833 protein-coding genes, 3 tRNA genes, 9 pseudogenes and 2 riboswitches (2 of these 847 only partly in view) are annotated in these 905342 nt (G+C 68.6%); of the genes and pseudogenes, 464 read left to right on the forward strand and 381 right to left on the reverse strand.

The window, feature by feature from the left end; translation table 11 throughout:
• On the reverse strand, window positions 1-331 hold the 5' portion of the coding sequence (locus ACQP06_RS13880; RefSeq protein ID WP_433672588.1) for an RNA polymerase subunit sigma-70. It extends 626 nt beyond the left edge of the window; the window shows 331 of its 957 coding nt (coding positions 1-331); its start codon is at window positions 329-331; its stop codon lies beyond the left edge, outside the window.
• 463 nt (window positions 332-794) lie between these two features.
• Here ACQP06_RS13880 and ACQP06_RS13885 point away from each other — a divergent pair, with 463 nt between their 5' ends.
• Complete coding sequence (locus ACQP06_RS13885) at window positions 795-1082, forward strand: hypothetical protein (RefSeq protein WP_379097259.1); 288 nt, start codon at window positions 795-797, stop codon at window positions 1080-1082.
• Between the two features lie 94 nt (window positions 1083-1176).
• Window positions 1177-1683, forward strand: a complete 507-nt coding sequence (locus ACQP06_RS13890) for an STM3941 family protein (RefSeq protein ID WP_433672589.1) — start codon at window positions 1177-1179, stop codon at window positions 1681-1683.
• On the opposite strand, the gene ACQP06_RS13895 is transcribed toward ACQP06_RS13890, so the two are convergent.
• On the reverse strand, window positions 1671-2132 hold the full coding sequence (locus ACQP06_RS13895; RefSeq protein ID WP_357094050.1) for a MarR family winged helix-turn-helix transcriptional regulator: 462 nt from the start codon (window positions 2130-2132) through the stop codon (window positions 1671-1673). The genes ACQP06_RS13890 and ACQP06_RS13895 overlap by 13 nt on opposite strands.
• Before the next feature lie 96 nt (window positions 2133-2228).
• Window positions 2229-2801 carry a hypothetical protein gene (locus ACQP06_RS13900; protein WP_433672590.1) on the reverse strand — a complete coding sequence of 191 codons (573 nt, stop codon included), beginning with the start codon at window positions 2799-2801 and terminating at the stop codon, window positions 2229-2231.
• A 376-nt stretch (window positions 2802-3177) separates the two neighbouring features.
• Here ACQP06_RS13900 and ACQP06_RS13905 point away from each other — a divergent pair, with 376 nt between their 5' ends.
• Complete coding sequence (locus ACQP06_RS13905; protein ID WP_433672591.1) at window positions 3178-4170, forward strand: endonuclease/exonuclease/phosphatase family protein; 993 nt, start codon at window positions 3178-3180, stop codon at window positions 4168-4170.
• A 97-nt stretch (window positions 4171-4267) separates the two neighbouring features.
• Entirely contained in the window at window positions 4268-5650 is a 1383-nt protein-coding gene (locus ACQP06_RS13910) for a cytochrome P450 (RefSeq protein ID WP_433672592.1), read from the forward strand.
• Here the strand turns inward: ACQP06_RS13910 and ACQP06_RS13915 are convergent.
• Both ACQP06_RS13915 and ACQP06_RS13920 read right to left on the reverse strand, forming a co-directional pair.
• A complete protein-coding gene (locus ACQP06_RS13915; RefSeq protein WP_433672593.1) occupies window positions 5601-6557 on the reverse strand; it encodes a terpene synthase family protein in 957 nt (318 codons plus the stop codon). The genes ACQP06_RS13910 and ACQP06_RS13915 overlap by 50 nt on opposite strands.
• 125 nt (window positions 6558-6682) lie before the next feature.
• Window positions 6683-6907, reverse strand: a complete 225-nt coding sequence (locus ACQP06_RS13920) for a hypothetical protein (protein WP_357094063.1) — start codon at window positions 6905-6907, stop codon at window positions 6683-6685.
• Between the two features lie 339 nt (window positions 6908-7246).
• Between ACQP06_RS13920 and ACQP06_RS13925 the strand changes: the two genes are divergently transcribed.
• The 3 genes from ACQP06_RS13925 to ACQP06_RS13935 all read left to right on the forward strand — a co-directional run bounded on the left by ACQP06_RS13925 (window position 7247) and on the right by ACQP06_RS13935 (window position 9233).
• The gene (locus tag ACQP06_RS13925) at window positions 7247-8446 is read left to right on the forward strand and encodes a cytochrome P450 (RefSeq protein WP_433672594.1); all 1200 of its coding nucleotides are present in this window, start codon (window positions 7247-7249) and stop codon (window positions 8444-8446) included.
• A gap of 113 nt (window positions 8447-8559) precedes the next feature.
• A tRNA-Val gene (locus ACQP06_RS13930) sits at window positions 8560-8631 on the forward strand.
• An 86-nt stretch (window positions 8632-8717) separates the two neighbouring features.
• Window positions 8718-9233, forward strand: coding sequence for a hypothetical protein (locus ACQP06_RS13935; protein ID WP_433672595.1), 516 nt, complete (start codon window positions 8718-8720; stop codon window positions 9231-9233).
• 24 nt (window positions 9234-9257) lie between these two features.
• On the opposite strand, the pseudogene ACQP06_RS13940 reads toward ACQP06_RS13935, so the two are convergent.
• Window positions 9258-9470, reverse strand: a pseudogene (locus ACQP06_RS13940) (PrgI family protein); the annotation flags it as partial.
• Between the two features lie 155 nt (window positions 9471-9625).
• On the opposite strand from ACQP06_RS13940, the gene ACQP06_RS13945 reads away from it, so the two are divergent.
• Together ACQP06_RS13945 and ACQP06_RS13950 are read left to right on the forward strand one after the other, a co-directional pair.
• A complete protein-coding gene (locus tag ACQP06_RS13945) occupies window positions 9626-9799 on the forward strand; it encodes a hypothetical protein (protein ID WP_433672596.1) in 174 nt (57 codons plus the stop codon).
• A gap of 14 nt (window positions 9800-9813) precedes the next feature.
• A complete protein-coding gene (locus ACQP06_RS13950) occupies window positions 9814-10488 on the forward strand; it encodes a hypothetical protein (protein ID WP_433672597.1) in 675 nt (224 codons plus the stop codon).
• Between the two features lie 324 nt (window positions 10489-10812).
• Here the strand turns inward: ACQP06_RS13950 and ACQP06_RS13955 are convergent, their stop codons facing one another.
• Window positions 10813-11691: a hypothetical protein gene (locus tag ACQP06_RS13955; RefSeq protein WP_433672598.1), complete on the reverse strand. Its 879-nt coding sequence runs from the start codon at window positions 11689-11691 to the stop codon at window positions 10813-10815.
• A gap of 531 nt (window positions 11692-12222) precedes the next feature.
• Here ACQP06_RS13955 and ACQP06_RS13960 point away from each other — a divergent pair.
• The gene (locus ACQP06_RS13960; RefSeq protein WP_433672599.1) at window positions 12223-12672 is read left to right on the forward strand and encodes a DUF4822 domain-containing protein; all 450 of its coding nucleotides are present in this window, start codon (window positions 12223-12225) and stop codon (window positions 12670-12672) included.
• Window positions 12673-12908: 236 nt separating this feature from the next.
• On the opposite strand, the gene ACQP06_RS13965 is transcribed toward ACQP06_RS13960, so the two are convergent.
• Window positions 12909-13475: a hypothetical protein gene (locus tag ACQP06_RS13965; protein ID WP_433672600.1), complete on the reverse strand. Its 567-nt coding sequence runs from the start codon at window positions 13473-13475 to the stop codon at window positions 12909-12911.
• Here ACQP06_RS13965 and ACQP06_RS13970 point away from each other — a divergent pair.
• The gene (locus ACQP06_RS13970) at window positions 13465-13803 is read left to right on the forward strand and encodes a hypothetical protein (protein ID WP_433672601.1); all 339 of its coding nucleotides are present in this window, start codon (window positions 13465-13467) and stop codon (window positions 13801-13803) included. The two genes, ACQP06_RS13965 and ACQP06_RS13970, sit on opposite strands and share 11 nt — an antisense overlap.
• 209 nt (window positions 13804-14012) lie before the next feature.
• Complete coding sequence (locus ACQP06_RS13975) at window positions 14013-14765, forward strand: hypothetical protein (protein WP_433672602.1); 753 nt, start codon at window positions 14013-14015, stop codon at window positions 14763-14765.
• A 284-nt stretch (window positions 14766-15049) separates the two neighbouring features.
• Here the strand turns inward: ACQP06_RS13975 and ACQP06_RS13980 are convergent, their stop codons facing one another.
• Window positions 15050-17167, reverse strand: coding sequence for a restriction endonuclease (locus ACQP06_RS13980; RefSeq protein ID WP_433672603.1), 2118 nt, complete (start codon window positions 17165-17167; stop codon window positions 15050-15052).
• An 871-nt stretch (window positions 17168-18038) separates the two neighbouring features.
• On the opposite strand from ACQP06_RS13980, the gene ACQP06_RS13985 reads away from it, so the two are divergent.
• The gene (locus ACQP06_RS13985) at window positions 18039-18641 is read left to right on the forward strand and encodes a DUF4822 domain-containing protein (RefSeq protein ID WP_433672604.1); all 603 of its coding nucleotides are present in this window, start codon (window positions 18039-18041) and stop codon (window positions 18639-18641) included.
• Between the two features lie 69 nt (window positions 18642-18710).
• Here ACQP06_RS13985 and ACQP06_RS13990 read toward each other — a convergent pair whose 3' ends face one another.
• The gene (locus ACQP06_RS13990; protein ID WP_433672605.1) at window positions 18711-19331 is read right to left on the reverse strand and encodes a TetR/AcrR family transcriptional regulator; all 621 of its coding nucleotides are present in this window, start codon (window positions 19329-19331) and stop codon (window positions 18711-18713) included.
• A 98-nt stretch (window positions 19332-19429) separates the two neighbouring features.
• Between ACQP06_RS13990 and ACQP06_RS13995 the strand changes: the two genes are divergently transcribed.
• The 4 genes and pseudogenes from ACQP06_RS13995 to ACQP06_RS14010 all read left to right on the forward strand — a co-directional run.
• Complete coding sequence (locus tag ACQP06_RS13995) at window positions 19430-20794, forward strand: alpha/beta hydrolase family protein (RefSeq protein WP_433672606.1); 1365 nt, start codon at window positions 19430-19432, stop codon at window positions 20792-20794.
• Window positions 20791-21741: a fumarylacetoacetate hydrolase family protein gene (locus ACQP06_RS14000; protein ID WP_433672607.1), complete on the forward strand. Its 951-nt coding sequence runs from the start codon at window positions 20791-20793 to the stop codon at window positions 21739-21741. The genes ACQP06_RS13995 and ACQP06_RS14000 overlap by 4 nt, the downstream gene beginning before the upstream one ends.
• 11 nt (window positions 21742-21752) lie before the next feature.
• Window positions 21753-22469 carry an MBL fold metallo-hydrolase gene (locus ACQP06_RS14005; protein ID WP_433672608.1) on the forward strand — a complete coding sequence of 239 codons (717 nt, stop codon included), beginning with the start codon at window positions 21753-21755 and terminating at the stop codon, window positions 22467-22469.
• Window positions 22466-22693: pseudogene (locus ACQP06_RS14010) on the forward strand (CoA-transferase); the annotation flags it as partial. The gene ACQP06_RS14005 and the pseudogene ACQP06_RS14010, both read left to right, overlap by 4 nt.
• A 72-nt stretch (window positions 22694-22765) precedes the next feature.
• On the opposite strand, the gene ACQP06_RS14015 reads toward ACQP06_RS14010, so the two are convergent.
• Window positions 22766-23047 (reverse strand): hypothetical protein, encoded by a 282-nt coding sequence (locus ACQP06_RS14015; protein ID WP_433672609.1) that lies wholly within the window; start codon window positions 23045-23047, stop codon window positions 22766-22768.
• A gap of 152 nt (window positions 23048-23199) precedes the next feature.
• Here ACQP06_RS14015 and ACQP06_RS14020 point away from each other — a divergent pair, with 152 nt between their 5' ends.
• The gene (locus ACQP06_RS14020; RefSeq protein WP_357285488.1) at window positions 23200-23424 is read left to right on the forward strand and encodes a ribbon-helix-helix protein, CopG family; all 225 of its coding nucleotides are present in this window, start codon (window positions 23200-23202) and stop codon (window positions 23422-23424) included.
• The gene (locus ACQP06_RS14025; protein WP_433672610.1) at window positions 23421-23855 is read left to right on the forward strand and encodes a type II toxin-antitoxin system VapC family toxin; all 435 of its coding nucleotides are present in this window, start codon (window positions 23421-23423) and stop codon (window positions 23853-23855) included. Before ACQP06_RS14020 ends, ACQP06_RS14025 begins: the two co-directional genes overlap by 4 nt.
• Before the next feature lie 53 nt (window positions 23856-23908).
• Here ACQP06_RS14025 and ACQP06_RS14030 read toward each other — a convergent pair whose 3' ends face one another.
• From ACQP06_RS14030 to ACQP06_RS14045, 4 genes are all read right to left on the reverse strand, one after another.
• Window positions 23909-24568 (reverse strand): GAP family protein, encoded by a 660-nt coding sequence (locus tag ACQP06_RS14030; protein ID WP_433672611.1) that lies wholly within the window; start codon window positions 24566-24568, stop codon window positions 23909-23911.
• 178 nt (window positions 24569-24746) lie between these two features.
• A complete protein-coding gene (locus tag ACQP06_RS14035; protein ID WP_357083903.1) occupies window positions 24747-25055 on the reverse strand; it encodes a hypothetical protein in 309 nt (102 codons plus the stop codon).
• Window positions 25056-25178: 123 nt separating this feature from the next.
• Window positions 25179-25604 (reverse strand): AMP-binding protein, encoded by a 426-nt coding sequence (locus ACQP06_RS14040; protein ID WP_433672612.1) that lies wholly within the window; start codon window positions 25602-25604, stop codon window positions 25179-25181.
• Between the two features lie 229 nt (window positions 25605-25833).
• Window positions 25834-27213, reverse strand: coding sequence for an MFS transporter (locus ACQP06_RS14045; RefSeq protein ID WP_433673316.1), 1380 nt, complete (start codon window positions 27211-27213; stop codon window positions 25834-25836).
• 210 nt (window positions 27214-27423) lie between these two features.
• Here ACQP06_RS14045 and ACQP06_RS14050 point away from each other — a divergent pair, with 210 nt between their 5' ends.
• On the forward strand, window positions 27424-27630 hold the full coding sequence (locus ACQP06_RS14050) for a heavy-metal-associated domain-containing protein (RefSeq protein ID WP_433672613.1): 207 nt from the start codon (window positions 27424-27426) through the stop codon (window positions 27628-27630).
• Between the two features lie 208 nt (window positions 27631-27838).
• Entirely contained in the window at window positions 27839-28219 is a 381-nt protein-coding gene (locus ACQP06_RS14055; RefSeq protein ID WP_433672614.1) for a helix-turn-helix domain-containing protein, read from the forward strand.
• Window positions 28220-28309: 90 nt separating this feature from the next.
• On the opposite strand, the gene ACQP06_RS14060 is transcribed toward ACQP06_RS14055, so the two are convergent.
• On the reverse strand, window positions 28310-29092 hold the full coding sequence (locus ACQP06_RS14060) for an SDR family NAD(P)-dependent oxidoreductase (RefSeq protein ID WP_433672615.1): 783 nt from the start codon (window positions 29090-29092) through the stop codon (window positions 28310-28312).
• 115 nt (window positions 29093-29207) lie between these two features.
• On the opposite strand from ACQP06_RS14060, the gene ACQP06_RS14065 reads away from it, so the two are divergent.
• The 13 genes from ACQP06_RS14065 (at window position 29208) to ACQP06_RS14125 (ending at window position 41080) form a co-directional block, all read left to right on the forward strand.
• Window positions 29208-29831, forward strand: coding sequence for a TetR family transcriptional regulator (locus ACQP06_RS14065; protein ID WP_379274298.1), 624 nt, complete (start codon window positions 29208-29210; stop codon window positions 29829-29831).
• Window positions 29832-29903: 72 nt separating this feature from the next.
• A complete protein-coding gene (locus ACQP06_RS14070) occupies window positions 29904-30311 on the forward strand; it encodes a DUF6153 family protein (protein ID WP_433672616.1) in 408 nt (135 codons plus the stop codon).
• Between the two features lie 102 nt (window positions 30312-30413).
• Window positions 30414-31967 carry a multicopper oxidase family protein gene (locus ACQP06_RS14075; protein WP_433672617.1) on the forward strand — a complete coding sequence of 518 codons (1554 nt, stop codon included), beginning with the start codon at window positions 30414-30416 and terminating at the stop codon, window positions 31965-31967.
• 151 nt (window positions 31968-32118) lie between these two features.
• On the forward strand, window positions 32119-32694 hold the full coding sequence (locus tag ACQP06_RS14080; protein ID WP_433672618.1) for a TetR/AcrR family transcriptional regulator: 576 nt from the start codon (window positions 32119-32121) through the stop codon (window positions 32692-32694).
• Between the two features lie 45 nt (window positions 32695-32739).
• Window positions 32740-33132 (forward strand): DUF1707 SHOCT-like domain-containing protein, encoded by a 393-nt coding sequence (locus ACQP06_RS14085; RefSeq protein WP_433672619.1) that lies wholly within the window; start codon window positions 32740-32742, stop codon window positions 33130-33132.
• A gap of 438 nt (window positions 33133-33570) precedes the next feature.
• Window positions 33571-34536 (forward strand): AraC family transcriptional regulator, encoded by a 966-nt coding sequence (locus ACQP06_RS14090; RefSeq protein ID WP_433672620.1) that lies wholly within the window; start codon window positions 33571-33573, stop codon window positions 34534-34536.
• A gap of 227 nt (window positions 34537-34763) precedes the next feature.
• Window positions 34764-35516: an SDR family oxidoreductase gene (locus ACQP06_RS14095; RefSeq protein WP_433672621.1), complete on the forward strand. Its 753-nt coding sequence runs from the start codon at window positions 34764-34766 to the stop codon at window positions 35514-35516.
• Between the two features lie 8 nt (window positions 35517-35524).
• Window positions 35525-36508: an NADPH:quinone oxidoreductase family protein gene (locus ACQP06_RS14100; RefSeq protein ID WP_433672622.1), complete on the forward strand. Its 984-nt coding sequence runs from the start codon at window positions 35525-35527 to the stop codon at window positions 36506-36508.
• 17 nt (window positions 36509-36525) lie between these two features.
• Window positions 36526-37287 (forward strand): 3-oxoacyl-ACP reductase FabG, encoded by a 762-nt coding sequence (gene fabG / locus ACQP06_RS14105; RefSeq protein WP_379274312.1) that lies wholly within the window; start codon window positions 36526-36528, stop codon window positions 37285-37287.
• A 36-nt stretch (window positions 37288-37323) separates the two neighbouring features.
• Entirely contained in the window at window positions 37324-37776 is a 453-nt protein-coding gene (locus ACQP06_RS14110) for a MaoC family dehydratase (protein ID WP_433672623.1), read from the forward strand.
• Window positions 37776-38819 (forward strand): phosphotransferase family protein, encoded by a 1044-nt coding sequence (locus ACQP06_RS14115; RefSeq protein ID WP_433672624.1) that lies wholly within the window; start codon window positions 37776-37778, stop codon window positions 38817-38819. Before ACQP06_RS14110 ends, ACQP06_RS14115 begins: the two co-directional genes overlap by 1 nt.
• A 387-nt stretch (window positions 38820-39206) precedes the next feature.
• The gene (locus ACQP06_RS14120; RefSeq protein WP_433672625.1) at window positions 39207-40439 is read left to right on the forward strand and encodes an acyl-CoA dehydrogenase family protein; all 1233 of its coding nucleotides are present in this window, start codon (window positions 39207-39209) and stop codon (window positions 40437-40439) included.
• Window positions 40440-40480: 41 nt separating this feature from the next.
• Window positions 40481-41080 (forward strand): TetR family transcriptional regulator, encoded by a 600-nt coding sequence (locus ACQP06_RS14125; protein ID WP_433672626.1) that lies wholly within the window; start codon window positions 40481-40483, stop codon window positions 41078-41080.
• A 1-nt stretch (window position 41081) separates the two neighbouring features.
• Here the strand turns inward: ACQP06_RS14125 and ACQP06_RS14130 are convergent, their stop codons facing one another.
• Together ACQP06_RS14130 and ACQP06_RS14135 are read right to left on the reverse strand one after the other, a co-directional pair.
• Window positions 41082-42272 carry an Ig-like domain-containing protein gene (locus tag ACQP06_RS14130; RefSeq protein ID WP_433672627.1) on the reverse strand — a complete coding sequence of 397 codons (1191 nt, stop codon included), beginning with the start codon at window positions 42270-42272 and terminating at the stop codon, window positions 41082-41084.
• 150 nt (window positions 42273-42422) lie between these two features.
• The gene (locus tag ACQP06_RS14135) at window positions 42423-42908 is read right to left on the reverse strand and encodes a DUF4232 domain-containing protein (RefSeq protein ID WP_433672628.1); all 486 of its coding nucleotides are present in this window, start codon (window positions 42906-42908) and stop codon (window positions 42423-42425) included.
• A 417-nt stretch (window positions 42909-43325) separates the two neighbouring features.
• On the opposite strand from ACQP06_RS14135, the gene ACQP06_RS14140 reads away from it, so the two are divergent.
• From ACQP06_RS14140 to ACQP06_RS14150, 3 genes are all read left to right on the forward strand, one after another.
• On the forward strand, window positions 43326-44165 hold the full coding sequence (locus tag ACQP06_RS14140) for a helix-turn-helix transcriptional regulator (protein ID WP_433672629.1): 840 nt from the start codon (window positions 43326-43328) through the stop codon (window positions 44163-44165).
• Between the two features lie 39 nt (window positions 44166-44204).
• On the forward strand, window positions 44205-45065 hold the full coding sequence (locus tag ACQP06_RS14145; protein WP_433672630.1) for a universal stress protein: 861 nt from the start codon (window positions 44205-44207) through the stop codon (window positions 45063-45065).
• A gap of 161 nt (window positions 45066-45226) precedes the next feature.
• The gene (locus tag ACQP06_RS14150; RefSeq protein WP_357083833.1) at window positions 45227-45841 is read left to right on the forward strand and encodes a hypothetical protein; all 615 of its coding nucleotides are present in this window, start codon (window positions 45227-45229) and stop codon (window positions 45839-45841) included.
• Between the two features lie 29 nt (window positions 45842-45870).
• On the opposite strand, the gene ACQP06_RS14155 is transcribed toward ACQP06_RS14150, so the two are convergent.
• Complete coding sequence (locus ACQP06_RS14155) at window positions 45871-46305, reverse strand: hypothetical protein (RefSeq protein WP_433672631.1); 435 nt, start codon at window positions 46303-46305, stop codon at window positions 45871-45873.
• A gap of 341 nt (window positions 46306-46646) precedes the next feature.
• Here ACQP06_RS14155 and ACQP06_RS14160 point away from each other — a divergent pair, with 341 nt between their 5' ends.
• Genes ACQP06_RS14160 through ACQP06_RS14175 form a run of 4 tightly spaced genes read left to right on the forward strand, consistent with a single transcriptional unit; the run spans window position 46647 to window position 50129 of the window.
• Window positions 46647-47555 carry an ATP-binding cassette domain-containing protein gene (locus ACQP06_RS14160; protein WP_433672632.1) on the forward strand — a complete coding sequence of 303 codons (909 nt, stop codon included), beginning with the start codon at window positions 46647-46649 and terminating at the stop codon, window positions 47553-47555.
• A gap of 31 nt (window positions 47556-47586) precedes the next feature.
• The gene (locus tag ACQP06_RS14165; RefSeq protein ID WP_433672633.1) at window positions 47587-48288 is read left to right on the forward strand and encodes an ABC transporter permease; all 702 of its coding nucleotides are present in this window, start codon (window positions 47587-47589) and stop codon (window positions 48286-48288) included.
• A gap of 28 nt (window positions 48289-48316) precedes the next feature.
• On the forward strand, window positions 48317-49444 hold the full coding sequence (locus ACQP06_RS14170) for a sensor histidine kinase (RefSeq protein WP_433672634.1): 1128 nt from the start codon (window positions 48317-48319) through the stop codon (window positions 49442-49444).
• A gap of 37 nt (window positions 49445-49481) precedes the next feature.
• On the forward strand, window positions 49482-50129 hold the full coding sequence (locus ACQP06_RS14175) for a response regulator (protein ID WP_433672635.1): 648 nt from the start codon (window positions 49482-49484) through the stop codon (window positions 50127-50129).
• A gap of 12 nt (window positions 50130-50141) precedes the next feature.
• On the opposite strand, the gene ACQP06_RS14180 is transcribed toward ACQP06_RS14175, so the two are convergent.
• Entirely contained in the window at window positions 50142-50762 is a 621-nt protein-coding gene (locus ACQP06_RS14180; protein WP_433672636.1) for a class I SAM-dependent methyltransferase, read from the reverse strand.
• A 214-nt stretch (window positions 50763-50976) separates the two neighbouring features.
• On the opposite strand from ACQP06_RS14180, the gene ACQP06_RS14185 reads away from it, so the two are divergent.
• The gene (locus tag ACQP06_RS14185) at window positions 50977-52533 is read left to right on the forward strand and encodes an amino acid permease (protein WP_433672637.1); all 1557 of its coding nucleotides are present in this window, start codon (window positions 50977-50979) and stop codon (window positions 52531-52533) included.
• On the opposite strand, the gene ACQP06_RS14190 is transcribed toward ACQP06_RS14185, so the two are convergent.
• The 9 genes from ACQP06_RS14190 to ACQP06_RS14230 form a co-directional block, all read right to left on the reverse strand.
• On the reverse strand, window positions 52534-53313 hold the full coding sequence (locus ACQP06_RS14190) for a 3-oxoacyl-ACP reductase (protein ID WP_433673317.1): 780 nt from the start codon (window positions 53311-53313) through the stop codon (window positions 52534-52536).
• 22 nt (window positions 53314-53335) lie between these two features.
• Window positions 53336-54697, reverse strand: a complete 1362-nt coding sequence (locus tag ACQP06_RS14195; RefSeq protein ID WP_433672638.1) for an aldehyde dehydrogenase family protein — start codon at window positions 54695-54697, stop codon at window positions 53336-53338.
• Window positions 54694-55437, reverse strand: a complete 744-nt coding sequence (locus tag ACQP06_RS14200) for a gamma-glutamyl-gamma-aminobutyrate hydrolase family protein (protein WP_433672639.1) — start codon at window positions 55435-55437, stop codon at window positions 54694-54696. Before ACQP06_RS14200 ends, ACQP06_RS14195 begins: the two co-directional genes overlap by 4 nt.
• Window positions 55418-56773: a glutamine synthetase family protein gene (locus ACQP06_RS14205; protein ID WP_433672640.1), complete on the reverse strand. Its 1356-nt coding sequence runs from the start codon at window positions 56771-56773 to the stop codon at window positions 55418-55420. Before ACQP06_RS14205 ends, ACQP06_RS14200 begins: the two co-directional genes overlap by 20 nt.
• Before the next feature lie 178 nt (window positions 56774-56951).
• On the reverse strand, window positions 56952-57500 hold the full coding sequence (locus ACQP06_RS14210; protein ID WP_433672641.1) for a hypothetical protein: 549 nt from the start codon (window positions 57498-57500) through the stop codon (window positions 56952-56954).
• A complete protein-coding gene (locus tag ACQP06_RS14215) occupies window positions 57497-58618 on the reverse strand; it encodes a hypothetical protein (RefSeq protein WP_433672642.1) in 1122 nt (373 codons plus the stop codon). Before ACQP06_RS14215 ends, ACQP06_RS14210 begins: the two co-directional genes overlap by 4 nt.
• 29 nt (window positions 58619-58647) lie before the next feature.
• Window positions 58648-59055 carry a FixH family protein gene (locus ACQP06_RS14220; RefSeq protein ID WP_433672643.1) on the reverse strand — a complete coding sequence of 136 codons (408 nt, stop codon included), beginning with the start codon at window positions 59053-59055 and terminating at the stop codon, window positions 58648-58650.
• Window positions 59052-60491, reverse strand: coding sequence for a hypothetical protein (locus tag ACQP06_RS14225; RefSeq protein ID WP_433672644.1), 1440 nt, complete (start codon window positions 60489-60491; stop codon window positions 59052-59054). The genes ACQP06_RS14220 and ACQP06_RS14225 overlap by 4 nt, the downstream gene beginning before the upstream one ends.
• A gap of 105 nt (window positions 60492-60596) precedes the next feature.
• The gene (locus tag ACQP06_RS14230) at window positions 60597-61022 is read right to left on the reverse strand and encodes a hypothetical protein (protein ID WP_433672645.1); all 426 of its coding nucleotides are present in this window, start codon (window positions 61020-61022) and stop codon (window positions 60597-60599) included.
• Between the two features lie 150 nt (window positions 61023-61172).
• On the opposite strand from ACQP06_RS14230, the gene ACQP06_RS14235 reads away from it, so the two are divergent.
• A complete protein-coding gene (locus ACQP06_RS14235; protein ID WP_433672646.1) occupies window positions 61173-61799 on the forward strand; it encodes a TetR/AcrR family transcriptional regulator in 627 nt (208 codons plus the stop codon).
• A 4-nt stretch (window positions 61800-61803) separates the two neighbouring features.
• Here ACQP06_RS14235 and ACQP06_RS14240 read toward each other — a convergent pair whose 3' ends face one another.
• Window positions 61804-62736 (reverse strand): alpha/beta fold hydrolase, encoded by a 933-nt coding sequence (locus ACQP06_RS14240; RefSeq protein WP_433672647.1) that lies wholly within the window; start codon window positions 62734-62736, stop codon window positions 61804-61806.
• A 151-nt stretch (window positions 62737-62887) separates the two neighbouring features.
• On the opposite strand from ACQP06_RS14240, the gene ACQP06_RS14245 reads away from it, so the two are divergent.
• Window positions 62888-63712 (forward strand): SDR family oxidoreductase, encoded by an 825-nt coding sequence (locus ACQP06_RS14245; RefSeq protein WP_379274361.1) that lies wholly within the window; start codon window positions 62888-62890, stop codon window positions 63710-63712.
• Between the two features lie 4 nt (window positions 63713-63716).
• Here ACQP06_RS14245 and ACQP06_RS14250 read toward each other — a convergent pair whose 3' ends face one another.
• Window positions 63717-65408, reverse strand: a complete 1692-nt coding sequence (locus tag ACQP06_RS14250; RefSeq protein WP_433672648.1) for a bifunctional 3'-5' exonuclease/DNA polymerase — start codon at window positions 65406-65408, stop codon at window positions 63717-63719.
• 349 nt (window positions 65409-65757) lie between these two features.
• On the opposite strand from ACQP06_RS14250, the gene ACQP06_RS14255 reads away from it, so the two are divergent.
• A complete protein-coding gene (locus tag ACQP06_RS14255; RefSeq protein ID WP_433672649.1) occupies window positions 65758-67119 on the forward strand; it encodes a DoxX family protein in 1362 nt (453 codons plus the stop codon).
• A 350-nt stretch (window positions 67120-67469) separates the two neighbouring features.
• On the opposite strand, the gene ACQP06_RS14260 is transcribed toward ACQP06_RS14255, so the two are convergent.
• Window positions 67470-68693 carry an erythromycin esterase family protein gene (locus tag ACQP06_RS14260; protein WP_433672650.1) on the reverse strand — a complete coding sequence of 408 codons (1224 nt, stop codon included), beginning with the start codon at window positions 68691-68693 and terminating at the stop codon, window positions 67470-67472.
• Window positions 68694-68801: 108 nt separating this feature from the next.
• Between ACQP06_RS14260 and ACQP06_RS14265 the strand changes: the two genes are divergently transcribed.
• Both ACQP06_RS14265 and ACQP06_RS14270 read left to right on the forward strand, forming a co-directional pair.
• Window positions 68802-69497 (forward strand): TioE family transcriptional regulator, encoded by a 696-nt coding sequence (locus ACQP06_RS14265; protein ID WP_433672651.1) that lies wholly within the window; start codon window positions 68802-68804, stop codon window positions 69495-69497.
• A gap of 87 nt (window positions 69498-69584) precedes the next feature.
• Window positions 69585-69953 carry a hypothetical protein gene (locus ACQP06_RS14270; RefSeq protein ID WP_433672652.1) on the forward strand — a complete coding sequence of 123 codons (369 nt, stop codon included), beginning with the start codon at window positions 69585-69587 and terminating at the stop codon, window positions 69951-69953.
• Window positions 69954-69960: 7 nt separating this feature from the next.
• On the opposite strand, the gene ACQP06_RS14275 is transcribed toward ACQP06_RS14270, so the two are convergent.
• Window positions 69961-71286 carry an oxygenase MpaB family protein gene (locus ACQP06_RS14275; protein WP_433672653.1) on the reverse strand — a complete coding sequence of 442 codons (1326 nt, stop codon included), beginning with the start codon at window positions 71284-71286 and terminating at the stop codon, window positions 69961-69963.
• Between the two features lie 94 nt (window positions 71287-71380).
• Between ACQP06_RS14275 and ACQP06_RS14280 the strand changes: the two genes are divergently transcribed.
• Together ACQP06_RS14280 and ACQP06_RS14285 are read left to right on the forward strand one after the other, a co-directional pair.
• The gene (locus ACQP06_RS14280; RefSeq protein ID WP_433673318.1) at window positions 71381-71965 is read left to right on the forward strand and encodes a TetR/AcrR family transcriptional regulator; all 585 of its coding nucleotides are present in this window, start codon (window positions 71381-71383) and stop codon (window positions 71963-71965) included.
• Window positions 71934-72737 (forward strand): SDR family oxidoreductase, encoded by an 804-nt coding sequence (locus tag ACQP06_RS14285; protein WP_433672654.1) that lies wholly within the window; start codon window positions 71934-71936, stop codon window positions 72735-72737. Before ACQP06_RS14280 ends, ACQP06_RS14285 begins: the two co-directional genes overlap by 32 nt.
• 11 nt (window positions 72738-72748) lie before the next feature.
• Here ACQP06_RS14285 and ACQP06_RS14290 read toward each other — a convergent pair whose 3' ends face one another.
• Window positions 72749-73732: a TIGR03620 family F420-dependent LLM class oxidoreductase gene (locus ACQP06_RS14290; RefSeq protein ID WP_433673319.1), complete on the reverse strand. Its 984-nt coding sequence runs from the start codon at window positions 73730-73732 to the stop codon at window positions 72749-72751.
• Between ACQP06_RS14290 and ACQP06_RS14295 the strand changes: the two genes are divergently transcribed.
• Entirely contained in the window at window positions 73717-74322 is a 606-nt protein-coding gene (locus ACQP06_RS14295; RefSeq protein ID WP_433672655.1) for a TetR/AcrR family transcriptional regulator, read from the forward strand. The genes ACQP06_RS14290 and ACQP06_RS14295 overlap by 16 nt on opposite strands.
• A 21-nt stretch (window positions 74323-74343) precedes the next feature.
• On the opposite strand, the gene ACQP06_RS14300 is transcribed toward ACQP06_RS14295, so the two are convergent.
• Entirely contained in the window at window positions 74344-75231 is an 888-nt protein-coding gene (locus tag ACQP06_RS14300; protein ID WP_433672656.1) for an RNA polymerase sigma-70 factor, read from the reverse strand.
• A gap of 66 nt (window positions 75232-75297) precedes the next feature.
• Window positions 75298-75747: a GtrA family protein gene (locus ACQP06_RS14305; RefSeq protein ID WP_433673320.1), complete on the reverse strand. Its 450-nt coding sequence runs from the start codon at window positions 75745-75747 to the stop codon at window positions 75298-75300.
• 166 nt (window positions 75748-75913) lie between these two features.
• Between ACQP06_RS14305 and ACQP06_RS14310 the strand changes: the two genes are divergently transcribed.
• Window positions 75914-76120, forward strand: a complete 207-nt coding sequence (locus ACQP06_RS14310) for a DUF6374 family protein (RefSeq protein ID WP_433672657.1) — start codon at window positions 75914-75916, stop codon at window positions 76118-76120.
• 13 nt (window positions 76121-76133) lie between these two features.
• Here the strand turns inward: ACQP06_RS14310 and ACQP06_RS14315 are convergent, their stop codons facing one another.
• Genes ACQP06_RS14315 through ACQP06_RS14335 form a run of 5 tightly spaced genes read right to left on the reverse strand, consistent with a single transcriptional unit; the run spans window position 76134 to window position 81279 of the window.
• Complete coding sequence (locus tag ACQP06_RS14315) at window positions 76134-77708, reverse strand: regulator (protein ID WP_433672658.1); 1575 nt, start codon at window positions 77706-77708, stop codon at window positions 76134-76136.
• A 12-nt stretch (window positions 77709-77720) separates the two neighbouring features.
• On the reverse strand, window positions 77721-78419 hold the full coding sequence (locus ACQP06_RS14320) for a cysteine hydrolase family protein (RefSeq protein ID WP_433672659.1): 699 nt from the start codon (window positions 78417-78419) through the stop codon (window positions 77721-77723).
• Window positions 78416-79804 (reverse strand): allophanate hydrolase, encoded by a 1389-nt coding sequence (locus ACQP06_RS14325; RefSeq protein WP_433672660.1) that lies wholly within the window; start codon window positions 79802-79804, stop codon window positions 78416-78418. Before ACQP06_RS14325 ends, ACQP06_RS14320 begins: the two co-directional genes overlap by 4 nt.
• 56 nt (window positions 79805-79860) lie before the next feature.
• Complete coding sequence (locus tag ACQP06_RS14330; RefSeq protein ID WP_433672661.1) at window positions 79861-80529, reverse strand: GntR family transcriptional regulator; 669 nt, start codon at window positions 80527-80529, stop codon at window positions 79861-79863.
• Between the two features lie 27 nt (window positions 80530-80556).
• A complete protein-coding gene (locus tag ACQP06_RS14335; protein ID WP_433672662.1) occupies window positions 80557-81279 on the reverse strand; it encodes a hypothetical protein in 723 nt (240 codons plus the stop codon).
• Between the two features lie 206 nt (window positions 81280-81485).
• Between ACQP06_RS14335 and ACQP06_RS14340 the strand changes: the two genes are divergently transcribed.
• Window positions 81486-82613: an agmatine deiminase family protein gene (locus ACQP06_RS14340; RefSeq protein ID WP_433672663.1), complete on the forward strand. Its 1128-nt coding sequence runs from the start codon at window positions 81486-81488 to the stop codon at window positions 82611-82613.
• A 20-nt stretch (window positions 82614-82633) separates the two neighbouring features.
• Here ACQP06_RS14340 and ACQP06_RS14345 read toward each other — a convergent pair whose 3' ends face one another.
• Together ACQP06_RS14345 and ACQP06_RS14350 are read right to left on the reverse strand one after the other, a co-directional pair.
• The gene (locus ACQP06_RS14345) at window positions 82634-82978 is read right to left on the reverse strand and encodes a zinc ribbon domain-containing protein YjdM (protein WP_433672664.1); all 345 of its coding nucleotides are present in this window, start codon (window positions 82976-82978) and stop codon (window positions 82634-82636) included.
• A 43-nt stretch (window positions 82979-83021) separates the two neighbouring features.
• Window positions 83022-83834, reverse strand: a complete 813-nt coding sequence (locus tag ACQP06_RS14350) for an alpha/beta fold hydrolase (RefSeq protein WP_433672665.1) — start codon at window positions 83832-83834, stop codon at window positions 83022-83024.
• 133 nt (window positions 83835-83967) lie between these two features.
• On the opposite strand from ACQP06_RS14350, the gene ACQP06_RS14355 reads away from it, so the two are divergent.
• From ACQP06_RS14355 to ACQP06_RS14370, 4 genes are all read left to right on the forward strand, one after another.
• Complete coding sequence (locus tag ACQP06_RS14355; RefSeq protein WP_357285311.1) at window positions 83968-84297, forward strand: ArsR/SmtB family transcription factor; 330 nt, start codon at window positions 83968-83970, stop codon at window positions 84295-84297.
• A 157-nt stretch (window positions 84298-84454) separates the two neighbouring features.
• On the forward strand, window positions 84455-86227 hold the full coding sequence (locus tag ACQP06_RS14360; RefSeq protein ID WP_433673321.1) for a phosphoenolpyruvate carboxykinase (GTP): 1773 nt from the start codon (window positions 84455-84457) through the stop codon (window positions 86225-86227).
• Complete coding sequence (locus ACQP06_RS14365; RefSeq protein WP_433673322.1) at window positions 86224-87864, forward strand: SulP family inorganic anion transporter; 1641 nt, start codon at window positions 86224-86226, stop codon at window positions 87862-87864. The genes ACQP06_RS14360 and ACQP06_RS14365 overlap by 4 nt, the downstream gene beginning before the upstream one ends.
• Window positions 87864-88244 carry a DUF5313 family protein gene (locus ACQP06_RS14370; RefSeq protein WP_433672666.1) on the forward strand — a complete coding sequence of 127 codons (381 nt, stop codon included), beginning with the start codon at window positions 87864-87866 and terminating at the stop codon, window positions 88242-88244. Before ACQP06_RS14365 ends, ACQP06_RS14370 begins: the two co-directional genes overlap by 1 nt.
• A gap of 12 nt (window positions 88245-88256) precedes the next feature.
• Here the strand turns inward: ACQP06_RS14370 and ACQP06_RS14375 are convergent, their stop codons facing one another.
• On the reverse strand, window positions 88257-89306 hold the full coding sequence (locus ACQP06_RS14375; protein WP_433672667.1) for an extracellular solute-binding protein: 1050 nt from the start codon (window positions 89304-89306) through the stop codon (window positions 88257-88259).
• Window positions 89307-89635: 329 nt separating this feature from the next.
• Between ACQP06_RS14375 and ACQP06_RS14380 the strand changes: the two genes are divergently transcribed.
• From ACQP06_RS14380 to ACQP06_RS14425, 10 genes are all read left to right on the forward strand, one after another.
• On the forward strand, window positions 89636-91879 hold the full coding sequence (locus ACQP06_RS14380; RefSeq protein WP_433672668.1) for a SulP family inorganic anion transporter: 2244 nt from the start codon (window positions 89636-89638) through the stop codon (window positions 91877-91879).
• Window positions 91880-92092: 213 nt separating this feature from the next.
• Complete coding sequence (locus tag ACQP06_RS14385; RefSeq protein ID WP_433672669.1) at window positions 92093-94300, forward strand: SulP family inorganic anion transporter; 2208 nt, start codon at window positions 92093-92095, stop codon at window positions 94298-94300.
• A gap of 238 nt (window positions 94301-94538) precedes the next feature.
• Window positions 94539-95345, forward strand: a complete 807-nt coding sequence (locus ACQP06_RS14390) for a (2Fe-2S)-binding protein (protein ID WP_433672670.1) — start codon at window positions 94539-94541, stop codon at window positions 95343-95345.
• Between the two features lie 181 nt (window positions 95346-95526).
• On the forward strand, window positions 95527-97584 hold the full coding sequence (thrS, locus tag ACQP06_RS14395; protein WP_433672671.1) for a threonine--tRNA ligase: 2058 nt from the start codon (window positions 95527-95529) through the stop codon (window positions 97582-97584).
• Window positions 97581-98180, forward strand: a complete 600-nt coding sequence (locus ACQP06_RS14400; RefSeq protein WP_433672672.1) for an HIT family protein — start codon at window positions 97581-97583, stop codon at window positions 98178-98180. Before thrS ends, ACQP06_RS14400 begins: the two co-directional genes overlap by 4 nt.
• Before the next feature lie 100 nt (window positions 98181-98280).
• Window positions 98281-98952 carry a phosphatidylinositol phosphate synthase gene (pgsA, locus tag ACQP06_RS14405; RefSeq protein ID WP_357285293.1) on the forward strand — a complete coding sequence of 224 codons (672 nt, stop codon included), beginning with the start codon at window positions 98281-98283 and terminating at the stop codon, window positions 98950-98952.
• 20 nt (window positions 98953-98972) lie between these two features.
• Window positions 98973-99977 (forward strand): phosphatidylinositol mannoside acyltransferase, encoded by a 1005-nt coding sequence (locus ACQP06_RS14410; RefSeq protein WP_433673323.1) that lies wholly within the window; start codon window positions 98973-98975, stop codon window positions 99975-99977.
• Window positions 99974-101098, forward strand: a complete 1125-nt coding sequence (locus tag ACQP06_RS14415; protein ID WP_433672673.1) for a glycosyltransferase family 4 protein — start codon at window positions 99974-99976, stop codon at window positions 101096-101098. Before ACQP06_RS14410 ends, ACQP06_RS14415 begins: the two co-directional genes overlap by 4 nt.
• Complete coding sequence (locus ACQP06_RS14420; protein WP_433673324.1) at window positions 101098-102138, forward strand: NUDIX hydrolase; 1041 nt, start codon at window positions 101098-101100, stop codon at window positions 102136-102138. Before ACQP06_RS14415 ends, ACQP06_RS14420 begins: the two co-directional genes overlap by 1 nt.
• Before the next feature lie 109 nt (window positions 102139-102247).
• Window positions 102248-102916: a hypothetical protein gene (locus ACQP06_RS14425; RefSeq protein ID WP_433672674.1), complete on the forward strand. Its 669-nt coding sequence runs from the start codon at window positions 102248-102250 to the stop codon at window positions 102914-102916.
• Window positions 102917-102937: 21 nt separating this feature from the next.
• Here ACQP06_RS14425 and ACQP06_RS14430 read toward each other — a convergent pair whose 3' ends face one another.
• The gene (locus ACQP06_RS14430) at window positions 102938-104215 is read right to left on the reverse strand and encodes a hypothetical protein (RefSeq protein WP_433672675.1); all 1278 of its coding nucleotides are present in this window, start codon (window positions 104213-104215) and stop codon (window positions 102938-102940) included.
• 224 nt (window positions 104216-104439) lie between these two features.
• On the opposite strand from ACQP06_RS14430, the gene pdxS reads away from it, so the two are divergent.
• The 3 genes from pdxS (at window position 104440) to ACQP06_RS14445 (ending at window position 107054) form a co-directional block, all read left to right on the forward strand.
• Window positions 104440-105342, forward strand: a complete 903-nt coding sequence (pdxS, locus tag ACQP06_RS14435) for a pyridoxal 5'-phosphate synthase lyase subunit PdxS (protein WP_357083676.1) — start codon at window positions 104440-104442, stop codon at window positions 105340-105342.
• A gap of 339 nt (window positions 105343-105681) precedes the next feature.
• The gene (locus ACQP06_RS14440; RefSeq protein WP_433672676.1) at window positions 105682-106524 is read left to right on the forward strand and encodes an MHYT domain-containing protein; all 843 of its coding nucleotides are present in this window, start codon (window positions 105682-105684) and stop codon (window positions 106522-106524) included.
• 89 nt (window positions 106525-106613) lie between these two features.
• Entirely contained in the window at window positions 106614-107054 is a 441-nt protein-coding gene (locus ACQP06_RS14445; protein ID WP_404204632.1) for an SRPBCC family protein, read from the forward strand.
• 22 nt (window positions 107055-107076) lie between these two features.
• On the opposite strand, the gene ACQP06_RS14450 is transcribed toward ACQP06_RS14445, so the two are convergent.
• The 3 genes from ACQP06_RS14450 to ACQP06_RS14460 form a co-directional block, all read right to left on the reverse strand.
• Window positions 107077-107688 carry a hypothetical protein gene (locus ACQP06_RS14450; RefSeq protein ID WP_433672677.1) on the reverse strand — a complete coding sequence of 204 codons (612 nt, stop codon included), beginning with the start codon at window positions 107686-107688 and terminating at the stop codon, window positions 107077-107079.
• Between the two features lie 70 nt (window positions 107689-107758).
• The gene (locus ACQP06_RS14455; protein ID WP_433673325.1) at window positions 107759-108565 is read right to left on the reverse strand and encodes a PaaX family transcriptional regulator C-terminal domain-containing protein; all 807 of its coding nucleotides are present in this window, start codon (window positions 108563-108565) and stop codon (window positions 107759-107761) included.
• A 53-nt stretch (window positions 108566-108618) separates the two neighbouring features.
• Window positions 108619-109839, reverse strand: a complete 1221-nt coding sequence (locus tag ACQP06_RS14460) for a saccharopine dehydrogenase family protein (protein WP_433672678.1) — start codon at window positions 109837-109839, stop codon at window positions 108619-108621.
• Window positions 109840-110070: 231 nt separating this feature from the next.
• On the opposite strand from ACQP06_RS14460, the gene ACQP06_RS14465 reads away from it, so the two are divergent.
• On the forward strand, window positions 110071-110922 hold the full coding sequence (locus ACQP06_RS14465) for an acyl-CoA thioesterase (protein ID WP_433672679.1): 852 nt from the start codon (window positions 110071-110073) through the stop codon (window positions 110920-110922).
• Between the two features lie 60 nt (window positions 110923-110982).
• Here ACQP06_RS14465 and ACQP06_RS14470 read toward each other — a convergent pair whose 3' ends face one another.
• The gene (locus ACQP06_RS14470) at window positions 110983-112674 is read right to left on the reverse strand and encodes an APC family permease (RefSeq protein ID WP_433673326.1); all 1692 of its coding nucleotides are present in this window, start codon (window positions 112672-112674) and stop codon (window positions 110983-110985) included.
• Between the two features lie 222 nt (window positions 112675-112896).
• Here ACQP06_RS14470 and pdxT point away from each other — a divergent pair, with 222 nt between their 5' ends.
• The 5 genes from pdxT (at window position 112897) to ruvB (ending at window position 116827) form a co-directional block, all read left to right on the forward strand.
• Complete coding sequence (gene pdxT / locus ACQP06_RS14475) at window positions 112897-113520, forward strand: pyridoxal 5'-phosphate synthase glutaminase subunit PdxT (protein WP_357084054.1); 624 nt, start codon at window positions 112897-112899, stop codon at window positions 113518-113520.
• Between the two features lie 53 nt (window positions 113521-113573).
• Window positions 113574-114326 (forward strand): YebC/PmpR family DNA-binding transcriptional regulator, encoded by a 753-nt coding sequence (locus tag ACQP06_RS14480; RefSeq protein ID WP_357083651.1) that lies wholly within the window; start codon window positions 113574-113576, stop codon window positions 114324-114326.
• 171 nt (window positions 114327-114497) lie between these two features.
• On the forward strand, window positions 114498-115115 hold the full coding sequence (ruvC, locus tag ACQP06_RS14485) for a crossover junction endodeoxyribonuclease RuvC (RefSeq protein ID WP_433673327.1): 618 nt from the start codon (window positions 114498-114500) through the stop codon (window positions 115113-115115).
• The gene (gene ruvA, locus ACQP06_RS14490) at window positions 115112-115717 is read left to right on the forward strand and encodes a Holliday junction branch migration protein RuvA (RefSeq protein ID WP_433672680.1); all 606 of its coding nucleotides are present in this window, start codon (window positions 115112-115114) and stop codon (window positions 115715-115717) included. The genes ruvC and ruvA overlap by 4 nt, the downstream gene beginning before the upstream one ends.
• 6 nt (window positions 115718-115723) lie before the next feature.
• Window positions 115724-116827, forward strand: a complete 1104-nt coding sequence (gene ruvB, locus ACQP06_RS14495; RefSeq protein ID WP_433672681.1) for a Holliday junction branch migration DNA helicase RuvB — start codon at window positions 115724-115726, stop codon at window positions 116825-116827.
• Window positions 116828-116878: 51 nt separating this feature from the next.
• Here ruvB and ACQP06_RS14500 read toward each other — a convergent pair whose 3' ends face one another.
• On the reverse strand, window positions 116879-117847 hold the full coding sequence (locus ACQP06_RS14500) for an NADP-dependent oxidoreductase (RefSeq protein WP_433672682.1): 969 nt from the start codon (window positions 117845-117847) through the stop codon (window positions 116879-116881).
• A 69-nt stretch (window positions 117848-117916) separates the two neighbouring features.
• On the opposite strand from ACQP06_RS14500, the gene ACQP06_RS14505 reads away from it, so the two are divergent.
• Window positions 117917-118900: a GlxA family transcriptional regulator gene (locus ACQP06_RS14505; protein WP_433672683.1), complete on the forward strand. Its 984-nt coding sequence runs from the start codon at window positions 117917-117919 to the stop codon at window positions 118898-118900.
• Here the strand turns inward: ACQP06_RS14505 and ACQP06_RS14510 are convergent.
• Window positions 118881-119576, reverse strand: coding sequence for a FadR/GntR family transcriptional regulator (locus ACQP06_RS14510; RefSeq protein ID WP_433672684.1), 696 nt, complete (start codon window positions 119574-119576; stop codon window positions 118881-118883). The genes ACQP06_RS14505 and ACQP06_RS14510 overlap by 20 nt on opposite strands.
• Window positions 119577-119732: 156 nt before the next feature.
• Here ACQP06_RS14510 and ACQP06_RS14515 point away from each other — a divergent pair, with 156 nt between their 5' ends.
• The 3 genes from ACQP06_RS14515 to ACQP06_RS14525 are packed head-to-tail and all read left to right on the forward strand — an operon-like array spanning window position 119733 to window position 123543.
• Complete coding sequence (locus ACQP06_RS14515; protein WP_433672685.1) at window positions 119733-120872, forward strand: acetamidase/formamidase family protein; 1140 nt, start codon at window positions 119733-119735, stop codon at window positions 120870-120872.
• A 32-nt stretch (window positions 120873-120904) separates the two neighbouring features.
• Window positions 120905-122068: an amidase family protein gene (locus tag ACQP06_RS14520; protein ID WP_433672686.1), complete on the forward strand. Its 1164-nt coding sequence runs from the start codon at window positions 120905-120907 to the stop codon at window positions 122066-122068.
• A 23-nt stretch (window positions 122069-122091) separates the two neighbouring features.
• Window positions 122092-123543, forward strand: a complete 1452-nt coding sequence (locus tag ACQP06_RS14525) for a DUF222 domain-containing protein (protein WP_433672687.1) — start codon at window positions 122092-122094, stop codon at window positions 123541-123543.
• A gap of 404 nt (window positions 123544-123947) precedes the next feature.
• On the opposite strand, the gene ACQP06_RS14530 is transcribed toward ACQP06_RS14525, so the two are convergent.
• Window positions 123948-125231: an amidohydrolase family protein gene (locus ACQP06_RS14530; protein WP_433672688.1), complete on the reverse strand. Its 1284-nt coding sequence runs from the start codon at window positions 125229-125231 to the stop codon at window positions 123948-123950.
• A gap of 80 nt (window positions 125232-125311) precedes the next feature.
• Entirely contained in the window at window positions 125312-125995 is a 684-nt protein-coding gene (locus ACQP06_RS14535; RefSeq protein WP_433672689.1) for a GntR family transcriptional regulator, read from the reverse strand.
• Window positions 125996-126202: 207 nt separating this feature from the next.
• Between ACQP06_RS14535 and ACQP06_RS14540 the strand changes: the two genes are divergently transcribed.
• The 7 genes from ACQP06_RS14540 (at window position 126203) to ACQP06_RS14570 (ending at window position 134306) form a co-directional block, all read left to right on the forward strand.
• Complete coding sequence (locus ACQP06_RS14540) at window positions 126203-126946, forward strand: sulfite exporter TauE/SafE family protein (RefSeq protein WP_433672690.1); 744 nt, start codon at window positions 126203-126205, stop codon at window positions 126944-126946.
• A gap of 61 nt (window positions 126947-127007) precedes the next feature.
• Window positions 127008-128207 carry an amidohydrolase gene (locus ACQP06_RS14545; protein ID WP_433672691.1) on the forward strand — a complete coding sequence of 400 codons (1200 nt, stop codon included), beginning with the start codon at window positions 127008-127010 and terminating at the stop codon, window positions 128205-128207.
• A gap of 209 nt (window positions 128208-128416) precedes the next feature.
• A complete protein-coding gene (locus tag ACQP06_RS14550) occupies window positions 128417-129262 on the forward strand; it encodes an ABC transporter ATP-binding protein (protein WP_433672692.1) in 846 nt (281 codons plus the stop codon).
• On the forward strand, window positions 129259-130263 hold the full coding sequence (locus ACQP06_RS14555) for an ABC transporter permease (protein WP_433672693.1): 1005 nt from the start codon (window positions 129259-129261) through the stop codon (window positions 130261-130263). The genes ACQP06_RS14550 and ACQP06_RS14555 overlap by 4 nt, the downstream gene beginning before the upstream one ends.
• A 100-nt stretch (window positions 130264-130363) precedes the next feature.
• Window positions 130364-131497, forward strand: coding sequence for an ABC transporter substrate-binding protein (locus ACQP06_RS14560; RefSeq protein WP_433672694.1), 1134 nt, complete (start codon window positions 130364-130366; stop codon window positions 131495-131497).
• Between the two features lie 15 nt (window positions 131498-131512).
• Window positions 131513-132799 carry a purine-cytosine permease family protein gene (locus tag ACQP06_RS14565; protein WP_433672695.1) on the forward strand — a complete coding sequence of 429 codons (1287 nt, stop codon included), beginning with the start codon at window positions 131513-131515 and terminating at the stop codon, window positions 132797-132799.
• Between the two features lie 10 nt (window positions 132800-132809).
• Complete coding sequence (locus ACQP06_RS14570) at window positions 132810-134306, forward strand: amidase (protein ID WP_433672696.1); 1497 nt, start codon at window positions 132810-132812, stop codon at window positions 134304-134306.
• 74 nt (window positions 134307-134380) lie between these two features.
• Here the strand turns inward: ACQP06_RS14570 and ACQP06_RS14575 are convergent, their stop codons facing one another.
• Together ACQP06_RS14575 and ACQP06_RS14580 are read right to left on the reverse strand one after the other, a co-directional pair.
• The gene (locus ACQP06_RS14575; RefSeq protein WP_433672697.1) at window positions 134381-134959 is read right to left on the reverse strand and encodes a DivIVA domain-containing protein; all 579 of its coding nucleotides are present in this window, start codon (window positions 134957-134959) and stop codon (window positions 134381-134383) included.
• A gap of 117 nt (window positions 134960-135076) precedes the next feature.
• Complete coding sequence (locus ACQP06_RS14580; protein ID WP_379274750.1) at window positions 135077-135742, reverse strand: TetR/AcrR family transcriptional regulator; 666 nt, start codon at window positions 135740-135742, stop codon at window positions 135077-135079.
• Window positions 135743-135797: 55 nt separating this feature from the next.
• Between ACQP06_RS14580 and ACQP06_RS14585 the strand changes: the two genes are divergently transcribed.
• The 6 genes from ACQP06_RS14585 to ACQP06_RS14610 all read left to right on the forward strand — a co-directional run bounded on the left by ACQP06_RS14585 (window position 135798) and on the right by ACQP06_RS14610 (window position 143282).
• On the forward strand, window positions 135798-137291 hold the full coding sequence (locus ACQP06_RS14585; protein ID WP_433672698.1) for a flavin-containing monooxygenase: 1494 nt from the start codon (window positions 135798-135800) through the stop codon (window positions 137289-137291).
• Between the two features lie 169 nt (window positions 137292-137460).
• Window positions 137461-137859: a preprotein translocase subunit YajC gene (gene yajC, locus ACQP06_RS14590; RefSeq protein WP_433672699.1), complete on the forward strand. Its 399-nt coding sequence runs from the start codon at window positions 137461-137463 to the stop codon at window positions 137857-137859.
• Between the two features lie 115 nt (window positions 137860-137974).
• Window positions 137975-139675 carry a protein translocase subunit SecD gene (gene secD / locus ACQP06_RS14595; protein ID WP_433672700.1) on the forward strand — a complete coding sequence of 567 codons (1701 nt, stop codon included), beginning with the start codon at window positions 137975-137977 and terminating at the stop codon, window positions 139673-139675.
• A 2-nt stretch (window positions 139676-139677) separates the two neighbouring features.
• Window positions 139678-140907: a protein translocase subunit SecF gene (gene secF, locus ACQP06_RS14600; RefSeq protein ID WP_433672701.1), complete on the forward strand. Its 1230-nt coding sequence runs from the start codon at window positions 139678-139680 to the stop codon at window positions 140905-140907.
• A 92-nt stretch (window positions 140908-140999) separates the two neighbouring features.
• The gene (locus ACQP06_RS14605) at window positions 141000-142670 is read left to right on the forward strand and encodes an ABC transporter substrate-binding protein (RefSeq protein ID WP_433673328.1); all 1671 of its coding nucleotides are present in this window, start codon (window positions 141000-141002) and stop codon (window positions 142668-142670) included.
• Window positions 142671-142709: 39 nt separating this feature from the next.
• Complete coding sequence (locus tag ACQP06_RS14610) at window positions 142710-143282, forward strand: adenine phosphoribosyltransferase (RefSeq protein ID WP_433672702.1); 573 nt, start codon at window positions 142710-142712, stop codon at window positions 143280-143282.
• A gap of 36 nt (window positions 143283-143318) precedes the next feature.
• On the opposite strand, the gene ACQP06_RS14615 is transcribed toward ACQP06_RS14610, so the two are convergent.
• Window positions 143319-143606 (reverse strand): hypothetical protein, encoded by a 288-nt coding sequence (locus ACQP06_RS14615; RefSeq protein WP_379274760.1) that lies wholly within the window; start codon window positions 143604-143606, stop codon window positions 143319-143321.
• A gap of 210 nt (window positions 143607-143816) precedes the next feature.
• Between ACQP06_RS14615 and ACQP06_RS14620 the strand changes: the two genes are divergently transcribed.
• The 5 genes from ACQP06_RS14620 (at window position 143817) to ACQP06_RS14640 (ending at window position 151818) form a co-directional block, all read left to right on the forward strand.
• A complete protein-coding gene (locus ACQP06_RS14620) occupies window positions 143817-145745 on the forward strand; it encodes a peptidoglycan DD-metalloendopeptidase family protein (RefSeq protein ID WP_433672703.1) in 1929 nt (642 codons plus the stop codon).
• Between the two features lie 43 nt (window positions 145746-145788).
• Window positions 145789-146268, forward strand: a complete 480-nt coding sequence (locus ACQP06_RS14625; protein ID WP_433672704.1) for an RrF2 family transcriptional regulator — start codon at window positions 145789-145791, stop codon at window positions 146266-146268.
• Between the two features lie 64 nt (window positions 146269-146332).
• Complete coding sequence (locus ACQP06_RS14630; RefSeq protein WP_433672705.1) at window positions 146333-147529, forward strand: MFS transporter; 1197 nt, start codon at window positions 146333-146335, stop codon at window positions 147527-147529.
• A gap of 172 nt (window positions 147530-147701) precedes the next feature.
• A complete protein-coding gene (locus tag ACQP06_RS14635) occupies window positions 147702-149300 on the forward strand; it encodes an ABC-F family ATP-binding cassette domain-containing protein (RefSeq protein ID WP_433672706.1) in 1599 nt (532 codons plus the stop codon).
• Window positions 149301-149451: 151 nt separating this feature from the next.
• A complete protein-coding gene (locus ACQP06_RS14640) occupies window positions 149452-151818 on the forward strand; it encodes a RelA/SpoT family protein (RefSeq protein ID WP_357288192.1) in 2367 nt (788 codons plus the stop codon).
• Between the two features lie 34 nt (window positions 151819-151852).
• On the opposite strand, the gene ACQP06_RS14645 is transcribed toward ACQP06_RS14640, so the two are convergent.
• Window positions 151853-152827 carry a dimethylarginine dimethylaminohydrolase family protein gene (locus ACQP06_RS14645; protein WP_433672707.1) on the reverse strand — a complete coding sequence of 325 codons (975 nt, stop codon included), beginning with the start codon at window positions 152825-152827 and terminating at the stop codon, window positions 151853-151855.
• A gap of 87 nt (window positions 152828-152914) precedes the next feature.
• Between ACQP06_RS14645 and ACQP06_RS14650 the strand changes: the two genes are divergently transcribed.
• From ACQP06_RS14650 to ACQP06_RS14665, 4 genes are all read left to right on the forward strand, one after another.
• The gene (locus ACQP06_RS14650) at window positions 152915-154231 is read left to right on the forward strand and encodes a hypothetical protein (protein WP_433672708.1); all 1317 of its coding nucleotides are present in this window, start codon (window positions 152915-152917) and stop codon (window positions 154229-154231) included.
• Window positions 154218-155219 (forward strand): patatin-like phospholipase family protein, encoded by a 1002-nt coding sequence (locus ACQP06_RS14655; RefSeq protein WP_433672709.1) that lies wholly within the window; start codon window positions 154218-154220, stop codon window positions 155217-155219. The genes ACQP06_RS14650 and ACQP06_RS14655 overlap by 14 nt, the downstream gene beginning before the upstream one ends.
• 90 nt (window positions 155220-155309) lie before the next feature.
• Window positions 155310-155618, forward strand: a complete 309-nt coding sequence (locus ACQP06_RS14660; RefSeq protein ID WP_357288183.1) for a pyrimidine/purine nucleoside phosphorylase — start codon at window positions 155310-155312, stop codon at window positions 155616-155618.
• A gap of 80 nt (window positions 155619-155698) precedes the next feature.
• Window positions 155699-156571, forward strand: coding sequence for an LLM class flavin-dependent oxidoreductase (locus ACQP06_RS14665; protein ID WP_433672710.1), 873 nt, complete (start codon window positions 155699-155701; stop codon window positions 156569-156571).
• 37 nt (window positions 156572-156608) lie between these two features.
• On the opposite strand, the gene ACQP06_RS14670 is transcribed toward ACQP06_RS14665, so the two are convergent.
• Window positions 156609-157757 carry an epoxide hydrolase family protein gene (locus ACQP06_RS14670; protein ID WP_433672711.1) on the reverse strand — a complete coding sequence of 383 codons (1149 nt, stop codon included), beginning with the start codon at window positions 157755-157757 and terminating at the stop codon, window positions 156609-156611.
• Between the two features lie 63 nt (window positions 157758-157820).
• On the opposite strand from ACQP06_RS14670, the gene ACQP06_RS14675 reads away from it, so the two are divergent.
• A complete protein-coding gene (locus ACQP06_RS14675) occupies window positions 157821-158774 on the forward strand; it encodes a helix-turn-helix transcriptional regulator (protein ID WP_433672712.1) in 954 nt (317 codons plus the stop codon).
• A 23-nt stretch (window positions 158775-158797) separates the two neighbouring features.
• Here ACQP06_RS14675 and ACQP06_RS14680 read toward each other — a convergent pair whose 3' ends face one another.
• From ACQP06_RS14680 to ACQP06_RS14690, 3 genes are all read right to left on the reverse strand, one after another.
• The gene (locus ACQP06_RS14680; RefSeq protein WP_433672713.1) at window positions 158798-159628 is read right to left on the reverse strand and encodes an alpha/beta fold hydrolase; all 831 of its coding nucleotides are present in this window, start codon (window positions 159626-159628) and stop codon (window positions 158798-158800) included.
• A gap of 100 nt (window positions 159629-159728) precedes the next feature.
• Entirely contained in the window at window positions 159729-160763 is a 1035-nt protein-coding gene (locus tag ACQP06_RS14685; RefSeq protein ID WP_433672714.1) for an NAD-dependent epimerase/dehydratase family protein, read from the reverse strand.
• Window positions 160760-162427: a fatty acid CoA ligase family protein gene (locus ACQP06_RS14690; RefSeq protein ID WP_433672715.1), complete on the reverse strand. Its 1668-nt coding sequence runs from the start codon at window positions 162425-162427 to the stop codon at window positions 160760-160762. The genes ACQP06_RS14685 and ACQP06_RS14690 overlap by 4 nt, the downstream gene beginning before the upstream one ends.
• Before the next feature lie 311 nt (window positions 162428-162738).
• On the opposite strand from ACQP06_RS14690, the gene ACQP06_RS14695 reads away from it, so the two are divergent.
• The 4 genes from ACQP06_RS14695 (at window position 162739) to ACQP06_RS14710 (ending at window position 167409) form a co-directional block, all read left to right on the forward strand.
• A complete protein-coding gene (locus ACQP06_RS14695; protein WP_433672716.1) occupies window positions 162739-163785 on the forward strand; it encodes a 3-oxoacyl-ACP synthase III family protein in 1047 nt (348 codons plus the stop codon).
• Between the two features lie 4 nt (window positions 163786-163789).
• Entirely contained in the window at window positions 163790-164695 is a 906-nt protein-coding gene (locus ACQP06_RS14700; RefSeq protein WP_433672717.1) for a hypothetical protein, read from the forward strand.
• Between the two features lie 205 nt (window positions 164696-164900).
• The gene (locus ACQP06_RS14705; RefSeq protein ID WP_433672718.1) at window positions 164901-166913 is read left to right on the forward strand and encodes a LuxR C-terminal-related transcriptional regulator; all 2013 of its coding nucleotides are present in this window, start codon (window positions 164901-164903) and stop codon (window positions 166911-166913) included.
• Window positions 166914-167001: 88 nt separating this feature from the next.
• On the forward strand, window positions 167002-167409 hold the full coding sequence (locus ACQP06_RS14710; protein ID WP_433672719.1) for a hypothetical protein: 408 nt from the start codon (window positions 167002-167004) through the stop codon (window positions 167407-167409).
• A gap of 7 nt (window positions 167410-167416) precedes the next feature.
• Here the strand turns inward: ACQP06_RS14710 and ACQP06_RS14715 are convergent, their stop codons facing one another.
• Window positions 167417-168226, reverse strand: a complete 810-nt coding sequence (locus ACQP06_RS14715) for an SDR family oxidoreductase (protein ID WP_433672720.1) — start codon at window positions 168224-168226, stop codon at window positions 167417-167419.
• A 48-nt stretch (window positions 168227-168274) separates the two neighbouring features.
• A complete protein-coding gene (locus tag ACQP06_RS14720) occupies window positions 168275-169351 on the reverse strand; it encodes an alpha/beta hydrolase (RefSeq protein WP_433672721.1) in 1077 nt (358 codons plus the stop codon).
• Between the two features lie 218 nt (window positions 169352-169569).
• On the opposite strand from ACQP06_RS14720, the gene ACQP06_RS14725 reads away from it, so the two are divergent.
• Window positions 169570-170346, forward strand: a complete 777-nt coding sequence (locus ACQP06_RS14725; protein ID WP_433673329.1) for an ArsR/SmtB family transcription factor — start codon at window positions 169570-169572, stop codon at window positions 170344-170346.
• Between the two features lie 21 nt (window positions 170347-170367).
• Here the strand turns inward: ACQP06_RS14725 and ACQP06_RS14730 are convergent, their stop codons facing one another.
• Window positions 170368-171129 (reverse strand): 3-hydroxyacyl-CoA dehydrogenase, encoded by a 762-nt coding sequence (locus tag ACQP06_RS14730; protein ID WP_433672722.1) that lies wholly within the window; start codon window positions 171127-171129, stop codon window positions 170368-170370.
• Between the two features lie 303 nt (window positions 171130-171432).
• Between ACQP06_RS14730 and ACQP06_RS14735 the strand changes: the two genes are divergently transcribed.
• From ACQP06_RS14735 to ACQP06_RS14795, 13 genes are all read left to right on the forward strand, one after another.
• Window positions 171433-172095, forward strand: a complete 663-nt coding sequence (locus tag ACQP06_RS14735) for a hypothetical protein (RefSeq protein WP_433672723.1) — start codon at window positions 171433-171435, stop codon at window positions 172093-172095.
• Between the two features lie 16 nt (window positions 172096-172111).
• Window positions 172112-172987 carry a MinD/ParA family ATP-binding protein gene (locus tag ACQP06_RS14740; protein ID WP_433672724.1) on the forward strand — a complete coding sequence of 292 codons (876 nt, stop codon included), beginning with the start codon at window positions 172112-172114 and terminating at the stop codon, window positions 172985-172987.
• Window positions 172984-173652: a hypothetical protein gene (locus tag ACQP06_RS14745; protein WP_433672725.1), complete on the forward strand. Its 669-nt coding sequence runs from the start codon at window positions 172984-172986 to the stop codon at window positions 173650-173652. Before ACQP06_RS14740 ends, ACQP06_RS14745 begins: the two co-directional genes overlap by 4 nt.
• Window positions 173653-173779: 127 nt before the next feature.
• The gene (locus ACQP06_RS14750) at window positions 173780-174070 is read left to right on the forward strand and encodes a hypothetical protein (protein WP_213556317.1); all 291 of its coding nucleotides are present in this window, start codon (window positions 173780-173782) and stop codon (window positions 174068-174070) included.
• A complete protein-coding gene (locus ACQP06_RS14755) occupies window positions 174070-174381 on the forward strand; it encodes a hypothetical protein (RefSeq protein ID WP_357083512.1) in 312 nt (103 codons plus the stop codon). The genes ACQP06_RS14750 and ACQP06_RS14755 overlap by 1 nt, the downstream gene beginning before the upstream one ends.
• Window positions 174382-174448: 67 nt before the next feature.
• Entirely contained in the window at window positions 174449-175276 is an 828-nt protein-coding gene (locus tag ACQP06_RS14760; protein ID WP_379278698.1) for a hypothetical protein, read from the forward strand.
• A 64-nt stretch (window positions 175277-175340) separates the two neighbouring features.
• Window positions 175341-176813 carry a hypothetical protein gene (locus ACQP06_RS14765; RefSeq protein WP_433672726.1) on the forward strand — a complete coding sequence of 491 codons (1473 nt, stop codon included), beginning with the start codon at window positions 175341-175343 and terminating at the stop codon, window positions 176811-176813.
• Window positions 176810-178300, forward strand: coding sequence for an SCO6880 family protein (locus ACQP06_RS14770; RefSeq protein WP_357083503.1), 1491 nt, complete (start codon window positions 176810-176812; stop codon window positions 178298-178300). Before ACQP06_RS14765 ends, ACQP06_RS14770 begins: the two co-directional genes overlap by 4 nt.
• A 6-nt stretch (window positions 178301-178306) precedes the next feature.
• Window positions 178307-181660, forward strand: a complete 3354-nt coding sequence (locus ACQP06_RS14775; protein WP_433672727.1) for a hypothetical protein — start codon at window positions 178307-178309, stop codon at window positions 181658-181660.
• Window positions 181657-181965, forward strand: a complete 309-nt coding sequence (locus tag ACQP06_RS14780) for a transposase (RefSeq protein WP_357100470.1) — start codon at window positions 181657-181659, stop codon at window positions 181963-181965. Before ACQP06_RS14775 ends, ACQP06_RS14780 begins: the two co-directional genes overlap by 4 nt.
• A gap of 128 nt (window positions 181966-182093) precedes the next feature.
• A complete protein-coding gene (locus ACQP06_RS14785; RefSeq protein ID WP_379278708.1) occupies window positions 182094-182630 on the forward strand; it encodes a hypothetical protein in 537 nt (178 codons plus the stop codon).
• A 37-nt stretch (window positions 182631-182667) separates the two neighbouring features.
• On the forward strand, window positions 182668-184569 hold the full coding sequence (locus ACQP06_RS14790) for a type IV secretory system conjugative DNA transfer family protein (RefSeq protein WP_357083492.1): 1902 nt from the start codon (window positions 182668-182670) through the stop codon (window positions 184567-184569).
• Window positions 184566-185003 (forward strand): DUF4913 domain-containing protein, encoded by a 438-nt coding sequence (locus tag ACQP06_RS14795; RefSeq protein ID WP_357083489.1) that lies wholly within the window; start codon window positions 184566-184568, stop codon window positions 185001-185003. Before ACQP06_RS14790 ends, ACQP06_RS14795 begins: the two co-directional genes overlap by 4 nt.
• Before the next feature lie 76 nt (window positions 185004-185079).
• Here the strand turns inward: ACQP06_RS14795 and ACQP06_RS14800 are convergent, their stop codons facing one another.
• Window positions 185080-185643: a hypothetical protein gene (locus ACQP06_RS14800; RefSeq protein WP_433672728.1), complete on the reverse strand. Its 564-nt coding sequence runs from the start codon at window positions 185641-185643 to the stop codon at window positions 185080-185082.
• Between the two features lie 400 nt (window positions 185644-186043).
• Window positions 186044-186901: a peptidylprolyl isomerase gene (locus tag ACQP06_RS14805; protein WP_433672729.1), complete on the reverse strand. Its 858-nt coding sequence runs from the start codon at window positions 186899-186901 to the stop codon at window positions 186044-186046.
• 187 nt (window positions 186902-187088) lie between these two features.
• Between ACQP06_RS14805 and hisS the strand changes: the two genes are divergently transcribed.
• The 3 genes from hisS to ACQP06_RS14820 all read left to right on the forward strand — a co-directional run bounded on the left by hisS (window position 187089) and on the right by ACQP06_RS14820 (window position 190533).
• Window positions 187089-188369, forward strand: a complete 1281-nt coding sequence (hisS, locus tag ACQP06_RS14810) for a histidine--tRNA ligase (protein WP_433672730.1) — start codon at window positions 187089-187091, stop codon at window positions 188367-188369.
• Between the two features lie 356 nt (window positions 188370-188725).
• A complete protein-coding gene (locus ACQP06_RS14815; protein WP_433672731.1) occupies window positions 188726-189370 on the forward strand; it encodes a hypothetical protein in 645 nt (214 codons plus the stop codon).
• A 161-nt stretch (window positions 189371-189531) separates the two neighbouring features.
• Window positions 189532-190533, forward strand: a complete 1002-nt coding sequence (locus ACQP06_RS14820; RefSeq protein ID WP_433672732.1) for a malate dehydrogenase — start codon at window positions 189532-189534, stop codon at window positions 190531-190533.
• Between the two features lie 24 nt (window positions 190534-190557).
• On the opposite strand, the gene ACQP06_RS14825 is transcribed toward ACQP06_RS14820, so the two are convergent.
• Window positions 190558-191505, reverse strand: a complete 948-nt coding sequence (locus ACQP06_RS14825; protein ID WP_433672733.1) for a TIGR03619 family F420-dependent LLM class oxidoreductase — start codon at window positions 191503-191505, stop codon at window positions 190558-190560.
• Window positions 191506-191645: 140 nt separating this feature from the next.
• On the opposite strand from ACQP06_RS14825, the gene ACQP06_RS14830 reads away from it, so the two are divergent.
• Window positions 191646-192395: an SDR family oxidoreductase gene (locus ACQP06_RS14830; protein WP_433672734.1), complete on the forward strand. Its 750-nt coding sequence runs from the start codon at window positions 191646-191648 to the stop codon at window positions 192393-192395.
• 148 nt (window positions 192396-192543) lie between these two features.
• Here ACQP06_RS14830 and ACQP06_RS14835 read toward each other — a convergent pair whose 3' ends face one another.
• Window positions 192544-193782 carry a hypothetical protein gene (locus ACQP06_RS14835; RefSeq protein ID WP_433672735.1) on the reverse strand — a complete coding sequence of 413 codons (1239 nt, stop codon included), beginning with the start codon at window positions 193780-193782 and terminating at the stop codon, window positions 192544-192546.
• Window positions 193779-194108, reverse strand: a complete 330-nt coding sequence (locus tag ACQP06_RS14840) for a type VII secretion target (protein WP_433672736.1) — start codon at window positions 194106-194108, stop codon at window positions 193779-193781. The genes ACQP06_RS14835 and ACQP06_RS14840 overlap by 4 nt, the downstream gene beginning before the upstream one ends.
• Before the next feature lie 227 nt (window positions 194109-194335).
• Between ACQP06_RS14840 and ACQP06_RS14845 the strand changes: the two genes are divergently transcribed.
• From ACQP06_RS14845 to ACQP06_RS14860, 4 genes are all read left to right on the forward strand, one after another.
• Complete coding sequence (locus tag ACQP06_RS14845; RefSeq protein WP_433672737.1) at window positions 194336-195322, forward strand: NAD-dependent epimerase/dehydratase family protein; 987 nt, start codon at window positions 194336-194338, stop codon at window positions 195320-195322.
• A 31-nt stretch (window positions 195323-195353) separates the two neighbouring features.
• Window positions 195354-196370 (forward strand): Rv2578c family radical SAM protein, encoded by a 1017-nt coding sequence (locus ACQP06_RS14850; RefSeq protein ID WP_433672738.1) that lies wholly within the window; start codon window positions 195354-195356, stop codon window positions 196368-196370.
• Window positions 196371-196476: 106 nt separating this feature from the next.
• A complete protein-coding gene (locus ACQP06_RS14855) occupies window positions 196477-198456 on the forward strand; it encodes a 2-oxoacid:acceptor oxidoreductase subunit alpha (protein ID WP_433672739.1) in 1980 nt (659 codons plus the stop codon).
• Window positions 198456-199535, forward strand: a complete 1080-nt coding sequence (locus ACQP06_RS14860; RefSeq protein ID WP_433672740.1) for a 2-oxoacid:ferredoxin oxidoreductase subunit beta — start codon at window positions 198456-198458, stop codon at window positions 199533-199535. Before ACQP06_RS14855 ends, ACQP06_RS14860 begins: the two co-directional genes overlap by 1 nt.
• A gap of 4 nt (window positions 199536-199539) precedes the next feature.
• On the opposite strand, the gene ACQP06_RS14865 is transcribed toward ACQP06_RS14860, so the two are convergent.
• Together ACQP06_RS14865 and ypfJ are read right to left on the reverse strand one after the other, a co-directional pair.
• Window positions 199540-200079: a hypothetical protein gene (locus ACQP06_RS14865; protein WP_433672741.1), complete on the reverse strand. Its 540-nt coding sequence runs from the start codon at window positions 200077-200079 to the stop codon at window positions 199540-199542.
• A 261-nt stretch (window positions 200080-200340) separates the two neighbouring features.
• Complete coding sequence (ypfJ, locus tag ACQP06_RS14870) at window positions 200341-201261, reverse strand: KPN_02809 family neutral zinc metallopeptidase (protein WP_433672742.1); 921 nt, start codon at window positions 201259-201261, stop codon at window positions 200341-200343.
• Window positions 201262-201381: 120 nt separating this feature from the next.
• Here ypfJ and aspS point away from each other — a divergent pair, with 120 nt between their 5' ends.
• Complete coding sequence (gene aspS / locus ACQP06_RS14875; RefSeq protein ID WP_433673330.1) at window positions 201382-203175, forward strand: aspartate--tRNA ligase; 1794 nt, start codon at window positions 201382-201384, stop codon at window positions 203173-203175.
• 78 nt (window positions 203176-203253) lie between these two features.
• On the opposite strand, the gene ACQP06_RS14880 is transcribed toward aspS, so the two are convergent.
• The gene (locus ACQP06_RS14880) at window positions 203254-204309 is read right to left on the reverse strand and encodes a hypothetical protein (RefSeq protein WP_433672743.1); all 1056 of its coding nucleotides are present in this window, start codon (window positions 204307-204309) and stop codon (window positions 203254-203256) included.
• Between the two features lie 196 nt (window positions 204310-204505).
• Here ACQP06_RS14880 and ACQP06_RS14885 point away from each other — a divergent pair, with 196 nt between their 5' ends.
• Together ACQP06_RS14885 and ACQP06_RS14890 are read left to right on the forward strand one after the other, a co-directional pair.
• On the forward strand, window positions 204506-205675 hold the full coding sequence (locus tag ACQP06_RS14885; protein ID WP_433672744.1) for a phosphotransferase family protein: 1170 nt from the start codon (window positions 204506-204508) through the stop codon (window positions 205673-205675).
• 42 nt (window positions 205676-205717) lie between these two features.
• Complete coding sequence (locus tag ACQP06_RS14890) at window positions 205718-207109, forward strand: replication-associated recombination protein A (RefSeq protein WP_433673331.1); 1392 nt, start codon at window positions 205718-205720, stop codon at window positions 207107-207109.
• A 110-nt stretch (window positions 207110-207219) separates the two neighbouring features.
• Here ACQP06_RS14890 and ACQP06_RS14895 read toward each other — a convergent pair whose 3' ends face one another.
• Window positions 207220-207879 (reverse strand): CatB-related O-acetyltransferase, encoded by a 660-nt coding sequence (locus ACQP06_RS14895; protein ID WP_433672745.1) that lies wholly within the window; start codon window positions 207877-207879, stop codon window positions 207220-207222.
• A gap of 71 nt (window positions 207880-207950) precedes the next feature.
• Here ACQP06_RS14895 and alaS point away from each other — a divergent pair, with 71 nt between their 5' ends.
• From alaS to ACQP06_RS14925, 6 genes are all read left to right on the forward strand, one after another.
• Window positions 207951-210617: an alanine--tRNA ligase gene (alaS, locus tag ACQP06_RS14900; protein ID WP_433672746.1), complete on the forward strand. Its 2667-nt coding sequence runs from the start codon at window positions 207951-207953 to the stop codon at window positions 210615-210617.
• Window positions 210618-210737: 120 nt separating this feature from the next.
• Complete coding sequence (gene ruvX / locus ACQP06_RS14905) at window positions 210738-211262, forward strand: Holliday junction resolvase RuvX (protein WP_433672747.1); 525 nt, start codon at window positions 210738-210740, stop codon at window positions 211260-211262.
• The gene (locus ACQP06_RS14910; RefSeq protein ID WP_433672748.1) at window positions 211259-212758 is read left to right on the forward strand and encodes an endolytic transglycosylase MltG; all 1500 of its coding nucleotides are present in this window, start codon (window positions 211259-211261) and stop codon (window positions 212756-212758) included. Before ruvX ends, ACQP06_RS14910 begins: the two co-directional genes overlap by 4 nt.
• Window positions 212733-213557: a shikimate dehydrogenase gene (locus tag ACQP06_RS14915; protein WP_433672749.1), complete on the forward strand. Its 825-nt coding sequence runs from the start codon at window positions 212733-212735 to the stop codon at window positions 213555-213557. The genes ACQP06_RS14910 and ACQP06_RS14915 overlap by 26 nt, the downstream gene beginning before the upstream one ends.
• A gap of 222 nt (window positions 213558-213779) precedes the next feature.
• Complete coding sequence (locus tag ACQP06_RS14920; protein ID WP_433672750.1) at window positions 213780-214250, forward strand: B-4DMT family transporter; 471 nt, start codon at window positions 213780-213782, stop codon at window positions 214248-214250.
• Between the two features lie 142 nt (window positions 214251-214392).
• A complete protein-coding gene (locus ACQP06_RS14925) occupies window positions 214393-214626 on the forward strand; it encodes a hypothetical protein (protein ID WP_433672751.1) in 234 nt (77 codons plus the stop codon).
• 87 nt (window positions 214627-214713) lie between these two features.
• On the opposite strand, the gene aroB is transcribed toward ACQP06_RS14925, so the two are convergent.
• The 4 genes and pseudogenes from aroB to ACQP06_RS14945 all read right to left on the reverse strand — a co-directional run bounded on the left by aroB (window position 214714) and on the right by ACQP06_RS14945 (window position 218869).
• A complete protein-coding gene (gene aroB, locus ACQP06_RS14930) occupies window positions 214714-215832 on the reverse strand; it encodes a 3-dehydroquinate synthase (protein ID WP_379273510.1) in 1119 nt (372 codons plus the stop codon).
• A gap of 650 nt (window positions 215833-216482) precedes the next feature.
• A pseudogene (locus ACQP06_RS14935) lies at window positions 216483-217022 on the reverse strand (shikimate kinase); the annotation flags it as partial.
• Window positions 217019-218233 (reverse strand): chorismate synthase, encoded by a 1215-nt coding sequence (aroC, locus tag ACQP06_RS14940; RefSeq protein ID WP_433672752.1) that lies wholly within the window; start codon window positions 218231-218233, stop codon window positions 217019-217021. The pseudogene ACQP06_RS14935 and the gene aroC, both read right to left, overlap by 4 nt.
• Before the next feature lie 51 nt (window positions 218234-218284).
• Window positions 218285-218869, reverse strand: coding sequence for a prepilin peptidase (locus tag ACQP06_RS14945; protein ID WP_433672753.1), 585 nt, complete (start codon window positions 218867-218869; stop codon window positions 218285-218287).
• Window positions 218870-219019: 150 nt separating this feature from the next.
• On the opposite strand from ACQP06_RS14945, the gene ACQP06_RS14950 reads away from it, so the two are divergent.
• Genes ACQP06_RS14950 through ACQP06_RS14965 form a run of 4 tightly spaced genes read left to right on the forward strand, consistent with a single transcriptional unit; the run spans window position 219020 to window position 221549 of the window.
• The gene (locus ACQP06_RS14950) at window positions 219020-220144 is read left to right on the forward strand and encodes a M24 family metallopeptidase (protein WP_433672754.1); all 1125 of its coding nucleotides are present in this window, start codon (window positions 219020-219022) and stop codon (window positions 220142-220144) included.
• 37 nt (window positions 220145-220181) lie between these two features.
• Window positions 220182-220745: an elongation factor P gene (gene efp / locus ACQP06_RS14955; protein WP_357083405.1), complete on the forward strand. Its 564-nt coding sequence runs from the start codon at window positions 220182-220184 to the stop codon at window positions 220743-220745.
• Between the two features lie 20 nt (window positions 220746-220765).
• Window positions 220766-221272 (forward strand): transcription antitermination factor NusB, encoded by a 507-nt coding sequence (nusB, locus tag ACQP06_RS14960; RefSeq protein WP_357083402.1) that lies wholly within the window; start codon window positions 220766-220768, stop codon window positions 221270-221272.
• A 19-nt stretch (window positions 221273-221291) separates the two neighbouring features.
• A complete protein-coding gene (locus ACQP06_RS14965; protein WP_433672755.1) occupies window positions 221292-221549 on the forward strand; it encodes a YciI family protein in 258 nt (85 codons plus the stop codon).
• Here ACQP06_RS14965 and ACQP06_RS14970 read toward each other — a convergent pair.
• Complete coding sequence (locus ACQP06_RS14970) at window positions 221539-224586, reverse strand: helix-turn-helix transcriptional regulator (protein WP_433673332.1); 3048 nt, start codon at window positions 224584-224586, stop codon at window positions 221539-221541. The genes ACQP06_RS14965 and ACQP06_RS14970 overlap by 11 nt on opposite strands.
• A gap of 81 nt (window positions 224587-224667) precedes the next feature.
• Between ACQP06_RS14970 and ACQP06_RS14975 the strand changes: the two genes are divergently transcribed.
• Complete coding sequence (locus tag ACQP06_RS14975) at window positions 224668-225219, forward strand: LppU/SCO3897 family protein (RefSeq protein ID WP_433672756.1); 552 nt, start codon at window positions 224668-224670, stop codon at window positions 225217-225219.
• 7 nt (window positions 225220-225226) lie between these two features.
• Here ACQP06_RS14975 and ACQP06_RS14980 read toward each other — a convergent pair whose 3' ends face one another.
• Entirely contained in the window at window positions 225227-226198 is a 972-nt protein-coding gene (locus tag ACQP06_RS14980; RefSeq protein ID WP_433672757.1) for a quinone oxidoreductase family protein, read from the reverse strand.
• Between the two features lie 84 nt (window positions 226199-226282).
• On the opposite strand from ACQP06_RS14980, the gene ACQP06_RS14985 reads away from it, so the two are divergent.
• The gene (locus ACQP06_RS14985) at window positions 226283-226861 is read left to right on the forward strand and encodes a TetR/AcrR family transcriptional regulator (RefSeq protein WP_433672758.1); all 579 of its coding nucleotides are present in this window, start codon (window positions 226283-226285) and stop codon (window positions 226859-226861) included.
• On the opposite strand, the gene ACQP06_RS14990 is transcribed toward ACQP06_RS14985, so the two are convergent.
• Window positions 226843-227241 (reverse strand): winged helix-turn-helix transcriptional regulator, encoded by a 399-nt coding sequence (locus ACQP06_RS14990; RefSeq protein WP_379273523.1) that lies wholly within the window; start codon window positions 227239-227241, stop codon window positions 226843-226845. The genes ACQP06_RS14985 and ACQP06_RS14990 overlap by 19 nt on opposite strands.
• A 111-nt stretch (window positions 227242-227352) precedes the next feature.
• On the opposite strand from ACQP06_RS14990, the gene ACQP06_RS14995 reads away from it, so the two are divergent.
• Entirely contained in the window at window positions 227353-228288 is a 936-nt protein-coding gene (locus ACQP06_RS14995) for an NADP-dependent oxidoreductase (protein WP_433672759.1), read from the forward strand.
• A 21-nt stretch (window positions 228289-228309) separates the two neighbouring features.
• Here the strand turns inward: ACQP06_RS14995 and ACQP06_RS15000 are convergent, their stop codons facing one another.
• The 4 genes from ACQP06_RS15000 to ACQP06_RS15015 are packed head-to-tail and all read right to left on the reverse strand — an operon-like array spanning window position 228310 to window position 232227.
• Window positions 228310-228933 (reverse strand): NUDIX hydrolase, encoded by a 624-nt coding sequence (locus tag ACQP06_RS15000; RefSeq protein WP_433672760.1) that lies wholly within the window; start codon window positions 228931-228933, stop codon window positions 228310-228312.
• A 10-nt stretch (window positions 228934-228943) separates the two neighbouring features.
• A complete protein-coding gene (locus ACQP06_RS15005; RefSeq protein WP_433672761.1) occupies window positions 228944-230197 on the reverse strand; it encodes an adenylosuccinate synthetase in 1254 nt (417 codons plus the stop codon).
• Window positions 230198-230221: 24 nt separating this feature from the next.
• Window positions 230222-231202, reverse strand: a complete 981-nt coding sequence (locus tag ACQP06_RS15010; RefSeq protein WP_433672762.1) for a hypothetical protein — start codon at window positions 231200-231202, stop codon at window positions 230222-230224.
• Window positions 231203-231207: 5 nt separating this feature from the next.
• Window positions 231208-232227, reverse strand: coding sequence for a hypothetical protein (locus ACQP06_RS15015; protein ID WP_433672763.1), 1020 nt, complete (start codon window positions 232225-232227; stop codon window positions 231208-231210).
• A 277-nt stretch (window positions 232228-232504) separates the two neighbouring features.
• On the opposite strand from ACQP06_RS15015, the gene ACQP06_RS15020 reads away from it, so the two are divergent.
• The 5 genes from ACQP06_RS15020 to ACQP06_RS15040 all read left to right on the forward strand — a co-directional run bounded on the left by ACQP06_RS15020 (window position 232505) and on the right by ACQP06_RS15040 (window position 237769).
• Window positions 232505-233350 carry an alkaline phosphatase family protein gene (locus tag ACQP06_RS15020; protein ID WP_379273533.1) on the forward strand — a complete coding sequence of 282 codons (846 nt, stop codon included), beginning with the start codon at window positions 232505-232507 and terminating at the stop codon, window positions 233348-233350.
• 112 nt (window positions 233351-233462) lie between these two features.
• Entirely contained in the window at window positions 233463-234749 is a 1287-nt protein-coding gene (locus ACQP06_RS15025) for an MFS transporter (protein WP_433672764.1), read from the forward strand.
• Complete coding sequence (locus ACQP06_RS15030; RefSeq protein WP_433672765.1) at window positions 234746-235723, forward strand: TolB family protein; 978 nt, start codon at window positions 234746-234748, stop codon at window positions 235721-235723. Before ACQP06_RS15025 ends, ACQP06_RS15030 begins: the two co-directional genes overlap by 4 nt.
• Before the next feature lie 195 nt (window positions 235724-235918).
• A complete protein-coding gene (locus ACQP06_RS15035) occupies window positions 235919-236431 on the forward strand; it encodes a DUF4334 domain-containing protein (RefSeq protein ID WP_433673333.1) in 513 nt (170 codons plus the stop codon).
• A gap of 78 nt (window positions 236432-236509) precedes the next feature.
• A complete protein-coding gene (locus ACQP06_RS15040; protein WP_433594137.1) occupies window positions 236510-237769 on the forward strand; it encodes an FAD-dependent oxidoreductase in 1260 nt (419 codons plus the stop codon).
• Here ACQP06_RS15040 and ACQP06_RS15045 read toward each other — a convergent pair.
• The gene (locus ACQP06_RS15045) at window positions 237735-238361 is read right to left on the reverse strand and encodes an alpha-ketoglutarate-dependent dioxygenase AlkB (protein ID WP_433672766.1); all 627 of its coding nucleotides are present in this window, start codon (window positions 238359-238361) and stop codon (window positions 237735-237737) included. The two genes, ACQP06_RS15040 and ACQP06_RS15045, sit on opposite strands and share 35 nt — an antisense overlap.
• Window positions 238362-238483: 122 nt before the next feature.
• On the opposite strand from ACQP06_RS15045, the gene ACQP06_RS15050 reads away from it, so the two are divergent.
• The 3 genes from ACQP06_RS15050 to ACQP06_RS15060 are packed head-to-tail and all read left to right on the forward strand — an operon-like array spanning window position 238484 to window position 240627.
• The gene (locus ACQP06_RS15050) at window positions 238484-239257 is read left to right on the forward strand and encodes a hypothetical protein (RefSeq protein ID WP_433594139.1); all 774 of its coding nucleotides are present in this window, start codon (window positions 238484-238486) and stop codon (window positions 239255-239257) included.
• A 1-nt stretch (window position 239258) separates the two neighbouring features.
• Window positions 239259-239825, forward strand: a complete 567-nt coding sequence (locus ACQP06_RS15055; protein WP_433672767.1) for a hypothetical protein — start codon at window positions 239259-239261, stop codon at window positions 239823-239825.
• Window positions 239826-239832: 7 nt separating this feature from the next.
• A complete protein-coding gene (locus ACQP06_RS15060; protein ID WP_433672768.1) occupies window positions 239833-240627 on the forward strand; it encodes a hypothetical protein in 795 nt (264 codons plus the stop codon).
• On the opposite strand, the gene ACQP06_RS15065 is transcribed toward ACQP06_RS15060, so the two are convergent.
• Complete coding sequence (locus tag ACQP06_RS15065; RefSeq protein WP_433672769.1) at window positions 240628-241509, reverse strand: alpha/beta fold hydrolase; 882 nt, start codon at window positions 241507-241509, stop codon at window positions 240628-240630. It abuts the gene before it with no gap.
• 29 nt (window positions 241510-241538) lie between these two features.
• Entirely contained in the window at window positions 241539-242435 is an 897-nt protein-coding gene (locus ACQP06_RS15070) for an alpha/beta fold hydrolase (protein ID WP_433672770.1), read from the reverse strand.
• Window positions 242436-242543: 108 nt separating this feature from the next.
• On the opposite strand from ACQP06_RS15070, the gene ACQP06_RS15075 reads away from it, so the two are divergent.
• Window positions 242544-243137 carry a TetR/AcrR family transcriptional regulator gene (locus ACQP06_RS15075; RefSeq protein WP_433594143.1) on the forward strand — a complete coding sequence of 198 codons (594 nt, stop codon included), beginning with the start codon at window positions 242544-242546 and terminating at the stop codon, window positions 243135-243137.
• 6 nt (window positions 243138-243143) lie between these two features.
• On the opposite strand, the gene ACQP06_RS15080 is transcribed toward ACQP06_RS15075, so the two are convergent.
• Entirely contained in the window at window positions 243144-244034 is an 891-nt protein-coding gene (locus ACQP06_RS15080) for an alpha/beta fold hydrolase (protein WP_379097825.1), read from the reverse strand.
• A gap of 297 nt (window positions 244035-244331) precedes the next feature.
• Here ACQP06_RS15080 and pyrR point away from each other — a divergent pair, with 297 nt between their 5' ends.
• The 15 genes from pyrR to ACQP06_RS15155 all read left to right on the forward strand — a co-directional run bounded on the left by pyrR (window position 244332) and on the right by ACQP06_RS15155 (window position 261445).
• Window positions 244332-244970 carry a bifunctional pyr operon transcriptional regulator/uracil phosphoribosyltransferase PyrR gene (gene pyrR, locus ACQP06_RS15085; RefSeq protein WP_433672771.1) on the forward strand — a complete coding sequence of 213 codons (639 nt, stop codon included), beginning with the start codon at window positions 244332-244334 and terminating at the stop codon, window positions 244968-244970.
• On the forward strand, window positions 244967-245932 hold the full coding sequence (locus tag ACQP06_RS15090; protein ID WP_357083326.1) for an aspartate carbamoyltransferase catalytic subunit: 966 nt from the start codon (window positions 244967-244969) through the stop codon (window positions 245930-245932). The genes pyrR and ACQP06_RS15090 overlap by 4 nt, the downstream gene beginning before the upstream one ends.
• 70 nt (window positions 245933-246002) lie before the next feature.
• On the forward strand, window positions 246003-247295 hold the full coding sequence (locus ACQP06_RS15095) for a dihydroorotase (RefSeq protein ID WP_433672772.1): 1293 nt from the start codon (window positions 246003-246005) through the stop codon (window positions 247293-247295).
• A 29-nt stretch (window positions 247296-247324) separates the two neighbouring features.
• Window positions 247325-247822 carry a transporter gene (locus ACQP06_RS15100; protein ID WP_357286134.1) on the forward strand — a complete coding sequence of 166 codons (498 nt, stop codon included), beginning with the start codon at window positions 247325-247327 and terminating at the stop codon, window positions 247820-247822.
• The gene (gene carA / locus ACQP06_RS15105; protein ID WP_433672773.1) at window positions 247819-248937 is read left to right on the forward strand and encodes a glutamine-hydrolyzing carbamoyl-phosphate synthase small subunit; all 1119 of its coding nucleotides are present in this window, start codon (window positions 247819-247821) and stop codon (window positions 248935-248937) included. Before ACQP06_RS15100 ends, carA begins: the two co-directional genes overlap by 4 nt.
• On the forward strand, window positions 248937-252242 hold the full coding sequence (carB, locus tag ACQP06_RS15110; protein WP_433672774.1) for a carbamoyl-phosphate synthase large subunit: 3306 nt from the start codon (window positions 248937-248939) through the stop codon (window positions 252240-252242). Before carA ends, carB begins: the two co-directional genes overlap by 1 nt.
• A complete protein-coding gene (gene pyrF / locus ACQP06_RS15115) occupies window positions 252239-253087 on the forward strand; it encodes an orotidine-5'-phosphate decarboxylase (RefSeq protein WP_433672775.1) in 849 nt (282 codons plus the stop codon). The genes carB and pyrF overlap by 4 nt, the downstream gene beginning before the upstream one ends.
• 102 nt (window positions 253088-253189) lie before the next feature.
• Window positions 253190-254038, forward strand: a complete 849-nt coding sequence (locus tag ACQP06_RS15120) for a patatin-like phospholipase family protein (protein WP_433672776.1) — start codon at window positions 253190-253192, stop codon at window positions 254036-254038.
• A 33-nt stretch (window positions 254039-254071) separates the two neighbouring features.
• On the forward strand, window positions 254072-254500 hold the full coding sequence (locus ACQP06_RS15125) for a VOC family protein (protein WP_433672777.1): 429 nt from the start codon (window positions 254072-254074) through the stop codon (window positions 254498-254500).
• A gap of 601 nt (window positions 254501-255101) precedes the next feature.
• Entirely contained in the window at window positions 255102-255425 is a 324-nt protein-coding gene (mihF, locus tag ACQP06_RS15130; RefSeq protein WP_033086940.1) for an integration host factor, actinobacterial type, read from the forward strand.
• A gap of 7 nt (window positions 255426-255432) precedes the next feature.
• Window positions 255433-256017, forward strand: a complete 585-nt coding sequence (gene gmk, locus ACQP06_RS15135) for a guanylate kinase (protein ID WP_357083302.1) — start codon at window positions 255433-255435, stop codon at window positions 256015-256017.
• Window positions 256018-256062: 45 nt separating this feature from the next.
• Window positions 256063-256341, forward strand: coding sequence for a DNA-directed RNA polymerase subunit omega (gene rpoZ / locus ACQP06_RS15140; protein ID WP_213556271.1), 279 nt, complete (start codon window positions 256063-256065; stop codon window positions 256339-256341).
• A gap of 7 nt (window positions 256342-256348) precedes the next feature.
• Complete coding sequence (coaBC, locus tag ACQP06_RS15145; protein ID WP_433672778.1) at window positions 256349-257569, forward strand: bifunctional phosphopantothenoylcysteine decarboxylase/phosphopantothenate--cysteine ligase CoaBC; 1221 nt, start codon at window positions 256349-256351, stop codon at window positions 257567-257569.
• A gap of 198 nt (window positions 257570-257767) precedes the next feature.
• Window positions 257768-258982 (forward strand): methionine adenosyltransferase, encoded by a 1215-nt coding sequence (metK, locus tag ACQP06_RS15150; protein ID WP_433672779.1) that lies wholly within the window; start codon window positions 257768-257770, stop codon window positions 258980-258982.
• Window positions 258983-259063: 81 nt separating this feature from the next.
• A complete protein-coding gene (locus ACQP06_RS15155; RefSeq protein WP_433672780.1) occupies window positions 259064-261445 on the forward strand; it encodes a primosomal protein N' in 2382 nt (793 codons plus the stop codon).
• A 74-nt stretch (window positions 261446-261519) separates the two neighbouring features.
• On the opposite strand, the gene ACQP06_RS15160 is transcribed toward ACQP06_RS15155, so the two are convergent.
• The 3 genes from ACQP06_RS15160 to ACQP06_RS15170 are packed head-to-tail and all read right to left on the reverse strand — an operon-like array spanning window position 261520 to window position 263284.
• Entirely contained in the window at window positions 261520-261957 is a 438-nt protein-coding gene (locus ACQP06_RS15160) for a MarR family winged helix-turn-helix transcriptional regulator (protein WP_433672781.1), read from the reverse strand.
• Between the two features lie 10 nt (window positions 261958-261967).
• Window positions 261968-262393: a hypothetical protein gene (locus tag ACQP06_RS15165; RefSeq protein WP_433672782.1), complete on the reverse strand. Its 426-nt coding sequence runs from the start codon at window positions 262391-262393 to the stop codon at window positions 261968-261970.
• 45 nt (window positions 262394-262438) lie between these two features.
• Window positions 262439-263284, reverse strand: a complete 846-nt coding sequence (locus ACQP06_RS15170) for an SDR family oxidoreductase (protein WP_433672783.1) — start codon at window positions 263282-263284, stop codon at window positions 262439-262441.
• Between the two features lie 78 nt (window positions 263285-263362).
• On the opposite strand from ACQP06_RS15170, the gene ACQP06_RS15175 reads away from it, so the two are divergent.
• Entirely contained in the window at window positions 263363-263944 is a 582-nt protein-coding gene (locus tag ACQP06_RS15175; RefSeq protein WP_433672784.1) for a TetR/AcrR family transcriptional regulator, read from the forward strand.
• A gap of 15 nt (window positions 263945-263959) precedes the next feature.
• Here ACQP06_RS15175 and ACQP06_RS15180 read toward each other — a convergent pair whose 3' ends face one another.
• Window positions 263960-264757, reverse strand: a complete 798-nt coding sequence (locus ACQP06_RS15180; RefSeq protein WP_433672785.1) for an ABC transporter ATP-binding protein — start codon at window positions 264755-264757, stop codon at window positions 263960-263962.
• A gap of 87 nt (window positions 264758-264844) precedes the next feature.
• Between ACQP06_RS15180 and ACQP06_RS15185 the strand changes: the two genes are divergently transcribed.
• The 6 genes from ACQP06_RS15185 to ACQP06_RS15210 all read left to right on the forward strand — a co-directional run bounded on the left by ACQP06_RS15185 (window position 264845) and on the right by ACQP06_RS15210 (window position 271046).
• A complete protein-coding gene (locus tag ACQP06_RS15185) occupies window positions 264845-265555 on the forward strand; it encodes an HAD family hydrolase (RefSeq protein WP_433672786.1) in 711 nt (236 codons plus the stop codon).
• A gap of 192 nt (window positions 265556-265747) precedes the next feature.
• A complete protein-coding gene (locus ACQP06_RS15190) occupies window positions 265748-266344 on the forward strand; it encodes a PadR family transcriptional regulator (protein WP_433673334.1) in 597 nt (198 codons plus the stop codon).
• Between the two features lie 93 nt (window positions 266345-266437).
• Window positions 266438-267460, forward strand: coding sequence for an esterase/lipase family protein (locus ACQP06_RS15195; protein WP_433672787.1), 1023 nt, complete (start codon window positions 266438-266440; stop codon window positions 267458-267460).
• A gap of 64 nt (window positions 267461-267524) precedes the next feature.
• Window positions 267525-268097, forward strand: a complete 573-nt coding sequence (gene def / locus ACQP06_RS15200; protein ID WP_433672788.1) for a peptide deformylase — start codon at window positions 267525-267527, stop codon at window positions 268095-268097.
• Between the two features lies 1 nt (window position 268098).
• Window positions 268099-269022 carry a methionyl-tRNA formyltransferase gene (gene fmt, locus ACQP06_RS15205; protein WP_433672789.1) on the forward strand — a complete coding sequence of 308 codons (924 nt, stop codon included), beginning with the start codon at window positions 268099-268101 and terminating at the stop codon, window positions 269020-269022.
• A 698-nt stretch (window positions 269023-269720) separates the two neighbouring features.
• Window positions 269721-271046 (forward strand): RsmB/NOP family class I SAM-dependent RNA methyltransferase, encoded by a 1326-nt coding sequence (locus ACQP06_RS15210; RefSeq protein WP_433672790.1) that lies wholly within the window; start codon window positions 269721-269723, stop codon window positions 271044-271046.
• Window positions 271047-271156: 110 nt separating this feature from the next.
• Here ACQP06_RS15210 and ACQP06_RS15215 read toward each other — a convergent pair whose 3' ends face one another.
• On the reverse strand, window positions 271157-272062 hold the full coding sequence (locus tag ACQP06_RS15215) for an RNA polymerase sigma factor SigF (RefSeq protein ID WP_433672791.1): 906 nt from the start codon (window positions 272060-272062) through the stop codon (window positions 271157-271159).
• On the reverse strand, window positions 272062-272484 hold the full coding sequence (locus ACQP06_RS15220; protein WP_379279317.1) for an anti-sigma factor: 423 nt from the start codon (window positions 272482-272484) through the stop codon (window positions 272062-272064). The genes ACQP06_RS15215 and ACQP06_RS15220 overlap by 1 nt, the downstream gene beginning before the upstream one ends.
• 126 nt (window positions 272485-272610) lie before the next feature.
• Here ACQP06_RS15220 and rpe point away from each other — a divergent pair, with 126 nt between their 5' ends.
• Entirely contained in the window at window positions 272611-273276 is a 666-nt protein-coding gene (gene rpe / locus ACQP06_RS15225; RefSeq protein ID WP_433673335.1) for a ribulose-phosphate 3-epimerase, read from the forward strand.
• A gap of 26 nt (window positions 273277-273302) precedes the next feature.
• Here the strand turns inward: rpe and ACQP06_RS15230 are convergent, their stop codons facing one another.
• A complete protein-coding gene (locus ACQP06_RS15230) occupies window positions 273303-273749 on the reverse strand; it encodes a hypothetical protein (RefSeq protein WP_433672792.1) in 447 nt (148 codons plus the stop codon).
• A 526-nt stretch (window positions 273750-274275) separates the two neighbouring features.
• On the opposite strand from ACQP06_RS15230, the gene ACQP06_RS15235 reads away from it, so the two are divergent.
• From ACQP06_RS15235 to ACQP06_RS15250, 4 genes are all read left to right on the forward strand, one after another.
• Entirely contained in the window at window positions 274276-274902 is a 627-nt protein-coding gene (locus ACQP06_RS15235; RefSeq protein WP_357083253.1) for a riboflavin synthase, read from the forward strand.
• 85 nt (window positions 274903-274987) lie between these two features.
• Window positions 274988-276232 (forward strand): bifunctional 3,4-dihydroxy-2-butanone-4-phosphate synthase/GTP cyclohydrolase II, encoded by a 1245-nt coding sequence (locus ACQP06_RS15240; protein ID WP_433672793.1) that lies wholly within the window; start codon window positions 274988-274990, stop codon window positions 276230-276232.
• A gap of 22 nt (window positions 276233-276254) precedes the next feature.
• A complete protein-coding gene (gene ribH / locus ACQP06_RS15245; RefSeq protein WP_379460179.1) occupies window positions 276255-276728 on the forward strand; it encodes a 6,7-dimethyl-8-ribityllumazine synthase in 474 nt (157 codons plus the stop codon).
• 2 nt (window positions 276729-276730) lie between these two features.
• Window positions 276731-277348, forward strand: a complete 618-nt coding sequence (locus tag ACQP06_RS15250) for a PH domain-containing protein (protein WP_433672794.1) — start codon at window positions 276731-276733, stop codon at window positions 277346-277348.
• A 69-nt stretch (window positions 277349-277417) separates the two neighbouring features.
• Here ACQP06_RS15250 and ACQP06_RS15255 read toward each other — a convergent pair whose 3' ends face one another.
• Window positions 277418-278896: an MFS transporter gene (locus ACQP06_RS15255; protein WP_433672795.1), complete on the reverse strand. Its 1479-nt coding sequence runs from the start codon at window positions 278894-278896 to the stop codon at window positions 277418-277420.
• 107 nt (window positions 278897-279003) lie between these two features.
• Between ACQP06_RS15255 and ACQP06_RS15260 the strand changes: the two genes are divergently transcribed.
• On the forward strand, window positions 279004-279453 hold the full coding sequence (locus ACQP06_RS15260) for a MarR family winged helix-turn-helix transcriptional regulator (protein WP_379097910.1): 450 nt from the start codon (window positions 279004-279006) through the stop codon (window positions 279451-279453).
• Between the two features lie 43 nt (window positions 279454-279496).
• Here ACQP06_RS15260 and ACQP06_RS15265 read toward each other — a convergent pair whose 3' ends face one another.
• Window positions 279497-281452 (reverse strand): gamma-glutamyltransferase family protein, encoded by a 1956-nt coding sequence (locus ACQP06_RS15265; protein ID WP_433672796.1) that lies wholly within the window; start codon window positions 281450-281452, stop codon window positions 279497-279499.
• A gap of 229 nt (window positions 281453-281681) precedes the next feature.
• On the opposite strand from ACQP06_RS15265, the gene ACQP06_RS15270 reads away from it, so the two are divergent.
• Window positions 281682-283151, forward strand: coding sequence for an amino acid permease (locus tag ACQP06_RS15270; protein ID WP_433672797.1), 1470 nt, complete (start codon window positions 281682-281684; stop codon window positions 283149-283151).
• 296 nt (window positions 283152-283447) lie between these two features.
• Window positions 283448-283858, forward strand: a complete 411-nt coding sequence (locus ACQP06_RS15275; protein ID WP_433672798.1) for a hypothetical protein — start codon at window positions 283448-283450, stop codon at window positions 283856-283858.
• Window positions 283859-283904: 46 nt separating this feature from the next.
• Here ACQP06_RS15275 and ACQP06_RS15280 read toward each other — a convergent pair whose 3' ends face one another.
• Complete coding sequence (locus ACQP06_RS15280; RefSeq protein WP_433672799.1) at window positions 283905-285569, reverse strand: FAD-binding dehydrogenase; 1665 nt, start codon at window positions 285567-285569, stop codon at window positions 283905-283907.
• A 122-nt stretch (window positions 285570-285691) separates the two neighbouring features.
• Between ACQP06_RS15280 and ACQP06_RS15285 the strand changes: the two genes are divergently transcribed.
• Window positions 285692-286927 carry a winged helix-turn-helix domain-containing protein gene (locus ACQP06_RS15285; RefSeq protein WP_433672800.1) on the forward strand — a complete coding sequence of 412 codons (1236 nt, stop codon included), beginning with the start codon at window positions 285692-285694 and terminating at the stop codon, window positions 286925-286927.
• Window positions 286928-286957: 30 nt separating this feature from the next.
• Here ACQP06_RS15285 and ACQP06_RS15290 read toward each other — a convergent pair whose 3' ends face one another.
• A complete protein-coding gene (locus ACQP06_RS15290; protein ID WP_433672801.1) occupies window positions 286958-287305 on the reverse strand; it encodes a hypothetical protein in 348 nt (115 codons plus the stop codon).
• Window positions 287306-287423: 118 nt separating this feature from the next.
• Window positions 287424-287636, reverse strand: coding sequence for a hypothetical protein (locus ACQP06_RS15295; RefSeq protein WP_433672802.1), 213 nt, complete (start codon window positions 287634-287636; stop codon window positions 287424-287426).
• A gap of 94 nt (window positions 287637-287730) precedes the next feature.
• Here ACQP06_RS15295 and uvrC point away from each other — a divergent pair, with 94 nt between their 5' ends.
• The 8 genes from uvrC to ACQP06_RS15335 all read left to right on the forward strand — a co-directional run bounded on the left by uvrC (window position 287731) and on the right by ACQP06_RS15335 (window position 296688).
• Complete coding sequence (uvrC, locus tag ACQP06_RS15300) at window positions 287731-289728, forward strand: excinuclease ABC subunit UvrC (protein ID WP_433672803.1); 1998 nt, start codon at window positions 287731-287733, stop codon at window positions 289726-289728.
• A gap of 199 nt (window positions 289729-289927) precedes the next feature.
• Window positions 289928-290920, forward strand: coding sequence for an RNase adapter RapZ (gene rapZ, locus ACQP06_RS15305; RefSeq protein ID WP_433672804.1), 993 nt, complete (start codon window positions 289928-289930; stop codon window positions 290918-290920).
• Window positions 290917-291975 (forward strand): gluconeogenesis factor YvcK family protein, encoded by a 1059-nt coding sequence (locus ACQP06_RS15310; protein WP_357286234.1) that lies wholly within the window; start codon window positions 290917-290919, stop codon window positions 291973-291975. The genes rapZ and ACQP06_RS15310 overlap by 4 nt, the downstream gene beginning before the upstream one ends.
• Window positions 291966-292949, forward strand: a complete 984-nt coding sequence (gene whiA, locus ACQP06_RS15315) for a DNA-binding protein WhiA (protein WP_120736392.1) — start codon at window positions 291966-291968, stop codon at window positions 292947-292949. The genes ACQP06_RS15310 and whiA overlap by 10 nt, the downstream gene beginning before the upstream one ends.
• A 212-nt stretch (window positions 292950-293161) precedes the next feature.
• Window positions 293162-294181: a type I glyceraldehyde-3-phosphate dehydrogenase gene (gap, locus tag ACQP06_RS15320; RefSeq protein ID WP_357083207.1), complete on the forward strand. Its 1020-nt coding sequence runs from the start codon at window positions 293162-293164 to the stop codon at window positions 294179-294181.
• 6 nt (window positions 294182-294187) lie between these two features.
• Window positions 294188-295414, forward strand: coding sequence for a phosphoglycerate kinase (locus ACQP06_RS15325; protein WP_433672805.1), 1227 nt, complete (start codon window positions 294188-294190; stop codon window positions 295412-295414).
• 3 nt (window positions 295415-295417) lie between these two features.
• Complete coding sequence (tpiA, locus tag ACQP06_RS15330) at window positions 295418-296203, forward strand: triose-phosphate isomerase (RefSeq protein WP_433672806.1); 786 nt, start codon at window positions 295418-295420, stop codon at window positions 296201-296203.
• A gap of 56 nt (window positions 296204-296259) precedes the next feature.
• On the forward strand, window positions 296260-296688 hold the full coding sequence (locus ACQP06_RS15335; protein ID WP_433672807.1) for a nitroreductase/quinone reductase family protein: 429 nt from the start codon (window positions 296260-296262) through the stop codon (window positions 296686-296688).
• Window positions 296689-296734: 46 nt separating this feature from the next.
• Here the strand turns inward: ACQP06_RS15335 and ACQP06_RS15340 are convergent, their stop codons facing one another.
• A complete protein-coding gene (locus tag ACQP06_RS15340) occupies window positions 296735-297034 on the reverse strand; it encodes a hypothetical protein (RefSeq protein ID WP_433672808.1) in 300 nt (99 codons plus the stop codon).
• A 231-nt stretch (window positions 297035-297265) separates the two neighbouring features.
• Between ACQP06_RS15340 and ACQP06_RS15345 the strand changes: the two genes are divergently transcribed.
• Both ACQP06_RS15345 and kstD read left to right on the forward strand, forming a co-directional pair.
• Window positions 297266-297853: a TetR/AcrR family transcriptional regulator gene (locus ACQP06_RS15345; protein WP_433672809.1), complete on the forward strand. Its 588-nt coding sequence runs from the start codon at window positions 297266-297268 to the stop codon at window positions 297851-297853.
• Window positions 297854-297908: 55 nt separating this feature from the next.
• The gene (gene kstD / locus ACQP06_RS15350; protein ID WP_433672810.1) at window positions 297909-299588 is read left to right on the forward strand and encodes a 3-oxosteroid 1-dehydrogenase; all 1680 of its coding nucleotides are present in this window, start codon (window positions 297909-297911) and stop codon (window positions 299586-299588) included.
• Window positions 299589-299599: 11 nt separating this feature from the next.
• Here kstD and ACQP06_RS15355 read toward each other — a convergent pair whose 3' ends face one another.
• The gene (locus tag ACQP06_RS15355) at window positions 299600-300070 is read right to left on the reverse strand and encodes an SDR family oxidoreductase (protein ID WP_433672811.1); all 471 of its coding nucleotides are present in this window, start codon (window positions 300068-300070) and stop codon (window positions 299600-299602) included.
• On the opposite strand from ACQP06_RS15355, the gene ACQP06_RS15360 reads away from it, so the two are divergent.
• On the forward strand, window positions 300010-300330 hold the full coding sequence (locus ACQP06_RS15360; protein WP_433673547.1) for a hypothetical protein: 321 nt from the start codon (window positions 300010-300012) through the stop codon (window positions 300328-300330). The two genes, ACQP06_RS15355 and ACQP06_RS15360, sit on opposite strands and share 61 nt — an antisense overlap.
• A gap of 79 nt (window positions 300331-300409) precedes the next feature.
• Here the strand turns inward: ACQP06_RS15360 and ACQP06_RS15365 are convergent, their stop codons facing one another.
• Window positions 300410-300820 (reverse strand): hypothetical protein, encoded by a 411-nt coding sequence (locus ACQP06_RS15365; protein ID WP_433672812.1) that lies wholly within the window; start codon window positions 300818-300820, stop codon window positions 300410-300412.
• A gap of 153 nt (window positions 300821-300973) precedes the next feature.
• Here ACQP06_RS15365 and ACQP06_RS15370 point away from each other — a divergent pair, with 153 nt between their 5' ends.
• Together ACQP06_RS15370 and ACQP06_RS15375 are read left to right on the forward strand one after the other, a co-directional pair.
• On the forward strand, window positions 300974-303328 hold the full coding sequence (locus ACQP06_RS15370) for a galactose oxidase-like domain-containing protein (protein ID WP_433672813.1): 2355 nt from the start codon (window positions 300974-300976) through the stop codon (window positions 303326-303328).
• A 35-nt stretch (window positions 303329-303363) separates the two neighbouring features.
• Complete coding sequence (locus ACQP06_RS15375) at window positions 303364-304140, forward strand: enoyl-CoA hydratase-related protein (protein WP_433672814.1); 777 nt, start codon at window positions 303364-303366, stop codon at window positions 304138-304140.
• A 149-nt stretch (window positions 304141-304289) separates the two neighbouring features.
• On the opposite strand, the gene ACQP06_RS15380 is transcribed toward ACQP06_RS15375, so the two are convergent.
• Window positions 304290-305114 carry a TIGR02452 family protein gene (locus tag ACQP06_RS15380; protein ID WP_433672815.1) on the reverse strand — a complete coding sequence of 275 codons (825 nt, stop codon included), beginning with the start codon at window positions 305112-305114 and terminating at the stop codon, window positions 304290-304292.
• Between the two features lie 118 nt (window positions 305115-305232).
• On the opposite strand from ACQP06_RS15380, the gene ACQP06_RS15385 reads away from it, so the two are divergent.
• The 5 genes from ACQP06_RS15385 to ACQP06_RS15405 all read left to right on the forward strand — a co-directional run bounded on the left by ACQP06_RS15385 (window position 305233) and on the right by ACQP06_RS15405 (window position 309312).
• Entirely contained in the window at window positions 305233-305595 is a 363-nt protein-coding gene (locus tag ACQP06_RS15385) for an ACT domain-containing protein (RefSeq protein WP_357083168.1), read from the forward strand.
• Window positions 305596-305719: 124 nt separating this feature from the next.
• A complete protein-coding gene (locus ACQP06_RS15390) occupies window positions 305720-306091 on the forward strand; it encodes a BlaI/MecI/CopY family transcriptional regulator (RefSeq protein ID WP_357083165.1) in 372 nt (123 codons plus the stop codon).
• A 284-nt stretch (window positions 306092-306375) separates the two neighbouring features.
• Window positions 306376-306756: a hypothetical protein gene (locus tag ACQP06_RS15395; RefSeq protein ID WP_433672816.1), complete on the forward strand. Its 381-nt coding sequence runs from the start codon at window positions 306376-306378 to the stop codon at window positions 306754-306756.
• A 100-nt stretch (window positions 306757-306856) separates the two neighbouring features.
• Window positions 306857-307993: a PLP-dependent cysteine synthase family protein gene (locus ACQP06_RS15400; RefSeq protein WP_433672817.1), complete on the forward strand. Its 1137-nt coding sequence runs from the start codon at window positions 306857-306859 to the stop codon at window positions 307991-307993.
• A 47-nt stretch (window positions 307994-308040) separates the two neighbouring features.
• On the forward strand, window positions 308041-309312 hold the full coding sequence (locus ACQP06_RS15405) for an MFS transporter (RefSeq protein ID WP_433673336.1): 1272 nt from the start codon (window positions 308041-308043) through the stop codon (window positions 309310-309312).
• Window positions 309313-309324: 12 nt separating this feature from the next.
• Here the strand turns inward: ACQP06_RS15405 and ACQP06_RS15410 are convergent, their stop codons facing one another.
• From ACQP06_RS15410 to ACQP06_RS15435, 6 genes are all read right to left on the reverse strand, one after another.
• A complete protein-coding gene (locus ACQP06_RS15410) occupies window positions 309325-310257 on the reverse strand; it encodes a M56 family metallopeptidase (RefSeq protein ID WP_433672818.1) in 933 nt (310 codons plus the stop codon).
• Window positions 310258-310550: 293 nt separating this feature from the next.
• Window positions 310551-312731 (reverse strand): thiamine pyrophosphate-dependent enzyme, encoded by a 2181-nt coding sequence (locus ACQP06_RS15415; RefSeq protein ID WP_433673337.1) that lies wholly within the window; start codon window positions 312729-312731, stop codon window positions 310551-310553.
• A gap of 239 nt (window positions 312732-312970) precedes the next feature.
• Window positions 312971-314455, reverse strand: a complete 1485-nt coding sequence (locus ACQP06_RS15420) for an Ig-like domain-containing protein (protein ID WP_433672819.1) — start codon at window positions 314453-314455, stop codon at window positions 312971-312973.
• Between the two features lie 154 nt (window positions 314456-314609).
• Window positions 314610-315167: an exonuclease domain-containing protein gene (locus tag ACQP06_RS15425; RefSeq protein ID WP_433672820.1), complete on the reverse strand. Its 558-nt coding sequence runs from the start codon at window positions 315165-315167 to the stop codon at window positions 314610-314612.
• A 62-nt stretch (window positions 315168-315229) separates the two neighbouring features.
• Complete coding sequence (locus ACQP06_RS15430; protein WP_433672821.1) at window positions 315230-316009, reverse strand: META domain-containing protein; 780 nt, start codon at window positions 316007-316009, stop codon at window positions 315230-315232.
• Window positions 316010-316028: 19 nt separating this feature from the next.
• A complete protein-coding gene (locus ACQP06_RS15435) occupies window positions 316029-317414 on the reverse strand; it encodes a lipase family protein (RefSeq protein ID WP_433672822.1) in 1386 nt (461 codons plus the stop codon).
• A gap of 168 nt (window positions 317415-317582) precedes the next feature.
• On the opposite strand from ACQP06_RS15435, the gene ACQP06_RS15440 reads away from it, so the two are divergent.
• Genes ACQP06_RS15440 through ACQP06_RS15450 form a run of 3 tightly spaced genes read left to right on the forward strand, consistent with a single transcriptional unit; the run spans window position 317583 to window position 319494 of the window.
• Window positions 317583-318209: a TetR/AcrR family transcriptional regulator gene (locus tag ACQP06_RS15440; RefSeq protein ID WP_433672823.1), complete on the forward strand. Its 627-nt coding sequence runs from the start codon at window positions 317583-317585 to the stop codon at window positions 318207-318209.
• Window positions 318210-318243: 34 nt separating this feature from the next.
• Window positions 318244-318705, forward strand: coding sequence for a VOC family protein (locus ACQP06_RS15445; RefSeq protein WP_433672824.1), 462 nt, complete (start codon window positions 318244-318246; stop codon window positions 318703-318705).
• Between the two features lie 12 nt (window positions 318706-318717).
• Window positions 318718-319494 (forward strand): MerR family transcriptional regulator, encoded by a 777-nt coding sequence (locus ACQP06_RS15450; RefSeq protein WP_433672825.1) that lies wholly within the window; start codon window positions 318718-318720, stop codon window positions 319492-319494.
• A 46-nt stretch (window positions 319495-319540) separates the two neighbouring features.
• On the opposite strand, the gene ACQP06_RS15455 is transcribed toward ACQP06_RS15450, so the two are convergent.
• Complete coding sequence (locus ACQP06_RS15455; RefSeq protein WP_433673338.1) at window positions 319541-319924, reverse strand: excalibur calcium-binding domain-containing protein; 384 nt, start codon at window positions 319922-319924, stop codon at window positions 319541-319543.
• 555 nt (window positions 319925-320479) lie between these two features.
• Between ACQP06_RS15455 and ACQP06_RS15460 the strand changes: the two genes are divergently transcribed.
• Both ACQP06_RS15460 and ACQP06_RS15465 read left to right on the forward strand, forming a co-directional pair.
• Window positions 320480-320555, forward strand: a tRNA-Met gene (locus ACQP06_RS15460).
• 85 nt (window positions 320556-320640) lie between these two features.
• A tRNA-Glu gene (locus ACQP06_RS15465) sits at window positions 320641-320716 on the forward strand.
• Between the two features lie 17 nt (window positions 320717-320733).
• Here ACQP06_RS15465 and ACQP06_RS15470 read toward each other — a convergent pair.
• The gene (locus ACQP06_RS15470) at window positions 320734-321099 is read right to left on the reverse strand and encodes a PASTA domain-containing protein (protein WP_433672826.1); all 366 of its coding nucleotides are present in this window, start codon (window positions 321097-321099) and stop codon (window positions 320734-320736) included.
• 168 nt (window positions 321100-321267) lie between these two features.
• Here ACQP06_RS15470 and ACQP06_RS15475 point away from each other — a divergent pair, with 168 nt between their 5' ends.
• From ACQP06_RS15475 to secG, 4 genes are all read left to right on the forward strand, one after another.
• Window positions 321268-321771, forward strand: a complete 504-nt coding sequence (locus ACQP06_RS15475) for a hypothetical protein (protein WP_433672827.1) — start codon at window positions 321268-321270, stop codon at window positions 321769-321771.
• A 237-nt stretch (window positions 321772-322008) separates the two neighbouring features.
• Window positions 322009-322143, forward strand: coding sequence for an LPXTG cell wall anchor domain-containing protein (locus ACQP06_RS15480; protein ID WP_433672828.1), 135 nt, complete (start codon window positions 322009-322011; stop codon window positions 322141-322143).
• On the forward strand, window positions 322140-322538 hold the full coding sequence (locus ACQP06_RS15485; RefSeq protein WP_433672829.1) for a DUF6221 family protein: 399 nt from the start codon (window positions 322140-322142) through the stop codon (window positions 322536-322538). Before ACQP06_RS15480 ends, ACQP06_RS15485 begins: the two co-directional genes overlap by 4 nt.
• Before the next feature lie 66 nt (window positions 322539-322604).
• Window positions 322605-322838: a preprotein translocase subunit SecG gene (secG, locus tag ACQP06_RS15490; RefSeq protein WP_154789531.1), complete on the forward strand. Its 234-nt coding sequence runs from the start codon at window positions 322605-322607 to the stop codon at window positions 322836-322838.
• Between the two features lie 60 nt (window positions 322839-322898).
• Here the strand turns inward: secG and ACQP06_RS15495 are convergent, their stop codons facing one another.
• Together ACQP06_RS15495 and ACQP06_RS15500 are read right to left on the reverse strand one after the other, a co-directional pair.
• On the reverse strand, window positions 322899-323240 hold the full coding sequence (locus tag ACQP06_RS15495; protein ID WP_379280222.1) for a hypothetical protein: 342 nt from the start codon (window positions 323238-323240) through the stop codon (window positions 322899-322901).
• On the reverse strand, window positions 323233-323520 hold the full coding sequence (locus ACQP06_RS15500; RefSeq protein WP_379280221.1) for a hypothetical protein: 288 nt from the start codon (window positions 323518-323520) through the stop codon (window positions 323233-323235). Before ACQP06_RS15500 ends, ACQP06_RS15495 begins: the two co-directional genes overlap by 8 nt.
• Before the next feature lie 148 nt (window positions 323521-323668).
• Between ACQP06_RS15500 and ACQP06_RS15505 the strand changes: the two genes are divergently transcribed.
• A complete protein-coding gene (locus ACQP06_RS15505; RefSeq protein WP_433672830.1) occupies window positions 323669-324334 on the forward strand; it encodes a DUF1361 domain-containing protein in 666 nt (221 codons plus the stop codon).
• 19 nt (window positions 324335-324353) lie between these two features.
• Here the strand turns inward: ACQP06_RS15505 and fadD8 are convergent, their stop codons facing one another.
• Genes fadD8 through ACQP06_RS15520 form a run of 3 tightly spaced genes read right to left on the reverse strand, consistent with a single transcriptional unit; the run spans window position 324354 to window position 328070 of the window.
• Window positions 324354-325961, reverse strand: coding sequence for a fatty-acid--CoA ligase FadD8 (gene fadD8 / locus ACQP06_RS15510; RefSeq protein WP_433672831.1), 1608 nt, complete (start codon window positions 325959-325961; stop codon window positions 324354-324356).
• Window positions 325962-325984: 23 nt separating this feature from the next.
• Window positions 325985-327178, reverse strand: a complete 1194-nt coding sequence (locus tag ACQP06_RS15515; RefSeq protein WP_433672832.1) for a thiolase C-terminal domain-containing protein — start codon at window positions 327176-327178, stop codon at window positions 325985-325987.
• A 43-nt stretch (window positions 327179-327221) separates the two neighbouring features.
• Entirely contained in the window at window positions 327222-328070 is an 849-nt protein-coding gene (locus ACQP06_RS15520; RefSeq protein ID WP_433672833.1) for an SDR family NAD(P)-dependent oxidoreductase, read from the reverse strand.
• 53 nt (window positions 328071-328123) lie between these two features.
• Between ACQP06_RS15520 and ACQP06_RS15525 the strand changes: the two genes are divergently transcribed.
• Together ACQP06_RS15525 and ACQP06_RS15530 are read left to right on the forward strand one after the other, a co-directional pair.
• Complete coding sequence (locus ACQP06_RS15525) at window positions 328124-329095, forward strand: alpha/beta fold hydrolase (RefSeq protein WP_433672834.1); 972 nt, start codon at window positions 328124-328126, stop codon at window positions 329093-329095.
• Window positions 329096-329689: 594 nt separating this feature from the next.
• Window positions 329690-330610, forward strand: coding sequence for a TolB family protein (locus tag ACQP06_RS15530; RefSeq protein ID WP_433672835.1), 921 nt, complete (start codon window positions 329690-329692; stop codon window positions 330608-330610).
• A 13-nt stretch (window positions 330611-330623) separates the two neighbouring features.
• Here the strand turns inward: ACQP06_RS15530 and ACQP06_RS15535 are convergent, their stop codons facing one another.
• On the reverse strand, window positions 330624-330806 hold the full coding sequence (locus ACQP06_RS15535) for a hypothetical protein (protein ID WP_433672836.1): 183 nt from the start codon (window positions 330804-330806) through the stop codon (window positions 330624-330626).
• 531 nt (window positions 330807-331337) lie between these two features.
• On the opposite strand from ACQP06_RS15535, the gene ACQP06_RS15540 reads away from it, so the two are divergent.
• The gene (locus ACQP06_RS15540; RefSeq protein WP_433672837.1) at window positions 331338-332735 is read left to right on the forward strand and encodes an amidase; all 1398 of its coding nucleotides are present in this window, start codon (window positions 331338-331340) and stop codon (window positions 332733-332735) included.
• Window positions 332736-332763: 28 nt separating this feature from the next.
• Here ACQP06_RS15540 and ACQP06_RS15545 read toward each other — a convergent pair whose 3' ends face one another.
• The 11 genes from ACQP06_RS15545 to tkt all read right to left on the reverse strand — a co-directional run bounded on the left by ACQP06_RS15545 (window position 332764) and on the right by tkt (window position 349747).
• Complete coding sequence (locus ACQP06_RS15545) at window positions 332764-333927, reverse strand: lactate 2-monooxygenase (RefSeq protein ID WP_433672838.1); 1164 nt, start codon at window positions 333925-333927, stop codon at window positions 332764-332766.
• Window positions 333928-334088: 161 nt separating this feature from the next.
• A complete protein-coding gene (locus ACQP06_RS15550) occupies window positions 334089-335513 on the reverse strand; it encodes an FAD-binding oxidoreductase (RefSeq protein WP_433672839.1) in 1425 nt (474 codons plus the stop codon).
• A gap of 53 nt (window positions 335514-335566) precedes the next feature.
• Window positions 335567-338488, reverse strand: a complete 2922-nt coding sequence (locus tag ACQP06_RS15555) for a BTAD domain-containing putative transcriptional regulator (RefSeq protein WP_433672840.1) — start codon at window positions 338486-338488, stop codon at window positions 335567-335569.
• 71 nt (window positions 338489-338559) lie between these two features.
• On the reverse strand, window positions 338560-339216 hold the full coding sequence (locus tag ACQP06_RS15560) for a hypothetical protein (RefSeq protein ID WP_433672841.1): 657 nt from the start codon (window positions 339214-339216) through the stop codon (window positions 338560-338562).
• A 52-nt stretch (window positions 339217-339268) separates the two neighbouring features.
• Window positions 339269-342184 carry a BTAD domain-containing putative transcriptional regulator gene (locus tag ACQP06_RS15565; protein ID WP_433672842.1) on the reverse strand — a complete coding sequence of 972 codons (2916 nt, stop codon included), beginning with the start codon at window positions 342182-342184 and terminating at the stop codon, window positions 339269-339271.
• A gap of 65 nt (window positions 342185-342249) precedes the next feature.
• The gene (locus ACQP06_RS15570; RefSeq protein ID WP_433672843.1) at window positions 342250-343059 is read right to left on the reverse strand and encodes a hypothetical protein; all 810 of its coding nucleotides are present in this window, start codon (window positions 343057-343059) and stop codon (window positions 342250-342252) included.
• A 184-nt stretch (window positions 343060-343243) separates the two neighbouring features.
• On the reverse strand, window positions 343244-343978 hold the full coding sequence (gene pgl / locus ACQP06_RS15575) for a 6-phosphogluconolactonase (protein ID WP_433672844.1): 735 nt from the start codon (window positions 343976-343978) through the stop codon (window positions 343244-343246).
• Window positions 343971-344879, reverse strand: a complete 909-nt coding sequence (gene opcA, locus ACQP06_RS15580; RefSeq protein WP_433672845.1) for a glucose-6-phosphate dehydrogenase assembly protein OpcA — start codon at window positions 344877-344879, stop codon at window positions 343971-343973. The genes pgl and opcA overlap by 8 nt, the downstream gene beginning before the upstream one ends.
• A 25-nt stretch (window positions 344880-344904) precedes the next feature.
• Window positions 344905-346440 (reverse strand): glucose-6-phosphate dehydrogenase, encoded by a 1536-nt coding sequence (gene zwf / locus ACQP06_RS15585; RefSeq protein WP_433673339.1) that lies wholly within the window; start codon window positions 346438-346440, stop codon window positions 344905-344907.
• 29 nt (window positions 346441-346469) lie between these two features.
• Window positions 346470-347600: a transaldolase gene (gene tal, locus ACQP06_RS15590; protein WP_433672846.1), complete on the reverse strand. Its 1131-nt coding sequence runs from the start codon at window positions 347598-347600 to the stop codon at window positions 346470-346472.
• A 5-nt stretch (window positions 347601-347605) separates the two neighbouring features.
• On the reverse strand, window positions 347606-349747 hold the full coding sequence (gene tkt, locus ACQP06_RS15595) for a transketolase (RefSeq protein ID WP_433672847.1): 2142 nt from the start codon (window positions 349745-349747) through the stop codon (window positions 347606-347608).
• 278 nt (window positions 349748-350025) lie between these two features.
• Between tkt and ACQP06_RS15600 the strand changes: the two genes are divergently transcribed.
• The 3 genes from ACQP06_RS15600 to ACQP06_RS15610 all read left to right on the forward strand — a co-directional run bounded on the left by ACQP06_RS15600 (window position 350026) and on the right by ACQP06_RS15610 (window position 352773).
• Window positions 350026-351054, forward strand: a complete 1029-nt coding sequence (locus ACQP06_RS15600; RefSeq protein WP_433672848.1) for a heme o synthase — start codon at window positions 350026-350028, stop codon at window positions 351052-351054.
• Between the two features lie 104 nt (window positions 351055-351158).
• Window positions 351159-352031: an alpha/beta fold hydrolase gene (locus ACQP06_RS15605; RefSeq protein WP_433672849.1), complete on the forward strand. Its 873-nt coding sequence runs from the start codon at window positions 351159-351161 to the stop codon at window positions 352029-352031.
• 91 nt (window positions 352032-352122) lie between these two features.
• Complete coding sequence (locus ACQP06_RS15610) at window positions 352123-352773, forward strand: dihydrofolate reductase family protein (protein WP_433672850.1); 651 nt, start codon at window positions 352123-352125, stop codon at window positions 352771-352773.
• Window positions 352774-352844: 71 nt separating this feature from the next.
• On the opposite strand, the gene ACQP06_RS15615 is transcribed toward ACQP06_RS15610, so the two are convergent.
• From ACQP06_RS15615 to ACQP06_RS15660, 10 genes are all read right to left on the reverse strand, one after another.
• Window positions 352845-353303 (reverse strand): COG4315 family predicted lipoprotein, encoded by a 459-nt coding sequence (locus ACQP06_RS15615; RefSeq protein ID WP_433672851.1) that lies wholly within the window; start codon window positions 353301-353303, stop codon window positions 352845-352847.
• A gap of 27 nt (window positions 353304-353330) precedes the next feature.
• The gene (locus ACQP06_RS15620; RefSeq protein WP_379098105.1) at window positions 353331-354089 is read right to left on the reverse strand and encodes a hypothetical protein; all 759 of its coding nucleotides are present in this window, start codon (window positions 354087-354089) and stop codon (window positions 353331-353333) included.
• Between the two features lie 42 nt (window positions 354090-354131).
• Entirely contained in the window at window positions 354132-355712 is a 1581-nt protein-coding gene (locus ACQP06_RS15625) for a long-chain-fatty-acid--CoA ligase (RefSeq protein ID WP_433672852.1), read from the reverse strand.
• Window positions 355713-355730: 18 nt separating this feature from the next.
• Window positions 355731-356387 carry a 3-oxoacid CoA-transferase subunit B gene (locus tag ACQP06_RS15630; RefSeq protein WP_433672853.1) on the reverse strand — a complete coding sequence of 219 codons (657 nt, stop codon included), beginning with the start codon at window positions 356385-356387 and terminating at the stop codon, window positions 355731-355733.
• A 1-nt stretch (window position 356388) separates the two neighbouring features.
• Complete coding sequence (locus tag ACQP06_RS15635) at window positions 356389-357153, reverse strand: CoA transferase subunit A (RefSeq protein ID WP_433672854.1); 765 nt, start codon at window positions 357151-357153, stop codon at window positions 356389-356391.
• Window positions 357150-357752, reverse strand: a complete 603-nt coding sequence (locus tag ACQP06_RS15640) for an RBBP9/YdeN family alpha/beta hydrolase (RefSeq protein WP_433672855.1) — start codon at window positions 357750-357752, stop codon at window positions 357150-357152. The genes ACQP06_RS15635 and ACQP06_RS15640 overlap by 4 nt, the downstream gene beginning before the upstream one ends.
• 24 nt (window positions 357753-357776) lie before the next feature.
• Window positions 357777-359114, reverse strand: a complete 1338-nt coding sequence (locus ACQP06_RS15645; RefSeq protein WP_433672856.1) for an MFS transporter — start codon at window positions 359112-359114, stop codon at window positions 357777-357779.
• Window positions 359115-359253: 139 nt separating this feature from the next.
• The gene (locus ACQP06_RS15650) at window positions 359254-360306 is read right to left on the reverse strand and encodes a 3-keto-5-aminohexanoate cleavage protein (protein WP_379098123.1); all 1053 of its coding nucleotides are present in this window, start codon (window positions 360304-360306) and stop codon (window positions 359254-359256) included.
• A gap of 47 nt (window positions 360307-360353) precedes the next feature.
• Window positions 360354-361247, reverse strand: a complete 894-nt coding sequence (locus ACQP06_RS15655) for a TauD/TfdA dioxygenase family protein (protein WP_433672857.1) — start codon at window positions 361245-361247, stop codon at window positions 360354-360356.
• Between the two features lie 37 nt (window positions 361248-361284).
• Window positions 361285-362259, reverse strand: a complete 975-nt coding sequence (locus ACQP06_RS15660) for a quinone oxidoreductase family protein (protein ID WP_379098129.1) — start codon at window positions 362257-362259, stop codon at window positions 361285-361287.
• A gap of 297 nt (window positions 362260-362556) precedes the next feature.
• On the opposite strand from ACQP06_RS15660, the gene ACQP06_RS15665 reads away from it, so the two are divergent.
• Window positions 362557-363567 (forward strand): AraC family transcriptional regulator, encoded by a 1011-nt coding sequence (locus ACQP06_RS15665; protein WP_379098132.1) that lies wholly within the window; start codon window positions 362557-362559, stop codon window positions 363565-363567.
• 142 nt (window positions 363568-363709) lie between these two features.
• On the opposite strand, the gene ACQP06_RS15670 is transcribed toward ACQP06_RS15665, so the two are convergent.
• Window positions 363710-365101 carry a hypothetical protein gene (locus tag ACQP06_RS15670; protein WP_433672858.1) on the reverse strand — a complete coding sequence of 464 codons (1392 nt, stop codon included), beginning with the start codon at window positions 365099-365101 and terminating at the stop codon, window positions 363710-363712.
• Between the two features lie 212 nt (window positions 365102-365313).
• Window positions 365314-366780, reverse strand: a complete 1467-nt coding sequence (locus ACQP06_RS15675; protein WP_433672859.1) for an FAD-dependent monooxygenase — start codon at window positions 366778-366780, stop codon at window positions 365314-365316.
• Window positions 366781-366863: 83 nt separating this feature from the next.
• Here ACQP06_RS15675 and ACQP06_RS15680 point away from each other — a divergent pair, with 83 nt between their 5' ends.
• Window positions 366864-367469 (forward strand): TetR/AcrR family transcriptional regulator, encoded by a 606-nt coding sequence (locus tag ACQP06_RS15680; protein WP_433672860.1) that lies wholly within the window; start codon window positions 366864-366866, stop codon window positions 367467-367469.
• An 8-nt stretch (window positions 367470-367477) separates the two neighbouring features.
• Here ACQP06_RS15680 and ACQP06_RS15685 read toward each other — a convergent pair whose 3' ends face one another.
• Window positions 367478-368443: a quinone oxidoreductase family protein gene (locus tag ACQP06_RS15685; RefSeq protein WP_433672861.1), complete on the reverse strand. Its 966-nt coding sequence runs from the start codon at window positions 368441-368443 to the stop codon at window positions 367478-367480.
• A 108-nt stretch (window positions 368444-368551) separates the two neighbouring features.
• On the opposite strand from ACQP06_RS15685, the gene ACQP06_RS15690 reads away from it, so the two are divergent.
• Complete coding sequence (locus tag ACQP06_RS15690; RefSeq protein ID WP_433672862.1) at window positions 368552-368902, forward strand: hypothetical protein; 351 nt, start codon at window positions 368552-368554, stop codon at window positions 368900-368902.
• Window positions 368899-369654 (forward strand): GntR family transcriptional regulator, encoded by a 756-nt coding sequence (locus tag ACQP06_RS15695; RefSeq protein ID WP_433672863.1) that lies wholly within the window; start codon window positions 368899-368901, stop codon window positions 369652-369654. Before ACQP06_RS15690 ends, ACQP06_RS15695 begins: the two co-directional genes overlap by 4 nt.
• Before the next feature lie 67 nt (window positions 369655-369721).
• Here the strand turns inward: ACQP06_RS15695 and ACQP06_RS15700 are convergent, their stop codons facing one another.
• Both ACQP06_RS15700 and ACQP06_RS15705 read right to left on the reverse strand, forming a co-directional pair.
• Window positions 369722-370171, reverse strand: coding sequence for a PTS sugar transporter subunit IIA (locus ACQP06_RS15700; RefSeq protein WP_433672864.1), 450 nt, complete (start codon window positions 370169-370171; stop codon window positions 369722-369724).
• A 5-nt stretch (window positions 370172-370176) separates the two neighbouring features.
• Window positions 370177-370407: a PTS glucose/sucrose transporter subunit IIB gene (locus ACQP06_RS15705; protein WP_357083032.1), complete on the reverse strand. Its 231-nt coding sequence runs from the start codon at window positions 370405-370407 to the stop codon at window positions 370177-370179.
• Between the two features lie 92 nt (window positions 370408-370499).
• On the opposite strand from ACQP06_RS15705, the gene ACQP06_RS15710 reads away from it, so the two are divergent.
• Genes ACQP06_RS15710 through nagB form a run of 5 tightly spaced genes read left to right on the forward strand, consistent with a single transcriptional unit; the run spans window position 370500 to window position 375627 of the window.
• The gene (locus tag ACQP06_RS15710; RefSeq protein ID WP_433672865.1) at window positions 370500-371789 is read left to right on the forward strand and encodes a PTS transporter subunit EIIC; all 1290 of its coding nucleotides are present in this window, start codon (window positions 370500-370502) and stop codon (window positions 371787-371789) included.
• Window positions 371786-372049: an HPr family phosphocarrier protein gene (locus ACQP06_RS15715; RefSeq protein WP_357083026.1), complete on the forward strand. Its 264-nt coding sequence runs from the start codon at window positions 371786-371788 to the stop codon at window positions 372047-372049. Before ACQP06_RS15710 ends, ACQP06_RS15715 begins: the two co-directional genes overlap by 4 nt.
• The gene (ptsP, locus tag ACQP06_RS15720) at window positions 372039-373694 is read left to right on the forward strand and encodes a phosphoenolpyruvate--protein phosphotransferase (protein WP_433672866.1); all 1656 of its coding nucleotides are present in this window, start codon (window positions 372039-372041) and stop codon (window positions 373692-373694) included. The genes ACQP06_RS15715 and ptsP overlap by 11 nt, the downstream gene beginning before the upstream one ends.
• Window positions 373691-374857: an N-acetylglucosamine-6-phosphate deacetylase gene (locus tag ACQP06_RS15725; protein ID WP_433672867.1), complete on the forward strand. Its 1167-nt coding sequence runs from the start codon at window positions 373691-373693 to the stop codon at window positions 374855-374857. Before ptsP ends, ACQP06_RS15725 begins: the two co-directional genes overlap by 4 nt.
• Window positions 374845-375627 carry a glucosamine-6-phosphate deaminase gene (gene nagB / locus ACQP06_RS15730; protein ID WP_433672868.1) on the forward strand — a complete coding sequence of 261 codons (783 nt, stop codon included), beginning with the start codon at window positions 374845-374847 and terminating at the stop codon, window positions 375625-375627. The genes ACQP06_RS15725 and nagB overlap by 13 nt, the downstream gene beginning before the upstream one ends.
• A 3-nt stretch (window positions 375628-375630) precedes the next feature.
• Here nagB and ACQP06_RS15735 read toward each other — a convergent pair whose 3' ends face one another.
• Entirely contained in the window at window positions 375631-376023 is a 393-nt protein-coding gene (locus tag ACQP06_RS15735) for a limonene-1,2-epoxide hydrolase family protein (protein WP_433672869.1), read from the reverse strand.
• A 173-nt stretch (window positions 376024-376196) separates the two neighbouring features.
• On the opposite strand from ACQP06_RS15735, the gene ACQP06_RS15740 reads away from it, so the two are divergent.
• Entirely contained in the window at window positions 376197-377069 is an 873-nt protein-coding gene (locus ACQP06_RS15740; RefSeq protein WP_433672870.1) for a class I SAM-dependent methyltransferase, read from the forward strand.
• 11 nt (window positions 377070-377080) lie between these two features.
• Here the strand turns inward: ACQP06_RS15740 and ACQP06_RS15745 are convergent, their stop codons facing one another.
• Window positions 377081-377887 carry an alpha/beta fold hydrolase gene (locus tag ACQP06_RS15745; protein WP_433672871.1) on the reverse strand — a complete coding sequence of 269 codons (807 nt, stop codon included), beginning with the start codon at window positions 377885-377887 and terminating at the stop codon, window positions 377081-377083.
• Between the two features lie 171 nt (window positions 377888-378058).
• On the opposite strand from ACQP06_RS15745, the gene ACQP06_RS15750 reads away from it, so the two are divergent.
• A complete protein-coding gene (locus ACQP06_RS15750) occupies window positions 378059-378604 on the forward strand; it encodes a TetR/AcrR family transcriptional regulator (protein WP_433672872.1) in 546 nt (181 codons plus the stop codon).
• Between the two features lie 4 nt (window positions 378605-378608).
• Here ACQP06_RS15750 and ACQP06_RS15755 read toward each other — a convergent pair whose 3' ends face one another.
• The 5 genes from ACQP06_RS15755 to mptB form a co-directional block, all read right to left on the reverse strand.
• Window positions 378609-379238 (reverse strand): class I SAM-dependent methyltransferase, encoded by a 630-nt coding sequence (locus ACQP06_RS15755; protein ID WP_433672873.1) that lies wholly within the window; start codon window positions 379236-379238, stop codon window positions 378609-378611.
• Window positions 379239-379311: 73 nt separating this feature from the next.
• On the reverse strand, window positions 379312-380289 hold the full coding sequence (locus ACQP06_RS15760) for a COX15/CtaA family protein (protein ID WP_433672874.1): 978 nt from the start codon (window positions 380287-380289) through the stop codon (window positions 379312-379314).
• Window positions 380290-380362: 73 nt separating this feature from the next.
• The gene (locus tag ACQP06_RS15765; RefSeq protein ID WP_433672875.1) at window positions 380363-381145 is read right to left on the reverse strand and encodes an ABC transporter permease; all 783 of its coding nucleotides are present in this window, start codon (window positions 381143-381145) and stop codon (window positions 380363-380365) included.
• On the reverse strand, window positions 381142-382074 hold the full coding sequence (locus ACQP06_RS15770; RefSeq protein ID WP_433672876.1) for an ABC transporter ATP-binding protein: 933 nt from the start codon (window positions 382072-382074) through the stop codon (window positions 381142-381144). Before ACQP06_RS15770 ends, ACQP06_RS15765 begins: the two co-directional genes overlap by 4 nt.
• The gene (mptB, locus tag ACQP06_RS15775; protein ID WP_433672877.1) at window positions 382071-383753 is read right to left on the reverse strand and encodes a polyprenol phosphomannose-dependent alpha 1,6 mannosyltransferase MptB; all 1683 of its coding nucleotides are present in this window, start codon (window positions 383751-383753) and stop codon (window positions 382071-382073) included. The genes ACQP06_RS15770 and mptB overlap by 4 nt, the downstream gene beginning before the upstream one ends.
• A gap of 166 nt (window positions 383754-383919) precedes the next feature.
• On the opposite strand from mptB, the gene ACQP06_RS15780 reads away from it, so the two are divergent.
• The 5 genes from ACQP06_RS15780 (at window position 383920) to ACQP06_RS15800 (ending at window position 387782) form a co-directional block, all read left to right on the forward strand.
• Window positions 383920-386073, forward strand: coding sequence for an MMPL family transporter (locus ACQP06_RS15780; protein ID WP_433672878.1), 2154 nt, complete (start codon window positions 383920-383922; stop codon window positions 386071-386073).
• 96 nt (window positions 386074-386169) lie between these two features.
• Window positions 386170-386439 (forward strand): metal-sensitive transcriptional regulator, encoded by a 270-nt coding sequence (locus ACQP06_RS15785; protein ID WP_213556139.1) that lies wholly within the window; start codon window positions 386170-386172, stop codon window positions 386437-386439.
• Window positions 386440-386462: 23 nt separating this feature from the next.
• Entirely contained in the window at window positions 386463-386699 is a 237-nt protein-coding gene (locus tag ACQP06_RS15790) for a YgaP family membrane protein (RefSeq protein ID WP_433672879.1), read from the forward strand.
• The gene (locus ACQP06_RS15795) at window positions 386699-387094 is read left to right on the forward strand and encodes a DUF302 domain-containing protein (protein ID WP_433672880.1); all 396 of its coding nucleotides are present in this window, start codon (window positions 386699-386701) and stop codon (window positions 387092-387094) included. The genes ACQP06_RS15790 and ACQP06_RS15795 overlap by 1 nt, the downstream gene beginning before the upstream one ends.
• Window positions 387095-387188: 94 nt before the next feature.
• Window positions 387189-387782, forward strand: coding sequence for a TetR/AcrR family transcriptional regulator (locus tag ACQP06_RS15800; protein WP_379277389.1), 594 nt, complete (start codon window positions 387189-387191; stop codon window positions 387780-387782).
• Window positions 387783-387795: 13 nt separating this feature from the next.
• On the opposite strand, the gene ACQP06_RS15805 is transcribed toward ACQP06_RS15800, so the two are convergent.
• On the reverse strand, window positions 387796-388692 hold the full coding sequence (locus ACQP06_RS15805) for a sigma-70 family RNA polymerase sigma factor (RefSeq protein ID WP_433672881.1): 897 nt from the start codon (window positions 388690-388692) through the stop codon (window positions 387796-387798).
• A gap of 29 nt (window positions 388693-388721) precedes the next feature.
• On the opposite strand from ACQP06_RS15805, the gene ACQP06_RS15810 reads away from it, so the two are divergent.
• Together ACQP06_RS15810 and ACQP06_RS15815 are read left to right on the forward strand one after the other, a co-directional pair.
• Entirely contained in the window at window positions 388722-389159 is a 438-nt protein-coding gene (locus ACQP06_RS15810) for a DoxX family protein (RefSeq protein ID WP_433672882.1), read from the forward strand.
• A 73-nt stretch (window positions 389160-389232) separates the two neighbouring features.
• Window positions 389233-390975 carry a pyruvate dehydrogenase gene (locus ACQP06_RS15815; protein ID WP_433672883.1) on the forward strand — a complete coding sequence of 581 codons (1743 nt, stop codon included), beginning with the start codon at window positions 389233-389235 and terminating at the stop codon, window positions 390973-390975.
• Between the two features lie 13 nt (window positions 390976-390988).
• Here ACQP06_RS15815 and ACQP06_RS15820 read toward each other — a convergent pair whose 3' ends face one another.
• Both ACQP06_RS15820 and ACQP06_RS15825 read right to left on the reverse strand, forming a co-directional pair.
• Window positions 390989-392002 carry an LLM class flavin-dependent oxidoreductase gene (locus tag ACQP06_RS15820; RefSeq protein WP_433672884.1) on the reverse strand — a complete coding sequence of 338 codons (1014 nt, stop codon included), beginning with the start codon at window positions 392000-392002 and terminating at the stop codon, window positions 390989-390991.
• Window positions 392003-392155: 153 nt separating this feature from the next.
• Window positions 392156-392980, reverse strand: coding sequence for an NAD(P)H-binding protein (locus ACQP06_RS15825; RefSeq protein ID WP_433672885.1), 825 nt, complete (start codon window positions 392978-392980; stop codon window positions 392156-392158).
• A gap of 149 nt (window positions 392981-393129) precedes the next feature.
• Between ACQP06_RS15825 and ACQP06_RS15830 the strand changes: the two genes are divergently transcribed.
• From ACQP06_RS15830 to ACQP06_RS15860, 7 genes are read left to right on the forward strand one after another with little or no spacing between them, the layout of a single operon-like run.
• The gene (locus ACQP06_RS15830) at window positions 393130-393972 is read left to right on the forward strand and encodes a helix-turn-helix transcriptional regulator (RefSeq protein WP_433672886.1); all 843 of its coding nucleotides are present in this window, start codon (window positions 393130-393132) and stop codon (window positions 393970-393972) included.
• The gene (sufB, locus tag ACQP06_RS15835) at window positions 393969-395405 is read left to right on the forward strand and encodes a Fe-S cluster assembly protein SufB (protein ID WP_433672887.1); all 1437 of its coding nucleotides are present in this window, start codon (window positions 393969-393971) and stop codon (window positions 395403-395405) included. Before ACQP06_RS15830 ends, sufB begins: the two co-directional genes overlap by 4 nt.
• Complete coding sequence (sufD, locus tag ACQP06_RS15840) at window positions 395405-396583, forward strand: Fe-S cluster assembly protein SufD (RefSeq protein WP_433672888.1); 1179 nt, start codon at window positions 395405-395407, stop codon at window positions 396581-396583. Before sufB ends, sufD begins: the two co-directional genes overlap by 1 nt.
• A 37-nt stretch (window positions 396584-396620) precedes the next feature.
• Window positions 396621-397394 carry a Fe-S cluster assembly ATPase SufC gene (sufC, locus tag ACQP06_RS15845; protein ID WP_357082959.1) on the forward strand — a complete coding sequence of 258 codons (774 nt, stop codon included), beginning with the start codon at window positions 396621-396623 and terminating at the stop codon, window positions 397392-397394.
• A 2-nt stretch (window positions 397395-397396) separates the two neighbouring features.
• Window positions 397397-398650, forward strand: coding sequence for a cysteine desulfurase (locus tag ACQP06_RS15850; protein ID WP_433672889.1), 1254 nt, complete (start codon window positions 397397-397399; stop codon window positions 398648-398650).
• A 3-nt stretch (window positions 398651-398653) separates the two neighbouring features.
• Window positions 398654-399127 carry a Fe-S cluster assembly sulfur transfer protein SufU gene (gene sufU / locus ACQP06_RS15855; RefSeq protein ID WP_433672890.1) on the forward strand — a complete coding sequence of 158 codons (474 nt, stop codon included), beginning with the start codon at window positions 398654-398656 and terminating at the stop codon, window positions 399125-399127.
• Window positions 399128-399130: 3 nt separating this feature from the next.
• Window positions 399131-399487 (forward strand): metal-sulfur cluster assembly factor, encoded by a 357-nt coding sequence (locus ACQP06_RS15860; protein ID WP_357082950.1) that lies wholly within the window; start codon window positions 399131-399133, stop codon window positions 399485-399487.
• A 58-nt stretch (window positions 399488-399545) separates the two neighbouring features.
• Here ACQP06_RS15860 and ACQP06_RS15865 read toward each other — a convergent pair whose 3' ends face one another.
• Window positions 399546-400136: a TetR/AcrR family transcriptional regulator gene (locus ACQP06_RS15865; RefSeq protein WP_433672891.1), complete on the reverse strand. Its 591-nt coding sequence runs from the start codon at window positions 400134-400136 to the stop codon at window positions 399546-399548.
• A 46-nt stretch (window positions 400137-400182) separates the two neighbouring features.
• Between ACQP06_RS15865 and ACQP06_RS15870 the strand changes: the two genes are divergently transcribed.
• Entirely contained in the window at window positions 400183-400524 is a 342-nt protein-coding gene (locus tag ACQP06_RS15870; RefSeq protein WP_433672892.1) for a cytoplasmic protein, read from the forward strand.
• 129 nt (window positions 400525-400653) lie between these two features.
• Here the strand turns inward: ACQP06_RS15870 and ACQP06_RS15875 are convergent, their stop codons facing one another.
• The 3 genes from ACQP06_RS15875 to ACQP06_RS15885 form a co-directional block, all read right to left on the reverse strand.
• Window positions 400654-400872 (reverse strand): hypothetical protein, encoded by a 219-nt coding sequence (locus ACQP06_RS15875; protein ID WP_433672893.1) that lies wholly within the window; start codon window positions 400870-400872, stop codon window positions 400654-400656.
• Between the two features lie 268 nt (window positions 400873-401140).
• Window positions 401141-402265: a hypothetical protein gene (locus tag ACQP06_RS15880; RefSeq protein WP_433672894.1), complete on the reverse strand. Its 1125-nt coding sequence runs from the start codon at window positions 402263-402265 to the stop codon at window positions 401141-401143.
• Window positions 402262-406410: a DEAD/DEAH box helicase gene (locus ACQP06_RS15885; RefSeq protein WP_433672895.1), complete on the reverse strand. Its 4149-nt coding sequence runs from the start codon at window positions 406408-406410 to the stop codon at window positions 402262-402264. Before ACQP06_RS15885 ends, ACQP06_RS15880 begins: the two co-directional genes overlap by 4 nt.
• Window positions 406411-406683: 273 nt before the next feature.
• Between ACQP06_RS15885 and lexA the strand changes: the two genes are divergently transcribed.
• The 3 genes from lexA (at window position 406684) to ACQP06_RS15900 (ending at window position 408595) form a co-directional block, all read left to right on the forward strand.
• Window positions 406684-407346 (forward strand): transcriptional repressor LexA, encoded by a 663-nt coding sequence (gene lexA / locus ACQP06_RS15890; protein WP_433672896.1) that lies wholly within the window; start codon window positions 406684-406686, stop codon window positions 407344-407346.
• Window positions 407347-407398: 52 nt separating this feature from the next.
• The gene (locus ACQP06_RS15895) at window positions 407399-407857 is read left to right on the forward strand and encodes a DUF4189 domain-containing protein (protein WP_379272081.1); all 459 of its coding nucleotides are present in this window, start codon (window positions 407399-407401) and stop codon (window positions 407855-407857) included.
• Between the two features lie 111 nt (window positions 407858-407968).
• Complete coding sequence (locus tag ACQP06_RS15900; protein WP_433672897.1) at window positions 407969-408595, forward strand: hypothetical protein; 627 nt, start codon at window positions 407969-407971, stop codon at window positions 408593-408595.
• 2 nt (window positions 408596-408597) lie between these two features.
• On the opposite strand, the gene ACQP06_RS15905 is transcribed toward ACQP06_RS15900, so the two are convergent.
• The 7 genes from ACQP06_RS15905 to ACQP06_RS15935 form a co-directional block, all read right to left on the reverse strand.
• On the reverse strand, window positions 408598-409593 hold the full coding sequence (locus ACQP06_RS15905; protein WP_433672898.1) for an SMP-30/gluconolactonase/LRE family protein: 996 nt from the start codon (window positions 409591-409593) through the stop codon (window positions 408598-408600).
• Between the two features lie 94 nt (window positions 409594-409687).
• Window positions 409688-410179, reverse strand: a complete 492-nt coding sequence (locus ACQP06_RS15910) for a hypothetical protein (protein ID WP_433672899.1) — start codon at window positions 410177-410179, stop codon at window positions 409688-409690.
• Window positions 410180-410208: 29 nt separating this feature from the next.
• Complete coding sequence (locus ACQP06_RS15915) at window positions 410209-410787, reverse strand: GNAT family N-acetyltransferase (RefSeq protein ID WP_433672900.1); 579 nt, start codon at window positions 410785-410787, stop codon at window positions 410209-410211.
• 31 nt (window positions 410788-410818) lie between these two features.
• Window positions 410819-411718, reverse strand: a complete 900-nt coding sequence (locus ACQP06_RS15920; RefSeq protein WP_433672901.1) for a Ku protein — start codon at window positions 411716-411718, stop codon at window positions 410819-410821.
• A gap of 502 nt (window positions 411719-412220) precedes the next feature.
• On the reverse strand, window positions 412221-413165 hold the full coding sequence (locus ACQP06_RS15925) for an SAM-dependent methyltransferase (RefSeq protein WP_433672902.1): 945 nt from the start codon (window positions 413163-413165) through the stop codon (window positions 412221-412223).
• Window positions 413166-413189: 24 nt separating this feature from the next.
• Entirely contained in the window at window positions 413190-414710 is a 1521-nt protein-coding gene (locus ACQP06_RS15930) for a flavin-containing monooxygenase (protein ID WP_433672903.1), read from the reverse strand.
• 24 nt (window positions 414711-414734) lie between these two features.
• Complete coding sequence (locus tag ACQP06_RS15935; RefSeq protein ID WP_433672904.1) at window positions 414735-415841, reverse strand: FAD-dependent monooxygenase; 1107 nt, start codon at window positions 415839-415841, stop codon at window positions 414735-414737.
• Between the two features lie 650 nt (window positions 415842-416491).
• Here ACQP06_RS15935 and ACQP06_RS15940 point away from each other — a divergent pair.
• The 7 genes and pseudogenes from ACQP06_RS15940 to ACQP06_RS15970 all read left to right on the forward strand — a co-directional run bounded on the left by ACQP06_RS15940 (window position 416492) and on the right by ACQP06_RS15970 (window position 453140).
• A complete protein-coding gene (locus ACQP06_RS15940) occupies window positions 416492-429541 on the forward strand; it encodes an SDR family NAD(P)-dependent oxidoreductase (RefSeq protein WP_433672905.1) in 13050 nt (4349 codons plus the stop codon).
• A gap of 13 nt (window positions 429542-429554) precedes the next feature.
• A pseudogene (locus tag ACQP06_RS15945) lies at window positions 429555-439976 on the forward strand (SDR family NAD(P)-dependent oxidoreductase); the annotation flags it as partial.
• The gene (locus ACQP06_RS15950) at window positions 439973-441358 is read left to right on the forward strand and encodes a cytochrome P450 (RefSeq protein ID WP_433672906.1); all 1386 of its coding nucleotides are present in this window, start codon (window positions 439973-439975) and stop codon (window positions 441356-441358) included. The pseudogene ACQP06_RS15945 and the gene ACQP06_RS15950, both read left to right, overlap by 4 nt.
• Before the next feature lie 3 nt (window positions 441359-441361).
• Window positions 441362-442768, forward strand: coding sequence for a thioesterase domain-containing protein (locus tag ACQP06_RS15955; protein ID WP_433672907.1), 1407 nt, complete (start codon window positions 441362-441364; stop codon window positions 442766-442768).
• A 10-nt stretch (window positions 442769-442778) separates the two neighbouring features.
• A pseudogene (locus ACQP06_RS15960) lies at window positions 442779-448664 on the forward strand (SDR family NAD(P)-dependent oxidoreductase); the annotation flags it as partial.
• A 370-nt stretch (window positions 448665-449034) separates the two neighbouring features.
• Entirely contained in the window at window positions 449035-450573 is a 1539-nt protein-coding gene (locus ACQP06_RS15965) for a flavin-containing monooxygenase (protein WP_433672908.1), read from the forward strand.
• Between the two features lie 1442 nt (window positions 450574-452015).
• Window positions 452016-453140: a sulfite oxidase gene (locus ACQP06_RS15970; protein WP_433672909.1), complete on the forward strand. Its 1125-nt coding sequence runs from the start codon at window positions 452016-452018 to the stop codon at window positions 453138-453140.
• Window positions 453141-453155: 15 nt separating this feature from the next.
• Here ACQP06_RS15970 and ACQP06_RS15975 read toward each other — a convergent pair whose 3' ends face one another.
• Window positions 453156-454145, reverse strand: a complete 990-nt coding sequence (locus ACQP06_RS15975; RefSeq protein WP_433672910.1) for an AurF N-oxygenase family protein — start codon at window positions 454143-454145, stop codon at window positions 453156-453158.
• Between the two features lie 286 nt (window positions 454146-454431).
• Here ACQP06_RS15975 and ACQP06_RS15980 point away from each other — a divergent pair, with 286 nt between their 5' ends.
• Window positions 454432-456021: an FAD-dependent oxidoreductase gene (locus tag ACQP06_RS15980; RefSeq protein WP_433672911.1), complete on the forward strand. Its 1590-nt coding sequence runs from the start codon at window positions 454432-454434 to the stop codon at window positions 456019-456021.
• Entirely contained in the window at window positions 456018-456374 is a 357-nt protein-coding gene (locus ACQP06_RS15985; RefSeq protein ID WP_433673340.1) for a 4Fe-4S dicluster domain-containing protein, read from the forward strand. Before ACQP06_RS15980 ends, ACQP06_RS15985 begins: the two co-directional genes overlap by 4 nt.
• Before the next feature lie 12 nt (window positions 456375-456386).
• Here ACQP06_RS15985 and ACQP06_RS15990 read toward each other — a convergent pair whose 3' ends face one another.
• The gene (locus ACQP06_RS15990) at window positions 456387-457895 is read right to left on the reverse strand and encodes a PucR family transcriptional regulator (protein WP_433672912.1); all 1509 of its coding nucleotides are present in this window, start codon (window positions 457893-457895) and stop codon (window positions 456387-456389) included.
• Between the two features lie 164 nt (window positions 457896-458059).
• Here ACQP06_RS15990 and uraD point away from each other — a divergent pair, with 164 nt between their 5' ends.
• The 10 genes from uraD (at window position 458060) to ACQP06_RS16040 (ending at window position 467742) form a co-directional block, all read left to right on the forward strand.
• A complete protein-coding gene (gene uraD / locus ACQP06_RS15995) occupies window positions 458060-458575 on the forward strand; it encodes a 2-oxo-4-hydroxy-4-carboxy-5-ureidoimidazoline decarboxylase (protein ID WP_433672913.1) in 516 nt (171 codons plus the stop codon).
• Window positions 458576-458668: 93 nt separating this feature from the next.
• The gene (locus ACQP06_RS16000) at window positions 458669-459541 is read left to right on the forward strand and encodes an FAD binding domain-containing protein (RefSeq protein ID WP_433672914.1); all 873 of its coding nucleotides are present in this window, start codon (window positions 458669-458671) and stop codon (window positions 459539-459541) included.
• Entirely contained in the window at window positions 459541-460014 is a 474-nt protein-coding gene (locus tag ACQP06_RS16005; RefSeq protein ID WP_433672915.1) for a (2Fe-2S)-binding protein, read from the forward strand. Before ACQP06_RS16000 ends, ACQP06_RS16005 begins: the two co-directional genes overlap by 1 nt.
• Window positions 460011-461363 carry an 8-oxoguanine deaminase gene (locus tag ACQP06_RS16010; RefSeq protein ID WP_433672916.1) on the forward strand — a complete coding sequence of 451 codons (1353 nt, stop codon included), beginning with the start codon at window positions 460011-460013 and terminating at the stop codon, window positions 461361-461363. Before ACQP06_RS16005 ends, ACQP06_RS16010 begins: the two co-directional genes overlap by 4 nt.
• Window positions 461360-463693 carry a xanthine dehydrogenase family protein molybdopterin-binding subunit gene (locus tag ACQP06_RS16015; protein ID WP_433672917.1) on the forward strand — a complete coding sequence of 778 codons (2334 nt, stop codon included), beginning with the start codon at window positions 461360-461362 and terminating at the stop codon, window positions 463691-463693. The genes ACQP06_RS16010 and ACQP06_RS16015 overlap by 4 nt, the downstream gene beginning before the upstream one ends.
• 129 nt (window positions 463694-463822) lie before the next feature.
• Window positions 463823-465259: an NCS2 family permease gene (locus ACQP06_RS16020; protein ID WP_433672918.1), complete on the forward strand. Its 1437-nt coding sequence runs from the start codon at window positions 463823-463825 to the stop codon at window positions 465257-465259.
• A 2-nt stretch (window positions 465260-465261) separates the two neighbouring features.
• The gene (locus tag ACQP06_RS16025; RefSeq protein WP_433672919.1) at window positions 465262-466377 is read left to right on the forward strand and encodes an XdhC family protein; all 1116 of its coding nucleotides are present in this window, start codon (window positions 465262-465264) and stop codon (window positions 466375-466377) included.
• Between the two features lie 35 nt (window positions 466378-466412).
• Complete coding sequence (locus ACQP06_RS16030; protein WP_433672920.1) at window positions 466413-466796, forward strand: allophanate hydrolase-related protein; 384 nt, start codon at window positions 466413-466415, stop codon at window positions 466794-466796.
• Window positions 466793-467590 carry a hydroxypyruvate isomerase family protein gene (locus ACQP06_RS16035; protein ID WP_433672921.1) on the forward strand — a complete coding sequence of 266 codons (798 nt, stop codon included), beginning with the start codon at window positions 466793-466795 and terminating at the stop codon, window positions 467588-467590. The genes ACQP06_RS16030 and ACQP06_RS16035 overlap by 4 nt, the downstream gene beginning before the upstream one ends.
• Entirely contained in the window at window positions 467587-467742 is a 156-nt protein-coding gene (locus tag ACQP06_RS16040) for a hypothetical protein (protein ID WP_433672922.1), read from the forward strand. Before ACQP06_RS16035 ends, ACQP06_RS16040 begins: the two co-directional genes overlap by 4 nt.
• A gap of 287 nt (window positions 467743-468029) precedes the next feature.
• On the opposite strand, the gene ACQP06_RS16045 is transcribed toward ACQP06_RS16040, so the two are convergent.
• Both ACQP06_RS16045 and ACQP06_RS16050 read right to left on the reverse strand, forming a co-directional pair.
• Window positions 468030-468449, reverse strand: a complete 420-nt coding sequence (locus tag ACQP06_RS16045) for a nuclear transport factor 2 family protein (protein WP_433672923.1) — start codon at window positions 468447-468449, stop codon at window positions 468030-468032.
• Between the two features lie 23 nt (window positions 468450-468472).
• Window positions 468473-469243, reverse strand: coding sequence for an SDR family NAD(P)-dependent oxidoreductase (locus tag ACQP06_RS16050; RefSeq protein WP_433672924.1), 771 nt, complete (start codon window positions 469241-469243; stop codon window positions 468473-468475).
• Between the two features lie 99 nt (window positions 469244-469342).
• On the opposite strand from ACQP06_RS16050, the gene ACQP06_RS16055 reads away from it, so the two are divergent.
• Window positions 469343-470095 (forward strand): DUF1295 domain-containing protein, encoded by a 753-nt coding sequence (locus ACQP06_RS16055; RefSeq protein ID WP_433672925.1) that lies wholly within the window; start codon window positions 469343-469345, stop codon window positions 470093-470095.
• 1 nt (window position 470096) lies between these two features.
• On the opposite strand, the gene ACQP06_RS16060 is transcribed toward ACQP06_RS16055, so the two are convergent.
• Window positions 470097-471203, reverse strand: a complete 1107-nt coding sequence (locus tag ACQP06_RS16060; protein ID WP_433672926.1) for a lycopene cyclase family protein — start codon at window positions 471201-471203, stop codon at window positions 470097-470099.
• A 93-nt stretch (window positions 471204-471296) separates the two neighbouring features.
• Here ACQP06_RS16060 and ACQP06_RS16065 point away from each other — a divergent pair, with 93 nt between their 5' ends.
• The gene (locus ACQP06_RS16065; RefSeq protein WP_433672927.1) at window positions 471297-472307 is read left to right on the forward strand and encodes a hypothetical protein; all 1011 of its coding nucleotides are present in this window, start codon (window positions 471297-471299) and stop codon (window positions 472305-472307) included.
• 75 nt (window positions 472308-472382) lie between these two features.
• Here the strand turns inward: ACQP06_RS16065 and ACQP06_RS16070 are convergent, their stop codons facing one another.
• Window positions 472383-473147: an SDR family oxidoreductase gene (locus ACQP06_RS16070; protein ID WP_433672928.1), complete on the reverse strand. Its 765-nt coding sequence runs from the start codon at window positions 473145-473147 to the stop codon at window positions 472383-472385.
• A 161-nt stretch (window positions 473148-473308) separates the two neighbouring features.
• Between ACQP06_RS16070 and ACQP06_RS16075 the strand changes: the two genes are divergently transcribed.
• From ACQP06_RS16075 to ACQP06_RS16090, 4 genes are all read left to right on the forward strand, one after another.
• Entirely contained in the window at window positions 473309-474418 is a 1110-nt protein-coding gene (locus ACQP06_RS16075) for a hypothetical protein (RefSeq protein WP_433672929.1), read from the forward strand.
• Between the two features lie 48 nt (window positions 474419-474466).
• Window positions 474467-475717 carry a helix-turn-helix domain-containing protein gene (locus ACQP06_RS16080; RefSeq protein ID WP_433672930.1) on the forward strand — a complete coding sequence of 417 codons (1251 nt, stop codon included), beginning with the start codon at window positions 474467-474469 and terminating at the stop codon, window positions 475715-475717.
• A gap of 161 nt (window positions 475718-475878) precedes the next feature.
• Entirely contained in the window at window positions 475879-476739 is an 861-nt protein-coding gene (locus ACQP06_RS16085) for an alpha/beta hydrolase family protein (RefSeq protein WP_433672931.1), read from the forward strand.
• A gap of 211 nt (window positions 476740-476950) precedes the next feature.
• Window positions 476951-478156, forward strand: coding sequence for a cytochrome P450 (locus tag ACQP06_RS16090; protein WP_433672932.1), 1206 nt, complete (start codon window positions 476951-476953; stop codon window positions 478154-478156).
• Between the two features lie 66 nt (window positions 478157-478222).
• On the opposite strand, the gene ACQP06_RS16095 is transcribed toward ACQP06_RS16090, so the two are convergent.
• Window positions 478223-480037 (reverse strand): acyl-CoA dehydrogenase family protein, encoded by a 1815-nt coding sequence (locus ACQP06_RS16095; RefSeq protein WP_433672933.1) that lies wholly within the window; start codon window positions 480035-480037, stop codon window positions 478223-478225.
• Window positions 480038-480822: 785 nt separating this feature from the next.
• On the opposite strand from ACQP06_RS16095, the gene ACQP06_RS16100 reads away from it, so the two are divergent.
• Window positions 480823-482001: a cytochrome P450 gene (locus ACQP06_RS16100; RefSeq protein WP_433672934.1), complete on the forward strand. Its 1179-nt coding sequence runs from the start codon at window positions 480823-480825 to the stop codon at window positions 481999-482001.
• A 21-nt stretch (window positions 482002-482022) separates the two neighbouring features.
• Here ACQP06_RS16100 and ahpF read toward each other — a convergent pair whose 3' ends face one another.
• A complete protein-coding gene (gene ahpF / locus ACQP06_RS16105; protein WP_433672935.1) occupies window positions 482023-483603 on the reverse strand; it encodes an alkyl hydroperoxide reductase subunit F in 1581 nt (526 codons plus the stop codon).
• A gap of 50 nt (window positions 483604-483653) precedes the next feature.
• Window positions 483654-484217, reverse strand: a complete 564-nt coding sequence (gene ahpC, locus ACQP06_RS16110) for an alkyl hydroperoxide reductase subunit C (RefSeq protein WP_433672936.1) — start codon at window positions 484215-484217, stop codon at window positions 483654-483656.
• Window positions 484218-484717: 500 nt separating this feature from the next.
• Between ahpC and ACQP06_RS16115 the strand changes: the two genes are divergently transcribed.
• The 4 genes and pseudogenes from ACQP06_RS16115 to ACQP06_RS16130 all read left to right on the forward strand — a co-directional run bounded on the left by ACQP06_RS16115 (window position 484718) and on the right by ACQP06_RS16130 (window position 489394).
• Window positions 484718-486313 carry an amidohydrolase gene (locus ACQP06_RS16115; RefSeq protein ID WP_433673341.1) on the forward strand — a complete coding sequence of 532 codons (1596 nt, stop codon included), beginning with the start codon at window positions 484718-484720 and terminating at the stop codon, window positions 486311-486313.
• A gap of 150 nt (window positions 486314-486463) precedes the next feature.
• Entirely contained in the window at window positions 486464-487567 is a 1104-nt protein-coding gene (locus ACQP06_RS16120; protein WP_433672937.1) for an agmatine deiminase family protein, read from the forward strand.
• 72 nt (window positions 487568-487639) lie between these two features.
• Window positions 487640-488744: pseudogene (locus ACQP06_RS16125) on the forward strand (agmatine deiminase family protein); the annotation flags it as partial.
• Between the two features lie 77 nt (window positions 488745-488821).
• Window positions 488822-489394 (forward strand): TetR/AcrR family transcriptional regulator, encoded by a 573-nt coding sequence (locus tag ACQP06_RS16130; RefSeq protein ID WP_433672938.1) that lies wholly within the window; start codon window positions 488822-488824, stop codon window positions 489392-489394.
• A 6-nt stretch (window positions 489395-489400) separates the two neighbouring features.
• Here ACQP06_RS16130 and ACQP06_RS16135 read toward each other — a convergent pair whose 3' ends face one another.
• The gene (locus tag ACQP06_RS16135; RefSeq protein WP_433672939.1) at window positions 489401-489976 is read right to left on the reverse strand and encodes a TetR/AcrR family transcriptional regulator; all 576 of its coding nucleotides are present in this window, start codon (window positions 489974-489976) and stop codon (window positions 489401-489403) included.
• A 4-nt stretch (window positions 489977-489980) separates the two neighbouring features.
• Window positions 489981-491111 carry an agmatine deiminase family protein gene (locus ACQP06_RS16140; RefSeq protein WP_433672940.1) on the reverse strand — a complete coding sequence of 377 codons (1131 nt, stop codon included), beginning with the start codon at window positions 491109-491111 and terminating at the stop codon, window positions 489981-489983.
• Between the two features lie 264 nt (window positions 491112-491375).
• Between ACQP06_RS16140 and ACQP06_RS16145 the strand changes: the two genes are divergently transcribed.
• From ACQP06_RS16145 to ACQP06_RS16185, 9 genes and pseudogenes are all read left to right on the forward strand, one after another.
• Window positions 491376-492086: a hypothetical protein gene (locus ACQP06_RS16145; RefSeq protein WP_433672941.1), complete on the forward strand. Its 711-nt coding sequence runs from the start codon at window positions 491376-491378 to the stop codon at window positions 492084-492086.
• A gap of 122 nt (window positions 492087-492208) precedes the next feature.
• Window positions 492209-493249 (forward strand): agmatine deiminase family protein, encoded by a 1041-nt coding sequence (locus ACQP06_RS16150; protein ID WP_433672942.1) that lies wholly within the window; start codon window positions 492209-492211, stop codon window positions 493247-493249.
• Window positions 493246-494223 (forward strand): nitrilase-related carbon-nitrogen hydrolase, encoded by a 978-nt coding sequence (locus ACQP06_RS16155; protein ID WP_433672943.1) that lies wholly within the window; start codon window positions 493246-493248, stop codon window positions 494221-494223. The genes ACQP06_RS16150 and ACQP06_RS16155 overlap by 4 nt, the downstream gene beginning before the upstream one ends.
• A gap of 75 nt (window positions 494224-494298) precedes the next feature.
• Window positions 494299-495939, forward strand: coding sequence for an ABC transporter substrate-binding protein (locus ACQP06_RS16160; RefSeq protein WP_433672944.1), 1641 nt, complete (start codon window positions 494299-494301; stop codon window positions 495937-495939).
• 1 nt (window position 495940) lies between these two features.
• Entirely contained in the window at window positions 495941-496888 is a 948-nt protein-coding gene (locus tag ACQP06_RS16165) for an ABC transporter permease (RefSeq protein ID WP_433672945.1), read from the forward strand.
• Complete coding sequence (locus ACQP06_RS16170) at window positions 496885-497772, forward strand: ABC transporter permease (RefSeq protein WP_433672946.1); 888 nt, start codon at window positions 496885-496887, stop codon at window positions 497770-497772. Before ACQP06_RS16165 ends, ACQP06_RS16170 begins: the two co-directional genes overlap by 4 nt.
• Window positions 497769-498812 carry an ABC transporter ATP-binding protein gene (locus ACQP06_RS16175; RefSeq protein WP_433672947.1) on the forward strand — a complete coding sequence of 348 codons (1044 nt, stop codon included), beginning with the start codon at window positions 497769-497771 and terminating at the stop codon, window positions 498810-498812. Before ACQP06_RS16170 ends, ACQP06_RS16175 begins: the two co-directional genes overlap by 4 nt.
• Entirely contained in the window at window positions 498809-499609 is an 801-nt protein-coding gene (locus ACQP06_RS16180; protein WP_433672948.1) for an ABC transporter ATP-binding protein, read from the forward strand. Before ACQP06_RS16175 ends, ACQP06_RS16180 begins: the two co-directional genes overlap by 4 nt.
• 86 nt (window positions 499610-499695) lie before the next feature.
• Window positions 499696-499995: pseudogene (locus ACQP06_RS16185) on the forward strand (pyruvate kinase alpha/beta domain-containing protein); the annotation flags it as partial.
• A 4-nt stretch (window positions 499996-499999) separates the two neighbouring features.
• Here the strand turns inward: ACQP06_RS16185 and ACQP06_RS16190 are convergent.
• From ACQP06_RS16190 to ACQP06_RS16225, 8 genes are all read right to left on the reverse strand, one after another.
• Window positions 500000-501127 carry a serine/threonine-protein kinase gene (locus ACQP06_RS16190; RefSeq protein ID WP_433672949.1) on the reverse strand — a complete coding sequence of 376 codons (1128 nt, stop codon included), beginning with the start codon at window positions 501125-501127 and terminating at the stop codon, window positions 500000-500002.
• A 95-nt stretch (window positions 501128-501222) separates the two neighbouring features.
• A complete protein-coding gene (locus ACQP06_RS16195; RefSeq protein ID WP_433672950.1) occupies window positions 501223-502587 on the reverse strand; it encodes a flavin monoamine oxidase family protein in 1365 nt (454 codons plus the stop codon).
• Window positions 502588-502753: 166 nt separating this feature from the next.
• On the reverse strand, window positions 502754-503788 hold the full coding sequence (locus ACQP06_RS16200) for an agmatine deiminase family protein (RefSeq protein WP_433672951.1): 1035 nt from the start codon (window positions 503786-503788) through the stop codon (window positions 502754-502756).
• Complete coding sequence (locus tag ACQP06_RS16205; protein WP_433672952.1) at window positions 503788-504753, reverse strand: nitrilase-related carbon-nitrogen hydrolase; 966 nt, start codon at window positions 504751-504753, stop codon at window positions 503788-503790. Before ACQP06_RS16205 ends, ACQP06_RS16200 begins: the two co-directional genes overlap by 1 nt.
• Window positions 504754-504786: 33 nt before the next feature.
• On the reverse strand, window positions 504787-506364 hold the full coding sequence (locus ACQP06_RS16210; protein WP_433672953.1) for an APC family permease: 1578 nt from the start codon (window positions 506362-506364) through the stop codon (window positions 504787-504789).
• Between the two features lie 148 nt (window positions 506365-506512).
• Entirely contained in the window at window positions 506513-507970 is a 1458-nt protein-coding gene (locus ACQP06_RS16215; protein WP_433672954.1) for an NAD-dependent succinate-semialdehyde dehydrogenase, read from the reverse strand.
• Window positions 507971-507985: 15 nt separating this feature from the next.
• Window positions 507986-509329: a 4-aminobutyrate--2-oxoglutarate transaminase gene (gene gabT, locus ACQP06_RS16220; protein WP_433672955.1), complete on the reverse strand. Its 1344-nt coding sequence runs from the start codon at window positions 509327-509329 to the stop codon at window positions 507986-507988.
• Window positions 509330-509379: 50 nt separating this feature from the next.
• On the reverse strand, window positions 509380-510810 hold the full coding sequence (locus ACQP06_RS16225; RefSeq protein ID WP_433672956.1) for an aminobutyraldehyde dehydrogenase: 1431 nt from the start codon (window positions 510808-510810) through the stop codon (window positions 509380-509382).
• 143 nt (window positions 510811-510953) lie between these two features.
• Here ACQP06_RS16225 and ACQP06_RS16230 point away from each other — a divergent pair, with 143 nt between their 5' ends.
• The gene (locus ACQP06_RS16230; protein WP_433672957.1) at window positions 510954-512480 is read left to right on the forward strand and encodes a PucR family transcriptional regulator; all 1527 of its coding nucleotides are present in this window, start codon (window positions 510954-510956) and stop codon (window positions 512478-512480) included.
• A 95-nt stretch (window positions 512481-512575) separates the two neighbouring features.
• Here ACQP06_RS16230 and ACQP06_RS16235 read toward each other — a convergent pair whose 3' ends face one another.
• The 3 genes from ACQP06_RS16235 to ACQP06_RS16245 form a co-directional block, all read right to left on the reverse strand.
• Complete coding sequence (locus ACQP06_RS16235) at window positions 512576-515668, reverse strand: NAD-glutamate dehydrogenase domain-containing protein (protein WP_433672958.1); 3093 nt, start codon at window positions 515666-515668, stop codon at window positions 512576-512578.
• 175 nt (window positions 515669-515843) lie between these two features.
• Window positions 515844-516248, reverse strand: a complete 405-nt coding sequence (locus ACQP06_RS16240; protein ID WP_433672959.1) for a hypothetical protein — start codon at window positions 516246-516248, stop codon at window positions 515844-515846.
• 120 nt (window positions 516249-516368) lie between these two features.
• Window positions 516369-516761, reverse strand: a complete 393-nt coding sequence (locus tag ACQP06_RS16245; protein WP_433672960.1) for an SRPBCC family protein — start codon at window positions 516759-516761, stop codon at window positions 516369-516371.
• Window positions 516762-516943: 182 nt separating this feature from the next.
• Here ACQP06_RS16245 and ACQP06_RS16250 point away from each other — a divergent pair, with 182 nt between their 5' ends.
• Both ACQP06_RS16250 and ACQP06_RS16255 read left to right on the forward strand, forming a co-directional pair.
• Window positions 516944-517648, forward strand: coding sequence for a TetR/AcrR family transcriptional regulator (locus tag ACQP06_RS16250; protein WP_433672961.1), 705 nt, complete (start codon window positions 516944-516946; stop codon window positions 517646-517648).
• A 117-nt stretch (window positions 517649-517765) separates the two neighbouring features.
• Complete coding sequence (locus ACQP06_RS16255) at window positions 517766-518842, forward strand: oxygenase MpaB family protein (RefSeq protein WP_433672962.1); 1077 nt, start codon at window positions 517766-517768, stop codon at window positions 518840-518842.
• 206 nt (window positions 518843-519048) lie between these two features.
• Here ACQP06_RS16255 and ACQP06_RS16260 read toward each other — a convergent pair whose 3' ends face one another.
• A complete protein-coding gene (locus ACQP06_RS16260; protein ID WP_433672963.1) occupies window positions 519049-519552 on the reverse strand; it encodes a transglycosylase SLT domain-containing protein in 504 nt (167 codons plus the stop codon).
• A gap of 177 nt (window positions 519553-519729) precedes the next feature.
• On the opposite strand from ACQP06_RS16260, the gene ACQP06_RS16265 reads away from it, so the two are divergent.
• From ACQP06_RS16265 to ACQP06_RS16275, 3 genes are all read left to right on the forward strand, one after another.
• Complete coding sequence (locus tag ACQP06_RS16265) at window positions 519730-522945, forward strand: protein kinase domain-containing protein (protein WP_433672964.1); 3216 nt, start codon at window positions 519730-519732, stop codon at window positions 522943-522945.
• Window positions 522946-523020: 75 nt separating this feature from the next.
• Window positions 523021-525330, forward strand: a complete 2310-nt coding sequence (locus ACQP06_RS16270; RefSeq protein ID WP_433672965.1) for a serine/threonine-protein kinase — start codon at window positions 523021-523023, stop codon at window positions 525328-525330.
• A 73-nt stretch (window positions 525331-525403) separates the two neighbouring features.
• The gene (locus tag ACQP06_RS16275; protein ID WP_433672966.1) at window positions 525404-526411 is read left to right on the forward strand and encodes an AraC family transcriptional regulator; all 1008 of its coding nucleotides are present in this window, start codon (window positions 525404-525406) and stop codon (window positions 526409-526411) included.
• Here ACQP06_RS16275 and ACQP06_RS16280 read toward each other — a convergent pair.
• Window positions 526408-527403 (reverse strand): terpene synthase family protein, encoded by a 996-nt coding sequence (locus tag ACQP06_RS16280; RefSeq protein WP_433672967.1) that lies wholly within the window; start codon window positions 527401-527403, stop codon window positions 526408-526410. The genes ACQP06_RS16275 and ACQP06_RS16280 overlap by 4 nt on opposite strands.
• Before the next feature lie 175 nt (window positions 527404-527578).
• Between ACQP06_RS16280 and ACQP06_RS16285 the strand changes: the two genes are divergently transcribed.
• On the forward strand, window positions 527579-528391 hold the full coding sequence (locus ACQP06_RS16285; RefSeq protein ID WP_433672968.1) for a helix-turn-helix domain-containing protein: 813 nt from the start codon (window positions 527579-527581) through the stop codon (window positions 528389-528391).
• Here the strand turns inward: ACQP06_RS16285 and ACQP06_RS16290 are convergent.
• Window positions 528382-528819, reverse strand: a complete 438-nt coding sequence (locus ACQP06_RS16290; RefSeq protein ID WP_433672969.1) for a MarR family winged helix-turn-helix transcriptional regulator — start codon at window positions 528817-528819, stop codon at window positions 528382-528384. The two genes, ACQP06_RS16285 and ACQP06_RS16290, sit on opposite strands and share 10 nt — an antisense overlap.
• Before the next feature lie 65 nt (window positions 528820-528884).
• Between ACQP06_RS16290 and ACQP06_RS16295 the strand changes: the two genes are divergently transcribed.
• Window positions 528885-529532: a maleylpyruvate isomerase family mycothiol-dependent enzyme gene (locus ACQP06_RS16295; protein ID WP_433672970.1), complete on the forward strand. Its 648-nt coding sequence runs from the start codon at window positions 528885-528887 to the stop codon at window positions 529530-529532.
• Between the two features lie 281 nt (window positions 529533-529813).
• On the opposite strand, the gene ACQP06_RS16300 is transcribed toward ACQP06_RS16295, so the two are convergent.
• A complete protein-coding gene (locus tag ACQP06_RS16300; protein WP_433672971.1) occupies window positions 529814-530209 on the reverse strand; it encodes a carboxymuconolactone decarboxylase family protein in 396 nt (131 codons plus the stop codon).
• A gap of 170 nt (window positions 530210-530379) precedes the next feature.
• Between ACQP06_RS16300 and ACQP06_RS16305 the strand changes: the two genes are divergently transcribed.
• Window positions 530380-530508, forward strand: a complete 129-nt coding sequence (locus tag ACQP06_RS16305; protein WP_357287872.1) for a hypothetical protein — start codon at window positions 530380-530382, stop codon at window positions 530506-530508.
• Window positions 530509-530571: 63 nt separating this feature from the next.
• A complete protein-coding gene (locus ACQP06_RS16310) occupies window positions 530572-530958 on the forward strand; it encodes a VOC family protein (protein ID WP_433672972.1) in 387 nt (128 codons plus the stop codon).
• Here ACQP06_RS16310 and ACQP06_RS16315 read toward each other — a convergent pair.
• From ACQP06_RS16315 to ACQP06_RS16370, 12 genes are read right to left on the reverse strand one after another with little or no spacing between them, the layout of a single operon-like run.
• Window positions 530945-532189, reverse strand: coding sequence for a TetR/AcrR family transcriptional regulator (locus ACQP06_RS16315; protein WP_433672973.1), 1245 nt, complete (start codon window positions 532187-532189; stop codon window positions 530945-530947). The two genes, ACQP06_RS16310 and ACQP06_RS16315, sit on opposite strands and share 14 nt — an antisense overlap.
• Window positions 532186-532926, reverse strand: a complete 741-nt coding sequence (locus tag ACQP06_RS16320; protein WP_433672974.1) for a hypothetical protein — start codon at window positions 532924-532926, stop codon at window positions 532186-532188. The genes ACQP06_RS16315 and ACQP06_RS16320 overlap by 4 nt, the downstream gene beginning before the upstream one ends.
• Window positions 532927-532936: 10 nt before the next feature.
• Complete coding sequence (locus ACQP06_RS16325) at window positions 532937-534112, reverse strand: MCE family protein (protein WP_433672975.1); 1176 nt, start codon at window positions 534110-534112, stop codon at window positions 532937-532939.
• A complete protein-coding gene (locus ACQP06_RS16330) occupies window positions 534109-535260 on the reverse strand; it encodes an MCE family protein (protein WP_433672976.1) in 1152 nt (383 codons plus the stop codon). The genes ACQP06_RS16325 and ACQP06_RS16330 overlap by 4 nt, the downstream gene beginning before the upstream one ends.
• On the reverse strand, window positions 535257-536363 hold the full coding sequence (locus tag ACQP06_RS16335) for an MCE family protein (protein ID WP_433672977.1): 1107 nt from the start codon (window positions 536361-536363) through the stop codon (window positions 535257-535259). Before ACQP06_RS16335 ends, ACQP06_RS16330 begins: the two co-directional genes overlap by 4 nt.
• A complete protein-coding gene (locus ACQP06_RS16340) occupies window positions 536363-537373 on the reverse strand; it encodes an MlaD family protein (protein ID WP_433672978.1) in 1011 nt (336 codons plus the stop codon). The genes ACQP06_RS16335 and ACQP06_RS16340 overlap by 1 nt, the downstream gene beginning before the upstream one ends.
• A complete protein-coding gene (locus tag ACQP06_RS16345) occupies window positions 537370-538392 on the reverse strand; it encodes an MlaD family protein (RefSeq protein WP_433672979.1) in 1023 nt (340 codons plus the stop codon). The genes ACQP06_RS16340 and ACQP06_RS16345 overlap by 4 nt, the downstream gene beginning before the upstream one ends.
• Window positions 538389-539801 carry an MlaD family protein gene (locus ACQP06_RS16350; protein ID WP_433672980.1) on the reverse strand — a complete coding sequence of 471 codons (1413 nt, stop codon included), beginning with the start codon at window positions 539799-539801 and terminating at the stop codon, window positions 538389-538391. Before ACQP06_RS16350 ends, ACQP06_RS16345 begins: the two co-directional genes overlap by 4 nt.
• A gap of 8 nt (window positions 539802-539809) precedes the next feature.
• Window positions 539810-540673, reverse strand: coding sequence for an ABC transporter permease (locus tag ACQP06_RS16355; protein WP_433672981.1), 864 nt, complete (start codon window positions 540671-540673; stop codon window positions 539810-539812).
• Window position 540674: 1 nt separating this feature from the next.
• Entirely contained in the window at window positions 540675-541538 is an 864-nt protein-coding gene (locus tag ACQP06_RS16360) for an MlaE family ABC transporter permease (RefSeq protein WP_433672982.1), read from the reverse strand.
• Complete coding sequence (locus ACQP06_RS16365) at window positions 541538-541726, reverse strand: hypothetical protein (protein ID WP_433672983.1); 189 nt, start codon at window positions 541724-541726, stop codon at window positions 541538-541540. The genes ACQP06_RS16360 and ACQP06_RS16365 overlap by 1 nt, the downstream gene beginning before the upstream one ends.
• The gene (locus ACQP06_RS16370; RefSeq protein WP_357287836.1) at window positions 541727-541951 is read right to left on the reverse strand and encodes a hypothetical protein; all 225 of its coding nucleotides are present in this window, start codon (window positions 541949-541951) and stop codon (window positions 541727-541729) included.
• A 259-nt stretch (window positions 541952-542210) separates the two neighbouring features.
• Here ACQP06_RS16370 and ACQP06_RS16375 point away from each other — a divergent pair, with 259 nt between their 5' ends.
• Window positions 542211-543113 (forward strand): oxygenase MpaB family protein, encoded by a 903-nt coding sequence (locus ACQP06_RS16375; RefSeq protein ID WP_433672984.1) that lies wholly within the window; start codon window positions 542211-542213, stop codon window positions 543111-543113.
• A 9-nt stretch (window positions 543114-543122) separates the two neighbouring features.
• Here ACQP06_RS16375 and ACQP06_RS16380 read toward each other — a convergent pair whose 3' ends face one another.
• Together ACQP06_RS16380 and ACQP06_RS16385 are read right to left on the reverse strand one after the other, a co-directional pair.
• Window positions 543123-543755: a hypothetical protein gene (locus ACQP06_RS16380; protein ID WP_433672985.1), complete on the reverse strand. Its 633-nt coding sequence runs from the start codon at window positions 543753-543755 to the stop codon at window positions 543123-543125.
• Window positions 543752-545854, reverse strand: a complete 2103-nt coding sequence (locus ACQP06_RS16385; protein WP_433672986.1) for an ArnT family glycosyltransferase — start codon at window positions 545852-545854, stop codon at window positions 543752-543754. Before ACQP06_RS16385 ends, ACQP06_RS16380 begins: the two co-directional genes overlap by 4 nt.
• A gap of 269 nt (window positions 545855-546123) precedes the next feature.
• Between ACQP06_RS16385 and ACQP06_RS16390 the strand changes: the two genes are divergently transcribed.
• The 5 genes from ACQP06_RS16390 (at window position 546124) to ACQP06_RS16410 (ending at window position 551550) form a co-directional block, all read left to right on the forward strand.
• Complete coding sequence (locus tag ACQP06_RS16390; protein ID WP_433672987.1) at window positions 546124-547686, forward strand: sensor histidine kinase; 1563 nt, start codon at window positions 546124-546126, stop codon at window positions 547684-547686.
• Between the two features lie 104 nt (window positions 547687-547790).
• On the forward strand, window positions 547791-548498 hold the full coding sequence (locus ACQP06_RS16395; RefSeq protein WP_433672988.1) for a response regulator transcription factor: 708 nt from the start codon (window positions 547791-547793) through the stop codon (window positions 548496-548498).
• Between the two features lie 222 nt (window positions 548499-548720).
• Entirely contained in the window at window positions 548721-549692 is a 972-nt protein-coding gene (locus ACQP06_RS16400) for a helix-turn-helix domain-containing protein (RefSeq protein WP_433672989.1), read from the forward strand.
• Between the two features lie 162 nt (window positions 549693-549854).
• A complete protein-coding gene (locus tag ACQP06_RS16405) occupies window positions 549855-550634 on the forward strand; it encodes a hypothetical protein (protein WP_433672990.1) in 780 nt (259 codons plus the stop codon).
• A gap of 259 nt (window positions 550635-550893) precedes the next feature.
• Window positions 550894-551550 carry an arsenate reductase ArsC gene (locus tag ACQP06_RS16410; protein ID WP_433672991.1) on the forward strand — a complete coding sequence of 219 codons (657 nt, stop codon included), beginning with the start codon at window positions 550894-550896 and terminating at the stop codon, window positions 551548-551550.
• Window positions 551551-551578: 28 nt separating this feature from the next.
• Here ACQP06_RS16410 and ACQP06_RS16415 read toward each other — a convergent pair whose 3' ends face one another.
• Window positions 551579-552154: a TetR/AcrR family transcriptional regulator gene (locus tag ACQP06_RS16415; RefSeq protein WP_379275223.1), complete on the reverse strand. Its 576-nt coding sequence runs from the start codon at window positions 552152-552154 to the stop codon at window positions 551579-551581.
• 42 nt (window positions 552155-552196) lie between these two features.
• Here ACQP06_RS16415 and ACQP06_RS16420 point away from each other — a divergent pair, with 42 nt between their 5' ends.
• Window positions 552197-553054 carry a phytanoyl-CoA dioxygenase family protein gene (locus ACQP06_RS16420; protein WP_433672992.1) on the forward strand — a complete coding sequence of 286 codons (858 nt, stop codon included), beginning with the start codon at window positions 552197-552199 and terminating at the stop codon, window positions 553052-553054.
• A 3-nt stretch (window positions 553055-553057) separates the two neighbouring features.
• Here ACQP06_RS16420 and ACQP06_RS16425 read toward each other — a convergent pair whose 3' ends face one another.
• The 6 genes from ACQP06_RS16425 to ACQP06_RS16450 all read right to left on the reverse strand — a co-directional run bounded on the left by ACQP06_RS16425 (window position 553058) and on the right by ACQP06_RS16450 (window position 562150).
• Window positions 553058-553225, reverse strand: a complete 168-nt coding sequence (locus ACQP06_RS16425; protein WP_433672993.1) for a hypothetical protein — start codon at window positions 553223-553225, stop codon at window positions 553058-553060.
• Between the two features lie 186 nt (window positions 553226-553411).
• A complete protein-coding gene (locus ACQP06_RS16430; RefSeq protein ID WP_433672994.1) occupies window positions 553412-555043 on the reverse strand; it encodes a DEAD/DEAH box helicase in 1632 nt (543 codons plus the stop codon).
• A 227-nt stretch (window positions 555044-555270) separates the two neighbouring features.
• Window positions 555271-556626 (reverse strand): M1 family metallopeptidase, encoded by a 1356-nt coding sequence (locus tag ACQP06_RS16435; protein ID WP_433672995.1) that lies wholly within the window; start codon window positions 556624-556626, stop codon window positions 555271-555273.
• Window positions 556626-560525 carry a Pls/PosA family non-ribosomal peptide synthetase gene (locus tag ACQP06_RS16440; protein ID WP_433672996.1) on the reverse strand — a complete coding sequence of 1300 codons (3900 nt, stop codon included), beginning with the start codon at window positions 560523-560525 and terminating at the stop codon, window positions 556626-556628. Before ACQP06_RS16440 ends, ACQP06_RS16435 begins: the two co-directional genes overlap by 1 nt.
• Before the next feature lie 141 nt (window positions 560526-560666).
• Entirely contained in the window at window positions 560667-561611 is a 945-nt protein-coding gene (locus tag ACQP06_RS16445; protein ID WP_433672997.1) for an extracellular catalytic domain type 1 short-chain-length polyhydroxyalkanoate depolymerase, read from the reverse strand.
• A 47-nt stretch (window positions 561612-561658) separates the two neighbouring features.
• Window positions 561659-562150, reverse strand: coding sequence for a gluconokinase (locus ACQP06_RS16450; RefSeq protein WP_433673342.1), 492 nt, complete (start codon window positions 562148-562150; stop codon window positions 561659-561661).
• 190 nt (window positions 562151-562340) lie between these two features.
• Between ACQP06_RS16450 and ACQP06_RS16455 the strand changes: the two genes are divergently transcribed.
• From ACQP06_RS16455 to ACQP06_RS16475, 5 genes are all read left to right on the forward strand, one after another.
• Window positions 562341-563852 (forward strand): protein kinase domain-containing protein, encoded by a 1512-nt coding sequence (locus tag ACQP06_RS16455; RefSeq protein WP_433672998.1) that lies wholly within the window; start codon window positions 562341-562343, stop codon window positions 563850-563852.
• Window positions 563853-563999: 147 nt separating this feature from the next.
• Entirely contained in the window at window positions 564000-565265 is a 1266-nt protein-coding gene (locus ACQP06_RS16460; RefSeq protein ID WP_433672999.1) for a cytochrome P450, read from the forward strand.
• A gap of 12 nt (window positions 565266-565277) precedes the next feature.
• Window positions 565278-566507 (forward strand): cytochrome P450 family protein, encoded by a 1230-nt coding sequence (locus ACQP06_RS16465; RefSeq protein ID WP_433673000.1) that lies wholly within the window; start codon window positions 565278-565280, stop codon window positions 566505-566507.
• 172 nt (window positions 566508-566679) lie between these two features.
• Entirely contained in the window at window positions 566680-567087 is a 408-nt protein-coding gene (locus ACQP06_RS16470; protein WP_433673001.1) for a hypothetical protein, read from the forward strand.
• A 231-nt stretch (window positions 567088-567318) separates the two neighbouring features.
• The gene (locus ACQP06_RS16475; RefSeq protein WP_433673343.1) at window positions 567319-568353 is read left to right on the forward strand and encodes an alpha/beta hydrolase; all 1035 of its coding nucleotides are present in this window, start codon (window positions 567319-567321) and stop codon (window positions 568351-568353) included.
• A 4-nt stretch (window positions 568354-568357) separates the two neighbouring features.
• Here the strand turns inward: ACQP06_RS16475 and ACQP06_RS16480 are convergent, their stop codons facing one another.
• On the reverse strand, window positions 568358-568882 hold the full coding sequence (locus ACQP06_RS16480) for a PadR family transcriptional regulator (RefSeq protein WP_433673002.1): 525 nt from the start codon (window positions 568880-568882) through the stop codon (window positions 568358-568360).
• A gap of 117 nt (window positions 568883-568999) precedes the next feature.
• On the opposite strand from ACQP06_RS16480, the gene ACQP06_RS16485 reads away from it, so the two are divergent.
• A complete protein-coding gene (locus ACQP06_RS16485) occupies window positions 569000-570304 on the forward strand; it encodes a carotenoid oxygenase family protein (protein WP_433673003.1) in 1305 nt (434 codons plus the stop codon).
• A 29-nt stretch (window positions 570305-570333) separates the two neighbouring features.
• Here ACQP06_RS16485 and ACQP06_RS16490 read toward each other — a convergent pair whose 3' ends face one another.
• Together ACQP06_RS16490 and ACQP06_RS16495 are read right to left on the reverse strand one after the other, a co-directional pair.
• Complete coding sequence (locus ACQP06_RS16490) at window positions 570334-571869, reverse strand: hypothetical protein (RefSeq protein WP_433673004.1); 1536 nt, start codon at window positions 571867-571869, stop codon at window positions 570334-570336.
• Window positions 571869-572495 carry a hypothetical protein gene (locus ACQP06_RS16495; RefSeq protein ID WP_433673005.1) on the reverse strand — a complete coding sequence of 209 codons (627 nt, stop codon included), beginning with the start codon at window positions 572493-572495 and terminating at the stop codon, window positions 571869-571871. The genes ACQP06_RS16490 and ACQP06_RS16495 overlap by 1 nt, the downstream gene beginning before the upstream one ends.
• A gap of 124 nt (window positions 572496-572619) precedes the next feature.
• Between ACQP06_RS16495 and ACQP06_RS16500 the strand changes: the two genes are divergently transcribed.
• From ACQP06_RS16500 to ACQP06_RS16510, 3 genes are all read left to right on the forward strand, one after another.
• Window positions 572620-572952, forward strand: a complete 333-nt coding sequence (locus ACQP06_RS16500; RefSeq protein ID WP_433673006.1) for a hypothetical protein — start codon at window positions 572620-572622, stop codon at window positions 572950-572952.
• Window positions 572953-573046: 94 nt separating this feature from the next.
• Window positions 573047-574678, forward strand: coding sequence for an ABC-F family ATP-binding cassette domain-containing protein (locus tag ACQP06_RS16505; protein ID WP_433673007.1), 1632 nt, complete (start codon window positions 573047-573049; stop codon window positions 574676-574678).
• A gap of 173 nt (window positions 574679-574851) precedes the next feature.
• Window positions 574852-575100 (forward strand): helix-turn-helix domain-containing protein, encoded by a 249-nt coding sequence (locus ACQP06_RS16510; RefSeq protein WP_357082573.1) that lies wholly within the window; start codon window positions 574852-574854, stop codon window positions 575098-575100.
• A 93-nt stretch (window positions 575101-575193) separates the two neighbouring features.
• Here the strand turns inward: ACQP06_RS16510 and ACQP06_RS16515 are convergent, their stop codons facing one another.
• The 4 genes from ACQP06_RS16515 to ACQP06_RS16530 all read right to left on the reverse strand — a co-directional run bounded on the left by ACQP06_RS16515 (window position 575194) and on the right by ACQP06_RS16530 (window position 577916).
• Entirely contained in the window at window positions 575194-576153 is a 960-nt protein-coding gene (locus tag ACQP06_RS16515) for a hypothetical protein (RefSeq protein ID WP_379280116.1), read from the reverse strand.
• Between the two features lie 9 nt (window positions 576154-576162).
• On the reverse strand, window positions 576163-576624 hold the full coding sequence (locus tag ACQP06_RS16520) for a hypothetical protein (protein WP_433673008.1): 462 nt from the start codon (window positions 576622-576624) through the stop codon (window positions 576163-576165).
• A 192-nt stretch (window positions 576625-576816) separates the two neighbouring features.
• Window positions 576817-577233 carry an acyl-CoA thioesterase gene (locus ACQP06_RS16525; RefSeq protein WP_433673009.1) on the reverse strand — a complete coding sequence of 139 codons (417 nt, stop codon included), beginning with the start codon at window positions 577231-577233 and terminating at the stop codon, window positions 576817-576819.
• A gap of 182 nt (window positions 577234-577415) precedes the next feature.
• On the reverse strand, window positions 577416-577916 hold the full coding sequence (locus ACQP06_RS16530; protein ID WP_433673010.1) for a cupin domain-containing protein: 501 nt from the start codon (window positions 577914-577916) through the stop codon (window positions 577416-577418).
• Between the two features lie 71 nt (window positions 577917-577987).
• Here ACQP06_RS16530 and ACQP06_RS16535 point away from each other — a divergent pair, with 71 nt between their 5' ends.
• A complete protein-coding gene (locus tag ACQP06_RS16535) occupies window positions 577988-578494 on the forward strand; it encodes a MarR family winged helix-turn-helix transcriptional regulator (RefSeq protein WP_433673011.1) in 507 nt (168 codons plus the stop codon).
• Between the two features lie 29 nt (window positions 578495-578523).
• Here the strand turns inward: ACQP06_RS16535 and ACQP06_RS16540 are convergent, their stop codons facing one another.
• Both ACQP06_RS16540 and ACQP06_RS16545 read right to left on the reverse strand, forming a co-directional pair.
• Window positions 578524-579090: a TetR/AcrR family transcriptional regulator gene (locus tag ACQP06_RS16540; RefSeq protein ID WP_357082556.1), complete on the reverse strand. Its 567-nt coding sequence runs from the start codon at window positions 579088-579090 to the stop codon at window positions 578524-578526.
• Between the two features lie 202 nt (window positions 579091-579292).
• Window positions 579293-582085 carry an aconitate hydratase gene (locus ACQP06_RS16545; protein WP_433673012.1) on the reverse strand — a complete coding sequence of 931 codons (2793 nt, stop codon included), beginning with the start codon at window positions 582083-582085 and terminating at the stop codon, window positions 579293-579295.
• 182 nt (window positions 582086-582267) lie between these two features.
• On the opposite strand from ACQP06_RS16545, the gene ACQP06_RS16550 reads away from it, so the two are divergent.
• The 3 genes from ACQP06_RS16550 (at window position 582268) to ACQP06_RS16560 (ending at window position 585159) form a co-directional block, all read left to right on the forward strand.
• On the forward strand, window positions 582268-582810 hold the full coding sequence (locus tag ACQP06_RS16550) for an Rv1476 family membrane protein (protein WP_433673013.1): 543 nt from the start codon (window positions 582268-582270) through the stop codon (window positions 582808-582810).
• Between the two features lie 312 nt (window positions 582811-583122).
• Entirely contained in the window at window positions 583123-584571 is a 1449-nt protein-coding gene (locus tag ACQP06_RS16555; RefSeq protein WP_433673014.1) for an NlpC/P60 family protein, read from the forward strand.
• A 219-nt stretch (window positions 584572-584790) separates the two neighbouring features.
• On the forward strand, window positions 584791-585159 hold the full coding sequence (locus ACQP06_RS16560; protein ID WP_433673015.1) for a hypothetical protein: 369 nt from the start codon (window positions 584791-584793) through the stop codon (window positions 585157-585159).
• 10 nt (window positions 585160-585169) lie between these two features.
• Here the strand turns inward: ACQP06_RS16560 and ACQP06_RS16565 are convergent, their stop codons facing one another.
• A complete protein-coding gene (locus ACQP06_RS16565; RefSeq protein ID WP_433673016.1) occupies window positions 585170-588790 on the reverse strand; it encodes a tetratricopeptide repeat protein in 3621 nt (1206 codons plus the stop codon).
• Window positions 588790-590766, reverse strand: coding sequence for a hypothetical protein (locus ACQP06_RS16570; RefSeq protein ID WP_433673017.1), 1977 nt, complete (start codon window positions 590764-590766; stop codon window positions 588790-588792). Before ACQP06_RS16570 ends, ACQP06_RS16565 begins: the two co-directional genes overlap by 1 nt.
• Window positions 590767-591169: 403 nt before the next feature.
• Between ACQP06_RS16570 and ACQP06_RS16575 the strand changes: the two genes are divergently transcribed.
• A complete protein-coding gene (locus ACQP06_RS16575) occupies window positions 591170-591949 on the forward strand; it encodes a hypothetical protein (RefSeq protein ID WP_433673018.1) in 780 nt (259 codons plus the stop codon).
• A gap of 57 nt (window positions 591950-592006) precedes the next feature.
• Here ACQP06_RS16575 and ACQP06_RS16580 read toward each other — a convergent pair whose 3' ends face one another.
• From ACQP06_RS16580 to ACQP06_RS16590, 3 genes are all read right to left on the reverse strand, one after another.
• Window positions 592007-592810 (reverse strand): SDR family oxidoreductase, encoded by an 804-nt coding sequence (locus ACQP06_RS16580; RefSeq protein ID WP_433673019.1) that lies wholly within the window; start codon window positions 592808-592810, stop codon window positions 592007-592009.
• A 121-nt stretch (window positions 592811-592931) separates the two neighbouring features.
• Window positions 592932-593840, reverse strand: a complete 909-nt coding sequence (locus ACQP06_RS16585) for a cutinase family protein (RefSeq protein ID WP_433673020.1) — start codon at window positions 593838-593840, stop codon at window positions 592932-592934.
• Between the two features lie 267 nt (window positions 593841-594107).
• The gene (locus ACQP06_RS16590) at window positions 594108-594848 is read right to left on the reverse strand and encodes a hypothetical protein (protein WP_433673021.1); all 741 of its coding nucleotides are present in this window, start codon (window positions 594846-594848) and stop codon (window positions 594108-594110) included.
• A 436-nt stretch (window positions 594849-595284) separates the two neighbouring features.
• On the opposite strand from ACQP06_RS16590, the gene ACQP06_RS16595 reads away from it, so the two are divergent.
• Genes ACQP06_RS16595 through dmpG form a run of 6 tightly spaced genes read left to right on the forward strand, consistent with a single transcriptional unit; the run spans window position 595285 to window position 601699 of the window.
• Window positions 595285-596154: an alpha/beta fold hydrolase gene (locus ACQP06_RS16595; protein ID WP_433673022.1), complete on the forward strand. Its 870-nt coding sequence runs from the start codon at window positions 595285-595287 to the stop codon at window positions 596152-596154.
• Complete coding sequence (locus tag ACQP06_RS16600; RefSeq protein WP_433673023.1) at window positions 596151-597176, forward strand: VOC family protein; 1026 nt, start codon at window positions 596151-596153, stop codon at window positions 597174-597176. The genes ACQP06_RS16595 and ACQP06_RS16600 overlap by 4 nt, the downstream gene beginning before the upstream one ends.
• Entirely contained in the window at window positions 597173-598930 is a 1758-nt protein-coding gene (locus ACQP06_RS16605; RefSeq protein ID WP_433673024.1) for a bifunctional 3-(3-hydroxy-phenyl)propionate/3-hydroxycinnamic acid hydroxylase, read from the forward strand. Before ACQP06_RS16600 ends, ACQP06_RS16605 begins: the two co-directional genes overlap by 4 nt.
• On the forward strand, window positions 598927-599742 hold the full coding sequence (locus ACQP06_RS16610) for a 2-keto-4-pentenoate hydratase (RefSeq protein WP_433673025.1): 816 nt from the start codon (window positions 598927-598929) through the stop codon (window positions 599740-599742). The genes ACQP06_RS16605 and ACQP06_RS16610 overlap by 4 nt, the downstream gene beginning before the upstream one ends.
• Entirely contained in the window at window positions 599742-600686 is a 945-nt protein-coding gene (locus tag ACQP06_RS16615; RefSeq protein WP_433673026.1) for an acetaldehyde dehydrogenase (acetylating), read from the forward strand. The genes ACQP06_RS16610 and ACQP06_RS16615 overlap by 1 nt, the downstream gene beginning before the upstream one ends.
• The gene (dmpG, locus tag ACQP06_RS16620; protein WP_433673027.1) at window positions 600686-601699 is read left to right on the forward strand and encodes a 4-hydroxy-2-oxovalerate aldolase; all 1014 of its coding nucleotides are present in this window, start codon (window positions 600686-600688) and stop codon (window positions 601697-601699) included. Before ACQP06_RS16615 ends, dmpG begins: the two co-directional genes overlap by 1 nt.
• 53 nt (window positions 601700-601752) lie before the next feature.
• Here the strand turns inward: dmpG and ACQP06_RS16625 are convergent, their stop codons facing one another.
• Complete coding sequence (locus ACQP06_RS16625; RefSeq protein WP_433673028.1) at window positions 601753-602391, reverse strand: TetR/AcrR family transcriptional regulator; 639 nt, start codon at window positions 602389-602391, stop codon at window positions 601753-601755.
• 36 nt (window positions 602392-602427) lie between these two features.
• On the opposite strand from ACQP06_RS16625, the gene ACQP06_RS16630 reads away from it, so the two are divergent.
• Window positions 602428-603621 (forward strand): amidohydrolase family protein, encoded by a 1194-nt coding sequence (locus tag ACQP06_RS16630; protein ID WP_433673029.1) that lies wholly within the window; start codon window positions 602428-602430, stop codon window positions 603619-603621.
• A 107-nt stretch (window positions 603622-603728) separates the two neighbouring features.
• Here the strand turns inward: ACQP06_RS16630 and ACQP06_RS16635 are convergent, their stop codons facing one another.
• The gene (locus tag ACQP06_RS16635; RefSeq protein ID WP_433673030.1) at window positions 603729-604391 is read right to left on the reverse strand and encodes a TetR/AcrR family transcriptional regulator; all 663 of its coding nucleotides are present in this window, start codon (window positions 604389-604391) and stop codon (window positions 603729-603731) included.
• Window positions 604392-604526: 135 nt separating this feature from the next.
• Here ACQP06_RS16635 and ACQP06_RS16640 point away from each other — a divergent pair, with 135 nt between their 5' ends.
• The 3 genes from ACQP06_RS16640 to ACQP06_RS16650 all read left to right on the forward strand — a co-directional run bounded on the left by ACQP06_RS16640 (window position 604527) and on the right by ACQP06_RS16650 (window position 607822).
• Window positions 604527-605660 (forward strand): VOC family protein, encoded by a 1134-nt coding sequence (locus tag ACQP06_RS16640; RefSeq protein WP_433673031.1) that lies wholly within the window; start codon window positions 604527-604529, stop codon window positions 605658-605660.
• The gene (locus ACQP06_RS16645; RefSeq protein WP_433673032.1) at window positions 605657-606595 is read left to right on the forward strand and encodes a fumarylacetoacetate hydrolase family protein; all 939 of its coding nucleotides are present in this window, start codon (window positions 605657-605659) and stop codon (window positions 606593-606595) included. The genes ACQP06_RS16640 and ACQP06_RS16645 overlap by 4 nt, the downstream gene beginning before the upstream one ends.
• A gap of 186 nt (window positions 606596-606781) precedes the next feature.
• On the forward strand, window positions 606782-607822 hold the full coding sequence (locus ACQP06_RS16650; protein ID WP_433673344.1) for an amidohydrolase family protein: 1041 nt from the start codon (window positions 606782-606784) through the stop codon (window positions 607820-607822).
• Window positions 607823-607901: 79 nt separating this feature from the next.
• Here ACQP06_RS16650 and ACQP06_RS16655 read toward each other — a convergent pair whose 3' ends face one another.
• Window positions 607902-608543, reverse strand: a complete 642-nt coding sequence (locus tag ACQP06_RS16655) for a TetR/AcrR family transcriptional regulator (RefSeq protein ID WP_433673033.1) — start codon at window positions 608541-608543, stop codon at window positions 607902-607904.
• A gap of 51 nt (window positions 608544-608594) precedes the next feature.
• Window positions 608595-608789 (reverse strand): hypothetical protein, encoded by a 195-nt coding sequence (locus ACQP06_RS16660; protein WP_433673034.1) that lies wholly within the window; start codon window positions 608787-608789, stop codon window positions 608595-608597.
• A 286-nt stretch (window positions 608790-609075) separates the two neighbouring features.
• Between ACQP06_RS16660 and ACQP06_RS16665 the strand changes: the two genes are divergently transcribed.
• The 7 genes and pseudogenes from ACQP06_RS16665 (at window position 609076) to ACQP06_RS16695 (ending at window position 615101) form a co-directional block, all read left to right on the forward strand.
• Window positions 609076-610629, forward strand: coding sequence for an MFS transporter (locus ACQP06_RS16665; protein ID WP_433673345.1), 1554 nt, complete (start codon window positions 609076-609078; stop codon window positions 610627-610629).
• 116 nt (window positions 610630-610745) lie between these two features.
• Window positions 610746-611651, forward strand: coding sequence for a hypothetical protein (locus ACQP06_RS16670; protein WP_433673035.1), 906 nt, complete (start codon window positions 610746-610748; stop codon window positions 611649-611651).
• A gap of 91 nt (window positions 611652-611742) precedes the next feature.
• Window positions 611743-612705: an amidohydrolase family protein gene (locus ACQP06_RS16675; protein ID WP_433673036.1), complete on the forward strand. Its 963-nt coding sequence runs from the start codon at window positions 611743-611745 to the stop codon at window positions 612703-612705.
• 205 nt (window positions 612706-612910) lie between these two features.
• Window positions 612911-613729, forward strand: a complete 819-nt coding sequence (locus ACQP06_RS16680; RefSeq protein WP_433673037.1) for a hypothetical protein — start codon at window positions 612911-612913, stop codon at window positions 613727-613729.
• A 171-nt stretch (window positions 613730-613900) separates the two neighbouring features.
• Complete coding sequence (locus ACQP06_RS16685; RefSeq protein ID WP_433673038.1) at window positions 613901-614410, forward strand: hypothetical protein; 510 nt, start codon at window positions 613901-613903, stop codon at window positions 614408-614410.
• Window positions 614410-614547: pseudogene (locus tag ACQP06_RS16690) on the forward strand (VOC family protein); the annotation flags it as partial. The gene ACQP06_RS16685 and the pseudogene ACQP06_RS16690, both read left to right, overlap by 1 nt.
• 71 nt (window positions 614548-614618) lie before the next feature.
• Complete coding sequence (locus tag ACQP06_RS16695; RefSeq protein WP_433673039.1) at window positions 614619-615101, forward strand: adenosine-specific kinase; 483 nt, start codon at window positions 614619-614621, stop codon at window positions 615099-615101.
• 56 nt (window positions 615102-615157) lie between these two features.
• On the opposite strand, the gene ACQP06_RS16700 is transcribed toward ACQP06_RS16695, so the two are convergent.
• Window positions 615158-615820, reverse strand: a complete 663-nt coding sequence (locus ACQP06_RS16700; protein ID WP_433673040.1) for a TetR/AcrR family transcriptional regulator — start codon at window positions 615818-615820, stop codon at window positions 615158-615160.
• Window positions 615821-616199: 379 nt separating this feature from the next.
• Between ACQP06_RS16700 and ACQP06_RS16705 the strand changes: the two genes are divergently transcribed.
• A complete protein-coding gene (locus ACQP06_RS16705) occupies window positions 616200-616604 on the forward strand; it encodes a hypothetical protein (protein ID WP_433673041.1) in 405 nt (134 codons plus the stop codon).
• 60 nt (window positions 616605-616664) lie between these two features.
• On the opposite strand, the gene ACQP06_RS16710 is transcribed toward ACQP06_RS16705, so the two are convergent.
• Both ACQP06_RS16710 and ACQP06_RS16715 read right to left on the reverse strand, forming a co-directional pair.
• Complete coding sequence (locus ACQP06_RS16710) at window positions 616665-616862, reverse strand: three-helix bundle dimerization domain-containing protein (RefSeq protein ID WP_433673042.1); 198 nt, start codon at window positions 616860-616862, stop codon at window positions 616665-616667.
• Window positions 616863-617005: 143 nt separating this feature from the next.
• Window positions 617006-617458, reverse strand: a complete 453-nt coding sequence (locus tag ACQP06_RS16715; protein ID WP_433673043.1) for a hypothetical protein — start codon at window positions 617456-617458, stop codon at window positions 617006-617008.
• A 338-nt stretch (window positions 617459-617796) separates the two neighbouring features.
• Here ACQP06_RS16715 and ACQP06_RS16720 point away from each other — a divergent pair, with 338 nt between their 5' ends.
• The 3 genes from ACQP06_RS16720 to ACQP06_RS16730 all read left to right on the forward strand — a co-directional run bounded on the left by ACQP06_RS16720 (window position 617797) and on the right by ACQP06_RS16730 (window position 620193).
• Window positions 617797-618225: a response regulator transcription factor gene (locus tag ACQP06_RS16720; RefSeq protein WP_433673044.1), complete on the forward strand. Its 429-nt coding sequence runs from the start codon at window positions 617797-617799 to the stop codon at window positions 618223-618225.
• A 148-nt stretch (window positions 618226-618373) separates the two neighbouring features.
• Window positions 618374-619225, forward strand: coding sequence for a helix-turn-helix domain-containing protein (locus ACQP06_RS16725; protein WP_433673346.1), 852 nt, complete (start codon window positions 618374-618376; stop codon window positions 619223-619225).
• On the forward strand, window positions 619222-620193 hold the full coding sequence (locus ACQP06_RS16730) for a Gfo/Idh/MocA family protein (RefSeq protein ID WP_433673045.1): 972 nt from the start codon (window positions 619222-619224) through the stop codon (window positions 620191-620193). Before ACQP06_RS16725 ends, ACQP06_RS16730 begins: the two co-directional genes overlap by 4 nt.
• Window positions 620194-620303: 110 nt before the next feature.
• Here ACQP06_RS16730 and ACQP06_RS16735 read toward each other — a convergent pair whose 3' ends face one another.
• From ACQP06_RS16735 to ACQP06_RS16750, 4 genes are all read right to left on the reverse strand, one after another.
• On the reverse strand, window positions 620304-620615 hold the full coding sequence (locus ACQP06_RS16735) for a hypothetical protein (protein ID WP_433673046.1): 312 nt from the start codon (window positions 620613-620615) through the stop codon (window positions 620304-620306).
• On the reverse strand, window positions 620612-621007 hold the full coding sequence (locus ACQP06_RS16740; RefSeq protein WP_433673047.1) for a Zn-ribbon domain-containing OB-fold protein: 396 nt from the start codon (window positions 621005-621007) through the stop codon (window positions 620612-620614). The genes ACQP06_RS16735 and ACQP06_RS16740 overlap by 4 nt, the downstream gene beginning before the upstream one ends.
• A 97-nt stretch (window positions 621008-621104) precedes the next feature.
• Complete coding sequence (locus tag ACQP06_RS16745) at window positions 621105-624185, reverse strand: protein kinase domain-containing protein (protein WP_433673048.1); 3081 nt, start codon at window positions 624183-624185, stop codon at window positions 621105-621107.
• A 133-nt stretch (window positions 624186-624318) separates the two neighbouring features.
• A complete protein-coding gene (locus tag ACQP06_RS16750) occupies window positions 624319-625323 on the reverse strand; it encodes an AraC family transcriptional regulator ligand-binding domain-containing protein (RefSeq protein WP_433673049.1) in 1005 nt (334 codons plus the stop codon).
• A gap of 218 nt (window positions 625324-625541) precedes the next feature.
• Between ACQP06_RS16750 and ACQP06_RS16755 the strand changes: the two genes are divergently transcribed.
• Window positions 625542-626150, forward strand: a complete 609-nt coding sequence (locus tag ACQP06_RS16755) for a TetR/AcrR family transcriptional regulator (RefSeq protein WP_433673050.1) — start codon at window positions 625542-625544, stop codon at window positions 626148-626150.
• Between the two features lie 102 nt (window positions 626151-626252).
• Window positions 626253-626693: a nitroreductase family deazaflavin-dependent oxidoreductase gene (locus tag ACQP06_RS16760; protein WP_433673051.1), complete on the forward strand. Its 441-nt coding sequence runs from the start codon at window positions 626253-626255 to the stop codon at window positions 626691-626693.
• Between the two features lie 18 nt (window positions 626694-626711).
• Here the strand turns inward: ACQP06_RS16760 and ACQP06_RS16765 are convergent, their stop codons facing one another.
• The 4 genes from ACQP06_RS16765 to ACQP06_RS16780 all read right to left on the reverse strand — a co-directional run bounded on the left by ACQP06_RS16765 (window position 626712) and on the right by ACQP06_RS16780 (window position 630473).
• On the reverse strand, window positions 626712-628319 hold the full coding sequence (locus tag ACQP06_RS16765) for a succinic semialdehyde dehydrogenase (protein WP_433673052.1): 1608 nt from the start codon (window positions 628317-628319) through the stop codon (window positions 626712-626714).
• Window positions 628316-629242 carry an acetoacetate decarboxylase family protein gene (locus ACQP06_RS16770; protein WP_433673053.1) on the reverse strand — a complete coding sequence of 309 codons (927 nt, stop codon included), beginning with the start codon at window positions 629240-629242 and terminating at the stop codon, window positions 628316-628318. The genes ACQP06_RS16765 and ACQP06_RS16770 overlap by 4 nt, the downstream gene beginning before the upstream one ends.
• Window positions 629243-629321: 79 nt before the next feature.
• On the reverse strand, window positions 629322-630101 hold the full coding sequence (locus ACQP06_RS16775; protein WP_433673054.1) for an alpha/beta fold hydrolase: 780 nt from the start codon (window positions 630099-630101) through the stop codon (window positions 629322-629324).
• A gap of 84 nt (window positions 630102-630185) precedes the next feature.
• A complete protein-coding gene (locus ACQP06_RS16780; RefSeq protein ID WP_433673055.1) occupies window positions 630186-630473 on the reverse strand; it encodes a hypothetical protein in 288 nt (95 codons plus the stop codon).
• Between the two features lie 73 nt (window positions 630474-630546).
• Between ACQP06_RS16780 and ACQP06_RS16785 the strand changes: the two genes are divergently transcribed.
• Window positions 630547-630990, forward strand: coding sequence for a hypothetical protein (locus ACQP06_RS16785; protein ID WP_433673056.1), 444 nt, complete (start codon window positions 630547-630549; stop codon window positions 630988-630990).
• 9 nt (window positions 630991-630999) lie between these two features.
• On the opposite strand, the gene ACQP06_RS16790 is transcribed toward ACQP06_RS16785, so the two are convergent.
• Window positions 631000-649071 carry an amino acid adenylation domain-containing protein gene (locus tag ACQP06_RS16790; protein ID WP_433673057.1) on the reverse strand — a complete coding sequence of 6024 codons (18072 nt, stop codon included), beginning with the start codon at window positions 649069-649071 and terminating at the stop codon, window positions 631000-631002.
• 672 nt (window positions 649072-649743) lie between these two features.
• On the opposite strand from ACQP06_RS16790, the gene ACQP06_RS16795 reads away from it, so the two are divergent.
• The gene (locus ACQP06_RS16795) at window positions 649744-650232 is read left to right on the forward strand and encodes a hypothetical protein (protein ID WP_433673058.1); all 489 of its coding nucleotides are present in this window, start codon (window positions 649744-649746) and stop codon (window positions 650230-650232) included.
• On the opposite strand, the gene ACQP06_RS16800 is transcribed toward ACQP06_RS16795, so the two are convergent.
• Window positions 650162-650488, reverse strand: a complete 327-nt coding sequence (locus ACQP06_RS16800) for a winged helix-turn-helix transcriptional regulator (protein ID WP_357276973.1) — start codon at window positions 650486-650488, stop codon at window positions 650162-650164. The two genes, ACQP06_RS16795 and ACQP06_RS16800, sit on opposite strands and share 71 nt — an antisense overlap.
• A gap of 110 nt (window positions 650489-650598) precedes the next feature.
• On the opposite strand from ACQP06_RS16800, the gene ACQP06_RS16805 reads away from it, so the two are divergent.
• Both ACQP06_RS16805 and ACQP06_RS16810 read left to right on the forward strand, forming a co-directional pair.
• The gene (locus ACQP06_RS16805) at window positions 650599-651468 is read left to right on the forward strand and encodes an alpha/beta hydrolase (protein ID WP_433673059.1); all 870 of its coding nucleotides are present in this window, start codon (window positions 650599-650601) and stop codon (window positions 651466-651468) included.
• Window positions 651469-651487: 19 nt separating this feature from the next.
• Entirely contained in the window at window positions 651488-652492 is a 1005-nt protein-coding gene (locus ACQP06_RS16810) for a YncE family protein (protein ID WP_433673060.1), read from the forward strand.
• On the opposite strand, the gene mqo is transcribed toward ACQP06_RS16810, so the two are convergent.
• Complete coding sequence (mqo, locus tag ACQP06_RS16815) at window positions 652429-653901, reverse strand: malate dehydrogenase (quinone) (protein ID WP_433673061.1); 1473 nt, start codon at window positions 653899-653901, stop codon at window positions 652429-652431. The two genes, ACQP06_RS16810 and mqo, sit on opposite strands and share 64 nt — an antisense overlap.
• Window positions 653902-653994: 93 nt before the next feature.
• Here mqo and ACQP06_RS16820 point away from each other — a divergent pair, with 93 nt between their 5' ends.
• Window positions 653995-654930 carry a LysR family transcriptional regulator gene (locus ACQP06_RS16820; protein ID WP_433673062.1) on the forward strand — a complete coding sequence of 312 codons (936 nt, stop codon included), beginning with the start codon at window positions 653995-653997 and terminating at the stop codon, window positions 654928-654930.
• Here ACQP06_RS16820 and ACQP06_RS16825 read toward each other — a convergent pair.
• Window positions 654911-655375 (reverse strand): NUDIX hydrolase, encoded by a 465-nt coding sequence (locus tag ACQP06_RS16825; protein WP_357082401.1) that lies wholly within the window; start codon window positions 655373-655375, stop codon window positions 654911-654913. The two genes, ACQP06_RS16820 and ACQP06_RS16825, sit on opposite strands and share 20 nt — an antisense overlap.
• A 337-nt stretch (window positions 655376-655712) precedes the next feature.
• Here ACQP06_RS16825 and tnpB point away from each other — a divergent pair, with 337 nt between their 5' ends.
• From tnpB to ACQP06_RS16870, 9 genes are all read left to right on the forward strand, one after another.
• On the forward strand, window positions 655713-657017 hold the full coding sequence (gene tnpB, locus ACQP06_RS16830; RefSeq protein ID WP_433673063.1) for an IS607 family element RNA-guided endonuclease TnpB: 1305 nt from the start codon (window positions 655713-655715) through the stop codon (window positions 657015-657017).
• 145 nt (window positions 657018-657162) lie between these two features.
• A complete protein-coding gene (locus ACQP06_RS16835; protein ID WP_433673064.1) occupies window positions 657163-657834 on the forward strand; it encodes an NAD(P)H-binding protein in 672 nt (223 codons plus the stop codon).
• Window positions 657835-657950: 116 nt separating this feature from the next.
• Entirely contained in the window at window positions 657951-659174 is a 1224-nt protein-coding gene (locus ACQP06_RS16840; RefSeq protein WP_433673065.1) for an AAA family ATPase, read from the forward strand.
• Between the two features lie 24 nt (window positions 659175-659198).
• On the forward strand, window positions 659199-660173 hold the full coding sequence (locus ACQP06_RS16845) for a DUF58 domain-containing protein (RefSeq protein WP_433673066.1): 975 nt from the start codon (window positions 659199-659201) through the stop codon (window positions 660171-660173).
• Window positions 660170-661195, forward strand: coding sequence for a VWA domain-containing protein (locus ACQP06_RS16850; RefSeq protein WP_357082389.1), 1026 nt, complete (start codon window positions 660170-660172; stop codon window positions 661193-661195). The genes ACQP06_RS16845 and ACQP06_RS16850 overlap by 4 nt, the downstream gene beginning before the upstream one ends.
• Before the next feature lie 49 nt (window positions 661196-661244).
• Complete coding sequence (gene fabG1 / locus ACQP06_RS16855) at window positions 661245-661961, forward strand: 3-oxoacyl-ACP reductase FabG1 (protein ID WP_357082386.1); 717 nt, start codon at window positions 661245-661247, stop codon at window positions 661959-661961.
• A gap of 57 nt (window positions 661962-662018) precedes the next feature.
• Entirely contained in the window at window positions 662019-662858 is an 840-nt protein-coding gene (gene inhA, locus ACQP06_RS16860; RefSeq protein WP_357082382.1) for an NADH-dependent enoyl-ACP reductase InhA, read from the forward strand.
• A 36-nt stretch (window positions 662859-662894) separates the two neighbouring features.
• Complete coding sequence (locus tag ACQP06_RS16865; RefSeq protein ID WP_433673067.1) at window positions 662895-663980, forward strand: ferrochelatase; 1086 nt, start codon at window positions 662895-662897, stop codon at window positions 663978-663980.
• A gap of 10 nt (window positions 663981-663990) precedes the next feature.
• Complete coding sequence (locus tag ACQP06_RS16870; RefSeq protein WP_433673068.1) at window positions 663991-664227, forward strand: hypothetical protein; 237 nt, start codon at window positions 663991-663993, stop codon at window positions 664225-664227.
• A 12-nt stretch (window positions 664228-664239) separates the two neighbouring features.
• Here ACQP06_RS16870 and ACQP06_RS16875 read toward each other — a convergent pair whose 3' ends face one another.
• Window positions 664240-664932: a hypothetical protein gene (locus ACQP06_RS16875; protein WP_433673069.1), complete on the reverse strand. Its 693-nt coding sequence runs from the start codon at window positions 664930-664932 to the stop codon at window positions 664240-664242.
• Window positions 664933-665035: 103 nt separating this feature from the next.
• On the opposite strand from ACQP06_RS16875, the gene msrB reads away from it, so the two are divergent.
• The 3 genes from msrB to ACQP06_RS16890 all read left to right on the forward strand — a co-directional run bounded on the left by msrB (window position 665036) and on the right by ACQP06_RS16890 (window position 666612).
• Window positions 665036-665491: a peptide-methionine (R)-S-oxide reductase MsrB gene (gene msrB / locus ACQP06_RS16880; RefSeq protein ID WP_433673070.1), complete on the forward strand. Its 456-nt coding sequence runs from the start codon at window positions 665036-665038 to the stop codon at window positions 665489-665491.
• On the forward strand, window positions 665488-666000 hold the full coding sequence (gene msrA / locus ACQP06_RS16885) for a peptide-methionine (S)-S-oxide reductase MsrA (protein ID WP_433673071.1): 513 nt from the start codon (window positions 665488-665490) through the stop codon (window positions 665998-666000). The genes msrB and msrA overlap by 4 nt, the downstream gene beginning before the upstream one ends.
• 240 nt (window positions 666001-666240) lie before the next feature.
• The gene (locus ACQP06_RS16890; protein ID WP_433673072.1) at window positions 666241-666612 is read left to right on the forward strand and encodes a hypothetical protein; all 372 of its coding nucleotides are present in this window, start codon (window positions 666241-666243) and stop codon (window positions 666610-666612) included.
• Window positions 666613-666673: 61 nt separating this feature from the next.
• On the opposite strand, the gene ACQP06_RS16895 is transcribed toward ACQP06_RS16890, so the two are convergent.
• Window positions 666674-667816 (reverse strand): acyl-CoA dehydrogenase family protein, encoded by a 1143-nt coding sequence (locus tag ACQP06_RS16895; protein WP_433673073.1) that lies wholly within the window; start codon window positions 667814-667816, stop codon window positions 666674-666676.
• A gap of 74 nt (window positions 667817-667890) precedes the next feature.
• Between ACQP06_RS16895 and ACQP06_RS16900 the strand changes: the two genes are divergently transcribed.
• A complete protein-coding gene (locus tag ACQP06_RS16900; RefSeq protein WP_357082299.1) occupies window positions 667891-668487 on the forward strand; it encodes a TetR/AcrR family transcriptional regulator in 597 nt (198 codons plus the stop codon).
• 92 nt (window positions 668488-668579) lie between these two features.
• Entirely contained in the window at window positions 668580-670070 is a 1491-nt protein-coding gene (locus ACQP06_RS16905; RefSeq protein ID WP_433673074.1) for an FAD-binding oxidoreductase, read from the forward strand.
• 17 nt (window positions 670071-670087) lie between these two features.
• Here ACQP06_RS16905 and ACQP06_RS16910 read toward each other — a convergent pair whose 3' ends face one another.
• Together ACQP06_RS16910 and ACQP06_RS16915 are read right to left on the reverse strand one after the other, a co-directional pair.
• Window positions 670088-672259, reverse strand: coding sequence for a hypothetical protein (locus tag ACQP06_RS16910; protein WP_433673075.1), 2172 nt, complete (start codon window positions 672257-672259; stop codon window positions 670088-670090).
• An 81-nt stretch (window positions 672260-672340) separates the two neighbouring features.
• The gene (locus tag ACQP06_RS16915) at window positions 672341-673081 is read right to left on the reverse strand and encodes a S1 family peptidase (protein ID WP_433673076.1); all 741 of its coding nucleotides are present in this window, start codon (window positions 673079-673081) and stop codon (window positions 672341-672343) included.
• Window positions 673082-673153: 72 nt separating this feature from the next.
• Between ACQP06_RS16915 and ACQP06_RS16920 the strand changes: the two genes are divergently transcribed.
• The 3 genes from ACQP06_RS16920 (at window position 673154) to ACQP06_RS16930 (ending at window position 676029) form a co-directional block, all read left to right on the forward strand.
• Window positions 673154-673669 (forward strand): pyridoxamine 5'-phosphate oxidase family protein, encoded by a 516-nt coding sequence (locus ACQP06_RS16920; RefSeq protein WP_433673077.1) that lies wholly within the window; start codon window positions 673154-673156, stop codon window positions 673667-673669.
• 114 nt (window positions 673670-673783) lie between these two features.
• Window positions 673784-674515: a helix-turn-helix domain-containing protein gene (locus ACQP06_RS16925; protein ID WP_433673078.1), complete on the forward strand. Its 732-nt coding sequence runs from the start codon at window positions 673784-673786 to the stop codon at window positions 674513-674515.
• A gap of 62 nt (window positions 674516-674577) precedes the next feature.
• A complete protein-coding gene (locus ACQP06_RS16930) occupies window positions 674578-676029 on the forward strand; it encodes a DUF222 domain-containing protein (protein WP_433673079.1) in 1452 nt (483 codons plus the stop codon).
• Between the two features lie 266 nt (window positions 676030-676295).
• On the opposite strand, the gene ACQP06_RS16935 is transcribed toward ACQP06_RS16930, so the two are convergent.
• Genes ACQP06_RS16935 through ACQP06_RS16945 form a run of 3 tightly spaced genes read right to left on the reverse strand, consistent with a single transcriptional unit; the run spans window position 676296 to window position 678396 of the window.
• On the reverse strand, window positions 676296-676688 hold the full coding sequence (locus ACQP06_RS16935) for a VOC family protein (protein WP_433673080.1): 393 nt from the start codon (window positions 676686-676688) through the stop codon (window positions 676296-676298).
• 51 nt (window positions 676689-676739) lie between these two features.
• Window positions 676740-677549 carry a hypothetical protein gene (locus ACQP06_RS16940; protein ID WP_433673081.1) on the reverse strand — a complete coding sequence of 270 codons (810 nt, stop codon included), beginning with the start codon at window positions 677547-677549 and terminating at the stop codon, window positions 676740-676742.
• A gap of 22 nt (window positions 677550-677571) precedes the next feature.
• Complete coding sequence (locus tag ACQP06_RS16945) at window positions 677572-678396, reverse strand: DUF3097 domain-containing protein (protein ID WP_433673082.1); 825 nt, start codon at window positions 678394-678396, stop codon at window positions 677572-677574.
• Between the two features lie 183 nt (window positions 678397-678579).
• Between ACQP06_RS16945 and ACQP06_RS16950 the strand changes: the two genes are divergently transcribed.
• Both ACQP06_RS16950 and ACQP06_RS16955 read left to right on the forward strand, forming a co-directional pair.
• Window positions 678580-679011, forward strand: a complete 432-nt coding sequence (locus ACQP06_RS16950) for an NfeD family protein (RefSeq protein ID WP_357082268.1) — start codon at window positions 678580-678582, stop codon at window positions 679009-679011.
• Entirely contained in the window at window positions 679011-680249 is a 1239-nt protein-coding gene (locus tag ACQP06_RS16955) for an SPFH domain-containing protein (RefSeq protein ID WP_433673083.1), read from the forward strand. The genes ACQP06_RS16950 and ACQP06_RS16955 overlap by 1 nt, the downstream gene beginning before the upstream one ends.
• A gap of 71 nt (window positions 680250-680320) precedes the next feature.
• Here ACQP06_RS16955 and ACQP06_RS16960 read toward each other — a convergent pair whose 3' ends face one another.
• From ACQP06_RS16960 to ACQP06_RS16985, 6 genes are all read right to left on the reverse strand, one after another.
• Window positions 680321-681259, reverse strand: a complete 939-nt coding sequence (locus ACQP06_RS16960) for a TauD/TfdA dioxygenase family protein (RefSeq protein ID WP_433673084.1) — start codon at window positions 681257-681259, stop codon at window positions 680321-680323.
• Window positions 681260-681278: 19 nt separating this feature from the next.
• A complete protein-coding gene (locus tag ACQP06_RS16965) occupies window positions 681279-682625 on the reverse strand; it encodes an LLM class flavin-dependent oxidoreductase (RefSeq protein ID WP_433673085.1) in 1347 nt (448 codons plus the stop codon).
• A gap of 39 nt (window positions 682626-682664) precedes the next feature.
• Window positions 682665-683531 carry an ABC transporter permease gene (locus tag ACQP06_RS16970; RefSeq protein WP_433673086.1) on the reverse strand — a complete coding sequence of 289 codons (867 nt, stop codon included), beginning with the start codon at window positions 683529-683531 and terminating at the stop codon, window positions 682665-682667.
• On the reverse strand, window positions 683524-684360 hold the full coding sequence (locus tag ACQP06_RS16975; protein WP_433673087.1) for an ABC transporter ATP-binding protein: 837 nt from the start codon (window positions 684358-684360) through the stop codon (window positions 683524-683526). Before ACQP06_RS16975 ends, ACQP06_RS16970 begins: the two co-directional genes overlap by 8 nt.
• A complete protein-coding gene (locus ACQP06_RS16980) occupies window positions 684357-685436 on the reverse strand; it encodes an ABC transporter substrate-binding protein (protein WP_433673088.1) in 1080 nt (359 codons plus the stop codon). Before ACQP06_RS16980 ends, ACQP06_RS16975 begins: the two co-directional genes overlap by 4 nt.
• 167 nt (window positions 685437-685603) lie before the next feature.
• On the reverse strand, window positions 685604-686350 hold the full coding sequence (locus ACQP06_RS16985; RefSeq protein WP_433673089.1) for an IclR family transcriptional regulator: 747 nt from the start codon (window positions 686348-686350) through the stop codon (window positions 685604-685606).
• Window positions 686351-686818: 468 nt separating this feature from the next.
• Between ACQP06_RS16985 and ACQP06_RS16990 the strand changes: the two genes are divergently transcribed.
• Window positions 686819-687160 carry a transglycosylase family protein gene (locus ACQP06_RS16990; RefSeq protein ID WP_433673090.1) on the forward strand — a complete coding sequence of 114 codons (342 nt, stop codon included), beginning with the start codon at window positions 686819-686821 and terminating at the stop codon, window positions 687158-687160.
• 79 nt (window positions 687161-687239) lie between these two features.
• Here the strand turns inward: ACQP06_RS16990 and ACQP06_RS16995 are convergent, their stop codons facing one another.
• The 6 genes from ACQP06_RS16995 to ACQP06_RS17020 form a co-directional block, all read right to left on the reverse strand.
• Window positions 687240-688037 (reverse strand): ABC transporter ATP-binding protein, encoded by a 798-nt coding sequence (locus tag ACQP06_RS16995; RefSeq protein WP_433673091.1) that lies wholly within the window; start codon window positions 688035-688037, stop codon window positions 687240-687242.
• The gene (locus ACQP06_RS17000) at window positions 688034-689110 is read right to left on the reverse strand and encodes a taurine ABC transporter substrate-binding protein (protein WP_433673092.1); all 1077 of its coding nucleotides are present in this window, start codon (window positions 689108-689110) and stop codon (window positions 688034-688036) included. Before ACQP06_RS17000 ends, ACQP06_RS16995 begins: the two co-directional genes overlap by 4 nt.
• Entirely contained in the window at window positions 689107-689979 is an 873-nt protein-coding gene (locus tag ACQP06_RS17005; RefSeq protein WP_433673093.1) for an ABC transporter permease, read from the reverse strand. The genes ACQP06_RS17000 and ACQP06_RS17005 overlap by 4 nt, the downstream gene beginning before the upstream one ends.
• A 138-nt stretch (window positions 689980-690117) precedes the next feature.
• Window positions 690118-691380: a sensor histidine kinase gene (locus ACQP06_RS17010; RefSeq protein ID WP_433673094.1), complete on the reverse strand. Its 1263-nt coding sequence runs from the start codon at window positions 691378-691380 to the stop codon at window positions 690118-690120.
• Window positions 691381-691394: 14 nt separating this feature from the next.
• Window positions 691395-691787: a response regulator gene (locus ACQP06_RS17015; RefSeq protein WP_433673095.1), complete on the reverse strand. Its 393-nt coding sequence runs from the start codon at window positions 691785-691787 to the stop codon at window positions 691395-691397.
• Between the two features lie 62 nt (window positions 691788-691849).
• Window positions 691850-692521 (reverse strand): response regulator transcription factor, encoded by a 672-nt coding sequence (locus ACQP06_RS17020; RefSeq protein ID WP_433673096.1) that lies wholly within the window; start codon window positions 692519-692521, stop codon window positions 691850-691852.
• A gap of 335 nt (window positions 692522-692856) precedes the next feature.
• Here ACQP06_RS17020 and ACQP06_RS17025 point away from each other — a divergent pair, with 335 nt between their 5' ends.
• Window positions 692857-693486 carry a TetR/AcrR family transcriptional regulator gene (locus ACQP06_RS17025; protein ID WP_433673097.1) on the forward strand — a complete coding sequence of 210 codons (630 nt, stop codon included), beginning with the start codon at window positions 692857-692859 and terminating at the stop codon, window positions 693484-693486.
• Window positions 693487-693554: 68 nt separating this feature from the next.
• On the opposite strand, the gene ACQP06_RS17030 is transcribed toward ACQP06_RS17025, so the two are convergent.
• On the reverse strand, window positions 693555-694253 hold the full coding sequence (locus ACQP06_RS17030; RefSeq protein WP_433673098.1) for a TVP38/TMEM64 family protein: 699 nt from the start codon (window positions 694251-694253) through the stop codon (window positions 693555-693557).
• A 169-nt stretch (window positions 694254-694422) separates the two neighbouring features.
• Here ACQP06_RS17030 and ACQP06_RS17035 point away from each other — a divergent pair, with 169 nt between their 5' ends.
• The 4 genes from ACQP06_RS17035 to ACQP06_RS17050 all read left to right on the forward strand — a co-directional run bounded on the left by ACQP06_RS17035 (window position 694423) and on the right by ACQP06_RS17050 (window position 700143).
• On the forward strand, window positions 694423-696255 hold the full coding sequence (locus tag ACQP06_RS17035; protein WP_433673099.1) for a methylmalonyl-CoA mutase family protein: 1833 nt from the start codon (window positions 694423-694425) through the stop codon (window positions 696253-696255).
• Between the two features lie 2 nt (window positions 696256-696257).
• Window positions 696258-698516 (forward strand): methylmalonyl-CoA mutase, encoded by a 2259-nt coding sequence (gene scpA, locus ACQP06_RS17040; RefSeq protein WP_433673100.1) that lies wholly within the window; start codon window positions 696258-696260, stop codon window positions 698514-698516.
• Window positions 698517-698623: 107 nt separating this feature from the next.
• Window positions 698624-699622: a methylmalonyl Co-A mutase-associated GTPase MeaB gene (gene meaB, locus ACQP06_RS17045; protein WP_433673347.1), complete on the forward strand. Its 999-nt coding sequence runs from the start codon at window positions 698624-698626 to the stop codon at window positions 699620-699622.
• Between the two features lie 5 nt (window positions 699623-699627).
• Window positions 699628-700143, forward strand: coding sequence for an N-acetyltransferase family protein (locus tag ACQP06_RS17050; protein WP_433673101.1), 516 nt, complete (start codon window positions 699628-699630; stop codon window positions 700141-700143).
• Here ACQP06_RS17050 and ACQP06_RS17055 read toward each other — a convergent pair.
• The gene (locus tag ACQP06_RS17055) at window positions 700140-701117 is read right to left on the reverse strand and encodes an alpha/beta hydrolase (protein WP_433673102.1); all 978 of its coding nucleotides are present in this window, start codon (window positions 701115-701117) and stop codon (window positions 700140-700142) included. The two genes, ACQP06_RS17050 and ACQP06_RS17055, sit on opposite strands and share 4 nt — an antisense overlap.
• Window positions 701118-701262: 145 nt before the next feature.
• Window positions 701263-702447 carry an acyl-CoA dehydrogenase family protein gene (locus tag ACQP06_RS17060; RefSeq protein ID WP_433673103.1) on the reverse strand — a complete coding sequence of 395 codons (1185 nt, stop codon included), beginning with the start codon at window positions 702445-702447 and terminating at the stop codon, window positions 701263-701265.
• A 186-nt stretch (window positions 702448-702633) separates the two neighbouring features.
• On the opposite strand from ACQP06_RS17060, the gene ACQP06_RS17065 reads away from it, so the two are divergent.
• Both ACQP06_RS17065 and ACQP06_RS17070 read left to right on the forward strand, forming a co-directional pair.
• A complete protein-coding gene (locus ACQP06_RS17065) occupies window positions 702634-703086 on the forward strand; it encodes a MarR family winged helix-turn-helix transcriptional regulator (RefSeq protein ID WP_433673104.1) in 453 nt (150 codons plus the stop codon).
• On the forward strand, window positions 703086-704084 hold the full coding sequence (locus ACQP06_RS17070; RefSeq protein ID WP_433673105.1) for a zinc-binding dehydrogenase: 999 nt from the start codon (window positions 703086-703088) through the stop codon (window positions 704082-704084). Before ACQP06_RS17065 ends, ACQP06_RS17070 begins: the two co-directional genes overlap by 1 nt.
• 3 nt (window positions 704085-704087) lie before the next feature.
• Here ACQP06_RS17070 and ACQP06_RS17075 read toward each other — a convergent pair whose 3' ends face one another.
• Genes ACQP06_RS17075 through ACQP06_RS17085 form a run of 3 tightly spaced genes read right to left on the reverse strand, consistent with a single transcriptional unit; the run spans window position 704088 to window position 706406 of the window.
• On the reverse strand, window positions 704088-704450 hold the full coding sequence (locus ACQP06_RS17075; RefSeq protein WP_433673106.1) for a DUF1304 domain-containing protein: 363 nt from the start codon (window positions 704448-704450) through the stop codon (window positions 704088-704090).
• A 40-nt stretch (window positions 704451-704490) separates the two neighbouring features.
• Window positions 704491-705378 (reverse strand): amidohydrolase family protein, encoded by an 888-nt coding sequence (locus tag ACQP06_RS17080; protein WP_433673107.1) that lies wholly within the window; start codon window positions 705376-705378, stop codon window positions 704491-704493.
• On the reverse strand, window positions 705375-706406 hold the full coding sequence (locus tag ACQP06_RS17085) for a nucleoside hydrolase (protein ID WP_433673348.1): 1032 nt from the start codon (window positions 706404-706406) through the stop codon (window positions 705375-705377). The genes ACQP06_RS17080 and ACQP06_RS17085 overlap by 4 nt, the downstream gene beginning before the upstream one ends.
• Before the next feature lie 103 nt (window positions 706407-706509).
• Between ACQP06_RS17085 and ACQP06_RS17090 the strand changes: the two genes are divergently transcribed.
• Window positions 706510-707082 (forward strand): TetR/AcrR family transcriptional regulator, encoded by a 573-nt coding sequence (locus ACQP06_RS17090; RefSeq protein ID WP_433673108.1) that lies wholly within the window; start codon window positions 706510-706512, stop codon window positions 707080-707082.
• Between the two features lie 2 nt (window positions 707083-707084).
• On the opposite strand, the gene ACQP06_RS17095 is transcribed toward ACQP06_RS17090, so the two are convergent.
• Together ACQP06_RS17095 and ACQP06_RS17100 are read right to left on the reverse strand one after the other, a co-directional pair.
• Window positions 707085-708647: an MFS transporter gene (locus ACQP06_RS17095; protein ID WP_433673349.1), complete on the reverse strand. Its 1563-nt coding sequence runs from the start codon at window positions 708645-708647 to the stop codon at window positions 707085-707087.
• 174 nt (window positions 708648-708821) lie between these two features.
• The gene (locus ACQP06_RS17100; protein ID WP_433673109.1) at window positions 708822-710192 is read right to left on the reverse strand and encodes a CoA transferase; all 1371 of its coding nucleotides are present in this window, start codon (window positions 710190-710192) and stop codon (window positions 708822-708824) included.
• Between the two features lie 65 nt (window positions 710193-710257).
• Between ACQP06_RS17100 and ACQP06_RS17105 the strand changes: the two genes are divergently transcribed.
• Entirely contained in the window at window positions 710258-711046 is a 789-nt protein-coding gene (locus tag ACQP06_RS17105) for a thioesterase II family protein (RefSeq protein ID WP_433673110.1), read from the forward strand.
• 51 nt (window positions 711047-711097) lie between these two features.
• Here ACQP06_RS17105 and ACQP06_RS17110 read toward each other — a convergent pair whose 3' ends face one another.
• Window positions 711098-711874 carry an O-methyltransferase gene (locus tag ACQP06_RS17110; protein WP_433673111.1) on the reverse strand — a complete coding sequence of 259 codons (777 nt, stop codon included), beginning with the start codon at window positions 711872-711874 and terminating at the stop codon, window positions 711098-711100.
• Window positions 711875-711909: 35 nt separating this feature from the next.
• Window positions 711910-712470, reverse strand: a complete 561-nt coding sequence (locus ACQP06_RS17115; protein WP_433673112.1) for a CGNR zinc finger domain-containing protein — start codon at window positions 712468-712470, stop codon at window positions 711910-711912.
• 144 nt (window positions 712471-712614) lie between these two features.
• Here ACQP06_RS17115 and ACQP06_RS17120 point away from each other — a divergent pair, with 144 nt between their 5' ends.
• Window positions 712615-713460, forward strand: coding sequence for an SDR family NAD(P)-dependent oxidoreductase (locus ACQP06_RS17120; protein WP_433673113.1), 846 nt, complete (start codon window positions 712615-712617; stop codon window positions 713458-713460).
• Between the two features lie 51 nt (window positions 713461-713511).
• On the opposite strand, the gene ACQP06_RS17125 is transcribed toward ACQP06_RS17120, so the two are convergent.
• The 5 genes from ACQP06_RS17125 to ACQP06_RS17145 all read right to left on the reverse strand — a co-directional run bounded on the left by ACQP06_RS17125 (window position 713512) and on the right by ACQP06_RS17145 (window position 717834).
• On the reverse strand, window positions 713512-713886 hold the full coding sequence (locus ACQP06_RS17125) for a DUF2784 domain-containing protein (protein WP_433673114.1): 375 nt from the start codon (window positions 713884-713886) through the stop codon (window positions 713512-713514).
• Window positions 713887-713906: 20 nt separating this feature from the next.
• The gene (locus ACQP06_RS17130) at window positions 713907-714683 is read right to left on the reverse strand and encodes an O-methyltransferase (protein ID WP_433673115.1); all 777 of its coding nucleotides are present in this window, start codon (window positions 714681-714683) and stop codon (window positions 713907-713909) included.
• Window positions 714684-714979: 296 nt separating this feature from the next.
• Window positions 714980-716431 carry an SDR family NAD(P)-dependent oxidoreductase gene (locus tag ACQP06_RS17135; protein WP_433673116.1) on the reverse strand — a complete coding sequence of 484 codons (1452 nt, stop codon included), beginning with the start codon at window positions 716429-716431 and terminating at the stop codon, window positions 714980-714982.
• A 117-nt stretch (window positions 716432-716548) separates the two neighbouring features.
• On the reverse strand, window positions 716549-717622 hold the full coding sequence (locus tag ACQP06_RS17140) for a hypothetical protein (protein WP_433673117.1): 1074 nt from the start codon (window positions 717620-717622) through the stop codon (window positions 716549-716551).
• Window positions 717619-717834 (reverse strand): hypothetical protein, encoded by a 216-nt coding sequence (locus ACQP06_RS17145; RefSeq protein ID WP_379099041.1) that lies wholly within the window; start codon window positions 717832-717834, stop codon window positions 717619-717621. Before ACQP06_RS17145 ends, ACQP06_RS17140 begins: the two co-directional genes overlap by 4 nt.
• A gap of 123 nt (window positions 717835-717957) precedes the next feature.
• Between ACQP06_RS17145 and ACQP06_RS17150 the strand changes: the two genes are divergently transcribed.
• The 3 genes from ACQP06_RS17150 to ACQP06_RS17160 all read left to right on the forward strand — a co-directional run bounded on the left by ACQP06_RS17150 (window position 717958) and on the right by ACQP06_RS17160 (window position 720583).
• A complete protein-coding gene (locus ACQP06_RS17150) occupies window positions 717958-718653 on the forward strand; it encodes a TetR/AcrR family transcriptional regulator (RefSeq protein ID WP_433673118.1) in 696 nt (231 codons plus the stop codon).
• An 87-nt stretch (window positions 718654-718740) separates the two neighbouring features.
• The gene (locus ACQP06_RS17155; protein WP_433673119.1) at window positions 718741-719886 is read left to right on the forward strand and encodes an acyl-CoA dehydrogenase family protein; all 1146 of its coding nucleotides are present in this window, start codon (window positions 718741-718743) and stop codon (window positions 719884-719886) included.
• A gap of 136 nt (window positions 719887-720022) precedes the next feature.
• Window positions 720023-720583 (forward strand): TetR/AcrR family transcriptional regulator, encoded by a 561-nt coding sequence (locus ACQP06_RS17160; RefSeq protein WP_357083974.1) that lies wholly within the window; start codon window positions 720023-720025, stop codon window positions 720581-720583.
• Window positions 720584-720598: 15 nt separating this feature from the next.
• On the opposite strand, the gene ACQP06_RS17165 is transcribed toward ACQP06_RS17160, so the two are convergent.
• On the reverse strand, window positions 720599-721636 hold the full coding sequence (locus ACQP06_RS17165) for a saccharopine dehydrogenase family protein (RefSeq protein ID WP_433673120.1): 1038 nt from the start codon (window positions 721634-721636) through the stop codon (window positions 720599-720601).
• 149 nt (window positions 721637-721785) lie between these two features.
• Here ACQP06_RS17165 and ACQP06_RS17170 point away from each other — a divergent pair, with 149 nt between their 5' ends.
• Both ACQP06_RS17170 and ACQP06_RS17175 read left to right on the forward strand, forming a co-directional pair.
• The gene (locus ACQP06_RS17170; RefSeq protein ID WP_433673121.1) at window positions 721786-722661 is read left to right on the forward strand and encodes an AraC family transcriptional regulator; all 876 of its coding nucleotides are present in this window, start codon (window positions 721786-721788) and stop codon (window positions 722659-722661) included.
• An 8-nt stretch (window positions 722662-722669) separates the two neighbouring features.
• Window positions 722670-723506: an LLM class F420-dependent oxidoreductase gene (locus tag ACQP06_RS17175; RefSeq protein ID WP_433673122.1), complete on the forward strand. Its 837-nt coding sequence runs from the start codon at window positions 722670-722672 to the stop codon at window positions 723504-723506.
• A 51-nt stretch (window positions 723507-723557) separates the two neighbouring features.
• Here the strand turns inward: ACQP06_RS17175 and ACQP06_RS17180 are convergent, their stop codons facing one another.
• Both ACQP06_RS17180 and ACQP06_RS17185 read right to left on the reverse strand, forming a co-directional pair.
• Window positions 723558-724106, reverse strand: a complete 549-nt coding sequence (locus ACQP06_RS17180; RefSeq protein ID WP_433673123.1) for a YdeI/OmpD-associated family protein — start codon at window positions 724104-724106, stop codon at window positions 723558-723560.
• A gap of 45 nt (window positions 724107-724151) precedes the next feature.
• Window positions 724152-725642 (reverse strand): MFS transporter, encoded by a 1491-nt coding sequence (locus ACQP06_RS17185; protein WP_433673124.1) that lies wholly within the window; start codon window positions 725640-725642, stop codon window positions 724152-724154.
• 75 nt (window positions 725643-725717) lie between these two features.
• Here ACQP06_RS17185 and ACQP06_RS17190 point away from each other — a divergent pair, with 75 nt between their 5' ends.
• From ACQP06_RS17190 to ACQP06_RS17200, 3 genes are all read left to right on the forward strand, one after another.
• A complete protein-coding gene (locus tag ACQP06_RS17190; protein WP_433673125.1) occupies window positions 725718-726626 on the forward strand; it encodes a LysR family transcriptional regulator in 909 nt (302 codons plus the stop codon).
• Between the two features lie 98 nt (window positions 726627-726724).
• Entirely contained in the window at window positions 726725-727963 is a 1239-nt protein-coding gene (locus ACQP06_RS17195) for a serine hydrolase domain-containing protein (protein ID WP_433673126.1), read from the forward strand.
• A 49-nt stretch (window positions 727964-728012) separates the two neighbouring features.
• The gene (locus ACQP06_RS17200) at window positions 728013-729110 is read left to right on the forward strand and encodes an amidohydrolase family protein (protein ID WP_433673127.1); all 1098 of its coding nucleotides are present in this window, start codon (window positions 728013-728015) and stop codon (window positions 729108-729110) included.
• A 102-nt stretch (window positions 729111-729212) separates the two neighbouring features.
• Here the strand turns inward: ACQP06_RS17200 and ACQP06_RS17205 are convergent, their stop codons facing one another.
• Genes ACQP06_RS17205 through ACQP06_RS17225 form a run of 5 tightly spaced genes read right to left on the reverse strand, consistent with a single transcriptional unit; the run spans window position 729213 to window position 733232 of the window.
• Window positions 729213-730274 carry a DNA polymerase domain-containing protein gene (locus ACQP06_RS17205; protein ID WP_433673128.1) on the reverse strand — a complete coding sequence of 354 codons (1062 nt, stop codon included), beginning with the start codon at window positions 730272-730274 and terminating at the stop codon, window positions 729213-729215.
• Entirely contained in the window at window positions 730271-731371 is a 1101-nt protein-coding gene (locus tag ACQP06_RS17210) for an ATP-dependent DNA ligase (RefSeq protein ID WP_433673129.1), read from the reverse strand. Before ACQP06_RS17210 ends, ACQP06_RS17205 begins: the two co-directional genes overlap by 4 nt.
• Before the next feature lie 51 nt (window positions 731372-731422).
• Window positions 731423-731818 (reverse strand): cold-shock protein, encoded by a 396-nt coding sequence (locus tag ACQP06_RS17215; protein WP_357082156.1) that lies wholly within the window; start codon window positions 731816-731818, stop codon window positions 731423-731425.
• A 43-nt stretch (window positions 731819-731861) separates the two neighbouring features.
• Window positions 731862-732968 (reverse strand): SPFH domain-containing protein, encoded by a 1107-nt coding sequence (locus tag ACQP06_RS17220; RefSeq protein ID WP_433673130.1) that lies wholly within the window; start codon window positions 732966-732968, stop codon window positions 731862-731864.
• A 45-nt stretch (window positions 732969-733013) separates the two neighbouring features.
• Window positions 733014-733232: a hypothetical protein gene (locus ACQP06_RS17225; protein ID WP_357082152.1), complete on the reverse strand. Its 219-nt coding sequence runs from the start codon at window positions 733230-733232 to the stop codon at window positions 733014-733016.
• Between the two features lie 222 nt (window positions 733233-733454).
• Here ACQP06_RS17225 and ACQP06_RS17230 point away from each other — a divergent pair, with 222 nt between their 5' ends.
• Entirely contained in the window at window positions 733455-734984 is a 1530-nt protein-coding gene (locus ACQP06_RS17230) for a DHA2 family efflux MFS transporter permease subunit (protein ID WP_357082150.1), read from the forward strand.
• A 58-nt stretch (window positions 734985-735042) separates the two neighbouring features.
• Here the strand turns inward: ACQP06_RS17230 and mraY are convergent, their stop codons facing one another.
• The gene (gene mraY, locus ACQP06_RS17235) at window positions 735043-736128 is read right to left on the reverse strand and encodes a phospho-N-acetylmuramoyl-pentapeptide-transferase (protein WP_433673131.1); all 1086 of its coding nucleotides are present in this window, start codon (window positions 736126-736128) and stop codon (window positions 735043-735045) included.
• 82 nt (window positions 736129-736210) lie between these two features.
• On the opposite strand from mraY, the gene ACQP06_RS17240 reads away from it, so the two are divergent.
• Window positions 736211-737050 carry a helix-turn-helix transcriptional regulator gene (locus tag ACQP06_RS17240; RefSeq protein WP_433673132.1) on the forward strand — a complete coding sequence of 280 codons (840 nt, stop codon included), beginning with the start codon at window positions 736211-736213 and terminating at the stop codon, window positions 737048-737050.
• A 34-nt stretch (window positions 737051-737084) separates the two neighbouring features.
• On the opposite strand, the gene ACQP06_RS17245 is transcribed toward ACQP06_RS17240, so the two are convergent.
• The gene (locus ACQP06_RS17245; RefSeq protein WP_433673133.1) at window positions 737085-737696 is read right to left on the reverse strand and encodes a TetR family transcriptional regulator; all 612 of its coding nucleotides are present in this window, start codon (window positions 737694-737696) and stop codon (window positions 737085-737087) included.
• A 98-nt stretch (window positions 737697-737794) separates the two neighbouring features.
• Here ACQP06_RS17245 and ACQP06_RS17250 point away from each other — a divergent pair, with 98 nt between their 5' ends.
• Window positions 737795-738748, forward strand: coding sequence for an aldo/keto reductase (locus tag ACQP06_RS17250; RefSeq protein WP_433673134.1), 954 nt, complete (start codon window positions 737795-737797; stop codon window positions 738746-738748).
• Window positions 738749-738869: 121 nt separating this feature from the next.
• A complete protein-coding gene (locus ACQP06_RS17255; RefSeq protein WP_433673135.1) occupies window positions 738870-739634 on the forward strand; it encodes an SDR family NAD(P)-dependent oxidoreductase in 765 nt (254 codons plus the stop codon).
• 110 nt (window positions 739635-739744) lie between these two features.
• Here ACQP06_RS17255 and ACQP06_RS17260 read toward each other — a convergent pair whose 3' ends face one another.
• The 4 genes from ACQP06_RS17260 to ACQP06_RS17275 form a co-directional block, all read right to left on the reverse strand.
• Entirely contained in the window at window positions 739745-741286 is a 1542-nt protein-coding gene (locus ACQP06_RS17260) for an FAD-dependent monooxygenase (protein ID WP_433673136.1), read from the reverse strand.
• A 210-nt stretch (window positions 741287-741496) separates the two neighbouring features.
• Window positions 741497-742210, reverse strand: a complete 714-nt coding sequence (locus tag ACQP06_RS17265) for an MgtC/SapB family protein (RefSeq protein ID WP_433673137.1) — start codon at window positions 742208-742210, stop codon at window positions 741497-741499.
• Window positions 742211-742430: 220 nt separating this feature from the next.
• A riboswitch (M-box (ykoK) riboswitch) is annotated at window positions 742431-742604 on the reverse strand.
• A 93-nt stretch (window positions 742605-742697) separates the two neighbouring features.
• Window positions 742698-743318 carry a TetR/AcrR family transcriptional regulator gene (locus tag ACQP06_RS17270; protein ID WP_433673138.1) on the reverse strand — a complete coding sequence of 207 codons (621 nt, stop codon included), beginning with the start codon at window positions 743316-743318 and terminating at the stop codon, window positions 742698-742700.
• 57 nt (window positions 743319-743375) lie between these two features.
• On the reverse strand, window positions 743376-743774 hold the full coding sequence (locus ACQP06_RS17275) for a hypothetical protein (RefSeq protein ID WP_433673139.1): 399 nt from the start codon (window positions 743772-743774) through the stop codon (window positions 743376-743378).
• Between the two features lie 568 nt (window positions 743775-744342).
• Between ACQP06_RS17275 and ACQP06_RS17280 the strand changes: the two genes are divergently transcribed.
• A complete protein-coding gene (locus tag ACQP06_RS17280) occupies window positions 744343-744972 on the forward strand; it encodes a hypothetical protein (RefSeq protein WP_433673140.1) in 630 nt (209 codons plus the stop codon).
• A 14-nt stretch (window positions 744973-744986) separates the two neighbouring features.
• On the opposite strand, the gene ACQP06_RS17285 is transcribed toward ACQP06_RS17280, so the two are convergent.
• From ACQP06_RS17285 to ACQP06_RS17330, 10 genes are all read right to left on the reverse strand, one after another.
• The gene (locus ACQP06_RS17285; protein ID WP_433673141.1) at window positions 744987-745301 is read right to left on the reverse strand and encodes a transcriptional regulator; all 315 of its coding nucleotides are present in this window, start codon (window positions 745299-745301) and stop codon (window positions 744987-744989) included.
• Window positions 745298-745762 carry a hypothetical protein gene (locus ACQP06_RS17290; protein ID WP_433673142.1) on the reverse strand — a complete coding sequence of 155 codons (465 nt, stop codon included), beginning with the start codon at window positions 745760-745762 and terminating at the stop codon, window positions 745298-745300. The genes ACQP06_RS17285 and ACQP06_RS17290 overlap by 4 nt, the downstream gene beginning before the upstream one ends.
• 68 nt (window positions 745763-745830) lie before the next feature.
• Entirely contained in the window at window positions 745831-747699 is a 1869-nt protein-coding gene (locus ACQP06_RS17295) for a Na+/H+ antiporter (protein WP_433673143.1), read from the reverse strand.
• Between the two features lie 54 nt (window positions 747700-747753).
• Window positions 747754-748029: a hypothetical protein gene (locus tag ACQP06_RS17300; protein WP_433673144.1), complete on the reverse strand. Its 276-nt coding sequence runs from the start codon at window positions 748027-748029 to the stop codon at window positions 747754-747756.
• A gap of 107 nt (window positions 748030-748136) precedes the next feature.
• Entirely contained in the window at window positions 748137-748745 is a 609-nt protein-coding gene (locus ACQP06_RS17305; protein WP_433673145.1) for a hypothetical protein, read from the reverse strand.
• A 98-nt stretch (window positions 748746-748843) separates the two neighbouring features.
• Complete coding sequence (locus tag ACQP06_RS17310) at window positions 748844-750178, reverse strand: pyridoxal-phosphate dependent enzyme (RefSeq protein WP_433673146.1); 1335 nt, start codon at window positions 750176-750178, stop codon at window positions 748844-748846.
• Entirely contained in the window at window positions 750178-751587 is a 1410-nt protein-coding gene (locus ACQP06_RS17315) for a decarboxylase (RefSeq protein ID WP_433673147.1), read from the reverse strand. Before ACQP06_RS17315 ends, ACQP06_RS17310 begins: the two co-directional genes overlap by 1 nt.
• 32 nt (window positions 751588-751619) lie before the next feature.
• On the reverse strand, window positions 751620-752882 hold the full coding sequence (locus ACQP06_RS17320; protein WP_433673148.1) for a heavy-metal-associated domain-containing protein: 1263 nt from the start codon (window positions 752880-752882) through the stop codon (window positions 751620-751622).
• Window positions 752879-754159, reverse strand: coding sequence for an aminotransferase class V-fold PLP-dependent enzyme (locus tag ACQP06_RS17325; protein WP_433673149.1), 1281 nt, complete (start codon window positions 754157-754159; stop codon window positions 752879-752881). Before ACQP06_RS17325 ends, ACQP06_RS17320 begins: the two co-directional genes overlap by 4 nt.
• Window positions 754160-754273: 114 nt before the next feature.
• Window positions 754274-754807, reverse strand: a complete 534-nt coding sequence (locus ACQP06_RS17330; protein ID WP_433673150.1) for a DUF2599 domain-containing protein — start codon at window positions 754805-754807, stop codon at window positions 754274-754276.
• A gap of 238 nt (window positions 754808-755045) precedes the next feature.
• Between ACQP06_RS17330 and ACQP06_RS17335 the strand changes: the two genes are divergently transcribed.
• Together ACQP06_RS17335 and ACQP06_RS17340 are read left to right on the forward strand one after the other, a co-directional pair.
• A complete protein-coding gene (locus tag ACQP06_RS17335) occupies window positions 755046-755510 on the forward strand; it encodes a hypothetical protein (protein ID WP_357082114.1) in 465 nt (154 codons plus the stop codon).
• A 27-nt stretch (window positions 755511-755537) separates the two neighbouring features.
• The gene (locus ACQP06_RS17340) at window positions 755538-755849 is read left to right on the forward strand and encodes an EthD family reductase (protein ID WP_433673151.1); all 312 of its coding nucleotides are present in this window, start codon (window positions 755538-755540) and stop codon (window positions 755847-755849) included.
• A gap of 60 nt (window positions 755850-755909) precedes the next feature.
• Here the strand turns inward: ACQP06_RS17340 and ACQP06_RS17345 are convergent, their stop codons facing one another.
• On the reverse strand, window positions 755910-757640 hold the full coding sequence (locus tag ACQP06_RS17345; RefSeq protein ID WP_433673152.1) for a GMC family oxidoreductase N-terminal domain-containing protein: 1731 nt from the start codon (window positions 757638-757640) through the stop codon (window positions 755910-755912).
• 102 nt (window positions 757641-757742) lie between these two features.
• Between ACQP06_RS17345 and ACQP06_RS17350 the strand changes: the two genes are divergently transcribed.
• Window positions 757743-758414, forward strand: coding sequence for a MerR family transcriptional regulator (locus ACQP06_RS17350; RefSeq protein WP_433673153.1), 672 nt, complete (start codon window positions 757743-757745; stop codon window positions 758412-758414).
• Between the two features lie 17 nt (window positions 758415-758431).
• Here ACQP06_RS17350 and ACQP06_RS17355 read toward each other — a convergent pair whose 3' ends face one another.
• From ACQP06_RS17355 to ACQP06_RS17370, 4 genes are all read right to left on the reverse strand, one after another.
• Window positions 758432-759790: a family 1 glycosylhydrolase gene (locus ACQP06_RS17355; protein WP_433673154.1), complete on the reverse strand. Its 1359-nt coding sequence runs from the start codon at window positions 759788-759790 to the stop codon at window positions 758432-758434.
• A 306-nt stretch (window positions 759791-760096) separates the two neighbouring features.
• Window positions 760097-761419 carry a family 1 glycosylhydrolase gene (locus ACQP06_RS17360; RefSeq protein ID WP_433673155.1) on the reverse strand — a complete coding sequence of 441 codons (1323 nt, stop codon included), beginning with the start codon at window positions 761417-761419 and terminating at the stop codon, window positions 760097-760099.
• Between the two features lie 45 nt (window positions 761420-761464).
• Window positions 761465-762109: a class I SAM-dependent methyltransferase gene (locus ACQP06_RS17365; protein ID WP_433673156.1), complete on the reverse strand. Its 645-nt coding sequence runs from the start codon at window positions 762107-762109 to the stop codon at window positions 761465-761467.
• A complete protein-coding gene (locus ACQP06_RS17370; RefSeq protein WP_433673157.1) occupies window positions 762106-762672 on the reverse strand; it encodes a hypothetical protein in 567 nt (188 codons plus the stop codon). Before ACQP06_RS17370 ends, ACQP06_RS17365 begins: the two co-directional genes overlap by 4 nt.
• A 154-nt stretch (window positions 762673-762826) precedes the next feature.
• Between ACQP06_RS17370 and ACQP06_RS17375 the strand changes: the two genes are divergently transcribed.
• The 3 genes from ACQP06_RS17375 to ACQP06_RS17385 all read left to right on the forward strand — a co-directional run bounded on the left by ACQP06_RS17375 (window position 762827) and on the right by ACQP06_RS17385 (window position 764924).
• A complete protein-coding gene (locus ACQP06_RS17375; RefSeq protein WP_433673158.1) occupies window positions 762827-763540 on the forward strand; it encodes a hypothetical protein in 714 nt (237 codons plus the stop codon).
• 191 nt (window positions 763541-763731) lie between these two features.
• Window positions 763732-764106 (forward strand): helix-turn-helix domain-containing protein, encoded by a 375-nt coding sequence (locus tag ACQP06_RS17380; protein WP_379275555.1) that lies wholly within the window; start codon window positions 763732-763734, stop codon window positions 764104-764106.
• A gap of 74 nt (window positions 764107-764180) precedes the next feature.
• Window positions 764181-764924, forward strand: coding sequence for an aquaporin (locus tag ACQP06_RS17385; RefSeq protein WP_433673159.1), 744 nt, complete (start codon window positions 764181-764183; stop codon window positions 764922-764924).
• On the opposite strand, the gene ACQP06_RS17390 is transcribed toward ACQP06_RS17385, so the two are convergent.
• A complete protein-coding gene (locus ACQP06_RS17390; protein ID WP_433673160.1) occupies window positions 764921-765892 on the reverse strand; it encodes an aldo/keto reductase in 972 nt (323 codons plus the stop codon). The two genes, ACQP06_RS17385 and ACQP06_RS17390, sit on opposite strands and share 4 nt — an antisense overlap.
• Before the next feature lie 414 nt (window positions 765893-766306).
• On the opposite strand from ACQP06_RS17390, the gene ACQP06_RS17395 reads away from it, so the two are divergent.
• The 5 genes from ACQP06_RS17395 (at window position 766307) to ACQP06_RS17415 (ending at window position 770167) form a co-directional block, all read left to right on the forward strand.
• Entirely contained in the window at window positions 766307-767884 is a 1578-nt protein-coding gene (locus ACQP06_RS17395; protein ID WP_433673161.1) for a sensor histidine kinase, read from the forward strand.
• Window positions 767881-768315, forward strand: a complete 435-nt coding sequence (locus tag ACQP06_RS17400) for a roadblock/LC7 domain-containing protein (RefSeq protein ID WP_379275509.1) — start codon at window positions 767881-767883, stop codon at window positions 768313-768315. Before ACQP06_RS17395 ends, ACQP06_RS17400 begins: the two co-directional genes overlap by 4 nt.
• Window positions 768312-768659, forward strand: coding sequence for a DUF742 domain-containing protein (locus ACQP06_RS17405; RefSeq protein WP_379275510.1), 348 nt, complete (start codon window positions 768312-768314; stop codon window positions 768657-768659). The genes ACQP06_RS17400 and ACQP06_RS17405 overlap by 4 nt, the downstream gene beginning before the upstream one ends.
• A complete protein-coding gene (locus ACQP06_RS17410) occupies window positions 768634-769230 on the forward strand; it encodes a GTP-binding protein (RefSeq protein WP_433673162.1) in 597 nt (198 codons plus the stop codon). The genes ACQP06_RS17405 and ACQP06_RS17410 overlap by 26 nt, the downstream gene beginning before the upstream one ends.
• A gap of 145 nt (window positions 769231-769375) precedes the next feature.
• Entirely contained in the window at window positions 769376-770167 is a 792-nt protein-coding gene (locus tag ACQP06_RS17415) for an alpha/beta fold hydrolase (RefSeq protein ID WP_433673163.1), read from the forward strand.
• Here the strand turns inward: ACQP06_RS17415 and ACQP06_RS17420 are convergent, their stop codons facing one another.
• Window positions 770168-770980 carry a helix-turn-helix domain-containing protein gene (locus ACQP06_RS17420; protein ID WP_433673164.1) on the reverse strand — a complete coding sequence of 271 codons (813 nt, stop codon included), beginning with the start codon at window positions 770978-770980 and terminating at the stop codon, window positions 770168-770170.
• A 322-nt stretch (window positions 770981-771302) separates the two neighbouring features.
• Here ACQP06_RS17420 and ACQP06_RS17425 point away from each other — a divergent pair, with 322 nt between their 5' ends.
• From ACQP06_RS17425 to ACQP06_RS17440, 4 genes are read left to right on the forward strand one after another with little or no spacing between them, the layout of a single operon-like run.
• The gene (locus tag ACQP06_RS17425) at window positions 771303-772430 is read left to right on the forward strand and encodes a 2-deoxy-scyllo-inosose synthase (RefSeq protein WP_433673165.1); all 1128 of its coding nucleotides are present in this window, start codon (window positions 771303-771305) and stop codon (window positions 772428-772430) included.
• A gap of 7 nt (window positions 772431-772437) precedes the next feature.
• A complete protein-coding gene (locus tag ACQP06_RS17430) occupies window positions 772438-773721 on the forward strand; it encodes a DegT/DnrJ/EryC1/StrS family aminotransferase (protein ID WP_433673166.1) in 1284 nt (427 codons plus the stop codon).
• A complete protein-coding gene (locus ACQP06_RS17435; protein WP_433673167.1) occupies window positions 773718-774923 on the forward strand; it encodes a GNAT family N-acetyltransferase in 1206 nt (401 codons plus the stop codon). The genes ACQP06_RS17430 and ACQP06_RS17435 overlap by 4 nt, the downstream gene beginning before the upstream one ends.
• A 21-nt stretch (window positions 774924-774944) precedes the next feature.
• The gene (locus tag ACQP06_RS17440; RefSeq protein WP_433673168.1) at window positions 774945-776123 is read left to right on the forward strand and encodes a cytochrome P450; all 1179 of its coding nucleotides are present in this window, start codon (window positions 774945-774947) and stop codon (window positions 776121-776123) included.
• Here ACQP06_RS17440 and ACQP06_RS17445 read toward each other — a convergent pair.
• Window positions 776098-777090, reverse strand: a complete 993-nt coding sequence (locus ACQP06_RS17445) for a GlxA family transcriptional regulator (RefSeq protein ID WP_433673169.1) — start codon at window positions 777088-777090, stop codon at window positions 776098-776100. The genes ACQP06_RS17440 and ACQP06_RS17445 overlap by 26 nt on opposite strands.
• Window positions 777091-777181: 91 nt before the next feature.
• On the opposite strand from ACQP06_RS17445, the gene ACQP06_RS17450 reads away from it, so the two are divergent.
• Entirely contained in the window at window positions 777182-777991 is an 810-nt protein-coding gene (locus ACQP06_RS17450) for a dienelactone hydrolase family protein (RefSeq protein ID WP_433673170.1), read from the forward strand.
• 125 nt (window positions 777992-778116) lie between these two features.
• Here the strand turns inward: ACQP06_RS17450 and ACQP06_RS17455 are convergent, their stop codons facing one another.
• Window positions 778117-779124 carry an aldo/keto reductase gene (locus ACQP06_RS17455; RefSeq protein WP_433673171.1) on the reverse strand — a complete coding sequence of 336 codons (1008 nt, stop codon included), beginning with the start codon at window positions 779122-779124 and terminating at the stop codon, window positions 778117-778119.
• Between the two features lie 53 nt (window positions 779125-779177).
• On the opposite strand from ACQP06_RS17455, the gene ACQP06_RS17460 reads away from it, so the two are divergent.
• The 3 genes from ACQP06_RS17460 to ACQP06_RS17470 all read left to right on the forward strand — a co-directional run bounded on the left by ACQP06_RS17460 (window position 779178) and on the right by ACQP06_RS17470 (window position 780769).
• Window positions 779178-779825 carry a TetR/AcrR family transcriptional regulator gene (locus tag ACQP06_RS17460; RefSeq protein ID WP_433673172.1) on the forward strand — a complete coding sequence of 216 codons (648 nt, stop codon included), beginning with the start codon at window positions 779178-779180 and terminating at the stop codon, window positions 779823-779825.
• A 175-nt stretch (window positions 779826-780000) separates the two neighbouring features.
• Window positions 780001-780336, forward strand: a complete 336-nt coding sequence (locus tag ACQP06_RS17465) for a GNAT family N-acetyltransferase (RefSeq protein WP_433673173.1) — start codon at window positions 780001-780003, stop codon at window positions 780334-780336.
• Between the two features lie 130 nt (window positions 780337-780466).
• Entirely contained in the window at window positions 780467-780769 is a 303-nt protein-coding gene (locus ACQP06_RS17470) for a hypothetical protein (protein WP_433673174.1), read from the forward strand.
• Window positions 780770-780785: 16 nt separating this feature from the next.
• On the opposite strand, the gene ACQP06_RS17475 is transcribed toward ACQP06_RS17470, so the two are convergent.
• Window positions 780786-781385 carry a hypothetical protein gene (locus ACQP06_RS17475; RefSeq protein ID WP_433673175.1) on the reverse strand — a complete coding sequence of 200 codons (600 nt, stop codon included), beginning with the start codon at window positions 781383-781385 and terminating at the stop codon, window positions 780786-780788.
• Between the two features lie 385 nt (window positions 781386-781770).
• On the opposite strand from ACQP06_RS17475, the gene ACQP06_RS17480 reads away from it, so the two are divergent.
• On the forward strand, window positions 781771-782133 hold the full coding sequence (locus ACQP06_RS17480) for a GFA family protein (RefSeq protein ID WP_379275556.1): 363 nt from the start codon (window positions 781771-781773) through the stop codon (window positions 782131-782133).
• A 176-nt stretch (window positions 782134-782309) separates the two neighbouring features.
• Here ACQP06_RS17480 and ACQP06_RS17485 read toward each other — a convergent pair whose 3' ends face one another.
• Window positions 782310-782981 (reverse strand): class I SAM-dependent methyltransferase, encoded by a 672-nt coding sequence (locus tag ACQP06_RS17485; RefSeq protein WP_433673176.1) that lies wholly within the window; start codon window positions 782979-782981, stop codon window positions 782310-782312.
• Window positions 782982-783116: 135 nt separating this feature from the next.
• On the opposite strand from ACQP06_RS17485, the gene ACQP06_RS17490 reads away from it, so the two are divergent.
• The 6 genes from ACQP06_RS17490 (at window position 783117) to ACQP06_RS17515 (ending at window position 790372) form a co-directional block, all read left to right on the forward strand.
• Window positions 783117-783494: a VOC family protein gene (locus ACQP06_RS17490; protein ID WP_433673177.1), complete on the forward strand. Its 378-nt coding sequence runs from the start codon at window positions 783117-783119 to the stop codon at window positions 783492-783494.
• 127 nt (window positions 783495-783621) lie between these two features.
• Window positions 783622-786882 carry an AfsR/SARP family transcriptional regulator gene (locus tag ACQP06_RS17495; protein WP_433673178.1) on the forward strand — a complete coding sequence of 1087 codons (3261 nt, stop codon included), beginning with the start codon at window positions 783622-783624 and terminating at the stop codon, window positions 786880-786882.
• 73 nt (window positions 786883-786955) lie between these two features.
• Entirely contained in the window at window positions 786956-787123 is a 168-nt protein-coding gene (locus ACQP06_RS17500) for a hypothetical protein (RefSeq protein ID WP_433673179.1), read from the forward strand.
• A complete protein-coding gene (locus ACQP06_RS17505) occupies window positions 787110-787583 on the forward strand; it encodes a DUF2871 domain-containing protein (protein ID WP_379275541.1) in 474 nt (157 codons plus the stop codon). Before ACQP06_RS17500 ends, ACQP06_RS17505 begins: the two co-directional genes overlap by 14 nt.
• Window positions 787580-789040, forward strand: coding sequence for an amidase (locus ACQP06_RS17510; RefSeq protein ID WP_433673180.1), 1461 nt, complete (start codon window positions 787580-787582; stop codon window positions 789038-789040). The genes ACQP06_RS17505 and ACQP06_RS17510 overlap by 4 nt, the downstream gene beginning before the upstream one ends.
• A 24-nt stretch (window positions 789041-789064) precedes the next feature.
• On the forward strand, window positions 789065-790372 hold the full coding sequence (locus ACQP06_RS17515) for an FAD-binding oxidoreductase (RefSeq protein WP_433673181.1): 1308 nt from the start codon (window positions 789065-789067) through the stop codon (window positions 790370-790372).
• 77 nt (window positions 790373-790449) lie between these two features.
• Here the strand turns inward: ACQP06_RS17515 and ACQP06_RS17520 are convergent, their stop codons facing one another.
• Entirely contained in the window at window positions 790450-791175 is a 726-nt protein-coding gene (locus ACQP06_RS17520; RefSeq protein WP_433673182.1) for an SDR family oxidoreductase, read from the reverse strand.
• Between the two features lie 48 nt (window positions 791176-791223).
• Between ACQP06_RS17520 and ACQP06_RS17525 the strand changes: the two genes are divergently transcribed.
• Window positions 791224-792120: a LysR family transcriptional regulator gene (locus ACQP06_RS17525; RefSeq protein WP_433673183.1), complete on the forward strand. Its 897-nt coding sequence runs from the start codon at window positions 791224-791226 to the stop codon at window positions 792118-792120.
• 42 nt (window positions 792121-792162) lie between these two features.
• On the opposite strand, the gene ACQP06_RS17530 is transcribed toward ACQP06_RS17525, so the two are convergent.
• From ACQP06_RS17530 to ACQP06_RS17570, 9 genes are all read right to left on the reverse strand, one after another.
• Window positions 792163-792603 carry a nuclear transport factor 2 family protein gene (locus tag ACQP06_RS17530; RefSeq protein WP_433673184.1) on the reverse strand — a complete coding sequence of 147 codons (441 nt, stop codon included), beginning with the start codon at window positions 792601-792603 and terminating at the stop codon, window positions 792163-792165.
• Between the two features lie 18 nt (window positions 792604-792621).
• Window positions 792622-793491 carry a TIGR03619 family F420-dependent LLM class oxidoreductase gene (locus tag ACQP06_RS17535; protein ID WP_433673185.1) on the reverse strand — a complete coding sequence of 290 codons (870 nt, stop codon included), beginning with the start codon at window positions 793489-793491 and terminating at the stop codon, window positions 792622-792624.
• Between the two features lie 129 nt (window positions 793492-793620).
• A complete protein-coding gene (locus ACQP06_RS17540; protein ID WP_433673186.1) occupies window positions 793621-793998 on the reverse strand; it encodes a VOC family protein in 378 nt (125 codons plus the stop codon).
• Between the two features lie 24 nt (window positions 793999-794022).
• The gene (locus tag ACQP06_RS17545) at window positions 794023-794232 is read right to left on the reverse strand and encodes a hypothetical protein (protein WP_433673187.1); all 210 of its coding nucleotides are present in this window, start codon (window positions 794230-794232) and stop codon (window positions 794023-794025) included.
• A 100-nt stretch (window positions 794233-794332) separates the two neighbouring features.
• On the reverse strand, window positions 794333-794905 hold the full coding sequence (locus ACQP06_RS17550) for a dihydrofolate reductase family protein (RefSeq protein ID WP_433673188.1): 573 nt from the start codon (window positions 794903-794905) through the stop codon (window positions 794333-794335).
• Between the two features lie 47 nt (window positions 794906-794952).
• Entirely contained in the window at window positions 794953-795687 is a 735-nt protein-coding gene (locus ACQP06_RS17555) for an SRPBCC family protein (protein WP_433673189.1), read from the reverse strand.
• A gap of 2 nt (window positions 795688-795689) precedes the next feature.
• Complete coding sequence (locus ACQP06_RS17560) at window positions 795690-796301, reverse strand: ArsR/SmtB family transcription factor (RefSeq protein ID WP_433673190.1); 612 nt, start codon at window positions 796299-796301, stop codon at window positions 795690-795692.
• A 75-nt stretch (window positions 796302-796376) separates the two neighbouring features.
• Window positions 796377-797327, reverse strand: coding sequence for a hypothetical protein (locus tag ACQP06_RS17565; protein WP_433673191.1), 951 nt, complete (start codon window positions 797325-797327; stop codon window positions 796377-796379).
• 286 nt (window positions 797328-797613) lie between these two features.
• The gene (locus tag ACQP06_RS17570; RefSeq protein WP_433673192.1) at window positions 797614-798432 is read right to left on the reverse strand and encodes an NAD(P)H-binding protein; all 819 of its coding nucleotides are present in this window, start codon (window positions 798430-798432) and stop codon (window positions 797614-797616) included.
• Window positions 798433-798520: 88 nt separating this feature from the next.
• Between ACQP06_RS17570 and ACQP06_RS17575 the strand changes: the two genes are divergently transcribed.
• Complete coding sequence (locus tag ACQP06_RS17575) at window positions 798521-798925, forward strand: winged helix-turn-helix transcriptional regulator (protein WP_433673193.1); 405 nt, start codon at window positions 798521-798523, stop codon at window positions 798923-798925.
• On the opposite strand, the gene ACQP06_RS17580 is transcribed toward ACQP06_RS17575, so the two are convergent.
• From ACQP06_RS17580 to dinB, 4 genes are all read right to left on the reverse strand, one after another.
• Window positions 798922-800151 carry a site-specific integrase gene (locus ACQP06_RS17580; protein WP_433673194.1) on the reverse strand — a complete coding sequence of 410 codons (1230 nt, stop codon included), beginning with the start codon at window positions 800149-800151 and terminating at the stop codon, window positions 798922-798924. The two genes, ACQP06_RS17575 and ACQP06_RS17580, sit on opposite strands and share 4 nt — an antisense overlap.
• 68 nt (window positions 800152-800219) lie before the next feature.
• Window positions 800220-800450 carry a hypothetical protein gene (locus tag ACQP06_RS17585; protein WP_433673195.1) on the reverse strand — a complete coding sequence of 77 codons (231 nt, stop codon included), beginning with the start codon at window positions 800448-800450 and terminating at the stop codon, window positions 800220-800222.
• Between the two features lie 144 nt (window positions 800451-800594).
• Window positions 800595-801395 carry a HugZ family protein gene (locus tag ACQP06_RS17590; protein ID WP_433673196.1) on the reverse strand — a complete coding sequence of 267 codons (801 nt, stop codon included), beginning with the start codon at window positions 801393-801395 and terminating at the stop codon, window positions 800595-800597.
• A gap of 36 nt (window positions 801396-801431) precedes the next feature.
• The gene (gene dinB, locus ACQP06_RS17595; RefSeq protein WP_433673197.1) at window positions 801432-802661 is read right to left on the reverse strand and encodes a DNA polymerase IV; all 1230 of its coding nucleotides are present in this window, start codon (window positions 802659-802661) and stop codon (window positions 801432-801434) included.
• A gap of 139 nt (window positions 802662-802800) precedes the next feature.
• Between dinB and ACQP06_RS17600 the strand changes: the two genes are divergently transcribed.
• The 3 genes from ACQP06_RS17600 to ACQP06_RS17610 all read left to right on the forward strand — a co-directional run bounded on the left by ACQP06_RS17600 (window position 802801) and on the right by ACQP06_RS17610 (window position 805459).
• Window positions 802801-803268 (forward strand): MarR family winged helix-turn-helix transcriptional regulator, encoded by a 468-nt coding sequence (locus ACQP06_RS17600; RefSeq protein WP_433673198.1) that lies wholly within the window; start codon window positions 802801-802803, stop codon window positions 803266-803268.
• Window positions 803269-803391: 123 nt separating this feature from the next.
• Window positions 803392-804585 (forward strand): MFS transporter, encoded by a 1194-nt coding sequence (locus tag ACQP06_RS17605; protein ID WP_433673199.1) that lies wholly within the window; start codon window positions 803392-803394, stop codon window positions 804583-804585.
• A gap of 43 nt (window positions 804586-804628) precedes the next feature.
• Window positions 804629-805459 carry an aldo/keto reductase gene (locus ACQP06_RS17610; protein WP_433673200.1) on the forward strand — a complete coding sequence of 277 codons (831 nt, stop codon included), beginning with the start codon at window positions 804629-804631 and terminating at the stop codon, window positions 805457-805459.
• 11 nt (window positions 805460-805470) lie between these two features.
• Here ACQP06_RS17610 and ACQP06_RS17615 read toward each other — a convergent pair whose 3' ends face one another.
• Window positions 805471-807498, reverse strand: coding sequence for an ArnT family glycosyltransferase (locus ACQP06_RS17615; RefSeq protein ID WP_433673201.1), 2028 nt, complete (start codon window positions 807496-807498; stop codon window positions 805471-805473).
• A gap of 86 nt (window positions 807499-807584) precedes the next feature.
• On the opposite strand from ACQP06_RS17615, the gene ACQP06_RS17620 reads away from it, so the two are divergent.
• Complete coding sequence (locus ACQP06_RS17620; protein WP_433673202.1) at window positions 807585-808814, forward strand: serine hydrolase domain-containing protein; 1230 nt, start codon at window positions 807585-807587, stop codon at window positions 808812-808814.
• Window positions 808815-808877: 63 nt separating this feature from the next.
• The gene (trxA, locus tag ACQP06_RS17625) at window positions 808878-809615 is read left to right on the forward strand and encodes a thioredoxin (RefSeq protein WP_433673203.1); all 738 of its coding nucleotides are present in this window, start codon (window positions 808878-808880) and stop codon (window positions 809613-809615) included.
• A 16-nt stretch (window positions 809616-809631) separates the two neighbouring features.
• Here the strand turns inward: trxA and ACQP06_RS17630 are convergent, their stop codons facing one another.
• Genes ACQP06_RS17630 through ACQP06_RS17640 form a run of 3 tightly spaced genes read right to left on the reverse strand, consistent with a single transcriptional unit; the run spans window position 809632 to window position 811248 of the window.
• Window positions 809632-810141: an HAD domain-containing protein gene (locus ACQP06_RS17630; protein WP_433665645.1), complete on the reverse strand. Its 510-nt coding sequence runs from the start codon at window positions 810139-810141 to the stop codon at window positions 809632-809634.
• Window positions 810142-810158: 17 nt separating this feature from the next.
• Window positions 810159-810512, reverse strand: coding sequence for a hypothetical protein (locus tag ACQP06_RS17635; protein WP_379273820.1), 354 nt, complete (start codon window positions 810510-810512; stop codon window positions 810159-810161).
• Between the two features lie 22 nt (window positions 810513-810534).
• Window positions 810535-811248, reverse strand: a complete 714-nt coding sequence (locus tag ACQP06_RS17640) for a MerR family transcriptional regulator (protein WP_433665646.1) — start codon at window positions 811246-811248, stop codon at window positions 810535-810537.
• A gap of 62 nt (window positions 811249-811310) precedes the next feature.
• On the opposite strand from ACQP06_RS17640, the gene ACQP06_RS17645 reads away from it, so the two are divergent.
• Entirely contained in the window at window positions 811311-811787 is a 477-nt protein-coding gene (locus tag ACQP06_RS17645; protein WP_433665647.1) for a DUF6194 family protein, read from the forward strand.
• A 57-nt stretch (window positions 811788-811844) separates the two neighbouring features.
• Window positions 811845-812816: a DUF1353 domain-containing protein gene (locus ACQP06_RS17650; RefSeq protein ID WP_433665648.1), complete on the forward strand. Its 972-nt coding sequence runs from the start codon at window positions 811845-811847 to the stop codon at window positions 812814-812816.
• Here ACQP06_RS17650 and ACQP06_RS17655 read toward each other — a convergent pair.
• The 5 genes from ACQP06_RS17655 to ACQP06_RS17675 form a co-directional block, all read right to left on the reverse strand.
• Window positions 812794-815052 (reverse strand): MMPL family transporter, encoded by a 2259-nt coding sequence (locus tag ACQP06_RS17655; protein ID WP_433665649.1) that lies wholly within the window; start codon window positions 815050-815052, stop codon window positions 812794-812796. The genes ACQP06_RS17650 and ACQP06_RS17655 overlap by 23 nt on opposite strands.
• Window positions 815046-819308 carry a type I polyketide synthase gene (locus ACQP06_RS17660; RefSeq protein ID WP_433665650.1) on the reverse strand — a complete coding sequence of 1421 codons (4263 nt, stop codon included), beginning with the start codon at window positions 819306-819308 and terminating at the stop codon, window positions 815046-815048. Before ACQP06_RS17660 ends, ACQP06_RS17655 begins: the two co-directional genes overlap by 7 nt.
• Window positions 819305-819586: an acyl carrier protein gene (locus tag ACQP06_RS17665; RefSeq protein WP_433665651.1), complete on the reverse strand. Its 282-nt coding sequence runs from the start codon at window positions 819584-819586 to the stop codon at window positions 819305-819307. The genes ACQP06_RS17660 and ACQP06_RS17665 overlap by 4 nt, the downstream gene beginning before the upstream one ends.
• A gap of 34 nt (window positions 819587-819620) precedes the next feature.
• Entirely contained in the window at window positions 819621-821369 is a 1749-nt protein-coding gene (locus ACQP06_RS17670) for a fatty acyl-AMP ligase (protein ID WP_433665652.1), read from the reverse strand.
• A gap of 443 nt (window positions 821370-821812) precedes the next feature.
• Entirely contained in the window at window positions 821813-822256 is a 444-nt protein-coding gene (locus tag ACQP06_RS17675; RefSeq protein WP_433665653.1) for a TetR/AcrR family transcriptional regulator, read from the reverse strand.
• On the opposite strand from ACQP06_RS17675, the gene ACQP06_RS17680 reads away from it, so the two are divergent.
• The gene (locus ACQP06_RS17680) at window positions 822255-823055 is read left to right on the forward strand and encodes a hypothetical protein (protein WP_433665654.1); all 801 of its coding nucleotides are present in this window, start codon (window positions 822255-822257) and stop codon (window positions 823053-823055) included. The two genes, ACQP06_RS17675 and ACQP06_RS17680, sit on opposite strands and share 2 nt — an antisense overlap.
• Window positions 823056-823079: 24 nt before the next feature.
• On the opposite strand, the gene ACQP06_RS17685 is transcribed toward ACQP06_RS17680, so the two are convergent.
• Complete coding sequence (locus ACQP06_RS17685) at window positions 823080-823523, reverse strand: MarR family winged helix-turn-helix transcriptional regulator (RefSeq protein WP_433665655.1); 444 nt, start codon at window positions 823521-823523, stop codon at window positions 823080-823082.
• A gap of 111 nt (window positions 823524-823634) precedes the next feature.
• Between ACQP06_RS17685 and ACQP06_RS17690 the strand changes: the two genes are divergently transcribed.
• Window positions 823635-824762, forward strand: coding sequence for an NADH:flavin oxidoreductase (locus ACQP06_RS17690; protein WP_433665656.1), 1128 nt, complete (start codon window positions 823635-823637; stop codon window positions 824760-824762).
• Between the two features lie 84 nt (window positions 824763-824846).
• Here the strand turns inward: ACQP06_RS17690 and ACQP06_RS17695 are convergent, their stop codons facing one another.
• Window positions 824847-825014 (reverse strand): lipase family protein, encoded by a 168-nt coding sequence (locus ACQP06_RS17695; RefSeq protein ID WP_433665657.1) that lies wholly within the window; start codon window positions 825012-825014, stop codon window positions 824847-824849.
• Between the two features lie 758 nt (window positions 825015-825772).
• Here ACQP06_RS17695 and ACQP06_RS17700 point away from each other — a divergent pair.
• The 3 genes from ACQP06_RS17700 (at window position 825773) to ACQP06_RS17710 (ending at window position 828392) form a co-directional block, all read left to right on the forward strand.
• Window positions 825773-826687: a hypothetical protein gene (locus ACQP06_RS17700; protein WP_433665658.1), complete on the forward strand. Its 915-nt coding sequence runs from the start codon at window positions 825773-825775 to the stop codon at window positions 826685-826687.
• 507 nt (window positions 826688-827194) lie between these two features.
• Window positions 827195-827488: a hypothetical protein gene (locus tag ACQP06_RS17705; RefSeq protein WP_433665659.1), complete on the forward strand. Its 294-nt coding sequence runs from the start codon at window positions 827195-827197 to the stop codon at window positions 827486-827488.
• 118 nt (window positions 827489-827606) lie between these two features.
• Window positions 827607-828392, forward strand: a complete 786-nt coding sequence (locus ACQP06_RS17710) for an SAM-dependent methyltransferase (RefSeq protein WP_433665660.1) — start codon at window positions 827607-827609, stop codon at window positions 828390-828392.
• A 433-nt stretch (window positions 828393-828825) separates the two neighbouring features.
• Here ACQP06_RS17710 and ACQP06_RS17715 read toward each other — a convergent pair whose 3' ends face one another.
• Window positions 828826-829434 (reverse strand): GNAT family N-acetyltransferase, encoded by a 609-nt coding sequence (locus tag ACQP06_RS17715; protein WP_433665661.1) that lies wholly within the window; start codon window positions 829432-829434, stop codon window positions 828826-828828.
• A 4-nt stretch (window positions 829435-829438) separates the two neighbouring features.
• A complete protein-coding gene (locus ACQP06_RS17720) occupies window positions 829439-830395 on the reverse strand; it encodes an MBL fold metallo-hydrolase (protein ID WP_433665662.1) in 957 nt (318 codons plus the stop codon).
• Window positions 830396-830442: 47 nt separating this feature from the next.
• On the opposite strand from ACQP06_RS17720, the gene ACQP06_RS17725 reads away from it, so the two are divergent.
• The gene (locus ACQP06_RS17725; RefSeq protein ID WP_379099373.1) at window positions 830443-830865 is read left to right on the forward strand and encodes a MerR family transcriptional regulator; all 423 of its coding nucleotides are present in this window, start codon (window positions 830443-830445) and stop codon (window positions 830863-830865) included.
• Here ACQP06_RS17725 and ACQP06_RS17730 read toward each other — a convergent pair.
• Complete coding sequence (locus ACQP06_RS17730) at window positions 830862-832178, reverse strand: cytochrome P450 (protein WP_433665663.1); 1317 nt, start codon at window positions 832176-832178, stop codon at window positions 830862-830864. The two genes, ACQP06_RS17725 and ACQP06_RS17730, sit on opposite strands and share 4 nt — an antisense overlap.
• Window positions 832179-832315: 137 nt before the next feature.
• Between ACQP06_RS17730 and ACQP06_RS17735 the strand changes: the two genes are divergently transcribed.
• The 4 genes and pseudogenes from ACQP06_RS17735 to ACQP06_RS17750 all read left to right on the forward strand — a co-directional run.
• Window positions 832316-833452: an epoxide hydrolase family protein gene (locus ACQP06_RS17735; protein WP_433665664.1), complete on the forward strand. Its 1137-nt coding sequence runs from the start codon at window positions 832316-832318 to the stop codon at window positions 833450-833452.
• A 69-nt stretch (window positions 833453-833521) separates the two neighbouring features.
• Window positions 833522-834175, forward strand: coding sequence for a maltokinase N-terminal cap-like domain-containing protein (locus ACQP06_RS17740; protein ID WP_433665665.1), 654 nt, complete (start codon window positions 833522-833524; stop codon window positions 834173-834175).
• Between the two features lie 76 nt (window positions 834176-834251).
• Window positions 834252-834818, forward strand: coding sequence for a DUF308 domain-containing protein (locus ACQP06_RS17745; protein ID WP_357276595.1), 567 nt, complete (start codon window positions 834252-834254; stop codon window positions 834816-834818).
• A gap of 157 nt (window positions 834819-834975) precedes the next feature.
• Window positions 834976-836879, forward strand: a pseudogene (locus ACQP06_RS17750) (molybdopterin-dependent oxidoreductase); the annotation flags it as partial.
• Here ACQP06_RS17750 and ACQP06_RS17755 read toward each other — a convergent pair.
• The gene (locus ACQP06_RS17755) at window positions 836830-837492 is read right to left on the reverse strand and encodes a helix-turn-helix transcriptional regulator (protein ID WP_433665666.1); all 663 of its coding nucleotides are present in this window, start codon (window positions 837490-837492) and stop codon (window positions 836830-836832) included. The pseudogene ACQP06_RS17750 and the gene ACQP06_RS17755 overlap by 50 nt on opposite strands.
• Before the next feature lie 12 nt (window positions 837493-837504).
• A complete protein-coding gene (locus tag ACQP06_RS17760) occupies window positions 837505-838218 on the reverse strand; it encodes a TetR/AcrR family transcriptional regulator (RefSeq protein WP_433665667.1) in 714 nt (237 codons plus the stop codon).
• A gap of 108 nt (window positions 838219-838326) precedes the next feature.
• Here ACQP06_RS17760 and ACQP06_RS17765 point away from each other — a divergent pair, with 108 nt between their 5' ends.
• From ACQP06_RS17765 to ACQP06_RS17775, 3 genes are all read left to right on the forward strand, one after another.
• Window positions 838327-839946, forward strand: coding sequence for an FAD-dependent monooxygenase (locus tag ACQP06_RS17765; RefSeq protein ID WP_433665668.1), 1620 nt, complete (start codon window positions 838327-838329; stop codon window positions 839944-839946).
• Between the two features lie 10 nt (window positions 839947-839956).
• Window positions 839957-840841 carry an NAD(P)-dependent oxidoreductase gene (locus ACQP06_RS17770; protein WP_433665669.1) on the forward strand — a complete coding sequence of 295 codons (885 nt, stop codon included), beginning with the start codon at window positions 839957-839959 and terminating at the stop codon, window positions 840839-840841.
• 91 nt (window positions 840842-840932) lie between these two features.
• Complete coding sequence (locus tag ACQP06_RS17775) at window positions 840933-842129, forward strand: DUF418 domain-containing protein (protein WP_433665670.1); 1197 nt, start codon at window positions 840933-840935, stop codon at window positions 842127-842129.
• A 9-nt stretch (window positions 842130-842138) separates the two neighbouring features.
• On the opposite strand, the gene ACQP06_RS17780 is transcribed toward ACQP06_RS17775, so the two are convergent.
• The 7 genes from ACQP06_RS17780 to ACQP06_RS17810 all read right to left on the reverse strand — a co-directional run bounded on the left by ACQP06_RS17780 (window position 842139) and on the right by ACQP06_RS17810 (window position 848934).
• A complete protein-coding gene (locus ACQP06_RS17780; RefSeq protein ID WP_433665671.1) occupies window positions 842139-842498 on the reverse strand; it encodes a VOC family protein in 360 nt (119 codons plus the stop codon).
• A 9-nt stretch (window positions 842499-842507) separates the two neighbouring features.
• Window positions 842508-843356, reverse strand: a complete 849-nt coding sequence (locus ACQP06_RS17785; protein WP_433665672.1) for an alpha/beta fold hydrolase — start codon at window positions 843354-843356, stop codon at window positions 842508-842510.
• The gene (locus ACQP06_RS17790; RefSeq protein WP_433665673.1) at window positions 843353-843943 is read right to left on the reverse strand and encodes a TetR/AcrR family transcriptional regulator; all 591 of its coding nucleotides are present in this window, start codon (window positions 843941-843943) and stop codon (window positions 843353-843355) included. The genes ACQP06_RS17785 and ACQP06_RS17790 overlap by 4 nt, the downstream gene beginning before the upstream one ends.
• Before the next feature lie 303 nt (window positions 843944-844246).
• Window positions 844247-844735 (reverse strand): LysR substrate-binding domain-containing protein, encoded by a 489-nt coding sequence (locus ACQP06_RS17795; RefSeq protein ID WP_433665674.1) that lies wholly within the window; start codon window positions 844733-844735, stop codon window positions 844247-844249.
• Window positions 844705-845463, reverse strand: coding sequence for a class I SAM-dependent methyltransferase (locus tag ACQP06_RS17800; protein WP_357289534.1), 759 nt, complete (start codon window positions 845461-845463; stop codon window positions 844705-844707). Before ACQP06_RS17800 ends, ACQP06_RS17795 begins: the two co-directional genes overlap by 31 nt.
• A gap of 788 nt (window positions 845464-846251) precedes the next feature.
• On the reverse strand, window positions 846252-847394 hold the full coding sequence (locus ACQP06_RS17805; protein WP_433673350.1) for a lipase family protein: 1143 nt from the start codon (window positions 847392-847394) through the stop codon (window positions 846252-846254).
• A gap of 481 nt (window positions 847395-847875) precedes the next feature.
• Entirely contained in the window at window positions 847876-848934 is a 1059-nt protein-coding gene (locus tag ACQP06_RS17810; RefSeq protein ID WP_433665675.1) for a LacI family DNA-binding transcriptional regulator, read from the reverse strand.
• A 155-nt stretch (window positions 848935-849089) separates the two neighbouring features.
• Here ACQP06_RS17810 and ACQP06_RS17815 point away from each other — a divergent pair, with 155 nt between their 5' ends.
• From ACQP06_RS17815 to ACQP06_RS17830, 4 genes are read left to right on the forward strand one after another with little or no spacing between them, the layout of a single operon-like run.
• The gene (locus ACQP06_RS17815) at window positions 849090-850415 is read left to right on the forward strand and encodes an aryl-sulfate sulfotransferase (protein ID WP_433665676.1); all 1326 of its coding nucleotides are present in this window, start codon (window positions 849090-849092) and stop codon (window positions 850413-850415) included.
• Between the two features lie 24 nt (window positions 850416-850439).
• Window positions 850440-851303: an ABC transporter permease gene (locus ACQP06_RS17820; protein WP_433665677.1), complete on the forward strand. Its 864-nt coding sequence runs from the start codon at window positions 850440-850442 to the stop codon at window positions 851301-851303.
• 2 nt (window positions 851304-851305) lie between these two features.
• On the forward strand, window positions 851306-852061 hold the full coding sequence (locus tag ACQP06_RS17825) for an ABC transporter ATP-binding protein (RefSeq protein WP_433665678.1): 756 nt from the start codon (window positions 851306-851308) through the stop codon (window positions 852059-852061).
• Window positions 852062-852080: 19 nt separating this feature from the next.
• The gene (locus ACQP06_RS17830) at window positions 852081-853043 is read left to right on the forward strand and encodes an ABC transporter substrate-binding protein (RefSeq protein ID WP_433665679.1); all 963 of its coding nucleotides are present in this window, start codon (window positions 852081-852083) and stop codon (window positions 853041-853043) included.
• Between the two features lie 119 nt (window positions 853044-853162).
• On the opposite strand, the gene ACQP06_RS17835 is transcribed toward ACQP06_RS17830, so the two are convergent.
• A complete protein-coding gene (locus ACQP06_RS17835; RefSeq protein ID WP_433665680.1) occupies window positions 853163-854197 on the reverse strand; it encodes a fused (3R)-hydroxyacyl-ACP dehydratase subunits HadA/HadB in 1035 nt (344 codons plus the stop codon).
• Window positions 854198-854292: 95 nt separating this feature from the next.
• Complete coding sequence (locus ACQP06_RS17840) at window positions 854293-854937, reverse strand: hypothetical protein (protein WP_433665681.1); 645 nt, start codon at window positions 854935-854937, stop codon at window positions 854293-854295.
• 258 nt (window positions 854938-855195) lie between these two features.
• On the opposite strand from ACQP06_RS17840, the gene ACQP06_RS17845 reads away from it, so the two are divergent.
• The 3 genes from ACQP06_RS17845 to ACQP06_RS17855 all read left to right on the forward strand — a co-directional run bounded on the left by ACQP06_RS17845 (window position 855196) and on the right by ACQP06_RS17855 (window position 857666).
• On the forward strand, window positions 855196-855750 hold the full coding sequence (locus ACQP06_RS17845) for a carboxymuconolactone decarboxylase family protein (RefSeq protein WP_433665682.1): 555 nt from the start codon (window positions 855196-855198) through the stop codon (window positions 855748-855750).
• 83 nt (window positions 855751-855833) lie between these two features.
• The gene (locus tag ACQP06_RS17850) at window positions 855834-856661 is read left to right on the forward strand and encodes an alpha/beta fold hydrolase (RefSeq protein ID WP_433665683.1); all 828 of its coding nucleotides are present in this window, start codon (window positions 855834-855836) and stop codon (window positions 856659-856661) included.
• 162 nt (window positions 856662-856823) lie between these two features.
• Window positions 856824-857666: an SDR family NAD(P)-dependent oxidoreductase gene (locus tag ACQP06_RS17855; protein ID WP_433665684.1), complete on the forward strand. Its 843-nt coding sequence runs from the start codon at window positions 856824-856826 to the stop codon at window positions 857664-857666.
• Between the two features lie 11 nt (window positions 857667-857677).
• On the opposite strand, the gene ACQP06_RS17860 is transcribed toward ACQP06_RS17855, so the two are convergent.
• Window positions 857678-857959, reverse strand: coding sequence for a hypothetical protein (locus tag ACQP06_RS17860; protein ID WP_379279832.1), 282 nt, complete (start codon window positions 857957-857959; stop codon window positions 857678-857680).
• 291 nt (window positions 857960-858250) lie between these two features.
• Between ACQP06_RS17860 and ACQP06_RS17865 the strand changes: the two genes are divergently transcribed.
• Complete coding sequence (locus tag ACQP06_RS17865) at window positions 858251-858967, forward strand: VIT1/CCC1 transporter family protein (RefSeq protein WP_433673351.1); 717 nt, start codon at window positions 858251-858253, stop codon at window positions 858965-858967.
• Window positions 858968-858976: 9 nt separating this feature from the next.
• Here the strand turns inward: ACQP06_RS17865 and ACQP06_RS17870 are convergent, their stop codons facing one another.
• Window positions 858977-859687, reverse strand: coding sequence for an SDR family NAD(P)-dependent oxidoreductase (locus ACQP06_RS17870; protein ID WP_433665685.1), 711 nt, complete (start codon window positions 859685-859687; stop codon window positions 858977-858979).
• Window positions 859688-859846: 159 nt separating this feature from the next.
• On the opposite strand from ACQP06_RS17870, the gene ACQP06_RS17875 reads away from it, so the two are divergent.
• Complete coding sequence (locus tag ACQP06_RS17875) at window positions 859847-861313, forward strand: FAD-dependent oxidoreductase (protein WP_433665686.1); 1467 nt, start codon at window positions 859847-859849, stop codon at window positions 861311-861313.
• Between the two features lie 236 nt (window positions 861314-861549).
• Here the strand turns inward: ACQP06_RS17875 and nuoN are convergent, their stop codons facing one another.
• The 14 genes from nuoN to ACQP06_RS17945 form a co-directional block, all read right to left on the reverse strand.
• Window positions 861550-863163, reverse strand: coding sequence for an NADH-quinone oxidoreductase subunit NuoN (gene nuoN / locus ACQP06_RS17880; RefSeq protein WP_433665687.1), 1614 nt, complete (start codon window positions 863161-863163; stop codon window positions 861550-861552).
• Complete coding sequence (locus tag ACQP06_RS17885; protein WP_433665688.1) at window positions 863160-864785, reverse strand: NADH-quinone oxidoreductase subunit M; 1626 nt, start codon at window positions 864783-864785, stop codon at window positions 863160-863162. Before ACQP06_RS17885 ends, nuoN begins: the two co-directional genes overlap by 4 nt.
• A gap of 20 nt (window positions 864786-864805) precedes the next feature.
• Window positions 864806-866677: an NADH-quinone oxidoreductase subunit L gene (nuoL, locus tag ACQP06_RS17890; RefSeq protein WP_433673352.1), complete on the reverse strand. Its 1872-nt coding sequence runs from the start codon at window positions 866675-866677 to the stop codon at window positions 864806-864808.
• A 19-nt stretch (window positions 866678-866696) separates the two neighbouring features.
• Window positions 866697-866996: an NADH-quinone oxidoreductase subunit NuoK gene (gene nuoK, locus ACQP06_RS17895; protein ID WP_357010729.1), complete on the reverse strand. Its 300-nt coding sequence runs from the start codon at window positions 866994-866996 to the stop codon at window positions 866697-866699.
• Window positions 866993-867823, reverse strand: coding sequence for an NADH-quinone oxidoreductase subunit J (locus ACQP06_RS17900; RefSeq protein ID WP_433665689.1), 831 nt, complete (start codon window positions 867821-867823; stop codon window positions 866993-866995). Before ACQP06_RS17900 ends, nuoK begins: the two co-directional genes overlap by 4 nt.
• On the reverse strand, window positions 867820-869583 hold the full coding sequence (gene nuoH / locus ACQP06_RS17905; protein ID WP_433673353.1) for an NADH-quinone oxidoreductase subunit NuoH: 1764 nt from the start codon (window positions 869581-869583) through the stop codon (window positions 867820-867822). The genes ACQP06_RS17900 and nuoH overlap by 4 nt, the downstream gene beginning before the upstream one ends.
• 7 nt (window positions 869584-869590) lie before the next feature.
• A complete protein-coding gene (locus ACQP06_RS17910; RefSeq protein ID WP_433665690.1) occupies window positions 869591-872059 on the reverse strand; it encodes an NADH-quinone oxidoreductase subunit G in 2469 nt (822 codons plus the stop codon).
• Complete coding sequence (gene nuoF / locus ACQP06_RS17915) at window positions 872056-873378, reverse strand: NADH-quinone oxidoreductase subunit NuoF (RefSeq protein ID WP_433665691.1); 1323 nt, start codon at window positions 873376-873378, stop codon at window positions 872056-872058. Before nuoF ends, ACQP06_RS17910 begins: the two co-directional genes overlap by 4 nt.
• On the reverse strand, window positions 873375-874070 hold the full coding sequence (gene nuoE / locus ACQP06_RS17920; RefSeq protein WP_433665692.1) for an NADH-quinone oxidoreductase subunit NuoE: 696 nt from the start codon (window positions 874068-874070) through the stop codon (window positions 873375-873377). Before nuoE ends, nuoF begins: the two co-directional genes overlap by 4 nt.
• Window positions 874067-875398 carry an NADH dehydrogenase (quinone) subunit D gene (gene nuoD, locus ACQP06_RS17925; protein WP_433665693.1) on the reverse strand — a complete coding sequence of 444 codons (1332 nt, stop codon included), beginning with the start codon at window positions 875396-875398 and terminating at the stop codon, window positions 874067-874069. Before nuoD ends, nuoE begins: the two co-directional genes overlap by 4 nt.
• A complete protein-coding gene (locus ACQP06_RS17930) occupies window positions 875398-876177 on the reverse strand; it encodes an NADH-quinone oxidoreductase subunit C (RefSeq protein ID WP_433665694.1) in 780 nt (259 codons plus the stop codon). The genes nuoD and ACQP06_RS17930 overlap by 1 nt, the downstream gene beginning before the upstream one ends.
• On the reverse strand, window positions 876174-876728 hold the full coding sequence (locus ACQP06_RS17935) for a NuoB/complex I 20 kDa subunit family protein (protein ID WP_433665695.1): 555 nt from the start codon (window positions 876726-876728) through the stop codon (window positions 876174-876176). Before ACQP06_RS17935 ends, ACQP06_RS17930 begins: the two co-directional genes overlap by 4 nt.
• 74 nt (window positions 876729-876802) lie before the next feature.
• Window positions 876803-877183 carry an NADH-quinone oxidoreductase subunit A gene (locus tag ACQP06_RS17940; protein WP_433665697.1) on the reverse strand — a complete coding sequence of 127 codons (381 nt, stop codon included), beginning with the start codon at window positions 877181-877183 and terminating at the stop codon, window positions 876803-876805.
• Window positions 877184-877444: 261 nt separating this feature from the next.
• Window positions 877445-877864, reverse strand: a complete 420-nt coding sequence (locus ACQP06_RS17945; protein WP_433665698.1) for an Rv3143 family two-component system response regulator — start codon at window positions 877862-877864, stop codon at window positions 877445-877447.
• Between the two features lie 127 nt (window positions 877865-877991).
• On the opposite strand from ACQP06_RS17945, the gene ACQP06_RS17950 reads away from it, so the two are divergent.
• The 6 genes from ACQP06_RS17950 to ACQP06_RS17975 all read left to right on the forward strand — a co-directional run bounded on the left by ACQP06_RS17950 (window position 877992) and on the right by ACQP06_RS17975 (window position 884037).
• Window positions 877992-879539, forward strand: a complete 1548-nt coding sequence (locus ACQP06_RS17950) for a hypothetical protein (RefSeq protein WP_433665699.1) — start codon at window positions 877992-877994, stop codon at window positions 879537-879539.
• A complete protein-coding gene (locus ACQP06_RS17955; RefSeq protein WP_433665700.1) occupies window positions 879536-879979 on the forward strand; it encodes a hypothetical protein in 444 nt (147 codons plus the stop codon). Before ACQP06_RS17950 ends, ACQP06_RS17955 begins: the two co-directional genes overlap by 4 nt.
• Window positions 879976-881085, forward strand: a complete 1110-nt coding sequence (locus ACQP06_RS17960; protein WP_433665701.1) for an FHA domain-containing protein — start codon at window positions 879976-879978, stop codon at window positions 881083-881085. Before ACQP06_RS17955 ends, ACQP06_RS17960 begins: the two co-directional genes overlap by 4 nt.
• 72 nt (window positions 881086-881157) lie before the next feature.
• Window positions 881158-882534 carry a dihydrolipoyl dehydrogenase family protein gene (locus tag ACQP06_RS17965; RefSeq protein ID WP_433665702.1) on the forward strand — a complete coding sequence of 459 codons (1377 nt, stop codon included), beginning with the start codon at window positions 881158-881160 and terminating at the stop codon, window positions 882532-882534.
• Between the two features lie 90 nt (window positions 882535-882624).
• Window positions 882625-883053 carry a CBS domain-containing protein gene (locus tag ACQP06_RS17970; protein WP_433665703.1) on the forward strand — a complete coding sequence of 143 codons (429 nt, stop codon included), beginning with the start codon at window positions 882625-882627 and terminating at the stop codon, window positions 883051-883053.
• Window positions 883054-883167: 114 nt separating this feature from the next.
• Entirely contained in the window at window positions 883168-884037 is an 870-nt protein-coding gene (locus tag ACQP06_RS17975; RefSeq protein ID WP_433665704.1) for an LLM class flavin-dependent oxidoreductase, read from the forward strand.
• A gap of 48 nt (window positions 884038-884085) precedes the next feature.
• Here the strand turns inward: ACQP06_RS17975 and ACQP06_RS17980 are convergent, their stop codons facing one another.
• Window positions 884086-884487 (reverse strand): nuclear transport factor 2 family protein, encoded by a 402-nt coding sequence (locus ACQP06_RS17980; RefSeq protein ID WP_433665705.1) that lies wholly within the window; start codon window positions 884485-884487, stop codon window positions 884086-884088.
• A 102-nt stretch (window positions 884488-884589) separates the two neighbouring features.
• Window positions 884590-884838 carry a hypothetical protein gene (locus ACQP06_RS17985; protein ID WP_433665706.1) on the reverse strand — a complete coding sequence of 83 codons (249 nt, stop codon included), beginning with the start codon at window positions 884836-884838 and terminating at the stop codon, window positions 884590-884592.
• 180 nt (window positions 884839-885018) lie between these two features.
• Between ACQP06_RS17985 and ACQP06_RS17990 the strand changes: the two genes are divergently transcribed.
• The 3 genes from ACQP06_RS17990 to ACQP06_RS18000 all read left to right on the forward strand — a co-directional run bounded on the left by ACQP06_RS17990 (window position 885019) and on the right by ACQP06_RS18000 (window position 888313).
• Complete coding sequence (locus ACQP06_RS17990) at window positions 885019-886179, forward strand: helix-turn-helix domain-containing protein (protein ID WP_433665707.1); 1161 nt, start codon at window positions 885019-885021, stop codon at window positions 886177-886179.
• 199 nt (window positions 886180-886378) lie between these two features.
• The gene (locus ACQP06_RS17995; protein WP_433665708.1) at window positions 886379-886639 is read left to right on the forward strand and encodes a hypothetical protein; all 261 of its coding nucleotides are present in this window, start codon (window positions 886379-886381) and stop codon (window positions 886637-886639) included.
• A 168-nt stretch (window positions 886640-886807) separates the two neighbouring features.
• Window positions 886808-888313, forward strand: coding sequence for an FAD-binding oxidoreductase (locus ACQP06_RS18000; RefSeq protein ID WP_433665709.1), 1506 nt, complete (start codon window positions 886808-886810; stop codon window positions 888311-888313).
• A gap of 31 nt (window positions 888314-888344) precedes the next feature.
• Here the strand turns inward: ACQP06_RS18000 and ACQP06_RS18005 are convergent, their stop codons facing one another.
• Both ACQP06_RS18005 and ACQP06_RS18010 read right to left on the reverse strand, forming a co-directional pair.
• A complete protein-coding gene (locus ACQP06_RS18005) occupies window positions 888345-888707 on the reverse strand; it encodes a MarR family winged helix-turn-helix transcriptional regulator (protein WP_433665710.1) in 363 nt (120 codons plus the stop codon).
• Between the two features lie 98 nt (window positions 888708-888805).
• A complete protein-coding gene (locus ACQP06_RS18010) occupies window positions 888806-890572 on the reverse strand; it encodes an MFS transporter (protein ID WP_433665711.1) in 1767 nt (588 codons plus the stop codon).
• A gap of 196 nt (window positions 890573-890768) precedes the next feature.
• On the opposite strand from ACQP06_RS18010, the gene ACQP06_RS18015 reads away from it, so the two are divergent.
• Together ACQP06_RS18015 and ACQP06_RS18020 are read left to right on the forward strand one after the other, a co-directional pair.
• Entirely contained in the window at window positions 890769-891104 is a 336-nt protein-coding gene (locus ACQP06_RS18015; protein WP_433665712.1) for a hypothetical protein, read from the forward strand.
• Between the two features lie 212 nt (window positions 891105-891316).
• Window positions 891317-892042: an MspA family porin gene (locus ACQP06_RS18020; RefSeq protein ID WP_433665713.1), complete on the forward strand. Its 726-nt coding sequence runs from the start codon at window positions 891317-891319 to the stop codon at window positions 892040-892042.
• A gap of 20 nt (window positions 892043-892062) precedes the next feature.
• Here ACQP06_RS18020 and ACQP06_RS18025 read toward each other — a convergent pair whose 3' ends face one another.
• Window positions 892063-892548: a polyketide cyclase gene (locus tag ACQP06_RS18025; RefSeq protein WP_433665714.1), complete on the reverse strand. Its 486-nt coding sequence runs from the start codon at window positions 892546-892548 to the stop codon at window positions 892063-892065.
• Window positions 892549-892627: 79 nt separating this feature from the next.
• Window positions 892628-892708: riboswitch (ZMP/ZTP riboswitch) on the forward strand.
• Window positions 892709-892736: 28 nt separating this feature from the next.
• Between ACQP06_RS18025 and ACQP06_RS18030 the strand changes: the two genes are divergently transcribed.
• Window positions 892737-893876 (forward strand): hypothetical protein, encoded by a 1140-nt coding sequence (locus ACQP06_RS18030; protein ID WP_433673354.1) that lies wholly within the window; start codon window positions 892737-892739, stop codon window positions 893874-893876.
• 49 nt (window positions 893877-893925) lie between these two features.
• Here the strand turns inward: ACQP06_RS18030 and ACQP06_RS18035 are convergent, their stop codons facing one another.
• Window positions 893926-894741, reverse strand: a complete 816-nt coding sequence (locus ACQP06_RS18035; protein ID WP_433665715.1) for a hypothetical protein — start codon at window positions 894739-894741, stop codon at window positions 893926-893928.
• A gap of 102 nt (window positions 894742-894843) precedes the next feature.
• Window positions 894844-895719 carry a LysR family transcriptional regulator gene (locus tag ACQP06_RS18040; RefSeq protein WP_433665716.1) on the reverse strand — a complete coding sequence of 292 codons (876 nt, stop codon included), beginning with the start codon at window positions 895717-895719 and terminating at the stop codon, window positions 894844-894846.
• Window positions 895720-895842: 123 nt separating this feature from the next.
• On the opposite strand from ACQP06_RS18040, the gene ACQP06_RS18045 reads away from it, so the two are divergent.
• From ACQP06_RS18045 to ACQP06_RS18065, 5 genes are read left to right on the forward strand one after another with little or no spacing between them, the layout of a single operon-like run.
• Window positions 895843-897291 carry a form I ribulose bisphosphate carboxylase large subunit gene (locus ACQP06_RS18045; protein ID WP_379099534.1) on the forward strand — a complete coding sequence of 483 codons (1449 nt, stop codon included), beginning with the start codon at window positions 895843-895845 and terminating at the stop codon, window positions 897289-897291.
• Window positions 897292-897304: 13 nt separating this feature from the next.
• On the forward strand, window positions 897305-897727 hold the full coding sequence (locus ACQP06_RS18050) for a ribulose bisphosphate carboxylase small subunit (RefSeq protein WP_357081801.1): 423 nt from the start codon (window positions 897305-897307) through the stop codon (window positions 897725-897727).
• Between the two features lie 25 nt (window positions 897728-897752).
• Window positions 897753-898829, forward strand: coding sequence for an AAA family ATPase (locus ACQP06_RS18055; protein WP_433665717.1), 1077 nt, complete (start codon window positions 897753-897755; stop codon window positions 898827-898829).
• 16 nt (window positions 898830-898845) lie between these two features.
• On the forward strand, window positions 898846-899922 hold the full coding sequence (locus ACQP06_RS18060) for a class 1 fructose-bisphosphatase (RefSeq protein ID WP_433665718.1): 1077 nt from the start codon (window positions 898846-898848) through the stop codon (window positions 899920-899922).
• 46 nt (window positions 899923-899968) lie between these two features.
• A complete protein-coding gene (locus tag ACQP06_RS18065; protein WP_379279274.1) occupies window positions 899969-900850 on the forward strand; it encodes a phosphoribulokinase in 882 nt (293 codons plus the stop codon).
• Between the two features lie 72 nt (window positions 900851-900922).
• Here the strand turns inward: ACQP06_RS18065 and ACQP06_RS18070 are convergent, their stop codons facing one another.
• Both ACQP06_RS18070 and ACQP06_RS18075 read right to left on the reverse strand, forming a co-directional pair.
• Window positions 900923-901510 carry an HdeD family acid-resistance protein gene (locus tag ACQP06_RS18070; RefSeq protein WP_433665719.1) on the reverse strand — a complete coding sequence of 196 codons (588 nt, stop codon included), beginning with the start codon at window positions 901508-901510 and terminating at the stop codon, window positions 900923-900925.
• An 84-nt stretch (window positions 901511-901594) separates the two neighbouring features.
• Window positions 901595-902266 (reverse strand): YoaK family protein, encoded by a 672-nt coding sequence (locus ACQP06_RS18075; RefSeq protein WP_433673355.1) that lies wholly within the window; start codon window positions 902264-902266, stop codon window positions 901595-901597.
• Window positions 902267-902452: 186 nt separating this feature from the next.
• On the opposite strand from ACQP06_RS18075, the gene ACQP06_RS18080 reads away from it, so the two are divergent.
• Entirely contained in the window at window positions 902453-903619 is a 1167-nt protein-coding gene (locus tag ACQP06_RS18080; protein WP_433665720.1) for a thiolase family protein, read from the forward strand.
• 185 nt (window positions 903620-903804) lie between these two features.
• On the opposite strand, the gene ACQP06_RS18085 is transcribed toward ACQP06_RS18080, so the two are convergent.
• The 3 genes from ACQP06_RS18085 to ACQP06_RS18095 all read right to left on the reverse strand — a co-directional run bounded on the left by ACQP06_RS18085 (window position 903805) and on the right by ACQP06_RS18095 (window position 905032).
• Window positions 903805-904224 carry a hypothetical protein gene (locus tag ACQP06_RS18085; RefSeq protein ID WP_433665721.1) on the reverse strand — a complete coding sequence of 140 codons (420 nt, stop codon included), beginning with the start codon at window positions 904222-904224 and terminating at the stop codon, window positions 903805-903807.
• Window positions 904211-904438: a hypothetical protein gene (locus tag ACQP06_RS18090; protein WP_433665722.1), complete on the reverse strand. Its 228-nt coding sequence runs from the start codon at window positions 904436-904438 to the stop codon at window positions 904211-904213. Before ACQP06_RS18090 ends, ACQP06_RS18085 begins: the two co-directional genes overlap by 14 nt.
• A 120-nt stretch (window positions 904439-904558) precedes the next feature.
• Complete coding sequence (locus tag ACQP06_RS18095; protein WP_433665723.1) at window positions 904559-905032, reverse strand: winged helix-turn-helix transcriptional regulator; 474 nt, start codon at window positions 905030-905032, stop codon at window positions 904559-904561.
• Window positions 905033-905132: 100 nt separating this feature from the next.
• On the opposite strand from ACQP06_RS18095, the gene ACQP06_RS18100 reads away from it, so the two are divergent.
• Window positions 905133-905342: the 5' portion of an MFS transporter gene (locus ACQP06_RS18100; protein ID WP_433665724.1), read on the forward strand. Its footprint extends 1188 nt past the window's final position; only the first 210 of its 1398 coding nucleotides appear in the window; the start codon lies at window positions 905133-905135; its stop codon lies off the right edge, out of view.

Genomic DNA, 905342 nt, shown 5'->3' on the forward strand with positions numbered 1-905342 from the left:
GCTGCACCCAGGTCGACTCCGGCAGCGGGGCGCCCAGCTCGCCGCGCGGGTCGGCCGCGGCGACCAGATCCATCGGCAGCGCCCGCCGCCGCCGGTCGGCGCTCGCGTCGATGCAGACGTTGGTGGCGATGCGGTAGGTCCACGGCCGCAGGCCCGCCGGATCGTTGAGCCGGGCCGCGGACCGCCACGCTCGCATCATCGTCTCCTGCACCGCGTCCTCGGCCTCCAGCACCGAGCCGAGCATGCGATAGCAGTAGGCGAGCAGGGCCGGTCGCAGCTCGGCCAGCGCATGCTCGACCGCGGGCGCGGCGAGGTCAGACGTCTGGTTCATGCGATTCTCCTCGCGGTCCGGGTGCCCGCGTCCTCGCACGGAACACCTTCGACTGATATGACCGCGCCGACCGCCGAAATTCGTCGCGGTTCCGAGAATGCATCTGTGAGGGCGGACGGACGCGTCGGACGGATTGCTCAGCGCCGCGGGCGTCGGCCTGCTCGACGCGGTCCTCGTTGTCGGCGAGGTTCCGCAGGCGTCGCATCTCCTGGACGCCGGGCCATTCTGCGCTGCCCGTGGTGACGAACGTGGTGATGATCCGGTCCAGGAGACTCACAAGTCACCACCTGCGGCGAGCCGGTCGGATCGAATGGAAGCGTCGCGCGTCGGGACGACGTGACGGCAGGACGGTTCGAAGAGCGCATAGTCCAGCCTGTCGCCCTTAGAAATGTGGTCGTTTCACCCGTTGTCTCGGCGACTACTGTTGCGGCTCTCTGGTTTTCGCAACGAAAGATGGATCTGTATGACGCACGTTCTGGTGAAATCGGCCGTGGCGGTGGGCTTCTCCGGTGGTCTCCTGCTCTCGGGGCCGGGAGCGGCTGCCGCGGACGTGCCGACCGGCGCGCCCATCGCCGACGCGGGATCGGCCACGCTCGCGCAGACCGGGTTCGGCACCGGCTCGGCGGGACTGGATCTGGCGACGGCGATGCTGCTCTGCAAGCTGACCGGTGGTGACTACCGGCTCTCGATCGGCATGTTGACCGGGCCCAGCGGCTGCCTCGGCGGGCTGCTCGGGATTCCGAAGCTCTAGCCGCGACCCGGCGTGGGATGCGCTCGGTTTCTCCCGGCGGTGCGGGTGACGCATACTGACGCCGTAGCGGTGAGGGCTAGTCAGGTGGAGTGTGGTGACTGAATCCGACGGGCGGGGCGGAAAGCTGGAGACGACAACGGTTTACAAGTCGTCGATACTGCGCACGCTGCTGCTGGCGGCGGGGGCGGGATTCTTCGTCCTGGTGGGGTGCGTGCTCATGCTGACCACCGAGGCGAGCTCGATGGTCGTGGGCGCGATGGCGTTCGTGTTCTTCGGCTCGTGCTGGGTGCTGCTGGTGCTGCAACTGCCGCGGCGGAAGCCGGAGCTGGTCATCACCGATCGGGGCTTCACGCATCGCCGGCTGGGGTCGGTCGACTGGGCCGACGTCGACCGGGTGCAGGTGTCGAGCATCGGCGGGCAGGCGTTCGTCGATGTGGCGCTGCGGGATCCGGCGGCGTTCCTGGCCCGCTCCTCGCTGCTGATTCGCGTGCTCGGGCGGCTGAATCAGGGCTTCGGCTTCAGTCCGGCGGTGTTCTCCACGCAGACGATGCCGGCCTCACCGGACGAGGTCGTCGCGGCCATGCGGCATCACCGCGGGTAAGGATCCATATCGCGCAGCCGTTCCCGGTGCACGCGCTGCAGTTCGCCGACCCGGCCCAGGAATCCCGCGATCAGTTCGAGCTCGTCGAGGTCGTACCAGTTCAGCATCATCTTGAAGCTCTCCTCGGCGAGCGGGCGGATGAGCTCGCGCACGCGGCGCGCGGTCAGATCGGTGGCCACCACGATCACGCGGCGGCGATCGGTGGGGTGCAGTGAGCGCGTGACATAGCCCTGCTTCTCGAGCCGATTGAGCAGGACGGTGGCGCCCGCGGCGGTCAGGCCGAGCCGTTCGGCAAGCATGCCCGGTGTCGTCGACCGTCCGCCGACGAGGACGATTTCCAGTGCGCGCCGGTCGGTCTCGTTCACCCCCAGCAGGCGGAGCAGTTCACGCGCCAGATCCTCGACCGTTCCGTGGTAGAGCTCCAGGGCTTTTCGGAGCTCCACTGCCATCCGAGCGGGTTCGGTGGACAATACAGGGACCCCATCCGATGGGCGGAACCTGAACCGGGCTGGCGGAAACAGCCCGGTCCAGGCATTTTCACGAACTCAGCTGACGGTCGTGGTGGTCAGCGTGGGGGACGGGTTCGGGTAGCACGACGTCGCCACATTGCCGATGAACCCCACCTTGGTCGTCATGGTCATGCCCGGGTTGGCGAAACTGGTCCCCGCGTACTTGCTGGTGATCGGGGTGCCCGGGCTGCCGGCCGTGACATTGATGGTCACCGCCGGCGGGGTGAAGCTGGTGCCGCCCGCGATCGGACCCGGCACGGTCAGAACGACGTTCCCGCCCGAGGTGGACACGGTGCCGGCCACGGTGCCGCCGGAGGCGGTGGCCGAGACCAGCGTCGAGTTCGCCGGGGTCGGGAAGGTCATCTTCAGGTTGCTGATGTTCGTCACGGAGAAGCCCGAGGCCGAACTGGGGACCGTGGAGGAGCCCGGGGTGAGGGTGATGGCCACGGCCGATCCCGACGCCGCCGAGCCCGGCGCGGTGCCGGTGACCGTGGTGGTCATGCTCGAGGTCTGGCCGATGCCGAAGATCGTGCCCTGGCAACTCCAGTTCACGGTGACGGGCGCCGCATTCGCGGGCGCGGCCAAACAGAAAACAGTGGCCAGAGCCACCGGAGAAACAATACCGGCGCGAAGCAGTGTGGAGGCGGTCGTTCTCATAACTAACTCCCGAAATAGTGAAGCAACAGCGCGTTCCCGGTGGGGTGTGCCGCAACTTCAGGGGTTTGAAATGTAACCTGTTCGCATCATGCGGCGGCTGGTATTCGAAATAACGGTTTGGTATCGATGGCCGGTCAGGGGCCAGTTCTGGCAGATCGTTAACTGCAATTAGATATTTACGGTGGAAAGTTAATTTCATCAAGACTTCGACGCCATTCGATCGAACTCGGCGAGTATCCGGCAACAATCTTAATTGTCGGAAATAGGGGCGGTTTTCGTGGATCGGACCGGCATCGCGTAGCGTGATCGGCGAATAGGGGAGGACTGAATGGTCAACGCGTTGGGGCAGCAGCAGGCTGCCGTCGAGCCGATCGCACGCCGCCGCGGCCTGCTCCGGTGGGTGCTGCCGGTGCTCGGATGGCTGCTGCTCGCCGCGGGCGTGGCCGGAATCGGGCTGCACTACAACTCACGGGTATGGGAACCGGCCGTGCTGGCGGCATCGTTCGCGTCGTACCTGATGGTCTGCGCGCTGGTCGCGGTTCTGGTGCTCGGACTGGCCCGGCGGTGGGTGAGCGCCGCGCTGGCCGTCCTGGTCTCGGCCACGGCGCTGTGGTCACAGGCGCCGATGCTGTGGCCGGACGGGAGTGCCCCGCCCGGTACGGATCTGGTGATGATGCAGTCGAACCTGCTGTTCGGCCACGGCTCGGCCGCCGCGGTGGTGCGGGCGGTGCGCGAGCGCGAGGTCGAGGTACTGACCGTCGAAGAACTGACTCCGGAACTCCTGAGCAAGCTCGACGCCGCGGGACTGGCCGACCTGCTGCCGCACCGGTTCACCGCGCCCTCCTCCAGCGCTGGACAGGGCACCGGCATCTTCAGCCGCTACCCCTTGGAGGACGGCGTCAAGTTCGACGGCTTCTGGCTGAACAATCTGCGTGCCACCATGATTCACCCCGGCCGCGGCCCGGTGACGGTGTTCGCGCTGCACCCGATCCCGCCGACGTTGAACGCCGGGGTGTGGGCGCACGAACTCGGCCGCATCCGGGACATCCTCGACCAGGCGACGGGCCAGGTCGTGGCCGGCGGCGACTTCAACTCCACCTACGACCACGCCGCCTACCGAAACCTGGTCAGCGGCCGCTTCGCCGACTCCGCCGAACTCCTCGGCGTCGGCGCCCTCCCGACCTGGCCGACCGACCGCCGGTGGGGACCGGTGATCGGCATCGACCGCATCCTCATCGCGCAGGGACACGCGGTCGCCCTGTCCTCGTACACGATTCCGGACACCGATCATCGTGCGGTGATCGCGCGACTTCGCCTCTGACCCGAGCGGCCGGCGTTCGGCGGTTTCGCGGTCCGGGCGCAAATCCCCAGCGTAGAATCGCCTTTCGGGAGTGCCTCCGCCAATCCTGGGAGTCGCCATGACATTCCCGTCGGGGATCGCCGCCGTTCCGCATCGACTGCCATTGCTGGGCCATATGGTGACGTTGCTGCGCGACCCGCTCGGATTCCTGAGTTCGCTGCCCGCGCACGGGGATCTCGTGCGGATCGGCCTCGGCCCGGTCGACGCGGTGGCCGTCTGCGATCCGGGGCTGACCCAGGAGTTGTTGCGGCGGGACCGGGTCTTCGACAAGGGCGGGCCCCTGCTGGATCGGGTCCGTGAGGTCCTCGGCGACGGGTTGGTCACCTGCCCGTACGCCCTGCACCGCCGCCATCGGCGACTGGTGCAGCCGGCCTTCCATCCGAGCCGGACCGCCGAGTACGCGGCGGTGATGAGCCGGTGCATCGCAGAGATCGTCGAATCCTGGAACGACGGCCAGGAGCTCGATATGAAATCCGAACTCCACGCGATGACCTCGGCGGTGACGGCGGCGACGCTGTTCACCCATTCGGTCCCGCAACCGGTCCTGCGGCAGATGCTGCGGGACGTCGACTTCGTCGTGCGGATGCTGATGGCGCGCACGCTCTTACCGGCTCCGCTGCTGAAGGTTCCGACCCCGGGCAACCGGGCCTACGAACGTGCGATCACCGACCTGCGTGCGGCGCTGGCCGAGATCATCACCGCGCGTCGGCGGGCGGGGGCCGATCAGGGGGATCTGCTCTCGGCGTTGGTCGCCGCACAGGACGAGGATGGGGGCGGGCTCAGCGACCTCGAGATCAGCGATCAGGTCATCACCTTCTTCGTGGCGGGCACCGAAACCACGGCGACCGCGCTCGCGTGGGCGCTGAGTCTGCTCGACGCGCATCCTGCTGTCGCGGAACAGCAACGGGCGGAGGTTGATTCGGTGTTGGCCGGACGGACCGCGAGCTATGGCGACCTACCCCACCTGCCGGTGACCGGCCGGATCATCACCGAAACTCTGCGGTTGCGTCCGCCGGTCTGGTTCGTGACCCGCACGGTGGGGGAGGACACCGAACTCGGCGGCCACGCGCTGCCGGCGGGCACCACGGTGTTGTACAGCGCCTTCACCATTCAGCACCGGGCCGACCTGTACCCCGATCCCGAGCTGTTCGACCCGAATCGGTGGGCGACCACCGGAAGATCCACGGCCCGTGGCGGTTTCCTGGCCTTCGCGGGTGGTGCGCGCAAGTGCATCGGTGAGGACTTCGCCATCACCGAGATGACGCTTGCGCTGGCGACCATGACCGCCCGCTGGCGACTGCATGCCCTGCCCGGGACCGATGCTCGACCGGCACTGTCGGCGACCTTGCAGCCCCGAGGGCTGCGGATGCGCGTCAACTCCGCGGTCTCGGCTACTCCTGAGCGCCGAATGGAAGCCGGGAATACCGACCGGACTTCATGATCCAGGCGATGTGCCCGCTGACCCACTCGCAGACGCCACGACTGAAGTCGGCGGCCGGAGTATCCGGGAATTGCGCGAATCCTTCCGACTCCGCCACCAGAGTCCGCATCCGGGAATCCCGGAGCTCCAGCACCAGTGCGCTCGCGGCGGCGATGTCGGGCGTGCCGTGCAAGGCCGCCGCGGTGATCCCGTTGATCGGAAACTCCTCGCCGGGACCGCTTTCCCGGGCATACGACAGCAGATCGTTGTCGAGGTCGGCGAGATCGGCGGCCGCCTTCACCAGCCCGGTCATCCGGTCGCCGCACATGACCTCCGCGGGGACCTCGCGGCCCAGACTGATGTCGGTCAGCATGAGGCACGCGACATTCGCTCCGCCCAGCCTGCGCAGATGGACGTAGGAGTTCAGCGGCGGCAGGGATCCGGCCTGTCGCCGCCCCGCCTCCCAGAGTTTGGTGAGCAGGTACTTCTCGGTGTCGTCCGCCCAGCGGCGGCGCTGGACCGGGGAGCCCATCGCCGCGACCCGGCCGTTCAGGTCGCGCAGCGCTCGCGCGACCGGCACCACAGGGTTGTCCGCCGGGGATTCCAGCACGTGGACGAGGTCGCCGATGATCGAACTGAATTCGACCGGGTCGCTGCCGATTCGGTTCGCGTCGCAGTACAGATCGTCGAACGCGAACAGCCAGGTGATGAAGTCGGTCGCCAGCTGTGTGCCCTCGCGGGTTCCGCGGGGATAGGTGTAGGACCCCAGCGCGGCCGGTGCGCCCGAACGGAATTCGGCTCGCCGGTGCGGCGGCAGCACGTGGTGCGCGTCGAGCCAGGCCATGCTGTCGGCTTCGATCCGCGTCAGCATCGGATGCACCGAGCTTTCCAGTGGACACCACAATTCCCGATCGCCGACGGCCGTCATCGCGGACTCCCCACAGACTGGACGGGCAGTTCGAATGCCAGTCGCACTCATGATCCACGATCAGGGTTCCGTCGACAGGCGAAATGGCCGGTCCGCCAAGTGGACCGGCCATTCGCGTCACCGGGTCAGCGATGCTGGAGCTTGCGCTTCATCTCCTTGTCCAGGCCCTGTGCGTCCGACCGTGCCTGCTGGGCTTCCCGTTTGATGCCGGCGCCCAGGCGGTCCATGTCGCGCCGGGCGTCGTCGGCCATCTGGTCCATGTCGGATTCCATGCGCTGCGCCTGGCCCTTCATGCCCTTCTTGGCCTTGTCGGCGATCTGGCTGGGTTTTCGGCCGTGCTTGCTAGACATTCCAACCTCCGAATTGGTAGGTCTCGGGTCCGAACTGAAGGAAAAAGGGACGCGTCCGCGTCCGCCGAATCTCCGAGCGCTGTCGACCGGCGTTCACCAACCGGGCGGGAACGCCGACAGCCGGGATATCGCAGCAATTGTCGAGCAACAATTGTGCCTCGTAGAGCCTGCTCCTGCGGCTCGCCGCTGTCAATCACTTTCGCGAAATCGGTCTCTGAGCGCGGGGTCGTCGAAACGGTGCGCGCCGATGCGGCCGCGTCGGTAGTGTTGATCTTCCGCATCCGGGATGTGCGCTGTTCGGCGGCGGTGGAGTGTTGCGCACCGTGTGAAGTGGGTTCGATGTCAGAGCAAGTCGGTACGCGCGTACCGATGTACACCCCCGAGTTCGCCGCCGACCCGCATCGGGTCTATCGCGAGATGCGGGAGCAGTACGGGTCTTTGGTTCCGGTGGAGCTCGCGCCGGGGGTGCCGGCCACGCTGGTGGTCGGATATCGCACGGCGGTAAGGATTCTCAACGATCCCGAACGGTTCCCCGCCGATCCGCGGGCTTGGCAGGCGGGCGTGCCCGCGGACTGCCCGGTGCTGCCGATGATGCAGTGGCGGCCGAATGCGTTGCGCAACGCGGGATCCGAGCACGCGCGGTACCGGCAGGCCAATACCGCCGGGCTCGCCGGCATCGACCATTTCGGGTTGCAGGGCACCGTCGAGCGGGTCGCGGTGTCGCTGATCAACTCGTTCTGCGCGGCCGGATCGGCGGATCTGGTGCGCGACTACGCTTTTCCGCTGGCCTTCCAGGTGCTCAACACCCTGCTCGGATGCCCGGTCGAGATCGCGGCGCAGGCAGCAGAGGGGTTCCGCGCCATCTTCGAGGGCGTCGGCGCCGAACACGGCAACAAACTGCTCATCGACGCCCTGCTGCGGCTGACACACCACAAACGCGCCCACCCCGCCCAGGACGTCGCCACCCGCATTCTGCACCACCCCACCGGCCTCACCGACACCGAGATGGTGCACCAGCTGGCCACCCTCTACGGCGCGGGCATCGAGCCGCAACAGAACCTGATCGTCAACACCCTGGTCCTGCTGCTCCTCGACGACCGCTTCCGCGGCAGCGCCCTCGGCGGCAGCCTGTCCACCCGCGACGCCCTCGACGAAGTCCTCTTCAACGACCCGCCGATGGCCAACTTCTGCATCAGCTTCCCGCCCCAGCGGGTCCTCATCGACGACACCTGGCTCCCGCCGCACCAGCCGGTCGTCATCTCCATGGCCGCCTGCAACACCGACCCCACCATCCGCGGCGCCGGGTTCTCCGGCAACCGCTCCCACCTCGCATGGGGCGTCGGCCCCCACGCCTGCCCCGCCAGCTCCCTCGCCTACCTCATCGCCCAGGAAGCCGTCGACCAACTCCTCGACGCCCTCCCCGAACTCCACCTCGCCGTCCCCGCCCCCGAATTGTCCTGGCGCCCAGGCCCCTTCCACCGCGCCCTCCTCGCCCTCCCCGTCACCTTCACCCCCACCCCACCCCTCCCCGAACGCTGACCTCCCCGCCACCCGGGCGTCGATTTGGCAAACAGGCGGGGTAACGCGCTAGTGTTGTCTCACTCCGACACGGGAAACCCCGAGCTGGACAGCCGCTTCGGCGGCGAGACCCCGGTTCTATAGCTCAGCGGGAGAGCACTCGCTTCACACGCGAGGGGTCGCTGGTTCGATCCCAGCTAGAACCACCGAATTAGTATCAACCCGAACCGGGTTGATTGGGCCCCTGCCCGGCGATTTTTCGTCGGGCAGGGGCCCGTTCGCGTGTGTGGGGGTGTTGGCGACGTTCGTGTCGGCCGTGATGGGGTCGGTGGTGGGTTGGGGGATGCGGAATACCGGGACGACGGTGTCGGGGCCGGTGATCTTGATTTCGGCGATGAGTGTCTTGATCAGGGCCTTGCGGGTCTGGTCGGTGCCGGAACTGATGAGGTCGCTGATGTGGTCGGCGATTTCGGTCAGGGTCGCGGGTTCGGGAATTTCGGGGACGGCTGCGATGGTGGTGATGAGTTCGTCGCGGCGAGCGGTGAGCTGGTGGCAGGTGTCGCGCAGTTCGGTGAGTCGCGGCCCGACCATTATGGGGTCCATCGTCCCCGTTCTCGAACGCGGTGAGGTAGCGGTCGATTCTTGCGTTCGCATCGGTGATCTTGGCGCGCACCGCGGCCAGTTCGGCTTCGTGGGTGTCGTTTTCGGAGATGGTTGCTGCGCAGCCGATTGCGGCCCCTTGGTGGCGCGGGCGGTGAGCCAGCGTGGGGGCGAGGACAATCCGTGCGGGGCGGCGACGAGGCGGTGACGGATCGCGGGCGACCAGCAGCTGGTCACCGGACAGGCTTTCGCGGCTGGTGAGCACCAGACCGGTGACCAGCGCACCGATCGGCACCGCACCGGCGACGAAGACCGGCGGGGCAATGACGGTGCGGGTGAGCAGCCAGCCCGCATACAGCGCCAGGGCGGTGGCGGCGAGGATCACGAGCTGGCGGGCGGTGAATGGGCCGATGAGGCGGTCGCGGCGATCGACATCGGCGGGAATGCGTGCGGTGACTGCGCCCCGGCGGGCACATCGTCATCACCGCCCGCCCCTGGCGCGAACGCACCGAACTGGTCGACCTGCCTTCGCACCTACTCACCTGCGCGGCGCTAGCTGGACTCGAACCGGTCGAACGCTGCGTGGCCCTACTCGGGAGGGTGGGCGAGAGCGAGCTCATCGCCCACAGCAGCTTCTTCCAACGCGACCTGATCACCAAGAAGCGCGCCGCCGGCCTTCCCGTCCAGTTGATCGCCCACGAGGACGTACTCGTTCTGGAAAAAGTTGCCGGACAACGGAATACAGGAATCATTTCGCAAGATTGGGCAGCCTGAACACTACTCGCCCCGTGCCCGACCGCTGCCCGAACTGTGTCGTTTCGAGTCGGGCCGCGGTCGGTCATGATGATCTGTACGAGGCGGCGCTGTTCACGATCCTTTTGTCAGCGGCGGAAAAGGCCGGAGGCACTGTTCTGGTGACCAATGACGGCCGGACACCCGCTGTAGATGTCAGGTTTCGAACGAGGCCCGGAACTCTCACGTCACGCGAGGAGTACACCTTCGCTGTCGTGACCTTCCCTCCGACCTCCCAGCGGTGCGAGCAGAAGCTCGAAGTGCACCTCGGCGTTAAGTTCCCGGGTCGCTCTGGTGTTTGCCATGAGTGTGACATCGCGATCTTCACCCGCGCGGAAGCCAATCGGGTGCGTGCGGGGAAACGTCCATTCCCGTCGAGGCGAGCGCTGATCGCCGCGGTCGAGGCCAAACTCCTGGTTCGGGGCCCGGAACTGGGAGATGGCCGCAACCTGATTGGCCTCAGATCAGAATTGCATAGTGGCCGCTACTGTCTGGTCGCGCCGACCAACGGCTCAGCTACGTTGCGCACCCTTCTTTCACGCTGGGCGTGCGGGTTTTCGGAGAACCTGATCCCGGGTTCGCCAAATGCGCTCAAGCTCGAAGATGAAGTACGCGAGGTACTTCAGGAGTGGCTGAGGCGTAGGCGTACGCGCGTGACGGCGGCAGTATGACCACAACCTGGAATCTGCAGTGGCACTTGTGGCCGTTTCGAACTCCGCACTGTCCGGCGAGGAGACTGTGCACGGTTGACGCGCCCGCTGGATGTCTCGGATGAATCCGCAGTTCAAGCCCTCGATCGCGTGCTGCGTGTACCGACCGGCTTGATCCGCAATTGCGGCCCATGGGCCGTTGGGTGGTTCGGGTTGATCATGGTTAGGACCACAGAACAGTGAACCCGCAGGCTATCGACCTGCGGGTTCACTGCTTTCGTGTAGTTGTCCGTGCTGTTCCCGCGCGGAACAGCCCAGGGTTCAGCAGTTTCCGGCCCGGCCGTGTCAGCCGAAGAACACGCTGATGAGGGACACTTTTCCGATGATGTTTCCTTGGGCGTAAGAGTCTCCCGAGAGTACTCCGGCCCCGGGTCGAGCTTCGCAGAAGACCCACGCGCCGACGTTGATGTTGTAGGTGCGGCCCGCGACCATCTGCCAGGTGATCTCGATCGTTTCGCCGAGACCGCTGCCTCCGCTGTCCCCGCTCGCGGACTCGCCGCCGCTCTTGCGGCTGCGCCAGCGCTTGTCCTCGACGAGCTGGAGGAATCGGCCGTCCTCGAAGACGGCCATATCCATGCCGCCCTCCGAGGTCGCGCTCCCGCCGAACAGGGCGCCCGACACCAGATAGTCCCACGATGAACTCCGCAGCGATCTGGTAGTCGCCCTCGCCGTCCGATCCGCGACGAAGCTCACGCCGAAACCCGCGTGCCCGCCGCACCGGCCATTGGTTCCGACCCCGATGGAGACATCGCCGGTCTGGACGTCGGTGCTCGAGCGGGACGGTTCTTCGCCGTCATGCCACTTCCAATCGAACTGGAACGGAAGCACGAAGATCCGATCGCCGGATCGCAGCGTCGGGCCGTCGAAGTGGATGGGAAGGTCGCTGGGCCGGATCGGGTCCGTCAGCTTCGCGGCCCGGGCCTCGATGTGCATCTTCCGGCGCTCCGCGGCGACCTGGAGGGCCTTCGCCGCATCCGGGTCGGCCTCGGCAATTCTCGCTAGTGGCGCGTGCGCCGCGACGGTGAGTTCGACCTCCTCCGCTCTGTCGTGCAGTGTCGCCTTATCCGCGCCGATGCGGGCGATATGGGTCGCGACAGAGGATTTCGTGATTTCCCGTTGCGCCTCGGTCATGCCGTCCGGGAAGTTGATGTGTGGATTCGACATCGACGTGCCTCCTGAGGATCCCGTCGCGTGTCCGTTGCCGGGACCCTGAACCCCCGACAGCCCTCGCAATCAGCAAGTCACGCATTGCGAATGGGCGTCTTCGCCGGCCTATGACACACGTTTTCGAGCCGCCACGATCGTACATCTCCGCCGTATCGTGGAAGTTCGTTTTCTCGCCGCGCGACGTGCTCTGCCATTGGTCAGCGCTGTGGCCGTGGGGAATTCTGCACTGTGTCTGCGCGTGCCCGCTCGCGACGCCGCGGTTCCGCAGCAGTCTCCTTCTCCAGATCTTCACGGGTGGCGGTGATTCTCGACCTGAGTGACTCATCGAGATGTGGCGGGTCACGCGGGCGAGGTCAAACCATCAGCGTGTGCAGGTGTAGCCGATCGGTCGATGCGCGGGACCCGGGCCGATTCCTACCGTTGAAGACGTGAACATCACTTCGCTGATCTCCCGCCACCGCCGCCTTCGCCGCGCCGGAGGCCCCGGGTATCACCGCGGTCGCTCAGGACGAGGAGTCGCCGTCGGCCGTGCTGGCCTCCACCCCGTGGAAGACCACCGACGCCCTCGACCAGAACGGCAACCACGTCGCCCTCGACAACCCGGCCGTGTCGAACTTCGTGGGCTGGGCCTACTTCAAGGGCGACGGGACGTTCACCATGTTCAACCTGAACGACACTCCGAAGATGCACGGTGACTGGACTGTCGCCCCTGACGGCTCGTCGCGTTGGATCGCCGCCAAGAACGACGCCGGTGCCGTCCTGTTCACCCGCGTGGTCCCGATCGTTCAGCTCGACAAGCACGCCTTCACGTACCGCGTCACCCCGAACGCCGCCGACCCGGGCGTCTACTTCGACATCGTCCACACCCCGACCAACCACGCCGAGCCGGGCACCGATGACCGCGGCCCGGGCGCGCACGGCACGCAGGGCAACCAGGGCGAGGGCGGCTACCACCACAACAACGGCAACCAGCACTGACCTGCGGCCTCACACCACGAACCCGGTCCTTCCGAGAGGAGGGGCCGGGTTCGCTGTATGCCGAGCGGAGGCCGGTGGGTTCAGGGGCGGCGGATGCCATTTGCTCATTCCGCTGCTGACACAGGGGGATTCGGGGATCGGCCTGCTACGGTGGCGGCGGAAGTGCAATCCTCCGCCATCGCAGCTGCGGCAACACTTCACTCTCGAACTGTGGGCGGGTCTGCGCGCCCGGTCACTCAACAGCCGGTGAAGTATTTCTTCAACCGGTCCGGAACCCCGTCCTGTTCGGCCTTGGCCCAGCACACGTTATGCGGGAAGCCGACGTAGGTGGTCCACCCGGACGCCGTGTGCCGCACGACGCGCTGACTGTCGCCCTGCACGTCCCAGGCGATGACGGCCCAGTTGCCGTCGCATCCGGTGACCGTCGCGGCGGCGCCGCTGAGCCGGGATTCGACCTTCAGATCGTGGTTGATGGTCTGCTGCGCGCACACCGGATCGGGCGCCGGATCCTGGAATCGCAGCTTCCCGGTCACGGACTGACCGTCAGTCTCCACGAATACGGTGTGCATGCCCTCCGGCACCGGATTCGTGCCCGGCACCGTATCCATGTTCAACCCGTAGCACCCCACCGGAACCGTGAACACGGCCTGCCCGCTGAGGTCGGTGACGCCGTCGAACCGCCGCACCTCCGGCGTCCCCTCGGCTCGATCGTGCCCGGCCGGATCGCACGGCTGATACAGCCGGAGATGCACCGGCACATAGGGAACCGCCACGCCCTTCAGTGTCGCGGTCTTGACGGTCACCGTGCCGCTGCCCTGCACCGCCGCCGTGGTGGTCGCCGGCGGCTTGGTCGTGGCCGGTCCGTTCCCGGTGGCGGCGGGCGGCTGTGACGCCGTCGTCGTGGTCGCTGGCGGCTTGGTCGTGGCCGGTCCGCTCCCGGCGGTGGCGGGCGGCTGCGACGGCCCGGCCGGGCTCGTCACCGGCGTGGAACCGCTGCCCGCCGAACTCGATACGCCGCTCCCGGAGCTCTCCCTCGATGCCCCTGGATCACATGCGGCCACCAAAGCCAGCGCGCCGAGCATGATTCCGATTCGCCGCAATCCTCGCGTACGCATCACCGCTACCTCCTGACGAACTGTTCGATATCAACGTATCCCATTGCGGCAGAGCACCATTACACCCCCAAGCAGGTGTCAACTCAGGGTGGGGGTCCGAGTAGTCGGCGTGAAAGGTATTGAGCCGCATTTCGTTCCGTCCCGAACGGGCACGGCTACGTCGTACTCCGCTCGTACCTCCGGAGCACACTGTTCGCCGGATCTCCGCATGTCCTTGGGAACAAGTTGTGCATCTACCTCGACGGTGCTCGCGAATGGCATCCCGGACAAGGCATGTGGGGTCTTCTCAACCACTTGTGGGGCTGGTTGCGCGCCGCGGCGGCAGCCGAATTCGACGCTGCTGACGCGTTGTACCACCCTGTGGGCGGGATGATCCACTACACGCCGGGCGCACCGACGATCGTGCTGCGACAGCCGGTCGATGGTTCACGTGCGGTCAGGCGAATTTGGGTGACTCCTCGTTCCGGGACGCGTATCGACGTTTCCATCGGTGGGTCTCCCGGCGACCACGCTGCCGTACTCGTCAACCTGAGCACGGCACGGCCACTCGGCGCCGGGCAGACGTTGGGCGAACTCTACGGAACGATGGCCATCCACCCTGGTTCGGTCTGCGGACCATTCAGGGCGTTGCTCAACCACAGCTGGCCGAAGCTGGAGACGACGCTGGCCGCACTGGCCGTCGCCGCCGCCCGCAATCCGGTCGACGCCGACCTCTACCTGCTAATTTCGGTTCCTCACATCGCCGGCGGCGCGTCGACGATTCTCGCAGGCCGACTCGACGCTGCCTCCTCTGCACAGCTACGCGCACTTGCCATTGAACGCGGACCCGGAGCAAGCATCGGCCTGAGCGATCTCAGTGGCGACCCTAGCCCTCCTTCGTCCGCGGCCTGCGCCGCGATCAGGACGCCGTCAGCGCCGGTCTCACCCTGCCTTGGAGCAGCGGACCGGTTGAAGGCCACGTCAACCGGATCAAGATGATCAAGCGCTAGATGTTCGGCCGCGCCAAACCCGATCTTCTCCGGAAGCCGATTCTTTTGAGCGACTGAACAACCCGACCAGGCGGAATCACGGAATTCGTGCCAGATCCAAGGTTCGACCGGAGTTGACAGTGCCGCGCGGGTGTACTTGGCGGAGGTGCTGTTACCTCTGTGCAAACTCGCGCGAGTGCAATCTGTTTCGTCGATTGCATGCTTGGCTTCGGAGAAGAGGGCAACTCGATCTAGGCTGGCGGGCAGTACTCCGGTCTCACCATGTGGTGGATTTCATCCATCAACCGCAGCGCCCCTGTCGATCGCGTCCGCCAACGCTCGCAGTTTCATCGTTGCGGCCCGGACGTCGCCGAGCGTGTAGGTCGAGAACTTCGGGTCGTCTTGCTGCTGCGCCAAGCGAACTGCGCCGATCTCGACCTGTGATAGTGACGAGAATGCGGCGATTACCTCTTCCGCTGTTGGTGTGAGTTCTGTTCGCTTGCCGTCTCGGAAGATATCGCGGGCAGTGATGGCGTCGCCGCCGTCTGCGGCCTCTTGCGCCAGCTGACCGACGACGAACGAGAGTACCGACAACTCCCGGCGTCGTTGCTCGATGATCCGATCGAGTTCTGTCAGGCCATCCGGAACCTTGAACAGGAGTCCCGTCTCTGTCGGGCTGAGCCCCAACTCGGTCGCTGCTTCGACGACATTTCCAAGCCGATTCGCGTCGACCAACGCCCACTGGCGCCGAGCGGCCATGTTCTTGATGGTGTCCCCGTTGAACGCTGGGCCGACGATAGCGGCGAAGTCTGCCTTGTGCTGGTTCTTGTGGGTCTCCAAGGCAACATCGCTGATGTCTGTGTGCGTGACGTGCCCGTTCGAACGCGACTTCGCTTCGACGATCGCAACGACTTCGGCCTCGGTCTCGTCTCGCCACCGAACGACGATATCGGTATCGCCCGATCCGCTGACGGTTTCGGCACTGAACCCGAGCGCCCTGAATGCATCGCACACCGACTTCTCGAACGCTTTTCCTGAGCCTAGGTTCAGAGCCTGCGGTGATTGCGAGAGCCACATGAGTTCATCCGTGAGCGAAGGTTTCGGGACCTTGTCCGGCTGAACGTCTTCGCCGTCGTATGGTGCTGATTGCTCGACGGCGTCGGGCACCTCTGCGAGTGGCAACTCGGTGAGAAGGGCCAGGCCGGTTGCGGTAGCGCGGAGCTTCCCGTACTGCGGTTGCTCCACGAGAGCAGTGTCTGCGAGGAACGACGCGATCCACCGGCTCTTTTCTGTATTGAGCCCGTACTTTGCTGCCTGGTGGTACATCTCGGAACGAGTGACACTCGATTCAAGGGTCCGGAGCATCTCACCCACGTACCTCATGTTGGCATGCAGAATACGAACGAAGTTGATGTCATCGTCCGTCCTGACCCATGCACGCGCAGGATCGGTCGCCTGGTAGATGCCAAGTCCGACCTCATGGAGGAGACCGGATACCCGCAGGAACGGCATCATCGAATCGACGCTGCTACGGCGAAGCCCGAAGGTATCGGCGATAAAAGTCAGCAACTCTTCTCGCGCGATGGGATCTGTCGCCGCGTTGACAATGGTTTTGAGATTCTCCACCTTGTTCGGGCTCGACGCCGGACTCGGCACCCAGATGTTGTAGGTGCTGCGGGAGTCATGGGAGCGCTCGTGTGTGGACAGTCGACTAAGGAGACCCTTAATTTCTTCCGGCGCCTCGAGAACGGGATGAACGTGAGCGGGTCGAGTGGTGATCGCCCGCGGGCTGACAATGGTGCGTTGTGCGAGTAGCGCCTCGCCAGCTGCAGTGATCTTCCATCGTCTGCCACCTCGGCCTTCTATGAGGCAGAGAGCTTCGAGCCAGTCCATTCGGCTGCGGGTGCCTCCGAGGCTCTCCCAAGCAGTTTCATACTGCATTTGAAGGTGGTTGTGCACCTCTTCCACAGTGGGTGAGTTTGTAGCTACCAGCGACAAGGTTTCCGCGAAGAGACGGAAGCGATCTGCCATGACCGAGGCCAATTGTGCTGGTGTGGGATCGGATCGAACAGCCTGGCCGCGGGGCGTCAACCTCAGACCATCGTGCACGGTCTGAGCCAGGCGCGTGCCCTTGACGAATTTGCTGTATTCAAGCCAGGTCTGGGGCTGCGTGTGTGGAGCAGCGCCGCCCTTACGTTGTGCTGAGCCGAAGACGGCGGGAGGGAGCTCCGGACGGGCGGCCATGTCGATGGCCTTTCCCGCCCCAATCTGCTCCACAAGCTCAAGGACGAGAGGGACCCAAGTGCCTTTGCCTCCACGAAGCTTGGGCAAGGATGCAGCTTGCCCACGCCACAACGCTCGTTGCTCGGCCAGTGACTGTGGGGATTCGTTCGCATCGTCGGAAGTACTCATGCGTCGAGAGCATAGGGCGAAACTTCCCATGTCACAGGATGATTCAATGGATCCGATGGGTCAGTGCCAGATGGTTCCGATAGTCGTAATCGTGCCTGCCCGCATCCCTAGCAATCTCACCTGATTGGAGATTGCAGTGGCAAGGAGGATCATCTGACTTCATAGCCGCTTTCCGCCTCCCTCCTCTGCGATGCCATGCTCGCCGACAGAGAGGTGAGGCTTGACGACTGCTATGACACAGACCGGCTTTGGAAGGTGTCCGGAAGACCGCGGGGAACATCAGGCCAGCTGTACGGCTACTAGAGACTGGGCTGACAAGTGCACCACCAGCATTCGAAGGGAGACTGATCTCTACCTCTCCGGCATTTGGCGAGTTTCGAGATGGTCGCCTGCCAGGCTTCGGGTGCGGCCTCCTCCCTCGATCTACTGGTGGCGTATGGCGCCGTGGGCTCGTGCTGCGACGGTGCCGCCGGATGGCGACGACGGCGCGGGTGTCTTTGCCCGAGAACTCTCTTCCTTGCAGCGGGTCCCATGGAGAGCGGCGTACATGCTGCCCGGGCCGATCAGGTTCTCATCTTGCCTGCGGGCACTCGGGTTCTTCGCCCCCGATCCGGTCGCTCTTGGCCGTAAATCGCCGCGTGCTTACCGGTTTGACCCGGATTTTCGGGCCGTCTGCCGTCGGGCGGTTCGGGTTGATCATGGTTAGGACCACCGAATATCGAGCCCCGGATCACTGATCCGGGGCTCGATTTCTTTTGCGTCCCAGCGCCCGCGCTGTTGTCCAGGCGTTGGGGCGTCAACCCATCAGCGCGTCCAGGCGTAGCCGATCGGTTGATGCGGGATCCGCGGCCCGATTCGTAGCGTTGAACACGTGAACATCACCTCGCTGATCTCCCGCCGCACCGTCGTCGTCGCCTCCACCCTCGTGGCCGCCACGGTGGGTGTTCTCCCCGCCGCCGCCTTCGCCGCTCCCGAGGCCCCGGGCATCACCGCGGTCGCCCAGGACGAGGCCTCGCCGTCCGCCGTGCTGGCCTCCACCCCGTGGAAGACCACCGACGCCCTCGACCAGAACGGCAACCGCGTCCCGCTGGACAACCCGGCCGTCTCCAACTTCGTCGGCTGGGCCTACTTCAAGGCCGACGGCACGTTCACCATGTACAACCTGAACGACACCCCGAAGATGCACGGCGACTGGACCGTCGCCCCCGACGGCTCCTCCCGCTGGATCGCTGCCAAGAACGACGCCGGCGCCGTGCTCTTCACCCGCGTCGTCCCCATCATCCAGCTCGACAAGCACGCCTTCACCTACCGCGTCACCCCCAACGCCGCCGACCCGAGCGTCTACTACGACATCGTCCACACCCCCACCAACCACGCCGAGCCCGGCACCGACGACCGCGGCCCCGGCGCCAACGGCACCCAGGGCAACCAGGGCGAGGGCGGCTACCACCACAACAACGGCAACCAGCACTGATCTGCTGCCGCACGCCACGAACCCGGTCCCTCCGACAGGAGGGGCCGGGTTCGTCGTCTGTCGGTGCGTTCAGGTTCGGCGGGCGCGCTTCGCGGGCACGCTATGCATCGCGCCGATCACGTGAGTGACCAGGCGTTCGACGAAGGCGGCGTCGGCTGGTTGGCGGGTCAGCAGGTGGCGGAAGTGGATTGGGGCGATGAGTAGTTCGATGGCTTGGCGGGCGTCGGTGTCGGGTGGGAGTTCGCCGCGTTCCACTGCGCGTTCGACGATCTGTTGGTTTGCGCGATATCTGGTTTCCCAGAAGGTGTTTCGGGCCTCGGTGATTTCTTCGGAGTCGGTGACGTAGGCCAGGGCGCGGGCCAGGCTGTCGCCCAGGGGGGTTTCGAGGTAGCTGATGAGGGCGGTGGCGAAGGCGGTGAGGTCGCCGTGGGCGGTGCCGGTGTCGGGGAGGGGGAGCGTGCGTTCGCTGGCGGTGAGGAGGACGTCGAGGACGAGGTTCTCTCGGGTGCCCCAGCGGCGGTAGATGGAGCTGTCGCGGACTCCGGCGCGGCGGCTGATATCGGGGATGCCGACGTTCTCGACGCCCTGCTCGGTGACTGCCTCGAGAACGGCTCGGTGGACGGCCTCGGTGACCTTGGCTGCTCGGCCTCCGGGGCGGCGTTGCGGCGCGGCGTTCTCGGGTTCGGTCATAGGGATATTTAAAGCAGATTCTCTTGCTTTTAGCCAGTAGCCGTGCCTACGCTCACAAAAGCAGAAAGTTCTGCGAACTGCTGGAGTGGAGGCACGCAATGACGTCGTTGCTGGAACTGGGGAAGCGGGTGCTGGTCAGTGCGCGAGCGATCACCCACACCACCGAACGGGCAGCTCAGCGGGTGGGTGTGGCGCCATTTCTGCCTCGCCTGTTCGCCGACCGGTTCACCTTCCTGGGTGGGATCCCGCCGGAGGAGTTCCGCACCCAGCTGGCCGGATGCCGCTCCTTCGACGACGCCCGCTGGGCCGGATACTGGGAAGAAATCGCCGGCGTGCACTTGGCCCTGGCCGACGCGGCTCTCTTGCGGCTGGGTGGACCTCGGGCCGAGCAACTGGCCGATCCGAGTGCCACCGTCGACCTGCGCGAGCTCGGTGAACTGCTCGCGCCGGCGGTGACGATCCTCGCCGACCGGGGGACGGTCGCCGATCCCGCGGCGGTAGCGCGCTTCTGCGCCGAGCATCCCGAGGACGCCGACGCCGCGATCGCGCTGGGCGAGTTGATCACGGCGCTCGTGTACGAGTTCGTCGCCGCGTGGCCGGGGTGGACTCCGCGGCGGCTGCGCGCCTACGAGCGATCCCACCGGTTGTGCGAGGTCCTGGTTCTCGCCCTCGCGCCCGCGATGGGCGTGACCATCGAGGTGGTGCGCATCCCGGTCGGGGACGGCGAACAGGTGCGAGGTCTGCTGGTGTTTCCGGCCGGGTCGGCGACTCCCGTCCCCGCGGCACTGGTCACCAATGGGCTCGAAGGCACGATCGCGGAACTGCTCATTCCGATGCTGTCACAGCGGGATTCGGGTATCGCACTGTTCGTCATGGAGATGCCTGGCACCTACTCCTACCGCCGACCGCTCTCGACCGCCTCCGAGCACGTGTACTCGAAGGTCATCGACTACCTGGCCGCCGAACCGCGGATCGACGCGGACCGGATCGGCATGGTGGGCTTCAGCTTCGGCGCGTACTGGTCGACGCGCATGGCCGCGGTCGACGACCGGATCGAGGTCGCGGTGTCCAACGGTCCGCTCACCCACCACAGCTTCGGCGGGCGCAACTCGATCGGCATGTCGGAGATCATGATCTCGACCCTGGCCTCCACCACCGGCGCCCGAAATCCGCTGGAACTGTCCGGAGAACTCGCGAAACTCTCACTCGCACAGCACTATCAAGACATCGCGATACCGATTCTCGTCATCAACGGCACCCACGACACCCTGGCCGCCACCCAGGACTCGATCGATATCGCGGCCCACGCGCCACACGGAGTGCTGGCGCTGTACGCGGGAGACGATCACTGCGCCATGGGCCACGCCCCACTCTGGTCCGAGCTCACCACCCGGTTCCTCCGCGAGCACCTCCTGACCTCCAGCCCGACTGCCGAACCCGAAGCGAAGGCGACAAAACGATGACCCTCTCGACGACCCTGCCCCGCATCCGGCGGATCCTCGATCGCGGCGCACACCGCATCGACACCCAGATCGACTCCGGCGACGGCTGGCACCGCATCGACGAATCCGGCAGCGGCAGCGCGGTTCCCGTGATCCCGTCCGTGTTCTCCACCGACTTCGAGATCGCGCGCTACGACGCCCTCGGCCTGGCCGACGGCGCCACAGTCCTCCCGGTGTGCCCGCCCTCGTTCCGCGACTTCATGCTCTTCGAGCAACACGCCGTGGATGCCGCCCGCGGCCTGACCAAGCGTTTCATGCCGTCCGGCTACCGGATCGCGAAGCTCTACGAGGCGGTCAGTCGCCGCACCTTCCCGCCGTTCCGGCCCCACTCGCTGTGGTACTCCCAGCCGATCTACTACATGTCCAACGCCCTGACCATCGTCCCGTCCGGGGTTCCGGTCGCCGCGCCGCCGTACACCCGCGCACTGGATTTCGAGCTCGAACTCGGCGTCGTGCTGGGTGAACCACTGCGGGACGCCACCGTCGAGCAGGCCGCGGCCGCCATCGCCGCGGTCGTCGTGGTCAACGACTTCTCCGCCCGTGACGTGCAATTGCCGGAGATGCGTTCGGGTTTCGGGCCGCAGCGGTCCAAGCACTTCCTCACCTCGATGTCGGCGACCGCTGTCTCCGGACCCGCCGTCGCCGACCGGCTCGACCGTCTCACCGCGTCGGTCACCATCAACGGGAACACCGTGTCGCGCACCGGGACTCACGGCATGCGCTACTCGATGGCCGAGGCGGTCGCACACGTGTCGCGCGGCGAGCAGCTCTATCCGGGCGAACTCCTCTCCAGCGGCACCCTGCCCGGCGGCAGCGGCATGGAACTGGGCCGCTGGCTGGAACCCGGCGACGACCTGCGCCTGGAAATCGACGGCATCGGGGTCGTCGAACACCGCATCGAGAAGTAGGCGAGACGCCCATGCGGATCGATCAGGTTTCCGACTCCGTCTACGCGGTGGCCGGAACGAACGTCAACTGGGCGTTGATCAGTGATGGCTCCGCCGTCACGCTCATCGACGCCGGATACCCCTCCGACACCGACGACGTGCTCGCCTCGGTGACCCGGATCGGCCATCAGCTCACCGATATCGCCGCCGTCCTGATCACCCACGCGCACCTCGACCACATCGGCGCGATCCCCACACTGGTCGAACGAGTCGGCATGCCCGTCTACACCGGCCGCGAAGAGGTACGCCACGCCAAACGCGAGTATCTGCAACAGATCGGCGCGGCCGGGATGCTCCGCCAGCTCACCACCGGCCGCGGCCGCCGCTGGGTCGCCCACACCCTGCGAGCGATCAACGGGCACCTCGGCATGACGATCCCGACCGCCACCACCGCCGACGCCGAGACCCTGGCCGCCCTGCCCGGCGGCATCGTCGACGTGCCGACTCCGGGCCACACCAGCGGCCACACGAGTTATCTCCTTCCCTCCGAAGGAGTCCTGTTCTCCGGCGACGCCCTGGTGACCGGACATCCACTCCTCACCGACACCGGGCCGCAGCTGCTGCCGTCGGTCTTCAACCATGACGAAGCCTGTGCCCACGAGAGCGCTCGCCAACTCGCGGGCCGGCCCGCGGGCATCCTCGTCCCCGGCCACGGCGAGCCGATGGTGCTCGGAAAGGTGAACAAGTGAGCAAGGTCTGGGCATCGGCGGCCGATGCTGTCTCCTGCGTCCCCGACGGCGCGACGCTGGAGGTCGGCGGATTCGGGCTCTGCGGGATCCCGATGGAGCTGATCGAGGCCATCGCCGAGCGCGGCACCTCCGGTCTCGAGGTGTACTCCAACAACTGCGGCGTCGACGACTGGGGACTGGGAATTCTGCTGTGCGCCGGTCGGATCCGGCGCGTCACGGCGTCGGTGCGGGACAAGTGCAGTCCGCCACCGACGCCGACCTGACCTTCGAGCTCGAAACAGGCGTTCCCGCCTGATTCAGTTGGTCTTGCACAGCCATTCGGTGCCGTAGTGGGCGGCGTTGCCGCCGTCGAGGTGCACCCAGGTGCCGCGACCGTCGTCGCAGGGCTCGCCCTGGACGTGAGCCGGAGCCGGGGGTTGCGACGGCTTCACGCCCGCGCTGCCGGTGAAGAGGCCGTCGGGCAAGGGGATCGAGACTCCGGGGAGCGGCTGCCAGGTGTCCGCGCTCGCTGTGGCGGTGGCGAAGAACGGAACGGTGACCGCGGCCCCCACTGTCAGTACTGCTGCGAAACGCTTCACTGGCGACCTCCTGGCCGATGGATCATCAACACTTGGACACCTGATCTATATGTAGCCGATCGATAACCATTACAGGCTCGCCGGGCTGTGAATCGCAAGGTGATCGGATCCATGTTCCGTGCAGGTGGTATCACGGGTGGTATCGTGACCGTATGGCCTGGACGATGCGTTTTCCCAGCGATGAAGAGGCCGCGCTGGAAGCGCAGGCCGAGGCCGAGGGGCGGTCGAAGCACGAGATCACACGAGACGCTGTGCGGGAGTACCTGATGCGGCATCGGCAATGGGATGAACCATTGGTCGAGGATGAGGACACCTTCGATATGGGTGGTCCGATCGGTAAGGACGACATCCACGATGCGATGAACCGGCCCGCATGATCGTTGTCGCGGATACCTCGGGCCTGCTGGCGCTGTTCAATCGCACCGATCCGGAGCACTTCGCGGTGCGACGTGCGGCAGATGCCGCCAGTGCGCTGGTGGTGAGCCCCTTGGCATTGACCGAGGTTCATCATGTGGCGAGTGTTCGTGCCGGACGTAAGGTCGCCGACGCCGTGCTGGGCAAACTGGCCGATCGAATCGCCGCGACCCGAGTCGTTCTCGGGGAAATCGGAGCGGCACAGTTGCGTTCGGCCTTGGAAATCCGCTCCACGTACAGCGACCTCGATCTCGATATCGTCGATGCGACCTGCGTCGTGCTTGCCGACCATTTCGACACCGACCGCATCCTGACGTTGGACCGCAAGGACTTTCGTGTGCTCCGCCCCTTGGGTCGGTACCCGGCTTTCCGGATTCTGCCCGACGACATGTGAGCATGCACAGGCGCTCGGCGACTTCGTCGTCGATGCGCGCAAGGTGATCAGGCTTACAGGCCCGCGAGGCCCTTGCCGACGACGGTGGCGCCCATGATCAGGAGCACCACGGCCATGACCTGGGCGTTGTAGGTCTGTAGCCAGGATTTCGTTTGGTCGAGCAGGCCGCGCATGCGGTCACCGGCGATGGCGTAGGCCAGGACCGGGCCGAGGACCGTCGAGGCCGCCAGGATGGTGAAAGCGATGACTGTGATGGTGGATCCGGTGCCGCTGAGGCCGCCCGCGCCGATGGCCGCGCCGGCGGCCAGGCACAGCATGAGGTTCTTCGGGTTGACGGCGGCCAGGGCGGCGCCGAGGCCCGCGGCCTTGACGGTGGTGAGGCCGTCGATGGCGCGCATCCACGCCGGTTGCTCGGTGTCGGTGCGGTGCTGCCATTGGCGCAGGGCGAGCACGAGCAGGACGGCGCCGAGGCCGATCTTGATCCAGGAGACGGTGGCGGAGGGCTGGCCGTGGTGGCGGCCGCCGAGCGCGCCCGCCAGCAGGGAGGCTACGACGGTCACCGCGAGAATGCCGGTGACCCAACCGGTTCCGAAGCCGATGCTGGCTTTGCCCGCGTTCTTCGACAGCAACATGAGGATGCCCGCGATGATCGGGATGGGGGAGATCGCGACACCGACCGCCAGGGGCAGGAGTTCGCCGAGTACAGAGGTCATGGGGATCAGCTCGCCTTCCGGATCGACCGAAATTGCTGTCGCGTTGCTATGCCCTCTTCACGCTAAGTCGAGACGGCCGCAATATCGGACATTTCAGCCGTGCTCGGTCGCCTGCGAAACACTTCGGGCCGGGTCACCGTCGTGACCCGGCCCGAAGTGTGCTGCGGACAGCGGAGGACTAGCCCCGGCCGCAGATGCCGTTGAGCAGGACGCCCATGGAGCTGATCTGGGCGACGTCGCCGTTGGCGAGGGCGTTGGCGAAGTTGTCGATGGCGGTGCGCTCGTCGCCCGAGGCCTCGATGGCGCGCAGGCGGTCGGCGACCTCGCGACGCTGCTGGGGGCTCGGGCCCAGCGAGCCGTAGCTGTTGTAGATGTCGCCGGCGGTCTGGCAGGCGGGGGACAGCGCGCTGGCGGTGCCGGCGGGGAGGACGAGCATCGCGCCGATGGCGCTGGCGGCCAGGAGGGAAGCGGGCAGGATTTTGCGCATACGGTTACTCCTCGAAGCAAGGTTCGGTTTATCGGCTCCGAGTCTGCCTGATGGCCGGGCGAATACGATCATCCGCCGCCCGCTAGTCGGCGAGGTTGGCGGATTCTGGCCGTGGGGTCGGGTTCACCGGCGGCCCGCGGCATCCAGTTCGGCCGCTGTCAGGGGCGTGTCCGAGGTGCTGCGGTACTTCCGCAAGGTCGCCGGTTCGTCGAGAACGAGCCAGGTGACCGCGTCGCTGAGCCCGCCGCGCCGCGCCCACACGGTCACACCCACCGCCGGGGTGCGCGCGCCGGACGACACGCGGGCCCCGATCTTGTCGAGGGCGTGGCGGACCGCGGTCGATTCCAGCTCGGGCAGCCCGGCCAGGGCCACGAACCCGCCCGGCCGGGCACCCATCCGCAACAGCATGCGGGCGAGCCGGTTCGACCAGCGGTCGAGGTCCGCGGAAGTGAGCGAGACGCCGCCGACGGAGGCCACCACCCCGTTCGGAGGCGAGCGTCTCTCGGGCGGGTCGATGGCCGGGGTGCGCGGGGGCATCGTCGAACGCATCGGAAATCCTCTCGAGTCGTTGAATCCACCACTCGTACAGTTGATTTCATGCCGAAATGGCCGCCTACCGGTGCGACCCGCCGACCCACTCCACGCTAGGCAGGCGCGAACCGGGCGTAAACCCCGATCGGGCGACCCTATTCTGTGCCCGCACTCGCCGGTGTCGGTCCGGAGGGCAATACAAAACGGCAGGCACCCGGGTCGGGTGCCTGCCGTCGGTCGTCCGGCCTCAGGCCGCGGTCGGAACCTCCAGTCCGCGTCGCGTCCGGACCGGCCACTGCAGGTGATCGGCGTCGATCACGTACGGGTGGGTGTGGACGTAGAAGCCGTCGGCTCGCAGTTCCGCGTCGCCCAGCCGCTCCGGATCGATGCTGCCGACCGGGTGCAGGTGGGTGAGCACCTCCGGATCCTCGCGCGGCCACATCCGCGCCGCCACGATGATGCCCGCCGTCGCCAGCACCGCCAGGGTCACCCAGGTGACGGTGAATCCCGCTGTGGTGGTGAGCCATCCGGTGACCGGGTAGGTCAGCAGCCACGCCAGGTGCGAGAGCGAGAACTGGGCCGCGAACAGCGCGGGACGATCCGACGCCTGCGAGGAACGGCGCAGCACCTGACCGGTGGGGGTCAGGATGGCCGCGGTGCCCGCGCCCACGGTGGCCCACACCGCCAGGGCCGCAACCCATCGCCAGTCACCCGCGTCGGCCGCCGACAGCGCGATGGCGGCGGCCAGGCCGGCCAGCAGGGTGACCGCGCCGGTCAGCATGACCGGGCGCGCGCCGACCCGATCCAGCACGCGGGGGAGTGACAGCGCCACCAGCATGGTGCCGAAACCATTGGCCGCCAACAGCATCGCCACGCCCGACTGGGTGCCGCCGAGGGTGTCGCGGACGTAGTTGACCGTATTGACCATGATCACCGAACCGGCCGCCGCGACCACCAGGTTCAGCCCGAGCAGTCCGCGCAGCCGCGGGGTGGCGACGAAGATCCGGACCCCGGCCGTGATCCGCTCCCGGAACGAATCACCGCCGGTGGCAGTCGAGTTCGGGATCCGGCTGGCCAGCACCAGGACCGCCGACACCGCGAAGCCGATCGCGGTGCCCACGAACAGCCAGTGGAAGCTCATGACGGTCAGCGCGGCCGCGGCGAGCATGGGGCTCAGCAGCGTCTCCATGGTGGCGGCCAGCTGCGCCGCCGACAGCGCGCGGGTGTACTCGCGCTCGTCGGGCAGGATGTCGGGGATGACCGCCTGATAGGTGGGTGTGTATGCGGCCGAGGCGGTTTGCAGGATCGCGATCAGCACGTAGATCTGCCAGATCTGATCGATGAACGGCAGCGCCAGCACGACGGCGGCGCGCACCAGGTGCAGCCCGGTCAGAAAACCACGGCGGGGCAGGCGATGCGCGTACGCGGCCACCACCGGTGCGACGGTCACGTACATCAGCATCTTGATGGTGAGCGCGGTCCCCAGCACCGCCGCGGCCGCGCCGCCCGCCAGATCGTAGGCCAGCAAACCCAGTGCGACGGTGGTCAATCCGGTGCCGAACAGACCCGAGACCTGCGCGGTGAACAGTCGCAGATAGTCCCGATTGCGGAAGAGGGAGGTGAGCATGGGGGCGGATTGCATCGGAATTCTCCTCTTCGTGGTGTTCGACAGGAGGGACGTTAATACCCCCAGGGGGTATAAGCAACTCCGGTTCGTGTGATGCAGCCCACGGGCTTCGGGGCGGCTCCAGCCTGTTGACGAAATACCATAGGGGGGTATGGTAGCCATGAGAGAGCGGCCGGAACCGGCTGTCCCGAGCGAAGAGGAGCCCAAGTCATGAGCACCACCACCGTCACCGTCACCGGAATGACCTGCGGCTGCTGCGCGAACTCCGTCAGCAAGGAGGTCGGCAAGATCTCCGGCGTCACCGGCGTGAACGTGGATGTCGGCAGCGGCCGCGTCGTCGTCGACAGCGACGCCCCGATCGCGCCCGGCGCCCTCGCCACCGCGGTCGCCGACGCGGGCTACGCCCTCGCGGACTGATCCGGCATTCACCCCGAAACCGGCAGATACTCCTCGGTATCTGCCGGTTTCGCGTGTTGCCACGCCGACATTCGCCGATGACGAGGGATTCTCGCGAACTTATGGCAACCTATCCGGTGCTTCAGCGAAGGCTGGGATGCGGATCGAGGAGCGGTATATGGGGAAGATGGGTAGGCGGAAGCGGTCTCGGCTCATTACGCAGGGACTGATGACTTCCGGGAAGACGCGGCCGGAGGCCGCGCAGGTGAAGCGGGACGCGGCCGTCGCCGCCGAGCCGGTGGCCGTCGCGGAGCAGCCGGTCGTGGAGCAGGTTGCCGCGCCCGCGGCCGCGGTCTCGGAATCCGCTGCCGGGCAGCCGGACATCAAGGCGCTGGCCGAGCGGGTCAAGGCGCGTCGCAAGGAGAACGGCTGGACGCAGGCCGATGTGGCGAAGAAGGGCGGCCCGTCGGCGGGTTCGATCAGCCAGATCGAGCGGTGCCTGATCGAGGAGCCCGCCGAGGATCTGCTGGCCAAGCTCGACACGGCCTTGGAATGGCCGTCGGGCACCGCGGACGGCATCGTGCGCGGACTGGTCGGCGCGGCGAGTTGATCGTGCCGGCCGCCCGGCCGAGGTGACGAGGCCCCGATCGGATCACCGATCGGGGCCTAGCCGTATTCGAAGCGATTGCGCGCCGGGCGATTACGTGTGCGCCGCGCCGTCGATGCGGATCTCGGTGCCGCTGATGAAGCGGCCGTCGTCGGAGACCAGCATGGCGATGACGCCCGCCACGTTCTCCGGACCCGCCAGCTCCTCCGGATTGTCCTGCGGCAGTACGGCGATCAGGCGGCCGAACAGCGACCAATCGGAGTCCTGCGGCAGGTAGCCGGGGGTGGCGTCGGTGATGCCGGACTTGATGCCGCCGGGCGCCACGCTCACCGCGCGCAGACCCTGCTTGCCGTATTCCAGGGCCAGCACGTGGGTCAGCGTCTGGACGCCGCCCTTGCTCGCCGAGTACGCGGCCATGTACGGGTGCGCGAAGGTGGCCGAGGTGGAACTGAAGTTGACGACCGTGCTGCGCGGGTTCGCCAGCAGCGCGGGCAGGGCCTCCCGGGTCACCAGGAAGGTGCCGGTGAGGTTGACATTGATGATCTGGTTCCACAGGTCGAGGGACGTCTCGTGGGTGTGGGCCGCGCGCAGCATGCCCGCCGCGTTCACCAGCGCGTCCAGGCCGCCCAGCGCCTCGATGGCGGTGCGCACGCCGGCGATGACCTCGGCCTCCTGGCCGATGTTCATCTCGACCGTGGTGAGGCGGGAGTCGGTGCCGGCCTCGGCGGCCTGCTTGCGGGTCAGTTCCAGGCCCTCGACATTGACGTCGGCCCCGGCGACGACCGCGCCTTCGGACAGCAGGCGGAGGACGGTGGCCTGGCCGATGCCGGATCCGGCACCGGTAACCAGAATGCGGCGCTGCTCGAGACGGTTCATGGGTCACTTCCTGATCGGTTCAACCAGCTTCGTCGGTGAAGCTAGTTTCTGACACGATATGCCGAAAATGGCACGCAGCGCCAGGAAACGTTTTCGGTCTCGGTACAGTTCCCGGGTGAGCAGCGAGCGAAACCGTGCCGGGCGACCGGCCCTGAGCGAGACCCGCCGCGCGGCCACCCGCCGCGAAGTCGCGACGGTGGCGGCGCACCTGTTCATCGAAAACGGTTACGCCGCAACCACGGTCGAGGAGATCGCCGCGGCGGCCGGCATGGGCCTGCGCACCTTCTACCGCTATTTCGCGGGCAAGGAGGACGTGGTCGCGCCGCTGCTGGCCATCGGCACCCAGGCCTGGGCCGACGAACTGGCCGCATGCCCGCCGGAACTGCCGCTGCGTGAGGCGCTGAGCCGGTCCTATCGGATCGCGACCCTGGGCACGCTGGCCGCGGAGGGCATCGTCGAGAACCGGCTGCGGCCGCTGGTGCGGGCCGCCACCCAGCTCCCGGCGCTGCGCGCGACCTGGCTGCGGGTGCAGTACGACTGCGAGACCCAGCTCATCCCGATCATCGCCGCCCGCACCGGCCGCGCCGCCGACGACCTCGATGTGGCGCTGGCCGCGGCGATGGCCAATACCGCGGTGCGGCTGGCCACCGAACTGTGGGCCGCGGGCGAGGAATCCGGTTCCGCCGCCGATGTTCTCGACACCTGCCTGGCCCGGCTGGCCACCGACAGCCTGCTGTAGCCGCCCGATCGGGCAGTGTGGCGTTCGATACCCCTGGGGGGTGGCTGTCCGTCGGCGACTACCATGGGTGACGTGGCTGATCAGCGCGTTGCGCCGGGAGCGACCGGATACGTCCGGCTGCTCGGTGTGCTGGCGCTGCTGCTCGGGATCGCGGCCATGCACGCCGGTATTTTCTCGGCGGGCCACGATATGCCCGCGGTCTCCGGGTCGAGTGTGGTGATGGCCGAATCGATGACGGCCTCGGGTCACACGCCCGGTCCCCAGGGCGATCATTCCGGCGGGCACACGAGCTCGCACGGCTGTGACTACCTGATCCTGTCCGGGCTGATGCTCGGCATCGGCCTGGTTCTCCTGGGCTGGATCACCGACAGGTCCCGCGATATCCGTCCACCGGCGCTCGCGACGTGGCGGATTCACCGCGAACGTCCCCCGCCCTGGACCTCACTCTCCCTCTCCGAACTGTCGATTCTTCGGATCTGACAGGTCTTGCGCCGCACCCGGATCCGGGTCGCGGCCGACCTTCCGATCCCGGCCGACGCCCCCTGCGGGCGCGCCCAGAACCCGACAACTCAGGGAGAAATCATGTCCTCCAACCGTTCCCCGCTCGCGCGTCCACTGACCCGGCGCGGGCTGTTCGCCGTCGGCGCCGGTACCGCGGCCGCCGTCACGCTGGCCGCCTGCTCGAAGAATTCGGCCCCGCCGCGTGGTCTCGTGACGCCGGACTCCGAGGCTGTGCGCGCCGCCGAGGCCGCTCGCCGCGCGGCGGGCGCGGCCGTGCGCGAGGTGAGCCTGCGTGCCGAACCGACCGTGGCCGACCTGGGTGGCGTGCGGGTGCCGACTTGGGCCTTCGGCGGCCGGGTGCCCGGACCCGAGATCCGTGTCGCCAAGGGCGAAGTGGTGCGCGCCGACGTCACCAACGCGCTGCCCGCCCCGACCACCGTGCACTGGCACGGCATCGCCCTGCGCAATGACATGGACGGCGTCCCCGACGTCACGCAGCCGCCGATCGCGCCCGGCGGGACCTTCCGCTACGAGTTCACCGCGCCCGACCCCGGCACCTACTTCTTCCATCCGCACGTCGGCGTCCAGCTCGACCGCGGCCTGTACGCGCCGCTCATCGTGGAGGACCCGGCCGACGGCAAGGACTACGACGTGGAAGCCGTAGTGGTACTGGACGATTGGCTCGACGGCGTCGCCGGCCGCGACCCCGATCAGGAGTTGCGGCAGCTGCGGGACAAGGGCATGGCCGGGATGAACATGGGCGGGTCCGGCATGAACCACGGCGGTATGACCATGGGCGGCGGCATGTCCATGTCCGCCGACCCCAACGCGCCGCTCGGCTCCGACGCCGGGGACGTCACCTACCCGTACTTCCTGATCAACGGCAAACTCGGCACCGACCCAACGGTATTCACCGCCCGGCCCGGTCAGCGCATGCGGCTGCGGATCATCAATGCCGCCGCCGACACCGCGTTCCGGGTCGCGCTGGGCGGGCATCAACTCCGCGTCACCCACACCGACGGATTCCCGGTGCGGCCCGTCACCACCGCGAGCCTGCTCATCGGCATGGGCGAACGCTATGACGCCATCGTCGAACTGACCGACGGCGTCTTCCCGCTGGTCGCCGCCGCGGAGGGTAAGACCGGCCGCGCCTTCGCGCTGGTCCGCACCGGCGGCGGCACCCCGCCCCCGGCCGACGCGCAACCCGCCGAACTCGCCGTCGCCCCGCTCACCGCGGACCGCCTGACCTCCGCCGAACCCGTTCGGCTCCAGCCGAAACAGCCCGACCAGACCCTCGACGTCACCCTCGGCTCGGACATGAAGAACTACGTCTGGACCATCAATGGCAAGGCCTACCCCGACCACGCCATGCTGAACGTCTCCCAGGGCCAGCGCATCCGCCTGCGCTTCCGCAACCAGTCGATGATGTTCCACCCCATGCACCTGCACGGCCATACCTACCAGGTCGTCAACCGCGACGGCACGGGCCCGCGCAAGGACACCTCCATCGTCACGCCCATGCAGACCGTGGAAGTCGACTTCGACGCCGACAACCCCGGCCAGTGGATGCTGCACTGCCACAACGCGTATCACGGCGAAGCGGGCATGATGGGCATCCTGTCCTACCTGCGCTGAGGATCGATGACCGGCCGCCGGTCCACGACCAGGGACCGGCGGCCGCGCCGCTCGACCTCCAGGTCGGCGAGATGTTTTTCAATTTATAGAGACAGAGTGTCTAGGGTCAATGCTGACTGTTCAGGTGGGGGTCAGAACGTATAGTCGAGCTGTGCCGAAGCTGTGGAACGAGACGATCGAGGCGCATCGGGGTCAGGTGCGGGAGGCGATCCTGGACGCGGCGGGTGAGCTGGCCTCCGATCGTGGGCTGCGCGGGGTGACGATGTCGCAGATCGCGGAGCGGGCCGGGATCGGGCGGGCCACGCTGTACAAGTACTTCTCCGATGTCGAGGCCATCCTGCGGACCTGGCACGTGCGCCGGATCGACGGGCACCTGCGCGAACTCGCCGCGGTGCGCGACGGTGCGGGCATGCCGGGGGAGCGGCTGGCGGCGGTGCTCACCAGCTACGCGCACATCGCCCGGCAGAGCCGCGGCCACGACCGGGAATTGGTGACCTTCCTGCACCCCGACGAGCAGGTCGTCCACGCGCACAACCAGCTTCGCGAGTTGATCGGTCAATTGGTCGAGGAGGGAGTGCGTTCCGGCGACCTGCGCGACGACGTGCCCGCCGCCGAACTCGCCGCCTACAGCCTGCACGCCCTGGGCGCGGCCGCCGAGACGAGCGACGACGCGGGCATCGCCCGGCTGGTCGCGCTCACGATGGGCGCGCTGACGTCCAGCCCCTGACCGGGAACCGGGCGCGCCGGAGCCCGGAGTGGCAGGATCGATGCGGTGAACGAACCATTGCACCCCAACGACATTCGGATCTCCGATGTCGAGCGTCGCGCGGGTGAGGAACGGCTGCGCAAGGCCGTCGATGCCGGTCTGCTCGACCTCGGCGAGTACGACACCCGCGTGCAGGCGATCTGGCAGGCGCGCACCCGCGGCGAACTGGCCGTGGTGGAGGCGGATCTGCCGGAGCACAAGGAGCCCGGACCCTCGGGCGGGCGGATCGCCATGATGGTGCTGACCATCGTGTGGCTGTCGCTGAGCGGGCTGAGCCTGGTCGTGTGGCTGCTGCTCGGGGTCACCCTGGAGTGGCTCTACCCGTGGTGGGTGTGGGTGCTGGTGCCGCCGGGCGTGGTGCTGGGTACGTTGCGCGCGTTCGGAATCGGGCGCAAGTAGCGCGGCTCGGCCGGTGGCTACGGGGTCTCGGCGGGCGCGGCAGGATGTGCCTGGTTGGGTACCGCGCCCGCCGAGGGGAACTGCCGTGTGCAGCGTCCGGTCCCGTTGTGCGGGCGGGACCGCGGAGGCCGCCAAGGGCGAGCGGCCAACGTCGACAAGGCTAGGGCCGGGGTCGTCGCGTCCGGGGTGTGCCGCGGGGCCACGCCTCTGCGGATTTGGGCCACGCCATGGATGCGCGTGGCGTATGGCGCGCGAGGCCCGGACGAGGGGCGCGCGGGCGACACGCCCGAGGTCACGCGAAAGTAGCTGAAGAATTGCTCAATTGGGCCAGTCGCGGGGATCGGATGGGAGATCATCTGCGACATGCTCGACGACTCCTGGTGTGTCCGTTCGATACACAGCGCTGCCGTGCTGGTCGAGTTCGCCACTAGCCGCGCGATGACCAGAGCCGCCGTCCTGGCCGGGACGGGGCTCACCGAGGCAGATCTGGACGACCCGGACATCGAGATAGATATCGCCCAGGAGTTCCGGCTCATCGAGAATATCCTGGACGCCACCGGCGACGAGCCGGGTTTGGGCCTGCTGGCCGGGTTTTCGGTGCACTCGAGCATGCTCGGCAGCCTCGGCATCGCCATGAGCAGTTGCTCCACCGTTCGCGAGATGGCCGAGCTGTGGGCGCGGCACGCCGAATTGTCCTTCGCCTACTGCCGATTCGGCATCGCGGACGCGCAGGACCGGGTGCTGGTCACCCTCGACACCGAGCCGGTGCCGCCACGACTGCGCCGCTTCGCCATCGAACGCGACCTGGCGGCGCTGCGCATCATTCAGCGCGAGCTGCTGAACTGGGACATCCAGGTGCGCCGCCTGGAGCTGACCCTGCCCTACGCGCCGGTCTACGAGGCGGTCGGCATGCTGCTCGGGATCGGCGATATCGGCTACGGCCGGCCCGCCGATGTGCTGGTCCTCGACGCCGCCGACCTGCGACGCCCTATGCCGCAGGCGAATTCGATGCTGCGCCGCCAGCACGAGCAGCTGTGCGCCGAGATCGTGGAACGCCGCCGCGCCCGGGTCGGGCTGGCAGGCCAGGTGCGGGCTCTGCTCATGCGCCACGGCCGGGCCATCGACCAGGCCACCATCGCCGCCGATCTGCACATGAGCGTGCGCACCCTGCGCCGCCGCCTGGCCGACGAGGGCACGACCTTCCGGGAGCTGGCCTGCGAGACGACGGGCCTGCTCGCGGAGGAATTGCTGGCCACCGGATTCACCGTCGACACGGTGGCCACGCGCCTCGGCTACACCAGCGTGTCGGCGTTCGCGACGGCGTTCCGCGATTGGAAGGGGCAGACCCCCGGGCAGTTCGCGCGTTCGGAGCCCGCACCGCCGAACCGACGGCTGCGCCGCTAGCCGCGTGTAGCCGTGCAGAAGGCCACGAATCTGAATCAGGTTTCAACAGCGGTCCGATAACCGGTGTATGAACTGCACTTTCACCCCGCATGTGCGACAGATCACATGCGTGGTTCGATGCTGCCAGTATTGACCGGGATGGGCTTTTCGAGCATGGTGTCCGAAGAACTAAGCGCTTAGTAAGTTGCCTGCTCGCCGGACCGCACCGATCATCGGAGGACTTCCACATGACCAGATTCGAGGGCAAGACCGCCATCGTCACCGGCGCGAGCCGCGGGATCGGGCTCGGCATCGCGCAGCGCCTGGTGGACGAGGGCGCGCGGGTCGTCATCACCGCCCGCAAGCAGGAGGCCCTCGACGAGGCGGTGGCCGCGCTGGGCGGACCGGACAAGGCGCTGGCCGTGGCCGGTCGCGCCGACGATGTGGCCCATCAGGCCGAGACGGTGAAGCGGGCGGTCGACACCTTCGGCAGCGCCGACCTGCTGGTCAACAACACCGGCATCAACCCGGTCTACGGGACCATGATGCAGCTCGACCTCGAGGCCGCTCGCAAGATCGTCGAGGTCAACTGCCTGGCCGCGCTGTCGTGGGTGCAGCAGGCGTACGGCGCGTGGATGCGGGATCACGGCGGCGCGGTCGTGAACGTCTCCTCGGTGGCCGGGATCAAGCCCGCGCCCGGGATCGGTTTCTACGGCGCGAGCAAGGCCATGCTGACCCACATCACCCAGGAACTCGCGGTCGAGCTCGGCCCGGACATCCGGGTGAACGCGGTCGCCCCGGCGGTGGTGAAGACCAAGTTCGCGACCGCGCTCTACGAGGGCCGCGAGGAAGCCATCGCGGCCACCTACCCGCTCAAGCGCTTGGGCGTGCCCGAGGACATCGCCGGCGTGGTCGCGTTCCTGCTCTCGGCTGACTCCGCCTGGCTCACCGGACAATTGCTCGTCGTCGACGGCGGCATCACCCTCACCGGCGGCGTCTAGTGGCGGACATGCCGGCGTGGCGGGTCCACGAACTGGGTGAGCCCGCGACGGTCATGCGCCTGGACACGGTCGCCCGTCCCGAGGCCGGGCCGGGGCAACTGGTCGTGCGGGTGCTCGGTGCTGCGGCGAACTTCCCTGATGTCCTCATGTGCCGCGGTCAGTACCAGGTGCGGCCGGAGTTGCCGTTCACGCCGGGCATCGAGCTGTGCGGTGAGGTGGTGGCCCTCGGCGAGGACGTGACCGGGTTCGCCGCCGGCGAGCGCGTACTGGGTGGGACCGCCCTGCCGCACGGCGGGTTCGCCGAATACGCGGTGATGAACGCGAACCAGACCTTCTCCGCGCCACCGGATCTCGACGACGCCGAGGCGGCGGCCCTGTACATCGGTTACCAGACCGGCTGGTTCGGCCTGCATCGGCGCGCCGCCCTGCGCCCGGGGGAGACCCTCCTCGTGCACGCCGCCGCGGGCGGTGTCGGCAGCGCCGCCATCCAGCTCGGCAAGGCCGCCGGCGCCCGGGTCATCGGCGTGGTCGGCGGTCCGGAGAAGGCGGAGTACGCCCGCGAGCTCGGCGCGGACATCGTGATCGACCGCAGGACACAGGATTTCGTCGAGATCGTGAAGGCCGCCACCGACAATCGCGGCGCGGACGTCGTCTACGACCCGGTCGGCGGCGACACCTACGCGCGGTCGACCAAGTGCGTCGCGTTCGAGGGCCGCATCCTGGTGGTCGGTTTCGCGGGCGGTGAGATCCAAAGCGCCGCCCTGAACCACGCGCTGGTGAAGAATTATTCGATCGTCGGACTGCACTGGGGTCTCTACAACACCCACGACCGCGCGGCGGTCGCCCACTGCCACCGGGAACTGACCCGGCTGGCCGCTGACGGCGCGATCCGGCCCCTGGTCAGCGAGCGACTGTCCCTGGCGGACCTCGCCGACGGCGTTCAGCGCCTGGCCGACGGCAAGACCGTCGGCCGCGTCGTCTACACCCCCTAGTCCCCTCGGGAGAACCTATGAGCAACGAAACACAGCGGGTAGCGATCGTCACCGGGGCCGCGCGTGGCATCGGCGCGGGCGTGGCACGGCGGCTGGCGGCCGACGGGATGGCCGTCGCCGTGCTGGATCTCGACGAATCCGCCTGCAAGCCGGTGGTCGCCGAGATCGAGGCGGCCGGTGGCCGGGCCGTCGCCCTCGGCGCGGACGTGTCCGACGAGCAGTCGGTGACCGCTGCGGTGGAACGGGTGGCCGCCGAGCTCGGCGCGCCGACCGTGCTGATCAACAACGCGGGCATCATCCGCGACAACATGCTGTACAAGATGACCGTCGACGACTGGGACGCGGTCATGGGCGTGCATCTGCGCGGCGCGTTCCTGTGCACCAAGGCCGTGCAGAAGTACATGGTGGAGCAGAGCTTCGGCCGCATCGTGAACCTGTCGAGCACCTCGGCGCTGGGCAATCGCGGCCAGGCCAACTACTCCGCCGCCAAGGCCGGGATCCAGGGCTTCACCAAGACCCTCGCCTTCGAACTCGGCAAGTTCGGCGTCACCGCCAACGCGATCGCGCCCGGCTTCATCGAGACCGAGATGACCCACGCCACCGCCGAACGCCTCGGCATGTCCTTCGAGGACTTCCGCCAGGCCCTGATCGCGACCATCCCGGTGGCGCGGTCGGGCAAGCCGGAGGACATCGCGCACACCGTCTCGTTCCTGGTCAGCGAGGGCGCGGGCTTCGTGTCCGGCCAGGTCATCTACGTGGCCGGCGGGCCGAAGAACTAGCGGCGCAGCGCAATCGGAACGGAAGGAACGCGAGCGATGCAGGTATTCGAGGGTTTGCCCGAGCTGGAGAAGGCGGTCGGCACCCATCTGGGGTACAGCGACTGGCATACGGTGACTCAGCTTCAGATCGACATGTTCGCCGACGCCACCGGCGACCACCAGTGGATCCACGTCGACCCCGAGCGGGCCGCCGCGGGACCCTTCGGGGCGACCGTGGCGCACGGCTTCCTGACCCTGTCGCTGCTCCCGATGCTCGCTCACAGCGTCTACGTCGTGGAGGGGCTGTCGATGGGAATCAACTACGGGACCAACAAGGTTCGGTTCCCTGCCCCGGTGCCGGTGGGCTCCCGGGTCCGGGCCGGAGTGGAGCTGGTGTCGCTGACTCCGGCGAACGCGGGCGTGCAACTGGTCTCGCGGGTCACCGTGGAGATCGACGGCTCCGCCAAACCGGCCTGCGTCGCCGAGCACGTCGCCCTGCTGGTGCCGTAATGAGCGCGCCGAACAGCGCCCCGGCGGGCGGCGAGCTGCCCGGGCTGGACCTGACCCGGCTCGCCACGTGGCTGGAAGGCGCCCGGCCCGGCTTCGCGGCCGGGCCGCTGGCCGGACGGCTCATCTCCGGCGGCCGCTCCAACCTCACCTATGTGGTGGGAGACGGTGTCTCCGAATGGATCCTGCGCCGCCCGCCGCTGGGGCACGTGCTGGCCACCGCGCACGATATGGGCCGCGAGTTCCGGGTCATGAGCGCTCTGGCCGACACCGCCGTCCCGGTCCCGCGCACCTACGTGCTGTGCACCGATCCCGATATCCTGGGCGCGCCGTTCTATCTCATGGAAAACGTTGCGGGCGTGCCCTATCGGGAGGCGGCCGAACTCGAGGCGCTCGGACCGAAGCGCGCCCGTGTGATCTCCGAGGGCATGGTCGACGCGCTGGCCGCACTGCACAGCGTCGACCCGGAATCGGTGGGGCTCGGGGACTTCGGGAAGGCGAGCGGCTTCCTGACCCGGCAGGTGCACCGCTGGAAGAAGCAGCTCGACGCCTCCTACACCCGCGATCTGCCCACCGCCGAAGCGCTCTACGCGCTGCTCGCCGCGGAGCAGCCCGAGCAGTCGCCCGACGGCATCGTGCACGGCGACTACCGGCTCGACAACGTCCTCGTCGACGCCCAGGACCGGGTGGCCGCCGTCGTCGACTGGGAGATGGCCACCGTCGGCGACCCGCTCACCGACGTCGCCCTGCTGACGCTGTATCAGCGACTGGGCGATCTGGGTGTGCCCGGCGACATGTCCGGCGCCCCCGGCTATCTCACCGAGGCCGAGACCCTCGCCCGCTACGCCGAACACAGCGGCCGCGACCTCGCGAACTTCGGGTTCTACCAGGGACTGGCCGCCTTCAAACTGGCCGCCATCCTCGAAGGCATCCACTACCGCTACCTGCACGGCCAGACCGTGGGCGCCGGATTCGACACCATCGGCGACGCCGTCGAACCCCTGCTGGGAGCCGGGATCGACGCCGTCGCGGAGCGCGGCCGATGACCGGCACGGTCCGAGACGAACCCCGGCGCGCGGTGGAAGCCCGGCTCCGTACGTCGAGCGCGCCGAGGTAGACCGGATCGGTCTGGGCAGCGCAGGGCGTCACCGCGCGACGCTCGCCACCCGGATCGATCCGCCGATGGCGGGGCACGGAGCCGGGGACCGGGTACATCCGACTCCGGCCGCTCCGCCCGAAGCGGTGCCGTGACACCCGGTGTCACGGCACCGTTTTTCGTCTCCGCTCAGCTGTCAGGCCGAATCAGTGAATGGCGAAAGCTGTTGGTGCACAACCTGAATAGCGCGCCCCAGAACCATACTTGAATCCGGAATCAAGTTCGGATAGCGTACCTGGCGAGACAGTAACCACTGTGTGCGACCCACGATCAGGAGTTGTCGATGTTCGAGCTGTCGGAGCGGGCCCGCGGATACCGGGACGAGCTGCTCGCCTTCATGGACGAGCGCGTCTATCCGGCCGAAGCGGTGTACGAGGCGCAGATGGCGGAATCCAAAGATCCGCACTTCCATCCGCCGGTGCTCGAGGAGCTCAAGACCGAGGCCCGCAAGCGCGGCCTGTGGAACCTCTTCCACCCGCACCCGGAGTGGGGCCCGGGCCTGACCAACCTGGAGTACGCGCACCTGGCCGAGATCATGGGCCGCAGTGTGGTTCTCGCGCCCGAGGCCACCAACTGCAACGCCCCCGACACCGGCAATATGGAGGTGCTGACCCTGTTCGGCACCCCCGAACACCAGGAACAGTGGCTGCGCCCGCTGCTCGACGGCGAGATCCGCTCGGCGTTCGCCATGACCGAACCCGCGGTCGCCAGCTCCGACGCCACCAATATCCAGCTGCGCATGGAACGCGACGGCGACGAGTACGTGCTCAACGGCCGCAAATGGTGGACCTCCAACGCCCTGCACAAGAACTGCAAGGTCATGATCGTGATGGGCAAGACCGATCCCGACGCCCCCACCCACCGTCAGCAGTCGATGATGGTCGTGCCCATGGACACCCCCGGCGTCACCGTGCTGCGCGGACTGCCGGTCTTCGGCTACCAGGACCGCGAGGGCCACGCCGAAGTGCTCTTCGAGAACGTGCGCGTCCCCGTCACCGCCCTGCTCGCCGGTGAGGGCGACGGGTTCAGGATCAGCCAGGCCCGCCTGGGCCCCGGCCGCATCCACCACTGCATGCGCGCCGTCGGCATGGCCGAACGCGCCCTGGACCTGATGATCGACCGGGCGCAGTCGCGCGTCACCTTCGGCGAGCCGGTGGCCAATCGGGCCAATATCCAGGACTGGATCGCCGAGGCGCGCATCGAGATCAATATGGCCCGGCTGCTCACCCTGCAGGCCGCGTACCTGATGGACACCGTCGGCAACAAGGCCGCCCGCACCGAGATCGCCGCCATCAAGGTCGCGGCCCCGAACGTTGCGCTGAAGGTGATCGACCGCGCCATCCAGGTGCACGGCGGCGCCGGCGTCTCCGACGACTTCCCGCTCGCCAGCATGTACGCCCACATGCGCACCCTGCGCCTGGCCGACGGACCCGACGAGGTGCACAAGCGTTCCATCGCCCAGTGGGAACTGCGCCGTCGCGACCCCGAGTGGGGAAAGCGCGCCCGCTAGCCGCGCGCCGGAAGTTCTCCGGTGGCTGCGAGACTGTACCGGTGACCGGATCAGAGGATCGCTCGCGCGCGGACGAGACGCGGGCACGGCTGCTGGACGCTGCGATCGTCGCCTTCGCCGAGCGCGGCTTCCACGGCTCCACCACCCGCGACATCACCTCGATCGCCGGATTGAGCACCGCGGCCATCTACGTGCACCACCGGTCCAAGGAGGAACTGCTCTACCAGGTTTCGCGCGCCGGGCACGAGAACACCCTGGCCCGGCTGCGCGACGCACTGTCCTCCTCCGACGACCCGGTGGAGCAATTGGTCGCGGTGATGCGCGATTTCGCCATCGACCACGCCCGCGGGCACACCGGCGCGCGGGTCGTGAACTACGAGCTCGCCGCCCTGAGCCCCGAGCATCAGCGCGAGATCAAGGACGTCCGCCGGGTCATCGACACCGAGATGCGGCAGCTCATCGAACGCGGCGTCGCGGCGGGCGTGTTCGACAACCCGAATCCGCGCATGGCCGCGGTGGCATTGCTGTCGCTGGGCATCGACCTGGCCCGCTGGTACCGCGACGACGGGCCGCTCTCGCCCGAGGAGATCGGCGACTACTACGTCGATCTCGCGCTGCGGATCGTCGGCGCGCGCCGCTAGCTCAGGACTGGGCCCGGCCCTGCTGCCACTCCGGCCACGGGATCGACCAGTCGCCGTTCTGCCAGATGTCGAGCGGTTCGCCGCCGGTATTGCGAACCTCCACCACATCGCCGGGGACGACGAAGTCGAAGAACCAGGTGGCGTCGGCGGGGGAGATGTTGAGGCAGCCGTGCGACACATTGGTATTGCCCTGCGCCCACATGCTCTGCGCCAGCTCGTGGACGTAGATGCCGTCGTGGCTGATCCGCACCGCGTGATGGATGGTGGTCCGGTAGCCGAGGCTGGTGTTGGTGGGCAGGCCGTAGGACGCCGAATCCATGATCACCGGGTCGGTGCGGTCCAGCACCGTGTAGGTGCCCGGCCGGGTCCAGAACGACAGCGTGCGCCCGCCGATCACCGCGCTGCCGCCCTTGCCCATCGACGTCGGCATGGAGCGCACCAGGTTTCCGTTGTCGAAGACGTCGATCATCTTGGTGTCGTCGTCGGCGATCGCCACGTGCGCCGCGCCGATGGTCACCGACACCCGCTGATCGCGTTGGCCGAACGCGCCGTCGCCGAGCGGGACGCCGAACAGGTCCGCCGTCACCGTGATCCGGGTGCCGGGTGCGTGATAGAGCTCGGGCCGCCAGTGCGCGTTGCGATCGTCGAGCCAGTACCAGGCCCCCGCGACGGCGGGCGCGGTCACGACTTTCAGCGCGGCTTCGGCGGCCACGCGGTCCACGGCCTCGGTGAAATGCGCGACGAGTACGAAACCGACGCCGTACGTGTCGTTTTCGGCGAGATCGACCTGATTCGCCGACTGCAGCGAGACGTCGACGATCCGATCGGGCCGGGGCGTCGTGTAATTCGCGGTCGCGGTGATGTCGCCGGACTCGCCCTTGGCCACGGCTTTCACCGTGTACGTGTGGCCGTAGCCGAGCGGTTCGGCGCTGACCCAGCTCTTGTGGTCGGCGGCCGGCGCGCCGGGCAGCGCGCGGCCGGTCTCGTCGAGCCATTCCACCGAGGTCAGGGTGCCGTCGGTGACGGTCACCGTGCCGGGCCCGCGGGCCGACACCGGCTGCGGCGCCGGCGCGGGCTCGAAATGGATCTTGGCGGGTGTGGGCGGCGCCGAATGGTCCCGGCCACAGCCCGCGAGTACCAGCCCGCTCGCTCCGGCGAATCCGAGCAGTAATTGACGGCGTCGCACTGCCATCGCGTGCCTCCTTCACCCGGTGCCGATGATCATGATCAGTGGATCAGCATTCGTCGGCGCGACGCGGCAGCCACGCCGACTGGCGGTGTCTCCACCGATCCGTCGTCCAACCGACACCATTTCTCGACACGCCGCCGGGGACAGGGGGAGTCAGGCGCGCAGCGGGCCGATGGTGACCGCGCCGGGCTGGTCGAAGGTGACCGAGCCGAGCTTGCGCCAATCCCAGTACAGGCGCAGCGGGCGAGTGTTGTCGGGCGGGGTGACGATCAGTTCGTTGGCGATCCAGTCGGTCGCGCCGAACTTGTAGGTGAGCGTGGCCGTCGCCGACCGTCCCGGGGCGAGCTCGATGGGGTGGCCGGTCGCGCCGTTGCGCACCGCGTGCTGTCCGGGCCGGCCCCACACCGCCAGGTCCACGCCCGGGTAGCCCTGCGTGCGGCAGGTCTGCGCGGAGACATTGCGCAGCGTGATGTTCGCGGTGCGCAGGTTGGAGCCGAGCTGCTCGCCCGCGGTGACCGAGGCCTGGATCCGCGAGGTGGTGCACCACGGCGCGGTCGCGCCGGCGGCGCCGGTGAACGCGGCGGTCGAGCCCGCCAGCGCCGCGGCGGCGAGGGCGAGGGTCAGAATCCGGTATCGCATGATGTCGTCCCTTGATCGTTCGGTACCGGTGGTCGTTCGGTACGACCCGAGATTCGCCGCGCCCACCAACAACCGACCAATGGCCCGCTAATGCCCGCGCGGAATACCGGCTCCCGCAGCCGGTTTCGTCGATCGCGCACAGGTTGCCGCTCACATCGCGGGCAGCGGATTCGGGCCTAGCAGGGCGTATCCACCCGGCAGATCGTTGCAGTAGGGGGCTGGACACAAAGTGAGTACCGCCTGGTCCGTCAATTTCCGCCGGTCACGGGCGCATTTTCTGTCCGAAACTGTAAATCCGCAGCTCTGCCCCTATTTCTGCCGGATTCCCCACTTGCCGACCGGGTAGCAGGCTGCTAGGAAGTAGCCACATGTTCAGGGTCCATCCATGGCGGATGGGCGAATTCCGGGGGCGGGATGATGACCGAGTCGACCATCGGCGGCGCAGGGCATGAGCATCGTGGCGGGGTCCACGACCCCGGCCCACCCGCGCCGCCGAATTTCGGCGGCACGCTGCGGCGACTGCGCGAGCGGCGGGGAATCTCGCGGGAACGGCTGGCCTTCGGGGCGGGGGTGAGCGCCAGCTACATCACCCGGATGGAACGCGGGGAACGCGGCCGCCCCACCGAACAGGTGCTCACCGCCATGGTCCGCTACCTGGACCAGGTCGCCCGCCTGACCATGGCCGAATACCGGCATCTGCACGACCTCGCGGCGCTCGGGCAGCACGCCCCGCCGCGCGACGAGTTGCCGCTGACCCCGGCCATGCTGGACATCCTCGACGTCCATCTGCCGCATCCCGCGGCCTATCTCGACCGTCGCCTGAATGTGCTGGCCGCCAACGCCGTCCATCTGCGCACGTTCCCCGGCCTCGGCGACGACGGCAATTTCCTGCACTGGATGCTCACCGACGATCTCGCGCGTCACGTCCTCGTCGACTGGAACGGCTCGCTGCGCCATGCCATCTCGACCCTGCGCGGGCTGCTGGCCATGGACGAGGGCGAGACCGAGGAGGACGCGCGGGTGCTGGCCGAACTCGGGCGCTTCGAGCCGTTCCGGCGGATCTGGACCGGCGATCATCGCATTCTCACCGGCGCGCCCACGGTCATGCGGCTGCGTGACTCGGTGACCGGGGTGCCGTATTCCCTGATGTGGCAGATCCTGCGGGATCAGTCGGCGACCATGAGCCCGGGGCAGCCGATCTTCGTGGTCGGACTGCCCACGGCGAGTCAGCCGCAAGACCGGGTGGTCGGTCCGTAGGATCGCCCGGGGAGGGGGCCTGGGAGGAGGCGGAACGCGGTGCCTGCCAACAGTCTCGACCGGTCGATCGTGGTGGGCGTCGATGCCTCCGAATCCGCACTGGACGCGGTGCGCTGGGCCGCGGTCGACGCCGCCCTGCGGGGCGCGCCGCTGCACCTGGTGTTCGCGGTGCCCCCGGTCGCCGACGCGCCCCTGGACGAGAGTCCCGTCCGGCTGCTGCACGACCGGCTGCGCGACACCGCCCAGGCGGCACTCGACAATGCCGCGGAGATCGCCCGGAAAGCGGTGGGAGACCGGCCGGTTCCCGATATCCGCACCTTCCTCGTCGACGAGCCCGCGGTGACCGTGCTCTCGGGGCTGGCCGAGACCGCCTACTTCGTGGTGGTCGGCGTGCGCGGCATGAGCGCCTACCACCGCAGCCTGCTCGGCTCGGTGAGCACCGGCGTGGCGCGGCACGCGCAGGGGCCGGTGGTGGTGGTTCCCGGTGGGACCGAGCCGATTTCGGACCGTCCGGTCGTCGTCGGGGTCGATGGGTCGGCGCACAGCGTCCGCGCGCTCGAGATCGCCTTCGACGAGGCCTCGCGGCGCGCTGTGCCGCTGCTGGCGGTGCACGTGTGGGAAGAACTGTCCGGCGACACCCGCAGCCACGCCGACGCCGTGGAACTGCTGGCCGGCATGCTGGAGCGCAATGCCGCCGAATTCCCGGGCGTCGAGGTGAAAACCCTTGTCATGGAGGGGCATCCGGCCCGCATCCTGCTCGATGCCGCCGCGGGAGCGCAATTGCTGGTGGTCGGCAGTCACGGCACCCGCGGATATCCGGGGATGGCGCTCGGATCGACCGGTCACGCGTTGCTGCACGGCAGTGAATGCCCCATCGCGCTGGTCCGACTGCGCAATTGACCCGCTTCCCGGGTGATTTCGCCGCGACATCGCGGTACGGCCTACAAAACCGGTGCGGATGTAACCGTTTCGCCAGGAATCAGACACCCCAGCAATTTCTGGGTACATCCTGCTGAAGCCGGGCTCGCCCCGGAGGCAAGACAATTCAGAGAGTTACGACCATGCGTAGAGCAACGGCGCTCTTCGCCGCATTACTGTTGGCCATCCTTTTTTCCATCACACACCTGACGGCTCCGCGGGCCCATGCCGATGACTGCACCGGCGATTGGGCCATCGGCATCGGCGGACTGGGCGACAACACCTCGTCCATCTTCGCACCGTTCGTGAATCAACCGGTGGGTTACAACTCCGCCGACCCGATGTCGGGGTTGAACGAACTCAACCGGTTGTTCTGGCAGCATCGCAACGAATGTCCCGGCGACCACATCCGGTTGATCGGGCACAGCGAGGGCGCGGGTCTCGTCCACGCCTGGGTCACCGCACACCAGGACGTCGACAACGCCAATGCCATTCTGCTGTCGGATCCCAAGCGGGCTCCGGGTCCGGGTTGGGGCGGTTTGTCCTCCACGCCCGGCAGCGGCATCATCGGCTACCCGCTCGCGGGCGTCGACGACTGGTTCGGCGGCTTCCCGGTCCTGACGGTGTGCAACCACGACGACCAGATCTGCGACACCTCGGCCGGCTGGTGGGGCTACCTCTTCGGAGGCGCCCATGGTCGTTACGATTTCAATGTCTGGGACTACGGCGACTGGGATTCCGGCGTCTGGTACCGGTGACATCGGTCATCGAACGAATCCGAAGGGGATCAGTAGCCGAAAGGCTCTGGTCCCCTTTGGCTGAACCCGTGCCCCATCGAAGTGCACACGGCCGCACCGGAATAGGTGATCTGACAGGTCGCTCCGGCGAAGGAGACCGAGAATTGCGGATCGTGCCCGCTCACCTGCGCGATGGGCGCCAGCGCCGGATTACCGCCCGGCAGTGTGTGACTGCCGTTGGAGTTCCACTCCGGATGCGCCGGGGCCGCGGTCGAATCGATGACGATCGCGGGCACATTCGGCAGCGGCACCTGCGCGCCGAGGTAGAGCACATTCATGACGGCGGCCGGGACCATGAGGTCGCATCCCACCGCGCCGTCCGCGGCGATGGAACAGTTCCACCCGCCCAGGCTGAAATATTGAGCATCCCCGACCTGCACCGGGCCGCCCGCCGTGTCGGCGGCCGCACCCCCGGCTCCTGACAAACCGGCAACAATCCCGAGAATGCCCCCGCAAACCCATGCGACGGAAACCTTCACAGTTCTGGACACGCCATCTCCCTGATGCGCGAAGAAGAGTTAATGGGTCGAATCGACCATAGAGAAAACGTATCACTCCAGGCTGTGGGCCCGGAGTTCTGTCGAGGGGGCTAACCACAATTGCGCCCTGCTTTTCGCATCCGTGCGAACCGCGAAAGGCTCCGGGTAAGCCGAAAGTGGTACACGGCCGTGTGCCGTCGTCTGATTTCCGGGCCGCGCCCACCCGGCAATCTCGGAGAGGACAGGCGGCGCACCGGGCGTCGCTCTCCGAAGACGAGGTGAGCGGAATGATTCAGGCGCGCGGGCTGGGCAAGCGCTACGGCGACGTGACGGCGGTGCACGAGCTGTCCTTCGACGTGCCGCCGGGCGTGGTGACCGGGTTCCTGGGCCCCAATGGCGCGGGCAAGTCCACCACCATGCGGCTCATGCTGGGGCTCGACCACGGCAGCGGGCGCACCCTGTTCGACGGGCAGACCTACGCCGAACTCGCCGATCCGCTGCGCTCGGTCGGCGTCATGCTCGACGCCCGCGCCGTGCACCCCAAGCGCAACGCCATCGCGCACCTGCAGATGATCGCCGACGGCGCGGGCATCGGGCGGGCCCGGGTCGAGGAGGTACTGGGCCAGGTCGGACTGTGCGATGTGGCCGGGAAGCGGGCCGGCGGTTTCAGCCTCGGCATGCGGCAGCGGCTCGGGCTCGCGGTCGCGCTGCTGGGCGATCCGGCGACCGTCATCCTCGACGAGCCCGCCAACGGCCTGGACCCCGAGGGCGTGCGCTGGCTGCGTGATCTGCTCAAAGGCCTGGCGCGCCAGGGCCGCACCGTATTCGTCTCCTCGCATCTGCTCAACGAGATGGCGCACCTGGCGGATTCGCTGGTGGTCATCGGCGGCGGTCGGCTGCTGGCCGCGGAGTCGGTGCGCGAGTTCATCGGCCGCAATTCCGCCTCCAGCGTCGTGGCCCGCACCGACCGGCCGCTCGAACTGGCGCACCTGCTGGGCCGCAATGGGTTCCGGGCGCGCGTCGAGGCCGACGGCGCGGTGCGGGTGGACGGCGACGACCGCCAGGCCATCGCGGCCGTCGCCATGCGGGCCGGACTGCTCGTCACCGAGCTGACCCAGGCCCGCAGCAGCCTCGAGGACGCCTACTTCCACGCCACCGCCGAGGCCGCCCAGTACCGCAGCCACGTCGCGGTCTGACCGCCCGCATCCTCCGAAGGGAATCACTCCGATGCTCAACGCCATTCGCTACGAAGTCACCCGGCTCGCGACGGTCCGCTCGACCTGGGTGCTGCTCGCCGCCGGACTCGCCCTGCAAGGGGTCATCGCCTACTTCTCCGCGATGCGCGAGTATGCCACCCCGAGCGAGCAGTTCACCGCCTCGACGTCGGGCCTGTCGCTGCTGCTGGGCGCGCTGTTCGCGACGGCGGTGGCCGTCAACGCCTTCGGCCACGAATACCGCTACGGCACCATCACCACCACCATGCTCACGTTGCGCCGCCCGGGCCGGGTGCTGGCCGCCAAGGCGGTGACCACCGGCGTGCTCGCCGCGGTCTACGGCGTCGCGCTGATCGGCGTGACCGTGCTGATCCAGCTGACGACCTCGCGGCTGCCCGCCGAAACCGCCGACATCACACGGGCATTCGCCGCCGCGCCGGTGTACGTCACCCTGGCCGCGCTGGCCGGGATGGGCATCGCCGCCGTGACCCGCAACGCCACCCTCGCCATGGTCGCCGCCATCGGCATCCCGACCGTCGCCGAGACCGGCGCGGTGCTGGCGGGCGCCAGCCCGAAGCTGATGCCCTTCCTGGCCGCCGGACAGCTGGTGACGCCCGGCAACGGCAATCCGGTCCTGCTCGCGCTGCCGCTGACCGCGCTGGCCGCCGGTTTGCTGGCAGTCGGCGGCGCCCTGCTCGCGCGCCGTGACGTGTAGGGATCGCGTGCCGACTAGGGTTGCCGGAATGAGCACGACACGACGGATCGGCCTGCTGATCCTCGATGTCGTGCTCGCCGTCGCTTTCGGGGCGGTCGGCTTCTCGGAGGTCCACACCTCGTCCATCGGCCTGTTGCCCGCCGCCGCGGGACCGGCGGTGGCGATCGTGGCCGGCGTCGCTCTGCTGTTCCGGCGCTACGAGCCCTTGGCGGTGCTGGCGGTCACGCTGCTGGCCCACGTGCTGGCCGGGGCGCTCGCGCCCGCGCTGCTCGCCCTGTACACCGTCGCCCGCCGCTACGGCACGCGGCGGCCGACCGCGCTGGCGTCGGCGGCCGCGCTGATCGTGGCCGTGGTGCCGTGGGGCGCGGGATCGTCGTGGGGGCTGTTCCTCGCGCGCGGCGCGATCATCGCCATAACCATGACCGTCCCGCTGCTGTACGGGCTGTGGACCAACCAGCGCGCCGAAACCCTTGCGGCCCTGCGTGAACGCGCCGAGCAGGCCGAACGCGAACAGGGCCTGCGCGCCGCCGCGGCCGTGGAAGCCGAGCGGCTGCGCATCGCGGGCGAGCTGCACGACATTGTCGCGCACCGGATCTCGCAGATCACCGTGCTGGCGGGCGCCCTGGAGGTCTCCGCCGACGGCAAGCCCGCCGAGATCGCGGGCACCATCCGCGCCACCGGATCCCTCGCGCTCACCGAGATGCGGGAGCTGCTCGGCGTCCTGCGCGCCCGTGACGGCGGGGAGGGCGCGCCGCTGCGACCCGCCCCCGACCTGTCCGCCATCGCCGAACTGATCGCGGAGGCGACGGAATCCGGGCAGCTGGTGGACCTGTCGACGCCGCCGGAGCTGCCGCCGGTGCCAGGGCCGGTGGGCCGGGCGGCCCATCGACTGGTGCGGGAGGCGCTGACCAATGCCGCCAAGCACGCGGCCGGGGCCGAGGTGCGGGTGGCGCTCACCGTGGACGGCGAACGCCTCGACGTGGACGTGCGCAACGGCCCCGGCGAGCGGACCGCGCTGGCCGCGGCGGGATCGGGCTTCGGGCTGCTCGGCATGCGGGAGCGGGTCGAACTCGCCGGGGGCACGGTGCATTCCGGGCCGTTGCCCTCGGGCGGCTATCGGGTGCACGCGAGCTTCCCGCTGGCGGTGGCGGAATGAGCGTTCGAACGAACAACGGTGCGGTGCGGGAGGTTTCGTGATCCGGGTGGTGCTGCTCGACGACGAGGAGCTGGTGCGCTCCGGCATCTCCATGATCCTGGAGGCGGGCGGCGGGATCGAGGTGGTGGCGCAGGACGGGGACGGACGGTCCATCGTGGACCTGGTCACCAAACACCGGCCCGACGTCGTCGTCACCGACATCCGGATGCCGCACGTGGACGGGCTGGAGGTGACCCGCCGCGTGCGCGCCCTGCCCGCACCGCCGGCGGTCGTCGTGCTGACCACCTTCGGTCTCGACGAATACGTCTATGCCGCACTGGAATCCGGTGCGGCCGGATTCCTGCTCAAGGACACCCCGCCCCGGGAACTCGCCCGCGCGGTCGAGGTGGTCGCCGCCGGTGACGCCATCCTGGCCCCCTCCATCACCAAACGCATGCTCACCGCGTTCACCCAGGGGCCCGGCGCGCAGCAGCCCGACGCCCTGGCCCAGCTCGAGACGCTCACCGACCGGGAACGCGAGGTCGCGCAAGCCGTCGCCACCGGCGCGGGCAATGCCGAGATCGCCCGCACCCTCCACATGAGCGAGTCGACCGTGAAGGTGCACATCAGCCGGGTCATCGCCAAGCTCGGGCTCGAGAACCGCACGCAGATCGCGATTCTCGTGCTCCGCGCCGGATTGGCCTGAGTGCGCGCCGGTTCAGAGCCGGGTCACCGCCGCGAGCCAGGCCGCCACGGGGGTGGGGTCGGGCAGGATGTCGAGCGTGGCGGGCTCGAGCGAGTCCAGCCGCCAGCCGTCGGCGAAGGCGGACTCGATATCGCCGCGGTGCAGGCGAAGCGGTCCCCAGGTGCCGGGCTGGCGGTCGCTGAAACCGAGCAGGAAGTAGCGGCCGCCGGGACGCAGGATGGCGGCCAGGCCGGCTACCAGGGCGGTACGGTCCGCGCCGTCGAAGAGGTGGAACAGGCCGCAGTCCAGGACCGTGTCGAAGGTTTCGCCGAGCGTCGGCAGTTCGAGGGCGCTGTGGCGGCGGAAGGTGGCCTTCAGGCCGCGGTCGGCGGCCTTGGCGCGGGCCATGTCCAACGCGTGGGCGGACTGGTCGATGCCGGTGGCGTCGAGGCCGTGACGCGCGGCGAGCAGGGCGTGTTCGCCGGTGCCGCACCCCAGGTCGAGCACCCGGCCGCGCAGTTCACCGGCGTCGGCGAGGTCCGCGAACGGGCGTTGCGGGCGGTCGATGTCCCAGGGCGGCTTGGTCGCGTAGAGGGTGTCGGCGGCGTCCGGGTCGTGGTACTCGGGGTGCGGATCGCGCGGGGGAGTTGTCACCGGAATCTCCTGCCGGGAGCGTGGTCGTGCGGGGACCCTTCGAATTTATCGAGACACCGTGTCTACGGTCAAGCTTCGTTGTCTCCGTGTGCCGGTCCGTCGACCTTACCGGGCGACCGGTTTCGGCGTTGACCCTGCGGACCCAGCGGGATTGCCGCACACTGGGCTCCTGGCAAACGCCGTGTGAGGGCGGCGTTTTCACTCGGGAGTGCCCATGACCGCAACCCAGTCTCGATCCGATGATGACGAACGGCGGCTCGCCGAACTCGGCTACAAACAGGAATTGGCCCGATCCTGGTCGGGATTCTCGAATTTCGCGATCAGCTTCACCATTGTCTCCATTCTCACCGGCGGCCTGGCCAGCTACGGAATCGGACTCGCCAACGGCGGGCCCATCACCATGGCGTGGGGCTGGCCGCTGGTCTCGGTGATGGTGCTGTTCGTGGGCCTGGCCATGGCCGAATTGGCCTCGGCCTACCCGACTTCCGGCGGCCTGTACTGGTGGGCGTCGGAACTGGGCGGGCCGGTGTGGGGCTGGTTCACCGGATGGTTCAACCTGATCGGGCAGATCGCGGTGACCGCCGCGATCGATTACGGCGCGGCTATTTTCACCACCGCCGTGCTCAATGTGATCGGCATCGACATCGGCACTGACCGCACCGCCATCTTCCTGGTGTTCTCCGGAATCCTGGTGCTGCACGCGGTGCTGAACGTGATCGGCCCGCACCTGTCGGCGGTCATCAACAATGTGTCGGCCTGGTGGCATGTGGGCGGTGTCGCCATGTTCGTGGTGGTGCTGGGATTCGGTGCGCAACACCATCAGAGCATCGGGTTCGTGTTCACCAAGACGGTCGACAACAGTGCCGTGGGCTTCGGCGGGGTGGCGTTCAGTTTCCTGCTCGGATTGCTGCACGCGCAGTACACGTTCACCGGATACGACGCCTCGGCGCACATGTCGGAGGAAACCCACGACGCGTCGCGGATGGCGGCCAAGGGGATCATCAACACCATCGTGGTGTCGGCGGTCGCGGGCTATCTGCTCATCATGGCGGTGACGTTCGCGATCCCGAATCTCGACGACGCTCTGGACCCGGCCAAGAACAGCGGATATCCGGTCATCTACATCCTGCAGAATTCCCTGAATTCGTTCTGGTCCGGGCTGCTGCTGATCATCGCCGCCATCGCCCAATTGTTCTGCGGCTACGCCTCGGTGACCGCGGCCTCGCGCATGCTGTTCGCCTTCGCCCGCGACGGCGCGGTGCCGGGATCCAAGCTGTGGGCGACGCTGTCGTCGCGGCGGGTGCCGGTGAACGCGGTCGTCTTCGTGTCGGTGTTCGCGTTCATCCTGCTGATTCCGTCGATGCTGGTGCCCGCCGCCAACGCCCCGACCGCCTATGCCGCGGCGACTTCGGTGGCCACCATCGGGCTCTACATCGCCTACGGGATTCCGGTGCTGCTGCGGCTGTTGCGCGGGGATCGATTCCAGGCCGGGCCGTGGCAGCTCGGGCGCTGGTACCGGCCGGTCGGGATCATCGCCTTGATCTGGATCGTGCTGATCAGCGTGCTGTTCATCCTGCCGACCGACGACCACGGATATCCGTGGGTGGACGGATTCACCTGGAACTCGGTGAATTACGCGCCCATCACCCTCGTCGGGGTGGTCGGCGCGATCGCCGTCTGGTGGTTCGCCTCGGCCCGGCGCTGGTTCACCGGGCCCAAGCGGACCGTGGAGGAGCCGCCGGAGGCCGAGGAGGCCCCCGTCAGCGCCTGACTACAGCGGGGTGACGTACGCCCCGGAGATGCCGCCGTCGACCAGGAACTGCGAGGCGGTGATGAAGGAGGAATCGTCGCTGGCGAGGAAGGCCACGGCGGCGGCGATCTCCTCCGGCTCGGCGAACCGGCCCGTCGGAATGTGCACCAGCCGGCGGGCGGCGCGCTCCGGGTCCTTCGCGAACAGCTCTTGCAGCAGGGGAGTGTTGACCGGTCCGGGGCACAGCGCGTTCACGCGAATCCCCTGGCGCGCGAACTGCACTCCCAGTTCGCGGCTCATGGCCAGCACGCCGCCCTTGGAGGCGGTGTAGGAGATCTGCGAGGTGGCCGCGCCCATCACCGCCACGAACGACGCGGTATTGATGACCGAGCCCTTACCGCGCTCGAGCATGTGCTCGATGGCGTACTTGCTGCACAGATACACCGAGGTCAGATTGACCTCCTGCACGCGCCGCCAGGCGTCGATACCGGTGGTGAGGATCGAATCGTCGTCCGGCGGTGAGATGCCCGCGTTGTTGAAGGCGATGTCGAGGCCGCCGTAGGTGTCCACGGCGGTCTGGAACATGGCCCGCACCTGGTCCTCGTCGGTGACGTCGACCTTCACGTAGAGCCCGCCGACCTCGACCGCGGCGGCCTCGCCGGCGACCGGGTCGATATCGCCGACCACGACCTTGGCGCCCTCCTGGGCGAACCGGCGGACGGTGGCGAGTCCGATGCCGCTGCCGCCGCCGGTGACGACCGCGACCCGATCCTGTAAGCGCTGCAACGTATCTCCTTCGATTGATGGATGTCGGCGGTGCGGGTTATTCGGTGGCGAGGAAGACGTTCTTGGTCTCGGTGAAGGCCCTCGCCGCGTCGGGGCCCAGCTCGCGGCCCAGACCGGACTGCTTGAATCCGCCGAACGGCGTCCAATACCGCACGGAGGAATGGGAATTCACCGACAGGTTCCCCGCCTCGACGCCACGCGCCACGCGCAGGGCGCGGCCGACGTCGGAGGTCCAGATCGAGCCGGACAGACCGTACTCGGTGTCATTGGCGATGCGCAGGGCGTCGGCCTCGTCGTCGAACGGGAGCACCGCGACGACCGGTCCGAACACTTCCTCGGTGAGCACCCGGTCGGTGGGGGAGGTGGGCAGCACGACCGTTGGCGGGAACCAGAATCCGGGACCGTCGGGGCGGGCGCCGGTGAACGCCACCTTGGTCGACGGTTCCAGGAATCCGGCGACGCGATCGCGGTGGGCGGCGGAGATGAGCGGGCCCATCTCGGTGGACTCGTCACCCGGATCGCCGACCCGCACGCCCCGCACGGCCGGTTCGAGGAGTTCGAGGAAGCGGTCGAAGACGCTGCGCTGCACCAGGATCCGGGAGCGGGCGCAACAGTCCTGCCCGGCATTGTCGAACACACCGTAGGGCGCGGTGGCGGCGGCGCGCTCCAGGTCGGCGTCGGCGAACACGATATTGGCGCTCTTGCCGCCCAGCTCGAGGGTCACCCGCTTCACCTGGTCGGCGCAACCGGCCATGATCTGCTTGCCCACCTCGGTGGAGCCGGTGAACACCACCTTGCGCACGGCCGGATGCGTGACGAAGCGCGCCCCGACCACCGAGCCGCGGCCTGGGATCACCTGGAAGACATGCTCGGGCAGGCCCGCTTCCAGGGCCAGCTCGCCGAGCCGGATCGCGGTGAGCGGGGTGAGCTCGGCGGGCTTGAGCACCACCGTGTTCCCGGCCGCGAGCGCCGGCCCGAAGCCCCACGCCGCGATCGGCATCGGGAAGTTCCAGGGCACGATGATGCCGACGACTCCGAGCGGTTCGCAGAAGGTGATGTTCACCCCGCCCGCGACCGGAATCTGATTGCCCATCAACCGTTCCGGCATACCCGCGCTGTAGTGCAGCACATCGCGGACATTGCCGGCCTCCCAGCGGGCATTGCCGATGGTGTGGCCCGCATTGCTCACCTCGAGCCGGGCGAGCTGTTCGATCTCGGCGTCGACCGCCTCGGCGAAGCGGCGCAGCAGTCGCGCCCGATCGCCGGGGGAGACGGCCCGCCAGCCGGCCGACGCGCGGTGGGCGCGTTCGATGGCGGCGTCGGTGGCGGCCGCGTCGGCCGCCTCGATGGTGGCCACCACGGTCTCGGTGGCGGGGTTGACGACGTCGGTCGTGGTCACCGGTTGCGCTCCTTCGCGTACTGTGCGGCCTGATCGACGAGGGCCCGCATGAGGCGGGTCTCGGTCGCGTTCTCCTCCGGATGCCATTGCACGCCCAGCAGGAACGGTCCGTCGCGGGTCTCGGCAGCCTCGATGATGCCGTCCTGGGCGTGGGCGGCGACGGTGAGTTCGGGGGCGAGCGTGTCGATGGCCTGATGGTGGTGGCAGTGCGTCTTCAACTCCGGTCCGGTGATCTCCGCCAGCCGGGTGCCCGGCACAGTGGTGACGGTCGTGACCGTGAAGACGCCGGGCGTGCGGGAATGATCGGTGTGGCCGACCACATCCGGGACGTGCTGGTGCATCGTGCCGCCCAGGGCGGCGTTCACGAGCTGGAGTCCGCGGCAGATCGCCAGGATCGGCAGACCGGCCTCCCGGGCCAGCTCGAACAGCCCGAATTCCGATTCGTCGCGGTCGAGCCGCGGTCGGCCCGTCTCGGGGTGGGGTGCCGCCCCGTAGCGGGCCGGGTCCAGGTCCGCGCCGCCGGTGAGGACCAGGCCGTCGAGGCGCTCGATCAGCTCAGGCCGCGCGGAGCCGGTGGGCGGCAACAGGACCGGAATCCCGCCCGCCCGCTCGGTCAGGTCCACGTAGGTGCGCGCCAGCACGGCGGCGTCCACGTCCCAGTGGCCGAAGCGGGTGCGTTCGGAGTAGGTGGGCAGGCCGATGATCGGCCGCGGTGCGGGGTCAGAGTCGTTCGAAGCCACGGATGCGCTCCCAGTCGGTCACCGCCGCATCGTAAGCGTCCAGCTCGACCTGTGCGGCATTGCGGTAATGCCGCACCACGTCCGCGCCGAACGCCTGCTGGGCGACCTTGCTCTCGCCGAACAGCTGCGCGGCCTCGCGCAGGGTCTTCGGTACCCGCGGGCGGTTGGAGCTGTAGGCGTTGCCGTGGAACTCCGGCTCCAGGGGGAGCTGCTGGTCGATACCGTGCAGGCCCGCGGCGATGACCGCCGCGACGGCCAGGTACGGGTTCACGTCGCCGCCGGGGATGCGGTTCTCCAAACGCAGCGACGGGCCGTGTCCGACGGTGCGCAGGGCGCAGGTGCGATTGTCGCGGCCCCAGGCCAGCGCGGTCGGGGCGAAGCTACCGGCCTGGAAGCGCTTGTAGGAGTTGATGTTCGGGGCCAGGAAATAAGTGAGGTCCCGTAGGGAGTCCAGCTGTCCGGCGATGAAGTGCCGCATCAGCTTCGAGGGGCCGTCGCCGTCGGTGAACACCGGATCGCCGCCCGCATTGCGCAGGCTGATGTGAATGTGGCAGGAATTGCCTTCCCGCTCATTGTATTTCGCCATGAAGGTGATGCTGCGGCCGTCCTGCGCCGCGATCTCCTTCGCGCCGGTCTTGTAGATGCTGTGGTTGTCGCAGGTGACCAGCGCCTCGTCGTAGCGGAATGCGATCTCGTGCTGACCCGGGTTGCATTCGCCCTTGGCCGACTCGACATACATTCCCGCGCCGGACATTTCGGTGCGGATGCGGCGCAGCAAGGGTTCGATGCGGGCGGTGCCGAGCATCGAATAGTCGACGTTGTACTGGTTGGCGGGAGTCAGGTCCCGGTAGCCGCTACGGAACGCGGACTCGTAGGTGTCGTCGAAGACGAGGAACTCGAGTTCGGTGCCGACGTAGGCGTACAACCCGTGCTCGGCCAGGCGATCCAGCTGCGCGCGCAGCACCTGCCGGGGGGAGGCGGAGACCGGTTGTCCGTGGTCGCCGTGGGAGTCGACCTGCTCGACATCGCACAGCACCAGCGCGGTGCCGGGCAGCCAGGGCAGCAGCCGCAGGGTGCTCAGGTCCGGGCGCAGTACGAAGTCGCCGTAGCCGGTGTCCCAGGACGACATGTCGTACCCGTCGACGGTGGTCATCTCCACATCCACGGCGAGCAGATAGTCGCAGGCCTCGGTGGCGTGGTTCAGCACTTCCTCCACGAAATACCGTGCCGAGCAACGTTTTCCCTGCAACCTGCCCTGCATGTCGGTCATGGCGACCAGCACCGTGTCCACGGTGCCCGCCTCGACCCTGGCCACCAGGTCCGTCACGCTCAACATCCCGGCCCGCATCTTCGACCCCTCTCGACGCCAACGTGATCACGCTAGGCGAATGGGACCGCGCCTGCAGTCGATACACGCAGAGATCATCGGCGTGTCACAAAGCCGAGAAGACCGAGGGCGAGCGGGGCGCTCCGCCGGTAGCCCCGCGCGGGCGTCGGGACTACCGGGCAGGGCGTCACACCGGCTGCAGGGCCGGGGTCGGGCGGCGGTTGCGACGCCAGGCGTGAACGAGGAACGCGATCAGGCCGATCAGGGGGAGGGTGCTGATCGCCCAGCTGATTCCCAGTGGTGGGCCGGGCTGTTCGAGCACCTGGAGGTTGGCCAGGTCGCCTTCACCGCGGCCCTGGGGGCCGTCGATGACGAAATGGAACTTCCAGGTGCCCTCTTGGTCGAGGGAGCGGACATCCAGGCCCCACACGTCGCGTTTGCGCGGGTGCCGGGAAAGGGGTTCGGCGCGACGGACTTTGCCGTTCGGCTGGTATTCGGTGAGGGTGCCGGTCTTGTCGTCGACACCGCCGTCGGGGATGAAGGTGAAGTCCAGGGATTGCATGGCGCGCAGGGGCCATTCGCTGAAGCCGACGGTGATCGAATAGGGACCGGCCTGCACGTGTTCGGTGTGCACGATGTTCACCGGTTGATACGCCGACGCCGTGCCCGCGGTGGCCGCGGTCAGTCCGATGATCGCGAAAAGCGTTGCGGCGAGGGTGACGAGGCGGTTGATCATGCGCTGACCTTCTCGGAGGGGGCGGCCAGACGCAGCATCTCGCCGAACGGGCGGCCCAGGTACCCGGCCAGCCCGCCGAGCGCGGCGGCCGCGATGGTGGTGGCCACGATGACCGCGGCCCGGGGGAGGTGGGCGTCGTAGATGATGATCTGCTGGACGGGGTTGAAGCCGCCGATGATTGCCCCGCCGATCGCGCCGGCGAGGACGGGCAGCAGGCGGGCCCGGGCGTCGGCGCGGCGCAGCAGCAGGTCGATCACGACGCCGACGACGATCAGGCAGAACGGGATGAGCGCCGGGGTCGCCGGAATGCCCCGAATGTGTTCGCGCATGGGCAATCCCACGAAATCGGCGTAGGTCCGGGCCGCCCACGGCGCGAACCACCAGAACACGCCCTGGGTCAGGGAGGCGAAGATCGCGGTGATGGTCGCGCCCCACCGTTCGAAGCCGGCGCCGACCACCATCAGCAGGATCACCATGAACGCGGTGACGGCCACGGTCCACCGCACCGACCCGGTGCTGAGCCGCTGCACCGCCAGCGCGGTGACGGTGCTCGACGTCGCCAGATGCGCCAGCGCGAACAGCGCGCCCACCCGGCCCCACCGGTGCGCCCGCGCTGCCGCGAACACGATCACCGTGCCGACCGAGATCACCGTGCTGGACAGGAACAACCCGATGTGCGGCGGCGAGTCGATGATGGCGTCGAACCCGTAGAGGCTGTGCCACCACAGATCCCACAGCCCGTACAGCAGGAACGAGGCCGCGCCGAGGGCGGCCACCATGTACCCGAGCGGCGCGGTGAACGTGCGGCCGAATACGCCGATTCCGGGACCGCCCAGCTCGCCGTCCACCCGGCGGCCCGCGCGACCGGCGGCGGTGGTGATGAGAATGACTGTCAGACCGGTGAATCCGGCCACCGCCGCACTGGCGTAGATGAACAGGTGCGGCAGCGTGAAGAAGGTGTCGGGTCCGACATCGGTGTGCCACTGGATGTCCCAGGTGGACCCGACGGCGAAGGTCATACTGGCGGCGAACAGGATCGCCGCGGGTAGCCAGGGGCGGACGGTGATCGGTGCGGTCGCTTCGGCGGTGAGCCCGCGACCATTGGCGGTGAGGTCCATGTGCTGCTCCTGATCCTCTTTCCTTCGATTCAATTGGCTTGAACGGAGAAGACGGCGCTCCCGGAACCCGGTGCGCCGGAAAGCTTCACGGCGATCTCCCACTGCCCGGGCATCGGCAGCGTCACCGTCGCGCGGTAATGGCCCGGCGTCACCACCGTGGCGGCGCTCGGCGGGAGGGCATGCCCCATCTGCGGCATGGCGGGCTCCACCGACACCTTGTCCGGCGTCGCGGCCGTGCCCTGGGCGTCGGTGATCTCGAGATCGACGGTGTTGTCACCGGCGTGCGCGGACCCGCCGGACACCCGCAGCTCCACCTGATAGGGCCCGGCGGCGCTGCGGGACACCGAGGGCGCGGCATCGGCGGGCCACCACAGCCACGCCGCGACCGCCGCCAGGACGGCGACGACGGCCACGATCACTCCGGTGCGCTTGGTCATTGCGGAACCCCCGCTCGAACGTCGACGGTGGCCGGAACGGTCATCACCGAGTAGCCGCGCTCGGCCTGCGCCCACACCAGGTACCGGCCGGGCAGTGGAAAAGTGAAGGTGAACGCCACATTCGGGCCGAACGCGGCCACGGTCTCGTCGGGCGGTTGCGAGCCGACGGCGGGCAGCGGGGCCATGGCGTGCGCGTGCGCCCAGACGGGGACGGTGGCCGCGGCCGTTCCCGCGGGCACCCCCTCGGGCAGCGGGCCCACCGCGATGAGATGACCGACCATGCCCAGCCACGGCTGGAGATCGGCCGGACCGCCGAATGCGGCGGTGAGCGTGGTGGGTTCACCCGAGACCGCCTCGGTCGTGGTCAGTGTGGCCCCGCTCGGCGCGACGCCCCGGCCATCGGCCGGACCGGAGTCGCCCCGGCCGCTGATCCGCAGCGCCGAGCGCAGCAATTGCACGCCGCCACCGCGCCGCGCGATCTCGGCGGCCACCGCGTAATCACCGGATTCGATGGACCCCAGACTGACCCGATACTCGCCGGGTGCGACCCGGATCGGATGCCGGTGCCACAGCCGACCCGAGGGCCCGACCACCATCAGATGCAGGAGCGCGTCATCGCTGACCAGCAGGTCGTCCACCGGCCGCCCCGTCGCCGAGTCGGTCAGCGACAGCGCGAGCTCGGCTGGTTTGCCCGTGTCGGCGGGCTGCGCGCGCACCGTCAGATTGGCCGGGGGCCGTGAGTAATTCGTGGTCAGCGGCAGCTCCCGCTCCGGATAGGGATTTCCGATATTGCCCGAGGTCGGATCGAGCAGACTGCCCGCGGGCCGCGGCTGCGGCGCGTGCGAGGACAACACCGCCCCGGTCGTGCCCACCGTCACCGCGGCGATCAGCGCACCCACCGGGATCAGGGTCGGCCACCCCCGCTTGGAGAGCAGTGCGGTGCCCAAGGCCACCAGCAGCAGTGCTCCGGCCGCGAAGAATCCCCCGTAGGCCGCTCGCTCCCAGGGCGTCACGACCCGCGCGGCGACGAGGAACGGAATCCGCGCGGTGCGTTCGCCATCGGAGACGGTCAACTCCCACGGTCCCGCGTGATCCACCCGCAGGGTCGCGGCGTAGATACCGGGCCGACCCCCGAGCTCGACAGTCCCCGTGGACGTCTCGCCCCCGCGATCGACGGGCGTCGCGGTGAGCGCGAGCTTCCCCGGCGCTGTTCCCGCGTGCGTCACGACTTCGACTCGCAGGGGCCCGGCCTCGGCCCGCCGCACCACAACGGTCAGCTCGCGGGCCCCGAGCGATTGCGCCACGGTCAGATCGCCGCCGCTCACGGCCCCGTCGGCCCGGGCCTGCGGCGCGAACCAGGAACCCAGCAGGGACACGCAGAGCACACCGAATATCAGGCCCACCCCGCGCAGACGAACGTTCAACGGCGGCTGCACCGTTCCGAACCTACCGAAAACCGCCGCCCGGGAAATCCCACCCGCGGGGGATATCGCCTCAGGGCGGTATCGGGGTAAACGCGATCATCAGGGGTGGAAGGCCGCCTATGACAGGTGGTTTCGAAGCCAGCCGGGCCCGACCGTTGTCGCGCCGAGGGATTCGACCCGCGACCGCAGTCCGCGATCGGCCGTCACCACCGTGATCGAGGGCATGGGATCGGAGCCCCCGACCTCGGCGGCCACCACCTCGACGATCGTGTCGTCGCCGGACCCGCCGGCCAGCACCACGCGCAATCCCGCCGACCCGCTCTCACCGTCGGCGGCCTGCCCGTCATCGCCCCGGGCGGCGGCCTTGGCCGCGCCCTCCAGCACCACGATGATCCGCGTCGACCCGGGCAGTCGCGTCCGCAGCTCACCCAGCTCGCCGAGCAGCCGCCGCGCCGCCCCGGCCCGGTCGCGCCACCATCCGTCCGGCCGCGACCCGACCACATTGGCGGCGTCCACCACGATCACCTGCGAGGCTTCCTGCATCCGCCCAGTCTCCACCCGACCCGCCGCCGAACGGCGGATGGGCGGGCGCGTGCCGTCCTGTGCTGTCCGGCCCGCCCGTATTGATACGGTTGCTGCCTGGAGAATCATCCGCGAAACGACAGGCAGTGATCAGTTTTGGCGTCCGAATCGATGGCAGGCGAGAGTGCGTCGCGGCGGGCCGCGCCGCCCACCCGGCGTGGACAGCGGACCCGGGGTGCGCTGATCGCGGCCGCCCGGGAGGTGTTCGAGCGGGACGGCTACCTGGACGCCAAGATCGCCGACATCTCCAAGACGGCGGGTATGGCGGCCGGATCCTTCTACACCTACTTCGACAGCAAGGAAGAGATCTTCGCCGCGCTGGTCGAGCAGGTGTCGGAGGAGATGCTGCATCCGCACGTGCGAGAGCGCAGTGGGATCACCGATCCGCGCGCCCTGATCGAGGCGGCCAACCGCGATTACCTGTTGTCCTACAAGCGCAATGCCCGGCTCATGGCCCTGTTCGAACAGGTCGCCCAGATCGACGAGAACTTCCGGCGCATGCGGATGGAACGCGGGAAGGCGTTCGCGCAGCGCAATGCGCGCATGATTCGCGAACTACAGGAGTCCGGGCAGGCCAGCGCCGACCTGGATCCGATGATCACCGCGCACGCGCTGTCATCCATGGTGAGCCGGATGGCGTCGATGGTTTTCGTTCAGAAGCAACGGATTCCGTTCGAGAAGCTGGTCACCACCCTGACCCAGCTGTGGGTGAACGCGCTGCAACTGAAGACGGACTGACCGGTCAGCCCAGGCCACGCGCGAACTCGAGCAACGCGGCATTGACCTCCTCGGGCCGCTGCTGCTGAATCCAGTGGCCCGCGCCGTCGAGGATGATCGAGCCCCGCAGATCACCGAGCATGCCGGCCATCTTGTGCATCGGCGTGAAACGGATGACCGGATCGGTCGACCCGGCGATGAACAGTGACGGGCAGTCGATCTTCGCGCCGTCCAGGTGCGCGGTCAGCTCCCAGGTCAGATCGAGGGTGCGGTAGTAGTTGAGCCCGCCGGTGAACCCGGTGCGGGTGAAAGCGTCCACGTAGTAATCGAATTCGGGTTCGCTCAGCCACGGCGGCAGCGGCGGTTCCGGCTCGCTGGTGTCCAGGAACGTGCTCGCGGTGACGATGTCGTCACGCAACAGCGTGCGCCGCACGTCCGCCGCCAGCACCGCGTCGGCGACGCCGGGTTCCTGGAACCACACCATGTAGAAGTCCTCGCCCAGCCGTTTGCGCATGATCGGCAGCGGCGGCGCTGACGAGCGCGGGGTGGCGGGCACGCTCAACCCCGCCACCGCCCGCACCCGCTCCGGGAACTCGCGGGCCAGATGCCACACCACCGACGCGCCCCAGTCGTGGCCCACGAAGATCGCGTCCTCGAGCCCGTACGCGTCCAGCAGCCCGACCAGATCCCGGCACACCGTGAGCAGGTCGTAGGCCTCGATCTCGGCCGGTCGGGAACTGCCGCCGTAGCCGCGCATATCCGGTGTCAGCGTCCGGAAGCCCGCCTCGGCCAGCGCGAACACCTGATGCCGCCACGAGAACCCGAGCTCCGGGAACCCGTGGCAGAAGATCACCGGCGCGCCCTCGCCGTGCTCGACCACCCGCAGTTCGATGCCATTGGTCGCGACCTGCCTGCTGCCCAGGCGATTCCACTCGTCCACCGGATGTGCTGTCCGCATCGGTTGTTCACCTCTCGAGACCGGGACGGTTGACGCCGGGGGAGTCATGAACTTGAATCCGACGCAGGGTTCATATTTCCATGAGCCGGCGCGTTCGATCCAGCCTCCGCTGGCGCGGATCGGCGGCCGGAATCGGCTGGAGGGAGCATTCGTGCAGGTCGCGGGTAAGAACGCCATCGTCACCGGAGGTGGCGGCGGCATCGGTGGGGCGATCGCCGCCCGGTTGGTGCGCGCTGGGGCGCGGGTGGTGGTGGCGGATCTGAACGCCGACGCGGCCGCGGCCGTGGTCGCCGCGCTGGAACCGGAATTCCCGGGCGCGGCGGTGGCGGTCGGGGCCGATGTGGCCGACGCCGATCGCATCGCCGAGCTCATCGCCCGCTGCGAGACCGAATTCGGGCCGGTGGACCTGTATTTCGCCAATGCGGGCGTCATGGGCGGGGTCGGGCTCGGCGACGACAAGGACTGGGGTGTCACGCTCGACGTGAACCTCAACGCGCACATCCGGGCGGCGCGGCTGCTGGTGCCCGGCTGGGTCGAACGCGGCGAGGGCTACTTCGTCAGCACCGCCTCGGCGGCGGGGCTGCTCACCCAGATCGGTTCGGCCGCATACTCGGTCACCAAGCACGCCGCCGTCGGATTCGCCGAATGGCTTTCGGTGACCTACGGCGACGCCGGGATCCGGGTCAGCTGCCTGTGCCCCATGGGCGTGGAGACCCCGCTGCTGCGCGCGGGCGAACACTCCGGCGACACCCTCGGCATGGCCGCCACCCGCGCGGTCACCTCGGCGGGCGCGGTCCTGACCCCCGACGAGGTCGGCGAACTGGTGCTGGCCGCCGTCGACGACGAACGCTTCCTGATCCTGCCGCACCCGGAAGTCCTCGACATGTACCGCCGCAAGGGCGCCGACTACGACCGCTGGCTGGCGGGCATGCGGCACTATCAGGCGCGACTGCTCGAGAGCGCGGGCGAGCAGTAGGGGTCTATTTCGCGTCCGCGTAGCACTCGACGATGGCGGTCGTGAGCGGGAAGCGCACCGGGGTCGGCCCGAACGCGAGCTGACCGGCGGTGTCCGCGGCGGCGGCGATCGCCTCGGCGACGGTCGCGGCCTCCTCCTCGGGGCAGTGCACGATGACCTCGTCGTGCTGGAAGAACACCAGTTCCGCGCGTAGTCCGGCGGTGTGGAGGGCGTGGCGCAGGCCCGCGAGCACCAGGAGCGTCCAGTCGGCGGCACTGCCCTGGACGACGAAATTGCGGGTGAAGCGGCCTCGGGCGCGGGCGCGCGGGGTGCTGCCGAAACCCGGGGGACCGCCCGCTTCGTCGTCGGGTTGGTCGAAAGCGGTTGCGGGAGGGCAGGTTCGGCCGAACCAGGTGCGGACCAGGCGGCCCTGTTCGCCGGCGGTGGCCGCGTCGTCGACGAAGGCGACCGCGGCCGGATAGCGTCGCCGCAGTTCGGCCATGTGGGTGAGCGCGTCGCCGGAGGTCTGGCCGTAGATCGCGCCCAGCATGGCGATCTTGGCCTGGGCGCGGTCACCGCCGAAGGCCCGGGCGGCCAGGTCGGCGTAGAGGTCCTCGCCGCGGCCCGCCACCTCCATCAGGCCGCGGTCGCGGGAGATGGCGGCCAGCACTCGGGGTTCCATCTGGTCGGCGTCGGCGACCACCAGCCGCCACCCGGGATCCGCGCGGATGGCGCGGCGCACGATCTTCGGAATCTGCAGCGCGCCACCACCATTGGTGGTCCAGCGGCCGGTCACCGTGCCGCCCGGCAGATACTCGGGGCGGAATCGGCCGTCGCGCACCCACTGGTCGATCCAGGACCAGCCGTGGGCGGTGTGGAGGCGGTAGAGCTTCTTGTACTCCAGCAGCGGTTCGACGGCCGGATGGTCGATGTCCTGGAGTTCCCATTTGCGGGTGGAGGACAACAGGATTCCCGCGCGCGCGAACGCGCGGATGATGTCCTGGGGGAGGTCGGGCCGCACCCGCGTCCCGGTCCCGAAGGCCCGCGACACCTCGTCGGCCAGCTCGGCCAGCCGCCGCGGCTCCGACCCGCTCGGCACGCGTTCGCCCAGCAGGGCATCGAGCAGCTCACGGTGGACATCGGCGCGCCACGGAATCCCGGCGCGCGACATCTCCGTGGCCACCAGCAGCCCCGCGGACTCGGCGGCGAGCAGCATGCGCATGCGGGCCGGGTACTCGGCCGCGGCGGTGCGCGCCACCTGTCCCGCGTACACCTCGAGCAGTGCGGTGAACTCGTCGGTCCCCGACGGCAGTGGCACCGGCCCGGATTCGAACAGGGTCGGTTCGGTGTCGGCGGCCCGGGCGGGCGCGTCCTGGGGAACCGGCAGGCCGTGCAGGCGCGCCCACGCGGCGGCCAGCGACCGGGCCTGCCCCGACTGGCCCTGTTCGTGCCCGATCAGCAGCGCCTCGGCCGCTTCCACGTCGTAGCAGCGGTCCACCCGCACCCCGGCGTCGAGCAGCCGCTTGTAGATCGCCGCCGTCGACCGCCACACCCACCGCTCGACCTCCGGCCGCGCCCGCACCGCCTCCGCGAGCGAGGACTCCTCGACCACCGGGCCCGCCGGTCGGCCGCGCTCGTCCAGCGGGCACACCCGTGCCCCGCCGTCACCCGTCTCCGCCACCGCCCACCGCATACCGGTGAGTCTGGCAGTGGGCACAGACAATTCCGTGACACCCGACCGTGGCGGGTGTCCGCGGGGCGGGCGGCGCTACCGGAATGTCCGCTAGCTCGAGTTTCAAGCCCTTGCGAGCAGGTCCGTCAGGGCCCGCCATTGCGCTGGATCAGACTCGATGCGGGACGACCGGGCGAAGGGCCAGCGCACGATAAGCCTCCGACGCAGGATGCGCCCAGCCGGGGCCGTTGGCCGGAAGCCGCCGCTCCTGGCCCCGATCCCGGGGGCAAGGGGTGTAGGGGCAAGGGATTTGCCGGGTACGCACCGGCCGTTCGCCGACCTAACGTTCAGCGTCGCAGGGTAATCAGGTGCGGTAACTCTCGGAGGAATCGGTGTGGTTGTGCAGTTGGCCGTCGAGGCGGACGTCGCGGTGACGGGTGAGCCGCGATGGAGTCCGTTGCGGCGGATGGTGTTCCGGTATTCGTTCGTGACGCTGGGTGTTGGAATGGGCGGGGTGTGGGTGCTGCACATGCTGCTGCGGTCGGTGGGAGTCTCGCAGCAGACCGTGGTGGGTGTGGCGAAATGGACGGCACTGCATCCGCTCACGGATTGGCTGGGGGAGCATGTCTTCGGCGTCCATGTCGACTGGTCGTACACGGGAAGCGGAGATACCGCGGCGAATTGGGTGTCGCTTTTCACCCTGCTGTTCGTCGCGGTGCCGATCACGGCGGTGTGGTCGGTGTTGGACCGGCGGCGGCCGGACTATGTGCGGCTGTACGCGTGGTTCCGGATGGTGGTGCGTCTGGCCCTGATGAGCGCCCTGCTGCTGTACGGCGTCACGAAACTATTGCCCTCGCAGATGGCGTTCGCGCTGGACCGGCTGGTGGAGCCGTTCGGCGATCTGAGCCCGATGGCGGTGTTGTGGTCGCAGACGGCCAGCTCCGAGCCGTACGAAATCGCCTTGGGCACAGCAGAAGTCACCGCAGGTTTGCTGCTGATCCTGCCGTTCACCGCGGGGCTGGGTGCGCTCCTGTCAGTCGTGGTGACCCTCCAGGTGTTCCTGCTGAACCTCAGCTTCGATGTGCCGGTGAAAATACTCTCCGGCGAGCTGCTGGTGTATGCGATGGTGCTGGCTGCCCCGGATATCGCACGCACCGTCCGGGCGCTGGTCGGGCGCGCGGTGCCGGTGCGTCGGCCCGAGCCGCTGGTCTCCTCGCCGCGCGGGCGGCGAATCCTGGTGGCGGCACAGGTGATTCTGGGGATGTGGATACTGTTCACGACTCTCGGCGAGGGGCACGACGCCTGGCAGACGTACGGAAATGGCCGACCGCAATCGCCGCTCTACGGGATTTGGAATGTCACCGAGTACACGGTCGCGGGCCAGGAGGTCCCGGCGCTGGTCGACTTCCGGTCCGCGCCCTCGGATGGCCGGCTCATCGGTCCGGCGGACCGATTCCGCCGTCTCATCTTCGACATCCCGCAGGGCGTGACCGCTCAGCGCATGGACGACTCGCTGGTGTCGTTCCCGGTGGAGATCGATACCGATCTGCACACCGTGACCATTACGAAGGATCTGGCGCACCAGTGGAAGCTCGCCGTCCTGAATTACGAACAGCCCCAGCCTGATCAGCTGATTCTGGACGGTCAGCTGGCCGGCCGTCCGGTCCATCTGCGCCTGACCCGGGTCGATCTCGACCGCTTCCGGTTGATCTCGCGCGGGTTCCACTGGGTCCAGCCGGTGCCATACCTCCGCTAGCTCGAGTTTCAAGCTCTGCGGGCTGTGTCGTGTGCCCCAGATGATCTTGAAGGAAGCCCTTCGGCGAGCATCGCCGGGGTCATGGCAGTGTGAACGCGCCGCTGGATCGGGGCCGCATCGAGATCGATCGGCTGCGTCGGGCGCTGGCCGGCGTGCCGTTGCCGCGGGCGGCGGAACCACCCACGACCGCGATCTGAACGCCGCCCACAACATCCTCGCCGCCGGACGGGCGGAGAGGCTGAACGCCTGCGGAGGGACCGTCAGCCTTTCCGTTTGACGGAAAGCAAGTCCCGGCGAAACAGGAACCCACCCGGAGCGCCCGCCAGGGCGCTGGGAGGAATCTCCGGCCTTCAGGCAGGAGAGGACGTCAACCAGTATTGATGCTGTGCGCCGTCGGTGTCGGTGATGAAGACGACCGCGTCGGCGCCGTCGAGATCGGCGATCGTGAGCGGGAAATGGCCGCGCACAATCGGTTCGGCGGACACGATCGCGGGGGACAGGGCGGCGCCGAGCGCTCGCGCCGGGAACAGGGCGCGGCCGGTGGTCGCCTCGGCGAGCACACCCTGGAGGGTGCCCGGAACCGGGGCGGGCGTCGCGTCGGTCGCCACGAACAGATAGCGCTCGCCGAGTGCGAGGGCGGCCAGCGCGCCCGCGTTGTTCCATTCGGGCTGGTCCGGCACCCGCGGATGCAAGTGCGAGTTGTGCGCGAAGGCGAGCGTCGGGCCGCGCTGCTGCTCTCGCTCGACAATCGTCAGAATGTTGTCCGCCATCATCTCCGATCGCACACTGGACAGGCTGCCGATGCGGTCGGGGCCCGGGGTGGCCATGGCCGCGTGGTAGCGCAACAGCCCTATCGCGGTCCGCGCGTGGACGACAGCCTCGGCGTAACCGCTCGGATCGGTCGCGTGCAGCCAGGGGCCCGCGCGATGTAGGGCATCGGCGAGGTCGTCGGCGATCAGGCGCAGCGCGCGGGCGCGGTCGGAGTCGCCGATCGAGGCCGACGGATCGAACATGGCCGCCTGGTTCGTCCACTCGGAGTCCGCGCCGAGCAGCCCGTCGAGCTCGGCGACCGACGCGGGCAGCAGGGCCCTCGGCAGCCGGCCGGCCAGCGCGCACAAAGCGGAGCGGGGGCTCGGCGCGCCCGAATACTCCACCGGCGCATCGAATCCGTAGAAGCGCACCCGCTCCGAGGGCGCGTGGCCCGTGTTGTATTCGCGCAGCCACTCGACGAGTTCACGATTACCGGGAATCGATCCGAAGCCGTGGCTGAACCCCGCGGACAGCACGCTGTCGATCGCCGCTTCCGACCCATTGACGTAGTCGTCGACGATCCGCGCCGCGAGGAAATCGATCTCCAAGGCGATCGACCGGAACCCACGCTCGGCCAACTCACTGAGAATGTCGTTGCGCAGCAGCGGGAATGCCGCGATCCCGTGCGTCGGCTCGCCGAGCGCGAACACGGCCGGGGGTGCGGTGCGGGTGGACAGCAGCTCGTCCAGGGCGCGGCCCAGGTTCGCGCGGTCATCGACTCGGCGGCCGATCGCGCTCAGCGAGGTGGGGGTGGTTGCGGACATGGCACTCCTTCCAGAAGGACTGCCTTCGACAGTATCGTTGAAGGTTCGGGTGAAACTTGGGTGAAAAACTCCCTGTTCAGTGTGGGAAAACCCTCAAAGGAGGTGGCGGTGCGGCCGATCGATCTGGCCCGCGAGCACGGCCTGTCAGCACAGGCGATCCGCAACTACGACGACGCGGGCATCCTCCCGCCCACCGAGCGCGCCGACAACGGCTACCGCCGCTACACCCCCGCGCACGCGCAAGCCCTGCGCGCCTTCCTCGCCCTGCGCGTCGGCCACGGCCACGAACGCGCCGCGGAGATCCTGCGCGCCTGCCATCGCGGCGACACCGAGGCCGCCTACCTGCTCATCGACGCCACCCACACCGCGCTGCACACCGAACGCACCACCCACACCGATGTCGCGACCGCACTCGACAGCCTCTCCGTCGCACCGCCCGCCCCGATTCCCGGCCGCCCCCTGACCGTTGGCGAACTCGCGCACCGCCTCGGCGTGCACGCCGCGACCCTGCGCACCTGGGAGACCGAGGGCATCCTGCGCCCCGACCGTGACCCCGCCACCGGCTACCGCCAGTACCGGCCCGACGCCGTGCGTGACGCGGAGATCGCCCGGCAGCTCCGCCGCGGCGGATACCCGCTGTCCCACGTCGCGCAATTCCTCGAATCCCTGCACGAGGCAGGCGGAACCGAGGCCTTGACCGCCTTCCTCACCGCCTGGCAGCAGCGCCTGACCGCCCGCGGCCGCGCGCTGCTGTCCGGCGCGGCCCAACTCGACGCCTATCTCCTTCTGCGCGAGCGGATGTGATCACGACTCTGTGCCGCGCACACCGGAACGGCCTAGCATCGTAGGGAGATCCCGGACCGATGGCCCGGGCGGCAGGAGGTGCGAGTCATGGCCGGCAAACCCGAGATTCGATTGATCGGCAACCTCTCCGCGCAGTCGTGGGTCCCGGTGGAGGCATGCGCGCTACCCACCGTCGAACAGCCGCTGCGCGTCGCCGAATTCGACGCCCTGTTCCGCGACGCGGTACTCGGCTGGGACCGGATCTCGGCGACCCGGCTGCGGCTGGATCTCGACGGCAGCGCCGAGCCCCGGGCCCGCGAACTCGCCGCCCGCGAAACCAGCTGCTGCTCGTTCTTCACCTTCGAATTCGCTGCCGCGGGAACCGATCTGGTGCACATGCACATCGGCGTGCCACCCGAGCGGGCCGTCGTGCTCGACGGCCTGGCGGCCCGGGTGACCGCGGCCGGAACCGCCTGACCGCGCGTCACTCCCGCGAATCGGCTCCCGGATACGCGCGGGAGTCGGTCGTGTACTCCGGGTTGCCGTAGACCACGAGCTGCCTGCGCACTCTGCGGACCGTGTACGTGTCTGCCGCGCGGAGCAGGGTGGGGGACTGGCTCGCCACGGTCATGAGAATGAACCGCAAGATGATGAACGGCGCGGTCAGCCCAACCCGGATCGCGTCGGGGAGAGTCAGCGTCACGCTCATGGCGGCCGCGGCCTTGCGATTGCCGCCGCAGAAGCCGAGGAAGAACACCCGGCTCCAGCTCTTCTCGATCGCGTCGGCGACACGGTCGTAGCGCGAGCGGCCCGGGCGCAGGTACGCCGACATGGTGGAGCGGACCAGTGCGCCGCAGGTGGCGTCGTCGAAGTCGTCGCGCAGCACGGCGGCCCGGCCGTGGAAGACCTCGAGGATGCCCGTCGCGGTGGTGGGCAGCAATTCCTCCGGCAGGCCCAGCAGGAAGCAGCGGTAGCGGCTGAATTCGAGGATCGCGCGTTCGCGGGCGCTGAACTCGGTGCGGCCCCGGCGGATCGCCATGGTCGCCAGCAGATACATATTGATCAATCCGGCGGGCATCTGATCGACCTGCGGCAGCGGCACCCCGTACACATCGGCGTCCCACTGGTCCCCGCGGGCCAACGCGTTGTAGCGCACCATCGAGTGCATCAGGCGCACCATGGCCGCGGCCTCGAAACCCTCGCCGTGCCGTTCCAGCGCGCCCGGCAGTGTGGTCACCGCGAAGAACGACGCGGTCTCGTTGACCCGCCGCGCCGCCCGCCGCCCCGACAATGCCCCGGTCAATGTCATCGGCAGTGCCGCATAGGTATTGAGGAACGTCGCCAGGAACGCGCCCCGGATCAGCACCGGCGACAGGAACGCCGCGCCGACCCGCGAATGCCGCGCGCCCTCCTCGACCAGCTCCATGTCCAGCCAGGCGGGCGTCGCCTCCATGGCCGCCAGGAACGCCCGCAGCTCATCGGGCGCGCCGGGCACCGAGTCGACCCCCGCGCGGCACGCCTGCCGCAACATCCCGATCAAGCCCTTGACGCCGTACTCCGGGGCCAGCGCCGCGTACGGGTCGGCCACCACATCGCCGAGCATCGTTGCGGTGCGCATCAATTCGACGACCCGATCGTCGGCCAGCAGCGGCTCGCGCGGTGCGACCCAGCCGGGCAGCGACGACTTATCGGCAGGATCGACGGTGAAGCGGAAGGGGGACTCGTCGAAATCGATCGAGCCGTAGAGGTCGGGCTGCAGTGCGCGCTGACTGCGCACGCGCTCGGCGAGTTCGGGGTAGTGCGGCGACATCGGAGCACCTCAACTTTCAACCTGTTAGTTAGAGACTGACAGGTTGTAAGTTATGGTGTCAAGGATGACCACCGCACCCCCGACGCGGCGGCGGATGAGCGCAGAGAACCGCCGCGAGCAGATCCTCGACATCACCCATGAGATCGTCGGGGCGGAGGGCTTCGCCGCGGCCACCCCCAATCGGATCGCCGAGGCCGCCGGGGTCACCCGGCCCGTGCTGTATCAGCAATTCGGCGATATGGCAGGGCTTTTCGTCGCCCTCATCGACCGCGAGAGCGTCCGCGCGGCGACCCAGTTCGCCGAGGGGTTCGCCCAGGTCGACGAGACCGCCGACCCGGACCCGTTCGTGCGGGCCTTCGAGGGCGCGGTCCGGGCCATCGACGCGCATCCCGAGACCTGGCGGCTGTTCCTGTTCCCGCCCGCCGGCGCGCCGCCGGAACTGCACGAGCGCCAGGCCGTCTCGCAGGCGGCGGTCCGGGGATTCCTGGAACAGGAACTGCGGCAGGCGTTTCCGAAACTCCCCGATCCCGAATACACCGCGCGCATCCTGCACGCCTCCGGTCGCGAGCTGCTCCAGCTGCGGCTCACCGATCCCGAGCACGCCACCCTCGAACGGCTGGTAGCGCTGGTCCGGCACCTGCGCACCAATGTGCTTCCGGCCGATCGGGCCGCGGTCTGACCGAATACGCTCGGATCCCGTGACCACATCGAAGATCGTTCTCGTCACCGGAGCCGGAGCCGGATTGGGGCGCGCCATGACCCACGCGCTGACCGCCGCCGGGCATCAGGTCGTCGCGGTGGGACGCACCCGTGCGACCCTCGACGAGACCGCCGCGGCCGCACCCGGCCCGGGCGGCGTGGACGTCGTCCCCGCCGATGTCACCGATCCCGCCGCCGTGGACGAGGTGTTCGCGCACCTCACGCGGCAGTGGGGGCGGCTGGACGTGCTGGTCAACAATGCCGGGATCTTCGGGCCCAGCAAGCCGATCGACGAACTGTCCGCGGGGGATTGGCGGCAGGTCGTCGACATCAACCTCACCGGCGCGTTCCTGTGCGCGCAGGCCGCGTTCCGGCTCATGAAGACCCAGACCCCACGTGGCGGGCGCATCATCAACAACGGATCCATCTCCGCCCACACCCCGCGCCCCAACACGGTGGCCTACGCCGCCAGCAAGCACGGCATCACCGGCCTCACCAAGGCACTCAACCTGGAAGGCCGCGCCCACGACATCGCGGTCGGGCAGATCGACATCGGCAATGCCGCAACCGAACTCACCGCGGGCATCGCGGCGGGATCACTGCAGGCCGACGGCAGCATCCGCCCCGAACCGACCATCGACGCCGCCCACGTCGCCCGGGTCGTCGCCCAAACCGTCGACCTGCCCTTGGAAGTGAACATTCCGTTCGTGACCGTGATGGCGACCGGCATGCCCTACATCGGCCGGGGCTGAGCCGGCGGCCGTCAATCGATAGCGGCCAGCAGCTTCCACTGCTGTGCCGGGATGGTGAACGGCTCCGCCGGTAGCGCCTGCAGGCAGACGTGATCGGCGCCGGCCGCGATGTGGGCCGCAATCCGTTGCTGCACTTGGTCTTCCCCGATCGCGACCAACGCGTCGACGAGCCGGTCGCTGCCGGTGAGATCGGTGTCGGTGAAGCCGAGCCGCTGCCAGCTCGCGCGGTAACCAGGATTGGACAGGTAGGCGCCCACGTGTGCGTGAGCGCGGGTCCGGGCGTCCTCGTCGCCCGTCCCGACCACGACGGCCTGTTCGACTACCAGCGTCCGGTCCGGTCCGAGAACGGCGCGGGCATGAGCGGTGTGTTCGGGTGTCACGAGATAGGTGATGGCGCCATCGGCCCGGTCTCGAGCCAGCCGCAATGCGCTCGGACCGAGCGCCGCCAGCACCCGGGGCAACCGACCGGCGTCCGGCAAGCCGAGCTGGGCCCGCAGGGTGTCCGGTGTGTCGAGATCATCGAGGTAGTCGCGCAAAGCGGCGAGCGGTCTGCGGTATTCGAGTCCGAGAACTTCTTCGACGACCCGAGGATTGGATGTGCCGGCCCCGAACACGAACCGACCGGGGTAGGCATCCAGCACGGCTCGGGCAGAGGCGCGCATCCAGTGCGGATGGCGGCCGTATGTCACCGCGATCCCCGTGCCGACCGTCAGCCTGCTGGTGGCGGAGAGCAGGCCGGCGGCGGTGACGAACGGGTCGTGGGCGAGTCCCTCGCTGAGCCAGATCGCGCCCAGTCCCAGTTCCTCGAGCTCCGTTGCCAGCCCGGTCGTCACGGCCGGCGCTTGCAGATCGAGCCCGTTCACCCAGATGCCGGTGCGCGGCAAATTGGTCGGCAACATCATGTTCGACTCCCGTCCACTACAATTCGGAATGCCATTCCGAATATACGGAGTGGCATTCCGATTCGCTGAGGAGCCCCGTGGAACAAGCAGCATCACCGCCACCGGGCGGTGTCCGGGCCGATGCCCGCCGCAGCCGCGCCCGACTGCTCGAGGCCGCTCGCGAGATGTTCGCCGGCGAGGGCGTCGACGTGTCGTTCAATGAGATCGCCCGCCGCGCCGGGGTCGGCCCGGCCACCCTTTATCGGCATTTTCCGCGGCGCGAAGACCTCATCGCCGCCGTGGTCGGCACCAGCCTCGACGAGGTCACCGCACTCGCGAGCACCCTCGACGCCGAGCCCGACTCCGCGGCCGCTCTATCGCTGTGGGTTGCCGCGCTGGTGTCGCATATTCGCCGGGTGCGGGGGCTGTCCGAGGAGATCATGCGAGCCCTCGAGATTCCCGACAGTCCCTTGGCGCCGCACTGTGCCGCGGCGCTGGATGCGGCTGGGACCGTGTTGGCCCGAGCCCAACGGGCGGGGCGGGCGCACCCCGATGTCACCACCGACGACATCGTCAAGATCGCCACCGCGATTGCGTGGACCAGTGATCAGTCCGACGTCACCGCGGCTGCCTCCGACCGTCTCGTGGAGCTTGTGCTGCACGGCATCCTCGGCGCTGCCGAAACGCGAACCTCACACGCCTGATACCACATTCACCCGACTGGGTCATCGGCTCAGCGCGGTCACGTGGTCCATGTGGGAGTGCTTTTCCGGGTTGCGGACCGCGTACAACCCGGTGATGAGGCCGTCGTCGATGCGCAACGCCAGGACGGTGTCCACCTCACCGTCCCGTCGCATGACCAGCGCGGGATGGCCGTTGACCAAGGTGGTGTCGAACGACGCGGTGTCGCCGAATCGCTTCCAGCCGGTGGTGAGTACGCGAGCCACCTTGTCCGCGCCGACGATCGGGCGCGGCAGCGCGGACCGGAGGCCGCCGCCGTCGCCGAACGCGACCACGTCCGGTGCGAGCAGGTCCAGCAGCCCTTGCAGGTCGCCGGTCTCGACCGCGCGGTGGAAAGCGTCGAGCACCTCGCGGGACTCGGCGGGGGACACCGGTCCGCGCGGGCGGCGGGACGCCACGTGCGCGCGGGCGCGGTGCGCGATCTGCCGGACGGCGGCCGCGGACTTGTCCACCGCGGCGGCGATCTCCTCGTACGGCAGGTCGAACACCTCGCGCAGCACGAACACCGCGCGCTCGGTCGGGGTGAGCGTCTCGAGTACCAGCAGCATGGCCATCGACACGCTTTCCGCCAGTTCGACATCCTCGGCCACATCGGGCGCGGTCAGCAGCGGCTCGGGCAGCCACTGCCCGACATAGGACTCCTTGCGCCGGCCCAGCGTCCGCAACCGGCCCAGCGCCTGCCGGGTGGTGATGCGCACCAGATACGCCCGCTGATCCCGCACCTCCTCGAGGTCGACGCCGATCCAGCGCAGCCACGTCTCCTGCAGCACGTCCTCGGCGTCGGCCGCCGACCCGAGCATCTCGTAGGCGACCGTGAACAGCAGATTCCGGTGTGCGACGAACGCGTCGGTGGCGGCGGTGGTACCGATCATGGCGGGGCTCCCGTCTTTCGTGTCACCCACTGGACACCGCGGCCGATCGAAATGTGACACCCCGCCTCAGAACACGAACCCGCGCAGCGCGAGAAACCGCATTCCGCCGACCGCCGCCATGACCACGAGCACGGCCGTCGCCTGGCTGAGCTCCCCGAGCCCGGGCGCCCAGAAATCGAGCCCCGCCAACGCCGCCGTACTGATCACCAGCCCGACCGCGGCCAGCCCGCCGCCCTCCCATTGTGCGCTGAACCACCCCACCCGCCCGGCCGCCCGGAACGTCAACCGCCGATGCAACTCGTTCGCGATCGCCGTACTCACCACCGACCCCGCGATATTCGCCACCAGCGCCCCACTCCCGTTCACCGCCATGAACATCAGCACATACGCGATATTGCTGACCCCGCCCACCACCGCGAACCGAATCAACTGCGCGACCACATGATCCCCACGCAGAAACCGGCCCACGGCGGCGAGCCCGCGCTCGAAGCCCAGATCGAGGGCCCCGAAATCCATCGGGTCCCGGTACATCGTCCGCAGTCCGGAATCGGCGATCACAGTGCTGTTCACGCCACCGACAATCCCCACCCCCGCTTACACGGAGCTGACACCGCCCTGACGCGTCGCTGTCACGATTCTCGGCACTCGAACAAACGTTCTACTCGAGGTATTGTCCCGGACCATGCCGGAACTCTCACGACGCGACTGGGCGACGATGAACCTCAAAGAGGTGCAGCGGCAGCTGCTGAAGGCGGCGTCGTTCGGGAAGGTGCTCTCACCCGAGCAGTTGGAGAATGCGGCGGGCAAGATCGGGGAGGGCTTGCGGATCTTTCTGGACGAGACCGATGGGGGTGGTGCGGAGCGGCCGCCGTCGGATGCGGGACGGTGACCGCCCGAGCGGCTCAGTCGGGGAGGTCGGGGTCAGGGGCCGGGCGGGTGCCGCGCAGGAACGAGCATGCGAGGCAGACGAGTCCGAAGAAGAGGTAGCCGAGGGCGACCTTCGGGGCGGCGGCCCAGGCCACCTCGGTGGCGTGGATGAGGCCGACGAAGCTGAGCGCGGCGCCGACCGAGGCGGCGAGAGCGGCTGCGCGGAACCGTTTTTCGAGGATGAAGGTGACCATGGTGCCGAGTACCAGCCCGGCCAGCACCGCGCCCGCGCCCAGGGTCTTCAGGCCGTCGTAGACCACGCCGGCCTGGCCGAGCGCGCCCGCGCCGATCTTGTCGGCGGAGGTCCCGGCGGCGCTGAGCGCGTTGTCGATCTGGCCGACGCCCCACTCGGCCAGATTGGGCAGCAGCGCGGCCACCACCGCGACCGCGTGCAGGCGCGGGACGGCCTGGAAAGCCTGGGCGCCGATCAGCAGGCCGATGTAGAGCAGGATCGGGACGATCGCCGGAATGGGGAGCAGGGTGGCGAGTACGCCGAAAAGGCCCAGCAGGCACATCAATCCGATGATCGCTCCACTGGCGAGCGAGTAGCCGGTCCGTCCGCCCGCGTCCTTCCAGCCGGGGTGGCCGATGTAGACGGCGGGCGGGAAGGGCGAGCCGAAACCGGACCCGATGATCGCGCCGAACCCGTCGGCCAGCAGCACGCTGCGCAGGTTGTAGTTGTCGCCCGCGGCGGCGGCGCTCTCGACATTGCTCATGGCCTCGGTGAAGTTGTAGACGCCCAGCGGAATCGCGGTGGCCAGCAGGGGCGCCAGGTGCGCGAGCCCGTCGAAGAGCAGGTGCAGGCGCAGGTCCGGCAACCCGAGGGCGATATCGTGCGCGGCCCGGGAGACGTCGGGCACCGACATGTAGCCGCCGATCCACCCGATGGCGGTGCCCACCAGCAGTGCCACCAGGCCGACCGGAACATTGCCGGGCAGTCGCACATCGGTGAAGAAGCCGATGAGAATGATGGCCAGCACCGGCAATCCGATCCAGGCCGCTTCCCACATCTGCGCGGCGGGCCGCATGGCGATGAACGTGATCGAGATGCCCGCCAGCGTGCCGAGCATGGCCGCGCGCGGGGTGATCCGGCGAATGTACGGTCCGACGAACGCGCCGATCATGACGATCACGCCGATCATGAACGCCCACGCCAGACCCGCGGACCACGCCCGCATCGGGTCGTTGGTCTTCAGGTAGATGGGCAGCATCACCACGAACACCACGATCAACATGTGCGGGACGCTCGGGCCGTAGGGCAGCGCGGTGACCGTCGCGCGGCCCTCACGCCGCGCGAGCCGCCGCGCCAGCAGCATGTAGTACAGATTGCCCAGCACCAGCGCCACACCCAGCGCGGGCAGTACGGTGCCCAGCACGTCGGCGCTGGGGATCTTCACCACCGCGATCGACAGCGTGGTCAGGGTCAGGACATTGACGAGGATATTGAACGACAGGCCGAAGAAGGCATTGGTGTCGCCGCGGGTCCACCACGGCAGCGACAGCGGTGCGGCGCTGCCGGTTTCACCGGCGATCGGGGTTTCGACGGACATGGGCTTTCCTGTTCACTGGACCGGGCGGGGGGAGACGGCGGAGGTGAGGGCGGCGCGGACCGCGGCCGAGTCGGCGACCCAGCCGAAGATGCCGCCCTGGGCGGCGATCATGGCCAGCCCGACGCGCTGGAACTCCGGGAAATACGAACCGACGCAGTCGGAGACGACCAGGCATTCGAATCCGCGGTCGTTGGCCTCGCGCACCGTGGTGTGCACGCAGACCTCGGTGGTGACCCCGGTGACCAGAAGCGAGCGGATTCCCCTGTCCGCCAGTACATCTGCCAGCCCGGTCGCGTAGAACGCGCCTTTGCCGGGCTTGTCGATCACCACCTCGCCGTCCACCGGCGCGAGCTCGTCGATGATGTCGTGCCCGTACTCGCCGCGGATCAGGATGCGGCCGAACCGGCCCGGGTCACCGATGCGCTGGGTGGGATCCCCGCGCAGCAGTTTCGCGGGCGGGCAATCCGACAGGTCGGGCCGATGACCCTCGCGGGTGTGGATCACGGGAATCCCGGCCGCCCGTGCGGTGGCCAGCAGCCCGGCCAGCGGCTCGATGACCGTGCGCAGCAGGGCTACATCATTGCCCAGGCTCTCGCCGAAGCCGCCCGGGAGCAGGAAGTCGCGTTGCATGTCGATGACCAGCAGCGCCACCCGGTTCGGGTCGAAGGTGAAGTCGCCCGGTCGCGCCGGAACGCGGGAGAGTGTCGTCATCGCCGTTCCTTCTGTACGAGCCTGAGATCCGCGTGCGCCACGACCGGGCGCGGTTCGTCGAGCAGGCGGGCCGCCGCGGCGAGCACCACGTCGTCGGCCAGCGCCGGGCCGAACACCATCACCGACAGCGGGCGGCCGTCCGCGGCGAGGCCCATCGGCACCGAGATCGCGGTGAGGTCCAGCAGATTGCCGAAGTGGGTGTAGTGGCCCAGCACGGTGTTCGTGGCGATCGGATCCGCCAGCACCTGCGCGACGGTGAACGTGGTGCCGATGGTCGGCGTCACCACCACGTCGACGTCGTCCCAGACCCGAGCCACCGTGGCGCGCAGTTCTTGCAGGCGCTGCTGCGCCCGGAAGACGTCCACCGCGGTGAATCGGAAACCGCCGGTGAGGATTTCGCGGATCACCGGCAGGATCGAATCCGGTCGCTCGGCGAGGAAGTCCTCGAACTCCACCAGCCGCTCGGCCACCCACGGGCCCTGATAGAGCAGTTCTCCGGCGGCCAGGAACGGTTCCAGGGTGGTCGGCACGCAGTCGAAGCCGCGGCGTACCAGTCGATTCCGGGCGTCGAGGTGCGCGGTGCGGAACACTTCGTCCCCGAAGAACTCCAGCTCGCTGGGATCGGGCAGTCCGACCCGCAGCCGCCCGCCGCCGAAGCGCGGCCCGCGCGGCCGGCTCCACGGATCGCCTGGATCCACGCCCGCGATCACCTCGAAGACCCGATCGAGGTCCTCGACGGTGCCCGCCATCAGCGTCAGGCAGTCCAGCGATTTGCACGCCGGGACCAGGCCCCGCGCGCTGATCAGCCCCCGCGAGGGCTTCCAGCCCAGGATTCCGTTGAGCGCCGCGGGAACCCGCCCCGACCCGGCGGTGTCGGTGGCCACGCAGAACGGCACCTCACCGAGCGCCACCGCGCGGGCGGACCCGGAACTGGAACCACCGCATATCAATTCGCCGCCGAACACCGAGCGCGGGATCGGATACGGCGTGCGGGTGCCGTTGAGCCCGGTCGCGAACTGGTCGAGGTTCGTCTTGCCGACGAACAGCGCGCCCGCCTCCAGCAGGCGCTCGACCGCGGGCGCGGTCCGGGTGGCGGTATAGGCGTAGTCGGGGCAGGCCAGTGTGGTGGGCCGGCCCGCGACGTCGATGCTGTCCTTCACCCCGAACGGCACGCCGTACAGCGGTAGCGTGCGCGCGCCGGGCCGTCGCTCGATCTCGGCGGCCGCCGCCAGCAGCTGTTCGCGCGGGACCGGCGTGATCCAGGTGCCGTCGTCGCCGCGCGCCGCGATGGCGTCCGCGACCCGGGCGGCGGTGTGGGTCGGAGAGCCGCTGCCGCTTTCGTGCGAGGCCAGGATCTCCGCGATCGTGGGGCTCGGGTTCACCATTTGTCGATTGTCGACAGAAGGTGTGAAATCGGCGGTGTCGCAATGTATCCGCTGTGTTAGCGGATGTCCAGGTCCAGGTAGGCCCGCTCCCCGTGCCGCAACAGCGCCTCGCGCGCCGTCGCGGCGTCACCGGATTCCAGGGCTGCCAGCAGCTCCTCGTGCCGTCGAATACCGTTGTGGCGCTGGGTGAGCCGGGACTCGGCGCGCAGGTTGCGGGCCATGGGCAGCTGCAGCTTGACCAGGATCGGCTCGTAGGCCAGTTCCAGCTGCCGATTGCCGGACAGCGCCACGATGGCCGCGTGGAACCGGCGGTGGGCATTGTCGCGCTCGAACGCGTCCCCGGCGGCGTCCGCGACGCGCATCTCCTCGAGCGCCGCTCGGACCCGTCGCAGCGGGTCGCCCTCGGCGGCCAGCGGGAACGCGCTGTCGATGGCGTAGCGCTCGAGCACCCGCCGCAACTCGAACAGCTCCAGGATGTCGGTCCGAGACCACACCGCCACCCGGAATCCGCGCCGGGGCAGATGCTCGATCAGCCCTTCTTGTGCCAAGAGCCGCAAGGCTTCCCGCACCGGCGCGCGGCTGGTGCCCAGTCGCGCGCACAGCGCTTCCTCGCCGATGCGGTCGCCGGGCTCGAGCGCACCGCTGAGCACCTCCGCCCGCAGATGCCGCGTCGCCATTTCCACCAGGCTGGGTGGCAGCGCCGACCCGTTCATGCGCGACACCATGATTCGGGACTAACCGGACCGGTCGGGTCACACGGCGCAGGCCAGGGCGTCGGTGCCGGTGGAACGGACGAATTCGCGGTCGCCGTAACGGAGTTCGCCGGCGTTCCAGCCGCCGCCGAGGGCGGCGATGAAGTCGCGGATCAGGTCGGCGTCGGCGCGGTCGGCGACCAGGATCAGGGCGCCGGAGTCGGTGAAGGAACCGCCGCCGAGTCGGTCGCGCACGACGGGGTCCGCGGCCAGGGCCTCGGCGAAGCGGGTGCGGTCGATGCCGGTGACGGTCACCGTGAAGCCGTCGGCGCGGGTGTCCTCGCCGGGGAGGTATTCGAAGGTCAGGACCGCCTCCTGCCGGTAGCGCCCGCGCAGGTCGTCGGCGACCCAGCACAGGTTCTTGTAATCGGTGCAGGCGAGCCGGAATTGGCGGGATCGCTCGTAGGTGAGGCCCGTTCCGGCCGACCAGAACACGCCGTCGACCACGCGTGATTCGACCGGGAGCGCGAGTTCGGTGAGCGCGGTGAAGTTCTCGTCGAGGTTCAGCAGATCGAGGCGGTCGGTCAGGCGCGGGTCGGCGGGGTCGGTGATGGTGGCGGTGTTGGTGGTGGCGAACAGCTCGCCGGTGGGGCGCATGGGGTCGCCGGGGATGCACGATGCCGGTCCGTAGGCGTGCGCGGGTGCGGTGGTCGGGCCGACGGCCACGACCCCGGTGATGACGATTGCGGAGGCCAGAGCAGCGGAAACGCGGGCGGTGGTCATCTGCCCCAGTCTGCGCGCGCCCGGTCGCCGAGGGAGCCGGATCACACGAATCGACCTTGACTGAAAATTCAGTCAGAGATTAGAGTCGCTGGTGCCCGGCTCGGGCCGTTCCGTGTGTGGCGGCCGTTTGATCAGCGGGTTCAGTGGATTCAGCGCGCCGGAGAGGGAATCGCCGCGCCGGGCCTTCTTTCAAAGGAGACAGTGCAATGCAAGGACGACGCCGGTTCATGCGATCGGGGATCTTGACGATGGGCGGGCTGCTGCTCGCGGGCTGCGAAGGATCCATCTCGTCGTGGTTCAACGGCGAGCCCTCGACGTCCCACGACGGTCACTCCGGCGTGATGCCCGACGAGGGCGCGCCGCACAAGCGCACCTGGATGGCTTTCGGTGCGAGCGAGGCGATCTGGGGCCGGCAGCTGCTGCCGCAGGTGCGCGAGAACCTGGCCACCATCGCCTCCACCATCTCCCGCTTCGAGCCGGTGTCCATGCTGGTGCGCCAGGACGAACTGGATCTGGCCCGCCGACTGATCGGCGGCGCGAACGTCGAACTGATCGTGGCCGACCTCGACGACCTCTGGATGCGTGACACCGGACCGGTGTTCGTGCACGGCAATCACGGCAAGTCCGGGGTCGACTTCAACTTCAACGGCTGGGGCGGCAAACAGCAGCACAAGCGCGACAGCAAGCTCGCCACCATCGTCGACGGCCGCGCCGGCGTGCAGACCACCCACACCGATCTGGTGCTCGAGGGCGGCGGCATCGAGGTGGACGGCGAGGGCACCGCGCTCATCACCGAATCCTGTGTGCTGAACAAGAATCGGAATCCCGGCTGGAAGAAGGCCGACGTGGAGGGCGAGCTCGACCATCTGCTGGGCATCAAGAAGGTGATCTGGCTGCCGGGTATCGCCGGGCAGGACATCACCGACGGCCACACCGATTTCTACGCCCGCTTCGCCCGCCCGGGCGTGGTGGTCGCGGCGCTGGACAATAACGAGGAGTCCTTCGACTACGACGTCACCCGCCTCCACCTCGAGATCCTGCACAACGCCACCGACGCGCAGGGGCGGCCGCTCGAGATCGAAACCCTGGAAGCGCCGTCCGATCTGCGCTATCGCGGCGCGGGCGACGACTTCGCCGCCGGCTACATCAACTTCTACGTCTGCAACGGCGGCGTCATCGCCCCCGAATTCGGTGACGCGGAAGCCGATTCGGCCGCCTACTCCACCCTGACCCGGCTGTTCCCGGATCGCCGGGTGGTGCAGATCAATATCGACGCCATCGCCGCGGGCGGCGGCGGCATCCACTGCACCACCCAGCAGGAACCCGTCGACTGACCCGCGGGCCCGGGTCCGCGCTAGACCTTCTTCACCACACTGGATTTCAGCTGCATGGCGCCGATGCCGTCGACCTTGCAGTCGATGTCGTGGTCGCCGACGCCCTGGACCAGGCGGATATTGCGGACCTTGGTGCCCGCCTTGATGCCGGTGGGGCTGCCCTTCACCTTGAGCGACTTGATCACGGTGACGGTGTCGCCGTCGGCGAGCACATTGCCGACCGCGTCCCGGATCACGCCGTCCTCGGCCGCCGCCTCGGTCCCGACGGTCCATTCGTGCGCGCACTCCGGGCAGGTGAGCAACCCGCCCACCTCGTAGGTGTATTCACTGGAACAGGCGGGACACGGCGGCAGCGAGTCGGACACGATCGGCTCCTCGGCGGATGGTAGGGACGGAAGTGGTCGGGGCTCAGGCGTGGACGCCGGTGAGGAAGTCGATGATGGCGCTGTTGACCGCCTCGGGCTGCTCGAGATACCCGTAGTGGCCGCACTTCTCGAGGTGCACGTACCGTGCGCCCGGAATCGCCTCGGCCACCTCGCGGGCGAACACCGGCGGCAGCATGCGGTCGTCGGCGAACCCGACGACCAGGCTGGGGACGGTGATGCGGGCGTAGTCGGCCAGGCGGTTGCCGGTCCGGTCCATGCGCATCTGCGCGAGCACGCCCGGCCCGGGCGCGACGCTCGCCGAGTATTCGAAGATGTCGAGCCACTGCTGCGCGGAGTCGTCGGCTTCGAGGGTGGCGGGGGAGAGGTTCAGCATCGCCTTGACCGCGGCCGCGTACTCCGGCGGCAGCTTCACGCCCTGCTGCTGCAATGCCTGCTCACCCTTGTTCAGGGTGCTGGCCAGGGGATGGGAGCGGCCGGTGGTTGCCAGCATGACGGCCTTGGTCACCAGATCCGGCCGGGCCAGCGCGAGTTCCTGGGTGACGCGCGCGCCCAGCGAGGTGCCGACCACGTGCGCGGGACCGCCGAGCAGTTCGATCAGCGCCGCGGTGTCGGCGACCAGGTCCTCGATCCGCATGCCGTGGGCGCTCTCCTCCGAGGGCGCGATGCCGCGATTGTCGAAAGTGGCGACCCGGAAACCCGCCTTCACCAGGGCCGGAACCTGGTAGGTCCGCCAGACCCGGCCCGGGCTGCCGGTGCCCATGACGAGGACGACCAGGGGTCCGTTGCCGGTGACGTCGTAGTTGAGGCGAATCCCATTGAGGGTGGCGATGGGCACGTTCGGTCTTCCTGTGGGCGGTCCGGGGAACGACCGAACCTAGCATGATTGTCCTGTTTGCTAAACTCTGCAATCACTGGGTCGGGCAGTGTATCCGGATGCCCATCCGCCCTCGGAAGGAGTGGCTCGCGACATGCCAGGACTGCAACGGCCGCTCTATCAAATGAAGGCGGATTTCTTCAAGACGCTCGGCCATCCCGTGCGGATCCGGGTCCTCGAATTGCTGAGCCAGCGCGAGTACGCGGTCTCGGAGATGCTCACCGAGATCGGCGTCGAGGCCGCGAATCTGTCGCAGCAGCTGTCGATTCTGCGTCGCGCCGGGCTGGTCTCGGCCCGCCGCGAAGGGCTCTCGGTCACCTACGAACTCACTTCGCCGCAGGTCGCGGAGCTGCTGGCGGTCGCACGGGCCATCCTCACCGGCGTGGTCACCGGCCAGGCGGAGGCGCTCGAACACTCCGCGTAGCCGCGGGGGGCCCACGGTTTTTCCGGGGGTCCGCCCACCAACTGATTGCATGTTTTCTAAAATGAAAACCTAGTTGTTTCGTGAAGAGAGGTTCGCCGTGCCCGAACGTCCTACCGCCACCGTCGCCTCCACCGCGTCCCCGACCGCGCACCCGGACATCGCGGCCTGGGTCGCCGAGGTCGCGGAGCTGACCGCGCCCGAGCGGATCGTCTACTGCGACGGGTCCCGCGACGAATGGGACCGGCTCACCGCTGACCTGGTGGCCAAGGGCACGTTCGTCCCGCTGCCCGCCAAGCCCAACTCCTTCTGGTGCGTCTCCGATCCCGACGATGTGGCGCGCGTGGAGGATCGGACCTTCATCTGCTCCGAGCGCGAGAGCGACGCCGGGCCCACCAACAACTGGGTGGATCCGATCGACATGCGGACCGTGCTCACCGAGCACTACCGCGGCGCGATGGCCGGGCGCACCCTGTACGTGATCGCCTTCTGCATGGGCCCGCTCGACGCCGGGGAACCCAAATACGGTGTGCAGATCACCGATTCGGAATACGTGGCGGTCTCGATGCAGATCATGACCCGCTCCGGCGCACAGGTCTGGGAGCAGCTCACCCCCGGCACCGAATTCGTGAAGTGCCTGCACTCGGTGGGCGCTCCGCTGTCGGAGGGCCAGGCCGACGTGCCGTGGCCGTGTGACAAGACCAAGTACATCGCGCACTTCCCCGAGACCCGCACCATCTGGAGCTACGGGTCCGGCTACGGCGGCAACGCGCTGCTGGGCAAGAAATGCTTCGCGCTGCGCATCGCCTCGGTGATCGGCCGCGACGAGGGGTGGCTGGCCGAGCACATGCTCATCCTGAAACTGACCTCGCCGCAAGGGAAGACGCACTACATCGCCGCCGCGTTCCCGTCGTCGTGCGGCAAGACCAACCTGGCCATGCTCGAACCGACCCTGCCCGGCTGGAAGGCCGAAACCGTGGGCGACGACATCGCCTGGATGCGCTTCGGCGCCGACGGGCGCCTGTACGCGGTCAACCCGGAGGCCGGATTCTTCGGCGTCGCACCGGGAACCGGCGCCGAGACCAACCCCAATGCCATCGCCACCATCGAGGCGGGCAACTCCATCTTCACCAACACCGCCCGCACCGACCAGGGCGACGCCTGGTGGGAGGGCCTGACCGAACAGCCGCCGGCGCACCTGATCGACTGGCGCGGCGACGACTGGACCCCGGAATCGGGCACCCCGGCCGCGCACCCGAACTCGCGCTACTGCACCCCGATCGAGCAGTGCCCGTCGGTGGCCCCGGAATGGAACGACCCGCGCGGCGTGCCGATCTCGGCCATCTTCTTCGGCGGCCGCCGCGCCAGCACCATCCCGCTGGTCGCCGAGTCGTTCGACTGGGCGCACGGCGTGTTCACCGCCTCGGTGCTGTCCTCGGAGACCACCGCGGCCGCCGCCGGCGCGGTCGGCGTGGTGCGCCGCGACCCCATGGCCATGCTGCCGTTCCTGGGCTATCACGTGGGCGACTACTTCGCGCACTGGCTGGCCATGGGCGCGCGCGAGGGTGCGCAGCTGCCGAAGATCTTCCAGGTCAACTGGTTCCGGCGCAGCGCCGACGGCAAGTTCCTCTGGCCCGGCTTCGGCGACAATGTGCGCGTGCTGAAGTGGGCGCTCGAACGCCTCGACGGCGCCGCCGACGCCGTGCGCACCCCCATCGGCTACGTGCCCACCGCCGACGCGCTCGACCTCGAGGGTCTGGGCGCGGGCTACCGCGGCCTGGCCGACGCGGCCCTGGCCGTGGACGTCGACGAGTGGGTGCGCGAGCTGGAGTCCATTGACGAGTGGTACGCGAGCATCGGCGGCAACCGCCTGCCCGACGCCCTGCGCGCCGAACTGGCCGCGCTGAAAGTGCGTCTGGCCGAGGCCCTCTGACCGTGGCCCACCTGCTGCCGAACCGCGCGGACTGGCTGCCCGCCGTGCGCGCCCCGGGCGCGGACCTGCTGGCCGGGCTCGTCGTCGCGCTGGTCGCGCTGCCGCTCGCGCTGGGCTTCGGCATCAGCTCCGGGCTCGGCGCGGCCGCCGGACTGGCGACGGCGGTGGTGGCGGGCGCGCTCGCCGCGGTCTTCGGCGGCTCCCGGTTCCAGGTCACCGGGCCCACGGGCGCGATGACCGTGGTGCTGGTTCCGATCTTCCATCGGCACGGAGCGAGCGGGGTGCTGGCCGTGGGGCTGCTGGCCGGGCTCGTGCTTGTGGTGCTCGCGATCGCCGGGGTCGGGCGCGCCGTGCGCTACATGCCCGCCCCGGTGATCGAGGGATTCACCGCGGGGATCGCGGTGGTCATCGCGCTGCAGCAGTTCCCGAACGCGCTGGGGGTGGCGCACGCGGAGGGCGACAAGGTGTGGCAGTCGGCGTGGGATGCGGTGCGGCAGTTCGCCGCCGGTCCCGGCTGGGTGTCGCCGGCGACCGCGCTGGCGGTGGCGGCGGTCGTGCTGATCGGCGGCCGGTTCCTGCCACGACTGCCGTTCGCGCTGCTCGCCGTGGTGCTGGCGACCCTGGCCGCCAAGGTCTTTCACCTCGACCTGACCCTGATCGGGACCATCCCATCCGGATTGCAGGCGCCCACACTGGATTTCGTGCATCTGGACCAGCTCGGCGGGCTGATCGCCCCGGCGCTGGCGGTGGCCGCGCTGGCGGCGCTGGAATCACTGTTGTCGGCGACCGCGGCCGACTCCATGGCCGTGGGCACCCGCCACGATCCCGACCGCGAACTGTTCGGGCAGGGCCTGGCCAATATCGCCGCGCCCCTGTTCGGCGGGGTGCCCGCTACCGGGGCCATCGCGCGCACCGCGGTGAACGTGCGCTCGGGCGCGCGGACCCGGCTGGCCGCGCTCACCCACGCGGTGGTGCTGGCGGGCATCGTCTTCCTCGCCACCGGGCTGGTCGCGTCGATTCCCTTGGCGGCCTTGGCCGGCGTGCTGCTGGCCACCACGGTGCGCATGGTCGAGACCGCTTCGCTGGCCGCCATCGCCCGCGCCTCCCGCGGCGACACGGCCATCATGGCGATCACCTTCGGGGTCACCGTCGCCCTGGACCTGGTCAGCGCGGTCGCGGTCGGGGTGGGCATCGCGGTGGTGCTGGCGTTGCGGTCGGTCGCCAAAGAGGCCCGGCTGCACCAGATTCCGCTCGACGACGCCGACCATCTGGCCGAGGAGCACGAGCTGCTGCACGACCACATCGTGGCCTACCGCCTCGACGGACCGCTGTTCTTCGCCGCCGCGCACCGCTTCCTGCTGGAACTGGCCGAGGTGTCGCAGGTGCGGGTGGTCATCCTGCGCATGTCGCACCTCACCGCGCTCGACACCACCGGCGCGCTCACCCTGCGTGACGCCGTCGGCAAGCTCGAGCATCGTGGCATCACCGTGCTCATGTCCGGCCTGCGCGCGGACCACCGGCGCACGCTCGCGGCCGTCGGCGCGCTGCCCGGCCCGGGCCACCTGTTCGACCAGACCCCCGATGCCATCGCGGTCGCCCGCGAACTCGTCTCCCGTCCCGCGGAAAGCAGTCACTGATGAGCCCGAACGACACCCCGAATCTCTGGCAGCGCCTGCGCTATATCGCGGGCGGCGCCCTGCCCGCGACGATGCACCCGTGGGTCATCGAGGATCTGACCGGGCCCGGCGCGGCCCGCCGCTACATGCTGCGCATCCTGATCCCGATCATTCCGCCGCTGTGCCTGTTCCTGCTGATTCCCGGGCCGTTGTGGATGGGGGCGTCGATGATGGCGCTGTTGTACCTGCCGCTCATCTACTTCACCGCGGCCCTGATGTACGTGTTCCGCCGGGCCCGCCTGGCCAAGCACGGCCTGGACCCGAATCTGGCCGATCAGCGCGAACGCGCCCGTGCCGCCGACGCCCGCGCGGCCTACGAGCGGGCGCACGGCCGCGGCTGAGGTCGCGCGGGGTCAGCGCAGGTAGCGCTGGATGAACTCGGCGAGGATCGCCGCGCCATTGCCCTTGATCTGATCCCAGGAGAACGGCAGCTGCTTGACCTCGGCGTAGGTGCGGGTGCCCGGGGCCACCGGGATGTCGGTGCGGGCGGGAATCATCTTGTGGGCCGCCGAGATCTGCTGGGCCTCGGGGGTGAACATGAAGTCCACCAGGGCCTTCGCGGCGGCGGGGTTCTTGGTGGTGTTCAGGATGAAGACCGGGCGCGGCGTCACGATGGTGCCCGAGGCGGGCGAGATGACCCGCAGTGGAACGCCTTTGGCGGCCGCGTCGTAGGCCGCGTAGTCCACGCCGCCGAGGATCACCGCGCAGCCGGTGCCCGTGCTGATCTCATCGAGGGCGGGACCGTTGCCGCCGCGCACCACCATGCCGTTGGCGAACAGCGCGTCGAAGACGGCCCAGGTGTCGTCCTTGCCCCACGCGCTGACCATGGCCGCCAGCAGGTCGCGGGCGGTGCCCGATTCGCGGGGGTCGGGCATGATCACCTTGCCGCGGAACTCCGGCGCGGCCAGGTCGGCCCAGTCATTGGGCAGGCGCGGGGACGCCTTGGTGTTGACCACCATGGTCAGCGCGGACCCGTCGCGGCCCAGGAAGCCGTGATTCTTGCCGATCCATCCGTCGTGCACGCGGTCCGCGCCGCGCGGGGTGTAGGGCAGGGTGCGGCCGTCGAGGTCGTATTGCGCGGCGGGCGTCCACGACGCCAGGTACACCACATCGGCGGCCGGACTCGGGCCCTCCTTGTCGAGCTTGGCCGTGATCTTGCCGGTCTCGGCGCTGAACACGGTGACCTTGACCCCGGACGCCTTGGTGAAGGCGGCCACCAGCTCGTCGGTGAGGTCCTGCGGATTGGCCGAGTACAGGGTCAGCTCGCCGCGCAGCCCGGGTGGCGCGGTCCACGAACTGGTTGCCGCCGGGACCGTTCTCGGCTCCGGAGGCTTGCCGCAGGCGGCGGTGGACAGGGTCGCGAGGACGACGGCCGCGACGACGACGCGGCGGGGGAGCGACATTCCGCGGGACCCTTTCCGAAGGACCCCGACTCACTCCGGGTTCCACAGCAATCTCGCGCGCACAGTAGGCATCGCGGGCGAACCCGCAGGGTGTATCGGGTGAACAACCGGTGATATCCGATTCGCGCGAACGCGTGAGCTGTGTCACAGTTTGGTAGCGGTTCGCATCAATCGTCGCAAACGCTTTTCGTTTCCTTTGCCTTGTCTTTACGCTTACCCGCGTTCTGCCAAGCGTCGTGGTTCTCCAGCCTCGCCCGCCGCTGCCTCTCGATGCCAGTACATGTTGACCGATGAACCGGGCGGCTCCGCCGTGCCGGCGAAGGAGAGATATGTCCACCGACACCGATCAGCCTCCACGGACGTCGCTTCCCGGCCCTCCGCGCCGGGACTCGTGGGCCACCCTGGTCCGCCACGACCTCCCGGCCTCGCTCGTCATCTTCCTCGTCTCGCTGCCGCTGTCGATCGGCATCGCGGTGGCCGCGGGCGCCCCCGTCGCCGCCGGACTCATCGCCGCGGTGGTGGGCGGGGTGGTCGCCGCGCTCTGCGGCGGCTCGGTGCTACAGGTCAGCGGGCCCACCGCCTCGCTGACCGTGGTGGTCGCCGAATCCATCAATCAGTTCGGCTGGGCCGCAACCTGTTTCATCACCATGCTGGCGGGCGGACTGCAGATCCTGTTCGGGCTCAGCCGGATCGCGCGCGGCGTGCTCGCCATCGCGCCGGTCGTGGTGCACGCCATGCTCGCCGGGATCGGCATCGTCATCGCCCTGCAGCAGGTGCACGTATTGCTGGGCGGTGACACCCTGACCTCGTCCTGGGCCGCCATCGCCGGGCTGCCGCACCAGCTGGCCTCGGTGAAGGCCGGCGACCTGTGCATCGGGCTGGTGGTGATCGCCATCCTGGTCGGCTGGCGGCACGTGCCCGAACCCGTGCGCAAGGTGCCCGCACCGCTGGCCGCGGTCCTGGTCGCCACCGTGCTGGCCCGGCTGCTGCCGGTGCGCGTCGAGCACATCACCATCGACGGATCGCTGCTGGACGAACTGCGGCTGCCGCAGCTGCCGCACGGCAGCTGGGCCGCCATCGCGCTGATGGCGGTGACCATCGCGCTCATCGCCAGCGTGGAGACCCTACTATCGGCCGTCGCGGTCGACCGGATGCGCCAGAACGCCACTCGCCGAACCGATCTGGATCGCGAGCTGATCGGGCAGGGCGCGGCCAACGTGGTCTCCGGCCTGATCGGCGGCCTGCCCGTGGCCGCGGTCATCGTGCGCAGCATCACCAATGTCAAAGCGGGAGCGCGCACCCGGGCCTCGACCATGCTGCACGGGCTGTGGATCCTGCTGTTCTCGGTGGCGCTGGTCGGGGTGGCGCGCTCGATTCCCAAGGCGGCGCTGGCCGGACTGCTCATCGTGGTCGGCATCCAGCTGATCAAACTGGCCCACATCCGGCGGGCCCAGCGCACCGGCGACCTGGTGGTGTACGCGGCCACCGTGTTCGTGGTGGTGTTCTGGAATCTGTTGCTGGGCATGGTCGTTGGTCTCGCCCTGGCCTTCGCGCTGCTGCTGTGGCGGGTGGTGCGGGTGACGGTGACCGCCGAGGAGGTCGGGCTGGGCGGGACCGACGCCGTGCGCTGGCGGGTCACGGTGGACGGCAGCTTCACCTTCCTGGCCTTACCCGAGCTCACCAGTGAACTCGCCAAGGTGCCCCCGAACGCCGATGTGGTGCTGGAGATGACGGTCGACTTCATGGACCACGCCGCCTACGACGCCTTACAGGAATGGGTGGACCAGCATCGCGCCGACGGCGGCACGGTCGAGTTCATCGAGGTCGGCGCGGTCCGCATGGCCGATGCCGCGGCCGGTCCGTCGGCGCGCGGGCATTCGCGGCACCTGCTCAACGAGGTGCTCGGGCCGTGGCGGCGCACCGCCACCGATGTGGACCCGATCGTCGCGGGTGTGGCGGCCTACCACCGCAGTCACGCACATGTCATGCGGCCACACCTGGGTGTGCTGCGCGACGGGCAGGAGCCGGACTCGCTTTTCGTCACGTGCGCCGACTCGCGCATCGTGCCGAACGTGATCACCAACAGCGGACCCGGGGATCTGTTCACGGTGCGCAACGTGGGCAATCTGATTCCGCGTGACGCCCAGGACTCGTCCATGGAGGCCGCGCTGATCTACGCCCTCGACAAGCTCGATGTGCGCTCGGTGGTGGTGTGCGGGCACTCCGGATGCGGCGCGATGGGCGCCCTGCACAGTGAACTGGTCACCGGGTCGCAGCTCGACGACTGGCTCGCGCACGCCCGGCCCAGCCTGGACCGGTTCCGGCTCGGGCACCCGGTCGGAACAGCCGCCGCCGCAGCCGGATTCGGTCCGGTCGACCAGCTCGGCATGGTGAACGTGGCGGTGCAGCTGGAGACGTTGTACGCGCATCCGGTGGTGCGGCGCGGGGTCGAGGAGCGCGGGGTGGTGCTGTCGGGGTTGTTCTTCGACATCGCCACGGCACGGGTGGTGGAGGTCACCGTCGACGGGATCGCGGAGATCGACGGCGTGGGGAGGGAGGCCCAGCCCGCGTGAGGCGCGTGTGATTTGCGGTGTTGGTGTGGGTTTTCGGGCAAAAGGGGCGTGAATCCGGCAGGATTCACCCCCTTGTTACGTTGGGCGGCAGTTTTTCTCAGACTTTGCTAAGACTTTACCTTTAGCCTGGCCTTTGCTCGTCCGGTGAGTGCGCGGCCAACGCCGTCCGCGGTCTTTATTCGATGCCCCTGTACATGCTCGCTGAGGAGCGATATGTCTCGCGACACCGATTCACCGCCAGGTAGATCCAATGGCAGGCTCGACAGCCTGCTGCGTCATGATCTGCCTGCATCCCTCGTAGTTTTTCTCGTCGCCTTGCCGTTGTCACTCGGCATCGCGGTCGCGTCCGGCGCGCCCATCGCGGCCGGACTCATCGCCGCCGTGGTCGGCGGTATCGTGGTCGGCCTGCTCGGCGGTTCCCCGCTACAGGTCAGCGGCCCCGCGGCCGGTCTGACGGTCGTCGTCGCCGAAACCATCACCCAGTTCGGTTGGAAGACGGCGTGTTTCATTACCGTCCTGGCCGGTCTGCTCCAGATTCTGTTCGGGCTCAGCCGAATTGCCCGCGCCGCCCTGGCCATCGCACCCGTCGTGGTGCACGCCATGCTGGCCGGAATCGGCATCACCATCGCGCTGCAGCAGCTGCATGTGCTGCTCGGCGGCGCGTCCCATAGTTCGGCCTGGCAGAACGTGATTCAGCTCCCCGGCGAGCTGACCAACATCCACGGCGACGACTTCCTGGTCGGCGTGGTCGTGATGGCCATCATGTTCGGCTGGAAGTACGTGCCCGGCAAGGTGAAGGTGCTGCCCGGCCCGCTGGTCGCGGTCGTCGTCGGCACCGTGCTGTCGCTGGTGCTGCCCGGCTCCCCGGAGCGAATCGTGTTGAGCGGCTCGCTGTTCGACGCCATCGGCCTGCCCGGAATGCCGTCCGGCAACTGGGGCGCGGTCGTGCTCGCCGCCCTGACCATCGCTCTGATCGCCAGCGTGGAGAGCCTGCTGTCGGCGGTCGCGGTGGACAAGATGCACACCGGCCCGCGCACCAACTTCGACCGCGAACTGATCGGTCAGGGCGCGGCCAACATGATCTCCGGCACCCTGGGCGGTCTGCCCGTCACCGGCGTGATCGTGCGCAGTGCCACCAATGTGCAGGCCGGGGCCCGCTCCCGCGCCTCCGCCCTGATGCACGGCGTCTGGGTGCTGGTGTTCTCGGTCGCGCTGGTCGGACTGGTACAGCAGATTCCGAAGTCGGCGCTGGCCGGTCTGCTCATCGTGGTCGGCGTGCAGCTGGTGAAGCTGGCCCACATCAAGCTGGCCCGCCGCACCGGCGACCTGCTGGTGTACGTGGTGACCGTGCTCGGCGTGGTGTTCCTGAACCTGCTCGAGGGCGTCATCATCGGCCTGGTCCTGGCCTTCGGACTGCTGCTCTGGCGCGTCGTGCGCGTGTCGGTGACCGCGGGCGAGGTCGCCGGTACCGATCGCTGGCTGGTCAGCATCGACGGCACCTGCACCTTCCTGGCGCTGCCGAAACTGTCCGCGGAACTGGGCAAGGTCCCGACCGGTGCGGACGTGCTGGTCGAACTGAGCGTCGACTTCCTCGACCATGCCGCCTACGAGGCCATCCACGACTGGGCCAACCAGCACGAGAACACCGGCGGCACAGTCGAATACGTGGAACTCGGCACCGCCCGCATGGCGCATGCATTGGAGGGTCCGCCGGTCCGCGGCCGCGCCCGCACCCTGCTCGACGACGTGCTGCGCCCCTGGCGCGAGGACGACGGCAACCCGATCACCCACGGCGTGGCCGCCTTCCACCGCCGCAACGCCCACGTGGTGCGCCCGCACCTCGACGAGCTACGCAACGTCCAGAACCCGCACTCGCTCTTCCTGACCTGCGCGGATTCGCGGATCGTGCCCAACGTGATCACCAATACCGGACCCGGTGATCTGTTCACGATCCGCAATGTCGGCAACTTCGTGGTCCCCGGCGGCCGCGACACCTCCATCGAGGCGGCGCTGTCGTTCGCCATCGAGGAACTACGCGTCGACAATGTCGTGGTCTGCGGCCACTCCGCCTGCGGGGCGATGAAAGCCCTGGTCGCGGGCGGACCCACCGGACCCGGCCTGGGCAACTGGCTGGTCCACGGCCGCGCCAGCCTGGACCGCTTCCACCCCGACGACCCGGTCGCCGCCGCGGCCGCCCGGGCCGGATACGGCGTGGACGATCAGCTCTCCATCGTCAATGTGGCGGTCCAGCTGGACACCCTGCGGGCCCACCCCGTGGTCCGGCGCGCCATGGCCGAACACGGCCTGCAGATCAAGGGCCTGTTCTTCGACATCGGCACCGCCCGGGTGCTCGAGGTGACCTCGGCGGGCATCCGCGAGATCGACGCCCCCGAGCTATCGGCCTTGGCGCACACCCACTGATCGGCCCACACCGAGCGCGCGGGCGCGGGCTTCCCCACCGGGGAATGCCCGCGCCCGCACCGTTTTCGGCGCGTCGGCCGCGTGCCCGCGGGCGCGCGCCGTACGCTGAGCGCGCCTCGCGGTGAACGCGAGTTGATCGGGTGCGCCGGAGGTCGCGGGGGAGCCGTCCACTTCGGCGCGGAAACGTGACATCGTGGGTAGTAATCACCGTGAACGGCCGGATCGGAGTCGAATGGAAATGGTTGCGCAGCCCCCCGTTTCACAGGCCCTCGTGCCGGGCACCGACCTGCTACGCCCGGAGTGGCTGGCCGAACGGATCGCCGATATGGGGATCTCGTGGGGGACTGCCGACTCGCGGGTCTCGGGGACCCTGTGGTGGTGCATGGCCGCCTCGTCCCTGGTGGACCCGATAGTCGCGGCGATCGCCAGCGAATCGCCCGCCTTCGACCCCGCGCTCGAGCGCATCGTCCTCGAGATCCGGCCGGACGGCGGCGTCGAACGGGTGCTGGGCGAACCGCACGGCTACCGGATCGCCGCCCACCTGCTCGCCCTCGGCGCTGACGCGGTGCCCGCCCCGGACGCTGCCGCCGCCTCGCTCCCGGATCCGCTGACGCCCGCACCGACCGGTGTCGCCGAGTCCGACGTCCCCGCCGCCAACCTCGAAGGCTGCGCCTCGGGACCCGAAAGCGGTTGCGCGACAGCATCTGTCGGTCACGCGCTGCGCCACACCCTGTCCCGGGTGATCCCCGTGGTCGCCGAGGTCTCCGGCGCGGGCGTGGCCGCCCTGTGGGCGATCGTGGCCGACGCCATCGGCAATCGCGCCCTCGACATCGGCGCCGAGGAAGCCGGTGCGCGGCTGGCCCGCGATGTGGCCGGACGCCTCCCGGTGCCCCGATTCCAGGACGTCGGCGGCCGCACCTTCGTGCGCCGCATTTCCTGCTGCCTGGTCTTCGAGGTACCCGGCTGCACCATGTGCACCAGCTGCCCCAAGCGCCCCGCCGCCGAGCGCGAGGTCCTGCTCGCCGAGGTCGCCGCGCGCGGCTGACGGCGCGGGCGGGGCCGAACACCCTGGGGCGCAGGGGTGGTCCATCGGCGCGCGGGGACAACCGTGCCGATAGAGTGGTGGCCGCCGGGGCTCTGCCCTTCACGAGGGGGGTGCCCGGTCGTCATGTCCAACCTGTACGGCGGATGGATCGCCGCCGTGAAACGCCTAGGAGTGTCCAGCCGTGACCACCTCACCCCAGCAGACCCCAGTCGCCCGCGTCCGGGTCACGGCTGGGACTACCGCCGGGGCCGCGGTGCGTGAGGCGGACCTGCCGAGCAAGGGCGCGAACGCGGTGCTCGTGGTGCGCGACGCCGAGGGCGCGCTCAAGGACCTGACCTGGGTGCCCGAGCTGGACACCGAGGTGGAGGTCGTCACCGCCGATTCCCCCGACGGCCGCAATGTGATCCGGCACTCGGCCGCGCATGTGCTGGCCCAGGCCGTGCAGCAGGAGTTCCCCGAGGCCAAGCTGGGCATCGGCCCGTACATCAAGGACGGCTTCTACTACGACTTCCAGGTCGACCGTCCCTTCACCCCGGAGGATCTGGCCAAGCTGGAGTCCCGGATGAAGAAGATCATCAAAGGCGCGCAGCGGTTTTCGCGCCGGGTGGTCGAGATCGACGAGGCCCGGGTCGAACTGGCCAAGGAGCCGTTCAAGCTGGAGCTCATCTCCGACAAGTCGGGCATCGACGATCCGGAGGTCATGGAGGTCGGCGGCAAAGAGCTGACCATCTACGACAACCTGGACCCGCGCAGCGGCGAGAAGATCTGGGGCGATCTGTGCCGCGGCCCGCACCTGCCGACCACCAAGTACATTCCCGCGTTCAAGCTGACCCGCTCCTCGGCCGCCTACTGGCGCGGTGACCAGTCCCGTGAGGACCTGCAGCGCATCTACGGCACCGCCTGGGAGTCCACCGAGGCCCAGGACGAGCACCTGCGCCTGCTGGAAGAGGCCGAGAAGCGCGACCACCGCAAGCTCGGCCTGGAACTGGACCTGTTCTCCTTCCCCGACGAGCTGGGCTCGGGCCTGCCGGTGTTCCACCCCAAGGGCGGCATCATCCGCAAGGAGCTCGAGGACTACTCGCGCCGCCGCCACACCGCCGCCGGCTACGAGTTCGTCAACACCCCGCACATCACCAAGGGCCACCTCTTCGAGGTCTCGGGCCACCTGGACTGGTACCGCGACGGCATGTTCCCGGCCATGCACCTGGACGCCGAACTCAACGAGGACGGCACCGTCCGCAAGCCCGGCCAGGACTACTACGTCAAGCCGATGAACTGCCCGATGCACAACCTGATCTTCCGGTCGCGCGGGCGCTCCTACCGTGAACTGCCGCTGCGCATGTTCGAGTTCGGCTCGGTCTACCGCTACGAGAAGTCCGGCGTCGTGCACGGCCTGACCCGGGTGCGCGGCATGACGCAGGACGACGCGCACATCTACTGCACCAAGGAGCAGATGCACGCGGAGCTCACCTCCACGCTGCAGTTCGTGCTCTCGCTGCTGCGCGACTACGGCCTCGACGACTTCTACCTGGAGCTCTCCACCAAGGACCCGAAGAAGTTCGTGGGCTCCGACGAGCTGTGGGAGGAGGCCACCGAGACCCTGCGCAAGGTGGCCACCGACTCCGGTCTGGAGCTGGTCCCGGATCCGGGCGGCGCCGCGTTCTACGGCCCGAAGATCTCCGTGCAGGCCAAGGACGCGCTGGGCCGCACCTGGCAGATGTCGACCATCCAGCTCGACTTCAACCTGCCCGAGCGCTTTGAGCTCGAGTACACCGGCTCCGACGGCGCCAAGCACCGCCCGGTCATGATCCACCGTGCGCTGTTCGGTTCCATCGAGCGCTTCTTCGGCGTGCTCACCGAGCACTACGCGGGCGCGTTCCCGGCGTGGCTGTCGCCGGTGCAGGTGGTCGGCATCCCGGTCGCCGAGGCGTTCGCCGAGCACCTGGACAAGGTGATCGAGCAGTTGCAGGACAACGGGATTCGCGCCGAGCTCGACCGCAGCGACGACCGCATGCAGAAGAAGATCTTCAACCAGACCGCGCAGAAGGTGCCGTTCATGCTGCTGGCCGGCGCGCGCGACGTGGAGGGTGACGCGGTCAGCTTCCGCTTCCGCGACGGCACCCAGGTCAACGGCGTGCCGGTGGCCGACGCGGTCGCCACCGTCGTGGACTGGGTGCAGCGGCGGGAGAACAGCTCGCCGACCGCGGAGGGCTTCGAGATCCGCAAGGCGGGTCGATGAGCGAAGCATTCGTGCCCGTGCCCGAGCAGATCGTGGACACCGGTGCGGGGGATCCGGATCGCCTGCAGCGGTTGTGGACCCCGTACCGGATGTCCTACATCACCGGTGAGGCCGAGGATCGCGACACCACGGCCGAGCCGAAGGCCGACGCGCCCAAGAAGACCGGGCACCCCTTCACCGACATCCCCGGGATGTCGGACGAGGACGGGCTGATCATCGCGCGCGGTGAATCGGTGTACGCGGTGCTGAACCTGTACCCGTACAACCCCGGCCACATGATGGTGGTGCCCTACCGTCGCGTCGCCAACCTGGAGGACCTGACCGCCGCGGAGAGCGCCGAGCTGATGGCGTTCACGCAGCAGGCGATCCGGGTGATGAAGCAGGTGTCGCGGCCCGAGGGCTTCAATGTCGGGCTGAATCTCGGTGGCGTTGCCGGGGGTTCACTCGCCGATCATCTGCATCAACATATCGTGCCGCGCTGGAGTGGGGACGCGAACTTCATTACCGTCGTCGGCGGAGTGAAGGTGATGCCGCAGCTGCTCCGGGAGACCCGGGCGCTGCTGGCACAGGCGTGGAAGGAAGCGGATTCGGCATGAGCGGGTCAGGCCCGGAGGCGGTAGCGCAGCGTGACCATGGAGGGCTCCCGCTCATGCCCGAAGGGCACCGCATGAGCGGGAGTGGCCGGGAGTTCGTAGCGTGCTGAGCTTCTTCGGTCGCGAGACGTTCGCCAAAGCGACCGCGCCCCTGGGCAAAGCGCTGGTGAGCACGGGGCTGACGCCCGACGCCATGACGCTCATCGGCACCACCGCCTCGATCGCCGCGGCGGTGACGCTGTTCCCGGCCGATCACCTGTTCTGGGGAACCATGGTGATCTGGCTGTTCGTCATGTTCGACATGCTGGACGGCGCCATGGCCCGCGCGCGCGGCGGCGGCACGAAATACGGTGCGGTGCTGGACGCCACGTGTGACCGCGTGGCCGATGGCGCCATCTTCGCGGCGCTGGCCTGGTGGGCGGTGTACACCGAGCACTCGAAGCACCTGTTCGTGGCGACGCTGGTGGTGCTGGTGACCTCGCAGGTCATCTCCTACGCCAAGGCGCGTGCGGAGGCCAGCGGGCTCTCGGCGGACGGCGGCCTGATCGAGCGGCCCGACCGGCTGGTCATCGTGCTGGTCGGCGCCGGACTCACCGGTATCGGCGGCTATTTCGGCATCGAATGGCTGTCGTACGCGGTGTATGTCGCCATGTACATCCTCGCCGTGCTCAGCATCATCACCGTCTTCCAGCGTGTGCTGGCGGTTCGCAATTCGCCCGGCGCCCGCGACATCATCGCCCCCGCGGCGCAGGCCCCGGAGGAACCGCAGCGGTGACAACCGATTTCACGTCCGCGATGACCGACAAGGCATACGCGGCCGGATGGCGACTGGTCCGCGCCCTGCCCGAGCGCACCGCGCGCCGCCTGTTCGACCGGGGCGCGGACTTCGCCGCCCGCAAGGCGAACAAGGCCGCGCGCCGGGGCAATCCGAACCAGCTGCGCAAGAACCTGGCGCGGGTGCTCGGCGTCACGCCGGACCTGGTGCCGGACAGCCTGATCCGCGACAGCATGCGGTCCTATGCCCGCTACTGGCGTGAGGCGTTCCGGCTGCCGTCGATGGACCACACCGCGCTGGGCAAGTCGCTGCGCGTGGCGGGCATCGAGCACCTCGACGCCGCGCTGGCCCGCGGCAAGGGCGTGCTGCTGGTGCTGCCGCATTCGGGCAACTGGGATATGGCCGGGGTCTGGCTGGTCCAGAACTACGGCCAGTTCTCCACCGTCGCCGAGCGTTTGAAGCCGGAGTCGCTGTTCGAGCGGTTCGTCGAATACCGGGAGAGCCTCGGCTTCGAGGTGTTCCCGCTGACCGGCGGTGAGCAACCGCCGTTCCCGCAGTTGGCGGATCGGTTGCGGGACAACAAGATCGTGTGCCTGATGGGCGAGCGCGACATCACCGGCAAGGGCGTGCCCGTCACGTTCTTCGGCGAGGACAGCTGGCTGCCGGCGGGCGCGGCCAAGCTCGCCCAGGACACCGGGGCGGCGCTGCTGCCCGTGCACTGCTGGTTCACCGTCGACGCCGACGGCCGCGAAGGCTGGGGCATGCGGGTGTTCGAGGCCCTGGATCTGGCGGGCGGCATGGCCCCCGCCACCCAGGCGCTGACCGACGTGTTCGCGGCCAATATCGCCGCCCATCCGGCCGACTGGCACATGTTGCAGCCGGTGTGGAAGAGTGATTTGTCGCAGGCCAGGCTGGATCGCATCGCGGCCGCGCAGCAGGCGCTGGGCTCTCGGGAGCAGCGGGCATCGGGCTCTGAGGAGCAGCGGGCATTGGGCTCTGAGGAGCCGGGGACAGGGGCACTATGAAGATCGGCATGGTCTGCCCGTACTCGTTCGATGTTCCGGGCGGGGTGCAGTCGCATGTCGTGGAGCTGGCGCAGGTGCTCATCGAGCGCGGCCACAAGGTGAGCGTGCTCGCGCCCGCCGCCGACGACACGCCGCTGCCCGACTTCGTGGTCTCCGCCGGTAAAGCGGTCGCGATCCCCTACAACGGGTCGGTCGCGCGACTGTCCTTCGGGCCCACCGCCTACACCCGCATCCGGCGCTGGATCGCCGACAACGACTTCGACGTCCTGCACATCCACGAACCCAACGCGCCCAGCCTGTCCATGCTCGCGTTGAAGATCGCGGAGGGGCCGATCGTGGCCACCTTCCACACCTCGACCACGAAATCGCTGGTGCTGAGCACTTTCCAGGGCGTGCTGCGGCCGTACCACGAGAAGATCAGCGGCCGGATCGCGGTGAGCGAGCTGGCCCGGCGCTGGCAGGTGGAGGCGCTGGGCGGCGACGCGGTCGAGATCCCCAACGGGGTCGACGTGCCCGCGTTCGCGCACGCGCCGCTGCTCGACGGCTACCCGAAGCCAGGCAAGTCGGTGCTGTTCCTGGGCCGATTCGACGAACCGCGCAAGGGCATGGAGGTCCTGCTGGGCGCGCTGCCCGAACTGGTTCGGCAGCATCCCGGCGTGGAGATCCTGATCGTCGGGCGCGGTGACGAGGACCGGTTGCGCCGCGAGGCCGGGGAGAACGCGGGACACCTGCGGTTCCTGGGTCAGGTCACCGATGCCGAGAAGGCCTCGGCCATGCGCAGCGCCGACGTGTACGTCGCGCCCAACCTGGGTGGCGAGAGCTTCGGCATCGTGCTGGTGGAGGCCATGGCCGCCGGAACCGCCGTGGTGGCCAGTGACCTGGACGCCTTCCGCCGGGTGCTGCGCGACGGCACCGCGGGCATGCTGGTACCGGTCGGCGACTCCGCGCGGCTGTCGGCGGCGATCAGCGCCATGCTCACCGACGACGAGCGGCGCGAGGAGTACATCCGCACCGCCAATCAGGTTGTCGGCGAATACGATTGGCCGGTCGTGGCCGAGCAGATCCTGCGGGTGTACGAGACCGTCACCGTCGGCGACGTGCGCGTCAGGACCGCCGGATGATCACTTTCTCCGCGACGACCATTCTGGTTCTCGCGCTCATCGCGGCGGCCGTCATCGCCGCCGCGGTCTGGGCGTACACCACCGCCAACCGCCTCGACCGGCTGCACGTGCGCACCGACCAGGCCCGCCACGCGCTGGACGCGGCGCTGGCCCGGCGCGCGGTCGTCGCGCGGTCGGTGGCGACCACGCTCGCCGGTCTCTACGATCCGGCGCTGGTCGAGCAGGCGCGGCGGTTGACCGCGCTGGCCGACCGCGCCGAACGCTCCAATTGGCGCGACCGCGAGACCGTCGAGAACCAGCTCGCCGCCGCGCTGTCCGCGGTCGACATCGCGTTGCTGCCGCCGCAGCTGGTGGCCGAGCTCGCCGACGCCGAGGCACGGGTGCTCATCGCCCGCCGCTTCCACAACGACGCCGTCCGCGACACCCTCGCCCTGCGCACCCGGCGCCTGGTCCGGTGGCTGCACCTCGGCGGTACCGCGCCGCTGCCGGTGTACTTCGAGATCGCCGAACGGGTCACCGCGGCCGCCTCGACCGGCCTCGAGGTCGACACCGTCCGGACCTCGGCCCGCGTGGTGCTGATCGACGAGCAGGATCGGGTCCTGCTGTTGCAGGGCGTCGACCCGAAGGTCCCGGATGTGCCGTTCTGGTTCACCATCGGCGGCGGTGTTGATCCGGGGGAGACGCTGCGCGAGGCCGCGATCCGCGAACTCTACGAGGAGACCGGTCACGCCGCCGACTCGTCGGCGCTGCGCGGTCCGCTGTGGCGTCGCGTCGCGGTGTTCCCGTTCAACGGGGAGCTGATCCGCTCCGAGGAACTCTTCTTCGCCCTGCGTGCCAAGAGTTTCGACCCGGTCCCCACCAACCTGAACTTCGTCGAACGCCGCTCCATCACCGGCAACAAGTGGTGCACCCCCACCGATATCGCCCACCTCGACCACTCGGGCGAAACGGTGTACCCGTACCACCTCGATCACCTGCTCGCCGAGGCGATCACCGCCGCCGACTCCGACGCCGATCCCGAAGTCCGTTCCATCCGCTGACCCCGGGCGCGTCCGCTGGGTGGGACCGCGGGCGCGAACCCCGTCCGCCGGAGCCGATCCGCGGTTACGGTGGGCCGATCAATGGTGATCTGTGGCAAGGACTTACGGCATGAAGTTGATGTACGCGTTGTGGGGTGCGGATCTGGGGGAGCGGCTGCGGGGCGAGCAGCTGCGCAAGGAGCTGACCGGGCTGGGCGTCAGCGCCTTGCAGGTGAACGTCCGGGACGCCGACGTGGAGGCCGCCCAGGTGCGGCACACCACCTATGACGCGCCGATCGACGCCATCGTCAGCGTGTGGACCGAGGGTGACCACGAGGCCGTGACCGCCGCGCTGCGGGCGGTGGCCGACGACGTCAACGGGTGGGTCGTGCACGAGCGCCGACCGATCGAACCGCCCGAGGTCGCCGACGGCGAGCGCACCGACGCCCTGGCCAATATCGCCATCCTGCGCATCCCCGAGAACCTCACCCGCGAGGAGTGGCTGCACAACTGGCACGTCCTGCACACCCCGGTGGCCATCGAGACCCAGGACACCTTCGGCTACGTGCAGAACACCGTCGCCCAAGCCCTCACCGAGGGCAAGCAGGTCGACGCGCTCGTCGAGGAACTGTTCCCGATGGCCGCCATGACCAGCGCGCACGCCTTCTACGGCAGCGGCGGCGACGACGCCGAACTGCAGCGCCGGGTCACGGCCATGATGGAGAGCGTGGTCCGGTTCGGGGCGCACCTGAACCTGGATCTCGTCCCCACCAGCCGCTACTTCTATCAGCTGGGCTGAACGCTCACCGATCTCGAGCGCTCAGCCGAAGAACGAACTGCGCACCGGGCCCGGTGAATTCACCGGGTTCCGGGAGCCCAGCAGCCAGGTGTCCCGGGTCGCGGCGACGAAATCGGCCAGGACCTGGTCGGGGTCGGGCGGAGTACGGTCGTCGCCCGAGTCCGGGGTGCCGTCGGCCTTCACGATCTCGCGCGCGATCTCGGACTCCGGGCGGGCATCGGCGGGCACCGATTCCGGGCCATTGCCGCCCAGGCGGGTGTTCGGGGCCCACGGTTCCACCGCTGTCTGGCACAGCAGGCCGCTGATGTCGGCGGCCACCGCCGACGGCCGGACCCAGTAGGTGGCGTGCTCGAACAGGATCTGCCCGGACGCGCGGGTGGTGAGGGCGCGGCTCAGGTCGGGGTCCAGGTCGGCGAGGGAGTAGGCCACGACGAGCGTGTCCGTCCGATCCGGCGTGAACTCGACCACCGGCAGACCGAGCAGTTCCGCCGCGGCCAGGCCGATGATCCGGTCGGACCGGTCCGGCAGCAATGACACCGAGGACGGCGTGAGCCCGGCGGAGCGGAGGATCACAGCGAGCCGGTCGAGGGTGTGGCGGCACAGTTCGAGCCGGTCACCCAGGTACGCCCACCGGCCGGTCATCCCGGCGTCGAAGCCGTAGGGCGACAGGGTCGCCAGGTAGCCCCCGGTGAGCGTGTAATGCCAGCCGCGCAGGTCGGCGCCGTCCAATGAGCTGACCGGGGCGACCCGGTCGGCGCGGAGCAGCATCCGGTGCACCCGGTCGCGGGCGGGCAGCCAGTCCTCGTCCTCGGGGGCGGCCAGCCGCGCGAATTCGGTGCGGGCGCGGTCCAGATCGCCCGCCAGGATCGAGTCGTATGTCAGCAGGTACCGCTCTGGGTAGGGGCGCAGGATCGATTCGTGCGCGAGCAGCGCCTCGACCGCCTCGGCGTGGCGGTGCTCGTCCTCGAACGCGTAGACCAGTTCGGAGAGGGCCAGATTGGGTTTGGTGGTGCCGGCGCGCAGGGCCTCCCGCAAGGCCGGGATCGCGGCGAACGGCACACCGTATTCGATGCACTCGTAGCCGAAGACGGTCCAGGCATCGGGGTTGTCCGGCGCTCCCGCGGCGGCGCGTGCGGCCTCCGCGAGTTTGTCCAGGTCGGCTCGGTCCGCCAATTCGGCTGTGATCGAGGCCATTTCATGGACCGGGAGGGTGTCGGCGATCATCCGCAGCGTGCGTGCCGCGCCGCTCACATCGTCCGCGGCGAGCAGCGCGCGGACCTCGTGCAATTCACTTGTCATCGTCCTCGATCCTGGCGGGCGGGACGTGTTCGGGCAAACGAGTATTTGCGGCGCGGTAGCCCTGGAATTGTGACGCCCGTCATTCCGGTGCAGGTAGGCAGTCCAGTCGTGTCGGACTGGCTATGAAGTGGCCTGAACCCGCAGCCTAGAATCGTGGTGTTCGATTCCGAGCCGGTGTTCGATTTCAAACGATCCGATTGGCCCACATGACCCAGGAGTTTGCCGTGACCTCGCCTGACACCACCCCCACGATCGGTACCGCCCGCGTCAAGCGCGGCATGGCCGAGATGCTGAAGGGCGGTGTGATCATGGATGTCGTCACGCCGGAGCAGGCCAAGATCGCCGAGGACGCCGGCGCGGTCGCCGTCATGGCGCTCGAGCGGGTCCCGGCCGACATCCGCGCTCAGGGTGGCGTGTCCCGCATGTCGGATCCGGACATGATCGACGGCATCATCAACGCCGTCTCCATCCCGGTCATGGCCAAGGCCCGGATCGGCCACTTCGTCGAGGCGCAGATCCTGCAGTCGCTCGGTGTCGACTACATCGACGAGTCCGAGGTGCTGACCCCCGCGGACTACGCCAACCACATCGACAAGTTCGCCTTCACCGTCCCGTTCGTGTGTGGCGCCACCAACCTGGGCGAGGCGCTGCGCCGCATCACCGAGGGCGCGGCCATGATCCGCTCCAAGGGTGAGGCCGGCACCGGCGACGTCTCCAACGCCACCACTCACATGCGCACCATCCGCGCCGAGATCCGCCGCCTGACCTCGCTGTCCAAGGACGAGCTGTACGTGGCCGCCAAGGAACTGCAGGCCCCCTACGAGCTGGTGTGCGAGGTCGCCGAGACCGGCAAGCTGCCCGTCGTGATGTTCACCGCCGGTGGCATCGCCACCCCCGCCGACGCCGCCATGATGATGCAGCTCGGCGCCGAGGGCGTCTTCGTCGGCTCCGGCATCTTCAAGTCCGGCAACCCGGCCGAGCGCGCCGCCGCCATCGTCAAGGCCACCACCTTCCACGATGACCCCGACGTCCTGGCCAAGGTCTCCCGCGGCCTGGGTGAGGCCATGGTCGGCATCAATGTCGAGGAGATCCCGCAGCCCCACCGCCTCGCCGAGCGCGGCTGGTGATCCTCGCCGAGCGCGGCCGGTAATCGACTCGGCCGCAGCCTGATTCACACCGCCGGGTGGTCCTCGTGACCACCCGGCGGTTTTTCATTGTGCGCGAGGGACTTTCGGCCCTATTGAGTTTGCGGGGTGGGTGCTAGCTGTCAAGGGCGGCAGACGTGGCGCGCGGGCGGGCGGGGAATCGCCCATACCGGTGGCTACCTGCGTGCATACCGTCCAGCAAACTGTGATCGCTTTTCGGGCAGTGGGGTTCGGCAAATTTACTACCTGGTGTTTCGTGGCTAGTGTTCGGCTGATTCACCGGTGAACAGTCAAATATCGTGTTTCTGGCAAGGAGCCCGCATGCTGGCGATCGACCATTTCACCTATGGCTGGTTGACACCCGTTCTGGCCTATGTCATGTCCGTCACCGGCTCGTTGCTGGCACTGCGGTGTATGGTGCGGGCGCGGAATCAGCAGGGGCACGGCGGGTGGATCGTCACTGGGGCGATCGCGCTCGGTGGGACCGGGATCTGGGTCATGCATTTCATCGCGATGCTCGGGTTCTCGGTGCAGGACAGCACTATTCGATACAACGTGCCGATCACACTGCTCAGTGCCGCCATCGCGATGGGGGTGGTGTGGCTGGGGCTGTACATCGTCGTGCATCAGCACGGGGAGGCGTTCGCGTTGATCACCGGCGGCACCATCACGGGGCTCGGGGTGGGGGCGATGCACTACTCGGGGATGTACGCGATGAAGACCGATGCGATGGTGGCATACGACCCGTGGGTGGTGTTGCTGTCCATCGTGATCGCGGTGGTCGCCTCCATCGCGGCGCTCTGGTTCACGCTGCACGTGAGCGGCATCGTCTCCACGGTCAGTGCCGCGCTCATCATGGGTGTCGCGGTGTGCGGCATGCACTACACGGGGATGTTCTCCATGCACGCGCACGTGGCGGCGCACATGCACGCGCCGTCGGGGGCGCAGCCCGCGCAGCTGCTGACGCCGTTGATCATCGCGGTCAGCATGGCGACCATGATCCTGCTGTTCCAGGTCGGGATCACCGAGATCGACGAGCCGGACCTGAGCCGCATCCGCGGGCAGTACGCCAGCCGATTCTGGCCCGCGCGCCGCGCCGGGAGCCCGCCCATGGCCGACGAGTACCCCACCGACACCTTCGACGCCCGGCATCGGCAGTGGTGAGACACACCGCGACGGTCGTGGCCCGACGGTCGAGACGTTGATCTCATGAACGCCCGCATCGCTCCGCACACCCCGGGGAAAGGACCGTCATGCCCGCCGCGATCCGCACGGTGACCATCGCCCGCCCGATCGACCAGGTCTTCGCGTTCTTCGCCGATGCCACCAACAGCGCGCGGTGGCGCGGTGGCGTCAAGGAGATCACCGCCGAAGGCGAGCCGGCCGTGGGCACCGTCTATCGCCAGACGATCTCCGGGCCGGTCGGGCGCGGTATCTCCGCCGATGTCGAGATCACCGAGTTCCTGCCGAACCGGACGGTGGTGCTGCACGGCATCGCCGGACCGCTGCGGCCCACTGTCACCTACACATTCGTGCCGGTCGGAGAGGCGGCCACCGAAGTGACGTTCTCACTGTCGGCGCAGTTGTCCGGTTGGAAGAAGCTGCTCATGAGCGGACCGGTCCAGAGGACGATGACCGCGGACGTCTCGGGCCTGGATCGCGCCAAGACGCTGCTCGAAACCGGGGCGGCGTAAGGCTCTTCGGTCAGGCCCCGGCTCAACCGGCCTGGACGGCCGGGCGGTCCGGGTGGTCCCAGGCGACGAGGACGTCGGCTCGTTCGGGGTGCTCGCGCTGGAATTCCAGCAGCCCGTCCACGGTGAACCCCTGCTCCGGATCGGTCCGCCGCCGCAGCGCCCCCTCCGACATGCGCAGGGCGACAGTCAGATCGAAGTCCAGGCCCCGGCCCAGCAGCATGGGACCGGCGACGAACAGCACCGTCGAGTCGGCGGCGTCCCGAATCCGGGCGCGGGCCGACCGGTCGGTGCGCTCATTCCACAAGGCGGGCAGGTATCGCCCGCTGTCGCGAAGCGATTTCACGACTTCGCGATTCACGGCGGCGTAGTCGAACCAGCCTGTTCGATAGGTGAATTCGCTGTCCCGGTCGTACTCCAGTCGCACCGACGCCGGTCGTACGAAATCGTGCAGCGAGATCACCTCGGCCGGCCGGCCCCGCGTCCGCAGCGCTTCGGCGACACCGGTCGCCACCGTCAGCGGCTCGGCGGCATCCGCACCGTCCACCGCCACGACCACATTGCCCGGCAGCGTTCCGGCCCGGTCGGCGATCAGCGCCAGCAGCGCATCAGGTGTGAGTGCGGTGAAATCGGGCACGCATCCATCTTGCTGGAGGCCGGGCGCCGTGCGGTGGCGGGGCCGTGGTCTCCGGGCAGCTGATCCTTCGCTATGCGCCGGTGATCTCTGCGACCACCTCGGTGTACCAGCCGAAGAGCCGGATCGGCGGTAGGGGAGCGGCGTCGAGTTCGCGCCAGCAGTCGGCGACGGCGGCGCGGGCGCGCGCGCCGATCCAGTTCGGGGGCAGCAGTTCCGGGGGAAGCAGGGGGTCGGGGTCGACGGCGAGGTCGAATTCGACTGCCAGCGCGACCGCGAGGGTGAGTTGCTCGGTCGGTGTCGCGGTGCGCAGGGCGGTCAGCGTCTGTTCGGCGAAGGACAGGAGTCGTTCGTGCCCGGCGGCGATCCGGTCCAGCGGCCACAGCCGCGCCGCCAGCTCGGTGGCGTCGGTGATGCCGCCGAAGGACAGATCGGTGGTGGTGAGTGTGGTGAGCCGGTCGCCGATGCCGAGTGTGGTTGCGACCCGGGTGATTCGGTCCTCCCAGGGGTGGGGCGTGACGTACAGCCCGCCCTGGATGGGTGCGCCGCCGTGGTACACGAGGGCCTCGCGGATGGCGTCGCGCGCCTGCCGGTCGGATTCGGGGACGGCGAAGGCGGCCAGGTGCCAGACGCCGTCCCAGCCGACCTGTCCGCGGTCCTGGGCGTAGGCGAAGCGCAGGAACTCCGAGCCGGGTTCGAGGGCGGCGCGGGTCTCGGCGGTGGCGTGCAGGGTGGCTTTGCGGCCGCGGCCCTCGTGGGTGAAGCGGCCCTCGGCGACCAGGCGTTTGATGCACAGCCGCACCTGCTGGTCGGTCATGCCGAGCACGGCCGCGACATCGTAGAGTTCGCCGGCGTCGATGGTGGCGTCCTCGCGGATCATGCTCTCCACGAGGGTGCGCGTCGGAATCTCCGTCGCCGGGATCGGGCCGTCCACTAGGCGCTCCTCGGGGTGGGTGTCGCGACCGGTTCGGATTCGACGAGCACCGGCGACCCGCCGCCGAACGCCCGGCCCAGGTCGGTGAAGAACCGGCGGGCGTCGATGACGGTTTCGGGTGGATGCACGCCCGCCCGCCGGGCGGTGCCGTCGATGACCTGGGACATGCCCAGCGCCAACGGGATCCCGGTCGCCTGTGCCATATCGCCGAACAGTTTATCGACGCCGCCCGCCCACCCCGGGTCCAGGTGCGCGAGGACCCGGTGTTCGCGTCCGGCGCGTTCCCCGGTGAGCGCGGCGAAGAAGGGCGGCAGGGTCCCCGGCCCTTTCGCCAGCAGTGCGGTCGGGGCCGAGCGGGTCAGCCGCCGCAGGGTGGGCCGGGCGAGCTCCCGCGCGGCACCCTCATTGGTGAGCAGGCCCGCGTCGAGGTCGCGGCGCAGCGTGTCGAGGTAGGCGAGGGTCCACGGTGTCACGACCATGAGATTGGCGGCGTCGCCGACCGGTTTCAGGCTGCGGTGCAAGGTGATCGGCTCGGGATGGCCCACGGTGTACGCGGTGCCGTGCCGCCCACCGGGCAGGGTGAGCTCGACCGGGCGCAGGGGCCGCTGCGCGAGCAACCGGCCCGCTGTCACGGCCGTGATGCTGCCGCTGGCCTGCTGCATCCAGTGCACGGCCGCCGCGGTCGGGTGGCCGTCGGCGAGCAGTCCGTCCTCGGGTCCCGAGTCCGGAACATCCACGGGCCAGGCGGTATACGCGTCGAACACGGTGTCCAGTTCGGCCGCCGCCAGCGCCGCGAGCAGATTGCTGATGCCCGGGCTGGCCCCCATCCCCACCACCGCGCACACTCCGGCCGCGCGGGCGTCCGGATCGAGGTCGAGCATGTCGACCGTCGGTTCCCAGTCGTCGCAGATATCGAGATAGTGAGTGCCGGTGTCGATCGCGGCCCGCAGGACGGCCGGACCGAAACGGTAATAGGGGCCCACGGTGTTCAACACCAGATCCGCCCGGGTGAGCGCCGCGCGCAAGGCGGGTTCGTCGGTGATGTCGAGAGCCAGCGCCGAGACAGGGACGGGCGCGTCCGCGAGCCGCCCGGCGGCACGGGCGGCGGCGTCACCGTCGCGATCGGCGATCACCAGCCGTTCCACGCCGAGCATCCGGGCGGCGGTCTCGACGGCGGCCGCGCCCATCGCGCCCGCCGCACCCAGGGCGAGGACCTTCATGGCGTACTCCTTGTTCGGAACTCAATGGTTCGGGGGATGGCCGGCGTACTGGCGCAGCGCGCGCGATCACCAATCCGCCGACCGACAACACCAGGGCGGCAACGCAACTGGCGGCGAGGAGGGCGCGCGACTTCCACGACATGAATCTATCGTATCAGAAACGTTCGTTGTGAATTCAATAGATTATTGCGGTTGTTAGCCTGAGCGGGACAAACGCGAAGGGACGGTTGCATGGCGACGATCGAAGAGGCGCTCGAAATCGAGCAACTCGAACGCGACATCTTCCGCGGCGCGTCCACCAAGACGCAGCTGCCTCGCACTTTCGGCGGGCAGGTGGCCGGACAGGCGCTGGTGGCGGCCGTGCGCACGGTGGATCCGCACTATCAGGTGCATTCGCTGCACGGGTACTTCCTGCGGCCCGGCAACCCGGAGCGGCCCACCGTCTACATGGTGGAACGCATCCGTGAAGGTCGCTCCTTCTCCACCCGCCGGGTGACCGGGGTGCAGAACGGCGAGGCCATCTTCACCATGTCGGCGTCGTTCCATGTGGGCGACGAGGGCCCGGAGCATCAGGACGAGATGCCGACCGTGCCGCCGCCGTGGGACCTGCCCGACGCCAAGGAGTCCATGAGCCCGGAACGGCTGTGGGCCATGCGCGAATGGGAGCACTGGGACATCCGCACCATCCCGCAGGACGAGGTGGACCGCCGCGGCGGCCTGGCCGCCCAGCAGCAGGTGTGGTTCCGCTACCGGCACGCGCTGCCCGACGACCCGCTGTTCCACGTGTGCACGCTCGCCTACATGAGCGATATGACCCTGCTCGGCTCCTCGAAGGTCATCCACCCCGACGAGCCCACCCAGAACGCCTCGCTCGACCACGCCATGTGGTTCCTGCGCCCGTTCCGCGCCGACGACTGGCTGCTCTACGACCAGCAGTCGCCCTCGGCGGGCGCCGGCCGGGCGCTGACCGGCGGCCGGATCTGGAACCAGGCCGGGGAACTGGTGGCGGTCGTCATGCAGGAGGGGCTGACCCGCACCCTGAAGGATCCGCAGGCGCAGTCGTACCCGCCCGGAACCGCCTGAGCGACAGACGAATCGAGCGCGCCGCCGGTGGAATCCGGCGGCGCGCTCGCTGTTTCGGGGTCAGGCGGTCTGCACCCGCAGGTGACACACCACGGTGTCGGTCATCGTGCGCAGCTCCCGTTCCAGTTCGTCGCTGCGATGGCTGGGCAGCACGTGATTCCACCCGGCGGGCGGCTCGACCTCCGCGATCACCACCACCTTGCGGCGTCCGGTGAAATGGTCGGCGACATAGCGCGCCACCGGGCCGCCGACGGTCGAGTCACCGTCCTCGAGCAGCACCAGGCGCACGTCCGGATGCCAGGACTCCCATTCCTTGGTGAAGACGGTGATGTTCTCGCCCGGCAGGCATACGTGCACCGCGGTCACGTCCCGGCCCAGCGACATCGCCGCCGAGAGCGCCTCACGGCTGAGCTCCGACACCTCCGACACCGGCACCACGATCGCGGTCTCGGTGGCCTTCGGCTCGGCGGGCACGCAGCCCGCGCCCCGGCAGCCGTCGATGCGGGTGTAGATGGTGCGAATCCGTTCCATGGCGACCACCAGCAGCGGCAGCACCACCACGATCAGCCACGCGCCCTCGGTGAATTTCATTGCGGTGGTGACGATCAGCGCCACGAAGGTGAGGATCGCGCCGAACCCGTTGAGCGCCGCCCGCCACCGCCAGCCCGCGGTGCGCCCGCCCAGCCAGTGCCGGACCATGCCGACCTGGGCGATGGTGAAGCCCACGAACACGCCGATCGCGAACAGCGGCACCAGGGCGTTCATATCGCCGCCGGACGCGGTCAGCAGCACCGCCGACGAGACGCCCAGCGCCAGGACGCCGAAGCGGTACACCTGCCGCTGCGAACGCACCGCGAACCGGTGCGGCAGGCAGTTGTCGTCGGCCAGGATCTTGGTCAGCGTGGGCAGGCCGCCGTAGGAGGTATTGGCCGCGAGGGCCAGCAGGACGACGGTCGCGAACTGGACGATGTAGTAGGCGACGCCGTGGCCGAGCGCGGCCTCGGTCAGCTGCGACAGCACCGTTTCGCCCTCGACCGGGTGAATGGCGAACTTCCCGATCAGCGTGGCCAGGCCGATCAGCATGATGCCGAGCAGCACGCCCAGCGCGACCTCGGCCCGCTGCGCCCGCTTGACCTTCGGCTCCGCGAAGCTGGGCACCGCGTTGGCGATCGCCTCGACACCGGTCAGCGCCGCGCACCCGCTGGAGAAGGCCTTGAGCAGCAATAGGATTCCGATGGTGCGCGCGTTCTCGGCGACGGCCGCCCCGGTGGTCACGGTCGCCGGTTCCGACCGCAGCAGCCCGGCGACGATGACGGTGAAGATGCCCAGCACGAACACGACGGTCGGGGCCATGAACGCGCGGGCGCTCTCGCGGATGCCGTACAGATTGAGCACGGTGATGGCGGCCAGCACGGCCAGGCAGATCCACACCGTGTAGGGGAACAGCTGTGGGAACGCGGAGGTCAGCGCCGCCACGCCCGCGGCGATGGAGACCGCGACATTGAGGACGTAGTCCACGATCAGTGACGCCGCGGCCACCAGACTGGTCCGCCGCCCGAGCCGCGCCTTGGCCACCGCGTACGCGCCGCCGCCGTTCGGGAAGGCCGCGATGACCTGCCGGTAGGACGCGATCAGTACGGCCAGCAGCACCACGATGGCCAGCGTCACCGGCAGCGTGAAGCCGAGTCCGGCCGCGCCCGCCGCGGCCAGCACCAGCACGATCGCCTCGGGTCCGTAGGCGACCGAGGCCATGGCGTCGAGCGACAGCCCGGCAAGTCCGGTGGCGACGGTCAGTCCGTGCCGGGTGCGCCCGGAACGCGGCGGCGGAGCGTCGACTCCGCCGCGCGGTCCGGGCGAGGTTTGCGGAAGCACATCAGTCACATCCGGAGTGTTCACCCGAAAGCCCCAGCGGACACTCGTCCTAACGGAACCCTGACGCCCTGGGTGAGCAGGGCCACACGCCCCGGCAAACGTATGCTCGACGGCGTGAAACCGACGATTGGTGTGCTGGCCCTGCAGGGCGATGTGCGCGAACACCTGCACGCTCTCGAGGCCTGTGATGCGCGGGCGGTCCCGGTGCGCCGGGAATCCGAACTCGCCGCCGTCGACGGACTGGTCATCCCCGGTGGCGAATCCACCACCATCAGCAAACTGCTGGAAGTCTTCGAGCTGCTGGAACCGCTGCGGCAGCGGCTGCGCGACGGCCTGCCCGCCTACGGGTCCTGCGCGGGCATGATCCTGCTGGCCTCGGAGGTGCTCGACACCCGTCCGGACATGCAGGCCCTGCACGGCATCGATATGACGGTGCGCCGCAATGCCTTCGGCCGTCAGGTCGACTCGTTCGAGACCGATCTGGACTTCGCGGGCCTCACCGACGGCCCGGTGCGGGCGGTGTTCATCCGCGCGCCGTGGGTGGAGCGGGCCGGTGACGGCGTCGAGGTGCTGGCGCGGGTGCCGTCGGGTCCGGCCGCGGGCCGGATCGTGGCGGTGCGGCAGGGCAATGTCATCGCCACGTCCTTCCATCCGGAGGTAACCGGCGATCTGCGGGTCCACAAGCTGTTCGTCGACACCGCGGTGCGTCCGCGCGCCGGGGTCTGACGTACGCTCGAATGTCGGAAACCATTCAGCACCCTGAAACGAGGAAGTAGGGAATGAGCGGCCACTCCAAATGGGCCACCACCAAGCACAAGAAGGCCGGGATCGACGCGAAGCGCGGCAAGCTCTTCGCCAAGTTGATCAAGAACATCGAGGTGGCGGCCCGCACCGGTGGTAGTGACCCGGACGGCAACCCGACGCTGTACGACGCCATCCAGAAGGCGAAGAAGTCGTCGGTGCCCAACGACAACATCGAGCGCGCGCGCAAGCGCGGCGGCGGTGAAGAGGCGGGCGGCGCGGACTGGCAGACCATCATGTACGAGGGCTACGGCCCCAGTGGTGTCGCTCTGCTGATCGAATGCCTCACCGACAACCGCAACCGCGCGGCCGGCGAGGTGCGTCTGGCCGTCACCCGCAACGGCGGCAATATGGCCGACGTCGGTTCGGTGTCGTACCTGTTCTCCCGCAAGGGCGTCGTGGTGCTGGACAAGGCCGGGCAGTCCGAGGACGACATCCTCGATGTGGTGCTCGACGCGGGCGCCGAGGAGATCAACGACCTGGGCGACGAGTTCGAGGTGATCTCCGAGCCGAGCGACATGATCGCGGTGCGCAGCGCGCTGCAGAAGGCCGGCATCGACTACACCTCCGCCGAGTCCGGCTTCCAGCCGTCGGTCACCGTCCCGGCGGACGTGGACCTGGCCCGCAAGGTGTTCAAGCTGGTCGACGCGCTCGAGGACAGCGACGACGTCCAGAACGTCTACACCAATGTCGACATCAGCGACGAGGTGCTGGCCGAGCTCGACGCCTGACGCCAGCTTTCACGACGCGGGCCGCTTCCCTTCCCGGGAGGCGGCCCGCGTCGCGTTTCCGGGGTGCGAGTGCTGGATCCGGCCCCCGACCGGCCGTGTCGATGGACAATGTCGCGGCGGGGGTCCGTTAGACTCTCGAACAGTTGTTCGTTCACGGTGAGAGGGGTTTCGGTGCGGGTGATGGGCGTCGACCCCGGGCTCACCCGGTGCGGTCTGTCCATGGTGGTCGGCACTCTCGGCCGGCAGGTGTCCATGCTCGAGGTCGGCGTGGTGCGCACCCCGCCGGAAATGGATCTGGCGCAACGGCTTCTGCAGGTCTCCGACGCCGCCGAGGCCTGGATGGACAATCACCGGCCCGAAGTCGTCGCCATCGAACGGGTCTTCTCCCAGAACAATGTCCGCACCGCCATGGCCACCGCGCAGGCGGGCGGCGTGATCGCCCTCGCGGCCGCGCGCCGCGGCATCCCGGTGCACTTCCACACCCCGTCGCAGGTGAAGGCGGCGGTCACCGGCAACGGTTCGGCGGACAAGGCGCAAGTGACCGCGATGGTGACCCGTATCCTCGGGCTGTCCGTCGCGCCGAAACCCGCCGACGCCGCCGACGCGCTCGCCCTGGCCATCTGCCATTGCTGGCGTGCGCCCATGCTGGATCGCATGGCCAAGGCGGAGGCGATGGCCGAGAAGCAGCGGCGGCTGTACGAGGAAAGGCTTGCCCAGCAACGCGGTAACGGCCGTACTGCTGGTTCCCAGCGTGGTGAATCTCCGAATCGGAAGGCGGTAACGCGGTGATCGCGTCGGTACGCGGCGAGGTGCTCGAGATCGGGCTCGACCATGTGGTGATCGAGGCGGCGGGGGTCGGCTACCGGCTCAACGCCACCCCGGCGACGCTGGCCGGATTGACCCGCGGCGAGGATTCCCGCCTCTACACGACCATGATCGTGCGCGAGGACTCCATGACCCTGTTCGGCTTCGCCGACACCGAGGCGCGAGAGTTGTTCGGGCTGTTGCAGACCGTGTCCGGCGTCGGCCCGAAGCTGGCCATGGCGGTGCTCGCGGTGCTGGAGCCCGAGGCGCTGCGCAAGGCGCTCGCGGAATCGAACGTGACTGCGCTGACCCGGGTGCCCGGGGTCGGCAAGCGGGGCGCCGAGCGCATGGTGGTGGAGCTGCGCGACAAGGTGAATCTGGTTCCCGTGCAGTCCGGTCCGCCCGGATCGGGTCCCGCGCCCATGGTCACGCCGGTGCGCGAGCAGGTGGTGGACGCGCTCATCGGGCTCGGCTTCCAGGCCCGGCAGGCCGAGGGCGCGGTCGACGCGGTGCTCGCCGACGAGCCCGGCATCGGCACCTCCCAGGCGCTGCGCACGGCGCTGGGCCTGCTCGGCAAGAATCGATAACCGGTCATGGCAGAGGATTTCGACGACTTCGACGACGCGGATTTCGACGCGGACGAATCCAGCGTCACCGCGAGCTATCTGCAGTCCGACGGTGAGATCGAGGCCAGCCTGCGCCCGAAGTCGCTCGACGACTTCATCGGCCAGCCGCGGGTGCGCGAACAGCTGGCCCTGGTGCTGCGCGGCGCGAAACTGCGCGGCGGCACCCCCGACCACGTATTGCTGTCGGGCCCACCGGGTCTGGGCAAGACGAGTATGGCCATGATCATCGCCGGTGAACTCGGCACCGCTCTGCGCCTCACCTCCGGTCCCGCCCTGGAACGCGCCGGCGACCTGGCGGCCATGCTCAGCAACCTGGTCGAGGGCGACGTCCTGTTCATCGACGAGATCCACCGCATGGCCCGCCCCGCCGAGGAAATGCTGTACCTCGCGATGGAGGACTTCCGCGTCGACGTGGTTGTCGGCAAAGGCCCCGGCGCCACCTCGATTCCCCTCGACATCGCCCCGTTCACCCTGGTCGGCGCGACCACCCGCTCGGGCGCGCTGACCGGCCCGCTGCGCGACCGGTTCGGCTTCACCGGCCACATGGACTTCTACGAGCCGCTGGAACTGAAGCAGATCCTCGAGCGCTCGGCCCGAATCCTGGGTGTGCGCCTGGAATCCGACGCGGCCGCCGAGATCGCCGGACGTTCCCGCGGGACGCCGCGTATCGCCAACCGCCTGCTGCGCCGCGTCCGCGACTACGCGGAAGTCAAGGCCGACGGCCTCGTCACTCCCGAAATCGCCCATGCCGCACTGGCGGTGTACGACGTCGACTCCCTCGGCCTCGACCGGCTCGACCGCGCCGTCCTGAGCGCCCTCATCCGCAGCTTCAACGGCGGCCCGGTGGGCGTATCGACCCTGGCCGTCGCGGTCGGCGAGGAAGCGACGACGGTCGAGGAAGTCTGCGAACCCTTCCTGGTGCGAGCGGGTTTGGTGGCCCGCACACCCCGCGGTCGCATCGCCACCGCCGCCGCCTGGGAACACCTGGGCTTGGTCCCGCCCCCGGACCTGGTCTTCGGTTCCATCGAGGTGCGTCGGCACGAACCGCAGATGGACCTGTTCGAACCGTAGGGCGGTGCGGCACCGGCCGTCTCGGGGACGGCCGGTGCGCGTCGCGAGCCGTCAGTCCACGGTGAGGACCAATTTGCCGACGGTGTGGCCGGCTTCGCCCAGGGCGTGCGCCGCGGCGGCCTCGGCGAGGGGGAACACTCCCGCGAGGGTGGGCCGCAACGCACCGGTCTCGGCGAGCTCGCGCAGCGCGTCCATGCCCGTGTGATCGGCCTCGACGAGCATGACCGCGGCACGGACGCCGAGCTCCTCGGCCGCGGCCTTCACATGGTCGGCGCCCAAGGCGCGCAGCGTGACCAGGAGGCCGCCGGGGCGCAGCGTCCGCAGTGAGCGCAGCGCGTGGTCGGCGTCGATGGGGTCGAGAACCATGTCGATATCACGCAGCGTCTCGGCGAAATCGGTGGTGCGGTAGTCGAGTACCTCGTCCGCGCCGATGCTCCGCAGGAAATCGTGATTGGCGGCGCCGGCGGTGCCGATCACGTACGCGCCGCGGGCCTTGGCGATCTGTATGGCGAAGTGGCCCACGCCCCCGGCGGCGGCGTGGATCAGGACCCGCTGCCCGGCCACGACGTTCGCGGTGTCGACCAGGGCTTGGTAGGCGGTCAGGGCGGCCAGCGGGATCGCGGCGGCCTCCGGGTGCCCCAGATTGGCGGGCTTGCGGGCGAAGGCGCGGGCCGGTGCGGTGACGAATTCGGCCGCAGCGCCGTGCCCGTGCGGGTACGGCAGCATGCCGAACACTTCGTCACCGGGCTCGAACAGGGTGACGCCGACTCCGGTGGCGACGACCTCGCCAGAGACGTCCCAGCCCAGCACGTACGGGGGTGCGGGCAGGAACAGGCCCGCGCGGGCGCGGTGCGCCCAGTCGGTCGGGTTCAACGCGGTGGCGCGAACCCGGACCAGCAGCTCGCTCGGACCGGGCTGCGGCACCGGCACTTTCACCTCGTGCAGGACCTCGGGACCGCCGAGCACGTCCTGTCCGATGGCCGTCATGGTGGTGGGGAGTGTGTAGCCCTTGTCGCTCATGCCCTCAGCATGCCGAAAGGAGCCGATCCAGGAAATGGCATGATCGCCATTATTCGATAGGATCGTGCCATGGAGTCGGAGGTTGCTCGGCCGCATACCGTGGTGGTGCTGGCGCTCGACGGGGTGTATCCGTTCGAGCTCGGCATTCCGAACCGGGTGTTCGGGACCGCGGACGGGCGGTACCGGGTGATCACCTGCTCGCTCGACGGGCGACCGGTGCGCAGCAGCTCGGACTTCGATATCGCGGTCGCGCACGACGCGCGCGTGCTGGAAACCGCGGACACCGTGGTGATTCCGCCGTGCGACGTGACTCCGATCCTGGAACAGGGCCTGCCGCAGGCTGTTTCGGCGGCATTGGCCTCGATCCGTCCTGGTGCGCGAATCGTGTCCATCTGCACCGGCGCCGTCGTGCTCGCCGCGGCCGGACTGCTCGACGACCGGCCTGCCACCACCCACTGGAACCTCGCCGACCGCTTCCAGCGCGCCTTCCCCGGCATCCGCGTCGACCCCAATGTGCTCTACGTCGATGACGGCGACCTCCTGACCTCGGCCGGCGCGTCCGCCGGAGTCGACCTGTGCCTGCATCTGATTCGCGGCGACCACGGCAGCGAGGTCGCGAACGCCGTCGCGCGGCGCTGCGTCGTCCCGCCGTGGCGCGAGGGCGGCCAGGCGCAGTTCATCGAACAGCCGGTCCCGCCGCCGACGGCCGCGGGCACCGCCGAGGCCCGGCAGTGGGCACTGGAGAACCTGCACCGACCACTGACCATGGCCGACCTGGCCGATCGCGCACGCATGAGCGGCCGCACGTTCGCGCGCCGTTTCCGCGACGAGGTCGGGATGAGTCCCGGCCGGTGGCTGATCCAGCAGCGCGTGTTCCGGGCGCGCGAACTACTCGAATCCACCGAGCTTTCCGTGGACCGCATCGCCGGTGAGGTCGGGTTCGCGACCGGCGCCTCGCTGCGGCAGCACCTGCACGAGGCGATCGGCGTCGCACCGCTGGCCTATCGCCGCACCTTCCGGAGCGAGGCGGTGCTCACCGGCGTGGGCGGCTGACCTCGCGAACCTCGCGCAGGTGCTGTTCCATCGCCGCCGCCGCGCCCGGTCCGTCGTGGGCCGCGACCGCGGCGTAGATGCGGTGATGGCCGTCTATGGACAGGGCGCGGGCGTGGCGGGTGCGGTGGGAGAGGGCGCGGGTGCGGCGGGTCCAGTCGGTGGTCATGGTGCACAGGGTCACCAGCAGGGGGTTCTGCGCGGCGCGGGCGAGGAGGGTGTGGAATTCGATGTCGAGGCGCAGGGATTCGGCAGGGGAGAGTGAGTCGCTGGAGCGGGCCAGGACGTCGTCGAGGGACAGCAGGTTGGATTCGACGGCGCGCAGGGCGGCCAGCTCGGCGATCCGCGGTTCCACCAGGTCGCGGAGTTCGGTGGCGTGGCCGAGCTCGATATCGAGGTCCGCGAGCCCGCCCGCGAGATCACCTGCCCGGCGCGGGTTCTCGGTGACGGTGCTGCCCCGGCCCTGACGGCGTTCGATGAGCTGCTTGGATTCCAGCTCGAACATGGCCTGCCGCAACGAGGATCGCGACACGCTCAACCCGGCCGCCAGCTCCCGTTCCGGCGGCAGCCGATCCCCGGCCCGCAGTTCCCCGCTGGTGATCAAACCCTCCAGGTGCGCCGCGACCTCCGCGCTGACACTGCGTGCGCGCCGGCGGAGCGGCGGAATCGATGCCGTCACGCCCCGAGTCTAAATCGCTTCCCAGGCAGACCATTTCGGGTAGGTAAAACGGCAGTTACGTTAGGTTTCGTGGCCCCGCATCACCGGTCGGGCCGACTTATGGTCGGCAGATCGGATGGTCCGACCAATTCTGGCCGGGTAGGGAAGGTAGGGCGCGTGACGTCGATTGTGCGGGGGTTCGTCCCGGCGTTTCCGGTACTGCAACCGGGGGAGGGGATCGAGGGCGCCGGGTATCTGCCGGTCGACCCGTCAGCGGTGCTGTGGGGGCGGCTGCCGCGGGTCGGCGACAAGCCGGTCGCGACGGTGGAGGCGGGCGGGACCATTGTGATCGACACCGTCAGTCACGAAGGGATTCTGGAGGATCAGGGGTCCGATCCGCTGGCCTACTTCGGGCGGCACGGGGTCGAGCGGGATCAGGTGCTCGCGGATGCGATCGAGGTGGCCGGAACCCGTCGCCGGGACTCGCTGGCGGGGCCGCACATCGTGACCGGGCCGATCGCGGTCGCGGGGGCGAAACCGGGGGACCTGCTGGCGATTCGGATCGACGCGCTGGCGATGCGGGCGCCGTATGGTGTCGTATCCACCCGGCATGCACGTGGTGTCCTGGCGAATCGGGTGGGGTTCGACGGCAATTACGGACAGTTCTGCGCTGTCGAAGAGCGAGGCGGCGCTTGGTTCGGGACGATGCCACTGCATCCGGATCGGCCGGGAGAAGCCGGGTTTCCGCTGCACCCGTTCCTGGGCATCATCGGGGTCGCGACCGACACGGATACGCGGGTGTCCTCGGTGCCACCGGGGGCGCACGGCGGCAATATCGACATCCGGCGGTTGACGGCGGGGGCGACATTGTTTCTGCCGGTGCAGGTCGCGGACGCGCTGTTCTATATCGGGGATCCGCACTTCGCCCAAGGGAATGGGGAAGTGGCGCTCACCGCGTTGGAAGCACCGCTGCGGGCTACTTTGACCGTCGATGTGATTCCGGCGGTCCAGGTCGCGGCCGGGCTGGGGAGGGGGATCGGCCCGTTCGCGGCCTCGCATGGGCTGTTGATTCCGACCGGGTTGAGTGAGGATCTGAACGAGGCGCTCGAGCTGTGCGTCGGCAACGCCATCGAACTGGTGGTGTCGCTGTTCGATGCTGATCCGCAGCAGGCATATCTGTACCTCAGTGCCGCAGCGGATTTCAACATTTCGCAGGCGGTGGATCAGGTTCGGGGTGTGCACGGTGAGGTGCGGGTCGCGGACTTTGCGGGACATGCGGCCACCGAGCTGGCCAAGCGCGTGCTGGCGAGGGTGTGATGACGGCTGCACGCGAAATGCCCGGGGAGAGGGTGGAGTTCGATCCGCGGGTGTGGCGGGAATGGGGTGCGCCGCTGGTGGCCGCCACCGGTGACGGGCCGCTCAGTGGACACACCGTGGCGGTGAAGGACCTCTACGCTGTCGCCGGATACCCGCTCGGTGGCGGGGTTCCGGAGTTCCTGGGAGCGCCGAAGGACGCGCATGCGGCAGTCGTGTCCCGGTTGCTCGCGGCGGGGGCGGATATCACAGGAGTCGCGCACACCGATGAATTCGCCTACAGCATCACCGGCGGCAACGGGCGGTATGGGATGCCGATCAATCCCGCTGCTCCGCAGCGGATTCCGGGTGGATCATCGAGTGGGTCGGCGGTGGCGGTCGCGCGTGGGGAGGTCTGCGTGGGGTTGGGGACCGATACAGCGGGATCGATTCGGGTTCCCGCGGCATATCAGGGCCTGTGGGGGATGCGGACCTCGTACGGGAGCATCTCCACCATGGGACTGCTGCCGCTGGCAGAGTCCTTCGACACCGTGGGCTGGATGACACGGGACCTGGACACGCTGCAATCCGTGGCGGAATGTCTACTACCCAAGCAGAATTCAGGCCCGTACGAGCTCATCGTCGATCCCGACCTGTGCGCGGTGGCCGATGACGAGGTCGCGGAAGCCGGCGTGAAGGCGGCCAAGCGGCTCGGCGCAGTCGACTACCACCTGAATGCGGACCTCGAATCCTGGTTCACGGCGTTCCGGAAGGTTCAGGCGTTCGAAGCCTGGCAGAACCATGGCGCGTGGATCTCGGCGCATCCAGGGGCGTTGGAATCGGAAGTGGGAGAGCGGTTCCGAATCGCATCGACGGTTACCGTAGAGGAGGCATCCGCGTCGCGCGCGGTGCTCCAGGACGCGGCGGGAGTACTTCGGGACGCCTTGCGTGGGCGGTTTCTCGTGTTGCCGACGGTCGCCACGCTTCCGCCGCTTCGGGTGGCATCGGCTGGGGCGTTGGAGTCGGGACGGACGCGGACGTTGCACTTGACGTGTTTGGCGTCAATTGTTGGCGGGCCCGCGATTAGCTTTCCATTGACGGAGATCCGGGGAATTCCAAGCAGTTTGTGTTTGGTTGGGGCGCCCGGTATGGATTGGAGTTTGATTTCGATGTTAGGTGAAACAGTAAGGGATACTGGACATTTCGGGTTCCCAGAGTGATTGCACGGGAGTAAAATGGAGGCATGGATTCGATGGGGGTGACACTCGACGACTGCGGTATCGCTGAACTGGCGGCCGCGGTCTCGACCCTGTCGGAATCCATTCAGGGTGGGAAGATGTCGGGGTTTTCCGACGAGGACATTGTGACGTTGATGCAGAGGATTGAAACCTGCAAGCGTCAGCTCGCCGCGTTGGATACTCCGCTGATTGTCGAAGCGGGAGAGCGTTCGCTGCATTCACGTAGCGGGGCCGGGAAGATGGTGCCGTTCCTGCGCCACACCCTCGGGCTCTCCCGTTACGACGCGTCGGTGCGGGTGAAGATCACCCACCACTGTGGCGAATTCGTGCAGCAGACAGGGCACGTCGCCCCGCCCGTGCTTCCGGTGACTGCCCAAGCCTTCACCGCGGGCGATATCTCGCGTGATCACGTGCGCCACATCATGGACGTGATGAACCACCTGCCCGTCGACGTGCCCACCGAGGCGCGGGCGGAGGCAGAGCAGATCCTGGTCGACTACTCGCGTAATGGGTGGCCCGATGACTTGTTGAAGATCGGGCGTGACATCCTCGCCCGCTTGGATCCCGATGGGAAGGTTGTTTCCGACGCTGACCGTCGCCGCCGTCGCGGGATCACGCTGTGTCGTCCCGGTGTGGATGGGATGACGCGGATCGAAGGGTGGATCACTCCTGAGCTGCGTGCGTGCTTGGATGCGGTGTTCGCGAAGCTCGCGCGGCCTGGGATGTGCAATGTCGAGGACCCCGAAAGCCCCTCCGCGACCGGTGGATTCATCGCCGATAGCGTGCTCGATGCTGCCGCGCGTCGTGATCGTCGTGATGCCGGGCAGCGGACCCACGACGCTTTGCTGGCGTTGGTGCAGCCCGGGGTGAACATGCGGACCCTGGGCATGCACCGTGGCCTGCCCGTCGAGGTCGTGCTCACCATGAGCCTCACCGACCTCGAGAACGGCACCGGCGTCGCCACCACCGCGTCCGGCACTCAGATCTCCATCAACGAAGCCTTGAAGATGGCCGAAGGGACCCGACCGGTGATCGCGGTCCTCGACGGGGACGGGATGCCGTTGTTCCTGCGTCGCTCCCGCCGCACCGCCAACCGCGCCCAACGCCTCGCGCTCCTGGCCCGCGACAGGGGATGTACTCGACCGGGTTGTGAACAACCCGCCAACATGTGCGCCGCCCACCACGTCACCGACTGGGCCACAGGCGGGCCGACCGACATCAACAACCTGACATTGGCGTGCGACCACTGCCACGCGCTGGTCAACGACAGCCCCGATGGCTGGAAAACCGTTGTGATGGGTAAAGATTCGCCCCACCCCGGTCGGACAGGGTGGATTGCACCGAAGAGTGTTGATCCCACCGGCACCCCACGCGTCAACGACCGCCATCACGTGGGGCAGGCGATCGCCGCTGCCATCGATTCCAGCTGCCGAACGTGGCGCTCACCGGCAGCATGACACCGAGCTGCTCGTCTCCTGCCGGCGTGCGCAGAACAACGGGGAGTGTGGTCACCTCACCTGCTCTGCCGGACCTGGGCTGACGCCGGGCTGGGATCCGCTACCCGCCGACCCCAGCCCACAGACCGCACGCATCACCTTCTCGAGACCAAAGCCTCGAGACCCTGTACGCCGGCCACCCCCCCAAACCTCTGTCGCGTCGGCCGTCCACCGAAAGTCCCTGCTCCCCAACGAGTCCTTGCATCCCGAGCGCCCGCCCAATTGCTTGTACCCGAACACCGGGATGCTGCGCGGCCGAGCCGTGAGGGGGGCTGGTGAGTGAGCGGCCCTCGTAAACCGGCCACCCTCTCTTCCTTCTCCAGGCGTGTTTATCTTTGGTCTCTTATCTTTCGGTCATTTGGTCTTCAGGGTTCCGCCGCAGCTCCGACGACCTCCCGAATTCGAGTAGTCCGAGCCGTCAACCGTCCACCCTTGAACACGTAATTACGATCAGGTCGGTCGAGCAGAGCGTCAGCAACGCGATACGTCGACAACACGACGAGATCAGCCACAGCCCCGATCCGCACCCCGTAACGATCCGCGATCCCAATGGTCCGAGCAGCGTCGGTAGTGGCCATCCCGAGAATCCGGTTCAAGTCCTCGGGCCCCGACAGATGCCCGGTCTGAGCCAGAAACAGCCCGATATCGAGCATGTCGGCATTCCCATACGGAGTGAACGCATTCCGGATGTTGTTGGACGAGTAGGCGGTGGTGACCCCTGCCTCCCACAGCTCGCGAATCGGAGCGATCCCACGACGTACGTTGGTGGCGTCTGACCGCCCGCCCAGATGCATGTCGGTCGCAGGCAGCGGAACCACCGAGATCCCCGCCGATGCGAGCCGTTCCAATGTCTGGGTGCGATCCGCCGGAGACCGCCCGGCCAGGGAGGTCATGTGCCCCAGCGTGACTCGACCATGACGGCCTGTGAGTTCGGTGACCGAGGCGATGTAGTCGGCCATGGCGTACCTCGGATCGGTGGCGTCGTCCGCGAAGTCGGCGTGGATGTCCAGCGGTACATCGAAATCGGCGGCCAGGTCGAAGATGAGGTCGATGTGGCGGCGGCAGTCCTCCACGCTGCGTTCGTTGTATGCGCAGCCGCCGAGGACGTCGGCTCCCGCGTGCAGGCTTTCGCGGAGCAGGTCGAGGGTGCCGGGGGATTGGAGGATGCCCTCCTGCGGGAAGGCGACGATCTGGAGCTCCAGGCGGTCTCGGTACTCTTCGCGCAGGTCGAGGAGCGCGTTCACGCCGCGGAGGCCGACGATCGGGTCGACGTCGGGGTGGGCGCGAATGGCGGTGGTGCCGTTGGCGATCGCCATGTCGAGCACGCGGCGGGCACGGTCGCGGATGGCGGCCACGGTGAAGCCGCGTTTGAGTTCGGCGGTGACGCTGATGGCCCCGGCGAGAGTGCCGTCGGGGTTGGACTTCTCGGCATCCAGGAGAGCCTTGTCCAGGTGGAGGTGGGATTCGACGAGGCCGGGGATGACCACGCGTCCGGCGCAGTCGATTTCCTCGACGCCCTGATCCGGCAGTCGGGGTCCGATCGCGACGATGAGGCCCTCGGAGACCGCGATGTCGACCAGGTCCGTGTCGTCGGCGATGCGGGCGGCTCGCAGCAGTAGATCCACCTGGCGCGGACTCGAATCCGTCATGGCTACCTCCCGGAACGAAGTGACTTCGTTTGTATACGAGAGCCGTGTTTCGTTCGGGTGTGGCAATTGCTTCCCCGGTGTTACGAAGCGCGAGCCGAACCGGACTGTGGCGCAGGGGCTTCGGTGCGCTGCCGGAACCGGTAGGCGGTGGCGGCGTGGGCGATGTGGGAGGTGACCACGGCGGCGGCGCGATCGGGGTCACCGGCTTCCAGGGCGGCGCAGATCTGTTCGTGCTCGTGCCAGGAATCGGAGGCGCGGCGGGGGAGTTCGACCGAGTAGACCCAGGCGATCTTCCAGCTCAGCTGCATGATCAGCTGGGCGAGCAGGGTGCTGCCGGATGCTTCCGCGAGGACCTCGTGGAAGCGGCTGTTGAGGCGGGCGAGCTCGTCGAGGCGGCCCGCACGCACGGCATCCTGGCCGAGGGCCGTGAGCTCCTTGAGGCGGCCGAGTTGTTCGGGGGTGCGCCGGACGGCGGCACGGGAGGCGCACAGCGGTTCCAGGCGGGCTCGGATCTCCAAGAGGTCCGCGGCCTCGTCCTCGGTGAGCGCCGCCACGAAAACGCCTGCGTAAGGCCGTGACGAGGCGAAACCCTCGGCTTCCAAGGTGCGCAGCGCCTCCCGGACGGGAACCCGGGACACCCCGTAGCTCTCCGCGAGCGCGTCTTCGGTGAGGCGCTGGCCGGGGGCGTAAGCGCCGCGAATGATGTCGTCACGGATGGCGCGACACAGCTGTTGCGGTGTCATGCGCCCGGCGGTGCTGGTCACGGCAGCCTCATCGGGGATTCGGTGGAGCGGGAAGTTGCATACGATCCATCGTGGCCTCGGCCGACGGGATGTCGCAAATCTACTGTATCCGCCGGAAAGTCACTGGATGGCCGCCGTCTTCGCGGGTCAGGCTGCGCCACAGTGGTTTCGGGTCGCCGTCCTGCGGCGGTTTGTATACGATGCGGCCATTCTGTTCGGAAGGAACTCATGGATCCCGCGCATCTCGTGCTCCTCTTCGCCGCTGGATTAGGGGCGGGCGTCTGCAATGCCATCGCCGGGGGCGGCAGTCTGCTGTCGTTCCCGGCGTTGCTGGCCACGGGGCTGCCGCCGGTCACGGCGACGGTCACCAACTCGGTATCGGTCTGGCCCGGATATCTCGGCGGGGCCGCCGCGCTGCGCAAGCGGCTCGACGAACACCGCACTCTGGTCCCGGGACTCATCCTCACCGGCGTCGCGGGGGCCACCGGCGGAGTGATCGCGCTGCTGGCCGCGCCGCCCAAGGTGTTCGCGGCACTGGTGCCCTACCTGATTCTCGCCGCCACCGCTCTGTTCGCGGCGCAGCCGCTGGTCTCGCGCAAGCTGTCCGAGCGCGGCGGGGACTCGCGGCTGCGCTTGTTCGCGGGCGTGTTCCTCGGCGCGGCCTACGGCGCGTACTTCAATGGCGGCATGGGGATCGTGCTGCTCACCGCGCTGGCCCTGGGGATCGATGCCTCGATCACCCGGCTCAACGGGTTGAAAAGCCTCCTCACGCTCACGGTTTCGAGTACCGCGGTGATCGCGGTCGCCCTGTTCGGGCCCGTGGAGTGGTGGGCGGTCGCGGTACTCGCCCCGGCCTGCCTGCTCGGCGGGGTCATCGGCGCCCGGGTGGCGGATCGGCTGCGGCCGGGGGCCTTCCGGGCGGTGGTCATCGTGTTCGGCGTCGGGGCGGGCGCGGCCATGCTGCTGTCCTGACCGGCTTTTCCTGTCGTGACTCCGCTGTTCTCCCTCTCCTACGACACAGGTGGTGCATCACATGAACGATCTCCTGCTCCGCGGCGGCCGGCCCTGGACGCCCGGTGCGCCGGTCACGGTCGCCGACATCCTGATTCGCGACGGGCGGATCGCCGCGATCGGGGCCGGGCTCACCGCCGACGGCGTCGAGTCCGTGGATCTCGCGGGAGCACTGGTACTCCCGGGACTGGTGGACTCGCATTGCCACCTCGACAAGACCATGTACGGCGGGCCGTGGGTGCCGAACACCGGCGGGGGCACGCTCGCCGGGCGGATCGCCAACGGTGAGGGCCGCCGCGACGAACTCGGGCTGCCGAGCGCCGACTACGCGTCGAACCTGCTGGGGGCCATGGTGTCCGCGGGGACCGCGCACGTACGCAGCCACATCGACATAGATCCCGACGTCGGGTTGCGCGGCGTGGAAGCGGTGCGGGCGGCCGCCGCCCGGCACACGGATCGGGTGGATGTGCAGCTCGTGGCTTTCCCCCAGGGCGGGCTGCTGACCCGGCCGGGTACCGCCGAACTCCTCGAGGCGGCGCTGGCCGACGGGGTGGAGGTGGTCGGCGGACTGGATCCCGCGGGCTACGACGGGAATCCGAACGGTCAGCTCGATGTGCTGTTCGACCTCGCCGAGAAGTACGGCGCGGGCATCGACATCCACCTGCACGATCGCGGCGCGCTCGGCGCCTGGCAGTACGACCTGATCGTGGCCCGCACCAAGGCCACCGGGCTGGCGGGGCGGGTCACCATCAGCCACGCCTACGCGATGGGCGAGCTGGAACCCGGCGAGCAGCGGCGGATCGCGGAAAGCCTCGCCGAAGCCGGGGTTTCGATGGTCACCTGCGCTGTCGGGAGCGCGCCGGTGGTGCCGGTCCGGGTCATGCACGCTGCCGGAGCCGGGCTGGCCCTCGGCAATGACGGCATCCGGGACCTGTGGACGCCCTACGGCGACGGCGACATGCTGCGCCGGATCATGCAGGTGGCGTTCCGGGATCGCTTGGTCTTCGACGAGGACATCGAACTGGCCTTGGCGGCGGGCACCTACGGCGGCGCCGCTCTGCTCGGGATCGAGGACTACGGGCTGCGGGAGGGTGCGACCGCCGACCTGTTCACGGTGGACGCCGAAACACCGGCCGCAGCCGTGGTTTCCGTGCCGCCCCGCGCTCTGGTCGTGAAGCGTGGCCGCGTGGTCGCGAGGAACGGCGGGCTCGCCGACAGCTGACTATCCCGCCCCGACCGGCCGCCGACCGCAGCGTGTACCCCGCGTTGTCTGCTCGGCGGCCGGTCGCGTTGTCTGCGCCGCAAGGGGTTTCGGATCCGGTCCATCGGCTGGGTAGGAATGGACCCCACCCGCACGGGATATCGTATACGAAACAAGCGCGTAATCGCCTGGACCGCATTCGGCAATGAGTGGCCGATAGAACTGTGGACATGCGCACCACCGCCTCAACCACCGTCAAAGGTCAAGGCCCGGACGGGAATACGGAGACCGCAGCGGGCGGCAACGTATACACCGACTCTGCCCTGGCCTTTCACCACGTCGGCCTGACCTTCGAGAACGGAACCCACGCGCTCGACGGCATCGATATCGCCATCCAGCCCGGGGAATTCGTTTCGCTGGTCGGCCCCTCCGGCTGCGGTAAGTCCACGCTGCTGCGACTGGCCGCCGGGTTCGAGAAGCCCACCGCCGGAAAGATCTCCATCGCGACCGGCAAGCTCGGCTATGTCTTCCAGGAGGCCACCCTGCTGCCGTGGCGGTCGGTGCTGCGGAATGTGGAACTACCCGCCGAACTTGCCGGCGTGGACAAGGCGACTCGCCGGGCCGCGGCCCGTGAGGCGCTGGAGCTGGTCGGGCTCACCGGATTCGAGAACCACAAGCCGGCGCAACTCTCGGGCGGTATGCGGATGCGCACCTCGATCGCGCGCGCACTGACCGGAGCGCCCGAGCTGTTCCTGTTCGACGAACCCTTCGGCGCTCTCGACGAGATCACGCGCCAACGGTTGAACGAGGAGGTGAGCGGGCTGTACCGGCGCTCGGGATTCACCGGGGTGTTCGTGACCCATTCGGTCGCCGAAGCGGTGTTCATGTCGACCCGGGTTGTCGTGCTGACCGGGCGGCCCGGACGAGTAGCGGCCGATATCGCGGTGCCGCTGGACTTTCCGCGCTCGCCGGAGCTGCGGTACTCGGCCGAGTTCGGTGCGGTCGCGGCGGAGGTTTCGGCGGCGTTGCACGACGCCGAATGGGGCACCGCCCGGACCCTGGGGAGGGCAGCGTGACCGCCGCCGCTGAGAGCGAGATTGTTGTGCCAGGGCCGGACGAGCCGATCATCACATCCGAGGCAGGCGACCCGACGACTGTGCGCGAGGTCGGCGATCTGACGACGTCGCCCGAGGGCGGAGATGCGGCCACGGCATCGGAGGCGGACGGCCATACCGCCGCGCCCGGAGAACTCGGGCAGCCCGTGCGCCGACTGCGGAAACTTCGCTGGCCCTTCGCGATCGCGCCGGTGCGGGTATTCGCGCCGGTCCTCGTATTCGTACTGGTCATGTCCGCGTGGTCGATCGCCAGTCACTTCCTGATCGCGCCGGAATCGCGCTTCCTGCTGCCGCCACCGGAAGCGGTGGTGTCCAAGGGCCTGCTCGACGCCGCCACCCGGGCCGAGATCCTGCAGGCGCTGGGCGCGACCGTGCAGATCGCCCTGGTCGGCCTGGCGATCGCGATCGTGCTGGGCGTGGCGTTCGCGGTGATCATGAGCCAGGCCCGCTGGGCGGAATACTCCCTCTACCCGTATGCAGTGATCCTGCAGACGATTCCGGTGCTGGCCGTGGTGCCGCTGTTCGGGTTCTGGTTCGGCTACGAGTTCGGCAGCCGCGTCATCGTCTGTGTGATGGTGTCGCTGTTCCCGGTCATCACCAACACGCTGTTCGGCCTGAAATCCGTGCAGGCCTCCGAACACGACCTGTTCACCCTGCACGGCGCCAATCGCTGGCAGCGCCTGGTCAAGCTGCAACTTCCGGCGGCCCTTCCGGCCATGATCTCCGGTTTCAAGATCTCGGCGGGCATGGCGGTGATCGGTTCCATCGTCGCGGATTTCTTCTTCCGTCAGGGCAACCCGGGCATCGGCCGCATGATCGACGTCTACCGGCAGCGGCTGGCCACCGAGGAACTGCTCACCTCGCTGCTGCTGTCCTCACTGGTCGGGCTGATCCTGTTCTGGATCTTCGACTTCCTGGCCGGGCGGGTGGATCGCGCCCACGGCAAACGCGCTCGCCGCTAGCGGGACCCCCACCATCACCCAACCCCCTTGTCTCCCAACCCCTCTGTGTCTCAAATCCCCACCGTGTCTCAACCCCACTGTGTCAACCCAAGGAATGCTCGTGAAGAAACGTGTCCTCGCCGCTGCCGCGCTCGCCGGCAGTGTCCTGCTCACCGCCGCCTGCGGTGGCGGCGCATCGACTCCCGCCCCGACGGGCAAGGGCGCGCTGGCCGGTGTCTGCCCGTCCACCGTCGTCATCCAGACCGACTGGTTCGCGACGCCCGAGCGCGCGGCCGCCTATCAACTGGTCGGGCCGAACGGCACCGTGGACGCCAAGAAGGGTGCCTACTCGGGTCCGCTGGGTGATGCCGGGGTGAATGTCGAAGTGCGCCTGGGCGGTCCGTTCCTCGGCGGCCAGCCGGTGGCGGCCCAGATGTACCAGGACAACTCCATCACCCTGGGTCTGGTGCCCACCGACGAGCAGGTCCGGGCCCGGGCCAAGTTCCCGCTCACCGGCGTCTTCGCCTCACTGCAGAAGAATCCGCAGATCGTCATGTGGGATCCGGCCACCTACACGGTGAACTCGTGGAAGGACGTGGCCGCCACCAACGCCCCGATCCTGTACTCCGAGGGCAAGATCTACATGGACTACCTGATCGCGAATAGCGACGTGAAGAAGGAACAGGCCGACGCCTCCTACGACGGCACGCCCAGCCGCTTCGTCGCCGAGCACGGGCGGGTCATGCAGCAGGGGTACGTCTCGAATGAGCCCTACCGCTGGCAGCACGACGTCAAGGGCTGGCTCAAGCCCACCGGCCACCTGCTGGTCGCCGACGCCGGCTACGAGGCCTACCCGCACGCCTGGTCGGTCCGCTCCGGTGAACTCGACAAGCTGCGCCCCTGCCTGCAGAAGCTCGTCCCCATGCTGCAGCAGGCCCAGATCGACTACGCCACCAACCCCGAACCCACCAATCAGGCCCTGCTGAAGATCGCCCAGGGCATTCCGGACGGCCCGCCCATCACCGCCGGCGGCAACACCGATTCGGTGAAGGTGCAGCTCGCCGAGAAGATCATCGCCAACGGTCCCGGCAACACCCTCGGCAACTTCGACCTCGACCGCGTCACCCGCGCCATCGCCCAGGTCACCCCGCTGCTGCGCGCCAAGGGCCGGGAAGTCCCCGACAATCTGACCGCCAAGGATCTGGTGACCAACGAATTCATCGATCCCGCAAAGGGTCTGAAGCAGCAGGGCTGAGGTCGAGGGAGAACCATGTCGAATCACGAGTACGAGCACGAACCGGTCCCGGCCGCGGCCCGCCGGGACCTGCTCTCGGTCGCCGCGGTCTGGGCCGGCTTCCCGATGTGCCTGGGCAACGCGGTCTTCGGCGGACTGATCGTCTACAGCCAGGGCATGGGCCGCGGCATGCTGGCCATCCTGCTCGGCAACCTGCTGCTGTTCGGCTATATCGGCACCCTGAGCTGGATCGGCGGACAGACCGGCCGCAACTTCTCACTCCAGGCGCGGCGTGCGTTCGGTGACCGCGGGCGCGCGGTAGCGGTCGGCTTCCTGGCCACCGTAGTGATCGGCTGGTTCTCCTATCAGGTCGGCTTGACCGGCACCACCCTCGAAGGCATGTACGGCTGGAGTCCGCTGTGGGGTGGGCTGCTCGGCGGAGTGTTCTTCGTCCTGCTCACCCTCGCCGGAATCCGCGCGCTCTCGCTCATCGGCCTGATCGGGACGCCACTGTTCCTGATCATGGCCGGTCTCGCACTGTATTACGGTCTCGGGCACGGGCATTCGCTGTCCGGCGCGTTCGGATACGCGGGCGGCGGTGGCCCGCTGGGCTTCTGGGCCTGCGTGAGCATCGTGGTCGGCGGCTTCGCCGACTCGGGCACCATGACCGCCGATTTCACCCGCTGGGCCCGCGACGGCCGAGCGGGGCTGGTGGCGGCGGCCTCGGCTTTCCCCTTCGCCAACTCCATCGCCTTCCTCATCGGCGGACTGGTGGTGGCGATCGGCGGGGCCGCCGACCCGGCGCACGACGGCGGCGCGTTCCTGGGCCTGCTGGCCGGGCACGGGGCGCTCATCACCGGACTGTCGGTGCTGTTCGTGTTCGCGAATCTGGGATCGGTCGCGGCGCACTGCCTCTACAACGGCGCGGTGGGGTGGGCCGGGATCACACCCCTGCGGATGCGGCCGCTGGCGGTGGCGCTCGGCCTGATCGGCACCGTGGTGGCGCTGACCGGAGTCTGGACGCACATCGTCAACTGGCTGGTGCTGCTGGGAGTGGTGGTGCCGCCGATCGGCGCGGTGCTGATCGTCGACCACCTCCTGGCGCGCCGCCGCGAGGTGGCGCGAGCGGGAGTGCGGCCGATCGCGTTCGCGGCGTGGGGCATCGGAGCGGTGGCCGCGTGGCTGGCGCACGACCACTTGCCGGGTTCGGTGGACGCGGTGATCGGATTCGTCACCGCCGCCGCGGTGCAGGCCGTGGCCGCCGTGCTGCGGCCCGCCGCCGAACCGCTGCCCACGGTCACCTCACCCTCCGTCGCGGCCTGAGAAGGGCGCGGTGAATTCCGCCGAGCGGGACGAACTGTGCTTCCTCCCGGCCACCGAGCTCGTGGCGCGGATCCGGTCGCGGGAGCTGTCGCCGCTGGAGCTCACCGACGCGGTTCTGGACCGCATGGGGAAAGTGGATCCGCTGCTGCACGCCTTCTGCACGCCCACGCCCGAGCTGGCCCGGCGGCAGGCCCGGCGGGTGGCGGACGATCTCGTCCACGGCCGGGATCCGGGACCGCTCGCGGGTATCCCCGTCGGTATCAAGGACTTGCTGTCCACCAAGGGGATTCGCACCACATCCGGGTCATGGGTGTATCGCGATCACATCCCCGACGTGGACGACATCGTCGTCGAGCGGGTGCTGGCGGCGGGCGCGATCTGCCTGGGCAAGACCAATACCTCCGAATTCGGGTACAGCGCCACCGGACTCAATCCGCTCTTCCCGGCCACCCGCAATCCCTGGGACACCGCGTTGAGCCCCGGCGGTTCCAGTGCCGGATCGGCCGCCGCCGTCGCGGCCGGGCTCGGGCCCGCGGCGCTGGGCAGCGACGGCGGGTGCTCGGTGCGCGCGCCCGCGGCCCTGTGCGGGCTGGTCGGGGTGAAACCCTCCATGGGCCGGGTGCCCGTCTACCCGGGCTGCCGGGACGAACGGCTACCCGGCGTATCCGGTTGGGAGAGTGTCGAGCACATCGGCCCGCTCACCCGTACCGTCGCCGACGCCGCGCTGCTGCTGTCGGTGCTCGCGGGCCCCGACCCACGCGATCGGCATTCGATTCCGTGCGGCGACGTGGACTGGATCGCCGCGGCAGGTGACGGCGGCGCACGCCCGGACGCGATGGCCGGGCTGCGGGTCGGGTTCAGCGCCGACTTCGGCTATCTGCCCGTCGATCCCGTGGTGCGCGCGGTGGTGGAGCGGGCCGTGCGCGAGGTCGTGGCGGGGCAGCTCGGCTGCCGTGTCGAACCGGTGCGACCCGGCTGGTCCGACCCGGCCGCCGCCTTCTACGCCCTCATCATGGCCGAGTCCGACCTGAGCGGCATGCGGGCCATGGCCGATACGCACGCCGACCGGATGTCCCCGCATCTGGTCGCCTGGTTGCGCGGGCCGTGGACGGCGCAGGATCTCACCGACGCCAATATCGCGCGCAAGGCGCTGGTCAACGCGATGGCCCGGCTCATGCGCGATCACGACGTCCTGATCACCCCCACCACCGCCGTCCCGGCCTTCCCGGTCGGCCTGCACGGCCCCGGAACCATCGACGGCACACCGGTTTCCGACTCCACCTGGATCGGCTTCAACTATCCGGCCAACCTCACCGGCCAGCCCGCCGTCAGCATTCCCGCGGGCTGGACCGCCACCGGACTGCCGGTGGGGCTGCAGATCATCGGCCGCCACCTCGCCGACGAGACGGTCCTGCGGCTGGCCGCCGCTATCGAGGCCGTCGCGCCCTGGGCGCACCGGCGACCGCCGATCAGCACCGCGGCCGCCGAGCCGGCGATACGCGGATGACGGTCGACGGCCGGTGCGGAGCACCGAAGCCCGGACGCCTTCGCCGCTCGGCTGCGGCGGCGGAGCTTCCGTGATCAGGAATGAGTGTGTGGCTGGTGCGGTTCCGCGCACACCGCTTCGAGCCGGCGGACCACCAGATCGAGGAAGGCGTCGACCTCTTCGAGGTGATAGGCGGGATCGCCGATGGGCGCGAGGTGGAAGGTGATGGCCCGGACCTCGTCCGCGGTCAGGCCGTTGGGGCCGTGATGGGCGAGGGTGGCGGCCAGGCGGTCCAGGAACACCCCTACTTCCTCGGCTCGATAGCCGCGGAAACCGTAAGGGGGAGTGGAGAATTGGATCTGCAGGACGTCCTCGGGGGTGAGCTGGTCATGGGTGCGGATCACGGGCTGGTGGGTCCGGCCCAGGCGTAGGTACTCCAGTTCCATGCACAGCCGGTCGAGGAAATCGTCGACCTGTTCGATGTCGTAACCGGGTTGCCCGGGTGGGGGGCCGTCGAATTCGACGAGCCGGATATCGGCGACGGTCAGATGGTCGTGGCCCGCCATGGTGTCGGCGATGCGCGCGCAGAAGGCGTCCACCTGGGCGGGGTGGTAGCCGTGCGGCCCGTGCGGTGCGGGGCCGAACCGGCGGCGGCGGACGTCCTCGGGGGTCACTCGGGCCATTGTGCCAAGAGCGTCGTGTCCGAATTACTTCCGCCCCTTGCGGATCCGGCCGCACCGGACATACGGGTCTGTTTGTACACGGTTTTCAGCGCCTGCCGGATCGCCGCGTCAGTGCTTGCGCACGCCGTCGATGAGCAGCGCTCGGATGGCGTGGCTGAGATCGTCCACCGCCCGCGGGTCGGGGGTGCGGATGCCGTGCACGATGGCGGCCAGCAGCATGCCGGTGACCGCGCGCGCGGTGTTCACGGTGTCGAGATCCGCACGCAGATAACCGTGTTCGACCCCGTGCTCGAGGTATCCGGCGGTCAAGGCGTCGGCGGTGTCGAGCAGGCCGTAGAGCCGCTCGGTCAATTCGGAGTCGATGCCGGTGGCCTGGAACAGCAGCAGCTGCGCCACCCGCCGGTCCTCCAGGAAGATCCGGTTGAGCGCGTCGCCGATCCGGTCCACCTGCGCCCGGTACTCCTCGAGGCTGTCGGCCGCGTCGGGGGCGTTGTCGGTGCCCAGCGCTTCGATGATCCGCGCGGCCAGGTCGTCGATGACGTGGTCGATGATGTCGCGCTTGTTCTCGAAGTACCGGTAGAAGGTGCCGTGCCCGATGCCGAGCTCGGCGGCGATATCGGCGATGCCGGTGGCGTGGTAGCCCTTCTCGGCGAAACACGCGAACGCCGTGTCGATGATCTCCCGGCGGAGTTCGGCCTTGCGTCGTTCGATTCTCGAGGATGGCTTCGTCACCAGGCCGATGATACGGTGATCACAAACGGAATGAGATGTCATTCCGTGACAGGTGAATCATTTTTCGTAGAACGTACAGCTCAGCGGGAGGTTCGGCGTGGCACCTCAGTACGACGCCATCGTGGTCGGGGCGGGTTTCGGCGGTATGGGTGCGGGGATCGAGCTGGATCGGCTCGGCCTGGGCAATTTCCTCATCCTCGAGCGCGAGGACGACCTCGGCGGCACCTGGCATGTCAATCACTATCCGGGCCTGGCGGTGGACATCGCCTCGGTCACCTACTCGTACTCCTTCGAACCCAACCCGAACTGGTCACGGCTGTTCGCACCGGGCTCGGAGCTCAAGAAGTACGCCGAACACGTCGCCGACAAGTACGACCTGCGCCGGCGCATGCGCTTCGGCACCACCGTGGGCGGCGCCCGCTGGGACGCCGAGCGGCAGCACTGGGTGGTGGCGGTCGAGAACGGTGAATCCCTCACCGCGCGTTACCTGATGGCCGCCACCGGCTTCCTGTCGCAGCCCTACACCCCGCCGTTCCCGGGCATCGACACGTTCGAGGGCAAGATCATCCACACCACCGCCTGGGAAGACGGCTTCGACCTCACCGGCACCAAGGCCGCCATCATCGGCACCGGCGCCACCGCCGTGCAGCTGATCCCCGAGGTCGCCAAGAAGGCGCGGGCGCTCACCGTCTTCCAGCGCACCCCGATCTGGGTGGTGCCCAAGGTCGACGCCCCCATCCCGCCGTCGGTGCAGAAGCTGTTCGCGCGCGTTCCGGCCACCCAGAAGGCCGCCCGCCTGATCAACACCTCCATGCTGGAGGCGCTCATGGTGGTCGGCGTACTGCACTTCAAGCAGGCCAAGCCGCTCAACAAGGCCGCCGGGCTGCTCGCCAAGGCCCACCTGCGCACCCAGGTCCGCGACAAGCGGACCCGCGAGAAGCTCACGCCGGACTACGATTTCGGCTGCAAGCGGCCCACCTTCTCGAACCTGTACTTCAAGACCTTCAACGAGCCGCACGTGCGCCTGGAGACCAACTCCATCGAGCGCATCGAGCCCGACGGCATCGTCACCGCCGACGGCCACAAGACCGAGGTCGACACCCTCATCCTGGCCACCGGCTTCAACCTGTGGGACGTCAACTTCCCGGCCATCGAGATCGTCGGCCGCGACGGGGTGAACCTCGGAAAGTTCTGGCGCGACAACCGTTTCCAGGCCTACGAGGGCATCACGGTGCCGAAGTTCCCCAACTTCGTCAGCCTCAACAGCCCCTACTCCTACAGCGGCCTGTCGTACTTCACCACCATCGAGGCGCAGATGAAGCACATGACGCGCCTGTTCGGGGAGATGTTCCGCCGCGGCGAGCAGGTCTTCGAGGTCACCGAGCGCGCCAACGCCGAATTCCTGGACCGCGTCACCGACAAGCTCGGCTCCTCGGTCTTCTACGGCGGCCAGTGCTCGACCGCGCGCAGCTACTACTTCAACCAGCACGGCGAGGCCGCCCTGCTGCGCCCGACAAGCACCCTGAACGCGCACCGCGAAGCGGCCGGCTTCCCCCTGGACGACTACAGCTACGGACAGCGGCCCGCCTGAGTGAGACTGCGCGGTCGGCACTGTCGGGGGCCGACCGCGTGGCCCGGGGAATCAGCCCTGGGCGAAAACGGGTGGACTCCGGGACAGGTCGGCGCGCGTTCTCTCAGGGATTACTGGCAGACTGTCGGGAAACAACCGTCTGACCACTGACCAGGAGCTGACTTCGACGATGGACCTTCTGCTGCCGCTGCTGCTGGTTGCCCTGCTCATCCCGATGTTCCTCGGCGTACGCCGCCAGAAGCGGGAGATGGCGAAGGTGACCGACATGCAGGACGCCCTGAAGGTCGGCGACCGGGTGGTCACCACGTCGGGTCTGTTCGGCACCGTGGTCGAACTCGATGACGCCACCGTCGATCTGGAGATCGCCGAAGATGTCGTCACCACCTGGCTGCGCAAGTCGGTGCTCGAGGTGCGCAACGACGAGGAGGCCGACGACACGGCCGCCGACGACGACACCGCCGCCACCCCCGCGGCCGACGGCACCACCGCCTCGGCCAACGGCACCGCCGCGGCCGAGGACGCCACCGCCGAAGCCGCCGACGACACGCCGCGGCTGACCAAGGACTGAACACATCCGGCGCCATCGGCCGCTCCGGGCTGTACTCGACGTACACCGGCGGCCGGTGGCGCTGCGGTGTGTACCCGCTAGTTCCACCCTCGATCCCGCCTAGGAGATAAGTACTGTGCCACCTTCACAGGGAACGGCGCATCCATTGCGCCTGCTCGGCGTCTACGCCGCGCTGGTGGCTTTGATGTTCGGCCTGATCTTCTTCACCGGCGACAAAGTCCACACCCCGAAGCTCGGCATCGACCTGCAGGGCGGCACCCGGGTCACCCTGACGGCTCGCACCCCGGACGGCGGCAAGCCCAGCCAGGACAGCCTGAAGAAGGCCCAGGACATCATCGAGAAGCGCGTCAACGGACTCGGCGTCGCCGGCTCCGAGGTCGTCATCGAGGGTGACAACCTGGTGATCACGGTCCCCGGCGAGGACGGTGCGCAGGCGAAGTCGCTGGCCACCACCGCCAAGCTGTACGTGCGCCCGGTGCTCAATGTGACCGCGCCGCAGGTCGGCAAGCAGACTCAACCGCAGCAGCCGCCCGCGGGCGCCCCGACCACCGCCCCGGCAGCGCCCAGCACCGTGACGCCCGAGACCACCTCGTCCGCGCCGACCACGTCGGCGGCGGCGACCACCGAGGCGACGGTCCCGCAGAACCGGGTGTTCCCGGCGCAGGCCCCGACCACCCCGTCGCCGACTCCGGCGCCGAGCCCGCAGCAGTCGCAGCAGGAGATCGCGGCCGCGAAGGCGTTGCGCCAGAGCACCGATCAGGCCGCGCAGCTGCAGGCCATGGCCACCATGGACTGCACCAAGCCGGATCCGCTGCAGGGCAACGACGATCCGAACCTGCCGCTGGTCGCGTGCAGCAGTGACGGCACCGAGGTCTACCTCCTCGACAAGTCCAAGCTGGACGGCCAGGAGATCAAGAACGCGACCGGACAGCTGGATTCGCGTCAGGGCCGCTGGGTCGTCGACGTCGAGTTCAAGTCGAGCGGTTCGGACGCCTGGGGCAAGCTGACCAACGAGTACCTGAACAAGCAGCTGGCCTTCGCGCTGGACACCAAGGTGGTCAGCGCGCCGCGAGTCGAGTCCGGCAACCAGTTCGGCGGCAGCACCCAGATCAGCGGCAACTTCACCGCCACCACCGCCAAGGAGCTGGCGAACTCCCTGAAGTACGGTTCGCTGCCGCTGTCGTTCACCACCTCCGAGGCCGAGACGGTCTCCGCGACGCTGGGCATGTCCTCGCTGCACGCGGGCCTGATCGCGGGCGCGATAGGCCTGGTGGCGGTGCTGCTGTACTGCCTGCTCTACTACCGCATGCTCGGCTTCCTGGCCGGTTTCTCGCTGCTCGCGGCGGGTGTCGCGGTGTACGCGCTGATCGTGTTGCTGGGCCGCTGGATCGGGTTCACCCTCGACCTGGCCGGTATCGCGGGTCTGATCATCGGTATCGGTATGACGGCCGACTCGTTCGTCGTGTTCTTCGAACGCATCAAGGACCAGATGCGCGAGGGCCGCAGCTTCCGCTCGGCGGTGCCGCGCGGTTGGCAGCGCGCCCAGCGCACCAACCTCTCGGGTAAGACGGTCTCGCTGATCGCCTCCGCGGTGCTGTACCTGCTGGCCGCGGGTCAGGTGAAGGGCTTCGCCTTCACCCTCGGTGTCACCACCGTCCTCGACGTCATCGTCCTGTACCTGGTGACCGCGCCGCTGATGATGCTGGTCTCGAGGTCGCCGTTCTGGGCGAAGCCGTCGGTGAACGGTCTGGGCGCAATTGCAGAGCTGGCACAGGAACGCAAGGCCACCGCCGGCGTTCTGGTGAAGGAGGCGTGATCATGGCCAAGTCCTCACCCATCGTGGTGGATTCCGACTCCGAGCTCGACTACGAGGCGACGCCCGCGGACAAGCGGCACAGCCTGTTCGAGCGGCTCTACACCGGCACCGGCGGTTTCGAGATCGTCGGCAAGCGCAAGGTGTACTACGGTATCGCCGCCGCGCTGATCGCGATCGCGATGGCCAGCATGGTGTTCAAGGGGTTCACCCTGGGCATCGACTTCGCCGGTGGTTCGCGCATCCAGCTGCCCGCCTCGGACAGCGTCACCACCTCCAAGGTGGAGGATGTCTACCGGTCCGCGCTCGGCCACGACCCGGTGACCGTGCAGAAGGTGGGCTCGGGCTCCTCGTCGACCATCCAGATCCGTTCGGATTCGCTGAACGCTGAGCAGGCCGACAAGCTGCAGAACGCGCTGTACGACTCGTTCCAGCCGAAGGACTCCAGCGGACAACCCAACCGCAACGCGATCAGCGTGGCCGAGATCAGTGAGACCTGGGGTGGCCAGGTCACCCACAAGGCCTTGCTCGCGCTGGTGGTGTTCGTCGGATTGACGATGCTCTATATCGCGATCCGCTTCGAACGAGACATGTCGTTCGCGGCCATCGCCTCGCTGTTGTTCAACCTCATCGTGACCGCGGGCATCTACTCGCTGGTCGGATTCGAGGTGACGCCCGCGGCGGTGATCGGTCTGCTCACGATTCTGGGCTACGTGCTCTACGACAACGTGGTCGTCTTCGACAAGGTCGAGGAGAACACCAGCGGTGTGCTGCACCTGACCAAGCACACGTACGCGGAGAAGGCGAACCTCGCCGCCAACCAGACCCTGATGCGATCGATCAACACCACCGTCATCGGCATCCTGCCGATCATCGGCATGCTGGTGATCGCGGTGTGGCTGCTGGGCGTCGGCACGCTCAAGGACCTGGCGCTGGTGCAGCTGGTCGGCATGATCGTCGGTGGTTACTCGTCGATCTTCTTCGCCGTCCCGATCCTGGTGTCGCTCAAGGAGACCTGGGGTCCGGTCGCAGCGCACACCAAGAAGGTGCTGAACCGCCGTGCGGGCGGCAGCCGCGCCCGCGTGGGCGTGGCGGCGGCCGAGCGGGCCGGCGTCGCCGGTCGCGGCTCGGACGCCAACGGCGCCGCGCGCGAGCACGGGCCGCGTAGCCAGGTCACCCGGGCGCCGCGTCCGGGCGCCCGGCCGAGTGGGAAACGACAGCAGCGACGGCACTAGGCGCACAGGGGGTTTCGCGGGTGAAGCAAGACCAGAAGATTGTGCGCCGGACCGCCGTCGACACGACTGTGCGCCGGACCGTCGTCGCGCTGATGGCGGGCACGCTCGCCGCCGGCGCGCTGGCGGGCTGCGCGGGTAAGAACCAGGTGCCCTCCATCGGGTACGGCGTGGACGCGGTCGTCGCCACCTACAACGGCGGCAGTGCGCTCGGCGCGAACGGCGGTGCGACCGCGGTGTTCTCGCGGGTGCTGACCGGGTTCTTCTACACCGGACCCGACGGGCAGCCGGTGGCCGACACCGACACCGGCACCGCCAAGGAGGTGCCGGGCGAGTCCCAGACCATCCAGTACCGGCTCAACCCGGAGGGGGTCTACTCCGACGGCATCCCCACCTCCTGCGACGACCTGGTGCTGACCTGGGCCGCGCGCAGCGGGCGTTTCACCAAGCCCGCTCCGGGCGGCCCGGTCCCGATGTTCGAGGCGGCGAGCACCGACGGCTACCGCGATATCGAACGCGTCGACTGCCAGCCCGGATCCAAGGACGCCACCGTGCTGTTCCGCCCGGGCAAGCACTATTCGGCGTGGAAGACGCTGTTCAACGCCGCCGAGCTGATGCCCGCGCACGTGGTCGCCACCCAGGTGAAGATCCCGAACGTGGTGACCCCGGTGCAGACCGGCGACCAGCCCACCCTGGAGCGGGTCGCCGACTTCTGGAACAACGGCTGGAAGCTCACCCCCGGCAAGGTGGACGCCACGGTGCTGCCGTCGTCGGGCCCGTACCGGATCGACTCCTTCACCGACAAGGACGGCCTGGTCCTGGTGAAGAACGAGAAGTGGTGGGGCAACCAGCCCCGGACCGGACGCATCGTGGTCTGGGACCGGCACTCCGACCTGAAGTCCAAGGTGTCGGACAATTCGATCGGTGTGCTGGACGTGGGCGCGGGATCGCTGGGTGACGTGGGCCTGGGCAGCTTCCACAGCCAGAATCTGCCCGGTCGCGGCGTCGAGCAGCTCGTGCTCGCCACCGGCGGCGTGTTCGACCGTACGGACGCGCGGCGCGGCTTCGCCTCCTGCGTGCCGCGGCAGGCGCTGTTCGAGAAGTTCGGGCACCCGGACTACACCGTGAAGATCGGCCCGGGCGCCGGGCCGCTGAATTCGCGGACCGTGCAACAGGATTCGGTCTACTACCAGTCGATCTCGGGCGCGGGCGACAAGTACAAGGGCGACGGCACCGCCGCCCAGGCCGCCGCGTCCTCGAGCGTGGCCAACCAGACCGTGCGGATCGGCTACGTCAAGCCCGACGAGCGCCGCGCCGCCATGGTCGCCGCCATCGCCGACGCCTGCAAGGCCGCCGGAGTGAACGTGATCGACGCGGGCGCACCGGATTTCACCGCCGCGCAGCTCACCGAGGGCAAGGTCGACGCGATCCTGGGCGGCACCGCCGCCATGCCGGGCCCCTCCGGCACGCTCGCCGCGACCGACGCCATCGCCGCGCTACGCACCGGCGCGGGCCTGAATTTCGGGCGGTTCGGCAACGGCCGCTACGATGCCATCGCGGATCAGCTTGCGGCGGAGGACAACTCGACAGCCGTGCTGAATCTGCTCAATGAGCAGGAGAACCTGCTCTGGAGCGAGATGCCGTCGATTCCGCTGTTCGCCTCCCCCCGCACCATCGGGTTCGGCAACGGCATGGAGAACGGGATCGCCAGCGCCACGAAGGCGGGCGCGGGCTGGAATATGGATCGCTGGGTACTGAAACGGTAGTTGTGCCGGACCGGCGTGGTGAACGAGGAGTGGGTGTAGATGAGCAAGCACGAGATGCTGGACACGGCCGAACTGGTGGGGGAGCGGGCCGCCCGGGCCGAGGAAGCGGTGCGGCGGCTGACCCGCTGGCACGATGACTTCCCGACGCCGGGCGTGCGTTTCGCCGACCTGACCCCGGTGTTCGCCGATTCCGCGGGCTTCCGCGCCGTGCTCGACTGCTTCGCCTCCTGCGCCCCCGACGCAGACCTGGTCGCCGGTGTCGACGCGCGCGGCTTCCTGCTGGGCGCGGGCGTGGCCGCCATCCTCGGCACCGGCGTGGTCGCGGTCCGCAAGGCGGGCAAGCTGCCGCCGCCGGTCATCTCCCGCGAGTACACCCTCGAATACGGTTCGGCCGCACTGGAGATCCCCGCCGACGGCATCGATCTGAAGGGCCGCAAGGTACTGCTGCTCGACGACGTGCTCGCCACCGGCGGCACCCTCGCCGCGGCGGCCGAACTGTTCATCGCCGCCGGGGCCGAGGTGACCGCGGCCGCGGTGGTGCTCGAGCTCGGCTTCCTCAATGGCCGTGAGCGCCAAGGGGATTACCCGGTGACCTCCATCGTCAAGCTCTGACCTGCTCTCTCCGGTCGCGCATCATCGTCCGCTCGGTCAGCGGGCGATGATGCGGGCCACGAATCCGCTGACCACCAGCCAGAAGATGGCGGCCAGGCCGTAGTCCAGGATGATGTCGAAGTCGACGCTCCCGGTGTGGAACAGCCCCGGGAAGAACAAGGCGAGTGGTTCGGCGAGCCCCTTGATGAAGACGAAGAACTTGTTGGACTGGTCGGCATTGAGGACCAGCATCAGGATGTAGACGCCCTCGATGAGGGCGAACAACGCGCCGACGCCGCTGATGATGCGAGCGGCGTGGACTTCATTGCGGGCGACGTACGGCATACCCCAGGGATGCCCGCGGTATGCGGGTCGAAACAGACACGCAGGTTCGTCAGCAGAGACACGCACGCCGGGTGTGACAGTCGCGCAGGTCCGTGAAACCGCGTGTCCGCCATGGCATGATGTCCGAGTGATCAGCGCGGCGGCCTGGAGCTTTCGGGCGTGAGGCCCAAATACCTCGTGGGTGGGGCGATCTGCCTGATATTGGGGATGATGACGCTGCTGCTCGTCATCATCCTGCCCGCCAGTGAGACCAGTTGCGGCCCCGGATCGCCCGCCATCCCCGCGCTCACCTCCGCGCGCACCGAACCCAGCTGCCCGTCCACCGGCTCGCCCGTCGAGGCGGGGTTGCAGGAGGGCGCGCTGCGTGTCCTGCGTTGCACGGTGGCCCGCTTCGGGATGATGGACATGCGCGGCGTGGTCGACGACGACGCCACCCCGGACCTGAAGGCCGGGCGCGCCGTGGAATTCATCGTCGGCGGCGATTCCGGCAAGGGCGACGCCATCGTGTCGTTCCTGCAGGAGAACGCCGCCGCCTTCCGCGTCGACTACCTGATCTGGAAGCAGCGCAGCTGGACTCCCGGCGCGGCCGCCGGCATCCAGTGGACTCCGCTGGGCGATCGCGGCGACGCGGCCCGCAACCGCCTGGACCGGGTGCTCGTCACCGTCAAGGACGCGGCCCCCACCTCGACCGTGCTCGCCCCCGCCAACGCCTCCATGGCCGCCGCGCCCGGCCGGGTGAACGAGGCGGGCAGCCTCACCGGCGCGGGGCGCCACCAATATCCGCTCGCCGCAGGCACATTCACCATCTCCGACACCTTCGGGGCGCGCGGTGGCGCGCACCTGGGCGTGGACATGGCGGCCGCCGCGGGCACCCCCATCTACGCCGCGGCCGACGGTCTGGTGGTGGCCTCGGGCGCGGCCTCGGGCTTCGGTGACTGGGTGGTCATCGACTCCCTCGACGAGAGCGGCCGCCGCTACTCCACGGTGTACGGGCACATGTACGAGAACGGCATCTTCGTGCGCACCGGCGACATCGTGCAGATGGGCCGCCACATCGCCGACGTCGGCAGCAATGGCGAATCCTCCGGCCCGCACCTGCATTTCGAGCTGGTCCCCGGTGGGCGCATGACCGGCGGCCGTCAGGTCGACCCGATGCCGTGGCTGGCCGGCGGCAGCATCCCCGCACCCTCGGGGCCGTACTGCGAGAACGGATTCGGCACCGCGGGCGGCAATCTCGCCTCCGGGAAGGTGCCCGCCGAACTCGAGATCTGGTACCGGCGCGCGGGTTCGCTGTGCCCGGAGATCGGCGCGTCGCTGCTGGCCGCGCAGGGGCAGGCCGAATCCGGGTTCCGCACCGACGCCGTCTCCCCGGACGGCGCGCAGGGCATCGCCCAGTTCATGCCCGGCACCGCCCGCGCTCTCGCCCCCGACGGACAGCCCTACGTCATCGACGCGGACGGCAAAGGCTATGCCAGCGTGCTGGATCCGGCCGACGCCATCATCGGGCAGGGGCGCTACATGTGCGCCATCGCCAAGACCATCGAGGGCTGGATGGCCGCCGGGAAGGTGTCCGGTGACCTGACCGCGCTCACCGTCGCCGCCTACAACGCCGGTGAGGGCGCGGTCCTGTCCTCGGGCGGCATGCCCAACCAGATCTCGCGGCACTACACCGAGACCAGGCCGTACGTGGCGCGCATCCTCGCCGCCGAACCCGGGTTCCGCAGCCTCGGCAGTGAGGGCCGATTCCAGGCCGACCCGCACGCCGATCTCGGCCCGCAGATCGTGGCCGCCGGTGAGCAGTGGATCGGGACGCCGTACGTGTTCGGCGGCGGCGGCGCCGGCGGGCCCAGTGACGGCGGCTTCGACCAGGCCGGATTGACCGCGGCCGCGGTGTTCGCGGGCAGTGGCAGCACCATCACCCTGGCGCGGACCGCCGAACAGCAGTGGGAGCAGGGCGTCGAGGTGCCGTTGCTGTCGGCCAAGCCCGGCGACCTGGTGTTCGGGTCGTTCGGGCCGCGGGGGCCCTCCGACGTCGGCATCTACACCGGTGGCGGCCGCATGCTGCACGCCGAAGCCGGCGGCAAGGTCGGCGAGGTGCCCCTCGCCAATGGCATGAAGGCGCGCCGCATCGCCAGCTGAACGGGGTTGGCCCGGGGTATCGGGACATGTAGTATCCCTATTCATGTTGATGGGTGAAGGCGTCGAATGGGGGCTGCACTGCTGTGTGGCCCTGGGCTGGCTCGACGACCACGCGCCGATCGCCACGGCCCGGCTCGCCGAGATCTTCGAACTCCCGCCGGAGTACCTGAAGAAGCGGCTCCAACCGCTCGTGCGGGAAGGGATCCTCGAGTCCACTCCCGGAGCACGCGGGGGATACCGGCTGGCGCGGGCGCCCGAACGCATCACCTTGATGGACGTCGTCGCCGCCGTCGAAGGGCGTACGGCAGCCTTCCGATGCACCGAGATTCGCCGTCGTGGCGCGGGCGCCGCGCGGGGGAGCGAGGAATTCGCCAAACCATGCGGCATCGCCGCGGCCATGGGGCGGGCGGAACTGGCCTGGCGGCGGGAGCTGACGGCGCAGACCGTGGCCGACGTGATGGCCGGGACGCCCGCCAATGCCTCGAAATACACGCGCCGCTTCTACGAGAATGTGACCGGCTGACCGGTCGTTTCGCCAGCGAGAACCGACCCGGCCCGCGCCGGGTTTTTTCGGAAGGAGATTCGGGATGACAAGTATCCCGGTTAAGGCTGGTTCGACCGCACCCGCGCCCGTCGCCGGTCGGAACGGGCTGCGGCGCACGGGGATTCTGGCGCTGGGCACGTTCGCCGTCGGCACCGACTCGTTCATTCTGGCCGGATTCCTGCCGGATGTGGCCGGGACGCTGGGGGTTTCGCTCGCGAGTGCGGGACTGGCGGTGACGGTCTTCGCCGCCACCTACGCGCTCGGATCGCCGGTGCTGGCGACGCTCACCGCGCGGCTGCCGCGCCGGACCCTGCTGGTGTCGGCGCTGCTGGTGCTCGCCCTGGCCAACCTCGGCTCGGCGCTGGCGCCGGCGTTCTGGATCCTGCTGGCCACCCGGATCGTGGCCGCGCTCGGGGCTGCCGCCTTCACCCCGAACGCGGCGGCGGTGGCCTCGGCGCTCGTTCCGCCGCGGGCCCGCGCGCGTGCGCTGGCCGTCGTGGTCGGCGGTCTGACCGTGGCGACCGCGCTCGGCGTGCCGCTCGGTGACCTGCTGGCCGAGCGGATGGGGTGGCGGTCGGCGTTGATCGGCGTCGCGGTCGTGTGCGCGGTCGCCGCGGCGGGAGTCGCGGCGTGGGTGCCGGCGCTGCCCGGAAATCCGGTGGTGCCGTTGGCGACTCGGCTGGCGGTGCTGCGCGATCGATCCGTGGCGGCCGTGCTGCCGCTCACCGTGCTCGGCATGGGCGCGGCCTACACCGTGTACGCGTACGCGGTTCCGGCCCTGGGGGCCTTGGGAATCGGGGCATCGGACACCGCGTGGGTGCTCGGCCTGTACGGGGTCGGAGCGATCGCGGGCAATCTGTCGTCGGGCTACGCCACCGATCGGTTCGGACCCGTCCCTGTGCTCACCTCCGGGTACGCGCTGATGGCCGTCTCTCTCGGCGTCATGGCCGTGCTGGCATCGACCGGTGCCCGGCTTCCCGTGCTCGTCGGTGTGCTGGCGCTCGGCTGGGGCGCGGCGACCTGGTGTCAGACGCCCGCGCAACAGCACCGGCTCCTCGCCGCCGCGCCCGCGGAATCCGGGCTGGTGGTGGCCTTGAACGCCTCTTGCATCTACCTCGGCATCGGGGCGGGGAGCGTGCTGGGCGGGGTCACCCTGGGGCACGGCGTGACGGTCATGTTCGGCGTGGCCGCCGCGCTGGCGCTGGCGGCGCTCGGGTATCTGCGCGTCACGGCGCGTTGACGTGCGCTGAGACTCGGCTCACGAAATATGTTCTTGCCCCGGTCTGTTGATGTCCGTTACCGTAGTTCGGTTCTCATTCCCGTCTGATCGGAGACATGCCGTTGATCTTCTGAGGTGATCGCCGAGTGGCCCGCAATCGCGCGCCGCATTCGCTCACTCTCGGGAGACCCGTATGTCTATGCCTGTTATTTCTGTTTCCGATCTCACCTTCGCGTGGCCGGACGGCACCCCTGTGTTCGACGGACTCGACGCACAGTTCGGACCGGGTCACGTCGGCCTGGTCGGCACCAACGGCGCGGGGAAATCGACCCTGTTCCGCCTGCTCACCGGGGAATTGCGCGCCCAGCGCGGCTCGGTGACCATGCCGGGGCGGTGCGGGTACCTGCGTCAGGATCTCGGACTCGCCGCAGGACAGCGGGTGGACGAGGTGCTCGGGCTGTCGGAGATCCGGAAGGCGTTGCACCGCATCGAATCCGGGACCGGCGACGACACCGACTTCGAGACCGTCGGCACGGCCTGGGACATCGAGGAACGGGCCGTCGCGTTGCTGGGTCGGCTCGGATTGCATTACGTCGCAGGCGATGTCGCGCACCTGGACCGCCGCCTGGACACCCTGTCCGGTGGGGAGACCGTGCTGCTCGGCCTGGTGGCCGAACTGCTGCGCGAACCCGACGTGCTGCTGCTGGACGAACCGACCAACAACCTCGACCGGGTGGCGCGCGAGCGGCTCTACGAGGTCGTCGGCCAGTTCCCCGGCACCGTGCTCACCGTCAGCCACGACCGCGAACTGCTGGACCGGGTCACCACCATCGCCGAACTACGGCACGGCGAGGTGCGGCTCTTCGGCGGCAACTTCACCGACTACCAACGGATCGTCGACGCCGAACAGGAAGCCGCCCGCGCGGCCGTCCGGGAGGCGCGCAGCGATGTCCGCAAGCAGTCGCGCGAACTCGTCGAAGCCCGCATCAAACTCGACCGCCGCCAGCGGTACGGGCAGAAGATGTGGGACCAGAAGCGCGAACCCAAGATCGTCATGGGCGAGCGCAAACGCCAGGCCCAGGTGTCGGCGGGCAAGCTGCGCAACAACCACATCGGCAAGGTCGAGGAGGCCAAGGATCATCTGACCGACATGCAGGACCGGCTGCGCGACGACCGCGAGATCCGCGTCGACCTGCCCGGCACCCGGCTCTACCCGGGCCAGGACGTCCTCGACCTGACCGAGGCGCGACTGGCGTGCGGACCCACCGTGACCCTGAAAATCACCGGGCCCGAACGCATCGCGCTCACCGGACGCAACGGCATCGGCAAAACCACGCTGCTGCACCGCATTCAGGAGGCGGGCCCGGCCGTGCCGTGGCGCATGCTGCCGCAACGCCTCGACGTCTTCGACGAATCGAAGACCGTGTTCGAGAACGTCGCGGCCACCGCGCCGCACGCCGCACCCGAGCGGATCCGCGCCCAGCTGGCCCGGTTCCTGTTCCGCGGCGCCGACGCCGACGTCGCGGCCGGGGCGCTCTCGGGCGGGGAGCGGCTGCGGGCGGCGCTGGCCATGCTGCTGCTGGCCGAACCGGCGCCGAAATTGCTGCTGCTCGACGAGCCGACCAACAACCTGGATCTGCCCAGCCTCGCCCATCTCACCGAGGCGCTGGCGAGCTTCCAGGGCGCGCTCGTGGTGGTCAGCCACGACCCGCGATTCCTGGCCGGCATCGGGGTGACACGACGGCTGGAACTGACCCGCGACGGGCTCGAGGCGAGTCCGAGCGAACAGTGAGCAGGACGGGTATCGTTCATCGCTCCGGAGCGGTTGGCACCGGCGGTGGACGCTGCCCCGGTCGTGATCCGATTCCAGGACTAAAGTGGATGATCTGGGTGGTTGAACGGTCCGATATGGTTTTCCTTTCGAGGCCGCGAGCGGAGGTGGCATGACACAGCATCTGGAGAAGGCGAACTCGGGGCAATCGCCCGAGGAAGGATCCGCCACCCCGGCGGCCAACGCACAGTCCGCGGCCGCCGCCCGCAACACCACCGCCGTCCCCACTTCCGCCTCCCGCCGCGTCCGCGCCCGCCTGGCCCGCCGGATGACCGGGCAGCGCGGCATCGCGGCGGTCAAGCCGGTACTGGAACCGCTCGCCAGCGTGCACCGCGAGCTGTACCCGAAGGCGAATCTGGCTCTGCTGCAACGGGCTTTCGACGTCGCCGACGAGAAGCACCAGCACCAGTTCCGGAAGTCCGGCGACCCGTACATCACCCATCCGCTCGCGGTCGCCAACATCCTGGCCGAGCTGGGCATGGACACCACCACCCTGGTGGCCGCCCTGCTGCACGACACCGTCGAGGACACCGGGTACTCGCTCGACGAGCTGACCGCCGAATTCGGCACCGAGGTCGCCCACCTGGTCGACGGCGTCACCAAGCTGGACAAGGTCAACCTGGGCGCCGCCGCCGAGGCCGAGACCATCCGCAAGATGATCATCGCCATGGCCCGCGACCCTCGCGTGCTGGTGATCAAGGTCGCCGACCGGCTGCACAACATGCGCACCATGCGCTTCCTGCCGCCGGAGAAGCAGGCCAAGAAGGCCCGCGAAACCCTCGAGGTGATCGCGCCGCTGGCCCACCGCCTCGGTATGGCCACGGTCAAGTGGGAGCTCGAGGACCTCGCGTTCGCGATCCTGCACCCCAAGAAGTACGACGAGATCGTGCGGCTGGTCGCCGACCGCGCGCCTTCGCGCGACACCTACCTGGCCAAGGTGCGCGCCGAGATCGTCAACACGCTGGCCTCGAGCCGGATCACGGCCGTCGTCGAGGGCCGCCCCAAGCACTACTGGTCGATCTACCAGAAGATGATCGTCAAGGGGAAGGACTTCGACGACATCCACGACCTGGTCGGCATCCGCATCCTCTGCGACGAGGTGCGCGACTGCTACGCCGCGGTCGGCGTCGTGCACTCGCTGTGGCAGCCCATGGCCGGGCGGTTCAAGGACTACATCGCCCAGCCGCGCTACGGCGTCTACCAGTCGCTGCACACCACCGTGGTCGGCCCCGACGGCAAGCCGCTGGAAGTGCAGATCCGCACCCAGGACATGCACCGGACCGCCGAGTTCGGCATCGCCGCGCACTGGCGGTACAAGGAGACCAAGGGCAAGCACTCCAACGACTCCACCGAAGTCGACGACATGGCGTGGATGCGTCAGCTGCTCGACTGGCAGCGGGAGGCGGCCGACCCGGCCGAATTCCTGGAGTCGCTGCGCTTCGACCTGAAGTCGCCGGAGATCTTCGTGTTCACCCCCAAGGGCGACGTGATCACGCTGCCGCAGAAGTCGACCCCGGTCGACTTCGCCTACGCGGTGCACACCGAGGTCGGGCACCGCTGCATCGGCGCGCGCGTCAACGGCCGCCTGGTCGCGCTGGAACGGCAGCTGGAGAACGGTGAGGTCGTCGAGATCTTCACCTCCAAGGCCCAGAACGCCGGCCCCTCGCGGGACTGGTCGAACTTCGTGGTGTCCCCGCGCGCCAAGGCCAAGATCCGGCAGTGGTTCGCCAAGGAACGCCGCGAGGAGGCCCTCGAGGCGGGCAAGGACGCCATCAGCAAGGAGGTCCGTCGTTCGGGCCTGCCGCTGCAGCGTCTGATGAGCGTGGACGCCATGAGCGCCCTCGCCCACGAACTGCACTACACCGACATTTCCGCGCTGTACGCGGCCGTCGGCGAGAACCAGGTGTCCGCGCACCACGTGGTGCAGCGGCTCATGGCCCAGCTCGGCGGCGTCAGCGATGTCGAGAACGAACTGGCCGAGCGGTCCACGCCGTCCACGGTGCCCGCCCGCCAGCGCACGACCGGTGACGCGGGCGTGGAGATCCCGGGCGCGCCCGGCACCGTCTCCAAGCTGGCCAAGTGCTGCACCCCGGTGCCCGGCGACGAGATCATGGGCTTCGTGACCCGCGGCGGCGCGGTCAGCGTGCACCGCACCGACTGCACCAACGCCGACTCGCTGCGCTCGGAGCCCGAACGCATCATCGAGGTCAAGTGGGCGCCGTCGCCGTCGTCGGTCTTCCTGGTCGCCATCCAGATCGAGGCCCTCGACCGCACCCGCCTGCTCTCCGACGTCACCAAGGTGCTCGCCGACGAGAAGGTCAATATCCTCTCGGCCGCGGTCACCACCTCCGGTGACCGGGTCGCCATCTCCAAGTTCACCTTCGAGATGGGCGACCCGAAGCACCTCGGGCACCTGCTCAATGTGGTCCGCAATGTGGAAGGCGTCTACGACGTCTACCGCGTGACCTCCGCCGCCTGACGTCCCTCCACCCCGAAACGGGGTGGGGGAGCGGTCATTCGGCGCGCAGCAGCGGCTGGGTGGAGCACCGGAACGCGCCGCCGAACAGCCGCGACACCGAGAAGTCGATGTACTCGACGGTGATGCCGCGTTCCTTGAGCTGGGTGCCGACGCGGTCGAATTGCGGGTCGGTGATGTAGGTTTCGCTGTCGATGGGCAGTCCGTTGGTGGCCATGGCGGCCGCCTCGTCCTCGGTGACCTCGATGCGCTCCCAGTCGCGCAGCGCCGCGGGCAGGCCGTCGGGGAGTCGGTCGGGGCAGGCGATGAGCAGCCCCTCGCGGACCAGTCCCAGGGCGCAGTCCAGGTGCAGGACGTGCTCGGGCATGCGGACCGGCGTGACGGTGAAGCCCTGGGGGCGAAGGTATTTCGCGAGCCAGTTGTAGCCGAGAGCGTTGCTCGCCATCCCGGACAGGCCGACGAAGACCTGTTTGCCGAGGACCAGGACATCGCCGCCCTCGAGGAACGGACCGGGTCCCGGATGACCGATGCCCGGCTGCGGCAGCGAGACGTAGTGCGCGGCGGCGGGCATCACGCGCGCCAGCAGCAGGTCGCGGCTGGGCAGCACCTCGCGGCGGCGGTGCGGGAACTGGAGTACGCCCTCGATCACGTTCTCGCCCACCGTGAACCACGGATCGCGGACGAAGAAGTTGGCGTAGCCCCCGGGTCCGGCGGCCGCCTTCTCGGCGGCGGTGAACAGGCGCGGGCGCAGCACCTCCACGCCGTGGCGTTCCAGGACGGCGGCGAGCTCGTCGCGTTCGGCCTCCCACGCGCGTTGCTTGTCGGGGTACACCTCGCCGAAGGTCTTGCCCCAGACCACGTCGAGGATGCCCACCGCGGCCGGTTCCACCGGCATCGCGTGGCCGAGTAGCTCGGTATTGTCCGGAGCACGGAATTCGCTCTGGGAGACCACCACGGTCCGCAGGGGCGCGAACTCACTATCTACGCGAACAATCTCAGTTGCAGCAGACATAGGTGAACGATAGCGCCCCCGATCCGGACCGGCGCGTCCGCGAGTCGTGATTGCGGGCTGTTCGCTGAGCGCCGTACCGTCAAGGACATGGTGGAGTGGCGGGCGCTGGTGCGGTTCGCGGCGGTCTACGCCGCCACCGCGACGGCCGGGCTGGCGATCATGATGCCCGTCAGCTACGGCTGGTTCACCTCCGCACCCCAGAAGGTCGACCTCATGGTGCGCAGCGTGCCGCTGGCCATGGAGTCCGGCGCCATGGTCGCGGTGATCTGCGCGGCCGCGGTGGTGAGCATCGGCAGCAGCCGCGCGGCCTGGTACGCGGTCGCGGTCGCGCTGCTGGGCATCCTGGTCAATCACGTGGGCATGTCCGGGGTCGGCATGGATTCGCTGACCACCGTCAACTACGTCGACGCGCTGTGCGCCGGTGTCATCATCGGCTGCCTCGCGCCCGTGGTGTGGAGGCCGTCCCTGGCGGGCGGCGCGTACCTGTTCGGCTGCCTGAGCTCGGTGATCTTCGGGGATCTCGCCCAGCCGCCGGACGAGGACCGGTGGTCGAGCACCCTGGACCGCGTGTTCGGCGGCGCACCGCCGGTGTGGCTGATCCTGGTGGCGCTGGCGCTGGTGGCGGCGAATCTTCCGGCGCGCAGTCACGTCAGGCCGATGCCCGGTGAGGGACCGGACTTCTCGCTGGCCCCGATCCTGTCCGGCGCCGTCGCGGTGTTCACGCTGGCCCGGGCCTCGCGCTGGCTCGCCGAGAGCGGTGATCGGGTCGTGGTGGTCGTCTCGGGTGTTGCGCTGGTGATCGTCGGGGCGTTCCTGGCCGCGCTGATCCTGCCCGGCCGCGACGGGGTGCTGTTGCTGTTGCTGTTCGCCTTCTGCGCCGCGGCCTCGGCGGTGGTCACCGTGCCGCGTCCGGGCTGGGCGAATCTGCTGATCGACGTAGCGGTCGCGGCGGGACTGCTGGTGGCCTGGCTGCGGCCGCGCCCCTATGTCGCGATCGCGGCGTCGGCGGTGCTGGCGGCCGTGGCGGCGCTGCTCGCGCTGACCGGGGTCGCGAACGCGGCCTGGGCGGTGCTGGGTGTGGTGGCCGTCAGCCTGGTGGGCGGCGGCAATCTCGGGTCCGCGCTGCCGCGGCGCGCGACGAGCGCGGTGGTCGCGCTGTCGGTGCTGTTCGTCCCGTCGGCGGCGGTCGCGTTGCGCGGCAGGCCGTTCGGGCGGATCGGCTATTCACCGCACTGGTATCGGCTGCCGCAGGTACCGCACGAACCCGTGCCCGCCTACGCGGCGCTGGGGATCACCGCGGGCTGTGCCCTGGGGATCTACCTGCTGCGGCGCTGGCGGCCCGAGCAGTCGGCACCGGTCGGTCCGGTCGCCGTCGAGACGGGAGAAGTCCATGGCGACGCGTGACTCGGTGCCGGCGAGCGATTCGGTTCCGACGAGCAGCACCGCGTCGATCGGCGGTGCGCTGCCGCTGGGTGGCGCGATCCCGACCGGCAAACGGGTGGCCCTCGCCCTGGGCAGCGGCGGGGCACGCGGATACGCGCACATCGGCGTCATCGCGGAGCTGCGGGAACGCGGCTACGAGATCACCGGGGTGGCGGGGTCGTCGATGGGCGCGCTGGTCGGCGGACTGTACGCGGCGGGCAAGCTCGACGAATTCACCTCCTGGGCAACGACTCTCGGCCAGTTCGAGGTGGCGCGCCTGCTGGATCCGGCGTTCAGTGAGCCCGGTGTGATCCGGGCGGGGAAGATCCTGGACCGGATCCGGGAGATGCTCGGCGAACTGTGTATCGAGCAGCTCCCGATTCCCTACATCGCGGTCGCCACCGACATCACGACCGGCCGCTCGACCTGGTTCCGCCACGGCGAACTCGACGCCGCCATCCGCGCCTCGATTGCCATCCCCGGCTTCATCACCCCGGTGCTGCGGGACGGCCACGTCCTCGTCGACGGGGGCGTCCTCGATCCGCTGCCGGTGGTCGCCACCATGGCGCTGGGGCAGGCGGATCTGCTCATCGGGGTCGACCTGTCCGGTCCGCCCGACCCCGCCTACGACCGGGCGCAACCGCGGACCAACTGGTTCACCCAGTGGTGGCGGGCCTCCGCGCAACGGCTCGGCCGCACTCCGGAGGCTCCCGTCGAGGAGCAACCGCCCGCCCTGAGCAGTGTGCGCGCCACCGACGTCGCGCAGCGGGCCATCGACCTGATGCTGGCCTCCATCACCCGCCAGCATCTCGCCGCTCACCCGCCCGACCTGGTGATCTCGGTGCCGCAGAACATCTGCGGCACCATGGATTTCCATCGCGCCGCCCCGATCATCGAGCAGGGCCGGGCGCTGGCCGTCGCGGCCCTGGACGCACTGGCCGACGCGGGCGCCGCCGCCCTGCCCGATTGAACGATTGCCCGGAGGTCACCGGTACGATCGGCGCGAACCGGACCGCCCGCCAGGGCGGATCCCCACCCGAGCGAAGGACTCCGTAGCAGCATGAAGTTCGAGAATGTCACCGTCACCAAGCGCGCCAACGTCTACTTCGATGGCAAGTGTGTGAGCCACAACATCGAGCTGGCCGACGGCACCAGCAAGTCGGTCGGTGTCATCCTCCCCGCCACCCTGACCTTCAACACGGGCGCGCCGGAGATCATGGAGCTGCTCGAGGGCCAGTGCAACGTCACCCTCGCCGGTGAGACCGAGGCCGTCGCCTACAAGGGCGGCGAGTCCTTCTCCGTCCCGGGCAACTCCAGCTTCGTCATCGAGGTCGTGGAGCCGGTCCACTACGTCTGCCACTTCGGCTGAGCGGAACTTCCCCGCGGCCCGGTCCCTCGAATGGGGCCGGGCCGCAGTCGTTTCCGCCGTCCGCGTGGTAGGCATGGGGGATGACGACGCTGGGAGTGGTGTTCCGTCCGCAGCAACCGCCGGAGCGGCTGCGGGAGGTGGTGCGGGCGGCCGACGCGTCGGGGCTCGAAGAACTGTGGCTGTGGGAGGACTGCTTCCTCGAGGGCGGGATCGCCACCGCCGCGGCCGCACTGGCCTGGAGCGAGCGGGTGCGGATCGGCGTCGGGGTGCTGCCGGTGCCGCTGCGCAATGTCGCGATCACCGCCATGGAGCTGGCCACGCTGGAACGGATGTTCCCCGGGCGTGGGATCTGGGGCGTGGGGCACGGGGTGCAGGACTGGATGGGGCAGGTGGGGGCGCGGGTCGCCTCGCCGATCACGCTGCTGCGCGAATACCTCGAGGCATTGCGGGCCCTGCTGGACGGGCAGCGAATCTCGGTGCGGGGCAGGTATGTTCAGCTCGACGATGTCGCGTTGGACTGGCCACCGGCCGCAGCGCCGCCGATCCTGGCCGCCGCGACCGGGCCTCGCACCCTCGAACTGGTGGGTGCGGCGGCCGACGGGGTGATCCTCACCAGCTCCACGCCCGCCGCCGGCGTCCGCACGGCCGCCGAGATCGTGCGGGCCGCCCGGCCGGAATCCCTGGCGGCGCAACCGTATCCGATCGTCGTGTACCTGCTCGCCGCCACCGGGCCCGAAGCCGCCGACCGGGTGGCGGCCGAACTGCGGGCCGAGAACCGCGACACCATCCCCGGCATCGGGGTCACCGGGGACGCCCGGGCCATCGCCGACGCGGTGATCGCGTGGACCGAGGCCGGGGCCACCGGTGTCGTGCTGCAACCCACCGGCGACGAGCCCGACCCGGTCGGCTTCGTCCGCTTCGCCGCCGAGCAGGTCAGGCCGCTGGTGCCCTGAATCCGGCCGGACCGCACCGGATTCCGGGCACCGGTGGTCAGCGCAGGTCGCGGAAGAACTCGCGGATGTCGCCCACGAGGATCTCCGGTTCCTCCAGAGCCGCGAAGTGGCCGCCGCGGTCGACGTCGGTCCAGCGGGTGATGGTGTTCGACGGCTCGCAGTAGCGCCGGATGCAGACATCGTGGGCGAAGGCGATGACGGCGGTCGGGACACCGGAATTGGTTGCGGGAGCGCCCCATTCACCGGTCTGGGCGTAGCCCACGTAGGCCGCGGAGCCCGCGGTGCCGGTCAGCCAGTACAGCATCACATTGGTGAGCAGGCGATCCCGGTCGATGATCTTGTCGGGCACCACATTGCGGGGGTGCGTCCATTCGCGGAACTTGTCCATGATCCAGGCCAGCTGCCCGACCGGGGAATCCACCAGTCCGTAGGCCAGCGCCTGCGGGCGAGTCGACTGGATCGCGATGTAGCCGAACTCCTCGCGCATGAACGCCCCGATCCGGCGGACCCGGTCGCGTTCGAGTTCGGTGAGCTGGTCGAGATCCTCGGCGGCCGAGGCCGGGGGCAGGTTGGTGCCGCCGTTGACGTGCACGCCGATCACCTTGTCCGGGGCCGTGCGCGCCACCTCCGGGCTCACCGCGCCGCCGATGTCTCCGCCCTGCACGCCGTAGCGCTCGTACCCGAGCCGCTGCATGAGCTCGGCCCACAGCCGGCCGACCCGCGCCCGCGTCCATCCGGTGTCGGCGACCGGCCCGGAGAATCCGAACCCGGGCAGCGACGGAATGACCAGGTGGAACGCGTCGGCCGGGTCGCCGCCGTGCGCCGCCGGATCGGTGAGCGGGCCGATGACATCGAGGAATTCGACCACCGAGCCGGGCCAGCCGTGGGTCAGCAGCAGCGGCACCGCGCCCGGTTCGGCCGAGCGGATGTGCAGGAAGTGCACCCGCTGCCCCTCGATCTCGGTGAGGAACTGCGGATACCGGTTGAGTTCGGCTTCGGCGGCGCGCCAGTCGTATCCGGTGCGCCAGTGCTCCACCAGTTCCCGCAGCCAGTGCACGGGCACGCCGGTGTCCCAGTCGTCGCCCGGCAGCGGGGCGGGCAGCTGGGCGGATTCGAGCCGCCGCCGCAGATCGTCGAGCTGAGTCTGGGGGATGTCGATGCGGAAGGGAGTGACCTGTTCGCTCATGAGAACTACGTTACGAGCCAGTTAGGACAGGTTCCGCCCTAGCTGTCGGGCAGAATCGAATTCATGTTGGAAACCTCGGCTCGACTGCTGCGACTGCTGTCGTTGTTGCAGACCCCGCGCGAGTGGAGCGGCGCGGATCTGGCCGCCCAGCTCGAGGTGGACGTGCGCACCGTGCGTCGCGATATCGAGAAGCTGCGCGCCCTGGGCTATCCCGTCGACGCCACGCCCGGTTCCGCCGGCTACCGCCTCGGCGCGGGCGCGAATGTGCCGCCGCTGCTGCTCGACGACGAGGAGGCCGTCGCGGTCGCCATGGGCCTGCGCACCGCCGCGGGCGGCACCATCGCGGGCATCGAGGAGAGCTCCCTGCGCGCGCTCGCCAAACTCGAACGGGTGCTCCCGTCGCGGCTGCGTCACCGCCTGACCGCCCTCCAGGACGCGACCGTCTCGGTCCCCTCCGGCGGCCCCCGCGTCGACCCCGACACCCTCACCACCATCGCCGCCGCCATCCGCGACCAGCACCGCCTGCGCTTCGACTACCGCACCCACGAGGGCACCGAAACCTCCTACCGCACAATCGAACCCCACCGCCTGGTCCACCACGGCCGCCGCTGGTATCTGACCGGCTGGGACGTCGACCGCGAGGACTGGCGCACCTATCGCGTCGACCGTCTCACCCCGCGTATCCCGACCGGCCCCCGGTTCACCCCGCGTGAGGCCCCCGACGCCGCCGACCAGGTGTCCCGGGGCGTCACGTCGGCCCCCTACCGCTACCGCGCCCGGATCACCCTGCTGACCTCCGCCGACCGGGCCGCCGATGTCATCTCTCCGACGGTCGGCGTCCTCGAAGCCGTGGACGCGAACACCTGCGTCCTGCACGCGGGCGCGAACTCCCTGGACGCGATAGCCGTCTACGTCGCGGGCTTCGGCTTCGAATTCCGGGTCATCGAACCACCGGAACTGGTCGACCGCATGCGTGAATTGTCCACGCTCCTGAGCCGCGCGGCCGGGGACGGCTGAACGGATCCCGCGCTCTGGTCGTTTCAGCCCGCGAGAGCGGTGGTGGTCGCGGAACGGATTGCGGCGGTGACGGTTTCGGGCTGTTCCAGCATGATCAGGTGGCCGCAGTCGGGGACGGTGATGGCGTGGGCCGGACGCAGGGTTTCGTTGAGACGAGCGCCCGCGGCGGCGGAGAGGATCCGGTTCTTCGCGCCCCAGACGGTGGTGATGGGCGGGAAGGCGGGGGAGGGGTGGAAGGTGTCGAGGGTGGCCAGCGTGGGGAGGTCGCGCGCGATGGCGGCGGGTGGGTACAGGCGGCGAGGCTCGGACCAGCGGTGACGCAGAGCCGTGAACGACGGGGAGGTCATGGCCCGGCCGCGCGGGCCGAGCTGTTCACGGACCACGAGGTTGGCGGCGACGCCGGGCAGGCGGATGGCGCTCGCGACCGAGTCGAGGGGGATGCGGGACGCGGCGCGGGCGGTCCAGCCGGTCGGTGTCGGCCGCAGGGTGGCGGCCGTGAGCGGGCTGCACAGCACCAGGGCGCGCACGTTCTGCGGGTTGGCGCGGGTGTAGAGCAGCGACAGCGCACTGCCGAAACAGTTGCCGACCAGCGTCACAGTGGTGAGGTCGTGGGCGCTGATGAACTCCGAGACCAGCCGCACATAGTTGGCGACGGTATAACCGCCGGTGGGGGAGTCGGAGTCGCCGTAGCCGAACAGGTCCAGCGCGTAGACGCTGTGCGTGGCGGCCAGGGCGCGGGTCTGGTTGGTCCAGATGTGGCGGTCGCCGCCGATATTGTGCAGGAACAGGATCGGATCGCCGGATCCGGCGTGGTCGTAGGCGACGGATACGCCGTGATAGTCGAATGCCGGCATCGGGCGCTCTCCTCATTGAGTGCGGTACTGCGCTGTATCCAGCCATGCTAGCCGGTACCGCGCGTAACACAAGGTTTCGCGGAGAGCGCCCGAACGCTGGTCAGCGGGTGGATCCGGCGATCACCCCCGTGCGGTGGATCCAGGATTTCAGTTCGGTCATGCCGGTGTCGCGGTCCATAACGGGCCGGTATCCGAAATCGCGGGCGGCGGCCGAGGTGTCGTAGGTGCCGGTGCGGGTGAGCACCGCCACCGAGTAGCGCGACAGCGGCGGGGTCCAGTGCTCGGCGAGATACGGGACCCGCCGGATGTTTTCGATCGCCGCGACCACCAGCGCCACCAGATGCGGGTCCAGCGCCCGGCCCGGCGGCGGATACCCGAGGTCGGCGGCGACCTCGGCGAGGAACCCCCACACCTCGGTGCGTTCGGCGTCGGCGATGAAATACGCTCTGCCGCCGACATTCTCGCTGGCCGCGGCCTTGACCATGGCGTCGACGATATTGTCCACGTGGCACAGCGAGGCGTGGACGCCGCGCCCGCCCGACAGATCCGGCAGGGTCCCCGCCGCCGCCCGTTCCAGGAGCCGCACGATCGGCCCGGACCGATCGCCCGCGCCCCAGATGGCGCGCGGCCGCAGCGCGCAGGTGGTGAAGCCGGGCGCATCGGCCGCCAGCACCAGGCGTTCGGCGGCGGCCTTGGTCTCGCAGTAGTGGTTCAGATAGCGCGACGGATACGGAACCGACTCGTCTATATCGATCTGGTCGCCGCCGTCACGATCCATCAGCGCGCTCGGACTCGACACGAACACGAACCGGCGGGCGCCACCGGCGGCGGCCGCGGCCAGCAAACGCGCGGTGGCCGTGGTGTTCTCGGCCCAGAAGCGGGCGCGGGTGCCGCGCTCGTCGACCCGGGCCGCACTGTGGAACACCGCGTCCACGCCCGCGACCGCCCGCTCCAGGGACGCCGGATCGCCGAGATCGCCGACCACCCGGTGAACGTGGTCCAGCACCGGGGTCAGGTCGCGCAGATCGCTGGTGGGCCGCACCAGAATCGACACCTCGTGCTCGCCGTCGCCGACCAGGCGGCGGGTCAGCGCGCCGCCGAGGAACCCCGAGGCCCCGGTCACCAAGACCTTCATGACGCCCCCTGCCCGAGCTGCTTGTCCGCCCACACCGTCAGCCGTTCGCGGCCGATCTTGGCGTTGTGGCGGATGTCCACCGGGAAGCGGGGATGGAACAGGAACTCCGTCACCGGCTTGGTGATCTCGAATTCGTCGCGCCGCCCGCGCAATTCGCGCTCGACGGTGTCGCGGTCGGCCCCGGGCTCGAGTTCGACGCACAGCACCGGCAGTTGCTCGCCGCGCGTGCCCACGCCGACCAGCGCGCTCCGGGCTACGCCCGTGACCGTGTTGAACACCTGCTCGACCTGGACGGTGAACATCGGCCCGTGCGCCGTCTCCAGCCGTTGACTCTTGCGGCCGCAGAACCGGATTCGTCCCGCGTCGTCGAGCCAGGCCAGATCGCCGGTGCGATGCCAGATCACCTCGTCGTCGGTGACCTTGCCGACCCGGTCCGCGGTCGGCGGCCAGAAGTAGCGCGTGCTGACATTCGGCCCGGACACCACCAATTCCCCGATCCCGAGCGGGCCCGCGAGGCCGCCCCGCCCCTCGACATCCGACCAGTCCGGCAGCGGATCATCGGTGATGGGGATGATGCGCGCTCGCACGTGCAGCGCGGGCGCGCCCACGCAGACGCCGTGCCCGGTGTGGGCCTGCGCCACGAGTTCGCCCAGCAGTTCCCGGGATTCGATGGTGGCCATGGGCAGCGCCTCGGTCGCGCCGTATCCCGAGTACACCTTGGCGTCGGTGGGCAGCACCTCGCGCAGTCCGGCGATGCAGCTGTCCGGCACCGGCGCGCCGCCGGAGTAGACGCTGCGGATGCTCGGCAGCGCGGCCCCGGTGCGGCGGATGTGGTCCAGCAGCGGGATCAGCACGGCGGGGGAGGCGAACATGGTCCGCACCTGGAACCGTTCGACCGCGTCCACGACATGCGCGGGATCGGTCGCCCCGACCTTGGACGGGATCAACGGCGGTAGCACGCACCGGGATCCGAGCAGCAGTTCCAGGATGCCCGCCACCGGTGCGGTGATCAGCGAGGTCTCCGGCGCGACGTGCTCGCGCGCGGCGTCCACCTGGTCGATCATGGCGGCGAGATTGCCGTGGGTGAGCACCACCGCCTTCGCGGGCCCGGTGCTGCCGGTGGTGTAGGCGATGAGCAGCGGCTCGTCATTCGGGGCGGGCTCGCGCTCGGGCAGGGCGGAAGCCGGTGTGCGGCCCCAGCTCTCGAGGGTGGGTCCCTGCCACCAGGAGCGGCCCACGGTGACCGCCACCCGCACCTTGCGGAAGTAGGCGCGGAACACGATGCGCAGCGCCTGCGCCTCGGTGACCCCGACGAACGCCTCGGCGTCGGCGGCGCGCAGGCAGCGCAGCATCTTGAACAAGCCCATGCCGGGGTCGATCACCACCGGCACCGCGCCGATCTTGAACAGTCCGTACAGCACCGCGTACAGCTCCGGCCCCGGCCGCACCAGCACGATGGTGCGCACGCCGCGGCCCACGCCGGCCGCGAGGAACCGCTCGGCAATGGTGTCCGACCACGCGTCGAGTTCGGCGTAGGTGAGTTGCCGGTAGTCGGGCAGGCCGGCCCGGGTGCGGCCCTCGGCATGGATCACCGCCGCCCGGGAAGGATGCTCGGAAACGATATCGGTGAATCGATCCAGGGCGCGCCAATAAACAGTGGGCAAGGAATGCGACACACTTCCCCCAGGGAATTGTCGAGGAATGCGAGGAATATGTCGGTGAGGCTACACCGGGCTCTCCGCGGCCGCTAGCCGTGTCGATTCGAATTCGTTTGATATACAACGGATTTAGTGTGTCTCGCGGTACCGACACCGGTTACTCCGCACCCCCTATCCCACCCCTACGGGGAATCGAAATACTGTGTACAACAGGCTGATCCGTGATCATCGCCCCGTTCGAGTCCACCCCTCCGTGCGGTAGCTTTCCAGTCGGCATCGGGGCCTACGGAAATCCACCCGAGAGAGCAGGGGGCCACATGCGTACACGCTTCGAATCCATTGGCGCGTATACACCCAGCACCATCCGTTCCACCGAAGACGTCATCAATGCCCTATCGGTACCGCGGGCCTTGGATCTGGAACGAATTACCGGAATCAAGAATCGCCGCGTGCACAACAGCGACCCCGGCGATTACGAATCCTCATTCGTGCTCGCGCAGCGGGCCATCGAGGATTGCCTGGAACGCTCCGGCTACGCGGCCGAGGACCTGGACGTGATCATCTCGGTCTCGATCACCCGGTTCACCGCGCCCGGGCAGTACTGCTTCGCCCCGTCGTTCGCCGCCCAGCTGGGCGCCGCCATCGGGGCGGGCAGAGCGCTGCACTTCGACCTGTCCAACGCCTGCGCCGGGATGATCACCGGCGTGCTGGTGCTGGACCGCATGATCAAGGCCGGCGTGGTGCGCCGCGGCCTGGTGGTCAGCGGCGAGCAGATCACCCCCATCGCCGAGACCGCCACCCGTGAGATCTCCAAGCCCTACGACCCGCAGTTCGCGGCGCTCACCGTCGGCGACGCCGCGGTGGCGGTGGTGGTCGACGACCGCGGCGACGATGACGACGAGATCCACTACATCGAACTCATGACCACCTCGGCCGGTGCGGAACACTGCATCGGCATGCCGAGCGACAAGACCACCGGCATCGCCATGTACACCGACAACCGGGCACTGGCCAGCGAATCCCGATTCCTGCAGGGCATTTCCCGCATGGCCGACTTCCTGTTCGAGACCGGCCGCGCCTGGGAGAGCGAGAAATACGACTACTGGATCCACCACCAGTTCAGCGGCCCGGCCATCGAGTACATCAGCTCGCTCACCGAACGCCATTTCGACACCCCCATGCCGCAGGCGCTCAATATCTACGCCGAGTACGGCAATACCGCGTCCACCTCCCACTTCCTGGTGCTGCGCGAACACCTGGCGCAGGGGCGAATTCCGCGCGGCTCCAAGGTACTGCTGATCCCCGAGGCGTCCGGGGTGGTCTCCGGTCACCTCGCCGCGACGATCTCCCGGCTGGAGGCCTGAATCCATGAGTACCGCAATCGTTTCCGCGGCCGTGTGCACCGACGCCGACACCGGCAGCTATTTCGAACTCGCCGCCCGCGCGGGGCGGCAGGCGCTGGCCGCCGCCGAGATCTCCGCCGACCGGGTCGGCCTGGTGATCAATGCCGGGGTGTTCCGCGACAGTAATATCGCCGAACCCGCCGTCGCCGCACTGATCCAGAAGCGCCTCGAGGTCGGCCTGGAGTACGCGACCGGCCGCCTGCCCGCCTTCTCCTTCGATCTGCTCAACGGCGGCACCGGGGTGCTGCACGCCCTCATGACCGCGCACTGCTTCACCGGGCTGGGCGATGTCGAGTACGCGCTCATCGTGGCCGGGGACACCCACCCCACCACCGAGCGCGGCCGGGAGGACTTCCCGTACACGGCCAGCGGCGCCGCGATCCTGCTGCACTCCGCCGGTGACGGGGGCGGTTTCGGCCGTCTCTACACGACAGGGAGCACCGGTCCGCTCACCCCGACCGCCTGGGCCGACCTCGAAGCCGCCGGAACCGCGGGCCGCGGTGCGCTGACCGTGCGCGCCGCCACCTCCGATCCTCTGGATCTCGCCGAAACCGTGCTGCGGGACTGCCTTTCCGGCGAGGGCCTCGAGCCCGGCGACTTCGCCACCGGCGCGGCGGTGCTGCTCGCCCCGGCCCCGGTCGCCGGATTCCGTGAGCGCGTGGCCTACCGGGTCGGGGTGCCGTCGGCGGCGGTGGCCGGAGTCGATCCCTTCGCGGGCGACCCGTATTCGGCGGGCCCGGTGCACGCGTATCTGAGCGCGGCCGGCCAGGGCATGCTCGACGAGGCCCGGTCCGTGGTCTTCCTGGGCGTGGACGGCGACGCGGCCGCGGCCCTGGTCTACCGTCCGCGAGTGCTCGCCCCCACCTCCTAGGGGAAAGTGAAATACACTGTTTGGCAGTAGATTTCGAAACCCGCTGTGCCCCGGCTGATCCTGGGCGTCCACACGCCCTCGCTGCAATGATGCCGCTCGCGCACACCGAAGCTCGCCGTGCCATGTCCGTCAGCCGGGCGCCCGCGATTCGGTGAAGGGACCTCAGATGGCACGGTCGGTCGGACGGGACCGAGGGGGATTACCGGTGGGGGCCGGTGTCGGGACACGGACGGCCGAGGCCGAACGGCTGCGGGTCGCGCGAGCGGCGGCGGTGCTGGGCGAGCGGGCCACGGTGGCCCGGCTCGCGGCGCTGACGGACCGCGCGCCGGGCGAGATCCGCGTGATCATCGCGGAACTCGCGCGCGCCGGGTTGCTCCTCGGCGACTGCCGCCCGCACCCGGACATGGCGGCGCTGGTGCTGCGCGAACTGCCCGTCGAGGAGTGCCGCGCGCTGCACGCGGCCGCCGCCGAACTGCTGTGCCGGGAGGGCCTGCCCGCGGTCACGGTGGCCGCGCATCTGGTCGAGGCGGGCGACGCCCGCGGATCGTGGGCGGCGCAGGTGCTCCTGGAGGTCGCCGACCGCGCCTTCGAGGCCGACGAACTCGACAGCGCCGGAACCTATCTGGAGCTCGCGTACCGGGCCAGCCGCCGCGCCGACGAACGGGCGGGCATCGCGACCCGGCTGGTCGCGGTGGAATGGCGGATCAACCCGTCGGGGCGCACCCGCAACTTCGGGCGGCTCAAGGCGGCCCTGCGCACCGGGCGGGTGCCGTGCCCGGAACTACCGATGACAGTGCTGCAGATGCTGTGGCACGGTCACATCCTGCACGCCGACCACGCTCTGCTTCGGCTGCGGCGCGAGGCGGACGCCGCGCTCGGTGATCGGCTCGACTTCCTGGGCGCGTGGCTGCGCTACACCCACCCGGTCCAGGCACAGCGGCACTCCTGGCTGCGCACTGTCCCGCGCGCCGCCGCGTCCGGCTCGCCCGCACGGCAGCGTGATTCGGCGCACCGGCAGGCCGCCGCCCTGCTCGACGGCCTGTGGAAACAGCGGCCGCCGGAGGAGACCGCCGCCGCGGCGCAGCGCGTGCTGGCCCAGCACCGCCTCGCGCTCGACACCGTCGAAGTGCTGGTGGCCGCCGTGGACTGCCTGCTGCACACCGATCGCCTCGACGCCGCCGACGCCTGGTGCGCGTCGCTGCTCGCGGAGGCGACCGCGCGGCGCGCCCCGACCTGGCAGGCGCTGTTCGCCACGGCCCGCGCGGAAACGCTGCTGCGCAAAGGCAATCCGGTCAAGGCCGCCGGGCACGCCACCGCCGCGCTGAACCTGCTGCCCGCCGAACAGCTCGGAGTGTGGCTGGGCCGGGCCGTCGCGGTGCTGGTGCGCGCCCTCACCGCGCAGGGCCGTCACGTCGAGGCCGCCGCCCAGCTGGAACGCCCGCTGCCGCTCGCGGTGTTCGAAACCCGTTTCGCGCTGGGCTATCTGCGCGCCCGCGGCGAGCACTGCCTCGCCATCGGGTTGCTCGACGAGGCCGAACGGCATTTCCGCCGCTGCGGCCGGCTCATGACCGAGTGGGGCCTGGACTTCGCGTGGCTCGCGCCGTGGCGCAACGACCTGGCCGCGGTCAGCCTGGCCGCGGGGGAGTCGCGGCAGGCCCGCGCCCTCGCCACCCGGCACCTGGACGCGATCGGCGGCGCCGAACGGCATCACAGCGGCGGGGTGTCGCTGCGACTGCTGGCCGCCACCGGCGACCCGCTGCGCCGGGTCACCCTGCTGCGGCGCGCGGCCGCCCTGGCCCGCTCCGGCGGCGACGAACTCGAATTGGCCACCGTGCTGGCCGATCTCGGGGCCGCCTACCGGGCGCTGGGGGAAGCCGATCGGGCGCGCCCGCCCTTGCGCGAGGCGGCGCGGCTCGCCGAAACCTCCGGCGCGGAACCGCTCCTGACCCGACTGCAGGTCGACTCCGGACCGGGATCGCGAGACACGCTGGGCGGCAGCGGCTTCGAGACACTGAGCCCGGCCGAGCGGCGCGTCGCCGAACTGGCCGCGAGCGGGAACCGCAATCGCGATATCGCCGAAACCCTCGACATCACCACCAGCACGGTCGAGCAGCACCTCACCCGGGTGTACCGCAAACTGTCCGTCGCCCGCCGCAGCGAACTGCGATTCGCCCTGGCAGCCCGGACCGCGACGAGCGGAAGGACCGCCACCGGCTGACCCGGATCAAGGTCGGGCATCGATTCGGGTGAACCCCCGCGGCCCCGCACGGGCACTCCTATCGTGAAGCCATCCGGAAGGGGTCGTCATGGCGGCAACGGACAAGATCCTCATCATCGGCGGACTGTTGACCCTCACCTACGGGACGCTCCTGGGATATCCCCTGGTCGCGCTGCGGCAGCGCGAGGGCAATCCACCGGCACCCCGCTATCTCGATGTCGCCCACGTCGGGGCCATTCTGCAGGGTGCGCTGGTGCTCGGCCTGGTCTGGGCGGCCCGGCTGTCGGATCTGCCCGACGGCTGGAACATCACGGCCGCTTCGCTGGTGGTGGCCTCGGGCGCGTTCATCGCCGCCAAGGACACCATCAACTGGCTGACCGGGGTCGAGGACGAATTCGCGGAGAAGGCCAAGACCATGCCACTCGGTCTGGCGGGCGCGCTGACCTTGACGGTCGGCCTGATCATCTTCATCGTGGGCGACCTGGTCGCGCTCTGAAGCGCGGTCAGTGCAGCGAATCGGCCTTGCTGATCCAGCCGACGATCGCGCGCGTCACGAACGGCGGGGACAATCGCTGCGCCAGACCGGTGAGTTTGGTCTGTAGTCCGACCAGTACGTGCGGGCCGCGCAGTGGTCCGCGGCCGGACGCGGTCCGCCACACCGCTTCCGCCACATCCTGCGGGGTCAACCGCACGCCGAGGGTGGTCGCGGATTTCGAGCCGCGGCTCACCTCGGTCATCATGTCGGTCGCCACGAACAGCGGCAGCAGATCGCTGACCGTGATCCCGTACTGCCGCCACTCCAGGTCGAGGGCCTCGGTGAGGCTGCGTACCGCGGCCTTGGTCGCGCCGTACACGGCCAGCCCGGGCTGGCCGTAGAGCGCCGACGCCGACGCCAGGTTGATCACCCGGCTGCCCGGCGTCCGCCGCAGGTAGGGAAGCGCGGCATGGCAACCGTTGAGGACGCCCTTCACATTGACGTCCACCACGCGGTGTTGACGCTCCACGTCGATCTCGCCGAACGCTCCCGACACCAGGATGCCCGCGTTGTTGACCAGCAGATCGAGACGACAGGTCGCCCCGGCGAATTCCTTCAGCGCCCGATCCCAGCCCGACGCGTCGGTGACGTCGAACGCGCCGGTGATCGTGTGCCCGCCGATCTCCGCGGCGGTGCGGGCCACCGCGTCGGCATCGATGTCATAGAGACCGACCGTCCAGCCCTCCCGCGCGAAGCGGGCGGCGATGGCGCGGCCGATTCCGGCGGCCGCGCCGGTGACGAGGACGGCGGGGCGGGAAGCGCTGTCGGGCTGGGACATCGGAGCCTCTCGGATCGCGGGATCGGGGCTGGCCGCCGGTGTTCGCGATCAGGCCGCGCTGCGGCCGAGGCGACCCGGATCGATCATCGCACGATGGAACTCGGCCGCGTCGCGGGCGGCATCACGGCCGTCGGCGAGCAGATCCGCGCCCAGGTGGATGAGGGTGTGCGGCGCGCTGGGCCGGATCTGCAGGCGCAGCGACACCCCGGCCGCCTCGGCCCGGCGCGCCACCGCGAGCGCGTCGGTCAGCAGCATCTCCCGGGACCCGACCTGCAGGAAGATCGGTGGCAGACCGGTGAAGTCGTGATTCACCACCGACCACGCCGGATCCAGCTCCCCGTCCACCGCGATACCGCGGCGCACCACCATGTCCGGCCCGAGCGCGGGCAGCACCGCGTCGTCACGGCTGTTCGGGTGCGCGAGACGGGCGGTGGAGTCGAAATCGGCCCACGGCGAGGTGACCGACAGCGCCACCGGCAACGGCAGCTCCCGCTCACGCAGCGTGAGCGCCAGCCGCAATGCCAGCCCGCCGCCCGCGGAATCGCCGGCCACGATGATCTTCTCCGGCGGGAAGCCCTCATCGAGCAGGTGCCGGTACGCGGTGAGCGCGTCCGCGAGGCTCTCGTTGGGGTGCGCGTCGGGCAGCTGGCGGTAGTCCACGGTCAGCACCGGCAGCTCGCTCAGCGCGGCCAGGCGCGCGGTGTGGCGGCGGTAGCTGTGCAGGCCGCCCGCGATGAACGCGCCGCCGTGCAGGTAGAGGATGGCGGCGTCGCGGTCCACGCGCGGATCGGGAACCGGTGTGCTCCACAGCCATTCGGCCTCGAAGTGCTCGAAGCGCAGGGTCTCGCGACGGGTGCCGCGCGGGGTGCCCATGACCCGGGCGGGCTGCTCGGACAACCGGGTCACCCGGAAGATCAGGTTGGCCGGACGCGGTCCCAGGTCGGCGACCCAGGCTCCGGCGCGCAGGAACTGCTGCAGCGTGGTGCGCAGGACGGGGTGCACGAGCCGGGTCCCGATGCGGGCCGGGGGGATCGTCTCCACGATCACCGAGGACGCGGGGCTCACCGCGGATGCGGGATCCCCGCCCGCGGGCACGGGGTGTGAGGGCTGCGGCGTGGTCGCCACGGGCACTCCTGTCCGCGCCACGGCAGGAGGCGCTGAAGAGACAACGATGTCGGTTCGGCTGAAGGCCGTTGACCATCTTGACCGCTGAAACGCGGATTGTCATGTCCGAGAAGGAAATTCCCACGTAATCGGGGGTGCGTCCCCGGCGTGTGCGCCACTCCCGTTGACTTATGCAGGTAAATGCCTGCATAATTTGAGCCGTGCAACCCGAACCCGACATGGACACGGTTTTCAAGGCTCTGGCCGACGCCACTCGGCGGCAGCTGCTCGACCGGCTGCGTGAGCACAACGGTCAGACGCTGCGGGAACTGTGCGAACGGGTCGCGATGGCCCGGCAATCGGTGACCCAGCACCTCGACATTCTCGAGCGGGCGGGGCTGGTCACCGTGCTACGCCGCGGCCGCGAACGGGTGCACTACATCAATCCGACCCCGATTCACGACATCGAACAGCGCTGGATCTCCGTTTTCGACCGCCCCCGGCTGGATGTCCTGCGCGCCATCAAGAACCAGGCAGAGGAGTACGCGATGACCACCACCGTGCCGAACTACGTCTACGTCACCTATATCCGCGCCAGCGCCGAGCAGGTGTGGAAGGCCCTGACCGACGCCGATCTGACCGCCCAGTACTGGGGCCACACCAATGTGTCGGACTGGCAGGAGGGTTCGCGCTGGGAGCACCGCCGCGTCGACGGCTCCGGCAAGCTCGACGTCGTCGGCACCGTGCTCGAGGCCGACCAGCCCACCCGCCTGGTCGTCACGTTCGAGGACTCACCGCAGGAGGAGCGCTCGCCGTCGGTGGTGACGTTCCTGATCGAGCCGCACCAGGATATCGTCCGGCTCACCGTCACCCACGAGAATCTGCCGAACGAGGAAATGCTACAAGGCATTTCGAGCGGCTGGCCCGCCGTGCTGGCCAACCTCAAGTCACTGCTGGAGACCGGTGCGGTGCTGCCGCAGGCCCCCTGGGAGATGGAACAGGCGGCACACGCCTGATCCATCCACCCGTTCCGCTGCTTAGCGCGGGGCCATGCGGATCGCGCCGTCGAGGCGGATGACCTCACCGTTGAGCATCGGGTTCTCCACGATGTGGCGGACCAGCGCGGCGTACTCGGCCGGGTCGCCCAGGCGCGAGGGGTGCGGCACCTGCGCGCCGAGCGCGTCGATGGCCTGCTGCGGCAGGGTCGCGAACAGCGGGGTGTGGAACAGACCCGGCGCGATGGTCATGACGCGGATCTTGTACGAGGCCAGGTCGCGGGCGACCGGCAGGGTCAGGCCGACGATGCCGCCCTTGGAGGCGGAGTAGGCGGCCTGGCCGATCTGGCCGTCGTACGCCGCGACCGAGGCGGTGTTGACGATGACGCCGCGCTCGCCGTCGGCCTCCTCGACCGCGGACATGCGCTCGGCGGCCAGGCGGATCACGTTGAACGTGCCGATCAGGTTAACGTTGATGATCTTGGAGAACGCCTCCAGCGGGAACGCGCCCTGCTTGCCGACCGTCTTGACGGCATTGCCGATTCCCGCGCAGTTCACCGCGATTCGCAGGGTGCCGAGTGCCTGAGCGGCATCCAGCGCGGCGCTCACGTCCGCCTCGCTGGTGACGTCGCCGGGGGAGAACACCGCGCGGTCACCGAGTTCTTCGGCGAAAGCCTTGCCGTCGGACGAGGGAAGGTCGAGGATAACGACCTTCGCGCCGGCCGAGTGCAGTTCCCGCACGGTGGCCATGCCCAGTCCCGACGCGCCGCCGGTCACAACCGCGACGATATCTGCTGTCTTCACAAATCCTCCAAAATTCTTGGTCTTGTTAATGTAGATTCCGCTCGGATCGCAGGGAAGACCGCCCCGTCGGCGTGGCGTTCACGAGACCGTACGAACCCTGCTACTCGCGCGCACGCGCGGATTGAACGGAGTGTCGTCCGGCGCGTCGAGTCGTTGGAATCCTGTTCATGCGAGAGAATTTCCGATCGGGACCGTTCGGACGCGGAGCCGGTGGCGACGTGGTTCCGGCGGACTCACCCGGTACCACCGATCACCGACGACAACACACCGTCAGCCACGACCGACCGCCGAGAGGGTCAGACGATGCCGAGCGACGTGCCCGCAGCGGGAATGTTGAAGTCGTACAAAAAACAATCGCGCTGGTACCCGTCCCTCGACCCGGCCACCCCCGAACCGCCCGGTCGCGATGCGGCCCCCGAGACGCCCGCCTTCGACGAGAGCGCCGGCCCGGCCCGCTACCCGCACTACATTCACGACACCGAGCCCGAGGTCGAACTGCCGCCGGTTCCCGAATCGGTGCTGCGGCACAATCGCTTCGACGGCACCTGGTCGGACTGGATGACCGAGACCGGCGAGACCGCCTCCTACACGCCGCCGCCGCGCTACCGCGGCAACACCGTGATCGAATTCCCCACGGACAGTGGTGAACCCGTCATCCCGGCCGTCGACACCACCGCGCAGTGGCGTGAGACCTTCGAGACCCCCGAACCCGCACTCGCCCAACGACTCCCGGATCGGCGGCTGCTCACGCTCGCCTTCCTGATCGTTGCCATTGTTTTGCTGGCCATCGTCGGCGCGGTTGCCCTGTATGTGCTGAATTCCCATGGCGGCGCAGCGCAATCCCTCGGCGAACCCGGCGCCGGAGCCGGTTCTCACCCGATCGCGGTCGCGGCGGCGTACAACGAGATGACGGCCCCCGCGATCATCGGCGACCATGGACCCACCGCGGGCGTTCCGGCCGGATAAGAAGAGAGCGGAGACAATGGATCAGGACTGGAGCCGCTGGCTCGACGAGGTGCCCGAAGTGGGCGAATCGTCGGGTCGTGCCGCGCGTTCCAAGACTCCGGTGGTGCGCTTGCGCAAGCGCCGTGGCGATTCCGGTGAGTCCGGACCCGCCCCGCGCCCGATTCTGGTGGTGGGAGGCTGCGGTGGTGCCGGGACGACGACCACCGTGCTCGGCATCGCGGGGGAGCTGGGCGCCGCCGGTGACCGAACCGTGGCCGTGGACGGCACTTTCGCGGGCAGCGATCTGGCGCTGCGAGGCGCTGACGAGCATTTGAGTCCGATCAGCCTGCAGGACTGGCTCTACGGCCGCGGCGACGACGAGCCCGCGCCGCTCAAGGAGTGCCTCTCGCGGGCGACATCCGGAATCGGGCTGCTGTGGCGCGATCCCGCGCCGCTGCGCCGCCGCGCCACCTACCTGACCGTGGCCCGCGCCCTGGGGGAGTCCGGGTACACCCCGGTTTACGACGGCGGCAATCCGATCGCCAGCCGGCACCTGCGTCCGCTGCTCGAGGACGCCGATATCGCACTGGTGCTGGCGATTCCGGCGCGCGTGGACGCCGCCAACCGGCTGCGCGTCACCCTGGAGTGGCTCGACGACCAGTTCGGCGGGCAGGGCGAGGGCCCCGGCGACGGAATTGTCGGCGACACCACGATCGTTGTCTCACATCAGTTGCCTGCCAGCGATTCTCGAATCGCTGAACATTTGCGCGAGCATCTGGACGGTTGGGTGAACGAGATCGTCGAGATACCCTATGACGCACACCTCGCGCGGGGGGAGCTGGTGCGGCACAGCGAGCTGGCCGCCGAGACACGCCGCGCGTATCGCCGCCTGCTTGCTGGAGTGGCATCATGACCGCAGCCATGAAGGAACGCCGATCCGCCGACCGGAACATCGATTCAGGGGCCGCTCTCGCGGCCGGTGTGGTGCCACCACCGGAAGCCCGCCGCGCACCCCTGTGGGACCGACCCGTACCCGGTGGCGGCCGGGCGCCACTGGTGTGGCTGCTCGGCGTGCACGGCGGCGCGGGCGCGACCACCCTCGCGCATGTGCTTGCGCCGGCGGCGGATTCGTACCGGCGCTGGCCCGGCGTCTTCGAACGGGAGTCCCCGTTCGTGGTGCTGGTGGCCCGCGAGACCATCGCCGGGCTCACCCGCGCCCACGACCTGCTGCGCCAGCATCACGCCGGACTGGCCGGTTCGTGTGAGGTGCTCGGGCTGATCACCGTGGCCGCGCGCCCGGGCCGGATGCCCGCCGAGATCCGCCGCTACCGCGACGTGGTCGGTTCGCTGGCCGGTCAGGTGTGGCAACTGCCCTGGCACGAGGAGTGGACGCTGGTCGAAGCCGACCAGTTGCCCGTCTGGTCGCCCGGCGACCCGCCGCCGGTGCAGCGCAAGCGCAAACCCGATCCGTTGGAAGAGGTTACGCAGGCTGTGCGGGATCTGGGCGCGGGCATCGTGGCCGCCGCCCAGGACGCGCTCGACTCCCCCCGCGACGTGTTCGCGGACCGGGGGGAGTGATCATGAACACCCTTGGATTGCATTGTGCTGGAGAGATTTCCGAAGTAGGCGCTGCCTCCGGTTGGACGGCGGGGCCGGTGATCGGCGAGATTGTTACTAGCAGTTCGCTTTTGGAGAAGGACAGACAATGAGCATGCTCCTCGCCGTACATGACGCGTACGGTCAGATCCTCGCCCAGGTCGGTAATCCGACCCCCGAGGCGCCGCCCGCGTCGGACAAGTTGCTGAAACTGGTTCGGTACTTCACCTGGTTCGTACTGTTGTCGGGAATCCTGGGCATCACCTACGCCGGTGGCCGGTTCGCCTGGGAGAAGTGGACGGGAGGCGGTTTGGAGTCCCCGAAGATGGTGGCCGGCGCGATGATCGGAGGCATCGTCGCGACCAGCGCGGGCACGATCATGAACGCAGTGATCACCTAATGCCCGCCGCGCTGGTGCCGCAGGCCCTGCACGCCGCGCTCTCCACCCGCGCGGACGCGGTGGCCGTTCTGGCCTACAAACAGATGCCGGCCGATGTGCTCCGGCCGATGATGCAGCTCATCGACTGGCTGCTGTGGTGCGTCCTGCTGTTCTGCCTGGCCTGGATGATCCTGGCGGCGGGCCGGCTGTGGTACGCGTTCCGCGGCGACCTGGCGGCCAACGAAGCGACGCACGGGGTGGTGATGAGCCTGCTGGGCGCGATCATGGCGACCTCGGCCAGCGGCATCGCGCTGGCCCTGCTGCCGACCTGAGGGGCCGGTCAGCTGAATTGACCACCCGCACACATGCTCTTGTAAACGACACCGTGGAGGCATTGCGATGAGCGAGAAGGAGTCGCCCGAGCGCGACGGCGTCTCGTTCGGCGTGATCGCCTCGGCCGCCCTGGTGGCGGTCATCCTGATCGCCGGCCTGGTGGTCTACTTCGGGCACGGTGACGCCAAGCCCAGCGCCAAACCCGACCCCGGCGCGACGCCGGCGACCTCGGACACCGGCGCCACCGGATTCGCCTCGCCCGAGGTGGATCTGTTCGGCCGTCGCATCGACATCCCCAACAACACGGCGGGCCAGCCCCTGCCGCAGGAACCCGGCAAGCAGCGCAAGGCCACCGACACCGACTGGCTGACCGCGGCCCCGCTGGGCATCACCGACCCGCACGGCTGGCAGCGGGTGTACGGGGCGTCGGTCCCCTTCTCCACGTCCGACGGCCCGGCGCGCCTGGAAAACGGCCTGGCCGTGGGGTATTCGCACACCCCGCAGGGCGCGGCCCTGGCGGCGGCGCAGATCACCTACCGGCTCAACGCCCGGCCCGCGGACCGGGAGCTGTACGTGCGGCAGGTACGCGTGCCCGCCGAACAGCTCACCGCCTACGACCAGGCGCTGGCCGATCAGCGGCTGCCGAAACAGCAGCCCGAGAAGGTGACCCGCTACCTGGTCGCCCCCGACGGCTTCCAGGTCGAGAACTATGCCGACGACATGGCCATCGTGCGGCTCGCCGCGCGCGGGCCCGTCGTCGACAGCCGGCAGTTGTGGGCGGCGGTGCGCCTGATCATGGTCTGGGACGCCGGCGACTGGCGGCTCAAACCCTCCACGTCGCGGACTTCGCAGACCGAGTACGTGGATTCGCTGGCGGGGTGGACCCGTTGGTGACGACAACAGCTCCCCAGGTGACAACAGAAGATATGGCATCGCGACCCATCGAGAGGTGGACCACATGCTGAGGCGGCTAGTCACGATTCTCGCGGTCGTATTCACCGTCATGATCGCGACCCCGACGGTGGCCTACGGCCAGACCTACGGTTTCGACCAGGCCTGCAACGAATTACACGACTCACTCGACGGACTGGGCGTGCCCGGCATCTCGCTCGGCGACGCGGCCTCGGCCGCGTGCAAGGCCGGCAATGTCGCCACCCACCCGAACGAGGTGGCCAACACCGTGCGCGACAAGGCGTGGGACTCCACCTTCGGCAAGGTCGTGGACTCGCTGATGAGTGGTCTCGGTGAGGCACTGATCCTGGCGCTCACGTTCTGGATGAAGATCCCGAACGAGAGAGTCAGTGACGCCGGAACACTTTTCACGAAGATCAACGACTACACCTATCAAGTCCAGATCCTGTTCCTGATGACCTCGGTGATACTCACCGGCCTGAAACTGGCGCGAGCCAGACGCGGGGCCGCGGTCGACCAGGCCACGGACTCGTTCTGGATGTTCGCCCGGGTGGTGTTCAGCTCCTGGATGCTGGGCGCGGTGATCGTGGCCGCCACCCAGGCCTCGGACAAGTTCTCCGAGTGGGTGATCAACGACTCCACCAACGGCAATGCCAAGAACATGGCCGAGCTGATGGTGAAAACCTCCAAGCTGCAGGCGTTCTCGCCGGGTCTGGTGCTGATCATCGCCATCGTCGGCCTGCTCGGGGCGCTCGCCCAGATCGTGCTGGCCATCGTGCGCCAGGGCATGCTGGTGGTCGCGGCGGGCGTGCTGCCGCTGGCCGCCGCGGGTTCGGGCACCGGCATCGGAATGTCGTCCTACAACAAGCTGATTCGCTGGATCATCGCGTTCATGCTGTACAAGCCGGTCGCCGCGATCGTCTACATGATCGCCTTCACCACGGCGGGCGTCACCGACGACCGCACCGGCACCGCGAACCTGCCCGACGCCGACGAGGCCCAGCGCATGCTGGTCGCCATCGTGCTGCTGGGCACCGTGGCGTTCGTGCTGCCCGCGCTCATGCGTCTGGCGACCGCGGGTGAGGTGGCCATCGTCGGTTCCGGCGGTTCGGGTCTGGCCGCGACCACCGGCACCCTGGTCGGTATCGCGGCGCTCGGCGCGGTCGGTTCGCGCGCGGTGGCCCCGCGCGGGGTCGCCGGTCCGGGCGCGGCCGGATATGTCGGCGGCGGCCGGGGCGGACGGCCCCGGCCCGGTCCCGGCGGCGGCCCGGGTGGCGGCGGCGCGCCGCGCCCGACTCCACCGCCGCGTCCCGCCGGTGGCGGCGCGGCCGCGAGTCCTGCGGCCCAAGGCGGCGGTGGCGCAGTACCGTCAGGCGCGTCCGCGGTGGCGAGCCGGGTCGCGCAGGCCCGGGCGGCGACCGCCTCGCTGGGCAAGGCCGAATCGACCGCGGGCGACGTCGCCGGTGACCGCTGGGCCAACCGCGCACCCGACCTCGGCAGGAGCACCATCCCGCGATGACGATGACCGACACCTACGAGCGGCGCTCGTACGGACTGTGGCAGAAGCCCCGCAGCGCCGGCCTTTTCGGCCTGCGCTGGGGCGAGACCGTGGTCGGATTCGCCGTCGTCATCACCGCGCTGCTGACGGCGCTGGTGGCCGGTCCGCAACCGGCCGCCGTGGTGGCGGGCATCGGCACGGTCGTGATGGTTCCACTGGTGTGGCGGACAGGGGGCCGCTCCGGCTACGAGAACGGATTGATGATGTTCCATTGGTTGCGCGGCCGGTCCAAGGGCGAGCACGTGTACCGGGGCGGACGCTTCTCGCGGATCCCCGGCGGCGTCACCCGGCTGCCCGGGCTGATGGCCCCGTCGCGCCTGTACGAAGGCATCGACGCGGGCGGCTACAGCTTCGGCATGATCCACCTACCGCAGTTCGCCCAGTACACGGTCGTGCTGCGGGCCTGGCCGCAGGGCCACGAGGCCGTCGACCAGCCGGTCATCGACCGCTGGGTCGGCGCGTGGGGCACCTTCCTGGCCTCGCTCGGCCAGACCTCCGACATCGTGGCGGTGGTCCCGGTCATCGACACCGTGCCCGAGACCGGAAACCGTTTGCTCACCGAGGTTTCCGCCATCACCCGGCCCGAGGCGCCCGATCTGGCCCAGCAGGTCATGTACGAGCTGGCCACCGAACTGCCGCAGGAACGGGTGCAGCTGCTGCCGCGCGTGGCCATCACCTTCAAGGCGACCACCGCCGAGCGGCGCAAGAATCCGGCGGAGGAGGCGGTCGAGATCGGCCGCCGCCTGCCCGGCATCTGCGCGGCGCTGGCCGAGGCGGGCGTGCGCTGCCAGCCCATGGCCGCCGACGACATCATCTCCTTCATCCGCCGCAGCTACGACCCGGCCGCGCAGGCCGACCTCGAGGTGGCGGCGGGCGAACCCGGTGGGCACGGCCTGGATTGGGCCGACGCCGGACCGGTGTCGCACGAGGAGCGCTGGGACCACTTCATCCACGACGGCGGCCGCTCGGTCACCTGGGAGATGGACACCGCCCCCGAGGGCGCGGTCGACGAACGCGTACTGCAGCGGCTGCTCGCACCGAATCCGGAGGTGCCGCGCAAGCGCATCACCATCGTCTACCGCCCGCACTCGGCCGGTGACGCCGCCCAGATCGTGGACGACGACTACAAGAACGCCCTCGTCGCACAGCAATCCGAGCGCGGCGTGGTGTCCGCGGCCGCCACCCTGCGTGTCGGCGCCACCCAGCAGGCCCGCGAGGAGCAGGCCCGCGGCCACGGCGTCACCCGCTTCGGCGCGCTGGTCACCATCACCGAACCGCTGCGCGGCGACCTGCCCCGCATCGAGTCGATCACCCGGGACCTGTCGACCCAGGCCCGCTTGAAGATCCGCCGCTGCTACCGCTATCAGGCCGCGGCCTTCGCGGCCTCCCTCGGCTGCGGGGTGATCCTCCCCGAACACGCCACCATCCCGAAAGCACTCGCGGGGTAACCCACCATGTCACGTGACCTCGACCCGCCCGTCCGCGAACGCGACGCCGCGCCACCCCCTGCGCGCCGCGGCTCGCGGCGGGAGCAGGCCCCCGTCGAACCCTACGACGACGCGGACCCCTACCCGCCCACCGGCTCCCGCGTCATGCGCGACGAGCATCGCCCCCGCCGCGGCACCCTCCCGGACCGCCGCATGCTCCGCCGCGACACCCCGATCGACTACTCGGCGGAGTTCGCGGACAACGCCGCGCAGTCCGGTGCCGACGGAGGCGAGGTGCGCCGCGCCGACAGCGGAGCCTGGGACAACGCGGCTCTCGGTGCGCGACAGGACGATCCGGTCCCGGTCGCGGAACTAGCCGCAGGCCAGGGACACGGGCAGCCGGAGTCGCACTCGACCAGCGGTCAGGCTGCGCTCGATCGTGCCGAATCGGTCATTCCCACACCCGGACTCGGCGATCGGGCCGGGGAACCGGGCACATCGGCGGACCATGGCAGGTTCGAGCCGTCCGGAGTGCGCGTGGAAGCCGGTGGGCCGGACCCGGTGGAATCCCGGGCGGCCACGGCAACCCGTGGCACGCAGGAGGTTTCCGGGACGGTCGAACCGACCGGTCGCGACGACATCGTTGGGGAGCGGAGCGGTACGTCGCCGAAGCGGCGGCTTCCGGCCCTGCCCGCGCTCGAACCCGGTGCCGAGAACACCGATTCGAGCGCGGCCCTCGGTGACAGCCGTGCGTCCGCGCCGTCGGCAGGTGGCGCTGTGTCCCGTGGGCGGGAGCTCGCGGTGCGCGGTGCGACGGATCCGGGAGCAGCGGTGCGCGACGGCGCGGGCTCCGGGGACGTGGCCGCGGAACGCGGGCGGGCGCGCGGGCCGGAACGGACCGAGGGGGATCGCATGGACCGCAAGCGGACTCGTGACGTGGAACCCGGTGGCGACACGGCGCGCCGCGCGGAGACCGGCGAGCGCTCACGCCGCGAACGCCCCGCTGACGACGATCCCCGCCGCACCCGGCGCGGCGTCGAGAGCGGCGACGGGCGTGACCGCCGGAGCACCGAGACCGACTCCGCGCGTGGACGGCGTGACGGCGAGGCCCACACCGGCCGTGAACGGCGCGGCCTGGACGGTGAACGCGGGCGTGAACGTCGGCGTACCGATGGAGATCCCGGACGTGATCGCCGTGGCGCAGACGGCCATCGCGGTGCTGACGGTGATCCAGGGCGTGACCGCCGCAGCGCGGACGGCCACCGAGGCGCTGACGGTCACCGGCGCGGCGAGGGTGACCTCCCGCGGGAGCGACGCGGCACCGGCGAGCGAGACGCGCGGCGCGGTGACGGCGAGCGGGACGCGCGGCGCGGCAGCGGTTCCGAAGGACGCGGCCGAGCGACCGACCCGGATCGCGTGCATCTGGGTGGTCGCACCGGAACGCCCGGGCGGGCGCGATCGGCGCGGCCCGAGGGCGAGTCGGCGGAGCGGCCGGCGCGCACCCGGCCCACGCGTAATGGACGCCCCGAGCGGTCCACCGCGGAGGAGCGCGGGCGCGGCGGACTCCGGAAGGACAAGCGGGACAAGGACCTCGATCAGGCCGAGCGGGAGGCGGCGGCCAAGCGCGCCGCGGCGCGCAAGGCGGCGGCCAAGAAGAAGCAGTCCGGTCCGAAGCTGCTCGACGACGCCCAGCGGGCCAAGCTGGAGGTGACCGCGCGGGAGGGCAACGGGATCAAGGCGGCCTGGGCCACCTTCCGGTTGCACACCGACGACCTGCGGCGGCGCAACTTCGCGGCGCGGGCCGAGCGCATCGAGTACGGCAACTACGACGAATTCGACCGGACCACCGCACAACTCACCGACCGCGGCTATATCGGCGCGGGCGGCGGGCGGATGAACGTGATCGGCCGTCCGGTCGAGTACCGCGCCACCACCGCGCAGGTCGCGGGCCTGTGGCCGTGGTCGGTCGGCGCGGGCGCGCCGCTCATCGGCACCCCGCTGGGCTCGCACCTGCATACCGGCGCGCCGGTATGCTTCGACCCGATGAACTGGTTCATGCGCGGCAGCTTCATCACCGCGCCGAGCCTGTTCGTGCTGGGCCTCAACGGTTTCGGCAAGTCCTCGCTGGTGCGCCGGATCGTGCTGGGCGGTGTCGCGCAGGGCATCACACCGCTGGTGCTGGCCGACGTCAAGCCCGACTACCGCAAACTGGTGGAGCTGGTCGGCGGCCAGGTCATCGACCTGGGCTACGGCCACGGCAAACTGAATCCGCTCGCCGCCGGTGTGCTGGGCTCGATCGTGCCGATGCTGCACGAGTCCCCGGAACTGCAGACCCAGGTCATGCAGGAGATGCGGGCGCGCCAGGTCAGCCTGGTCGCCGGTCTGGTGGAGCTGGTGCGCGGTGAGCGGGTGCGCGACTTCGAGGAGACCCTGATCTCCACGAGCCTGCGCATCCTCTACCGCGAAGGCAGCGGCTTCACCCCGGAGAACCCGCCGATCATGGAGGACCTGCTCGACGTGGTGGTCGCCGGCGGCGACGAACTGCGCCTCGACGCGGGCGCCGACGACGAGGAGGAGTACGCCGAGGCCATCAAGGAGCTGCGCCGCTCGCTGCGCGCCCTGACCCAGGGCCCGTTCGGCGCGATCTTCAACGGCCGCACCACGACTCCCATCGACACCACCGCGACCGCGGTCTGCATCGACGTCTCCCACATCCCCACGGGCGACAAGAAACTGAAGGCCGCCGTCATGCTGGCCTGCTGGGCCGACGGTTTCGCGTCCGTGGAGGCGGCGCACGTGCTGGCCGACGCCGACCTGGGCCCACAGCGCTACTTCCAGGTCGTGATGGACGAGCTGTGGCAGGTGCTGGGCCTGGGCGACTTCATGGTCGACCGCGTCGACGAGCTCACCCGTCTGCAGCGCGGCATCGCCACCTCGCTGATCATGATCAGCCACACCATCAAGGACCTGCAGGCGCTGGGTTCCGAGGCCGCCATCGCCAAGGCGCTCGGCTTCCTGGAACGCGCGCGCGCCAAGATCTTCGGCGCGCTGCCGGCCGAGGAGATCGCACGTCTGGATTCCACCGTGCCCTTCACCTCCGCCGAGGAGGACATGGTGACCAGCTGGTCCGCGCCGCAGGCGCTCACCGGTGAGGCGCTCAAACCGGGCCAGCAGCGCCCGCCCGCGCCCGGCACCGGCAAGTTCCTGCTCAAGATCGGCGAGGACCGCCGCCCCGGCATCCCGTTCCACATGGAGTTCACCATCTCCGAGCGGGAGAGCGGAATCCACGACACCAACCAGCGTTTCAGCGAATTCACCGAGACCACCGCCACCCGCGGCGCGGGCACGGACTCCGGCTCGGACGAGGGGAGCGCCGCATGATGCCGCACCGGTCGTATCGAAGAGTGTCGCCGGAGGTCCGGCAGGCCGCGGTCGAACAGGTCATCGCGCTGACCGGCAAGCTGCGCTCGGAATCCGAGGCGTGCCGGGTGGTGGCCGAACAGATCGGCGTGCACACCAATTCGGTGCGCAACTGGGTGCGAGCGGCCGAGACCCCCGGCCTAGAGCGGATGGACGCGGTCGCCTTGCGCCGCAAGGTGGCGCTGCTGCAACAACAGCTGGCCGCGGCCGCGGAGATGAATCGCTCGCTGGTGGAAACCCTCCACGACGCCAAGCGCGGCACATGAGCCGCTGCCGCGACGAAGACCCGAACGGCCGCAACGGGGCTGGACACGCCGAGCACCGAAACCGGCTGGTATGGCGCGCGCGCCGCACCCGGAGACTAGCCTGGAAGGGTGGTCCGATTGGGGTGGTGATGCTGGTGGTGAGCGTCACGATGCTGGCCACCGCCTGTTCCGGCGGCGGCTCGAACGGCGGCGGCTCGAATCCGCCTGCCGGGCAAGCGCCCACGACCACCACCCGGTTGCTGGAGGTCGCGCCCGCGCCCGACCCCACCACCCCCGACGGGGTCGCGGTGGCGGCGCTACAGCAGATCTACACCTGGAACCCCGCCACCGAATCCGAGGGCGACGCGCTGCGCCGCGCCCGGAAATGGCTGGGCCCCACCCTGATCCGCACCCTGGACAGCCCGTCCACCGCCGTGGACACACCGCGTCCGACGCTGCGGTGGGCCGAATGGGCCAAGGAGAACGCGCACGTCGAGGCGTTCGCTTTCGCCTCCGGCGAGAAGGCGCCCGCGGGCGCCGACCCGAACCGGCAGCAGTACAAGATCGGTATCGAGCAGACGGTCGTCCACCCGGACGGCAGGCGGGAAAAGCTACCCCCGGCCACGGTCGTCGCCACCGTCGTGCGTGGCCCCGGCGGTAGCTGGTTGCTGGACGAATTCCGTTGAGCGGCAACGACTCACAGGTCATCCCAGGAGGATAGAGATGGCGAAGACACCGGTGCAGGACCCGGCCGATCCGGGTCCAGACCGCACCCTGCACCTCGTGTACGCGGGTTTCTATATCTTCGGAACCCTGTGGCTGGCAGTTCAACTGGGCAATCTGCTCAGCTCCCCGCGCCAGAACCTGCCGATCAATCCGATCGCTATCGTCGTCAACCTGATCAAGGGTCAGGTGCGCTGGCCCACGGCCGCCACCGTCATCGTGCTGCTGGTGGTCGCGGGGACGGCGGGCTGGGTGTACTACAAGCGCCACCGTGCCGAGGCCTCGAAGAAGGGCCGCCTGGCCATCGACGACAAGGCCGACCACATGGGGTCCGGCGGCGCGATCAAGGCGCTCACCCTGGCCGGCGTGCGGGAGAAGGCCGGGAAGATGGGCGTGCCACTGCACACCCACCTCACCGGCGACAAGGTCATCCCCGGTTCGCTCATGCGGCCGGGAGACGCGCTGGTGCCGGGCATTCCGATCGGCATGTCGGTCGCCGACGGCGAGATGATGTACGGCTCCTACGAGGACCTGCAGGTCGACATCTGGGGTCCGCGGCAGGGCAAGACCACCTCCCGGGTCATCCCGGCGGTGCTGGCCGCCATCGGCCCGGTGGTCGTCACCTCCAACAAGCGGGACGTCGTCGACGCCACCCGGGATGTGCGCGCGGGCAAGGGTTCTCCGATCTTCGTCTTCGATCCGCAAGGGGTGGCCCCGGATTCGCACGACTGGCAGGCCCAGCAGGAACCCCAGTGGTATTGGGATCCGCTGGCCTGGGTCGACGTGCATCGCCCCGGCGCCGAGGTGCGCGCGGTCAGCCTGGCCGGGCACTTCTCCGACGCCGAGGGCAGCCCCTCGGCGGGCGGTGGCGCGGACTCCTACTTCGATCCCGAAGCCGAGGACCTGCTCGCGGCGCTGTTCCTGGCCGCGGGCCTGGAGGGCAGCAATATCCTGCGCGCGTGGGAATGGGTGAACAACCCGCTCGACACCACGCCCGTGGAAATCCTGCGCCGCAGCGCCAAGCACTACATGGCCGAGGGTCTGGCCGGGCAGTACAACCTCGACGTGCGCACCCGCGACGGCATCTTCGGTGGCGCGAAGGCCATGATCCGCTGCCTGAAACTGCCGCACATCCAGCCGTGGATCATCCCCAACGGGGGCCGGGAACCGTTCGACGAGTTGGCCTTCCTGGAGGGCAACGGCACCCTGTACTGCTTGTCCCTGGAAGGCCGGGGCTCGGCCGCGCCGCTGGTGAGCGCGCTGACCGCGGCGGTCATCGAGGTCGCCACCCACAAGGCGTCCCGCTCTCCCGGCGGCCGCCTGCCGGTGCCGCTGCTGGCCGCGCTCGACGAGGCCGCGAACGTGGTGCGCTGGAAGGATCTGCCGAAGCAGTACAGCCACTTCGGATCTCGCGGCATCGTGGTGATGACGGTGCTGCAGTCCTGGGCCCAGGGTGCGCGCTGCTGGGGACCCGACGGTATGGAAGCGCTGTGGGGCGCGGCCAATATCAAGGTGATCGGCAGTGGCATCGACGACATGGCCTTCCTGCAACAGCGCTCGGAGGCCATCGGCGACTACGACTCGATCGCCCAGTCGGTGTCGGAATCCAAGGGCGGCAAGAGCTATTCGCGTTCGCTGAGCTCCTCGCGGACCTTCAACGCGCATGCCCTGGCCACCCTGCCGCGCGGGCGCGCCATCCTGTTCTCCTCCGGCACACCGGCGGTGCTGTTGCGCACCGTCCCGTGGTGGGAGGGCACCGACGCGGCCGCGGTGGAGCGTTCCATCGAGGCGCACGACCCGTCACCGACGAAGAAGACCACCATCGATGATCTGACCAGTCCCGCGCTGATCAAAGAGACAATCCCGGATGTCGCGGCTCCCAAGGAGGTCCGACCGCTGTGAGCGACGAGCAGCACCCCGAGAATTTCCCCTTCGACGACTCCCGTGGCCGTCGTCCCGACGAGCCGCAGCGCATGGTCTACCAGAGCGTGGTCGAGTTCGTCGAGAACTACCTGAGTTTGGTGTACCGCCGGCAGGTGACCGACATCAGCGACACCGTGTGGTGTCCGGAATGGTGGAAGCACGCCGAGGCGGTCGCGCGACTGGACGCCATGTGGCGGGCGTGGGAGCACTTCCGCCACGACGGCAAGACCGGACTGAGCGTGTGGTTTCTCGACCACGCCGACCCGCACATGGCGAAGCTGTTCGACCCCAAGGGCCCGTTCAAGTACTGCAGTGTGCGCAACGGGCACAAGGACATGCTGACGCCGCTGCCGCTGAAGTCGCCGCAGCAGGGTCTGTTCAGCAACCCCACCATGGGCGAGTTCCCGCTCTAGGCCCCGGAAACGAATCGTGGCGGATCGCAAGGCGATCCGCCACGGTACACATCACAACGGCCGAAACGACTGATACTCAGACTCGTTCGCGCGAGCGGGCGCGTTCGCGCTCCCGCTCGTGGGATTCCTGCTCGCGGACGCGACGCTGAGCCGCCTCCTGCTCGCGGATTCGCACGGCGTCCTGAGCGGATTGCGCCTGGCCGACTTCCATCAGCATGCGCACCGACTGCAGTTCCGGCGAGATGCCCATCCGCGAAAGATGCTGTGCCAGAGCGGTTCGCCGCTCCACCGAGTCGTACCGGGCGCCACCGCGACCGGCCTGCTGCGCGGCCATGCGGGAGGCCTCGGTCGCCGCCGAGAAGCGATCCTTCTCGAGGGACACGCCACCGCGTTCGAGTGTGGGGCGCTCCAGGATTCGCGAGAGTTCACGGTTACGCGGGTCGCGGGCCTTGGAATCGGCCGCCTCACGCAACCGGCGCTCGCGGCCTTCCTTCTGGCGGGCCTCGGTGACCCTCACACGCGCTTCCGCTTCCTTCTGGCCACGTTCCCGGGTGCGCAGCGCGACAAGTGTCGCGAGCTGCAACATTTGCCTCATCATCGCCGCCGTTTCGCGGCCGATGTCGTCGAGTTCCTCGGCCATTGCCTGCTCCCCGATGCTGCAGTTGGATCACTGTGGATGATGGTGCTTCGTCACGGACATCGCTATACGAACGGTGGTTGCGCATAGGTCGTCCCGCCTGCAAACGTGGACACCCGGAGAACATGGGGCGAAGCGGCGGCCCGAGTGGGGATTGCCCGGTGGGCTTTACTTCGCCTTGGTACTCCGTTCTACGAGATTACCAGCGAAAACTCCGATACCGCCGTACGCGCGCGTCGCGATCCAGCATATATCGCACAATTCCGGCAGGCGAGGGAAAACTCAGGATTTTCTTTGGTTAGGGAAGCCTTAGGCGAGAGGTTCAACGGGACCTTCCCGAGACTTTCGCCGGAAAAGCAACGGCCCCGGCGCGATTCGCGCCGGGGCCGAAATACCATGCTGGTCAGTTGATTTGGACCGACTGGATGTTCACGTCCATGGCCGGCTTGCCATCCTGACCGCCGCCCGCGACGCCGCCCTTGGCGATCTTGTCGAGGGTGGCCAGCCCGGCCTCGTCGACCGTGCCGAAGATGGTGTACTGCGGCGGCAGCTGGGAATCGCCGTAGACCAGGAAGAACTGGCTGCCATTGGTGCCCGGGCCGGCGTTGGCCATGGCCAGCACGCCGCGCTTGTACTCGACCGGGAACTGCGCGGCCTGATCGGTCGGCCCGTACTGGTCAGTCGGGTACTCGTTGTCGAATTCGTAACCGGGACCGCCCATTCCGGTGCCGGACGGGTCGCCGCACTGCAGCACCTGCAGACCCTTACCGGTGGTCATGCGGTGGCAGCTGGTCGCGTCGAAGTACTTCTGCTTGGCCAGCGACTCGAAACTGTTGACCGTGCAGGGGGATTCGCCCGGATTCAGGGTCATGGAGATGGGGCCCTGATTGGTGTCCATGGTGGCCTTCACCTGACCGGCGGTGGTGATGTTGGCCGTGCCCGGCGCGCTCACCGCCTTGTCGGCGGGCTTCTGCGACGGACGGTACTCACAGCTCACCGAGGCCGGCTTGGCCTTCGCGGCCGGCGGGGGAGCGGCGGTCAGCGAGGCGTCGGGCGTCTCGGACGCCTTCGCGCTCGTGCTGTTGTCATCGCCCTTGGTCAGGAAGTAGATGCCGACACCGGCCGCCACGGCGACCACGACGCCCAGCGCCGACGCCGCGATGGTGAGCTGCTTGCGCTTGCGCGCCCGCTGGGCCCGGTTCTCGAGTTGACGCTCCAGCTTCCGTTTCGCCGCAGCGCGTCGCTGTTCATTGCTCGGCACTAACTGTCCCTCCGTGAACGGTCGGTATCTGATGTCTGTACAGACTGGGGCCGTCAGCACAAACGAGCCCGTCAGCCCAGCGGCCGCGGCAGACATTACCTGCATTCGCTGAGAAAAACCTACATATGAGGGCCGGGCCGGTAACCGGTTGGACTTGTCGCGCGGCCGTGGTGGAAACTTGACAATCGTGACCAAGACCAGCAGCTTCAGTGCCCCGAGGGGGGTCCCCGACTATCTGCCCCCCACCTCCGCGGAGTTCGCCGCCGTCCGTGACGGACTGGTGGAGACCGCGCGACTGGCCGGATACGGGCATGTCGAGCTGCCGGTTTTCGAAGAGACCGCCCTGTTCGCGCGCGGTGTGGGGGAGTCGACCGACGTCGTCTCCAAGGAGATGTGGACCTTCGCCGACCGCAACGGCGAGAGCTTCACCCTGCGCCCCGAGGGCACCGCGGGCGTCATGCGCGCGGTCATCCAGCACGGCCTCGACCGCGGCCCGCTGCCGGTCAAGCTCTGCTACGCCGGACCCTTCTTCCGCTACGAGCGCCCGCAGAAGGGCCGCTACCGGCAGTTGCAGCAGGTCGGGGTGGAGGCCATCGGCATCGACGACCCGGCCCTGGACGCCGAGGTGATCGCCATCGCCGACGCCGGGTTCCGCAAGCTGGGCCTCGACGGCTTCCGGCTCGAGATCACCTCCCTCGGCGACGAGACCTGCCGCCCGCAGTACCGGGAACTGCTGCAGGAATTCCTCATGAAGCTCCCGCTCGACGAGGAGACCCGCCGCCGCGCGCTGATCAACCCGCTGCGCGTGCTCGACGACAAGCGTCCCGAGGTCAAGGAGATGACCGCGAACGCGCCGCTCATGATCGACCACCTGTCGGAGTCCGCCAAGACCCACTTCGAGCAGGTGCTCGGCCACCTCGACGCGCTCGGCGTGCCGTACGTGGTCAACCCGCGCATGGTGCGCGGGCTCGACTACTACACCAAGACCACCTTCGAATTCGTGCACGACGGACTCGGCGCGCAATCCGGCATCGGCGGTGGCGGCCGCTACGACGGGCTGATGGCCGAACTCGGCGGGCAGGCGCTGTCGGGCATCGGCTACGGCATCGGCGTCGACCGCACCGTGCTCGCGCTCGAGGCCGAGGGCAAGACCGCCGTCGACGGGCCGCGCGTGCAGGTCTTCGGCATCCCGCTCGGCGACGTCGCCAAGCAGCGCCTGGTGGTGCTGGCCGCCGACCTGCGCAAGGCCGGGATCCGCACCGACCTCGCCTACGGCGGGCGCGGCATGAAGGGCGCGATGAAGGCCGCCGACAAGTCCGGCGCCCGGCTCGCGCTGGTCCTGGGTGACCGCGAGGTCGCCGACGGCGAGATCGGGCTCAAGGACCTCGGCAGCGGCGAACAGCGGCAGATCCCGCTGGACGAGGCCGTCGCCCAGGTCGCGGCCGCCCTTGCGGGCGAAAAGGATTGATCGCGTAGGCAGGTCCCGGGGGCCAGGAGTCGCCGGACCCCGGGTACCCGCCGATCCGCCTGCCCGAACCCGCCCGGCTGCCCGGTCGGCGGTCCTGCGCGCCCGGCCGAACTCGACGCCCGGAAGCGGTATCGGTGCGTGAATCCGCCGCCGGGGGCCGCGACCGGTGCCGCGGGCTCGGACCGGATACCCGGGATGGCGCGGTCGGTTTGTTACGGCCTCGGGAACGCTCGGCCCAATTCGCGAGTGGGCGGGTGTCAATCGGGGTATTGGGTTAAGGCCTGCTGATATTCCGCACGGGGCGGTGCGTGCCGCCGGTACGCGCGACCCCTCGATACCTGGACGAATGCACTGCTGTGACTCATGAATCGACGCCGGGATCCGGCGAGGTCGGGCTCGACCTGATCGCCCCCGAACTGCTGGCCCCCGCGCTGCGCAAACTCACCCTCGCCGCGCTCGGCATCGGCATCGGGGTCGGCCTGCTGATGGCGCTGTTCGTGCACTGGCCGACCGCCCTCGCGGCGGGTCTGGTCCTGGGCGCACCGACCGCTCTGTACGCCATGGCCGTGCAACGCCGCCGGATCACCGTGTCCGGCAGCGTCATCCACGCCCGCACCTGGCGCGGCGAACGCCATCTGGACCTGGCCGCGGCCACCGCCGTGGAGATCGTGGTCCACCCCGGCAAGATCAGCCGCATCGTGCTGCGCGCCACCGCGGGACCCGACACCCAGGTCGTGCCGCTGGCCATCTACAGCGACTCCGGCAGCGGGCGCGAACTCCACATTCTGGGCCTGCGCAAACTCGCCGACGCGCTGGCCGGATGCCCGCTCGCCGCCGCCCTGGCCATCTCCGGGATGCTGGTCCAGCAACTGCGCGCCGAGGCCCGCGACGCCAATGCCGAGGAACGCCCGCTCTACCGTGCCGTCCGGTTGGTCCGCGCTCGCGACGAAGCCGGGTCGATCATCCTCGCCGACTCCGATATCGCCGATATCGCCCGCTGACGACGATCTGGCCGATGCCCGCCCTGACGTGCGGTTCGGGCACGGGGTCGGCCGGTGATGCCGTCTCACGGCCGGTGTTCCTTTGCTCACGGCCGTGCCTCGCGCACGGTGAGCGTCGATAGGGTCGAAGCAAGATCAGCCGCTATCGCGAGGAGATCGCCGTGAGCAACGTTGCGCCAGTGACCGTCACCGTGACCGGAGCCGCCGGGCAGATCGCCTACGGCATGCTCTTCCGCATCGCCTCCGGAGCCCTGCTCGGGGAGTCCACGCCGGTGCGCCTGCGGCTGCTCGAGATTCCCGCCGCCGTCGGGTCGCTCGAAGGCGTCGCGATGGAACTCGAGGACGGCGCGTTCCCGCTGCTGGCCGGAATCGATATCGCCGACGACCCGTGGCTCGGCTTCGAGGGCGCCAACATCGCCATTCTGGTGGGATCGCGGCCGCGCAGCGCGGGGATGGAACGCGCCGACCTGCTGGCCGCCAATGGCCCGATCTTCACCGATCAGGGCGCGGCCATCAATGCCAACGCCGCCGACGACGTCCGGGTGCTGGTAGTCGGCAACCCGGCCAACACCAACGCCTACATCGCCATGAACAACGCCCCCGACGTTCCCGCCGAGCGGTTCACCGCTCTCACCCGCCTCGACCACAATCGCGCGATCGCGCAGGTGGCCGAGAAGACCGGGGCCGCGGCCGCCGACATCGCGCGGATCACCGTGTGGGGCAACCACTCCGCGACCCAGTACCCCGATCTGGCGTACGCCACCGTCGGCGGTCGCGACGCGCTCGCCGTCATCGACGATCCCGCGTGGGTGACCGGCGATTTCGTGCCCACCGTCCAGCAGCGCGGCACCGCCATCATCGCCGCGCGCGGCGCGTCCTCGGCGGCGAGTGCGGCCAGCGCCGCCATCGACCACATCCACGACTGGGTGCTGGGCACCGCTCCCGGCGACTGGACCTCGATGGCGGTGCCCTCGGACGGCTCGTACGGCGTGCCCGAGGGACTGATCAGCTCGTTCCCGGTGACCTGCGCCGACGGCGAGTACACCATCGTGCCGGATCTGGAGATCGGCGAATTCGCCCGCACCCGAATCGATCACAGCGTCGCCGAACTGGTCGGCGAACGCGACGCCGTGATCGACCTGGGCTTCGCGAAGAAGGCGTGATCAGCCGCCGCCGAGCGGGAGAGCTCAGCTCAGCTTGGCGATCACGTTGTCGCCGTACCACTTGATCTTGGTGATCTTCTCTTCCAGGGTCTCGGTGTCCTGCTCCTTGGCGTAGGAGTTGCGGAAGCCGACGATCAGGTCGGTGATGCCCTTCTCCTCGCAGCGCTTCACCCCGTCGGGGGTGTAGCCGTCGTAGGAGACCGCGTGGATCTCGAAGTCGCCCTTGTGGTCCCGCTCGGCGCGCAGCTCGTTGATCCGGGCCAGGTACTTGTCCAGCTCCTCGGCATTGCCGCCGGCGTGCATCCAGCCGTCGCACAGGCGGACCGCGCGGCGCAGCGCGGCGTCGCTGTGGCCGCCGAGCAGGATCGGCAGCGGCTCGGTGGGCGCGGGGGTGAGCTTGATCTTCGGGATGTCGTAGAACTCGCCGTGGTACTCGAAGTACTCACCGGTCGACAGACCGCGCACGATCTCGATGCACTCGTCGATGCGCTTGCCGCGCTTCTCGAACGGGACGCCCATGATCTGGAAGTCCTCCGGCCACGGGCTGATGCCCACGCCGAGCGCGAAGCGGTTGTTGCTCAGCCGGGCCAGCGAGCTGGCCTGCTTGGCGACCAGCACCGGCGGGCGGATCGGCAGCTTGAGCACGAACGGGGTCTGACGCAGCGTGGTGGTGGCCGCCGCGATGGCCGCCGACAGCACGAAGGTCTCGATGAACGGCTTCCCGTCGAGGAACTCGCGGTTGCCGTCCGCGGTGTAGGGATACTTCGAATCCGACTCGGCCGGGTAGGCGATGCTGTCGGCCACGGTGATGCTGTGGAACCCGGCGGCTTCGGCAGCCTGAGCGAGGGGGATGTAGTAATCCGGGTTGGTCATCGCCTCCGCGTAGGTGAAGCGCATCGATCGTCCTCTCGACAGTGAGCAAGTGCCAAAAACTAGAACCGATTCTAGTTTTGCGACTGATGCTAGCGCCACCCTCGCCAAAAGGCATCAGTTCCGGGACGATCCCGACAGTCAACCCACCCGCCGGACGCCCCGCCGCCGTCGTCCCGCTAGCCGAGATGATCCGCGGCCGGGGCTTGCTGGATTGTTCTGCCTCTTGTTCTAATCGCCCCATGACCATCGCCATCACCGGCTCCGGTTCCGGCATCGGCGCGGCCACCGCCGCCGCCCTGCGTGCCGCCGGGCACGAGATCATCGGCATCGACCTGCGCAACGCGGACATCACCGTGGACCTCACCGACGCCGACGCCCGCGACGCCGCGGTCGAAGCGGTGCTCGAGCGCTCCGGCGGCAGCCTCGACGGCCTGATCCTCTGCGCCGGCGTCGGCCCCCAGGTGCCCGACCCCAACCTGGTGGTGGAGATCAACTACCGGGCCACCGTCGCCCTGCTCGACGCCCTGCTGCCCGCCCTCACCAAGGGCGAAAACCCTGCGGCCGTGGTGGTTTCGTCGGTCGCCTCCACCCACATCAAGTGGGAGGACAACCCGATCGCCACGGGCGCCGAGGCCGAGGCCTTCGCCCAGGCCGGGGACTACGCGGGCAGCTACGCCTACGCCGCCTCCAAGAACGCCGTCACCGTCGCCGTACGCGAGCGCGCCGTCGAGTGGGGCGCCGCCGGCGTCCGCCTCAACACCGTCGCCCCCGGCAGCGTCGACACCCCGCTGCTGCAGGCCGGGCTCGACGACCCGCGCTACGGCGACGCCATCCGCAACTTCGTCTCCCCGATCGGCCGCAACGGCCGCGCCGAGGAGATCGCCTCGCTCATCGTCTACCTCATGGGTCCGCAGGCCGGATTCATCCACGGTTCCCAGTTCGTCATCGACGGCGGAGTCGACGCGCAGGCGCGCCCGACCGCGGTGTAACCCACCGCGGCGTGCGCGAGCGCGCCCTGAAACGGTGGCCGAGCCCGCGGGGTGTACATCCGCTTTCGGTCTCCACCGATGCCGCGGTGGTCTGGGTACCCGTCCAGATCACCGCGGCATCACCCTTTTCCGGAGTGATGGGGTTGCCTCAGAGCTGATCGGGCTCGGCGGCGTCTGTCGGATCCCCGGCATCGCCGATGACTCCCGGGGCGAAGGCGCCCAGATTGCCGGTGAGTTCGCATTCGGCCGCGGGACTTCGGTGCGGCTGCACCGTCCGGCCGTGCGGTGCGTCGCCCGCACCGCCCTTGCCCGCACCCGCCGCGGCGGGGGAGCCCAGGAAGCCCGAACCGGCTGGTCCGCCCAGACCGGGGACGCCGGCCGATCCCGCGCCGAACGGATCGGCGGAATTGGTGATCGTGCCGCCCGGAATCGACGAACCGGGTCCGCCGGGAGCCGATGACAGGCCACCGCTGAGGCCGCCGGGGCCGCCACTCCCGAGGCCTCCGCCCCCACCGCTGATACCGGCCGGGGAGGTGGCCGGCAGCCCGCCGGAGAGGTCCGATTCGGTCGGATCGCCGGGCGTGAAAGTCGCTGCCCGCACACCACTTTCGAGCAACTCGGTGGCCTGCTCCAGAATCGGCCGGCCCACATTCTGCGCCAGCGCCTGGGCAACCTCCGCCGGAGTCGGGCCGCCGCCCTGGCCGACCAGCTGCCCGATCAGTCCCTGTACCTGCGCGGTGTAGACCGACAGCTCACCGCGGGTGGTGTTCACGACCGTCACCGCCTCCCCGAGATGCCGGGTGGCCGAGGCGATCAGCGCCGTCTGGCCGAGCGGGGTCAGGATCAGCGGGGACAGCGCGGTGGCCTCCGTGACGAAGGCCTGTGCGATGGCGGTGAGCTGGATATTGCCGCGCCGCACCACGGCCGCGGCCTGATCGGTGATCGCCGACAGCTCGAAACCGCGCCGGGCGGTCTCCTGCCCGTGATCCCGGGCCTGCCTGCCCGACTCCTGTGCGCTCTGGGAAGCCTCGCCCTGCCACAGGGATTCGACCGTCGTCAGCGCACCGCCGCCGATTTGCACGGCGGACTCGATGACCTTGGACCCGGTGCTCAGCACCGTGGCCGGATTCAGCTGGCCCAGCACCCCGGTGCCGAACGCTTGCAGCAGTTGCGGGAACGGTGCGAACAGCGCGTCCAGTCCCGGAATCGCGGGCAGCGCCAAACCCTTCATCGGATCGCCGACCGGATCGGCGGGCAGTGGCAGCACGCCCACCGCGAGCTCCGGAATCGGGCCGGGTGAGACGGCGTCCACGCGCTGTGCTCCCGTCATGCCGGGGTCCGGACCGGCCGGGACAGCTTCGATGACGCCGGAGTCGAGCGGCCTCATGCCTGGTCGCCGAGCTGCCCGATGGCTGCGCCGAGCCCGCGCGCGAAGTCGGCGTCGGTGCTCTCGAAGGTGGCTGCCGAGCCGAAGGCCGCCCGGCCGAGCTCGGCGAAGCGGCCGGAGAGGGCATTGATGTCGCGGTCGTGCAGGAGTTCGGCGACGGCGTAACTGGCCAGGAAGTCCGCGCCGATGAGTCCGAAGGCCGGGGTCATGGCGGCGACGTGGGTGACAGTGTCCAGACCGCCCTCAGCGGCGATGTCGGTGGCGATGCAGTCCTGGGTGGCGGCGAAGGCGCGGACCGCACCCGTGTCGACCGAAAGATCGGTCATGTCAGGACCCCCCTAGCGTCGTGGACATGCGGGAGCTGAATATAACCTCTCGAGCGTCCAGCCCGGCGTGGCGTCCGCGGCCGCTCCGGCACGTCGTCTTCGCCGCTCCGGCGTGTCGGCCCTAGCCGCTCCGGTTCGGCGTCCGCGCGCGGCTGTGATCCCGTCCGCAAGCGGGCCGTAATGTGACCGTTCTTGCAAATTAGAACAAGTTCTATATTCTTCTGACCATGAAGGTCGCAGTCACCGGCGCTGCCGGGTTCCTTGGCACCAATTTGCTTCGCCTGCTTACTGATCGCGGTCACGAGGTCACCGCCATCGACCGGGTCGCCGGTGCCACCCAGCCCGGGGTCACCTGGGTGAACGGTGACGTGCTGGATCCGGTCTCGATGCGGTCCGCGCTCGACGGCGCCGAGGTGGTCTACCACCTGGTCGCGCTGATCACCCTGGCCCACAAGAACGATGTCGCCTGGCGGGTCAACACCGAGGGTGTGCGTGTCGTCGCCGAGGCCGCGCTCGAGGTCGGCGCGCGCCGCATGGTGCACACCAGCTCCATCCACGCGTTCAACCAGTACTCCTGCGGCGGCGTCATCAACGAGCGCTCGCCGCGATCGATCGACCCGGATCTGCCGGTGTACGACCGGTCCAAGTGGCAGGGCGAGATCGAGCTGCGCTCGGTCATCGACAAGGGCCTGGACGCGGTCATCTGCAACCCGACCGGTGTGTACGGCCCGATCGACAACACCGCCTCGCGCATCAACACCACGCTGTGGGACGCCGCGCGCGGCCGCGTGCCGGTCATGATCAGCGGCGGCTTCGACCTGGTCGACGTGCGTGACGTCGCCACCGGCCTGGTCCTGGCCGGCGAGCGTGGCCGCACCGGCGAGAACTACCTGCTCGGCGGTCACTTCACCGACATGTTCCAGGCCACCCGCACCGCCGCCGAGGTCAACGGGAAGATGAAGCCCGCCTTCGCGATCCCGGCCAAGGTGATCAACGCCTGCATGCCGGTCATGGAGCCGGTGGCCAAGGCCTTCGGCAGCGACCGCATCTCCAAGGCGGCCATGGGCGCGCTGCTGGCCGCCCCGATCGTCGAGCACACCAAGGCCACCGAGGAACTCGGCTACCGTCCGCGGCCCGCCGAGCAGACCATCCGGGACCTGGTCGCCTTCTACAACGGGCAGCCGATCGAGGCCGACACGCAGAAGATTGCTTGACACTCGTTAGAACGCATGTTCGACTGGGGTGGTGCGTTGGCAAAGGCAAACCCTCGGCGCCGATGACGGCGCGCTCCCCGGCCTCGAACGTGCGGGTTTCGTACGCAGCGTACAGACACCCGAGTTCGAGGGCATCACGTTCCACGAGGTGCTCTGCAAGAGTGCGCTGAACCGGGTGCCCGACAGCGGCACCCTCCCGTTCAGCTGGACCATCAACCCCATGCGCGGGTGCTCGCACGCGTGCCGCTACTGCTTCGCCCGCGGCACGCACGAGTACCTGGACCTGGACGCGGGCGCCGACTTCGACTCCCAGATCGTGGTCAAGACCAATGTCGTCCCGATTCTGCGGCGCGAGCTGCACAAACGGTCCTGGCGGCGCGAGCAGGTCGCGCTGGGCACCAATACCGATCCGTATCAGCGCGCCGAGGGCCGCTACCGGCTGATGCCGGGCATCATCACCGCGCTCGCCGAATCCGGCACCGGTTTCTCCATCCTCACCAAGGGCACGCTGCTGCGGCGGGATCTGCCGCTGCTGGTCGAGGCCGCCGGTCAGGTGCCGGTGGACCTCGCGGTGTCCATCGCCATCCTGGACGAGGAACTGCATCGCGGGCTCGAGCCCGGCACGCCGTCGCCGCGGGCGCGGCTGGAACTGGTGCGTGCGCTCTCGGATGCCGGATTCGCCGTTAATGTCATGGTTGCTCCGGTCATTCCGTACCTCACCGACTCCCAGGCGCATCTGGACGCGCTCTTCGCCGCCATCGCCGAGGCCGGGGCCGCCCGCGTCACGGCGTTCCCCATGCATCTGCGCGGTTCCACCCGCGGCTGGTTCCTGGCCTGGCTGGCCGAGGCCCACCCGGCGCTGTTGCGCCGCTACCGGCAACTGTATGGTCGGGGAACTTCGGTGACACCGGAGTATTCTGCGTGGCTACGCGGCCGCATCGAGCCGCTGCTGGAGAAACACCGTTTGAACCGTGATCGACCGGCCGAGCCCGAGGTTCGCGCCGTCGAATCGCACACGCCCGACCCGCAGTTGGCGTTGTTCGCCTGACGGCGGTTCTTTGATCGAAACCATTGCGCTTCACGGGTGTGTCGCGAATATTGCGGAGTAGTTTGGCGTTGGTACCTCACATCTGACGAGGAAGTGATGCACGCGCATGGCTCAGGCAAAGGACACCGTGCAGCATGGCGACTCCGGGGCGTCCGGAAACGGTGACGGCCCAGGGAAATTGGCGGTGGAGAAACTGGAACGGGTCGTCATCCGCTTCGCGGGCGACTCCGGTGACGGCATGCAGCTCACCGGTGACCGTTTCACCCACGAGGCCGCCGCATTCGGCAATGATCTTGCCACCCAACCGAATTTCCCCGCCGAGATCCGCGCACCCCAGGGCACGCTGCCCGGTGTGTCGTCGTTTCAGATCCAGATCGCGGACTACGACATCCTGACCGCCGGTGACCAGCCCGATGTGCTGGTCGCGATGAATCCCGCTGCGCTGAAGGCGAATCTGGAGGATTTGGCGCGCGGGGCGACCGTGATCGTCAATACGGACGAATTCACCAAACGCGCACTGGCGAAGGTCGGGTACGCCGGGGATCCGCTCACCGATGACACCTTGACCGATTTCGTGGTGCACCGGGTGCCGATGACGTCCTTGACGCTCGGCGCAACCGAACCGACCGGTGTGGGTAAAAAGGATGGGCAGCGCGCGAAGAATATGTTCGCGCTCGGCTTGCTGTCCTGGATGTACGGGCGGCCCATCGGCGGCACCGAACAGTTCATGCGGGAGAAATTCGCCGCCACGCCCGATATCGCCGAAGCAAATATCCTCGCATTTCGGGCAGGGTGGAATTACGGCGAAACCACCGAGGCGTTCGCCACCACCTACGAGGTGGCCCCCGCGACGCTCCCGGCGGGCACCTACCGGCAGATCACCGGCAACACCGCGCTCGCCTACGGCATCGTCACCGCCGGGCAGCTGTCCGGGCTGCCGGTCTTCCTGGGCACCTACCCGATCACCCCGGCCTCGGACATCCTGCACGAACTGAGCAAGCACAAGAACTTCGGCGTCACCACCTTTCAGGCCGAGGACGAGATCGCCGGCATCGGCGCGGCCCTGGGGGCCTCACTGGGCGGGGCGCTCGGGGTGACCAGTACGTCCGGTCCCGGCCTGGCGCTCAAGAGCGAGACCATCGGCCTGGCCGTCATGACCGAACTGCCGCTGATGATCATCGACGTGCAGCGCGGCGGCCCGTCCACCGGTCTGCCCACCAAGACCGAACAGGCCGATCTGCTGCAGGCGCTCTACGGGCGCAATGGCGAATCCCCGGTGCCGGTGGTCGCGCCGCGCTCGCCCGCGGACTGCTTCGACGCCGCCGTGGAGGCCGCCCGCATCGCCCTCACCTATCGCACGCCGGTGCTGCTGCTGTCGGACGGTTCCATCGCCAATGGTTCCGAGCCGTGGGCGATTCCGCAGGTCGATCAGCTCGCCCCGATCGACCCGGCGTTCGAACCCGCGGGCGCGCAGGACGATCCGTTCCAGCCCTACGCGCGCGACCCGGAGACCCTGGCCCGGCCGCTGGCGGTGCCCGGCACCGCGGGCCGCGCACACCGCATCGGCGGGCTCGAGAAGGCCGACGGCAGCGGCAATATCTCCTATGAACCGGCCAATCACGAACTCATGGTGCGATTGCGGCAGGCCAAGATCGACGGCATCGCCGTGCCCGAGCTGGCGGTGGACGATCCCGGCGGCCACGCCGAACTGCTGCTCATCGGGTGGGGCAGCTCCTACGGTCCGATCGGCGAGGCCTGCCGGCGGGCACGGCGGCGCGGGGTGCCGGTGGCGCAGGCGCACCTGCGGCATCTGAATCCGTTCCCGCCCAACCTCGGTGAGGTGCTGCGCCGCTACCGCACCGTGGTCTGCCCGGAGATGAACGGCGGCCAGCTGGCCATGCTGCTGCGCGCCCGCTACCTGGTCGACGTGCAGCCGTGGACGAAGGTGGCCGGCACCGCCTTCCAAGCACAGGAACTGGTCGGCGTCATCGACGCGGCCCTGGACGGCTCCATCGCGGAGATGGAGCAGGACAAGGCTTTCGCCGCACGGGCGCGCGCGACCTACCGCAATCCAGGGGGCAAGTGATGACCATTCTCGAAAACCCGCTCGTGGGCGCCGATCTGGGCCTGACCGGACTGTCCGGGGTGCCGCGGGCGGCGGGCCCGCAGAAGGCCAAGGACTACACCTCCGATCAGGAGGTGCGCTGGTGCCCGGGCTGCGGCGACTACGTCATCCTCGCCACCGTGCGCGGGTTCCTGGCCGATCTGGGCCTCGAGCGCGAGAACCTCATGTTCGTCTCCGGCATCGGCTGCTCGAGCCGGTTCCCGTACTACCTGGAGGCGTACGGGATCCACTCCATCCACGGCCGCGCCCCGGCCATCGCCACAGGAATGGCGGTCACCCGGCCCGACCTGTCGGTCTGGGTGGTGACCGGCGATGGTGACGCGCTCTCCATCGGCGGCAACCATCTCATCCACGCCCTGCGCCGCAATGTGAACATGACGATCCTGTTGTTCAACAACCGGATCTACGGCCTCACCAAGGGCCAGTACTCGCCGACCTCGGAGACCGGCAAGGTCACCAAGTCCACCCCGATGGGCTCGATCGACCACCCGTTCAACACCCTCTCGGTGGCACTGGGCGCGGAGGCCACCTTCGCGGCCCGGGCCCTGGACTCCGACCGGGCCGGGCTCACCGAGGTGCTGCGGGCCGCCGCCGAACACCGCGGCACCGCGTTCGTGGAGATCCTGCAGGACTGCCCGATCTTCAACGACGGCTCCTTCGACGCGCTGCGGCGCGAGAACGCCGAATCGCATCTGGTCCGGCTGCGGCACGGGCAGCCCATCCGCTTCGGCGCGGACAATGAATTCGCCGTGGTCCGTGACGGTTTCGGCCTGAAGGTGGCGCGTGCCGACGGCGTCGCCGACTCCGACATCGTGGTGCACGACGCCTACACCGACCAGCCCGAATACGCCTACGCCCTGTCGCGGCTGTCCGACCAGGACCTCACCCACGTGGTGACCGGCGTCTTCCGCAGCGTCACCCGCCCCACCTACGACGACGGCGTCCGCGCCCAGCTCGGCACCGCCGTCGAACGCAAACCGGTGAGCCCGAACTCCTTGCAGGAGTTGCTCACCGGCAACGAAACCTGGACGGTCGGCTGAGCTGTCAGGCCGGAGCGAAGGCGTTCAGCAGGCGCTGGAACAGATCGTCGAAGTGCTTGCGGGACGCCTTCTGCTCGTCGCTGAGGCCGTCGGTGATCTCGGGCGCGTACACGATCAGATGCAGATCCTGATCGCGGTGCTCGGGCATGTAGTCGATGATCGAGGTGCCCTTGTCGGTGGCGTCCGGGGTCCCCATATCGGCGGTGACCAGCGCTTTCATCTCGGTTGCCGCCGCGGTCAGGACATCGGCGGGCACCTTCCCGTTGACCGGCTGCGCGGTGGGATCGGACCGCTTCACCGCGTGCCCGTCCGCTTGCACCTCGAGGGAGGGCCGCAGATCGGTCCGGGTCTGCCAGCCCGCGGGCAGGGCGGTGAGCGTGAACAGCGCCGGGGGAGCGGCCGCCGCCGGTCGCACCCCCGCGAATCCGCCGGCGCCCGTGAGCAACACCGCACACGCCGCCGCGGTCAGCGCGCCCCGCCATCCGCGCCGCCGCACCGCGATTCCCGCCACGCCGGGTTGTCCCGCCACCCCTGCTGTTCCCATCGCATCCCTCCAAGTCCCTGGTGAGCGTGCGCCCGCCGCCCGCAGATTGTTGCCCCGCACCCATCCGGGCGCGCAGCGCCACGCCGACGCCGCACCGGAAGGAGACACGGCTCGCGGGATTCGCCCGAATTGGCCCGTGGCGAGGTACCCGGCGGTCGCGCCGGGCCGGTCCATCGAGTGGCCCACCGGCATCGAGCGTCCGGGGCGGGACATGGCGAGGGCCCCGTCCGATTCGGACGGGGCCCTCGGGTCGGGTCGGGATCAGCGCAGGGCGGGCGGGTTGCCGAGGTCCTGGGCGGAGTAGGTGTCGCAGGCTTTGACCTGGCCGGTCTTGTAGCCGGTCAGGAACCACTTCTGGCGTTCCACCGAGGAACCGTGGGTCCAGGCTTCGGGGTTGACGCGGCCGGTGGCGGCCTTCTGGATGCGGTCGTCGCCGACGGCGGAGGCGGCGGAGAGCGCGTCGCGAATGTCGTTGTCGGTCAGCGGCTTCAGGAAGGGCTGGCCGCCGCCGGGGGCGGGCAGCTTGTCGGCGTAGGCGGCCCAGACGCCGGCGTAGCAGTCGGCCTGCAGCTCGGTGCGGACCGCGCCGGAGGTCGGGCCCTTGGGGTCGCGCTGGGCCTTGTTGATGTCGCCGAGCTGGTTCTGGATGTGGTGGCCGAACTCGTGGGCGACCACGTACTCCTGGGCCAGGGGTCCGCCGCTGGAGCCGAAACGGTCGACCAGTTCCTGGAAGAAGCTGGTGTCGAAGTAGGCGGTCTTATCGGCGGGGCAGTAGAACGGGCCCACCGCCGAGGACGCGCGCCCGCAGGCGGTGTTCACCGCGCCGGAGAACAGCGTCACCTTCGGGGCCACGTATTTGCGGCCGGTCTGCTTGGGCAGCTCGGTGCCCCACACATTGTCCAGGCTCTGGACGGTGGCGATGACCCGGCAGTCCACGTACTTGTTGGCGTCCGCTCCGGTCTTGCAATGCTCGGGGGCGGTCGCGGTGCCGGACTTGGAGTTCGAATCCGCACCCGTGAATTGGCCCAGGATGCTGCCCGGATCGCCGCCGAGCAACAGGGACGCGATCAGCGCGATGATGCCCAGCGCGCCACCACCGAGAGCCAAGCCGCCGCCCAGACCGGGTCCACCGCCGCCACTCACCCGGTTCGGGTCGATTTGCAGGCCCTCGTTGAAGGTCATGCGTATCACTCTGACACGGGCGAGCGGATATCGGTTTCCACTCGCCGCACGTGTCTCTCTACGATGGGTCTGCACCTGGTCACCCGCACCGGTGCTTCGAGTCCCGTCGAAAGGAATCCCGTGCTGCGCACCCACTTGGCTGGTTCGCTGCGAAGCGAGCACGCCGGTCAGACCGTCACCCTCACCGGCTGGGTGGCCCGGCGGCGAGACCACGGTGGCGTGATCTTCATCGATCTGCGTGATGCTTCGGGTGTGGCCCAGGCCGTCTTCCGTGAAGGCGAGCCCGCGGCGGCCGCCCACAAGCTGCGCAACGAGTTCGTCGTGAAGATCACCGGCGTGGTCGAGAACCGTCCCGAAGGCAGCGAGAACCCGAACCTGCCGACGGGCGCCATCGAGGTCAACGTGACCGCGCTCGAGGTGCTCAACGAGGCCGCGCCGCTGCCGTTCCAGCTCGACGACGAGCCGGGTGAGGAAGCCCGCCTCAAGTACCGCTACCTGGACCTGCGCCGCGAGGGCCCGGCGCACGCGATCCGCCTGCGCTCCAAGGTGAACACCGCCGCCCGCGAGGTGCTGGCCAAGCACGCCTTCATCGAGGTCGAGACCCCGACCATGACCCGCTCCACCCCGGAGGGCGCGCGCGACTTCCTGGTTCCGGCCCGCCTGGCGCCCGGCAAGTTCTACGCCCTGCCGCAGTCGCCGCAGCTGTTCAAGCAGCTGCTCATGGTCGGCGGCATCGAGCGCTACTTCCAGATCGCGCGCTGCTACCGCGACGAGGACTTCCGCGCCGACCGCCAGCCGGAGTTCACCCAGCTCGACATCGAGATGAGCTTCGTCGAGCAGGAGGACGTCATCCTGCTGGCCGAGGACATCCTCGCCGCGCTGTGGAAGCTGGTCGGCTACGACATCCCGACCCCGATCCCGCACATGACCTACGCCGAGGCCATGCGCCGCTACGGCTCGGACAAGCCCGACCTGCGCTTCGAGGTCGAGATCACCGAGATGATGGACTACTTCAAGGACACGTCCTTCCGCGTGTTCCAGGCTCCTTATGTCGGTGCGGTCGTCATGCCGGGCGGCGCCTCGCAGCCGCGTCGCCAGTTCGACGCCTGGCAGGAGTGGGCCAAGCAGCGCGGCGCCAAGGGCCTGGCCTACATCACCTTCAACGAGGACGGCACCCTCGGCGGCCCGGTCGCCAAGAACCTGACCGACGCCGAGCGTGAGGGCCTGGCCAAGCAGGTCGGCGCCGAGCCGGGCGACTGCGTCTTCTTCGCCGCCGGTGAGCAGAAGTCGAGCCGGGCGCTGCTGGGCGCGGCCCGCGGCGAGATCGCCCGCAAGTGCGGTCTCATCGACGAGAACGCCTGGGCCTTCGTCTGGATCGTGGACGCCCCGATGTTCGAGCCGACCGCCGACGCCACCGCGAGCGGCGATGTGGCCCTGGGCTATTCGGCCTGGACCGCCGTGCACCACGCCTTCACCTCGCCCAAGCCCGAGCACCTGAACACCTTCGACACCGATCCGGCGTCGGCGCTGGCCTACGCCTACGACATCGTCTGCAACGGCAACGAGATCGGCGGCGGCTCGATCCGTATCCACCGCCGCGACGTGCAGGAGCGGGTGTTCCAGGTGATGGGCATCGGCGAGGCCGAGGCGCAGGAGAAGTTCGGCTTCCTGCTCGACGCCTTCTCCTACGGCGCCCCGCCCATGGGCGGCATCGCCTTCGGCTGGGACCGCATCACCGCGCTGCTGGCCGGGGTGGACTCGATCCGCGAGGTCATCGCGTTCCCGAAGTCGGGCGGCGGCGTCGACCCGCTGACCGACGCGCCGACCCCGATCACGCCGCAGCAGCGTCAGGAAGCGGGCCTCAACGCCAAGCTGGACGCGAACGGCAACCCGGTCAAGGACGAGGGCAAGTAGCCTCGACACCGATATACGACGACGCCGCGCTGCTCGGGCAGCGCGGCGTCGTCGCTTTTCGACTCGGTCGGGCGGCGGTCAGTACACGACCAGCCGCCCGGTGAGGGTCCGGTAGGCGTAGGTGGTGGCGATCGCGGTCACCGGCCCGGCGATCAGCAGGCCCAGCCCGCAGAACAAGGTGCCGACCACCGTCATCAGCAGCACCGCCAGCGCCAGCAGCGACACCTGCAGGGCGTTCGCGATCACCAGCCGCGCACTGGACTGGATCGCGGCGATCGGATTCTGGTCCTGATCGATCACGAAATGCAGCGCGAACATGCACAGCACCCCGACGATCACCGCCGGGAACAGGCACAGGATCGAGGCCAGGAAGCACGCCGCGAACACGATGAGGGCGGTGATGAGCACATTGCCGGCGTTCACGAATCCGAAGAAGGCCGGGAAATCGGGTGGGGTGCCGTCGGTCTCGTAGAGCGCGCCGCGGATCATGGCCGCCTGCAACAGCCACACCACCAGCGACGCCACCGCGAACAGCAGCACCACCGCCGACAGCGACTGGACGTCAATGATTCTCACCAGCAGGGTGACCAGCAGCCAGGAGATCAGGCCGATCAGCACCATGCCCACCCACGGAACGGCATTGAGCCGGAACCGATCCCACCCGTAGGTGAGGGCGCCGCCCACATCGAGGCGCTCGCGCGGCGGACCGTAGGACTGCTGCGGCACGGGCTCGGTGTCGGGGCCCGCGGCGGGCGGCGGTGTCGAGCCCGGTGGGAAGCCACCCGGGGGAGGCGGATTGCCCGGCGCCATCGCGCCCGGCGGCAACTGCTGCGGCGCGCCGCCGCCGACGCCGGGAGGACCTTGGGGCGCGCCCGGCTGCGGGGTCAGGGCCGGCGGGGGCTCCACGGGCTCGCTGCCGTAGTGCGCCGCGCCCGGTCCGTCGAATTGCGGGTACCCGGCGAGGCCGGGCAGCTGGTGGCGGGCGGGCCCGGGGCCGGGGTCGGCGGCACCGGAAACCGGTGCGGGCTCGGGGTTTTGGTGATGTCCGGATTGCGGTGGGTACTGTTCGCCGCCCCGGGCGGCGGGACGGTCGCCGGAGGGGTCGTACGGTGCTGAGGGCGGCGTGCCAGTCATGGTCGCAAGCCTTTCACATTTCCCGGTTTACGGTGTGGCGCACAGCAGTTGATCCAAGAGACAACTAGACCCCGCTGGTTGTGTCAAGCAACCAGCGCCGCGTGGGCAAACCCTTCACAAAGACACGCCGTCCGACGCGCGAAAGGTTGTGCAACCGCTCGCTGAAAGTGACCTGGCGGGAGTACCTTGGGTTCCGATGACCGCACTATTGGCCGAACGCGCCGCCGAAGTCGTGTCCGCGGCACAACAGTTGCTCACAAAGCGAATGGGTGCTGCGGTAAAGCTGAGTGACCCCATGGAGCTCAGCGGCAGTGGTAGGACGACGGTCCTACGTGTCCGCGTTGCGGAGAACGCCTTCTCGCTCCCTCGCACACTCATTGTGAAGCAGGTAGCGGGTCCGGCGACGGAGCGACGTACCGGCGGCATGGCGCCGGGGGTCGCCAGCATCGATTCCGCATTCCTACGCGAAGCGGTCTCGTACCAATTCACCACCGCCCTCGGTCGCGACCATCGCCCAGGCGCCTACTTATTGGGCTACAGCCTGCCCGGCCGCCTGCTCATTCTCAGCGATCTCGGCGAGAACCTCTCGCTCACCGCGGTCCTGCAGTCCGGTGTCGAGCCCAACAAGCGCAACGCGCTCATGGCGTTCGCCCAGGCGCTGGGCCGCATGCACGCCGCGACCGTCGGCCGCGAAGCCGACTTCGTCGCCCTGCTCCGCCGCGTCGACGTGGTGCACCGGGTGGACGGCATCGCCCAGCAGGCCGAGTCCGCGGTCGCCGAGGTGCCGATCATGCTGCAGCGCGAACTCGGCATCGAGGTGCCCGGCGAGATCGCCGAACGCATCGTGCGCGGCAACCGCCTGTTCTCGGCCGGCCGCTACCGCGCCTTCAGCCCCTCGGACCTGTGCCCGGACAATGTCATTCTCAATGACGAGGGCGCCCGCTTCCTCGACTACGAGTGGGGCGGCTTCCGCGACGCCACCCTCGACATCGCCTACGCGCTGGTCTCGTTCCCGGGCTGCCTGTGCGATTTCGAGCTCTCCCGCGAACGCGCCCACCAGATGGTGGAGGCGTGGCGGTCGGAAGTGGTGGCGGTCTGGCCCGCGCTGGCCGACGACGCCGTGCTCGCCGAACGCATTCTCGAGGCCCGGCTCATCTGGGTGTGGCTGTCCACCTACTGGTTCCTGCCCGCCGACCACGCCCGCATCGCCGCCGCCCGCGAGCACGGCCTGTCGATTCCGCGGTCGGCCGCGCTGATCAACCGCTGGGCCGCCCTCGCCGAGGACGCCCGCTGCACCGGCGACGACACCCTCGGCGACTTCGCCGAGCACGTCTCGGCCACCCTCGAGGAGCGCTGGGAGGAGTAGCCGTGCTTCACCACCATCGATCGCTCGGTGTCGCCGTCAGCGATGGTGTCGGAGCCGATCGGTAGGGTTCGGGGCGTGAGTGATGGGCTCTTCGACGCACCGGGCACGCAGGCCGTCGCCGACGACTTCGCGGCGAGCGCGGTGCGCTTACCCGCTGCCGACGATCGGTTCGCGCCGCTGGCCGTGCGCATGCGTCCGCGCACCCTCGACGAGGTGGTAGGCCAGCAGCATCTGCTCGGTCCCGGCTCCCCGCTGCGCCGGCTGATCGAGGGATCGGGTGCGGCGTCGGTGCTGCTGTACGGTCCGCCCGGAACCGGTAAGACCACCCTCGCCTCGCTGCTCTCGCAGGCCACCGGCCGCCGGTTCGAGGCGTTGTCGGCGTTGTCGGCGGGCGTGAAGGAAGTGCGCGCGGTCATCGATCTGGCGCGGCGGCGGCTCACCGTCGGCGAACAGACCGTGCTGTTCATCGACGAGGTGCACCGCTTCTCCAAGACCCAGCAGGACGCGTTGCTGGCGGCGGTGGAGAACCGGATCGTGCTGCTGGTCGCGGCGACCACCGAGAATCCGTCGTTCTCCGTGGTGTCGCCGCTGCTGTCGCGGTCGCTGGTGCTGCAACTGCGGTCGTTGACCGAGGCCGAGATCCGTGAGGTGCTGGCCCGCGCCATCGCCGATCCGCGCGGGCTGGCGGGGGAGTACACCGTCACCGACGAGGCCCTCGACCACATCGTGCGGATCGCGGGCGGCGACGCGCGGCGCTCGCTGACCGCACTGGAGGCCTCGGCCGAATCCTCCCTGGACGGCACTGTGGGCGTGGAACTGGTGGAGGCCAGCGTCGACAAGGCCGCGGTGCGCTACGACCGCTCCGGCGACCAGCACTACGACGTGATCAGCGCCTTCATCAAATCGCTGCGCGGTTCGGACGTGGACGCCGCGCTGCACTACCTGGCGCGCATGATCAGCGCCGGTGAGGATCCGCGATTCATCGCCCGCCGCTTGATGATCCAGGCCAGCGAGGAGGTCGGCATGGCCGACCCCACCGCGTTGCAGACCGCGGTCGCCGCCGCCCAGGTGGTCCAGCTGGTCGGTATGCCCGAGGCGCAATTGGCCTTGACCCAGGCCACGATTCACATCGCCACCGCCCCGAAATCGGGGTCGGTGGTCAAGGGCATCGGCGCGGCCATGGCCGACGTGCGCGCGGGCAAGGCGGGCGCGGTGCCCCCGCACCTGCGCGACGGTCACTACGCGGGCGCGGCCGCGCTCGGCAACGCCCAGGGGTACAAGTACCCGCACGATCACCCGGATGGTGTTCTCGGCCAGCAGTATCCGCCGGACGAACTGGTCGGCACCGACTACTACCACCCGACCGACCACGGCTACGAACGCGAAATCGGCCCGCGCGTGACCAAACTCCGCCGCATCGTCCGGGGCAGATAGCGCCCCGGGCGAGTATGCGTCGCGCGCCGAATTGCGGTGGAAGCCAAAAGCGGTCGTGCGACGCCTCCCGAATACGTCTGCGCCGCAGGTCAGTCCATGAGCGGGTCGCCTCAGTCCATGAGCAGATCGTGGTGGCGGGCGATCCGCTCGATCTCGGCGGGGCCGCCGCCCATGATGTCCCGCACGTACTCGGTGATCAGGTCGACGGGCCAGTTCCACCAGGCCGCCCGCAGCAGCATGGCCACCTCCGCGTCGCTGAAGCGCTGCTTCACCACCTGCGCCGGATTGCCGCCGACGATCGTGTACGGCGGCACGTCGGCGGTGACGACCGCGCCGGTGGCGATGATCGCGCCGTCGCCGATCCGGACGCCCGGCATGATCAGGCTGTTGTAGCCGAACCACACGTCGTTGCCGACCACGGTGTCGCCGCGGGACGGGATCGAGGTGATGATGTCCATGGTCTCCTCGGCCCAGGTGCCGCCGAAGATCGTGAACGGGAAGGTGGACACGCCCGCGGTGGGGTGGTTGGCCCCGGCCATGATGAACCGGGTGTTGCTCGCGATGGCGCAGTATTTGCCGATGATCAACTTCTCGGGCCCGAACGCGTACAGCACGTTGTCGGTCTCGAAGGCCGTCGCCGCTACCGGATCGTCGAAGTAGCTGTAGTCGCCGACCTCGATGTTCGGCGAGGTGACGTGCGGTTTCAAGAAGACGGTCCGGTGCGCGTGGGGGAGCGGGAAGCGCTGGGATGGGTCAGGGATCACAGTCACCCAGGCGATGGTAGCTATCGCCCGGTGGTGGGTGGAAACTCCCTGGACTCGGACCGGTAGGCTGGATACCTGTGCAGACCCACGAGATTCGACGGCGCTTCCTGGAGCATTTCGTAAAGGCCGGACACACCGAGGTACCGAGTGCCTCGCTGATCCTGGCCGACCCCAACCTGCTGTTCGTGAACGCGGGCATGGTCCAGTTCGTGCCGTACTTCCTCGGTCAGCAGACCCCGCCCTTCGACACCGCGACCAGCGTGCAGAAGTGCGTGCGCACCGGCGACATCGAGAACGTCGGCGTCACCACCCGCCACAACACCTTCTTCCAGATGGCGGGCAACTTCTCCTTCGGCGCCTACTTCAAGCGCGGCGCCATGGAACTGGCCTGGTCGCTGCTGACCGGCCCGGTCGAGGACGGCGGTTACGGTTTCGACCCCGAAAAGCTGTGGGTCACCGTCTATCTCGACGACGACGAGGCCGAGCAGATCTGGCGTGAGCTGGGCGTCCCGGACGAGCGCATCCAGCGCCGCGGCATGGCCGACAACTACTGGTCCATGGGCATCCCCGGCCCGTGCGGCCCGTGCTCGGAGATCTACTTCGACCGCGGCCCCGAGTACGGCGTCGAGGGCGGCCCCGAGGCCGACGAGGACCGCTACCTCGAGATCTGGAACCTCGTGTTCATGCAGAACGAGCGTGGCGAGGGTCGTGGCAAGGACGACTTCGAGATCCTGGGCCCGCTGCCCAAGAAGAACATCGACACCGGCATGGGCGTCGAGCGTGTCGCGTTCCTGCTGCAGGGCGTCGACAACGTCTACGAGACCGACCTGCTGCGTCCGATCATCGACAAGGCCGAGGAGCTGACCGGCCGCTCCTACGGTGTCGAGCACGCCGACGACGTCCGCTTCCGCGTCATCGCCGACCACGCCCGCACCGCCGCCATGCTGATCGGCGACGGCGTCAACCCCGGTAACGACGGCCGTGGCTACGTGCTGCGCCGCCTGCTGCGCCGCATCGTGCGCTCGGCCCGCCTGCTGGGCGCCGACAAGCCGGTGATGGGCGAGTTCATCAAGGTCGTCGCCGACCTCATGTCGCCGTCCTACCCGGAGCTGCTCACCGACTTCAAGCGCATCGAGAATGTCGCCGTCGGTGAGGAGGCCGCGTTCCTCAAGACCCTGAGCACCGGCACCAAGCTCTTCGACGAGACCGTCGACGAGGTGAAGTCGCACGGCAGCAAGAAGATCAGCGGCACCGACGCCTTCACCCTGCACGACACCTACGGCTTCCCGATCGACCTGACCCTGGAGATGGCCGCCGAGGCCGGCCTGCAGGTCGACGAGGAGGGCTTCCGCTCGCTCATGGCCGAGCAGCGCAAGCGGGCCAAGGAGGACGCGCTCTCGCGCAAGCACGCGCACGCCGACCTGACCGTCTACAAGGAGTTCGTGGACCGCGGCGCGACCGAGTTCACCGGCTTCGACGAGCTGGCCACCGAGGCCACCGTGCTCGCCCTGATCAAGGACGGCGTCCGGGTGCCGGTCGCCGAGGCCGGTCAGGACGTCGAGGTGATCCTGGACCGCAGCCCGCTCTACGCCGAGTCCGGCGGCCAGATCGCCGACCGCGGCTCGCTGAGCTCCTCGCACGGGCTCAAGGTGACCGTCAACGACGTGCAGAAGATCGCCAAGAAGGTGTGGGTGCACAAGTCCACCATCGAGGCCGGTCAGCTCACCGAGGGCGACACCGTGCTGGCGCAGGTCGACCCGACCTGGCGGCACGGCGCCACCCAGGGCCACTCCGGCACCCACATGGTGCACGCCGCGCTGCGACAGGTGCTGGGCCCCAACGCCGTTCAGGCCGGCTCGCTCAACAAGCCCGGCTACCTGCGCTTCGACTTCAACTGGCAGGGCGCGCTGACCGAGCAGCAGAAGGCCGACATCGAGGCGGTCTCCAACAGCGCGGTCGGCGACGACTTCCCGGTCAACACCTTCGTCACCGACCTGACCTCCGCCAAGAAGATGGGCGCCATGGCGCTGTTCGGCGAGAACTACGGCGACGAGGTGCGCGTGGTGGAGATCGGCGGACCGTTCTCCATGGAGCTGTGCGGTGGCACCCACGTGGCGCACTCCTCGCAGATCGGCCCGATCACCGTGCTCGGTGAGTCGTCGGTCGGTTCCGGTGTCCGCCGCGTCGAGGCCTTCGTCGGCCTGGACTCGTACAAGTACCTGGCCAAGGAGCGCGCGCTGCTGGCCGGTCTGGCCTCCTCGCTGAAGGTGCCCTCGGACGAGGTGCCCGGCCGCGTCGAGCAGCTGGTCGAGCGGCTCAAGGTCGCCGAGAAGGAGCTCGAGCGCACCAAGATGGCCGCGGTGCTGTCCAGTGCCGGCACCTTCGTGGAGCAGGCGCAGCGGGTCGGCAAGGTGCTGCTGGTCGCGGCCGCTGCCCCGGCCGGGGTGGGCGCGGGCGATCTGCGCACCCTGGTCCAGGACATCAAGGGCCGCTTCGGTTCCGAGCCCGCCATCGTGGTGCTGCTCGGCAATGCCGACGGCAAGGTGCCGTTCGTGGCCGCGGTCACCAAGGCCGCCCAGGATCTCGGCATCAAGGCCGGGGACCTGGTGTCCGCCTTCGGTCCCGCGATCTCGGGCCGTGGTGGCGGCAAGCCGGAGATGGCGCAGGGCGCCGGCTCCGATCCGTCGGGCATCGAGGCGGGTCTGGCCGCCCTGCGGTCGCGGGTCGCCGAGCTCGCCGGGTAGATGGACGACTCCGACACATCGCGGCCGGAGCCGGGGACAGCACGGCCGGAGCCGGCCACATCGCGGACTGATTCGGGAGATTCCTCCGGATTTGCCCGGACGCCCACCGAGGCGTCCGGGGTGTCCGCGGACGGGCGCGGCTTCGCGTCCGAACGGCCCAGCGTCGAGGCCGATCCGGGGCGTGGCCGCCGCATCGGCATCGATGTGGGTTCGGTCCGGATCGGTGTCGCCTCCAGCGATCCCGACGGTCTGCTCGCCACCCCGGTCGAAACCGTGCCGAAGACCAAGAAGGTCGCGCCCGGAACACTCGCGCCCGATCTGTCCAGAATTGCCGAGATTGTGCGGGAGTACGAGGCGGTCGAAGTGATCGTCGGCTTGCCGCGCACCTTACGCGGGGAGAGCGGCGCGTCGGCTAAGCTGGCGGCCACCTTCGCGGGACGTTTGCGGAACCTCATCGCACCCGTGCCGGTGCGACTTTCCGACGAACGGTTGACTACGGTGTCTGCTGCACGTGCGTTGCGAGACAGTGGAGTTCGCGCACGCGGGCAGCGGCAGGTCATCGATCAGGCCGCCGCCGTGTCGATCCTGCAAGGATGGTTGGACGAACGGAGTGCCCTATTGAAGCCGCGTGGTGAGGACGCATGACCGACCGCTGGACGCGGGCCGAGGAACGCTACCGGCAGAACGCCGAACGGCGTTATCGCCGCGACGATCTCGATTGGTCCGAGGCGGACGATTACGAGGACGACACCACCGTCATTCCGCGCTACGAGGACGAGCTCTACGAGGGTGAGCCCTATCCGGGCGAGGAGTTCGACGACAACCCCCCGCTCGACCCGGAACCCCCGCGCCGCAGCGCTCCCCCGCGCACCGAGCGCGGACGGGCCGACCGTGGCCGCCGCACCGAGCGGCCCGGCCGCGCGGGAGGGAAGGTGGGCGGTGGCCGGGGCCAGCGGCCCAAGCGTTCCCGGATGGCGTCGCGGAAAGCCGCCGAGCGCAAGCGCCGGCGCCGCAACCTGTTCGTCATCGCGGGCGTGTTCGCGATCCTGTTCGTCGGCGCGGTCGGCTTCGCGGGCTGGAAGTTCCTGGGCAAGCTGGGCGGTCCCGAGGACTTCTCCGGACCGCAGGGCCCGCTGGCGATCATCCAGATCAAGCCCGGCGACACCGCCACCCAGATCGCGGACACCATGGCCGACAAGGGCGTGGTGGCCAGCAGCGGCGCGTTCTACGAAGCGGCCGTGCGCAATACCAACATGAACTCCATCCAGCCCGGGTACTACGCCATCCCCAGCCACAGCAAGGGCGCCGAAGCGGTGACCGCGCTGTTCGGCAAGGACGCCCGGGTCGGCAATGTGGTCATCTCCGAGGGCCGCCAGTTGCACGACTCCAGCGACGTCAACACCGGCGCCCGCAAGGACGGCATCTACCGCAAGATCGCGGAGGCCAGCTGCGTCGGCGCCGGCAGCGCCGCCAAGTGCGTCACCTACGAGCAGCTCGACCAGGCCGGGTCCACGGGTGATCCGATGGCGCTGGGTGTTCCGACGTGGGCGCTGGAACGGGTCAAGACCGTGCCGGACCGCTCTCGTCAGCTCGAGGGCCTGATCGCCGGCGGCACCCTGGATTTCGATCCGACCGCGGGCCCGCAGGACATTCTCAAGCAACTGGTGACCGCGAGCGCGAGCAGTTACGAGGCGTCCGGGCTCATGCAGTCCGGCGCGGCCAACGGCCTGAGCGCCTACGACACGCTCATCGCGGCGTCGCTGGTGGAGCGTGAGGCGCTGCCGCAGGACATGTCGAAGGTGGCGCGGGTCATCGTGAACCGGCTCGCCGCGCAGCAGCCGCTGCAGTTCGACTCCACCGTCAACTACGCGCTCGACAAGACCGAGGTCGCCACCACCGACTCCGATCGCGCGCACAAGACCCCGTGGAACACCTACGCCATGCCCGGCTTGCCCGCGACGCCGATCTCGGCGCCGTCGCTGGGGGCCATGCGCGCCATGGAGAATCCCGCGCCCGGCCCGTGGCTGTACTTCGTCACCATCGACAAGCAGGGCACCACGTTGTTCACGGAGAACTACAACGAGCACCTGCGCAATATCGAAAAGGCCAGGCAGAGTGGAATTCTCGACAGTGGACGGTAAGCGCAGGGCCGCCGTGCTCGGCAGCCCGATCGCCCACTCCCGTTCGCCGCAACTGCATCTGGCCGCCTACCGGGCGCTGGGCCTGGACTGGACCTACGAGCGCATCGAGTGCACCGGCGAGCAATTGCCCGGACTGGTCGACGGACTCGGCCCCGAATGGGTGGGCCTGTCGGTGACCATGCCCGGCAAGGTCGCCGCGCTCGGGTACGCCGACGAGCGCACCGAACGCGCGGAACTGGTCGGATCGGCGAACACGCTGGTGCGCACCGACTCCGGCTGGCGCGCCGACTGCACCGACGTGGACGGCGTGCGCGGCGCGCTGGAAGGCGCGGGCGTGCAGGAGATCTCGCGTGCCCTGGTGCTCGGCGCGGGCGGCACCGCCCGGCCCGCGCTGCTGGCCCTGGCCGATCTGGGCGCGCACACGGTCTCCATCGTGGCCCGTGACCGCGGTCGCGCCGCCGAAACCCTGGAACTGGCGGAGCAATTGGGCATGTCGGCCGAGATCCTCGGCTTCGACCCCGAGGGCCTGTTGTTCGTCTGCTCCGACGTCGACGCCGTCGTGAGCACCGTGCCCGCGGAAGCGGCCGCGGCCGTGGCGGATTCGGTGGCCGCGGCGCCGGTGGTGCTCGACGCCATCTACAACCCGTGGCCCACCCCGCTCGCCGCCGCGGTGGAACGGGCGGGCCACACCGTGGTGAGCGGCCTCGAGATGCTGCTGAACCAGGCCTACGGCCAGGTCGAGCAGTTCACCGGGAAGCCCGCTCCGCGCGCGGAGATGGCGGCCGCGCTGCGGGAGTGATCGCGGTTGTCGGAGTGCCTCCGGATCGGGTCGACGCGGATCGGACCATCGACTTCTGTTCATGGCGGCCCGGCGCTACGGCGCATGGGCGGTGGTGCGGACCTGCTCGGCCGGAGCGTGTCGGCCCCGGATGGGGCCTGACGCCCCGGTCGGCTAAGGTTCTGTAACAAGTTTCAGTTCATTTGGTTCGGCCGGGCGGCCGCGCAGGGTTAAGGTGATCACATGAATGCGTGGGTGTTGCGCGCCGTGGGCTTGGGGGCGCTGACCGTTGTGCTGGAGACGCTGCTCGGGGTGGGCATGCGGTACTGGCCGACCGCGGGTGTGTGGATGCGCATCCTGAGCCTGATCGTCCTGGTCGGCGCCGTCGTGATGTGGGGCCTGCTGGACGGCCGCTCCGACCGCCAGGCCAACCCGGATCCCGAGCACGGGACCGATCTGACCATGCGCTGGCTGAAGGCGGCGCTGGCCGCGGGTGTGGGCTCCCAGCTGGTGGCCTGGATCCTCGACTTCATCCCCGGCTTCGATCTCGGCGACCAGGGCCTGGTCTTCAATGTCACCTCGGCCGCCGCGTTCATCGTGCTGCTGATCTTCATCCCGGTCATGCTCGGCGTGGTGCTCGGCCGCTGGCTGGTCGGCCGCGAGGGCAAGAAGTCGGCCCCCGCCGCGCCGACCCAGGAGCCGGTCAGCGCCTGACGCTCCCGCTGAACTCGACCCCGCGCCACATTCCTTGTGGCGCGGGGTTTTTCGTTTGCGCGCCGCTTTCCGCAGCGTCCCGATTCCGCGGGGCCGACGAGTTGCCGGATCGGCGGTGACATCGTGGGGGCAGAATATGGCTATGGATACTGTCACCGCTCTTGATCTGCGGAGACTGTTGGCCGCAGATGACCCCGAAGCATGTCTGGTGCTGGCCGAAGGCCGCACGCAGGTAGCCACCGGCGCCGACGCGCCGGGCATGAGGCTGATCGACCGGTCCCAGGTGCTGGCTCGGCTGGGCTCGGATCCGCAGGAACTGGCGCTGGTCGAGTACGCGGCGCTGCTGGACTCCGAGATCCGGATGCAGGGCGGCTGACCCGCCCGGATACGACGAAGCCCGTCGCCGATTCCCGGCGACGGGCATCGTCGTGACTACCGCCGTGTCCTACGAGCGGGCCGTGTCCTACAGCAGGATGGCTCCGCCGGTCGGGCCGTCCTCGCGGGCGATGGCCGAGTAGGCCGCGGCCAGGAGGCTCGGGTCCGGGCCCTCCAGGCGGCCCGGCTTGGCCAGGCCGTCGAGCACCACGAAACGCAGCACGCCCGAGCGGGTCTTCTTGTCGGTCTGCATGGCGTCCATCAGCTGCGACAGCGCGTCGGCGTCGTAGGTGGTGGGCAGGCCGATGCTCTCCAGGATCGCCTTGTGCCGGTCGGCGGTCTCGTCGTCGAGACGTCCGGCCAGACGGCCCAGCTCGGCGGCGAAGACCAGGCCGACCGAGACGGCCGCGCCGTGCCGCCACCGGTAGCGCTCGCGGCGCTCGATGGCGTGGCCCAGGGTATGGCCGTAGTTGAGGATCTCGCGCAGATCCGATTCCTTCAGGTCGGCGGCCACCACATTGGCCTTGACCTGGATGGCGCGGCGCACCAGCTCGGGCAGCACGTCGCCGGTCGGGTCCAGGGCGGCCTGCGGGTCGCGCTCGACCAGTTCCAGGATCACCGGGTCGGCGATGAAACCGGCCTTGATGATCTCGGCCATGCCCGCCACGATCTCGTTGCGCGGCACCGTCTCCAGGGTCGCCAGGTCCACCATGACCGCGGCGGGTTCGTGGAAGCAGCCGACCAGGTTCTTGCCGGCCTCGGTGTTGATGCCGGTCTTGCCGCCGACCGCGGCGTCCACCATGGCCAGCAGCGTGGTCGGGACGTGCACGATGTCGACGCCGCGCATCCAGGTGGCGGCCACGAAGCCGGCCAGGTCGGTGGCCGCGCCGCCGCCGAGGCTCACGATCAGGTCCTTGCGGGTCAGCCCGATCCGCCCGAGCACCTCCCAGCAGAACCCGGCGACCTGCAGATCCTTACCGGCCTCGGCGTCCGGGATCTCCACCCGGTGCGCGTCGATCCCCTTGTCCACGAGGGCCTTGCGCACCACCTCGGCGGTCTCGGCCAGCGGCGGCTGATAGAAGATCGCGACGGTCCGCACCGCGGACCGTCCGGTCACCTCGTCGACCAGATCCCCGAGCAGGCCCCGCCCGATGATCACCGGGTACGGGTCCGCGGTACGAACCTCGATGCGAGTCGGCTCGCTCATGCTTGCTGCTCCGATTCTGCTTGTGCGGATTGATCTGCGCTGTGCTCGGCGCGCGCCCGCGCGCGTGCCCGTCTGGCGCGGGCACGGCGGGACCGGCCGCTACCGGGCGCCGCCACGGTGCCCGAGGCCCGGTCCGAACCTGGTTGCGCGGCGGGAGTATCCGGGCGCTCGGCGGCCGCGGTGGTCTCCGCCGCCGATGCCGCCTGGGACGAACTCTGGCCACCGGCGGTGGGGTTCGAGGGCGCACCGGCCGCGCGCGCGGCGCGGCGGCGCCGTCCGCCGACCGGACGTTCCGAGGCGGCGGTGCCGGAGTCGGTGGCCGGTGCGGTCGTGGAAACCGTGGCGGGCGTACCGGATTCGGTGGCCCGGCCGCCCCGGCGGCGCGAACGGCGGTTGCGGCGACCGCGTTTCGTGGTCTCGGCTCCCTCGGCGCTGTCCTCGGACCGGCCGCCGGGACCGCGGCCATTGCGCTCGGGAGCACTGGAATCGGCCGTGGCGGTGGTCGTTTCGGTTCCGGTCGCGGTGTTCTCGCCGCGGCCCTTGCCGCCCCGGCGGCGTTTGCGGCGCGCGCGGGAGCGGGAGGACGCGGCCGACTCGGCGGGCGTGGTGTCGGTGGCCGGGTCCTCGGGGCGCTCGACCGGCTCGATACCGAGTTTGGCCAGGATCATGCGGACGACGCGGCCGGGGCTGCGGCCGTCGGTGCGGACCCGCACGGTCGCCACCTCGCGGTAGAGGGGGCGGCGGGTCTTCATCAGTTCGCGGTACTTCTTGGCCGGGTCGTCGCCGTTGAGCAGCGGGCGATTGGTGCTCGCGCCGGTCCGGCGCAGGCCCTCGCCGACACTGATCTCCAGGTAGATGACCGTGCGGTCGCGCAGCAGTTCGCGGGTCGCCGCCGAGAGCACCGAGCCGCCGCCCAGCGACACCACGCCGTGCCCGGCGAGGACGGCGTCGCGGACGACCTCTTCCTCGATGCGCCGGAACTCCGGCTCGCCGTCGGTCGCGAAGATCTCCGGAATCGTGCGCCCGGTGCGCTCCTCGATTCCGGCGTCGGTGTCGTACAGCTCCACGCCGAGCTCACGGGCCAGCTTGCGCCCGATGGTCGATTTGCCCGCGCCCGGCGGGCCGACCAAGACGACATTCGGTGCGGGCCGGTCGGTTTCGCCCGGCGCCGCACTGTCCTCGGTGGTCACTGCCCGGCGTTGCCCGGAATGTGCGGGCGGGCGTTGATCCGCTTCAGGTACGCGTGGATGTTGTCGATGGTCTCGGGCAGCGAGTCGCCGCCGAACTTCTCCAGCACCGCCTGCGCAACGACGAGCGCCACCATGGCCTCGGCGACCACACCGGCGGCCGGGACCGCGCACACGTCGGAGCGCTGGTGAATGGCCACCGCCTCCTCGCCGGAGGTCATGTCCACCGTCGACAGCGCGCGCGGCACCGTCGAGATCGGCTTCATGGCCGCGCGCACCCGCAGCGCCTCGCCATTGGTCATGCCGCCCTCGAGGCCGCCGGCCCGGTTGGTGGAGCGCAGCACGCCGTCGGGGCCCGGGCGCATCTCGTCGTGGGCCTGGCTGCCGCGGCGGCGGGCGGTCTCGAAACCGTCGCCGACCTCGACGCCCTTGATGGCCTGAATGCCCATGAGCGCGGCCGCGAGCCGCGAGTCCAGGCGCGCCTCACCGGAGGTGAACGAGCCCAGGCCGACCGGCAGGCCCTCGATGACGACCTCGACCACACCGCCCAGGGTGTCGCCGTCCTTCTTAGCCGCCTCGATCTCGGCGATCATGGCCGCCTCGGCGTCCTTGTCGAACGCGCGCACCGGCGACTCGTCGATGGCGTCCAGATCCGCGGCGGTCGGCACCACACCGGTGGTGTTGGCGGCCGCGCCGATCGACACCACGTGCGAGATGACCTCGACCCCGAGCGCCTGACGCAGGAAGTTCTTGGCGACCGTGCCCGCCGCGACACGGGCCGCGGTCTCCCGGGCGCTGGCGCGCTCCAGCACATTGCGAGCGTCGTCGAAGCCGTACTTGAGCATGCCCGAGTAGTCGGCGTGGCCGGGACGCGGACGGGTCAGCGGCGCATTGCGCGCCAGCTCGGCCAGCTCGGCCTGATCGACCGGGTCCGAGGACATGACCTGGGTCCACTTGGGCCACTCCGAGTTCGCCACCTCGATGGCGACCGGTCCGCCCATGGTGCGGCCGTGCCGCACGCCGCCGACCATGGTCACCACGTCGGCCTCGAACTTCATCCGCGCGCCACGCCCGTACCCGAGTCGACGCCGGGCCAGCTGCGCGCCGATCTCGGCGGAGGTCACCTCGACACCGGCCACCATCCCCTCGAGGATGGTGACGAGAGCAGGACCATGGGATTCTCCGGCAGTTATCCAGCGCAACACGAGTGACATCCTTTCATGAATACCGAGGTGCCTGGACACACGGCCCGCGCGAACCCGATGTCAGCGCCCGGCCAGCAACGCCACCACGCTCGCCGCACACATGGCGGGCCCGTGCGCGAGCGTCGCGACCTCGCCCGCCACGCCGCCACCTCGCCCGGCGGCCGCCGATGCCACTGTGCGCGGTGGTTCGCGCCACACACGGATCACCGCGCGATTCACCGGCCGCGCGCTGCCGCGCCCGCCCGGCGACCACGGTGGAGCCGGAACGAGCGGGATGCGGGACCCGAGGGTGGGCGTCATGAGTGTTCCCGCCGCGGCGCAGGCCGTCAGCATCGGTGCGGTCAGCGCGGCCCACGACCAGGTCCAGGCTCCGCCCAGGGCGGTCGCCGCGCCCAGGCCCAGCGCGAGTTTCACGTCCCCCGCGCCGAGTGCGGGCGGGCAGCACAGGTGCACGACCAGGTAGGGGAGCGCGAGCATGAGCCCGCCCGCCACCGCCAATTCGGGTGTGCCCACGGCGAATCCGTAGCCGAGGATCACCACCGCCCCGGGCAGGGTGAGGGCGTCGGGCAGCCGGCGCTCCCGCGCATCGAAGGCGCTCAGGGCCGCGCACCACACCGTGAGCACCAGCATCGCCGTCCAATTCATGCTTCGAGGTTCTCGCGTCCGCGGCCCGCGTGGGCGGTGCCGTCGCGAAATGTGGACAACTGCTTCGGTTGTGAATACCGGGGTTTCCCTATCCACCCCATTCACGTGTTGCGGGCCCGTGTCGCGGCGTGTCGGCGGTAGCTTTGACGCATGTCTGCTGATCACGATCCGGCCCGGCGACCCGACTACGCGCTGCGCCGGGCCAGCCTGCGGAATCTGCTGGTGGAGAACCGTGTCGACGCGCTGCTGGTCACGGACCTGATCAATGTCCGGTACCTGACCGGTTTCACCGGGTCGAACGCCGCGCTGCTGGTCTACGCCTGGGATTCCAGCGAGGACCGCACCATCATCAGCACCGATGGCCGCTATCTCACCCAGGTCGGCGTGCAGGTGCCGGATCTGCGCGCCGAGATCAACCGGTCGTGCGCGCGCCGGGTGATGGAGATCGCGGGGGAGTGGCAGACCGGACGGGTCGGTTTCGAGAGCCACGTGGTCACCGTCGAACAGCATCGCGGCCTGGCCGCCCTGGGCACCGGCCTGGACCTGGTCCCGGTGTCGGGCCTGGTCGAGCAGCTGCGCATGGTCAAGGACGACTACGAGGTGGACTGCCTGCGCGCGGCCTGCGACGCCGCCGACGCGGCCCTGGCCGCCCTGCTCGAACGCGGTGGTCTGCGTCCGGGCCGCACCGAGCGGCAGGTGGCCCGCGACCTGGAATGGCTCATGTTCGAGCACGGCGCGGAGGCGGTGTCCTTCGAGACCATCGTGGCGGCGGGCGCGAATTCGGCTGTCCCGCATCACCGTCCGACCGAGGCGGTGCTGGCCACCGGCGATTTCGTGAAGCTCGACTTCGGCGCGGTGTCGCGCGGCTACCACTCCGACATGACCCGCACCTTCGTCCTGGGCGCACCGACGGATTGGCAGCGCGAGGTGTACGACCTGGTCAGCGCCGCGCAGAAGGCCGGCCGCGAGGCCCTGGCCCCGGGCGTCTCCACCCAAGCGGTCGACGCCGCGTCGCGTCGGGTGATCGAGTCGGCCGGTCACGGCGACCTGTTCGTGCACGGTCTCGGGCACGGCGTCGGCCTGCAGATTCACGAAGCGCCCGGAATCGCCAAAACCGGCACGGGTACACTGCTGGATGGCGTGGCGGTGACCGTCGAGCCAGGTGTGTACTTCCCCGGCCGCGGTGGCGTCCGGATCGAGGACACGCTCGTGGTTCGCCAGGGGGGCCCGGAGCTGCTCACCCGCACCAGCAAAGACCTGACCGTCGTCGACTGACGCGCGGTTGCAACGACTAGTAGGAGATCCGAGGACAGTGGCGGACACCAGCGACTTCAAGAACGGCCTCGTGCTGAAGATCGACAATCAGCTTTGGCAGATCGTCGAGTTCCAGCACGTGAAGCCGGGCAAGGGTCCCGCCTTCGTGCGCACCAAGCTGAAGAACGTCGTCGTGGGCAAGGTTGTCGACAAGACCTTCAATGCCGGCGTCAAGGTGGAGACCGCGACCGTCGACCGTCGCGACATGCAGTACCTCTACCACGACGGTGAGGACTACATCTTCATGGACGGTGAGACCTACGACCAGATCCACCTGAGCGAGCAGCTGCTGGGCCGTAACGCGGGCTTCCTGCTGGAGAACATGGCCGTCCAGATCGCCATGCACGAGGGTGAGGCGCTGTTCGTCGAGCTCCCCGTCGCCATCGACGTCATCGTCACCCACACCGAGCCGGGCCTGCAGGGTGACCGCTCCTCGGCCGGCACCAAGCCCGCCACCGTGGAGACCGGCGCCGAGGTGCAGGTGCCGCTGTTCATCAACCAGGGCGACAAGCTGCGCATCGACACCCGCGACGGCAGCTACATCAGCCGCGTCAACAACTGACGCGACGGATAATGTCTTCCGTGGCCGATCAATCGGACAAGAAGTCTTTCAAGAAGCTCGGCGCACGGCACAAGGCGCGTCGGCGTGCGGTGGATCTGCTGTTCGAGGCGGAAGCCCGCGACATCGACCCGGCCGACCTGCTCTCCGAGCGGGTCTCCCTGGCGGTGCGTGAGGAGTCCATCGCGCCGATCAACCCCTACACCCGGGTCCTGGTCGAAGGCGTCGCCGACGATCTGGACCGGGTGGACGGCACCATCGAGTCGTACCTGTCGCAGGACTGGACGCTACCGCGGCTGCCCGCCGTGGACCGCGCCATCCTGCGGGTGGCGGTGTGGGAGTTGTTCCACGCCAACGACGTTCCCCCGGTGGTGGCCGTGGACGAGGCGGTGGAGCTGGCCAAGGAGCTGTCCACCGACGATTCCCCGTCGTTCATCAATGGCGTGCTCGGCCAGGTGGTCCAGGTGGCTCCGCAGGTGCGGGCCGCCGCCGCGGCCACCCGCTCGACCGTCGCCGACGACGACAAGTAGTTCGAAGGAGAGGCGCAGGGTGCGCAAATATCTGGTCATGGCCATGCGCACCCCGCGCTTCGACGATTCCGTCGCCGTCCCGCACAAGGAATGGCTGGCGCAGGTCCGCGACCGCGGTCAGCTGGTCGAGACCGGCAAATTCACCGACGGCACCGGCGGCGCCTACGTCATCACCGCCGAGAACCTGACCGCCGCACAGGAATTGATCCACACCGACCCGATCCACACCACGGGCGCGTCGGAGCTCACCGTCTACGAGTGGGAAATCACCGGCTGAGTTCCGTGAGGCGGTGCGCGATGCCCGCCCGCCCCGTGATGCCCAGTTTGCGCAGAATCCGACCGAGATGGTCCTCGACGGTGCGCGGGCTCAGGTAGAGCTGCTCGGCGATCGCTTTATTGGTCAGCCCCCTGGCCGCCAGTTCGGCCACCTCGCGCTCGCGTTCGGTCAGTGCGTTCGGGCCGCTGACGCCGCGATGCCCCGCCAGCTTGCGTTGCGCGGCCGTGGCGGCGGTGAGCAACTCGTGCGCTCCGGCCGCCGTGAATTCCGCACGCGCGGCCGCGATTCGAGCGGTCGCCGTCGTGAAATCCCCACGCTGCCCCGCGATTTCGGCGGCCAACAGCATGGCTTGCGCGCGAAAGATCGGCATCCCCGCCTGGCCGTAATAGGTGATGGCGGCCTCGGCTGCCCGCCCGGCCTCGTCGAAATCGCCTCGTGCGCACAGATATCCGGCGCGCGCCCGAGCTGCCGCCGCCCGCTGCCCCGGAATTCCCAGCCGCTCGGCCGCCTCCTCCGCCCGTGCCACCAGCACCGACGCGGTCTCCAGATCGCGTTGCGCGACACAGCCCAGTGCGGCGACGGCGAATTCGGCGGCCTGCATCGGATGCGGACGCGACTCGGCTCGGGCCGCGGGCCGCGCGTGCGCTGGGATATCCGACGACGTGGACCCGGTCGCGGTTGCGCTGTCGGAACCGTTGGCGCCCGGCGGCCTGGTTGCGGCCCTGGACCCGGCCGGGACCGGCGATTCAAACGTGGGCTCGAGCTCGGTAGCGGCCAAGGCGGGGTGGGGCGGCGTGGCGGGGGGTATGCCTGCCGGGTTCGGTAGGCGGCCGGCGATTTCGGCGAGGGCGGCTTCGACGACGCCTCGCCACCAGTGCATGGCGGGGCGGGGGAGTGCGTCGAGGGTGCGCCACCAGCGGGCTACTTCCTCGGTGGGGGCGATGTCTTCCAGGACGCGGAGTTTGATCGCGCCCGCGAGGGGGGCGATGCCCGGATAGCCGTGGAGGCGGGCGGTTTCCAGGGCGTCCTCGGCGGCGGCGAGGGCGTCGTCGTAGCGGCCGAGTTTGCCGAGGGAGTAGGCGTGGACGGTGTGCAGTTCGGGGAGGACGAAGCTGTGGCCGCGGCGGCGGCTGACCCGGATGGCGCGTTCGATGTGAGCCAGGCCGGTGGCCTGGTCGTCGAGGAAGTACGCCATCCATCCCAGGGCGGCGACGGCGTGGACGCCGTCGAGCAGCTGGGTGTCGGTGAGGCCCGCGAACTCTCGCTCGGCGGCGCGGTATTCCGTGCGTGCGGTATCGATGTTCAGGTCGTTGAGCTGCTGCATGCTGCGCAGGGTGCGGGCGGCCGCCCCGATGGCGGGGTCCCGGACGGCCCCCGACTCGTACAACGCCCGAATTCTGGCTCCGGCCTCGCGATCCCGATTGTCCTGTGATTCCAGAATGGCCAGTTCCAGCTGGACCGAACCGCTGTCGGCCGGTGCGAGGCCCTCGATCGCGCGGGTCAGCAGTTGCCGTGCGCTGTCGACCCGTCCGAGGATCCGCTCGCATCGCGCGTACAGCAGCACCGCTTCCCCGCGTTCCGTCATCGCGGATGCCGCCGCCGCGGAGGTCGGATCTGCCTGCGCGGAGCCGAGCGTGGGATCGCTCGCGTGCGGGGACGGATCCTGGTGTGGGAGAAGCGGTTCGAGGACATCGCGGGCACGGTCGGCGGCCCCGGAGAGCAGCAGTGCCCGGCCCAGCAGCAGCCGGGCCGGGTAGCCGGTTGCGGGATCCTGCGTGCGGTGCAGGGCGGTTTCGATCCAGCGCGCACTGGTGGCGGGCGCGGTGGTGAGGGCCTGTTCGGCCGCTTGGACCAGCTCGGCGGCGGCGAGCGGATCGCGGCCGCCGAAGGCGTGTTCGAGGTGGCGGGCACGGGCCAGGACGGGAGCGTCGACGCCGCGCAGGAATTCGGCGGCGCGGCCGTGGGCGGCGGCCCGCCAGGCGGGGCCGGGCAGACGGTAGGCCGCGGTGCGGATGAGGGGATGACGGAAGTCGATGATGCCGCCGGTGAGGGTCAGCCAGCCGCGGCGGGCCAGGTCGTCGACAGTGTCGTCGAGTTCCGGGCGCGTGACTTCGGCAGTGGCGCAGAGCAATTCGGTGTCGGCGGTCGCGCCGCAGACGGCGACGGCCTGGGCGACCAGCCGCTCTCGGGGCGGCAGGTGCGCGAGTTCGGCGCGCAGGGTGCGGTCCAGCGCCGCGTGACCGTGCCCGGTCGGTGCGGGCCCCTCCGCGCGCAGCGTCTCGTCCAGTTCCGTGGGCGTGAGCTCGGCCAGCACCTGGAGGTACAGCGGATTGCCGTGTGCCGCTTCGACGAGCCGGGCCCGGCGCACGGGCGGGATCTCCGGGAGCAGGGCGGTCGCCTCGTCCTCGGACAGCGGCGGCACGGTCAGGTGTGTCACCACGATTCGGGGCGCGCGCACCGCCGCGGCGAGTTCCGGCGGAAACTGGCCCGCGCGATAAGCGAGGATGACGCCCACCCGGTCGGGTAACTGCCGGATCAGACCCGCCAGCACCTCGAGGGACGCACGGTCAGCCCAGTGCACGTCATCGAGGATCAGCACCGTCGGCGTGCCCCCGAGCCGCACCCCCAGCCACCGAGCGGATTCCCGGTTGTCGAGCGCCGCGGCAAGGGGATTCACTGGTCCGCCCTGCGCGCCGTCGCCGGTGATCGCATCCGCGTCGCTGGTGAGCTGCTCGCCGAGGGTGGCGAGCACGTGGCGCGGGGTGGATTGTTCGTATTCGGTGGCCGCGATGGCGATCGTGCGCAGTCCGGCGGCGCGGGCGCGGTCGGCGGATTCGGCCAGCAGCCGGGACTTTCCGATCCCCGCCGGCCCTTCGACCAGGAAGACGCGGCGGTCGCCGGAGGTGCGGTGTGCCGCGTCCAGCGTGCTGAGTTCCCGGACCCGGCCGACGAATGGCTCGATCGCGCACTCCTTTCCGAGCGAACGGCCCCGGCCGGAGCCTAACGTGCTGCCGGATCGGTACGGTTCCCGGGCTATCCCGTGGTTTCACGGATGCTCGCCGATCGCGCACCGGGTTGGGTAGTCGAGGTTCGAAGCGATCATGAGTGGGAGAGGTACGTGGATTCGGTGCGAGTGAGCTCGGAGAACAAGCGACAGTGGCGGCGGCTGCTCCCGGTCGTGCTGGTGGCTTCGGCGGTGGCGCTGGCGGGTTGCTCCGCGGTCCAGAAGGGCGCGGAGTCCATCAAGGACGCGGGCAAGTCCGATACCGGGCGTTCGAAGGTCGGCGATTGCATCAACGTTATCGAGGGGTCGATGATCAATTCCAAGACCGAGCCGGTGGACTGCGCCTCCCCGAAGGCGGTGTACAAGGTGGCCAAGCACTCCAGCGCCAAGGCCGAGTGCGCCGCCGACTACACCTCCTACGAGGAGACGCTCAACGGCGCCTCGATGGCCTACCTGTGCCTGGCGCCGAATTTCCAGACGGGCGCCTGCTATCACGAGAGCATGATGACCGGCTATCAGTACGCCGAATGCGGTTCGACCAACGCGAGTTTCCAGGTGCTGACCCGGATCGACGGCCAGTCGGACGAGAACCTGTGCGGCCCCGAAGCCGACAAGGTCATCACGCTGACCGAGCAGCCGACGACGTTCTGCCTGAAGGACCTCTGAGCTGCGCTCAGCCGGCGCGCAGGATGATCGTGCCCCGGGCGGCTCGATCCTCGAGCAGCCGGTGGGCGTGCGCGGCCTGGTCGAGCGGCAGCACCCGATCCACCAGCGGTGTCAGCGAACCCGTCGCCGCCCGCCGCAGCGCGGCTTCGCGGGTCGCCGCCACCCCGGCCAGCCAAGCCGGACCGGAGCAGCCGGTGAGCGTCAGGCCGCGCATGATCAGGTCCATCGCGCCGACCTGCGCGGGCGCGCCCGACAGGAACCCGTAGCTGAGCATCCGCCCGCGCAGTGGGGTCATGAGGTCCAGGAGTTCGAGCGCGGATTCGCCGCCGACGGAGTCGAAGACCACGTCCAGCGTCGCGCCGCCGAGCAGGTCGGCCAGTTGCCGGGTCCACCCGGGGGTGTGGTGGTCGACGACGAGGTCGGCGCCGAATTCGCGTGCCCGCGCGGCCTTCTCGGGCCCGCCCGCGGTGGCGATGACGCGGGCCGCGCCGTACTCCTTGGCCAGCTGGGTGAGGTAGGCCCCGACGCCGGTCGCCGCCGCCTCGACGAGGATCGTCTCGGTGCCGGAGAGCCGCGCGGTCTCGAGCAGGGGAATGGCGACCGACCCGCTCATGGCGACGGCCGCCGCGGCGTCGGTGCTCAGCCCGTCCGGAATCGGGGTCGCGGCCTGGGCGGGGACGCAGACCTGTTCGGCGTAGGTGCCGAAACTATTGCTGCTCACCACCACTCGCCGCCCGACGAACGAGGCGTCCACGCCCGCGCCGACTTCGGTGACGACGCCCGCGGCCTGGGTGCCGAACACGAGGGGGAACTGCACCGGCAGCGGAAACGCGCCGGACCGCAGCATGGTCTCGGGGAACAGCACGGGAATCGCCTCGGTCCGCAGCAGGATCTCCCCGGCCTGGGGGCGGGGTGCGGGAACCTCTCCGGCCACCAGGACGTCGGGCCCACCGGTGCCGGTCAATAGGATTGCTTGCATTGAGAACCTCATAAGTTGACTGACGGTCAAGATATGCCTGCGAAGATATTGACCGTCGGTCAAGTTGTCAATGGAAGTGGTGATATGAACCCGCCCAAGGAACGTGCCGACGCAGCCCGCAACCGCCAGGCAATCCTGGCGGCGGCCCGCACGCTGTTCGCCGAGGAAGGCGCGGAGGCGGCGACCATGGACCGCATCGCCGCCGCGGCGGGCGTGGCCAAGGGCACGCTGTTCCACCGGTTCGGCAATCGCGCGGGCCTGCTGTACGAGCTCGTCGCGGACGGGGCGATCGGCTTGATGGAGGCGGTGACCAGCGGTCCGCCGCCGCTCGGCCCAGGCGCGCCCGCGGGGGAGCGCCTGCTCGCCTACTTCGACGCCATGACCCGGCTGATCGCCGACGACCTCGAACTGAACGTCGCCTACCAGGCGCTCCCGCCGCACCCGCGCCGCGATGAATTCCACGCCTTCTGGGCGAACCACATCAGCACCCTGCTGCGCGAGATCCGCCCCGATCTCGACGCCGAGGTGGTCGGCGGTCTGTTGCTCGCGCCGCTCGGCGGCGAACTGGTGCCCTACCTGGTCCGTTCGGGCCAGCGGGACCGCTTGCTCGACGGTGTCCGGCAGCTGGTCCGATCGGTGATCGATCAGCCCGCGGCGTCGTAGCTTTCGCGGGCCGCGAGCACGTCCTCGATGTGGGTCTCGGCCCAGTCCTTGATGGCCCGCATGACCGGCAGCAAACTCTGCCCGAGTGCGGTGAGCCGATAGTCGACCCGCACCGGAACCGACGGCGTGACGGTGCGGGTCACCAGCCCGTCGCGTTCCATGCCGCGCAGGGTCTGGGTGAGCATCTTCTGGCTGACGCCGGCCACGATGCGATTGAGATCGCTGTAGCGGCGGGGACCGTCGGCGAGCGCGTTGAGCAGCAGACTGACCCACTTGTCGCTGATCCGGTCGAGCAGGTGCCGGGTGGGGCATTCCTGGATGTAGGCGTCATAGTCGCGCCGGGCCTCGGTGCGCCGCTGGGCGGCGGTCTTGGTCGCCATGACTCTCCCTGACGTTCGGTACGCACTCCGAGGTGCGTACTTCCCGATGGAGAGTAACACTCCCTAGGTTCGGTGTCGGGGTGGGAAACCGTACAGCAGAGGAGTTTTCACATGCGCGCCGTCATCGTTCGATCGTTCGGAGGACCCGAGGTGCTGGAGGTGGCCGAGGTGGCGCTGCCCGCGCCCGGCCCCGGGCAGGTGCGGATCCGCGTCGCCGCGGCGGCCGTGCAGCCGGCCGACCTGCACACCCGCTCGGGCGGATTGGCCCAGGCGGGGCTGATGTTGCCGCGCGAGGTGATCGGCCTGGGCTGGGATGTCGCCGGGACCATCGACGACATCGGTTCCGGTGTCACGGAATTCGCGATCGGTGACACGGTGTTCGGCCTGTCCGATCGGCTCGATGTGGCCCTGGGCACGCACGCCGAGCAGGTGATCCTGGAGGCCGCCGCCGTCGCTCTCGCACCGCGCACGGTCTCGGCGATCGAGGCGGCGACCGTCCCGCTGAACGCCCTCACCGCCGCGCAATCCCTGGACCTGCTCGGCCTGCCGACCGGCGCGACGGTGCTGATCACCGGTGCGGCAGGTGCGGTGGGCGGCTACGCGGTGGAATTGGCCGTGGCCCAGGGGATCCGGGTGGTCGCGACCGCCGGTGCCGCCGATGAGGACGCGGTCCGCAAACTGGGCGCGGAGTTCTTCGTCCCGCGCGGCGAACGCCTCGGTGACGCGGTGCGCGCCCTGGTCCCCGGTGGCGTCGACGGCGCCCTCGACGCGGCGGTACTGGGCGTCGAAGTCCTCGACGCAGTCCGTTCGTCCGGCGCGTTCACGGCCTTGGTGGGCGGCGCCGAACCGGCGGCCCTGCGCGGAATCCGCGTGGCCAACACCTGGATTCGAGCCGACGGCCGCCGCCTGGCCGAGCTGGCCGCACTGGTCGACGCGGGCCGCCTGACCCCGCGAGTCGCCGAGACCTTCCCGCTCGACCGCGTCGCCGACGCCCACGACCTGCTGGCCGCGGGGCAACTGCGCGGCCGCCCGGTCCTGATCCCCTGACGCTCGCCGCTCCCGCGCCGTTCAGGCGAAGGACCACACCGCGGCCGGGCGGCCGGTGGCTTTCACCCGGACGCGTTCGCCCGTGCGGGACAGCCCGGGCAGTGCGGCGAGGGTGCGGTTCAAGTTGCCCGGGTCGGGTTTGGCGCCGTGCAGGGCGGTGGTGAGGCCGACCGCGCGGGTGGCGGTGAACTGGTCGCCGGTGAGGGCGCGTGTGAATGTCAGGTCCTTCCACAGCATGTCGGCCAGCCGTTCCCTGGCGGCGGCGACGATCTGGTTGTGGTCGAACGCCAGCGGCGGGACCGCGTCGAAGGGCACCCAGGTCGCGGTGTCGGATTCGTGCGCGCCGACCACGGCCCACATGGCGATGGACAGGGTCGGTCCGCGCGGGTCGCGATTGGGTTCGTCGAAGGTGGCGACCTGTCCGACGGCGAGGATGGCGTCCTCGGGCACCCCGAGTTTGGTGTGCACCGCGCGGTGGGCGGCGTCGGCGAGGCGTTCGCCGAGGCCGAGCAGCACGCCCGGCAGCGCGAGTTCCCCGGCGAACGGTTCCCACCGCCGCGCGGCGATGCCGAGCGTGGCGGTGGGGTCGTCGGGCCCGTAGCGCAGGGCGATCACATCGATGGATACCGCGGATTGTTGCTCCACAAATGGACAATCATGCCTGAGCGGTGATCCGGACCGTGCGATCGGCTCGATCCGGGCCGTGGGCGGTGAGCACCACCGGCGCGCCGAGTTCGGCCTCCAGGTAGCCGGGGACGTCGCCGGGCAGGTCGGTCAAGGCCGGGGTAGCGGCGCTGAGCAGGTCGCTGAGCCCTTGCTGGTGGTCCAGGTCCTGCCAGACCCCGCAGTCGAGCCGGTCGACGCACCCGTCCGCGGTGAGATATCCGGTGGCGGTGCGGATGTCGCCGACCGCGTCGAGGTGGTTGACGGCCAGCCCGTCGATCCCGCCGCAGGCATCGATCGCGTAGCGCAGCAGCAGCGGGTCGAGGTGCCCGCGCCGGAACGCGCCTTGGTAGACGCCGGTTCCATTGTGCGGCTCGGGAATCGACAGCGCGGGGTCCTCGGTCGGGAAGGGCCCGGCCCCGTGCCGCGTCATGTAGGCCCGGGTCACGCCGAGCACGTAGCCCGGAGCCCCGATGCGCGCCAGCATGTCTCGCGCATTGCGGGGTTCCACGGTCGACCAGGTCGTGTACGGGTGGGTCCCGCGCCATTCGTCGAGCAGTACGCCCTGCGCGCCCTCGAACACCAGCCGCCCGCTGTGCGCGAACCCCGCGAGCTGCTCGCCGGGCAGGATGGCCACCACCTCGGCGAAAGCGGTGTACGCCGCGACCAGATCGGCGATCGGGTCGTAGCGGTGCCGTCCCCCGGCGAGCAGCGGCGCGTAGTGCTCCTCGAGTGCGATCAGCTTGCGCCGCAGCACATCCGGTCGCGCGCAGTCGGCGACCCGTGGCGCGTCGTGGTCGAGCGCGTAGCTCGCGGTCTCCCCGATGCCGATGCCGCACGAACCGTGCCGGGCGGTACCCCTCGTATCCTCCCGGCAGCGGTTGGCGGCCCCGTGGATCGGCGTGGTGAGCAGGGCGCGTTCGTCGACGTAGAGCAGGGACAGCGGATCGGCGACCCCCAGCGCGGCGAGTTCGCGGGCCTCGGCCGCCAGGGCCAGGGGTTCGACGAGCATGTGCCGCGACAGCAGGGTCGGCACCTCGGACAGGGTGCCGGACCCGAACTGCCGGAAGGTGTGGTGGCGGCCGTCGGCGACCACATTGTGGGCGGCCTGCGCCCCGCCGTTGAACCGCACCACCGCGGCCACGTCGAGCCCGGCCCGCGGTGAGCACAGCCAGTCGACGGTGGCCCCTTTCCCGGCGTCACCGAAGCCGAGGTCCACCACGATGAGGTGACGGTCGCCGAACATGAGCTGTCCCTTTCTCTTTCGTGGTCAGAGATCGACGTCGTCGGTCCCGGTGGTGGCGGGCAGCGCGCCCACACTGCGGCCCCGGCGGACCCCGCCCAGTGGCGCGAGCGCCTTGCCGACCGCGTCGGCCTCACTGGTCGACCCGATATCGCGCAGGTCGGCCAGCCCGGCCCCCAGATCGACGCGGTCCTCGCCGATCCCGATGGTCAGCGCGATGAGCTCGCACACCGCGGCCGGATCCTCGAGCCGCAGGAACCGCTCGCCCAGCAGCCCCTGCCAGTGCTCGGCGATCTCCGGATCCCGGTAGTAGCTGGACTGATTGGGCAGGATGTAGTGCACGTTCCACCGGTCGGCCAGCTCCCGGTAGACGGAGTCGACGGCGATGTCGCTGCGCACGTCGTCGCCGATGACGGCCTGGATGTGCCGCGCGGGCAGCCGCTTCTTGTTCAACTCGTCGCCGACGATGAACAGGTAGCCCTTGCGTCCGCGCTTCTCCCACGCGTCGGTGACGGTGTGGCGGGCGATGAAATACGCTGCCAGCTCGTAGCTTTCGGACTTCTGCCCGCCACCGCCGCCTTCGAGGAGGATAAGCCGCAGCTGTTCGTCCATGCGGTTGTCGGATTCGAACTGCCCGACCTGCAGCGGCACCCGGTCGCTGTCGGCGTCGCCGATGGCCCCGAACAGGATCTGCGGATCGTCGGCATAGCCCTTGCGCTGCAACAGCCCGTGCAGTTTGGCCAGCTTCTCCTGCATGACCCGCGGCACCCGGCCCATGGACCCGGTGACGTCGAACAGCACCGCGATGGGCAGCGAGTTCCCGTGGTCGTCGGAGTCGCGCGACTCCCGCATGCCCACGCCGAACGGATCCAGGGTGGGGTGCGCCTTCCACTGCTCCCACGGCGTGGACCGCATGTCGGCGGTGTAGCCGAAGTCGTCGAGTCCCTTGGCCGCGCGGAAGGTCCGCGCCGCGTCGTAGGCGCTGTCGTCCCAGCTTCCGTAACCCATTGCTATCACTTACCTTTCGTGAGCTCGAAGGGCCGGAAGCGGCGCTTCCCGTAGAGCCGGTCGAGCAGATCGTCGAATTCGCCGAGCAGGTCCGCGGCGTCGGGCCGCAGTCCGGGATCGGCTTGCAGGCACCCGGTGGCGTAGGCGCGCATCGGGGCGGGTGCGCGGTCGCCGAGCATGGTGAGCATGAGGCGATGCGCGAGGTGGACGTCGGTGGCGGGGGAGACCGCGTCGCGGATCTCGGGCGGGTAGTCCAGCGACTTCAGCGTGGCCGCCGCGGGATTGCCCGGCCGGGTCGCGAATGACCAGCCCACCAGGACGATTCCGTGCAGTCGCGGATGCACCAGCACATTGGCGGGACTGATCGCGGTGTGCACCCAGCTCGCCAGCTGCGCCCCGGCGAGGCAGCGCAGCAGCCGCCGGTGCATCCACGCGTAGTCGCGCGGGTCGAGCCCGTCCGGATAGGCGGCGCGGACCTCCTCCATCGTCACGAACCCGTCGGTCAGGCCGGCCAGCACATTGACCGTGCGCTGCTCGCCGGTACCCGAGTCGAGATGGTCGACGGTGTCGACGAGTTCGGGGAAGTACGGTCGCAGCCACTCGTGCTCGGCGGCCACGGTCGCGATGTCGCGCAAGACGTTTCGCTCGCCGGCCAGCAACCGGTTGGCGGCCGCGCGGCGCGGGATCTTCACCACCCGATCCGAGCCGGAGCGGTACACGTCGGCGATGGATCCGGCCGCGTGCAGCGCCCCGACGGGATGCCGCCCGCGCGCCCCGGTCACCTCGAAGGCCGCTTCGTCCAGGTCCAGCCACCGCTGGTACAGCTCCGAGAGCCGGGCGAAGGCGGCGCCCGCGGCCGCCGCGTCGACGGCCTCGACCCGGTCGGGGTGGACCAGTGCGGCCAGCCGGTGGTACCGGCGTCGTGCCGCTTGTCTGCTCGTGGAATCCGTTGCGGCGGAACCGAAGAGGTCTTCGGGCCGCCGCGCCGCCCGGATGGTCTCCGCGGTCTCTCGCGCTGTCGTCATGGTTTTAGGCTAGATGACTAAAACGAGGAAGGCCAGCGATTTCGCCAACTTTTTGTAGATTCGACAAAAACGCAGGTGGTCGCCGGTTTGCTGTCTCGAAACTCGCGCTGCGGCAGGGGGACTCGGTCCGAGTCAGCGGAAAGTGGCCATGCGATTTGTTCATTTTCCCCACATCGGATGGCCGCAGAGCATTCGTCGTTCCGGCGCATGGCGGTTCTTAATATTGCGCGGCCCTGGCGGTGCTGCCGGGGCCCGCTCGAGTCCTTCAGGAGGATCTGTGTTCAGGAAGCGCATCGCTGCCGCCGTCATGTCGGCCGCCGCGTTCATCGGTATGGCGACGTCCGCCGTCGTCAATTCGTCGGAAGCCGCTGCGGCGGGCAGCGTTCCGGTCTTCGACCACATCGTGCTGGTGATGTTCGAGAACCATTCGTACTCGCAGATCAACGGCAGCTCCAGCGCGCCGTACTTCAACAGCCTGGCCGGGCAGGGCGCGAAGTTCACCCAGTCCTACGGCGTCACCCACCCGAGCGAGCCCAACTACCTCGCCATGTTCTCCGGCTCCACCCAGGGCGTCACCGACGACAGCTGCCCGCACACCTACAGCGGCAACAACATCGCCAACCAGCTGCTCACCGCCGGCAAGAGCTACAAGAGCTACTCCGAGGCCATGCCGTCGGACGGCTACACCGGTTGCTCGAGCGGCACCTACCGGCGCAAGCACAACGCGGTCCCGAACTTCAGCAACGTGCCGGCCAGTGCGAACACCCGGTTCAGCACCTTCCCGACCGACTTCTCCACCCTGCCGACGGTCTCCTACGTCGCGCCCGACATGTGCAACGACATGCACGACTGCTCGATCGGCACCGGTGACACCTGGCTGAAGAACAAGATGGACGCCTACGCGCAGTGGGCCAAGACCCACAACAGCCTGCTCATCGTCACCTTCGACGAGGACAACGGCGGTTCGTCCAACCACATCTTCACCACCTTCGTGGGCGCGCACACCCAGGTCGGCAGCTTCTCCAACCAGATCAACCACTACAACGTGCTCAGCACCATCGAGAGCGCCTACGGCCTGACCCACCTGAACCCCGCGGCGGAGATCACCAACGTGTGGAACTGACCGTTCACCGGGCAACCGGACCGATCGGCAGCTGACATGACCCCGCTCGCGGACCCGACGATGTGTCCCGAGCGGCTTCCCAGCGACCCCCTGAGGTAGTACACCCATGTACATGTCCACGATCGACCGCCCGCATTCCGGGGGCGACGACGCGACACCGTCGCGCCGCAAGGCGTTCTTCCTGTTGAGCGGCAATGTGTTCGCGCTCGGCGCCGTCAGCCTGGTCACCGACATCTCCTCGGAGATGATGACGGCCGTGCTGCCGGTGTACCTGGTCGTCGGACTGCATCTGAGCCCCGCCGCGTACGGCGTCGTCGACGGCACCTACACCGGCGCGACCGCCTTGCTGCGGCTGGTCGGCGGCTATGTCGCCGACCTCACCCGTCGCCGCAAGTTCATCGCGGGCCTGGGCTACGGCCTGTCGGCGGTCGCGAAACTCGGCATGCTGGCCGCGGGCAGCGCCGTCGGCGCGATCGGCGCGGTCATCGCCGTCGACCGCACCGGCAAGGGCCTGCGCACCGCACCCCGCGATGCCCTGATCACCCTGTCCACCCCGCCGCGGCTCTACGGTCGCGCGTTCGGCGTGCACCGGACGATGGACACCATCGGCGCGTTCGTCGGCCCCCTGGTCGCGATCGGCATCCTCGCCGCCACCGCGCAGGCCTACGACGCGGTCTTCGTGGCCAGCTTCTGCATCGCCGCGTTCGGCGTCCTGATCCTGGTGCTGTTCGTGCGCGACTACCGCGACGAGCAACCCGCCAAGGGTGCGGTGTCGCCGCGCGCGCTGGGCGGGCTGATCCGGCTCGCCCCGGTGCGTCGGCTGGTGGCCGCGGCCTGCCTGGCCGGACTGGTGACCATCGGCGACGGCTTCGTCTACCTGCTGCTGCAGCAGCGGGAACACCTGAGCGTCAGCTGGTTTCCGCTGCTGGCGGTCGGCACCAACCTGTCGTATCTGGTGCTGGCCACCCCGCTGGGCATGCTCGCCGACAGGATCGGCCGCCTGACCGTGGTGCTCGGCGGCTACACCGCGCTGGTGCTGGTGTACCTGCTGCTGTTCGGGCCGTTCGGCGGGACCGCGCTGCTGGTGGTGGTGCTCGCGCTCTACGGCCTGTTCTACGCCGCGACCGACGGCGTGCTGATGGCGCTGGCCGGTCCGGTACTGCCGAAAGCCTTGCGCACCACCGGGATCGCGCTGATCCAGACCGGGCAGGCGCTGTCGTACCTGGTGTCGTCGGTGCTGTTCGGGCTGGCCTGGAGCTGGTGGGGTCCGGAGAACGCGAGCCGGGTCGCCGCGGGTCTGGTGGCGGTGGCCGTGGTCGTGATCGCCGTGCTGCTGCGCGGTGTGCAGGCCGCCGGGACCGCCGAGGACGTCACCGAGACCGCGGAGGAGCACGCGTGAACCGCCGCCTGGTGCTGGCCCTGCTCGGGGCGGTCGTCCTGGCCGCGGTCGCCGTCGGCTACGGCGTGGTCACCGGGACGCGCGCGCAACCCGCCACCGCCTACGAGGCGCTGAACATCGCGCCCGGGCCCCGAATCTTGTTCCGCAGCACCGCGGCCGAGAGCAAGGGCCATGTGGCGATGGTGTCCGCCGCCGATCCGGGCGCGGCGCGCTCGGTGTCGAAACTCGAATGCCTGCGGGTGGCCGCGGCGGCCGGGACCGCCATCTGCCTGCGGCCCGACGGCCCGCTGGCCACCTTCCAGGCCGCCATCCTGGACGCGGATCTGACCGTGACGCGGGAGATCCCGCTGGTCGGCGTGCCCAATCGCACCCGGCTGTCGGGTGACGGCCGGATGGCGGCCTGGACGGTGTTCGTGGCGGGCGACTCCTACAACAACGGCCGCTTCTCCACCCGCGCCGGACTGGTCGACCTGACGACCGGCGACATGATCGATTCCCTGGAGTTCCTGTCGGTCGTGGTCGACGGCCGCCCCTACACCGCCGCCGATCTCAACTTCTGGGGCATCACCTTCGCCGCGGACGACAACACCTTCTACGCCACCATGTCCACCGACGGCCGGCGCTACCTCGTGCAGGGCGATATGGCGGCGAAGACCGTCCGCACCATCGCGCAGAACGTGGAATGCCCGTCGCTGTCGGCGGACGGCAAGCGGATCGCGTTCAAGTCGGCGATCGACGGCGACCCCGCGAAGGGCTGGCGGCTCTCGGTGCTGGACCCGGCCTCGGGCGTGCGCACCCCGCTGGCCGAAACCCGCAGCGTGGACGACCAGGCGGCGTGGCTGGACCCGAACACCATCGGCTACGCGATCTCGCGCGGCGGCGACGACGCCGATATCTGGGCGGTCCCGGCCGACGGTTCGGGCAGTCCACGGCTGCTCGTTCCGCACGCCGAATCCCCGGCGGCCCTGGGCTGAACGGGCGGCGGCCCCACAGGAACCGGTATCGACATATTCGGCCAATCCGGTCGTCAGAATGTCACTGGAGCTCTACCGGTCACCACCGGGGCCGCCGTTAGGGTGAGAGAAATCCTGTCGTCCACTCTCACCAAGGAGATCATGATGGTTGCCGCCGACCCGGCGACGGACGGTGCCCTGCGCCTGGACACCCTGATGGCGGGCGCGGCTACCGCGGCCCAGGCCTGGGAGCTGTTCGACAGCCTGCCGCCGGTGGACGTGGACGAGGTCACCACCGGTCGCTGGCGCGGTGCGGAAGTGGGCACCGGCCACCCGTGGGACGGCATGCTGGTCGAAACAGGCTGGTACGGAAAGCAGTTCGACAGCGCCGACCATGTCCAGCCGCTGCTGTTCCAGGCCCCCGACGGCGAGATCTTCCCGGTCGACCCGCGCCGGGTGCCGCTGTTCCTGGCGGGCAAGGTGTCGGTGACGGCCCTGTCCCCGGTACGCCGCTCCCTCGGCGTGCTGCGGCCGATGCTGCGGACGGCCGCCCCGAAGGCTCGACTGCGGAATCTCGAGTTCCGTGGAAAGTCCAGCGCCGCAATGATCTACGACCACCTGCCGATCATCGACATCTTCCGCCGCGTCGCCGCGGACACCCTGCTCGGTGTCATGGATATGCGCGGACTCGGCGAACCGTATTTCTTCGTCCTGTACCGCGACCGCTAGCTGCGGTGCGATGGCTGTGCCCGAGCCGGACTCGTCCTACCATCGACGGTGACGGCGTCTTCGGCTCGGGAGGTCCCGATGGAACGCACGACCTGTCTCATCGCCGGTGGGGGACCGGCGGGCATGTTCCTGGGGCTGATGCTGGCCCGGGCGGGCGTCGAGGTCACCGTGCTGGAGAAACATGGTGACTTCCTGCGCGACTTCCGCGGCGACACCGTGCACCCCACCACCCTGGACCTCATCGAGGCCCTCGGCCTGAGCGAGGGCTTCGCGAAACTGCCGCAGCGGCGGCTCACCTCGATCCAGACCCCGATCGGCGGGCGGCTGGTTCCGCTGGCGAGCTTCGACCACATCCCGGGGCGGCACAAGTACATCGCCATGGTGCCGCAGTGGGATCTGCTCGATCTGCTCGCCCGCGCGGGCGACAACGAACCGACCTTCCGGTTGCGCATGCGGACCGAGGCCGTCGACCTGCTGCGCACCGGCCCGACGGTGACCGGCGTCCGCTATCGCACCGCGGACGGCGCGACCGGGGAGATCCACGCCGACCTCACCGTGGCCGCGGACGGCCGCGGTTCGGCGCTGCGCGCGGCGGCCGGTCTCGGCGGTCGCCAGTGGGCGACGCCCTTCGACGCCTGGTGGTACCGGATCCCGCGCCACGGCACCGATCCCGCCGGACTGATCCCGGTGGTCAGCGCCGACCGCGTCGCCGTCCTGTTCGATCGCGGCGACTACTGGCAGAGCGCGACCCTCATCGCGAAAGGCAGTGACACGCGGCTGCGGGCCGAGAAGCCGGTCGGCGAGATCATGCGCGCCCTCGCCGAGGTGGTTCCGTGGCTGGCCGACCGCGCCGACGCCGTCCACGACTGGGACGAGGTGAAACTCCTCGACGTCAAACTCGATCGGCTCGACCACTGGTACGCCGACGGACTGCTCTGCCTCGGCGACGCCGCCCACGCCATGTCACCGATCGGCGGGGTCGGCATCAACCTGGCAGTCCAGGACGCGGTGGCCGCCGCCCGCATCCTCGCCCCCAAACTGCTGTCCCACACTGTCACCACCGCCGACCTGGCCCGCGTCCAGCGCCGCCGCCGGCTGCCCACCGCCGTCATACAGGGCATGCAGCGCTTGGCTCACGCGCAGGTCGTGCGGCCCGCGGTGTCGGGCCGGTTGAATATCGCCGACCTCCCGCGAACGCCCTTGCCGCTGCGGATCTTCCGCCGCATCCCGGTCCTGCGCGAACTCCCGGTCTTCCTGGTGGCTCGCGGCGTCGTGTCCGAACCGATCCCGGAATTCGCCCGCGCTACCGGACGCCGCGCGGACGGAACTGGATGCTGATGCGCGGCCCCACCGGCCGCCTCGTCTTGGGCACCGCGTGCTCCCAGGTGCGCTGACACGAGCCGCCCATCACGATGAGGTCCCCGTGTCCGAGCGCGTATCGCACACTGGCCCCGCCGCGGCGTGGGCGCAGCAGCAGCGAGCGCGCCGCACCCACAGACACGATCGCCACCATGGTGTCGTCGGTGGCCCCGCGCCCGCTCGTGTCCCCGTGCCAGGCGACGCTGTCGTCCCCGTCGCGGTAGTAGCACAGGCCCGCCGTGGTGAACGGCTCGCCGAGTTCCCGGGAGTAGTACGCGCTCAGCGCGTCGCGTGCCTCGGTGAGGATGGGGTCGGGTAGCTCGCGCTCTTCGTCGTAGAACGACAGCAGCCGCGGCACATCCACCACTCGGTCGTACATGGCCCGCCGATCCGCCCGCCACGGCACCTGGCTCGCGAGCCGCTCGAACAGTACGTCGGCCCCGCTCAGCCAGCCGGGCAGCACATCCACCCACGCGCCGTCGCCGAGCTCGGTACGCCGGACCGAATCCAGCGCACCCAGCTCGACCTCCCCGAACCCGTCGAGCAGAGATCCCTGCAATGGCGTCGACATGCGCACGAAACTACCACAGTTCGAACATGTGTTCCCATCGAATTGCCGACTCCGCGCCGCGCGCGTGTGCTACTTTTCGCTCTGGGTCCACAGGCATCACCACCACTTCCGGAGGTTGAGACATGGATCAAGAGACACTGCTGCAACTCGCCGCCGATGAGCTCGCCAAGCGGTCGCTCAGATTCCGCGAGATCGAGATTCTCGACTACGTCCCGACACAACCGGATCGGGCACTGCTGTGCCAGGAAGGCTGCGTGCGGGTCATCGTCGCCCCCGAAGGCGATCCGCTGCTGCAACGGGTGCGGGAGGCCGTCACCCTGCGCAACGGCGACGATATCGACCTGATGGAGAATGCGATCAAGCCTCGTTTCGAGGGGCGTACCCAACTGTCGCCCTATCAGGCCTGGCGGTTGCTCGAGCGCGCTCCGGTATTCGCGACCATTCGATACGGCGGCCGCACCCTCGCGACGAACGTCTTCCCGCCCGACGGTCTCGGCCTGGTAGTCCTGGACAATCCGTACAACGGTGGCGCGCTGAGCCCGACACATCTGACCCTGGTCGAGCACCGGCGCGAAGGTACGGACGCCGGGTTGCAGGCCATAGCCCTCAGATTCGAGCCGCGGCTGACCCCGGCCGAACGCGCCGCCCTGGCGCAGGTGCCCGAGGACCAGCTGGAAGGCAACCTGACCATCAACGCGAGTTGTTGCGACAACGCCACCTTCATCATGTGGGCCGCCATGGCCGTCACCGTCGCGGTCATCTGTACGGCCGCGGTCATGGCCGACGTGGACGAACAGCAACATCTGACGGACGAGCGGATACGGAGTCTGGGCCCGGCGGCCACGGCGCGGGAACTGCTCGACATCCGGCGCGAAGCCCTCGGGCACGTGCACTGACATGCTCGACGACCTGGCATTCGCCGCACTCGCGATATTCCTGTCGTCGTGGCTGGTGATCTCGGCGCTCTGCCAGATACCCCGGGATATCGAGAAATGGGAGGCCACCGGGTTGGAGCGGTGGATCCGCACACGCGATGTCTGCGGACTCGTACCGCGCTGGCATTTCTTCGCGCCCACGCCGGCCACCGACGATCTCCATCTGCTGTACCGCGATCGATTGCCGGACGGGCGCATCACCCGCTGGCGTCAGATACCTCCCGGCGCGTCACCGAAATGGATCGGTCCGGTGTGGAATCCGCGCCGACGGCAGAACAAGGCGCTGATCGACATCTCGGTCGAACTCGGGAAGACGGCCGTGGCGCTGGCCGGTGACACCGCCGGGATACAACTCTCGCTGGCGTATATCGCGACCCTCAACTTCGTGAGCAGTCTGCCGCGCGACCACCGCGCCGACGGCACCCAATTTCTCATCATGCGGTCGAAGGGAATGGACGAGGACATGGACCACCGCGTGATCTTCCTGTCGCCCATGCATTCGTCGGAACCCGCGCTGAGCGCCCGGTAGACCGCCGATGTTCGCGCCCTCGGACGCGCTGTACCTGTCGGCGGTCATCGGCTCGGTCGCCGTCGTCATCGGATCGTCGGAGCGGCTGGCGGCGCCCCGGCTGCTCGCCGACGGCGCCCTGGCCGGATGGCCGGTCTCGGCCACCAGTATCCCCTTGCTGACCAGGAGGTCCTTCCAGAGCAGCGTCGGACGGCTGTTGGTCTACCCGCGAGTGCTCGGCCTCATCGCCGCCAGCCTGGCCTGCGCGGTGTTGCTGGTTCTGCACCCGTCGTCCACTCTGAACGCCTTGGCGGCCACCGTGATCGCCGCGACCTACATTCTGCTGAGCATGCGCTCCCGCTTCGGTGGCGACGGCGCGGACCAGATGACGATCGTCGTCTTCGTGGCCCTGGCGCTCGCCTTCGCCGTCGGGCAGGAGCGCGCCGAGGTGGTCGTGCTCTGGTTCATCGCGGCCCAGGTGTGCCTCGCGTACTTCACCGCGGGCGTGGCGAAGTTGGTCAGCCCCGTGTGGCGGAGCGGAACGGCACTGCCGGAGATCTTGGCGACCCGGGCCTACGGGCATCGGCGGGCCGCCAAGATCCTTGCGCGCCATCGAACGGCCGCGGCGGCGATGTGCTGGTCGGTGATCCTGCTGGAATGCGGTTTTCCGCTGGTCCTACTCGGTATCGGACCGCTCACCTACCTGCTCGTGATCAGCGGCGCTCTCCTGCACATCGGCACCGCGATCCTCATGCGCCTCAACACTTTCCTGTGGGCGTTCCTGGCCACCTATCCGGCGGTCATCTTCTGCGCGACGGCTTGATCAGGCCCGCACCTGATCGTGCTGCTCCACGAATCCGAGGAAGCGCGGAATCACCGTTTCCGGTATCGCCCACAGCATTTCGTGCCCGACCCCGGGGTAGATCTCGATATCGGCCGCCGGAATGCACGCCCGCGCGTGCGCCGCGGCCGCGTGCGCGTCATTGGCGATCGTCTGCTCCCCGAACAGCACCAGCATCGGCGCCGTGACCCTCGACAGCTGCTCGTCGGGCAGCAGCCGCGACCACGGCATCGCGATGCGGAACTTCAACGCGGCCAACGTCAGAGTCCACATCTCCTCGGTGAGCTTCACCCCCGGAGTCAACCACTCCATGAACTTCTCCATCTTCTCCCGAGTGGGTCGGATCCCGCCGAGCAGGAACTTGAACAGCAGCCCCCACTTCGGCTTGGCGAACGACGCCGCATCGGGTTCGAGCATGCTGATGCTGGCCAGCCGATCCGACCGCTGCGACGCGAACAGCAGCGATATCCACGATCCCCCCGAATACCCGGCCAAATGCACTCGCTCGGCCCCGATCCCGTCGAACACCTCGACCAGCCACCGAACGATGTCGTCCTGCCCCTTCAATGGCGCGGTCTGCTCACTGCGCCCCGCCCACCCCAGCGGATCCACCGTGTATACGACATGCTCCCGCGACATCTCCTCGATGAACGGCATCCAGAACAACCCCATCCCCGGCATCCCGGGCAACAACACGATCGGCACCCCCTCGCCACTCCCGGACCTGCGCACTCGCGTTGCGCCGAAGGAGGTTTCGACATCGAGGTCGATCGCCGCCACCGGCCACTGCGCGGCCAGGTCGTCGTAGGCCCGCAGGTAGTCCGCCTTGGCCTGCGCGTTCTTGAATCGCCCGATCTTGGCCATGTGATCTCCTTCTGTTCGTCGTTGAACGTCTAGTCGGCGAGCCGCAGCTCGGCCGGGTCGTGGGCGGCCGCGAATCGCAGGATCCGCTCCAGCACAGCGGCTTTGAACGGTCCCTGGAACAGCAGGCCGTGCGTCGCACCCTGGTAGATCTCCACCTCGCAGTGCGGAATGTGAGCCCGAGCCCGGGTCGCGGCCTCCGTGGGATCTCCGAGCACCGACTCGGATCCGTAGACGAGCAGGGTGGGTGCGGTGATCGACCGCAGTTGCTCGTCGGTCAGCCGCTGCGGCCACGGCGTCCGGGTGCGGTAGCCGAGCGCGGCACGCGAGCACGCGATCTCCTCGTCGACGACCACACTGCCGGGCATCGCCCACTGCGCGGCCTTGCGCATGTTCTTCTCCGACGGCGGCATCGCGTATCGGATCATCGTGAAAAGAACCCGCCACGGCGTCTTGGCCACGGCCCCGCCCGATTCGACGATCATCAGGCTCGCCACCCGGTCCGAACCGTCGACGCCCGCCATGAACGCTCGCCACCCACCGTCGGAATAGCCCATGACATGCGCCTGCGGCAACCCCAGCGCTTCCAGGGTCTCGTCCAGCCAGATTCCGTAGTCGGCTCCGGACGTGATCGGCTCGGTCTGCACGCTGAGTCCCGGCGCGCCGACAGTGTCCAGGGCGTAGATCGTCCGTTCGGCCGCCAGACGCTCGATGATCGGATACCAGCAGGCTCCATTGCCGCCCAGCGGATGGATCAGCACCAGCGGCGCACCGGATCCGGAGCCGCACTTGCGCACATGTGTTGTCCCGTACGAGGTTTCGACATCGAACTCACTGGAGGGAATCGCCCACAGCGCCGACAGTGCGGCGTAGGCCTCCATATAGGCGTCGCGTGCCGCTTCGTTCTTCCATTGCCCGATCTTGGCCATCGCGCCTCCCCGCTCACCTTCGTTGGTGATACGAACGTACCATAAAAATGATATGGGCGTACCATCAAAAACTTCAATCCGTCAGAACGTCGTAAGAGAGCTGGTCAGATGCCCCGTTTGGTTGATCACGAGCAGCGGCGGCGGGAAATCACCACCGCCGCACGCACAGTCATCGCCACCGGTGGGCTCGATGCCGCCACGTTTCAGGCGGTGGCGGCCGAGGCGGGGATCTCGGTGCGGCTGATTCAGTACTATTTCGGGACCAAGCGGGAGTTGATGCTCGCCACGCATACGGCGGTCGTGGCGGATTTCGGGGTGGGGTTCACCGAGCAGTTCACGAAACTCGGGCCCGAGGCCACGCCGCGGGAGATCATCCGGACCTTCGCGGTCGGACTCCTGCCGCTCGATGATCAGCGGCGGCAGGACAATCTGGTGTTCGCGGCCTTCCATGCGGCCAATCTGACCGGGAACACCGTCACCTCCGACGAGATGATGGGGGCGCCGCGCTATCTGGTCACCGTGATCACCGACCAGCTGCTGCGCGTTCGGGGGGCCGAATCCGATACGCACACGGCGGAATTGGACGCCGAGATCATCGTCGGCGGGGTCAGCAGCATCACCCAGTTCGTGCTGGCGGGTGGCGCTACCCGGGAGCGGGCGGTCGAACTGCTCGACCGCCTGCTCGACAGGATGCTGCCGTAAGGGCGGTCAGCCCTGCTGGTCGCCGATATGGGCGCGGACGAAATCGACTACGGCGTCGGTGAATTCGTCATTGGCGTCGCTGGCCGCGGTGTGGGCGGCGGTGCCGATCTCGATGTACTCGGCGTGCGGGGTCAGGGCGCGGAAGGCCGTGACGCCCTCCTCGCTGACCACGTCGGAGAGCGCGCCCCGCACCAGCAGGGTCGGGATGCTCAGCTGCTTCGCCGCGTTCTCGAGGGCCTCGGTGTGCACGTCGATCTCCTCGCCGCGTCCGTCGCGCGGGCCTCCCATCATGGCCGGATCCCAGTGCCAGTACCAGCGGCCGTCGGCACGCTTGCGCAGATTGCGTTGCAGCCCTTCGGGATTGCGGGGCCGGCGGCGGTGGGGGAGGTAGGCGGCGACGGCGTCGGCGGCCTCCTCGAGGCTGGCGAAGCCTTCGGGATTGCTGGAGAGGAAGTTGATGACGCGCTCGACGCCCTTGCGTTCGGGGCGGGGCACGACGTCGACGAGGACCAGGCCGGTGATGCGCGCGGCCTCGGGGTGGGTGGTGGCCATCAGGCCGGTGAGCCCGCCCATGGACGCGCCGACGATGAAGGCGGGCTTGCCCAGTTGTTCGAGCACCGCCATCAGATCCTCGACCATGGCCTCGCGGCGGTAGTTGCCGTCCGGATCCCAGTCGCTGTCGCCGTGCCCGCGCGCGTCGAGCAGCACCGCGTGCATGCCCGCTTTGGCCAAGGCCAGTCCGGAGTCCTTCCAGGACCCGCGGGTCTGCCCGCCGCCGTGCAGGAATACCACCAGTGGGCCGTCCTGGGGTCCCCAGCTGTCTCCGGCGATGGTGATGCCGCCGTACCCGCGGAAGTTGACCCGGGCGGGTTCGGTGAATTCAGCGTCATTGCTCACTCCCCGAGCATCGCACACGTCGATATACGGTGTATGACAACCGGCCGGTAGCTAAGACGGGGGATCGGTGCGGCGGCGTGAACCCGGCCACACTGGCCGGACGACCGTATTGCTGCGCACTTGCCGGTGACCCCGGCGAACCCGGGTTCCGGCAGGTCGCGGCGGGTGCGGCGGCGGTGCGCCGACCGCGGACGCGCGGGGGGTGCGCGGTCGGGGGCGCATTCGCGCGCTGGTAGGGTCACTGCCCGAAAGACATCCTTTAACGGACCGTCCCGTGAGGCGGGGAAGGAGGTCGGCATGGCTGTGCCCGAAGACCGGGCGGCCAAGTCGAGCGCTGCCGAGTTCTCGCAGCGGCACGACCCGGACCGGGTCGAGACCGGACGCGAGCTGCTCTCCGATTCCGACGTCGGCCGGACCATCGCCCGCATGGCGCACCAGATCATCGAGAAGACCGCTCTGGACTCCGGTGATCCGCAGGTTGCCCGCGTGGTGCTGATCGGAATCCCCACCCGCGGAACCACTCTGGCCCATCGCCTGGCCGGCCGGATCGAGGAATTCTCCGACGTCCGCCCCGCGATCGGCTCCCTCGACATCACCCTCTACCGCGACGACCTGCGTTCCAAGCCGCACCGTCCGCTCGAGCGCACCTCCGTGCCCGAGGGCGGCATCGAGGACGCTCTCGTGGTGCTGGTCGACGACGTGCTGTTCTCCGGCCGCACCGTGCGCTCGGCCCTGGACGGCCTGCGCGACCTGGGCCGCCCCCGCGCGGTGCAGCTCGCCGTGCTCATCGACCGCGGCCACCGCGAACTTCCCATCCGCGCCGACTACGTCGGCAAGAACGTCCCGACCGCGCGCACCGAGGACATCTCGGTGCTGCTGCGCGAGCACGACGGCCGCGACGGCGTGTACCTGCGTCAGGAGGGTGACCCCCAGTGAAGCACCTGCTGTCGGTCACCGACCTGGACCGCGAGACCGCCAACGGCCTGCTCGACGAGGCCGAGCGCTTCGAACAGGCGCTGCTGGGCCGCGAGGTCAAGAAGCTGCCGACCCTGCGCGGCCGCACTGTCATGACCGTGTTCTTCGAGAACTCCACCCGCACCCGGGTCTCCTTCGAGGTCGCGGGCAAGTGGATGAGCGCCGACGTCATCAATGTCAGCGCGTCGAGTTCCTCGGTCTCCAAGGGTGAGTCGCTGCGCGACACCGCCCTGACGCTGCACGCCGCCGGCGCGGACGCCCTCATCGTGCGCCACCCCGCCTCGGGCGCGGCGCACCAGATCGCGCGCTGGTTCGCCGAGATGGACGAGGCCGCCAGCGGTTACGCCGGTCCCGGCCCCGCCATCATCAATGCCGGTGACGGCACCCACGAGCACCCCACCCAGGCGCTGCTGGACGCGCTGACCCTGCGTCAGCGCCTCGGCGACCTGGAGGGCAAGCGGATCGTGCTGGTCGGCGACATCCTGCACAGCCGGGTCGCCCGCTCGAACGCCTTCCTGCTCAGCACCCTGGGCGCGGAGGTCGTGCTGGTCTCGCCGCGCACCCTGCTGCCGATCGGCGTGGAGGCCTGGCCCGTGCGGGTCTCGGACTCCCTGGACGCCGAGCTGCCCGGCGCCGACGCGGTCATGATGCTGCGCGTGCAGGCCGAGCGCATGAACGGCGGCTTCTTCCCGTCGGCGCGCGAGTACTCGATCCGCTACGGCCTCAACGAGCGCCGCATGAAGATGCTCGACGACCACGCGGTGGTCCTGCACCCCGGCCCCATGCTGCGCGGCATGGAGATCGGCTTCTCCGTCGCCGATTCCCCGAAAGCGGCTGTGCTGCAACAGGTCAACAACGGAGTCCATATGCGCATGGCGGTGCTGTTCCGCCTGCTGGTCGGAACCGACGAGGTGGTCGCGTGATCGGGTCAGGCCTGGAGGCGGCAGCTTGCGTAACCACGGAAGGCCCCCGATCGCGCGGAGAGGAGACAGCATGAGCATCCTGATCCAGAACGTCCGTCTCTACGGTGAGGGCGACGCGGTCGACGTGCTGCTCGCCGACGGCGAGATCCGTGAGATCGGCGCGGGCCTGAGCGCCCCCGACGCCGAGATCGTCGACGGTAAGGGCCAGTTCCTGCTGCCCGGCTTCATCGACCTGCACACCCACCTGCGCGAGCCGGGCCGTGAGGACACCGAGACCATCGAATCCGGTTCCGCCGCGGCCGCTCTGGGCGGCTACACCGCGGTGTTCGCCATGGCCAACACCAGCCCGGTCGCCGACACCTCGGTCATCACCGACCACGTGTGGAAGCGCGGCCAGGAGGTCGGCCTGGTCGACGTGCACCCGGTCGGCGCGGTCACCGTCGGACTCGAGGGCAAGCAGCTCGCCGAGATGGGCACCATGGCCGCCGGCGTCGGCGCGGTGCGCATGTTCTCCGACGACGGCCACTGCGTCTACGACCCGCTGATCATGCGCCGCGCCCTCGAATACGCGAACTCCCTGGGCGTGCTCATCGCCCAGCACGCGGAGGAGCCGCGCCTGACCAAGGGCGCCGTCGCCCACGAGGGCCCGACCGCCTCCCGTCTGGGCCTGGCCGGCTGGCCGCGCGCCGCCGAGGAGTCCATCGTGGCCCGCGACGCCCTGCTGGCCCGCGACGCCGGAGCCCGCGTGCACATCTGCCACGCCTCCACCGCCGGCACCGTCGAACTGCTGAAATGGGCCAAGTCCCAGGGCATTTCGATCACCGCCGAGGTGACCCCGCACCACCTGCTGCTCGACGACTCGCGGCTGGAGACCTACGACGCGGTGAACCGGGTGAACCCGCCGCTGCGCGAATCCTCCGACGTGGCCGCGCTGCGGCAGGCCCTCGCCGACGGCGTCATCGACTGTGTCGCCACCGACCACGCCCCGCACGCCGACCAGGACAAGTGCTGCGAGTTCGCGGCCGCGCGTCCCGGCATGCTGGGCCTGGAGACGGCGCTGTCGATCATCGTGGAGACCATGGTCAACCCCGGACTGCTCGACTGGCGCGGTGTCGCGCGGGTCATGAGCGAGAACCCGGCGCGGATCGTGGGCCTGGACGATCAGGGCCGGCCGCTCGCGGTCGGCGAACCCGCCAACCTGGTGCTGATCGACCCGGCCGCCGAATGGACGGTGGAGGCGAACGAACTCGCCTCGATCGCCCGCAACACGCCCTTCCAGGCGATGACCCTGCCCGCGAAGGTGACCGCCACCTTCCTGCGCGGCCGGCTCACCGCCCGGGACGGCAGGATCGTCGCCGGTTAGCGGCGGGTGGGGAACCGAGGAGAACCGAAATGCGACTGCTGCAAGTGCTGATTCTGCTGGCCTTGTTCGTGCTGTGCCTGGGACTCATGTACTGGGCGTGGACGGGCCGGGCCAAGAAGCAGGCGGGCGCGATCGGCGACCTGCCCGCGGTGCCCGCCGACTGTGGCGCGCAGCTGTTGGAGCCCACCACGGGGCTCTACCTCGGCAGCACCCTCGCCCCCAGCTGGATTCAGCGAATCACGGTGGGCGACCTGGGTTTCCGCGCCACCGCGGAGCTGACCCGATTCGAACGCGGCATCCTGCTCGAGCGGGATGGCGCGGCGACGATCTGGATTCCGCAGGAATCCATCACCGCGGTGCGCGCCGAGCGCGGGCACGCGGGCAAAGTGATGACAGAAGACGGTGTGCTGGTGATTCGCTGGACATTGCCGACCGGGACCGAGGTGGATACCGGTTTCCGCGGTGACGACAAAGCGGTGTACCCGGCATGGACCGCAGCAGCTACGAAGACGGGAGACGAGGCATGAGCAGCGGAAATACCGCCGTGATGGTGCTCGAGGACGGCCGCGTGTTCCGCGGGACGACCTTCGGCGCCGTCGGGCAGACCCTGGGTGAGGCGGTGTTCTGTACCGCCATGACGGGGTACCAGGAGACCCTCACCGACCCCAGCTACGACCGCCAGATCGTGGTGGCCACCGCGCCGCAGATCGGCAACACGGGCTGGAACGACGAGGACGACGAGTCGTCGAAGATCTGGGTCGCCGGGTACGCCGTGCGCGACCCCGCGCGCCGCGCCTCCAACTGGCGCGCCAACCGCACCCTGCAGGCCGAGCTGGAGAACCAGAACGTGGTCGGCATCGCGGGCATCGACACCCGCGCGGTGGTGCGCCACCTGCGCACCCGCGGTTCGATGAAGGCGGGCATCTTCTCCGGCGACCAGCTCGCCGACTACGAGGAGCTCGTCGCGCGGGTCAACGGCCAGCAGTCCATGCTGGGCGCGGACCTGGCCGGTGAGGTCTCCACCGACGAGATGTACACCATCGACCCGATCGGCGAGCACCGCTTCACCGTGGTCGCGGTCGATCTCGGCATCAAGTCCAACACCCCGCGCATGTTCGCCCAGCGCGGCATGCGGGTGCACGTCGTCCCCTCCAACGTGACCCTGGACCAGATCAAGGAACTCAGCCCCAACGGCGTGTTCCTGTCCAACGGCCCGGGCGACCCGGCCACCGCCGACGCGCAGGTCGCGCTCACCCAGGGCGTCCTGGGCGAGGGCATCCCGCTGTTCGGCATCTGCTTCGGCAACCAGATCCTGGGCCGGGCGCTGGGCCGCAACACCTACAAGATGAAGTTCGGCCACCGCGGCATCAATGTGCCGGTCATCGAACATCATTCGGGCCGGATCTCGATCACCGCGCAGAACCACGGCTTCGCCCTCGAAGGCGAGCGCGGCGAGGTCTTCGACACCCCGTTCGGCAAGGCCGAGGTCAGCCACGTCTGCGCCAATGACGGTGTCGTCGAAGGCGTTCAGCTGGTGAACGGCAAGGCCTTCTCCGTGCAGTACCACCCCGAGGCCGCGGCCGGACCCCACGACGCCGCCTACCTGTTCGACCGTTTCGCCATGCTGATGGAAGGAGCCTGATGCCACGCCGCACCGACCTCAACCACATCCTGGTGATCGGCTCGGGCCCGATCGTCATCGGCCAGGCTTGTGAGTTCGACTATTCGGGAACCCAGGCGTGTCGCGTCCTGCGGTCCGAAGGCCTGCGCGTGTCGCTGGTCAACTCCAACCCGGCGACCATCATGACCGACCCGGAGTTCGCCGACTCGACCTATGTCGAGCCGATCACCTGGGAATTCGTCGAGAAGGTCATCGCCAAGGAGCGCCCCGACGCCATCCTCGCGACCCTCGGCGGCCAGACCGCGCTGAACTGCGCTGTCGCCCTGCACGAGAACGGCATCCTCGAGAAGTACAACGTCGAGCTGATCGGCGCCGACTTCGAGGCCATCCAGCGTGGCGAGGACCGCCAGAAGTTCAAGGACATCGTCGCCAAGGTCGGCGGCGAGTCCGCGCGCTCCAAGGTCTGCTACACCATGGACGAGGTCCGCGAGACCGTCGAGGAACTCGGTTTCCCCGTGGTCGTGCGCCCGTCGTTCACCATGGGCGGCCTGGGCTCGGGCATGGCCTACAACCACGAGGACCTCGACCGCATCGCCGGCGGCGGCCTGGCCGCCTCGCCGACCGCGAACGTGCTCATCGAGGAATCCATCCTGGGCTGGAAGGAATTCGAGCTCGAGCTCATGCGCGACCGCAACGACAATGTGGTCATCGTCTGCTCGATCGAGAACGTGGACCCGATGGGCGTGCACACCGGTGACTCGGTCACCGTCGCCCCGGCCATGACCCTCACCGACCGCGAGTACCAGAAGATGCGCGATCTGGGCATCGCCATCCTGCGCGAGGTCGGCGTCGACACCGGCGGCTGCAACATCCAGTTCGCGGTGGACCCCAAGGACGGTCGTCTGATCGTCATCGAGATGAACCCGCGCGTGTCGCGCTCGTCGGCGCTGGCGTCCAAGGCCACCGGCTTCCCGATCGCCAAGATCGCCGCCAAGCTGGCCATCGGCTACACCCTCGACGAGATCGTCAACGACATCACCAAGGAGACCCCGGCCTGTTTCGAGCCCACGCTCGACTACGTGGTCGTGAAGGCTCCGCGCTTCGCCTTCGAGAAGTTCCCGGGTGCGGACACCACGCTGACCACGACCATGAAGTCGGTCGGCGAGGCGATGTCCATGGGCCGCAACTTCTCCGAGGCGCTGGGCAAGGTGCTGCGCTCGCTCGAGACCAAGGCCACCGGCTTCTGGACCCTGCCCGACGGTGAATGGACCGACGTGCAGGCCATTCTCGACGATCTGAAGGTCCCCACCGAGGGTCGCATCTACCAGGTGGAGCGCGCGCTGCGCCTGGGCGCGAGCATCGAGGACACCGCCGCCGCCTCCGGCATCGACCCCTGGTTCGTCGCCGAGGTCGCCGCCCTGGTGGAGCTGCGTCAGGAGATCATCGACGCCCCCGTGCTGGACGAGCCGCTGCTGCGGACCGCCAAGCACTACGGCCTCTCCGATCGCCAGATCGCCGCGCTGCGACCGGAACTCGCCGGTGAGGGCGGCGTGCGCGAGCTGCGCCACCGCCTGCAGATCCGCCCGGTGTTCAAGACCGTCGACACCTGCGCCGCCGAGTTCGAGGCCAAGACCCCGTACCACTACTCGGCCTACGAGCTCGATCCCGCCGCGGAGTCCGAGGTCGCACCGCAGCGTGAGCGCGAGAAGGTCATCATCCTGGGCTCGGGTCCGAACCGCATCGGCCAGGGCATCGAGTTCGACTACTCGTGTGTGCACGCCGCGCAGACGCTGTCGGCCGCGGGCTACGAGACCATCATGGTCAACTGCAACCCCGAGACCGTGTCGACCGACTACGACACCGCCGACCGCCTCTACTTCGAGCCGCTCACCTTCGAGGACGTGCTCGAGGTGTACCACGCCGAAACCGAGTCCGGCACCGTCGCGGGCGTCATCTGCCAGCTGGGCGGGCAGACCCCGCTGAGCCTGGCGCAGCGCCTCACCGACGCGGGCGTGCCCGTGGTCGGCACCTCGGCGGCGGCCATCGACCTGGCCGAGGACCGCGGCGAGTTCGGCGATGTGCTGGTGGCGGCCGGTCTTCCGGCCCCCAAGTACGGCACCGCCACCACCTTCCCGCAGGCCAAGAAGATCGCGGCCGAGATCGGCTACCCGGTGCTGGTGCGCCCGTCCTACGTGCTGGGCGGCCGCGGCATGGAGATCGTCTACGACGAGGCCACCCTCGCCGACTACATCTCCCGCGCCACCGAGATCACCCCGGACCACCCGGTGCTGGTCGACCGGTTCCTGGAGGACGCCATCGAGATCGACGTCGACGCCCTGTGCGACGGCGACGAGGTCTACCTGGGCGGCGTCATGGAGCACATCGAGGAGGCCGGTATCCACTCCGGTGACTCGGCGTGCGCCCTGCCCCCGATCACCCTGGGCCGCAGCGATATCGAGGCCGTGCGCCGCTCCACCGCCGCGCTCGCCAAGGGCATCGGCGTCAAGGGCCTGCTGAACGTGCAGTACGCGCTCAAGGACGACGTGCTCTACGTCCTCGAGGCCAACCCGCGCGCCAGCCGCACCGTGCCGTTCGTCTCCAAGGCCACCGCGGTGCCGCTGGCGAAGGCCGCGGCGCGGATCGCGCTGGGCGCCACCATCGCCGAACTCCGCAAGGAGGGCCTGCTCCCGGCCGAGGGCGACGGCGGCACCGTGCCGATCGAGGCCCCGGTCGCGGTGAAGGAAGCGGTCCTGCCGTTCCACCGCTTCCGCCGCCCGGACGGTTCCGGCATCGACTCGCTGCTCTCGCCGGAGATGAAGTCCACCGGTGAGGTCATGGGCATCGACGCCGACTTCGGCACCGCCTTCGCCAAGTCGCAGTCCGCCGCCTACGGTTCGCTGCCGACCGAGGGCACCGCGTTCGTGTCCATCGCCAACCGCGACAAGCGCGCCATGGTGTTCCCGGTCAAGCGCCTGCACGACCTGGGCTTCCGCATCCTCGCCACCGAGGGCACCGCGGAGATGCTGCGCCGCAACGGCATTCCGTGCGATCGGGTGCGCAAGCAGTCCGACAACGCGCCCGACGAGGCCGGCATCGTGGACATGATCAAGGACGGCGACGTCGACATCGTGTTCAACACGCCCTACGGCAACAACGGCCCGCGCGTGGACGGCTACGAGATCCGCACCGCCGCGGTCGGCGCGAACATCCCGTGCATCACCACCGTGCAGGGCGCGGCCGCGGCCGTGCAGGGCATCGAGGCCACCATTCGCGGCGGCATCGGCGTGCGCTCCCTGCAGGAACTGCACGCGGTGCTGCGCGGATGAGCGCCTCCGGCGCTGCGCGGACGACCGGCTTCGGGCTACGGCTGCGGGAGGCGATGCGCGCGCACGGACCGTTGTGCGTGGGCATCGACCCGCATCCGCCGCTGCTGCGGGCCTGGGGCCTGAGCGAGGACGCCGCCGGGGTGGCCAAGTTCGCCGACGCCTGCGTGCGGGCGTTCGCGGGCCGGGTCGCCCTGGTCAAGCCGCAGGTGGCGTTCTTCGAAACCTACGGTTCGGCCGGAATGATGGTGCTGGAGGAGACCATCGCGGCGCTGCGGGCGGCGGGCACCCTGGTGCTGGCCGACGCCAAGCGCGGCGATATCGGCTCCACCATGGACGCCTACGCGCACGCCTGGCTCGGTGACGGGCCGCTGGGCAGCGACGCGGTCACCGTGTCGCCGTACCTCGGATTCGGTTCGCTCGCACCGGCTCTGGAGTTGGCCGCGGCCAACGGGCGCGGCGTGTTCGTGCTGGCCGCCACCTCCAATCCGGAAGGCGCGGAGCTGCAACGCATCACCGGCGCCGACGGCCGCACCATCGCCCAGCGCATGGTCGACGATGCCGCCGCGGCCAATGTCGGGGCCGAATTCGGTTCCGTCGGTGTGGTTGTCGGGGCGACCCTGACCGAGGCCCCGGACCTGAGCGCCCTCAACGGGCCCATCCTGATGCCGGGTGTGGGCGCGCAGGGCGGGGGAGCGGACTCCATTCGCGCCCTGGTGCCCGCGCGCGACCTGGGCGCGGTGCTGCCCAACGTCTCGCGTGAGGTGCTCGCGGCCGGTCCGTCGGTGGCCGCGCTGAAGGAGAAGGTCGCCGAGCTGTCGGAGGAGTTCGCCTTCCTGCAGCGCTGATTCCGGAACAGAGTTACTCGCGGCACCGGTCCGATCCGGTGCCGCGAGTCTTTTCGGAGGGATATCCTCCGCTTCCTTGCCCGTCGCGGATACAGTGGCCTCATGTCTGCCGCGATGCCGCCCAAGGGAATTCGCCGTGCGCTCGTCCTGGGCGGAGGTGGTGCGGTCGGCCTGAGCTGGATGGCGGGCGTCGTCATCGCCCTGCGTGAGGCCGGATTCGACCCGGCCGCGGCCGATCGGATCGTCGGTACCTCCGCCGGAGCGGTCGTCGGCGCGGCCCTGGCCGCGGACGTCGACCTGAACCTGCTGCTGCGGCGGCCCTCCACCGGGACCGCCGAACTCGAACCGATCAGGTTCGACCCGAACAGCTTCGGCGAGATCCTCGGCCTGCTCGGCACGCCCGGCCTGGACCCGGCCGAGGCGCGTCGTCGCGCGGGCGCCCGCGCCCTCGAGATGAATCTCGGCGATCCGGCCACCCACATCGCCCGCATCGGCGCGTTCCTCGGCCACAGCGACTGGCCGCAGCGCGATCTGCTGATCACCGCCATCAGCGTCGAGACCGGGGAACTGCGGGCCTGGACCCCCGGCGGCAAGGCCACCCTGCCCGAGGCCCTGGCCTCGAGCACCTCGGTTCCCGGTGTCTTCCCGCCGATTCCGATCGACGGCGCGCACTACTTCGACGGTGGCATGCGCTCGCCCATCAATGCCGATCTGGCGGCCGGAGCCGAGCGGATGCTGGTCATCGAGCCGCTGGCGCACCTGTTCCCGCACGCCCCGTCCGACCGTGACCTGGGCGGCGCGGCAACGATGTTCATCGCCCCCGACGCCGATGCCATCGCCGCGTTCGGACGGGACCTGTTCAGCGCGGACGCACTGGTACCCGCCTACGAGGCCGGGGCGCGGCAGGGCGCGGCGGCGGCTCCCGGGGTGCGGGATTTCTGGCTAGCCTGAACCGGACCGCTCGGTAGAAAGGTGGGATTTCTCATGTCCGATGCCGCCCTCGGCCTGCTCTCGTACGCCCAAACCCGCATTCTGGTGGACGATTTCGCGTCCAGCTTCCGGTTCTATCGCGACGTGCTGGGACTGCGCCTGAAGGCCGAAGTCGAGGGCGACGTGCCCGAGACCGAGGACGGGCCCTACGCCTGCTTCGTCGTCGGCACGCAGGATCTCGCGCTGTTCACCCGCGCCTACATGGACGCGGCCATCGGCGCCGAGCACCGGCCGCGCGGCGAAATCGACACGGCCGTGGTGGTTTTGCGGGTCGCCGATGTCGACAAGGCGATCGCCGTGCTGCGCGAGCGCGGCGCGGTCGTCGTCGGCGAGCCCGCCGACCAGCCCGCGTGGGGCATGCGCGTGGGCCACGTGCGCGCTCCCGAGGGCACGCTCGTGGAGCTGTGCCAGTACGAGGATTGATCCGATCCTGTTCGCTCTCGGCGAACCATCCGGCGGCCCGATCGAACGCTTGTCCGGATTGACCCGCTCCCGCCCGCCCGGGCGGTGGGCGGGTCCCTCGCATGTATCGGCCGGGTTTCGCGCCTCAGCGGCCGCGTGAGGGCCGGAAACGGGCCGTTCGGGCGTCGCCGCAGGTGGTCGCACCGGGTCCGACCTGCATCGGAAGGTGTCTGATTTGCGAGTTTTCAAGGTCTCGGAACGGGCCCCGGTGATGCGCGACACGCGCTACGGATTCGAACGACACGCCGAGAAATCCAAGAAAAATCCAGGTCGCGTGATTACAGCTCGGTCACGGTTTCATCCGGGGCCAGTCCGACCCCTCGAACGCGCGGTCGAGAAACCCAAAAAGCCCTGGCCGCAAGGCTATTCGCGACCCCGCGCGGCGGTGGGGCGCGCCCGGTGCGGCGGCGCCCGCGGCGATGTGCATCCGGCCCGGTCGCACGCCGAATCACGCGCTGACCTGGGGGGTGGGTTCGCAATCGGCAAGCGTCGTGGGTACGGTCGCTGAGACCACCGGGTTACCGGAGGTAGATCAAGCAATGAACGATGAGACGGAGGAACCGTGGCCCTTCCCCAGCTGACTGACGAGCAGCGCGCCGCTGCTTTGGAGAAGGCGGCTGCCGCTCGCCGCGCTCGGGCGGAGCTCAAGGAGCGCTTGAAGCGTGGTGGCACCGATCTGAAGACGGTCCTTGCGGACGCCGAGAAGGACGAAGTCCTCGGCAAGATGAAGGTTTCGGCCCTGCTCGAGGCCCTGCCGAAGGTTGGCAAGGTCAAGGCTGCCGAGATCATGAGCGAGCTCGAGATCGCTCCCACCCGCCGCCTGCGCGGACTGGGCGACCGGCAGCGTAAGGCGCTGCTGGCCCGGTTCGACTTCAGCGCCGAATAATCCGAGGGTGGTCGAACACACTCGGAAGGGTCGACTGGTAGTACTGGTCGGCCCCTCGGCCGTCGGCAAGTCCACCGTCGTGCGCTGCGTGCGCGAACGACTGCCCGAATTGGTATTCAGTGTGTCGGCCACCACCCGGGCTCCGCGGCCCGGGGAGGTCGACGGTCAGGACTACCACTTCGTCACCCGCGAGAAATTCGACGCCATGATCGACGGCGGCGAAATGCTCGAATGGGCCGATATCCATGGTGGACTGCAGCGGTCGGGCACCCCGGCCGCACCCGTGCGGGAAGCGCTCGCCTCCGGACACCACGTCCTGATCGAGGTCGACCTCGAGGGCGCGCGCTCGATCCGCGAATCCATGCCGGAGGGCCTGCTGGTCTTCCTGGCCCCGCCCAGCTGGGATGAGCTGGTGTCCCGCCTGACCTCGCGCGGGACCGAATCGCCCGAGGTCATCGAGCGTCGGCTCCAGACCGCGCGCACCGAATTGGCCGCGCGTGACGAGTTCGACATCGTGATCGTGAACGACCACGTCACCAGCGCCTGCGAGCAGTTGGTATCGTTGTTCGTTAGCACAAATTCGGGGTCCTAGCTCCCGAACGCCATCCTTCCGAACAACCCCGCAGGAGCCTTCCTAGTGAGTACGGACCTCAAGACCGTTCCCGCCTACGACACTCCGGTCGGCCTCACCAACCCGCCGATCGACGAACTGCTGGAGCGGACGTCGTCCAAGTACGCGCTGGTCATCTACGCGGCCAAGCGCGCGCGGCAGATCAACGATTACTACAACCAGCTCGGCGACGGCATTCTCGAATACGTCGGTCCGCTGGTCGAGCCGGGTCTGCAGGAGAAGCCGCTGTCGGTGGCCATGCGCGAGATCCACGCCGACCTGCTCGAGCACTCCGAAGGGGAGTAAAACCGCGGTGACCCGAGTCGTCGTCGGCGTCGGCGGCGGTATCGCCGCCTACAAGAGCTGCAACCTCGTGCGCCGGTTCACCGAAACCGGGCACGAGGTTCGTGTCATTCCCACCGAGTCGGCGTTGCAATTCGTCGGCAAGGCCACCTTCGAGGCGCTGTCCGGCCATCCCGTGCACACCGGTGTCTTCTCCGACGTGCCCGAGGTGCCGCATGTGCGCCTCGGCCAAGAGGCCGACCTGGTCGTCATCGCCCCCGCCACCGCGGACCTCATGGCCCGCGCCGCGCAGGGCCGCGCCGACGACCTGCTCACCGCGACGCTGCTGACCGCGCGCTGTCCGATCCTGTTCGCCCCGGCCATGCACACCGAGATGTGGGAGCATCCGGCCACCCGGGCGAACGTGGCGACGCTGCGCGCGCACGGCGCGACCGTGATGGAACCCGCCTCGGGCCGCCTGACCGGCACCGATACCGGTCCGGGCCGGCTGCCCGAGCCGGAGGAGATCTTCGGTCTGGCTCGGCTGCTGCTCGAGCGCGCCGACGCGCTGCCGCGCGACCTGGAGGGCCGCCGCGTGGTGGTCTCCGCCGGTGGCACCCGTGAGGCGCTGGACCCGGTCCGCTTCCTGGGCAACCGGAGTTCGGGCAAGCAGGGCTACGCGATCGCCCGCCTGGCCGCCCAGCGTGGCGCACAGGTGACGCTGATCGCGGGCAACACCATCGGCCTGGAGGCCCCGGCCGCCGTCGAGGTGGTGCACGTGACCTCCGCCGACCAGTTGAAGGTAGCCGTCGACAAGCACGCGCTCGGCGCGGACGCCGTCATCATGGCGGCCGCGGTCGCCGACTTCCGGCCGGTCAACGTCGCCGCGTCCAAAATCAAAAAGGGTGCGGGCGAACCGAATTCGATCGAGCTGGCCAAGACACCCGATATCCTTGCCGGGTTGGTACAGGCTCGTCGCGACGGGCACCTACCGGGCACCGCGATCGTCGGCTTCGCCGCCGAGACCGGGGACGAGCACGCCGACGTGCTCACCCACGCCCGGGCCAAACTGGCCCGCAAAGGCTGCGACCTGCTGGTCGTGAACGCCGTCGGGGAAGGGAAGGCCTTCGAGGTCGATACCAACGACGGCTGGTTGCTCGGCGCCGACGGCACCGAGATCGCCCTGGACCACGGGTCCAAGGCCCTATTGGCTAGCCGAGTGCTGGACGCACTCGGTCCCTTGCTCCGCTGAAGCCTCGGCACCGCAGGGTTCGGACGCTCGCCGCGCAGGTCGCGGCGGGTGTCCGAGTCGCAATGTGCTCGTCACGGTGGTGGTTCACCCCTGTGACGAACATATTGGAATAACCTGAGATAAAGGGTTGTGCGATGGCGCGGAGACGCTACTGTCGCCACCCGATACGAGAAACCCGTTGAGGGAGAGGGAACAACTGTGCGCACGTCTGGCAGCCGCCTATTCACCAGTGAGTCGGTGACCGAAGGTCATCCCGACAAGATCTGTGATGCCATCAGCGATTCCATCCTCGACGCGTTGCTCGCGGCCGATCCGCGCAGCCGGGTCGCGGTGGAGACCATGGTGACCACCGGTCAGGTGCACGTGGCCGGTGAGGTCACCACCTCGGCCTACGCCGATATCCCGACCATCGTCCGCGAGAAGGTCCTGGAGATCGGATACGACTCCTCCGCAAAGGGTTTCGACGGCGCGTCCTGTGGCGTGAACGTCGCGATCGGCGCGCAGTCGCCCGATATCGCCCAGGGCGTGGACACCTCGCACGAGGCCCGCGTGGGCGGCGAGGACGACGAGATCGCCCGTCAGGGCGCGGGTGACCAGGGCCTGATGTTCGGGTACGCCACCGTGGAGACCCCGGAGCTGATGCCGCTGCCGATCTCGCTGGCGCACAAGCTGTCCCGGCGTCTGACCGAGGTCCGCAAGACCGGCGTGCTGCCGTACCTGCGGCCCGACGGCAAGACCCAGGTCACCATCGAGTACGACGGCGCCATCCCGAAGCGCCTCGACACCGTGGTCATCTCGACCCAGCACGCGGCCGACATCGACCTGGACAACCTGCTGGCCCCCGACATCCGCGAGAAGGTTGTCGACGCGGTCCTGTCCGAGCTGCAGCTGCCCAACCCGCTCGACACCTCCGACGTGCGCCTGCTGGTCAACCCGACCGGCAAGTTCGTGCTCGGTGGCCCGATGGGTGACGCGGGCCTGACCGGCCGCAAGATCATCGTCGACACCTACGGCGGCATGGCCCGCCACGGTGGCGGCGCCTTCTCCGGTAAGGACCCGTCGAAGGTGGACCGCTCGGCCGCGTACGCCATGCGCTGGGTCGCCAAGAACGTCGTCGCCGCCGGCCTGGCCGAGCGCGTCGAGGTGCAGGTCGCCTACGCCATCGGCAAGGCGGCCCCGGTCGGCCTGTTCGTCGAGACCTTCGGCACCGAGCAGATCGACCCGATCAAGATCTCCGACGCCATCGGTGAGGTCTTCGACCTGCGTCCCGGCGCGATCATCCGCGACCTGGACCTGCTGCGCCCGATCTACGCGCCGACCGCCGCCTACGGCCACTTCGGCCGCACGGATGTCGATCTGCCGTGGGAGCGCACCGACCGCGCGGAGAAGCTGCGCGCGGCCGCCGGGCTGTAATTGACCGGCACCCAACAGTTCTCGACGGGAGCGTCGGGCACGGAGTCCCCCTCCGAGCCCGACGCTCCCGCCGTCGTTGGCGTGTCACGGCCCATCGCCCGGGTCCTGCCCCTGCTCGAACCCGCCCACCTGGACCGCGATTTCGACTACGTCGTCCCTCCTGAGCTGGATGAACTGGCGCAACCCGGCGTCCGGGTCCGAGTCCGCTTCTCCGGCCGCCTCATCGACGGCTACCTCCTCGAACGCCTCGAAAGATCCGCCCACACCGGCAAACTCGTCCGCCTCGAGCGCGTGGTCTCCGGCGAGCAGGTCCTCACCCCCGAAATCCTGAAACTCGTCACCGCCGTAGCCGCCCGCTACGTCGGCACCCGCGCCGACGTCCTCCGCCTCGCCATCCCACCCCGCCACGCCAAGGTCGAAACCGAGGGCACCGAGAAACCCGAAAAGCCCAAGCGCGCTTCGAAGAAGGCTGCCGCCGACCCGGCCACCGCCATCGACGACGTGGTCGACCTCGACGCAGTGCAGCTCCCCGCCGAGCGCGCCGACCCGCCGTCGATCGAGGCGGCCGATCTCGAAGCTGCCCGGAACACCGCGGCGGTGGCCGGCGCGACCGGGGGCGAGTCGGCCGACGCCGGCATGGACGCCGTCGCGCAGTCGGGCGAACCCGGCGTCAACAGCGGTGGGACCGGCGTTGAATCGGCGGAATCGCTCGCCGCGCCGAGTGGTCCGGTCGCCGAGGTGCTCCCCGGCACTGTCGCCGCGACCGATGCGATCGCCGGAGCGGGTGTGATCGAGCCGGAGCAGGCCGGTGGTCCGCTCGCGTTGCCGACCGAGTTCCCTGGGTGGGGCCGCTACGTTCACGGCCACTCGTTCCTGGGCGCGCTGCTGGCGGGGCGGGGGCCGCGCGCGGGGTGGCAGGCGCTACCGGGGGAGGATTGGGCCAAGCGGCTGGCTGAGTTGGCGGCGGTGACCGTGCGGGGTGGGCGCGGGGCCGTGATCATGGTGCCGGATCAGCGGGATCTGGATCGGGTGCTGGCGGAATGTGTTGCGTTGGTGGGGGAGTCGGCGGTCGGGCTGGCGGCGGGGCTGGGGCCGTCGGCGCGGTATCGGCGGTGGTTGTCGGTGTTGCGGGGGAAGGCCAAGGTGGTGGTGGGGACGCGCAGTGCGGTGTTCTCGCCGGTGCGTGACCTCGGGTTGATCGCCATCTGGGACGACGGGGACGATACGTTCGCCGAGCCGCGGTCGCCGTATCCGCATGCGCGGGAAGTGGCGATGCTGCGGGCGCACGAGACCGGGGCGGCGTTCGTGGCGGCCGGGTTCGCGCGCACGGCCGAGGTGCAGGCGATCGTCGAATCCGGGTGGGCGCACGACCTGCTCGCGGATCGGGCCGTGGTGCGGCAGGCCATGCCGCGCATCACCGCGCCCGGCGACACCGACGCCGCGCTGGAACGGGATCCCATCGCGCAGGCGATCCGGATTCCGGCGGTGGCGTTCATGGAGGCGCGCAAGGCGCTCAAAGCCGGTGGGGCCGTGCTGGTTCAGGTGCCGAGGCGTGGCTACATCCCGGCTCTCTCGTGCGCGAAGTGCCGGACTCCCGCGCGCTGCCGCCACTGCAACGGGCCTCTCGCGCTGCCGGACAACGCGCCCGCGTCACGTGGCGCATTGCGCAGTGGGCGAGAAGGTGTCGCCGAGGCGCAGAGCCCGGCCTGCCGCTGGTGCGGAATCACCGAGGCCGCGTTCCGTTGCGGATCTTGTGGATCGCGTGCGCTGCGGGCGGTCGTCATCGGCGCGTCCCGCACCGCCGAGGAGCTGGGCCGTGCGTTTCCCGGTGTGCCCGTGCGCGGTTCGGGCGGCTCCTCGATCCTGAATTCGGTGCCGGAGGGAGCGCAGGTGGTGGTCTCCACCATCGGCGCGGAACCCCCGGTGCCCGGCGGCTACGCGGTCGCCATGCTCCTGGACGGCTGGGCCCTGCTCGGCCGCGCCGACCTGCGCGCCGCCGAGGACGCCCTGCGCCGCTGGATGTCGGCCGCCGCCCTGGTCCGCTCCGACGGCCGTGTCATCGTCATGGCCGATGCCGGTCTCCCCACCGTGCAGGCCCTGGTCCGCTGGGACCCGGTGTGGCACGCGGGTTTCGAACTCGACCAGCGCGTCGAGGTCCGCTTCCCGCCCGCGGTCCGCTTCGCCGCCATCGACGGCACCTCCGACTCCATCGCCGAATTGCTCGGCGAGGCAAAGCTTCCCGGCGACGTCGAAGTCCTGGGCCCGGTACCGCTGCCCCCCGGCGCCCGGAAGCCCTTCTCCTCCGGCGACTCTCCCGCCGAGGTCGAACGGATGATCCTGCGCGCCGACCGCTCCGGCGCGGCGGCCCTGTCCCGCGCCCTCACCGCCGCCCAGGCGATCCGCAGCACCCACCGCTCCGACGCCCCCCTGCGGGTCCAGATCGACCCGATCGACATCGGCTGACCGACAACGAGATCAGGCACCTCCCGGCACGGAATTCTGTCCCGATCGCTGCCCGGTGTGCTCATTGATCCTGGTCAGGAACCCGCGATTTCGTCGCGGGGGAGTGCGGCGAGCGCGGTGAGTGCGTTGAGGAAGCCGCGGCGGTCGGCGGGGGGCAGCTTGGCGAGCAGTCGATCCTCGTGGGCCTGGATCTCGGCCTGGGCGGCATCGCGTAGATGGCGGCCCTCGGTGGTCAGCGCGAGCAGCCGGGCCCGGCGGTCGGCCGGATCGGGGCGACGTTCGATGAGCCCGCGTTCCTGCAGGTCGTCGAGTACCGCGATGATCCGCGTCTTGTCCGCCCCGATCTCCTGCGCCAGCACCCCTTGACCCCGTGCCGGACCTTCATCGAGATGCAGCAGTACGACATACGCCCACATGGTCAGCCCGTGCGCGGCCAGCACCGGTTGCTCGGCCGCCATGAGGGCGCGGCCCAGGGGGACGATCATCGCTGCGAGGTCCGGACGGTCTGTCATGCGGACCAGACTATGCGGCGAGCCGGTGCGGCCTGTCGATCGTGTCGCCCGCGCGGGTCAGGACGGCGTCGGCGTCGAAGGTGTCGGTCTGCCAGGAGTCGAGGCCGATCCCGACGCGGCCGCGCCAGGCGCGCACGATCTCGGTGTGGACGGGCCAGCGCACGAAGCGGCGCATATCCCGCTCGGACTCCCACACCGAGATCGATCCGCCCCGGAACTCCGCGGGCCGGCCCCACAGCCACAAACCCACCGCGCCCTGCATGACCGGCCACGTCCGGCCCAATTCCAGTCCCGCCGTATAGATGTCGCGCGCCTCGGCCTCGGAGTCCGCGAGGAAGTCGGTCACGCTGACGAATACCGGACCCGGACGCCGATCGTTCGGTCCGGGATTCCAGGGCATGAGCACGGTGCCTTCGGAGAATGATTTCGTATGCATACGTAGACGATAAGCGTATGCGTACGAAATATTCAATGGTCGAACTCAGTGGAAGGCCGGAGCGACGCGGGCCGCCCACTGTGCGTACCCCGTCGCGGGACGTCCGAGGACCCGCTCGACATCACCGCTGACCAGCTGCTCCTCGGGCGTCGGCTCGCCGAGAATGCTGAGGGTGTGGTCCGCGACGGATTCCGGCATGAACCGCAGCATGTTGACCCTGGCCTCCGCCCGGCTCAGCTCCACGAACCGCAGCGGCTCCCCGAGTGCCGCCGCCAGCGCCGCGGCCTGATCGCGTGGAGTGACGAGTTCCGGTCCGGTCACGGTGTAGCTCTGCCCGTGATGGCCGTCCCGCGTCAACGCGGCCGCGGCGACGGCCGCGATATCGCCCGGATCCACCTGCGGCAGACCGACATCCCCGAAGGGTGCGGGGATCATCCGCTCGGCGCGGACCGGTTCGATCCACGCGAACGTATTGGTGAAGAACCCACCCGGCCGCAGCACCGTCCACTCCAGCTCCGACGCGGCCAGTGCCCGTTCGAAGGCCAGCGTCCGCGCGTAGCCGTCACTGCCCGGCCGGGTCACCGCGCCTTGCGAGGACAGGAACACCACGCGCCGGACACCCGCCGCCGCAACGGTTTCCAGCACATCGGCGGGTGCGGGCCCCTCGACCAGCTGCGGTCCGGTGATGAGCAGGAACAAGCTGTCCGCACCTGTCACCGCCTCGGCCAGGCTGTCCAGATCCCCGATGTCGGCGCGGCGGTGTTCGGCGCCGTGGGGCAGGTCGATCGGCTTCTCGCCGCGCGAGACGGCGACCACCTTCTCGCCGGCTTCCGCGAGTTCGCGCACGAGCGCGCTGCCGACGTTTCCGGTCGCTCCGGTTACCACGATCATCTGTCTCACTCCTGAGTTAGTTGGCTGACTAAATCGAACGATAGGCCACATGACCGGCCGTTGTCTATAGTTAGTCGTATGACTGACTCAGTGGTGCGGGCGGCGGGGAAGCGCGAGCGGCTCTCGGATGCCGCCGCCAAGGTCTTCCATGAGCAGGGCGTGGAGAAGACGACCATCGCCGATATCGCGCGCGCCGCCGACGTGCCGGTCGGCAATGTGTACTACTACTTCAAGACCAAGGATCAGCTGGTCCAGGCGGCGATCGGCGCGCACGCGCGCACGGCTCGGGAGATCATCACCGCTCTGGAGGAGATCGACGCCCCCGCGGCGCGTTTGAAGGCGCTGGTGCGCGGCTGGGTCGAGCAGCGGGACGTCGCCGCCCGGTTCGGTTGCCCCTCGGGCACTCTCGCCACCGAACTGGACAAGCGGGAGGACGGCCTCGACCGCGAGCTCGCCGATGTCATGGGCGGGCTGCTGGAATGGATCGACACGCAGTTCGCGGCGATGGGGCGCAATGACTCTCGTGAGCTCGCGGTCGCCCTGCTGGCCGCCTATCAGGGGATTTCCCTGCTCACGAACACTTTCCGCGACCCGGACATGATGACGGCCGAGGGTGCTCGCCTGGAACGCTGGATCGACTCGCTGGTCCCGGCGACCTGAGTCGACGACCGCGGATCAGTTCAGTTGCGGCTGAACGGGTCTGACACTCCAGCGGCCTTCGTCGCGCAGAATCCGCACCGGATGGTCGAAGCAGGTGCTGATGTGGGCGGTCGTGACCACCTCGTCGACCGCGCCGGCGGCGACGATGCGGCCATCGCGCAGCAACATGGCGTGGGTGGTGCCGGGCGGAAGTTCCTCCAGGTGATGAGTCACCAGCACCGACGCCAGCTCCGGGTGGGTGCGCTGCAGCAGGTCGACGCGCTCCAGAAGTTGTTCGCGCCCGGCCAGATCCAGCCCGGTGGCCGGTTCGTCGAGCAACAGTAGGCGCGGGCTCGGCATGAGCGCGCGGGCGATCAGGGCGCGGCCGCGCTGGCCCTGGGACAGGATCTGCCAATCCGCGTCGCGGCGGTGCGACAGGCCGAGTAGATCGACCAGGCGATCGGCCTCGGCCAGCTGTTCGGGGGAGGGCTGCCAGCGGGGGATCAGGGCCGCGGTATTGGTCGCACCGGTCAGCACGACCTCCCGCACGGTGAGTGCGCCGCTGGGCGCATGACGCGGATCGACGTGCCCGATGCCGGCGCGGAGCGCACGCATGTCGACGCGCCCCAATCGCTGCCCGAGCACCTCCACAGCGCCCTTGGTGGGATGTTCCAACGCGCCGAGCATGCGCAGTAGCGTGGTCTTGCCCGCGCCGTTGGGGCCCAGCAGCGCCCAGTGCTCACCGGCGCGCACGGTGAGCGAAACCCCTTGCAGGATAGGGTTTCCGCTCCGCACCACCGTCACGTCGTTCACGTTCAGCACCGGGTCCGTCATGTCCCGAGCCTAGCAAAGTCCTCAGACAAGTTGAGGAGTAGGGCGAGCTTGACGGTTAGCTCTGTGTTTGCTGTGTAGGGTGGCGGCATGGCGATCGACGCGGTGCTGTTCGACTTCTCCGGCACGCTCTTCCGATTCGACGACGCGGCGTTCCACGGCGCGCGCCTCACCGACGCCGGCGGGCGCCCGCTCGACAGTCATGAGATCGCCGAGATCATGCGCCGCATGACCGCCCCCGTCGGCCAATTCGTCGAGTTCGACGCCGAAGGCCAATACGCCGACGCCGAAGGCCAATACGCCTGGGAGAACCGGGATCTCGATCCCGCCCTGCACCGCCGCGCCTACCTCGAGGTGCTCGAGCAATCCGGCGTCCCCGCCGCGCAGGCGATCCGGCTCTACGAACTCATGCGCGACGCCGGGGAGTGGACGCCCTACCCGGACACCGGTGAAGTGCTGCGCGCACTCCACGAGCGCGGTCTGCGTGTGGGTGTGGTCAGCAATATCGCCTTCGACATCCGCCCGGCCTTCGCCGACCGCGGCTGGCTCCGATATATCGATGAATTCGCGTTGTCGTACGAAGTCGGCGCGATGAAGCCGGATGCCCGCATCTTCGAGGCCGCTCTGGACGGCCTCGGCGTCGCTCCCGGCCGGGCTCTCATGGTCGGCGACAGCCTCGAGGCCGACGGCGGCGCCAAGGCTCTGGGCTGCGCGTTCGCCCTGGTCGATCCGCTGCCGACGGACGATCGCGCGACCGGACTGTGGGATGCGGTCCGCGCGCACGACCTCCTGACCCCCTAACTTCCAAACCGGTCGGTTCGTGTTCCAGTTCACCCTTGCTGCGGATAGATTGTCGATATATCGTCGATAGCAGCAAATGCAACGACGAGCCTTGAAGGAGGCACGACCATGGAACACATGGACAACATCGAACGGGGCCGCGGCCCCTGGCGGCGCCGCGGCGACGAGCAGCAGGGCCCCGAACATCCGCGGATGCGTCGAGGTGGGCCCCGCGGCCCGCGCGGTGAATTCGGCCCGCACCGCCACGGCCACGGCCGTGGATTCGGCCCGGACTTCGGTCCCGGCTTCGGTCCCGGTCCGCACTTCGGTCGCGGTCGCGGCCGCGGCGGACGTGGCCGGCGCGGCGATGTCCGCGCCGCCATCCTGCTCCTGCTGCAGGAGCAGCCCATGCACGGTTACGAGCTGATCCAGCAGATTCGCGAACGCAGCGAGGATGTCTGGCGTCCCAGCCCCGGCTCCATCTACCCCGCGCTGGCTCAGCTCGAGGACGAGGGCCTGGTGCTCATCGAGAAGGTGGCGGGTCGCAAGACGGCCAAGCTCACCGCGGCCGGAGTCGAGTACGTCGAGGCCAATCGCACCGATCTGGGCGACCCTTGGCAGGACGTCAAGGACGGCGTCGGCGACCAGGCTCTCGACCTGCGCGGACTGGTCGGTCAGCTGATGGGCGCGGTGGCCCAGGTGGCCGCCGTCGGCACCAAGGATCAGGCGGCCAAGGCGGCCGAGGTGCTCACCGAAGCGCGCCGCTCGCTCTACCGGATCCTCGCCGAGGACGACACACCCGAAAAGTGACGGGTCCGAATCACCGGAAACCGCCGGGACTTTCGGCTCGAAACCGGTCAAGATCGTGACATGGGACAAAAGCGCCCCATGCGATCTTGTGACATGGGACAAAAGAGGAACCGGACGCGCGGATACTTGCGCCGCGTCGCGCCGGTGGGGGTAGTGGCGCTGGCGGCCGCCGTGATCGGTACGGCCGCCACCCCGACGGGGACCTACGCGCAGGCCGAACCGGCCGCCGCACCGGTCCTGCGGGTGCCCGCGCAGCAGGGGCCGCCGCAGACCGGGCATCTGGCGGCGGCCAAGTATCTGAAGGAGCATCCGGACGCTGCGCCCCAGGGCGCCAACGACTTCGGCTGCAAACCGACCGCCGAACACCCGCGGCCGGTGATCCTGGCCCACGGCACCGATTCCTCGGCCTACTCCGACTGGTCGGGCCTGAGCCCGCTGCTCGCCAAGGCCGGGATCTGCGTCTTCGCCCTGAACTACGGCGGCAAGCCCGGCAAGACCACCTTCGGCACCGAGGACGTGTGGGCCAGCTCCGCGCAGATCGGCGTCTTCGTCGACCAGGTGCTCGCCGCCACCGGGGCCACGCAGGTGGATCTGGTCGGTTTCTCTCAGGGCGCGAGCGTGACTCGCTACTGGGTCAACAAACTCGGCGGCGCGCCCAAGGTCGGGCAGTGGATCGGCATGGCCTCGCCCAGTTACGGCGGGATCATGTACGGGCTGGTGCCGATCGCCGACGCGGTGCCGGGGATCTACAAACTCGTCGAGTTCGGCTCCTCGCTCGCCGCCGTCCAGCAGGCCGCGGGATCACCGTTCATCACCGACCTCAACGCGGGCGGCGACACGGTGCCGGGTGTGAAATACACGACCATCGGCAGCCGGGTGGATGAGATGATCCAGCCCAATACCAATATCGCCCTGCGCGGTCCGGGCGCGACCAATATCGTGCTGCAGGATCTGTGCGAGGCCGACCTGACCGGGCATTTCCACCTGGTCTACGACCCGTTCGCGCAACAGCTGGCGGTCAATCTGCTCGATCCCGGACACGCCGTGACACCGGTCTGCGTGCCGGTGCCGTTCGGCACCGGGATCAGCGATGTCGTGTTGGCGGCGCATTCCTGATCGGGGTGGTCACGGGCGTCCGTAAAATGAGACGACCGTATTCGTTCGCTATCGGGAGCTGCCCGTGACCATCCAGCCTGTCCGCCTGTTCGGCGATCCGATCCTGCGCGCCCGCGCGGCGGAGGTCGAGACGTTCGACCGGGAGGTGCGCCAGCTGGTCACCGACCTCATCGACACCATGTACGAGAGCGGCGGGGTCGGCATGGCCGCCCCGCAGATCGGGGTCGGACTGCGGGTCTTCGTCTACGACACCGGCGACGCCCAGGGGCATCTGATCAACCCCGTCTTCGAGGTCGAGGGCGACGAGACCCAGACCGGGCCCGAGGGCTGCCTGTCGATCCCGGGCGTGCGTTTCGACGTGACCCGGCCGATGACCGTGCTGGCGCGCGGTGTCGACCTGGACGGCAAGCCCGTGGAGTTCCGGGCCGAGGGACTGCTGGCGCGCTGCGTGCAGCACGAGACCGACCACCTCGACGGCGTGCTGTTCCTGCAGCGGCTGGAGTCGGCCTTCCGCAAGGAGGCCATGCGCACGATTCGCGAATCGTCTTGGTTCACACAGGGAATCACAGTGCTGCCCGCGTCCGAGATCGGCGGCGGTCGCCGCGCCTCGGCCGGTAGCCGGGAACGGAGCCGCTGATATGCGTCTGGTCTTCGCGGGAACCCCCGAACCGGCGGTGCCGTCGCTGCGGCGACTCATCGAATCCGGGCGGCACGAAGTGGTCGGGGTGGTGACCCGGCCGGACGCGGTGGCCGGACGCGGCCGCAAGATCACCCGCTCGCCCATCGGGCAGCTGGCCGACGAACACGGGATTCCGGTGTTCACGCCACGCAAGCCGTCCGAGCCCGAATTCATCGCCCAGCTCACCGAACTCGCGCCGGACTGCTGTCCGGTCGTGGCCTACGGCGCGCTGCTGCCCGAAACGGTGCTCGCGATTCCGCGGTTCGGCTGGATCAACCTGCACTTCTCGCTGCTGCCCGCCTGGCGCGGCGCGGCGCCGGTGCAGTCGGCGCTGCTGGCCGGTGACGAGTACACCGGGGCGTCCACGTTCCTCATCGAGAAGGGTCTCGACACCGGGCCCGTCTTCGGCACCATGACCGAGAAGGTCGCGCCCGCCGATACCGCGGGCACCCTGTTGGAGCGTCTCGCCGACAGCGGCTCGGTGCTGCTGGAATCCACCCTGGACGCCGTGGAAGACGGTACCGTGCAAGCGGTTCCGCAGCCGCTGGACGGCATCTCCTACGCCCCCAAGGTGGAACCGGAAGCGGGCCGCATCCGCTGGGACAAGCCCGCCCTCGCCATCTCCCGGCGCATCCGCGCGGTCACCCCCGCGCCCGGCGCGTTCACCGAGATCGACGGCAAACGCCTCAAACTCGGCCCCGTCGAACTCGTGGAGGAAACCCTCCCGCCCCGCACCATCGACGTGCGCAAGTCGGGTGTCTTCATCGGCACCGCCACCACCGCGGTCCGCCTCACCCAGGTCCAGCCCCAGGGCAAGCGCATGATGCCCGCCCTGGACTGGGCCCGTGGCGCTCGCCTGGAACCGGGCACGGTGACCGAATGACCAACCCCGACAACAACCCTCCCCGCCGTCCCTTCCGCCGCTCCTCGGCCGGGGCATCCGACGACTCGAACGCGACCCGCGGCTCCGACACCGGCGACCGCCGCGCGGGCTACGGCCGTGGCGATCGCCCAGCCGGAGAGCGCGATTCGGGCTCGAACCGCTCCTCGGGCGGCCTGCGTGGCCGCGAAGGCTACGGCCGGCGCGAGGGCGGCGGCCGTAGCGACACCGGAGACCGCGGTCGCTCCGACGACCGCCGCGGCGGATATGGCGGCGGAGAACGCGATTCGGGTTCGAACCGGTCCTACGGCGGCGATCGTGGGCGCGACAGTTTCGGCGGACACCGTAGCGGTGGCGGCGAGCGGTCCGGTGGCGGACGTCGCGATGATGATGATCGTCGTGGATTCGGTGGGGGAGACCGTGATTCGGGGTCGGATCGGTCGTCTCGCGGAGGCGACCAGCGCGGTGCCGGGCGGGAGCGCGTTTCCTCTTCCGGCGGGCGGTCATCCGGTGGCGGCCGTGGCGGCGACTCGTTCGGTGGCAAGCGTGGTGCGGGTAGCGGTGGTGGACGGGGTAAGTCCACGGACAGCTCGCGGAGTTCGCACGGCGACCGGGGTGGCAAGCGGGTAGACGCTGGTGCGCGGGGTGGCGAGCCCGGTGCCGCGGCGGCTCGGCGGGCGGAGAAGGCGGGGGCCGATCCGGTGCGGATCGTGGCGCGGGATGTGCTGCGGGCGGTGCGGGAGCGGGATGCCTACGCGAATCTGGTGCTTCCGGGGTTGTTGCGGGAGCGGAAGATCAGCGGGCGGGACGCGGCGCTGGCGACCGAGTTGACGTATGGGGCCTCGCGGTCGGTGGGGTTGCTGGACGCGGTGATCGCGGATTGCGCGGGGCGGGCGGTCGAGGAGATCGACGGTCCGTTGCTGGACGCGCTGCGGTTGGGGACGTATCAGTTGTTGCGGACCCGGATCGGGGCGCACGCGGCCGTTGACACGTCGGTGGCGTTGGTGCGGGCCGAGTACGGGCAGGGGCGGGCCGGGTTTGTGAACGCCGTGCTGCGGCGGGTGGCCGAGCGCACTCCGGAGGAGTGGGTGGAGCGGCTCGCGCCGTCGGATCCGCTGGGGCACTTGGCGTTCGAGTTCGCGCATCCGGTGTGGATCGCGCAGGCGTTCGCGGACGCGCTCGGCGCGCGGGCGGGCGAGCTGCGCGACGTGCTCGAGGCGGACGACGCCCGGCCGCTGGTGCATCTGGTGGCGCGGCCCGGCGATATGACCGCCGAGGAGTTGGCGCTGATCGCCGGCGGCGAGGAAGGCCGCTGGTCGCCGTACGCGGTGTACCTCGAGGGCGGTGACCCGGCGAAGCTGGAGCCGGTCCGCGAGGGCATGGCCGCGGTGCAGGACGAAGGCAGTCAGCTGGTGGCCCTGGCGGTCACCCGGGCGCCTCTCGAGGGTGAGGACGGCGGTCGTTGGCTGGACCTGTGCGCGGGTCCGGGCGGCAAGACCGCACTGCTGGCCTCGATCGCCGAGATCGACGGCTTCCGCGTCGATGCCGTCGAACCGGCCGAGCACCGTGCCGACCTGGTCCGCAAGGCCACTCGCGGCATGCCGGTCGACGTCCACGTCGCCGACGGCCGTGACTCGGGCCTGACCCCGGGCTTCGACCGCATCCTCGTGGACGCGCCCTGCACCGGTCTGGGCGCGCTGCGCCGCCGCCCGGAGGCTCGCTGGCGCCGCCAGCCCTCCGACGTCCGCGACCTGGTCACCCTGCAGCGTGAACTGCTCACCGCCGCGTGGGATCTCGTGCGCCCGGGCGGCGTGGTGGTCTACTCGACCTGTTCTCCGCACCTGCCGGAGACGGTCTCGGTGGTGTCGGACATGGTCCGCCGCACCGGCGCCGAACAGCTCGACACCCGAGAGCTGCTCCCCGGCGTCCCGGAACTCGGCGACGGCCCGGGCGCCCAGCTGTGGCCGCACCGCCACGGCACCGACGCCATGTTCCTCGCGGCCCTGCGCAAACCGCTGGACGCGTAGCACTCGAACACCGAAAGCCCCTGCGGCGTGAACTACTCACCGCCACAGGGGCTTTCGCGTGTTTCGTACGCAGGTTGTTCCGTCGAGGTCTGACGCCCCGGCCGGTGGGGTCACTCGCGGGCGGACTGCTCCCGCAGGCGGGCCAGGGTCTTGGACAGGATGCGGGAGACGTGCATCTGCGAGATGCCCATCTGCTGGGCGATCTGCGTCTGGGTCATGGATTCGAAGAATCGCATGGTCAGAATGCGGCGTTCGCGTTCCGGCAGACCGGCCAGCAGCGGGCGGATGGCGACGTACTCCTCGACGCGGTCGAATTGGGATTCTTCCTCGCCGAGGGTGTCGAGCAATGAGGCCTCGGTGTCGCGGCCGACGGAGACGGCGTCGATGCTGCTGGGCTGGTACGCGTTTCCGGCGATGACCGCCTGGGTGACCTCGTCGGCGTCGATGTCGAGCGCGGCGGCGATCTCCTTGGCGGTGGGGGAGCGCCCCAGCTGCTGGGAGAGCGCGTCGATGGCGGAGCCGATGCGCAGGTGGGTTTCCTTGACGCGCCGCGGCACCCGCATGGCCCAGGTGTTGTCGCGGAAGTAGCGCCGCACCTCGCCCATGATGGTGGGCACCGCGAAGGACAGGAAGTTGGAGCCGCGGGAGACGTCGAACCGGTCCACCGCGTGCACCAGCCCGACCCGCGCGACCTGGGTGAGGTCGTCGAAAGGCTCACCGCGGCCGCTGAATTTGCGGGCGATGTGGTCGGCCAGCGGAATGCACCGGTTGATCAGCTGTGAGCGCAGGGCGGCGCGCCCCGCGGATCCCGGTGCGGCGGCCGCGAGTTCCTCGAACAGCAGCGCGACGTCGTCGTAGCCGGAGACGCTGCGCGCGACCTCCTCCGCCTCCTCGGCGTCGACGGTCTCCTCGGCCGGTTCTTCGGGTTCGGGGTTCTCGGGGGCTTCGGTGTCGGCGGTCGGATCCTCGGGCCGGGCCGCGTCGTCGGGGGATGGGAACACGTCTTCTCCGGTCACTACGCCTTCCCCCGGACCCGCCGGAACTCCACTGCCGTCGGGTATCCGGAGATGGCCGGATCGAAGGGTTCCTGGGTGGCGGTGACCTCGTCGGAGAGGGTCCGCAGGACGTGCCAGCCGAAGCTGCGCTGGTCGGGTAGGCCTTCGGCGGCGGCGGTGCCGCGGACCCGCACGATCAGGTCGGACTCGCCGACGGTGAACAGACACTGCAGCGTGGAACCCGGGGCGGCGATGGCGATCAGGGTGGAGGCGGCCTCGTCGACGGCGAGTCGGATGTCGGCCACCTCGTCGAGGGTGAAATCGCTGAGCAGCACCAGGGTTTCGGCGAGTCCGCGCACGATGGGCAACTGGGATACGGAGGCGGCGACACCGATTTCGACCGGTGTGCCGCGCAACCCTTGTTCCGCCGAAATGTTGATCACCCTGTAGAGGCTACCCATTCCGGTGCGCGGCAATCAGCCATTCCCGTGACGCGGGACGCACTCGGTGGTGCCGATACACTGCCGCGTGTGTGCACTTCTTCCTCCCCGTTCCAGCGTCCGGCCCCGATGATCGCCCCGTCCATCCTGTCCGCCGATTTCGCGAACCTCGCGGCTGAGCTGCGGGCGATCGAGGGTGCGGACTGGGTGCACGTCGATGTGATGGACAACCACTTCGTGCCCAACCTGACGATGGGCCCGCCGATCGTCGAGAGCCTGCTGAAGGTCACCGACATTCCGATGGACTGCCATCTGATGATCGAGGACCCGGAGCGCTGGGCCCCGTGGTACGCGGAGGCGGGCGCCTACAACGTCACCTTCCACGCCGAGGCGACCGACAACCCGATCGCGGTGGCTCGTGACATTCGCGCGGCGGGCGCCAAGGCCGGGCTCTCGGTGAAGCCGAACACCCCGATCGAGCCCTACCTCGAGATCCTGCGTGATTTCGACACCCTGCTGGTGATGAGCGTCGAACCCGGTTTCGGCGGACAGTCTTTCATCCCGCACGTGCTGGACAAGGCGCGTCAGGTGCGTCGCCTGGTGGACGCCGGTGAGCTGCGCCTGGTGGTGGAGATCGACGGCGGCATCAATATGGACACCATCGAGCAGGCCGCCGAGGCCGGAATCGACTGCTTCGTGGCGGGTTCCGCGGTGTACGGCACCCCGGATCCGGCCGCGACGGTGGAAGCCTTGCGGCAGAGGGTGATCGCCGTCGAGGCGGCGTCGGCCCAGTAGCTCGCGGACGCCGCCGGGATCGGCGCTCAGTGTGCCAGTAGCGCTTCGATCACCGATTCCAGCGGCGGCGCCATGTCGGTGGTCTCCGGCGACCGGATCCAGGTGCGGTAGCCGGTGCGCTCGTCCTCGGCGGAGGGGAGCACGACCTGAGCGCCCGGGCAGGCGATGGTGGCGTAGAGCCGGAACAGGGCCGCGGTCACCGCGGTGCTGAGCGACTCGGGCCGGGCGGGACCGGTGATGAAGGTCCAGCGCCGGGCCCGGGGGTGGTGCACCACCGGCCCGGCCAGTTCGGCCTGGGTGAGTCGCTGGCGGACACGTTCGCCGAGGTCGGCGGGCATGGTGACGGCCCCGTAACGACCGCCTATCTCCAGCAGGATGTGCCGTGATGTCGGATCGATCGATGCCGGCAGGTGAAATTCGCGCCGGTACTGCACGCAGCGAACTTCGAGTGTCGAATCGAGAAGCGTTGTCACGCCGCACCCCTGACTGTGCCGATTGTGTTGTGTGCCACCTGGATCCGACCCGCGCGGGGTCCAACCTTCCTTCGGTTCGTGTGCTGGCGTAGATCGTCACCCGGCCCGGCCGGCCGTGGACGCGTTGACCGTTCTGCTCTGAACTGCTCGGGGAGAGTTGAACTGTTGGAATCAGCTGCATAACAATCTTGCGACCATTTTCGTTGCCGCGCAAGATTCAGGTGTAAGCGAGTCGCGGATTGGGTACCTGCCAGCGTTGGGCCTGGTCAGGCCATGGATAAATCCACTCGATTCCGATCCTGTAATAGGTGATTCCGAGCAATTCGGGCAATTTACTGATCGCAAGTTGGCTTATACCCGATTTCGTCCATCCACCGGTATCCAACGCTCCAGTGAACGAGGCCGCATGTCGCCTACGACTGCGCGTCGTTACGCTGAGGGGGACGGCCGTCCGCGCGGGAATACCGCGTGCGGGGCGCGCTGTTGGCTCGAGCGAGTACGCAGTCGCGATCAGGGAGAGGTACGCATGTTCACAGGCATCGTCGAGGAACTGGGCGAGATCGTCGCCACCGAGCGGCTGGACGATTCGGCGCGGCTGACCATTCGCGGCCCCCTGGTGACCTCCGATGCGGGACACGGTGATTCGATCGCCGTCAACGGCGTCTGCCTCACCGTGGTGGACCGCGAGGTCGTCGGCGACACCTTCACCGTCGATGTGATGGCCGAGACCCTGGACCGTTCCAGCATCGGCGCCCTGGCCGCGGGTTCCCGCGTGAACCTGGAGCGCGCCGCGGCGGTGAACAGCCGGCTGGGCGGCCACATCGTGCAGGGTCACGTGGACGGCACCGGCACCATCGTCTCGCGCACCCCGCACGAGAACTGGGAGGTCGTGCGAATCTCGTTGCCCGACAGCATCGCCCGTTACGTCGTGGAGAAGGGCTCGATCACCGTCGACGGCATCTCGCTGACCGTCTCCGGCATCGGCCTCGCCGAGGACGCGTTCGCCGACGGCAGCAAGGACTGGTTCGAGGTCTCGCTCATCCCCACCACCCGCGAGCTCACCACCCTGGGCACCGCCCCCGTCGGCACCGTCGTGAATCTCGAAGTCGACATCATCGCCAAGTACGTCGAGCGGCTCGTACAGCGGGGCTGACCGGACCCGCGACGCCGGAGGCGGCGCAATTCGGGCACTGCCTTACTGTAATGAGGCACCTAATTCGAGATGGAGCACAACAGACGTGACCAGGTTCGACACCGTAGAGCGCGCAGTCGCCGACATCGCCGCCGGTAAGGCGGTTGTCGTCGTCGACGACGAGGGCCGGGAGAACGAGGGCGACCTCATCTTCGCGGCGGAGAAGGCGACACCCGAGCTGGTGGCCTTCATGATCCGCTACACCTCCGGTTACATCTGTGTGCCGCTCACCGGGGCGGACTGCGATCGCCTGGGCCTGCCGCCCATGTACGCGGTCAATCAGGACCGGCACGGCACCGCCTACACCGTCGCCGTCGATGCCCGGGAAGGTATCAGCACCGGGATCTCGGCAGCCGACCGCGCCACCACCATGCGCGTGCTGGCCGACCCCACCGCCAAATCCGATGATCTGACTCGTCCGGGGCATGTGGTTCCGTTGCGCGCCAAGGACGGTGGTGTGCTGCGCCGTCCCGGCCACACCGAGGCCGCCGTGGATCTGGCCCGGATGGCCGGACTCAGCCCCGCCGGAGTCATCTGCGAGATCGTGAGCCAGAAGAACGAAGGTGATATGGCGCGCACCGACGAGCTGCGCGTCTTCGCCGACGAACACGATCTGGCGCTCATCTCCATCGCCGACATGATCTCCTGGCGCCGCCGCAACGAGAAGCACGTCAAGCAGGTCGCGGAGGCCAAGCTGCCCACCGAGTTCGGCGACTTCCTGGCCATCGGCTACGAGAGCGAATACGACGACGCCGAGCATGTCGCCCTGGTGATGGGCGAGATCGGCGACGGCCGTGACGTGCTGGTGCGCGTGCACTCCGAATGCCTCACCGGCGACGCCTTCGGCTCGCTGCGCTGCGACTGCGGCCCGCAGCTCGACGCCGCCATGGAGCTGATCGCCGAGCAGGGCCGCGGCGTGCTGCTCTACATGCGCGGCCACGAGGGCCGCGGCATCGGCCTGCTGCACAAGCTGCAGGCCTACCAGCTGCAGGACAGCGGTGACGACACCGTCGACGCCAACCTCAACCTGGGCCTGCCGGCCGACGCCCGCGACTACGGCATCGGCGCGCAGATCCTGGTCGACCTGGGCATCAATTCGATGCGGCTGCTCACCAACAACCCGGACAAGCGCGCCGGGATCGAGGGCTACGGTCTGAGCATCAGTGAGCGCGTGGCCATGCCGGTGCGCGCCAACAAGCACAATCTGCGGTACCTGCGCACCAAGCGGGATCGGATGGGCCACGACCTGGTCGGCCTGGAAGACCTGGACCTGGGCGAGACCGCGAACTGACAACCGAGAGGGCGGAACAACGATGAGCGGTACCGGCGTACCGGCTTTCGAGCTCGCCGATGCCAAGGACCTCAAGCTGGGGATCGTGGCCTCGCGCTGGCACACCACCATCTGCGACGCGCTGGTCGCGAACGCGGAGAAGACCGCACGCGACGCGGGCGTCGCCGACATCACCGTGGTCCGGGTCGCCGGCGCCATGGAGCTGCCCGTGGTGGCGCAGGCGCTGGCCCGCAGCCATGACGCGGTGGTCGCGCTCGGCGTCGTGATCCGCGGCGGCACACCGCATTTCGAGTACGTGTGTGATTCGGTGACCGCGGGCCTGACCCGGGTGTCGCTGGACGAGGGCACCCCGGTCGCCAATGGCGTGCTCACGGTGAACACCGAGGAGCAGGCGCTGGACCGTGCGGGCCTGCCGGGTTCGGCGGAGAACAAGGGCGAGCAGGCGGCCGCGGCCGCGCTGGACGCCGCGCTCACCCTGCGCGAACTCAGCGCCTAGTCATGCCCGTCGTCCGGATCTGGAAGCGCGGCGGCTCCGAGGAGGAACCGCCGCACGACCCCGCGACGACGGAAGGGCCTGCCGAGCACCCGACGCAGGCCGGTAGCGAGCAGCAGAAGCCGGAGTCCGAAGCACCCATGGCAGAGACGAAGCCCGACACCGCCGCGAACACCGACGGCGAGTGGGACCTCGAGGTCCGACCGCACCGCGCCATCATCACCGTGCGGATCGTGGCCGCGGTGCTGGCCGCCGTCTTCATCTTCGGCGGGATCGTGCTGCGCCAGGGCTCCACCGGCGTCAACTTCCGGGTCTCCGATCAGCTCGGCCTGGCGGCGTTCGGCCTGGTGCTGGCCGCGGGCGTGCTGACCCTGACCCGGCCCCGGGTGCGGGTCGGCAAGCGCGGGGTCATGGTGCGCAATATCGTCGGCGACAGCGAGTTCGGGTGGCAGGACATCCGCGGGATCTCCTTCCCGGACAAGAAGTCCTGGGCGCGCCTGGAACTGGTGCACGACGAGTACGTGCCCATGATGGCCATCCGCTCCAACGACAAGATGCGCGCGGCCGAGGCCATGGACCGGTTCCGCGAACTCGGCGCGAAGTACACCGGCGAGAACAAGTAAGCCATCCGTCGCCGCGCCTTCGTGGCCGCGGCGGACGGATGGCTGTGCCTCGTCCGATCCGGTTCGGAATCAGTTCTCCGCGAGGGCCTTCTCGGTCTCCGGCCGTTGCGCGGGGACGGACTGCACCGCGCGCCGCACCGGGATCAGCACCGCGATCAGCGCGGCGACCAGGCACACGACGCTGCCGATCAGGAACACCGTGCGGAAGCCGTGCTCGGTCGGGATGCTGTGGCTGCCCATCTGCACACTCATCTGCGCCAGCACCGCGCCGACCACCGCGGCCGAGACCGAGGTGCCGATCGAGCGCATCAGGGTGTTGAAGCTGTTGGCGGCCGCGGTCTCCGACTGCGGCACCGCGCCCATGATGAGCGCGGGCATCGCGCCGTAGGCGAAGGCGACACCGGTGCTGCAGATGATGTTGACGACCACCAGGCCCCCGATGGACCCCATCAGCGGCAGCGCCACACCGTAACCGGCGGCCATGATCAGCGTGCCGGTGACCAGCGTGGTCTTCGGGCCGCGCGCCGCGGACAGCTTCGCGCCGATCGGCGAGATGAGCATCATCATGATGCCGCCGGTGGCCATCCACACGCCCATCATGACCATCGACTGGCCCAGGCCGTAGCCGAGCGCCTCGGGCAGCTGCATGAGCTGCGGAAGGCTCAGCTGTAGCGCGTACAGGCCGACGCCGACCGCGATGCTGGCCAGGTTGGTGACCAGGACCTGCGGGCGAGCGGTGATCCGCAGATCGACCAGCGGTTCGGGGGAGCGCAGTTCCCACCAGCCCCACACCAGCAGCAGCACCAGCGCCGCGGCGAACAGCCCGAGGGTCGAGCCGCTGGTCCAGCCCCAGGCCGCGCCCTTCGACACCGGCAGCAGCAGGCACACCAGGGCCGCGCCGAGCAGGAGCGCGCCGGGAACGTCGAAGCGGCCCGACGGTCCTTCGGAGGTGCCCTCGGGGACGACCAGGACGATGAGCGCGGTGGCGATCGCCACGAGAACCGCTGCGACCCAGAACATCACACGCCAGTTGCTGTACTCGGTGACCGCGGACGCGATCGGCAGGCCGAGCGCGCCGCCGATGCCCAGCGACGAGCTGATCAGCGCGATGGCCGAACCGAGGCGCTCGGGCGGCATCACATCGCGCAACAGGGCGATGGCCAGCGGGATGGTGCCCACGCCCAGGCCCTGCAGCCCGCGTCCGATGATCATCGGGATCAGCGAGGTCGACACCGCGCACACGATCGAGCCCACCATGATCGGGATGGTCGAGGCGATGAGCATGCGGCGCTTGCCGTACATGTCGCCGAGCCGTCCCGCGACCGGCGTGGCCACGGCCGCCACCAGCAGGGTGATGGTGACGACCCATGACGCGTTCGACGCGGACGCGTGCAGGATTCGGGGCAGGTCGCCCAGGAGCGGGACCACCAGCGTCTGCATCAGTGAGGCGACGACGCCGGTGTAGGCCAGCACCGCGAGGGTGCTGCCGGCGCGTGTGGGCTCCGGCGGGGCGCCGGCAGGCCGAGTAGCGGACTCGGGTCTGGTCATAGGGGTTCTCCTCATCATCAATCTATGTGCACTATACACATCACGTGCATGATGCATAATCGATGTCCGGCGCCCGTCACACGTAGGGTGTGGGGACCGCGGAAAGGATGGAATTGACCAAGCCCACCGAATTGCTCGAGTTCGAGACCATGCTGTTCGGCCGGTACAGCCTGATTCCGCGCAAAGGAGACAACGGCCTCGACCGCAGCGCCTATCTGCTGCTCAGTCTGCTGCGCGGGGAGGGGCCGATGTCGATCGGTCAGCTCAGTGACACGCTGGGGCTGGACGCGTCCACCCTCAATCGGCAGACCGCCGCGCTCCTGCGCGCGGACCTGGCCGAACGCATCCCCGACCCCGACGGCGGCATCGCCCGCAAGTTCCGGGTCACCGCCGAAGGGGCCGCCCGGCTCGATGCCGAACGGGCGCAGAGCCTTCGGCATCTCGACGAGATCCTGGCAGGCTGGTCCGACGAGGACGTGTCAGCGCTCGCGTCGTTGCTGGCCCGATTCAACGCCGATATCGAGAGCTACCGCGGTAAGCACTGGCCCCGTTCGTGAGGCTCGACCCGTCCGGCTCGCGGTCGGGCACGCCTGAGGCGGCCTAGCGCGGGCCGCCGAGCACCGCGCCCTCGCGGCGGGGATCCGCGCCGCCGATCCAGCCGTCGCCGTCGCGCGCCAGCGCCGAGAGTCCGCTCGATTGCGGCGCCACCGACACCTGATCGCCGGACGCGCGCAGCTTCTGGACCAGGACGTCGTGGTCGCCATTGTCGGTGGCGTTCACCGCCGGATGCTCGCCGCCCACGTTCGTGGTGGGCGTATTGGCCGCGCCGAAGTCGATCATCGACACCGCCTGCTGCGGATTCAGCCCCCAATCCAGCATGGCGACCAGGGTTTTCACCACGAACTGGATGATCACCGCCCCGCCCGGCGACCCGGTGACATGGCTGAGCGCGCCGCGGCTGCCGTCGGGATTGCGGTCGAACACCAGGGTCGGGGCCATGGAGCTGCGCGGCCGCTTGCCCGCGTCGATGCGGTTGGCGACCGGCGCGCCGTCCTTGTCCCGGGGTTCGGCGGAGAAGTCGGTGAGCTGGTTGTTGAGAATGAACCCGTCCACGAAATGGAAGGACCCGAAAGCGGATTCGACCGTGGTGGTCATGGAGGCCGCGTTGCCGTACTTGTCGACGATCGAGATGTGGCTGGTGCCGTGCTCGGGCTGCTGCGGACCGTTGCCGACCGGGACCGGCCCGAAGTCGCCCGGCTGGGCGGTGCCCAGGCTCTTGCTCGGGTTGATGAGCGCGGCCCGCTGCTTCAGATAGTTCGGGTCCAGCAGGGTCTGCGGTGAATTGCCCGGCAGCGGAACGAAATCCGAGTCGGCGATGTACTTGTCACGGTCGGCGTAGGCCAGTCGCTCGGCCTCGGCGATCAGGTGCACGGCCTCGGCGGTGGGCTTGCCGCCGTCGCGCGCGGCGGTGCTGTCACCGGACACGTCGGTCGGTTTCATCGCGGCCAGATCGAAATTCGACAGGATGCCCAGCGCCGCCTCGACGGTGATGCCGCCCGAGGAGGGATTCGGCATGCCGCAGATCTCGTGGGTGCGATAGGGCGAGCACACCGCGGTGCGCTTCTTGGCTTGGTACGACGACAGATCCGCGAGCGCCAGCTGTCCCGGGGTGCGGCCGCCGGCGGTGGTGGCGGTGGTGTCGACGATGTCGGCGGCGATGGCCCCGGTGTAGAAGGCGTTCGCGCCGTCGGCGGCGATGGCCGAGAGGGTCTTGGCGAAGGCCGGATTCACCAGCGTGGTGCCGGCCTGCTTCGGATTGCCGTCGGGGAGCAGGAAATACGCGCGGGCGGCGTCGTCGCGGGCCAGGTCCGCCGTGGACGCCGCGATCTGGGTGGCCATGCGCGGGGAGATCTTGAAGCCGTCGTCGGCGAGGTTCACCGCGGGGGTGAACAGGTCGCGCCAGGGTTGCTTGCCGTGCTCGGTGTGCGCGAGTTCCAGCATGCGCAGCACGCCCGGCACGCCGATCGAGCGTCCGCTGGCGCGCGCGTTGGGTTGCGGCACAGTGTGATCGGTGGGGCTGATGTAGCGCAGGTAGTCCTCGGTGGCGGCCTTGGGCGCGGTCTCGCGGCCGTCGTAGGCGTCGACACTCTTGGTCGCGGCGTCGTAGTACATGAGGAACGCCCCGCCGCCGATGCCGGTGGCCTGCGGCTCCACCAGGTTCAGCACGGTCTGCGCCACGATCAGCGCGTCCGCGGCGGTGCCGCCGTCGCGCAGCACCCGGCAGGCGGCCTCGGTGGCGACGGGATTGGCGGTGGAGACCGCGAATCCGCCGGTGCGCACCGGCGTCATGCCGGTGCGGTAGCCGGTGGCGACCTCCGGATGCAGCGCCAGATTCGTCGAGCTCGGCCCGGCCGGAACACCGGAGGTGACCGGAGTTCCGTTGGGGGACACCGTGCACGACGCACTCTCGTTCGTCGACGACGAACAGGCGGTGAGCATTCCGATCGACAGCAGCAGGGCGGCAGCGCCGCTCCCGGTTCGTCGCAAGCGCCTCATGACCGGACTCTAGCCCCGTGAGCGTGCGGGGGCGGCGGTTTGACCGGTCCGCTCACCTATGGATCATCAGCATTTCCAGGGCAATCGCCGATGAATCGGCTCGAATCGCTGCTAGAACAGCTGGAGGCGGCGGCGCTGACCCGGCCCGGAGCGCCGAAACGGCTCTCAGCAAACGACAGGGTACTCTCGGACGGCCTCGTTTCACGATAGCGGAGGGTTAACCCGGCGTATGACCGAGATCCGGACAACTGCCACCAGCCTCAATGCCGAGGACAGCGGCTACCACAAGGCCCTGAAACCCCGGCAATTGCAGATGATCGCCATCGGTGGCGCCATCGGCACCGGCCTGTTCCTGGGCGCCGGCGGTCGCCTCGCCAATGCCGGGCCGTCGCTGTTCCTGGTGTACCTGATCTGTGGCGCATTCGTCTTCTTCATCCTGCGCGCCCTGGGCGAACTGGTGCTGCACCGCCCGTCCTCGGGCTCGTTCGTCTCCTATGCGCGCGAATTCTTCGGTGAGAAGGCCGCATTCGTGGCCGGGTGGATGTACTTCCTGAACTGGTCCATGACCGGCATCGTCGATACCACCGCGGTCGCCACCTATCTGCACTACTGGGGTCCCTTCCAGCCGGTCGCGCAATGGCTGCTGGCGCTGGGCGCGCTCGTCATCGTGCTCGGCATCAATCTGGCGTCGGTGAAGTGGTTCGGCGAGATGGAATTCTGGGCCGCCATGATCAAGGTGCTCGCCCTGGTCACCTTCCTGGTGGTCGGCACTGTCTTCTTCGCGGGGCGGTTCGAGGTGGACGGCCAGGCCACCGGCTTCGGCATGATCTCCGCCGCGGGCGGCTGGTTCCCGACCGGCGTGCTGCCGCTGGTCACCGTCACCTCGGGCGTGGTGTTCGCCTATGCCGCGGTGGAAATGGTCGGCATCGCGGCGGGCGAGACCGAGAACCCGGCGAAGATCATGCCGCGCGCCATCAATTCGGTCATCCTGCGTATCGCGCTGTTCTATTGCGGCTCGGTGATTCTGCTGGCATTGCTGCTGCCCTACACCGCCTACAAGGCGGGGGAGAGTCCGTTCGTCACCTTCTTCGCCAAACTCGGTGTCGCGCACATGGGCTCGATCATGAATTTCGTGGTGCTCACCGCGGCCTTGTCGAGTTTGAACGCGGGCCTGTATTCGACCGGCCGAATTCTGCGTTCGATGGCGATGAACGGCAGCGCGCCGAAATTCACCGCGCGCATGTCGAGTGCGGGTGTGCCCTACGGCGGAATTCTGCTCACCAGCGCTATCGCATTGTTCGGTATCTGGCTGAATTACATTGTGCCGTCGCAGGCGTTCGAAATCGTGCTGAATGTTGCCTCGCTGGGCATTCTGGCGTCCTGGGCGACCATCGTGCTGTGCCAGTTGAAGCTGTTCTACCTGGCCAAGCAGGGCCTGGCCGAGCGGCCCGCGTTCCGGATGTTCGGCGCCCCCTACACCGGGATCGCGACGCTGGTGTTCCTGGGATTGGTGCTGATCCTGATGGCTTTCGACCGGCCGGTCGGTACGTGGACGGTGGCCAGCCTGGTGATCATCGTGCCCGCGCTCGCCATCGGGTGGCGGATCGCCAGCCCGCGGGTGCTGGCCATCGCCAGGATGCGCGAGGGTTACACCGGGGAATTCCCGGTCATTCCACCGATCCCCATGGACGACAAGTAGTATCGGACCTGGTGTTATCGACGGCCGCACGCGAAATTGCGTGCGGCCGTTATGTGTTCGAGATCACTGTGTGCATATGCCGGCTATCCGCTGTGGCCATGGTCATAACTTCGTCAACGAGATTGTCCGGACTCTGAACATTTGGTTAGCGTCAGGTTCGGCGGGTTCGCAGGGGGCGCGCCACCAGGGGTTACTCGACGAGGAGTGCTGTGAGTTCGTACTCGGCTGTTGCCGACGAGGTGGAAATGACACCGGTAGCCACGGAAAACGGCGTTCCAGCCACATTTTTCGAGCGGGTGATCGACGGCGTGCGGGGGCTGCGCCGCGAGAGCGCGGACGCCGAGGTGCCCGCCAAGGTTCGGGAGACCCAGGTCGCCGCGCTCGGCGCGACCGGTCTGGCCGTGCTGCACAGCCTGCTGTCCATCCCGGCCGGCTTCGACAGCGTGGCGGGCAGCATCGGCCACTTCTTCGCCGCCTGGGTCACCGGCGGTGTGGCCCTGTTGTTCGGTCTGCGGTCGCGCTGGATCTGGGTGACCGCGCTGGGCGTGTCCAGCCTGCAGGTCTTCCTGGGTGTGTTCACCCTGATGTCGGCCGAAATGCCCACGGGCGTCGGACCGTTCACCGTGCTCGGCGGCATCATGGTCTCGGGCATCGTGCTGGCGCTGCTGCTGCGCCGCGACTGCTACCGCTGGTTCGCCGTCGACTGACGACGGTCGCCGCCCACCGGAATCCGGTGGGCGGCAACCGAAGTCGTCACTTCGGGGTGCGGCCCAGGGCCCGTCCCGCGGCCCGGCCGGAGAAGATGCAGCCGCCCAGGAAGGTGCCTTCCAGCGCGTTGTAGCCGTGCACGCCGCCGCCGCCGAAACCGGCGACCTCGCCCGCGGCGTACAGCCCCGGGAACGGAGTGCCGTCGGGGCGGATGACCTGCGAGTCCAGATTGGTCTGCAAACCGCCCAGGGTCTTGCGGGTGAGGATATTGAGCCGCACGCCGATCAACGGCCCGTGCGCCGGATCGAGGATCTTGTGCGGCGTGGCCACCCGGCCGAGCTTGTCACCCAGGTAGCGTCGCGCGTTGTTGACGGCCATGAGCTGGGCGTCCTTGCTGAACTTGTGCTCGACGTCCCGGTCGCGCGCCACGATCTGACGTTCGATGTCGGCCGCGTCCAGCTGCGGGCCGCGCGAGATCTTGTTCATCCCCGCGATCAGTTCGGGCAGCGTGTCCGCGACCACGAAGTCCACGCCGTGCTGCTTGAACGCCTCCACCGGACCCGGCGCGCCCTTGGCCACCCGGCTCTTGAGCGTGAGCTTGAGGTCCTTGCCGGTGATATCGGGATTCTGCTCCGAGCCCGAGAGCGCGAACTCCTTCTCGATGATCGACTGGGTCAGGATGAACCACGAGTAGTCGTGGCCGGTGGCCAGGATCTGCTTCATGGTGGCATTGGTGTCGAAACCCGGGAAAGCCGGTGCGGTCATGCGCTTTCCATTGGCGTCGAACCACAGCGACGACGGCCCGGGGATGATGCGGATGGCGTGATCGGGCCACACCGGATCCCAGTTGTGGATGCCCTCGGTGTAGTGCCACATGCGATCCCGGTTCACGATCCGCCCGCCCGCGGCCTCGGTGATGCCGAGCATGCGGCCGTCGACGTACGCCGGGACGCCCGCGATCATGTGCTCCGGGCACGGCCCGAGCCGCTCGGTGGGCCAATTGCGCCGCACCAGTTCGTGATTGTGGCCGATGCCGCCGGAGGAGACGATCACCGCGGCCGCGCGCAGATCGAACTCGCCGGTCACGGTGCGTGAGGACGCGACGCCGCGCTCCTCGGTGGAGGCCTCCAGCACGCTGCCGCGCACGCCGGTGACGGCGTCGTCCTCCACGATCAGCTCGTCCACGCGATGCCGGAACGCGAATCCGACCTGCCCGCGCCGCTCGGCCTCGAGCACGGGTTCGAGGAATACCCGCACGACTTCGGGTCCGGTGCCCCAGGTGAGGTGGAAGCGCGGCACCGAATTGCCGTGCCCGTCGGCGGATTCGCCGCCGCGTTCGGCCCAGCCGACCAGCGGCGTCACCCGCAGTCCGAGATCGTGCAGGTACTGGCGCTTCTCGGTGGCCGCGAACTCCACGTAGGCGCGCGCCCACTGTCGCGCCCAGTGGTCCTCGTCCTCGCGGTCGAAGCCGGCCGAGCCGAGCCAGTCCTGCATGGCCAGCTCGAGGCTGTCCTTGACGCCGAGCCGCCGCTGTTCGGGGCTGTCCACGAAGAACAGTCCGCCCAGCGACCAGAACGCCTGCCCGCCCAGGTTGGCGCGGTTCTCCTGATCCAGAATCAGGACTCGCTTACCCGCCTTGACCAGCTCGTGCGTGGCGACGAGACCGGCCAGACCGGCCCCGACCACGATGACATCCGGGTTCTCGATCATGCCCATTTCCTTGGTGTCGAAGTTCGATACACGAATGTATCCAACGAGGTCGCTGCTGTACAGGGGCTCGATACAGTCGTGTATCGAGCCGGGTTGTCGGTGGGTCGTGGCATGGTTCGAGTGTGCCGACATCGCCGACCGGATCCCTGTCACTCGCGGCGGCGCGCCGCATCGCACTCGCGGCCCAGGGGTTCGGGTCCGCCCGGCCCAGCGCGCCGCCCACCCGGCGCACGGTCATGAAGGTCCTCGACAGCACCCGGCTGCTCCAGCTGGACTCGGTGTCGGCGGTGGTGCGGGCGCACTACGCGCCGGTGTTCAGCCGCATCGGGGCCTACGACCGGACCCTGCTCGACGATGCCGCGTGGGGGCACAGCACGCGCAAGCCGCGGCAGCTGATCGAGTACTGGGCGCACGAGGCGGCGCTGATCCCGGTGCGGGACTGGCCGCTGATGCGCTGGCGCATGGTGCAGTACCGGCACGGTCGCTGGAACGGGATGCGGCAAGTGCTGGAACGCAATCCGGGCCTGGCCGACGATGTGCTCGGCGTGGTCAAGGAGTACGGCCCCAGCACGGCCGGGGAGATCGAACGGCACCTGGAGCTGGATCGGCCACGGGCCAAGGACAATTGGGGCTGGAACTACAGCGACACCAAGGTGGTGTGCGAGGCGCTGTTCGCGGCCGGGGAGCTGACCGTGCCCCGCCGGGTCGGCTTCCAGCGGCACTACGACCTCGCGGCGAACGTCCTGCCCGCCGAGGTGGTTTCCCGCGAACCGGACGAGGCGGACGCGATCCGCGAACTGGTGCGCCGCGCCGCCCGGGCGCACGGCGTGGGCACCGAGACCGATCTGCGCGACTACTACCGGCTCACCCGCCGCCAGACCGAACCCGCCATCGCCGATCTGCTCGATGCCGGGGAATTGGAGCAGGTCACCGTGCAGGGCTGGGACAAGCCCGCCTACCTGCACACCGAGGCCCGTACGCCCCGCCGCGTCTCCGGCGCGGCCCTGCTGTGCCCCTTCGATCCGCTGATCTTCTTCCGCGATCGCACCGAGCGGCTGTTCGACTTCCACTACCGGATCGAGATCTACACGCCGGAACACAAACGGGTGCACGGCTATTACGTCTTCCCGTTCCTGCTCGACGGCGAACTCGTCGCGCGGGTCGACCTGCGCGCCGAGCGCGCGAGCGGGCGGCTGCTGGTGCCGGGCGCGTTCGCCGAGCCGGGACGCGATCACGCCCGGATCGCGGGGGCGCTGGCTTCCGCGCTGCGGGAGATGGCGGACTGGCTGGAACTGGACACCGTGGAAGTGGGCGAAAAGGGCGATCTCGCACCGTGTTTGCGGCGCGAGATCGCGTAGCTCTCCGGGGACGCCCGGATCACCGATGGTTCAGAAGGGGCCGTCGGTCCAGGCGTTGAGCACGATGCCGTTCTTGCCCTCACCCCGGCATTCGATGGTCATGGGGATGAGCGGGCGCGGCGAGTCGCCCACGATGTAGGTGGGGGACTGGTAGCCGTTGCCGACCTGTCGGGCGCCCAGGCACTGCACCACCGCGGCGTACCAGGTGTCCGCGGGGCAGGTGAAGGTGGCGGTGTCGAGCGTCCGGTCGATACGGCAGGGCGAATCGGCGTGGGCGGCCGGAGCCGACACCGCGATCAGGCCCGCCGCGCCGATGCCGAGTGCGGAACCGATCGCGAGGGACCGGCGGCGCGGGTGGAGATGGTGATGGTTCGTCATCGAACAAACTCCCTCGTATGCGGACAGATCAAGCGAAACAGTTCATCCATACTGACTCGCGAGACCCACCGCACCGCCGAAACTCGCGGAGATCGATGTTCCGGCGTGGCGCGCTCGGTCAGGCGGCCTGCATGCCGACCGGGGAGTTCAGCACCGCCCCACCGCAGAACAGGGAGGGTGACCGGTACCCGGCGAGCACCCCGGACACCACGATCGACGCGTCGCCGGACTCGGCCGTGGCGGGCACGGACACCGCCACCAGGGCGGCCGCGGCCAGGCAGACCGCGCCCACGATGCCGAGCGAGCGGCGGCGAGTACGCAGACGGATCATGTGGGGTTCCCTCTCCTGATGAATGATCTTGTCCATACTTCGTCGCCGAGAGCGCCGCGGATGGGGTGTCGGAGGCACTGACTAACCTGGACTCGTGGCAGATCCCGCGACCTACCGGCCCGCCCCGGGCACCATCCCCGTCGAACCGGGCGTCTACAAGTTCCGGGACAAGTTCGGCCAGGTCATCTATGTCGGCAAGGCGAAAAGCCTGCGCCAGCGGCTGAACTCGTACTTCGCCGATGTGGCCGGGCTGCATCCGCGCACCCGCCAGATGGTGACCACCGCCGCCGGCGTCGAGTGGACCGTGGTGTCCACCGAGGTGGAAGCGCTGCAGCTGGAATACAACTGGATCAAGGAATTCGATCCGCGCTTCAATGTCCGCTACCGCGACGACAAGTCGTACCCGGTGCTGGCGGTCAGCCTGGACGAGGAATACCCGCGCGTCTTCGTCTACCGCGGCGCGCGCAAGAAGGGCGTTCGGTACTTCGGTCCGTACGCCCACGCCTGGGCCATCCGCGAGACCCTGGACCTGCTGCTGCGGGTGTTCCCGGTGCGCACCTGCTCGGCCGGAGTCTTCAAGCGGCACAGCCAGATCGGGCGGCCCTGCCTGCTGGGCTACATCGACAAGTGCTCCGCGCCGTGCATCGGCCGGGTGAGCGCGGCCGAGCACCGCGACATCGTGGACGACTTCTGCGACTTCCTCTCCGGCAAGACCGACCGCCTGGTCAAGCAGCTGGAACGCCGCATGCACGAGGCCGCCGACGAGCTCGACTTCGAGAACGCCGCCCGGCTGCGCGACGACGTGCAGGCGCTCAAGCGCGCGCTCGAGAAGCAGGCGGTGGTGCTGGGCACCGGCACCGACGCCGATGTCATCGACTTCGCCGTCGACGAGCTCGAGGCCGCGGTCCAGATCTTCCACGTCCGCGACGGCCGGGTGCGCGGCCAGCGCGGCTGGGTGGTCGACAAGTCCGGCGACGCCATCGACGCCGCGGCGGCCGGGGGCGAGCTGCCCGCGTTGGTCGAGCAGTTCCTGACCCAGTTCTACGGCGAGCAGACCGCGGTCGCCGCGCAGAGCGGTGACCAGCAACCGGGCGCGGTGGTTCCCCGGGAAGTGCTGGTCCCGGCCCTGCCCAACGATCACGAGCAGGTGCAGCAGTGGCTGTCGGGGCTGCGCGGGTCGGCGGTGCAGCTGCGGGTGCCTCAGCGCGGGGACAAGAAGGCCCTGGCCGAGACGGTGCAGCGCAATGCGCAGGAAGCCCTCGCCCAGCACAAGCTCAAACGCGCCGGCGACCTGACCGCGCGGTCGGCGGCGCTGCAGGAACTCCAGGACACCCTGGATCTGGACAGCGCGCCGCTGCGCATCGAGTGCGTGGACATCTCCCATGTGCAGGGCACCGACGTGGTGGCCTCGCTGGTGGTGTTCGAGGACGGGCTGGCCCGCAAGTCCGAGTACCGGCACTACACGATCAAGGAGGCCGCCGGGGAGGGCCGCTCCGACGACGTCGGCAGCATCGCCGAGGTGACCCGCCGTCGCTTCGGGAAGCTGCGCCGCGAACTCGACGCCGCCGAGGCCGCCGAGCTCGAATCCGATTCCGAGGCAACCGAACCCGGGCTGCCCGGCATCGACCCGAAGACCGGCAAGCCGCGCCGCTTTTCCTATCCGCCCAACCTGTACGTGGTGGACGGCGGTGCGCCGCAGGTGAACGCGGCCGCGGAGGTGCTCGACGAGCTGGGCATCACCGATGTCGCGGTGATCGGCCTGGCCAAGCGCCTGGAAGAGGTGTGGGTGCCCAACGAGCCGGACCCGGTGATCATGCCGCGCACCAGTGAGGCGCTGTATCTGCTGCAGCGGGTGCGCGACGAGGCGCACCGCTTCGCCATCACCTTCCACCGCTCCAAGCGGTCGCGGCGGATGACGGCGTCGGCGCTGGATTCGGTGCCGGGGTTGGGGTCGACTCGTAAGACCGCGCTGGTGACGCATTTCGGATCGGTCGCCAAGCTCAAGGAGGCTACGGTGGAGCAGATCACCGAGGTCCCGGGCATCGGAGTGGCGACGGCCAGGGCGGTCCTGGACGCGTTGCGTCAGCAGTAGAGCGTCGGCGTTTCGCGGCGCGCCGGACGGGGACCCACCGGGTAGAGTGCGACACGCCGAACGGGAAATTTGCGACACGCCGTGTGTGCTGGTCGGGAGCGGAAATCACAGCTGTGTTGCGCTCCCGCCGCTCGCCTGCCGGGTTCGCGGGCGTCGGTGCAGGATGATCGAGGGAACTCCAGACACGAACCGGTAGGACATGACGCGCGTCGAAGACAGCACAGCTACTGCCGAGAACAACCCGGCAACCGAATCAGGCGAGTCCCAGCCGAATCCCCGTAAGGGGCGGCCCGGTTCCGAACCCGCTCCGGTCGAGGTGGTCATCGTGACCGGCCTGTCCGGCGCCGGCCGCGGCACCGCGGGCAAGGTGCTCGAGGACCTGGGGTACTACGTCGCCGACAATCTGCCACCCGAACTGATCGGCCGCATGGTCGATCTGGGCCGCGCCGCCGAACCGCCGATCCGCAAACTCGCGCTGGTCATGGACGTGCGCAACCGCTTCTTCACGGGGAATCTGTCCGCGGTGGTCGAACAGTTGCGGTCCGCGGGCGTGCGGACCCGCATCCTGTTCCTCGAGGCCTCCGACGACGTGCTGATCCGCCGTTTCGGCTTCGCGCGCCGCCGCCATCCGCTCCAGAGCGAGAGCGCCGACGGCACCCTGACCGCCGGCATCGCCGCCGAACGCCGCCGCCTGGACCCGGTGAAGACCGCCGCGGACGTCGTCATCGACACCACCGCGCTGTCGATCCACCAGTTGCACCGCAAGCTCGAGGAGGTCTACGGCGGTGACGCCGCCAGCGTATTGCAGTTGACCGTGCAATCGTTCGGGTTCAAGTACGGAGTCCCGCTCGACGCCGACATGGTGTTCGATTTGCGTTTCCTGCCGAATCCACATTGGATTCCCGAACTCCGCGAAAAAACCGGGCAGGACGCCCCGGTCAGCGAGTATGTGTTGTCGCGCCCGGGTGCACAGGACTACCTGGGCACCGCGCACCATCTCGTCGACCTGACGACCGAGGGCTACCGCCAAGAGGGGAAGCGATACATGACCGTGGCAGTGGGCTGCACCGGCGGTAAACACCGCAGTGTGGCGATAGCGGAGGCGCTGGGTGACGCGTTGGCGGGCCATGCGGCGGACAGCGATTCGGGTGACGTCGTGCGCGTGGTCCACCGAGATCTGGGGCGGGAATGAGTGAGAGCACTTCCGGCCGTACCGCCAATCCCGCCTTCGTGGCGCTCGGCGGTGGGCACGGGCTGTATGCGACGCTGACCGCCGTGCGGCGGCTCACGCGCAAGATCACCGCGGTGGTCACCGTCGCCGACGACGGCGGCTCCTCGGGCCGCTTGCGCGCGGAGCTGGGCATGCTGCCGCCGGGCGATCTCCGAATGGCATTGGTGGCCTTGGCCGAAGAGGCCGACGGGCACTGGGCGCGAACTTTGCAACATCGCTTCGGCGGGACCGGCGCGCTGGCCGGGCACTCGGTCGGCAACCTGATTCTGGCGGGCCTGACCGAGGAGCTGGGCGACCCCGTCGCGGCCCTCGACGAGGCCGGAAAGATTCTGCGGGTCACCGGAAGAGTGCTACCCATGTCGCCGATCGCGCTGACCATCGAGGCGGATGTCTCTGGGCTGGAAGGCGATCCGCGGGTGAGTCGCTGCATCCGCGGTCAGGTGGCGGTGGCGACCACGCCGGGCAAGGTGCGCCGGGTGCGGCTGATCCCCTCGGATCCGCCCGCCTGCCCCGAGGCGACCTCGGCGATCGAGCACGCGGACGTGGTGGTGCTGGGCCCCGGGAGCTGGTTCACGAGCGTCATTCCGCATGTGCTGGTGCCGGATTTGCACGAAGCGCTGCTGCATACGCGGGCGCGGAAAGTGCTGGTGCTCAACCTCGCTGCCGAACCGGGCGAAACGGCCGGATTCTCCGCGGAACGGCACCTGCATGTATTGTCCCAGCACGCACCGGATTTCACAGTCGACCATGTTCTGGTGGACTCCGGTTCCGTACCCGAGGGTAGGGAACGCGAACATCTGGCAAGAGCTGCCGAACAGCTGCGTGCGCGAGTAACCTTCGCTGATGTCGCCGAGGCGGGGACGGACCGGCACCACCCCGGAAAGCTTGCCGCCGCACTGGATCAGGTGATCCGGCAACCTCGGCCGGAATCAGCAGGGCTTCGAGTCGAAGGACGGCATATGGGCCAACGTGTGCGGTCCGGGTTGGGTGGAAAGGAGCGCGTCTCGTGGCGATGACAGCGGAAGTGAAGGACGAGCTGAGCCGGCTCTCTGTATCACAGGTGAGCTCGCGCAAAGCGGAATTGTCCGCGCTACTGCGGTTCGCCGGTGGATTGCACATCGTCGGCGGTCGGGTGATCGTCGAAGCCGAAGTGGATATGGGTTCCATAGCGCGTCGGCTGCGTCGAGAGATCTTCGAGCTGTACGGATACGGCTCGGACGTGCATGTCCTCGGCGCCGGAGGGCTCCGGAAAACCTCCCGGTATGTAGTGCGAGTTTCCAAGGAAGGCGAGGCGCTGGCGCGCCAGACCGGTTTGCTCGACGTGCGCGGCCGGCCGGTCCGGGGCCTGCCCGCGCAGGTCGTGGGCGGCAGCATCGGCGACGCCGAAGCGGCTTGGCGCGGGGCGTTTCTCGCGCACGGCTCGCTCACCGAGCCGGGCCGGTCCTCGGCGCTCGAGGTGAGCTGCCCCGGGCCGGAGGCGGCGCTCGCGCTCGTCGGCGCGGCCCGGCGCATGGGCATCTCGGCCAAGGCGCGCGAGGTGCGCGGCACCGATCGCGTCGTGGTGCGCGACGGTGAGGCCATCGGCGCCCTGCTCACCCGCATGGGTGCGCAGGACACGCGGCTCACCTGGGAGGAGCGGCGCATGCGCCGCGAGGTCCGGGCGACCGCGAACCGGCTGGCCAATTTCGACGACGCGAACCTGCGTCGGTCGGCGCGCGCGGCCGTGGCCGCCGCGGCCCGGGTGGAGCGGGCGCTCGAAATACTGAGCGACGATGTTCCCGACCACCTGGCCGCCGCGGGCAAGCTGCGGGTGCTGCACCGGCAGGCCTCGCTCGAGGAGCTGGGCCAGCTGGCGGATCCGCCCATGACGAAAGACGCTGTCGCGGGCCGGATCCGGCGGCTGCTGTCGATGGCGGACCGGCGCGCCAAGGAACTCGGCGTGCCCGACACCGAAAGTGCCGTCACCGCAGAGCTGCTCGAAGAGGCATGATTCCGCTGCGGTGCCGCCTAAACTGAGGCCAACCGCACGGTGATTCCGTCCGGAAGCGTCGCAACCCCAACGGTTGCGGCGCTTCCGGTCGTCTGTGACGTATGTGAACGTTTCGGTAGTTCACCGTGGCGGGGGTGTGTCCGTGATGTTTCCGTTACAAGGCTAGGGTTAGCCCTGCAACGGAAACGATCCGCAAAGCTGAGGAGCGAAACGTGACTGTCCGGGTAGGTATCAACGGCTTCGGCCGCATCGGGCGAAACTTCTTCCGAGCCGTCGAGGCGCAGAAGGCCCTCGGCACCACCGACATCGAGATCGTGGCGGTCAATGACCTGACCGACAACAAGTCGCTGGCGACGCTGCTGAAGTACGACTCGATCCTCGGTCGCCTGCCGCAGGACGTTTCCCTGGACGGCGACGAGACCATCGTCGTGGGCGACCAGCGCATCACCGCACTGGCCATCAAGGAGGGCCCCGCCGCCCTCCCGTGGGGCGACCTGGGTGTCGACGTGGTCGTCGAGTCCACCGGTATCTTCACCGACGCCACCAAGGCCAAGGGCCACCTGGCCGCCGGCGCCAAGAAGGTCATCATCTCCGCGCCCGCCAAGGGCGAGGACATCACCATCGTGATGGGCGTCAACGACGACAAGTACGACGGTTCGCAGAACATCATCTCGAACGCGTCCTGCACCACCAACTGCCTGGGCCCGATCGCCAAGGTGCTCAACGACTCCTTCGGCATCGAGCGTGGTCTGATGACCACCGTGCACGCCTACACCCAGGACCAGAACCTGCAGGACGGCCCGCACTCGGATCTGCGTCGCGCCCGCGCCGCCGCCCTGAACATCGTGCCCACCGGCACCGGCGCCGCGAAGGCCATCGGCCTGGTGCTGCCCGAGCTGCTCGGCAAGCTGAACGGTTACGCGCTGCGCGTGCCGGTTCCGACCGGTTCGCTCACCGACCTGACCGTCGACCTGGCGCGCGCCGCCTCGGTCGAGGAGATCAACGCCGCCATGAAGGCCGCCGCTGACGGCCCGATGAAGGGCATCCTGAAGTACAACGTCGACCCGATCGTCTCCTCCGACATCGTGACCGACCCGCACTCCTCCATCTACGACGCGCCGCTGACCCAGGTCATCGACAACCAGGTCAAGGTCGCCTCGTGGTACGACAACGAGTGGGGCTACTCCAACCGTCTCGCCGACCTCGTCGGCCTCGTCGGCAAGTCCCTCTAAGCGCCGATGACGATCAAGACTCTCCAGGATCTGCTGAACGAGGGCGTCGAGGGCCGGGGCGTGCTGGTGCGCTCGGACCTGAACGTGCCGCTCGACAACGGCGTCATCACCGACCCGGGCCGCATCATCGCGTCCGCGCCGACCATCAAGGCGCTGGCCGAGGCCGGCGCCAAGGTCGTGGTGACCGCGCATCTGGGCCGCCCCAAGGGCGAGCCGGACCCGAAGTTCTCCCTCGCCCCGGTCGCCGCGCGACTGGCCGAGGAGCTGGGCCGCAATGTCCAGCTGGCCGGTGACGTGGTGGGCCAGGACGCGCTCGCCCGTTCCGAGGGCCTCACCGACGGTGATGTCATGCTGCTCGAGAACATCCGTTTCGACGCGCGTGAGACCAGCAAGGACGAGGCCGAGCGCACCAAGCTCGCCAACGCCCTGGTCGAACTGGTCGGCGACGATGGCGCTTTCGTGTCCGACGGTTTCGGTGTGGTGCACCGCAAGCAGGCGTCGGTCTACGACGTGGCCAAGCTGCTTCCGCACTACGCGGGCACGCTGGTCGCGGCCGAGACCGAGGTGCTGAAGAAGCTCACCGAGGACCCGGCCCGCCCGTACGCGGTGGTGCTCGGCGGCTCCAAGGTCTCCGACAAGCTGGCGGTCATCGAGGCGCTCGCGCCGAAGGTCGACACGCTGGTCATCGGCGGCGGCATGTGCTTCACCTTCCTTGCCGCACAGGGCCTTTCGGTGGGCACCTCGCTGCTGCAGGAAGAGATGATCGACACCTGCAAGGACCTGCTCGACAAGTACGCCGACGTCATCCACCTGCCGGTGGACATCGTGGTGGCCGACAAGTTCGCCGCGGACGCGGAGTCGAAGACGGTGCCCGCCCACGAGATTCCGGACGGTTGGATGGGTCTGGACATCGGCCCCGACTCGGCCGCCCGCTTCGGCGCGCTGCTGACCGAGGCCAAGACGGTGTTCTGGAACGGCCCGATGGGCGTGTTCGAGTTCGAGAAGTTCGCGGCCGGTACCCGGGGTGTCGCCGAGGCGATCGCCACGGCCACCTCGAAGGGCGCGTTCACGGTCGTCGGCGGTGGCGACTCCGCCGCGGCGGTGCGCACCCTGGGTCTGCCCGACGACGGTTTCTCGCACATCTCCACCGGTGGCGGTGCGTCGCTGGAATACCTGGAGGGCAAGGAACTCCCCGGTCTCGCTGTGCTCGAAGAAACACAGTTGGAGGACTGAGCCATGGCACGTAAGCCTTTGATCGCCGGCAACTGGAAGATGAACCTCAACCACCTCGAGGCCATCGCTCTGGTGCAGAAGATCGCGTTCGCGTTGCCGGAGAAGTACTTCGACAAGGTCGACGTCACGGTGATCCCGCCGTTCGTGGACCTGCGCAGCGTGCAGACGCTGGTCGAGGGCGACCGTCTCCTGATCACCTACGGTGCCCAGGACGTGTCGACCCACGACGAGGGCGCCTACACCGGCGAGATCAGCGGTTCCATGCTCGCGAAGCTGGGCTGCACCTTCGTCGTGGTGGGTCACTCCGAGCGGCGTCAGTACCACACCGAGGACGACGCCACCGTGCTGGCCAAGGCCAAGCAGGCGCTGAAGTACGGCATCACGCCGATCGTCTGCATCGGTGAGGGCCTGGGCGTCCGCGAGTCCAAGACCCACGTGGAGTACAACCTCGAGCAGCTGCGCGGTTCGCTCAAGGGCCTGACGGCGGAGGAGATCTCCAAGGTCGTCATCGCCTACGAGCCGGTCTGGGCCATCGGCACCGGCAAGGTCGCCACCCCGGCCGACGCGCAGGAAGTCTGCGGCGCCATCCGCAAGGAGCTCGCCGAACTGGCGAATCCCGAAGTGGCCGCGGGCGTCCGCGTCCTCTACGGCGGCTCGGTCAACGCCAAGAACGTCGGCGAACTGGTCGGCCAGGCCGACATCGACGGCGCTCTGGTGGGCGGCGCGTCGCTGAAGGGTGACGAGTTCGCCACCCTCTCGGCCATCGCCGCCGGCGGTCCGCTGCCGTAACGGTTTCCGTCGCACAGGGCCGGGCATCCCACGGATGCCCGGCCCTTGTCGGCAGAATGGCCGGTATGAGCGACTGGAATACGAACATCATCAACGAGTTCCGGGCCAATGAGGGCCGGGTGGGCGGTCCCTTCGAGGGCGCGCCGATGATCCTGATGCACCACCGCGGGCGCAAGAGCGGTCGTGAGCTGGTCACGCCGACCATGTACATGGCCGATGAGCAGGACCCCGCCGTGGTCTACGTGTTCGCCTCCAAGGCGGGCGCGCCGACGAATCCGGACTGGTACTACAACCTGGTCACCGCCGGGAAGGCCGTGGCCGAGATCGGCACCGAGACCTACCCGGTCGTCGTCACCGAGGTGACCGGCGCGGACCGTGACCGGATCTTCGCCGAGCAGGCCCGGCGGTATCCGGGATTCGCGGAGTACGCGGAGAAAACGGCTGGGATCCGGACTATTCCGGTGCTCGCGCTGCGTCGCGTCTGAGGTCGGCGGACCGGTGGGGCCCGGCCTCGGGTGAGGCCGGGGCCGGTCAGTGCTCGTCGTAGTGCCCCTCGTGCGGCGCGTGGCGGTGCCCGTCGTGGATGTAGTCGACGTGGTCGCCGTGGGGCACCGCGGCATGGCCGCAGCCCTCGCCGTGGACGTGTTCGTGATTGTCGTGCGCGGTGTGGCCGGACGGTTCGCACTCGTCGTAGTGGTCGCCGTGGGCTCGGTGCAGATGCCCGTCGTGCACGTAGTCGGTGTGGCCGTCGTGTGGAACGGCGACATGTCCGCAACCTTCGCCGTGGACGTGCTCGTGTCCGGCGTGCGGGGCGTGCGATTCGGTACTCATGGCGTGGATTCCTTCCTTGTACAGGATGTTCCTCTCCGGGCATGCTTCATCCACTCATCATTATGTGCGCATCGGTCGTATTCATCGGGCTTGGGTGAAGACCTCAATGTGGAATCGGCAATGTCATGGCGAACTGTGTATTCGTCGTCGGCCGCGCTAGATGACTGCGACTCCACTCTTGACAGTGACTGTCATAGGGGGAGATCCTGTCGTCAGGCGAAGGAGGCATGGATGTCATTGCGGGAACGGCAGCGGCGGCAGATCCGCAGGGAGATTCAGCGGGCGGCGTACGAGTTGTTCGCGGCGACGGGGTTCGGGGAGGTGACGACCGAGCAGATCGCGGCCGCGGCGGGGGTTTCGGCGAGCACGTATTTCCGGCACGTGCGCAGCAAGGAGGACCTGCTGCTCGACCCCGTGCGTGAAGGTGGTGCCGGGATCGTGGCGCTGCTGGAGGAGCGGAACTCGGGGGAATCGGCGGATGTGGCGCTGGCGCAGGCGATTCTGACTCGGTCCACGACCCTCGCCGCGCAGGACCTGGAGCAGTGGCGGGCGGCGTTCCAGACCGCGCCGCATCTGCTGGAACGGGTCGCGCTGATCACTCCGGAACATCGGACTCGGTTGGTCGAGCTGGTCGCGGAGCGGATGGGGCGGGACGCGGGTCAGGACAGCACGCCGGGCCTGCTGGTGCATCTCATGCTGGCGGCGGCGGAGTTCGGATATCTGCAGTGGCTGCGGAATTCGGCGCATCCGGAGATGTCGCTGGCGGTGTGCGTCGAGGGCGCGCTCGACGCCGTGACGGGGGAGCGCTGGCGCGGCTGAAAAGCCTTGGCGTGTCGGTGAACAGCTTCGAACAGAACAATCAGGGTGAGGAACAATGCAGGACGACAAAGCGACCGGCCAGAACTTCGATGTGATCGTGGTGGGATCCGGTGCGGCGGGTATGGCGGCGGCGCTGACCGCCGCGAAGCACGGGCTGTCGACGGTGATCGTCGAGAAGGCGGCCCACTGGGGCGGATCGACGGCGAGATCCGGCGGCGGCGTGTGGATTCCGGGCAACACGGCACTGCGACGATCCGCTCCGGCCGATGATCTCGAGGCCGCGCGGGTCTATCTGAAGGACATCATCGGTCCGGGCGTGCTGCCCGAACGCATCGACACCTTCCTGGACCGCGGCGCGGAGGCGTTCGACTTCCTTGCCGCGCACTCGCCGCTGCGCATGCGGTGGGTGCCCGGCTACTCCGACTACTACCCGGAGGCCCCCGGCGGCCGCTCGCACGGCCGATCGGTCGAGCCCGCCCCGTACAACGCCACCGGGCTCGGTGCCGAATTGTCCACCCTGGAACCGGATTACGTGCGCGCCCCGAAGAACGTCGTCATCACCCAGGCCGAGTTCCGGCAGCTGCACCTGGGCCTGCGCAACCCGCGCAGCCCGCTGACCGGCGCTCGCGTCGCGGGCCGCTGGCTGGCGGCGACCGTGCTGCGCCGCCGGGTCCTCGCCCGCGGCCAGGCCCTCAGCGCCATGCTGCGCGCCGGTCTGCTGGCGGCGAACGTCCCGCTGTGGCTGGAGACGCCGCTGCTCGACCTGCGCACCGAGGACGGCCGGGTCACCGGCGTGGTGGTGCGCCGCGACGGCCACGAGCTGGTGCTCACCGCCCGCCGCGGCGTGATCATCGCGGCCGGCGGTTTCGAGCACAACGAGGCCATGCGCAAGCAGTACCAGCGCGAACCCATCGGCACCGACTGGACCGTCGGCGCGAAGGCCAATACCGGCGACGGGATCCGGGCGGGCGAGAATGCCGGTGGCGCCGTCGAATTCATGGCCGACGCCTGGTGGGGTCCGTCCATCCCGCTGCCCCGCCTGCCCTGGTTCTGCCTGGCCGAACGCAATCTGCCCGGCAGCATCGTGGTCAACGACCGCGGCGAGCGGTTCATGAACGAGTGCCTGCCCTACGTGGAGGCCACCCACGAGATGTACGGCGGCGAGTACGGCCAGGGCGCGGGCCCGGGTGAGAACCTGCCCGCCTGGCTGATCTTCGACCAGCGCTACCGCAACCGCTACCAGTTCGCGGGCGTCCCGCCCCGGCAGTCGCTGCCGGGCCGCTGGTTCAAGTCGGGCGCGCTGACCCGTGCCGACTCGCTCCCCGAACTCGCCGAGAAGATCGGCATCCCGGTCGAGAACCTCCGCGCCACGGTGACCCGATTCAACGAATTCGCCGCCATCGGAACCGATCCCGACTTCGGTCGTGGCAACAGCGCCTACGACAACTACTACGGCGACCCGCGCAACCGCCCGAACCCGAACCTCGGCGCACTGGAGACCGGCCCGTACTACGCCGCCAAACTGGTCCCCGGCGACCTCGGCACCAAGGGCGGCCTGAGCGCCGACACCGACGGCCGGGTCCTGCGCGCGGACGGTTCGGTGATCGAGGGCCTGTACGCGGCGGGCAATGCCAGCGCGCCCGTCATGGGCCACACCTACGCCGGTCCCGGCGCGACCATCGGCCCCGCCATCGTCTACGGCTACCTCGCGGCCCTGCACGCCGCTGGCAAGTAGCGGCTTCGGTGTCAGGCCAGCACCGCGCCGCCGTCGAGCGTGAGCACTGCGGCGGTGGCGTGGGGCTGGCCGATCAGGAAGACGAAAGCCCGCGCGATGTCGTCGGCTTCGGCGATGCGGCGCAACGGCGTCGCCGCGGCACTGTCGGCGTAGAACTGTTCGCGCAGGTCATCCGGGAAATTCCAGAGCGGGGAGCGGACCACCCCGGGCATGACCGCGTTCACCCGGATCGGGGCGAGCTCCACCGCGAGCGCGCGGGTCAGCGCCTCGATCGCACCGCACATACTCGACGGGACAGCGGAACCCGGCACCGGGGGTCGGCGGCACGGCCGGATTCCGTCCGGCCGCCCGGCGGATCGCCCAACGCTGGGCCCGTCAGGGTGAATCCACCGGCGCGGGACTGGGTTTCGACACCGGCGTCGTGGTGACCGCGGTGGACCGGCAGGCCGAGATCGAAGCCGCCGCCGTGGTCGGCACCCCATTGCTCACGGTCACCGAACCCACCGAGACCGCTACCGCGGCCACCTTCGGCCACACCGCGATCCTGGCGGGCCGCCCCGGCAATGTGGCCGCCCTGACCGAGGCGGGCCGATTGTTCGGCCGCATAGCGCATCTCGTCGACTCGGTCGAGGATCTGCCCGATGACGTGGCCCGCGGCAAATGGAATCCGCTGGTGGCCACGGGTTCCGATGTCGCCGAGGCGCACCGGCTGTGCGTTGTGGTGGGGCTGTTGCTGCTGTGAGGAGACCTGCTGCGATTGCTGAGGTCGACGCGGGTGCGGTGAGCCGCCCCCACCGGGTGGGCGGCTCACCTCTCGCGTATCAGTGCGACGAGCCCGAGGCGGAGCCGGTCGGGAGGAAGCCGCCGATGCTGCCGGTGCTGAAGTTCGAGGAGCCGGACACGGTGGTGGTGGTGTTCAGGGTCCAGGTGCCGCAGCCGCTGGTGAAGAAGCCGACGTCGGTGGACTTGATCTCGACCGTGGCGTTGCCGCCGACGGCGCCGCCCGCCTCGATGGTGCCGCCGGTGCCACCGGCGAGCGAGGACAGGCGCGCCCAGGCGCACAGCTGGGTCGCGGTCGTGGTCTTATAGATGCCGGGCTGAATGTCGATGCCGACCTTGAAGGTGGAGTCGGAGCCGATGACGGTGGCCAGCGACGCCTCCGCGGTGCCCGCGCCGGCGAGCAGGGCGGCGGCGGTGAGCGCCAGGCCGTTGGCCCAGAGTGCCTTGTTCATGGTGAAATCCTCAGTGTGTGAAACGAGAGCGTTTCGCAGGTTAATGGGTTTCCCATTCGCCGGGAGGGTTTTCCCTAACCTGGCGTAAACGGCCATCGGCGAGATCTGGACATCGGCTCCCGCATGCCGCGTGGGACACCGATAATGTGCTGTGTGGCAGGACAATTCGTTCCCATTCCCGATTGGTTCTCGCGTGACAATCAGGACTGCGGCATCGCCGTCGCCGACCTGAGCGGACAGGGCGCACTCGACATCGTGGTCCTCATGGTCGACGACCCGGCCGGCCAGAACAGCGGAAACTACCGCGTCGGCCACACCCTCGCCGCCGACGGCACGGTCGGGGAGTGGGGGCCCTGGCTGGCGGTGCCGGACTGGTGGGGGTGGGAAAACCAGGGCGCGGGCATCGCCGTCGGTGACCTCAACGGCAATGGCCGCCCCGACCTGGTGGTCTTCCTCGTCGACAATCCCGCCGGTCAGAACCAGGGCTACTACCGCATCGGCCGTGACCTCGCCCCCGACGGCGCTGTCACCGGCGGCTGGACCCCGTGGCAGCAGATCCCGGACTGGTACGGCTGGGAGAACCAGGGCGCCGACATCTGCCTGACCCGCATCGACGGCGAACCGGTCCTGGTGGTGCTGGCCGTCGACAATCCCGACGGCCAGAACAGCGGCCGATTCCGGCTGGCCAAGGGCCTGGCCGCGGACGGCTCGGTCGGGCAGTGGACGCCGTGGCTCGAGGTGCCCGACTGGTGGGGGTGGGAGAACCAGGGCGCGGGCCTCACCGTCGCCGACCTGGACGGCGACGGCCGCCCCGAGCTCATCGTCTTCACCGTCGACCACCCGCGCGACGGCAACGGCGGGCTGTACACCGTCGGCTGGGGCCTGGACGGGACCGGGCACTGCGTCGACGGCTGGAGCCGCTGGTCGCGTGTGCCCGACTGGGATTTCGCCGCCAATCAGGGCGCGGCCGTCGCGCTGCTGCCCGGCGCGGGCGGGCTCCCGAAACTGGTGGTGGGCGCCATCGATCACCCCGCGGGCGGCAACTCCGGCTACCTGCGCGTCCTGGACCTCGACACCGATCTGGCCACCGCGGCCACCCAAGGCGCCTGGCGCATACTGGATTTCGGGACCGAGGTGAATCCGGTGCACGCGGCGTTGCTGCACACCGGCGACATCCTGTTCTTCGCCGGATCCGGCAACGACCCGGATCGGCTCGATGCCCACGAGTTCCGCACCCGCGTCTGGCATTACCCGAATCCCGGCCTGGCCGCGCCCGCCACACCCATCGACCTGTTCTGTTCCGGGCAGGCGTACCTGCCGGACGGGCGGGTGCTGGCGGCGGGGGGAACCGGGCAGTACGACCCGTTCTTCGGCCTGCGCGACACCCTGATCTTCGATCCGGCGACGCTGGCGTGGACCGCGCAGCCCGATATGGATTACGGGCGTTGGTATCCCACCCTGACCGCGCTGAAAACCGGTGAGGTGGTGGCCGTTTCGGGACTCGGCGCGGACGGGTTCCTGTCGCAGACGCCGGAACTGTTCGATCCCGAGAAGCTCACCTGGTCGAAACTGCCGGTGCCCGGACCGATCCCGATGTACGCGCATCTGGTGTTGCTCGCGGACGGCCGCATCTTCTACACCGGCGGGCAATACGGCACCAACAACGGTATGCGGCCCTCGATCTGGGATCCCGTGCTCGGTTCGTTCACCGAGGTGCCCGGCCTCTACGATCCCGAATCCCGCAGCCAGTCCACCAGCGTGCTGCTGCCGCCCGCGCAGGCGCAGCGGGTCATGATCCTCGGCGGCGGCACCGTCGACGCGCACGGCCCCGGAATGGCATTGTCCGATACACGCATCGCGGATCTGAGCGCAGCCACGCCCGCCTACCAGGCGGGTCCGCCCATGACCTACGCCCGCATGCACGTCTGCGCGGTGGTGCTGCCGGACCGCACCGTGCTGGTCACGGGCGGTTCGGCGATGGAGGAGATGGCCGACGCCGTCCCGCCCAGCGGGGAGATCTACGACCCCGCCACGGGAACCTGGACCCCGACCGCCCCGCAGCGGGTGGCGCGGCTGTACCACTCGGTGGCGCTGCTGACTCCCGACGGCAAAGTCGTGACGGCCGGATCGAATCCGCAGCGCAAGACCGAGGAACTGCGCATCGAAGTGTTCTGGCCGCCCTACCTGTTCCGAGGCGCTCGACCGGAGTTCGAGATGACCTCGGGCACAGTGGAATACGGCGTGACGCTGACGCTGACCACATCGGCCGACGTTCGCGAGGTGAGCCTCATGCATCCCACCTCGTGTACCCACTCCTGTGACAACAACCAGCGCCTGATCGATCTGCCGATCACCGCGACCGCGGCCGGCACGGTCTCGGTGGCCATGCCCTCGAATCCGGCGTTGGCTCCACCCGGCTGGTACCTCGTGGCGGTCGTGGACGCCGACGGGGTTCCCTCGGTCGGCCGATGGCTGCAACTGGGAGTGGCCGCGCCTTCGCCCGTGTGACCGCGAACGGCGGCCACCCGCACTACCGTGGAAGCATGACCGCGGAGTACGAGTACCTGCTCGTCAAAACCGATGGTGACACCATCACCATCACCATGAATCGGCCCGATCGGCGTAATGCGTTGTCCGCCGATCATCTGTCCGAACTGCTCGCGGCGTTCCGGGCAGCGGGGGAGACCGACGCGTCGGGCATCGTGCTGGCCGCGGCCGGGCCCGTATTCAGCGCGGGGCATGATTTCGCGGATGTCGCCGCGCGCGACCTGCTCGGTGTTCGCGACCTGCTCACTCTGTGCCAAGAGGTCATGACCACCCTCGAGGAGGTCCCGCAGGTGGTGATCGCGCGGGTACACGGCCTGGCCACCGCGGCCGGTTGTCAGCTCGTCGCCTCCTGCGACCTGGCCGTCGCCGCCGACTCCGCGGGCTTCGCGCTGCCCGGCGGCAAGGGCGGCTGGTTCTGTCATACCCCGGCTGTGCCCGTCGCACGGTCGATCGGCCGAAAGCGCTTGATGGAGCTGGCCCTGACCGGCGATGTGATCGATGCTCGCACCGCCGTCGACTGGGGCTTGATCAATTACGCGGTCCCGGCCGCTGACCTGGACGCCGCGGTCGCCGACCTGCTCGGCCGGGCCACGCGGGGGAGTCGTGCCAGCAAGGCCCTGGGCAAGCGCACCCTCTACGCGCAGCTCGACCGCCCCGAAGCGGACGCGTATACGCTCGCGCGGGAAGTCATGGCCGCCGCCTCCCAATTGCCCGGCGCGAGTGAGGGAATGGCCGCTTTCCTGGAGAAGCGTTCGCCCGTCTGGCCGGATTGACGGGAGCAGGCCGACCACCGAGCCCGGTCGCGTCTCGACCGATCCGGGAGTGCAAGTATCCAAGTCTGTAGATATTGCAATCTGAGCATGGATTGCGTGGATGTCGCGGCTGCCGCGAGACCCGACGTGGGTTCCGCGGGCAACCGCGACTACGAGGATGCGGCCGAGCCGAATCGGGCTTCGAACGCGGAGCGGTTGGCCGAGACGGGGGAGCGGTCCCAGACCGCGAAGACGACCCGTTCGAAGGCGGCGCCGTGGACGCGCAGCGCGAGGTCGAAGGCTTCGGCGACTTCGTTCGGGTCATTGCGGAACACGCCGCAACCCCAGGCGCCGAGCACCAGTTCGCGCACTCCGTGGTGGGCCGCGACGGCGAGCACGCGGGTGGCGCGTTCGGTGAGGAGGCCGCGCACGTCGACCGAGTGGCCCGAACGGTCCGCTAGCGCACCGGCATTCGGGGCCGGCGAGGTCAGGAAGGACGTAGTGAACGGGTGCGGGTCGAGTTCGCCGCGGTCGTCCCGGATGACCGGTACCTCGGGGGAGTAGATGACCCGATGGCTGTAGCCGAGGTCGTCGGAGGCGCGGTGGGCCTCGTAGTAGCGGGGTGTCTCGAGCAGGCACCGGTAGAGCAGGGCGCTGCGGCAGAGATCCTCTTCCTGAGCGCGGGCGCCGCGAATGTAGCCGCCGCCGGGGTTGCGGGCGGACGCGAAGTTGAGCACCGCCAGCCGTTTTCCGCCTTCGGCGTGGATCCGGCGCGCGGCTGGGACGCTGCCTTCGCCGGTGACCTCGAGGCGTCCGGTGAACGGTCCGGTGACCGGCGTGTAGAGGTCTTCCTCGGGCTCGTGGCAGACGGTCCAGGCGCGGGCCTCGGTCAGCGGGGAGCTGATGTCGACGAGGGTGCCGTCGCTGGTGCGGTAGGTGCCGAGATCGGCGATCTGCTCGTTCTCGGTGGCGATTTGTCTTGGGCTGGTGGTCATTTCGCCGACTCTACGGGTCGGTCCAGGAACCGTCACCCGAATTTTAGTCGCTAACACCAATACCGGTCGGTGTGGTGGGCGAAACGGCATTGTCGGGCCCGCCGCCTACGATGTGGCCATGACCGGCTCCCAGCGTTTGCGGATCGTCCCGTCGCAGTTCGCGGTGGATCATCTGCCGAATTCGACGTTTCCGGAGGACGACGAGTGGATCGCGCTGGTGCGAGCGCCGGAGGGGCTCACCGTGATTCGGGAAGCGCCGGCGTGGGCCGAGGGGGAGACCTGGAAGGGCTTCTATGGTATCGACGCCGGGAGCCTGAACTCGCCCGGCACGCTGGCCGCGCTGATCGGGCCGCTGGCCGATTCGTCGATCCCGGTGTTCGTGGCCTCGACCTTCCACGCCGATCTCATCCTGGTTCCGGCGCATCGGCTGGAGGAGGCGTCGGCGGCACTGCGGGACGCGGGACACCGCCTGGCGGAGTGAAACTGCTGCGGAACCGGCGTGGCGGACCCGGGCAACGCCATATGTTGTGAGGGCGGGCAGCCCATATTACTGTCTACGTACGTAGAACGTACGAATGGCGCGCCGAGGTGAGGAGACGTCGGACGTGAGTGCACGAGGCTTCGGGGATCTGGAAACCGTCATCATCGAACGGATCTGGGATCGCCCCGGGAAGACGACGGTTCGCGAGCTGTTCGACGAGCTGGCCGCCGAGCGCGACATCGCGTACACCACCGTCATGTCCACCATGGACAACCTGCACCGCAAGGGCTGGCTGGAGCGTGAGCGGGTCGGTAAGGCCTACCGCTACTGGGCCAGTCTCAGTCGCGAGGAGTACAGCGCCCGGCTCATGCGTGAGGCGCTGGGCAGCGGCGGCCGTTCGGAGTTGGTGCTCGCGCATTTCGTGGAGCAGATGAGCGCGGAGGAGTCCGAGGGGCTGCGCGCGGCGCTGCGGAAGTTCACGCGCGGCAAGCGCTGATCGTCGGGGCCGGTGGCCCCTTCTGTCGTAGACGCGGCGCGAGTTCGGCGTGTCGGGTGTTCCAATGGCGCGAACCCCAAGCGTGTCGGGGTCTTTTGCTCCGTGTTCGCCTCGCGCGGACGTGAACCCGGTCACCGGTTTGCTACGGACTACGTACGTAGATAGTAGATTGTTTCGGGAGCGTGTCGATCGGGTTCCGTCGCGATGACCTCGTACGGCGACCGTGACCGCTCGACCGGTGAAAGTGACGGCGGAACAGTCGAATTCGGGCAGGAGGTGGCGGCGTGGGCCGTGGCGGCGGTTCGGGCCGGTTCCTGTGGGGACTGCTGTTCGCCGTGCTGGTGCTGGTCGCCGCGATCACCGACTGTGCCGCCGGGGCGGGCGCTGACCATTCGCCCGGATTGAGCCATGCCCAGGCCGTCGGTGTCCCCGACGAGCCACTGGGCGGCGAATCCGCACACTGTGACCCGCATGTCGAACACGCCATCCGTTCGGCCTCACCCGGTGAGGAGCACGCTCCGGAGTTCACCACCGAGCGGATCGCGGTCGAGGTCGGTCTCGCGAATCAAAGCGTCGCCACCGCCGTCCACAGTGTGCGTGGACCGCCGGGAGGCGCGGTCGGCGGCCGAATACTGCTGACGCGCTTGTGTATCGCCCGACGCTGATCGGTCAGCGGCAGGCCGGGGCCCAGTGCCCGCGGCCGGAGTCCGTTGCCGTGCACGTCATTCCGCCGTATAGGGCGGTCCGATACCGAAAGCGACAGTCATGGACCGAGGTCTGCTCGACGAATTCGACATGCTCACCACCAGTTCCGGCTTGCCCGTCCTGGCCCGCGAACCGCGCGCCCTGGTGGGCAATACGCCGGTGCTGTGGGTGGGCGAGCCCTTCGCGCCCGCCGGGCGCGGCTTCTGGGCCAAACTCGAAGGCCGCAATCCGGGCGGTATGAAGGACCGGCCGGCGTTGCACATGGTGCGCCGCGCCCGAGAGCGCGGCGATCTCGCACCGGGCGCGCGAATCATCGAATCTTCCAGCGGCACTCTGGGGCTGGGGTTGGCCCTGGCGGGGCTGGTGTACGGGCACCCGGTGACGGTGGTGACCGATCCCGGGCTGGAACCCATGGTCGCCCAGTTGCTCGCGGCCTACGGCGCGCGGGTGGACCTGGTGCGCGACCCGCATCCGGAGGGTGGCTGGCAGCAGGCGCGCCGCGATCGCGTGGCCGAACTGCTGGCGGCGGAGCCGGGTTCCTGGTGCCCCGACCAGTACAGCAATCCCGACAATGTGGACGCCTATGAGTCTCTGGCCCGGGAACTGATCGAGCAGCTGGGCGGTGTGGACGTGCTGGTGTGCGCTGTCGGCACCGGCGGGCACTCCGCTGGCATCGCCCGCGCCCTGCGCCGCACCAATCCAGCGTTGTCGCTGATCGGCGTGGACACGGTGGCCTCCACCATCTTCGGCCAGCAGGCTGGTCCCCGCCTCATGCGCGGGCTGGGTTCGAGCATCCATCCGCGCAATGTCGACTACGCCGCCTTTACCGAAATCCATTGGGTCGCACCGGCCGAATCGGTCTGGGCCTGCCGCACCCTGGCCTCGGGCTACCTGTCCAGTGGCGGCTGGAGCGTCGGTGCGGTGGCGCTGGTGGCCGGGTGGGCGGCCCGCACCCATCCCGAGGGCGCCCGCATCGCCGCCGTCTTCCCGGACGGTCCGCACCGCTACTTCGACACCGTCTACAACGACTCCTATTGCGCCGCACACGGTCTGCTGGACGCGGGCCAACCGGCAGGTCCCGATGTGATCGCCCATCCGCGGGAGCGGCAGGTCGAGCACTGGACCCGCTGCACGACCGTCATCGACCCCCGCATACCCGACCACCCGCGTGACGCGACCCCGGGGCCGCAGTCGTGAGTGTCGTGGCGAAGTTCCGCGGGTTCGACCGGGCGGCCCAGCTGCTCATGGTCAACCAGTTCGGCATCAATCTCGGCTTCTACATGCTCATGCCCTATCTGGCCGGATACCTGTCCGGCCCCCTGGGTTTGGCGGCGTGGGCGGTCGGTTTGGTGCTGGGCGTGCGCAACTTCTCGCAGCAGGGCATGTTCCTGGTGGGCGGCACGCTGGCGGATCGGCTGGGGTACAAGCCGCTGATCGTGGCCGGATGTCTGTTGCGGACCGCGGGTTTCGCGCTGCTGGCGTTCGCCTCGGATCTGCCGAGCCTGATCATCGCCTCGGCGGCGACCGGTTTCGCGGGCGCGCTGTTCAATCCGGCGGTGCGCGCCTACCTCGCGGCCGAGGCGGGGGAGCGGCGGGTGGAGGCGTTCGCGGTGTTCAACGTCTTCTATCAGGCCGGGACCCTGGCGGGTCCGCTGGTCGGATTGGCGTTGCTGGCGTTGGATTTCCGGGTCACGGCGGCCGCGGCGGCGGTGGTGTTCGCGGCACTCACCGTCGCGCAGTTGTTCGCGTTGCCCGCGCGCCGCGCGGCCGAGCCCGCCGTGCGGACCTCGGTGCTCGAGGATTGGCGCACGGTGGTGGCGAATCGCCGGTTCGTGGCGTTCGCGGTGGCCATGGTCGGCTCGTATGTGCTGTCGTTCCAGGTGTATCTGGCGCTGCCGTTGCAGGCGGAATTCCTGGCGGGGGACCGGGCGCAGACGGTCACCTCGGCGTTGTTCGTGATCTCCGGTGTCGTCGCGGTCGCGGGCCAGTTGCGCATCACGGCCTGGTTCCGCGGCCGGTGGGGGACCGGGCGTGGTCTGGTGGTGGGGGTGGCGTTGCTGGCGGTGTCGTTCCTGCCGTTGGCGATCGTGCCGTCGGGCGGGATCTTCGGGGACGCGGTGGCGCTCGGCGCGCTGCTGCTGGCGGCGGCGGTCCTGGCGGTGGGGACGGCGGCGGTGTTCCCGTTCGAGATGGACACCGTGGTGTCGCTGTCGGGAAATCGGCTGGTGGCCACGCATTACGGCTTCTACAACACCGTGGTGGGCATCGGCATCCTGATCGGCAACCTGGCCACGGGCGCACTGCTGGGCGCGGCGCACGCCGCGGGCGCGGAGTGGGCGGTCTGGCTGGGACTGGTGGTGATCGGCGTGATCGCGGCGGTCGCGCTGGCGGTGCTGGACCGTTCGAGTCGCGAGCCCCCGCCAGGCGGTCGGCATCGCAAACGGCCACCGCATCGGATGGCCCCGCCCGGCCGGGTGATCGACTACCCGACCCAGCCGCTGCCGGCGCGGCGCTGATAGCGCCCGCGGTCAGGTCAGGCAGACCTCGATGCCGGTGGCGGCCGCGATGAGCGCCGCCACCGGGATCAGCATGGCGGTCAGGGTCGCGGCCACGGCCGCGGTGCGCGAGTGGGAGCGGGGCGGTTCGGACAGTCGTCGCACGCGTGCGCGCAGCACCGCGTGGGTGGTGTCGGACTGCTCGGGCAGCGCGGCCATGGTGAGCAGGGCTTGCAGGACCGTGTCGCGGCCGTGAATACGCGCGGCCGCGTCGTCGGCCAGCATTTCCAGCAGCCGCGCCACCTCCGCCGCGCCGATGGTGAACAGTTGGATCCGCGGCAGCACGGTGGCCAGGCCGCGGGTCAGGGTGAGCAGCAGGTGGTGGCGGCCGATCAGGTGGGCGCGCTCGTGCGACAGGACCGCTTCGAGGTGGTGGTCGTCGAGGGCGGTGAGCACACCGCGGCTGACCACGATCGTATGGGGTTTGCCCGCAACGCAATACGCGGCGGGATGATCGACGTCGAGGATCACGGCGTCCAGTTCGGGGTGGTGGCGTCCGGCCAGGCGGGCCATGTGTGCGTGCTCGATGGTGCTGCGGCGTGATCGCCACAGTGTGGTGGCGAGCCGGAACGCCACCACCAGGCCCGCGAGCGCCGCGAAGAAGGACAGGACCAGCAGGCCCGTCTGGAGGTGCCGCCCGTAGTGGCCGACCGCCGCGTCGTGCAGGTGCAGCAGGCAGGTGTCGAGGAAGCGGGCCGGTAGCACCGAGATCTTATGGGTGCCGATGTCGACCACGATGATGGTCACCGTCACCGTCCAGGCCAGCAGGGTCGAGATCATCACCGCCACCCACGCCGCGACCGCGATGCGCGGTGCGGCCCCCGACGCGCTGATCCGCCGCAGCACCCGGGGCGCGAGCACCGCGACCGCGAACCCGTACAGCAAAAGACAGACAGCGACACTCATCGGCCCACCCGCGATCGCGCGGCCCGCATCCGATCTCCTCCCGTGGAATCCGCCCGAGTGTAGGGGGCAAAACTGAGGACAGCCTTACTGTCGCGCGCGAGTTTGCGAATCGTGTGCGGGTCGCCACCTGCCCCTTGCGTGCGACCCCGCGTCTACGGTATTACGTATCTACGTAGTTGATACGTAGATGGTCTGGGTGTCGTCCTCCGACGGCACCGGGACGCCGACCGGAACCGGCGTCGACCACGGGCGGGGCCGGGCTTCCAAGCGAGCAGGCCCGGCGCCGTCCGTGGTCACCGGGGCGCGGCCAGCAGGCCCAGTGCGGCCGCCTCGATCGCGTCCTCGTCCAGGAGCACCGACGTTGCCGCCGGGCCCAGCGGCACGAAACTGTCGGCACTGGTGACCCGGGCCAGCTTGCCCTCGAATCCGGCGTCCAGCAGCGCCGCGCACACCGCCTCGGAAACGCCTCCGCTGCGGCGGGTTTCGTCGGCGATCAGCACGCGCCCGGTGGCGCTGGCGTTGTCGAGGAGGTCCTCCACCGGCAGCGGGGCCAGCCAGCGCAGGTCCAGCACCCGGGCGTGGATGTCGCGCTCGGCCAGTCGCCGGGCCACCCGCAGGCTCATCGGCACCCCATTGCCGAAACTCACGATGGTCAGATGCGTGCCCGTGCCGTGCACCCGGGCGCGGCCGATCTCGGCATGGGGCACACCGGAAATCGGCGCCAGCCAGCCGCCGTCGCCGTCGCTGTACAGGTCGCGGATGTGATAGAGCGCGATCGGCTCCACGAACACGCACACCCGGCCGTCCACCCGCGCCGCCGCCACACATGTGCGCAGCATGGCCGCGGCGTCGTCGGCGCGCGATGGCACCGCCAGCACCAGACCGGGGATATCCCGCAGTGCGGCAAGGGAATTGTCATTGTGGAAGTGGCCGCCGAAGCCCTTCTGATACGCCAGGCCCGCGATGCGCACCACCACCGGATTGCGATAGCGGCCACCGGAGAAGAACGACAGCGTCGCCGCCTCGCCGCGCAACTGGTCCTCGGCATTGTGGACGTAGGCCAGGTACTGGATCTCCGGGATCGGCACGAACCCGGCCAGGCCCGCGCCGAGCGCGGTGCCCAGCACGCTCTGTTCGTCGAGCAGAGTGTCGAAAACCCTTCGTACGCCGAAACGTTGCTGCAGGCCCTTGGTGACGCCGTACACCCCGCCCTTGCGGCCCACGTCCTCGCCGAACACCAGCACGTCCGGGTCGCGAGCCAGCAGGTGCGCCAGGGTCTGATTCACCGCCTGGGCCAGGGTGAGCGGGTCGCCGTTCTCGGGGCCTTCGGTGCTGCGCAGGGCGTCGATGCGGACCGTCGAGGGATGCGCGGGGGCCAAGGGGGTCAGGACCTCGGCGGCCGAGCCCAATTTCGGTTCGTGCCAGGCACTGTCGGCGGACTTGGCGACCTGTTCGGCGATCTCGTCGTAGCGGGCCAGGATCGCGTCCGGGGTCGCCACCCCGGTGGTGACCAGCAGCCGGGCGGTCGCGGCCACCGGGTCGCGGCGCAGATCGGCGGCCATATCGGCCGGACGCCGGTAGGCCGATTCGACATCGGAGCCCGCGTGGCCGAGCAGCCGCACCGTGCGTAGACGCAGGAAGGCCGGTTTGCGGTGGGCGCGAACATGATCGGCGGCGGCGGTCGCCGCCGCCAGCGCCGCGGGCAGGTCCGCGCCGTCGGCGTCGAAATACGCGAGTCCGGGGCGCGAGCCGTAGGCCTGCTCGATCCAGGTGCGCGGGGTGGGCACGCTGATACCCAGGCCGTTGTCCTCGCACACGAACAGGATCGGCATGGGCACGCCCTGATGGGCGGTGTGGATCGCGGTATTGATCGCACCGGCGGCGGTCGAGTGATTGGCCGAGGCGTCGCCGAAACTGCACACCACCACCGCGTCCGTGGGCCATTCGGTGCGCAGTCCCAGCTGGGCGGCGCGCCCCAGCGCGAACGCCAGCCCAACCGCGCGCGGCAGATGCGAGGCGATGGTGGAGGTCTGCGGGATGATGTGGGCGGGCTTGCTGCCGAAAACCTTGTGCCGCCCACCGGAAATCGGGTCCGCGGCCGCCGCGGTCACGCCCAGCAGGACGTCGCGGATCGGGTCCAGGCCCGGCACCTGCCGGGTGCGGTACACGAAGAACGCGCCCGAGCGGTAGTGCAGCAGCGCCGGATCGGTGACCCGCAGCGCCGCCGCGACCGCGGCGTTGCCCTCGTGCCCGGCCGATCCGATGCTGTAGTAGCCGTGCCCGTCGCGGCCCAGCCGCCGCGCGGCCAGATCCAGGTGCCGGGAGGTGGCCTGGGCGTCGAACAGCGCCAGGGCGAGCTCACCGGTGAGCCCGGCGACGCCGATCGATTCCCCGTGCGCGCGAGCCGGTCCCGGCGTCGCCGCGGCGACCTCCGCGCGAAACCACTGATCCAGATCCGCTTCGCGATCGTTGATGACGCCCTCCCATGTGGCCCATATGTCGCGTACGCCGGGAGATCAGGTTAGAGGTGGAACGGCGCTACCTGCGGCAACATCCGATCCCTCGGCCAGTCCGTTCCAGCCTGCCGCGAATCGGCGCGGGCGGGGACCATTTGTGGAGATGTCGCCGTGTGGAGATGTCGCCGCGTGGAGATGTCGCCGGCCGGAAATGTCGCCGGGCGGCGGGGAGGGGACCGCCCGGCGACATCACCCCGCTACTTGCTCGAGCCGGTACCGCCGAGCAGGGAGCCGAGGCTGCCCGTCCCGCTGCCGGTATCGACCCCGCCCGCGGCGGCGGCCACCACGACCGAGGCCCGGTCCGAGGACGCGTTCACGGTGCCCTGACCGGAGTACTCGGCGGTCAGCGTGCGCTGGCCCGCGGTGGCCGGGGTCCACTGGATGGTGGCGGTGCCGTCACCGGAGACCTGCGCGGTGCCGACCACGGTGTTGCCGTCCTTGAAAGTGACCGTGCCCCCGGCGGTTCCGGGCTTCACCGTCGCGGTCACCGCCACCGCCTTGCCGACCTGCGCGCCCGAGACCGGGGACAGGGTGGTGGTGGAGTTGGTGTTCTGGACCGGCGCGTCGGCCACGGTGACCTGGGTGGTCGTGGTGGAGCCGGTGACGCCGTCACGGCCGGAGAAGGTCGCGGTCAGGGTGTGCGCGCCCGCGGTGGCCGGGGTCCACTGGTAGGCGGCGGTGCCGTCGGAACCGACCGGGACCACCGCCAGGGAGGTGTCGCCGTCGCGGAGTTCGACGGTGCCGCCCGCCGCGGCCGGGTTCACGGTGGCCGTCAGCGTGGTCGCCTTGCCGACCTGCGCGCCCGAACCGGCGGCCAGGCTTACCGTCGAGGACGCGTTCTGCTCCGACACCTGCGCGGTGACCGGACCGGACTTCGAGCCGTTGGCGGCCGTGGTGCCCGCGTACTGCGCGGTCAGGGTGTGATCACCCTTCACCGTGGGGGTCCATTGGAAGGTCGCGGTCCCGGCCGCGTCCAGCGCGCCGGAGCCGATCTTCGTTGTGCCGTCGTAGAAGTCGACCGGGTCGCCCGCCGCGGCGCCGGTGACGGTCGCGGTCAGCGTGGTCGCGACACCGACACGCGCGTTCTGCACCGCGGCCAGGGTGGTGGTGCTCGCGTTCTTGCCGACCGTGATCGAGGGGCCCTTGGTGCCGTAGTTGCCCGAACCCAGCGACCCGCCGTAATCCATGCCGCTGGTCAGCGCGACACCGCGAGCGCAGTCGCGGCCGACCTTGTACTGCACGGTGAAGATGGGGGAGCGGTGGAATCCGGGGCGGTTCTGCACCGACCACTCGGTGACCCCGAACGACACCCGCACGTAGCCGCTGCCATTGCCCTCATCGGCCTTGACCTCGGGATTGGCGTACGGGTAGTCGCCGTCGTTGCCGGTCATCTTCGCCGAGCCATCCACGTAGGTCAGGCACGTCGCGTGCCGGTCCTTGATGTTGTAGATGAACTCGTCGGTCCAGCTGGTGCGCTCGAACTTGGTGCTGACCGTGACGGTGTCGCCCTCGGCGGGGGTGGTGTTGCTGACGGTCCGGGTGAACTGCGAGGAGCCGTCGCTCCAGGTGATGGTTCCCGCATCCGCCTGTGCCACGCCGGCGCCGAACAGCGCCAGCGCGCCCGCCGCGGTGGTGGTTGCCGCGCAGGCGGCAACGCCGCGGGCGGTAACTCTGTGTGCCATGGATTTCCTAGTGTTCGATGGGTGAGTGAACATTAGGGTCGCCGGGGCACGGAGTTGAAACACTAAAAAATGGTTGTTTCACAACGTTCTGTTGTTGGTCGGACATGCATAGAAAACCCTGTTGCGCAGGGTTTTCCGACAATGGCACGAACCGTCAGTGCGGCCACAAATCCTTGCCCAGGAGGTCCGCGATCAAGGCAGCGATATTCCAGGCGTCGTCCCCGCCGCGATGATGCGTCCCCTCCAACGGCAGACCCGTCAGCCGCAGCGCACCGGCCATGCCGTAACGACGCTTGGTCTCGTGCGCCGCGGAGAACGCCAGCTTGGCATTGGTGTGCGCGCTGCCGAACGGATAGCGCACACCCGTGCCCTGGCATTGCGCGGTGAACTGTTTGCGGTCGTAATCGCCCCAACTGGCCCACGGCCGGGAATCGGCGTGGAATTCGGTGCGCAGCAGTTCGCACGCTTCGGCGAAAGTAATGCCCGTGCTCACCTGTTCGGGAGTGAGTGTGGTCAGGCTCGTGCAGAATTCACTCACCGTGGAATGCTCGGGCCGCACCAGAATGCTGTGCTTGCTCACCCGTTCCCCGGTCACGGTATCGAGCACGCACAGCCCGATTTCGATGATCTCGCTGGGTTGCCCCGGCGGATTGGGCCCCTCCCAGCAGGTGGCCTCCACATCCACCACATTCAGGAATCTCGTTGTCGTCATGGAATCGGACGCTAGCGCGCCGATACCGTCCGGCGACAATGATTTTCGCGCGGACCCGGTCCTTACTCGGCCCGCAACTCGATTCCGGTGTTGTTGCCCGCATTGCGCAAGGTCAGCACGTCGGAATCGATGGTGGCCTTGACCTTTCCGTCCAGCGCCTCCAGCACCTGCTTCTCCACCTCCATGACCTCGGGGGCGCACATCATGCGGGTGGTGGCGATGGCGAAGGTGACGTCCTCGCCGTCGATCGCGGCGGTGCCGGTCATCTGATTGCAGCCCGCGCTGCCGGAGACCTTGCCGTCGGGGGTGATCGTCAGGGTGGGGCGGACCTCGTCGAGGGTCGCCGAACGGATCTTGGCCTGTGTGCGCAGCAGGGTGGTCACGATCCAGGTGGTGCCGACCAGCGGCTTGTCGGGGTGGGCGACCTTGCGGTCGAGCATGGTCACCGTCGAGCCGCTGCCCTTCAAGGTGAGCGTGTCGCCGGACAGGGTCCAGGTGGGCTGCGAACGCAACAGCGTGGTCTGCCATTCGTCCGCGCCCGCCAGATCGCCGGGGCACGCCATCAATGTCGACGCCAGGTCGCCGACCTGCAGCGTATTGCCCTGCAGGTCGACCGAACCATTGGCGGTATTGCAGCCCGAGGACGCCGACACCCGGCCCTCGGTGAAGGTCAGCGTCAACGGCCCGCCGCCCGGAATCGGGGTCCCCGACACCGCCGTCGACACGAACGTGCGACCGCTCAGCGAAGCGGGCGCGGTGTCGTTTCCGCCGCCACCCGACGAACATCCGGCGGCGGCCAGGGCGGTCAGTGCGAGCAGGATCGAAACCCGGGTTGCTGGCATGAGCCCGATCGTACGGCCGCTACACCGGCATCCCGAGCGCCGACGCGAGGGTCTGCCCGATCGTGTTCACGAACGCGGCGACCGCACCCGGGTCCAGAATGCCGGAATACACATCGCGGTTGTGGCAGCCCTGCGGCGCGGGAACGCCATTGAGGCGGTCATCGAGCCACAGCGCCGCGCTCGCGGTATTCGACACCGCCGCGATGCCGTGCTCGCTGAACAGATCACGCGTGTACTGAACGCGGGCGCTCGGGTCGTGGCAGTAAATGTCATACGTGTTGTCGACCGCGTTGAGCGGCATCACCTCGTCGAAAGTGCCCTCATAGATATAGAGCGGCGCGATCGGCGTCCCGCGATGGCCCAGACTCAGCTCGTCGAGCACCGGCTGCACCTCCGGCGCGAGCATCGGATCGCCGGGGTAGTCGAACAGGCCCTTGATGTTCACGAACGGGAACGCCGCGAATTGCAGCGCCACGCACTGGTTCTCGTGTACCAGCCGAGTGGCCTTGCCCAGCGGGTTCATGTGGTCGGCGATGAAGCGATCCACCTGCGGATACTCCCGCGCCACCCCGAACAGGCCGCCCAGTACCGCACCGCCGAAGCTCGAGGTGCCGTTGTTGTAGTCGATGGCCGCGCGGATATCGGCCATCAGACCGCCCGCCGCCGCCCCGGCCAGCGTGAGCTCGGGCGCGTAGGTGGGCTGCAACTCCGCGGCGTGCGCGGTCGGGATCGCGCCGCCCGAGTAGCCCCACAACGCGACTCGCGTGTCGGTGCCCGGCAGGCCGGCCGGATCGAAACGCTCCGCGGCGCGAATCCCGTCGAGGGTGATCCGCCCGCCCAGCGGACCCACCGCGTACGCGGCGTTCGGGCCCTCGTGATCGGGGATCAACACCGCGTGCCCGAGCTGCAACATGGCCTGCACCTCCACGAATTCGGCTTCCATCACCGGATTCAGCGGATTGGGCAGGGAACCCATGCGCAGCGTGTAGGAGGGTGCGCAGTTGACCGACAGGGAGTCCTCGGCCATCTGGAACGAGACCAGCCCGCGCTGCCCGCTCGGTGCGGGCCGATGCGGCACGACCACGGTCGCGACCGCCGCGATCGGTTCACCGCGGGTGTTGGTGCTGCGATACGACAGCTGCCAGGCATCGGCATTGAGCGGCAGCAGCCACACATTGGCGAGGGTGACCTGGCGCGCCGCCAGGATCTCCCCGGGCTGCGCGGCCGCCACCCGCGCCGGATCCGGTTGGTAGAAGCCCGGATCCAGATACGGCGGCGCGGGCGGGATCGGGAACGGCAGATTCGGCTGCACCGGCACCGGATCGGCGCCCGCCGGGCAGAACGCCACGGTCATCCCCGCCGCGATCGCCACACACGCCCGCGCGATCGTCCTGGTCCCCGTCATATCGCACTCCTCCACGCCGCTGCGGCGGCCGCGTATCCACCCGCCCAAGAAAGAGAGTGGATATTTCCTAAGTTGCGCGGCGACCATATGCCGCCTGCGGCGAATGTGTCAACGGTCACCCCGGGCCGGATGTTTGCTGCCCGTGTTGTCGGGGCAGGATGGGGTGTCGTGAGCGAAGTTTCCCGCCCGCGGCGCACCCAGCAGGAGCGCCGGGCAGCCACCGTGGCCAAGCTGGTGGACGCCACCATCGCGGCCATCGGTGAGGTCGGCTACCAGCGCACCACCGTGCAGGAGATCTGCGGCCGCGCCGGACTATCGGCCGGGGCCATGTTCCGTCAGTTCGACACCCGCCTGGACCTGATCGTGCGCACCGCCGAGGAGATCTTCGCCCGCCAGCTCATCGGCTACCGCGTCACCATGGAACAGCTTGGCGCCCAGGACAATCCGCTCGACATCGCGCTGCGGTTCCTGCGCCAGGCCCAGCAGTCAAACCTCACCCACGCGCTGCGCGAGCTCTTCCTGGCCGCCCGCTCCGACACCGAACTGCGCGACCGTATGGCGCCCATCGCCGAGAACTACTACCGCGAGATCGTGGCAGCCCTCGAACACAGCGGTGTCCTCGCCGATTTCCCCGCCGAGCTGCGTGAACCCATCTTCTTCATGATGCTGCACCTGTTCTCCGGCGAGGCCGTGGTGCGTGGGGTGTATCAGCGACCCGATCTCGATGTCACCGTGCTGCGTGTGGTCGAGGACATGCTGGCGGTTTACTCCCGGCACACCGCGCCGCCGAGTTGACCTTGCCGCTACGTCAACTCCTACCGTCGACCCCATGAGCGAACACCCCGCCATCGACCGCACCATCTACCCCATGCCCATGTTCGCGACCTTCCAGCTGCGCGACATCGCCGCCACGACGGCGTTCTACGAGGCCGCCGGATTCGTCGCGCTGGCAACCATTCCCGGTGACGACGGCCCGGTCGTGGTGCATCTGCGCCGCATGAAGTACCAGGACCTGCTGCTCGTCCCCGGCGACCCGGTCCCCGGCAGCACCACCGTCAGCTTCTCCGCCGGAGACGAGAACCTCGCGACCCTCGCCACCGCCCTGCGCGAGCGCGCCTTCCCCGGCGTGACGGTCACCGGCCCCACCGACACCGCGTGGTACACCAGCGATGTCACCATCACCGACCCCGACGGCAACCGCGTCATCCTCACCGCGCCCCGCCTGGCCGAACTCGACCACGCCAAGGAGTGGGCGGCCACCTTCGACGGCGACTGGGTCGGCAAACAGTAACGGGAGACCTTCATGGAGTGGACGATCCAGCAACTGGCCGACAGCGCCGGCATCACCAGCCGCACCCTGCGTCACTACGACGAGATCGGCCTCCTCCCACCCGCCCGAGTCGGCCACAACGGCTACCGCTACTACGACACCGACTCGGTCGCCCGCCTCCAACGCATTCTCCTGCTCCGCGAACTCGGCTCGAGCCTCCCCACCATCGCCGAAATCCTCGACCGCCCCACCGACGAGGACGACCCCGCCGATTCCGAGAGTGTGGCGCTCGAGGCCCACCTCCGCTTCCTGGAAGCCGAACGGGCCCGGCTCGACGACCGGATCCGGGCTCTCCGACACACCCTCGACGCCCGCGCGGGTGCCGAAGGCTCTCTGCAGATAATGCTCGAAGGCTTCAACGACCCCTACCGAGACGAAGTCGTCGCCCGCTGGGGCGAAGCCGCCTACGAAGCGGGCAACCAGTGGTGGCACGCCAAATCCCTACGACAACAACGCGAATGGAAACGCGACCTCGACGACATGATCGCCACCTGGATCACCACCTGGAAATCCGGCCATACGCCCTCCTCCGCCCCAGCCCAGTCCCAAGCCGCCCGCCACATAGCCTGGTTCCGGGCCATCCCCGGCACCCCCGTGGCCGACGGCGACCGAGACCGCTCCATCGCCATGGTCACCGCCATGGCCGACATGTACGCCGACGACCCGAACTACGCCGCCGCCTACGGCAACCCGAACTGTGCTGCGTTCGTGAGGGATTCACTCAAGGAGTACGTCCGCAGCTCCTTGTGATGACCAAGTCACCGGCGGCCGAGGCGACCGCCGGTTCCCCCGAAACCTATTTCTCGCAAGCGATCCCATCACCGTCACGATCGAGCGCGGAGCGATACCCGGGATCACCCCGTCGCAGCGGCGCAGCTCCGGCCCGCTTGGCCTCAGCGCAACTGCCGTAATACGCCGACGGAGCATTGGTCGTCTGAGGTGCCGGGGCTGCGGCAGGCGGCGGCGCCACAGTGGGTTGCGGCGCCGGGGCCACGAACGGAACAGGCGCGGGTGCCGCGGGTTCGGCTGCCGTGCTGAGCGACGGAACCTCCGCGGCGGTAGTCGGTGCCACCGTCGTTGTGCTACTGGGCGGCACCGCGGTCGTGCTCGCCTTCGAGGTGGTCACTGGCCAAGTGGTGGTACCGGCCGGAGACGATGACGCCGGCCCGCAGCCGGACATCAGTGCCGCCCCGAGCGTGGCAGCGGCGAGAGCGGTAAGGCTACGACGTAGCAATCGCAATGAATGGGCTTTCACGCCCACAGACCCTGCGCTGATTCCCTACGCCTGTACACCTTTCAGCAACACCTTGGCACGATGTGTCCCCACATCCCCGACCTTCCCGGCAAACCGGTCGTGCAGGGCGGCTGCCGATCACTCACGCTTTCTCGAGGCCATCGAACTCCGCGACATCAAGCCACGGCGAATCGGTGCGAATTTCGCGCCCTCAGCGTGCGCGGAAAATCAGTTGCAGCCATTCCACGCTCCTGCGAATGTGATTACACCGCAAGCTCAACCGAGCGGCGGCGGAAACGGAAGGTTCCGGCCTGTGGAGGCCAGCCGGTCTTGAAAACCGGAGGCGGGCATTGTGTCCCGGGGGTTCGACTCCTCAGCTTTCCGCGATGGAAGATAAACCGGTCAGGCCGGCCGGAACCCGTTGCTAGCGGTGTTGAGCCTCAGGGCTTGGGATTCGAGTTCTCTGTCTTCCACGAGGTCCGTCGAATGGCGGATCGTTGGAGCGGTGTGGCGCAGTTGGGAGCGCGGTGGGCTCATAATCCACAGGTCGTCGGTTCGAATCCGACCACCGCCACCAACCGGTTGAGCACATGGTGTGCACGGAGGCTGTAAACCTCCCGCCTTCGGGCACAGGTGGTTCGATTCCATCCGGCCGGACGCATGGCGTAGTTGCTCTGTCGGGATGGGCAGCCTGATTTTCACTCAGGAACCACGTCGGTTCGACTCCGACCTACGTCACTCGAGGCCGGGAGACCCTATTTCGTGCCGGCCGACTTGACCGTCACGGTGATCGGCTGCTTCTCGGCGACCAGCGCGCCAGGATCAGGCGACTGATCCTTCACGACCCACGCCGAGTTGTCCTGGCCGTCGAGAACGTTGCGCCCGTCGGGCGCGGTAGCCGAGGCGAACAGGAAACACACCCCATCACCCGCCCGCGCCGCATCGAGCCGCTGCCCCCGCAGATCCGGCATCGCCAACGGCCACGCCTTCGCATCACAGTGCACCGAATCCGCTGTGGCCGACGTCGACGACGCCGAACTCGACTTCGTCTCGCCCCCAGGGTTGCAAGCCGCCAGCAGCGGCACAGCAATGGACAGCACAACGACGGCGATCGCTCTCATGCTCACTCCTCATCCGACGTCGAGACCCTACCGCCACACCCGCTACCGCGCTCAGCTTCACGCCACACCGGCGACCTGTCGCGGGTCGGTGCTTCTTGTGTCTCTGCATGTTTCGCCGCAGGAAGGGTGCTCCATACCTTCTGCGGCGGTGTGCACACTATCTCGCCGGTGACCTACGAAGTACTGTCGCGCTGGGGAATCGACGAAGATGCTGTGTTCGCGCTCGGCGAGCAGAACACGTCGACAGATGGACCGTTGAGAGTCGAACAAGCTGACTTCCCTGAGGGAACCGGGCCCTGGTTCCTACTCGCGGGCAACGACTACACGAGCGCGCATGCGCTTTGGCTCGACGAGTATCCGGCAGTCATCGGGCGCGTCGGCGCGCTTTTCACCGTCCCCGCCGAACTCGGTATCTACGCAGCCCCGATCGACGGCCTCGACATACTCGAGACAGCGCTGACTCTTGCCTCGGTAGCCGCGCATCGGTACAGGAATGATCCGTATCCGACCAGTCCCCATCTGTACCGATGGTGTGGCGGTCACATCGAGCTCGCTGTCTCCGTCCGGTCCGACGACAAGTCTCTCAGCCTTCTGCCCACGGACGAGTTCGTGACGCTACTCAACCAGCAGTGCCAACCAGGTCTTCTTCACTTGTGTACTCCCCAGATGTAGAACAGCCTTGTTCCCTTGGTCGATCAGAATGCGACCAGCCCGGGACGGTACCGATCCCGAAAAGTGAATTATGCATGCTTCACTTAAAGATGGCCGGGGTCACTCGGTGCCGCGGCCGACGCGGCGCCGCCGGACTTCCGCCGCTGGATCCGCTTCTCGCAGTATGTATTCGGTGATCACCGAGCTTTCAGACCCGGGCCTTCGTGGCATATCGGGCGTAGTGAGAGACAATCGATCATGCGCACTTCCACGGTCGTAGTGCTCGCAATCGCCGCCGCGGTGCTGGTCGCCACGGGCGCGTCCTCGCTGTATTGGGTGATCTGGGCCGCTCTGGTCGTGGTCGCGACCGCGCTGTGGATGGTCCGGCGATGATGACCATCGAGCGGTTCATCGACCGGCGACTCGAGCAGCAGCAGGAAGCCGCGGAGTTCGCGCTGCAACTGGAGCACGACTTCCGGGACTCCGGCCGCGAGATCGAATACCAGTGGGTTCGTCTCGTGCGACCCAAACACAGCCGCACCGCCCCGTCAGCGGTGTTCGTGCCGGGCGTGCTGACCCCGAAACAGACGCTGCGGCACGTGGCCGTGCTGCGGCTGATCTTCGGCGAGCACGCGCCGGATGAGCACCACCGGTGTTCGGTATGCCGTGACGACGACGCCTCCGGCGATGGCACGGCGGCCTGGCCGTGCCCGACCGTGCGCGAGATGGCGGCCCTCTGGTCCGACCACCGTGACTACCGCGCCGAGTGGGCGATCGATCGGCGTTGATCTTTCCCGTCTGCGCGACCAGGGCTGATTCGTTGATACTGGCGAGCACCGCATACACTCTCCGGTATGCGGATGTTCCTGGATATCCTCCTAGTTATCACCAGCGTGCTGCTGGTGCTGCTGGTGCTGTTGCACCGCGCCAAGGGCGGAGGTCTGTCCAGCCTCTTCGGTGGTGGAGTGCAGTCGAGCCTGTCGGGTTCCACTGTCGTCGAGAAGAACCTCGACCGGATCACCATCTTCCTCGGCGTGATCTGGCTGATCTCCATTCTGGGGATCGGCCTCGAAATCAAGTTCTCCTAACGTCCACAGCTTCCGAAATCGCCCGGGCACCCGACGAAGGTGCCCGGGCGATTCGTCATGTCAGCTCCGATGACCGTGGACCGGTGAGAGATTCGCCAGCGCGGCGGACAGCGCGCGACGGACGTCGGCGCGGCTGATGGGGGTGTCGTCGTCGAGGGCGGCCAGCTCGATGGTGAGGAAGTCGCGGATCAGGTCGGACATGCTGACGCCGCGATGGTCGGCCTCGGCGCGGATGCGTTGATCCATGGCGTAGGGGAGCCGGACCGTGCGCAGCACCGTGACGGGGGTGTCGGGGCCGGGGAGGTCGGGTTCGGGGGCGTCCTCGTCGAAGGTGAGGCTGTCGAGGAAATCGCGTGCCTCGGCCGCCGTGTTCGGGTACCCCTGGTCCGGATGGTCACTCATGGTCCGCCTCCCATTGTTCGAACTGGGCGAGAAGCCGTCCGGTCACCGGCCGGACGCCGATGACCTGCTGGTCCCACTGCGACAGCGGGCGAACCACCACCGCGAGCGGCAGCCCGGCGCCGGTGCGGCCGATGATCATGAGGGCGGGTAGTCCGCCCGTCCCGCGCACCGGTCGCGGCCAGCGCCGGCCGGGTCCGGTGAGGACCCGCAGGACCTCTTCCGGCGCGATACCGAGCCGGGCCGCAACGTCGAGGGCCCACTCGGGAATCTCATATCCCACGGCCGCATAATACGATCGTAAAACAGCTGGTCGCCACCTGTCGACCAGAGTTTCGAGAGAACCACGGGCGCGTCGGTCGCGGGCGTGTTGCCGGAGCGGCATCCTCGACACGCGGGCCGAGGCGCGCCGCACAAGGCATCATGAACCAATGGACCCGGTGAAAACGGTCGCGCCGAGCCTCGCGGGGGTGCTGGACCGCAATCTGTTCTGGATGGTGTGGAACACCGTGCTGGCCTGGATCCCGGTGGCGTTGGCGCTGCTGGTGTTTCGGCGCCCGCCCGAAGATGAACGACGACTACCGATTTCGCCGTTCTGGTGGGCCGGTGTCGTGCTGTTGCTGCTGTTCCTGCCGAACGCGCCGTACGTGGTGACCGATCTGGTGCATCTGCGCGACGACATCCGCGCCGCGGGCAACGGCCCTGTGGTGACGACGATTCTGCCGGTGTACGGCGTGTTCATCGTGTCCGGATTCGTCGCCTACTACCTGGTGCTGGCCGAGATGGGCCGCTTCCTGCAGGCGCGCGGACTGGCGGCGTGGCGGACACCGGTGACCCTCGCCGTCCATTTGCTGTGCGCGGTAGGCGTTTTCCTGGGCCGCTGGGTGCGGCTGAACTCGTGGGAGCCGGTGGTGCAGCCGCGCGGCACCTTCGACCGCATGATGCTGGCGTTGAGCTGGAACTGGGCCCCGGTGCTGATCGCCGCGGTGTTCGTGGCAACGGCGTTGGGCCACTTCGTGACCCGCGCCGTGGTGGAGGCGGGCGTGGACAGCGCCCGCCGGGGCGCCCGGCTGATCCGAACCCGCAGGTTCGCCTAGCCGGACGCCCACGGGGGGATCAGGCGATGCCGAGGCGCTCGGCCGCCAGCACCCGGATCGCCTTCTTGTCCGGCTTGCCCAGACCGGTCAACGGCAGCCGCTCGATCACGATCACGTGCTTGGGCACCTGCACGGAACCCTTGCGCTGCTTGACCGCGGCCTGGATCTCGGCGGTGACCGTCTCGACCGCGGCGGGATCGGCGGCGGTGGCGGGATCGAGCACGAGCACCGCGGTCACCGCCTCGCCCCACTGCGGATCCGGCACGCCGACGACCGCGACCTCGTGCACCAGAGTGTGCTCGGAGACAACGTCTTCCACCTCGCGGGGGAACACGTTGAACCCGCCGGTGACGACCATGTCCTTGGAACGCCCGACGATGAACAGGAACCCGTCCTCGTCCTGACGCGCCAGGTCACCGGTGCGCAGCCACCCGTTCTTGAAGGTGTCCGCGGTGACCTCGGGCAGGTTCAGGTACCCGCCCGCGAGCAGCGGTCCGGAGACGCAGATCTCGCCGACCTCGCCCTGCGGAACCTGCTTGTCCTCACCGTCGAGCAGCGCCACGCGCACCGCGGTGGAGGGCCGGCCGCACGAGGTGAGCCGCGCCTTGTCGTGCTCGTCCTTGCCCAGGTAGCTGATCGCCATCGGCGCCTCGGACTGCCCGAAGTACTGGGCGAAGATGGGCCCGAACCGGTCGATGGCCTCCTGCAACCGATTCGGGTCGATCGCGGACGCGCCGTAGTACACGGTCTCCAGCGAGGACAGGTCCCGCGTCTTGGAGTCCGGGTGGTCGAGCAGCGCGTACAGCATCGACGGCACCAGCATGGTCGCCGAGATCTTGTGCTCCTCGATCGCGCGCAGCACCTCGCCCGCGTCGAAACGCGGCAGCACCACGCACTGCCCGCCCAGCAGCACGACCGGCAGGAAGAACGCCGCGCCCGCGTGCGAGAGCGGGGTGCAGATCAGGAATTTGGGCCGGGTCGGCCATTCCCACTCCGAGAGCTGGATCTGCGTCATGGTGTTCATGGTCAGCGCCGTGCCGATGACACCCTTGGGCTTGCCGGTGGTGCCGCCGGTGTAGCTGATCGAGATGACGTCCGAGGGCAGCAGTTCGGTCGCCTCGACCGCCCGCGGCTCGTACTTGTCGGCGGCGGCCAGGATGTCGACGCCGACGTCGGCGAGCTGCTCGGGCACCGGGCCCAGCACCAGGATCTTGGTCAGCGTCGGGACCATGTCGACCAGTTCGCGGGCGCGCTGCACGAACGCCGGGACCGGGTCCAGGATCAGCGTCGAAATGCCCGCGTCGGCAAGCACATACGCGTGATCGTCCAGGCCGCCGATCGGGTGCAGCGCGGTGCGCCGCGAGCCCACGATCTGACCGGCGCCGATGGTGAACAGCACCTCGGGCCGGTTCAGGGCCAGCACGCCGACCGGGGTGCCGGTGGTGACGCCGTGTTCGGCGAAGGCGTCGATGTAGCGGCTCATGCCGTCGAGCACCTCACCGCCGGTGAGGATGTGGTCGCCGAGGGTGAGCACCGGACGGTTGCGATGCCGCTTCAGCCCGGCCACCAGGGCGTGCCCGTTGTGCACGGGCAGCCGGAGCATGGTGTCGGGATCGATTGCACTCATGGGGTTCTCAATTCATCCGATGGTCACGCCGTGTGGGCCGCGTACAGGGTGACGACGACCGCGCCGCCCAGGCCCAGATTGTGCGCCAGTGCGGTGCGCGCGCCCGCCACCTGACGGTCGCCCGCGAGTCCGCGCAGCTGCCAGCTCAATTCGGTGCACTGCGCCAGGCCGGTCGCGCCGAGCGGGTGGCCCTTGGAGATCAGGCCGCCGGACGGGTTGACCACCCAGGTGCCACCGTAGGTCGTCGCGCCCGACTCGACCAGGGCTCCGGACTCGCCCTCGCCGCACATGCCCAGCGCCTCGTAGGTGATGAGCTCGTTGATGGAGAAGCAGTCGTGCAGCTCGATCACGTCGACGTCGTTGACGGTGATCCCGGCGCACGAGAACACCTTCGACGACGCGGCGCGGGTCATGGGCGCGCCGACGACGTCGATCATGGAGCCGGTGGAGAAGGAGGTGCCGTCGTCGGTGGCCAGCTCCTGGGCCAGGATCTCGATGGCCTGGTCCTCGAGGCCGTTGGCCTTCACGAACTCCTCGCTGACCACGACCGCGGCGGCCGCGCCGTCGGACATGGGCGAGCACTGCGAGCGGGTCAGCGGGCCGTGCACCGGCTTGTCGCCGAGGACCTGCTCGAGGGTGTACGCGTCCTGGAACTGGGCCAGCGGGTTGTTGGTCGAGTGCTGGTGGTTCTTCACCGCGACCGCGGCCAGCTGCTCGGGGGTGGTGCCGTAGCGCTTCATGTGCTCGATGGCGGCATTGCCGAAGAACTGGGTGGTGATCGGCGCGGCCGAGAACTCGAAGAGTTCCTTGTTCACCTTCAGGTGGTGGTCGACCGTGGTGACCTTCGGCTTGGTGGCCGGGCCCGCCATGGCCTCCTTGGTCATCTGCTCGAAGCCGACGGCCAGGGCGACATCGGTGATGCCGGCGGCGACCCACTCGCGGGCGAACATGAGCGCGGTGGAGCCGGTCGCGCAGTTGTTGTTCACGTTCACGACCGGGATGCCGGTGAGACCGATGTCGTAGAGCGCCCGCTGACCGGCGGCCGAGGGCTGGAAGACGTAGCCGACCGCGGCGCGCTGCACCTGGTCATAGGTGACGCCCGCGTCCTTCAGCGCGCCGTTCACGGCCTCGGCGACCATCTCCGGGTAGGTCCACTCGCGGGAACCGATCTTGACGAACGGCGTCATGTTCACGCCGACGACGAAAACGCGTCGCATTGGGTTGTCCACTCCTGTTCTTCGGGAACGTAATTCGTTGTGACTAGTCGGCGCGCGGGACGCGGCCGTCGATATCGGTGAAGCCGTACGCCTCGGCCAGGTCGGCGACCTTCCAGGCTTTCCCGGTGCGTGCCAGGCGATCCGGGTCCGCGGCCAGGGCGGTGACGGCGCGACCGGCGAAGTGCGGGGTCTCGGCCTGATCCAGGTCGAAGGTGCCCTCGCCGGGCAGGGTGACCAAGCGGCGGCCCTGGGCGTCGGCCGGAACCATCTGCAGCAGTTCGGTATTGACGATGCCCGGCCAGATGGACACCGCGGTGGTGCCGGTGCCCTCGAGGTCGTGGGCCATGTCGGCGGTGAGCCGGTCCACGGCGGTCTTGCCGACCCCGTAGACCGCGTTGTGCATGTGGCGGACCGCGCCGGGGGAGGACACGCTCACGATCAGGCCCTGCGACTCGATGAGCAGGGGTGCGGCGAAAACGCTGGCCACGTAATGGGATCGGACGCCGATGTCGAAGCCCTCGTCCCAGGCCTTCGGCGGCACCTCCCAGAACTTGCGCCCGATCCAGCGCGCCGAGGCGGGGGAGTTGTAGACGTTGTTGACCAGTATGTCCAGGCGGCCCTGCTCGTCGCGGATCTGCGCGAAGAGTTTCTCCACCGCGGCATCGTCGCGGTGATCGCACACCACCGCGACCCCGTGCCCGCCGAGGGCGTCGATCTCGGCGGCAGTCGCGGAGACGGTGCCCGGCAGGTGCCCGGCCGTGACGGTGCGCCCGGTGACGTACACGGTCGCCCCGGCCGCGCCCAGCTCCAGGGCGATGCCCTTGCCGATGCCCCGGCTGGCCCCGGTCACCACCGCGACCTTTCCGGCGAGAATCTTGGGTATTTCGCTCACGACCTCTGGACATTACCTTGAAATAGGAACGTGTTCTAGAAATTGGAGGCGGAGTGGAACTGACGCATCGGACGATCGACACCGGGGAGGTCCGCCTGCACGTCGCGGATCAGGGCGAGGGCTTCCCGGTCGTCTTCTGTCACGGGTTCCCGCACACCTGGTACATGTGGCACCACCAGCTCGACGCGGTCGCCGCCGCGGGCTACCGTGCCCTGGCCCCCGACCTGCGCGGATACGGCCGCACCGAGGCCCCCGCGGACCCGGAGGCCTACACCAACGCCGCCGTCATCGGCGACCTCACGGCCCTGCTCGACGACATCGGCGCGGAAAAGGCCGTCTTCGTCGGCCTCGACTTCGGCGCGCAACTGGTGTGGGAACTGAGCCTGCGCGCCCCCGAACGGGTCGCCGGCGTCGTGGTCCTGAACAACCCGTTCGCCCCGCGGCCCCCGCGCCCGCCGTCGGCCTTCTGGACCAAAGCGGCCGAACGCCACTTCCTGCACCTGTCCTACTTCCAGACCCCCGGCGTCGCCGACGCCGAACTCGCCGCCGACCCGCGCGGCTTCCTGGCCCGGGTCTACTACTCGCTCTCCGGCGACTACCACTACCTCGACACCTGGAAGAACCCGCCCGGCCTCGGCTACCTCGACGTCCTCCCGCAGGCCCCCGCCCTGCCCTGGCCGTGGCTGTCCCAGGCCGAATTCGACACCCTCGTCGCCGATTTCGAGCGCACCGGCTTCACCGGCGGCCTCAACTGGTACCGCAACCTCGACCGCAACTGGGAACTCACCGAGGCCTACGCCGGCGCCAAGGTGGAAGTCCCCACCTACTTCCTCTACGGCGAGAACGACCCGGACATGGAAGGCTTCGCCGGCCGCGACCCGCTGGCCACGCTCCGGGCCAATGTCACCGACCTGCGTGAGGTCCGCGACGTGCCGGGCGCGGGCCACCTGGTCCAGCTCGAACGTCCCGACGCCGTCAACGGATTCCTGATCGAGGCGCTGAAGGGTCTCGACCTCGACCGGTAGCCGCGCGATGATCGACCGGCGCGGGCCGGTCGATCCCGCGTCGCCGGTGCCCGGCGGTCGTCGCGCGCGCTGATCAGGCGAGGCGAGCCCGGGCCTCGGTTAAGCTGTCCGCCTTCCTCGGTGAATCTCGATGGTGGCTTCGGCGCGCTCATCGGTCTGGACATGGTCGAGTTCGACCGTGACGGTGCGCGCAGCCTGTGTCGGCTCACGGTCGCGCCCCAACCTTCGCAGTCTTCCCGGCCAGAACCGACGCATAGCGGTCAGCGGGCACACTGCGGGCCCGTCGTCGAATTCAGTTGGTGGCCCGGCAGTTCTGGCCCCTCGTGACCGGAACCGCCGTGGTCGCCGGAACACCCAGTGTCGGCGCGGGAACGGTGGTCGTGGTCACGGGTAGCGGCCGGGCGCGTCGGTCTCGGCCGATTCGACGACGGCGTGGTCGCCGTCGATCTCGTGGACCTCGAACACCGACTGCCCACCAGCCCCCGAGAAGCTGGGGGCATGGCATCTGGGTCGTTCGCGTCTAACGTTTGTTGCGGCACAGCCACAATGAGGTGGTTCGGTGGTGTGCGCGGAACTGCGGATGGATCGGATGAGATGGTCGAGGCATTGGGTCGGAAGCGGTGGATCGTGGTGGGCGCCGTTGTCGTGACGGGGTTCGTGGGCGGGTGTGCCACGGAATCCACGGGGCGGGTGGAGGATTCGGTGCCGACGGTGCCGACGGTGCGGGGTGCCGCCGGGGTGCCGGGGCCGCTGAAGATCGCGTTTGCGGATGGCTGGCAGTCAGTGTTCGTGATGAATCCGGACGGTAGTGGGGTCACTCGCATTGCCACGGGCTCGGACCCGAGTTTCGCACTGGATGGTTCGAGGATCGTCGTGGCCGGCGCCGGGATCTCCACGATGGATCCGGATGGCGGCAATATCACGAGAGTCGCGGACGGCGGATACGGCCCGACGTTCGCGCCCGACGGGCGCACCATCGCTTTCGCCCGCGGCGGCGCCATCTACCTGGTGGACAGTACCGGCGAAAATCTTCGGCGACTCACCGATATCCCGGACCCCGCGACGGTGGGCCCCGATCTGGTGTCGGCCAACTCCCCCTCGTTTGCGCGCGATGGTTCGGCGATCGTTTTCGTCAGGGCGGGGATCATTTGGCTCATGGCGGGCGACGGCACCGGCCAGCGGGAACTGCTGCGGGACCAGTTCTACAACTCCGGTCCGAAATTTACCGCCGACGGCGCTGACATCGTGTTCACCAGCAATCGAGGTGGCAGGGACCAGTCCGAGATTTACACGATGAAACGCGACGGCACCGATATCCGGGCCCTCACCACCGATGGGGTCGGCGGCCTGTCCCTCTCGCCGGATGGCAGGAGAATCCTCTACACGCGTATGAGCCGGACCCGGTCGAACGCCGAAGTCTGGGAGATGAATGTGGACGGCAGCAACCCGCACCGTCTCACCGATCCGAACCTAGTGGCGCAATCTCCCAGCATGGGAGGAACCGGTCCTTCGTGATCGCCGGGTCAGCTCAACGTTCGTCCGGATAGCCCCACTCCAGATCGATGTCCGCCGCGGGCGCGATCCTGCGGACGGCCGCGGTGAAATCTCGCTCGAAGACCGGCCGCCACTCCCCGAATCCCCGGATGATGATCGGCCCATGCTCGCTGCACACCTTGACCCGCGGCGGGTTGTGGAAGGCGCCGACATACATCCACCGTGATCGACCAGCCCACCACCGCGACCACTGATCGATCAGCTCGAACTCGATCAGCTCGAACCCAGCAGGGAAAAGAACCTCGCGCGTGCGATCAGTAGCGGTCGCGTTGTTCTCGCCAATTGTTGTTGGAGAACTTCATCTCGCGGGCGCGGCAATCGTCGTTGAAGCGCTTGAAGGAGCTGTTAGACCAATCGTCAAGACTCATCGAGGTATCCCTGTTCGAAGGGCGGATGATTCTTCTAGTGTCCGCCCTGGTACTAGCCTGGTCGGTCGCTGAACAAGAGGCCTCCATGGTGCGGACGAGTCGTTGCCCGAGGCGGGTGCCTGGCGGGTACCGCGATGAGCATGCCGCCGCTGCCGAGCAGCGCCTCGATCGTGAATCCGGCGCGACCGGTGGGTGGAGAACCGGACATTCTGGTAGAAAACCGGTCATGATTCGGCGTCCGACCGCGATCTTCTGTTCGTACGTCCAGTCCGGGGGTACGGTCGGGCTCAGTCGGGAGAGTCGATGAGGAGGCCCGGATCATGGCAGCGCGAGTTCATGCCTTCACCGATGACGCATTGGGTGAGCACGACGGCGTGGGGATCGCCGAGCTGATCCGGCGCGGCGAGCTCAGCGCCGCCGAGGTCGCCAAGGCGGCGCGGGAGCGGGCGGCTCGGGTGAATCCGGAGCTGAACGCGCTCGTGGTCGATCTGGATACGCCGCTGGTGTCCGGGGAGCGCGACGCACTGCTCTACGGCGTGCCCACCTACGTCAAGGACAACACCGACGTGTCCGGGCTGCCCACCCAGCACGGCAGCGCCGCGTGGCGAGCGCGGCCCGCGAAAGCGCACGGCCCCTTCACGAAACAGTTTCTCAGCACCGGGATGACCGTGCTCGGCAAGACCACGCTGCCGGAGTTCGGGCTCAACGCCACCACCGAATTCGCCGATGCCGCACCGACACACAACCCGTGGGCCACCGGATACTCCTCCGGAGCGTCCTCGGGTGGTGCGGCCGCCATGGTCGCCGCGGGCGTGGTGCCGATCGCGCACGGCAATGACGGCGGCGGCTCGATCCGCATCCCCGCCGCCTGCTGCGGGCTGGTCGGATTGAAGCCGACCCGGGGCCGCCACATCGACGGCCCGCAGGCTCGCTCCATGCCGATCAACCTCGTCTCCGAGGGTGTGCTCACCCGCACCGTCCGCGACACCGCCACGTATTTCGCTGCCGCCGAACGCTTCTGGCGCAATCCGGCGTTGCCGCCGGTCGGCCTGGTCGAAGGTCCCGCGCAACGGCGCCTGCGGATCGGCGTGCTCACCGAACCCATCACCGGCGCGGTCCTCGACCCGCAGGTTCGGGCCGTTCACGACGACACCGTCGCCCTGCTGGAAAGTCTGGGCCATGAAGTGCGCCCGCTCGCGTACCCGGTGGATCGCGGCTTCGCCGACGACTTCGCCACCTACTGGGCGATGCTGGCGTTCCTGTTGGGCCGCACCGGCAAACTCACCCTCGACCGCTCCTTCGACCCCGCCCGCCTGGACCCGTTCACCCGCGGGCTGGCCGCCCGGTTCGGCGGCTCCGCGCTGCGCTCGCCCGCGGTGCTCTACCGGCTCTCCCGCATCCGGCAGGCCTACGCCGCGTCGTTCCGTGACGTCGAACTCGTGGTGTCCCCGGTCCTGGCGAGCGTGACCCCGCACCTGGGGTACCTGAGCCCCGACCAGCCCTTCGACGAGGTCTTCGAGCGCCTGCTGAACTACGTCACCTACACCCCGCTGGCGAACGTGACCGGTGCGCCGGCCCTGTCGCTGCCCTTGGGCGCGTCCGCCGACGGCCTCCCCATCGGCATGATGTTCTCCGCCGCGCACGGCGACGAACGCACCCTGCTCGAACTCGCTTACACCCTGGAGGCGGAGCGGCCCTTCCGCCGCATCCAGGAGTGAGCGCGGCGGAAGATCACCATCTCCGAGCTCAGACCGTGACGGGCCGCAGGGCGTCCGGCGTCAGATCCTTCAGCGTCGGATACCCGTCCACCGCCATGATCAGATCCGCCTCGGCCAGCAGCGTGCGCAGCACGTGCACGATGCCGTCCGCCCCGCCCAGCGCCAGCCCGTACGCGTAGGGCCGCCCGATGCCGACCGCCGACGCGCCCAGCGCGAGGGCCTTGATGATGTCCGCGCCCGACCGGACCCCGGAATCGAACAGGACGGGCAGCCCGTCCGCGGCTGACACCACGCCCGGCAGCATGTCCAGGGCCGGGAGCCCGCCATTGGCTTGGCGGCCACCGTGATTGGAGCAGTAGATGCCGTCGACGCCCAGATCCTTGGCGCGGCGCGCGTCATCGGGATGACCGATGCCCTTCACGATCAGCGGCAGCTTGGTCAGCGACCGCAGCCACGGCAGGTCGGCCCAGGTGAGCGGATTGCCGAAGACCTGGATCCAGCGCAGGATCGCCGTCTGCGGATCCTCCTCGGGCGACTTGGCCAGGCTCGCCCGGAACACCGGGTCGGTGAAGTAGTTGGCCAGGCAGTGTCCGCGCAGCTGCGGGAAGTTGCCGGTCGACAGGTCGCGCGGCCGCCACCCGGTCACCCAGGTGTCGAGGGTGACGACAATGCCCTTGTACCCGGCCTTCTCGGCGCGCTCGACGAGGCTCGCGGCCAGGTCACGGTCGGTGGGGGTGTAGAGCTGGAAGAAGCCGGGGGTGTTACCGAATTCGGCGGCGACGTCCTCCATCGGGTCCACCGTCAGCGTGGACGCCACCATCGGCACCCCGGTGCGCGCCGCCGCGCGCGCGGTCGCCAGGTCCCCGTGCCCGTCCTGCGCGCACAAACCGATCACCCCGACCGGCGCCATGAAAACCGGTGCGGCCCAGGTGCTCCCGAACAACTCGACGGACAGGTCGCGCTCTTTCGCCCCGACGAACATGCGCGGCATGAGCCCCCACTTGTCGAATGCCGCCACATTGGCATTCTGGGTCCGCTCGTCGCCCGCGCCGCCCGCCACGTACGAGTACACCGACGGCGGCATCGCCGCCCGCGCCCGCTCGGCCAGATCCGCGTAGCTCACCGGCATCGCCGGCACCACTCCGCGCAACCCGTTGAAGTAGATCTCGTTCTGAAAATCACCGAATGCCACGCGCAACCTCCTTGTTCACGCACCCGCCGCCGGAGCGCCCCGTCATTCTGCCAGCAGACCCTACCGGTGGGTAAGAAGTTGCGACGGCGGGACCTGCCACACCCCGCGGGGTCTCTCGACCAGTGGCAGGTCCCGTCGGCGCTCGGCGCGGAAACCGGAGCTCAGCGCACCGGCAGGTTCCAGCGCGCGGCCGGGGCGAACACCCCGGCCGGGTCGTAGCGGCGGCGCGTGTCGACCAGGCGTTCGCGCTGCGGCTCGGTCCAGGCCGCCAGGGTGTCGGACGCCCCGCCGAGCGGGTTCAGGCCGAAGTTCGGCGTGGCGGCGTCCAGACTCCACCGGTCCAGTGCCGTCGCCACCCGATCGAGCGCGGCGGGGACCACATCGGCGATCGGCGGGGCCAGCACGCCGACCGCGAAGACCTGGAACGCCGCGTGACGGCCCGCGATCGTGTTGAGCGACTGAGGCTCCCGCGCGATCGCGCCGCCGAACACCCGGATCTCGGCCATATTGATCGGCGCCCCCACGACCGCCCCGAGCAGGGCGTCGAGGGCCGCGTCCGGCAGTTCCCGCAGCAAGGTCCCCCGATCCAGTGCGGGCATCGGATGGGTCGGGTCATTGTGGATGGAAGCCAAAGCCGTGTAAGGCATTTCGGCGACGGTGTCCATCAATGGTGCGGCGACCGGGCGCAGCCGGGCGAGCAGCGCGGCCCCCTCGGCGGCGTCACCGACATGGGCGTAGCGCAGGGTCAGCACCGTGGCTCCGCGCAGCGGCTCCGGAATCTCCGGCAGCGGCGGCAGATTCAGGATCGCGACCGAACTGGTGACCGTCTCCGGTGCGGCCGCCAGCCAGTTCCGCCAGGCCCGCAGCACGACCGCCGCGTCCTCGATGCGGTAGGTGAGGCTGCCGGCGTAGAGGGTGTGGATCGGGAAGAGCCGGAACGTCATCTGGGTGACGATGCCGAAGGCCGCGCCGCCGCCCAGCAGTGCCCGGAACAGTTCGGGTTCGGTGTCGGGGGTGACGCGGCGCAGGGTCGCGTCGGCGGTCACCACCTCCATGGCGGTGACATGGTCGGCGGCGAAACCGTAGGTGCGCGCGATCGGGCCCAGCCCGCCGCCGAGCGTGTACCCGACGACGCCGACGCTGGTCGAGGACCCGGCGAGCCCGGCCAGCCCGAACGGGGCGGCGGCATCGAGGACCTGCTGCCAGCGCACGCCCGCGCCCACGGTCGCGGTGCGCTGATCGCGGTCGATCGAGATCGCCTGAAGCAGGGTGGTGTCGACGAGGATGCTGTCCGCGGGTGTCGGCAGCACCCCGTGACCGGTCGCCCGCACCGCGACGGTGTAGCCGGACTCGACGGCGACGCGCACGGTGGCCGCGACGTCGGCGGCGCTGCTGGCCACCACGACGGCCGCGGCCGCATGCTCGATCGCGGCATTGAATCCGGCCGCCGAGCGCTGGTACCCGTCCTCACCGGGGGTGTGGACGGCCCCGGCGACGGCCGCGCGCAGGCGTTCGACGACGGTGGCGGCCGGAATCGGATGTCGGTCGAGACCGGCCGTCGCGGCCGGATCGAAGACGCTGGACATGAGGCTCCTGAAAGTCGATGGTGCTGATCGATATTCAGGAGACCGCACAACGCTTATCGCGAACTTAGCTGTCGCCCAGCATCACCGGCGGGCTCGGAGGAGAGGGTGCTGACCAGGGCGTTCACCTCGGCGCGAGTCAATGTCGCGCCGGCCGCCACGCCTTCCTCGAACTCGGCTTCCGACAGCGCCGACCGGACCTCGGCCGCCTCGCGGACCGCGTCGACCGGATCCATCACCTCCGGCAGGAACCCGATCCGCCCACCCAGAGCGCGCACCGCCCCGAGCATCCGCGCACCGTCCGCGGGACGGCCGCTCCGGGCCGCGAGCGCCGCGGCCAGCTGCACCATCACCAGCCACGACGTCACGTCCCCGTCCCGTTCCAGCGCGGTCTGCATGGTGCGCAACGCGGTCCGAGCGTCGGTGATGTCACCGGCGTCCAGTGCGCAGCGGGCCAGCGTCCACGACGCGGAAGCCCCCGACCAGCGGTGCCCGCAGCGTTCGGCGACCGCGACCGCCTCCCGCAGTGCTGCCCGTGCTTCCTCGGGGCGGTTGCTGAACCGCAGGATCATGCCCTCGATCATCAACGCCTCCGCCAACTGCCACGGTCTGGCGTCCGCGCGGGCGGCGGTGACCGCGGCCGAGGCGGTGACGGCCGCCTCGGGGGTGGGCTCGGCGATCGCGCGCATGTAGGTGGTCCACGACCGCATCCAGGCGGCGGTGTCGAGATCGCCCGCCTCGGCCGCCACCTGCTCGGCCCGCGCGGTGGCAGCCGCGCCCCGGAGCGGATCGCCGGAAAGATAGTGCAGCCCGCCCAGTCCGCCGAGGGCCATGGACAGCGTGCCGGGTTCGATTCCGTGCCCGGGCGCAGCGGTCGCGTCGAGGGCGCTGGTGACGGCCACGATGCCTTCGGCGATGAACCCGCGCCGATACCAGAACCAGTGCAGGGCCGCGGCCAGCCGCAGCACGTACCCGGGGTCGCCGACCGCCGAGGCGGACGCGATAGCGGCCCGATGCTCGGCGACATCCGCGCCGAGCGCGTCCATCAGCTCCGCCGAGCGCGCGTCCCGCAGATGGATCGCGGCGGCCTCGGCCCGGTCCAGCACGCAGCGACGGTGCGCCGCGCGCACCCGGTTCAGCTCGTCGGCTTCGCAACGGGCGAGCGCGAATTCGCGGATGCTCTGCAACATCCGGTAGCGGCGCGGCGACGACGCGGGCTGCACCCGCAGCAGCGAGCGGCGCACGAGACCGGTCAGCGGTTCCAGCACGGCCATCGAGTTCGAGACGCCGTGCACGGCCGCGGCGGCGTCGATGTCGAAGCTTCCGGCGAAGACCGCGACATCGCGCAGCAGCCGGGCTTCGGCGCGGTCGAGCAGCCGGTAGCTCCAGTCGATGGTGTCCGCGAGGCGGCGCTGCCGCGCGGGCGCGGTCCGGGCGCCTCCGGAGAGCAGCGTGAACCGGTCGGCCAGGCTGTCGGCGATCTGCTGCTCGGACAGCACCCGCAGTTGCGCGGCGGCCAATTCCACCGCGAGGGGGATGCCGTCGAGGTCGGCGCAGATCCGCCGGACCGGTTCGCGCACCGACTCGTTCAAGGACCAGCCCGCCACCACGCCCGCGGCCCGCGCGGCGAACAGCTCGACGGCCTCGGACTCGTCCAGCGGCGGTACCTCGACGATCTGCTCGCCGTCGACCGCGAGCGGCTCGCGGCTGGTGGCCAGGACCCGGATGCCGGGGCATCGAATCAGCAGCGTATGCACCACGTGGGCGACCCCGTCGAGGACGTGCTCGCAATTGTCCAGCAGCAGTGTGCCTTCCCGGTTCGCGACGATATCGGCGAGGCGATCGGGGGTGCTCGCGCCCAGGACCTGCAGCGACTCGGCGATGGTGGCGGCGACCAGGTCGTCGGATTCGACCGGGGCCAGATCGACCCACCACGGCCCGTCCCCGGAGCCCGCCACCCGGGGCAGCCTCCGGCAGGTCTCGACGGCCAGCCGGGTCTTGCCGACACCGCCCGTGCCGACCAGCGTGACCAGGCGGGCAGCGCGCACGGCACGGCCGATGTCGTCGAGTTCGGCGGTGCGGCCGACCAATTGGGTCCGCGGCACCGGCATGGGACAGGCCGGCGCGGTCTCGGGCACGGTGACGGCAACCCGGGCGGGGGCCTCCGATCCGCGCAGCAGCTCCTCGTCGTGGCGCAGGATGGCGGTCTCGAGCTCCCGCAGCCGGAGTCCGGGTTCGATGCCCAGCTCGGTGTCGAGCCGATCGCGGATGTCCCGCAGTGCCGCCAGCGCGTCGGATTGGCGTCCGGCCCGGTAGCGGGCCAGCGCCGTCAACTCCCAGACGCGTTCGTCGAGCGGATGCGCCACCGCCAAGGCCTCCGCGTCGAGCAGCGCGGCTTCGGCGTGGCCGGTGTCGATCCGCAACTCCACCAGCGCTTTTCGCGCCCGGAGCTCGAGCGCGGTGAGCCGCGCGATCTCCGGCCGGACGAAATCGGCATCGGCGATATCGGCGTACGGCGCGCCACGCCACTCGTCGAGCGCAGCCTCGTAGGCCCGCAGCGCTGTCGCGGAATCGCCGGTGGCGCAGGCTGCTTCGGCCGTCGCGAGGTGCCCGGTGAAGCGATGCGCGTCGATCCGATCAGCGGCCAGATCCAACTGGTAGCTGGTGGCGGACCGGACGATCACGCCCGCCGCGCCGCGCCGCCGGTCGGGCTCGAGTCGATCGCGCAGCTTCGAGATCCCGAAATGCAGCGACCCCACCGACGGTTCCACGGCGTCGTGCCACACCTGCTCGAGCAGCCGATCCGCCGACACCTCCCGCGGGAACGCCGCGATCAATGCCGCCAGCAAACTCCGCTGCCGGAGCCCGCCCAGATCGACCGGCCGTCCCTCGACCGTGGCCGCCAGTCCGCCCAGGACATGTAGACGCACCTGCGGCCGCGCACCGTTCTCCTCGCCGTCACCAGGAAGATCACCCACGAATCACCTCACTAGCTCTCACTCGGCAATCTATCGCTGTGAGAACCGCGAAGCGCATCACCGTCGCGGGACTAGTCGTCGGCCTCGGGCGCCGGGTAGCCGATCAGTCCGCGCGCATGACCCAGCGCGTGGCGTCCGGCGATCATGCCGGGCGACAGCGACTGTCGGGCGATCGCCCCGCCCAGCGCCCGGATCTCCGCGAAATCGATCGGCTGCCCGGCCGCGGCCGCCAGGAAGGCATCGATGGCCGGGACCGGCATCGGACGCGCCGGGTCATGGTGGATGCACGTGGTGTCCAGCAATGGTGTGGCCACCTGCCGCAGCGGCGCGAGCAACTCGGCGCCCCGGGCCGGATCTCCCGAGTGGGCGTAGCGCAGGTGCAGGACCGTGGCCCCGTGCAGCGAGGCCGGGAGGACCGGGACGGCGGGCAGGTTCAGCACCGCGACGGAGCTGGTGACGCCCTCCGGCGCGGCCGCCAGCCAGCTCCGCCAGGTCCGCAGCACGATGCCCGAGTCCTCGACGCGATAGGTGAGACCGCCCGCGTAGAGGGCGCCGGATCCGGCCGAGACCCGGACGGCGGGAGCGGCATCCGCGGCCGGGTGCCGGTAGGCGTCGGCTCCCGGCGTCGGCACCGCGCCCGCGACCGCCGCCCGCACTCGCTCGGCGACCCGATAGGCCGGAAGCGGACGCGCACCGATGGGCGCGGGCGGATCGCAGACGCTGGACATGAAGCTCCTGTCACTCGACGGGGTCGTTGACGTCCAGCAGAATGCCTGCCGCTTAGCGCGAACTTAGCGCCCTGCCCGGCAGCTTCGCGGACTCGCCGAGAATGGAGCCGACCAGCACATTCACCTGGTCGCGGGACATGGTCGCGCCCGCCGCCAGGCTCGCCTCGAATTCCGACGGGGATAGCGCGTTCTCGACGGCGGCGGCCTCGCGGGCCGCGTCGATCGGGTCCATCACCTCCGGATGGAATCCGATCCGGATGCCCAGGGCGCGGACCGCGCCGAGCAGGCGGGCCCCGTCGGCGGGGCGGTCGGCGCGGGTCGCCAGGGCCGCCGCCAGATGCGCCATCACCAGCCACGAGGTGACATCACCGTCGAGCTCGACCGCGGTGTGCATGGTGCGCAAGGCGCTTCGCGCTTCGGCGTGGTCGTCGGCCTCGAGGGCACAGCGGGTCAGGGTCCAGGAGGCCGAGGCGACGGTGAGGCGGTGGCCGCAGCGTTCGGCGACCGCGATCGCCTCGGTCAGGGCGGCGCGCGCCGCGACGGGACGATCGGCGTAGCGCAGGATTCGGCCCTCCACCATGAGCGCGTCGGCCAGCTGCCAGGGGCGGCCGTCGCGGCGGGCGACGGCCACGGCCATGGCGGCATCCGCGGCCGTGTCGCGCGTGGGGTCGGCCACCGCGCGCAGATAGGTGGTCCAGGTGCGCATCCAGGTGGCCGTGTCGCGATCGCCTTCCGCGTTCGCGATGGAGGCCGCGCGCTCCGCCATCGCCACGCCGCGCACCGGATCGCCGGAAAGATAGTGCAGCCCACCCAGTCCGCCCAGGGCGAGGGACAGGGTCGCGGCGTCCACGCCGTGGTCGGGCGGTTCGCTCGAGGCGAGCGCCGTCGTGATGGCCGGAATGCCCTCCTCGATGAATCCGCGCCGATACCAGAACCAGTACAGCGCCGCCGCCAGCCGCAGCACGTACGCGGGGTCGCCGGCGGCGAAGGCGGACGCGATGGCGGCGCGGTGTTCGGCGACATCCCGGTTGAGAGTGTCCATCGACTGCGCCGAGCGTGCGTCGCGCAGATGCGCGGCCGCGGCCTGCGCCCGCTCCAGCACGCACTGCCGGTGCGCGGCCCGGGCGCGCTCGAGCTCCCCGGCTTCGCAACGGGTGAGCGCGAATTCGCGAATCGTCTGCAACAGCCGGTACCGGCGCGGCGACGAGGCGGGCTGCACCCGCAACAGGGACCGCCGCACCAAACCCGTGAGCGGGGCCAGGACGGCCATCGACGAGGTCGCCCCGTGGACGGCGGCCGCCGCGTCGATGTCGAAACTCCCGGCGAAGACCGAGATATCGCGCAGCAGGCGCGCTTCGGCGGGATCGAGCAGCCGGTAACTCCAGTCGATGGTGTCGGCCAGGCGGCGCTGCCGCAGAGGCGCGGTGCGCGAACCTCCCTCGAGCAGAGTGAACCGGTCGGCCAGGCCGTCGGCGATCTGCTGCTCGGACAGCACCCGCAGCTGGGCCGCGGCCAACTCCACGGCCAGCGGGATGCCGTCCAGGTCGGCACAGATGCGCCGAACCGGTTCGCGCACACGGTCTTCGAGACTCCAGCCCTCGACCATGCCCGCGGCCCGCGCCGCGAACAACAGGACGGCCTCGGACTCGTCCAGCGGCGGAACGTCGATGACGCGCTCCCCGTCGAGGGCGAGCGGTTCACGGCTGGTGGCGATGATCCGGACCCGGGGACACCGGGTCAGCAGGACGTTCACCACCCCGGCGACCCCGTCGAGGACGTGCTCGCAATTGTCCAGCAGCACCGTGCATTCCCACGTCGCGACGATGTCGGCGAGCCGTTCGGGCGTGCTCGCGCCGCACACCTGCATGGCCGCGGCCACGGTGGCGGCGACCAGGTCGTCGGATTCGACGGGGGCCAGATCGACCCACCACGACTGATCCTCGGCCGCCGGTGTTCGAAGCAGGCGACGGCAGGTCTCCACCGCCAGCCGGGTCTTGCCGACCCCGCCGGTGCCGACCAGGGTCACCAGCCGGCTCTCACGCACCGCGCGATAGATCTCGTCGAGTTCGTCGGCGCGCCCGATCAATTGGGTCCGCGGCGCCGGCATCGGGCAGGTCGCCGCGATCAACGGGGTGACGGCCTGGACCGCGCCCGCCGACCCGGGCAGCAACTCCTCGTCGTGGCGCAGGATCGCGGTTTCCAGTTCGCGCAACCCGACGCCCGGCTCGATGCCGAGTTCGGTGTCGAGCAGCCGCCGTACATCCCGCAATGCCGCCAGCGCCTCGGACTGCCGCCCGGCGCGGTAGCGGGCCAGCGCCGCCAGCTCCCACACCCGCTCGTCGAGCGGATGCGCGGCCACCAGCGCCTCGGCGTCGGCGAGCGCCGCTTCGATCCGGCCGGTGTCGAGTCGCAACTCCACCAAGGCTTTCCGGGCCCGCAGCTCCAGCCCGGTCAGCCGCGCGATCTCCGGCCGCACGAAATCGGCGTCGGCGATATCGGCGTAGGGCGCGCCCTTCCACTCGCTCAACGCGGTTTCGTAGGCGCGCAGCCCGGCCGCGGAATCCCCTGCCGCGCACGCTGATTCGGCGTCGGCGAGCTGCCCGGCGAAGCGGTGCGCGTCGATCCGATCCGCGTCCAGGGCCAGCTGGTACCGCGTCCCGGACCGTACGATCACCCCTTCGGCGCCGCGCCGCCGCTCGGGTTCGAGCCGGTCGCGCAGCTTCGAGATCCCGAAATGCAGTGAGCTGACCGAGGGTTCGGCCGCATCGTGCCACACCTGTTCGAGCAGCCGGTCCGCGGACACCTCCCGCGGATAGGCCGCGATCAGGGCCGCGAGCAGACTCCGCTGCCGCAACCCGCCCAGGTCGACCGGCCGCCCCGACACCGTCGCGGCCAGTCCACCCAGCACATTCACCAACACTTCCGGCCGAACGCCGACCCCCTCGGCGTCACTCGGCGGACCACCCACGAATCACCTCGCTACTACTCTCTCGCAATCTATCCCGCCGCCGACGCGGCGTCGTGGATGGGCGTTCAGTAGTGGGCGTTGAGGTACTCCGCCGCGTGGGTCGTCCACAGCACGTTCGTGCCGGGCATGTTGTGGCCGGAATACCGGACGTGCTCGCCGTCGGGCCAGGGCGTCAGGTACCCGAGCAGGCCGCGCATCGCGGCGGTGTAGCGGTCCAGGTTGGCGACCGGGTTCTGGAGCAGGAAGTTCAGCAGTTCGTGGAACAGCATCGGGGTGAGGTTGCCGATCCGCGCGCCCTCGACGAGGGAGAACGGCGAGATGGCGGTGTCGATGGCGCGCAGCGGGGAGTCGCCGGGGGAGGAGGTGATGATGTCGTTGGGGTTGGCGTACTCGCGCACGTCCAGGCCCGCCGGCCAGGCGCCGCGCTGACCGTGCAGGCCGTAGGTCTGCGGCGGGCACAGGTCGCCCACGGACTGGCCCTTGCGGCGCATGGGGTTGGCGATGTTCACCGTGAACGCGATCTCGAGCGGCGACCCGTCGACATTGGTGTAGACGCCCGCGCGCACACCCTGCAGGATCGTGCTGGCCACGATCCCGCCCAGCGAATAGCTCAGCAGGCCGCACACATTCGGTGAATCCTGGATGGCCTTGACCCCGGCCGCGACCCCGAGCCGCACCGAGGTGTCCAGAGAGGAGCCCCAGGTGCTGGGCACCGGGCCGATCTCGGCGGGCCAGTCCGGTTCGAACGCGCTGAACTTGCTCGTGTCCAGCAGCTTGGTGACATCGTGCAGCATGCCCGCCGGTGTCCCGTCGGAATTGCGCTGCTCCCCGGTGCCGCGCAGGGTGATGATGTCGATCATGGCGTTCCCCTCCATGCGCCGAACCTTTCGGCGCGGATTCGACGCTAGAAGCGTCCTACCAGCTAATCGCGAGTAGTCGGCTACCCGTTTACAGCGGAGGGCATGCGGGGAGGCCCGTGCGTCGCACGGGCCGGGATTTCGGCGGAGACGACGAACGGCGGGCCCGGATCGATCGATCCGGGCCCGCCGTTCGATGGAACTAGTGCGGCAGGTCCACCGCGGCGGTCTCGTCCAGCAGCCAGGTGGTGGACTCGGTGCCGATCGCACCCGCCGCCGGGATGTCGAGCGGCGACGCCCCGTTGAGGGCGGCGGCCACCGCGGCCGCCTTGGCCTCACCGGACACGATCAGCATGACGTGGCGCGACTTGCGGATCGCGGGCAGCGTCAGCGTGATGCGCACGGCCGGCGGCTTGGGCGAATGGGTCTCCGCGACGACCAGCTCGTGCTCTTCGCGGGTGGCGTCGGTGTGCGGGAACAGCGAGTTGATGTGCCCTTCCCCGCCCATCCCGAGCAGGTGCAGGTCGAACGCGCCGTGTTCGGCCAGGTGCGCGTGCACGGTGGCCGAGTACTCGCCCGCGGCCTCGAGCGGGTCCGGGTAGTCGCCGCTCGAGGTCTCGGTCGGGTGCACCCGGGCCGGGTCGACCGGGACGTGGTCGAGCAGCGCGTGGCGGGCCTGGAGTTCGTTGCGCTCCGGGTCGCCGGTGGGCACGAAACGCTCGTCGCCCCAGAAGATGTCGACCTTGCCCCAGTCGATGTCGCCGGGGGCCTTGCGCACCAGTTCCAGCAGCGCGATGCCGGTGCCGCCGCCGGTCAGGACCACCGAGGCGGAGCCGCGCAGACGCTGCGCCTCCACCACCTGCGCGACGAAGCGGGCGGCCGCGGCCATCACCAGATCGTCGACGGTGGTGAAGGTTTCGACGGCGGGCTTACTCATAGGTCACCCTTTCGATTCCGGTGAGGGCCTCGGCGTAGATGTCGTCGGCGTCGAGGTGACGCAGTTCCTCGGCCAGGCAGTCCTTGGTCTCGCGGCGCGCCAGCGCGAAACGCTGGTCGGGCTCGCCGGTGCGGGACAAGGTCGCGGTCCGGCCGTGCTGCGGGCGGGAAATGGCGATCGACACCGAGGGCCGGCGCATCTCCACCTTCAGCTCGCCGGTGCGCCGCACCACCGGGCAGTCCAGCCGCGCGGCCAGCCAGCCCGCCAGCATGTCCAGCGCCGGCTCTTCCTTCAGACCCGAGATCGTCACCGACTCAACGGTTTCGAACGGGGCCTCGTCGAGCGCCGCCGCCAGCAGCGCCCGCCAGTAGGTGACCCGGCTCCACGCCAGATCGGTGTCGCCGGTCGCGTAGGAGTGCCGGCGACCCTTGATGGTGGCCTGCGGATCGGCCGCGAAGGTGGCGTCGGTGATCCGGCGGGTCGCCAGGCGGCCCACCGAATCCTTGGACGGGAACTCCGGAGCGCCCCGCGGCCACCACGCCACCACGGGGGTGTCGGGCAGCAGGAACGGGATCACCACGCTGGCCTCGTGCGGCACCAGATCGCCCTGCAGCCGCAGCACGATCACCTCGGCCGCGCCCGCGTCGCCGCCCACGCGAATCTGCGCGTCCAGCCGCGTCGGGGCCATGCGGTCGCCGCGGGCCAGCACGATCACCCGGCAGGGGTGTTCGCGGCTGGCGTCGTTGGCGGCGTCGATGGCGTCCTCGGCCTCGGAGCTGTCGAGGGTGCACACCACCAGGGTGAGCACCCGGCCCATGGTGACCACGCCATTGGATTCCCGCAGTTGCACAAGGCGTTTCGACACCTCGCGGGTGTCGGTGTCGGGCATGTCGATGATCATCGGGCGGGCTCCTGGGTGGGTGTGGTCACGGCCGCCGCCATTCCCGCCCGCTGCGCGCGAGCATCTCGTCGGCGGATTCCGGACCCCAGCCGCCCGCCTCGTACGGGTCGGGTTTGCCGGTCGCGGCCCAGTGTTCGAGCGCGGGATCGAGGATGCGCCAGGACAATTCGACCTCCTCGTTGACCGGGAACAGCGACGGCACCCCGAGCAGCACGTCCAGGATGAGCCGCTCGTAGGCCTCGGGGGAGTCCTCGGTGAACGCCTCGCCGTAGCTGAAGTCCATGTTCACGTCGCGCACCTCCATGGACGATCCGGGCACCTTGGACCCGAATCGCATGGTGATGCCCTCGTCCGGCTGCACCCGGATGACCAGCGCGTTCTGCCCGAGTTCCTCGGTCATGGTCTGGTCGAAGGGCAGGTGCGGGGCGCGTTTGAACACCACCGCGATCTCGGTGACCCGCCGCCCCAGGCGTTTGCCGGTGCGCAGGTAGAACGGCACGCCCGCCCAGCGGCGGGTCGCCACGGACAGGGTGATGGCGGCGTAGGTCTCGGTGCGGGAGTTGGGGTCGAAGCCCTCCTCCTGCAACAGGCCCACCACCGGCTCGCTGCCCTGCCAGCCCGCCGTGTACTGGCCGCGTGCGGTCGTCTCGTCCAGTGGCGCAACGAGTTTCGTCGCCGAGAGCACCTTGATCTTCTCGATCTGCAACTGCTTGGGCTGGAAGCTCACGGGCTCTTCCATGGCCGTCAGCGCCAGCAGCTGCAGCAGGTGGTTCTGGATGACGTCGCGGGCAGCGCCGATGCCGTCGTAGTACCCCGCGCGACCACCCAGGCCGATGTCCTCGGCCATGGTGATCTGCACGTGGTCCACATAGTTGGCGTTCCAGATCGGATCCCACAGCTGGTTGGCGAAGCGCAGCGCCAGAATGTTCTGGACCGTCTCCTTGCCCAGGTAGTGGTCGATGCGGAACACCGACCGCTCCGGGAACACCGTGTTGACCAGCTCGTTGAGTTCCTGCGCGCTGTTAAGGTCGTGCCCGAACGGCTTCTCGATCACCACTCGCCGCCACGGTTCCGGTTGCCCCGCAGGGGAATCGGTCGGTTTGGCCAGCCCGTTCTTGGACAGCTGTTCCAGCACGATGGGGAAGTCGCTGGGCGGGATCGACAGGTAGAAGGCGGTATTGCCGCCCGTCCCGCGATCCCGGTCCAGATCCTTGAGGGTGGTGGCCAGCTTGTGGAAGGCCGCGTCGTCCTCGAACGTGCCGCGGACGAAACGCAGACCCTCCTTGAGCTGCTGCCACACCTCCTCGCGGAAGGGGGTGCGCGCCGAGGACGACACGGACTCGTGAACCAGGTTCGCGAAGTCCTCGTCGGTCCAGTCCCGGCGCGCGAAGCCGATCAGCGAGAAGCCCGGGGGCAGCAGCCCCCGGTTCGCCAGATCGTAGATGGCCGGCAGCACTTTGCGCCGCGACAGGTCACCGGTAACGCCGAATATCACCACGTTGCACGGTCCGGCGATGCGGGGCACCCGGCTGTCGCGATCATCGCGCAGCGGGTTGGGCATCGCGACCGTCGTCGCCGCGCGAGCCACGGTCAGTTGCCTCCCGCGACCTGCAGCTTTTCGGTGGTGGCGACGAGCAGTTCCTGCCAGGAGGCGACGAACTTGTCGACGCCCTCGGTCTCGAGCACACCGAACACGTCGTCCAGGTCGATGCCCACCGCGACCAGCTGGTCGAAGACCGCCTGTGCCTGCTCCGCCTTGCCGACAGCCGCGTTCGGCACGATCACGCCGTGGTCGGCGACGGCCTCGAGGGTCTTCTCCGGCAGCGTGTTCACGGTGTCGGGGGCGACCAGCTCGGTCACGTACATGGTGTCGGAGTACTCGGGGTTCTTCACACCGGTCGAGGCCCACAGCGCGCGCTGCTTGTTGGCGCCCTGCGACGACAGCTTGTTGAACACGTCGGTGTGCTTGCCGCCGTCGAAGATGTCCTGGTAGGCGGCATAGGCCAAGTGCGCGTTGGCGATTCCGGCCTTGCCGCGCAGCGCCAGCGCCTCCGGGGTGCCGATGGCCTCGAGCCGCTTGTCGATCTCGGTGTCCACGCGGGAGACGAAGAACGAGGCGACGGACTGGACCTTGGCGATGTCGTGCCCGGCGGTGGTGGCGTTGCGCAGACCGTCGAGGTAGGCGCCCATCACCGCGATGTAGCGCTGCACCGAGAAGATCAGCGTCACGTTCACGCTGATGCCCTCGGAGATGACCCGGGTGATGGCCGGGAGGCCGGCCTCGGTCGCCGGGATCTTGATGAACAGGTTGGGCCGGTCCACGATCTTCCACAGCTCGATGGCCTGGGCCACCGTGCCGTCGGTGTCGAAGGCCAGGCGCGGGTCGACCTCGATGGAGACGCGGCCGTCGACGCCCTTGGACGCGGCGAAGACGTCGGCGAACACGTCGCATGCCGCGCGCACGTCATCGGTGGTGATGGTGCGGATGGCCGAGTCGACGTCCGCGCCGCGGGCGGCGAGCTCGGTGACCTGCTCGTCGTAGGCGTGGCCCTTCGACAGCGCGCCCTGGAAGATGGTCGGGTTCGTGGTGACGCCGACGACATTGCGAGAGTCGATCAGTCCCTGGAGATTTCCGGACTTGATGCGATCGCGCGACAGGTCGTCCAGCCACACCGAAACCCCGGCGGCCGACAGGGCCGCGGTGTTCGAGTTCTGGGTCATGACAACTATCCCTTCACCTTGGCGAGCGAGCGGGTGGCAGCGGCGACCACGGCATCAGCGGTGATGCCGAACTCGCGGAACAGCGTCTTGAAGTCGGCCGAGGCACCGAAGTGCTCGATGGAGACGTTCTCACCGGCGTCGCCGGTGAAACGGTGCCACGGCATCGCGATGCCGGCCTCCACCGAGACGCGGGCCCGCACCGACGGCGGCAGCACCTCGTCGCGGTAGGACTGCTCCTGCGCGTCGAACCACTCCACACACGGCATGGACACCACGCGGGTGCCGATGCCCTGTGCCTCGAGCGTAGCGCGCGCGTCGACCGCGAGCTGCAGTTCCGAACCGGTGGCGATCAGGATTACCTGCGGTGTGCCGGTGGAGGATTCGGCCAGGATGTAGCCGCCCTTGCGGACGCCCTCGTAGCTGGTGCCTTCCTGGATCGGCAGGTCCTGGCGGGTCAGCGCCAGCGCGGACGGGCCGTCCTGATGCGGCGGCTCGGAGACCAGGAAGTGCGAATGCCGTTCGGCGCTATCGCGTTCCAGGATGGTGCGCCAGGCGTAGGTGGTCTCGTTGGCGTCACCCGGGCGGACCACGTTCAGGCCGGGGATGGCGCGCAGCGCGGCCAGGTGCTCGATCGGCTGGTGGGTGGGGCCGTCCTCGCCCAGGCCGATGGAGTCGTGGGTCCACACGTAGGTGACCGGGGTGCGCATGAGCGCGCCCAGGCGCACCGCGGGACGCATGTAGTCGGAGAACACCAGGAAGGTGCCGCCGTACGGACGGGTCGGTCCGTGCAGGGCGATGCCGTTCAGGATCGAGCCCATGGCGTGCTCACGCACACCGAAGTGCAGGGTCCGGCCGTACGGGTTGGCCTTCCACGCCCCGGTGGAGATGGACTCCGGGCCGAAGGACGCCGCACCCGGCATGGTGGTGTTGTTGGACTCGGCGAGGTCGGCCGAACCGCCCCACAGCTCCGGCAGCACCGGGGCCAGCGCCGCGAGCACCGCGCCGGACGCCTTACGGGTCGCCATGGCCTTGCCCGGCTCGTGCTCCGGCAGGGTCTCGGTCCAGCCCTCGGGCAGGCGACGCTCCTGCAGGCGGTCGAACAGCGCCTTGTTGTCGGGATTCGCGGCGGCCCACGCCTCGTACTGCTCCTGCCAGGCCGCGCGGGCGGCCTTGCCGCGGTCGGCGACATTGCCGCGCGAGTGCGCGATCACGGCGGCGTCCACGTCGAAGCTCTTCTCCGGGTCGAAGCCCAGGATCTTCTTGGTGGCCGCGACCTCGTCGGCGCCCAGCGCGGCGCCGTGCGAGGAACCGGTGTTCATCTTGTTCGGGGCCGGGAAGCCGATGATGGTGCGCAGCAGGATGATCGACGGCTTGTCGGTCACGGCCTGCGCGGCGGCGATGGCTTCCTCGATGGCGGTGACGTTCTCGCCGCCCTCGACGGTCTGCACGTGCCAGCCGTAGGCCTCGTAGCGCGCCGCCACGTCCTCGGTGAACGCGATGCGGGTGTCGTCCTCGATGGAGATCCTGTTGTCGTCGTAGAAGACGACCAGGTTGCCCAGCTGCTGGGTGCCCGCCAGCGAGGACGCCTCGGAGGTGACGCCCTCCTCCATGTCACCGTCGGAGGCGACGACATAGATGAAGTGATCGAACGCACTCTCGCCCTGCGCGGCTTCGGGATCGAACAGGCCGCGTTCACGCCGCGACGCCATCGCCATGCCGACCGCCGACGCCAGACCCTGGCCCAGCGGGCCGGTGGTGATCTCGACGTGGTCGGTGTGGCGGTACTCCGGGTGGCCCGGGGTCAGCGAACCCCACTTGCGCAGGTGCTCGAGGTCGGTCAGCTCGAGGCCCATGCCGGCCAGGTACAGCTGGATGTAGAGGGTGAGGCTGGAGTGGCCGCACGACAGGACGAAACGGTCACGACCCACCCATGCCGGATCGGCCGGATCCAGGCGCATCACGCGCTGGAACAGGGTGTAGGCCAGCGGGGCGAGGCTCATGGCGGTGCCCGGGTGGCCGTTGCCGGCGTTCTGGACCGCATCGGCGGCGAGGACCCGGGCCGTGTCGACGGCTCTGGTATCCAGATCGGTCCAGTCGGTGGGGTGGTTCGGCTGAGTGAGCGCGCGGATGTCGTCTGTGACTGACACGACCGAGGTTCTCCTGACCTTCTCGTCAAACGATGCGGTTGTGGGCGGCGGGGGATTCGCTGCGTTCGATCCGGGTGCGACGCGGCCGCACCGATCTACAACCACCCTAAAGGGCGGCGTTTCGTGCTCGAACGGGAACCCGCAATCCCCGTCGGCCGTGTCGTTGGTTCGTGGCGTTTCGCGGACCTGTTCGTGACTACCCGGTGTACGCGTCGCGAACCGGTCTCGGTGCGCGTCGAGGTGGACCTGGTCGGGAGCATGGTCGGCGTGGGTCTACCATGCTCTGTAGTAGTCACGGCGTGCGAGGAGAAACAGTGGGGATTGGGCAACAGCCGGGTGGCGCTCACGGCTCCTCCGGGGCGGTGCTCGCCGACCGTGTCACGGGCAGCGGCCCGATTTCGGCGGCGACCAGGCGAGTCCTGGCCTACATCGCGCTCACCAAGCCCCGGGTCATCGAATTGCTGCTCGTCGCAACGATTCCCACCATGCTGCTGGCGGACCGCGGCGATGTCGACATCCGCCTGATCCTGGTCACCCTGTTCGGCGGCTGGATGGGCGCGGCCAGCGCCAACACCCTCAACTGTGTCGCCGACGCCGACATCGACAAGGTGATGAAGCGGACCTCCAAGCGTCCGCTGGCCCGCGAGGCCGTCCCGACTCGCAACGCGTTCGTGTTCGGCGTCACCCTCGGCCTGGCGTCGTTCGCCTGGCTGTGGTGGCAGGCCAACCTGCTCTCCGGCGCGCTGGTCGTGGCGACCATCCTGTTCTACGTCTTCGTCTACACCCTCGGCCTCAAGCGCCGCACCTCGCAGAACGTGGTGTGGGGCGGCGCGGCGGGCTGCATGCCCGCCCTGGTCGGCTGGTCCGCGGTCACCGGCACTATCGGCTGGCCCGCCATCGTGCTGTTCCTGGTCATCTTCTTCTGGACGCCGCCGCACACCTGGGCGCTGGCCATGCGGTACAAGGAGGACTACAAGGCCGCGGGCGTCCCGATGCTCCCGGTCGTGGCCACCGAGCAGACCGTCACCCGGCAGATCGTCCTCTACACCTGGGCGACCGTGCTGGCCACCTTCGCCCTGGTCCCCGCGGCGGGTGTGATCTACGCCGCGACCGCGCTGGTCGCGGGCGCGTGGTTCCTGCTGATGGCGCACCAGCTGTACTCCGGTGTCCGCAAGGGCGAATCGGTCAAGCCGCTGCGACTGTTCCTGCAGTCCAACAACTATCTGGCCGTCGTGTTCTGCGGTCTGGCGGTGGACTCGGTGCTTGGCTGGAACACCGTCGGCCACACCCTCTTCGGCTGGTCCTGATCATTTCCGGCCCGATTCGGGCACGCGTGTCGATTCAGGCTGTCGTCGTTCGATGAGAAGGTAGGGCGGACCCGCCGCCCTCGCCCGAGAGGAACGACCGCCTGATGACCGAACACGTTCTGGCCCTGCCCGACGCCGACCTCGCCTACGATCTGCTGGGCCCCGCCCCGGCCGAGAGCGCGCACCGGCCGCTGCTGATGATCGGCCAGCCCATGACCGCGGAGGGTTTCGCGGCGCTGGCAGCGTATTTCCCGGATCGCACCGTGATCACCTACGACCCGCGCGGGCTCGGCCGCAGCGTCCGCACGGACGGGCGCTCCGACAACTCGCCGACCGTCCAGGCCGAGGACCTCGACGCCCTGCTCACCGCCCTGCAGGTGGGCCCGGTGGATCTGTTCGCCAGCAGCGGCGGCGCGGTCACCGCCCTGGCCCTGGTCACCGCCCATCCCGGCGATGTGACCACGCTCGTCGCGCACGAGCCCCCGATCATCACCGTGCTGCCCGACGCCGAGGCCGCCGCCCGCGCCCAGGCCCAGGTCCGCGACGCCTACCAGGCGAAGGGCTCGTTCGCGGGCATGGCCGCGTTCATCGCCCTGACCTCCTGGCAGGGCGAATTCACCGACGCCTACTTCGCCCAGCCCCCGGCGGATCCGGCGATGTTCGGCATGCCCACCGAGGACGACGGCACCCGCGACGACCCGCTGCTGTCCGACGCGTCCTGGGCGATCACGGGCTACGTCCCCGACGTCGCCGCGCTGCGGGCCGCGCCCACCCGCGTCGTCATCGCGGTCGGCGAGGAATCCGCGGGCACGTTCACCGCCCGCACCGCCGAGGCCACCGCGGCCCTGCTCGGTTCGGCCCCGGCCGTCTTCCCCAGCCACCACGGTGGTTTCACCAGCGCCGACTCCGGCTACCCCGGACAACCCGAGCGTTTCGCCCACCGCTTGCGCGAACTGCTCGACGAGAACCAGGGATAGCGATCCACCGCGTGTCGATCCGGCCGTCCGCCGATCGATGAGAAGGTGAGGGCGGAACACGCCGCCCTCACACTCTCGAGAGGCTCGCGCCATGCCGAAACTTCGCGTCCACAATTTCGCGGTCTCCCTCGACGGCTACGCCGCCGGCGGCGACCAGAGCGCCGATGCCCCGCTGGGCATCGGCGGTGAACGCCTCCACGACTGGGTCTTCCGCACCCGCTACGGCCGCGACATGATGGGTGAACCCGGCGGCGATCCGGGCCCCGACAACGACATCCTCGCCGCCGGTGACCACAATATCGGCGCCACCATCATGGGCCGCAACATGTTCGGCCCCGTCCGCGGCGAATGGCCCGATCACTCCTGGACCGGCTGGTGGGGCGACACCCCGCCCTACCGCCACGACACCTTCGTCATGACCCACCACCCCCGCCCCGCCCTCCCGATGAAGGGCGGCACCACTTTCCACTTCGTCGCCGACACCCCCGAAGCCGTCCTGAAGCAAGCCTTCGAGTCCGCCGCCGGCCGAGACGTCCGCCTCGGCGGCGGCGTCAGCACGGTCCGCCGCTTCCTCGCCGCGGGTCTGATCGACGACCTGCACTTGGCGATAGTCCCGGTCCTCCTCGGCTCCGGCGAGCGCCTCTACGACAACCTCGGCACCCTCCCCGGCTACCGCCTCGCCGACATGCTCAGCACCGGAGCCGTCACCCACCTGTGGTTCACCCGAGCGGAAGCGTCCTGAGGGCGGGCGGTTTGCTGGAACCCCTTCCCGTATAGGCGTTCTCGGACCACCGGGTCACGTCGTGCGGGTGGTCAGGGCACGGGTTGGCCGTCGGGTGCGATCAGGTGCCAGGCGCCCATCAGGCCCTGGCCGCGGGTGTCGCCAGGGGCGGAGTCGGCGGCGAAATAGTAGAGGGGCTTGCCCGCGTAGGCGGCCTGGGTGGTCCCGTCCGGGCGGGTGAGGGTGGTGATCAGGCCCGCGGTGACACCCGGACCGGCGATGACCGGTCCCGGTAGTGCGGGCCATTTGGTGAGGCACTCGCCGACGCACGCCGAGGTGCCGGGGGTGTCCTTCGCGAAGACGTAGAGGGACTTACCCGCCTTGTCTGTCAACATATCTCGACCCGCCGACGACGTCACGCCGATCGAGGCCGGCGTGGCGGGCGTCGGGGGGACGGATGCGGGCGGGGAAGAGGTGTCGCCGGACGAGCAGGCGGTGGCCGTGGCGAGACAGGCGAGGACGAGGGTGAGCGTCGCATACCGGATTGTCATCGGGGAGCTCCTGAGTTGTGGCGCGGACTATTTGGCCGGCGGCGCGGGCTGAGCGGGGTCCTTGCAGTAGGGCAGTTCGGGCGGACACGGAGCGAGGATGGTCGAGAAGTACTGGATGGCGGAGAACAGGGTGATGGGGCCGCCCGCCACCACGACGCCGCCCATCGAGCCGACGGCGCCGAGGGTGGCCATGCCGAGTACGCACCCGGCGATGGTCGCGCCGACGAACGGCACCAGCAATGCGATCACGGGGCTGCTCAGGACGGCTCCGGCGGCCGCGCCGACCAGGCAGCCCACGCCCGCGCCGACGACGGCGCCGAGCACGGCACTGACCGCCGCGCCGATGGCGGCGCGCTGAGCGAACGCGCCCAGTGCTTGCGCGTCACGGGGAGTGAAGGATTCGGCGATCTGTGCCGCCGCCCGATCGGCGGTCACGACGTCGGCGGCGGCCACCGGCGTGACGTGCTGGGGGTTGTCCTTCGACGGGGTCAGCGTCGCGGTGGCGCCGTCGATGCGGGCGGTGATCGGGTAGGCGGTGTCATCGACCCGGTAGGTCAAGGGGATGGCGGCGATCAACCGATTGTCGCGGTCGAGGACGGCGAGCTGCTGGTCGAGCTGCCGTACGGTGCCGCCGGCGACGGTCAGGACGGCGGAGTCTCCGGCCCGGGTCACCTCGTAATGCACTGCGGTGGAGGGAGTCTCGTCCGTCGGTGCCGCGTGGGCGGTGACGGCGGTGGCGACCAGCGTCGAGGCCGCGAGCGCCGCTGTCACGGCAGTGTTCCTCATCTTCATTCCTGTTTCCTCATCATCGGTACGGGATTTCCGGTCTCACCGAGAGACGGTGATCCGGTTGTGGGCTCGGGCGAGTTCGCGTTTGAGGATCTTGCCGCTGGCGGTCATCGGCAGCGTGGCGGTGAATTCGACGACGCGCGGATACTTGTAGGCGGCCAGCTGTTCCCGGCACCAGTCGATCAGCTCGTCCGCGGTGACCGCGGCCCCGGGTTCGGGGATGACGCAGGCCTTGATCTCCTCGCCGTAATGCTCGTCGGGGATGCCGATGACGGCGGCGAGTGAGACGGCGGGATGGGTGTGCAGGATTTCTTCGATTTCGCGGGGATAGACGTTGAATCCGCCCCGCACGATCATGTCCTTGGCGCGGTCGACGATGTAGTAGTAGCCGTCGGCGTCGCGGCGGGCGAGGTCGCCGGTGCGGAGCCAGCCGTCCCGCATCACCTCCGCGGTGGCATCGGGCCGGCGGTGGTAGCCCTTCATGACATTGTGGCCGCGCACCGCGATCTCGCCGATCTCACCGGCGTCGGCGACGGTGTTCCATTCCGGGTCGATGAGCCGGACTTCGATGCCCCACACGGGAATTCCGATCGATCCGGGCCGGGAATCGCGCTCCGGATCGGCGAACAACGCCAACGGTGAGGTCTCGGACAGCCCGTACCCCTCGAGGATGGGCACGCCGAATCGCTGCGCGAAGCGCGTCGTGGTCTCGACCGGCAGCGCCGCGCCGCCGGAGACGGCCTTGCGCAGGGTGGCGGCGATACGGCCGACGTCGACGGTGTCGTCCAGCGCCCGCAGCAGCCCCCAGTACATCGTCGGCACACCGGCGAAGAAGGTGACGCGTTCGTCGGCCAGTACCCGTAGTGCCGCGGCCGCGTCGAATCGCGGCATGAGTACCAGCGTGGACCCGACCGACAGCCCGGCGTTCATATGGATGGTCTGGCCGAAGGAATGGAACAGCGGCAGGGTGACCAGATGGCTGTCGCGCCGGTCGGGCCGATTGTCGAAGAGCCGGTTCGCGGTCAGGGCGTTCATCACCATATTGGCGTGGGTGAGCTCTGCGCCCTTGGGTCGGCCGGTGGTTCCGCTGGTGTAGAGGATGACCGCGGTGTCCTCGGGGCGGCGGGCGACGGTACCGAACCTCCCCGGTAGTTCCGCGACGGCCCGCGCGAAGATGTCGACACCCGGGTACGGCGATCGGGCCCGCGGATCAGCCGTGATCAGGACCATGTGCCGGCAGTCCGGCGCCTGCTGGAATCCCGCCCAGCCGTATTCGCCCATCGGCAGTTCGGCCGTGCCTTCGAAGCAGAGATACAGCGCCGCTTCGGAATCGTCGAGGTGGTAGGCGATTTCGCGGGGACGCAGCAGGATATTGAGCGGCACCACCACCGCGCCCGCTTTGACGATCCCGTAATAGCAGATCACGAACTCCGGCAGATTCGGGCACGAGAGCGCGACCTTGTCGCCCGGCTGGATTCCGCGGGCGGTCAGCAGGTGGGCGACCTGGTTGGCGCGTGCGTCGAGTTCGGCATAGGTCAGCCGCTCGAGGTCACCCACGACGGCATCGATGCCGGGATACCGGCGTGCCGAATCCTCCAGGAGTACAGCGAGATTGAGCACAGGAACCTCTCGGAGCGGTCAGGCCGCGGCGGTCAGCGGGGCGGCCGTGGCCGCGCGGACATCGGATTCGGTCACGCCGGGTGCGCATTCGCGCAGGACCAGCCCGGTGGCGGTGACGTCGATGACGGCCAGATCGGTGATGATGCGGTGCACGACCGCCGCACCGGTGAGCGGAAGAGTGCAGCGGGGCACGATCTTCGATGCGCCGGTCTTGTCGGTGTGCTCCATCAGCACGATGACCCGGCGGGCGCCGTGGACCAGGTCCATCGCGCCGCCCATGCCTTTCACCAGGTGGCCGGGCACCATCCAGTTCGCCAGATCGCCGGTGGCCGAGACCTGCATGCCACCCAGCACGGCGGTGTCGATGTGGCCGCCGCGGATCATGCCGAAGCTGGTCGCCGAATCGAAGAAGGACGCCCCCGCGACGACGGTCACGGTCTCCTTCCCGGCATTGATCAGGTCGGCGTCGATCGCTGTCTCGTGCGGGTAGGGGCCGGTGCCGAGGATGCCGTTCTCCGAGTGCAGGGTGACGTGCACCCCGTCGGGCATGTGGTTGGGGATCAGGGTCGGCAGTCCGATGCCGAGGTTGACGTATTCGCCGGGTCGCAGTTCCCGCGCGGCGCGGGCGGCCATGGCGGTGCGGGACCAGCCGAGAACCGTGGTGGCAGTACTCATGTCAATGCTCCTGGGCGACGGTGCGCTTCTCGATGCGCTTGATTTGCGGTCCGGTGTGCACGATGCGGTCGACGAAGATTCCGGGCAGGTGGATCCGGTCCGGGTCGAGTTCGCCGGCGGGAACGAGGTTTTCGACCTGGGCGATGCAGACGCGGCCGGCCGCGGCCGCCAGCGGATTGAAGTTGCGGGCGGCCTTGTCGAACACCAGATTGCCGTCGGTATCGCCGATGAGCGCGTGGATCAGCGCGTAGTCGGCGGTGAGGGCTTCCTCGAGCACGTAGCGCCGTTGATCCCGGTGCCCGCCGAAGGCCCTGACCTCCTTGGGCGGCGAGGCCACGGCCACCGATCCGTCGGCGGCGTACCGCCACGGCAGACCGCCTTCGGAGATCGGGGTGCCGACCCCGGCCGGGGTGAAGAACGCCGGGATTCCGGCGCCGCCGGCCCGTAATTTCTCGGCCAGCGTGCCCTGCGGCGTCAGCTCGACCTCGAGCTCGCCGGACAGATATTGGCGGGCGAACTCGCCGTTCTCGCCCACATAGGAGGCGGTGATACGGCGGATCTTCCTGTCGGCCAGCAGAATTCCCAGCCCGTACCGGTCCGTGCCACAGTTGTTGGAGATGATCTCCAGGTCGGTGACCGCGGTCGCGGCCAGCGCCTCGATCAGCACGTCAGGGATCCCGCACAGCCCGAACCCGCCGACCGCCAGACACGATCCGGACGCGATGTCGGCGACCGCCGCGGCCGCGGAGGCGACGATCTTGCTCACCGCGCGACCCCCGCACCCGGCGTCGAGACCGCGGTGGCGTCGATCAGTTCCCGCAGGAGTTCTTCCGCGCGTGGCCAATAGCCGTAGCCGGAGGCGGGGTTGAGGTGACCCACGTCCCCGAGATCCACCAGGCGGCTGCCCCACGCTTCGGCCATTCCCGCCACCCGCCGGAAGGACGCGAGTGGGTCGGTGGTGGAGGCGGCCACGGTGCTGGGGAATGGCAGCCGTCGCCACGGAATCGGATTCCATCCGGCGGCGTCGAGTTCGCCCGTGTCCGGATATCCCGGTGGCAGTGGTGTTTCGAAATCGGGGGGTGCGGCCAGCAGCGCGCCGCGCACGGGTCGGGTGGCTTGTTGCGCCCAGTGCACGGCGATCATCACGCCGGCACTGTGGGCGACCAGCACCACCGGGCCGTCGATCTCGGCGATCACGGCGTCGAGTGCGGCGACCCGGGCTGCGCGCGAGAGGGTGTCGTGCTCGAGCGGCGGGACCGTGCGCACCCGCGTCAGGCGTTCGGCGAGGCGCGTCTGCCAGTGGTCGGGCACATGGTCGCGCAGGCCGGGCACGATCACGATGGTGGGTTCGTTGGCGTCATTCATGGTGGGTGGCAGTTCCTTTCGAGATCAGACCGAGGGCGCGGGCTCGAGGGCGGCCAGTCGGCGCAGCCCCGCCGGATAGGCGCGTTTGCCCAGCATCAGAGCGGCGAGGGCGGCCAGGTAGGCGAGCGGGGCCAGCCGCAATGCGACCGTCAGTCCCAGGTGATCGGCCAGGACGCCGACGACGAAGGGGCCCAGCGCCAGCCCGAGCAAGCTGTTGGCGAGGGTGAGGGTGCCCAGCGCCGAGGCCCGCACCGAAGGATGGGTGAGGTTGGCGACCATGGCCGCGGTGGGACCGGAGGAGCCGCCGGAGAAGAAGGCGCCGATCCCGACCAGCGCCAATTGCACCGGCCCGGTGCCGATCCCGAAACCGACGCCCAGGCACAGCAGCGAGATGGCGCAGAACACCATGGCGGCGCTCCACTTCCGCGTCAGGTCGCGGCGGCCGACACGGTCGGTGATCACGCCGCAGACGATCATGCCGGTGCCGATGAGCAGCGAGAACACCGCGGCGACCGCGCCCGCCCGGTCCGGGGCCAGACCGTAGGAGCGGTTGATGAAACTCGGCATCCACGCCAGCAGGACCGCCGCGGTGAAGATCTGCAGCGCGCTGCCCACGTAGGCGCACAGCACCGCCGGATTGGTGAACAGCGTCGATACCGGCGCCCGGTAGCCGTGCCCGGGCTGCCCGGGCCGGTGAGCCTGGTCAGCTGCGTGCTGGGCCAGCTTCGCCTCGGTGACCAGGGCGCGGAACGCCACCGCCAGGATCAGGCCAGCGATGGCCATGGCGGCGAAGGACCACCGCCAGCCCAGGTGCACGGCGATGACGCCGCCCAGCCCGACGCCGAGCACCGATCCGAACGAACCGCCGGCCATGAACGCGCCGCTGAGGGCGGCGTGCACTCGCGGGGTGAACACGCTGAGCACCACGGCGATGCCGACGCTGCCGTAGGCGGCCTCGCCGACACCGACCAGGAAGCGAGCTCCGAGCATCTGCCCGTACCCGGTGGCGAGCGCGCACAGCAGGGTCGCCGCGCTCCACAGGACGGCCATCAGGACCAGGCTGCGCACGCGTCCCCAGCGATCGGCCAGGATCGACAGTGGCAGGGTGAGGATCCCGACCATCAGGGCCACGACGCTGGTCAGTGATGCCAGCCGGGAATCCGATAGCGCCCATTCGGTTTTCAGGAACGGAAAGACCGCGCTGAGGACCTGCCGGGACATGTAGTCGGCCAGCAGCAGCCCGAAGGCCAGCGCGAACACCAGCCATGGATAGCGGCTGCGGGCAGCGGGCGCGGGGGTGTGAGCCGGGACCGGGGCGTCGGCGAGGCCGGGCGCCGGGTCCGCGGTGGGGTGCAACTCCATTGATGCTCCTACGAATCCGGCGCGCCGAGACGGGGTGCGGCGGGCCGGAGAGCTGACGGACGTACGAGGGCGGCGCGCACGGCGGAGTGCGGCCCGCCTCGGGCGGGCGGGGCGCGGTGCCCGCCCGAGGCCGGGAAGGTCAGGCGTGCTGGGTGAATCCGACCTGGCCGGGCTTGCGGTTGGGGGCGTACCCGAGCTTGGCGAGGGTCTCCTCGGCGCTGCCGTAGCGCTCGTCGAGCTTGTAGATCTGGCGGGCTTCCTTGCCGGTGGCGACCTCGCGGCCCAGTTCCCCGGCGATACGGACCAGCTGTTGCACCTGCTGCACCGAGGTCATCTTCTCGCCCTTGCGGCCCCACAGGGTGTCCTCGTTGCCGCAGCGGGCGTGCAGGCCCATGGCGATGGCCATGGTGTTGACCGGCAGGCAGCTACGCATCAGTGTCTCGAGGGTCAGCACGGCGCCGTCGGGGACGCGGCGGACGAACTCCATCATGTTGTAGGGGTTGGGTCCGTCGAAGCCGCCGCCGATGGCGACCCAGGTCAGCATGAGCGGGCCGGTGTAGACGCCGCGGCGGATCAACCGTTCCACCGTCTCCAGCTGCGGAATGCTGGAAAGCTGGAAATGCGGCTGAATACCCTTGGCCTGCAACCGCTTCAGATGCTCCTCGACCCATGCGGGACCGGCCGGGACCACCATTTCCCGGTAAGCGTCGTACACCTCGGGGCGGGTGAAGGAAGTACCGGCGATGTCGTCGTCGGTCATCAGCTCGACGATGTTCATCTGGCTGGTGTTGATGGCGATGGTCACCTGGTCCGGCGCCGGATCCAGTTCGGCGAGCAGGTGGCGGGCGTCGTCGGACAGCCATTTCGCGTCCGCGCCTTCACCTTCCGGCGCGAACGAGATGGAGCCGCCGACCTGCAGGATCATCTCCGGTACCGCCTCGCGCAGCCGGCCCAGCAGTTCGTTGAACTTCGAGAGCCGCTTGGAGCCCTTGCCGTCGAGTTCGCGCACGTGAATGTGCAGCACGGTGGCCCCGGCCTCGTAACAGTCCACCGCGGCCTGCACATGCTCGTCCATGGTCAGCGGCAGGTCCTCGCGGAAGTCGTCGAGTTCCCATTCGGGACCGTACGGGGCCACGGTGATGACCAGTTTCTCCTGGTTCTCCGGGAACAGCGAATCATCGTGGAAATGCATGGAAATACTCCGATCGGGAATCGAATAATGTGGGGAGTGAAGAGATTTCAGAAGGTTGCGTCGCCGATGATCCCGGCGCGCTCCATCTTGCGGACCGCGGGCCAGTAGTCCTGGACGGCGTAGTGCTGCGTGGAGCGGTTGTCCCAGATGGCGAAGCTGTTCTTCGTCCACCGCCACCGCACCTGGTATTCGGGGATGGTGGCCTGCCGCATCAGGTAGTGCAGCAGCTCGGCGGCGCCGGGCGCGTAGTCCGCGCCGAACCGCACGTGCTCGGAGGTGTGGTAGTTCACCAGGTGGGTGGTGAAGGAGTTGACGAACAGGATCTGCTCACCGGTCTCGGGATGGGTGCGCACCACGGGGTGTTCGGCGTCGGGGAAGCGCTGCGCCAGTTCGTGGCGCTGATCCATCGGCATCCGCGCGCCGAAGCTGGCCTCGATGCTGTGGCGCGCGCGCAGCCCTCGAATGCGGTCACGCACGTCCTCGGGCAGTCGCCGATAGGCCTCGACCATGTTCACCCAGATGGTGTCGCCGCCCACCGGCGGCGTTTCCACGCAGCGCAGGATCGCGCCCATGGGCGGGTTCACCCGCCAGGTGGCGTCGCAGTGGTAGGCGTTCTCGTAGTGCTCGGGCGGGCTGTCGAGGTCCTTGTAGATGCGGACCAGTCCCGGATGGTCGGGATCGCTGCCCGCCACGGGATGGTCCTCGAGCGGGCCGAAACGCTGAGCGAGAGCGACATGATCGGCGCGGCTGATGTCCTGATCACGAACGAACAGCACCTTGTATTCCAGCAGCAGGGCGCGCAGCTCGGCTAACAGCGCGTCGTCGTGCGCCGCCCGCGCGAGGTCGACGCCGAACAGTTCGGCGCCGATAGAACAGGCCAGCGGCTGCACGCCGATCGCGCCGCGCATTGTCGAATTCGGGAGTGGGGCAATGGTTGTCATGAGTTCCTCCAAACGATGAGCCCTGAGGGCCGGGTGATCAGAGCGTGAAGACCGAGGAGCCGATGCTGCGTCCGGACTCCAGGTCGCGGTGCGCGCGCACCGCGTCGGGCAGCTCGTAGCGCTGATTGATCTCGATGCGGATGCGTCCGGCCGCGACGTGGGAGAACAGCTCCCCGGCCAGTTCGGCGCGCTCGGCGGGATCGGCGATGTAGTCGGCCAGGGCCGGACGGGTCACGAACAGCGAGCCCTTGACCGCCAAACGCATGGCCTCGATCGGCGGCGTCGGGCCCGAGGCGGTGCCGAAGCACACCAGCAGCCCGCGCCGCGCCAGCGAATCCAGTGACGCGTCGAAGGTGGTCTTGCCGATGCTGTCGTACACCACGGGCACGCCCGCTCCGCCGGTGATCTCCCGGACCCGGGCGGCGACGTCCTCGCGGGTGTAGAGCACCACGTGATCGCAGCCGTGTGCTCGGGCGATCTCGGCCTTCTCCTCGCTCGACACGGTCCCGATCACCGTGAGCCCCAACAGCTTCGCCCACTGCGTGAAGATCAATCCGACGCCGCCCGCGGCGGCGTGCAACAGCACCGTGTCCCCGGCGTTCAACGGGTGGATGCGCCGCAGCAGGTAGGCCGTGGTCAGCCCGCGCATGGTCATCGCCGCTGCCACATCGCAGCCGATCTCGTCCGGGATCGCGATCAGATGCTCGGCGGACATCACCCGCTCGGTGCTGTAGGCGCCCAGCGGGCTGCCGGTATAGGTGACCCGATCGCCGGGCCGGAATCCGTCGACCCCGGGGCCGACGGCCTCGATCACACCGGCCGCCTCGACACCCATGCCCGCCGGCAAGGCGGCCGGGTACAGGCCGCTGCGGAAATAGGTGTCCGCGAAGTTCAGTCCGACCGCCTCGTGGCGGATGCGCACCTCGCCGGGGCCGGGTGCGCCCACCGCGACCTCTTCCCAGCGCAGGACCTCCGGGCCACCGGTCTCGTAGAAGCGAACAGCCTGTGCCACAACAAATCTCCTCTTCGACGTGGCCGCACCCCGGCTGGGCGCGGCCGTGCTCGGATCCGGTGAACGGATATCGATCCGATGTCGCCGTGCCTCGGTGGGCGGGCGAGCTGGGATCTGGCTATCGAGTGCGAGGTGTCAGCGGGAGGCCGTGTCGGGTACGCTCGCCGATCACGTTGTGCCTCCTGTCCGCTGGTCACCGTCGCTGTGATGGAACCCACACTAAGCTGGATGATGACCGGATGCTTATCCTGTCGGGACAGAATTTTGTTCATATTGGGACATTTTCGGGAGGATGCGTTGAGGCCACTGGCCCGCTACGCCGCGCTGCACAGGTATGTCGAGCTCGGTCAATCGCTGGGACTCGACCCGGTCGCACTGATCCGCGCGGGTGGTCTGGATCCGGCCAGCTTGAGCCTGCAGGACCGCTGGGTCCCCGCGGCCGCCATCGCCGACCTGCTCGAACGCTCCACGATCGCCAGCGGGAACGAGGATTTCGGACTGCTGCTGGCCGAGCGCCGCCGGTTCGCCAATCTCGGCCCGCTGAGCCTGGTGATCCGCGACGAGCCCGATGTTCGTGGCGCACTGCGGGTCCTGTCGCGCCACGAGAACATGTACAACGAGGCCTTGCGCACCCGGCTCACGGAGGACAACGGCATCGCCACCATCCGCCTGGCCCTCGACCTGGGTGGTCCCGGCAGCACCCGCCAAGCCATCGAGCTGGCGGTCGGCGTGCTGCACGGTCTGCTACGCGGATTCCTCGGAAGTGAATGGCAGCCACTGGAAGTGCGGTTCAGCCATCCCGCGCCCCGTGATCGCCGCACCCATCACCGCGTGCTCGGCCCGCACCTCGTCTTCGACGCCGACTTCAACGGGATCCTCACCTACGCCGCCGATCTCGACGCGCCGAACGTGATGTCCGACCCGCAGCTGCGGGCCTACGCCCAGCAGTTGCTCGACTCGACCCCCGACGCCCGCACCACGACCACCCTCGACCGGGTCCGCGAACTCATCGAACTGCTGCTGCCCACCGGCCGCTGTTCGGCCGACCAGGTCGCGCGCAGCCTCGGCGTGGACCGCCGCACCATCCACCGCCACCTCGCCGCCGAGGGCGAGACCTTCACCACCCTGGTCGATTCCACCCGCGCCGAACTGGCCCAGCACCTGGTCGCCAACCGTCGCCACACCCTCACCGAGATCGCCGAACTCCTCGCCTTCTCCGCCCCGGCGAACTTCACCCGCTGGTTCCGGCAACGCCACGGTTGCACGCCCAGCCAGTGGCGTGCCGCGGCGGGCACTCGCACCGAGTGATTCCGGGCGCTGGTCCAGTCGAATCGAAGACGGGCGCGTCAGGGGTGATGCGTCACGCCGGCTAACGGCTCGCTGGTCGTCGGCACGGTGTCCGGTCTCGAGTTCTCTCGTCTGCCGTAGTGCCGCACAACGACATCCGGGCTCAGCGGCAAGGCTGCAATGGGAAGCAGGCCGGAGGAACGGTCGTATGCGGCAGCGTGGGATCGACCGAGCGCCCTGAGGGGGGCGTGTCGACGACGGACGAATGCGTCGGCTGCGGCTGTTTGTCCGGCGACTTCGTCGGAGTGCTCCCGCCGCCCACGCAGGCGATGGCGATCAAGAGAATGACCAGAGCCAGCAGCAGCCCGCCGAGGATCGGCAGGTCGCGGCGGCGTTTGCGGCCGTCCCCGCTCGGCTGCGGCTCGTTCCAGACGGGGAACCGGTCGCGTTCCTGCTGAGCGGTCGGCACCGACCATTGCGGGGGAGCGGACCGGGCGGGGTCGGGCCGGGTTTGGGGGTCCGGGCCGATGCCCGGCCGGGGCTGCGGCGCCGGCGGCTGGGCCTGCGGCGGTCCCGGCGGTCGTCCGGCCTGGGCCGCGCCCGGAACGGGCGTCGGGGGCGGCGGGGTGCGGCCGGGTCCCGGCTGGGGTTCCGAGGTGCCCGCGAGTGCACGGTAGGCCCGCTCGGCGGCGGTGGCGGAGGTCGCGCCCGCGATGGCGGCGCCGACGCCGGGACCGTGCCCGGCGGCCGGTTCCTGCTGCGCCACAGGACGATCGCCGGACCGGGGCGCGCCGCTGCGGGATTCGGCACTGCCGTGCCCGGTCGCGCCCGGCTCTCGCCTGGACAGCGGGGGTCTGCTGTCCTCGGGGATGGACGTTGCCGGCGGCACGGAGGGAACCATCACCTCGGTGGGCCGGTTGGCGAACGGCAGCGGTGCGTCGCGAGCGGAGTCCGGTACCGGGAAGCCTTCCGCCACCAGATCGGAATAGGTTGCGGCGGCGGCGAACCCGAGCGCGCCGAGCGCCTGCCCGACCTGCGCGGCGTGCCAGGACGCGGGCGCGCCCTCGGCGAGGGTGGTGAAGTAGGCGCGCAGCGAGGACGGTCCGTCGCCGATGAGCACGTCGATGCCGGTGGGCAGGTCACCCTTCTCCAGCTTGACCCGGCTGCCCAGTTGCGGCACCAGCAGCACCAGTCCGCTGACCGGCACCGCCTCACGGCCGGGGGCCGAACGCAATTGCCCGGCCAGGTCCATGGTCTGGCGGTGCACCCGGTCGAGCGGATCGTCGTCGCCGTCGATGGGCGCGGGTTCCCCGTCCACGGTCCACGGCTGGTCCTGCGCGCACGACAGCGTCCCGCTGACTCGCTCGGTGAACCCGTGCACGCCTACCACCACACAGGTCTGCGGCGTCCACACCACCACATCGGCGTCCTGGCACTGCACCACGGCGATTCCGGGCACGGCGTGCGGCCCGCTCCAGGATTTGAGCCAGTTCACCACGGTGCGCTCGGTGCTCGACAGCCGCGACGGGTCGTCGTTACGGACCTTCACCAACATCCCAGACCACCTCTGACCGATGCGCCTCTACCTGCCGGCCGCCCGAACCCTCGCCGCGACCACCTTACGGGGTCGCGACTCCCTCGCGTGGCCGAAAATGTTCGGTCCGGGCGAATCGTCTTGCGCGGCAGCATGATCATTCTGCACGGTTCACGCGGCTCCCGGGTTCCCAGGGGTGCACAGCTCGGAGCCGGGAACCCGGGACGCGTGCGCTACCGCGCGGTAGCGGTGCCGGCAGCGCCGAGATGTCCGTCGGGGCGGACGATCACCCAGGTGCCGTCGGCGGCGTCGTAAGCGCGGCGCGCGTGCCCCTCGGCATCGCTGAATTCGCCTTCGACCAGCGCGGTTTCGGTTCCGACCAGGCGTACGGTCCGCAGGTCGGTCGCGAGGGAGTGGTCCGGATCGCCGGTCGTGTCCCGCCCGAACGCGAGCAGGGTGGCGTGCGGACCACGGAACAGGTCGAACAATCGGACGGTCTTGCCGTCCGCGTCGGTCAGCGGTGCGTCCGGTGCGCGGTCCCCGGACCGCACTCCGGGCGAATTGTCCTGAGCGTCCCGATAACTGATGTCGAGCTGATGGGTGCCCTCCCGATCCATGGCGTCCGGATCGCCCTTCACCGTCTTGTCGAGCAGCTCCGCACTCAGGCCCAGCACCCGCGCGGCCACCGCCCGCCGCTCGGTCTCGTAGCTGTCGAGCAGGGCCTCGGTCGCGGCCCCCGGATCACGCAGCGCGGCCGCGAGTTTCCAGCCGAGGTTGTAGGCGTCCTGAACGCCGGTATTGAGTCCCTGCCCGCCGGTCGGCGGATGCACGTGCGCCGCGTCCCCGGCCAGGAACACCCGCCCGGACCGATACCGCTGCGCCAGGCGGACATTCGGCCGCCACACCGTCGACCAGCTCAGGTCGCTGAGCACGATGTCGTCCCGGCGGGATCGGCGCGTCACATGCTCCTGCAATACCTCCAGACCGGTCCCGGAGTCGGCGTCGAGTCCGGTCGCGAACTGGAACTTCCGTCCGCCGGGCAAGGGCATCAAGGCGATTCCGTCCATGGGGGAGTCGGAATCGGCGAACCAGTAGCCCACCGAATGATCGAGGGTGTCCGCGCGCACATCCCCGAGCAACAGGCGAATCGATTCGTCGGTGACGCCCTCGAACGCGATCCCCAGCGCCTTGCGCACGGTGCTGCGACCGCCGTCCGCCCCCACCAGGTACCCGGCCCGCACCTGCTCGGTCACGCCGTCGTGCTCCAGCGTCACCGTCACCGCGTCCGCGTCGGCGCTGAAATCGACCAGCGCCGTGCCGGATTCGACCCGTACCCCGAACTCCGCCAGCCGGTCGCGCAGCACCCGTTCGGTGTCGGCCTGGGCGAGCACCCACGGATTCGGGTGCGGCACATCGGCGCTGGGCTCGCGCCAGGCGCTCATCCGCCGCTCCATCACGAACTCCCCGTCCAGGTGGACCAGCAGCGGGGCCTGCGGCGCGCCCTGGGCGAGCACCGCGTCGAGCACGCCGAGATCGTCGAAAACCTCGAGGGTGCGCGGCTGCAACCCGTCCCCGCGCGATCCGGCGAAGAACTCCGTGGCGCGGTCCACGATGCGCACCGCCACCCCGCGACGCGCCAGATCGATGGCGAGGGTGAGTCCGGTCGGCCCGGCTCCGGCAATGATGACCTGCGGATTCACGATAACTCCAATGCTGAATATGAATTCACTGAACGTGAATTCAGTATTCTGGGTGGTACCTTCCGCTGTCAAGGAGGTGGATCGTGGCAGCACGCCGCAGTGAGAGGTCGGCCGAGACCGAGCAGGCGCTCAAAGCCGCCGCCCGGCGGCTGTTCGCCGAACGTGGCTACCTGAACACGAAGATCACCGACATCACCGCCGCGGCCGATCGCGCGGCGGGCTCGTTCTACAACCACTTCGCGAGCAAGGAAGAACTGCTGCAGGCGCTGTTGAAGGACCTGGCCGACGAGAGTGACATCTCCGCCGCCGATCCCGCGCACATCGCCGACTTCACCGATTCCGCCGCGGTGCGCTACCACATCGCGAGTTACTGGGCCTTTGCCCGCAAGAACTGGCCGGTGCTGCGCGCCGTCCAGCAGGCCGCCCTGGTGAATGACGACTTCGCCCGCATCGCAACGCGTTTCGCGACCGAGCAGCGTGACGAGGTGGCCGACCATCTCGACGGATTCGGCCCGGCGGGCCCGCGCCTACCCGGCTCCGCCGACGCGAGCCTGTCCATGATGTTCGCCTCGGCGACGGGCCTGCTGCAGGCGGTGGAGGAGGGCGGCCTGGCGCTCACCGACGAGCAGGCCGTGGACGCCCTCACCCGATTCGTCTACCGCGGCCTCACCGGCCGCGATCCCGACTGACGAAAACCTCAGGGCACCAGCACGATCGAGCCCGTGGTCCGGCGACCCTCCAGGTCCCGATGCGCCTGCTCGGCGTCGGCGAGCGCATAGCTGCCGCCCACCCGCACCCGCAGCGTCCCCGCGGCGATGGCGTCCATGATATCGCCTGCCCGCCAGAGCAATTCGGCCCGATCGCGGGTGTAGTGCACCAGCGTCGGCCGGGTCACGAACAGGGAGCCCAGCGGGTTGAGCCGCTGCAGATCGAACGGCGGAACCGGCCCGCTGGCCCCGCCGAACAGCGCCACCATGCCCCGGATCCGGGTCGCGGCCAAACTGGATTCGAAGGTGGACGCGCCGACCCCGTCATAAGCCGCGGCCACGCCCTCCCCACCGGTGAGTTCGCGGGCGCGCGCGGCGATGTCCTCGTCGTAGCGCAGCACCTCGGCGGCACCGGCCTCGCGCGACAGCTTCTCCTTGTCGTCGGTCGACACCGTGGTGATCACCCGCACCCCGCGCGCGCTCAGCAGCTGGGTCAGGATCAGTCCGACCCCGCCCGCGCCCGCGTGCACCAGGACCGTCTCGCCCGGCTCGGGCTGGTAGATCGACTCGATCAGGTAGTGCGCGGTCATGCCCTGCAACAGCGCCGACGCGGCCACCGGCGCGTCCACCCCGTCGGGCACCGGAATCGCCACGGCCGCAGGCACGGCCACCAGTTCGGCGTAACTGCCCGGCGCGGCCGCCCACGCCACTCGGTCCCCGACCCGGAAGCCGGTGACGCCGTCCCCGATCGCCTCCACCACGCCGCTGCCCTCGGCGCCCGGGATGTAGGGCACCGGCTGCGGGTAGCGCCCGGTCCGAATGTAGGTGTCGATGAAGTTGATTCCGATGGCCTGCGTCCGCACCAGCAGCTGCCCCGGACCCGCCTGCGGGTCGGGCACCTCCACCAGCCGCAGGACCTCGGGACCGCCGTGCTCGGAAACCTGGATGGCGCGCATGCCGACCAGTCTGACACCGGCCCGGAATCGGCGTGCGCGGCGGCACGCCGAGTGTGAGATGCACGGCGGTCCATGGACGCTGATTTACCGGTGGGTAAACTGCGACACATGAGCGCTACCGCCGCCCCGGCACCCGAGAAGCTGTCGCCGTCCGTCGTGGATTCCGTCAAGGGATTCGTCGCCGAGCACGGCGGCTCCGCGACCGCGGTGCTGCAGCCCATCGGCCGCATCGGCGTCCGGGTCACCCTCGTCGGCGCCGACGGCGTGCTGGGCGACCGGGTCGTCGGCTCGCTGGAGGCCGCCAAGGCCCTCGTCGAGACCGTCGACGGCCTGACCGAGGCCGACGAATGGGACCGCGAGCTGATCTCCAAGGTGACCCCCGCGAAGGGGCACTGGGCCAAGATGGCGGGCTGGGTCGCGCGTCAGAAGCGATTCCCCAAGGCGCGCAACGAGAAATGACCGCGCCCGCAGCAGGCGGGGGCGGAAAGGACCGCAACGACGTGCCGGGTCGGGTGACCAAACAGGCACAGTTGCGGTCGGCCCTCACCACCCTGTGCGCCACCCTGCGTCCCGGTGAGATGCTGCCCAGCGAACGCCAGCTCTGCGACGACTACCGCGTCAGCCGCATGACCGTGCGCGAGGTGCTGGGCCAGCTCGAATCCGAGGGCGTCATCACCCGCGTCCCCGGCAAGGGCACCTTCGTGGCCGAACGGGTGGCCCGATCGCGGCTGCACATGGCGTCGTTCACCGACGACATGCGCCGCCTGGGCCGCACCCCCGGCACCGTGGTGCTGCACACCGATTACGCGGTGCCGCCCGCCGCCTCGGCGAGCGCGCTGGGGCTGGCGGTGAACACCAAGGCCTATCACCTGGTCCGGCTGCGGCTGGCCGACGGCCTGCCGATGTCGATCGACGACGGCTGGTACCGCGTCGATCTGCTGCCGGACCTGCTGGATCACGAACTGACGCAGTCGCTGTACGCGTTGTTCTCGCGGGAGTACGACTGCCCGATCGACCGGGCCGAGCAGAGCGTGCGCGCGGTGGCCGCCGACGAACGGCACGCGGGCTGGCTGGGCACCGAAACCGGTTCCCCGCTCCTGGCTTTCGACCGGATCTCGTACTCGCGTGATCGGGCCGTCGAACACGCGCAGTCCTGGTACCGGGCCGACCGCTACCAGGTGTACATGACCGTCTCGGCCGAGGACGTCTAGCCGCCCGGCGCCCGGAAACGACTGAGCCGCTGCCCCATCGGGGACAGCGGCTCGTGTCGTTACAGGGTCAGATGGTGAAAAGGACCGCGCCCGTGGCGATCTCACCGGCGACGACCCCGTGGGCCGAACCGGGGGTGCTGTCCATGACCACCACCGGCACCGCGGCGCTCAGGCCCAGGCGGCGAACCGCGTTGGGGGAGAAGGTGATCAGTGGATCGCCGACGTCGACCCGATCGCCCTCGGCGGCCTTGACCTCGAACAGATCCGGCTTGCCGACGGTGTCGATGCCGACGTGCAGCAGCACGCCGGTGCCGTCGGCGGTCACGATGACCGCCGCGTGCGGGTGCAGTTTCACGATCGATCCGGCGACCGGGGCGACCACGGTGGTGGCGGCATCGGTGTCGGGGGGTTCGATGGCCGCGCCCGCGCCCACCATCTCCGCGGAGAAGACCGGATCGGGAACCTCGGACAGGGGCATGGAGCGGCCGGCGAGCGGCGCGAGAATCTCGGTGCTCATGGCCGTCAGATCATGTCGTTGATGTCTTCGGCGAGCGCGTCGGCGGTGGGTCCGACGACGACCTGCACCGCGTCGCCCATCTTCACGACGCCGTGCGCGCCGGCGGCCTTGAGCGCCTTGTCGTCGACCTTGCCCGCGTCCTTGACCTCCACGCGCAAACGGGTGATGCAGCCTTCCACCTCGACGATATTGTCCGCGCCACCCAGGCCCGCGATGATCTGATTCGCTTTCGACATATTTCCTCCGTGCGTGTCGAGTAGACAAAGCTGGTTATAACCAGTATATGTCTGGTTATAACCAGTGACGCTAACTGATCTGAGGACCCGCCATGGCCGATTCCGCCGCCGAGAGCTCTCGTAAGAAGCTCGATCTATCCGGACTGCAGAAGCTCGGCCGCAGCTTGATGCTGCCGATTGCCACGCTACCTGCCGCGGGCCTTTTGTTGAGGCTGGGACAGGACGACATGCTCGGCCGATTCTCGCCCCTGCACTCGGTTGCCGCGGTGCTCGCGGGCGCGGGCGGGACCCTGATCGACAACCTTCCACTGCTGTTCGCGGTGGGTATCGCCATCGGCTGGGCGAAGAAGTCCGACGGGTCCACGGCACTGGCCGCGGTGGTCGGATACCTCGCCTTCACCGGTGTCCTGAAGGCCATGTCGCCGGTGGTGCTGGATGGTAGCTGTGGTCCGGTGCTGGGCTGGTTGTTCCGTGCGGCGCACTGGGATTGCCCCGTCGTGGCCGACATGGCCACCGCCAAGGCCTCACAACTGGTGAACTTCGGTGTCCTCGGCGGCATCGTGATGGGTCTGACCGCGGCCTCGCTGTGGACCCGCTTCCACCGCACCCAGCTGCCCGACTACCTCGGCTTCTTCTCCGGCCGCCGCCTGGTGCCCATCCTCACCGCGTGCGCCGCGGTCGTCATCGGCGTGCTCATGTCGTTCATCTACCCGGCCTTCAATGCCGCGCTCACCTGGCTGGGCACCACCGTCGCCGACAACTCGGTCGCCGGTGGCGGCGTGTTCGGCTTCGCCAACCGCATGCTGCTGCCGCTGGGCCTGCATCACATCATCAACTCGGTGGTGTGGTTCGTGATCGGCGACTACCACGGCGCCCACGGCGACATCCCGCGCTTCCTGGCCGGCGACCCGTCCGCGGGCACCTTCATGACCGGCTTCTTCCCGATCATGATGTTCGGCCTGCCCGCCGCGGCCATCGCCATCTGGCGGCACGCGCGCCCGGAGAACCGCAAGATGATCGGCGGCATCATGCTGTCCACCGGTCTGACCGCGTTCCTCACCGGAATCACCGAGCCGCTGGAGTTCTCGTTCATCTTCGTGGCGTGGCCGCTGCTGCTGCTCCACGCCCTCTTCACCGGATCCGCGCTGGCGCTGACCAACGCGCTGGGCATCCACGACGGCTTCACCTTCTCGGCCGGCGCCATCGACTACCTGCTGAACTTCGGCAAGGCCACCCATCCGCTGCTGCTGATCCCGATCGGACTCGGGTACGCGGCGCTGTACTACGTCACCTTCAGCTTCATCATCAAGCGCTGGAACCTGCCGACACCCGGCCGGGAACCGGACGAGTCCGAAATCGAGAAGGAGAACATCGCAGCATGATCACCCGAACCGCCGTCATCGCCTCGAAGACCGGACTGCACGCTCGGCCCGCTGCCCTGTTCGCCAAGGCCGCCGGGGAGGCCGGTGTGCCCGTGAAGATCTCGAAGGAGGGCAAGGATCCCGTCGCCGCCAACTCGCTGCTCCAGATCATGACCCTCGGCGCGGAACAGGGCGACACCGTCACCCTGCACGCCGAGGAGGGCTCCGAGGCGGCCCTCGATAAACTGGTCTCGATGCTGGAGACAGATCTTGACGCGTGAGGTGCGCGGCGTCGCCGCCGCCCCCGGGATCGCGATCGGATCGGTGAAGTGGCTGGCCGCCGCGCCCGTCACCAGCCCGGACGACGCACCCGGGAGCGACGTCGAGGCCGAGATCGCTCGCGCGGAAACCGCTTTCGAGACCGTCGCGGGTCGATACTCCGCGCAGGCGCTCGAGGCCGCCGGGCCCGCGGCCGACATCCTGTTCATGACCTCCGCGCTGGCCGCCGACCCGGCCCTGCTGGACCAGGTGCGCGCCGAGATCCGGGGCGGGACGCCGACCGCGCACTCCGTCACCCAGGCCGTCGCGCACTTCGGGGAACAGCTGACCGCGCTCGGCGGGATGATGGCCGAACGGGCCTCGGACCTGCGCGACGTGGGGCAGCGGGTGGTCGCGGAACTGCTGGGTATGGATCCGCCCGGAATCCCGGACAGCGCAACGCCTTTCATTCTCGCCGCCCAGGATCTCGCGCCCGCGGACACCGCGACGCTGGATCCGGAGCGGGTGATCGGACTGCTCACGGTGGCGGGCGGGCCCACCTCGCACACCGCGATTCTGGCCAAGGCCCTGGGTATTCCGGCCGTGGTCGCCGCGCCGGAGGCGGTCGGGATCGCCGAGGGCACCGAGATCGTGCTGGACGGGACCGGCGGTGTGGTGGAGCTCGAGCCGAGCGCGGCCCGTCGCCAGGAAGTCGCGGCTTTTCGGGCGCGTCAGGCGGACGCGCCGACCGGTCCGGGGCGCACGTCCGACGGGCACGCGGTGCCGCTGCTCGCCAATGTCGGCTCCGCCGCCGATGCGCGGCTCGCCGTCGAACTCGGGGCCGAGGGCGTCGGCCTGTTCCGGACCGAATTCCTGTTCCTGGACCGGAAATCCGCGCCCACCGTGGCCGAGCAGACCGAGCAATACGCGGAGCTCTTCCGCGTCATGGGCGACCGACCGGTCATCGTCCGCACCCTCGACGCGGGCTCGGACAAGCCGCTGCCGTACCTCGACCTGCCGGACGAGGACAACCCGGCGCTGGGTGTGCGCGGACTGCGGTTGAGCAGCGTCGATGAGGGGACGCTGCTCGGCCAGCTGGCCGCGATCGAGGCCGCGGTCGAGCAGACCGGGACCCCGGTCAAGGTCATGGCGCCGATGGTCGCCACCGTGGAGGAGGCGGCCTACTTCGCCGCCCGCGCCCGCGAAGCCGGGCTCGAGACGCCCGGCATCATGATCGAGATTCCCGCCGCCGCACTGCGTTCCGAGCAGCTCGGGGCGGAGGTGGAGTTCTTCTCCATCGGGACCAACGACCTGTCGCAGTACCTGTTCGGCGCGGACCGGATGTCCGCGGCGGTGGCGGCACTGCACGATCCGTGGCAGCCCGCGCTGGCCGCGACCATCGCCCAGGCGGTGGCCGGGGCCGCGAAGCGGGGCGTGAAGGTCGGGGTCTGCGGGGAATCCGCGTCCAATCCCGACTTCGCCTGTGTGCTGGTGGGTCTCGGGGTCGAGACGCTGTCCATGGCGCCGCGCTCCCTCGCCGGGGTGCGCGCCCGGCTCGCGTCGGTGACCCGGGCCCACTGTGCAGCCGCCGCGGCGGCGGTGCTGTCGGCTCGGACCGCCGCGGACGCCTTATCGGCCGCGCGAGCCGCCCTGGGGGCGGATACGTGAGGACCACCCTGCGCGGCCGGGTCGTCACACTCACCGAGGTGGGCGAGCTCGCCGACGGGGTGGTGTCGTTCGACGGTCCTTTTCTCGACTACGTCGGTCCGGCAGCGGAATTCGACGGTGAGCTGCCGGAGACCGATGACCGGTCGCCGATCATCCTGCCGGGGTTGATCGACGTGCACTGCCACGGCGGCGGCGGATTCGGCTTCCCGGAAACCGATGCCGCGGGCGTGGCCGCCGCTGCCCGCTACCACCGCGGGCGCGGCACCACCACCCTGGTCGCCTCGCTGGTATCGGCCACCGAAGCCGAACTGCGTGACCGCATCGACGTGCTCGGCACCGCCGTGGACGCGGGACTGCTCGCCGGAATCCACCTGGAGGGCCCGTTCATCAGCGAGCACCGGCGCGGGGCCCACGACCCGGACCGCATCGTGCCCGGTGATCCGGCATTGCTGGAGCGGCTGCTGGACTACGCGGGCGGGCGCATCCTGTCGGTGACCGTGGCCCCGGAAACCGCCAATTTCGACAAGGTCGCCAGCGTACTCGCCGACGCGAATGTGATTCTCTCCCTGGGACACACCGTCGCCGACTACGCGCGGTCGGTGCACGCGCTGCGGCGCGGGCGGCGGGTGTCGATCACCCACCTGTTCAATGCCATGCCCGAGCTGGCGCACCGCGACGCCAACTTCCTCACCGCCGCCATGGCCGCCGCCGGACGCGGGGACGTGGTGGCCGAGGTGATCGGTGACGGCGTGCATCTGGCCGACGGGGTCGTGCGCATGGTGTTCGACACCATCGGCCCCGACAACCTGGCCCTCATCACCGATGCGATGGCCGCCGCGGGGCAGCCCGACGGCCGCTACCAGCTGGGCAGTCTGGACGTCGTCGTGAAGGACGGCGTCTCGCGCATCTACGACCCGCACGGTGAGGGCCCGATCGCCGGAGGCACCGCCACCGCGTCGGATGTGCTGCGCCGCACAGTCTTCCAGGCCGGTGTCGACCTGACCGCGGCCGTGACCGCCGCCTGCGCCACCCCCGCCCGGCTGCTCGGCCTGGCCGGTGACCTCGGCGCGCTGTCGGCGGGGATGCGCGCCGACCTGCTGGTCACGGACCACTTCCTGGACCCCGTGAGCGTGTACAAGAACGGAGCGATATGGAACTCGTGATCACCGACAACGCCGCCGAGGCGGGTGTCCTGGCCGGCCGCATCATGGCCGACCACGTCCGCCGCGGAGCCCGCGCCATCGGTCTGGCCACGGGGTCCTCGCCGCTGGGCGCGTATCGGGAGCTGATCCGGCAGCACCGGGAGGAGGGGCTGAGTTTCGCCGGGGTGCAGGCGTTCCTGCTCGACGAGTACATCGGCCTGCCGCCCGGGCACCCGCAGTCCTATCGCCGGTTCATCCGCGACGAGTTCACCGCCCACGTCGACTTCGCCGACGCCGATGTGCACAGCCCCGACGGCAATGCCGCCGATATCCCGGCCGCCGCAGCCGATTACGAGCGCGCCATCGCCGCGAACGGCCCGATCTCGGTGCAGATCCTGGGCATCGGGGCGAATGGCCACCTCGGCTTCAACGAGCCCGGCTCCTCACTGCGCTCGCGTACCCGCGTGAAGACCTTGACCCCGAAGACCCGCGAGGACAATGCCCGCTTCTTCGACGACGACCTCGCACAGGTGCCCACTCACGTGCTCACCCAGGGCCTCGGAACCATCAGCGACGCGGGCCATCTGCTGATGATCGCCACCGGCGATGGTAAGGCCGAGGCGGTCGCCGCCGCCGTGGAGGGCCCGGTCTCGGCGTTCTGCCCGGCCTCGATCCTGCAGATGCACCCGCACGTCACCGTCATCGTCGACCCGGCCGCCGCGGCGAACCTGAAGGCCGTCGACTACTACCGTTTCGCGGTCGCGAACAAGCCCTCCTGGCAGAGCTTCTGACCGCTACGCGCCCGCCTGCATGGCCGCGAACGGGGCCATGTCGAAGTAGTCCCGCCACGCCGCGATCTTCCCGTCGCGCACCTCGAACACGCCGGTGACCGGCAGCTCGACCTTGTTCTCGCCCAGGCTGAATCGATCCGTGCGCTCGTTGAGCACGATGTTCCCGGTGACCGCCTGATGGTGGATCGAGAACTCGATCCCGCCGAACGCGCCGATGAACCCGCGCAGGAACTCCAGGATCGCGGCCTTGCCGACGAACGGATCCATCGGAATGTTGTGGTACACCGCGTCCTCGGTGAAGAACTCCGCGATGGATTCCGGTGTGCCGGTGAGCCATTCGGCGCACAACGCGTTGACGACCTCGGCGGGGGACTGGCTGGCGTGTTCGATGCTCACTGCTCCGGGAGACCTTTCCTACGACGGACCTGACCTACAGCAGCCAAACTCCCGCCCCACCCGGGCACTGTCAACCCTCTTCTCGCCGTGAGACTCCACCCCGCCCCCGTCTCACTGACCCGCTCTCGGCCTGCCGCTCCGCGAAATCCCTCCCCACCGCCAATAATGATCTCGTGACCGAGCGCGCAGCGAGCCGCACCGCCATCCTGGTCTGCCAGGGCCGGGCCGTCGCCGACGGCCGACTGGGTATCGGCCGATTCTCCGACCCGATCGCCACCGAACTCCTGACCGACGACGAACGCGGCCTCGTCACGCTCGTCCGATCCCGCGCCGTCCCCGCCGCCTTCGGCCCCCGCATGGAATACGAACTCCTCTCCGCCACAGCCGAAGTCATGGCCGTCCGCACCATCGCCATCGACGCCGCCGTACTGGACGCCGCCAACCCCCAACTCGTCATCCTCGGCGCAGGACTGGACGCCCGCGCCTGGCGCATGCCCGACCTGCGCGGCACCCCCGTCTTCGAAGTCGACCATCCGGCTTCCCAGGCCGAGAAGCGTGCCCGCCTCGGCGACCGCGAATCCATTGCCGACATCCGCTTCGTCGCGGTCGACTTCGCCAAGGACTCCCTCCCCGCCGCCCTGGCCACCGCCGGCCACGACGACTCCGTCCCCACCACCTGGATCTGGGAAGGCGTCGTCCCCTACCTGACCCCGGCCCAGGTCACCGCGACGATAGGCGCGATCGCGCAGCGCAGCGCCCCCGCCAGCCGCCTGATCATCACCTACCCCACCCCCAACCGCGCCTACAAATACGGCCGCAAGGCCATGCAACTCCTCCTCACCCTCACCGGCCGCCCCAACCCGATGGCCCACGAACCCCAACGCTCCACCTGGACCCCCGCAGCCCTGGCAACCCTCCTCGCGACCCACGGCTTCACCGTCACCACCGACCGCGACCTCGAATCCCTGGCCGTGGAAGCAAATGTCGAAGGCAAACACCGCTCCCTCCGAGCCGACGGCCACATCCTCACCGCCGACCGCACCTGACGGGCGAGTGCCTACCCGGCCTTCCCGGCGACGCTGTACGCGGATTCGATGAAGGGGAGGACGATTTCGAGGAAGTCGGAGGGGGCCGAGGAGAAGGGGAGGTGGCCGGTGGGGAGCACGCGGAGCTCGGAGCCGGGGATTCGGTGGTGGGCTTGTTTGCCGTAGCGGAGGCGGGCTATGGGGTCGAGGGCGCCCCAGACGATGAGGGTGGGGGCTTTGATTTCGGAGGCTCGAGGGGTGAGGTCGTAGGCCGGGGAGGCGAAGCTGCGCCAGAGGGAGGAGTAGGTGGCTCGGCCTACTTCGGTGCGGGCGGTTCGGGTGACTCGGTCGATGACCGCCTCGTCCTCAGGGGTCAGGGGCTGTATGTAGTTGCGGATGCTGCGGGGGAGTAGGCGGCGGGCGAAGAGGGTGGAGCCGTAGACGCGGTAGAAGGCTCGGGTCAGGAGGGATCGGGGGATGAGGCCGCCGCCGTTGACGAGGATGAGGCCGGCTATGCGGTCGGGGTGGTCGATGGCGAGGCGGGCGGCGGCGAAGGCGCCGACCGAGTTGCCCAGGTAGACGGCCTGTTTCAGGTCGAGGGTGGTGGTGAGTTCGGCCAGGGCGTCGGCCAGATCTGCGGCGGTCATCGTGGTGTTCGGGGCGGCTGCGCCGTGGCCGGGCCAGTCGACGGCGATCACGCGGTAGGACGCTTCGAGGGTGGGGATGATCGGGTCGAAGTCGTGGTGGTCGTGCAGGTTCGCGTGCAGGAGTACTACCGCCGGGCCTGATCCGGTGTCGGTGTATGCGAGTTCCCCGGCTTTGGTTCGCAGTGTGTGCATGTGGACCCCCTCATGCGATTGTGTTGACCGATCGGTCATTCACTGACCAGTCGGTCGGTGAGATATGCTGACCATACAATCGGTCCGAAACACACGCAAGGGATGTCGTGCCGAATCGCCTGCCGCGCAAGGCGGCACGATCGCGCGCGGTCCCGGTGAGGGTTGAACCATATGAATTTGCGGGAGGATTCCGCCGCGCGCACTCGCGCCGCCCTGGTCGACAGCGGTTTGCGGCTGGCCGAGAGTCTGGGTTTGGCGGGGGTCAGCGTCAACGTCCTGGTCGCGGAATTGGGCGTCTCGAAGGGCACGTTCTTCCACCACTTCGGCTCCCGCGCCAACTACCTCCTCGCCCTGCACCGCGAATTCCACGAGCGCCTGCAAGCCGATATCGACGCCGCGATCGCCCCGCACCCGCCCGGCCGCACCCGCCTGCTGGCGGGCTCCACCGCCTACCTCGACGCCTGCCTCCGCGACCGCGGCGTGAAAGCCCTCCTCCTCGAGGTCCGCGCCGACCCCCTGATCTCCGACGAGGTCACCGCCCGCAACACCCTCACCGCCACCATCGCCGAACCCGACTTCGAAGCCCTCTCCTGGCCCCACCCCGCCCAGGCCGCCCGCCTCTGGATCGGCATGGTCGCCGAAGCCGCCCTCCTCGAACTCCACGCCGACCGCCGCCAACCCGCCGTCCGAGCCGCCCTCACCCACTTTCTGCGCTGAGGGATCAGCGATCGACGGCCGGTACCGGCCCGGGCGCGTAATGGGAGGTCACCGCCTCCTGGCCCGTGTAGTTCGGCCCGGCGGACGGGTCCGCGCCCAGGTAGTGGAAGTCCCACCGGGGCGCGCCGTGGCCGGTCCGGGTCAGACGCCGGGTTCGGGCGGAGTAGCTGAAACCGTTGTGGCGCAGGTCTGTCGAGAGCCGACGGCCCAACGGGGACCCGGTGGCGTCGCGAATCGCGGTGGCGTCGAAATTGATCGCGAGGTGGCCGTCGGGTGCGAGCCAGGACGACATGCGGGTCAGCGCATCGAGTTTGTCGCCGACGTAGTGGATGGCGTGGACGCTGGTGATCAGGTCGATCGGGGCGTCGGGCTCCCAGGACAGGACCGACCCGGTGACGAGATCGACGCCGGGGCGAGGTGTTCCGCCGAAGTAGCCGACCAGGTCCAATCCGGTGACCCGCGCATGGCCCGAGAGCGACTCGGCGGCCTCGAAAAGCGCCAGGGCGCTACCGCATCCGACATCGAGCCACCGCTGCGGCCCGGGCCGGGCGCTGAGCCAGGCCGCGGGGTCGAAGCCGAGTTCACGGCGGTAGGCGGGTAGTCGACGGTCACGGTTCATGGCGGAGTTCGCCACTACCGCAGTCTGTTCCAATCGAGCGTCATCGAGCAGGTCGGGCACACACCCCATCCTGCCGTGCGTAGATGAACTACGCGGCGGCCTGACCCATCGCTGCGGGAGTGGTCGCCGGAAGCGGTGTGCGGGTCCGCATGGCGGCCCACAGGGCGGCGGTGGCGGCGACGCATGCGGCCGCCCCGCCCACGTGGAAGGCGACCAGTACGGCGGGAACGTCGGTGAAGTACTGGATGATGCCGACCAGTGCCTGCGCGCACACCAGCGCGATCACCAGGATCATCCGGTTGCGGAGGGTCTTGTTCATCCCGATCGCGGCGAGGCCGCAGGCCAGACCGACCAGCAGGGCGAGGTAGGCCACGAGTAGTTCGGCGTGCAGGTGCACGAGGGTCACGATCTCGACCTGAAGGCGCTCGACCGGCTTCTCGACGCTCTTGTCACCGGCGTGCGGGCCGGCGCCGGTCACCAGGGTGCCCGCGATCAGGGTGGCGGTCAGCGCGACACCGCTCAGCGCGGTGAGCAGCCGCAGCGGCCGCGGCACCCGCACGGTCTCGACGCCGTCGTCGGGTTCGCCGACCTTGGCCCACAGCAGCGTCGCCAGCCACACCATCAGCATGGACGCCAGCAGGTGCACCGCGACGGTCCACCACAGCAGTCCGGTGCGCACGGTGATGCCGCCGATCACGGCCTGCAGCACGGTGCCGCCGGGCATCAGCCACGCGTACACCAGCACCTCGCGCCGCCGCCGCGCCCGGGTGACCGCGAGCACGATCGCCGCCGCGGCCAGTGTCACCACGAAAGTCAGCATGCGATTGCTGAATTCGACGACCTGATGCACCACCGGCACCTCGGCCACCGCGGTCGGCACGAAGCTGCCGGGGAAGCATTGCGGCCAGGTGGGGCAGCCCAGGCCCGACGCGGTGACGCGGACGACCGCACCGGTCACCGAGATTCCGGCCTGGGACAGGATGACCAGGAACGCGATGAGCCGCTGCACCCGCAGGGAGGGCATCGGGAACAGGTCGGCAAGTCGCTGGAAGGCGCGAGACAGCACGCACCGATCGTAGCGGGGGCCTATAGCGGCCCGTCACCCGCCCTACTACAGCGTGTCGTTAACACGCTCGGACTCAATCGAACTTGAAGAACCGGGTGGCCAGCCACCCCGCGAGACCACCCCAGCCGGCGAGCACCGCCAGCCCGTACCAGTCGACGCCGGTGCGCATCGCCCGATCCAGGCACTCCGACAACGCACCGGAGGGAATGATCCGCGCGATCACGCTGACCGCGCGCGGCAGATCGTCGGACATGAATACCAGGCTCGCGGTCCCGAGCATCACGAACCACAGGATGTTGGCCAGCGCCAGCACTACCTCGGCCTTGAGCGTCCCGCCCAGCAGCAGCCCCAGCGCCGCGAAGGTCGCGGTCCCGAGCCCGATCACCACCGCACCCAGCAGCAGCCCGCCCAGCGACGGCCGCCAGCCCAGCGCGGCCCCGATGCCGCCCAGCAGGATCGACTGCAACACCACCACGATCAGCACCGCCGAGCACTTGCCCGCGACGATGCCCCACCGCGGCAGCGGAGTCGCCCCGAGCCGCTTCAATGCCCCGTATCGCCGATCGAAGCCGACGGCGATGGCCTGCCCGGTGAAGGCGGTCGACATGATCGCCACCATCATCACGGCGGGCACGACCCGATCCACCCGATGCTCGCCCAGCCCGCTGACCGGCAGCAGCGTCAACCCGATCAGGAGCGTGATCGGAATGAACATGGTGAGCAGCAGCTGTTCCCCGTTGCGCAGCAACAGGATCAGTTCCATGCGCGTCTGTGCCGCCAGCATCTTCGCGCGCGTGGTCGGCTGCGGCGCGGGGGAGAAGGTGCCCGCCGCGAATCGGTTCTCGGTCTCGGTCACCCGCGCAGCTCCCGCCCGGTCAGTTCGAGGAACACGTCTTCCAGCCGGCGCTGGTCGATGCGAATGTCGGTGGGCAGCACGTCGATTCGCGCGCACCACGCGGTCATGGTGGCCAGCACCTGCGGGGTGATGTCGCCTTGCAGCAGGTAGGAGCCGGGCGCGGTCTCGCGCGGGGTGAAGCCTTCCGGCAGCGCGGCTTCCAGCAGCGACAGATCGAGTTTCGGGGGCGCGGTGAACGCGAGCCGACCTTCGGCGCCGTGCGAGGTGACCTCGGCGGGCGTGCCCTGGGCGACGACCCGCCCGTGGTCGATGATGACCAGCTGGTCGGCGAGCTGTTCGGCCTCGTCCATCATGTGCGTGGTGAGCAGCACGCTGACTCCGTCGCGGCGCAGCGCGTCGATGAGCTCCCACACCAGATGCCGCGCCTGCGCGTCCAATCCGGCGGTCGGCTCGTCGAGGAACACGATCTCGGGCCGCCCGACCAGCGCGCACGCCAGCGCGAGCCGCTGCTGCTGCCCGCCCGACAGTCGCCGATACGGTGTCCGCCGCGCGTCCTTGAGCCCGAGCGTGTCCAGCAGCCAGGCCGGGTCGAGCGGATTCGCGGAGTAGGACGCGACGAGATCGAGCATCTCCCCGGCCTTGGACCCCGGATACGCGCCGCCGCCCTGCAGCATCACCCCGATGCGCGGTCGCAGCTGATCGGAATCGGCGATCGGGTCGAGCCCCAGCACCCGCACGCTCCCGGCGTCGGGGGACACGAACCCCTCGCACATCTCGGTGGTGGTCGTCTTGCCCGCCCCGTTGGGTCCGAGCAGGGCCAGCACCTGCGCGCGTTCGATCTCGAAGCTGATGCCGTCGACCGCGGTGGTCTCGCCGTAGCGTTTCACCACGCCGTCGACGCGTACGGCGGGTCCGGAAGCTGCGGTCACGAAGAGACACCGTAAGGCGTGGGCTGCTGTGACCGAGCCGACACCCCCGGCTGATTGCGCCACGGCAGCACATTTCGGGTGAGGAAGATCAGGGAGCCGCCGACGATCAGGGTGGCGATGGCCGATTCGACTATCTGGAAGACGTAGAAGTCGGCGCCGCGCGGCATCACCATCACGGAGACGATCACCGACAGGACGACCGCGGGGACCCGGAAGGCGGGCCGGTTGGCCCAGGCCGCGAGTGGCACGATCGCCCACAGCAGATACCAGGGCTGCACGACTGGGAACAGCAGCACGATCGCGCCGAGCGAAACCCCCAGTGCGCCGATCGCGTTCAAGCGCCCGGTCCACGTGGCGACGAGCATGCGCACGATGAAAAAGCCCGTTATGAGCGAGGCGATGGGCCGGGTGATGTCGAGCAGCGCGGTGGTGTGATCGCCCAGCCCGAGCAGTACACCGCCGAATCCGGTGATGATTCCGATGGCCGTCGGTAGCGACAGATAGCTGCGCACGGTGGTGGCGGTGCCGACGGTATTGACCCAGCCGAAGCCGAGCCCGCTGGCGTAGCTCACGGAAAGCGTGGTGACCACGGCTACGACGCCGAGTATCCCGCCGACAATGAGCACCGGTTTGAGTCCGCCGCCCCACCGTCGTGCCAGGGCCATGCCGACGAATCCCAGGCTCACCAGCGAGATGATCTTCACAGACGACGACAGCGTGATCAGTACGGCTCCGAAAATCAGCAGCGCCCAAGCCCTTTGATCGAAGTCGGGACAATCGTCGATGGCCCGCAAGCAGAACTCCAGCCCCGCCAGCATCAGTCCGAGCATCAGCGCGTCATTGTGCACCCCGCCGACCAGGTGGAACAGCACCAGCGGGTTCGCCGCGCCCAGCCACAGCGCGCTCACCGGCGCGACCCCGCAGCGGCGCGAGAGCCGCGGCAGCGCCCACACGATCAAGGCGACGCCCGCCAGCGCGAGCGCCCGGTGCAGCCACACGCCGAGCACGATGTTGTCGCCGGTGATCTGCGCGATCCCGCGACCCATCCAGAGGAACAGCGGCCCGTAGGGCGCGGCGGTCGAGCGCCAGATATTGGGCACGTTGTTGGTCAGCACATTGTCGAGCCCGAGCCCGTCGACCGGCCCGACCGAATAGGGGTCCAGGCCGCGGTTCGCGATCTCGCTCTGCGCCAGATACGAATACACGTCATTGCTGAACATGGGCGGCGCGACGCTGAGCGGAATGATCCACAGCAGCAGCGTCCGATCCATCTGCGACCGGCTGAGCCGGTGCCGGGGATCCCCGCCCCACCCGCCGACCGCGAAGCGGCCCAGCAGCAGCCACGCCATGATCACCAGGACGGTGCCGATCATGCACATGGCCAGCGTGGACGTGCCCGCGCGGGCGAAGAAGCCGAGCACCCGCAGCCCGGAGGTCGGGTTCTGGTGCACCGGCTGCGCGCCGACACCGAGTGCAGAAATCGCCATGATGACCGCGCCGGTCGCCCCGAGCAGCCGGATACGCATCAGCTGCAGGGTTTCTCGCCGGTCCAGGCCGGGCACGTCGTGGTCGACGCTGTGCAGCACGGCGACGGTGTGATCGGCGGCAGGGACGTCCAGGCCCAGGGCCCGGCGTCCGATATCGATGACTCTGCGCCCCGCGCCTTCCGCTACCGCCACAGGACCGAAGCCTAGTCCGGAGCCGCGGGTCGGACGCCGATCGCATGGCCGTAGCGGGGGTTCGACGGTGTGCCCGATGGTTGCCATCGGTCACACCCGCTTGCGTCAGATACCCCTGGGGGTATAGTTCCTGACATACCCCAGGGGGTATGGAAGGAAGTCTCAGATGCGAAGTACGACAGTCGGCGTCGCCGACGCTTCTCCGAGCACGGCCGCCCCCGGCGGTCTCCTGGGCCGCCTCGGCGCGGTCATGGCCGACCGCGCCCGCTGGGTTTTCGGTTTCTGGCTGCTCCTGTCGGTGGCCCTCGGCGCGGCCGCTCCCTCGGTGTTCGACTCCCTCGCGGGCGCGGGCTGGCAGGCCGACGGCTCCGAATCCGTGCAGGTCCGCGACCTCGCGCAGGAACACTTCGGTGGCAACTCGGCCGCCGCCGTGCAGGTCGTGGTCCACTCCGACACCGCGACGATGGACAGCCGCGAGGCACAGCGCCTGGTCGCCGACCTCACCGCGGTCCTCCAGGCGGACAGCCGCTTCGGCGCGATCGTCCCGCCCACGCCCGGTCAATCGGTGAGCCGTGACGGTCACACCGGCATCCTGCTGGCGGGCGCGAACGCGAGCACCGACGACATGGTCACCGCGGTCACCGACCTCGGCCCGAAACTGAAGGACGTCGCCGCCGACGGCTTCGACATCTACCCGACCGGCGCCTCGGCGCTGTGGAGCGACTTCAACAAGGCCAACCACGACGCCATGATGAAGGCCGAGATGTTCTCCTGGCCGCTCACTCTGGCGATCATGGTGCTGGCCTTCGGCTCCCTGGTGGCCGCCGGTCTGCCCCTGCTGCTGACCCTCACCGGCCTGGTCGCCTCCGCGGGCGGCCTGGTGCTGCTCAACCAGATCACGCCGATCTCGGTGTGGGCCATGAACTTCGCCATGATGTTCGCACTCGCCCTGGGTATCGACTACGCGTTGTTCCTGGTCTCGCGCTTCCGTGACGCCATCCGCGGCGACACCCCACCGCGCACCGCGGTCGCGGTCACCATGGCCACCGCGGGCAAGGCGGTCCTGCTGTCCGGCCTGACCGTGCTGGTCAGCCTGTCGGCGGTGCTGGTGGTGCCCGCGCCGGCCGTGCGCACCATGGCGGTCGGCATCATGTTCGCGGTCTCGTTCGTCCTGCTGGCGACGCTGACCCTGCTGCCCGCCGTGCTCGGTGCGCTGGGTAAGCGCGTGAACGCGGGCTCGCTGCCGTATGTGGCGCGCCAGCAGCATCGTTCGCCCCTCTTCGCCAAGTGGGGGGAGCTATTGCACCGCCGCCCGTGGCCGTTCGCCATCGGTTCGCTGCTGGTGCTGATCGCGCTCGCGATTCCGGTGACGAGCCTGAAGGTGGCCATGCCCTCGATTCAGGTGGTGCCCGAGGATTCGTCCGTGCGCCAGGGTTACGAACTGGTGCAGCGCGAATTCGGGCTGGGCGCACCGGGCATGCTGCAGATCGTGGCCCCGGCCTCGGACGCCGCCGATGTCGCGCGAATCGCGGCCTCGGACAGCCGGATCGGCATGGTCTCGCCACCGCAGCCCGCGGGCGACGGCAGCGGACTGGTCATGATCCAGGCGACGCCGACCGTCGATCCGTCGGATCCGGCCATGGGTGACATCGTCGACTCCCTGCGCACGGCCCTCCCGGCCGACGCGCTGGTGGGCGGTGCGGTCGCCGAGAACCTGGACCTGCAACAGGCCCTCAACGACTACCTGCCCCTGGTCGTCGGCATCATCCTGGTGCTGGGCTTCCTGCTCCTGCTGGTCGCCCTGCGCGCCCCGCTCATCGCGCTGCTCGGTGCGGGCGTCAGCCTGCTGTCCACCGCGGCCGCGTTCGGCGTGGCCAAGCTGGTGTTCCAGGACGGGCACGGCGCGAGCCTGCTCGGCTTCACCCCGCAGGGTTTCCTGGACGGCTGGGGTCCGGTGTTCTTCTTCGCCATGATCTTCGCCATCGCGATGGACTACACGGTCTTCCTGCTGGCCACGGCGAAGGAGCATTACGAGCGCTCGGGTGATCCCGCGGTGGCCCATATCGACGGCATCGCGCATTCGGGCCGGGTGATCGCGGCCGCGGCGGCGGTCATGGTGGCGGTGTTCTTCACCTTCGCGCTGGCCGATCCGCTGCCGCCGAAGGAGATGGGCATCATCCTCGGCGTGGCTGTGCTGCTGGACGCCGTGCTGATCCGCCTGATCCTGCTGCCGGTGCTGTTGCGCCTGACCGGGCATGCCGCCTGGTGGTCGCCACGCTGGTTGCGCAAGGTGCTGCCGGACATCAGCTTCGCGCACTGAACGGTGGGGCCGTGGGAAAACGGTGAGCCCGCTCTCACGGCCCTCGCATACCCCCAGGGGTATGATGGAGTCATCGAACCCAGGGAAGGAACCCTCATGATCGGCGACGAAGACAGCATCGCACTGGTCCTCAACCGCCTGCGCCGCGCCCACGGCCAGCTCGCGGGCGTGATCTCCATGATCGAGCAGGGCCGCGACTGCAAGGACGTGGTCACCCAGCTCGCCGCGGTCTCGCGGGCGCTGGACCGCGCGGGCTTCAAGATCGTCGCCACCGGTCTGCGCGACTGCCTGACCGGCGAACAGGCCGAGGGTTCGGAGCCGATGACGGTCGAGGAACTGGAGAAACTCTTCCTGGCGCTCGCCTGACGCCGGGATCGAAAGGAAGTCATATGACCGCGACCCGCCGCTGGACCATCGACCGCATCGTGCCGGTCCTGGCCGGAACCATGGTGCTGATCAGCATCGCGCTGGTGCTCGCGTTCTCGCCCTGGTGGCTGCTGCTGACCACGTTCGTGGCGGCCAACCTGCTGCTCTACGGGTTCGCCGGCTGGTGTCCGGTGACCCTGCTCCTGTGCCGTCTGGGTGTGCCCCGGACGGGCAGCCCCACGACGGAAAGGACCGCGTGATGACCCTCGCCCTGTCGACCACCCTCTACACCGATTTCGCCACCGCGGTGGAGCGCACCCGGAAGGCCCTGTCCGAGCAGGGTTTCGGCATCCTCACCGAGATCGACGTCACCGCCACCATGAAGCAGAAGCTCGACGCCGACCTGGAGAACTACCTCATCCTCGGCGCCTGCAACCCGCCCCTGGCCCACGCCGCCCTCGAGGTCGACCGCCAGATCGGGCTGCTGCTGCCGTGCAATGTGATTGTGCGCGAGGACCGTTCACGCGACGGCGCGGTGCTCGTCGAAGCCATGGATCCGCAGCTGCTGGTGCAGGTCGCGGGCGACCCCGGGCTGAAGGAGGTGGCCGACACCGCCGCCGCCAAGCTCGGTGCGGCCATCGCCGCCCTGGGCTGATCCGGCCCGGATCCGGGCCGCGCACGCCCGGTTGATCCACTGCCCGAACACGATTCGCCCTGCCGGTGTCGGACCCCGCTCATACTCTGGATGAATGGTGTCCGATTCGAAACGGCGAATCGAGGCGGCCGCGGCCGGGTTGCTAGCCCGGCACGGCTACCACGGATTCGGGCTGAAGAAGTTGAGTGAGGCGGCGGGGCTGCCGTATGGGTCGATCTACCACCACTTTCCCGGCGGTAAGGAGGAGATCGCGGTCGCGGCCATCACCGGCACGGGGGTGCTGTTCGGCCGCATGATCCGGCAGGCCCCCGGCGATGTGTTCGGCACCGCGGCAACGCTGTTCGATTTCATGGCCGGGAAGCTGGACGAGACCGACTGGACCACCGGCTGTCCGGTCGGAACTCCCGCCCTGGACGGCGGCAGCGATGTCGAATCGGTGCGCACGGCGTGCGTTTCGGCATTCGATGCCATGGCGCGCGGTTTCGCCGAACTGCTGATCGAGCTGGGTCTGGAGCCGGGGGAGGCGCGGGGGCTGGCCACCACGGTGGTCGCGGCCTACGAGGGCGCGACCATCCTGGCCCGGGTGCGCCGCACCGACGAGCCGCTGCACACGGTGTCGGAGTCCATGGCCCGGCTGCTGCGCCTGAGTCTCGCCGAAGCCGTTGCCGTCGAAGCGCATTCACCCTGAGGGCGATCCCCGATCATGCGGTGAAATCGGGCACCGTGAGCCGCAGGCGGGCCAGCACCTCCGGCTCGGCGATCACCTCGATGGCGGTGATCCGCCCGGCGGAGATGGTGAAGACCATGACCTCCGGCGATTCGCCGTGCGACACCACCAGCGCGCCCGGCCGCCCGTCGATCAGAATGACCGCCGAGAACTCCTCGCGCCGTGCGAATCCGGCCGCCAGCCGGGCCACCACACGCGTGCCCTGCGCGGTGACCGGCGCCGATCCGGGCGCGGCCACCCGATCGGCGGAGACCATGATCTCCGGATCCAGCACGGTCAGCGCGGCCTCGATGTCCCCGGCCCGGACCGCGGCCAGGAAGGCCCGCACGATCCGGTGCTCCCGCAGCGCCTCGGGTCGCAGCCCGTCGCCGTCGTCGAGCACCCGGTGCCGGGCCCGGCTCGCCAGCAGTCGCGCCGCGTTCGGCGTCCGGTCCAGGATCTCGCCGATCTCGTAGAACGGCACCGCGAACATGTCGTGCAGGACGAACGCGACCCGTTCGGCGGGCGGCAGTCGCCGCAGCAGCACCAGCACCGCCCGTTCCAGCTCGTCGGTGAGAATCGCCCGGTCCTCCGGGGTTTCCAGGATCGCGGCCTCGGGAAACGGCTCCGGCGCGCCGGGCCCGAGCGGGAACCGGTCGTCGACCCGGCGGCCGCGCAGCACGTCCAGGCAGATCCGGGCGAGTGCGGTGGTGAGCCAGCCGTCGAGATTGCGGATGGTGTCGATATCGGTGCGGCTCAATCGCATCCACGTGTCCTGCACCGCGTCCTCGGCTTCACCGGAGGCGCCGAGCATCCGGAAGGCCTGGGCGATCAGGCGGGCGCGCCGCCGCTCGAATCGGGCTGCGGGGGATCCGGAGTCGCTGACCGACATATTTCGTGCTCGCCGAACGTCGCGGTGACATGACTACACACACCATCGTCACACGAATCGTTCCCGACCGCGCTCTCCTCTACTGGACCTCGACCGTGCTGGTCGTCGCCGAACTGCTGGTGGGCGGCTGGTGGGATGTCGCCCGGACCGCGAATGTTCGCGAGGTCGTGACGGCTCTGGGCTATCCGACCTATTTCCTGGTCATCCTGGGTGTCTGGAAGCTGCTCGGCGCGGTGGCGCTGCTGGCCCCGCGGCTGCCGCTGGTGAAGGAGTGGGCCTATGCCGGGACCTTCTTCGTCTATTCGGGAGCCATCGCCTCGCACCTGACCACCGGGGAGAAGCTCATCGAGGTGCCGATCCTGCTCGTCATGGCCTCACTGACGGCGGTCTCCTGGGCGACCCGTCCCGCCGATCGCCGGTTCGCGTCCGGCAAGCCCGCGAAAACGGACGCATCAGCAACTATCTAGCTACCCAACACCCTTGCTTCGGTTACAGTGACCTTCGATCATGCTCGGTCCCGGCACGGCGAACGGAGCGATGATGGGCCGGAACTCGGTTGCCAGTCAATTGGTGGACGCCCTCGTCGCCGCCGGAGTCCAACGGGTGTACGGCCTGGTCGGCGACAGTCTGAATCCCTTCGTCGACGCGCTGCGCCGCACCGAGGGTATCGACTGGGTGCACTGCCACAACGAGGAGAGCGCCGCCTTCGCCGCGGGCGCGGAATCGGTCCTCACCGGCCGCCTCGCCGTCTGCGCGGCCAGCTGCGGACCCGGCAACACTCACCTCATCCAGGGCCTCTACGACGCGCACCGCAATGGCGCGTCGGTGCTGGCAATCGCCTCGCACATCCCGAGCCGCGAGATCGGCACCGGCTTCTTCCAGGAGACCCACCCCGAACGACTCTTCGTGGAATGCAGCCACTTCTGCGAAATGGTGAGCACCCCCGCCCAGATGCCGCGCCTGGCCACCATCGCCATGCAGACCGCCCTCGGCCGCCACGGCGTCTCGGTCCTGGTCGTCCCCGGTGACGTACTCAGCGCCGACGCCGAGAACCGCGGCCGCCCCTCGGATCTGGTGAGGTCCGCTGCCACCGTCGTCCCGCCCGCCGACCAGGTCGACCGTCTCGCCGAGGCCATCAACGACGCCGACACCGTCGCGCTGTTCGCGGGCGCGGGTGTGCGCGGCGCGCACGCGCAGGTCATGGCCCTGGCCGAGCGCCTGCACGCCCCGATCGGCCACGCCCTCGGCGGCAAGGAGTGGATCCAGTTCGACAACCCCTACGACGTCGGCATGAGCGGCCTGCTCGGCTACGGCGCGGCCTACGAGGCCACCCACGAAGCGGACCTGCTGATCCTGCTCGGCACCGACTTCCCCTACGACACCTTCCTGCCGCAGGACGGCCGCGTCGCCCAGATCGACCGCGACCCCGCCCACATCGGCCGCCGCGTGATCGTCGACGTCGCCGTGCACGGTGACGTGGCCGCGACCATCGACGCGGTACTGCCGCTGCTGCACCAGAAACCGAGCCGCGCCTTCCTCGACGACATGCTGCGCCGCCACGTCTCCTCCCTCGAGAACGTGGTCGACGCCTACACCCACGACATCGACCACCACACCCCCATCCACCCCGAGTATGTCGCGTCGCTGATCGACGAAATCGCCGACAGTGACGCGGTTTTCACCGTCGACACCGGCATGTGCAATGTGTGGGCCGCCCGCTATCTGACTCCCAACGGCCGCCGCCGGATCATCGGCTCCTGGCGGCACGGCACCATGGCCAACGCGTTGCCGCACGCGATCGGCGCGCAGTCGGCTTTCCCTGGGCGGCAGGTGATCTCGCTGTCCGGCGACGGCGGCCTGGCCATGCTGATGGGGGAGTTGCTGACGGTGTGGCGGCACCGGCTGCCGGTGAAGATCGTGGTCTTCGACAACTCCACACTCGGCATGGTGAAGCTCGAGATGCTCGTCGACGGCCTGCCCGACTACGGCACCGATCAGGAGCCGGCGAACTATGCCGAGATCGCCGCGGCCGTGGGCATGCCGGCGATCCGGGTCACCGATCCCGCCCAGGTGCGCGGGGCGCTGACCAAGGCGTTCGCCGAACCCGGGCCGATGCTGGTCGACGTCGTCACCGACCCGAACGCGCTGTCGCTGCCGCCCAAGATCGATGCCGCGCAGGTGAAGGGCTTCGCCCTGGCCGCCGGGAAGATCGTGCTGGCGGGCGGCGTCGGGCGCATGGTCGACATGGCCCGATCCAACCTCCGCAATATCCCGCGCCCCTGACGCGGCGCCCCGATCAGCTTCGGGGCGTGACGGATTCGCGCGCGGCGACGGCCGCCCCGGTGAGCTCCACCGACCGCACGCGATCCTCGATGCCCTGCGCGTGGTGGGCGAGGATCAGCTCGTCGGCGTCGATCCCGGCCGCGAAATCCTCGAGGTAGTCGACGACGTCATCGGGCGTGCCCACCGCGGTGTAGGTGGTCATCGCCGCCAGGTGACGGCCATTGGGCGAGGTCAGGAACGCGTCGATCTCCTCGTCGGAGAAGTCCATCCCCGCCGCGCCGCGTTTGATGAAGGCCCGCGTGCGCGCCCGATAGGAGATCGTCTTCTGCTCCTCGGCTGCCTCCCGGTCCTCGGCGGCGAACACGTTCACGCCCGCCATCACATACGGCTCGGCCAACTGCTCCGACGGACGGAACCGCTCGCGATACTCGGTGACCGCCTGGTGCAGCGCGTCCGGCGCGAAGTGCGAGGCGAACGCGTACGGCAGCCCCAGATGCGCGGCCAGCTGCGCCCCGAAAAGCGACGACCCCAGAATGTAGAGCGGCACAACACCTTCCGCGCGCGGCACCGCCTGCACTCCCGGGATCCGGCTGTTGCCGGTGAGGAACCCCTGCAATTCGAGCACGTCCTGCGGGAAGGTGTCCGCCGAGGCCGGATTGCGCCGCAGCGCCCGCATGGTCTCCTGATCACTGCCCGGCGCCCGCCCCAGCCCCAGGTCGATCCGGCCCGGATACAGCGATTCGAGCGTCCCGAACTGCTCGGCGATCACCAGCGGCGAGTGATTGGGCAGCATGACCCCGCCCGCCCCGAGCCGGATGCTCTCGGTGTGCGCGGCCACATACCCGATGAGCACGCTGGTCGCGCTCGACGCGATCGACTTCATATTGTGGTGCTCCGCGTACCAGACCCGCCGATACCCACTGCGTTCCGCCGCCCGCGCCAGCGCCACGCTGTGCTGGAAGCTGTCGCGCGCGGTCTGCCCGGGCGCGACCGTCGCCAGGTCGAGGATGGATACGGCGAAGGGCATGCTGGCACCGGCTTTCGTGGATCGGCTGTTCGGCGGAGAGCGGGCAGGGTGCGCCCACCTCTCAGTACTAATTCGATCAGCGTCGAACTTATGCCCGCCCGCCGAATTTCTCCTGCCCGCGTCCCCGGCCCGCGCCGGCAAGCGACCGGTCGGCTACCGGAATTCCGCCGCGCGTTCCCCGGCCCAGTCCCGGACATCGCGCGCCGGCCGCCCGGTGAGGTCGGCGACCACGCTGGTGACCAGGTCCGAGGGCGGCCGGAACTCGGCCATCGACAACAGCACCTCGATCAGGTGCGCGGGCAGTCCGGCCGCGGTCATCGACTCCCGCGCGACGTCCAGCGGCTGCGCCTCGAATCGCAGCTCACGCCCCAGCGCCGCCCCGATGGCCTCCACCTGCTCGGCCCGTCCGACCACTCGCGGCCCGGTCACGAGGTATTTCCGCCCGGCATGCCCGGATCCGGTGAGCAGCCGCGCCGCCACCGCGGCGACATCCCCTTCGTGCACGACCGCACTCGGCGCGACCGCGAACCCGCGCACCACCGCACTCGCGCGAATCTGCCCCGCCCAGCTCAGCGCATTGGAGGCGAGGGTGTCGGCGCGCAGCACCGTCCACTCCGATGCGTGCGCCTCGACCGCCGCCTCCATCTCCGCGTGCACCAGCGGAATCTGATCCGATTGCGGCCCTTGGTCGTTCACGGTGGTCGACGACAGGTACACCAGCCGCCGATCCGGTCCGCTCAACGCCCGCACCACGCGTTCGGCGTTCTCGGTGTCGTGGAACGGCCAGATGAGTAATACGGAATCGACCCCGTCCGCGGCCGTCGCCAGCGAGTCCGGCTCGGACAGATCGCCGCGCACCACCTCCACCTCCGGGGGAAGCCCGGCGGCTGCCGGATCCCGGACCAAGGCCCGAGTCCGCACCCCCACCGCCGCCAGATCCGCGACGACTTTTCGGCCGACATTTCCCGTCCCACCCACTACGAGCACACTGTTCACACCGTCCAGAACCCCTCATGACCGGCCCTGATTTCCGAATTGCCGGGATGTATGGGGTGTGCCAGCTCACATGTGATGCCATATTCCCAGGTCGCGCATTTTCGGTCAGGGGACCCTTACTGGATCGAGGAATGGAATTCCGTCACACTTGTGTTGTGAAAACCGTGGGTTTGCGGAACGCGGAACAGGCCGGGCACCAGAACGACGGTGCCCGGTCCGTTGTCGTGCCCGGACCGGCGGGTGAGGGACACACGCGCGAAGCTGTCGTCAAGCTGCTGTTGGAGGAGGGCCCGATCACCGCGACCGCCATCGGCGAGCGGCTGGGTCTGAGTCCGGCGGGGGTGCGGCGGCATCTGGACGCGCTCATCGAGTCCGGTGAGGCGCAGGCGACCAGGTCGGCGCCGTGGCAGCAGAAGGGCCGCGGCCGTCCCGCCAAGCAGTACCAGCTGACGGCCACCGGCCGGGGCCGCCTCGCGCACGCCTACGATGACCTCGCCGGAGCGGCCATGCGGCAGCTGCGGGAAATCGGCGGCGATCAGGCCATCGCCGATTTCGCGCGCAAGCGGGTGGCGTCCATCGTGGCCGGGGTCGGCGATCTCGCCGTCCACGCCCCGGCCGAGACCGAGGCCAAGGCGGAGGAGATCGCGGAAGCGTTCACCGATGCCGGGTTCGCGGCCTCGACCCGGAAGGTCGGCGCCGGCGTGCAGATCTGCCAGCACCACTGCCCGGTCTCGCACGTCGCCGAGGAATTCCCGGAGCTGTGCGCGGCCGAGCTGGAGGCTTTCCGCGCGATTCTCGGCACGCATGTGCAGCGCCTGGCGACCATCGCCAACGGTGACTGCGCCTGCACCACGCACGTTCCCCTCATTGCTTCGCTCGCTATGCCCGATACCGCCCCCGAAAGTTCCGCCCAGACCCCCGTTGCGCAGCCCGCAACGACTTCTACACATGACTCCGGAAGGAGTGCCGAATGACGACGACCACCGACCAGGTGCAGCCGCTGTCCCAGGAAGAGACCATCGCGTCCCTGGGTACCTACGAGTACGGCTGGGCCGACAAGGATGTCGCCGGTGCCGCTGCCAAGCGCGGACTGTCCGAGGAGGTCGTGCGCGACATCTCGGCCAAGAAGAGCGAGCCCGAATGGATGCTCGACTTCCGCCTCAAGGCCCTGCGCATCTTCGACAAGAAGCCCATGCCGGGCTGGGGCTCGAAGCTCGACGGCATCGACTTCGACAACATCAAGTACTTCGTGCGCTCGAGCGAGAAGCAGGCCGCTTCCTGGGAAGAGCTGCCCGAGGACATCAAGAACACCTACGACAAGCTGGGCATCCCGGAGGCCGAGAAGCAGCGTCTCGTCGCCGGTGTCGCCGCCCAGTACGAGTCCGAGGTCGTCTACCACTCCATCCGTGAGGACCTGGAGAAGCAGGGCGTCATCTTCCTCGACACCGACACCGGTCTCAAGGAGCACCCCGAGCTGTTCCAGAAGTACTTCGGCTCGGTCATCCCCTCGGGTGACAACAAGTTCTCCGCGCTGAACTCCGCGGTGTGGTCGGGTGGCTCGTTCATCTACGTGCCGCCGGGCGTGCACGTGGACATCCCGCTGCAGGCGTACTTCCGCATCAACACCGAGAACATGGGTCAGTTCGAGCGGACGCTGATCATCGTCGACGAGGACGCCTACGTCCACTACGTCGAGGGTTGCACCGCGCCCATCTACTCCTCGGACTCGCTGCACTCGGCGGTCGTGGAGATCATCGTGAAGAAGGGCGGCCGCTGCCGCTACACCACGATCCAGAACTGGTCGAACAACGTCTACAACCTGGTGACCAAGCGTGCCAAGGCGGAGGCGGGCGCGACCATGGAGTGGGTCGACGGCAATATCGGCTCCAAGGTCACCATGAAGTACCCGGCCGTGTGGATGACCGGCGAGTACGCCAAGGGTGAGGTGCTCTCCATCGCGTTCGCCGGTGAGGGCCAGCACCAGGACACCGGTGCCAAGATGCTGCACCTGGCGCCGCACACCTCCTCGAACATCATCTCCAAGTCGGTGGCGCGCGGCGGTGGCCGTGCCTCGTACCGCGGCCTGGTGCAGGTGAACAAGGGCGCGTACGGCTCGAAGTCGACCGTGAAGTGCGATGCGCTGCTGGTGGACAACATCTCCCGCTCCGACACCTACCCCTACGTCGACATCCGCGAGGACGACGTGACCATGGGCCACGAGGCGACCGTCTCGAAGGTGTCCGAGGACCAGCTGTTCTACCTGATGTCCCGCGGTCTGACCGAGGACGAGGCGATGGCCATGGTGGTGCGCGGCTTCGTGGAGCCCATCGCCAAGGAGCTCCCGATGGAGTACGCCCTGGAACTGAACCGCCTGATCGAACTGCAGATGGAAGGAGCCGTCGGCTGATGGCCGTGGAGAACGTTGCCGAGGCCGCTGAGGCTCGTACCCCTGCCCTGAACAAGGGTGAGGTGTTCGCGTCGTTCGACGTGAACGCCTTCGAAATCCCCTCGGGCCGTGACGAGGCGTGGCGCTTCACCCCGATGCGCCGCCTCAACGGCCTGCACGACGGCACCGCCGTCAAGGACGGTCAGCCGACCGTCGAGGTGACCGCACCCGCGGGTGTCACGGCCGAGACCGTGGACCGCACCGACGCCCGCCTGGGCCAGGGCGGCACCCCCACCGATCGCGTTGCGGCGCAGGCGTACTCGGGCTTCGATGCCGCCACCGTCGTCACCGTCGGTGCGGAAACCGAAGTGGCCGAGCCGGTCATCGTGGCCATCACCGGTCCGGGCGCGGGCAAGGTCGCCTACGGGCACCTGCAGGTCCGGCTCGGCAATTTCGCGCGCGCCACAGTGGTGGTCGACCAGCGCGGCAGCGGAACCTACGCCGAGAACGTCGAATTCATCCTCGGGGACAGCGCGGCGCTGAACGTCATCGTGGTCCAGGACTGGGCCGACGACGCCGTGCACGTCACCGCGCACCACGCCATGCTCGGCCGCGACGCCGTGCTGCGCCACACCAATGTCACCCTCGGTGGCGATCTGGTGCGGCTCACCGGCAATGTCCGTTACGCGGGTCCCGGCGGTGACGCTGAACTGCTGGGTGTCTACTTCGCCGATGACGGCCAGTTCTTCGAGCAGCGTCTGCTGGTCGATCACTCGCAGCCCAACTGCAAGTCCAACGTGCAGTACAAGGGTGCGCTGCAGGGTGATCCGACCTCGGACAAGCCGGACGCGCACACCGTGTGGGTCGGCGACGTGCTGATCCGGGCGGCCGCCGAGGGCACCGACACCTACGAGCTGAACCGCAACCTGGTGCTCACCGATGGTGCGCGTGCCGACTCGGTGCCGAACCTGGAGATCGAGACCGGCGAGATCATCGGGGCCGGACACGCCTCGGCCACCGGCCGTTTCGATGACGAGCAGCTGTTCTACCTGCGTTCGCGCGGTATCCCGGAGGAGGTCGCCCGCCGTCTGGTGGTGCGCGGCTTCTTCTTCGAGGTGCTGCAGAAGATCTCCGTCCCCGAGGTCCGGGAGCGGCTCGAGGCGGCCATCGAGGCCGAACTCGCCGCCGTCGGCGCCTGACACTCAAACTTCCCATCCCGCAAAGGAATCCGATTCGATGACCACCCTGGAAATCAAGGACCTGCACGTCGAGGTCGCCAGCCCGGACGAGAACGCCGAGCCCATCAAGATCCTCAAGGGCGTGAACCTGACCATCAAGTCGGGCGAGACCCACGCCATCATGGGCCCCAACGGCTCCGGCAAGTCGACCCTGTCCTACGCCATCGCCGGCCACCCCAAGTACACCGTCACCCAGGGCACCATCACCCTCGACGGTGAGAACGTGCTGGAGATGTCGGTCGACGAGCGTGCCCGCGCGGGCCTGTTCCTGGCCATGCAGTACCCGGTCGAGGTGCCCGGCGTCTCGGTCTCGAACTTCCTGCGCACCGCCGCCACCGCGATCCGCGGCGAGGCCCCCAAGCTGCGCACCTGGGTCAAGGAAGTCAAGGAGGGCATGGCCGAGCTGGAGATCGATCCGGCCTTCGGCGAGCGCTCGGTCAACGAGGGCTTCTCCGGTGGTGAGAAGAAGCGCCAGGAGATCCTGCAGCTGAGCCTGCTCAAGCCGAAGATCGCCGTGCTCGACGAGACCGACTCGGGCCTCGACGTCGACGCGCTGCGGATTGTTTCCGAGGGCGTGAACCGTTACAAGGAGCGGGAGACCGGCGGCATCCTGCTGATCACCCACTACACCCGCATCCTGCGCTACATCAAGCCCGACTTCGTGCACGTGTTCGTGGGCGGCAAGATCGTCGCCGAGGGCGGCGCCGAGCTGGCCGAGGAACTCGACGCGAACGGCTACGTGCGCTTTACTTCAGCTGCTGTAGGAGCCTGAATATGACCAGCACCGTGGGGACTCTCGACATCGCCAGGATCCGGGCCGACTTCCCGATCCTGAGCCGGACCGTGCGCGACGGGAAACCGCTGGCGTACTTGGATTCCGGTGCGACGTCGCAACGTCCGCTGCAGGTGCTCGACGCCGAGCGGGAATTCCTGCTCGAGCACAACGCGGCCGTGCATCGCAGCGCGCATCAGCTCGCCGAGGAGGCCAACGAGGCCTACGAGGCGGCGCGCGCGGCGATCGCGGCGTTCGTCGGCGCCGGCGCGGACGAGATCGTGTACACCAAGAACGCGACCGAGTCGCTGAACGTGGTGGCCTACGCCTTCTCCGACGACCGCTTCCCGTACCACGTGGGTCCCGGTGACGAGATCGTCATCACCGAGCTCGAGCATCACGCGAATCTCGTTCCGTGGCAGGAGCTCGCGCGCCGCACGGGTGCGACGCTGAAGTGGTACGGCATCACCGACGACGGCCGCATCGACCTGGATTCGCTCGAATTGTCGCCCGCCACCAAGGTGGTCGCGTTCACGCACCAGTCGAATGTGACCGGCGCGGTCGCCGATGTCGCCGAATTGGTGCGCCGGGCCAAGGAAGTCGGCGCGATCGTCGTGCTGGACGCCTGCCAGTCGGTGCCGCACATGGGCGTGGACTTCAAGGAGCTGGGCGTCGACTTCGCCGCCTTCTCCGGCCACAAGATGCTGGGCCCCTCGGGTGTCGGCATCCTGTACGGGCGGCGTGAGCTGCTCGAGGACACCCCGCCGTTCATCACCGGCGGCTCCATGATCGAGACCGTGTTCATGGATCACTCGACCTTCGCCCCGCCGCCGCAGCGGTTCGAGGCGGGCTCGCAGATGATCTCGCAGGTCGTCGGATTGGGCGCCGCGGTCAAGTATCTCGGCGAGGTCGGCATGGATGCCGTTGCGGCGCATGAGCACACGCTCGTCGGCGCGGCGCTGGAAGGTCTGGGCGCGATCGACGGCGTCCGGATCATCGGCCCGACCGAGAACGTGAATCGTGGCGGGGCGGTGTCGTTCCTGGTGGAGGGCATTCACGCCCACGATGTCGGCCAGATCCTCGACGACCAGGGTGTCGCCATCCGTGTCGGTCACCACTGCGCGTGGCCGCTGCACCGCCGATTCGGCGTCGCCGCCACCGCCCGTGCCTCTTTCGCGTTGTACAACACCGTGGACGAGGTCGATCAGCTGGTGGCCGCGGTGCGGAAGGCCCAGAGCTTCTTCGGAGTTGCATAGACCATGCGCATGGAGCAGATGTACCAGGAAGTGATCCTGGACCACTACAAGCACCCGCACCACCGGGGGCTACGTGAGCCCTTCGGCGCCGAAGTGCATCACGTCAACCCGACCTGTGGTGACGAGGTGACGCTGCGCGTGCACATCGACGACGCGGGTGACGTCAAGGACGTGTCCTACGACGGCCAGGGCTGCTCGATCAGCCAGGCCTCGACCTCGGTGCTCACCGATCAGGTCATCGGCCTGCCGGTGCAGCAGGCGCTGAAGGTGGTCGAGGAGTTCGACGCCATGATCACCGGCCGCGGCACCGTCGAGGGTGACGAGGACGTGATCGGCGACGGTGTCGCGTTCGTCGGCGTCGCGAAGTACCCCGCCCGCGTGAAGTGCGCGCTGCTGGGCTGGATGGCGTTCAAGGACGCCGTGGTGCGGATCGCCTCGGCAGAGGAAGCCAAGAAGACGATGGGCAACGGGGAGTAAGAGATGAGCGAAACCGAGCAGCAGACCAAGGAACTCACTCCCGAGGAGCTCCAGCACCTCGACGACATGGAGGAGGCGATGCGTGACGTCGTCGACCCCGAGCTCGGCATCAATGTCGTCGATCTGGGCCTCGTCTACGGCATGGCCTTCGAGGACGGCATCGCCAAACTCGACATGACCCTGACCTCCCCGGCCTGCCCCCTCACCGACGTGATCGAGGACCAGTCCCGCAACGCGCTGGTCCGCTCCGGCCTCGCCGAGGACCTGCAGATCAACTGGGTCTGGATGCCCCCGTGGGGCCCCGACAAGATCACCGACGACGGCCGCGAACAGCTGCGCGCCCTCGGCTTCACGGTGTAGACCGAACGCACTCCGACGATGCGGACCGATCCCTGGTGGATCGGTCCGCATCGTCGTTTCAGCGGCCCAGCGCCTCGTTCAGGAGGGCTCTGGCTGTGGCGCAGAGGATTTCGGCGGCCTCCGGGCGGGGGAGGGCGGCGATGTCGACGAGCCAGATGAAGGACTCGATGCCGGTGGCGGACCGGATGGAAATGGCCAGGCGGCGGATGTCGATGTCCGGGTGCGTGATTCGCAGGGGTTCCAGCGCGTGTTCGAGCCAGCCGATCACCCGGCCGCGGCGTAGCGGGGAGAGGTTTCCCTCGGCCGGGTCCAGGGACAGGCGCAGCGAGGTGCGTAGTTCGGGTTCCCACTCCATGTTGATGCGGACGCATTCGCGCATGACGAGGTCGAGGCGTTCACGAGGGTCGGTCGGGGCGGGGTCGGGGAGCAGTGTCTCGCGGTCGATCTCGGGGCGTACGGCCGCCAGGAGGGCGCGCTGGTTGGGGAAGTAGCGGTAGGCGGTGGTGCGGGAGATGCCGGCGGCCTGGGCGGCGTCCTCGACCGTCGGTATCACGCCCTGCGCCAACAGCTTCCGGGTCGCGGTGACCAGGGCCGTACGGGTGCGGGACTTCTGGTTGGTGCGCCCGGTGTTCTCATATGGTACGGCCATGCCCATGATGGTACTCTGATCCCATATCGAGTCCCGGAGGGCTGCTATGAGCACCGATCCCGCTGTGGTGAATCCGGACCTGTACCGGGTCATCTTCGAGAACGAGCGCGTGCGGGTGCTGGAGTACCGCGACAAGCCCGGTGACCGCACCTCGCCCCATGGTCATCCCGACAGCGTCCTGTACCCCTTGAACTCCTTCCGGCGTCGGATCACGGCCAACGGGGAACGGGTGGAGGTGGAGCTCGCCGCGGGGCAGGTGCGCTGGCTCGGGGCGCAGGAGCATTCGGGCGAGAACATCGGCGAGGGCGAGACCCACGCGCTGTTCATCGAACTCAAGGAGCCCGCGCCGGGGCGCGTGGAGTCGGTGCTGGGACCCTCGGCGGGCTAGACAAGCCATACCGCGACTGGTGGTGTGTGTAGCACATCCGGGTGGCTGCTCGGCTCGGTGCCGGGCTGAAAGATAAGGCCCCGACCCGCATTCGCGGATCGGGGCCGGTGGGCAATTGGGTTTTCAGAACTATCCGCGGCGCTTGTGGCGTCCGAGCCAGAGCCCGAAGCCGCCGGCGATGAACGCGGCCGCTGCGGTCAGCACGGCTGCACCGGCGTGGCCGACCACCACCAGGGCGACGGCGGCGGCCACGAAGAGGATGAGTACCACCAGGTCGAGCGCGGTGGTTCCGCGTCGCGGCCGCCTGGTCGGGCGTTCCGACTGCAGATTGCGTTGGTTCGGGGTCATACTGATGTCGTCTCCCTGAGATAGGTGCACCCGAGGATTTGGCGCGGGTGCGTGGCTGTTGCTTCCCGTGGCACGTGGTCTCCGTACGATCACGTGCCACGGACCGGCTTCGAGGTCTTTCCACCGGAGCGGCCGCATTGCCGCCGTCTTTCACCCAATACCCGGGAGAGCGAGAATGCCACTGTGTCAGTGGGTCCACGCCGGGGAATAGCCGGGGAATCGCGCTTCCTCGGCTACCTGGTCGGAAAGTGTTGTGGACGTACTTATTTCAGTCCCAACCCGTGGCCCCATCGGTGGGCATAGCGGTCGATTCGTATGCCTTGCCCGCGTATCGATCGTCGAATGACCAGCCCTCGGGAACAGATTCGCCGAGGACCAGCTGGGATCGAGTGGTGCCGGGTGGCGTCGCGAGCAGCCAACCGCCCGCCTCACGGGCGGCGCGGTGCATCATCATCCGCCAATTCGACGTGCGTGGTTTCCAGGCATCGTCACCGAGGAAGTGCTGGACGGCGTCGGGGAAGTCCAGTTCCCCGGCAATGAGCTGCGGGCGCAGCTCGGCGTGCGTTTCGAGCAGCTTCAGTACTCGTGCCCCGATGTGCCGATCGTCAAGGTGGCGTACCTGATCATCGGCGAATCCCGGTAGGCCGCGGATGGTCTCGCGGATGGAGGAATGCTGCACGACCGGCCGGTTCGCCGGTTTCGACGATTTCCGTGCGCGGGTGATCGTGTCGATGACCCGCTTTCGCGCCGCCGGCTTGGGGAAGTCCGTGCCCTGCGCCGCGCCGATCAGCTCGGCCATCGTCGTATACCCGTAGGCGCCGGGCTGGAACCCCGTGATCCGTTGGCACAGTGCGGCGTACACGGCCGCACCGGTCGGTTTTCCGTCGCTCGAACCCAGTTCGCCGAGCACCTCCCGCACCACGTCGAGCAGCGCGGTCGAGGCGAGCGGCAGGATATACGCGAGATCGGCGATCCGAGGCGGTTGGGGATACTCGGCGGCCAGAGCGATAACCGAACGGCGCTGGCGGTGCACGACATCCACGACGGCGGTCTGGGCGAGTAGCGAGTCGCCAATGACGATCGTCCTCGGCCCGACACCCTCGGCGCACGTCGCCAAAATCTCGGTGCCCAGCACGACTGACTGGTCCGGGCCGGCGGCCGGACAGTGTCGGACCCGGAACCCGCAGGTTAGGGCGAGATCTTCGGCAATCGACCGTTCGGAATCGCGACCGCAGTCCGCGCAGACCACCTTGTGGCTGAAACCACCCGCGAGGGTGAGCAGCGCGGCGGTCTCCTGCACCCGATCGAGGATGGTGTCCGGATTCCGGCCGTGCGGGGCTATCTGCTCGAAGTATCGGGCACTGACGAACAGTCCGATGTCCTTGACGGTCATCGTGCGTCCTCCTTCGAGCCGCCGCCACTGTTGCTCGGGTCGTTGATCGTCAGACGCACGCCGTCGAACAACCGCTGCGCGTCGTTGCGGCTCATCACTGGCGGTGCGGATCGCAGGATGCGCAACATCCGCTCGCCGGTTTCCCGGCGGACCGCGTCGAGTTCGAACTCGTCCGGTTCGGCGTGGTGCTCGTCGTTGTCGAACAAGGCCAGGTCCTCGTCGGTGATGCCGGTGAAGTCGTCGAGGTCCTGTTCTCCGAATTCCGAGGACGCCGGCGGAGATTCGAGCTCCGCGAGTTTGAACGCGGCCTCCACCAGCACGGACGGTTCTACGATGACGGTCTGCTGTTCGGAGTCGACCAGCGGTGCGGTCAGGACGTCGAGCGCGACGCCCCCGCAGGCGACGATGATGATGCCCTCGTCGGCGCGCGCCCGGGCATCCCGCAGGGTGATCTCCTCCGTAATCGCCTCCACCGTCAGTTCGCGGTCGGAGTCGCCGGTCCCACGCACGCGCAGGGTGCCGTTCCGTCCGTCGGTGACCTGCAAGCCGAGGTCGCGGAACAGCACGGCCAGCTGTGCCGCCGCGCTGGCCGGTTCGGTGTCGCCTAGCAGGCGCACCACCGTCTCGGCGGTGTAGCCCGGACCCTGCAGAACCTTCTTACCGATGCCTTGGGAGAGGGTGTCCGCGTATTCCTTGTTCCGAGCCTCCTGTTGGTGGATCTCGTGGAGAATCTTCTTGTACTCTGCGATTTCGAATTTCGTGTTCCGCAGTTCGTTGTCCTGTCGTTGCGTCATCGCTCGGACGTTCGGGCGGCGAGTATTGCGGCGCAACAGATCTGGGATGTCGTCGTAGGCTCCCTCGTCGATGGCCGGGACCATGTGTACGAGTCGATCACGGTGTGTGGCACGGAGATTGAGTCGTGAAAGCGCCGCCAGCTCGATGGGTAGGCCGTAGGCGACCGCGTCCGACATGCGCTCGAACCGCCGGAAATTGTTGTTCTCGGGCACTACTCCGACGTAGTCGGAGACCGTGTCGAAGATGTAGCTGGTGTTCTCGCCGAGATTTCGTACATCCACGGGGTGGATCGGGGGACTGGTCTCGCCCTTCGGCTTGGCGCGGTCGGGACGGTGCCGTACCAGGACCTCGACGCACTCGTTGATGATCGGGAACGGGCAGCCACGCATCCAAAGCAGCAGGACGCAGGCGCGCAGCAGGGCGCTGGCGTCTTCGCGACGGGGTTCAATTGTGTGCACGTCGACTGTGTGCACGTCGATCAGATCGCGCATCCGGTCGGCGGCGGCGCCCTGCCCCAGGAGGTCCCCAGCTTCGGGGACGAACCTGCGCAGTGCGGCCAATGTCGTAGCGGGCAAACGCACATCGGAGGCATCGGGCGCGCCGGAGATCAGCACGGTGGCCAGTTGGAGGACACCACGGATCTGCTCGCTCTCCGATTCGAGCGGGAGGTTGTTGCGCAGCGCCACCCAGTTGGTGCTGTCGACGACCTGACGTGTCCGGACCGCCGCGTAGAGCAGGGTCAGCTGCCCGGCCCCGGCGGCGAGCGCGTCCGCGATGTCCTCGACCGCCGCCGCGTCGTCGAGCGGAATCCCGCTGTGTCCGATGGCTCGTCCGAGCGCGGTGATGCGCAGGAAATCCGGGCGGGTCTCCTTCAGCAGTTTCGAGCGGATCAGCATGTTCACCACCGCGGCCGCGGAGATATCGTCGCGCGCACCCGGTTGCTGCGCTTTGAGTGACAGCTCGAACATCCGGTTCACCTCGTGCTCGAGCGATTCGCGGTCGCGTTCGTCGAAGATCCGCCGAGAGTGTTCGAGCAGCAGGTACGCCAACGTGTTCTGGTCAAGGCGGGACTGTACGTTGCCGCCGCGCTGGCGGTATTTGATGTAGTGGTTGAAGACGGCGTCGCGATCGGCGAGCGCGGCGAGCGCCCGCTTGCGGATGGTGGTGAGTCCAGGTCGCGGCGGCACGTACTTCGCCAGTTCCTCCTCGTCGTCGGGGGCGAATTCCAGGTCGCGGTCGGGCAACGGCTCCGCCGGGATGACGAGGTAGCCACGTCCGCTGCTGGATATGCCCAGCCGACCCGCGCGGCCGAGGCGTTGCCCGACTGTGTCACGATCGATGACGCTGCTGGTCAGCATATTGTTGGGGGTGGTGACAGAGGCTACGACGACCGCCTCGGCTGGCAGATTGATCCCGAGCTTGAGCGTATCGGTGGCGAACAGCAGCCGGATATTGCCTTCCCGGAATGCCCACTCCACCTCCTCCCGAAGAAACGGATCAAGTCGCGCGGTGTGGAAGCCGACCCCGGATCGGAGCGCGTCGATCACCCCGTTGCGTTCGCGGCTTTCGGGTATGCGCCGGAGCCCGCCCCACCGTTGCTGCGCGATGTCCTCGTCGAGGGTCGAGAATCGGCCCAGGAAGGGGTTCTTGTCGAGCCCGGCGGGGCGCGCCTCCGGCCCCAGGTCCCAACTGTTGAGCGCGGTTTGCGCCGCGGTCGCGAATCGTTGTGCGAGATCACGGTTCTGGACGAAACACAGCACTCCCCGAATGCTGAACTCCTCGGACCCGCTGACCATCGACCGCTCCGCCAGCAGGTCCAGGCACAGGGTCAGTACGCGGGTCTGGTCGCCGTTGAGCCGCAGACCGGTCGGCGGGCGGCCGGTCTTGCTGGCCGAGTCTGGGATCTCGCGGGCGACGGCAGTCTCGCCATCCGAACGCAGCACCATCTCCTGAGCGTCGATGCCGCGCACGATCTTCTCCAGCGGCACCGGTCGGATGCCGGTCTGGATCACCGCCTTCTCCTCTATTCCGAGCCAGTTGCGGATCCGGTTGGTGGAGGACTTGTCGAGCGGAGCAGCCAGCCCGACCAATGGAATCAGCGGGTGTTCGCTGCGCAGCCGCGTGATCAGCATTTCCAGGTTGGTGCCGCGACTGTCGGTGGACAGCATCTGCAGTTCGTCGACGATGATCGCGCCGACGCCGTCGAGCCGCATCCCGCGCCCGAGCAGGGCCGACAGTTTCTCCGGGATCATCACCGCGACGCGGAAATCGCCGCGTACGAGGGTCTCGTCGTGTTGCGGGTAGTCCCGGGAGCCAGGGACTACGCTCCACTGCTTCTTCAGATCGGTTTTGTCCAGCCACTCCGCCCATTCCTGCACGGCCTGGGTGACGAGTGCCTTGATGGGTAACAGAATGATGGCCTTCATGCCGCGATTGGCGATGTGCGAGGCGATGATCCGGCCGGCGTGGCTCTTACCGCTGGAGGTCGGACCCAGCACGAGCATCGATTGCCGGGCCAGCATGCGCCGGGCGAGCTGCGGCAGCAATCCCTCGAGAATCTGCAGCCTTCCGGACGCGCTGATGCCCTGCTGTACATCCGGTTCGTGCGGATATTCCAAACGGAATCCGAGCATCCGTTGCTCGCCGTTCCGTGCCTTCTCCGCGAGGGCTGCGGGCAGGAGGACGTCGAGGTCGTCTGGGCCGAAGCGGCGATCCGAATCATCGCGGCGGAAGGCCTCGAACCGCTGGTCCAGCAGTGTGGTCAGGTAGCGCAGGGCGCGCTGCGAACGTACTGGAAACCCCTCAGGATCGTGCATGCCCTTCTCCCACCGGGCATCTCGCAGCGTGGCGTTGATATCCTTGTAGGTGGCGTCGATTCGCCGGTTGACGGCAGTGCTCGCGTTCTCTTCCGAGCGCTCGTGCAGTGAGTGATACCACCCGAGGAGTGTCTTCTGCTCCCCTCTGATCTGGTCGGGTCCTGGGGTGACGCCGCGGGTAGTGGGAATTCCCTGTTCGTTGGCCTCGGCGACAGCGGGCAGGATCAACTCGTCGAGCAACTTGCGGCCAAGGTCGCGGCGGGATATATCGAGATGGCGGGGGTGGAGTTCGGCGTGGATGAAGCGGGCTGGATCCCCCAGCCACGCGAGGGTACGATCCTCCGCCGCGGTCCGCTGCCCTTGCACGCCTTGATACCTGGCGCGGGTCATGAGCTCCGCGTACATCGTCCAGCGGGCCAGCCAGGAGTAGTCCTCCGGAAAGCGGTCCCGCGCACCTTCAGGGCGGCCTCCGCGTCCGAGGGGCTGCGCGGCCCAGTCGGGCTCCAACCAGTTCGGCCAAGCGGGATACGACATCTGTCCTCCTACGTCTACTGTGATGGCCTCGACGGCTGATCGCGAGAGCCATGTCGAAAGTTGCGGTGGTTAGCGAGCAAAAGTTGTGCGGGCCCCTGTTTTTCACGCACGGGCGCTGCTTACCGAGCGAACTCGGGGGAATGAGGGAAGACAACGGACGGATCGTTTCCGGTCGGGGAATGCCCGAGGAACGCCATTCCCCGGCCCAGGCTCGGATGTGATCGCGGCCGGTCGCACCGACGGATGGATGGCGGGTCGCCGTAAGATTTACTGGTGACCTATGACGACTTCGACGGATTCGAGCATCTCGACACCTCCACGTTGCCCGAACGCCAGCAACGCATTCTGTGCAGCATTCGGGATTGGGTGCAGCGGCACGGGTATTCGCCGAGCACTCGGGAGATCGGGGACTCGGTCGGCCTGAAGTCGGCCTCATCGGTTTCGCGGCATCTACGCGAGCTGGAGGAGCGCGGGTTCCTCAAGCGCAGTGAGTCGGTGACGCGTCCCATGGACGTGCGGCTGTTCCTGCGGGCGTCCGCGCCGGCGCGGCAGCAGGACGAGAACTCGGTACCGGTGCCGGTCGTCGGCGATATCGCGGCCGGTGCCCCGATCCTGGCGGAGGAGCACACCGACGATGTGCTCTCGCTGCCGCGGGAGCTGGTGGGCCGCGGCACCGTGTTCGGTCTGCGGGTGCGCGGCGACTCCATGGTCGACGCCGCCATCTGCGACGGAGACATCGTCGTGGTGCGCAAACAGCACGAGGCGCACACCGGCGAGATCGTGGCCGCCATGATCGACGGTGAGGCAACGGTCAAGGTCTACAAGCGCGCCAACGGGCATGTCTACCTGGAGCCGCGCAATCCCGCGTACCCGGTGATCGATGGTGACAATGCCCAGGTACTCGGTAAGGTCGTCTCGGTCATGCGCCGGGTCTGAGCGTCTGGCATGATGACCGCCGTTATCACCATCCATCCCCGGGGAGTATCGAATGTCGTTGCTGCGCAAGGCCGGTGTCGGCCTCGCCGTTACGTCGATGGCCGCGATGGGCACCGTGGCCGCCGGATCCGCCTCCGCGGCGGAGAACGGCGAGCCGGTCTTCATCGCGACCTCCGGTGACCTGTACGGCGCGTTGGCGCTGTCCAAGAGCACCGGGAACGTCGCGTATGCCGTGAACTACGGCAGCTGGGACGCCGCGGACTCCTCCGCGGTCAGCCAGTGTGGCGGCGGCGACTGTGCCGTCGTCGTGCACTTCGCCAATGCCTGTGGCGCGGTCGCCCAGGGCGCCGACACCCGCTTCGGCTGGGCGTGGGCGCCGTCCAAGGTGGAGGCCGAGTCGGCCGCCATCAATGTGCTCGGCAAGAGTGCGCCGGGTTTCCCGGACACGGGTTCGTCCTCGCCGCGTCAGGCCAAGATCATTCTCTCGGCCTGCACCGACAACGCGAGCTGACGTTCCGCGAAACACGCATGCGCCACACCGGATTCGTCCGGTGTGGCGCTGTTTTGTTTGCGGGAGTCCATTTTCCAGCAACACGCCGGGCTCGGCGGCGATGATTTCCCCGTGGACGACATCACCTACGAGGACACCCGGTTCGCGTTGCACGCGGCGGCCGAACTGCTGATCGCCGGTCCGCAGTATCGCCGGTTCGGCAGCATCCGCATGCGCATCGTGCTGGGCGGATTCGCCGGCATGAAGTGGCCGGTGTCGGTGACGGGCACCGATCTGGTGTGGCCGCAGGGCCGGACCCGCCTGCACGGCACCTACAGTGACCTCGCCTCGAGCGCCGGATTCGAGGCCGACGGCCCGCCCGACGGCCTGTATTCCGATGGCACCCGGATGGATCCGGATGAGCCGTTCAGGGTCGACTCCGAGGCCGCCACCGCCGTGCACGACTGGTTCGCGGTGGGGGACACCGCATTACGCCGCTTCGCCGCCGAACAGCAGCCGGTGTTGTGGCCCGAGCACTTCGACCTGTCGGTGGCGGTCGACGAGGTGAATTACGGTGTCTCCCCGGGCGACTGGGACAACCCGACGCCGTACGCCTACGTCGGCCCGTGGACCCGCCGCCGCGGCGAGTTCTGGAACGCGCCCTTCGGAGCCGTGCGACCCCGCACCGAAGTGGCGACGGTGCAGAGCCTCATGGAGTTCTTCCACGAGGGCAGAGCCCATGCGGCCCAGGACAACTGACGTCAGCGGTAGTGGGCCTTCAGGACGTCCCCGCCCTCGGTGCCGAGCACCAGCGTGCGCGCCGGGGCCGGGGCGACGGCCACGGAGGTCAGCGGCTGGCCCGACAGCACCGTGCAACTGGTGTGCGCGACCGGATCCGCGAGCACCAATTGCCCGCTGCCGGTGGCGATGTAGAGCAGCCCGTCGACGATCGCGAGGTCGTCGGGCAGCAGGGGGCCGGACAGGGGAGCGGGGGCCAGATCCACGGCCACCGTCGCCCGTGCGGGATCGTCGATCGGCAGGGCGACGACCCGCGCGGTCGGGCTCTCCAGCAGCGTCACGTAGAGGACGCCGTCGGCGGCGACGATGCCGTCGGCGCCGAGGCCGAGGGCCGCCAGCGCGGTGCGGCTGCGGGCGGTCCAGTCGGCGTCGATGCTGCCGTCCGGCCGGATCCGTACCACGGAGTTCGCGGAGGTGTCGGCCACGTACAGGGTGCCGTCGGCGTCGAAGGCCGCGCCATTGGCCTGACCGAGCCCGGACACGAACACCTCGGGGGTCGGGTCGGCGGCGGCCGGATCGAACCGCACCACCCCGCTGTCGCCCGAGAGGCCGGAGAGCGGTGAATTGCCGAAGGTCGCGTACATCAGCCCGTCCGGGCCGCGTCGGACCGCGCCCGGATCTCGCACCGGCACGCTGGCGACCAGGTGGGCGTCCCCGTCGTATTTCTCCACCACGTTGCGCTGCGCGCGGGCGACCCAGATGCTCCCGGTCGCCTCGTCGAAGGTGAGGTTCTCCGACCAGTCGAGCAGCGGAGCCCGGGTCGGCATCGCCACGCGCGCCTCGATGGGCGCGCAGGACAGCGAGCCTGCGACGGGTGATGCGGGTGCCTCGGCCGCAGCCGGACCGATCGGCCCGCTTGCCACGGCCGTCATCGCCAGCAGTGCGGCGGCGCCCGCGACCAGGCGGCGTCCCCGGGCATCGGATTGCGGCGCAACGGCATTCGGTAGCGGATCCGGCATCGACGCGTTCCCTTCGCTAGCTGATGATCGCGGCCAGCGTATATCGGCCATTGCGGTCCAGCAATGCGGCTCGGCGGCGTGTGACCGGGCGGTTTTACGCGCCCGGGTGCGTGGGTAGCGCCTCGGTGGACCGGTCGGCCAGCGCCGCTTCGACATTGGCGAGGCCCGCGCGCACGCCCAGCCCGTAGCCGTCCTCGTCCAGGGCGTCCAAGCGGTCGTGGGCGGCGGTCAGATGCTGTCGAGCGGTGTCGAAAGCGCCGAGGCGGCGGTAGTTGTCGGCCAGATTGAGGTGGAGCGAGGGGTAGAAGCCGCGCACGCTCAGGCCCGCGTGGTGGGCCTGAGCGCGCTCGTCGGTGAGCGAGTCGGCGGCGTCCAGGGCGCGGATGTCCCAGGTGAGGGCGTCGGCCGCGTGGTCCTGGAGGTCGGCGAGGAAGTGCGCCAGGGAGACCCGGTGCAAGGGGTCGCCGCCCGCCCCGATCTCATCCCACAACGAGGTCAGCTGTTCGCGAGCCGTCGCCGGATCGCCTTGGCGTCCAAGGATTACGGCGTCGTTGATGGCGGTCATGGTCGGATCGGGGGCGGTCATGCCCCGACCGTAGCGGGAGGGTCCGACAATCAGCGGGCGGGCCGCCCGTGGCGTCCGTCGCCGGTGATGCGGCCGCGCCGGATGAGGTCGCGTTTGGTGCCGGGGCCGAGGGTGACCTGTTCGTCCTCGCCGGCGGCGCGGTCGTCGGGGTTGGGGCGCACGAACAGCGTCACGGTGGTGCCTTCGGTGAATCCGTTGCGGCGCATCATGGCCGCGGAGGCGGTGTTGTGGATCTCGACGTCGGTGACGATGCGGGCCGCGCCGTGCCGGAACAGCAGGTCGCAGCAGGCGGTCATGAGTTTGCTGGCGACGCCGCGCCCCTCCACCTCCGGGGAGACGGCGATCCACTCCAGGTACGCCCAGTCCTCGCGGAGTTCGAATTCCATGGAGGCCAGCACGAATCCGACCACCTGATCCGAATCCACCGCCACCCAGCAGGATTTGCCGGGGCTGTCGAGGTGCTCGGCGACCGAGGTCAGCGACCACGACGTGTAGGGCTTGGCCTGGGTGTCGAACACCTGGTAGCCGAGGTCGATGACCTGCCGCAGGTGTCCGAGCCCCATGGGCACGATGGCGATGTCCGGGTGGATGGATATATCGGGATCCATGCCGACAGTTTGCCAGGTGGCTGCTGAAGGGTCAGGCACCCTTGCGGGTCTGCTTGGCCGGAGCCTTCTTCGCGGCCTTCTCGGCGGGCTTCTTCTCGGCGGCGGCCTTGGCGGGCGCGGCCTTGGCGGCCGGAGCCGATCCGGTCTTGCGCCCGGATGCCTCGAGGCTGCGCTGCAGGGCCGCGACCAGGTCGACGACCTCGGCGTCCATCTCCGGGGCGGCCACTTCCGGCGCCCGGGTGACCTTGCTGGAGCCGCTGGCGATGGCCTCGTCGAGCAGCTTCTTCAGCTCGATTTGGTATTCGTCCACGTAGAGGCTGGGATCGAAGTCGTCGGACAGCGTGTCGACGAGGGTCTCGGCCATCTTCAGTTCCTGCGCCTTGGGCTCGGCGACGCCCTCGAGCTTGTCGAAGGCCACCGACCGCACCTCGTCGGGCCACAGCAGGGTCTGCAACACCATCACCCCGTCGCGCACCCGCAGCGCGGCCAGCCGGGTCTTCTGCCGGAGGGTGAAATGCACCAGCGCCACCCGGTCCACCCGTTCGAGGGTCTTGGCCAGCAGCACATACGCTTTGGGCGTGGTGGAATCGGGTTCCAGATAGTAGCTCTTGTCGAAGAGAATCGGATCGATCTGTTCCGAGGGCACGAATTGCAGGACCGGAATTTCGTGCTTCTCCGCGGCGGGCAGTTTCGCGAAGTCCTCATCGGTGAGAATCACCCGATCACCGTCGGGCGATTCGTAGGCCCGATCGATATCGGAATACTGCACCGGCTGCCCGTCCACGGTGCACAGCCGCTCGTATCGAATACGTCCGCCGTCGGCGGCGTGGACCTGGTGGAACTTGATGTCGTGGTCCTCCGTGGCGGTGTACACCTTCACGGGGACATTGACCAATCCGAACGCGATGGAGCCCTTCCAAATGGACCGCATTTCCCGATGGTACTGCCGAAGGCGTGTCGTGGTCGGTAACACGCCGCCGACCTGCGGGTTTCGGGTGTCTGCTGGTTGTTGCGGGTTGTTGGTAGCGGTCGTCTGACGGCCCCCGGACGGCGACGGCCCCAGCACGGCCCAGAGAATGGGTTGGACCCGCGTCGGCTACCCAGGCTCGCATCTGTATGTGCATCGGCGCGACAACGCCAACGGCGCGTGGGTGAAGTCGCGACGGTCGCGCCCGGTCCCAGTGACGATCTCGTGGTACTGGCCTACGACACCTACGTCCATGAACGTGGTCAGTGCCGATCCGCGCGCGACTGCGACTTCGTGCTGGTCAACCTCTTCCACCCGCCGTCGGGCTCTCCGATGCGCCCAGGTGCGATCAACGAGCTACTGGTTGGCCACGTTCGCCTCGGAGAGCATCCCGTTGACCGAACCGGAGCCGCCCAGCACCTTGCCGCGGGTCATGGGGATGCGTCGGTTGTTGGCGTGGTGTTCCTCAGAGACAATCTCCGGCAGGCGCCTTGTCGGCAACTGCGACGATATAGTCCAGCCAAGGGGCCCAGAAATCGGCGCCTTTTTGGCCGAAGAAGCCCCGAAGCAACGGATTGATTCTCCGCATTTGCGGATGATCGCGCTGACGGCTGACATATTCGGCATATTGCGGGTAGACGTGATCGCGGATGGAATAGACTCGGACATCCTTGAAGCCGGCTGCCAGGAGCGCCTGGCGGTATTCCTCCGCATCGGTATTATTCTTGCGGCCGGTCGTGAATGCGCCGTGCACCACGAGTCGCTTGAGACGCGAGCGCCTGACCTCGCTCGAAACATACTTGTTTGCGAGCGGCACAACGTCGGCAGTCACCAATCGGCCGCCGGGTGCCAGGACTCGGAATGCTTCCTCGAAAAATCGTGGACGCGACGGAAAGTGAAGCGCTGACTCGAGTGCGGTCACCTTTGTCGCGGACGCATCCGACTGAGGTAGGTCGTTTGCGGACCCGTGCACATACTCGACGACGTCGCTGAGCCCCAGTGCGGCGGCCCGTGCGGTCGAGACCTCGATCTGTTTCGCGGATATATTCACACCTGTAATTCGTTTCGGGCCAAATTCTTTCGCCCAGAGAAAGTCTTGGTCGCCCATTCCGCAGCCGACGTCCACCACTACGTCGTCGGACCCGAGGCGCGCTTCGGTCGCTACCAGCCGGGCCAGCGCCGCGCCCGCTTCATCCAAAGTTTGAGGACTGTCCTTCCAGTAGCCCAGGTTGATGAATAGCGACTCCTCACCCAGCGAGTTGTGTCCGGTGATCACTTTGTCGTACACCAGACTGAATCGGTTGGGAATTTTCTGCACAAATAGCAAGGATGCAATCCACCCCCATTCGCGAACCCACCGCACGGTACGTCGGGCCGAACTCTCGGAATCACGAAATTCCAGGACAGTCATCTTTCCCCTTCAAGCCTGTGTATATTATTTGACTGTTTCACTCGCGGGCGTGTTCTCGAAGCGGTAGTCACTCAGCGCGAATCGGGCGCTGCGCCAAGCCGTTTCGAGGCTGAGCGTTGGTCGCAGCGGTACGTCGCCGTTCACGTCGACGTAGTAGGCGTTGGCGAGGCCGCAGGTGTCCTGCCAGAACACCTGCCGCCACCGGCGGCGCAGCATTTCCTCGAAGTACTTCGTGTTGGCCTGCTTCGTGACCTCCACCCGCGTCGCTCCGGTCCGTCGGGCATGGCCGAGGCAGCGGGCGATGTGCTTGGCGCTGGCTTCGATCAGGTTGAAGTAGGACGAACCGTTGTAGGAGTACGGGCCGGACACCGAGAAATAGTTGGGGAAACCGGGCACGCTCACCCCCTGATACGCCTGCGTTCGTTCCCGAGACCAATATTCGTGCAGATCGATCCCGTCGGATCCGACGCATTGGAAGGGCACGCCGGATGTGAATGGCATTTTGAACCCTGTCGCGAGAATCAACACGTCCAGCTCATGCTCGACGCCTTCAGCCGTGTGGACGCCGTCCGTGGTCACCTTGTCGATGGGATCGGTTTCCAGGTACACGTTTTCGCGGTTGAACGTGGACAGGTACGCGTTGGAATAGGCCGGCGGTTTGCAGCCGAGCGCATAACGCGGCGTGAGCTTGTCCCGGACTGCTGGATCGTGCACCTGCGCGGCCAACTCACGCCGCAGGGCGACTGCGGCGAGCTTGGTCAACGGGAACAGCTTGTGATATTGGGCGGGCAACAGGACGACCGTCTCGATATAGGCCTGGCTCAACGCCCGGATCGCGGGCTTCAGCAACGGAACATGCTCGAGCACCCAGTGCAGCCGCGCGGACAGCGGCGCGTCGTACTTCGGCACGACCCATACCGGAGTCCGCTGGAACACGGTCAGCTGCGCCACCTCGGCCGCGACGGCAGAGGCGAGCTGTACGCCGGACGCTCCGGTGCCGACGATCCCGACCCGCTTGCCGGTCAGGTCCACCGCAGGGTCCCAGCGCGCGGTGTGCAGGACCCGTCCCGCGAAGTTCTCGATCCCGTTGAACTTCGGGATGTTCGGTTCGGGAAAGCTGCCAGTCGCGTTGACGACGAACCTGGCGGTCATCGTGTCGCCTGCGGCTGTCGTCACCCGCCATCGATTCGTGTGGCCCTCGAAGTCGATTCTGTCGATCTTGGTATCGAACCGCATCCGTGAACGAAGGCCGTACTTGTCGGCGCAATGCTCCGCGTACTCCTGTACCTCCGAGCCGGGGGCGTAGACGCGGGACCAGTCCGATCGCTGCTCGAATGAGAACTGATAGCTGAAGACCGGGAAGTCGACCGCGACACCGGGGTAAGTGTTGCACCGCCAAGTTCCGCCGAGACCGTCGCCTGCGTCGAGGATCTGGTAGTCGCGCACACCGGCCCGATCCAGTTCGATCGCCGTGCCCATCCCCGAAAAACCCGCGCCGACAATGAGAATCTCGTGATCGACGGCAGTATCCGTCGACGTGCTCATGGTTGCTCCGTTCCAGATTCAGAATCAGTGCGAGGACACGCCGGACCGGATTTCCGGTGGGGTCCAAGTCGTCGCCGCCCGCCGTCCCGTGCGCGCGGCCCACCGCAAAAACCGGTTCGGCATCAATCCCGCCATCGGGGCGGTGATCACGGCGGCTCTGTTTGTCGCGGGTGTGGGCATGCCATACCGCGCCAGCAGACTCATGTACTGCGCGCGAGGACGCCGCGACGCGGTGTAGGCCGCCAGGTCCGGAGCACATGCGGCGAGGGTGACGGCATCTTCCAAGGCTACGGAGGTGCCCTGGCCGTTGTAGGGCACCAGCGCGTGCGCCGCGTCGCCGACCAGCGCTACCCGGCCACGAACCAGCGAACGAGGAACCGGCACGTAAGCCACATCGTTGCGCACTATCCGATCGGCGGAGGCGATCAATTTCGGCACCGGGTCGATCCAGTCGGCAAAGTAGTCCAGGTCGTCGATGCCCGGTCGACCCGCGGCCCACACCATGGTGCGACCACGAGGCATGGGATAGATCCCCATGTCACCGCCCGGACCCCACACCATTCCGGCGTACTCCGTCGACAGACCATCGACGATCCAACGCCAGGCGGTGACTCCGGTATGCCGCAGCGAGAGATCGGGCCACAACTGCTGTCGCGCTACACTATTGGCCCCGTCGGCCGCGACCACCAGATCGAACTCCGCCGTGCTGGAATCAGTTTCCACAACACCGCTTTCGCGCACTGCCCGCACCGCTACGCCCGTGTGAATGCACTCGCTGGGCAGGGCGTCCACCAGGAGAGCGATGAGATCTGATCGCGCGAGCAGAACCATTCCCGGGTAGCCCATCGCGTCACTCAACCGAAAGCTCATCAGCGTGCGACCAGCCGCAGTCTGTATTTGCGCGGTCCGATCAGGTACCTGATGCTCACGGATCCGCTCCCCGAGCCCGAGGGCGTCGAGGGCAGCGATGCCGTTGACGGGCAACACGATCCCGGCCCCCGCCCGGCCGAATTCCGGCGCCTGCTCGAACACCGTGACGTGCCACCCGGCCTGCCGCAACGCGATGGCAGTCGCCAACCCGCCGACCCCGCCCCCGACGATTCCTGCGCGCCTCGTAGGTCCGTTCATCATCCCTCCCAATCCAGATCATCGTGCGGTGAATGCGTAGCCCATCGACGGGAGTGCCTGGCTGGCCACCAAGCCTCTGATTCAGTCGACGGCCGAAGTGGCGGAGTGTTTGCCGAGCTGGTCCAAGTAGGGCTGCTCGCCGTTGCACAGTTGGTGATCGCCGCCGGAAACCAGTCAACCGACGACGAGCACGTCCGAATCCCCGCCCCGACAACCCCTTTGATCCCCGTCCCGATACTTAACGCCGAACTGTATCGATAACAAGTTCCACTGTCTAGCGTTTCGTCGCTTCCGAAAGTTGTGTACAGCTGGAAGATTCGCGACAGTAGCTGCTTGCGCGATTGTGGAACGCGTTCTATCTTGAGGAAGCTGTTCGGGTGGGTTCAGGTGGTCCGGCCGGGTGTTGCAACACGACTTCGGGGGATTGACCGTCGCCCGGCGAGGACACCCGCGCTGACTTTCGGGTTGTGCTCGCCGATTCGGCCGGAGCTTCGGGGGTGGGAAATCAGGTATGAGAGTCGTCTGTTGACCGTGCGGCAGCAAATTTTGGGTTAACAAGCAAGGTGCCGGATCGTAGCGGCGACCGACGCCGTCATGACCGTTTGTGGGTTATCGCAGCCCAGCTTCGCTCGACTTGGATAGGGGACACATTTATGCACCAGCCGATCGCGATCGTGGGTCTTTCCTGCCGGTTCCCCGGTGCTGCTGACCCCCGTAGCTTTTGGCAGGTGCTGCGGGACGGAGTGGATGCGACCTCCGAGGTGCCCGCCGGGCGGTGGCGCCTCGACGAGATTCCCGAGGCGGCTGTGCTGCGCCGCGGAGGCTTCCTTCCCGACGTGGACCGTTTCGACGCTGAGTTCTTCGCGATGTCGCGTCCGGAGGCCGCAGCGGCTGATCCCCGTCAGCGTCTGGCCCTCGAATTGAGTTGGGAGGCAATTGAAGACGCCGGCATAGTCGAGGACCGACTGAGTGCTGAAGGGGTCGCCGTCTACATCGGCGCTGCCGGCGATGACTATGCGGCACTTGTGCACGACGGCGGTCCCGAGGCGGTTTCCGAGCACACGCTGGCCGGTTTGAGCCGCAGCTTGATCGCCAATCGGGTGTCACATGCGTTGGGTCTACGCGGTCCCAGTGTCACGGTGGATACAGCACAATCGTCGTCGCTGGTCGCGGTGCGGTCGGCTGTCGAGAGCTTGTGCTCTGGTCGGTCCGATCTGGCGCTGGCGGGCGGTGTGCACCTGAATCTCGCGGTCGACGGTGGCCTTGCGCTGGCTCGTGCCGGGGTGCTTTCGCCGGATGGCCGGTGCCATGTCTTCGACTCGCGCGCCAATGGTTTCGTCCGAGGCGAGGGCGGTGCCATGGTCGTGCTCAAGCGGCTCGCCGACGCCATTGCCGACGGCGACCCCGTCTACTGCGTGATTCTCGGTGGGGCCGTGAATCACGAGGGCGGCGGCGACAGCCTGACCACACCGACTATCGAGGCGCAGACGGAATTGCTCCGTCGTGCGTACGCCGACGCTGGTGTCGATCCGGCGGACGTGCACTATGTCGAATTGCACGGGACCGGGACGGTTGTGGGGGATCCGATCGAGGCGGGGGCACTGGCTTCGGTGTTCGCGCCCGGTCGTGACGACGCGAACCCGCTGATGGTCGGATCCGTCAAGACGAATATCGGTCATCTCGAAAGCGCGGCCGGTATCGCCGGGCTGGTCAAGGCCGCGCTCGCGATCCGGCACGGATCGCTTCCGCCGAGCCTGCACTACCGCGAGCCCAACCCGAACATTCCCTTTGCGGCCGGGCGGCTGCGCCTCAACGACAATTTGCGTGCGTGGCCTGCTGCGGGCCGGGCGCTGGCGGGTGTCTCGTCCTTCGGCGTCGGCGGCACGAACTGTCACCTCGTGCTGGGCGCTCCGCCCGATCCGGGCCGCTCCGCCGAAAGAGAAGAACCTACTACCGCGGTGGCGGTGCCGGTGTCGGGGCGAACTGCAGAGGCATTGCGTGCGCAGGCCGCACGACTGCTGGACTTCGTCACCGCCGAGCCCGCTGCTGCGCCGGTGGACATCGGCGCTTCGACCGCCCTGCGGCGCACGCACTTCGCGCACCGTGCGGTGGTGGTGGCGTCGGATCGTGGTGAGTTGCGTGCCGGTCTGCGTGCGTTGGCTGCCGGCGGTGGCGCGGCCAATGTGGTCGAGGGCGAGATCGTTTCCGATTCCGGTGTGGTGTGGGTGTTCCCCGGGCAGGGTTCGCAATGGGTGGGGATGGCTCGGGGGTTGTGGGAGTCGTCGCCCGTTTTCGGGGCGCGGATGGACGAGTGTGCGCGTCTGCTGGGGGGTTTGGTCGATTGGTCGTTGCGTGAGGTGCTCGGCGATGAGCAGGCATTGCAGCGTGTGGATGTCCTGCAGCCGGCGTTGTGCGCGGTGATGGTGTCGTTGGCGCAGTTGTGGCGCTCGGTGGGTGTGGTTCCGGCTGCGGTGGTTGGTCATTCGCAAGGTGAGATCGCGGCGGCATGCGCAGCGGGCCTGCTGGAGCTTCCGGATGCGTTGCGGCTGAGCGTATTTCGCAGTCGCGCGATTGCCGATCGACTGTCGGGTCATGGCGCGATGGCATCGATCGCCGTGGCCGCCGGTGAGGTCGGCTATGCGGGTGTCACCGTCGCGGCACTCAACGGTCCCGACAGTGTCGTGGTGTCGGGTGCGGTTGCCGATGTGCACGGCTATGTCGCAGAGTGTGCGGCCCGCGGGATTCGCGCGCGGGTGATCCCGGTCGACTACGCATCTCATTCGCCTCAGGTGGAGATGATTCGAGAGGCTGTGCTGGCGGCGGGGCGCGAGGTCGTGACGCATCCGAGTGACATCGCCTTCTACTCTGCGGTGACCGGCGGTCGGCTGGACCCGTCTTCGATGGATGCCGAGTATTGGTATCGGAATCTGCGGGAGCCGGTCCGTCTCGAGGATGCGGTCCGGGAATTGGCTGCTGCAGGCCATCGGGTTTTCGTGGAGGTCAGTCCGCATCCGGTATTGACGATGCCGGTGCAGGAGACGGTGCCCGAGGCGGTCGTACAGGGGACGTTGCGTCGGGAGGAGGACGAGTTCCGGCGGTTCCTGCTGGCGCTGGGCGAGCTCTTCGCCCACGGGGTAACCGTGGACTGGCGGGCTGTCTTCGGTGGTGCCGGCGCCCGTGTGCTCGACTTGCCTACCTACCCGTTCCAACGACAGCGGTACTGGTTCGATGAGGACCAGGTTGACCAAAACTTTGATGCGCCAGTCGATCTGCTCGAGCTGGGCGACGTGCAGCGCGGGGATGCGGGCAGTGCGCTGCTGGAGTTGGTGCGCGCACAGGCGGCGGTCGTGCTCGGGCACGGCGATGCCACACTGGTGGATCCCGACCGGACCTTCCGCGACCTCGGATTCGACTCGGCACGTGCTGTCGAATTGGTGAGACGGCTCAAACGCTCGACCGGCCTGCCCTTGCCGACAAGTCTGCCGTTCAGCTATCCCACCATCACCGCTGTGGCGCAGCACTTGCGCGATGGGTCCGTCGGAGGCCGGCGCACCGCCGTACGGGTCTCCGATTCCGATCCCATCGTCATCGTGGGCATGGCGTGCCGACTACCGGGCGGAGTGTCCGAACCGGATGAGCTGTGGCGGTTGGTGGTCGACGGTACCGATGCGATCACCGGGTTTCCGGAGGATCGGGGCTGGGAGGTAGCCGACTCGGTACCACAGTTCGGCGGCTTCCTCACCGGCCAAGGCGATTTCGACGCCGAGTTCTTCGGCATGAGCGCTCGAGAAGCGCTGGCCACGGATCCCCAGCAGCGACTGGTGCTGGAAACAGCGTGGGAGGCAGTGGAACGGGCAGGCATCGATCCGGTTGCACTGCGTGGAACTCGCACCGCGGTGTTCGTCGGCGCGATGGCACAGGACTATCTCCCGCGCCTTGCGGACGTGCCGGAAAGCCTTGGGGGACACGCGCTTACCGGGAGCGCGTCCAGTGTCATATCCGGACGCCTGGCCTACGTGCTCGGCCTCGAAGGCCCTGCGATAACCGTGGATACCGCATGCTCGTCGTCGTTGGTCGCACTGCATCTCGCCGTGCAGGCCCTGCGATCGGGGGAGTCTTCGCTGGCCCTGGCCGGCGGAGTTTCCCTCATGGCCACGCCGGGCATGTTCGTCGAGTTCGCCAGGGCGGGCGGGCTTTCGGCCGACGGCAGGTGCAAAGCATTCTCCGCCGCGGCGGACGGCACCGGATGGGCCGAGGGCGTCGGCGTCCTGGTGCTGGAGCGGTTGTCCGCGGCACGACAACACGGCCACCCGGTGCTGGCGGTAGTGCGGGGTACCGCAACAAACCAGGACGGGGCAAGCAACGGCCTGACTGCACCGAACGGATTGTCCCAGCAGCGAGTAATTCGTGATGCCTTGGCGAATGCCGACCTGACGGCCGGCGATGTGGATGTGGTGGAGGCACACGGCACCGGCACCCGGCTCGGTGACCCGATCGAGGCCGATGCCGTCCTCGCGACATACGGCCAGGACCGTCACGCGACGAACCCACTGTGGCTGGGTTCGCTGAAGTCCAATATCGGACACACGCAGGCGGCCGCGGGCGTCGCCGGTGTCATCAAGATGGTGATGGCACTGAGGCACGGCATCCTGCCCCGGACCCTGCATGCGAACGCGCCCTCACCACACGTGGATTGGTCTTCCGGCGGCGTAAGACTTCTCGCCACAGCACAGGAGTGGCCGTCGAATGACGTGCCGCGTCGCGCGGGCATCTCCGCATTCGGCATCAGCGGTACCAACGCACACGTCATCGTGGAAGAAGCACCCGCCCTCGACGAGCGCGATACCGCGGAGGCATTGCCCGTCGTCCCTGTCGCGATCTCCGGCCGAACCCCGCAGGCCCTGCGTGATCAGGCTTCCCGACTCCGGAAACACCTGGAGTCTCATCCCGAACTGCGACCGGCCGACGTGTCCTATACCTCGCTCACCGGGCGCTCGGTGTTCCAGCACGGGGCACTGGTGACAGTGTCGAATCGCGAAGGCCTGCTGCACAGCCTGGACGCGGTGGCAGGCGACACGTGGGCGCGCGATGTGGTCCGCGGGCAGCGGTCCAAGGGCCGGACGGCGTTCGTGTTCACCGGACAGGGTGGCCAGCGCCCCGGCATGGGACGGGAATTGTGCGAACGGTTTTCGGTGTTCGGCACGGCCTTGAACGAGGTATGCGACGAACTTCGGCACCACCTGGGTCGTCCGCTGCGCGAGATCATGTTCGCCGCGCCAGGGTCGCCCGAGGCCGAGCTGCTCGACGACACCCAGTGGACCCAACCTGCGGTGTTCGCCCTCCAAGTCGCCCTGTTTCGGCTCGTGGAGTCGTGGGGATTGCGACCGGATTTCGTGGTAGGCCATTCGAGCGGTGAAATCGCCGCCGCCCACGTGGCCGATGTACTGTCCCTGCGCGATGCGTGCGCACTGGTCGCGGCTCGCGGCCGAGTGATGCAGGGGCTGCCCCCGGGCGGACGGATGGCGGCCGTAGCGGCCGCCGAGCACGAGGTGCTGCCGCTGCTGACCGCCGGAGCTTCGCTCGCGGCAGTCAATGGTCCACGCTCCGTGGTGATTTCGGGATCCGAGCCCGCGGTGGCCAAGATCGTCGATCACTTCGCTGCGCAAGGTCGCAACACGGCGTGGTTGCGCGTGAACTATGCCTCGCATTCCACGTTGATGGAGCCGATCGCCCACGAGCTGGCTACCGCGCTGCACGGCCTTCGGTCGAGCGCGGGGCGAATCCCGGTCATCTCCACCCTCACCGGCCGTGCTCTCGATGATGATCGGCTCGGCACGCCGGAATACTGGGTTCGGAACGCTTGCGAGTCGGTGCGGTTCCACGACGCGATTCGGACCCTGGCCGAGCGCGGCGTCACCGGCTTCGTGGAGCTGGGACCGGATGCGACGCTCACCAAAATGATCGAGAGCAGCCGGTTGCCGGACGAAGAATGGCTCGTCACGGCGACAATGCGGCAGGACCGCCCCGAGGACGCTGCCCTGCTCACCGCCATGGGCCGCCTCCACCTGACCGGTAGCGGTCCGGACTGGGGGAAAGTCTTCGCAGGCACCGACGCCGGCCCCATCGAGCTGCCGACGTATCCGTTCCAGCACCGCCGCCACTGGCTGGTCGCCTCCGGCCGTACGGGCTCGGACCGGCTCGAGCACCCGTTCCTCGAAGACGTCATCGCGGTAGCTGACAGTGGGGGCGTCCTTTTCCGCGGGAGACTGTCGGCGCGGCGCGATTCCTGGATGCTCGACCACCGGGTGTGGGACCGGCCGGTGCTGCCCGGCACGGCACTGGCAGAGATGGCCGCGTGGGTCGCCGATCGCGTCGGCTGTCCGGTGGTGGCCGAGCTGACGCTGCGGCAACCGCTGGCAGTTCCCGAAACGACCGTGGTGGAACTGCAGGCGTTGGTGGGTGCCCCCACCGAGGTGGGAGAACGATCATTCGCCCTGCACGCGCGGGTAGCGGATGAACCGTGGCAACTGCATGTCACCGGTCTGCTCGGCTCGGCCACCGAGGAGGTCACCCACCCGGCGGTGCTGCCGTCCGTCGACGCCGTGCCGGTGGATCTCACGCATCGGTATGACGAACTCGCGCAGGTCGGCCTGGAGTACGGGCCGACCTTCCAAGGGCTGCGTGCGGCGTGGCAGCACGGTGCGGAAGTTGTTGCCGCGGTAGCGCTGCCGGAGGGCTTATCCACTCGGTCCGGTTTCCTGGTACATCCCGCGATTCTTGATGCCGTGCTCCATGCAGTGGGACCGGAGGCGTTGGGGGACGGTCAGGGACAGCCGAAAATCCCGTTTGCCTGGACGCAGGTGCAGATCTATCCGACGACGAGTAGGCACCTGCAAGCGCGCATCGTCGCGATCGCCCCGGACCGCTTCGCGGTGACGGTCAGCGAAGCCGAGGGTGGCCGACGGGTGTTCTCGGCCCATGTCACCTTGCGAGCGCAGCCTGCCTCAGGACTCGCTGGGGACTCGCTGTTCGTCCTCGACCGGGTGCAGTTGCCCGCCGTCCGATCGATGGACAGTGCCGGAAACGCGGTGGTACTCAACGCCTTCGGCGGTACTGCGGGTGACGCCCCCGCGACGGTTCGACGACTCGTCCGCTCGGTGCTGGACACGGTGCAATCCCATCTGGCCGCACCGGGGGACGCACCGATCGTGGTGGTCACCAACCAGGCCCTCGACGGCCATGACCTGGCAGGCGCGGCGGTATCGGGAATGCTGCGCTCCGCCCAGACCGAGAATCCGGGCCGGATCGTCCTCGTGGACACCGATGATCCGGACGGGGTCGAAGACCTGCTGTCCACTGTGCTTGCCACCGGTGAGTCCGAGGTCGTGATCCGGGCGAGTCGCATATCCGCGCTGCGACTCGCCCCCGCCCCGGAATCGCATTCGGATGCCGAGGTGTTCGGTCCGGAAGGGACGGTACTGATCACCGGAGGCACCGGTGCGCTGGGCGCAGTGCTCGCCCGGCATCTGGTGACCGTGCACGGTGTACGCAGTGTGTTGCTGGTGAGCCGACGTGGTGGTCATGCCCCCGGTACGAGCGAACTGGTCACGGAGCTTCGCGGCTCGGGCGCATCGGTCAGCGTGTTGGCAGCGGACCTGGCTGACCGAGATGCGGTGGCGTCGGTACTGGCAGAAGTCCCGCCGCAGGCACCGTTGCGGGCTGTCGTGCATGCCGCGGGTGTGCTCGACGACGCCGTGTTCACCGCGCTGACCATGGACTCCGCGGAGCCGGTACTGGCAGCGAAGGTGGATTCCGCCTGGCACCTCCATGAACTGACCAAAGACCTGGACCTGTCAGCCTTCGTGCTGTTCTCCTCGGTGGCGGCCAGCTTGGGTACCGCCGGTCAGGCCGGTTATGCCGCCGCGAACGCGGTACTCGACGGGCTTGCTCGGCATCGGCGCGGGCAGGGGCTGGCGGCGGTCTCGCTGGGGTGGGGTCCGTGGGAGGACGTCGCGGGCATGACGGCCGCGCTGACGGAGACCGACCACCGCAGGCTGGCGGCGCGCGGTCTGCGGCCGATCTCGGCGGAAGCAGGCGTGCGGCTGTTCGACATGGCCTTGGGGCTCGGGCGCGCACACGTTCTGCCGGCACGTATCTCGGCCGCGCGACTCAATTATTCCGTGCGCCAACGTCATTCGTCCGCACCGACTCCGGCGACGGGCACGGTTCGAGATCGGTGGCACGGTGTGGCCGAACGGGACCGGACCGCTGAGATGCGGCGTCTCGTTCAGGCCCAAGTCGCCACGGTGCTGGGTTATGACGACGAGATCGGGATCGATCCGGATCGCGCGTTCCGCGACCTGGGATTCGACTCGTTGACAGCAGTGGAACTCCGCAATGCGCTCGCCGTGGCCACCGGGCTGCGGCTGCCGCCCACCCTCGTGTTCGACCATCCGACACCCGAGGAACTCGCCACCTTCCTGACCGGCCAACTATTCGGTGCCGCACCGGCTCCGACGGCGGACGCGACAGTGACCCGCCACGACGAAGATCCGATTGTGATTGTCGGCATGAGCTGCCGTTATCCGGGAGGCGTCGCGTCGCCGGAGGATTTGTGGCGGCTCGTCGCCGAGGGTGTCGACGCGGTGACGGAATTCCCCCGTGACCGTGGCTGGGATGTCGATGGTCTGTACGACCCCGATCCCGACGCGTCGGAGCGCAGCTCCACGCGATCTGGAGGATTCCTCGACAACGCCGCGGACTTCGACGCCGACTTCTTCGGGATGTCGCCGAGGGAAGCCCTGGCGACCGACCCCCAGCAGCGCCTGCTACTCGAAGTGGCCTGGGAGGCACTGGAATACGCGGGAATTCCGCCGACCTCGATACGCGGTAGCGACACCGGTGTGTTCACCGGCGTCATGTACAGCGATTACGCGACGCGAGCGCTCGAGCATCCTGGTGCCCTGGAGGGATACCTGTTCATCGGCAGCGCTCCGAGCGTCGCGTCCGGACGGGTGGCCTATTGCCTGGGTCTGAAAGGGCCGGCCGTATCGGTGGACACCGCGTGCTCGTCGTCGCTGGTGGCACTGCATTTGGCCGCACAGGCGCTGCGGGCCGGTGAATGCACCCTCGCCCTGGCGGGTGGGGCGACCGTGATGGCCGCGCCCACCACCTTCGTGGAGTTCTCCCGGCAGCGGGCGCTTTCCGTTGATGGGCGGTGCAAGGCGTTCTCGGCGGCTGCCGACGGTACCGGCTGGGCGGAGGGCGTGGGTCTGCTTGTGTTGGAGCGGATGTCCGATGCGCGACGCAACGGTCACCGCGTCCTCGCGGTCCTGCGTGGAAGCGCGGTCAATCAAGACGGATCCAGCAACGGACTCACCGCACCACACGGCCCCTCCCAGGAACAGGTGATCCGGCAGGCCCTCAACAGTGCGGGACTGTCCCCCTCCGATGTCGACGCTGTCGAAGCCCACGGGACCGGGACGCCGTTGGGCGATCCCGTTGAAGCGCAGGCGATTTTGGCGACCTACGGACAGGATCGCCCGGCCGGCGAACCGCTGTGGCTGGGCTCGCTCAAATCCAACATCGGGCACGCCCAGGCCGCTGCGGGTGTCGGTGGCGTGATCAAAATGATCATGGCGATGTCGCACGGTCGGCTACCGAAGACATTGCACGTGACCGAGCCGTCACCCCACGTGGATTGGTCCTCCGGTGCCGTCCGGCTGCTCACCGCGGAACGCGACTGGCCTTTCGCCGACCGGCCCCGGCGGGCGGGAGTTTCGTCATTCGGTATCAGCGGCACCAATGCGCACGTGATCCTCGAAGAACCAACCACTGCCCCGCAGCCGGAAGAGGCGCCACGAGAATCGATCCCGGTTCCCCTGCTGCTCTCCGGCCGGACTCCGAAGGCATTGCGCAGGCAGGCGGAGCGGATACTGTCGACTCTCGACGACCGGTCGGCGCTGGTGAATGTCGCGTTCTCCGCTGCGACCACCCGGTCACATCTCGAGCATCGTGCGGCCGTCATCGCGGCGAATACCGACGAACTACGTCAAGGACTGATTTCGGTCGTCGCGGGCGCGGCCACGACGACTGTCGTGCAAGGTGTGCGGGATCGGGGTAAGACTGCGTTCGTCTTCACCGGTCAGGGCTCGCAGCGGGTGGGCATGGGCGAGGACCTGGCGGCACGGTTCCCGGTGTTCGACAGCGTGCTGAATCAGGTGTGCGCGGAGTTCGATCAGCATCTCGACCGGTCGCTTCGCGAGGTCATGGCCACGGAGGCCGGCCTGCTCGATGAGACCGAGTGGACGCAACCGGCCCTGTTCGCGTTCGAGGTGGCCATGTTCCGGCTGCTCGAGTCCATGGGTGTGCGGCCGGACTTCGTGGCCGGACACTCGATCGGTGAGATTGCCGCGGCCCACGTGGCAGGTGTGCTGTCGCTGCCGGACGCCTGCACTCTGGTGGCAGCGCGCGGTCGGCTGATGCAGGCGTTGCCTGCCGGTGGTGCCATGGTTGCCATCCATGGCACGGAAGAAGAGGTAGTGCCGCTCCTGGCCGGATATCAGGACCTGATATCGCTCGCTGCCGTCAACAGCCCATCATCGGTGGTCGTCGCGGGCGCCGCGGAGCATGTGCATGCGGTGGCCGCCCAAGTCGCGGCTCGGGGAAACCGAACTCGGCAGCTACGCGTCTCGCATGCTTTTCACTCTCCGTTGATAGAGCCGATGCTGCCGCAGTTCCGTTCGATCGTGGCGAACTTCGAGTTCGCTGAGCCCGTGATCGCGCTGGCGGCCGCAGCGCCGCAGCAGCCCGAGTACTGGGTGCGCCATGTGCGTGACACCGTGCGCTGGGCCGACACAGCCGCCTTTCTGGCCGGTGCGGGCGTCACGCGGTTCGTCGAGGTCGGTCCCGATTCGGTGCTCACTCCGATGATCGAGGAATGTCTCCCTGAATCCGCCGATGCTCTGCTCGTACCGACCATGCGGCGCGGGCAGTCTGAGATCGAAGCGCTGGTTTCCGCGTTGGGTCGAATGCACGTCAGCGGTGTGGAGGTGGATTGGTCCACGGTATTCGCCGGCACCGGTGCTCGCCGAGTGGACCTGCCGACCTATCCGTTCGAGCGTGAGCGGTACTGGCTCGATGCCAGTGCCGAGCACCCACTGTTGACCACTGTGGTGGAACCGGCCGAGGGGCTGGGTGTCATTCTCACGGGGCGATTGTCGATACGGACACATCCGTGGCTGTCCGACCATCGAGTGCAGCACCGGGTGATCGTGCCCGGAACCGCGTTGCTGGAGATGGCGCTCCAGGCGGGCGTTGCGGTCGGAGCCGAGGTCGTGGATGAGCTGACCGTGCTGAGCCCCGTCGTCGTACCGAACGGCCACGAAACCGAAATCCAGGTTGCGGTAGGAGATCCCGACGAGTTCGGGCGGCGCCCGCTGCGGCTGTATGCCCGCACCGACGGCGAGTGGCAATTGCATGCCACCGGGCTCTTGACCGCAGCGCAGCCGCAGGTCGCCGTCACCGATCTCGCGCAGTGGCCGCCGGCCGAGGCCGAAACCCTTGATGTCGCAACGTGGTACGACGAACTTGCCGCGGTCGGATTGGAGTACGGGCCCGGATTCCGCAATGTGCGTGCCGCTTGGCGTCGCGGAGCAGAGCTGTTCGTTGAGGTAGAGCTGCGCGAATGGACCGGCAGCTCGGGAGCACGCTCGGCCTTGGTGGATGCGGCACTTCACGCGTTGGCCGTAGCGAGAGGTCCCGTCCTGCCGTTCTCCTTCAGCGGCGTGCACGCTGCGACTACGACCGTCCGTCGATTGCGAGTCCGAATCACCGCCCTCGGCGATGACACCGTGGCATTGAATCTTGCCGATGACCACGGCGTTGAGTGGATGTCCGTCGATTCGTTGACTCTTCGACCGCTGGCGGCGGCCCCGCTCGAATCGATGATGTTTCATGTCGACTGGTCGGAGATAGACCCGGCGATACCAGCCGAAGCGAGTCCTGCGGTGCTCGTTTCCGTGGCGGAGTCGGCTCGTCCGGCAGGCGTCGAGGTGGTGCACGAGGTAGCCGAGTCCGTGCTGGGACAGGTCCAGGAGTTGCTGGCGACAGCAGGCGACGACCGCGTGGTTGTGCTTACCCGGCACGCGGTCGCGGTAGCGCAGGATCACGACATAGACCTCGCGGGTGCGACGGTCTGGGGGCTGGTTCGCTCGGCGCAGACCGAGAATCCCGGACGAATCATGTTGGTGGACATAGACGAAACGGCGGACACGAACGCACTCCTGGCTGCCGTGCTCGCGACCGGCCGAGACCAGATCGCAGTTCGTGATGGGAAGCTGTTCACTCCTGGTCTGTCCCGAACACCTGCTGTCGCACCCGAGGCGGACGTGTTCGATCGCGACGGCACCGTGATGATCACCGGGGGAACCGGCGGCCTCGGTGCCGAAATCGCCCGGCACCTGGTGAACCGCCACCGGGCACGCCATCTCCTGCTGCTCAGCAGGCGAGGCCCGGACGCTGCCGGTGTGGCTGCCCTGACCGCGGAACTCACCGCAGCCGGTGCCGCCGTCGATGTCGTCGCCTGCGACGTCACCGACCGCTCCGCACTGGAAAAGGTGGTGTCGAACCTTCCGGCCGACCACCCGCTGGGTGCGGTGATCCATGCTGCCGGCGTGGTCGACGACATGGTGTTCTCTGCACTGACACCGGCACGATTGCGGGCAGTGCTGGCTACCAAGATGGCCGCCGCGTGGACCCTGCACGAGCTGACCCGTGACGCGAATCTTTCGGCATTCGTGCTGTTTTCGTCGGTTGCGGCAACGATGGGCACTGCCGGACAGGCCGCATACGCCGCGGCGAACGCCTTCTTGGATGCGTTGGCTCACCACCGCCGATACCTCGGCCTGCCCGCGGTCTCACTGGGTTGGGGTCTGTGGGAGCAGCAGAGTGGAATAACCGGGCGGCTGGGCGACACCGAGCTGCGACGGATTTCCCGGTGGGGACTGCGAGCACTGCGGACCGAGGACGGTTTGGCCCTGTTCGACGCCGGAATCGTCGCCGAATCGCCCCACGTGCTGCCGATGCGTCTCGACCCGGCCGGCCTGGGAACCGGAGAAGCGCCAGCCCTGCTGCACAGCCTGCTTCCCAGACGAGTTCGCCGCCCGGAGCACCTTTCCAACGACAGTTCACAGACGTTCCGGGAGCGCCTGGGCGCGCTCCCGGCGTACGAACGCGAGACGGCCGTCCGGCAACTGGTGCGCACCGAGATCGCGGAGGTGCTCGGACATCGAGAGCCCGACGCCGTCCCCGAGGACCGAGGCTTCCTGGAGTTGGGCCTGGACTCGCTCACCGCGCTCGAGCTGCGCAACCGCATCAACGCGGCGACTGGTCTCGCGCTGACCGTCACCGTGATCTTCGACTTCCCGACGCTGTCCGCCCTGGTCGCGCATCTTCTGGAACGGATCGCGGACCGCGAAACACCCAGCCCGCCAACGATTGTCACGCAGCTGGACCGCCTGGAGGCCGCACTGCGATCGGTCGACGACGATCAGGTGCGCACTGCGATCGCCGTCAGGCTGCGCGGAATGCTGGCCGACTTGTCCATGTCCGATCCGCTGGGTTCGGACGTCGACCGAGAACTTGCCGACGCCACGGCAGAAGACCTCTTTGCCCTGATCGACGAAGAGCTGGAGAAGCCCTGACATGAGTGACGAACAGCTCCTCGACTACCTCAAGCGCGCCACCTCCGAGCTGCGCCGCGCGCGGCGACGGATAGACGAACTGGAATCCGTGGCCGCCGAGCCCATCGCCATCATCGGAATGGGCTGCCGCTATCCGGGCGGAGTGTCCACGCCGGAAGAGCTGTGGCAGCTGGTGGCCGACCGAGCAGATGCGGTGGGGCACTTTCCCCTCGACCGTGGCTGGGATCCCGAAGCGCTGCTGCGCAGTACCACTGCTAGCGGCGGTTTCCTCCACGATGCGGCGGAATTCGATGCCGGCCTTTTCGGCATGTCGCCGCGGGAGGCGTTGGCGACGGATCCGCAGCAGCGATTGCTGCTCGAGGTGTCCTGGGAGGCGCTGGAGCGTGCGGGTGTCGATCCGCTGTCGCTCGCGGGCAGCCCCACGGGTGTCTACCTCGGCGTCATGCACAACGATTACGGTTCACGACTGCTCGACGACTCCGGCGACTTCGAAGGGCAACTCCTCACCGGCAGCCTGCCCAGCGTGGCATCCGGGCGAGTCTCCTATTGCCTGGGACTGAAAGGACCCGCGGTAACGGTCGATACCGCCTGCTCGTCCTCGCTGGTCGGCCTGCACCTGGCCGCGCAAGCGCTGCGGTCGGGGGAGTGCGGCATGGCGCTGGCCGGTGGGGTCACCGTGATGTCGACACCCAATGTGTTCCTGGAGTTCTCGCGCCAGGGCGGGCTGTCACCCGACGGCCGATGCAAGGCGTTCTCCACCGAGGCGGATGGCACCGGTTGGGCCGAAGGCGTCGGTGTGCTTGTCCTGGAACGGCTTTCGGACGCACAGCGGCTCGGACACCCGGTCCTCGCGGTGGTGCGAGGATCGGCGATCAATCAGGATGGCGCGAGCAGCGGCCTCACCGCGCCGAATGGGCCGTCCCAGGTGCAGGTCATCCGTGCGGCGCTTGCCGCCGCGGGCCTGCGACCCACCGATATCGACCTGGTCGAAGCGCACGGGACGGGCACTCCGCTGGGTGATCCGATCGAATTGCATGCCCTCGACGAGGCCTATGGTGCGGGTCGCGCTGCCGATCAGCCGCTGTGGCTGGGATCGGTGAAGTCCAATATCGGCCATACTCAGGCGGCCTCCGGTGTCGCGGGCGTGATCAAGATGGTCATGGCGATGCGGAATCGCACGATCCCGCCCACCCTGCACATCGACCGGCCGACAGCGCATCTCGATTGGTCTGCGAGTCCCCTGCGGTTGGCCACCGAGATGATCGCCTGGCCGGAGCAGGGCCGGCTTCGCCGTGCCGGGATCTCCTCGTTCGGCATCAGCGGAACCAATGCACATGTCGTTCTGGAAGAGGCCCCCGTAGCAGTGGAGGCCGGTGCGGACGGTCGTGCCCGCACGCCCGTGCCAATCGTGGTGTCCGGTCGGTCGGCTGCTGCTGTGCGTGCGCAGGCCGTGCGACTGCTCGATCGGATCGAGCGGGATTCAACCGTTTCAACCCTCGACATCGCCTACTCGTGCGCGCTTCGATCGGCACTGGAATATCGTGCGGTAGTACAAGGTTCGGGCCGTGCCGAGATCATTGCCGGGCTGCGCGCACTTGCCGACGGATTCATTCCGGTATCGACCACTGCCACAACGGATTCGGTTGTCTGGGTCTTCCCTGGGCAAGGCTCACAATGGGTGGGCATGGCGCTCGGCCTGTGGAAGTCCATGCCGGTGTTCGGCTCTCGAATGGCCGAGTGCGAGCAAGTATTCGCTGGGCTGGTGGATTGGTCTCTCGAGGAGGCCCTGGCGGACGAACAGCTGCTGGCGCGTGTCGACGTCGTACAGCCGGTGCTGTGCGCGGTGATGGTGTCATTGGCGGCACTCTGGCGGTCGATGGGTGTCACACCGTCCGCCGTTGTCGGACACTCCCAAGGGGAGATTGCCGCCGCATGTGTGGCGGGGCTGTTGTCGCTCGAAGACTCGCTCCGTCTGATTGTGTTGCGTAGCAAGGCTATTGCCGATGGACTGTCCGGCCGCGGTGCCATGGCTTCGATCGGTCTGGCTGCCGCGGATATCGCCTGGGATCGGGTCGGCGTGGCGGCGATCAACGGTCCTACTTCGGTCGTGGTCTCGGGCGATGTGGATGCCGTGCAGTCCTACGTGGCCGAGTGCGAACGGCTGGGCGTACGGGCTCGAATCATCCCCGTGGACTATGCCTCTCATTCCGCCCATGTCGAGGCGATCCGTGCGCAGGTGCTCGCGGCCGGTCGCGACATCACGCCGGGTACCGGCGACATCGACTTCTTCTCCACGGTCACCGGCGGTCGTCTCGACGGGTCCGCATTGGATGCCGAGTACTGGTATCGAAACCTTCGGCAGCCGGTCCGGCTGGCCGAGACGATCCGCACGCTGGCCGACGGCGGTCGGCGAACTTTTCTCGAGGTGAGCCCGCATCCGGTGCTCATCCCCGCGATTCAAGAAACCGTGAACGATGCTGTCGCACAAGGGACCCTGCGGCGCGACGAGAACGACTTCGAACAATTCCTGCAAGCCATGGCGGCGCTGTACACCGGGGGTGTCACCCTCGACTGGCGGCCGCTCTTCGAGGACACCGGCGCACACCTCGTCGATCTGCCCACATATCCCTTCCAGCGCCGACGGTACTGGCTGGATGTCCCGCGGCCGCTTTTGAGCGCTCCCGTCGCGCTCGCGTCGAGCGACGACAGCATCCAGCGCGGACGACTGTCGGTACGAACGCATGGCTGGCTGGGTGATCACCGGGTTCGGGGTGAGCATGTAGTCCCTGGAACGGCCTTGCTCGACATGGTCTGCGGCGAGGAGTGCCTGCTCGAGGAACTCACCCTGCACATTCCGTTGACGCTGCCCGCCGATGGCGCTGTCGAGGTGCAGGTTCATCGGGGGCAGCCGGACGAGAACGGGCGTCAGTCGCTACAGCTGTACTCCCAGGACGCAGATTCCGGTTGGCTCTTGCATGCCAGCGGGACACTCGTCCTGGCCGCGGGCGGCGGCGTGGTTGCCGACCTGACCGAGTGGCCGCCGCAAGGATCGCAGGAACTCGACCTATCGCACTGGTACGACGATCTCGCCACCCACGGTATGGAGTACGGCCCCGCCTTCCGCGGTCTGCGGGCGGTATGGCAGCGCGGTGCGGAACTGTTCGCGGAAGTCGTCCTACCCGGGCCATTGGTGGATCAAGCCCGATGGTTCGGGCTGCATCCTGTCTTGCTCGACGCGGCTCTGCATGCGCTGGGACAGCGCAACGGCGGGATGGTGCCGTTCTCGTGGAGCGACGTGCGGTCAACTGCCGCGTCTCCCACCGCTGTCCGGGTGCGGATCACTCCGCTGGGGACCGAGTCGGTGGCACTCGAGGTCGCCGACGGAACCGGTCGAGGTGTGATGTCGGTCGGTTCCCTCACGCTGCGGCCCCTCGGCGTTCAGCGTCCCGATGCCCTGTTCGAGCTCTGCTGGGAACAGGTGCAGGCTGCCGGGGCGGCGCAGCCCTCGGACGGCGTGACGGTCATGCACTGCCCGGTGGGCGAGGGCGACATGCCGCAGCGCGTCCAGAATGTCGTGTCGGGCGTGCTGCGTGATCTGCAGCAGTGGTTGGCCGACGAGCAAGGGAACGAATCACGCCTCGTTGTCGTGACGCGCGGTGCGGTAACCCTGGATTCGGAGGCAACGGGAGACCTTGCGGCAGCCGCGGTGTGGGGGCTGGTCCGCTCCGCGCAAACCGAGCACCCGGACCGGATCGTCCTGGTCGACAGTGACAGCTCCGATGAACCGGGCGCCGTGACCGACCTCGTACCCGCGATCCTCGCCACCGGTGAGCCGCTCGTGGCCGTACGCGATGGTGCTTTGCATGCGCTCCGCCTGACCCGCACGGTCGGCAGCGAGACCGCGCCGTTCCCGGCCGACGGCACCGTACTGATCACCGGCGCTACCGGAACCTTGGGCCGCGCGGTCGCGCGGCACCTGGCCGATGCGCACGGTGTGCGAAACCTGTTGTTGGTGAGTCGCCGGGGCATGGCCGCCGACGGTGCCGCGGAGTTCGTGGCGGGGCTGTCCGCGCACGGTGTCGCGGTGACGGTGGCGGCCTGCGACATCGCCGACCGGCAGGCATTGAGTGATCTGCTGGCTGCGGTTCCGCGGGACAAGCCACTGTCGGCGGTCGTTCACGCCGCCGGAGTATTGGACGACGGAGTGATCGAATCCCTCACTCCGGAGCGGCTCCGCACCGTACTGGCCGCCAAGGTGGACGCGGCATGGAACCTGCACGAGTTGACCATGGACCGCGGTCTGTCGGCTTTCGTGCTGTTCTCCTCCGTCTCCGCGGTCCTCGGTGGAGCCGGTCAGGGCAACTATGCGGCGGCGAATGCCTTCCTCGATGGGCTCGCGCACCACCGTCGAGCGCAAGGGCTGCCCGCGACCTCCCTGGGATGGGGATTCTGGGCGGAGCGCAGCGGTCTGACCGGTGCGCTCGACGACACGGATGTCGCTCGCATGGCGGACAGCGGTGTGTCGCCGCTCGACACCGGTGAGGGATTGGCGCTGTTCGACCTGGCGCTCGGCGTGGATCGGGCCCATGTCCTTCCGGTGCGCTGGCACCTGCCATCGCTCCGGGACAAAGCCCGCGCGGGGACGCTGGCACCGCTGTTCCGGCGCTTGGTGGCGATGCCGGGCCGGGCGGCGGGCACCGCTACCGAAGGTCAGCACGGACTGGCCGACAGCCTCCGCGCGGCGTCGGCGGTCGAGCGGAGCCGGGTCCTCGACGACCTGGTTCGACGCGACATCATGGCGGTCCTGAAGCACGATTCGATCGCCGCCATCGAGGTGGACACGGCCTTCCGAAACCTGGGATTCGATTCCCTCACAGCACTCGAGCTGCGCAACAAACTGTCGGCTCGGACCGGGCTGCGACTGCCCGCCACCCTGGTGTTCGACTATCCGACGCCGAAGCTCCTCATCCAGTTCCTCGATGAGGAGTTGTCGGGCCCGGCAACCGATGCGCCGATCTCGGAATCGGTGTCGCCGGTGTCGCCGTCGGAGCCGGTGGCCATCGTGGGGATGGGTTGCCGGTTCCCCGGCGGGGTGTCCTCTCCGGAGGAGTTGTGGCGGTTGGTGGCCGACGGTCGTGACGTGATCTCGCCGTTCCCGACCGACCGTGGATGGGGCGAGATCTTCGATCCCGTACCCGGTGCGGCGGGTAAGTCGTACGCGAACAAGGGCGGATTCCTTTACGACGCAGCCGAGTTCGACGCGGAATTCTTCGGGATCAGCCCGCGGGAGGCGATCACGATGGATCCGCAGCAGCGGATCCTGCTCGAAACCGTCTGGGAGGCACTCGAACACGCCGGGATTCGGCCCGCGACGCTGCGAGGCAGCGACACCGGCGTGTACGTCGGCGCGATGTACCACGACTACCCGCAGAGCGAAAACGCCGGCGCGATCGTGTCGGGCCGGGTGTCGTATGTGCTGGGGTTGGAAGGGCCTGCGGTATCGGTGGATACGGCGTGTTCGTCGGGTCTGGTGGCGTTGCATCAGGCGGTGGCGGCATTGCGTTCGGGGGAGTGTTCGCTCGCTTTGGCCGGTGGTGTCACGGTGATGGCGAACCCGGGAACGTTTGTGGAGTTTTCCCGGCAGCGGGGGCTGGCGCCGGATGGCCGGTGCAAGCCGTTCGCCGAAGCAGCCGACGGGACGGGTTTCGGTGAGGGATCGGGTGTCCTTGTGCTGGAACGGTTGTCCGAGGCGCGCCGCAATGGGCATGCGGTGTTGGCGGTGGTGCGTGGTTCGGCGGTGAATCAGGATGGTGCGTCGAATGGGTTGACTGCTCCGAATGGTCCGTCGCAGCAGCGGGTGATCCGGCGGGCGTTGGCCAATGCCGGGTTGTCGGCGGCTGAAGTTGATGTGGTCGAGGCGCATGGCACCGGTACCACGTTGGGTGATCCGATCGAGGCGCAGGCATTGTTGGCCATCTATGGGCAGGATCGGCCTGTGGATCGGCCGGCGTGGTTGGGTTCGATCAAATCCAATATCGGGCACACGCAGGCGGCCGCGGGCGTGGCCGGTGTGATCAAGATGGTGCAGGCGCTGCGGCACGGAATCTTGCCCGAGACGCTGCATGTGGATACGCCGTCCACCCATGTGGATTGGAACACCGGGCGGGTGGAACTACTTACCGCGCAACGTGATTGGCCGGTGGTCGATCGGCCGCGTCGTGCCGCGGTGTCGGCGTTCGGTATCAGCGGCACCAATGCGCACGTGATTCTCGAACAGGCACCGGAATCGGTGACCGATCCCGTCTCCGAGGCCGGTGACGGCGCGGATGGCCCAGTGGTGTGGGTGGTTTCGGGTCGGACGCCGGAGGCGTTGGCGGGGCAGGCGGGCCGGTTGTCGCACTATCTGTGCGAGCGCCCGGACGTCGATCCGGTGGATGTAGCGGCGACCTTGGCGGGTCGGTCGCGGTTCGATCAGCGCGCGGTGGTCGTGGGCGGAGACCGGGCGGCGTTGCTGGGGGGCTTGGACGCGGTGGCCCAGGGGCTACCCGCCGAGCGCGTGGTGTCGGGGACAGCCCGTGGACCCGGCAAGACGGTGTTGGTGTTTCCGGGCCAGGGTGCGCAGTGGCTGGGGATGGGTCGCGGACTGTCGGCCCGGTTCCCCGTGTTCGCGCAGAAGATGGCCGAGTGTGATCGGGCGTTCGCGCCGTTGGTGGATTGGTCGCTGCTCGATGTGCTCGCTACCGATGACGCGGGGTGGCTCGAGCAGGTCGAGATCGTGCAGCCGGTGTTGTTCGCGGTCATGGTGTCGCTGGCCGAGTTGTGGCGTTCGGTCGGCCTCGTACCCGATGCGGTGGTGGGTCATTCGCAAGGCGAGATCGCCGCAGCCCATGTCGCGGGCGGTTTGTCGCTCGAGGATGCCGCCCGGATCGTGATCGGCCGGTCATCGGCGTTGACGGCGTTGGCAGGCCGGGGCGCGATGGTGTCGGTGTTCGCGGCCCCGGACCGGGTGCAGGAGCTGATCGAAGGGTTCGACGGGCTCGCGGTGGCCGCGGTCAACGGCCCGGGATCGACGGTGGTGTCCGGTGCGCTCGAGCAGGTGGATTCTTTACTGAGCGAATGTGAGCGCCGTGATATTCGTGCCCGGCGGGTGGCAGTGGATTACGCCTCGCACTCACCCCAGGTCGACCAGTTGCGTGCTCACCTGATGCAGGTGCTCGAAACCGGCTCACCTACCCGGACCAGATCATCGCTCGAACCGGCCTCGTCGCGGGCGGCGTTCTACTCGACCGTCACCGGCACGGTCCTGGATCCAACCGGATTGGATGCGGACTACTGGTACCGGAATCTGCGGGAACCCGTGCGTTTCGAGCAGGCGGTGCAGGCATTGCGCCGTGACGGCTACCGCACGTTCGTCGAGGCGAGCTCACATCCGCTGCTGGGCGTCGACCTCGAACAGATCTGTGCCGCTTCGGCATTCGACAATGGCAATGACCCGGTGATCGTCGGTTCGTTGCAGCGCGACCAGGACAGTGTTCTCGCGTTCACGCGCTCGATGGCCCGCTTAGCGGTGGCGGGTGCGGATGCGGTGTGGGATGCGGTGGCGCCACGTCGTGGCAGGCGGGTGGAGTTGCCGAGTTATGCGTTCACGCGCCGCCGGTACTGGTCGACCCCGTCGGGGGTCACCGATGCTGCGTCGTTGGGCCTGTCGGGGGCAGGACATCCGTTGCTGGGGGCGATGCTGGCGTCGGCCGATTCGGGCGGGGTGGTGTTGACCGGGCAGTTGTCGTCGGCAATGCAACCGTGGCTGGCCGATCACGCGGTCGGCGGCACGGTGTTGTTCCCCGGCACCGGGTTTGTGGAGTTGGCGATGCGGGCGGGTGCCGAGGTCGGGTGTCCGGTGCTGCGGGAGTTGACCGTGACGACTCCGCTGGTGTTGACCGCCGCGACCCCGGTGCAATTGCAGGTCGTGGTCGATGGACCCGACGGGCAGGGACAAGGTGCGCGCAGAGTGATGGTGTATTCCCGTGCTGCGCAGGACCCGGAGGCGGGGTGGGTCACTCATGCCGAGGCGGTACTCGATCGGCGAGGCGAATTCTCCTCGAACTCGGTGATTGCCGGTCCGGTGCCGGAGATGCCCGCGGTGTGGCCGCCGCGCGGTGTCGTGCCGGTGCCGGTGGACGGTACGTATTCGGTGCTGGCCGATCTGGGATACGACTACGGTCCGACTTTCCAGGGGTTGCGCTCGCTGTGGCGTGATGGTCAGGAGTTGTTCGTCGAGGCCTCGTTGCCGGACTCGGTGAGTGACGCGTCGGAGTTCGGGTTGCATCCGGCCCTGTTGGATGCGGTGTTGCATGCCGCGGTACTGGCCGCGATGGACACCGATTCCGGTGCCGATACCGGGGTGATGTTGCCGTTCGCGTGGTCGGAGGTGACCTTGCACGCGGTCGGCGCATCCACGGTGCGGGCCCGGATCTCACCGACCGGTACGGGGGCGGTCGCGATACAGATCAACGACAGCGCCGGACACCCCGTACTGACGGTCGGATCATTGACGTCACGGCCGCTGTCCACCGGACAGTTGGGCACCGCGACCGCACGCGACCGGCTGTGCGCAGTGCAATGGACCCCGACCCGGACCACTACCCCGACCTCGGTGCCGGTGTCGCGGGTGTTCACCGGTGTCGCGGACTTCCGGTCCTGGACCAGGGACGAAACCGCATCGGTACCACCGGTTGTCGTGTTCGACCTGCGCGACCGCACCGCGGACGATCTCGACGTGCCGGGGCGAGTGCGGCGGGCGGTCGCCGACACGCTGGTCGTGGTACAGGGCTGGCTGAGCGAATCACGGTTCGCCACAAGCACATTGGTGGTGCTGACCGGCGGGGCCATCGCGACGGACGGTACGCAGGTCGAGGATTTGGCCGGTGCGGCGCTGTGGGGGTTGGTGCGTTCGGCGCAATCGGAAGATCCGGGCAGGATCGTGCTCGTCGACACCGACCTTCCCGCGGGCCGCCCCTTCGACGATCTTGCCGGCGTGCTGGCGTGTGGTGAACCCCAGGTCATGATCCGATCCGGGGTGTTGCACACCGCTCGACTGGTCCGGCTCCCGTTGGGGGAGGCCGGGATGGATTCGGGTGTGGTGCAGGCGGTGTCGGCGGGCACGGTGTTGATCACCGGTGGGACCGGCGGGTTGGGGTCGATGCTGGCGCGGCATCTGGTGACCGCGTACGGGGTGCGGTCGTTGGTGCTGGCCAGCCGTCGTGGCCCGGCGACGCCGGGGGCGGCGGAGTTGGTCGCGGAGTTGACCGGGTTGGGCGCGCGGGTGCGGGTCGCGGCGTGTGATGTATCGGATCGGGGGGCCGTGGCGGAGTTGCTGGCCGCGGTTCCCGAGGACGCGCCGCTGACCGGTGTGGTGCAGACCGCGGGTGTGCTCGACGACGGTCTGACGGTGTCGTTGACCCCGGATCGGGTGGATGCGGTGCTGGCGGCCAAGGCCGACGCGGCTTGGCATCTGCACGAGTTGACCCGCGAGCTGGATCCGGCGTTGTTCGTGTTGTTCTCCTCGGTCGCAGGCGTGTTGGGCACCGCCGGGCAGGGCAACTATGCGGCGGCGAACGCGTTCCTGGACGGGCTTGCCGAACACCGCCGCCTCGGTGGACAGGCCGCGGTGTCGATCGCTTGGGGATTGTGGGCGACCGGCACCGGAATGACCGGACATCTCGGCGATGCCGACAACGCGCGGATGAATCGTGTTGGGGTGCTGGCGATGTCGGACGAGCAGGGATTGGCGATGTTCGACGCCGCGCTGACCCAACACCGTGCGGGTGTGGTCGCCGCCAGGGTGGACACGGCTGCGCTGGCCGCCGGTGCTCGCGCGGGCACGCTGCCTCCGTTGCTGGAGGGGTTGCTCGCCACCGTCCGCAGCAGCACGCCGGGCGCGGCGGGTTTGCGGCAGCGGCTGGAGGGGCTGGCACCGGCCGAACAACAAGCGGTGGTCCTGGACGCGGTTCGTGGTCAGATCGCGGCCGTGCTGGGACACGACAGTGGTGCGGCCATCGATGCGGACCGCAACTTCCGGGACCTGGGATTCGACTCGTTGACCGCGGTCGAGACTCGCAACCGGTTGAATGCCGTGACCGGGTTGCGGTTGCCCGCAACCCTGATCTTCGACTATCCGACACCGGACGCGGTGACCGCGCACATCCTCGCCCAGCTCACCGACACCGGTTTTTCCGACGTTTTGGCGCGTCTGGAAAAAGAGGTCATGGAGATGGTCGACAGCAAGACGCTCAGCGATGAATTCTATTCGAAATTATTGAACGTGACCCGAATCGCCGCTCGGGCGAATGGAGATCGGGGCCGATCGGAGGACATTATGGCCATGAGTGACGAATCGTTGTTGGACATGCTCGCGGGTGAATTTGGTATCTCATGACAACATCGCTGATTCGGCAGGGCATCCCGCACGTGCCCGGCCGTGTGCCCCTTTTGGGTGATATTCGCAAAATCGACCGCCGTCGCCCGTTGCACAACGAGATGGCATTGGCCGAATCGCTCGGTCCTATTTACGAACGCAAGGTCGTCGGGTTGCATTTTATCTATGTTGCAGGCGGTCGGCTCGCCGCGCAATGTTCGGACGAGCAGCACTGGGAACGGGAATTGTACGGTCCCGTGACCGAACTTCGGCGATTCATGCCGCGTAGTCTGTTCACGGCAGATTCCAGTGATCCGTTATGGGGACAAGCGCACCGCATCTTCACTCCGGCATTCACGCAAACGGCGATGCGCCGCTATCACCAGGCGATGCAATGGATAGCGGATGATCTCGTGGCGGAATGGTCGGGCAGCGGTGGTGTCGTCGACGCGCATTCGGCCATGACACGCGCTGCGGGAGAAGCTATCGGCCGTGCCGGATTCGGTCGGAATCTGGGGCTTTTCGGTGATACGACCGGCGGCGCCGCCTCTCGTGCGTTTTTCGATTCCATGGCGGCCATGCTGCGAATGACGGCGGACGTCAGCAGTCAGTTGCCCGGGATCGGCGTCCTCCGCAGGTGGCAACGTGAGCCCAGTGCGCGCCGCCATATCACAACGCTGAACGGATTTGCGGACGATATCATCGCCGATCGGCTTCATCATCCGACGGACGATGAAGACCTGCTCAACCTGATGCTCACAGCGAGCGACCCCGAGACCGGTCAACGGTTGCCTCCGGAAAATTTGCGCGCGCAACTCTTGAACTTCCTGGTCGCCGGGTCCGAGACCACGGCGGCATTGCTGGAGGTGGTATTGCACTGTATCGCCGCCGACCGGCAGCTGCAGGAGGAGCTGCGCGCCGAGATTACTGCGCGAGGGGGGTTCGATTACCAGGCGGTGACCGGGATGCGGCTGGTTCGGCATGTCCTCAACGAGTGCCTGAGATTGTGGCCACCGGTGCCCGGCTACCTCCGGAAAGCTCGCAGCGACCAGAATCTCGGTGGTTACCTGATTCCTGCCGGACAAAGGGTTTTCGTCCTGGCTTTGGCCGCGCAGCGTGACAGGGACGTATGGGGTCCGGACGCCGACACCTTCGATCCGTATCGCTTCGAAGCCGACCGTCTCCGGGCCAATCCTGAGCGATTCTTCCAGCCCTGGGGCGTCGGGCCGCGCAGCTGCATCGGTCGTCAGTTCGCGCTCCAGCAAGCCACATTGCTGATCGCTCGAATCCTGTCGGATTTCGAATTGGCCACTGACGGTGAACCTTTGGTGATCAACGAACACGGAACTTTTCGGCCCGCGCCCTATCGGTTGAAGATTACGGCGACTACACGGAAGCGTTGAGCAATGACAGAAATTGTGAATCAGCAGCATCGGGTCGAGTGGTCCATGATTCCCACTCCCACATCGTTGCCCGAGGTGGCGCCCTGCGATTGGGAAGAAGCACTGAACGGGCCCGACAGTGACACCGCCCAGGTCATGGTCCTGGACTGCCGTAGAGACGAATCCGGTTCGTTGCCAACGGATGCGCAGGCCATGACACAGAAAGTGTCGGCAGCTCTGCAGTCCTGGTCCGGACAACGACGCTTCGATTCCAGTCCGTTCCTGGTTCTCACGCGCGGTGCGACGGCGGTATCGGCCGACGAGGTCGTGCACCCGGTGGGATCGGCGATATGGGAGCTGGTGGTGTCGGCGCAATCCGAGCATCCGGGGCGGATCGTGCTCGTCGACACCGACTCCGCCGATAAAGGTCTCGGAGATCTACTCGGACTCATGGCAATACGGAACATGACCGTCACCGCGATCGCCAGCGCCGAACCTCAACTCGCCATGCGCGGACACGCCATGCTCGTACCTCGACACGACGGGGCCGCCTACACCCCTCCCGCGGTGACCGCTCGAGCCGCCGAGCCGACTCTTGTACGCATGTTCAGGCAAGCGATCGCGGACGACAGGTTCAGCGACGGCATGGAGATGCTTCTCGCGGCTGCGCAACTTCGTCCGGCGTTCGACTACCACGCGGACACGGCGGGAATACCGAAGTGCATCGGACTCACCGGCGGCACGCCCGGCAACAGTGGCGGAGATGTGTTGCCGCACATTGTCATGATCTGCACCCCGGCGTTTCTCGGCGGATACATTCAGTACATTCTTCTCGCCGCCCACCTGGGCGCACATCGCCGTTTCTCGGTGATCCCACTGTCGGGATACGAGCCGGGTGAGCCTTTGCCCGCGTCGCTCGACGCCGCCATCGACAGTATCGCCAAGACCGTCCTCGACACCGTGGGCGACGACGAATTCGTCGTGGGTGGCATGTCGGGGGGCGGGAACCTCGCCCACGCCACCGCGGCTCGCCTGCTGGCACAAGGCAATACGCGGCTCCAGGGGTTGATCATCTTCGATTCCTTTATCGCTCCCGAGGCAAATGACCGCCAAATGGACACCGCGCGAGACGCCGTGGTCGATACCGACGCGTCGATCCCCGATCTCGCCGGCTTCACCAGCGATCGTTTGACTGCTCTCGCGTGCTGGATCGACCTGCTGCGGCAAGTGGAGTGCCCGCCGGTCGAATGTAAGGCGCTCGTCATCAAGTGCACGAAACCGTCACCGGCGCACAACCTCCACGAGTGGCCAGTAGAAACCTGGTCGACAACACAGACCGTCCGGACCGTGGACGCGCAACATGTCGAACTGTGCAGCACCGAGGCGCATACGACCGCACAGCTGGTCGACCAATGGTTGAGCCAGGAATAGAGGTTCGAGAATGGTCGATCAGCAAAAGCTGCAACATCTCCTACGACGGGTCACCGCCGAGCTGCAGGAAAGCAGGGCCAAGCTGCGGGAGCTGACGCAGGCGGGCTCGGAGCCGGTGGCGATCGTGGGTATGGGGTGTCGCTTTCCGGGAGGTGTGGGGTCGCCGGACGATTTGTGGCGTCTGGTGGTCGAGGGTCGGGATGCGGTCTCGGCGTGGCCGTCCGATCGCGGGTGGGATCGGTTGGCGGACAGGTCATCTGTGCGGGAGGGCGGGTTCGTCCACGACGCCGGAGATTTCGATCCGGAATTCTTCGGGATCAGTCCGCGCGAGGCGCTGGCTATGGATCCGCAGCAGCGATTGCTGTTGGAGACGGTGTGGGAGGCGTTGGAGCAGGCGGGCATCAAGCCGGATTCGCTGCGTGGCAGTGACACCGGCGTGTTCGCCGGTGTCATGGGGCAGACCTATGGCGGGACATCCGGCGTCGAGGCCGATCACGGACCGGAGGGGTATCGAATGACCGGCTCCGCACCGAGCGTGGTGTCGGGCCGGGTGTCGTACGTGCTGGGGTTGGAAGGGCCTGCGGTATCGGTGGATACGGCGTGCTCGTCGAGCTTGGTGGCGCTACATCAGGCGGCGGCGGCATTGCGGTCCGGAGAATGTTCGCTGGCCTTGGCCGGTGGTGTCACGGTGATGGCGACCGCGGAAACGTTCGTGGAGTTTTCCCGGCAGCGGGGGCTGGCACCGGATGGCCGGTGCAAGCCGTTCGCCGAAGCAGCCGACGGGACCGCGTTCGGTGAAGGCTCGGGTGTGCTTGTGCTGGAACGGTTGTCGGATGCCCGACGCAATGGGCATCGGGTGTTGGCGGTGGTGCGTGGTTCGGCGGTGAATCAGGATGGTGCGTCAAATGGGTTGACTGCTCCGAATGGTCCGTCGCAGCAGCGCGTGATTCGGCGGGCATTGGCCAATGCCGGATTGGCCCCAACCGGGGTCGATGTGGTGGAGGCGCACGGCACCGGCACCACGTTGGGTGATCCGATCGAGGCGCAGGCATTGCTGGCGACCTATGGTCAGCGTGATCGTGATCTGGAACCGGTGTGGCTGGGTTCGGTCAAATCCAACATCACGCACACGCAAGCGGCGGCTGGTGTGGCCGGTGTGATCAAGATGGTGCAGGCATTGCGGCACGGGGTGCTGCCCAAGACGTTGTACGCGGATCAGCCATCCACGCATATCGATTGGACTGCCGGGCGGGTGGAACTGCTGACCGCGCAACGTGATTGGCCGGTGGTCGATCGGCCGCGTCGTGCCGCGGTGTCGGCGTTCGGTATCAGCGGCACCAATGCGCACGTGATTCTCGAGCAGGCACCGGAATCGGTGACCGACCACGTCGCTGAGGCCGGTGACGGCGTGGATGGCCCAGTGGTGTGGGTGGTTTCGGGTCGGACACCGGCGGCGTTGACGGGGCAGGCGCGGCGGCTGCGGGATTTCGTGGCCGGTGACCCGCTGCTGGACATGCGGGATGTGGCGCGCGCGTTGGCGTGTCAGCGATCGCGGTTCGATCACCGTGCCGCGGTGGTGGGCGCGGATCGCCACCAACTGCTCGAGGGACTGACCGCGCTGTTGGCGCAGGCTCCGAGTCCCGCCGTGGTCACCGGCGTGGCTGGAATGCCCCGCAAAACCGTATGGGTGTTCCCTGGCCAGGGCGCTCAATGGCTGGGCATGGGCAGACAACTGCTGGACTGTTCGCCGGTGTTCGCCCGGAAGATGGCCGAGTGCGATGCGGTGTTCTCGCCGCTCGTGGATTGGTCGTTGTTCGCCGTGCTCGAGGGTGCGGACGGTGCGCCGCCGCTGGAGCGCGTCGACGTGGTCCAACCGGTGCTCTTCGCGGTGATGGTGTCCTTGGCCGAACTGTGGCGCTCGGTCGGTGTTGTTCCGGACGCCGTTGTGGGCCATTCTCAGGGCGAGATTGCCGCGGCGTGCGTGGCCGGGGCCTTGTCCCTCGAGGATGCCGCTCGGGTGGTGGTGCTGCGGTCGGCCGCTTTGATCGCTGTGACCGGCCGGGGCGGGATGGTCACGGTGTCCTTGCCTGTCGATCGGGTCACCTCGCTGCTGGCCGGATACGACGAATTGTCAGTGGCCGCGATCAACGGGCCCCAGGCGACGGTGGTATCCGGTGCGGCAGGGCAGCTCGAGTCCTTCCTGGAAGCATGTGCCCGTGACAACGTGCACGCCCGCCGGATCCCGGTGGACTACGGCTCGCATTCGCCGCAGGTCGATGGGCTCCGCGAACCGCTGCGCAAGGTGCTCGCCGAACTTCGGCCCGGATCGTCGCACGTGGCGTTCTGGTCGAGCGTGACCGGTGGCGTACTGGACGGCACCGAGTTGGACGCGGACTACTGGTTCCGGAACCTGCGCGAACCGGTGCGTTTCCAACACGCGGCTCAGGGCCTATTGGTGGACGGGTACAACACCTTCCTCGAGGTCAGTCCGCATCCGCTGCTCACCGTCGGCATCGAGCAACTCTGCGACCTTCGGGCGGGTGCCGATCCCGTGACCGTAGTGGGTTCGCTGCGACGTGACGAAGGGGGCATGGAAGGTTTCCTTCGGTCGGCGGCGCAGTTGGAGGTGTCGGGTGTGGGGGTGGATTGGGCAGCGTTGCTGGGACCTGCTCCTGCGGGCGGGATAGCTTTGCCGACGTATGCGTTTGCGCGGCGCAGGTATTGGTTGGATGGCGACTCGAATAGTGGGGACGCGTCGTCGCTGGGGCTATCGGCGGCTGATCATCCGTTTCTGGGCGCAGTGGTGGTGTCCCCGGACGGGGACCGTGTGGTACTGACCGGCCGAGTCGGCCTGGCGACCCATCCGTGGCTGGCCGATCGCGCTGTCGGCGGGTTTGTGCTGTTCCCAGGGACCGCTTTCGTGGAGTTGGCGTTGCATGCGGCAGCGGAAGTGGGTTGCGCACTGCTGCGGGAGTTCACTGTGCTGACGCCGCTTGTGCTGCCCGACGAGGTCGGGATGCAGTTGCAGGTAGTGGTGGACGATGCCGACGAGCTCGGCTGCCGGTCGGTGTCGGTGTATTCCCGTGCGGAGGCCGCAGACGGCAGGTGGGTGCTGCACGCACAGGGTGTGTTGGGTAACGAGGGTGTGCCGGAACTGGACGCGGGTTTGGTGGTGTGGCCGCCCGCTGGTGCGGTCGCCGTGCCTGTGGATGGTCTATATGACCGGTTGGCTGTTGCCGGTGACGAGTATGGATCGGCGTTCCAGGGATTGCGATCGGTATGGCGTTGTGGTGCCGAACTGTTCGTGGAGGTCGAGCTGTCCGAGACGATGACCGATGTGTCGCGGTTCGGGCTGCATCCGGCCTTGCTGGAGTCGGTGCTGCACGGACAGCTCGTCGATGTCGATCCCAATCCGGGGCGGGTGAGGTTGCCATTCTGCTGGCAGGGGGTGGCTTTGCACGCGACCGGAGCGTCGCTGGTGCGGGCGCGTATCACTCCGGTGCCTGGCGATATCGGTGCAATATCGATCCAGGTCGCCGATGCGGTCGGCCGGATGGTGTTCACGACGCGGTCCTTGACCGTGCAGGAGGTATCTTCCGCAGAGCTGGACGCCTTCTCGGTGCAGGACGGGTTGTATGGAGTGCAGTGGACGCCATTAGCGGCGCAGATTATCTCGCCTGCCGATGCCGAAACCTTCGCCAATGGTGAGGATTTCGGTAGCTGGGTGCGGAACCGGGAAGTGACCGTACCCGCGGTCGTCGTATTCGATCGCGGCGTGGTCGGTGCCGGTGCCGACGAGGATGTGCCGAGTCGTGTCCGCGATGCAACGCATGAGATGTTGCGGGTGTTGCAGGCCTGGATTGATGAGTTGCGTTACATGGCAAGCACGTTGGTTATCGTCACTCGTGGTGCGGTCGGCCGGGCTGGGCAAGATGTCACTGATTTGGCAGGATCTGCGGTCTGGGGTCTGGTGCGTTCGGCGCAGTCGGAGGCTCCGGGTCGTATCGTGCTGGTCGACACAGACACTGACGAGCTGACCGCCGAAGGGCTTGCGGCGGTGATCGTTTCGGGCGAGCCCCAGATCATGATCCGTGCCGGTGTCGTACATGCGGCCCGATTGATCCGGCTACCTGTTCAGGCCAGAGATACCGGGAAGATCGTCCGCACGGCGCCGATCGACTTGTCAAGGCCGGGCGCGACTGGCGTGGTGTCGGCTGGGACGGTGCTGATTACTGGCGGCACGAGTGGTTTGGGTGCGGTTTTGGCGCGGCATTTGGTGACAAACCATGGGGTGCGGTCGCTGGTGTTGGCGAGTCGTCGTGGTGCGGCTGCGCCGGGAGCGTCGCTGTTGGTGACGGAGTTGGGCGAGCTGGGTGCTCAGGTGCGGATTGTGGCTTGTGATGTCGCGAACCGCGATGAGGTGGCCGAGCTGTTGTCGGCGGTGCCCGAGCAGTTCCCTTTGACGGGTGTGGTGCATGCGGCCGCTGTGCTCGATGACGGCGTGATCGCGTCACTGACACCGGACCGGATGGACGCGGTGTTGGCGGCCAAGGCTGATGCGGCATGGCATCTGCATGAGTTGACCCATGAGTTGGATCTGGGGTTGTTCGTGTTGTATTCCTCGGTTGCGGGTGTGTTGGGCAATGCGGGGCAGGGCAACTACGCGGCGGCGAATGTGTTCCTGGACGGGTTGGCCGAGCATCGGCGTGCGAGTGGGCTGGCCGCGACTTCGATCGCGTGGGGGTGGTGGGCTTCCGATACCGGGATGACCGGGCATCTCGCTGATACCGACACCGCTCGGTTGGGTCGTGTTGGGCTCTCACCCATCTCGACTGAGCAAGGTCTGGCAATGTTCGACGCTGCGATCATTCAGGACCGTGCCGGCGTGGTCGCGGCACCGCTGAACCGTGTGGTGCTGGATGCGCAGGTCAGGGCTGGGACATCGATCCCGCTGCTGCGGGGATTGGTTTCGAGTGCGCGACGTCGTTCGGTGCCGGAGCTGTCGCGGGAGCAGGGGGCGGGTGTGCGAGAGCGGGTTTCAGCGCTGGCGGAAGCCGAGCGACTGCCGATGCTGCTGGGCGTGGTGCGAGAACAGATGGCGATTGTGCTCGGCCATGATGGTCCCGACGCGATCGATCCAGCCGGCAACTTCCGGGAGTTGGGTTTCGATTCGCTGGCCGCGGTCGAGGCCCGCAACCGACTCAATACGCTCACCGGACTACGACTGCCCGCGACCCTGATCTTCGACCATCCCACACCGACCACCCTCGCCCGATACATTCTGCAAGAACTGCTCGAAGCCCAGGGGAAGATGGCGGCAGCGCCGACGCGGTTGCCGGACGCTACCCGCGCGGCCACCGACCTTCCGGCGGCAGCACCCGTGGCTCCCGACGAGACTTTGGTCGGTGTCATCCGGCAAGCGATCGAAAACAATAGGCTCAGAAACGGTTTGGCGTTCTTGCGAGCGGCAGCGAAGCTCCGTCCGGTGTTCGACCAATTCGCCGGGGGAATGTCGACTGGCATCGGAATCAGTGGCGGTTCGCCCGGCAACAATGTCGGGGATGTCCTGCCGCACTTGGTATTCATTAATTCCCCGGAATTCCTCGGCGAATCCATTCAGTACACGCAGCTTGCCGCCGATTTGGGCGGTCACCGCCGTGTTTCGGCTATCCCGCTGTTGGGATACGCTCCGGATGAGCCGCTCCCTGCCTCGCTTGATGCCGCTATCGACAGCATTGTCGAGACGGTCCTCGATACGGTGGGCCAGGACGAATTCGTCCTGGGCGGTTACTCGGTAGGCGGAAATATCGCCCACGCGGCGGCGGCTCGGTTACTGGAACAAGGAAATAGCCAGCTGCAAGGCCTGGTCATCCTTGACGGCTTTATCGCCCGCGAGGCGAATGAATACCAACTGAACGGCCGCGGGAACCACCTGCTCGAGATAGACGCGACGCTCCCTGACCTCGCCACCACACGGTTGACCGCATTCGGCTGGTGGTTCGACCTAGCGATGCAGATCGAGCACAAGCCTCTTGAATGCACGACGCTCTTCGTTAGGTTCACGCGATCGGCGCATTTGCGGCAGAGCATCGTTGACTGGCCGATAGAAGCGTGGTCAACCGCGCAGACGGTCCAGACCGTGGATGCGGAGCACGTTGCGCTGTGCGGTGCCGCGGTCCAAGTAACGGCACAGTTGATAGGTCAATGGCTCACGCAGCTGAGCGCTGGCATCCAACCTATTCAGTGAGAAAGTAAAAATGAGCACAATGACAACAGAACCTGATCATGAGATCGTGGTGATCGGGGCGGGTCCCGGCGGTATCGCGGCGGGTGTACTGCTCAAACGCGCGGGGATCGAAGAGTTCACTATTCTGGAACGCGCGGGCGAGGTCGGCGGCAGTTGGCGCGACAATTCCTACCCGGGGATCAGCGTGGATGTACCCGCGCTCATTTACCAGTACTCGTTCGCTCGCAAGGCCGATTGGCCAACGGCGTTCCCGACAGGTGCTGAGGTTCAGGCGTATCACCAGGATGTGGCCCGCCGCTTCGGTCTCTATCGGCATCTGCGGTTCCACACCGAGATCGTCCGCGAAGTATGGGACGAGAAACACCGTCGATGGGCGTTGCACACCGCTGGTAACGAGATCATCACGGCCAGGTTCGTGATCAGCGCGGTCGGTGCCTTTCTGCGCCCCAAAGCCGATGGCATAAACGGCCTCGATGATTTTACCGGCATAGTGCAACGCCCGGCCACCTGGGACCATGCTCTCGACCTGGCGGGTAAGCGCGTGGCAGTGGTCGGTACCGGCGCGAGTTCGGTGCAACTCACGCCCGCGATCGCGCCTGACGTAGCTCACCTCGATGTCTACCAGCGGACGCCGGTGTGGTGCATACCCAAACCCAACTTGCCGGTCCCGCGCTGGTTCCAAGCCGCCCTGCGGGTGCCAGGCGTGGCGGCGGCCCTGCGCGGGATGATGTTGCTGGGGTTGGAACCCATTGCCAGACTGGTCACGATCATGCCCTTGGCTGTGGCGAAACCGATGATGGCCGCATTCGATTCCTTGGCCAAGCGGGCTTACCGAAGGTATCTCCGACGGATCATCGACGACCCCGAAACGGCCGCCGCGCTGACACCCGACTATGGACCCATGGCGAAGCGCGTCACCCTGTCGGCCGGATATCCGGCGGTGTTCAATCGCGACAACGTCGGCCTGGTCGCCGACGACATCGAGCGGTTCACCGAGCAGGGCATCCTGGCCGGCGATGGCACCGAGCGCAAATATGACGTCATCGTGCTGGCTACCGGCTACGAGATGTACACCGATCCGGAAAGCTACGTCGAAGGCGCCGTGGTCGGGCGGGACGGATTCGATCTCGGTCAGTTCTTCGGAGCCCATGGAGTACAGACCTATGAGGGTGTGGCCGTAGCCGGTCTGCCGAACCGCTGGATGCTGGTCGGACCGTACACGATGGCCGATATCGGATGGCACGGGATGGTGGAAACGACTGCCTCACATGCTATTCGAGCGATAGTGGAGGCGCGCCGCCGCCATGCGTCGACCGTCGAGGTGAGCGGACAGGCGCACGCCGCGCACCATGCCGAGATCCGCAGGCGTGGTCGGGTCCTTCGGTACTACGTCGAGACGCAAAACAAGGGTACTCGAACCTACTACCGCAACTCGCACGGTGACGTGGCGTATTTCCGGCCTGCCGGTGCTCTCGAAGCACGGTGGCGTGGCAGGCATTTCCCGTTCACCGACTACCACTTCGACGCGAACAACGGCAACCCTTGCCCGCAAAAATAGCGGGCGCCGGCCATCGATTTCGAGCAATACGGGGGCAACGGCCGAGCAGGCACCGATCACCTTGGCCACGCCACTGCGGCTACCGCGCGGCGCGGTCGGAGTCACGGCGTGCCTGCGGACGGTCGACAGGGCGGATCCGGTGGGATGTCGTGGGAATTCGAGTGCCATTCTGCGTGCCATTTTGCGGCCGAAACGGTGGGAATCCGTAGGTTTCGGCCGGAACGGGTGGGATGCGTTGGGATAGCGGAATGTCAGGTCAGGATAGGTAGAACCCCCAAGATCGCCAGGTCAGCGCATGATCTTGGGGGTTCTACGAGATGATGGGCAAGGACTGGCCGTTCTGCTGGGCAGCGATGTGAACTGCTGACTGGGCAGTCCTTGACGTAATCCTGCACTGTCGGTGCTGCACTTCGAGGTGCAGTTCGTCGTTCGATTGGCTCTGCTGGTGGATCTTGGCGGGGTTTCGGAGCGAATTCCACCGGGGGCCGGGGCTGTGTGTGCGGCCGGTAGGAACAGTGGTGTGGATGGGGAGACGAGTGGGCAGTATCGACGGTTCGCGGAGTTCGAGGCTCGGGGTCATTCGTCATGTTATGAGTTGTGGGCGTTGGTGATTGTCTCGGATCCGGAGCTGCTGAGGTTGATCGATCAGCTGCCGTTGGAGAAGCGGCAGCCGAACCTGGTGGAGTGACATCCCCGAGCGCTGGATCGCCAATGACGACGGCGTTGACTTGCGCGGCTGCCTTCGCCAGTTGGCGATGTGAGTATCGGCGGTGCCGTGAGATCCCCTGCACTCCACTGTGATTACGAGCGCGGGGGCGCCATCCTTGAATCCGAACAGGAAGTCGCGAACGCGATTCCGATTTGCGGCTGACCCTGCCGACTAGGTAGTCGCTGGCCTGTATGGCGACGTCTGCGTGCTGGAACAGCTTATCGATTGCTTCATTGACGTCCATTCTGCCCCCTCGAAGTCGATCTTGCTCTTCCGTCTCGGAAAGCCCGAGGAAGTGTGCCCTCGGGAACGGAAGCGCGAGCAACTGGTCACCGACCGCAGTAGTTAGGTCTATCCCAACCATAAACTGCCAGAGTCGTTTTCGGCGGTCTTGGCACGGCAGGTCAGTACTCGAGGAGGTGGTTGGCCCCAACGGGCCGCTTCAAGTGAGTCGTGAGGCGCTGCTCGACCTGGAGGTGATCGACAATGCTTCTGGTCCGATAACTCGCGTCCCAAACACGTCATTCGGGCCCCTGTCGGGGGAATTGCGTGCCGCATCGAGGTTGGCGAGCACGCTTGGGTGACCGAGGGGCAGTTCGGCACGTTGGTTGCCAGTCCCTTGATGCGCATTTATCCCGCGAGATCGTCGGAAGGCTCATGGGGGTGGGGTGCCGGGCGGGTAAGGCGATTGACGCGCTCTGCTGCCGGGGCGATTCGGCGCGATAATGAGTCGATGGCTCATCGACTCGCCGATTCGAGCACCCGCGCCCGGCTGGCCGCCCCCGACGAGGGGATCGGCATGGACGAGCTCGCGCTGGCGGCGCGCAATCACGGGCTGCCGCTCGAGGCGCTGCGCTACGACGTCACGCCGCCGGGTCTGCATTATGTGCTGACGCATTTCGACATTCCCTTCGTCCCGCCGAACGAGCCCTGGCAGCTGAAGATCGCGGGCCGGGTGCGGCGTCGGCTGCGGCTGGATATGGCCGCCCTGAAGGCGCTCCCACAGGTCACCACGCGGGTGACGCTCGAATGCGCGGGCAATGGCCGGGTCATGCTGACTCCGCGTCCGGTGAGTCAGCCCTGGCTGCTCGGGGCGGTCGGCACCGCCGAGTGGACGGGCGTCCCGCTGGGGCTGTTGCTGAGGGAGGCCGGTGTGGAGGTCGACGCGGTCGAGGTGGTCTTCACCGGCGCGGATCACGGGGTGGAGTACGGGGTCGAACAGGATTATCAGCGGGCGCTGCCGGTCGAGGTGGCCATGGGTGCCGAGTCGGGGGTGCTGGTCGCCTATGAGATGAACGGGGCGCCGCTGCCGCCGCAGCACGGCTATCCGGTCCGGCTGATCGTGCCCGGCTGGTATGGCATGGCGCATGTGAAGTGGCTGCGGGAGATCACGGTGACCGATGCTCCGTTCACCGGGTACCAGCAGGCGGTGGCGTATCGGCTCCGGCAGGACGCCGGTGAGGTGGGCGAGCCGGTGACCCGGATCGCGCCGCGTGCGCTGCTGGTTCCGCCCGGCTTCCCGGATTACATGTCGCGATCGCGGGTGGTGCGACCGGGCCCGGTGCCGCTCGAAGGGCGAGCCTGGTCGGGCCGGGCGCCGGTCACCCTCGTCGAGGCGAGTACCGATGGCGGGCGGAGTTGGCAGGGGGCGCGGCTGGATCCGGACCAGGGCCGCCGATGGGCTTGGCGGCGCTGGCATTTCGATTGGATCGCGACCCCGGGCGACTATGTCCTCAGCGCCCGGGCGACCGATGCCGATGGCAACACCCAGCCGCTCGAGCCGCCCTGGAATCACGGCGGATTCGTCGTGAATCCGGTCCAGCGGGTCCCGGTGCTGTGCCTGGAGGCCGACGAGTGACCGGAACCCGTCGGATCAGGCGACCCGGCGGTCGGGTTCGCTGCGATACCGGGAGTGGTCGCCGTCGATGCCGAGGGTCTTCCAGAGTCGCTTGGTGACCGGGTTCATCAGGCCCAGTTCGTCGGCGAGGGAACGCATGTCGCCGAAGTAGCCGGACAGGATCTTCGACGCGGTCGGCGACTGCCAGAACGCTTCCTTGATGACCTCGCGCGGAATGTCGAAGGTGCGCGCGAATTCCGGCGGCGGGGCCATGATCTCCCCGGCGAGCCAGCGCATGGCGAGCGGGAAGGCGATGCCGCAGAAATTCTGATACATCGGGCTGCGCCGCGGGATGTGCCTTTTCAGGAACTCGTTGGCGAAGGAGATGTGCCGGGCTTCCTCGGCGATATGAATCTCCATGCAGCGCACCACCGCGGGCGGCAGCTTCGCGCCGTTGCGGATGACCGCTTTCTGATAGTGGTCGATGGGTTCCTCGCCGCCGAGAATGCCGATGAACAGAATCGGCCAGGCATATCCGCCGGCGACGCCGATCAGCGGTGAGATCTTCCGGAAGAAGGGCCGCATGCCCGGAACGTCGACGCCGATCCGGTTGACCAGCTCCTGGAACATCTGGATGTGGTTGCACTCCTCGGTCATTTCGTGGAGGCAGTAGCGAAACTCCGGCGACCCGTTGGGCAGCTTCATGATGTACTGCATCATTCCGCGGATCAGAATGCTCTCGAAGGCCGCGCCGACCTTGATGGCATTGGTGATCCGCCACTTGCCGATCTCGATCTGCCGCTCCAGCGGCTGGTCCTGGTACCACTGCGTCGCGCCCAGCGGATCGATATCGGGTTGCAGCACCCAGCGCGGATCGTGCGGGTCGATCGCGAATTCGGGGGAGTCCCAGGGGATATCGAGATACGGATCGAACCGGCGGTACACCGATCCCTCCGACAGGGTGTGCAGCACGTCCGCGTATTCGTGTGCCTCGGTTCCGGTGCCCGACCTCGTCGTCAGAGCCATCATTGCCTCCTCGTCTGTGTACCGCGCCGCCCGGGGCGGGGGCCGTTCCTGTGCGGCGCGACACACTCCACGGTAAGTGCTAACCACGGTTACATACAACCCTGAATGTATGCGTGTCCCCGTGACGGCCGATCTTGTGCTGGTCGGACCTACCGCCCGGACGCAAGCGATTTGCCACGATGTGGGAAATTCGGCCGCCAAAGGATCGCCCTGATCGCAACTCTTCGGCGAGCCCGACCGGCCGCCTTACCGTTCCAGCACCAACTCTCCCGGGAGGACTGTGCCGATGAGCGAACCATGGCAGCTCAGTACCGACGTGCTGGTGATCGGCGGCGGACCCGCCGCGTGCTGGGCGGCGGTACACGCCCGGGAAGCTGGTGCGGAGGTAGTGCTGGTCGACAAGGGCTACTGCGGAACCAGCGGCGCCACAGCGCCTTCGGGCACCGGCGTCTGGTACGTGGCACCGGAGGCGACCGCCCGCGCCCAGGCCAAGGCCAGTCGTGAGGCGCTGGGCGGGCATCTGGCCGACCACTATTGGATGGACCGGGTCCTCGATCAGACCTACGTGAACATGAACCGGCTCGCCGTCGAGGGCCGCTACCCGTTCCCGGCCGATCCCGATACCGGGGAGCCCTTGCTCACCGGCGTCCAGGGCCCGGAGTACATGCGGCGCATGCGCGCCTGGGTGAAACGGCTCGGCGTGCGCATCCTGGATCACGCCCCGGCGCTGGAGCTGCTGGCCGATGCCGACGGCGTGGTACGCGGGGCCGCCGGATATCAGCGGCACGCCGACCGTGACTATCGCGTGGTGGCGGGCGCGGTGGTGCTGGCCACCGGCGGCTGTGCCTTCCTGTCCCGTGCCCTGGGCACCAATGTGGACACCGGCGACGGCGCGCTGATGGCGGCCGAGGCCGGGGCGCGGTTCTCGGGCATGGAGTTCTCCAACGCCTACGGGATCGTGCCCAAGGGCTCGACCATCACCAAGACCGCCTATTACGGCTTCGCGACGTTCTTCCACGCCGACGGCCGCGTCCTGGAAGGCGCGGGTTCCGCGCGGGGACGGTCGGTGATCGCCAGGACCCTGTTGTCGGAGCCCGTCTTCGCGCAACTGGACCGGGCCGACGCCGATGTGCAGGCCCGGATGCGGCTGGGTCAGCCCAACTTCTTCCTCCAGTTCGACCGCCGCGGGATCGACCCGTTCACCGATCGCTTCGAAGTGGACCTGCTCGCCGAGGGTACGGTACGCGGCACCGGCGGAATCGATGTCGTCGACGATGACTGCGCGACAACGGTTCCCGGCCTGTACGCCGCGGGCGATGCCGCGACGCGGGAGCGGATCTGCGGTGGATTCACCGGCGGCGGTAGCCACAATTCGGCCTGGGCCATGTCGTCGGGCAGCTGGGCGGGCCGGGGTGCGGCGCGGTTCGCCCTGAGCGTAGGCGGCCTCGATTCGGGTGCGGTGTATGGCCTCGGACGGGTCGGATTACGTCCGGAGGCAACGGAATCGGTGTCCGCAGACGAGGTTGTGGCGGACGCACAGCGGGAGCTGATCCCGTTCGAGAAGAACTACCTGCGCCACGGCGATCGCCTGCGCCCCGCCCTGGCCGAACTCGATGCCCTCTGGGAGCGGGCCACGCATGGCCTCGGCGGCGAAACCGGTGCGGACCGGGTCCGCGCCCGGCAGGCAGCCGCCATCACCGCGGTCGGTCGTCTGATGTACCGATCCACGTTGGCGCGCACGGAGACTCGCGGCATGAGCAAACGCTCGGATCACCCGGAGTTGGATCCGGGCCAGCACCACCACATCTTGTCCGGTGGTCTCGGCGAGGTGTGGACCGCGACGTCGGCGACCACACCGGCGGCGGTGGCATCGTGATCGAGCTGGTGCGCGCCGAGGACTGCATCGCCTGTGACAAGTGCGTCGACGTCTGCCCGACCGACGTCTTCGACCGCACCGAGAGCGGAATCCCGCTTATCGCACGGCAATCCGACTGCCAGACCTGCTTCATGTGCGAGGCGTACTGCCCGGCCGACGCCCTCTACGTCTCGCCCGAGGCCGCACCGCTCGGGGACCGCGACGCGATCCCCGAAGCCCACATCGGGCGTTATCGCGAGCAGATCGGCTGGGGAAAGGGCCGGACACCGGGCAGTCTCGTCGCGGTCGGTCCCGCCCTGCCGCACGGCGCGCTGCCGCCCCGGCTGATCGAGCCCGGGCGATTGGTCCCATGACCCGGCGCGGGTTCAGCGCAGGGCCAGGGCCAGAAAGAAGTCGACGCGGTCCTCGAGGCGGGACAGGTCGCGGTTGGTGAGTTCCTCGATGCGCTGGATGCGGTAGCGCAACGTGTTCACGTGGACGTGCAGTAGATCCGCGCACTTGGTCCAGGAACCGGAGACCTCGAGGAACGTCTCGAGGGTGTGGACCAGGTCGGCGCGGTTGTCCTGGTCGTAGACGCGCAGCGGGTCGAGCAGGCGCACCCGGAACATGCGCCGCACCTCGTCGGGGACGCTCGCCAGCAGCAGCATGTGGGTGGCGAGCTCGTCGTGGCGGACGACGCTGGTGGGTTGCTGGCGTTCGGCGGCCATGCGGCGGGCGTACCGCGCCTCCTCGACCGCGCCGCGCAGCCCCTCGCCGTCGACCGCGCCGCTGATGCCCACGGACAGGCGGCTCAGTTGCAGCCCGGGTTCGAGGGCTTCGATGGCGCGGTGGATGTGGTCGTCGAGGGCCTGTTCGTCGCCGAGCGCGACCAGCAGGATGACCTCGCCGTCCACGACGCCGATGGCAGGGCTTCTGCCGTACAGGATTTCGCGCAGCACCGCGCGCAGTTCACCGGGCCGCACCGCGCCGGAGTCGGCGGTCGCGGCGACGGCCAGGTAGCGGTCGGACAGTCCCAGCCCGGTCAGTTCCAGCCGCGAGATGATGTCGGCGGGTTTGGCCTCGGACATGATCAGTTCGATCAGTTCCTGCGCGAGGCGGCCCTCGGCGCTGTGCCGGTCGTCGTGGCGGGCGCGTTCGAGCGACACCACCGCCGCGAGTTCGCCGATGAGCGCGCGGCGTTCCTCGGGCCAGTCCTTGAAGTCGCTCTCGAAGACCAGGAACCAGTCCGCGATCCGCGAGGTGGCGTCGGCGTCGACGGCGAACAGCGTGTACCGGATCTGGTTGCAGGACAGCACATGTGGCAGCCGCCGCGCGCTCAGGAACGCCGATCGCACCTGCTCGGGCAGGTCGCGGGTGGGCCCGGCGACCACGCGGCCGATGGACGACACCACCCAGCACCGGGTGCCGAGCGTGCGATGGACCAGGTCGAGGACCGAGTCCAGTCCGCCGCCGGACACCAGCTGCCGATGCCGGTCCAGGATGGCGCTCAGGTCCGCGGCCCGTCCCGAGGACAGTTTCCGGTTGATGGTCTCGGTGACGGTCGCGAACGCGATCTGCTCCTCGACCCGGAACAGCGGGATTCGGTGTTTCTTACAAGCCGCGACCAGATCCTCGGGTGCTTCGCCGTAGAGCGCGTCACCGGCGGCGAGCGCGGCGACCCGGGCGCGGGCGAGCGCGCCGACGAAGGTGTCGCTGTCCTCGGGGCTGTGCCGCCATTGCAGCCCGGTGAGCACGAACTCTCCGCCGGAGAGGTACCGGCCCGGGTCGAGCATGTCGGTGGTTACGACCCAGCGTACGAAGCGGTCCAGCTCGTCCTCTCCGGAGACGAGCCGCAGGCCCAGATCGTGCATGGTCAGCAGGGAACGTAACCGCATGATTCTCGAGGCTAACAGTGAGTGACGCGACGGTTACCGAACTTGGATGTAACTACGAACGCGCCCCTGTGAAGCAGGCCACAGGTTCGGAGGTCTCGTCCTATCGGGCATGACCACCCCCCGGGTTTAGTGGTTGACACACGCAGAACACGGATGGAGGTCGGATGTCGAGTCGCCTGGAATGGCTCGGTTCGCTGCCCCTGGAAGAAGCCGAGACGCACCTGCTGACCTGCAACGCGTCCCGGACCTGGGCTCGCAAGATGGTGGCGAACCGGCCGTACGCGGACGAGTCGAGTCTGATCGCCGCGGCCGTGGCCGGGGTCGCCGAACTGAGCTGGGCCGATGTCGAGGAGGCGCTCGACGCGCACCCCCGTATCGGTGAGCGCGAGGCGGCCCGGCACCGGTCCGAGCGTGAGGCGCGGTGGTCGGCCGACGAGCAGTCCGGAGCGTCGGAGGCCGACGCCCGGGTGCTGGCCGAGCTGGCCGCCGGGAACCTCGCCTACGAGGAGCACTTCGGCCATGTCTTCCTGATCCGGGCCGCCGGCCGCAGCGCCGCGGAGATGCTCGCGGAGCTGCGGCACCGTCTGGGCAACCCCGCGGCCGAGGAACACCGCGTGGTGCGCCACGAGCTGGCCGACATCACCGGCCGCCGGGTGCGCAAGCTCCTGGAGGAGCGATGAACGACCCCCGTAACTGAGTCCCCACTCCTTCTCTACGTACCGGGGCAGCCGAGGCTGTCGTACCTGCGCAGAACCGATATCTAGAGGAACGCAATGGATTTCCTACAACCGGGCAGCTGGGCCGAAGCGCTCCAGCTGAAAGCGGAACGCCCCGAGGCGGTTCCGATCCAGGGTGGCACCGATGTGATGGTCGAGATGAACTTCGACGTGCACCGTCCGGACGCCCTGCTGGATCTGAACCCGTGCCGGGAGCTGTTCCAGGTGGACGATCAGGCCGACGGCCGCATCCGCCTCGGCTCCGGTGTCCCGTTCGTGAAGATCATCAACCGGTACCAGGATCGCCTGCCCGGTCTGGCGCAGGCCTCGCGCACCGTGGGTTCCCCGCAGATCCGCAATCGCGGCACCGTGGGCGGGAATCTGGGCGGCGCGTCGCCCGCCGGTGACGCCCATCCGGCGCTGCTGGCCGCGAACGCCGTGGTCGAGGTCGAGTCGGCCGCCCGCGGCACCCGCATGATCGACATCGACGACTTCTACGTCTGGGTCAAGAAGAACTCCCTCGAGCCCGACGAGCTGATCCGCGCGGTGTGGCTGCGGCCCGCCTCCGGTCCGCAGTACTTCTCGAAGGTCGGCACCCGCAACGCGATGGTGATCGCGGTCTGCTCGTTCTCGGTTGCCCTGCACGCGGATTCGCGTACCGCCGGTGCGGGCATCGGTTCGGCCGGTCCGACCCCGATCCGCCCGACCGAGGCGCAGGACTTCCTGGCCGCGAACCTGGACTGGGACAACGGCGGCGCGTTGAGCGATGAGCTGGCCCACGAATTCGGCCGCCTGGTCGGTGCGGCCGCCAAGCCCATCGACGATGTGCGCGGCACCGCCGACTACCGCCGGCACGCGCTGTCGGTGATGGCACGCCGGACCCTCGGCTGGGCCTGGAACGACTACACCGCGGAGAGGAGGGCGGCCTGATGCGTATCGACTTCACCGTCAATGGATCCCAGGAAACCGCCGACGACGTCTGGGAAGGCGAGAGCCTGCTGTACGTGCTGCGGGAGCGGGTCGGCCTGCCCGGCGCGAAGAACGCCTGCGAGCAGGGCGAATGTGGTTCCTGCACCGTCTATCTGGACGGCACCCCGGTGTGCTCGTGCCTGGTGGCCGCCGGTCAGGTGCAGGGCCGTTCGGTCCGCACCGTCGAAGGGCTGGCCGAGGGCGACAAGCTCGACCCGATGCAGCAGGCGTTCGTCGAGGCGGGCGCGGTGCAGTGCGGTTTCTGCACGCCGGGTCTGATCGTGCAGGCGCACGACCTGATCGAGCGCGTCCCCAACCCGTCCGATGTCGAGATCCGTGAGGCTCTCGCCGGAAACCTGTGCCGCTGTACGGGTTACGAGAAGATTCTGGATGCCGTGCGCATGGCGGCCGAGCGGAAGGCGACGGCGAAATGACCAAGCTCGTCATCGAGAACGCCTATATCGCACCGGTCGTCGGTGCGGAGATCCCCAATGGCTATCTGATCGTCGGCGACGACGGCCGGATCGAAGCTCTCGGCGCAGGACCTGCGCCGATGGTGGTGGGTGCTGAACGCCTCTCCGGCACCGGCTGCCTGGTGACCCCGGGCCTGGTGAATACCCACCACCACCTCTACCAGTGGGCCACCCAGGGCCTGTTCCAGGACGCGACGCTCTTCGAGTGGCTGACCGGCCTGTACCGCCTGTGGGCCACCATGGACGCCGAGATCGTCTATGGCGCGGCCTCGGCCGGTCTGGGCTGGCTCGCGCTGACCGGCACCACCACCTCCACCGATCACCACTACGTGTTCCCCCAGGGCCGTGGCGATCTGTTCGACGCCGAGGTGCGCGCCGCCCGCGAGCTGGGCATCCGCTTCCACCCGTGCCGCGGTTCCATGGACCGCGGCCAGTCCCAGGGCGGCCTGCCGCCGGACGAGGTGGTCGAGAACCGCGAGGAGATCCTCCTCAACACCGAGGAGATCATCACCAAGTACCACGACGCGTCGTTCGACTCGATGCTGCGCGTGGCCGTCGCCCCCTGCTCGCCGTTCTCGGTGTCCGAGGGCCTGATGGTGGAATCCGCCGCCCTGGCCCGTCGGCACGGCGTCCGCCTGCACACCCACCTCGCCGAGACCCTCGACGAGGAAGAGCACTGCATCGAGCAGATGGGTTGCACCCCGGTCGAATACATGGAGAAGCTGGGCTGGCTCGGCGACGACGTGTGGTTCGCCCACGCGGTGCACCTGCACGACAAGGACATCGCGGCCTTCGCGAAGACCGGCACTGGTTCCGCGCACTGCCCGACCTCCAACGCGCGGCTGGGCGCGGGCATCGCGCGAGTGATGGACCTGCTCGCCGCCGGCGCCCCGGTCGGCCTGGGCGTGGACGGCGCGGCCTCCTCCGAACTCACCTCGATGGCGGGGGAGATGCGGCAGGCCATGCTGTTCCAGCGCGCCGTGCACGGTCCCCGCGCCATGACCGCCCGCCAGGCCCTCGAGGTCGGCACCCTCGGCGGCGCCCGAAACCTGGGCCGCCAGAACGAGATCGGCTCCCTGGAAGTCGGCAAGCTCGCCGATATCGCGGTCTGGAAGGTGGACGGCTTCCGCGCCGCCATCGAGGACCCGGTGTGCTCGCTGGTGTTCGGCCCGCAGCCGCCGCTGGCGCGCCTGCTCGTGGGCGGCCACACCGTCGTCGAGAACGACGAGCTCAAGACCATGCCGCACGACCGGGTCGGCGCGAACGGCGTGGCCGCGCGTAAGCGAATCATGAAGCAGGAGAACCGATGACCATCGCACGCACCACGCGGTTCCCCGCCGACGTGCCGATCCCGGGCGCCGGCGGCATCGGTGAGAGCCCGCTGCGTCCCGACGGCACCCTCAAGGTGAAGGGCGAGTTCGCCTACTCCTCGGACCTGTGGATCGACGGCATGCTGTGGGGCGCGACCCTGCGCAGTCCGCACGCCCGCGCCAAGCTGATCGGCATCGACACCGCCAAGGTGCTGGCCATGCCCGGCGTCCACGCCGTGCTCACCCACGAGGACGTGCCCGGCCGCAAGGTCTACGGCCTCGACCACACCTGGGACCAGCCGGTGCTGGCCTTCGGCGAGGTGCGCCACCACGGTGAGGCGATCGCCCTGGTCGCCGCCGACCACCCCGAGATCGCGCGCCGCGCCGTGGCCGCCATCGAGGTGGAATACGAAGTGCTGGAACCGATCACCGACCCGATGGCCGTGATCGAGGACCCGATCGGGCTGGCAGTGCAGGAGCGCGGCGGCATCGCCCGCTACCAGCCGGTGCGCGCCGGCGACATCGAGATCGGCAAGACCCTGGCCGCCGTCGTGGTGAGCGAGGAGTTCGAGGTCGGCATGCAGGACCAGGCCTTCCTCGGCCCGGAGTCCGGCATGGTCATCCCCGACGAGGACGGCTCCCTCGACTTCTACGTCGCGACCCAGTGGCTGCATTGGGATCTCACCCAGATCGGCCCCTGCCTCGGGTTGAACGAGGACCAGATCCGGATGACCATGTCCGGTGTCGGCGGCGCGTTCGGCGGCCGCGAGGACCTGTCCATGCAGATCCACGCGGGCATGCTGGCCATGCGCACCGGCAAGCCGGTCAAGATGATGTACAACCGCCAGGAGTCGTTCTTCGGCCACGTGCACCGGCATCCGGCGCGCATGCGCTACGAGTACGGCGCGACCGCGACCGGAAAGCTCACCTACGCCAAGGTTCTCATCGTCCTCGACGGCGGCGCGTACACCTCGGCCACCCAGAACGTGATCGGCAACGCCGCCTCCCTGGCGCTGGGCCCCTACGAGGTCCCGCACCTGGAGATCGACGCCTACGGCGTGTACACCAACAACCCGGTGTGCGGCGCGATGCGCGGATTCGGCGTCGTACAGGCGTGTTTCGCACACGAGTCGATGATGGACAAGCTCGCCGATGCCCTCGACATGGACCCGGTGACCGTTCGCCAGGTGAACGTCGTATCCCAGGGCTCGAAGCTGGCCACCGGTCAGATCGTGCACGCGCCGACTCCGCTGGTGGAGATGCTCGACAGCCTGCGCGAGATGGAACTGCCGGAATCCGTGGATACCTCGGATATCCGCAACCTGCCCGGCGGCGCGTCCCAGACCACCCACGGCGAGGGCGTGTACCGCGGCGTCGGCTACGGCGTCGGCATCAAGAACATCTGCTTCTCCGAGGGTTTCGACGACTACTCGACCGCCCGCGTGCGCCTGGAAGTGATCGGCGGCGAGCCGGTCGCGCTCGTGCACACCGCCGGCGCGGAGGTCGGCCAGGGTCTGATCACCCTCGAGGCGCAGATCGCCCGCACCGAACTCACCATCGACCGCGTGGTCAGCCACCCGTCGGACAACAATGTCGGCAGCTCCGGCTCCTCGTCCGCCTCCCGCCAGTCCTACATGACCGGCGGCGCGGTGATGACCGCCTGCCGCGCGGTCGCCGACGAGCTGTTCGTGCTGGCGCGCACGAAGTTCGACGTGCACGGCTTCATGCACCTCGACGGCGGCAAGGTCGTCAAGAACAACGGTGAGGTGGTCGCGTCGATCGAGGACGTCCTCGGCGACGACGTGATCGACCTGACCCGCGAATACCACCACCAGCCCACCACCGGTATGGACAAGATCACCGGTCAGGGCTCGAGCCACACCCAGCTCGCGGTCTGCGTGCACCGGGCAGTGGTCGATGTGGACACCGAACTCGGGCTCGTGAAAGTCGTTGCCCTGGACGCCGTCCAGGACGTCGGCAAGATCATGAACCGGCTCTCGCTGGAAGGCCAGATCCACGGCGGCTCCATTCAGGGCCTGGGTCTGGCGGTTATGGAGGAAATTCAGGTCACCAACGGCAAGGTGCGGAACCCGTCCTTCACGGACTACTTGATTCCCACCATTCTCGATACACCTCCGCAGAAGCTGGAGATTCTGGAGAACCCGGACCCGCACGCCCCCTACGGCTTGCGCGGCGCGGGCGAACCGCCGACTCTCTCCTCCACGCCCGCGATCGCCGCAGCGATTCGCGACGCCTGCCGCAAGCGGGGCGGCACCGGAAACATCAACCGCGTGCCCGTGCGTCCGGAAGACATCATCCGGAACAGTTGACTAACAGGGGCAGACCGCGCCTCCCACAACAGTGGAGCGCGGTAGGGACCCCACAACACCGAATCCGCGGCCCGGGGATTACCCAGCACCCCCGGGCCGTTGGTCGGCTACGCCCATAGGAGGGCAGCCATGACCCAGACTCAATCACCGATCACCACCCCGGAAACCAGGGGGTCCGCGCTCGAAAAGTTCTTCAGGCTATCGGAGCGCAAGACCACCATAACCCGTGAAATCCGTGGCGGCATCACCACATTCGTCGCTATGGCGTATGTCATATTGCTGGTCCCGCTAATTCTCGGCGGCGTCGCCGACTCGCACGGGGACAAGCTGAGTATCGCTCAGCTGACCACCACGACCGCCTTCTCGGCCGGTCTGACCACCGTCCTCATGGGCCTGGTGGGCAATGTGCCCCTCGCACTGGCCGCCGGTCTCGGGCTGGTCCCCGTCGTCGCCTACCAGGCCGCGCCGCACATGACCTGGCCCCAGGCCATGGGTCTGGTGGTGCTGATGGGCATCGTCATCGTCATCCTGGCCGCGACCGGCCTGCGGACGATGATCATCAACGCCATTCCACTGGCCATGAAGAACGCCATCGGCGTCGGCATCGGCATGTTCATCGCCATGATCGGCCTGGTCTCCTCCGGGGTCGTCGGCCACGGCGCGCCCGGCGGTCCTCCGGTCACGCTCGGCGTGGACGGGCACCTGGCCGGTTGGCCCACCGTGATTTTCGCGGTCGGCCTGCTGCTGATGCTCGGGCTGTTCATCCGCAAGGTGCCGGGCGCGATCCTGATCAGCATCGCCATCTCCACGGTGCTCGCCATCGTGGTCAACGCCATGGCGAAGATCGATCCGAAGGCGTGGGGGACCGTCGTCCCCGAGAAGCCCAAATCGCTGTTCGCCTCTCCCGATTTCGGTCTGATCGGCCACATCGACCTGTTCGGCGGCTTCGCCACCGCGGGCGCGGTGACCGCCACCGTGGTGCTGTTCACCCTGGTGCTGACCGGCTTCTTCGACGCCATGGGAACTGTTTTCGGCGTCTGTGACGAGGCGGGTCTGACCGACGAGAAGGGTCAGGTGCCCGGCATGGGCAAGATCCTGACCACCGACGGTGTCGCCCAGATCGTCGGCGGCCTGTCCGGCGGCGCGGGTTCCACCGTGTACGTCGAGTCCGCGACGGGTGTCGGTGAGGGCGCCCGTACCGGTCTGGCCAGCGTGATCACCGGCGGATTGTTCTGCGCCGCCATCTTCTTCACGCCGATCGCGGCCGTGGTGCCGATCCAGGCCGCGGCTCCCGCGCTGGTGCTGGTCGGCGCGCTGATGATGACGCAGGCCCGCAAGATCGACTGGAACGATCTCGAGGTCGCGGTGCCGGCCTTCATCACGATCGTGCTCATGCCGTTCACCTACTCGATCACCAACGGTGTCGGCGCGGGCCTGATCGCTTACACCGTGATCAAGCTCGCTCGCGGGAAGTACCGCGAAATCCATTGGCTGGTGGCCGTGGTCAGCGTCGTCTTCGTCGCCTACTTCGGTATCAACGGCATCGAATTGGCCCTGGGAGGCTAGCCATGCGCGACATCGCGGCACAACTACTGGAATGGCATGCGGCGGGCAAGGACTACGCCGTGGCCTCCATCATCGGGATCGGCGGCTCCGCGCCGCGGCCGATCGGCGCGGCCCTGGCCGTGGACGCCGACGGCACCGTCGTCGGGAGCATTTCCGGCGGCTGCGTCGAGGGCGCGGTCTACGAGTTGTGCCGCGAGTCGCTGGCCACCGGCGCCACCATCCGGGAGACCTTCGGCTACAGCGACACCGACGCCTTCGCCGTCGGATTGACCTGTGGCGGAACGATCCAGGTGTTCGTCCAGTCGGTGACCGACGCCAACCGCACCGCGGTGGAACAGGTCCTGCGAGCTGAGGGGGAGGCCGTGGCCATGGTCCGCGACCTCGACAGCGGCGCCGTGATGGCGCTGGGCACCTGGTGGAGCTCCGGCCACGAGTTCGACGATCGCGTGATCGCCGAAGCCCAGGCCATGCTCGACGCCGGCGCGACCGCGGTGCGAACCGTCGGTTGCGGCGACGAGGAGATCACGGTCTTCGTGGAATCGCATGTGCCGCCGCCGCGGATGATCGTCTTCGGGGCGATCGACTTCGCGGCCGCGGTGGCCCGGATCGGCAAATTCCTCGGCTACCACGTCACGGTGTGTGACGCGCGGGCGGTCTTCGCGACCCCCGCGCGCTTCCCCGACGCCGACGAGGTGGTCGTGGAATGGCCGGACAAATATCTGGCCCGGACCCGGGTGGACGCCCGGACCGTGGTCTGTGTACTCACCCACGACGCCAAATTCGATGTGCCGCTGTTGCGAGTGGCGCTTCGCCTGCCGGTGGCGTTCGTGGGTGCGATGGGATCCCGGCGCACGCACGAGGACCGCCTCCAGCGGCTGCTCGCGGTCGGGATGACGAATGCCGAACTGGCGCGGCTGAAGTCGCCCATCGGACTGGATCTCGGCGGGCGTACCCCGGAGGAGACGGCTGTCTCCATCGCCGCCGAGATCGTGGCGGTCCGCCGTGGGGGCACCGGAGTGCCTCTCGGTACCCACGGCGGACCCATCCACCGCGACGCGGTCGTGGTGCCGGAAGTGATCGTCCCGGACTCCCCGGACGCCCTGCGGATCACCGCCTGAACTGTGATCGTCCGACCGAGAAGGAGCCCACGGCTATGCCTCTGATCTTCCTGAACGGGGGTGCCATGCGCGGCGAACCCCTGAACTACCTGCTCGAGGGCGCGCCCTGTGCAGGGGAGGCCACCACCGCGCCGCAGTACCGCTTCTACTCGGTCGGCGACCGCTTCCCCGGCCTGCACCCCGTCGCCTACGGCGGGGCGCCCATCACCGGTGAACTGTTCGACGTGCCCATGGAGGTGCTGCGCAACCGGCTGCTCCCCGCCGAGCCGCCGGAACTGGAACTCGGTGTGATTGCCTTGGACGACAGCCGCTCGGTGCTGTCCATGCTGCTGCGGCGCCCCGTCATCTCCGACCCGCAGCTCATCGACATCACCGATTACGGCAGCTGGCACACCTACCGGGAGGAATCGACACGATGAAATACACCGCCGACGGAGCTCTCCGGAAATTCGACGCGCACTGCTCGATCCTGTTCGCCGATCTGCCGTTGCTGGAACGTCCGGCGGCGGCGAAGGCGGCCGGGTTCGACGCCGTCGAATTCTGGTGGCCGTTCGGCGAGAACCCGGTGCCGGGGGACAAGGAGATCGACGCGTTCGTCTCCGCCGTCTCCGACGCCGGTGTGCAGCTCATCGGTCTCAACTTCATCGACCTGGTGCCCGTGGGCCGCGGCCTGGTCTCGGTGCCCGGGCGGGAATCCGAGTTCCGGGACAATATCGACGTCACCGTCGGCATTGCCGAACAGTTGGGCTGCCGGTCCCTGAATGCCTTGTACGGCAATCGGATTCCGGCTGTGGACCCGCGGGCGCAGGATGAGCTGGCTCTCGAGAACCTCCGTCTGGCCTCCGATGCCGCGGCCCGCATCGATGCCCAGGTCGTGCTCGAGGCGCTGAATTCGATCGAGTCGCCCGACTATCCGATCGTCTCCGCCGCCCACGCGGTACGGGTGATCGACGAGGTCGGTGCGCCGAACCTCCGCTTCCTCTGCGACCTCTACCATCTCGCCCGCATGGGTGAGGACCTGTTCGCCGTGATCGCCACCCACGCCGATCGTTTCGGGCACGTCCAGATCGCGGACGCTCCCGCGCGCAGCCGCCCCGGCACCGGGACCCTCGACTTCGAAGCCCTCTTCGCCGCCCTCGACACCGCGGGCTACGACGGCTGGATCGGCCTGGAATACCGAGACCCCGACCATGATTGGAGCTGGATCGCATGACCACCGCCCCGGCCGCCTTGCCGTGGACCCCGCACGGGCACCGCGGCTCCGCGCTGCCCGCCGGATGGGTGATCGAGCGCTTCACCGTCCAGCTCCCGGTCCTGGACCCCACCGTGACCATCCACCCCGCGCGGGGAGCCGCTGACCGATGAGGGGTCAGCGGTTCCCGCGCTCAATCTCGAGGCAGTCGCCGCGGTGGTCTGCCCATCCGCACCAGAAACGTCTTGGCCTGTAACTTGGCCGGGCACACGGTGATCGGGCAATCCGCATGCTCCCGTAACGCCCGATTCGCCGCATCCTCACTCATTACCGCCAGGGCACTGTGCCCGGTCGCTGGAAGTCCGAACATCGGTGGAACCTCCCGTCATACGGGGTACTGGACTGGATCCAGGAAACCACTGGCGAACGCGCGGAACATGCGATTTGGACGGTTTGGGTGTCAGCCGTTGGTGATCGAGCGGACCGAGACGCGCCAGCGGCCGTCGACCAAGACCAGGGTGTCGTGGTATCTGCCCATGCCGACCAGGCGGGGCGCGGTCGTGGTGTCGGCGAAGAACTGCCAAACGGACTCCGCCCGTGCGGAATCCGGTCCCAGCAGCGTGATGGCCGTGCAGCTCGTCACGTGCCGGGTCCTGGTTCCCGGACCGGCGATGCCCGCGTCGCGCCGGGCCTGCGCGCTGGCGGCGATCTCCGTTGCGCCACGGAAGATCTGCGGTGCGATGCCGGACTGCGGGTCGCCCGCGCGCTCCCAGACGGCGTCCGGCGTGTAGTGCTCGAAATAGTCGGCGATGGGCCCTTCGTCGGCGAGATGGGACAGGTGGGCGAGCAGTGATCGGATCTGCTCGGCGTGATCGGTCATGGGGTTGTCCTCGTCCTGGGCGGCTAGACGCCGTATCCGCCGTCGATGTCCAGCTTCTGGCCGCTGATGAAGTCGGCGCGGTCCGAGGCGAGGAAGCAGACCGCCTCGGCGATGTCCTGGGCGTCGCCGAAGCGGCGCAGCGGGATGTTGTTCCTGGTGACTTCGAGAGCGTGGTCGTCCAGGTCGCCGGAAGCGATGAGGCGGTCGGCCATGCCGTCGGTGGTCATGCCCGGGCCGACACAGTTGGCGCGCACACCGAATCTGCCCTCCTCGGCGGCGATTCCACGCACCAGAGCCTCGACCGCGCCCTTGGGGGCGATGGACATGCCGTCCCGCACAGGGAATCGCGCGGTTCCGGCGGTGGTGATGGCGACGATGCTGCCCTTGCTCGCTCGCAGGTGGGGGAGGACCGCGTGGACGGCGTTGAAGAAGCCGGACACGTCGTCGAGGATCTGGCTGCGGAAGTCGGCCGGTTCGATCCTGCTGAGGTGGCGCATCGGCACGTGCGGGCCCGCGGCGTAGATCAGCGTGTGGATGCCGCCGAGTTGCTCGGCCGCCTGCGCGACCACCTCTCCGGTGCGGGTGGAGTCGGCGAGGTCGAGTTGCCAGGTGGCGGCGCGGCGTCCGCCGGCTTCCGCGGCGGACCGGAGTCCGTCGAGTGCGCCGGGGGACCGGTAGTAGGTCAGGGCGAGGTCGCTGCCGCGTTCGAGGAGCATCCGCGCGCACGCTCCACCGAGCCCGCCGCTAGCGCCGAGCACCAGTGCGGCGCCCGCCCGATGACTGAAGTCGTCCACGATTCCTCCTCGGTTGCTTCTCACTGTTCATAGCGAACGAGCTCATACCAAGCAAGTGCTTGATTGTTTACCGGGACGAAGGAGGGTATGCACTACGTCATGCGGGATGCTCTTCACTTCGTGCTCGGGTTTCTGATCGTCCTCACGGTGATCACGTTCGCGAGCGGGTTCGGCTACACCAACCCTTACGGGCGGTTCGCCAAGGACGGTGAGCGATTCGCGGTGCGGGGGCCGTGGGCATGGCTGTTGTTCGAGAATCCGCAATGGTGGGCCTTCACCGTCACGTTCTGGTTGGTCGTGAAGGATCCGCAGCCCCCGGCGGTGGTGCTCTACGTGCTGTGGCAGGTGCACTACCTCTATCGCGGGCTGATCTATCCGCTGCTGCGAGCGTCCAGCAAGGGATTCCCCGTGTACGGGATCGCGTTCGGAATGGTGTTCAACGCGGCCAATGGATTCGTCAACGGATACGCCGTCGCCGACGCGCAGCATCTGCGGGACTCCGGATGGTTCACCGACCCGCGCTTCCTCGTCGGGCTGGTCGTGGCCGTGGCGGGGTGGGCGATCAACTTCCATGCCGACCGCGCGCTGATCGCCTTGCGCAGTGACGGATTCACCGGCTACCGCATCCCCTACGGCGGCGCGTTCCGCTGGGTGTCGAGCGCGAACTACTTCGGCGAGCTGGTGCTGTGGGTGGGGTGGGCGCTCATGTCGTGGACGTGGGCGGGACTGGTGTTCGTGTTGTTCACCGTGGCCAACCTGCTGCCGCGGGCGGTGTCCACACATCGGTGGTACCGCGAGCGGTTCGAGGACTATCCGAGCGACCGCAAGGCGATGATTCCCTACCTGATCTGAGCTATCGGGTCGGGAGAGCTACCCCGGCCGCGAGGACGCGCCGCAGCCGCCAGGGCAGCGCCGCGAACAGTGCCGCCATGGCCGCGGCGGTGCCGCGCAGATCGTCGCGGCCGGACAGATAGGCCCGCTGGGCGGGAACCGGCAGCGCGAAGAAGGCGTCGAAGAACAGTGGCAGCTCGGCGGGGGGAAGCGCCAGCAGGGCGCGTAATCCGGCCAGGCGCAACAGGTGTACGGCTCGGGCCGAGGCGGGCCAGGCTGATTCGCCGATGAGGACGGTGTCGGCCAGGCGCAGTGACGTGGCGACGCTGTAACCGGTCGCGGGGTGGGTGAAGGCTCCCGCCGCGCCGAACGTGGACCGATTCGGCTTGCCGCCCTGGACAGGGAAACGGACGCGTTCGACGGGCTCGGCGCCGGTGAGAGCGATTCCGCGGGAACGCAATCGATGGGTCAGGCGGGCCTCGAGCGTGTGCTGGTCGAGGGCCGGGCGTCCGGCGAGGCAGGTCTCTTCCAGGAGGATGCGGTCGTCGTCCAGGGGAACCGCGTAGAGAAACGAGCGCGGGTCGGTCGGGGTCGCACCGTTGTCGTCACGCCAGTCCATGAACAAGGAGTCCCTGTCGGGGTAGTGGGCGCGGTCGATGATGACGCCGTACGCCGTCTGCTCGGCCAGGGCGGGGGAGCGGGGGATGCCGCGCGCGTCGACGACCCGGCCCGCGGGGAGGGTGTGGCCGGAGGCGAGTCGCACCGAGGGGAGGTCCAGTCCGTCGTGGCGGTGGCGGGCCGCGATGTCGATGGCGGTGACGGAGTCCTGGATCAGGCGTGCGCCGGAGATGTCGAGCGAATCCTGAAGTGCCGCAGTGTCGAACACGAGATAGGATCGATCGATCTCGATGCGGCGGGTCGTCCAGGCGACGGGCCCTTCGATCCGCGTCGCGATCGCCGCGTCGGCGACCCAGGCGGGCAGCTCGTCCGCCCACGCCGCATAGGTGGCAGCCCACCGTCGGCGCGGGTGCGGATCGACCACGGTGACCGTCAGCCCGTGCGCCAGGGCGCGGTGGGCGAGGGCTCGTCCTGCCGGGCCCGCGCCGCAGATGAGCAGATCGTCGGTCACCCCGTGATTGGATCACGCCGGATCGCCCGCATACGCTTCGGGAATCGAATGCCGAGCCGGGGAGGGCTCGGGCCGTCCGCGAAAGGTGATCAGATGACGTATCCACCAGCCGGATCCGGGGGCGATCCCACTGTCCACCGGCAGCCGCGACCCGGCGAGTCGGATGCCGCGTGGTGGGATCAGCCCGCCCAGGGGACCGGTGGACACCAGGTGCAGCAGCCCGGATGGCAGGGGCAGCAGCCGGTCGACCAGGGCTGGCAGCCGACACAGACGAATTGGCCCGCGCAGCAGGGATATCCGCAGGCGGGACAACCGCAGGACGCCGGGTACGCGCAGCCGCCGGGGTTCGCGCAGAGCTTGGCGTACGGCCAGCAGCAGCCGTTCGGGCCGGGCTCCCCGCCCGCGCCCGGTTTCCCGCAGCAGCCGGGTTATCCGCCGCAGCAGCCGAAGTCGAACACCGGGCTGATCATCGGCGTGGTGCTGGGCGCGGTCGTGCTGCTGGCGGTGGCGGTCGGCGCGATCGTGCTCGTCTCCGGCGGCGACGACGCCACCCAGGCCGGCGCCACCTCCACCACCGAGAGCCCGACCCTGGTGCCCGCCACCTCGGCCCCGCCCCGCACCACCGCGACCACCTCCAAGGCCGCGCCCGGCGGCAGCCGCTTCAGCTACACCGAGTACGGCAAGGACTGGAACTTCAAGCTCGGTGACGTCGCCCTGCACGCCACCTACGTGACCGGCCAGGATTTCGACTCCTGCGCCCCGATCGAGAAGGCCGGGAAGATGACCGGCCTGGGCTGCAAGCGCGCCTCGTCCATGGCGTGGAAGGCCGAGGGCGGCGGGCTCATGCTCACCCAGCTGGTCCTCACCATGTCCGACGACGGCAAGGCGTCCGCCGCGCACAACCAGTTCGAGGACACCGACCTGGAGCTGCCCGACGGCAGCTACATCGCCGACTTCGAGACCGGCAAGTGGCGCGACGGCAGCCAGAGCAAGTTCGTCGTCGTCACCGTCGCCACCGCCACCGCGGCGGTCGACGAGGCCACCGTCAGCAAGTACCTCCAGTACCGCAACAGCGACACCCTCGGCGCCCTCGCCTTCCGGTGATCGGCGGCGTTCTCCCGGCATGACCGTGCCCGGCACCGAATCCCGGTGCCGGGCACGTCTTTTCGATTCCGGCGCTCAGATGCCGCCGGTGGCCAGCAGGCCGCCGTCCACGCGGATCGTCGTCCCGGTGATCCACGCCGACTCGTCGGACGCGAGGAACCCGATCAACTGCGCCACATCCTCCGGCGACCCGAGCCGCTTCATCGGGTAGACCGCCGCGGCCGCCTCCTCGTCCGCCGAGTACAGCGCGTCCGCGAACTTGGTCTTGATCACGCCCGGCGCCACAGCGTTCACCCGGATCTTCGGCCCCAGCTGCCACGACAGTTCCTCGGTGAGCCGAATGAGCGCCGCCTTCGACGCCCCGTACGCGGCGATCACGCCGGTCGACCGCAGCCCGGCGACGCTGGCCACGTTCACCACCGCACCGCCGTGCTCACCCATCCACGCCTTGTAGGCCTCCTGTACATACCCCAGCGCCGCAACGACATTCACGTCGAAGATCTTGCGGACGGCCTCGAGGTCGGCCTCCATGAGCGACCCGTACACCGGATTGATGCCGGTGTTGTTGATCAGCACGTCCAGCGACCCGAACTGCGCCACCGCGGTAGCGACTTGTTCGGCCCGGGCCGCCGCGTCCCCGGAGTTCCCGGCGACCGCCACCACCTTCCCCGCATGTCCCAGCCCCCGCAGCCGCTCGGCCGCCTCCTCGAGCGGCTCGGCCTTCCGGGCGGAGATCACCACATTGGCCCCCCGGGCCAACAGCTCCGCCGCCACCGCGAACCCGATACCCCGGCTCGCCCCGGTGACCAGTGCACTCTTACCCGCCAAGTTCTCACTCATGTGATGGCACGTTACTTCAGTCCCTGCCGTCTGTCGGCGGCGAGATTCGGCGGCAAAAATTGCTGACTAGTTGCCGGAGGGTTCGATTCGGTATGGTCGACACGGGAGAAGCGCGATACATCAGGGAACACGCCGGCTCGACGCATGACGCAGGAGGCCAGATGTTGCACACCGATGTTCCGACACGAGGCGAGATCAAAGCGCTGGCCGCCGAGGCCGAACCGTGGAGTGTCGCGATATACACCCCGACCGTGGCCGACACCGCGGCGCCGGATCAGAACCGCATCGCATTCTCGAACCATGTGCGCGAGGCGCTGGGCGGGATCGATGATCGCCAGGCTCGTGCGTCGCTACAGGAAGAGTTCGACGACCTGGTCGACGACGAGGACTTCTGGCGATTCCAGTCCAATACGCTGGTGGCCCTGGCCACTCCGGAACGGGTGCGGACCTATCGCCTCCCGAATCGCTTGCGGGAAGGCGTCTTCGTAGGATCCAGATTCCACCTCAAACCGCTGCTGCGGGCGACCACGTTTCCCCAGGCGGCCTTCGTGCTCGCCCTGTCGGAGGGCGCTGTCCGTCTGATCGAGGTCAGCTCGGACGGTGGCGCCGAGGAGACGCGGATACCGGGCCTTCCGGTGAGCGCCGCCGATCATGCCCGCAAGGCATCGCTGGGCGGCCGTGCGCCCAAGGGCCGGATTCAGGGGACCGAGGGGCGCAAAGTGCGGGTGCGGCAATACGCCAGGGCCGTGGACCAGGGGCTGAGGGATCTGCTGACAGGGCGGGAAGTTCCGTTGATTCTCGCGGCGGCCGAGCCGATCGAATCGCTGTACCGGTCCGTCAACAGCTACCCGGACCTGCTGGCGGAGTCCATTCCGGGCAATCCCGAGCAGCTGTCCGCGGCCGAACTCGGCGCCCGGGCCCGGATCATTCTCGACACTCACTACGCGAGCCAACTGGCCGACCTGCACGCCTTGTTCGACAAGCGACGCGCAGAAGGGCGAGCGACCACCGACATCGCCGATATCGCCCGCGCCGCCACCCTCGGCATGATCGACACGTTGCTGGTCGACATCGACGTGACCGTGCCCGGAGCCGTCGCCCCGGACGACGGAGCGGTGACCCTGGAGAGCGAATCGGATTCCGACGCACCAGGTGTCGTCGACGAGATCAGCAGACGAGTCCTCCTGTCCGACGGCCGGGTGCTGGCGGTTCGCACCGAGGACATGCCCGATGGCGCACCCGCCGCCGCGACCCTGCGATACAGGTTCTGAGTTCCACAGGGTAGAAACACGAACGAGCGGTTCGGGCACGGGGCTACAGTGCTGGTCCCGCACCGGTGCGCGGCGGCGGGATCGTTCGTGGAGAAGGGCGGCGGCCGGGTGCTGGACCGTGGCAAGACATCGCACATCCTGACCGCCGTGGCCGAGCCGCTCTCGGATCGGTTGCCCGGCATCGCCGGTGGACTGTCCGAGCGGATCCTCGCCGAGGACGCCGCGTACGCGGCGCTGATCGCGCCCGGGGAGCTGCGGGACACCATCCTGCGCAACCTGCGGCAGACGGTGGCCTCGATGCTGGACCGGTCCGAGGACCGGCCGGTCGATCTGTCCGACGCGACCTGGACCGGGCGGACCCGGGCAACGCAAGGGCTGCCGCTGTCCTCGCTGCAGGACGCGTACCGGCGCGGGTGCCGGCTGCTGTGGGAGGCGATGATCGAGACGGTGGCGGAACGGGATCCGGCCTCGCTGCCCGATCTGCTGCCGTGCGTGGGTGATCTGTGGGACATCGTCGACCTTCTCATCGGCGCGGTCACCGACGCCTACCAGGCGATGGAATCGGAGCGACTGGCGCGCGACGGCGAGCGACGGAACGCGGTGCTCGACGTACTGCTGGGCGGTCCGGGGGCGGCCTTTCCCGCGGGCGGGGGAGCGGGCCTGGTCGCGCAGGCGTCGGCGGTCCTCGGCCTGCCCGAGCGGGCCCGGTACGCGGTGGCCGCGGTGCGGTCGGTCGGCGGCGCGAGTCTGCCCCGCGACCGCGGGCACCCGGCGACCGACGGCTTCCACATCCTGTGGCGGATCCGGGCCGATCACGAGGTCGGGCTGATCGCGCTCGGCGGCGACCCGTTGACCGAGCCGGCGCGGCTGCTGCGCGAGCAGGGAGTCGCGGCCGGGATCAGTCCCGTCGTGGGCTCGCTGGCCGAATTGGCCAGGGCCCGTTGGCTGGCCGAGATCGCGTTGCAGACCGGCGCACCCGACACTCGGGTGGTGGTGCTGGATCAGCGCCTGCCCGCCGCACTGGTAGCCGCGCAGTCCGAACTCGCCGAGCGACTCCGGACCGTGGTGCTCGGCTCGGTGCTCGGACTGCCCGCGGCCGAACGCGATGTCCTGCTCGCCACCGTGACCGCGTGGCTCGACGCCGGCGGCTCGGCGGCGGGCGCGGCCGCGGCGTTGTACTGCCACCGCAATACCGTGCTGAACCGATTGCGGCGGATCGAGGAACTCACCGGCCGGTCCATCGCCGAACCGCGCGCCATGATCGAGCTCGCCCTGGCCGTGGAGGCGGCCCGCCGATAACCGGTCTGGGCAGGCGAGACAATCTCGCGGTCGCCGTAATGTGCTCGGGCACAAGAATTGCGCCGAGGCGAGAATTCCGGCCGCACACCTCAGGCATGCGCAATAGCTTTCCCGCCAGGCAAATGGCCGAGTCATCAATCGAAAGGGAAGGTGTTTCGCGCATGCGCATTCGCACTTCCAACCTCCGCACCACACTGGCGGCGGTCCTCACCGCCGCGGTCACCGCGCTGACTCTCACCGCCGTCGCGGTCCCCGCCCACGCGGACGGCATCCCGAGCGTCGGCCGGAATTGGGCTGCGGCGGGGCCCTATTCGCCCGAGGTCAGCATCGGCGTCGTGCACACGCTCTACTACCCGCAGACCATGGGCGCGCACGGGGAGAAACACCCGGTGATCATCTGGGGCAACGGCACCGGCGTGCTGCCCGGGGCGTACACCCTGCTGTTGCGGCACTACGCCAGTCACGGCTTCATCGTGGTGGCCGCCAATACGCCGGTGAGCAACTTCGCCATCACCATGCGCAGCGGCATCGACCTCATCGAGAAGCTCAACGCCGACCCGTCCAGCGTCTTCTACGGCAAGGTCAACCTCGACCGGATCGGCTCCGCGGGCCACTCCCAGGGCGGATCGGGCGCGATCAACGCCGCCGTCGACCCCCGGGTCGACGTGGTCACGGCGATCCAGCCCGGACCGCTCAACGACGTCAGCCAGCTCCACAAGCCGGTCCTGTTCCTCGCCGGCCAATTCGACGCCATCGTATGGCCGGCCCTGGTGAAGGCCATGTACAACAATGCCGACCAGGTCCCCGCCGAATACGCCGAACTCCGCGGCGCCACCCATTTCGGCACCGGCATCACGGGCGGCGACATGCGCGGCCCCTCCACCGCCTGGCTCCGCTACTGGCTGATGGACGACGCGAACGCCCGCACCGAATTCTTCGGCCCCAACTGCGGCGTCTGCACCGACTCCCAACAGTTCTCGGACTTCCGGCGAAACGACTTGGCCAACCAGATTCCGGGCTGACGCTCAATGCGCAAGGTGCGCGCCCGAATTCGGCGACAGGGCGCGCACCGACCGAGTACCGTGCATCCCCGGGAGCACGTGTCTTTCCGCATGGTCTGTTTTCCATCGCCACCATCGACTGTATTGACGTGTAGTGGAGCATGATTGGGGCGGCTGGTGCGCCGAGACGTTGCAGCGCAACAACACACAGCCATGGGTATGATCTGGCGACATGCAGCCCGCTGGGGATTCTAGCCCCAACCTCCTCGATCGAAGCCCGGTGCCGCTGTACGCACCCGAGTTCGCCGCCGACCCGCACTCCTTCTACGCCGCCATGCGCGAGAAGTTCGGTTCCCTCGCCCCGGTGGAACTTTCGCCCGGCATCCCCGCCACCCTGGTGATCGGCTATCGCTACGCGGTCGCGATCAACAATGACGCGGATCGCTTTCCGGCCGATCCTCGTGTCTGGGAGCAGGACATTCCCGCCGACTGCCCGATCCTGCCCATGTTGCAGTACCGGCCGAACGCGCTGCGCAGCGCGGGCCACGAGCACGCGCGGTATCGAAAGGCCAGTGTCGACGGCATCGACGCGATCAACCTGTACCAGGTCGACGATGTGATCGAAGGGATCGTGATCCCGCAGGTCAACACCTTCTGTACCGACGGGCAGGCCGACTTGATCAGCCAGTACGCCTTCCCTGTCACCTTCGCCTATCTCAACGTCATGGTCGGGTGCCCCGCGGATATCGGCCAGCAGGTCGCGCAGGGCATGGCGATGATGTTCGAGGGCAACTCGGCCGAAGAGGGCAACGCGCTGTTCGTGGCGGCACTCGGCAAGCTGGTGAGCCTCAAGAGGAGGCAGCCGGGCGATGACGTCACCACGCGGCTGCTGGTCCATGCGGCGGATCTCACCGACGAGGAGTTGGTGCACCAGCTGGTGACGATCTATGGCGCCGGCATCGAGCCGCTGACCAACCTGATCGCCAATACCTTGCTGCTGATGCTCACCGACGAACGGTTCTCCGGAGTGGCCGCGCTGACGACCCGGGATGCGATGAACGAGTTGCTGTTCACCGACCCGCCGCTCGCGAACTTCGGGATCACCTACCCGGTCCGGCCGACCATGGTCGACAACACGTGGCTGCCCGCCAATCAGCCGGTGGTCACCAGCATGGCGGCCTGCAACAACGACCCCGCCATCGTGGGCCGCTACACCGGCAACAACGCGCATATCGCCTGGGGCACCGGACCGCATACCTGCCCCGCGCAGGACGTCGCGTACCTGGTCGCGCAGAACGCCATCGATCAGCTCTTCGACCACCTACCCGAACTTCGGCTGGCTTGCCCCGTCGACCAACTCGTGTGGCGGCCAGGACCTTTCCACCGATCGCTGGCGAACCTGCCGGTGGTGTTCCCGCCCGCGCGTACCCTGTTCTGACCACACCTCGGGATGCCGGGGTGACCGGCATCCCGAGGGCCTGTCAGCCGTGTGCTGTGCGTGTCGTCAGCCCAGCCGGAGCGCCGTCGCGCACTGCTCGATATAGCTGTCGGAGTTGTACACCGTGCGCAAGGAACCGGTTTCGAGCTCGAAGGCCCCGACCAGCTCGGTGAGGTGCGGCGCCAGCATCTCGTGCAGCTGGACACGCATGTCGCGCAACGGTTCACGCGTCTTGGGCAGCGGGCCGTCCGGCAGCAGGTCCGCGCCGTGCGCGAGGAACTGCCGCACCGCGAAGAGCGTGAGCACGTTCTCCATCACCCGTCGAGGACCGGACGGCAGCTCGGCGGCGCGTTCGGCCAGTCGCTGCGCGGCTCGGTGGGCGGTGTGCGCGTCGGCGGCGGCCAGCGCGAGGTCGTAGACCCGGTCCCACCGTGCCTGCCGGTCGCCGGTGGTGTTCGCGTAGGCCTCGAGCGCGCGGTGCTGCAGGAACAGGGCGCGGGCGCCCATCCATTTCACCCAGCTGTCCGGAGTGTCGAGGTCACAGGGCTCGAGTTCGTCCCAGCATTCCTGGGTCCACTGGTCGGGCCCGAACAGCCGGCGGTAGCCCGCGAGCAGGGCGATCACATAGCTGTCGCCTTCGGCGGTGGCCGCGGCATCCCGCAGCGCCCGGTACTCGACGATCTTGTTGTGGGCGAAGACGCCCTGGGCGCCGAGCCGGTCGCGCACCTCGCCGCACACCCGCAGCGCGGTGGACGTGGCGAAGTACTTGGTCAGCGACACCAGATCGGTCAGCGCCGGACCCTGCTCGTCGTCCGCCGCATCGATCACATCGGCGAAGCCGTCGACGGCGATCTCCACCGCGGAGGTGGCGAGATAGGTGTCGACCACGGCCTCGAGCAGCGGCGCGTAGTGCGCCGGCACCTGCATGAGCGGCACCCGCCCGCCCGACATGCTCGCGATATCGCGCTGCGCGGACTGCCGGACGGCGATCGACACCGCGGCCCGCGACACCGCCGCCGCCATGCCCGAGATGCATAGTCGGCCCACGCGCACCCGGCTGATGGCGCGCCACACCTGGTTGTCCCGCGGGATCGGCGAGATCAGCTCACCATTGTCGTCGATGCGGGTTCCGGTGTGCGACAACAGGCATTCGCGCGACACCCGGACGTTGTCGAAGCGGGTCATGGCGTTGTCCATGCCCAGGCCCGGCTTCTCCGGCATGCGGCGGATGGTGAGACCGGGTCGTACCTGTCCATCGGCGTCACACATCCACACCAGGAACGGGTACACACCGTGCGCGGTGTCGCCGATGATCAACCGCGCGAACACGATTCCGAACCGCGCGATGCCCTCGACCGGCGGCGCGGCGGTCGTCGGCATGAACTTGATCGCTGAATCGGTCGGCGTGTTCAGGACGAAGCCGCCACCGTCGGCGGGGTCGTACACCGCGGTCGTCTCGAGGTTGTTCAGGTCACTGCCGTGGCCGACCTCGGTGAGCACGTAGGCGCCGACCGCGCGGCCCGCGAGCAGTTCCGTCAACGCGGTGTCGACTTCCCCTGTGCGTGAATGCTGTTCGAGCAGGGTGCCCAGCACCAGGTTCACCTGCACGGTCAGCAGAGCGCCCAGATGCGGATCGACGACGGTGGACTGCTCGTGCAGGGTCAGGCACTCGCGCAGATCCGACACCGTCTCCACCGCCGACAGGCTCGGCAACATGCGCAGATACCGCTCGTAGGCCCGGGCCCCGGGATCCTTGGTCGCGGCCCACCAATCCTGGTCGAATCCTTCTTCACCGAACAGCTTGTTGTACCGCTGCGCTGCTGCACGACGGCTGCCGAACAACAGATCCGCGAAACTGTCCACGTTTTCCTGAGAGACCATGACTTCGCCTTCTCTTCCACTCATTACCGAATCCAAGCGACATGTCCTGCGTCACTTGGCATCACGCATGGCTCGGTGGCCGGGGTGTGTGGCTACCGAAAACCAGCGGAAGCTGTCGATCGATCGGGAATCAGCGGCCCGATGGAATGACCTGTCGAGAGTTCAACCCATCGCCCACCTTCGGGCGATCTCGCCTGTCGACCGGTCGTCGAGGAAAGTCGTTCGCGCCATCACCTCATGCTGCGGCTCCGAGGGAGCCGCAGTGTTGCGGTAGGGCAAACGAGACACGAAACGTATTGTTGCACAGTGTGCTTCAAATCGAGTCGTCTAATGCGAGGATCCTCGGCCGGGGCGCCTTCGATTCGGGGCCCGATCGGCCGTGGACCTGGACAAATGATCAGCTAACCTCTGACAATTTTCGAGCAACCCGGCGAGGCGGGCCCGTCCGTCCCCCTTGATTCGGGATGCGCGCGATGGTAGCTGCGGGTAGCATCCGAGGAGTGAGCGAAACCTGTTACAGCGGAGCATGTTTAATGGGCAGCCCCGAACGCAGGCGTATCACGGTCGTTCCGCCACGTCGGTAGCATCGCCGCGGGCCGGACTGCCGGATCCGTGAACCTCCGGATGGCGATGTGGCACAGCGCCGATCGCATCCCTACAGCAATCACCGACTGACGTCGTTGTTTTCGAGCTCTTCTCACCGGTCATGTTCCACTCGCTCATGGGAGTTGCACCTTGAAGATGTTCGCGTTGCCGATGCCGAACCATGGCGCGAGGCCGCACGAGTGAAGCTGCACTCGCCGGAATTCGCGGCCGACCCGCACCGCGCCTACGAGGACCTCCGCCGCCGGTACGGCCCCGTGGCGCCCATCGAACTGGCCGCGGGAGTCCCGGCGACGCTGGTCCTCGGCTACCGCGAAGCGTTACGGATTCTCGGTGACCCCCAGCACTTTCCGGCCGATTCCCGCGCCTGGGAACCGACCATTCCGGAGCGCTGCCCGGTCATGCCCATCATGGAGTGGGGCCCTGCGGAGTCCGCCGACACGGGGCGATCGACACACCGCGCGGCCTATCTCGCCGCCATGGCCGACGTGGATCAGTACCGGCTGCGTGGCACCGTCGAATCCGCTGCCCTGCCTCTGATCAACAGTTTCTGCGGCATCGGGTACGCCGATCTGCTCGCCGACTACGCCCGTCCCCTCACCCTGCGAGTCCTCGACGACCTGATCGGCCTGCCGCCCGCGCTCGGCGCCGAAGCCGGTGCCGCACTGATGGATCTGATCGAGGCCGCTGACCCGGCCGCCGCCGACCTCGCCGAGCGCCGATTCCGCGCCGCCCTGGCCGAATTGGTGGCCATGCGGCGCCGCGCCCCGGACCGCGACGTCGTCTCGACCCTGATCGGCCACGCCGTCGGCTTCGACGACGCCGAGATCGTGGAACAACTGGCCAAGCTCTACGCCATGGGCGCGGAACCGACCTGGAATCTCATCGTCAGCGCCTTGGTCCTGATGGCCGACGACGCCAGCTTCCATGACGACTTGCTGGCCGGCTCCCTCCAACTGCGCGATGCCATCGACAAGGTCCTGTTCACCGACCCGCCACTCGCCAACGCGTGCCCCCGCTTCCCGCAGCAACCCCAGGTGGTCGGCAACACCTGGCTCCCGGTGAACCAGCCGGTGCTGATCAGCATCACGGCCTGCAACAATGACCCCGCCGTCTCCGGCGATCACACCGGCAACCGCTCCCACCTCGCCTGGGGCTCGGGCGCGCACACCTGCCCGGCCCAGCCGATAGCCTCCATCATCGCCCGTGAGGCGTTGGATCAACTTCTCGATGCCCTCCCCGACATCAAACTCGCGGTTCCCCTGGCCGAACTGCCGTGGCGCACCAGCACTTTCCATCGTGCCCCGGTCAGGGTGCCGGTCACCTTCCCGCCCTCGCTCCCTCTGGTGCCCCGATCGTGAGAACACCCCGTATCAGCTGAGCTATCGCGCACCGGTTTCGAGGGCCGGGCTGGTGCGGATCAGGTGGTCGAACGCGCCGAGGGCGGCCGTCGCTCCGGCGCCGGCGGCGACGATGATCTGCTTGAACGGGGCCGTGGTGCAGTCGCCGGCCGCGTAGACGCCGGGAACGGACGTGTGGCCGTGATCGTCGATGACGATCTCGCCGCGCGGGGTGAGATCGACAGTGCCGGAGAGCCATTCGGTATTGGGTAGCAGTCCGATCTGGACGAAGACGCCGTCCACGTCGATCGAATGCCACGCTTCGGTGGTGCGATCGGCGTAGGTCAGGCCGGTGACCTTGGCGCCGTCGCCGACCACCTCGGTCGTCTGCGCGCTGAGCAGGATGTCGACATTGGAGAGGCTGCGGAGCTTGCGCTGCAGGACCTCGTCGGCTCGCAGCTCGGCGTCGAATTCGACCAGCGTGACGTGTGAGACGATTCCGGCCAGATCGATGGCGGCCTCGACACCGGAGTTGCCGCCGCCGATCACCGCCACGCGCTTGCCCTTGAACAAGGGGCCGTCACAGTGCGGGCAGTAGGTGACGCCCTTGTTCCGGTATTCGGTCTCGCCGGGAACGTTCATCGACCGCCACCGCGCCCCGGTGGAGAGGATCACGCTGCGCGCCAGCAGCCGCGCACCGCTCCCGAGTTCCACCTCGACCAGGCCCTGCTCCGTGACCGCGGGGGTCAGCGCCGTCGCGTGCTGCGCGTTCATGATGTCGACGTCGTACCGGCGAACGTGGTCGTCCAGCGCGGCGGCGAGCTTCGGGCCCTCGGTGTAGGGCACCGAGGCGAAATTCTCGATGCCGACCGTGTCGAGCACCTGACCGCCGAAGCGTTCCGCCACGACTCCGGTCCGAATTCCCTTCCGCGCCGCGTAGATCGCCGCGGTGGCCCCGGCCGGTCCGCCGCCCACGACGAGCACGTCGAACGGGTCCTTCTCGGAGATCGCGGCGGCGGTGCGTGCCGCGGCCCCGACATCGAGCCGGCCGACGATCTGCTCGAGGCTCATCCGGCCCGACCCGAACGGTTCACCGTTGAGGAACACGCTCGGCACCGCCAGCACCTGGCGATTGTCGACCTCGTCCGGGAACAGTGCCCCGTCGATCGCGGCGTGCGTGATGTTCGGGTTCAGCACGCACATCAGGTTCAGTGCCTGCACCACATCGGGACAGTTCTGGCAGGACAGGGAGAAGTAGGTCTCGAAGTGGAACTCGCCCTCGAGATCACGTACCTGCGCGAGCAGCTCCGCGGCCTCCTTGGAGGGGTGGCCGCCGACCTGCAGCAGCGCGAGGACCAAGGACGAGAACTCGTGTCCGAGTGGGATTCCGGCGAACCCGACCTCGATGCCGGTGCCCACGCGGCGGATCACGAACGACGGCCGGCGCGGGTCGTCGCCGGTGCGCGTGTGGGTGACCAGATCCGACAGGCCCGCGATCTCGTCGAGGAGTTCGGCGAGTTCCGCGGATTTGGGGCGGTCATCGAGGGTGGACACCAGCTCGATCGGCCGAGTCACCTTCTCCAGCAGTGTCTTCAGTTGGTGGGCGAGCGAGGCGTCGAGCATGCGGGTCTCCTCCGATGAGTCGGGAACGGGTGCGGGCAGGCGTCGGCGGATCAGATCTTGCCGACGAGCTCCAGGGACGGGGCCAGGGTCTCCTCGCCCTCTTCCCACTTGGCCGGGCAGACCTCGCCCGGGTGCGAGCGAACGTACTGGGCGGCCTTGACCTTGCGCAGCAGCTCGGATGCGTTGCGGCCGATGCCTTCCGCGGTGACCTCGGTGAACTGGACGACGCCGTCCGGGTCGACCAGGAAGGTGCCGCGGTCGGCCAGGCCCTCGTCCTCGCGGAGCACCCCGAAGTCGGTGCTGATCCGCAGCGCGGGGTCGCCGATCATGGCGTACTTGATCTTGCCGATGGTGTCGGAGGACGCGTGCCACGCCTTGTGCGTGAAGTGGGTGTCGGTGGAGACGGAGAAGACCTCGACGCCCAGGCGCTGCAGCTCGTCGTAGTGGTCGGCGAGGTCGCCGAGCTCGGTCGGGCACACGAACGTGAAGTCGGCCGGGTAGAAGAAGAAGACCGCCCACTTGCCCTGGATGTCCGCGTCCGACACGGTCACGAAGGAGCCGTCCTTGAACGCCTCCGCCGAGAAGGACTTGATCCGCTTGTTGATCAGCGACATGAATTGGCCTCATTCCGAAAGGTGATGGGATCTCCTTTTCGAAACTAGCGAGCCCAAATTGATAGAACCAATCAGAAATCACTCTTTGATTGATAGTGCTAGGCAATAAAGGCAGGGCAGCGTTTCTATCGAGATCCGAGTGGCGATCGGGAGTGTGACCGATGCCTCACCGAAGGCCGACTGTGTGGGTGTCGACGCGGGCTGGAGTTCGGCCGAGACCTTCGATGTACTCGCAGGTAGAGGGCATGAAAGCGGCGGATGGATGCGCCGGTCTCGCAGGCAAATCGGCCGCTCGATGCCAATGTACGTTTTGGCGCGGACCTGTTGTCAAGTTTCGCCGACAAGGCGGTTTGCGTATTCCCGAATTCCCCGCATAATGACTTCAGTTCATGTGACTCACATTGCGAATGCTGTGCAAGAGCAAGGAGCGTCATTTGCGTGCCGATGGCCCCCGGAAGCGCTACGCATTGTTCATCGGTGGGTCGATCTGGTCGCCGGGAATGCCCGAATGCGAGGCGCTCGGAATCGCGGACGGCTGCGTCGTAGCGGTCGGCGCGGACGCCCTGCGGTGGTCCCGAACCGTGCCGGCCGGTGATCTGCGGACCGTCGATCTGCGCGGAGGCTTCCTGATGCCCGCGTTCGGCGAGGGCCACGCGCATCCCGTCTTCGCCGGACTCGAGGACGTCGGACCCCAGGTGCGAACCTGCACAAGCGTTTCCGAGATCGCCGAGGTGCTGCGTCGATGGGCCGGGCGGCATCCCGGCCCCGGCTGGATCGTCGGCGCGGGCTACGACAGCAGTCTCGCCCCCGACGGGCTCTTCGACGCCGCCTGGCTCGACGCCGCGGTCCCGGACCGCCCGGTCATGTTGCGGGCCTGGGACTATCACACGGTCTGGTGCAATTCGGCGGCGCTCGAACTGGCCGGCATCACCGCCGGCACACCCGAGCCGGTGCTCGGCGAGATCCCGAGGCGACCGGACGGGAGCCCCCTCGGCACGCTGCGCGAGGCCGGGGCGGTGGACCTGCTCCTGGCCGCCGCACCCGCGAGCGAGACCACCGCGCGGGTCGACGCCCTGCGCCGCGCCACCGCGCGGTACGCCCGGCACGGCGTCACCTGGGTACAAGACGCCTGGGTGGAGGCGTCCGACGTCGCCGTCTACCTGGAGGCCGCTCGTTCCGGCGCGCTGTCGACCCGCGTGAACCTGGCGCTGCTGGCCGACCCTCGCCGGTTCGCCGAGGACCTGCCCACCCTGCTCGCCTCCCGCGACCGGGTCCGGACCCTCGATCACCCACTGCTGACCGCGAATTCGGTCAAGTTCTTCGCCGACGGCATCATCGAGAACGAGACCGCGGCGCTGCTCGAACCGTATTGCACGCACCGCCATTCGCACGGCATGCGCACCTGGGAGCCCACGGCGCTGGCCGACGCCGCCGCGGCCGTCGACGCGGCCGGGTTCCAGCTGCACATCCATGCGATCGGCGATGCGGCGGTGCGGTCGGCACTCGACGCGGTCGCGGTATGCGCCGCCCGCAACGGTCCGCGCGACCGGCGACCGGTGATCGCCCACGCGCAACTGATCAGCCCCGACGACATTCCACGCTTCGCCGAACTCGGCGTGGTGGCGAATGTGCAGCCGCTGTGGGCGCAACTCGACCGGGTCATGGTGGATCTGACCATGCCCCGGCTCGGCGCGCGGCGCTCCGCACGCCAATACCCCTTCCGGAGCCTGGTCGAAGGCGGCGCCCGCCTGGCGTTCGGCTCCGATTGGCCGGTGTCGTCGGCGGTTCCGCTCGACGGCATCGCCACAGCGGTGACCCGCCGCACCGCCGAGGGCGAACCGAGCGGCGGCTGGATTCCCGCCGAGCTCCTCGACATCGCCACCGCCCTGGACGCCTACACCGCCGGCGTCGCCCACCAGGCCTTCGCCGATCTCCGCGATGCCCCGTGGGGGACTCTGACCCTCGGCTCCGGCGCGGATCTGGTGTGGTTGGACACCGACCCGAGATCTGCTGCCCCGCAGGCGATCCCGGATATCCAGGTGGTGGAGACCTGGCTGGCCGGACACACCACCTACCGCCGTGCCGCGGCGTCCTGACCCGCGGATTCTGTCGGCCCCGCCCCGCTGACCCTGACGCACCGACCTGTTCGCGACGGCAGGTGACTCCCGTCGCCAATCCTTGACCAAATTTTTAGTCAGGGATACCGTGGCAGCCTTCGAGCAAGACCGGATCTTTGGGAGATTTGTATGCAGCGTCGTCGGTTCGTTCAGACGGGTATCGGCGTGGTCGGCGGGGTGCTCCTCGCCGCCAAGGCCGCCTCGGCCATGCCCGCCACCGGCAGTGGGGGCGGCGACCGGCCGTGGTCGATGCCGGAGGAGGGGGAGCCGCACAAGCGCACCTGGATGGCGTTCGGCGCGAGCGCCGCCTACGGTGACGTGCTGCCCGAGGCCCGGCGCAACCTGGCCTCGATCGCGCAGGCCATCGCGCGGTTCGAGCCGGTGTCGATGCTGGTGCGTCCCGAGGAGATGGATATCGCGCGCGGGTTGATCGGCGGCGCGAACGTCGAACTGGTGCCCGCCGCGCTCGATGATCTGTGGATGCGCGACACCGGGCCGGTGTTCGTGAAAGGCGGCGGCAAGGCCGCGGTCGACTTCAACTTCAATGGCTGGGGCAACAAGCAGGCGCACGGGCAGGATGCGCGGGTAGCGAGCCTGGTCGCCGGTCGTGCGGGGGTGCGGACCGTGTCGACCGAGCTGGTGCTCGAAGGTGGAGGGATCGAGGTCGACGGCGAGGGCACGGCCATCATCACCGAGAGCTGTGTGCTCAACGCCAATCGCAATCCCGGCTGGAGCAAGGCAGATGTCGAGGCCGAACTGGACACATTGCTGGGGCTGAAGAAGATCATCTGGCTGCCCGGCATCGCGGGGCAGGACATCACCGACGGTCACACCGACTTCTATGCCCGCTTCGCCCGGCCCGGGGTGGTGGTGGCCGCGCTCGACACCGACCCGAAGTCCTACGACCACGACGTCACCAAGCGCCACCTCGAGATCCTGAAGACGGCCACCGATGCGCGCGGCCGCCAGGTGCAGGTGGAGGTCATCAAGGCGCCGACCCAGGTCCGGCCCGAGTACAAGACCAAGGACTTCGCCGCCGGCTACATCAACTTCTATGTCTGCAACGGCGCGGTCATCGCCCCGGAATTCGGTGACGCCGAAGCGGATTCGGCCGCCAAGGCCACCCTGGCCCGGCTGTTCCCGAACCGGCAGATCGTGCAGGTGAACATCTACGGCATCGCCTGGGGTGGTGGCGGAATCCACTGCACCACGCAGCAGGAACCGGTGGACTAGACCACCTGCGGGATCACTGAGGCCGCCCCGCGTGCCGTATTGGCTGAATTTTCAGTCAAGATTAGAGTCGGTGTGCGGGGCTTTCGGAAATTACGGGAGAGAAAGCATGGGTATAGGCCGATTCGCGAGCGGTGCGCTGAGCCGCCTGCTGGGAGATTCGCGCGACTTCGAGGACGACGGCCGCCGCTGGTCGATGCCGGAGGAAGGCGATCCGCACCGGCGGACCTGGATGGCCTTCGGCGCGAACGAGGCGGTGTGGGGGAGACGTCTGCTGCCGCAGGTCCAGCACGATCTGGCGCGGATCGCGCTGACGATCGCGCGATTCGAACCGGTCTCGGTGGTGGTCCGCCCCGAGGACCTCGAGCTGGCCCGCCGCCTGCTCACCGATCCCCGTGTCGACCTGATCCCCGCGTCGCTCGACGACATCTGGATGCGTGACACCGGACCGGTCTTCGTACACGGCGAGAACGGCATGGCCGCGGTCGATTTCAACTTCAACGGCTGGGGCGGGAAACAGAAGGCCCGGCAGGATCGCAAGGTGGCCGACTTCGTCACCCGCACGGCGGGGGTGGAGTCCCTGCCGGCCGAATTGGTGCTCGAGGGCGGCGGGATCGAGGTCGACGGTCAGGGCACCGCCATCATCACCGAAAGCTGTGTGCTCAACAACAATCGGAACCCGGGCTGGAAGAAGAAGGACGTCGAGGACGAGCTGCGCTACCTGCTCGGACTCGAGAAGATCATCTGGCTGCCGGGCATCGCCGGCTACGACATCACCGACGGGCACACCGACTTCTACGCCCGCTTCGCCCGGCCGGGTGTGGTCGTGGCGGGGTTGGACACCGACCCCGACTCCTTCGACTACGACGTCACCCACACACATCTCGAGATCCTGCGCTCGGCCACCGACGCCCTGGGCCGGCCCTTGCGGGTCGAGGTGATCGAGGGGCCGTCGCGGGTCCGCCCGCAGTTCGACGGCGAGGACTTCGCGGCGGGCTACATCAACTTCTATGTCTGCAACGGCGCGGTGATCGCTCCCGAATTCGGTGACCCCCGAGCGGATTCGGCGGCATATGCCACCCTGTGCCGCCTGTTCCCGGACCGCTACGTCGCGCAGATCCCGATCGACGGCATCGCCGCGGGCGGCGGCGGCATCCACTGCACCACCCAGCAGGAACCCGCGAACCCGAGCACTCGACCCACACCTCGGGACCCGTATACGTCCGATCATCCGGCACATCCGTAAAGTGAGGTTCCGTGTCCGACCGTCAGACTCAGATCCTGGAAGCAGCCATTCGCGTCATCGCCCAGGACGGCGTGCGCGGGCTGCGTATCGAGAAGCTCGCCGCCGAAGCCGGAGTCTCCACGGCGCTGATCTACTACCACTTCAAGGATCGGTCGGGCGTGCTCGACGCCGCGCTGGGATTCATCAACGAGCAGGCGCAGCGCTACACCGACTCGGCGTTCGCGATCGCCAATCCCCGTGCCGCGCTGGAACATATGCTGCTGCTGGAGATCCAGGACGTTCCCGAGGTGCGCAACAACAGCATCGCCTGGGGTGAACTGCGGGCCAGCGCGGTCTTCTCCGAGGATCTGCGCGAACAGCTGCGCACCACGACCGAGAGCTGGGTCGAGGAAACCGCCACCCTCATCGAGCGGGCCCGCGAGGCGGGACTCGCGGTCCGCGACGTCAACCCGACCGCCGCGGCCGAACGCCTCACCGCCCTCGTCGAGGGCCTCAGTGAGCGCTGGCTCAGCGGCTCCCTGGACCTGGCCCGCGCCCGCGAACTGCTCGCGGGCGCGGTCGTCGCCGAACTGGGCCGGGTCTGACACCGATCAGATCGCGGCGAGCTCGGCGGCGATTGCGCCGGAAAGCAATTCACGGGTCCGCTCGATGGTGCAGGACCCGCTGAGCCACCGTTTGCTCAAGCCTTCCACCAGGGTCGTGAGGCGTTCGGCCGCGCCGGTCAGGTCGGGCGCGGGGGTACCGTGCGCGGTCTCGACCGCCTCCCGCATCACCTCCGCGACATGGTCGACCCATTCACCGGTGGTCGACCGCAATGTCTCCCGCAGATCCGGGGCGAACACGGCGCTGGCCCGCAATTCACCCCATGCGATGCAGTGCATGCGCACGTCGAGCGCGCTCTGCAGTTCCACCAGCAGCATCTGGTCGAGAGCGGCGCGCGGGCCCAGGTCCGCGGGCACCGCCTCCTCGATGTGCGCCGCCGCCCGCAGATCCAGGTATTCGAGGGCATGGCGCAGCACGCCCGCCCGGTCCTCGAAGTAGTGGTAGATCAGTGCGGTCGAGACGCGGGCCTCGGCGGCGACCTTGCCGATGCGCACTCCCTGCACCCCGTCCTCGGCGATCACCCGGACCGCCGCCTCCAGGATGTGCCGTTCGCGTTCCCGCACCGCGCTAGCCGACCGGCTGCTGCTGGGTGGTGCAGTGGATCCCGCCACCGCCCGCGGCGATGCCGTCGATATCGATCTGCACGACCTCGCGGTCCGGGAACAGACGCTCGAGGGTGTCCTTGGCGGCCGCGTCGCCGTCCGGATCGCCGAACTGCGGTGCGATGACACCACCGTTGCAGACGTAGAAGTTGATGTACCCGGCTGCGAAGTCCTTCTCGTTCCGGTACTGCGGGCGGACCTGTGCCGGACCTTCGATCACCTCCACCTGCAACGGATTGCCGCGCGCATCCGTTGCGCCCCTGAGTATTTCGAGGTGACGCTCGGTGACGTCGCGATCGTAGGACTCGGGGTCGGTGTCGAGGCCCGCCACGACGACACCCGGGCGGGCGAAGCGGGCGTAGAAGTCGGTGTGCCCGTCGGTGATGTCATGCCCCTTGATGCCGGGCAGCCAGATGATCTTCTCGATTCCGAGCAGGTAGCGCAGCTCGGCCTCCACCTCGGGCTTGGTCCACCCCGGATTCCGATTGTCGTTGAGCACACAGCTTTCGGTGATGATGGCGGTGCCCTGACCGTCGACCTCGATCCCGCCGCCCTCGAGCACCAGACCGGTGTGCAGCGTTTCGACCCCGGCCCGGCCGGTGACGATCTGCGCGACCTTCGCATCCTGGGCGTGCGCCTGTTTCCCGCCCCAGCCGTTGAAGTTGAAGTCGACCCCCGCGAGCGCCCCGCCGCCTTTCACGAACACCGGCCCGGTGTCGCGCATCCACAGATCGTCCAGCGCGGCGGGCACCAGTTCGACGTTCGCGCCGCCGATCAACCCGCGCGCGATATCCATCTCCTCGGGACGCACCAGCATCGACACCGGCTCGAACCGCGCGATGGCCTGCGCGATCGAGGCCAGGTTGTGGCGGACCACCGGGAGCAGTTCCGCGCCCCAGACCCGTTCGCTCGCGCCGAACGCCATCCAGGTCCGGGTGTGCGGATCGCCCTCCTCGGGCATCAGCCAGGTGCGGTCGTCGTGCGGAACCCGGCTGGGCGGAGTGTCATTGGTCTCCGAGCCGGTGTCGTCGCACGCGGCCAGCAGCAGGCCGCCCGCCATCGCCACGCTCACCTGAAAGAATCGCCGCCGCCGCATCGCGCCACTCCTCATTGTCCGGTCCATTGATGGTTCCGATCGCATGAGCGATCGCAGGGCTACCGCGATGATAGCCCTGACTGAAAATTCAATCGAGAGCGCCCGTACTGGCGCGTCTTGCACTTGTAGTGCGGAATCCGTCGCACATCCAGTGGACGGGACGGCGAATACTGACTGAAAATTTAGACACACTGGCATGGCTATCGGGGGAGTGATGCGGCGCACACTGTTCCCCATCGAACATCCCCAACCGGAGAGATCAGGATGAAGTTTCGCTCGATCACCACGACCGCCGCCCTGGCCGCGGCCGCCCTCGCCACCACCTCGATGACCGCGAATGTCGCTGGTGCGCAGCCGGATTCACCGACCTCGGCGCCCGGCATCCAGTACCGGGCCGCCCTGGTCGACCGCTCGGTCGTGGTGACCACCGACGCCGGTTCGCTGGCCGCCCGGGACGGCCGGTTCGAGGTGCTCGACCGCACTGGCGCACCGGTCGCGGTGCTGCCGCTGAGCTATCAGCGAGAGGGCCTGGTCTGGCCGATCGCGGCCCGCATCGACGGCAATACCGCCACCTTGACGCCCGGCACCGATCCGGCCGCGGCGGTGCCGGTTCTGGCGGGAACGCCCACTCTGACCTCGATCGACGCGACCGCCAATCCCAACTACAACCAGGCGCTGGCCAACTTCTCCAGTGCCGCCACCATCGGCGCGGCGGTCGGCACCCTGATCGGGACCGCGATCGGCGCGGCCGTGGGCTGCGTCGCGGGCGGTGCGCTGCTGGGCGCCGGCGCGGGCATCCCGACCCTGGGCACGCTGGCGATCCCGGGCGCGATCGGCGGCTGTCTGGTCACCGCCGCCGCCACCGCACCGCTGGGCGCGGCCGTCGGTCTGATCGCCGTCGGCGGCCCGATCACGGCGGTGGCCCTGTTCCAGTTCTTCGCCGACCTGGCCACCCCGCCCGCTCCGGTGAACTGACCGCAACCCGCTGACCGGCAGGTATCGCAGCAGGTCCAGCCTGGTCAGCGCCATTGACTAACAATTTGGTCAGTGTGAAGATGCCCCTACGTTTCGACGTCCGAACGAACGGAAGAACGCAAATGGACAGCAGTACAACCACGACCTGGCGAATGCCGGCCGAGTGGGCGCCCCACGAGCGCTGCCTCATGGCGTGGCCGACCCGCGAAAGCCTGTGGGGCCCTTACTTCGAGGAAGCGAAAGCGGAGTACGCCGCGACCGCGAACGCCATCGGCGACTTCGAGCCGGTGCTCATGATCGCCAATCCCGGTCAGGCCGACGAGGTGCGCAAGGCGTGCGGCCGGGCGGTCGATGTCGTCGAAATGCCGATCGACGATTCCTGGATCCGGGATTCCGGGCCGCTGATCGTGCGCGATCGGGACGGCCGGCGCGCGGGCGTCGACTTCCGCTTCAACTCGTGGGGTGAACGATTCCTGCCCTACGACAAGGACGACGCGCTCGCGGGGCGGGTGCTCCAGGCCCTCGGTTTCGATCGCCACGCGTCGGGCATGGTGCTCGAGGGCGGTTCGATCACCGTCGACGGCGAGGGCACCCTCATCACCACCGAGCAGTGCCTGCTCAACCCGAATCGCAACCCGTCGATGTCGCGGGAGGAGATCGAGGACGAGCTGCGGCTGCGACTGGGCATCACCACCGTGATCTGGCTGCCCTACGGGCATTTCGACGACACCCACACCGACGGACACGTCGACGGCGTCTGCACGTTCGTGCGGCCGGGCGCGGTGGTCGCCCAGACCTGTACGAATCCCGACCTGCCCGACTACGAGCGCATGGCCGCCAACCTCGAGGTCCTGCGGTCCTCGACCGACGCCGCGGGCCGGCCGTTCGAGATCTACGAACTGCCCGAATTCCCGGTCACCACCCTGCCGGACGGCACCGACACCATGGTCGCCTACGCCAACTTCTATGTCGCCAATGGCGCGGTGATCACCCCGACCGCCGGACACGAACTCGACGAGCCCGCGCTGGACACCCTGCGCAAGGCCTTCCCCGATCGGGAAGTCGTCGGCGTACCGGGCAATATCGTCGCCTTCGGCGGCGGTGGCGTCCACTGCATAACCCAGCAGATCCCGGCCGCGACCAGCACGGAGGCGAACCTGTGAGCGACCTCGATTCCCACGGACCCGACTACACCGATGACGGCACCTTCGTCACCGTCACGGCGATCGGCACGCCGGCTTCCTCACCGGCTCGCGTCGATCCGCCGACGCGGACCCCGATCCGGGTCGGCGCGGTGCAGACCCGCTGGCACGCCGATCCGGACGAACATCGCGCGGTCCTCTCCGCGGGCGTCGCCCGCGCGGCGCTGCTCGGCGCACAGGTGGTGTGCCTGCAGGAACTGACCCTGAGCCCGTACTTCGCGACCGTGCCCGACAATGCCGAGGCCGCGGCGCACCGGGAGGCCATTCCCGACGGTCCCACCACCACGTTCGCGCGGGAACTGGCCGCCCGCCACGGCATTCTGGTGCACGCCTCGCTCTACGAGCACAGCGACACCGGCCGCGGGTACAACACCGCGATCCTGGTCGCGCCCGGTGGCGAGGTGCTGGCCCGCACCCGCAAACTGCACATTCCCCAGTTCCCCGGCTATCACGAGGACCGCTACTTCGATTCCGATGACAGCGGATTCCCGGTGATCGACGCGGCGGGCAGCCGATTCGGCTTCCCCACCTGCTGGGATCAGTGGTTCCCGGAACTGGCTCGCGTGTATTCGCTGCGCGGCGCGGAGATCCTGGTCTATCCGACCGCGATCGGCAGTGATCCCGAATTGAAGGAGTTCGACACCCTGCCGATGTGGCATCAGATGATCGCGGCCAATGGCCTGGCGAATGCCACCTTCATGGTCGCGGTGAATCGGATCGGGCACGAGGACGGCATCACCTTCTACGGATCGTCGTTCATTTCCGATCCGTACGGGCGGACGATTGTGCGGGCACCGCGGGACCGGGACACCGTCCTGGTCGCGGACCTGGATCTGGACCAGCGTCGGGATTGGCTCACCTTCGGCATGTTCGATACCCGCCGCCCGGCCAGTTACGGCGCTCTCACCGCCGAATCCGCCGCCGTCGAGGCATAACAGCACCACCCCTCCCGTGCCCGGCGGCTCGCCCGCGGCACACCGAGACAGGCCCACGACATTCCGAGGGACGAAATGCGCATCACCACAATGAAATCGGTCGCCCTGGCCACCTGTGCGACAGCTCTGCTGGCCGGGTGTGGCGGACGGCCGGAAACCTCCGCCACCGCCATCTCCAGCTCGAACTTCCTGGGCCTCCCCTCGATGACCGCCGCGGCGGCCGGGCCCGCGGACAGCGCCACCTGGGCGCTGTATCGCGACCCCACCACGATCGATCCGGCCACCGCGTTCGACTACCCGGAGAACACCGTGGTCTCGACGCTGTGCGAATCGCTGCTGCGGCAGCAGCCCGACGGTTCGCTCGCGCCCGGGCTGGCCAGCGAATACCACTTCGCCACCCCGACCAGCCTGGTCCTGAAACTGCGTGCGGGAGTGCGCTTCTGGGACGGTCATCCACTGACACCGGCCGATGTCGTGTTCAGCCTGCAACGCAATATGGACACCCAGACCGGCGGCTTCTACAGCACGGTCCTCAACCGCATCACCAAGATCTCCGTCGATGGTCCCGACACCGTCACGCTCACCCTCAGCAGCCCGGATTACTGGCTGCCCGGGGAACTCTCGTCGATGGCAGGGGTGGTCATCGAGGAACGGTATGCCCGGAGTCAGGGGCAACGCTATGGCACGCCCGACGGCGGCGCGATGTGTACCGGGCCGTACAAATTGGCCGAGTGGACGGCCGGGAAAACGCTGACGGTGGCGGCCAATCCGGATTATTGGGATCCGTCGCTGAAACCGATGACCAACCGGATCGACTTCCGCGGAGTCTCCAACGCGGCCACCCTCACCACCGGCCTGTCGACGGGAGAGATCAGCGGCACCTATCTGACCGACACCTCCACATTTCGGGAGCTCGAGCAGATCAAGAATGTCGAGATCCACAAGGGACCCTCGAGCGAGACCGAATTCCTGATCCCCGCCAATCTCACTGGCGTGCTCGGCGACCTGCGGGTCCGGCAGGCGCTGTCACTGGCCTTCGACCGCAACGCCTTCAGCGCCGCGGTGTACGGCGGCAATGCGGTCGGGCCGCGCATGTCCACCAATCCGGGTACCTGGGGGTACGGGAAGGACGCCTTCACCGCGGCCTGGAACGCGGCGCCCGATCCCGCGCCCGATCTCGAGCGGGCCAAGCAGCTCATCCACGAGGCCGGAGCCGCCGGGAAGCCGTTCGTCATCGCCACCTCCACCGGACTGTCCACGGTCAACACCGCCGCCAACGCGTGGCTGGAGGCGGCCGACTCGATCGGTCTGAACGCCAGCCTGTCCAACGTCTCCCCGCAGAACTACATCAATCTGTTCACCGACCCCAAGGCCCGCGAGGGCGTCGACGCGTTCAGCACCACCACCTACGGTGACTACGCCGATCCCGCGGCATTGATCGCCAGCTACACCGAACCCAAAGGCGCGCAGAACTATTCGGGATACGACAATCCGCAACTGCACACCGCGCTCGAACGCGCCCGCACCCAGGCCGACCCGGACCAGCGGGCCGCGGCCATGATCGAGGCCGACCGGCTGGTCATGGCCGACCTGCCCTGGATCCCGATGGTCCATCCCGCGCTGTTCCTGATCCTGGACAAGAAGCTCATCGGCGCGCCCTCCTCGTTCGCCTACATGCAGGCGCCGTGGCTGGCCAAGCTCGGACGGGGGCGATGACATGCGCGGTTTTCTCCTGCGCCGCGGCGCCCTGCTGCTCGCGACCCTGTTCATCTCCAGCATCGCCGTCTACGCCGCGATGTACCTCGCGCCGGGCGACCCCATCGCGGTGCTGACCGGCGGGCGGCAGATCACCCCGGAGTACCGCGCGGTGCTGACCGAGCGGTATCACCTCGGTGACCCACTGCCGGTGCGCTATTGGTACTGGCTGACCTCGGCGCTGCACGGCGACCTCGGCTACTCCATCGGCACCCGGCAGGACGTGTCGACGCTCGTCGCGCAACGGGCGCCGACCACGTTGCTGCTGGTGGCCTACACCTCGCTGATCATCGTGGTGGTCGGCATCGGCATCGGCATTCTCAGCGCCCTCAAGCCCGGCATTCTCGACACCGCGGCGCTGCTGACCACCACCGTGCTCGCCGCGCTCCCGTCCTTCGTCGCCGCGCTGGCACTGATCAGCCTGTTCGCCGTGAAGCTGCACTGGTTCCCGGCCCTGGGCGACGGCGTCGGATTCGGCGACCAGATCAGACATCTCACGCTGCCGGCGATCGCGCTGGCGTGCTCGTCGCTGGCGCTGGTCGCCCGCATCACCCGGGCGTCGGTGCGGACCGAATCCGCCCGCGAGCACGTCCAGACCGCCATCAGCCGCGGCCTGCCGGCACACCACATCCTGCGCCGCCACATTCTGCGCAATGCCGCGATCCCCATCACCACCGTCACCGGCCTGGCCCTGGCGTCGCTGATCGTGCTGGTGTCGATCGTGGAGCAGGCGTTCAACCTCAACGGGCTGGGATCGAGTCTGGTCACGGCCGCACAGAACAAGGATTTCGCAGTGGTGCAAGCCATTTCGCTGCTCATGGTGGTGGCGTTCGTGATCGTCAACAGCGTCGTGGACTTCCTCTACGCGCTGCTCGACCCGCGGGTGAGCCTCGGAACGGCGGCGGCATGACCATCGTCTCCGGGCCTGTGCCCGCCTCGGATGCCACCCTCCCGACGAGCCGCCGGTGGCGAGTTCCCGGGCTGAACGGCGTCGGCTGGATCGGTTACGCGAGCGCGGCGATCATCGTGCTGGCGATCATCGTCGCCGTGTTCGGGCCGCTGCTGGCCCCGTTCCCGCCGAACGAGAGCAACCTGTCGCACGCGTTCGTCGGCGCCACCGGCTCGCACCCGCTGGGCTTCGACTCCCAGGGCCGTGACCTGCTCTCGCGCCTGCTCGTCGGGGCGCGCTCGTCCATGCTGGGCGCGTTCATCGTCACCGCGGTGGCGATCCTCGCGGGGACCGCGCTCGCGGTGGTCGCGGCGTGGCGGCGCGGCTGGACCGACAGTGTCATCTCCTCGGGATCCGATCTCGTATTCGCCTTCCCGGGACTGCTGCTCGCGGTCATCGGCGCGGCGGTCTTCGGGCCCAGCCAGTGGTCGGCGGCGCTCGCGCTGGCGGTCGCCTATACCCCTTACGTGGCCCGGATCGTGCGCGGCGCGGCCCTGCGCGAACGCTCGCTGCCCTACATCGAGGCGCTCGAGGTGCAAGGGAGTGGCGCCTGGTCCATCGCGATTCGGCACCTGATCCCCAATATCGCGCCGCTGCTCGTCGCGCAGGCCACGATCCTGTTCGGCTGGGCCGCACTGGATCTCGCGGCGGTCTCCTTCCTCGGACTGGGCGTCCAGCCGCCGCAGGCCGACTGGGGCGTCATGGTCTCCGAGGGCGAAACCGGTGTGCTGCAAGGATTTCCCGCCGAATCGTTCATCGCGGGCACCGCGCTGGTCCTGGTCATCGTCTCCTTCAACATCCTCGGTGAACGCCTCAACGACAAGCAGGGCAGGGAACGCTCATGACTACCGCCACCCCCCATGCCGTCCCCGGGGCGCGGGGTCCCGCGTCCGCCGCCGCGCCCCTGGTCGCGATCGAGGGACTGAACCTGACCCTGGACGTCGGCGGCCGCAAACGCCAAGTCCTGCGCGATATCTCGCTGACCATCGAGCGGGGCGAAGCGCTCGGGCTGGTCGGCGAATCCGGGGCCGGGAAGTCCATGACCCTGCGGACGCTGGCCCGGCTGCTGCCGGAGCGGGCCGAGACCACCGGAACCATCCGCTTCGACGGCCAGGACCTGCTAGCCCTGCGCGGTGACGCCCTGCGCCGCAAACGCGGCGATCTGGCGGTGATCTTCCAGGATCCCCGCGCCTACATCAATCCGGTGCGGCGCATCGGCGACTTCCTGACCGAGCAGCTGCGCACGGTCGGCCGGACCGACCGGCACGAGGCGACCCGGCGCGCGCAGCGCATGCTCTCCGAGGTCGGCATCACCGATACCGCCCGCCGGATGCGGCAGTACCCGGGCGACCTGTCCGGCGGCATGCTGCAACGGGTCATGATCGCCGCCGCCCTGCTCGGCGAACCCAAGCTCATTCTCGCCGACGAGCCCACCACCGCCCTCGACGTGACCACCCAGTCGGAGGTGATGGCGATTCTCGACGAGATGCGCCACGACGCCGGGGTCTCGCTGCTGTTCATCACCCACGACCTGGATCTGGCCGCCGCCGTCTGCGACCGCACCGCCGTCATGTACGCGGGCCAGATCGTCGAATCGCAGGAATCCGAAGCGCTGCACCACGATCCGCGGCATCCCTACACCGCGGCCCTGGCGGGCGCCCGACCCGACCTCGACCGGCCCCGGACGCGGTTGGCGGCCATCCCCGGACGCCCGATCGGGGCGTGGGAGGCGGAACCGACCTGCGCGTTCGCCGCCCGCTGCCCCTTCCACCTGCCCAGCTGCACCGAATCGGGCCCGGTGCCACTGACCCACGAATCCGGCGTCGCCGTGCGATGCCTGCGCGCCGACGAACTCGGACCGCGGTTGCGAGGAGACACCGAATGAACGAACCGGCACTGCGAGTCTCCGGACTGTGCAAGAACTTCGGCGCCTTCGCCGCGGTCAGCGACGTGTCCTTCGAACTTGCCGTCGGGTCCTCGATCGGCATCGTCGGCGAATCGGGCTCGGGCAAGACGACCGTCGCCCGCATGATCATCGGGCTGGAACAGCCCAGCGCCGGCAGTATCGTCTGCTGCGGCGGCGACCGATCCCGGCCGTCGCGGTCCACGCGTGCGCGCCGCGCACGGGCCAGGGAGGCGCAAATGGTGTTCCAGGACCCGTACACCAGCCTCGATCCCCAGCGCACGGTCCGCCAGACGCTCACCGAGGCGGTGCGCCTGCATTGCGAGCACGCCGCCACCGCCGAGCGGGTGCGGCAACTCGCCGACATGGTCGCGCTCGACGCGCGCCTGCTCGCGTCCTTGCCCGCGCATCTGTCGGGTGGGCAGCGTCAACGTGTCGCCATCGCCCGCGCGCTCGCCGCCGATCCTCGGGTGCTGGTACTGGACGAAGCCGTTGCCGCCCTGGATGTCTCGATCCAGGCGCAGACCCTCAACCTGCTCGACGACATCCGGGAGTCCACCGGCATCTCGTATGTGTTCATCACCCACGACCTGGCGGTCGTCCGCCAGATCACCGAGCACTGCATCGTCATGCAGACCGGCCGCATCGTCGAAGCCGGGCCGACCGACGAGCTGCTCCGCGACCCTGGACACCCGTACACCCGCGCGCTGCTCGACAGCGTCCCGCGGCCGGGATGGCGTCCCCGGCGTCGCCCGGTCCCGGCCGACACCAACCCCTGAGCTGTACACGACCATCGATCAGCGCACCGACATCCGCCAGGGTGATGCTCCCGCATCCCCTGGCGGATCGGTTTGCGCTCTCGGCCACAGAAGGCACCGAATTGACAACGCTCGCACCACGATCCGCGACCCCGCTGCCCGTGCTGGCCTTCACCCCGGACGCGGAAGTTCGCGACCAACTGGCCCTGACCTTGGGGGACGGAGACCTTCATCGTGCCCGAGGTGCGGTCCACCGACGCCATGATCACCCGGATCGACGATGTCCTGCTGGCCATGAACCGTTATCGCAGAGGCGATCTGGTGGTCATCGTCGCGGGCACCCCGCCGGGTACGGTCGGCTCGACCAACGCCATCACGTCCATCGGATCGGCAAACGGGACTACTGAGTTCCTATTCGCCGGGGACGGGGGAGCCGGCGTCGGACGGGTAGCCGGTGGTCTCGACCGAGTACCCGGTCCGGTAGTCCGGCTCATCCTCCGCGGCGGGCGGTAGCAGGAAGTAGGTGATCGCGCCGATCAGCGCCGCCAGGATCGCCACGCTCGAGACGACACCGAGGACTCGGCGACGCCGTCGGGGCGGTGGGACCGGCAGCGGGACCGGCTGGGGAGGCGGGGCGGGCGGACCGAGTCGCGGCGGGGGCGGGAGGATCCGGGTGGCGGGTTGCCGTGCGCCGCTGCCGGATTCGATGGGCGCGGCGGTGCGGGGAGCGGACTCGATCGCCCGCTTCGCGGCTGCCGCCAGTGCCCCGGCGGTGGGGTAGCGGTGGTCGGGATTCTTCGCGAGTCCGCGCGCGATCACCTCGTCGAAGGCGACGGGAATGCCGGGCCGGGCCAGACTGGGTCGCGGCGGCGGGGTGTTCAGATGCCCGGCCAGTTGCTGTTCCAAACTGTCGCCCGGATAGGGCCGGGTACCGGTGAGGCACTCGTAGAGGACGCACGCCAGCGCGTAGACGTCGGAGCGGGCGTCGGCATGGCCGGTGGTGAACCGTTCGGGGGCCATGTAGGTGAAGGTGCCGATCGCATTGCCGACACCGGTGAGGCCGACCGTTCCGGAGTGGGCGATGCCGAAGTCGATCAGATAGACGAAGTCGCGGCCGTTGATCAGCAGGTTGGACGGCTTGACGTCGCGGTGCACCAGGCCTTCGGCGTGCGCGGCGTCGAGCGCGGCGGCGGCCTGGTCGATGAACGACACCGCCAGCCGGGCCGGCATCGCACCGCGCTGGGACAGCAGCGTGTGCAGATCGGTGCCGTCGATGAGCCGCATGTCGAGATACAGGCGGCCGTCGATCTCGCCGAAGTGGTGGATCGGGACGATGTGGGGTTCGCGCAGCCGCGCGGTGGAGTGGGCCTCGCGACGGAAACGCTCCCGGTACTCCGGGTCCGTCGCGAGGCGCTCGTGCAGGACCTTCACCGCGACGACCCGGTCGGTTTCCGTGTCGTAGGCGCGGTAGACCCGTCCCATACCGCCTTCACCGATGAGCGATTGCAGGTCGTAGCGGCCGAACGCCGATGTATCCATGCGCCCTACCTCCGTTGACACCGGGCCACGATTTCGACTGAAATTTCAGTCAGTGGCCCAGTGTAGCGGTCCGCCCGCTCGCCCATCGCGGTGCGTCAGACCAGGCTGTGCTGCGCCACGATGGCGGCGGCCGCCGCCTTGCCCATCCGGACCGCGCCGTCGACATGCTGGAAGCCGTGGCCGGCCAGGTCCGAGCAGGCGAAGTGCATGGGCCCGATCGGGTCCCGGTGATCGTGGCCGTAGCGGGTCATGCCGCCGAGGTCGAAGCTGACGCCGTAGGCGCCGCGCGTCCATTCCTCGGAGCCCCAATCGGATTCGTAGAAGACGACCGGTTCGGCGGCTTCGGGGCCCAGGTAGCGCACCAGGCAGTCGAGCGCGGCCCGCTTGCGTTCGGCCGGACCCATCGCGAAGTACGCGTCGGCCTGTTCGTGGGCGATGAAGCCGACCATGGCGCCGTTGTCCATGCCGTGGTTGGTGTTGTCGTACACCTCCGAGACCATGTCGGTGTCGCTGAAACCGGTGCCGGACAAGCCCTTCGCGCGCCAGAACGGGGTCTCGTACACCGCGTGCACCTTGACCACGAAGCCGAACGACATGTGCTGGTACATCTGATGGCGGCGGCGCGGCAGCGGGGGATCGAAGCTGATGCCCGCGTACAGGTTCGGCGGCACCGCCAGCACCAGGCGGCTCGCGCGCACCTCGAGATCGCCGTCGGCGAAGGCCGTCACTCCGGCCTCGGACCACTGGATCCGGCGCACCGGCGCACCCAGGTGCAGATCCTCGCCGAGGGTGGCGGCCAGACGCTGCGACACCTGCTGCATGCCGCCGATGACGCGCTTGTCGAGCATGAAGGTGTCGGTGGCCAGCGAGGTGTAGGAGCCCTGCGCGGCGGCCATGTGCAGGGCCTGGAGGGTGGAGAAGGTGTGCGCGGGCTTGGTCAGCATGGCCCCGGCGACGTAGAACGACACTGTCTCGCGGGCGTACTCGTTGTCGGACTGGCGTTCGAGCCAGATGCTGAACGGCACCGAATCCAGTTCCGCCGCTTGCGGATGCGTCCACGGGGCCTCGGCGCCGACCTCGGCCGCCAGTTCGTCGAGCAGCTTGATCAGCCGGTCGATCTCGGCGGCAGTCTCGGGGGCCGCGGGGAAGACGTCGCCGACGAATTGCTGGCGGGTGCCGTCGGCGGCCAGGTAGACCGACTCGCCGTCACGGTAGCGGGAGAAGGTCTCCAGCCCGAGTTCCTGGACGAGCGCCAGCGCGGCGGTGTGGTGCGGCGACAGCCACTGGCCGCCGATCTCGATCATGGCGCCGTCGATGTCGCCGGTCCAGGTGCGCCCGCCGACCCGATCGCGGGCCTCCAGGACCGCCACCGTCAGGCCGGCCTTCCGTAATTCCGCCGCAGCGGTGAGGCCGGAGGGTCCGGCACCCACGATCACGACGTCACGAGTGATGACAGCCACGAGAGCTCCTTAACCGGTAATTCGGGGGACCTCCGGATAGCCCGGAGATTGCTATTTTCAGTATGTGGGCGCGGTCACGATCATGCCCGCGCCGATTCGGCGCACCGGACCGCCCCTCATTCGCCGGAGTGGCGTGACGGTCCGGTGTCCGTGCGGGGTGAGCCCGCTACCGCCCGGCAGGGACCGGCAGCGGTTCGTTCTGGGTGATGCAGTGGATGCCGCCGCCGCGCGCGAAGATCGGCCGCGCGTCGACGGTGACGATGGTCCGGCCGGGATAGACCTCGGCCAGTACGGCCGCGGCCTCGGCGTCGTTCGGGTCGTCGAACCCGCACAGGATGACCGCGCCGTTGCAGACGTAGTGATTGATGTAGCTGTAGTCGACGAACCCCTCCGCGTCGCGCAGCGTGCGCGGCGCGGGCAGCGGGACCACCGTGAAAGGCTTTCCGGCGGAGGTCGTCTCGTTCGCGAACTGCTTCATCAGCTCGAGGCTGAGCGCGTGGTCGGGGTGCTCGCCGTCGCGCTGGTCGTGCACCAGCACCACCCCGGGCGCGGGGAGCGCGGCCACGATGTCGGAGTGCCCGCGGGTGCCGAAGCGCTGCGAATCGCGCCACAGCCCGCGCGGCAGCCAGATCGCGGTGTCGATGCCGATGGTGCGCCGCAGTTCGGCCTCGACCTCGGCCTTGGACAGGCCCGGATTGCGGAACGGGTCCAGCTGCACGGTGTCGGTGAGGATGACCGTGCCCGCGCCGTCGACCTGGATGCCGCCGCCCTCGTTCACCAGCGCCGACTCGACGACCGGGATCCCGGCCGCCGTCGCGACCGCCCGGCCGATCTCGCGGTCGTTGTCCCAGGCGGCCCAATCCTGTTGTCCCCAGCCGTTGAACACCCAGTTCACGGCCGCCACCGAGCCGTCGGCGGCGTGCACGAAGGTCGGTCCGATATCGCGCATCCAGGCGTCGTCGAGCGGCGCCACCACGATGTCTATCGCCGCGGACAGGGTGCGCCGGGCCGCGCCGACGTCGGCCGGATCGACGACCATGGTCACCGGTTCGAACTCGGCCACCGCGTGCGCGACCGCGGTCCAGGCGGTGCGGGCCTCGTCGGTCGCCTCGGGGGTCGCGGTGATCTCCGAACCCTCGGGCGGGAACGCCATCCAGGTGCGGCGGTGCGGCCCGTGTTCGGCGGGCATACGCCAGGTCATCAGGCCCGCCCGAAGGGGTGCTCGGTGTCGACCGGCGCGGTGAGCCGGGCGTAGGTGTCGGGGCGGCGGGTGTCCAGGAACGGGAACAGCGTCAGCCAGTCGCTGCGCTGATCCAGATCCAGATCGGCCACCAGCACGGCGGATTCGTCGCGCGGGGCCTGCACCAGCACCCGGCCGTACGGGTCGGAGATGAAGGAGGAACCGTAGAAGGTGATCTCGCCTTCGTCGCCGTAGCGGTTGGGCACCACCATGAAAGTGCCCGCGGTGATGCCGTTTCCGACGATCACGTGCTGCCACAGCGGCTGGGTGTCGAACGCCGGGAAGGTGGGCTCGGAGCCGATGGCGGTCGGGTAGACGATGATGTCGGCGCCCGCGAGCGAGTACATGCGGGCGACCTCGGGGAACCACTCGTCCCAGCAGGTCGGCATGCCGATTCGCGCCGGGCCGAGATCGGGGTGGCTGTGCGGCCGGTACGCCTCGTCGGTGGCCGGTCCGGCCCGGAAGTAGGTGTCCTCGTAGTAGCCGGCCGACACCGGAATGTGCAGCTTGCGGGTGCGGCCGACCAGTTCGCCGGTGGGGGACACCAGGATCGCGGTGTTGAAGCCGAGCCCGTCGCCCTCGTCGGCGCGCTCGTACAGCGACGCGTGCACGAACACGCCGTGCTCGATGGCCGCCTTGGCCGCGAAGGTGAAGGTCGGGCCCGTGGTCAGGTCCTCGGCGTCGGCGCCCGGATTCTCGCCGCCGCGCACGAAGGCCGGGTACTTGCTCAAGGTGACCTCGGGCAGGAAGACCGCCTTGGCACCCAGCTCGGCGGCGCGTCCGATGCCCTCGTTCAGCTCGGCGATCATGGCCTCGCCGTCGGCCTGCCAGCGGTGCTGGACCAGCGCGACCCGCAGCGGCGGGCGGACCGGATCCTGTACTCGCGCATGCGAAACGGGCGGTTCGAAACAAGTGATGACGTGCATGACTACTCCTGATCGTCGAAAGTGTGCGGCGCGCTAGTGCCCGCTGAAATGGGGCGCCACCGGTTCGGGCATCGGATCGCCCGACACCGCGCGCGGCAAGGTCTTGCCCTGGAAGTACTCCGGCTGACGCCAGCGCTGGATCAGCATGAGCACCGCGCCCAGCGCCAGGATCCCGAAGCCGAGGTAGAACACCAGTCCGATGCCGAGAATCGAAGCGCCGCTGCCGACTTCGGGCTTCAGGCTCTCGCGGACCGAGATGGCGAACACCACCAGCAGCATGGCCCCGCCCAGTAGCGGGAACACGAGCTTGAACACGGTGTCGCGCGCCGAGGCGAACCACCGCTTGCGGAAGTACCAGACCGAGGCGAACGCGGTGATGCCGTAGTACCAGCAGATCATGATGCCGAGGGCGGCGATGGTGTCCAGCAGCACGTGCTCGGACAGCAGCGCGGTGATCGCGTACAGACCGCCCGCCACCACCGCGGCGACCGCGGCGCCGAACCGCGGCACCTGGTACACCGGGTGCACCGACGCGAACCGCTCGGGCAGCGCCTTGAACGTGCCCATGGCGAGCATGGCGCGCGCGGCGGGCAGGAAGGTGGCCTGCAGGCTGGCGATGGTGGAGACCAGGACGGCCAGGAACAGCAGCAGTTCGCCCGCGCTGCCCATCACCGGTTCGGCGAGCGTGCCGAAGACATTGTTGCGGGCCTTCTCCCCGCCCAGGCCGATGCCGGTGTCGCCGACCCCCGCGTACCACATGAGCGCGACCGCCAGCAGCAGATAGGTGCCCAGCACGGTCAGGATCGACAGCAGTCCGGCGCGGCCGGGCGTGCGCTGGGGGTCCTTGCACTCCTCGCCCAGGGTGAGCGCGGTGTCCCAGCCCCAGTACATGAACACCGAGCCGATCAGTCCGATCGCGAAGGCGCCCAGGGTGAGTCCGGTCAGCGGGTTGAACCAGTCGAGGCTGAAGCTCAGCCCCGACGGCGTATCGCCGCTGAGGGCCTTGGCGAGGGCGATGCCCGCGAACAGCAGCAGCACGGTCAGCTGGAATCCGACGAGCACGTACTGCACCCGCTCGCTGGAGCTGATGCCGCGACTGGCCGCCCATCCGGCCGCGGCCAGGAAGACGAGCGTGGTGGCGATATTGACCAGCTTGTTCTCGCCCAGTGCCGCAATGTATTCCGAGTGCGTTATCCGGCCGATGACCAGATAGAGGAACTCCGCCCCCACCGCGGCGATATTGGCGAGCACGATGACCACCGCGATCACCGAACCCCAGCCGGCCATCCAGCCGACGTAGGGTCCCAGCGAGCGCGCTGACCAGGTGAAGGAGGCCCCGCAGTCCGGTGTCTCGGCGCTGAACTCGCGATAGGCGAAGGCCGCCAGGAACATCGGAACGAACCCGGCGATCAGCAGGGCGGGCATCTTCAGACCGACCGCCGCGACGATCAGGCCGACGCTGGCCGTGGTGGTGTAGGCGGGGGCGATGGAGGCGATACTCAGGACCGCGCCGGCCAGGGTGCCGACCTTGTCGGTGGCCAATCCCTTACCGCTGGAAGCGGTGTCGTCCTGAGCGGGCTCTGCCGTCTCGGAAGCGTTCTGTATGAGCATTCAAGCTCCTGGTACGGGGTGTGGCGTGGTCGAAGGCCGGGGCCCTCGACCACACCGCGCCGCGGTGGCGAACCGATCGGCGGCGTCGTTGCCGGAGACCGGGTTGGCACCGGATCCGGCGCAGGGGCCGGGGTGCCGGGGGATGACGTCAGCGGGTCAGCGCGACGTATTTGGTGTCGAGGTACTCGTGGATCCCTTCGGATCCGCCCTCACTGCCCAGACCGGACTGCTTCACCCCGCCGAACGGGGCCGCCGGGTCGGAGATGACGCCGCGGTTCACGCCGACCATGCCGGCCTCGAGCGCGGCGGACACGCGCAGCGCGCGATCCAGGTCCTGCGTGTAGAAGTAGGCGGCCAAGCCGTATTCGGTGTCATTGGCCAGGGCCACGACCTCGTCCTCGGTGTCGAAGCCGTAGACGGCGGCGACCGGGCCGAAGATCTCCTCGCGGTGCATGCGCGCGGTGCGCGGCACCTCGTCGAGCACGGTGGGCTGGAAGAACCAGCCCGGCCCGTCGATGATCTGACCGCCGGTGCGGACCACCGCGCCGGCGGCGACGGCGTCGTCCACCAGCGCCGCAACGGATTTGCGCTGCCGCTCGTTGATCAGCGGGCCGGTGTCGATGCCCGGTGCGTACCCGGGGCCGACGCGCAGCGCGCCGATCTTCTCGGCCAGGCGCGAGGCGAATTCCGCGCGGATCGAGTTGTGCGCGTAGATGCGGTTGGCCGCGGTGCACGCCTCGCCGCCATTGCGCATCTTCGCCGCCATCGCCCCGGCCAGCGCCTGCTCCAGGTCGGCGTCCTCGAACACGATGAACGGGGCATTGCCGCCCAGCTCCATCGAGGTCCGCAGGACATTGTCGGCGGCCTGGCGCAGCAGCAGTTTGCCCACCCGGGTCGAACCGGTGAAGGTCACCTTGCGCAGGCGCGGGTCCGCCAGCAGCGGCGCGGTGATGGCCGCGGCGTCGCTGCCCGGCAGCACCGACAGCACGCCCGCGGGCAGACCGGCCTCGGCGAAGATCCGCGCCAGGGCCAGGGTGGTCAGCGGGGTGTCCTCGGCGGGCTTCACGATGACGGTGCAGCCCGCGGCCAGCGCCGGGGCGATCTTGCGAGCGCCCATGGCCAGCGGGAAGTTCCACGGCGTGATCGCCAGGCAGGGGCCGACCGGCTGCTGGGTGACCAGGATGCGCCCGGTTCCGGCGGGGGATTCGGTGTACCGGCCGCCGACGCGCACGGCCTCCTCGCTGAACCAGCGCAGGAATTCGCCGCCGTAGGCGACCTCGCCGCGCGCTTCGGCGAGGGTCTTGCCCATTTCCAGGGTCATCAGCAGCGCGATGTCCTCGGTGTGTGCGAGCAGGATCTCCCAGGCGCGGCGCAGGATCATCGAGCGTTCCCGCGGAGACGTTGCGGCCCAAGCGGATTGGGCGCGGCTGGCCGAGTCGAGGGCGCGCAGAGCGTCCTCGCCGTTGGCGTCGGCGACCTCGGTGAGGAGCTCACCACCGGCGGGATCGTGGACCGCGAAGGTGCGGCCGTCGGCGGCCGGGACGGACGCTCCGTCGATCCACATCCCGGTGGGGACGAGGGCGCTGATCTTGTCGTATTCCAACATTGGTCTCCCAGCCCTCTATCGGCCCGCGAGCTCGCCGATGGCGGTGCACAGCACCGTCAGCGCCTCGTCGAGCAGCTCGTCGCTGATCACCAGCGGCGGCAGCAGTCGGATGACATTGCCGTAGGTGCCGCAGGTCAGGGTGAGCACACCCTGCTCCAGACAGCGCTTGGCGACGGCGGCGGTGAGCGCGGCATCGGGTTCGGTGGTGCCGGGGCGGACGAACTCGAGCGCCAGCATGGCGCCGCGGCCGCGCACGTCGCCGACGGCCGGAACTTCCTGCGCCAGTGCGTGGAAGCGCGTCAGCGCCGTCTCGCCGATGTGGCGGGCGCGGGCGGGCAGATCGTGATCGCGAATGGCCTCGATGGCGGCCAGCGCCGCGGCGCACGCGACGGGGTTGCCGCCGTAGGTGCCGCCCAGGCCGCCCGCGTGCACGGCGTCGAGCAGCTCGGCGCGGCCGGTGATGGCCGAGAGCGGCATACCGCCCGCGATGCCCTTGGCCATGGTGATGATGTCGGGGACCACGCCCTCGTGATCGCAGGCGAACCACTCGCCGGTGCGCGCGAAACCGGTCTGCACCTCGTCGGCGATGAACACCACGCCGTTCGCGCGCGCCCACTCCACCAGCGTCGGCAGGAAACCGGCCGCGGGCACGATGAATCCGCCCTCGCCCTGGATCGGCTCGATGATGATCGCCGCCACCGAATCCGCGCCGATCTGCTTCTCGATCCGGGTGATCGCCTCACGGGCGGCGGCCACACCGTCCTGCCCGCCGTCGCGGAACGGGTAGGACATCGGCATCCGGTACACCTCGGGGGCGAACGGGCCGAAATGCGACTTGTACGGCATGGATTTCGCGGTGAGCGCCATGGTCAGGTTGGTGCGGCCGTGATAGGCGTGGTCGAAGGCGACCACCGCGGTCCGGCCGGTGGCCAGGCGCGCCACCTTGACCGCGTTCTCCACCGCCTCCGCGCCGGAGTTGAACAGGACGCTGCGCTTCTCGTGATCGCCGGGGGTGAGCGCCGAGAGCTGCTCGCACACCTCGATGTACGCCTCGTACGGGGTGACCATGAAGCAGGAGTGCGTGAACCGCTCGACCTGCTCCCGCACCGCCGCGACCACCTTGGGATGCGAGGCGCCGACATTGGTCACCGCGATTCCGGCGGCCAGGTCGATCAGCGAATTGCCGTCGACGTCGACGATGACGCCGCCGTCGGCATCGGCCGCGTACACCGGCGCGGTGGAACCCACCCCGGCCGCGACGGCGGCCTTGCGGCGGGCGGCCAGCTCCTGCGAGCGCGGGCCCGGTAGAGCGGTGGTCAGCACCCGCTGCTGCGGGAGCCGGTAGGTGATCTCGGTCATCGAAAGTCTTTCTGCGGAAAGGGGTTACGGATCGGGTGGCGGCGGTGCGCTCAGTCGTGCGCGCTCATCACGTGCTTGACGCGGGTGTAGTCCTCCACGCCGTAGGCGGAGAGGTCCTTGCCGTAGCCGGAGCGCTTGAACCCGCCGTGCGGCATCTCCGCCACCAGCGGGATATGGCAGTTGACCCACACCGCGCCGAAGTCCAGCGCCGCCGAAACACGCTGCACCACACCGTGATCGCGGGTCCACACGCTCGAGGCCAGCCCGTAGACGACGTCGTTGGCGAGCTGCACGCCGGCGGCCTCGTCGGCGAAGGTCTGCACGGTGATGACCGGGCCGAAGATCTCCTCCTGCACGATCGGGTCGTCCTGGCGCACACCGGTGATGACGGTCGGGGCGAGGTAGAAGCCGCGCTCGCCGACCCGCTCGCCGCCGGTGACGACGGTGGCGTGCGCGGGCAGCTCCGCGATCTTGCCGACCACCGACTCGAAGTGCCGGATGTTGTTGAGCGGGCCGTAGGCGGCCTCGGGGTCGTCGGGCAGGCCCGGCTTCACCGTCCGCGCCTTCTTCACCAGCGCCTCGACGAAGTCGTCGTGCACCGACTCGTGCACCAGCACCCGGGTGGCGGCGGTGCAGTCCTGACCGGCGTTGAAGAAGGCCGCGTCACCGATGCGGTCGGCGGCCAGCGCCAGATCGGCGTCACCGAAGATCACCACCGGCGCGTTGCCGCCGAGTTCGAGGTGCGCGCGCTTGACCTGCGCGGCGGCGGCCTCGGCCACGGCGATGCCCGCCCGCACCGAACCGGTGATCGCCACCATGTCCAGGCCGGGGTGGCTGACCAGGGTCGCGCCGGTGCTCGCGGTGCCCAGCACCACATTGAGCACGCCGTCGGGCAGGATGCCCTGCGACAGCTCGGCCAGCAGCAGGGTGCTGCCCGGGGTGGTGTCGCTGGGCTTGAGCACCACCGTGTTCCCGGTCGCCAGCGCCGGGCCGATCTTCCAGATGGCCATCATCAGCGGGTAGTTCCACGGGGTCACCTGGCCGATCACACCGATCGGCTCCCGGCGCACATACGAGGTGAACCCGGACATGTACTCGCCGGCGGACTTGCCCTCCAGCATGCGGGCGGCGCCCGCGAAGAAGCGCAGGTGATCGGCGCCGGCGGCGACCTCCTCGGAGGCGACCAGATGTTTGGGCTGGCCGGTCTCGCGGCACTGCGCCTCGACGAGCGCGTCGGAGTTGGCCTCGATGGCCTCGGCCAGCTTCAGCAGCGCAGCCTGGCGCTGACTCGGGGTGGCCGCCTTCCAGGCGGGGAGAGCGCGGGTGGCGGCGGCGACGGCGGCATCGATATCGGCCCGGCCGGAGATCGGGCTGAGGCCGGTCACCGCTTCGTCCACGGGGCTGATCAGTTCGAACGACTCCGACGTGGTGGCGGCCACCAGCCGGCCATCGATGTAGTTGCGGAGCAGCTCATTCGTCATGTGTGTGCCCGATCTCGTTCGAAAGTGCGTTCTGTGGGGTTGCCAGTTAGTGTGCTGCGCAACACACCCCTGCGTCACCTGCCGGATCGGCGTGGGAGAAGAATTCGGTTTCGACAGATCGTCCAGATTGCTATGGGAGCGCTGTGAACGCGGGAATACCTGTCCGATGGGTCCTGTCCCAACCCGAGCTGGGCCTGGTGCTCAAGGGCGGCGCGAGCGGGCTCGGACGGGCCATCACCCTCGTCCTGACCTCGGAGCTGACCGAACCCCAGCAATGGCTGTCCGGGGGTGAGCTGGTGCTGACCACGGGCATGGGTTTGCCGCTCAGTCGCGCCGACCGGTTGCGGTACCTCGAGGACCTCGGCGCGGCCGGCGTCGCGGGCGTCGGATTCGGCATCGGGCTCTCGCACGAGACGGTGCCCGCGGATCTGGTCGAGGCCGCCGACCGGCTCGGGCTGCCGCTGTTCGAGGTGCCGTTGCCGACCCCGTTCGCGGCCATCACCAAGAAGGTCATGCAGCGGCTCGCCGAGCAGGAGTACGAGAAGGTGCTGCGCGCCTCGCGGGCGCAGCCGCGCATGACGCGGGCGGCGGTGCAGGGTGTGCGCGCGGTCATCAAGGAGCTGTCGGTGGCGTTGTCGGCGACGGTGCTCGTGGTCGGCGCCGACAGCGCCGTGACCGAGGCGCATCCGCGCTCACCCGCCGCGGAGACCCTCGACCGCATCGGGGAGTTCATCGCGGCGCACGGCGAGAGCGCGGGCAGCGGCGTCATCCAGGTGTCGTCGGGGCAGTACATCGTGCTGCAGGCCATCAGCGCCGGGCAGACCGTGCACGGGCACCTCGCGGTGGTCACCGCCACCGCGCTCGGTCCGGTCGATCAGGTGCTGCTCGGTCACGCCAGCTCGCTGCTCGCCCTCGACTTCGAGAAGCCCGCCCGGTTGCGAATGGCCCAGAACCACTTGAACTCTCAGGCCATCGCCATGCTGTTGCAACAGCCCGGCGACCCCGACAGCATGTGGCAGCACCTGACAGCGGCCGCCGACCGCACCGGCAGAATCCGCGCCCTCGTGTTGTGGTGCCCCGGGCCCGAGGCCGCGGCGGCCGCCCTCGACGCGATCGACGCGCGGCTGCGCCTGCTCAACCGGCAGCTGTTCGCGCACGTCATGGGCGACCACGCCGCGGTCCTGCTCCGCGGCTCCGACACCGACGAGGTCGCCGAACAACTCCTGGCCGATCTGCCCGCGGACGCGCGGGCCACCGTGCGCGCGGGCCTGAGCTCCCCGCATCCGCTGCGCCGCTTCAGCGCGGCCGTGGACAATGCCGAGCTGGCCGCCTCGGCGGCGGCGCCCGGCGCCCGCCCGCTGGAGCTGGCGGCGCTGGCGGGCCATGCGCTACTGGCCTTTCCTGAGGCCCAGCGGGTGCTGAGCGCGGTGTCGGAAGCCATGCTGCAGCCGCTCATCGACTACGACGACCGGCACGGCACCGATCTCATCGGCTCGCTGCGCGCCTACCTCGAGGCCCACGGCCAGTGGGAGACCGCCGCCACCGCGCTCGGCGTGCACCGCCACACCCTGCGCAGCCGCGTGGCCAGAATCGAATCGATCCTGGGCTGCAAGCTCGATCAGGCGCTGGTCCGCGCCGAACTGCTGCTGGCTGTGGTTTCCCGCCGCTGATCGGCGCAGTGTCCGGCGCGTTCGTGCCGGGCCACACAATGCCGCGAGCGCCGTCGATCCCGATTCGATCGGCGGCGCTCGCGGTGCTGTGGGGACTATTCGTTGCCGAGGGCGGCGGTCGCCAGTTCGGCGTTGACGACGCAGAGCCGGGCGAGATCGACTGTGCCGGAACGGCGCAGGCGCGCGACCAACTCCACCAGCCGCAGCGCCGACGGCGTGGACTTCCAGGCGGCGATGTGGTCGCGGGCCGAATCGGCGGGGGAGGCCGAGGACAGGACCGCCGCCGCCAGGGCGTGCCAACGGGCTTGGAGTTCATCGGCCAGCACCGCGGCGGCCAGCGTCTCCCAGTGGTCGGAGGTGCGGGTGGCGGCGAACGTCGTGGCCAGCCAGTCCAGGCCGATCAGGTCGCCGAGCTCGCGATAGGTCTGGCTGACCAGCGCGACCGGCAGCCCGGTGCGGCGGGCGGTCGCGCTCAGCGGCAGGGCCTGGGCGAGCAGGCGCAGGTTGGCCAGATCCCGCCCGGGATGGCCGCCGGGGCGCGGCAGCACCGTCATCAGTTCGGCGACAACCATTGCGTGGCAGTCGATCTCGGCGGACCAGGTGGCCGCGCTGCGATGGGTGAGCAGCCAGGCGGTGGCCTGTTCCACCGCGTCCTGAATGCCCTTGAGGATGCCCATCCGAATCTGCGGGGAGACGCCCGGCAGCGCCAGCGCGTCCCGCCACCACCGGTCCACGTCCAGGACGGCGTCGACGACGGCGCAGGCCAGCACGATTTGCGGGGTGCCCGCCCCCAGCCGCTCCTCGAGCCGGTGGATCATGCCGGGGCCGACCCGGTTGATCACCTGGTTGGCCGCGGCCACCGCGATGATCTCGCGGGCCACCGGATGCTCGCTCAACAGTCGCTCGCCCAGCAGATCCCGGATGCGGTCGGGGAAGTAGTTCGCCAGCGCGCCGGTCACCACCGGGTCGGTCGGCGCGTCCGAGGCCAGCAGTTCCTCGCGGACCAGGTTCTTGGCGGTGGCCAGCAGCACCGCGATCTCGGGGCGCACCAGGCCCTTGCCCGCGCGGCGGCGCGCCGCGAGATCGGCCGGGGTGGGCAGGAATTCGGCGGCGCGGTCGAGTTCGGTCGCGTGTTCGAGGTTCTCGATCAGGCGGCCGTGCCGGTCGATGAGGAAGGGGGCGTGCGTCTCGGCGAGGCTGATGGCCAGGGCCTGTCGATCGCAGTCGGCGAGCACGGCGCGGGCCACCGCGTCGGCCTCCGCCGCGAGCAGCCGATTGCGTTCGTCGATCGTCGACAGTCCCGCGGCCACCGCGGAATCCAGTGCGATCTTGAGGTTCACCTCGCGGTCGGAGGTGGCCACGCCGGCGGCGTTGTCGATGAAGTCGGCGTTGACCTTGCCGCCGGCGACGGCGAATTCGATGCGAGCCTGCTGGGTGAGGCCCAGATTGCCGCCCTCGCCGATGACCCGGCAGCGCAGCCGATCCGCGGTGACCCGCACCTCGTCGTTGGACGGGTCGGCCACGTCGGCGTCCTGTTCGTCCCGGGCCCGGACATAGGTGCCGATGCCGCCGTTGAACAGCAGGTCCACCTCCGCGCCGAGCATCGCCCGGATCAGCTCGGGCGCGGGCAGTTCGGTGGCGGTGACGCCCAGCCGCGCGCGCACCTCGGGTGCGAGCGGCACCGATTTCGCGGTGCGCGGCCACACGCCGCCGCCCGCGGAGATCAGCGCCGGGTCGTAGTCGGCCCAGCTGCTGCGCTCCAATCCGGCCAGCCGGGTGCGTTCCTGGTGCGAGAGCATCGGATCCGGGTCGGGGTCCAGGAAGATGTGCCGGTGGTCGAAGGCGGCCACCAGGCGGATGCGATCGGTCTCGAGCATGCCGTTGCCGAAGACGTCGCCCGACATGTCGCCGATTCCGGTGACCGTGAAGGGCTCGGTGTCGGGATCGATGCCGAGTTCGGCGAAGTGCTGGCGAATCGAGCGCCACGCGCCGCGCGCGGTGATGCCCAGCGCCTTGTGGTCGTAGCCGGTCGAGCCGCCCGAGGCGAAGGCGTCGCCGAGCCAGAAACCGCGGGCCACCGCAATGGAATTGGCCAGATCCGAGAAGCGGGCGGTGCCCTTGTCGGCGGCCACCACCAGGTACGAATCCGGGTCGTCGTAGACGACGGTGTGCGCGGGGGTGGTGATGACGCCGTCCACGATATTGTCGGTGACGTCGAGCAGGCCGCCGATGAACGCCGCGTACGCGTATTCCGCCGAGGCCGGATCGGTGCGGCCGCCGCGCACGACGAACGCGCCCTTGGCGCCCATCGGCACGATCACCGAGTTCTTCACCGTCTGGGTCTTCATCAGGCCCAGCACCTCGGTGCGGAAGTCGTCGACGCGATCGGACCAGCGCAGGCCGCCGCGCGCGATCACGCCGCCGCGCACGTGACTGCCCTCGACCCGGGTGGAATGCACGAAGATCTCGCGGTACGGCGTGATCGGCGTGGACAGCGACAATCGGGCGGGATCGATCTTGAACGCGGCGACCGCCCGGTCCGGCTGGAACCAGTTGGTGCGCACGACCGCGGTGCAGAAGGTGTACAGCCCGCGCAGCAGCTGATCCTCGGGCAGGGTGGTGGCCGACTCCAGGCGGTGCTTCGCCTCGACGTCGGCGGCAGCCACCGCGGCGGCGCGATCCGGGTGCCCGGGATCGAAGCGCGCGTGGAACAGCGCGACGAATGCGCGCACGAAATCCGGATGGGCGGTGAGGATTTCGGCGATCCGGGGTTCGCTCATGCGCAGCCCGGCCTGCCGCAGATACCGGCAGGCGGCCCGCACCAGGATCGCGTCCTGCCAGGCCAGGCCCGCGGTGGCGATCAGACCGGTGAAACCGTCGATCTCCAGTTCGCCCGCGGTGGCGGCGGTGAACGCCTCCGCGAGCAGCCCGGCCGTCGGCTCGCTCAGCCCGAAGGCCGTGGGCCGGAAGGTGAATCGATGCTCGGTGCACAGCCCCTCGACGCTCACCTCGTGGGTGGTGACGTGCAGGCCCAGGGCCGAGAAGATCTCGATCAGCTCGGTCAGTGACGCCGGGGCGCCGGGCCAGGTCAGCCTCGCGCGGGGCGGCAGTGAATCGGGATCGAAGTGGAGGCGGGGGGCGGCCTCCGTCCGATCCTCGTCCAGCGTGCCGACGGCTCCGAGATGCATCTGCTCAACTCCCTGCGCGTGACCTGTGATGTCGCAGTCAATCTGCCGCAAAGAGAGCCACGACACAGTCGACAAAGCGGAGCGGTCGGTGTGATCCAGCACTCCGGTTCGTCCAATACCGGATCGACGTTCGTGTCCGCTTACGGCGTCTCCAGTGAGCCCAGGGGTGGGTTCACTAGGGGCACTGGTCGTAGCTCTGGCCCCGCGAGATCAGGGTGACGGCGTCGCGGGCGCCGGCGGCGAAGCCGGTGTTCTCGTCGGGTGTCGCGGCGGCGGCGTCGGGGCTGGTCAGCCATTCGTTCAGGAGGTCGTCGGCGGCATTCTGCAACGACCACCGGGGGTCTCCGGAGTGGCTTCTGGCGGCCAAGGCGAGTACCGCGTGCATGCCGACACATGCCGAGCGTCGCGCTGCCGCGGCGGCCGGGGGCATGGACGTCCCCGGTGTGGTCGACACGGCCTGGGTGGTCGTGGACACGATCGTGGCGCTCGGTTGGTCGGATGCGCTACTGCTGGAGCCGCACCCGGTCAGGGCGAGTGCGGCGAGCACGGTCACGCTCGCCGAGAGGGCTTTCACCGACATGATGTGTGGATCTCCCGCCGACTGCGAACGTGATGTGTCCCATCATGATTCGGCCGCGGGTTCAAGGGGCGACTTTGGGGCAGTTACCGGTCGGGAGCCGCCATCCGGATGTTCTCGAAGTCAGGTCGGTGTGGCGGATCGGCGGAGGGCTGGGCGGGCGAACGGGCGGATGAAGGGGGCTGTCCAGGTCAGGGGGAAGGAGGCGAGGATTCCTGGGCGGCCGCTGATGGTCCATTCGATGCGAGTTCCGTTGGCCGAGGGGGTCAATCGGTACTCCTGGGCGTAGGAGTCGACCAGCAGGGAGATCGACGTGTGGACTCCGGCGATGTGCAGGTGCTCGTCGGGGTGATGGTCGATTACCTGCTCGAGCGCTGCGAATACGTAGTTGTGGGCTGTCCTGGATGTACCGGCGCCTCGGTCGGTGGTCGGGTAGGTCGCCACCGCCAGCGCGGGCAGTCCGGCGAAGGCGCCGCGCTCGAGGTTCGCGAAAACCGTTGCGGCCGGGGCATTCACCTCGCAGTCGTCGTCATCGTGAAGGACGGCCGTGCTTGCCGGACCTCCTCGATGCGCGCGGTGGGGTCGGCTGTCGGGGCAGTGCGCTCCGATTCTTACAATGGAGTAGAACTTGCTTTCTACGCTCGCGTAGAAGTTGTGGCAGGAGGGTAGCAGGGCGGTATCCCGGCCGCCAAGGGGTGATGGGAGATGATGCGGGGGTGACGGTGGAGAAGAAGTCGCCCGGGGTGTGGCAGGTCGGAGTCGATCCTGTGGCCGCCCGGCCGCGCCGCCGGAACGCGCCGCGGCTGCCGCCGGACGAGCGGCGCACGCAGTTGCTCGATGCCGCGTTGCGGGTCGTCGAGGGGGATGGGCTGGCGCAGTTGACCATGCAGGCGGTGGCGCGGGAAGCCGGTGTGGCGAAGCCGGTTCTGTACGCGCTGTATCCGACCGCGCCCGAACTCGTGGCCGCGCTGCTGCATCGGGAGCATGCGCGGGGGATGGCGCAGATGCTGCGGGCAATGCCGGAAGACCTGCGCGGCACCGATCCGGACGAAGAGTTCGTCACCGCGGCGCTCGCGTTCCTGCAGGCTGTCGCGGCCGTGCCGGGTCGATGGCGGCTGATTCTGATGCACGCCGACGGCGCGCCCGCCGACTACCGGTCGCTGCTGGCCGTCGCGCGAGAGGACCTGACCGCGCGCTATCTCGAATTGCTGCGTACCGGATTCGCGATCCGAGGCGGTCCCGAGGGCGCCGACCTCGAGCTCATCGGAACCGCGATGGTCGGCTTCATGGAAGTGCTCGGCCGCATGGTGTTGACGGATCCGCAGCGGTTTCCGCCCGAGCGCCTGGAGTCGACCGTTCGTTCCCTGCTGCGCACCCTGCCGCCCGCGCGGGAGCGTGGCTGAGACAGTTCGGCTGAAAGCCTGGTGGGCCGACGGGCCCGGTGCTACCTTGTCTTCAATTCCTACGGCACCGTAGAACTAAAGTTCTACTTCTGCGTAGATTTGAAGAGGAGGCTCGGCATGGCCGGGAAATTTCGCAAGCTCAGTGATCTCATGACGACGCGCGGCCAGGCCGGGAGCGCCCGCACCAAACCGGTGGCGTGGCTGACCGCACCGGTTCAACCGGCCGAGGACTACGGGTTCTTCGGCCCCGGCTCGGTGACATGGAAAGTGTGGGGATACCCCACGTCGATGTCGGTGGGATTCCAGCGGGCGGTGGTGATCGAGGAACTCGATCCCTTCCTCGTCGCGTCGGTCGCGACCACCGGAAAGGTGTACAGCCAGGCCAGGATCCGCTACGACCGCACCCTCGCCTACTTCGCCACCGTGCTGTTCGGTGACACGAAGACGGCCACGACGGCGTCGGCGGTGCTGATGCGGATCCACGCCGAGAACGGCGTCGGGACCGAGCCGGTCTCGGGTCTCTACTACGACGCCAACGATCCCGAGAGCCAGCTGTGGATCCACCTGACGGCGTGGCACTCCATCCTCTACGTCTACGAGACGTTCGGTCCCGGAAGGCTTTCCGAGGACGAGGAGCGGCAGTTCTGGCACGAGTGCGCGGTCGCGGCGGAACTGCAGACCTGCGACCCGGCCCTGGTCCCGCGCACCCGGGAGGGTGTTCGCGCCTACTTCGAGGAGGTGCGCACCCGGCTCGTCGCGAGCGAGGTCACCCAGCGGATGATGAACCACCTGCTCAACGCCGAGGTGATGTACCCGCCCATGCTCGGCAGGATGCGTCCCGTCGGCTGGGTGGCCAATCAGTTCCTGCGCCGCGCGACCATCGCGACCCTGCCCGGCTGGCAACGCGAACTCGCCGGCGTCCGTCAGTCCAAGGCGGCCGACACGGCGGTTCGCCTACTGGCCAAACCGGTCTTCCGGGTGGTGTCCCACAGCGCCCGGATCCAGCTGGCCCTGCTGTCGTGGCTCTCGCCTTCGACCGCGCCGGTTGTCGCCCCCTTCTTCCGCGGCATCCCGCCGGTGCGGCCCGAAACGCTTTCTCCGGCGGACGCTTACGCGCGCTGGGAGGTCCCGACTCCGGCCGAGATGTACGCCAAGGTCCACCCGGACTTCAAACTCACCCCGTACCCGGCCTGACCACCGGAAATGTGTCGCGCCTAGGGTCGGCGAGACGGGCGCGGAATTGACCGGGGGCTTCACCTGGATGTTGAGCGGGGCGAAAGCCTTGTTGGAGTTCGGGATCGAGCTGGGAACCGTCCGGGACGCGCATCCCGGAATGCTCCGGCCGGGCTGGTGATCCGAGGAGTGGATCACCGCCCGAGCGGGTGGAGCGTATCGAGTGGTCAGTACGCCGAGTCGACGTTGTCCATCGAGCCGTAGCGGGCCGCGGCGTAGTTGCAGGCCGCGGCGATGTTGGCGACCGGATCCCAGATGTCCCAGGAGGTGCCGTCGACGTGGTACGCCTCGAAGGTCGGGTCGATCACCTGGAGCAGGCCCTTGGACGGGATGCCCGCCGCGGCGTTGGAGTCCCAGAGGTTGATGGCGCCGGGGTCACCGCCGGATTCGCGCATGACATTGCGGTGGATGCCCTCGTAGCTGCCGGGAATCCCGTGGGCGCCCATGACGCCCAGGGCTTCACGGATCCAGCCGTCGAGGTCGTTCGAGGCGGCGGTCGGCGCGATCTTCGTGGCCGAGAGGTTCACGGCTGCGGGCAGGGTCCGCGCCGGGGCGTCCGGGACGAGTGCCGAGGCCTGGGCGGTTGCCACGATCGAGAGCGAGGCGGCGGCCAAGGCGCAAGCGGCGAGACGGCGGGCGGTCCGGGAGGGGGAGCGGTGTCCGGTAGCCATGGTGGTTCTCCTGATGATTTTCGATGCCGTGCGGTCGCTCGGCGGTGAAACCAGCTTCGGTCGGGGAATACCTGCGCACGACGGTCGTTCTGCCGGGCATATACCTATTTCCGCCGCGCACGTGTAGGGGGAGATAAGCTGATTGGTGCCCGCTTGCTGGCGATTTGCGAGTTACCGATGGTCCAAGCCGATCCATTCGAAGCGCAGCGTGATGCCGGTTCCGACGTCGTCACGGAGCTGAGCGCTGCCGGATTCCAAGGCGCGCACGAGATCGGGCGCGGCGGACTCGGAATCGTCTACCGCTGCACCCAGGTCGCCGCGGAACGGGATGTGGCGGTGAAAGTTCTCACAGGTGACCTGGACGAGGATCGGGAACGGTTCTTCCGCGAGCAACGCGCGCTGGGACGTCTCACCGGGCATCCGAACATCGTCAGCATGCTCGAGGTCGGCGAGACCGACGGCGGCCGTCCCTACCTGGTCATGCCGTATTTTTCCCGGGGCTCGCTGGGTGAACGGCTCCAAGCCGACGGCCCGCTGTCGCTGTCCGACACCCTGCACATCGGGGTGCGGATCGCGGGGGCGCTCGAATCCGCGCATCGCGCCGGGGTCGTCCACCGCGATATCCGGCCCGCGAACATCCTGCTCACCGATTACGACGAGCCCGTGCTGACCGACTTCGGCATCGCGGACGTCGCCAGCTCGGAAGCCGTTACCGCGCCCGAGGTGCTCGACGGGCAGGCCCCCAGCCGCGGCTCGGACGTCTACGGGCTGGGAGCCACCCTGCTCTGCGCGCTCACCCGCCGTGTCACCGTCGAGCAACCCGACCATGAGGACGGGACTCGGCCCGTGCGGATCGCCACCCCCGCGAATCCAGAACTCAGCGAGATCGAGATCCCCTGGGATGTCCGCGCGGTGATCGAAGCGGCCATGTCCCGCGACCCGCACGACCGTCCGACCGCGGCCTCCCTGGGCGACCAGTTGCGCCGGATCCAGATCGAACGCGGCTTCCCGGTCGACGAGATGGCGGTGCGCGACGAACCGGGCACCGAATCCGAATCGCTCACAGGATCGGAAATGATCGCATCGCACCGAGTTCCGCGGCTGCACAGTGACGGCTTGCACGACGGGACCGGCAATCTGCCGCTCGAACTGACCAGCTTCGTCGATCGCCGGACCCAGCTGTCCGAGGTCGTCAACCTGCTGGCCGGGTCCCGCCTGGTGACCCTGACCGGGATCGGCGGGGTCGGAAAGTCCAGGCTCGCACTGCGAGTCGCGCACAAGACCCGGCAGCGGTTCCCGAACGGCGCGTGGCTCGTCGAACTGGGGGAGCTGCACGACGACGCCTTGCTGCCCGATGTGGTGGCCGCCGCCCTCGGAATCCGAAGCCAGGGCGTCATATCCGTGCTCGACACCCTGGTGGAGGCGCTGGCCCCGCACGATCTGCTGCTGGTCCTCGACGATTGCGAGCACGTGATCGACGCGGCCGCCAAGCTGTCGGAGGCACTGCTGCGGGTCTGCCCGAATGTGCGAATCCTGGCTACCAGCCGCGAGGCCCTCGGCATCGGCGGCGAAGCCGTGTATCCGCTTCCGCCGCTGACCGTTCCCGAGTCGAGCAAGGAACGCGCGTCGGCGCAGTCGCACGCCGTGGCGCTGTTCGTCGAACGCGCCGCCGCGGCCCTGCCGGGCTTCGAGATGACCGACGCGAATCAGCCCGCGATCGCGCAGATCTGCGCCCGCCTCGACGGCTTGCCGCTGGCGATCGAGCTGGCCGCCGCGCGCCTGCGCACCATGTCGGTCGAGCAGATTCGCACTCGACTCAGCGACCGGTACGCCCTGCTGTCCCGTGGCGGCCGGGGCACCCCGAAACGGCAGCAGACCCTGCGGTACTCCATCAACTGGAGCTACGACTTGTGCACCCCCGACGAGAAGACGTTGTGGGCCTGCCTGTCGGTGTTCAACGGCGGCTTCGAACTCGACGCGGTCGAGCAGGTGTGTGCCGGTCACCTGCCCGAATACCAGGTCCTCGACACCCTGTCCGCGCTGGTCGACAAGTCCATCCTGGTCCGGCAGGAAACCGACGGGTCGGTGCGCTTCCGGATGCTCGAGACCGTGCAGGAATTCGGCCGGGAGCAGGCCGAGGAGTCCGGCCTGTACCCGGACCTGCATCGGCGCCACCGGGACTGGTGTGAGGGGCTGGTCCGGGAGGCGAACGCCGAGATCATCGGCCCGCGTCAGCTCGACTGGGTCGCCCGCCTCGAACGGGAACTGCCGAATCTTCGAAAAGCCTTGGAGTACAACCTGTCCGAGTCCGGGGAGGGCGGCCTCGGGATGGTCACCGGCATGTACCTGTTCTGGGGACTGCGCGGGCGGCTCCACGAGGGCTGCCGCTGGTACGAGCGGGTGCTCGGCCACCCCGGCGGCCGTACCGCCGATCGCGCCCGGGCATTGTTCGCCGCGGGCACTCTCGTGGGTCTGACCGGTGACCTGGCGACGGCGAACAAGCGCTTCGACGAGCTCCGCGTCCTCGCCCAGCAGACCCCGGACCCGCTGGTCGCGGCCCTGCTCGACCACGTCGACGCCAATGCGGCGCTGGCCCGCGGCAATGTCGGCGAGTCCGACGCGGCCGCCCTGCTGACCGACGCGATCAGCAAATACGAGGCGTGCGGCGAACTCGGCATGCAGTTCGATGCGCAACTGTCCCTGGGCTGGGCCTATGCCCTCGGGGGCGACACCACCCGGGCCGTCGCGTGCCACGACAAGACGCTCGCCATGACGGAGACCGCCGGCGAATCGATCTACCGGTCCTGGGCCTTGTTCGCGGCGGGCTTCGCCGTCTGGCGAGCCGGTGACGTCGACCGCGCCAAGCGCCTCCTGGAGGAGGGCGTCCGGCTGTCCGCCCTGATCACCGAGCCGCTGGTGGCCGCGGGCTGCCTGGAGACCCTGGCCTGGATCGCCGCCGACCGGAACGAACCGCGCCGCGCGGCCGTCCTCATGGGCGCGGCCGACAAACTGGGCCGCCTCGCCGGCACCGCGACCCTCATGGTCCGTGACCTGCTCACCTACCGCTCCGACTGCATGCGCGGCAGCCGCGAGGCGCTCGGCCCGCGCGCCTTCGACCGGGCCCGCCACGAAGGGGAGGCCCTGAGCCTCGACTCCGCCGTACGCCTCGCGCTCGACGAACCGTCCCCGGCCGGCGAGACCGCCCCGCAGGTGCTGACCAAACGGGAACGCCAGGTCGCCGAGCTCGTCGCGGAGGGCCTGACGAACCGGGCGATCGCCTCCCGCCTGGTGATCTCCCAGCGCACCGCGCAGGGCCATGTCGAGCACATCCTGGTCAAACTGGGGTTCACCTCCCGCGCGCAGATCGCCGCCTGGGTGGCGGAACAGTCCTGATCTCGTGGATGTCCGGAATTCCGGATACCGTGGTCTGGGTAAGACGCCTCGGAGTTTCACCCCGGAGTGACCGCCATGACCGAGCCGAACGCGAACGCAACCGCGGTATTCGATCCGTTGGCCGATCGTGCCGCGAATACTTTGCTGCGGCTCGTCGACGCGGTCGAGGAGTTCACGGCCGCATGGGAATCCGGTAGCCTGCCCCCCGATCTCGCGAAATTCGCGCTGACCGGTGACACCGCGCGCCGGGCCTCGCTGATCGCACTGATCAAGGTGGATCTGAAATACCGATGGCTGCGCTACGAGCACCCGAAGCGGCTCGCCGAATACCGCGCCCGGTTTCCGGAACTGGCGTCCGGCCCGATGCCGCGGCAATTGCTCTACGAGGAGTTCCATATTCTGCGCCGCGCCGGCGTCCGGATCGACGTCGCCGAATACGCGCGGGACTATCCCGAATACGCGGAGCAGATCGACGCCATCCTGCGGCCGAACGACCCCTACGAGAGCACCCTCGTGGATCGGACCGGCCCGCCGGTCGCGAGTGAGGAACTCGAACCCGGCGACCGCATCGACGACTTCGACCTGCTGCTGGAACTGGGCCGCGGCGTGTTCGCGAGAGTCTTTCTGGCACGGCAACTCTCGATGCAGCGGCTGGTCGCGGTGAAGGTCTCCACCGACCACGGCACCGAACCGCAGACGCTGGCCCAGCTGGACCACGACTACATCGTGCGCGTCTATGACCAGCGGGTACTGCCGGACCGCGCGCTGAAACTCATGTACATGCAGTACCTGCCCGGCGGAACACTGTCCGCGGTCCTGAACCGCGTGCGCGAGACCCCGCCGGATCAACGCGGCGGGCAGCTGCTGCTCGACGCCGCCGACTCGGCGCTGGAACAGAAGGGTGAGCTGCGAACCTCGGGCGCCCGGGTGCGCGACGAGATCGCCGCGCTGTCCTGGCCGGAGACGATCGCCTGGCTCGGTCGCCGGCTCGCGGAGGCCCTGGACTACGCCGAGGAGCACGGCGTCCTGCACCGCGACATCAAACCGGCGAACGTGCTGCTCACCGCTGACGGCGTCCCGAAACTGGCCGACTTCAATATCAGCGCCAGCGACCACGTCGCCGGCAGCAGTCCCGTCGCCTACTTCGGTGGATCCCTGGCCTACATGTCGCCCGAGCACCTGGCCGCCAGCCACCCGGCACTGCCCGGCACGGTCGAGGACCTGGACACGCGCAGCGACATCTATTCGCTCGGTGTCGTACTGTGGGAGCTGCTCACCGGGCGGCGGCCGTTTCCCAAGCTCGAGGCGAAGGATTCGCAGGCCGCGGTCGAACAACTGCTCGACGTGCGCCGCCGCCCGATCGCCCAGGAATTCCTCGACGACCTCCCCGCCGACACTCCGCCCTCACTGCGCCGCGTGCTGCTGACCTGCCTGGCGCCGAAGAAGGAGGACCGCTGGGCCAATGGCGCGGAGCTGGCTCAGCAATTCGAGCTGTGCCTCGACCCGCGGGCTCGGGAGCTGGTGGACGCGCCGCAGCGCCGGTGGCTGCCGACCGCACCCCTGTGGGCGATCCCGATCCTCGCGCTGGCGATCGCGATTCCGAACCTGATCGCGGTCGGATACAACTACTACTACAGCAGGACGCTGATCGTCGGTAAGCTCACGCCGCAGGCCCGGCACACCTTCGAATATGTTGCGCTGGTGCTGTATCCGCTCGCGATCGTGGTCGCGGCGGTGCTGATCCTGTTCGCCGCGCGCCGCCTCGTGCTGGTCCTCGTCGGCCTGCGCATCGGCTGGGACTTCACCGATGAGACGCTCACCCGCGCCCGCATCGACGCGCTCCGGCTCGGCCCCCGGGTGGTGTGGATCGCCTTCGTGTTCTGGGTGCTCGGCGGGATCGTGTTCCCGGTCCTGCTGAACCTGATCGCCGGTGGCGTGCCGTACGCCACCTACGTGCATTTCCTGCTGTCGGTCGTGGTGTGCGGCGCGATGGCCGTGTCGTACCCGTACTTCGGGCTGACCTGGTACGTGGTGCGGTGCCTGTACCCGGTGTTCCTGGAACACGGCCGCTCCGACGCCGCCGATATCGACCACCTGCACCGGCTCGCCGGGCGCACCGGCTTCTATCTGACCGTGGCGGCCGCCGTGCCGCTGGTCGGCGTCACCGGGGTCACGTTCCTGCCCGGGGTGGATATCGAGTCCATCATCTGGGCGGTGCGGATCCTGTGCGTCGGCGGCATCATCGGTTTCGTGCTCGCGTATCTGCTGTACGGCGTCATCGAGAAGGACCTCGAGGCGCTCGAACGGGTGGCGACGACATCCAGCGTCGTCCTGACGTCCCCGCACATACCGAAACCCTTGCGTTCCAGCTCTGATCGGCGGTGATCGAACGACTCCGGGTCCCGCTATTCCTCAGAATCCAGTCCCGCGCGGGCACATGCGGTGGGAAGATGCGGACGTGGAGCAAACCGCCTCCGTTACAGTCGAGGTGCGCTCGTCCTCGACGCTGAAGCCGCGTGATGCCTTCGAGCAGTGGGAAGCACTGATGGCGGATGCCATCGTGCCTTCAGCGATCTCGCCGCTACACGACGGGTGCTGGAACGGCAAGATCACCAGCACCCAGTTCGATCGAGTGTCGGTGGCGCTCATGCGAGCCAGCGCCCAGCAGGTGAACCGGACGCAGCGGATGGTCGCGCGGTCGCAAGGGGAGTTCCTGCTCGCCAATATCGTGCTGGAAGGGACGAATTGGACAGAGCAGCAGGGACGGACCGCGGAATCGGTGGCCGGGTCCATCGCCTTCTACGACAGCGCGCAGCCCCTGGTCAGCCGCACCACCGACAATGCGATGTCGACGTTGCTGCGTGCGCCCTTGCAGCCGGTCCTCGACTACGCCGGGCTGGCCCGCGACGAATTGCCTTTCGCCGTGCCGATTCCCGCCGACGGCGCCATGGGCGTGGTCACCCGCTTCTTCCGCGACATGGCCGAACTGACCAATGAGGAAGCCGAGCGGGCGAATCTCGCCTTCGACGGGCAAACCACCGGCATGCTGGCCTCGGCGCTCCTGCTCGCGGTCGGGAAAGCCTCACCGGCGCCCGCTGATTCGCTCTACACCCGCCAGCAGATGATGGCCTACCTACGAAAACGGTTCACCGATCCCGACCTCACCGTCGACGAGATCGCCAAGGCCTGCCTGGTGTCCCGGCGCACCCTGTTCCGCATGTGCGAGGGGCTGGGCGGCCCGGGCGCGCTGATCCGCCGCATGCGCATCGAACACGCCCGGCGGCAGCTGCGGTCGGAGCCGACCCGATCCCTCAACTCCATCGCAGCCGCCGCGGGTTTCGCCTCCGACCGGCACTTCTACCGCGCGTTCCAGCTCGAAACCGGTATGACGCCCGGCGAATTCCGCTCCCAGTACGCCATCGACGCCTCCGGCGCCCGGCGCGAGAGCCATCCGGCCGCGGACTAGGACAACAACTGCCCGTGGGCCAGCGCCTCGATCGGCGGGCTGGTGTACCGCGGTGCGCGGTAGTGGAAGTCGAAGTTGGCGCGCACGTATCGGCGATAGTCCTCCAGCGTGTGCAGGGTGTCGTCGCGGGCCTGCCCGGTGACGCCGAGTACGTCGAGTTCCTCGGCGAGGGCTTCCTCCATCCGGCCGATCCGCAGAATGCAATCGGTCAGCATCTCGTTGACCACGCGCAGGGCGTGAGTCCTGGTGCAGCCGAGGTGATATTCGGCCAGCAGCACCGCGTTGTAGGCGTAACCGACCGCCTCGTCCGCGGGCAGGGAATGCACGTCGTTGATCAACCCCATGTGCTCGGTGACCGCCGCGCGCAGGGTCTTCATGGCGGGCAGTTGCCGGACCGTGTCGGGTAGATCGATCCCGTAGGTGATCTCGCTCAGATCCAGCAGCATGTAGATGGCCACCGAGATCTGCCGATGGGTGCGGTATTCGACGAGTTCCGGCAGATCACCGGTGATGGTGCGGACGCTCTCGGTGTAGTAGCTCCACCACCATTCCACGATCTCGGCGCGCACCGCGCGTCGCCACTGCGGTGAGCGGCCGCGGCACAGTCTGCGCCACAGGTCCTGGAAGCCGGTCGCCAGCACCCCGGACGGTGTGCCGTCGAGGTCGAAACCCGTCTCCAGCCGGTGAATGGTGGCCAAACACCTTCGGGGGTCGGGCATTTCGATATCGAACTGGTCGTCCACGATAAACGCCCACGCCGTGAATTCGGCGAGCAGCGCGAGTGATTCGACGTCGGCGTCGGGGCACCACATCGAATACATCTCTACCGGGCGGGAACCCGCCACTCTGCGTCGGGACAACTCCTCGGGAACGAGATCCAGGTTGACCAGCCATTCCCACATCTTGGATTCGGCGGCTCTGGCTCGGGGATTGGTTCCTTCAGGCGGATACGGCATGTAGAAGTCGGGAAGGATGATTCGCTCGGAAACCATGGGGGACAGCTCCTTCGGCGAGCGTGAATCCGCTTGGCCTCATCCGCCGACCCTGGACTGCGAGCCGGCTCCCCGCCATCCGATCACGCCCGATTCGTCCAGTATCGCCCAGTTTCCCCTGGGACACGCGCTGATTGGGGGGAATGGAAGAATCAGCACACCGGAAGGTTCGTGCGTGGGAGAGGCGGCGATGGAGGAGTTCGACACCGAGGTGGCGGGGGACGGGCTTCCCAATGCGCCCACGTTCGGGTCGGTATTGCGCCGGCTACGCGATGCGCGCGGCGTGTCGCGGGAGCGGCTGGCATTCAACTCGGGGGTCAGCGCCAGCTATGTGAATCACCTGGAGAAGGGCGAACGCGAGCGGCCCACCCGTGAAGTGGTGACGGCGTTGATGCGCTATCTCGATCGCCTGGCGGCACTGGCCCCGGAGGAATTCCGGCAATTATCGGACCTGGCCGGACTGGGTCCGGTGGAGCAGCCCTCGACCGATGACCTGCGCGCCGATCTCGGGCGCGGTATTCCGCAGGCCCTGGCCTTGTACGAGCCGCACCTGGCCGCCTACGTCGACACCCGCCTGAACGTCCTGATGTGGAACGACAGCTTCGCCGCGGGTTTCCCGGGGCTGACCCAGGACGGCAATCTGCTGCGCTGGATGCTCGGGGATCCCCGAGCGCGGCACACGCTGGTCGAATGGGAGCGGGAGCTACGGATCTCGATCCAGTGGCTGCACGGATACATCGCCCAGTTCGGCGACACCAGCTGGTTCGACGACCTGCTGCAGGAGCTGGGCCGGTTCCCGCTGTTCCTGGAGATCTGGTCGGACACCACCGCCCGCTACGAGCGCGCCCGCCCGGTCATCCGGTTGCGGAACGGCGACGGTGCGACGGCGCGGATCGTCGGGCAGCTGTTCAATGTCAACAGCACCGCCTATCCCGGGCGCATGCAGATCTTCATCGGGCTGCGCAGCCCGGGCGAGGATCAGGCGTAGGGGTCGGTGATGTCGCGCAGCTGCGTGAGGGCCTCGCGCAGCGCGCGCATGCGACGTTCACCCAGGTGCGCGGCCCATTCGGCTTCGACGGCATCGGCGATGTCGTTGGAGTACTGGGCCAGCGCCCGGCCGCGGGCGGTGAGCCGGACCAGGCGGGCACGGCCGTCGCGCGGATCCGGCGTGCGTTCGACGTACCCGGCGCGTTCGAGCTGATCCACCAGGAATCCGGCTGTCTGCTTGGTGACTTGCGCCTGCTGGGCCAGCTCGGTGATGCGTGATCCCTCGGCCGCGATCCGGGCGGCCAGTCTGCCCTGCGCCACGCTGATATCCGCGAACCTGGCCGCGGCGAGCGCGCTGAAGATGCGGTCCTCCATGGCCTGGTACGCGATGAACATGAGCAGCCCGGCATTCAGCTCGTCGCCGGACATCCCCACTCCTTGACTTGGTAAGAGACGCTGACCATACTAGTCAGTGTATCTGACTAATCATTGGCATGGGGAACACCATGGACCGTGAGAACAGTTGGCGGCACATCGAACAGCAGCGCCGGGCAATCGCCGCCCTGCTCGCGGATCTGACGCCGTCCGAATGGGAGACGCCATCGCTGTGCGCGGGCTGGCGGGTTCGCGAAGTCGCGGCGCACATCGCGGCACCGCCGAATCCGCCTTCGCCGGGCGTGCTGCTGCGCACGGCGCTCCGCGTCCGCGGCGACTACAACCGGATGATCGACGACCTCACCACCCGGTACGCGCAACGGCCGACCTCGGAACTGGTGTGTGAGCTCCGCGACCATGCCGCTTCGCGGCGGCTGCCGAAACTCACGAACTATCGAAACATCCTGTTCGACACCATCGTTCACGGCCAGGACATCGCGATCCCGCTCGGCCGGGTCCTCGACGTGGATCCCGAGGCAGCCGCCGCCGGAGCCGACACGGCCGCCGCGTGCGGGTGGCCCGTCTGGGATCGCCACCGCCTGGACGGAATTCGGCTCGTCGCCACCGATGTCGACTGGACCCACGGCACCGGTGGCGAGATCAAGGGCCCGATCCGCGCCTTGCTCCTTCTGATCACCGGCCGTACCGCTGCGCTGGATCAGGTTGCGGGAGAGGGTATTCCGATTCTGGCCCGTCAGCTGGCCTGAAATCCCGATCCGTCGTACCGGCCCGTGGCGGAGGGGATCGCGGGCCGGTACGACAATCTCGTCAAGGAACGGGAGCGTCGTCACCGGTGTGCCGGTGCCGTCACCGGCCGAGGATCCGCCGAATCCAGCCGCCGCCGGCGACCTGCTCGTGCCCCGCGCACCATTGATCGGCCGGAACCCCGGCGCGCACCTGGGCGATATGCGCCCCGCATCCGGCCCAGGTGGTCTTACCGCAGGTCCGGCACCGCGTCGCTCGACACATTCGAGAGTCCTCCGTGTTCTCAGGCGGGCGCTTCGCCGGATTCGATGGCGTCGGCGAATTCACAGAACGCGTCATAGGCGCGAGCGCCGTGAATGGTGGCCGGGCCGCCGTGCATCAGGAACGTCACGCCGATCGCCTCGGCGGCCTCCTGCCTGGTCGCCCCGGCCCGCGCGGCCGCCTGACCGTGCGAGGCGACGCACCCGTCGCAGCCCTCGACGACGCCGATGGCGAGTGCGATGAGCTCCTTGGTCTTGCGATCCAGCGCGCCGGGTGCGAACGCCGCCTTGCTGAGCTCGCCGAAACCCTTGTACACGTCGGGAATCGCGCGCCGCAGCTCCCGGTGCAACGGCGACAGCTCGCTGAGCACGGCCTTCCCGTGCGGCGACGCCTGCGTGGTCTCGTGCGGTGCGGACATGCCTACTCCTTCGACTGCTTCACGGATACCCCACCGGGTATAGTAACCACCGTAGCATACCCCAGGGGGTATCCTGGAGGGCGTGGTCACGGCCGGGCCCGGCAACACGAACCGGGCCGTGAACCCGATACCATCCACCCGAACCCATCCGATCGGCCCGAGGAGCAACCATGTGTCAACCGACCCCCTGCCAGACCTGCGGCAAGATCACCTGGGCAGGGTGTGGCGACCACATCGACCAGGTCAAGGCGGCTGTTCCGGCCGAGCAGTGGTGCGACGGCGAGCACGTCGCGAACTAGCTGGACGAGGGACTCTCACGAATCCGGTCGCCCCGCGGCCGGCGCACAGGAAGGGTAGGAACCATGCGGATCTACATCACCAGTGTTTTCGTGGACGACCAGCAGAAGGCGCTCGACTTCTACAGCGGGGTGCTCGGCTTCGAGAAGAAGCACGACATTCCGCTGGGCGCGGCCCGATGGCTGACCGTGGTGTCGCCGGAGGACCCGCAGGGGGCGGAATTGTTGCTCGAGCCCGACGGACATCCAGCGGTGAAGCCGTACAAGGACGCGCTCGTCGGTGACGGGATTCCCGCGGCCTCCTTCCAGGTCGCGGATGTGCGGGCCGAATTCGAGCGATTGAGCGGGCTCGGCGTGAAGTTCACCCAGCCGCCGGTGGAAGCGGGCCCGGTGACCACCGCGGTGTTCGACGACACCTGCGGCAATCTGATCCAGATCGTCACTCCGGCCTAGTCCGGACCTGGGCCGGTCCGAACAGGGCGGCCTCCATGAGGCGAATCACCCACTGGCGCGGATAGATTCGCTCGTCGTCGCCGAAGACGCGGGCGTAGTCCACCACCAGGCCGAGGGCGGCGTGCACCAGGACGGCCGCCTCGGCGGGGGTGAGACCGGGGCGGACCCGGGTGAGCAGGGCCGCCCATTCGGTGACCACCATGCGCTGCACCACTCGCAGGGTCGCGCGTTCGTCGTCGGGGACGTGACCGAATTCGGCGAAGTACACGAAGATCAGTTCGCGTTCGTCGAAGGCCCCGGCCACGTACATGTCGATGAGTTTGGCCAAAGCCTCGGCGGGGCCGGAGGATTCGGCCAGGGTGGGGGCGATGACGGCCGACATGCGGTCGGCGGCGCGGCGGAAGGCGGCCTCGAGCAGATCGCTCTTGCCGCGGTAGTAGCGGTAGACCGCCGAAGTGGACGGCAGGCCCGCCGCGATCGCGATGTCCTCGACGCTGACATTCGGGTAGCCGCGCTCGTAGAACAGCCGCACCGCACACTGCAACAGCAGCTCGTGTTTGAGCGAGAGCGGCGTCTCCACCGCGCGCGGGGCGGGCGGCGGCTGGGCGGGCTCGGGCAGGTCGGCGGCGATGATCGCCCAGCAGGCCGTATTCAGCAGGACGGCAAGGGTTTTGGAGGCGAGCACGACGCGGTGGTCGCCGAGGCAGCTCACCGTGCTGAAGACCCCGATGGCCCGCACCCGTAGTTCGCGCGCGGACAGGCCGGGCCGGACCGCGTCGATGAGGGCGCTCAGGTCTGCCAGCGCGGTGCTGAAATGCTGGTCCACCGTGCGCTTGTCGGGGTCGTCGAGGTAGCGGTGCTCCCACCGGGCCAGCCCGACCGTCGTCCGGTTCACGATGGTCTCCGCGATGATCCCGTCGATCCCGTACCCGAGCCGCCGCCGTGCGGGCCAGCCCGCCGCCACCTCGGGCAGGCTCACCGCCGCCACCGTCACCTCGCCCAGTCGCAGCAGCTCACCCGCGAACAGCGCGTACTTGCTCGGATAGTGCCGGTACAGCGCGGTGGAGGTGATGCCGAGCCGGGCGGCGATGTCGTCCATGCTCACCCGGTGGTAGCCCTGGGCCGCGAATTCCGCGGCCGACACCGCCGCGATCTGGGCGCGCCGGTTCTTCGGCCGTCGCCGAACCGCCCGCGCACCCGGTTCGGGGGCGGGCGTCCTCGCCCGGTTCACGACTGCGGCTGTTGCGCCAGCGGCGAATTCACCTTGTTCACCAGCCACCGGTCGCCGGACCGCTGCAGTCGCATCACCATCGACAGCTGGCCGGGCGCCGGCTTGCCCTGGGTGCCGAGGCTGGTGATGGTCTGGCCGATCACCACGATGGCCTCGGCGGAGTCGCGGTCGACATTGCGGACCGCGCACTGCACGTCGGTGGCCTTGGACACGACCTGGCCCTGGGTGAGCACGTCGCGCAGATCCTTGCTGGTGGCGTCGAATTGCTTGCGCCAGTCGCCGGTCGCGCCGTCGAGGACGCCGGTGAAGTAGGCGTCGAGGCTCTTGGCGTCGTAGGTCGCCAGTATCGGCGCGTAGGCGCAGGCTGCGGCCCGGGCCTGCTCTTGAGCGGCGAGCAGGTCCTTGTTTTCGGCGTCGTGTTGGTAGAGCACGATGCTGGACCCGATCGACGCCGCCAGCGCGAGCACCACGGCGGCGCAGGCGGCGATGCGGCCGCGTGGGCCCAGGGTGGGCAGCGACGTCGTGCGCAGGCGTGACTTCCACGTGTGCCCGGTCGATTTCGGGGCGGCGGTGTCCGCCTCGGTCGCGGTGGTCTTCGGTTCCGGAATGTCGACGGCCGCGGTCTCCGCCTTGTCGACGGGCACGGTCGTGGTCTTCTCGATGTCGACAGGCACGGCCGGGGTCTCCTCGATGCCGGTGGTCTCGTCCGGGTGCTGGTCGATGGTGTTGTCGCTCATGGGAAGTCTCCTAACGGGGGACAGGCTGGGACATTTCGTTGCCGGTGGCCCCCGGCGGTGTGGTGGCCCCGTTGTCGGGCACGTCGGGTCGCGGCGCGTTGGCCGACCCGCGGACCTGCAGGGCCGGATCGCTGGTGACGCAGTAGTTGTAGAGCCGCACCCGGTTGTCGGCCTGGACATTGGTCGGCACCACCGGGATGGTCTGGTAGTCGCAGCTGGGCCGCGGCCACGGATCGACCAGCGTGTTGTACGCGCCGTCGTGCGCGGGCACGCCGAGCGCCTGCGATCCGGCGCGCAGGGCCGGGAACAGCGCGGCGATGGCGGGTGCGCGCAGCTTGGCCGCGCGGGTGACGGCGACGAAGTTGGTCACCAGATTCGTGATGGGGTCCTGGGTTTCGGAGATGAACCCGTTCAGGGTGGCCAGCTGGCCGGGTCCCTGCTGGAGCAGTTTGCGCAATTCCTGGTCGGCGGAGGCGAACTGGTCGAACAGCACGCTGCCCGCCTTGGTGAGGGTGCCCAGGTCGGGCTGCGCGTGCTGGGTGGTTCCGGCGATGACCTCGAGATTCTCGATCAGCTGCCGGGTCTGCGGCAGCAGGTCGGTCAGGCCCGCCATGGCCCGGCTCAGGCCGGAGATCATGTTGCGCAAGCGATCCGGTCCGCCGGCGAGGGCCTTGTCGAGCTCGTCGACGATCACGGTGAGCCGATCCGGGTTCATGCCGCCGACGAGATCGCCGAGATTGCTGAACACCGACTGGATCTGCACCGGCACGCTGGTCCGCGCCCGCTCCACCAGCGACCCGTCGTGCAGGTAGGGCCCGGTGTCGGAGTCGGGCCGGAAGTCCAGATACTGTTCCCCGGCCGCCGAGAGCCGCCCCACCGCCACGGTCCCGCCGAGCGGAATCCGGGCGCTGTCGTCGATCTCGGCGACCGCGGCCACCCCGTCTCCGGCGACGTGCACATCACTGACCTTGCCGACGCGGCTGCCCCGGAACGTGACGTCGTTGCCGGGCAGCAGCCCGCCCGACGACACGAGTTCCACGGTCACCTTGTAGGTGTGCGGAATCGGGTTGAACCGCAGCACGTAGCCGCCGATATAGCCCGACCCGAGGACCAACACCACGATCAGCCCGAGATTGGCGATGGCGATCCGGCGCTGGACCACCCATTGCCACAGTGGCGGATTCATCGATCCCCTCCCTGCTCCGGCAGTACCGGCTGGGTCTCGGGCCGGCCCGGCTGCACGCCGGGCGGTCGCGGCGGGCTCGTGAGCCGCCCGAACACCTTCTCCAGCACCTGGGTCAGGCTGCCGATGAACTGCCCGGCGTCACCGAGTTCCGGCCAGCGGCTGCCGTGCGGATCGGTCAGCGCGCCCACGCTCAGGTACGACACCGTCGCCGCCACCGCCAGCGCGGGACCGCGCAGGCTGGCCATCAGCGACGGATAGATGGCGTGCAGCCCGTCCAGCGCCCCGGTCAGCTGATCGCTCTGCGCGAAGCCGGACATCAGGGCCTGAATGCTGTTGAACAGCCCCACGAAATCGCCGCCGGTGGTGGTGGCGAAGTCGCCGAGCGCGTCGGTGGTGGTGGCCACCTTGGACAGCAGGTCCACGATCTGCTGATTGTTCTCCGTCAGCAGCCCGATCAGCGCCGGGAAGGTGTCCGCGGCCGCGCCGAGTTGCTCCTTGCGCCGGGCCAGCTCACCCGAGAGCGAGTTCAACCCGCCGAGAACGGAGTCGATATCGCCGGTGCGGGCGTTGAGCGCGCCGATGGCGGCGGTCATCTCGGTGATCAGATGCGACAGTTCGGGCGCGCGTCCGCCGAACATGGAGTTCATCTCGCCGGTGATCTTGGCGGCCTGATTGATGCCGCCGCCGTTGAGCAGCAGCGAGATCGACATCATGAGCTGCTCCACCGAGGCGCCCGCCGCGGTGTGGTCGGTGCCGATGGTTTCGCCGTCGCGCAGCGGCTCCCCGGCGTCCGCGGCCGACGGCAGCGTCATGGCCACGAACATGTCGCCGAGCGGGGTGGCCTGGCGCAGTTCGACCGTGGTGCCGCGCGGCAGCCGGATGTCCTCGCGGATCAGCATGCGCACATCGGCCAGGAAGTTGGTGGTCTCGATCTTGGTGACCACCCCGATATCGGTGCCGCCGATCTTGACGTGCGCGTGGTCGGGCAGGTTCAGCGCGTCGGCGAAGGACGCGTGCACGGTGTAGCCGGGCGCGCCCAGACCGGGTTTGGGCATGGGGAGGCTGTCCACGGTGACCGCGCACCCGGTGGCGGTGAGCAGCGTGGCGGCGGTCAGGACCCCGCCGAGAGCCGTTGTGCGTAGTGTCATTTCAGGTTCGTGATCCCCAGTAGTGCGGCGGTGATGCCGAAGTCGGGTCCGAAGTCGGCCACCTTGCCGGTGCGGCAGCCGTCCAGCCGCATCTGGATGCGCTCGCAGAAGGCGGACAGGATCTCGCCGTCGAGCACCGACTTGTCCAGCAGGCCGTGCAGTCGCAGCGCCTGGTGTTCGGTGCTGGTGGCATTGGCCAGGTTCTGGAACATGAGCGGCCCGACGTCCACGATCTCGGTGAGGCCGCGGGCATTCGCGCGCATCTGATCGGAGATGGCCACGAAGCGGGTCAGCGCCCCGGCCAGCTGATCCTTGTTCTGCCCCACCAGGGTCGCGGTATTGGTGACGAAGTCGTCGAGCTGGCGCAGCACCGCGTCGATGCCGGGGGCCTGCTCGCCCATCAGGTTCACCAGTTCGGTGAGCCGGGCGCTGAAATCGCGGACCGTCTGATCGTTGGCGGCGATCACCTGGGTGATGTCATTGAGTTTGACGATGGTGTTGGAGATCTGGTCCTTGTTGGCGAAGGTCACCTCGAACGCGCCCGACAGCTGGTCCAGGGTCTGGCGCAGCTTGTCGCCATTGCCGTTGAGCAGCGGGAACAGCACCCGGCTGGCCATCGGACCGGTGGTGTTGTCGCCCTCGAGTGCATCGCCGAGCTGGGAGAAGGTGGCCAGGATCCGATCCAGCTCGACCGGAACGCGGGTGCGCTGCAACGGAATATAGGCCCCGTCGGCGAGGGTCGGGCCGTCGCCGGTGTAGGCCGGAGCCAACTCCACGTGACGATTCGTGATCAACTGTGGATTCACCAGCGCCGCAATGGCATCCGCGGGAATCTTGACGTCCTTGTCCAGCGACATGGTGACCTGGACGTAACTGCCCTTGGGCGTGACGGTTTCGACGGTCCCGATCGGAACCCCCAGCACCGCCACCTCATTGCCCGCGTACAGGCCCGCGACGCTCTCGAAATCCGCGGTGACCTTCATGCGCGCGCCCAGATACTCCTTGGGCAGCGAGCCGATCGAATCGGGCAGCAGCCCGCACGCCGAGGTGAGCAGCAGCGCGCCGCACACCGCGGCCAACCGGAATCGTCTGCGTATTTGCATCACTTGCACCCCTGCACGGCCTGCGCGAAGCACAGCCAGTTGTCCGGGAACAGCCACGGCGCGTACACGTTTCCGTACGGCCCGTCGCCGAGCACATTGTTGAACTGCCGCAAGGTCACCGGCATGATCTGGTACAGCCGGGCCAGGTTGTCCTTGTTCTTGTCCAGGCCCTCCGACATGGTGTTCAGGTCGGTGATGAGCGGACCGAGCTGGTTGTTGTTCTCGAGTCCCATCTGCTGCAACAGCTTCGACAGCGCGGCGACATTGTCGAGCAACTGCTTGAGCAGCGCCTGCCGCTTCTGGACCGCGCTGCCGATGGCCTCGCCACGGGTCAGCAGCATGAGCACGCTGTTCTGGTTGTCCGAGGCCAGCTGCGAGACGGTGTCCATACCCTGGAGCAGGGTGTCCACCTCGTCGCGACGGTCATTGATCACCTTGGCGAGCGCACCGACACTGTCGAGGGCCTTGACGGTCAGCTCGGGGGAATTGCCCATCTGCTGGTCCACCAGGTCCAGGGCGTTGCGCAGTTTCTGCGGATCCAGCTTCTCGACGCGGTCGAAAGCGTTCTTGTACTGCGGATCCTGCACGACCTTGCCCAGGTTGTAGGGCACCGAGGTGTGGTCGAGCTTGATCCGGTCGCCGGACATGGTCCGCCCGCTGCCGGGGGTGAGCTCCACGTGCAGGCGGCCCAGGATGGTGGACATCTTGATGGCGGCGCGGGCATCGTCGCCGAGCTTGATCTCGCGCTGCACCTTCATGTCCACCAGCACCTTGCCGTTGTCCAGCTTCACGGTGCTGACCTGACCGACCTCGATGCCGGAGACGTCCACCGTCGCCCCCGGACGCAATCCGGCGGCCTGGGCGAATTCGGCGTGAATGGTCTTGTCGCCCACGTGCGCCTGCTCGATCAGGGTGGACCCGGCGAGGAGGGCCACCACGAATCCGGACGCGTACAGACCCAGCCGCAGCGGCCGGTTGGCCAGGAAGCCCGGGTAGCGAATCCGCCTCATCGGCATACCTCCGAATGTGATTGGCCGCCGATCTGGTTGAACAGGCCCGGCGGCAGCAGCACGCCCCACAGGGAGACGTCGAGGCTGCACAGGTACGCGTTGCCGTAGGCGCCGTAGCTGCTGAACCGCGCGACGCCATTGAGGACGTCGGGCAACTCGACGGCCGCCTTGTCCAGTGACGCGCCATTGAGCAGCAGCAACGCGACACCGGCGGAGGCGTCGGTCTGGGCGCGGGCCGCGCCCGGCTTCACCTGGGTGAGGATGCCCACCAGTGAATCCGTCGCCGTCGCGACGCGTTCCACGGACGATTTCAGCGTGCCGCCCTGCGCGTAGAGCGCGTCGGTGAGCGCTCGCGCTTGGGTGATCAGGGTTTCGAGCTCATTGCTGCGGTGGGCCAGGCCGGACACGACGCTGCTGAGATTGCCGACCACCTGGCCCAGGATCTCGTCGCGCTGCCCGAAGGTCCCGGCCAGCTGCGCGGCCTGCGTCACCAGGGCGCTCAACGAGACGCCGTTTCCTTGCAACGCCTGGATCAGGGTCTCCGACAGCGAGTTCACCTGATCGGGTTGCAGCACGCTGAACAGCGGCTCGAACCCGGACAGCAGGGAGGAGACGTCGAAGGATGGCTCGGTCCGCTCGATCGGGATCTGACCGCCTGCGGGCATTGCCGCGCCCGCGTCCTTCCCGGGCAGCAGCGCGATATAGCGCTGGCCGATCAGGTTCTGGTAGCGCACCAGGGCTTTCGTCGAGGTCGTCGGATGCTGCTTGGCCTCGATGCGGAAGTCCACCCGGGCGCGGTAACCGTCGGTGAAGTCGATCTTGTCGACCCGGCCGACCCGCACGCCCGCCATCCGGATGTCGTCCCCGACCCGCAGGCCCAGGACATCGGAGAACACGGCGGAGTAGGAGTTGGTGGAGCCGGGCACCGTGCGTTGCAGGGTGGACCACATCGTGTAGGTGAGCAGGATCGCGACCGCGGCGAACAGGCCGAAGCCCGCCAAGGCTTTTCCGGACTTCACGACGCGCCTCCCGTCTCGGCCGGCACCAGGGCGCCGCCCGCGAGCAGGGGAGTCAGCAACAGCAGCTGGGCCGCGTCCGGCCGGTGGCCGACGATCGCGGCGACGGCGTCGCTGCCGCGCAAACCGGCGGGCTGAACGGCCTCGGGTGCGGGCTGGGTGGCGCTCGCCGGCGCCGTGAGCCCGGGAATCGCGGGCAGGCCCGGAATCGACGGAAGACCCGGAATGGCAGGCAGACTCGGCAGGCCCGGAATCGCCGGCGTGGTCGTCGGTGTCGGCGCGGGACCGGCGGCATTGAGCCAGGTGGGCAGCTGCTGCTGTGGGAACTGTTGCGCCGGAGCGGTATCCGGCACTGTCGAACCGCCGCAGCGCGGTCCCGCGAGCTCCCCGTAGCGGGGGCAGTCCGCCGCCGTGTACTGCTGGAACGGCGTGAACGTCACGTCCATCCGCCACACCATCTGCTTCTTGGGCCCGAAGGTGAAGACACCCTGCAACCGCTGCAGGGCGGTATTGAGATTGGCGATGGCGAACGGGATGGCCTGCGGGTCCTGGGCGAGGCTGCCGAAGAGCTGGTTCAGGCCCGACACCAGGAACTTGCCGGAATCGGGATTGCGGGCGAAGAGCCCGTTCACCGTGTCCACTGCGCTGCCGCCATTGGTCAGCAGGCTGACCAGCGCCGTCCGCTGCTCGGTGAGGGTGCGCGCGGTGGTCACCGACTTGGCCAGGGTCCCCACCAGATCCGGGGCGGACTCGCTCAACGCGGTCGCCGCCCGGCCCAGATTGCCGAGCAGATCGCCGACGCCCTCGATGCCGCGCACCTCGGTGACCCAGCGGTCGAGCCGCTCCACCGTGGACCCGGGCACCCGCGCCGACGGATCCAGCGCCGCCGCCAGCGTCGACAGCACCCGGCCCAGCTTCTCGGGCTGAATATTGTTCAGCACGGTGCGCAGCACATTGAGGGTGCTCTGCAACTGGACCGTCGCGGTGCTGGTGTCCTCCGGGATGGTGGCGCCCGCGCGCAGCGTGTCCTTGGTGGGCGTGGTGTCGACCAGTTCGACCGCGGTCACCCCGAAGATATTGTTCGGGATCACCCGCGCCGCCACATTCGCCGGAATCGTGTTCGCCACCAACGGCTCGAGCGCAATGGCGGCCTCCTGCCGTTCGCCCTTGGCCACCACGGTCACGTCCTCGACACGGCCGACGATCATGCCGCGGAACTTCACGTCGGCGTGGGCGGGCAGCCCGTCACCGGTGCTGGTGAGGGCCGCGGTGACCGGCACCTTGTCCTCGAAGCGGCCGTTGTAGCGCAGCGCCAGCAGATACAGCAGCAGCGCCACCGTGGTGAGCAGCGCGAGTCCGGCCAGCGTGAGGTGGCGGGCCGTGGGGCCCCGCCCGCTGGGATCGAGAATCATCGATACACCTATCCCGAGATGCGGAAGCCGGGGTCGATGCCCCAGATCGCAAGGGTCAGAAAGAGATTGACGAAGACCATGACGACGATGACCATCTTGATGGCGCGCCCGGCCGCCACGCCGACGCCCTCGGGCCCGCCGGTGGCGACGAAGCCGTAGTAGCACTGGATGAACGTCGAGATCATCACGAACACCATGACCTTGAGCAGCGACCAGAACACGTCCGGTCCCAGCAGGAACTGGAAGAAGTAGTGGTCGTAGGTGCCGGCGGTGGTGCCGCCCAGGATCAGCACCGACAGCTTGGTCGCCAGGTACGCCACCGCCAGGCCCACGCTGTAGAGCGGGATGATGGTCAGGGTGGAGGCGATCATGCGGGTGCTGATCAGGTACGGAAGCGGGCGGATGGCAATGGATTCCAGCGCGTCGATCTCCTCGGAGATGCGCATGGCGCCCAGTTGCGCGGTGAACCGGCACCCGGCCTGGATCGCGAACGCCAGGGTCGCGATGATCGGGGCCAGCTCGCGGGTGGTCGCGAAACCGGAGATCGCGCCCGTGAGCGGGCTCATGGTGAGCAGGTTCAACGCGGTGAACGACTCCATGCCGACGGTGATGCCGCCGAACCCGCACAAAGCCACCACCACGCCGATGGTGCCGCCGCCCACCACCAGGGAGCCGTTGCCCCAGCCGACGTCGGCGGTGAGGCGCAGCACCTCCTGGCGATAGTGCTTGAGCACGAACGGAATCGCGATCAGGGCCTGGAAGAAGGTGATGACCTGATGCCCCAGGCGCTGATTGGCCTGCACCGGCACCGACACCACGTTCGCGGCCAGGCGAACGGGTTTGAGCGCCGGGGGAGTGTAGGGACTGCCCATCTCACACCACCTTCGTCGGCAGCAGCGTGTTGTAGAGCTGGGTGAGCGCGATATTGGTGGCGAACAGCATCAGCGCCGAGCTCACCACCGCCGAGTTCACCGCATTGGCCACCCCGCCCGGGCCGCCGTGCGCGTGCAGGCCGATATCGCAGGCGATCACCGCGGTCAGCAGCCCGAAGATGGCGGCCTTGAGCACCGCGATCACCAGGTCGTTGGCCACCGCGAAGGACGCGAACGAGCCGATGAACGAGCCCGGCGTCCCCGACTGGGCGTAGACGTTGAACATGTAGGCCGTCGCGAAGCCCACGAACACGATGAACCCGCACAGCAGCATGCTCACCAGCACCGCCGCCGCCAGCCGCGGCGCGACCAGCCGCCGCACCGGATCCACGCCCATCACCATCATGGCGTCGATCTCCTCGCGGATCGTGCGTGAGCCCAGGTCGGCGGTGATGGCCGAGCCGACCGCGCCCGCGATCATGAGCGAGGTGACCAGCGGCGCGCCCTGGCGGATGATGCCGAGGCCGGCCACCGCGCCGATGAAGGTGGTCGCGCCGACCTGATTCACCAACGCGCCCACCTGGATCGACACCACCACCGCGATCGGGATGGCCACCAGCACCGTCGGCGCGGCCGAGACGCTCGTCATGAAGGCGCACTGCTTGATGAACTCGCGGTACGGAAACCGCCGCGACAGGATCGAAACCACCAGCTGACGCAGCGCGTCGCGGCCCAGATCGACCTGCCGGCCCAGGGTTTCCAGGGACCGCTGCGGATGATCACGCCACAATTGCCGGGCACTGCGGCCCATGCGCTCCAGCTCGGAGGGTTCCGGTGCGCCGGAGGACTTTTCGAGTGTCGTCATCAGGCCATGTCCTCGAGGTAGCGCTGCAACAGCACCAGCAGATAACCGGCCACCGAGAGACCGGCGGCCGCGGTGCACAGCACGGCCACCCACAGGCCCATGCGCAGAACGGGATTCACTTTCATACGCCCACCGAGAATCTTGATCCCGATTACCAGGATGTCGATGAGCCAGACCAGAACCATCATCTACGTCATGCACACATTCGAGAAGGTGAGCACCGGCCAGCACACGATCGACCCGAGGAACGAGATGATCACGTCGAGGCCGTGCAACTGCTTCAGATGTGCGGTGTGGGTGAGCGTCCACACCACCCCCACCAGCCCGTAGGGAATGGCCAGAATGATCAGCGTCCCGAGGAATTCGGACACCTTCATCTCGTAGCTCAGTATGCGATCCAACCGTTTCAGCATCTTGCGAACGTCCTCTCACGTCCCCGACCCGCGCCTCTGTGCACGAGCTGCCGCAGCGACGTATGTTACTCATCATTCTCGCGAATGGAAGAGAATCGGGAGATCTTCTTCGGGGATGAGATTGGGGCGATGCACCGTCTCACGCTGGGGTAATGCGGTAACACGGGTGGGATTAAGTTACTTACGATTCCCCTCTTGAATCCGCGAACGCGCTGCGGAATCCTCGGTAACATAGCCCGCGCCCGATCGAAGGAGATCCATGACCATCGCGGCACCGCAGCCGGCCGGCGACGCCACCCTCACCCTCGAACAGACCCGCATCCACATCCCCGGCGTGCACCGCGCCGACACCAAACGCCCGCCGAAACTCGAGGACGCGCTGGACTTCTGGCAGTTCTCCGGCGCGGCCGCCAATGTCGCCATGCAGATGGCGCGGCCCGGCGTCGGGCACGGCGTGGCCGACAGCAAGGTGCACTCCGGGGCGCTCATGGTGCACCCGTGGAAACGGTTGCGCACCACCGCGTCCTACCTCGCGGTCGCCATCCTCGGCACGCCCGAGGAGAAGGTCGCCTTCCGGGAGGCGGTCAATGTCGCCCACCGCCAGGTGAAGTCCGAACCCGGGGCCGCGGTCCGGTACAACGCCTTCGACCGCGACCTGCAACTGTGGGTCGCGGCCTGCCTCTATATCGGCTTCGAGGACTCGTATCAGCTGCTCAACGGGAAGATGAATCCCGAACAGGCCGAGGCGTTCTACTCCACCTCCGCGCCCCTGGGCACCACCCTCCAGGTCACCGAGGAGATGTGGCCCGGCACCCGCGCCGAATTCGACGAGTACTGGGTGCGGGCGTGCGAGCAGGTGTCGGCCGACGAGAAGATCCGCGCCTTCATCGACGACCTGCTGCACCTGCGCATGATCCACTGGTATCTGCGGGTGATCTTCGGCGGTCTGCTGCGCTTCCTCACCGTCGGCTACCTGCCCCCGTACTTCCGCGAGCAGCTCGGCGTGAGCTGGTCCGACGCCGACCAGCGCCGCTTCGAGCACCTGTTCGTGTTCGTGGGCTTCGTGAACCGCTTCATTCCCCGGTTCATTCGCAACGCGGGCACCCGCAGCATGATGGCCAACGTGCGCCGTCGGCTGCGGGTGCACAAGGCGTTGATCTGATCGTCGGGCTCAGGCCGATCCCTGGACGCTGTTCCAGCGGTCGGTCACGCCCCGCATGGTGCGGGCCGAATCGGCCAGCAGGTGAGTGAGATCGGCGAGCTCGGAGCCGATGTCGCTCAGCGCCGCGGGACACGTCGCGCGGTCCGGGCGGGCGCGGAGGCGGGTCAGCGCGTGATCCGCGTCGTCCGAGATCCGATGCAATTCCAGCCAATACGGTGGCAGCGCCACCGGGTGGCGGACCAGGGTGAGGCCCTGCGCCGTCACCCACGCCGCGTCGGCGCCGAGGCGGATCAGGTGCAGCACCTCGTCGGGGAAGACGGTGAGACAGTGGATCTCGATCATCCGCCCCACCGATTCCAGACGATCGACCGCGTAGTCGATCAGGCTGCCGACCCGATAGAGCTCGGTGCGGTCGGGCACCGCGAACTGCCCGGCCACGAGCAGGCGCACCAACTGCTCGGTGAGCTGACGGCTGACCCGCTCGAACGCCGAGAGCCGGACCCGCAGCGCGTGCGGGTCGGCCGCGTCGAGACGGATCTCCTCCAGGGTGCGGGCCGCGGCGGCGAGATTGTTCGCGGCCGAGGCGAAGTAGAGCTCGACCGCGGGACCCGGCCGCAGCCCGCGCGTCCGATCGGCCCTCACGCGGTGACCGGCCGGGACAGGTCGTACACGGTGCTTGCGCCGACGGTGATCGCGGTGAAGTGGGACTTCACCCAGGCGGCGATCTGCGAGCCGCTCGAATCGGCGTTTCCGCCCATGGCCATTCCACCCTCGACGAAGTAGCGGACCTGGCCCTCGGAAACGTAGGTCTGGAACCGCGCCAGGGTGGGGGAGTCGTCGCCACCGGTGAAACCACCGATCGCCATGACCGACTTGCCGGAGTTCAGGGCAAGGCCCGCGGCCGAACCCGACCCGACCGTCGCGGCCGCCCAGCGAGCGTCGCTCTGCTCGAGCAAGGTCACCAGCTCGGTATCGGTCGAGGATGAGAAGCTCGGGCCGTTCCCGCCGTCCTGCGAGCCGCTTCCACCTTGCTGTCCCGGGGTCTCGCCCCCTTGCTGGGTGCGGCTCCCATCATTCTGAGCGGTCGGAATCCCTTCGGGGGCGGAGCCACTCGTACCGTCCGGTGGCGTGGGTCGCTCGCCGCCGCCGGGCATACCGCCCGGGCCGAAACTCTGACTGGTCGATCCGGACAGCGGATTGCCGCCACTGTGCGGATGGGCCGCGGTCGAGATCGCCCAGGCGCTCGCGCCGCCGAGGCCGAACAGCACGCCCGCCAGGGCCAGGACGGCGGCGTACCGGCGGGATTCCCGGGTGCCGGCGATCACGGTCAGCGCCACCAGGATCGAACCGGCCAGCACCGTCCAGCGCAGCCACGGCATCCAGTCCGGGGTGCGGTTCAGCAGGGCGAAGGACCACGCCCCGGTACCTGCCGCCATCACCGCCAGGGTCGATCGGGCGGCGGGATGGGCTCTGCGCGACCACAATTCACGCACCGACAGCGCGACCAGCGCACCGATCGCCGGAGCCAGCGCCACAGTGTAATACGGGTGCACCGTGCCGCCCATGTAGGAGAAGGTCAGGCCGGTGACCAGCAGCCAGCCACCCCACAGGACGAAGGCCGCCCGGGTCGGGTCGGTGCGCGGTGCACGGCGGGTGAGCCAGAGTCCGGCGGCCAGCCCGAGCAGGGCGGCCGGGAGCAGCCAGGAGATCTCGCCGCCCATGGCGCTGTTGAAAAGCCGGGTGAGGCCGGGCGATCCACTGAACCCGGCGAATCCGCCCATGCCCTCGGGTGCGTCGCCCCCGCCGGGGCCGCCGGAGCCCATATTGCCGCTGCCGCCGAAGATCCGGCCCAGACCGTTGTAGCCGACCGCCAGCTGCCACAGGCTGTTGTCGGTGGAGCCGCCGATGAACGGCCGCGACTCCGCGGGCCACAGATCCACGAGGGCGATGTACCACCCCGCCGATGCCACGACCGCTACGCAGGCCAGGACCAGCGCCCGGATCCGCTGCCGCAGTGGGCTGTTCGCGGCGATGAGGAAGGCCAGACCCAGCCCGGGCAGGATCAGGAACGCCTGCATCATCTTGGTGAGGAAGCCGAATCCCACCGCGACACCCGCGAGCATCAGCCAGCCGGTCGGCGCGGACCACACCCGGTCGCCCGTGGCCTGCATGGCGCGCACCGTGCAGTACGCGGCCGCGACGAGCAACAGCACCAACAAGGCATCCGGATTGTTGAACCGGAAGATCAAGACGGCCACGGGCGTCAGCGCGGCAATGGCCCCGGCAAGCAACCCCGCACCCGGCCCGCTCAGCCGCCGCACGGTCGCCGCCAGCAGCCCAACCGACGCGACACCCATGAGCGCCTGCGGCAGCAGCACCGACAACTGGCTGAATCCGAGCAGCTTCCCGGACAATCCCATCACCCACAGCGCCGCGGGCGGCTTGTCCACTGTGATGGCGTTCCCGGCGTCGAACGACCCGAACAACAACGCCTTCCAACTCTGCGACCCCGCTTGGGCGGCCGCCGAGTAGTACTCGTTTGCCCAGCCCGAGTTCGTCAGATCCCACAGGTAGAGCACCGCGGTCACCACGAGCAGTCCGAGCAGCCCCGGTCGCGCCCAGCGGGGTTGGCCGGTCGGCCCGAAAACCACCCGGGCAAGCCGTGTTTCACCCCGCCCGGCGTCGCCCCCGGCCGGTCGGTCCGCCGCGGCCACCTCCGGCCGCCACGCTGTCGATGTCATATCCCGTCCCTTCGCTCACCGCGACACCGTGATCGCGGCGCGGTCGTCGCAACCGATCCTGTTCGCCGCGGCTCGGGGCGAATGGCGTCCGAATCTGGGAGTCCGCTGGGAGCGCGGTGTGGACCACGACCGAGTGCCCGGCAGGCCGGGGCGACCCGGACTCTCGAGTTCGCCTGAGGTTCGGCGTCTAGCGTCGGGGCGGTTCGCGCGGCGGCGCGGCGGAAGGGAGATCGGCGTGGGCCGTCGACGGGCTGTGTTTAGGTGGGGTCGTGCGTGATCGAGCGGTCGCCTCACCGTCCGCCGGGGCCTACACGGGACGTCGTTTCCCCCGGCTGCGGCGGTGGACGCTGCGGACCCGGCTGCTGGTGTCGGTGCTGGTGATCGCCACGGCGGGGCTGGCGACGTTCGGGGTGCTCACCCTGGCGATGCTCGGCCGCTCCGAATTGGCGCGCATCGATGGGCAGTTGAACGGGGTCGTGGGGGATCTGGCCACCGAGAGCCGTCCGCCCCCGCCGCCGCGGCCCGACGAACCGGTGAAGGGACTGCCTTCGACCTTCCAGATCCTGTTCTTCGACAGCACCGGCGCGCCGTCGGGGCAGATCGGTGTCGGCGGTGTCGAGTTGTCGCTGCCCGCGATGGACAAGGCGGCGGTCGCCGCGCGCGGTGACCGGGTCTTCGAGGTGAACGACTCGCACGGGTCGCCCTGGCGGGTGCGGACGGTGGTGCAGCCGCCGAGCCGGGTGCAGCCGCAGGGCGCGACGGCGGCCGTGGTGATGCCGCTGGACGGCTACTACGCGACCGCCCGGGAATTGCGGACCATCGAATTGGTCTCCGGTGTGGTGCTGATGCTGGTGATGGCCGCCGTGGCGACCTGGGTGGTCCGGGTCGGGCTGCGGCCGCTCTCCCGGATCGAGCACACCGCCGAGGCCATCGCGGCCGGGGATCTGGATCGGCGGGTCGAGCACACCGACGATCACACCGAGGTCGGGCGGCTGGGCGCCGCGTTCAATGTGATGCTCGAACGGTTGTCGACCAGCATGCGCCGGCTCGGGGAATCCGAGGCGCGGATGCGGCTGTTCGTGGCCGACGCCTCGCACGAACTGCGTACCCCGCTCACCTCGATCCGCGGGTACGCCGAGCTGTACCGGATGGGCGGGGCGGCCAATCCCGGCCAGGTCGCGACCATGATGCGGCGCATCGAGAACGAGGCCGCGCGCATGGGACTGCTGGTCGAGGACCTGCTGCTGCTCGCGCGACTGGATGAGCAACGCCCGCTGGACCTGACCGACGTGAACCTGTCGGCCATGGCCGGGGACATCGTGCGCGACGCGCTGGCCCGGCAGCCGGAACGCGTTGTGCGGCTGCGGCTTCCCGACGGCGCCGTGCACGTGGTCGGGGACGAGCATCGGCTGCGGCAGGTGCTGACCAACCTGGTCGGCAACGGGCTCGTGCACACGCCCGCCACGGCCGAGATCGACGTCGGGATCGCCACGGGCACCGTGCCGGACGCGGCCGGAGTGGTCGCCGCGGCCGGGGCCGACCTGCGGGCGGGCGGTCCGGCGGTGATCGCGGAGGTGTCCGACACCGGCCCCGGTATCCCCCTCGAACAGGCCGGACACGTCTTCGACCGCTTCTATCGGGTCGACGAATCCCGTTCGCGCGCAGGTGGTTCCGGGCTGGGCCTGGCCATCGTGGCCGCCGTGCTGACCGCGCACGGCGCGCGGATCGAACTGCTCACCCGGCCCGGGGCGGGCACACTCTTCCGCATCGTGTTCCCGCTCTCGGACCGGTGCGGAACCGAGGCCGCCGGTTCACAGGAAACGCCCAGCTGACGCCGAGCTTGCCCGGTGGGCCCGGCCCCGAGGATGGCCGGTATGACACAGAGCGGCGCGAGTGCGCGCACGAATCCGGTGCGGGAGCGCCTAGGGTGACCATCGTGAGCGATCGCGCCGCGACCCCGGCGGCGACCGTGCTGGTCGTCGACGACGAGCCGTACATTCTCGACCTGCTCTGTTCCGCGCTGCGGCTGAGCGGGTTCGACGTCAGCTCCGCCGACAGCGGACGGGGCGCGCTGGAGGCGGCGACCCGGCGGCCGCCCGACGTCATGATCCTCGACGTCATGCTGCCCGACCTCGACGGTTTCACCGTCGCCCGCAGGCTGCGCGCCGCGGGCAGCGAGGTGCCGGTGCTGTTCCTCACCGCCCGCGACGCCGTCGAGGACCGCATCGCCGGACTCAGCGCCGGCGGCGACGACTACGTGAGCAAACCGTTCAGCCTCGAAGAAGTCGTGCTGCGGCTGCACGCCATCCTGCGCCGCACGAAACCGGCCGACGACGAGGGGCCCGACCGGCTGCGCTTCGCCGATCTGGAACTCGACGCCGACACCCACCGGGTGTTCCGGGGCGGTGAACTGATCTGGCTGTCCGCCACCGAATTCAAGCTGCTGCAGTACCTGATGCTCAACGCGGGCAAGGTGGTGAGCAAGCGGCAGATCCTCGACCGCGTATGGCAGGCCGAGGAAGGGCGAGCCGACCGGGTGGTCGAGACGTTCGTCAGTCAGCTGCGGCGCAAGATCGATACCGACCATCCGCCACTGATTCACACGGTCCGCGGAGTCGGATACACGCTGCGCGACTCGCCCTAGCGCCGCGTCGCCGGGCGTACCGTGAAGGTTCCTGTCTCGACCGCCCGGAGAATCGGGATTCGGCGCGAACCCCCTTGTGGCACTACAAAGATCGCGGATCGCCGCTCCGGATCGAGGGCCTCGGCACAGTGACCGCACTGCTCCTGAGCGGTTCTCCCATGCCGTGAGATATCCCGGGAAAAGGGGTACTGCCGAGCGAATCCCGGTGAGAGGATTGCCTCTGTGGACCATGCCGTTTCCGGCGCCGTCGAGGTCTCGTCCTCCTCGACTCTGTCGCCACGTCAGGCATTCGAACAGTGGGAAGCCCTGATGTCGGACGCTGTCGCGCCGACCGCCATCGAGCCATTGCGCACCGGACACTGGCACGGCCGCGTGGTATCGGCCCAATACGACGGATTCTCGGTGTCGCGCATGCAGGCCAGTGCGCAACGCGCTCTGCGGACACCGAAGCTGGTGGCGCGGACCACCGGTGACTTCCTGCTCGTGAATATCGTTCTGAAAGGGACGAATTGGACCGAGCAGGGTGGCCGCACCGCCGAATCGAAGCCCGGCACCATCGCCTTCTTCGACAGCGGCCTGCCGCTCGAGAGCCGCACCACCGACAATTGCCTGTCCACCCTGATCCGGGCCCCGATGCGCCTGGTCCTCGAACATTCCGGCCTCACCCGCGAACAGCTGCCCACCGCCACCGCCGTCCCCGCCACCGGAGCCCTCGGCGTGGTCACCGGCTTCTTCCGCAATCTGGCCGAACTCCCCGCCGACGATATCGCCCGCGCGGTCACCGTATTCGGCGGTGACGCCGCCGGGATGATGGCCTCGGCCCTGCTGCTGTCCACCGGCACCGGCACACCCGCCCCGTCGGATTCGCTCTACACCCGCCAGCAGGTTCTCGCCTACATCCGCAAGAACTTCACCAATCCGGACCTGACGGTTGACGAGATCGCCCACGCCTGCCTGCTCTCCCGCCGCACCCTCTACCGGGTGTGCGAGGGTTTCGGCGAGCCGGGCGCCCTGATCCGCAGGACCCGAATCGCGCACGCCCGCCGCCTGATTCGCGCCGATCGCGCCCGCTCGCTAGCCGCGGTCGCCGCCGCCTGCGGTTTCTCCACCGACCGCCACTTCTACCGCGCCTTCCGCGAGGAGACCGGTCTGACCCCCGGCCAGTTCCGCGACCAGCTGGGCCCGGCGCGCTAGCCGCGGTCGGACCTACCGCGGTTCAGAGCTGGTAGCCGTCGATATCGAGATCGGCGGGGGACTCGCCGCCCGCGCGGGTGAAGGCGGTGAGCGCGTGAATCAGCCCGGAGCGGTCGGCGTCGGGCATCCGCTCCACGACCGCGGCCAGTTCACGGCTTCCTGATGTGGACGGCCGGGCCCGGGCGCATCGGCCCGCTGCGCTGGCCCGCCCGGGTGCTGCCCATGCTGGCGGTCGGCGTGCTGGTGCTGGTGTGCGTCCTGGTGAGCAGGCACGGCCGATTCGACGCGCCGCGCCGGTGGATCGCGGCGGCGGTGCTGATCGGCCTGCTGTTCGTCCGATCATTCTGTGCCGCACCGCATCTGGTGGTCCGGCATCTGGTCGCGACCGCCGTGGTGGCCGCGCTGACCGTCGTGCTGGTCCGGCTCGCGCGTACCCGCGGTCCGGCGGCGGCGTGCGCGGTGGCGATCGTGGCCATGTTCCCCATCGCCTACACGCAGGTGCGGGGGCAAGCGCCCACACCCATGTCGTATCACTTTCCCGAGCGGCGTTCGGAGATGACGGCCGCCTTCCCCCGATTCGACGGCGTCACCCTGCAACTGGCCGACCGCGCCCTGGTGCCGCCCGCCGAACAGTCCGCGGCCGGGGCCTGGGGGTCGCTGGCGTTCGGCAACTACGCCAAGAACCTGGGCCTGAACTACGTGGCGGGCGCGACGTCGCCGTGCGGACGGTCGCGAATATCTTTGTCGGCGTCGATGTTCCGCCCGGCACCACCGACGCAGACCTGGTGGTCGAGTGGCGTCCGCCGGGATGGAAGATCGGAATCGCCGCCGCGCTGGCGGGCCTGCTGGGACTGGCCGCGCTGCAGTGGGCCTACCGGCGCGAACCCCGGGAGGGCGACGACCTCTGGACGGTGCTGCCCGCGAACGATTTCGACCCCGTGACCGAGCCGTTGACACCGGTCCTGGTCTGAGTGGCGGGGCGACGGCGGACACGCCGGAGGAATGGCCGTCGTCACACTGTCGGCTCGGATGTGGGCATTCGCTCACCGCGAAGTCGGCGAGCGACCGGGTGATCGACTGGCAGTCCGACCGCAATCGACGATAGCGTGTGGCTATTAACGGGTCTCGTGTCGGGGTCGGCGTTCGGCCGGGACGTCGTGAACAGCGATACGCTGGAATTTCGAGCGGAGGGAGTGTGAGCGTGAACGAGAATCCCGGCACCGCCCTGCCTTCCGGCACCGACACGGAACCGGCCGCGCGGGGTGACGCGGTGGCACGGCTGATGGGCGAGTTCGGACCGTCGGCGGACCGCGCCACGGTCGAGCGCATCCTCGACGGTTCGCTGGACCATCTCACGGCCATCGGACTACCGACGGACCGGCTGCCGGCGTTGGCCGAGCGGTTCGCCCGCGAGCGGCTCACCGCCCTGGCCCGTACGCGGGGGCACGGCGCTCCGACCGGGCCCACGGTCCTGTTCGTCTGCACCCAGAACGCCGGGCGCTCGCAGATGGCGCTCGGATTCTTCACCAGCATGGCCGGGCAGCAGGCCGCCGCGTGGTCGTGCGGTTCGGCCCCGAGCGCGGCGATCCATCCGCTGGTGATCGCGGCCATGGCCGAACGCGGCGTGGACATCGCCGACGAATTCCCGAAGCCGTGGTCCGACGAGCTGATGCGGGCCGCCGATGTGGTGATCGACATGGGTTGCGGTGACGACAACCCGATCATCGGCGGGCATCGGTTCGAGCAGTGGCCGCTGCCCGATCCCGCCGGGGGTGGGATCGAGGAGATCCGCGCCATCCGCGACGACATCGAGCAGCGCGTGCGCCGACTCGTCGCCAACCTCGGGCTGGCGGCCTGAGTTCGCTCCGCCGGGTGTCGCGCGGGTTCTAGGACAGTTCCAGCGTCGCGGCCGTGAAGCGCCACAGGCGTTCCGCGGCCAGGTCGACCGCGGGCCGGGGGTGGGTGCGGAGCTGCTGTCCGATGCCGTGGCGTAGGCCGCCGATCACGTACGCGCCCGCGCTGTCGGGGTCGAGATCGGCGGGGATCTCGCCGGTGGCCTGCCCGCGCCGGATATTGGCGGCCGCGGCGTCACCGAGATTGCGGATGTAGACGGCCTCGATCTCGGTGAGGCCCGGATCGGGGGCGGCGCGATTGAGCAGCAGCGCCGCGAGCGGGTGGTCGAAGTGATAGGCCACGAAACAGTGCGTGCGGGCACGTTCGCGGGTGGCCCAGTCGCCGTCGGGAAGCTGATCGTCGGCGATGGCCCGGCTCAGTCCTTCGTAGAAGTCGTCCCAGATCGCCGCCAGCAGACCGACTTTCGAGCCGAAGTGGTGATAGAGCGCGCCGGTGCTCAGGCCGGTGCGGCGGGTCAGCGCGCTCAGCTCCAGCAGTCCGTTGGCGTGGACCAGTTCGTCGCGCGCGGCGTCGAGAAGTTGTTGACGTCCGATCGGTGCTCGTGCCACAGTCGGAGGATAACAGAACTCAGTTATGTAAAGGATGGCCCGATGAGCACGAAGGTGACCTCGCTACGGGATCTCGACGGTGATCTGGCCGGAACCTATCGGCGCACCGGCAGCAGCGGCGCGACCGTGGACCCGGCGGTGGTCGACGCGGATCTGGCCGCGCTCGAGCGCGACGGCTACGTCATCCTGCCCGACCTGCTGACGGCGGCCGAACTGGACGAGATCCGGGAAAGCGTTGCGCCACTGCTGGATCGGAGCGGACGCAACAACTTCGAGGGGCATTCCACCCAGCGCGTCTACAGCGTGCTGAACAAGACCCGATCCTGCGATCGCATCGCCGACCACCCGCGCGTGCTGGCGCTGCTGGACCGGCTGTTCATGCCCAACTATCTGCTGTCCATGCTGCAGGTGATCAATATCCAGCCCGGCGAGGCCGCGCAGATGCTGCACACCGACGACGGCTTCTACCCGCTGCCGCGGCCGCGAAAGGCGTTGGGAGCGGCGACCATCTGGGCCATCGACGACTTCACCGCCGACAATGGCGCCACCGATGTGGTGCCGGGCAGCCAATTGTGGGGCGACGAGCTCCCGGATGAATCGACGCCGCGGGAACCGGTCGTGATGCGGGCCGGTAGCTGCGTATTCTTCGGCGGCACCCTGTGGCACGGCGGCGGCGCGAATCGGTCCGCGAATCCGCGGCTCGCCCTCACCGCGCAGTATTGCGAGCCGTGGCTGCGCCCGCAGGAGGCGTTCACCCTGTCGATGACCCGCGATACCGTGCGCGCGGTCTCGGAGGACATTCGCCGGATGCTCGGCTACAGCATTCACCCGCCCTTCATCGGGCAGGTCGACGGCATGCACCCCAAGCGGCTGCTGGAACCCGGCGCGCCGGCGCTGTAGCGGCTATTTCGCGAGCTCGCGGGCCAGCTGCACGGCGGCTTTCATATCCGGCGCGTACCCCACCCGCCATTGCAGGCGGTCGATCGGCGTCACCGACACCTTGTAGCGGTGATCGTCCACCCGCTCGAATTTGACCGTGACCGATTCGCTCAGTGGGGCCTGCGTAACCATTGCTTCTCTCCTCACCCTGAGTGGACGTCGGGGGCGGTGGAAACATATTCACGGCGTGGGAGCGGGCTGCTGCTTGCTCTCAATTAACTGTAAGAAATTCCACGCCGTGTGGATACGGACAAAGGTTACATTCTCGGCGCGACCGGAGAACGGTCGCGCCGAGAACCACGAGTAGTGCCGAGTGCGTCAGCCGTTGCGGCGACGACGCGGCGAGCCGCCCGTGCGCGGCGATCCGGACCGGCCGCCCGCAGTGTCGGAAGCGCCCTGGCCGTGGTCGCGCTGACGGGCCGGAGCCGCGGCACGACGATCCGACCGGGTGCGCGACGCGGGCTTGCCGCCCGTCTCGCCGCCACGGGAGCCGTGACCCGACGCCGTGGGAGCGCCCGAGGCCGTGCGCGGCTTGCCGGCGGCCCGCCCGCCGGTGCGTCCGCCGGGACGGCCGTCCTTGACGGTCTCGTGCTTGCGGTCGGCCGGACGGTCGCTGCGCACCTCGTCGCCGCGGCCGCTCGACTTGCGCCGGCGCGGCGCGGCGGGCTTGTCGCCCACCGGGCGGTTGCGCTGGCGGGGCTGACGCGGGCCGCGTACGGGAGCCGCCGCCTCGCCCCGGGCCGGGGCGGTGTCGCCGCCGGCGACGGGAACCAGTGCGGCGACCTCGCCGACCAGCTGGCTCACCTGCGGGGAGTCGGGCGTCACCGACTGCGGGGAGACGGTGATCTTGGCCTTGCGCATGAGCGCGGCGAGATCGCCCCGCTGATCGGGCAGTACCAGGGTGACGACGTCGCCGTCATTGCCCGCGCGCGCGGTACGGCCGGACCGGTGCAGGTAGGCCTTGTGCTCGGCGGGCGGATCGACGTGCACGACCAGTTCCACGCCGTCCACGTGCACGCCGCGCGCGGCGACGTCGGTGGCGACCAGGACCTTGGCCGCGCCGGAGGCGAAGGCCGCCAGGTTGCGGTCGCGGGCGGGCTGGGTCAGGTTGCCGTGCAGGTCCACGGCCGGGATGCCGGCGGTGGTGAGCTGGCGGGCCAGCTTGCGGGCCTGATGCTTGGTGCGGGTGAACAGGATTCGCCGCTCGGTGCCGGACGCGAGGCGGTGCACGACCGCGCGCTTGGCGTCGTTGGTGGGCACCTCGAACACATGGTGGGTCATGGCAGCCACCGGCGAATTCGCTTCGTCGACTTCGTGTTTCACCGCGTTGGGCAGGAAGCGCTGCACCAGCTTGTTGACGCCGTTGTCCAGGGTGGCCGAGAACAGCAGGCGCTGGCCATCGCTCGGGGTGGCGGCCAGGATGCGGGTGACGCCGGGCAGGAAGCCCAGGTCGGCCATGTGGTCGGCCTCGTCGATGATGGTGATCTCGACGTCGTCGAGGCTGATCAGGCCCTGCCGCATGAGGTCCTCGAGGCGGCCGGGGCAGGCGATGACGATGTCGACGCCCTTCTTCAGCGCCTGCACCTGCCGGTGCTGGGACACGCCACCGAAGATCGTGGTCACCGACATGCGGTAGGCGGCGGCCAGCGGCTCGAGGGTGGCCGCGATCTGGGTCGCCAGCTCGCGGGTCGGCGCGAGAACCAGCCCGGCGGGGTGATTCGGCGCACACGGCTGCGGGTCCCGGCCCAGCATGTCGATCATCGGGATGGAGAACGCCAGGGTCTTTCCACTGCCGGTCTTTCCGCGTCCGAGCACGTCGCGCCCGGCCAGCGAATCGGGCAGGGTACCGGCCTGGATCGGGAACGGCTCGGTGATCCTGGCGGCGGTGAGCGCGCGGATCAGGGGCTCGTGGACGCCGAGGGCGGCGAAGGAGGTCGGGGCAGAAGTCATCAGTGCTGCAGTGCCTTTCGGGCATCGGGTGCGTGCCCGAGCCGTGCGGCGGACTTCGGGTCCGCGCCGGGGGCACAAGGTGGCGAGATTGCCAGTGGGCAAAATCGATCGCCGTAAGGAAAGCTAAGCCGCGCAGTGGGGGCTGCTTGGAAGTTGTAGCGATCTACGACGCTGGTGTGACGGTTCGCACCGGCACATCAATGATCAACAACGTGTTCGCTGGAAGTCTACCCGGCCTCGAAATCGGTCCGGTACGCGGGGAGTGCGGGCAGCGGCGGCAGCGGTCGGGCGTGCAGCCAGGCGTCCCAGAACGGCCGCAGCGACTGGTTGCTGTAATGCCCGGCCAGGTCGGTGAATTCGTCGGTGCTCACCGAGGCGTGCCGGTACCGCGCGGTCCAGGCGCGCAGCAGGTCGAAGAAGGCGGCGTCGCCCAGCTGCAGGCGCAGGGCGTGCAGGGTGAGCGCGCCGCGCTTGTAGACCCGGTCGTCGAACATGAACTCCGGGGTCGGGTCGGCGAGCAGGATGTCCTGCGGCAGCCGCGCCAGGTTGCGGTGCGCGGTGCGGGCCAGCTGATCGGCCGACGGCCCGCCCGCGGCCGCGGACCAGATCCATTCCGCGTAACAGGCGAAGCCCTCGTGCAGCCAGATGTCGCGCCACCGCCGGATGGTGAGGCTGTTGCCGAACCACTGGTGCGCCAGCTCGTGCGCGACCAGTCGCTCCGAACCGCGTTGCCCGTCACAGTGATTCGCGCCGAACACCGAAATGCCCTGGGCCTCGATGGGAATCTCGAGGTCGTCGTCGGTGACCACCACCGTGTAGGCCTCGAACGGGTAGGGCCCGAACAGTTCGGAGAAGACCTCCATCATGTGCGGCTGGCGCGCGAAGTCGTGCTCGAAGGGCAGGCGCAGCCGCGGCGGCAGCACCGCCTGCATCGGGACCGATCCGCGCGGCGCGTCGATCCGCTGTTTGCGGTAGTGGCCGATCTGGATGGTCGCCAGGTAGGTCGCCATGGGTTCGGGCTGCTCGTACACCCAGGTGGTCTGGCTGGCCTTGGTCTGTTTGCGCACCAGGGTGCCGTTGGCCTGCGCGTAGTAGGGGGAGTCGGTGGTGATCGAGATCCGGTAGCTGGCCTTGGAACTGGGGTGGTCGTCGCAGGGGAACCAGGAGGCCGCGCCATTGGGCTGGCTGGCGACCAGCGCGCCCTCGGTGAGCTCTTCCCAGCCGACCTCGCCCCACGGGCCGCGTACCGGTGTGGGCGGGCCCGCGTACTGCACGGTCAGCACCAACGCGCCGCCCGCGGGAACGCGCTGGCGCGGGGTGATCACCAATTTGCCGCGCTGGTGGGCGTATTTGGCGGGCTTGGCGCCGTTCACCAGCACCTTGGACACCGACAGCGCCTGGGACAGGTCCAGCGCGAAGCGATCTCGCGCGCCGGTGGTCACCGCGGTGATGTCGGCGCGCCCGGCCAGGCGGTTGCTGGCGACCTTGTAGACCAGCTCGAGGTCGTAGCGCGAGACCCGGTAGCCGCGATTCCCGTTCTGCGGCAGGTAATCGTCGATGGGTTCGTCGATCGGATTCACCATCAGCGGCTCCCGTCCGGCCAGGGTGCGATGGGGTTGCCCCACCAGCGGGTGGACGGCGGGACGCTGTCGCCGCGCATGACCAGCGAGGCGGGTCCGATGGTGGCGCCCGCGCCGATCACGCTGGCGGGCAGGGCGACACAGTGTGGGCCGAGGGTGGCGCCGGGTCCGAGGGTGACGGTGTCCATGGCCATGATGCGGTCGTGGAACAGATGGGTCTGCACCACGCAGCCGCGTTCCACGGTCGCGCCGTCACCGAGTGTCACCAGGTCAGCCTCCGGAAGCCAATAGGATTCGCACCATACCCCGCGGCCTATTTTCGCGCCGAGTCCACGCAACCAGACATTCAGGACAGGTGTTCCGGTGGCGGCCCGCGCGAACCACGGTGCGGCGACATGCTCGACGAAGGTGTCGGCCACCTCGTTGCGCCACACGAACGAACTCCACAGCGGATGCTCCTCGGTGCCGATCCGGCCCACCAGCAGCCATTTCGCGATGACCGAGGACGCGCCCGCGACCGCGCCCGCGGTCAGCAGCACCAGGCCGCTGAGCAGGGCGGTGGGCAGATGGCCGAGGGTCTGGGCCAGCCAGGCCAGGGCGAACAGCACGCCGAGTCCGATGGCGAAGGTCACCAGCACCGGGATCAACCGGCAGGTCTCGACCACCGCGCGGGCGATCCGCAGCCGCGCGGGAGGGTCGAAGGTGCGTGCGGTGTCGGCGGTTTCGGCGGCGCGGCGCAATCGGATGGGCGGGCTGCCCAGCCACGACGAGCCTGCCTTCGCCTTCGACGGCGCCGCCGACAGCACGGCGACCAGGCCGTTCTTGGGGACCCGGCGGCCCGGCGCGGTCATGCCGGAGTTGCCGAGGAAAGCGCGCTTGCCGACCTTGGCCTCACCGATCCGCAGCCAGCCGCCGCCCAATTCGTAACTGGCGACCATGGTGTCGTCGGCCAGGAACGCGCCGTCGGCGACCACGGTGAACTTCGGCAGCAGCAGCACGGTCGACACCTCCACGCGCTTGCCGACCTTCGCGCCCAGCAGGCGCAGCCACACCGGGGTCAGCAGGCTGGCGTAGAGCGGGAACAGGAAGGTGCGCGCCGAATCCAGCAGGCGTTCGGTGGCCCACGCCTGCCAGCCCTGGCGGCTGCGCACCGGGTGGTGGCCCTCGGTAAGCCCGATGGCCAGCAGCCGCACCGACACGATGGTGACCGCCGCGTACACGCCCAGCACCAGCAGCATGGCGACCGGCAGCATGGCGAACGCGCGCCCGAAACCCGCTGTCAGCGTCTGTGTGTCGCGAATCCACCAGGCGATCAGCAGACCGCCGCTGCCCAGCGCCAGGATCGGCACCGAGGCCAGCAGCATGGAGGTGACGCCGAAGATGGCGACCCAGTGCGAGGCGCGCGCGGGGGTGGCGTCGGGCCAGCGGTGCTGGGCCCGGCCGACTTTCACCGCGGGCGAGCCCGCCCACTCCTGTTCGGCCTTGACCTTGCCCGACACCGACGAGCCGGGCGCGATCTCGGCATTGCGGCCGATCCTGGTGCCGGGCAGCAGCATCGACCGCGCCCCGACCACCGCGCCGGGACCGATCTCGATCGGGCCGATGTGCACCACGTCGCCGTCGATCCAATACCCGGCCAGGTCGACCTCGGGTTCGATGCTGCAGCCGTCGCCGAGCCGCAGCATGCCAGTGACCGGCGGCAGGGTGTGCAGGTCGACGCCCTTGCCGACGGTCGCGCCGAGCGCGCGGGCGAACGGCACCATCCACGGTGCGCCAGACAGGTTCTCCGCGCCGCTGGCCTCCGACAGCCGAACGGCCGTCCACAGCCGCAGGTGAACGAGTCCGCCGCGCGGGTAGGTGCCGGCCGCGACGCCGCGCAGCAGCAGCCGGGACCCGGCGACGCACAGCGCCATCCGGCCGGGCGGGGAGATGAACAGCACGAACGCCGCCAGGGTCCACCACCACGACAGGTGCGGCAGCCACGGCAGCGAGCCCGACCAGGCGGCGATATTGCCGACGGTGGCCAGCCAGGTCAGCCATTGCAGACCGGTGAGGGTGGTGAGCGGGATGGTGGCGAGCACCTGGAACAGCTGCGCGGACAGCGGTACGGGCTGGACCACGCGCTCCTCGACGGTCTCGGTCGGGGCGAAGCCGTCCAGGAAGGCGGCCAGCGCGCCCAGGCGCGGATGGTCGTAGAGGTCGGCCACCGCGATGCGCGGATGCCGTTCGCGCAGCGCCGCCACCAGCTGGGCCGCGGCGAGGGAGCCGCCGCCCAGGTCGAAGAAGTCTGCGTCGGGATCGGTGACCTCGGCGCCCAGGATCGAATCCCACAGACCGGCGACCCACCGCTGGGTCTCGGTGAGCCCGGCCTCGGGGGTGGCGGCGACCGCCTTGGGCAGCGGCCAGGGCAGGGCGTCACGGTCGACCTTGCCCGAGGTGCGGGTGGGCAGTTCGCCGACCACGGCCAGGCGCGGCACCAGGGGAGCCGGAAGCTGTTCGGCCAGTATGGTTCTGGCGGCGGTCAGGTCGTAGTCGGCGTCGGGGCCGGTGAGGTAGCCGACCAGGATCTTGTTGCCCGCCTTGGTGGTCCGGATGGCGGCGGCCGCGCCGGTCACGCCCGGCAGATGCTGCAGCGCGTTGTCGATCTCACCCAGTTCGATGCGGCGGCCGCCGAGCTTGATCTGGTCGTCGGCGCGGCCCAGGAACACCAGGCCCTCGCGGTCGTTGCGGACCAGATCGCCGCTGCGGTAGGCGCGTTCCCAGCCCACCGATTCCAGCGGGGCGTACTTCTCGGCGTCCTTGGCCGGGTCGAGGTAGCGGGCCAGGCCGACGCCGCCGATCACCAGCTCACCGGATTCGCCCTCGCCCACCGGGTTTCCGGCGGCGTCGACGACGGTCAGGTCCCAGCCGTCCAGGGGCAGGCCGATGCGGATCGGGAAGCCGCCGTCCAGCAGCGCCGCGCACGCCACCACGGTGGCCTCGGTGGGGCCGTAGGTGTTCCACACCTCGCGCTCGGAATCCTGGTTGCCCGCCAGGCGTTCGGCCAGCTCGGGCGGGACCGCCTCGCCGCCGAAGATGAGCAGCCGCACCGGTTCCAGCGCCTCGGCGGGCCAGGTGGCGGCCAGCGTCGGGACGGTCGAGACGATGCTGATCTCACGGCGTACCAGCCACGGACCCAGGTCCGCGCCGGTGCGCACCAGCGCGCGCGGGGCCGGGACCAGGCAGGCGCCGTGCCGCCAGGCCAGCCACATCTCCTCACAGGAGGCGTCGAAGGCGACCGACAGTCCGGCCAGTACCCGGTCGCCGGGGCCGATCGGTTCGTGCTGGAGGAACAGGTTCGCTTCGGCGTCGACGAAGGCGGCGGCATTGCGATGGGTCACCGCAACGCCTTTGGGGGTGCCGGTGGATCCGGAGGTGAAGATGATCCAGGCGTCGTCGGCGGGGGCGGGGGCGGCCGGTCGCGTCCTCGTGTCGCCGGATTCGCGTGGGACGCTTGTGGTCTCGATGCCGGCGGCGGTCACGATGGCCGATACGCGGGCCTCGCCGAACACCAGCCGGGCGCGCTCGTCGGGATCGTCGGCGTCGACCGGGACATAGGCCGCGCCCGCGTGCAGGACGGCCAGGATGGTGATGTACAGCCCGCGCGTGCCCGACGGCATCCGGACGCCGACCCGGTCCCCGGCGCGCACGCCCGCGGCGGCCAGCCGGTCCACCTCGACGGCGATCTCCGCGAGCAGTTCCGCGTACCCGAGTTCCACCTCGCCGTCGTCGATGGCGGGTGCGTCGGGGTGCGCCGCGGCGGTCGCGGCGAGAATGTCGACCAGGGTGCGGGCTCGCGGCGCGAGGGCGGCCCGCAACATCGGGTTCGCGTCTGTCTCGATATCGGCCTGCGGTCGCGGCATTACGTGCTGCCCACCTCTCATGGAACCATCCGTCGCTCAGGCGTTGGTTGTTTCATACGAGAGTTACCGACAGGCAAACTGTAGGGCGGCCATTGGCCCACGGTACCGGTAAGTCCTGGTTGTCCCGTGTTCGACCGGCGGTTATGCCGAGAATCGAGCGAAGAATCGCCAGATCACGTCGGCGGCGTCGAACTGGTGCGTGACTTTGCCGACAATGGCCTCGGGCAGGTACTGCTGACCACCCGGCCAGGTGTGACCACCGCCGGTGACCGTATAGAGCTGCACCGCGGATCCGTTCCCACAGTCGGCGGACCGCAGCGTGACCGACGTTCCGTCGTCGGTCCGCGGCGGGAGCTGGGTGGTGGTGACGTCGGCGCAGCCGGCGCGCTCGCGCCACCACTGCTGGGTCGCGTCGACCGACAGCACGGGGCTGGTGCCGGCGCCGTGCCGTCCCGAAGTGACCCGGACGACACCGCCGTCGTAGGGGACGATCGGGTCGGCGGTGCCGTGGATCTCGAGCACCGGCAGGGGATGGGCGGGGGTGCAATCGGATTCGTCCGCCTGGGGGAGCGGCCCCGCGACGGGGGCGATGGCGGCGAGCTTCCCCGGCAGCCGGCAGCCGAGCTGTTCGGTGAGCATGCCGCCGTTGGACATCCCGGTGGCATAGACACGGGACGGGTCCACGCCGTCGCCGCCGACCAGCCGGTCGATCACCGCCGCAACGAAACCCACGTCGTCGATTCCGGCCGCGCCCGCCTTGGTGTCCGCGCCGCGGCCGTCGTTCCATGACTTCTCGTAGCCGTCGGGGTAGACGGCGATGAAGCCCTCGGTGTCGGAGAGCTTGTCGAAGCCGGAGGTCTCCGCCAGATTCCGGGCGGTGCCGCCACCGCCGTGGAAGGCCAGGACCGCGGGCAGCAGGCCCTGCGGGCGGTTGGCGGGGTAGTGGACGAGGTATTGCCGTTGCAGGCCGCCGAATTCGAGGGTGACGGTGGTGTCGGCCGCCGCGCGGGCCCGCGGGTACGTGCACCCCGCGGCCAGGAACACGGTGGAGAGCAGGACCGCGGCGACGATTCTCGGTGCGTACACGCCGTCGATGGTAGAGACGCGGCCTGAAGCTGAGCTGAAGCTTCGGGTCAGCTGTGAGGACGCAGGGCGGCCAGCGCGGCGGCGGCGACTTCGGCTGGCGGACGATCGATTTCGAGGGTGATCGCATGTTCGTCCGGGCCGGGTGGCTCCAGGGTCTCGAGCTGCGAGTTCAGCAGGTCCGGTGGCATGAAGTGGTCGGTGCGCGCGAGGAGGCGGGCGCGCAGTACTTCTCGGGAACCCGTGAGGTGCACGAAGGTGAGGTCCGCGTCCGGGTGCCCGGCGCGCAGGATGTCCCGATAGGAGCGTTTCAGGGCCGAACAGGCGACGATTCCCGAACGGCCGGCCGCGAACTCCGCGGACATCCATTCCGCGACGGCCGCCAGCCACGGCCCCCGATCGGCATCGGTGAGAGGTCGACCGGCGGCCATCTTCGCGCGATTGGCGGGCGGGTGCAGGTCGTCGCCCTCCAGCAGATCCCAGCCCAGCGTCCGCGCCACAATGCCTGCGACAGTGGACTTGCCGGATCCCGCCACGCCCATCACCACCGCGATGCGCGGTCGCGCGGCGGCGGTCAATGGGCCTCCCGAATCGGTGCGGTGCTGGTCGCACCCACCCTAGCCAGCGGAAATCCCGCCGCACCCGCGCCCCGCCGCATCCGATCCGAACCGTTCCTCCCGCCGCCGATCGGTCCCGGTATTGTCTGCGGTGCAGGTGAATCGGGAGGATTGTTTGGCTGAGCAGCTCCGGCCGGGAGTGACCTTCGCCGGGTATCGGGTCGAGCGGCTCCTCGGCGTCGGCGGAATGGGTGAGGTGTACCTGGCCCACGACCGGGACCTGCCCCGATTCGTCGCCTTGAAGCTGCTCAATGTAGTGGCGGGGGACAGCGCCGAGACCCGGCAGCGATTCCTGCGCGAGGCCAATATCATTGCCCGGCTCGCCCATCCGAACATCGTCACCATCTATGCGCGCGGTGAGGAACAAGGACGGCTGTGGCTGGCCATGGCCTACGTCGACGGCTCGGACCTGGAGGCCGAACTGCTCGCCGGGCCCCTGGAACCGCGCCGCGCCGCCGCCATCACCGCCGACGTGGCCCGCGCCCTCGACTACGCGCACGACGCGGGCGTACTGCACCGCGATGTCAAACCCGCCAATATCCTGCTCACCGCGCAACCGCGAGAATGGGCGCTGCTCACCGACTTCGGCATCGCCGAATCCAGGCATGAGGTCCGCGGCATCACCGGGCGCGGCGAGGTGGTCGCGAGTTTCCAGTACACCGCGCCGGAACGCTTCAACGACGAGGCCCGCGTCGACCGCCGCGCCGACGTGTACTCGCTGGGTTGCACGCTGTTCGAAATGCTCACCGGCACACCCCCGTACGCCGACACCGACCTGCCCCGGCTGATCTACCGGCACGTCAAGGCCCCCGTGCCCGCGCCGCACGCGCTCAACCCGGCCCTGCCCGCCGCCCTGGACCCGATCCTGGCGCGCGCCATGGCGAAGAACCCCCGCCACCGCTACGCCACCTGCGCCGAACTGTCCGCGGCGGTGAGCGGCGTGCTCACCGAATCACGGTCGGCGCCGGCGGTTCCGCCGCCCAAGGCGAAGAATCCGCGCGACAAGAACCGGCACGCCGCCGTGCCGGAGTCGGAGCCCTGGGCGCGGTCACGCACCCTGCTGGTGGTGCTCGCGGTCGTCGTGGCGGTGGGCGCCACCGCCGCCGCGGTCGGTTTGCTCTCGGCACTGATGGAACCGAGTCCCAAGGATTCGGCCGCGCCCACGACCGGCCCGCGCACCTCGGCACCGGCCCGCACGAGTACGGCCGCGGTGGCCACGTCGGTCAACCCGGCCGCCGCCGCGGCCGCCGACGGCTGCCAGACCCGCCGTACTCCCGACAGCGTCACCGGCACCGATCCGGGTGGCATCGCCAGTGGCCCCGACGCGATCCTGGCATTCCAGTACGCCTACTACGTGCTCCGCTCCGGCTCGGTGGCAAGCCAATTCGTCGCGGGCGACGCCTCCAATGTGGCCAATCCGTCGACCATTCAGACCGGCATCGATTCGCTGCCGGTCGGCACCCGCTACTGCGTGCAGGTCGGCCGCATCGCCCCCGGCGACGACGAGCACTGGGCGGTCAAGGTCATGCAGCAGCGGCCCGGGGAATTGCCGGACGCGTTCACCCAGACGGTCACCACCCGCACGGTGAGCGGCCGCACCCTGATCACCTCGATCGTCGAGGAATAGCGGCCCGCCCGAGGAGCCCCGGCGGCCGTTGGCATTTCACAAAATCGGTAGGTGTGCTGCGGGGCTGCTAGTCTGCGATGTGGTGGCCCGATCGACAAGGCTCGGTGGGGCGCGGTGAAAGTTGTTCGTCGATAGGGAGTTTCGGTCGTGGACACGACAGGGTCGCGAGGCGGGTTCGCGGGGGTTCAGGGATGTCCGGTTCGGGGCGGAGCGGGTGTCGCTCCCGAGGAGCTCAGGATCCTGCTGGGCACACCGGAATTCGCGGCCGATCCGCACGCCGCCTACCGGGAGATGCGGCGACGCCACGGCTCCATGGTGCCCATCGAACTGGCCCCGGGCGTTCCGGCCACCCTGGTCGTGAACTACCGGACCGCCCTGCGAATCCTCAACGATCCGGAGCACTTTCCCGCCGACCCGCGCGTCTGGCAGGAGACCATCCCCGAGGACTCGCCGATCCGGCCGATGATGCAGTGGTACCCGAACGCGCTGCGTAACGCGGGCGCCGAGCACCTGCGCTACCGGCAGGCCTACTCCGCCGCCATCGACGGAATCGACTTGCACGCGGTGCATTCCACCGTCGAGGAGATCGCGGGCCCGCTGATCGCGGGGATCGCCGCCGAGGGCGGCGCCGACCTGGTGTCGAGTTACGCGCTGCCGCTGGTGTTCGAGGTGCTCAACCAGGTGGTGGGCTGCTCGGCCGATATCGGGCAGCGGGTGGCGACCGGCATGGCGGCGCTGTTCGACACCGTCAATGCCGCATGGGGCATGCAGACCCTGGCCGAGGCGCTCATGGAGCTGATCGCCCTGCGCCGCGCCGAGCCCGGCGACGACGTCACCTCCCGCATGGCGCACCACCCGACCGCGCTCAACGACGAGGAGATGCTGTACCAGCTGGTCAGCTTCTACGGCGCGGGCCTCGAGCCGATGCAGAACCTGATCGCCAACACGCTGCTGCTCATGCTCACCGACGACCGCTTCGGCGGAGACATGCTGGGCGGCAGCCTCTCCACCCGCGACGCCCTCGACGAGGTCCTCTTCAACGACCCGCCGATGGCCAACTTCTCGATCAGCTACCCGCGTCAGCCGGTGCTCATCGACACCACCTGGCTGCCCGCCCACCAGCCGGTGCTGATCAGCCTCGCGGCCTGCAACAACGATCCCGAGATCGCCGGCGGCGACCGCACCGGGAACCGCTCGCACCTGGCCTGGAGCGCGGGCCCGCACGCCTGCCCCGCCCGCTCGGTGGCGTATCTGGTCGCGCAGACCGCGATCGACCAGCTGCTCGACGCACTGCCCGACATCGCGCTGGCGGTCGGCAAAGACGAGATCTCCTGGCGTCCCGGCCCGTTCCACCGCGCCATGGTGGCACTGCCGGTCGAATTCCCGATCAGTCCCGCGCTCCGCGCGGTGTAGAAGGAGCTTTTCATGTCCCAGAGCCCGATCGTGCTGGATGTCACCGGCACCGATATCCAGGGCGAATCCGCCCGGATACGCGAGCAGGGCCCGGTCGCGCTGGTCGAGCTGCCCGGCGGCGTCCAGGCCTGGTCGGTGACCGACCAGGAAGTGCTCAAGGGCCTGCTCACCGACGAGCGCGTCTCCAAGGACCCGCGCCAGCACTGGGCGGCGTTCCGCAACGGCGAGATCACCGAGGCCTGGCCGCTGCTGCCCTGGATCGCGGTGGAGAACATGTTCACCGCCTACGGCGCCGACCACCGCCGCCTGCGCAAGCTGGTCTCCCCGGCCTTCACCCACCGCCGCACCACCGCCATGCGCGAGCGCATCGAGGCCATCGTCGCCGAACTGCTCGACGACCTCGCCGAGCTCCCAGCGGGTTCGACCGCGGACCTGCGCTCGCTCTACGCCTACCCCGTCCCGATCCGCGTGATCAGCGGGCTCATGGGGGTGCCCGAGCACCTCGACGCCGCCATCCACAAGTGCGTGGACGGCTTCTTCGACGGGTCGCTGACCGCCGAGGAGGCCATGGCCAACTTCCTGGAGATGTACGAGCGGGTCGGCGAACTGGTCGCCTACCGGCGCGAGCACCCGGGCGACGACATCACCACCGCCATGATCGCCTCCCGCGACGAGGACGGCTCGCAGCTGACCGACAAGGAACTCGTCGAGACGCTGATGCTGGTCATCAACGCGGGCCACGAGACCACGGTCAACCTGCTCGGCCAGGCCATCGTGGCGCTGCTCTCGCACCCGGAGCAGCTGGCCGCCGTCGTCGGCGAGCAGGCGTCCTGGAACGACGTCATCGAGGAGACCCTGCGCTACCAGGCGCCGGTCGCCCACCTGCCGCTGCGCTACGCGGTGGAGGACATCGAGGTCGGCGGCGTCGTGATCCCCAAGGGCGAGGCCATCCTCGCCTCGTACGCCGGCGCCAGCCGCGACCCGAAGATCCACGGCGAGACCGCGGACCGATTCGACATCCAGCGCGACACCAAGGACGAGCACGTCGCCTTCGGCTACGGCGCCCACCACTGCCTCGGCGCCCCGCTGGCCCGCCTGGAAGCCGCGATCGCGCTCCCGGCGCTGTTCGAGCGTTTCCCCAACCTCCGATTGGCCACGCCCGCAACGGAATTGACCCCGATCGGCAGCTTCATCTCCAACGGCCACACCAGCCTGCCGGTGGTGCTGAACCCGGGCGAGTGACCCGCCGCTGATCGACCATCGCATCGCCCCGGTGACTCGCCGGGCGGTGCGGTTCTCCCGGGCGCGGGGACCCGCGCGCTGGACCATGGAGACGCCCGGCCATACTGGCTGGGCGTCTTTTTCCGAGTGTGTTCAGTGATTCAGGTCCCTCACCCAGGAGGCATGAATATCCATGGTCACCATCCGGAATCGGTACCGCTCCGCCCTGTCCGTCTCCGCCTTCGCGGCGCTGGGCGTGAGCCTGGTCTGTACCGCCGCCCCCGCGCTCGCCGACAATTCGATCGCGGTCACCTCCGCCGCCGCGACCTCGATCGGGATCGACTACACCTGTGAGTCGTCAGCGGGGGTAGACAGCATTCAAGCCATGGTCGGCGATCCCAATGCCGACCGGCCCGCCGCCACCGGCGCGCAGACGACGTTCAGTTGTGACGGGTCCCAGCACACCGCCACGGTGGCGCTCAGCCCGGCCGCGGGGGAGCCGGCCCTGGAAAAGGGTGCGCCCGTACAGGTTCGGGTCGCGCTGGTCGACCAGAGCCAGACCGTCGTGTCCGGCACGGCGAAACTCCTGACTCTCGGGTAACCCGCCGAGTTCACTGCCGGCTCGGGAGCCGGTGCGCAAGCTGTTCGCTGCGTGCAACGATCCGGCAACCTGCCGTTCGGCAGCCTGTGCCAGACTGTCCGCCGCGTGCCCGATGCGTAGTTGGTCGGGCCGTGGGCGGTCACGGCCGTCGGAGAACACCCCCGCCCGGATTCGAACCCGGCGCGGCATGCGAGAACCAGGAAAACCCCCGACGTGCGATTCCGCTCGATCATGTGCAGTGCGGCGGTGATGGCGGCGACGGGAATGCTCGCGCTGACCTCGACGCCCTTCGATCTCGCGGCCAATGCCGATCCCGACGCGCTGCCCTTCTCGACCGGCAGCGGCGGGGAGGCCGCGGCGGACGGTTCGAGGATCGTGGCAACCCGCGTGATCGACGATCGGCACCTGCAGTTCACCGTGCATTCCGCCGCCATGAACATGGACTTCCCGGTGGACGTGCAGCGCCCGGCCGACACCTCCGTGCCGCGGCCGGTGCTGTACATGCTCAGCGGCGGCAGCGGCGGCAAGGGCGCGGCGTCGTGGGATCAGCGCACCAACGCCTTCGACTTCCTGGCCGACAAGAACGTCAATGTCGTGCAGCCGATCGGCGGCGCGGCGTCGTACTACACCGATTGGCGGCACCCGGACCCGCGGCTGGGCGTCATGAAGTGGACGACCTACCTCACCGAGGAGCTACCGCCGCTCATCGATGCCGCGCTCGGCGCGAACGGCCTGAACGGGCTGGTGGGCGTGTCCATGTCCGGCACCTCGGTGCTGCAACTGCCGATCGTCAAGCCGGGGCTGTACCGGTCGGTGGCCGCCTACAGCGGCTGCGCGCGGATCGCCGATCCGATCGGGGAGGCGTTCGTGCGGATCACGGTCGCCTTCGGCGGCGGTGACGCCATCAATATGTACGGGCCGTCGGGGGACCCGCAGTGGGCGGCCAATGATCCCTACCTGCACGCCGAGGGACTGCGCGGCCTGGACCTGTACCTGTCCAGCGGCAACGGCATGCCCGGACCCCACGACAAGGTCCTCGACAAGCACTTCGCCGGGGCCGGGGACAATCTCGCGAACCAGATCCTGGTGGGCGGCATTCTCGAGGCGGCCACCGATCAGTGCACCCGGGCCATGGGCGACCGGCTCGAGGAGCTCGGCATCCCCGCCACCGTGAAACTGCACCCGTACGGCACCCACTCGTGGGGCTACTGGGACGACGAACTGCCCGCGTCGTGGCCGGTGCTGGCGCACGGGCTCGGCCTGTAGCGGTTCAATCCTGTTCGGGCGGTAGGTTTTCCAGCGCCCAGCGGGCCCATTCGGCCTTCAGGGCGGTGGCGCGCGCCCCGTACTCCAGGGCCAGATGGCCGTAGCGGGACAGGTCGCGTTCGTTCCAGTCGATGCCCTGCTCGAGTTCGCGCAGGTTGGCGTGCTCCCGTTCGGCCCGCTCGGCGATATCGGTCAGATACGCGCGGGCCAGGGTCGGCGGGATGACGCCGAGGAAGAAGACCCGCAACAGCATCTCGTCGCGGTGCACCTCCCTCGGCGTCGTGGTGGTCAGCCACGTGCGCAGGTCCTCGAGCCCGGCGGCGGTGATCGTGTACTCCTTGCGCCCGCGCGGGCCCTCGTCGGTGACGGCGATGAGTTCGGCGTCGGCGAGCTTGGTGAGTTCGGTGTACATCTGGCTCTGCGTCGCGGGCCAGACATTGGCCAGGGACAGCTTGAAGGTGCGCAGCAGGTCGTAGCCGCTGGCGGGACCGTCCGACAGCAATCCGAGCAGGGCGTACCGGAGACTCATGGGCTCAGCTTACATTCCACTCTTGACATGTCGGAATAGGAGGCTCAATCTTGGACATGTCAGAACTGGAATGTCGCAGCCGTGAGCATCCGCTGCTCGGGCAGACAGGTATCGATCATGACCACTCCTCCTCATCTCTCCGGCAACTACGCACCCGTCCCCGACGAGATCACCGCCTACGAATTGCCCTGCACCGGAACGATTCCCGAGGACCTCAACGGCTGGTACGTGCGCAACGGGCCCAACCCGCACGACGCCGCCTCCCCGCACTGGTTCTTCGGCGACGGCATGGTGCACGGGGTGCGCCTCGAAGGCGGACGCGCTGTCTCCTACCGCAATCGGTGGGTGCGGACCACCCGGTTCACCGACGGCGCGCAGGGCATCGACGCGCAGGGCAACCGGGACTACGCAGCGGGCGCGGCCAATACCCACATCGTCCGGCACGCCGGCCGCAGCTTCGCCCTCGTCGAATCCTCGTTCCCCTACGAACTGACCAGCGAGCTGGACACCGTGGGCCCCTACGACTTCGACGGCAAGCTCACCACCGCCATGACCGCGCACCCCAAGACCTGCGCGGTCACCGGGGAACTGCACTTCTTCGGCTACGACTTCCTCGAGCCCTACCTGACCTACCACCGCGCCGACGCCGCGGGCAATCTCGAACTCAGCCGCACCATCGACGTCCCGGCCGCCACCATGCACCACGACTTCGCGCTCACCGCGAAGCATGTGCTGTTCCTGGATCTGCCGGTGGTGTTCGACATGCAGACCGCCATGTCCGGCGGGGCCATGCCGTTCCGGTGGAGCGACGACTACCAGGCGCGCATCGGCGTGCTGCGCCGCGACGACCCGCACGGCCCGGTGCGCTGGTTCGATATCGAACCCTGCTACGTCTTCCACACCCTCAACGCCCACGACGACGCGGGCCGGATCGTGCTGTACGCCATGCGGTATCCGAGCATGTGGCGCGACACCTCACAGGGTTTCGACACCGGCGCGAACCTGTGGCGCTGGACCCTCGACCTCGCCACCGGGTCCGTCCGCGAGGAACGGATCGACGACCGGATCGCCGAATTCCCGCGCATCGACGACCGATTGGCGGGCCTCGACGCCCGCTACGGCCACGCCTCGGTCTCCGACGGCGGCACCGGCGCGCTGCTGCGCTACGACCTGCACACGGGGTCGAGCACGGTCCATGACTTCGGTCCCGGCCGAGTACCCGCCGAGGCTGCGTTCGCGGCGGCCGACGAAACCCCCGGCGGTGCGGGCTATCTCATGACCTACGTCTACGACACCGCCGAAAACCGCAGTGACCTGGTCATTCTCGATGCCGACGACCTCGGCGGCGAGCCGATCGGCACCATCCACCTGCCCCGCCGGGTGCCGCACGGGTTCCACGGGAACTGGCTGCCCGACCTCTGATTCCCCGGTCGGACAGCCGTTCTCCGTCGTCAGTGCGTGCGGGGGAGCGTCACCGCGAGGGCGTCGATGGCGAAGCCGCTCGTGGTGACCCGGACCGCGGTGTCGGTGAAGCGGCGGTCGCCCAGGGCGGTCCGCACGAACCGGCGAACCGTGTCGGGCTGCTCGGCCGGCGTGGCCAGGGTGGCCGTGGGGACCTCGATACTGCCGTCGAAACTCCGTGGCTGATCGGTGATTCCGGCAGCCTGCACGGTTTGGCGGAGTCCGTCGACGGTGTGCAGGATCAGATCCAGCCGGCTGCCGTCGGCGAACTCCAGGCGCAGCGGCGTGGGGGAGACCGCGAGATCGAAGTTCTCGATCCGCGCTCCCACACCCGACGGAGTCTTGCCCGCATAGGTGTACGGGGACACGGGCACGCTGTCGTCGACCGAATGGTCCGCGGGTGTGTTGTCGAGGATCTTGCCCGCCAGTGGCTGGTCGGTGGGCACGAAATCCCACTGCTCGGCGGTCAGCGTCTTCACCCAGTATCCGGTGCGCCCGTCGGCGACGCCCTCCACTCGGAGTTCGCGTGCGGCCGAGCCGATCCCGGTCTTGTGCACCGAGACCCGGTCGGTGATCTGCCCGGGGATCTTGGGCTGCGCGGTCCACTCGGGCGCGGGCAGCTGGATCGCGGCGTAGTGGTCGTCGATGCGCTCCGAGAGCATGGCGGGCGCTTCGGGGCGGCCGTGCTGGTCCTCGTAGGAGTAGCGGAAGAAGACCTTGTCCGCGCCGGAGATGTCGAAGTCGTACAGGCGCGTGTAGAGGTCGCCGAAGCGGTTCACGACCAGGGTGGTCGAGCCGCTGGTGGAGATGCCGACCGCCCGGAACCGGCCGCCGGCCGGGGTGGACATCTCGTAGCTGTGGTCCAGCGGCAGCCACGGGTCCACGTAGTGGATGCGATGACCGTCGTCGGTGAGCGCGTACACGTGCGACACCTTGGCCCCGCCCACCGTGTGGTCGTTGCCCGCGCTGTCGCGCCAGACGTGGTCCTCGTTGGGCGAGAGCACCGACCAGGTCCACGCCGTCGTGCCCGGCGGCAGGGTATTGCCCGGACCGGTCCACAGCGGGGAGCCGTAGCGGCTGGACCAGTTCCAGTCCGCGGGGGCGCTGAGAATGCGGTCCATGGTGAAGAAGCGGCCGTCGACATCGATGGCCATCAGCTCGTCGTCGTCGGCGGAGACCCCGGCGACGCGGCCCGCCAGACAGCCCGGCAGCGGCAGGGTGCGCCAACCGCCCTGCGCGGCGGCTGGTTTGACGTAGATCGCGCCGTCGCGGGTGGCGAAGGACCAGCGGCGGTTGAAGGTCTCCGCGGTGCCGCGCAGCGGGACCCGATCCGGCAGGGCGACGGTGGCGGCGGGGAACGCGTCCAGGCCCGCGGTGGTCTCGTCCGCACCCGGCTCCGGGGTGCCGACGGTGCCGAGCAGGTCGCAGGCGGGAGCGGCGGTGGCGGCCTGCTGGGGTGCGGCCAGCGTGAAGGCGAGTCCGGCGGCGGCCGCGAGCACGCCGTGGCGCAGGGTCCGGTCGGTCATCACAGCCACCCGAGCGTGCCGAAGACGGCGATGGCGAGCGCGTCGACGCCCAGGATCGCGCCGACGGCGATGGCCTTGGCCCGCACGGTCGGCAGGTCGTACACGAAGAAGCAGGCCGCGAAGAACGGCACGTAGCCGACCAGCCAGATCAGGAACGGGAAGCCCGCGTGCCACCAGGACCAGTCCCAGGTCAGCACGCCCATCGCATTGAGCAGCACCTCGACCCCGACCGCGGCCGCGGAGTTCAGCGCGATGAGCACCGGCCGGTTGGGCAGCCCGAGGATGCGAGTCTCCTTGGGCGGCAGCATCTTCGCCGCCGCGATGCCCATGATGGCGAACATGAAGCAGATCTCGATGTTCAACCCGATGAGGATCTGATAGGCCGTCGGCCCGGTCGCGCCCCACACCGGCGCCCGCCCGGTGCCGTGGAAGACCAGCGAATTCCAGATCTCGTTGAACAGGTCCATGCCCCACAGCGCCAGGCCCGCGAACAGCACGTTCCAGTTCCGCCGCTCGACCTCGGTGGCGTACACGTAGATGACGACCAGCAACAGCGGGATCACGTACCACTTGAATTGGCTACTGTCCCGCAGCAATTCCTGCGCCACACGCGCGTGATCGGTCATCGCCGGCCCCTCCCTCATCAGTTGAGCCCCGCGAGTGTGTTACAAATCACCGGTGAATGTCAACATGTAAGCCTGCTGCGTTCCTTCGGTTTCCGGCGGCACCGAGCCGGTAGGCTTCGGGCGCATGGCAGCCCCGTTCCGTCCGGTCCGTGAACTGGCGTTCGTTCTCACTGTGGCCGTGGCGATTCCGACGCTCGCGACCCTCGCGTTCTCCGCCATCGGCCACCCCGAATGCGCCAGCATCCCCGAGGATGTGGGCCCGTGCGGCTACTGGGCCCGGGTGGCGTATTACGGTCCGTTCATCATGCTGTGGGGTGTGATCTTCTGCGGGGGACTCGGAGCAACGCTGTGGCTGATCACCGCCGCGGCCCGCGGTCTGTTCTACGCGGTCCGTCGTCGCCGTGACCGCATCGGCGCAGGCCATACGGCTGACCCCGCCCCTGACCTCGGTGTCTGAGCCGCTTGGGATAAAATCGGTGGTTCTTGCGCGTCGACACGACGCACAATCGTTCAGTTAACCATCGGCATCCGCTGCACCCGAGGAGACGCTTGTGATCACCGCGACCGACCTGGAGGTCCGGGCCGGAGTCCGCACCCTGCTGACGGCGCCGGGCTCGGCGCTGCGGGTGCAGGCCGGTGACCGGATCGGGCTGGTGGGCCGCAACGGTGCCGGCAAGACCACCACGCTGCGCATTCTCGCCGGTGAAGGTGAACCCTACGCGGGCAAGGTCATTCGTTCGGGAGAACTGGGATATTTGCCCCAGGACCCGCGCGAGGGCAACCTCGAGATGCTCGCCAAGGACCGGGTGCTGTCGGCCCGCGGCCTCGACACCCTGCTGCGCGAGATGGAGAAGCAGCAGGCGCTGATGGCCGAGGTCGCCGACGAGAAGGAACGCGACAAGGCGATCCGCAAGTACGGCCGCCTCGAGGAGCGCTTCTCCGCCCTCGGCGGTTACGTCGCCGAGAGCGAAGCCGCCCGCATCTGCCACAGCCTCGCCCTGCCCGACCGTGTGCTGAACCAGCAGCTGCGCACCCTGTCCGGTGGTCAGCGTCGTCGAATCGAGTTGGCGCGCATCCTGTTCAGCGCCTCCGACGGCAGCGGCGGCAAGTCCGACACCACGCTGCTGCTCGACGAGCCCACCAACCACCTCGACGCCGACTCCATCAACTGGCTGCGCGGCTTCCTGCAGAACCACGACGGCGGCCTCATCGTCATCTCCCACGATGTCGAACTGCTCGGTGACGTGGTGAACAAGGTGTGGTTCCTCGACGCCGTGCGCGGCGAGGCCGACATCTACAACATGGGCTGGAAGAAGTACCTCGACGCCCGCGCCACCGACGAACAGCGCCGGGTGCGCGAGCGCGCCAATGCCGAGAAGAAGGCCTCCGCGCTCAAGCAGCAGGCCGCCAAGCTCGGCGCCAAGGCCACGAAAGCCGCTGCGGCACACCAGATGGTCAAGCGCGCCGAGCGCATGCTCAGCGAGGTCGACGACATCCGCGTGGCCGACAAGGTGGCCCGGATCAAGTTCCCCGAGCCCGCGCCCTGCGGCAAGACGCCGCTGATGGCCACCAACCTGACCAAGCTGTACGGGTCCCTCGAGATCTTCACCGGCGTGAACCTGGCGATCGACAAGGGCAGCCGGGTCGTCATCCTGGGCCTCAACGGCGCCGGCAAGACCACCATGCTGCGGCTGCTCGCGGGCGTGGAGAGCCTGACCGCGGGCCAGATCGACCCCGGTCGCGGCCTCAAGATCGGATATTTCGCCCAGGAGCACGACACCCTCGACGACCAGGCCACGGTCTGGGAGAACATCCGCCACGCCGCCCCCGACGCGGGCGAGCAGGACCTGCGCGGTCTGCTGGGCGCGTTCATGTTCTCCGGACCGCAGCTCGAGCAGCCCGCGGGCACGCTCTCCGGTGGTGAGAAGACCCGTCTCGCCCTCGCCGGTCTGGTGTCCTCGGCGGCGAATGTCCTTCTGCTGGACGAACCTACGAACAACCTCGACCCGGTCTCGCGTGAGCAGGTGCTCGACGCGCTGCGCAGTTACGCGGGCGCGGTGGTGCTGGTGACCCACGATCCGGGCGCGGCCGAGGCGCTCAACCCCGAACGGGTCATCATGCTGCCCGACGGCACCGAGGACCACTGGTCGCAGGACTACCTGGAACTGATCCAGCTGGCCTGAGCGTGTGTGTTCCGGGCCCGGAAAAACCACCGTCCGGGCCCGGAAACTCGCTTCCCGCACCGAAAAACGCGTGTTCGCCAAAACTCGGTGATTCACATCACACCGTTTCGTTGATCACAGGCATCCGAGTCTCTACCCTGGAATGAGGCGCCCACGGCGACTCGGAGGAAGCCATGAGTGACAGGCCCGCACAGGGTAAAGCCGTATTGGGTAAAGGCACGCGCGTCACCGGGAAATCCCGCGATCGCTTGCAATCCCAGCTCAAGAAGCAGTACGAGGCCGGAGCCAGTATCCGGTCCCTAGCCAGGGAAACCGGGCGGTCGTACGGCTTCATTCACAACGTGCTCGTGGAGTCGCATGTGCAACTCCGCAGCCGGGGCGGTGCCAACCGCCGCAAGGCCGGCAAGCCCGTCAGCAAGTAGCGTCCCGTTCCGGGAACACGATCGCGGGGACCCGGCCGGTGAATGCCGGTCGGGGACTTGCGATCTCGCTCCGCTCGCGATGGCGTGCGGCCGCTACGGGGTCACGGTCCCGTCGCCGAGCACCAGCAGATTCGCCAGGCTCCGGAAAATCGGCAGACCGGTCTTGATCTCGAGATAGGCGAACTGCCCCTGGGGGTTCACCTCCAGGAAGTAGAACTCGCCGTCGAGCCCCACCCGCAGGTCCAGCACGCCGAAAGCCAGTCCGAGCGCGCCCATCAGCGTGGTCAGTGACTTGCTCACCGAGGCGGGCAGGCGATCGGCGGTGAACGCCACCGAGGTGTCCAGGCGCGAATCCACCCGTCCCACACCGGATTGCGAGTCGATGCGCACCACCCACTCGATGCCGTCCACCCACACGATGCGCAGGTCGCTCTCGGCGTGGATGTAGTCCTGGAAGATGGTGGGGGAGTTGCGGATCGTGGCGAGCCGGTCGAAATCGGCCGGGGTGAACAGGCGGGTCTCGGTGAACGCCCCGCGCCCGGTGCCGGAGCGCTTGTAAACCACTGGCCCGGGCCGGGATTCGACGAAGGAACGCGCCTCGTCGGGATCATTGGTGACGAGGGTTTCCGGAATCGCGAATCCGGCCCGGGCGGCGGTCTCCAACTGCACGATCTTGCGCCCCGCGGTGCGGTCGGCCCCGGGGTCGTTGACCCACAGGGCCGGGATCGACCACAGCAGCCCCTGCAGGAACCCGTCGCACTCGGCGCGGCGGTAGTCGTCGTCCTCGGCGCTCAGCCCGCCCGGCACCAGGGTGGGGTGCGGGCGTCGCCACCACACCGAGGTGACGTCGTCGAGTCCGAAGATGTGCGACAGGCTGCGGTAGGAGCCGTCCGCGCCGAGCCGGAAAGTGCCGTTCTCGCGCGGGAAGTCACGCATGTCGAGCCGAATCGGACTGTGTCCGTGAAATTTACGCAGCGTAGCGGCGAGGGCATCGCCGTGGAGATCCTCGGCCTCGGTGACGATGAGGACCGAGCCCATGGTGCGGGCGGCCATGCGTGCCCGTCAGTCGAGGCTGTCGCAGGCGATGCCGTCGTCGCTGCCGTTGTGCGACCGGGTCTGGCAGCAGGTCATGGTGGCCCCGCCGACCCCCGGCCCCGCGGTCAGATCCAGTCCGCGGGCCCAGGTCTCGGTCTGCCGGCGCAGCTCGTCGTCACCGCGCGCGGGACTCTGCTCCGGCGCCAGCGTCAGCGGACGGTCGGTGACCTCGACGCGACGGCGCTGGGTGAAATCGGCAGTGGCGCCGGACCGTATCCGCACCAGGACCGGACGGCCCTCGCAACCGCTCTGCGCACTCGCAGCGTCCCACCGGGCGATGTCGAGCACATCCGCGCGATCCAGAGTCCAGGTGCCGTCGCCGACGCGCACGCTGATACTTCGCTCGGTGGCTGCGACAAGGTAGCCGGGTAGCGGTGGCGAGGTGTTGGCGAGGGTCGCCGATCCCGTTCGGTGCAGGGCGCCGGTCATGCGGAACTCCGATCTGCTCGGGATTTGCTGCGGGGCCGAGCGTGATCTGAATCATATCCCGCGACGGGTCGAATTCGGTCCGCATCGACAGATTTCAGCCACCTCGGCAAACTTCACCGAGGTTTCGGAAATCGCTCCCGCCGAAAGATTTTCGCTGAACAACCGGGGTGGGTGCGGACGGGCGTCGCGGGGCTAAAGGCCCAGGGCGTCGGGCGAGTCGGCCACGGCCCGCAGTGCCGCACCGGGATCCGCAACAAGTTTGCGGGCCGCGAGGTCGAGAATGCCGGACACGGCGTCGATCTCCGCCGACACGGTACCGTCGAGTTTCACGATGCGCTGGCGCATCCGGAAAATCTTGCCGCCGGGGAATTCGAACTCACAGCTCACCATCACCTCGTCGCCGAGATGCAGTTCCCGCTGGTACTTGATGGTCTGTTCCAGCACCACCGGCCCGATCCCCGCGGCCACCATCTTCTCCCCGGCGATGCCCGCGGCCTTCAGCAGCTCCCAGCGGGCGTGCTCGGCGTACTGGAGGTAGACCGCCTGATTGAGATGCCCGTTGATGTCGAGCTCATAGCCGCGCACGGTGATGGGAACAGAGAATGCCATGCAAGGTCCAACCCGGGACGACCCGATGATCATTCCGCGTTTCGGGTGGCCTACCGCACAGTCGGCCCGGCGACTCCCGGGCTACCCGCCGGGCAGGAGGGCTCGGCGGGTGTTGCGATCAGTTGCCGGTGAACCGCGCCGGCGCTCGGCGAATACGCGGCGCGGCAGGCGAACTCGCGTGTTCAGGCGCGGTTCGCGGTGCGCTCGGCCCACCACCGCGGGGCGTCGATGAAGTAGTTGTCGTACTCCTTCTGCGCCGCCTCGATGTCGGCCGGGGTGGTCTGCCCCAGCGCCAGCTGCTCCAGGAAGCGGAAGTACCCGTGCCGCTCCACGCCCGGCATGAGGGCGATGAACAGGCGGGCCGAGGAGCCGGGGACCGCGCCGAAGGCGTGCGGCATGAACTTCGGGACCACCAGCGCCCCGCCCGCCCCGACCGTGACGATCTCGTCCCCGGCCATGACCTGGAGTTCGCCGTCGGCGACGAAGAACAGCTCGTCGGAGAGCGTGTGATAGTGCGGCGCGGCCCCGTCGGCGCCCTCGGCCAGGGTCACCTCGACGGTGCTGACCGACCCGCCCGCCTCCTCGGAGTCGATGAGCAGGCGCACCGAGGCGGGCTGCCCCGCGCCGATGATCTCGGAGTCCTCCGGGCGGCGGATGGCGGCGGGGCGGGAAGTGGCGTTCATGGCAAGCTCCGAATCATTCGGTGATTGATAATTCGCTACCGAACTATATGGCATCGAATAGAGTGTTGTCCATGGGTGAGAACGAGACCGACGCCGTGGACACCATCGCGGCACAGTGGCGGCGGGAGCGGCCGGACCTGGACGGCGAGGCCATGGAGATCATCGGCCGCCTGGGCAGGCTGGCCGCGGTGGCGGGCGCGAAGATCGAAACGGTGTTCACCGCACACGGATTGCAGCGCGGCGAGTTCGATGTACTTGCGGCGCTGCGCCGTTCGGGGGAGCCCTACGAGCTCAACCCCTCCGCCCTGGCCGACACCCTGATGATGTCGCGCGCGGGCATGACCGGCCGCCTCGACCGTTTGGAGCAGGCCGGTCTGGTGCGCCGCATCGCCGACGCGGGCGACCGGCGCGCCATCAAGGTGGCGCTCACCGACCGCGGCCTGCATCTGATCGACATCGTGGTCACCGACCACTTCGAGAACGAGACCCGCATCCTGTCGGTGCTGAGCGCCGCGGATCGCAAGGAACTCGACCGCATCTCGCGGCTACTGCTCGCCGATCTCGAACGCGAGAGCTGACGAGCGCGGGGCGCATTCGCCCCGCGAGATCACGCCTTGCGGCGGATCGAGGCCTCGACCAGATCGAGTACGGCTTCGAGGTTGTTGCCCGCGTGGCCGGAGGCGATGCGGGCGATGAGACCGTCGAGGACGAGGTCCAGGTAACCGAGCAGTACCTCGGTGGGGACGTCGTCGCGCAACGCGCCGGCGGCCTTGCGGCGCTCCAGACGGGCCACGGTGGCGGCGGTGAGCTCCTCGGAGCGCTCTTCCCAGTTGGCCCGGAACTCCGGGTCGTTGCGCAGGCGGCGGGCGATCTCGAGGCGAGTGCCCAGCCAGTCGAAATCCTCGGGGCGGGCGAGCATATCGCGCATCACCTGGATCAGACCCTGATTGGCGGCGACTTCGGCCATGCGGCCGGCGTCCTCCTGGGCCAGCGCCAGGAACAGCGCGTCCTTGTCCCGGAAGTGGTGGAAGATCGCGCCCCGCGACAGACCGGTCGCTTCTTCGAGACGACGCACGGTGGCGCCCTCGTAGCCGAACTCGGCGAAGCAGCTGCGGGCTCCGTCGAGGATCTGGCTGCGCCGGGCGGCGAGGTGGTCGTCTGAGACCTTGGGCACTGGACTCCTCCGAAACGTGTTGTGCGGGTTCCCCGTATCGATCTTGCGACCAAATCGGAGAACCCGCACGAGCGACGAGCGAAGCGACCCGGTGAGGGGTCGCGTGGCGGGCCCCGGAGCTGCGCTTTCACGCGATTCCGGTGCCCACCACCACGACTCGGTTTCGAAACAGCCCTTCGAGAACCGAGCTACATCGCAGTGACTAGCCGCGAATCATGTTGCGCAGCACGAACTGCAGGATGCCGCCGTTACGGTAGTAGTCCGCCTCACCGGGGGTGTCGATGCGGACGACCGCGTCGAAGACGACCTTCTCGCCGTTCTCCTTGGTGGCGGTGACCTTCATGGTCTTCGGAGTCACACCCTCGTTCAGCTTGGTGATGCCCTCGATGTCGAAGGTCTCGGTGCCGTCCAGGCCCAGCGACGCGGCCGACTGGCCGGCCGGGAACTGCAGCGGCACAACGCCCATGCCGATCAGGTTCGAGCGGTGGATGCGCTCGAACGACTCGGTGATCACGGCCTTGACGCCCAGCAGGCTGGTGCCCTTGGCGGCCCAGTCACGCGAGGAACCCGAGCCGTACTCCTTGCCGCCCAGCACGACGAGCGGGATGCCCGCGGCCTGGTAGTTCTGCGAGGCGTCGTAGATGAAGGCCTGCGGGCCACCCGGCTGGGTGAAGTCGCGGGTGTAGCCACCCGAGACGTCGTCCAGCAGCTGGTTGCGCAGACGGATGTTGGCGAAGGTGCCGCGGATCATCACCTCGTGGTTACCACGACGCGAGCCCAGCGAGTTGTAGTCCTTGCGCGCAACGCCATTGGCGTCCAGGTACTGCGCGGCCGGGGTGCCCGGCTTGATCGGACCGGCGGGGGAGATGTGGTCGGTGGTGACCGAGTCGCCCAGCAGCGCCAGCACGCGCGCGCCCTTGATGTCGGAGACCGGGGTCGGCTCCATCGACATGCCGTCGAAGTACGGCGCCTTGCGGACGTAGGTCGACTTCTCGTCCCACGCGAAGGTGTCGCCCTCGGGGGTGTTCAGACCCTGCCAGCGCGCATCGCCGTCGAAGACGGTGGCGTAGGACTTGGTGAACATGTCCCGGCTGATCGCCGACTTGATGGTGTCGTCGATCTCCTGCGCGGACGGCCAGATGTCCTTCAGGAAGACATCGTTGCCGTCGGTGTCCGTGCCCAGGGCGTCGACCTCGAAGTCGAAGTCCATGGTGCCCGCGAGCGCGTACGCGATGACCAGCGGCGGGGAGGCCAGGTAGTTCATCTTCACGTCGGGGGAGATGCGACCCTCGAAGTTGCGGTTACCCGACAGCACGGCGGTGACCGACAGGTCGTTGTCGTTGATCGCGGCCGAGATCTGCTCCGGCAGCGGGCCGGTGTTGCCGATGCAGGTGGTGCAGCCGAAGCCACCCACGTAGAAGCCCAGCTTCTCGAGGTACGGCCACAGGCCGGCCTTCTCGTAGTAGTCGGCGACGACCTGCGAGCCCGGGGCCATGTTGGTCTTGACCCACGGCTTGGACGCGAGGCCCTTCTCGACGGCGTTGCGGGCCAGCAGGGCCGCGCCGATCATGACCGACGGGTTCGAGGTGTTGGTGCAGGAGGTGATGCCCGCGACCACGACGGCGCCGTGATCCAGGACGAAGTCACCGCGCTCCGGGTCCGACACCTTGATCGGCTTGGACGGACGGCCCGCGTTGCCGTTGGCGGCGGTCGGGACGGCCGAGTCGTCGGAGGCGGTGCCCGGGGCGACCGGGTCGCTGGCCGGGAAGGACTCCTCGATGGCCTCGTCCAGCGCGGTGTGCGGCACCGGGTCGTTGGTGTAGGTGCGGATGTCCTGGCGGAAGGCGTTCTTGCTCTCCGACAGCAGGATCCGGTCCTGCGGGCGCTTCGGGCCGGCGATGGACGGCACCACGGTGCCCAGATCCAGCTCCAGGTACTCCGAGTACGCGGGCTCGTTGGCCGCGTCGTGCCACATGCCCTGCTCCTTGGCGTACGCCTCGACGAGCGCGAGCTGCTCGTCGCTGCGGCCGGTCAGGCGCAGGTAGTTGATGGTCTCCTCGTCGATCGGGAAGATCGCCGCGGTGGAGCCGAACTCCGGGCTCATGTTGCCCAGGGTGGCGCGGTTCGCGAGCGGAACCTCGGACACACCGGCACCGTAGAACTCGACGAACTTGCCGACCACACCGTGCTTGCGCAGCATGTCGGTGACGGTGAGCACGACGTCGGTGGCGGTCACGCCCGGCTTGATCTCACCGGTCAGCTTGAAGCCGACGACGCGCGGGATCAGCATGGAGACCGGCTGGCCCAGCATGGCGGCCTCGGCCTCGATGCCGCCGACGCCCCAGCCCAGCACGCCCAGGCCGTTGACCATGGTGGTGTGCGAGTCGGTGCCGACACAGGTGTCGGGGTAGGCCTGGCCGTTGCGGACCATGACGGTGGGGGCCAGGTACTCGATGTTGACCTGGTGCACGATGCCGACGCCCGGCGGGACGACCTTGAAGTCGTCGAAGGCGCCCTGGCCCCAGCGCAGGAACTGGTAACGCTCGCCGTTGCGCTCGTACTCCAGGTCGACGTTGCGCTCGAGGGCATCGGCGGTGCCGAACACGTCGAGGATGACCGAGTGGTCGATGACCATGTCGGCGGGGGACAGCGGGTTGACCTTGTTCGGGTCGCCGCCGAGGGTGGTGACGGCCTCACGCATGGTGGCCAGGTCGACGATGCAGGGCACGCCGGTGAAGTCCTGCATGATCACGCGGGCCGGGGTGAACTGGATCTCGGTGTCGGGCTCGGCCGACGGATCCCAGGCTGCGAGGGCGCGGATCTGGTCGGCGGTGATGTTCGCGCCGTCCTCGGTGCGAAGGAGGTTCTCCGCGAGGACCTTCAGGGCGTAGGGCAGCTTCTCGGTGCCGGGCACGGCCGAGAGCCGGAAGATCTCGTAAGAGTTGCTTCCGACCTCGAGGGTGCCCTTGGCGCCGAAGGTATCGATACTCGTCACGTTCAGCTCCACTCGTCTGTGAATGGGAGGGCCAGCGGCGGGGCTGTGCCGATGGCCTCGTCGAGGCGCGGGCCTCGTCCGTTTTCCGACATTAACAGTACGCTTGTCCTGTGAGCACATCGGGGGCGGGAACTGTGTGGCGCGGTGAGGCGATCTGACAAGCCGTCCCGTACCCTGCGTTCGTGACCGTCTCGCACCCCTCGGTTTTCACGCCCGTGAAGGCGGAACTACCGCCGAACACCGACTTGAATAAGATCATCGCCGATCTCGACGACAACCATGTCGCCGCCCCCGAGGGACGCGACCAGGAGGCCCTCGCGGCCATCGCCGCCGAGGCGCGCGATCAGGGCGTCGAGCTCGATATCGTTGTGGTGCCGGGCAATCCGGGGATCGAGGCGAACCTGCGCGATCTGGCCAACGAGGTCGGCAAGATCGAGCACGGCACCGTGGTGGTTTTCAGCGACGACTGGGTCGGCACCTTCAGCGACCAGTTCACCCGCGGGCGGCTCGAGCGCGCCGAGGACGGGGCAAAGTATCGCGGGCCCGAGCACACCGCCGACGCCGCACGGGTTTTCGTGGATCGGCTGCAGCAGCCGGAGGCGGTGTCGTGGACGGTGATCACGCTGGTGCTGCTGGGCCTGCTGCTCGCGGGGATCGGCGGGCTGTACGTGGTGAAGTCGCGGCGGGCTCCGGAGGGCGCGCGGCCGTCGACTCCGGTGGGGTAGGGCTTCCACTGCCGACGGCGACGGGGTCGCCGGGTGGGGTTCGGGTTCGTCCCGGGCCCCTTTTTCATTGCCCGAATCCGGGTGCGCGGTAAAGCAAACCGCCCGGTTCGTATGCGACACGCGCGATCAGTGATGCGTGTCGTGTCATGTGACGCATGGTGATTGTGTGGTTCACCTGCAAATATGTGGCTACTGACGAATTACATATGTGTGATTGTGGCGTGGCTGATCAGAGCGATCCTTGACATGTCGTACGGTTTCGCGATGGCACGCCTGGGACAGATGTGCCGAATGGGACTCCAGGGAGGTGCGATGCGACGACCGGCGAAGCGGCGCGGACGTCCAGCGCGAGTCGCTACGGAGTTGCTCGTAGCGGCCGTCGTGCTGGCCTGTGGCATGGCCTCCGGGCATGCGGTCCCACCCCCACCCGCCAATCCCAGCGACGGCGACCTCAATGCCGCCGGAGCCCAGGTCGACGCCGGTGTCGGCGAGGTCGGCGCGCTCATCAACCAGGTCGCCACCGCCGAACAGCAGCTGCAACAGCTCGACGACGCGATCGCCGTGCGCCGCGAAGCGGTGAACAAGGCCCTGGTGGATCTGCAGATCGCCCGCGACGCCGCCGATGCCGCCGCCCAGACCGTGGTGCAGTGCCAGCAGGAGCTGACCGACGCGGGCGCGAAAGTCGATACCGCGCACGGCAATTTCGACAAGTACGTCGCGCAGGTCTACATGCGTCCCGGCTCCACCTCACTGATCAGCTATATGGCCGCGCCGAGCCCCGAGATCGCGCTCAACCGCGCCCAGATCCTGACCATCGCCTCCAAGAACCAGCAGCAGGTCGTCGATGGCCTGCGCCACGCCCAGGTCGACCAGGCCAACAAGACCTCGGCCGCCAAGCAGGCTCAGCAGGCCGCCGACGCGGCCGCGGCCGCCGCCGACGCCAAGAAGGCCGACGCGCAGAACGCGGTCACCACCGCCCAGGCCGAGTTCAACACGCAGAACAATGTCCGCAACGGCCTTGTCTCCCAGCGTGACTCGGCCCAGCAGCGCCTGGACTCCGCCCGCGCCAATGTGGCCGGCCTGCAGAGCCAGCGCGACGCCTTCGTCGCCTGGGATCAGCAGCGTAAGGCCGAGGAAGCCGCCGCCCAGGCCGCCGCTCGCGCCGCCGCGGTCGCCGCCGCCGCCCGCGTGGCCGCCGACCGTGCCGCCGCCGACCGCGCCAACCAGGTCGGTCAGAGCCACCGCCCGCACAAGGTCCAGGACTCCTCCCCACCCCCGCGCCGCCCCCAGCCCAACCGCTCCGACACCCAGACCACCCGTCCCAGCGGCGGCTCCCGCTCCGAACTCATCGAAACCGTCGTCGACCGCGCCATGTCCCAACTCGGCGTCGTCTACGCCTGGGGCGGCGGCGACGAGGACGGCCCCACCCTCGGCATCCGCGACGGCGGCACCGCCGACAGCTACGGCGACTACAACAAGACCGGCTTCGACTGCTCCGGCCTCATGATCTACGCCTTCGCCGGCGTCGGCGTCTCCCTCCCGCACTACTCCGGCTACCAATACACCATGGGCACAAGGGTTCCCGTCTCCGAACGAGCCCGCGGCGACATGCTCTTCTGGGGCCCAGGCGGCTCCCAGCACGTAGCCCTCTACATCGGCAACAACAAGATGATCGAGGCTCCGCAATCCGGCGAGGTCGTCAAGGTCTCCGCGGTCCGAGAAGACGGCATCATGCCCTACGCCGTCCGCATCATCTCCTGACCCACCGGGCTGATGAGTTCCCGGGCGGGGGAGTGGTTGGGCTGCTGGTCTGTGTCACCTACACCCTCGCCGACCCTAAGGCCAAGCTGAATCGGGTCATCGGCAACATCGGCGAACTCGAGTAGCGACGCCCGATTCCCTAGCTGTAACGGCCGACAGCGATGCCCTGGGTCTGGGAGAATCACGTCTGCTGCTGTCCTACGGCTATGGCGGGAACATATGGGAATCGTGGAGCAGGTCGGGGCCTGCCTTTTCGGTGTCGTGATGGGATGGGTCCTCTACTACGTCAACAGGCATCGAGATGACAAGATTGGCGTTCGCGACATCGGTACGATCGCCGGAGCTGTCGGAGGGTCGGCGGTCACGGCGCTATTTCCGGATGGCGGACGACTGTTCGGTTGGTACTGTATCGGTCTCGCGACGGGTTTCTTTGCCTACTTGTTGCTGTTGCTCGTTCTTATTTGGAAATCGAAAGGTTTCACAATCGAGTTTCTTCTCGACGGCCGGGTGCCGGCCTTGATGAAGAAGGAGAAGTCATCTGCGCAGCGCCCCTTGTCGGGTGGCGCTCCTTCAGATTTGAAGGACTGACCGGTGCTGGTCAATCCAGCACACTCGCGATGATCGCGACCTTGTCCGGGTCAAGCGTCTCGGCCAGGATCTGACTGAAGCGCTCGGATCCAAGCGCGGCGCGCTGTTCTGCCAGCAAACCACTGGTGGCACCAACCTCGTGGGACCCCAGGTCGATCGCCAGAAGCAAGCTCATCAGCCCGTACGGCAGTCCGTCTTCCGCTCGGCCGAGCCGGGTCAGCATCCGCGCGATCTCGCTACTGACGCTGGCCACTTCGCTGGTGTCGCCTATCTCCTCGAAGATTGCGAGCGCCTGCTCGAAGTACGTTAGTGCGTGTGCATCGTCCTCGATATCAGCGAACACGAATGCGAGGGACTGCAAACACGCGGCTTCGAGCGTGCGTTCGCCCAGATTCTCGGCGAGATGAAGTGCCCGGCGAAAGTGCGATCGGGCTCGAGGAAAGTCGCGGAGCTGGTACGCGACCAGACCCAGATTTTGCAGCGCGACCGCAGTGCCGTGCTGATCTCCCGCCCGCTGAAGGATTTCCAGTGCTTGCTGATAAAGTGTGGTCGCCTCTTGGTAGTCGCCGCGCCTGAATGTGAGATTGGCGATCTGGTTGTTGCTGAGAGCACGCCGATCGTCGTCCTCGGCGACCGCCACCGCCTTGCGGTACCATTCTTCCGCAGTGTCGTACATTCCTTGAATCTGTGACAGGATTCCGAGCTGGTGATACGCGGCTGCATTTCGTGGGCGATCCGCCTGCTCTGTCGACAAGGCAAGGCACGATTGGTACCAGGACTCGGCTGTTGAGAGTTCCCCTCGCTTTTGATGTACGAGGCCGAGGCGAAACGCGATCCGGCTTGCGGTATTTCGATCGCCTTGGGAATTGCAAACCGCCAGTGCGCGTCGATAGTTGGTCTCTGCTTCGTCGGGGAGCTCGAGCGCGTCAAGCGCGTCGCCCAGGCCGACTGCAAGCATCGCTGTGCGCGGATCGCTGTCGGCGATCCAGGACAACGTCGTGCGGTAGAGGTCGGCCTCGTCGGACAACTTGCCTGCTCTGCGCAGCAGACGACCGAGTTCGACTGTCACATCCAGCGCTTCGTCCATATCGTCGATCTGATGGAGGTGATACCTTGCCTCTCCCAGCGCCATGATCGCCGACTCGCTCGATGCGTTTGACCGCCAGTACGAGGCGGCGCCGGAATGGGCCGCTCGTATCCGGGAAGGATCTGCCCGCGAGCTCTGCAGCACGGTCCTTGTGACAATACGATGCACTGAATGTCGCGGTTCGTGATCACCCGCGACTGTGACAAATCCCTGTGACACCAAATATCTGAGTGTCGCTTCCTGCTCGTTCTCCCACATGGCACGTTTGGGGCCGACTCGAAACACACTCAGCCACAAAAGCAACTCGAATTCCTCGATCGCCAGCAGCTCGATATGCCGTCTGACAGGCTTCACGAGCGTCCATGGTGCCTCGTCGCTGAGTTCGCTTCGCAAGTGGTCAAAAGGCACCTGCTCGCGCTCCATCATCATGTTCAGGGTCAGCAGTACTTGAGGGTTGCCGCCGGCGAGGCGCCCGATGTACATCTGCTCCTCGTCCGTCAAAGTTCGCAAACTGGGCAAATGCCACATCAGTAGCCGAGATTCGGCTTCTGAAAGTGCGCGGATCGGATGCGATGCGGCTCGTGTTCCTCCTAGTGCAGAGAACGCCACCGGGATCTGAGTGGTGACGAGCACTCGACCACCGTGGAGGGTCAACGCGTCCTCGATGGCTTGGCGCACTTCGGCATCCCGGATCTCTCCTGCATGATCGGAGCGACGCAAGTTCCCTTCAAACCTATCCAGGAACAACACCCAGGGTTTGGTCAGCTCAGGGCCGGGCAGCACATCCCGGATCGCTTGCGCGCTGACCCGACCTGGCGGAGGACTCACCGGCACCAGTCCCGATCGTCCGATGACATTGCGAGCCAACGCGGTCTTACCCATTCCTGCTGGCCCGGTAATGACCGCGACCGCGCCTTCTTCCAAGAGAACCGACATCAGTTCTCGCACTTCGGCCTGCCTTCCCACGAAACTTTCGGGTGGGGAAGGAAGATCGTTGTTGGTCTCCGAGGATTCGCTGATTTGGAACAGGATCGAGGGCACCGAGCGCGTCAGCAGTACCGGACGTGCCCACTCGGGCGGACCGACCTGGGATGAGAAGGTCGCCAGGTCGCGGCGTCCGAGCTCGACGCGCCGTCGTGCTTCGGAGAAACATGTCAGCACATTGGGTTCAGTAGTCGTTGCCAGCTCCCGGTAGAGTGCGCTGGCGAATGTTGCGGCATAGTTTTCGCTCACCACGCCGGTCATCGCGATGACAGCTGGAATTCCTTGTGCAAGAAGAGTGTTGGCAAACGATCCGTCCCTGAACCCCTTGGTATCGATCGGGTCAGCGGTCTCGCGGGTAGCGAGCATGACAAGCGATACTCGAGCTGCGATCGCATCGGCGAAGCGGTTGGGGCCGACGATGTCTGCTCCACCGTCTTCATCTTCCAGCAGCAACTCTCCGAATCGGGTCTGGCACGAGATGTGAAGGATATGGCAGGGTTCGGCGCCGAGTGCCGCCGCGATCGAAGGCAGGCTGGCTCTGTTGAGTATTCGAACATCCACGGCGCGGTCGCGTAACGGGGCGAGGCTGTCGAGCAGAAGTTGCAATGCGGTGTCGGCATTGCTGGGCTCTGGTGAGGAGGTCACTGCCAGGACGCGGAGCGGTCCTGCGGCCGTCAGCTGTGGAATTGTTGGTGGGCCGTAGATGCTGCGCCGGTACAGCTGCAGGTGCGGATGCAGGGCGAGAGGGGCCGACACACCCTCGACACTCATCGCCTCCCATGGAAGGGCGCTGAGTTCAGGTTCCGCCACTTCAAGCGCGAGCCGGACCACCGCGTCGCGTCGTTTTGCTTCATTCAATGCGTGGCGCAGACCATCGGCGATGTCGCCGTGCAGCAGGTCCTCTCCCAAAGCAATGCCAAGATCTCGCAGCAGCGCCGGGTTGGGATGGTGGCGAGCGACTACAGCCAGTTCCTGGACTCGGGGATGGGTGGTATGGACCAACGACTCGACCGGTTCTCGGTGGCCGAAGTCCTCGCGCAGGACTGCACGCGAAGCAGTGATCGTCAAGGTGAAACTGGCATGCACAGTATGGTTCTGGCGCGCGACGGCGTGGTGCAAGAAGGCATTGAGCCCAACGTGACGCTGACGACCAGCCTTCTTGATCGCGGCGACAAGTGCGTCGATCAGCTGCTCTTTGGTTTCGCCGTGGCCCTCGCCGCGAAGATCGATCCACTGGCGAATTCTCAGCCAGGTAGGGAACTCGATATCGTCGATGACGGCCGGAAAGATCCGATCATCGCTTGCCACGGACTGTCGCAGCAATGCCGCGTATTCTTCCTGCTGCCACGTGCTGTGCAGGCATGCCGAGCTGATCACCAGGACGACGGCTCGTGAGGCTGCCATCATGTTTTCGATCGAGGACGCCCATCGTTCGCCAGGACGCAGTTTCCAACCGTCGAGCTGTACGACGAGACCACGCCGACGCAGTTGCTCAGCCAGGATGTGCACCCTCGGCCTGTCGCCGTGAGCGTAGGAGATAAAGGCGTCGCACTCAGCCATCAGTTCTCCCTGCCATGTGGGTCGTTCCCGACCGCCGGGCCGGCGGGTCGTGGCGCGGGGAAAAGTATCGGTAGCTGTCGTCGTCCATAGGACAGATCCACAGGCGCGGGCCGCCGCGTGGGGACAGGCAGTCGCTTGATACCTTGCACGATTGGTGCCGCCCGCTGTGCGGTCTTCACAAGCTGTTTCGCAGGTTCGGCGAAGAACGACGGGTACTCGACGATCAGATCGGAAATCTGGGGATCGATCACTGCCTGAAACTTGGCATGCGTGGCGGTTCGGGCGAGGACCAGCAGCATGTGGTGCGCGGTCTGCTCCGTATCCACCCACCCGCCGATCAGCGCCGTGAGATCCTTATCGGCAGACAACATTTCGCCCACCAAGAACTCCGCGATTCGGTCAGGCTCGACGCGCCCGATGGTATCGGTCCCCTCACCCGTCGGCGGATACACCTCACGCATCCATGACAACACATCTTCGTTGTGCTGGCCGGGCACCGACCGTTGGATGATCCGGACGGCAGCGTCGTCATCGACGGGGTTGAGTAGGATCGTTGCGCACAACAAGGTGTCGAGCACCTTCTTGACCTCCACGTCACGATCGAAGTTGTCCACACGGGGCGAGATAATGTCCTTGCCGTACAAACCTTTTCGCCGCGCCACTTGTTCCAGATAGGACTGTTCGTGTCTCACGAACTCGGTGTCGGGATCGTCAGGCTCGGCTGTACGCCCCGCGAGTCCGTCCTCGACGGCGTCGCGCAGATCAAGATAAGCCTTGATCTGCAGAGACAGAGCATTGGTGTAGCTCGTGTCGCTGAGATCGGGCGGGTCGGCCGTGAGGCGTTCAGCCGCGTGGCGGTACCGGGGGTCGCTGTGTCGCTCGGCGAGGCGTCGGCCCAGGTCGCTGACAGCCTGGCAGTAGGCGGTCATACGGGCCTCCATGGCGTTACCGAGCGGTTCCAGAAGTACGTGGCCGTGAACGATTGTCCCACCGACGCTGTCCAGATGTCCCCACCACGAGCCTTTCGACCGTGCCAGCAGCAACAGGCACACACGTCGCTGCGGTGGATCCATCATCGACGCCTTCACCAACTCCAGCAGGTCGCCGGGACGCGACTCGGCGTAGTCGCTGACCAGCACCAGCGGCAGAACACTACGAGAGAGCGTCGCCCAGTGCTGCTGAATGCTGATCGCTGCTTCCACGAACCCCGTGGCGAAGCCAGCCTCGTCACTTCGTTGCAGGAACTCGCGCCCAAGCCGAGTCTTGCCCTCACCGGCAGGGGCGGTCACGAGACAGATGGACAACTGGGGACCACCTGCATCCCGCCAGTGCGCCAGTTCTTCGAGCTGAGAGCCTTTTTCGATAAACCTAACCGCCTCCGTTGCAGCTCGAAGCAGCGATGCGGGACCTCCCTGCGTCAAGGGATGCGGGCGGCGTTGAATGATTCGGGAGAATTCGATCGGAACCATGACCGGCGTCCATCCGGACGACTGTCGAAGATGCTCAACGAAAACGGCATCCGTGAACAGCTGACTCACGCGCACTGCGTAGATCATGTGATTGTCGAACAGCTCGTCGTCCTTGGCGAGGAGCCCGATCACATGATTGGCACAGATCACCGCTGCACCGGATAGCCCTCTCCACGCCGGTTCCGCCTCGTGCGTTTCCTGTTCTGCCCCATCCGTTTCCGGGTCCGGTTTACCTGACGTCGGGGCCACAGCGATCTCGAGGGCATACGTACTCTTCGGCCCCATGGTGAACGGCTTCACTGGCCCCGAGACAACGACCGTATGCCGACGGCCGTCGTAGTGCGCAAATCGCGGGAAGCCGATCGACTCGCACTGTGCGTCATCACTGCACGCGAACCGTCCCCACATGATCGGCCGAGGGTTGAGGCTCGTGTCGATTTCGAGGAGAGCGGCGTCTCGATACCGGTGACGCCACACCACCGTCGCGGTACAGATGACCGGTTTCATGTGAAGTGGATGGCCTACGCGCACTTCAAATTTCGGATGGCACGGGCGGAAGCCATCGCTGGCGTCGTCCCACCCCGGTTCGACAAGGTGTCGTACGGTGAGAACAAGCCGAGGTGCAACCAGGTACCCCGAACCCACGTCCATCACGGCCCCGCGCTCGTCCAGGGACCGGATATCGGCAACTCTGTCGTAGTCCACAACGCCCTCGGTGGTCAGCGTGCGATCGGCACCGATAGTCCCATGATGGAGCTCGAGCGCGGGCCAAAGTGGACGAACTGAGTCCGGCCGTCGATGGATCGTCCGTGAATAGCCGCGCTGCCACCGGGTCTGACCACTGCGAGTGCGCCAATTGTATTGAGGCCCGCGATGACTGATATGTGGGGGATGGAGCGGTTGAGCCGAATTGCCGCGGCGAGCGCCTATCCGGCCCAGCCCGCTGCGCGGCGACGAACTGCCCCTAATCGTCGTCGACTCTTTCGTGCGGGCTGCGGGTCGAGCGCTCCACGCGGGCATGGACGGACTACAGATCCACGCTGCGCACGGTTACCTGCTCAGCCAATTCCTCACCCCGCACACCAACCGGCGAACCGATGAGTACGGCGGCCCGCTCGAGAATCGGGCACGCCTGCTGCTCGAGGTGTTGACAGCGGTTCGCGCAGAGGTAGGAGACTCGTTCCCGATCCTGGTGAAGCTGAACGGAACCGACGATCTGCTGCTGCGCCGGGCCTGCAAGGCCGAACTCGTGCGGGTCGCGCGTTGGCTCCAGGACAGCGGCGCCGATGCGATCGAGGTCTCGCGCGGCCTCTACGAATCCTGGCCCGGAATGGTGCAGGGCAACTATCGCGGCTTCGTCTACAACTCGATGACGCGGGGCCCGATGACATCGAATTCTCGTCTTCGCAAGGCGGTGATGCTTGCCGCAGCACCGGCCGCCGAACGAGTCGCCGGGCGACTGCGACCGCCCACCGAGGGGTTCAACCTCGACTGCGCTGCCCGATTCACCGAAGCGCTCTCGATCCCTGTGATCTGTGTCGGCGGATTCCACACCAAGGAAGGGATCGAGCACGCCATCGGCAGTGGCAAAGTCGACGCAGCGTCGGCGGCCCGCGCCTTCATCGCCGACATGCGAACGTTGCGCGACAGGCAGGTTCGCCGGATGCAGAGTGGTAACCGCGGGATCTGACTTCGACCGCGGAATGCGGAGTGGATATCTCCCACGATCCGGGTCGAGGCCAATCCCTTACTGCTGACCGAGCTTGGCGATCAAGGACAGCGGCAGTTGCCGCAACGCGAGTCCGACTGGTGCCCAGGGCCAAGACGGCACCGTCGCTCGACCCGCCTCACGTTCGACTGCTTTCACGAGGGCCCGCACTCCTTCTTCGGTTGACACCTCGAATGGTCGCCTGGCGTTGGGCGAGCCGAGGTCGGATTGGATATAGCCGGGGTAGATGGTGGTGACATTGATCGGGGTGGCGAGGGTTTCGGCGCGGATCGCCTCGGCGAGGGTCGCGAGACCGGCTTTGGTGGCTGAGTAGGTCGGCGTGCTCGGCATCCCGCGCAGCGCTGCGATCGAGGAAATCACCACCAGGTGACCCTGGTTGCGCGCACGGAAGATCTCCATCGCTGCCTCGCATTGGGCAAGGGCGGCAACGAAATTGGTGTTCGCGATTTCGCGGTTCGTCGCGAACCCACCGGTGCCGATCGGGTGGCCCTGAGCGATGCCGGCGTTGACGATCACGCGGTCGAGGCCCCCCATCTCCTGCGAGAACTGGTGGAAGACGGTGAACACCTGGTCGTGGTCGTTCACGTCGAGTCGCGCGAGCGTGATGGTGATGTCGGGGTGGGAGCGCAGCAGGTCGTCGCGCAGCTTCTCGAGCTCGTCGACACGGCGGGCGCAGAGGGCGAGGTTCCTGCCGCGGGCAGCGAATTGTCGCGCCATGCCCGCGCCGAGCCCTGAGCTGGCACCGGTGATCAAGATGTTTTTGCGCTCGATCATCCGATGGATTCCGGCAGTCGGGGGAGCAGCATCGGTCGTGCCTTTCATCAAGGATCTTTGGTCGCCGCCGGAAGCCGTCTCGAATCAGAACGAGGCTTCGTCGAGCTCCATGACGGAGACGTCGATTTCGTGGTCGCATCGGTGGATCTGGCAGGCGGGGGTTCATCCTTCACGCCATGTCGGCGATCCAGTTGTGCATCCAGCCGGTTGCGGTCTGGCCGTCGCCGACCTGATAGGTGCCATAGGACTCGTGAGTTCCGGTTGCGTAGAACGTGGCCAGCTGCTGCGCGTGATCGCGGCTCATGTCGGAGCCGAGCTGCGTCTGGAGGGCCGCGAGACCGCCATGTGCCCGCACGTCTGCGAGTAGCCGGGCTGCCTGAAGCTCATACAGCCACCTGATGTTCGGGATCGCATCCTGCCGGGCGAGATAGGTGGCGAACCTGGTGAGCACGTCCTGATCATCGGCGGAGCAGTACAGGTCTCCTCGAGCGCAGATGGTGCGGACCCGGTCGCCGACCACTCCGAAGCCCCCCGCTCGAGGCCCGGCCGCGCCCGCGCCGTCGACGGGTGGACCGACCTGGGTATCGGTGGGGGAGCGGCTCGGGTCCGACAGCAAGCCCACACCGGCGAACCGGTTCGCCGGGATGGCGCCCGTGCCGGTGCCGATCTCGGCCGCGACGTCTCCCGCGGCATCCGCGCCCTGGCTGTATCCGACGAGAGCGACGCGGGTGGTGTCACACCTTTGGGCCATCGCCCCGATCAGTGCGCGCGCGTTCTGTACTGCTTGCTTTTTGGATGAGCCGTACATGTCGCCTTCCCAAGGGAAGGCGGTGGCCGGGTAGTCGACGTAGGTGACTTCTGTGGAGTGGGGCAACCCGTCGGTGACTCCCGCCAGCATGCCCGGCCCGTTGGCTATCGGGGCCCTGTTCGCTCCCGTCTCCCAGGTGCCGGGTATCGCGACGACATAGAGCGTCGGGCAGCCGGGTGTCGCGTCCGCGCTGCCTGTACCCAACACGGCGCTGGAAAGGCCCGACGCCGCTACGGCAACCACTGCCGCGACCGATCTCTTCAATCGCAAGGTTCCTCCTCGGGGTCGTGCTGTCCCGTTCGGTGGAGACAAGCGACAGACAGTGATGATTTCATCAACTATCCCCTAATGTAGTTGCTGATCGAATCCGATGAGAAGGTCAGGAATGGTGATGTTGCTCCCAAGCGACATGCAGTACGCACGATGAGTGGCGAATTGCGATGCGGCACAGAAGGATCGGACGGAGAAGCCCGGGTTCGATGAGCGAACCCGGGCTCCGGCGAAGCCGTTTCGGCGGTGTCCTCCCGCTGCGCTGGGCTACTTCTTCCCCTGGTCCTGCCCCTGCTGGCTCTGCTGCTTGTTCGGCATGGGCTGGTTGATGGTGGTGAAGTACTGTGCGGCCGCGGCAATCGCGACCGGCGCGGTGACGAAGACCTGTCCGGCGAGGGTGCCCAGGAATCCGCCCGCGGCCACACCGGCGATGCAGCCCTGGACCTCGCTGGGCAGGCCGCCGAACATGGTCGCGAGCGTCCCGGTCAGAGTCGCGCCGGACACTCCGCCGATGACGCAACCGACGGCACCGCCGCCCACGGCGCCCGCTGTGGTGCCGATGGTGGCTCCCATGCTGATGGTGCTGGTCATGCGGTTCCAGGCGGCCGTTTCGCGCTCCTGCTCGTTCTTCCAGGTCGCCTGGTCCTCGTAGGGGAGGGCCACGGGCTTGTACTGGGCGTGCGCAAGGTCGAACTGCGGGGTCAGGGTCGCGGCTCGGCCGTCGATGGCGGCTTCGATCGGGAACACGAAATCGTCGACCCGGAAATTCAATTCGGTGCCGGCGACGGTGGTGCCGTCGGTGGCCTTGACCTCGAAGACGCCATTCTCTGTCACCAGAGACCCCGCGCTGGTCCGGATCAAGGTGGTCGACTCTGTGTTCGTGACGGTGTAGTCGATGGCCGGGCCGGTCGGCGACTCGGCGTGTGCGACAGCCTGGTTCCCCGCGGTGGCCAGGACGATGGCGGTGCCGACGGTCAGGGCGGTTCCGGTGATTTCGGTGAATCTCACGACGGTGAGCCTTTCTGTGTTTTCCCTTATCAGGCGCGCGTCATCGATGCCGGGAGAAGCCCGCTTACGGCGTTGTGTGGGGGTGATTCGGCGCGGTCCGGCCGCGAGCGAGTGGATCGATATGTCGCCTGCCGACAGTGCGGTTCGCCAGGACTTGACCGGACGGGAGGAACGGTAGGAGAGCGTTAGGCCACCGACAACCTGGAGCGGGGGATTTTGCCGGAATTCTCAGAGTTCTCTTGATAAGAAGCTCAGTTTCTTAGAGGTCTATCAAGGTCGTTCAGAAGATCGAAACTGACCGTTCACGCAATCGGGGGACGGGAGCAGGTCGTTCGTGGCGACCGGTCGCCAAGTTCTGATGGTTTCATCAACTTGCCCTTGACAGAGTAGGTGATCGAAGTTGATGATTTAGTCAACACAAGTTCTGGAGGTAGCTGTGACGAGCATCGACAAAGGTGTCGGCACCGGCCGGACGGTCCGGGTCGGCGAGCGAGAGATCTACTTCGTGGAGGTTGGGTCGGGCCCCGCGCTCGTGCTGCTGCACGGTGGCGGCGCGGGAGCATCCGGGATGTCGAACTACTCGCGGAATGTCGAAGCGCTGGCACAGCGCTTCCGGGTGATCGTGCCGGACATGCCCGGGTATGGACGGTCTTCGAAGTGGATCGATCACTCCGATCCGTTCGGCGATCTGGCGGGAGCGATCGGCGGCCTGCTGGACGAACTGGGCATCGCCTCGGCGCATCTGGTCGGCAACTCCTATGGCGGCGCGGCGGCCCTGCGGCTGGCGATGGAACGACCGGAGAAGGTGAACCGTCTGATCCTGATGGGTCCGGGCGGGGTGGGCACAACTCGCGCACTGCCCACCGCCGGGCTGCAGGAGCTGCTGAACTACTACGGCGGGAGCGGTCCGAGCCTGGAGAAGATCACCAAGTTCATCCGTGAATACCTCGTGTACGACGGCGACGCGGTGCCTGCCGAGCTGATCGAAGCCCGCTATCGCGACAGCCTGGACCCGGAAGTCGTGGCGAACCCGCCACTGCGCCGCCCCTCGGGTCCGCTGGCCCTGCGCACGGTGTGGCGGATGGACTTCACCCGCGACTCGCGCCTGCGTGAGGTCGCCCATCCGACGCTGGTGATCTGGGGAGCCGACGACAAGGTCAATCGACCCACCGGCGGCCGCATGCTCGCCGAGGCGATGCCCAACTGCGACCTGTACTTGGCAGCCAATACCGGTCACTGGGTGCAATGGGAACGCGCCGACCTGTTCAACGCGCTGGCCACCGCTTTCCTGGAGGCGGCGTCATGATCGGTGTCCCGCCGCCCGCCGACGACTCGGTCTTCGGCGCGGTCCACCTGGGATACGTCGTCGTGCAGTCGAATCGGCTGACCGATTGGCGGCGCTTCGGCGCCGACGCGATCGGTCTGCACGTCGACGACGTCGACCCCAACACGCTGCGGTTCCGCCTGGACGACCGGTCCTGTCGATTCCTCATCCGCCGTGGCTCGGCCGAGGACGTCATCGCGCTGGGCTGGCAGGTCGACGACCACGAAACCTTCGACCGCATCATCGCCAGGGTCACCGATCGTGGCGTGCCGATCATCGAGGGCGCCAAGGAGGAAGCGGCCCTGCGCGGTGTGGAACGCCTGTGGCGTTTCGCCGGGCCGAAAGGCATCGCGCAGGAGATCTTCACGGTCCCGGTGACCACGTCCGAGCCGCTGCGCATGCAGAGTTCCGGGTGGGTGACCGGCGAGGCGGGCCTGGGTCATGTGGCGATCCTGTCGCGTGAGCCGGAGTCCATTCGCGGCTATTTCCACACGGTCTTCGATTCCCGGCTCAGCGACTACATCGATGAGAACGTCTCCGGTCTGAAGATGAAGATCCGGTTCCTGCGGGTCAACGAACGGCACCACTCCATCGCGATCGCGAACATCCGCGGGGTCAAGATCGATCCGATCCGAACCTCGGTGCAGCACATCAATATTCAGTCCGCGACGCTCGATGACATGCTCGCCTCGTATCAGCGGGTGAAAGATCTGGGCTTCCGTATGCAGTGGTCGGTGGGACAGCACACCAATGACCGCGAACTGTCGTACTACTGCGTCACGCCGTCGGGGTTCGAGCTCGAGGTCGGGTGGAACCCGATCGTGATCGGCCCCGAGCTCGAAGCGACGTGGGAACCGTCCACATACCAAGGGATCAGCATCTGGGGACACACCCCGGTGGGCGAGACCGTGCTGACCAAATTCGAGCAATTCCGGCAGGGCCTGTTGAGCACGGTCACCCCCGAGATCACCGTTCCCGAACTGGCAGGAGGACTTTCACGATGAACACCGACTACGACGTGGTGGTCGTCGGCCTGGGCCCGGCGGGGCTCACCCTTGCCAATCTGCTGGGGCGGCGCGGAGCGAGCGTGCTGGTGCTCGAACGAGAGCCGGAGTTCTATGGGCTCGCGCGCGCGGTTTACACCGACGACGAATGCATGCGGATCTTCCAAACCGCCGGTGCCGCCGACGAACTCGCCGCCGACATGAACGTGGACTCCACCGTGCAGTGGGTGCGCGCCAATGGAGAGGTGCTGGTGCAGTTCCACCAGACCGACCGGCCGCAGGGCTGGCCCGTGGTGAACTTCCTCTACCAGCCGTACCTGGAGAACACGCTCGAGCGTGCGCTCGGCCGCTACCCCAATGTGACGGTGCGCCGAGGTCGTGAGGTGACCGACTTCGACCAGGACGCCACGGGTGTCAGCGTCGAGCACGCCGCGTGCCGAGGCACCTCGTACGGCAAGAACGCCCCCGAGAGCGACCCGCGAACCGCCGAGCGTGTCCGCGCGAAGTTCCTGGTCGGCTGCGATGGTGGCCGCAGCGTGGTGCGTACCAAGCTCGGAATCGACATGACCGGCACCAGCTTTCCCGAACGCTGGCTGGTCGTGGACCTCGAGGCCAAGGAGGGCGTCGACGCGTTCCGGCATCTGCCCTACTTCGACTTCGTGTGCGATCCGGCGCTTCCGATCGTGTCGTGCCCCCAGCCGGGGAACCACCATCGCTTCGAGTTCCTGCTCAGCGATGATCAGACCAAGGAACAGATGGAGGACCCGGACACCGTCCGGCGCTACATTTCCCGCTTCGTCGACCCGGACGAGGTCGAGGTGCTGCGCAAGCTGGTGTACACCTTCAACGCGGTGGTCGCCGACCGGTGGCGGGTCGGCCGGATCCTGATCGCGGGCGATGCCGCTCACATGACGCCGCAATTCATCGGGCAGGGCATGAACGCCGGTGTCCGCGACGCCGACAACCTGTCCTGGAAGCTCATCGCCATCCTGAAACACGGTGCCGGGCTGGAGATTCTGAACAGTTACGAGGCCGAGCGCCGCCCGCACGCCAAGGCGATGATCGACCTGTCGGTACTGAACAAGAGCCTCGTCTCCGTCGACAACAAGCTGCTGGCAGGCGCGCGGGACCTGGTGCTGACGGCCGCGCTGCACACGCCGGGAGTGGGCGGCTGGATCCGAGCCGCGAAGATGAAGCCGGCTCCGCGGTTCCGCCGCGGAAAGTACCTGGGTCTGGCGCGGCGCGGGCTGTTCGGTGTCGAAGGCGCGCTGGCTCCGCAACCGGAGGTCCGAACCTTCGACGGACATCACTGCCGTCTCGACGATGTACTGGGCCAGGGCTTTTCGGTCCTCGGATACGGCGTCGACCCGCGGAAGGCATTGTCCGCCGATGATCTGGCCGCGCTGCAGACCCTGGGCACGCGGTTCGTCACCGTGTACCCGAGCGGCGGACGCCCCCAGGGCGCGCCCGGCGACGGCCGCATCACCGGTGACGACTACACCGACATCGAGGACCACACCGGCGTGCTGACCCGATGGTTCGGCAAGGCCGGCGTCCGCACCGGCGGGCTGCTCGTGCTCCGGCCGGACCGCTACGTCTTCGGCACCGCCGCCGCCGGAGCTGGCGACAAGCTCGTAGCCGAACTGTTCGGCCGGCTGGCCGCGCCGCGCACCGGTGCCCCCGCTCCGGATACCTCCGCCATCGGGCCGTCCGCGTCGCCGGAGTCCGACCGCGACCTCGAGGAGGCTCGATGACCTTCACCCTGACCGATTCCCCGGCCATCCGCGCCGCGGCCGACCGGCTGGCAGCCGCGACCGCCACCGGTGAGCCCGTCGCACCGGTCCGCGACCTCATCGGCCCCGACGACGTCGTGTCGGCGTACGCCGTGCAGAGCATCGGCGTCCAGGGCCGCCTCGTGTCCGGCGCCCGGATCGTCGGGCGCAAGATCGGGCTGACCTCACCGGCGGTACAGCAGCAACTGGGTGTCGACCAGCCCGACTTCGGGGTGCTCTTCGGCGACATGGATGTATCGGAAACCACTGTGGCCCAGCGGCCCCGGCTGCTGCAGCCGAAGGTGGAGGCCGAACTGGCGTTCGTGCTCGGAGCGGACCTGGATGGTGAGCAGCTCGACCCGATCACCGTGCGCGGCGCGATCGAGTACGCGGTCGCCGCCCTCGAGATCGTCGACAGCCGGATCGCCGACTGGGACATCACTTTCGCCGACACCGTCGCCGACAACGCCTCCAGCGGTTGGTTCGCGCTCGGCTCGCGGCGACTGTCGCTCGAGGAATTCGAACCCCGCGAGATAGCCATGACCATGGCCATCGACGGCGAGGTCGTCTCCACCGGAACCGGGTCGGCCTGCCTGGGCGACCCGCTCAACGCGCTGGCCTGGCTCGCGCGAACCGCTCGCGACTTCGGTAATCCGTTGCGTGCGGGGGAGGTGGTGCTCTCCGGCGCTCTCGGCCCGATGGCGTCGCTACGCCCCGGCGCTCGCGTGCACGCCGAGATATTCAGCAGCGCGGAGACACTCGGCGCCGTCGACTTCGTATGGGAGGAACTGTGATGAGCCGCATCAAGGTAGCGGTAATCGGTTCGGGCAATATCGGCACCGACCTGATGATCAAGGTGCTGCGTCACTCGGAGGTCCTCGAGATGGCGGCGATGGTCGGCATCGATCCCGACTCCGACGGGCTGGCCCGCGCCGCGCGGATGGGGGTGCCCACGACCGCGCGCGGCGTCAGTGGACTCATCGGCATGGAGGATTTCGATCAGATCGACATCGTCTTCGACGCGACTTCCGCGGGCGCTCACCAGGCCAACGCGGCCGCGCTCGAGCCGTTCGGGAAACGACTGATCGACCTGACTCCCGCGGCGATCGGTCCGTACGTCGTGCCCCCGGTCAATCTCGACCAGCACCTGGACTCGCCCAATGTGAACATGGTGACCTGCGGCGGGCAGGCCACGATCCCGATCGTTTCGGCGATCTCTCAGGTCACGGCTGTGCCGTACGCGGAAATCGTCGCCTCGATCGCGTCGAAGTCGGCCGGCCCGGGAACCCGCGCGAACATCGACGAATTCACCGAGACGACATCGCACGCGATCGAGGCGGTCGGCGGTGCGGCGTCCGGGCGAGCGATCATCGTCCTCAATCCCGCCGAGCCGCCGCTGATCATGCGCGATACCGTGCTCGCCCTGATCGGTGACCCCGATCCGGAAACCCATGCGGCCGTGCGGGCATCGATCGAATCGATGGTCGCCGAGGTCGCGAGCTACGTGCCGGGCTACCGACTCAAGCAGTCCGTGCAGATCGTTCCGGTCAACGCGGCCGCGATGCGCACGCTCGTGGGTGATTCGATTGTCACGCACCAGGTTTCGGTGTTCCTCGAAGTCGAGGGTGCGGCCCACTACCTGCCCGCCTACGCCGGGAACCTCGACATCATGACCTCCGCCGCACTGCGGGTTGCCGAGCGGATCGCGACCACCGCCCTGACCCAGGAGACCGTGTAATGACCAAGATCTTCCTTCAGGACGTGACGCTGCGCGACGGCATGCACGCGCTGCGCCATCGGATCACGCCGAAAACCGTTGCCGCGGTGGCCGCGGCGCTGGATGCCGCCGGGGTCGACGCGGTGGAGGTCGCGCACGGCGACGGTCTGCACGGCGGCAGCCTCACCTATGGGGCCGGCAGCCACACCGACTGGGAATGGATCGAGGCCGCGGCGGGGGCGCTGACCACCGCACGGCTGACCACGCTGCTGCTGCCGGGCATCGGCACCATCGAAGATCTGAGGCGCGCCTACGACCTGGGCGTCCGCTCGGTGCGTCTCGCGACGCACTGCACCGAAGCCGACATCTCGGCCCAGCACATCGCCTATGCCCGGGCCCTCGGCATGGATGTTTCGGGCTTCCTGATGATGAGCCACATGAACACGCCGACCGGGCTGGCAGCTCAGGCGAAACTCATGGAATCCTATGGTGCGCACTGCGTTTACGTCACCGACTCGGGTGGCAGGCTCACCATGGACGGTGTTCGCGATCGCGTGCGGGCCTACCGCGAGGTGCTCGACCAGAACACGGAAATCGGCATCCACGCTCACCAGAACCTGTCGCTGTCCGTCGCGAACAGTGTGGTCGCGGTCGAGGAGGGTGTCACCCGTGTAGACGCGTCCCTGGCCGGTCTCGGCGCGGGCGCGGGCAACACGCCGTTGGAAGCCTTCGTCGCCGTGGCTGATCTGACCGGCTGGAAGCACTCCGCGAAGCTGGATCAGCTGACCGACGCCGCGGACGACCTCATCAGGCCCCTGATGGACCGGCCGGTTCAGGTCGACCGGGAAACCCTGACCCTGGGCTACGCGGGCGTGTACTCGAGCTTCCTGCGGCACGCGGAAAAAGCCTCCGCCACCTACGGAGTCGATGTGCGGACCTTGCTCGGCGAGGCGGGCCGGCGAGGTCTCGTCGGCGGCCAGGAGGACATGATCGTCGATATCGCACTCGACCTCACCGGCGGCCGCGCCGGATGAGGGCGGGCGGCGGCACTCGCCCGGCCACGCCCGCCGCGGGGCGGGAGTTGCCGCTACAGCTGCGGCTGGGCGGGCAGTTCGGTGCTGGTCAGCCTCTGCGCGGAGCGCTTGTTCATGCCGAACATGCGCAGCATGTGGTAGGTCATCTCGTCGGCCAGAGCGCCGGCGTCGGCGTCGGGCTGCGCGTCGAGCAGCTGAAGCAACCCGAGCAGCGATCCGCCCGCCGCCATCACCGCCATGTCCGGGTCCATCTGCTCGAAGCGCCCCGCTTCCTGAGCGGCGATGATGTCGCGGCGGGCGCGGGGAGCGAGACCTTCGTCGCGCAGCAGCACCGAGGTGCCGGAATTCAGGATCACCCGGATCATTTCGGGCACTTGCCGTTGCAGCCGCGCGGTCATGCGGAAGCTGACGGCGAAGACCTCGGCGGGATCGTCGTACAGGGCGACGATGCCGTCCCGCATCTCGCTGTAGACCTGCAACACGGACCGGACCGCTTCGTCGAAGAGTTGTTCCTTGGAGTCGAAGTGGTTGTAGAAGGAGCCGAAGCCCACGTCGGCTTCGTCGGTGATCTCCTGGATGCTCACCGCGGAGCGGCCCTCGGCCAGGAACTTGCGGGCCGCTCCGAGTAGGGCGTTGCGCGTGCGCTCACGCCGCCGATCGATGCGATTGCGGACCACGGGTTCGGTAGCCATCAGTTGCTCATCTCCATCGAAAATCGCCCTCGACTCATGTCTGACGAAACGATCAGTGCCGATCGTGATTCTAACCGAAAGGAAGGTCCCCTCGTGACCGACGCCGCTTCGCAATCCCAAACCGGTGTCAGTCGCCGCCGCATGCTCGGCGGTGCGATCGCCGGAACGCTCGGTGTGGCCGCGACGGCCGCGGCGGGCCCACTCGCCTCGGCCGCCCCGATCCGCGGGCGCCAGAGTGCGCCCGAGGGCACCTACCGGATCGATCTCCACGCGCACTTTCTGCCGCCCGACTACCGGGCCGCGTTGCTCGAACACGGCCACTTCACCATCGGTGGCTACCCGACGCCGGACTGGTCGCCTGAGCAGGCGATCGCGTTCATGGACTACTACGGAATCGCGGCCCAGGCGCTTTCGGTTTCCGATCCGGGAGTTTCGTTCCTGTTCGGTCAAGAGGCCAACGACATGGCCCGCTACTGCAACACCTATGCCGCCGGCCTGTTCAAATCCCATCCCACTCGATTCGGCGCGTTCGCCGTGTTGCCGATGCCCGATATCGCGGCGTCCATCACGGAGGCGATCTACGCGCTCGATGAGCTGAAACTGGACGGCGTGATCCTGCTGTCCGCGTACGACGGGGTCTACCTGGGCGATCCGCGCTTCGAACCGCTCATGATCGCCTTGAACCAGCGCAACGCCTACGTCTTCGTGCATCCCGCAGCGATCCCCGACAACGCGAAACCCGCACTGCCGCTGCCGGACTTCCTCGAGGAATTCACCTTCGACACGACCCGCGCGGCCACCATGATGATGCTCACCGGCGTGACGCAGCGATACCCGAACATCCGGTTCCAGCTCGCGCACGCCGGCGGCACCGTCCCGTTCCTGTCCCACCGCATCGGCATCGCGTCCGAGACCGTGATCGGCAAGATGTGGCCCCAGGACCTGCCGAAGGCGTCGCTGCTCGACACTCGCCAGCAGATCGCGAACTTCTACTACGACACCGCCCTGAGCGGTTCGGCAGCGGCCATGTCCAGCGTGCTCGCCGTCACCGCCCGCGAGCACATCGTGTTCGGGTCGGACTGGCCGTTCAGTGCCATGACGCTTCCACAGACCGGCAGCCACGATCCGGCGCCGGGGCTGAGCGATGTATTCAACGCTGATCAGCGGATGGAGGTCGAACGTCTGAACCCGCTGCGGCAGCTGCCGCGGCTGGCTCAGGCGGTCGGCTAGAGGCACCGGAATTCGCCGGACGGATCCGAGAGGCGATGCACACCGAGCTCGACAAGCAAACGCGGTCTCGGGTGCCGATTCTCGGCTGAGCAGCCGGACTCGCCCGGCTATGTGGCGGGTTCGTCCGGCGGCGCGGTGTCGAGCGAAGGCAAAGGGCGCCGGGCAATGTCCTGTGCTTGGTCGGCCGGTAGGCCGAGCATGCGCAGGAGGTCTTCGGTGATCTGATCCGTTGTCGCGGCGTCGTCGCGCTCCGGGTGGTCGTGGAGGAATTTGCCCAGCGCCAGGGCGGTTCCGGAGATGATCGTCATGGTCAGCTGCGGGTCGCGGATCTGGAAACGCCCGGCGCGCATGGCTGTTTCGATATCGCGGAGGGCTCTGGGCTCGAGCCCTTTCTCGGAGCCGGTGAGATTGAGCCCATTGTTGAGCAACACCTTGCTCAGGGTGGGACTCGAGCGGTGCAGGCGGCCCGTGAGCCGAAAGCTCTGCGCGAAGACCTGAGCGGGATCGTCCAGGTCTTCGCACAGGAGATCGAGGAGCGCACCATGCTGGTCGAGCGCCTCCTCGATCGCGGCGTGGAACAGCTCCTCTCGGCTCTGGAAGTGGTTGTAGAACGACCCCATGCCGACGTCGGCGGCCTGGGTGATCTCGAGGATCGGCACGCCGGTCCTATCCGCTGCCAAGAGCGACTGTGCCGCGCGGACGAGTGCTGCGCGGGTCTTCGCCTTGCGGCGCTCCAGCCGGCTGGGCTCCATGTCGTTCCGCGGGGCCATCGTTGCTCGCCTTTCTCTCACATGTCCAGCTCCATGTTAGTTGCTCTTGTCAGTATTGACGAACCTGTCAGAAACGCTTGACTGATTGAATCGGCGTGAGTGACGATATCGTCAGTACTTCGAAGGGAGCGGTCGATGAGCGGCCATCACGATGTGCACAGTGGCCTGCACAGCGAGCACGGTGCGCTGGCGGGCGAGCATCCCGGACGTGCGCGAAACCCGGTGGTGAAGGTTCTCGACCTCGCCTGGCTGGAGTTCGAGAAGGCCGATCTGGACAAGGCCGAAGCTTTCGCGCACGCCTTCGGTTTCGCTACCGCCCTGCGGACGCCCGATGAGTTGCGGCTCCGAGGAACCGACCCGGGTTCACCCTGCGTTCTGATCCGGCGGGGACCTCGGTCACGGTTCGCCGGACCGGCCTTCCGGGCTGCTGACTCCGCGGATCTGATCCGACTTGCGGAAGCCATGGGCGAGCAGGCTGTACCGCTGCCGGAATCGCTTGGTGGGCTGACCGTCGACCTCGCCGATCCGAGTCGGCTGCGCGTCCGGGTCGTCGCCGACACCCACGAACTACCCGCCTCGGCGCCACAGCCGACGCGGGTCTTCAACGTCGGCCACGAGGTGCTGCGGGTCAACGCCACACAACGACCACCGCGGACCCCCGCACTTGTTCAGCGGCTCGGTCACGTGGTGGTGCAGACGACCCGATACCGCGAAACTCTCGACTGGTACCTGAAGAATCTGGGCCTGATCGTCAGCGACTTCCTCTACTACCCCGGCCAGCGCGAGCGCGGACCGGTCATGAGCTTCATCCGCTGCGATCGAGGTTCGGATCCGGCCGATCATCACACCCTGGCGCTGACGCTGGGGCCGTCCAACCGGTATGTGCACTCGGCCTATCAGGTCGCCGACCTGGACGCGCTCGCCGCGGGTGGCGAGTATCTGCGGGACCACGGCTACCGCCGGTCATGGGGGATCGGCCGTCACATCCAGGGCAGCCAGATCTTCGACTATTGGCGTGACCCCGACGGTTTCATGGTCGAGCACTTCAGCGACGGCGACATGTTCGACTGCACCCTCGAACCCGGATGGGCTCCCATGAGCGCGTCCGGCCTTGCCCAGTGGGGACCGCCGGCCACCAAGGACTTCCTCGGCATTTCCCCGAGCCGGGAATCGGTTCGCGAACTGCGCGCGACGCTCGACGCGCTGCGCGAGGACAACGAATTCGACCTTCGCCGCCTACGCGGCCTGTTGAAAGTAGCCAACTCATGAGCATTTCCGTCCTCCGCACCGCCGAAGCCTGGTGGGTGGGCACACCCTCCGGCGCGGCCCGCGTCGACACCGCCGCGACCACCACACGGGAACTACTGGCTGATCGCGCGGCGATCACCGCCGCGGCTGGGAGTTCGGACACCGTTGCGGTGGAGAGTCTTTCGTTGCTGTCTCCGGTGACGGCGCCCTGTCGGGTGGTCGCCCAGATGACGAATTTCGCCTCCCACGTCAAGGATTCCGGCGGGGACCCCGAGACTGTGCCGTTGACGTTCTTCCGGAAGGCATCCGGATCGATCAGTGGGCCCTACGACGAGGTGATCCGCCCCGCGCATGTGCGGCTGTTGGACTACGAGGTGGAGATCGGCCTCGTTTTCGGTGCGGACATGCCGGTCGGATCGGAGATCACGCCGGACAATCTCCCGGACTACGTCGCGGGCGTGGTTGTCACGAACGATGTCTCCGCGCGTGACGTCCAGCTGCCGAAAACTCAGTTCTACGAAGCGAAGTCGTATCCCACCTTCACGCCGGTCGGTCCGGCGCTGGTGCTCCTCGATGCCGACGAGCTGAAGCGCTTCACCGACCTACGGCTGCGGTTGTGGGTCAACGGCGAAATACGCCAGGACATGACGGTCGCCGACATGATCTACCGACCGGTGCGGACCCTGCGCGAACTGACTCGATTCCAGCGAATGGAATCCGGAGACCTGCTACTGACCGGCACGCCGGTCGGCACCGCGATCAGCGCCCCACCCAAGCCGGTGGAGATCATCGGCTCGATGCTGCCGCCGAAGGTCAAGTGGAAGCTGTTCTTCCGAGGGCAGGCCAAGAATCCGAAGTATCTCCAGGACGGCGACGTGATGGAGGTCGCGGTCGGCACCGACGACGGCGTACTGGATCTCGGTCGTCAGCGCACGATCGTGAGATTCACCCGGTGACCAAGAAGCTCACCGTCGAAACCGCGGCATTCGGTCCACCGGGTCAGTTGTCTCTGGGCGGTCTCTGCCTGCTGGTATACAGCCCGTTCGTATTGATGATAGTCTCAGAAATGATTATCTTGTCGCATTAGTTGGCGCTCAGATCAAGCGACGGAGAGCTCGGCAGAGAGGATGTTCGGCATGCCGCTGAACCGAATCGATGTGCACCAGCACATGATCCCCCCGTTGTACGCGGAAGCGCTGCGTGAGCACGGCATCACATCCGCGGGCGGACGGGACCTCCCGAAGTGGAGTCCTCGCGATGCCATCGACACCATGGCGGGTGCCGGTATCGGGTCGGCGATCCTCTCCGTTTCGACTCCCGGTACCACGTTCCTGGCCGATCGCGCGGAGGCTGCGAAGCTGGCTCGAGCCGTCAATGACTACGCTGCGGAACTGGTCGCTGACGCACCGGACACCTTCGGGTTCTTCGCGACGCTGTCGATGCCTGACGTGCCCGCCGCGGCGAACGAGGCCGTGCGCGCGCTGGATGATCTGGGCGCGGACGGCGTGGTTCTGTTGGGGAATTCGCGCGGTACGTACCTGGGCGAGGAAGGGCAGGACGAGTTGTTCCGGGTGCTCGATGAGCGCGCGGCTGTGGTGTTCGTGCACCCTGCGGACCTTCGCGGACCCGCTGTCCCGGGAGTGCTGCCGTTCGCGGCGGACTTCCTCCTCGATACCAGCCGCGCGGCTTATCTACTGGTGCGCAACGGTGTTCGTCAGCGATACCCGAACATTCGGTTCGTGCTCAGTCACGGTGGCGGGTTCGTCCCCTATGCATCGCATCGCATGACGTTGAGCATCTTCACTCAGACCGGGCGCAGTCCGATCGAGGTTCTCGAGGAGCTCGCGAGCTTCTACTTCGACACCGCGTTGACCTCGAGTTCGGCCGCGTTGCCGACATTGCTCGAGTTCGCCGCGCCGGGACATGTGCTGTACGGCAGCGACTGGCCGTTCGCGCCCGAACCGGCTGTGCACTATTTCCAGGCCGGTCTCACCGAGTATCGGGGTGCGGACGAGGCGACCCGCACCGCGATAGCACGCTCGAACGCCACGGTGCTGTTCCCGCGCTTCGGTGGGGGCGGTGCGCCGGTATCGGCGCCCGGGCAGTCCCTGCGCACGCGGGTACGGCGCGAGCTGCGGACGCGTGTGTTCCGAGCGGTAGCGCGGGCTGCCAGTCAGCGCTGACCCGCATCACTGCGCACACCGCCGGTGAACTGCCACGGCCTGATCTGCGCTGATATCGGGCCGGACTCGAGACTGTCAACTAGAGGTCGAGCCTTGGCTCGGATGGCAACACGGACGTGGTCAGCGTCTGCGCCGAGTGCTTGTTCATGCCGAACATCTGCAACACATGCAGCGTCATCTCATCGGATAAGGCGTCGGCGTCGGCTTCCGGTTGCGTGTCCAGCAACTGCAGTAGGCCCAGAAGTGCTCCTCCGGCGGCCATGATCGCTACATCGGGATCCATCGGTTCGAACCGACCCGCCTGTTGGGCGGCGGTGATGTCCCTGCGAGCACGAGGGGCCAGACCCTCCTCGTAGAGCAGCACGGACATACCGGAATGCAGCAGTACCCGCACCAGTTCTGGTGCCTGCCGCTGGAGCCTGCCTGTCATGCGGAAGCTGACGGCGAATACCTCTGCGGGGTCGTCGTATGGAGCGACGATGCTGTCACGAAACTCGCTGTAGATCTGCAGGACTGAGCGCAGAGCGTCGTCGAAGAGTTGTTCCTTGGAGTCGAAGTGGTTGTAGAAGGAGCCGAAGCCGACGTCGGCTTCGTCGGTGATCTCCTGGATGCTCACCGCGGAGCGGCCCTCGGCCAGGAACTTGCGGGCCGCTCCGAGTAGGGCGTTGCGCGTGCGCTCACGACGCCTGTCGATGCGGTTGTGAACCGCGGGGTCGGTCACGGCCCCTCCTTCCGCCTGTTATCGCGCCTTCTATCATAACTGACCAAAGCATCAGATTAGCTGGGTCCTCGTGTGGCGAGTGGGTTCGATCACCGGCAAAGGGCGTGCGCCGAAACCGACCGTGACGGAGCTGCCGAGCTCCCGCTGCGCCTGTGCTGCGACGCAGCGCTCGACTCGATCGCGGTAGTAGATCTCCGCGGCCACGCCACATGCGGCGACGAGCGTGACTGCCAGCGCACTGCTCATGAGGGTCAGTCGTAGTCGGCGTTTCCTGTGGCGGACCGGGAGGTCTGCGGGTGCTGTCGCGGTGTCCGGGTTTCTGTTCACGGTCGGTCCTTCTTCATGTCGGGGCACATCCAGGCGTGGTGCCGGACAAGATTCCGGTCGGTATCCATCATTAGTGACGGTTTCATCATTGCCTTGGTTCGATCATGGCGTCATAATTGACGACATCATCAAGAACAGTTCTCGTGCAGCGGCTGGCAACCACGGCCCGCGTCAACGAGGCAGTCGGATTTGGGAGGAGGGACCGATGGGTTACGAACCATCCGCACCGCCGTCCAGCGAGCAGGCGAGTGTCCTCACCGTTGGGCGGGCCGGAACCGGCGGAGTTCTCGCCGCGATGTGTACGTGCCTTGTACTGGTCGTCGCGTCGGTGTCGGCTCTCAATCTCGCGATGCCGGATCTGGCCATCGACTTATCGGCGTCGACGACGTCGCTGACGTGGATCGCCGACGCCTACACGGTCGCGCTGGCCGCGTTCGTGTTGCCGATCGGCGCTCTGGGAGACCGGGTCGGACGGCGGAATGTGCTGGTTGGCGGGACGATCGTCTTCGCGGTCGGGTCCATCGCGGCAGGCCTGGTCCATTCGACGGAACTACTCATCGGATGGCGTGCGGTCATGGGTATCGGTGCCGCGATGATCATGCCGGGCACTCTGTCCACGATCACAGCCGCATTCCCCGCCGACCGTCGGGACCGTGGCGTCGCGGTGTGGTCGGGGTTCGCCGCGGCCGGCGCGATCATCGGGTTGCTCGCCGCGGGATTTCTACTGCGGCAATGGAGTTGGCGCTCGATCTTCATCACCAGCGCGGTCGTCGCACTCGTCGGGGGGCTACTGGCGGTACTCCTCGCGCCGAACACCCGGGACGAGGAACGGCGTCCGCTCGATCACGCGGGTGCGTGGACGAGCGCGGTCGCGATCGGTGGCCTCGTCTACGGCATCATCGAAGGCAGCGAGGTGGGGTGGACCAGCGGCCGCGTGGTCGCCGGCTTCACTGTGTCCGTCGCGGCGCTGGTGCTGTATGCCGTTCTCGGGTTCCGCAACAGTCATCCCCTACTGGACCCCAGGCTGTTCGGCATTCGGGGCTTCCGGGCGGGGGCGATCACCATTCTGGTGCAGTTCATGGCGGTCTTCGGCTTCTTCTTCGTCGGCCTGCAATATCTGCAACTGATCCTGGGATACAGCCCGCTCGAGAGTGCCGTAGCGCTGATCCCGATCGCGGTCGTGGTCTTGCCGACCAGCGCGCTGACGCCGAAATTGTCTCGGCGCGTGGGGATCAAGACGGTCATGGGTATCGGATTGCTGCTGTTGGCCGCGGGAATGTTCGCGTTGTCCTTCCTGGAGGCCGACTCGGGATACTGGCCCTTCTTCGGCGGCCTGATCGTCTCCGGGCTCGGAGTCGGCATGACGAGTGCCGTCGGTACCGCTGTCATCGTCGGCTCGCTCCGGGCGGAACAGCAGGGCGTCGCGTCGGCGATGAACGACGCCACCCGCGAAGTGGGCTCCGCGGTCGGCATCGCGTTGATGGGATCGGTCTTCGCGGGCCACTACAAGTCGGCCCTGCCCACCCTGCAGGGACTGCCTCCGCAAGCGGCGCATGCCGTGGAATCGTCGGCGGCCGCGGGCATCCATGTGGCCGGGCTGGTCGGGCCACAGGGGCCTGCGGTCGAGGCGGCGGTGAAATCGGCCTTCATCAGCGGACTGTCTCACTCGTTGGTCGCAGTGGCGATCATCGTCGCGGTCGCGGTCGCGGGTGTCGGTGCGCTCCTGTTCGCACCGCACGACCAGACCCCTCCGGAGTGACGGCAAACCGGTGCCGCTGTCCCGTATCTCACGAATTCAACGACCGAATGGAGCTGGTTCGAATGTCCTGTCTGCGCGGGTGGTTGGCGGTTCCCGCGGCAGTTGCGCTGGCCGGAGTGCTCTCGGTGACCGGGTGCAGCGGCATCGGGAAGAATGTGGCGTCGCGCGACTTCGGAGCGTCGGGTATCGGACCGTCGTCGGCCGGAAACGACACGGCCGCACAGGTAGTCGTCGCAGCCGAGCGGGCCGGTCACCAGTGGGCTGCGGCCGGGTCGGCGGCACTCGCGCCCGGCGTGCAGACCTATACGCAGGGCGGAGGTCAGTGCACGGCGAACTACGTTTTCGTCGATGACGACGGCGGCGTATACCTCGGACAGGCCGCGCACTGTGCTGGCGCGGGGAACTCCGCCGAAACGAACGGGTGTATGGCCCACAACCTCCCGCTCGACACCGCGGTGAACTTCACCCACACCGGTTCGCTGCACTCCTCGGGCACCACGATCGGCACCGGACAACTGGCCTACAGCAGCTGGTCGACGATGCGCGCGTTAGGGGAGAGCGATCCGAATACCTGTGCGTACAACGATTTCTCGCTGGTGAAAGTCGACCAGCAGTTCGCCGACAAGGTCAATCCCAGCCTGCCCCACTGGGGCGGCCCGGCCGGCCTCAACACCTCGGGCACCGCCGGCGGCAAGGTCTACAGCTACGGCAACTCCAGCCTGCGTGCCGGAATCGCCGGCCTCTCTCCGCAACGCGGCGAGAGCAGGGCAGATGACAACTCCACCGGCGGTTGGACCCATGCGCTCGTGTCCCGCACGCCTGGGATCCCGGGCGACAGCGGCAGCGCCTACCTCGACGCGGACGGACAAGCCCTGGGCACCCTCTCAACGCTGGGCATCGGCCTACCCGTGGTCAACAACGTCGGAGATATCGGCCGCGAACTGGCCTACGCCCGAGCGCACTCCGGAATCACGGGCCTGCGTCTCGTGCTCGGCACCGAGCAATTCAACCCGAACCGGTAATGCCCGGTGGGAGCCCTTCGGGAGAGGACGCCCCGGCAGGCGAGATGTTGCCGGACCGCAATACGATGATGTACAGCAAGGAGAAGTTCCCATGAGTCGCGCTCACCGCATCGACACTCACCAGCACCTGGTCCCGCCGAAGTACGCGGAGTGGTTGAACTCCAAGGGGGTGCGGCCAGGCGGAATAGATGTGCCGAACTGGTCGGAATCGATGGCGCTGGATTTCATGGACCGGCGCGGTATCCGGGCGGGGTTGCTGTCCCTGTCCACGCCCGGCGTGTACTTCGGTGACGCCGCCGAGGCGCGCAAATGGTCGCGGGAGATGAACGAGTACAGCGCCGACGTGGTCCGGCGGAATCCGGATCGGTTCGGGTTCTTCGCCACCCTCACGCTGCCCGATGTCGAGGGGGCACTCGCCGAGGCGGAGTACGCATTGGACACGCTGCACGCGGACGGCATCGTCCTGCTGGCGAACAACGACGGCCGCTACCTGGGCGATCCCGAATTCGAACCGCTGCTGCAGTTCCTCCACGACCGGCAGGCGGTGGTGTTCGTGCACCCGGGGGAGCTGCCCGCCGCACCAGTGCCAGGCATTCCGACCTTCGCCGCGGACTTTCTGCTGGATACCACGCGCACGGCGATCAGCCTCATACTGTCCGGCCGCCTGAGCAAGTACTCGGGTATCAAGTTCGTTCTGGCGCATGCCGGCGGCTTCGTCCCCTACATCGCCTACCGCGTGAAGCTTGTCATGTTCGCAACGAACACGGTCGTGCCGCAGCTCGATGATTCCGACGATCCGGTCGCGGCGTACAAAGCTGTGCTGCGCCAGTTCTATTACGACATCGCCTTGTCCGGCACCCCCGCCGCCCTGCCCAGCCTTTTGGCCGTCGCGGACCCGTCGCACATCACCTACGGCAGCGACTTCCCGTTCGCTCCCGAGGCAGCGGTCGCCTTCATCGACAACGAATACGAGCATTACCCGCTCGAGGAGGCGCTGCGTACGGCAATCGATCATGGGAACAGCGAAGCTCTGTTCCCGCGGTTGAAGTTCTGACCGAACTCCTTCGTCGTCTGGCGACGGCGGTCGCCGACACTTCCGCACGCTTCAACCGGCCGTTCTGCCGCCGTGGTTCGATCACGCCCTCAGGCGACTTGACGTATATATCGACTGTGACAAAATCATCATATATAGGTGAATGGGCCGCATCCGCTCAGGCTGTGAAGGTGTGAGCGGGGCCGAATCGAAGGTAAGGAAGCCCATGCTCGCATCGCGCGGCGATCACATCACCAAGCTCGCATTTCTGGCTGTGATCGCCGTCGGAGTCGCGTCGATTTCCTCCTGTAGCCGGCCGGGAGCCGACTCGACCACGCCGGACGGCGCACCACAATCGGCCGCACCCACACGTCTGCCGAGCTTCGGGGACGACGTGATCGCGCAAATGATGGTGTCGGCGGACGCTGCTGGACCGCAGTGGGCCCCTGCTGGATCTGCGACCCTCGGGCCCGGCACCCAGCTGACCACCCAGGGGGTGGGGCAATGCACCGCCAACTACGTATTCTTCGACAATGTTGCCAACGTCTACCTCGGTCAATCCGCACACTGCGCCATGACCGCGGAAGTGATGAGCATGAACGGGTGCCGTTGGGGAAACAGCCGGTCACTCGGCACCCTCGTGTCGTTGGAGCGCGGCGGCGCGCCAGTCTTGGATGGTGCGACCCCAGCTGTCGGTCGACTCGTCTACAGCAGCTGGCTGTCGATGCAACAGGCTGGCGAAACCGATAGGAATGTCTGCGCGTACAACGACTTCGCGCTGGTGAAGATCGCGCCCGGGCAGGTAGCGGCGGTCAATCCGAGTGTGCCGTTCTGGGGTGGTCCGGTCGGAATAACAAGCTCCGGCGTAGGTGCGGGGGATCGCGTCTACACGTACGGAGAGACAAATGCCCGGACGGACCCGACAGGGCCGATCGTCAACAATATCGGCGACCTTGCGCACGAACTCGACTATGCCCGAGCGCATTCCGGAATTCCCGGGTTGCGTCTGGTGCTCGGCACCGAAAGCTTCCGGCCGACGCCCTGACCCCTGGCATGCCCCTAATCGCCACGTGCACCGTCTGATTGGGGGTGATCGCGGGTAGTGCGATCAATCCCGTGCGTGCCATCGGCGTAGCGATTCGCGGGCCTGATGAGGCCCGAGGACACGGCTGTCCTCGTAGACCGAAATTGCCCTCTTGCTCGTTAGGCTTTCGAGATGAACAGCTGGATCGTCGAGGGAAGCGCGGTCGACAAACAGGACGTGGTGCACCTGATCGTGGACCCGCACAACACGGGCGATTGGACGCAGCGATGCACGGGACGGCCCGCCACACCTGAAACCGCGCCGGGGCGAGCGCGCTGCCTGCGTTGTGCGCTCAAAGCCGCGGAGGCCTTCCGTCTCGGCGAACAACCATTGGATGTCGTCAAAGAATGGATGCGAGTCGACCACACGGCTCTTCCCCGCCCGGCTTCGATCCAGCTTCGGATGCCTGAACGGCGGACGCATCGGTCGGCCCCTGCCGAGCCGGGAAACCAGGAGCTGGTGCTCGATCTGGCGGACCCGGACATGCGGTATGTCATCACGGATGCGCTCTCGCGATGGGCTGCGCACCAGCGTCGCAAGGCCCGCGCCGAACCGGACACGACCCTGACCGCAACGCGAAACCGTTGGGCCGACCTCGCTGACGTGGTCCGTGTCCGCGCCGATGTCGTGGGAAATGACTGAGTGCCGTTGACCACGCCGCAGCAGACGGGTACGGCCTGGTGGGCGGCATCGGCGAATACGAGGGCATGTGGCGGATGGCCTATGTCCGGGGACCCGAAGGAATCATCGTCTCGTTGGCCGAGCGTATCCAGCAGTAGGGAGTCGCACCCGGGCTCGGCCCGAGTCGGGCGGGTTGTTTCCCGACGGCGTGACGAGGGACGATAGCCGTATGGAATTGACAGCGGTGCCCATCGAGAATCCCGATGAGCTCAATGTCATCATCGGGCAGTCCCACTTCATCAAGACCGTCGAGGACCTTCATGAAGCCCTCATCGGCACCGGCCCGCAACTCCGGTTCGGGCTGGCCTTCTGCGAAGCCTCCGGCCCTCGCCTGATCCGCTGGTCGGGTAACGACGACAGCCTGACCGAGCTCGCCACCAAGAACGCGACAGCCCTCGCCGCCGGCCACTCCTTCATCGTCTTCCTCCGCGACGGCTACCCGGTCAACGTTCTCAACGCGATCCGCCACATCCCCGAGCTCTGCACCGTCTTCTGCGCCACGGCCAACCCCGTCGAGGTGCTCATCGCCGAAACCTCGCTCGGGCGCGGCGTCATCGGCGTCGTCGACGGTGCGCCGCCCCTCGGGATCGAAACCGAGACCGACCGCGCCGACCGGCACCGGCTGCTCCGCGCCATCGGCTACAAGCTCTGAGCCCACCCGGACTCACGCGCGGGGCAAGGACGTGCCCCGAGCGCGGTCATTCGCGCCTATGCGGTGATGATGCCGATCACCGTGGCGACGAGGTCGCCGTCGGGATCGCGCAGGCGCGGTAACTCCGCCCTGCTCCGCAATAGCGATCCGAGCGTGAGATCCACCAGTTCGGAACCGACCTGTTCGGCGGAATTGCGTCCGCCCGGCTCGAACCACGTCCACGCCCACTGTGCGGCGCCGAAAATGAGCAGGCTCCGGATGCTGGTGTCGACGGGATGGAAGTCGCCGGATGCGATGCCCGCCTCGAGCACGCCGCGCAGGATTCCGATGTAATACCTGCGCAGCTTGCGCCCCTCGGAATCCTCTTCCTGCTGGCCGAATCGGGCGACCTCGCGCTGGAATGCGACGGTCCGGTTCCGGTCGTGTACCTGATAGAGCATGGCCGCGTGCAACAACCCGGCCAGCTGCTCGGGTGGCGTCGAGAAGATCGAGACGATTCGTTCCGCCTCGTCGACACGGCGCCGCATATAGGAAACGTGCAGCGCTTCCAGCAATCGCGCCTTCGTGCCGTAATGGTGCACGATCAAGCCCTGCGAGATGCCGAGCTCGCGGGCTACCTCGCTGAAACTCGTTCCGTCATAGCCTTTTTCGGCGACATGGCGTGTGAACATGTCGAGGATTGCGCCCGACTTGCCAGGTCCCGCCGCACGTTCATTCATCGATCCCACCCCTGTTCGTCCACATTCTCCGACACCCCTGGAGAACCGATCGACCGCGCTAACCGTCGTTGACTGAGTGCGCAGTCAGTATTAGCATTATGCCCCGAGTCGCACCGGCGCGTTCTCGACATCAACCATTCATCTCGAAAAGTTGACCTACCGCCCATGTATCAGCACGCCAATCTCACCGAAGTCGTCGATGAGCGACGAGCTTTCGCATGCATCGCATGACCGGCTCGTTCGATAGCCCGACGGGTGGGCGCCCATGAATGCGGGTATAGCGGCAGACGAGCACCCGGCGACCGATTCTGAATCGTTGTTGTCCCCGGAGCAACTCTTGGCCGCGATCGCCGGGCGGCTTGCCGAACCGTTCCCACTCGTGACGTGGGCGAGAGAGCTCGGCGATCTGCACGCCGCGTTGATTTCCGCGGTGCTGAACCCGCGGCGGAACGCACCGGAGGTCACTGAGGCGGCGTTGTGCGCCGATATCGCGAAGGTCATCGACAAGATCAATTCTTGGGCCGCCTCTTCCGTACGCCACAGCCGTTGCGCCCGCCGCCACACCCACACCTTCGGCGAGGTGATCAGTCACGTGGCCAAGACCTACGCCGAAGCGTGGTGGACGGTGCTGCACAGCGACTGCGAGGACCTTCGACACTCGGCCTGGGTCCACCTCGGCGAAGTCCGTGACGGCTACGCCCACCTCATCAGCGACATCCGTGCGGGGCGCGTCCAACTCCCACTCGGCTGGCGAGGCATCCGGCACACTCGGCCCGCGGGCTGAGAACCGACGCGACCGGTCCGGCCCGAGACGGCTGTGGAGCTGTACCCGAGCCTCGAATCACTATGGGGCGGTAGTCAATCTGCGGGCGGCCATCCGCTCGACCAGCAGCGGGACGAAGTCGCGGACGGGACGTCCGTCGAACGTGCGGTGGGCATCGTGGACGATGTCGGCGACGGTCCCCGCGCCGACGGCCGGGAACTTGGTGGTGAGCCGACCAACCAGTTCCTCGATCTGCTGATCTTCATCATTCGCTGCCATACTTCATGGTCGCGCCTCGTAGTCGAGCGCCGTTCGGGAACCGCGATGAACTCCGTATGGCCGTTTGCTCTCTATCTGGTCACGGTGCGCCTATTCCGCTATTCGGCTGTGCCCGCCAGTAATTCGTCGAACACGGGCCTCGTCTACCTGGTGGTCTCGGTTCGGGCCTCGATCGCGGTCACCGAGTTCTTGAACGCCTTGGTCAGCACGCCCCGGCCGACGGTGGCGACCACCGCTCCGAGGAGCCAGCCACGCGGATTCTTGCCCTCGCGTACCACGGTGTAGTCGATATCGGTGGTGCCGTCGGGACGCGGGGTCAGGTCGTAGGTGTGCCCGGAGTGGTGACCCCACGCGTTGGAGTCGGTGGTGGTCAGCACGACGTGGTCCGGGTTGGTCCAGTCGTAGTCGAGTCGCTCCCAGATTCCGGTGGATCCTTCGGTGACGTCCGCGTGCTGGGCATCCTGGGCGTGCACCGCGAGGTACGACCCGGCGCTGTTGCCGAACAGCTCCGATCGGCCCGGGCCGAAGTCGGTGAGGGCCGAGACGAACTGCTCGGGCGTCACACGCGTGTTGGCGTGCATGTGGATGGTGGTCATTGCTCTCTTCTCCTTACTCGGGTAGCTGATCGCCGTGCATGTTCCAGAGTGCGCTTCGCCAGGCTTCATCGGACCGGTGGTGATCCCTGATCTGCCTCGGGAGCGTCCTCGCCACCGCGTCGGTGAACTCCAAGTGGCTGTTTGCTCTCGATACGGTCACGGTGGTCGCCGGTTCGGCTCCGCGAGATCACGGGAACGTGACGATCGTGATGAATCGGACGGTTCAGAGCACGCAGCTATTGCTGACAAGTTGCTGTTCGGCTTAGCGTCGAGTTCCGTCCGGAAAGGTGGGGCGGGTCACACCGGGTCGGGGATTCCGGTCAGCAAGGGATACGTCCATGAACCTTCATCAACTCTCCACAATTCGAGCCAGCCGTCCGCCGATCGACGTGCGGGACGAGATTCGGCCGGCGGCCCGGGTGCTGATCGTCGAGCAACATCCCGCGACCGCCGAGATGACTCTGCTGGTACTCGGCGCGGCCGGTTATGACGCCGTGCACACGTCGACGGCTGCCCAGGCGCTCGCCGCCGTCACCAGCTGGAAGCCGGATCTGGTGCTGACCGATCTGATGTTGCCGGACCTGTCCGGACCCGAGTTCTGCCTGCGACTGCGGGCGGCCTCGTCGGTGCCGATCCTGATCGTGACCACCGAAACCGATCCCGACCTCGTGGGCCTCGCGATCAGCGCGGGCGCGTCGGGGTATCTGCCCAAACCGTTCCGGACCGGCGACCTGCTCGATCGAATCCACACCGGTCTCGGGTTCTGACCGAATGTTTGCCCGCCCGCTGAGCGGTGGGCTGTGATGCCGGGTATTCTCGCCGAGTATTCGAAATAGCGATGAGTGCTTTCGAATAGTCGAAAGGAATGCGGTGGCTGTGTCGGCTGACTCGGGGTCGCCTCCCACGCAGCGGGTGGTGCGGATCGTGGCTATTCTCGCCGCGCACCCGGGACGATCGTTCCCGTTGAGCGAGCTGGCTCGCGCGGCCGAAATCACCACTGCCACATGCCATGCCATCCTCGTGAGCCTGGTCCGGTCCGGGTGGGTGACCCGGACCGATCTGACCTACGGCCTGGGACCGGCGATGCTCGCGATCGGCCGGGCCGCCGCGGCGGGGTATCCGATGGCGCGGGCGGCCGCCTCGGAATTGCCGTCCCTCGCCGCGACCACGGGATTCACCGCCGGGGTGTCGGTGCTGGACGGGGACTCGATCGTGCTGGTCGACGCCGTGGGCCCGGGCGCGGGGGAGTTGATCGGCCGCCGGGTTCCGTACGCGCCGCCGGTCGGGATGGTGTTCGCCGCGTTCGATCCCGCCGGGCACGACGCCTGGATGAACCGCGTGCCCGACACCGTGAATCCCGTTGAGCGCGAGGAGCTCCGGCATGCACTGGAGCAGACCGCGCGGCGCGGATTCGTCCTCGAACGCTTCACCCCGGCCGCCACGAAACTCCGTGACGTCCTGGCCGATATCGCCGGATCGCCGTCGAGTGCCGACGGTCGGTTGCAGGACGCGGTCTTGTCGCTGCTGGCCCGGCTCGGGCCCGCCGAGTATTTTCCCACCGCGCCCGACGGCGACGAGTCGATCGATGTGACGGTGCTGGGCGTGCCCGTCTTCGGGGCGGACGGCCGCATCGACGCGCACCTCTGGCTGCATCCGGGGCGCGAGATGTCGGGATCGCAGATCGCGACGGCCGTGGAGTTGTTGTCGAGCGCGGCCGCGCGCACCACGGCGGGGTCGGGGTCGATCGAAAAAGGGAGAGTGTCTTGAGAATCGGGATCCTGGGTGCGGCGTCGATCGCGCCCACCGCGCTGATCGGACCCGCCGCGGTGGTGCCGGAGGTCGAGGTCACCGCGATCGCGGCCCGGGACCGCACCCGAGCGGAGGCGTTCGCCCGCAAGCACGGGATCGCGCAGGTATACGACTCCTACGCCGACCTGCTGAGCGCGGTGGACGCGGTCTACATCCCGTTGCCCAATTCGCTGCACGCGCGGTGGACATTGCAGGCGCTGGCCGCGGGTCGACATGTCCTGTGCGAGAAGCCACTCACGGCCAATGCCGCCGAAGCCCGGCAGGTCGCCGAGGAAGCGCGGCGCACCGGGCTCACCGTCATGGAGGGCTTCCACTATCGGTATCACCCACTGGCCGAGCGCATGCGGGAGATCGCCGCGACCGAGCTGGGCGCGATCCGGCGGGTGGAGAGCTCGATGTGCTTCCCGCTGCCCAAGTTCGGTGACATCCGTTATCGGCTGGACCTCGCGGGCGGGGCCACCATGGACGCGGGCTGCTACGCGATCCACAGCATGCGACTGTTCGAACCCGACCGCCCGGAGGTGACCGCGGCGCGGGCGCTGCTGCGGAGTCCCGGCGTGGATCGTGCCATGACCGCGGACTTCCGTTTCCGGTCCGGTGCGGTGGGCCGGATCAACGCGTCGATGTGGTCGCGTTCGCTGTTGCGGATCGGGCTGCGGGTCGAGGGTGAGCGCGGAACCATGAAGGTCCTCAATCACGTACTGCCGCAAGCCTTCCACCGCGTGACGGTGACCGTGGACGGCGTCACCCGCCGCGAGCGGATCCCGGGTGAACCCACCTACGTCCGCCAGCTGCGCGCGTTCGCGAGCGCGGTGTCCGGCGCCGGCACCAACCTCACGCCGCCCGAGGACTCCGTCGTGAATATGGAACTGATCGACGACGTGTACCGAGCCGCCGGGTTACACCCGCGCGGCACCGTCGGATGAGCAGCGGCGTCGATCGGACCACCTGTAGTAGGTCGCCTCGGTCATCTGAAGGATTCGATATCCGAGGATGAACAGCATCGCCACCGGCGTCAGCGGCACGGAGACGACGCTCATGCGTGGACTTCCTGCACTGCGGCGTCCAGGATCGCGAGCAGGACCTTGCGGCACATGGACGTGCTCGCCAGATGTCCGGGGAGCGTCAGCACCGTGCAGGCTTCGGCTCGCCGGCATTCGTGGACGAGGTCGACGAACACCGGGGGCAATGTCGCGCTCTGAGGTCCCGGCTCGTGGAAAACCGTGCCCAGCACGTACCCGAGGGATCGGGCCGCGGCTCGCAGTAGCGTGTCGCTGGCACTCGGGTCGCGGTTGGTCAACAGATCGTCGCGCACGTATCCGTAGGCGAGCGGCTGCAAAGTGGTCATCGAAGCACCCGGTTCGTGCGGTCGGCGACGGTGACGACCGGAAATCCGTCCTCGCGGCTCTGCTGGAAGCGCACCCGCACCGGCCCGATGGAGAACAGCGGCACCTCGCCTTCGAGGGAGGTGTAGACCCAGGGTCCCTCGTCGAGTTCGACGATGGCGATGGTCATCGGCGTCGACGCGCCATGCGGATCACCCGTGCGGTGCACACTCCGCGAGGACACGATCGAACCGGACCCGGACGCGGGCACCCACTCGAGGTCGTCGGACGCGCAGGCCGAACAGGCGCCGATCATCGGCCCGAACAGCTTGTCGCAGGCCGCGCATCGCCGGATTGCGAACAGGTCTTCGTCGTCGCTGACACTCGCTGTGTGCTGGGCAATCGGTAGGGACATGGAACCGAACCTCCGTGGACCGGTGCTGGTGGATTTCGGTTTTCAGCATCGTCGGTCCGGGCGTCACACACGACGGTGGAATGGCCACTGGGTATACCTATTTTTGGTCCGCGTCCACGATCCACGCCGCGATCTGGGCGCGTGAGTTGAACCCGAGCTTGGCCAGGATGTGCTCGACGTGCGCGTCCACGGTGCGCTGGGCGATCACCAGCTGGGTCGCGATCTGCTTGTTGGTGAGCCCTTCGGCGACGAGGCCCGCGACCTGGCGTTCCCGTTTGGTCAGAGTCGTCGCGCCGGGGCGTGGTGCGTCGGCCGGCCGTTCCTCGTTCAGGGCGTAGGCGACCGCGGCGTTGACCCGCATCGCGCGTCCGCGTCGCCACGCCGTATCGAAGCGCGCGGCGCCGAGCGCGCCACGCACCGCTCGCTCGCAATCGAGGTGGGCTTCGACCATCTGGGGGAAGTAGATCGCCACGCCGGGGGCGGTCCGCATCATGTTCGCTGCCGCGCCCATCAGCACGGCGGCTCGCTGGCTGTCGGTGCCGGCGGCGATCCACGCCAGCACTTCGAGATCGAGCGCCGCGACGAGCAGGCTGCGCACGCGCCGGTTGAGCTGCAGTGATTCCCGCAGCAGATCCTGTGCGCGGGAGCCCTCTCCCCGGCGGTAGGCCGCGATCGCGGTCATTCCCAGGGCGGTCGAGCGGAACAGCGACTCGCCGCATTCCTCGGTGATCGACAGCATCCGCTGATGGCACTCGGCGGCGCGCTCGGCGTCGCCCTGCTGCGCGTACGCCACACCGAGCAACAGCAGCGCGGAGACGTGCAGGCATCCGCGCGGCTCGGAGCTCAGCACCTCGATGGCTCGATTGATGCACGACACCGCGCGCGGGGGGTCGTCGCGATAGAGCGCCAGATCTCCCTCCGCATACGCGATCAAGGCTTGATTCAGGGGTGTGGGATCGCGCTCGGCGAGCACCCGCCCGTGGGCGAGCAGGGTGGCGGCCGTCTCGAGGTCCCATTGCCGCGTGGCCATGAATACGCTGGCGTGCAGCGCCCGGACCTGGTCGGTTGTGGAGCGCGCGCACGGATGGGCCAGGGCTCGCTCGAGCCAGCGGCGGCCTTCACCGAACAGGCCGCGGAAGCTCCAGAAGGTGAGGGACGCGGCGCTGATGCGCAGCCCCGCTTCGGCCGACTGCTCGGTCGGGTCGGTCATACAGAATTCGAGCGTTGCCCGGATATTGCCCTGCTCGCGGTCGAGCCGGGCCATCCAGTCGCATTGCCGGTCGCTGATCCAGTCGCCCTCGGCGTCGAGCACCAGCCGCCGGTACCAGTCCCGGTGCGCGCGCCGGAATTCCTCGTCGGCACCGGCCTCCCGCAGCTTGTCCTGCCCGTACTCCCGGACGGTGTCGAGCATCCGGAAGCGGACCGCGCCGTCGGGTTCCTCCCTGATCACCACCGATTTGTCCACCAGCGAGGAGAGCACGTCGAGCAGTTCCGCCGCCTCGGCCTCGGCGCCGCACACCGCCTCGACGGCTTCGAGTTCGAAACCACCGGCGAACACCGACAACCGGGCCCACAGCCGCTGCTCGGCCGGGGTGCACAGCTCATAGCTCCAATCGATGCACCACCGCAGGGCCTGCTGCCGGGTCGGCGCGGTGCGGTGACCCCGGGTGAGCAGGGCGAACCGGTCGGTGAGCCGCTGCAGGATCTGGTCCGGCGACATCGTGCGCATGCGAGCCGCCGCGAGTTCGATCGCCAGGGGCAGACCGTCCAACCGGGCGCAGATCCCGGCCACTGCGGCCATGTTCTCCTCGGTCACCTCGAAGCCGGGCACGACCGTGCCGGCGCGATCGGCGAACAGCGTCACGGCGTCGTACTTGCGGAGCTGTCGCAGCGTCGGCTCGCGGTCGGCGGCGGGCACGCTCAGCGGCAGTAGTCGCTGCACCGCTTCGCCGCCGATATCCAGCGGTTCGCGGCTGGTGACCAGCATCCGCAGTCCCGGGCATGCCGACAACAATGTCTCGGCCAGGCTCGCCATCGGTTTGGCGACCTGCTCGCAGTTGTCGACGACGAGCAGCGTTTCCCGGGATCGCAGATACTCGACGAGCGTGTCATGGACCGGTCGAGCCGAATCGGCCCGCACACCCAGAGCGGCCGCGACGATGGGAGCCACCAGCGACGGGTCGCGCACGTCGGCCAGGTCGATCGCCCACACCCCGTCGGCGAAATCGCGTTGCGCGACTGAGGCCGCCCGCAGCGCCAGCCGGGTCTTGCCGACGCCGCCCATCCCGGCCAGCGTCACCAGCCTCGAGACGGTGAGCTGGTGCTTGAGTGCGCTCAACTCTGCGCGCCGGTTGATGAAGCTGGTCAATTCAGGCAGCAGCGGGCGATGGTGCCGGGTAGTTCGCGAGGCGCCGCGTTGCTGTATCTGCCGGATGGTCGCGCCGAGCTCCGCGGCGGAGGGTCGTTGTGCGGGATCGCGGTGCATCGCCGCTTCCACGACGGTGCACACCTCGGTGGGGAAGCCGCGCTCGCGCAGGTCCGGTGCCTGCGGCTCGGAGGCGGCGTGCCCGGTCAGCGCCCAGAACATGGTGGCGCCGAGCCCATGGATATCGGCGTCGGGAGTCGCCGGGCCCTCGTTAGAAGTTCGGGAGCCTTCGGAAGCGCGCGCGATTCCGAAGTCGGTCAGGGCGGCTTCACCGTATTCGGGGAAGAGAACACTGTCCGGCCGCACGTCGCCGTGCACGATGCCCAGCCGATGCGCGCTCTCGAGTGCCCGGGCGATCCCGGCCCCGACCTTCAGCACGTCATCGACGGGAAGCGCGCCCCGCTGCCGGATCCGCGCACCCAGCGAGTCCACGGGGTGATACGGCTGGACGAGATAGGGCCGCCCGCCGCTGCTGACACCGGCCGCGAGCACGGTGACGAGATTGGGATGCCCGGTCAGCCGGCCCAGAGCCTGCTGCTCCCACACGAACCGCGTCTGGCTCTCCTCGTCCAGGTCCCCGGTCAGGACCTTCACCGTGACCGTGCGATCCAACCCCGCTTGCCGACATCGGTAGACCACGCCGAAACCGCCGCGAGCCATCTCTTCGGCATTCTCGAAGCCGAGCTCACGCAATTCCTCCGCTACCGTCAGGTTCACGTCGCGGGGGATACGGTTCGTAGCGTCGTCGATCATCGGCCGCGCGCAATCCTCACGGTACGGCTGCGAGCACCGGCCATTATCGACTCACCTTTCGACTGTGCCCAGCCTATCGCCGATGACGAGCAGATATACAGCTATTCGGCGGTCGGTCTCGATCGTCGATCGCTCACGGCTGCAGCGGCGAGCGGTGCGTGCTGGTGGCGACCGCCCAGCGCAGCGCGGCCCGGCGCATGGAGGACTCGTCGGCGTACCCCAGCAGTTGTGCCTGTTTGCCGCGGCTCAGCGGTCCGGTCGCCTGCGCCGCGCCGAGTCGGGCCGAGCGCGCCCGGTCCAGTTCACGCCGCCACGTCGTCCCGGCTTCGGCGAGCCGGCGCTGGAGGGTGCGCGGGCTCGTGGTGAGCCGCCGCGCGACCCGTTCCAAGGACGCGTCACCCTCGTCGAGGGCGGCGGCCGCCGCCACGGCGACCCGTTCGGGCCACGCGGAGATCAGGGGCGGGGGAGGCGGCAGCGCGTCCGCGAGGGGTTGCAGTACGGCGGCGAGGACCGGGTCGGCGGTGGTGAGCGGCAGGTCCAGATCGGCTGGGCGGAAGGTCATCGCGTCGGTGTCCGCGCCGAATTCGATTGTGGCGTCGCCGAATACGTCCCGGTAGGCGTCGAGCCGCCGAGGTGCGTTGCGGCGCATGGTCACTCGGACGGGGTCCAGGGGGGCGTCGACCACGCGGCGTGCCCGGGTCAGCACGGCGGCCAAACCCCACAGCTGGGTGTGGTCGCGGGTCGCGTCGGCCCCGTCGACCATGTCCAGGCGCAGCGTCGGCCCGCGGTCGTCGTCGACGAGGTTGAAATTGTGGTTGGTGGTGACGGCGCTGACATAGGGGCCGCAGGTCGCCAGTCCGGCGCCCAAGGTCGGTGCGCTGGTGAACAAATAGTCGTAGAGCCCGGTTGCCCGGAGCTGGTACCGGCTCGCGACCCGCAGCGCCACGTCCGGATCGTCGAGCATCTTCGCCCCGGTCTCCCACAGGCGCCAGAAGGTCTCGCTGGGGACATGGACGCCGCCGCCGGTCAGTGTCCACTCCGGCACACCGGATTCCTGGATCAGGCGGTTGCGGTCCAGTCCCATGGAGGTCAGCTGCGAGAGCACAAACTGGTGCAGCAGAGTCAGATCAGTGCGCAATGCCCCTCCTACGCATCGTCGTCCCCCCGGTCGATGGGTGGATCGTAGACGCGGCGGCGATCCGTAACCAGCACCGGGTGGGGCCGCGAACCGGGCGCGACGGTCGGCGTCCACACCCCGCTATCGGCGGAGACCGGGGCCGCGTTAGGGCGGTGTTCGAGCGGAAGATCGGCCGGTGGCTGGGCCGGCGTGGCGTCGCCGCTTGATAGATTCGTTCGGTGACGTCGTCGACCACTCAGCCGTATCATCACGGCGACCTGCCCTCGGCGCTGTTGCGCGCGGCGGTCGAGCTGCTCGAGGAGAACGGCGCCGCCGACCTGTCCTTGCGTGCCGTGGCCCGACGTGCCGGGGTGTCGACGGCCGCGCCCTACCGCCATTTCGCGGACCGCGAAGCCCTGCTGTCCGCGGTCGCCGCGGTCGGATACCGCGATCTCGCAAGCCGTTTGGCCGCCGTGCATCCCGCGCCGGTCTCGCCCGAGGATCTGGCGCTGATCGCCATCGCGTACGTGCGGTTCGCCTTGGATCGGCCGGGGTTGTTCCGGGTGATGTTCGCCGATCCGTGTGATCCGACGAGTCCGGAACGGGTCGCGGCCACCGAGGCGATTCACGAGTACGTCGAGAACATTGTGCGGCAGGCGTTTCCGGCGTCGGATCCGGAAGCGATGGCCATCGCGGTGTGGGCGTTGGTCCACGGCCTGGCGTTCCTGCACCTGGACGGCAAGTTCGAGGCGGTCTCCGATGAGGCTGTCGCCGACCGTATTCGCGCCGCGGTCTTCGCGGTGCTCGGCGCGTCGAGCCAGGTCGCCAACGCGCCTCACGCCAACTGACATACCGACGCGGTCGGGGTCGCCGACCGGCAACAATGAATGTTGACGCTGCTCACACCTTTGGTAATGTTAGCGCCGCTAACTCGACACAGGAGGTGCGCTATGAACAAGAACACGGTGGCAGACCGCGGAGCCAAACTGATGAACTTCGCACACCGGATCGTCCTCACGGTCAGCGGAAACAAGCTGCTGGCCAATCCGTTCGGAATGCCGGTGGTCGAATTGCACACGATCGGACGGAAATCGGGGCAACCGCGGTCGTGCTATCTCACGGCCCCGGTGCACGATGCGCACCGGATCGTCCTGGTCGCCTCGAAAGGCGGTGACGACCGGAACCCCGACTGGTACCACAACCTGCAGACCACCCCCGACGCCGAGGCCGTGATCTACGGGCGACGCCGAAAAGTGCACGCGCACACCGCGAGCCCCGAGGAGCGGGCGGTCCTCTGGCCGCAGATCACCTCGGCGTACCAGGGCTATGCGAACTATCAGAAGCGGACCGCCCGCGAGATTCCGGTCGTGGTCTGCGAATTCAAGGACTGAGACGGGTGGGCGGGCGATTCACCGGACGCCGAAGCGCTTCATCACCTTCAGCCACGTGGTGAGCATGCCCGCCCACGCCCGATACGGCACGGCGCCCGGCGGGGTGAATCCCATGACGCGCTGGTGGGCGATGGTCTGTGCCTCGGTGTACTTGAGAATGCCCTCGGCACCGTGACGGCGCCCGAGTCCGGAGTCGCCCACCCCGCCCATCGGCGCGTCGATGCTGCCCCAGGCGGCGGCGAACGCGTCATTGACGTTGACAGTCCCCGCGTGCAGGCGGGCCGCGACGGCCCGGCCCTTGGCGCCATCGCGAGTCCACACGCTGGCATTGAGACCGTAGGGGGTGGCATTGGCCCGCTCGACCGCGTCGTCGAGATCGTCGAACGAGTAGACCGACACGACCGGCCCGAAGGTCTCGTGCGCGTACAGCGTCATCTCCGGTGTGACATCGGTGAGAATCGTCGGCTCGAAGAACAGCGGACCCAGATCGGGTCGAGCCCGGCCGCCCGCCAGCACCGTCGCCCCCTTGGCCACCGCATTGTCGACGTGCGCGGTGACGGTCTCCAGTTGCGAAGTGGTCGTGAGCGACCCGACATCGCGGCTGAAGTCGTACGCCGCGCCGGTGCTCAGCTTGCGTGTGCGGGCGACGAAGGCGGCGACGAATTCCTCCCGGATCGATTCGGCGACGTAGAGACGCTCGATCGAGACGCAGAGCTGACCCGCCGACGGGAAGCAGGCATTGACCGCGCCGGCGGCGGCCCGAGAGATATCGGCGTCGTCGAGGATCAACATGGCGTTCTTGCCGCCCAGTTCCAGGGATGCCCCGATGAGCCGCTCACCGGCGTCGCGCGCGATGCGGCGACCGCTGGCCGTCGAGCCGGTGAACATGATGTAGTCGGCGTTGTTCATCAGCGTGTCGCCGATATCGCTGCCCCGCCCGACCACCATCTGCCATACGTCGTCGGGCAGACCGGCCTCACGCATCAGGTCCAGGGCCCACAGCGCGGTGATCGCGGTCTGGGTGTCGGGCTTCTGCACCACGGCGTTGCCCGCGAGCAGCGCCGGGATCGCGTCGGTCGCCGCCATGCTGAGCGGGTAGTTCCACGGGGAGATCACGGCGACAACGCCTTTGGGGTGGCGCAGCTCGGTGGTGTGGGTCAGCAGCGGGATCGCGCCGCGGCGGCGCGTGGGTGCGAGCAGCCCCGCGGCACGCCGCGCGTAGTAGCGGGCCACGATCGCCACATCGACGACTTCGAGGAAGGCGTCGCGCCGCGTCTTGCCGCTCTCGGCCTGCATCAGGTCGAGGACCTCGTGCTGACGTTCGAGCAGTAGATCGTGGAAGCGCAGCATGATCGCCTTGCGCTCCCGGAAAGACGTTGCTGCCCACCGCTTCTGCGCGGTCCGCGCGCGGGCGAACGCGGCTTCGACGTCGGTGTTCGTCGACACTGGCAGCTCGGTCAAGGCGGTGCCCGTGTATGGGATCGTCTTGGTCACCGTGGCAGCGTCGGGTGCTGCGGTGACCCGGGCGGCGAGTCGGGGGATGAGCTCGGCGGTCGATGCCGGGGCAGCGGACGGGTGGCCGGTGCCACCGGCTGCGCGGTTGGGCGAGGCGTACTCGAGGGTCATGACGCTGCTCCGAGGGTGGGGACCGAGGTCGGGACCGGCATGTGGAGGGCGAGTTGGCCTTCGGTCATGACATCGAGCCGAATGGTCCGGAACGGTGCCAGCGACCGCAGATCCGCTGCCATGCGGCCGGTCCCGAGTTCGAGGTCGACGCCGCGCGGCAGCAGGGAGCTGCCGGCCGCCAGGGTGTTGGTCTGGCTCAGCGTCGAGTGCCACGCCCCGTCGATCCGGGTGTAGGAGGTGAGCGAGGAGACCTGTGCTCCGGTGCGGTGGGTGGTCTGCGCGGGTGTCGCCACCGACAGCGCGATATCGGTGCCGCCGTCGTCGTTCGCCACCCGGGCGGTGGTCCGATCGGCCCGGATGTCGATGTCGATATCGGTGACCCACTTGGGGAATCCGTAGCCGTCGTGGCCGCGCACCTGGGCAATCTCGCTGCTGACCGGGAGCGACAGCACATACGAGTGCAGATGGTCGTCGGCGAGTCCGGCGAGCAGGTCCACCGTGCCGAGGCGTCCGTGCCGGGCCGGGCGGACCGCGATGCCGACCGCCGCCTCGGTGTAGAAGTCGATATCGCAGACGTCGTAGCGGAACAGCATGAGCGAGACGATCCCGATGCCGGGCACGACCTCGAGCGGTGCGAGCTCGCGGGGGAGTCGGCCCCGGATGGTGCGGGTGCGGGCGAGCATCACCAGCCGGGCGGTCGAGATGCGGTAGTAGAAGTTCGGGGTGAACGTCTTGCCGATGAGGGAGTCGACCTCGGTCTTGGGCATTCGGCGGAAGAAGTCCACGCTGCTCACCCGTGGATCCGCCGCGATGGCGTCGAGGTCGGGCCGCATCCGGTACGTGTCGTACATGCCGCCTTTCGGGACGGTGACGACGCGGCCGTCGAGGGAGACCTTGGCTGTGTCCGGGGAGGTCGATGGCATGTTCTCGGGTTCCTCGCTCTGATGTATGCGGTGTTAACATCAGGCTAGGATCGAATGTAAGCGGTGTCAACACGCCTGCTCAGACGAAGAACTCCCGAAGTGTCGCGGCCACCGCGGCGGCGTCGTGGGGGTGGTGGAACTGCCCCGGCAGGGTGATGGTGCGCGCATCCGGGAGCGTCGCCTGGAGTAGTTCGACGCTCTCGGTGCCGTAGGGGTCGGTGAGCCCGCCCGCGAGCAGGAGGGCGGGGATGTCGATGGCCGACCAGGGGGTGATGTCGGCGTTCATGGCGGTCAGGCATTCGAGGTCGGCCACCAGGCCCGAGGCTCGGAAGGCCAAGGTGTCGGCGAGGGGCTGCAAGGCCGCGCGGGGCGGGGTGGGTTCGACAATGGCGGTGAAGAATTCGATGATCGCGTCCGCAGGGTGCGAGGCGGCCATATGGTCGCGGATCGTGTCGAGGGTCGATGCCAGCGGGGGACCGGCGAGGGACACCGGGGGCTCGTAGAGCGCGAGGCGGCGGACCATCGACTGGTCCCGGTGGAGTGCGTGCAAGGCGACCAGGCCGCCCGCGGAATGCCCGAAGACGAAGGCGGGGTCGTCCAGGGTCGCGAGCACCGCTGCCAGGTCGGCGGCCTGGGCGGTGAATTCGGCGGGGCGCGGGCCGTTCCCGCTCTCGCCGTATTCTCGTCGTTCGACCACGAGGACCCGGTAGGCCGGGGCCAGCAATTCTGCCAGCTGGAAATAGAAGTCGAGGGTGACCAGCGCGCCGGGGACGATAACCAGGGTCGGGCCGTCGCCTCGGGAGTGGAAGACGATGCGGGTGCCGTCCGCCGATTCCACGGCTTCTCTGTATTGCGACATATATCGATGGTGACAGATATCCGCCATCACATCGGCTGGCGGACAGGAGAATTCGCCGCCCGTGGTGGTGTATCGGGTGGGTGGCTAATTGTGGGCACGAGCCCGCGGGAGGTCGGCCGGCGGCGCGCCGAAGGTGGGGGGAGGGCGCGGAATATGGGGTGTGACGGTGGATTTGCTGATTGTGATTTGATATTGGAGTTTCGTCCTTATTTCGCCATGCGCTCCGCTTAAGATCTCTAGGGCATCAAGCAATTGCTCGATGTAGAGCAGTTTTTCGCTCAGGAGGTGCGGAATGCTGGAAGCCAATTGGTGGATCCGGTCGCGACCACTGTTGATTGCGGGTGCTTTGCCGTTCGCCGTGCTGCTCGGCACCGGAGTCGCCTCGGCAGCGCCGGAGAATGACGCGCCGCCGCCCGCCGCGCTACCGGCGCCACCGGATTGGCTAATGAACGGTCAACTACCTGCGATCGATCTGCCCGCGATCGACGCGGCGGAGCCGCTGCCGGGCGTGGATCCGGAGTTCGTGGGTTCGCTGTGCGCGTCCGTTCCGGTCGATGCGCAGCGGTGCGGTGTCACCGTGGTCGACGCGGGCGTCGGCGCCGCCATCGGGGCGGGGATCGGGGCGGGCGTGTCCGCGCCGCTGGCGATCGTCACCGGACTGGTCGGCGCCGGTCTCGGATTCGTCGCCGGAATCCCGTTCCTGCCTACCGGTTTGGTGGTCGGACCGCTCGTCGGGGCGGCTGTCGGCGTGGCCGTCGTGGCCGGACCCGCGGCCGTGCTGGGCGCGGCGTTGGGGGCGTCGGTCGGGGCGATCGTGGGCCTCACGTCGCCGCTGCCGGTGGACGCGCCGGTCGACGACGGGGCCGGCGTGTCCACCGCACTGGAGTAACGAGCGTCCTCAGCGCTCCAAGTGGGTGTTGAGGATGTGGGCGATCTGGGCGACCGCGCCCGGGTCGGTCATCGCGAGGTGGGCCGCATCGATGTCGAAGGCCGAGATCCGGCCGCTGACAACGTCGGCCCATCCGGCGTGTCCGGTGGCGTCGGCCCGCCGGTCGCGGGTGGCGGTGAAGTACATCATGTCGGCGTCGAGGACCGTGGGCTGCCAGGTGCTGGCGGCCCGGATCGCCAGGTTGTAGGCGTCGGTCAGTCGCTCGATCTGCTCGGCGTCGATGCCCATCGCGGTGCCGAGGTGCTGTTCGATCAGGTCGGCGGCCTCCTGGGCGGTCGCGTCGGGGCTGACGTAGTCGACGCCCATGACCGGACCCAGGTTGCTGATCAGCTCGCCCGCGGTGACGGTGCGCAGCGTGGATTCGTCGATCCCGCTCGCCTCGGCGTCCAGTAGCGCCAGCAGCGCGACTTCCTCACCGGCGGCACGCATTTCGACGGCGATCTGGTGGGCGATCGCGCCGCCCAGCGACCAGCCGAGCAGGTGGTACGGGCCATGGGGTTGCACGGCGCGGATCTCCGCGAAGTAGCGTCGCGCCATCTCCACGATCGTGGTCGGTCCCGGGTCCTCGCCGGTGATCTGCGGGGTCTGGATGCCGTAGATCGGCCGATCGCCGGCGAGGTATCGGTCGAAGGTGTGGTAGCACCACGACAGGCCCAGGGCGGGGTGGATGCAGAACAGCGGAGGCTGGTCGCCGCCGGTCCGGATGGGCAGCAGCACGTCGAAGCCGAGCGCGGTGCCGTCGACCGTGCTGCTGCCGGAGCGCATGCCGGATTCGATGCGCTTGGCCAGGTCGGCCGGGCAGGGATCGGACAGCATCCACCGGATCGGCACCTCGTAGTCGATCTCCTTGCGCAGGTGGGTGACCACCTGCACCGACTTCAGCGAGTTGCCGCCGAGGGCGTAGAAGTCGTCGTCCGCGCCGACCCGGTCCACGCCGAGCACCGCGCCGAAGGCCCGGGCGACTTCTTCCTCGAGCCACGACGAGGGTTCGCGGAACTCGCCGACCGGGAGCACCGGCTCCGGGAGCAGCTTCCGGTCCAGCTTGCCGGACACGGTGAGCGGCATGCTGTCCAGGGCCATCACGGTGGTGGGCACCATGTAGTCGGTCAGCGCGCCCGCCGCGTGCGCCAGGACGGCGGCGGTGTCGATGGTCGCGCCCGCGGCGGGCACCACGTACCCGACGAGGTGTTCGGCCGCGCCGGTGTTGTGCACCAGCGCGATCGCGCGGGCGACGCTCGGGTGCTCGGCGAGGACCGCCTCGATCTCGCCGAGTTCGATCCGCAGGCCGCGCAGTTTCACCTGGAAGTCGCTGCGGCCCAGGTATTCCAGTTCACCGTCGTCGTTCCAGCGCACCAGGTCGCCGGTGCGGTAGAGGCGTCCGCCGTCGCCGAACGGGTCGGGCACGAACCGTTCCGCGGTGAGGCCGGGCCGCGACTGGTAGCCGCGCGAGAGTTGGACGCCGGCGAGGTACAGCTCGCCCGCGACACCGGCAGGCACCGGGTGCAACCGGCTGTCGAGGACGTAGGCGCGGGTGTTCCAGGCGGGTGCGCCGATCGGCATGTTCCCGCTGTCGGTGTCCTTGACCGGGTGCGAGGTCGCGCACACGGTGAACTCGGTCGGCCCGTACAGGTTGTGCAATTCCACCCCGGGCATGGTGCGCCGGGCCTCGGCGACCACGTCGGGACCGAACGCCTCACCGCCGACCAGCAGCGTCCGCACCGATTCCAGGGATCCGGCCGGGACCGCGTCGGCGAACACCGCCAGCATCGACGGCACCAGCGCGGTGATGGTGACCCGCTCGGCGGCAATGGTTTCGGCGAGGTACAGCGGATCGGAGTGCCCGTCGGCGCGCGCGATCACCATGCGCGCACCCATGGCGAGGGTCGCGAACAGTTCCCACACCGACATGTCGAAGGTGGCGGGCGACTTGTGCAGCACCACGTCGTCGGGCGACCACGCGTAGGTGCCGCCGAGCCACCGCACCTGGTTCACCACCGAACCATGGGTCACCGCCACGCCTTTCGGCCGACCGGTCGACCCGGAGGTGAACAGGAGGTAGGCGAGGTTGTGCGGTCGCAGCGGCACGATCCGGTCGGCGTCGGTCACCGGACCGTCGTCGAATCCGGACAGGTCCAGGCCGTCGAGCGACGACAGCTCCAGTGCGGGCGCGGCGATCGACAGCATGTACTCGATGCGATCGTCGGGCAGGTCCGGATCGATGGGCACGTAGCCCGCGCCCGCGGTGTGCACGGCGTACATGGCGATCACCTGGTCCAGGGACCGCCGCATCCGCAGCGCCACCAGGGATTCCGGGCCCACGCCGCGGCCGATCAGCCACCGCGCCAGCCGGTTGACCCGGGTGGAGAATTCCGCGTAGGTCAAGGACTCGTCGGCGGTCACGATCGCGGTCCGGTCCGCGTGGGCCCGCACCGAGTCGGTGAACAGCGAGGCGAGCGTCTCGTCGCCGGGGAGCTCGCGCTCGGTCGAATTCCAGTGCCGCAGAACGGTGTCCCGCTCCTCGGCTCCGAGCAGGTCCACGTCGTACACGGGCTGGGTCGCGTCGGTCGCCAGGGCGCCGAGCAGCCGCAGCAGCCGATCGGCGATGGTGCTCGCGGTCGACGCGTCGAACAGGTCGCTCGCGTAGGTCACCGCGCCGGTGATTCCGGCCGGTTCGCCGATGTCGTCGTAGGAATCCTGCACGGACACCAGCAGATCGAACAGCGCGGTGTCGGCGTCGGGCGTGACGCCCGAGACCGAGAGACCCGGCAATTCGAATTCGTTCTTGTCGAGGTTCTGGAACGCCAGCATCACCTGGAACAGCGGGTGATGGGCGTGCGACCGCATCGGATTCAGCTCCTGCACCAGCCGCTCGAACGGCACGTCGGCGTGCCCGAAGGCGGCCAGGTCGGTGCCGCGCACATGCTCGAGCAGCTGGGTGAGGGTCATCTCCGGCGCCAGCCGGGTCCGCAACACCAGGGTGTTGACGAACATGCCGACCAGGTCGTCGAGTTCGGGCTCGCCGCGTCCCGCGTACGGGGTGCCGATCGCGATGTCGTCCATATCGGCGAGCCGGGCCAGCGTGGCCGCGAGCGCGGCGTGGACCACCATGAACAGCGTCGTATTGTGCTCGCGCGCGACCTGCTGCAGTCCGGTGTGCAGGTCGGCGTCGATGCTGATCGGTACGGTCGCGCCGGCGTAGGTCTGCACGGGCGGCCGCGGCCGGTCGGTCGGGAGCTCCAGCAGCGGCGGGAGTTCCGCCAATTCGAGCGTCCAGTAGTCGATCTGAGCTCGGATCAGCGAGTCGGGATCGTCCTCGGTGCCCAGCACCGCGCGCTCCCAGATCGCGTAGTCCGCGTACTGCACCGGAAGTTCGGGCAGCTCCGGGGACTCCCCGGTCAGGTGGGCGGCGTAGGCGGTCATGGTGTCCCGGGCGAGCGGGACCAGCGAGGAGCCGTCGCAGGAGATGTGGTGCGCGACCACGGCCAGCACCCATTCGTGCTGCCCGAGTTCGAACAGCCGGACCCGCAGGGGCGCGTCGACGGTGACGTCGAAGGGCGTCGCGACGAGCGCCGACATCGCCTCGGCCAGCTCCGATTCCGTGGCCGGGATCGGCGTGATGTGCGTGACGGCCTGTGCCGTGGGCAGCACGACCTGCGACGGTTCGCCCTCGGCGTACGGGTAGACGGTCCGCAGCACCTCGTGCCGGTCGACGACCTCGGTGAGGGCCGCGCGCAGCGCGTCGAGGTTCAGTTCTCCGGTGAGCCGCAACACGATCGGGATGCTGTAGGCGGCCGAGTCGGGCTCGAGCCGGTTCAGGAACCACATGCGCTGCTGGGCGTAGGACAGCGGAATCCGCTGCGGCCGTTGCTGTGCGGTCAACGCGATCCGGCCGGTATTGGCCCGCGATTCGGCGCGGGCGGCCAGCCGGGCCACGGTCGGCGCCTCGAAGATGGTCGACACCGGGATGGTTTCGTCGAGCGCGGCGCCGATGCGGGCGGCGACGCGGGTGGCGACCAGGCTGTTGCCGCCCAGTTCGAAGAAGTCGTCGTCGGCGCCGATGGGGGTGTCGATGCCGAGGACGTCGGCGAAGATGCCCGCCACGATCTCCTCCGCGGGGGAGGACGGGGCCCGGAATCGCTTGGCCTGCACCACGGGAGTGGGCAGCGCCGAACGGTCGAGCTTGCCGTTGGGTGAGAGCGGGATGGTATCGAGGATCATCACCGCGGCGGGGACCAGGTAGGACGGCAGTGCCTCGGCCAAGGCCGCGCGCAGCTCCTCGCTGGACAGGCTCGCCCCGGCTTCGGGGACGGCGTACGTGACCAGCTGGGCGGGCCCGGTGTCGGTGCGCCACGGCGTGGTGATCGCGTAGGCGACATCCGGCCGCGCGTCGAGGACCGCGTCGATCTCGCCCATCTCGACCCGGTAGCCGCGGATCTTGACCTGGAAGTCGTTGCGTCCCAGGAACTCCAGATCGCCCTCGGCGTTCCATCGCACCACGTCGCCGGTGCGGTACATGCGGCTGCCGGGCTCCCCGAACGGGTGCGCCACGAACCGGGACCCGCTGGCGGCGGGCTTGTCCAGATAGGCGCGCGCCAGCGACGGGCCCGCCAGATACAGCTCGCCGGCCACCCCGACGGGCACCGGCCGCAGCCGGGCGTCGAGGACCAGCGCCCGCACGGCCTGCAACGGAACACCGATCGTCGGCCGGTCGCCGGGCCACAGCGGACCGGTCGCGGTGGTCACGATCGTGGTCTCGGTCGGGCCGTACAGTTCCCGGAACACCCGGACGCCCGCGAGATCGGTTCCGGCCCACCGGTTCACCAGCTCCGCGGACACCTCGTCACCACCGGACATGACCACGCGCAGGTCGTCGAGCCCGGCCGGATCCACCGACGCCAGCGCGGCGGGGGTCATGAAGGCGTGGGTGACGCGCTCCTCGCGCAGGAACTCCGTCATCTCGGCGCCACCGTAGATGCCGGTCGGCACGATGATCAGCGCACCGGCGCCGCTGACCGCCATCAGGGTCTCCAGCAGGGCGGCGTCGAACGACGGCGACGCGAACCGCAGCACCCGGGAGGTCGGCCCGAGATCGAAGTCGGCGCGGAACGAGGCGAGGAAGTCGGCGACACCGCTGTGGGTGACGGCCACGCCCTTCGGCTTTCCGGTCGATCCGGAGGTGAAGACCACGTAGGCCACGTTCTCGGCGCGCATCGGGTGGAGCCGGTCGGCATCGCCGACCGGCCCGCTCGCCAACCCGTCGAGGCGCTCGGCAACAGCGGCGTCGTCGAGCACGATCCAGTCCACCGACTCGGGCAGCCGGCCGGAGACGGCGGACACCGTGACACCCAGTGTCCCAGCCGAATCCGACACCATCTGCGCGATCCGGCTCTCCGGGTATCCGGCGTCCACCGGGACGAAAGCCGCGCCCGACTTCACCACGGCCCACCACGCGACCACGGTCTCCAGCGAGCGTGAGGCCGCCACCAGCACGGGGGTCTCCGGTCCGGCGCCACGGTCGATCAGCAACCGCGCCAACCGGTTCGAGCGTTCGTCGAGTTGCGCGTATGTCAACGCGGTGTCCCCGGCGACGACGGCGATGCCGTGCGGGTTGTTCCGGACGGCGGTGTCGAACACCTCCGGCAGCAGTCCGGACGGCTCCGGCCTGGTGCCGGTGCGTGCCCCGACCCGGGAGGTGAGCGCGGCGTGCTCGTCGGCGTCGAGCCAGTCGATATCGCCGACCACCACGGCCGGGTCGGCGGCGACGGCTTCGAGGACCCGCACCAGCCGGCGCACGATCGCCGCCGCGGTCGACTCGTCGAACAGGTCCCGGGCGAAGGTCAGCATGCCCGAGATGCCCTGTGCGACACCGGCCTCGGGGGCCGCCTCGGAGAGCACGAGTTGCAGGTCGAACTGGGTCGCCCCGGTGTCGACCTCGGCGCGGGCGATGCGGACGCCGGGCAGCGCCACCTCGACCGCCGCCAGATTCTCGAACGCCAGGGCCACCTGGAACAGCGGATGCCGGGCCGCGGATCGCTCCGGGTTCAGCTCCTCCACCACCCGCTCGAACGGCACGTCGGCGTGCTCGAAGGCCAGCAGGTCGGTGTCGCGGGCGCGCATCAGGAGTTCGGCGAACCGCTCGGTGGTGTCGACCCGGGTGCGCAGGGCCAGCGTGTTCACGAACATGCCGACCAGTTGCTCCAGACCGGGTTCGCCGCGCCCGGCGACGGGGGTGCCGATCACGACGTCGTCGGCGCCGCCGAGCCGTCCCAGAACCGTTGCCAGCGCCGCGTGCATCACCATGAACAGCGATGCTCCACGCGACCGGGCGAGGGTGACCAGCTGCCGGTGCAGGTCCGCGTCGATCCGCACCGGCACCCGGCCGCCCGCCAGGGATGCGACGGCGGGGCGCGGGCGGTCGGCGGGGAGATCCAACCGGTCCGGCGCGCCGTCGAGGGTGGTCCGCCAGTACTCCAGCTGGGCGGACATCAGCGAGGCCGGATCGTCGGCGGCGCCGAGCATCTCCCGCTGCCACCACGCGAAATCGGCGTACTGCACGGTGAGCGGCTTCCACTCGGGCGCGTGCCCGGCGGTGCGCGCGGCGTAGGCCGTCATCACGTCGTGGGCCAGCGGTCCCATCGACTGGCCGTCACCGGCGATGTGATGGACCACCAGCACCAGCAGGAATTCGCCGGTGCCGTCGTCGTGTTCGGCGAGTTCGAACAGGCCCACCCGCATCGGAACGTTCGCGGTGACGTCGAATCCTCGGCGTACGAACTCGCCGACCACCTCGGCGACGACCTCTTCGGGTACGCGCTTCGGCTCGACCGCGGTCGCGGGCTCGTCGAGCACGACCTGCCGGGGCTCACCGGAGAATTCGGGATAGACCGTGCGCAACACCTCGTGGCGGGTGACCACATCGGCGAGCGCGGCCGAGAGGGCCTCGGTGTCCAGCGATCCCGACAACCGCAGCATGACCGGGATGTTGTAGGCCGGGGATTCGGGCTCGAAGCGGTTGAGGAACCACATCCGTTGCTGGGCCAGCGACAGCGGCACCGGGTCGGGATGGGTGCCGGGCAGTAGTGGCAGCCGGTCCGAGTCACTGAATGTCCAGGTGCGGGCCGCCAATTCGGCGACCGACGGCGCTTCGAAGATCGAGCGCACCGGCACCTGCACCTGCAGGGCCGCGCCCAGCCGTCCCGCGACCAGCGAGGCGCTGAGCGAATCGCCGCCCAGTTCGAAGAAGTCGTCGTCCGCGCCGACACCGTCCACATCGAGGACCCGCTCGTAGATCCGCGCGACCAATTCCTCCGCACCCGGTGTCGGGGCCCGGAATACGCGGGTCACGGCGACCGGCTCGGGTAGTCGGTCGCGATCGAGTTTGCCATTGGCGGTCAGCGGCACCTCGTCGAGCACGATCACCGCGGACGGCACCATGATCCGGGGCAGCGACTCGGCCAGCGCCGCACGCAATTCCGTACCCGAGAGCTGGACCCCGGCCGCGGGCACGACATAGGACACCAGCCGGACCGGCCGACCGGGATCGTGGCGCGGCACGGTGACCGCGTACGCGACCTCGGGCCGCGCGCCCAGCGCCGCGTCGATCTCGCCGAGTTCGATGCGGGTGCCGTGCACCTTCACCTGGAAGTCGTTGCGGCCCAGGAACTCGAACTCGCCGCCGGTGGTGCGGCGCACCACGTCACCGGTGCGGTACATGGGACGGCCGGCATCGCCGAACGGGCAGGCCACGAAGCGGGCCGCGGTCAAGGCCGTCCTGGCGACGTAACCGTCGGCCAGGCCCGCGCCGAACAGATACAGCTCACCCGCGACACCGTGTGGCACCGGCCGCAACCAGGTGTCGAGCACCACGGCCGCGACGGGACCGACCGGTCGGCCGATCGTGATGGCGGCGCCCGGCGTCAGCGCGTCGGTGGCCGTCGCCCAGATGGTGGTCTCGCTGGGCCCGTACAGATTGACCATGGTGCGCCCGGGGGCCCACCGCTCGACCAGTTCGGGTCCGAGGGGCTCACCGGCGGTCGCCAGCAGCCGCAGCCCGTCCAGGCCGGCGGTCGGGACCGTCGCCAGCGCCGAGGGGGTCACCACGGCGTGCGAAACCCGTTCGCGGGCGATCAGTTCCGCCAGGTCGGGCCCGGCGTAGATCTCGCCGGGGGAGACGACCAGCCGGCCGCCCGACCCGTGCGCCATGAGCAGCTCGAACACCGAGGCGTCGAAGCTGGGCGAGGCGACCTGCAGCACCACCGACATCGGGTCCACCCCGAACCGCCGCCGCTGCGCCACGACGATATCGGCCAGGCCGCGATGGCTCACCAGCACGCCCTTGGGCGTTCCGGTCGAGCCGGAGGTGTAGCTGACGTACGCGATCTGCTCGCGCCGGATCGGCGCTCCGCGTTCGGCATCGGTGATCGGCGCGCCGGACACCGAGTCCAGCGCGTGCAGCGCCTGGGCTCCGTCCAGCAGCAGCCAGTCGACGCCGTCCGGCGGGCGCTTGCGGACGGACCCGTCGGTCAGCCCGAGCACGGTGCCCGAGTCCGACAGCAGGAACTCGATCCGCTCGGCGGGCAGCGTCGGATCGATCGGCAGGATCGCCGCACCCGTCTTCGCCACCGCCCACAGGGTGACCGTGGCCGCCAGCGAGCGGGGCAGCACCGAGGCGACCACCTGGCCGCGTCGGGCGCCGCGCCGCAACAGGATTCGAGCCAGCCGGGTGGATCGGTCGTCGAGCTGGCGGTAGGTCAGGGAATCCGCGCCGCAGCGGACGGCGACCGTATCCGGGTCGGCGATCACCGAGGCCGCGAGGATGCGATCCAGGGTCTCCGGGATCGCCACCTCGGCAGCCGATTCCGGCCACGCGGGCAGCGGTTCCCGGTCCAGGGGCAGTTCGCCGAGCCGGGTGTGGGCGTGCGAGCCGATCCGGCCCAGCAGGTCGATGAAGCGGTCGAGAATGCGACGCGCGGAGTCGTGGTCGAAGACCCGTTCGTGGAATCGCAGGATGATCTTCAGGCCGTTCGCCTCACCGCGCTCGGACTGCATCGGTTCCACGACCATGCTCAACGGGTACGGGGCGGCGTCCACGCCGTCGAGGTCGGTCACCCGCAGGCCCGCGGAATCGACGAGGTGTTGCAGGGCCGAGCGGTCGACGGGGAACGACTGGTAGGTGATGGCGGTGTCGAACAGCTCCGACAGGCCTGCGCTGCGGTGGATCTCGGGCAGGCCGATGTGGTGGTGCTCGAGCATGCGGGCCTGCCGCGACTGCATCTCGCTCAGCAATTCGTGCACCGTCATGGCGGGATCGAGCGGGACGCGCACCGGAATCGTGTTCAGGAACATGCCGAGCGTCTGGTCGACCATCGGCAATTCCGGGGGCCGGCCCGCGACCGAGGCGCCGAAGATCACGTCGGTCTCACCGGTGAGCACGCGCAGGCTCAGGGCCCACGCCGCGTTGACGGCGGTATTGAGGGTGACGGCCGCGTCCGCGGCCACCCGGCGCAACGCGCCGAAGCGGTCCTCGGTCAGCTCGGCCCCGACCTCGCCGGAGGACGTCGGGCCCGCGTCGGCGTCGCGGGACGCCCGGGTGGGCGCGTCGACATCCGAGAACTCCCGCGCCCAGGCCGCTTTGGACTCGGAGCTGTTCTGCCGCCCCAGCCAGGCCAGGTAGTCGCGGTAGGTGGGGGCCGGTCCGGCGGCATCGATGTGGTCGGGCGAGCCGTAGTAGTCGAGCAGCTCGGCCATGAGCAGCGGCATCGACCAGCCGTCCAGGATCACATGGTGATTGGTGACGAGCAGCCGGTAGGACTCCGCGCCGAGCCGGATCAGGGTCAGGCGCAGCAGCGGCGGGGCCGCCAGGTCGAAGCTCTCGGCCGCGTCCGCCGCGGCGATCGCCGCCGGGTCGGCCGGGCCGTCCTCGTCGCCGCCGGTAGCGAGATCGACCACCCGGAACGGGATCTCGGCATGATCGACCACGACCTGGCACGGGCCGGCCGCGGTGTCCGCGAACGCGGCCCGCAGGATGTCGTGCCGGTCCACCAGGGCCTGCGCGGCCCGCCGCAGCCGGTCGGCGTCGACGGCGCCGGAGAAGCCGATCATGGTCTGGACGGTGTAGCCGTCGTCCGCGTCCGGATCGAACATCGTGTGGAAGTGCATGCCGGACTGCATGGGCGACAGCGGCCAGACATCGGAGAGCCGGGGGTACTGCCGCTCGAGCTGATCGATGTCCTGGCGGGTGAGCTTCACGAGTTGGGTGCCCACGGCGCGATACGCGTGATGCGCGGTGGCCGGCTGCGGGGGCTCCTCGACGGTCTTCGGGGTCGACTCGGCGTCGGCCATCGCGGCCAGGGCGGCAACCGTCTTGCCCTCGAAGACATCTCGCGGAGTGAGCGTGAGCCCGGCGTTCCTGGCCAGCGACACCAGCCGCATGGACACGATGCTGTCGCCGCCGAGGGCGAAGAAGTTGCTGTCGGCGGACACCGACTCCAGGTGCAGCACCTCGGCGAAGAGCCGTGCCATCACCTGCTCGGCGGGGGTCGACGGCGCTCTGCCGCCGGTCGCGCCCACCTCGAAGGCGCGCTGCTGCAAGGCTCTTCGGTCGACCTTGCCCGTGGGCGTGCGCGGCATCTCCTCGAGCCGCACGATCGCGGCGGGATTCATGTAGCGCGGCATGCTGCCCGCCAGATCGCCTTCGATGGCGGTCACGTCGACCGATTCGCCGGGCGCGGCCACCACATAGGACACCAGCAGCGGTTCGCCGGTGGGCCCGTCGACGGTCACGGTGGCGACGCTGGACACGGCGGGGTGGCGCGCGATGTGGGCGTCGATCTCGCCGGGCTCGATGCGCAGGCCGTGAATCTTGACCTGCTGATCGATGCGGCCCAGGTACTCGAGCGCGAGCCGGCCGTTCGCGCGCACCCACCGCACGGAATCGCCGGTGCGGTAGAGCCGTTCACCGCGGGTCGACCGCGGGTCGGCGACGAACCGGGCCGCCGACACCTCCGGGCGGTCGCGATAGCCGCGGGCCAGGCCGGGGCCGCCGACGTACAGCTCGCCCGCGACGCCGACCGGCACCGGTCGCAGCCACGGGTCCAGCACCAGCGCGGACGCGCCGATGATGGGGCCGCCGATCGTGACGGGGTCACCGGCGGCGAGATCGTCGGATCCCGTTGCCCAGACGGTGCATTCGGTCGGACCGTAGTGGTTCATGAGCCTTCGGCCGGGGGCCCACCGGTTCACGGTGTCGGGCCCGACCGCCTCACCGACCACCGCGAGGGTGGTCAGCGACGGCAGGTGGGACGGATCCATGGTGTTCAGTACCGACGGGGTGATGATCGCGTGCGAAACCCGCTGCGACCGAAGCAGTTCCTCCAGGTCGATGCCCGCGTACACCTCCGGCGGGGCGACCACGAGGCACGCGCCGCTGCTGTGCGCCAGCAGCATCTCCGACACGCAGGCGTCGAATCCGGGCGAGGCGACCTGCAACACCCGCGAATCCGGGGTGGGCCGGAACGAGTCGGCCTGCGCCGCGACCAGATCGGCCAGACCCCGGTGACTGAGGTGGACCGCCTTCGGGGTGCCGGTCGAGCCGGACGTGTAGATCACGTACGCCGCGTGGTCGACCGTCAGGTCCACCTCGGGCGGGTGGGGGAGGAGCTCATCGGCGTCGGTGGTCGAAAGGTCCGGCGTCAGCCAGTCCACGTCTGCTGGAATCTGCTGCGCGACAGCGCTTGTCGTGACGCCCAGCCGGGTGTTCGAGGCGGACAGCAACTCGCCGATCCGCGCGGCCGGGTTGCCGGGATCCAAGGGCAGGAAGGCGGCGCCGGTCTTGGCGACGGCCCAGATCGCGACGAAGAGCTCGGCGGAGCGGGGCAGGACCAGTGCCACCGTCGACTCGGGACGTGCGCCACGGGCGATCAGCCGGCGGGCGAACGTGTCGGCGCGCTCGTCCAGCTCCCGATAGGTCCACGTGGTGTCGCCGTACCGGATGGCGGCGGCGTCGGGGTACCGGCGAGCGGTCGCGGACAGGATGTCGCGGAGCACCCGCTCGGGGGCGGGCTCGCCGCCGGTGACCGAGAACAGCTTGGCGCGTTCGGAATCCCAGCAGGGTGAGATCGAGGCGACCGTGGCGGCCGGATCGTCGACGAGCTGCATGAGCAGCAGCTCGAAGCGACCGAGCAGGTGGTGGGCGTCATTGTCGTCGAAGCGGTCGGTGGCGAATTTCAGTGTCACCGAATAGGTTCCGGCATCCGCTCCGCCGTCGCCACCCGGGCGCGGCGGGGTCACCTGCAGGCTCAACGGGAACGGCGTCGCGTCGTGCGCGTCGATCTCGACCAGCCGCAAACCGGCGGCCGAGAGGTCGTGGGCCAGCAGCTCCCGATCGAACGGGTAGGACTCGAGCACCGTCGCGGTGTCGAACATGTCGGTGATCCCGGATACCCGCTGCAATTCCGCCAAGCCGATGTGCTGGTGATCCAGCATCGCGGCCTGCTCGGACTGCACCCGCACCAGCAGGTCGCCGACGGTCTCGCCGGGCTCGAGCCGGATCCGCACGGGCAGCGTGTTCACCATCAGCCCGACCATGCGCTCGACATCCGGAATTCGCGGCGGACGGTTCGAGACCGTATTGCCGAACACCACATCCGGCCGTCCGGCCAGCACGGACACCAGCAGCGCCCAGGCCACGTGCAGGGCGGTATTGGGGGTGACGCCGTGCGTGCGGCCGAGGTCGAGAATCGCGGCGGAGGTGGCGGCATCGAGGTTCAGACCCACCTCGCCGGCGTCCGAGGTGACCGTCCGCTCCGGACCGTTGGTGACCCGCGTCGGCCGGTCGATCCCGGCGAGCATGTTCCGCCACGCGGACGCCGTGGCGTCGGCGTCCTGCTCCTGGAGCCAGCGTAGGTATTCGCGGAACGACCGCGCGGGCGCGAGGTCCGCGGTGTCGCCGTCGGAGCTGTACAGCGTCAGCAACTCGTGGATGAGCAACGGCATCGACCAGCCGTCCAGCACCAGATGGTGATTTGTCACCAGCAACCGGAACTGCTCGACACCGGTGCGCACGAGATGGAAACGCACCAGCGGCGGACGCGCCGGATCGAAGGGCGCGGCGGCGATGCGCGCGATGTCCCGCAGCACTTCGTCCTGCTCGTCGACCAGGCTGACATCCGACTCGGCCCACTCGACCGTGGTGTCGCGCAACACGATCTGACGTGGTCCGGCGTCGGTTTCGACGAACGCGGTCCGCAGGCTGTCGTGCCGATCCAGCAGCACCTGGGCGGCCCGCCGCATCCGCTCACCGTCCACCTGACCGTCGAAGGTCAGCGCGGCCTGGACGATGTAGCCGTCCTCGCCGCCGCGATCGTAGATGGTGTGGAACAGCAGCCCGGACTGCAGGGCGGTCAGCGGCCACACCTCGGTCATCGACGGGTATTCGCGCAGCCACCGGTCGATCTGGTCCTGGGCGACGGGGGCGAGCGGGAAGTCGGAGGGCGTGTAGCTGCGCGTGGTCATGGACCGGACGTGATCGGCCAGCGCCTCCAGCGCGCGGGTCCACAGGTCGGCGAGCTCCTCGACGTCCTCGGCCGCCAGCGCCTGCGACGCGAATTCCCAGGTCACAGCGAGCTCGAGCCCGTCGGCACCCGCTTCGGCGATGGCGTTGACGTCCAGCAGGGCGGCCAGCGCCATGGCCGGATCGCTGGTGCCGGTGAGCGCGGTGAACTCGGTGGTCGGGGCCCACGGCCCGGACCGCTCACCTGAGCCGACGCGCCCGAGGTAGTTGAAGCTGATCTGCGGTTTGGGCAGGTGTGCCAGCTCGGCGCGGCCCATGGGATCGAGATGCCGCAGCATCGGGAAGCCGATGCCGTTGCCCGGCACCGCCCGCAGCTGCTCCTTGACCAGTTTGATCGCCCGGCCCGCGTTCGGGCCGCCGGCCAGGGCGTCGTCGAGATCGAGGTCGTCCCACTCGATGCGGATCGGGAAGCGGGTGGTGAACCAGCCGACGGTGGCGCCCAGATCCGCGCCCGGGACGGCCTGCTCCTCGCGGCCGTGGCCTTCCAAGAGGATGGACTCGCCGGTCGTGGTCACGCCGCGTCGGCGTCGCCACTCCGCCAGAGCCAGCACCAGGGCCGCGACCAGCGGATCGTTGGCGCCGCAATGGAATCGGTCCGGGATGGTGGTGAGGACCGCTTCGGTCACCGCCGCCGGAATTCGTTCGTGGATCCGGCCCGCGGTGGTGCCGGTGTCGACGTTCGGGTCCAGGCGACGCGAGCCGAGTAGTCGATCCTCGTGCGCGAGAACGTCTTTCCAGTGCGCGAGTTCGGTCCCGCGTCTACTCTGTGCCTGCTCGGCCAAACCGTGCACCCACCGCCGCATCGACGTGGAGGTCGGACCCCACTGCGGCTCGCCGCTCTGTGTCCAGGCCTGCGCGAGATCGGTGAGCACGGTGCGCCACGACACCGCGTCGACGGCGAGATGGTGGATCACCAGCCAGAGCAGGTCGGGTCCCGAAGCGCGGTCGTCCCGCAGCCACACGGCTCGAACGAGTGCGCCGTTGCCGGGGTCCAATCGATCCGCGGCGTCCTGGAGATGACGGTCGATCTCGTCGGAGTCGCGCCGGCCGAGGCGCACCTCGTGCAGCGAGGCGTCCGGGTCGACCGCGTCCCGTTCGAGGACCTCGACGTATCCGTCCGCTCCGACGCCCCGCAGGACCGCGCGCAGCATGTCGTGGCGGTCCATGAGGGCGCCCAGCGCGCGCACCAGACCCGCTCGATCGACTCCGTCCGGGAGTTCCACGAGGGCGGCCTGTGCGAACCGGTTGTAGTGACCGCGATCGAGCATCGCGTGCATGATCGGCGACAACGGCATTCGCCCGACGCCGCCGCCCGGCAGCTCGGCCAGCCCGGGTTCGTCGCCGACCTCGGTGGCGGCGGCCGCCAGCCCCTCGACCGTCTTGTGCACGAACACGTCCTGGGTGGAGAAGCTCAGACCCTCGGCCTTGGCGCGCGCCACGAGGCGGATCGACAGGATGCTGTCGCCGCCCAGGACGAAGAAGCTGTCGTCGGCCCCGACCCGGGGCACACCGAGCACCTCGGCGAACAGCGCCGCGATCGTCTTCTCCCGCTCGGTCGCCGGGGCCCGCCCGGAGGCCGCGGTCCCGAACTCGGGCTTCGGCAACGCGCGGCGATCCACCTTGCCGAAGGCGTTCATCGGCAGGCTGTCCAGGGGTATCACGATCGCCGGAACCAGGTGTGGCGGCAGCGTTTCGTGGGCGAAGTGCAGGATCTCGGCCGGGTCGATACCGCGGCCGTCCACCGGCACGACATACGACGCCAGCACGGTGGTGCCGACATTGTTCTGGGCGGGCACGGTGACGCACAGATCGACGTCCTCGTGGGTGGAGAGCGCGGCGTCGACCTCGCCCGGCTCGATCCGGTAGCCGCGGATCTTGACCTGGAAGTCGCTGCGGCCCATCAGTTCGAGGGAGGTGTCGCCGTTCCGGCCGGTCCAGCGCGCGATATCGCCGGTGCGGTACATGCGCGCACCGGTGCCGCCGTACGGGTCGGCGACGAACCGGGCGGCGGTCTCGACGAATCGGTGGCTGTAGCCGCGGGCCAATCCCGGTCCGGCCAGATACAACTCGCCGACGGTGCCCCGTGGCACGGGCTGCAAGGCCCGGTCCAGGACCATGGCCTCCACGCCGCGGATCGGGCCGCCGATCGTATGAGTCTGGCCCGGCTTCAGCATCGCGCCCGCGGCGGTGACGGTGGATTCGGTGGGCCCGTACTCGTTGAACATGGCCGCCGACAGCGTCCAGCGCTCGACCAGATGCGGCGGGCAGACGTCGCCGCCCACCACGACCACGCGCACATCGGTCGGCAGCTCCGGATCCACCGTCGCCAGCATGGTGGGCGTCAGCGTCAGGTGGGTCACGTGCTCGTCGGCCAGCAGCTGGGTGAGCGAGTCGCCGCCGACCACCTCGGGCGGCACGACCACCAGCGTGGACCCGGTCGCGAAGCAGGTCAGGAACTGTTCGAGGGAGGCGTCGAAACTGGGGGAGAGGGCATACGACACACGGGAAGTCGTGTCGATGCCGAACGTGGCCGCGCGGTCGGCGACCAGATTCGCCAGCCCGGTGTGCGTGACCTGCACGCCCTTCGGCGTTCCGGTGGAACCCGAGGTGTAGGTCATGTAGGCGACATTGGACGGCCGCAGCGGATGGCTGCGGTCGAGGTCGGAGATCGGCCCGTCCGCGGCGTCGGACAGAGCCAGGGTCGAGGGGTCGTCGAGCACCACTTGACGGAGGTCCGCCGGGAGGGTGTCGCGCAGCGCGTTCACCGTGATCGCCACGGTCGCGCCGCTGTCGGTGACCATGTGTTCGATCCGCTTGGCCGGGTAGTCGGGGGCCATCTGCACGAAGGCCGCGCCGCTCTTGGCGACCGCCCAGGTCGCCACCACCGAATCGGTCGACCGGCGCAGCATGAGCGCCACCGCCGTGTCCGGGCCACACCCCAGCGCGATCAGCTGCCGGGCCAGCCGCGACGACTGGGAGTCCAGTTCGGCGTAGGTCATGCTCCGGCCGTTGGAGCTGATCGCGCAGCCGTCGGGGTTCCGGCGGGCGCTCTCGGCCAGCATGTCGGGCAGCAGGAGGGTGTCGACGGCGCTGGGCCCGCGCACGGGCAGCAGCTCGTCGCGTTCCTGGACGTCGAGCAGCGGCAGGCCGCCGACCCGGCCGTCGGATCCGACCGCCAGGAATTCGTGCAGGAACATCTGGAATCGCCGATGGTGACCGGCGAGTTCGTCGTGGCTGTAGGAATTCGGATTCCCCTGGAAGTCGATAAGCGTGCTCTCTTTGCCCGCGCCCGGGTAGATGTTGACGAAAAGGTCGGAGGTGGGGCCGGAGGTGAGCACGTGCAAACGGCCCGTGGTCTCGCCCAGGACGACTTCGTTCTCCACCATCATGAGATTCACGGCGGGGCCGAACGAGGCGGCCTCGTCGCGCGCGATTCCCATGTCGTGGAATATGTCCTCCTGGCGATACCGCTGCCGCCGGAGGGCGCTCGTCAATTCGCTTTTCACCGCCGCGATCAGTTCGCCGACGGTGCGATCCGCGACCTGGATGCGCAACGGGACCACATTGGCCACCATGCTTCCCGAACGCCGCAATACCGCGGAATGCCGGCCCGACACGGGCAGGCTCAGGAGAACTTCGTCGTTGCCGGTCATTCTCGCCAGATAGGCGGCGAACGCGGCGACGATGATCGGGGTGACGCTCTTGTCGTGGTCGAGCGCGACGGTGTCGAGCAGATGCGCGGTGTCGTCGGCGAGTTCGGTGCTGACGAGCGTCGGATGAATGGTGGGCCTGTTGACGTGGGCCGCCAGACTGGCGACCGCCGGTGCGCCCGCCAGATGCTCCATCCAGTGGGCGCGATCGTTCTCCATCCGCGTCGAATCGCGGTACGCGAGATCTTGTTCGGCGACCAGCCGCAGGTCCTGGGCCGCGCACGCCGGGGGCTCCGCGGACGTGATCCACGCGTTGTAGAGCTCGGTCATGCGGTGGAGCATGGTCACCGCGGCGAATCCGTCGAGCGCGATGTGGTGTGCCCGCTGGTACCACAGGTAATGGTCGTCACCGACGTGGAAGACAATGGCGGTCACCAGGGAGTCACGCACGAGATCCAGAGGAGCGGAATAGTCCTCGGTCATCCTGCGATGCGCCGTCGCCACCGGATCGGCTTCCTGTCGCAAATCCTCGACCCACACCGAGGCGCCGTTCTCGGCGTCGACGTACTGGAATGGCTCGCCGTCGATCTCGACCAGACGAGTATGCCCCGACCCGAACTCCCGACCGGCCGTTCGGCAGGCTTCGGCCAGGAGTTCGGCGTCCAATTCGCCGACGATCTCGACGTATTGGGCGACGGATATGGGTGTGTTGACCGCGAGATGCTGGGCGAACCAGATTCCCCGCTGCGCGGATGTGAGCGGAAAGACCTCGTGTGATGAATGAAATGTGCCGCTTGGCAACGATTCTGGCTGGTCAGGATTGCTTCCGATGCCACTGTGCAATTGGCGCATTTCGACCTCCAGCAAACAACGTGATGTCAGGAACTCAAAACGCCCGAGGGCCGGTTGTGGATGCGCTCACACGCGCCCGGCCCGGGGACCATGGAATATGGCGGCAAGGTGTGACTCCGACACCCGCATTGCTGTGTACGTCGGGTCCGCCACCGAGATCATTACAGCGAGTACCAACCGGTTCGTATGCGCCAACCTCGGCGCCTGATGCCCGGCATTCGGTCGCTACATCGCGTCCACCCCGACCCCCGAATCACCCTCCAACCTCCCGGAAAACTGTCCAGTATGCCCTTGATCGCAGTGTCGACTGAGACCATGTCGAACTTCCCTACTCGAAAAGCGACTGTCCAGGATGATTCTGCGCCCCGATGCCGCAACCGGTCGGTTTATTGATCAAAATGTTGGAAAAGGTTGTGCCTCACAGCACGGAATCCGTATGGGCGAGCGTTGCTTCATGGGGTCTGACCTGCGATATTTAGGTATTTTAGTCGTGAAAATTGCAGATCGGCGAGCCGAGACCAGATCGAGAGCTGACCTCTCCCGAGCTCTGAACCCTCAACGAGAGGGTCACTGGCGAACATGGCGCAACCTGTCAATCGGCCCCGCGAAGCGGGATGTTCGGTGGAGACCGAGTACGCGAGCGTCGGGAACAAGACCGCGCTGCTCGAGACCGTCCTCGCCATCGCGGTGGTCGGCGACGACGCGCAGATCGCGCTCGACGATCGCCCGTGGTTCGGCGTGGGGGAGGGTCCCCTCGCGCCCCGCGTCGCCGCACCGGCGGAGGTCATCGCCGGGATCTACCGCCGCACCGCCGAACTGCGCCGTATCCTCGACAGCGCGGCCCGGAACAATGCGGAACTCGCCGAGCTGGACGCGAGAAGCCGTGCACAGGAACGCATCTCGCGCACCGCGCTGGTGTCCGCGGCGGCCACCGCCGCCGAGTGGCGGCACCGGGATCTCGAATACAACGTGAAACCGTTGGGGCCCATCGATTTATCGATGTGGTTCGACCGCGTCGTGTGGTCCGCCGGCCGTTCGGTCACGGGTGGTCGGCGGCCCAGGCGCAGATGGCGGCGAGCGGGGTCTGCAGCGACTTGCCGAGTTCGGTGAGGGAGTACTCGATGTGCTGCGGGGCGGTCTCCTTGAAGACGTGGCGTTCGACGAGCCCGTCGGATTCCATGCCGCGCAAGGTTTCGGTGAGCACCTTCTGGGTGATGCCGGGCAGGCGGCGGCGCAGCGCGGCCGGGCGCTGGGCGCCGTCGAGCAGGGCGTAGATGAGCAGGATTCGCCACTTGGCGGCCAGGCGTTCGAGGGCCTGGCGGGTGGTGCAGGATTCCTCGAGTACGTCGGGGATCACCAGGTCCATCGCGCCTCCGTTCGGAAGGGCACTTCGAAGTGCCTTCTATCGGTGGCGGGGGTCCGCGCCTACCGTCTTGTTTCACCGTAATGCGACGACTTCGAGGACGAGAGCACCAGATGACTGTCAGCACAGTTCCGTTCACTTTCACCCGCGCCGGAGACCGACTGGTCGGCACGCTGTACCTGCCGACGGGCGAGCCCACCGGTGTGGTGGTCACGACCGGCCCGCTGACCTCCGTCAAGGAGCAGGCGGCGGGCGTCTACGCCGAGGCGCTGGCGCGCCGCGGTTTCGCCGCCCTGGCCTTCGATCACCGGACCTTCGGCGAGAGTGCCGGGGAGCCGCGGCAATTGGAGGACCCGCTGGGCAAGGCCGCCGACATCAGCGCCGCCGTCTCGGCGCTGGAAGCGGACGCGCGGTTCACCGGTAAGTCCGTGGTCGCGCTGGGCGTCTGCGCCGGCGGCGGCTACATGGCCCGCGCGGTCGCCGACGACTCGCGCCTGCGCGCCTTCGCCGGTGTCGCGGGCGTGTACGCCGACGCGGCCGCCAACCCGGCCGATCCGGCGGTGGTCGAGCGCGGCCGCCTGGCTCGGGAGCGCCGTCTCGCCACCGGCGAGGTCGAGACCATCCCGGCGGTGGCCGCCGACAACGGCGATGTGGCCATGCCCCTGACCGAGGCGTTCGAGTACTACGGCACCCCGCGCGGCGTGGTCCCCAACTACACGAACGGTTTCGCCGTCGAATCCTTCGAGCACACCGCGGGTTTCGACGCCCAGGAGGCGGCGGCCCGGCTGTCGGTGCCGTTCCTGCTGGTGCACTCGGAGAACGCCCTGGTCCCGCCGTGGGCGCACAAGTTCTACGCTGGGGTGGCATCCCCGAAATCGGAGCTGTGGCTGGACTCGGTCGGCCAGATCGACTTCTACGACGATCCCCGGCTGATCGAGCCCGCCGCCGACGCGGCCGCCGAATTGTTCCGCGGCGTCTGCTGACCCGCGTGAGGTGAGCCGGATGTGGTCGAGACGAGCCGGGTGGGCGCTGACCGCGATCGCACTGGTCGCGGGCTGCTCATCCGGCCCGGCCACCACCGGCGGACCGCTGCCGCTGCGGAAGGTCGCCCAGGTTTCCCTGCCGGGCGGCTCGGCCCGATTCGATTACGCGAGCTTGGATTCCGGTCGTGGGCTGCTGTTCCTGGCGCACATGGGGGCCGGTGAGATCGTCGAGGTCGACGTCCGCGCGCACCGCGTGGTGCGCACGATCGCCGATACCCCGGATGTCCATGGCGTGCTGGTCGTTCCGGAGAAGCGCCGGGTGTACGCGACGGTGACGGGGCGCGATCAGCTCGTCGCCCTGGACGAGGACAGCGGGTCGGTGCTGTTCACCGCGCCGACCGGGACGTATCCGGACGGGTTGGCCTATGACCCGGTGCGCGACGCGGTCTGGACCACCAATGAGCGCGCGGGCAGCGAGTCGGTCGTCGACGCCGACACCGGAAGGTCCCGCGGCACGGTCACTCTGGGCGGCGAAGCCGGCAATGTCGTCTACGACCCGGGTCCCGACCGCATGATCGTGGCGGTGCAGGGCCGAGGCGATCTGGCGGTCGTCGACCCCGGCGCGCTGTCGGTCACCGACCGCATTCCGACGCCCGGCTGCTCGGGACCGCACGGTCAGGCGCTGGACACGGCCCGGCGGTTGATGTTCGTCGGCTGTGAGGACAACGCCACGCTCGTCACCGTCGATCTGGCGAAACACGCTGTCACCGACCGGAACAGCGTCGGCCGGACCCCCGACGTACTCGCCTACGATCCCGGCGCGCAGCGCATCTACGTGGCCGCCGAGAGCGGCTGGGTCAGTGCGTTCGACGCCCGCGCCGGGCACCCGGCTCCCATCGGGGCCGAGCACCTGGCCGACGGCGCGCACATCGTGGTGGTCGATCCGGCCGATCATCACAGCTACTTCCCGATCCCCACGGCAGCGTCGGGGCCCGTGCTCTGGGAGTTCGAGCCCTCGGCGTAGCCCGGCACCAGCTGCCGCAGGCCCGGCTCCCACTCCGAACGCTGCTGCGGGAAGCACCGTTCGAGGAGTTCGATCATGATCGCGGGCGCGGTCGACGCGCCGGGGGACGCGCCCAGCAAGCCCGCGATCGTGCCGTCGGCGCCGGTGACCAGTTCGGTGCCCATGGTCAGCACACCCACCCGGTCGAGGTCGGGCTTCACCAGCTGCGCGCGTTGTCCGGCCTGGACGAGATACCAGTCGGCCGGATCGGCCTCGGGGTAGAAGCGCTGCAGCTGAGCGAACTTGCGCCGCCGGGTCGCGAGCAGCTCGCCGATCAGATAGCGGACCAGCGGCAGATTCTGTAGTCCCGCCGCCACCAGCACCACGATGTTCGTCAGCCGCAGCGTGGTGAACAGGTCGATCAGTTTGCCGTGCTCGAGCAGCCGCGTGCTGAACGTCGCGTACGGGCCGAACAGCAGCGACGACTCGCCGCCGACATTGCGCTTGTCCAAGTGCGGCACCGACATCGGGGGAGCGCCCAGCAGAGCCTGGCTGTAGACCTTCGCCTCGTGCCGGGCCACGACCTCGGGGTTGTCGGTCCGCAGGAACTGCGCGCCGACCGGGAACACGCCGTAGCCGCGCACCTCGGGGATGCGGGCCCGCTGGAGCAGCTTCAGCGCGTATCCGCCCGCTCCCACGAACACGAAACGGGCGCGGACGGTGAAGCGCCGCTTGCCGTTCCGATCCCGTCCCGTCACGGTCCAGATCCCGTCGGCGTCGCGGCGCAGTCCCCGCACCTCGTGACCGGTGCGCACCTGCGCGCCCGCGTCGGTCATGGCCCGCACGAGCGACCCGGTCAGCGCCCCGAAATCGACGTCGGTGCCCGCCTCGAACCGGGTGGCCGCCACCGGTTGCCCCGGGTCCCGGCCCGCCATGAGCAGGGGAGCCCAGTCCGCGATGACGGCGGGATCCTCGCTGTACTCCATGGCCGCGAACGCGGGCAGGATGCGCAGGGTCTCGAATCGCCGGCGCAGATAGGCGACATCCCGCTCGCCGAACACCACATCCATATGCGGTGTCGCCGTGACGAATCCGGTGTCGGCCAGCGCGCCCCGGTCGGCCAGTCCCGCCCAGAACTGCCGCGAGAGCGCGAACATCGACGCGATCTCGGCCGCCTTGCCCCCATCGTCCGGATCCGGCATGTAGTTGAGTTCGCACAGGCCCGAGTGCCCGGTGCCCGCGTTGTTCCACGGATCGGAGCTCTCGGCCGCGACCCGGTCGAGCCGCTCCAGCAGGGTCATGGACCAATCCGGTCGCAGCGCCGCGATCATCGCGCCGAGGGTGGCCGACATGATGCCGCCACCGATCAATACGACGTCGAGAATCTCTGTGTCCGTGGCGGTTTCGGTGGGTGCGGTGTGCTCGTCCATCTACGTGACCTCCTGGTCGGCGGGTACTCCGTCATCGTCACGCCGCGCTTATCCATCCGTCCAATGCTCATTCCGCGCAGCTATGATCCGAATATGGATGAATTGCCGTCGTCGCAGGTGGAGGCCCTGATCCCGCTGCTCGCGGCGTTCGACGCGGCCGCGGGGGAGGGGCACGTCACGCGGGCGGCGCAGCTCCTGGGCGTACCGCAGTCGTCGGTGAGTCGCCGGTTGAAGGCGGTCGAGCAGGCGGTCGGGGTGAAACTCTTCCAACCGGTCGGTCGCCGCATCGCCCTCACCGCCGCCGGTCAGGAACTGCACGAACGCACCCGTGGCCTGGTCCAGGCCCTCACCGACGCCGTCGACGTGGTCCGCAGCGACGCCGACCCCGACAGCGGCCTGGTCCGGTTCGGTTTCCCGTTCACCCTCGGCCCGGTCAGCATCCCGTCACTCCTGGCCGATTTCCACGCGGGCGCACCCCGCATCCGCCTGCACCTCGTGCAGGCCCACGGCAGCGCCCTGACCGACATGGTCCGCGACGGCCGCCTGGATCTGGCCGTCACCATCCCGGCCCCCGACGACCTGCCCGCGATCATCCTCGGCCACCAGCGCCTGCACCTGTACGTAGCCGACGCCCACCCATTGGCGACCCGCACCGAGGTCGAACTCGCCGAACTGGCCGACGAGCTGTTCATCGCCAACCCGCCGACCTACCACCTGCGTCGCCTGGTCGACTCCTGGTGCGCCGAGGCCGGATTCACCCCGCGCGTCGGCTTCGAGATCACCGAGTTCGAGACGCTGCGCGCCCTGGTCGCCCAGAATCTCGGCATCGCGGTGCTGCCCGCCCCGGAGGTCGCCCACCCGGGCCTGTCACGCGTGACCCTGGCCGATGCGCGGGATCGCAGCATCGGCCTGGTCTCGGGCGGCCACCGCCCGACTCCCGCGGTGGCACGCCTGCGTGATCACGTTGCCGCGCAGGCCCTGTCGTATCTCGGGCGCGGCGCGGACCCGGCTACTCCTGATAGGTCGTGAGGATGCGCCGGATCGACGAGGTGACCGGCAGATCCCCGGTGAGCGGCACCCACCGGTATTCGGCGTAGTTGGTCACCCGCACCGGTCCGGCGCTGGCCACCACCGCGGCGAAATGTTCCCGGCGCACCGGTTTCCCGGCGCTGGACAGGTAGTCGAAGCTGCCGAGGTGGCGCACGATATCGGTGACCGCCAGACCGGTCTCCTCGCGCACCGCCCGCACCACCGCGCTGGCCAGCGACTCGCCCGGGCGCACGACAGTGCCCGGTAGGTGCAGCGGACTGCGCCCTTCGACGTGCTCCTCGTGCTCGAGCATCAGCACCGAGTCATTGTGCTCGACGACCACACCTACCCGTAGCGCGACTCCCTCCGAGGCGGCCCGCTCCCGCAGTTCCTGCAACACCGTTTCGCCGATGGACTGCCCGGGCGAAACTTCGAAATCCCACACTGCACACCACATCCCGTATCACCGGACACCGTCGACCGATACGGATAACGCTACCGGCGGAGAAACGGTCGGCGGCAGAGACATTCGCAAGAATAGGCGCACTTCCGTCCCAGCGATCCAGGGTCCGGAAACTTTCTCGACACCGGCCCGAAATGCCTGCGTGCCATCGCCGCGGCGGGGGTTGTCAAGTGTTGGGTGGTTTGTGACGGTTCACGTCGTTGCGTGTTGGAGTGTTGTGGCGGGAGGGTCGGGCGACGGCGTGGTTGCCGCAATTCGATTGGCGTGTCTTCGGTTTCGGTGCTGTCGTGTCTGGTCCGGTTTCTCTACTGTCGAACAGGTGAGCGAACCATGGTCGTCGAACGATCGCCCCGAGGAGGGGGCGAAGCAGATTCAGGCGTACCGATTCGCGTTGGAACCGACCCACGACCAGGCACAAGCCTTGCGTTCCCATTGCGGGGCAACACGGTTCGCCTACAACTGGGGGCGCCGCAAAGTCCTCGCCAACTGGGCGCAACGGCAGGCCGAAGCCACCTACGGCATCCCCGACGACGAACTCACCCCGTGGATCAACCAATCCGCCTACAGTCTCCGCAAAACGTGGAACGCTGAGAAGGGCACGGTCGCGCCGTGGTGGGCGGAGAACAGCAAAGAGGCGTACTCATCCGGTATTGCGCGCGTTGCTGACGCGTTCGCCAACTACTCGAAGTCCAAGCGCGGGACCCGGGCCGGGGCACGTATGGGTGTCCCGGCCCGGAGGAAGAAGCATTCCCACCAGTCGTTCACCGTCACCACCGGCGGTTACGGACTCGGCGACGGATCGCGGCAGGTCAAGATTCCCCGTATCGGGATCGTTCGGACCGGGGAATCGACGCGCAAGCTCGCGCGGCGGCTGCGCAACGGGACCGCGAAACTGGGCAGCATGACCCTGTCAGGTCGGGGTGGCCGCTGGTGGGTGTCGTTCACGGTCCGGGTCCAGCGCAACGATCCCAAACCCGTGCGGCCCGACGCCGCGGTCGGGTTGGATGTGGGCGTGAAGTCCCTGGCCGTTCTGTCCACGGGCGAGATTGCCCCGAACCCGAAGCATTACCAAAAGACCCAGAAGCGGCGTCGCCGGCTTGCGCGGTCGCGGTCTCGCCGCCGAGGCCCCGACCGTAGCCGCGGTGTGGGGTCGTCGCGGCGGTGGGAGAAGGCCAACGCCAGAGCCAATCGCCTCGAGCATCGTGTGACCGCGATGCGCCGTGACGGGCTCCACAAGCTCACCACCCGCCTGACCCGCGAGTACGGGACGGTCGTGGTGGAAGACTTGAACATCGCGGGGATGCTGCGCAATCGGTCCCTGGCGCAGGCGATCTGGTCGGCCGGGTTCTCGACACTGCGTCGGCAGCTCGAATACAAGACGAGTTGGCGCGGCGGGGTGCTGGTGACCGCCGACCGCTGGTATCCCAGTTCCAAAACGTGTTCTTCCTGCAAGGCAGTGAAAGCCAAGCTGGCCTTGGGTGAGCGCGTATTTCGCTGTGATCATTGCGGTCTGGTGTTAGATCGTGATGTGAACGCTGCCCGCAATTTGGCGGCGTTGGTGTCCTCGGCGAGTTGCGTCGGGACGGTAAAGATGCCCGCTGGAAACCGTGTAGGACCCGGCTAGCCGGGCGATGGTATCGCCACGGGAAGACCCGAAACTGCGGTTGCGGGCCAACCCTGCTGGAGCAATCTCGCAGGTCACGGAGCAAAACAACACACTCTGTGAACGGAAGCTGGACCGGTACCGCCCCCCTACGAGAGGAGTCATCGTGAAGGTGTTCCAGATCGGCGCGGCCGGCGGCATCGGCCGCCGCCTGGCGACCCTGCTCACCGCCCGCGGTGACGAGGTCACCGGGATGCACCGCGGCCCCGCGCAGGCCGAGATCATCGCCGCCACCGGCGCGACCCCGCTGCACGGTGACCTGATCGCCGACTCCGTCGACGAGTTGGCCGCCAAGTTCCACGGCCACGACGCCATCGTCTTCTCCGCCGGCGCGCACGGCACGGGCATGGACCAGACCAGCCTGATCGACGGCCGCGGCCTGGAGAAGGCCGCCGACGCCGCCCGCTTCGCCGGAGTCGCCCGTTTCGTCCTGGTCTCGGTGTTCCCCGACGCGGGACGCGACCGCGAGACCAGCCCCGGCTTCGAGCACTACATGCGGGTGAAGAAGACCGCCGACGCCTATCTGGTCGGCACCGATCTGGACTGGCTGATCGTCCGCCCCGGCACGCTGCGCGACGAGCCCGGAACCGGCCTGGTCGCAGCCGGACTCGCGATCGAATACGGCGATGTCCGCCGCGACGACGTGGCCGCCTTCATCGACGTGGCCCTGCACCGCCCGGCGCTGAACCGGGTGATCCTGGAACTGACGGCCGGTCACACGGCGGTCGCGGAGGCCGTGGAACTGGTGTTGGAGCGCTCGACCACGGCCAGGAAATAGCCGAATCCCGGATTTCGCGGCCGAAATTCGCGCCCCGATCGCGGGCGGGTGCGGCAATCGCGCGAGATACCTGGAATAGTTGGGGCGGAACGCACAGGACCAAGGCGAAAGCGGGGATGTTGGTGACTTCGACTGACGGTGTGAGCGGGGTAAGCACGGTGAAGGACGCACCTTCGGCTCCGAGCACCCTCGAGCGCGATGTCCAGACCCTGGAAAAGGCGATCTACGAAGTCAAACGTGTGATCGTCGGTCAGGATCGGCTCGTCGAGCGGCTGTTGGTCGGTGTTCTCGCCAAGGGGCACGTGCTGCTCGAAGGTGTGCCGGGTATCGCCAAGACCCTGGCCGTGGAGACCTTCGCGACCGTGGTGGGCGGCAGCTTCTCGCGCGTGCAGTTCACTCCTGACCTGGTGCCCACCGACCTCGTCGGTACCCGCATCTACCGGCAGGGCCGCGAGGAGTTCGACACCGAGCTGGGCCCGGTGGTCGCCAACTTCGTGCTCGCCGACGAGATCAACCGCGCGCCCGCCAAGGTGCAGTCCGCACTGCTCGAGGTGATGGCCGAGCGGCACGTGTCCATCGGCGGCAAGACCTACCCGATGCCGAATCCGTTCCTGGTCATGGCGACTCAGAACCCGATCGAGTCCGAGGGCGTGTACCCGCTGCCCGAGGCGCAGCGCGACCGCTTCCTGTTCAAGGTCGTCGTCGACTACCCCTCGGTCGAGGAGGAGCGCGAGATCATCTACCGGATGGGTGTCACCCCGCCGGAGCCCAAGCGGGTGCTGGACCCGGCCGAGCTGGTCCGGCTGCAGAACGTCGCCGCCAACACCTTCGTGCACCACGCCCTGGTCGACTACGTGGTCCGGGTGATCGCCGCGACCCGCAAGCCCGCCGACTTCGGCATGCAGGACGTGGCCGGCTGGATCTCCTACGGTGCCTCCCCGCGCGCCTCGCTGGGCATCATCGCCGCCGCCCGCGCGGTGGCCCTGATCCGCGGCCGCGACTACGTGGTCCCGCAGGACGTGGTCGAGGTGATCCCGGACGTGCTGCGTCACCGCCTGGTGCTGTCCTACGACGCGCTGGCCGACGAGGTCAGCCCGGACGACGTGATCAAGCGCGTGCTGCAGACCGTCGGCCTGCCGCAGGTCGCTGCCCAGGCCAACGCCCCGGCCAATGCCTCCGCCGGCGCGCCCGCCCCGGTGCCCGCCGCCATGCCGCAGCCCGGCATCCCGCAGCAGCCGGGGGTGCCCGCGCAGGGTATTCCGCAGCCGCCGCAGCAGGGCATCCCGCAGCCTCCGAACGGTCAGATGCCCGGCGTCCCCGGTCAGCCGCAGCCGAAGTAGGTGGCCACGGAATCGACTGCGCCCGTGACGATCTCAACTCCCAGCGACTCCCCGCACGCCCCGCCCTCGTTCCGGCAGGGTCAGCTCACCGACCCGCGGTTGTCGGCGGCGCTGCGGACGCTCGAACTCACCGTGCGCCGGCGCCTGGACGGCGTGCTGCACGGTGACCACCTGGGCCTGATCCCCGGCCCCGGCTCCGAGCCCGGCGATGCCCGCATGTATCAGCCGGGCGACGATGTGCGGCAGATGGATTGGTCGGTCACCGCCCGCACCACCCACCCGCACGTCCGGCAGATGATCGCCGACCGCGAGCTGGAGACCTGGCTGGTGGTCGACCTGTCGGCCAGCCTCGATTTCGGTACCGCGCTGTGCGAGAAGCGGGATCTGGTAGTCGCCGCGGCGGCCGCGGTCACGCATCTGACCAGCGGCGGCGGCAACCGGATCGGCGCGGTGGTGACCAATGGCAATGAGCTGATCCGCATTCCGGCCCGCAGCGGCCGGGTGCACGAGCAGTCCATGCTGCGCAAGATCGCGACCACCCCGCACGCCCCGGACGGTGTCCGAGGCGACCTGCGCGACGCGATCGAGGCATTGCGCAGACCGCAGCGCAAACGCGGTCTGGCCGTGGTCATTTCCGATTTCCTCGGCGATATCGACTGGCAGCGGTCGCTGCGCGCCATCTCCGGCCGCCACGACCTGCTCGGTGTCGAAGTACTGGACCCGCGTGATCTGGAGCTTCCGGATCTGGGCGATGTGGTCCTGCACGACCCGGAGACCGGACGGACCCGGGAATTCAGTGTGACCCCCACGCTTCGCGCCGATTTCGCGCGCGCCGCGCAAGGCCATCGGGATCAGGTCGAGCAGGCGTTGCGCAGTTGTGGTGCGCCGGTGATGACCCTGCGCACCGACGGCGACTGGATCGCGGACGTGGTTCGATTCGTGTCCACCCGGCGCCACACCTTTGGCGCCCCGAATGCCGGACGGGTGCCGCGGCAGTGACTATCGGCGAGCTGACCTTCAGCCTTTCGCATTTCGCCTACCAGTATTGGCTGGCCTTCCTGGCCGTGATCGCGCTGGCGGCGCTGATCTACATCCTGATGCAGCAGCGGCGTCGCAAACAGATGCTGCGCTTCTCCAATATGGAGATGCTGGAGAAGGTGGCGCCCAAGCAGCCGAAACCGTGGCGGCACATTCCCGTCGCGGTGACCCTGGTGGGACTCATGTTCCTCACCTTCGCCGCGGCCGGTCCGACCGCGGCGAAGAAGGTGCCCCGCAACCGCGCCACGGTGATCCTGGTGATCGACGTGTCGCTGTCGATGGAGGCCACCGACGTGCCGCCCAGCCGGATCCAGGTGGCCAAGAAGGCCGCCAAGGAATTCGCGGACAATCTGACGCCGGGCATCAACCTGGGTCTGGTCACCTTCGCGGGCACCGCGTCGGTGCAGGTGTCGCCGACCACGAATCGGGAGGCGGTCAAGGCCGCCATCGACACCATGAAGCTGGCCGAGCGCACCGCGACCGGTGAGGGCATCCTGACCGCGTTGCAGTCCATCGACACCCTGGCCTCGGTGCTGCCGGGTGCGGAGAAGCCGCCGCCGGCCCAGGTGGTGCTCATGTCCGACGGTAAGCAGACCGTCCCGGACGACAAGGATGTCGAGAATCCCCGCCACGGCTTCACCGCCGCGCGTCTGGCGAAGGAGAAAGGCATTCCGGTGTCGACGATTTCGTTCGGCACCACGTGGGGCACCGTGGAGATCCCCGACCAGGACGGCAAGGGCTCGCAGCGGGTCCGCGTCCCGGTGGACGACGATTCGCTGCGCGAGATCGCGAAACTGTCCGGCGGCGAGTTCTTCACCGCCTCCACGCTGGAAGAACTCAAGAACGTCTACGCGCACTTGGAAGAGCAGATCGGCTTCGAGACGACCGTCGCCGACGCCAGCCGCCCGTGGTTGCTGCTGGGTTTGGTGGTGACTGCCGCCGGGTTGGTGGCCGCGTTGCTCTATCGTCAGCGTCTGCCGTAAATCGGTACCGCGCGCCGAGTCCCGAACACGAACAGATAGGTTTGCGTCTATGTCGAACATCACATCCCGGTCGGTCCTGGTGACCGGCGGTAATCGCGGCATCGGGCTCGCGGTCGCCCAGCGCCTGCTCGCCGACGGACACAAGGTCGCCGTCACCCACCGCGGGTCCGGCGTTCCCGAGGGTTTCTTCGGCGTGAAATGCGATGTGACCGATAGCGAATCGGTCGATCGGGCCTTCTCCGAGGTGGAGGAGCACCAGGGTCCGGTCGAGGTACTGGTCGCGAACGCGGGCATCACCGATGACACGCTGCTGATGCGCATGACCGAGGAGCAGTTCACCCGGGTCATCGACGCCAACCTGACCGGCGCCTTCCGCTGCGCCAAGCGCGCCAACCGTGCCATGCTGCGCGCCCGCTGGGGCCGCATGATCTTCCTCGGCTCGGTCGTCGGTCTGGGTGGTGGCCCCGGCCAGATCAACTACGCCTCCTCCAAGGCCGGTGTGGTCGGCCTGGCCCGCTCGGTGACCCGCGAGCTCGGTTCGCGCAACATCACCGCCAACGTGGTCGCGCCCGGTTTCATCGAGACCGACATGACCGCCGAGCTGCCCGACGACCTGCGCGACACCGCCAAGAAGTTCATCCCGCTGCAGCGTCTCGGCCAGCCCGAGGACGTCGCCGCGGTGGTCAGCTTCCTGGCCTCCGAGGACTCCGGTTACGTCTCCGGCGCGATCATCCCCGTCGACGGCGGTATGGGCATGGGCCACTAGGTCCACCCGAACCCGCTCTCGCCCCTGACATTTCGAACGAGGAGAACCCACCACCCCATGGCTGGATTGCTCGCAGGCAAGACCGTACTCATCACCGGCATCATCACCGACTCGTCCATCGCCTTCCACGCGGCCGCGGTCGCGCAGGAGCAGGGCGCGAAGGTGATCATCACCGGCATCCCGGAGCGGCTGCGCCTCATCGACCGCATCGCCAAGCGTCTGCCGCAGGAGGTGCCCCCGGCCATCGGTCTGGACGTCACCAGCGAGGAGAACCTGGCCGAGCTGCCGGCGAAGCTGCGTGAGCTGGCCCCCGAGGGCATCGACGGCGTGCTGCACTCGATCGCCTTCGCGCCCAAGACCCTGATGGGCCCGGACGCGGTGAACTTCCTCGACGCCCCCGGCCCGGACGCGGCCAAGGCGTTCGAGATCTCGGCCTGGTCGTACGCCTCGCTGGCGCGCGCCGTGCTCCCCGCCATGAACGAGGGCGGCTCCATCGTGGGCATGGACTTCGATCCGCGCACCGCGATGCCGTTCTACAACTGGATGGGTGTCGCCAAGGCGGCCCTGGAGTCGGTGAACCGCTACGTGGCGCGGGAGGTGGGCGCCGCCAAGAAGATCCGCTCCAACCTAATCGCGGCCGGTCCGATCAAGACCCTCGCGGCCAAGGCCATCGCCGGCACCGCCACCGATGACGCCAAGCAGCTGAACATGCTCAACGAGTACTGGGACGGCGCGTCCCCGATCGGCTGGGACGTCGACGACCCGACCGTGGTCGCCAAGTCCGTGTGCGCGCTGCTGTCGGATTGGCTGCCCGGCACCACCGGTTCGATCATCTACGTCGACGGCGGCGCCAGCCACAACACCTGGTTCCCGGAATCCGGTTTCGGCGCCAACTGATCGTCAGCGGTTCGATTTCCCAGGAGGAGAGCGGTAGTGGGTGAGCCCGCGGCTCGTGAAGTGGACGCCCTGCTACTGCTGTCCTTCGGCGGTCCCGAGCGCCCCGAGGACGTGATGCCGTTCCTGGAGAACGTCACTCGGGGCCGGGGCGTGCCGCCGGAACGCCTCGCCGAGGTCGCGCAGCACTACCTGCACTTCGGCGGGGTGTCCCCGATCAATGCGCTGAACCTCGACATCATCAAGGCGATCGAGGCCGAATTCGCCGCGCGCGGTATCGATCTGCCGGTGTATTTCGGCAATCGCAACTGGCATCCCATGGTCGAGGCGACCGTCGAGGGTATGCGCGCCGACGGGATTCGCTCGGCGCTGGTGTTCCCGACCTCCGCGTGGGGCGGGTATTCGGGCTGCCTGCAGTACCAGGAGGACATCACGCGCGCCCGCGCTGCGGTCGCCGATGCCCCCGAATTGGTCAAGCTGCGCCAATATTTCGATCATCCGCTGTTCGTCGAGGCGTTCGCGGACGCGATTCGCGCGGCGGTCGCGGAATTGCCGCAGGACAAGCGTGATTCGGCCCGCCTGGTCTTCACCGCGCATTCCGTGCCGGTCTCCGCCGATATCGCCTCCGGTCCGCCCGCCGAACAGCGTCTCTACAGCCGTCAGGTCGCCGAGGCGGCCAGATTGTGCGCGGCGGCAACCGGATTCGAGGCCTACGACCTGGTGTGGCAGTCGCGCTCGGGCCCGCCGCAGGTGCCCTGGCTGGACCCCGACATCGTCGACCATCTCGACGCGCTCGCCGAACAGGGCGTGGACTCCGTGGTGGTGTGCCCGGTCGGTTTCGTCTCCGACCACCTCGAGGTCATCTGGGACCTGGACAACGAGGCGAAAGAGCGTGCCGCCGAACTGGGTATGGCCTTCGCCCGCGCCGCCACCCCCGGCCCGGACCCGCGTTTCGCGCGCATGGTCGCCGATCTGGTGCAGGAGTACCTGTCCGCCGCCGCTCCGGCGCGTCTGAGCGACATCACCGGTCTGGGCTGCACCGTCGACGGCGCGCCGTGCGTGGTCGGCTGCTGCGCTCTGCCTCCCCGCAGGCCCGCGGTGGCACCGGCGGCCGCCGAATTGTAGTCTCGCCCAGGTGACTACACCCGGACGCGGAACCCCGCAACGCCGTCAGCCCGCCTCGGGCGGCACCGCCGCCCGCAAGCCACAGCGCACCTTCGGTGCCCCGGACATGTTCGTCTGGGCCCCCGTGCTGACCTTGTTCCTGGCCGCCGGCATCGTCGGCACCATCGGCCAATCCATCATGTTCGCCGCGGCGTTCGTCGCCATCGCGGTGGTCATGCTGGTCGCGGATATGTTCTTCAACCGCTGACGGGTTCGCCCGTCAGTTCAGGACGTTCACCGCGCGGGCGACGACCAGGCTCACGGTGACGAGGGAGATGCCGGACTGCACCATCATGAGGAGCTTGGCCCAGCGGGTCATGGGCATCACGTCGGTGGGGCTGAAGGCGGTCGCGTTGGTGAACGACAGATACAGATAATCCGGAAATTGCGGTTCCCAGTCGGGGTCGGCGAGATTCGGATTCTGCATCTGGACCCACAGGAAATCCGGATACGGCTTGCGGGCGTGGGCGCGCGCCGCCGGGCCGCCCCGGTCGAAATCCCAGTACCAGAGCGCGAACACGAGCACGTTGGACAGCCACACGGCCGCGCCCGAGCCGAGCAGTCCGGCGGCATTGTCGGCGGCCGTGCCGTTGATCAGCGATTTCACCAGGTGGGACACCGACCACACCATGCCGAAACCGAGCAGCCCCATCAGCAGCAGGCTGAATCGCCGCAGCCGTTCGTCCTCGCGGTCGAGCCGGACCGGGTTGGCGATCACCAGGATGATCAGCAGCGCGAATCCGACGATCGGCACGACCCAGTTGGGTCCGGCCGAGTATTCGGCCGGCAGCAGGTATTGCACCAGCAATATCCCGACGACGGCCGCGGTGGCCGCCCAGCGCGATTCCCCGGCCGTGCGCCGGGCCCACGCGGGTACCTGATCGTCGTCGGTTTCGTTCCCCGGTGCGCTCACGTTCGTGAGTATGCCCAAAGGTGACAGAAGTATGACGCGGGCTCGCGGACGGACTTTCCGTCGGGCAGGGTGGGTTGTAGCTGAGGCCTACCAAGGAGGTCATGTGGCACGGGAGTACAACCGGAATCCGGCGGCGGTGGCGGCGCTGTCGCCCGAGCAGTATCACGTCACCCAGGAGAACGGCACCGAGCGGGCGTTCACCGGCGAGTACTGGGACAACCACGAGCCCGGTATCTACGTGGACGTGGTGTCCGGGGAGCCGTTGTTCGCGTCGACGGACAAATTCGAGAGCGGATCGGGGTGGCCGAGTTTCACCAGGCCGATCGACGCGACGAATGTGGCCGAGAAGCGCGACGTCAGCCATTTCATGGTGCGCACCGAGGTGCGGTCGGTGCACGGTGACAGCCATCTGGGCCATGTGTTCCCCGATGGCCCGCGCGACGCGGGCGGGCTGCGCTACTGCATCAACTCGGCGTCGCTGCGGTTCGTGCATCTCGACGATCTGGAATCCGAAGGCTACGGACAGTACAAGACGCTGTTCACGAAGGAGGAAGCGTGACCGACACGCGCAAGGCGATTCTGGCCGGTGGTTGTTTCTGGGGCATGCAGGATCTGATCCGGCGCCAGCCCGGTGTCCTCGACACCCGGGTCGGATACAGCGGTGGCCGCAACGACAACCCGACGTACCGCAATCACCCCGGGCACGCGGAGGCCGTGGAGATCGTCTACGACCCGGCGCAGACCGATTACCGTGCGCTGCTGGAGTTCTTCTTCCAGATCCACGATCCGAGCACCAAGGATCGGCAGGGCAACGACATCGGCTCGAGCTACCGCTCCGCCATCTTCTACCTGGATGACGAGCAGAAGCGGGTCGCCGAGGACACCATCGCCGACGTGGACGCCTCGGGCCTGTGGCCGGGCAAGGTGGTCACCGAGGTGACCCCGGCGAGCACGTTCTGGGACGCCGAGCCGGAGCACCAGGACTACCTGGTCCGCTACCCGAACGGCTACACCTGCCACTTCCCGCGTCCGGGCTGGAAGCTGCCCCGCCGCGAGACCACGGCATAGCAGTGAAAGGAGGGCCTCACCGCGGCATTCGCCCCGGTGAGGCCCTTCTTTTCGCTTGATCCCGGGATTAGACTGAGGCCGAACCGAGCATCGATCTTCCGTGGGCCGCGAGCGGCGGCCCCGGATCCCGTGCCACGGTCACGAATCCGCCAGTAGAGCGCAGTGTGCGTGGTTTTCCACGCGGGTCGAGGGTGCACCTTCCTGACGCCTTTATGGCCGTGCCCGACCCGAGGTATGGCCATGACCATCTCCGAGAGGACATCCGCACGCCACCGGCTGGCCCGGGCGGTCGTGCTGGGCTCGCTCCTCGCCCTTCCCCTGGGCTTCGCCGCCCCCGCCCTGTCCGAGCCGCTGACTTTGTCGGATCCGCTGACCCAGTCCGACCACGACAACAACTGGTACAGCGATTGCGACCACAACGGCAACTGGGGCTGGCAACAGAACCGAGGCCGCTGGCAGAACGGCGACTGCGACAACAATCGCGGCCACTGGGAGTACCGCGACCGCGACAACGGCTGGGGCTGGCGCCGCGATTACGACGACAACTGGGGCGGCCAGAACCGCGGCAGCTACCAGCAGTCGCCCTTGTGGTGCCAATTCGGCAGCTGCTGACCGTCTTTCACAGCCGTCCCGCGTCCCCGCGCGGGACGGCTGAACCCTGCCGTTCGGATGCTCAGTCGCTGGCCAGCGACCGAGCGATGACCAAACGCTGGATCTGGTTGGTGCCCTCGAAGATCTGGGTGATCTTGGCTTCGCGCATGTAGCGCTCGACGGGGAAGTCCTGGGTGTAGCCGTAGCCGCCGAGGACCTGGACGGCGTCGGTGGTGACCTTCATGGCGGCGTCGGTGGCGACGAGTTTGGCGACGCTGGCCTGGCGGGAGTAGGGGAGTCCGGCGTCGCGGCGGCGGGCGGCGTCGAGGTAGGTGGCGCGGGCGGAGTCGACGGCGGCGGCCATGTCGGCGAGGACGAAGCCGAGGCCCTGGTGGTCGATGATGGCGCGGCCGAAGGCTTCGCGCTGCTTGGCGTAGGCGACGGCGTCGTCGAGGGCGCGCTGCGCGATGCCGGTGGCGACGGCGGCGATGCCCAGGCGGCCGGAGTCCAAGGCACTGAACGCGATCGGGAGACCCTGACCCGGTGCGCCGAGGAGGCGTTCGGTGGGCACGAAGGCGTCGTCGTAGGCGGCGCTGGTGGTGGGGACCGCGCGCAGACCCATCTTCTCCTCGGGCTTGCCGAAGGTCAGGCCCTCGGTGCCGGCGGGCACCAGGAAGCAGGAGATGCCGCGCGAGCCCTCGCCGGTGCGGGCGAACAGGGTGTAGTAATCGGCCTTGCCGCCGTTGGTGATCCACGCCTTGGTGCCGGTGATCAGGTAGCCGCCCTCGGTCTCGGTCGCCCGGCAGCGCAGCGCCGCGGCATCGGAACCGGCATGGGATTCGGACAGGCTGTACGCGCCGATGAGGTTGCCCGACAGCATGTCCGGCAGCCAGCGCTGCTTCTGCTCGTCGGTGCCGTACACGAACAGCGGGTGGCACGACAGGCTGTGCACGCTCACCGCCACGGCGACCGCGGCCCACCGCGCGCCGAGCTCCTCGAGCACCTGCAGGTACACCTCGTAGGGCTGGCCGCCCCCGCCGAACTCCTCCGGATACGGCAGGCTCAGCAGCCCCGCCGCGCCGAGCGCCCGGAACGCCTCGTCCGGATAGCGCTCCTGCTTCTCGTACTCGGCCGCGATCGGTTCGAGCACCTTGTCCGCGATATCGCGGGTGAGCTCGATGAGGTCGCGGGCTTCGGACGTGGGCAGCAAACGATCGACGGACATGAGGTCACAGTACGACCGACACCCAATTGCGTGCAAGGCAGCACGCAATTTCGCAAGGCGGCTAGACTGACCAGGTGGTATCCGGTCTACCCCCGAACAAGCACCAGGAGAAGAGCCTCCGCACCCGAGCCCTGCTGCTCGACGCCGCCATCGACAGCCTGGCCGAGGTCGGGTACGCGAGCGCGTCGATCGCGGATATCACCGCGCGGGCCGGGGTGACCCGGGGTGCGCAGCTGCACCACTTCCACACCCGGCAGGAATTGTTCGCACAGACCATCGAGCATCTGACGCAGCGGCAGGGCGAGGCGCTGCGACGGCGGGAGCGGACACTGCCGGGGGCGTCGTCGCCGGGCGAGGTGCTGGTCGAGCTGGTGACCGCGCCGTTCGCGGGCAAGCTCGGCAAAGCCGCGGTGGAGTTGTACGTCGGCATCGCCAATGACAAGGACCTGCGCCGCAACATGCTGCGCGTGCAGCACGACCTGACCGCCGAACTGCTCGACGCCTGCGGCCGTTTCGTGGACGTCCCGCGCGAGCGTCTGGAAGCCGCCTTCTGGCTCACCATCAACTTGGTGCGCGGCGCGACCCTGGACGAGATGGTCGGTCGAGATCGTCTGCGGCGCAAGCAGGTTCTCTCGGACTGGGCGCGGCTCGCCGACGGCATGCTGGCGTAAACGCATCGGTCGCGAGGCGCGATAACGAACCGTTGAGTGGTTCGTTATCGCGCCCGGGCAGTCGGGCGTGACCTCGGGGGAGGTGCGCCGTCATGGCGATCAATCGTCGAAACCTGTTGCGGGCGACCGCGCTCGGAGTCGGTCTGGCCGGATTGAGTTCGGTGACCGGCTGCGAACCGGAAGGTATGCCACGTGCGGAAACACCTGCCGGGCAGGTCGATTGGGAAGGTCTGCGACAGAAGCTGGCCGGGACGCTGAACCTGCCGTCCGATTCCGGTTATGGAACAGCCAAACTGGCCTTCAATCCGGTGTTCGACAGTCGCCGTCCGGCGGCGGTCGCTCAGGTGACCAACGCATCCGATGTGCAGGCGTGCGTGAACGCCGCGGCGAGCGCGAGGATCCCGGTGGCCGCGCGCAGCGGCGGACACAGCTACGGCGGATACTCGACACCCGACAACGGCCTGGTCGTCGACCTGGGTTCCATGAGCGGTGTGGAGGTGAAACCGGACGGCACCGCGGTCATCGGCGCGGGCGCCCGGCTGATGGATGTGTACTCCGGCCTGGCCAAGGCCGGTCGCTGTCTGCCCGCGGGCTCGTGCCCGACGGTGGGCATCGCCGGCCTGACTCTGGGCGGCGGCCTCGGCGTCTTGACCGGAAAGTACGGATTGACCTGCGACAACCTGATTTCGGCGCAGGTGGTCACCGCCGACGGCACCGTGCGCACCGCCTCGGCGACCTCCGAACCCGACCTGTTCTGGGCGCTGCGCGGCGGAGGCGGCGGCAACTTCGGCATCGTCACCTCCTTCACCTTCAAGACCGTCGCGGCACCGCAACTGGCCGTCTTCCAGGTCCGCTTCCCGGCCGGGTCACTGACGGATGTGCTCGGGGCCTGGCAGACGTTCACGGCCTCCGCACCCGACGAATTCTGGTCCACCCTGGGCATTTCCGCCGGGAGCCCGCCGACGTGCCGGATCAACGGATGTTATGTCGGCTCGGAGAGCAATATGAATGCCCTCCTCGACAAACTGGTGGCGGCCACGAAGACACAACCGTCCAACCGGTATTCGATTTCCAAGGATTACCTCTCGGCGATGAAGTACTTCGGCGGTTGCGCGAATTACTCGGTCGAGCAGTGCCGGCCGGACTGGAATGGCGGGGGAGTGCTCGGACGGGAGTCGTTCACCGCGTCCTCGCGAGTGCTGACGAAACCGTTGGCGGACCCGAGCCGATTGACCGCATTGCTGACCGGACGCAGCGGGATGGATGTTCTCCTCGACAGCATGTCCGGCGCACCCGCGCGAATCGGCGCGAAGGACACGGCTTTTCCCTATCGAGGCGCATTGGCCACCGCACAGATTTATGTCGGTGCCACCACACCGGAGGCACGGACCGCCGTGAATGAGGTGCGTGACGGCCTCGGCGCCTTGACCGGCAACACCGCATTCGTGAACTACATCGACCCCGGCCTAACCAACTGGGCGACCGCCTATTACGGCGACAATTCCGCTCGATTGCGTGGCATAGCGAAACGCTATGATCCGGCCGGCGTTTTCGTCTTCGACCAATCGGCAGCCAAGGCTTGAGGCTCTGCTGGTCCAGGTCAGCAGGTTTCGAGAGTGTGCAGGATCGGGCGCAGGCGGGCGAGAGCCCGCTCATCCTCGACGGCGATATCGCCCGTGGAGTCGAAGCGTTCGTCGCGGTCGGCGAAGGCCCGGAGCTTCGTCGCGACCGAGCGGCGGACCACCGCGGGCGCGGCGGTGAGTCGCTCGGTGAGTCGGATCCCGAGGTCGCGAGCCCAGCTGTCGGCTACCGCGCGCGCCACGACTTTCGTGATGCGTGCGGGAGTTCCGGGCAGTGGCAGCCCGAGGTCGAGGAGTGCGATCGCGGCCACCACGCTGGTTTTGACGAGCGGGCCGTTGTAGTTCTTGCGGTCGGTGACGACCAGATCGGCGAGCAGCGCCTCGAGGTCGGTCACGGCCTCGGCCGGAAGTAGCTGCCTGGCACGCCAATCGAGCGCCAGCCCGATAGCGTCTTCGATCGGTTCGGTACCGGCGTCGAGAATGCCGCGCAGCGCGGGCCAGCCGGTTGCGACGTGGCCCGAGTCGAGGTCCGCGAGGATGCGCAGAGCGGTGACCTGGTTGCCTCGCTCGAACACGCTGACCGCGACTTCGGTGCCGACGAGGCCGCGACACCAGTCGAGGAACCGGGGATCGGTGCGGTCGGCCCAGTGCTCGAGGACGGCGGACTCCGTATAGCGGAGGTCGGCGTCGAGGACAGGATGGAAGTCGGCCGGGTCCCGCGTCATTCGTGCGAGAGCCAGCAGAACGGTCGCGTCCCCGCCGTGGCTCGCTGTGCGAACGTGGTCGATGCCGGCGGTATCGCCCCACGCCGCGAGTGCGCCGGCCGCTTGTTTCGGCGCGACCTCCAGGAGCTCCCGGACCGCGGGCAGCGCGTCGGCAGTGGCCTCGGCGGGCCAGCTGGCGAGCAACGCGACGAGGTGTCCGGCTCCGTCCTGGGATGGCTCGGTCGGCGGATTCTGCCGCAGCGCCTGCAGGATCGAAGCGACCAGCATGCTTGCCGGGGGTGCCTGTTCGCTCACGAGTGCGTGGCCGAGCGCGGATCGTCCGGATGCCGAGGTGGCCACCATGAGGCCGCGCGCGGCCGGGTTGGTGAGCAGGGCTCGGGCCATCGGGCGCGACCATCGTCCGTCGCCCGCGCGTAGCAGGGCGAAAGCCGCATCCGCACGAGCATCGGTGTGAAACGCGGTCGACCCGAAGGTGGAAATGCCACCGGTCGTGACCCGTTCGGCGAGGGCGGCGAGCGCATCCCGGACCTCGGGCGTCGGCGGGCATTGGCGCAGTGCGGCGATCATCGTCTCCGGCGTGGACTCGGGCAGTGTCGCGAGAGCCAGCAAGCGGCGAACCGCCGCGGCGGCATTGCCCCGGGAACCGAGGACGACCTCGACGAGTCCCGCGATCGTCGCCTCGTCCGGTGTCGGCAGCGCCGCGAGCACATGGGCCGCCGCGCCGGAGTCGACCGCGCTCAACCACTCCGGCAGATTGTCGACACCGAACGCCACGTTCGGCGCGACCTCGACGGCGAGTTCCCACCCCGCCACCAGTAAGTCCAGGTCGGCGGTCGCGCCGTCCCCGGCCCCGATCCGAGCGAGCGTGGCCGCCATCGCGAGGCCGGGATCCCCGTCGGCGAGCACCGCCGTGACATCGGCCCCGAGAGTCGTGAGCGTGGCAACGCAGGCCTGTTCGACCTGTCCCGCGGGTCTGACGCCGGCCCGCGCCGCGAGCATCTGCGGCACGGCGGAATCGACTGTGCGTGAATCGGCTTGGAGCAGCGCCGCGGCGGCCGCTTCGGGGCCGTCGTCGGAGATCAGCGGCTGTACCAGGGCGGCGATCGCAGTCAACGAGTCTCGGGCCGACCGGACGATGACGGCTGTCTCGGCGTCGTCCATGTCCAGCTGTTCGTAGTCGCGGACCGTGTCGGCGAACATCAGAAGCAGCCACGCCGTGTTCTCCGCGTCCGCGGTCTGCCGTGCCCCGAGTAGTGCCGCGATCGCCATCATCGCCGGTGGGGTGGAGTCGTAGAGGGTGCCCTGGTGCAGCACCGCTCCCCACAACTCGTGCAGCGCCGCCTCGACGGTGTCCGCCTCGGTCAGTCCGTCGATCCAGCCGGGTACGTCGCTCGCGTCGCCGTACGCGTGCTCCAGTGCTGGCCAGTCGACTTCGGCGACAGGGGTGTGCCGGGGCACGCCGTGCATGAAACTCCTCGTTGTCGGACGGCCGGACGCCGGGCAGGGGTGTCCTGCCCGCACGGGTTCGCTCAGAAGTGTGGGTCGCGCTCAGAAGTCCGCGGGCAGCCGGGAGTACACACCCGGGTACCCGTCGAGCGCGACGCCACGGGCCCACGAGGTGATACCGACCAGTTTTCCGTCGATGAGCAGTGGTCCGCCGCTGTCGAATTCGCCGGTGTCGGCCGTGGTGGAGCCCGCGCACACCATCTCGGTGGCGTCGAAGGCACCTGGATAGGCGGCGGCGCAGGCGGCGTCGGACACCATGGGAACCGTGGCTTGCCGCAAAACGGTGTTGAACAGATCGCCATCGGAGGTGCCGCCCCAGCCGAGCACGGTGCCCGTATCGCCCCGGGGTGCGGCGATCGGAACGGTCGGGCGGGACTGCGGCTGCGCGAGCGTCAGGATCGCGAGGTCGTGATGGTAGACATCGACGCCGTCGATGGTGTCGGAACGAAAGCCCGGGTGCAGACGGACTGCCGTGACTTTCACGGTCGTTCCGTCACGTGAGGCCAGATCGCTGCGGTCGAAGGTGACGGTGAGCGCCTTCGGCAAGAGCTGTGCGAATTGCACGCAGTGCGCGTCTGTGAGCACCTGGTCCGGTGCGATGAGCGCGCCGCCGCAGAACTGGCCGGACGCGCGGGGGAGGAACAGGGGTGTGCCGACCGCGGCGAGCCAGGGATAGTCGCCGGCGTTTGCCTCGGTGCCGCCGACGACGGCATGGGCGGGGGCGGGCACTGCGCAGCCGATGAGCGCCGCGGCGAGGACGGCGAGCCGGCGGGAGTACGACATCGGGCCATTCAAACAGAAAGGGCCGGGTTTCGGTGGCCGGACATGTCGGACCCTCCGCGTACGGTCGCGGTCATGACGTCTTGGAACGAGTTCGCTGCGGCCGCCCCTCGCATCTCGGGAATCTTCACCCGTCGTCACGCCGCCACCGGCAACCTCTGCATGCTCGCCACCCTGCGCAAAGACGGCTCACCGCGCATCAGCCCCCTGGAACCGCGCATCTTCGAGGGTGAGCTCTGGCTCGTGGGCATGCCCGGCACCACGAAGTTCGCCGACCTGGCCCGCGACCCGCGCTTCTGCCTGCACACGGCGACAGTCGACACTCAGGTGAGCGACGGCGACGTGAAGATCTTCGGCAGTGTGCGTGATGTGCAAGATCCGGAGCTGCAACGCCGATGGGCGGAAGGCCTCTTCGCCGAGAGCGGGTTCGACCTGCGCGGCCGCAAGTTCGAGCCGTTCTACGCGGTGGAACTGACCGGGGCTTCGTCGGTGGAGATCGTCGACGGGCGCATGGAAGTGACGGTGTGGAAGCCGGGACAGAAGGAGCACGTCGTCGAGGTCTCCGACAGCTCCGAACCTGCGGCTACATAGCGTGCAATATTGCACGCAGTGCAAGAAGGCATCTCGTGCAACAGTGCACGAGGTGCCGAATATTGCTGATTTTCAGCACATTTCGAGGTCAGCGCCCGGTCGGGTGCGTGTGTCATGACGACTGTTCGCGCCCTGCAAGGCTATCGGGAGCGGCCGTCGAGTGTTGGCGGCGCGGTGGTCTGGTGTCGCGACGGCATCTCCGCCGCCGATTCGCCGGTGCTGCCGGACGGCTGCATGGATCTGCTGTGGCTCGACGGCCGACTGTCGGTGGCGGGCCCGGACACTCGGGCCTACCGTCCGCCGCCCGGCTTCGCGGACCGGATAGCGGGGATCCGCTTCTACCCGGGGACGGCGCCGTCACTCCTCGGGGTGCCCGCGTACGAACTCCGCGACGCCAGGGCCGATCTCGCCGACCTATGGTCGCCCGCCGATCTGCGCACGGCTTCGGAGTTGATCGCACGAGCGTCGAGTCCGGCCATCGGGCTGGAAGCGATCGCTCGCTGGCGCGCGGGCCGAACCGATGCCGTCGATCCCGTGGTGCGATTCCTGGTGGCATCGCTGAGATCGGGCAGCTCGGTCGCGGCCATTGCGGCAGAGTTGGGGACGGGGCCGCGCAGGTTGCATCGAATATCCCTTGCGGCGTTCGGGTATGGGCCCAAGACGCTGGGGAGGGTCTTGCGGATGCAGCGCGCGTTGGCATTGGCGCGCGGCGGAATGGGGCTTGCGGACGTAGCGGTCGCTTCTGGTTATGCGGATCAGGCGCATTTGACGCGGGATGTTCGAGAGTTCTCGGGCATGTCGCCGATGAAGTTGCTGGGGTTGGATTTGGAACCGCTGTCGTTCTGAATATTGTTATATCACTTCGTGATTCGAGCGTGTGTGCGATGAATCGGCGATAGAATTGATGCATGAATTCGATGGGGGTGACACTCGACGACTGCGGTATCGCTGAACTGGCGGCCGCGGTCTCGACCCTGTCGGAATCCATTCAGGGCGGGAAGATGACGGAGTTCTCCGACGAAGACATTGTGACGTTGATGCAGAGGATTGAAACCTGCAAGCGTCAACTCGCCGCGTTGGATACTCCGCTGATTGTCGAAGCGGGAGAGCGTTCGCTGCATTCACGTAGCGGGGCCGGGAAGATGGTGCCGTTCCTGCGCCACACCCTCGGGCTCTCCCGTTACGACGCGTCGGTGCGGGTGAAGATCACCCACCACTGCGGGGAATTCGTGCAGCAGACCGGGCACGTCGCACCACCGGTATTGCCGGTGACTGCCGAAGTGTTTGCTGCGGGCAAGATCTCGCGGGATCACGTGCGCCACATCATGGACGTGATGAACCACCTGCCCGTCGACGTGCCCACCGAGGCGCGGGCCGAGGCAGAGCAGATCCTGGTCGACTACTCGCGCAATGGGTGGCCCGATGACTTGTTGAAGATCGGGCGTGACATCCTCGCGCGGCTGGATCCTGATGGGAAGGTTGTTTCCGACGCTGACCGTCGCCGCCGTCGCGGGATCACGCTGTGTCGCTCTGGTGTGGATGGGATGACGCGGATCGAAGGGTGGATCACCCCTGAGCTGCGTGCGTGCCTGGATGCGGTGTTCGCGAAGCTCGCCCGGCCCGGGATGTGCAACGTCGAAGATCCTGAAAGCCCTTCCGCCGCGGGTGGGTTCATCGCGGACAGTGTGCTCGATGCTGCTGCGCGTCGTGATCGTCGTGATGCCGGGCAGCGGACCCACGACGCTGTGCTGGCGTTGGTGCAGCCGGGTGTGAACATGCGGACCCTGGGCATGCACCGTGGCCTGCCGGTCGAGGTCGTGCTCACTATGAGCCTCACCGACCTCGAAAACGGCACCGGCGTCGCCACCACCGCCTCCGGGACCCGGATCTCCATCAACGAAGCCTTGAAGATGGCCGAAGGGACCCGACCGGTGATCGCGGTCCTCGACGGGGACGGGATGCCGCTGTTCCTGCGTCGCTCCCGCCGCACCGCCAACCGCGCCCAACGATTGGCGCTGCTGGCCCGTGATAGGGGATGTACTCGACCGGGTTGTGAACAACCCGCCAACATGTGCGCCGCCCACCACGTCACCGACTGGGCCAAGGGTGGGCCGACCGACATCAACAACCTGACCTTGGCGTGCGACCACTGCCACGCGCTGGTCAACGACAGCCCCGATGGCTGGAAAACCGTTGTGATGAGTAAAGACTCACCCCACCCCGGCCGGACAGGGTGGATTGCGCCGAAGAGTGTCGACCCCACCGGCACCCCACGCGTCAACGACCGCCATCACGTGGGGCAGGCGATCGCCGCCGCCATCGATTCCAGCTGCCGAACGTGGCGCTCACCGGCAGCATGACACCCGGCTGCTCGTGTCCTGCCGGCGTGCGCAAAGCAACGGGGAGTGTGGTCACCTCGCCTGCCCTGCCGCACCGGCGCTGACGCCGGGCTGGGATCCGCTACCCGCCGACCCCAGCCCACAGACTGCACGCATCACCTACCAGAGACCAACCGCTCCGGCGTCTTCAGCTCTTTGGCTCTTCGTCTCTTTGTCTTTTCTTCTCTTCTCCAGGCGTCTTTTATCTTTTGGTCTCTTTGTCTTTGAGTCTCGAGCTTTGAGCCGCCTCACCCCAACGCCGCGTACAGATCCACCCCATGCCCATCCGGATCAAGCACAGTCGCATACCTCTGCCCCCAAAACGCATCGAACGGCTTCAACTCACCCCGATACCCAGCCCCCACCAACTCCGCGAACTTGGCATCCACCCCAGCCGCATCCCCACAGTCACAGGCCAACCCGATCCGCCCAGCCCCAGGCACCGCAACCCAATCCGGCCGAAACGACCGAACCGTCTCCTCGGTATCGAGCATCAACTTCACACCCCCACCAAGCTCCGCGTCGACATGCGGCTCCGTCTCGGCCCCATCCGCGAACCCCACCCCGAGCCGCCGATAGAACGCCAGCGACGCGCTCATATCCGCCACCACGATCCCGATCACATTCAGTCGAATACCCATGCCCGAACCCTAGGCCCGGCCCGCCCGCATTCTCTTGAACGAATCGGACACTCAGCGAGCGTGCACAGCCGCCAGCCGCGCGGCCCGAATCGCATTCCACAACGGCCGCAGCAACGCCTCCTGAGCAGCCACCGCGGTCGCCGAGGTCGGCGCCGAAGCCGGCTCCCGCTCGGCGACGGTCAGGATCGCGGCGACCTGATCGGCGGTATCGAGAATCCGCCGCGCCCGCAAAGGCATCGAATCCGGGTACTTGTGCCGGGAATGCCCGGCCAACTCGGCCTCCACCAGATCCCGAGGCGGCACCCCGCCCGACCCGAGTCGGGTGGTGTGCATCTGTGCCAACGCGTCCGCCGCATCCCGCACGGCTTCCCGCATCGTGTATTCGGCCTCACCCAACGGCATTTCCGGCGCGAGGGTCAGCGGTACGGGCGTGGAGTACACCCGCCACTGCAATGCGTCCTCATCGGTCCACACCGGTACGAGTCCGGTCCCATTGGTTCCGGGCGCTCCGACGAGAATGCCTTCCTCGGCTTCGGTTGCGGCGGCCGCGAACTCGGTGCCGACGGGTATGCCCCGCACATCTCCCGGAATCGGCAGCACCAGTCGAACCTGTGCCTCCGGCCCGGTGTAGGCCTCGCGAATAATCTTGAGCAGCACCATGATTCCCGCCCCGGCTACCGAAGCGGGGTCTTCGTCGGACGCCCACGGCAGCCCCGTGTGCCCGCCGGTGACGGGGTCTCCGGCGGCCACGGTCTGTCGCGGAGCCCAAGCGCGCAGTTCGTCGAGCACATCGTCGGGGGCGCTACAGCCTGCCAGCCAGGAACCGGCCCAGACCGTGAGCGAGGCGCTTGGGGAACTCATGTATTCGAGGATAACTGGCGGGCTACTCCTGCTCGGTGACGAAATCGATCAGTCGTTCGACCGCACCGATGAGGGGGGTTTCCAGGTCGCGGTAGGAGTTGACCGCGTTGTAGACGCGCCGCCACCCGTCCTGTGGGGTGCCCCAGCCGAGGCGTTGGCAGATACCGGTCTTCCAGTCCTCGCCGCGGGGTACGTCCGGCCAGGCGGGGATGCCGACGGCTTTGGGCCGGACGGCCTGCCACACGTCGATGTACGGGTGGCCGGTGACGAGGACGTGCGGCCCGAGGCCCTGGGTGAGGCCGGATTCCTTGGAGCCGGTGACCAGGTGGTCGACGAGGACGCCGACGCGGTGGTTCGGTCCGGGCTGGAATTCGGCGAGTTTCGCGCCGAGGTGGTCGAGGCCCTCGAGTTGTTCGACGACGACGCCTTCGACCCGGAGGTCGTGGCCCCACACGCGTTCGACGAGGGCGGCGTCGTGGATGCCTTCGACCCAGATGCGGCTGGCGCGGGCGACGCGCGCTTTGTGGCCTTCGACGCGGGTGGATCCGGAGGCGGATCGGGTGGGTTTCGTGGGTGCGGTGGCCGTCGGCTTGACGAGGGTGACCGCCTGGCCGTCGATGAGGAAGGCGGCTTCTCGCATCGCGAACAGTCGCACGCGTCCGGCGCGGTCCTCGAGTTTGACGAACTCGCCGTCGTAGCTGCGGTCGAAACCGACTACGGCGCCGCAGAATCCGGTGGCCGCGTCCTCGGCGACGAGGTCGCGTTCGGCGACCACGCGGGGCACCTCCCGCTTCTGTTTCCGTGCGTGCCCGGTGAAGATGTCGCCGTACTTCTGGTGCCCACTCACCGCGTCGAGGTTACCGGCGGCGGACAGGAATCCCGCTCGCGCCGCGCCCATTCCGGCGGTCGGGGCGGCTGCTGGGCAGGTTGTGCACGGATTCCGCTGATCGGTGTCCGATGTGCCCGGTCGCGGGGCTCGGAGTGATCACGAATAGCAGCCGGGCCCCGCAAATACAGTTACTGTTGTGGCGTGGCCGCAATAGTTTGGCTGGTCGCGGGCATCCTGCTCGCGGCGGCCGAGATGCTCACGGGCACTCTTGTGCTGATCATGCTGGGGGTCGCCGCACTCATCACCGCGGGCGTGAACGCGCTCACGGGGGCCCCGGTGCTGGTGGACGCGGTCGTGTTCGGTGTCACCTCGATCGCGCTGCTGGCGCTGGTGCGCCCATTCCTGTTGCGGCGCTACGCGACTCCGCCACCGCATCAGACGGGGGTGGACGCTTTGCCGGGTAAGACCGCCAAGGTGCTCGAAACGGTCGACGAGCACGGTGGTCGCGTGAAGCTCGGCGGAGAGGTGTGGAGTGCGCGCCCGTACGACGCCTCGGAGACCTATCCCGTCGGTTCGACCGTGTACGTCATGAGGATCGACGGCGCGCACGCCGTCGTCATGAAAGGGCAGTGATGGCTGTACTGATAGTCGCCGTCGTACTCATACTTCTGGTCGTAGTGGTGGTCTTCAAGTCGGTGGCGCTGGTGCCGCAGGCGGAGGCCGCCGTGATCGAGCGGCTGGGCCGCTATTCGCGGACCGTGTCCGGGCAGCTGACCTTCCTGGTGCCGTTCGCGGACCGGGTGCGCGCGAAGGTGGACCTACGCGAGCGGGTGGTGTCCTTCCCGCCGCAGCCGGTCATCACCAAGGACAACCTGACCGTGCAGATCGACTCGGTGGTGTATTTCCAGGTCACCAGCCCGCAGGCCGCCGTCTACGAGATCTCCAATTACATTGCCGCCGTTGAACAGTTGACGATCACCACGCTGCGCAACGTGGTCGGCGGCATGACCCTCGAGGAAACCCTCACCTCTCGCGATCAGATCAACGGTGAACTGCGCGGCGTCCTCGACGAGGCCACCGGCCGCTGGGGCCTGCGGGTGTCGCGCGTGGAACTGAAGGCGATCGATCCGCCGCCGTCGATTCAGGAATCGATGGAGAAGCAGATGAAGGCCGACCGCGAGAAGCGCGCCATCATCCTCACCGCCGAAGGCCAGCGTGAGGCGTCGATCAAGACGGCCGAGGGCCAGAAGCAGGCGCAGATCCTCGCGGCCGAGGGCTCCAAGCAGGGAATGATCCTGACTGCCGAGGGTGAGCGGCAGTCCCGCATCCTGCGCGCCCAGGGTGAGCGAGCGGCCGCGTATCTCCAGGCGCAGGGCCAGGCCAAGGCCATCGAGAAGGTGTTCGCCGCCATCAAGAACGGCAAGCCCACCCCCGAGCTGCTGGCCTACCAGTACATGCAGACCCTGCCGCAGGTCGCCAAGGGTGACGCCAACAAGGTGTGGCTGGTGCCGAGCGACTTCGGCAAGGCCCTCGAAGGGTTCGCGCGCGGCTTCGGCAAGCAGGGTGAGGACGGCGTCTTCCGCTACGAGCCGGCCCCTGACGGCGCGGAATCCTCGACCGAGGACGACTCCGACGAGGTCGCAGACTGGTTCGATACGGCCACCGACCCGGCCACCCAGCAGGCCGTGCGCGCCGCGGAGGCCGACGCCCGCACCCCGGTCGAGCCGATGAGTCTGCCGCCGACGGTCGCGCCGCAGCAGCTGCCGCACACCCAGCGTCCGACTCCGCCCGTGCAGCCGCAGTACCGGCCGGAACCGCCGGACCAGCGCTGGCAGAACCCGCCGCAGCCGCCGCGCCCGCAGGGTCACTGACGGATTTCCCGATCGCGACATCGAGTGAGGCCCTCCCGGCAGTGCCGGGAGGGCCTCGTCGTCGGTAGCGGTCAGTTCGTGGAACCGTCGAACCGTTCGCCCGAGATCGAGCGCGACGGCTCGCCGTCGACGCCCACCGGCACCTCACCCTCGAGGGTGGTGCGGTACAGCACCCGCGTCACGTCGAGATGGTCGAGGTCGCTGGGCGCGAGATGCGCGGTGGCGCGGTTGTCCCAGAACGCGACACTGTCCTTCTCCCACCGGAATCGGACCGTGTACGCGGGGTCGGCGATCTCGGCGTACAGCAGCTCGAGCAGCGCGTCACTCTGCCGCGGGCTCAGGCCGACGATGCGAGTCGTGAAGCCGGGGTTCACGAACAGCACGCGTTCCCCGGTCACCGGGTGCACGCGGACCACCGGATGCTCGGTGACCAGCGGCGCCGCCGCGACGCGCTTGGCGTAGTCGCTGTCGGCGTCCCACACGGGCAGTTTGCCGCCGAACCGGTGTTCGGCGCGCAGCCCGTCGAGCAGCGTCTTTAGCGAATCCGGCAGTCCCGCATAGGCGGCCGCCAGATTGGTCCACTGGGTGTCGCCGCCGCGCTCGGGCGCGATGTCGGCCCGCAGCAGGGAGGCGGCGGGCGGGTTGATCAGCGGCGAGATGTCGGTATGCCACTGGTTGGTGTAGCTGAATTTCTTCTTCCCGAAACGCTTTTCGTAGAGCCGGCTGTCGACGGCGAGGATCTCGGGGTGCTCGGTGGGCGCGTCGTCGTCGTAGGGGTGCGAGGGCGTGACCGCGCCGAAGCGGCGGGAGAAGGCGATCTGCTCGGCGTGCCCGATGCGCTGATCGCGGAAGAACAGCACCTTGTATTCGTGCAGTGCCGCGGTGAGGACCGCGATCTGCTCGTCGGTGAAGTCGTCGCGCAGGTCGATGCCGCTGATCTCGGCGCCGATGTGCCCGGCGACGGGAGTGATCTGGAAGGTGCCGACGGGGTGCTCGGTGACGGTGGTCATGAGGGTTTCCTTTCGAGGGTCAGGCGGTGGCCTGGGTGCGGACGGGAGTGAACTGGCTTTCCACCGGGGCGAGGCCGTAGTGGCCGCGCAGCGTGGTGGCGGTGTACTCGGTGCGGAACAGGCCGCGCTGCTGCAGGATCGGTACGACCTGGTCGACGAAGTCCTCGAGCCCGCCGGGCAGGTACGGCGGCATGATGTTGAAGCCGTCGGCCGCGCCCTGCTCGAACCAGGTCTGTAGGTCGTCGGCGATCTGTTCGGGGGTGCCGGCGAGGGTGCGGTGGCCGCGGCCGCCGCCGAGCTTGCCGATGAGCTGGCGCACGGTCAGCTCCTCCTTCTCGGCGAGCTCCTTGACGAGGGTGAATCTGCTCTTGCCGCCTTCGATCTCGCTTTCCGGGGGCAGCGGCGGGAGCGGCGCGTCGAGGGCGTGTTCGGTGAGGTCGACGCCGAGCAGCGTCGACAGCTGCCGCAGGGCGTAGTCGGGGGAGATGAGGTCGGTGAATTCCTGTTCCAGCGCCCGCGCTTCGGCCTCGGTGCCGGCGATGAACGGCACCAGGCCGGGCAGTACCTTCAGGTCGTCGGCGGACCGTCCGTACTTGGGCAGGCGGGCCTTTAGGTCCCGGTAGAACGCCTGGCCTTCGGCGAGTGTGCGCTGAGCGGTGAACACGGCCTCGGCGTGGCGGGCCGCGAATTCCTTTCCGCTCTCCGAGGATCCGGCCTGCACGAGCAGCGGCCGCCCCTGCGGGCTGCGCGGGGAGTTCAGCGGCCCGCGGACCCGGAATCGCTCGCCGCGGTAGTCGAGGGTGTGCACCTTGTCCGGGTCGGCGAATACGCCGGTCTCGGGGTCGAGCACGACGGCGTCGGATTCCCAGCTGTCCCACAGCTGCACGGCCAGATCGACGAACTCCTCGGCCCGCTCGTAGCGGCGGGCGTGTTCGGGGATGGCGTCGAAGCCGAAGTTGAACGCCTCGTCCTCGCTGCCGGAGGTGACGATGTTCCACCCCGCGCGCCCGCCGCTGATGTGGTCCAGGGACGCGAATTTGCGGGCCAGATTGAAGGGTTCGTTGTAGCTGGTCGAGGCGGTGGCGATGAGGCCCACGTGTTCGGTGGCGGTGGCGATGGCCGCGAGCAGGGTGACCGGTTCGAAGACCGCCAGGGCGTTGCGCTTGATGCGCGGTCCGGCCGCGAGCCCGTCGGCGAAGAACACCGAGTCGAGCCTGCCGCGTTCGGCGATGCGGCCGAGCTCCTGGAAATGGCCGACCTCGAGCACCTGGTGTTCGCGGGTGCGGGGATGCCGCCAGGCGGCCTCGTGGTGGCCGACGCCCATGAGGAAGGCGTTGAGATGGAAAGTCTTGCGGGGGTTGGACATAGGGGAGTGATCCTTCGATGGTGTCAGGGGTGGCGGCGGCTAGCGGTGCGTGCGCCAGCGGGAGAGCCGCCGCTCGATGGCCACGAGCACACCGTTGTAGGTGAGCCCGACCACGGCGATGGCGACGATCCCGGCGTACATGTCCGGAATCTGGAAGTTCTGCTGCGCGGCGGTGATCAGGTACCCGAGCCCGGCGCGCGCCCCGAACATCTCCGCGGCGATGAGCACCAGGATCGAGCCCGAGGCTGCCATCCGGATACCGGTGAAGATGGACGGCACGGCCGCGGGCAGGATCACCTTCTGGAAGAGCCACAGCGGCGAGAAGCCGAGTGAGACGGCCGATTTCACGAGCAGCGGGTCCACCGTCCGCACGCCGCTGATGGTGTTGAGCAGGATCGGGAAGAACCCGGCGTACACCACCAGCGCGATCTTCGAGGTCTCACCGATGCCGAGAATCAGGATGAACACCGGCAGCAAGGCGAGGGCGGCGGTATTGCGGAACAGTTCCAGCACCGGGTTCAGGAATTCCGCGACCGGCCGGTACCAGGCGATCGCCACACCCACCGGAATCGCGGTCACGAGTGCGATGGCGAAGCCGATGAGCGAGCGGGTCAGGCTGGTGGACACGTGTTCCCAGAGCTGACCGTTGCGGATCAGCTCGAGCCCGGCCCCGACCACTGTGGAGAACGGCGGCAGGAAGATCTCGTCCACGAGGCCCAGCCGCGGTGCGGCCTCCCACACCGCGAGGAACGCCGCGATCACCACGGCCGGTTTGCCGATCCGCCAGCCGATGCGGGCGATCGTGGGCAGAACCGAGGCGGCCCGTTTCGGCCGCGGCGTCGCGCGATCGGCGGTGCGGGACGGGATCTCGACGGGTGCGTCGACCAGTTGCACAGCGCTAGACATGGGAATTCCTCCGATCGGCGGTGAGCGCGGCCTGCTCCAGGTCCTGGGCCCGCGCGACCTCGTCGTGCAGCAGCGACCACACGTGGTGGCGCAGTTCGCGGAACCGTTCACTGGACCGCACATCCGGGTCGGCTGCCCGGTCCAGGTCGATATCGACCACGGCCTTGATCCGCCCGGGCCGCGAGGTCAGTACGGCGACGCGCTGCCCGAGGTAGACGGCTTCATCGATGCCGTGGGTGATGAACAGCACCGTCTTGCCGGTGGCCCGCCAGATCCGTAACAGCTCGTCCTGCAACGACTCCCGGGTCTGGGCGTCGAGCGCGGCGAACGGCTCGTCCATCAGCAGCACTTCCGGATCGAAGGCCAGGCTGCGGGCGATGGCGACACGCTGCTTCATGCCGCCGGACAATTCGTGCGGGTACCGGTTGCCGAATCCGGCCAGTCCGACCAGTTCCAGATAGTGTTCGGCGATTCCCTTGCGGGCGCGGCGGGGAATGCCCTTGGCCTCCAACCCGAATTCGATATTGGCCCGGGCCGTGCGCCAGGGGAGCAGCGCGTACTGCTGGAACACGATGCCGCGATCGAGTCCTGGCCCGGTGACGGGTGCGCCGTCGAGCAGGATCTGCCCGGCGGTCGGCCGATCCAGCCCACCGAGCAGGTCCAGCAGGGTGGACTTGCCCGAACCGCTGGGCCCGACCAGGACCAGGAACTCACCGTCCCGGACATCGACGGAGATATCGGAGATCGCGGTGAGCGGTTCCTTTTCGCCCCGCACCGGGAATTCCTTCCGGACCCCCGACAGCGCGAGTTTGACCGCGGCGGTGCTCATTTCGCCACCGCCTCGCCGCTCGGGCCGCCGGTCGCCGGGTACTTCCCGTTGGCGTACGGATTGTCCTTGTTGGTGTAGAGGTCCTTGGCGGCGAGCTTGCCCGCGGGCAGTTCGCCATTGCGGACCAGCCAGTCGATCCAGATCTGCAGCTCCCGTTCGGCGACCACGCCGCCGGGGACCGGGACGCCCGAGCTCTTGTAGTACTGCAGCAGCGAGGTGTTCTCGTTGCGCCCGCGCTTGTGGATGATGTCGGCAAACTTGGCCACCACCTCGTCGCGCGGTGTCACCTGCAGCCAGCGGGTGGCGCGCGCGGTGCCCTGCACGAAGTCGGCCACCGCGTCGGCGTGCGACTTCAGATAGTCGTTGCGGAAGACATAGGTGCCGTAATCGAATTGGCCGAACAGATCCTTGTCGGTGTAGAGCGGATGGATCCCGCCGCGCCCGATGGCGGTGTCGCGGAAGACGCCGCCGAGCGCGGCCACGTCGATCTGCCCGTTGCGCAGCGCGTCCTCGGTATTGGCGGGCGGCAGCACGACGAGCTGCACCTGCTTGATCTCGGCGTCGCTGAGCCCTTGATCGTGCAGCCACTGACGGGTGATGAATTCGTGGTGCGCGCCCAGGGTGTTGACGCCGACCTTCTTGCCGATGAGGTCGCGCGCCGAGGTGATGCGGGAATCGTCGCGCACGAAGTAGCCGGTGAAGTTCAGTTCGTCGGCACCGTAGGAGCTGAGCACGGAGGTGACGGGCGCGCCGCCCGCGATGAGCTTGATGACCGCGCCGTTGAAGGCGCTGCCGAATTCGACCTGTTTGGTGGCGGCGGCCTGGATATTGGCCGGGCCGGAGGTGGTGTCGCCCTCCCAGTGCAGGTCGATCTTGGTGAAGTAGCCGAGGTCGGCCGCGAGCTCGAAGGCCGTGACCTGGCCGGTGCTGCCCTGATAGCGGACGACGGTCTTACCGTCGGCGGTCGTGCCCGCGTCGGTCTTGGCGCAGCCGGTGAGCAGGACCGCCGCGCTGGTGACCGCGATCGCGGCGGCGACCGAGCGTCGCACCCGCGCGGGGCGGAGAGAGAAGGCCATGGGGATGTCTTTCGGTGAATGTGTCCGTCGCGGAATGGGTTTCGTGGCGGGGACGACAACAGAGCCGCATGGGGATTCCTCTTCGGGGGGTGGGGACGGTCGATCGGAGTGCTCACATGCTGCGATGGCCGGGAGGCCCCGGCAACCGCCATTTCACGATGTGGAAATCAGCGTGAGCGAAACTCGGCGGCGGAAAGCATTGTGTCGCCGGTGTTTTGGAACAACGGCGCGATCCGCCCGGCCGCGATGCGCATGGCGGGGACGACGGCACGGATCAGCTCGCCATCCAAGCGCGCCGAACGGGCCTGCACCGCCAGCGCGCCCCGCACCTGCCGGTGCGGTCCGACGATGGGCACCGCGAGCGCGCGGATCGGATCCTCGGTCTCGATGAGCTCGCTGGCGAACCCCCGGTGCCGGACCCGGTCGAGGTCGACATCGGCCGCGGCCCGGCCGGCGGAGTAGGCGAGCAACGCGTGGCCCGTCGCGCTGGCGTGCAGCGACTGCCGGGCGCGCGGCACCTGATGGTGGCAGAAGTGCACGGGCGGGCGGGCCTGGAACACCGTGACCGCGTCGTCGGCCTCGGGCACGCTCACGCTGACGGTGATGCGGATGCCCGCTGCCAGCGCGTACAGGTGCGGCGCGATCGAGTCCAGGCCCAGGCGGGCCAGCGCGGGCCGGGCCAGCGTGGCCAGCCCCTGTCCGACCCGATACCGGTCGGTGGCCGGGTCCTGCTCGAGCAGCCCGCCCCGGACCAGCGCCTGGGCCAGCCGGTGCGTGGTGCTGACCGGCAGCGCGGCCCGCTGGGCCAGTTCGCTCAGCGACAGCTCGGGATCGTCGCCCTCGAGGCAGTTCAGGACGTGGATCGCGCGGTCGACAGCGCGGGCTCCGGACCGGGGTTCATCGATGGCGGCCATGGTTCCTCCTGGGGGACCCGAAACGACGTTCCAGGCACTATCCCTAGTGCTCTGACCTGGGGCAACGGTTGCGCGCAGCACGATCCGAGCCGGTCACGCCGCGTTTTCGCGCGCGAATCGTTCTGTGTCGCGTTTGTATTACGCGATGGGGGTCACCTTTTATGCGTGACCTCGCTCACAAATTCGTGCCTGAATTCCAGAAATGTCATTCTCCGACTCTCCGCGTCGAACTGCGTAAACCACATAAAGTGCCGTCGCAATCGTTTCGTCAACTGCTCGTGATCGATACGTGATTTGCGGAGATCTTTCCGTTACCGTCGCTAGCGGCTCGGAGAAACCCGGGCTCCAGCTCGAATCGACGAACACCGGCAACTCCGTCCCGCGATTCGAGAGCAACCGATACCCCTGGGGACGGGGACCCGCAGCGAGCAGCACGGGCCGGTGGGAGCGGGGCAAGGAAACAAACTTATGCATCGCAACCGGAAGCTCACCACCCGCACTCGTATCGCCGCCGCCACCGCGGCCGTGGGCGCGCTCGTGTCCGTCCCGTTCGCGCTGTCGACGGCGACCGCCTCGGCCGCCTCGGGCAACTGGGACGCTGTCGCGCAGTGCGAGAGCAGCGGCAACTGGGGCGCCAACACCGGCAACGGTTTCTACGGCGGCCTGCAGTTCACCCAGAGCACCTGGAACGCCTACGGTGGCGCGGGCAGTGCCGCCAACGCCAGCCGTGAAGAGCAGATCCGCGTCGCGGAGAACGTGCTCGCCGGCCAGGGCCGGGGCGCCTGGCCCGTGTGCGGCGCCTACCTGTAATAGGCGTTCCGCTCAGCCGGAATTCACAATGGCCCGTGCCGCAACGATGCGGCACGGGCCATTGTCGTATTCCATGCGATCACGCGTGGGCTTCGTAGATCGCCTGCGCCAATTCGATCTCGAGAGCCTGGAATTCGGGCGTCGCGGTGACAGCTAACTCTCGGGTACCGCCCGTGTCGTCGCCGGGCAGGGTGATGGCCCGGTCCACGATGACGCGCCCCGGCCGGGCGCTCATGACCAGGACCCGGGTGGACAGGAATACCGCTTCCTCCACCGAATGGGTCACGAACACAATGGTTTTCCCGGCCTCGCGCCACAGTCGCAGCAACTCCACCTGCAACCGCTCGCGGGTCAGTTGATCCAGCGCGCCGAACGGCTCGTCCATGAGGATGATGCGCGGATCGTTGGCCAGCACCCGCGCGATCTGCGCCCGCTGCTGCATCCCGCCGGACAGCTCGTAGGGCCGCTTGCCGCCGACGTCGCCGAGCCCGACCAGCGCGAGCAGCCGGTCCGCCGCGACCCGCCGCGCCTTCTTGTCCACGCCTCGACACTTCGGGCCGAACTCGACATTGCCACGGACGGTCAGCCACGGGTACAGGGTGGGCGATTGGAAGACGACCCCGCGTTCGGGGCTCGGCCCGTCGACGCGGTCCTGGCCGACCAGCAGGGTGCCGGTGCTGGGTTCGAGGAACCCGCCGAGCAGTTGCAACAGCGTGGTCTTGCCGCATCCGGACGGCCCGACGACGCTCACGAACTCGCCGGGCTCGATGACCAGATCGGTGGGGGACAGCGCGACGGTGCTGCCGGTCGGGGTGTCATAGGTCTTGGAGACCTCCGTCAGCACCACCCGGTCGCGCTGGTCGACCACGGCGGTCATTTCGCGCTGACCTTGGTGGCCGCCCCCGCGTAGACCGCCCCGGCGTACGCCTCCGGCGCCGCCAGGCCCTGGATCTCGCCCTGGCTCAACAGGAAGTCGGCCGATGCCTTCAGATCCGCGCCCAGCTGCTTGCCCAGGTAGGCCGGACCGGCCTGGGCCGCGGCGTCGAGGTAGCCGTACTCGCCGAGCTGCTTGCGGATGTCGGCGACCGGAACGCCGAGCTGCGCGGCGATCCGGGTGGCGGCGCTGTCGGGCGCGGTGTTGATGAGGGTGACCGCCCAGTTCTGCGCCGCGGTCCACACTTCCAGGAAGCGCGGGTTGGCCGTCACGAACTCGGTGCGCGCGCCCGCCAGGTCATAGGTGGGTTTCCCGGCCTTGGCGGTCTCGGCGGCGGTGGTGACCACGTGCCCGTTCTTCACCAGCTCCGACAGCGTCGGCTCCCAGATGAACGCCGCGTCGATATCGCCGCCCCGCCAGGCCGCGGCGATGGCATCGGGCTGCATGTTCACCAGCGTCACGTCGCGCTCGACCCCGGCGGCGGTGAGCGCCGCGAGCAGGCTGTAGTGCGAGGTGCTGGCAAACGGCACCGCGACCTTCTTCCCGCGCAGGCCCGCCACCGAGGTGATGGCCGGGTCCTTCACGACGAGCGATTCGGCCGCGCCGATCACGTCGTGGATCCACACCGCCTTCATGCCGATGTTCAGCGGCGCGGACAGGGCACGGGCGGCGGCCGCGCTGCCGAGCAGACCCAGATCCAGGGAGTTCGACCCGAACGCCTGGATCACGGTCGCGCCGGAGGCGAACTTGCTCCACGTGATGGTCGCCTTGGGCAGGCAGGTCTCGAGCAGTCCCGCGTCCTTCACGATCAGGTCCCCGTTGGGGATCTCCTGATAGCCGAGTCGCACCGTGCCGGTGAAAGTTTCGTCCACCGCCACCGGGCACGCCACCTGCTCCCCGCCGCCGCGGGACTGATCGGTGCGCCCGGACTGGACGCACGCGGTCAGGGACGCGGTGAGCAGCCCGGCGACCGCCAGGGCCGCGGCTGCGCGTACTGAACGGGCAACGCGTTTCATGCTTGGCCTTTCCACGGCACGACCAGCGCGCCAATCCAACTAATAACCGCGTCGAGCGTGAGCGCGGTGAGACCGATGACGATGATGCAGGCCATGGTCAGCGCGGTATTGAGCTGCTGCCCGGCCAGGAAGGCGAGCCCGCCGATACCGGGGATGCCGTTGTTCAGCTCCGCCGCGACCACGGTGGTCCAAGCGAATCCGACCGCGACCCGGATCCCGCCGATGACCTCGGGCAGGGTGGCGGGCAGCAGCACCCGGGTGACGACCTGCAACCGGTCGGCCCCCAGCGAGCGGGCGGCATTGATCCGGTCGGCCGAAACCTGGTGCACGCCCGCCATGGTCGCGATCACGATGGGCGGGAAGGCGGCCAGGAACAACAACCAGATCTTGGAGGTATCGCCGATGCCGAACCAGACGATGAGCAGCCCGATGTAGCCCAGCGGCGGCAGCGTCCGCACGAAGTTGAGGTAGGGCCCGACGATGGTCGCCGGCGTCCGGGAGGTGCCGAGCGCGAAACCGGCTATCGGACCGAGGATCACGGCCGCGCCCGCACCCGCGGCGATGCGTTGCAGGCTCGCCAGCAGGTGTTCCCACAGGAAGTAGTTCTGCTCGCCGGGCACCTCGCGCGGGACGCCGGGCGCGAGCTGATGCCAGCTGTTGGCGCGCACGAAGGCGTCCCACACGGCCTGCGGACCCGGCAGGAACTGCGGGTCGACGAGTTTCACGGCGGCGACGGCCCACCACAGGGCCAGGAATCCGGCCAGCGATGCCGCGCGCACGGCAAGGCCGCGAATCGGTCCGGCGGGCAGGGCGATTCGGGCCCGGTCGGCGGGGGTGGTCGTGGATCGGGTCGCGCCGATACTGATCATGCGGGTGTTCCGGGCACGTGGTGGGGACTCACGTGGGTGTGCCTCTCTGTCCGACGGGTGGGCCTGCGGCGCCGGTGCGAGACCGAAACCGTCCGGCCCGATCCTGTCGGGGCGGCAGCGCGCCGAACAGGGCCAGGATCAGCGTGATTCTGAAACCGGGTCCGCCAGCGGCCGGGTGGGGACCGTCGCGGTGAGCCGGGTGCCGGTGCCGGGGCGGGCGTCGACGCGCAAGCTGCCGCCGATGACCGCGAGCCGGTCGCGCATGTTCGTCAGCCCGGTGCCGTCGGTGGCGCGATCGGGGTCGAACCCGCCGCCCGTATCGGTGACGGTGACCACCAGCCCGGCGTCACCCTGGTGGGCGGCGATGGTGACGGTGGCGGTGGGCCCGCCGTGTTTGGCGCTGTTCTGCAACGCTTCCAGGCAGCAGTAGTAGAGGGCTGTTTCGATGTCCGGCCGATACCGCCCGATCCGGTCGGCACGCACCCGTACGGGAATGGGGGAGCGGGCGGCCGCGGCGGGCAGCGCGCCCGGCAGGCCTTCACGGGCCAGCAGCGGCGGGTAGATGCCCTGGGCGAGGCGGCGGATCTCGGCGATCGCGGTTTGCAGCAGTTCGCCTGCCTCTCCGATCAATTCGACGCCCGCGGCCGGATCGGCGGCCACGGTCTCGCGGGCCAGCTGCAGCGTGATCGCCACCGCGACCAGCTGTTGCTGCGCCCCGTCGTGCAGATCCTGTTCCAGCCGCCGCCGTTCGGCGTCGGTGGCCGCCACCAGGCGCGCGCGTGAGGAGGTGAGCTGGTCGGCGCGTTCGGCGAGCAGCCGCTGGGAGGAGCGCAGCGCGTCGGCATTGCGGCGCGCGATCACCGCCATATCGCCCATGGTGGCCGCGGTGTGCCAGACCACCAGCAGGATCGGCGCGGTCACGGCCGGAAACCCGATGGTGGCAAAGTATTCGGCGACCATCGGCGCGACGACCGAGGCGACCACCGGCAGCGCCAGCGCCGCGCACCCGAAGGTGGTGGCCAGGGTCGCGAGGCAGTACAGCAGCAGACGGCGGCGCTGCACGTACGGGATCGCGCTGATGGCCGGGATGATCGCGGCGACCACGTGCAGGTGCAGGGTGAACGGCGACAGCCACGACGCGGCCAGCGCTCCGGTCCAGATACATACGGAGAACGTGGCGATGGCCGCTTCGAACGCGCCCCGCGCGGCGATCCGCAGCGCCACCACGAAGACCGCGCATTCGACGGCCAGCAGCGCCAGCATCGCGAACACCCAGATCGTCGGCCGCCCGATCGCCACGGCCACGGTCAGTCCCATGAGCACGCCGTTCGCGATCAGCAGCGCGAAGATGAGCTGCCGCAACCGGATCCGGGCCAGGACGTCGGTGCCGTCGGAGTCCACCCCGCTCCCGGCGTTCAGCCCGCCGGTGTCGAGGGTGGCGTGAGCCCGCTCCAGATGCTGCGCAACAACTGCGGGCTCAGCGTCTCCTTGTGTACGTAACCTGCTGCGCCGCACCGGTATACCTCGTGGGGGAGATCGGATGTGTCGTAGGTCGACATGAGCAGCACCGCCACGCCGGGATGCGCCCGCCGCAGCCGCCGGGTGGCCTCGATGCCGCCCATGCCCGGCATGTGGATGTCCATCAGCACCAGTCCGGCGCCCGCGCCGCGGGTCAGTTCGAGGGCCGCTTCGCCGCTGTCGGCCTCGCCCGCCAGCACGAATCCGGCGCTCGCGGCCACCATCGCCGCGGCCGCGCGCCGGAAGGTGGGCCCGTCGTCGACGATCCACACCCGCACCTGCTCGGTCATGTGCGCCCCATGCCTGTCATGGTGCGACGCGGGGCGGGCCTCGGGAAAGGGTGCACACACCCCTACCCGGAGTGCGCCGCCAGATACAGCAGCACCGCGGTGACCCGCTGGTCCAGGGTGGGATCGGAAGTGAGGCCGAACTTGGCGAAGATCGAGTTGATGTGCTTCTCGACCGCGCGTTGTGACAGCGAAAGACGTTGTGCTACCACCCGATTGCTACCGCCGCCCGCGATCTCGGCGAGCACCTGCTTTTCCCGGGCGGTGAGGCGTCCGACCAGTTCGTCTTCGCGGCGGCGCGAAAGCAGCGTCTCCACGATCACCGGGTCCAGCATGGAGCCGCCGCCCGCGACCACGTGCACCGCGCTGAGCAGCTGGTCGAAATGCGCGATGTGCTCCTTGAGCAGGTATCCGCGCCCGGCGGACCCGCCGTCGAGCAGTCCGGTCGCGTACCGGGGTTCGGCGTAGTGGGACAGGGCGATGACGCCGGTGCGCCGCCCGGTGGCGCGTAGCTGCCGGGCCAGTCGGATGCCTTCGTCGGTCCCGGTGGGCGGCATGCGGATATCGGTGATCAGGACGTCGGGTTCGTGCCGGTGCACCAGTGCGGTGGTGGCGTCGAAATCGGTGGCGGTGCCGACCACCTCGATGCTGTCGTCGGTGGCCAGTACCCGCAGTACCCCGTCGCGGATCAGCATCGAATCCTCGGCCACGACGACCGTGACCGCTGTACTACTCACGGTATCCAAGGATCCTCCGGCCGTCGCCCCCGTGCACGGGTACCGCGCTACCCGATCACGCCGCCGCGGATCCGGATGCGCCAATCCCGGTGTGCCCCTTGCCCGTGAGGGGGTGCAGGCACCACGTTGATCAGTGGTATCGGCAGGCTGCCCGGGGCAGGCGCGGCGGCCGACCATGGAAGACGCGAGGGCGGTGGGGAGGAGGGGACCTCACCGTCCTCGCGCGGATCACGCGGGTGGCCGGTGGACTGTGAGCAGGTGGGGGCAGGTTGGTAGCGTGGTCGCAGGAAAACGATCGGTTGATCGGATATGTGCTGAGCCTGGAGGAGAGTGTCGTGACGGCCGTACGGCGGACTCAGGCCCAGCGGCGCGCCGAGACGCGAGAGGCGCTGATCGAGGCCACCATTCGGGCGATCGTCGAGAAGGGCTACTCCAAGCTCACGGTCAACGAGGTGTGCCGGCGTGCCGGCGTCTCGCACGGTGGACTGTTCGGCCGCTTCGACTCGCTGTTCGACCTGGTGGCCGCCGCCGCGGCCGAGGTCGGTCGCCGCCAGATCGAGCGTTTCGGCGCGAACGTGGCAGAGCTGCCCGACCCGCGCGACGTCGACGCGGTGCTGGCGATCTGGCTCGACGCCGCCCGCGACCCCATCAATACGGTGTGGCTGGAGCTGACCATCGCGGCCCGCACCGATGAGCAACTGCGCGAACACCTCTCGGCGGTCCGCGACGAGTACGCCGCGGCCCTGCTCTCCGGCGGTGGCCTGCCCGCCACCCGTGGACTCACCCCCGAACAGAACCTGGCCCTGGGCTCGATCGTGGTGTTCTGCTTCGACGGCTTCGCCATCCACACCGGCACCTTCCCTCAGCCGGAACTGGACGCCACGCGGCTGGCCGCCCTGACCACCATGGTCCGCCAGTACCTGGACACCCACCTCGTATCCGACCGGGCCGCAGCGCGAGACTGACCGGCCTCCGGGTCACCGACCCGCGTCGGCCGTGTCGAAATCAATATATCGAGTGGGTGCAATATTTCTTAGGTCGGGTCCACCTGACCGACCGTCATGCGAGCGTCCACGACCAGGCCGATCACGCCCACCGCCAGGCATGCGACAGTGACGATGATCTGCGCGGGGGAGGTCCGATTGGTGAGCGCGTCACCGAGCAGCACGGTCCCCACCGTGCCCGGGATGATGCCGAGGAAGGTGGCCGCCAGGTACGGCGTGAACCGGATGGAAGACAGTGCCGCGCAATAGTTCACGATCGAGAACGGCGCGAAGGCGATGAGCCGCAACGATCCGATCGCCAGCCAGCCCCGCCGCGCGAGCCGCGCGTCCACCGCCCGCACCGTCGGATGGGTGAGCCGGGCTCGGACTCGCTCGTGATCGAGCGCGCGCACCAGCCACAGTGCCAGCACCGCGCTCACCGTGGTGGCGGTGATGGCGAGTGTCAGCCCCTCCGTCGACCCGAACAGCATGCCCGCGCTGAGTGTGAAAATCGTTCGGGGAAACGGCGCTACGCACACCAGTGTGTGCACCGCGAAGAACACCAGCGGCAGCATCGGCCCGACCGAATCGGCCCACTGCCGGATCTGCTGGGGTGCCGGATGCGGCGCGAAGGCCGCGAGCGTGAAGAGTAGTCCGCAGCCGATCAGCAAGGCCAGGGTGCGGGGTTGGCGCAGGCGGTTGAGCAGCCCGGATACGCGCTCGAGCGGGGAGCTCACGGTTGTTGGCACCGCGCCAGGTTACCCGCTGGTAGCGAGACTCCGGAGACGGCAATTACCGGGGTGCCGCTAGCATCAGGGGAAAGACGAGGAATGCTCGTTAACCAAAGTGACCGTTGATCTGCGCGAATGCCGGCCCAACGGGCACCGCGGTCAGGGAGTGGAAGAAGGAACAGCAGCTATGCCGATTGCTTCCGACTCGGACACCGATCCGGTGCCCGAGTATGCCGCCTGGCGCAAGGGTGTCGCCGGGGTGCTGGCGAAGGCCCGCAGGGTGGATGCGAGCGAACTGCCGGACGAGCCGGAGCAGCTGCTCGCGGTCACGACCTATGACGGTCTGACGGTCAACCCGCTCTACACGCGCCGTGACGAACTGCCCGAGCAGCCGCTGCCCGGGCAGTTCCCCTACGTGCGCGGTGGCGACGCCACCCGCGACGTGCACCGCGGCTGGTTCGTGAGCCAGAAGTTCGCCGGTAAGGACGCCAAGGCCGTCAACGCCGACATCCTGTTCGCGCTCGACAACGGCGTGAGCGCCGTGCAGCTGGGCGTCGCCGAGCGGGGCGTCCCGGTCGAGGGCCTGGCCACCGCGCTGCGGGGCCTGCTGTTCGAGCTGGCCCCGCTCACCCTGGACGCCGGTCCGGCCGCCAATGAGGCCGCCGCCCAGCTGTTCTCGGTGCTCGACGCCTACGCCGCGGCCAACGCGACCACGGTCCCGAACCGCGCCGACATCCGCGTCTCGCTGGGCGCGACCCCGCTGACGAGCCTGTTCGCGGGCACCTCCGCCATCGACCTGGACGGCGCGGTCGCGCTGGCCCAGCAGGCGGTGGCCCGCCCGGAGACCATCCGCGCGATCACCGTGTGCGGCGTGGCCTTCCACAACGCGGGCGCCTCCGACGCGCAGGAGCTGGGCGCGGCCGTGGCCGCCGGCCTGGAGTACCTGCGCTCGCTCACCGACGCGGGCGCCGACATCGTGGATGCGCTGGGGCAGCTGGAGTTCCGTTTCGCCGCCACCGACGACCAGTTCGAGACGGTCGCGAAGTTCCGTGCCGCCCGCAAGCTGTGGGCCCGCGTGGCCCACGTCTGCGGCGCTCCGTCCGCCGGCAACGCGCCGCAGCAGGCCGTGACCTCCGCGGCCATGATGAGCCAGCGCGACCCGTGGGTGAACATGCTGCGCACCACGCTCGCCGCGTTCGGCGCGGGCGTCGGCGGCGCCGACATCGTCACCGTGCTGCCCTTCGACGCCGCCCTGCCCGCCGGGGAACTCGAGGTGTCGCAGGCGTTCTCCGAGCGCATGGCCCGCAACACCCAGCTGCTGCTGCTCGAGGAATCCCACCTCGGCCACGTGCAGGACCCGGGTGCGGGCTCCTGGTACGTGGAGTCGCTCACCGATGAGCTCGCCGCCAAGGCGTGGGAGTTCATGCAGGAGATCGAGGCCGCCGGCGGCTACCTGGCCGCGCTGCAGGCGGGTCTGCTCGCCGAGCGCATCGGCGAGACCAAGGCCCGGCGCGATTCCGATGTGGCGCACCGCAAGACGGCCGTCACCGGTGTCAACGAGTTCCCGAACCTGGGCGAGAAGCCGCTGTCGGAGGCCGCGCGCGCCGACGAGACCGCCCGCTACGGCGCCGCCTTCGAGGCGCTGCGCAACCGCTCCGACGTCTACCTGGCCGCCAACGGCGACCGCCCGCGGGTGCGCCTGGTTCCGCTGGGCCCGGTGTCGGAGAACAATGTTCGTGTCACCTTCTCCACCAACCTGCTGGCCTCCGGCGGCATCGAGGCGGTCACCGAGGCCGGTCCGTCGATCGCGGTGCTGTGCGGGTCGGACAAGCGGTACGGCACCGACGCCGCCGCGGCGGTGGAGGAATTGCGGGCGGCCGGTGTCACCACCGTGCTGCTGGCCGGACCCGAGAAGGCGGTCGCGGACCTGACCGGCGCCCAGCGCCCCGACGGTTTCGTGACCGCGCGCATGGATGCGGTGGCGGCTCTGTCCGGTCTGCTGGAGAAGCTGGGAGCGTAGAGATGAGCGATATCAAGCACCGGATCGGCAATTTCGCCGAAGTACCGCTGGCCGAGGGCGACACCGCCCCCGCAGAGGTCAGCGCCGCGCAGGTCGAGGAGTTCGTCAAGACCGCCGCGACCGCCAATCACTATGCGCCCGAACAACTGACCTGGTCGACCCCCGAGGGCATCGACGTGCCGCCGGTGTTCACCAAGGCCGACCGCGACGCCATCGTGGCCGAGGGCTACCCCCTCGACAGCGTGCCCGGCATCGCGCCGTTCCTGCGCGGTCCCTACCCGACCATGTACGTGAACCAGCCGTGGACCATCCGCCAGTACGCGGGCTTCTCCACCGCCGCGGACTCCAACGCCTTCTACCGCCGCAACCTGCAGTCGGGTCAGAAGGGCCTGTCGGTCGCCTTCGACCTGGCGACCCACCGCGGCTACGACTCGGACCACCCGCGCGTCACCGGTGACGTCGGTATGGCCGGTGTCGCCATCGACTCCATCCTCGACATGCGGGAACTGTTCGATCAGATTCCGCTGGACCAGGTTTCGGTGTCGATGACCATGAACGGCGCGGTGCTGCCGATCCTGGCGCTCTACGTCGTCGCCGCCGAGGAGCAGGGCGTCGCGCCCGAGCAGCTGGCCGGAACCATTCAGAACGACATTCTGAAAGAGTTCATGGTCCGCAACACCTACATCTACCCGCCCAAGCCCTCGATGCGGATCATCTCCGACATCTTCGCCTACACCTCCGCGAAGATGCCGAAGTTCAACTCGATCTCCATCTCCGGCTACCACATCCAGGAAGCCGGCGCGACCGCCGACCTGGAGCTGGCCTACACCCTCGCCGACGGCGTGGAGTACATCAAGGCCGGTCTGGACGCGGGCATGGAGGTCGACAAGTTCGCGCCGCGCCTGTCGTTCTTCTGGGCCATCGGCATGAACTTCTTCATGGAGGTCGCGAAACTCCGTGCGGGCCGCCTGCTCTGGAACGAGCTGGTCGCCAAGTTCGAGCCGAAGAACTCCAAGTCGCTCGCGCTGCGCACCCACTCGCAGACCTCGGGCTGGTCGCTGACCGCGCAGGACGTGTTCAACAATGTCGCGCGCACCTGCGTGGAGGCCATGGCCGCCACCCAGGGCCACACCCAGTCGCTGCACACCAACGCGCTCGACGAGGCGCTGGCCCTGCCGACGGACTTCTCCGCCCGCATCGCCCGCAACACCCAGCTGCTCATCCAGCAGGAGTCCAACACCACCCGTCCGGCCGACCCGTGGGGCGGCTCGTACTACGTGGAGTGGCTGACCCACCAGCTGGCCGAGCGCGCCCGCGCCCACATCGCCGAGATCGAGGCGCACGGCGGTATGGCGCAGGCGATTTCGGAGGGCATCCCGAAGCTGCGCATCGAGGAGGCCGCGGCTCGTACGCAGGCCCGCATCGACACCGGCCAGCAGCCGGTGATCGGCGTCAACAAGTACCTGGTCGAGGAAGACACCCCGATTGAGGTCCTCAAGGTCGAGAACTCGCGCGTGCGCGCCGAGCAGAACGCCAAGCTGGAAAAGCTGCGCGCCGAACGTGATTCGGCTGCGGTCGAGCAGGCGCTGGCCGAGCTCACCCGCGCGGCCGCCTCGACCGAGGGCGGCATGGAGAACAACCTGATGGCCCTGGCCATCGCGGCGGCCCGCGCCAAGGCCACCGTCGGTGAGATCTCCGATGCCCTGGAGAAGGTCTACGGCCGCCACCAGGCCGAAATCCGTACGCTCTCCGGCGTCTACCGGGAGGAGGCGGGCAAGGTGACCAATATCAGCAAGGCCATCGAACTGGTCGAGGAGTTCGCCGAAGCCGAGGGCCGTCGCCCCCGCATCCTGATCGCCAAGATGGGTCAGGACGGCCACGACCGCGGCCAGAAGGTGATCGCGACCGCCTTCGCCGACCTCGGCATGGACGTCGACGTGGGCCCGCTGTTCCAGACCCCCGAGGAGGTGGCGCAGCAGGCGGCCGACAATGACGTGCACGTCGTCGGCGTCTCGTCGCTGGCCGCGGGCCACCTCACGCTGGTGCCCGCCCTGCGGCAGGCACTGGCCGATGTCGGCCGGCCCGACATCATGGTCACCGTCGGCGGTGTCATCCCGCCCGGTGACTACGACGAGCTGTACGCCGCCGGCGCCGCGGGCATCTTCGGCCCCGGCACCATCATCGCCGACGCCGCGATCGACCTGATCGGCAAGCTGGCCGCACAGCTGGGCCACGAGATCGGCAGCGGCGCAACGGAATGAGCGACGCCGCACGCGCGACCGGGGGTGGCGAGAACCACCCCCGGCTCGGCACCACCGCCGGTGTCGGGGTCCCCGGACCCGGCCCCGGCGTCCGGCCCGCCACCCCCGTGGCGCGCCGGGTGATCGACGTCGACCAGCTGGCCGCGCAGGTGCGGGCGGGGGAGCGGGCCGGCCTGGCCCGCGCCATCACCCTCGTCGAATCCACCCGGGGCGACCATCGGGAACTGGCTCAGCAGCTGCTGCTGAAGCTGACCCCCGACGCGGGCAAGGCGCTGTCCAATCGCGTGGGCATCACCGGCGTTCCCGGTGTCGGCAAGTCGACCTTCATCGACGCGCTCGGCATGTACCTGATCGGCCAGGGCCATCGGGTGGCGGTGCTGGCCGTCGACCCGTCCTCGACCCTGACCGGCGGCTCGATCCTGGGCGACAAGACCCGCATGGAACGGCTGTCGGTGCAGCGCGACGCGTTCATCCGGCCCTCGCCGACCGCGGGCACCCTCGGCGGCGTCGCCAAGGCGACCCGCGAGACCATCGTGCTGCTCGAGGCGGCGGGCTACGACGTGATCCTGGTGGAGACCGTCGGCGTCGGCCAGTCCGAGGTCACCGTCGCCAATATGGTCGACGTCTTCTGCTTCCTCACCCTGGCCCGCACCGGCGACCAGCTGCAGGGCATCAAGAAGGGCGTGCTCGAACTCGCCGACCTGGTGGCCGTGAACAAGGCCGACGGCCGCCACGAGCTCGAGGCCAAGGCCGCCGCCCGCGAACTGCAGGGCGCCATGCGGCTCGTGCACCCGCGCGAATCGCTGTGGCGGCCACCGGTTCTCACCATGTCCGGCCTCAACGGCACCGGCCTGGACACGTTCTGGGACGCCGTGCTCACCCACCGCCGGGTGCTCACCGAGGCGGGGGAGTTCGCCGAGAAGCGCCGCCGCCAGCAGGTCGACTGGACCTGGACCATGGTGCACGACAACCTGCTGCGCCGCCTGTCCGACAGCCCGGCCGTCAAGGCCCTGAAGGCCCCGGTGGAGAAGCAGATTCGCGACGGCTCCCTCACCCCGGCGCTGGCCGCCGAGGAGATCCTGCGGGCCTTCGACGAACGGCCCTGATCGCCATGACCATCCGGATCCGCCCCGGTCTCGCCTCCGACGCGGACGCGGTCGCCACGCTGCACACCGCCAGCTGGCGCACCGCATACGTCGGGATCATGCCCGGGGCGTATCTGGACGGGGCGCTGGCCGCTGACCACAAGGCCATGTGGCTGTCCCGGCTGACCGCCGAGGTCGCGCCCGGCAGCCTCTTCGTCGCCGAATCCGGTTCGGAACTGCTGGGATTCATCTATCTGGCGCTGCAACCGGACGGTCGCGTCCTGATCGACAATCTGCATGTCGGCCCGGCCCTCAAGCGCGGCGGCATCGGGACGCGGCTGCTGCGTCACGGATTCGAGTGGGCCGCCGCCGAATTCCCCGGCCACCCGGTGTATCTGGAAGTGCTGGAAGACAATACGGCCGCCATCGCGTTCTACGAACGCCATGGCGGCCGGGCCGGTATGCCTCGCACCTATCGCTTCCCGCAGGGCTTCGAGGTTCAGGACCTCGAAATCACCTGGCCTGTCACGCCCGCCGGCTAGACCCCGAGGGCGTCGGCGATCAGCGGCCAGGAATCGTGCACGTCATCCTGCCAATACGGCCAGGCGTGCGTGCCGTTCCGGTAGGCGACCTGTGCCGGAATCCCCAGTTCCCCGAGCCGGGTGACCAGTGAGTCCGTGCAGCCGCGGACCACCGTCTCCATGACCCCGCCCACCGCCATGCGATCGGTCAGCGTGGCCACGTTCCCGGCGATGCTCGGATCCGCGAGGGAATCGTGCACGCCTGGCGCGCCATTGCCCGCCGAGACGTAGAGCGCCACCCCGCGCAGCCGGTCGGCGTTGATCACGGGGTCGTGGGCGTCCCAGGCCGGATTGTTGTCAGGCCCCCACATATTGAAGGCATTGGCCCGGAACAGCCCGAGCTCGGACCGCACGAAATTGCGCGCCACCGCGTCGGTGGTGCGCGGACAGCCGCTGTAGGCCCCGACGGCCTGGTACATGCCGGGCGCCTCGATGGCGAGATTCAGCGCCGAGGTCGCGGACATGGACGCGCCCGCGATCGCGTTGCGCCCGGTCATCTGGAAGCGGGACTCCAGTAGCGGCGGCAGTTCGTGGATCAGGAAGGTGGACCACTTGTTGCGGCCCAGCGTCGGATCGTCGGAGATCCAGTCGGTGTAGAAGCTGGCGCGCCCGCCGATCGGGGTGATGACGTTGACCGGCTTGTCCGAGAAGAATTCGGCGACATCGGTGCGATTGGACCAGGGGCCGCCGGATTCCCCGCCGTCGACCGCGTTCAACAGATACAGCGCCGGTGCCGGGGCATCGGGGTGCGACACCCAGACCGGGATATTGCGTCCCATGGCCGCGGAGTAGACGGTCACCTCGTACTGGCGTCCGCCGAGCGGCCGCACGTCCACGATGCCGGAACCTCCGCCGGGGTCGGCGTGCGCCGACGCTGGCATCAGGGCGGCAAATATGGCGATCAGGGCAACGAGGGAACGCGTCAGCCGATGCATGACAGTGAGTATCCCGCCGCTGACCTCGATTTTTTGACATCAGCACGCGTGTTCTCCGCGGACGGTTTCGCGGCGGGCGGAAACGGGTACCGGACGGGCGGTCCGACAGCCGCATACGTGCAGCTATCGGACCGCGTCGAGGACGTCAGATCATCATGCGCAGCGGGCCCTCGGGCTCCAGGCCCATCGTGGTCAGCGCCGTCGAGTGGTAGATCGATCCGGGCGTGTGGATGGCGTGCTGCAACCCCACGTGCGCGTCGCGCCAGAACCGCTGCATGACGTTCTGCCGCCGCGCCGCGTTGCCGCCCGAGCGCGCGAAGATCTGGTCGACCGCCGCCACCGCCCGCCACGCACAGCGAACTTGATTGCGGCGCACCACGGATCGGTCCTCGAACGAGATGGGCTTACCGGCGTCGGCGAGATCGTAGAGGCGGCTGATGCCGTCGAGCAGCTGGCCGCGGGAGGCGGCGATGTCGGCGGCGGCCTCGGAGATGGCCGACAGCACGATCGGGTCGTCCTTGATCAGGGTGCCCGTGGCGGTGACGCGATTGCGCTGGTAGTCGAGGTGGGCCGCGAGCGCGCCCTCGGCGATCCCGATGACCGCGGCGGTGATGCCGAGGGGGAACATCGACCAGAACGGCAGTTTGTAGACGGTGTCGGTGCGGCCCGCGCGCTCAGCGGCCAGCTCGCCCTCGGCGACCGCCTCCATCTCGATGGTCCGGTAGGCCGGAATGAACGCGCCGTCGACGATGATGTCCTTGGACCCGGTGCCCTGCAGCCCGATGACGTCCCAGGAGTCGTCGACGATGGTGTAGTCCTTGCGCGGCAGCACCACGTGCAGCACGGACGGGGGCATCACCGGATTCCCCTCGGGGTCGGCGAGCAACGCGCCCAGGAAGATCCAGTCGCAGTGGTCGGTGCCGGAGGAGAAGGCCCAGCGCCCGTTCAGCGTGTAACCGCCGTCGGTCTGCTTCGCAACGCCCATCACCGCGTACGGCGAGGCGATCCAGGCTTCGGGGTTCTCGCCCCACACCTCGTCCTGCAGCCGGCGGTCCATCAGCGCCATTTCCCACGGGTGCGCGCCGACCACGCCGGTCACCCATCCGGTGGAGCCGCAGTGCTTGGACACGGCCATGACCGCCTCGGCGTAGTCGCGCGGGTGCGCGGCCAGGCCGCCGTACTCGGTCGGCTGCAGCATCCGCATGATGCCGGTCTGGCGGAGCAGCTTCACGCTCTCGTCGGAGAGCTTCCCCAGCCGCTCGGTTTCCGGGGCAGTCGCCGCGAGCTGTCCGGACAGCTCCTCGATCCGGCTCACTACCTCATGCGTCATTTGCAACTCCCCGCTGTTCGGCGTGCCTCTATTGGAACGCGTTCCAGGGCAACGTATCCCGAATGTCCGCGGTTTGCCGGACAAACCCGATAGCTATCGCCATGCATCGTCTCCGCGCCGCCGGTGTGACGGACCAGACCGACAGATAGATTGTGCACAATCTAATTGCTGGCTACCGTGTTGTACGTGACCGATGAGCAGGCACTGGAGAACCAGCTGTGCTTCGCGCTGTACGCGGCGTCGCGGGCGATGACCGGGCTGTACCGGTCCAAGCTCGACGCGCTCGGCATCACCTATCCGCAATATCTGGTCCTGGCCGCGCTCTGGCAGCGCGACGAACGAACTGTCGGCGATCTGTGCGCGGCACTGGACCTGGACTCGGGCACGCTCTCACCCCTGCTGAAACGCCTCGAAACGGCGGGCTTCGTGACCCGCCGCCGATCCACGACCGACGAACGTCGCGTCCGGATCAGCCTCACCGACCGCGGCCGCGACCTGCGCGCGGCCGCCTGCCACATCCCCGGACGAGCCGAGGAGATCTCCGGCATGTCCACCACCGAACTGGCCGACCTGCGGACGACCCTGCAACGGCTCACCGCGGCCCTGGCCGCCCACCCCCGATCGAAGGAGAACCCCTGATGAACGCTCCCATGCGCGCGGTGGTCATCGAAGCATTCGGCGAGCCGAAGGACGTGCTGACCACGTCCGAACGGCCGGTGCCCGAACCCGGCCCGGGCGAGGTGCGCATCGCGACCACCCTGGCCCCGATCCACAATCACGACCTGGCCATCATTCGCGGCATCTACGGCTACCGGCCGGAGCTGCCCGCCGTCCCCGGCACCGAGGCCGTCGGCCGCGTCGACGCCCTCGGCGAGGGTGTCACCGGCCTGGAAGCCGGTCAGCGCGTGACGGTCTCGGGTGCGCAGGGCGCATGGGCGGAGTACTTCGTCGCCAAGGCGGGCGGGGTGGTGCCCGTGCCGGACTCGGTGTCCGACGCGACCGCGAGCCAGCTGCTGGCCATGCCGCTGAGCGCGCTCATGCTGCTCGAGGACCTGAATGTCGAACCCGGGCAATGGATCACGATCAATGCCGCCAACGGTGCGGTCGGTCGCCTGCTGAACCTGATGGCCCGGGCCCGCGGCGTGCGGGTGCTCAATCTGGTGCGCAGCGAGTCCGCGGCGAAGTCCTTGCGGGAGCTGGGTTTCGAACCGGTACTCGACACCGAGTCCGCGGACTGGGTCGAGCGGGCCGCCGAGGTCACCGGCGGTGAGCCGATCGTGCGCGCGGTCGACCAGGTAAGCGGCAAGGCCGCCGATGATCTGCTCACGGTGCTGGCTCCGCGCGGCGAGCTGATCACCTTCGGTGCGCTCTCCGGTCAGCCGCTGGTGCTCAACCCCGGCCCGATCATCTTCAAACAGGCCGTGGTGAAGGGCTTCTGGGGCTCCAAGCGGGCCGAGGAGATCGGCGGCGAGGAGCGCCGCCGCCTCATCACCGAACTGGTCACGCTGGCCGCGCAGGGCGTGCTGGATCTGCCCGTCGAGACCGCCTACCCGCTCGAGCAGGCCGCCGAGGCGGCCGCGGCCAGCGAACGGCCGGGCCGCAACGCCAAGATCGCGCTCAGCGTCTCCGGCGGCTAGCCGCTACCCGGCCAGCAACACCGCGGCCAGCGTGATCGCGCCCGGCACCGCCTGGGCGAACAGGATCCGCCGGCTCGCGGTGGCCGCGCCGTAGAGTCCGGCCACCACCACGCAGGCCGCGAAGAAGATCTTCGCGGCCTGCCCGACCGGATCGGACGCGATCAGGCCCCAGATCAGGCCCGCGGCCAGGAAACCGTTGTAGAGGCCCTGATTGGCGGCCAGCACCTTGGTCTCCTCGGCGAACTCGGCGGTGGTGCCGAAGCTCGCGCGAACCCGGGGCGTGGTCCACAGGAACATCTCCATGACCAGGATGTAGACGTGCAACGCGGCGAGCAATCCGACGAGGATTTCCGCGACCAACCGCATGACCGGCCCGCCTTTCTCGATATCGCCAGGATGTGAGGTGCTATCCGAGAGGGAACACGCGTGCCGCGTTATCGTGACAGACCGCGCGCAGCCAGTCGTCGCCGAGGTCCAGGCGTTCCAGTGCGAACAGCGCGTGCCCGTACGGGTAGGGGATGTTCGGGAAGTCGCTGCCGAACAGGATGCGGTCGCCGAGATCGCGGACGCGGGGGAGTTCGGCGGCGGGGAAGGGGTCGGCGGCCTCGAAGAAATCGGTGAAGTTCATGGTGGTGTCGAGCAGGACGCCGTCATGAGCCTGGGCGATGTCGAGGAACTCGCCGTACTCCGGAGCGCCCATGTGCGCGATGATCAGCCGCAGTCGCGGGAAGCGCCGCAGCAGGGCCTCGATGGGCTCGGGACCGGTGAATTCCCCGGCGGCGGGCCCGGATCCGCAGTGGATCACGACCGGCGTGCCCGCGTCCTGGATCAGGCCCCATACCTCGTCCAGCAGCGGATCGGCCGGGTGGTAGTGGCCGACCTGGATGTGCAGCTTGAAGATTCGCGTTCCGGCCTCCAGCGCCGCGCGCACGTATTCGGGCGCGCCCGGCTCCGGATAGAAGGTCGAGGTGTGCAGGCAGTCCGGCGTGCGGGCGGCGAAGTCGGCGGACCAGCTGTTGAGCCAGGCCGCCATGTCCGGTTTGTGCGGATAGATCATCGAGGTGAAGGCGCTGACCCCGAACCCCCGCAGCGTCTTCAGCCGCACCTGCTCCTCGTCGCGGTAGGTGATCGGCCATTCGCGGTGGCCCACCAGCGGTCCGGCGGTGTCGAAGTAGGTCCACACCTTGCGCAGCACCTGCTCGGGCATGAAATGCGTGTGCACGTCGATGAATCCGGGCAGCCCGAGCCGCTCGCGGAATCCGGTGACGTAGTCGAGGTCTGTTCCGCCGGTCACCGGTCGGTATCTCCTTCCGCGAACACCGTTCGCGCGTAATCGCCGACGCGGCCGATCAGCCGCTCGAAGAACTCCTCGGGCCCGGTCGCGACCACGATGTCCGCGTTGGGTTCCCGGCCCCACATCCCCGCCCAGTCGGCCACCGTGGTGGCGCGGGTGAGGGTTCCTGTCAACTCCACGTCGACCGTCGCGGGCTTGGTGACCGCCAGGCTCGGGTCCAGTGCCACCGCCGCCGCGAACGGGTCGTGCATGTGCGCCAGATAGCCCTGGTCGTAGAGCTTGTGGAAGTCGAAATAGAAGCGCACCGCGTCGGTGAGGAACCGCACCAGCGGATTGCTCGCCTTCGACCGGGTGTGCGGCGGATCGTCCTCGGTGACCAGCTCTACCGGTGTGCTGCCGGCCCGTTCGGCCAGCAGCGCCAGGTGCGGGGGCTTCATCTCGATGGTCTCGGTGATGTCGAGGGCGCACACGATCGGGCGGCGGTCGGCGGGCGCGGCGGAGAAGGCGTCGAAGACCTCCTTGGCCGCCTCCGGGTCCACGTGCACGTTCCACTCGTTGGTGGGGGTGGTGTTGCCCGGGTGATTGAACGCCCCGCCCATGATGACCAGCCGCCGGAGCAGCTGCGGCAGTTGCGGTTCCATGCGCAGCGCCAATGCGAGATTGGTGAGCGGACCGGTGCACAGGCCGACGATCTCGCCGGGGTGCTCGCGGGCCAGGTCGACCCACAGCTGCGCGGCCGTCCGATTCGACAGGGTCCGCTTGCTCGGCGGCAGCTCGGCGTACCCGACCCCCTGCGGCCCGTGCGTGTCCTCGGTGGTGCGCAGGGGCACCGCCAGGGGCGTCAACGCCCCTTGTGCCACTTCGATTTCCGGGGCCCGCGCGAGCTCGAGTAGCGCCAGATTATTGGCCGCGACCTGCGGTGCGGGCACATTGCCCGCGGTGGAGGCGATTCCGATGATCTCGGCCTCGGGGGAGGCGAGCAGGTAGAGCAGACCGAGGGCGTCGTCGATGCCGGTGTCGTTGTCCATGAGGATCTTCTGCCGCACAGGTCCGAGGGTAGCCGGACGGATGCCACCCGACTTTTATACGGGTGTCTGGAACGAATGTCTAAGACGCTGCTAGGGTGGGGGGATGGGAAATCGAGAAGACCTGCTGGCGGGTGCGCGTCAGGCCGTCCTGGAGCGCGGCCTGGCCAAGGTGACCGCCCGCGACATCGCCACCGCCGCCGGTGTCAGCCTCGCCGCCATCGGTTATCATTTCGGCTCCAAGGACCAGTTGGTCACCGAGGCCATCACCATGGGCGTCGGCACCGAGATCGGTGACGGCATGGAGGCGGCCATTCGCGACGCGGGGGAGGGGCGCACCCTCTGGGAGTCGTTGGCCGCCACCTGGAACGGCTTCGTCGACGTGATCCAGAGCAATCGCGACGGCCTGCTGCTCAGCACCGAGAACGGTCTGCAGATCGCGCGCGATCCCGCGCAACAGGTCTTCATGGCCGAGGCGAGCGCGGAGGCGCACCGGGATATCGCGGCCTCGGTTCAGGCGGTGCATACCGACCTGAGCGACGATCAGGCCGCCGCGGTCGCCAAGCTGCTGTTCGTGCTGTTCCAGGGCTTGGCCGTGCAAATGATCATCGCGCCCGGCGCGGATTGGATCGACGGCGACGAACTGACGACCGCGGTCGCGGCGATCCGCGGGAAGTGATCTCAGCTCGGCGGTACGTGCCGCAGCCGGGTGACAGCGATGACGGCCAGCAGTAAGGCGGCCCCCGCGGCGATCGCCGCGGTCAGGTGCATGCCGGTGAGGAAGGCGTGCTTGGCCGCCTCGGCGACGGTGCTGCCCAGCTTGCCCGGCATGGTGCGGGCCACCTCGAGCGCCGCGCCGAGCGTGTCGCGGGCCGCGCGGGCATCGGGGTCCGACATGCCGTAGGGCAGACCGGCATTGAGCTGGCTGCGGTAGATGGCGATGCTGATGCTGCCGAGGATGGAGATCCCGAGCGCGCCACCGAATTCGGCCCCGGTCTCCGAGAGCCCGGAGGCCGCCCCCGCCTGCTCCGGCGGCGCGGTGCCGACGATGAGCTCGGTGGTCACCCCGAAAACCGGTGCCAGACCGAACGACACCAGCAGCGACGCCACGATGGTGAGCTCCACCCCGCCCGAGGTGGTGATCTGGGTGAGCAGCAGCAGTCCGCAGGCGGCCAGGGCCATGCCCGCGCCGATCATGTACGCGGGCCGCACCACTTTCATGATGCGCGGCCCCAGCTGCGAACCGACCATGAAGCCCAGGCCGGCCGGGATGGTGGCCAGGCCGGCGCGCAGCGGCGACATGCCCAGGACCAGCTGGAAGTACTGGCCCACGAACAGGGCGTATCCGAACGCGACGAAGATGGCCACCATATTGATGGTCAGCGCGGTCCGGAAGCTGCCTAGTCGGAACAGGCGTAGATCCAGCATCGGCTCCGGCGTATTGAGCTGCCGCCGAACGAAGATCACTCCGATCGCGATGCCCGTGGCCAGCGCCGCCAGCGCGATGGGTCCGGGTCCGTCCTGCGCGGCCTGTTTCATGCCGAACACCACCAAGAGCACGGCTGCCGTGCACAGCGCGGCGCTCACCGGATCGAGGCGGCCCGCGTCGGGATCGCGGAATTCGGGCAGCACCCGGGGCGCGAGCACGATCAGCAGCACCATGACCGGCACCGCGAGCAGGAACACCGACCCCCACCAGAAGTGTTCGAGCATCAGCCCGCCCGCGAGCGGCCCGATGGAGCCGCCGACCGAGTAGGAGCCCACCCACACCCCGACGGCCACCGACCGTTGCCCCGGGTCGCGAAACATGGTGAAGATCAACGAGAGTGTGGAGGGCGCGAGGGTGGCCCCGGCGACGCCGAGCAGCGCCCGGCAGGCGATGAGCACCGGCGCGGACGGCGCGAAGGCCGCGATCACCGAGATCGCCGCGAACGCGGCCGCTCCGACCATCAGCAACCGGCGGCGTCCGATGCGGTCGCCGATGGTGCCCATGGTGAGCAGCAAACCCGCGACGAGAAATCCGTAAACGTCGATGATCCACAGCAATTGGGAACCGGTCGGCCGCAGGACCTCGCTGATCTGCGGTACCGCCAGGTGCAGGACCGTCAGGTCCATCGAGTAGACCAGGCACGCCAGTGCGAGCACCGACAGTCCGGCCCATTCCCGTCTCCCTGCCTTGGTGGCGCCGGCGTCGCTGGCGGCGGTGAGCAAGGGAGCAGGTGTGTCCACGGTGACGTCCTCCATCCGCATGTCGACATACGGGTCGACAATTTTGATGTCGGTTTCAGGGTCTCATTTATTAACGCCGTACGTGGGACAAGTGGGGCGTGTCGAAAACGCTGCATTGCAAGGCAATTCGACTATTTCGCGGATGTACTTACGGGTGTGCGTGCAGCAGCTTGTATACATTCGGCGAAGTTACGAACCGTCCGGTCGGGCTTTCCATTCGGGAACGCTCGATCCGTAGGCCGGAGCGGGCCACGGAAACTCCGGATACTCGCTCAATGCCGGGCCCGCGGTGTCCACCGCGGCGTGCGTCACCGCGTAGCGCGGATCCGGGACCTGCGCCGGCGCGTGCCCGGGCGTCCGGCCCGGCGCGGTGATCAGCCAGGACGCGGTGCGAGCCAGCGCGACCCGGACATCGCGTCCGCGACCGTCGGCGCGACGCGCGCACAGCGCGTCCAGCACGCCCGCCGCGAGCAGGTACCCGCTGGCGTGGTCGAGGGCCTGTGCCGGGAGGGCTCCCACGACCGGTTCGATGCGTGAATTATCCCGCGTGCCTTCGATCAGAGAAATTCCGGATGCGGCCTGCACGATGCTGTCGAAACCGCGCCGATCTCCCCACGGACCCTGTTCGCCCCACGCCGAAACTCGGCCGTGCACAATTCCCGGTCGAATATCGCCGGGCCGCACTCCGAGTCGTTCCAAGCTGCCCGGTCGGTAACCCGAGATGATTATGTCTGCATTGCTGATCAATTCGCGGAAGACCGGAAGTCCGGTGTGCAAATCGACTACAGTGGAACGCTTCCCCTGACACGTGTCCAGGAACTGCCAGTCGATCTCCGGCAGTTCCGGCGGGTCGATCCGCAACACATCGGCTCCCAGCAGGGCCAACGCCCGCGTCGCCACCGGACCGGCGATCACCCGGGTCAGATCCAGCACCCGGACCCCGCGCAGCGGCAGCATCGCCGTTGCCGCGCTGAGTGAGTCGAGCGCGCCCCGATCGTCGCGGGCGTCGAGCGCCACCAGCGGGCCGGACGCGGCGGCCTTGCCCTGCGGGCTGTCGGCCCACTCCTGCTCGGTGCGCACCCGGAACGCGATGGCCGCGTGCTCGGCGGCGCGCTGTTCGATATCGGCGGCCGTGAGCGTCGCGGCCCGCCGGGTGAAATCCTCGGCCCCGGCCTCGGCGGGCAGATCCAGCGCCGCCAGCAGGCGCGTCCGATGGTGCGGGTAGTTGGCGTGCGTGCGCACCCAGCCGTCCGCGGTCCGGAAGAAGCCCGACAACTCCGCGAACATTCGCGGCTGCCGCCCATCGATCCGCAGCAGCTTGTCGCTCTGGAAGGCCGCCGCGACACGGCCGGGATCGACGACGCTGCGCAGCGGCGTCACCCCGCAGACGTCGCGCCACCGGTCGGCCGCACCGGCGAAGGCCGCGACCGCGCCACCCGCCAGCGCCCAGACCGGCAGCGTCGCAGCCAGATTCGCGCCCGGATCGAGCGGCGGCCCCGGTGTCCCGGCGACCCCGATTCCGGTCTCGTAGTCGCGAATCAGTGCGTCATAGGTGGCCACGAGCCGACTCTAACTCCGGGACCACGTGCGAGCCCGACGCGAGATCTCGGGGCATACTCGTTCGGATGAGCGCCCATCGACTCCCCGGAACCACTTGGTTGCGCGAACTGAGGCCCGATCCCGCCCCCGAGACCGTGCTGGTGTGCTTCCCGCCCGGCGGTGGCTCCGTGGGCGCCTATCGGCAACTGGCCCAGCGCTTCGGCGCGGGCACCGCGGTCTTCGGCGTGCAGTACCCCGGGCGGCAGGACCGTCTCGGCGACCCGCCCGTCCCCGCGCTCACCGAACTGGCCGGGCACGCCGCCACCGACCTGCTGGCGTGGCCGAAAGACGTGCGGCTGGCCATCTTCGGGCACAGTATGGGCGCGACCGTCGCCTACGAGACCGCTCGCCGGGTCGAGGCGGGCGGGCGCGAGGTTACGCACCTGTTCGTCTCCGGCCGTCCCGCACCGGTGCACGAGGAGGCGGGGCGCCTGCACGAGGGCCCGGACGAGGGCCTCATCGCCGAACTCGAACGCCTGTCGAACGATCCGGCGTCGGTGCGCATCCTGCGCGACGAGCCGGGGCTGGCCGATCTGGTCCTCCCGGCGGTCCGCACCGACTATCGCGCGGTCGAGACCTACCGCCACCAGATCGGCGCACCGCTGCGCACGCCGATCACCGCGCTGATCAGCTCCTCGGACCCGACCACCTCGGCCGACCAGGCCGGGCAGTGGCGCGACTTCACCACCGCCGATTTCGATCTCGCCACCTTCGAGGGCGGCCACTTCTATCTGGATCTGCCCGAGAACATCAAGGCCCTCGCCGACTCGATCACCCGCGCGCTGGCCACGGCGTCGCCCGGCCACTCGAGGTGAGTCGGCCGGGCTGCCGCGGACGGTGCTCTCGCCGCCGCGGCGAGTTCGCCGTCAGCCCAGGTATTCCGACTCGAGCACCCGGTCCTTGAGCAGGGACTGGTACTCGATGTGGGTGTCGTGCTCCACGGTGCGCCAGGACTTGCCCTCGGCCTCCCGCATGTAGGCCAGGTAGTCCGGCGCGCCGGGAATGCGCATATTGTCGGCCACCACGATGGTGCCCGGGTGCAGCCAGCCCGCGTCGAGAATGTGCTTCAGGTCGGCGAGATACGCCGACTTGTCGTGGTCGACGAAGACGAAATCGACCGCGCCCTCGGTGATCCCGTGCTCCTCGGCGAGCGTGCGGATGGTGTCCCCGCCGTCGCCGATGGTGCCGACCACCACCGTCACCCGATCCGCGAACCCGGCGTGCGCGATGATGGCGCGCGCCACCTCGGCATTGGCGGCGCTGAACTCGACCGAGATCAGGCGCGCGCCCTCGGGCAGCACCCGCGCCGTGCGAACCGCGCTGTAGCCGACGTACGTGCCCAGCTCCAGGGCCAGCGTCGGATTCGCCCGGCGCACCGCGGCATCCAGCAGCAGGCCCTTCTCGTCGCCGACGTTGACCAGATTGGTGCGCGTGCGCGCGAACCGGTCGATCGCGTCCAGCACGCTGTCCGGGTTGCCCTGCTCGGCATGGGCCAGCACGTGATCGCGCACCGCGACCTCACGCCCGTCACCGAATTGGCCCGTGCGGGTGAACGTCCCGATTCCCCGGACGGTGCTGATCGCCGTGCGCACCGGATACACCACCCGCTGCAGGAACACCGACGCGATCGATGAGCCACCCATGAAAACCCCTTAAGTCACTTCGACAACCAGCGCGATTATGCACGCCCCGAAGCGGATTCGCCCGCGGCGGCCGGATCGGCCTGCTTGCGTCGTTGCCGAAGCGCGCGCATCGACACCTGCGATCCGCACCCGGGACTGCAGTAGCGTGCCGCCCGGTTGCGGGTGCGATCGACGAAGCCGAAGTGGCACGGGGGATTGCAGCATGCCTTGATCCGCATCCAGTCCCCGCGCTGCGCCGTCTCGGTCACCGCAGCGAGAACACTGCCCAGAACGCCGGGGACACCGGACGAGCCGGCGAGAAGTTGTGCCGTTTGCGCGGTGACGACCGTCGTCAGCGGATACCGGATACCGGCCTGCCGCAAGTACCGTTCCGCTTCGACGACCTGCGCGTCACCGATATCCGGATCGCCCGCGTGCGTCAGCAATGTCGTGACCAGTGCGTCGCGCAGCTCGCGTGCGGCCACCGCATCGGAGTCGGTCACCACGGTGGCCGTGTCGAGCAGGTCGCGCTGGGTCGCCCACCGCGCGAATCCCGCAGCCGTGCCGAAGATCTCGACGTTCCCCGCGCCGTCAGCTCTGGTGTTGACGAACGTCAACACCAGAGCAGCCGCATCGTCGTTCCACCGCGGTGTCTCCATGCCTTCACGATACCAACGCCTGATCGAGGTTAGCTCATTCGGTCGCAACTTGTTCGCGGAAACCTCTTGAAGAGTTGCGTTCTAAACCGCTACGGTCGCAACATGACGAATGAAGGAACTACCTCGCGAGTCTGGTTCATCACCGGCGCCTCCTCGGGCATCGGCCGCGAACTCGCAATTCAGGCGCTGGCGGCCGGTGAAGCCGTTGTCGCGGTGGCTCGCCACACCGAAACCCTTGCCGGACTGGCGCAATCCGACCAGCTGCTCGCCATCGAGGCGGACGTACGCGACGAGACGGTCGTCGCGAAGGCGGTCGGGCAGAGCGTGACTCGCTTCGGCCGTATCGATGTCGTCGCCAACCTCGCCGGCTACGGGCTCTTCGGAGCGGTCGAGGAAGCCTCCGACACGCAAGCACGGGCGATCTTCGACACCAACGTCTTCGGTGTCCTCAACGTCCTGCGCGCCACACTGCCGGTGCTGCGGAATCAGAGATCGGGGCACATTCTGCAAGGCTCGTCCTATTACGGTCAGACCGCCGATCCTGGCGTCGGGCTGCTCGCCGCGACCAAGTACGCCGTCGAGGGGCTCTCCGACGCGCTCGCCGCCGAACTGGCGCCACTCGACGTCCACGTCACTCTCGTCCAGCCCGGCCTGGTCGCGACACCGTTCCTGTCCAACCTCGCCGCGGCGACGGCAACCCACGCCGATTACGACCAGACGGTCCGTACCCTGCAACAGGCGATCGGGGCTCTGCCCGCCGAGGCCTTCTCCGCTGTCGAGCGCGTAGCGGCGGGCATCCGAACCGCCGTTGCCAGTGACAATCCGCCTCGCCGCCTCGCCCTCGGCGTCGCGGGATCCGACAGCATGCGCAGCGCCCTCGCCGCGCGCCTCGACGATCTCGACGCCTGGGCCGCCGTCACCGAACTGGTTGACGCCCACGCGGGATAGACGACTTCGGGCCGGGATCGCGCGGGCCGGCGACGACACCGATCCGCGCGATCAAGGCCCCGAGGCGACGGCCCGCCGCCGCGACAGCAGGTAGAGACCCACCCAGGAGACGACGACGCACACCACGACCAGCAGCCGTACCTCTGTCAATGCGCTGCGGGGGTAGAGCACGCCGGTGATGTAGTGGTCGATGAACCCGCTCGGTGGCAACCCCGCCTCGCCCGCTCGGTGGCGCGCCCAGTTCTCCAGATTCGTCAGCGGGCACTCGACCTTGAACAGCACGGTGCTGAACCCCCACCCGAAGGCGAGCAGATGCAGCCAGATCGTGCGCGGCCAGCGCCAGGCGATGAAGCCGCCCACCACGACATAGGCCACGAACGCGAAGTGCACGACCGCGGTCGCGTCGGCCAGCAGCCGGTAGACCATGACCCCAGGATAGGTGCGGGTCAGCCCAGGTACTCCGACTCCAGTACGAGATCTCTCAGGAGCGACTGGTATTCGACGTGGGTGTGGTGCTCGACGGTGCGCCACGTGGCGCCCTCGGACTCGCGCATGTACCGCAGGTAGTCCGGTGCTCCTGGAATGCGCACATTGTCGGCGACGGCGAGGCTGCCTGGGTGGAGCCAGCCGGCCTCCAGGATCGTCTTCAGGTCCGGCAGATAAGCCTTCTTGTCGTGGTCGAGGAAGACGAAATCGAGTGTGCCGCGGCCGAATCCGTGCTCGGATACCAGACGCTTCACAGTGTCGCCGCCGTCGTCGATCGTGCCGACGACAACGGTGACCCGATCGGAGAGCCCCGCGTGCGCCAGCAACGTGCGCGCGATCGACGCGTTGTCGGCATTGAGCTCCACCGACACCAGCCGCGCGCCCGGCGCCAGCGCCCGCCCGATCCGGACCGCGCTGTACCCGCAGTAACCACCCAATTCGAGGGCCGACGCGGGACTGGCTCGGCGCACCGCCGCGTCCAGTATCAGCCCCTTCTCGTCGCCGACGTTCACCAGCATGCTGCGGGTCCGCGCGAAGCCGTCGTACGCGGCGAGCACACTGTCCGGATCGCCGACCGTCCCGTGGGCGAGCACGTACGCCCGCGCCGCCTCCTCCCGGCCGTCGCCGACCTGACCCGTGCGTACGAAAGTCGGCCCGCCCAAGGCGAATCGGATCACCGACCAGCGCAGGAACGGCAACCGCTCCCGCAATGCATCAGCCACAGACTTAGCGCTCATGAGATCACCCGTCCTGGTGGGGGAGTGCGTGTGTCGATTATGGGCCGCGGTGGGAACGCGGGGTGGGGGAGCGCACGTGGATCGAATTCGGGAAACCCGCAGGGTAGGGGAGTTTCTCGTCCAATTCTGGCGGCCGCCCGATGCTCGGAGGAGCTGATTTCGACAATTAAGTCATATGATTACGTACATATGCGCATCTAAACATGAATGCTCACCTTCGCGAAAATGGTCGAGAAACAACCCCTCGCCTTCAAAGACAGCAAGGAGGGGAGGGGCTGGGTCGGTAAGGGAGTCGGCTACCAGTTGGAGGGTTCGTAGTCCTTGAGGAAGCAGCCGTACAGGTCGTCACCGGATTCGCCACGGACGATCGGGTCGTACACGCGGGCCGCGCCGTCGACCAGGTCGAGGGGTGCGTGGAAGCCCTCTTCGGCCAGCCGGATCTTGGTGTAGTGCGGTCGCTCGTCGGTGATCCAGCCGGTGTCGACGGCGGTCATGAGGATCTTGTCGGACTCGAACATCTCGCGGGCGCTGGTGCGGGTCAGCATGTTCAGCGCGGCCTTGGCCATATTGGTGTGCGGGTGGCCCGCGCCCTTGTAGCCGCGGGCGAAGACGCCTTCCATGGCGGAGACATTGACGACGTACTTGCGGCGGGCGGGGGCGGCGGCCATGGCCGGGCGTAGTCGGGAGATGAGGATGAACGGCGCGACCGAGTTGCACAGCTGCACCTCGAGCAGTTCGGTGGCGTCGACCTCGCCGACGTTCTGCACCCAGCTGTTGGTGTGGGCGAGGTCGGGCACCAGGCCGCCCGCGTCGATGGCGACGCCCTGCGAAATGCGTTCGGGGGTGGCCGATCCCGCGATCAGGGCGAGGTCGGTGATGTCGGCGGCGGTGAGGTTGGGGGTGAGGCTGGCGGTCAGCGCGGTGGGGTGGGCCTGCATGGTCTTGCCGAAGCTGATCACGTCGGGCAGTTCGCCGGCGGGCAGCGGTCCGTTCTCGGCTTCGACGAGGGCGCTGTAGGCGCCGACCGAGCGGCGCACGGTCTGCGCGGCGTTATTGATGAGGATGTCGAGCGGGCCCTGGGCGGCGACGTCGTCGGCGAGGGCGACGACCTGGGCGGGGTCGCGCAGGTCGATGCCGATGATGCGGAGCCGGTGCAGCCAGTCGGCGCTGTCGGGCTGGGCGGCGAAGCGGCGGATGGCGTCGTTGGGGAAGCGGGTGGTGATGGTGGTGTGGGCGCCGTCGCGCAGCAGGCGCAGCGCGATGTACATGCCGATCTTGGCGCGGCCGCCGGTGAGCAGGGCGCGCTTGCCGCTGAGGTCGGTGCCGGCGTCACGCTTGGCGTGGCTCTTGGCGGCGCAGTCCGGGCAGAGCTGGTGGTAGAAGGCGTCCACGCGGGTATAGCGCTGTTTGCATATGTAGCAGGGCCGTGCCCGCAGCAGGGTTCCGGCGCTGCCGCCTTCGGTGGCGGAGCTGATCGGGATCCCGGCGGTTTCGTCGTCGATGCGGTTGGGTGAGCCGGTGGCGGTGGCGGCCACGACTTCCTTGTCGGCGGTGGCGATGGCGTCGCGGGTGGCGATGCGCTTGTTGCGCTTGAACTTCTTGAACATGTGCCCGACGGCGCGCTGCACGGCGACGGAGTCCGGGTGGTCCTTGTCGAGCTGTCCGGCTTGTTCGAGGACGCGCAGGCAGGTGGCCAGGTCGGCGGGGTCGATGGCCGGGGCGTCGGTCGGGGTGGTCTGCTCGGCCATCGGAGCTGCGGTGATCCTTCGTGTGCGGGGCGGTGGACCGAGCCATTCTCCCAGAGCGCCGGGTGTGACGGTCGCCCGGCCGTGACCTGGGGCCGGGCGTGGTGGGTGGCGGCGGGGTCAGGTGGTGGCGATGCCGAGGGGTTCGAGCTGGGTGGCGTGGTGGTCGTGGCCGAGTTCGCGGGCGCGGTCGGCGAGCCGGGTGAGCAGGTCCGCGGGGATCTGGTCGCGGGCCTGAACGAGGGTGTGCCACACCGTGTCCAGGGTGTCGGGGGTGAGGGCGGCGTCGACGAGCGGGAGGGCTTGGGGCCAGAGGTCGTGGGTGGCGGTGGCGTCGATGATGGCGGTGAGGATGTGTTCGTCGTGGATGGCGGGGCGTTGGGCGAACAGGCGCAGGCTGTCGGGGCTCATGGCGCTGGTGATGGGCAGCAGGGTGGTCCAGGCGTCGAGTTCGGCGACGGCGGTGATGAGGCCGTCGAGGACGTCGTCGCCGAGGCCGGCGGTGATGTCGCCGATCCAGGCGCGGTTGTGGGGTGCGATGTTGTCGAGCAGGTCGATGCCTTCGGCCCACATCTGCTGGTCGTGGGCGGCGCGGATGATGCCGGGGACGCGGTCGGCGACGATGTGCAGGACGCGGTCGAGGGCGGTTTTGTCCTCGAGCAGGAAGCCGATGCGCAGCAGGTCGGGGTTGCTCATGACGGGGGCGGCGGCGCGCAGGGCGGGTTCGGGGATGACGTGGACGAAGCGGCCCATGGTGATGTGGTCGCCGCGGGACAGGAGTTGGCGTGCGACGTCGGTGACCAGGGTGGCGGGGACCGCGGTGATGATGGCGGCGGTGCGGCGGGGGTCGAGTTGGACGGCGGCTTCGGCGAGGAAGGCCGGGGTGAGGTTCTTGGCGATGTCGACCGCGCGGCGGGGTTCGACGGCGCTGGCGACGGCGGCGCACAGGATGGGTCCGAAGGCGCGTTCGGCGATCTTGGAGCTGATGGCGACGGGGACGATGGCGCTGGCGGTGGCGATGGCCTTCATGCGTTTGGCGTCGCGGTCGAAGAGCAGGTCGGTGACGCGTTCGCGGTATTCGCGCAGGGCGGCGGGTGGGAGGTCGACGAGGAAGTCGAGTTCGGTGGGGTCGTCGAGGCCCAGGACGCGGGCGAGTTTGGTGGTTTCGGCGACGGCGGCGAGGTGGTCGCTCATAGACCCAGTGCTTTCTTGACGGCGGGGCGCAGCAGGCGCGGGACGAAGTCGAGGGAGGAGCCGAGGGCTGCGTCGAGGGTGTCGCGGCGGTGGGTCTTGGCGGCTTCGAGGAGGCGGTGGAGTTCGGCCAGGTCGCTGTCGGGGAGCTGGTCGAAGGCTGCGGGCAGGGGTGCGCGCAGGGTGTCGCCGAGTTGGCGGGCTGGGTCGGACATCGTCGTCTTTCCGGTTGTGCGTACTGCCGGTACGGGATTCGATACTGGCAGTACGCTCGGTCCGAAATCAAGTGGGATTGTCGTGCGGAACTGCCGTACCGGCGGTACATGTATGCTGCGCGGGTGGTTCGTAGCAGTGCCGGGGGGACTCGGCTGGTGTCGCGTGAGGAGATCGTGGACGCGGCGATCCGGGTGATCGATCGGGCGGGTCCGCGCCCGAGCATGGATGACATCGCGCGCGAGGCGGGGATCACCAAGCCGCGGTTGTACCGGCAGTTCGCGGACAAGGGGGATCTGTTCACCGAGATCGCGGCGCGCATGTCGCGGCGGGCGTTCGCGGCCGCGGGCGCGGATATGACGTTGATGCTGCAGCCGCCGCGGGTGGCGTTGACGCGGGTGTTCGGTGAGTACGCGCGCGGAATCCTGGAGCATCCCAACGTTTTCCGGTATCTGGGGCAGGCCCCGGTGATCCAGCAGTCGGGCTCGGGGGTGCTGCAGCTGGATCTGGGGCGTGAGGCGGCGCTGCGGTTGGAGAAGCTGGCGCGGACGGTGGCCGAGGCGGTGCCCTTGGACACGGCGGGGCTGGACTATCTCTCGCGCGCGTTGACCGGTGCGATGGTGTCGATCACCGATCTGTGGCTGTCGGATTCGGATACGCCGTCAGCGGCGCAGACCGCGGAGTTCGTGGGGCAGGCCACGGAGTTGGCGTGGGGGTTGATCGACGGTTTCCTGCGGCGTCAGGGGATCGCCGCGGATCCGGACGTGCCGATTTTCACGACGTTCGCCGAGGTGAATCAGGCCCGCTCGGCCGAGTATTGACACGTTGTTGACACCACGCCAATAGCCGTGCACCCTAGGGGCGAGGCGCATTTGCGCACCCCCGTTCAGGCAAGCGAAGGATCTGCGATGGCACGCCCCGCATGGAGCGACGACGAGGTCGAGGCGGTACGGACTCTGGCGACCACCTTCTTCGAGAAGGAGGTGATCCCGCACACCGAGAAGTTCATCGAACAGGGCCACCCCGACCGCGCCCTCTACAACCGGGCCGGCGAACTGGGCCTGCTGTGCGCGGCCATCCCCACCGAATACGGCGGTGGCGGCGGCACTTTCGCCCACGAGGCGGCCATCATCGAAGCCCAGACCCACGCCGGGGACGGGTCCCTGGGCATGTCGGTGCACTCCTCGATCATCGCGCCCTACATCCACGAATTCGGTTCCGAGGAACTCAAACGGCGTGTGCTGCCCCAGGCGGCCAGCGGCGAGATGGTGCTCTCCATCGGCATGACCGAACCCGGCACCGGCTCGGACCTGCAGAACATCAAGACCCGCGCGGTGCGCGAGGGCGACGAGTACGTCATCACCGGCTCGAAGATCTTCATCTCCAACGGCTGGCTGTGCGACGGCATCATCATCGCCTGCAAGACCGACCCCACCCAGGGCGCGGCCGGCGTCTCGCTGATCTTCGCCGAGGTCTCCGACGAGACCCCCGGCTTCAAGCGCGGCCGCATCCTGTCCAAGATCGGCGGCAAGGCCCAGGACACCGCCGAGCTGTTCTTCGACGGCCTGCGGGTGCCCGCGTCGAACCTGCTCGGGCAGGCCGAGGGGCAGGGCTTCTATCAGATGATGCAGATGCTGGCCCAGGAACGCCTGGTCACCGCGATCCTCGCGGTCGCCATGACCGAGAAGGCCGTGCAGCTGACCGTCGACTACACCAAGGGCCGCGAGGCGTTCGGCAAGCCGCTCTACGCCATGCAGAACACCCGGTTCGAACTGGCCGAGTGCGCGACGATCGCCAAGGTCGGACGCGTGTTCCTCGACGACTGCATCAGCAAGCACCTGCGTGGGGAGCTCGATATCCCCACCGCGGCCATGTCGAAATACTGGTTGACCGATCAACTCGGTAATGTGGTGGATCGCTGCCTGCAGTTCTTCGGCGGCTATGGATACATGACCGAATACCCGATCTCGCAGTTGTACACCGGCGCTCGGGTCCTGCGAATCCTCGCGGGAGCCAACGAGGTGATGAAGGATCTCATTGCCCGCTCACTCTGACCCCACCGCGCCGCCAAGGCCCGGCGGTAACTCCGACCCCACCGCGCCACCCCGGCCCGGCGGTAACTCCGACCCTTCGGCAGACGACGGCGCCACGCGCCGTCGTCGCCTCGAGCCCGACGAACGTCGCGCGCAGATCCTGTCCTGCGCGATCGACATGTTCGGCGAGCGCCCCTACGCGGCGGTGTCGACCGCCGAGCTGGCCCAGCGGGCCGGGGTGGCGCGCGGGCTGATCAACCACTACTTCGGCAACAAGCGCGACCTGTACCTTGCGGTGGTGCGCCGCATGGTCACGCTGCCGCGGCCGGAGAAGATGGCGGTGCCCACCGGATCGCTGCGGGAACGAGTGGACGCCAGTGTCGCGTGGCTGCTCGACACCATCGGCGAGCACGGCAGCACCTGGGTCAAGGTCACCGGCCACGAAGGCGTCGGCGACGATCCGGAGGTGCAGCGCATCCTCGACGAGGCCGACTACGCCGCCGCCGATCGCATGGTGGCGATGATGGGTCTCGACGATTCGCTGCATTCGGCCGAATTGCGGGCGCTGGTGCGCTGTTACGGCGGTCTGGTCAAGGCCGCCGGGCGCGAGTGGATCGTGCGCGGCAGCCTGACCCGCGAGCAGGTGCACCACCTGCTCGCCGACGCCCTCACCACGCTGGTGGCCGAGACGTTCCCGAAGGTCGACGCGAACCCCTAGCGCACGCGAGAAGCCCTAGACGCTTGTGAGCTCCTCGACCTGCCAGTGAACCCCCGTGGTGGCGAGATGGTCGAGGAAGCTCGCGGCGTCGAAAGCCTGCGCGGGCGCGAGGGTTCCGGCCGGAGCGCCGTCGAGCGCGAGACGGCGTGCGGCCTCGACAGCGATGACCGCGGTGGCCGCGTACGGGTCGAACCCGCTCACCCAGCCCCGCGCCCGGCTGCCGTCGACACCGGTCGCCTCGGCCAGGACCAGCCAGCGCGACGCGGCCAAGGCGTCGGCGTCGGGGATCTCGGGAATCGTCTCGGCGACGTCACCACCCAGGCCCGCGAAGATCTCACCCATCTCGGTGCGGATCACCCCGCGCACGATCGGGGTGTCGAGGTGGCGGGGGATGGTGTAGACGCCCGGCAATGCCAGCGGCGTCACCGACACCGGGTCCGGTTCGCCGGGCTCGCTGAGGGTGGTGGCCGATGCGTTGGCCGATTGCCATGTCCGGTCGCGGTATTCGACCTGATCGAGCACGGCGATGGCGGCCATCGACCGGGCCGTGCCGCGCGAGGCCGCGCCCGGGCGGCGCAGATCGGCGATACGGACCTCCCGCAGCGGCGCGTCGAGGCGGGCGGCGGTGAGTGCGGCGATCAGGTCACCGGGCACCCCGTCATCGGTGACGGCCGGAACGACCGCCACCCCAGCCTGTTTCGCGGGCTCGTCATAGGTGGACAGGATCGTGTGCAGGTAGCCGGGTTCGCCGGTGGTGTCGATGTAATGGCCGCGGGCGGCGATCGCGGCCCGCACCACCGGCTCACCCCACAGGGTGAACGGTCCGGCGGCGTTGACGACGGCGTCGCTGTCGGCGAAGGCGGCGGCCAGGGCGGCGGTGTCGTCGAGGATGGCCACCCGGATCTCGGCGTCGGGGACCCCGGTGCGGGCGGCGACGGCCCGCAACCGGGTCTCGTCGCGGCCCACCAGGATGGGGGACAGGTCGCGGCGCGCGAGTTCGGCGACGATGAGCGAACCGGTGAAACCGCTCGCGCCGTGCACGGCAATACGCATGAGGGGCAACTCCATCGGGTGAAGGGATGCGGCCGGGAATCGACTCGCAACCCACGCTAGGCACGGCTACTCGGACGATCCATGCTCGAAAGTCCGGTCCCGATGTCCGATCGTCCGGGGCCGCGGGCGCCGCCGGTACGGTGGGATTCGTGGACATCCTCAGTGACGCGGTCGCCGCGATGCGGCTGGGCACACCGCATTCCAACCGCACCGTCCGGCACGGCAGCTGGCGTACCCACTTTCCCGCCGCCGGTAACAGCGCCGGTTTCCATGTCGTGCTGCAGGGTTCGTGCTGGCTGCTGCCCGACGACGGCGACCCGATCCACCTCCAGGTCGGTGACGTCGCGTTCATGCCCCGCAGCCGCGGCCACGCCATCGCCGACCGCCCCGACAGCGACCCCGGCCCCGCCACGGCCGGACCCGACACCGTATTGCTGTGTGGCGCTTACTCTCTCGACGACGCCCGCCCGCACCCCGCGCTGGCCGAACTGCCCGATGTGATCCATCTGCCCGCCCGCGTCGGCCACCACAGCCCGCTGCGCGCCGCGATCGACCTGCTCGGCCACGAACTCGACACCGCCGACGGATCCGGGGCCATCGCGCCCCTGCTCGAAGTGCTGCTGCTGTTCCTGCTGCGCGCCTGGCACCAGGCCCACCCCTCCGACACCGGATGGGTCGGCGCGCTGCGCGACCCGGCCGTGCACGCCGCGCTGCAAGCCATCCACGCCGACCCCGGTCAGCCCTGGACCGTGCAATCGCTGGCCGACCGCGCGGGCGTGTCGCGATCGGTGTTCGCGCAACGGTTCACCGCCACCCTGGGCATCGGCCCGCTCACCTATCTGACCTGGTGGCGCATGACCGGCGCGGCCCGGCTGCTGCGCGACACCGACCTGCTGCTGCGCGTCGTGGCCGAAAAGTCCGGATACGCCTCCGAATACGCGTTCGCCAAAGCGTTCAAACGCGAATTCGGGGTCGCACCGGGAAGATTTCGCGCCGGGGAATGCAATCCGATCATGAACCGTTGAGGCCCGGTATGGCATTCGACGGCTTGGGAACATTCGGCGTGTGGCAGCCCTATCCGCAGTTCACCCCGGAATCCGCGCGGGAGATCGAGGAACTCGGCTACGGCACGATCTGGCTGGGCAGCTCCCCGCCCGCCGACTTCGACGGCTACGAGCAACTGCTCGGCGCGACCGAATCACTGGTGGTCGCCACCAGCATCGTCAATGTGTGGGCCTCGGCGCCCGAAGCCGCCGCCGACACTTACCTGCGCCTGGACGAGAAATTCCCCGGCCGCTTCCTGCTCGGCATCGGCGCGGGCCACCGCGAACACACCGCGGACTACACCAAACCCTATGACGCGCTGGTCGACTACCTCGACGTCCTCGACGCCCGCGGCGTCCCCCAGCACGGTCGCGCTCTGGCCGCACTCGGTCCGCGGGTGGCGCGCCTGGCCCGCGACCGCACCGCCGGGGCGCTGCCCTACCTGACGGTCCCCGAACACACCGCCGAACTGCGCGGCATCCTCGGCCCCGAGGCCCTGCTCGCGGTCGAACACAAAGTGGTCCTCGACGACGACCCGGCCCGCGCCCGCACCCAGGGCCGCGACCGCGCCGGCTTCTACCTCGGGTTGAGCAACTACACCAACAACCTGCGCCGCTTCGGACTTGACGACACCGACCTCACCGCCCCCGGCAGCGACCGCTACGTCGACGCCGTCGTCGCCCACGGCGCCACCGACCAGGTCGCCGACCGGTTGAACCAGCACCTGCAGGCCGGAGCCGACCACGTCGCCATCCAGGTCCTCGGTGACGACGCCACCGCGGTCCTGCGCACCCTGGCCCCCGTTCTCACCACCAACCGGGACTGACACCGATTCCGGGCGACAGACATGATGCCTGTCGCCCGGAATCAGCCGCTTTCACTGGTTTTCGAGCCCGCTCACGGCCTTCTCCAGCCGGGAAGCCCGCGTTTTCGCCGTTCTCGTGCGCAGCACGTCCAACACGATCAGATACTGACCTGTGCGGTCGAGCGCCTCGAACGCGGCTCGCGCCCGCGGCCGCCCTGCCAAGGCCGCCGCTAAATCCTCGGGCACGGTGAAGTTCGCCTGCGACGGATACGCCGCCGCCCACCGCCCGTCCGCGCGCGCCGCCTGCACCTCCGCCAGCCCCGGCCCCCGCATCCGCCCCGCCGCCGTCAACGCCGCCACCTTGTCGACGTTCACCTGCGACCAGAAGCTTCCGGGCCGCCGCGGCACATACTTCTGCAGATAGAACTCGCCATCGAGGCCCTTGCGCTGCCCGGAGATCCAGCCCCAGCACAACCCCACATCCACCGCCTCGTCCTCGGTCAGCGACGCGATCCCCGACCCCTTCTTCGCCATCCGAATCCACACCCCCTCCGCGCGTCCGTGATTGACCTCGAGCCAGGCATCGAACGCCTCCGCATCACCGAACGCCACCGAATCCATACCCGCCACTGTCGCAGACCGCACCGACACCACCGCCGATCGCGGCTACCGGGCCACGCGACGCGACATCACCGCCTGCCCGAGCACGAGCACACCCGACACCAGCACCGCCACCCCGACCACCCGGAATCCGGCATCCGCGCCCGAAACGAACGCCGCGACAATCGCATCGGCACGCTCGGGCGCGAACGCTCGAGCCTGCGCCACGGTGTGCGCGCCGCCCGCGCGGACCTCCGACGGGAGAGCGGCCACGAAACGGGAGGTCAGGACGGTGCCGATCACCGCGACACCCAACGCGCTCCCGAACTCGCGGGTCGTGGCCTGCAATCCCGCACCCACCCCGGCCAGCGACTGCGGCAACGCGCCGGTGATCGCCGCCGACAAGGTCGGAAGAGCCAGCGTCACACCGATTCCGGTGACCACCAGCCACACCGCGTACACCAGGTAGGAGGTGTGCAGGCCGGTGGTGGACAGACCCAGCAGACCGCCGCCGACGAAACCGAACGCGATCGCGATCGTCGCATCCACCCCGATCCGGCCCGACAGCCGTCCGACATGGCGCGCGCCCACGATGACCGGAACCGTCAACGGAATGATGCCCAGCCCGGTGCGCAGCACCCCGAACCCTTTGGCGTACTGCAGGAACGACGCGTTCACATAGAACAGCGCGAACATCCCGAAGAACACCGCGGTCATGCCCAGGCAAGCGCTGCGCAACCCCGGCGACGCGAACAGTCGCGGATCCAGCAAGGGATGCTCCACCCGCAACTCGACCACCGTCCACACCGCGAACAGCACCGCCGCGCACCCGAATCCGGCGATCACCACGACACTGCCCCAACCCGCGACCGGGCCCTCCACGATCCCGACCAGCAGCGCCACCGACGCCGCGACCAGCAACACCGTGCCCACCGGATCCAAACGGCGATCGTGGCGGCCCGACACCGGCGCGACCCATGCCACCAACGCGGCCAGCACCCCCGCCAATGGTGCGGCCGCCACGAACAGCCACCGCCACGATCCGCCCGAAAGGACCGCGCCGCCACCGACATTGCCCAGCACGCCGCCGATTCCGGTCATCGACGCCCACGTCGCGATCGTCGCGGGCTTGCGATCGGCCGGCACCGCGTGCAACAACACCGCCAACGTATTGGGCAACACCGCCGCCGCCCCGGCGCCGGTGATCGCCCGGCCCGCCAGCAACACGCCCACCGACGGCGCCAGCGCCGAGACCAGCGCGCCGACCGCGAACAATCCCAGCCCGGCCAGCAGCACGCCCTTGCGCCCGAACCGGTCACCGGCCGCGCCACCGGGAATCACCAGGCAGGCGAACACGATCACGTAGGTGTCCACGATCCACACCAGCGCCGACGCCGACGGCCGCAGCGGACTCGCCGCCAGCATCGGAACGGCCAGATTGATCGCGGCCACCATCCCCACGACCAACACCACACACGCGCACATCAACGACACGAGCCCCCGCCGGACAACCGCATTGGGCGCGGTCACGGCCTGGGGGAGAAGGTTTGTTTGCATACAGTGCACGCTATGGACCAGGCTTACATCCGCGCGACGCAACTTTAGTAACCCAGAGTTGCATACGATGCAACAATGACCGAGCAGCTCGACCTGAACCTGTTGCGCGTCTTCGACGCCCTGCTCCAGGACGCCAGCGTCACCGCGGCCGCCGAACGCCTGCACCTGTCGATCCCCGCCACCAGCCGCGCCCTGGGTCGACTGCGCCGCGCCATGGGCGACCCCATCCTGGTGCGAGCCGGGCGCGCCATGGCCCCCACCCCGTTCGCGCTGCGCACCGCACCCCGCGTCCGGTCCCTCCTCGAAGAGGCCTCCGCCCTCATCAGCGCCGACCGCACCGTCGACCTCGCGGCACTGAAGCGCACCTTCGCCATCCGCATCAACGACGGCGTCGCCGCGACCCTGGTCACCGCCGCCGTCGCGGCCACCGCGGCCGCCGCACCCGGCGTGGTCCTGCGCTTCGTCCCCGAAGGCGACGAAAGCCTCGAAGCGTTACGTGACGGCACCATCGACCTCGACATCGGCGCCGACACCGCCGCCGCCCCCGACATCCACACCGCCGAGCTCTACCGCGAACACCTCGTCGGCATCGTCCGCGCCGAGCACCCGCTGGGCCGGCGCCGCCGCCCCACCCTGGCCCAACTCTGCAAACACCCGCACGTGTCCGCGTCGCGGCGCGGCCGCGCCCGCGGCCCCCTCGACGACGCGCTCACCGCCGAAGGTCTGCGCCGCCACGTCGCCGCCGTCGTGCCCACCTCCGCCCTTGCCGCCCTGCTGGTTTCACAAACCCCCTACGTCGGGCTGGTCCCGCACCGCCTCGCCGCCCACTACGGCGACACGTTGGGCCTGCGCTGGTTCGACATCCCCGCGCCCCTGCCCGAAGTCGACATCCGGCTGCGCTGGCACGCCCGCCTCGACGCCGACCCCGCCCAACGCTGGCTCCGCGACACTCTGCGCACCGCGCTGGGTTCGCCGGGCGCATAACGGTTCCCACTTCGCCAGGTCCGAAACCCCCAATCCCGCCCCAAAATTGTCCCAGACACACCTTGCCGGGGTGGTGGTGGCGCCGCTACCGTGGATCGATGACGACCCACAGCTCCGCCACCGCTGCCGGACTGCCCGCCGGAGTACACGGCGCCGCCGACCCCCGATTCGATTCCGCCATACGGACATTCGCCCGCGTCCTGGCCGGACGCCGCGGCAACGGCGGCGCACTCGCGGTGTATCAGGACGGCGAACTGGTCGTCGACATCCACGCCGGCGCCGCCGACGCCCACGGCACACCCTGGACCGCCGACACCGGCGCCATGGTGTACTCCGCGTCCAAAGGTGTCTCGGCCACCGTCCTCGCGCGCCTGGCCGATCGCGGCCTGCTCGACTACGACGCCCCCGTCGCCGAGTACTGGCCCGAATTCGCCGCCAACGGCAAAGGCCGGATCACCGTCACCGAACTGCTCAGCCACCGCGCCGGACTCTCGGGCCTGCCCGCCGTCACCCCCGACGAAGTCCTCGACCACGAACTCATGGAACAACGCCTCGCGGCCGCGAAACCCGATCACCTGCTGGGCAAACCGATCTACCACGCACTCACCATCGGCTGGCTCATGGCCGGCCTCGCCCGCGCCATCACCGGCCACGACATGACCCGCCTCTACCGCAGCGAGGTCGCCGAACCCCTCGGCGTCGACGGCATCCACCTGGGCCGCCCACCCGCCGGATCCCGCACCCGCCCCGCCGACCTGGTCGGATCGCTGAAAAACCTGGCCGAGCACACCATTCCGGGCCCGGTCGCCACCGCCGTCCCGCAACTGCCGCGCCTGCTGCGCTCCCCGATCTCCTCCATCTACGTCCCCGGCCTGGAATCGATCTTCCGCGGCGACCGCCCCACCATCCTCGACACCGCCCTGCCCGCCGGCAATGCCGTGTGCACCGCGCCCGCCCTGGCCAAGATGTACAGCGCCCTCGCAGGCGGCGGCACCGTCGACGGCCGCACCTACCTGTCGCCGGAAACCGTTCGGGGCCTGCAACGAATCCGCACCTACCAGCTCGACCGCGCCCTGGTCATCCCGTTCTGGCACGTCGGCTACCACAGCTTCCCGTCCCCGCACGCCCCGCGCGGCTACGGGCACATGGGGTTGTTCGGATCGATGGGCTGGGCCGACCCCGACTCCGGTGTGGCCGTCGGATTCGTGCACAACCGCATGTCCGCGGGCTGGAGTCCGGTCGACCAAACCCTGTTCGTGGCCCTGCTGCACCTGATCCTGCGTGGCGCCCGCCAACCCGCCGCGCTCGCCGTCGAGCGCACCGCCGGAGCCGCCTGACCCGCGAGTCGATCTTGCCCACTGCTGCAACGGGTTCTAGATTGGCTGCATGCAGGGGGAGTCGAATCACAAGCTGGCCATCCGAAACGTCCGAATCTTCGACGGCCACACCATCACCGCACCGACCACGGTCGTCATCGATGGCACCGTCATCGGAACCGACCCCGTCGGCGCCGAACACCTCGACGCCGACGGGGCCATCCTCATCCCGGGCCTCATCGACGCCCACATCCATCTCGACAGTCCGCACGCGCTGGATACCTATGCCGCCCACGGCGTCACGACCGTACTCGACATGGGATCGGCCGACACCGCCCTGATCGAGCAGGCGCGCGCCCGCACCGCCACGACCGCCCTGCGCTGCGCCGGGGCGCCGATCATCGGTTCCGCGGGCGTGCACGCCCACGTCCCCGGCATCGCCGACGTCGCCGGCATCGCTCACCCCGACGACGCCGAAGCCATGGTGGCGCAGCGCGTCTCGACCGGCAGCGACTACATCAAGCTGGTCCTGGAAGCCCCCGGCGAAGGCGGGCCCGACGCCGACACCACCAAGGCCGTCGTCACCGCCGCCCACGCCCGCGGCCTGACCGTCGTCGCCCACACCTCCACCCCCGGCGCGTACGCCATGGCGATCGACGCCGGAGTCGACGCCCTGACCCACGTCCCCATCGGCGCCCGCCTGCCCGCCGCCGACATCGATCGCCTGGCGACCGGCGCCCACGTGGTGATCCCCACCCTCGTCATGATGGAAGGCGTCGCCGACATCCACGGCGTCGCACAGTATTTCCCCGCGTCACTGAAGACCGTCGGCGTCCTGCACGCCGCGGGCGTCCCCATCCTCGCCGGCACCGACGCCAACCAGATGACCGGCATCCCCGTCCACCCACCCCAGGGCGCGAGCCTGCACCACGAACTCGAGCTCCTCGTCCAGGCCGGCCTCAGCCCCGCCGACGCCCTCAACGCCGGCACCGCGCTGCCCGCCCGCCACTTCGGCCTCACCGACCGCGGCGCCATCACCCCGGGCCTGCGCGCCGACCTGGTCCTGCTCGACGCCGACCCCCTCGCCGACATCACCGCCACCCGCGCCATCCGCACGATCTGGTGCGCGGGAACCGAACACGCACCCGCGCAGACACTCTCGGCCTAGCCCATGCCCGCCACCCGTCGGCGTCGCGCCCGCGGGTGGGCACTGTTCCTCGTCGGATCGGCGGTGACGGTCGCCGCGGTGCTGTGACGAGCCGACCGGAAGCTAGTCGGCGTCCTTGCGGGCCTTGCTCGGCTGCACGCGCGGCGGCTCATTGGGCATCTTCGGATACACCGGCGGCCACGGGGCGTCCATCAAGCCCGCGGCCATGTCCTTGTCCGACATCTCCAACAGCGGGGCCAGTGACTGCGGGGTGCGGTCGGCCCACGGATCGCCCAGTTCGGCGACACGGGCCGGGACGGTGGCGATGGTCAGGTCGTCGGGCACGATCGTGGCCAGCTCGTCCCAGGAGATCGGGGTCGAGACCTGCGCGCCGACCTTCGGGCGCGCGCACCACGCGCCGAAAACCGTTTTGTGCGGGGCATTCTGGTTGAAATCGACGAACACCCGCGAGCCGCGCTCCTCTTTCCACCACGCCGCGGTGATGTCGTCGGGATGGCGGCGTTCGAGTTCACGCGCCAGCGCGACCGCCGCCGCCCGAACCTGGTAGCCGTCCCACTCCGGCTTCAACATCGCGTACAGGTGCAGGCCCCGCGAACCGGAGGTCTTCACGCGCACATCGATACCCAGTTCCGTGCACAACTCGCGGGTCGCGAACGCCGCGGCCCGCAGATCGTCGAAACCGATGCCGGGGGAGGGATCCAGATCGATGCGCAGCTCATCGGTGACACCGGTCGGCGGCAGCACATTCCCCGCCGCGTCGAGCACCGGCGGGAACGTGGACGCCGCCTCGGCACCGGCGTGAGTGGGCCAGACGTGGAAACCCAAGCAGCCCAGGTTGACCGCCCACACGATGTGCGCCATATCGACCGCGACCAGCGCGTCACTGGTGGTGCCGTTGGGGGTGGACACGACCGTGGTCTGCAACCAGTCCGGCGCCGAGGACGGAACCCGCTTCTGGAACCACGACTTGCCCGACGCCCCGTCCGGGTAGCGCTCCAGCAGCACCGGCCGCCCGCCGATGGTCCGCATGATCGGATCGGCAACGGCCAGATAGTAATTCACCAGATCCAGCTTGGTGTCCCCGCGCTTGGAGAAATACACCTTGCCCGGATTCGACACCGGCACCGTGCGCCCGGCGACCTCGATCTGCGCCGAATCACTCACCGCGCGGTCCCTTTCGAGTTTCTGGCCTCGGCGAAGATATCGGCCAGCTCGGCGGGCGCGACCTCGTCGAGCTGAGCGTAGGTACACGATTCGGGGGTGCGGTCACTGCGGAACCGCACCAGCCGCCCGCCGTGGCGGAACCGCCCGGCCATCACATGCTCGTAGCGCACCTCTGCCACCAGCTCCGGACGCAACGCCTCCCACGACAGATCCTTGCCGCCGGTCCAGCGGCTCACCCCGCCCGGCATCTTCCCGTCGGCCTTGGCCTGGGCGGCGGCATCGGCCCAGGAACGCCACGGGTGATTCTCCAGGGCGTTCTCCCGCAACGGGGCCAGCTCGTCGACCAGTTCCTTGCGCCGGGCCGCGGTGAACGACGACGCCACCCCGACATGATGCAGATTGCCCTCGTCGTCGAACAGGCCCAGCAGCAGCGATCCCACCCCTTGGCCGTCCTTGTGCCAGCGGAACCCGGCCACCACGCAGTCGGCGGTCCGCTCATGCTTGATCTTGAGCATCACCCGCTTGTCCTGCAGATACGCCAGATCCGACGCCTTGGCCATCACCCCGTCGAACCCCGCGCCCTCGAACCGGGTGAACCAGTCCGCGGCGACATCGGGATCATCGGTGATCGGCGTCAGATGCGTGCCCGGATGTGAACCGTCGAGCACCGTCTCGAGCAGGGCGCGCCGCTCGGCGAACGGCCGCCCGGTCAGATCCTCGTCACCCAACGCCAGCAGGTCGAAGCCCACGAAACTGGCGGGGGTCTCCGCGGCCAGCTTCTTGACCCGCGACGCCGCCGGATGCAGCCGCTGCTGCAGCGTGTCGAAATCCAGGCCGTTCTCGGTGACGACCACGATCTCCCCGTCCACCACGCACCGCGGCGGCAGCGCCTGACCCAGTAGTTCCACCAGTTCGGGGAAATACCGGGTCAGGGGCCGATCATTGCGGGAACCCAGCTCGATGTCGGGTCCGTCGCGGAACACGATGCAGCGGAAGCCGTCCCATTTCGGTTCGAACCGCAGCCCCGGATCCCGGGGCAGCTCCGACACCGATTTGGCCAGCATCGGTTTCACCGGCGGCATGACGGGCAACAGCACACGGCCTCCTCGGTTCGCGGCGGATCCGAGACCGATCGTAATGCGAACCGGTCAGTTTTCGAGCCACCCGTGCGCGTCGGCGAACGAGGTGAGCCGATCCCGAATCGTGATGATCTCCGCCGCCGTCAGCTGCGGCGAGGCGTCCAACAACAGTTCGGTGATCAACCGGCGATGCTCGGCCGCGGTCATCTGGCCCGCCGCGCGATGCTCCTTGGCCTTGTGCCGCACCGGCGCGGCCGCCTGACCGGGCACCACCGCCAGATTGATCGCCTTCGGACCCCGATCACCCTCGGTCACATCGAATTCGAAAACCCGCCCCTGGCGCAGCTCGTCCTCATCCAACCCGATGTCGTTGACATGCACGAACACATCCGGGCCGCCGTCTTCCGGACGGATGAACCCGAAACCCCGAGAGCTGTCGAACGACACCAATTTCCCGATGGACACCTAAACACCCGCTCCTCGTCGCCGCGTCCCTCTGGCGGTCACTCTAGTCCGCGGGCTGATCATTGTTGGAGGAAAGTGCCTTTTGCAACGAATTGAAGACCGTCAACCCCTGGCCCACCATCCCGTTGACGATCTCCGACACCCCGTCGGGACCATTGAGCACCGTCAGGTTCGCCTTCGACAGCCCGCCCGCGGCCTGCTTGACGATCTCGGGCAACTGCTCGATCAACAGCTGATCGAGCGCGATCCGATTGTTCGACGCCGCCGCCTCGGCCTGGATCCGGGTGCGATCGGCTTCGGCCTCGGCGAGAATTCGCACCCGATCCGCCTCTGCCAGAGCGGGTTTGACCACCTCGGCCTGCAGCTGCTGTTCCCGCAGCTCCGCCTGCTTGCGCGCCTGCTCGGCCTGGGCGGCGAGCACCTCCTGCATGGCGGTGGCCTGCGCGAGCGGGCCCGCCTGCGCGGCTTCGGCATTGGCCTTGTCGATATCGCGCTGATACTGCGCGCGCAGGATCGCGGTCTCGCGCTGGTATTCGGCCTGCTTGCGCTGGGACTCCTGCTCGGCCTGGGCGGCCAGCTGGGCGGCGGCGGCCTGCGCGATCTGCGCGTCCCGCTGCACCGCGGCATTGTGCGGGGCGGCCATGGCGGTGATGTAGCCCAGATTGCCGTCGTCGATGTGCTGGATCTGGAACGAGTCCACCCACAACCCGATATTGCTCATCTCCACCTTCGAGGCCACCAGCACCTCGTCGGCCAGCTTCTGGCGCTCGCGAATGATCTCCTCGACCGTCATCGACCCCACGATCGAGCGCAGGTGACCGGAGAAGATGCGCCCGGTCAGCACACTCATCTCCTTCTCCTGCTCGGACAGGAACCGTTGCGCCGCATTGACGATCGACTGCTCGTCATTGGCGACCTTGAACGCGATCACCGCCCGCACATCGAGCTGGATGGCCTGCTTGGTGACGCAGCGTTCCCCGATCTCGGCCTCGAACATCGCCAGCGACAGATACCGCACCTTGCGGAACAACGGCACCACCCAGGCGCCGTGACCGATGATCACCCGGAACGGCGCGCCGCCGTCCTTGCCGTGACGGCCACCGCTGACCAGCATTGCCTCATCGGGATCGGGTACGTGATAACCCAGCATCGTGTGTGACTCCCCTCGAACGTGGTTCGAACCATTTCCGAACAATCAATCGCCCGGAAGCGGGACCCACGCAACAACATCGACGACACGACCGGGATGAACGGCGACCACCAGCACCGACGCACCGGCGGACAGCGGCTCGCGGGCACGCGCGATGTAGAGCTCGGTTCCCCCTCGGATGGCGACCTGCACCTCACCCAGAGCTCCCTCGCCCCGGATCGGCGAGGTCAGCGTACCGGTCAGGCCCACTACCGGGTCGGTCATCGAGAGTGTTCTCCTCGCCGTACTTCGCTGAGAACGCCAGGGTACGCGCGGTGCGCGTGGGGTTCGGCGGTCCGCCACGAACTTGCTCCAAGGTTGCTACTGCTCGGTATGCTTTGGGAATCCGACTCCGAAGCGACCTGTCCGCGGTAGAGAGGACCTGCGCATGGGCACCGAGAGAAAAATGTGCTGGTTTCACGGCCGACCGGCTGGCAGGCTGAAGCGGTGACCACCCCTCCGGATACCAAGGCGGCCGACTCCGCCGACGACAAGCTGGACATCGGCGTCTTCAAAATCGCCGGTGTCGTGGTGCTCGGCGCCATCATGTCGATCCTCGACGTCACGGTCGTGACCGTCGCCATCCCCACCTTCCAGCACGACTTCAACACGACCTACGCCATCGCCGCCTGGTCCATGACCGGCTACACCCTCGCGCTGGCCACCGTCATCCCCCTCACCGGCTGGGCCGCCGACCGATTCGGCACCAAACGCCTCTACATGATGGCGCTGGTGTTCTTCGTGATCGGCTCGGTGCTGTGCTCGACGGCCTGGAACATCGAGTCCCTCATCGCCTTCCGCGTCATTCAGGGTCTCGGCGGCGGCATGCTCATGCCGCTGGGTATGACGATCATGACCCACGCCGCGGGCCCCACCCGCATCGGCCGCGTCATGGCCGTGCTCGGCGTGCCCATGCTGCTGGGCCCCATCGGCGGCCCCATCCTGGGCGGCTGGCTCATCGACTCCTTCAGCTGGCACTGGATCTTCCTGATCAACCTGCCCATCGGCATCATCGCCCTGGTGCTGGCCTACACGATCTTCCCGCGCGACAATCCCGAACCGTCGCAGAGCTTCGACTTCCTGGGCATGCTGCTCGCCTCGCCCGGTCTGGCCGCCTTCCTGTTCGGTGTGTCCTCCATCCCCGGTGAAGGCACGATCAAGTCGGCCAAGGTGCTCATCCCCGCCATCGTCGGCGCGGGTTTGCTGATCGCGTTCGTCTTCCACGCGCTGCGCACCGAACACCCGCTCATCGACCTGCGGCTGTTCAAGAACAAATCGCTGCGCTACGCGGTCATGACCATGACCCTGTTCGCCATGGCGTTCTTCGGCTCCGGTCTGCTGCTGCCCTCGTATCTGCAGCAGGTGCGCGGTGAATCCACCCTGGCCGCCGGTCTGCTCATCGCACCGCAAGGCTTGGGTGCGATGCTGACCATGCCGATCGCCGGCCGCCTGGTCGACAAGATCGGGCCCGGCAAGATCGTGCTCACCGGCATCTCGATCATGACGCTGTCGATGGCCGCGCTGACCCAGGTCAAGGCCGACACCCCCTACCCGATGCTGTGCGGGGTGCTGTTCATCATGGGTCTGGGCATGGGCTGCACCATGATGCCGACCATGACCGCCGCCATCCAGACCCTCACCCACGGTGAGGTCGCGCGGGGTTCCACCCTGATGAACATCGTCAACCAGACGGCCGGATCCATCGGCACCGCAACCATTTCCGTGGTGTTGACCACCCTGCTCAACCACCGGCCCGAAGCCAAGATGGCCATCGGATCGCACTACGATCCGCGCATCTCCCAGCAGGTTCCGCCGCAGGTCCTCGCCGACGGCTTCGATCAAGCCGCCCAGGCGTTCGCCCACACCTTCGTGGTGGCCACCGTGCTGCTGCTGGCGACGCTGATCCCGGCGTTCTTCCTGCCGCGCACCAAACCGGCGACCCCGGCCGCGGCCGACGCACCCGCGGTCGTGCACTGAGCTGACACCGTCGAAAGCCCACCCGGAAACCCTTGTCCCGGGTGGGCTTTCGCGTTTCTCAGCGCCGCGGCCCCGACGAGGCCAGGTGCTCGGCGTAGAAGAACAGCAGCCCCGTCGCCGCCGAAATCGCCGCCAGCAGCCAGAACCGGATGATCACCGTGGTCTCCGGCCAGCCGGTCAGCTCGAAATGATGATGGAACGGGGCCATCTTGAACACCCGGGTGCGGGTGGTGCGGAACATGACGATCTGCAAGGCCACCGACGCGATCTCGGCCACGAACAACGCGCCGACCGCGACCATCAGCAGTTCGGTGCGCGTGGTGATCGACAACCCGGCCAGCAGTCCGCCCAACGCCAGCGACCCCGTGTCGCCCATGAAGATCTTCGCCGGAGCCGCGTTCCACCACAGGAATCCCACGCACGCCGCCGCGCCCGCCGCGCACACCACCGACAGATCCAGCGGATCACGCACCGTGTAGCAGCCCGGCACCGCCCTGGTCGCGCACGCGTGCGCATACTGCCAGAACGTGATCAGCACATACGAACCCAGCGCCAACCCCACCGAACCGGCCGCCAAACCATCCAGACCGTCGGTGATATTGACCGCGTTCGACCACGCCACCACGATGATGCACGCCACCAGCAGAAACCCCGCCACCGCCAGCGACACCGTGGAAATGTCGCGCACGATCGAGATCTGCTTGCTGCCCGGCGTCAGCCCCGACCCGCCGCGGAACCGCAACGCCAGCACCCCGAACACCACCGCCGCGCACAACTGCCCGACCATCTTGCCCGACGCCGTCAACCCCAGCGAGCGCCGCTGCGACAACTTGATCGCGTCATCGGCGAACCCCACCGCCCCCAACGCCGTCGCCAACCCCAGCACCAGCAGCCCCGACGCCGACGCGCCCCGCCCGTCGAAATGCCGCCCCACCAGCGACGCCGCCCCGTACCCGCACCAGATCGCGACCAGGATCGCCAACCCGCCCATGGTCGGGGTGCCCCGCTTGGACAGATGACTCGACGGGCCGTCCGAGCGGATCGCCTGCCCCCACCGCTGCCGCGTGAACAGCCGAATCAGCAACGGCGTCACCGTGATCGACACCACCAGCGCCACCAGCGCCGCCACCAGAATCTGCCGCATCGCACCCCCTCGAAACCCGAAATCCGGTCACATGCTAACCGCCGCCGGAACGAAAGGGGCCCCGTGATTGTTAGCGTGAGATATGACCACCCCGGGTGCGCGCCGCGACCAACTGCGAGAGTTCCTGCGCGACAGACGCGCCCGCATCACCCCCGACCAGGTCGGACTCCCCACCGCCGGCCGCCGCCGCACCCCCGGCCTGCGCCGCGAAGAACTCGCCCTCCTCGCCGGAGTCGGCGTCTCCTGGTACACCTGGCTCGAACAGGGCCGCGACATCACCGTCTCCACTGACGTCCTCGACGCCATCGCCGCCGCCCTGCTCCTCGATGACACCGAACGCGCCCACCTCTATGTCCTTTCCGGCCTCAACCCGCCCTGCCGCGGCGGCGACACCGGCAGCGACATCACCCCCGAAACCCGCAACCTGCTCGACGCCTGGGGAACCCGCCCCGCCGTCCTGCGCAACCGCTACTGGACCGTCCTGGCCTACAACGATGCCGCCCGCGCCGTCTTCGGCTACGACGGCCCCGGCCACAACTGCCTCAACACCTACTTCACCAACCCCCGCTACCTGGCCATGACCGACCACTGGCAGCAGGCCGCCCCCGCCGTCGTCGCCGCCTACCGCGCCGACACCGCCCCCTGCCCCGACGACCCCGGCTTCGACGCCATCATCACCGACCTGGCCCACCGCAGCCCCGAATTCGCGGCTTTGTGGTCCCGCCACGACGTCGGCACCCCCACCCAAGCAGTCAACGCCCTCCAACACCCCGAAGTAGGCGAACTCCACTTCGACACCACCACATTGACCTTCGCCGACCGCCCCGGCCAACACATGGTCCTCTACAACCCCCGCCCGAGCACCGGCACCGCCGAAGCCCTCGACCACCTCCACCGCCTCCGCCTGGCACCACCCGCGTGACGGGCATGTCGACTGGCGCGCCCTGGATGAACGTCTAGGGGTCCGGGCGGTCGTCTGTGGTGGAACGGGTTGCGGGGAAAAGTCTTTCGACAGCGGTCACGATGGCCGCGCGGCGCGCGAGGGCGAACTCCGACGGCGTACCGGTGGCGGCGGAGTTGTCCAGGCCCGGCTGGTCGGCCCAGGCCATGGCGAGTTGATTGACGAACATCAGGATGTCGAGCGGATCCCAGGACGGATCGAGGTGTCCATCCTGCTGGGCGCGGCGGATCTGCGCGGTCTTGCGGATCACCGTGTCGCGGGTGGCGTCGTCGGGATCGGTGCCGGCGAATTCGAGTTGGCCCCAGCGCATCAGGCGCAGGTTCTCGCGGTGGGCGGTGAAGTAGTCGTGGATCCGGCCCGCGTAGCCCGGTAGGTCGGTCGGGTCCAGGCGGGTGGCCTCGGCGACGGCGTCGAGTTCCTGAGCGGCGATGAAGCGGTAGAGCTCTTCTTTGCTGCGGAAGTACGCGTAGACGCGTTCCTTGCTGGTCTTGGCCGCTTTTGCGATGCGGTCGACCCGTGCGCCGGCGATCCCGTACCGCGCGAATTCGCTCTTGCCCGCTTCGAGGATGCGGTCGCGGGTCGAGTCGGCGCGGGAAGGGCTGGTCATGTCCCTGATCCTAGCAAACCGAACTGTTTGGTTTGACGGGTGTGGCGACCGCGTGTAGCGTCAAACCAAACAGTTCGGTTTGACTCGGTGAGGTACGTATGGAGCGCAGAAAACTCGGCACGCAGGGCTTGACCGCCTCGGCGATGGGCTACGGATCGATGGGCACGGTCTTCGCCTACGGCCCGACCGACGACGAGCGGTCGGTCACCGCGATTCGGCGAGCACACGAGCTCGGCGTCGACTTCTTCGACACCGCCGAGATGTACGGGTGGGGTGAGGGGGAGAGGCTGCTGGGCCGCGCCCTGGCCCCGGTGCGCGACGAGGTGGTGATCGCCACCAAATTCGGGTTCACTCGCGAGTTCGGCACCGATTCGCGCCCCGAGCACATCCGCGAGGTCGTGGAGAACAGTCTGCGCAACCTCGCCGTGGACAGCATCGATCTGCTGTATCAGCACCGCGTGGACCCGGCGGTCCCGATCGAGGACGTCGTGGGCGCCATGGCCGAGCTCGTCGCGGCGGGCAAGGTGAAATACCTCGGACTGTCCGAGGCCGGGCCCGAACAGATCCGCAAAGCCCATGCGGTGCACCCGATCTCAGCGTTGCAGACCGAGTACTCGATCTTCGCCCGCGACGCCGAACCGCTGTTCGGGCTGCTCGAGGAACTCGGCATCGGATTCGTCGCCTATTCCCCGCTCGCCCGCGGCTTCCTCACCGGCGCCGTGCAACCGATCGACGACTACGACCCCACCGACTTCCGCCGCCGACTGCCCTGGTGGAGCCCGGAGCACTACGCCGCCAACATCGACATCGTCGAGCAGCTCACCCAGCTCGCGAAATCCCACGGCGCCACCGTGTCCCAGCTGGCGCTGGCCTGGCTCCTGGCGCAGAAGGACTACATCGTCCCGATCCCCGGCTCCCGCAATCCGGACCGCGTCACCGACAACATCGCGGCCGCGGACCTCATCCTCAGCGCCGCGGACCTCGCTCGAATCACCGACATCGCACCCACCGGCGGACACGGAGGCCGCGGCACACCCTCACCCTGGCTCTGACTCACTCGCTGTTGGCGCGTCGGGGCCATCCAGCAGGAGCGCAGCCACGTGAAGGTGGTGGTGTCACACCCACGATAAGCACGCACTGTTTGCCCACTGCGTCGCCCGGCACGCTGAAGGCATGACGCACAACGGGTCCCGCTTCGAGAACAAGATCGCACTCATCACCGGGGGTAGTAGTGGCATGGGGCTGGCCACGGCGCAGCGCCTCATTGCCGAAGGTGCGGAGGTGATCGTCACTGGGCGGGACAAGAGCCGGCTCGACGCAGCTGTCGCTGAGCTGGGGGAGCGTGCCATCGCCGTGCCTGGCGATGTGACCGACAGCGAGGATCTTGCTGCGCTGGCCCGTACTGCCACAGAGCGGTTCGGGCGGCTGGATGTGGCGTTCGTGAATGCGGGGGTTGGGGCGTTTCAGTCGTTCACCGACGTCACTCCCGATGAGTTCGATCGGATTGTGGCGCTCAACTTCAAGTCGGTGTTCTTCACCATCCAGCACGTGCTGCCGTTGATGTCGGCGGGTGGTGCGATCGTCATCAATGCCTCGTTCGCCACCTATCGGGGTGCGCCTGGTACCGCTCTCTATACCGCCACCAAGGCCGCGATCGATTCGCTGGCGCGTACGCTCGCGGCGGAGTTGGCGCCCAAGGGGATTCGGGTGAATTCCATCAGCCCCGGCTACACCGATACCCCGGCCTTCCGTGCCGAGACCACGCCGGAGACCCAAGCTGAGGCGGCTTCGCGGGTGGCGCTCGCGCGCATCGGCACTTCCGACGATGTGGCCGCCGCGGTCGCGTTCCTGGCCTCCGCCGACGCCTCCTACATCACCGGCCAGGATCTACTCGTCGACGGCGGACTCACCTCTGTCATCCCCTCGGCCATGGTCTGAACCTGGCCCGGTGGCCGGAACCTGGTGTGGTGCAGAGCATCCGCTATTGCTGAGATCGCCGCTGCGGCGGCTGCGATGCGGTGTTCAGCATCGCAGCCGCCGATTCTGGATTACTGAACGGCCGCCGTCAGCGGTGCACCGAACCAAACTCCGAGTGCTTCGCGCAGCGATGCCGCCGCAGATTCGGCGGGTTCCTCGATGGGCGCGGCCCAGGCGATATGGCCGTCCGGGCGGATGAGCAGCGCGGCGTCGGGCCGCTCCTCCGTTGTGGCGGTGTGGATTTCGACGCGGTCCTGCCAGGCTTCGGCGATCTCCCGAAGCTCCGGGCGCTCAGCGAGGATCAGCAGAATCGGCCGGGCGGTGCGCATGAGCACGGCGACGCTGCTCTCGCCCTGCTCGGTGTGCAGCACGAGATCGGGCGCGAAAGCGCCGATCAGGGCGTGCCGGTCGGATCCGGACTGGGGGTACCGGGTGCAGTTGCCCGCGATCAGGTCACCCACCCGCCGCAACGCCGGCTCGTCGGTGGTCAGTTCCTGGAACAACTGCCGCAGGCCTTCGGACGCGGCATCCTGCCCACGCCGCAACGCCACCTGCGCCCGAGCCTGCATGCGGGTGCGCGCACCGGCCGCGTGCCGCTCCTCGTGGTAGGTGTCCAGCAGACCTTCCGGCGCCCAGCCATTGATCTCGGCGCCCAGCTTCCACGCCAGGTTCACCGTGTCGAGCATGCCCGCATTGAGCGCGACACCGGTGGATGGGAACAGATGCGCGGCGTCACCGGCTACCATGATCCGCCCGGCCCGGTACTGTTCGGCCTGCCGATCCTTGAAGGTGAAGCGCGACAACCGCTTCGCGTCCCTCATCGGAATCTCCGCACCCAGCACCCGGCGAATGCTGTCCTGCAGTTCGTCCAGGGTCATCGGTACATCGTCGTCGTATTCCGCGGTCTCGTCCTCGGTGGTCGACAGGTGCAGCGCTCCGTCCGGCGTGCTCGCGAAGGCCAGCTGACCGTTCTCGGTCCGGGTGAATCCCGCTGCGACCCGCCCGAATCCGGGCACCTCGAGGTCGCCGTTCTCGTACACGGTCACGCCGTCGCCCACCGACACCTGAGCCAGCCGCACGACCTCCGGATAAGTGGTGCCGGAGAAAACGATTCCCGCCATCTCGCGAATACGGCTGCGCCCACCATCGCAAGCGACCAGATACCGCGCCGTCACCGTGTACGCCCCGTCCGGCCCGGTCACCTCCGCGGTCACCGTCTCATCGTCCTGCCGCACCACGTCCACCCGATGCCCACGCCGGATCTCCGCCCGCAATTCGCCGGCGCGTTCAGCGAGCAGTCGTTCGATCTCCATCTGTGCCATCGGCAGCACCTTCATCGGCGCTTCCGCCATCCGCGTGAAGTCCATGTGCATCCCGCCGAACGGCAACCGCAACGGCGGATACGGATCGGCGCTGGCGGCCTCGAACCGATCCAGCAATCCGCGATACCGCAGCAAATCCAGAATCCGGCCACCGATCCCACTGGCCTTCGGCACATCCCAGAGTTGCGGATGCCGCTCCAGCACCAGCGGCCGTACTCCGGCCAGGCGCAGTTCACCGGCCAGCATCAGCCCGGTCGGGCCGGCGCCGACGATGATCACATCGGTGTCCATGACTCGCAATCCACACTCCTGTTTTCCGCGGTTGATCGACTACGAGCAGCGATTCTGCGGCATGCCCCCGGCCTTGCGGCAAGCCCCCGGGTGCGCTATATGTTGGAAGGGGAAAGAGAACCTCCGGTTTCTGGTTTGGCCCGATGGGTGCCGAACCTCCTGTACGACAAGATGAATCCCGCGTCGGGACACTGTCGAATTCGATTGAGCTCACTGCTCGGCTTCCACCGGCCGCGGCACCGTGCGCCAGCCGACGCTGGTCACCGACGGCTCCAGACTCAGACGGCTCACCGCGGACTCCATCTGGCGATCGTCGCGACGATCGCCGGTGAGCTCGGCCCGCACCTGCACCCGCCCCGGGGACGTGTCATGACTGGAGATGGACACCAGCCGGAAGTCGGTGCGCGTCAACGACTGCACCAGCAACGCCCGCACCTGTGCCTCGTGCGCGTCGTCGGTGTCGGCGTGGAAGGCGTACAGAGCGTCCTGCGCGTCGGTGCCGTCGGCGAGCGGACGATCCACCGACCGGGCGACCGTGCGCAGCGCGGTATTGACCACCACCACCGCGACCGTGCCCGCCGCGGCCGTCGAGTACATGCCCGCACCCGCCAGCGCGCCGACCGCGGCCGAACACCACAGCGTGGCAGCGGTATTGAGGCCGCGGATATTGAACCCGTCGCGCAGGATCACGCCCGCGCCCAGGAAGCCGATACCCGAAACAATCTGCGCCGCAACGCGAGTCGGGTCGGCGGTGGCGCCGTTGAAGCCGTGCGCGGACAGCAGCACGAACAGGGTCGCACCGGCGGCGACCAGTGCGTTGGTGCGCAGCCCGGCCATGCGAGCCCGGAACTGGCGCTCGAATCCGATGATCGCGCCCAACCCGACACCGGTGGCCAGGCGGAGCAGCATTTCCCAGGTGGTCATCTCGATCTCCCAGCGGATGACGGCGCACTCGAAGTCGGACGCTACCGGGTGTGCGGCAGCGGCCGGAGGATTAATGGAGTGTCGCCTGGTGAACGATTGGCTAACGGAACTCGGTCCGGTCCATCGGGCACGACCACCACCTCCTCGACACACAGGCGCAGCGCGACCACCAGGTCGCGTACATGCCGGGGGAGTGGGACCGGCGGGGAATCGCCGGCACGGGTACCACCCCTCGTAAGACCTTCAGCACTCCACGGCGTAACCCGCCACCAGGGCGGGAGCCGGTCGGGGCATCCCCTTAGCTCGGGGAAGCCTGTCCTGATCCGGGGCGTCTCTCGACGTTCGGGATCGCCGGCCTGTATCCGTGAAGGAGCCTCAGCTAACGACGGCACCTTGCGTCAGCGAGTAAACACCTCCGCGCCGCGCCTCGCAACCCGATGTGACCGCGGTCGCCCGCATCCACGCCGCAACCGGGCCGGTGGGAGAGTCAGCGATACATGCCGCGATAGGCGTCGATGGTCGCCACCAGATGGTCCACGATCTGATCGCGCGTGGCGCGCAGCGTGCCATTGAGCCACGCCGAGAACATGCCCGCATTACCGCTGGCCATGGTGACCGCGGCCAGCCGCCGCCGCACCGGATCGTCGATGTGGGCGAACAGGTGATCCTGGATCAGGCGGGTGAACGCGGGCATCACCGCGATCGTGGTCTGCCCCAGCCCCGTCGACGAATACGGCTCCACCAGGAACAGCCGTGACTTGCGCGGATCCTGCAGCACCTTGTCCACCAGCGCTTCCGACAGCGCGCGATCCCGATCGCGATCATCGGCGACCGCGAACGCCGTCATCGGATCCAGGAACTCGTCGGCGATCTGGCGATACAGCACGTCGAGCAGTTCGTCGCGGCTGGCGAAGGATTCGTAGAAGTAGCGGTCGGTCAGCGTGGCGCGCCGGCACACCGCGCGCATGGTGACCGCGCCCGCCCCGGATTCGCCGATCAGGTCCAGTGCGGCCTCGAGCAGCGCGGTGCGGCGCGCCTCACGGCGTTCGGTGAGGGTCGTTCCGCCCCAGATGCGGGGCTCCTCGGCGGGAGGCTGCTCGGTCTGCACCGGGTCAAGAGTAATGCCCGGGCCCGGGTGTGAGCGCACACCCGGCCCCGGACCGGCTCACTTGGTGACCACGCACGCGCTGCCGAGGTTGATGCCGGTGCCGACCGTGACCACCGCCCACTGCGAGCCGTTGTAGGTCCAGGCCTGCACGTAATGGGTGCCCGTGGAGGTCGGCGTCCAGCTCGAGGTGGCGGTGCCGCCGCTACCCAGGCTGAACTGCTGCGGACTGAACGTCGCCGAGGCGCTGTCGTAGAGCCACACGTACTCGTTGGGGCTGCCGTTGACGGTGACCGTGTAGGCGCAGTTGGTGCCGTAGCCGCCGCCGATGCTGGTACCGGTCGCGATGGTCACGCTGCTGACGTAGGCCGACGCGTCGGGCGCGGCGAGCACGAGCGCCGCGGCCGCGGCGCTACAGGTGGCGAACACGGACACGGCCGAGGTGCGTGAGCGGATCATTGTCGATCATCTCCCCAGATGAACGGGATGAATGAGAAAACTGCGACGCCATTGGCGCATAGAGGCAAGTGTCCGGGTTCAGCACCCCCGACATGCGCGTATCGGGACTACTCGGTGCGAACCGGTAACCCCGCCAACGCAATTCGCGATCTCCGGCAATCAGTCGGCTGTCCAGGATCGAGGCCGAAAGGCGGGGGTTCCCCTAACAATCCCCTAATTCGCTTGCTCGCAGCGCAATTCAGCTACTACATCGCTAACGTTCCGATTGTCCGAATCGCCCGGGTGACGAAGCGCAGACACCCACCGGCGATCGGACACCGCGCGAGTCCTCTTCCCCGAGACTCGCCTCCCGCGTCCCCGCCGCGCAGCGGGCGCCGCGAACCCCGGCGTCGCCGGGCCGACCCCGATCCCGGCCCGGCGACGCCGTCTCATAAGCGCCGATTCCGCCACAAGGACGACGCGAATGCCGAGACGCTGCAATGATCGACCCAGTTCGGATTCAGTCGGGTAGGCATTGCGAATCAACCTGTGCCGGTGGACTGTTCGAGGAGCAGAAGGATCGTCCAGGATGACCGCAAGCCGGTATGCCAGTAACTCCGACGTAGCCGAGCCCATCGAGCCGTCGGGCTGGGGCCGACATCTCGGCGTCGGGGACGATATCGCGGACAGTCTCGGTTCCGGACAGCTCGGCGCGCTCATCTTCGCCCGAAAACTGGTGCGCTGCTGGTACATCGCCAACTTCCTGCTCGCATCGACCGTCGGCTCGGGCGTGGGCCTGTTCGCCTGGGAGTACGGCCAGCGGACCTATGGCGACTGCACCGGCACCGCCACCTGTTACCCGCGCTGGGAGTTGCTGGTGCTCGGCGTCGGCTCCGGATTGCTCGCCGCGGGAGCGATCTTCCTGGCCGCCTCATTGCCCTGCTTCTGGGTCGCCTACGCCATCCGGTGGTCGGCGCGCGCCATGGCCGACCGCAACGGCGGGCCCGAGCATCCTGAGGCCGAGCACTACGAACTCGCCGAGCATCACCAGTGGCGCGCGGCCGAGCAGCCGACGCGCCGCCAGTCGCGGACCGAGGAACCGCCGCGCCGTCCGGCTCGCGCCGAGGAGCCCCAGCGCCGCCAGGCGCGCCCCGAACAGCCCCAGCAGCGCCGCCCCGCGCACGGCGAACAGGCCGCCCGCCGCCCGGCCCGCACCTGACCAACCGCGCCCGCCTACCCGAGCGGCTCGCCGGGCGCGGTCGCGCCCGCCACGATCTCGCGCAATGCCGCGATGTGCCCGTCGAAGGCGCTGCGCCCAGCGGCGGTCAAGCGGGCGCGCACCTTGCGGCGACTGCCCTCGAGGCGGCGCTCGGTACTGACGTACCCGGCCTCCTCGAGGGTCGCCAACTGCTTGGACAGTGCCGAATCCGACAGTCCCAGGCGCTCTTTGAGGAACGCGAACTCCGCCCAGTCGGCCGCCGCGAGCGTGGCCACCAGCGTCAGCCGCGTGCTCGGGTGGATCAGTTCGTCGAAACGGGCCTCGCTCACGCGCGCACCCACCGCCGCCCCGCCGCCAGCAACTCCGGCCCGCCGAAGCCGATGACCGCGGCCACCAGCAGCGCCGACCAGATGCGCGGATGCCGCGCCCCATCGGCGTCGAGGGCGATCGCCGCGGCCACGGTCAGCGCGACCAGGCCCACCAGCATGCCGATCACGACCAGGGGCGTGCGCCGCCCGGCGACCTCCGCGCTGACCTGGACCCCGCCGGTGCGGCGGCGGCCGTCGAGCAGTCGCGACGCCACCGTCGCGTGCCCGGCCCCGAACACCAAGGTCGCGACCGCCACCAGCCAGTCCGGGCCCAGATCGCCCAGGACTCCCAAAGCCAGCCAGCCGCAGGCCATTCCCCACCAATAACCGCGGGGCAATCCGACCTCGGCGGCGATTTTCCGGCGTGCCTGCCCGGCCGCGTCGAGTGCCGAACGCGCCTGCTCCGGAGTGATGCCGTCCATGATGACTCCTCACTTTCCTACTTGGAAAGTAAGACTCCACTTTCCCGGTGGGAAAGTCAAGGGGTGGGTCAGCCCAGCAGCTCGTCCAGATAGCACCAGCGCCACGATTCACCCGGCTCCACACTGCGGATCACCGGATGCCCGGTGTTGTCGAAATGCTTGGTCGCGTGATTGCCCGGCGAGGAGTCGCAGCACGCCACATGCCCGCACTCCAGGCACATCCGCAGGTGCACCCACACCAGACCCTCGTCGAGGCATTCCCCGCAGGCGTCCGGGGTATCGGGCACCCGCACGCACGGCGCCTCCCGCAAGTGCTCGCACGCGCCCGGCGGCATCGGCGCCCGCAAAACCAGCCCGTCGTCGTCCTCGGCCTCGGCGACCCGGTCGATGGTGGACTCCTCGATGTCGAGGGCGGCCATCACCGCCTGCAACACTTCCTGATCGACCTGCCCCGCATCGCGGATCCGCAGCACCGTCTCCCGCTCGGCCGCCAGCATCGCCAGCCGCAGCCGCCGATACTCGCCGCTGGGGGTCACCCGCTGGGATTCGGAGCGCCCCAACAGCTCCCACGCCGACTGCGCCCGCACCACCACCCGGTTGCGCAGAGAGTCCACCACATCCGGCGGCGTCTCGGGCGCGATGTTCTCCTCGAGCGCCTTCAACCCCGCCGTCGTCGCCTGCTGCAGCAGATTCGCCTCCTGCAACAGGTCCTCGGCCCGGCTGGGTCCGCGCAGGCGCAGCATCCGCACCAGCCACGGCAGTGAGAGTCCTTGCAACAGCAGCGTTCCGCCCACCACCACGACCGCCAGCAGCCGCAGCGTGTCCAGTTCCGGGGTGTCGGCGGGCAGCAGCAGCGCCGCCGCCAACGTCACCACGCCGCGCATGCCGGCCCACGCCACCACCGCCGGTCCGGTCCACTCCGGCTTGGGTTTCCCCTGCCGCCGCCCCTCGACCTGCCAGGCCGCGTACGTCGCCGGGAACACCCACACCGGCCGCACCACGATCACCGTCACCAGCACCGCCGCGCACGTCCACAGCAGCGTCGAATGCGGCAGGTCGCTGTGCCAGGCGGCCTCCACGATGTGGCGCACCTGCAATCCGATCAGCAGGAACACCGCGGACTCGAGAATGAACGCGATGGTCCGCCAATTGGTGTGCTCGGCGATACGCGAGGCGGCGCTCTGCCAGTGCGGCGCACCGTGACCCAGGATCAGACCGCAGGTCACCACCGCGATCACGCCCGAGGCGTGCACCGACTCCGCGGGCAGATACGCGATCCACGGCGCCAGCAGCGACACGCTCGTGTCCAGCACCGGATCGGTGATCCGGCGGCGCAGGAACGCCAAGATCATCGCCGCGGCCACCCCGATCAGCGCGCCGCCGCCGGCCGCGCCGATGAAACTCGCGCCCGCCTGCCACAGCGTCACACTGCCCGCCATGGCCGCGACCGCGGTCCGCAGGGTCACCAGCGCGGTCGCGTCGTTGAACAACGACTCGCCCTCGAGCAGGGTCACGATCCGGCGCGGCATCCCCACCCGCCGCGCCACCGCGGTCGCCGCGACCGCGTCCGGCGGGGCCACGATCGCGCCGATCGCCACCGCCGCGGAGAACGGCACCGGCAGCAGCCAATACACCACCGCGCCCACCGCGAACGCGGTGAACAACACCAACCCCACCGACAGCAGCGTGATCGAGGTCTTCTTCGGCCGGAAATCCACCAACGAGGTGCGGATCGCCGTCGTGTACAGCAGCGGCGGCAGCAACCCCAGCAACACCAGTTCGGGCTCGATGTCGAACTCGGGCACGAACGGCAGATACGACGCGATTACCCCGGCCACGGTGAGCACGAACGGCTCACCCAACCCCAGCCGGCGCGCACCGGCCGCCAGTGCGACCGCGACCGACACCAGCACCACGAGTCCGAACGCCCACTCCACGTGATCATCGTGCCAGTCGTGGTGTCCGATTCCGGCAGCGGCACCGCGGAAGGGTCAGTCGGCGTGGCCCGAGCGTGACCGGGTGATCGCGAAGACCCCGATGCGCGCGGCCAGCGCCACCACCCACAGCACCACGCCGACCATATTGAGCATCGGACCGGCGCCGGTGTAGGAGCCGACCAGGATGGAGACGACACCCGCCGAGAAACACAGCACGGTGGCGGCATGACAGACGGTGAGGGTGATGCGCAGGTCGGTTTCCGGACCCGCGGCGCGCTCGATACTGATGGTGAAACTCCTGGCAACACTGTTGAATTCGACCCCAGGCACCATAGCGCCCCGAAGCCGGAAGTGCAGAGTCCAGCAGCTCACCGTTCCCGCCGGGTTCGCGGGCGGCGCCCGGTGGCGGTGGTGCTCAACGGAATTCGCGTGTCGGATCAGGGCGTCTGTTTGACACAGATCCAGGTCTCGCCGTCCTTGCGGGCCTCCACCTTCGGCGATTGGTATTGCCAAATGCACGCGATCTGCATGTCGATCGGTGCTTGGCACACCCAGGTGGTCTTGTCGATGACGGCCGGTCGCACCTCGTTGCTCGTCGGGTACGTCGCCTTGCAGTAGCCGGGCATATCCCGGATGCCGCCCTTGGCCGCCTGTTCGGTGGTGAAGCACATGCCGCTGTAGGGGTCGTTCATCGAGAAGGACATGTGCAGACCGGTCTGCTTGTACTGCCAGTCGCACGCCTTGCCCAAATCGATGACCGCCTCACACGACTGGCCGTCGACCTGGCCGTACCCGTAGGAGACGCAGTACTGCGCGAGATCCAGCCCGCCGATCGAGGTGGACGCGGGCACGCTCGGCGCGGTCGAGGACTGGGTGCGATCACCGACGACATTGACGATCAACGGTGTGACGATCACCGCGGCGGCCACCGCCACCACGATCACCGCCAGCGCCCACGCCGGTACGCGCTTCAGCAGCGGTGCGAGCACCCGATTGGAGAACGGGGTCCACAGCGGGGAGAAGAACTGCGAGAACTGTTCGAGCACGAGCGCCCCTCGTTCCGTGCATATGCGGCAGCACAGCAATCGTATCGCCCGGGCTGTGTCGCCACAGCCGAAATTACTGGGGCTCCGCCACATTGGCGTCAACTGTGCCGAGGCGCGGATTCCATCGGTTTGCCCGCGTCACGCCAGGCCGTGATGCCGCCCGCCAGACTGTGCGCGTCGTACCCGGCCCGGCGGGCCAGCGCCGCGAACCGCAACGACACCTCGCCGACCGGGCAGACGAAGACCACCGGCCGCGACCGCGAGAACGGAACACCCTGGACGAGCATGTCGTCGAGCTGATCGTCGCGGATGTTCAACGCGCCCGGCACATGGGCGATCCGATAGGCCATCGCGCCACGAGTGTCGACGATGGTTGGACGGGCGGTGCGATCGAGCTGCTCGAGCTCGTCGGGAGACAGCACCGGGGTGGCGGCGAGTTCGGCCGCGTCCGGTGCCGGGGCGCGCCCGGGCTTGCCGAACAGTTCCGGGCGGCGCTTGCGGATGTAGGACAGGTACGGCTCGAGCCGATCGCACACGATGATCACGGCGACCATCGGATCCGCCTGCGCCGAGGGCGGTTCCACCGAAGCCAGGAACTCCAGCGCCGCGGCATAGGTCGCCCCGCTCGTCGGCCCGGCGAGCACCCCGTGGCCGGTGGCCAGGCTCAGCGTGGCGTCGACCGCGCGCCCGGCCTCCACCGCCATGACGCGGTCGTAGAAGTCGGGCTGGAACAGGCCGACATCCCACATCTCGGTCTCCGAGCGGATACCGGGAATGAAGTCGCCGCGTTCGGAGACCACCGCGACGGTCTTCAACTCCGGATTGTGTTTGCGCAGAAAGGTCGCCGTGCCGCGGGTGGACCCGGTGGTGCCGAGCCCGCCGATCAGATAGTCGACGCGGGTGATGCCGTCGCGCGCCAGGTCCTCGTGGATCTCGCGCCCGGTTCCGTGATGGTGGGCCTCGATGTTCTTCTCGCTCGTGTACTGCGAGGGGTGGTACCAGGCGCCGGGTGCGCGGGCCATGGTCGATTCGATGACCGAGTACACGTCGTTGGGGGCTGTCGGATCAGGACATTCCGACAAACCCGGCAATTCTTCGATATCGGTCCCCAACAGCTGCAACAGGTCTCGCACCTCGGCGACCTTGATCCGATTGGTGACCGCCCGTAAACCGATCCCGTGCAAGGCCGCCAGCACCCGCAACGCCTTGGCGGTATTGCCGCTCGACGCCTCGATCAACGTCCGCTTCCCGGCGATGATCTCGTCGAGGTCGTCGCGGATCATGCCCCACGCCACCCGATCCTTCACCGACCCGAACGGGTTGTAGAACTCGAGCTTCGCGTAGAGCTCCACACGCGCGAGGCCGTGCACGGCCGGATCGAGCCGCAGCAGTGGGGTATTGCCGATCAGCTCGGTGATGTGGTCGTAGCGCATCAGTTCACCTCGTGCCAATCAACGTCGCGGCACACCGTGAACTTCCCGGATTCGCGCGACACCGCCACCTTCGGCGGCACCGGATGCATCGAGGCCCGCGCGGCCGACAGATCCATGTGGTAGGCGGCGGTATTGGGGAACACCACGAAATCCCCCGATTGTGGATACCGCGGTAGCCACACTTTGTGATTGGTGATCAGGTCCCTTTCCAGGCACAGCCGCCCCGCCAGGAACACGCCCGCCGCACCGGGATTCGGGTCGCCGGGGACGGAATCCGGCCGGTCAGAGCCTGTTCGGGCGGGGATGAGGATCGGGTCGACCATCACCTCCTGATCGGCCGGGGTGACGGTGTCGCGGCTCAGATCCAGATTGACCAGGGTCGACCCGTCGGCGGTCCGCTTCACGAATTCCACCCGCGCCACGGTGATTCCGGCGTGGTCGACCAGGGCCTTGCCCGGCTCCAGCCAGATGTCGAGGAGGTTCTCCCCAGCCACCTGTGCAAAACTGCGGCCGCCCTGCGATTCCAGGCCCGTATCCAGGAGATCGGCGAGCATGCGGTCGGCATCCACAATGTTGGCGTATTTGTGAAAAACTGGTGTCCCGTGCACCGCGCCGTCCTCGACGTGGAAGCCGAAAGTGTGGGCGCCCCAGGCCATCTGCTCGCCACGACCCACCAGCGATTCGCGCAGCGCGTGCACGTATGCATCGAATGCGCCCGCGTCGGCGGTGAACACCTGCCGGAAGCCGCCCCCGATATTCAGCACCGTCGGCGTCAATCCGTACCCGTAGGCCCGCTCGGTCAACTCCAGGCAGCTCTCCACCGCCCGGACCCGTTCGGCCGGTTCGCCCGAATCCAGGTGAAAGGCGAACCCGCGGAACTCGATCCGATCCCGCCGGGTCGACAACATCCGCAGGAGCTGGTCGCTCTCGGTCAACGGCACCCCGAACCGGCTCACCGGCGTCCCCGGGAATCCGCACATTCGCACCAAAACCGGCACGGGGATATCCGACAGTGCCGCAATGCGTTCCAGCTCCCACAGATTATCGACATTGATGGTCACCCCGGTGCCGACCAGTGCGCGCAACAGCCCCTCACCCTTGGGACCGGTAACTTCGATGCGATCGGGCTCGAATCCCGCCTTCAACGCCCCCAGCAGCTCCGCCTCCGAGGCCACATCGATGCCGATACCCGCGGCATGCGCGGTCGCCACGAACGCGCACGACTGATTCACCTTGTGCGCGTAGCAGATCCGGAAACCCGTGGTCCGCGCCGCCAGCACCGTCCGCAAGCGGTCCAGGTTCTGCGCGAACACCTGCGGAAACACCAGGTGCGCCGGTGATCCGAACTCGGCGACCACGTCCTGGACCACGCCCGGCGTGGCCAGGAATTCCGACACCAGCGCATGCATCTTCGCCGGCAACCCCGGCGGCGCCGCAGCCGTCATACGGCGGTTTCGCTGGTCGCGGGCGCGGGCGTGACCAGAGTCGGGTTGTAGCCGCTGTCGCGCAGCGCCTCGAAGGCGCGATGCCGGTTGCGGGGACTGCGGAACTCCGCGACCACCCGCTTGCTGACCAGATCGATGTCGCCGACCCCGATGCCCATCGCGTCCAGCACCCCGCCGATGGTGCGCACGCAGTGCTTGCACGTCATGTCCGGGACATAGAACACCTGGTCCTCGGCGGCCAGTTCACGGGTCTCCGACCCGGTTTCGGCCGCCACCTGGGCCACCGTGATCCCGTCCACGATATGGGTGAACACCTCGGTGAACCGGTCGACGACCAGCGGCAGAATGCTGTAGTGCGCGCCGTCGAGCTGATGCGGCATGGCGGCCAGACACGCCGGGCGGGTGCCCGGCGGCAGCAGCGCGTACTGGCGCGAGATCAGATCCAGCTCGTCGTGATACTTCGCGATCGCCTCGGCGACGCTCAATCCCTCGACTTGGGTGGCGCGGCGCATGACCCGGTGCGCGTCCTCGATGGTCATGTCCTTCATGGCGCGCAGCGTCGCCACCGTCTCCGCCGAATACCGCACGGTCCCATCGGGTTGGGTGGTCAGGGTGACCGCGATCATGCCGCGCCGGTAGCTCGAGGCCTGTAACTCCCAGAACCAGCGCGTCGCCACGGCGGCGTAGATGCCCGAATCGCGCATGCCCACCGCGAACTCGGCGGGGGTGCGATAGGGCGTCTCGCGCGCCAGCAGCGCGTGCTGGGCCAGCGCCCGTCCCGCCGCCTCGATGCCCACTCGGAAGATCTCGTGTGGTTCGTGATCGGTGGTGGTGCCGTCGAGCACCGCCTGTTCGCGCGGGCCGAGCTTGGTCATGCGCTGCGCCAGTGCGGGATCGGCGTCGAGGGCGTGCCACAGTGTCAGCACCGTCTCGCGCATGGCGATCGGCACGACCGGGCCCAGCCCGCCGGTGCGGAAATGCCCGGTATTGGGGATGCCGTCGCTGTCGGTCCAGGTGATGCGGTGGGTCGCGCTGGTCACCTGGTCGGCACGGCACGGGCGCATGAACCGTTCCAGATACAGCCGCTGCGACAGCGTCAGATGCGAGCCGGACTCCGAAGCCAGCGGCGTGCAGGTGTATTCGACGCGGCGCGGGGGCGGCGGCACCGGAGCCACGCCCAGTCCGGGCCGGGCCAGTCCGGCCAGCACCCGGGAGGCGGCGCGGCGTTCGTAGCGGGGTTCGGGGCCTGACTTGGTCACGAGACCTCCTCGGCAATCGTGGCGACACACTCGGTGAACCGGTCGATCTCGTCGACGGTGGTGTAGACGTGCGTGCTCACCCGCACCGAATCCTCGTCGGCCGCCGCACCGCCGGTGGGGACGCAGTGGGCGCCGGTGCGGACCAGGAAGCCCAGCTCGCTGAGCACGAACCCCAGGTCGGTGGCGCTGATCCCGGCGACGGTGAAAGACACGATCCCGTACCCGGTTTCGCACGGCGCGTACGCCGGGCCGGGCGTGAACTCGACGCCGGTGATCGGGCGAAGGCTCGCGATCAAGCGCTGCGTGAGTGCCCGATTGTGGGCGGTGATCGTGTCGAGGCCCAGTTCGCCCAGCACCTCGAGGGCCGCGCCGAGGGCGAGGATCCCGGGCAGGTTGTGGGTGCCGCCCTCCAGCAGCTGCGGCATCGCCCCACCCACCAGGCCCGAATCATCCAGTGACACTCCCGAATTGCCACCGGGTAGAAACGGCAGCAGTTCACTGTGTCGGCGGCGGTGGCAATAGAGCACGCCCGTCCCCGGTGCTCCGAACATCTTGTGCGCGGCGAACACCGCGAAATCGGCGTTCAGCTCCGACATGTTCACCGGCAGATGCCCGCCGGACTGGCTGCAATCGAAACACAGCGCGATCCGCGGATCGATGCGCCCGCGCAACTCCTCCAGGGTGGAAAGCCCGCCGAACACGTGGTGCAGATGTGCCACGGTGATCAACCGCGTGCGCGGGGTGATCCGCGCCGCCACGTCCTCGACATCGGCCTCGCCCAGCGCGTTCACCCGGTAGGGCACCAGCTCGACACGCCGCCCGAACCGGGCCAGCAGGCCGCGCAGATGCTGCCACGGATACACATTGGAGGCGTGATCGCGTGGGCTGTAGAGGATCTCGTCGCCGTCACGCAGATTCGCCAGCCCCCACGACAGCGCCACCGCGTTCAGCCCGGCCGTGGCGCCGCCGGTGAACACCACCTCATCCGGTGCGGCCCCGATGAATTCGGCCATCGCCGCGCGCACGGCGGCCACCTCGGCGGTCAGCGCCCCGGCCCACGGATAGGTGCCGCGTCCGGCATTGGCGGTGCGTTCGCGGTGATAGCGGTGCACCGCCTCGATCACCGGCCGCGGTTTCTGGGTGGTGGAGGCGGAATCGAGGTAGACCTCGGCGGCCTCGGTCAGCGCCGGGAACAGCGCGCGCACGCCGGGGTACGCCGGTCCCCGGGCGGCAGCGGGCGGCGTGGGCGTAGAGGTCTCGGGTGCCGAGGCGCGCACCATTGCCCTCCCTCCCAGGAGTGAGCGCTGGACGTCACCAACGATACGCACATTTGGCTATCGGCTGGAAGGTTCTGGCGGGCAACCGGTTTCGTTACCGCATCGAACAACCGCTCAGCGTTCGGGACCGCCGGGGTTGCACAGCGCCGACACCGTCGCGTCGTACCCGACCGCGGGCCGCCACGGCTCGATGTTCCAGCTGGTCTTGTCCGGCGCGACCGCGCGCGCCCACTCCCAGTGGCATCGGAACTGGTCGTACATGCCGGGGGAGTCCGCGTCGGGAGCCAGCGCCAGCACCTCGCCCCAGGCGCGCTCCCCGGCCGTCGGGAACAGATCGATGCGTCCGGCGCGGGTCGGGAAGATCTTCAAACGGCGGCCGTCGATCTCGTCGGTCCACTCGGTGTGATCGATGAGCGCCTGATCGGCCATCGGGTCCACCGTCGGCGTCACCGGGCTCGAGATGGCCGCGGCGCTCGTCGCCGCCGCCGTGGGCACCGGTTGCACGGGTGCGACGGTCGCCGCGACCGGCCCCAGCGAACTGACCACCACCGGCGCCGAGTCCTCGGCCGCACCGCAACCGGTCAGTACCAGTGCCAGCGCGAGCACGGGTGGGCCACCCGCGAGTTTCCAGCGCCGCCGCATGGGCATACGCCCCTTTCGTTCGATTCGTCCGGCCCGGATCCGAAACTACCAGCGATAATCGCGCACACTCGGAACACGCAGGGCAGACCCGCACTTCGGTGCTCCGGTTTTGCCCGCGCTGGTGTATTGGCCCAGACAGCCCCTACGATGTCACGCGCGGGGCGGTTCGTGAAAGAGGGGACCGTCCGGCACCCTTGGTACCGGATGGTTGCTGACTGGTAGGGGAACGATGAATGCCGCGAACGTGAAACTGCTTGTGTGGGAGTGCGACAACACCCTCTGGGATGGGGTGGTGTGCGACTCCACCGCCGGAGCGCTGCGCGCCGAGGCCGCGCGCTCACTGCGCATCCTCAACGAGCGCGGGGTCATGCACGCGGTCGCCTCCCGCGGTGAATGGGCCTGGACGGTCGAGCAACTGCGCCGCCATGGTGTCGCCGACCGCTTCGCCGCCGTCGAGGTCGGCTGGGGCCGCAAGTCCGCCGCCATCGCCCGTATCGCCGAAACCCTCGGTGTGGGCCTGGGCCAGGTCGGCTACATCGACGCCGAACCCCTCGAACGCAGCGAGGTCGCCCACGCCCTGCCCCAGGTCCGCTGCTACGCCGCGCGCCACGTCGACGTCCTCGCCGCGCTCCAGGAATTCCGCGCCCCGATCGGCGACGTCCCGCCTCCGACCTCCCCGATGGGCATCTCCCACATCCACGCCCACTGAGCCGAATCGCCCCGTAGCCTCGGTGCGATGTACCGACTCTCGATCCTCTACGGACATCCGCAGGATCCGACAGCATTCGACGAGTACTACTGGAATACCCACATCCCGATCGCTCGGGAGATGACCGGCCTGAAGAAGTGGACCATCGGCCACGGTGAGAGCGCCGACCCCAGCCTGCCTTCGCCCTACTACCTCGTCGTGGGCCTCTACGCCGATTCGCGCGCCGAACTCGAGGCGGTCCTCGCCAGCCCGCAGGGGCAGGCGGCGGTCGCCGATGTGCCCAACTTCGCCACCGGCGGTGTCACTTTCGTCTACAGCCACGAGCGAGACCTGCTCTGATGACGACATGGGTAGGGCCCCGGCCGTCGATCGGCCGGGGCCCTACCCATGTGCGGGATGTCAGGCGGGCGTGGATTCGGACCTGCCGCCACGGATTTCGACGATCGGCAGCACCAGGGCCGCGGGGGCCGAGGCGGGGACCATCGGCTGCAACGGTGCAACGGGTGCAATCCGGGCGTAGCCCGCGGACTGGTCCGGGCGGGTGTCGACCTGACCCTTGTTGGGCCACATGGCCGCGGCGCGCTCGGCCTGGGCAGTGATGGTCAGCGACGGATTCACACCCAGGTTGGCCGAGACCGCGGCGCCGTCGACGACCGAGAGCGTCGGATAGCCGTAGACGCGGTGGTAGGCGTCGATGACGCCGTGGTCGGCGTCCGCGCCGATGGCCGCGCCGCCCAGGAAGTGGGCGGTCAGCGGAATGTTGAAGACCTCGCCCCAGGTGCCGCCCGCGACACCGCCGATGGTGTCGGCGACCTTGCGGGTGACCTCGTTGCCGGCCGGGATCCAGGTCGGATTCGGTTCGCCGTGGCCCTGTTTGGAGGTGAGCTTGCGTCCGAACAGCCCGCGCTTGGTGTAGGTGGTGATGGAGTTGTCCAGATGCTGCATGACCAGCGAGATGATGGTGCGCTCACTCCAGTTCTTCACCGATATGAACTGCAGCAGCATCAGCGGGTGCCGCAGCACGATGCCCAGGAAGCGCAGCCAGCGCGGGATGCTGCCGCCGCCGTCGACCATGAGCGTCTGCAGCAGGCCCATCGAGTTGGAGCCCTTGCCGTAGCGGACCGGCTCGATGTGGGTGTCGGGGGTCGGGTGGATGGAGGAGGTGATGGCCACACCGCGGGTGAAGTCGACGTCCGGGTTCACCTTGCGGGTGGCCGCGCCCAGGATGGACTCGGAGTTGGTGCGGGTCAGCACGCCCAGCCGCGACGACAGCTGCGGCAGGACGCCCTTGTCGCGCATGGCGAACAACAGCTGCTGGGTGCCGCGGGTGCCGGCGGCCAGCACCACGTGCTTGGCGGTGTAGGTCTTGGGCTGCTTGCGGAACCAGGCGCCGGTGCGTTCGGTCTCCACGCCCCAGGTGCCGTCGGGCAGCGGGCGCACGGTGGTGACCGTGGTCATCGGGAACACCTGCGCGCCACCCTTTTCCGCCAGGTACAGGTAGTTCTTGACCAGGGTGTTCTTGGCGTTGTGGCGGCAGCCGGTCATGCACTCGCCGCATTCGATGCAGCCGGTGCGCTCGGGGCCCGCGCCGCCGAAGTACGGGTCGGGCACGGTCTTGCCCGCCTCGCCGAAGAACACCCCGACGGGGGTCTGCACGAAGGTGTCGCCCACGCCCATGTCCTCGGCGACCTGCTTGAACACCTCGTCCGCGGGAGTCATGTGCGGATTGGTGACGACACCGAGCATCTTGCGGGCCTGCTCGTAATAGGGCATCAGCTCGTCGTGCCAGTCGGTGATCTCGCGCCACTGCGGGTCGGCGAAGAACGGGGCCGGGGGCACGTAGAGGGTGTTGGCGTAGTTGAGGGAGCCGCCGCCCACGCCCGCGCCGGCCAGGATCAGCACATCGCGCAGCGGGTGGATGCGCTGGATGCCGAAGCAGCCCAGCTTCGGGGCCCACAGGAACTTGCGCAGGTCCCAGCTGGTGTCAGGGAGCTGGTCGTCGGCGAAGCGCTGACCGGCCTCGAGCACGCCGACCGAATAGCCCTTCTCGGTGAGGCGCAGTGCGCTGACACTGCCGCCGAAACCGGACCCGACGATGAGCACGTCGAAATCGGTGTCGCGTTGGGTCATGAGAACTCCCTTGTCGTCGTCGACAGTGTGGCGGCGGTTACGCTAATGCGGACAGTTGTGGCTGTCAACGTTGGGCCGGGTTGCGGTATCTATGCTGTTCGCGTGGACCGATACAGCCGCCTGCAACTCGCCGAACTCAGCGGTGTCGCCGCCCGCACCATCCGCTACTACCACTCGGTCGGCGTGCTGCCCAAGCCCGGTCGCGCGGGCAAGGAAGCGGTCTACGGTCCCGACCACCTGGAACGACTGCGGGCCATCACGGCCATGCAGGCGCGCGGGTTGCGCCTGGACGCGATCCGCGAGGTGTTCGAGGCCGAGGTCCCCGGTGACGGCGACTGGCGGGAGGTCTTCGATCCGCGCTACAGCGGCGACCTCGACACCGGCACGGTCCTCGACGACGACGCCCTGACCGAGTTGCTCGGTGATCGCCGCCCCGAGATCCTCGACGACCTGCTGTCCGAGGGCTACCTCGAACCGCTCGGCGCCCGCTGGCGGGTGCCCGAACCGGCCATGCTCACCGGCGCGCTGATCCTCTACGACGTGGGCACCGACATCGCGTTGTCGGGCGTGCTGCGCAAGCTGATCCGCACCCACATCGCCACCCTGGCCGACGAGATGATCCGGGTGGTCCGCGAGGCGTCGGGCCGGGAGTACACCGGCGAGGGCATCGATCTGGATCTGGATCGCTTCCGGGACCGGTTCCTCGCCGCGGCCCGCGAGGTCGGCGGCGCCACCCTGGCCGAGGAGGTCGAACGCGCGGTCCGCCGGCGCTGAACCGCGCCGCGCCCGCATCAGGGCGCGGGGACCGCGGTGGGGACGGTGACGGGGTTCTCGCAGCTGGCCGGGGGATCGACCAGCTTGCAGTCGGACGGGAAGCGCACCGGTTCGTAGCCCGAGGGCACCCCGCCGGCGGTGATGATCTGCCGGTAGGTGTCGACCGCGTCGGTGGGCTTGCGGGTCAGGCTCGGATCGGTCTGCACGTCCACGGTGTAGAGGCCGAAACGCGGTGCGAACGAACCCCACTCGTAGTTGTCGGTGAGGCTCCAGTAGTTGTAGCCGATCAGGTTCATGCCGTCGGCCTTGGCGCGCTGCAGCCAGTACACGGTGTCGCGCAGATGATCGGAGCGGGTGTAGCCGTCGGCGCGGGGCTTGCCGTTGTCGGTCGGCATGCCGTTCTCCACCACCCACAGCGGCTTGCCGGGGAACATCTTCGAATAGTGCTGCAGCGCATAGTAGATGCCCTCGGGGCGGATGGGCAGGTCCCACATCCCGGCGGGCGGTGCGACCGACCCGTCGGGCATATTGACCGTATTGGCCTTGGGCGGCTCGTAGCCGAAGTAGTAGTCCACGCCGATGAAGTCGAGCTTGTCGCCGATGCGTTCCATGAGCGGCCCGTTGACCTGCGCCTCGGCCCCGGCCACGTACCCGACATTGCTGGTGACCAGCGCCTTGGGCTGCACCTGGTGGATGTAGTCGTAGATCTCGTTGTGCACCCGGGCGACCCGGTCGAGCATCTGGTCGGCGTCGGTGTCGTTCTGGCGCACCTCGTGCATGATGTAGGCGACCGGCTCGTTCACCGTCACCCACACCGGATTGCGGGCGGTGTAGCGGTCGACCACCTTGCGGGCATTGGCCAGCCAGTCGCCGACCATGGCGTCGTCGTTCCAGCCGCCGCGTTCGGCGGCCCAGCCCGGGTACACCCAATGGTCCAGCGTCAGCATGGGTTCCATGCCGTTGGCCACGATGTCGTCGATGACGCGGTCGTAGAAGGCGAAGCCCTCCTCGTCCCAGACCCCGGGTTCGGGCTGCAGGCGCGCCCATTCGATGCCGATGCGGAACACCTTCGAGCCCAAGCCCGCCGCCAGCGCGATGTCGGTCTGGTAGCGGGAGCGGAAGTCGATGGAGTTGCGGTAGCGGTCCCAGTCGGGATTGGCGTCGATGTAGTTCATCCAGTTGCTGTCGGGGGCGTGCCCTTCGGACTGGAAGCCGGACGCGGCCACGCCCCACAGGAAGTCCGGGCCCATTCCGCCGTGGGTGCCCGGGGTCGCGGGCGGCAGCGCGGGAGTCGCGTGGGCGGAGGTGGCCACCGGCAGCAGCGTCGCGGCGGCAGCGAGCCCAGCTAGGACTAGTCGGTGCAGGCGACGGCGCATCGGGGCTCCTTCTCCGGGACGCCTGGTCGGAATGTCCCATTCGGAGCGTAGCTGTCGATTAGCTGAATTCCGGGGCAGTGAGGGGCGTGTCGCGGGGGCCGGTGCGCGCGGCTGACCCGCCGAAAAGCGCCGGATTTCCGGTCCGGAAAACCGGCGCACGGCCCTCACCTGCTGCGATAACGGTCCCGTTGATGATCTCGGTGTCGAGCCGCACCCACGCCGCCTACCGTTCGTGATGTACCGGCCTGTGGCCCAAGCGGTTCCAGGAGGGGGAGTCACAGTCCGGTGCAACCACCCGGCGACGCTCTAGCGCGGAAGCGTCACCGGGTCGGCACAGCTGGCGAGGGCATCGACCAGCGAGCAGCCCGCGGGCGGGCGGGTCGGCAGGTAGTCGCTCGGCACACCGGCGTCGTGGGTGATGGCGCGATAGGCGTCCACGGCGTCGGTGGGCCTGCGGGTCAGGCCCGGATCGGTGCGCACGTCCACGGTGTAGAGGCCGAAACGCGGTGCGAACGAACCCCACTCGTAGTTGTCGGTGAGACTCCAGTAGTTGTAGCCCATCACGTTCATGCCGTCGGCCCGGGCGCGCTGCAGCCAGTAGATGGTGTCGCGCAGGTCGTCGGCACGGGTGTAGCCGTCCGCGCGGGGCTGACCGTTGTCGGTGGGCATGCCGTTCTCGACGATGTAGAGCGGCTTACCGGGGAGCCGCTGCGCGAAGTGCCGCAAGGTGTAGTAGATGCCGTCGGCCTGCAACGGCAGTTTCCACAGCTCCGAGGACGCGAACGCGCTGAACTGGCCGGCGGTGTCGGGGGACAGGCCGTAGTAGTAGTCGATGCCCACGAAATCCAGCTTGGCCGCGATGGCGTCGAGCATGCCGCCGTTGACCAGCGGATCCGCGGCGGGCACGTAGGCCACATTGCTGGTCACCATCGCACCGGGCTGCCGGGTGTGGATGTGGTCGTAGATGCTGTTGTGCGCCTGGGCCAGTCGCGCCTGCATGGTCAGCGCCTCGGCGGCGGGCAGCCCGCCGTTGCGGACCTCGTTCATGATGTAGGCGAACGGCTCGTTGATCGTCACCCAGATCGGGTCCGCGCTCGCGTACCGGTCGACCACCATCCGCATGTTCGTCAGCCAGTCCTCGACCATGCCCGGATTGCCCCAGCCGCCGCGATCGGCCTCCCACCCCGGATACACCCAGTGGTCCAGGGTGATCATCGGCCGCATCCCCGCCGCCCGGACCGCGGCGATGACCTTGTCGTAGAACGCGAATCCGTCGGCGTCCCACTCGCCCGGCCGCGGCTGCACCCGCGCCCACTCGACGCCGAGCCGGTAGGTGTCCACACCCAGATCCTTGGCCAGCGCGATATCGGAGGCGTAGCGGTTGTAGAAGTCGACGCTGTCGCCGTAGGGGTCGTAGTCGGGATGGGTGGCCACGTAGCGCCGCCAATTGCTGTCGGGCGCATGCCCTTCGCTCTGGAATCCGGACGCGGCCACGCCCCAGTGGAAGTCCGCGCCCAGGCTCGGCAGCTCCGCCGGAGCCGGGGCCGCGGTGGCCGGGGTCGCCGCGGCCAGCAAGGCGGTGGCGGCCGCCAGGACCGCGAGGGCGTGACGTCGGGTGTGCACGGGCATGGCACTCCTCATCCGGCGAACAGTGGATCGGTCAGGCGACCAGCATTATTGCGCGACCCGCGCTCGAACCATGCGGGGTTCGACCGAAAAGTCCTGTCCGGCCGCGACATCGAGATAGCGAGAGGCTAGCGTGTCGGCGCTCAGGTCCTCCTGCACCACCCACCCCGTATCGCGCACCGCGCGGGCGACGCTGGTGACGCCCGTGGGAGGCACCTCGAGCACGATCTCCGCGCCGCCTTGGCAACTAGCTAGCAACCGCAACACTGTAGTGGTCGCTCCGGGACATGTGGGGCCGCCCCCGAGGTCGGTTGCGGTACCGCCCGAGCCGCGGCGGCCCGGGTCGTCGAGTCGGATGGCGAACACCGGGTCCCCGGGCTCGAATCCGGGTGCGAATCGGACGAATTCCGCGAGTTGCTTCGGCGTGGCTCGGCCGCCGGACTCGGAATCCCCTGGTGGCGGCACGATTCCGCCATCATGCTCGGTGACCCGGATGACTCGCACGTCACGGTACGGATTGTGCGCGATGAAAGTGTCCAGGGCAGTGCCGAAAACGAGGACCTGACGGGTCCCCGCCGATACCGCGTCGGCGAGTCGGTCCTCGGCATAGCGCTGCCGGGCCGCCGCGAGCAGTCGGCGGTTCCGACCATCGGATGGGTGCGCGACCTCGTGGCCCGCGGCGGCGGCTCTCATGCGCCCGGCTCGTCGTCGCGCGGCTCGGGCCCCGGAGCATTACCCGGACCGTGCGGACCGGGGCCGCGATGACCGTGCGGTCCATGGTGCCCGGGTCCGGCGAACGGACGTCCCGGCGCGGGCGGCATGCCGGGACCCTGGGGCCATTCGGGCATGCCTGGCATGGAAGGCATTTGAGGCATGGAGGGCAGGGGTGGAATGCCCGGCATGGGCGGAATGGTGGGAACCGGCGGAATCGGCGGCGTGGAGTGCAGCGGCGGAATCGGGATCCCGGCGCCGGCCCCGCCGAAGCGTTGAAACGCGGCTTGACGTGAGGTGCCGAAGATCTCGCCGATCTCGGCCCAGGTCCGCCCTTCGTCGCGGGCCTGGCGCACCAGCGACCGCAGCACATCGTCGACGACCCCGTCGAGACTGCGCGCGGCCCGCAGCGCGGCCATCACCGAGGGCGGCGGAACGCCCTGGCCAGGGCGTAATACCTCGACCACGACATCGGCATTGGTGGACAACAGCTTTGCCAGGATCGCGCGCTCGTCGGCGGGATCCCGGTGCGGAGAATCACTCATATGTAAATGCTGCCTTGACGCGAATTCCGCTGTCAAGGAATGATTTACACACCCCCGCTTACTGAGCATTAGCTGAAAGAAATGCGGTTTGTTTGCCGTCCCTATAACGTGTTCGTCAGCGATCTGGAGGTGCAGGGCGGAGGACACCTGAAACATGACCGATCCAGAGAGATCCGCGGCCGAATACGAGCTAATCGAGCTGGTTCGGAAGGCCGGATTCGAGGGACCGGCCTGGAAGCCGTTGGCGGACAGTCTGGTTCGCCACGCATTGGCCGTCCTGGGGCCGTGGGTACGCAGCGGCTGGATTTTCGCTGTCGCCGAACGCGAGGGAATGCCCTTGCGTCCGACCGCGCAGGAGCGGCTGCTGGTGGAGACCCGCTTCGCCGAGGACTTCGTGCGCGAGACCATCACCCGCGCCCTCGAACGCTTCCGCCGCGCCGCCCGGGACGGTGACGGCTGGGACGCCGACAGCGGACAGAGTCTGGGCGGCTACTTCCTCGGCGCGTGCGTGCGCGCCTTCGTCGAGCACTTCCGCCGCAGCCGCCGCGGCGGCGATCTCTACCGGTACCAGCCCGCGTCGACGGTGGCGGTGGTGAGCGCGGACGGCCCCGAGCTGTCCGAGGTCCTGGCCGCCGCCGAGGACGTCGCCGGATCCGTCGTCTCCCGCCTGGCGTTCCGCAGCCGCCTGGAGGGCCTGAGCGACCGCGACCGCGCGCTCGCGTGGGGCAAGGCGATGGGCCTGAGCGCCCGCGAGATCGCGCAGCTCTTCGCGTTCCCGTCGGTCCCGGCCGTCGAAGTGCGCTGGGCCGGACTACGCAGTGACCATGATTGGATGACCGGCCTCGACGGCCAGGAGGTGGCCGAATGAGCCCCGATCACACCCCCGACCCCGTGCTGCGCATCGCAGACCTGCTCGAACGCTCCTCCCTCAATGACCCCGCCCTGCACCGTCTCTACGCCCGCATCCCGCATCGCACCCCGACCCGGCGCAGCACACCCGAACCGATCCCATCGGCCGTCACCGGATTCGCGGCCCGGATCAACGAGCTCTTCGACGCCATGCCCGCCCCCGGCGGACGCCCGCACACCAACTCCGCGGTCGCCGCCCAGCTCACCGCCTGGGGCCACCCCATCTCCAAGCCGTACCTGAGCCAGCTGCGCTCGGGCGCGCGCACCAACCCCTCCCGCGAGACCATCGCCGCCCTGGCCCGCTACTTCCGCGTCCGCCCCGACCATTTCGCGACCGCCGCCCACCCCGTCCCGCGCGGCCACGACCTGGACCTGCTCGCCCGCCTGCAGTTCCCCGGCCTGCGTGGACTCGCCATCGCCGCCGTCGATCTGAGCGAGGAGTCCCAGCACCTGCTCATCACCATGGCCGAACGGCTACGCCTCACCGAGGGCCTGCCGGAGGTGGGCGCGGGCGGCCTCGAATAGCCCGGCGGCGGTATATACGAAATATCTTGTGCTGAGCCCGGCTTCGGAAAGCCCTGGTCTGGCACTGTGACCGGGTGCCGACCCCCGAACCGCCCGTCCTCGCCGCCTACCGCGCCGTCCCCGACGCGGGTCCGCTGCCGCTCGGGCGTCGCGCGGTGGCCGAGTTCTCCGGCACCGCCGCCCTCGCCGCCGTCGTGATCGGTTCGGGCATCGCGGCCGACCAGCTCTCACCCGGCGACCTCGGGCTGCGACTGCTCGAGAACTCGACCGCCAGCGCGCTGGGGCTGGCCGTGCTCATCCTGATCTTCGGCCCGATCTCGGGCGCGCACCTCAATCCGGTAGTGTCGCTGGCGGATTGGCTGGGCGGTCGCCGAGACCGCCGGGGGCTGTCCACGCGGGCGTTCGGCGTCTACGTCGCCGCCCAATTCTCCGGTGCGATCGTCGGTGCGCTGCTGGCCAACACCATGTTCGACCGGTCTCCGCTGCAACTCGCGACCCAGCAACGCGTCACCGGCGGCCACCTGCTCGGCGAAATCCTCGCCGCCGCCGGACTGGTCGCGATCGGCTTCGCGGCCGCCCGGCTCGGACGCGGAGCGAGCGCCGCCGCCGTGGCCGCCTACCTCGGCTCGGCCATCTGGTTCACCAGTTCGGGATCGTTCGCGAATCCCGCGCTCACCCTGGGGCGCATGCTGTCGGATTCGTTCACCGGCATCGCCCCGTCCTCGGTGCCCGCGTTCACCGCGGCCCAGATCCTCGGCGGCCTGGCCGGTTCCAGCCTGATCACCCTGCTGTACCGCCCGGCCGTCCGCGGCGTCTAGGCTCCGCGCGTGGTCGAGGGGACCGCGAACGAGGTGCGGTCGCCGGACCATCCGTCGGCCGGCACCAGCTTCTCGAGCACGGCGAGCTCCTCGGCCCCGAGCTCGACCGCGGCCGCCGCGGCGTTCTCCAGAATCCGCGCCGCCCGGCGGCTGCCCGGGATCGGCATCACATCGGGTCCCTGCGCCAGCAGCCACGCCAGCGCCAGCTGGCCCGCCGAAATGCCCAGCCGCGCGGCCATCTCGCGCAACGCTGCCACCTGTGCGAGATTCTCGTCGAGGTGTTCGCCCTGGAAGCGGGGGTCGTGACGGCGGAAATCGGCGTCGGCGGCCGTGCCGGCATCGAGTGTGGCGGTGAGCAGGCCGCGACCCAGCGGGCTGTAGGGCACCAGCCCCACCCCGAGTTCCCGCGCCACCGGAACGATGTCGCGCTCGGGCTCGCGCCACAGCATCGACCATTCGAACTGCACCGCCGCGATCGGCGCGACGGCGACCGCCGCCCGCAGCTGCTCGGGCGACGCCTCCGAGATGCCCAGGTGCCGCACCTTCCCGGCACTCACCAATTCGGCCATCGCCCCCACGGTTTCGGCGACCGGCACCTGCGGATCGACCCGGTGCAGGTAGTACACGTCGATGACCTCGCGCCCGAGCCGCGCGAGCGACGCCTCGCAATACCCCCGCACGTTCTCCGGCTTGCCGTCGAGCCCGACCCCCGCGTCGGTGCGCACGATCCCGAACTTCGTCGCCACCAGCGCGTCGGTCTCGGCCAGCGCCTGCCCGACCAGCCGCTCGTTGTGCCCGAGCCCGTAACTCATCGCCGTATCGAACACCGTGATGCCCGCCTCGTACGCCGCCCGGATGGCCGCGGTCGACTCGGCGTCGTCGGCCGCGCCGTATCCCTGGGAGAAGCCCATGCACCCCAGACCGATCGCCGACACCGTCACGCCGTCCCCGAGCCGCTGCATTCGCATGCCGTCATGCTCGCAGCTCCGCGCGAGCCCCGCCAATCAGCGGATCGATGAAAGGTCTTGGCCGCCCGCTGGAACGCGTCCGCCGAGGTGAAGCGGGGGAATAGCTGAGCCGGGTGGGCTCGCGCGCGGCCGTCGGCGGGGCATCCGAGCGGTGCCGGGCGCGGCGCCCGAGGTCGACGCCCACCTTGATGGTCGAGTGTCCAGAATTCGGGGTTCAGACCTCGGGTTCGGCGACCCGGATCGGCGGGTGCTCACGCAGCGAGCCCTCGGCCTGCAAGAGTGCGCTGAAATGCGATGAGCTGCATGGACTCCGGTCGGCGGTTTGCTCGGAGATACCGAAAGGTTCGGGGACACAGACGATTCTGCTATGGTGGCTCCGCCGATTTCAGGATCGGCCGGACGACAAGAGAATTGATGAATCAAGACAACGCCGTGCTGCTTTCCTGGGTCCTCGCCGCCGCTCTCGTGCTCGCGGTGGTAGGGGTGGTATTCCTGTGGCGCGCCGTGCGCGCCGAACGTGGGCGTGTCGCGGCCGTGCGCGAGGAGCAGTCTGATCGCGAGGCCGCGGTCGAGGCCATGATCGCGAATCTGACCGAGAATGTCGTGCCCGCCATCGGTGCGGCGGTGCGCCGCTCGGACCCCGATAACCCGACCGTGAACCTGCCGGTGGTGCTCGAACAGTCGCGTATCGCGGAGCTGGTGTGGCAGTGGACCGCCCGCTGCGGCGAGGAGCTGCAGAAGGTCGCCACCGAGACCGCCGAGCGGGTCGCGCGCGAACGCGCCAACGAGACCCAGCTCGCCCTCGCCGAGGCCGAATCCTCCCGTGAGACCGCGATCGCCCAGGTCGAGGAGATGGCGCAGCTGGCCATCGCCCAGGCCGAGGAGGCCGCCCGGGTCTCGGTCGCGCAATCGAGCGAGAGCGCCCGCGCCGCGGTCGCCGACGCCGCCGACAGCGCTCGTGCGCAGGTGGAAGGCGCCGCCCGCGACGCCACCTCCGCGGCCGTGCGAGCGTTCGGCGCGTCCGTGGTGAGCCTGGGCGCCGACGTCAGCCAGGTGGTGAGCGCCGCGCTGCGCCGCCACCGCAATGACGAGACCTTCGAGACGCTCACCCGCATCGACCATTCCGTGCAGCAGATGATCCGTCAGGCGCAGTCCTACGTGATCGTCTGTGGTGGTCTGCCCGGCCGCCGCTGGCCGCAGCAGTCCCTCACCGACGTCGTGGGCGGGGCCACCGGCCGCGTGCGCGACTACACCCGGGTGCGTTCGGGCGAGCTGGACCGCCCGGTGGTGAGCCGTGTGGTCGAGCCGCTGGTGCACACCATCGCGACGCTGCTGGACAACGCGCTGCGCTACTCGCCGCCGACCTCGTTCGTGGACATCGGGTTCCAGGAGGGCCACCACGGGGTCACCGTCATCGTCGATGACGCCGGCGTCCGGATGAACCCCGAACAGCTCGAGGAGACCCGCCGCGTGCTGGCCGGCGACCAGGTCGTCGACATCCACGCGCTGGGCCCGACGCCGCGCGTCGGCTTCCCCGGTGTGGCCGCGCTGGCGCGCCGCTACGGGTTCTCGGTCTACATCGACGGCCCGAACATGTACGGCGGTATGCGTGCCATGGTGTTCATCCCCGAATCCCTGCTGGCCGCACCGGCCGCCGCGCAGCTGACCGCCCCGGCCGCGGTGCCCGCGCCCGCCCCGGTGCCGATGACCGTGGCGCCTCCCGCCCCGGTGGCCGCACCCACCCGGCTCCCCGCGCCCGACCCCGAACCTACTGTGGTGGCCATGGATTCGGTCGCACCCCAGGAACTGACCTCCGGCGGCCTGCCTCGACGGCGCCGCCGCTCCGCGACGGTGGCCCTGGCTGCCACCGCCGGCCCGGACGCCGCGGACCCCACCGCCCCCGCGCGTCCCGATATCGCCGCTGCCTGGCACAGCGGCTCCCAGCGCGGCCGTGCGGCCGCGTACGAGCACTCCGAAGGGATGACATCGTGACCGGTACGCCCGCGACGGCAGTGAGTGATACCAACCGGCTGGCCTGGCTGCTCGAGGATCTCGAGGCCCCCGGTGTCCGGTTCGCCGTGCTGCTGTCCGAGGACGGCCTACGCATCGCCCACACCAGCGGCGTCAGCATCGACGATGCCGAGCGGTTCGCCGCCGCGGCGTCGGGTCTGCGGGCCCTGGGCAAGGCGCTCGCCGAATTCTGCGGCGGCTCGCCCGGGAACTCGGTGCGCCAGAACATGACCGAATACGCCGACGGGATGATCTTCATCACCGCCGCCGGAGCCGGTGCGCTGTTGGGGGTCTCGACCACCCAGGACGTGGACGTCAGCCTGATCGCGCACCGGATGAACGAACTGGCCGGGCGGGTCGGGCGTGAGCTCGGCAGTACGCAGCGGACCAGAGTGGATCTGCCGCGGTCATGAGCCGGCCACGGCGCGATCCCGACCTGGTCCGGGCGTACGTGCGCACCGGTGGCCGATCGCGTCCGAGTCGGGCGCTGGATCTGGTCAGTCTGGTTGTCGCGGTAACCGATCCGCCACCCGGTGCGTCCCCGGACGCTCGCCGCATCCTGCAGATCGCTCGGCGCGGCGTGCTGACTCCCGCCGAGCTGGCGGCCTACCTGGATCTGCCGCCGTCGGTGGTGAAGATCCTGGTAGCCGATCTGCTCGACAGTGGCCATCTGGCCCACCCTGCCCCGGTGGAAGCGCTACCGGGACAAGCCCTCTTGGAGGAGGTACTCCATGGACTCCGCGCTCTCTCCGCATGAGCGCGTCGTCGACTATGTGCCGGAGACCGTCACCCGCACCGTGAAGTTGCTGGTGGCGGGGAACTTCGGCGTCGGGAAGACCACGTTCGTAGGCAGTGTGTCCGAGATCCGGCCGCTGCGCACCGAGGAGACGATCACCGAGGCCAGCGTCGGCGTCGACGATATGGCCGGGTTGCCGGGCAAGACCACCACCACGGTGGCCATGGACTTCGGCCGTATCACCCTCAATCCCCGCTTGGCCCTGTATCTCTTCGGCACGCCCGGCCAGCGCCGGTTCGTGCCCATCTGGGAGGACCTGGCCATCGGCGCGCTGGGCGCGCTGGTGCTGGTGGACACCCGCCGCCTGGACAAGGCCGACGAGGCGCTGTCGATCCTGGAGGAGCGCGGCGTGCCGTACGCGGTGGCCGTCAACGACTTCGACGGAGCGCCCCGCCACTCGCTCGAGGAGATCCGGGAGGCCCTCGACCTGGATCCGGACACCCCGCTGCTGCGTCTGGACGCCCGCGACCGCAACCCCTGCCTGCAGGCGCTGATCACTCTGGTCGAGTATCTGCTGGAGCCCCGCGTCTAGCCGTATTTTCTACGGGCAGAACATCATTCGTGGTGAGAGGCCCGGCGGAGCGGGCTGCGTGACGGATCTCGCAAGGACGGTCACCCGGTGTGGAATCTGCTGTACGGTGAGCGATTCCTGCAGGGTGAACTGAAGGAGTTTCGGAATGCCGTTTGCGAGCAGAGGATCGGTGAAGATCCACTACACCGATACCGGCGGGCCGGGTCCGGCGGTGGTGCTCGGGCACGGGCTGTTCATGGATCAGGCGATGTTCGCACCCCAGATCGAGGCGCTCGCGCCCGACTATCGGATCATCGCCATCGATTCGCGCGGGCACGGCGAGACCGAGGACGACGACACCCCGTTCAGCTATTGGGATCTCGCCCGCGACGCCTGGGCGGTGGTGGACGAACTGGGTCTGGACCGGGTTGTGGTGGGCGGCGTCGGGCACGGCGGGTTCACGGCCCTGCGTATGGCGCTGCTGGCGCAGCCGCGGGTCGCGGGTCTGATCGTGGTCGGCTGCAGCGGCACCGCCATGACCGCGCAACGCCGCGCCGGGTACCGGGAGGTGCTCGAGCAGTGGACGAGCAGCGCCACCCCGGGGCCCACGATCAAGATGGTGGGCTCGCTCATGGTCGGCGGCAGCGTCGAAGAGCAGCAGCCCTGGCGGGACAAGTGGGCCGCCGCGCCCCGCGACCGGATCCGGCTGTCCGGGGAATGCCTGGTCAACCGGGACACCGTGATCGAGCTGCTCGGCGAGATCCGGTGCCCGGCGCTGGTGCTGCGCGGGCTGGCCGATCAGGCGATCAGCGCCGAGCAGGTCGAGGAACTGGCCGCGGCCCTGGGCAATCCGGTGCCGGTGCACACCATCGCCGGGGCCGCCATGACCCCCTCACTCACCCATCCCGACGAAGTCAACGCGCTGCTGCGCGGGTTCCTCGCGGGCGTGCCCGTCTGATCACGGCTCGAGCAGTCCGATGAACAACTGGTGCGCCGGCCCGGGGGCGGTCGCGCGGTAGCGCTGCACCCGCACGTCGAACACGGTGGCGGTGCGGGGGTTCCGCAGCGTGAAGGTGGGGTCCTGGCGGCCGATGTGCACGTGCCCCTCGTTCCACAGCCGCCGGAAGTCGTACTGCTCGCCCAATTCCCGCAGCAGCCCGTCGAGGTCGCCGCTGACCGGCGCCCCGGCCGCGTAGGCGCGGAAGCGCCCGACCATCAACCGCGCCTCGCGCTCCCACTCCTCGAGCACGATGCGCGCCCGCGGATCGGTGAACATCCAGCGCAGCACGTGCCCCCGGCACGCCAGTCCCGGCAGCGCCTCGTCGAAGGCGCTGTTGCAGGCCACCACATTCCAGGCGTCGTCGATCGCGGCGGCCAGATGCGGCAGCAGGGCGTCGAGCGTGGTGCGCACCGCGGCGGCCGCCGTGTCACCGTGACGCAATGCCCGCGCCGACGACGCCGACGGGCGCTGCTGGGCCAGGTGATACAGGTGCACGCGTTCGGCCGTGTCGAGCTCGAGCACCACGGCCAGCGAATCCAGAATGGCCGGACCTGGATTGAGCGCCTCACCCTGCTCGATCTTGGCGATGTAGCCCAGACTGGCATGGGTGGCCTCGGCCAGCTGCTTACGGGTCAGCCCCGCCGGATAGCGCGTACTGGCCCGCGCCCGGCGTTCGCGCACGAACTCCGCCAGCGTGGGCGCGCGCAGCACCTCGACGGTCGGCAGCCCGAATTCGTTGTCGGCCAACGGCATCCCTTCGCACACGGTCATCTGCCCCCAGCCTAGGGGGCGGCACCGGCCCGGGCCGCATGGAACGACGACCCGGGGTGGCCGGAGGCGCCAGTACCACCGGCGGTGGTGGCGGCGCAACACCGTGTTTCGCACAGTGGTACTCGTGAATTCCCTTGCACCTGACTGGGGAATCCCAGCGGTTGCCAAGTGGGGAGCGCGCATTCGATATTTGCCGTGCGAGGGTCGGCAATGGCGCCGGCAAGGGAGTCGATGGGGGATCGGCCAATAGCGAGGAGCGGCACCGGAAATGGCCAATACTTCATTGTCGCGCGACGAATCGGGTCTACGGTCGCGCACGATAGTGATCGGCGAACAATCGTTTCCCTACTATTTCGGCCGCGACTGCGTCGCCGAGATCGGTGCGGCGATCACCGCCCTGGGACCCGACAAACTGGTGATCGTCACCGACGACGACGTCCGCGCCCGCTACCGTCACCACCTCGACACCCTGGCCGGATCCATTCCCGCGCTGATCCTCTCGCATCCCTCCGGCGAATCCATGAAGACGCTGACCTGCCTGTCGGGCCATCTGGAGACCGCGTTGCGGGCGGGTATCACGCGGCGTTCGGTGGTGGTGTCCTTCGGCGGCGGGGTACCCGGCAATCTGGCCGGGCTGATGGCGAACCTGCTGTTCCGGGGCGTGCGATTGGTGCACGTGCCGACCACCACCATCGCGGCCATGGATTCGGTGCTGTCGCTCAAGCAGGCGATCAACTCCGGGGTCGGGAAGAATCACATCGGCACCTATTACGCGCCCGAAGTGGTATTCACCGACGTCGAACTGTTCACCAGCCTGCCCGATCGGGAATTGCGTTCGGGGCTGTGCGAAATGGCGAAGAATTGCCTCGCGATCCAGCCGTCCGCGCTGGACGGATTGCGGCGGGTCATCGCGGCGGGCGAATTGAGCAGCCCGCATTCGCTGCTGTGGTTGCTGGACGCGAGCATCGCCGCGAAATCCGCGGTCACCCGGTCGGACACCTTCGAGCGCCGCGCCGGGCTGGTCCTCGAATACGGGCACACCACCGGGCACGCCATCGAGATCTGCGATCACCGGGTACGCGGGGTCGCCGGACTTCCGCACGGCGCGGCGATTGCGCTGGGAATGCTGGTGGCCGCGCATATCTCGCACGCGCGCGGGTGGCTGTCCGATGACGAGGTGAGCGTCCACTACGAGATCGTCACCGGGCTGGGCGTGGAGCCGGCGCTGCCCGCGTCGGTGAGCGTCGACGATGTGCTCGCGGTGATCGCCGACGACAACAAGAAGGGGTACCTGCCGCCGCGGCCGGGCACGGTGCCGTTCGTGCTGCTGCGGTCGCTGGGTCGCCCGGCGCTCACCGGCGACCTGCCGCTGGTGCCGGTCGAGGTGTCGGAGATCCGGGCCGCGCTCGATGTCGTCGCGCGGGCCTCCGCGCCGGTCGTGGTCGGGTAGGCCCGCGATGCTCGCACTGCACGGGGGTGCGGCGGTCCGCGGGGGACGGACCTGGCCGCGCTGGCCGCAATACGACAATCGGACCGCGGCGGAACTGCTTGCCGCGCTGCACTCCTCGCGCTGGTCGGTGACCTGGTACAGCCCGCGCGGCGGCAAGTCCCGCGAGCGGCTGTTCGGTGAGGCGTTCGCCCGCTACAACGACGCGGCCTACGGGGTCAGCGTGGACCACGGGTCCAGCGCGCTGGTGATCGCGTTGGAGGCGCTGGGGATCGGGCCCGGGGACGAGGTGGTGGTACCCGCCATGACCTGGGTCGCTCCCGCGACGGCGGTACTGCGTGTGGGCGCGGTCCCGGTGCTCGCCGATGTCGATCCCGATACCGGCTGCCTGACCGGTGATGAACTGCGCGCGGTCGTCTCGGCGCGCACCCGGGCGGTCATCGTGGTCCATCTGGCCTGCACGGCGGCCGAACTCGACGACATCGCGGCGGTCGCCGGTGACGAGAGACTCGCGCTGATCGAGGACTGCTCGCAGGCCCACGGCACCCGGTGGGCCGGGCGCGCGGTCGGGACCTTCGGGGCGATCGGGGTGTTCAGCCTCGGCGCGGCCAAGCCACTGGCCGCGGGCGAAGCCGGGGCCGCGATCACCGACCGCCACGACCTGTACGAGCGAATGCTCATGCTGCGCGCCGACTCTCGCGCATACGCGCAGGACGCGCCCGGTGCAGGGGAGTTCGAACTCGTCGAACAGGCCACCGTCATGGGCGCGAACTACTGCATGTCCGAACTCACCGCGGGACTCCTGCTCGACCAGTTGCCACGCCTCGACGACCAGCACGCGCTGCGTGAGGCCAGGGCCAAGGATCTGGAAGCCGGACTGCCCGACATTCCCGGCTTGGCACGCATCCCCGTCCCCGCGGCGGTGGATCGGCGCGCCATCTACGAATACGGAATCCGGCTGCAACCCGGTGCTTTCGGTCTCGCGACCGTCGATCAGGTGGCGGCAGCGCTCACAGCCGAACTCGGAACGAAGGTCTACCCGCCCCGCGATCCGCTGCACCGCAGCGCCCTGCTGCGCCCGCAGACCAAGCCCCGCTTCGCGCGGCGCTGGGCCGAGGCCGTCGACCGCGCCACCGGCCGCGACTTCACCGGCGCCGACCACTACCGCGACCACACCCTGCTCATGCACCACAGCGTGCTGCTGGGCGAGCGCGCCGACATCGACGACATCCTCACCGCGCTGGACAAGGTACGCACCCACGCCGCCGCCCTCGACCCGAAAGGCCTGGCATGACCTCGGAACTCATGGCCGACTGGCAGAGCCGCACCATCGACGGGATCCGCACCCGCCGCGCCGCCGAATCCGATTGGGAGGCGCTGCGCGGACGCTACGACCGCGCGTTCGGGGGCGTGAAGACCCACGATTTCGAGGCGTGGAAACGGCAGTTCCGGCTCGAGGACATCGCCGTGGTGGAAGACGTCACCGAGGCCGGGGAGCCGCGCATCGTGGGGACCGCGGCCATCATTCGCACCACGGTGACCGCGCCGGGCGGGGCACAGCTGACCGTCGCGGCCTGCGCGCAGGGCATGGTCGCCACCACCCATCAGAAGCGCGGAATCTACGCCAAGGTGCAGGCCGAGCTGATGGCCATCGCCATGGAGACCGAAGCCGACGTGTTCGCGGCCATGCCCGGGCCCGGCGGCAGTTATGCGTATGTCGGCGTCACCACCCACACGCGGCATCTGCGGATCGACCGTGGGCGGGCGAAACTCCGGGCGGCCGAACCGGATTCGGGTCGGGTGCGGGAGTCCTTGTACATCGAATCGATGGGGGAGTTGCGTCGGCTCTACGCCCGATGGCAGCAGGCCACGCCCGGGGCGCTGGATCGCGCGGAGTCCTGGTGGCCCAGCGCGTTGAACCCGCGGGCGTTCGTCCTGACGCACGCCGACGGCTATGTCGTCTACGAACTCGCCGGAGACACCGTGCATGTGCGCGACTTCTGCGCGCTCACTGTTCCCGCTCATCGCGAGCTGCTGCGCTGCCTGCTCGGACAAGGCGAGTACGCCCGAATCCTGCTCGACACCGCCATCGACGACCCCACCCCGCTGTTGCTCGAGGATGCCCGCGCGGCGGCGGTGACCGGCGTCGACGCCGGGCTGTCGACGTGGATCCTCAATCTGCCCAAGGCGATCGGCGCACGAGAGTTCCGGGCGGACTTCCACGGCGTCATCGAGGTAGCCGATCCGTGGGGGTTGAGCGCCGGGACCTACCGGCTCGACATCACCGGCGGCAACGGCACCTGGACGCCCGCCGAAGGCGCTGCCGCCGACGTCCGCATCGGGCCGCTCGAGCTCACCACCGCCTACTTCGGCACCCACTCCATCAGCGAGTTCGAGCGCGCGGGCCGCGTGCGGTCACTCACCGCCGGTGCCGCCGACGCGCTCGACCGCGCCTTCGCCACCACGCGGAAACCCTTCAACACCACACCTTTCTGAACGCACCCGAGGACACCACCGATGACAACCACCCCCGCCGAACCCCTGCCCGCCGACGGCACCGCGCGCGACACGACCCCGTCGGTCTGCCCGGTGACTGGCGTCGTCGGCTCCGGCATCACCCGCACCACCACCCCCACCGGCGATTCCGCCTGGCTGGCCACCGGCTACGACCTGGTCCGCGACCTGTTCACCGACCCGCGCCTGGGCCGTTCGCACCGCACCCCGGACACCGCGGCGCGCCTGGGGGAGTCGGCGTTCTCCGGCGGCCCGATCGGCAACTTCGACACCGAACTCGACGACCACGCCCGCATGCGCACCCTGCTGCAACCACACTTCTCACCCAAACGCATGCGGGAACTGCGCCCACGCGTGGAACAACTCACCACCGAACTCCTCGACGCCATGGAGGACCAGGGCCCGCCCGCCGACCTGCAAGCCGCTCTGGCGCTTCCGCTTCCGCTGCTGGTCATCTGCGAACTGCTCGGCGTCCCCTACGTGGACCGCAACCGCTTCCGGGACTGGGTCGACGCCGTCGGCAATGTCGCCGACCGCGCCAAGGTCGAACAGGGCGTCGCCGAACTGTTCGCCTACTGCCTGCACCTGGTCGGCCGCAAACGCCGCGACCCCGGCGACGACGTGGTGTCGCGCCTGTGCGCCGTCGACGGCGTCACCGACGACGAGATCGCCACGCACGCCATGGTTCTCCTGTTCGCCGGCCACGAAACCTCTGCCGTCCAGATCGGCGTCGGCATCCGCATGCTGCTCGAGAACCCCGCCCAGTTCCAGCTCCTGCACGAGCGCCCCGACCTGGTCGCCTCCGCCGCCGAGGAACTCCTGCGCGCCTGCAACGCCAGCAGTCTGCCCCGCTACGCCCGCCACGCCCTCGCCGTTGGCGACACCGACATCGCGCCCGGCGATCTCGTCCTGCTCGGCGTGGCCTCCGCCAACCACGACCGCACCACCTTCACCCACCCGGACCGGGTCGACATCACCCGTCAGGAATCGGCCCACTTCATGTTCGGCTACGGCCCCCGCTACTGCCTCGGCGCGCCGCTGGCCCGGCTCGAGCTCCAAATAGCGTTCTCGCAGTTGGTAACTCGTTTCCCGACGCTCACCTTCGCGGTGGACCCGGCCACCCTGACCGAACGCGACGACATCTTCACCGGTGGGCTCACGGCGTTGCCGGTGCGCTGGTAGCCGAGCGCTGGAAAGCGGTTCTGTACTCGCCGGGCGCGCACCCGGTGTGCCGTCGGAAGAGTTTGGCGAAGGTCGCTGCATCTCGATAACCGACGAGATGGCTGATCCGCGCCACCGAATGGTCGGTTTCCTCCAGGAGCAGGCCGGCCCGACGCACCCTGGCGCGCTGAAGGTATTCCAAAGGCGTCTGCTGCGTTTCGCTGGTGAAGCGGCGCAGCAGTGTCCGCGGGCTGACCCCGATGACCGCGGCCAGGGCGTCCAAGTCGTAGCGCTGGTCGAGATTTCGATCCAGGTACCGCGTCACCTCTCGCGACAGCTGGCCACCGCGGCGGGCGGGAACGAGTGCTGGATCGACGTAGGGCGTTTGCTGAGTCCGAGTGTCATCGAGCAGCGTCAGCCTCGCGGTCGTCCGCGCCACCCGATCTCCGTGGTGTTCACGCACCAGCGTCAACGCCAGGTCGTACATCGCGCTGAACGCGGCAGTGGTGATCACTTCGGCCTCGGCGACCACCACCGTGCGCTCGGCCACGACACTGACATCCGGGTACGCCTCCGCCAGATCATGCGTGTACAGCCACGAAGTGGTCGCCTCGCGACCACCGAGCAGCCCGGCCTCGGCCAACAGGAACGCCCCGACGCAGATCGAAACCACCTTCGTCCCCTGCGCGCGAAACCGCTGAATCGCGGCGATCTCCGGCACCAATCGCGACCGCACACCCGCGAACGCCGCGCCAGACCCCGTGTCGAACCCCGGCACGATCAACACATCCACCTCGCGCAGCGCCGACACCGCGACCCGCAGCCCACCCGCCGCCACCACCTGCCGCCGCGGCGACATCACCACGATCTCCGGCGCCTGCCCCGCCGGCGCGACCTGTGCCGCGATCGTCAGCAGATCCGGCACCGAGTACACATGCGACGCGAAGCACCCGTCGTACGCCAGCACCCCCACCCGCAACCGCGTCACACCACACCTCCCGATCCGATGGCCAGATCACCCTCATACCTGGCGATCCAGCCTATGTGACAGCCCGCCCGCACGCCCTACCTTCCTCCTCATGGACCACGACCCCCTCGACGACTTCACCCCACGCGCAGTAACCGTCGACGACATCACCAAGATCGTCCACGTCGCCGGATCCGGCCCCGCCGTCATCCTCATGCCCGAAATGCCCGGCATCAGCCCCGACGTAGCCCGCTTCGCCCGCTGGATCCGAGACGCCGGCTTCACCGTCCACATGCCCTCCCTCTTCGGCGTGGACGGCGCCTACCCCACCGTCGAACTGGGCAAGCGCGTCTACAACCACATCTGTGTGAGCGCCGAATTCCGAGTCCTCGCCGGAACCGGCACCAGCCCCATCGTCAGCTGGCTCCGCGGCCTCGCCCGCCAAGCCCACCAACAATGCGGCGGCCCCGGAGTAGGCGCCATCGGCCTCTGCCTGACCGGAAACTTCGCCCTCACAATGACCCTCGACCCCGCCGTCATAGCCCCCGTGATCAACCACCCCTCCCTCCCCTTCGACGACCCCGCCGCCCTCGAACTCTCCCCAGCCGACGCCGCCGCGATCGCCGCCCGCTTCGAACGCGACGACCTCCGAGCCCTCGGCTACCGCTTCGAAGGCGACAAATGGTGCACAGCAGCCCGATTCACCGCCTACCACTCCCTCCTGGGCGACCGCTTCGACGCCCGAGTCCTCCCCGCCACCCAAGCCAACCCAACCCCACCCCCCTTCTTCGCCCAAGTAGTCCAAACCCCCCACAGCGTCGTAACCGCCCACCTCGTAGACGAACCCGGCCACCCCACCCTCCAAGCCCGAGACGAAATCCTCTCCTTCCTAACCACCCGCCTGACCGCCCCCGCGCCATAACGGTAAGAACCGTGTCACCTGGTACATGAAGCGTCGCCGCCGAGATCGGCCCCGTAGGTAACTCGCGGCATCGAAAGGCGGTGTTCTCGCAGCGGCAGATGGCGCATCAGCGATGCGAATCGAGATCAGGCTGCGCTGGTGAACATGCCGTTGACCGGTTCGTTGGCGGGCGCGGACAGCGCATCGAGACGTTCGGTGAGTTCGGTCGGCAAGTCGATCTCGGTGAGATTTTCATCGAGCTGCTCGATGGTGCGAGGGCCGATCAGGGTTGAGGTGATGTCCGGCCGACCGGCTACCCACGCCAATGCGACGGCTGCCGCGATCGTGTCCAATTCGGTTGCGGCACGCGCCACTTCGTTGGCGATGCTGAGGTTGTGGTCGGTGAGCAGATCGCCGGCCCAGCGTTGGGCCATCGGCGCGGGTGAGGCCAGTAGCCGACCGAGTCGGCTATCGCCCTCCGCGACTGTGTCACGGTAGCGGCCGGTGAGCACGCCCGACCCCAGCGGACTCCAGGCGGTGACGCCCAGTCCGTGACGGTGGCAGGCCGGGAGTATCTCGGCTTCGATGGTGCGCGCGATCAGCGAGTACTGGGCCTGCAGCGCGGTGAACGCGGTGCCGCCGACGCGCTGTGCGGCCCATTGCGATTCGACGATCTGTGCGGCGGTGAAGTTGGAGCAGCCCAGGTAGCGGACCTTTCCCGATCGGATGAAACCGTCCAGGGTCGCCATGGTCTCCTCGATCGGGGTGTCTGGATCCCATTGGTGGCAGTAGTAGATGTCGATGTAGTCGGTGTTCAACCGGCGCAGACTCGCCTCGAGCGCGTGGGTCAGATGTGCCCGTGACAACCCGCGCTGGTTGGGGCCGTCACCCTGGGGCAGAAACGCTTTCGTCGAGACCACCACCCGGTCACGGCGGCCACGCAGGGCGTCACCGATGATCTGCTCGGATTCGCCGGAGGTGTAGCCGTCGGCGGTGTCGATCAGGTTGTGTCCCGAGGATAGGAATCGATCGATGATGCGCCGTGCCTCGGTCCGGTCGCAGCCGGCGAAGTAGACCGAGTCTCCGAAGTTCATGGCGCCCAGGCTGATCGGTGAGACCTTCAGTCCGGATTTGCCCAGTGTTCTGTAGTGCATCGTGCCCTCCCCGATAGAATCGGAATCATGATTCCGATTAGAAAATACGGAATATGGATTCCGTTTGTCAACGGATCTTCGTCGTGACGGGCGAGCGAGTGCTGCGCGCCGATGCCCGGCGTAATCGAGCGCGGGTACTGGAGGTGGCCGAGTCGGTCTTCGCGGCACAGGGAGTCGAGGTGCCCGTCGAGGAAGTGGCACGCGCCGCGGGAGTAGGGGTCGGCACTGTGTATCGGCACTTCCCGACCAAGAAGGATCTTGTCGAAGCGATCGTCGCCGAACGTATGCGGCGGCTGGTCGACAGGGCGCGAACGCTTGCCGCCCATACCGATTCGCCGGAGGCATTGTTTCAAGTCGTGGACTGGATCGTGGCCGAGGCCACGGTGAAAAAGCACCTCCAGGCTACGGACACTGCGCCCGGCGCCGACAAACCCGCAGCCCTCGAAGCCCTCGCCGCGGACCTGCGAGCAGTGCTTTCCCAGTTACTGGCCGCCGACCAGGCCGGCGGCACTGTACGAGCGGACATCGAGCTGCCGGATCTTCTGATGGCCCTATACGGCTTGAGCGCCGCCGCCGAACACTACGGCTGGGACACGGCCCGCCGCCACCGCGCGATAACCACCGTCTTCGAAGGTCTGCGGCCACGCGAGAGATCCCAGAACTCTGGCCAACCCGGCAGCTCTGCGTGCATCGAGCGCTGAAGCGCATTCGTACGCCGACATGCGGTGTTCGTGCACGAGGGCTTGGCGGAACGTCTTGGCGTTGTAGTGTCACCGCCATGGCGAAAGCCGTTGGGGAAGCGATTATTCGGGGGTAGTCATGGCGTCGATTCTGTCGGGAAAGCTCGTTGAACTGACCGAGCTATCCCTCGATGATGTGGCACCTCTGGCGGCCGCGGCCGCCGAGAACCGCACCTCCTACACGCAGCCCATGTCCCGGTTGACGTCGAGGCAACGCACCGGCGCCAACCGCGAAGCCAAAATCCTCCTCCTGGACTACGCCTTCACCGACTGGCAAGTCCACCGAGTCCGCTTCCGCACCGACGTCCGCAACACCCGCTCCCGCCGTGCAATCGAATCCCTCGGCGCAACCCTCGACGGCATCCTCCGAGCCGATTTCTCCGACCCCGACGCCACAGTCCGAGACTCCGCCTACTACTCCATCCTCGCCACCGAATGGCCCACCATCCGCTCTTCATTGGTCACCGAATGACGGCCGCCAACTCCGGCTCAACCGTGCCTCGCAGTGTGTAGGCAGCCATATTTACGCATGTACGAATCCAGATGGGGTATCTGAATGGGATTGGTCGCACGCCTGTGGGACGCAGGCCTAGTACCGCTCTGTGACGGCATCTACCGGCCGGACGACACCGGCTTGGAGTTGGACCTCGACGGTCCTGGCGCTTATCACCCGGATGCCGGGCAGCCCATTCCTTTCGATACTGATGACAGGCGGCGGCTACGCAGCGAGGGGTAACAACGGCTACATCGCACGGGTGAACTCCGCCGGCTCGTTGCAGTGGGTCGCCCCCATGTTCGATGCGAACCCGTTCATCGGCGTGCACTACGAAGGCATGACCGCCGTTCTCACGAACAACTGGCGAAACCACCTGAGGCTCGACCTCACCCACCCCGCACTGCGTTGACGCACTGAGTGTTCTGTTACCCGTCGACGTACCAGTCCGGTGCCGGTTCGACGGACTGCAGCAGTCCCCAGTCGATATGGGCGAAATAGCGCTGCGAACATCCGGTGTCGGGATCGGTTGCGGTGAAGGTGACTACGTCTCCCGCCGCACCGAATCCGTCGACGTACTCGACTGGTCCCACGCTGGAATCTCGTAACTCTCCGGACGTGCACGACCAGGGAGTCAGATCGGCGACGGAGTCGATCCGCGGCGGTGGTAGCTCGGGTCTGCGAAGCAGTCGCCTGACCATGTTGTGTCCACGGTGAAGTTCCATGAACTCGACCTGCAATCCTGACCAGAACGACAGATCCCACCGCGCATATCGGATCTCACGGCCGTCATGATGTTCACTCCACCCCGAAGTCGCTGCGCCCCAAGCTGTTACGTACTCGTCGATCGACCTGAAGTTGTTGGTCGCCTCGCCGTAGAACCAACGCTTCTGCGCGATCGCGGTATCGATGCGGGTCGCGCCGATTCGACGAAGCAACTCTGCCGCCTGGGCAGGGGCGCTCCGACACATCGGGTGAAGCATCGCCAGTTGATAGTCATACAGCGCCGTGACAGGTTTCCCAGCCATCATCCCCCTCGGCAGAATCCCATCAAACCTACCAGCGGGGCGACCACTCACTGACATGCCGCGTTCCGCGCTGGCCGGACCGGCCAGCGCTGGCAGTCGTCGGCGGGACCGGCCACGGAGCTGGGCTTTTGCTCCACTTTCGGTGCCTCTGAGTCAGGAAACTGCGTGAAACCACTCGAGAATGGAGCAGCAGCCCAGTCCGCCGCCGAAGGCCGGCCGCCATGCAGCTTCGCGAACACGCCGCCATGCCGCCGATCGCGCGATTCATGGCGGCCGCAGCGCCTGCCGGCGAACGCACTGATCTGCCGAGTTGATGCGTCTACCGCAGTCGGCGGTGGGCTGATTGTCGGTGTGGTTGGCTAGGATTCGCGTCGTGTCACAGACGATGAATGGCGGCTGTCTCTGCGGCAATGTCCGGTTTTCCGCGACCGGCGACCCCGACTTCCCGCATTTGTGCTCGTGTGCGCACTGCCAGCGGCTTTCAGGCGCGCCGGTGATGTCCTGGGTGTCCTTCCCGGAAGATGGATTCGAATGGACCGGGCCAGGTGGGGAGCCGACTTGGTTCGAGACTTTCCCGCAGATATGCCGAGGGTTCTGCCCGATGTGCGGGTCGACCGTGGCATCCAAAGGGGACGAAGCCGGACTGGTCGGGGTCACGATGATGGCGTTGGACGATCACGCCGGTCTGATACCAGTCAAGCAGAGCTTTGCCCACAACGCAGTCCCGTGGCTTCCGCGGTTGGTATGACTTCGAGCCTCGCATGAACGTCCGCTTCTGCCGCATACCCGCTGACCAAACCGGCCCGGCACGGCCGTCTGCAGCTGGAACTTGGCGTGGCGCAGGACGTCCGCAAGTGGCCGAATGCGGGACACCGCGAGCGCGTCTAGCTGGGGGCTCCTGACTGAGAGAGATCCGGCGGAGATTTAGTTTTCGGGGTCGCCGATCTTGCGGTGCGCGAGGATGATCCCGCCGAGTGGGCTTTCGGCCGAGGTCAGAGTCTTGTCGGCCTCTACGACGAAGCCGGCATCGTCGAGCCACCTGCGCATTCGGCTGTGCTGGCGACGGTGGACATGGAGATGCATGGGGTGTCCGCCGTAGCCCTGGGTTTTCAATTGCGAGTCGTCTCCGACGTGGAAGCCGAGTAGTAGTGGTCCGCCTGGGCGAAGCACTCGCTGGAATTGGTCTAAGACGGAACCGATCTCGTCGTCGGGGATGTGAATCAGTGAGTACCACGCGACCAGGCCCGCTATCGAGGCGTCCGGGAGGGCGAGGTTCGTCATGGAGCCGACTTCGAATCGGAGGCCGGGGTGATCACGGCGGGCCGCTTCGATCATCCCGGCTGAGAGGTCGATTCCGAATGCGTCGATGTCCAGTTGTCGTAGGTGGGCGGTAATCCGCCCCGCCCCGCAGCCCACGTCTGCGACCAGGCCGCCGCCCTGGGCGCGTACTCGTTCGGCGAACGACGCCAAAGCTGAGCGTTCTTCGGGTGTTTCGTCCAAGAGGTGACGGGTGAGGTCCGCGTAGGCAGTCGCGACGGTGTCGTATGACCTCTGCGTCGCTTCCAGCCAGCCGACGGCGTCCAGTCCCGTTCCCACGGTCGAACACTATCCCGACCCGAAGAGCGAAGAGTCGGCCCTTCCTCTGTGACAGTCAGTCCGGTGCTCGTCTGTGATACCGATAGAGGTGGAGCGGTCCCAGCGAGAGGCTGGGCCGGAAGCCTCGGGGGAGCTATGACTGCAATTGCCAGGTTCGGTGCGATCGCACTCGACAGCCGCGATCCACGTGGACTCGCGGTGTTCTACCGCGCACTACTGGATTTCGACCTGCGCTACGAATCAGACGAGTTGGTCGTGCTGCAGGGCTCGAAGGTGACGTTGACGATCGAGCATGTGGCCGACCACAGGCCACCGGACTGGCCGAACAATGCGGTACCCAAGCAAATGCACCTCGATCTGTTCGTCACCGATCTCGACGCCGCAGAGCGGGCAGCCATCGACTGCGGTGCAACCAAACCCGACTTCCAGCCCGCCCCCGAACGCTGGCGGGTGCTTATCGATCCTTCGGGCCATCCCCTCTGCCTGACCATCGCGCCCGGCACCGATCGATGATTCCGCGCAGGACCACCTGAAAGTGCTGGCCATCCGTTCACGCCGCTGACGGTTCGCGGTGCTCAACCTGGTGCGGTTTGACGTGAGGCTCGATGCCACGCAGGATCGATTGTGCGATGGGTGATTCATGCTGGTAGGGCTGTTGGGTCCGGTGATGGTGGAGGCTGCGGACGGGGCGCGGGCGTCGGTCGGGGGGCCTCGGGTGCGGGCGTTGCTGGGGTTGCTGGCGTTGGAGGCTGGGCGGGTGGTGCCGGCGGCGCGACTGGTGGATGGGGTGTGGGGGGAGGATCCGCCTGCGGGGACGGGGAATGCGTTGCAGACCTTGGCGAGTCGGTTGCGGGCGACGATGCCGGGTGTGGTGCGGAGTGATGGGGGCGGGTATGTGCTCGAGCTTGCGCCCGAGGATGTCGATGCGCATCGGTTCGCTCGTGAGGTGGAGGCGGGGCGGGCGTTGCTTGCGGCTGCGGAGGCCGAAGCGGCAGTCGCGCGCTTTGATGCCGCGTTGGCGTTGTGGCGGGGGGAACCGTTCACCGATGTGGGGGAGTCGGAGGTATTGCGTGCTGCGGCACTGCGATTGACCGAGCAGCGGCTGGACGCAATCGAACTGTGGGCGGACGCTTTGCGAGCCTCGGGTCGCGGCGGTGAGGCGCTGCGTGAGCTCCACGCGGAGGTGGTGGCGCATCCCTACCGTGAGACGCTGGCCGCGCGACTGGTGCGGGCATTGGCGTCAGCGGGACGAACATCTGAGGCGGTGCAGCAGTTTCAGCGCATTGAGTCTTTGCTGCGAGAAGAACTCGGCACCGCGCCTGCCGAGGTGCTGCGCTCGGCTTTGTCTGAGATCCATACCACCGCGCCTCGGGATCGCGTGGTCGCCGAACCTGCCATCGAGACGAAATCGGGCTCGAATTCGACGGGAGTCGCGGAAGTATCCAGCACCGGTGGTACATCGAAGATCGCCGCGTCGCTGCCCCGGCGGCACACCAGTTTCGTTGGACGCGGCCACGATGTGGAAGGGGTGCGGCTGGCGCTGCGCGGGAATCGGCTGGTGACGCTGTCAGGTTCCGGGGGCGTGGGGAAGACCCGACTCGCGGCCGAGACGGTCGGGGCGCACGCCGTGGATTGGGCGGATGGTTACGCCTTCGTCGAACTGGCCGCACTCGAGCGCGAACGAGCCGACCGGTCGGCTGTGACAGCGGTCGGAGTGGCGATAGCGAATGCCCTGACCCAATTCGAGCGACCCGACGAGCTGTCCACGGAGTGGGCCGACGTACTGGAACGGACGCTGTCCGGCCGTCGAATACTGCTGGTACTCGACAACTGCGAGCATGTCGTAGAGGCAGCCGCCCGTCTGATCGACGATCTCTTGCAGCGGCTGCCCCTGCTGCGGGTGCTCGCCACGAGCCGGGAACCGATCGGCGTGGACGGCGAGCGGCTGTATCCGGTCCGGACCTTGGATCTGCCTGAAGCCGATGCCGATTTCCCCGCGGCCGTCGCATCACCTGCGGTCCGTTTGTTCATCGACCGCGCCACGGCGGCGCTTCCGGATTTCGTTTTGTCCGAAGGCAATTCGGCCGGTATCCGGGCCATCGTGCGCGAACTCGATGGCATGCCGCTGGCCATCGAACTGGCCGCCGCTCGCCTTCGGAGCCTGCCGCTACCGGAGCTCGAGGCACGGCTCACCGATCGATTCCGGCTGCTCACCAACAGCACTCGTCACGCGGTCGCGCGCCATCGCACCCTGCACGCGGCGGTCGCCTGGAGCTGGGAGCTGCTCACCGATGCGGAGGCCACCGCGGCGCGGCGCTTCTCCCTCTTCGCGGGTGGTGCGACCTTGGACGCCGTCATCGGCGTGTGTGGTCCCGACGCCATCGACACGGTCTCCTCGCTGGTGGCGAAGTCGCTGGTGGACTTCGATGGGCAGCGCTATCGAATGGCCGAGACCATCCGAGCCTATGCGACCGCCGAACTGACCGCGGGCGGCGAGGCGGACGCGGTCGCCCGCATCCATGCCGACTACTTCCTGGAATTCACGGACGCCGCCGCGCGTGGATTGCGCACGACCGCGCAACCGGATTGGCTCGCGCGCCTGATCGCCGAACACGGCAATGGTGAGGCCGCTCTGCGCTGGGCCCTGGAGGTCGGCGACGGCGAGCGCGCGGTTCGCCTGTTCGCGAATCTCGTCTGGTACTGGCTGCTGCGCGGATTGCACGCGGACATCTCCGAACGCCGCCGCGAGGTCCTCGCCCTGCTCGGCGACACTCCACCGCCGGGCTGCACCGGGGCCTACCTGGCCTGCCGGTACGCGGAGGACGTGCCGGCATACTTCACCAACATCTGGTGGGGTCAAATCCGGGAGCACACCGGGGAATTCGAGCGCCTGACCCGCGCGGCCCTCACCGAGGACCGGCCCCCGCACCCGATGTTCGTCTTGATCCTGGCGCTGCGTGACCTGCTCGGCGAGGATGACCGCCTGCTGGCCGCGTGCACCACCTCCGACGATCCGTGGTTGCGCGGAAATGCGCTGATCGCCAAGGGTTTCGATGAACTCGGCGGCGACCATCCGGCCCGCGCGCTACCGACCCTGGAGGCGGCCCTGGCCTGCCTGAGCGCGCACGGCGACGCCCGGTCCCACAGCCGCGCCCTGATCTCCCTGGCCAGCTACCGGACCCGGATGCTCGGCCTGGACAGCGCTCGCCCCCTGATCGCGAGCGCGCTGGACCTACTGAGCCCCGATCTGGGCGCCGGCGAGCGCATGGGCGTGCTGCTGTTCACCGCCGACATGTACCTGGTCGGTGGCGACGCGGATGCCGCGGCGGCCTACATCGATCGGGCCGAAGCCGTGATCACGCCGCACATCATTCCCGCGCCCGGGCGCTTCCTGACCGCGATGCAGGCGCACCTGGCGCATCTGCGCGGCGACGACGACGGTGCGATAGAGCTGTACCGGCGCATGGCCGAGTATCCGCTCCCCATCGGCCCGCCGCCCGCGGGCCGCCATGACACCGTCCGCTTCGTGAACCTGGTCTTCGTGACCACCGCCCACGCGGCGGCCCTGGTCGCGGCCGGTCGGCCGGACGACGCGCTGCGGGAGCTGGCGGTGCCCCGCGATCTGGCCGCCCAATCCTCGGCTGCGCTGCTGGCCGAGATCGGAATCGGTTATGCCCTGGTCGCGCTGGCGAAGGACGCTCCGGGCAGCGCGGCGCGGATTCTCGGCGCCACCGACCGGATCAACCGGCGGGCCGGAGTGATCCGCATCGGCCCGTTCCGGCGGCGCGCACTCGACCAAGCGGAGGCGGCGCTCGGCGCGGCGCGCCTGGGCGCGGAGTTCCTCGCGGGCGCTCGACTTCCGGACGAGGCGGTGCTCGAACTGCTGCGTACCGTTCGCTGACAACGACTGTCAGCGGACGGTACGGGCCGCACTGGATGCTCGGGACGCGAATCCCACCGATCCAGGAGTGCACATGCCCGTCCCCTCGAACACGGAATCCATTGGTTCCGTGCGTGGTTCCCGCCGACCAGGTGGCCACCATCGCCGCGGCTCGACCGCGACCGCCCTGTCGGTGCACGGTCTCACCGCCGCGATGGTGGCCACCAGCGGCGTGCTGGTGCTGCGACATGAGAACCGGTGAGCGCCCGATGAAGACGCTGGTCACCACCGCCCACATCTACATGATCATCGGCGTGTTCTCGGGGCTGTACTACCGCGAGATCACCAAGATCGAACATTTCACCGGGCAGACGCAGCTCGGTGTCGTGCACACCCATGTGCTGGCGCTGGGGATGCTGTTCTTCCTCATCGTGCTGGCTGTGGAGAAGCAGTTCACGCTCAGCGCCTGGAAGAGCCTGTTCGCCTGGTTCTTCTGGCTGTACAACACCGGCCTGGCCATCACGATCGCGGTCATGACGCTGCACGGAACCCTCACCGTGCTCGGCAAGAACAGCAACGAAGCCATCGCGCTGGTCGCCGGTCTGGGCCACATTTTGCTGACCGCCGGGCTGATCGTTTTCTTCATCGCTCTCGGCAAAGCCGTCGAAGCCAGCCGAACCGTGCGCACCGCAGCGGTATTCGCTGAGCAGGAGGCACCGTGAGCACCAGTCACGACGCCCTCTGGACGCACGATGCGGTCTCGCTCGCGGCGCTGATCGCTGCGGGCGCGGTCACCGCGTCCCAGGTCGTCGAGGCGCACCTCGAGCGCATCGCGCAGGTCGATTCTGAAATCGGTGCGCTCACTACAATCTTCGCCGACACCGCGCGCACGGAGGCCGACGCGGCAGACCGCAGTGCCCCGACCGGGCCACTGCACGGGGTTCCGGTCACCGTCAAGAACAACCTCGATGTCGCGGGCAGCCCGACCACCTGGGGCGTCGCGGGCTTCGGACAGTCCATCGCGACCGCGGACGCACCCGCGGTGGCCGCGCTGCGGCGAGCCGGGGCGATAGTCATCGGGCGAACCAACATGCCGGACTTCGCCACTCGCTGGCACACCGACAACGACGCGGCGGGCCCGACGGTGAATCCGTGGTACCCGACACGCAGCCCGGGCGGTTCCAGCGGTGGCGACGCGGCCGCGGTGGCGACGGGCATGACGCCCCTGGGCCTGGGCACCGACTTCGGCGGTTCGCTGCGGGTGCCCGCCGCGTTCTGCGGGGTCGCCTCCCTGCGCACCACCCCCGGCCGGGTGGCGGTGGCGTCCAGCCTGCCCGGGCCCGCACCCGCGCCGACGAACCAACTGTTCGCCTCGCCCGGCCCCTTGGCGCGTACCGTGCGTGATCTGACGACGGTGTTCGAGGTGCTGAGAGACAGCGCCGACGTACGCGATCCGGGATGGATTCCGGTGCCGGACGCGACGGACGCCACCCCGCCCGCGGTCGCGATCACCCTCGGCGACGATATCGATCCGCAGGTGCGGTCCGCGGTGCTCCGCTGCGCCGAGGCCCTCGAACAAGCGGGATATCCAGTGGCCGAACTGGATCCGCCGCACCTGGGAGACGTGGCGGCCGACTATGGCCGACTGGTGTCCACCGAAGTGGTGGTGCAGCGCCGCGAGGCCATGCGACGCTTCGGCAGCGCCGGGCTCAACACCTTCGTGGACGCGGCGATCAACCTGTTCCCGCCGCTGGACCTGGCAGGCTACATGACCGCGTTGGGTGAGCGCCTCACCCGCCGCGCGGCCTGGTCCCGGTTCCTCGCGGAGCACCCCGTCGTGCTCGGCCCCGTCTCGACCGAACTGCCTTGGCCGGTCGACTACGACCTCGGCGGCACCGCACAGGTCGCGACCATGTATGCGGCGCACCGCCTCACGATCGCCGCGAACTACCTGGCCCTGCCCGCGGTGACGGTCCCGGCGGGCGTCTCGGTCGAAGGTCTTCCCATCGGGGTCCAGCTGATCACCGCCCCGTTCGCCGAGCGTCGCGCGCTCAGGGCCGCCGCCCATATCGAGGCGGCCTTCCCGATGCCCACACCGATCTCCCCGGCAACCGACCCGACCATGCAGTGCCCCGCCTTCGGTCGGGCTACGGCCGGTGGCTCGGGCTCTGCCCTCTGAACATTTCGTAACAAAGGAATCCTCATGTCACACAACACATTGCGATCCACTGTGCGCGGACGAGTACTGCTGCCGGGCGACGCGGAGTTCGACAACGCACGTACGCCGTGGAATCTGAACATCGACCAGCCGGTCGCGGCGGTCGTGGAGGTCGAGGACGCCGACGATATGGCCGCCGTGGTCGGGTACGCCCGGGGTGCGGGCCTCTCGGTGACCGCGCAGCCCAACGGCCACGGCGCCTCCGGTAGTACCGCGGACAGCATCCTGATTCGCACCGGCCGGCTCGATCAGGTCGAGGTGGATCCGGTGCGGCGGCGTGCCCGGGTCGGCGCGGGAACCAACTGGGGTCAGGTGCAGGCGGCGGCAGCGCCGCACGGCTTGACCGGGCTCGCCGGAAGCTCCCCGGTGGTCAGCGTGGTCGGCTACACCCTCGGCGGCGGATTGTCGTGGTTCGGCCGCAAACACGGGTGGGCGGCCGACAGCGTCCGGGCTTTCGACATCGTCGACGCCGAAGGCCGTCCAGCCCGGGTCACCGCTGAATCCGATCCGGAGCTGTTCTGGGGATTGCGCGGCGGCGGAGGCGATTTCGCGCTGGTGACGGCCATGGAGTTCGATCTGTTCCCGGCACCCGCCCTGTTCGGCGGTCTGATCGCGTGGTCGGCCGCGCGGACCGATGCCGTCCGCGCCGCCTTCCGCGAGATCACCGACAACGCCCCGCCCGAGCTGACGGTCTGGCTCAACCGCCTGGAACTGCCGCAAGCTCCGCCAGTCATCGCGGTCGCCACCACCTATCTGGGCGAACCGGCGCACGCACGGGAACTGCTGCGACAGCTGGACGCGATCGACGGCGCCCTCGCGGACACGCGCCGGGAACTGTCCCCGGCCGAGCTCGGCGCAATCGTCAACGAACCCACCGCCCCCGGCCCCGGACTGATCCGCACCGAGTTGCTGACCACCCTCGACGAGACCGCCGCCGAGATCCTGCTCCACACACCGATCGACCCGCTGATGGGCATCCAGCTCCGGCAACTGGGAGGTGCGCTCGCCGAGCCCACCGACGGCGCGGTCCCATCGTTCGCGGAGCCCTACACCTTGTCTCTGCAGGCGATCGGCTCAGCCCCGGACACCGTCGCCGCGGTACAGGCCACTCAGAAGCGCATCATCGCCGAACTGGGCGCACGAGTCAGCGGCCGCAAACCGTTCACCGTTCTGTCCGCCGGCGACAGCGCCACAGAGGTTTTCGACGCCGGCACCTTGGACCGGCTCCGAAAGCTCAAGCACACCCGCGACCCACACGGCATGTTCCGCTCCAACTTCCCGATCCTCCACTGACCCTGCGGTTTCGAACCCGCCGCCCTGCTGTGCCCCGCGGTTCACGATCGGCGAGGCACAGCACGGCCACGTGGCTGTCACCAGGGCACGGCTCCCGCGTCGTCGATGAATTCGCCGGTCGGGCCGTTGTCGGGCAGGGTGGCGAGGTGAATCGCGACGGCCGCGCCCTGTTGTGGGGTGCGGACGCCGCTGAAACCGTTGAGGTCGGTGGCGGTGAAACCGGGGCAGCCGCAGTTGATCAGGATGCCGGTGCCACTCAGTTCCTTGGCGTACTGGATGGTGACAGCGTTGAGGAAGGTCTTCGACGCCAAGTACGCGGCAGGAACCGGGCCCATATCGATGCTGGGTGTGGTTTGCAGGCTCAGCGAACCGACACTGCTGGACATGTTCACAATTCGCGGCGAAGCCGAGGCTCGCAGCATCGGCAGCATCGCGTTGGTCACCCGGATGACCCCGATCACGTTGGTTTCCACCACGATTCGCACGGTCGCAGGATCGACCGTGGTCGGTGTCTGCGGCATACCGCCGGTGATCGCGGCATTGTTGACCAGGACATCGAGCCCTCCGGCTTGCTCGGCGATCAACTCGGCCGCGGCCGCAACACTCGCGTCGTCGGTCACGTCGAGCGGTACTGCGAACGCATCGGTCCCGGCCGCGCGCAGCTTCTCCACCGCGGTCTCGCGGCGTTGCCGGTCCCGCGCGCCCACACCGATTCGCCAGCCCAGGGCGCCCAGGCCCGCGGCGATCTCGAATCCGATTCCTTTGTTCGCGCCGGTCACCAGCGCAATCGTTCGTTCACTCACACCGCCGATCGTGCTGCCGACTCGGGTGAGGCGTCCAAGACCGATTGGGTGGGCGACGATACCGCACGGGTATTCGTCCTGTTCAGCGCCCGATACGATGACGTGGTGGAGACCCGGGAGTTGCGATACTTCGTCGCCGTCGCCGAGGAGTTGCACTTCGGGCGGGCGGCACAACGGCTCGCGATGGCGCAACCACCGCTGTCGCGGGCGATCCAGCAGCTCGAACGGCGGCTCGGAGTCGTTCTGCTGCACCGCGCTTCGCGCGCGATCACGTTGACCGAGGCCGGGTCAGTGCTGCTGCGGGAGGCCAGGCTCGCCCTCGAAGCGGTCGAGGCCGCCGAGCGCCGCACCCGCCGCGCCGCTGCCGACCGGCCCGGTCTGGTGCTGGCCACCAAGGCGGGAGCGTCCAGAGAACTGTTGTCGAAGCTGCTGGACGCTTTCGCAGCCGACCCCGGCGCGGTCGACGTCGAGGTAATGCTGTGCGGGCCCGGCGAATCGGAAGGCCTGCTACGCAACGGGAGTGTCGACATCGCCCTGCTCCAGCGGCCCTACGACACGACAGCCGGATTCGACACCGAAGACCTTTACACCGAGCAACAGGTCCTGGTCCTGCCTGCGGGGCATCCCCTCTCCAACCGACCCCATATGTCGATGGCCGAGGTCAAGACCCTGACGGACCTGCCCCTGCCGCGCTGGCCTCGACGGGATGGGAGTTATCCGGACGGCCCCGGCCCGCAGGTTCGCGACCACACCCAGTTGACCCAACTGATCACTCTCGGACGGGCCTGCGCGCTCATGCCCGAGTCGCTCCGAGCCCAACTACGCGACGATCACGCCATCGTGCCGGTGCCGGACGCACCGGCCGTCACGACCGTCATCGCCTGGCCGCCACACAGCAGATCCAAAGCCGTCGCCGACCTCGTCCGGACGGCGACGCGCCTGTAGCCGATGCGATCGGCGAATGCCGCGTGCTCACGCGGCATTCGCTCAGCGCCAGCGGTTCTCCAGCAGCTGCCAGGTGTCGCTGACCGATTCCATGGCCTCATAGCTGCGGGTGTAGCCGGTTTTGCTGATCCGCCAGACTCCGTCGTCGCAGCGGCGGTATTCGTCGGAGTAGAAGGCGGCACCGGAGAGGATTTGGCGCTGTTCGGTGAAGATGACCTGGTCGGTGAGATACCAGGTGCCCGTGGCGGTGTCGCCGTCGATGTCGATTTCGGGGTGGTGGCAGTTGTGGACGGTGATGATCGCGGCGGTCAGGCTATTGCGCATGTGGCCGACCAGGGCGTCACGGTCGGCGAATGAGAGGCGGTGACCGTATTCCGCGGTGACATCGGGGGTGAGGGTATCGGCGAACTCGTCCCAGTTCTTCAGGTCCAGTGCCCGAAGGTAGCGGTACTTCAGCCGGCGAATCGATTCGATCGTATCCATGATCTTCTCCTCGGGATTTCAGAGCGCCGCGATGACCGCGGCCGCGTACTTTTCGATCTGTTCGATCCGCTGATCGAGCGCGCGCTCGTCGGGGCCGCTCTCGTGAACCCCGCGGAACCCCACCACCACATCGGTGACCCCCGAATCCGCCAGTCGCCGCACCCCGTCGACCGTGAACGCCTCCCGAGACGCGGCAAAGGTCCGGAACTCCTTCTCCGGAGCCAATTCTCGGCGCAATTCACCCAATCGCCCGAGTATCCTGTTCAGCTCTTCACTGCTCCCACCCGCGCTCATCCACCCGTCGCCCCGCACCACCGACCGCCGCAACGCCGCCTCGCTGTGCCCACCGACCAGAATCGGCAACGGCTGCGCGGGAACCGGATTCATCTCGATCTCGGGAATGTCATAGAACTCCCCGTGGAATTGGAACGCCCCACCCCCGCACAGCCCGCGAACGATATCGATGCACTCGTCGAGCCGCTTGCCCCGCTTCTCGAAATCCACACCCATCATCGTGAAGTCCTGCGGCCACGGACTGATCCCGACGCCCAACGACAACCGGCCCGCACTCAAAGCCGCGACCGACGCCGCCTGCTTGGCAACCAGAACAGGTGGCCGCACCGGCAACTTCAACACGAATGGCGTCACTTCCAGCCTGCTGGTGGCCGCAGTGACCGCGGCGGCCAACACCAACGGCTCGATAAACGGCTTCCCCCGCAAAAACTCCCGCGTCCCGTCCTCCGTATACGGATATCGCGCGTCCGACTCCGTCGGATAAGCAAGGCTGTCCGCCAAACAGATGCCGGTGAATCCAACCTCCTCGAGCGATCGCGCCAGCGGGAGCCAATGCGCGGGGTCGCCCGCAGCCTCAGCGAAGTGGAATCGCACGACGGTCAGACCTCCTGGATGGCACTGTGACAGGTGCCACCACCATCACCCGCCACCCCAGCTTCCTCACCGCACAGTCTCAACCTCCGGGAACAGCAACCCTGCCGATGGGACCGTCGCGCGCGCTCGTCACGCAGTGGTTCTGCGCCGGCTCGCGATCTGGAAGACGTTGCCGAACGGGTCGCGAACCATGGCTCGGAAGTCGCCGTAGGGCGTGTCGAGGGGCTCTTCGATGGTGATCGCGCCCGCCGCGTGTGCGCGTTGGTAGGTGGCGGTCACGTCGTCGACGTAGATGTACAGGAAGGCGGGGAATGCTTCGCGTTCTCCGGCGGCCGAGACCATGACCAGGGAGTCGCCGATGCGGAGCTCGGTCGGTCGGTTCGGCTCGACGTTGCCGACGGCATCGAAGACCGTCTGGAGGAAGGCGACTGCGGCATGTTGGTCGTCCACCACCATGCGGGGCGTCACCGAATGGAATCCGGGCGGGGGAGGTTGGGCCGCAGGCATGGGAACAGTGTCGCTCAGGGGCGGCTAGACGAGTTCTACTTCGTCGAAGCGGACGGTGAAGGTGTGGCGGCGTTCGTGGAGGACGCCGCCTTCGCGGTGGGTGAGGCCTTCGGCGAAGTCGATGCGGAGTTCTTCGCGGCGCGGGTCGACGGTGCGGACTACGGCGCAGATTCCGGAGAACGGCCCGGACGGGAAATAGACGACGTCACCTGGTCCGTATTCGGTGGTTCCCACGGGGGTCAGCGTAATCGCGGATGATCAACTGGTGTGGGAAGAACATTCGGGCCCGGCGGATTCGATCCGCCGGGCCCGAATTCGGAGCTGTCGGGAACGGTCAGCGCACGACGTCGAAGACGTTCTTCTGGATGCCGTTGGCGTAGGTCTCGGACTCGACCAGCTTCAGCTTCTGGACATCCTTGTCGGTGTCGGAGAACAGTCGCTTGCCCGCGCCCAGCAGCAGCGGGAAGACGAGCAGGTGGTAGCGGTCGATGAGGCCCGCGTCGGACAGGCCGCGGTTGAGGGTGGCGCTGCCGTGGACGATGATCGGGCCGCCCTCGGTGTCCTTGAGCTTGGCGACCTCGTCGATGGAACGCAGGATGGTGGTCTCGCCCCAGTTGGACACCAGGTCGTCCTCTTTGAGCGTGGTGGAGACGACGTACTTCGGCATCACCTTGTAACCGGCGAAGTCCTCCATGTCCGGCCACACGGGGCTGAACGCCTCATAGCTGGTGCGGCCCAGCAGGATCGCCGCCGACTCCTCCTGCTCGCGGCCCTTGATCTCGTAGGCCTCGGGAACGAAGTCGATGTCCTTGAAGGTCCATCCGGAGTTCCGGTACCCGGGTTCGCCGCCGGGGCCCTCCACGACGCCGTCGAGGGATACGAAGGCGGTGCTGATCAGGGTGCGCATGCTGTTCTCCTTGATATGTGGTGTGCAGGGTGATCGTCGTGTCGGGTTCAGCTCACCAGGGCGGTGAGCCAGTGCTGCCAAGCGGTTTCGGCGCCGTCGGTGTCGGGTCCGAACAGATGGTGGAACATCAGGGCCAGACCGGTGGGGGCCTGGTGGAAGGTGTAGAGGCCGTCGGCGGTGCGGATCTCGAACCGTTCGTCGTCGGCCCACACCACCTCACCGTCGATCGAAGGCAGGCCGGTGGGGGAGGCGTGCACGGGCGCGCCCGCCACGAGCGGCGTCGGCAGGGTCAAAGCCTCGATGAGCGCATCCCGCACCGCGCGGCCGGAAGAGCCTGTCGCGACACCGAATACGGGCACCGCGATCCGCCCCGGGAAGTAGCGGAGGTACTCACGCAACGTATTGAGGTGGAACGGCCAGCCCCGCCGCAGCGCGTCGTACTCGTCCTGCCAGTCGTCGCCCAGCACGCCGCTGTGCACGACCCGCAACACGGTACTGCCGCCCTCACGCCCCTCGATCAGATACTCGAAGGCCATGAACCGCCCGTCCTCGTCGGTCCCGGTGCGGGTCGCGAGCCGCTTACCCGGCTCGTAGGCGGTGATCACGGCTTCTTCCCGCTGCCCGCCGGTCTCCATGGCCGAGATCCCGCCCTCGCGCGCCTCGATCTCATTGCGGCCCATGAACCAGGAGTCGACTCCCGGCCCGGTCGCGATCGCCTCCCACACCTGTTCCGGGGTGGCCGGCAGGTGCTCTTCCAGTTCGAGCTCGAACGGATGTCCCATGGTCAGTTCCCCTGTTCTGCTGCGGTTTCGGTGGCGGCGTCGGGGATCTGATGCATCCCGACCACCACCCGATGATTGCGGCCCGCCGGTGCGGACTCGTCGTGATAGCGGCTCACCAGCGAGGTGACCGCATCGGCCAGCTCCTCGGCGAACGCGGCCCGGTCGGCGGCGGAGGCGAACCGCACCTGCGCGTCGATCCCGAATGTCGCGACCCGCCGCTGCGCCCGCGCGGCGCCACTGAGCAGCGACCCGACCTCCTGGACGAGCCGTGACCCCAGCGCGAGCAGCCACCGGGCCGACAGCTGATCGGGCGAGCGCGCCGGATCGGGACTGACCGCCCCCATCGCACTGGGCGAGATCACGTAAGACGCTGCGGTAGCGCGATATACACGCTCGGTGACGTTGCCCTTGCGGCGTTCCTCCACCAACTCCACCAGCTCGTGCCGGGCCAGTTCCTTGAGGTGGTAGTTGATCTTCTGCCGCGGCAACCCCAGCCGTCCGGCCAGCATGGCCGCCGACCCTGGTTCGGCGAGCGCGGCGAGGATCCGAGACCGGATCGGGTCCAGGGACGCCTCTGCCGCTGCGGGTTCTTCGATCACTGCGACGTCGAGCATGGCTCAACCTTCGCACCGACAAATTATTTTGTCAAGACAAATCGAGTTGTCGGTTGAACCCGCTTGCCCGACTCGTCAGGCCACCGACTTCATACCCGGGAGGGCCTGGACGTAGCGGCCGCCGGCATCGGTTTGGTCGGGACGGCCCAGGCGGATGAGCGCGTGCGGGTAGGCGCACTCGTGAAGGAGGGTGTCGCGCAGGCCGGAACGGACTTCGGGGATCTTCATCGTTTGCGACAGCAGCGAGCTGGCCAGGCCGTTGCGGGCGGCGGTCAGCAGGATGGAGCTGGCCGCCTCGCCGGCGTTCAGGTGGGAGATCGCGTCGTCGGAGGGCGTGCAGAGGATCAGGAGTTCCGCCGAGTCGGGGGCGCGATCGTTGAACGGGTCGTCGGAGTCCGGGACGGGCGCGAGTAGCGGGCGGGCGGAGGCCCAGGTCTGCCGCTCGGGCTTGGCGGCCAGGTCGCGCTGATCGATGCGGCCTGCGACGCCGGTGAGGAAGTCCCCGTACTCGGTATTGCGGTCGGCGGCGGCGCGATACACGGTGGACAGATTGCGGCGCAGCCCGTCGGGAACGTGTCGGGCTGCCGCACGAGTGCCCGCGGTGCTGCCGCTGATGGAGCGAATCAGGTTGGGCGGCATGGCCCAGGGCCGGAAGCGGCTGTGCTGGAACTGCTGCTGGAAGATCGCGCCCGCCAAGGTGATCTGATCACGGTTGGCGGTCGCCGGTGCGAGATGAAGAATCGCAAGGTAATTCGCATCCAAGGGGTCCGGCATCCGCACGGCGGCCGAGGACCAGCCGAAAGCCGTCAAACCCGTCCGCAGATGATGCAGCGCCGCACCGTGACCGAGCATGCTCGCACGATGCGAGGCCGGATCGATGATCTCGGAAGTTGGCGCGTCCTCGATGCGAATATGCAGGGACGCGCCTCTCATCCACCAGATCCACGGCAGGGCACCGTTCATCAGTGGTGCTTCCCGCGCCATTTCCAGCGCGGCGCGAATTGTTTCCTCCGACGGTGCGGTCATCAGACGCATGACTATGGATTCCTGTTGCTTTGGGCCGTCGGCGGAATGGAGATGCCGCGGCGGCGGAAGGCATCGGCCCGGCGATCGATCCGGGACCCAGACAATCTGAAACGAATCTACGTCATACATAAGACCAGCTCACAGCCGGTGACGTCCACCCGCGGTGAGCTGGCTCACTGGCCGAACCCGGCGTTTTCTCATTCAACGAGTTGCGCGTCACAGAATTCGTGCTGTGTATTCGGCAATGGTTATAACCGGCCGCGCGACGCGCGGAATTCTCGATTCCTCAACGGAAGGCAGTGATGGTGCGCGAAACCCAATCGCCGAATGTATGAGGCGGCCGTCCGAGCAGTCGTTCGACATCCGGGCTGACGGCCTGTTCGGCGGCGGACGGCGTGCCGAGCGCGCCCAGCGTTGCCTCCACGACCGGTTCGGGCATGTACCGCAGCATCTGGGTCCGCGCTTGCGCACGGCTCTGCTCGACGAAACGCACGGGCTCGCCCAACGCCGCACCGATCGCCTCGGCCTGCTGTCGCGGCGAGATCGGTTCCGGCCCGGTCAATGTATAGACGTGGCCCTGATGGCCGGGCTCACGGAGCGCGATGGCCGCCACCTCGGCGATATCGGCCGGGTCGACAGCGGGGACGGCCACATCACCGAACGGCGCGGCGACCATCCGCTCCGTCCGGACCGTCTCGGCCCATTGCAGCGCGTTGGAATCGAAGTTGCCCGGCCGCAGCATCGTCCATTCCAGGCCCGATCGCTGGACGGCGTCCTCGAGCACCGACGGATGCCGGCCGGTGCCGACGCCGTGGGAGGACAACAAGACCACGCGCGGAACCTCGGCCGCGCGAACTTCATCGAGGACGGCATCGATATCGCCGTTCGCCATGAATTCCGGTGAGGTGAGCAGAAACAGCGCCGCCGCACCGGGGAGGACCGGCCCGAGGGTCCGCGGCTGGGCCAGGTCGGCCCGGTGGTGCCGGACTCCGTCGGGTACCCCGATCTCTTTCCGGGACACGGCGATCACCGATTCCCCTGCGCGCGCGAGTGTCTGGACGAGCGGCACCCCGACATTGCCGGTCGCTCCCGTGACCACGATCATCACTATCTCCTGTTCGGCGATTGTTCTACGCAGTCGGCGACGCTACTATCCCTGGGCTAGTAGGTACCTAGAGGAAAGTGGCTTGCAAGTGACCGAGACCACGTCACAGCTCCCTCCAGAACTGGCTTGCCCGATCACACCGGTGGTCGATCTCGTCTTCAGCCGCTGGACCACGCCGATCCTGTGGACGCTCAACGAGTTCGGCAGGCAGCGGTTCAGCGAGCTGGAACGCCGCATCACCACGATCACACCGAAAGTCCTGACCCAGCGGCTGCGGCAGCTGGAACGTGACGGCCTCGTGCTGCGCACGTATCACGCCGAGGTGCCGCCCCGGGTGGAGTACGAGATCAGCGCGTTGGGACGCAGTCTGGCACCGCTTTTCGCGACCCTCGCCGAGTGGTCCGTCAATCTCGACGAGGTCGATCGGGCCCGGCAGGAGTACGACGCCCGCGAACAGGCGCCGCATCGCCGGTCCGGATCGATGCCCCGCTAGAGGCCCAACTTGGTCACGGCGTTGTCCTCGAGCGGATTCGCGGTACGGATGTAGCCGTGCACCGTACGGGGATTGGACCAGCGGCCCTGGCGCATGATCTCGCGGTCGCTCGCACCACCGAGGGCGGCCTGGGTGGCGAAGCCCGCGCGCAGCGAGTGGCCCGAGAACAGCGCCGGGTCGAGGCCCGCGCGGGCGGCGTAGCGCTTGACGAGCTCGGCGACCGCACGGCCCGACATGGCGGTCGAGGCGAGCCCGCCGTGGCGCGAAATGGACGGAAACAGTGGCAGATCCGGGTCGGTGAGGGTGGTGCCGGTGAAGCCGTGGCAGCGGTGCAGGTTCGGATCGGCGGCGGGCGTGGTGCGCAGCCACGTGCGGAGATCGCCGGAGGCGTGCGCCTCCCGTAGCCGGGTCCAGTCGGCGTAGGCGCACACCGGGCAGGTGTGCGGGCGTTGCCCGCGGGGGAGCGCCACGCGCTGCTCGTTGACGCCGGTCGCATCGGTCTTGGTGGCGGGCAATTGGATCAGCAGCAGGGGCTCGCCGGTGGTGTGGTCGGTGGCCACGCTGACATCGGTGACCCGCAGCGCGGCGATCTCGCTGCGCCGCAGCGCTCCGGCGAAGCCGACCAGCAGCAGCAAGGTATCGCGGCGGCGCGCCGGTTCGGTGGGCCATTCGGCGGGCGGCAGTTCGCCCAGCAGTTGGTCGAGCGTGTGCAACAGCACCGGACGCTTGCGTTTCGGACGGGTGCGACGGGTGCGCCGCATACCGCGCAGGGTCAGGCGCACCACGTCGGCGCGCGTCGGTGAGGGCAGCCCGTTGGCGGCGTGGACCGCGGCGATCGCGGCGGCCTTCCGTTCCAAAGTGGCTGCGCTGAAGGCCCATTCACCGTTCTCGCGGCGCGCGTCGGCTGCCGCGGCCAGATAGACCGCGACATCCAGGGCGTCCGCGGGCAGCGCCTGCCGCGATTCGGCCGAGCACCACGCCGCCCAGGCGATCCAATCGGTCCGATAGGCACGCAAGGTGTTCGCCGACTGCGACGCTTCGAGATACCGGCGCAGCGACTCCGCCTGCACCTCGTCGAACCGGTCCCGCACCAGCCGCAAAGCCGCCGCGTCGACCAGCACGCTGCGTACTCCGCGCCGCAGTTCGCCGCGCACCTCGTCGGGTACCGCGATCACCGCGGACTGATCCCCGGGCGGGCGTTCGCTGATCTCGGTCGGTTCCGGCATGCCCTCGACCCTAGATCGAGCGGGCGTTCCCGTTGCGGCAGACCCCGTTTCGCGTGTCCGGCGCCGGGTCAGGGCTGTAGTCGCCAGGCCGCGTCAGGTTTTGGGAGCGGCCAGCCCCAGCCGTGCTGGGCGCGCAGTTCGAGCAGTTGCGCACGTCGTCCACAGGATTGCTCGGTGTCGCCATCGCCTTCTACGCAGTTGCGGTGTGTCCAGAGCATGGCTTCCACCGTGCCGGACAAGCGCATGGCGTCATGCTCCGGCATCCGATGATGCTTGAGCACAGACGGCGTGTCCGACATGGCCCAATCATCCCCCAAAGGTGGCGGACTGTCGTGCGGTCTGCGCGTCTTCGCAGCGCCGGAAGGACATCCGCGGTCCATGGGGGTGTTGATCGCCGTTCGCGACGCGACCCGGTTCAGGCGCCTGACCGGCGGCGATGTGGGTCATAGTGCGTCCTGTGAGGCTCGCGCCAATTCCACTGTCGCCGCGCGCAATTCGGCGATCGCCTCGATCGGCTGGAGGTAGCCGATCCGCGTCACGGCGATGCCGCGCGGCGTGGTCACCCGCAGATCCAGTCCGAACCGGTCGGCACGCTCGCAGACCGCGGCCGTCGCATCCGGGTACCCGCCGCGCGCGTGCGCCATATCGAGGAGGGCATCCGCGTGATCATCGTTGAGGTGAGCGATCGCCCGCGCCGCGGCGGGAATGATCGGATCGGCGTGAGCCGCCGCGTATTCCTCGGCCGTCGCCGAATCCATCCGGCCGTAGCCGCCGACCCAGCGGGCCCGCTGCACGCGCAGGACCCACACCGTGAAATCGCTGAAATCGATGTAGGTCTTGGCCGCCGGGACCGCCGCCAGATGTGCCTCGCGCGCCGCGACGGCCTCCGCGCCATCGGGCCGTTCGGCGACGCCGGCGAGCGTCAATCGCGTTCCGGCCAGCGGATCCTCGGGCAGATCCGGGGTGACGATCGAGACGCTGGCCCGCGGGTCGCCCGCCAGATTGCGGCCGTGCTCGGCCATCCGGGACACGCACAGCACCGGCTGACCCTCGAGCAACCCGTACGTGACGAAACTGGCCCAGGGTCCGCCGTCGGCGGACAACGTCGCCAAGGTCGCCGTATTCGTCGCCGCGGCAACCGTTCTGGCCTCATCGGCCGCGGACGGCCGCGTGGTGTTCACGATCGGGGTCAGCGGCGGCGGAGTCGAGGGAGCGTCGCCGGGGTCACCGTGGTCGAGAGCCATATGTCACAGGCTACCCGCGCCGCCAAACACGACTGATCAGTCCGGAAGGATCGGCACCGACAGCCCTTCGCCCTTCCGCAGCAGCGCCGCGCGGGTGACCGTGCCCGCACCGAATCGATCCCGCAGCGCGTCCAGCGTCGAATCCAGGGTCGATTCCGCGCGCGCCTCGAACGGCAGTGACAACTGCATGCTGTCGGCCCGATCGAGATTGGTCAGGGTCAGACCGATGAGCGTGAGCCCACCGCGCTCCCTGATCAGGGGCAACGCCGTCTCCAGCAGCGTGCGCGCCGCACGCAGGATCGCCGTGCCGCTGTCGGTGGCCTCCGGGAGGGTGTGTGAGCGGGTGGCGCGGGTGAAATCGTCGAAGCGCATGCGCAACACCACTGTTCGGCACACCCGTCCCGCTTTGCGTAGCCGGTGCCCGAGCCGATCGGCCAGTCCGTGCAGATACGCTTCGAGCTCCTCGTCGCTGCGATACCGCCGCCCCATGGCCCGTTGCGCGCCGATCGACCGCCGCCTCCGGCCGGTGTCCACCCGCCGCGGATCACGCGCCCACGACAGCGCGTGCAGGTGCCGTCCGACACCCGGGCCCAGGACCGCGGCGAGCGGCCCCTCACCCATATCGGCGAGCTGACCGACCTTGGTGATTCCGCGCTCGTGCAGCTCGCGGGCGGTCACAGCGCCCACGCCCCACAATCGTTCCACCGGCAGCGGATGCAGGAACTCCAGCTCCTTGTCCGGCGGAACCTCCAGCAGCCCATCCGGTTTGGACACCGCACTGGCCACCTTGGCGAGGAACTTGGTCCGAGCCACCCCCACCGAGATCGGCAATCCGACCTCGGTCCGCACCCGCTCCCGCAGTCCGCGCGCGATATCGACCGGGCTTCCCGCGATCCGCCACAGGCCCGCCACATCGAGGAACGCCTCATCGATGGAGATGCCCTCGACCTCGGGCGTGGTGTCCCGGAAGATCTCGAACACCGCCTTGCTGGCCTGGGAATAGGCCGACATTCGCGGCGGCACCACGATCGCGTTCGGACACAGGCTCATCGCCTGACGCAGATTCATCGGCGTCCGCACGCCGAACGCCTTCGCCTCGTAGCTGGCGGCCAGCACGACGCCGCCGCCCACCAGGACCGGTCGACCGCGGAGTCGCGGATTGTCCCGCTGTTCCACCGACGCGTAGAACGAGTCCAAGTCGGCGTGCAGAATCGCCGCGCGCTCGTGGCGGTCAGCGCTGCTCGGGTCGATGTCGGACACGAACATATGTTCGCATACCGCATGGTCTGGTGGTTGCCGGAATCCGCATTCCGCCCGAATTGCCTGGTCACGCACTGGCCGTGTCCTTGCATTCGCCGTATATCAGCTTCAGCTGATATTTGCCCAGGTGGACTACTCTGGTTGTATGACCGCAAAAGACCCGGCACTGACAGCCCTCGCCAGCGGCTGGGCTGCCCTGTCTCTGCTGCACGGCCGGATCGAGTCGCACATCGAACGCGCCTTGCAGTCTCGCCACGACCTGAGTGTGCGCGAGTACTCGCTCCTGGAGGTGCTGAGTCGCCAGCACGACGGCGATGGTGGCCATCTGCAGATGAAGCAGGTCGCCGACGCGGTTGTGCTCAGCCAAAGCGCCACAACGCGACTGGTCACCCGGCTCGAAGATCGCGGCCTGCTGGCTCGCTACCTGTGCCCGACCGATCGGCGTGGCATCTACACCAATGTCAGCGAGGCGGGCCTGGCGCTCCTCGCCGAGGCGCGGCCGACTCATGACGCCGCGTTGCGGGAGGCGCTGGACAAGGCGGGGGAGAATCCCGAGCTGGCGCCGCTCGTGGCGACCGTGCGTGGGATGGATTCCCCGGCTCACGTGGGCTGATCCCGGAGTCGCGACCTGCGGTGACGGCCACGTCACATTAGATGCAGTTGCATATATGCCGCGTCTGCAATTATTGTTGAGGAGCACTAAGGGCTTCCTCAAGTAATCGCGGAAAGGTCGCGCATGCCCCTCGCAATCTTCGCCCTGGCCATCGGGGCCTTCGGGATCGGAACCACCGAGTTCGTGATCATGGGCCTGCTGCCCCAGATCGCCGGTGACTACGGCGTCACCATTCCCACCGCGGGCCTGCTCGTCACCGGGTACGCGCTCGGCGTCGTAGTGGGTGCGCCCGTGATGACCGTCCTCGGCACGAAGATCTCCCGTAAACGAATGCTCATGCTGCTCATGGGTTTGTTCATCGTCGGCAATCTGATCTCGGCGGTCGCGCCGAGCTTCGCGGTCATGCTCACCGGGCGGATCGTCGCCTCACTCGCCCATGGCGCTTTCTTCGGCATCGGCTCGGTCGTGGCGGCCGAACTCGTCGCTCCCGACAAGAAGGCCGGCGCGATCGCCACCATGTTCACCGGACTCACCGTCGCGAATATCGTCGGCGTGCCGCTGGGCACCTTCATCGGCCAGGCGATCGGCTGGCGGACCACCTTCGTCATCGTCGCCGCGCTCGGTGTGGCCGGTCTGATCGGCATCGCGAAGCTGGTGCCCGCCCTGCCGCGGCCCGAAACCGCCCGGCTGGGACAGGAATTCGCCGCGCTTCGCAATGTCCAGGTGGTGCTGGCTATGGCGATGACCGTGCTGGGCTTCGGCGGCGTCTTCGCCGCCATCACCTACATCGCTCCGATGATGACCCAGGTCGCCGGATTCTCCGACGGCTCGGTCACCTGGCTGCTGGTGCTGTTCGGCATCGGCATGTTCCTCGGCAACCTGCTCGGCGGCCGCTACGCCGACCGCCACCTGATGCCGATGCTGTACGCGACGCTCGGCGGCCTCGCCGTCGTGCTCGCACTGTTCACCGTCACCGCCCACAGCGAAGTGCTTGCGGCCGTGACTATCGTGCTGGTCGGTGGGCTCGGCTTCGCCACCGTGCCGCCGCTGCAGAAGCGGGTCCTGGATCAGGCGCACGGCGCGCCCACCCTGGCCTCCGCGATCAATATCGGCGCGTTCAACCTGGGCAATGCCCTCGCCGCCTGGCTCGGCGGACTCGTCATCGGTGCGGGCCTCGGATACACCGCCCCGAACTGGGTCGGCGCGCTCCTCGCGGCCGCGGCCCTCGGCCTCGCGTTCGTCTCCGCGGCGCTGGAACGCCGCGACGCGGTCCGCGAGCAGCCCGCCGCATCCCGTCCGCTCGCCTTCCAGCACTGACAGCTGCCCGGCGAACCACCCTCGGTATTTCGGGAGAATCACCATGAACGACAACGCAATTCCCACCGTCACCCTCAACAATGGCGTCGAGATCCCGCAGCTCGGCTTCGGCGTCTTCCAGGTACCCGACGACGAGACGACCGCCGCCGTCGCGTCCGCCCTCGACGCGGGCTACCGCAGCATCGACACCGCCGCCATCTACGGCAACGAGACGGGTGTCGGCCGCGCCCTGGCCGATTCCGCGCTGTCGCGTGCGCACCTGTTCATCACGACGAAGGTCTGGAACGCGGATCAGGGCTACGACAGCACGCTGCGCGCCTTCGACGCGAGTCTCGCCAAGCTCGGCCTCGACTACGTCGACCTGTACCTGATTCACTGGCCCACGCCCGCAAGGGATCTCTACCTCGACACGTGGCGTGCCCTGGAGCACCTCACCGAGCAGGGGCGTATCCGCGCCGCGGGTGTCTCCAACTTCCAGCCGGCCCACCTCCAGCGGCTGCTCGACAGCAGCGGCCTCGTGCCTGCCGTCAACCAGATCGAACTGCACCCGGCCCTGCAGCAATCCGAACTCCGTGCCTTCCACGCCGAGCACGGCATCGCCACCGAGGCCTGGAGCCCGCTCGCCAAGGGCGGCATCCTGACCGACTCCGCGATCACCGCCATCGCCGACCGAACCGGAAAGTCTGCCGCCCAGGTGGTGCTCCGCTGGCATCTCCAGCTCGGCAATATCGTCATCCCGAAGTCGGTGACCCCGTCCCGGATCCGAGACAACCTGAACGTCTTCGACTTCCAGCTCACCGACGAGGACATGGCGACCATCGCCACCCTGGATCAGGACCTGCGTACCGGCCCGCACCCGGACACCTTGAACTGATCCGGGCGGACTCAGTGGGCCTGTTCGGTCAGGTCGTAGACGGCCATGTCGCCGAAGTGGTGGGTGGCGGTGTAGTGGTCGGTCACCCAGGCGAGGATCTCCTTGTTGCCTGCCGGGCGCCAGACGCCTTGGGGCCCATTCGGTTGCGCGGGGCCGGAGGTGTCTTCGGGCTTGGGGTCGACGCGCCAGGAGTCGGGGAGCTTGACCTCGGGGATCAGGTAGTAGGTGATGGCGTGGTCACGGACCATCTGCTGGAACTGAGGGAGGGTGGGAACCGGATCCTCCGAGGTGAAGCCGCCGATCGCGAGGACGGGTGTGCGGCTGGCCAATTCGAGGCCCGCCGCCGGGGAGGAACGGTCGATGGCGGCCGACCACTTGGTACTGGTCTGCTGCAGCAAGGTCACGAGCTGGGGATCCGCTTGCCCGCCCATCAGGGTCGAGAGCTGGCGGCGGAACTGGTCGGCCGGACCGGACTGTTTCGGACGGGCCGGGCCCACGGTGGGGCTGCCACCGGTGTGGGACTGCGGCAGAGTGGCGGCGGCGTAGGCGGCGGAACCGGCCAGCGACGCGAGGACTCCGGCGATCAGTAGGGCGGTCGTCGCGCGAGTACGCTGCCGGTCCCAGCGGGCCACGGGCGGAAGCGACAGGACCAGCAGGGCCACGGCGACGATCACCGTGGCGGCGAGGATGGTCCAGCGCAGCCACGGCTGCCAGTCGGAATTGCGTTGCAGCAGGGCGAAACCCCAGATGCCCGCGCTGAGAATCAACGCCGCGGCCCCGACCCGCCCGAACGCTTCGGTGCGGCGACGCCACACCTCGTACCCGCCGATCGCGACGCAGCCCGCGATGGCGGGTGCGATGGCCAGCGTGTAGTAGGCGTGCATGCCCGCCTTCATGCCGGAGAACAGCGCGCTGTCGATCACCAGCCAGAGGCCGAACACCAGCGCGGAACCACGGATCAGGTCGGTGCGCGGACGTCGGCCTCGCGACAGCAGCACCAGGGCGAACGCGACCAGCGCCGCGGGCAGCAGCCAGGAGATCTCGAAGCCGATCTCGCCGGTGAACATGCGGTCCGGGCCCGAGCCGAATCCGCCGCCGAAACCACCCTGCTTCAGCACCTCCGGAATCTGATAGCCCTCGGGCAGTTCGAACGGGTTCTTGTTGTTGCCGCCCATGTGGTTCTTGCCCAGGTAGCGGGCGAAACCGTTGTAGCCCAGCACCAGATCCATGAACGTGTTGTCCTTGGACCCGGCCAGGTACGGGCGAGAATCCGCGGGCCACAGGATGGTGAGCAGCACGAACCACCCCGACGACACGATCAGCGCGCCCAGGGCGGCCAGCGAGTGCAGCAGACGGGTGCGAATGCCCGTCGGGGCGACAATCACGTACGCCAGTCCCAGCGCGGGCAACACCATCAGGCCTTCGAGCATCTTGGCCAGGAACGCGAATCCCAATGCGACACCGGCCAGCACGATCCAGCGCAGACTCGCCCGCGGCAGCGCGCGCACCGTGCAATAGGCGGCGGCGGTCATGAGCAGGACCATGACCGCGTCGGGGTTGTTGAACCGGAACATCAACGCCACCACCGGCGTCACCGCGAGCACCACGCCCGCCAGCAGTCCCGCGCCGCGGTTGCCGGTCGCGCGAACCAAGGCCGCGTACATCAGCGCCACCGCGCCGACCGCCATGATTGCCTGCGGTGCAAGCATGCTCGCACTGCTGAATCCGAACAACTGCCCGGACAAGCCCATCACCCACTGCGAGACCGGCGGCTTGTCGACGGTGATGAAGTTGCCCGGATCCAGCGATCCGAACAGCAGCGCCTTCCAATCCCGCGATCCGGACCAGACGGCCGCCGCGTAGAAGCTGTTGCCCATCGCGTTGACGCCGATGTTCCACAGGTAGGCGGCCGCGGTGCCGAGGAGCAGCACCGTCAGCGCGATCCGTTCCCAGCGTCGGGCGGGGGCGAGGCCGTCCGACTTCGTGGTCGGCGGGGTGGTCGGTTCGGACGGGGCCAGCTCGGCAGTGGTCACGCTCACCGCGGGAGTGTGTCCGGCCAGCCGGTGAACACCCTGGCTCCGAGCTGGGAGCTTCCTGGGAACCAAGATCTCCCTATGCTGGTCGCATGACCCCTCCGATGACGGCCCTGGTGCGGATCGACCCCGACCTCGACGCCGTGACCACGATCGGTCCCGAATCCGACCCCGCCGACGCGGGCCTCGCGGGCGGCGACATCGAGGCGATCTGGCGGTCCGTGCAGGACTGGTATCGGATGGGCACCACGCCCGCCATCCAGGTGTGCCTGCGCCACCGCGGGCACATCGTGCTGAACCGGGCCATCGGGTACGGCTGGGGCAACGCGCCGAAGGACGCACCCGATGCCGACAAGCGACTGGTGACGCCCGACTCGCCGTTCTGCGGTTTCTCCACGGCCAAAGGCGTCGCCGCCGCCGTGATGTTCATGCTCGTCGAACAGGGCGCGTTCGCCTTGGACGACCGGGTGTGCGACTACGTGCCCGAGTTCAGCAGCCACGGCAAGGACCGCATCACTATCGGCGACGTCATGTCGCACTCCGCGGGCGTCCCGTTCATCACCCCGCCTTATCGCGGCTCCGAACTCGTGCTCGACGAGGAACTCGCCGTGCGCGGCCTCGCCGATCTCGTTCCGAGCTGGCGGCCCAACCGATTCCGCGTCTACCACGCCATGACCGCCGGCCTGATCCAGCGACTCCTGGTCCAGCGCGCCACCGGGCGGGCCATGCGCGACCACCTGCGTGAGCAGGTCCTCGAACCGCTCGGCTTCCGCTGGAACAACTTCGGTGTCCGGCCCGAGGACGTCGACAGCGTGGTCCCCAGCGTGCGAGTCGGCCCCGGACCGTCCAAGGTGTGGCGTCACCTCGCCGGGCGCGCCCTCGGTGGCGGCCTGTCCGGCCCCACCGACGAATCCGCGGCCCGCGCCTTCCTGACCGCGGAACTCCCCTCCGGCAACCTCGTCACCACCGCCACCGAGCTGTCGCGCTTCTACGAAATCCTCGCCCGCGGCGGCGAACTCGACGGCGTCCGGATCATGCGCCCCGACACCCTGGCCGCCGCGACCCGCCCGGCCCGTTGGCTCCCGGGCGTGGCGGGCCGGGTCTCGGTGGGCGGCTACGAATTGGGCGCCCGCCGTTCCAAATTCGGCCCCGACACCGGCTCCCATTTCGGCCGCAGCGGACTGACCACCCAGTACGGCTGGGCCGATCCGGCACGCAGCCTCTCCGGCGCGATCCTCACCAGCGGCAAGGCCCAAGCCGACATGGACCGGCCATCGCGGTTGGTCGCGCAGATCTCGACGACGATCCGGTCCGAGGGCTGACTCGAGCCGCTTCGCCCCCAAGTCTTGACCTTGCCCCTAGGGGCAGCGTTTAGATTCACCACCATGCGGATTGGTGAACTCGCCCGACTGGCCGAAGTCAGCCCGAAAGCGATCCGGCGCTACGAGTCCCTGGGCCTCGTAGCCCCCACCCGCCATGCCAACGGCTACCGCGAATACGACGACGACACCATCCGCCTCGTCCGCGAAATCCGCTCCCTCAACCGCCTCGGCATCCCCGTCGAGGAAACCCGCCCCTTCCTCGACTGCCTGGTCTCGGGCAGCGAACACGGCGATGACTGCCCCGAGTCCCTCGCCGAATACCACCGCGCCATCACCGATCTCACCGCCCAGATCGACATCCTCACCGCCCGCAGAGACGGCCTAGTCCAGCGACTCCACGAGGCCGCACGCCGAACCGCGGGCCCACTCCCCGAAGCGCCGACGCACAAAGGACCCCAGATGACCGAGATCGCCTCCATCACCGACGACACCTTCCAGCAGAAGGTCCTGAACCAGCAGGGGACCGTGCTGGTGGACTTCTGGGCCGAATGGTGCCCGCCCTGCCACATGATCAAGCCGGTGCTCGCGGAGGTCGCCTCGGAACGAGCAGACGCCCTGACCATCTACAAACTCAACACCGACGAAAACCCTTTGGCAGTCCGCGAATACGCCATCATGTCGCAGCCGACACTCTTACTGTTCCGCGACGGCGAGCTCGTGCGCACCCTCGTCGGCGCGCGATCGAAGAAGAAGCTCCTGTCCGAACTCGACGCCGCGCTCCAACCCCAAGACCGCGCTTGATCCGACGAGGAACAGGTCAGGACGCGGCGTCGTTCGCCTCGAGCCACTCGCTGATCGTGGCGAGGTCGCTCTGCCGCAACCCGTTCCGCGGGTTCACCCGGTAGAGCAGGGCGGGCCCACGGTGATTGTCGGAAACCCATTCCTCATCGCCATCACCGATCTCATCGTCGATCCAGACGAAAGCGCGGCCGTCCGCACGCGCTACCAGCCCACGGGTCTTCCAGTGCAGGCCGAACCAGGCGTCGATGCGTTCGTCGTCGGTATCCGGCCACTGCATGACCGGCAGCGTCGGCAACCCCAGGATCGGGGCCAGGTACCGATTGGCATCGTCCATCCAGGTTGTCGCCCAGATGAGTTCGCATGGCAGGCCCGCCAGGGAGGGGCCGAGCTCCGGATCGAGGCGGTCCTCCAGCGGGTTGGAACCGCTGTCGGTGTGGGACAGCAGCGAATCGAGGGTGCCGGGCTGCTTCCCTCCGAACGGGATCAGCGGTCCGTCTACGTCCAGGAACACGAGTGGACGGTTCATCCGGGTCATGACGTTCGCTATCGCTCGCGGGCTGCCAGGGCCTTGCGGGCGGCGGTGAACCATTCCTGGGTGCCGACGAGCCCGGCGGCGATGTCCTTGCGGGCGCCGTTGAATCCGTAGAGGTTGCCGGCGTAGCGGGTGAGGACCGAGCCCTCGGGCTCTTCGAGTTCCTCGAGGACGGCCGTGTCCTGGAGGAGGTAGGCGACGTCGGCGAGTTCGGTGCTGGTCCACGTGTCGCGATAGTCGTCCCAGCCGTGCTGTTTGACCGCGAGGGCGCGGTCTACCAGGGCGGTCTGGAGGGCGCTGCGGTCGGCGTCGGTGGGCTGGCGGGATTTGAGGTGGTCCCAGTTGATCCGCTCTGCGTCGGTCATCGGCCGATTATGTCATCGCGGTTCAGGGGCGAGTCAGGAGAGCATCGAGTTCGGCCGCACCCGCCAGGAGGGCTCGGGAGCGGGATTCGATGGCGTGCTCGCGGGCGGCCAGGCGGGTCAGGACGTCCTGCCGGCGGCTGGCGTCCCGGAGCTCGGGCATGAGAGCGCGCAGGGCTGGGATGCCGTAACCGGCGCGTCGGAGTTGGTGGACGATGCGGACGTCGCGGACATCGGCGGGTGTGTAGATGCGGGCGTCTCGGGTGTCACCGCGCTGCGGACTCGACAGGCCCATGGCCTCCCAGTGCCGCAACGTGGAGGGCCGCACTCCGATCGCATCGGCCAGCTCGGAGATGGTCATCGAATCCGACTGGCGCACATCGGTGATCGGTTCGTCGCTGATATGCCGTGCGGCGGCCTGGGTCGCCGCGAGATCGCGGCGTTCGGCGTGCAGGGCGGCGTGCGCGGCGTCGAGGAGTTCGAGCATCGCGGTGGGGGAGTCGTGGTGAGCGGCGCGCATGATCGCTTTGGCGTCGACCGGCCCCACACCCGCGGCGAGCGCGCGATAGGCCCGCGCCGACACCACGTGAACCTCGTGGTACGCGCGATACCCGGTCTCGCTGCGGGTCGTCGGCGGCAGCACCCCGTCGCGTTCGAGATTGCGGATCTGCTGCACCGAGTACCCGGACATACGGGCGACATCGGCGGTACGGAACGACCCCGAGTTGCGACTTTCCACCCAGCGACCTCCACCCTGACTGCCCAAGTCTCCACAAGCACTTCAAGGTGACGATAGAACTCATGGATATCGACGAGATCACCGAGTTCATCGAGACCCTGGACGGCGTCCTGACCCTCGCGCCCGGCCCGGACAGCGGCTTCCCGGAACTGGCCTGGGGTGACAAGTTCTTCTACTACGCCCCCGACGGCCAGGTACCCACCCGAACCCAGCCCTTCGCCACCATCGTGACCAAGAACTACCCCGACGACACGACGTCGGACCTCGACCGCCCCGACACCTTCCGCCTGAACATCAACGCCGGACGCGAAGACTTCAGGGCCACACTCGGATACGGTCCCCGAGACCTCGACGACCATCCCGTCGACGCGACCGAGTTCGACACCTGGATCCCGCACCCCGTGTACGGCACCGCGGGGTGGCTGTCGGTGGTCAACCCGGCGACCGCCACCGCAGCGGCCGCCCGAGATCTGCTGCGGACAGCACACCGACGCGCCCGAACGGGATACGAACGACGCGCCGACCAGCGGTCTTCTTGATTGCCGCTTCGCCGAATATCGACCTGAACCGTTGCCTTCCGGTGTCACCCTGAGACGATGGAGCTCAACGATGAGCAGGGCACCGGATCCTTCTACGACGCGGGGCAGGCGCCGGCCGCGGTCGCCGCGGCCGAGGTCGGTCCCACCGCCGTGGTGGTCAACAAACCGGCTGAGGCCGCGCCGCCACTCACCGCACCCGAACCGCGACCCGACCTCACGATCATGCTGGATCGGACCTACAACGCGGCGACCCGTCGTGAATCGTTCCGGCTATTGCGGCGCATCGGATATGAAGACGACGCACCCGATGGGTTCGGCACCATCCTGGTCCCGGCGGACCTCGAGCATTGGACCACCGACCTCACCTCGGTCCCGGCCTTCCTGACCTGGCTGGTGCCGAAAACGGGCGCCCACCTGCCCGCCGCCATCCTGCACGACGGCCTCGTGCTCAACGGCGACGAACCGGCCAGCTACATCGCCGAGCGGATCATCCACCGCGACGACGCCGACCGCATCTTCCGTGACGCCATGGCCAAGACCGGCACCGGCCTGATCCGCCGCTGGATGATCTGGGCCGCGGTGACGGCGGCGACCATGCACCTCGGACACCAGGTCGACTGGTCCCCGCTGCGCAAGTGGCACTACCGAATCGCCTTGTGGGGCACCGGCTTGCTGATCCTCCTGATCGGCCTCTGGTGCACCCTGGACCTCATCGACGTCCCCGGCATCCCGAGCGTGCCCTGGCTCGGCAACGACATCTGGCATGAGCTGATCGGAGGCTTCTCCGGAGCCGTCGTGATCCCGCTGCTACTCGGTTCGACGTGGGGCAAATTCCGAAAGGCCGGATGGATTCTCGGGCCTCTGGTGGCCTTGATCATTCCCGCGGTGATCCCGATCCTGCTCATCAGTGCAGCCTTCCTCGGCGTGGATCGTCTCCAGCGTTGGAACACCCGGCTGGCCGCTGCCGTGGCCATCGCTTTCGTCGCCCTGTCGTTCGCGGCGTTCGTCACGTCCTGGTGCACTTCCTGACCGCAGACGAGTCGGGAGCCGTCGCAAGCGATTTCGGGGATCCGATGGGCGCCGGCTCCCGCGTCCGGCTAGGCGCTGCGGCTGCTTCGCTCAATCCGATGCGGGCATGCAGTCGGCGCAGCGGGCGCGGCGCCCACCAGTTCAGGTCTCCGGCGATCCGCATGAATGCCGGAACCAGGACGCCACGGATCAGTGTCGCGTCGATCATGACGGCCAACGCCGTGCCGATTCCGAACATCTGCATGAACGACAGGCCGTTCGAGAACGACAGCAGCGTCACCGTGAGCAGTGCGGCGGCGCTGCTCACGATCCGCCCGACCCGGCCGAGGCCCTCGATGGTGGCCGTCGTGGTGTCGGCGCCGGCGTTGTAGGCCTCCTTGATCCGGCTGAGCAGGAACACCTCGTAGTCCACCGACAGGCTGAACGAGATGCAGCACAGCAGCACCACCATGGCGAGGTTCAGCGGTGCCGGGGTCACGCCGAGCAGCCCCGCCAGATGACCGTCCTGGAAGATCCAGACCATGGCCCCGAGCACGGCGGCGAGCATGAACACATTGAGCAGCAACGCCTTGATCGGCACCACGATGCTGCCGGTGAACAGGAACAGCAACACCAGGGTCGCCGCCGCGATGATCGCAAGGGCCGGACCGAGCCGCCCGGTGATCGCCGCGCGGCTGTCGATCAGGGACGCCGTGTCGCCGCCCACCGACATGTGCTGCGCGGTGACGGCGGGTAGTTCGCGGATCGACCGCACCAGATCCTGCGCGGCCGCGGACTGCGCGCCACCCTTCAGCCGCACCAGCATGAATCCGGTGCTGCCGGAGGTGAATTCGGCGCTCCCGAGCCGCGGGTCGGCAGTTCGCACCCCGCGTGCGTACTGCCCGAATCCGCCCTCGACCGCCGCGACGCCGTCCATCGCGGAGATATCTCGCGCGACGGCCTCGAGCGCCCGAGGGTCTCGCTCGGTCAACACTGTCACCGCGTCCGACATGTCGACCGGGTAGTCCGTCCGGATGGCCTGGGTGACCTGCCGGGCGGCGGAATCGGTCGGCAGCGCCCGCTCGTCGGGCGTCGCGAATTGCATGTGCAGGAACGGGATTCCCATCGCCAGCAACAGCACGATCACGGGCAACGCCATGCGGATCGGCCGCCGGGTCACCGCCGCCGCCGTGCGCCGCCAGAACCGCGACGGCATGGCGAGCCGAGTGCGGCGGCGGCGGATCGCCAGCGCGTCGACCCGTGGACCGAGCAGGCTCAGCAGCGCCGGCAGCACGACCACCGCGGCCAGCGCCGCCAGCAGCACCACCGCGATCGCGGCCATGCCGACCGAACGCAGGAAGTAGGTGGGGAAGATCAGCATTCCGGCCATGGCGACGGTCACGGTGGCGGCACTGAACAGGATGGTGCGCCCGGCCGTGGTCACCGTCTCCACCACCGCCTGTCCGGGCTCGTGGCCCCGGTCGCGCTCCTCACGGAACCGGGACACCATGAGCAGGCCGAAGTCGATGGCCAGCCCCAGCCCGAAGGCGGTGGCCACGGTGAGCGCGTACACCGACACATCGGTGACCTTGGCCAGCCAGTACAGCACCAGTGTGGTGGACAGGATCGAGAAGATGCCGACCGACAGCGGAAGCAACGCCGCCGCCACGCCACCGAAGACGACGATCAGCAACAACAGTGTCGCGGGCAGCGCGATCGATTCGGATTTCACGAGATCGCTCTTGACATGGTGCTCGATCTCGTTGGTCAGCCCCAGGATCCCGCCGGCCCGGACCCGGATGGCGGGATCGTCGGTGGGCAGTTCGTCGACGATCGTCTCGCCGACCCGCGCCCGCTGCTCCGGAGTGCCCTCGGTATGCAGCAGCGCCAGCCCGGACCGGCCGTCCGAGCTGCGTAGCTCCGGAACTCCCTGGGACCAATAGGACCCCATGACCACGACATCCGGTTCCGCCGCGAGGTCCCGTGTCAGGCTTCGCGCGGCGGCCGCCACCGCAGGACTGTCGGCATCGCCGTCGCGGGCGGTCACCTCCAGGATGAGATCGGGCGATCCGCCGAACTCGGTGTCGAGGACCCGCTGCACGTGGGCGGACTCCGACCGCGGATCCTCGAACCCGCCGACCTTCAGCTGCGAGGACGCACCGGCCCCGAGCAGTCCGGCCAGAACGAGCACGGCGATCGTCACGGCGAGAACCGGTTTGGGGTGCGCGATCGTCAGGTGCGCGAGTCGCCTCAGCATGAGGCCACGAGCGAGAGTTCCTCGGCCAGCACCTTGACCGTGTGGCGGATCTGCTCCTCGCTGTGGCATGCGGTGACGAAGAACCGCAGCCGGGCCTTGTCCTCCGGCACCGCCGGATACACGATCGGATTCACGTTGATTCCCCGCCGCAGCAAGGCATTCGACAGCGCCAGAGTCTTCATCGAGTCGCCGACGATGCACGGGATGACGGGAGTGTCGTGGCTGTCGCCGGTGTCGATTCCTGCCTCCCGGGCCAGCCCCAGGAACAGCCCAGACATTTCACGGAGCCGCTCCAAAAGCTCTGGCTCCGAACGCATCTGGCGCAGCGCCGCGAGAGATGCCGCGGCATTGGGCGGGGTGATGCCGACGCTGTAGACGAATCCGGGAGTGGTGTATTTCAGGAACCGGATGAGCTCCCGGCTGCCCGCGACGTATCCGCCGCAGCCCGCCAGCGATTTCGACATCGTGCCGGACCACAGCTCCACATCGCCGCGGTCCACGTCGAAGTATTCGCCGATGCCGCCACCGGTCGCACCGAGCACACCGATGCTGTGCGCCTCGTCGATCATCAACAGTGCCTGGTGCTTCTTCTTCACGCCGATGATCGCGGGCAGATCCGGGATATCGCCGTCCTGGCTGTACACGCCCTCGATCACGATGAGCACCCGCCGATACTGGTGGCGGATGTCGGTGAGTATGCGGTCGAGCGCGTCGTGGTCGTTGTGCGGGAACGGGCGCCGGGTAGCACCGGAGAGCTTGCAGCCCTGCAGGATGCTGTCGTGCGCCAGGCTGTCGTGGATGATCAGATCGTCCGGTCCGACGATGTGCCCGATCACCGTGACATTGGTGGCGTGGCCGCTGACCAGCGCGATCGCGTCCTCGGTGCCGAGCAGCGCGGCGAGCTCGTGCTCCAGCTCGGTATGGATCGGCTTCTCCCCGGAGAGCACACGGCTGGCCGACACGGAGCTGCCGTATCGCGCCACCGCGTCCTGCACCGCGGTGACGACCGCCGGATTCCCGGACATGCCCAGGTAGTTATAGCTGGAGAAGTTCAGCGCCGGCCGGCCCTCGATGATCGAGGTGTCCCGGGTGACCCCGTCGTTGATCAGGAAGTAGGGATTGGACACGCCGAGCGACTCGGCCAGTCCGATCCGGTCGGAGATCGCTTTGACCTCAGGGAAGTCCGCGATGCGGCACTGGGGTTCCACCACGGCCCGTGGTGGCGCCAGGGGCTCGGGGGCCGCAGGAGCATCCTCCGGTCCCGAATTTCCCGCCACGAGCGCGATCACATCACCGAGAGTCGTTTCGGGCGTGAACCAGTCCGGTGCGATGACGAGCCCGGGAGTAGTGCGGGCGATGCCGTTGAACAGATCGGCGATCATGATCGAGTCGAATCCCAGGTCGCCGCTGATGGTTTGGCTGTCGGTCAACTTCCCGGCCGGAAAGCCGCTGACTCGCGCGGCCTCGGCCCGGATCGCAGCCGCGACATCGGAGTTCGTGCCGTCCAGACCCGGGCGAGTCGGTCGCGGGTCCGTCCCGGGCCGCCCGTTGGCGGCCGCCGCCAGCACGGCGGCCTGCTCTCGGAAGAGTGCGATCAGCTGCTCCATGGTGGTTTCCTCGGTGTGTTGCGGTGCGGGGGTGGGTGATTCGGTGGCCGGGGCGTCATCGGTTCGGGTCCAGAAGCGATGGGTGGTGTCGAACTCGTATCCACCGACACGCTGCCGGAGCCGAGCGGCGGGCTCGTACAGCGCATCCCAGTCCGGATCGAATCCATCGCGATACAGCGCGGCGACGGTGGCGGCCAATTCGTGGCCCGTCGCCCGGGGTCCCGGGCACGGCGTCAGGGTGGGCACCTGTGATCCCGCTCGGGTGAGCATCGGCGCGAGCGTACGCTGCGGGCCCAGCTCGATCAGATGCGTCGGTTCGGCGGCGAGGGCGGCCGCCGCGGCGTCGGCGAAACGCACGGTCGCCTCGATGTGTTCGACCCAGTAGGCGGCGTCCATCGGCTCGTCGGCCGCGAGTAGGCGGCCGCGCAGCGTCGAGTAGATCGGGATGCTCGGCGGCCGGTAGACGCACTCCCGCGCCACCTCCGCGAACGCCTGCCGCATGGGTGTCATCAGCGGCGAATGGAAGGCATGCGAGACGGTGAGCGGCCGGACGGTGACGCCGCGGTCGGTGAGCACCGTGCCGAGGCGGCCGATCGCGTCCGCCGCACCGGACAGCACCACATCTCGGGGGCTGTTGATCGCCGCCAGCGCCACCTCGCGCTCGTCCGCGATCAGTTCGCCGACCGACTCCGGTGTGGCGCGGACCGCGAGCATCGCCCCGCCGTCGGGCAACTGCTGCATGAGCCGCCCGCGGGCGGCGACGAGACGGCAGGCGTCGTCGAGGCCGAACACGCCGGCGATGGCGGCGGCCGCGAATTCTCCGATGCTGTGGCCGAGCAGCCATGCGGGCCGGACGCCGATGTCGGTGAGCACCCGGGCGAGTGCGTACTCGACCGCGAAGATCGCGGGCTGCGCGAATTCGGTGCGATGCAGGATCTCGTCGTCGCCCAACAGCAATTCGGCCACGGAACGGTGCAGATGTGCCGACATGTGCTCGTCCACCTCGGCGAGCGCCCGGCGGTACGCCGCGGACTCCGTGTACAGGGCGCGCGTCATTCCGGGGTATTGCGCGCCCTGGCCCGTGCACAGCCATCCGATCGAAGGCCGCCGCGCGACACCGGAATTCGCGTCGAGCACGGTGTCGTCGCCGGCGCAGGCGCGCAGCGTCGTGACCGCCTCGTCCCGGCCCCGCACCACGAGTGCCAGCCGGTGGCGGCCCGAGGACTTGACCTGATTCGTCGACCAGCACACCGGGCCCAGCGCGGCGGTATCCTGGGCCAGCTGCTCCGCGAATCGAGCGGCGTTGCGCCGCAATCCCTCTCGATCGTTCGACGACAGGGTGAGCACGCCACCGCCGAGCGCCTCGGGCGCCGGCTGCACCAGGGGAGCGGTCGCGAGCAGCATGTGCGCATTGGTGCCGCCCATGCCGAAGCTGCTGACCGCGCCGTAGTTCGGCCCATCCGGCAAGGCCATCGGCTCGGTGAGCAGTCGCAGCCCGTGACCGGCCAGGCGAAGTTTCGGATTCTCGTCGGCCGCGTACCGGGTGGGCGGCACGACGCCGTGGTGCAGGCTCAGCGCCGCCTTGATCAGCCCCGCGATACCGGCGGCCCCCTCGGTGTGCCCGAGATTGCCCTTGATGGAGCCGATCCCACAGGGCTGCGGCCGCGGCACCGCGTGCACCGCACCCAGCGCCTTGACCTCGATCATGTCGCCGAGCACGGTTCCGGTGCCGTGCGCCTCCAGGAACGCGACCTGATCCGCGCTCACCCCCGCGCGCCGGTAGGTCTCGGTGACCACCTGCTGCTGCGCCCACCGGTTCGGGGCGGTGATCCCGTTGCTGCGGCCGTCATTGTTCACCGCGCTGCCCGTGATCACCGCGTAGATCGGCAAGCCCTCGGCCTGCGCGTCCGCGAGCCGGCGCAGCACCAGCACCGCGACGCCTTCGCCGCGGCCGATGCCATCGGCCTTGCCGCTGAACGGTTTGCAGCGCCCGTCCGGCGCCGACAGACCGGCCTGCGTGTAGAAGATATTGAGCGTGGGTGTGACCTTGATGTTGACGCCCGCGGCCAGCGCCTGATCGCATTCCCCGGCGCGCAGCGCGACGCAGGCCTGATGCACGGCGACCAGCGACGACGAGCAGGCGGTGTCGACGGCGATGCTCGGACCCTTCAGATCGAGCTGGTAGGACAGGCGGTTGGCGGTCATGAAATACCCGTTGCCGGACCCGAGTTGCGGCGTGATGCGCGCGTAATCGCGCAGGTGGACGGTGGCCCATTCGTTGGCCATGACACCGACGAAGACGCCGGTGTTCGAGCCCGCCTGCCCGCGCGGATCGAGGGTGGCGTCCTCGAACGCGCGCCACGCGGACTGCAACAGCAGCCGCTGCTGCGGATCCATCGCTTCCGCCTCCCGGGGCGTGATGCCGAAGAACTCGTGGTCGAATGCGTCGGCGTCACTGAGGAATCCGCCGCTGCGGTTGTTGACCGCACCAGGACCGCCGTCCGGGTGGTAGAGATCGGCTGCCCGCCACCGCTGGGCCGGAACGTCGGCGATGGCGTCCGCCCCCGCCATCAGCAGCCGCCACAGTGCCGCGGCATCCGGCGCCTGCGGAAAGCGGCAGTCCAGCCCGACGATCGCGATGTCGGTCATGCGGCGCGCTCGCGTTGCGTGCCGACCTCATCGGCGATGTAGGCGGCCAGGTCGACGATCGCCGGGTAGTCGAACACGATCGTCGGATCCACGTCCAGGCCCCACTCGTCCTCGATCTCGCCGCAGATGCCCACCGCCGACACCGAATCCAGGCCCAGTTCGGCGAGCGGGACCGTGGGGTCGATGTCGTCGGCGGGGCGGTCGAGGTGATCCGCGACCCGACGGGCCAGCCAGTCGGCGATGAGGACGTGTTCCGGGGTGCTCATGAGTGCCTTCATCTGCGGTGATCTCCTGATAGTTCGGTTCGTGGGGTCAGACGAGAGCGGGGACGGGTGTGCGCGCGTGCTCGACGGCCGGTTCGATCTCCTCGTGCAGCACGGCGTCGAGCGTGCGGTCCAGGAACGCGGCCCGCATCGAGGCGCGTTGCACCTTGCCGCTGGTGGTGCGGTGCACCGCGTGACGTTCGACCAGCACCACGCTCGGTGCGGGCACCTCGAAGGCGCGGGCCACCGTGGTCCGGATTCGGGACGCCAGCTCGGCCGGGTGCGGCTCACCCGACGCGTCGGTTCGCACGCCCTGGATCACCAGCAACCGCTCCTGACCGCCGGTCTCGATCGACAGCACCGCGGAATCGGCCAGCGCCGGGTGGATTTCGCGCACGGCCTCCTCGATGTCCTGCGGATACAGGTTGCGGCCGTTCAGGATGATCAGGTCCTTGAGCCGTCCGGTGATGTAGAGGTCACCGGCGTGGCGGGCGCCGAGATCCCCGCTGCGCAGGTACGGTCCGGCGCCTTCGGTATAGGCGGCGAACCGGTCGCGGGTTTCCTCGCCTCGTCCCCAATAGCCCTGTGCCACACTGGTTCCGGCGATCCAGATCTCTCCTACGTGACCATCCGGGAGTGTCCGCAGGGTGACGGGGTCGACGATGCGGATGTCGAGCCCCGCTACCGCCGCGCCACAGCCGACCAGACGAGTGCCGTCCTCGGCGGGGACGAGCCGGTTGCGTTCCAAGGCGCCGGGATCCGCGGCGAGGCGAACCGTCGGCCGGCCGACCCGGCCGGCGGTGGCGATCAGCGTCGTCTCCGCCAGGCCATACGCGGCGAGGAAAGCGTCCGCGCGGAACCCGGCGGGACCGAGCCGCTCGATCACCGCGTCGAGGGTGCGCGCGCGGATCGGTTCGGCGCCGGTGAACGCGACACGCAGTGAGGAAAGATCGAGTTCCGCGAGCGTCGCATCCGTCACCCGGCGGGCCATCAGCTCGTAGGCGAAGTTCGGGGCCGCCGTGATGTGCGCGCGATAACGATCGATGGCTTCGAGGAGCCGGACGGGCCGCTTCAGAAAGGTCAGCGGCGACATGTAGACCAAGTTTCCGCCGACGAACATCGGCTGCAGCAGCATGCCGATCAGCCCCATGTCGTGGAAGTGCGGCAGCCAGCCGACGCCGACACTGGTGTCATCGGCCGCGGTAGCGGCGGCGATGGCCGCCTCGTTGTGCATGAGGTTGGCGTGCGAGACGACCACGCCCTTGGGTTCGCCGGTGGAGCCCGAGGTGTACTGCAGGAAAGCGATGGTGTCGCCGCTGATATCGGGCATTGCCCAGGCGTCCGGATCGCCGAGCGGCTCGCCGTCGGTCGCCGCGACCGAGATCGAACTCGTGAAGGGGCCCTCGTCCTCGCGAATCCACGCGGTCAATGGCTCACCGAGCTCGGCGGTGGTGAGCACCAGCCGAACTCCCGCATCGCCGAAGATCCCGAGGACGCGTCGCAAACTGCGCGCATCGTGCGGCGCGGGCGCCGGTACCGCGATCACTCCGGCGTACAAGCAGCCGAGGAAGGCGCGCAGAAACTCGGGGCCGGGCGGGTACAGCAACATCACCGGCCGGTCGGCCTCCTCGCGCCGCGAGAGCCAGTCGGCCAGCGCCCGAGCGTCCCGGTCCAGGTCCGAGAAAGTATCGATATCCTCGATCAACTCACGACCCGCCTCCCGCAGGTACGTATACGACCGGGTGCTGCCATAGGCGGCGACCTGACGGCGAACATGTGCGACAAAGGTGGCATGCATGTGAGTGAACTCCTGGCGAGGTCGCCATCAGGGTTGGTGGGGTAGGCCTGGAATCTGCCTCGATAGATATCGTCGCTCGGCAATCTCCGCGCAAATAGCCACCCAAGGTGTCGGTCGGACGACACCCCTGGAGCGGTGTCCGGCCCCGAGGGTGTGGACCCTCCCGCACGTCGGCCATGGGCACCAGCGGTGCGCTCTCGCCCAGCGATTCCACCGACGCGACCCGGCCCCGGATCACGCGACGTGGATGATGTTGTCGCGTCGAGCCTTTCGCCGACGAGCTCTACCGCGTCGCGTCTGGTTGGACGGCCGCACCCTGCACATCCCCTACCCGAATTCGGGCGAATATGCCGTCAGTGACGAATCTTTCGCCAGGGTAGAAGGCTCTCCCTATCCAGCTCGTAGATGACTTCTTCGGCGTGGCGCCTGGTATCGGTCGCTGCTTACGCGGAACCTGCCCTGACGTCCGCGTCGTCGAGTGCGGGCACGAGCGGAGCAAGTGCGGCGCGCAGCAGATCAGGCAGTGAGCCGGACACCACGACGAAGCCTGCGAGGGCGGTGTCGGAGGCGGGCTGTAGCCATTGTTCGAGGGCGACTCGGATGGCGGCAGCAACGCCGGCCGCGAGTACCGGGGCGGTGAATTCGTCTATAGCGCCCAGACGTTCGGTGATCGCGTCCGCGAGACCGACTTCGGGCGCGCGAGCGGTGACCGCCGCCCCGACCCGGACCTCCCGTTCGGTGGTGACGGCCGCGACGATCGCCTGGTCGCGGCTGGAGAAGTAGTTGTTGTAGGTGCGCGGTGAGACGCCGGCCGCCTCGGCGATGTCCTCGACTCGCACATTGTCCGGCCCCTGCGAACCTCCGGATCGACAGAAGGGACCACACATGCGAGCCAAGGGGATGACCTACGACACCGGGTTCATCGCGAACGGCCACACCTCACGACGGGACTTCGACCCCGAAGTCGTCCGCCGGGAGCTGAAGATCATTCGAGATAACTTGCACTGCACGGCCGTTCAGATCGTCGGAGGCGATGCCGATCGGCTGGAATTCCTGCTCGGCGACCCCGAGACTCGTGGTGAGCGACTGACCGAGGTCATCGCTCGACTCGACAGCTTCTTGGGGGAAGCCGTAGCCATGGTGCGTGAGCACTTCGGAGGCAAGCTCACCTACTGCGCCATCCCGTTCGAGCGGATCGACTGGACCCCCTTCGACATCATGTCGATCGAACTCATCCGCTCCGCCGAGGTGGCCGAGCAGTTCCAGGCCGGGGTGCGCGAACTGGTCGCGCAGGGAAAACCGTTGGCGATCACCGGTTTCGGCACCGCGACCTGGAAAGGCGCGGCCGATATCGCGCCGCGCAGCAACGAGATCGTCGAATACGACGCCGGCGGTGCCCCGATTCGATTGAACGGCAACTTCGTTCGGGACGAGGCCGGACAAGCCGCCTACCTGTCCGAACTGCTGGATATCTTCGACAGCGAAGGCGTCGACAGCGCCTTCGTATTCCTCTTCGCGCTGCACAGCCACCCGCACCGGCCCGACGGTGATCCCCGTGACGACTTGGACCTCGCCAGCCTCGGCATCGTCAAGGTCCTGGAGGGCGGATACGGCGATACCTATCCGGACATGGCATGGGAACCGAAGGAGGCCTTCACCGAGGTCGCCCGTTCGTACAAGGCCTGAAACCCGGAACTGGAACGGGTGAAGTCACTCCGGGTGGGTGTCGCGCCGGCAGACGAAGGCCCGTTCCAGCAACGCGTACAGATGGTCCCGGTCTTCGCTGCTGAGTCTGTCCAAGCAATCTCGAGTGGTGTGCATCTTCGCCCGGATGGCGTCGGCGACCTGTTCACCCTCGACCGTGATCACCAGGTTCGTGACGCGCCGGTCCGAGCCGCTGGCCTCGCGGCGCACGAGGCCGCGCTTCTCCAGCCGGTCGATAATCCCGGTCACGTTGGAGGCGTCGCAGGCCATGATCTCGGCCAAGGCGCGCATGGCGCTGGGTCCTCGGCGCAGCACGATCAGGGCTTTGCCCTGACTCGCGGTGAGATTCTCACTCGCCGCCGCGACGGTGAAGTCCCCGTAGTAGACGCCGAGTGACACCGAGAGCAACTCCATGAGCTGAGCGGTGTCTACGCGGGTCGTTTCGGGCATGGGAAGAATCTTATCCGCAGAAACTTGACTATCTCAAATATTCACCACTAGCGTTTGTCGAAATTGTTTGAAGTTCTCAACTATCAAGGTTCACAAGTAGGGGAGCGCCCAGTGACCGTCACCACCTCCGATGCCGCCCGCACGGCCCACCTTCTGTCCCGGCCCATCACGCTGAACGGGCTGACCGTTCCGAACCGCATCGTGATGGCGCCGATGACGCGCATGTTCTCCCCGGGCGGCGTGCCCGGCGAGGACGTGCGCGGCTACTACGCCCGCCGCGCTGCCGCCGGCGTCGGATTGATCGTCACCGAGGGCACCTACGTCGGCCACGATTCGGCCGGACAGAGTGATCGGGTGCCGCGCTTCCACGGTGAGGAACAGTTGGCGGGGTGGGCGAAGGTGGCCGAGGACGTGCACGCGGCCGGCGGCACGATCGTGCCGCAGCTGTGGCACATCGGCATGGTTCGCAACCACGGCGATGAGCCGTATGCCGATGCCCCCGCCGTAGGCCCGTCGGGTATTCGCGTCGACGGCACCGAGGGCGCCGGCAAGGCGATGACGCAGCGCGACCTCGACGATGTCATCGGCGCCTTCGCCGATGCCGCCGCGGCCGCCGAGCGCATCGGCTTCGACGGCGTCGAGGTGCACGGCGCCCACGGCTATCTTCTCGACCAGTTCCTGTGGGAGCGGACGAACCGCCGAACCGATGTCTACGGTGGCGATTCCGTGGCCCGCACGAAGTTCGCGGCCGAGATCGTGGCGGCGATCCGGGCGGTCGTCTCACCCGGTTTCCCGGTGATCTTCCGCTACTCGCAGTGGAAGCAGGAGGCCTACGACGCGCGGCTCGTCGAGACCCCGCAGGACCTGGAAGCGATCCTGGCACCACTCGCCGCGGCAGGCGTCGACGCCTTCCACGCCTCCACCCGCCGCTACTGGCTGCCGGAGTTCGAGGGTTCGGACCTGAACCTGGCCGGCTGGACGAAGAAGCTCACCGGCAAACCCACCATCACCGTCGGATCGGTCGGCCTCGACGGCGACTTCCTGCGCGCCTTCACCGGCGTCGGCGCCGAACTCGGCAGCCTCGACAACCTCCTCGACCGGCTGGAACGCGACGAATTCGACCTGGTCGCCGTCGGCCGAGCCCTCCTTCAGGACCCGGAGTGGGCGTCCAAGGTCCTGTCGGGCCGGATCGAGGAGCTGAAGCCGTACGACGCGGCGGCACTGAGGACGCTCAGCTAGAGCGTGTCTCACGCACCGCCGAGCGACATGGACGGCACCGTGCGCGTCGAGCAACCGTCTGGCGCGGCCTGCCCCGCCAGACGGTCATCGATCCAACGCAGCACCGGGGGACTCGCGCTGACCGCGAGGCTGACGTGCTCGCTCGAGCGCGGCGTAACCCGGCTGTTTCGGGGTGAACAGTGAGCCTTTCGGCCCCTCCCAGTCGGGTACGGAAATCGAGTGACCGGACGACAAGATCTGGTCGATCTGCATGAGATCCAGACTGGCGTCGTTCTTGTCCGGCCCTCCTTGCCGGAGCACGAACGAGGGAGCGCACTGCGGGGCCGACGCATCTTCGGCGGCCTGACAGGTAGAACGGGTCGTTCTGCGGGGTAGGCAGCGGATCCGCACTCCCGACAGCCATGGGAGTGACCGCAAGGCACAACATGGCCGAAGCTGCGATCAGCACGAGCGCAGTTGACCGCGCCTGACCACTGAACTCGTTGCGTCACAGGCTGATACGACACTGCCCACCATTTGGATTCCCTCCCCGGCGGGGACAGCCTCGCGCGAATCCCCCTAAACGCAGCGGGGTACGGCAGAACTGGTACGCGGGTACATGCAAGCACAGTTTTTGAGTGGTTTCGTTGAGCTTTAGTAGCGTTTGCGCCAACCAAACGTAAACGAAAAAGATTCAACGGTTTTCAGGGGAATTGGGGACCCTGACCTCCGATAAGGTTCACTTATCGGAGGTCAGACTCGGTTGATTGATTTGGGGCAGTTCAGGTTTCGTTTCGTGTTGTTCCGTTGGAAATGACGAAACCAACGCTACGATTTGCGGCGTGACGAGTACTTGCAACTACCCGGGGTGTACGAAACCGATCACGCGCGGCGGAGGGCCGGGGCGGCCGTCGGAATACTGTGAGCACCCCGAGCACACGCGGTGGCGGGCTTGGCGGGAGCGGCAGCGGCAGCAGGCGGGGGAGGGTGATGGGCCGGTCGCGAATGTCACTGTGACGCAACAGGGGCCGGTGACCGTGGCCCGTCTACGGGCGGATGAGCTGCTCGGACAGTTTCGGGCGATCGCTGAACAGCTGGGCACGACGTTGAATACGGCGGTGGCGGAGCTGTCCACCCTGGCTGATCCGGCGGTGGCGGAGGCCCAGGTCCAGGCTGTGCAGGCGGATGCGGCGCGGCGGATTGCCGAGGCGGAGATGGCGACCGTGGCGGCCGAGCAGGCGCGGCGGGAGAGTGAAGAGGCCAGGGCTGCGGCGGAATCGGCGGCCGAGGATGCGGCGCTCGCCGCCGAGGAAGCCGAGGGGCGGATCGCGGAGGCGCTGGCGGCACGCGATGACGCGCTGCAAGAGGTCGCGCGGGTGACCAAGCAGGCGGCCGATGATGTGTTCGCGGCGCGGGCCGAGGCGGAGGCCGAGATCCGCACCATCCGCCGGGAATCCAGCGAGGATGTCGAGCGGGCCCGGCAGCAGGCGAGCGAGGACATCGAGTTGGCGCGGACCAAGGCGGCGGCCGAGGTCGAGCAGGTGCGGCGGGATTCGGCGCAGCGGATCACCGCCGCTGGCGCGGAGCGGGATCTGGCCGTGCAGCGGGCCGCCGACGCCGAGCGCACCATCGAACGCGCGGAAGCCGCGGTGGCGGAACGCAGTCAGGTGGTCGCCGAGACGCGGGCGGTGCTGGAACAGACGCGCACCGACCTCGACCGCACCAGGACCGAACTCACCGATGTCCGCCGGCAGGCCGCCGCCGATATCGGCACCGTCCGCTCGGAAGCCAAAGCCGCACTGGAACAGGCGCATCAGGAGTCCGCGGCCCGTATCGCCGCGCTCGACGACGCGCGCGCTCAGACCCTGGCGCGCGCAGCCCGCGCCGAGCAGCAACTCGACGCTCTCCTCGCATCCCGAACCGAACAGCCCGAGCCCTCCAAGTAGCCCCTTACACCATGCAGCCCCGTTGCGGGGGACAGAGAAATTGAGGGCACCCGTTCCGATGGTGAACCGGAGAATCGCCTCCTAAGGTCGGAGCGGGGCCTTCGCCCCCGAGTTGTCTTGTCGCGCAGCGGATGTGTCGGGGCTGGGGCTGCGGTAAATTCGGGAGGAAGAATGTCCGCGATTGCGGATCGGTGTGGCGGGTTGCGTGCGGGGAAGGGTGCCGGTGCGGCGGCGGTGTTGGTGTTGGCGGCCGTGATTGCGCTGGCGTCGGGGTGTTCCTCGGGTGATTCGAAGACTTCGTCGGCGACTACGACCAAGCCGTCCACCAGTGTGACCACTACCAGTGTGGTACCGACGAGTTCCGGTGCGCCGGTGGCGAGTCCGGGTGGCGGGAACCCGGGCGGCGGTAACCCGGTAGCGAACTCAGCGCAGCAGCCGCAGGACGTGGCACCCGGTGACGCACCGCCGCCCGAGCCCGCTCCGGCGCCCGGCGGTGTCGACCACTACGTGAAGTGCACCGACAAGATCAACTACGCCGGCGACCCGCGCAGCAACGCCGAAATCAATCTGCTCGGTGAGCAACACGGTGGCGACTGCCCGGTTCCGATTACCGCCACCGCAACCGCGACGACAACCCCACCGGCCACGACCACGACCGATCCAGCACCGGCCGTCACCTCCACCACGGTTGCTCCGACCACCACAGCAGCGGAGACGACGTCTGCGCAAACCACAACGGTCGCAGCGCCTCCCGCCGCCGATCCGGCCACCACGCCGGCCGCCGCGACCGTCCAGAAATAGCTCGGGCCCACCCCCTTGTGACACCTGGTGCCGTTTGCGAATATGACGCAAGATTTCCTGGTGGATAGCGGTATCGTCGGTGGGGGAAAGAGGGGTGTGACACTTGAACATCAACGCCATGCGAGCACGGCAGTCCCGGCCGAGCGTGGCACGCGTATACAGCTACGTCCTCGGCGGGCGCGACAATTACGGTGTCGACAAGGATCTCGGTGACTACTTCATCGAAGACCTACCCGGGTCGGAAAAGTTGGCCATCACCAATCGCGACGCAGTGCTGCGCGCCGCGAAGGCCATGGCGGACGCGGGAATCCGGCAGATCATCGATATGGGTTGCGGGCTACCGGCGGCCGTGAACGTGCACGAGGTGGTGCGGCAGGTCTACCCGGAGGCCCACGTCGTGTACGTCGACGACGACCCGTTCGTGGTGGCCCACGGCCGGGCGCTCCTCGCCGTCGACGAGGGAATCACGGTGCTGGAAGCCGATATTCGCGATCCGGCGGGCATCGAGAACAATGCCGAGGTGCAGCGGCTCATCGACTTCGACGAGCCGGTCGGCCTGCTCTTCGCCATGACGCTGAGTTTCGTCAATGACGAAGAGAATCCGACCTCGGTGGTCCAGTACTGGGCGGATCGGATCGCTTCCGGCAGCCGGATCTACCTCTCGCACTTCCGGACCGGAACCTCGCGCGAGGCGATGGCCACCGCGAGCAAGATCCTGGAAGCCTTCGGCCGCGGACGCTTCCGCACCGACGACGAGATCCGCGCCTGCTTCGGCACGCTCGCGCTCGACGAGGACGATCTGCGCCCGTGTGTCCAATGGCGTGGTGAGGACGCTGAGGGGCACCAGCCGGAACTGACCGTCTGGGAACAGCTGGTGGTCGGCGGCATGGCCCGCAAGCCCTGATCGCCGCATACGACGAGGCACCGGTAGCGACCAGCTGCCGGTGCCTCGTCGTTTCTGCTCGAGGCACCGATCAGTCGGTCCGCCCGACTCCATACCGGCCCGGTCGGTATCCGATCTGTTCAAGGTCGACCGGTCCAGCCTCGTCCCGGCGGAAGTGATCGACCCAGGATCGATCGAGCCGGTGCGGGCGTGCGGCGCCCGGGCGGCCGACGCGATCATGACCTGTCCGTAGGCGCCGCCGAGCCGATAGTTGCCCGGATCGACGCGCGAGCTCGCCCGCAGCGGAAACCCGACCCGGTCGCCGTCGGCGCGAGTCTCCTGGTCCCGCACCAGCCACCAGGCCCGCTGCACGTATTCCGGCAGCCCGGCGTGGAGCCACAGCGCGGTGGTGAGCTGGGATCGCCGGCCCCGCCCAGAAGTCGATGACGGGTCGTCAGCGGGGCGTACGCCACATCGGCCACAGCGGCGGGCCGCCCCGGGTGGCGTCCAGGGTGCCGGTGACCTCGAAACCGAACCGCTCGTAGTACGGCACATTGTCGGGTTTGCTGGATTCCAGGTAGGCGGGCAGCCCGTCCGCGTCGCAGCGATCCAGCCGCGAATTGAGCAGGGCCCGCCCGAATCCCTGTCCGCGAACGCCGGGCAGGGTTCCGAGGACGGCCAGATACCAGTGCGGTTCGCGGGGGTGCGCCCGCGCCATCGCCTCCGAGAGCCGGCCAGCGGTCAGCAGCCGGTGCCGGAAGGCGAAGAGCAGCCCGGGCAGCTGACGCCGGCTCGCGTCCTCCGGGGCGTGCCACTGCCCGGGCGGCGCCCAGAGTGCCGCGCCCACGATGGAATTGGCGTCGTTGCAGGCCACCTCCACCCCACCCAGGGGGATGAGGTGGTGGCGGGCCATACCGGTGAACAGTGCGGCGGCGCGGCGAGCGCGGGTGGCGTCGTCGCGGATGAGCCATGCGGTGATCGGATCGTCGGAGAAGGCGATGCCGAGCACTCGCGCCAATTCCGGAATATCGGATAGCTGGGCCGGACGTACGGTGATCCCCATGGGTTCACGGTAGCGGCTCGGCGACCTCCGCATCGGGCGCTGCCAGCAGCAGGGCGGCGTCGTGATCATGGGTGGGGATCACCGGAACGAGGCGTTGTGCCAGGTGGAGCCGGTGCAGGGTTCTGAAGGTGGCGTCGCGGTCGTGGTCCATGAAGACGCCCGGATAGGTGGCCTTCTGACGGATTCGGTCGATTTGCAGGGTGTGCCAGGCGGCGTCGCCGGCGAGGAGTTTCCAGCCGTACGTCGTATGGGCGAGAACGCCGATGCTGCCGGGGGTGTGTCCGGCGAGGTCGACCAGGACGACGCTGCCGTCGCCGAAGAGGTCGTGGCTGCGGGTGAAGGTGAGGATCGGGGGACCGTCGAGGTCGTACTCCTGGTGGGGACGGTCGACGAGGGAGTCGCGGACGCCGCCGACCGGCGCGACGGGACCGGCCAAGACCCAGTCCCGCTCGACGCTGTGCAGGTGGACGGGCAGCCCCGGCAGGTCGAGCAGACCGCACACGTGGTCCCAGTGGGCATGGGTGGGTAGCGCGAAGTCCAGTGCGGGCAGGCCCGGTTGGGCTTTCAGCGCGGTGGCGGTCGCGATGGTCTCGGCCGGCGGACGCGCGACGGGACGGATCACCGCGGGCAGTTGCGCGATGGCGCGATGCTCGGCGTCGATGCAGAATCCCGGGTCCACGATGAAGGTCGCTTCGGGGTGCTGGATGACGAAGGAGCTCAGCGCGCTGGTGATGCGGCGCGGAGTGGAGACGCCTTCGACGACCACCTGGGTCGGCACCGGTCGCGGGAAGTTGGTCAGAGCCGTCACGGTGACGGTGCGCTCGGCGCGGGGGAGTCCCGCGTCGGTGATCGAGCGCAGGAACCGTTGGTCGGCGGGCCTGGGCCGGACCGCGCCGTGGAGGGAACCGATTGCGGCGGTGCAGCATTGCAGGAGCGTGGGCTTGCGGACTGGATCGGACATGAAGGAACGCTAATACTTAAGGTCGACATGAAGTAAAGGGGAGAATCGTGACCACAGCGCAGGACATGAGAATCGGTGACGCCGCCGCGGCACTCGGTGTGGAGACGCACGTGCTGCGGCATTGGGAATCGGTGGGCCTGCTCGCCCCGCCGCGCAGCCCATCGGGTCACCGCAGCTACAACGAGGACATCCTCGACTACGCCCGCGCGATTCTGACTTTGCAGCGAACCGGTCTGTCGCTGAGCCAGATCCGGCAGCTGGGGCTCAGCGAGCACACTGATCGCCGGGCCATCATCAACGACCGTCGCGCCGAGGTTCGTGAGCGCATCGCCTTGCTCGAGGCCACCGACCACTTCCTCGAGCATCTGCTCGCCTGCCGCCACGCCATCATCAGCGAATGCGACGAGTGCTCGGCGTACGTGGCACAGGCCCACGTGCGAAGAGCACCCGACTTCCCGGACCGCGGTTAAGGGAGCGGGGAGACCACGACCGGAGCGCCGTGGGCCGGAACATGCGTGATGTTCCGGATCCGCACGGGCTCCCCGGTCTTGCCCTGCGGCAGCGAAAGCCGGTAGCGGGTGAGGATCTCCCGCAGCACCGCTGTTCCCTCCATCAGTGAGAACCCGGCTCCGATGCACCGCCGCACGCCGCCGCCGAACGGCAACCAGGTGTTGGGTGCGACCGATCCGTCGAGGAATCGTTCGGGCCGGAACGTGACGGCGTCCGGGAAGGCTTCGGCGCGTTCGTGCGCCAGGATGATCGAGGTCGCGATGACCGTGCCCCGCGGCAGGTCGTATCCGCCGATGGTCAGGTCGCGAGTGAGTTTGCGGCCCGTGCCCGCGATGACCGTGTGCAGCCGCATCGACTCTTTGAGCACCGCTTCGAGGTACTTCTCGTCCCCGTCGTGGGCCGCGCGGCGGGCCTGGGTCTGGATCTCGGGATTGGCGGCCAGCTCGTGGCAGGTCCAGGACAGCGCGGACGCGGTCGTCTCGTGCCCGGCCAGCAGCAGGGTGATCAGCTGATCGCGCAGTTCGGCGTCGGTCAGCGGCGCGTCGTCGGGGTTCTCGCCGGATCCGGCGGCCAGCAGCCGCGACAGCACGTCGTCGCGCGCGTCCAGGTTCGGCTGCACCCGGCGCTCGGCGATCTCGCGGTAGAGCAGCTCGTCGATGGCGGATTGGGTGGCGCGGAACCGTTTCCACATGCCGCGCCGCGCCAGGAACGGGTACTTCCAGCCGAACATGATGATCGGGCTGACGTTCACGACCTCACGCAATCGCGGCACCAGCGCGGCCCGGCGGGCTTCGTCGGCCATACCGAACACCACCTGCATGATGACATCGAGTGTCAGATCGTTCATGCGGTCCAGCGTGTGCACGGTCGCGCCCGGAACCCACCGGTCGACATGGGTTTTCGCGATGTCGTCGACCAGCGCCCGGTATCCGCGCAGTGAGGACCCCACGAAGGCGGGCATGAGCAGTCGCCGCGCGCGGGCATGCTCGTCCTCGTCGGTGATCAGCAGTGAGTGCTCGCCGAGGATCTCGGCCAGCAGCCGATTGCCCTCTCCGGCATGCAGATCCGCGGGGTCTCCGGCGAAGATCTCGCGGATGTGCTCGGGCCGGGTGAACACGACCAGGTTCTCGGCGTACGGCGCGACCAGATGCAGGGTGAAGGTGTCGCCGTGCCGGCGGGCGGCCGATCGGACCAGCGGTCCGCGCCATTTGGTGTAGATGGCGGTCTGCAGGAGGGGCGGCAGGGCCGGTCCGGGTGGAAAGGTGGTGGTCACGTAGCCGGTTCCCTCCAGTCGCGCCGCCTCGCCGCGGCTGAAACGCTTGCGTACCAGCCTAGAACGCGGGCCGCCGCAGCGGAATCGGCGCACGGATTAGGACCGCCCCTGACCTAGTTGATTCCTACCGTGGAGACATGACGGTTTTCGAGCCCTTCCGAATCGACATTCCGGCCTCCGACATCGACGATCTGCGGACCCGCCTGGCCCGCACCCGCTGGCCCGCCGACCTGCCCGAGGTGGGCTGGTCCTACGGCATTCCGACCGCCTACGTGCGTGAGCTGTGCGAGTACTGGGGCGGCGGCTACGACTGGCGCGTCCACGAGGCCGAACGCAACCGCCATCCCCAGTTCGTCACCGAAATCGACGGTCAGCGACTGCATTTCACGCACGTCCGCTCGCCCGAACCGGACGCCCTGCCGCTGGTGCTGGTGCACGGCTGGCCGTTCGAGGATTTCACCGGCATGATCGGCCCGCTCACCGATCCGCGTGCGCACGGCGGCGATCCGGCCGACGCCTTCCACGTGGTCGTCCCGACGCTGCCGGGGTTCGGCTTCTCCGGGCCGACACGGCACGCGGGGGAGGCCGCGACCGAACGGTCGGCCGAGCTGATCGTGAAGCTCATGACCGCCCTGGGCTACACCCGCTACGGCACGCACGGCGGGGACGCCGGATCGTTCATCGCTCCCGGCATCGGCCGCCTGGCGCCCGATCGGGTGGCGGGTGTGCACCTCAACGACCCCATCACGATCCCGTCCTGGAACGACGACGGCTCCGGCTACAGCGAGGCCGATCAGCAGAAGCTGGCGCGGCTGAAGGATTGGAGCAGCAGCGAGACCTCCGGGTACGCGGGCATGCACTCGACCCGTCCGCAGACTCTCGCCCCGGCCGTCGCCGACTCCCCGGCGGGACTGCTGGCATGGGTGCTCGACGTGGTGAACACCTTCACCGATCCGACCCGCGAGACCCCGGACGCGGCGATCGACCGCGATCTGTTGCTGACCAACCTCGCGGTGCTGTGGTTCACCGACACCGCGGGTTCGTCCATGCGCCTGTACAAGGAGTCCCAGCACTGGGGTGCCGAGCTGCCCGACTCCGGCGTGCCGACCGGGGTCGCGGTCTTCCCTGGTAACGGCACGATTCGCGGCCTGGCCGAGCGGCAGAACACCGTCGTGCAATGGTCGGAATTCGATCGCGGCGGCCACTTCGCCTCGATGGAGACCCCCGATCTGCTGACCCGGGATCTGCGTGACTTCTTCCGAAAGCTGCGCTGACATCGGCGAATATCGGTCCGCCGCAAAGGGTTCGGCCGCGATCCGGCCGGACTCTGGCAGGATGGCTCTATGGCCGAGATCCACGAGACGACCATGCAGCCCTCCAAACTGGAATTGCTGACGGCGTGGCTACCCACCCGGCACTGGCACGTCGGCGCCGGGACGCCCGCCCTGGTCAAGTCGGGCGGATTCCGGCTCGACGACCCCGACGGCGCGGTCGGCATCGAACTCATGGTCGTCACCGACCTCGCGGGTCCGGTGCCGGTCGCGTATCTGGTTCCGATGACCTACCGCGGCGCCCGCGTCGAGGGCCTGGACCACGCGCTGATCGGTACCTCCGAACACGGTGTGCTGGGCATGCGCTGGCTCTACGACGCCGCCCACGACCCGGTGTTCATCGAGCAGGCCGCCCTGCTGCTGACCGGCAAGGCCACCCCGCAGGATCAGAACACCAGTGACACCCCCGACCTGACGGTGCACGTGGTACCGGGCGATATCCTCACGCCCGCACCGGGATTCCGGCCCACGGTGATCGACACCGACGCCCAGACCGATATCGCCTTCGACTCCGACCGCTCCACCAATGCGGGCGCGGAGCTGATCCGCGTGCACCGGCGTCTCGCCACGGGCCGGTCGCTGGGCCGTGACCGCAGCCATCTGGACGCGCCGTGGTCGGCCCCCGACGGCACCACGCCACGCGGGGTCTTCCTCAGCGCTCCCTGATCCGGGACTGCCCCGACGCGCCGAGCGCACACGCAAACATCCAGTTACCTGGACTGATCGGCCATATCATGAATAGGTGCCCGCCAACCGGATAGAAGGGCGAAGCGAGGTCTTCGCCGATTGGGCTTGGCAGTCGCTGGTCGTCACCGGCGGCTGCTCTGTGGTGCTGGGGGTGGTCCTGGCGGTCTGGCCGGACAAATCGTGGCAGGTGGCGGGGATCCTCTTCGGGCTGGTGCTGCTGGCGACGGCGGCCTTCCAATTGGTGATGGCGTTCGGCGCCCGGATCCACACCGCCCTCAAATGGCTCGAGGTGTTCAGCGCGGTCGTCTCCCTCGTGCTGGCGCTGTGGACCCTCGACGGTGGCGAGTGGGTTGCCTTGCTGTCCTTGTGGATTGGGATCGGCTGGGTGCTGCGGGGGATCGTGCAGGCGATCGTCGGGGTGTGGTCGGAGGAGTACGCGGGCGCGGGCGGACTGGAGCTGATCGGGCTGGCGACCGTGGCCGCGGGGGTGGGCGTCGCGGTCGCGCCGTTCACGACCCTGCCGCCGCTCTCGATCACCGTGGGGCTGCTGACGGTCGCGCTCGGTGTCTCCGAGATCGCGATCGGCCTGCGGGTGCAGCCGGTGACCGTCGGAACTGTCTGACGAATCCGCCGCGCGACCTACGTCTTTCTCTCGGATAACTAACCCTCGCGAAATTCTGCAATTGCCCGAGATTTGCCAGTAGGTTCGGATTGTTCGTGTGCTCGGGTATCGGAACGCGCGACGGGCGCCGCCGCGTCACGCTGAGAGGCAGAGGTAGATGGCGCGCAACAACGGCAGCGGCGTGGTCGACAGTGAGCTCACCGAGGCGCTGATCCGGTCGCGCAGGTTCTTCACCCGCGCCGAGATCTCGCCCGACGGACGCACCGAATACCTGCGCGGCGGACGGCAGGCCGACGACTTCTACCGCGACCGCTGGTCCCGCGACAAGGTGGTGCGCTCCACCCACGGCGTCAACTGCACCGGCTCCTGCTCGTGGAAGGTGTATGTCAAGGACGGCATCATCACCTGGGAGACCCAGGCCACCGACTACCCCAGCACCGGCCCGGACCGCCCCGAGTACGAACCCCGCGGCTGCCCGCGCGGCGCGGCCTTCAGCTGGTACACCTACTCGCCGACCCGCGTGCGCTACCCCTACGTGCGCGGCGTGCTGCTCGAGCTGTACCGGGAAGCCAAGGCGCGCACCGGAGATCCGGTGCTGGCATGGGAGTCGATCGTCTCCGATCCGGAGCTGGCCAAGCGCTACAAGAGCGTGCGCGGGCGCGGTGGACTGGTGCGGGCGACGTGGGCGGAGGCTGTCGAGCTCGTCGCCGCGGCGCACGTGCACACGGTGAAGGCGTACGGCCCCGACCGCATCGCCGGATTCTCGCCGATCCCGGCCATGTCCATGGCATCGTTCGCCGCCGGCTCACGCTTCATGTCCTTGATCGGCAGCTGCATGCTGTCGTTCTACGACTTCTACGCCGACCTGCCGGTGGCCTCCCCGCAGGTGTTCGGCGACCAGACCGACGTGCCCGAGTCCGGAGACTGGTGGGACGCGGGCTATCTCGTCATGTGGGGCTCCAATGTCCCTGTCACGCGGACCCCGGACGCACACTGGATGGCGGAGGCGCGCTACCGCGGCCAGAAGGTCGTCTCCATCGCCCCCGACTACGCCGACAACGTGAAGTTCGCCGACGAGTGGCTCGCCCCGCATCCGGGCACCGACGGCGCGCTGGCCATGGCGATGGGGCACGTGATCCTGCGCGAGTTCTTCGTCGACCGCCAGGTGCCGTACTTCGAGGAGTACGCACGCAAATACACCGACCTGCCCTTCCTGGTGCGCCTGGAGAAGTCCGGCGACGGCTACCGGCCGAGCAAGTTCCTCACCGCCTCGGACCTGCCCGAGTACTCCGGCGACGCCAATGCCGCGTTCAAGACGGTGCTGCTGGATCAGAGCGGAAAACCGGTGGTGCCCAACGGTTCTCTGGGCTTCCGCTACGGCGAGGAGGGCGCGGGGAAGTGGAACCTGGAGCTGGGTGGCATCGAACCGCTGCTGTCGATGGACGGCCGGAGCGCGGTCGCGGTCACCCTGCCGCGCTTCGACACCGGTGACGGCAGCGTCGCCGAACTGCGGCGCGGTGTGCCCGCCCGCACCATCGGCGGCCACCTGGTCACCACCGTCATGGACCTGATGCTGGCCCGCTACGGCGTGGAACGCCCGGGCGGCCGGGAGAGTGGCCCACCGGCTACGACGACGCCTCGCAGCCGGGCACCCCGGCCTGGCAGGAGACCATCACCGGCGTCCCGGCCGAGCAGGCCGCCCGGATCGGACGCGAATTCGCCGCCAACGCCGAGGAATCGCGCGGCCGGTCCATGATCCTGCTGGGTGCGGGCACCAACCACTGGTTCCACTCCGACACCATGTACCGCGCCTTCCTCGCCCTCACCACGCTGACCGGGTGTCAGGGCGTGAACGGCGGTGGCTGGGCGCATTATGTCGGCCAGGAGAAGTGCCGCCCGGTGACCGGGTGGGCACAGGTGGCCAATGCGCTGGACTGGACGCGCCCGCCGCGGCAGATGATCCAGACGGCCTACTGGTATCTGCACACCGACCAGTTCCGCTACGACCCGTTCACCGCGAATCAGCAGACCGGTGCGCGATGTGGTGGCAGGCGTGAAGGAGTTCTGGTGGGTGCAGGTCGGTGAGGTCGGTGTCGAAGGTGGCGAGGATTCCGGCGATGCCGGCCCAGGACCAGGCCCCGAGGGTGAGGCGGCAGTGGTCGGCGTCGAGGTGTTCGACGACGGAGCCGCCGGGTGCCCAGCGGGCCACGATGTGGGCGGGCAGGTTGAGGCGTGCGCTGCCGGTGCATTGCCAGGCTGCGGGGGTGTCGCCGCGGTCGTGGCTGCTCATGACGAAATGCGCGAGGTCGCCGCCGGGGAGTTCGCGGGGTGCGAAGCCGCGGGTGGTGGGCCGCGGGTGCAGTCGGTCCACCCGGTGTACTCGCCAGTGGTGGTCTTCGAGGTCGTAGGCGATGAGGTACCACCGTCCCGCCCACACCACGAGGTGGTGAGGCTCGATCCGGTGAGCTGCCGCGAAGTCCGGCTCGCCGGGGGCCGGGCGCGTCCCGTCGGGGCGGAGAACCTCGGTGATGAGGATGTGGCGGAGTCGCACGGCGGTGCCGACGGCGGTGAGCGCGGTGGGGTACCCGCCGATCCAGCGAGCTGACCGCCACAGCAAAGTGTTTCGGCCACCAGCACTCTCTAGCGCCAGTTTCCGCTCAACTGGACCCCACATGCCGAGACAGGCCTAGTCCGAGGCGGCTCGCGCGGTTGCCAGGACGCCTTCGAGGACGCAGGACAGACCGAAGGCGAATGTCTGGTCGGGAGTGGGGTCTTCGGCGTCGCGGATGCGGCGGGCGAAATGGGGGTAGTCGCCGGTGGCGATGGCGGTCCGGAGGTAGGGGCCGACCGCCTCGCGCCACTGGTCCTCGGTGAGTCCGGTGCGCCGTTGGGCGCGAATCTCGGACAGTTCCTGGATGGCGGCGCCGGCGACGTAGGACAGCACCGTGTCGACGATATTGGCGGCCAGCGTGATGTCGTCGGTGAGCTCCAAGGCCGCGGCCATGGCGATATCGAAGCGGCGCAGGGCATTCGGGCCCAGGGCGGGTCGGCCGGACAGGACGCGGCCCAGCCAATGATGGCGGAGCAGGAGATCCCGGAAGTGGTGGGCGACCGCCGCGAGGTCGGCGCGGGCATCACCCGTGAGGGCCGGTGGGGGGATTTCGGCCTGGGCGGCGTCGATCATGAGGTCGAGTAGTTCGCCACGGTCGGTGATGTAGCGGTAGAGCGAGGCGGTGCCGGAGCCGAGTTCGGTGGCGATGCGGCGCATGGATACCGCGTCGAGTCCCTCGGTGTCGGCGAGGGTCAGGGCGGTGTCGACGATGCGGTCGACGCTCGGCGCGCGGCGGGCCGGCTCCGGGCGCTCCTTGCTCCAGACCAGCATCGGGTTCTCGTTCGTCATCGCGCTCCTGTCCGGATTCTCGCGCCTCACTCCGCCATTGCGCTGAGCCTAGCACTGCGGTTACGGTGTATCCACTACGGCTACAGCGTATCCATAAGGAGTTTCGCAATGACCGAACACCGAGTTCCGGTCCTGATCGCCGGGGGAGGCACGGTCGGACTCGCCGCCGCCGTCTTCCTGTCCGGGCACGGCATTCCGACGCTCGTGGTCGAGGCACAGCCCGGCCCGTCACCACATCCGCGCGCCACCGGGCTGTCGCGGCGAACCATGGAGATGCTGCGCGCCGAAGGGCTCGAAGACGCGGTCAACGCAGTGAGCATCGATATGCGCGCCGGGCTCGGCAAGGTCTACGCGCGCACACTGGCCGAGGCCGACTTCGCCGCAACCGATCTCGCGGGCACGGCGGCTGCCACCTCACGCACGGACGATTCGAGTCCGGCGCTGGTGCGGGGTACGTGCCCGCAGCACCGGCTGGACTCGGTGCTGCTGCCCGCCGCGCGGGAACGCGGTGCGGTGGTGCGGTATTCGACGCGACTGGAATCGTTCACGCAGGACGACGACGGCGTGCGCGCGGTGTTGTCCGATGGCTCCCTCGTGCGAGCCGACTATCTGATCGGCGCGGACGGGGCGCGGAGTGATGTTCGCGGCCTACTCGATATCGAGCTCGAGGGGCCCGGACCCTTGGGAACGCCCATGATCAGCATGCTGTTTCGCGCTGACCTCACCCCGTATACCGGGGGCCGCTCTTTCGCGACCTGCACGATCGAAAACCCGGACGTCTCCGGCCTGCTTGTCACCGTGGACGGTTCCGGCGAGTGGATTCTCCATGTGCCCGCCGATGATTCGGACGGGGGATTCCCCGATGCCCGGTGTGTGGGGCTGATCCGGGCGGCGGTCGGTGACCCGGGCGTCGAAGCCGAGGTGGTCAGCGTGCTGCCCTGGCGGCCGCGTGGACAGCTGGCCGAGCGGTTCCGGTCCGGTCGGGTCTTCCTCGTGGGCGATGCCGCCCACACGGTGCCTCCGCTGGGTGCTTTCGGACTGAATACCGGTGTGGCCGATGCCCACAACCTCGCGTGGAAGATCGCCGCCGTCCACCACGGGTGGGCCGAGCGCGGACTGCTGGACAGCTACGAGGCCGAACGGCGGCCGGTCGCGGCGACCACGCTCGAGCAGGCCGTGCTGCGGCTACCGGATTCCCGGCTGCACTGGGAGAACTCCCCGGAGATCGTCGCGGCTCGCCGACGGGCTGGAGTGCTCAATGCTCCCGTCGTGCATGTGGGCTATCGCTACGAATCCACCGCTGTCATCGGCTCGAATCCGATATTGCCTTCCACCGAGGACATTTCGCTGGTCCTGGACGGCACGCCCGGCTCGCGCCTGCCGCATCGATGGGTGTCGCACGACGGAGAGCGGGTGTCGACGCTGGATCTGGTCGGCAAGGATCTCACCGTCCTGACCGCGGACGAGGACTGGGCTGATGCCGCGCACGCCGCAGCCGATGCACTGGCGATTCCCTTGACCGTGCAGCGAATTCCTGTGGTGGACAGCGATTGGACCGGCGGCATCGGGCTGCGCCCGAACGGCGCGGTCCTGATTCGCCCTGACCATGTGGTCTCCTGGCGCATGATCGACCAGCCCCTCGACCCGCGGACCGCCCTGATCGACGCACTGAGTGAAATCCTGTCGCTCGACGGCCGAACGATGCGGCCGGTAGCCGGGGCTGGGTAGGGTTCGGCTCGTGGTGAGGATCGCGTTTCTGGGGTTGGGCCGGATGGGTGCGGGGATGGCGGGGCGCATGGTCGCCGCCGGGCACGAGGTGGTGGTCTACAACCGGACCGCCGCCAAGGCCGACGAACTCGTCGCTCAGGGAGCCACATTCGCGGCCACGGCCCGCGAGGCCGCCCGGGACGCCGAGGCGATCTTCGCCATGGTGGCCGACGACGAGGCGTCGCGGGCTGCCTGGTTGGGGGCGGACGGCGCGCTGGCGGGGGAGTATGCGCCCGGCGCATTCGCCGTGGAGTTCTCGACCGTCTCCCGGCCGTGGGTGCTGGAGCTGGCGAAACATGCCGCCGCCCACGGTCTTCGGTATCTCGACTCACCGGTGACAGGGCTCCCTGACGCGGCGGCCGCCGGGCGACTGACCCTGTTCGTCGGCGGGTCCACCGCGAACCTCGACGCGGCGCGCCCACTGCTGCAACCTCTCTGCACCGATATCGTGCACTTCGGTGAGGTCGGTGCGGGCACGAGCTACAAGCTGATCCAGAACCTGCTCGGTTCCATTCAGATCGCCGCCACCGCCGAGGCCCTGCGCACCGCGGAACTCGCGGGCTTGGACCTGGCGGTCGTCGCCGACACCCTCTCGCGTGGCGGCGCGGCCAGCCCGACGGTGATCCGCATGTGCGCGGAGATGATCGGCGGCGTGCACGACCGCGATATCGCCTTTACCGCGGCCCTGCGCCTGAAGGACACCCGGATCGGGGTCGAACTGGCCGATGCGGTCGGCACTCCCGCGGCCCTGGGTCATACCGCCGAGCGGATCTTCGAGCGTCTGGTCGCGGAAGGACATGGCGATCTGTCCGAAACGAAGCTCATCGACCTGCTGAGAGGTCCTGCCATGGGATGACTTCCGGGCGTGTCAATACCTCGGAGGTCGGATAGGGAATCCGGGGCCGTGGTGGATGTGGCGGGGGCGCTGCCGGAAATAGCGTGCAGGCATGTCCGAACAGCTCGAAACCCAGGTAGCCGGTGTGACGCAGAGGCAGCGCATCGGGGTGGTCGACAGTCTGCGCGGATTCGCGCTGTTCGGGATTCTGGTCACCAACACCGTGGTGGCGACCATGCTCTGGTCGTCGCCGGGCGCGGGCGCCGATCCGCAGCCGATGTTCGACGGCACGCTCGACCGGTTCGCCTACGGCCTGATCGACGGGTTCTTCCTCGGCAAGTTCTATCTGCTGTTCGCGTTCCTGTTCGGGTACTCGTTCACCTTGCAGATCGCGGCCGCCGGGCGTGCGGGCGTCGCGGCCACGCCCCGGCTGTTGCGCCGTTGCCTCGCACTGTTCCTGATCGGCCTGGCGCATCTGCTGTTGCTGTGGATCGGCGACATCCTCACCCTGTACGCCGCCCTGTGCCTGATCCTCGTGGCGCTGCGCTGGATTCGGCCGCGCCCAGCCCTGATCACCGGTCTCGTGCTGTATTTCGCGTTCGCGTCGCTGGCGTTCCTGCCGGGCAACGGGGGACTGGCCGGGCTGGGCGAGGTGTTCGATTTGCAGCGGATGCATGATGGCTACACCGGCAATGCGGGTGACACGCTGCGCGCCCAGCTGGAGTTCGGCCCGAAGTTCATGATCTTCACCTGGATCGGTCAGGGCATTCCGGCGCTGGGGATGTTCCTGGTCGGCCTGGCGGCAGGCAAGCGCCGCGTGTTCGAGGACGCGGACTGGACGACCCGGTGGCTACCGCGGGTGCTGGCGGTGGGATTCGGTGTGGGACTGCCCGTTTCCGCTGTCACAGTGACGTTGATGACGCTGCACGGGGAACTGCCGTCGTTCTGGTACGGGGTGCAGGAACTCGCGAATCCGTTGCTGACGCTCGGGTACGCGGCGGGCATCGTGTGGCTGGCCCGCTACCGATGGGCGGGCGCGGTGGGCCGGCTCGCACCCGCCGGGCGGATGGCGGCGACCAACTACATCGGGCAGTCGGTGGTACTGATGCTCATCTACACCGGATACGGCCTGGCTCTGGCCGATCGCGTGCCCCCGGTCGGGGTCGTGCTGCTCGCGGTCGCCACCTATCTGGTGCAGATCCGGCTGAGCGCAAGGTGGTTGCGGACCCACCCGTACGGCCCGGTCGAGTGGCTGCTGCGCGCGGCGACCTACCTGTCGATCCCCGCGTGGCGGAAACCGACAGCGTAGGCGCGCCGTTCAGGGCAGGTCGTACGCCGTGGCGTGCCGCGGCTGGTAGAGGCCGATCTGGCCCGCGCCCGGCACCTTCAGCATGGTGAGCAGGCCCCACCCGGCATCGGTGATGTCCGAGGCGAATTCGACGCCCTGAGACCCCAGGTCGGCCACGGTGGCGGTCAGGTCGTCGCACATGAGGTACAGCTCGGCCTTGCCGCTGTCGGGGACCTGTGCGGGATGCACGGCGAGTTCGGCGGGCGGCGACTTGAAGATGAGCCACCCGTTGTTCGCGTCGACATGGGCCAGACCGAGGACGTCGCGGAAGAAAGCCCGTGCCGCGTCGGCGTCCTCGGCGTAGAGGATGGTGTGCGCACCGGTGATCATGTGCCGACGCTAACAGCGTCCGGCCGCTCCGGCGCGCAGGTGCGCGGTCAGGATGTCGCCCAGTCGCGCGGCGAATTCGGGGGCCTCGGTGCGCATACCGTTGTGGGCGCCGGGGAACTCGGTGACCTCGATCCCCAGCCGGCGGGCGATCTCGACGGCGGGGCGGTACGGCAGGCAGCCCTTGGTCTCGCGCCCGGCGGCCAGGACCAGTCGATCGGCCACCGGGGCGAGCGCCGCGAAATCGGGCAGGTACGAGGTGAATTCCCGCAGCTCGTGTTCGAGCATCAGTGGGCCGTTGGCCGCCAGTCGTGCCCACATCTCGGCGGCGCGCGGCGGCAGTTCGTCGGGCATGGGAGACGGTTTCATCGCATTGCCGATGCCCGCCAGGAAGCGCATCGACGCCGGGCCGGGGCCTTCGGTGCGGAACAGCGTGTAGACCTCGTCGATCATGGCGGTCTGTTCGGCGGCGTCGGGAAGGACGGCGAAACACGGTGGTTCGTGCGCGATCAGCAGCGACACCTGCTCCGGATGCCGGGCCAGCAGCTCGAGTCCGACGATCGCGCCATTGCTGCCGCCGACGACCAGCGCGGGCTCGCCGGTGAGGTGGCTCAGCAGCCGGTGGACGTCGTCGCTCTGCACCTCGACCCGCTGGGTCCGCTGCGGACCGTCGAGGACACTGCGCGAATAACCGCGCTGATCCAGCGAAACCACCGTGAACCGGTCCTCGAGAACCTCGGCGATCGGGTCCACCGAGGCCGCGTCGCCCCCGCCGCCGGGCAGGAACAGCACGAGCGGGCCGCTGCCGCGCACCTCGTAGTAGATGGTCGCGCCCGGTACCGGTAGTGTCTCGGATCTCATTGCGGGGTCACCTGTTTCGATGTCGGCCACTGGGTCAGCAGCAGATGGAGGGCGTCGAGGATGCGCGCCCAGGACCCGTCGGTCTCACGGGAGTGGTTGAAGCCGCCGACGGTCTCGAGCGTCGCGAAACCGTGGAAGGTGCTGCGCAGCAGGCGGCCCGCGTCGATGAGCTCTGGGCCGTCGAGGTCGTAGCCGCGAAGCAGGGCTTCGGTGAGCTGCACGCTGCGGACCGCTCCCGGGGCGTCGGCGATGGCCTCGATGTCGAGCTTGCGCTGGGTCGCGTCGTAGCGGCCGGGGTGTTCGCGGGCGTAGTCGCGGTAGGCGTTCGCGAAGGCAATCAGCGCGTCGCGACCCGCCCGTCCCTGGACCGCCACACCGATCCGGTCGGTCATCTCGACCGCCGCCTGCAGGGCGATGCGAGTGCGCAGATCCCGCAGATTCCGGACATGCGAGTAGAGGCTCGGATCCTTCACCCCGAAGTGCTTGGCGACCGCGGCCAGCGTGACGTTGTCGAGTCCGATGGCATCGGCCATCTCGGCGGCTGCCTGCGTGATGCGTTCGGCGTTCAGACCCACCCGCGGCGACATCAGCCACTCCTTCCTAAGACTATTAGGTTTAAACCTAATATACATAGGTTTGGCGGCGGGCGAAACCCGGCGAGCGGCTCGAGAACTCGCAAATGTCGTTACCCCAGTTGTCTCTTACGTCGAGTTACCGTGTGCGCGTTCACAATCGAAGGGTGACGTGGTACACACCTGCATGGGGGCACCGCACTGCTCGCCGGTTTCGGTGCCGGTCTCGCCTTCGGCGCGCAGGTCGTCACGTTGCCCGCGCTGTAGCCGCTATTCGATTCCGCGCGGAGGTATCCCGCCTCCACGACGGCCGGGCCTTCACCGGGGCGGCTGCTCGCCATCGAGACGAACCTCGGCCAGCACCGCGCGCAGTCGTTCCAGTGCCGGATTCCGGTCGCCGCCGCGCCACACCAGTCGCAGTGTCGTCCGGGTGCCGGCCAGCGGCCGGGCGATCACTCCGACCCGGCGCAGCGCGCGGTGTGAATCCGATAGCACCGCCCCGCCGAATCCTGCCGCGACCAGTGCCAGCACCGTCTGCACGCTGCGGCCCTCGGCGCCGATCCGCGGCACCACACCGGCTTTCGCGCAGAGGGCGAGGATCTCGTCGTGGGACTGGGACTTGGCCATCAGCTCCAGCAGGCTCGCGCCGGCCTCGCCGAGATGGGTGAGCACGGAATGCCGGAGCTCGTGCAGATCCCACCCGGTCCCCGGCCCGTCGACGGCGGTCCCGGCGTCGAGCAGGTCACGGGCCTGGTCGTAGGACAGCCGGGCCAGCGCTAGTCCAGGCGCGTGGCGGTCACGGCCCACACGGGCAGGTGCACCCGATTGTTTTTCAGCAACGGCCCAATGACCTGGAGTTGTTCGAGCATCGGCTTCATCCGATCGGCCCATCCGGAGTCCTCGCTCATCTCCTTGGTCATATAGGTGAACGTCTCCGGGCTGAAATTGCCCTGGTAGGTGGTGGTTCCCAGGTGGTCGAGGCGCCACCCGGCCGCGGGAAGCACGCGGTCGAAATTCTCGGCCGGCAAACCTTCGAGCTGCAAGCCGTTGACGTTGTGGCGGCCGAATTCGAACATGAACAGTCGCGCCCCCGGCCTAGTGGCCCGGTGCAGGGCCTGCAGGTACCGGGTCTGGATTTCTTCGTCGTCGAGGAACACGTGGTAGAACGCGCTGTCGACGACGGTGTCGAACCGGTCCTCCAAGCCCTCGAGTTTGGTGGCGTCGGCCACCTCGAAGTCCACCGTCACCCCGGCGCGCTCGGCGTTGCGCTTGGCCCGCTCGATCGCCGACGGCGACGCATCGATACCGGTGGTCGAGTAGCCCTTGGATGCGTAGTAGATCGCGTGATGTCCCGGGCCGGTTCCGGGGTCGAGCACCTCGCCCCGCACGGCGCCGTAGGCCACCAACTGCTGCACGACCGGTTGTGGGCCGCCGATGTCCCAGGGGATCAACGCGGGAGCACCCGGTTCCGATGACGCGTCCCGGTACAGCGCTTCGAAGTCCGGCTGATCGTCGTGGTTCGGTTCCCTGCTCATGACTCCTCCTTCTATTGCGGACGGGCAACACCTGAAGGGTCGTGCCGGCGATGAGACCAATGGTTCCGATGGTGGCGGACAAGTTCTCGGATGCTCAGTTTATTTGGTGGACCACCAAGGCTTGCTCGGTGCTGTTGTTCGTTCCGCTCGGGTGCCGAACGCGCTGATCTGACGAATTGAAATCTTTTGACGTATTTGGCTTTTGGCGGAACTTCCGGATCGAGCCGAAGTCGCCGATCACGGCCCGGCTGTGCGCCGATCGCCGCCGGTGAACTGACCTGCGGCTACCCGAACTTCGTTGGTTTCTGCGCCATTACTACCTGAACCCCTTCACCCTCGGGCGCCGCGCTCGGCGCACGTCGCGGTCAGCAGGTGCCCCTGATTCTGGGGCCGGCGGGCAGGAGAGGGGCTGGCCAGCGTCAGTCGTGGCTCGCCGCCCTGGCACAAATTGCTGCGCCCACCCTTGTGGTGCGGAAGCGCGGGTCCAGGGGGCGAGCCACTTCCCTGCGCGCGACCGCGACGTTCGCGGGCCGGGTAGATCTACGGATACGCTGGGCGGCGCCGGGCGGTGATGCTGGAGGAGTGACGACCAGAGCCGGGCGCCGCCGCCCGATACCCGAGTGGGACAAGGGAATCGCCGCGATATGCCTGTTCCTGGCTTTCGTAGCCGCGGCCTTCATGGTCGAGCAATGGACTCGGCCGACCACTCCGCCGGGGTGGGCAGCCGGAACCGCCCGATCGGGACAGCTGAGAATGTCGGCCGAGAAGTTACAGCACCCCTGTTCCCGTCAACAGTTGCTGGGTGCGGGCTCGCCGCGAACCCGGCCGTTGAGCCACGCCATCACCTCCGGGGCACCGATCACCGCTCCCGACAGATGCTCGGGTGCGGGAACGCGCATCGTCTGCACTGGAACACCAGCCGCACACCAGCGGTGATCGGTGTTGTCGATCGCCTGGACCGGAATCAGCGGGTCGTCGGGTGAATGCCATTCGAACACCGGTGTTGCCGGCACTTCGCCGAAGAGCTCCAAGCTGTTCTCCTCCAGCACCGCCCGGCCTTCACCGACGTCGAAACCCGAGGTATCGGTCATGAATTCCCGCGCGCTGCCGCCAAGGCCTTCTGCGAGGATCTGATTGGTGCAGTCGTTGGCCATGGCATCGCGGATCGCCAAGCCACGCTGGTTGAGGTACGAGCTGATTGGCAACTGGCTCGGATATTCACGCTCGAGGCCGATCGCCGCCGCCATAACCAGCCCGAAGGCCGGGTGCGGGTTGTAGCCCAGCGCCTCGACCATCGTCAGCAGGTTCATCGGGGCACCGCCGATGGCCGCGCCCGCGAGTTTCAGTTCCGGTGCGTACGTGGGCTGCATCGCCGCCGCCGCCCCGGTGGCCATGCCGCCGCCGGAGTAGCCGGCCAACGCGACCGGGCTCTGCTGCGACGCGAGTTCTGGCACCTGTTTCACCGCTCGGACGCCGTCCAGAACGATCCGGCCGCCCAGACGCGTCGCGCCGAATGCGAAGTACGGACCGAGATGATCCGGCAGCGCGATGCTCCAGCCCTGCGCCATCGCCACATTCAGAATCGACGCCGTCGTCAAGAGATTCGGATCGTCGGAGTACAGCTGATGCGACACCGCACAGCGAGTGCCGAGCGCATTGATGAAGTGCTGATACGACATCAATGGGCCGTCGGGCCGGTGACCGGCGGGGGTGAGGACCGTGGTGGTCGCCGCGATCGGCTCATCCCGGGAGTTGGCGGATCGGAATTGCACAAGAGTAACGGTGGCGCCCGGAAATACGGCCACCGGCGGCATTGCCCGCACGCGGAGCACGTCACCGGGCTGGTGTGCCGCCAGATCCGCCGGGGCGGCGTAGAACGGATCCGGATCGGGTATCGGATAGATCGAGTCCGCCCCGGCGGGAGTCACCATTGACAACCCGAGAACTACGCCACCCAGCGCAGCCAGCACTTTCGCCGACCCGCTACGAAGAACAAGAGGAAACTGACCAAGCACGTGTCCGACCTCCATGAATAGTTCACTTCGTTCGACAAGCCAGTCCGAATTCTCAGGAGACTATAGCGATGAACTCTCAGAGACACGCGCGTTTGCTACACCTATTCGCAGCGGTTCGTGTTCGTGGTTCGATACCCCATAACGTCCCGCAGGTAACCCGGCGTGGTGACTCGTCAACTTTCTGTCGCCGGTGTGGCTGATTTGCTCGCGGCATGTCCACCGCCTGGTCTCTGTGCACGGTCTGACCCGACAGAGGTGTGTCGGCAACAGGTTGCGGCCCTCTCGCTCGAACAACTCGGCACCGACGCGCCGCTCCAATCCCGCAGCTGGCGGCTGAGCGTCGGCTGGGTCAGATTCAGGTTCCGGGCTGCGGCGCTGATGCCGCCGGCCGGCCGCGTCATCCGACGGGTGCGGAAGTTGTCCGTTCCGGTGTGCAGCCACAGGTTTCGCCGAGGCTCAGGCGGACGCCGAAGGGTATCGGGGGAGCGGTGGGGGAGTTCGCACTTCCGGCCGCGTCGAGCACGCGGGCCAGGGCGGTGCGGGCAATGTCGTCGATCGGCTGTTGCACGGTGGTCAGGATCAGCGGGGCGTAGGTGTTCGCGGCATCGGCGTCGTAGCCGACGACGGCGACGTCCTCGGGAATGCGCAGGCCGAAATCGGCGACCGCGCGCAAGGTCGCGGCGGCTTGAGCGTAGGTGCCGACCACGAGTCCGTCCGGCGCGGGATGGTCGGCGAGGTAGCGCCGCACGGCGTCGTACGCGCCGGCCGGGGTGAGGTCGGTGGGAATCCGTTGCGCGGCAGCGGGTCCGACGACGGAGGCGTACCCCTCGTAGCGCTGGGCGACGGTTTCGCGGTCACCGTGCGGGACCTCGTCGGGGGTGAATCCGCCGACGAAGACGATGGATCGGCGGTGATGGTCCCGGGCCAGGTGGCTCGCGGCCAGCCGTCCCGCCTGCACGTGATCGGCGCCGACCATCCCCGCGTCGACGTGGTCGCGGTTGTTGTGCACCCAGACGATGGGAATGCGTGCCTGCCTGCACAATTCGGCTGTCGCCGGACCGTTGGCCCCGCCGACCACGATCAGCCCCTCGATACCGGAATCCACGAAAGCCGCGGCGAACTCGATCTCGCGTTCGGGGTCGTAGGCGGTATTGCCGATCAGGGTGAGGTGGTCGCGGTGGCGGGCCTCGATCTCGATGTGGCCGACCAGGGTGCCGAAGAGGGGGAGGCGGACGTCGGGGACCAGCAGGCCGAGGTGCCGCCAGCGCCGCGGCCTGCGCAGGGCGCGCGCGGCGCGGTCGGGGCGGTAGTTGAGTTCGTCGAGGGCGGCGGTCACCTTGGCGCGCAGAGCATCCGAGACCGGGCGCGGGCCGTCATTGAGGACGTAACTCACGACGGCGGTCGAGGTACCCGCTCGCCGGGCCACATCGGCGAGGGTGGCGCGTTTGGCAGTCACGTTGGTCCCAACTCTCGTCGCTCGCGGGCCGGTTGCCCAGGCTTGAAATCGTTCTGATTCTTACAGTCTCCGCACCGGTTCCGTCCCGCGCAAATCGATTAGATTCGTTACATCCGTGACCCGACCGCTTAACAGCCGACTGATGGAGTGAATGCATGGCCTTCGTACGACTCACCGGTGTCACCTTTTACGAACCGGAATCAGCCCATGACAGCTACATCGTCTTCACCGGCGCGGACTCCGTCACCCGGCTCATCGACATGCACGGCACGGTGCGCCACGAATGGCCCTGTGCCGGTGTGCCGCCGCGCATCCTGGATCCGGCGCTGACCGGGCGGCTGGGTGACGTCGGGGTACAGCTCTCGCTCAGCGGCGATCCGCGCGGCGGGATCTACGCCAATGGCACTGTGGGACAACTGACCTGGGACGGCGACCGGGTGTGGGAGTGGGGCACGCAGGCTCCGGGCGGTGCCGCCCGGCAGAACCACGACTGGGAACTGCTGGCCAATGGCAACCGCCTGCTGCTGGTGACCATTCCTCGGGTGGTTCCGCAGCTGGGCTCGAATGTGGTCGGCGACCAGGGGCTCTACGAGGTCGCCCCGGACGGGTCGATCGTCTGGGAGTGGCGGGCCGGTGACCATCTCGAGGACCTCGGATTCTCCGACGCCGGGTGGGATGCCCTGCGCGAGACCGTCGCTCGCGACCCCGACGATGCCTGGGGTTATCTGGAGATCAACAGTGCGAAGACGCTGGGACCCAACCGCTGGCATCGCGCCGACCCCGACAGTGTGTTCCAGCCCGACAACATCCTGATCAGCAGCCGCAAGGCCAATGTGGTGGCGCTGATCGACAAGGCGTCCGGTTCGATCGTGTGGAGGCTGGGCCCGTACTTCGACGCCGAGGCCGGGGCGCAGCACCAGCGGATCAACGCGCACAAGGTGCCGCGGCCGCTGGATCAGATCTCCGGGCAACACAATCCGCATCTCATCGCCGACGGCCTGCCGGGTGCCGGCAATATCCTCGTCTTCGACAATCAGGGCGGCGCGGGGTATCCGCCCGCGGCCCTGGGCATCTACGCCGGATCCCGGGTCCTCGAGATCGATCCGACGACCCGGCAGATCGTGTGGCAGTACACGGCGGAGGATTCCGGGCTGCCGTCGTGGACCTTCTTCAGCTCGTTCGTCAGCAACGCCCAGCGCTTGCCGAACGGCAACACCCTCGTCACCGAGGGCATGACCGGCCGCCTGTTCCAGGTCACCCCGCAGGGCGATGTGGTGTGGGAGTACGTGTCGCCCTATGAGGGTCGCGGCGTCGCCGGGGAACCCGAGGTGCACGAGCCGCGCGTGCCGGGCGTGGACCGGCTCAGCGACACCCCGCTGGTGTATCGCGCACAGGCCGTCCCCGCCGAATGGGTGCCGCTCGAGCCGCATCCCGATCTGGCCGCCGTCGATCTGCGGACGACGGTCCGTCCCACCACCTAGCTCTGCCGAATTCAGGTGAATCCCATGACATCGAGCGTGCACACCACATCGGACCGCCCCGCGGCGCAACCGACCGCCGCGGTGGCGGACGAACCGCGCCGGACGCGGCGGCCGTACCCGCGCTGGTCGCCGCGATGGCGATCGATCGGCGGCACCGCGGCCGGAATCGGATTGGCCGTGCTGGCCTGGTCCCTGGTCGCCGCAGCCGAACCCTTTCCCCGCCAACTGTTTCCGACCGTTCCCCAGATCCTGACGGCCGGGCACACGCTGTGGGCCGAAGGGCTGCTGATCCCCGATCTCACGGCGAGCCTGCGCCGGGCGGTGTTCGGTCTGCTGCTCGGCGCGGCCGCCGGTGTGTTCGCGGCGATCCTCACCGCGAGTACCGGGATCGGGCGGGCCTTGTTGCAGCCGGTGCTGCGCTTGTTGTCGCCGGTGCCGACTATCGGTTTGGTGCCCTTGGCGATTCTCTGGTTCGGCATCGGCGAGAACAGCAAGATCCTGGTGATCGCCCTGGGTGTGTTCGTTCCGGTCTGGATCAACAGCCATTCCGGGTTCTCCGGAACCCCGGCCGATTACCTGCAAGCCGCACGCTGCCTCGGCGCGGGGCGCTGGCAAACGCTGACGCGCGTCGTCATCGCCGAGGGGCTGCCCGATGTGGTGGCCGGTGTGCGGGTCGGCGCGGCCATGGCGTTCGTGCTCATCGTGGTCGCCGAGATGACCGGCACCACGGCGGGTCTCGGATATCGGATCTATCAGGCGCAGCTGTTCTCCCAGGCCGACCGGCTGATCTTCTGCCTGCTGGTGCTCGGGGTCCTGGGTGCGATCGGTGACGCGGTGATCGCGGTGATCAGCGCCCCGGTCCAGCGCTGGGCGCGGGAGGTGAGCTAGCCATGGCGATCGCCACCCGCGACCTGACGGTCCGCTTCCCGAACACCCCGCAGCCCACCCTGCACAACATCGATCTGACCGTTCCGGACGGCTCGTTCACGGTGCTGGTGGGCGCGTCGGGCAGCGGCAAATCGACCCTGCTGCACTGCCTGGCCGGGCTCATCACCCCTACCTCGGGCACCATCACCGACGACGGCGTGCCGGTGCTCGCCCCCGACCCGCGCCGCGGTGTCGCGTTCCAGCGGGACGTGCTGTTCCCGTGGCTGAGCGTGGCGGGCAATATCGACTTCGCGCTGCGCGCCCATAGGGTGCCGGTTCGCCTGCGCGGCAATCGGATCGACGAGCTGCTCGACCTGGTCGGACTGCCCGCGGACGTGCGGCGCAAGCGGCCCGCCCAGTTGTCGGGCGGGATGCGTCAACGCGTCGGGATCGCACGGATGCTCGCGGGCGAGCCCGAGATCATGCTCATGGACGAGCCGTTCGCGGCGCTGGATGCGCTGACCCGGCTCAATATGCAGGACCTGCTCATCGATCTGTGGACCCGGCTGCAACGCACCGTCGTCTTCGTCACCCACGACGTCGACGAGGCGATCCGGTTGTCCGACACCATCAGCGTGCTCGCGGGCGGGCGGATCACCGATCAGATCCCCAACCCGCTGTCCCGGCCCCGGCCCGCGGACGCTCTGGCCGATCAGCCCGGCTACAGCGAACTGCGCCGGCGGCTCCACCACGAACTCGGTATCCAGCACGCGATTTGAAGAGAAGAAGAGAACAGTCGTGAAGAAACTCCTCCGCCCCCTGACCACCGCCCTCGCCGTACTCGCGCTGGCCCTGCCGCTGACCGCGTGCGGGTCCTCCGATGATTCCGACCCGAAAACCCTCACCGTCGGATTCGTGGTCGACCCGTCGTGGGCGCAGATTCCGGTCGCCCAGCAGGCCGGACTGTTCACCAAGCACGACGTGAAGGTGAAGGTCGTCAACTTCTCGACCGGTGTGGAGGCGTTGCAGGCGCTCGCCGCCCACCAGGTCGACATCGCCACCGCCGCCGATGTGCCCACTTCGGCCACGCTGACCCGATCGCCCGCACTGCGCGTGGTCGGGGACGGATCGCGGTGGCAGGGTTCGCGGATCATCGCCCGGCGCAGCGCCGGGATCACCTCGGTCGCGAACCTGGCCGGGCATTCGATCGGCACACCGTTGGGCACCAGCGCCGCCTACTTCGCGTCGAATGTGCTCTCGCACAACGGCATCTCGGCGAACCTCGTGCAGGTCGCACCGTCCGCGACGCTGACCGCGGCGACCCAGCACAATGTCGACGCCGTCTCGATCTTCCAGCCCTACCAGGCCCAGGTCGCCGAATCCCTGGGTGATGACGCCGTCGAGCTCACCGGCAGCACCTACAACCAGCACAGCCTGTACCTGGCGACCGATACCGCCATCGCGTCGAAATCGGCTGCGCTGACGGCGTTCTTCGCCGCACTGGGGGACGCCGGGACCCAACTCACCGCCCGCTCCGACGACGCGGTGTCCGCGGTCGCCACCGCCACCCAGCTGAGCCCGGCGTTGATCAAGAAGATCCTGCCCGAATTCGACTACACCCTGCAGTTGCGGCCGGAGCTCGCCGATACCCTCGCCGAGCTGGGGACCTGGGCCAAGGACCAAGGGAAGGTTGACCGTTCGACGCCGCTGCCGGACTACAAGACCATGCTCGACGCCGGATTCGTCACCCGCGGCAACTGACCGGTCAGAGTGCGGCGGTGTCGCGCGAAAGTGTTCTCATGGCAATCGGATTCGCCGCGATCGCCGGCGGCATCCAGGTGGTGTCGCGGCCGGCCGCGACACCACCTGGAACGTCGTGGCTAGGCGAGTCGGACGTCGGCGGTGGCGAGACCGAAGATCTTGCGCCCCGCCGCCTTCGCGACGATGACGACCACGGCCGTCCGGGTCTCGGGATCGAGCGACTTGATGCGGCCGGTGAATTCGACGACGCCCGCCGTGGCGGCTTCGATCACCGTGTAGTTCGACAGCCGGACTCCGTAGCGGAGCATGGCGCCCGGGTCGCCGAGCCAGCCGGTCACGAATCCCGCGCCTAAGCCCATGGTGAGCATGCCGTGCGCGATCACGTCGGGAAGGCCCGCGAGCGTGGCGATCTCGGGATGCCAGTGGATCGGATTCACGTCACCGGAGACCCCGGCGTAGTTGACCAGGTCGCCGCGCGTGAGGGTCACGGTCCGAGGGGGAAGCTCGTCACCGACCGCGACGTCCTCGAATCGCACCGACGTGAGCGGGGTCCGCAGGCGCGACACCGGAGAATGCCGTGCGTCGTCACCCGGCTCCGGCACGCGGCCCGCGTCGGCGGCAGCGGCGGGCGTCGATTCGAGCCCGCTCATCATGACCCGGTCGATCGTGGCGCTGATGTCGGCGTTGACGTCCTCGCCGGTCAGCCCCACGACGGTGGTGTGCATGACCTGCATGATGTCACCGGCCATGTCGCTGAACGTGTTCGTGATGGTGAGCAGATCCTTGCCGCCGATCCGGCGCACCGAGGACAACTCGACATCGCTGACCAACCGCTCGCCGGTCACCACCGGCTTGTACATCTCGAAGACCTGATCGGTCTGCACGATCACGTCGTAGCCTTCGAGCACGGTCTCCAGCAGCTTGCGATTGGCCAGCATCGCCGCGGTGGAGATGAACGTGGTCGGGGCGATCAGCCCGGCGTATCCGAGCCCCCGGGCGGCGTCCTCACTCCAGTGCGCGGGGTGGAAGTCCTGGACCGCTCGCGCGTACTCCCGGATCTTCTCCCTGCCCACCTCGTAGTAGTCGTCCAGGCGGTAGTGATGCCCCACCAGACCAGCTACGTCGAACGTCGCCTCCACCAAGCCCTCCTCCATCCGGATTCCTTCCACACGGTAACCGGTGGCGGTCCACCGACATCATGAGTGAAACGACACCTTCTCACACGATTCGGCACCCGTGGCGGAAAACATCAGAAGGGGTACTCCGCACACAACTGCCCTGAGAAACTACGGACGGCATGTTCCCGCATCCGCCGCCCGTACACCGCATCCGAGCTCAGATCCGTATAGGTCTCGAACTCGCACTGGACGAATCCTGCCACCTCCGCCACGTATACATCGAAGCCCGGGTACATCAGGCCCGCGTACGGCATGTCGTCGACATCCAGAGCGAGCACAGGGTACTCGCCCAGCGAATCGGCCGCGCCCACCGCCAGCACCCGCCGCGAGTCCGACCCACCCGGCAGCAGGAAACACTCCGAAAAGCGTTCTGCCAGTCCCTCGAAGGTCTCACCCCAGGGCTGCCCCAGCTCATCGCCGACCAGCTCGTCCAACGGCCGCGGCGCGAATCCGCCGTCTTCCGCGAACCATCCGCAACGCTCGAACAAGGTGGTATCGAACGCAAGCCACTCCCGAAGGCTCGGCGACAGCGGCCGCCCGGACGGAAATACCGCCGCGGCCAACGCTTCCTTATCCATGGGCCGCGGCTCACCCGCCACCCACGGCGTGTAGCCGACCCACGCAACAGGCTCGAACATCGCCCGCCCGGGCTCGGTCCGCACCGACTCGATCACCCGCCGAGTCAAGCCAACCCCGTGCCGCACCTCTTCAGTCATGGCGCGCAAGCTAACAGGACGGTCCGACGAAATCACCTGCCATCAACGGTGATCCGTCGTTCCCGTGGGTCACACCACAGGAACCGGGGGAGTGGCGATGGCGGGTAGGCGCAAGCTGGTGCGGCATCCGGTGGGAAGTGTCGCGGGCGGTAGATGTAGATCACTGAAATCGGACACGCCTTGCTACTACAAGGCGTCGCAGGATCGGCCTAGGCTGATACGCAGGGAAGATCCCGCGAAACGCCATGGGGAGGCATCATGCGCGCAATTGCCCGAATCACTAAATACGTCAAGGCCATCGGTCGAGCTCGCAAGAATCAGACCGATCTGTTCGGCTGGCTCCTCCGGCGGCCACAGCTACTGATCAGCACCCTGCTCCACGAGACGATGCTGCTGTTCTCCAACAAACTCGACCCGACCCTCAAGGAGCTGGCCGAACTCAAGACCGCGGCACTGGTCAACTGCCAGTTCTGTCTCGACATAGGCTCCACGCTGGCCCACTTCGGCGGGCTGACCGAAGCACAGGTCAGCGACCTGCCGACCTATCAGGACAGCGATGCCTACAGCGACACCGAGAAACTGGTGATCGCCTTCGCCGAGGCCATGACGGTTACACCGACCTCCCTGGATCTCGACCACCTGCGCACCCAGCTGCTGAGCCGGATGAACAAGTCCCAGTTGACCGAACTGACCGCCGCCATCGCGTGGGAGAACCAGCGGGCGCGGCTGAACCAGGCGCTGGGTGTGCGCCCGCTCGGCACGGCCGAGGGTGTCGCCTGCGCGCTGCCCGAATCCCGGCGGCAGGTCGGCTGAGGCTCTTCTGTTCTCGCGGCGATGAATTCGGCGCGGTCGTACCGTCAATTCAGGTGTCCCGTTCCGAGCCACTTGGAGAGACCATGACCTCGACCGCACCTATCACCTCCGGAACCGTCGCGGTGCCCGACGGCACCATCTACTACGAAGTCCGCGGCAGCGGCCCGCTGATCGCATTGGTCGGCGCCCCGATGGACTCCGGCCCCTTCGGCGCGCTGGCCGAACTGCTCGCCTCCGACCACACCGTCCTGTGCCCCGACCCGCGCGGCCACGGGCGCAGCACCGTGACCGACCCCGACAAGGACTCGACGCCGGAGCTGCGCGCCGACGACCTGGCCCGGGTGATCACCCACATCGGTCAGGGCCCGGCCGTGGTGATCGGATCCAGCGGCGGCGCGATCACCGGCCTGGCGCTCGCCATCGACCGGCCCGAGCTGGTGTCGACGCTCATCGCGCACGAGCCGCCGCTGCGTGAACTGCTCGACAACCGGGACGAATTGCGGGCGCGGACCGACGAGATCGTGGACGTGTACAACACCGGTGACGTGATCGGCGCGATGCGCAAGTTCGGTGAGATGTCCGGTCTGTACATGCCGGAGGAGATGCTGCAGCAGATGTTCGGCGGCGAGCGGGACCCGCGGGCCATCGCCTCCGACGACTTCTTCTACCGCCACGAACTGCACACCACCTCCGGCTGGCAGCCCGCCCTGGACGCGCTGCGCGCCACCCCGACGACGATCCTCATCGGCATCGGCGACGAGTCCGCCGACCTGTTCTGCGATCGCACCTCGCGCGCCCTGGGTGCCGAGCTGGGCATCGAGCCGACTCTCTTCCCAGGCGGCCACGCCGGGTTCATGGAACAGCCCGATGCGTTCGCCAAGAGAGTTCGCGAGGTCATCGAGGCCGACTAGCGGGTTCATTGACGGCCATGTGCCGAGCTCGAGGGCCGGCGCATGGCCGTCGCTGATTGACAGCGAACTGCCCCCGTCGTAATTTACCGATTAGTCAATTCGTGTGGGTCGAGATCCAGCTACCCGCATCCGCCGACCTCGCCACCGACGACGGGTACCGCTATGAAGAACTATCTGGCCTCCGCGCTGCTGCAGCCGACGCCCTCGATCCGATCGATCGTCGGCGCGACCAGCACACCGGATCTGCACGGCCGTACCGTGATTCTGACCGGCGCGTCCTCGGGCATCGGCGAAGCGACCGCGCATCTGCTGGCCGACCGCGGCGCGCGGATCCTCGCGGTGGCCCGGGACCGGGAGCGGCTCGAGCAGACCTGCGGGGCGATCACCGCCGACGGCGGCGTCGCCCACCCGATGCCCTGCGATCTCACCGATCCCGACCAGGTCGGCGAGCTGGCGGCCACCGTGCTCGAACATTTCGGCACGCCCGACATCGTGGTCAACAATGCGGGGCGGTCCATTCGACGCAATGCCTTCGACGCCACCGATCGGGCCCACGACTACGAGCGCACCATGGCCGTGAACTACTTCGGGCCCGTTCGCCTGACCCTGGCCCTGCTGCCCGCACTGCGGGAGGCGAACAGCGGCCACATCATCAACATCGGCACCTGGGGCACCACCGCCGGCGTCATGCCCAAGTTCAGTGCCTACCACGCCTCGAAGGCCGCGCTGGCCGCGTTCGGGCGCAGTCTCGGCGCGGAATGCCACGACACCGGAATCGCTGTCACCACAATCGGATTCCCGCTCGTGCGGACGCCGATGATCAGCCCGACCAGTGACTACGACGCCCAGGCCGCGCTGACGCCGGAGCAGGCCGCCGGCTGGGTGCTCACCGCGGTGCGTGACCGTCCGGTCGAGCTGTATCCCACGTATGCCGCGGCCTTGCGGCTGCTGTCCACGGTGTCGCCGCGACTGGCGGACAGTTTGGTGCGCGCGGCAGGCATCTGACGCACTCCGGATCATTCCACCGGCGGAATCGCCCAGCGCGCGTAGGTGTTTTCGGGGCTCACCGTGATGATGTCGGCGACCTGGACGATGTCATCGGGGATGTGGCCGTCGAAGTGCGCGAGGCTCGGGATGATCACCGCGTCGGCCTCCATGCGGGAGACCAGGGTGCGGACCCGGACCAACGGCCGATCGGTCTCGGGACCGAAGACCACCGTCTTGCACAGGTCATAGCCGAGCCGACGAGCCAGATGCTGGATCTGAGCCTCGTCCCACTGCTGCTGTGCCCCCGACACATCGTGCCGGAGGTATCCGATCGCTGACGGTTGTGGCCGCATCCTGCCGCTCTCTTACCCGATCCGCTTGGCACCGAAGACAACGCTACGGCCAACCCGCGTCGCGCATGGCCCGAATCCACCGAGAATCTGCTTGTCGCAAACGTGTCGCGATCGCCGTGTCGCGGATCACCCGGGGTGTAGACCACTCCGAAAGCCCTTGATATGCAATGCATTACCTAATTTCGGTGAGCCTTTCTTTGCTGGCGGCAAACGTTGTGAACTACTACCGTTCCCCTGGTGAGGGACGAAATGACCGGTTCGGTGGCGCTCGCGCATCCCGCCGAACCGCATGCGACAGGATTGGCCACTCGTCTGAATTGGCTGCGTGCGGGCGTTTTGGGCGCGAACGACGGAATCGTCTCCGTCGCGGGCATTGTCGTCGGTGTCGCGGCCGCGACGAGCAACAGCACCGCGATTCTGACCGCGGGCGTGGCCGGACTCACCGCGGGTGCGGTGTCGATGGCCCTCGGCGAGTACGTCTCCGTCAGCACCCAACGCGACAGCGAACGCGCCCTGCTGGAAACCGAACGCCGCGAATTGGCCGAACAACCCGAAGCCGAGCTCGCCGAACTGGCCGCCATCTACCGAGCCAAGGGCCTGTCTCCGGCCACCGCGCAGGCTGTGGCCGAAGAACTCACCGCCGCAGACGCATTCACCGCCCACGCCGAGGCCGAACTCGGCATCGACCCCGACGACCTCACCAACCCCCTCCACGCGGCCCTCTCCTCGGCCCTGTCCTTCACCCTCGGCGCACTGCTCCCGCTCCTGGCAATCCTGACGCCCCATGCGATCCGGGTTCCCCTCACCATGGGCGCGGTCCTGGCCGCCTTGGCCCTGACCGGCGCGGTGGGCGCGCGCCTCGGACAGGCTCCCGTCGCCCGCGCGACCATCCGCGTCCTCGCCGGCGGCGCACTGGCGATGGTCACCACCTACGCCATCGGCCACATCGTCGGAATCACCATCTGACCCACCCGATCACCAGGCCAGCGGGCCCTGCGCGTCGAAGAACCCACCCGTCGGCCCGTCCGCCCCGATCTGCGCCATCCGCACGATGATCTCCGCCGCCTCCCGCACCGTCTGATGCCCGAGGTTGTGGTTCAGATCGGTACTGGTGAATCCCGGTTCCACCGAATTGATCCGAATACGCGGAAAAGCCTTGGCGTACTGAATCGTCAGCACATTCACCGCGGTCTTCGACGCCGGATACGCGACTCCCGGATACCGATTGACCATATCCCCTTCCGACGCGAGCCTGTGCAACGACGCGAGCCCGCTACTCACGTTCACCACGACCGGCACATCCGCCTTCTCCAGCAACGGCAGGAAGGCTTCCAATACCCGAACCGTCCCGAAAACATTGGTCTCGAACGTCTCCCGCATGATCTCGGCAGTCATCTCCCCAGCCCCCAACACACCCCCGTCCGCACTCATCTCCGCCTGAATCCCGGCATTGTTGATGAGCACGTCCAGCCCACCCTCGGCTTCGATCTCCGCTGCGGCCGCGCGCACGGACTCATCATCGGTGATATCGATCCGAACAGCCCGCGCCCCAACCGCTTCCGCCGCCGCCAGCCCCCGCCCGGCATCCCGGCTCCCGAGATACACCGTATGCCCGTCCTCCACGAGCCGCCGCGCCGCCTCGAACCCGATTCCCTTATTGGCACCCGTAATCAGAATTCTGCTCATGCCCCAAACCTAGAATCTGGAGCGCACTCCAAGTCAACCGTTTATCCAGCCTTCGACCGGCCCGTTCCACAACTGCCGATCGTCGTTGGATCGAGACCGTAGGACTCGTTGACATCCAGGATCGGCGGTGGTTCCATCAGCAATAGCAGGGAGTTAGCTATGGATACTTCCGACTACGGGTCAGTTCCCACCCGGACGTGCGACGTATGCGTCGTCGGGGCGGGGATCGCGGGGCTCAACGCGATGTTCGTCGCGAGCCGGTATCTGCGGGCCGACCAGACCATCGCGCTCGTGGATCGGCATCCGGGGGTCGGCGGCATGTGGGTCGACGCGTATCCCTACGTCCGGCTGCACCAGCCCCATCCGCTGTTCACGGTCGGCGACATCAAGTGGACGCTGCGGAAGGAACCTTCCTACCTTGCGACGCGGACCGAGGTGATCGAGCATTTCGAGCACTGTCTGCGAGTCATCGGTGAACGGGTGCGCGTCGCGGAGTACTTCGGCTGCGATTACGTGTCCCATGAGGAAGCCGCCGACGGTGTGCATGTCACCTGCACGCAATCGGACGGGTCGCCGCTGATCATCAAGGCGGACAAGCTGATCAAGGCGTTCGGCATGAATGTGGTGCCGATGGAACCGTTGCAGGTATCCAGCGACCGTGTTCGCTCGGTGTCACCCAACTACTGCGACGTGCGTAGCGATGAAATAGCGAGCAGTGACGCTCCGGTGTGGATCATCGGCGGCGGCAAAACCGCCATGGACACCGCCGCGGCGCTCATCACGAACCGCCCCGACCGGCAGGTGAACCTGGTCGCCGGGCCCGGCACCCTCTTCGTCAATCGCGATCGGATCGTGCCGCCGGGGATCCGCCGGTGGTGGGGCGGCGTCATGCCGAACCGGCTCTTCATCGACATCGCACGCCATTTCGACGGCACCAACGAGGCCGCGGTCCAGGCCTGGCTGATGGCCACCGCCGGATTGTCGGTCACCCCGCAGGCCGATGGCTTCTTCGTGGGCCTGCTGTCGGAATCGGAGCAGCGGACCATCCGCGAGGGCCTGCACTCCGTCGTCATGGACCACCTCCGCGACGCCGTCGACCATAACGGCTCGGTCGAGCTGGAGTTCCGTAGCGGCGAGACCAAGGCCATCCCGCCCGGCAGCTGGATCATCAACTGCACCGGCTACCTGCTGCATGCGAACACCCCCTACGAGCCGTACCGATCGCCCAGCGGTTCCGTGCTATCGGTCCAAACCCGTTCCTCGACATTCGGATTCCAATCCTTCGCCGGCTACTTCCTCACCCACCTCATGTTCCGGAACAAACTCCGCGACTTGCCCCTCTACGCCGCCGACGCGGACGACATGCGAACCAAGACACGCATCGCCAGCGTCATTTCCTACGCCGGCCTCACCCTGCACCTGTACAATCTGAGCCTCGTCTACGACGCGCTAGGCCCCTCGGCCTTGCTGCACTGCGGCCTCGACTACGACCGCTGGTACCCACCCCACCGGCGCCTCACCGACACCGCCCACTTCCTCCGAACCCACCACCGCGACGAGGAGCACTTCCGCCACACCCTCGACACCGTCCGCGACCGCTTCGACGTCCGATGCGGACCGGTGTAACCGAAACGCCCTATCCTGCGAAAAGCACGGCGGCAGCGAGTGTTCCGCGAGCTTCTGTTCGTTTTTCGAATTTGGACACTGAGAAGTCCCCCGGTTCAGGAGGCGTAGCGGTCCCGAGGCTATCGACTGTGAAGCGATCGCATGTCAGATTGTGTGCCCCGATTCTTGGGGCGACTGGAAGCCGTTGGGCCCGCTGCGAAATTCGCGGCGGGCCCAACGGCTTGTCTGTGTTCGGGTCAGTGAGTGAGGGATGCCGCGTTCTTGGCGAGGTCGAGGAGGGGCTGGGGGAAGATGCCGAGGACCAAAGTGGATGCGGCTGTGAGGGCGATGACCGTACTGGTCAGGGTCGGGTAGACGACGGTGGGGGGGTTGGTGGGGGGGTCGGTGAAGAACATCAGGACGATGACGCGGATGTAGAAGAAGGCGGCGATGGCGCTGGAGATGACACCGACGATGACCAGGGTTGCCGCTTCGCCGCCGGTGGCTGCGGCGAAGACGCCGAATTTGGCGATGAAGCCGCTGGTGAGGGGGATGCCGGCGAAGGAGAGAAGGAACAGGGAGAAGGTGGTGGCCAGCCAGGGGGAGCGGCGGCCCATCCCCGCCCAGGCGGGGAGAGCTGTTGCCTCGTCGCCGTTTTCATCGCGGACCAGGCTGACCAGGGCGAAGGCGCCGACGGTGCCGAGGCCGTAGACCGCCAGGTAGAAGAGGGTGGAGGAGATGCCGGCGGTGGTGGCGGAGACGATGGCGGTGAGGATGAAACCGGAATGCGCCACCGAGGAGTACGCGAGCATGCGTTTCATGTCGGTCTGGGTGATGGCGAGGATCGCGCCGACGACCATGGTGACGATGGCGACCGCCGCGAAGACCGGGCGCCAGTCGTTGCGGAGGTTGGGGACAGCGACGTACAGCACGCGCAGCAGGGCACCGACTGCGGCGATCTTGGTGGCGGCGGCCATGAACGCGGTGACCGGGGTCGGCGCGCCCTGATAGACGTCGGGAACCCAGGACTGGAACGGGACCGCGCCGATCTTGAAGAGCAGGCCGACGGCCAGCATGGCGACGCCGATGACGGCCAGGGTGTGCGACTTGCCGTCGTCACGGGCCACCGCGTCGGCGATACCCGCCAGCCGGATGGTTCCCGCGTAGCCGTAGAGCAGTGCCATTCCGTAGAGGAAGAAGGCCGACGAGAACGCGCCCAGCAGGAAGTATTTCAGCGCGGCCTCCTGGGAGAGGAGACGGCGGCGGCGGGCCAGGCCGCACAGCAGGTACAGCGGCAGCGACAGCACTTCCAGCGCCACGAACATGGTCAGCAGATCGTTCGAGGCGGGGAAGAGCATCAACCCGGCGAGGGCGAACATGGTGAGCGGGAAGACCTCGGTGGTCGCGATTCCCGCCTTGGTGGCGGCGATCTCGTCGAGGCTGCCGGGTGTGGAGGCGGCCTGCGGGGTGAAGGCGTCCACCCCGCCGCGGGAAGCCGTGAGACTCCAGGTGCCGGGTCCTTCGCGGCGCACCGGCATCCGGTCGGCCCGCCGCTCGGCGATGAAGAGCAGTCCGAGAATGCCGACCACCAGGATGGTGCCCTGCAGGAACAGTGAAACCCCGTCGATGGCAACGGCTCCCACCACGGCGGTCGCCCGGACATCGCGCAGTCCGATGACCGCGCCCAGCGCGACCGCCATCCCGCCGAGCCCGAGCACCAGGTGGATCACATAGCGCGACGCGCGCGGCGCGAACGCCTCCACCAGCACCCCGGCGACCGCGACACCGAACACGATCAACATCGGTGACAGGTATCGGTATTCGATGCTCGGTGCCGGGACCGTCGCGGCGAGCAGCAGACCTCCACTCATTTGTGGGCACCTCCGGTGTTCGTCTGGGCGGCTTCCGGCTGCACCGCCGGGGCCGGATTGTGCTGTCCGATGGTGGTGAGGGTGCGGGCGACGGCCGGATCGATCCGGTCCAGCACCGGCTTGGGGTACGCGCCCAGGAACAGCAGGGCGACGATGAGCGGGACCACGACGACCAATTCGCGCGGCAGCAGGTCGTAGAGCCGCTCGTTGCCCTCCTTCACCGGGCCGGTCATCATCCGCTGGTACATCCACAGCACGTACACCGCGGCGAGCACCAGGGCGGAGGCCGCGATCACGGCCGCCACCGGGTAGCGGGTGAATGTGCCGATCAGCACCAGGAATTCGCTGATGAACGGGGCGAGCCCGGGCAGCGACAGCGTGGCCAGGCCGGAGATGAGGAAGGTGCCCGCCAGGATCGGCGCGACCTTCTGGACGCCGCCGAAGTCGGCGATGAACCGGGATCCGCGCCGCGACACCAGGAATCCGGCGATGAGGAACAGCGCGGCGGTGGAGATGCCGTGGTTGATCATGTACAGCGTCGCCCCGGTGCCGCCCTGGGTGGTGAGCGCGAAGATGCCCAGGATGATGAATCCGAAGTGCGAGATCGAGGTGTAGGCGATCAGCCGCATCACATCGGTCTGCCCGATGGCCAGCAGTGCCCCGTACAGGATCCCGATCACCGCGAGCACGCTGATCAGCGGCGCGTATGTCGATGTGGCCGAGGGGAACAGCAGCAGGCAGTAGCGCAGCATGCCGAAGGTCCCGACCTTGTCGACCACCGCCATCATGAGCACCGCGCTGGCGGGGGTGGCCGCCACCGCGGCGTCCGGCAGCCAGGTGTGCAGCGGCCACAGCGGCGCTTTCACCGCGAACGCGAACATGAATCCGAGGAACAGCGCGTTGAGCACCGCGGGCGTCGCCCCGAGCTGCCCGGAGTTGGCGGCCTCCATGACGGTCCGGAAGTCGAAGGTGCCGCCGCCTTGGCTGCCCAGCTTCTCCCGCGCGGTGATGACGTAGAGCCCGATCACCGCCGCCAGCATGATGAGTCCGCCGAACAGGTTGTACAGCAGGAACTTCACTGCGGCCCGCGCCCGCTGCTGACGCAGCGCCATGTCTCCGGTGCGGGGGCCGAAGCCGCCGATGAGGAAGTACATCGGGATCAGCATGACCTCGAAGAACACGTAGAACAGCAGAATGTCCAAGGCGGTGAACGAGACCAGCACCATGGATTCCACGACCAGGGTGAGCGCCACGTAGTAATGCGCGACCCGCGGCCCGGTGCCGACCTCCCGCTCGTCCTGCCAGCCCGCGATCAACAACAGCGGCACCAGTCCGGCGGTCAGCAGGACCAGTACCAGCGCGATCCCGTCGAGGCCGACCGTATAGCCCGCCCCGAAGGCCGGGATCCACTTCCGGTCCTCCACGAATTGGTATTGCGCCCCACCGGTTTCGAACCGTGTGGCCAGCCAGATGCCGATGCCGAGCGTGCCCAGCGAGACGATCAGCGCGAAGGCTCGCACCGCGGCCCGCTGTCCCGCCGGGAACAGCAGCGCGAGTGCCGCCCCGCCGAGCGGCACCGCCCACAGCAGGGTGAGCCAGGGAAAGTCGCTCACGGAGTTCATCGGTGCGTTCGCAAGCTCATTCACAGGAACCTCACCGCCAGCAGGGCGGCGACCACGAGGGCCGCGCCGGTGAACATGGACAGGGCGTAGGAGCGCACGAATCCGGTTTGCACGCGCCGGATCCGGGCCGACAGCCCGCCGATCACCGCGGCCGTGGAGTTGACCAGGCCGTCGATGCCGCGGTTGTCGACGAACACCAGCGACCGGGTCAGGTGTTGGCCGGGACGCATGAACGCGGCCTCGTTGGCGGCGTCGCCGTACAGGTCGCGGCGCGCGGCCTCGACGAGTGGGTTGCCGGCCGGCGCGGTCTCGGCGATCGGGGACTTCGCGTACTGGTCGTAGGCCACCCAGACACCGGCCGCGACCACCGCGAGCGCGAAGAAGGTGATGGCCCAGGCGGGAATCACCGGTTCGCCGTGGTGTTCGCCGACCACGGGGGCCAGCCAGTTGGTGAGCGAGGACCCGTAGGCGAAGATCATGCCGGAGAAGACGGATCCGAAGGCGAGCAGGATCATCGGCCCGGTCATCGAGGCGGGCGCCTCGTGCGGATGCGTGCCTTCGTTCCAGCGGCGCTCACCGAAGAAGGTGAAGATCATGACGCGGGTCATGTAGAACGCGGTGATGCCCGCGCCGCACAGCGCGGCCAGACCGGTGATGATGCCGCCGACGCCCCCGTACGCGAACGCCGCCTCGATGATCCGGTCCTTGGACCAGAATCCCGCGAACGGCGGAACACCCAGGATCGCAAGGTATCCGAGCCCGAAGGTGACGTAGGTGACGGGCAGCAGCTTGCGCAGTCCGCCGTAGCGGCGCATATCGGTTTCGTCGTTCATGGCGTGCATGACCGAGCCCGCGCCGAGGAACAGTCCGGCCTTGAAGAAGCCGTGGGTCAGCAGGTGCATGATCGCGGCCGCGTACCCGACCGGGCCGAGTCCGGCCGCCAGCACCATGTAGCCGATCTGACTCATGGTCGAGGCGGCGAGCGCCTTCTTGATGTCGTCCTTGGCGCAACCGATGATCGCGCCGAACACCAGAGTGACCGCGCCGACGGCCATCACGGCCGCCTGCGCGCCCGGCGCGAGATCGAAGATCGGGTTCGAGCGGGCGATCAGATACACACCCGCGGTGACCATGGTGGCGGCGTGGATGAGCGCCGACACCGGAGTCGGGCCCTCCATGGCGTCCCCGAGCCAGGACTGCAGCGGCACCTGCGCGGACTTGCCGCAGGCCCCGAGCAGCAGCAGAAGCCCGATGGCGGTGAGGGTTCCGGTGCCCGCGTGGCTCGCCGACCCGAACACGGTCTGGAAGTCGATGCTCCCGAAGGTCGCGAACATGACCATGAGCGCGATGGCCAGCCCCATGTCGCCGACCCGGTTGACCACGAACGCCTTCTTGGCCGCCGTCGCGGCGGAGGGCTTGTGGTACCAGAATCCGATCAGCAGGTAGGACGCCAGGCCGACGCCTTCCCAGCCGAGGTACAGCACCAGGTAGTTGCTCGCGAGGACCAGCACCAGCATGGCGGCCAGGAACAGGTTGAGGTAGGCGAAGAATCGCCGCCGTCCCTCGTCACCGTTCATGTACCCGATCGAGTAGATGTGGATCAGCGATCCAACACCGGTGATCAGCAGCGCGAAACACATCGACAGCTGGTCGAGTTTCAGCGCGAAGTCGACCTTCAGCCCGGCCACCGGCACCCACTCGAACAGCGTGTAGTGCACGGCCCGTTCGGAATTCGGCCGGTCCAGCATGTCGGAGAACGCCCACACCGCGACCACGAACGAGGCCAGCGCCAGCGCGGTGCCCGGAATATGGCCCCACGTGTCGCTGATCCGGCCGATCAGCAGCAGGAAGACGGCTCCCGCGAGCGGGAGCGCGGGCATCAGCCACAGCAGCATCTGTACGGTATCCATGTCAGTACCGCAGCAGGTTCGCGTCGTCGACCGAGGTCGAGCGGCGGGCACGGAAGATGCTCATGATGATGGCCAGGCCGACCACGACCTCGGCGGCGGCCACCACCATGGTGAAGAACGCGAAGACCTGACCGTCGAGGTTGCCGTGCGTGCGCGCGAAGGTGACGAAGGCCAGGTTCACGGCGTTGAGCATGAGCTCGATGCACATGAACACCACGATGGCGTTGCGCCGCACCAGGACTCCGGCGGCGCCGATGGTGAACAGCAGGGCCGAGAGGTACAGATAGTTGTCCGGATTCACCGCTGGCCTTCCTCGTGAGTGTCGTCGCCGGGAACGTCGCTGCCGTCGCCGACGGTCAACACGACCGCTTCGGTGTGGGCGCGATTGCGGCGGTGCCGCAGGATGGTGCTGACCGACAGCTCCTCGAAGGAGCCGTCCGGCAGCCGCGCGGGCGCGTCGACGGCATTGTGGCGGGCGTACACGCCGGGCGTGGGCAGCGGCGTCACCCGGGTGCCCGCGCGGAAGCGTTCCTTGGACAGGGTGCGCTGATCGGTGGGCGGCCCGAACCGTTCGCGGTGCGCGAGCACCATGGCGCCGATGGTCGCGGTGATGAGCAGCGCGCCGGTGAGCTCGAACGCCCAGACGTAGCGCACGAAGATGAGTTCGGCCAGCGCCCCGACGCTGTAGTTGCCGCCCAGGCCGGGACCGGTCTCGGCGACGCTCTTGTCGGCCATGCCGCGGGCGATGCCGCCGATGAGCAGCATGCCGAAGCCGATGCCCACCACCACGACCGCGAGCCGCTGCCCGCGCAGCGTCTCCCGCAGCGACTCCGCGGAATCCACGCCGACGAGCATGAGCACGAACAGGAACAGCATCATGACCGCGCCGGTGTAGACGACGATCTGCACGATGCCCAGGAACAGCGCGCTCTGCGCGATGTAGAACGCCGACAGCGTGATCATGGTGGCGGCCAGGCACAGTGCCGAGTGCACGGCCTTGCGCGCGCAGACCATGCCGAGCGCGCCGAGCACCGCCACCACGGCGAGGATCCAGAACTGGACGGCCTCGCCGGTGGAGGTCTGGGTGACGATCTGCTGGGCGGGCTGGGCGATCCGGTCGGTGATCATGATTGGTTGTTCCCTTCCGCTCCGGCGAGTTCGCTTGCCGCGCCGGGAACTTCGCCGCGGTAATAGGAGCCCTCGTCCGCGCCGGGGTACATGGCGTGCGGCGGGGCGACCATGCCCGGCTGCATCGGGGCGAGCAGATCCTGCTTCTCGTAGATCAGCCCGGCGCGGTTGTCGTCGGCCATCTCGTACTCGTTGGTCATGGTGAGCGCCCGGGTCGGGCAGGCCTCGATGCACAGACCACACCCGATGCAGCGCAGGTAGTTGATCTGGTAGACGCGGCCGTAACGCTCACCGGGAGAGAAGCGTTCGTCCTCGGTGTTGTCGGCGCCCTCGACGTAGATGGCGTCGGCGGGACAGGCCCAGGCGCACAGCTCGCAGCCGATGCACTTCTCCAGCCCGTCCGGATGCCGGTTGAGCTGGTGCCGGCCGTGATAGCGCGGCGCGGTCGGGGTCTTGACCTCGGGGTAGAGCTCGGTGTTGGGCTTCTTGAACATCGTCGAGGCGGTGACGACGAATCCGCCCAGCGGGGCCAGCAGATCCGGCTTCGGCGTGGACGCCATCGGCGTCGCGGGCATCGGCGGCACCGGGAAGTCCGAGTACGCCCGTGTCGAATCCGGGTCCGGCGAGGCTTTGGAACGGTCGTAGCCGGCGTGCCCGGCCCGGATCACCAGCGCCAGCAGCACGGCCGCGACCACCAGCCCGCCGATCACCATGCCCGCGGTCTGGATGTGGGTGCCGTTGTTCTGCAGCACCTTCAGGGTCGCGACGAACATGACCCAGGCCAGCGACACCGGGATCAGCAGCTTCCAGCCCAGATTCATGAACTGGTCGTAGCGCAGGCGGGGGAGCGTGCCGCGCAGCCAGATGAACACGAACAGGAACGTCCACACCTTGGCGGTGAACCACAGCATGGGCCACCAGCCGCTGTTCGCGCCCGCCCACAGGCTGATCGGGAACGGCGCGTGCCAGCCGCCGAAGAACAGCGTGGTGGCCAGCGCGGACACGGTCGCCATATTGATGTACTCGGCCATCATGAACATGGCGAACTTGAGCGAGGAGTACTCGGTGTGGAAGCCGCCGACCAGCTCGCCCTCGGCCTCGGGGAGGTCGAAGGGCGCGCGGTTGGTCTCGCCGACCATGGACACCGCGTAGATCAGGAACGAAGGCAACAGCAGGAAGACGTACCAGGTTCCCTCCTGCGCCTTGACGATTCCCGAGGTGGCCATGGTGCCCGAGAGCAGGAACACCGCGGCGAAGCACAGCGCCATGGCGATCTCGTAGGAGATGACCTGCGCGGTGGAGCGCAGCCCGCCCAGCAGCGGATAGGTGGACCCGGACGCCCAGCCCGCGAGCACGATGCCGTAGACGCCGACCGAGGCCATGGCCAGGATGTAGAGCACGCCCACCGGCATATCGGTCAGCTGCAGCATGGTCCGGTGCCCGAAGATGCTGACCTGCGGACCGAACGGGATCACCGCGAACGCCATCACGGCGGGGATCAGCGAGATCACCGGCGCGAGAATGAAGATCGGCTTGTCCACGATGGCCGGGATGATGTCCTCCTTGAGGAGCATCTTCACGCCGTCGGCGATGGACTGCAGCGAGCCGCGCGGCCCGACCCGGTTGGGTCCGACGCGCATCTGCATGAACGCCACGATCTTGCGTTCCGCGTACACCGCCAACATCGGGATGAGCAGCAGGAACACGAAGATCCCGATGGATTTCACCAGTACCAGCCACCACGGATCGTGGCCGAACATACTCAGGTCACTCACGGTGGTCCTCCCGTCGGATACGCACGAGGTGGCCGGGTGTGGTGCCGAGCTGCACCAGCACGTCGGAGCCGGGGGAATTCATGGGCAGCCACACCACGCCGTCGGGCATCTCGGTGATGACCAGGGGCAGGGTGATGTGGCCGTGGTCGGTCGCGGCGGTCACCGGATCACCGGTGGTGGCGCCGATCTCGGCGGCGGTCCGGGCGGACAGCCGCACCACGGGGGTGCGGGCGGTGCCCGCCAGGTTGGGTTCGCCGTCCTGGAGACGACCGCGGTCGATGAGCATGCGCCAGGACGCGAGCACCGCTGTGCCCGAATGGGGTTGGGCCGGTGGATGCGGTCGGTGCACCGGTATCGGGGCCGACGTGCCGTCCCAGACTCCGAGGTCGGCCAGTTCCGCGCGGGCGGCGGCGGCGTCGCGCAGGCCCAGCCGCACCCCCATCTCGTTGGCGATGGCGTCGAGGACCCGGTATTCGGGCATCGGCGCGGCCTCGCGGCGGACGGCGGAATCCCGCAGGGCGGCCTCGAATTGGCGGTGGCGGCCCTCCCAGGTGAGGAAGGTGCCCGCCTTCTCCATGGCCGAGGCGACCGGGAACACGACGTCGGCGCGCTGACTGATGTCGCTGCGACGCAACTCCATCGACACCACGAAGCCCGCCGCGTCGATGGCCTGCAGGGCGGCGTGCGCATCGAGCATGTCGCCGACCTCGACGCCGCCGATGAGTAGTGCGCCCAAACTGGGTGCTGCGGCCAGGATGCCGGCGGTGTCACGGCCGGGCGTGCCCGGCAGTTCGTCCACGTTCCAGGCGTCGCGAACCTGTTTGCGCGCGGCGGGATCGGCGACCGGTCGCCCGCCGGGCAGCAGCACCGGCAGTGCCCCGGCCTCGAGCGCGCCGCGCTCCCCGGCGCGGCGGGGGATCCAGGCCAGCATCGCGCCGGTGTCGTCGGCCAGCCGCGCCACCGCGGACAGGCCGCCCGGAATGCCACCGAGGCGTTCACCGGCGAGGATGAGCGCACCGGGCTCGCGCAGCAGGTCCGCGACCTCGCGCAGCCGGGCGTATCCGGCGGTCAGCTCATCGGTTTCACCGGTCCGGATCGCTTCCAGCACATGCGGTTCCGCGCCCGGTGCGGTCGGCAGCAGGGTGCCGGACAGCTTCTGCAGGCCGCGGGTCACATACGGGGCGAGCGAGTAGATCGGCGTGCCGTTGCGGCGTGCGGCCTTGCGCAGCCGCAGGTACACGATCGGCGATTCCTCTTCCGCCTCGAATCCCACCAGCAGCACGAACGGCGCGCGTTCGAGGGCGGCGTAGTCGACGGTGATGCCCTGCCCGGCCACCCGCGCGGCCAGGAAGTCGGCCTCCTCGGCGGAGTGCTCGCGTGCCCGGAAGTCGATGTCGTTGGTGTTCAACGCGACTCGCGCGAACTTGGAGTACGCGTAGGCGTCCTCCAAGGTCACCCGGCCGCCGACCAGTACGCCCGCCTTGCCGCGAGCCGAGGCCAGGCCACGGGCGGCCGCACCGATGGCCTCCGACCACGACGCGGGCTGAAGGCTGCCATCCCAGCTACGCACCAGCGGCGTGGTGAGCCGGTCGGACTCGGTGAGGTAGGTGAACGCGAAACGGCCCTTGTCGCAGTTCCATTCCTCGTTGACCTGCGGATCGTCACCGGCCAGGCGTCGCATTACCTTGCCGCGCCGGTGATCGGTGCGCTGGGCGCAACCGCTCGCGCAGTGCTCACAGACCGCCGGACTCGACACCAGGTCGAAGGGGCGGGCGCGGAAGCGGTAGGTGCTGCCTGTGAGCGCGCCGACCGGGCAGATCTGCACGGTGTTGCCGGAGAAGTAGGAGTCCAGCGGCTCCCCGGCGGCCGTGCCGACCTGTTGCAGCGCACCGCGTTCCATCAGTTCGATGAACGGGTCACCGGCCACCTGCTGCGAGAACCGGGTACAGCGGGCGCACAGCACGCAGCGCTCCCGGTCCAGCAGGATCGCCGAGGACAGCGGAATCGGCTTGGGGTAGGTGCGCTTCTCACCCTCGAAACGGGATTCGGCACGCCCCGCCGACATGGCCTGGTTCTGCAGCGGGCATTCGCCGCCCTTGTCGCACACCGGGCAGTCGAGGGGGTGATTGATGAGCAGCAGCTCCATTACGCCCTCCTGCGCCTTGGCGGCGACGGGGGAGGAGACCTGGGTGCTGATCACCATGCCCTCGGCCACGGTCTGGGTGCAGGAGGCGACGGGCTTGCGCTGCCCCTCGACCTCCACCAGGCACTGCCGGCAGGCGCCGACCGGGTCGAGCAGCGGATGGTCGCAGAAGCGGGGGATCTGGACGCCGATGAGTTCGGCGGCCCGGATCACCAGGGTTCCTGCGGGCACCGAAACCGGGGTGCCGTCGATGGTCACGGTCACCATGTCGGTGGGGGTCACCCCGCCACCGGTTGTGGAGCTCACTGTCGAGGTCATCGTGCTCCTTGGGTGGCCCAGGCCGTGGTGCGGGCCGGGTCGAACGGGCAGGCGCCGAGGCGGATGTGCTCGGCGTACTCGTCGCGGAAGTACTTCAGGGAGGAGAAGATCGGGCTGGCCGCGCCGTCACCGAGAGCGCAGAAGGACTTGCCGTTGATGTTGTCGGCGATATCGGCCAGCTTGTCCAGGTCGGTCTGGTGGCCCTGGCCGTTCTCCAGGCGTTGCAACAGCTGGACCAGCCAGTAGGTGCCTTCGCGGCAGGGAGTGCACTTGCCGCAGGATTCGTGGGCGTAGAACTCGGTCCAGCGCAGCACCGCCCGCACCACGCAGGTGGTGTCGTCGAAGATCTGCAGCGCCTTGGTGCCGAGCATGGAGCCCGCGGCCGACACGCCCTCGTAGTCGAGGGGGACGTCGATGTGCTCGGCGGTGAACAGCGGGGTCGACGAACCGCCGGGGGTCCAGAACTTCAGGGTGTGCCCCTCGCGGATGCCTCCGGCGTAGGTCAGCAACTCGCGCAACGTGATTCCGAGGGCCGCTTCGTACTGGCCCGGTCGCGTCACGTGACCGGAGAGCGAGTAGAGGGTGAACCCCGGTGACTTCTCGGTGCCGAACGACCGGAACCACTCCACGCCATTGGCGAGGATCAGCGGCACGGACGCAATGGATTCCACATTGTTGACCACGGTCGGGCAGGCGTAGAGGCCGGCCACGGCCGGGAACGGGGGACGCAGACGCGGCTGGCCGCGGCGGCCCTCGAGCGAATCCAGCAGCGCGGTCTCCTCACCGCAGATGTAGGCGCCCGCCCCGGCGTGCACCACGATCTCCAGGTCGAAACCCGAGCCCTGGATATCGCGGCCGAGATAGCCGGCCTCGTAGGCCTGCCGCACCGCGGCCTGCAATCGCCGCAGCACCGACACCACCTCGCCGCGCACGTAGATGAACGCGTGCGAGGCGCGAATGGCGTAGGCCGCGATGATCACGCCCTCGATGAGGGTGTGCGGCGTGGCCAGCATGAGCGGAATGTCCTTGCAGGTGCCGGGTTCCGACTCGTCGGCATTGACCACCAGGTAGTGCGGCTTGGTGACGCCGTCGGGGCCGGGGCCCTGCGGGATGAAACCCCACTTCATGCCGGTCGGGAAGCCCGCGCCGCCGCGGCCGCGCAGGCCGGAGTCCTTGATGGTGGCGATGACCTCGTCCGGCTGCATGCGCAGCGCCTTGGGCAGGGCGCGGTAGCCGCCCTGGCGGCGATAGGACTCCAGGGTCCAGCTGTCCGGATCCGCCCAGTGCTTGGTGAAGACGGGTGTCAAAGCAGTCGTCACCGTGAGCCTCCGTCGGTCGAATCCTGTTCGGCGGCACGCAGACCGGCCAGCGAGGCGGGCCCGGCCACGCCGTCGGTGGCGCCCGGCCGCTGGTCCGGGTAGCCGGCGAGAATGCGGGCGGTCTCGCGGAAGGTGCACGGCGGGATGCCGCTGCGCGAACCCGTCGGCGGCTGCTCACCGCGCAGCGAATCCACCAGCGCCTTGGCCGATTCCGGGGTCTGATTGTCGAAGAACTCCCAGTTCACCATGACAACCGGCGCGTAGTCGCAGGCGGCGTTGCACTCGATGTGCTCGAGGGTGACCATGCCGTCGGCGGTCGTCTCACCGTTCTTGATACCCAGGTGCTGCTTCAGATCGGCGAGGATCTGATCGCCGCCCATGACCGCGCACAGCGTGTTCGTGCAGACACCGACGTGATAGTCGCCGGTGTTCGTACGCCGGTACATGGAATAGAAGGTCGCCACCGCGGTGACCTCGGCATCGGTCAATCCCAGCTGCTCGGCGCAGAATTCGATGCCGGTGCCCGACACGTACCCCTCCACCGATTGCATCAAGTGCAGCATGGGAAGCAGAGCCGAACGTGGGTGCGGGTATCGGGCGATGATCTCGCGAGCCTCCACCTGCAACCGGTCGTGCGCCTCCGGCGGGAACGGAATCGGCCGCGCGGTCAGGTTCAACAGGATCTCTGTCATCGGTCGACACCTCCCATCACCGGGTCGATGGAGGCGACGGAGGCGATCACGTCGGCGACCAAGCCGCCCTCGCACATCGCCGCCACCGCTTGCAGATTCGTGAACGAGGGGTCGCGGTAGTGGACCCGGTACGGGCGGGTGCCGCCGTCGCTGATCATGTGCACGCCCAACTCACCGCGCGGGGACTCCACCGCCACGTACACCTGGCCCGGCGGGACCCGCAGACCCTCGGTCACCAGCTTGAAGTGGTGGATGAGCGATTCCATGGAGGAGCCCATGATCTTGCCGATGTACTTGGGGGAGTTGCCCAGACCGTCCGGCCCGAGCTCCAGGTCGGCGGGCCAGGCAATCTTCTTGTCCTCCACCATGACCGGGCCCGGCCGCAGCTTGTCGAGGCACTGCTCGACGATCTTGACCGATTCCTTCATCTCGTTGACGCGAATCACGTAGCGGCCGTAGCAGTCGCAGCCGGTGTCGGTCTGCACCTCGAACTCGTAGTTCTCGTAGCCGCAGTACGGCTGGGACTTGCGTAGATCGTGCGGCAGACCCGTGGAACGCAGCATCGGACCGGTGATGCCGAGCGCCATGCAGCCCGTCAGATCCAGGTAGCCGACATTGCGGGTGCGGGCCTTCCAGATGGGGTTCTCGTTGAGCAGCATCTCCATGTCCCGCAGGCGGCTCGGCAGCAGGTCCAGCAGCTCGCGGACCTTCTGCACGCCGTCGTCCGGGAGATCCTGGGCCAAGCCGCCCGGGCGGATGTAGGCGTGGTTCATGCGCAGACCGGTGATGGTCTCGAACACGTCGAGGATGAGTTCGCGTTCGCGGAAACCGAACAGCATCGGGGTCAGCGCGCCCAGCTCCATGCCGCCGGTGGCCAGCGCCACCAGATGCGAGGAGATGCGGTTCAGCTCCATGAGCATCACGCGAATGACGTTGACGCGCTCGGGGATCTGATCGGTGATGTCGAGCAGCTTCTCCACCGCCAGGCAGTACGCCGTCTCGTTGAAGAACGGCGACAGGTAATCCATGCGGGTGACGAAGGTGGTGCCCTGCACCCAGCTGCGGTACTCGAGATTCTTCTCGATGCCGGTGTGCAGATAGCCGATGCCGCAGCGCGCCTCGGTGACGGTCTCACCCTCGATCTCGAGAATGAGGCGCAGCACCCCGTGCGTGGAGGGGTGCTGCGGGCCCATGTTCACGACGATGCGTTCCTCGGCGATGCCGTCCAGGGTCGCGGAGATCTCGTCCCAGTCGTTTCCCACCACGGTGACCGAGCGTTCGGGCCGTTCCCGGGGGTCACGACGGGACTTGGTGTCGATGTCGTTCATTAGGAGTAAGTCCTCCGCTCGTCGGGCGGCGGGATGCGCGCGCCCTTGTATTCGACCGGGATTCCGCCGAGCGGATAGTCCTTGCGCTGCGGGTGGCCACGCCAGTCGTCGGGCATGGCGATCCGGGTCAGCGACGGGTGACCGTCGAAGAGGATGCCGAAGAAGTCATAGGTCTCCCGCTCGTGCCAGTCCACCGTCGGGTAGACCGAGTACAGCGAGGGCAGGTGCGGATCGCCGTCCGGCACCGAGACTTCCAGCCGCAGGCGGCGGTTGTGGGTGATCGAATTCAGGTGGTAGAGCGCGTGCAGCTCGCGCCCGGTGTCCTCCGGATAGTGCGCGCCGCTGGCGCCCAGGCACAACTCGAAGCGCAGGGCTTCGTTGTCGCGCAATGTCTTCGCGACCAGCACCAGGTGCTCGCGGCGGATGTGCAGGGTGAGTTCGCCGCGGAACACGACGATCTTCTCCACCGCCTCGTCGAAGGTCTTGGCCAGCGCCAGGCGCAGATGCGCGATGACCTCGTCGAAGACCGGGCCGTAGGGGGCGGGGGTGCCGCCGGGCATGGAGACGGTCTGGACCAGGCGGCCGTAACCGGAGGTGTCGCCGGTGCCGGAGACGCCGAACATGCCCTGCCGCACGCCGATCACATCGTCGGCGGGCGGTGTGGACTCGGCGGCCGGAGACTCGGCGGCAGCGGATTCCGTTGTGTCCGTCGTCTTCTCAGTGGGTTCCACGGCCGCCTCCGGGGGGCTCTCCGTGCCGACAGGTGCATCGAAGCTCATCGCAGCAGCCCCTTCAGCTGAATGGTCGGGGTGCTGGCGAGCGCGGCGGCTTCGGCCGCGCGCACGGCCTCTTCGCGATTGACGCCGAGCGGCATCTCCTGAATCTTCTCGTGCAGCTTCAGGATCGCGTTCAACAACATCTCCGGCCGCGGCGGGCAGCCGGGCAGATAGATGTCGACCGGGACGATGTGGTCGACGCCCTGCACGATGGCGTAGTTGTTGAACATGCCGCCCGAGGATGCGCAGACACCCATGGCCAGCACCCATTTCGGTTCGGTCATCTGGTCGTAGACCTGGCGCAGCACCGGGGCCATCTTCTGGCTCACCCGGCCCGCCACGATCATCAGATCGGCCTGGCGCGGCGAGGCGCGGAACGCCTCCATGCCGAAGCGGGCGATATCGAATCGCCCGCCGCCGGTGGCCATCATCTCGATCGCGCAGCACGCCAAGCCGAACGTCGCCGGCCAGAGCGAACTCTTGCGCAGATAGCCGGCAAAATCTTCCACCGTGCTCAGCAGGAACCCGCTGGGCAGTTTCTCCTCGAGACCCATGTCGGACTACTTCTCCCGGATCGGGACACCCCGCCTCGCACGGGGTGTGTGAATGGAAATCCCCTGTGCGCCGCTCAATCCCAGCTGAGACCGCCGCGCCGCCACTCGTAGGCGTAGGCGACCGAGACGTTGAAGATGAACAACGCCATGGCGGCCAGCCCGAACACTCCGAGTGCGTCGAAGTGCACGGCCCACGGGTAGAGGAAGACGATCTCGATGTCGAAGATGATGAACAGCATGGCGGTGAGGTAGTACTTCACCGGAAAGCGCTGGCCCGCAGTGTTTCCCGGACCACCCCCGACCGCGTGCGGGGTCGGCTCGATACCGCATTCGTAGGCCTCGAGCTTGGCCCGGTTGTAGCGTTTGGGGCCGATCAGGGCCGCCAGGAAAATGGAGAACACCCCGAACGCGGCGGCGACCGCGCCGAGAACCAGGGTCGGTACCTCGATATTCACTTCAGCACTACCCCTCCTGCGAGCTGGACGACGCACTACGGACGGCAGCGGGCGCGGAGGGATGATGTCAGTGGTGCATGGCAGTCATGCATCTCCCCGCGCTCCTGTGAGCTACGGCACAGATTACAACTCGGACGAGAAGATACATGACGATTCGCGATCGCGTTTGATCGAATTCGGAACGGTCTTTTATGACCGATTGGACGTAATCCCGAATGTCACGTGACATGGGTTTGCCCTGATCACACGGGCGAAGGAAGATCAGGCCGCGAAGCTATTACCGAGCACACCCAGGACAGCGTCGGTCAACCGGATGGGGTCGATGGGGTGCGGCACCGCCGCTTCCGCGCGCGACCAATTCGCCAGCCAGGCATCATCGGGCCGGCCGGTCAGCACGACGATCGGTGGGCAGTCGGCGATTTCGTCCTTGAGCTGCTTGGCCAGGCCGAGACCGCCTTCGGGGGCCGACTCGCCGTCGAGGATCAGCAGATCCAGTCCACCGGCGTCCATCTTCTCGAGGACCACCGGGCCCGTGGCCACCTCGACGTAGTCGATGGGCGGCATATCGGGGTGCGGCCGTCTGCCCAGCGCCAGCATGACCTGGCTCCGGGTATCGGCATCACTGCTGTAAACGAGGACCCGCACGGCGGCGGGACGTTTGGCATCGGCCACGTTCCGCATGCTACGTCGCAGATGGGGCGGCGCGGGGCAGCTTCGCGAGAAGTCCGCGTACGCGTCGCGGAATCGCCTGTCGCGCAATACGTCGATGGCCGTTTGTTCGTAATCCGAGACCGGTACGATCCCGCGAATGAGGGGAGACGTCACCCAACGCCTCATCGAAACCGACGCGTGGACCGACGAGTTGGTGGGGCGAGCCGGGATTCCGGTCTTCGATGTGCCGCTGGTGAGCGCCGGCAGCGGGCTGGGATCGTTCACCCTGTTCGACACCTTGCGGATCTACGGGGTACCCGGGACGGCGATGGCGGTGCTCGGGCCGCAGGACGTGCCGTGGGGGTCGTACGAATACTTGACTCGGGTGTCGCAGATTCCGCGAGAGGAACGGCTGCGCAGTGATTCGGGCGGAACGCCGGACAATATCTGGGGATTTCCGTCCTATGCCCTTCGCGAGGCAATAGCTGAAAAGTCGCTATCCGCTTTGTGGAATGTCCTGACGGAGCCCGTTCTCACCGAGTACCACACGCCTCGGGCGGGGCAGGTCTTCGCGGCGCTCGAGCGCGAATTCCAGCGGGTCGAATATGCGCGATCCCTGCACAAAGGGCAGGTTCGCATGGTGCGCAAACGGAACGGCGGCGGGTACTTCACCATCCTCACGCCACCGGAAGGGGCGTCGGCGACCAAGCGAATCGCGTTTCGCAGCAGTCATGTTCACATCGCCGTCGGGTACCCCGGGCTGCGGCTGCTGCCGGATCTGCAGGAGTACCGCGAACGGTACCGGGATCCGACGCGAGTGGTGAACGCCTACGAGCCGCACGAGCACGTGTACGAGGCATTGCAGCGGCGGCCCGGGACGGTCATGGTGCGCGGCAGCGGGATAGTTGCCAGCCGGGTGCTGCAACGACTGATCGACGATCGGGATCGGCTGCGGCTCAACACCCAGATCCTGCATCTGTTCCGGACCTATGTGGCGGGACCGCAAGGGGACAGCGTGTTCGGGCGGCGGGCGGGCGCGAACGGGTGGGCGTATCAAGCCTTCAACTTTCCCAAGGCGAGCTTCGGCGGGCAGATCAGGCAGCGGCTGCGGAAGCTCGAGGGGCGGGAACGGGCGGAGGCGCTGAAGACGCTGGGCGGGACCACGACGCCGCGGCGCAAGCGGTGGGAGGAACAGCTGGCGCGGGGACGCGCGCAGGGCTGGTATCAGATCCTGGTGGGGTCCGCGCGGAATCTGCGGCCCGATCGCACCCGGCCCGGGGTCGTGACGACGGTGGCGCCCGAGCCGGACGGGCCGGGCGGTTTCGCGTCGACCGACCGGCCGGTTGACGTGCATGCCGATTACGTCATCGATTGCACCGGGCTCGAAGCCGACATCCGGGAGCATCGACTGCTCGCCGATCTGCTCGATCACACCGGGGCCCGGCGCAATCCGCTCGGGCGGCTGGATGTGGACCGGACCTTCGAGCTGTTCGGGACCCGCAGCGGGGCCGGGCGGGTGTACGCCTCGGGTAGCGCGACGCTGGGCGGGTATTTCGCTCCCGTGGACTCGTTCGCCGGATTGCAGTACGCGGCCCTGGAGATCGCCGACGACCTGGCGGCGAACGGGTTCTGCCGGCGGCTGGATGCGCTGCGGTCGGTGCGGCAGTGGTGGTTGTGGGTCACCGATCGGCAGATTCCGGTATGACGCCGACGTTGTGGGGGCGGATTCAGACTCGCGTGATCGTGCTCGGGGTGATCGGGGCGGTGACCACGCTGCTCGTGACGCCGGCGCTGCCGATGGGGAAGTTGTCGCTGGAGCAGGGCTATCGGGTCACGCTGACCATGTTGGTGGCGGTCATCCTGCTCGGAGTCGGGTGGGAGCTGGCGTATCACGGTCTGCAGCAATTCCGGTGGGACAAGGACTGGCCGACAGTGTTCGGTCTGGTGACCATCGTGAACGAGGGACTGCTGCTGTGGCTGCTGGTCCGGTACACGTCAGCTTTCGTGCCCCGTGATCTGCGGCCGTCCGCGCCGGCGTTCGGCATCGATTTCACGCTGACCTGGCTGGCGTACTGGGGATTCGTCAACGGCCCGATCCGGGTGGTGCTGCCGCGCTGGCGATATACCGGGGGCCGGGTGCTATGACCGCGCGGGTCGAGGTGGTGCCGGGCCGCCACCTGGTGGCCTGCGTCGACGGGGTGGTCGTGGTTGTCGCGCACCGGGATTCGAGCGTGATCACCGCGGCGTCCGAGGCTATTGCCGTGCTGGACAAGGTGTTGGAGATGGTGGCGGAGGCGTCGTCGCGGGAGACTCGGCGCACCGGACGCACCTTTGCACGGCTGGCAAGCACGTGGCTGATGGGTCGCGCGGACGAGGAGCAGGTCGAATTCGGGGTGCTCACACCGGGAAAGCGGGGGCTGGCGGTCTTTCTGCACGGCCGGGTCACGGCGATGCTCGAGGGGACGGATGACCGGGAGGTGTTGCACGGCCGCGATGCCGGATTCAGTGTCGATCGGGTGGTGAGTCCCGCGCCGGGGCGCGCGGCCGCGGTCTTCGTAGACGACGGCGAGCCGCGGAAGAGCCTGCCCCGGGAGAGCGTGTGGTCGCTGCGCGACGGGCGGGTGCCGGGTTCGGGAGCGGTGATGTGGTTGGGGGAGAAGGCGAATACGCCCGAGGCCGAGATCGCAACCGGAGGTCGGGACCCGGTTCCGCGCGATTCCGGCAGTGCGCGCACCATTGCGCCCACTGCCATTCCCGCAGGAATCGAGACCACTCCCACCGGTGTCGTGGTGCACGGATTCAGGTGCGCCCGCGGGCATCTCAACGACCCCCGCGTGTCCTTCTGCGTCGTGTGCGGGATTCGTATGGAGCAGCTGACCTGTGTCCTCGCCCCCGGCATCCGGCCGCCGCTGGGCGTTCTGCTGCTCGACGACGGTACCTCCTACGTCCTCGACAGCGATCTCGTGATCGGCCGCGAACCCGCCCGCTCACCGCAGGTGCGGCGTGGCGCGCAAGCGATCCGCATCCCCGACCCGACCGGGGGCATGTCGCGCGTCCACGCCGAGATCCGCCTCGTGGACTGGGATGTCCTGGTCATGGATCGCGGGTCCGCCAACGGCACCCACATCCGCCCGCCCGGCCGCCCCGACTGGATCCGCGCCGCACCCGGCCAACCCACCGTCCTGGCGCCCGGCAGCCAATTGCTGCTCGGAGGACGCGTCTTCACCTTCGACTCGCCGCACGGACGCTGACGGCGGGGGGTGGTTCGGTCCGGCCGGATGTGGGGATAGCGTCACTGGGAGCTGACGAGCGAAGGAGCACGCGTGACTGCCGAATCCGTTGATGTCGTGGTGATCGGGATGGGGCCCGGAGGGGAGGACGTGGCCACGCGGGTGGCGCGGGGCGGACTCGCCGTCGTCGGGGTCGAGGGGCGGTTGGTGGGCGGGGAGTGCCCGTATTACGCGTGTGTGCCGACCAAGATGATGGTTCGGGCGGCGGGGGTGCTGGCCGAGGCTCGGCGGGTGGAGGGGCTCGCGGGGTCGGCCACGGTGCAGGCGGATTGGCGGCCGGTCGCGGCGCGGATCCGGGAGGAGGCCACTGACGATTGGGACGACCGGGTGGCGGTCGAACGGTTCGAGAAGGCGGGTGGGCGGTTCGTGCGCGGGTGGGGGCGGATCAGTGCGCCGGGGGAGGTGACCGTGGCGACCGATGGTGGAGAGCGGGTGTTTCGGGCGCGGCGGGGGATTGTGCTGAATCCGGGGACGGAACCGGCCGTTCCGCCGCTCGACGGGCTGGCGGGGACGCCGTTCTGGACGAATCGGGACGCGGTCCCGGCTACCGAGGTGCCGGAGTCGCTCATCGTGCTGGGCGGGGGACCCGTGGGGGCGGAGTTCGCGCAGATCTTCGCGCGGTTCGGGGCGCGGGTGACCGTGGTCGTGCCGCGGCGGCTGTTGCCGCAGGACGAGCCGGAGGCGGGGCAGCTGCTGGCGAAAGTGTTCGAGGAGGAGGGGATCGAGGTCCGGGGCGGGGTTCGGGGGACTGCGGTGCGGCACGACGGGCGCGAGTTCGCACTGACGCTCGACAATGGCGAGGTGTTGCGTGCCGAGCGGTTGCTCGTCGCGGCGGGGCGGCGAACCGAACTGGCGGGCTTGGGAATCGGGGCGGTCGGCTTGGACGAGTCGGCCAGGTCAATACCGGTGGACAATCGGCTGCGAGCGGCCGAAGGGGTGTGGGCGCTCGGCGATATCACCGGGCAGGGCGCTTTCACTCACGTGTCCATGTATCAGGCGCGGATCGCGGCACAGGACATTCTCGGTAGCGGGGACGAAGTCGCGCGGTATCACGCCGTACCACGGGTGACATTCACCGATCCCGAGGTCGGGGCGGTCGGCATGACCGAGGAGCAGGCCCGCGCGGCCGGCCTGACGGTCCGGGTCGGAATCACCGAAGTACCTGCGTCCACGCGGGGTTGGATCCACAAAGCGGGCAATGCCGGGTTCATCAAACTGGTCGAGGACGCCGACCGCGGGGTGCTCGTCGGCGCGTGCTCGGCCGGGCCGGAGGGCGGCGAAGTGCTCAGCGCCCTGTCGGTAGCCGTCCACGCCCAGGTCCCGACCGCGACCCTGCGGGAGATGATCCTCGCCTACCCGACCTTCCATCGTGCCATCGAATCGGCGCTCGATGCCCTCGCGTCCGTTTAGGCATCGAATCGCAATCGTTGCTGTTCACACCCGTGTAACAGCGGCATCCTGGTAACCATCGATAGTCCTAGCTGGTTGGGCGGTGGGCACATGCGAATCTCGGAAATCCTGCGCCGGAAGGGCGGCGAAGTCGTCACGATTGCACCCGATGCAACCGTGCGCGAACTGCTCAGAATCCTGGCGGCACACAACGTCGGCGCGGCCATCGTCTCCCCGGACGGCACCGCCATGGCCGGCATCGTCTCCGAACGAGACATCGTCCGCCGCCTCGACCGCGACGGCGCACCCCTGCTGGACGCCCCGGTCTCCACCATCATGACCGCGGCCCTCCACACCTGCTCCCCGGACGACAATGTCGAGACTCTCAACGCCATCATGACCGAACACCGAATCCGCCACCTCCCCGTCCTCGAGGACGGCCAGATGATCGGCATAGTCAGCATCGGCGACGTGGTCAAAAGCCAGATCTCCGAACTCGAAACCGAACGCGAAGCCCTCGTCCGCTACCTCCACAGCTGACCGGCACCGCGCCGCCATCGCGGCCGGAAAACATTGACCTCGAGTCGAGTTGAGGTTGCAGGGTAGGGGATTGTGCAGACAATCCCTGTGGAGATCGGTGTCATCCTGCCTTCGGTGGCGACACAACGGGCTCAGAAACTTGATATAGGCGCCGCTGCTCGTCATGCCGAGGAGGTCGGGCTGGATGGGGTTTGGCACGGGGATCACCTGTCGATCGGTGTGCCTGTGCTGGATTGCACGATTGCCCTGGCGGTCGCGGCGGCCGCGACCGAACGGGTGCGGATCGGCACCAGTGTCTACGTTCCGGCGCTGCGGCCGCTGACCTGGGCGGCCAAGCAGGTGGCGAGCTTGCAGCATGTCAGTGATGGGCGTCTGATCCTCGGTGTGGGGTCCGGGGGCGGTCCGGGTCAGTGGGCGGCGGCAGGGATTCCGTTCGGGGAGCGGGGTGCTCGCACCGATACCGCGCTGCGTGTGTTGCCTGAGTTGTTGGCGGGCAAGCGGGTCGCTCTCCCCGATATCCCGGAGCCGATCGAGATCGAATTGGCGCCATCCGTTCCGGTTCCGCCGGTGTTGGTCGGAAACCACTCGGCTCCCGCCCGGCGGCGGGCCGCGGAGCTGGCGGACGGGTGGTTTCCGTCGCTGATCCCACCGGCCCAGGTGGCGGCAGGGCTCGCCGAAATCACCGAACTCGCCGCGCAGTATCAGCGCCCGGCACCCACGGTCACCATCGGCGCGACCGGAGTTCTCGGCACCGGTACGGATCTGCCCACCCGCGCCGAGATCGCCGCTGGAATCAGCCAGAACTACGGGAAGTCGATCGAGGAGACCTTGCCGATTCCGATCACCGGATCCATCGAGCAAGCCGCCGAACGCATAGCCGCCTACCGGGACGCCGGCGCCCACCGCCTCGTCGTCGGTATTGCCGGAGGCGACTGGCGGCGGCAGTGCGAGTTGCTGGCGCAGGTGCGTTCCGCGCTCAGTTGACCTGCCGAGAAGGCTACTACCGGGCTGGTAGCCAGTCCGGCGGGCTGCCTACGGGGTCAAGGGCTTTCGGCGGGGGATCACTCGGCGGTGGGTGATGCGCCAGCCGTGGCGGGTGCGGTGGAGGGTGTCCTCGTAGGTGACGCTGGTGGTCGTGGCGTCGGTGTTGACGGCCAGGCCTTTGGAGATCGCGTGGGCCGTGTCGCCGTTCAGGGCTGTGACCATCACATTGGTGACGTGGTGGGCGAGGGGGTTGGCGTCGCCCAGTTCGCGTGCCATGTCGCGGAGGGCTTCCACTCCGGGCACGGTGCCTGCGCCGAAAGCGGTCAGGTCGTAGGTGACGTCCTCGGTGAATACCTCGGTCCATCGGTCGAACTCGCCTGAATCGCTCAGATGTCCGTGCAGGGCGAGCAGTTCGTGGATTGCCAGTCTGTCCGCAACCGAATCCGTCATCCCCACACCAGATCACGAATCGGCGCGGTCAGCCACGGATTTTCGCGGCGTTCGGCGGGCGGGCCAGCCCGAGCCGGAGTGCGCGGGCTGGTGCCGGACGGATCAGTCGGTCCAGATGGAGAGGTACCAGAGACCGTCGGCGCCCAGTGTGCATTCGTAGATGTCGTCGCCGGGGACGAGCTGGGTGCCGTCGGGGCGGGTGAAGGTGCCGGTTTCGCCGTCGGCGTCGCAGGCGGCCTCGGTGGGGTAGTTGCCGTCCACCTGCCACTCGGTGTCCTTGCCGGCGTGGGCGGTGCCCATCGCGGCGATCAGGCCGAGGGTGACCAGGGACGTCGTTGCGAGCTTCTTCATATGGTGTTCCTTTTCACGAAAGAGCCCGGTCGACGGTCTCAGGTATGACCGACTGGCCGGGCTGCCACACGATACTTCAGCACGGGGGTCCGACAAATCCGGCAGCGGCCGGACCGCTTGGCGCTCAGCACGTTCCGCTACCGGCTGCGCATGCCGGGGTGGCCGACCTAGTCTGGAGCGATGAGCGGCGACCTTGGTCAGCGGCTGCAATCGGTTCGGAAGCGGCGGGGGCTCACGCAGCGGGAGCTGGCCGCGAATTCGGCTGTCTCGGTGTCTCTGATCCGGAAGATCGAGCAGGGGGAGCGGGACGACACACGGATCGAGACGCTGCGGCGGTTGGCGGTGGCCCTGGGATGCCCGCTGACCGCGCTCATCGGCCCCGCGCCCGGCGCGCCGGAGAGCAGGGACGGCGAGCTGTGGGCCGCCACCAGGCGAGCGATCGATGCGCCTCGGCCGGACGTGGCGGTGGAGCCGCACACGGAACAGGCTGTGGCCGAATCCCTTGTGGCGGCCATGCGGTTCTACCACGACAACCGGTATGAGCTGCTGGCGCGAGTCCTGCCCGATCTGGTGGACGCGAGTGACCGTGTCTCGCCCGTGCTGCGCGCGCGGATTCTCCAGCTGACCGGCTCGGTCATGGTCCAGACACGGCAATTGGGAACGGCGCGCAGAGTGCTCGATCGCGCGCTGGCGGCGGCGCAGGCGAGCGATGATCTACTCGACGCCGCGTCTGTCGTCGTCACGCTGTGCTGGCTGCTCCTGGTGGAGCGGCGATTTCAGCAGGTCGACGACCTGGCGATCGAATGGGCCGACCGGATCGAGCCACGGATCTCGACCGCCACCGAACGCGAGCTCTCCACCTGGGGCTGGCTGTTGTTGCGTGGGTCGGCGGCGGCGATCCGCGACAACCGGCCCGACGACGCCGATGACATGATGCGGTTCGCGCAATCCGCCGCAGTGGCGGTCAAACGCGAACCGATTGGCTATCAGGACTATTGGACGGTCTTCGGTCCCGCCACGGTGGCTATGAAGCGCGTCGAGAACGCGGTCATCGACGACCGGCCCGACCTGGCACTGCGGTTGGCCCAGGACGTACCGCCCGGACTGCGGCCCACCTCCGACAACCGCAATCGGCATCTCCTCGACGTCGCCCAAGCCCACCTCGACCTCGCCCGGCCAGATCCGGCCCTGGACATCCTGCTTCGGCTCTCCGGCGAGGCCCGCCCCTGGTTGATCGAGCAGCGTTTGGCCAAGGACCTACTGGCCAGGCTGATCGGCAGACGCCGAACCCTCAATCCGGAGACGCGCGCCCTCGCCGATCTCATCCGCCTCGAATACTGATCGCTCCGTGGCACTTCCGCTGTCGGACCCCGGAAAGTGCCATTGCCGCAGAATTTCCACGGCCCGATGCTTATTCGGAATCCGCTGGAAGCACACTCGACGATCGAGAGGGCGAGCAATGAACCCCGGGGCCCTGGGATATCTCCGCGAAGGCGTGTCCGGCTCGCGACGGCAGTAGGATGAGCGGCGGATTCGGGCGTTGGCGGAACGGTTCGGGTACGACCTTCGGCGGACGGCGGTGTTCGGGCCGCATACTGATCGGCCGGTGCACCGGTTGCGGGTGCTGGTCGCGAATTTGGGGGTGGACGCGGTGATCGTGCCGAGTCTGGAGCATTTCGAGGGTGGGGAGGTGCCGGGAGAGTTGGTGCGGCGGGCGGATGTGATCACCGTCAGTCCGGAGGAGACGTTCGCGCGGTGGATCGTTCCGCCGGATGCGGTGGCCGACATGTGGTCCCGGTAGGCGGCATGCCATGGACACACCAGCACCCGTTTCGACGAATGAACGGTGGGTGAACCATGATCAATTGGTGCCGTGTCGTTCGATGGAAACAGGTGGGTCGCGAACTTTGATGTCGAAAACGAATAACTCGGCGGCACAGCGGATCTCCGGCAGATCGAGGGGGCTGGTGTGAGACCCCAATTCTCGCGCAGCGTGTTTCTGCGCGGAGCTCTCGGAATCGCGGTCGCCGGTGTAGGTTTCGCGGGGGCCACGCGGCTGCCGACATCGGTCGCGACACCGGATACCGGGTCGTCCGGCGCGAACGCCGGAGACCTGGGCAGTGCTTCGGGATCGGGCAGCGGCAGCGCCGACCCGAAATGGCGTGAGCTGAAAGGGAAACTGCGCGGCCGGGTCGTCCTGCCGGGGGACTACGGATACCCGGGCGTGAAAGAGGTCTTCAACACTCGCTTCGACAACGAGATGCCCGAGGCGATCGTGCAGATCGCCGACGCGCAGGACGCCGCCGCCACCTTCGAGTTCGCGGCCGAGAACGACCTCCTGGTGGCGGCCCGCGCCGGCGGCCACTCCTATGCGGGAATGTCCACGGCGACCGGCACACTCGTCATCGACGTGCGGCGCATGCAGGGCATTCGCGCCGAGGGCGGTAAGGCGGTCATCGCACCCGGCCACACCCTCTACGACATCTATCGCGAGCTGGATCGCGGCGGGCTGAGTCTGCCCTCCGGCATGTGCCCGGGCGTCGGCATCGCCGGTCTCACCCTGGGCGGCGGACTCGGCAACGAGTCCCGCGCCCACGGCCTCACCGGCGACCGGCTCACCGCCGCCACCGTGGTCCTGCCCGACGGCACCATCACCGAGGTCTCCGCCACCACCCGCCCGGATCTGTTCTGGGCCTTGCGCGGCGGGGGCCCGCACTTCGGCGTCGTCACCTCGTTCACCTTCGAGACCATCCCGTCGACGCCGAAAGACGTAGTGCGCCTGACCTTCCAGGGCGACGAGGCGGCGACTGTCATCGCGGGCTGGCAGGAGTGGCTGCGCTCGGCCCCGCGCGAGCAGTGGGCCGATGTCAGCATCGACGCCGACGGCTTGGGCGGCATGCACTGCTGGATGCAGCTGGTCTGTCCCGCGGGGACTTCCGAAACCGTCACCGCCGAACTCGTCGACGCCATCGGCGTCGCCCCCGGCATCGTCGAACCCCGCACCCTGTCCCACCTGGAAGCGGTCCTCTACCTGGCGGGCGGCACCGCCGATCAGCCGCGTGCCGCCTTCACCAACGGCTCCGACATCGTCGCCGAGCTCACCCCCGACACCATCGGACGCATCCTCGAGGTGGTCGCCCGCTTCTCGAGCGTCGGCGGTACCGGCTGGGTCCAGATCAACGCCCTCGACGGAGCGATCCGCGACCTGGCCCCCGACGCCACCGCTTTCCCCTGGCGCGACCACGCCGCCCTCGTGGAATGGGGAGCGTACGAACCCATCCCGCACGAATCGGCGCTGGCCTGGCTTGCCGACGCGCACGCCACCATGGCCCCCGACTCCGTCGGCGCCTACATCAACTACCTCGAGCCGGGCGACCCGCTGTCCCGCTACTACGGCTCCAACTACCCCCGCCTGGCTGAGCTCCGCGGCCTGGTGGACCCCAACAACCGCATCCGCTCGGTCCTGACCGCCTGACCCCCGCCCTCCGGGGCGGGGGAGTCCCCCGCTACTGGTCGAGGGCCTGGATGAGGGTGTTGAGGCCGGAACTGACGGATGCGCGCTGGGCGGGAGTGAGGGTTTCCAGCGCGGCGGCGAAACGCTGGATGCGGGCCGAGGTGAGGCCGGTGACCAGATTGTGGGCCGCCTCGGTGGCGGTGAGCAGCTGGGCCCGGCCGTCTTCGGGATCCGCGTCGCGGGTGAGGTAGCCGCCCTTTTCCAGACCCGTGACTATGCGGGACATGGTCGGTGCGCTCACCCGCTCGATCGAGGCCAGGTCGCCCAGCCGCAGGGGACCCGAGCGGGCGACCGTCGCGAGGGCGGACGCCGCGCCGGGGCTCAGCGCCCCGAGGTCGCCGGAGTGGCGCAACAAGCGCAGCAGGCGGCCGATGGTGTGGTACAGGTCGGCGGCCTCGGTGAGCTGGTCGGGGTCGGCGACGCTCGTGGGCTCGGACAGCGTGATCTCCTCCGTCAGATTCCCTCGCGGGCGGCTTCACGCAATTCGGCCGCCTCGTCCGTGACAGTCGGGCTACCGGCGAACCAGGAGGCCGCCGCGCCGATCAGCATCATAATCGCGGCTCCCAGGAAGACCACGACCAGACCCGAGTGGAACGGTCCGGAGATCAAGTGCGGGAAGAACTCCTGACCGGTGAGCACATCGCCGTGCACGCCGGGGTGGTCGAGAGTGCCGGTGGGGCCGAGCAATTCCTTGATCGGGTTGTAGCCGAGGAAGGCCGCGAACAGGCTGCCCACCGGAGGCATGTCCGAGATCGCCTCGGCGGCCGGCGCGGGCACGCCCTGCTCCTGCAGGCCCGAATTCATGGCGTCGGGCAGCGTATTCGACAGGCCGACGATCATCAGCGAGAAGAACAGGCCGATCGACAGCGCCATACCGCCGTTGAACAGCGTGCCGCGCATACCGGAGGCCACACCGCGCTGCGCGGCGGGCACCGACGACATCACCTCGGCGGTGTTCGGCGACGCGAACATGCCGGACCCGAGGCCGTTGAGGGCGATGACGAGCGCGAACACCCAGTAGTCGAAGTCGACCGGCAGCACGACGAGCAGCACGAACGTCAGAGCGGTGATCAGCATGCCGACGGTGGCGAACAGCCGCGCGCCGTACCGGTCCGACAGCTTGCCCGACACCGGTCCGGCGATGAGGAATCCGACGGTCAGCGGCAGCAGGTAGATGCCCGCCCACAGCGGCGTCTGCTCGAACGAGAACCCGTGCAGCGGCAGCCAGATACCCTGCAGCCAGATGATCAGCATGAACTGCAGACCGCCGCGGCCCAGCGAGGACATCAGCCCGGCGATATTGCCCAGCGCGAACGCCCGGTTCTTGAACAGCGACATATTGAACATCGGCTGCGCGACCTTGGACTCGATCACGCAGAACACGGCCAGCAGGATGATGCCGCCGATCACGGCGCCCAGCACCCACGGGTTGGTCCAGCCGGTCTTCGAATCCCCGTGCGGCTGAATGCCGTAGGTGATGCCGGTCAGCAACGCGGTCAAGCCCAGCGCGAACGTGATGGTGCCCGGCAGATCCAGCGATCCCGGATTGCGCTGGCCATTGTCGTGCAGCGAGCGATAGGACCAGATGGTGCCGATGATGCCGAACGGCACGCTCACCCAGAAGATGGCCTTCCAATCCCACTGCGCCAGTACGCCGCCCATGAGCAGACCGAGGAACGAGCCGGCCACCGCCGCGACCTGATTGATCCCGAGCGCGAACCCGCGTTCGTCGGCCGGGAAGGCGTCGGTGAGGATCGCGCTCGCGTTGGCCATCAGCATCGCGCCGCCGACGCCCTGGATCACGCGCCAGGCGATCAGCCACACCGCGCCGCCGCCGTGCGTGAACGGATCGAACGACAAGGCCACGGCCGCGAAGCTGAACACCACGAACCCGTAGTTGTAGATCTTCACCCGCCCGACCATGTCGCCGAGCCGCCCGAACATGACCACGAGCACGGCCGAGGACAGCAGGAAGCCCATCATCAGCCACAGCAGGTAGCTGACATTGGCCGGTTCCAGGGGGTTGAGCCCGATGCCGCGGAAGATGTCGGGCAGCGAGATCGTCACGATCGAGGAGTTGATGGTGACCATAAGCATGCCCAGCGTCGTATTCGACAGGGCCACCCACTTGTACCGGGGGTGATCGTGCTCGATCCGGAGTCGTCTCCGAATGGTCTGGACGTCACCGGCATCCAATCCGGTGGTAGGGGCCGCAGCCATCAGAGCCTCCCGCGAGTCTACGAACGAACTTCCCCAATATAGTTGCATGTTGCTAACTAACGAAATCGGGCGTGCCTCACTCAGCGGAATGCCTTGCGGTCAAAAACAGAGCGTTGTACGGGTTTCGCGGAGGGGAATTCGAGCACCGTGAGCACTGGACGACGGCGGACGGCGATCATGATTCTGGCGACCCGGCGTGCTGGCGGGCGTGTGCCTGCCGACCGCGCTCGCGGACGCACCCCCGGCCACCGGCAGCCAGTTCATCCGCCACCTCAACGCCGCGGGCGACACCGACCCCGGCATCACCTACACCGTGATAGCCAGCCGCGCCGACCAGGTCTCCACCCCACCGGAGGCCACCTTCCTCACCGCCGGCCCCGAGGCCCCCGTCCGCAACATCCGGGTCCAAGACCTCTGCCCCGCAGACACTTTCGACCACGGCATCCTCCCGCGGTCACCCGCCGTCGACTACCTGGTCGAACAGGCCCTCGACCCCGCCCACTCCGGCGACGCCTGCCCACCCGGCAACTGACCGCGGGCAACCGGAATACGTATCGTGCCGACTTCTCCTGCGCGGCACGGATTCCCGGCTGATCGCAAATGTGAAACCACCGATTCCCGCCGGTCGACACGCGAGCCGCAGCGCACCAGTCCGGCACGATTTGCAGTTACGCTGCTATTCGGGACATGCGCCTGCGGTATCGAGCTCGTACACCTCTTCGAGAACGAGAACAGGATCCGGTTATGCGACATGCGCTCATGGCCTCCGCGGCAGTAACAGCCGTGGCCGGTGTCACCCTGGCGAGCCTATGGGCCTGGGGTGCCGATGCGGTCGGGGCTCAGCCGCCCGGCGGGGACGTTTCCGGCGCGGGAGTGCATATTGTCGCGTCGGTCGACAGCGTCGAGGTGAATCCGCCCGGAAACCGGACACCGAACTTCCTGATGACGTTCTCCCATGCCGCGCAGATGTCGGGCAATTACTCGGTCACCGTGGACGGTGGCCCGATCACATCCGGTCAGGCCGTCGCGGGGTTCATCCTCGGCTGCGGAATCAGCGTGGCCGGCGGCGTCACCGTCGGCATCGAACCCAACCAAGGCCTGGCTGCCGCCATCGCCCCGTCGGTGACCCCCGGGAGCGCCTCCGCCAGCCCGCCGAGCGGGACGGTCACGCCCAGCGCTTCGGTCACCGCGCCCGACATCAGTCTCGGACCCAGTGTGGGCGGGGCGCTGGGTGTGACGGAAGTCTTGACGGCCACCATGGGGCCCGGCCAGGTCACCACGGCGACCACGGCGACCGCCGCCTTGGACAGCGGCACCATGTTCCCGTTCCAAATCATGTTCAACAACGCCGCATTGAACGTCGCGCAGTGCGCTTCGCCGGTGTCCGCGGTCCCCTTCGTCACCACCACGGTGAGCACTGCGCAGGGTGTCATACAGACCACCGGCTACGGCGACCAGTTCACCTTCTGAACCCGGCCGGTCGCCCAGGCCTACTGTGAGGGCAGTTCCGGCCGGGATTTTCCCGGGGCGACGGTGCGGGCGAGAATGCCGAGGGTGGCACGGAGGGCGCTTTCGGGGATCACCGGGAAGATATCGGCGTCCTTGAATTCCTGGGGGACCGCGGACCAGTCGTAATAGGACGTCACGAGAGTGCCCGCTGCGATGGGCTCGAGGTAGTAGCCGTAGACGTGGCCCGGCTCGACTCGGCCGCGAACGGTCCAGGCGATCTGCTTGTCCCGTTCGAATGCGACGATCTCGACCGTCACGTCGTACAGACCGAGCGGGTAGTCGTTGAGAGCCTCGCGATCCATGTGCACGACGAACGTGTCGCCGGTGGCGGTGACGAGGTCTCCGCTGGCCGCCATCAGCATGCCGGAGCTGTCGATGGAAACGTGGCCTTGCGGATCGCTCAGGATGGCGAAGATCTCGGCCGCCGATGCGGCAACGGCCCGCTGCACTCTAAATTGTTCTGACACAACAGGATTCTACGCACCCGCACCGAGGCGGGCGACCCGCCACCCGCTCGGTCCCGAAACCCACCGGAAGCGTGCACTACAGTGGTGTCGCGACTGGCGTGACGTGGACAAGACCACGAGGAAGCGCATAATCGGAGCGTCGTCCGCCTGGGTGCTCCCGAACTCGAGTTCGGGAAGTGGGCACCATCATGGATCTTCGGTACGGCATGAATCCCCATCAGCGAGCCCGCGTGGTCGACGGCAGCGCCGAACACATTCGCGTGCTGCACGGTTCCGCGTCGCTGATCAACTACCTCGACCTGATCAACGCCTGGCAGCTGGTCGCTGAGGCACAGGCCGCGACCGCCCGGGTGGCGGCAACCTCGTTCAAGCACGTCTCACCGGCCGGGGCGGCGCTCGACGGGGAGCTCGACGAAACCCTCCGCGAGTCCTGGGGTTTGGGTGACACCGGCCTCGGACCGGTTGCCGCCGCCTACATTCGCGCTCGCGACGCCGATCCGCGCTCCTCGTACGGCGACATGATCGCGGTGTCCGCGCCCGTGGACGACGAACTGGCCGACCTGCTGGGCGGCGTGGTGTCCGACGGCATCATCGCGCCGGGCTACGCGCCCGGGACCGTCGCGAAGCTGGCCCGCAAGAAGGGCGGCCGCTTCCTGGTCGTCGAGGTCGATCCCGCGTACCGGCCGCCGGAGACCGAGAGCCGCACCGTCTTCGGCGTCATCCTCGAGCAGGACCGTGACCGGCAGCCCATCACCGCGGAGCTGATCCGGGTGGCCGATGGGCCCGCCCTCACCGAGGCGGTGGTCTCGGACGCGCTGCTCGGCATGATCACCGCCCGCTACACGCAGTCGAACACGGTGGTCCTGGTGCGCGACGGCATGACCGACGGCGTCGGGGCGGGCCAGCAGTCCCGGGTGGACTGCACCCTGCTGGCCGGGGCCAAGGCCCGCACCTGGTGGAACCGCCGTCACCCGGCCATCCGCGCGCTGCCACTGCCCGCGTCCCTACCCCGGCAGGAGCGCCTGAACTGGCGGATCGCCCTCGCCGCAGGCACTCTCACCGCCACCCAGCACACCGAACTCGCGGACCTGCTGACCAAGCCGACCTCCGCCCCCGACCTCAGCGCCTGGACGCGTCAGCTCTCGGGCCTCACGCTCGTCTCCGACGGCTATCTGCCCTTCCGCGACAATGTCGACGTCGCCGCCGCCCACGGCGTCACCGCGATCATCGAACCCGCCGGAGCCCTGCGCGCCGACGCCATCATCGACGCCTGCCGCGAACACCGGATCACCCTCGCGCGCACCGACCTCCGCATGTTCCACCACTGACCGGTTTCCCGGCGACCGGCACCTGACCGCGGCACAAGCGATGCCGCAGTCAGCGTGGCCGGGTCGGCAGGACCGGGGGGACGAGCGTCGGTAGGCGACTGTAGGGGAAGGTGGGCTGGACGAAACTGGGGCGGTCGAGGGTGAAATTGGGCTGTCGGGCGGGCGGGTCCGTGTGGGGCTCGCGTAGCGCCATGGCGAGTACGAAGACGAATATGCCTGCTATGGCCACCGCCGCCAGCATGATCAGGTTGGATTCGCGCTTTCCCGGTTCTGCGTATGGCGCCGGGCGGTGGGGGACGTTCCTCGTTCGAGGGGCGGATGGTGCCCGCGGCGGTGGCGGCGGACGGTGAACCGGCTGCGCGGCATAGGGCGCCCCACCGGCCTCGCGCAGCACTGTCGGCAGCGTGTACTCGATGCCGTCGAGCATCGAACCCAGCACATCCGACTGCACGCGGTCCAATAATTCGCGGCGTTGCAGGCCGCTGTGCAGCGCGCGGGCGGCCGCCGCGGACTCATCGGCGATCAATCCGAGAACGACCAACCCGACGGGAATCGGCCAGAGGCGGTACCGGGTCGCCAAGCGGCCGGAGACATCCAGGGCGATCGCGCACTGATCGGTGAGGCGCGCGTTCTCCCACCGGCCCGCGCCGCGGCTCGGGCGGTCGATCATCCCCTTGCGCTCGATCGCATCGGCATCGCCGGTGTCCAAGCAGATTCGCGACCAGTCACCCGATCCGTCCGCTCGCATCAATGCCACCAGCAGGTCACCCGTGTCGACGGGAGCCGGAGCCCTGGCGACCGCGGCCAGTCGCAGCGCGACGACCACCGTCGTATGGAAGCGGGCACCATCGAGTACGCCAGCCATGAATCATCTCCCCCGGCTGGGCCGAAAACCGGAGTACGTACCGCTCCGTTTGCGAGGAGAGTACAGCGTCGACAGTGTCCTGTCAGGGAATATTCGACGACCTCAGACACCACGAAATGCTTTGTCGCCGACTCGATCCGGGTCCGTGATGTGGGAGAGGAACAGACGCGCGGCGGGGGTGGGGGTGCGGGTGGTGACGGCGTGCCAGGGGCGGGTGAGGGGAGTGCCCTCGACGGGCAGGATCTCCAGGCGGCCGGTGGCGAGATCGGCGGCAACGGCGTCGGAGTGGATGAGGGTGATGCCGAGACCCTCGCGTGCGGCGGCCAGGGCGGCGCCGTGGGTGCCGAGAGTCAGTGTGGGCGGATGGATTTGGAGGCGGTCGAAGAGGGCGAGGGTGGTGTCGCGGGTGCCCGAACCTTTGCCACGCAGGAGCCAGGTGGCGTCACAGGGGTCGGGCCAGCGGGAGGGCGCGCCGACGACGACGAGTTGGCAGGGGCGGCGGGCGCGGGTGACGAGGCCGGTGTCGCGGGGCGGGCGGCCGGCGACCACGAGGTCGGTTTCGTGGTGGGTGAGTTCGAGGAACAGGACGTCGCGGGGGTGGATCGACAGGCCCAGTTCGATGTCGGGATACCGGGTTCGGAACGATGCCAGCAGGTGGAGCAGGACGTATTCGCCCGCGGTGGCGACGACGCCGATGCGCAGCCGGCCGGTCTCGGCCTCCCGGACGGCGGCGTGCGCTTCCTTCATCAGACCGAGGATGCTGCGGCAGTAATCGGCGTACACCCGCCCGGCTTCGGTGAGCGCGATGCCGCGCCCGGATTTGGTCACGAGTTTCGCGCCGAGTTGTTTCTCGATGTGTGCTACGGCCGCGGAGGCGGCGGCCTCGGTGATGTGCAACTGGGCGGCGGCGCGGCGAATGCTGGAGTGCTTGGCAACGGCGAGAAAGGTTTCCATGCGCACCGCGCTCACCGTACCCATACTCAACGGTAGCAAACCCGACGAAAAGGTTGAGCGAGAACAGAAACAATCGAATTGTTTGTCGTTAACGGGCCCGTCATCCTGGGAATCGCAAGTGACCCAACCCGGTTCGCAGGAGGAAAGATGGCCGGATCTGACGATGATCAGCGCAGCCGGTGGGATCCGGGCGTGCAGTCGTATGCGTCGATGGGATACTACAACCCGGACTACGAGCCGAAGGACACCGACGTCCTCGCGGTGTTCCGGGTGACGCCCCAGGACGGCGTCGACCCGATCGAGGCGTCGGCGGCCGTCGCCGGTGAATCCTCCACCGCCACTTGGACAGTCGTCTGGACCGACCGCCTCACCGCGCACAACCGGTACCAGGCCAAGTGCTACCGCGTCGAGGAGGTGCCGGGTCGCCCGGGCGAGTACTTCGCCTACGTCGCCTACGATCTGGACCTCTTCGAGGAGGGCTCCATCACGAACCTCACGTCCTCGGTGATCGGCAATGTATTCGGTTTCAAACCGCTGAAGGCATTGCGGCTGGAGGATATGCGTATTCCCGTGGCGTATGTCAAGACCTTCCAGGGTCCGCCGCACGGAATCGTGATGGAGCGCGAGTACCTCAACAAATACGGCCGACCGCTACTGGGCGCGACGGTGAAACCGAAACTCGGGCTCTCCGCGCGCAACTACGGCCGTGTGGTGTACGAGGCCTGCAAGGGCGGACTCGATTTCACCAAGGACGACGAGAACATCAACTCGCAGCCGTTCATGCGCTGGCGTGACCGCTACCTGTTCGCCATGGAGGGCGTCAACCGCGCCATCGCCGAAACCGGTGAATTGAAGGGCCATTACCTCAATGTCACCGCCGCCACCATGGAGGACATGTACGAGCGCGCGGAGTTCGCGAAATCGCTCGGCAGCTGCATCATCATGATCGACCTGACGGTCGGCTACACCGCCATGCAGTCCATCTCGAAGTGGGCGCGCACCAACGGCATGCTGCTGCACCTGCACCGGGCCGGGCACTCCACCTTCACCCGCCAGAAGACGCACGGCGTCAGCTTCCGGGTATTGGCCAAGTGGTGCCGGTTGATCGGCGTCGACCACCTGCACGCGGGCACGGTCATCGGCAAACTCGAAGGCGACCCGCACACCGTGCGCGGCTTCTACGACACCTTGCGCGACAACCACATCCCCACGAACCCGGTCAACGGCATCTTCTTCGACCAGGACTGGGCCAGCCTGCCCGGCGTCATGCCGGTCGCTTCCGGCGGCATCCACGCAGGCCAGATGCACCAGCTGCTGGACCTGTTCGGCGACGACGCCATCCTGCAGTTCGGCGGCGGCACCATCGGACACCCTATGGGCATCGCGGCGGGCGCGGAGGCCAACCGGGTCGCGCTCGAAGCGGTGGTCAAGGCACGCAACGAGGGTCGCGATCTGCTCAAGGAGGGCCCGGACGTGCTGCGCCGCTCCGCCGAGAGCTGCCGCCCGCTCGAGGTCGCCCTGCAGACCTGGGGTGACGTCACCTTCGAATACACCTCCACCGACGCCCCCGACGCCGTCCCCACGGCCTCCCGCTGAAAGTCGAGCCACCATGCATCTGCGCCAAGGCACCTTCTCGCACCTGCCGGACTTCGACGACACCGAGATCGCCGCCCAGGTCCGCTACGCCCTGCTCAACAACTGGCCGGTGTCGATCGAGTACACCGACGATCCGCACCCGCGCAACAACTACTGGGAGATGTGGGGCCTGCCCCTGTTCGATCTGGACGAGCCCGACGGTGTGCTCGCCGAGATCAACGCCTGCCGGGCCACGTTCCCGCGGCACTACATTCGCGTCAACGCCTACGACGCCTCCTACGGCCGCCAGACCACGGCGCTGAGCTTCATCGTGCAGCGCCCGGCCGACGAACCCGGTTTCCGCCTCGACCGCACCGAGGGCGCGGACCGCAGCCAGCGCTACGGCTTCCACGCCTACTCGTCGGATCAGCGATCCGGCCAAAGATACGGCGGCTGAACATCTTTCGGATCAGGAGGTTATCGTGAGCTCGGAACACCCCGCGGCATCGGACGGCCGGCAGCCTGCAGCCGGCCGCCCGGCGGGCGGGTTCCAGATGCATCGGCCCGGGGCCACGAGCCCCGGCCCGCTGCGCGGCACGGCCGCCGACGCGTCTCCCCGACCAGAGGACACCGTGGCGGCCGGCCACCTACTGGAACCGCTGGCCGACGACGCCGTCCTGGACCTGTCGACCGACGTCGCGGGCAAGGACGTCGAGGACACCCTCACCCGCCTGGACGCCGAACTGGTGGGCCTGGCCAATGTCAAACGCCGGGTCCGCGAGATCGCCGCCCTGCTGCTCATCGATCGCGCCCGCCAGCGCTTCGGCCTGCAGGCCACCCGCCCGACCATGCACATGAGCTTCACCGGCGGCCCCGGCACCGGCAAGACCACCGTGGCGCTGCGCATGGCCGAGATGCTGCACGCCCTCGGCTACATCCGGAAACCCAAGGTGCACACCGTCACCCGCGACGACCTGGTCGGCCAGTTCATCGGCCACACCGCGCCCAAGACCAAGGAGGCGCTCGCGAAGGCGGCCGGGGGAGTGCTGTTCATCGACGAGGCCTACTACCTGTTCCGCCCCGAGAACGAGCGCGACTACGGGCAGGAGGTCATCGAGATCCTGCTGCAGGAGATGGAGAACGAGCGCACCAGCCTGGTGGTCATCTTCGCCGGCTATCCCGACCGGATGGACACCTTCTTCTCCGCCAACCCCGGCCTGTCCTCGCGGGTTGCCCACCACATCGAGTTCCCCGACTACACCCACGAGGAGCTGCTGGCCATCGCCGAGCTCATGGTGCGCCAGGAGAACTTCCGCTTCGATCCCGAAGCCGCGCAAGCCTTCTCGCGCTACCTGGAGCTGCGCATGGCCCGCCCCCGCTTCGCCAATGCCCGCAGCGTGCGCAATGCCCTCGACCGCTGCCGGCTGCGGCAGGCCAAACGCCTGGTCGAACTGCATCGGCCGGTCGGCCGCACCGATCTGATCACCCTGACGGACAGCGACGTCCTCGGCAGCAGTGTGTTCACGGACGCCCTCGCCGACGAGGGGGCATCTCCATGAGGGAATGAGAGGGATTGTGCCCGAAGGATTGAAGACCCTGACCCGGTACACCATCGAGCAGGAGCACAAGCATCCCGGCTCCTCCGGGGAGTTCTCGGCGCTGCTGAACGTGCTCGCCACCGCCACCAAGATCATCGCGAATCAAGTGACCCGGGGAGCGATCGTCGGCTCCCTGGGCGCCTCCGATGCCGACAACCTGCCGGTCACGGTGCACCGCAAGATGGATGCCATCGCCAACGACATCATGGTGTCGGAAAGCCAGTGGACCGGACCGCTCGCCGCCCTGGTGTCGGAACAGATGCGTGAATGCCATCAGGTGCCCACCGAGATCCGGCGCGGCAAATACCTGCTCGCCTTCGATCCGCTCGACGGGTCGAGCAATATCGACGTGAACCTGCCGGTCGGCACGATCTTCAGTGTGCTGCGCGCACCCGAGGACGGGCGCGTCCCCGCCGGGCACGACTTCCTGCAGCCGGGCGTGCAGCAGGTCTGCGCGGGCTTCACGCTGTACGGGCCCGCCACCATGCTGGTGCTGACCACCGGCAGCGGCGTGGACGGGTTCACCCTCGACCGCGAGGTGGGCGCGTTCGTGCTCACCCACCCGCGCATGCGCATCCCCGACGACACCTCCGGATTCGCGATCAACGCCGCCAACGAGCGGTTCTGGGAGCGCCCGGTGCGCCGCTACGTCCACGAATGCCTCGAAGGCGTGGACGGGCCGCGCGGGCGCGACTTCAATATGCGCTGGGTCGCCTCGCTGGTGGCCGACACCTTCCACATCCTCACCCGCGGCGGGCTTTACATGTATCCGCGCGACACCCGCAATCCCGAACGGCCGGGCCGGGTCTCGCTGCTGTACGGGGCCAATCCGATCGCCTTCGTGGTCGAGCAGGCCGGGGGAGCGGCCTCCACCGGGCACGAACGCGTCCTGGACGTGCGGCCCGAGGAACTGCATCAGCGGGTGCCGTTCATCTTCGGCTCCCGCAACGAGGTCGAGCGGATCGAGCGCTATCACCGCGAACCGGAGGAGGGGCCCAGCTTCGACGCCTCGCTCTTCGGTTCCCGCTCACTGTTCCGCGCGGCCCGTCATTGAACGGCCGGGCGCGCGAAACCTGCTGTCCGGCAATCGAGGAGGTGCCATGTCGGTCAAACATCCCGTGGTCGCGATCACCGGGTCGTCCGGTGCGGGGACGACCAGCGTCACGCGAACCTTCCAGGAGATATTCCGCCGCGAGGGAATCAACGCGGCCATCGTGGAAGGGGATTCGTTCCATCGCTACGACCGCAACGAGATGAAACTGGCCATGGCCGAAGCCGAACAGCAGCGCAATCTCACGTTCTCGCATTTCGGGCCGGAAGCGAATCTGCTCCCCGAACTCGAGACGCTGTTCCGCGACTACGGGGACACCGGCGTAGGGGCGGTGCGCCGCTACCTGCACGACGACGAGGAGGCCAAACCCTACGGACAGCCCGCGGGCACCTTCACCCCGTGGGTGGAACTGCCGCCGGGCAGCGACCTGCTGTTCTACGAGGGCCTGCACGGGGCCGCGGTCGGCGAGGACGTCGACGTCGGGCAATACACCGACCTGCTGGTGGGCGTGGTGCCGATCATCAATCTGGAGTGGATTCAGAAGGTGCACCGCGACAAGACCGAACGCGGCTACTCCAGCGAGGCCATCATCGACACCATTCTGCGACGCATGCCCGACTACGTGAAACACATCTGCCCGCAGTTCTCGCGAACCTATGTGAACTTCCAGCGGGTGCCGACCGTCGACACCTCGAATCCCTTCACCGCCCGGACCATTCCGACCGCGGACGAGAGTTTCGTGGTGATCCGCTTCGCCGACCCGAAGGTGATCGACTTCCCGTATCTGCTGTCCATGCTGCACGACTCGTTCATGTCGCGGCCCAACAGCATCGTGGTGCCGGGCGGGAAGATGGATCTGGCCATGCAGCTCATCTTCACGCCGCTGATCCTGCGGCTGATGGACAAGCGGCCCAAGCGGCCGCTGCGCTGAAACGGTGTGCCCGGCAACGAGAATGGCGGTCGCCCCGAATCCGGGGCGACCGCCATTCTCACTGTCGAAGGGTTATAGGTTGGCCGCGACGCGCTTGGCCGTGCTCTTGACCTGGAACGCCGAGATCACCTCGAAGATGCCGATCACGATCAGCCAGCAGCCGACCACGACGACCAGGGTGGTGATGGAGCGGAACGGCTCGACGATCAGCAGACCGCCACCGACGATCAGCAGGATGCCGAACAGGATCTGCCAGCCCCGGCCCGGAAGCGCGGAGTCCGATATCGCGGCCACCAGTACCGCGGTGCCACGGAAGATCCAGGTGATGCCGATCCACAACGCGAGCAGGCCGATCGCCTGGAACTCGTTGCGGAAGCAGAAGAAGCCCAGGATGAACGACAGAATGGCGGTGATGAACGACAGCACCCGCATCCAGGCGCTGACATGCAGGCCGAATGCCGCGATCAGCTGGAAGACGCCGGACACGAGCAGATAGATACCGAACAGGACGCCCGCGACCACCAGGGTCGGTCCGGGCCACACCAGGATCAGGATGCCCAGCACCACCGAGAGAATGCCGGTGACCAGGATCGACTGCCACGCGCTGCGGGCCAGTGTTTGAACCGGCCCCTCGAAAACTCCCTCTTTGCTGGTTGTCATGTTTTGCAGAATATGACCAGTTCGCCGCATTTGCGGTCAATTAGCCATGTGTTGTGTTGCTGTGACCTGCCCGTGTCGCGCGGTTCAGCTCTCGTCTACGGCCCGGCGGACCGTGCGGCGCACCCAGCGGACGTCGGCTCGCCAGGTGTAGGAGGCCACCAGCAGTGACCCCACGACGGCGGCGTTGAGCATGTAGGCGCCGTCCACGACCACCGCGACCAGGCCGCCGATGAGCGCGCCCAGACTGAACGAAAAGTATTGCGTCGCATAGCCGAGCCAGTCGCGGACGGTACCGCCGCCGAAGGCGTGCCGCTCGATGCCCTGCGCGAGTTTCACCAGCGTGCCGGTGATGTAGCTGACCGGGATCGACACCTCGCCGTTCTTCACGAACGAGGTGTTCAGCGCGCCCATGCCGAAGGCGACGAAGAGAATGGGGGCCAGGCCGATGCCGCGCTCGTCGAGGATGTTGTCGACGATGGCCGCGCCCGCCAGCGCGACGGTGGTGAGCATGGTCGCGCCGTGCGGATGGTTGGTCCACCAGTAGCGGCGACAGATCGAGGCGATGAAGACGCCGGCCAGGAAGCACGCGATGATCGACGCCGCACCCACGGCCAGGGTGTGATCGCCGGCGAAGTTGCCGAGGATGGCGCGTTCGGTATTGCCGGTCATGAAGGTGACGAAGTAGCCCTCGGAATGGGCGTACGCGGCCGCGCCGATGAATCCGGCCAACACCGACAACACGGCGGACAGCCGCATCTCGAGGTCCCAGAAGGGGGCGGTGGTCGGATTGCTGGTCGTGGTCACAGCAACAGGTTAGCAATCGAAAATACGGCGGCCGGGAGGCCGAAATCCGGCTACTGACGGCGTGGCCAGTCGTGCGGTACAGTGCGTATGTTAACCGGAATTCGCACCCGGATCGTCCATTGGGAACAGGGAGAAGTCATGACTTCCGCCGTCATCGTCGACGCCATTCGCACCCCGTCCGGAAAGGGGAAATCCGGTGGCGGCCTGTCGGAAGTCCATCCGGCCACCCTGCTCGCGGGAGTGCTGGGCAGCCTGATCGAGCGCACCGGAATCGACCCGGCACTCGTCGACGATGTGATCGGCGGTTGCGTCACCCAGAGCGGTGAGCAGGCCTTCAATATCGCCCGCACCGCGGTGCTCGCGGCCGGCTTCCCGGAAGCGGTGCCCGCCACTACGGTGGACCGGCAGTGCGGATCCTCACAACAGGCCGCCCATTTCGCCGCCCAGGGTGTCATCGCCGGGGCGTACGACATCGCCATCGCGTGCGGCGTGGAGTCCATGTCGCGGGTGCCGATGTTCTCCAATGCCCAGGGCCAGGACGCCAACCGCGGCCCGATCGCGCACCGATACCCGAACGGCCTGGTACAGCAGGGCATCTCGGCCGAGGTGCTGGCCGCGCGCTGGAAGCTGGACCGGACCGCCCTCGACGAGTTCGCCGCGCGCTCGCACCGATCGGCCGCCGGCACCGCCGCGGCCGGCGGCTTCGACAACGAACTGGTGCCCGCGGGCACGATCAGCGCCGACGAGACCATTCGCGCCGGCACCACCGTCGAGGGCCTGGCCGGACTGAAGCCCGCCTTCGTGGACGCCGAGTTCAAGGCCCGTTTCCCGGAGATCGAATGGTCGATCACCCCGGGCAACTCCTCGCCACTGACCGACGGCGCGTCCGCCGCGCTCATCATGAGCGAGGAGAAGGCCGCCCAGCTCGGTCTGAAACCGCGCGCCCGCTTCCACTCCTTCGCCGTCACCGGCGACGACCCGCTGCTCATGCTCACCGCCGTCATCCCCGCCACCCGCAAGGTGCTGGCGCGCGCCGGGCTGTCCATCGACGACATCGACGTCTACGAGGTGAACGAGGCCTTCGCGCCGGTGCCGCTGGTGTGGGCGCAGGAGCTCGGCGCCGACCCGGCCAAGCTCAACCCGCGCGGCGGCGCGATCGCCCTGGGCCACCCGCTCGGCGCGTCCGGCGGCCGCATCCTGGCCACCATGCTCAACCACCTCGAGCAGACCGGCGGTCGCTACGGCCTGATGACCATGTGCGAGGCCGGCGGCCTGGCCAACGCCACCATCATCGAACGCCTCTGAAAAGGCGCTCCTGACACGGGAACCCGTGTGGGATGCCCGCACCCGTGAGATCGCGGATCGCGTCGGTCGACGGTCGTATGCCGCCGCCGACCGCCGAGATCACCGCTCAGTTGCCGACGGTCGCCGAGGCGACCGGGCAGCAGATCATGGACGTCCGGGCCGCTGGACTCCGGTGTTGGTGTCGTTCAGTTCGATTCGACGACCGGATCGACCCACACCCACCACCCGGTGTCGGCGATGGTGACGGTGATCGCGCGTCCGTCCACCTCGACCTCGGCGGCGCCGGGGCGGTCGGCGCGGCCGTAGGCCCATCGCACGCCGCTCACGTTCGAGCCGTAGCCGAGCACGTAGACCGAGCCGCGACTGCCCACGGCGATGAATTCGCCCGCGCCGACGCTCATCCCGGCACGCCATTCGCCGTCGTCGAGGATCAGCTCGTCGAGGTCGATCTCGGAACCGTCGCCATTGGTATCGACGAGCGCGAACGCGAACGCGCCATTGCTCGCCAGCGCCAGCACCCGCGAATGTCGCGGATGCCAGCCGCCGACCGACAGGACGGTCTCCGGGCTCGGCCGGGTCGATTCACTCGGTTCAGCGGGACGCACCGCCACCACCTTTCTTCCACTGTCGCGGGAACCAGCTGAGGAACCAGAACACCGCGGTGCAGGCGAGGGCCGCCTGCGCAAGGTACCTGGTCGAATTGTCCGGGTGGCCGATATTCAGGATCAAGCTGACCCCACCGGCGAGCACCAGGCCCGCCGAGAAGGTCAGCGCGACCAGGAACGTCCAGGTCCACCGTGTCCGGCGCAGGTCGGACATGTCGAGATCCCCCCGAATCCGTTGTGCGCGACCCACTTCTATCGCGCCCTCGGAGTCCAGGGCACGCATCGTTCCGCGGCCCGGAGGGTTTTTCCCCGCGCGGCTCCCATCGGGCGACCGTCAGCGGCCCGGGAGCAATGCCGGATCGTGCGCGCCCGGGCCGAGCTGGAGACGCAGGTCCCGGGAAGCGAGGTGCTCGCCGCATTCCGAGCACACCGGCCGCACGGTCGTGACATGCCCGCACTCCGTGTGGACGGCCTCGATGGGCGGGCCGTCGGGGGCGGCCCATTCGTCGCCCCACTGCCGCATGGCAGCCAGGATCGTCCACAACGAGCGCCCCTTATCGGTCAGCACGTAGTCGTAGCGGACCGGATTGTCCTGGTAGGGCGTCTTTTCCAGGACCCCCTGCTCGACCAGGTGTTCCAGACGCTGGGTGAGCACATTGCGGGCGATGCCGAGGCGGGAGCGGAAGTCGTCGAAGCGGGTCACCCCGAACAGGGCGTCCCGCACGATCAGCAGCGTCCACCACTCGCCGACCACCTCCAGGCATTGGGCGATGGAGCAGTTCATGTCCTCGAAGCTGGTTCGCCGCATGGTTCCAGCATAGTCAGTTGCTTCAACGAACTCACTGCCCTATGGTCCGTCTTATGAAGCAACTCACTAGGACCGTCCGCGAGGCACAGGGGGAGACCCGATGAATACGGCTGTTGTGCAGGAGGATCGGCGGGCGACCGATCCACGGATGGTGCTCGGCATCGTCGCGGTGGCGGTGCTGCTCTCGAGCCTGGACCTGTTCATCGTCAATGTGGCGTTGCCACGGATCGCGGAGGACTTCTCCGGCGCGCGGATCTCGGGCCTGTCCTGGGTGCTCAACGCGTACGCCATCGTCTACGCGGCGCTGCTG

It is taken from the genome of Nocardia sp. CA-136227 (assembly GCF_050955695.1).
GTDB lineage: Bacteria > Actinomycetota > Actinomycetes > Mycobacteriales > Mycobacteriaceae > Nocardia.

What these genes read in the sequence shown, in the direction of transcription:
- ACQP06_RS14315 (WP_433672658.1), bottom strand. Translation starts at nt 77,708, where the DNA reads ATGTCCGTCGAAACCCCGATCGCCGGTGAAACCGGCAGCGCCGCACCG.
- ACQP06_RS17190 (WP_433673125.1), top strand. Translation starts at nt 725,718, where the DNA reads ATGACCGAGCAGCTCGACCTGAACCTGTTGCGCGTCTTCGACGCCCTG.
- ACQP06_RS15480 (WP_433672828.1), top strand. Translation starts at nt 322,009, where the DNA reads ATGCGCACTTCCACGGTCGTAGTGCTCGCAATCGCCGCCGCGGTGCTG.
- ACQP06_RS16665 (WP_433673345.1), top strand. Translation starts at nt 609,076, where the DNA reads ATGGGTTACGAACCATCCGCACCGCCGTCCAGCGAGCAGGCGAGTGTC.
- ACQP06_RS14110 (WP_433672623.1), top strand. Translation starts at nt 37,324, where the DNA reads ATGCAGGTATTCGAGGGTTTGCCCGAGCTGGAGAAGGCGGTCGGCACC.
- ACQP06_RS15095 (WP_433672772.1), top strand. Translation starts at nt 246,003, where the DNA reads ATGAGCATCCTGATCCAGAACGTCCGTCTCTACGGTGAGGGCGACGCG.
- ACQP06_RS17450 (WP_433673170.1), top strand. Translation starts at nt 777,182, where the DNA reads ATGGACCACGACCCCCTCGACGACTTCACCCCACGCGCAGTAACCGTC.
- ACQP06_RS17710 (WP_433665660.1), top strand. Translation starts at nt 827,607, where the DNA reads ATGCGAGCACGGCAGTCCCGGCCGAGCGTGGCACGCGTATACAGCTAC.
- ACQP06_RS14860 (WP_433672740.1), top strand. Translation starts at nt 198,456, where the DNA reads ATGACCATTCTCGAAAACCCGCTCGTGGGCGCCGATCTGGGCCTGACC.
- ACQP06_RS14740 (WP_433672724.1), top strand. Translation starts at nt 172,112, where the DNA reads ATGGATCAGGACTGGAGCCGCTGGCTCGACGAGGTGCCCGAAGTGGGC.
- ACQP06_RS17865 (WP_433673351.1), top strand. Translation starts at nt 858,251, where the DNA reads ATGACCGGTTCGGTGGCGCTCGCGCATCCCGCCGAACCGCATGCGACA.
- ACQP06_RS16475 (WP_433673343.1), top strand. Translation starts at nt 567,319, where the DNA reads ATGTGCAGTGCGGCGGTGATGGCGGCGACGGGAATGCTCGCGCTGACC.
- ACQP06_RS14885 (WP_433672744.1), top strand. Translation starts at nt 204,506, where the DNA reads ATGACCGCACTATTGGCCGAACGCGCCGCCGAAGTCGTGTCCGCGGCA.
- ACQP06_RS14735 (WP_433672723.1), top strand. Translation starts at nt 171,433, where the DNA reads ATGCCGAGCGACGTGCCCGCAGCGGGAATGTTGAAGTCGTACAAAAAA.
- ACQP06_RS17695 (WP_433665657.1), bottom strand. Translation starts at nt 825,014, where the DNA reads ATGCAGATCGACCAGATCTTGTCGTCCGGTCACTCGATTTCCGTACCC.
- ACQP06_RS16905 (WP_433673074.1), top strand. Translation starts at nt 668,580, where the DNA reads ATGGCGATCAATCGTCGAAACCTGTTGCGGGCGACCGCGCTCGGAGTC.
- ACQP06_RS13920 (WP_357094063.1), bottom strand. Translation starts at nt 6,907, where the DNA reads ATGTCTAGCAAGCACGGCCGAAAACCCAGCCAGATCGCCGACAAGGCC.
- ACQP06_RS16300 (WP_433672971.1), bottom strand. Translation starts at nt 530,209, where the DNA reads ATGTCCGCACCGCACGAGACCACGCAGGCGTCGCCGCACGGGAAGGCC.
- ACQP06_RS14445 (WP_404204632.1), top strand. Translation starts at nt 106,614, where the DNA reads ATGCCCGCCGCGATCCGCACGGTGACCATCGCCCGCCCGATCGACCAG.
- ACQP06_RS16995 (WP_433673091.1), bottom strand. Translation starts at nt 688,037, where the DNA reads ATGACCGCCGTGGTCGACCAGCGCGACCGGGTGGTGCTGACGGAGGTC.
- ACQP06_RS17840 (WP_433665681.1), bottom strand. Translation starts at nt 854,937, where the DNA reads ATGACTGAAGAGGTGCGGCACGGGGTTGGCTTGACTCGGCGGGTGATC.
- ACQP06_RS15040 (WP_433594137.1), top strand. Translation starts at nt 236,510, where the DNA reads ATGGAACGCACGACCTGTCTCATCGCCGGTGGGGGACCGGCGGGCATG.
- ACQP06_RS14050 (WP_433672613.1), top strand. Translation starts at nt 27,424, where the DNA reads ATGAGCACCACCACCGTCACCGTCACCGGAATGACCTGCGGCTGCTGC.
- fabG1 (WP_357082386.1), top strand. Translation starts at nt 661,245, where the DNA reads ATGTCGAACATCACATCCCGGTCGGTCCTGGTGACCGGCGGTAATCGC.
- ACQP06_RS17250 (WP_433673134.1), top strand. Translation starts at nt 737,795, where the DNA reads ATGGAGCGCAGAAAACTCGGCACGCAGGGCTTGACCGCCTCGGCGATG.
- ACQP06_RS15035 (WP_433673333.1), top strand. Translation starts at nt 235,919, where the DNA reads ATGGCGGGCGCGGCTACCGCGGCCCAGGCCTGGGAGCTGTTCGACAGC.
- ACQP06_RS15785 (WP_213556139.1), top strand. Translation starts at nt 386,170, where the DNA reads ATGATCGGCGACGAAGACAGCATCGCACTGGTCCTCAACCGCCTGCGC.
- dmpG (WP_433673027.1), top strand. Translation starts at nt 600,686, where the DNA reads ATGACCAAGATCTTCCTTCAGGACGTGACGCTGCGCGACGGCATGCAC.
- ACQP06_RS17820 (WP_433665677.1), top strand. Translation starts at nt 850,440, where the DNA reads ATGACATCGAGCGTGCACACCACATCGGACCGCCCCGCGGCGCAACCG.
- ACQP06_RS13925 (WP_433672594.1), top strand. Translation starts at nt 7,247, where the DNA reads ATGTCAGAGCAAGTCGGTACGCGCGTACCGATGTACACCCCCGAGTTC.
- ACQP06_RS14920 (WP_433672750.1), top strand. Translation starts at nt 213,780, where the DNA reads ATGAATGCGTGGGTGTTGCGCGCCGTGGGCTTGGGGGCGCTGACCGTT.
- ACQP06_RS16630 (WP_433673029.1), top strand. Translation starts at nt 602,428, where the DNA reads ATGTCTGACGAAACGATCAGTGCCGATCGTGATTCTAACCGAAAGGAA.
- ACQP06_RS15175 (WP_433672784.1), top strand. Translation starts at nt 263,363, where the DNA reads ATGACTGACTCAGTGGTGCGGGCGGCGGGGAAGCGCGAGCGGCTCTCG.
- ACQP06_RS15535 (WP_433672836.1), bottom strand. Translation starts at nt 330,806, where the DNA reads ATGTATGTCGGCGCCTTCCACAACCCGCCGCGGGTCAAGGTGTGCAGC.
- ACQP06_RS17850 (WP_433665683.1), top strand. Translation starts at nt 855,834, where the DNA reads ATGACCTCGACCGCACCTATCACCTCCGGAACCGTCGCGGTGCCCGAC.
- ACQP06_RS16365 (WP_433672983.1), bottom strand. Translation starts at nt 541,726, where the DNA reads ATGATGGTTCTGGTCTGGCTCATCGACATCCTGGTAATCGGGATCAAG.
- ACQP06_RS16145 (WP_433672941.1), top strand. Translation starts at nt 491,376, where the DNA reads ATGAAGTTTCGCTCGATCACCACGACCGCCGCCCTGGCCGCGGCCGCC.
- ACQP06_RS17645 (WP_433665647.1), top strand. Translation starts at nt 811,311, where the DNA reads ATGGATATCGACGAGATCACCGAGTTCATCGAGACCCTGGACGGCGTC.
- ACQP06_RS15820 (WP_433672884.1), bottom strand. Translation starts at nt 392,002, where the DNA reads ATGCCCTTCGCCGTATCCATCCTCGACCTGGCGACGGTCGCGCCCGGG.
- ACQP06_RS15685 (WP_433672861.1), bottom strand. Translation starts at nt 368,443, where the DNA reads ATGCGCGCCATCCAGGTTTCCGAGCACGGCGGTCCCGAGGTCCTGCGG.
- ACQP06_RS16745 (WP_433673048.1), bottom strand. Translation starts at nt 624,185, where the DNA reads ATGATCGACGACGCTACGAACCGTATCCCCCGCGACGTGAACCTGACG.
- ACQP06_RS14985 (WP_433672758.1), top strand. Translation starts at nt 226,283, where the DNA reads ATGAACCCGCCCAAGGAACGTGCCGACGCAGCCCGCAACCGCCAGGCA.
- ACQP06_RS14800 (WP_433672728.1), bottom strand. Translation starts at nt 185,643, where the DNA reads ATGGCCGAGGAACTCGACGACATCGGCCGCGAAACGGCGGCGATGATG.
- ACQP06_RS15940 (WP_433672905.1), top strand. Translation starts at nt 416,492, where the DNA reads ATGCACCAGCCGATCGCGATCGTGGGTCTTTCCTGCCGGTTCCCCGGT.
- ACQP06_RS18075 (WP_433673355.1), bottom strand. Translation starts at nt 902,266, where the DNA reads ATGCGGCTGTCCGCCGTGTTGTCGGTGTTGGCCGGATTCATCGGCGCG.
- ACQP06_RS16360 (WP_433672982.1), bottom strand. Translation starts at nt 541,538, where the DNA reads ATGACGACACTCGAAAAGTCCTCCGGCGCACCGGAACCCTCCGAGCTG.
- ACQP06_RS18080 (WP_433665720.1), top strand. Translation starts at nt 902,453, where the DNA reads ATGACTTCCGCCGTCATCGTCGACGCCATTCGCACCCCGTCCGGAAAG.
- ACQP06_RS14755 (WP_357083512.1), top strand. Translation starts at nt 174,070, where the DNA reads ATGCCCGCCGCGCTGGTGCCGCAGGCCCTGCACGCCGCGCTCTCCACC.
- ACQP06_RS15185 (WP_433672786.1), top strand. Translation starts at nt 264,845, where the DNA reads ATGGCGATCGACGCGGTGCTGTTCGACTTCTCCGGCACGCTCTTCCGA.
- ACQP06_RS15690 (WP_433672862.1), top strand. Translation starts at nt 368,552, where the DNA reads ATGAGCGCTACCGCCGCCCCGGCACCCGAGAAGCTGTCGCCGTCCGTC.
- ACQP06_RS17660 (WP_433665650.1), bottom strand. Translation starts at nt 819,308, where the DNA reads ATGACCGACATCGCGATCGTCGGGCTGGACTGCCGCTTTCCGCAGGCG.
- rapZ (WP_433672804.1), top strand. Translation starts at nt 289,928, where the DNA reads ATGACGCGCGTCGAAGACAGCACAGCTACTGCCGAGAACAACCCGGCA.
- ACQP06_RS17050 (WP_433673101.1), top strand. Translation starts at nt 699,628, where the DNA reads ATGACCATCCGGATCCGCCCCGGTCTCGCCTCCGACGCGGACGCGGTC.
- ACQP06_RS13885 (WP_379097259.1), top strand. Translation starts at nt 795, where the DNA reads ATGACGCACGTTCTGGTGAAATCGGCCGTGGCGGTGGGCTTCTCCGGT.
- ACQP06_RS14020 (WP_357285488.1), top strand. Translation starts at nt 23,200, where the DNA reads ATGGCCTGGACGATGCGTTTTCCCAGCGATGAAGAGGCCGCGCTGGAA.
- ACQP06_RS17140 (WP_433673117.1), bottom strand. Translation starts at nt 717,622, where the DNA reads ATGAGCGACCACCTCGCCGCCGTCGCCGAAACCACCAAACTCGCCCGC.
- ACQP06_RS14425 (WP_433672674.1), top strand. Translation starts at nt 102,248, where the DNA reads ATGAAGTTGATGTACGCGTTGTGGGGTGCGGATCTGGGGGAGCGGCTG.
- ACQP06_RS16955 (WP_433673083.1), top strand. Translation starts at nt 679,011, where the DNA reads ATGGCTGTACTGATAGTCGCCGTCGTACTCATACTTCTGGTCGTAGTG.
- ACQP06_RS14910 (WP_433672748.1), top strand. Translation starts at nt 211,259, where the DNA reads ATGACCGACCGCTGGACGCGGGCCGAGGAACGCTACCGGCAGAACGCC.
- ACQP06_RS17475 (WP_433673175.1), bottom strand. Translation starts at nt 781,385, where the DNA reads ATGGCTGGGAAACCTGTCACGGCGCTGTATGACTATCAACTGGCGATG.
- ACQP06_RS15470 (WP_433672826.1), bottom strand. Translation starts at nt 321,099, where the DNA reads ATGAGAGCGATCGCCGTCGTTGTGCTGTCCATTGCTGTGCCGCTGCTG.
- ACQP06_RS16530 (WP_433673010.1), bottom strand. Translation starts at nt 577,916, where the DNA reads ATGAACGCCACTTCCCGCCCCGCCGCCATCCGCCGCCCGGAGGACTCC.
- ACQP06_RS14830 (WP_433672734.1), top strand. Translation starts at nt 191,646, where the DNA reads ATGACCATCGCCATCACCGGCTCCGGTTCCGGCATCGGCGCGGCCACC.
- ACQP06_RS17120 (WP_433673113.1), top strand. Translation starts at nt 712,615, where the DNA reads ATGACGAATGAAGGAACTACCTCGCGAGTCTGGTTCATCACCGGCGCC.
- ACQP06_RS16490 (WP_433673004.1), bottom strand. Translation starts at nt 571,869, where the DNA reads ATGACCGACCGGACCCTGCGCCACGGCGTGCTCGCGGCCGCCGCCGGA.
- ACQP06_RS17145 (WP_379099041.1), bottom strand. Translation starts at nt 717,834, where the DNA reads ATGTCCGACCCAGCCCGCCAACTCGGCGACACCCTGCGCGCACCCCTG.
- ACQP06_RS16255 (WP_433672962.1), top strand. Translation starts at nt 517,766, where the DNA reads ATGGCCGGGAAATTTCGCAAGCTCAGTGATCTCATGACGACGCGCGGC.
- ACQP06_RS14335 (WP_433672662.1), bottom strand. Translation starts at nt 81,279, where the DNA reads ATGACCACCGCCCGCGTTTCCGCTGCTCTGGCCTCCGCAATCGTCATC.
- ACQP06_RS16965 (WP_433673085.1), bottom strand. Translation starts at nt 682,625, where the DNA reads ATGTCCAACCCCCGCAAGACTTTCCATCTCAACGCCTTCCTCATGGGC.
- ACQP06_RS17990 (WP_433665707.1), top strand. Translation starts at nt 885,019, where the DNA reads ATGAGCGGCGACCTTGGTCAGCGGCTGCAATCGGTTCGGAAGCGGCGG.
- ACQP06_RS17240 (WP_433673132.1), top strand. Translation starts at nt 736,211, where the DNA reads ATGACCACCCCGGGTGCGCGCCGCGACCAACTGCGAGAGTTCCTGCGC.
- ACQP06_RS15335 (WP_433672807.1), top strand. Translation starts at nt 296,260, where the DNA reads ATGGCCGGTATGAGCGACTGGAATACGAACATCATCAACGAGTTCCGG.
- ACQP06_RS16055 (WP_433672925.1), top strand. Translation starts at nt 469,343, where the DNA reads ATGCGGGATGCTCTTCACTTCGTGCTCGGGTTTCTGATCGTCCTCACG.
- ACQP06_RS16295 (WP_433672970.1), top strand. Translation starts at nt 528,885, where the DNA reads ATGGGGAACACCATGGACCGTGAGAACAGTTGGCGGCACATCGAACAG.
- sufU (WP_433672890.1), top strand. Translation starts at nt 398,654, where the DNA reads ATGCGCATGGAGCAGATGTACCAGGAAGTGATCCTGGACCACTACAAG.
- ACQP06_RS16970 (WP_433673086.1), bottom strand. Translation starts at nt 683,531, where the DNA reads ATGTCTAGCGCTGTGCAACTGGTCGACGCACCCGTCGAGATCCCGTCC.
- ACQP06_RS16270 (WP_433672965.1), top strand. Translation starts at nt 523,021, where the DNA reads ATGACCGAGCCGAACGCGAACGCAACCGCGGTATTCGATCCGTTGGCC.
- ACQP06_RS14415 (WP_433672673.1), top strand. Translation starts at nt 99,974, where the DNA reads ATGAAGATCGGCATGGTCTGCCCGTACTCGTTCGATGTTCCGGGCGGG.
- ACQP06_RS16030 (WP_433672920.1), top strand. Translation starts at nt 466,413, where the DNA reads ATGCCTCTGATCTTCCTGAACGGGGGTGCCATGCGCGGCGAACCCCTG.
- ACQP06_RS17985 (WP_433665706.1), bottom strand. Translation starts at nt 884,838, where the DNA reads ATGAAGAAGCTCGCAACGACGTCCCTGGTCACCCTCGGCCTGATCGCC.
- ACQP06_RS18045 (WP_379099534.1), top strand. Translation starts at nt 895,843, where the DNA reads ATGGCCGGATCTGACGATGATCAGCGCAGCCGGTGGGATCCGGGCGTG.
- ACQP06_RS15380 (WP_433672815.1), bottom strand. Translation starts at nt 305,114, where the DNA reads ATGACCACCAGCCCAAGACAAATCGCCACCGAGAACGAGCAGATCGCC.
- ACQP06_RS14055 (WP_433672614.1), top strand. Translation starts at nt 27,839, where the DNA reads ATGACTTCCGGGAAGACGCGGCCGGAGGCCGCGCAGGTGAAGCGGGAC.
- ACQP06_RS17775 (WP_433665670.1), top strand. Translation starts at nt 840,933, where the DNA reads ATGTCCGAACAGCTCGAAACCCAGGTAGCCGGTGTGACGCAGAGGCAG.
- ACQP06_RS16890 (WP_433673072.1), top strand. Translation starts at nt 666,241, where the DNA reads ATGACCATCTCCGAGAGGACATCCGCACGCCACCGGCTGGCCCGGGCG.
- ACQP06_RS16695 (WP_433673039.1), top strand. Translation starts at nt 614,619, where the DNA reads ATGGAATTGACAGCGGTGCCCATCGAGAATCCCGATGAGCTCAATGTC.
- aroB (WP_379273510.1), bottom strand. Translation starts at nt 215,832, where the DNA reads ATGAGCGAGCCGACTCGCATCGAGGTTCGTACCGCGGACCCGTACCCG.
- ACQP06_RS17200 (WP_433673127.1), top strand. Translation starts at nt 728,013, where the DNA reads ATGCAGGGGGAGTCGAATCACAAGCTGGCCATCCGAAACGTCCGAATC.
- ACQP06_RS14770 (WP_357083503.1), top strand. Translation starts at nt 176,810, where the DNA reads ATGACGATGACCGACACCTACGAGCGGCGCTCGTACGGACTGTGGCAG.
- ACQP06_RS17935 (WP_433665695.1), bottom strand. Translation starts at nt 876,728, where the DNA reads ATGGGTCTCGAGGAGAAACTGCCCAGCGGGTTCCTGCTGAGCACGGTG.
- ACQP06_RS16710 (WP_433673042.1), bottom strand. Translation starts at nt 616,862, where the DNA reads ATGGCAGCGAATGATGAAGATCAGCAGATCGAGGAACTGGTTGGTCGG.
- ACQP06_RS17805 (WP_433673350.1), bottom strand. Translation starts at nt 847,394, where the DNA reads ATGGTGACTCCCGCCGGGGCGGACTCGATCTATCCGATACCCGATCCG.
- ACQP06_RS15055 (WP_433672767.1), top strand. Translation starts at nt 239,259, where the DNA reads ATGCTCGACGACCTGGCATTCGCCGCACTCGCGATATTCCTGTCGTCG.
- ACQP06_RS17260 (WP_433673136.1), bottom strand. Translation starts at nt 741,286, where the DNA reads ATGGACACCGATGTGATCATCGTCGGCGCCGGCCCGACCGGGCTGATG.
- ACQP06_RS14115 (WP_433672624.1), top strand. Translation starts at nt 37,776, where the DNA reads ATGAGCGCGCCGAACAGCGCCCCGGCGGGCGGCGAGCTGCCCGGGCTG.
- ACQP06_RS15700 (WP_433672864.1), bottom strand. Translation starts at nt 370,171, where the DNA reads ATGAGCACCGAGATTCTCGCGCCGCTCGCCGGCCGCTCCATGCCCCTG.
- ACQP06_RS16045 (WP_433672923.1), bottom strand. Translation starts at nt 468,449, where the DNA reads ATGACCGATCACGCCGAGCAGATCCGATCACTGCTCGCCCACCTGTCC.
- ACQP06_RS16430 (WP_433672994.1), bottom strand. Translation starts at nt 555,043, where the DNA reads ATGACTTCTGCCCCGACCTCCTTCGCCGCCCTCGGCGTCCACGAGCCC.
- fabG (WP_379274312.1), top strand. Translation starts at nt 36,526, where the DNA reads ATGAGCAACGAAACACAGCGGGTAGCGATCGTCACCGGGGCCGCGCGT.
- ACQP06_RS14630 (WP_433672705.1), top strand. Translation starts at nt 146,333, where the DNA reads ATGACAAGTATCCCGGTTAAGGCTGGTTCGACCGCACCCGCGCCCGTC.
- pgl (WP_433672844.1), bottom strand. Translation starts at nt 343,978, where the DNA reads ATGAGTAAGCCCGCCGTCGAAACCTTCACCACCGTCGACGATCTGGTG.
- ACQP06_RS16235 (WP_433672958.1), bottom strand. Translation starts at nt 515,668, where the DNA reads ATGCATCTCGGAGCCGTCGGCACGCTGGACGAGGATCGGACGGAGGCC.
- dinB (WP_433673197.1), bottom strand. Translation starts at nt 802,661, where the DNA reads ATGTTCGTGTCCGACATCGACCCGAGCAGCGCTGACCGCCACGAGCGC.
- ACQP06_RS14210 (WP_433672641.1), bottom strand. Translation starts at nt 57,500, where the DNA reads ATGATCAACCGCCTCGTCACCCTCGCCGCAACGCTTTTCGCGATCATC.
- ACQP06_RS16205 (WP_433672952.1), bottom strand. Translation starts at nt 504,753, where the DNA reads ATGCACGTCATCACTTGTTTCGAACCGCCCGTTTCGCATGCGCGAGTA.
- ACQP06_RS14565 (WP_433672695.1), top strand. Translation starts at nt 131,513, where the DNA reads ATGTCGAATCACGAGTACGAGCACGAACCGGTCCCGGCCGCGGCCCGC.
- ACQP06_RS16355 (WP_433672981.1), bottom strand. Translation starts at nt 540,673, where the DNA reads ATGGGCAGTCCCTACACTCCCCCGGCGCTCAAACCCGTTCGCCTGGCC.
- ACQP06_RS15910 (WP_433672899.1), bottom strand. Translation starts at nt 410,179, where the DNA reads ATGACCGCCCCCGATCCGACCATGACCGCCATCAACGACGCCGTAATC.
- ACQP06_RS16610 (WP_433673025.1), top strand. Translation starts at nt 598,927, where the DNA reads ATGACCTTCACCCTGACCGATTCCCCGGCCATCCGCGCCGCGGCCGAC.
- ACQP06_RS15050 (WP_433594139.1), top strand. Translation starts at nt 238,484, where the DNA reads ATGGATCAAGAGACACTGCTGCAACTCGCCGCCGATGAGCTCGCCAAG.
- ACQP06_RS14620 (WP_433672703.1), top strand. Translation starts at nt 143,817, where the DNA reads ATGACGCTGCTGCTCGTCATCATCCTGCCCGCCAGTGAGACCAGTTGC.
- ACQP06_RS15265 (WP_433672796.1), bottom strand. Translation starts at nt 281,452, where the DNA reads ATGAGGCGCTTGCGACGAACCGGGAGCGGCGCTGCCGCCCTGCTGCTG.
- ACQP06_RS14835 (WP_433672735.1), bottom strand. Translation starts at nt 193,782, where the DNA reads ATGAGGCCGCTCGACTCCGGCGTCATCGAAGCTGTCCCGGCCGGTCCG.
- ACQP06_RS17855 (WP_433665684.1), top strand. Translation starts at nt 856,824, where the DNA reads ATGAAGAACTATCTGGCCTCCGCGCTGCTGCAGCCGACGCCCTCGATC.
- ACQP06_RS15975 (WP_433672910.1), bottom strand. Translation starts at nt 454,145, where the DNA reads ATGGCTCTGACGACGAGGTCGGGCACCGGAACCGAGGCACACGAATAC.
- ACQP06_RS14430 (WP_433672675.1), bottom strand. Translation starts at nt 104,215, where the DNA reads ATGACAAGTGAATTGCACGAGGTCCGCGCGCTGCTCGCCGCGGACGAT.
- ACQP06_RS17630 (WP_433665645.1), bottom strand. Translation starts at nt 810,141, where the DNA reads ATGAACCGTCCACTCGTGTTCCTGGACGTAGACGGACCGCTGATCCCG.
- ACQP06_RS14645 (WP_433672707.1), bottom strand. Translation starts at nt 152,827, where the DNA reads ATGTCTGCTGCAACTGAGATTGTTCGCGTAGATAGTGAGTTCGCGCCC.
- ACQP06_RS16075 (WP_433672929.1), top strand. Translation starts at nt 473,309, where the DNA reads ATGTTGCACACCGATGTTCCGACACGAGGCGAGATCAAAGCGCTGGCC.
- ACQP06_RS15875 (WP_433672893.1), bottom strand. Translation starts at nt 400,872, where the DNA reads ATGACCCCGAACCAACGCAATCTGCAGTCGGAACGCCCGACCAGGCGG.
- ACQP06_RS16570 (WP_433673017.1), bottom strand. Translation starts at nt 590,766, where the DNA reads ATGAAACCGGTCATCTGTACCGCGACGGTGGTGTGGCGTCACCGGTAT.
- ACQP06_RS14310 (WP_433672657.1), top strand. Translation starts at nt 75,914, where the DNA reads ATGCCGGAACTCTCACGACGCGACTGGGCGACGATGAACCTCAAAGAG.
- ACQP06_RS17780 (WP_433665671.1), bottom strand. Translation starts at nt 842,498, where the DNA reads ATGATCACCGGTGCGCACACCATCCTCTACGCCGAGGACGCCGACGCG.
- ACQP06_RS14710 (WP_433672719.1), top strand. Translation starts at nt 167,002, where the DNA reads ATGGCGGCAACGGACAAGATCCTCATCATCGGCGGACTGTTGACCCTC.
- ACQP06_RS17540 (WP_433673186.1), bottom strand. Translation starts at nt 793,998, where the DNA reads ATGCCTGCGGCCCAACCTCCCCCGCCCGGATTCCATTCGGTGACGCCC.
- ACQP06_RS16930 (WP_433673079.1), top strand. Translation starts at nt 674,578, where the DNA reads ATGAATTCGATGGGGGTGACACTCGACGACTGCGGTATCGCTGAACTG.
- ACQP06_RS14865 (WP_433672741.1), bottom strand. Translation starts at nt 200,079, where the DNA reads ATGGGAACAGCAGGGGTGGCGGGACAACCCGGCGTGGCGGGAATCGCG.
- nuoH (WP_433673353.1), bottom strand. Translation starts at nt 869,583, where the DNA reads ATGTTCGGCCACGATCCGTGGTGGCTGGTACTGGTGAAATCCATCGGG.
- ACQP06_RS16085 (WP_433672931.1), top strand. Translation starts at nt 475,879, where the DNA reads ATGCGCATTCGCACTTCCAACCTCCGCACCACACTGGCGGCGGTCCTC.
- ACQP06_RS14030 (WP_433672611.1), bottom strand. Translation starts at nt 24,568, where the DNA reads ATGACCTCTGTACTCGGCGAACTCCTGCCCCTGGCGGTCGGTGTCGCG.
- ACQP06_RS16115 (WP_433673341.1), top strand. Translation starts at nt 484,718, where the DNA reads ATGCCCGAATGCGAGGCGCTCGGAATCGCGGACGGCTGCGTCGTAGCG.
- ACQP06_RS16435 (WP_433672995.1), bottom strand. Translation starts at nt 556,626, where the DNA reads ATGGTGAATCCGATCGACGAACCCATCGACGATTACCTGCCGCAGAAC.
- ACQP06_RS17340 (WP_433673151.1), top strand. Translation starts at nt 755,538, where the DNA reads ATGTACCGACTCTCGATCCTCTACGGACATCCGCAGGATCCGACAGCA.
- ACQP06_RS17360 (WP_433673155.1), bottom strand. Translation starts at nt 761,419, where the DNA reads ATGCCCGTGCACACCCGACGTCACGCCCTCGCGGTCCTGGCGGCCGCC.
- ACQP06_RS15750 (WP_433672872.1), top strand. Translation starts at nt 378,059, where the DNA reads ATGAATTTGCGGGAGGATTCCGCCGCGCGCACTCGCGCCGCCCTGGTC.
- kstD (WP_433672810.1), top strand. Translation starts at nt 297,909, where the DNA reads ATGCAGGACGACAAAGCGACCGGCCAGAACTTCGATGTGATCGTGGTG.
- ACQP06_RS17015 (WP_433673095.1), bottom strand. Translation starts at nt 691,787, where the DNA reads ATGACCGAGCAGGTGCGGGTGTGGATCGTCGACGACGGGCCCACCTTC.
- ACQP06_RS15450 (WP_433672825.1), top strand. Translation starts at nt 318,718, where the DNA reads ATGGAGTGGACGATCCAGCAACTGGCCGACAGCGCCGGCATCACCAGC.
- ACQP06_RS15385 (WP_357083168.1), top strand. Translation starts at nt 305,233, where the DNA reads ATGACCGGCTCCCAGCGTTTGCGGATCGTCCCGTCGCAGTTCGCGGTG.
- ACQP06_RS16915 (WP_433673076.1), bottom strand. Translation starts at nt 673,081, where the DNA reads ATGTCGTACTCCCGCCGGCTCGCCGTCCTCGCCGCGGCGCTCATCGGC.
- ACQP06_RS15970 (WP_433672909.1), top strand. Translation starts at nt 452,016, where the DNA reads ATGGCTCATCGACTCGCCGATTCGAGCACCCGCGCCCGGCTGGCCGCC.
- ACQP06_RS17055 (WP_433673102.1), bottom strand. Translation starts at nt 701,117, where the DNA reads ATGCATCGGCTGACGCGTTCCCTCGTTGCCCTGATCGCCATATTTGCC.
- ACQP06_RS15905 (WP_433672898.1), bottom strand. Translation starts at nt 409,593, where the DNA reads ATGCCGGATCCGCTACCGAATGCCGTTGCGCCGCAATCCGATGCCCGG.
- ACQP06_RS17835 (WP_433665680.1), bottom strand. Translation starts at nt 854,197, where the DNA reads ATGGAGGAGGGCTTGGTGGAGGCGACGTTCGACGTAGCTGGTCTGGTG.
- ACQP06_RS15695 (WP_433672863.1), top strand. Translation starts at nt 368,899, where the DNA reads ATGACCGCGCCCGCAGCAGGCGGGGGCGGAAAGGACCGCAACGACGTG.
- ACQP06_RS17225 (WP_357082152.1), bottom strand. Translation starts at nt 733,232, where the DNA reads ATGACCGACCCGGTAGTGGGCCTGACCGGTACGCTGACCTCGCCGATC.
- ACQP06_RS16495 (WP_433673005.1), bottom strand. Translation starts at nt 572,495, where the DNA reads ATGACCGATCACGCGCGTGTGGCGCAGGAATTGCTGCGGGACAGTAGC.
- ACQP06_RS14005 (WP_433672608.1), top strand. Translation starts at nt 21,753, where the DNA reads ATGCGGATCGATCAGGTTTCCGACTCCGTCTACGCGGTGGCCGGAACG.
- ACQP06_RS17060 (WP_433673103.1), bottom strand. Translation starts at nt 702,447, where the DNA reads ATGACGCATGAGGTAGTGAGCCGGATCGAGGAGCTGTCCGGACAGCTC.
- ribH (WP_379460179.1), top strand. Translation starts at nt 276,255, where the DNA reads ATGAGCGGTACCGGCGTACCGGCTTTCGAGCTCGCCGATGCCAAGGAC.
- ACQP06_RS16250 (WP_433672961.1), top strand. Translation starts at nt 516,944, where the DNA reads ATGGGAGATGATGCGGGGGTGACGGTGGAGAAGAAGTCGCCCGGGGTG.
- ACQP06_RS14390 (WP_433672670.1), top strand. Translation starts at nt 94,539, where the DNA reads ATGGTTGCGCAGCCCCCCGTTTCACAGGCCCTCGTGCCGGGCACCGAC.
- ACQP06_RS17635 (WP_379273820.1), bottom strand. Translation starts at nt 810,512, where the DNA reads ATGACCGACGCAGAGCGGATCAACTGGGACCACCTCAAATCCCGCCAG.
- secG (WP_154789531.1), top strand. Translation starts at nt 322,605, where the DNA reads ATGCGGATGTTCCTGGATATCCTCCTAGTTATCACCAGCGTGCTGCTG.
- ACQP06_RS15990 (WP_433672912.1), bottom strand. Translation starts at nt 457,895, where the DNA reads ATGCGGTTACGTTCCCTGCTGACCATGCACGATCTGGGCCTGCGGCTC.
- ACQP06_RS17265 (WP_433673137.1), bottom strand. Translation starts at nt 742,210, where the DNA reads ATGACCACCTGGGAAATGCTGCTCCGCCTGGCCACCGGTGTCGGGTTG.
- ACQP06_RS14580 (WP_379274750.1), bottom strand. Translation starts at nt 135,742, where the DNA reads ATGACATCTCATTCCGTTTGTGATCACCGTATCATCGGCCTGGTGACG.
- trxA (WP_433673203.1), top strand. Translation starts at nt 808,878, where the DNA reads ATGCGGATTGGTGAACTCGCCCGACTGGCCGAAGTCAGCCCGAAAGCG.
- ACQP06_RS17480 (WP_379275556.1), top strand. Translation starts at nt 781,771, where the DNA reads ATGAATGGCGGCTGTCTCTGCGGCAATGTCCGGTTTTCCGCGACCGGC.
- ACQP06_RS15295 (WP_433672802.1), bottom strand. Translation starts at nt 287,636, where the DNA reads ATGATCCGTCTGCGTACTCGCCGCCGCTCGCTCGGCATCGTGGGCGCG.
- ACQP06_RS16335 (WP_433672977.1), bottom strand. Translation starts at nt 536,363, where the DNA reads ATGCAAATACGCAGACGATTCCGGTTGGCCGCGGTGTGCGGCGCGCTG.
- ACQP06_RS17125 (WP_433673114.1), bottom strand. Translation starts at nt 713,886, where the DNA reads ATGGTCTACCGGCTGCTGGCCGACGCGACCGCGGTCGTGCACTTCGCG.
- ACQP06_RS16820 (WP_433673062.1), top strand. Translation starts at nt 653,995, where the DNA reads ATGGATGAATTGCCGTCGTCGCAGGTGGAGGCCCTGATCCCGCTGCTC.
- ACQP06_RS16525 (WP_433673009.1), bottom strand. Translation starts at nt 577,233, where the DNA reads ATGGCATTCTCTGTTCCCATCACCGTGCGCGGCTATGAGCTCGACATC.
- ACQP06_RS17505 (WP_379275541.1), top strand. Translation starts at nt 787,110, where the DNA reads ATGAGAACCGGTGAGCGCCCGATGAAGACGCTGGTCACCACCGCCCAC.
- ACQP06_RS15965 (WP_433672908.1), top strand. Translation starts at nt 449,035, where the DNA reads ATGACAACAGAACCTGATCATGAGATCGTGGTGATCGGGGCGGGTCCC.
- ACQP06_RS15260 (WP_379097910.1), top strand. Translation starts at nt 279,004, where the DNA reads ATGGAATTGACCAAGCCCACCGAATTGCTCGAGTTCGAGACCATGCTG.
- ACQP06_RS16500 (WP_433673006.1), top strand. Translation starts at nt 572,620, where the DNA reads ATGGCAGCCCCGTTCCGTCCGGTCCGTGAACTGGCGTTCGTTCTCACT.
- ACQP06_RS14280 (WP_433673318.1), top strand. Translation starts at nt 71,381, where the DNA reads ATGAGCGCAGAGAACCGCCGCGAGCAGATCCTCGACATCACCCATGAG.
- ACQP06_RS15560 (WP_433672841.1), bottom strand. Translation starts at nt 339,216, where the DNA reads ATGTCCAGCGTCTGCGATCCGCCCGCGCCCATCGGTGCGCGTCCGCTT.
- ACQP06_RS17255 (WP_433673135.1), top strand. Translation starts at nt 738,870, where the DNA reads ATGACGCACAACGGGTCCCGCTTCGAGAACAAGATCGCACTCATCACC.
- ACQP06_RS17950 (WP_433665699.1), top strand. Translation starts at nt 877,992, where the DNA reads ATGAGGGGAGACGTCACCCAACGCCTCATCGAAACCGACGCGTGGACC.
- tal (WP_433672846.1), bottom strand. Translation starts at nt 347,600, where the DNA reads ATGACCCAGAACTCGAACACCGCGGCCCTGTCGGCCGCCGGGGTTTCG.
- ACQP06_RS14785 (WP_379278708.1), top strand. Translation starts at nt 182,094, where the DNA reads ATGCTGGTGGTGAGCGTCACGATGCTGGCCACCGCCTGTTCCGGCGGC.
- ACQP06_RS15800 (WP_379277389.1), top strand. Translation starts at nt 387,189, where the DNA reads ATGGTGTCCGATTCGAAACGGCGAATCGAGGCGGCCGCGGCCGGGTTG.
- ACQP06_RS17970 (WP_433665703.1), top strand. Translation starts at nt 882,625, where the DNA reads ATGCGAATCTCGGAAATCCTGCGCCGGAAGGGCGGCGAAGTCGTCACG.
- ACQP06_RS17945 (WP_433665698.1), bottom strand. Translation starts at nt 877,864, where the DNA reads ATGCGGAACGTGGCCGATGCCAAACGTCCCGCCGCCGTGCGGGTCCTC.
- ACQP06_RS16715 (WP_433673043.1), bottom strand. Translation starts at nt 617,458, where the DNA reads ATGACCACCATCCACATGCACGCCAACACGCGTGTGACGCCCGAGCAG.
- ACQP06_RS14665 (WP_433672710.1), top strand. Translation starts at nt 155,699, where the DNA reads ATGACGACGCTGGGAGTGGTGTTCCGTCCGCAGCAACCGCCGGAGCGG.
- ACQP06_RS16975 (WP_433673087.1), bottom strand. Translation starts at nt 684,360, where the DNA reads ATGAGCACCGCCGCGGTCAAACTCGCGCTGTCGGGGGTCCGGAAGGAA.
- ACQP06_RS16895 (WP_433673073.1), bottom strand. Translation starts at nt 667,816, where the DNA reads ATGTCCGTCGATCGTTTGCTGCCCACGTCCGAAGCCCGCGACCTCATC.
- ACQP06_RS16150 (WP_433672942.1), top strand. Translation starts at nt 492,209, where the DNA reads ATGGACAGCAGTACAACCACGACCTGGCGAATGCCGGCCGAGTGGGCG.
- ACQP06_RS14545 (WP_433672691.1), top strand. Translation starts at nt 127,008, where the DNA reads ATGAACGATCTCCTGCTCCGCGGCGGCCGGCCCTGGACGCCCGGTGCG.
- ACQP06_RS16140 (WP_433672940.1), bottom strand. Translation starts at nt 491,111, where the DNA reads ATGCGGCGGCGGCGATTCTTTCAGGTGAGCGTGGCGATGGCGGGCGGC.
- ACQP06_RS16090 (WP_433672932.1), top strand. Translation starts at nt 476,951, where the DNA reads ATGCAGCCCGCTGGGGATTCTAGCCCCAACCTCCTCGATCGAAGCCCG.
- ACQP06_RS17580 (WP_433673194.1), bottom strand. Translation starts at nt 800,151, where the DNA reads ATGCCGGAACCGACCGAGATCAGCGAACGCCCGCCCGGGGATCAGTCC.
- ACQP06_RS17550 (WP_433673188.1), bottom strand. Translation starts at nt 794,905, where the DNA reads ATGCGCACCCTGATCAGCACCGCCTTCGTATCCCTCGACGGCGTCGTG.
- ACQP06_RS16065 (WP_433672927.1), top strand. Translation starts at nt 471,297, where the DNA reads ATGACGTATCCACCAGCCGGATCCGGGGGCGATCCCACTGTCCACCGG.
- ACQP06_RS15290 (WP_433672801.1), bottom strand. Translation starts at nt 287,305, where the DNA reads ATGACGAACCATCACCATCTCCACCCGCGCCGCCGGTCCCTCGCGATC.
- ACQP06_RS15655 (WP_433672857.1), bottom strand. Translation starts at nt 361,247, where the DNA reads ATGACAACCATTGCCCCACTCCCGAATTCGACAATGCGCGGCGCGATC.
- ACQP06_RS14215 (WP_433672642.1), bottom strand. Translation starts at nt 58,618, where the DNA reads ATGGACCTCACCGCCAATGGTCGCGGGCTCACCGCCGAAGCGACCGCA.
- ACQP06_RS14385 (WP_433672669.1), top strand. Translation starts at nt 92,093, where the DNA reads ATGTCTCGCGACACCGATTCACCGCCAGGTAGATCCAATGGCAGGCTC.
- ACQP06_RS16340 (WP_433672978.1), bottom strand. Translation starts at nt 537,373, where the DNA reads ATGAGGCGGATTCGCTACCCGGGCTTCCTGGCCAACCGGCCGCTGCGG.
- ACQP06_RS17655 (WP_433665649.1), bottom strand. Translation starts at nt 815,052, where the DNA reads ATGCTGAGGCGACTCGCGCACCTGACGATCGCGCACCCCAAACCGGTT.
- ACQP06_RS17370 (WP_433673157.1), bottom strand. Translation starts at nt 762,672, where the DNA reads ATGAGTGATTCTCCGCACCGGGATCCCGCCGACGAGCGCGCGATCCTG.
- ACQP06_RS17560 (WP_433673190.1), bottom strand. Translation starts at nt 796,301, where the DNA reads ATGCTCGACGTCGCAGTGATCGAAGAACCCGCAGCGGCAGAGGCGTCC.
- ACQP06_RS14945 (WP_433672753.1), bottom strand. Translation starts at nt 218,869, where the DNA reads ATGAATTGGACGGCGATGCTGGTGCTCACGGTGTGGTGCGCGGCCCTG.
- ACQP06_RS14675 (WP_433672712.1), top strand. Translation starts at nt 157,821, where the DNA reads ATGTTGGAAACCTCGGCTCGACTGCTGCGACTGCTGTCGTTGTTGCAG.
- ACQP06_RS14130 (WP_433672627.1), bottom strand. Translation starts at nt 42,272, where the DNA reads ATGGCAGTGCGACGCCGTCAATTACTGCTCGGATTCGCCGGAGCGAGC.
- ACQP06_RS18010 (WP_433665711.1), bottom strand. Translation starts at nt 890,572, where the DNA reads ATGGCTGCGGCCCCTACCACCGGATTGGATGCCGGTGACGTCCAGACC.
- ACQP06_RS15705 (WP_357083032.1), bottom strand. Translation starts at nt 370,407, where the DNA reads ATGTCGAAAGCGAATCAGATCATCGCGGGCCTGGGTGGCGCGGACAAT.
- ACQP06_RS17500 (WP_433673179.1), top strand. Translation starts at nt 786,956, where the DNA reads ATGCCCGTCCCCTCGAACACGGAATCCATTGGTTCCGTGCGTGGTTCC.
- ACQP06_RS16840 (WP_433673065.1), top strand. Translation starts at nt 657,951, where the DNA reads ATGTTGGTGACTTCGACTGACGGTGTGAGCGGGGTAAGCACGGTGAAG.
- ACQP06_RS18035 (WP_433665715.1), bottom strand. Translation starts at nt 894,741, where the DNA reads ATGGCTGGCGTACTCGATGGTGCCCGCTTCCATACGACGGTGGTCGTC.
- ACQP06_RS17430 (WP_433673166.1), top strand. Translation starts at nt 772,438, where the DNA reads ATGCTCGCACTGCACGGGGGTGCGGCGGTCCGCGGGGGACGGACCTGG.
- ACQP06_RS15180 (WP_433672785.1), bottom strand. Translation starts at nt 264,757, where the DNA reads ATGACGGACCCGGTGCTGAACGTGAACGACGTGACGGTGGTGCGGAGC.
- ACQP06_RS17565 (WP_433673191.1), bottom strand. Translation starts at nt 797,327, where the DNA reads ATGACCGCACCGTCGGAGGAAACAATTCGCGCCGCGCTGGAAATGGCG.
- ACQP06_RS16960 (WP_433673084.1), bottom strand. Translation starts at nt 681,259, where the DNA reads ATGACCACCGTCACCGAGCACCCCGTCGGCACCTTCCAGATCACTCCC.
- ACQP06_RS14440 (WP_433672676.1), top strand. Translation starts at nt 105,682, where the DNA reads ATGCTGGCGATCGACCATTTCACCTATGGCTGGTTGACACCCGTTCTG.
- ahpC (WP_433672936.1), bottom strand. Translation starts at nt 484,217, where the DNA reads ATGTCGCTGATCAACAAGCGGATCAAGTCCTTCTCGGCGGAGGCGTTC.
- ACQP06_RS17105 (WP_433673110.1), top strand. Translation starts at nt 710,258, where the DNA reads ATGAGCGCCCATCGACTCCCCGGAACCACTTGGTTGCGCGAACTGAGG.
- ACQP06_RS15805 (WP_433672881.1), bottom strand. Translation starts at nt 388,692, where the DNA reads ATGTCGGTCAGCGACTCCGGATCCCCCGCAGCCCGATTCGAGCGGCGG.
- ACQP06_RS14695 (WP_433672716.1), top strand. Translation starts at nt 162,739, where the DNA reads ATGCGTACACGCTTCGAATCCATTGGCGCGTATACACCCAGCACCATC.
- ACQP06_RS15880 (WP_433672894.1), bottom strand. Translation starts at nt 402,265, where the DNA reads ATGACCGTCAAGGACATCGGACTGTTCGTCAGTGCCCGATACTTCGAG.
- ACQP06_RS16325 (WP_433672975.1), bottom strand. Translation starts at nt 534,112, where the DNA reads ATGAATCCGCCACTGTGGCAATGGGTGGTCCAGCGCCGGATCGCCATC.
- ACQP06_RS15715 (WP_357083026.1), top strand. Translation starts at nt 371,786, where the DNA reads ATGATCACCCGAACCGCCGTCATCGCCTCGAAGACCGGACTGCACGCT.
- ACQP06_RS14540 (WP_433672690.1), top strand. Translation starts at nt 126,203, where the DNA reads ATGGATCCCGCGCATCTCGTGCTCCTCTTCGCCGCTGGATTAGGGGCG.
- ACQP06_RS16200 (WP_433672951.1), bottom strand. Translation starts at nt 503,788, where the DNA reads ATGACCTGGCGTATGCCCGCCGAACACGGGCCGCACCGCCGCACCTGG.
- ACQP06_RS15015 (WP_433672763.1), bottom strand. Translation starts at nt 232,227, where the DNA reads ATGACGACAGCGCGAGAGACCGCGGAGACCATCCGGGCGGCGCGGCGG.
- ACQP06_RS17515 (WP_433673181.1), top strand. Translation starts at nt 789,065, where the DNA reads ATGTCACACAACACATTGCGATCCACTGTGCGCGGACGAGTACTGCTG.
- ACQP06_RS16010 (WP_433672916.1), top strand. Translation starts at nt 460,011, where the DNA reads ATGACCAAGCTCGTCATCGAGAACGCCTATATCGCACCGGTCGTCGGT.
- fadD8 (WP_433672831.1), bottom strand. Translation starts at nt 325,961, where the DNA reads ATGAGTGCAATCGATCCCGACACCATGCTCCGGCTGCCCGTGCACAAC.
- ACQP06_RS16555 (WP_433673014.1), top strand. Translation starts at nt 583,123, where the DNA reads ATGCGACGACCGGCGAAGCGGCGCGGACGTCCAGCGCGAGTCGCTACG.
- ACQP06_RS16215 (WP_433672954.1), bottom strand. Translation starts at nt 507,970, where the DNA reads ATGTTGGAATACGACAAGATCAGCGCCCTCGTCCCCACCGGGATGTGG.
- ACQP06_RS16980 (WP_433673088.1), bottom strand. Translation starts at nt 685,436, where the DNA reads ATGGCCTTCTCTCTCCGCCCCGCGCGGGTGCGACGCTCGGTCGCCGCC.
- ACQP06_RS14890 (WP_433673331.1), top strand. Translation starts at nt 205,718, where the DNA reads ATGGTGTCGGAGCCGATCGGTAGGGTTCGGGGCGTGAGTGATGGGCTC.
- ACQP06_RS13955 (WP_433672598.1), bottom strand. Translation starts at nt 11,691, where the DNA reads ATGTCGAATCCACACATCAACTTCCCGGACGGCATGACCGAGGCGCAA.
- ACQP06_RS17355 (WP_433673154.1), bottom strand. Translation starts at nt 759,790, where the DNA reads ATGCGCCGTCGCCTGCACCGACTAGTCCTAGCTGGGCTCGCTGCCGCC.
- ACQP06_RS16515 (WP_379280116.1), bottom strand. Translation starts at nt 576,153, where the DNA reads ATGGCCGCCCGCACCATGGGCTCGGTCCTCATCGTCACCGAGGCCGAG.
- uraD (WP_433672913.1), top strand. Translation starts at nt 458,060, where the DNA reads ATGTCGAGTCGCCTGGAATGGCTCGGTTCGCTGCCCCTGGAAGAAGCC.
- ACQP06_RS16165 (WP_433672945.1), top strand. Translation starts at nt 495,941, where the DNA reads ATGCGCGGTTTTCTCCTGCGCCGCGGCGCCCTGCTGCTCGCGACCCTG.
- ACQP06_RS17720 (WP_433665662.1), bottom strand. Translation starts at nt 830,395, where the DNA reads ATGTCCGATCCAGTCCGCAAGCCCACGCTCCTGCAATGCTGCACCGCC.
- ACQP06_RS13895 (WP_357094050.1), bottom strand. Translation starts at nt 2,132, where the DNA reads ATGGCAGTGGAGCTCCGAAAAGCCCTGGAGCTCTACCACGGAACGGTC.
- ACQP06_RS14950 (WP_433672754.1), top strand. Translation starts at nt 219,020, where the DNA reads ATGTCTGCTGATCACGATCCGGCCCGGCGACCCGACTACGCGCTGCGC.
- ACQP06_RS15865 (WP_433672891.1), bottom strand. Translation starts at nt 400,136, where the DNA reads ATGGCCGTACCATATGAGAACACCGGGCGCACCAACCAGAAGTCCCGC.
- ACQP06_RS17980 (WP_433665705.1), bottom strand. Translation starts at nt 884,487, where the DNA reads ATGACGGATTCGGTTGCGGACAGACTGGCAATCCACGAACTGCTCGCC.
- ACQP06_RS14380 (WP_433672668.1), top strand. Translation starts at nt 89,636, where the DNA reads ATGTCCACCGACACCGATCAGCCTCCACGGACGTCGCTTCCCGGCCCT.
- ACQP06_RS14640 (WP_357288192.1), top strand. Translation starts at nt 149,452, where the DNA reads ATGACACAGCATCTGGAGAAGGCGAACTCGGGGCAATCGCCCGAGGAA.
- nuoD (WP_433665693.1), bottom strand. Translation starts at nt 875,398, where the DNA reads ATGAACGACATCGACACCAAGTCCCGTCGTGACCCCCGGGAACGGCCC.
- ACQP06_RS14330 (WP_433672661.1), bottom strand. Translation starts at nt 80,529, where the DNA reads ATGGTGTCGCGCATGAACGGGTCGGCGCTGCCACCCAGCCTGGTGGAA.
- ACQP06_RS14725 (WP_433673329.1), top strand. Translation starts at nt 169,570, where the DNA reads ATGGACACGGTTTTCAAGGCTCTGGCCGACGCCACTCGGCGGCAGCTG.
- ACQP06_RS15190 (WP_433673334.1), top strand. Translation starts at nt 265,748, where the DNA reads ATGCGTCGAGGTGGGCCCCGCGGCCCGCGCGGTGAATTCGGCCCGCAC.
- ACQP06_RS16700 (WP_433673040.1), bottom strand. Translation starts at nt 615,820, where the DNA reads ATGAATGAACGTGCGGCGGGACCTGGCAAGTCGGGCGCAATCCTCGAC.
- ACQP06_RS17085 (WP_433673348.1), bottom strand. Translation starts at nt 706,406, where the DNA reads ATGGACAACGACACCGGCATCGACGACGCCCTCGGTCTGCTCTACCTG.
- ACQP06_RS14655 (WP_433672709.1), top strand. Translation starts at nt 154,218, where the DNA reads ATGGCGACGCGTGACTCGGTGCCGGCGAGCGATTCGGTTCCGACGAGC.
- ACQP06_RS16520 (WP_433673008.1), bottom strand. Translation starts at nt 576,624, where the DNA reads ATGACCGGCGCCCTGCACCGAACGGGATCGGCGACCCTCGCCAACACC.
- ACQP06_RS15870 (WP_433672892.1), top strand. Translation starts at nt 400,183, where the DNA reads ATGAGCACCGATCCCGCTGTGGTGAATCCGGACCTGTACCGGGTCATC.
- ACQP06_RS17420 (WP_433673164.1), bottom strand. Translation starts at nt 770,980, where the DNA reads ATGACCGTGTGCGAAGGGATGCCGTTGGCCGACAACGAATTCGGGCTG.
- ACQP06_RS15815 (WP_433672883.1), top strand. Translation starts at nt 389,233, where the DNA reads ATGGGCCGGAACTCGGTTGCCAGTCAATTGGTGGACGCCCTCGTCGCC.
- ACQP06_RS16290 (WP_433672969.1), bottom strand. Translation starts at nt 528,819, where the DNA reads ATGTCCGGCGACGAGCTGAATGCCGGGCTGCTCATGTTCATCGCGTAC.
- ACQP06_RS17755 (WP_433665666.1), bottom strand. Translation starts at nt 837,492, where the DNA reads ATGTGGGGTCCAGTTGAGCGGAAACTGGCGCTAGAGAGTGCTGGTGGC.
- ACQP06_RS17455 (WP_433673171.1), bottom strand. Translation starts at nt 779,124, where the DNA reads ATGCACTACAGAACACTGGGCAAATCCGGACTGAAGGTCTCACCGATC.
- ACQP06_RS14980 (WP_433672757.1), bottom strand. Translation starts at nt 226,198, where the DNA reads ATGCAAGCAATCCTATTGACCGGCACCGGTGGGCCCGACGTCCTGGTG.
- ACQP06_RS18065 (WP_379279274.1), top strand. Translation starts at nt 899,969, where the DNA reads ATGTCGGTCAAACATCCCGTGGTCGCGATCACCGGGTCGTCCGGTGCG.
- ACQP06_RS17000 (WP_433673092.1), bottom strand. Translation starts at nt 689,110, where the DNA reads ATGAAACGCGTTGCCCGTTCAGTACGCGCAGCCGCGGCCCTGGCGGTC.
- ACQP06_RS15550 (WP_433672839.1), bottom strand. Translation starts at nt 335,513, where the DNA reads ATGTCCAGCGTCTTCGATCCGGCCGCGACGGCCGGTCTCGACCGACAT.
- ACQP06_RS15915 (WP_433672900.1), bottom strand. Translation starts at nt 410,787, where the DNA reads ATGGATCCCGATATATCCATCCACCCGGACATCGCCATCGTGCCCATG.
- ACQP06_RS14230 (WP_433672645.1), bottom strand. Translation starts at nt 61,022, where the DNA reads ATGCAGGAAGCCTCGCAGGTGATCGTGGTGGACGCCGCCAATGTGGTC.
- ACQP06_RS14325 (WP_433672660.1), bottom strand. Translation starts at nt 79,804, where the DNA reads ATGGTGAACCCGAGCCCCACGATCGCGGAGATCCTGGCCTCGCACGAA.
- ACQP06_RS15455 (WP_433673338.1), bottom strand. Translation starts at nt 319,924, where the DNA reads ATGTCCGGCTGCGGGCCGGCGTCATCGTCTCCGGCCGGTACCACCACT.
- ACQP06_RS16660 (WP_433673034.1), bottom strand. Translation starts at nt 608,789, where the DNA reads ATGAGCAGTGCGCTGGCAGTCACGCTCGTCGCCGCATGTGGCGTGGCC.
- ACQP06_RS16920 (WP_433673077.1), top strand. Translation starts at nt 673,154, where the DNA reads ATGACGTCTTGGAACGAGTTCGCTGCGGCCGCCCCTCGCATCTCGGGA.
- ACQP06_RS17610 (WP_433673200.1), top strand. Translation starts at nt 804,629, where the DNA reads ATGAACGACAACGCAATTCCCACCGTCACCCTCAACAATGGCGTCGAG.
- ACQP06_RS14150 (WP_357083833.1), top strand. Translation starts at nt 45,227, where the DNA reads ATGCGTAGAGCAACGGCGCTCTTCGCCGCATTACTGTTGGCCATCCTT.
- ACQP06_RS14550 (WP_433672692.1), top strand. Translation starts at nt 128,417, where the DNA reads ATGCGCACCACCGCCTCAACCACCGTCAAAGGTCAAGGCCCGGACGGG.
- ACQP06_RS14685 (WP_433672714.1), bottom strand. Translation starts at nt 160,763, where the DNA reads ATGAAGGTCTTGGTGACCGGGGCCTCGGGGTTCCTCGGCGGCGCGCTG.
- ACQP06_RS14525 (WP_433672687.1), top strand. Translation starts at nt 122,092, where the DNA reads ATGGATTCGATGGGGGTGACACTCGACGACTGCGGTATCGCTGAACTG.
- ACQP06_RS16800 (WP_357276973.1), bottom strand. Translation starts at nt 650,488, where the DNA reads ATGGACCTGGTGATCCCCGACGTACTCGAGGAATCCTGCACCACCCGC.
- ACQP06_RS14240 (WP_433672647.1), bottom strand. Translation starts at nt 62,736, where the DNA reads ATGCGGACAGCACATCCGGTGGACGAGTGGAATCGCCTGGGCAGCAGG.
- ACQP06_RS17195 (WP_433673126.1), top strand. Translation starts at nt 726,725, where the DNA reads ATGACGACCCACAGCTCCGCCACCGCTGCCGGACTGCCCGCCGGAGTA.
- ACQP06_RS14235 (WP_433672646.1), top strand. Translation starts at nt 61,173, where the DNA reads ATGGCAGGCGAGAGTGCGTCGCGGCGGGCCGCGCCGCCCACCCGGCGT.
- ACQP06_RS16565 (WP_433673016.1), bottom strand. Translation starts at nt 588,790, where the DNA reads ATGGCTGAGTGCGACGCCTTTATCTCCTACGCTCACGGCGACAGGCCG.
- ACQP06_RS17870 (WP_433665685.1), bottom strand. Translation starts at nt 859,687, where the DNA reads ATGAGCAGAATTCTGATTACGGGTGCCAATAAGGGAATCGGGTTCGAG.
- carA (WP_433672773.1), top strand. Translation starts at nt 247,819, where the DNA reads ATGAGCAGCGGAAATACCGCCGTGATGGTGCTCGAGGACGGCCGCGTG.
- ACQP06_RS15745 (WP_433672871.1), bottom strand. Translation starts at nt 377,887, where the DNA reads ATGCACACACTGCGAACCAAAGCCGGGGAACTCGCATACACCGACACC.
- ACQP06_RS17590 (WP_433673196.1), bottom strand. Translation starts at nt 801,395, where the DNA reads ATGGCTCTCGACCACGGTGACCCCGGCGACGCTCCCTCGACTCCGCCG.
- ACQP06_RS15530 (WP_433672835.1), top strand. Translation starts at nt 329,690, where the DNA reads ATGGTCGAGGCATTGGGTCGGAAGCGGTGGATCGTGGTGGGCGCCGTT.
- ACQP06_RS16485 (WP_433673003.1), top strand. Translation starts at nt 569,000, where the DNA reads ATGACCACTCCTCCTCATCTCTCCGGCAACTACGCACCCGTCCCCGAC.
- ACQP06_RS17570 (WP_433673192.1), bottom strand. Translation starts at nt 798,432, where the DNA reads ATGATCGTGGTCACGGGAGCGACCGGCAATGTCGGGGTGCCGCTCGTC.
- ACQP06_RS16070 (WP_433672928.1), bottom strand. Translation starts at nt 473,147, where the DNA reads ATGAGTGAGAACTTGGCGGGTAAGAGTGCACTGGTCACCGGGGCGAGC.
- mraY (WP_433673131.1), bottom strand. Translation starts at nt 736,128, where the DNA reads ATGCGGCAGATTCTGGTGGCGGCGCTGGTGGCGCTGGTGGTGTCGATC.
- ACQP06_RS14760 (WP_379278698.1), top strand. Translation starts at nt 174,449, where the DNA reads ATGAGCGAGAAGGAGTCGCCCGAGCGCGACGGCGTCTCGTTCGGCGTG.
- ACQP06_RS14530 (WP_433672688.1), bottom strand. Translation starts at nt 125,231, where the DNA reads ATGACGGATTCGAGTCCGCGCCAGGTGGATCTACTGCTGCGAGCCGCC.
- tpiA (WP_433672806.1), top strand. Translation starts at nt 295,418, where the DNA reads ATGGCACGTAAGCCTTTGATCGCCGGCAACTGGAAGATGAACCTCAAC.
- ACQP06_RS14470 (WP_433673326.1), bottom strand. Translation starts at nt 112,674, where the DNA reads ATGGCCTCGGTCGCCTACGGACCCGAGGCGATCGTGCTGGTGCTGGCC.
- ACQP06_RS16020 (WP_433672918.1), top strand. Translation starts at nt 463,823, where the DNA reads ATGACCCAGACTCAATCACCGATCACCACCCCGGAAACCAGGGGGTCC.
- ACQP06_RS17330 (WP_433673150.1), bottom strand. Translation starts at nt 754,807, where the DNA reads ATGCCCATGCGGCGGCGCTGGAAACTCGCGGGTGGCCCACCCGTGCTC.
- nagB (WP_433672868.1), top strand. Translation starts at nt 374,845, where the DNA reads ATGGAACTCGTGATCACCGACAACGCCGCCGAGGCGGGTGTCCTGGCC.
- ACQP06_RS18095 (WP_433665723.1), bottom strand. Translation starts at nt 905,032, where the DNA reads ATGCGGCGAACCAGCTTCGAGGACATGAACTGCTCCATCGCCCAATGC.
- ACQP06_RS16925 (WP_433673078.1), top strand. Translation starts at nt 673,784, where the DNA reads ATGACGACTGTTCGCGCCCTGCAAGGCTATCGGGAGCGGCCGTCGAGT.
- ACQP06_RS15620 (WP_379098105.1), bottom strand. Translation starts at nt 354,089, where the DNA reads ATGAGGAACACTGCCGTGACAGCGGCGCTCGCGGCCTCGACGCTGGTC.
- ACQP06_RS14650 (WP_433672708.1), top strand. Translation starts at nt 152,915, where the DNA reads ATGGTGGAGTGGCGGGCGCTGGTGCGGTTCGCGGCGGTCTACGCCGCC.
- ACQP06_RS14305 (WP_433673320.1), bottom strand. Translation starts at nt 75,747, where the DNA reads ATGGATTTCGGGGCCCTCGATCTGGGCTTCGAGCGCGGGCTCGCCGCC.
- ACQP06_RS15610 (WP_433672850.1), top strand. Translation starts at nt 352,123, where the DNA reads ATGCCGAAACTTCGCGTCCACAATTTCGCGGTCTCCCTCGACGGCTAC.
- ACQP06_RS17555 (WP_433673189.1), bottom strand. Translation starts at nt 795,687, where the DNA reads ATGGGACATCCGTTCGAGCTCGAACTGGAAGAGCACCTGCCGGCCACC.
- ACQP06_RS17090 (WP_433673108.1), top strand. Translation starts at nt 706,510, where the DNA reads ATGGGAAATCGAGAAGACCTGCTGGCGGGTGCGCGTCAGGCCGTCCTG.
- ACQP06_RS15710 (WP_433672865.1), top strand. Translation starts at nt 370,500, where the DNA reads ATGGCCGATTCCGCCGCCGAGAGCTCTCGTAAGAAGCTCGATCTATCC.
- ACQP06_RS15850 (WP_433672889.1), top strand. Translation starts at nt 397,397, where the DNA reads ATGACCAGCACCGTGGGGACTCTCGACATCGCCAGGATCCGGGCCGAC.
- ACQP06_RS14635 (WP_433672706.1), top strand. Translation starts at nt 147,702, where the DNA reads ATGTCTATGCCTGTTATTTCTGTTTCCGATCTCACCTTCGCGTGGCCG.
- ACQP06_RS15830 (WP_433672886.1), top strand. Translation starts at nt 393,130, where the DNA reads ATGGAATTCCGTCACACTTGTGTTGTGAAAACCGTGGGTTTGCGGAAC.
- ACQP06_RS15570 (WP_433672843.1), bottom strand. Translation starts at nt 343,059, where the DNA reads ATGGAGGGGAACGCCATGATCGACATCATCACCCTGCGCGGCACCGGG.
- ACQP06_RS16680 (WP_433673037.1), top strand. Translation starts at nt 612,911, where the DNA reads ATGCTCGCATCGCGCGGCGATCACATCACCAAGCTCGCATTTCTGGCT.
- aroC (WP_433672752.1), bottom strand. Translation starts at nt 218,233, where the DNA reads ATGTCACTCGTGTTGCGCTGGATAACTGCCGGAGAATCCCATGGTCCT.
- ACQP06_RS17110 (WP_433673111.1), bottom strand. Translation starts at nt 711,874, where the DNA reads ATGGGTGGCTCATCGATCGCGTCGGTGTTCCTGCAGCGGGTGGTGTAT.
- ACQP06_RS14075 (WP_433672617.1), top strand. Translation starts at nt 30,414, where the DNA reads ATGTCCTCCAACCGTTCCCCGCTCGCGCGTCCACTGACCCGGCGCGGG.
- fmt (WP_433672789.1), top strand. Translation starts at nt 268,099, where the DNA reads ATGCGTCTGGTCTTCGCGGGAACCCCCGAACCGGCGGTGCCGTCGCTG.
- ACQP06_RS14400 (WP_433672672.1), top strand. Translation starts at nt 97,581, where the DNA reads ATGAGCGAAGCATTCGTGCCCGTGCCCGAGCAGATCGTGGACACCGGT.
- ACQP06_RS15895 (WP_379272081.1), top strand. Translation starts at nt 407,399, where the DNA reads ATGTCGTTGCTGCGCAAGGCCGGTGTCGGCCTCGCCGTTACGTCGATG.
- ACQP06_RS17390 (WP_433673160.1), bottom strand. Translation starts at nt 765,892, where the DNA reads ATGCGAATGCAGCGGCTCGGGGACGGCGTGACGGTGTCGGCGATCGGT.
- ACQP06_RS15165 (WP_433672782.1), bottom strand. Translation starts at nt 262,393, where the DNA reads ATGCATACGAAATCATTCTCCGAAGGCACCGTGCTCATGCCCTGGAAT.
- ACQP06_RS14765 (WP_433672726.1), top strand. Translation starts at nt 175,341, where the DNA reads ATGCTGAGGCGGCTAGTCACGATTCTCGCGGTCGTATTCACCGTCATG.
- ACQP06_RS17435 (WP_433673167.1), top strand. Translation starts at nt 773,718, where the DNA reads ATGACCTCGGAACTCATGGCCGACTGGCAGAGCCGCACCATCGACGGG.
- ACQP06_RS17310 (WP_433673146.1), bottom strand. Translation starts at nt 750,178, where the DNA reads ATGCGCTACGACCACATCACCGAGCTGATCGGCAATACCCCACTGCTG.
- ACQP06_RS16480 (WP_433673002.1), bottom strand. Translation starts at nt 568,882, where the DNA reads ATGAGTCTCCGGTACGCCCTGCTCGGATTGCTGTCGGACGGTCCCGCC.
- ACQP06_RS13915 (WP_433672593.1), bottom strand. Translation starts at nt 6,557, where the DNA reads ATGACGGCCGTCGGCGATCGGGAATTGTGGTGTCCACTGGAAAGCTCG.
- ACQP06_RS16025 (WP_433672919.1), top strand. Translation starts at nt 465,262, where the DNA reads ATGCGCGACATCGCGGCACAACTACTGGAATGGCATGCGGCGGGCAAG.
- ACQP06_RS15445 (WP_433672824.1), top strand. Translation starts at nt 318,244, where the DNA reads ATGAGCGAACACCCCGCCATCGACCGCACCATCTACCCCATGCCCATG.
- ACQP06_RS13905 (WP_433672591.1), top strand. Translation starts at nt 3,178, where the DNA reads ATGGTCAACGCGTTGGGGCAGCAGCAGGCTGCCGTCGAGCCGATCGCA.
- ACQP06_RS14990 (WP_379273523.1), bottom strand. Translation starts at nt 227,241, where the DNA reads ATGGCGACCAAGACCGCCGCCCAGCGGCGCACCGAGGCCCGGCGCGAC.
- ACQP06_RS16635 (WP_433673030.1), bottom strand. Translation starts at nt 604,391, where the DNA reads ATGGCCCCGCGGAACGACATGGAGCCCAGCCGGCTGGAGCGCCGCAAG.
- ACQP06_RS15065 (WP_433672769.1), bottom strand. Translation starts at nt 241,509, where the DNA reads ATGGCCAAGATCGGGCGATTCAAGAACGCGCAGGCCAAGGCGGACTAC.
- ACQP06_RS17675 (WP_433665653.1), bottom strand. Translation starts at nt 822,256, where the DNA reads ATGTGTGGTCCCTTCTGTCGATCCGGAGGTTCGCAGGGGCCGGACAAT.
- ACQP06_RS15160 (WP_433672781.1), bottom strand. Translation starts at nt 261,957, where the DNA reads ATGACAGACCGTCCGGACCTCGCAGCGATGATCGTCCCCCTGGGCCGC.
- ACQP06_RS15375 (WP_433672814.1), top strand. Translation starts at nt 303,364, where the DNA reads ATGACCGCGGAGTACGAGTACCTGCTCGTCAAAACCGATGGTGACACC.
- ACQP06_RS17075 (WP_433673106.1), bottom strand. Translation starts at nt 704,450, where the DNA reads ATGCGGTTGGTCGCGGAAATCCTCGTCGGATTGCTCGCCGCGTTGCAC.
- ACQP06_RS15650 (WP_379098123.1), bottom strand. Translation starts at nt 360,306, where the DNA reads ATGCATTTCCACGATGATTCGCTGTTCCCGGAGAACCAGGAGAAACTG.
- ACQP06_RS17910 (WP_433665690.1), bottom strand. Translation starts at nt 872,059, where the DNA reads ATGACCTCGACAGTGAGCTCCACAACCGGTGGCGGGGTGACCCCCACC.
- ACQP06_RS17620 (WP_433673202.1), top strand. Translation starts at nt 807,585, where the DNA reads ATGACCCCTCCGATGACGGCCCTGGTGCGGATCGACCCCGACCTCGAC.
- ACQP06_RS15340 (WP_433672808.1), bottom strand. Translation starts at nt 297,034, where the DNA reads ATGAGTACCGAATCGCACGCCCCGCACGCCGGACACGAGCACGTCCAC.
- ACQP06_RS15280 (WP_433672799.1), bottom strand. Translation starts at nt 285,569, where the DNA reads ATGATCGAGAACCCGGATGTCATCGTGGTCGGGGCCGGTCTGGCCGGT.
- ahpF (WP_433672935.1), bottom strand. Translation starts at nt 483,603, where the DNA reads ATGCTCGACGCCTCGCTCGCCCACCAACTGAAGACACTGCTGGAGAAG.
- ACQP06_RS14355 (WP_357285311.1), top strand. Translation starts at nt 83,968, where the DNA reads ATGCCAGGACTGCAACGGCCGCTCTATCAAATGAAGGCGGATTTCTTC.
- ACQP06_RS16305 (WP_357287872.1), top strand. Translation starts at nt 530,380, where the DNA reads ATGTGTCAACCGACCCCCTGCCAGACCTGCGGCAAGATCACCTGGGCA.
- ACQP06_RS15640 (WP_433672855.1), bottom strand. Translation starts at nt 357,752, where the DNA reads ATGAATGACGCCAACGAACCCACCATCGTGATCGTGCCCGGCCTGCGC.
- ACQP06_RS16675 (WP_433673036.1), top strand. Translation starts at nt 611,743, where the DNA reads ATGAGTCGCGCTCACCGCATCGACACTCACCAGCACCTGGTCCCGCCG.
- ACQP06_RS13995 (WP_433672606.1), top strand. Translation starts at nt 19,430, where the DNA reads ATGACGTCGTTGCTGGAACTGGGGAAGCGGGTGCTGGTCAGTGCGCGA.
- ACQP06_RS14370 (WP_433672666.1), top strand. Translation starts at nt 87,864, where the DNA reads ATGAGCCCGAACGACACCCCGAATCTCTGGCAGCGCCTGCGCTATATC.
- ACQP06_RS15250 (WP_433672794.1), top strand. Translation starts at nt 276,731, where the DNA reads ATGCCCGTCGTCCGGATCTGGAAGCGCGGCGGCTCCGAGGAGGAACCG.
- ACQP06_RS15255 (WP_433672795.1), bottom strand. Translation starts at nt 278,896, where the DNA reads ATGACCAGACCCGAGTCCGCTACTCGGCCTGCCGGCGCCCCGCCGGAG.
- ACQP06_RS17035 (WP_433673099.1), top strand. Translation starts at nt 694,423, where the DNA reads ATGCCGATTGCTTCCGACTCGGACACCGATCCGGTGCCCGAGTATGCC.
- ACQP06_RS14290 (WP_433673319.1), bottom strand. Translation starts at nt 73,732, where the DNA reads ATGCTGCTTGTTCCACGGGGCTCCTCAGCGAATCGGAATGCCACTCCG.
- ACQP06_RS14220 (WP_433672643.1), bottom strand. Translation starts at nt 59,055, where the DNA reads ATGACCAAGCGCACCGGAGTGATCGTGGCCGTCGTCGCCGTCCTGGCG.
- ACQP06_RS16425 (WP_433672993.1), bottom strand. Translation starts at nt 553,225, where the DNA reads ATGGTTACGCAGGCCCCACTGAGCGAATCGGTCACGGTCAAATTCGAG.
- ACQP06_RS16180 (WP_433672948.1), top strand. Translation starts at nt 498,809, where the DNA reads ATGAACGAACCGGCACTGCGAGTCTCCGGACTGTGCAAGAACTTCGGC.
- ACQP06_RS17600 (WP_433673198.1), top strand. Translation starts at nt 802,801, where the DNA reads ATGACCGCAAAAGACCCGGCACTGACAGCCCTCGCCAGCGGCTGGGCT.
- ACQP06_RS17845 (WP_433665682.1), top strand. Translation starts at nt 855,196, where the DNA reads ATGCGCGCAATTGCCCGAATCACTAAATACGTCAAGGCCATCGGTCGA.
- ACQP06_RS17410 (WP_433673162.1), top strand. Translation starts at nt 768,634, where the DNA reads ATGGACTCCGCGCTCTCTCCGCATGAGCGCGTCGTCGACTATGTGCCG.
- ACQP06_RS16615 (WP_433673026.1), top strand. Translation starts at nt 599,742, where the DNA reads ATGAGCCGCATCAAGGTAGCGGTAATCGGTTCGGGCAATATCGGCACC.
- ACQP06_RS16015 (WP_433672917.1), top strand. Translation starts at nt 461,360, where the DNA reads ATGACCATCGCACGCACCACGCGGTTCCCCGCCGACGTGCCGATCCCG.
- ACQP06_RS17290 (WP_433673142.1), bottom strand. Translation starts at nt 745,762, where the DNA reads ATGGACGGCATCACTCCGGAGCAGGCGCGTTCGGCACTCGACGCGGCC.
- ACQP06_RS14925 (WP_433672751.1), top strand. Translation starts at nt 214,393, where the DNA reads ATGGATACTGTCACCGCTCTTGATCTGCGGAGACTGTTGGCCGCAGAT.
- ACQP06_RS16470 (WP_433673001.1), top strand. Translation starts at nt 566,680, where the DNA reads ATGGTCACCATCCGGAATCGGTACCGCTCCGCCCTGTCCGTCTCCGCC.
- ACQP06_RS15980 (WP_433672911.1), top strand. Translation starts at nt 454,432, where the DNA reads ATGAGCGAACCATGGCAGCTCAGTACCGACGTGCTGGTGATCGGCGGC.
- ypfJ (WP_433672742.1), bottom strand. Translation starts at nt 201,261, where the DNA reads ATGACCTTCAACGAGGGCCTGCAAATCGACCCGAACCGGGTGAGTGGC.
- ACQP06_RS18090 (WP_433665722.1), bottom strand. Translation starts at nt 904,438, where the DNA reads ATGTCCGACCTGCGCCGGACACGGTGGACCTGGACGTTCCTGGTCGCG.
- ACQP06_RS16720 (WP_433673044.1), top strand. Translation starts at nt 617,797, where the DNA reads ATGAACCTTCATCAACTCTCCACAATTCGAGCCAGCCGTCCGCCGATC.
- ACQP06_RS14460 (WP_433672678.1), bottom strand. Translation starts at nt 109,839, where the DNA reads ATGAAGGTCCTCGCCCTGGGTGCGGCGGGCGCGATGGGCGCGGCCGCC.
- ACQP06_RS17900 (WP_433665689.1), bottom strand. Translation starts at nt 867,823, where the DNA reads ATGATCACCGACCGGATCGCCCAGCCCGCCCAGCAGATCGTCACCCAG.
- pyrF (WP_433672775.1), top strand. Translation starts at nt 252,239, where the DNA reads ATGAGCGCCTCCGGCGCTGCGCGGACGACCGGCTTCGGGCTACGGCTG.
- ACQP06_RS14995 (WP_433672759.1), top strand. Translation starts at nt 227,353, where the DNA reads ATGCGCGCCGTCATCGTTCGATCGTTCGGAGGACCCGAGGTGCTGGAG.
- ACQP06_RS15025 (WP_433672764.1), top strand. Translation starts at nt 233,463, where the DNA reads ATGTCCACGATCGACCGCCCGCATTCCGGGGGCGACGACGCGACACCG.
- ACQP06_RS16640 (WP_433673031.1), top strand. Translation starts at nt 604,527, where the DNA reads ATGAGCGGCCATCACGATGTGCACAGTGGCCTGCACAGCGAGCACGGT.
- ACQP06_RS17875 (WP_433665686.1), top strand. Translation starts at nt 859,847, where the DNA reads ATGGATACTTCCGACTACGGGTCAGTTCCCACCCGGACGTGCGACGTA.
- ACQP06_RS17315 (WP_433673147.1), bottom strand. Translation starts at nt 751,587, where the DNA reads ATGCATGCGCTGGTGTCGGAATTCCTGGCCACGCCGGGCGTGGTCCAG.
- ACQP06_RS15600 (WP_433672848.1), top strand. Translation starts at nt 350,026, where the DNA reads ATGCTCTGTAGTAGTCACGGCGTGCGAGGAGAAACAGTGGGGATTGGG.
- ACQP06_RS16465 (WP_433673000.1), top strand. Translation starts at nt 565,278, where the DNA reads ATGTCCCAGAGCCCGATCGTGCTGGATGTCACCGGCACCGATATCCAG.
- ACQP06_RS15795 (WP_433672880.1), top strand. Translation starts at nt 386,699, where the DNA reads ATGACCCTCGCCCTGTCGACCACCCTCTACACCGATTTCGCCACCGCG.
- ACQP06_RS14375 (WP_433672667.1), bottom strand. Translation starts at nt 89,306, where the DNA reads ATGTCGCTCCCCCGCCGCGTCGTCGTCGCGGCCGTCGTCCTCGCGACC.
- ACQP06_RS16420 (WP_433672992.1), top strand. Translation starts at nt 552,197, where the DNA reads ATGAGCACGAAGGTGACCTCGCTACGGGATCTCGACGGTGATCTGGCC.
- ACQP06_RS16775 (WP_433673054.1), bottom strand. Translation starts at nt 630,101, where the DNA reads ATGTCGCAATACAGAGAAGCCGTGGAATCGGCGGACGGCACCCGCATC.
- ACQP06_RS15170 (WP_433672783.1), bottom strand. Translation starts at nt 263,284, where the DNA reads ATGATCGTGGTAACCGGAGCGACCGGAAACGTCGGCAGCGCGCTCGTG.
- ACQP06_RS17415 (WP_433673163.1), top strand. Translation starts at nt 769,376, where the DNA reads ATGCCGTTTGCGAGCAGAGGATCGGTGAAGATCCACTACACCGATACC.
- ACQP06_RS15630 (WP_433672853.1), bottom strand. Translation starts at nt 356,387, where the DNA reads ATGAGTACTGCCACCACGGTTCTCGGCTGGTCCCGCACCGCCATGGCC.
- ACQP06_RS16785 (WP_433673056.1), top strand. Translation starts at nt 630,547, where the DNA reads ATGAACGGTCAACTACCTGCGATCGATCTGCCCGCGATCGACGCGGCG.
- ACQP06_RS17885 (WP_433665688.1), bottom strand. Translation starts at nt 864,785, where the DNA reads ATGAACTCCGTGAGCGACTTTCCCTGGCTCACCCTGCTGTGGGCGGTG.
- ACQP06_RS14840 (WP_433672736.1), bottom strand. Translation starts at nt 194,108, where the DNA reads ATGACCGATCTTTCGGTCGACACGGGTGCGGTCCGCGCCTTCGCCGCC.
- ACQP06_RS15930 (WP_433672903.1), bottom strand. Translation starts at nt 414,710, where the DNA reads ATGAGCACGTCGACGGATACTGCCGTCGATCACGAGATTCTCATTGTC.
- ACQP06_RS17665 (WP_433665651.1), bottom strand. Translation starts at nt 819,586, where the DNA reads ATGAAGGCACTCATGAGCACCCCGGAACACGTCCTCATCGCCGACTGG.
- ACQP06_RS17175 (WP_433673122.1), top strand. Translation starts at nt 722,670, where the DNA reads ATGGCATTCGACGGCTTGGGAACATTCGGCGTGTGGCAGCCCTATCCG.
- ACQP06_RS15860 (WP_357082950.1), top strand. Translation starts at nt 399,131, where the DNA reads ATGAGCGAAACCGAGCAGCAGACCAAGGAACTCACTCCCGAGGAGCTC.
- ACQP06_RS14625 (WP_433672704.1), top strand. Translation starts at nt 145,789, where the DNA reads ATGTTGATGGGTGAAGGCGTCGAATGGGGGCTGCACTGCTGTGTGGCC.
- ACQP06_RS15325 (WP_433672805.1), top strand. Translation starts at nt 294,188, where the DNA reads ATGACGATCAAGACTCTCCAGGATCTGCTGAACGAGGGCGTCGAGGGC.
- ACQP06_RS16910 (WP_433673075.1), bottom strand. Translation starts at nt 672,259, where the DNA reads ATGCACGGCGTGCCCCGGCACACCCCTGTCGCCGAAGTCGACTGGCCA.
- ACQP06_RS15435 (WP_433672822.1), bottom strand. Translation starts at nt 317,414, where the DNA reads ATGACGGGGACCAGGACGATCGCGCGGGCGTGTGTGGCGATCGCGGCG.
- ACQP06_RS16260 (WP_433672963.1), bottom strand. Translation starts at nt 519,552, where the DNA reads ATGGCTACCGGACACCGCTCCCCCTCCCGGACCGCCCGCCGTCTCGCC.
- ACQP06_RS14465 (WP_433672679.1), top strand. Translation starts at nt 110,071, where the DNA reads ATGGCGACGATCGAAGAGGCGCTCGAAATCGAGCAACTCGAACGCGAC.
- ACQP06_RS16810 (WP_433673060.1), top strand. Translation starts at nt 651,488, where the DNA reads ATGTGGTCGAGACGAGCCGGGTGGGCGCTGACCGCGATCGCACTGGTC.
- ACQP06_RS17765 (WP_433665668.1), top strand. Translation starts at nt 838,327, where the DNA reads ATGACCGAACACCGAGTTCCGGTCCTGATCGCCGGGGGAGGCACGGTC.
- ACQP06_RS14060 (WP_433672615.1), bottom strand. Translation starts at nt 29,092, where the DNA reads ATGAACCGTCTCGAGCAGCGCCGCATTCTGGTTACCGGTGCCGGATCC.
- ACQP06_RS16240 (WP_433672959.1), bottom strand. Translation starts at nt 516,248, where the DNA reads ATGTCGGTGAAAGCCCTCTCGGCGAGCGTGACCGTGCTCGCCGCACTC.
- ACQP06_RS16510 (WP_357082573.1), top strand. Translation starts at nt 574,852, where the DNA reads ATGAGTGACAGGCCCGCACAGGGTAAAGCCGTATTGGGTAAAGGCACG.
- ACQP06_RS14790 (WP_357083492.1), top strand. Translation starts at nt 182,668, where the DNA reads ATGGCGAAGACACCGGTGCAGGACCCGGCCGATCCGGGTCCAGACCGC.
- ACQP06_RS14775 (WP_433672727.1), top strand. Translation starts at nt 178,307, where the DNA reads ATGTCACGTGACCTCGACCCGCCCGTCCGCGAACGCGACGCCGCGCCA.
- ACQP06_RS15120 (WP_433672776.1), top strand. Translation starts at nt 253,190, where the DNA reads ATGTCTGCCGCGATGCCGCCCAAGGGAATTCGCCGTGCGCTCGTCCTG.
- ACQP06_RS17280 (WP_433673140.1), top strand. Translation starts at nt 744,343, where the DNA reads ATGACCGCAAGCCGGTATGCCAGTAACTCCGACGTAGCCGAGCCCATC.
- ACQP06_RS14165 (WP_433672633.1), top strand. Translation starts at nt 47,587, where the DNA reads ATGCTCAACGCCATTCGCTACGAAGTCACCCGGCTCGCGACGGTCCGC.
- ACQP06_RS16935 (WP_433673080.1), bottom strand. Translation starts at nt 676,688, where the DNA reads ATGGGTATTCGACTGAATGTGATCGGGATCGTGGTGGCGGATATGAGC.
- ACQP06_RS18040 (WP_433665716.1), bottom strand. Translation starts at nt 895,719, where the DNA reads ATGGGTACGGTGAGCGCGGTGCGCATGGAAACCTTTCTCGCCGTTGCC.
- ACQP06_RS16035 (WP_433672921.1), top strand. Translation starts at nt 466,793, where the DNA reads ATGAAATACACCGCCGACGGAGCTCTCCGGAAATTCGACGCGCACTGC.
- ACQP06_RS16600 (WP_433673023.1), top strand. Translation starts at nt 596,151, where the DNA reads ATGATCGGTGTCCCGCCGCCCGCCGACGACTCGGTCTTCGGCGCGGTC.
- ACQP06_RS17365 (WP_433673156.1), bottom strand. Translation starts at nt 762,109, where the DNA reads ATGAGAGCCGCCGCCGCGGGCCACGAGGTCGCGCACCCATCCGATGGT.
- ACQP06_RS16225 (WP_433672956.1), bottom strand. Translation starts at nt 510,810, where the DNA reads ATGACGAATGAGCTGCTCCGCAACTACATCGATGGCCGGCTGGTGGCC.
- ACQP06_RS16735 (WP_433673046.1), bottom strand. Translation starts at nt 620,615, where the DNA reads ATGACCACTTTGCAGCCGCTCGCCTACGGATACGTGCGCGACGATCTG.
- ACQP06_RS15310 (WP_357286234.1), top strand. Translation starts at nt 290,917, where the DNA reads ATGAGTGAGAGCACTTCCGGCCGTACCGCCAATCCCGCCTTCGTGGCG.
- ACQP06_RS13910 (WP_433672592.1), top strand. Translation starts at nt 4,268, where the DNA reads ATGACATTCCCGTCGGGGATCGCCGCCGTTCCGCATCGACTGCCATTG.
- ACQP06_RS17680 (WP_433665654.1), top strand. Translation starts at nt 822,255, where the DNA reads ATGCGAGCCAAGGGGATGACCTACGACACCGGGTTCATCGCGAACGGC.
- ACQP06_RS15410 (WP_433672818.1), bottom strand. Translation starts at nt 310,257, where the DNA reads ATGAGTGTCGCTGTCTGTCTTTTGCTGTACGGGTTCGCGGTCGCGGTG.
- ACQP06_RS14605 (WP_433673328.1), top strand. Translation starts at nt 141,000, where the DNA reads ATGGCGGGCACGCTCGCCGCCGGCGCGCTGGCGGGCTGCGCGGGTAAG.
- ACQP06_RS15925 (WP_433672902.1), bottom strand. Translation starts at nt 413,165, where the DNA reads ATGACTGTCCTGGAATTTCGTGATTCCGAGAGTTCGGCCCGACGTACC.
- ACQP06_RS16805 (WP_433673059.1), top strand. Translation starts at nt 650,599, where the DNA reads ATGACTGTCAGCACAGTTCCGTTCACTTTCACCCGCGCCGGAGACCGA.
- ACQP06_RS15615 (WP_433672851.1), bottom strand. Translation starts at nt 353,303, where the DNA reads ATGACAATCCGGTATGCGACGCTCACCCTCGTCCTCGCCTGTCTCGCC.
- ACQP06_RS15515 (WP_433672832.1), bottom strand. Translation starts at nt 327,178, where the DNA reads ATGCGACGCGTTTTCGTCGTCGGCGTGAACATGACGCCGTTCGTCAAG.
- ACQP06_RS15045 (WP_433672766.1), bottom strand. Translation starts at nt 238,361, where the DNA reads ATGTCGACGCCATTGCAGGGATCTCTGCTCGACGGGTTCGGGGAGGTC.
- pyrR (WP_433672771.1), top strand. Translation starts at nt 244,332, where the DNA reads ATGGCTGTGCCCGAAGACCGGGCGGCCAAGTCGAGCGCTGCCGAGTTC.
- ACQP06_RS17345 (WP_433673152.1), bottom strand. Translation starts at nt 757,640, where the DNA reads ATGACCCAACGCGACACCGATTTCGACGTGCTCATCGTCGGGTCCGGT.
- ACQP06_RS14000 (WP_433672607.1), top strand. Translation starts at nt 20,791, where the DNA reads ATGACCCTCTCGACGACCCTGCCCCGCATCCGGCGGATCCTCGATCGC.
- ACQP06_RS17735 (WP_433665664.1), top strand. Translation starts at nt 832,316, where the DNA reads ATGACGGTTTTCGAGCCCTTCCGAATCGACATTCCGGCCTCCGACATC.
- ACQP06_RS17800 (WP_357289534.1), bottom strand. Translation starts at nt 845,463, where the DNA reads ATGAGCAGGGAACCGAACCACGACGATCAGCCGGACTTCGAAGCGCTG.
- scpA (WP_433673100.1), top strand. Translation starts at nt 696,258, where the DNA reads ATGAGCGATATCAAGCACCGGATCGGCAATTTCGCCGAAGTACCGCTG.
- ACQP06_RS15405 (WP_433673336.1), top strand. Translation starts at nt 308,041, where the DNA reads ATGGTCAACCAGTTCGGCATCAATCTCGGCTTCTACATGCTCATGCCC.
- ACQP06_RS17095 (WP_433673349.1), bottom strand. Translation starts at nt 708,647, where the DNA reads ATGGAGGACGTCACCGTGGACACACCTGCTCCCTTGCTCACCGCCGCC.
- ACQP06_RS14285 (WP_433672654.1), top strand. Translation starts at nt 71,934, where the DNA reads ATGTGCTTCCGGCCGATCGGGCCGCGGTCTGACCGAATACGCTCGGAT.
- ACQP06_RS15495 (WP_379280222.1), bottom strand. Translation starts at nt 323,240, where the DNA reads ATGAGTGACCATCCGGACCAGGGGTACCCGAACACGGCGGCCGAGGCA.
- ACQP06_RS16405 (WP_433672990.1), top strand. Translation starts at nt 549,855, where the DNA reads ATGTGGACGGCCGGGCCCGGGCGCATCGGCCCGCTGCGCTGGCCCGCC.
- ACQP06_RS14610 (WP_433672702.1), top strand. Translation starts at nt 142,710, where the DNA reads ATGAGCAAGCACGAGATGCTGGACACGGCCGAACTGGTGGGGGAGCGG.
- ACQP06_RS17715 (WP_433665661.1), bottom strand. Translation starts at nt 829,434, where the DNA reads ATGGGGATCACCGTACGTCCGGCCCAGCTATCCGATATTCCGGAATTG.
- ACQP06_RS17165 (WP_433673120.1), bottom strand. Translation starts at nt 721,636, where the DNA reads ATGCGTATTGCCGTGCACGGCGCGAGCGGTTTCACCGGTTCGCTCATC.
- ACQP06_RS17380 (WP_379275555.1), top strand. Translation starts at nt 763,732, where the DNA reads ATGCCCGCCCCCGGCGGACGCCCGCACACCAACTCCGCGGTCGCCGCC.
- nuoE (WP_433665692.1), bottom strand. Translation starts at nt 874,070, where the DNA reads ATGACAGAGATCCTGTTGAACCTGACCGCGCGGCCGATTCCGTTCCCG.
- ACQP06_RS15605 (WP_433672849.1), top strand. Translation starts at nt 351,159, where the DNA reads ATGACCGAACACGTTCTGGCCCTGCCCGACGCCGACCTCGCCTACGAT.
- ACQP06_RS15075 (WP_433594143.1), top strand. Translation starts at nt 242,544, where the DNA reads ATGCCCCGTTTGGTTGATCACGAGCAGCGGCGGCGGGAAATCACCACC.
- sufD (WP_433672888.1), top strand. Translation starts at nt 395,405, where the DNA reads ATGGCCGTGGAGAACGTTGCCGAGGCCGCTGAGGCTCGTACCCCTGCC.
- carB (WP_433672774.1), top strand. Translation starts at nt 248,937, where the DNA reads ATGCCACGCCGCACCGACCTCAACCACATCCTGGTGATCGGCTCGGGC.
- ACQP06_RS17815 (WP_433665676.1), top strand. Translation starts at nt 849,090, where the DNA reads ATGGCCTTCGTACGACTCACCGGTGTCACCTTTTACGAACCGGAATCA.
- ACQP06_RS14780 (WP_357100470.1), top strand. Translation starts at nt 181,657, where the DNA reads ATGATGCCGCACCGGTCGTATCGAAGAGTGTCGCCGGAGGTCCGGCAG.
- ACQP06_RS16560 (WP_433673015.1), top strand. Translation starts at nt 584,791, where the DNA reads ATGGGAATCGTGGAGCAGGTCGGGGCCTGCCTTTTCGGTGTCGTGATG.
- ACQP06_RS14715 (WP_433672720.1), bottom strand. Translation starts at nt 168,226, where the DNA reads ATGTCCCAGCCCGACAGCGCTTCCCGCCCCGCCGTCCTCGTCACCGGC.
- ACQP06_RS14260 (WP_433672650.1), bottom strand. Translation starts at nt 68,693, where the DNA reads ATGTCCGCAACCACCCCCACCTCGCTGAGCGCGATCGGCCGCCGAGTC.
- ACQP06_RS13980 (WP_433672603.1), bottom strand. Translation starts at nt 17,167, where the DNA reads ATGAGTACTTCCGACGATGCGAACGAATCCCCACAGTCACTGGCCGAG.
- ACQP06_RS14845 (WP_433672737.1), top strand. Translation starts at nt 194,336, where the DNA reads ATGAAGGTCGCAGTCACCGGCGCTGCCGGGTTCCTTGGCACCAATTTG.
- ACQP06_RS17155 (WP_433673119.1), top strand. Translation starts at nt 718,741, where the DNA reads ATGGCACGCCCCGCATGGAGCGACGACGAGGTCGAGGCGGTACGGACT.
- ACQP06_RS16765 (WP_433673052.1), bottom strand. Translation starts at nt 628,319, where the DNA reads ATGACCCTCGAGTACGCCTCGCCCAACCGCGCAGCCGGTGGCACCGGC.
- ACQP06_RS17185 (WP_433673124.1), bottom strand. Translation starts at nt 725,642, where the DNA reads ATGCAAACAAACCTTCTCCCCCAGGCCGTGACCGCGCCCAATGCGGTT.
- ACQP06_RS17760 (WP_433665667.1), bottom strand. Translation starts at nt 838,218, where the DNA reads ATGACGAACGAGAACCCGATGCTGGTCTGGAGCAAGGAGCGCCCGGAG.
- ACQP06_RS15505 (WP_433672830.1), top strand. Translation starts at nt 323,669, where the DNA reads ATGGACCCGGTGAAAACGGTCGCGCCGAGCCTCGCGGGGGTGCTGGAC.
- ACQP06_RS16040 (WP_433672922.1), top strand. Translation starts at nt 467,587, where the DNA reads ATGACCACCGCCCCGGCCGCCTTGCCGTGGACCCCGCACGGGCACCGC.
- ACQP06_RS14160 (WP_433672632.1), top strand. Translation starts at nt 46,647, where the DNA reads ATGATTCAGGCGCGCGGGCTGGGCAAGCGCTACGGCGACGTGACGGCG.
- ACQP06_RS16740 (WP_433673047.1), bottom strand. Translation starts at nt 621,007, where the DNA reads ATGTCCCTACCGATTGCCCAGCACACAGCGAGTGTCAGCGACGACGAA.
- ACQP06_RS16385 (WP_433672986.1), bottom strand. Translation starts at nt 545,854, where the DNA reads ATGACATCGACAGCGTGGCGGCCGGAGGTGGCCGCGGCGGACCGACCG.
- ACQP06_RS17130 (WP_433673115.1), bottom strand. Translation starts at nt 714,683, where the DNA reads ATGAGCGCTAAGTCTGTGGCTGATGCATTGCGGGAGCGGTTGCCGTTC.
- ACQP06_RS14135 (WP_433672628.1), bottom strand. Translation starts at nt 42,908, where the DNA reads ATGCGATACCGGATTCTGACCCTCGCCCTCGCCGCCGCGGCGCTGGCG.
- ACQP06_RS16990 (WP_433673090.1), top strand. Translation starts at nt 686,819, where the DNA reads ATGCATCGCAACCGGAAGCTCACCACCCGCACTCGTATCGCCGCCGCC.
- ACQP06_RS17405 (WP_379275510.1), top strand. Translation starts at nt 768,312, where the DNA reads ATGAGCCGGCCACGGCGCGATCCCGACCTGGTCCGGGCGTACGTGCGC.
- ACQP06_RS15355 (WP_433672811.1), bottom strand. Translation starts at nt 300,070, where the DNA reads ATGGGGTGCCGACCACGGCGGCGGCTTCGATCTCGGCCTGCCGGTCCA.
- ACQP06_RS16375 (WP_433672984.1), top strand. Translation starts at nt 542,211, where the DNA reads ATGACCATCGCGGCACCGCAGCCGGCCGGCGACGCCACCCTCACCCTC.
- ACQP06_RS16210 (WP_433672953.1), bottom strand. Translation starts at nt 506,364, where the DNA reads ATGCTCATACAGAACGCTTCCGAGACGGCAGAGCCCGCTCAGGACGAC.
- ACQP06_RS16440 (WP_433672996.1), bottom strand. Translation starts at nt 560,525, where the DNA reads ATGCCGCGACCGCAGGCCGATATCGAGACAGACGCGAACCCGATGTTG.
- ACQP06_RS16095 (WP_433672933.1), bottom strand. Translation starts at nt 480,037, where the DNA reads ATGGTCTCTCAGGAAAACGTGGACAGTTTCGCGGATCTGTTGTTCGGC.
- ACQP06_RS17530 (WP_433673184.1), bottom strand. Translation starts at nt 792,603, where the DNA reads ATGGATACGATCGAATCGATTCGCCGGCTGAAGTACCGCTACCTTCGG.
- sufC (WP_357082959.1), top strand. Translation starts at nt 396,621, where the DNA reads ATGACCACCCTGGAAATCAAGGACCTGCACGTCGAGGTCGCCAGCCCG.
- ACQP06_RS16770 (WP_433673053.1), bottom strand. Translation starts at nt 629,242, where the DNA reads ATGCCATCGACCTCCCCGGACACAGCCAAGGTCTCCCTCGACGGCCGC.
- ACQP06_RS16370 (WP_357287836.1), bottom strand. Translation starts at nt 541,951, where the DNA reads ATGCTGAAACGGTTGGATCGCATACTGAGCTACGAGATGAAGGTGTCC.
- ACQP06_RS14700 (WP_433672717.1), top strand. Translation starts at nt 163,790, where the DNA reads ATGAGTACCGCAATCGTTTCCGCGGCCGTGTGCACCGACGCCGACACC.
- ACQP06_RS18030 (WP_433673354.1), top strand. Translation starts at nt 892,737, where the DNA reads ATGGATCTTCGGTACGGCATGAATCCCCATCAGCGAGCCCGCGTGGTC.
- ACQP06_RS16000 (WP_433672914.1), top strand. Translation starts at nt 458,669, where the DNA reads ATGGATTTCCTACAACCGGGCAGCTGGGCCGAAGCGCTCCAGCTGAAA.
- ACQP06_RS14025 (WP_433672610.1), top strand. Translation starts at nt 23,421, where the DNA reads ATGATCGTTGTCGCGGATACCTCGGGCCTGCTGGCGCTGTTCAATCGC.
- ACQP06_RS17375 (WP_433673158.1), top strand. Translation starts at nt 762,827, where the DNA reads ATGACCGATCCAGAGAGATCCGCGGCCGAATACGAGCTAATCGAGCTG.
- ACQP06_RS17960 (WP_433665701.1), top strand. Translation starts at nt 879,976, where the DNA reads ATGACCGCGCGGGTCGAGGTGGTGCCGGGCCGCCACCTGGTGGCCTGC.
- ACQP06_RS15235 (WP_357083253.1), top strand. Translation starts at nt 274,276, where the DNA reads ATGTTCACAGGCATCGTCGAGGAACTGGGCGAGATCGTCGCCACCGAG.
- ACQP06_RS14095 (WP_433672621.1), top strand. Translation starts at nt 34,764, where the DNA reads ATGACCAGATTCGAGGGCAAGACCGCCATCGTCACCGGCGCGAGCCGC.
- ACQP06_RS17070 (WP_433673105.1), top strand. Translation starts at nt 703,086, where the DNA reads ATGAACGCTCCCATGCGCGCGGTGGTCATCGAAGCATTCGGCGAGCCG.
- ACQP06_RS15195 (WP_433672787.1), top strand. Translation starts at nt 266,438, where the DNA reads ATGGGACAAAAGAGGAACCGGACGCGCGGATACTTGCGCCGCGTCGCG.
- ruvB (WP_433672681.1), top strand. Translation starts at nt 115,724, where the DNA reads ATGGCAGAGGATTTCGACGACTTCGACGACGCGGATTTCGACGCGGAC.
- ACQP06_RS17135 (WP_433673116.1), bottom strand. Translation starts at nt 716,431, where the DNA reads ATGGCCGAGCAGACCACCCCGACCGACGCCCCGGCCATCGACCCCGCC.
- yajC (WP_433672699.1), top strand. Translation starts at nt 137,461, where the DNA reads ATGGACCTTCTGCTGCCGCTGCTGCTGGTTGCCCTGCTCATCCCGATG.
- ACQP06_RS14500 (WP_433672682.1), bottom strand. Translation starts at nt 117,847, where the DNA reads ATGAGCGACAAGGGCTACACACTCCCCACCACCATGACGGCCATCGGA.
- ACQP06_RS15010 (WP_433672762.1), bottom strand. Translation starts at nt 231,202, where the DNA reads ATGGGTTACGGAAGCTGGGACGACAGCGCCTACGACGCGGCGCGGACC.
- ACQP06_RS17605 (WP_433673199.1), top strand. Translation starts at nt 803,392, where the DNA reads ATGCCCCTCGCAATCTTCGCCCTGGCCATCGGGGCCTTCGGGATCGGA.
- ACQP06_RS14140 (WP_433672629.1), top strand. Translation starts at nt 43,326, where the DNA reads ATGACCGAGTCGACCATCGGCGGCGCAGGGCATGAGCATCGTGGCGGG.
- mqo (WP_433673061.1), bottom strand. Translation starts at nt 653,901, where the DNA reads ATGGACGAGCACACCGCACCCACCGAAACCGCCACGGACACAGAGATT.
- ACQP06_RS17220 (WP_433673130.1), bottom strand. Translation starts at nt 732,968, where the DNA reads ATGCTGGGTTATCACGTACCCGATCCCGATGAGGCAATGCTGGTCAGC.
- ACQP06_RS15780 (WP_433672878.1), top strand. Translation starts at nt 383,920, where the DNA reads ATGCGAAGTACGACAGTCGGCGTCGCCGACGCTTCTCCGAGCACGGCC.
- ACQP06_RS16605 (WP_433673024.1), top strand. Translation starts at nt 597,173, where the DNA reads ATGAACACCGACTACGACGTGGTGGTCGTCGGCCTGGGCCCGGCGGGG.
- ACQP06_RS16175 (WP_433672947.1), top strand. Translation starts at nt 497,769, where the DNA reads ATGACTACCGCCACCCCCCATGCCGTCCCCGGGGCGCGGGGTCCCGCG.
- ACQP06_RS17785 (WP_433665672.1), bottom strand. Translation starts at nt 843,356, where the DNA reads ATGAGATCCGAGACACTACCGGTACCGGGCGCGACCATCTACTACGAG.
- ACQP06_RS17685 (WP_433665655.1), bottom strand. Translation starts at nt 823,523, where the DNA reads ATGCCCGAAACGACCCGCGTAGACACCGCTCAGCTCATGGAGTTGCTC.
- ACQP06_RS17790 (WP_433665673.1), bottom strand. Translation starts at nt 843,943, where the DNA reads ATGTCGCCGCGGGTGGGTCTGAACGCCGAACGCATCACGCAGGCAGCC.
- ACQP06_RS15005 (WP_433672761.1), bottom strand. Translation starts at nt 230,197, where the DNA reads ATGTTCGGCGACCGTCACCTCATCGTGGTGGACCTCGGCTTCGGTGAC.
- ACQP06_RS16685 (WP_433673038.1), top strand. Translation starts at nt 613,901, where the DNA reads ATGAACAGCTGGATCGTCGAGGGAAGCGCGGTCGACAAACAGGACGTG.
- ACQP06_RS14505 (WP_433672683.1), top strand. Translation starts at nt 117,917, where the DNA reads ATGGAGTCGGAGGTTGCTCGGCCGCATACCGTGGTGGTGCTGGCGCTC.
- ACQP06_RS14035 (WP_357083903.1), bottom strand. Translation starts at nt 25,055, where the DNA reads ATGCGCAAAATCCTGCCCGCTTCCCTCCTGGCCGCCAGCGCCATCGGC.
- ACQP06_RS17825 (WP_433665678.1), top strand. Translation starts at nt 851,306, where the DNA reads ATGGCGATCGCCACCCGCGACCTGACGGTCCGCTTCCCGAACACCCCG.
- ACQP06_RS18070 (WP_433665719.1), bottom strand. Translation starts at nt 901,510, where the DNA reads ATGACAACCAGCAAAGAGGGAGTTTTCGAGGGGCCGGTTCAAACACTG.
- ACQP06_RS16535 (WP_433673011.1), top strand. Translation starts at nt 577,988, where the DNA reads ATGGGTGAGAACGAGACCGACGCCGTGGACACCATCGCGGCACAGTGG.
- ACQP06_RS15400 (WP_433672817.1), top strand. Translation starts at nt 306,857, where the DNA reads ATGGACCGAGGTCTGCTCGACGAATTCGACATGCTCACCACCAGTTCC.
- ACQP06_RS17740 (WP_433665665.1), top strand. Translation starts at nt 833,522, where the DNA reads ATGGCCGAGATCCACGAGACGACCATGCAGCCCTCCAAACTGGAATTG.
- ACQP06_RS17245 (WP_433673133.1), bottom strand. Translation starts at nt 737,696, where the DNA reads ATGACCAGCCCTTCCCGCGCCGACTCGACCCGCGACCGCATCCTCGAA.
- ACQP06_RS18020 (WP_433665713.1), top strand. Translation starts at nt 891,317, where the DNA reads ATGCGACATGCGCTCATGGCCTCCGCGGCAGTAACAGCCGTGGCCGGT.
- ACQP06_RS15125 (WP_433672777.1), top strand. Translation starts at nt 254,072, where the DNA reads ATGTCCGATGCCGCCCTCGGCCTGCTCTCGTACGCCCAAACCCGCATT.
- ACQP06_RS17005 (WP_433673093.1), bottom strand. Translation starts at nt 689,979, where the DNA reads ATGATCAGTATCGGCGCGACCCGATCCACGACCACCCCCGCCGACCGG.
- ACQP06_RS14855 (WP_433672739.1), top strand. Translation starts at nt 196,477, where the DNA reads ATGGCTCAGGCAAAGGACACCGTGCAGCATGGCGACTCCGGGGCGTCC.
- inhA (WP_357082382.1), top strand. Translation starts at nt 662,019, where the DNA reads ATGGCTGGATTGCTCGCAGGCAAGACCGTACTCATCACCGGCATCATC.
- ACQP06_RS16645 (WP_433673032.1), top strand. Translation starts at nt 605,657, where the DNA reads ATGAGCATTTCCGTCCTCCGCACCGCCGAAGCCTGGTGGGTGGGCACA.
- ACQP06_RS14480 (WP_357083651.1), top strand. Translation starts at nt 113,574, where the DNA reads ATGAGCGGCCACTCCAAATGGGCCACCACCAAGCACAAGAAGGCCGGG.
- ACQP06_RS17180 (WP_433673123.1), bottom strand. Translation starts at nt 724,106, where the DNA reads ATGGATTCGGTGGCGTTCGGTGATGCGGAGGCGTTCGATGCCTGGCTC.
- ACQP06_RS16280 (WP_433672967.1), bottom strand. Translation starts at nt 527,403, where the DNA reads ATGGTTTCCGAGCGAATCATCCTTCCCGACTTCTACATGCCGTATCCG.
- ACQP06_RS16450 (WP_433673342.1), bottom strand. Translation starts at nt 562,150, where the DNA reads ATGGGCGTGGCGGGATCCGGCAAGTCCACTGTCGCAGGCATTGTGGCG.
- ACQP06_RS16330 (WP_433672976.1), bottom strand. Translation starts at nt 535,260, where the DNA reads ATGACACTACGCACAACGGCTCTCGGCGGGGTCCTGACCGCCGCCACG.
- ACQP06_RS17495 (WP_433673178.1), top strand. Translation starts at nt 783,622, where the DNA reads ATGCTGGTAGGGCTGTTGGGTCCGGTGATGGTGGAGGCTGCGGACGGG.
- ACQP06_RS15885 (WP_433672895.1), bottom strand. Translation starts at nt 406,410, where the DNA reads ATGTCGTATCCCGCTTGGCCGAACTGGTTGGAGCCCGACTGGGCCGCG.
- ACQP06_RS17460 (WP_433673172.1), top strand. Translation starts at nt 779,178, where the DNA reads ATGGATTCCGTTTGTCAACGGATCTTCGTCGTGACGGGCGAGCGAGTG.
- ACQP06_RS15100 (WP_357286134.1), top strand. Translation starts at nt 247,325, where the DNA reads ATGCGACTGCTGCAAGTGCTGATTCTGCTGGCCTTGTTCGTGCTGTGC.
- ACQP06_RS16190 (WP_433672949.1), bottom strand. Translation starts at nt 501,127, where the DNA reads ATGGATACATCGGCGTTCGGCCGCTACGACCTGCAATCGCTCATCGGT.
- ACQP06_RS14615 (WP_379274760.1), bottom strand. Translation starts at nt 143,606, where the DNA reads ATGCCGTACGTCGCCCGCAATGAAGTCCACGCCGCTCGCATCATCAGC.
- ACQP06_RS15485 (WP_433672829.1), top strand. Translation starts at nt 322,140, where the DNA reads ATGATGACCATCGAGCGGTTCATCGACCGGCGACTCGAGCAGCAGCAG.
- gabT (WP_433672955.1), bottom strand. Translation starts at nt 509,329, where the DNA reads ATGACCGAGATCACCTACCGGCTCCCGCAGCAGCGGGTGCTGACCACC.
- ACQP06_RS15950 (WP_433672906.1), top strand. Translation starts at nt 439,973, where the DNA reads ATGACAACATCGCTGATTCGGCAGGGCATCCCGCACGTGCCCGGCCGT.
- ACQP06_RS14455 (WP_433673325.1), bottom strand. Translation starts at nt 108,565, where the DNA reads ATGATCCGCGAGGACGCCACCATCGACGCCGGCGAACTCTACGATGTC.
- ACQP06_RS15365 (WP_433672812.1), bottom strand. Translation starts at nt 300,820, where the DNA reads ATGAACAAGGCACTCTGGGCCAACGGCCTGGCGCTCACCGCCGCCGCC.
- ACQP06_RS14880 (WP_433672743.1), bottom strand. Translation starts at nt 204,309, where the DNA reads ATGACTGGCACGCCGCCCTCAGCACCGTACGACCCCTCCGGCGACCGT.
- ACQP06_RS14670 (WP_433672711.1), bottom strand. Translation starts at nt 157,757, where the DNA reads ATGAGCGAACAGGTCACTCCCTTCCGCATCGACATCCCCCAGACTCAG.
- ACQP06_RS14745 (WP_433672725.1), top strand. Translation starts at nt 172,984, where the DNA reads ATGACCGCAGCCATGAAGGAACGCCGATCCGCCGACCGGAACATCGAT.
- ACQP06_RS14680 (WP_433672713.1), bottom strand. Translation starts at nt 159,628, where the DNA reads ATGCCGGCATTCGACTATCACGGCGTATCCGTCGCCTACGACCACGCC.
- ACQP06_RS18050 (WP_357081801.1), top strand. Translation starts at nt 897,305, where the DNA reads ATGCATCTGCGCCAAGGCACCTTCTCGCACCTGCCGGACTTCGACGAC.
- sufB (WP_433672887.1), top strand. Translation starts at nt 393,969, where the DNA reads ATGACGACGACCACCGACCAGGTGCAGCCGCTGTCCCAGGAAGAGACC.
- ACQP06_RS14100 (WP_433672622.1), top strand. Translation starts at nt 35,525, where the DNA reads ATGCCGGCGTGGCGGGTCCACGAACTGGGTGAGCCCGCGACGGTCATG.
- ACQP06_RS17490 (WP_433673177.1), top strand. Translation starts at nt 783,117, where the DNA reads ATGACTGCAATTGCCAGGTTCGGTGCGATCGCACTCGACAGCCGCGAT.
- ACQP06_RS16265 (WP_433672964.1), top strand. Translation starts at nt 519,730, where the DNA reads ATGGTCCAAGCCGATCCATTCGAAGCGCAGCGTGATGCCGGTTCCGAC.
- ACQP06_RS16985 (WP_433673089.1), bottom strand. Translation starts at nt 686,350, where the DNA reads ATGGCCGCCATCGATGAACCCCGGTCCGGAGCCCGCGCTGTCGACCGC.
- ACQP06_RS15425 (WP_433672820.1), bottom strand. Translation starts at nt 315,167, where the DNA reads ATGACGACAACGAGATTCCTGAATGTGGTGGATGTGGAGGCCACCTGC.
- ACQP06_RS15955 (WP_433672907.1), top strand. Translation starts at nt 441,362, where the DNA reads ATGACAGAAATTGTGAATCAGCAGCATCGGGTCGAGTGGTCCATGATT.
- ACQP06_RS14185 (WP_433672637.1), top strand. Translation starts at nt 50,977, where the DNA reads ATGACCGCAACCCAGTCTCGATCCGATGATGACGAACGGCGGCTCGCC.
- ACQP06_RS15920 (WP_433672901.1), bottom strand. Translation starts at nt 411,718, where the DNA reads ATGCGGTCCATTTGGAAGGGCTCCATCGCGTTCGGATTGGTCAATGTC.
- ACQP06_RS15935 (WP_433672904.1), bottom strand. Translation starts at nt 415,841, where the DNA reads ATGATGAACGGACCTACGAGGCGCGCAGGAATCGTCGGGGGCGGGGTC.
- nuoN (WP_433665687.1), bottom strand. Translation starts at nt 863,163, where the DNA reads ATGAGTGGAGGTCTGCTGCTCGCCGCGACGGTCCCGGCACCGAGCATC.
- ACQP06_RS17650 (WP_433665648.1), top strand. Translation starts at nt 811,845, where the DNA reads ATGGAGCTCAACGATGAGCAGGGCACCGGATCCTTCTACGACGCGGGG.
- rpe (WP_433673335.1), top strand. Translation starts at nt 272,611, where the DNA reads ATGATCGCCCCGTCCATCCTGTCCGCCGATTTCGCGAACCTCGCGGCT.
- zwf (WP_433673339.1), bottom strand. Translation starts at nt 346,440, where the DNA reads ATGCCCAACCCGCTGCGCGATGATCGCGACAGCCGGGTGCCCCGCATC.
- ACQP06_RS15810 (WP_433672882.1), top strand. Translation starts at nt 388,722, where the DNA reads ATGACTACACACACCATCGTCACACGAATCGTTCCCGACCGCGCTCTC.
- ACQP06_RS16005 (WP_433672915.1), top strand. Translation starts at nt 459,541, where the DNA reads ATGCGTATCGACTTCACCGTCAATGGATCCCAGGAAACCGCCGACGAC.
- ACQP06_RS14040 (WP_433672612.1), bottom strand. Translation starts at nt 25,604, where the DNA reads ATGCGTTCGACGATGCCCCCGCGCACCCCGGCCATCGACCCGCCCGAG.
- ACQP06_RS14090 (WP_433672620.1), top strand. Translation starts at nt 33,571, where the DNA reads ATGACCAGAGCCGCCGTCCTGGCCGGGACGGGGCTCACCGAGGCAGAT.
- ACQP06_RS16170 (WP_433672946.1), top strand. Translation starts at nt 496,885, where the DNA reads ATGACCATCGTCTCCGGGCCTGTGCCCGCCTCGGATGCCACCCTCCCG.
- ACQP06_RS15430 (WP_433672821.1), bottom strand. Translation starts at nt 316,009, where the DNA reads ATGCCAGCAACCCGGGTTTCGATCCTGCTCGCACTGACCGCCCTGGCC.
- ACQP06_RS15345 (WP_433672809.1), top strand. Translation starts at nt 297,266, where the DNA reads ATGTCATTGCGGGAACGGCAGCGGCGGCAGATCCGCAGGGAGATTCAG.
- ACQP06_RS16580 (WP_433673019.1), bottom strand. Translation starts at nt 592,810, where the DNA reads ATGAAAGGCACGACCGATGCTGCTCCCCCGACTGCCGGAATCCATCGG.
- ACQP06_RS15070 (WP_433672770.1), bottom strand. Translation starts at nt 242,435, where the DNA reads ATGGCCAAGATCGGGCAATGGAAGAACGAAGCGGCACGCGACGCCTAT.
- ACQP06_RS16350 (WP_433672980.1), bottom strand. Translation starts at nt 539,801, where the DNA reads ATGATTCTCGATCCCAGCGGGCGGGGCCCCACGGCCCGCCACCTCACG.
- ACQP06_RS17275 (WP_433673139.1), bottom strand. Translation starts at nt 743,774, where the DNA reads ATGATCCGCTCACGCACCTCGGCCGTGTCCGTGTTCGCCACCTGTAGC.
- ACQP06_RS17670 (WP_433665652.1), bottom strand. Translation starts at nt 821,369, where the DNA reads ATGCATGCCACCTTTGTCGCACATGTTCGCCGTCAGGTCGCCGCCTAT.
- ACQP06_RS14320 (WP_433672659.1), bottom strand. Translation starts at nt 78,419, where the DNA reads ATGACGACACTCTCCCGCGTTCCGGCGCGACCGGGCGACTTCACCTTC.
- ACQP06_RS14340 (WP_433672663.1), top strand. Translation starts at nt 81,486, where the DNA reads ATGCAAGGACGACGCCGGTTCATGCGATCGGGGATCTTGACGATGGGC.
- pdxT (WP_357084054.1), top strand. Translation starts at nt 112,897, where the DNA reads ATGCTCGACGGCGTGAAACCGACGATTGGTGTGCTGGCCCTGCAGGGC.
- ACQP06_RS16310 (WP_433672972.1), top strand. Translation starts at nt 530,572, where the DNA reads ATGCGGATCTACATCACCAGTGTTTTCGTGGACGACCAGCAGAAGGCG.
- ACQP06_RS15790 (WP_433672879.1), top strand. Translation starts at nt 386,463, where the DNA reads ATGACCGCGACCCGCCGCTGGACCATCGACCGCATCGTGCCGGTCCTG.
- ACQP06_RS14750 (WP_213556317.1), top strand. Translation starts at nt 173,780, where the DNA reads ATGAGCATGCTCCTCGCCGTACATGACGCGTACGGTCAGATCCTCGCC.
- ACQP06_RS14205 (WP_433672640.1), bottom strand. Translation starts at nt 56,773, where the DNA reads ATGTTGAGCGTGACGGACCTGGTGGCCAGGGTCGAGGCGGGCACCGTG.
- opcA (WP_433672845.1), bottom strand. Translation starts at nt 344,879, where the DNA reads ATGATCATCGACATGCCCGACACCGACACCCGCGAGGTGTCGAAACGC.
- ACQP06_RS15540 (WP_433672837.1), top strand. Translation starts at nt 331,338, where the DNA reads ATGGCAGCGCGAGTTCATGCCTTCACCGATGACGCATTGGGTGAGCAC.
- ACQP06_RS16160 (WP_433672944.1), top strand. Translation starts at nt 494,299, where the DNA reads ATGCGCATCACCACAATGAAATCGGTCGCCCTGGCCACCTGTGCGACA.
- ACQP06_RS15060 (WP_433672768.1), top strand. Translation starts at nt 239,833, where the DNA reads ATGTTCGCGCCCTCGGACGCGCTGTACCTGTCGGCGGTCATCGGCTCG.
- ACQP06_RS14660 (WP_357288183.1), top strand. Translation starts at nt 155,310, where the DNA reads ATGAAGTTCGAGAATGTCACCGTCACCAAGCGCGCCAACGTCTACTTC.
- secF (WP_433672701.1), top strand. Translation starts at nt 139,678, where the DNA reads ATGGCCAAGTCCTCACCCATCGTGGTGGATTCCGACTCCGAGCTCGAC.
- ACQP06_RS15420 (WP_433672819.1), bottom strand. Translation starts at nt 314,455, where the DNA reads ATGGCACACAGAGTTACCGCCCGCGGCGTTGCCGCCTGCGCGGCAACC.
- ACQP06_RS17955 (WP_433665700.1), top strand. Translation starts at nt 879,536, where the DNA reads ATGACGCCGACGTTGTGGGGGCGGATTCAGACTCGCGTGATCGTGCTC.
- ACQP06_RS15645 (WP_433672856.1), bottom strand. Translation starts at nt 359,114, where the DNA reads ATGGAGTTGCACCCCACCGCGGACCCGGCGCCCGGCCTCGCCGACGCC.
- ACQP06_RS16625 (WP_433673028.1), bottom strand. Translation starts at nt 602,391, where the DNA reads ATGGCTACCGAACCCGTGGTCCGCAATCGCATCGATCGGCGGCGTGAG.
- ACQP06_RS16940 (WP_433673081.1), bottom strand. Translation starts at nt 677,549, where the DNA reads ATGAGTTCCCCAAGCGCCTCGCTCACGGTCTGGGCCGGTTCCTGGCTG.
- ACQP06_RS17440 (WP_433673168.1), top strand. Translation starts at nt 774,945, where the DNA reads ATGACAACCACCCCCGCCGAACCCCTGCCCGCCGACGGCACCGCGCGC.
- ACQP06_RS14275 (WP_433672653.1), bottom strand. Translation starts at nt 71,286, where the DNA reads ATGTCGCCGCACTACCCCGAACTCGCCGAGCGCGTGCGCAGTCAGCGC.
- ACQP06_RS14300 (WP_433672656.1), bottom strand. Translation starts at nt 75,231, where the DNA reads ATGATCGGTACCACCGCCGCCACCGACGCGTTCGTCGCACACCGGAAT.
- ACQP06_RS16320 (WP_433672974.1), bottom strand. Translation starts at nt 532,926, where the DNA reads ATGAGCGACAACACCATCGACCAGCACCCGGACGAGACCACCGGCATC.
- ACQP06_RS14410 (WP_433673323.1), top strand. Translation starts at nt 98,973, where the DNA reads ATGACCGACAAGGCATACGCGGCCGGATGGCGACTGGTCCGCGCCCTG.
- ACQP06_RS14045 (WP_433673316.1), bottom strand. Translation starts at nt 27,213, where the DNA reads ATGCTCACCTCCCTCTTCCGCAATCGGGACTATCTGCGACTGTTCACC.
- ACQP06_RS13990 (WP_433672605.1), bottom strand. Translation starts at nt 19,331, where the DNA reads ATGACCGAACCCGAGAACGCCGCGCCGCAACGCCGCCCCGGAGGCCGA.
- ACQP06_RS14270 (WP_433672652.1), top strand. Translation starts at nt 69,585, where the DNA reads ATGGCCGGCAAACCCGAGATTCGATTGATCGGCAACCTCTCCGCGCAG.
- ACQP06_RS17930 (WP_433665694.1), bottom strand. Translation starts at nt 876,177, where the DNA reads ATGAGCTTCGATGCACCTGTCGGCACGGAGAGCCCCCCGGAGGCGGCC.
- ACQP06_RS16760 (WP_433673051.1), top strand. Translation starts at nt 626,253, where the DNA reads ATGAACAAGAACACGGTGGCAGACCGCGGAGCCAAACTGATGAACTTC.
- ACQP06_RS15670 (WP_433672858.1), bottom strand. Translation starts at nt 365,101, where the DNA reads ATGTTGGTGAAGGTCCGTAACGACGACCCGTCGCGGCTGTCGAGCACC.
- ACQP06_RS14170 (WP_433672634.1), top strand. Translation starts at nt 48,317, where the DNA reads ATGAGCACGACACGACGGATCGGCCTGCTGATCCTCGATGTCGTGCTC.
- ACQP06_RS15270 (WP_433672797.1), top strand. Translation starts at nt 281,682, where the DNA reads ATGACCGAGATCCGGACAACTGCCACCAGCCTCAATGCCGAGGACAGC.
- ACQP06_RS17585 (WP_433673195.1), bottom strand. Translation starts at nt 800,450, where the DNA reads ATGTCGGACACGCCGTCTGTGCTCAAGCATCATCGGATGCCGGAGCAT.
- ACQP06_RS17395 (WP_433673161.1), top strand. Translation starts at nt 766,307, where the DNA reads ATGAATCAAGACAACGCCGTGCTGCTTTCCTGGGTCCTCGCCGCCGCT.
- ACQP06_RS16120 (WP_433672937.1), top strand. Translation starts at nt 486,464, where the DNA reads ATGCAGCGTCGTCGGTTCGTTCAGACGGGTATCGGCGTGGTCGGCGGG.